This window comes from Sulfitobacter sp. NFXS29 (genome assembly GCF_040148765.1).
In the GTDB taxonomy this organism is placed as follows: domain Bacteria; phylum Pseudomonadota; class Alphaproteobacteria; order Rhodobacterales; family Rhodobacteraceae; genus Sulfitobacter.
In genome coordinates this window covers 278,935-959,912 of sequence record NZ_JAGDED010000001.1, presented here as the reverse complement: position 1 = coordinate 959,912, position 680,978 = coordinate 278,935, and the positions used below count along the sequence as shown (strand labels likewise).

650 protein-coding genes, 9 tRNA genes, 1 other RNA gene, 1 pseudogene and 1 riboswitch (1 of these 662 running past the window's edge) are annotated in these 680,978 nt (G+C 62.0%); of the genes and pseudogenes, 312 read left to right on the top strand and 349 right to left on the bottom strand.

Annotation, left to right across the window (positions count from 1 at the left end):
• Positions 1 to 121 precede the first annotated feature (121 nt).
• The gene (locus tag J3456_RS04730; RefSeq protein WP_349579107.1) at positions 122 to 265 is read right to left on the bottom strand and encodes a GmrSD restriction endonuclease domain-containing protein; all 144 of its coding nucleotides are present in this window, start codon (positions 263 to 265) and stop codon (positions 122 to 124) included.
• A gap of 367 nt (positions 266 to 632) precedes the next feature.
• Here J3456_RS04730 and J3456_RS04725 point away from each other — a divergent pair, with 367 nt between their 5' ends.
• Positions 633 to 1,010: a hypothetical protein gene (locus J3456_RS04725; protein ID WP_349579106.1), complete on the top strand. Its 378-nt coding sequence runs from the start codon at positions 633 to 635 to the stop codon at positions 1,008 to 1,010.
• Positions 1,011 to 1,137: 127 nt separating this feature from the next.
• The gene (locus tag J3456_RS04720) at positions 1,138 to 1,440 is read left to right on the top strand and encodes a hypothetical protein (protein WP_349579105.1); all 303 of its coding nucleotides are present in this window, start codon (positions 1,138 to 1,140) and stop codon (positions 1,438 to 1,440) included.
• Positions 1,441 to 2,057: 617 nt separating this feature from the next.
• On the opposite strand, the gene J3456_RS04715 is transcribed toward J3456_RS04720, so the two are convergent.
• Together J3456_RS04715 and guaB are read right to left on the bottom strand one after the other, a co-directional pair.
• On the bottom strand, positions 2,058 to 2,258 hold the full coding sequence (locus J3456_RS04715; RefSeq protein ID WP_349579104.1) for a hypothetical protein: 201 nt from the start codon (positions 2,256 to 2,258) through the stop codon (positions 2,058 to 2,060).
• Positions 2,259 to 2,825: 567 nt separating this feature from the next.
• Positions 2,826 to 4,274 carry an IMP dehydrogenase gene (gene guaB, locus J3456_RS04710; RefSeq protein WP_349579103.1) on the bottom strand — a complete coding sequence of 483 codons (1,449 nt, stop codon included), beginning with the start codon at positions 4,272 to 4,274 and terminating at the stop codon, positions 2,826 to 2,828.
• 191 nt (positions 4,275 to 4,465) lie between these two features.
• Here guaB and J3456_RS04705 point away from each other — a divergent pair, with 191 nt between their 5' ends.
• The 4 genes from J3456_RS04705 (at position 4,466) to J3456_RS04690 (ending at position 9,733) form a co-directional block, all read left to right on the top strand.
• A complete protein-coding gene (locus J3456_RS04705; protein ID WP_349579102.1) occupies positions 4,466 to 6,526 on the top strand; it encodes an ASKHA domain-containing protein in 2,061 nt (686 codons plus the stop codon).
• Complete coding sequence (locus J3456_RS04700) at positions 6,523 to 7,371, top strand: class I SAM-dependent methyltransferase (RefSeq protein ID WP_349579101.1); 849 nt, start codon at positions 6,523 to 6,525, stop codon at positions 7,369 to 7,371. The genes J3456_RS04705 and J3456_RS04700 overlap by 4 nt, the downstream gene beginning before the upstream one ends.
• A gap of 41 nt (positions 7,372 to 7,412) precedes the next feature.
• Positions 7,413 to 7,486, top strand: a tRNA-Gly gene (locus tag J3456_RS04695).
• 195 nt (positions 7,487 to 7,681) lie between these two features.
• Positions 7,682 to 9,733 carry an ATP-binding protein gene (locus J3456_RS04690; protein ID WP_349579100.1) on the top strand — a complete coding sequence of 684 codons (2,052 nt, stop codon included), beginning with the start codon at positions 7,682 to 7,684 and terminating at the stop codon, positions 9,731 to 9,733.
• A 53-nt stretch (positions 9,734 to 9,786) separates the two neighbouring features.
• Here J3456_RS04690 and J3456_RS04685 read toward each other — a convergent pair whose 3' ends face one another.
• The 4 genes from J3456_RS04685 to zwf all read right to left on the bottom strand — a co-directional run bounded on the left by J3456_RS04685 (position 9,787) and on the right by zwf (position 15,296).
• Positions 9,787 to 11,415, bottom strand: a complete 1,629-nt coding sequence (locus tag J3456_RS04685; protein WP_349579099.1) for a long-chain fatty acid--CoA ligase — start codon at positions 11,413 to 11,415, stop codon at positions 9,787 to 9,789.
• Between the two features lie 160 nt (positions 11,416 to 11,575).
• Entirely contained in the window at positions 11,576 to 13,168 is a 1,593-nt protein-coding gene (gene pgi, locus J3456_RS04680) for a glucose-6-phosphate isomerase (protein ID WP_349579098.1), read from the bottom strand.
• Positions 13,165 to 13,836, bottom strand: a complete 672-nt coding sequence (pgl, locus tag J3456_RS04675) for a 6-phosphogluconolactonase (protein WP_349579097.1) — start codon at positions 13,834 to 13,836, stop codon at positions 13,165 to 13,167. The genes pgi and pgl overlap by 4 nt, the downstream gene beginning before the upstream one ends.
• Positions 13,833 to 15,296: a glucose-6-phosphate dehydrogenase gene (gene zwf, locus J3456_RS04670; RefSeq protein WP_349579096.1), complete on the bottom strand. Its 1,464-nt coding sequence runs from the start codon at positions 15,294 to 15,296 to the stop codon at positions 13,833 to 13,835. Before zwf ends, pgl begins: the two co-directional genes overlap by 4 nt.
• Positions 15,297 to 15,456: 160 nt before the next feature.
• On the opposite strand from zwf, the gene J3456_RS04665 reads away from it, so the two are divergent.
• Positions 15,457 to 16,404 carry a radical SAM protein gene (locus tag J3456_RS04665; protein ID WP_349579095.1) on the top strand — a complete coding sequence of 316 codons (948 nt, stop codon included), beginning with the start codon at positions 15,457 to 15,459 and terminating at the stop codon, positions 16,402 to 16,404.
• A 32-nt stretch (positions 16,405 to 16,436) separates the two neighbouring features.
• On the opposite strand, the gene J3456_RS04660 is transcribed toward J3456_RS04665, so the two are convergent.
• On the bottom strand, positions 16,437 to 16,706 hold the full coding sequence (locus J3456_RS04660) for an usg protein (protein ID WP_349579094.1): 270 nt from the start codon (positions 16,704 to 16,706) through the stop codon (positions 16,437 to 16,439).
• 190 nt (positions 16,707 to 16,896) lie between these two features.
• Here J3456_RS04660 and gyrA point away from each other — a divergent pair, with 190 nt between their 5' ends.
• Positions 16,897 to 19,647 carry a DNA gyrase subunit A gene (gyrA, locus tag J3456_RS04655; RefSeq protein WP_349579093.1) on the top strand — a complete coding sequence of 917 codons (2,751 nt, stop codon included), beginning with the start codon at positions 16,897 to 16,899 and terminating at the stop codon, positions 19,645 to 19,647.
• A gap of 124 nt (positions 19,648 to 19,771) precedes the next feature.
• On the opposite strand, the gene J3456_RS04650 is transcribed toward gyrA, so the two are convergent.
• The 4 genes from J3456_RS04650 to J3456_RS04635 all read right to left on the bottom strand — a co-directional run bounded on the left by J3456_RS04650 (position 19,772) and on the right by J3456_RS04635 (position 23,930).
• Positions 19,772 to 20,104 (bottom strand): hypothetical protein, encoded by a 333-nt coding sequence (locus tag J3456_RS04650; protein WP_132443330.1) that lies wholly within the window; start codon positions 20,102 to 20,104, stop codon positions 19,772 to 19,774.
• A gap of 162 nt (positions 20,105 to 20,266) precedes the next feature.
• On the bottom strand, positions 20,267 to 21,748 hold the full coding sequence (locus J3456_RS04645) for a carboxypeptidase M32 (protein ID WP_349579092.1): 1,482 nt from the start codon (positions 21,746 to 21,748) through the stop codon (positions 20,267 to 20,269).
• Positions 21,749 to 21,751: 3 nt separating this feature from the next.
• Positions 21,752 to 22,897 (bottom strand): heme A synthase, encoded by a 1,146-nt coding sequence (ctaA, locus tag J3456_RS04640; protein ID WP_349579091.1) that lies wholly within the window; start codon positions 22,895 to 22,897, stop codon positions 21,752 to 21,754.
• A gap of 268 nt (positions 22,898 to 23,165) precedes the next feature.
• Positions 23,166 to 23,930 (bottom strand): RNA methyltransferase, encoded by a 765-nt coding sequence (locus tag J3456_RS04635; protein ID WP_348410257.1) that lies wholly within the window; start codon positions 23,928 to 23,930, stop codon positions 23,166 to 23,168.
• Between the two features lie 122 nt (positions 23,931 to 24,052).
• Here J3456_RS04635 and J3456_RS04630 point away from each other — a divergent pair, with 122 nt between their 5' ends.
• Positions 24,053 to 24,676, top strand: a complete 624-nt coding sequence (locus tag J3456_RS04630) for a thiamine phosphate synthase (RefSeq protein ID WP_349579090.1) — start codon at positions 24,053 to 24,055, stop codon at positions 24,674 to 24,676.
• Between the two features lie 39 nt (positions 24,677 to 24,715).
• Here J3456_RS04630 and J3456_RS04625 read toward each other — a convergent pair whose 3' ends face one another.
• A complete protein-coding gene (locus tag J3456_RS04625; protein WP_349579089.1) occupies positions 24,716 to 25,861 on the bottom strand; it encodes a HupE/UreJ family protein in 1,146 nt (381 codons plus the stop codon).
• On the opposite strand from J3456_RS04625, the gene J3456_RS04620 reads away from it, so the two are divergent.
• The 4 genes from J3456_RS04620 to J3456_RS04605 all read left to right on the top strand — a co-directional run bounded on the left by J3456_RS04620 (position 25,860) and on the right by J3456_RS04605 (position 29,380).
• Complete coding sequence (locus J3456_RS04620; RefSeq protein WP_349579088.1) at positions 25,860 to 26,687, top strand: DUF4198 domain-containing protein; 828 nt, start codon at positions 25,860 to 25,862, stop codon at positions 26,685 to 26,687. The two genes, J3456_RS04625 and J3456_RS04620, sit on opposite strands and share 2 nt — an antisense overlap.
• A 42-nt stretch (positions 26,688 to 26,729) precedes the next feature.
• Entirely contained in the window at positions 26,730 to 27,614 is an 885-nt protein-coding gene (locus tag J3456_RS04615; protein WP_067623801.1) for a PfkB family carbohydrate kinase, read from the top strand.
• The gene (locus J3456_RS04610; protein WP_349579087.1) at positions 27,611 to 28,543 is read left to right on the top strand and encodes a pseudouridine-5'-phosphate glycosidase; all 933 of its coding nucleotides are present in this window, start codon (positions 27,611 to 27,613) and stop codon (positions 28,541 to 28,543) included. The genes J3456_RS04615 and J3456_RS04610 overlap by 4 nt, the downstream gene beginning before the upstream one ends.
• A gap of 84 nt (positions 28,544 to 28,627) precedes the next feature.
• Positions 28,628 to 29,380 carry a DUF502 domain-containing protein gene (locus J3456_RS04605; protein WP_067262054.1) on the top strand — a complete coding sequence of 251 codons (753 nt, stop codon included), beginning with the start codon at positions 28,628 to 28,630 and terminating at the stop codon, positions 29,378 to 29,380.
• Here J3456_RS04605 and J3456_RS04600 read toward each other — a convergent pair.
• Positions 29,360 to 30,394 (bottom strand): patatin-like phospholipase family protein, encoded by a 1,035-nt coding sequence (locus J3456_RS04600; RefSeq protein ID WP_349579086.1) that lies wholly within the window; start codon positions 30,392 to 30,394, stop codon positions 29,360 to 29,362. The genes J3456_RS04605 and J3456_RS04600 overlap by 21 nt on opposite strands.
• Positions 30,395 to 30,399: 5 nt before the next feature.
• Positions 30,400 to 31,185, bottom strand: coding sequence for a 3-hydroxybutyrate dehydrogenase (locus J3456_RS04595; RefSeq protein WP_349579085.1), 786 nt, complete (start codon positions 31,183 to 31,185; stop codon positions 30,400 to 30,402).
• 401 nt (positions 31,186 to 31,586) lie between these two features.
• On the opposite strand from J3456_RS04595, the gene J3456_RS04590 reads away from it, so the two are divergent.
• Positions 31,587 to 33,317: an extracellular solute-binding protein gene (locus J3456_RS04590; RefSeq protein ID WP_349579084.1), complete on the top strand. Its 1,731-nt coding sequence runs from the start codon at positions 31,587 to 31,589 to the stop codon at positions 33,315 to 33,317.
• Here the strand turns inward: J3456_RS04590 and J3456_RS04585 are convergent.
• A complete protein-coding gene (locus tag J3456_RS04585; protein WP_007119543.1) occupies positions 33,306 to 33,929 on the bottom strand; it encodes a helix-turn-helix domain-containing protein in 624 nt (207 codons plus the stop codon). The genes J3456_RS04590 and J3456_RS04585 overlap by 12 nt on opposite strands.
• A gap of 102 nt (positions 33,930 to 34,031) precedes the next feature.
• Between J3456_RS04585 and J3456_RS04580 the strand changes: the two genes are divergently transcribed.
• Together J3456_RS04580 and J3456_RS04575 are read left to right on the top strand one after the other, a co-directional pair.
• On the top strand, positions 34,032 to 34,676 hold the full coding sequence (locus J3456_RS04580; RefSeq protein ID WP_349579082.1) for a DsbA family oxidoreductase: 645 nt from the start codon (positions 34,032 to 34,034) through the stop codon (positions 34,674 to 34,676).
• A 148-nt stretch (positions 34,677 to 34,824) separates the two neighbouring features.
• A complete protein-coding gene (locus J3456_RS04575; RefSeq protein WP_349579139.1) occupies positions 34,825 to 36,030 on the top strand; it encodes a multidrug effflux MFS transporter in 1,206 nt (401 codons plus the stop codon).
• An 18-nt stretch (positions 36,031 to 36,048) separates the two neighbouring features.
• Here J3456_RS04575 and mfd read toward each other — a convergent pair whose 3' ends face one another.
• Positions 36,049 to 39,519, bottom strand: a complete 3,471-nt coding sequence (mfd, locus tag J3456_RS04570; RefSeq protein ID WP_349579080.1) for a transcription-repair coupling factor — start codon at positions 39,517 to 39,519, stop codon at positions 36,049 to 36,051.
• A gap of 31 nt (positions 39,520 to 39,550) precedes the next feature.
• Positions 39,551 to 40,078: a component of SufBCD complex gene (locus J3456_RS04565; RefSeq protein ID WP_120351165.1), complete on the bottom strand. Its 528-nt coding sequence runs from the start codon at positions 40,076 to 40,078 to the stop codon at positions 39,551 to 39,553.
• A 119-nt stretch (positions 40,079 to 40,197) separates the two neighbouring features.
• On the opposite strand from J3456_RS04565, the gene hemB reads away from it, so the two are divergent.
• Both hemB and J3456_RS04555 read left to right on the top strand, forming a co-directional pair.
• Positions 40,198 to 41,202: a porphobilinogen synthase gene (gene hemB, locus J3456_RS04560; RefSeq protein WP_349579079.1), complete on the top strand. Its 1,005-nt coding sequence runs from the start codon at positions 40,198 to 40,200 to the stop codon at positions 41,200 to 41,202.
• 126 nt (positions 41,203 to 41,328) lie between these two features.
• A complete protein-coding gene (locus J3456_RS04555) occupies positions 41,329 to 41,895 on the top strand; it encodes a lipid-binding SYLF domain-containing protein (RefSeq protein WP_349579078.1) in 567 nt (188 codons plus the stop codon).
• Positions 41,896 to 41,971: 76 nt separating this feature from the next.
• On the opposite strand, the gene J3456_RS04550 is transcribed toward J3456_RS04555, so the two are convergent.
• Positions 41,972 to 42,844: an NAD(P)-dependent oxidoreductase gene (locus J3456_RS04550; RefSeq protein ID WP_349579077.1), complete on the bottom strand. Its 873-nt coding sequence runs from the start codon at positions 42,842 to 42,844 to the stop codon at positions 41,972 to 41,974.
• Between the two features lie 96 nt (positions 42,845 to 42,940).
• Between J3456_RS04550 and J3456_RS04545 the strand changes: the two genes are divergently transcribed.
• Together J3456_RS04545 and J3456_RS04540 are read left to right on the top strand one after the other, a co-directional pair.
• Positions 42,941 to 45,409, top strand: coding sequence for a penicillin acylase family protein (locus J3456_RS04545; protein ID WP_349579076.1), 2,469 nt, complete (start codon positions 42,941 to 42,943; stop codon positions 45,407 to 45,409).
• Complete coding sequence (locus J3456_RS04540) at positions 45,406 to 45,972, top strand: pseudouridine synthase (RefSeq protein WP_349579075.1); 567 nt, start codon at positions 45,406 to 45,408, stop codon at positions 45,970 to 45,972. The genes J3456_RS04545 and J3456_RS04540 overlap by 4 nt, the downstream gene beginning before the upstream one ends.
• Here J3456_RS04540 and J3456_RS04535 read toward each other — a convergent pair.
• The 5 genes from J3456_RS04535 to trkA form a co-directional block, all read right to left on the bottom strand.
• Positions 45,969 to 46,370, bottom strand: a complete 402-nt coding sequence (locus J3456_RS04535; RefSeq protein ID WP_349579074.1) for a DUF2177 family protein — start codon at positions 46,368 to 46,370, stop codon at positions 45,969 to 45,971. The genes J3456_RS04540 and J3456_RS04535 overlap by 4 nt on opposite strands.
• Before the next feature lie 98 nt (positions 46,371 to 46,468).
• Positions 46,469 to 47,767, bottom strand: coding sequence for a GTPase HflX (hflX, locus tag J3456_RS04530; RefSeq protein ID WP_349579073.1), 1,299 nt, complete (start codon positions 47,765 to 47,767; stop codon positions 46,469 to 46,471).
• Positions 47,764 to 48,003 (bottom strand): RNA chaperone Hfq, encoded by a 240-nt coding sequence (hfq, locus tag J3456_RS04525; RefSeq protein ID WP_007119530.1) that lies wholly within the window; start codon positions 48,001 to 48,003, stop codon positions 47,764 to 47,766. The genes hflX and hfq overlap by 4 nt, the downstream gene beginning before the upstream one ends.
• Before the next feature lie 130 nt (positions 48,004 to 48,133).
• Positions 48,134 to 49,684, bottom strand: a complete 1,551-nt coding sequence (locus tag J3456_RS04520; protein ID WP_349579072.1) for a TrkH family potassium uptake protein — start codon at positions 49,682 to 49,684, stop codon at positions 48,134 to 48,136.
• 16 nt (positions 49,685 to 49,700) lie between these two features.
• Positions 49,701 to 51,077 carry a Trk system potassium transporter TrkA gene (gene trkA / locus J3456_RS04515; RefSeq protein ID WP_259944481.1) on the bottom strand — a complete coding sequence of 459 codons (1,377 nt, stop codon included), beginning with the start codon at positions 51,075 to 51,077 and terminating at the stop codon, positions 49,701 to 49,703.
• Positions 51,078 to 51,203: 126 nt separating this feature from the next.
• On the opposite strand from trkA, the gene J3456_RS04510 reads away from it, so the two are divergent.
• Positions 51,204 to 51,698 (top strand): hypothetical protein, encoded by a 495-nt coding sequence (locus tag J3456_RS04510; RefSeq protein ID WP_349579071.1) that lies wholly within the window; start codon positions 51,204 to 51,206, stop codon positions 51,696 to 51,698.
• Between the two features lie 44 nt (positions 51,699 to 51,742).
• Here J3456_RS04510 and ntrX read toward each other — a convergent pair whose 3' ends face one another.
• The 5 genes from ntrX to dusB form a co-directional block, all read right to left on the bottom strand.
• Positions 51,743 to 53,155, bottom strand: a complete 1,413-nt coding sequence (gene ntrX / locus J3456_RS04505; protein WP_349579070.1) for a nitrogen assimilation response regulator NtrX — start codon at positions 53,153 to 53,155, stop codon at positions 51,743 to 51,745.
• Positions 53,148 to 55,403: a sensor histidine kinase NtrY-like gene (locus J3456_RS04500; protein ID WP_349579069.1), complete on the bottom strand. Its 2,256-nt coding sequence runs from the start codon at positions 55,401 to 55,403 to the stop codon at positions 53,148 to 53,150. Before J3456_RS04500 ends, ntrX begins: the two co-directional genes overlap by 8 nt.
• 95 nt (positions 55,404 to 55,498) lie before the next feature.
• Complete coding sequence (locus J3456_RS04495; protein WP_132443314.1) at positions 55,499 to 56,878, bottom strand: response regulator; 1,380 nt, start codon at positions 56,876 to 56,878, stop codon at positions 55,499 to 55,501.
• Position 56,879: 1 nt separating this feature from the next.
• Positions 56,880 to 57,965, bottom strand: a complete 1,086-nt coding sequence (locus tag J3456_RS04490) for a two-component system sensor histidine kinase NtrB (RefSeq protein WP_349579068.1) — start codon at positions 57,963 to 57,965, stop codon at positions 56,880 to 56,882.
• Positions 57,962 to 58,906 (bottom strand): tRNA dihydrouridine synthase DusB, encoded by a 945-nt coding sequence (gene dusB, locus J3456_RS04485; RefSeq protein ID WP_502989490.1) that lies wholly within the window; start codon positions 58,904 to 58,906, stop codon positions 57,962 to 57,964. The genes J3456_RS04490 and dusB overlap by 4 nt, the downstream gene beginning before the upstream one ends.
• Before the next feature lie 232 nt (positions 58,907 to 59,138).
• Between dusB and J3456_RS04480 the strand changes: the two genes are divergently transcribed.
• The 3 genes from J3456_RS04480 to J3456_RS04470 are packed head-to-tail and all read left to right on the top strand — an operon-like array spanning position 59,139 to position 61,231.
• Positions 59,139 to 60,269, top strand: coding sequence for a bifunctional 2-C-methyl-D-erythritol 4-phosphate cytidylyltransferase/2-C-methyl-D-erythritol 2,4-cyclodiphosphate synthase (locus tag J3456_RS04480; protein ID WP_349579066.1), 1,131 nt, complete (start codon positions 59,139 to 59,141; stop codon positions 60,267 to 60,269).
• Positions 60,266 to 60,757, top strand: coding sequence for a phosphatidylglycerophosphatase A family protein (locus tag J3456_RS04475; protein ID WP_349579064.1), 492 nt, complete (start codon positions 60,266 to 60,268; stop codon positions 60,755 to 60,757). Before J3456_RS04480 ends, J3456_RS04475 begins: the two co-directional genes overlap by 4 nt.
• Positions 60,758 to 61,231, top strand: coding sequence for a CinA family protein (locus J3456_RS04470; protein WP_349579063.1), 474 nt, complete (start codon positions 60,758 to 60,760; stop codon positions 61,229 to 61,231).
• On the opposite strand, the gene J3456_RS04465 is transcribed toward J3456_RS04470, so the two are convergent.
• Positions 61,228 to 61,680, bottom strand: a complete 453-nt coding sequence (locus tag J3456_RS04465) for a type II toxin-antitoxin system RatA family toxin (RefSeq protein WP_067630597.1) — start codon at positions 61,678 to 61,680, stop codon at positions 61,228 to 61,230. The two genes, J3456_RS04470 and J3456_RS04465, sit on opposite strands and share 4 nt — an antisense overlap.
• Before the next feature lie 68 nt (positions 61,681 to 61,748).
• On the opposite strand from J3456_RS04465, the gene hpt reads away from it, so the two are divergent.
• From hpt to J3456_RS04445, 4 genes are all read left to right on the top strand, one after another.
• Complete coding sequence (hpt, locus tag J3456_RS04460) at positions 61,749 to 62,285, top strand: hypoxanthine phosphoribosyltransferase (RefSeq protein ID WP_067630594.1); 537 nt, start codon at positions 61,749 to 61,751, stop codon at positions 62,283 to 62,285.
• Positions 62,282 to 62,458 carry a hypothetical protein gene (locus tag J3456_RS04455; RefSeq protein WP_349579140.1) on the top strand — a complete coding sequence of 59 codons (177 nt, stop codon included), beginning with the start codon at positions 62,282 to 62,284 and terminating at the stop codon, positions 62,456 to 62,458. Before hpt ends, J3456_RS04455 begins: the two co-directional genes overlap by 4 nt.
• Before the next feature lie 93 nt (positions 62,459 to 62,551).
• Positions 62,552 to 63,031 (top strand): c-type cytochrome, encoded by a 480-nt coding sequence (locus tag J3456_RS04450; protein WP_349579062.1) that lies wholly within the window; start codon positions 62,552 to 62,554, stop codon positions 63,029 to 63,031.
• Positions 63,032 to 63,034: 3 nt separating this feature from the next.
• Positions 63,035 to 63,922: a c-type cytochrome gene (locus J3456_RS04445; RefSeq protein WP_349579061.1), complete on the top strand. Its 888-nt coding sequence runs from the start codon at positions 63,035 to 63,037 to the stop codon at positions 63,920 to 63,922.
• A 22-nt stretch (positions 63,923 to 63,944) separates the two neighbouring features.
• Here the strand turns inward: J3456_RS04445 and lipA are convergent, their stop codons facing one another.
• On the bottom strand, positions 63,945 to 64,898 hold the full coding sequence (gene lipA, locus J3456_RS04440) for a lipoyl synthase (protein ID WP_349579060.1): 954 nt from the start codon (positions 64,896 to 64,898) through the stop codon (positions 63,945 to 63,947).
• A gap of 242 nt (positions 64,899 to 65,140) precedes the next feature.
• On the opposite strand from lipA, the gene J3456_RS04435 reads away from it, so the two are divergent.
• On the top strand, positions 65,141 to 65,689 hold the full coding sequence (locus J3456_RS04435) for a peroxiredoxin (protein WP_349579059.1): 549 nt from the start codon (positions 65,141 to 65,143) through the stop codon (positions 65,687 to 65,689).
• Positions 65,690 to 65,756: 67 nt separating this feature from the next.
• Here the strand turns inward: J3456_RS04435 and J3456_RS04430 are convergent, their stop codons facing one another.
• Positions 65,757 to 66,674, bottom strand: a complete 918-nt coding sequence (locus J3456_RS04430; protein ID WP_349579058.1) for a hydrogen peroxide-inducible genes activator — start codon at positions 66,672 to 66,674, stop codon at positions 65,757 to 65,759.
• Positions 66,675 to 66,769: 95 nt separating this feature from the next.
• On the opposite strand from J3456_RS04430, the gene J3456_RS04425 reads away from it, so the two are divergent.
• Positions 66,770 to 68,266 carry a catalase gene (locus J3456_RS04425; protein ID WP_349579057.1) on the top strand — a complete coding sequence of 499 codons (1,497 nt, stop codon included), beginning with the start codon at positions 66,770 to 66,772 and terminating at the stop codon, positions 68,264 to 68,266.
• A gap of 40 nt (positions 68,267 to 68,306) precedes the next feature.
• Here the strand turns inward: J3456_RS04425 and J3456_RS04420 are convergent, their stop codons facing one another.
• A complete protein-coding gene (locus J3456_RS04420) occupies positions 68,307 to 69,428 on the bottom strand; it encodes a DUF6456 domain-containing protein (protein ID WP_502989485.1) in 1,122 nt (373 codons plus the stop codon).
• Positions 69,429 to 69,674: 246 nt separating this feature from the next.
• Between J3456_RS04420 and J3456_RS04415 the strand changes: the two genes are divergently transcribed.
• Positions 69,675 to 69,971, top strand: coding sequence for a DUF6477 family protein (locus tag J3456_RS04415; RefSeq protein ID WP_349579056.1), 297 nt, complete (start codon positions 69,675 to 69,677; stop codon positions 69,969 to 69,971).
• A 37-nt stretch (positions 69,972 to 70,008) separates the two neighbouring features.
• On the opposite strand, the gene J3456_RS04410 is transcribed toward J3456_RS04415, so the two are convergent.
• Complete coding sequence (locus J3456_RS04410; protein WP_349579054.1) at positions 70,009 to 71,547, bottom strand: trimethylamine methyltransferase family protein; 1,539 nt, start codon at positions 71,545 to 71,547, stop codon at positions 70,009 to 70,011.
• Positions 71,548 to 71,746: 199 nt separating this feature from the next.
• Between J3456_RS04410 and guaA the strand changes: the two genes are divergently transcribed.
• From guaA to J3456_RS04360, 10 genes are all read left to right on the top strand, one after another.
• Positions 71,747 to 73,309, top strand: coding sequence for a glutamine-hydrolyzing GMP synthase (gene guaA, locus J3456_RS04405; RefSeq protein ID WP_349579053.1), 1,563 nt, complete (start codon positions 71,747 to 71,749; stop codon positions 73,307 to 73,309).
• A 2-nt stretch (positions 73,310 to 73,311) separates the two neighbouring features.
• A complete protein-coding gene (locus tag J3456_RS04400) occupies positions 73,312 to 73,653 on the top strand; it encodes a putative quinol monooxygenase (RefSeq protein WP_349579052.1) in 342 nt (113 codons plus the stop codon).
• Positions 73,650 to 74,519, top strand: coding sequence for a DMT family transporter (locus J3456_RS04395; RefSeq protein ID WP_349579051.1), 870 nt, complete (start codon positions 73,650 to 73,652; stop codon positions 74,517 to 74,519). The genes J3456_RS04400 and J3456_RS04395 overlap by 4 nt, the downstream gene beginning before the upstream one ends.
• A 121-nt stretch (positions 74,520 to 74,640) precedes the next feature.
• Positions 74,641 to 75,729, top strand: a complete 1,089-nt coding sequence (locus J3456_RS04390) for an OmpP1/FadL family transporter (RefSeq protein WP_349579050.1) — start codon at positions 74,641 to 74,643, stop codon at positions 75,727 to 75,729.
• Between the two features lie 114 nt (positions 75,730 to 75,843).
• Complete coding sequence (locus J3456_RS04385) at positions 75,844 to 76,776, top strand: DMT family transporter (protein ID WP_349579049.1); 933 nt, start codon at positions 75,844 to 75,846, stop codon at positions 76,774 to 76,776.
• 12 nt (positions 76,777 to 76,788) lie between these two features.
• Positions 76,789 to 77,649 carry an ATPase gene (locus tag J3456_RS04380; protein ID WP_349579048.1) on the top strand — a complete coding sequence of 287 codons (861 nt, stop codon included), beginning with the start codon at positions 76,789 to 76,791 and terminating at the stop codon, positions 77,647 to 77,649.
• A gap of 56 nt (positions 77,650 to 77,705) precedes the next feature.
• On the top strand, positions 77,706 to 78,623 hold the full coding sequence (gene metA, locus J3456_RS04375; protein ID WP_349579047.1) for a homoserine O-acetyltransferase MetA: 918 nt from the start codon (positions 77,706 to 77,708) through the stop codon (positions 78,621 to 78,623).
• Positions 78,607 to 79,587: an alpha/beta fold hydrolase gene (locus J3456_RS04370; RefSeq protein ID WP_349579046.1), complete on the top strand. Its 981-nt coding sequence runs from the start codon at positions 78,607 to 78,609 to the stop codon at positions 79,585 to 79,587. Before metA ends, J3456_RS04370 begins: the two co-directional genes overlap by 17 nt.
• 49 nt (positions 79,588 to 79,636) lie before the next feature.
• Complete coding sequence (ppk2, locus tag J3456_RS04365; RefSeq protein ID WP_349579044.1) at positions 79,637 to 80,506, top strand: polyphosphate kinase 2; 870 nt, start codon at positions 79,637 to 79,639, stop codon at positions 80,504 to 80,506.
• A complete protein-coding gene (locus tag J3456_RS04360; RefSeq protein ID WP_349579043.1) occupies positions 80,499 to 81,116 on the top strand; it encodes a TetR/AcrR family transcriptional regulator in 618 nt (205 codons plus the stop codon). Before ppk2 ends, J3456_RS04360 begins: the two co-directional genes overlap by 8 nt.
• 12 nt (positions 81,117 to 81,128) lie before the next feature.
• On the opposite strand, the gene J3456_RS04355 is transcribed toward J3456_RS04360, so the two are convergent.
• Positions 81,129 to 82,124 (bottom strand): LLM class flavin-dependent oxidoreductase, encoded by a 996-nt coding sequence (locus tag J3456_RS04355; protein WP_349579042.1) that lies wholly within the window; start codon positions 82,122 to 82,124, stop codon positions 81,129 to 81,131.
• A gap of 238 nt (positions 82,125 to 82,362) precedes the next feature.
• Between J3456_RS04355 and J3456_RS04350 the strand changes: the two genes are divergently transcribed.
• Positions 82,363 to 83,052, top strand: coding sequence for a hypothetical protein (locus tag J3456_RS04350; RefSeq protein WP_349579040.1), 690 nt, complete (start codon positions 82,363 to 82,365; stop codon positions 83,050 to 83,052).
• A 148-nt stretch (positions 83,053 to 83,200) separates the two neighbouring features.
• Here J3456_RS04350 and rpsI read toward each other — a convergent pair whose 3' ends face one another.
• The 3 genes from rpsI to J3456_RS04335 all read right to left on the bottom strand — a co-directional run bounded on the left by rpsI (position 83,201) and on the right by J3456_RS04335 (position 85,741).
• On the bottom strand, positions 83,201 to 83,701 hold the full coding sequence (gene rpsI, locus J3456_RS04345; RefSeq protein ID WP_067629875.1) for a 30S ribosomal protein S9: 501 nt from the start codon (positions 83,699 to 83,701) through the stop codon (positions 83,201 to 83,203).
• Positions 83,702 to 83,703: 2 nt separating this feature from the next.
• Positions 83,704 to 84,165, bottom strand: coding sequence for a 50S ribosomal protein L13 (rplM, locus tag J3456_RS04340; protein WP_067629878.1), 462 nt, complete (start codon positions 84,163 to 84,165; stop codon positions 83,704 to 83,706).
• A gap of 160 nt (positions 84,166 to 84,325) precedes the next feature.
• Positions 84,326 to 85,741, bottom strand: a complete 1,416-nt coding sequence (locus J3456_RS04335; protein ID WP_349579039.1) for an aminotransferase-like domain-containing protein — start codon at positions 85,739 to 85,741, stop codon at positions 84,326 to 84,328.
• 110 nt (positions 85,742 to 85,851) lie between these two features.
• On the opposite strand from J3456_RS04335, the gene J3456_RS04330 reads away from it, so the two are divergent.
• Entirely contained in the window at positions 85,852 to 86,082 is a 231-nt protein-coding gene (locus tag J3456_RS04330) for a DUF1127 domain-containing protein (RefSeq protein ID WP_349579038.1), read from the top strand.
• A 240-nt stretch (positions 86,083 to 86,322) separates the two neighbouring features.
• Here J3456_RS04330 and J3456_RS04325 read toward each other — a convergent pair whose 3' ends face one another.
• Positions 86,323 to 86,748: a PaaI family thioesterase gene (locus tag J3456_RS04325; RefSeq protein WP_259985216.1), complete on the bottom strand. Its 426-nt coding sequence runs from the start codon at positions 86,746 to 86,748 to the stop codon at positions 86,323 to 86,325.
• Between the two features lie 58 nt (positions 86,749 to 86,806).
• Between J3456_RS04325 and J3456_RS04320 the strand changes: the two genes are divergently transcribed.
• The 4 genes from J3456_RS04320 to gluQRS all read left to right on the top strand — a co-directional run bounded on the left by J3456_RS04320 (position 86,807) and on the right by gluQRS (position 90,732).
• A complete protein-coding gene (locus J3456_RS04320) occupies positions 86,807 to 87,592 on the top strand; it encodes an enoyl-CoA hydratase (RefSeq protein WP_349579037.1) in 786 nt (261 codons plus the stop codon).
• 277 nt (positions 87,593 to 87,869) lie between these two features.
• Positions 87,870 to 89,210 (top strand): methylenetetrahydrofolate--tRNA-(uracil(54)-C(5))-methyltransferase (FADH(2)-oxidizing) TrmFO, encoded by a 1,341-nt coding sequence (gene trmFO, locus J3456_RS04315; RefSeq protein WP_349579036.1) that lies wholly within the window; start codon positions 87,870 to 87,872, stop codon positions 89,208 to 89,210.
• 53 nt (positions 89,211 to 89,263) lie between these two features.
• A complete protein-coding gene (locus J3456_RS04310; protein ID WP_349579035.1) occupies positions 89,264 to 89,878 on the top strand; it encodes a class I SAM-dependent DNA methyltransferase in 615 nt (204 codons plus the stop codon).
• Positions 89,875 to 90,732, top strand: coding sequence for a tRNA glutamyl-Q(34) synthetase GluQRS (gene gluQRS / locus J3456_RS04305; RefSeq protein WP_349579034.1), 858 nt, complete (start codon positions 89,875 to 89,877; stop codon positions 90,730 to 90,732). The genes J3456_RS04310 and gluQRS overlap by 4 nt, the downstream gene beginning before the upstream one ends.
• Positions 90,733 to 90,741: 9 nt before the next feature.
• Here gluQRS and hisI read toward each other — a convergent pair whose 3' ends face one another.
• Complete coding sequence (gene hisI, locus J3456_RS04300; RefSeq protein WP_349579033.1) at positions 90,742 to 91,101, bottom strand: phosphoribosyl-AMP cyclohydrolase; 360 nt, start codon at positions 91,099 to 91,101, stop codon at positions 90,742 to 90,744.
• Between the two features lie 75 nt (positions 91,102 to 91,176).
• Here hisI and J3456_RS04295 point away from each other — a divergent pair, with 75 nt between their 5' ends.
• Positions 91,177 to 91,638, top strand: a complete 462-nt coding sequence (locus J3456_RS04295) for an iron-sulfur cluster assembly scaffold protein (RefSeq protein WP_349579032.1) — start codon at positions 91,177 to 91,179, stop codon at positions 91,636 to 91,638.
• Between the two features lie 195 nt (positions 91,639 to 91,833).
• On the opposite strand, the gene J3456_RS04290 is transcribed toward J3456_RS04295, so the two are convergent.
• From J3456_RS04290 to sciP, 5 genes are all read right to left on the bottom strand, one after another.
• The gene (locus J3456_RS04290) at positions 91,834 to 91,962 is read right to left on the bottom strand and encodes a hypothetical protein (RefSeq protein ID WP_259944545.1); all 129 of its coding nucleotides are present in this window, start codon (positions 91,960 to 91,962) and stop codon (positions 91,834 to 91,836) included.
• Between the two features lie 99 nt (positions 91,963 to 92,061).
• Entirely contained in the window at positions 92,062 to 94,152 is a 2,091-nt protein-coding gene (gene recG, locus J3456_RS04285) for an ATP-dependent DNA helicase RecG (protein WP_349579031.1), read from the bottom strand.
• Positions 94,149 to 96,221, bottom strand: a complete 2,073-nt coding sequence (gene ligA, locus J3456_RS04280) for an NAD-dependent DNA ligase LigA (RefSeq protein ID WP_502989489.1) — start codon at positions 96,219 to 96,221, stop codon at positions 94,149 to 94,151. Before ligA ends, recG begins: the two co-directional genes overlap by 4 nt.
• A 134-nt stretch (positions 96,222 to 96,355) precedes the next feature.
• Entirely contained in the window at positions 96,356 to 97,063 is a 708-nt protein-coding gene (gene ctrA / locus J3456_RS04275; RefSeq protein ID WP_259944548.1) for a response regulator transcription factor CtrA, read from the bottom strand.
• Between the two features lie 93 nt (positions 97,064 to 97,156).
• Complete coding sequence (gene sciP, locus J3456_RS04270; RefSeq protein ID WP_067939991.1) at positions 97,157 to 97,435, bottom strand: CtrA inhibitor SciP; 279 nt, start codon at positions 97,433 to 97,435, stop codon at positions 97,157 to 97,159.
• 120 nt (positions 97,436 to 97,555) lie between these two features.
• On the opposite strand from sciP, the gene mnmA reads away from it, so the two are divergent.
• On the top strand, positions 97,556 to 98,698 hold the full coding sequence (mnmA, locus tag J3456_RS04265; protein WP_067626482.1) for a tRNA 2-thiouridine(34) synthase MnmA: 1,143 nt from the start codon (positions 97,556 to 97,558) through the stop codon (positions 98,696 to 98,698).
• A gap of 6 nt (positions 98,699 to 98,704) precedes the next feature.
• On the opposite strand, the gene lpxB is transcribed toward mnmA, so the two are convergent.
• From lpxB to pyrH, 13 genes are all read right to left on the bottom strand, one after another.
• On the bottom strand, positions 98,705 to 99,856 hold the full coding sequence (gene lpxB / locus J3456_RS04260; RefSeq protein WP_349579029.1) for a lipid-A-disaccharide synthase: 1,152 nt from the start codon (positions 99,854 to 99,856) through the stop codon (positions 98,705 to 98,707).
• Positions 99,853 to 100,653, bottom strand: coding sequence for an LpxI family protein (locus tag J3456_RS04255; RefSeq protein WP_349579028.1), 801 nt, complete (start codon positions 100,651 to 100,653; stop codon positions 99,853 to 99,855). Before J3456_RS04255 ends, lpxB begins: the two co-directional genes overlap by 4 nt.
• A complete protein-coding gene (gene lpxA / locus J3456_RS04250; RefSeq protein WP_349579027.1) occupies positions 100,650 to 101,432 on the bottom strand; it encodes an acyl-ACP--UDP-N-acetylglucosamine O-acyltransferase in 783 nt (260 codons plus the stop codon). The genes J3456_RS04255 and lpxA overlap by 4 nt, the downstream gene beginning before the upstream one ends.
• Positions 101,429 to 101,899, bottom strand: coding sequence for a 3-hydroxyacyl-ACP dehydratase FabZ (gene fabZ, locus J3456_RS04245; RefSeq protein ID WP_067628883.1), 471 nt, complete (start codon positions 101,897 to 101,899; stop codon positions 101,429 to 101,431). The genes lpxA and fabZ overlap by 4 nt, the downstream gene beginning before the upstream one ends.
• Before the next feature lie 82 nt (positions 101,900 to 101,981).
• Positions 101,982 to 102,566 (bottom strand): OmpH/Skp family outer membrane protein, encoded by a 585-nt coding sequence (locus tag J3456_RS04240; RefSeq protein ID WP_349579026.1) that lies wholly within the window; start codon positions 102,564 to 102,566, stop codon positions 101,982 to 101,984.
• 4 nt (positions 102,567 to 102,570) lie between these two features.
• A complete protein-coding gene (bamA, locus tag J3456_RS04235) occupies positions 102,571 to 104,904 on the bottom strand; it encodes an outer membrane protein assembly factor BamA (RefSeq protein WP_349579025.1) in 2,334 nt (777 codons plus the stop codon).
• 206 nt (positions 104,905 to 105,110) lie between these two features.
• Positions 105,111 to 105,239: a hypothetical protein gene (locus J3456_RS04230; RefSeq protein ID WP_259950145.1), complete on the bottom strand. Its 129-nt coding sequence runs from the start codon at positions 105,237 to 105,239 to the stop codon at positions 105,111 to 105,113.
• Between the two features lie 140 nt (positions 105,240 to 105,379).
• A complete protein-coding gene (gene rseP, locus J3456_RS04225) occupies positions 105,380 to 106,723 on the bottom strand; it encodes an RIP metalloprotease RseP (RefSeq protein WP_502989488.1) in 1,344 nt (447 codons plus the stop codon).
• A 13-nt stretch (positions 106,724 to 106,736) separates the two neighbouring features.
• Positions 106,737 to 107,918, bottom strand: a complete 1,182-nt coding sequence (gene dxr / locus J3456_RS04220; protein ID WP_349579023.1) for a 1-deoxy-D-xylulose-5-phosphate reductoisomerase — start codon at positions 107,916 to 107,918, stop codon at positions 106,737 to 106,739.
• Between the two features lie 6 nt (positions 107,919 to 107,924).
• Positions 107,925 to 108,716, bottom strand: a complete 792-nt coding sequence (locus J3456_RS04215; RefSeq protein WP_349579022.1) for a phosphatidate cytidylyltransferase — start codon at positions 108,714 to 108,716, stop codon at positions 107,925 to 107,927.
• A gap of 11 nt (positions 108,717 to 108,727) precedes the next feature.
• A complete protein-coding gene (gene uppS / locus J3456_RS04210) occupies positions 108,728 to 109,465 on the bottom strand; it encodes a polyprenyl diphosphate synthase (protein ID WP_349579021.1) in 738 nt (245 codons plus the stop codon).
• Positions 109,466 to 109,512: 47 nt separating this feature from the next.
• Complete coding sequence (frr, locus tag J3456_RS04205; protein WP_007120421.1) at positions 109,513 to 110,079, bottom strand: ribosome recycling factor; 567 nt, start codon at positions 110,077 to 110,079, stop codon at positions 109,513 to 109,515.
• 175 nt (positions 110,080 to 110,254) lie between these two features.
• Entirely contained in the window at positions 110,255 to 110,980 is a 726-nt protein-coding gene (gene pyrH / locus J3456_RS04200; protein WP_067628872.1) for a UMP kinase, read from the bottom strand.
• 130 nt (positions 110,981 to 111,110) lie between these two features.
• On the opposite strand from pyrH, the gene miaA reads away from it, so the two are divergent.
• The 5 genes from miaA to J3456_RS04175 all read left to right on the top strand — a co-directional run bounded on the left by miaA (position 111,111) and on the right by J3456_RS04175 (position 117,910).
• Positions 111,111 to 112,001, top strand: a complete 891-nt coding sequence (miaA, locus tag J3456_RS04195) for a tRNA (adenosine(37)-N6)-dimethylallyltransferase MiaA (RefSeq protein WP_349579020.1) — start codon at positions 111,111 to 111,113, stop codon at positions 111,999 to 112,001.
• A 100-nt stretch (positions 112,002 to 112,101) separates the two neighbouring features.
• A complete protein-coding gene (locus tag J3456_RS04190) occupies positions 112,102 to 112,878 on the top strand; it encodes a helix-turn-helix domain-containing protein (RefSeq protein WP_349579019.1) in 777 nt (258 codons plus the stop codon).
• 310 nt (positions 112,879 to 113,188) lie between these two features.
• On the top strand, positions 113,189 to 114,277 hold the full coding sequence (locus tag J3456_RS04185; protein ID WP_349579018.1) for an ABC transporter permease: 1,089 nt from the start codon (positions 113,189 to 113,191) through the stop codon (positions 114,275 to 114,277).
• A 12-nt stretch (positions 114,278 to 114,289) separates the two neighbouring features.
• Positions 114,290 to 115,756 (top strand): ABC transporter permease, encoded by a 1,467-nt coding sequence (locus J3456_RS04180; RefSeq protein ID WP_349579017.1) that lies wholly within the window; start codon positions 114,290 to 114,292, stop codon positions 115,754 to 115,756.
• Positions 115,757 to 115,819: 63 nt separating this feature from the next.
• Positions 115,820 to 117,910: a dipeptide ABC transporter ATP-binding protein gene (locus tag J3456_RS04175; protein ID WP_349579016.1), complete on the top strand. Its 2,091-nt coding sequence runs from the start codon at positions 115,820 to 115,822 to the stop codon at positions 117,908 to 117,910.
• A 95-nt stretch (positions 117,911 to 118,005) separates the two neighbouring features.
• Here J3456_RS04175 and J3456_RS04170 read toward each other — a convergent pair whose 3' ends face one another.
• Positions 118,006 to 118,533: a hypothetical protein gene (locus J3456_RS04170; protein ID WP_349579015.1), complete on the bottom strand. Its 528-nt coding sequence runs from the start codon at positions 118,531 to 118,533 to the stop codon at positions 118,006 to 118,008.
• A gap of 180 nt (positions 118,534 to 118,713) precedes the next feature.
• Positions 118,714 to 119,325: a lytic transglycosylase domain-containing protein gene (locus tag J3456_RS04165; RefSeq protein WP_502989484.1), complete on the bottom strand. Its 612-nt coding sequence runs from the start codon at positions 119,323 to 119,325 to the stop codon at positions 118,714 to 118,716.
• Between the two features lie 215 nt (positions 119,326 to 119,540).
• Here J3456_RS04165 and ssb point away from each other — a divergent pair, with 215 nt between their 5' ends.
• Positions 119,541 to 120,074, top strand: coding sequence for a single-stranded DNA-binding protein (gene ssb, locus J3456_RS04160; RefSeq protein ID WP_349579014.1), 534 nt, complete (start codon positions 119,541 to 119,543; stop codon positions 120,072 to 120,074).
• A gap of 295 nt (positions 120,075 to 120,369) precedes the next feature.
• Here the strand turns inward: ssb and aroB are convergent, their stop codons facing one another.
• Positions 120,370 to 121,485, bottom strand: coding sequence for a 3-dehydroquinate synthase (aroB, locus tag J3456_RS04155; RefSeq protein WP_349579013.1), 1,116 nt, complete (start codon positions 121,483 to 121,485; stop codon positions 120,370 to 120,372).
• A complete protein-coding gene (locus tag J3456_RS04150; protein ID WP_067628855.1) occupies positions 121,478 to 122,074 on the bottom strand; it encodes a shikimate kinase in 597 nt (198 codons plus the stop codon). The genes aroB and J3456_RS04150 overlap by 8 nt, the downstream gene beginning before the upstream one ends.
• An 80-nt stretch (positions 122,075 to 122,154) precedes the next feature.
• Between J3456_RS04150 and J3456_RS04145 the strand changes: the two genes are divergently transcribed.
• Genes J3456_RS04145 through J3456_RS04135 form a run of 3 tightly spaced genes read left to right on the top strand, consistent with a single transcriptional unit; the run spans position 122,155 to position 124,942 of the window.
• Entirely contained in the window at positions 122,155 to 122,304 is a 150-nt protein-coding gene (locus J3456_RS04145; protein WP_007120408.1) for a hypothetical protein, read from the top strand.
• A complete protein-coding gene (locus J3456_RS04140) occupies positions 122,301 to 123,962 on the top strand; it encodes a hypothetical protein (protein ID WP_502989483.1) in 1,662 nt (553 codons plus the stop codon). The genes J3456_RS04145 and J3456_RS04140 overlap by 4 nt, the downstream gene beginning before the upstream one ends.
• On the top strand, positions 123,959 to 124,942 hold the full coding sequence (locus tag J3456_RS04135; RefSeq protein WP_120351225.1) for a site-specific tyrosine recombinase XerD: 984 nt from the start codon (positions 123,959 to 123,961) through the stop codon (positions 124,940 to 124,942). The genes J3456_RS04140 and J3456_RS04135 overlap by 4 nt, the downstream gene beginning before the upstream one ends.
• Before the next feature lie 202 nt (positions 124,943 to 125,144).
• Here J3456_RS04135 and J3456_RS04130 read toward each other — a convergent pair.
• Positions 125,145 to 125,708, bottom strand: a pseudogene (locus tag J3456_RS04130) (metallophosphoesterase family protein); the annotation flags it as partial.
• 88 nt (positions 125,709 to 125,796) lie between these two features.
• Between J3456_RS04130 and J3456_RS04125 the strand changes: the two are divergent.
• Positions 125,797 to 127,104, top strand: a complete 1,308-nt coding sequence (locus J3456_RS04125) for an HlyC/CorC family transporter (RefSeq protein ID WP_349579011.1) — start codon at positions 125,797 to 125,799, stop codon at positions 127,102 to 127,104.
• Positions 127,105 to 127,111: 7 nt separating this feature from the next.
• Here J3456_RS04125 and J3456_RS04120 read toward each other — a convergent pair whose 3' ends face one another.
• Positions 127,112 to 128,422, bottom strand: a complete 1,311-nt coding sequence (locus J3456_RS04120) for a DUF2254 domain-containing protein (protein ID WP_349579010.1) — start codon at positions 128,420 to 128,422, stop codon at positions 127,112 to 127,114.
• A gap of 141 nt (positions 128,423 to 128,563) precedes the next feature.
• On the opposite strand from J3456_RS04120, the gene J3456_RS04115 reads away from it, so the two are divergent.
• Positions 128,564 to 129,166, top strand: a complete 603-nt coding sequence (locus tag J3456_RS04115; protein WP_349579009.1) for a nucleotidyltransferase family protein — start codon at positions 128,564 to 128,566, stop codon at positions 129,164 to 129,166.
• Between the two features lie 69 nt (positions 129,167 to 129,235).
• Here the strand turns inward: J3456_RS04115 and J3456_RS04110 are convergent, their stop codons facing one another.
• The gene (locus J3456_RS04110; protein WP_349579008.1) at positions 129,236 to 132,148 is read right to left on the bottom strand and encodes a Hint domain-containing protein; all 2,913 of its coding nucleotides are present in this window, start codon (positions 132,146 to 132,148) and stop codon (positions 129,236 to 129,238) included.
• Between the two features lie 1,388 nt (positions 132,149 to 133,536).
• Here J3456_RS04110 and J3456_RS04105 point away from each other — a divergent pair.
• The 10 genes from J3456_RS04105 (at position 133,537) to J3456_RS04060 (ending at position 143,110) form a co-directional block, all read left to right on the top strand.
• A complete protein-coding gene (locus tag J3456_RS04105) occupies positions 133,537 to 133,809 on the top strand; it encodes a DUF1127 domain-containing protein (RefSeq protein WP_349579006.1) in 273 nt (90 codons plus the stop codon).
• A 299-nt stretch (positions 133,810 to 134,108) separates the two neighbouring features.
• Positions 134,109 to 135,077 carry an ABC transporter substrate-binding protein gene (locus J3456_RS04100; RefSeq protein WP_349579005.1) on the top strand — a complete coding sequence of 323 codons (969 nt, stop codon included), beginning with the start codon at positions 134,109 to 134,111 and terminating at the stop codon, positions 135,075 to 135,077.
• A gap of 251 nt (positions 135,078 to 135,328) precedes the next feature.
• Complete coding sequence (locus tag J3456_RS04095) at positions 135,329 to 136,354, top strand: ABC transporter permease (RefSeq protein WP_349579004.1); 1,026 nt, start codon at positions 135,329 to 135,331, stop codon at positions 136,352 to 136,354.
• Between the two features lie 8 nt (positions 136,355 to 136,362).
• Positions 136,363 to 137,406 carry a quaternary amine ABC transporter ATP-binding protein gene (locus J3456_RS04090; protein ID WP_349579003.1) on the top strand — a complete coding sequence of 348 codons (1,044 nt, stop codon included), beginning with the start codon at positions 136,363 to 136,365 and terminating at the stop codon, positions 137,404 to 137,406.
• Positions 137,407 to 137,711: 305 nt separating this feature from the next.
• The gene (locus tag J3456_RS04085; RefSeq protein WP_349579002.1) at positions 137,712 to 138,587 is read left to right on the top strand and encodes an STAS domain-containing protein; all 876 of its coding nucleotides are present in this window, start codon (positions 137,712 to 137,714) and stop codon (positions 138,585 to 138,587) included.
• A 1-nt stretch (position 138,588) separates the two neighbouring features.
• Positions 138,589 to 138,942 (top strand): STAS domain-containing protein, encoded by a 354-nt coding sequence (locus tag J3456_RS04080; protein WP_067627401.1) that lies wholly within the window; start codon positions 138,589 to 138,591, stop codon positions 138,940 to 138,942.
• A complete protein-coding gene (locus J3456_RS04075) occupies positions 138,914 to 139,354 on the top strand; it encodes an ATP-binding protein (RefSeq protein WP_349579001.1) in 441 nt (146 codons plus the stop codon). Before J3456_RS04080 ends, J3456_RS04075 begins: the two co-directional genes overlap by 29 nt.
• Positions 139,351 to 140,361, top strand: coding sequence for a SpoIIE family protein phosphatase (locus J3456_RS04070; protein ID WP_349579000.1), 1,011 nt, complete (start codon positions 139,351 to 139,353; stop codon positions 140,359 to 140,361). The genes J3456_RS04075 and J3456_RS04070 overlap by 4 nt, the downstream gene beginning before the upstream one ends.
• Entirely contained in the window at positions 140,361 to 141,497 is a 1,137-nt protein-coding gene (locus J3456_RS04065) for a sensor histidine kinase (RefSeq protein ID WP_349578999.1), read from the top strand. Before J3456_RS04070 ends, J3456_RS04065 begins: the two co-directional genes overlap by 1 nt.
• 173 nt (positions 141,498 to 141,670) lie before the next feature.
• Positions 141,671 to 143,110 (top strand): aldehyde dehydrogenase family protein, encoded by a 1,440-nt coding sequence (locus J3456_RS04060; protein WP_349578998.1) that lies wholly within the window; start codon positions 141,671 to 141,673, stop codon positions 143,108 to 143,110.
• A 65-nt stretch (positions 143,111 to 143,175) separates the two neighbouring features.
• Here J3456_RS04060 and arsH read toward each other — a convergent pair whose 3' ends face one another.
• From arsH to J3456_RS04045, 3 genes are read right to left on the bottom strand one after another with little or no spacing between them, the layout of a single operon-like run.
• Complete coding sequence (gene arsH, locus J3456_RS04055) at positions 143,176 to 143,886, bottom strand: arsenical resistance protein ArsH (RefSeq protein ID WP_349578997.1); 711 nt, start codon at positions 143,884 to 143,886, stop codon at positions 143,176 to 143,178.
• Between the two features lie 39 nt (positions 143,887 to 143,925).
• The gene (gene arsB / locus J3456_RS04050) at positions 143,926 to 144,984 is read right to left on the bottom strand and encodes an ACR3 family arsenite efflux transporter (RefSeq protein WP_349578996.1); all 1,059 of its coding nucleotides are present in this window, start codon (positions 144,982 to 144,984) and stop codon (positions 143,926 to 143,928) included.
• Between the two features lie 29 nt (positions 144,985 to 145,013).
• Complete coding sequence (locus tag J3456_RS04045; protein ID WP_349578995.1) at positions 145,014 to 145,343, bottom strand: ArsR/SmtB family transcription factor; 330 nt, start codon at positions 145,341 to 145,343, stop codon at positions 145,014 to 145,016.
• Positions 145,344 to 145,463: 120 nt separating this feature from the next.
• Between J3456_RS04045 and J3456_RS04040 the strand changes: the two genes are divergently transcribed.
• Complete coding sequence (locus J3456_RS04040; protein WP_349578994.1) at positions 145,464 to 146,078, top strand: hypothetical protein; 615 nt, start codon at positions 145,464 to 145,466, stop codon at positions 146,076 to 146,078.
• A 12-nt stretch (positions 146,079 to 146,090) separates the two neighbouring features.
• On the opposite strand, the gene J3456_RS04035 is transcribed toward J3456_RS04040, so the two are convergent.
• Complete coding sequence (locus J3456_RS04035) at positions 146,091 to 146,663, bottom strand: TetR/AcrR family transcriptional regulator (RefSeq protein WP_349578993.1); 573 nt, start codon at positions 146,661 to 146,663, stop codon at positions 146,091 to 146,093.
• A 99-nt stretch (positions 146,664 to 146,762) separates the two neighbouring features.
• Between J3456_RS04035 and J3456_RS04030 the strand changes: the two genes are divergently transcribed.
• The gene (locus tag J3456_RS04030; RefSeq protein WP_349578992.1) at positions 146,763 to 147,329 is read left to right on the top strand and encodes a carboxymuconolactone decarboxylase family protein; all 567 of its coding nucleotides are present in this window, start codon (positions 146,763 to 146,765) and stop codon (positions 147,327 to 147,329) included.
• 151 nt (positions 147,330 to 147,480) lie between these two features.
• A complete protein-coding gene (locus J3456_RS04025; RefSeq protein WP_349578991.1) occupies positions 147,481 to 147,927 on the top strand; it encodes a hypothetical protein in 447 nt (148 codons plus the stop codon).
• Positions 147,928 to 147,965: 38 nt separating this feature from the next.
• Here the strand turns inward: J3456_RS04025 and J3456_RS04020 are convergent, their stop codons facing one another.
• Positions 147,966 to 148,511, bottom strand: coding sequence for a YaeQ family protein (locus J3456_RS04020; protein WP_349578990.1), 546 nt, complete (start codon positions 148,509 to 148,511; stop codon positions 147,966 to 147,968).
• A 246-nt stretch (positions 148,512 to 148,757) separates the two neighbouring features.
• Between J3456_RS04020 and J3456_RS04015 the strand changes: the two genes are divergently transcribed.
• Complete coding sequence (locus tag J3456_RS04015; RefSeq protein WP_502989482.1) at positions 148,758 to 149,762, top strand: glycoside hydrolase family 113; 1,005 nt, start codon at positions 148,758 to 148,760, stop codon at positions 149,760 to 149,762.
• Positions 149,763 to 150,214: 452 nt separating this feature from the next.
• Here the strand turns inward: J3456_RS04015 and J3456_RS04010 are convergent.
• Positions 150,215 to 150,298, bottom strand: a tRNA-Leu gene (locus tag J3456_RS04010).
• Positions 150,299 to 150,426: 128 nt separating this feature from the next.
• Between J3456_RS04010 and J3456_RS04005 the strand changes: the two genes are divergently transcribed.
• From J3456_RS04005 to ocd, 4 genes are all read left to right on the top strand, one after another.
• On the top strand, positions 150,427 to 151,005 hold the full coding sequence (locus J3456_RS04005) for a YqaA family protein (RefSeq protein ID WP_349578987.1): 579 nt from the start codon (positions 150,427 to 150,429) through the stop codon (positions 151,003 to 151,005).
• The gene (locus J3456_RS04000) at positions 151,002 to 151,469 is read left to right on the top strand and encodes a disulfide bond formation protein B (protein WP_349578986.1); all 468 of its coding nucleotides are present in this window, start codon (positions 151,002 to 151,004) and stop codon (positions 151,467 to 151,469) included. The genes J3456_RS04005 and J3456_RS04000 overlap by 4 nt, the downstream gene beginning before the upstream one ends.
• A gap of 133 nt (positions 151,470 to 151,602) precedes the next feature.
• The gene (gene rocF, locus J3456_RS03995; protein ID WP_132444560.1) at positions 151,603 to 152,526 is read left to right on the top strand and encodes an arginase; all 924 of its coding nucleotides are present in this window, start codon (positions 151,603 to 151,605) and stop codon (positions 152,524 to 152,526) included.
• A 15-nt stretch (positions 152,527 to 152,541) separates the two neighbouring features.
• Complete coding sequence (gene ocd / locus J3456_RS03990; RefSeq protein WP_349578985.1) at positions 152,542 to 153,591, top strand: ornithine cyclodeaminase; 1,050 nt, start codon at positions 152,542 to 152,544, stop codon at positions 153,589 to 153,591.
• A gap of 32 nt (positions 153,592 to 153,623) precedes the next feature.
• Here ocd and J3456_RS03985 read toward each other — a convergent pair whose 3' ends face one another.
• Together J3456_RS03985 and dksA are read right to left on the bottom strand one after the other, a co-directional pair.
• Positions 153,624 to 154,790 (bottom strand): FAD-dependent monooxygenase, encoded by a 1,167-nt coding sequence (locus J3456_RS03985; RefSeq protein WP_349578984.1) that lies wholly within the window; start codon positions 154,788 to 154,790, stop codon positions 153,624 to 153,626.
• 136 nt (positions 154,791 to 154,926) lie between these two features.
• Positions 154,927 to 155,349: an RNA polymerase-binding protein DksA gene (gene dksA / locus J3456_RS03980; protein WP_259944649.1), complete on the bottom strand. Its 423-nt coding sequence runs from the start codon at positions 155,347 to 155,349 to the stop codon at positions 154,927 to 154,929.
• Positions 155,350 to 155,517: 168 nt separating this feature from the next.
• On the opposite strand from dksA, the gene J3456_RS03975 reads away from it, so the two are divergent.
• The 6 genes from J3456_RS03975 to J3456_RS03950 all read left to right on the top strand — a co-directional run bounded on the left by J3456_RS03975 (position 155,518) and on the right by J3456_RS03950 (position 160,587).
• Positions 155,518 to 156,357 (top strand): AAA family ATPase, encoded by an 840-nt coding sequence (locus J3456_RS03975; protein ID WP_243262825.1) that lies wholly within the window; start codon positions 155,518 to 155,520, stop codon positions 156,355 to 156,357.
• Positions 156,358 to 156,565: 208 nt separating this feature from the next.
• Positions 156,566 to 157,936 (top strand): DUF2927 domain-containing protein, encoded by a 1,371-nt coding sequence (locus tag J3456_RS03970; RefSeq protein ID WP_349578983.1) that lies wholly within the window; start codon positions 156,566 to 156,568, stop codon positions 157,934 to 157,936.
• Between the two features lie 27 nt (positions 157,937 to 157,963).
• Positions 157,964 to 158,134 (top strand): apolipoprotein acyltransferase, encoded by a 171-nt coding sequence (locus J3456_RS03965; protein ID WP_243267221.1) that lies wholly within the window; start codon positions 157,964 to 157,966, stop codon positions 158,132 to 158,134.
• Positions 158,134 to 159,324 (top strand): vWA domain-containing protein, encoded by a 1,191-nt coding sequence (locus J3456_RS03960; RefSeq protein ID WP_349578982.1) that lies wholly within the window; start codon positions 158,134 to 158,136, stop codon positions 159,322 to 159,324. Before J3456_RS03965 ends, J3456_RS03960 begins: the two co-directional genes overlap by 1 nt.
• Positions 159,325 to 159,398: 74 nt before the next feature.
• Entirely contained in the window at positions 159,399 to 159,830 is a 432-nt protein-coding gene (locus J3456_RS03955) for an OsmC family protein (RefSeq protein ID WP_349578981.1), read from the top strand.
• Positions 159,831 to 159,903: 73 nt separating this feature from the next.
• Entirely contained in the window at positions 159,904 to 160,587 is a 684-nt protein-coding gene (locus tag J3456_RS03950) for a M48 family metalloprotease (protein ID WP_269344932.1), read from the top strand.
• Here the strand turns inward: J3456_RS03950 and J3456_RS03945 are convergent.
• The 4 genes from J3456_RS03945 to J3456_RS03930 form a co-directional block, all read right to left on the bottom strand.
• On the bottom strand, positions 160,584 to 161,135 hold the full coding sequence (locus J3456_RS03945) for an RSP_2648 family PIN domain-containing protein (protein ID WP_120351272.1): 552 nt from the start codon (positions 161,133 to 161,135) through the stop codon (positions 160,584 to 160,586). The genes J3456_RS03950 and J3456_RS03945 overlap by 4 nt on opposite strands.
• A complete protein-coding gene (locus J3456_RS03940; RefSeq protein WP_349578980.1) occupies positions 161,135 to 162,361 on the bottom strand; it encodes an RSP_2647 family RNA methyltransferase in 1,227 nt (408 codons plus the stop codon). Before J3456_RS03940 ends, J3456_RS03945 begins: the two co-directional genes overlap by 1 nt.
• Positions 162,362 to 162,423: 62 nt before the next feature.
• Positions 162,424 to 162,690: a hypothetical protein gene (locus J3456_RS03935; RefSeq protein WP_349578979.1), complete on the bottom strand. Its 267-nt coding sequence runs from the start codon at positions 162,688 to 162,690 to the stop codon at positions 162,424 to 162,426.
• Positions 162,687 to 165,488 (bottom strand): [protein-PII] uridylyltransferase family protein, encoded by a 2,802-nt coding sequence (locus J3456_RS03930; protein ID WP_349578978.1) that lies wholly within the window; start codon positions 165,486 to 165,488, stop codon positions 162,687 to 162,689. Before J3456_RS03930 ends, J3456_RS03935 begins: the two co-directional genes overlap by 4 nt.
• Positions 165,489 to 165,603: 115 nt before the next feature.
• On the opposite strand from J3456_RS03930, the gene J3456_RS03925 reads away from it, so the two are divergent.
• The 6 genes from J3456_RS03925 (at position 165,604) to ilvN (ending at position 170,792) form a co-directional block, all read left to right on the top strand.
• Positions 165,604 to 166,077, top strand: coding sequence for a YbaK/EbsC family protein (locus tag J3456_RS03925; RefSeq protein WP_349578977.1), 474 nt, complete (start codon positions 165,604 to 165,606; stop codon positions 166,075 to 166,077).
• 133 nt (positions 166,078 to 166,210) lie between these two features.
• On the top strand, positions 166,211 to 166,618 hold the full coding sequence (locus tag J3456_RS03920; protein WP_067630315.1) for a DUF2852 domain-containing protein: 408 nt from the start codon (positions 166,211 to 166,213) through the stop codon (positions 166,616 to 166,618).
• A gap of 59 nt (positions 166,619 to 166,677) precedes the next feature.
• Positions 166,678 to 167,115 carry an RDD family protein gene (locus J3456_RS03915; protein ID WP_132444549.1) on the top strand — a complete coding sequence of 146 codons (438 nt, stop codon included), beginning with the start codon at positions 166,678 to 166,680 and terminating at the stop codon, positions 167,113 to 167,115.
• A gap of 72 nt (positions 167,116 to 167,187) precedes the next feature.
• Complete coding sequence (locus tag J3456_RS03910; protein ID WP_259944680.1) at positions 167,188 to 168,006, top strand: arginyltransferase; 819 nt, start codon at positions 167,188 to 167,190, stop codon at positions 168,004 to 168,006.
• A 399-nt stretch (positions 168,007 to 168,405) separates the two neighbouring features.
• Positions 168,406 to 170,160 carry an acetolactate synthase 3 large subunit gene (locus J3456_RS03905; protein ID WP_349578976.1) on the top strand — a complete coding sequence of 585 codons (1,755 nt, stop codon included), beginning with the start codon at positions 168,406 to 168,408 and terminating at the stop codon, positions 170,158 to 170,160.
• 71 nt (positions 170,161 to 170,231) lie between these two features.
• Positions 170,232 to 170,792 (top strand): acetolactate synthase small subunit, encoded by a 561-nt coding sequence (gene ilvN, locus J3456_RS03900; RefSeq protein WP_067626213.1) that lies wholly within the window; start codon positions 170,232 to 170,234, stop codon positions 170,790 to 170,792.
• Positions 170,793 to 170,804: 12 nt separating this feature from the next.
• Here the strand turns inward: ilvN and J3456_RS03895 are convergent, their stop codons facing one another.
• Positions 170,805 to 171,161 (bottom strand): hypothetical protein, encoded by a 357-nt coding sequence (locus J3456_RS03895; protein WP_349578975.1) that lies wholly within the window; start codon positions 171,159 to 171,161, stop codon positions 170,805 to 170,807.
• 217 nt (positions 171,162 to 171,378) lie between these two features.
• On the opposite strand from J3456_RS03895, the gene J3456_RS03890 reads away from it, so the two are divergent.
• Positions 171,379 to 172,176 carry a helix-turn-helix domain-containing protein gene (locus J3456_RS03890; RefSeq protein ID WP_349578974.1) on the top strand — a complete coding sequence of 266 codons (798 nt, stop codon included), beginning with the start codon at positions 171,379 to 171,381 and terminating at the stop codon, positions 172,174 to 172,176.
• A 6-nt stretch (positions 172,177 to 172,182) separates the two neighbouring features.
• Here J3456_RS03890 and J3456_RS03885 read toward each other — a convergent pair whose 3' ends face one another.
• The 5 genes from J3456_RS03885 to J3456_RS03865 form a co-directional block, all read right to left on the bottom strand.
• A complete protein-coding gene (locus J3456_RS03885; protein ID WP_349578973.1) occupies positions 172,183 to 173,592 on the bottom strand; it encodes an amidase in 1,410 nt (469 codons plus the stop codon).
• A gap of 50 nt (positions 173,593 to 173,642) precedes the next feature.
• Positions 173,643 to 174,767, bottom strand: coding sequence for a peptide chain release factor 2 (gene prfB, locus J3456_RS03880; protein WP_349578972.1), 1,125 nt, complete (start codon positions 174,765 to 174,767; stop codon positions 173,643 to 173,645).
• Positions 174,768 to 174,887: 120 nt separating this feature from the next.
• Positions 174,888 to 177,452 (bottom strand): penicillin-binding protein 1A, encoded by a 2,565-nt coding sequence (locus J3456_RS03875; protein ID WP_349578971.1) that lies wholly within the window; start codon positions 177,450 to 177,452, stop codon positions 174,888 to 174,890.
• 128 nt (positions 177,453 to 177,580) lie between these two features.
• Complete coding sequence (locus tag J3456_RS03870) at positions 177,581 to 178,801, bottom strand: N-acetylmuramoyl-L-alanine amidase (protein WP_349578970.1); 1,221 nt, start codon at positions 178,799 to 178,801, stop codon at positions 177,581 to 177,583.
• A gap of 59 nt (positions 178,802 to 178,860) precedes the next feature.
• Positions 178,861 to 180,003 (bottom strand): pyridoxal phosphate-dependent aminotransferase, encoded by a 1,143-nt coding sequence (locus J3456_RS03865; RefSeq protein WP_349578969.1) that lies wholly within the window; start codon positions 180,001 to 180,003, stop codon positions 178,861 to 178,863.
• Positions 180,004 to 180,099: 96 nt separating this feature from the next.
• Here J3456_RS03865 and J3456_RS03860 point away from each other — a divergent pair, with 96 nt between their 5' ends.
• Entirely contained in the window at positions 180,100 to 180,849 is a 750-nt protein-coding gene (locus tag J3456_RS03860) for a DsbA family protein (RefSeq protein WP_349578968.1), read from the top strand.
• Between the two features lie 2 nt (positions 180,850 to 180,851).
• A complete protein-coding gene (locus tag J3456_RS03855; RefSeq protein ID WP_349578967.1) occupies positions 180,852 to 181,370 on the top strand; it encodes a disulfide bond formation protein DsbA in 519 nt (172 codons plus the stop codon).
• A gap of 129 nt (positions 181,371 to 181,499) precedes the next feature.
• Here J3456_RS03855 and ispG read toward each other — a convergent pair whose 3' ends face one another.
• The 3 genes from ispG to hemA all read right to left on the bottom strand — a co-directional run bounded on the left by ispG (position 181,500) and on the right by hemA (position 185,345).
• Positions 181,500 to 182,624: a flavodoxin-dependent (E)-4-hydroxy-3-methylbut-2-enyl-diphosphate synthase gene (gene ispG, locus J3456_RS03850; protein WP_349578966.1), complete on the bottom strand. Its 1,125-nt coding sequence runs from the start codon at positions 182,622 to 182,624 to the stop codon at positions 181,500 to 181,502.
• 87 nt (positions 182,625 to 182,711) lie between these two features.
• Positions 182,712 to 184,001: a helix-turn-helix domain-containing protein gene (locus J3456_RS03845; protein WP_349578965.1), complete on the bottom strand. Its 1,290-nt coding sequence runs from the start codon at positions 183,999 to 184,001 to the stop codon at positions 182,712 to 182,714.
• Positions 184,002 to 184,121: 120 nt separating this feature from the next.
• Positions 184,122 to 185,345, bottom strand: coding sequence for a 5-aminolevulinate synthase (gene hemA, locus J3456_RS03840; protein WP_349578964.1), 1,224 nt, complete (start codon positions 185,343 to 185,345; stop codon positions 184,122 to 184,124).
• 222 nt (positions 185,346 to 185,567) lie between these two features.
• Here hemA and J3456_RS03835 point away from each other — a divergent pair, with 222 nt between their 5' ends.
• Positions 185,568 to 186,644: a sensor histidine kinase gene (locus J3456_RS03835; RefSeq protein ID WP_349578963.1), complete on the top strand. Its 1,077-nt coding sequence runs from the start codon at positions 185,568 to 185,570 to the stop codon at positions 186,642 to 186,644.
• Between the two features lie 81 nt (positions 186,645 to 186,725).
• A complete protein-coding gene (locus tag J3456_RS03830; RefSeq protein ID WP_349578962.1) occupies positions 186,726 to 188,096 on the top strand; it encodes a M20/M25/M40 family metallo-hydrolase in 1,371 nt (456 codons plus the stop codon).
• Between the two features lie 164 nt (positions 188,097 to 188,260).
• Here the strand turns inward: J3456_RS03830 and J3456_RS03825 are convergent.
• The 9 genes from J3456_RS03825 to tgt all read right to left on the bottom strand — a co-directional run bounded on the left by J3456_RS03825 (position 188,261) and on the right by tgt (position 195,656).
• Positions 188,261 to 188,337 (bottom strand) — tRNA-Asp (locus J3456_RS03825).
• 150 nt (positions 188,338 to 188,487) lie between these two features.
• Positions 188,488 to 188,564, bottom strand: a tRNA-Asp gene (locus tag J3456_RS03820).
• Between the two features lie 458 nt (positions 188,565 to 189,022).
• Positions 189,023 to 189,098: transfer RNA gene (locus J3456_RS03815), tRNA-Val, on the bottom strand.
• A 41-nt stretch (positions 189,099 to 189,139) separates the two neighbouring features.
• On the bottom strand, positions 189,140 to 189,709 hold the full coding sequence (locus J3456_RS03810) for a histidine phosphatase family protein (protein WP_349578961.1): 570 nt from the start codon (positions 189,707 to 189,709) through the stop codon (positions 189,140 to 189,142).
• On the bottom strand, positions 189,706 to 190,287 hold the full coding sequence (locus J3456_RS03805; protein WP_349578960.1) for a histidine phosphatase family protein: 582 nt from the start codon (positions 190,285 to 190,287) through the stop codon (positions 189,706 to 189,708). The genes J3456_RS03810 and J3456_RS03805 overlap by 4 nt, the downstream gene beginning before the upstream one ends.
• A gap of 157 nt (positions 190,288 to 190,444) precedes the next feature.
• Positions 190,445 to 190,519: transfer RNA gene (locus tag J3456_RS03800), tRNA-Val, on the bottom strand.
• A 152-nt stretch (positions 190,520 to 190,671) separates the two neighbouring features.
• Positions 190,672 to 193,083, bottom strand: coding sequence for an endopeptidase La (lon, locus tag J3456_RS03795; RefSeq protein WP_349578959.1), 2,412 nt, complete (start codon positions 193,081 to 193,083; stop codon positions 190,672 to 190,674).
• 244 nt (positions 193,084 to 193,327) lie between these two features.
• A complete protein-coding gene (locus tag J3456_RS03790; RefSeq protein ID WP_349578958.1) occupies positions 193,328 to 194,422 on the bottom strand; it encodes an alkene reductase in 1,095 nt (364 codons plus the stop codon).
• A gap of 106 nt (positions 194,423 to 194,528) precedes the next feature.
• Positions 194,529 to 195,656 (bottom strand): tRNA guanosine(34) transglycosylase Tgt, encoded by a 1,128-nt coding sequence (tgt, locus tag J3456_RS03785; protein ID WP_349578957.1) that lies wholly within the window; start codon positions 195,654 to 195,656, stop codon positions 194,529 to 194,531.
• A 128-nt stretch (positions 195,657 to 195,784) separates the two neighbouring features.
• Between tgt and J3456_RS03780 the strand changes: the two genes are divergently transcribed.
• The 10 genes from J3456_RS03780 (at position 195,785) to tpiA (ending at position 204,824) form a co-directional block, all read left to right on the top strand.
• Positions 195,785 to 196,663, top strand: a complete 879-nt coding sequence (locus J3456_RS03780; protein WP_132444573.1) for an SPFH domain-containing protein — start codon at positions 195,785 to 195,787, stop codon at positions 196,661 to 196,663.
• Entirely contained in the window at positions 196,663 to 196,938 is a 276-nt protein-coding gene (locus tag J3456_RS03775) for an NfeD family protein (protein WP_349578956.1), read from the top strand. The genes J3456_RS03780 and J3456_RS03775 overlap by 1 nt, the downstream gene beginning before the upstream one ends.
• A gap of 138 nt (positions 196,939 to 197,076) precedes the next feature.
• Positions 197,077 to 198,702: a mechanosensitive ion channel family protein gene (locus J3456_RS03770; RefSeq protein WP_349578955.1), complete on the top strand. Its 1,626-nt coding sequence runs from the start codon at positions 197,077 to 197,079 to the stop codon at positions 198,700 to 198,702.
• 68 nt (positions 198,703 to 198,770) lie between these two features.
• Entirely contained in the window at positions 198,771 to 200,153 is a 1,383-nt protein-coding gene (rimK, locus tag J3456_RS03765) for a 30S ribosomal protein S6--L-glutamate ligase (protein WP_067626183.1), read from the top strand.
• A 93-nt stretch (positions 200,154 to 200,246) separates the two neighbouring features.
• Entirely contained in the window at positions 200,247 to 200,609 is a 363-nt protein-coding gene (locus tag J3456_RS03760; protein WP_067626181.1) for an SUF system Fe-S cluster assembly protein, read from the top strand.
• Positions 200,610 to 200,797: 188 nt separating this feature from the next.
• Positions 200,798 to 202,009 (top strand): glycerophosphodiester phosphodiesterase family protein, encoded by a 1,212-nt coding sequence (locus J3456_RS03755; RefSeq protein ID WP_349578954.1) that lies wholly within the window; start codon positions 200,798 to 200,800, stop codon positions 202,007 to 202,009.
• 117 nt (positions 202,010 to 202,126) lie between these two features.
• Complete coding sequence (locus J3456_RS03750; protein WP_349578953.1) at positions 202,127 to 202,741, top strand: hypothetical protein; 615 nt, start codon at positions 202,127 to 202,129, stop codon at positions 202,739 to 202,741.
• Positions 202,742 to 202,858: 117 nt separating this feature from the next.
• Positions 202,859 to 203,572 carry a DUF3307 domain-containing protein gene (locus J3456_RS03745; protein ID WP_349578952.1) on the top strand — a complete coding sequence of 238 codons (714 nt, stop codon included), beginning with the start codon at positions 202,859 to 202,861 and terminating at the stop codon, positions 203,570 to 203,572.
• 54 nt (positions 203,573 to 203,626) lie between these two features.
• Positions 203,627 to 203,989 carry a HesB/IscA family protein gene (locus J3456_RS03740; protein ID WP_067265014.1) on the top strand — a complete coding sequence of 121 codons (363 nt, stop codon included), beginning with the start codon at positions 203,627 to 203,629 and terminating at the stop codon, positions 203,987 to 203,989.
• Between the two features lie 85 nt (positions 203,990 to 204,074).
• The gene (tpiA, locus tag J3456_RS03735) at positions 204,075 to 204,824 is read left to right on the top strand and encodes a triose-phosphate isomerase (RefSeq protein ID WP_349578951.1); all 750 of its coding nucleotides are present in this window, start codon (positions 204,075 to 204,077) and stop codon (positions 204,822 to 204,824) included.
• A gap of 39 nt (positions 204,825 to 204,863) precedes the next feature.
• Here the strand turns inward: tpiA and J3456_RS03730 are convergent, their stop codons facing one another.
• A complete protein-coding gene (locus J3456_RS03730) occupies positions 204,864 to 205,325 on the bottom strand; it encodes an Lrp/AsnC family transcriptional regulator (RefSeq protein ID WP_067265010.1) in 462 nt (153 codons plus the stop codon).
• 144 nt (positions 205,326 to 205,469) lie between these two features.
• On the opposite strand from J3456_RS03730, the gene cysG reads away from it, so the two are divergent.
• From cysG to J3456_RS03675, 11 genes are all read left to right on the top strand, one after another.
• On the top strand, positions 205,470 to 206,864 hold the full coding sequence (gene cysG / locus J3456_RS03725) for a siroheme synthase CysG (RefSeq protein WP_349578950.1): 1,395 nt from the start codon (positions 205,470 to 205,472) through the stop codon (positions 206,862 to 206,864).
• Between the two features lies 1 nt (position 206,865).
• Positions 206,866 to 207,162, top strand: a complete 297-nt coding sequence (locus J3456_RS03720; protein WP_349578949.1) for a DUF2849 domain-containing protein — start codon at positions 206,866 to 206,868, stop codon at positions 207,160 to 207,162.
• The gene (locus tag J3456_RS03715; protein ID WP_349578948.1) at positions 207,162 to 208,838 is read left to right on the top strand and encodes a nitrite/sulfite reductase; all 1,677 of its coding nucleotides are present in this window, start codon (positions 207,162 to 207,164) and stop codon (positions 208,836 to 208,838) included. Before J3456_RS03720 ends, J3456_RS03715 begins: the two co-directional genes overlap by 1 nt.
• A complete protein-coding gene (locus tag J3456_RS03710) occupies positions 208,828 to 209,619 on the top strand; it encodes a phosphoadenylyl-sulfate reductase (RefSeq protein WP_349578947.1) in 792 nt (263 codons plus the stop codon). The genes J3456_RS03715 and J3456_RS03710 overlap by 11 nt, the downstream gene beginning before the upstream one ends.
• Entirely contained in the window at positions 209,616 to 210,044 is a 429-nt protein-coding gene (locus tag J3456_RS03705) for a DUF934 domain-containing protein (protein ID WP_349578946.1), read from the top strand. The genes J3456_RS03710 and J3456_RS03705 overlap by 4 nt, the downstream gene beginning before the upstream one ends.
• A gap of 68 nt (positions 210,045 to 210,112) precedes the next feature.
• The gene (locus J3456_RS03700) at positions 210,113 to 210,961 is read left to right on the top strand and encodes a ferredoxin--NADP reductase (RefSeq protein WP_067626163.1); all 849 of its coding nucleotides are present in this window, start codon (positions 210,113 to 210,115) and stop codon (positions 210,959 to 210,961) included.
• 189 nt (positions 210,962 to 211,150) lie between these two features.
• On the top strand, positions 211,151 to 211,411 hold the full coding sequence (locus J3456_RS03695; protein WP_067626161.1) for a pilus assembly protein PilZ: 261 nt from the start codon (positions 211,151 to 211,153) through the stop codon (positions 211,409 to 211,411).
• A 65-nt stretch (positions 211,412 to 211,476) separates the two neighbouring features.
• Positions 211,477 to 212,130 carry an SDR family NAD(P)-dependent oxidoreductase gene (locus tag J3456_RS03690; RefSeq protein ID WP_349579136.1) on the top strand — a complete coding sequence of 218 codons (654 nt, stop codon included), beginning with the start codon at positions 211,477 to 211,479 and terminating at the stop codon, positions 212,128 to 212,130.
• Between the two features lie 72 nt (positions 212,131 to 212,202).
• Complete coding sequence (gene surE, locus J3456_RS03685; protein ID WP_349578945.1) at positions 212,203 to 212,988, top strand: 5'/3'-nucleotidase SurE; 786 nt, start codon at positions 212,203 to 212,205, stop codon at positions 212,986 to 212,988.
• Complete coding sequence (locus tag J3456_RS03680) at positions 212,985 to 213,641, top strand: protein-L-isoaspartate(D-aspartate) O-methyltransferase (RefSeq protein WP_007120302.1); 657 nt, start codon at positions 212,985 to 212,987, stop codon at positions 213,639 to 213,641. Before surE ends, J3456_RS03680 begins: the two co-directional genes overlap by 4 nt.
• 60 nt (positions 213,642 to 213,701) lie before the next feature.
• Positions 213,702 to 214,976 carry a peptidoglycan DD-metalloendopeptidase family protein gene (locus tag J3456_RS03675; protein WP_349578944.1) on the top strand — a complete coding sequence of 425 codons (1,275 nt, stop codon included), beginning with the start codon at positions 213,702 to 213,704 and terminating at the stop codon, positions 214,974 to 214,976.
• Positions 214,977 to 215,033: 57 nt separating this feature from the next.
• Here the strand turns inward: J3456_RS03675 and J3456_RS03670 are convergent, their stop codons facing one another.
• Genes J3456_RS03670 through J3456_RS03655 form a run of 4 tightly spaced genes read right to left on the bottom strand, consistent with a single transcriptional unit; the run spans position 215,034 to position 217,654 of the window.
• Positions 215,034 to 215,882, bottom strand: coding sequence for an ATP-binding protein (locus J3456_RS03670; protein WP_349578943.1), 849 nt, complete (start codon positions 215,880 to 215,882; stop codon positions 215,034 to 215,036).
• Entirely contained in the window at positions 215,879 to 216,736 is an 858-nt protein-coding gene (tatC, locus tag J3456_RS03665) for a twin-arginine translocase subunit TatC (protein WP_349578942.1), read from the bottom strand. The genes J3456_RS03670 and tatC overlap by 4 nt, the downstream gene beginning before the upstream one ends.
• A gap of 5 nt (positions 216,737 to 216,741) precedes the next feature.
• The gene (gene tatB, locus J3456_RS03660; RefSeq protein ID WP_349578941.1) at positions 216,742 to 217,380 is read right to left on the bottom strand and encodes a Sec-independent protein translocase protein TatB; all 639 of its coding nucleotides are present in this window, start codon (positions 217,378 to 217,380) and stop codon (positions 216,742 to 216,744) included.
• Between the two features lie 4 nt (positions 217,381 to 217,384).
• Complete coding sequence (locus J3456_RS03655) at positions 217,385 to 217,654, bottom strand: twin-arginine translocase TatA/TatE family subunit (RefSeq protein ID WP_093926540.1); 270 nt, start codon at positions 217,652 to 217,654, stop codon at positions 217,385 to 217,387.
• A 183-nt stretch (positions 217,655 to 217,837) separates the two neighbouring features.
• Here J3456_RS03655 and J3456_RS03650 point away from each other — a divergent pair, with 183 nt between their 5' ends.
• Positions 217,838 to 218,500: a helix-turn-helix transcriptional regulator gene (locus tag J3456_RS03650; RefSeq protein WP_349578940.1), complete on the top strand. Its 663-nt coding sequence runs from the start codon at positions 217,838 to 217,840 to the stop codon at positions 218,498 to 218,500.
• A 67-nt stretch (positions 218,501 to 218,567) separates the two neighbouring features.
• Here J3456_RS03650 and J3456_RS03645 read toward each other — a convergent pair whose 3' ends face one another.
• The 5 genes from J3456_RS03645 to J3456_RS03625 all read right to left on the bottom strand — a co-directional run bounded on the left by J3456_RS03645 (position 218,568) and on the right by J3456_RS03625 (position 222,675).
• Entirely contained in the window at positions 218,568 to 218,924 is a 357-nt protein-coding gene (locus J3456_RS03645; protein ID WP_349578939.1) for a Lin0512 family protein, read from the bottom strand.
• Entirely contained in the window at positions 218,917 to 219,267 is a 351-nt protein-coding gene (locus J3456_RS03640) for a Lin0512 family protein (RefSeq protein WP_349578938.1), read from the bottom strand. Before J3456_RS03640 ends, J3456_RS03645 begins: the two co-directional genes overlap by 8 nt.
• Positions 219,264 to 220,352: an ABC transporter ATP-binding protein gene (locus tag J3456_RS03635; RefSeq protein ID WP_349578937.1), complete on the bottom strand. Its 1,089-nt coding sequence runs from the start codon at positions 220,350 to 220,352 to the stop codon at positions 219,264 to 219,266. Before J3456_RS03635 ends, J3456_RS03640 begins: the two co-directional genes overlap by 4 nt.
• A gap of 42 nt (positions 220,353 to 220,394) precedes the next feature.
• On the bottom strand, positions 220,395 to 221,753 hold the full coding sequence (locus tag J3456_RS03630) for a sodium:proline symporter (RefSeq protein WP_349578936.1): 1,359 nt from the start codon (positions 221,751 to 221,753) through the stop codon (positions 220,395 to 220,397).
• Between the two features lie 142 nt (positions 221,754 to 221,895).
• Complete coding sequence (locus J3456_RS03625; RefSeq protein ID WP_349578935.1) at positions 221,896 to 222,675, bottom strand: SDR family oxidoreductase; 780 nt, start codon at positions 222,673 to 222,675, stop codon at positions 221,896 to 221,898.
• Between the two features lie 138 nt (positions 222,676 to 222,813).
• Between J3456_RS03625 and J3456_RS03620 the strand changes: the two genes are divergently transcribed.
• Positions 222,814 to 223,827 carry a Hint domain-containing protein gene (locus J3456_RS03620; protein WP_349578934.1) on the top strand — a complete coding sequence of 338 codons (1,014 nt, stop codon included), beginning with the start codon at positions 222,814 to 222,816 and terminating at the stop codon, positions 223,825 to 223,827.
• On the opposite strand, the gene J3456_RS03615 is transcribed toward J3456_RS03620, so the two are convergent.
• Complete coding sequence (locus J3456_RS03615) at positions 223,824 to 224,207, bottom strand: SnoaL-like domain-containing protein (protein ID WP_349578933.1); 384 nt, start codon at positions 224,205 to 224,207, stop codon at positions 223,824 to 223,826. The genes J3456_RS03620 and J3456_RS03615 overlap by 4 nt on opposite strands.
• 105 nt (positions 224,208 to 224,312) lie before the next feature.
• On the opposite strand from J3456_RS03615, the gene J3456_RS03610 reads away from it, so the two are divergent.
• The 4 genes from J3456_RS03610 to J3456_RS03595 all read left to right on the top strand — a co-directional run bounded on the left by J3456_RS03610 (position 224,313) and on the right by J3456_RS03595 (position 229,459).
• A complete protein-coding gene (locus J3456_RS03610; protein ID WP_349579135.1) occupies positions 224,313 to 225,932 on the top strand; it encodes a peptide chain release factor 3 in 1,620 nt (539 codons plus the stop codon).
• A gap of 78 nt (positions 225,933 to 226,010) precedes the next feature.
• On the top strand, positions 226,011 to 226,946 hold the full coding sequence (locus J3456_RS03605; protein WP_349578932.1) for a glycosyltransferase family 2 protein: 936 nt from the start codon (positions 226,011 to 226,013) through the stop codon (positions 226,944 to 226,946).
• Positions 226,947 to 227,096: 150 nt separating this feature from the next.
• Positions 227,097 to 228,695 carry a DEAD/DEAH box helicase gene (locus J3456_RS03600; protein ID WP_349578931.1) on the top strand — a complete coding sequence of 533 codons (1,599 nt, stop codon included), beginning with the start codon at positions 227,097 to 227,099 and terminating at the stop codon, positions 228,693 to 228,695.
• A gap of 101 nt (positions 228,696 to 228,796) precedes the next feature.
• Positions 228,797 to 229,459 (top strand): hypothetical protein, encoded by a 663-nt coding sequence (locus tag J3456_RS03595; protein ID WP_300051968.1) that lies wholly within the window; start codon positions 228,797 to 228,799, stop codon positions 229,457 to 229,459.
• Here J3456_RS03595 and J3456_RS03590 read toward each other — a convergent pair.
• From J3456_RS03590 to J3456_RS03425, 34 genes are all read right to left on the bottom strand, one after another.
• On the bottom strand, positions 229,443 to 231,110 hold the full coding sequence (locus J3456_RS03590; RefSeq protein WP_349578930.1) for a ribonuclease J: 1,668 nt from the start codon (positions 231,108 to 231,110) through the stop codon (positions 229,443 to 229,445). The two genes, J3456_RS03595 and J3456_RS03590, sit on opposite strands and share 17 nt — an antisense overlap.
• A 1-nt stretch (position 231,111) precedes the next feature.
• Complete coding sequence (locus tag J3456_RS03585) at positions 231,112 to 231,888, bottom strand: type III pantothenate kinase (protein ID WP_342850305.1); 777 nt, start codon at positions 231,886 to 231,888, stop codon at positions 231,112 to 231,114.
• A gap of 21 nt (positions 231,889 to 231,909) precedes the next feature.
• Positions 231,910 to 232,641, bottom strand: a complete 732-nt coding sequence (locus J3456_RS03580; protein WP_349578929.1) for a biotin--[acetyl-CoA-carboxylase] ligase — start codon at positions 232,639 to 232,641, stop codon at positions 231,910 to 231,912.
• 32 nt (positions 232,642 to 232,673) lie between these two features.
• Positions 232,674 to 234,119 carry an NADH-quinone oxidoreductase subunit NuoN gene (nuoN, locus tag J3456_RS03575; protein WP_349578928.1) on the bottom strand — a complete coding sequence of 482 codons (1,446 nt, stop codon included), beginning with the start codon at positions 234,117 to 234,119 and terminating at the stop codon, positions 232,674 to 232,676.
• 14 nt (positions 234,120 to 234,133) lie between these two features.
• The gene (locus tag J3456_RS03570; RefSeq protein WP_349578927.1) at positions 234,134 to 235,696 is read right to left on the bottom strand and encodes an NADH-quinone oxidoreductase subunit M; all 1,563 of its coding nucleotides are present in this window, start codon (positions 235,694 to 235,696) and stop codon (positions 234,134 to 234,136) included.
• The gene (gene nuoL, locus J3456_RS03565; RefSeq protein WP_349578926.1) at positions 235,696 to 237,828 is read right to left on the bottom strand and encodes an NADH-quinone oxidoreductase subunit L; all 2,133 of its coding nucleotides are present in this window, start codon (positions 237,826 to 237,828) and stop codon (positions 235,696 to 235,698) included. The genes J3456_RS03570 and nuoL overlap by 1 nt, the downstream gene beginning before the upstream one ends.
• Positions 237,829 to 237,832: 4 nt before the next feature.
• Entirely contained in the window at positions 237,833 to 238,138 is a 306-nt protein-coding gene (gene nuoK, locus J3456_RS03560) for an NADH-quinone oxidoreductase subunit NuoK (protein ID WP_007119508.1), read from the bottom strand.
• 259 nt (positions 238,139 to 238,397) lie between these two features.
• The gene (locus tag J3456_RS03555) at positions 238,398 to 239,000 is read right to left on the bottom strand and encodes an NADH-quinone oxidoreductase subunit J (RefSeq protein ID WP_067630634.1); all 603 of its coding nucleotides are present in this window, start codon (positions 238,998 to 239,000) and stop codon (positions 238,398 to 238,400) included.
• The gene (locus J3456_RS03550) at positions 238,997 to 239,413 is read right to left on the bottom strand and encodes a carboxymuconolactone decarboxylase family protein (RefSeq protein ID WP_349578925.1); all 417 of its coding nucleotides are present in this window, start codon (positions 239,411 to 239,413) and stop codon (positions 238,997 to 238,999) included. Before J3456_RS03550 ends, J3456_RS03555 begins: the two co-directional genes overlap by 4 nt.
• Positions 239,410 to 239,904 (bottom strand): NADH-quinone oxidoreductase subunit NuoI, encoded by a 495-nt coding sequence (nuoI, locus tag J3456_RS03545; protein ID WP_067630640.1) that lies wholly within the window; start codon positions 239,902 to 239,904, stop codon positions 239,410 to 239,412. The genes J3456_RS03550 and nuoI overlap by 4 nt, the downstream gene beginning before the upstream one ends.
• Before the next feature lies 1 nt (position 239,905).
• On the bottom strand, positions 239,906 to 240,946 hold the full coding sequence (nuoH, locus tag J3456_RS03540) for an NADH-quinone oxidoreductase subunit NuoH (RefSeq protein ID WP_259944838.1): 1,041 nt from the start codon (positions 240,944 to 240,946) through the stop codon (positions 239,906 to 239,908).
• Between the two features lie 6 nt (positions 240,947 to 240,952).
• Positions 240,953 to 241,336: a YNQ4 family lipoprotein gene (locus J3456_RS03535; RefSeq protein ID WP_502593755.1), complete on the bottom strand. Its 384-nt coding sequence runs from the start codon at positions 241,334 to 241,336 to the stop codon at positions 240,953 to 240,955.
• A complete protein-coding gene (gene nuoG / locus J3456_RS03530; RefSeq protein WP_349578924.1) occupies positions 241,333 to 243,348 on the bottom strand; it encodes an NADH-quinone oxidoreductase subunit NuoG in 2,016 nt (671 codons plus the stop codon). The genes J3456_RS03535 and nuoG overlap by 4 nt, the downstream gene beginning before the upstream one ends.
• 4 nt (positions 243,349 to 243,352) lie before the next feature.
• A complete protein-coding gene (locus J3456_RS03525; RefSeq protein ID WP_349578923.1) occupies positions 243,353 to 243,763 on the bottom strand; it encodes a DUF5333 domain-containing protein in 411 nt (136 codons plus the stop codon).
• A gap of 120 nt (positions 243,764 to 243,883) precedes the next feature.
• The gene (locus J3456_RS03520) at positions 243,884 to 244,210 is read right to left on the bottom strand and encodes a hypothetical protein (protein ID WP_349578922.1); all 327 of its coding nucleotides are present in this window, start codon (positions 244,208 to 244,210) and stop codon (positions 243,884 to 243,886) included.
• Positions 244,211 to 244,349: 139 nt separating this feature from the next.
• Positions 244,350 to 245,645, bottom strand: a complete 1,296-nt coding sequence (gene nuoF / locus J3456_RS03515; protein WP_349578921.1) for an NADH-quinone oxidoreductase subunit NuoF — start codon at positions 245,643 to 245,645, stop codon at positions 244,350 to 244,352.
• 5 nt (positions 245,646 to 245,650) lie between these two features.
• Positions 245,651 to 245,884: a DUF5337 domain-containing protein gene (locus J3456_RS03510; protein WP_067263425.1), complete on the bottom strand. Its 234-nt coding sequence runs from the start codon at positions 245,882 to 245,884 to the stop codon at positions 245,651 to 245,653.
• A 17-nt stretch (positions 245,885 to 245,901) separates the two neighbouring features.
• A complete protein-coding gene (locus J3456_RS03505) occupies positions 245,902 to 246,846 on the bottom strand; it encodes a helix-hairpin-helix domain-containing protein (protein ID WP_349578920.1) in 945 nt (314 codons plus the stop codon).
• Positions 246,847 to 246,940: 94 nt separating this feature from the next.
• On the bottom strand, positions 246,941 to 248,092 hold the full coding sequence (locus tag J3456_RS03500) for an NADH-quinone oxidoreductase subunit E (RefSeq protein ID WP_349578919.1): 1,152 nt from the start codon (positions 248,090 to 248,092) through the stop codon (positions 246,941 to 246,943).
• A 79-nt stretch (positions 248,093 to 248,171) separates the two neighbouring features.
• A complete protein-coding gene (locus J3456_RS03495) occupies positions 248,172 to 249,416 on the bottom strand; it encodes an NADH-quinone oxidoreductase subunit D (protein WP_349578918.1) in 1,245 nt (414 codons plus the stop codon).
• Positions 249,416 to 249,589, bottom strand: coding sequence for a hypothetical protein (locus J3456_RS03490; protein WP_162931847.1), 174 nt, complete (start codon positions 249,587 to 249,589; stop codon positions 249,416 to 249,418). The genes J3456_RS03495 and J3456_RS03490 overlap by 1 nt, the downstream gene beginning before the upstream one ends.
• Positions 249,589 to 250,218 (bottom strand): NADH-quinone oxidoreductase subunit C, encoded by a 630-nt coding sequence (locus J3456_RS03485; RefSeq protein WP_349578917.1) that lies wholly within the window; start codon positions 250,216 to 250,218, stop codon positions 249,589 to 249,591. Before J3456_RS03485 ends, J3456_RS03490 begins: the two co-directional genes overlap by 1 nt.
• A 100-nt stretch (positions 250,219 to 250,318) precedes the next feature.
• Complete coding sequence (locus J3456_RS03480) at positions 250,319 to 250,897, bottom strand: NuoB/complex I 20 kDa subunit family protein (RefSeq protein WP_502989487.1); 579 nt, start codon at positions 250,895 to 250,897, stop codon at positions 250,319 to 250,321.
• A 26-nt stretch (positions 250,898 to 250,923) separates the two neighbouring features.
• The gene (locus J3456_RS03475; protein ID WP_067263411.1) at positions 250,924 to 251,289 is read right to left on the bottom strand and encodes an NADH-quinone oxidoreductase subunit A; all 366 of its coding nucleotides are present in this window, start codon (positions 251,287 to 251,289) and stop codon (positions 250,924 to 250,926) included.
• A gap of 162 nt (positions 251,290 to 251,451) precedes the next feature.
• Positions 251,452 to 252,234, bottom strand: a complete 783-nt coding sequence (locus tag J3456_RS03470) for a crotonase/enoyl-CoA hydratase family protein (RefSeq protein ID WP_349578914.1) — start codon at positions 252,232 to 252,234, stop codon at positions 251,452 to 251,454.
• 1 nt (position 252,235) lies between these two features.
• Complete coding sequence (locus J3456_RS03465) at positions 252,236 to 253,090, bottom strand: hydroxymethylglutaryl-CoA lyase (protein ID WP_349578913.1); 855 nt, start codon at positions 253,088 to 253,090, stop codon at positions 252,236 to 252,238.
• 31 nt (positions 253,091 to 253,121) lie between these two features.
• Positions 253,122 to 253,790, bottom strand: a complete 669-nt coding sequence (locus J3456_RS03460) for a glutathione S-transferase family protein (RefSeq protein WP_067625719.1) — start codon at positions 253,788 to 253,790, stop codon at positions 253,122 to 253,124.
• Positions 253,787 to 255,727, bottom strand: coding sequence for an acetyl/propionyl/methylcrotonyl-CoA carboxylase subunit alpha (locus tag J3456_RS03455; protein ID WP_349578912.1), 1,941 nt, complete (start codon positions 255,725 to 255,727; stop codon positions 253,787 to 253,789). The genes J3456_RS03460 and J3456_RS03455 overlap by 4 nt, the downstream gene beginning before the upstream one ends.
• Before the next feature lie 78 nt (positions 255,728 to 255,805).
• Positions 255,806 to 257,410 carry a carboxyl transferase domain-containing protein gene (locus J3456_RS03450; RefSeq protein WP_349578911.1) on the bottom strand — a complete coding sequence of 535 codons (1,605 nt, stop codon included), beginning with the start codon at positions 257,408 to 257,410 and terminating at the stop codon, positions 255,806 to 255,808.
• Positions 257,407 to 258,909, bottom strand: a complete 1,503-nt coding sequence (locus tag J3456_RS03445; protein ID WP_349578910.1) for an AMP-binding protein — start codon at positions 258,907 to 258,909, stop codon at positions 257,407 to 257,409. Before J3456_RS03445 ends, J3456_RS03450 begins: the two co-directional genes overlap by 4 nt.
• A gap of 1 nt (position 258,910) precedes the next feature.
• Positions 258,911 to 259,627: a flavodoxin family protein gene (locus J3456_RS03440; RefSeq protein ID WP_349578909.1), complete on the bottom strand. Its 717-nt coding sequence runs from the start codon at positions 259,625 to 259,627 to the stop codon at positions 258,911 to 258,913.
• Positions 259,620 to 260,021, bottom strand: a complete 402-nt coding sequence (locus J3456_RS03435) for a DUF1622 domain-containing protein (protein WP_349578908.1) — start codon at positions 260,019 to 260,021, stop codon at positions 259,620 to 259,622. Before J3456_RS03435 ends, J3456_RS03440 begins: the two co-directional genes overlap by 8 nt.
• A gap of 42 nt (positions 260,022 to 260,063) precedes the next feature.
• Positions 260,064 to 260,549, bottom strand: a complete 486-nt coding sequence (locus J3456_RS03430; protein ID WP_349578907.1) for a lysozyme inhibitor LprI family protein — start codon at positions 260,547 to 260,549, stop codon at positions 260,064 to 260,066.
• Positions 260,549 to 261,709, bottom strand: a complete 1,161-nt coding sequence (locus J3456_RS03425; protein WP_349578906.1) for an isovaleryl-CoA dehydrogenase — start codon at positions 261,707 to 261,709, stop codon at positions 260,549 to 260,551. Before J3456_RS03425 ends, J3456_RS03430 begins: the two co-directional genes overlap by 1 nt.
• 144 nt (positions 261,710 to 261,853) lie before the next feature.
• Here J3456_RS03425 and J3456_RS03420 point away from each other — a divergent pair, with 144 nt between their 5' ends.
• Positions 261,854 to 262,330, top strand: a complete 477-nt coding sequence (locus J3456_RS03420; RefSeq protein WP_349578905.1) for a pyridoxamine 5'-phosphate oxidase family protein — start codon at positions 261,854 to 261,856, stop codon at positions 262,328 to 262,330.
• 195 nt (positions 262,331 to 262,525) lie between these two features.
• Here J3456_RS03420 and J3456_RS03410 read toward each other — a convergent pair whose 3' ends face one another.
• The gene (locus tag J3456_RS03410; protein ID WP_349578903.1) at positions 262,526 to 263,200 is read right to left on the bottom strand and encodes an HAD-IIIA family hydrolase; all 675 of its coding nucleotides are present in this window, start codon (positions 263,198 to 263,200) and stop codon (positions 262,526 to 262,528) included.
• A 138-nt stretch (positions 263,201 to 263,338) separates the two neighbouring features.
• Here J3456_RS03410 and glmU point away from each other — a divergent pair, with 138 nt between their 5' ends.
• Genes glmU through J3456_RS03395 form a run of 3 tightly spaced genes read left to right on the top strand, consistent with a single transcriptional unit; the run spans position 263,339 to position 267,209 of the window.
• A complete protein-coding gene (gene glmU / locus J3456_RS03405; protein WP_349578902.1) occupies positions 263,339 to 264,691 on the top strand; it encodes a bifunctional UDP-N-acetylglucosamine diphosphorylase/glucosamine-1-phosphate N-acetyltransferase GlmU in 1,353 nt (450 codons plus the stop codon).
• Between the two features lie 2 nt (positions 264,692 to 264,693).
• On the top strand, positions 264,694 to 266,514 hold the full coding sequence (gene glmS / locus J3456_RS03400) for a glutamine--fructose-6-phosphate transaminase (isomerizing) (protein ID WP_349578901.1): 1,821 nt from the start codon (positions 264,694 to 264,696) through the stop codon (positions 266,512 to 266,514).
• On the top strand, positions 266,511 to 267,209 hold the full coding sequence (locus tag J3456_RS03395) for a DNA alkylation repair protein (protein ID WP_349578900.1): 699 nt from the start codon (positions 266,511 to 266,513) through the stop codon (positions 267,207 to 267,209). The genes glmS and J3456_RS03395 overlap by 4 nt, the downstream gene beginning before the upstream one ends.
• A 9-nt stretch (positions 267,210 to 267,218) precedes the next feature.
• Here the strand turns inward: J3456_RS03395 and J3456_RS03390 are convergent, their stop codons facing one another.
• On the bottom strand, positions 267,219 to 267,758 hold the full coding sequence (locus J3456_RS03390; RefSeq protein ID WP_349578899.1) for a hypothetical protein: 540 nt from the start codon (positions 267,756 to 267,758) through the stop codon (positions 267,219 to 267,221).
• Between the two features lie 85 nt (positions 267,759 to 267,843).
• Here J3456_RS03390 and moaA point away from each other — a divergent pair, with 85 nt between their 5' ends.
• The 3 genes from moaA to J3456_RS03375 are packed head-to-tail and all read left to right on the top strand — an operon-like array spanning position 267,844 to position 271,188.
• The gene (gene moaA / locus J3456_RS03385; RefSeq protein ID WP_259944909.1) at positions 267,844 to 268,851 is read left to right on the top strand and encodes a GTP 3',8-cyclase MoaA; all 1,008 of its coding nucleotides are present in this window, start codon (positions 267,844 to 267,846) and stop codon (positions 268,849 to 268,851) included.
• A 5-nt stretch (positions 268,852 to 268,856) separates the two neighbouring features.
• On the top strand, positions 268,857 to 270,152 hold the full coding sequence (locus J3456_RS03380) for a 3-deoxy-D-manno-octulosonic acid transferase (RefSeq protein WP_349578898.1): 1,296 nt from the start codon (positions 268,857 to 268,859) through the stop codon (positions 270,150 to 270,152).
• Positions 270,145 to 271,188 carry a glycosyltransferase family 4 protein gene (locus J3456_RS03375; protein ID WP_349578897.1) on the top strand — a complete coding sequence of 348 codons (1,044 nt, stop codon included), beginning with the start codon at positions 270,145 to 270,147 and terminating at the stop codon, positions 271,186 to 271,188. Before J3456_RS03380 ends, J3456_RS03375 begins: the two co-directional genes overlap by 8 nt.
• A gap of 61 nt (positions 271,189 to 271,249) precedes the next feature.
• Here the strand turns inward: J3456_RS03375 and J3456_RS03370 are convergent, their stop codons facing one another.
• The 5 genes from J3456_RS03370 to J3456_RS03350 all read right to left on the bottom strand — a co-directional run bounded on the left by J3456_RS03370 (position 271,250) and on the right by J3456_RS03350 (position 278,124).
• Positions 271,250 to 272,413, bottom strand: a complete 1,164-nt coding sequence (locus tag J3456_RS03370; RefSeq protein ID WP_349578896.1) for a M20 aminoacylase family protein — start codon at positions 272,411 to 272,413, stop codon at positions 271,250 to 271,252.
• Positions 272,414 to 272,480: 67 nt separating this feature from the next.
• Positions 272,481 to 273,647: a M20 aminoacylase family protein gene (locus J3456_RS03365; protein ID WP_349578895.1), complete on the bottom strand. Its 1,167-nt coding sequence runs from the start codon at positions 273,645 to 273,647 to the stop codon at positions 272,481 to 272,483.
• Between the two features lie 26 nt (positions 273,648 to 273,673).
• On the bottom strand, positions 273,674 to 275,020 hold the full coding sequence (locus J3456_RS03360; protein ID WP_349578893.1) for an NAD(P)/FAD-dependent oxidoreductase: 1,347 nt from the start codon (positions 275,018 to 275,020) through the stop codon (positions 273,674 to 273,676).
• 97 nt (positions 275,021 to 275,117) lie between these two features.
• On the bottom strand, positions 275,118 to 276,281 hold the full coding sequence (gene argE, locus J3456_RS03355) for an acetylornithine deacetylase (protein WP_349578891.1): 1,164 nt from the start codon (positions 276,279 to 276,281) through the stop codon (positions 275,118 to 275,120).
• A gap of 10 nt (positions 276,282 to 276,291) precedes the next feature.
• Positions 276,292 to 278,124: an ABC transporter ATP-binding protein gene (locus tag J3456_RS03350; protein ID WP_349578890.1), complete on the bottom strand. Its 1,833-nt coding sequence runs from the start codon at positions 278,122 to 278,124 to the stop codon at positions 276,292 to 276,294.
• Positions 278,125 to 278,437: 313 nt separating this feature from the next.
• Here J3456_RS03350 and J3456_RS03345 point away from each other — a divergent pair, with 313 nt between their 5' ends.
• The 4 genes from J3456_RS03345 (at position 278,438) to J3456_RS03330 (ending at position 283,589) form a co-directional block, all read left to right on the top strand.
• Positions 278,438 to 280,159, top strand: a complete 1,722-nt coding sequence (locus J3456_RS03345) for a peptide ABC transporter substrate-binding protein (protein WP_349578889.1) — start codon at positions 278,438 to 278,440, stop codon at positions 280,157 to 280,159.
• A 120-nt stretch (positions 280,160 to 280,279) separates the two neighbouring features.
• Positions 280,280 to 281,317: an ABC transporter permease gene (locus tag J3456_RS03340; RefSeq protein WP_067630270.1), complete on the top strand. Its 1,038-nt coding sequence runs from the start codon at positions 280,280 to 280,282 to the stop codon at positions 281,315 to 281,317.
• Entirely contained in the window at positions 281,310 to 282,308 is a 999-nt protein-coding gene (locus J3456_RS03335) for an ABC transporter permease (protein WP_067936889.1), read from the top strand. The genes J3456_RS03340 and J3456_RS03335 overlap by 8 nt, the downstream gene beginning before the upstream one ends.
• Positions 282,309 to 282,515: 207 nt before the next feature.
• Positions 282,516 to 283,589, top strand: a complete 1,074-nt coding sequence (locus tag J3456_RS03330) for a YeeE/YedE family protein (protein WP_349578888.1) — start codon at positions 282,516 to 282,518, stop codon at positions 283,587 to 283,589.
• Here J3456_RS03330 and J3456_RS03325 read toward each other — a convergent pair.
• From J3456_RS03325 to J3456_RS03310, 4 genes are all read right to left on the bottom strand, one after another.
• A complete protein-coding gene (locus tag J3456_RS03325; RefSeq protein WP_349578887.1) occupies positions 283,525 to 284,793 on the bottom strand; it encodes a DUF3422 family protein in 1,269 nt (422 codons plus the stop codon). The genes J3456_RS03330 and J3456_RS03325 overlap by 65 nt on opposite strands.
• Positions 284,794 to 285,009: 216 nt before the next feature.
• Positions 285,010 to 286,443 (bottom strand): NAD(P)(+) transhydrogenase (Re/Si-specific) subunit beta, encoded by a 1,434-nt coding sequence (locus J3456_RS03320; protein ID WP_259944958.1) that lies wholly within the window; start codon positions 286,441 to 286,443, stop codon positions 285,010 to 285,012.
• A 13-nt stretch (positions 286,444 to 286,456) separates the two neighbouring features.
• Positions 286,457 to 288,031: a Re/Si-specific NAD(P)(+) transhydrogenase subunit alpha gene (locus tag J3456_RS03315; RefSeq protein ID WP_349578886.1), complete on the bottom strand. Its 1,575-nt coding sequence runs from the start codon at positions 288,029 to 288,031 to the stop codon at positions 286,457 to 286,459.
• Positions 288,032 to 288,272: 241 nt separating this feature from the next.
• Positions 288,273 to 288,989, bottom strand: coding sequence for a porin (locus J3456_RS03310; RefSeq protein ID WP_349578885.1), 717 nt, complete (start codon positions 288,987 to 288,989; stop codon positions 288,273 to 288,275).
• Positions 288,990 to 289,222: 233 nt separating this feature from the next.
• On the opposite strand from J3456_RS03310, the gene J3456_RS03305 reads away from it, so the two are divergent.
• Together J3456_RS03305 and J3456_RS03300 are read left to right on the top strand one after the other, a co-directional pair.
• The gene (locus tag J3456_RS03305) at positions 289,223 to 289,975 is read left to right on the top strand and encodes an SDR family NAD(P)-dependent oxidoreductase (protein WP_132444488.1); all 753 of its coding nucleotides are present in this window, start codon (positions 289,223 to 289,225) and stop codon (positions 289,973 to 289,975) included.
• A gap of 44 nt (positions 289,976 to 290,019) precedes the next feature.
• Positions 290,020 to 290,604, top strand: coding sequence for an REP-associated tyrosine transposase (locus J3456_RS03300; protein ID WP_349578884.1), 585 nt, complete (start codon positions 290,020 to 290,022; stop codon positions 290,602 to 290,604).
• 205 nt (positions 290,605 to 290,809) lie between these two features.
• Here the strand turns inward: J3456_RS03300 and J3456_RS03295 are convergent, their stop codons facing one another.
• The 3 genes from J3456_RS03295 to J3456_RS03285 all read right to left on the bottom strand — a co-directional run bounded on the left by J3456_RS03295 (position 290,810) and on the right by J3456_RS03285 (position 294,126).
• Positions 290,810 to 291,592: a gamma-glutamyl-gamma-aminobutyrate hydrolase family protein gene (locus tag J3456_RS03295; RefSeq protein WP_349578883.1), complete on the bottom strand. Its 783-nt coding sequence runs from the start codon at positions 291,590 to 291,592 to the stop codon at positions 290,810 to 290,812.
• A 58-nt stretch (positions 291,593 to 291,650) separates the two neighbouring features.
• Positions 291,651 to 293,810 carry a malate synthase G gene (locus J3456_RS03290; RefSeq protein WP_349578882.1) on the bottom strand — a complete coding sequence of 720 codons (2,160 nt, stop codon included), beginning with the start codon at positions 293,808 to 293,810 and terminating at the stop codon, positions 291,651 to 291,653.
• Positions 293,811 to 293,901: 91 nt separating this feature from the next.
• On the bottom strand, positions 293,902 to 294,126 hold the full coding sequence (locus J3456_RS03285) for a hypothetical protein (RefSeq protein ID WP_349578881.1): 225 nt from the start codon (positions 294,124 to 294,126) through the stop codon (positions 293,902 to 293,904).
• A 103-nt stretch (positions 294,127 to 294,229) separates the two neighbouring features.
• Between J3456_RS03285 and pepN the strand changes: the two genes are divergently transcribed.
• Together pepN and J3456_RS03275 are read left to right on the top strand one after the other, a co-directional pair.
• A complete protein-coding gene (pepN, locus tag J3456_RS03280) occupies positions 294,230 to 296,788 on the top strand; it encodes an aminopeptidase N (RefSeq protein WP_349578880.1) in 2,559 nt (852 codons plus the stop codon).
• Between the two features lie 22 nt (positions 296,789 to 296,810).
• Complete coding sequence (locus tag J3456_RS03275) at positions 296,811 to 297,242, top strand: hypothetical protein (RefSeq protein ID WP_349578879.1); 432 nt, start codon at positions 296,811 to 296,813, stop codon at positions 297,240 to 297,242.
• 1 nt (position 297,243) lies between these two features.
• Here the strand turns inward: J3456_RS03275 and J3456_RS03270 are convergent, their stop codons facing one another.
• Positions 297,244 to 297,996 (bottom strand): lysozyme family protein, encoded by a 753-nt coding sequence (locus tag J3456_RS03270; protein ID WP_349578878.1) that lies wholly within the window; start codon positions 297,994 to 297,996, stop codon positions 297,244 to 297,246.
• A 242-nt stretch (positions 297,997 to 298,238) separates the two neighbouring features.
• Here J3456_RS03270 and J3456_RS03265 point away from each other — a divergent pair, with 242 nt between their 5' ends.
• The 5 genes from J3456_RS03265 to J3456_RS03245 all read left to right on the top strand — a co-directional run bounded on the left by J3456_RS03265 (position 298,239) and on the right by J3456_RS03245 (position 302,136).
• A complete protein-coding gene (locus J3456_RS03265) occupies positions 298,239 to 298,742 on the top strand; it encodes a hypothetical protein (RefSeq protein WP_349578877.1) in 504 nt (167 codons plus the stop codon).
• A gap of 9 nt (positions 298,743 to 298,751) precedes the next feature.
• Positions 298,752 to 299,513 (top strand): hypothetical protein, encoded by a 762-nt coding sequence (locus J3456_RS03260; protein WP_349578876.1) that lies wholly within the window; start codon positions 298,752 to 298,754, stop codon positions 299,511 to 299,513.
• A 71-nt stretch (positions 299,514 to 299,584) separates the two neighbouring features.
• On the top strand, positions 299,585 to 301,099 hold the full coding sequence (gatB, locus tag J3456_RS03255; protein ID WP_120351361.1) for an Asp-tRNA(Asn)/Glu-tRNA(Gln) amidotransferase subunit GatB: 1,515 nt from the start codon (positions 299,585 to 299,587) through the stop codon (positions 301,097 to 301,099).
• Positions 301,096 to 301,581 carry a thioesterase family protein gene (locus tag J3456_RS03250; protein ID WP_349578875.1) on the top strand — a complete coding sequence of 162 codons (486 nt, stop codon included), beginning with the start codon at positions 301,096 to 301,098 and terminating at the stop codon, positions 301,579 to 301,581. The genes gatB and J3456_RS03250 overlap by 4 nt, the downstream gene beginning before the upstream one ends.
• 45 nt (positions 301,582 to 301,626) lie before the next feature.
• The gene (locus J3456_RS03245; protein ID WP_349578874.1) at positions 301,627 to 302,136 is read left to right on the top strand and encodes a DUF4177 domain-containing protein; all 510 of its coding nucleotides are present in this window, start codon (positions 301,627 to 301,629) and stop codon (positions 302,134 to 302,136) included.
• Between the two features lie 9 nt (positions 302,137 to 302,145).
• Here J3456_RS03245 and J3456_RS03240 read toward each other — a convergent pair whose 3' ends face one another.
• Positions 302,146 to 302,403: a BolA family protein gene (locus tag J3456_RS03240; protein ID WP_067625489.1), complete on the bottom strand. Its 258-nt coding sequence runs from the start codon at positions 302,401 to 302,403 to the stop codon at positions 302,146 to 302,148.
• A gap of 77 nt (positions 302,404 to 302,480) precedes the next feature.
• Between J3456_RS03240 and J3456_RS03235 the strand changes: the two genes are divergently transcribed.
• Together J3456_RS03235 and cobS are read left to right on the top strand one after the other, a co-directional pair.
• Positions 302,481 to 303,107: a J domain-containing protein gene (locus J3456_RS03235; protein ID WP_067625492.1), complete on the top strand. Its 627-nt coding sequence runs from the start codon at positions 302,481 to 302,483 to the stop codon at positions 303,105 to 303,107.
• A gap of 130 nt (positions 303,108 to 303,237) precedes the next feature.
• Positions 303,238 to 304,224: a cobaltochelatase subunit CobS gene (gene cobS / locus J3456_RS03230; protein ID WP_349578873.1), complete on the top strand. Its 987-nt coding sequence runs from the start codon at positions 303,238 to 303,240 to the stop codon at positions 304,222 to 304,224.
• A 77-nt stretch (positions 304,225 to 304,301) separates the two neighbouring features.
• On the opposite strand, the gene J3456_RS03225 is transcribed toward cobS, so the two are convergent.
• Positions 304,302 to 305,105: a PRC-barrel domain-containing protein gene (locus J3456_RS03225; protein ID WP_349578872.1), complete on the bottom strand. Its 804-nt coding sequence runs from the start codon at positions 305,103 to 305,105 to the stop codon at positions 304,302 to 304,304.
• 215 nt (positions 305,106 to 305,320) lie between these two features.
• Here J3456_RS03225 and cobT point away from each other — a divergent pair, with 215 nt between their 5' ends.
• Genes cobT through J3456_RS03210 form a run of 3 tightly spaced genes read left to right on the top strand, consistent with a single transcriptional unit; the run spans position 305,321 to position 309,406 of the window.
• Positions 305,321 to 307,195: a cobaltochelatase subunit CobT gene (gene cobT / locus J3456_RS03220; RefSeq protein WP_067626754.1), complete on the top strand. Its 1,875-nt coding sequence runs from the start codon at positions 305,321 to 305,323 to the stop codon at positions 307,193 to 307,195.
• A 42-nt stretch (positions 307,196 to 307,237) separates the two neighbouring features.
• Complete coding sequence (locus tag J3456_RS03215; RefSeq protein WP_349578871.1) at positions 307,238 to 309,028, top strand: aminopeptidase P family protein; 1,791 nt, start codon at positions 307,238 to 307,240, stop codon at positions 309,026 to 309,028.
• Positions 309,029 to 309,061: 33 nt separating this feature from the next.
• A complete protein-coding gene (locus J3456_RS03210; RefSeq protein WP_349578870.1) occupies positions 309,062 to 309,406 on the top strand; it encodes a DUF427 domain-containing protein in 345 nt (114 codons plus the stop codon).
• A gap of 7 nt (positions 309,407 to 309,413) precedes the next feature.
• Here the strand turns inward: J3456_RS03210 and J3456_RS03205 are convergent, their stop codons facing one another.
• The 16 genes from J3456_RS03205 to J3456_RS03130 all read right to left on the bottom strand — a co-directional run bounded on the left by J3456_RS03205 (position 309,414) and on the right by J3456_RS03130 (position 326,333).
• Positions 309,414 to 311,099 (bottom strand): chloride channel protein, encoded by a 1,686-nt coding sequence (locus J3456_RS03205; protein WP_349578869.1) that lies wholly within the window; start codon positions 311,097 to 311,099, stop codon positions 309,414 to 309,416.
• A gap of 62 nt (positions 311,100 to 311,161) precedes the next feature.
• Positions 311,162 to 312,832 carry a DNA repair protein RecN gene (gene recN / locus J3456_RS03200; RefSeq protein ID WP_349578868.1) on the bottom strand — a complete coding sequence of 557 codons (1,671 nt, stop codon included), beginning with the start codon at positions 312,830 to 312,832 and terminating at the stop codon, positions 311,162 to 311,164.
• 32 nt (positions 312,833 to 312,864) lie between these two features.
• Positions 312,865 to 313,731 (bottom strand): outer membrane protein assembly factor BamD, encoded by an 867-nt coding sequence (locus J3456_RS03195; RefSeq protein ID WP_349578867.1) that lies wholly within the window; start codon positions 313,729 to 313,731, stop codon positions 312,865 to 312,867.
• A gap of 241 nt (positions 313,732 to 313,972) precedes the next feature.
• On the bottom strand, positions 313,973 to 314,896 hold the full coding sequence (gene lpxC, locus J3456_RS03190) for a UDP-3-O-acyl-N-acetylglucosamine deacetylase (RefSeq protein ID WP_349578866.1): 924 nt from the start codon (positions 314,894 to 314,896) through the stop codon (positions 313,973 to 313,975).
• Positions 314,897 to 315,103: 207 nt separating this feature from the next.
• Positions 315,104 to 316,705, bottom strand: coding sequence for a cell division protein FtsZ (ftsZ, locus tag J3456_RS03185; RefSeq protein ID WP_349578865.1), 1,602 nt, complete (start codon positions 316,703 to 316,705; stop codon positions 315,104 to 315,106).
• A 173-nt stretch (positions 316,706 to 316,878) separates the two neighbouring features.
• On the bottom strand, positions 316,879 to 318,213 hold the full coding sequence (ftsA, locus tag J3456_RS03180; RefSeq protein WP_067626767.1) for a cell division protein FtsA: 1,335 nt from the start codon (positions 318,211 to 318,213) through the stop codon (positions 316,879 to 316,881).
• 30 nt (positions 318,214 to 318,243) lie between these two features.
• Positions 318,244 to 319,125, bottom strand: coding sequence for a cell division protein FtsQ/DivIB (locus tag J3456_RS03175; protein ID WP_349578863.1), 882 nt, complete (start codon positions 319,123 to 319,125; stop codon positions 318,244 to 318,246).
• Positions 319,113 to 319,994, bottom strand: a complete 882-nt coding sequence (locus tag J3456_RS03170; protein WP_349579134.1) for a D-alanine--D-alanine ligase — start codon at positions 319,992 to 319,994, stop codon at positions 319,113 to 319,115. The genes J3456_RS03175 and J3456_RS03170 overlap by 13 nt, the downstream gene beginning before the upstream one ends.
• A gap of 126 nt (positions 319,995 to 320,120) precedes the next feature.
• Positions 320,121 to 321,068, bottom strand: a complete 948-nt coding sequence (gene murB, locus J3456_RS03165; RefSeq protein WP_502989481.1) for a UDP-N-acetylmuramate dehydrogenase — start codon at positions 321,066 to 321,068, stop codon at positions 320,121 to 320,123.
• 39 nt (positions 321,069 to 321,107) lie between these two features.
• Positions 321,108 to 321,407 (bottom strand): hypothetical protein, encoded by a 300-nt coding sequence (locus tag J3456_RS03160; protein ID WP_067626773.1) that lies wholly within the window; start codon positions 321,405 to 321,407, stop codon positions 321,108 to 321,110.
• On the bottom strand, positions 321,404 to 321,670 hold the full coding sequence (locus J3456_RS03155) for a DUF2484 family protein (protein WP_349578862.1): 267 nt from the start codon (positions 321,668 to 321,670) through the stop codon (positions 321,404 to 321,406). The genes J3456_RS03160 and J3456_RS03155 overlap by 4 nt, the downstream gene beginning before the upstream one ends.
• Entirely contained in the window at positions 321,667 to 321,918 is a 252-nt protein-coding gene (locus J3456_RS03150) for a DUF2484 family protein (protein WP_349578861.1), read from the bottom strand. The genes J3456_RS03155 and J3456_RS03150 overlap by 4 nt, the downstream gene beginning before the upstream one ends.
• On the bottom strand, positions 321,915 to 323,333 hold the full coding sequence (murC, locus tag J3456_RS03145; protein WP_349578860.1) for a UDP-N-acetylmuramate--L-alanine ligase: 1,419 nt from the start codon (positions 323,331 to 323,333) through the stop codon (positions 321,915 to 321,917). The genes J3456_RS03150 and murC overlap by 4 nt, the downstream gene beginning before the upstream one ends.
• A complete protein-coding gene (locus J3456_RS03140; protein ID WP_349578859.1) occupies positions 323,330 to 324,454 on the bottom strand; it encodes a UDP-N-acetylglucosamine--N-acetylmuramyl-(pentapeptide) pyrophosphoryl-undecaprenol N-acetylglucosamine transferase in 1,125 nt (374 codons plus the stop codon). Before J3456_RS03140 ends, murC begins: the two co-directional genes overlap by 4 nt.
• Positions 324,454 to 325,620 (bottom strand): putative lipid II flippase FtsW, encoded by a 1,167-nt coding sequence (gene ftsW / locus J3456_RS03135; RefSeq protein ID WP_067626783.1) that lies wholly within the window; start codon positions 325,618 to 325,620, stop codon positions 324,454 to 324,456. Before ftsW ends, J3456_RS03140 begins: the two co-directional genes overlap by 1 nt.
• Positions 325,621 to 325,805: 185 nt before the next feature.
• Complete coding sequence (locus J3456_RS03130; RefSeq protein WP_259945044.1) at positions 325,806 to 326,333, bottom strand: peroxiredoxin-like family protein; 528 nt, start codon at positions 326,331 to 326,333, stop codon at positions 325,806 to 325,808.
• Positions 326,334 to 326,444: 111 nt separating this feature from the next.
• On the opposite strand from J3456_RS03130, the gene J3456_RS03125 reads away from it, so the two are divergent.
• Positions 326,445 to 327,620 carry a BaiN/RdsA family NAD(P)/FAD-dependent oxidoreductase gene (locus J3456_RS03125; RefSeq protein ID WP_349578858.1) on the top strand — a complete coding sequence of 392 codons (1,176 nt, stop codon included), beginning with the start codon at positions 326,445 to 326,447 and terminating at the stop codon, positions 327,618 to 327,620.
• 9 nt (positions 327,621 to 327,629) lie between these two features.
• On the opposite strand, the gene murD is transcribed toward J3456_RS03125, so the two are convergent.
• Positions 327,630 to 329,030 (bottom strand): UDP-N-acetylmuramoyl-L-alanine--D-glutamate ligase, encoded by a 1,401-nt coding sequence (murD, locus tag J3456_RS03120; RefSeq protein WP_349578857.1) that lies wholly within the window; start codon positions 329,028 to 329,030, stop codon positions 327,630 to 327,632.
• A 74-nt stretch (positions 329,031 to 329,104) separates the two neighbouring features.
• Between murD and J3456_RS03115 the strand changes: the two genes are divergently transcribed.
• Positions 329,105 to 330,031, top strand: a complete 927-nt coding sequence (locus tag J3456_RS03115) for a glutaminase (RefSeq protein ID WP_349578856.1) — start codon at positions 329,105 to 329,107, stop codon at positions 330,029 to 330,031.
• 4 nt (positions 330,032 to 330,035) lie between these two features.
• Here J3456_RS03115 and mraY read toward each other — a convergent pair whose 3' ends face one another.
• From mraY to mraZ, 7 genes are read right to left on the bottom strand one after another with little or no spacing between them, the layout of a single operon-like run.
• Positions 330,036 to 331,118, bottom strand: a complete 1,083-nt coding sequence (gene mraY / locus J3456_RS03110) for a phospho-N-acetylmuramoyl-pentapeptide-transferase (protein WP_349578855.1) — start codon at positions 331,116 to 331,118, stop codon at positions 330,036 to 330,038.
• Between the two features lie 39 nt (positions 331,119 to 331,157).
• Positions 331,158 to 332,591: a UDP-N-acetylmuramoyl-tripeptide--D-alanyl-D-alanine ligase gene (locus J3456_RS03105; RefSeq protein WP_349578854.1), complete on the bottom strand. Its 1,434-nt coding sequence runs from the start codon at positions 332,589 to 332,591 to the stop codon at positions 331,158 to 331,160.
• Complete coding sequence (locus tag J3456_RS03100) at positions 332,588 to 334,069, bottom strand: UDP-N-acetylmuramoyl-L-alanyl-D-glutamate--2,6-diaminopimelate ligase (RefSeq protein WP_349578853.1); 1,482 nt, start codon at positions 334,067 to 334,069, stop codon at positions 332,588 to 332,590. Before J3456_RS03100 ends, J3456_RS03105 begins: the two co-directional genes overlap by 4 nt.
• 12 nt (positions 334,070 to 334,081) lie before the next feature.
• On the bottom strand, positions 334,082 to 335,869 hold the full coding sequence (locus J3456_RS03095) for a peptidoglycan D,D-transpeptidase FtsI family protein (protein ID WP_349578851.1): 1,788 nt from the start codon (positions 335,867 to 335,869) through the stop codon (positions 334,082 to 334,084).
• Positions 335,866 to 336,252, bottom strand: coding sequence for a cell division protein FtsL (gene ftsL, locus J3456_RS03090; protein ID WP_067626801.1), 387 nt, complete (start codon positions 336,250 to 336,252; stop codon positions 335,866 to 335,868). Before ftsL ends, J3456_RS03095 begins: the two co-directional genes overlap by 4 nt.
• Before the next feature lie 3 nt (positions 336,253 to 336,255).
• Positions 336,256 to 337,239 (bottom strand): 16S rRNA (cytosine(1402)-N(4))-methyltransferase RsmH, encoded by a 984-nt coding sequence (gene rsmH, locus J3456_RS03085; protein WP_349578850.1) that lies wholly within the window; start codon positions 337,237 to 337,239, stop codon positions 336,256 to 336,258.
• Between the two features lie 4 nt (positions 337,240 to 337,243).
• Positions 337,244 to 337,735, bottom strand: a complete 492-nt coding sequence (mraZ, locus tag J3456_RS03080; RefSeq protein ID WP_120351387.1) for a division/cell wall cluster transcriptional repressor MraZ — start codon at positions 337,733 to 337,735, stop codon at positions 337,244 to 337,246.
• Positions 337,736 to 338,511: 776 nt separating this feature from the next.
• Here mraZ and J3456_RS03075 point away from each other — a divergent pair.
• A complete protein-coding gene (locus J3456_RS03075; RefSeq protein ID WP_349578849.1) occupies positions 338,512 to 339,279 on the top strand; it encodes a hypothetical protein in 768 nt (255 codons plus the stop codon).
• An 18-nt stretch (positions 339,280 to 339,297) separates the two neighbouring features.
• On the opposite strand, the gene J3456_RS03070 is transcribed toward J3456_RS03075, so the two are convergent.
• The gene (locus tag J3456_RS03070; RefSeq protein ID WP_349578848.1) at positions 339,298 to 340,362 is read right to left on the bottom strand and encodes an Mrp/NBP35 family ATP-binding protein; all 1,065 of its coding nucleotides are present in this window, start codon (positions 340,360 to 340,362) and stop codon (positions 339,298 to 339,300) included.
• A gap of 600 nt (positions 340,363 to 340,962) precedes the next feature.
• Here J3456_RS03070 and J3456_RS03065 point away from each other — a divergent pair.
• Positions 340,963 to 341,175, top strand: a complete 213-nt coding sequence (locus J3456_RS03065) for a DUF1127 domain-containing protein (RefSeq protein WP_067262642.1) — start codon at positions 340,963 to 340,965, stop codon at positions 341,173 to 341,175.
• 245 nt (positions 341,176 to 341,420) lie between these two features.
• On the opposite strand, the gene J3456_RS03060 is transcribed toward J3456_RS03065, so the two are convergent.
• The gene (locus tag J3456_RS03060) at positions 341,421 to 343,838 is read right to left on the bottom strand and encodes an ATP-dependent helicase (RefSeq protein WP_349578847.1); all 2,418 of its coding nucleotides are present in this window, start codon (positions 343,836 to 343,838) and stop codon (positions 341,421 to 341,423) included.
• Positions 343,839 to 344,026: 188 nt separating this feature from the next.
• Here J3456_RS03060 and J3456_RS03055 point away from each other — a divergent pair, with 188 nt between their 5' ends.
• The 5 genes from J3456_RS03055 (at position 344,027) to J3456_RS03035 (ending at position 350,600) form a co-directional block, all read left to right on the top strand.
• Positions 344,027 to 344,800 (top strand): hypothetical protein, encoded by a 774-nt coding sequence (locus J3456_RS03055; protein WP_349578846.1) that lies wholly within the window; start codon positions 344,027 to 344,029, stop codon positions 344,798 to 344,800.
• 122 nt (positions 344,801 to 344,922) lie between these two features.
• The gene (locus tag J3456_RS03050; protein WP_349578845.1) at positions 344,923 to 346,071 is read left to right on the top strand and encodes an alpha-hydroxy acid oxidase; all 1,149 of its coding nucleotides are present in this window, start codon (positions 344,923 to 344,925) and stop codon (positions 346,069 to 346,071) included.
• Positions 346,072 to 346,172: 101 nt separating this feature from the next.
• Positions 346,173 to 349,613: a pyruvate carboxylase gene (locus J3456_RS03045; protein ID WP_349578844.1), complete on the top strand. Its 3,441-nt coding sequence runs from the start codon at positions 346,173 to 346,175 to the stop codon at positions 349,611 to 349,613.
• 50 nt (positions 349,614 to 349,663) lie between these two features.
• On the top strand, positions 349,664 to 350,038 hold the full coding sequence (locus J3456_RS03040; protein ID WP_349578843.1) for a VOC family protein: 375 nt from the start codon (positions 349,664 to 349,666) through the stop codon (positions 350,036 to 350,038).
• Between the two features lie 79 nt (positions 350,039 to 350,117).
• On the top strand, positions 350,118 to 350,600 hold the full coding sequence (locus tag J3456_RS03035; RefSeq protein WP_349579132.1) for a DUF2244 domain-containing protein: 483 nt from the start codon (positions 350,118 to 350,120) through the stop codon (positions 350,598 to 350,600).
• 51 nt (positions 350,601 to 350,651) lie between these two features.
• On the opposite strand, the gene J3456_RS03030 is transcribed toward J3456_RS03035, so the two are convergent.
• A complete protein-coding gene (locus tag J3456_RS03030) occupies positions 350,652 to 351,110 on the bottom strand; it encodes a GatB/YqeY domain-containing protein (RefSeq protein WP_067622724.1) in 459 nt (152 codons plus the stop codon).
• 194 nt (positions 351,111 to 351,304) lie between these two features.
• Here J3456_RS03030 and carA point away from each other — a divergent pair, with 194 nt between their 5' ends.
• Together carA and J3456_RS03020 are read left to right on the top strand one after the other, a co-directional pair.
• Positions 351,305 to 352,465: a glutamine-hydrolyzing carbamoyl-phosphate synthase small subunit gene (gene carA, locus J3456_RS03025; RefSeq protein ID WP_349578842.1), complete on the top strand. Its 1,161-nt coding sequence runs from the start codon at positions 351,305 to 351,307 to the stop codon at positions 352,463 to 352,465.
• Between the two features lie 93 nt (positions 352,466 to 352,558).
• Entirely contained in the window at positions 352,559 to 354,505 is a 1,947-nt protein-coding gene (locus tag J3456_RS03020) for a glycosyltransferase family 2 protein (RefSeq protein WP_349578841.1), read from the top strand.
• Here J3456_RS03020 and J3456_RS03015 read toward each other — a convergent pair.
• Positions 354,456 to 355,109, bottom strand: a complete 654-nt coding sequence (locus J3456_RS03015; RefSeq protein ID WP_067622715.1) for a GntR family transcriptional regulator — start codon at positions 355,107 to 355,109, stop codon at positions 354,456 to 354,458. The two genes, J3456_RS03020 and J3456_RS03015, sit on opposite strands and share 50 nt — an antisense overlap.
• Positions 355,110 to 355,210: 101 nt before the next feature.
• On the opposite strand from J3456_RS03015, the gene J3456_RS03010 reads away from it, so the two are divergent.
• Positions 355,211 to 355,858, top strand: a complete 648-nt coding sequence (locus J3456_RS03010; protein WP_349579131.1) for a pyrimidine 5'-nucleotidase — start codon at positions 355,211 to 355,213, stop codon at positions 355,856 to 355,858.
• On the top strand, positions 355,858 to 357,057 hold the full coding sequence (locus tag J3456_RS03005) for a UbiH/UbiF family hydroxylase (RefSeq protein WP_349578840.1): 1,200 nt from the start codon (positions 355,858 to 355,860) through the stop codon (positions 357,055 to 357,057). The genes J3456_RS03010 and J3456_RS03005 overlap by 1 nt, the downstream gene beginning before the upstream one ends.
• 18 nt (positions 357,058 to 357,075) lie before the next feature.
• Here J3456_RS03005 and J3456_RS03000 read toward each other — a convergent pair whose 3' ends face one another.
• From J3456_RS03000 to J3456_RS02990, 3 genes are all read right to left on the bottom strand, one after another.
• Entirely contained in the window at positions 357,076 to 358,200 is a 1,125-nt protein-coding gene (locus tag J3456_RS03000; RefSeq protein ID WP_349578839.1) for an aminotransferase class V-fold PLP-dependent enzyme, read from the bottom strand.
• 62 nt (positions 358,201 to 358,262) lie between these two features.
• Positions 358,263 to 358,718: an Lrp/AsnC family transcriptional regulator gene (locus J3456_RS02995; RefSeq protein WP_349578838.1), complete on the bottom strand. Its 456-nt coding sequence runs from the start codon at positions 358,716 to 358,718 to the stop codon at positions 358,263 to 358,265.
• Positions 358,715 to 359,170, bottom strand: coding sequence for an Lrp/AsnC family transcriptional regulator (locus J3456_RS02990; protein ID WP_349578837.1), 456 nt, complete (start codon positions 359,168 to 359,170; stop codon positions 358,715 to 358,717). The genes J3456_RS02995 and J3456_RS02990 overlap by 4 nt, the downstream gene beginning before the upstream one ends.
• A 134-nt stretch (positions 359,171 to 359,304) precedes the next feature.
• On the opposite strand from J3456_RS02990, the gene ilvC reads away from it, so the two are divergent.
• Positions 359,305 to 360,327: a ketol-acid reductoisomerase gene (ilvC, locus tag J3456_RS02985; RefSeq protein ID WP_067622701.1), complete on the top strand. Its 1,023-nt coding sequence runs from the start codon at positions 359,305 to 359,307 to the stop codon at positions 360,325 to 360,327.
• Between the two features lie 76 nt (positions 360,328 to 360,403).
• On the top strand, positions 360,404 to 361,324 hold the full coding sequence (locus J3456_RS02980) for a DMT family transporter (RefSeq protein ID WP_349578835.1): 921 nt from the start codon (positions 360,404 to 360,406) through the stop codon (positions 361,322 to 361,324).
• Between the two features lie 6 nt (positions 361,325 to 361,330).
• Here J3456_RS02980 and glmM read toward each other — a convergent pair whose 3' ends face one another.
• From glmM to J3456_RS02935, 9 genes are all read right to left on the bottom strand, one after another.
• Positions 361,331 to 362,677 (bottom strand): phosphoglucosamine mutase, encoded by a 1,347-nt coding sequence (gene glmM / locus J3456_RS02975; RefSeq protein ID WP_349578834.1) that lies wholly within the window; start codon positions 362,675 to 362,677, stop codon positions 361,331 to 361,333.
• Positions 362,674 to 363,687, bottom strand: coding sequence for a dihydropteroate synthase (folP, locus tag J3456_RS02970; protein ID WP_349578833.1), 1,014 nt, complete (start codon positions 363,685 to 363,687; stop codon positions 362,674 to 362,676). The genes glmM and folP overlap by 4 nt, the downstream gene beginning before the upstream one ends.
• Complete coding sequence (locus J3456_RS02965; RefSeq protein ID WP_349578832.1) at positions 363,687 to 364,616, bottom strand: dihydroneopterin aldolase; 930 nt, start codon at positions 364,614 to 364,616, stop codon at positions 363,687 to 363,689. Before J3456_RS02965 ends, folP begins: the two co-directional genes overlap by 1 nt.
• Positions 364,617 to 364,729: 113 nt before the next feature.
• The gene (locus J3456_RS02960; RefSeq protein ID WP_349578831.1) at positions 364,730 to 365,374 is read right to left on the bottom strand and encodes a cell wall hydrolase; all 645 of its coding nucleotides are present in this window, start codon (positions 365,372 to 365,374) and stop codon (positions 364,730 to 364,732) included.
• A gap of 126 nt (positions 365,375 to 365,500) precedes the next feature.
• The gene (locus J3456_RS02955) at positions 365,501 to 368,038 is read right to left on the bottom strand and encodes a putative PEP-binding protein (RefSeq protein ID WP_349578830.1); all 2,538 of its coding nucleotides are present in this window, start codon (positions 368,036 to 368,038) and stop codon (positions 365,501 to 365,503) included.
• A 74-nt stretch (positions 368,039 to 368,112) separates the two neighbouring features.
• Positions 368,113 to 370,200, bottom strand: a complete 2,088-nt coding sequence (gene glyS / locus J3456_RS02950) for a glycine--tRNA ligase subunit beta (protein ID WP_349578829.1) — start codon at positions 370,198 to 370,200, stop codon at positions 368,113 to 368,115.
• 92 nt (positions 370,201 to 370,292) lie between these two features.
• The gene (locus tag J3456_RS02945) at positions 370,293 to 371,108 is read right to left on the bottom strand and encodes a DUF1206 domain-containing protein (RefSeq protein WP_349578828.1); all 816 of its coding nucleotides are present in this window, start codon (positions 371,106 to 371,108) and stop codon (positions 370,293 to 370,295) included.
• Positions 371,109 to 371,189: 81 nt separating this feature from the next.
• Positions 371,190 to 371,705, bottom strand: coding sequence for a DUF6446 family protein (locus J3456_RS02940; protein ID WP_349578827.1), 516 nt, complete (start codon positions 371,703 to 371,705; stop codon positions 371,190 to 371,192).
• The gene (locus tag J3456_RS02935; protein WP_349578826.1) at positions 371,702 to 372,649 is read right to left on the bottom strand and encodes a glycine--tRNA ligase subunit alpha; all 948 of its coding nucleotides are present in this window, start codon (positions 372,647 to 372,649) and stop codon (positions 371,702 to 371,704) included. Before J3456_RS02935 ends, J3456_RS02940 begins: the two co-directional genes overlap by 4 nt.
• A 155-nt stretch (positions 372,650 to 372,804) precedes the next feature.
• On the opposite strand from J3456_RS02935, the gene J3456_RS02930 reads away from it, so the two are divergent.
• Positions 372,805 to 374,667, top strand: coding sequence for a serine protease (locus J3456_RS02930; protein ID WP_349578825.1), 1,863 nt, complete (start codon positions 372,805 to 372,807; stop codon positions 374,665 to 374,667).
• 66 nt (positions 374,668 to 374,733) lie between these two features.
• Here J3456_RS02930 and J3456_RS02925 read toward each other — a convergent pair whose 3' ends face one another.
• The 6 genes from J3456_RS02925 to J3456_RS02900 all read right to left on the bottom strand — a co-directional run bounded on the left by J3456_RS02925 (position 374,734) and on the right by J3456_RS02900 (position 380,803).
• Positions 374,734 to 376,182 (bottom strand): TrkH family potassium uptake protein, encoded by a 1,449-nt coding sequence (locus J3456_RS02925; RefSeq protein WP_260009580.1) that lies wholly within the window; start codon positions 376,180 to 376,182, stop codon positions 374,734 to 374,736.
• An 81-nt stretch (positions 376,183 to 376,263) separates the two neighbouring features.
• The gene (locus J3456_RS02920) at positions 376,264 to 376,512 is read right to left on the bottom strand and encodes a hypothetical protein (RefSeq protein WP_349578824.1); all 249 of its coding nucleotides are present in this window, start codon (positions 376,510 to 376,512) and stop codon (positions 376,264 to 376,266) included.
• A 213-nt stretch (positions 376,513 to 376,725) separates the two neighbouring features.
• A complete protein-coding gene (folE2, locus tag J3456_RS02915; RefSeq protein WP_349578823.1) occupies positions 376,726 to 377,817 on the bottom strand; it encodes a GTP cyclohydrolase FolE2 in 1,092 nt (363 codons plus the stop codon).
• Positions 377,818 to 377,894: 77 nt separating this feature from the next.
• Positions 377,895 to 379,085 (bottom strand): O-succinylhomoserine sulfhydrylase, encoded by a 1,191-nt coding sequence (gene metZ, locus J3456_RS02910; RefSeq protein WP_349578822.1) that lies wholly within the window; start codon positions 379,083 to 379,085, stop codon positions 377,895 to 377,897.
• A 64-nt stretch (positions 379,086 to 379,149) separates the two neighbouring features.
• A riboswitch (SAM riboswitch) is annotated at positions 379,150 to 379,226 on the bottom strand.
• Positions 379,227 to 379,284: 58 nt separating this feature from the next.
• The gene (locus J3456_RS02905; RefSeq protein ID WP_349578821.1) at positions 379,285 to 379,890 is read right to left on the bottom strand and encodes an inner membrane-spanning protein YciB; all 606 of its coding nucleotides are present in this window, start codon (positions 379,888 to 379,890) and stop codon (positions 379,285 to 379,287) included.
• Positions 379,891 to 379,900: 10 nt separating this feature from the next.
• The gene (locus tag J3456_RS02900; RefSeq protein WP_349578820.1) at positions 379,901 to 380,803 is read right to left on the bottom strand and encodes a DMT family transporter; all 903 of its coding nucleotides are present in this window, start codon (positions 380,801 to 380,803) and stop codon (positions 379,901 to 379,903) included.
• Positions 380,804 to 380,866: 63 nt separating this feature from the next.
• Between J3456_RS02900 and J3456_RS02895 the strand changes: the two genes are divergently transcribed.
• The gene (locus J3456_RS02895; protein ID WP_349578819.1) at positions 380,867 to 381,352 is read left to right on the top strand and encodes an MgtC/SapB family protein; all 486 of its coding nucleotides are present in this window, start codon (positions 380,867 to 380,869) and stop codon (positions 381,350 to 381,352) included.
• Between the two features lie 33 nt (positions 381,353 to 381,385).
• Here J3456_RS02895 and ftsY read toward each other — a convergent pair whose 3' ends face one another.
• Together ftsY and J3456_RS02885 are read right to left on the bottom strand one after the other, a co-directional pair.
• Positions 381,386 to 382,774 (bottom strand): signal recognition particle-docking protein FtsY, encoded by a 1,389-nt coding sequence (gene ftsY, locus J3456_RS02890; protein WP_349578817.1) that lies wholly within the window; start codon positions 382,772 to 382,774, stop codon positions 381,386 to 381,388.
• 96 nt (positions 382,775 to 382,870) lie between these two features.
• The gene (locus J3456_RS02885) at positions 382,871 to 384,583 is read right to left on the bottom strand and encodes an NAD(P)H-dependent oxidoreductase subunit E (protein WP_349578816.1); all 1,713 of its coding nucleotides are present in this window, start codon (positions 384,581 to 384,583) and stop codon (positions 382,871 to 382,873) included.
• 160 nt (positions 384,584 to 384,743) lie between these two features.
• Here J3456_RS02885 and J3456_RS02880 point away from each other — a divergent pair, with 160 nt between their 5' ends.
• Positions 384,744 to 385,745, top strand: a complete 1,002-nt coding sequence (locus tag J3456_RS02880) for an alkane 1-monooxygenase (protein WP_349578815.1) — start codon at positions 384,744 to 384,746, stop codon at positions 385,743 to 385,745.
• A 41-nt stretch (positions 385,746 to 385,786) separates the two neighbouring features.
• A complete protein-coding gene (locus tag J3456_RS02875) occupies positions 385,787 to 386,176 on the top strand; it encodes a hypothetical protein (RefSeq protein WP_349578814.1) in 390 nt (129 codons plus the stop codon).
• A gap of 6 nt (positions 386,177 to 386,182) precedes the next feature.
• Here J3456_RS02875 and xseA read toward each other — a convergent pair whose 3' ends face one another.
• Positions 386,183 to 387,757: an exodeoxyribonuclease VII large subunit gene (gene xseA / locus J3456_RS02870; RefSeq protein WP_349578813.1), complete on the bottom strand. Its 1,575-nt coding sequence runs from the start codon at positions 387,755 to 387,757 to the stop codon at positions 386,183 to 386,185.
• A 70-nt stretch (positions 387,758 to 387,827) separates the two neighbouring features.
• On the opposite strand from xseA, the gene purD reads away from it, so the two are divergent.
• Entirely contained in the window at positions 387,828 to 389,093 is a 1,266-nt protein-coding gene (purD, locus tag J3456_RS02865) for a phosphoribosylamine--glycine ligase (protein WP_349578812.1), read from the top strand.
• A gap of 30 nt (positions 389,094 to 389,123) precedes the next feature.
• Here purD and J3456_RS02860 read toward each other — a convergent pair whose 3' ends face one another.
• Both J3456_RS02860 and J3456_RS02855 read right to left on the bottom strand, forming a co-directional pair.
• Positions 389,124 to 389,819 (bottom strand): FG-GAP-like repeat-containing protein, encoded by a 696-nt coding sequence (locus tag J3456_RS02860; RefSeq protein ID WP_349578811.1) that lies wholly within the window; start codon positions 389,817 to 389,819, stop codon positions 389,124 to 389,126.
• Positions 389,819 to 390,142 carry a 2Fe-2S iron-sulfur cluster-binding protein gene (locus J3456_RS02855; protein ID WP_067625538.1) on the bottom strand — a complete coding sequence of 108 codons (324 nt, stop codon included), beginning with the start codon at positions 390,140 to 390,142 and terminating at the stop codon, positions 389,819 to 389,821. The genes J3456_RS02860 and J3456_RS02855 overlap by 1 nt, the downstream gene beginning before the upstream one ends.
• A gap of 176 nt (positions 390,143 to 390,318) precedes the next feature.
• Here J3456_RS02855 and J3456_RS02850 point away from each other — a divergent pair, with 176 nt between their 5' ends.
• The gene (locus tag J3456_RS02850) at positions 390,319 to 390,870 is read left to right on the top strand and encodes a peptidoglycan-binding domain-containing protein (protein WP_349578810.1); all 552 of its coding nucleotides are present in this window, start codon (positions 390,319 to 390,321) and stop codon (positions 390,868 to 390,870) included.
• A gap of 54 nt (positions 390,871 to 390,924) precedes the next feature.
• Here the strand turns inward: J3456_RS02850 and J3456_RS02845 are convergent, their stop codons facing one another.
• The 6 genes from J3456_RS02845 to rpiA all read right to left on the bottom strand — a co-directional run bounded on the left by J3456_RS02845 (position 390,925) and on the right by rpiA (position 397,429).
• Positions 390,925 to 392,412: a DegQ family serine endoprotease gene (locus J3456_RS02845; RefSeq protein ID WP_349578808.1), complete on the bottom strand. Its 1,488-nt coding sequence runs from the start codon at positions 392,410 to 392,412 to the stop codon at positions 390,925 to 390,927.
• Between the two features lie 194 nt (positions 392,413 to 392,606).
• Positions 392,607 to 392,801: a DUF2065 domain-containing protein gene (locus J3456_RS02840; protein ID WP_349578807.1), complete on the bottom strand. Its 195-nt coding sequence runs from the start codon at positions 392,799 to 392,801 to the stop codon at positions 392,607 to 392,609.
• Positions 392,798 to 393,898 carry a protease modulator HflC gene (gene hflC / locus J3456_RS02835; RefSeq protein ID WP_349578806.1) on the bottom strand — a complete coding sequence of 367 codons (1,101 nt, stop codon included), beginning with the start codon at positions 393,896 to 393,898 and terminating at the stop codon, positions 392,798 to 392,800. Before hflC ends, J3456_RS02840 begins: the two co-directional genes overlap by 4 nt.
• On the bottom strand, positions 393,898 to 395,130 hold the full coding sequence (gene hflK, locus J3456_RS02830; protein ID WP_349578805.1) for an FtsH protease activity modulator HflK: 1,233 nt from the start codon (positions 395,128 to 395,130) through the stop codon (positions 393,898 to 393,900). The genes hflC and hflK overlap by 1 nt, the downstream gene beginning before the upstream one ends.
• A 68-nt stretch (positions 395,131 to 395,198) precedes the next feature.
• A complete protein-coding gene (gorA, locus tag J3456_RS02825) occupies positions 395,199 to 396,578 on the bottom strand; it encodes a glutathione-disulfide reductase (protein WP_349578804.1) in 1,380 nt (459 codons plus the stop codon).
• 62 nt (positions 396,579 to 396,640) lie between these two features.
• Positions 396,641 to 397,429, bottom strand: coding sequence for a ribose-5-phosphate isomerase RpiA (gene rpiA / locus J3456_RS02820; protein WP_259945194.1), 789 nt, complete (start codon positions 397,427 to 397,429; stop codon positions 396,641 to 396,643).
• A 252-nt stretch (positions 397,430 to 397,681) separates the two neighbouring features.
• On the opposite strand from rpiA, the gene J3456_RS02815 reads away from it, so the two are divergent.
• Together J3456_RS02815 and J3456_RS02810 are read left to right on the top strand one after the other, a co-directional pair.
• Positions 397,682 to 399,055, top strand: a complete 1,374-nt coding sequence (locus J3456_RS02815; protein WP_349578803.1) for an L-serine ammonia-lyase — start codon at positions 397,682 to 397,684, stop codon at positions 399,053 to 399,055.
• 94 nt (positions 399,056 to 399,149) lie between these two features.
• Positions 399,150 to 400,061, top strand: a complete 912-nt coding sequence (locus J3456_RS02810; RefSeq protein ID WP_349578802.1) for a pirin family protein — start codon at positions 399,150 to 399,152, stop codon at positions 400,059 to 400,061.
• 18 nt (positions 400,062 to 400,079) lie between these two features.
• Here J3456_RS02810 and J3456_RS02805 read toward each other — a convergent pair whose 3' ends face one another.
• Complete coding sequence (locus J3456_RS02805) at positions 400,080 to 400,664, bottom strand: TetR/AcrR family transcriptional regulator (protein ID WP_349578801.1); 585 nt, start codon at positions 400,662 to 400,664, stop codon at positions 400,080 to 400,082.
• A gap of 75 nt (positions 400,665 to 400,739) precedes the next feature.
• Between J3456_RS02805 and J3456_RS02800 the strand changes: the two genes are divergently transcribed.
• The 5 genes from J3456_RS02800 (at position 400,740) to J3456_RS02780 (ending at position 405,750) form a co-directional block, all read left to right on the top strand.
• Positions 400,740 to 401,108 carry a hypothetical protein gene (locus J3456_RS02800; protein WP_349578800.1) on the top strand — a complete coding sequence of 123 codons (369 nt, stop codon included), beginning with the start codon at positions 400,740 to 400,742 and terminating at the stop codon, positions 401,106 to 401,108.
• 116 nt (positions 401,109 to 401,224) lie between these two features.
• Positions 401,225 to 402,511, top strand: a complete 1,287-nt coding sequence (locus tag J3456_RS02795) for a homoserine dehydrogenase (protein ID WP_349578799.1) — start codon at positions 401,225 to 401,227, stop codon at positions 402,509 to 402,511.
• A 290-nt stretch (positions 402,512 to 402,801) separates the two neighbouring features.
• On the top strand, positions 402,802 to 403,764 hold the full coding sequence (gene glpX / locus J3456_RS02790) for a class II fructose-bisphosphatase (RefSeq protein WP_349578798.1): 963 nt from the start codon (positions 402,802 to 402,804) through the stop codon (positions 403,762 to 403,764).
• A gap of 54 nt (positions 403,765 to 403,818) precedes the next feature.
• Positions 403,819 to 405,558 carry a single-stranded-DNA-specific exonuclease RecJ gene (gene recJ / locus J3456_RS02785; RefSeq protein ID WP_349578796.1) on the top strand — a complete coding sequence of 580 codons (1,740 nt, stop codon included), beginning with the start codon at positions 403,819 to 403,821 and terminating at the stop codon, positions 405,556 to 405,558.
• 117 nt (positions 405,559 to 405,675) lie between these two features.
• Positions 405,676 to 405,750: transfer RNA gene (locus tag J3456_RS02780), tRNA-Glu, on the top strand.
• 123 nt (positions 405,751 to 405,873) lie between these two features.
• Here J3456_RS02780 and J3456_RS19405 read toward each other — a convergent pair.
• The 6 genes from J3456_RS19405 to gspG all read right to left on the bottom strand — a co-directional run bounded on the left by J3456_RS19405 (position 405,874) and on the right by gspG (position 411,508).
• Positions 405,874 to 406,644, bottom strand: a complete 771-nt coding sequence (locus tag J3456_RS19405) for an AbiU2 domain-containing protein (protein ID WP_502989480.1) — start codon at positions 406,642 to 406,644, stop codon at positions 405,874 to 405,876.
• A 680-nt stretch (positions 406,645 to 407,324) separates the two neighbouring features.
• Positions 407,325 to 409,274: a type II secretion system secretin GspD gene (gene gspD, locus J3456_RS02775; protein WP_349578795.1), complete on the bottom strand. Its 1,950-nt coding sequence runs from the start codon at positions 409,272 to 409,274 to the stop codon at positions 407,325 to 407,327.
• The gene (locus tag J3456_RS02770) at positions 409,271 to 410,146 is read right to left on the bottom strand and encodes a type II secretion system protein N (RefSeq protein WP_349578794.1); all 876 of its coding nucleotides are present in this window, start codon (positions 410,144 to 410,146) and stop codon (positions 409,271 to 409,273) included. Before J3456_RS02770 ends, gspD begins: the two co-directional genes overlap by 4 nt.
• Positions 410,143 to 410,505, bottom strand: a complete 363-nt coding sequence (gspI, locus tag J3456_RS02765; protein WP_349578793.1) for a type II secretion system minor pseudopilin GspI — start codon at positions 410,503 to 410,505, stop codon at positions 410,143 to 410,145. The genes J3456_RS02770 and gspI overlap by 4 nt, the downstream gene beginning before the upstream one ends.
• Entirely contained in the window at positions 410,502 to 411,014 is a 513-nt protein-coding gene (locus tag J3456_RS02760) for a prepilin-type N-terminal cleavage/methylation domain-containing protein (RefSeq protein ID WP_349578792.1), read from the bottom strand. The genes gspI and J3456_RS02760 overlap by 4 nt, the downstream gene beginning before the upstream one ends.
• The gene (gene gspG / locus J3456_RS02755) at positions 411,011 to 411,508 is read right to left on the bottom strand and encodes a type II secretion system major pseudopilin GspG (RefSeq protein WP_349578791.1); all 498 of its coding nucleotides are present in this window, start codon (positions 411,506 to 411,508) and stop codon (positions 411,011 to 411,013) included. The genes J3456_RS02760 and gspG overlap by 4 nt, the downstream gene beginning before the upstream one ends.
• Before the next feature lie 76 nt (positions 411,509 to 411,584).
• Between gspG and gspL the strand changes: the two genes are divergently transcribed.
• The 4 genes from gspL to gspF are packed head-to-tail and all read left to right on the top strand — an operon-like array spanning position 411,585 to position 415,928.
• Entirely contained in the window at positions 411,585 to 412,742 is a 1,158-nt protein-coding gene (gene gspL / locus J3456_RS02750) for a type II secretion system protein GspL (RefSeq protein WP_349578789.1), read from the top strand.
• A complete protein-coding gene (locus tag J3456_RS02745) occupies positions 412,739 to 413,191 on the top strand; it encodes a type II secretion system protein M (protein WP_349578788.1) in 453 nt (150 codons plus the stop codon). The genes gspL and J3456_RS02745 overlap by 4 nt, the downstream gene beginning before the upstream one ends.
• Positions 413,191 to 414,717 carry a GspE/PulE family protein gene (locus tag J3456_RS02740; protein WP_349578787.1) on the top strand — a complete coding sequence of 509 codons (1,527 nt, stop codon included), beginning with the start codon at positions 413,191 to 413,193 and terminating at the stop codon, positions 414,715 to 414,717. Before J3456_RS02745 ends, J3456_RS02740 begins: the two co-directional genes overlap by 1 nt.
• The gene (gspF, locus tag J3456_RS02735) at positions 414,717 to 415,928 is read left to right on the top strand and encodes a type II secretion system inner membrane protein GspF (protein WP_349578786.1); all 1,212 of its coding nucleotides are present in this window, start codon (positions 414,717 to 414,719) and stop codon (positions 415,926 to 415,928) included. Before J3456_RS02740 ends, gspF begins: the two co-directional genes overlap by 1 nt.
• Here gspF and J3456_RS02730 read toward each other — a convergent pair.
• Entirely contained in the window at positions 415,925 to 416,548 is a 624-nt protein-coding gene (locus tag J3456_RS02730) for a hypothetical protein (RefSeq protein ID WP_349578785.1), read from the bottom strand. The two genes, gspF and J3456_RS02730, sit on opposite strands and share 4 nt — an antisense overlap.
• A 29-nt stretch (positions 416,549 to 416,577) precedes the next feature.
• On the opposite strand from J3456_RS02730, the gene J3456_RS02725 reads away from it, so the two are divergent.
• The 3 genes from J3456_RS02725 to J3456_RS02715 are packed head-to-tail and all read left to right on the top strand — an operon-like array spanning position 416,578 to position 419,104.
• Positions 416,578 to 417,714, top strand: a complete 1,137-nt coding sequence (locus tag J3456_RS02725; protein ID WP_349578784.1) for an ABC transporter substrate-binding protein — start codon at positions 416,578 to 416,580, stop codon at positions 417,712 to 417,714.
• On the top strand, positions 417,711 to 418,238 hold the full coding sequence (locus J3456_RS02720; RefSeq protein WP_259945237.1) for a type II secretion system protein GspJ: 528 nt from the start codon (positions 417,711 to 417,713) through the stop codon (positions 418,236 to 418,238). Before J3456_RS02725 ends, J3456_RS02720 begins: the two co-directional genes overlap by 4 nt.
• On the top strand, positions 418,235 to 419,104 hold the full coding sequence (locus tag J3456_RS02715; RefSeq protein WP_349578783.1) for a type II secretion system minor pseudopilin: 870 nt from the start codon (positions 418,235 to 418,237) through the stop codon (positions 419,102 to 419,104). Before J3456_RS02720 ends, J3456_RS02715 begins: the two co-directional genes overlap by 4 nt.
• An 88-nt stretch (positions 419,105 to 419,192) precedes the next feature.
• Here J3456_RS02715 and J3456_RS02710 read toward each other — a convergent pair whose 3' ends face one another.
• The gene (locus tag J3456_RS02710; protein ID WP_132445105.1) at positions 419,193 to 419,390 is read right to left on the bottom strand and encodes a hypothetical protein; all 198 of its coding nucleotides are present in this window, start codon (positions 419,388 to 419,390) and stop codon (positions 419,193 to 419,195) included.
• 24 nt (positions 419,391 to 419,414) lie between these two features.
• Positions 419,415 to 421,040 carry a DUF4331 domain-containing protein gene (locus J3456_RS02705; RefSeq protein ID WP_349578782.1) on the bottom strand — a complete coding sequence of 542 codons (1,626 nt, stop codon included), beginning with the start codon at positions 421,038 to 421,040 and terminating at the stop codon, positions 419,415 to 419,417.
• 236 nt (positions 421,041 to 421,276) lie between these two features.
• Here J3456_RS02705 and J3456_RS02700 point away from each other — a divergent pair, with 236 nt between their 5' ends.
• The 12 genes from J3456_RS02700 to J3456_RS02645 all read left to right on the top strand — a co-directional run bounded on the left by J3456_RS02700 (position 421,277) and on the right by J3456_RS02645 (position 432,084).
• Positions 421,277 to 421,699, top strand: a complete 423-nt coding sequence (locus J3456_RS02700) for a prepilin peptidase (RefSeq protein ID WP_349578781.1) — start codon at positions 421,277 to 421,279, stop codon at positions 421,697 to 421,699.
• 102 nt (positions 421,700 to 421,801) lie between these two features.
• Positions 421,802 to 423,226 carry an ATP-binding protein gene (locus tag J3456_RS02695; protein ID WP_349578780.1) on the top strand — a complete coding sequence of 475 codons (1,425 nt, stop codon included), beginning with the start codon at positions 421,802 to 421,804 and terminating at the stop codon, positions 423,224 to 423,226.
• Between the two features lie 2 nt (positions 423,227 to 423,228).
• The gene (locus J3456_RS02690; protein ID WP_349578779.1) at positions 423,229 to 423,903 is read left to right on the top strand and encodes a response regulator; all 675 of its coding nucleotides are present in this window, start codon (positions 423,229 to 423,231) and stop codon (positions 423,901 to 423,903) included.
• Positions 423,904 to 424,078: 175 nt separating this feature from the next.
• Positions 424,079 to 424,477: a hypothetical protein gene (locus J3456_RS02685; RefSeq protein ID WP_349578778.1), complete on the top strand. Its 399-nt coding sequence runs from the start codon at positions 424,079 to 424,081 to the stop codon at positions 424,475 to 424,477.
• A gap of 347 nt (positions 424,478 to 424,824) precedes the next feature.
• Positions 424,825 to 425,991 carry a patatin-like phospholipase family protein gene (locus J3456_RS02680; protein ID WP_349578777.1) on the top strand — a complete coding sequence of 389 codons (1,167 nt, stop codon included), beginning with the start codon at positions 424,825 to 424,827 and terminating at the stop codon, positions 425,989 to 425,991.
• Positions 425,992 to 426,210: 219 nt separating this feature from the next.
• A complete protein-coding gene (locus J3456_RS02675) occupies positions 426,211 to 426,681 on the top strand; it encodes a hypothetical protein (RefSeq protein WP_349578776.1) in 471 nt (156 codons plus the stop codon).
• Positions 426,678 to 427,502: an HTTM domain-containing protein gene (locus J3456_RS02670; protein ID WP_349578775.1), complete on the top strand. Its 825-nt coding sequence runs from the start codon at positions 426,678 to 426,680 to the stop codon at positions 427,500 to 427,502. The genes J3456_RS02675 and J3456_RS02670 overlap by 4 nt, the downstream gene beginning before the upstream one ends.
• The gene (locus J3456_RS02665) at positions 427,499 to 427,831 is read left to right on the top strand and encodes a DCC1-like thiol-disulfide oxidoreductase family protein (protein ID WP_349578774.1); all 333 of its coding nucleotides are present in this window, start codon (positions 427,499 to 427,501) and stop codon (positions 427,829 to 427,831) included. The genes J3456_RS02670 and J3456_RS02665 overlap by 4 nt, the downstream gene beginning before the upstream one ends.
• Positions 427,832 to 427,952: 121 nt before the next feature.
• Complete coding sequence (locus J3456_RS02660) at positions 427,953 to 428,198, top strand: hypothetical protein (RefSeq protein ID WP_349578773.1); 246 nt, start codon at positions 427,953 to 427,955, stop codon at positions 428,196 to 428,198.
• Between the two features lie 782 nt (positions 428,199 to 428,980).
• Complete coding sequence (locus J3456_RS02655; RefSeq protein WP_502989486.1) at positions 428,981 to 429,697, top strand: sugar transferase; 717 nt, start codon at positions 428,981 to 428,983, stop codon at positions 429,695 to 429,697.
• A gap of 71 nt (positions 429,698 to 429,768) precedes the next feature.
• On the top strand, positions 429,769 to 430,668 hold the full coding sequence (locus J3456_RS02650) for a CpsD/CapB family tyrosine-protein kinase (RefSeq protein WP_349578771.1): 900 nt from the start codon (positions 429,769 to 429,771) through the stop codon (positions 430,666 to 430,668).
• 114 nt (positions 430,669 to 430,782) lie between these two features.
• The gene (locus J3456_RS02645; RefSeq protein WP_349578770.1) at positions 430,783 to 432,084 is read left to right on the top strand and encodes a GumC family protein; all 1,302 of its coding nucleotides are present in this window, start codon (positions 430,783 to 430,785) and stop codon (positions 432,082 to 432,084) included.
• 5 nt (positions 432,085 to 432,089) lie between these two features.
• Here the strand turns inward: J3456_RS02645 and J3456_RS02640 are convergent, their stop codons facing one another.
• Positions 432,090 to 433,400, bottom strand: coding sequence for an oligosaccharide flippase family protein (locus J3456_RS02640; RefSeq protein WP_349579130.1), 1,311 nt, complete (start codon positions 433,398 to 433,400; stop codon positions 432,090 to 432,092).
• Between the two features lie 159 nt (positions 433,401 to 433,559).
• On the opposite strand from J3456_RS02640, the gene J3456_RS02635 reads away from it, so the two are divergent.
• Positions 433,560 to 434,765 carry a glycosyltransferase family 4 protein gene (locus tag J3456_RS02635; RefSeq protein ID WP_349578769.1) on the top strand — a complete coding sequence of 402 codons (1,206 nt, stop codon included), beginning with the start codon at positions 433,560 to 433,562 and terminating at the stop codon, positions 434,763 to 434,765.
• On the opposite strand, the gene J3456_RS02630 is transcribed toward J3456_RS02635, so the two are convergent.
• From J3456_RS02630 to J3456_RS02595, 8 genes are all read right to left on the bottom strand, one after another.
• Positions 434,762 to 435,616, bottom strand: coding sequence for a glycosyltransferase family 2 protein (locus tag J3456_RS02630; protein ID WP_349578768.1), 855 nt, complete (start codon positions 435,614 to 435,616; stop codon positions 434,762 to 434,764). The two genes, J3456_RS02635 and J3456_RS02630, sit on opposite strands and share 4 nt — an antisense overlap.
• Positions 435,607 to 438,249, bottom strand: a complete 2,643-nt coding sequence (locus J3456_RS02625; protein ID WP_349578767.1) for a hypothetical protein — start codon at positions 438,247 to 438,249, stop codon at positions 435,607 to 435,609. The genes J3456_RS02630 and J3456_RS02625 overlap by 10 nt, the downstream gene beginning before the upstream one ends.
• Positions 438,246 to 439,190 carry a hypothetical protein gene (locus J3456_RS02620; protein WP_349578766.1) on the bottom strand — a complete coding sequence of 315 codons (945 nt, stop codon included), beginning with the start codon at positions 439,188 to 439,190 and terminating at the stop codon, positions 438,246 to 438,248. The genes J3456_RS02625 and J3456_RS02620 overlap by 4 nt, the downstream gene beginning before the upstream one ends.
• 4 nt (positions 439,191 to 439,194) lie before the next feature.
• Positions 439,195 to 439,875, bottom strand: a complete 681-nt coding sequence (locus J3456_RS02615; RefSeq protein ID WP_349578765.1) for a 4'-phosphopantetheinyl transferase family protein — start codon at positions 439,873 to 439,875, stop codon at positions 439,195 to 439,197.
• Position 439,876: 1 nt separating this feature from the next.
• On the bottom strand, positions 439,877 to 444,469 hold the full coding sequence (locus J3456_RS02610; RefSeq protein WP_349578764.1) for a MupA/Atu3671 family FMN-dependent luciferase-like monooxygenase: 4,593 nt from the start codon (positions 444,467 to 444,469) through the stop codon (positions 439,877 to 439,879).
• Entirely contained in the window at positions 444,469 to 445,476 is a 1,008-nt protein-coding gene (locus J3456_RS02605) for a glycosyltransferase family 2 protein (RefSeq protein WP_349578763.1), read from the bottom strand. The genes J3456_RS02610 and J3456_RS02605 overlap by 1 nt, the downstream gene beginning before the upstream one ends.
• Entirely contained in the window at positions 445,476 to 451,925 is a 6,450-nt protein-coding gene (locus J3456_RS02600) for a type I polyketide synthase (RefSeq protein ID WP_349578762.1), read from the bottom strand. Before J3456_RS02600 ends, J3456_RS02605 begins: the two co-directional genes overlap by 1 nt.
• A 169-nt stretch (positions 451,926 to 452,094) precedes the next feature.
• The gene (locus J3456_RS02595) at positions 452,095 to 453,597 is read right to left on the bottom strand and encodes a hypothetical protein (RefSeq protein WP_349578761.1); all 1,503 of its coding nucleotides are present in this window, start codon (positions 453,595 to 453,597) and stop codon (positions 452,095 to 452,097) included.
• A gap of 150 nt (positions 453,598 to 453,747) precedes the next feature.
• On the opposite strand from J3456_RS02595, the gene J3456_RS02590 reads away from it, so the two are divergent.
• On the top strand, positions 453,748 to 454,494 hold the full coding sequence (locus J3456_RS02590) for a WecB/TagA/CpsF family glycosyltransferase (protein WP_349578760.1): 747 nt from the start codon (positions 453,748 to 453,750) through the stop codon (positions 454,492 to 454,494).
• Positions 454,495 to 454,497: 3 nt separating this feature from the next.
• On the opposite strand, the gene J3456_RS02585 is transcribed toward J3456_RS02590, so the two are convergent.
• The 4 genes from J3456_RS02585 to J3456_RS02570 are packed head-to-tail and all read right to left on the bottom strand — an operon-like array spanning position 454,498 to position 458,168.
• The gene (locus tag J3456_RS02585) at positions 454,498 to 455,430 is read right to left on the bottom strand and encodes a glycosyltransferase family 2 protein (RefSeq protein ID WP_349578759.1); all 933 of its coding nucleotides are present in this window, start codon (positions 455,428 to 455,430) and stop codon (positions 454,498 to 454,500) included.
• A complete protein-coding gene (locus J3456_RS02580; RefSeq protein WP_349578758.1) occupies positions 455,427 to 456,518 on the bottom strand; it encodes a glycosyltransferase family 2 protein in 1,092 nt (363 codons plus the stop codon). The genes J3456_RS02585 and J3456_RS02580 overlap by 4 nt, the downstream gene beginning before the upstream one ends.
• Before the next feature lie 43 nt (positions 456,519 to 456,561).
• Complete coding sequence (locus J3456_RS02575; protein WP_259945302.1) at positions 456,562 to 457,587, bottom strand: GGDEF domain-containing protein; 1,026 nt, start codon at positions 457,585 to 457,587, stop codon at positions 456,562 to 456,564.
• Positions 457,584 to 458,168 (bottom strand): heme NO-binding domain-containing protein, encoded by a 585-nt coding sequence (locus tag J3456_RS02570; protein ID WP_349578756.1) that lies wholly within the window; start codon positions 458,166 to 458,168, stop codon positions 457,584 to 457,586. The genes J3456_RS02575 and J3456_RS02570 overlap by 4 nt, the downstream gene beginning before the upstream one ends.
• Before the next feature lie 207 nt (positions 458,169 to 458,375).
• Between J3456_RS02570 and J3456_RS02565 the strand changes: the two genes are divergently transcribed.
• From J3456_RS02565 to J3456_RS02555, 3 genes are all read left to right on the top strand, one after another.
• Complete coding sequence (locus J3456_RS02565; RefSeq protein WP_161487393.1) at positions 458,376 to 458,522, top strand: hypothetical protein; 147 nt, start codon at positions 458,376 to 458,378, stop codon at positions 458,520 to 458,522.
• 65 nt (positions 458,523 to 458,587) lie between these two features.
• On the top strand, positions 458,588 to 459,235 hold the full coding sequence (locus J3456_RS02560; protein WP_502989479.1) for a DUF998 domain-containing protein: 648 nt from the start codon (positions 458,588 to 458,590) through the stop codon (positions 459,233 to 459,235).
• A complete protein-coding gene (locus J3456_RS02555; RefSeq protein WP_349578755.1) occupies positions 459,235 to 459,756 on the top strand; it encodes a DUF421 domain-containing protein in 522 nt (173 codons plus the stop codon). The genes J3456_RS02560 and J3456_RS02555 overlap by 1 nt, the downstream gene beginning before the upstream one ends.
• A gap of 7 nt (positions 459,757 to 459,763) precedes the next feature.
• On the opposite strand, the gene J3456_RS02550 is transcribed toward J3456_RS02555, so the two are convergent.
• Both J3456_RS02550 and J3456_RS02545 read right to left on the bottom strand, forming a co-directional pair.
• Complete coding sequence (locus J3456_RS02550) at positions 459,764 to 460,459, bottom strand: HAD family hydrolase (RefSeq protein ID WP_349578753.1); 696 nt, start codon at positions 460,457 to 460,459, stop codon at positions 459,764 to 459,766.
• Positions 460,450 to 460,734 (bottom strand): DUF3572 domain-containing protein, encoded by a 285-nt coding sequence (locus J3456_RS02545; RefSeq protein ID WP_349578752.1) that lies wholly within the window; start codon positions 460,732 to 460,734, stop codon positions 460,450 to 460,452. Before J3456_RS02545 ends, J3456_RS02550 begins: the two co-directional genes overlap by 10 nt.
• Before the next feature lie 97 nt (positions 460,735 to 460,831).
• Here J3456_RS02545 and J3456_RS02540 point away from each other — a divergent pair, with 97 nt between their 5' ends.
• A complete protein-coding gene (locus tag J3456_RS02540) occupies positions 460,832 to 462,226 on the top strand; it encodes a diguanylate cyclase (protein ID WP_349578751.1) in 1,395 nt (464 codons plus the stop codon).
• 404 nt (positions 462,227 to 462,630) lie between these two features.
• Positions 462,631 to 463,557 (top strand): DMT family transporter, encoded by a 927-nt coding sequence (locus J3456_RS02535; RefSeq protein WP_349578750.1) that lies wholly within the window; start codon positions 462,631 to 462,633, stop codon positions 463,555 to 463,557.
• On the opposite strand, the gene J3456_RS02530 is transcribed toward J3456_RS02535, so the two are convergent.
• On the bottom strand, positions 463,493 to 464,188 hold the full coding sequence (locus J3456_RS02530) for a thiamine diphosphokinase (RefSeq protein ID WP_349578749.1): 696 nt from the start codon (positions 464,186 to 464,188) through the stop codon (positions 463,493 to 463,495). The two genes, J3456_RS02535 and J3456_RS02530, sit on opposite strands and share 65 nt — an antisense overlap.
• Positions 464,189 to 464,241: 53 nt before the next feature.
• On the opposite strand from J3456_RS02530, the gene J3456_RS02525 reads away from it, so the two are divergent.
• Positions 464,242 to 466,464, top strand: coding sequence for a hypothetical protein (locus J3456_RS02525; RefSeq protein ID WP_349578748.1), 2,223 nt, complete (start codon positions 464,242 to 464,244; stop codon positions 466,462 to 466,464).
• 58 nt (positions 466,465 to 466,522) lie between these two features.
• Here the strand turns inward: J3456_RS02525 and J3456_RS02520 are convergent, their stop codons facing one another.
• From J3456_RS02520 to nthA, 5 genes are all read right to left on the bottom strand, one after another.
• Entirely contained in the window at positions 466,523 to 466,750 is a 228-nt protein-coding gene (locus J3456_RS02520) for a DUF2842 domain-containing protein (protein ID WP_067626583.1), read from the bottom strand.
• A 4-nt stretch (positions 466,751 to 466,754) separates the two neighbouring features.
• Complete coding sequence (locus tag J3456_RS02515) at positions 466,755 to 468,050, bottom strand: adenylosuccinate synthase (RefSeq protein ID WP_349578747.1); 1,296 nt, start codon at positions 468,048 to 468,050, stop codon at positions 466,755 to 466,757.
• 80 nt (positions 468,051 to 468,130) lie between these two features.
• Positions 468,131 to 468,457 (bottom strand): nitrile hydratase accessory protein, encoded by a 327-nt coding sequence (locus tag J3456_RS02510; protein ID WP_349578746.1) that lies wholly within the window; start codon positions 468,455 to 468,457, stop codon positions 468,131 to 468,133.
• A complete protein-coding gene (nthB, locus tag J3456_RS02505; RefSeq protein ID WP_349578745.1) occupies positions 468,454 to 469,128 on the bottom strand; it encodes a nitrile hydratase subunit beta in 675 nt (224 codons plus the stop codon). Before nthB ends, J3456_RS02510 begins: the two co-directional genes overlap by 4 nt.
• On the bottom strand, positions 469,125 to 469,742 hold the full coding sequence (nthA, locus tag J3456_RS02500) for a nitrile hydratase subunit alpha (protein ID WP_349579128.1): 618 nt from the start codon (positions 469,740 to 469,742) through the stop codon (positions 469,125 to 469,127). The genes nthB and nthA overlap by 4 nt, the downstream gene beginning before the upstream one ends.
• A 353-nt stretch (positions 469,743 to 470,095) precedes the next feature.
• Between nthA and secG the strand changes: the two genes are divergently transcribed.
• The 15 genes from secG to J3456_RS02425 all read left to right on the top strand — a co-directional run bounded on the left by secG (position 470,096) and on the right by J3456_RS02425 (position 484,275).
• Positions 470,096 to 470,461 carry a preprotein translocase subunit SecG gene (secG, locus tag J3456_RS02495; protein ID WP_067627076.1) on the top strand — a complete coding sequence of 122 codons (366 nt, stop codon included), beginning with the start codon at positions 470,096 to 470,098 and terminating at the stop codon, positions 470,459 to 470,461.
• Between the two features lie 179 nt (positions 470,462 to 470,640).
• Positions 470,641 to 472,284 carry a CTP synthase gene (gene pyrG / locus J3456_RS02490; protein WP_067627074.1) on the top strand — a complete coding sequence of 548 codons (1,644 nt, stop codon included), beginning with the start codon at positions 470,641 to 470,643 and terminating at the stop codon, positions 472,282 to 472,284.
• 218 nt (positions 472,285 to 472,502) lie between these two features.
• Positions 472,503 to 473,294 (top strand): 23S rRNA (adenine(2030)-N(6))-methyltransferase RlmJ, encoded by a 792-nt coding sequence (locus tag J3456_RS02485; RefSeq protein ID WP_349578744.1) that lies wholly within the window; start codon positions 472,503 to 472,505, stop codon positions 473,292 to 473,294.
• Positions 473,295 to 473,297: 3 nt separating this feature from the next.
• Complete coding sequence (locus tag J3456_RS02480; RefSeq protein WP_067627071.1) at positions 473,298 to 473,591, top strand: DUF1330 domain-containing protein; 294 nt, start codon at positions 473,298 to 473,300, stop codon at positions 473,589 to 473,591.
• 85 nt (positions 473,592 to 473,676) lie between these two features.
• Complete coding sequence (locus tag J3456_RS02475; protein WP_067627069.1) at positions 473,677 to 474,114, top strand: tellurite resistance TerB family protein; 438 nt, start codon at positions 473,677 to 473,679, stop codon at positions 474,112 to 474,114.
• A 64-nt stretch (positions 474,115 to 474,178) separates the two neighbouring features.
• Positions 474,179 to 474,619 (top strand): tellurite resistance TerB family protein, encoded by a 441-nt coding sequence (locus J3456_RS02470; RefSeq protein WP_067938626.1) that lies wholly within the window; start codon positions 474,179 to 474,181, stop codon positions 474,617 to 474,619.
• A 111-nt stretch (positions 474,620 to 474,730) separates the two neighbouring features.
• Complete coding sequence (locus tag J3456_RS02465) at positions 474,731 to 475,507, top strand: ABC transporter ATP-binding protein (RefSeq protein WP_259945350.1); 777 nt, start codon at positions 474,731 to 474,733, stop codon at positions 475,505 to 475,507.
• Between the two features lie 24 nt (positions 475,508 to 475,531).
• A complete protein-coding gene (locus J3456_RS02460) occupies positions 475,532 to 476,269 on the top strand; it encodes a transporter substrate-binding domain-containing protein (RefSeq protein WP_259945352.1) in 738 nt (245 codons plus the stop codon).
• Positions 476,270 to 476,378: 109 nt separating this feature from the next.
• Positions 476,379 to 477,263: an ABC transporter permease gene (locus J3456_RS02455; protein ID WP_349578743.1), complete on the top strand. Its 885-nt coding sequence runs from the start codon at positions 476,379 to 476,381 to the stop codon at positions 477,261 to 477,263.
• On the top strand, positions 477,260 to 478,066 hold the full coding sequence (locus tag J3456_RS02450; RefSeq protein ID WP_349578742.1) for an ABC transporter permease: 807 nt from the start codon (positions 477,260 to 477,262) through the stop codon (positions 478,064 to 478,066). The genes J3456_RS02455 and J3456_RS02450 overlap by 4 nt, the downstream gene beginning before the upstream one ends.
• A 100-nt stretch (positions 478,067 to 478,166) precedes the next feature.
• Positions 478,167 to 479,501 (top strand): glutamine synthetase family protein, encoded by a 1,335-nt coding sequence (locus J3456_RS02445; protein ID WP_349578741.1) that lies wholly within the window; start codon positions 478,167 to 478,169, stop codon positions 479,499 to 479,501.
• A gap of 10 nt (positions 479,502 to 479,511) precedes the next feature.
• A complete protein-coding gene (locus tag J3456_RS02440; RefSeq protein ID WP_259945360.1) occupies positions 479,512 to 480,201 on the top strand; it encodes a type 1 glutamine amidotransferase in 690 nt (229 codons plus the stop codon).
• Entirely contained in the window at positions 480,201 to 481,562 is a 1,362-nt protein-coding gene (locus J3456_RS02435; protein WP_349578740.1) for a glutamine synthetase family protein, read from the top strand. The genes J3456_RS02440 and J3456_RS02435 overlap by 1 nt, the downstream gene beginning before the upstream one ends.
• A 14-nt stretch (positions 481,563 to 481,576) precedes the next feature.
• Positions 481,577 to 482,881, top strand: a complete 1,305-nt coding sequence (locus tag J3456_RS02430; RefSeq protein WP_349578739.1) for an NAD(P)/FAD-dependent oxidoreductase — start codon at positions 481,577 to 481,579, stop codon at positions 482,879 to 482,881.
• Positions 482,882 to 483,096: 215 nt separating this feature from the next.
• Positions 483,097 to 484,275: a DegT/DnrJ/EryC1/StrS family aminotransferase gene (locus J3456_RS02425; RefSeq protein ID WP_349578738.1), complete on the top strand. Its 1,179-nt coding sequence runs from the start codon at positions 483,097 to 483,099 to the stop codon at positions 484,273 to 484,275.
• A 46-nt stretch (positions 484,276 to 484,321) separates the two neighbouring features.
• Here J3456_RS02425 and phaR read toward each other — a convergent pair whose 3' ends face one another.
• The 3 genes from phaR to J3456_RS02410 form a co-directional block, all read right to left on the bottom strand.
• Positions 484,322 to 484,870 carry a polyhydroxyalkanoate synthesis repressor PhaR gene (gene phaR / locus J3456_RS02420; protein WP_259945368.1) on the bottom strand — a complete coding sequence of 183 codons (549 nt, stop codon included), beginning with the start codon at positions 484,868 to 484,870 and terminating at the stop codon, positions 484,322 to 484,324.
• A gap of 143 nt (positions 484,871 to 485,013) precedes the next feature.
• Positions 485,014 to 485,457, bottom strand: a complete 444-nt coding sequence (locus J3456_RS02415) for a phasin family protein (RefSeq protein ID WP_349578737.1) — start codon at positions 485,455 to 485,457, stop codon at positions 485,014 to 485,016.
• 152 nt (positions 485,458 to 485,609) lie between these two features.
• The gene (locus J3456_RS02410; RefSeq protein WP_349578736.1) at positions 485,610 to 487,415 is read right to left on the bottom strand and encodes a PHA/PHB synthase family protein; all 1,806 of its coding nucleotides are present in this window, start codon (positions 487,413 to 487,415) and stop codon (positions 485,610 to 485,612) included.
• 50 nt (positions 487,416 to 487,465) lie between these two features.
• On the opposite strand from J3456_RS02410, the gene phaZ reads away from it, so the two are divergent.
• Positions 487,466 to 488,767 (top strand): polyhydroxyalkanoate depolymerase, encoded by a 1,302-nt coding sequence (gene phaZ / locus J3456_RS02405; protein WP_349578735.1) that lies wholly within the window; start codon positions 487,466 to 487,468, stop codon positions 488,765 to 488,767.
• Positions 488,768 to 488,776: 9 nt separating this feature from the next.
• On the opposite strand, the gene J3456_RS02400 is transcribed toward phaZ, so the two are convergent.
• The 3 genes from J3456_RS02400 to J3456_RS02390 all read right to left on the bottom strand — a co-directional run bounded on the left by J3456_RS02400 (position 488,777) and on the right by J3456_RS02390 (position 491,720).
• Positions 488,777 to 489,487, bottom strand: a complete 711-nt coding sequence (locus tag J3456_RS02400) for an alpha/beta fold hydrolase (protein WP_067622867.1) — start codon at positions 489,485 to 489,487, stop codon at positions 488,777 to 488,779.
• 142 nt (positions 489,488 to 489,629) lie between these two features.
• The gene (locus tag J3456_RS02395; protein WP_349578734.1) at positions 489,630 to 490,382 is read right to left on the bottom strand and encodes an alpha/beta hydrolase; all 753 of its coding nucleotides are present in this window, start codon (positions 490,380 to 490,382) and stop codon (positions 489,630 to 489,632) included.
• Between the two features lie 51 nt (positions 490,383 to 490,433).
• Positions 490,434 to 491,720 carry an MFS transporter gene (locus tag J3456_RS02390; protein WP_349578733.1) on the bottom strand — a complete coding sequence of 429 codons (1,287 nt, stop codon included), beginning with the start codon at positions 491,718 to 491,720 and terminating at the stop codon, positions 490,434 to 490,436.
• Positions 491,721 to 491,892: 172 nt separating this feature from the next.
• Between J3456_RS02390 and thrS the strand changes: the two genes are divergently transcribed.
• From thrS to J3456_RS02365, 5 genes are all read left to right on the top strand, one after another.
• A complete protein-coding gene (gene thrS / locus J3456_RS02385) occupies positions 491,893 to 493,839 on the top strand; it encodes a threonine--tRNA ligase (protein WP_349578732.1) in 1,947 nt (648 codons plus the stop codon).
• 223 nt (positions 493,840 to 494,062) lie between these two features.
• Positions 494,063 to 494,365, top strand: a complete 303-nt coding sequence (locus tag J3456_RS02380) for a BufA1 family periplasmic bufferin-type metallophore (RefSeq protein WP_349578731.1) — start codon at positions 494,063 to 494,065, stop codon at positions 494,363 to 494,365.
• Positions 494,366 to 494,428: 63 nt separating this feature from the next.
• On the top strand, positions 494,429 to 495,274 hold the full coding sequence (bufB, locus tag J3456_RS02375; RefSeq protein ID WP_349578730.1) for an MNIO family bufferin maturase: 846 nt from the start codon (positions 494,429 to 494,431) through the stop codon (positions 495,272 to 495,274).
• Entirely contained in the window at positions 495,271 to 496,029 is a 759-nt protein-coding gene (locus tag J3456_RS02370; protein ID WP_349578729.1) for an HvfC/BufC family peptide modification chaperone, read from the top strand. Before bufB ends, J3456_RS02370 begins: the two co-directional genes overlap by 4 nt.
• Positions 496,026 to 496,559 carry a DoxX family protein gene (locus tag J3456_RS02365; protein WP_349578728.1) on the top strand — a complete coding sequence of 178 codons (534 nt, stop codon included), beginning with the start codon at positions 496,026 to 496,028 and terminating at the stop codon, positions 496,557 to 496,559. Before J3456_RS02370 ends, J3456_RS02365 begins: the two co-directional genes overlap by 4 nt.
• Here J3456_RS02365 and J3456_RS02360 read toward each other — a convergent pair.
• Positions 496,556 to 496,876 (bottom strand): ArsC/Spx/MgsR family protein, encoded by a 321-nt coding sequence (locus tag J3456_RS02360; protein ID WP_349578727.1) that lies wholly within the window; start codon positions 496,874 to 496,876, stop codon positions 496,556 to 496,558. The two genes, J3456_RS02365 and J3456_RS02360, sit on opposite strands and share 4 nt — an antisense overlap.
• Before the next feature lie 168 nt (positions 496,877 to 497,044).
• On the opposite strand from J3456_RS02360, the gene J3456_RS02355 reads away from it, so the two are divergent.
• Complete coding sequence (locus J3456_RS02355; protein ID WP_067262111.1) at positions 497,045 to 497,251, top strand: cold-shock protein; 207 nt, start codon at positions 497,045 to 497,047, stop codon at positions 497,249 to 497,251.
• 54 nt (positions 497,252 to 497,305) lie between these two features.
• Here J3456_RS02355 and J3456_RS02350 read toward each other — a convergent pair whose 3' ends face one another.
• From J3456_RS02350 to J3456_RS02335, 4 genes are all read right to left on the bottom strand, one after another.
• Positions 497,306 to 497,617: a hypothetical protein gene (locus J3456_RS02350; protein ID WP_259945402.1), complete on the bottom strand. Its 312-nt coding sequence runs from the start codon at positions 497,615 to 497,617 to the stop codon at positions 497,306 to 497,308.
• An 83-nt stretch (positions 497,618 to 497,700) separates the two neighbouring features.
• The gene (locus J3456_RS02345) at positions 497,701 to 498,885 is read right to left on the bottom strand and encodes a cytochrome P450 (RefSeq protein ID WP_349578726.1); all 1,185 of its coding nucleotides are present in this window, start codon (positions 498,883 to 498,885) and stop codon (positions 497,701 to 497,703) included.
• A 42-nt stretch (positions 498,886 to 498,927) separates the two neighbouring features.
• Complete coding sequence (locus J3456_RS02340; RefSeq protein WP_349578725.1) at positions 498,928 to 499,407, bottom strand: dihydrofolate reductase; 480 nt, start codon at positions 499,405 to 499,407, stop codon at positions 498,928 to 498,930.
• Positions 499,407 to 500,240 carry a thymidylate synthase gene (locus J3456_RS02335; protein ID WP_349578724.1) on the bottom strand — a complete coding sequence of 278 codons (834 nt, stop codon included), beginning with the start codon at positions 500,238 to 500,240 and terminating at the stop codon, positions 499,407 to 499,409. The genes J3456_RS02340 and J3456_RS02335 overlap by 1 nt, the downstream gene beginning before the upstream one ends.
• 260 nt (positions 500,241 to 500,500) lie before the next feature.
• Here J3456_RS02335 and J3456_RS02330 point away from each other — a divergent pair, with 260 nt between their 5' ends.
• Entirely contained in the window at positions 500,501 to 500,935 is a 435-nt protein-coding gene (locus J3456_RS02330) for a VOC family protein (RefSeq protein WP_349578723.1), read from the top strand.
• 151 nt (positions 500,936 to 501,086) lie between these two features.
• Complete coding sequence (locus tag J3456_RS02325; RefSeq protein WP_349578721.1) at positions 501,087 to 501,833, top strand: DUF1194 domain-containing protein; 747 nt, start codon at positions 501,087 to 501,089, stop codon at positions 501,831 to 501,833.
• On the opposite strand, the gene J3456_RS02320 is transcribed toward J3456_RS02325, so the two are convergent.
• From J3456_RS02320 to J3456_RS02310, 3 genes are all read right to left on the bottom strand, one after another.
• Positions 501,827 to 502,327: a MarR family winged helix-turn-helix transcriptional regulator gene (locus J3456_RS02320; protein WP_067942516.1), complete on the bottom strand. Its 501-nt coding sequence runs from the start codon at positions 502,325 to 502,327 to the stop codon at positions 501,827 to 501,829. The two genes, J3456_RS02325 and J3456_RS02320, sit on opposite strands and share 7 nt — an antisense overlap.
• An 84-nt stretch (positions 502,328 to 502,411) precedes the next feature.
• Positions 502,412 to 502,678, bottom strand: a complete 267-nt coding sequence (locus J3456_RS02315; protein ID WP_349578720.1) for a succinate dehydrogenase assembly factor 2 — start codon at positions 502,676 to 502,678, stop codon at positions 502,412 to 502,414.
• Positions 502,671 to 503,072: a helix-turn-helix domain-containing protein gene (locus J3456_RS02310; protein WP_120351523.1), complete on the bottom strand. Its 402-nt coding sequence runs from the start codon at positions 503,070 to 503,072 to the stop codon at positions 502,671 to 502,673. Before J3456_RS02310 ends, J3456_RS02315 begins: the two co-directional genes overlap by 8 nt.
• 85 nt (positions 503,073 to 503,157) lie before the next feature.
• Between J3456_RS02310 and J3456_RS02305 the strand changes: the two genes are divergently transcribed.
• Complete coding sequence (locus J3456_RS02305; RefSeq protein ID WP_349578719.1) at positions 503,158 to 504,360, top strand: pyridoxal phosphate-dependent aminotransferase; 1,203 nt, start codon at positions 503,158 to 503,160, stop codon at positions 504,358 to 504,360.
• A 9-nt stretch (positions 504,361 to 504,369) separates the two neighbouring features.
• Complete coding sequence (locus tag J3456_RS02300; RefSeq protein ID WP_349578718.1) at positions 504,370 to 504,771, top strand: hypothetical protein; 402 nt, start codon at positions 504,370 to 504,372, stop codon at positions 504,769 to 504,771.
• A gap of 3 nt (positions 504,772 to 504,774) precedes the next feature.
• On the opposite strand, the gene J3456_RS02295 is transcribed toward J3456_RS02300, so the two are convergent.
• Positions 504,775 to 506,130, bottom strand: coding sequence for an MATE family efflux transporter (locus J3456_RS02295; RefSeq protein ID WP_067622910.1), 1,356 nt, complete (start codon positions 506,128 to 506,130; stop codon positions 504,775 to 504,777).
• A gap of 148 nt (positions 506,131 to 506,278) precedes the next feature.
• On the opposite strand from J3456_RS02295, the gene J3456_RS02290 reads away from it, so the two are divergent.
• The 6 genes from J3456_RS02290 to J3456_RS02265 all read left to right on the top strand — a co-directional run bounded on the left by J3456_RS02290 (position 506,279) and on the right by J3456_RS02265 (position 511,541).
• Complete coding sequence (locus J3456_RS02290; RefSeq protein WP_349578717.1) at positions 506,279 to 507,166, top strand: alpha/beta fold hydrolase; 888 nt, start codon at positions 506,279 to 506,281, stop codon at positions 507,164 to 507,166.
• A gap of 47 nt (positions 507,167 to 507,213) precedes the next feature.
• Positions 507,214 to 507,462, top strand: a complete 249-nt coding sequence (locus tag J3456_RS02285) for a hypothetical protein (protein ID WP_093926785.1) — start codon at positions 507,214 to 507,216, stop codon at positions 507,460 to 507,462.
• A complete protein-coding gene (locus tag J3456_RS02280) occupies positions 507,459 to 507,836 on the top strand; it encodes a type II toxin-antitoxin system death-on-curing family toxin (protein ID WP_259945441.1) in 378 nt (125 codons plus the stop codon). Before J3456_RS02285 ends, J3456_RS02280 begins: the two co-directional genes overlap by 4 nt.
• Before the next feature lie 96 nt (positions 507,837 to 507,932).
• Positions 507,933 to 509,888 (top strand): DNA topoisomerase IV subunit B, encoded by a 1,956-nt coding sequence (gene parE / locus J3456_RS02275; RefSeq protein ID WP_349578716.1) that lies wholly within the window; start codon positions 507,933 to 507,935, stop codon positions 509,886 to 509,888.
• Complete coding sequence (locus J3456_RS02270) at positions 509,885 to 510,643, top strand: HNH endonuclease signature motif containing protein (RefSeq protein WP_349578715.1); 759 nt, start codon at positions 509,885 to 509,887, stop codon at positions 510,641 to 510,643. Before parE ends, J3456_RS02270 begins: the two co-directional genes overlap by 4 nt.
• Positions 510,644 to 510,863: 220 nt before the next feature.
• On the top strand, positions 510,864 to 511,541 hold the full coding sequence (locus tag J3456_RS02265; RefSeq protein WP_349578714.1) for a hypothetical protein: 678 nt from the start codon (positions 510,864 to 510,866) through the stop codon (positions 511,539 to 511,541).
• A gap of 12 nt (positions 511,542 to 511,553) precedes the next feature.
• Here J3456_RS02265 and J3456_RS02260 read toward each other — a convergent pair whose 3' ends face one another.
• The 4 genes from J3456_RS02260 to proS are packed head-to-tail and all read right to left on the bottom strand — an operon-like array spanning position 511,554 to position 515,435.
• On the bottom strand, positions 511,554 to 512,237 hold the full coding sequence (locus tag J3456_RS02260; protein WP_349578713.1) for an ABC transporter ATP-binding protein: 684 nt from the start codon (positions 512,235 to 512,237) through the stop codon (positions 511,554 to 511,556).
• Entirely contained in the window at positions 512,230 to 513,525 is a 1,296-nt protein-coding gene (locus J3456_RS02255; RefSeq protein WP_349578712.1) for a lipoprotein-releasing ABC transporter permease subunit, read from the bottom strand. The genes J3456_RS02260 and J3456_RS02255 overlap by 8 nt, the downstream gene beginning before the upstream one ends.
• 54 nt (positions 513,526 to 513,579) lie before the next feature.
• Positions 513,580 to 514,086 carry a DUF2937 family protein gene (locus J3456_RS02250; protein WP_349578711.1) on the bottom strand — a complete coding sequence of 169 codons (507 nt, stop codon included), beginning with the start codon at positions 514,084 to 514,086 and terminating at the stop codon, positions 513,580 to 513,582.
• 8 nt (positions 514,087 to 514,094) lie between these two features.
• Positions 514,095 to 515,435, bottom strand: a complete 1,341-nt coding sequence (gene proS, locus J3456_RS02245; protein ID WP_349578710.1) for a proline--tRNA ligase — start codon at positions 515,433 to 515,435, stop codon at positions 514,095 to 514,097.
• A 244-nt stretch (positions 515,436 to 515,679) separates the two neighbouring features.
• Here proS and J3456_RS02240 point away from each other — a divergent pair, with 244 nt between their 5' ends.
• The 4 genes from J3456_RS02240 (at position 515,680) to J3456_RS02225 (ending at position 521,348) form a co-directional block, all read left to right on the top strand.
• A complete protein-coding gene (locus tag J3456_RS02240; RefSeq protein WP_349578709.1) occupies positions 515,680 to 516,762 on the top strand; it encodes an AI-2E family transporter in 1,083 nt (360 codons plus the stop codon).
• Position 516,763: 1 nt separating this feature from the next.
• On the top strand, positions 516,764 to 517,444 hold the full coding sequence (locus J3456_RS02235; protein WP_349578708.1) for an HdaA/DnaA family protein: 681 nt from the start codon (positions 516,764 to 516,766) through the stop codon (positions 517,442 to 517,444).
• A gap of 61 nt (positions 517,445 to 517,505) precedes the next feature.
• The gene (locus tag J3456_RS02230; RefSeq protein WP_349578707.1) at positions 517,506 to 519,680 is read left to right on the top strand and encodes an RNA degradosome polyphosphate kinase; all 2,175 of its coding nucleotides are present in this window, start codon (positions 517,506 to 517,508) and stop codon (positions 519,678 to 519,680) included.
• An 84-nt stretch (positions 519,681 to 519,764) separates the two neighbouring features.
• Positions 519,765 to 521,348, top strand: a complete 1,584-nt coding sequence (locus tag J3456_RS02225; protein WP_349578706.1) for a Ppx/GppA family phosphatase — start codon at positions 519,765 to 519,767, stop codon at positions 521,346 to 521,348.
• A 6-nt stretch (positions 521,349 to 521,354) separates the two neighbouring features.
• Here the strand turns inward: J3456_RS02225 and J3456_RS02220 are convergent, their stop codons facing one another.
• From J3456_RS02220 to scpA, 5 genes are all read right to left on the bottom strand, one after another.
• Positions 521,355 to 521,720: a hypothetical protein gene (locus tag J3456_RS02220; protein ID WP_349578705.1), complete on the bottom strand. Its 366-nt coding sequence runs from the start codon at positions 521,718 to 521,720 to the stop codon at positions 521,355 to 521,357.
• Between the two features lie 77 nt (positions 521,721 to 521,797).
• Positions 521,798 to 522,799, bottom strand: a complete 1,002-nt coding sequence (locus J3456_RS02215; protein WP_349578704.1) for an endonuclease/exonuclease/phosphatase family protein — start codon at positions 522,797 to 522,799, stop codon at positions 521,798 to 521,800.
• Positions 522,799 to 523,479: a molecular chaperone DjiA gene (locus tag J3456_RS02210; protein ID WP_120351538.1), complete on the bottom strand. Its 681-nt coding sequence runs from the start codon at positions 523,477 to 523,479 to the stop codon at positions 522,799 to 522,801. The genes J3456_RS02215 and J3456_RS02210 overlap by 1 nt, the downstream gene beginning before the upstream one ends.
• A gap of 52 nt (positions 523,480 to 523,531) precedes the next feature.
• A complete protein-coding gene (locus J3456_RS02205; RefSeq protein ID WP_349578703.1) occupies positions 523,532 to 524,053 on the bottom strand; it encodes a GNAT family N-acetyltransferase in 522 nt (173 codons plus the stop codon).
• Positions 524,053 to 526,194, bottom strand: coding sequence for a methylmalonyl-CoA mutase (scpA, locus tag J3456_RS02200; protein ID WP_349578702.1), 2,142 nt, complete (start codon positions 526,192 to 526,194; stop codon positions 524,053 to 524,055). The genes J3456_RS02205 and scpA overlap by 1 nt, the downstream gene beginning before the upstream one ends.
• A 165-nt stretch (positions 526,195 to 526,359) precedes the next feature.
• Between scpA and J3456_RS02195 the strand changes: the two genes are divergently transcribed.
• On the top strand, positions 526,360 to 526,815 hold the full coding sequence (locus tag J3456_RS02195; RefSeq protein WP_349578701.1) for a DUF4174 domain-containing protein: 456 nt from the start codon (positions 526,360 to 526,362) through the stop codon (positions 526,813 to 526,815).
• 42 nt (positions 526,816 to 526,857) lie between these two features.
• Here J3456_RS02195 and J3456_RS02190 read toward each other — a convergent pair whose 3' ends face one another.
• The 7 genes from J3456_RS02190 to J3456_RS02160 all read right to left on the bottom strand — a co-directional run bounded on the left by J3456_RS02190 (position 526,858) and on the right by J3456_RS02160 (position 532,645).
• A complete protein-coding gene (locus tag J3456_RS02190) occupies positions 526,858 to 528,903 on the bottom strand; it encodes an acetyl-CoA carboxylase biotin carboxylase subunit (RefSeq protein ID WP_349578700.1) in 2,046 nt (681 codons plus the stop codon).
• A gap of 138 nt (positions 528,904 to 529,041) precedes the next feature.
• Complete coding sequence (locus J3456_RS02185) at positions 529,042 to 529,248, bottom strand: hypothetical protein (RefSeq protein WP_067261646.1); 207 nt, start codon at positions 529,246 to 529,248, stop codon at positions 529,042 to 529,044.
• Between the two features lie 322 nt (positions 529,249 to 529,570).
• Positions 529,571 to 529,918 (bottom strand): hypothetical protein, encoded by a 348-nt coding sequence (locus J3456_RS02180; protein ID WP_067941107.1) that lies wholly within the window; start codon positions 529,916 to 529,918, stop codon positions 529,571 to 529,573.
• 81 nt (positions 529,919 to 529,999) lie between these two features.
• On the bottom strand, positions 530,000 to 530,140 hold the full coding sequence (locus tag J3456_RS02175) for a hypothetical protein (RefSeq protein ID WP_162931863.1): 141 nt from the start codon (positions 530,138 to 530,140) through the stop codon (positions 530,000 to 530,002).
• Between the two features lie 214 nt (positions 530,141 to 530,354).
• Positions 530,355 to 530,720 (bottom strand): DUF6497 family protein, encoded by a 366-nt coding sequence (locus tag J3456_RS02170; protein ID WP_120351543.1) that lies wholly within the window; start codon positions 530,718 to 530,720, stop codon positions 530,355 to 530,357.
• Between the two features lie 32 nt (positions 530,721 to 530,752).
• Complete coding sequence (locus J3456_RS02165; RefSeq protein ID WP_349578699.1) at positions 530,753 to 531,007, bottom strand: DUF7218 family protein; 255 nt, start codon at positions 531,005 to 531,007, stop codon at positions 530,753 to 530,755.
• Positions 531,008 to 531,112: 105 nt separating this feature from the next.
• The gene (locus J3456_RS02160; RefSeq protein ID WP_349578698.1) at positions 531,113 to 532,645 is read right to left on the bottom strand and encodes an acyl-CoA carboxylase subunit beta; all 1,533 of its coding nucleotides are present in this window, start codon (positions 532,643 to 532,645) and stop codon (positions 531,113 to 531,115) included.
• Between the two features lie 169 nt (positions 532,646 to 532,814).
• On the opposite strand from J3456_RS02160, the gene J3456_RS02155 reads away from it, so the two are divergent.
• Together J3456_RS02155 and J3456_RS02150 are read left to right on the top strand one after the other, a co-directional pair.
• Positions 532,815 to 534,029 carry a multidrug effflux MFS transporter gene (locus J3456_RS02155; RefSeq protein WP_067935149.1) on the top strand — a complete coding sequence of 405 codons (1,215 nt, stop codon included), beginning with the start codon at positions 532,815 to 532,817 and terminating at the stop codon, positions 534,027 to 534,029.
• Between the two features lie 79 nt (positions 534,030 to 534,108).
• Entirely contained in the window at positions 534,109 to 535,509 is a 1,401-nt protein-coding gene (locus tag J3456_RS02150; protein ID WP_349578697.1) for a helix-turn-helix domain-containing protein, read from the top strand.
• Here J3456_RS02150 and J3456_RS02145 read toward each other — a convergent pair whose 3' ends face one another.
• The 6 genes from J3456_RS02145 to J3456_RS02120 all read right to left on the bottom strand — a co-directional run bounded on the left by J3456_RS02145 (position 535,510) and on the right by J3456_RS02120 (position 541,777).
• Entirely contained in the window at positions 535,510 to 536,184 is a 675-nt protein-coding gene (locus J3456_RS02145) for a thermonuclease family protein (RefSeq protein WP_349578696.1), read from the bottom strand.
• Positions 536,185 to 536,245: 61 nt separating this feature from the next.
• On the bottom strand, positions 536,246 to 537,904 hold the full coding sequence (betA, locus tag J3456_RS02140; protein WP_349578694.1) for a choline dehydrogenase: 1,659 nt from the start codon (positions 537,902 to 537,904) through the stop codon (positions 536,246 to 536,248).
• An 86-nt stretch (positions 537,905 to 537,990) separates the two neighbouring features.
• Positions 537,991 to 539,448 (bottom strand): betaine-aldehyde dehydrogenase, encoded by a 1,458-nt coding sequence (gene betB / locus J3456_RS02135; protein ID WP_349578693.1) that lies wholly within the window; start codon positions 539,446 to 539,448, stop codon positions 537,991 to 537,993.
• A 76-nt stretch (positions 539,449 to 539,524) separates the two neighbouring features.
• Positions 539,525 to 540,100, bottom strand: coding sequence for a choline-binding transcriptional repressor BetI (gene betI / locus J3456_RS02130; protein WP_120351550.1), 576 nt, complete (start codon positions 540,098 to 540,100; stop codon positions 539,525 to 539,527).
• Positions 540,101 to 540,192: 92 nt separating this feature from the next.
• A complete protein-coding gene (locus tag J3456_RS02125) occupies positions 540,193 to 541,122 on the bottom strand; it encodes a DMT family transporter (RefSeq protein ID WP_349578692.1) in 930 nt (309 codons plus the stop codon).
• A 55-nt stretch (positions 541,123 to 541,177) separates the two neighbouring features.
• The gene (locus tag J3456_RS02120) at positions 541,178 to 541,777 is read right to left on the bottom strand and encodes a LysE/ArgO family amino acid transporter (RefSeq protein ID WP_349578691.1); all 600 of its coding nucleotides are present in this window, start codon (positions 541,775 to 541,777) and stop codon (positions 541,178 to 541,180) included.
• Positions 541,778 to 541,865: 88 nt separating this feature from the next.
• Between J3456_RS02120 and J3456_RS02115 the strand changes: the two genes are divergently transcribed.
• Positions 541,866 to 542,747 (top strand): LysR family transcriptional regulator ArgP, encoded by an 882-nt coding sequence (locus tag J3456_RS02115; RefSeq protein ID WP_349578690.1) that lies wholly within the window; start codon positions 541,866 to 541,868, stop codon positions 542,745 to 542,747.
• Here J3456_RS02115 and J3456_RS02110 read toward each other — a convergent pair.
• On the bottom strand, positions 542,744 to 543,484 hold the full coding sequence (locus J3456_RS02110; protein WP_349578689.1) for a YebC/PmpR family DNA-binding transcriptional regulator: 741 nt from the start codon (positions 543,482 to 543,484) through the stop codon (positions 542,744 to 542,746). The genes J3456_RS02115 and J3456_RS02110 overlap by 4 nt on opposite strands.
• A 119-nt stretch (positions 543,485 to 543,603) precedes the next feature.
• On the opposite strand from J3456_RS02110, the gene J3456_RS02105 reads away from it, so the two are divergent.
• The gene (locus J3456_RS02105; protein ID WP_349578688.1) at positions 543,604 to 545,376 is read left to right on the top strand and encodes an SLC13 family permease; all 1,773 of its coding nucleotides are present in this window, start codon (positions 543,604 to 543,606) and stop codon (positions 545,374 to 545,376) included.
• Positions 545,377 to 545,455: 79 nt separating this feature from the next.
• Positions 545,456 to 546,313 carry a bile acid:sodium symporter family protein gene (locus J3456_RS02100; RefSeq protein WP_349578687.1) on the top strand — a complete coding sequence of 286 codons (858 nt, stop codon included), beginning with the start codon at positions 545,456 to 545,458 and terminating at the stop codon, positions 546,311 to 546,313.
• 69 nt (positions 546,314 to 546,382) lie between these two features.
• Here the strand turns inward: J3456_RS02100 and J3456_RS02095 are convergent, their stop codons facing one another.
• Positions 546,383 to 547,687 (bottom strand): hypothetical protein, encoded by a 1,305-nt coding sequence (locus J3456_RS02095; RefSeq protein WP_349578686.1) that lies wholly within the window; start codon positions 547,685 to 547,687, stop codon positions 546,383 to 546,385.
• A 319-nt stretch (positions 547,688 to 548,006) separates the two neighbouring features.
• On the opposite strand from J3456_RS02095, the gene J3456_RS02090 reads away from it, so the two are divergent.
• Positions 548,007 to 549,041 (top strand): hypothetical protein, encoded by a 1,035-nt coding sequence (locus J3456_RS02090; protein ID WP_349578685.1) that lies wholly within the window; start codon positions 548,007 to 548,009, stop codon positions 549,039 to 549,041.
• A 1-nt stretch (position 549,042) separates the two neighbouring features.
• Here J3456_RS02090 and J3456_RS02085 read toward each other — a convergent pair whose 3' ends face one another.
• The 4 genes from J3456_RS02085 to mgtE form a co-directional block, all read right to left on the bottom strand.
• On the bottom strand, positions 549,043 to 550,815 hold the full coding sequence (locus J3456_RS02085) for an SLC13 family permease (RefSeq protein ID WP_349578684.1): 1,773 nt from the start codon (positions 550,813 to 550,815) through the stop codon (positions 549,043 to 549,045).
• 94 nt (positions 550,816 to 550,909) lie between these two features.
• Complete coding sequence (locus tag J3456_RS02080; RefSeq protein WP_349578683.1) at positions 550,910 to 551,722, bottom strand: TIGR00282 family metallophosphoesterase; 813 nt, start codon at positions 551,720 to 551,722, stop codon at positions 550,910 to 550,912.
• Positions 551,723 to 551,779: 57 nt separating this feature from the next.
• Positions 551,780 to 552,346 carry a 5-formyltetrahydrofolate cyclo-ligase gene (locus J3456_RS02075; protein WP_067627467.1) on the bottom strand — a complete coding sequence of 189 codons (567 nt, stop codon included), beginning with the start codon at positions 552,344 to 552,346 and terminating at the stop codon, positions 551,780 to 551,782.
• Positions 552,343 to 553,746 carry a magnesium transporter gene (mgtE, locus tag J3456_RS02070; protein ID WP_093926818.1) on the bottom strand — a complete coding sequence of 468 codons (1,404 nt, stop codon included), beginning with the start codon at positions 553,744 to 553,746 and terminating at the stop codon, positions 552,343 to 552,345. Before mgtE ends, J3456_RS02075 begins: the two co-directional genes overlap by 4 nt.
• Positions 553,747 to 553,868: 122 nt before the next feature.
• On the opposite strand from mgtE, the gene guaD reads away from it, so the two are divergent.
• Positions 553,869 to 555,170 (top strand): guanine deaminase, encoded by a 1,302-nt coding sequence (gene guaD, locus J3456_RS02065; protein ID WP_349578682.1) that lies wholly within the window; start codon positions 553,869 to 553,871, stop codon positions 555,168 to 555,170.
• Positions 555,171 to 555,194: 24 nt separating this feature from the next.
• On the opposite strand, the gene J3456_RS02060 is transcribed toward guaD, so the two are convergent.
• From J3456_RS02060 to J3456_RS02045, 4 genes are all read right to left on the bottom strand, one after another.
• On the bottom strand, positions 555,195 to 555,614 hold the full coding sequence (locus tag J3456_RS02060) for a CAP domain-containing protein (RefSeq protein WP_349578681.1): 420 nt from the start codon (positions 555,612 to 555,614) through the stop codon (positions 555,195 to 555,197).
• Complete coding sequence (locus J3456_RS02055; protein WP_349578680.1) at positions 555,611 to 556,945, bottom strand: 8-oxoguanine deaminase; 1,335 nt, start codon at positions 556,943 to 556,945, stop codon at positions 555,611 to 555,613. The genes J3456_RS02060 and J3456_RS02055 overlap by 4 nt, the downstream gene beginning before the upstream one ends.
• 132 nt (positions 556,946 to 557,077) lie before the next feature.
• Complete coding sequence (gene hisN / locus J3456_RS02050) at positions 557,078 to 557,878, bottom strand: histidinol-phosphatase (RefSeq protein WP_349578679.1); 801 nt, start codon at positions 557,876 to 557,878, stop codon at positions 557,078 to 557,080.
• A gap of 114 nt (positions 557,879 to 557,992) precedes the next feature.
• On the bottom strand, positions 557,993 to 558,367 hold the full coding sequence (locus J3456_RS02045; protein WP_349578678.1) for a helix-turn-helix domain-containing protein: 375 nt from the start codon (positions 558,365 to 558,367) through the stop codon (positions 557,993 to 557,995).
• A 624-nt stretch (positions 558,368 to 558,991) separates the two neighbouring features.
• On the opposite strand from J3456_RS02045, the gene J3456_RS02040 reads away from it, so the two are divergent.
• A complete protein-coding gene (locus J3456_RS02040) occupies positions 558,992 to 559,768 on the top strand; it encodes a Bax inhibitor-1/YccA family protein (protein WP_317390753.1) in 777 nt (258 codons plus the stop codon).
• Positions 559,769 to 559,847: 79 nt separating this feature from the next.
• Here J3456_RS02040 and J3456_RS02035 read toward each other — a convergent pair whose 3' ends face one another.
• The 3 genes from J3456_RS02035 to J3456_RS02025 form a co-directional block, all read right to left on the bottom strand.
• Positions 559,848 to 560,537 carry a VIT1/CCC1 transporter family protein gene (locus J3456_RS02035; protein WP_349578677.1) on the bottom strand — a complete coding sequence of 230 codons (690 nt, stop codon included), beginning with the start codon at positions 560,535 to 560,537 and terminating at the stop codon, positions 559,848 to 559,850.
• A 16-nt stretch (positions 560,538 to 560,553) separates the two neighbouring features.
• Entirely contained in the window at positions 560,554 to 560,712 is a 159-nt protein-coding gene (locus tag J3456_RS02030; RefSeq protein WP_300055851.1) for a hypothetical protein, read from the bottom strand.
• 71 nt (positions 560,713 to 560,783) lie between these two features.
• Entirely contained in the window at positions 560,784 to 561,476 is a 693-nt protein-coding gene (locus tag J3456_RS02025) for a metal-dependent hydrolase (protein WP_349578676.1), read from the bottom strand.
• A gap of 326 nt (positions 561,477 to 561,802) precedes the next feature.
• Here J3456_RS02025 and gatC point away from each other — a divergent pair, with 326 nt between their 5' ends.
• From gatC to rpmG, 6 genes are all read left to right on the top strand, one after another.
• Complete coding sequence (gene gatC, locus J3456_RS02020; protein WP_067627510.1) at positions 561,803 to 562,090, top strand: Asp-tRNA(Asn)/Glu-tRNA(Gln) amidotransferase subunit GatC; 288 nt, start codon at positions 561,803 to 561,805, stop codon at positions 562,088 to 562,090.
• Positions 562,090 to 563,577, top strand: coding sequence for an Asp-tRNA(Asn)/Glu-tRNA(Gln) amidotransferase subunit GatA (gene gatA / locus J3456_RS02015; RefSeq protein ID WP_349578675.1), 1,488 nt, complete (start codon positions 562,090 to 562,092; stop codon positions 563,575 to 563,577). The genes gatC and gatA overlap by 1 nt, the downstream gene beginning before the upstream one ends.
• Before the next feature lie 37 nt (positions 563,578 to 563,614).
• Positions 563,615 to 564,370 carry a hypothetical protein gene (locus J3456_RS02010; protein ID WP_349578674.1) on the top strand — a complete coding sequence of 252 codons (756 nt, stop codon included), beginning with the start codon at positions 563,615 to 563,617 and terminating at the stop codon, positions 564,368 to 564,370.
• Positions 564,371 to 564,373: 3 nt separating this feature from the next.
• Entirely contained in the window at positions 564,374 to 565,063 is a 690-nt protein-coding gene (locus J3456_RS02005) for an N-acetylmuramoyl-L-alanine amidase (RefSeq protein ID WP_349578673.1), read from the top strand.
• A gap of 11 nt (positions 565,064 to 565,074) precedes the next feature.
• Positions 565,075 to 565,486, top strand: an RNA gene (gene rnpB, locus J3456_RS02000) — RNase P RNA component class A.
• Positions 565,487 to 565,645: 159 nt separating this feature from the next.
• Positions 565,646 to 565,813 carry a 50S ribosomal protein L33 gene (rpmG, locus tag J3456_RS01995; RefSeq protein ID WP_007119221.1) on the top strand — a complete coding sequence of 56 codons (168 nt, stop codon included), beginning with the start codon at positions 565,646 to 565,648 and terminating at the stop codon, positions 565,811 to 565,813.
• Between the two features lie 147 nt (positions 565,814 to 565,960).
• On the opposite strand, the gene J3456_RS01990 is transcribed toward rpmG, so the two are convergent.
• From J3456_RS01990 to J3456_RS01980, 3 genes are read right to left on the bottom strand one after another with little or no spacing between them, the layout of a single operon-like run.
• Positions 565,961 to 566,368, bottom strand: coding sequence for a hypothetical protein (locus J3456_RS01990; RefSeq protein ID WP_349578672.1), 408 nt, complete (start codon positions 566,366 to 566,368; stop codon positions 565,961 to 565,963).
• Positions 566,365 to 566,985: a DUF5671 domain-containing protein gene (locus tag J3456_RS01985; RefSeq protein WP_349578671.1), complete on the bottom strand. Its 621-nt coding sequence runs from the start codon at positions 566,983 to 566,985 to the stop codon at positions 566,365 to 566,367. Before J3456_RS01985 ends, J3456_RS01990 begins: the two co-directional genes overlap by 4 nt.
• A 3-nt stretch (positions 566,986 to 566,988) precedes the next feature.
• Positions 566,989 to 567,444, bottom strand: coding sequence for a nucleoside deaminase (locus J3456_RS01980; protein ID WP_349578670.1), 456 nt, complete (start codon positions 567,442 to 567,444; stop codon positions 566,989 to 566,991).
• Positions 567,445 to 567,506: 62 nt separating this feature from the next.
• Between J3456_RS01980 and J3456_RS01975 the strand changes: the two genes are divergently transcribed.
• The 9 genes from J3456_RS01975 (at position 567,507) to dtd (ending at position 575,549) form a co-directional block, all read left to right on the top strand.
• Entirely contained in the window at positions 567,507 to 568,601 is a 1,095-nt protein-coding gene (locus tag J3456_RS01975) for a pseudouridine synthase (protein WP_067627499.1), read from the top strand.
• A gap of 85 nt (positions 568,602 to 568,686) precedes the next feature.
• On the top strand, positions 568,687 to 568,944 hold the full coding sequence (locus tag J3456_RS01970) for a hypothetical protein (protein ID WP_349578669.1): 258 nt from the start codon (positions 568,687 to 568,689) through the stop codon (positions 568,942 to 568,944).
• Positions 568,945 to 568,947: 3 nt separating this feature from the next.
• On the top strand, positions 568,948 to 569,862 hold the full coding sequence (locus tag J3456_RS01965) for a 5-bromo-4-chloroindolyl phosphate hydrolysis family protein (protein WP_349578668.1): 915 nt from the start codon (positions 568,948 to 568,950) through the stop codon (positions 569,860 to 569,862).
• The gene (locus J3456_RS01960; RefSeq protein WP_067627504.1) at positions 569,862 to 571,058 is read left to right on the top strand and encodes a toxic anion resistance protein; all 1,197 of its coding nucleotides are present in this window, start codon (positions 569,862 to 569,864) and stop codon (positions 571,056 to 571,058) included. The genes J3456_RS01965 and J3456_RS01960 overlap by 1 nt, the downstream gene beginning before the upstream one ends.
• A 22-nt stretch (positions 571,059 to 571,080) precedes the next feature.
• Complete coding sequence (locus J3456_RS01955; RefSeq protein WP_349578667.1) at positions 571,081 to 572,043, top strand: DUF2927 domain-containing protein; 963 nt, start codon at positions 571,081 to 571,083, stop codon at positions 572,041 to 572,043.
• Positions 572,044 to 572,077: 34 nt separating this feature from the next.
• Positions 572,078 to 573,193: an SPFH domain-containing protein gene (locus tag J3456_RS01950; RefSeq protein WP_120351577.1), complete on the top strand. Its 1,116-nt coding sequence runs from the start codon at positions 572,078 to 572,080 to the stop codon at positions 573,191 to 573,193.
• Positions 573,194 to 573,314: 121 nt separating this feature from the next.
• Positions 573,315 to 574,427: a TFIIB-type zinc finger domain-containing protein gene (locus tag J3456_RS01945; protein ID WP_349578666.1), complete on the top strand. Its 1,113-nt coding sequence runs from the start codon at positions 573,315 to 573,317 to the stop codon at positions 574,425 to 574,427.
• The gene (locus tag J3456_RS01940; protein WP_349578665.1) at positions 574,424 to 575,101 is read left to right on the top strand and encodes a nitroreductase; all 678 of its coding nucleotides are present in this window, start codon (positions 574,424 to 574,426) and stop codon (positions 575,099 to 575,101) included. The genes J3456_RS01945 and J3456_RS01940 overlap by 4 nt, the downstream gene beginning before the upstream one ends.
• 1 nt (position 575,102) lies before the next feature.
• Entirely contained in the window at positions 575,103 to 575,549 is a 447-nt protein-coding gene (gene dtd, locus J3456_RS01935) for a D-aminoacyl-tRNA deacylase (RefSeq protein WP_349578664.1), read from the top strand.
• A 190-nt stretch (positions 575,550 to 575,739) separates the two neighbouring features.
• Here the strand turns inward: dtd and J3456_RS01930 are convergent, their stop codons facing one another.
• From J3456_RS01930 to J3456_RS01910, 5 genes are all read right to left on the bottom strand, one after another.
• Entirely contained in the window at positions 575,740 to 576,000 is a 261-nt protein-coding gene (locus J3456_RS01930; protein ID WP_349578663.1) for a hypothetical protein, read from the bottom strand.
• Positions 575,990 to 576,232: a DUF1127 domain-containing protein gene (locus tag J3456_RS01925; RefSeq protein ID WP_240791579.1), complete on the bottom strand. Its 243-nt coding sequence runs from the start codon at positions 576,230 to 576,232 to the stop codon at positions 575,990 to 575,992. Before J3456_RS01925 ends, J3456_RS01930 begins: the two co-directional genes overlap by 11 nt.
• A gap of 261 nt (positions 576,233 to 576,493) precedes the next feature.
• Complete coding sequence (locus J3456_RS01920) at positions 576,494 to 578,374, bottom strand: acyl-CoA synthetase (RefSeq protein ID WP_349578661.1); 1,881 nt, start codon at positions 578,372 to 578,374, stop codon at positions 576,494 to 576,496.
• A 148-nt stretch (positions 578,375 to 578,522) separates the two neighbouring features.
• Positions 578,523 to 580,334 carry an ABC transporter transmembrane domain-containing protein gene (locus J3456_RS01915; protein ID WP_349578660.1) on the bottom strand — a complete coding sequence of 604 codons (1,812 nt, stop codon included), beginning with the start codon at positions 580,332 to 580,334 and terminating at the stop codon, positions 578,523 to 578,525.
• Positions 580,335 to 580,489: 155 nt separating this feature from the next.
• Positions 580,490 to 580,563 (bottom strand) — tRNA-Gly (locus J3456_RS01910).
• Between the two features lie 168 nt (positions 580,564 to 580,731).
• Here J3456_RS01910 and J3456_RS01905 point away from each other — a divergent pair.
• Positions 580,732 to 581,667, top strand: a complete 936-nt coding sequence (locus J3456_RS01905; RefSeq protein ID WP_120351583.1) for a YihY/virulence factor BrkB family protein — start codon at positions 580,732 to 580,734, stop codon at positions 581,665 to 581,667.
• 3 nt (positions 581,668 to 581,670) lie between these two features.
• Here J3456_RS01905 and J3456_RS01900 read toward each other — a convergent pair whose 3' ends face one another.
• From J3456_RS01900 to J3456_RS01875, 6 genes are all read right to left on the bottom strand, one after another.
• Entirely contained in the window at positions 581,671 to 582,246 is a 576-nt protein-coding gene (locus J3456_RS01900; RefSeq protein WP_349578659.1) for a hypothetical protein, read from the bottom strand.
• Positions 582,243 to 584,483 carry a xanthine dehydrogenase family protein molybdopterin-binding subunit gene (locus J3456_RS01895; protein WP_349578658.1) on the bottom strand — a complete coding sequence of 747 codons (2,241 nt, stop codon included), beginning with the start codon at positions 584,481 to 584,483 and terminating at the stop codon, positions 582,243 to 582,245. The genes J3456_RS01900 and J3456_RS01895 overlap by 4 nt, the downstream gene beginning before the upstream one ends.
• 2 nt (positions 584,484 to 584,485) lie before the next feature.
• The gene (locus J3456_RS01890) at positions 584,486 to 584,944 is read right to left on the bottom strand and encodes a (2Fe-2S)-binding protein (RefSeq protein ID WP_067935422.1); all 459 of its coding nucleotides are present in this window, start codon (positions 584,942 to 584,944) and stop codon (positions 584,486 to 584,488) included.
• Between the two features lie 122 nt (positions 584,945 to 585,066).
• Entirely contained in the window at positions 585,067 to 586,272 is a 1,206-nt protein-coding gene (locus J3456_RS01885; RefSeq protein WP_349578657.1) for a hypothetical protein, read from the bottom strand.
• Positions 586,273 to 586,366: 94 nt separating this feature from the next.
• Positions 586,367 to 587,803, bottom strand: coding sequence for a TolC family outer membrane protein (locus tag J3456_RS01880; RefSeq protein WP_349578656.1), 1,437 nt, complete (start codon positions 587,801 to 587,803; stop codon positions 586,367 to 586,369).
• A gap of 123 nt (positions 587,804 to 587,926) precedes the next feature.
• A complete protein-coding gene (locus tag J3456_RS01875; RefSeq protein ID WP_349578655.1) occupies positions 587,927 to 588,580 on the bottom strand; it encodes a protein-L-isoaspartate O-methyltransferase family protein in 654 nt (217 codons plus the stop codon).
• Between the two features lie 143 nt (positions 588,581 to 588,723).
• Between J3456_RS01875 and J3456_RS01870 the strand changes: the two genes are divergently transcribed.
• Positions 588,724 to 588,797, top strand: a tRNA-Cys gene (locus J3456_RS01870).
• 130 nt (positions 588,798 to 588,927) lie between these two features.
• Here the strand turns inward: J3456_RS01870 and J3456_RS01865 are convergent.
• Positions 588,928 to 589,119 (bottom strand): hypothetical protein, encoded by a 192-nt coding sequence (locus tag J3456_RS01865; protein ID WP_349578654.1) that lies wholly within the window; start codon positions 589,117 to 589,119, stop codon positions 588,928 to 588,930.
• A gap of 51 nt (positions 589,120 to 589,170) precedes the next feature.
• Positions 589,171 to 590,178: a tyrosine-type recombinase/integrase gene (locus J3456_RS01860; protein ID WP_349578653.1), complete on the bottom strand. Its 1,008-nt coding sequence runs from the start codon at positions 590,176 to 590,178 to the stop codon at positions 589,171 to 589,173.
• A gap of 999 nt (positions 590,179 to 591,177) precedes the next feature.
• On the opposite strand from J3456_RS01860, the gene J3456_RS01855 reads away from it, so the two are divergent.
• Positions 591,178 to 591,963, top strand: coding sequence for an LEM-3-like GIY-YIG domain-containing protein (locus J3456_RS01855; protein WP_349578652.1), 786 nt, complete (start codon positions 591,178 to 591,180; stop codon positions 591,961 to 591,963).
• A gap of 104 nt (positions 591,964 to 592,067) precedes the next feature.
• Entirely contained in the window at positions 592,068 to 592,673 is a 606-nt protein-coding gene (locus J3456_RS01850; RefSeq protein ID WP_349578651.1) for a hypothetical protein, read from the top strand.
• A 577-nt stretch (positions 592,674 to 593,250) separates the two neighbouring features.
• Here J3456_RS01850 and J3456_RS19400 read toward each other — a convergent pair.
• The 5 genes from J3456_RS19400 to J3456_RS01830 form a co-directional block, all read right to left on the bottom strand.
• Complete coding sequence (locus J3456_RS19400; protein ID WP_502989478.1) at positions 593,251 to 593,547, bottom strand: DUF4156 domain-containing protein; 297 nt, start codon at positions 593,545 to 593,547, stop codon at positions 593,251 to 593,253.
• 646 nt (positions 593,548 to 594,193) lie between these two features.
• Positions 594,194 to 594,559 (bottom strand): hypothetical protein, encoded by a 366-nt coding sequence (locus J3456_RS01845; RefSeq protein ID WP_349578650.1) that lies wholly within the window; start codon positions 594,557 to 594,559, stop codon positions 594,194 to 594,196.
• A 10-nt stretch (positions 594,560 to 594,569) separates the two neighbouring features.
• On the bottom strand, positions 594,570 to 595,793 hold the full coding sequence (locus tag J3456_RS01840) for a c-type cytochrome (protein WP_349578649.1): 1,224 nt from the start codon (positions 595,791 to 595,793) through the stop codon (positions 594,570 to 594,572).
• A complete protein-coding gene (locus J3456_RS01835) occupies positions 595,790 to 597,550 on the bottom strand; it encodes a GMC family oxidoreductase (RefSeq protein WP_349578648.1) in 1,761 nt (586 codons plus the stop codon). Before J3456_RS01835 ends, J3456_RS01840 begins: the two co-directional genes overlap by 4 nt.
• Before the next feature lie 16 nt (positions 597,551 to 597,566).
• Positions 597,567 to 598,307, bottom strand: coding sequence for a gluconate 2-dehydrogenase subunit 3 family protein (locus J3456_RS01830; protein ID WP_349578647.1), 741 nt, complete (start codon positions 598,305 to 598,307; stop codon positions 597,567 to 597,569).
• A 189-nt stretch (positions 598,308 to 598,496) separates the two neighbouring features.
• On the opposite strand from J3456_RS01830, the gene J3456_RS01825 reads away from it, so the two are divergent.
• Positions 598,497 to 599,216 (top strand): cytochrome c oxidase assembly protein, encoded by a 720-nt coding sequence (locus J3456_RS01825; protein WP_349578646.1) that lies wholly within the window; start codon positions 598,497 to 598,499, stop codon positions 599,214 to 599,216.
• Positions 599,213 to 599,725 (top strand): HemJ family protein, encoded by a 513-nt coding sequence (locus J3456_RS01820; protein ID WP_349578645.1) that lies wholly within the window; start codon positions 599,213 to 599,215, stop codon positions 599,723 to 599,725. Before J3456_RS01825 ends, J3456_RS01820 begins: the two co-directional genes overlap by 4 nt.
• Here J3456_RS01820 and J3456_RS01815 read toward each other — a convergent pair.
• Positions 599,695 to 600,210, bottom strand: a complete 516-nt coding sequence (locus J3456_RS01815; protein WP_349578644.1) for a DUF2231 domain-containing protein — start codon at positions 600,208 to 600,210, stop codon at positions 599,695 to 599,697. The genes J3456_RS01820 and J3456_RS01815 overlap by 31 nt on opposite strands.
• Positions 600,211 to 600,255: 45 nt before the next feature.
• Between J3456_RS01815 and J3456_RS01810 the strand changes: the two genes are divergently transcribed.
• The 10 genes from J3456_RS01810 (at position 600,256) to J3456_RS01765 (ending at position 610,715) form a co-directional block, all read left to right on the top strand.
• Complete coding sequence (locus J3456_RS01810; RefSeq protein WP_349578643.1) at positions 600,256 to 600,897, top strand: cytochrome c oxidase subunit II; 642 nt, start codon at positions 600,256 to 600,258, stop codon at positions 600,895 to 600,897.
• Positions 600,894 to 603,374 (top strand): cytochrome c oxidase subunit I, encoded by a 2,481-nt coding sequence (gene ctaD / locus J3456_RS01805; protein ID WP_349578642.1) that lies wholly within the window; start codon positions 600,894 to 600,896, stop codon positions 603,372 to 603,374. The genes J3456_RS01810 and ctaD overlap by 4 nt, the downstream gene beginning before the upstream one ends.
• Positions 603,371 to 603,694, top strand: a complete 324-nt coding sequence (locus J3456_RS01800) for a hypothetical protein (RefSeq protein ID WP_349578641.1) — start codon at positions 603,371 to 603,373, stop codon at positions 603,692 to 603,694. The genes ctaD and J3456_RS01800 overlap by 4 nt, the downstream gene beginning before the upstream one ends.
• 286 nt (positions 603,695 to 603,980) lie before the next feature.
• A complete protein-coding gene (locus J3456_RS01795; RefSeq protein WP_067627078.1) occupies positions 603,981 to 604,859 on the top strand; it encodes a LysR family transcriptional regulator in 879 nt (292 codons plus the stop codon).
• Positions 604,860 to 605,044: 185 nt separating this feature from the next.
• Positions 605,045 to 605,713, top strand: a complete 669-nt coding sequence (locus J3456_RS01790; protein WP_349578640.1) for a hypothetical protein — start codon at positions 605,045 to 605,047, stop codon at positions 605,711 to 605,713.
• A gap of 68 nt (positions 605,714 to 605,781) precedes the next feature.
• Positions 605,782 to 606,741 carry a TRAP transporter substrate-binding protein gene (locus J3456_RS01785; RefSeq protein ID WP_349578639.1) on the top strand — a complete coding sequence of 320 codons (960 nt, stop codon included), beginning with the start codon at positions 605,782 to 605,784 and terminating at the stop codon, positions 606,739 to 606,741.
• A 95-nt stretch (positions 606,742 to 606,836) separates the two neighbouring features.
• Positions 606,837 to 607,346 (top strand): TRAP transporter small permease, encoded by a 510-nt coding sequence (locus tag J3456_RS01780; RefSeq protein ID WP_349578638.1) that lies wholly within the window; start codon positions 606,837 to 606,839, stop codon positions 607,344 to 607,346.
• Positions 607,347 to 607,348: 2 nt separating this feature from the next.
• Complete coding sequence (locus tag J3456_RS01775) at positions 607,349 to 608,647, top strand: TRAP transporter large permease (protein ID WP_349578637.1); 1,299 nt, start codon at positions 607,349 to 607,351, stop codon at positions 608,645 to 608,647.
• An 11-nt stretch (positions 608,648 to 608,658) separates the two neighbouring features.
• Positions 608,659 to 609,864: an amidase family protein gene (locus tag J3456_RS01770; RefSeq protein WP_349578636.1), complete on the top strand. Its 1,206-nt coding sequence runs from the start codon at positions 608,659 to 608,661 to the stop codon at positions 609,862 to 609,864.
• Complete coding sequence (locus tag J3456_RS01765) at positions 609,861 to 610,715, top strand: NHL repeat-containing protein (RefSeq protein ID WP_349578635.1); 855 nt, start codon at positions 609,861 to 609,863, stop codon at positions 610,713 to 610,715. Before J3456_RS01770 ends, J3456_RS01765 begins: the two co-directional genes overlap by 4 nt.
• 132 nt (positions 610,716 to 610,847) lie before the next feature.
• Here J3456_RS01765 and J3456_RS01760 read toward each other — a convergent pair whose 3' ends face one another.
• The 4 genes from J3456_RS01760 to J3456_RS01745 form a co-directional block, all read right to left on the bottom strand.
• Complete coding sequence (locus J3456_RS01760; protein ID WP_349578634.1) at positions 610,848 to 611,171, bottom strand: RcnB family protein; 324 nt, start codon at positions 611,169 to 611,171, stop codon at positions 610,848 to 610,850.
• 164 nt (positions 611,172 to 611,335) lie between these two features.
• On the bottom strand, positions 611,336 to 614,425 hold the full coding sequence (locus tag J3456_RS01755; protein WP_349578633.1) for an efflux RND transporter permease subunit: 3,090 nt from the start codon (positions 614,423 to 614,425) through the stop codon (positions 611,336 to 611,338).
• Complete coding sequence (locus J3456_RS01750) at positions 614,422 to 615,549, bottom strand: efflux RND transporter periplasmic adaptor subunit (RefSeq protein WP_349578632.1); 1,128 nt, start codon at positions 615,547 to 615,549, stop codon at positions 614,422 to 614,424. Before J3456_RS01750 ends, J3456_RS01755 begins: the two co-directional genes overlap by 4 nt.
• 478 nt (positions 615,550 to 616,027) lie before the next feature.
• Positions 616,028 to 616,804: a helix-turn-helix transcriptional regulator gene (locus J3456_RS01745; RefSeq protein ID WP_349578631.1), complete on the bottom strand. Its 777-nt coding sequence runs from the start codon at positions 616,802 to 616,804 to the stop codon at positions 616,028 to 616,030.
• A 156-nt stretch (positions 616,805 to 616,960) separates the two neighbouring features.
• Between J3456_RS01745 and J3456_RS01740 the strand changes: the two genes are divergently transcribed.
• The 6 genes from J3456_RS01740 (at position 616,961) to J3456_RS01715 (ending at position 623,791) form a co-directional block, all read left to right on the top strand.
• Positions 616,961 to 618,034: an ABC transporter ATP-binding protein gene (locus J3456_RS01740; protein ID WP_348393965.1), complete on the top strand. Its 1,074-nt coding sequence runs from the start codon at positions 616,961 to 616,963 to the stop codon at positions 618,032 to 618,034.
• A 3-nt stretch (positions 618,035 to 618,037) separates the two neighbouring features.
• Positions 618,038 to 618,949 (top strand): ABC transporter permease, encoded by a 912-nt coding sequence (locus J3456_RS01735; protein WP_120351611.1) that lies wholly within the window; start codon positions 618,038 to 618,040, stop codon positions 618,947 to 618,949.
• Positions 618,942 to 619,745 (top strand): ABC transporter permease, encoded by an 804-nt coding sequence (locus J3456_RS01730; protein WP_349578630.1) that lies wholly within the window; start codon positions 618,942 to 618,944, stop codon positions 619,743 to 619,745. The genes J3456_RS01735 and J3456_RS01730 overlap by 8 nt, the downstream gene beginning before the upstream one ends.
• Before the next feature lie 20 nt (positions 619,746 to 619,765).
• Positions 619,766 to 620,785 carry an ABC transporter substrate-binding protein gene (locus J3456_RS01725; RefSeq protein ID WP_067626925.1) on the top strand — a complete coding sequence of 340 codons (1,020 nt, stop codon included), beginning with the start codon at positions 619,766 to 619,768 and terminating at the stop codon, positions 620,783 to 620,785.
• Positions 620,786 to 620,861: 76 nt separating this feature from the next.
• Entirely contained in the window at positions 620,862 to 622,544 is a 1,683-nt protein-coding gene (locus J3456_RS01720; protein ID WP_349578629.1) for an amidohydrolase, read from the top strand.
• 224 nt (positions 622,545 to 622,768) lie between these two features.
• A complete protein-coding gene (locus tag J3456_RS01715; protein ID WP_349578628.1) occupies positions 622,769 to 623,791 on the top strand; it encodes an NAD-dependent epimerase/dehydratase family protein in 1,023 nt (340 codons plus the stop codon).
• Between the two features lie 9 nt (positions 623,792 to 623,800).
• Here J3456_RS01715 and ptsP read toward each other — a convergent pair whose 3' ends face one another.
• From ptsP to J3456_RS01690, 5 genes are all read right to left on the bottom strand, one after another.
• Complete coding sequence (gene ptsP, locus J3456_RS01710) at positions 623,801 to 626,044, bottom strand: phosphoenolpyruvate--protein phosphotransferase (protein WP_349578627.1); 2,244 nt, start codon at positions 626,042 to 626,044, stop codon at positions 623,801 to 623,803.
• A 161-nt stretch (positions 626,045 to 626,205) separates the two neighbouring features.
• On the bottom strand, positions 626,206 to 627,444 hold the full coding sequence (locus J3456_RS01705) for an aspartate kinase (RefSeq protein ID WP_120351615.1): 1,239 nt from the start codon (positions 627,442 to 627,444) through the stop codon (positions 626,206 to 626,208).
• 87 nt (positions 627,445 to 627,531) lie between these two features.
• Positions 627,532 to 628,176 carry an SDR family NAD(P)-dependent oxidoreductase gene (locus J3456_RS01700; RefSeq protein ID WP_349578626.1) on the bottom strand — a complete coding sequence of 215 codons (645 nt, stop codon included), beginning with the start codon at positions 628,174 to 628,176 and terminating at the stop codon, positions 627,532 to 627,534.
• Positions 628,177 to 628,234: 58 nt separating this feature from the next.
• A complete protein-coding gene (locus tag J3456_RS01695; RefSeq protein ID WP_349578625.1) occupies positions 628,235 to 628,693 on the bottom strand; it encodes a DUF1178 family protein in 459 nt (152 codons plus the stop codon).
• A 94-nt stretch (positions 628,694 to 628,787) separates the two neighbouring features.
• Complete coding sequence (locus tag J3456_RS01690) at positions 628,788 to 629,255, bottom strand: NUDIX hydrolase (RefSeq protein ID WP_269346620.1); 468 nt, start codon at positions 629,253 to 629,255, stop codon at positions 628,788 to 628,790.
• A 111-nt stretch (positions 629,256 to 629,366) separates the two neighbouring features.
• On the opposite strand from J3456_RS01690, the gene modA reads away from it, so the two are divergent.
• From modA to modC, 3 genes are read left to right on the top strand one after another with little or no spacing between them, the layout of a single operon-like run.
• Positions 629,367 to 630,104, top strand: coding sequence for a molybdate ABC transporter substrate-binding protein (modA, locus tag J3456_RS01685; RefSeq protein ID WP_349578624.1), 738 nt, complete (start codon positions 629,367 to 629,369; stop codon positions 630,102 to 630,104).
• The gene (modB, locus tag J3456_RS01680) at positions 630,094 to 630,786 is read left to right on the top strand and encodes a molybdate ABC transporter permease subunit (protein ID WP_349578623.1); all 693 of its coding nucleotides are present in this window, start codon (positions 630,094 to 630,096) and stop codon (positions 630,784 to 630,786) included. The genes modA and modB overlap by 11 nt, the downstream gene beginning before the upstream one ends.
• Entirely contained in the window at positions 630,786 to 631,871 is a 1,086-nt protein-coding gene (gene modC / locus J3456_RS01675; protein ID WP_502989477.1) for a molybdenum ABC transporter ATP-binding protein, read from the top strand. Before modB ends, modC begins: the two co-directional genes overlap by 1 nt.
• On the opposite strand, the gene J3456_RS01670 is transcribed toward modC, so the two are convergent.
• Together J3456_RS01670 and J3456_RS01665 are read right to left on the bottom strand one after the other, a co-directional pair.
• The gene (locus J3456_RS01670) at positions 631,872 to 632,639 is read right to left on the bottom strand and encodes an EcsC family protein (protein WP_132444375.1); all 768 of its coding nucleotides are present in this window, start codon (positions 632,637 to 632,639) and stop codon (positions 631,872 to 631,874) included.
• Positions 632,640 to 632,690: 51 nt separating this feature from the next.
• Positions 632,691 to 633,170 carry a GNAT family N-acetyltransferase gene (locus J3456_RS01665; protein ID WP_349579126.1) on the bottom strand — a complete coding sequence of 160 codons (480 nt, stop codon included), beginning with the start codon at positions 633,168 to 633,170 and terminating at the stop codon, positions 632,691 to 632,693.
• Between the two features lie 105 nt (positions 633,171 to 633,275).
• Between J3456_RS01665 and J3456_RS01660 the strand changes: the two genes are divergently transcribed.
• The gene (locus J3456_RS01660) at positions 633,276 to 633,881 is read left to right on the top strand and encodes a flavin reductase family protein (protein WP_349578622.1); all 606 of its coding nucleotides are present in this window, start codon (positions 633,276 to 633,278) and stop codon (positions 633,879 to 633,881) included.
• A 291-nt stretch (positions 633,882 to 634,172) separates the two neighbouring features.
• Here J3456_RS01660 and J3456_RS01655 read toward each other — a convergent pair whose 3' ends face one another.
• On the bottom strand, positions 634,173 to 635,804 hold the full coding sequence (locus tag J3456_RS01655) for a SulP family inorganic anion transporter (RefSeq protein ID WP_349578621.1): 1,632 nt from the start codon (positions 635,802 to 635,804) through the stop codon (positions 634,173 to 634,175).
• A 288-nt stretch (positions 635,805 to 636,092) separates the two neighbouring features.
• Here J3456_RS01655 and J3456_RS01650 point away from each other — a divergent pair, with 288 nt between their 5' ends.
• Positions 636,093 to 636,965, top strand: coding sequence for an S-methyl-5'-thioadenosine phosphorylase (locus J3456_RS01650; RefSeq protein WP_120351624.1), 873 nt, complete (start codon positions 636,093 to 636,095; stop codon positions 636,963 to 636,965).
• A gap of 168 nt (positions 636,966 to 637,133) precedes the next feature.
• Positions 637,134 to 637,664 (top strand): adenine phosphoribosyltransferase, encoded by a 531-nt coding sequence (locus tag J3456_RS01645; protein WP_067939895.1) that lies wholly within the window; start codon positions 637,134 to 637,136, stop codon positions 637,662 to 637,664.
• Here J3456_RS01645 and J3456_RS01640 read toward each other — a convergent pair.
• The 10 genes from J3456_RS01640 to coxB all read right to left on the bottom strand — a co-directional run bounded on the left by J3456_RS01640 (position 637,661) and on the right by coxB (position 646,725).
• Positions 637,661 to 639,076: an FAD-binding oxidoreductase gene (locus J3456_RS01640; protein WP_349578620.1), complete on the bottom strand. Its 1,416-nt coding sequence runs from the start codon at positions 639,074 to 639,076 to the stop codon at positions 637,661 to 637,663. The genes J3456_RS01645 and J3456_RS01640 overlap by 4 nt on opposite strands.
• A gap of 133 nt (positions 639,077 to 639,209) precedes the next feature.
• Positions 639,210 to 639,794 carry a GNAT family N-acetyltransferase gene (locus tag J3456_RS01635; RefSeq protein ID WP_349578619.1) on the bottom strand — a complete coding sequence of 195 codons (585 nt, stop codon included), beginning with the start codon at positions 639,792 to 639,794 and terminating at the stop codon, positions 639,210 to 639,212.
• Positions 639,794 to 641,056 carry a M16 family metallopeptidase gene (locus J3456_RS01630; RefSeq protein WP_120351626.1) on the bottom strand — a complete coding sequence of 421 codons (1,263 nt, stop codon included), beginning with the start codon at positions 641,054 to 641,056 and terminating at the stop codon, positions 639,794 to 639,796. Before J3456_RS01630 ends, J3456_RS01635 begins: the two co-directional genes overlap by 1 nt.
• Entirely contained in the window at positions 641,053 to 642,441 is a 1,389-nt protein-coding gene (gene thrC / locus J3456_RS01625) for a threonine synthase (protein ID WP_349578618.1), read from the bottom strand. Before thrC ends, J3456_RS01630 begins: the two co-directional genes overlap by 4 nt.
• A gap of 4 nt (positions 642,442 to 642,445) precedes the next feature.
• Positions 642,446 to 643,132 (bottom strand): SURF1 family protein, encoded by a 687-nt coding sequence (locus J3456_RS01620; RefSeq protein ID WP_349578617.1) that lies wholly within the window; start codon positions 643,130 to 643,132, stop codon positions 642,446 to 642,448.
• Between the two features lie 95 nt (positions 643,133 to 643,227).
• A complete protein-coding gene (locus J3456_RS01615) occupies positions 643,228 to 644,034 on the bottom strand; it encodes a cytochrome c oxidase subunit 3 (RefSeq protein ID WP_259945718.1) in 807 nt (268 codons plus the stop codon).
• Between the two features lie 35 nt (positions 644,035 to 644,069).
• Entirely contained in the window at positions 644,070 to 644,645 is a 576-nt protein-coding gene (locus J3456_RS01610) for a cytochrome c oxidase assembly protein (protein WP_067621902.1), read from the bottom strand.
• Positions 644,645 to 644,812 (bottom strand): cytochrome c oxidase system small membrane protein, encoded by a 168-nt coding sequence (locus J3456_RS01605; protein WP_120351631.1) that lies wholly within the window; start codon positions 644,810 to 644,812, stop codon positions 644,645 to 644,647. Before J3456_RS01605 ends, J3456_RS01610 begins: the two co-directional genes overlap by 1 nt.
• Entirely contained in the window at positions 644,812 to 645,747 is a 936-nt protein-coding gene (gene cyoE / locus J3456_RS01600; RefSeq protein WP_349578616.1) for a heme o synthase, read from the bottom strand. Before cyoE ends, J3456_RS01605 begins: the two co-directional genes overlap by 1 nt.
• A gap of 60 nt (positions 645,748 to 645,807) precedes the next feature.
• Positions 645,808 to 646,725, bottom strand: a complete 918-nt coding sequence (gene coxB, locus J3456_RS01595) for a cytochrome c oxidase subunit II (RefSeq protein WP_067621911.1) — start codon at positions 646,723 to 646,725, stop codon at positions 645,808 to 645,810.
• A 180-nt stretch (positions 646,726 to 646,905) separates the two neighbouring features.
• Here coxB and tldD point away from each other — a divergent pair, with 180 nt between their 5' ends.
• The 6 genes from tldD to J3456_RS01565 all read left to right on the top strand — a co-directional run bounded on the left by tldD (position 646,906) and on the right by J3456_RS01565 (position 654,662).
• Positions 646,906 to 648,327: a metalloprotease TldD gene (tldD, locus tag J3456_RS01590; RefSeq protein ID WP_349578615.1), complete on the top strand. Its 1,422-nt coding sequence runs from the start codon at positions 646,906 to 646,908 to the stop codon at positions 648,325 to 648,327.
• A gap of 96 nt (positions 648,328 to 648,423) precedes the next feature.
• On the top strand, positions 648,424 to 649,584 hold the full coding sequence (dprA, locus tag J3456_RS01585) for a DNA-processing protein DprA (RefSeq protein ID WP_349578614.1): 1,161 nt from the start codon (positions 648,424 to 648,426) through the stop codon (positions 649,582 to 649,584).
• 242 nt (positions 649,585 to 649,826) lie between these two features.
• On the top strand, positions 649,827 to 652,499 hold the full coding sequence (gene topA / locus J3456_RS01580) for a type I DNA topoisomerase (RefSeq protein WP_349578613.1): 2,673 nt from the start codon (positions 649,827 to 649,829) through the stop codon (positions 652,497 to 652,499).
• A gap of 152 nt (positions 652,500 to 652,651) precedes the next feature.
• Positions 652,652 to 653,239, top strand: coding sequence for a L,D-transpeptidase (locus tag J3456_RS01575; protein ID WP_067622006.1), 588 nt, complete (start codon positions 652,652 to 652,654; stop codon positions 653,237 to 653,239).
• 95 nt (positions 653,240 to 653,334) lie between these two features.
• A complete protein-coding gene (locus J3456_RS01570) occupies positions 653,335 to 654,039 on the top strand; it encodes a CoA transferase subunit A (RefSeq protein WP_067935997.1) in 705 nt (234 codons plus the stop codon).
• Positions 654,039 to 654,662, top strand: coding sequence for a CoA transferase subunit B (locus J3456_RS01565; RefSeq protein ID WP_067621991.1), 624 nt, complete (start codon positions 654,039 to 654,041; stop codon positions 654,660 to 654,662). Before J3456_RS01570 ends, J3456_RS01565 begins: the two co-directional genes overlap by 1 nt.
• A gap of 55 nt (positions 654,663 to 654,717) precedes the next feature.
• Here the strand turns inward: J3456_RS01565 and J3456_RS01560 are convergent, their stop codons facing one another.
• A complete protein-coding gene (locus J3456_RS01560) occupies positions 654,718 to 655,533 on the bottom strand; it encodes a lytic transglycosylase domain-containing protein (RefSeq protein WP_349578612.1) in 816 nt (271 codons plus the stop codon).
• A 358-nt stretch (positions 655,534 to 655,891) separates the two neighbouring features.
• Between J3456_RS01560 and J3456_RS01555 the strand changes: the two genes are divergently transcribed.
• The 16 genes from J3456_RS01555 (at position 655,892) to J3456_RS01480 (ending at position 671,969) form a co-directional block, all read left to right on the top strand.
• Entirely contained in the window at positions 655,892 to 656,095 is a 204-nt protein-coding gene (locus J3456_RS01555; protein ID WP_349578611.1) for a Flp family type IVb pilin, read from the top strand.
• 112 nt (positions 656,096 to 656,207) lie between these two features.
• Positions 656,208 to 656,375, top strand: a complete 168-nt coding sequence (locus J3456_RS01550; protein WP_349578610.1) for a hypothetical protein — start codon at positions 656,208 to 656,210, stop codon at positions 656,373 to 656,375.
• Between the two features lie 141 nt (positions 656,376 to 656,516).
• The gene (gene cpaB, locus J3456_RS01545; RefSeq protein ID WP_067621983.1) at positions 656,517 to 657,377 is read left to right on the top strand and encodes a Flp pilus assembly protein CpaB; all 861 of its coding nucleotides are present in this window, start codon (positions 656,517 to 656,519) and stop codon (positions 657,375 to 657,377) included.
• Between the two features lie 205 nt (positions 657,378 to 657,582).
• Entirely contained in the window at positions 657,583 to 659,010 is a 1,428-nt protein-coding gene (locus J3456_RS01540; RefSeq protein WP_349578609.1) for a type II and III secretion system protein family protein, read from the top strand.
• A gap of 4 nt (positions 659,011 to 659,014) precedes the next feature.
• Positions 659,015 to 659,689, top strand: coding sequence for an OmpA family protein (locus J3456_RS01535; RefSeq protein ID WP_349578607.1), 675 nt, complete (start codon positions 659,015 to 659,017; stop codon positions 659,687 to 659,689).
• A gap of 288 nt (positions 659,690 to 659,977) precedes the next feature.
• Positions 659,978 to 661,222 carry a CpaE/TadZ family protein gene (locus J3456_RS01530; RefSeq protein ID WP_349578606.1) on the top strand — a complete coding sequence of 415 codons (1,245 nt, stop codon included), beginning with the start codon at positions 659,978 to 659,980 and terminating at the stop codon, positions 661,220 to 661,222.
• Between the two features lie 23 nt (positions 661,223 to 661,245).
• Complete coding sequence (locus tag J3456_RS01525; protein ID WP_259945746.1) at positions 661,246 to 662,724, top strand: TadA family conjugal transfer-associated ATPase; 1,479 nt, start codon at positions 661,246 to 661,248, stop codon at positions 662,722 to 662,724.
• A gap of 11 nt (positions 662,725 to 662,735) precedes the next feature.
• Positions 662,736 to 663,698, top strand: a complete 963-nt coding sequence (locus J3456_RS01520) for a type II secretion system F family protein (protein WP_067621969.1) — start codon at positions 662,736 to 662,738, stop codon at positions 663,696 to 663,698.
• Between the two features lie 10 nt (positions 663,699 to 663,708).
• On the top strand, positions 663,709 to 664,686 hold the full coding sequence (locus tag J3456_RS01515) for a type II secretion system F family protein (RefSeq protein WP_349578605.1): 978 nt from the start codon (positions 663,709 to 663,711) through the stop codon (positions 664,684 to 664,686).
• Positions 664,686 to 665,285, top strand: coding sequence for a tetratricopeptide repeat protein (locus J3456_RS01510; RefSeq protein ID WP_349578604.1), 600 nt, complete (start codon positions 664,686 to 664,688; stop codon positions 665,283 to 665,285). The genes J3456_RS01515 and J3456_RS01510 overlap by 1 nt, the downstream gene beginning before the upstream one ends.
• A 27-nt stretch (positions 665,286 to 665,312) precedes the next feature.
• Positions 665,313 to 666,164 carry a tetratricopeptide repeat protein gene (locus J3456_RS01505; RefSeq protein WP_349578603.1) on the top strand — a complete coding sequence of 284 codons (852 nt, stop codon included), beginning with the start codon at positions 665,313 to 665,315 and terminating at the stop codon, positions 666,162 to 666,164.
• A 3-nt stretch (positions 666,165 to 666,167) separates the two neighbouring features.
• Entirely contained in the window at positions 666,168 to 666,662 is a 495-nt protein-coding gene (locus J3456_RS01500; protein WP_349578601.1) for a prepilin peptidase, read from the top strand.
• A gap of 121 nt (positions 666,663 to 666,783) precedes the next feature.
• The gene (locus tag J3456_RS01495) at positions 666,784 to 668,091 is read left to right on the top strand and encodes a DUF8689 domain-containing protein (RefSeq protein WP_132444360.1); all 1,308 of its coding nucleotides are present in this window, start codon (positions 666,784 to 666,786) and stop codon (positions 668,089 to 668,091) included.
• A 45-nt stretch (positions 668,092 to 668,136) separates the two neighbouring features.
• Entirely contained in the window at positions 668,137 to 670,590 is a 2,454-nt protein-coding gene (locus J3456_RS01490) for a ligase-associated DNA damage response DEXH box helicase (RefSeq protein WP_349578600.1), read from the top strand.
• Between the two features lie 285 nt (positions 670,591 to 670,875).
• Entirely contained in the window at positions 670,876 to 671,547 is a 672-nt protein-coding gene (gene pdeM / locus J3456_RS01485; RefSeq protein ID WP_349578599.1) for a ligase-associated DNA damage response endonuclease PdeM, read from the top strand.
• Positions 671,547 to 671,969 (top strand): PaaI family thioesterase, encoded by a 423-nt coding sequence (locus tag J3456_RS01480; RefSeq protein WP_349578598.1) that lies wholly within the window; start codon positions 671,547 to 671,549, stop codon positions 671,967 to 671,969. The genes pdeM and J3456_RS01480 overlap by 1 nt, the downstream gene beginning before the upstream one ends.
• Here J3456_RS01480 and folD read toward each other — a convergent pair.
• The 9 genes from folD to tolB all read right to left on the bottom strand — a co-directional run.
• A complete protein-coding gene (gene folD / locus J3456_RS01475; RefSeq protein WP_349578597.1) occupies positions 671,966 to 672,856 on the bottom strand; it encodes a bifunctional methylenetetrahydrofolate dehydrogenase/methenyltetrahydrofolate cyclohydrolase FolD in 891 nt (296 codons plus the stop codon). The genes J3456_RS01480 and folD overlap by 4 nt on opposite strands.
• Positions 672,857 to 672,930: 74 nt before the next feature.
• Positions 672,931 to 674,607 (bottom strand): formate--tetrahydrofolate ligase, encoded by a 1,677-nt coding sequence (locus J3456_RS01470; protein ID WP_349578596.1) that lies wholly within the window; start codon positions 674,605 to 674,607, stop codon positions 672,931 to 672,933.
• Between the two features lie 111 nt (positions 674,608 to 674,718).
• Complete coding sequence (locus tag J3456_RS01465) at positions 674,719 to 675,303, bottom strand: MOSC domain-containing protein (RefSeq protein WP_349578595.1); 585 nt, start codon at positions 675,301 to 675,303, stop codon at positions 674,719 to 674,721.
• Positions 675,304 to 675,348: 45 nt separating this feature from the next.
• Complete coding sequence (locus J3456_RS01460) at positions 675,349 to 675,933, bottom strand: hypothetical protein (RefSeq protein ID WP_349578594.1); 585 nt, start codon at positions 675,931 to 675,933, stop codon at positions 675,349 to 675,351.
• A gap of 148 nt (positions 675,934 to 676,081) precedes the next feature.
• A complete protein-coding gene (ftsH, locus tag J3456_RS01455; RefSeq protein ID WP_349578593.1) occupies positions 676,082 to 677,998 on the bottom strand; it encodes an ATP-dependent zinc metalloprotease FtsH in 1,917 nt (638 codons plus the stop codon).
• Positions 677,999 to 678,120: 122 nt separating this feature from the next.
• Entirely contained in the window at positions 678,121 to 679,371 is a 1,251-nt protein-coding gene (gene tilS, locus J3456_RS01450) for a tRNA lysidine(34) synthetase TilS (RefSeq protein WP_349578592.1), read from the bottom strand.
• Positions 679,372 to 679,377: 6 nt separating this feature from the next.
• Positions 679,378 to 680,238 (bottom strand): tol-pal system protein YbgF, encoded by an 861-nt coding sequence (ybgF, locus tag J3456_RS01445; protein WP_349579125.1) that lies wholly within the window; start codon positions 680,236 to 680,238, stop codon positions 679,378 to 679,380.
• A 73-nt stretch (positions 680,239 to 680,311) separates the two neighbouring features.
• Positions 680,312 to 680,842, bottom strand: a complete 531-nt coding sequence (pal, locus tag J3456_RS01440) for a peptidoglycan-associated lipoprotein Pal (RefSeq protein WP_349578591.1) — start codon at positions 680,840 to 680,842, stop codon at positions 680,312 to 680,314.
• 106 nt (positions 680,843 to 680,948) lie between these two features.
• A protein-coding gene (gene tolB / locus J3456_RS01435) for a Tol-Pal system beta propeller repeat protein TolB (protein WP_259945788.1) crosses the window boundary here: on the bottom strand, positions 680,949 to 680,978 show its final stretch. The gene runs 1,317 nt beyond the window's last position; only the last 30 of its 1,347 coding nucleotides appear in the window; its start codon lies off the right edge, out of view; the stop codon is at positions 680,949 to 680,951.

Below are 680,978 nucleotides of genomic sequence, written 5' to 3'. Positions count from 1 at the left end.
CTCAAAAATCCCATGTCGATCACTCCAAATCCCCCCAACCAAAACCGTCGGGGAAGTGTGTTCACATGGGTCAATTCTCAGTGACAATTTATGGGGCTACCGGGTCAGTTCTCAGTGACAATCAACAGCTTCCGACAGGGTGCCCGCGATAGAGGGAATGGAATAAGCCCCGGACCTGCTCTCGTCCCCAGACATATCCGCGCTGGAATTCGGGGAGTGCCATATGCCCATTGTCAATGTAATCGAGGATCGAAGTAATATTCATTGTAAAATACCGTAGAAAAATTCGGTTTGAACTACTCTGCCGTATGAGGCCCATTGCGTGCAACCTCTGATAGTCTCCAAGGCGAAGCGGGGAAGCCATGGCTCGGAGCATTTGTCCTCGCGATGAACGTCACGCCGAGATATACTTATTTTAATCAGTTAGTTAGAAATTATTTCGATTTCCCCCTTCGGATCCAGCAAATTTGGCCAATGTCTATTTTGCCAACGCCGCAATGTAGGGATCAACGGGCCAGTTCTCCTGTTGATCCAAGGAGCCGGTAGGCAGTCGAAACGCTTCTTGCTGTTACGGAAGCTGCGGCTCTTGTCACCCGAGGCAGTCTGCCGAGGGCACTGCCTGGGAGAACATCATGTTCGATATCCCCACCGCGCCCACGCGCGTTCACTACCTATTTCAAGAAAACATGGAAGCGCTCCAGAATGCCGCGCTTCTTCTCGGCGGGCGGCCGTGGCTCAAACGCGTCCAAAGCTTATTCGAGACTCTCTGGACCGAGAACTCCCTTCACGGCCGTGTCGGCCGTGAAATCAATGCGCTTCATCGCCTGCTTACTCTTGCGGATGTGCACGATCCGTCCCGCCCCGAAGCTGCATACTTCGCAGCTCTCGATCCCTCATCGCCGCATGTCGAGGAAATCAGCCTGCTGGCCGACGAGCTTCGTCAGGCGTTCGAAGAGACCTATGCCGATCAACAGCCCTCCAACGATGACAAGGAGAACATAAATGGATAAGTCCCGGATGCTGGATGATAAACTGACCTCTCGAATTGAAGCTGCTCTCGATGTCTCGAACAAGACGCTGGAAGCTATCGCCCGGGCCTAAGAGGTCGAGGCGCTCGATGGGGGGCTGCTCGAAGATGTGCTGGCACTGAAAGACAGGATTGAGGGCCTCACCATCTTCGCGACAAATGAACATTTCGCTTTGAAAGAGATGGCTGACCGCCTCGAGCCAGTCATCCTGGCTGCAACGAATGTTTATTACATCCCAGCCGAGCAGTGGGATATCAACCCGCCAAGCGAAGAGAAAGTCGTGGATCGCTATGGTCTCGCGGCAATCGACCTTCGTAGCCGTCTGAAGGATCTCGCCTCACGGTTGGCCGCAATACAGAACATGCTGGAAGCGGAACGGATCGCGACGAACCTTCGCGACGAACAGAACTGATCTGCGCACCTGCGTCGCCAGATCAGGCGACGCAGCAATTCTCGGCACGTCCAGAAAGACGTTCGATAACATACAACCCAAACCTGTCACAAAACACTTGCTGAAGTTGTCACATGCGTGACGCTTTCAGCGTCACACGCGGAGTCAGACCGCGGTCGAAGGCGTTTTTTCGTTTACATCCTGAAGGTTGAGGCCAGTTTCTTGGACCCCTGCCGTCGGAGCCTTTCCTGCTTGGTTTTCTTGCTACAGATAGCGTTTGTGCATAGGCTATGCGAAGCTCGATGCGAGTGAAGGCGCTCCGTCCCTTCATCTTAGCGTAGCTCACAGCCTCGCTGACGTCTCCATCAGTGGTAGACTTCCGCCTGGGCAGCAGGCTCACCGCAGACCGTGGTCGACAACTACAGACGAGAAAGTTCAGCGCTGTTGACGGACACCCAGCTCTTGAGCTTGCGTCTGATGCGCAAACTCAATGCAATGATCTTGCGATGAGTCCACCCTGCGATGGTAAGCTCAGTTTTCGATATCGCCGAAAGCGAACGGCGCTATCCCCCATTCATGATCGCAATATCTTGTGTGTCGTCCCAGAGGCTTCAGCCTTGAGACGACGCAACCACACCTTAGTAGTAGTCGAACCAGCGAAGAACGGTCTGGATCAGGTGATCGTAATCACTGGAGGTGGCCTCCTTCCTAAATTTTTCGAGTTCGGACCGATCCAAACCCGCACGCCGGCCTGCACAGGCGCAACGTGCAAGAATTGCGAAGGCATTTCCGTCCTCCCCTACCATTGGCACTTCGATGTGAGGGTATTTTGTGTTCATTTGTCTTGTCTCCTTGCGATTTGATGCAGCAAATATCCGCCTCACAAGGGACTTGGGTTCTCAAGGCGTTCAGAGAAAAGACGGTTTGGTTTGGAATACAGCATTCGAGAACGACGGCGTAAGCGGCATTGTGACGGGGCGCGCGGTGGATCGCGGGACGGCTGTTGAGAGCGATAGGGATGCACGACGCAAATTGGGCTTTCCGACCCAACCGACAGAGATCTCGTTGAGGGATGGTCGCCTGATCCATCTTTAGCCGAGCGGCACTAACCGTGCTGTCAATTTGGGGTAGCAGCTTATCGGTTGGGCTCTTTGTCCCAACCGTGCCAGGAAGATCTATCTACTCAAACTCATTGTCGGTGGCAGGATCGATGATCCCGCCACCTCCACTTACTGCTCTCTCGATCCGACAACTATGCATCAGCTATCGCCTAACCCTATCCCAATTTGCATCAGTTGTTACACTGATGCAATGTCCAGTTCTGGGTATGTCCGGTCCTGTTCACGCATGGTTCTCGACACAAATCAATCCATCAAATTCCACAAAAACCCAATGTAACAAAGCACTTACCCAATTCGGTAATTAGGAGACTCCCGCGTGATCTGCACGTCATGCACATGGCTTTCCTTCAGCCCTGCGCCGGTGATCTTCACGAAGCTACAGTTGCGGCGCATCTCATCGACCGTGGCACATCCGGTATAGCCCATCGCCGCGCGCAAACCGCCCACAAGCTGGTGGAGCACATTGCCCGCGCTGCCTTTGTAGGGCACCTGACCTTCGATGCCCTCGGGCACCAGTTTGTCAGAGGCGGCATCTTTTTGGAAATACCGGTCCGCTGAGCCCCGCGCCATCGCGCCCATGCTGCCCATGCCGCGGTAGCTTTTGAAGCTACGGCCTTGATACAGAACGACCTCACCGGGGCTTTCGTCGGTGCCTGCGATCATGCTGCCGACCATGGCACAAGAGGCACCGGCGGCAATCGCCTTGGCGAAATCGCCGGAGAATTTGATGCCACCGTCGGCGATGATCGGCACTTCGCCGGCGGCGGCCACGCAATCCATAATGGCGGTCAATTGCGGCACGCCCACGCCCGCGACCATCCGCGTGGTGCAGATGGAACCGGGGCCGATGCCCACTTTCACAGCATCCGCACCCGCGTCGATCAATGCGCGGGTGGCGGCACCGGTGGCGACGTTGCCCGCGACGACCTGCACATCGCCGAACTGCTTTTTGGCACGGGTCACCGCATGGGCCACGCCTTCGGAATGGCCATGTGCTGTGTCGATCACGATCATATCGACGCCCGCATCGACCAGCGCCTCAGAACGCTCGAAACCCGCGTCGCCCACGGTGGTCGCCGCAGCCACGCGCAGCCGGCCCAGATCATCCTTGCAGGCGGTCGGGTTCAGCACGGCCTGTTCGGTGTCGCGCAGGGTCAAAAGCCCGGTGAGCACGCCGCTGGCATCGGTAACCAACAGTTTCTCGATCCGGCGGGATTTCATCAGGCTGATCGCCTCGTCCCGGTCGGCAGGCTCTTGCAAGATCGCCAGCCGCTCGGAGGTCATCATCACCGAGACCGGCGTGCGGTCGTCAGAGGCGAAACGCATGTCACGGTTGGTCACGATGCCAAGCACGCGGCCATTTTCATCCACCACCGGGAAACCCGTCACGCGATAGCGTTCTTGCAGCGCCTTGGCATCCGCCAGCGTCTGGTCGGGGCGCAGGGTGATCGGGTTGTAGACGATGCCGGATTCAAAGCGTTTGACCCGGCGCACTTCGCGGGCCTGCTCTTCGATCGTGAGGTTGCGGTGCACCACCCCCATGCCCCCGGCCTGTGCCAGCGCAATCGCCATGCGGCTTTCGGTCACCGTATCCATGGCCGAGCTGAGCAGCGGGATATTGAGCGCGATGCTCTGCGTGACGCGGGTTCTTGTATCTGCGGTAGATGGCAACACAGAGGACGCCGCGGGAACCAGCAGTACGTCATCAAAGGTCAGGGCCTCACGAATCTCCATTTAACACCTCGGGTCTGGATGGGTTCATTTGGCGGTTTCCTATTTCACGGATGGCAGGGATTGGAAAGACCTATTCCCCCGCGTAAGGCGTGAACATGGAATGACGTAGGCGCGACACGAATTGCCGCCCCGCATCTTTCCCCCGCCGCGCGGAACGCTATGGTGGCGCAAAGAAACAAAGGACGGCCCCGATGAGCAGTGATCCCCTCGTGATTTTCACGCCCTCCGGCAAGAGAGGGCGCTTTCCCAAAGGCACACCGGTGCTGACCGCCGCACGGCAGTTGGGCGTTGACTTGGACTCGGTCTGTGGTGGGCGCGGCATCTGTTCGAAATGTCAGGTCTCGCCGGGCTATGGTCAGTTCTCCAAACACGGCGTAACCGTCGCGCCTGACGCGCTGAGCGAATGGAACGCAGTGGAAGAGCGCTATGACGAGAAGCGCGGTCTGAAAGAGGGCCGCCGTCTGGGCTGTCAGGCCACGGTGCAGGGCGATGTGGTGATCGACGTGCCGCCAGAGAGCCAAGTTCACAAACAGGTCGTGCGCAAACGCGCCGAGGCGCGGGAGATCGTGCTAAACCCTTCGGTCAAACTCTTCTACGTTGAAGTGACAGAGCCCGACATGCATGAACCCTCTGGGGATCTGGAACGGCTGCGCACCGCGCTGGCCGAGCAATGGGATCTGGAGAAGGTCACCGCCGATCTGCACATACTGCAAATGATGCAGCCGGTCCTGCGCAAGGGCGCGTGGAAGGTAACCGTCGCCGTGCATCTGGGCGATCAAGAGAACGCGGCCCGGATCATGAACATCTGGCCGGGATATTACGAAGGAACGGTCTACGGGCTGGCGGTCGATCTTGGCTCCACCACCATCGCGGCGCATCTGTGTGATCTGCAAACCGGAGAGGTCATGGCCTCCTCCGGGGTGATGAACCCGCAGATCCGTTTTGGCGAAGACCTGATGAGCCGCGTCAGCTATTCGATGATGAACCCCGACGGCGCGCAGGAGATGACCCGCGCGGTGCGCGAGGGGATGAGCACGCTGTTTACCCAGATCGCGGCCGAAGGGAATGTTGCGCCGGACCTGATCGTCGATGCGGTCTTTGTCTGCAACCCTGTGATGCACCACCTGCTGCTCGGCATTGACCCCTTTGAGTTGGGCCAAGCGCCCTTTGCGCTGGCGACGTCCGGCGCGCTGCGCCTGCGGGCCGAAGACTTGGATTTGAACATCCATCCCTCCGCCCGCGTCTATCTGCTGCCTTGTATTGCGGGCCATGTAGGCGCAGATGCCGCCGCCGTTGCCCTTTCAGAGGCGCCTGAGAAATCGGATGACCTGATGCTGGTGGTCGATGTGGGCACCAATGCGGAAATCCTGCTGGGCAACAAGGAAAAGGTGCTGGCCTGTTCCTCTCCCACCGGGCCCGCTTTCGAGGGTGCGCAGATCAGCTCGGGCCAGCGCGCGGCACCGGGGGCGATCGAGCGGGTCGAGATCGATCCCGAGACCAAAGTGGCGCGGTTCAAGGTGATCGGCTGTGACCTTTGGTCCGATGAGGAAGGCTTTGAAGAGGCCATCGCGAGCACTGGGATCACCGGCATCTGCGGCTCGGGCATTATCGAGATGGTCGCAGAGATGCGTATTCACGGCATCGTCGACGCACCGGGGCTGATCGGCAGCGCAGAGCAGACAGGCTCGGCGTCGGTTTTCGCCGATGGGCGCACCAACAGCTATCTGGTCTACGACGGCACCGAAAAGGGCGGCCCAAAGATCACGGTGACCAACCGCGACATCCGCGAAATCCAAATGGCCAAGGCCGCGCTCTACTCGGGGGCACGTCTGCTGATGGACAAATTCGGCGTCGACAAAGTCGACCGGGTGGTGCTGGCCGGGGCCTTTGGCGCCCATATCAGCCCCAAACACGCGATGGTGCTTGGCATGATCCCCGACGCGCCGCTGGAAAAGGTCACCAGCGCGGGCAATGCCGCTGGCACCGGCGCGCGGATTGCCCTGCTCAACACCGATGCGCGGGCCGAGATTGAGGCGACCGTGCGCGCCATCCACAAGATCGAGACCGCCGTCGAACCGCGCTTTCAAGAGCATTTCGTTAATGCTTCTGCCATTCCCAACGCAGTGGAACCCTTCCCCATTCTCAACAGCCTCGTCGCCCTGCCGGACGTGACCTTTAATACCGGTGGCGGCGGCACAGGCGGCGCCGGGGGCGAGCGCGGCGGACGCCGTCGCAGAAGAAAAGCCACATGATGAGCACGCCCGACAACAACGATCAGGTCGAATTCTGGAGCGCGGCGGCGGGCCGGAAATGGGCCGCGCGGCAGGCGGAGCTGGATATCCTCATGCAGCCGGTGCTTGACGGCGTGCTGGCCCGCGCCGAACTGACGCCGAAGCTGCGCGTGCTGGATATCGGCTGTGGGGCGGGTGCTGGCTGTCTTGCGGCGGCCAATGCGGTGGGCGATGAGGGCGCGGTGCTGGGCGTCGATGTCTCTGCCCCGCTTCTGGACCTCGCGCGACAGCGTGCCGCCGCCCTGCTCCAAGTGGCCTTTCACCATGGCGACGCAACGACGCTTGAACTTGAGCCCGCCTACGACCGGCTGATCTCGCGCTTTGGGGTGATGTTCTTTGCTGATCCGGTGCTGAGCTTTACGCGGATGGCCGCGCAACTCAGCCCCGGTGCAAGACTTAGCTTTGCCGCTTGGGGGCAGATCCCCGAAAATCCTTTCTTTACCCTGCCCGCCCGCGCGGCCCGTGCCACCATCGGTGCCATGCCCAAAAGCGACCCCGACGCGCCCGGCCCTTTTGCCTTTCGCGACCCCGAACGTGTTGTCTCGATCCTCGCGGCAGCGGGCTTTGCCGATATCGCATGCAAAGTGACCCAACTTGACCTCACCCCCGCAGGCACGGTCGATGACCTTGCCCAGCAGATGTGCGACATTGGCCCGGCGAGCGGCGCGATCACCCATTTTGACGCCAACCCCGACCAAGTCGCCGAGTTGCGGCAGACCATTGCCAATGCCCTGCGGCCCTACGCGCAAAACGGCCCCCTGCGCCTGCCCGCCGAGATCAATTTCGTCACCGCGACGAAACCCTGACTTGACCTTCCCCGGCGCGCCGATTATCCCAACCTCAGCGCGCGGGTATGGTGAAAAGGTATCACGGCAGCTTCCCAAGCTTTAGTTACGAGTTCGATTCTCGTTACCCGCTCCACGCTAACCTCCCTTTCCAAGCCGACCATGGATGATCGCGGCCAAGGCGCGCGAACTTACCTAGGGTCACCCACGAAAAGCCCATTCTGGTCCGAATTTCGCCATGATTGCCCGCAAAAGTAGCAATCAGCAGGGAAGTAACTTACGCGCAAATGGCCCAACGAAGTCAGATGCGCTGGCAGGCAAAGGAAAAAGCGTGGCAAACGCGTTTCGGGACTACGCAACATCCAAGGCGTATATCATCGTCAATTTTATCGTGCTGTGCTGCGTCGCTGGCATCAGCTATTCGATCGTCAAATTGGATTACGAACAACATATCGCCAGCATCCGTCAGGATGCGCGGCAGACGCTGCATGAAGTCAGCAATCAGGTGCAGCACCAGTTCCAAGAAACCATTCTGGTGACAAAGAACATCGAGAATATTCTGCTGTCCGGCGAAGCCTTCAAAGACAAAAAGATCGAACTGCTGGTCAAGGAACTGCGCGATCGGAACCCCGGCATTCAGGCCTTCGCCCTCGCCCCGGACCTCAAGATCACCCATAGCTATCCCAAAACCCCGAATGCCGGGGTTATCGGTTTGGAATATAAGAACATTCCGACGCAGCTCTCGGGTGTGGCAAACGCCTACCGCCGCCAAAGCCCAACCATCGAAGGGCCGCTGAACCTCGTTCAAGGCGGCAAGGGCTACATCATGCACTACCCGGTGTTCGAGCGCCCCATCGGCCTTGGCGCGCCGCGCTTTTGGGGGGTGATGTCCATCGTGTTCCAGCCCGACCGGCTGTTTGAACCGCATCAAAACCCGCATCAAGCCGCCGACTATCTTTATAGCCTGCGCGCCTTCCCAACGGGTGTCATGCCGGACGAGATCGCGCCCGCGGCGGTCGACCCCGCAGCGCCCGTCCGCACCCGGTTCGAGCTTTTGGGCAAGACATGGGAAGCTACGGCAAGCCTTGCAAACGGCCTGCCTCCTTATGCTCCGCAAAGCCCCTACCTCGTGGCTTTCGCTCTGATCGCGACCATCGCGCTGATGGCGGGGCTCTGGGCCTTCCGTCGGGTTACGCTGAAAAAGCAGGAGGCCCATGCGCTTTTGGCCGAGGGCATCGGCTCGATCCAAGAGGGTTTCGTCGCCTTTGATGAGAAAGAACGCCTGGTCACCGTCAACAGCAAGTTTCTTGAGTATCATCCTGAAATCGCTGACCTTCTGATCCCCGGCAAAACCATCGAAGAGCTGCTGCGCCATTGGGTCGCCCGCCATCAGCACCCCGCAAATGTCGAAGATCGTGAGGCATGGATTGCCAAACGCCTCGCCCGGTTCCGCAATCCTACCGGCGCCTTAATTCTTGAGGTGTCTGACAACTTTTGGCTCAAGGTCACAGAATCGCGCACGCCGCATGGCTATACTGTGGGCATCTGGACCGATGTGACGGCTGAGAAACGCGCGTTGGACGCGGCGAAGGCGGCAGATCGCGAGAAAACCGAATTCCTCAACAACGTCAGCCACGAGCTGCGCACTCCGCTTACCGTGATCTCGGGCCGGGCGACCTTCTTGCAACATGCCGAGAAACTGCCCCAAGCGCGGCGCTTGCAGACCGCACTGAACAACAGCGCCAATGCCACGCCCGACATTCGCCACAGCGTCGATGAGTTCCAGAGCTTCGTCTCTGACCAAGCGGGCGGCATCGCGGGGTCGTCCAAACATATGCTGCGGCTCGTCGAAGACCTGCTGGATTGGACCAAAGTCGCACGCGGCAAGATGGAGCTTGATCTGCAAGAGATCGAAACCAGCGAGATCGCCCGCTCGGTCGCCGATGACCTGCGCCCGGATGCCGAGGCCAAGGGGCTGACGCTTACCTATGAGGACAACGGCACAGCCAGTGCCAACGCCGATCCGGTCCGCCTGCGGCAGATCCTCTACAATCTTATCTCAAACGCGATCAAATTCACCCGCAGTGGCAATATCCACCTCAGGATGCACCAGACCGTAGAGGAGATCACCTTTGCCGTGACGGACACGGGCTGCGGCATTTCCGAGGACAATCTCGCACGCGTTTTCCTACGTTTTCAGCAGGTTGACGGCTCAATGTCACGAGAGAACGGTGGCTTGGGTCTGGGGCTGGCGATTGCAGAGCAACTGGCCACCCTGCATGGCGGCAGCCTGTCACTGGAAAGCAAAGTCGACGTGGGCAGCACCTTCCGGCTGACCCTGCCCCGGCCCATGGCCGACAGCGAGATGCGCCGCTCAGCCTGACGCCAAACGCGGTTAAAAACGCCCCGGCCCAGATCGGACCGGGGCGGCCTTCATTAGCTTTCGCCCTGCATCAGCACATCACCGAAACGGTCCCGCAGATCGCGTTTCAGCACTTTGCCGGTCGCATTGCGCGGCAGAGCCTCAGCAAAGACCACGCGATCCGGCACCTGCCATTTGGCGATCTGGTCTTCAAAGACCTTGAGGATATCCGCTTCTGACGGATCGGCTCCTTCGGCCTTTACCGCGACCAAAACCGGGCGCTCATCCCATTTAGGATGCGTCGCACCGATCACGGCGGCATCGGCCAGATCGGGATGGGCAATGGCGATATTCTCTAGCTCCACCGAGCTGATCCATTCACCGCCCGATTTGATGATGTCCTTGGCCCGGTCACGGATGGTGATATATCCGTCCTTGTCCATCGTCGCGATATCGCCGGTGTCGAACCAGCCATCGCGCAGGGTGCTGTCGCTGTCGGATTGATAATAGGCGTCCAAAATCCAGTGCCCGCGCGTGACCAGCGCCCCTTGGGTTTCGCCGTCATGGGGCAGCGGCTTGCCTTCGTCGTCCCAAATCTCAAGCTCAACACCAAAGACCGGGCGGCCTTGGTTCTCGCGCAGTTTATGCTGTGCGTCTTCGGGCAATTCGCCGTGTTTCGCCAAGGGTTTATTGACGCTGCCCACGGGCGACATCTCGGTCATGCCCCAGGCGTGGATCGTTTCCACGCCATAGTCTTCGCGGAAGGTCTTGATCATCGACGGCGGACAGGCCGAGCCGCCGACCACCGTGCGCTCAAGGCTCGTGAGCTCGCTGCCCGACTTCTTGGCCGCCGCCAGCAGCCCCTGCCAGATCGTCGGCACGCCAAGCGCGAGAGAGACGCGGTAGCTGTCGATCAACCCCACCAAAGAGGCCCCATCAAGGTTCGGCCCCGGCAGCACCATCCGCGCGCCGGTCATGGCGCTGGCATAGGGGCTGCCCCAAGCGTTGACGTGGAACATGGGCACCACCGCCATGACGATATCCCGCGCAGAGATGGCAATGCTGTCGGCCATGTTGATGCCGAAGGAATGCAGCACGGTCGAGCGGTGAGAATAGAGCACGCCCTTGGGGTTGCCCGTGGTGCCGGAGGTGTAGCACAGGCTCGACGCGGTGTTCTCATCCAGATTGGGCCAGTCGAAACCGGCATTTCCTGAGGCCACCAACTCGTCGTAGAAAATCAGCCCCGGCAGCGCCTCTGCGGCCTCGGCATCAGGGCCGGACATCAACACGAGATACTTGAGATGCTCCATCTTGTCGCGGATCGCGGCGACCAGCGGCACGAAGGTCTTGTCGATGAACAGCACCTCATCCGCCGCGTGATTGAGGATGTAGATGAGTTGATCGGCGAAAAGACGGGGGTTGATCGTATGGCAGACAAAGCCCGCGCCGGAGGTGCCAAAGTAGATCTCCAGATGCCGCCGATTGTTCCATGCGATGGTCCCGCAGCGCGCCTGCGGTGACAGCCCCAAATCGGTCAGGGCCGAGCCCAAGCGCCGTGCGTTCTCGGCCACCTTGCCCCAGTTGGTTTCCTCAACCCCGCCCGTGGTCGAAACCGAGATAATCTCCCCCTCGGGGTGGTAGCGTTCGGCATGGGCAATCAAGCTTGAGATCAGCAGCGGCTGCGACATCATTTGGCCAAGCATAATGGGGATCCTCCAATCATTTGCTTTGAGACTGTCCAAAGGTCAGGGCAGTTGCAAGCCTTCCCCTCCGGCAAGTCGAAATCGGCAACGATAGACAGCAAAATAGAGCGCGCCGGCGGGGTTCGCATGCGCGCTTTTTCAATCAATTTTGATGCAGTCCCTAGTCGCGATGCTGGTGGATATAGCCGATCAACGCGGCGGTAGAGCCATCCTTACCCTCGGCAGAAACCTCTCCTTCGACCAGCGGCTGGAGCGACTTGGCCAATTCCTTGCCCAGTTCCACGCCCCATTGGTCGAAAGAGTTGATGCCGAGGATCACCCCTTCGACAAAGACGCGGTGTTCATAAAGCGCGATGATCTGGCCGAGCGTGAAAGGATCAAGTGTTTCATAAGCCAGCGTGGTTGAGGGCCGGTTGCCGGGGAAAACGCGGTGACGCGCTTGGCGCTCAAGCGCGTCGCCTTCAAGCCCCGCGTCGCGCATGATGGCCCGCGCTTCGTCCAAAGACCGCCCGCGCATCAGCGCTTCGGATTGGGCGAGGCAATTGGCGATCAACAGGTCGTGGTGATGCTGCAAGTCAGGCTCATGCCCCTTGGCCGCGACCAGAAACTCGCAAGGAATCACGCGGGTGCCTTGGTGGATCAACTGATAGAACGCGTGCTGCCCATTGGTACCTGCCGCGCCCCAAACCACCGGGCCGGTCTGGCGCGGGCTGTCTGACCCGTCCATCTGCACGCCCTTGCCGTTCGATTCCATCTCAAGCTGTTGCAGGTAGTCCGGCAGCATCTCAAGGCGTTGGTCATAGGGCAGCACCGCACGGGAGGCATGGCCGCAGATTTGGTTGTGCCAGATCCCCACCAGCGCCAGAAGGATCGGCATATTCTCAGCCGGATCAGCGGCGCAAAAGTGGCGGTCCATCTCCTGCGCGCCGCGCAGAAAGCTGTCAAAGGCCTTGGGGCCAATGGCAATCATCAGCGAAAGGCCGATGGGCCCCCAGACGGAATAACGCCCCCCGACCCAATCCTCAAAGCCGAAGACCTGCGCGGGGTCGATCCCGAACTCGGCAGTCTTGTCATCAGCGGTGCTGAGGGCTGCGAATTGCGCAGCCGGATCGCCGCCATGGTCCTGCATCCACGCCCGCGCGGTGCGCGCGTTGGTCATGGTCTCAATGGTGGTAAAGGTCTTGGAGGCGACGATTACCAAGGTCGTCTTGGCCTCCAGCCCGCGCAGCGTATCGGCGATATGCGCGCCATCGACGTTGGAGACGAAATGGCAGCGCGGCCCATCGTGATAGGGCGTCAGCGCGCGGGTCGCCATGGCGGGGCCAAGGTCCGAGCCGCCGATGCCGATATTAACCACATCCGTGATGTCGCCGCCGCGCACCTGATCGGCAAAGCTGCGCATCCGCGCCAGCGTGTCGCGGACCTGCGGCATGACATCTTCGCCCGCCACTTCGACCGGCCCGCCATCAAGGTTGCGCAGGGCGGTGTGCAAGACTGCGCGGCCTTCGGTTTCATTGATCGGCGTGCCGGCGAACATCGCATCGCGACGCTCGGTGACCTTGGCGCTTTCTACCAGCTGAAACAGCGCTGCGCGGGCATCGGCGTCGATATTGGTTTTTGCGTAGTCAAACAGCATATGCTGCGTGCGGAGCGAGAAATCCTCGGCGCGATGCGGGTCATCAAACAGCGCGGTTATCTTGCGGTTCGCCACGGCGTTTTGCCGCTCTTGAAGGTCTTGCCAAATGTTCATCATGCCGCCCAGTAAACTTCGGTTTCATCCAGCACCGCTGCGATCGGCGCCTCGTCGGGGGAAAGCCCCTGCGCGCGCTCAAGGGCGGCGCGTTTCTCTTCCCCGAAAATCACGAGATGTTTGTTCAGCGCCCCATCCAAGACATGCGCTGGAAGCGTGACCCGCGCGGTGGGCTGCCCCTCAGGATAGACCGGGCACAGCAGTGGCGCATCAGCGGCCAAGGCGTCAGGCAGGCTGGGGTCGCCGGGGAAAAGCGAAGCGGTATGCATGTCATCGCCCATGCCAAGCAGCAGGACAGAGATCGGCATATGGCTGGCCAGACTGGGGGCCACGGCCTCTGCCCCTTCGCCCGGCGACAGACCAGCACGGAAAAAGGGGATGAACCGTGCCGCGGCGGCGCGGTCGTTCAACAGATGCTCGCGGACCAGACGCGCGTTCGACAGCGGATCATGCTCATCGACCCAGCGTTCATCGGTCAGCATCACATCCACCCGGTCCCACTCCAGATCGGTGGCACTGAGCATTTCAAAGATCGGCCCGGGGGTAGAGCCGCCCGGCACCGCGAAAGACACGCGGTCATTGCCCGAAAGCGCCGATTTCAGCTTGCCCGCCAGTTTGTTGGCGACATTCATCACCAGCATTTCGCGGTCCGCATATTCGATGATGTTCATGGGGATACCTTTCGCCATTCACGGCCATCGCGCCGCATCATTTCTGTCGCATCCGTCGGCCCGGCAGAGCCGCTGTCGTAGGGTTTGGGCACGTCGTGACGCGCCTCCCAGCCTTGGATGATCGGATCGGTCCAGGCCCAGGCGGCCTCGACCTCGTCGTCGCGCATGAACAATGTCTGGTTGCCCCGGATCACGTCCATGATAAGCCGCTCATAGGCATCGACCTGATCGCCCCCATCGGGGCCAAGCGCCTCGGCAAAGGTCATGTCGAGCGGCACATCGACAAGACGCATGCCCCCCGGCCCCGGTTCCTTGATCGTCACGCCAAGGGTGATGCCTTCGTTCGGTTGCAGGCGGATCGACAGCACATTGCGGTGGCGGCCTGCATCTTCGGCAAAGATCGAGTGGGGCGTGTCTTTGAAAACCACGGTGATTTCGCTCGATCGCGCCACCATGCGTTTGCCAGTGCGCAGATAAAACGGCGTGCCATGCCAGCGCCAATTGCTGATATGGGCCTTGAGCGCCACAAAACTTTCGGTCCGCGAGCGCGGATTCTCGACGGCATCGCGGTAGCTTGGCGCCTCTTCTTCATTGCCCTCTTCGGCCTCGTACTGACCGCGGACCAGATGATGCGGTAACACCGGATCGATCGCGCGGATCACTTTCAGCTTTTCGTCGCGCACCGCATCCGGATCAAACCGCGCGGGCGGCTCCATCGCGATCAGGCACAACAATTGCATCAGGTGGTTTTGCACCATGTCCCGCATCGCGCCGGATTTGTCGTAATACTCCCCACGCCCGCCCACGCCGACAGTCTCGGCCACGGTGATTTGGATGTGATCGACATATTGGCGGTTCCACAAAGGCTCGAACAGCATATTGCCAAAACGCACGGCCATGAGGTTTTGCACCGTCTCTTTGCCAAGATAGTGGTCAATCCGGTAGATCTGCTGCTCTTTGAAATAGGTGGCCAATGTCGCGTTGAGCGCGCGCGCACTCTCCAGATCGCGGCCAAAGGGTTTTTCGACCACAATCCGGCATTCCGCGCCCGCCATGCCCCAGTGCTGCAAGCGTTCGGCCAAATCGCCAAAGAGCCCCGGCGCCACGGAGAAATAGTAAACCTCGGTCCGGTCCTTCCCGGCCATCAACTCCTGCAGCGCGCGCCAGCCGGTCTCTCCGCGTGCGTCGATGGCGACGTAATCGAGCTTGGCCAAAAAGGCATCGAGGTTATCGCAGGCGTCTTTGCCGCCGAACTCTTCGATCGCCTTGGCCACCATCTCGCGGTAGCCTTCGGCGTCCATTTCGGTCCGGGCGGCGCCAATGATCCGCGCCTCTTCCGGCATTTGGCCCGCGCAATAGCGGCGGTAGAGGCCGGGCAAAATCTTGCGCCGGGCCAGATCGCCGGTGCCGCCAAAGATGACCAGATCGAAAGGGTCGACAGGGATAACACGCGAAACCATTGATCAATCCTTGTCTGTGCGAGATAGCAGAGTTAGCGCAAACATACTTATTTTTACCCAGTTCACAAGACTGTGCGCCCCGCAGCTTGGACTTTTAGGCAGGGTCGCAATAGCTTACCACAACTGGATAGAAACACACGGGATCACGCAAGGACCAATCATGAAAGATATCGCGCAAGCAAACGAGGGCAAGTTCCAGAACCCGGCGGTGACCGCCAAGGGGGAACCACGCGCCACCGTCGCTCTGCGCGGGGCGGAAACGCTTTGGTTCAACACGGGCACCCTGTGCAATATCGAATGCGTGAACTGCTACATCGCCTCCAGCCCGAAGAATGACGCGCTGGTCTACATCACCGCTGCAGAGGTGTGCGACTACCTCGATCAGATTGTCGAGCGCGACTGGCCGGTGCGCGAAATCGCCTTTACCGGGGGCGAGCCCTTCATGAACCCGCAGATGATCGATATCACCGAAGCCTCACTGGCGCGCGGCTATGAGGTGTTGATCCTTACCAATGCCATGCGCCCGATGATGCGCAAATCGGTGCAAAACGGTCTGTTGCGGCTGCGCGATGCCTATCCTGGCAAGATGACCTTTCGTATCTCCGTCGACCACTACCGCCGCGATCTGCATGACGCTGAGCGCGGTGAAGGGGCTTTTGACAAGACGCTGCTGGGCATGGAATGGCTGCGCGACAATGGGTTTCGCATGGCGGTGGCCGGGCGCTCGATCTTTGCCGATAGCGATGCCGACAGCCGCGCGGGCTATGCCGCATTTTACGCCGAGCACGGCTTTGCCATCGACGCCCAAGACCCCGGCATGACCGTGCTTTTCCCAGAGATGGACGAAGCCGTTGAAGTTCCAGAGATTACCACCGCCTGCTGGGGCATCTTGGATATTTCGCCAAATGCGGTGATGTGCTCTTCATCTCGTATGGTGGTCAAACGCAAAGGCGCTGAGAAGCCTGCCGTGCTGGCCTGCACCCTGCTGCCCTATGACCCGGAGTTCGAGCTTGGCACGACCTTGGCCGAGGCTGAGCGTGATGTGGCATTGAACCACCCGCATTGTGCAAAGTTCTGTGTCTTGGGTGGGGCGAGCTGTTCGGCCTGACGCCCCTGCCCTTTGGATGGCCGCCTTCTGGCTTAATGTAGCGTGAACTCGCCCACTTGGTTCTGCCACTCGCCGGGACCGATCAGCTTGCGATGGGTGAAACGGACCGAATGCAGCGGCCCGTCCAGTTCCGCGCGCCAGAATTCGACGAATTCGAACAGGCGCGGGTGGTCTGGCGCGATGTCGTAATCCTGCCAGATATAACTGTTCAGCACGTGATTATAGTCGGGCATATGATAAAAGAACTCTGCCGTGGTCAGCCCATAACCTTTCAGCATCAACTCGGTTTCACTGCGGGGCATGTTGCGCCTCCTTTGCTGCCTCTGTATGACAAGTTTGCGCGGTGAGAATTACTTTTCAATGAAAACAGCATGTTGGCACTTCGCCCCGAGTGCTGCCAGTGCGTTTCGGCCACAGCCATTGCACCTGATATGCCCCGTCTGCTATAGAAAACCCCAAGATATAGAACCATAAAAATGGTGGGCAAGATACGTGACCGATACGCCGGATACCCCTGAAAACGCAGACGAAAAGCCCATCTTTCACGGGCCGTCGGTGACCATCGAACACGAGATGCGCACGTCCTATCTGGACTACGCGATGAGCGTGATCGTCAGCCGCGCGATTCCCGATCTGCGCGACGGCCTGAAACCAGTGCACCGCCGCATCCTTTACGCGATGCATGAGACCGGCAACACGCATGAAAAAGCCTACCGCAAATCTGCCCGCCCGGTGGGCGATGTCATGGGCCAGTACCACCCGCATGGCGATAGTGCGATTTATGACGCGCTGGTGCGGATGGCGCAGGATTTCTCCATGTCACTGCCGCTCTTGGACGGTCAGGGCAACTTCGGCTCGATGGACGGGGATAACCCGGCGGCAATGCGCTACACCGAGGTGCGCATGGACAAGCCTGCCGCCTATCTATTGGCGGACATCGACAAGGAAACCGTTGATTTCCAAGACAACTACGACGGCAAGCAGCAGGAACCGACTGTCCTGCCCGCGCGCTTTCCCAACATGCTGGTCAATGGCGCAGGCGGTATCGCCGTCGGCATGGCGACCAACATCCCGCCGCACAACCTTGGTGAGGTGATCGACGCTTGCCTTGCGCTGATTGACGACCCGGACCTCACCTCAGAGCAGTTGATCGACTATGTCCCCGGCCCCGATTTCCCGACAGGCGGCATCATGCTGGGGCGTTCCGGCGCGCGCAAAGCCTACCTTGAGGGGCGTGGCAGCGTCGTGATCCGCGCCAAGACGCGGGTCGAAGAAATCCGCAAAGACCGCTGGGCCATCGTCATCGACGAGATCCCCTATCAGGTCAACAAGGCCACGATGATCGAAAAGATCGCCGAACAGGTCCGCGACAAGAAGATTGACGGCATCGCCCACGTTCAGGACGAAAGCGACCGTAACGGCGTGCGCGTGGTGGTCGAGCTGAAACGCGACGCGACTGCCGAAGTGGTGATGAACCAGCTTTACCGTTTCACGCCAATGCAGACCTATTTCGGCTGCAACATGCTGGCTTTGAACGGGGGCCGCCCTGAGCAGCTGACGCTGCGCAAGTTCCTCAGCTATTTCATCGACTTCCGAGAGGAAGTTGTCGCCCGCCGCACCGCCTATCTGCTGCGCAAGGCGCGCGAACGCAGCCACATCCTTTGTGGTCTGGCAGTGGCCGTCACCAACATCGACGAGGTTGTCGCCACCATCCGCGCCTCCGCCGACGCGGCCGAGGCACGCGAAAAGCTGATGACCCGCCGCTGGCCCGCCGAAGACATCCTGCCCTATATCGCGTTGATCGACGATCCGACCCACACTGCGAATGACGATGGCACCTATAACCTCTCCGAGGCGCAGGCCCGCGCGATCCTTGAGTTGCGTCTGCAGCGCCTGACCCAGATCGGCGTCAAGGAAGTCACCGACGAGCTGGAAGAACTGGCCGGTAAGATCAAGGAATACCTCGAAATTCTCGGCTCCCGTGAGCGGATCCTCGGCATCATCTCGGACGAGCTGCGCGAGGTGCGTGACCAATTCGCCGTGCCGCGCCGGACGGAGATCGTCGACTGGTCGGGCGACATGGACGACGAAGACCTGATCGCGCGCGAGGATATGGTCGTGACCGTGACTTCCGGCGGCTACATCAAACGCACGCCGCTGGCCGACTTCCGCGCGCAGCGCCGCGGCGGCAAGGGTGTTTCGGGCATGCAGACCAAGGAAGAGGATGTCGTCACCAACCTCTTCGTCGCCAATACCCATACACAGCTTTTGTTCTTCACCACCGACGGCATGGTCTACAAGCTGAAGACATGGCGCCTGCCGCAGGGGGCCCGCACCGCCAAGGGCAAGGCCATCGTCAACATTCTGCCGATCCCCACTGGCGTCTCCATCGCGGCAATCATGCCGGTCGACCGGGATGAGAAGGATTGGGACGACCTACAGGTGATCTTTGCCACCTCCGCAGGGACCGTGCGGCGCAACAAGCTGTCGGATTTCACCAATGTGAAGTCCAACGGCAAGATCGCGATGAAGTTCGAAGGCGAACACGAAGGCACCACGCTGATCAACGCACGCATCGCCTCGAACGACGATGACGTAATGCTGGTCACCGACGCAGGCCGCGCGATCCGCTTCCCGGCGACCGATGTGCGGGTCTTCAACTCGCGCAACTCCGTCGGCGTGCGCGGCATCCGCTTGGGCGAAGGGGATAACCTCGTCTCCATGTCCGTGATCCGGCACTTCGAGGCAAGCTCGGAAGAACGTGTCGCCTATCTCAAACAGCGCCGCTTGATGGCCGGGCTGACCGATGACGACAGCAGCGACGACGAGGAAGAACAAGTTCAGGCAGGGCAGCTCAGCACCGAACGCTATGCGGAAATGTCGGCAGCCGAAGATCTGATCCTGACGATTACCGCCAAGGGCGCGGGCAAGGTTTCCTCGGCCCATGATTACCCGGTCCGCGGTCGCGGCGGCATGGGTGTGACCGCTTGGACAAAAGCCATGGCCCATGGCCCTATCGTCGCTTGTTTCCCAGTGGAAATGTCCGATCAGGTGATGCTTGCGACCTCCAAAGGCCAGTCGATCCGCGTGCCGGTTGAGGGGATTTCTTTCCGCTCGCGCAGCGCAGGCGGCGTGAAGGTGTTCAGCACCGGTAAGAACGAAGAAGTCGTCAGCGTCGCTTGGATCGCCGATCAGGGCAACGAAGAAGACGAAGCCGAAGAAGGAAGCAGCGCCGCCGAATAATCGGCGGCCGCTCCGCCCCCTGCGCAAAACGTAGGGGGCGTTTTTTTCGACAGACTATCCAGCAATAAAAAAACCCCCGCGCTATCAGCGCGGGGGTTTTTCCATCTTAAGTTTTCGTTAAGAATTAGTTGGTAGTCGTTGTTGTAGTCGAAGAGGACGAGCCCGACGCAATCGCAATCAGGACCAGAGCCGCACCGGCTGCAGCAGCTCCACCACCCAGGCCGGCGCCCGCTTCGAAAAGACCAGCGCCATCGGCACGGACGCACACACGTGCGGTGTTGCCGTCAACAGTTACTGGGTTCGGCTTACAGTTGTAGATGATGCCGTTAGCGCCCTGAACCTGAAGCGAATAGACGCTATCGTCCGATGCGCCAAGAACAGCTGCCTGTGTTGTCGTCTGGGCGAAAGCAGCACCCGAAAGAGCGATAGTCGCCGCCACCGTTGCAAGAATTTTCACGTCTAGGTACTCCTGTATCTCGTCAAATTTTAAACTCACCGCACCATCGCATATAATCTTAGCCAGCGCAAAGGCGAAATGTTAAGGCATGGTTAAGTTCCGAAGCAGTGCTCGCTGTTTAAGCAACACCGTCAACGCTCAATTGTTCCCGGTCCTGTATGCTTAAATATTGTACAAATCTTTGAACTTATTCTCCAGATAAGTTAGCAAAGGCGCCTCCGTCGGCGGCTTTCCGCAAGCCCGCGCGATCACCTCTCGCGGCTCGTAGAGCCCGCCGTGCTGCTGCACCTTCTCGCGCAGCCATGTGGTGGCCGTGCTTGTATCCCCCCTCGCCAAAGCCTCATCAAGGTCAGGTACCGCTTTCCGCAGTGCCTCATGAAGGCATCCCGCATAGACATTGCCGAGGCTATAGGTAGGGAAATACCCCAATAGCCCGACGGACCAATGGACATCCTGCAAGGCCCCGTTTGAGGGGCGGTCGACCGCGTAGCCGAAATCGGCCTCGAACCGATCGTTCCATGCGGCCTCCAACCCGTCGACCTGCAGATCGCCCGACATCAGCGCCCGTTCAAGGTCGAAACGCAGCAGGACGTGAAGGTTATATTGCAGCTCGTCAGCCTCGGTCCGGATGAAGCCATCCGAGACGCGGTTGACGATTCTGTAAAATGTCTCGGCGTCCGGCACGCCAAAGTCGCCGTAGACAGCCACCATCTCGCCGTAAAGCCATCCGGTGAAGGCGCGGCTGCGGCCGATTTGGTTTTCATAGATTCGGCTTTGGCTTTCATGCACCCCCATCGACACGCCCTGCCCCAGCGGGGTCAGCAGGTAGGCGCTGTCGATTCCCTGTTCATAGGCGGCGTGGCCAACCTCATGCACAGTGGAGTAAAAGCAGTTGAACGGGTCCAGCGCATTGGTCCTTGTGGTGATCCGGACGTCCAAACCCGAGCCCGAGGAGAAAGGATGCACCGCCTTGTCGATGCGCCCGGTGGCCAGATCATAGCCAAAGCGCCGCGCCAGTTTGGCGGTCAGGGTCATCTGCGCCGCTTCGTCGAAAACCCCTTCGAGCACCGGTGGCGCTTCGGCCTCCCGCACAGCGGCGCGCAACTCAGATAATTTCGGGCGCAGCGCGCCGAACATGGCTTCGAGGTCCGCCGCCGTGGTGCCGGGCTCATAGTCTTCTAGCATCGCGTCGTAGATACCGATATCGCGCCCCTCGGCCAGCGCAGCCCCCTCTTCACGTTTGAGAGCAATCACTTCTTTCAAAGTTGGGGCGAAGGCCGCGAAATCGTCGGCGGCGCGGGCCTCGGCCCATGTGCCTTGGGCGGCGGAGGTGACACGGGCGATCCGCGACGCCAGATCGGCGGGGACACGGGTCGCACGGTCAAAATCGCGTTTGATGTGGCGCAGATTGGCCTGCCCCACCGCGTCCAGACCCGCCGTTTCGATACGGCCCAACCAATCGGCGATACGCGGGTCGATCCGGCGGGCGTGCAGCACGCTTTCCATCGCCGCCATCTCCTCGCCCCGCTGGGGCGCGGCGCCGCGGGGCATGACCGTTTCTTGGTCCCAGCCGAGCCGCCCCGCGACCTGCGCCAGGGCTTCGGTCTCGCGCTGAAAGACCATCAAATCGTCATATGCAGTCATGTCTCAGCCTCTCAGCGATGTGGCAACGGGATAGGCCGCAAGAAAACGCGCCCGCAGGATCAATACCCAGAGCAGAACGGCAAGCGCCTGATGCGCCAGCGCCAGATGCACCGGGGCGGCATAGAGCACCGTGGTGATGCCCAGAACCACCTGCAAAGCCAGCGCCGCCATCACCGCATTAAACGCAAAGCGCGTCCGCGCATGGGCCGAACGGCGACCGCGCAGCCAGACGACCACGCCGAATGCAAAGAGCAGATAGCCCGCCACCCGGTGCATGAATTGCACCAGCCCGGGATTTTCAAAGAAGTTGCGCCATGTCGGTGCGATATCGAAAGCCTCGGGCGGGAAGAACTGCCCCTGCATCAGCGGCCAATCGACGAAATAGCGCCCTGCATCGATGCCCGCGACCAAGGCACCCAGCAGGATTTGCAACGCTGCGAAATGCAACAAGCCGGTGGCCATGCCGAATTGCTTGGCCTCCTTGGCGCGGCGGGCCTGAATTAGGTCCCGTTCGCTGCGGCCCAGCAAGAGCACATACCATGTGATAAAACCGAGGATGACAAAGGCGAGGCCGAGATGGGTCGCCAGACGGTAAGAGGCCACATCCGTCACCCCCTGCCCGCTGGTCACACCCGAAGCGACCATCCACCAGCCAATCGCCCCCTGCGCGCCGCCCAATGCACCGATAAAGAGCAGGCGCTTGTTCCAGCCCACCGGAATTTGACGCCGAAGCAGGAAGTAGAGAAAGCCCAAAACCCAGACGAGGCCAATCACCCGGCCAAGTTGCCGATGCCCCCATTCCCACCAATAGATGCTTTTGAAATCAGAGAGTTCCATCCAAGAGTTCTGGACCTGAAACTCGTCGATCTGCTTGTATTTATCGAACTCAGACTGCCAGTCGGCCTCAGTCATCGGTGGCAGGGCACCGGTTACAGGGCGCCATTCGGTGATGCTGAGCCCAGAGTCGGTCAGCCGCGTCAGCCCGCCCACGGCGATCATGACAAAGACCAGCGCGAAGAGGATCATCAGCCAAATCCGGATCGGGCCACGTGCGCCGCCACGGCCCTTGTCGATGCCGCCGGATTGCACCGGGGCACGGCTGGGTTGGTCGGTCCCGACCTCTTCGAAAAGTTTGCGTTTTTCCGCCATGGCGCGCCTCATTTTCCGTTTGGATGCAGTGGTATGCCATGGGCAGGGAAAGGTCTAGCGGGGGGCGTTATGTTCGAAACGGTCCAGTGGCAGCCCAGCCCGGAGTCAAGCCGCAGGCGCCGGGCCATCGCCCGCCCGCCCCACGGGGAGGCGATCTGGTGAGTCTGGGGGCAGCTTTGCGACAAGGCGTTGACACTGCACGATAAAGTGGCATGAACCACCCGACGCATCGCCACCCCACGGGCCGCCGCTGGCCCTCAGTCTTCCCTCACCCCTTGTTCTTCCACCGGACCATTTGCCGCAGGATGCCATGCAGCATCTGCACATCCGCCCGGGTCAACGGCATCCGCGACCACATATTGCGCAGGTTCAGCTTCATAGACGCCGTTTTGTGCTCAGGGTAGAAGAACCCCGCCTCTTCCAACCGTTCCTCGTAATGCCGCGCCAGATGGTCGACCTCGGCCCCTTTGGCCCAGTCGGTGCCCGCCATCTCGGTCACTTCATGCGTCACTTCACCCTGTGCGCGCATCCATTCATAGGACATCAAAAGCACACATTGCGCGAGGTTGAGCGAAGCGAATTTCGGATTTACCGGAACCGAGACAATCGCATTGGCCTGCGCAATATCCTCATTCTCAAGCCCAGCCCGCTCTGGCCCGAAAAGCACCGCAACCCTTTGGCCTGCCGCGATCTTTTCCGCGGCCAGCCGCATCGCCGCTTCAGGGCTGTAGACTGGCTTGGTCAGGTCGCGGCCGCGCGCGGTGGTGGCAAAGGTGAAATCGCAATCGCTAAGTGCGCCTGGCAGATCGTCGCAATGCTGCGCCTCATCCAACAGCCGCCCCGCCCCCGAGGCCATGGCCACGGCAGATTGGCTGGGCCAGCCGTCGCGCGGGGCCACGACGCGCATGTGATCAAGGCCAAAATTCCACATCGCGCGCGCCGCGGCGCCGATGTTCTCGCCCATCTGTGGGCGGACAAGCACGATGGCCGGGATCGGCGCAGGCTGGACGGAGGAGGATGTTGTCTGGGTCATGCGCGCCTCATAGCCCCTGCGCCGCACCACCGCAAGAAAGCCCGCGCCACAGACGCATATCCGTTTTCTTTTGCAGCGCCTTGCGCTAGTCAGACCTGCAGACCCGATTAAGGACAATGACCATGGACGCGCCAGAACAGCCGCAGATTTACCTTATCACCCCACCCGAAGTTGAGCTGAGCCAATTCCCCGCGCAACTGGCCGCCGTGCTGGACGCGCATCCGGTCGCCTGTGTGCGGATGGCGCTATCAACCCGCGACGAAGACCGTCTGTCGCGCGCCGGTGACGCGCTGCGCGAAGTGACCCATGCGCGCGATGTGGCCTTGGTGATCACGGATCACCTCCTGATGGTCGAAAAGCTCGGCCTTGACGGCGTGCACCTGAGCGATGCGGCGCGCACGGTGCGCCATGCCCGCAAAGAACTGGGCGAAGATGCGATCGTCGGTTCCTTTTGCGGCACATCGCGGCACGAGGGGATGGCCGCTGGCGAAGCCGGGGCCGATTACGTCAGCTTTGGCCCCACCCAAGCCAGCACGCTTGGCGACGGAAGCTTTGCCGAAGCCGAATTGTTTCAATGGTGGTCCGAAGTGATCGAAGTGCCCGTCGTCGCCGAGGGCGCGCTGGACATCAACATGATCCGCAATCTCGCCCCCCGGACCGACTTTTTCGGCATCGGGACCGAGATTTGGGACAAGGACGATCCGGTGGCCGAACTCGCCACCCTGATCGCCGCCATGCAGGGCTAAGCGGCCATTGGGGCAGCCCAGTTAGGGCTGCCCGTGCGCTTACAGAAATACCCGTTCGATGAACCAATAGGCCCCGACCGCCGCGATGACGCAAGAGGCGGGAACCGCGATGGCCCGGCTATACCAATCGCGCTTCATCGCCCAGCCGACCAGCACGAAGGCGATGGCGATCACCGCAAGCTGGCCCAGTTCCACCCCGATATTAAAGCCAATAAGCGCCGGCACGAATTGCCCCGCAGGCAGGCCAAAGTCCCCCAGCACCGAGGCAAAGCCGAGCCCGTGCAGCAGGCCGAAGCCAAAGATCACCAAGGGCCGCCAACGGTTCAGCGCGGAGTGAAAGATATTCTCGACCGCGACATAGGTGATCGACGCGGCGATCAGCGGCTCGACGATCGCACCGGGCACGTTGACCCAGCCCAGAGCACCAAGCGCAAGTGTGACCGTATGGGCCAGTGTGAAGGCGGTAACCTGCCAGATCAAAGGGCGCAGACGGGTCGACAGGAAGAACAGGCCCAAAACGAATAGGATATGATCCAACCCTTTGGGCAGAATGTGGTCGAAACCGACCGGGATATAGCTGACGAAGGCTTGCCAACCGCTTTGCGCATCGCCGCCTGAGAGCGCGATCTCGGGGCTCGTCTCGCCGCCCGCCAGATAGCCGGTATAGGGGTCTTCCACCCCCTGCTGGCGCAGCACCAGTGCCCCCGCGCCATCGGGCCAGGTCACCTGCACCTGCTCGGCTCCTGCGGGCACTGCCGCCTCCAGCCGCCAAAGACTGTCGCGCGGCAGTTCGGCGTCGATCCCCTCGGGCACCTCGATCGTCACGCTTTCCAAAGACACGGCCGTGCCATTGACGCTGAGCAATGGCAGGCTGTTCCAGTTCGGCAAAAGCTCGGGCGCACGGGCCGCAATACGCGCAGCGGGCAAGCTGCGCAGCGCATCGTAATCGCCTGCATTCTCGGCATTGTCGGTGTCTTCGACAGTGTCGAGGTCGATCCCCGCCAGCAGAGCTTCGAGGTTAATCTCGAGCGCCAGCACAGCGCGCCCTTCGGCGACGTTCAGGTCCGCGATTGTCGGTTTGACCTCATGCGCCTGCACCGCAGCGCCTATGGAAAACACCAATGCGCTTGACATCAGTCCAAGCAATGCCAGCTTGGTTCTTAACAAAATGAAAGTTCGCTTCATGAAACTGTCCCAGTTGTCCGCTATTATTTTCAGTATCTTACCGGCATTCCCTGCTGTTGCCCATGAATACTGGCTGTCGCCGCTGAACTATCAAGTGGAAAGCGGTGAAAAGATCGCAGCGCATTTCCGCAATGGCGAAGAGTTTGTCGGATCGACCTTTCCCTACCTCCCCAACCGGCTCAATCGTTTTGAGATCGTGGTAGAGGGACAGGCTTTTAACCTCTCTCCCCGCGCAGGCGACAACCCGGCACTACAAATCCCCGCGCCGGGCCGGGATGCGCTGGTGGTTGTGGTGGCCGAGACCACCCCCTCCAAGGTGACCTATGAGGAATGGGAGAAATTCCTCTCCTTCGCCGAGCACAAGGATTTCCCGAAGGCTGAAGCCGATCACAGCGTCAACGGCTGGTCGCAGGAAAAAGTCGTGGAGAGCTATACACGCCACGTCAAAACCCTGATCGCCACAGGTTCCGGCATTGGAGACGACGCCCCCACCGGCATGACCACCGAATTTGTCGCCCTGACGAATCCCTATGACGCGGATTTTGACGGTCAGATGAAAGTCGCGCTTTTCTATCAGGATGAACCCCGCGCCGATGCCCAGGTTGAGGTTTTCGACCGCGCGCCGGATGACAGCGTGACCATCTCGCTCCACCGCACCGACGCGGCGGGAGAAGCGGTTATTCCCGTCACCGCAGGCCACGAGTACCTCTTTGACGCTGTAGTGCTGCGCCCGGCAGCAGCGGCTCAGACGGGTGCCGGATACGATCCCGATCAGCCGGTCTGGGAAACGCTCTGGGCGGCGCTGACATTTGCGGTGCCACAATAACGCCGCTTGCGCGTCGGCAGATTTGGCGGCTAGAAGCGCCGCATGACAAAGACAGCTGACATCCTGTGCATTGGCTCCGTCCTTTGGGACGTGATCGGCCGCTCTGAAAACGCCATGCGCCAAGGCTCCGACATGCCGGGGCGCATCACCCGTTTGCCGGGCGGCGTGGCGCTGAACATCGGCATGGCGCTGGCGCGCTTTGGGTTGACGCCCGCGCTGCTGTCCGCCGTGGGTCGTGACGCGGAGGGGGACGAGTTGATCGCCGCCTGCGCCCTTCGCGGGCTGATCACCGATCACGTCTACCGCTCAGACGACCTGCCGACCGACCGCTATATGGCCGTCGAAGGGTCCAACGGGTTGATTGCCGCGATTGCCGATGCCCATTCGCTGGAAGCTGCGGGGGATAAAATTCTGCGCCCGCTGGAGGATGGCAGCCTGCCCGCTCCTTACGAAGGGGCCGTGGCGCTGGATGGCAACCTCACCGTCGAATTGCTCGCCCGGATGGCGCAGAGCCCGCTGTTGGCAAAGGCCGATCTGCGCGTGGCCCCCGCCTCGCCCGGCAAGGCGCTGCGGCTGACGCCTTTCCTCAAGGCCGGGCGCGGCACGCTTTATGTAAACCTCGAAGAAGCCGGGCTGCTGTGTCAGGCCAGCTTTGACGATTCCCCCTCCGCCGCCCGCGCCCTGCTGGCCCGGGGCGCGCGCCGTGCCGTGGTGACAGATGGCGGCAACCCCGCCACCGTAGGTCAAGGCGATGATATCATCACCCTCACCCCGCCCTCGGTCCATGTGGCCCGTGTGACGGGCGCAGGCGACACATTCATGGCCGCCCATGTGGCTGCCGAACTTGGCGGTGCCGTCGCGCAACCCGCCCTCAAGGCCGCACTCGACGCTGCCGCCCTTTACGTTTCCGGAGAGACCAAGATATGACCACCGCCCCTTCCGCCCTGCCCCTGACCTTCAGCGCCGAAGTGGCCAAGGCCCGCGAAAGCGGCGCACCGATCGTGGCGCTGGAAAGCACCATCATCACCCATGGCATGCCCTATCCGCAAAACCTCGAAGTGGCGCGGCAGGTTGAGCAGGACATCCGCGATGCAGGTGCTGTCCCCGCCACCATCGCCGTGATCCGTGGCGCGTTGCACATCGGTTTGGACGACGACCAGCTCAGCGATCTGGCGCAGGCCAAAGATGTGGCGAAACTTTCGCGTGCCGATATGGCCGTCTGCATCGCGTCGGGTGGCACAGGCGCCACCACCGTCGCCGCCACCATGATCGCCGCCAACCTCGCGGGCATCGAAGTCTTCGCCACCGGCGGCATCGGCGGCGTGCACAAAGGTGCGGAAGACAGCTTTGACATCTCCGCCGATCTGATGGAATTGGCGCAGACCCCCGTCACCGTGATCGCCGCGGGTGCCAAAGCCATTTTGGACGTGCCGAAAACGCTGGAAGTGCTCGAAACCCAAGGCGTGCCGGTCATCACCGTGGGGCAAGACAGCTTCCCCGCCTTCTGGAGCGCAGGCTCCGATCTGCAATCGCCGCTGCGTCTTGACGATGCAGCAGCCCTTGCCAAGGCCCACCGCACCCGCGCCGCCATGGGGCTGCCCGGCGGGCAGCTTGTGGCCAATCCGATCCCCGCGGATGAGGAAATTCCCGCCGCCGAACTCGCGCCGATCATCGCACAGGCACAATCCGAAGCTGATGCCCAAGGGGTCAGCGGCAAAGGTGTGACCCCCTTCCTGCTCCAGCGCATCTTCGAGTTGACCAAGGGCCGCTCGCTCACCGCCAATATCGCATTGGTGCGCAACAATGCCCGGCTGGGGGCCAAGATCGCCGCAAACCTCGTCAACCTGCCGCGTTAAAGGCGAAAAACACCGTCGAGCCATTGCCGGGCCGGGGCATACGCCTTAGCTATGTTGCGATTAACTCTTCGGAAAACGGCGCAGATGAACACACCTTTTGATCCCGACCCAACTCAGGTCCGGCGCAGCCTTGTCGCAAGGCTGCGCGCGTCTTTCCTGACCGGGTTGGTCGTGATTGCGCCCGTTGGGCTGACCATCTGGCTGATCTGGAGCGTGGTCGGATGGATCGACGGTTTCGTACTGCCATTGGTGCCCAAAGCCTACCATCCTGACCGCCTGCTCCAAGATTTCCTTGGCCTTGACCCGTCGATGCAATTCAACGTGCGCGGCCTTGGGGTGGTGATCTTTCTGATCTTCACGGTCATGGTGGGCTGGGCTGCAAAAGGGCTGATCGGGCGTTCGATGATCCGTTTTGCCGAAAGTCTGGTGGAACGCACCCCCGTGGTGCGGACGATCTATTCCGGCATCAAACAGATTTCCGAGACGATCTTTGCCCAGTCCGAGCGGAGCTTTGAGACCGCCTGCCTGATCGAATACCCTCGACGCGGCATCTGGGCGCTTGGCTTTATCTCGACCGAAGCCAAGGGAGAGGTCTTGGCCCGCACCAACGCAGGGGGCGAGATGCTCTCGGTCTTTCTGCCGACGACGCCGAACCCGACCTCAGGTTTTTTGCTTTTCTTGCCGCGTGAAGATGTGATCGAACTCGACATGAGCGTCGAAGACGCCGCGAAGCTGGTGATCTCTGCCGGGCTGGTCTATCCGCCGCGCCCCGGTGCCGATCTGCCCGAGGCGCTGGCGCTGTCAGACCCCGAAAACTCAGCCGAACATCGCGGGTAGATCGACGCTGCTGCGCTGGTTCAGATCATCAAAGTGGTCCGTCAAGAACTGATCCGCCGCCGCCACACCCGCCTCATGCAGCGCCTTGATCACGGCTGGGTTCGGCATCAGCTTGGTGGCCACCGAAAGCTGCGCCATCAGCGCGTCGTCGGCGATCATATGCATGTGAACCCGCTTCATCCGACCTTCGGGCAAAGTGCCATCCGCAATCAGGCGCTGGACGAAATCAATCGCCCGCATCTCTCGCAAGAGGCTGGAATTAAAGCTGATCTCATTGATCCGGTTCTGGATTTGCTGGGGCGTTGTCGGCAGGTCTTCACGCTCTAACGGGTTGATGTTCACCACCACGATGTCTTCGGGCAAGTCATCGCGGAACAGCGGGAACAGCGCCGGGTTGCCAGTGTAACCGCCATCCCAAAAGGCTTCGCGTTGGCCGGTCTGAGCGTCATCTATCTCAATCGCCTTAAAGATCGTCGGCAGACAGGCCGAGGCCAGCAGCGCGTCGGGGCCGATCTCATCCCCTTCAAACACCCTGATCTTACCATTGCGCACCCGTGTGGCGCAGACAAAGAAGAACGGCGGCTTATGCGCGCCCACCTTGCCATAGTCAAACCGCGCCACGACATCTTCGAGCGGATTGCGATAGAACGGGCCGTAGGCATAGGGCGACACAACCCGCGTCAGCGAGTCTGAGATCGCCATGGGCAGTGAATATTCCATCGCCTGACTGAGTTTATCCAATCCAAAAGGCGCCAGCCAAAGCGACAGCCGCAAGTCGGAAATGCCCGACACCTGCGTCCAGAGCCAATCAAGGTTCTCCCGCGCGCCCTCGCGCCCGCCCGAGATCATCCCCGATTTCAGCGCCGCACCATTCAGCGCCCCGGCAGAGGTGCCGGAGATGCCACAGATCTCAAGATCGTCCTGCTGCAACAGCCGATCCAATACCCCCCAGGTGAAAGCGCCATGCGCGCCGCCCCCTTGGAGGGCGAGGTTAATGCGTTTCTTGACCGCCACGGCGCTTACAACGCTGTCCAGCCGCCATCGACGCTGATGGTCGTGCCAGTGATCTGGGCCGCCGCGTCAGAGCACAGAAACGTCGCCGTGCCGCCCATCTGCTCGACAGTGGCAAATTCACGCGACGGCTGGCGCGTGAGCATGACCTGCTCAATCACTTCATCGCGGCTCATGTCGTATTCCTTCATCGTGTCGGGGATTTGCTTTTCAACGATCGGGGTCAGCACATAGCCCGGGCAAATCGCGTTGCAGGTGATTGGCTCTTTCGCCGTTTCCAGCGCCGTCGTCTTGCTGAGGCCGACTATCCCGTGTTTCGCGGCGATATAGGCCGATTTATAGGGCGAGGCCGTCAAGCCATGCGCCGAGGCGATGTTGATCACCCGGCCCCACCCCGCCTTGCGCATCATCGGCAGCGCTTCGGCGGTGGTGTGAAAGGCCGACGACAGGTTAATCGCGATGATCGCATCCCATTTCTCGGCCGGGAAATCGGGTATCGGAGCCACATGCTGGATGCCCGCATTGTTCACCAAGATGTCACAGGTCCCGGCTTCGGCGATCAAGCGCCGACACTCCGCCCCCTTGGACATATCCGCCTTGATGTACCGGGCCGTTACGTTGCATTCCTCGGCCATCTGCTGCGCCAAGGCATGATCCGTTTCGTCATCGGTAAAAGAGTTCAACACGATATCGGCCCCGGCCCGCGCCAGTTCCCAGGCGATGCCCAGTCCGATTCCAGAATTCGATCCGGTGATGACGGCTGTTTTGCCGGACAGGTCGATGGTGAAAGCCATGGCGCGTCTCCTTGTTCATGCTGCGACTGCATCATGTACTGCGGAGAGGGCAAAGGGAAAGGGTTTGCGCGCGAAACCGCCAAGGGAGGGAAGCGGCGAACGATAGGCCAAAAAAAACGCCCGCACGAGGCGGGCGTAAGTTATTGAGGCAGGTTTCATACAGGCAAGAAACCTATCGAGCAGTGACCTCTGTATACGCCTTCTATGGTCACAATCCAAGCTAAAAGTTTGATAAGGCGGGAATCCGCGGGTATGGATTAACTCCAACAAAATAAGGGCAGATCGTGATTGTTTCAAAAATGAGCTGGGATTTTTTCTCGACAGGCCGGGGCGTTGCGGCCCTTTCTTCACTGATTCTGCTCTCTGGCACGGCCTGGGCTGCCCCCCAGCATGGAATCGCCATGTACGGTGAGCCTGAACTGTCTGCCGATTTCACCGCTCTTCCTTACGTAAATCCCGAGGCTCCAAAGGGCGGAGAGATCGTTCTGGGCAATACCGGGGGATTCGACAGCCTTAACCCCTTCGTGCGTAAGGGCACCGCGCCTTGGCAGCTGCCGCATTTCACCCATGAGACCTTGATGGGCCGCTCATGGGACGAACCTTTCGCGCTTTATGGCTTGCTAGCTGAAAGCATTGAGGTACCCGACGACCGTTCATGGGTAGAGTTCACCCTCCGCGAAGAGGCACGGTTTTCCGATGGCAGCCCGGTCACCGTCGAAGATGTGATCTTCTCGTTCGACCTTCTGGGCACCGAGGGCCACCCGCGCTACCACGGGCTGCGCCAGCAAATTGATAGCATAGAGCAGACCGGCGCGCGCAGCCTGCGGATGACCTTCAACAGCGACAACCGTGAGCTTGCCTTGCTGGCTGGGATGCGCCCCATTCTCAGCAAAGCGCAATGGGAAGGTCAGGACTTCGCCAATGCCTCTTTGAACGAAATCCCTTTGGGAACTGGCCCTTACGTCATCAGCGACTATCAAGCAGGCCGCCACGTCACGCTGACGCGCAATCCTGACTACTGGGGGGTCGAGGTGCCCTTCCGCCGCGGCACGCATAATTACGATGAGGTCAAAATCGACTTCTACGGCGATGCCAATGTGTTGTTCGAGGCATTTAAGGCCGGCCAAATCTCAGCCGTGCGCGAATTCAATGCCGAGACTTGGGCCACGCAATATGACTTCCCGGCGATCAACCGGGGCGAGGTGGTGAAATCCAGTTTTCCGCATAGCAAACCCTCGGGCATGACCGGCGTTGTCATGAATTCACGCCGCGCCCCGTTTGACGATTGGCGGGTGCGCGACGCGCTGATTTCCGCCTTTAACTTCGAGTATATTAACGAAACGCTGACTGGCGGCGCCCTGCCCCGGATCACCTCTTATTTCTCCAACTCCGACCTTGCCATGCGCGATGGACCTGCGACAGGCCGCGTCTTCGATTTGCTGGCCGATTACGCTGACACCCTGCCGCCGGGCACGGTGGACGGCTATACGTTGCCCGTGGCCGACGGCTCTGCCCGCAACCGATCAGGCATTCGCGCGGCGATGCAGCAACTCAACGCTGCGGGTTATGAAGCTGAGGGCGGCGTCATGCGCCGCGCGGATGGCACGCCGCTGACATTCACCATTCTTCTGTCCAAAGGCAGCCGTGAAAACCTAGCAATTGCAGAGCTTTACACGCAGGCGCTAAAGCGGCTTGGGATCACGGCGCAGATTGAAACAGTTGATGATGCGCAGTTCGTGGCGCGGCAGAACGAATATGACTTCGACATGACCTTCTTCCGACGCGCCCTATCGCTCAGCCCCGGCACGGAGCAGCGTTTCTATTGGGGGTCAGAGGCCGCCGATCTGCCCGGCACGCGCAACCTGATGGGCGTGCGCTCTCCGGCCGTCGATGCGATGATCGACCAAATGCTGCAGGCGCGCGAGACGGCGGATTTCGTCGCCGCCACCCGCGCGCTGGACCGTATCCTGACCGCCGGGCGCTATGTTATTCCGTTCTGGCAGTTCGACGAGGGGCTGATCGCCCATGACGCGCGCATGGCTTACCCTGACACGATCCCGCTCTACGGCGACGGGCCGAACTTCATGCCCGAGGTCTGGTGGTGGGAACCGGCAGAGAGTTCAGACCAGTGAGGTCACCCAGAGGATCGTCGCATCCTCATCGCTGAGCGAGACGACATTGTGCCCCATGGTGGCGTCGTAATAGGCGCTATCGCCCCGGCGCATATCGACGGGTTCGTAGAACTCGGTAAAGAGCCGCACCATGCCGGTCAGCACATAGAGGAATTCCTCGCCGTCATGGCGCACCCAGCCGTCGAACTCCTCCATCCGGCGCGCGCGGATGCGGGCGCGGTAGGGCAGCATCTGTTTTTTGCGCAGGGCGTCTGCCAGCAGAACATGCTCATAGGTGCCGGTGGCCTTGGCCGCGCCCTCTTCGGCGCGGGTCACGGCCATGCGGCCAGTGATCTTTTCCCCCGCAGGCGGGGTGAACAACTGCGGCACCGTAATCTCCAGCCCCACGGCGAGCTTTTTCAGCGCGTCATAGGTGGGTGACATCAGACCGTTTTCGATCTTGCTAAGGGTTGAGCGCGCCAGCCCGGCCTGCCGCGCCGCCTGCTCCAACGTCCAGTTGCGCGCCTTGCGCAGCTCGCGCACCCGCGCACCAAGGTCGACCGGCGGGGCGGTCTCGCTCGCGCCGCTTTCGCGGGCGATCTGGATCATGGAACGGGGCGGCGTGTCTGTCATGGACCTGCTATAGCCGCGCCCAAAGGCGCTTGCAACGCTGCCCGCTTGCGATACCCGCCCCGGCCCGCTATGCCCATTGCGCAGCAATAGATGGGGTTTACCATGGCCGAAGCGATCAAACTCGATATCATGTCAGACCCGATCTGCCCGTGGTGCTATATCGGCAAGGCGCATCTGGACCGCGCGTTGCAGGACCATCCCAACCATCCCTTCGCCATCGAATGGCACCCTTTCCAACTGAACCCCGAGATGCCGCGCGAGGGCATGGACCGTCGCGCCTATCTCGAAGGCAAATTCGGCGGCAAAGAAGGCGCGGTACGCGCCTATGCACCGGTCGTGGAACATGCCGAAAAGGCTGGTCTGAACATCAACTTCGAGGCCATGCAGCGCACGCCCAACACGCTGGACGCGCACCGTCTGATCCATTGGGCCGGGATCGAAGGCCGCCAAACCGCCGCCGTCTCCGCGCTGTTCAAAGCCTATTTCGTCGACGCCCGCGACATCGGCGATGCCGAGGTGTTGGCCGATATCGCCGATAGCATTGAGATGGACGCCGCCGTGGTCACCCGCCTGCTGAAATCCGACGTCGACGCGCAGGACATTCGCGACCGCGATGCTCATAGTCGCAAGATGGGGGTGAACTCCGTGCCGACCTTCATCATCGCCAATGCCCATGCCGTGCCCGGCGCGCAGCCGCCTGAGCTATGGGCGCAGGTCATTGCCGACCTGACCAAACAGCAGAGCTAAACAGGGCGGCAATCATTGCCAAGTTAAGCGTTCTCGACTATCGAGAGCGCAACCACAAGTTATTCCCTGAAGCCTGCCCAGACGGATCCGCCGTTCGGGACAATCGCCGGAGCGCGCGTTCGTGACCACCGAAAATCCAAAATTCTTCATGGGGCGGATCGAATTCGTTGCCCTCATCGCGATGATGACCGCCACCATCGCCTTTTCCATCGATGCAATGCTGCCCGCCCTGCCCGAGATCGCGGCGGAACTCTCACCCGAGATCGCCCACCGCGCCCCGCTGATCCTCACGTCCTTCGTGCTGGGCATGGGGTTTGGCACGTTCTTTAGCGGGCCGTTGTCGGATGCTTTCGGTCGCCGCAACGTGGTCTTTGGCGGCGCTGCACTCTATTCGCTGTCGGCCTTCGTCGCATGGATGAGCAACTCACTGGAAGTCATGCTCGTGGCCCGTATCTTTCAGGGGCTCGGCGCTTCTGGCCCCCGCGTGGTGGCCGTGGCGATCATCCGTGACCTTTACGCGGGGCGCGAGATGGCGCGGATCATGTCGGTGGTGATGATGGTCTTTGCGCTGGTGCCCGCCATGGCACCCATGCTGGGCGCGGGGATCATTCACACGGCGGGCTGGCGCGCGATCTTCATCGCTTTCATGGCGTTTTCGATCATCTCGGTGGTCTGGATGGGCCTGCGTCTGCCCGAAACACTGCCGCGGGAAAACCGTCGTCCCCTGCGTGCGCGGCTGATCATCGGGGCAGTGCGCGAGTTGGTCGGACACCGCACGGTGCGCCTGTCGATCCTCGTGCAATCGCTGGCCTTGGCGATGCTATTTTCGATGATCATGCTGGTGCAGCCGATTTATGACACCGTCTATGGCCGGGGCGAAAGCTTCCCGCTCTGGTTCGGCGGCATCGCCGTTGTGGCGGCCAGCGCCAGCCTGATCAATGCGCTGCTGGTCGTGCGCTATGGCATGCGCCGATTGGTGAGCATCGCCTTTGGCTTTCAAATCCTGCTGTCAGGGGCCATGTATTTCCTGAACCTCGGCGCCCTGCCCGACCCTTACGGCTTTGCCGCCTTTGTGTTTTTCCAGACCTGCCTGTTTTTCCAAGCGGGGCTGACCCTGGGCAACCTCAATGCCATCGCGATGGAGCCGATGGGCCATATCGCGGGAATGGCCGCCTCGGTCGTGGGGGCAATCTCTACCGTGCTGGCCGCGCTCATCGCCTCGCCCGTGGGGCTGATGTTCGATGGCACGACCAAGCCACTGGCACTTGCGATGCTGCTCATGGCGAGCGGGGCTTACGCTCTGATGCTCTATATGGGGCGGATGGAAAACCGACAGCCGGCGGCGGCGGAATAACCGCCGCTCGTTCGGGGCTTAGCCCTTTGCCTTAGCCTTTTTCGCAGTCTTTTCTTTGGCGATCACATGTTCGGCCAAGTCGCGTGCAATGGCAAAGGCGCCTTTGATCTTATCAGCATCCGTCTTCCAATCCCGGCGCACGACGATCTTGTTGTCCTTGACCTTGGCCAGCCCACGCTGGTCTTGGATGAACTTCACCAGCCCCTCGGGCGAGGCGAATTTGTCGTTGTGGAACTGGATCGTCGCGCCCTTCGGCCCACCATCGAGCTTGGCAATCCCGGCGCGTTTGCACATCGCCTTGATTCGCACGACCAGCATGAGAGTGTTCACCTCTTTTGGCAGCTTGCCAAAGCGGTCGATCAATTCGGCGGCAAAGCCTTCGAGTTCCACTTTGGTCGACAGCTCACTCAGGCGACGGTAGAGGCCAAGACGCACATCAAGGTCGGGCACGTAGTCCTCAGGAATGAGCACCGGCACGCCAAGGTTGATCTGCGGCGCCCATTGCTCGTCGGCCTCGCTGAGGCCCTCCATCTCGCCCGCCTTGATCTTGGCAATCGCCTCTTCCAGCATGGACTGGTAAAGCTCAAAGCCTACATCGCGCATTTGCCCGGATTGCTCTTCGCCCAGCAGGTTGCCCGCCCCGCGAATATCGAGGTCTTGGCTGGCCAAGGTGAAGCCCGCGCCAAGCGTATCAAGGCTGCCCAACACCCGCAGACGTTTCTGCGCCGTATCCGTCAGCTTCGCGCGCGGCTTGGTCGTAAGATAGGCATAGGCGCGGGCTTTCGAGCGGCCCACGCGGCCCCTGATTTGATACAGTTGCGCAAGGCCGAACATATCGGCGCGGTGCACGACCATGGTGTTGGCGGTCGGAATGTCGAGGCCGGATTCAACGATCGTCGTTGCCAGCAGAATGTCGAATTTGCCATCATAAAAGGCATTCATCCGGTCATCCAACTCCCCCGGTGCCATCTGCCCGTGGGCGACGACGTAGGAGAGTTCCGGCAGCTGCGCCTGAAGGAAATCTTCGATCTCACGCAGATCACTCAGACGGGGCACCACATAGAAACTCTGACCACCCCGGTAGTGCTCACGCAGCAGCGCCTCGCGGATGGTAACCGCGTCGAACTCGCTCACATAGGTGCGGATCGAGAGGCGGTCGACGGGTGGCGTGCCGATCACCGACAGATCGCGCACGCCCGTCAGCGACAGTTGCAAGGTGCGGGGAATCGGTGTGGCGGTCAGGGTCAGCACGTGGATATCGGTGCGTAGGGACTTGAGCCGTTCCTTGTGGGTCACGCCGAAATGCTGCTCTTCGTCGATCACCAGCAGGCCGAGGTCTTTGAACCGGATGCCTTTGGCCAGCAGCGCATGGGTGCCGATGACGATATCGACCGTTCCCTTGGCCATGCCATCGCGCGTCGCCGCTGCCTCTTTGGCCGAGACAAAGCGGCTGAGTTGGCGCACTTCGATCGGGAAGCCGCGAAAGCGTTCGGCAAAGCTTTTGTAGTGCTGCCGGGCGAGCAGTGTCGTGGGCGCGATCACCGCCACTTGAACACCCGACATCGCCGCGACAAAGGCTGCGCGCATGGCGACTTCGGTTTTACCAAAGCCCACATCGCCGCAAACCAGACGGTCCATCGGATTGCCGCTGGTCAGGTCATCCACCACGTCGGCAATGGCGCGCAGTTGGTCGTCGGTCTCCGTATAGGGAAAACGGGCTGAGAAGGCATCCCACATGCCCGGCGGCGGGTCGAGCACCGGCGCTTTGCGCAGCGCGCGTTCGGCCGCAATGCGAATGAGCTTGTCCGCCATCTCGCGGATACGCTCTTTGAGCTTGGCTTTCTTGGACTGCCACGCCCCGCCGCCGAGCTTGTCCAGCAGCCCTTCGTCATGGCCGTAGCGCGACAGCAGTTCGATATTCTCTACCGGCAGGTAAAGCTTTGATTGTTCCGCATATTCCAGAACGAGACATTCATGGGCAGCGCCTGCGGCGGTGACCACTTCCATCCCATGATAGCGACCGATGCCGTGGTCGACATGAACCACCAGATCGCCGGGGCTGAGGCTCTGCGCTTCGGTCAGGAAATTCTCGGCCCGGCGTTTGCGTTTCGGCGCCCGGATCAACCGGTCCCCCAGCACGTCCTGCTCTGAGATCACCGTCATGCCCGGCGCCTCGAACCCGTGTTCCAGCGCCCAGACCGCCAAATGCAGCCCGCGTTTCCCGATGCGGGTGGCGTCCATCACCGGGATCGCCTCGGCCAGACCTTCGTCTTCGATCAGCCCGGTCAGGCGTTCGCGCGCGCCTTCGGAATAGCTGGCGATCAACACCGGTCCAACTTCAAGCTTTGCTTTAATATGCGCAGCCAATGCCCCGAAAAGACTAACAGATTCCTGCTGGCGCTCGGGGGCGAAATTGCGCCCAAGCCGGGCGCCCGCGTCGAGCACCCCTGGCCCCGTAGGCTGTGGCAGCGGGTTAAATTGGATTACCCGATGATCCAGCAGCGCTTGGGTCCATGCCTCATCGGTCAGGTACAGCCCCTCGGGCGGCGCGGGTTTATAGACGCTGTCCATCTTGGAGCGCGTCTTCATCGCCAGTTTGCGCGTCTCATATTGGTCGGCGATGGTCTCCCACCGGGCAAGGCGCATCGGCGTCAGTTGGTCGTCAAGCGTGATCGTGGCTTTGGGCAGATAGTCAAAAAGCGTTTCCAAGTTGTCGTGGAAAAACGCCAGCCAATGTTCCGCGCCTTGATGTTTGCGGCCCGCGCTGATCGCCTCGTAGAGCGGATCATCGGTGCCCGCTGCGCCGAATTCGATGCGGTAGTTCTGCCGGAAACGGGTGATCGCCGCGTCGTCGAGAATGACTTCGCTGACCGGGGCAAGCTCCACCAGATCAAGCTTTTCCGTGGTGCGCTGCGTCGCCGGATCAAAGCGGCGTGCGCCGTCTAGCACATCCCCAAAGAGATCCAGCCGCACCGGGCCAAGATCGCCGGGCGGGTAGATGTCGATGATCCCGCCCCGCACCGCATAGTCGCCCGGCTCCATCACCGTGGGGCTTTGCACAAAGCCCATGCGCACCAGAAAGGCGCGCAGGGCTTTTTCGTCGATCCGGCTGCCCACGCGCGCCGCAAAGGCCGCGTCACGCAGGGTCTCGCGTGCGGGGATACGTTGGCTGGCCGCGTTCAGCGTCGTCAGCAGAACGAACTGCTGGGGCATCCCATGCACCAGCGCCGCCAGTGTCGCCATCCGCTGCGCCGAGATATCGGCGTTGGGCGACACCCGGTCATAGGGCAGGCAATCCCAGCTTGGGAAGGTGACGACCGGCATGTCGGGCGCGTAAAACCGCAACGCGGCCTGCATCGCCGCCATGCGTTTGTCATCGCGCGCCACATGGACCACCGGCTGGCCGCCCTTGGCGATTTCATCAAGAATGGCGCGGGCATCATAGCCTTCGGGAACGCCGGAGAGGGTGATATTGCGCGGATCGTTCATCGGGTCTCAATTGGGCCTCACGGGGGGCCTGTCAACCCGCCAGCGGGCCAATGCTTAGATTTTGATACATTCCCCAAAGCGCGGTCACGAAGATCGAGAACATGCCGATGATCTGGGTATAAAGCCGGTGCCGCATCAGGCGCCGCTGCAACACGTCGCCGGTGGAGCCTTCGATGCGGATAAGCCGCGCGGTCGACAGGCTCAGCAGCCCGACCAGCGACATGGGGAACCCCAGCAGCAGCAGGGCTTGGGCGAATTCGATGGCATAGACGAACCCCAATAGCACCAGAGAGGTCAGCGCGAAAAACCCCAGCCCCAAGAGCCACAGGCCGGAGACCTGCGAGATATAGAGCAGCCGGTTCACGTTGATCCGCACGATGTCTTCGAGATCGGCCTGCGCCTCGCCCCCATAACGCCGGGCGCGCAACACCATGTCAAAGGGCACGCCCAGCACCCAATGGCTTGCGGTCGACCACATCACAGCCAGCGCGATCCAGAACCAAAGGTTCGAGAAAGAGCGCATGTCAATCATTTCGAAAAGGGTCTGGTACCAGTCCAAGGCGTGCTCGTCCGAAATTTAAGTTCGCATCTCTTAGCGGTCCGGCGCGACAATTCATAGGGTTGAGGCGTTCAAAAATACATGGCAAGCCCATGCCAAGCCATTCTGAGGTAATTTTGATGCAACCCGTCCACGCCCCCTTCCCCGCCACGCGCCTGCGCCGCACCCGTGCCAATGCCGGTATCCGCGCGTTGGTGCGCGAGAATGACCTGCAACTGGGTGATCTGATCTGGCCGGTTTTCGTGCGCGAAGGCGACGGCGTGGAAGAGCCGATCCCCTCCATGCCCGGGGTCATGCGCCGCTCGGTCGATACGCTGGTCGCGGCGGTGCGCGAGGCGGCGGAACTGGGCATCGGCACGGTCTGCGTCTTTCCCTATACCGGCCCCGAGGACCGGACCGAGGATTGCGCCCGCGCATGGGATCCGCAAAACGCCACCAACCGCGCCATCGCGGCGATCAAAGAGGCCATGCCGCAGATGGTCGTGATGACCGATGTCGCGCTAGACACCTATAACATCAACGGCCACGATGGTTTTGTCGAAGACGGCATCATCGTGAATGACCGCACGGTTGAGGCGCTGGTCAAGATGGCGCTGGCCCAAGCCGAAGCGGGTGCCGATATCATCGGGCCGTCGGACATGATGGACGGGCGCATCGGCGCGATCCGCCACGCCCTAGAGCAGGCCGGGCATCATGACGTGATGATCCTGAGCTATGCCGCCAAATACGCCAGCGCCTTTTACGGCCCGTTCCGCGATGCGGTGGGTGCCTCTTCGGCCCTGACCGGCGACAAAAAGACCTATCAGATGGATCCCGCCAACAGCGACGAAGCCCTGCGGCTGGTGGCGCGCGACCTGTCGGAAGGCGCGGATATGGTCATGGTCAAACCCGGCATGCCTTACCTTGATATCTGCCGCCGCGTGAAAGACGCCTTTGGCGCGCCAACCTTCGCCTATCAGGTCTCGGGCGAATACAGCATGATGCGGGGCGCGGCGGACCAAGGGTGGATTGACGGCGAACGCGCAATGATGGAGAGCCTTTTGGCCTTTAAACGCGCAGGTTGTGATGGGGTGCTCACCTACTTTGCCCCCGATGTTGCCCGGCTTTTGGCCAAAAGCGCGTGACCTAAGGGCGTAAATCTGCGCAAAGGGTCCAACCGACATGACAAAGCGCGTGATTATGCGTAATCTCGCGCATAAGTCGGGAAAACCGGCAGCAGGCAACCGATCTTGAACATACAGGCAGAAAAGATGAGCAATCAGACATATAACCGGCGCTTTGTGACTTTGGGCGCCCTTGCGGCCCTTGGCGCAACCGCGGCTTGCGGCAACGGCGTGGGCGGACGGGGCGGCGCCATGATCGACGCGCGCGTCGATGCGACCCTGGCCCAGATGTACCGCGGCTATCCCAACACCCGGCAGTTGGCCGAAAAGGCCAATGGCATGCTGGTCATGCCGCTGGTGACCGAAGCGGGCCTTGGCTTTGGCGGCGCTTACGGGCGCGGCGCTTTGCGCGTCAACGACGTGACGGTGGACTACTATTCGGTGACCAAAGCTTCGGGCGGCTTGCAGATTGGCGCGCAGCAATATGCGCATGTGCTGTTCTTCATGACCGAGCCCGCGCTGCGCGAATTCCGCAGCTCGCCGGGTTGGGCGGCTGGTGCCGGTCTGGAATACGTGATCTCCGACAAGGGCGATAGCGTGAGCGCTGACACAACCACTGTCATGGCCCCCGTTCTGGCGGCGGTCTTTGGCCGCGCAGGCCTGCGCATCGGCGCGACGCTGGAAGGCACCAAATACACGCGGATCATCCCCTAACGCAGGGTTGACCGATGGTCTTTGAAGGGCAGCGCCAGTTTCATCCGGCACTGCCCTTTTTCTTTTGCAAACAGCCTCAGCCCATGGCGCGCAGGCGTTTGATCAGGCTCGACGTATCCCAACGCCCGCCGCCCTGCTTTTGCACATCTTTGTAGAACTGATCGACCAGCGCCGTAACCGGCAGGCTGGCCCCCGTCTCATCCGCCGTATCCAGACAGATGCCCAGATCCTTGCGCATCCAATCCACCGCAAAGCCGTGCTCGAACTTGTCGTCGAGCATGGTTTCATAGCGGTTTTCCATCTGCCACGAGCCCGCAGCGCCTTGGCTGATGACCTCAACCACCGCCCGGCCATCAAGGCCCGCCTTCTCGGCGAAATGAAGCGCCTCAGAGAGCCCCTGCACCAGCCCGGCGATGGCGATCTGGTTGCACATCTTGGTCATTTGGCCCGCGCCGCTGTCGCCGATGCGGCGGCAAATCTTGGAGTAGACCTCCATGATCGGCAGCGCCCGGTCAAAGGCCCCCTCATCTCCGCCACACATGATCGACAATTGGCCGTTTTCCGCTCCTGCCTGACCGCCCGATATCGGCGCGTCGACAAAGCTGACCTGCGCGTCATCGGCAGCGGCATAAAGTTCGCGCGTGACGGCCGCTGAAACGGTCGTGTGATCGACAAAGATCGCCCCCGCCGTCATGCCACCAAAAGCGCCCTCTTCCCCCAAACAGACCGAGCGTAGATCGTCGTCATTGCCCACGCAGGCGATCACGAAATCCGCATCCTTTGCCGCCGCGCGCGGGGTCTTGGCCATGGCGCCGCCATAGGTTTTCACCCAGTCTTCGGCCTTGGCTTCGGTACGGTTATAGACGGTCACTTCGTGGACGGCCTTTTGCAGATGCCCCGCCATCGGAGCCCCCATGACCCCCAGTCCCAAAAACGCGAGCTTTGCCATGTGCTTTTCCTTATCATTCAGTTGCGTTATTCCCTGTCACAACACCTACCACCCTGCGCGCTCCGGTCAATCTGCGCGCCAGCCGAGGATCCCCCGATGGCATTGATGTTTCGCTGGCTTATCCGATTGGCGGTGTTTCTCGTCACGTTGAGCGTCGTGGTTTTGCTGCTGGTCTACTGGTTCGCCGCGCGGTCGCTGCCCGACTATGATGATCGGGTTGAGGTCCAAGGCGTCAGCGCCCCGGTCGAGATCGTGCGCGACAACGCCAATGTGCCGCATATCTTTGGCGAAACCGACGAGGACGTATTCTATGGCCTTGGCTTTGCCCATGCCCAAGACAGGCTGTGGCAATTGATCACCCTGCGCCGCACTGCGCAGGGGCGTCTGTCCGAGGTCTTCGGCACTGCCACCATCACCACCGACAAGCTGATGCGGCGCTATGACATCTACCGTCTAGCGGTGGCGGCGGCAGGTGAGCTTGACCCCAAAACCGACGCGGCGCTTGAGGCCTATTCCGCCGGGATCAACGCCCGCCTAGATCAGATCAACACCGAAGCCTTGGGCCGTGGCGCGCCCGAGATGTGGCTTTTCAATGCGCCCATGGCCCCGTGGCGGCCCGCCGACTCATTAGCCGTGACCAAGCTGATGGGCCTGCAAATGTCGGGCCATCTGGAGGCCGAAGTGCTGCGCGCGCGGGTATCATTAGAGTTGAGCGATCAAGACCGTCTGCGCGACATCCTGCCCGACGCGCCGGGCAGCGGTGTCGCCGCCCTGCCCGAATATGCCGCGCTCTTTCCTGAGGTGACGACGCGCCATGCGGCCGCGGCGCCCATGGACAGTCATCCGCTGTCGCCTTTCAAACGGCAGGCCTTCGCCGGTGCGTCCAACGCTTGGGCCGCAGCACCGTCGCGCTCTGCCGCGGGCGGCACGCTTTTGGCCAATGATCCGCACTTGGGGTTCACCGCCCCGGCGATCTGGTATCTGGCCCGGCTGGAGCTTGAGACCGGCGGCGTGATCGGCGGCACAATACCCGGCATGCCCGTGGTTCTGACAGGCCGCAGCGCTGATCTGGGCTGGGGGCTGACCACCGCCTATGTCGACGACCAAGACGTCTATATCGAAGAGCTGAACCCCGACAATACCGAAGAATACCGCACCCCCGACGGGTTCAAGAAATTCCGCAAACGCTCCTCCATCATCAATATCGCGGATGCTGACCCCATCACCGTTACCCTGCGTTGGACCGACAATGGCCCGGTGCTGCCGGGCAGCCATTACAACCTTGGCAGCATCACGCCGCCCGGGCATGTGGCCTCTGTCGCCTCGACCCTCTTTACCGAAGAAGACACCTCGCTTGCCGCCGCGATGAAGGTGATGCGCGCGAAATCGGTGCAGCAGGCGATCAATGCCGCGACCGATTATGTGGCTCCGGCGCAGAACCTCACACTGGTGGACCGTGACACCATCGCCATGAAGACCATCGGCGCTATGCCACGCCGCGACGCCAATCACCAAAGCGAAGGGCGCATGCCCAGCCCCGGCTGGATCGCTGCGAACCGTTGGGACGGCATGTTGCCCTATACCGCGAACCCTGAATTCATCGCCCCCGCGGGCGGCATCCTTGGCAATACCAACAACAAGACCGTCGATCGCCCCTTTCCCAACCATGTCTCTTTCGTTTGGGGCGACACGCAGCGGGTGCAACGCTGGCAGCGGCTGATGCAGAACCGCGAGGTGCATACCCGCGACAGTTTCATCGAAGCGCAGCTTGATACGGTCAGTCCCACGGCCCGCGCGCTCCTGCCGTTGATCGGCGCTGAGCTGTGGTTCACCGGAGAGGCCGCGCCTGATGGCACGCCCGAACGCCAGCGCCAGCGCGCACTGGATCTGCTCGCGGGCTGGTCGGGTGAGATGAACGAACACCTGCCCGAGCCGCTGATCTATGCCGCATGGATCCGCGCCCTGCAGGACCGTCTGATCCGGGATGAACTGGGGCCACTGGCCGAAGAATTCACTCACGTTCAGCCGCTCTTCATCGAACGCGCATTCCGAGATGTGCAGGGCGCTGCGAAATGGTGCGACGTGCGCCAATCCGCGCCGGTAGAGACGTGCCATGACATGGCGCGGCTTGCATTGGACGACGCCCTGCTCTGGATCAAAGAGACTTGGGGCACGCAGTTGGAATCCCTCCGCTGGGGCGACGCGCATCAGGCGACCCATGATCACCCCGTCTTGGGCGACGTGCCGCTGCTGCGCTACTTTGTGAACATTCGCCAGTCGACCTCGGGCGGGGACAATACCCTTCAACGGGGGCTGACCCGCGGCACCGGCAAAGACCCGTTCTATAATGTGCATGGTGCAGGCTACCGCGGGGTCTATGACTTTGCCGATCCCGACAGTTCGGTCTTTGTCACCTCCACCGGGCAATCGGGGCATTTCCTGTCGCGCCATTACGATGACATGGCGCAGCTCTGGCGGCGGGGCGAATACATCCCGATGTCACTCGACGCCGAACTGGCCCGCGCCGCCGCCGTGGGCGTGACCCGATTGGAGCCTGCCCAATGACCGCCCGCGTGATCCTGCTGAACAAACCCTACGGCGTGCTGTCACAATTCACCGACAAAGGCACCGAGGGCAGCACGCGGCCTACACTCTCGGCCTATATCGACGAAAAGGGGTTCTACCCCGCCGGACGGCTGGACCGTGACAGCGAAGGGTTGTTGGTACTGACTGACCATGGCCCGTTACAGGCCCGCATCGCGCATCCTAAATACAAACGCCCCAAGAGCTATCTGGTGCAGGTCGAAGGCACGCCCGATGCCGCGGCCCTTGAGGCGCTGCGCAAGGGGGTGGAACTGAAAGACGGCGTTACGAAACCGGCCCAAGTGGATCTGATCGACGCGCCCGAGGCGCTTTGGCCGCGCGACCCGCCCGTGCGTTTTCGCAAGACGGTGCCCGACGCTTGGCTGCGCATCACCATCCGCGAGGGGCGCAACCGACAGGTGCGGCGCATGACGGCCCATGTGGGGCTGCCCACCCTGCGGCTGATCCGCGAAAGCGTGGGCGATTGGGAACTGGCCGGTCTGCAACCCGGCGCTTGGCGCTGGTCGACCGAGAATGGCCGCTAGGTCAGCGCACGGGTGATCGCCACGCCTGCGGTTGCCGCCGTCCCGGTCAGGACCGACCCCCAAGCGAAGTCCCGCGCGACCATGGCCCATGTCCAGTCCTTGAGCGTGGCCAGATTGGTGAACTCATAGGTGCCATAGCCCATCGCTCCGATCAGCAGCGCATTGCCAAAGACCCAGAGCAAAGAATGGTCCTGCATCATCGCGGGCCAAGACACGAACCAGAGCACCACCGCCACGAAGAAAGCGTAAAAGATCAGCGCCGGGGCGACGCGGAATTCATCCAGCAGCCAGTCTCCGATATCACGCTCAAACACGGGTTTGATGAGATAGGTCAGCCCAAGGTAGTCCAGCCCGAGGAAGATCACGGCGGTTGAGATATAAAGGATGGCGAGGGTCATGGAAGCGCTCCGCAAAAGGTCGTTTCACCATATGCGACGCAGCGGGTCAATTTCGATGCTTGCCGGGGCAAAAATTGCCCCAGCCTGCGCCGTAGCTTTTAAATCTGCTGGAATTCAGCCTCTTGGCGCGCGGACCAACGCACGGTGATCTCAAACCCGTCTTCAGTCTGACGCTCACCTTCCACCACGTCCTGCGCAAACAGCCAGGCGCGTTTCTTGCCTTCGGCAAAGCCGAGGGTCAATTCGGCCTCGCGTACCGCACCCTGCAGCGCTTCGGCGATGGTTTCCTGAAACGCCTCAAGCCCTTCACCGGTGATGGCCGAGATTGCCAGCACATCGTCGTTACGCGCCGCGCGGGCGCGCATGGCGTCAGCGCGGTCGTCGGGCAGCAGGTCCAGCTTGTTCCAAACCTCGAAACTGCGGGTCTCTTTCGGGACGCCCAGTGAGGCGAGGATATCGCGCACATTCTGGGCCTGCTCTTCGGTCTCAGCGTGGGACACATCGCGCACGTGGCAGATGATATCGGCGGCCAACACCTCTTCGAGTGTGGCGCGGAAGGCGGCGACAAGTTCCGTGGGCAGATCGCTGATGAACCCCACCGTGTCGCTGAGAATGATCTCAGGCCCGTCCGGCAACACAAGACTGCGCATGGTCGGGTCGAGTGTGGCAAAGAGCATGTCTTTGGCCATGACCTTGGCCCCGGTCAACCGGTTGAAAAGGGTGGATTTTCCGGCGTTGGTATAGCCCACCAAAGCGACGATCGGAAACGGCACTTTGGCACGGGCGGCGCGGTGCAAGGCGCGGGTTTTCACGACCTTTTCCAACTGGCGGCGCAGACGCACCAACTGGTCGTCGATCGCGCGGCGGTCCGCCTCGATCTGGGTTTCCCCCGGTCCGCCGACAAAGCCCAAACCGCCGCGCTGACGCTCAAGGTGGGTCCATGCGCGAACAAGGCGCGTGCGCTGATAGTTCAACGCGGCCATCTCGACCTGAAGCACCCCTTCACGGGTCGCCGCGCGGTCGCTAAAAATCTCCAAAATCAAACCGGTGCGGTCGAGCAGCTTGACGCCCCAAGCCTTCTCAAGGTTGCGCTGCTGGACCGGGGTCACCGGACCGTCAACCAGCACAAGGTCAACCTCCGCCGCCTTCATGCGCTGCTCAAGCTCGTCGATTTTGCCCTTGCCGAAAAGCATACCGGCATGGACGGTGCGCAGCGGCACCACTTCGGATCCCACGACCTGCAACTCTGGCAGCGCTTCGGCCAATGCAACGGCTTCGGCCAGCGCGGGCTCAGGCGCGCGCCGGTCGTTGTCGGTTTTGATATCAGGATGCAGCACCCAAGCGCGCGTTACGCGGGGCCCATCGCTGTTGTCGATCTGAAATGCTGGACGGCTCAAGAAGCGTCTTCGCCCTCATAAAGGCTGATCGGCTGGCTTGGCATGATGGTCGAAATCGCGTGCTTGTAGACAAGTTGCGATTGACCGTCGCGGCGCAGCAGAACGCAGAAGTTGTCAAACCAGGTAATCACACCCTGCAATTTGACGCCATTGATCAGGAAAATTGTCACCGGTACTTTGGTCTTGCGAACGTGGTTTAGGAACGCATCCTGAAGGTTCTGTCTGTCTGACGCCATGGTAGTCTCGCCTTTTGTTCTTGCTGGCGTCCGCGTACCGGACCCCCCCATTGCGTCAAGTATGGAGTGCGAAAGCGTGAGTTTCCAGCCCCAATATCAGCGGACTAGGGCGGTTCTAGCGCTAAACGTGTCAAGCGCGCCACAAATTCGGGGTCATCAGCGCAATAATCGCCAAGGTTTCCAGCCGACCCAGCACCATTGCTCCGCTGAGGATGATTTTCGCGGCCACGCCCAGTTCGATCAAATGGATGGGTTTGTCGGCAGCATGTTCGATCAGCGGCCCGGTGGTGGAGAGCGTGGCCACCGACATGACCACCGCCGCATCAAAGGACGCGCCAGTCAGGGTCAGAAGAAGGGTCACTCCGGCGAGCGACATGGCAAAAAGCATGAAGAAAATCCACGCAATAAAAGCACCGTTGCTTTGCAAACGCCGCCCCGCAGCCCCCGCGCCGCTGACGGAATTGGGATAGACCAGCCGGTCCATCTCGCGCACCCCGTTTTGATAGAGCGCGAAGACCCGCAAAAGCTTGACCCCGCCCGCCGTGGTGGCCACCCCGCCGCCGATCAGTGCAAGCCCCATGAGCACCAACCCCGGCGTGCGCAGCCCCGACCAATTCTGCGCCTCCGCCCAATGTTCAGAGACGAAACCGGTCGTCGACAGGAAGGACAGCACGGTAAACAGCCCGCCCCAAAGCGCGTGCAAAGCGCGGGTGCCGTCAACCTCGACCTCCACTTCAAAGGCGCCGATCCAGTGGCGTGCGAACAGCAGCAACGGCACGCCGATCACCACCAAAAGGCCGATGCGGAACTCTGGGTCGGTCATCAGCCCGCCTTGGGTCGCGGTCACGGTATCTTTGGAAAAGGTCAGCCGCGACAGGGCGAAGAGCATAAACAGCATCATCACCGCCTCGCCGGTGACGCCGATCTGCGCTTCGGCCACGCCCCCGATGGGCGAAATGCCCGAGGTCGCCATGACCGACATGGCATGGCAAAGCGCCACCAAGGCCGTCTCTCCACCGATGACCAGCAAGAGCCAAAGCAGCAGCGTCAGCCCGAAATAGATCGGCAGCAATGCCTGCGTGGTGCGCAGCAGCCGTTGGCGCGGGGTGATCCGGCCCATGCGAGCGCCGATCCGGTCATCGGGCCGCCCCGGTTCGGCCTGCGCCGTCACCTCAAAGCCGCCCAAATGCAGCGGGGCCAGAATGGCCGAGGCCGTGACCCACATGAGCAGCCCGCCCATCCAACCGACCTGCGCGCGCCACAGATGCAGGGTGTCGCTCAGCCGTTCGGGGTTGAACATGGTGGCCCCGGTGGTGGTCAGGGCGCTGACCATCTCGAAATAGACGTTCATAAACCGTGTGGTCGGCAGCGCCTCAAGGAAGGGCACCGCGAAAAAGACCGGCAGGAAAACAAAGGCAGACAGCAGCGACAAGAGCGGCCCAAGCGCGCCATCCAGGGGTTTGCGCCCGGCATGGGCGATGGCGATAAGCGTGAAGGCCACAAGCCCCAGCAGACCGGCATAGAGAAAGGCGCGGCTGGCCAGATGGTCATTCATCACCAGCCCGTGGATCGACGGCAGGATCATCGACAGGGCAGAGACGCCGAACAATTGCAAGAACAGCGGCAGCTGCACGATCTCCCGGCGGATGCCGGTCGGGCCTATGCTGGTCGGTTGCGTCACAAAGGCGCTCCTGCGCTTAGAAAAAGTCGATCGAGACCTGCAAAAGCTGCTCAACCCGGGGCACATCCTCGGCCAGAGCGAAGAGGGCGACAACGTCCCCTTCGTCGATCCGTGTGCTTCCCATGGGGCGGATCACCTTGCCTTCTTTGCGCAGCATGCCGATCAACACGCCCTCGGGGAAGTCAATTTCCGAGACTTTCTTGCCCGCGAGGGGCGATGTCGACAGCACTTCGGCCTCGATCACCTCGGCCTCGGCATCGCCGATGGAATAGACCGCCCGCACCCGCCCATGGCGGATGTGGCGCAGGATCGAACTGACCGTCGTGGCGCGCGGATTGATATAGGCGTCGATGCCAAGGTGGGTCATCAGGGGCACCAGCGTCGGATCGTTTATCAGCGCGATGACATAGGGGCAGCCCTCGGCCTTGGCACGCACACAAGACAACATGTTGGTTTTGTCGTCATCCGTCACCGCCAGCATCGCATCGGCGCGGCTGATCCCGGCTTCGGCCAACAGCGCCGCATCAAGCCCGTCGCCGTTCAACACGATCGTTCGCTCAAGCCCTTCAGCGGCGCGTTCGGCGCATTTGCGGTTTTTCTCGATCATCTTGGTGCGCACGCGCAGCGGTCCGGCCTCAAGGTGCTGCGCCACGGTCAGGCCGACATTGCCCCCACCCACCAGCACGACGCGCTCTTGCTTGGTGGTTTGTTTGCCGAAAATTTCCATCGTGCGGGCGATGTCGTCGTGATGCGAAAAGACGTAGCAGTCATCGCCAACGAAAAGCTGATCCTTCGCCTCGGGCGCGAACAGCGTGCCATCGCGTCGCACGCCCACGACGACCGCGCGCAGGGTCGAGAAGAGATCGGTAAGCTGCCGCAGCGGCGTATTCACCACCGGGCAATCGCTGTCGATGGTAATCCCGAGAAGCTGTGCCTGCCCTTCCATGAAAATCTCGGTGTCAAAGGCGGCGGGCGCGCTGAGACGCTGAAGGGCTGCAGTGGCGACCTCTTTCTCAGGGGAAATCACCACGTCGATCGGCATGTGATCGCGCCGGTAAAGGTCGGAGTAGATCGCATCCAGATAGGACTGGCTGCGCAGACGGGCGATCTTGCGGTTGATGCCAAAGACCGAATGCGCCACCTGACAGGTCACCATATTGACCTCATCCGAGTGGGTCGCGGCGATGATCATTTCGGCGTCCCGCGCGCCCGCACGGTCCAGCACATCGGGGTAGCTGGCGAAACCGGCGATGCCCTGCACATCCAACGTGTCGGTGGCGCGGCGGATCAATTCGGCATTGCTGTCGACCACGGTCACATCGTTGCGCTCTCCGCTGAGGTGACGGGCAATCTGCCAACCCACCTGCCCTGCGCCGCAAATGATGATTTTCATGAAGGCTTCCTTACCCTGAGCAAAGATCGTGTGAGGGTTGTCTTGGGTCGGTTAGAGGGCATGACAGATGGGTTGGCAAGCGTCAAATCAATTGTCTTTACCATCCAACAGCGGCATCATGGGGTCATGAAACCGATATCCCCACGCGCATCGCGCAGCGCCTTTGCCCTGACGTTTGTCGCCCTGACGGCTGCGGCCTGTGCGCCGCTGAACACCTATTACAAACCGGGCGCGACCGTTGCGCAGGTCAACCGGGCCACCACCGCTTGCGAGGTGCTGGCCCTGCGCGATGTGCCGATCTCAACCCAAATCCGCCGCGAACCGCCGCGCTATGTGCCCGAGCGCCGCCAATGCGATGCCAATAACAACTGCACCACGCGGGGCGGCTTTTACGTGCCGGGTGAATTGGTGACCTTTGACCCCAACCAAGACCTGCGCAACCGGGTTGAGGAACAATGTATGGCCGACAGAGGTTTCGCGCCGGTGTCGATCCCCGCCTGCCCCAGCAACGTGGCCCGCGCTGCACCGACGCGGGCGACAACCACGCTGCCCGCGCTCAACCCCAAGTCTTGCGTGATCCGCAACAGCGATGGGTCGTTCCAGATCGTCACCCAAGGGTGAGGCGCTGCGCGAGGGGGCACGCCCCTTGCGGTTCTGCGGCGGGGTCAGCCCGCCGCTTCGATTTCCTCGTCCACATGGGCCACGCGCACACCCGCCTTGGCCGAGGTCACAACGCCAAGGGATTTCAGCTTGCGGTGCAAGGCGCTGCGCTCCATCCCGACGAAATTTGCGGTCCGGCTGATGTTGCCGCCAAAGCGGTTGATCTGGGTCAACAGATACTCCCGCTCGAAAGCCTCGCGCGCCTCGCGCAACGGCAGCGTTGCCAGTGCGCCCGAAAGCACCACGCGCCCCTCATCGCCGCCGTTCTCCTCTTCGCCGGGCAGTTCACGGGCCTCAATCGGGCCGGTGCCATCACCGAGGATCAGCACCCGCTCAACAAGGTTCTTAAGCTGACGCACATTGCCGGGCCAGACCATCGTTTGCATCAGGGCCACGGCATCTTCGGTCAGCGCACGCTGCGGCAGACCCTGGGAGGTGTTGAACTCGGCGATGAAATGTTCGGCCAGCAGCGGAATATCCTCGCGCCGCTCTTCCAAGGACGGCACGGCAATCGGCACGACGTTCAGACGGTGATAGAGTTCCTGCCGGAAGGTATCTGCCTTGATCGCCTGATCCAGATCGCGGTTCGTTGAAGAGATCACCCGCAGATCGACGCGGACCTTGTCGGTCCCGCCTACGCGGGTGAACTGTTGGTCCACCAGCACCCGCAGGATCTTGGACTGGGTGCCAAGCGGCATATCCGCGACCTCATCAAAGTAGATCACCCCGCCGTGGGCCTGTTCCAGCAACCCCGGCTCGACCCCGCGGTCCGGCGTCTCCCGGCCAAAGAGCACCTCTTCCATCCGATCAGGCGCCACCCCGGCGCAGTTGACGGTGACAAAGGGCGCCGAGGCGCGGGCGGAATGGGCGTGGATATAGCGCGCGGCCACTTCCTTGCCCGCCCCCGCCGGGCCGGTCAGCATCACGCGGCCATTGGATTTGGTCACCTTGTCAAGCTGCCCCAACAGGGCGCGATAGGGCGCGGAGGTGCCGATCATCTCGGAGGTCGCCACATCGCGGCGCTTGAGGTTCTGGTTCTCCCGCCGCAGGCGCGAGGTTTCCATTGCGCGGCGGATCACCACCAGCAATTGATCGATGTTGAACGGCTTTTCGATAAAATCGTAAGCCCCTTGTTTGATCGCCGCCACGGCAATCTCGATATTGCCGTGGCCCGAGATGATCACCACCGGCACGTCAGGATTGTCCCGTTTAACGGTCTTTAGAATATCGATCCCGTCCATCCGGCTGTCTTTCAACCAGATGTCGAGGATGATCAGCGCAGGCGCCTCGGTGTTGATCTCGGCCATCGTCTCATCAGAATTGCTGGCCAAGCGCGTGGCAAAGCCTTCATCCTCAAGGATGTCCGAGATCAACTCACGGATGTCGCGTTCGTCGTCTACAATCAGAATGTCACTCATCTGCCTTATCCCCTTGGTCTGTCGTTGCGTCGATGGCCAAGGGCAGTGAAATGACTGCCATGGCACCGTGATGGTCTTGCCCGTCGAATGCGGGCGCGGTTTCGAGCGTCAGGCTGCCGCCATGTTCCTCGATAATCTTTTTGACGATGGGCAGACCCAGACCGGTGCCCTCGCTGCGCGTGGTCACATAGGGCTCGAACAGCCGCGCGCGGTCTTCGGGCAGACCGATGCCATTGTCAGCAATGGTCAACCGCAAGAGCCGATTTTCGGGCGTCAGGACCACGCGAATTTGCGGCTCATGCCCCTCGGTCGTGCCTTTTTTCTTCAGGCTTTCGATGGCTTCGCCCGCGTTCTTGATCAGATTGGTCAGCGCCTGCGAGATCATCGTGCCGTCGATATTGGCCATGACCGGCTGCGTGGGCAGGTCAAGCTTGATCGCCACCTCTTCCTGCCTGCTTTGCTGAAGCAACACCGCATCGCGCAGCAATTGCCGGATGTCCTGACGGCTGGTTTCCGGCTCTGGCATCCGCGCGAATTTCGAGAATTCGTCGACGATGCGCCGCAGGTCGCCGGTTTGGCGGATGATCACCCCGGTCATCTGTTCCAGCGCGTCGTCATCGCCCTCTGCCATTTTGGGGCCAAACTTGCGGCGAATGCGCTCGGCACTCAACTGGATGGGCGTCAACGGGTTCTTGATCTCATGGGCAATCCGGCGCGCCACGTCGCCCCAAGCGGCCATGCGCTGCGCGCTGACCAGATCGGTCACATCGTCAAAGGCCACGACATAGCCCTCAAGATCGCCATCCTTGGACCGCCGGGTCGCCATGCGGACCAGCAGGTTCTCCATCGCCCCTTGGCGCGAGACTTTAATCTCCGCCTGCGCCACTTCGTCAGACGCGGCCTTGACCGTCTCAAACAGCGGCCCGAACTCCGGCACGGCAAGGGTCAGCGGCAGGCTTTGCTGGTCTTCCGACCAATCCAGCAGCCGCATGGCCGAGCGGTTCACGAAGGTCACGCGCCCCTCGGGGTCAAGCCCCACAACGCCCGAGGTCACCGAGCTTAGCACGGAATCGAACAACCGGCGACGGCGCTCGATCTGGTCGGTATTTTCCAACAGGGTCTCGCGCTGGCCCTTCAGCTGCCGGGTCATCTGGTTGAAGTAACGCCCCAGCATGGCGATTTCGTCATCGCCCTCTTCTTCGCGGACCTGCACGTTCAAATCACCCGCGCCCACCTGTTGCGCGGCGCCGGTCAGGCGCCCAACCGGACCGGAAAGCCGTTCGGCAAACCACAGGCCCAGCCAAACGGCGGCCAGAATGAGGATCACCGCAAAGCCCAGATAAACAAGGGCAAATTCGAACAGCAGCCGCCCGCGTTCGGATTCAAGCTGTTGGTACAGGCGCACCGTTTCTTTGGTCTCATCCAGCAGCGCCAGAATCTCACCATCCACCGCGCGGGAGACATAGAGGAAACGATCAACATAGGCGTCCATCGGCACCAACGCGCGGAATTCATTGTTGGGCCAGTCCTCGATGACCAAAAGGCCCTCGTCACTGGCGGTCTCAAGCTGCGCCTCGGTGGGTGCTTCGAAATCAAAGAGATAGGACCGATCCCCCCGCGCCCGGATCTGCGCGGTGCTGTCGATCAGAAACGCCTCGCGCAGGCCGCGCTGAATTTGCCGCTGGCCCTCGCCCAAAAGCTCACTGTCGCTTAGGTTGATGCCCTGCGTGCGGGCGCTGTCGATGCTGCGGGCGAGGGTCTGCGCGTCCAATATCAGAGCCTCGCGCTGCTCGGCCTCATAGGCTTCGGCCGCCGCGAGCGACGAGCCGACCACGCCGCTGACCCGGTCAGAGAACCACCCCTCAAGCCCGACGTTCACCGTGAGCCCTGCAAAAATCGCCACTGTGACGGTTGGGATCAGCGCCATCAGGGCAAAAACGCCCGTCAACCGCAGGTGCAACCGAGAGCCCGCTGATTTGGCGCGGCGTGCTGAGATCAGCCGCCCGACCTGAATGAGAACCAACGCCGCCACCAGCAGCACATAGACCAGATCGGACAACAGAATGAGCCGCAGGTTGAGCGTATCCGCCCCCTGCCCCAAAGGCCCAAGCGCCAGATAGGTCGCAAGCGCCAAAACCGGCCCCAGCACCACCAGCCCAAAGGTGGACCAATTGCGCAGCCGTTTGACTCGCCTGAGACGCCCCAACCGTTCGAGCTTGAACCTGCGTGACCGGGTTGCCACCCGCATACCTCACCGATGTTGTGATGCATCGCTGCATCAACCGCCATATTATGTGGTCCTGACCGGGAGAGTACCCCGATGGCCACTGTTATGTGGCTCTTTTACATCATCTTGCGGCCCCGTGTCACCTCAATATCGAGGTCGGTGATCTTCTTGCGCAAAGTATTTCGGTTAATTCCCAGCAAAGCGGCACATTTAGCTTGGTTCCCTGCCGTCGCGGCAAGCGCGATTTCGATCATCGGCAGTTCGACTTCGCGCAGGATCCGCGCGTAAAGCCCCGGAGGCGGCAGCATGGAGCCGTGCAGGTCGAAATAACGCTGCAAATGACGTTCGACCGAGGCCCCCAGCCGTTCGGTATCAGCCTCGGTCTGCATCGGTGCCGGACCGCTTTGCGCGCCCAGCAGTTGCTCGGCCTCGCTCGCCGTGATCTCGGCCGCTTGGCTGGCCAGTGCCAGTTGCCGCATGGCATGTTCCAATTGGCGCACATTGCCGGGCCATGGGAACTTCAGCAGGATTTGCGCGGCCTTGTCCGACAGCTTGCGCGGTGAGGCAGGCCCGGGGTTGGCACGGGCCAGAAAATGGTCGGCCAACAGCGGGATGTCTTCCACCCGGTCCCGCAGCGCAGGCACTTCGAGGGTCGCCCCCGACAGGCGGTAATAGAGATCCCGGCGCAGCTTGCCTTCTTGCATCGCCGCATCCAGATCGCTTTGGCTGGTGGCCATGAAACGCGGCGCGTCTTCGCCCGGCGCATCCATCATCCGCACCAGACGGGCTTGGATATCCTGGGGGAAATCCGCGATTTCGTCGATCATCAGGGTGCCACCGCCGACCCGCGCCAACACCCGCGAGGGGCCTTCGATATCGGCAAGATCGGCATCCGTCACGGTCACAAACGGCAAGCTGCGCCGGTCTGAGAAGTCGTGAATGGCCCGCGCGATCAGCGATTTGCCCGAGCCGCTTTCGCCCCAGATCAGCACCGGCAGGTCGGTGTTCATCACCCGCGCCACGGTGCGGTACAGCGCCTGCATCACCGGGGTGCGGCCAATCATCGGCAGGTCATCACGCTCGGCGTCGATCTCGGCACCGTCGTCGGCAGCGGCCTTGCGGCTGAGCGTCGTGCGTTGCTCCAAGGCACGAGCGGTGCGCTTCATCAGATCTGGCAAGTCGAAGGGTTTGGGCAGATAGTCAAAGGCTTCGGCCTCTGCCGCCTTGATCGCGGTCATGATGGTGTTCTGCGCCGAGATCACGATCACCGGAAGGCCGGGTCGGTCCTGCGCGATTTTCGGAAGCATTTCCAACCCGTTGCCATCGGGCATGACCACGTCAGAGATCACCGCGTCGCCCTTGCCCTCGCTGACCCATCGCATCAGGGTGGTCAGGCTTGAAGTGGCATGAACCTTGCAGCCCGCGCGGGTCAGCGCTTGGGTCAGAACGGTGCGGATCGTGCGGTCGTCATCGGCGACGAGGATGGTGCCATCCATGTCAATTCTCCTTGAGGGCAGCAGCGCCTGCGCGCGGCAGCGAAATGCGGAATGCGGTTCGACCGGGGGCGGAACTGACTGAAATCCAGCCTCCGTGGTCTGAAATAATTTTACTCACCAAGGCGAGGCCCAGCCCCGTGCCATTCTCCCGGCCCGAGACGAAAGGATCGAAAACATCGGCACGGATATTGTCCGGCAGGCCGGGGCCATCGTCGATCACCTCAATCTGCAAAGGCAATGGCTGGCCATCCCCATCGGCGCGGCGCAACTGGAATCCGTGTTCATAGAAACTGCGCAGCCGGATGGTGCCCCCCGCCGCGCCCGCAGCCTCAGCCGCGTTGCGGATGAGGTTCAGCAAGACCTGCAAAAGCTGGTCCTTATCACCAAGCGCGGGCGGCAGAGAGGGGTCGTAATCTTCGGTAATTTTCATCTTTGAGCCGAAGCCCAACAGCGCCGACCGGCGGGCGCGGTCCAGCACATCATGCAGGTTCACCGGCTTGCGCTCGGGCGCCATGAGGTTGCCAAATTGCTCGACCTGTTCCAGCAGTTTCACGATGCGCCGGCTTTCGGCGACGATGAGATCGGTCAGTTCCAGATCACTTTTGGATAGATTCATCGACAAAAGCTGTGCCGCGCCGGTGATCCCGGCCAGAGGGTTCTTGATCTCATGGGCCAGCATCTCGGCCATGCCGATGGCGGATTTGGCGGCGGATTTCACGCTGTGATCTTGGGTGATGCGCCCGGCCAATTCGCGCGGGGTGATCATCAGAACCATCTCCCCCGCCCCGCCCACCAGCGGCGCAATCTGCAGGCCGCATTGCAAAGGCGCGCGCTGCATCGCGCCCACATCCACGTCATTCACGAACAGCGGCGTGCCCTGCAGCCGCGCACGGGCAAAGGCAGCCTCAAGCGGGTGATCCACCGCGATCAACTTCCAGATCGACTGGCCGATCACGGCGCGGGCAGAGGCATTGAGGAAGCCTTCGGCGGAAGGGTTCAAATCCGCGACCCGGTCGTCGGCGCTGACGATAAAGGCAGGCACCGGCAGAGAGGTCCAAACCTGCCGCTCAGGTATCTCGGCCCTCATGCCGCGACCGGGGTTTGAGCCACTGCGGCGTCGTACTGCATGGCCTCTGCGATCAGATCAAAGGTGGTTTTCACCTCCCGCGCTGTCAGCAGGGCGCGGCGCAGATCGGCGGGGGTGGCGCAATGGTCCATATACCAGCCCAAATGCTTGCGGGCGACCTTGGCACCCAGTTCGACCCCGTAAAAACGCAGCATCTCGTCGTAATGTTCGGCCACCATCTGGGCCATTGCGGCCCCTTTGGGGATCATCGGCTTGGCGCGTCCGTGCAGGTCATGCGCGATTTGCGCCAGCAGCCAAGGCCGCCCCTGCGCGCCGCGCCCGATCATCACACCGTCTGCGCCCGACAGCCGCAGGGCTTGGCGTGCCTCTTCGCTGCCAATGATATCGCCATTGGCGATGACGGGGACGCGCACCGTTTCTTTCACCGCGCGGATCGCGGCCCAATCGGCGCGGCCCTTGTAGAACTGACAGCGCGTGCGCCCGTGGATGGTGATCATCTGCACGCCCGCATCCTCGGCCCGTTTGGCGATCGGTGCGGCGTTGAGCATATTGTCGTCCCAGCCCAGCCGGGTTTTCAGCGTCACCGGCACGTTGACCGCGCCCACAACGGCCTCAATCAGCCGCAGCGCGTGATCGGGTGTTTTCATCAGCGCCGAGCCCGAAGCGCCCTGCGTCACCTTTTTGGCCGGGCAGCCCATATTGATGTCGATGATCCGCGCGCCCATCGCCTCGACCATCCGGGCAGCCTCGGCCATCGGTTCGGCCTCGCGCCCCGCGAGCTGGACGGAGGTGCCGATGACATCCAATCCCAGCTCTGCCTTCTCTCGGGTGCCGGGGCGGCGGCTGAGCAATTCTTGGCTGGCGACCATTTCGGACACGACCAACCCGGCCCCGAATCGCGCCACGAGGTTGCGATAGGGCAGATCGGTGATCCCCGCCATCGGGGCGAGGAATACCGGAGGGTCGAATGTCAGGGGGTCGGCGGTCACGTGCTTAATCCTTGTGCGGTCCCTTGCTGTGTAGCTCTGCCACGGGGTGACCTCAATGAAACTGGCCTGAAAAGCAGCTATGCGCCAAGCAACTGCTTATTTTTTAGGCAGCCACCCCAGATTGCACCCCGCCGCCGCATTGCCTAGACAGTGTCATGTTCACCACGTTTTCCAGATTGCCCGCATGAGTATCGCAGCCCTGATCGTTGCCGCCGGGCGTGGCAGCCGCGCAGGCGGTCCGCAGCCCAAGCAGTGGCAGGGGTTGGCAGGCGCGCGGGTGATTGACCACACGCTCGCCGCCTTTCGCGCCCTTCCCCAGATCACTGAGATTGTGCTGGTGCTGCACGAAGATGACATGGATCACGCCGAGGCTTTTGCCGCGCAAGGCGTCACCGTCACCACCGGCGGGGCGGAGCGCGCGGCCTCTGTTCAGCGCGGTCTTGATGCGATTGGCCAAGCGGACAAGGTGCTGATCCACGACGCCGCGCGGCCCTGCGTCTCGGCCCAGATCATTGCTGGCGTGATTGATGCGCTCGACCAGTATCAAGCCGCCGCACCGGGCCTGCCGGTCACTGACGCCCTTTGGCAGGGCGCGGATGGCCGCGTCACCGGCACGCAAGACCGCAGCGCCCTTTTCGCCGCGCAGACGCCGCAGGGCTTTGACCTTGCCGCGATCCGCGCGGCCCATGCCGCTCATGACGGCCAAGCGGCGGATGATGTCGAAGTCGCCCGCGCCGCGGGCCTGACCGTTGCCATCACCCAAGGCAGCGCCGATAACCTAAAAATCACCCGGCCCGAGGATTTCGCCCGCGCCGCCCGCATATTGGAGACCCGCATGGACATTCGCACCGGCAACGGATTTGACGTGCACGCCTTTGGCCCCGGAGACCACGTGACCCTCTGCGGCATCGACATTCCGCACACCCACGGGCTGGTCGGCCATTCCGACGCCGACGTGGCGCTGCACACGGTGACCGATGCCATCTACGGCGCGCTGGCACGCGGCGACATCGGCCAGCATTTCCCGCCGAGTGATCCGCAGTGGAAAGGCGCGCGCAGCGATATCTTTCTGCGCCATGCCGCGCAGATGGCCCGCGATATGGGGTTCACCCTCACCCATGTCGATTGCACGCTCATCTGCGAGACCCCCAAGATCGGCCCCCATGTGCAACCGATGCGCGCTTCGATGGCTGAAATGCTGGGGATCGAGATCGACCGCGTATCCGTTAAAGCGACCACAAGCGAGCGCCTCGGCTTTACCGGGCGCGGCGAAGGCATAGCCTGTATGGCCACAGCAACATTGGTGAAAACATGACCCCAGCCCATCTGATCGCGACGCTTCTGGGCGTCGGCCACATCCGCCCCGCGCCGGGCACTTGGGGGTCGCTCATCGCCCTGCCCTATGCGTGGCTGTTGCATGTGCTGGGCGGCTTTCCCCTGCTGGTGATCGGGATCCTCGTGGCGATCCCTTTGGGCTGGTGGGCCACTGCGCGCTACACGGCGGGCGGGCAGGATCATGACCCCGGAGAGGTTGTGGTCGACGAGTTGGTTGGCCAGTGGATCGCGCTTTTGCCGCTCTCTTACGCTGCGTGGTCTATGCAGATCCCGATCCTTGCCATGTGGCCCGGTTGGATCGCTGCCTTTGCGCTGTTTCGGCTTTTTGACATCACCAAACCGCTGATCATCGGCTGGGCTGATCGTCAGGGCGGGCCATGGGGCGTGATGCTAGACGATATCTTTGCCGGGATTTTCGCAGCACTTGGCGTCATGGCGCTGGCCGCGCTTTATCACGGGGTGCTGTAAATGACCCTTGCCGCGCAACTGTTGGAAAAAGCGCATGAAACCGGTGCGATGGTCGCCTGTGCAGAGAGTTGCACGGGCGGGATGCTGGCCGCGGCACTGACCGATTTGCCGGGGTCTTCGGCCCTACTGGATCGCGGCTTTGTCACCTATACCAATGCAGCGAAAATGGCGATGTTGGGCGTCTCGGAGGGGACGCTGGCGGATTGGGGGGCGGTGTCCGAAGAGGTGGCTAAAGAGATGGCCGCGGGCGCGCTGGCGCGGTCAGAGGCGCAGATCGCCGTGTCGATCACCGGCATCGCGGGCCCGGGCGGGTCGGAGCATAAGCCCGAAGGCCGCGTCTGTTTTGGCCTTGCCACGGCAGCCGGGGTTCAGACCGAAACGGTGGAGTTCGGCGCGCAGGGCCGCGATGCAGTGCGCTTGGCCGCCCGCGACCATGCGCTCGGCCTCTTGCTGAGGGGCTTCGCGGCGCTTTAGCCTTTGGGGCCGTAAAGCTCTTTCGCTCGGTTCTCAAAGGCCCGAACGATCCGCTGCATCGCTTCGTTGAAAACAACGCCGATGACCTTTTGCAGGATCATGTTCTTGAATTCGAAATCGACAAAGAAATGCACCTGACAGCCTTCGAGGTTATCCTCGAAATGCCAGTTTGATTTCATATACTTGAACGGCCCATCCAGATATTCGGTGTCGATCTTCTTGGCCTCGGGCCAGAGCACGACACGGCTGGTGAACCGCTCTCGAAACACTTTGAAAGAGATCACCAGATCGGCTTCCATCACCCGGTGATCGCCCCGGTCTTCGTCACTGCGAATGCGCGCAGCAGCGGTCCAAGGCAGGAATTCGGGATAGCGGGCCACATCGGCGACAAGATCATACATCTGTTGCGCGCTATAGGGCAGTTGGCGGGTCTCTGAATGGGTGGGCATTGCGTTCCGTTGCGTTGCAGGTTACCCCCTATTTCACGTCTCAACCCCGCAGATTCAAGGGCAAAACCATGGCACACGGGCCTTATGTCATCGACGAAATGATCTCGGCCAAGGCCATCGCGGCGCGGATCGAGGATCTCTGCCGTGAGATCCATGACGAATTCAACGGCACAGATAAATTGGTCGTGGTCGGCCTGCTGCGCGGGTCATTTGTGTTTATCGCCGATCTGGTGCGCGAATTGGACCTGCCGATCGAGGTCGATTTCCTCGAAGCCTCCAGCTATGGCGACGGCATGGAGAGCAGCCGGGAAGTGCGCATTCTCAAGGACTTGCGCGGCGCGATCGAAGGCCGCGACGTGCTGGTCGTCGAAGATATCGTCGACACCGGCCACACCCTGCACCATGTCACCAACCTGCTGCGCTCGCGCGAACCAGCGCGGCTGAAATCCATCGCCCTGCTCGACAAACCCACTCGGCGCGAAGTTGATCTGAAAGCGGATTGGACCGGCTTTGAAATCCCCGATGAATTCGTCGTGGGCTATGGCATCGACTTTGCCCAACGCAACCGCAACCTGCCTTTCATTGGGAAAGTCCGCTTTACGTGATGGACCCGCGGTGGCTGCTGCGCATGTCTCAATGGGCGCGCAATCCACCCTCGGGGAAACGGGTGATCGTGGTCTTTGCGATCATCGCTGCAGCCTTGGCCATCGGGTTGATCGAATGGCTGGGCTATTGGCCGGACTGGGCCACGGCAGAGCGTATCCCCCGCCGGTTCTAAGCCAAAGCGCGCCCGTTATCCCGCTGATCACGTTTTTGTTTTTTGCGACCCGTCCCTCCCATGTTACGCTGCGGCAAGAAAAGGGAGATGACCATGCATTTGACCAAAAGCATTACCGCCATCGGCGTCAGCGCCGCATTGATCGCCACCGCCGGCTTCGCAGCCAACCACAGCGACAAAGCCGCAAGTGATGCGGTAAGCGCGCGCCACGCGCAGATGCAACTGATCGCCTATCACACCGGCATCTTGGGCGGGATGGCCAAGGGCGAGACGGAATATAACGCCGAAATGGCAACCGCCGCCGCCACCAACCTGCATGCCGCCGCAGGTTTTGAGCGGAGCACCCTTTGGCTTGAAGGCACCGAGCAAGGGGCCGTCGAAGGGTCCCGCGCCAAGGCCGAAATCTGGAGCGATTCTGAGGGGTTCAACGACGCCTTCATGGCGCTGGAGACCGCCAGCGCGGATATGATCGAGGCCGCAGGCACCGATCTTGACGCTCTGAAAGCGGGCATGGGCGCTGTGGGCAAGGCCTGTGGCGCATGCCATGACGATTACCGCGGCCCCAAGAACTGATCCTTGCGACGTATAATTCCCGTACTGCTGGGCTGTGCCGTTCTCGGCGCGGCCCTTGGCTGGGTCGTTACCCGGCCCGATCCCCTTGAGCCGTCCTATGGCGCGGGGCTGACGCCTGATCCCGAGGCTGGCGCGCTCGTCTTTGCCGCCGGGGGCTGCGTGTCGTGCCATGCCGCCCCAGAGAGTGAGGGGGATGAGATGCTGGTTTTGGCCGGTGGCCTGCCCTTCCCCAGCGATTTCGGCACCTTCCACGCGCCCAATATTTCGCCCGATTCAGACCATGGCATCGGCGATTGGACCTTGCCAGAGTTCGCCCGCGCCGTGACGCGCGGCGTCTCGCCCGAAGGCCAGCACTACTATCCCGCCTTTCCCTATACGGCCTACCAACATCTCGCCCCGCAGGATGTGGTGAACCTCTTTGCCTATATGCAAACCCTGCCCGCCGCAGAGTTGCCGAGCCTGCCGCATGAGGTGGGTTTTCCCTTCAACATCCGTCGGGGGCTTGGCGCGTGGAAGGTAATGTTCTTTAACGAAGATTTCGTGCTGGCCGATGCGTCAGACGCACAGGTGGAGCGCGGGCGCTACCTTGTCGAAGGGCTGGCCCATTGCGGCGAATGCCACACGCCGCGCAACGCCTTGGGCGGGTTAGAGCAGGACGCTTGGCTAACCGGCGCGCCGAACCCCTCGGGCAAGGGGCGCATCCCCGGCATCACCCCCGCACATCTTGAGTGGTCCAAGGCCGATCTGGTGGAATATTTCACCTCCGGCTTCACGCCGGAATGGGATAGCGCGGGCGGAGAGATGGCCGAGGTGGTCAGCAACCTTGCCCAACTCCCCGAAAGCGACCGCGAAGCGATTGCGGCCTACCTCAAAGCCCTGCCCGGCGGTTAACGCCGGGCGCGTCTTCTTGGGATTACGCGATACCCAGCTTGCGGTTCCGCGCCTCGCGCAGACGCGCGAAATCGTCGCCCGCATGATAGCTCGACCGGGTCAGCGGCGTGGCCGAGACCATGAGGAAGCCCTTGCCGTAGGCCGCTTTTTCGTAGGAGGTGAATTCCTCCGGCGTGACAAAACGGTCCAGCGCGTGGTGCTTAGGCGTGGGCTGCAGATACTGGCCAATGGTCAGGAAATCGATGTCGGCGGCGCGCATGTCTTCCATCACCTGAATGACCGCTTGGCGGTCTTCGCCCAAGCCCACCATGATGCCCGATTTGGTGAACATTGACGGGTCCAACTCCTTTACCCGCTGAAGCAGGCGGAGGGAGTGAAAGTAACGCGCGCCGGGGCGCACTTCGGGGTAGAGGCCCGGTACGGTTTCAAGGTTGTGGTTAAACACATCCGGCCGCGCTTCGACCACCTTTTCAAGGGCTTCGGGGCAGCAACGGATGAAATCCGGTGTTAGAATTTCGATTGTCGTGTCGGGGCTGCGGTGGCGCACGGCGCGGATGGTTTGGGCAAAATGTTCCGCCCCGCCATCTTCGATATCGTCGCGGTCAACCGAAGTAATAACGACGTGGTTCAGCCCCAGTTTGGCGACCGCATCGGCCACGCGGCCCGGCTCGAACACATCCAGATCCTCTGGTGGCTTACCCGTAGCGATGTTGCAGAAGGTACAGGCGCGGGTGCAGACCTCGCCCATGATCATCATGGTGGCGTGCCCCTGAGACCAGCATTCGCCCACATTGGGGCAACCCGCCTCTTCGCAGACCGTGGTCAGCTTGTTGTCGCGCATGATGCGCGCGGTCTCGGCATAGCCTTTGCCGCCGGGCGCTTTAACCCTGATCCAGCTTGGCTTTTTCGGCTGGGCGTTGTCGGGCTTGCGCGCCTTTTCGGGGTGGCGCTGTTCGGGAATCTTCAGATCGCGCATCGGGGGCCTCTGATCATTGTGTCGCTGCCTGTTTATCATAGTGCGTGACCGGATGACCACCTACAGCATGCGCCCCCAAGACAAGGCTGCCATGCATCAGCGGCATCACCCCTTACCATTGATTTAGCGCCTTGTTTTTTCACCGGAAAATTACAATGCAGTTGCAGCATTGCGAGAGTTGATCAGGCTGCCTATATGGGCTACGAACCGACAAAGATTCCAATCCGAGAAAGAGAGACGCGATGAAACCCGGTATTCAAGTTCCCAACGTCACCTTCAAAACGCGCGTGCGCGACGAAAGCATCGAAGGCAACAACCCCTTCCGCTGGGAAGACAAGACCAGCGAAGATTTCTTCAAAGGCAAGCGCGTTGTCCTGTTCTCCCTCCCCGGTGCCTTCACGCCGACATGCAGCACCTACCAGCTGCCCGGCTTTGAGAACAACTTCGCCGCGTTCCAAGAGCATGGCATCGACGCGATTTACTGCCTGTCGGTCAACGACAGCTTTGTCATGAACAAATGGAAAGAGATGCAGGGCGTCCAGAACATCGACGTGATCCCTGATGGGTCGGGCGAATTCACCCGCCGCATGGGCATGTTGGTTGCCAAAGACAACCTCGGCTTTGGTGCGCGCAGCTGGCGCTATGCGGCGATCGTCAACGACGGCCAGATCGAAGCATGGTTTGAAGAGCCCGGCATCAGCGACAATCACGGCGATGACCCCTACGGTGTGTCTAGCCCCGAGACCGTTCTGGAACACCTCGAAAACCAGAGACAAACCGAAGCGGCCTAAGCCCCTTTCATGTGATCGGATCGGGCTGTTTGGCCCGATCCCTTTGACCCCGCTGCCCCGTCCGCGCCTAGTATTTCGCGCGCAGCTGCCCGGTCAGCCCTTCCCCCACCTCTTTCAGCGTCTCGGCCAATTGCGCCGCCCAACCGCTGCCCGGCGTGCCCGCTCGGCGTACGAGGCCGATTTGCCGCGCAGGCTCCGGCGTGCCGAAACGGTGCAACCGTAGGCCCGGCGCGGCATCAAGCTCGGTTTTGGCGGCGATCTCGGGCATCAAGGTCATGCCAAACCCCGCCTCCACAAGCCGCGATAGGGTCGCGAGGGACGAAGCGCCCGTGTGGATACCCGCCTGCGTCCGGTCCCGCTGACAAACCTCTAGCGCTTGATCGGTCAGGCAGTGACCGTCTTCCAACAGCATCAGCGGCGTGCGAGCCAGATCGGTCGGACGAACGACATCCGCCCCCGCCATCCGCTCGGCAGAGCCTGCCAGCAAAAAGCGATCTTCGAACAGGGGCATTTCGGCCAGTCCGGTTTCGCCTGTCGGCACCGCCATCACCGCCGCATCCAGCGCCCCGGCGCGCAGATCGGCCAGCAATTGATCGGTTTGCGCCTCGCGCACTTCGACCCGCAGGGAAATATCCTGCGCGCGCAGGGCGGCCAGCACACCGGGCAGCAGATAGGGCGCCACGGTCGGGATCAGCCCAAGGTTCAAGGTGCCCGCCAGCCCAACCTGCTCGCGCGCGGTGGCCTCCAACAATTTGGCGCGGCGCAAAATATCCTCGGCGCGGGTTAGCACCTCTCTGCCCAAGGGTGTCAGGACCGAAGCGCGGCTCTGCCGTTCGATCAACCGCCCGCCAAGCGACTCCTCTAAGGTGCGGATCTGCACGGAAAGCGCAGGCTGAGAAATATTGCTCGCCTCCGCCGCCCGCCCGAAGTTGCCCAAGGTCGCCAGTGCGCGGAAATATTCGAGTTGCTTTAGGGTGAAGTTCATAACTTTTACCTATCGCAATTTTACAAAACTGCAATTGGAAATTATGGGCGGAATGGATCATCCTCCTCTCAGACAATAACCGAGGGGAACCCAAGATGAGCAAGCGTCTCACCACCACTGCCGGCGCACCGATGCCGACCAACGAAACAAGCAAGACCGCAGGCGCCCGTGGCCCGGTGCTGCTGGACGACTACCAACTGATAGAGAAGCTGGCCCATCAGAACCGCGAGCGCATCCCCGAGCGGGCCGTTCACGCCAAGGGCTGGGGCGCCGAGGGCACCTTTACCGTGACCCATGACATCAGTGAATACAGCTGCGCCGCGATCTTCTCTCAGGTGGGCAAGACCTGCGAAATCCTGTCGCGTTGGTCCACCGTGGCGGGCGAATTGGGCGCGGCCGATAGTGAGCGTGACGTGCGCGGCTTCTCGGTGAAATTCTACACCGAAGAAGGCAACTGGGACGTGGTGGGCAACAACACCCCGATCTTCTTTGTCCGCGACGCCTATAAGTTCCCGGACTTTATCCGCACCCAAAAGCGCCATCCGCGCACCAACCTCCGCTCGCCCGAGGCGATGTTCGATTTCTGGGCCGCCCAGCCTGAGTCGGTGCACCAGGTCACCATCCTGATGTCGGACCGCGGCATTCCGGTGAACCCGATGCACATGCACGGCTACGGCAGCCACACCTATTCGATGTGGAACGCCAAGGGCGAGCGGCATTGGGTAAAATTTCACTTCCGCTGCCAGCAGGAAATCCGCAACCGCACCAATGAGGACGCGGAAAAGCTGATCGGCTCGACCCGCGAGAACTTCCAAGAGGATCTGTTCAACGCGATTGAAGGCGGCGAATTCCCGAAATGGGAGCTGAACATCCAAGTCATGCCCGAGGCGGAGGCCGAGACCTGCGGCTTCAACCCCTTTGATCTGACCAAAGTCTGGCCGCATGCGGATTACCCGCTGATCCCGGTCGGTATGCTGGAGTTCAACCGCAACCCCGACAACTACTTCCAAAGCATCGAGAACGCCGCCTATTCGCCGTCGAACAAGGTGCCCGGCATCGGTTTCTCACCCGATAAGATGTTGCAAGCGCGGGTCTTTTCCTATGCGGACGCGCACCGCTACCGTCTTGGCACGCATTACGAGGCCCTGCCTGCCAATGCGCCCAAGGCCGCGCCGATGCACCACTACCACAAGGACGGCTCCATGCGGTTCTTCCCGCAGCAGACCGGCCACCCGGATGCATATTACGAGCCGAACCAATATGAGGAATCGGCCCGCCCCGACCCTTCGGTTCAGGAACCGCCGCTGCGCATCTCGGGCGATGCGGATCGCTATGTCCAAGAGGAGACAGATGCCGATTACGTCCAGCCGCGCAAGCTCTACACCGAGGTGTTCGATCAGGCCCAGCGTGACCGTCTGCATGAGAACATGGCCGGTGCCATGGCGCCGTGTTCGCAGCCGGTAAAAGAACGCTGGTATGCGGTGCTTGAGAAAGTGCACCCCGACTATGCCGCCGGTGTGCGTGCCGCCTGCGAGAAAGACGAAGTGGCGATTTCGGTGACCGATGAGACGCCGACGAAGGTCGCAGACTAAAACAACCGGGCGGCAGGATCATCACCCTGCCGCCCTATCTTTATCCAATCATCGGGCCGCCCGGGCCTACGGTTTCGTCGTAATGCCGTTTCAGCCGCATCAGCGCGATCCGCAGCACGATCTTGCCTGAACGCGCCGACCACCCCAGCCGCTTTTCAGTGGTCTCTAGCCCTTCCAGATAGCAGCAACAGCGCAGCACCACGTCCGACAGGCCGGGGCCGAGGTCGGCCATGGCATTTGCCACCCGCTTGCGCGCCTCTGCTGCGGCCATGTTGCCCGAGCCCTCGCGCCGCCCGCTGGGTTTGGCGCCCGGCGTCAGGAAATGATCCCAATTTTGGGTCACCTCACCGCCCATCTGCGCCAGTTCGAAATCCTCACGGAGCCTTTCACCGGCATGGACCAGCCCCTCGTTCAGAAACGGCGCACCGGATTTATCGCGCCGCCGAGCAAGCGCCGAGAGCGGGCTTTCCGACAGGCAATAGCGGCCTCGGCGCGGGGCCGCATCGGCATCCGCGCCCTCTTCTGCCTCGGGGCCGCTGGCCATGCCCAGAAACGCGGTCTGATCTTCGGCAAAGCCATGGGCGCCCGCGCCTTGGTCTTCTATCATCCGCCGCAGCGCAGCCCGCCCGGCGCTGGTGATGTGGTAGCGCGTTACCCGGCCTGTGCTGCCGGGAGCGATCCAATCTTTCAGGGCCATCGCCTGCGCCACGGCGGTGTCTACCACAGCGGTGCGTGCGCCGGGGCCGGTGTCCGTCTCGCGCAGGACGACGGCCTTTTCCATGCCCTCGGCCACGGCGAGGATCGCGCCCGTCTCATGCAGGCGCCGAAGGACGCGCAGCGCCTCGGCGGCGAAAGTGTCTTCGTCAAGAAGGGGGGTGGCGGGTTTGGTCATTGTCGCTGTCTTTCCTGCTGGGGGGCCAGCAGTACAATCCAAAGCGCGCCGCACCGCCCCGAGCCTGCGCAGGGCGGCATCCACCAGCGGATCGTCGCGCCTTGTCTCGATACGGCGGATTTGGCGCATGATGGTCGAGGCATGGCAGCCAGCTTGGCGTGCCAAGGCCCGGATCGGTGCGCCGGTCTCCGTATGTGCGAGGTAATGCAGGGCTCCGTGCGGCACCCATCCCGGCAGGACGGTCTGTTGGATTTGGTGATGCGCCTTCAATTGACTGCCACTTCCATTTTGGCGGGTCCCCAAGCCGGAGAGTTATCCCCAGAGTTATTCACAACCTATGGATGTTTTGGTTACCCGTTGGTTAAAATCGTCGCATTTGGCAATGATTGTTTCCAAAAGGTAAACAGCACCGGTATGCGCCGTTCGCCGCGAAGCTATGACGCGCAACACCCGGAAAGGTTGTGTCATGCTTCGATGATCCGGGGTGATTCACCCCCCGTTCACCGGAGAGTTGTGATGCAAGATCTGCTGACCATGCTGCAAAGACTTCACCGCCCGCGGCTGTTGATGCGCGCCGCCCGTATCGGCGCCGAGGATTACCGGCGCGGCACCCATCTGCCCCGCATATTGGGCTTTGGCATGTTGCCACGCCACGGCACGGCGCTGATCAAATTGATCGAGATCGAGGCCGAGTTGAACACCCAGCGCAAGACGGCAGATGCAAGCTATAGCCTGATCCGGCATGTGGATGTGCTGATCGCCATGGTCGGCGAAGCGCGTTTTCTGAGAGCCGCGCAGAGCCCCAGCGCGTAAAGGCCGCAGCGGGGGTTCGCCCCCCCGCAGTCCCATTTTAGGTAAAGCTATCCGGCTCCGCTGCCTTGCGGGTCGCGACAAAGGCATCAAGCGCCTCGCGAATGGCCGGATCAAGCGCGGGTTGCTGATAATCGGCGAGCATCTTTTCGACCCGCGCGGTGGCAAGGGTCTGCGTATCGCGCGCCCCCTCATCCGACCATGTCTCGAAAGGTTTGTAATCCAGCAGGTCGGATTTCCAAAACGCCTCGCGGAAGTTGTTCTGTGTATGGGCGCAACCGAGGTAATGCCCCCCCGGCCCGACTTCGCGGATTGCGTCCATGGCCTGCGCGTTCTCGTCCATCTCCACCCCGCGGGCGAGGTGATGCAGCGTGCCCAGTTGATCGGCATCCATGACGAATTTTTCGAAAGAAGACACAAGCCCCCCTTCCAGCCAGCCACAGGCGTGCAGCATGAAGTTCACCCCAGACAGAAGCCCCATGTTCAGACTGTTGGAGGTCTCATAGGCCGCCTGCGCATCGGGCAGTTTCGAGCCATTGAAAGACCCGGCGCTCCGGTAAGGCAGGTTCAACCTGCGGGCCAGTTGCCCAGCGCCATAGGTGATATGCGCGGCCTCAGGCGTGCCGAATGTGGGCGCACCGCTGTTCATATCGATGGAGGTCACGAAAGCCCCCATGATTACAGGCGCACCCGGACGGACGAGCTGGCTATAGGCGATCCCTGCCAAAGTCTCGGCCAAGACCTGCGTCAGCGTGCCTGCGACACTCACCGGGGCCATGGCACCGCCTACGATAAACGGCGAAATGATGCAGGCCTGATTGTTCTCGGCATAGACCTTGAGCGCCCCCATCATCACATCGTCGAATGTCATCGGCGAGTTGATGTTGATGAGCGAGGTCATCACCGTGTTTTCCTGCACGAAGTCCTTACCGAAAAGGATGCCGGACATATCGATACTGTCCTGCGCGCGCGACGGCTCGGTCACCGACCCCATGAAGGGTTTGTCGCTGAGCGTCATATGGGCATGCAGCATATCGAGGTGGCGTTTGTTCACCGGGATGTCGGTCGGCTCACATACCGTCCCCCCCGAGTGATGCAGCCATTTCGACATATAGCCGAGCTTCACGAACTTCTGGAAATCCGCCAGCGTGGCATAGCGGCGCCCCCCTGCGGCATCGCGCACGAAGGGCGGGCCATAGACCGGGGCGAGGACGAGGCTTTTGCCTCCAATCACCACATCCCGCTCGCGGTTGCGCGCCACTTGGGTGATCGTCGAGGGGGCGGTAGAGCACAGCTTGCGCGCCAGCCCCCGTGGGATGCGCACCCGTTCGCCCTGCACATCGGCACCGGCGTCCCGCCACAGTGCCAGCGCATCGGGGTTGTCGGGGAAGTTCACGCCGATCTCTTCGAGGACCGTGTCGGCGTTATGCTCGATAATCTCCAGCGCTTCTTCGGTCAGCACTTCGAAGTTCGGGATGTTCCGCTCGATATAGCGCGCTGTCTCGAATGAGACGGCTGTGCGTGCCGCGCGCCGTGCCGCACCTCCGCCGCCGCGTGCCCGTCGTGCTGATTCCGCCATTGCTTTATCCTTCCCGCAACTCTTGGCCTGTGCCTACCCCATTCCCAAGTGCCCCTTCGCGCGGATAACGCCCTCTAGCGGCAAAAAGCGACATCGCGTGCCGTCCTCGCGCCACTTGCGCGAATTAAACGCGACAGGGCTGCGTCTTCGGCCCGCTAGAGACTTGCCAGAGCGCGCCCACGGGCCTAATCACGGCCCCATGACAGATATCACCCATGACCGCCTTCTCATCATCGACTTCGGCAGCCAGGTCACGCAGCTTATCGCGCGTCGCCTGCGGGAGCTGAACGTCTTTTGCGAAATCCACCCGTTCAACACGGTGGACGAAGCCTTCCTCAAGGAATTCGCGCCTAAGGCGGTGATCCTGTCGGGCGGCCCGTCCTCTGTGTTTGCCGAAGGCGCACCGCGTCCGCCGCAGGCTGTGTTTGAACTGGGCGTGCCGATCCTTGGCATCTGCTATGGCCAACAGGTCATGATGCATTGCCTTGGCGGCCATGTGGAGCGCGGTCACGGCACCGCAGAATTTGGCCGGGCGTTTGTGACCCCTACGGGCCAACAGCTTGATCTGCTGGAGGGCTGGTTCGCCACAGACCGCGAACAGGTCTGGATGAGCCACGGCGACCACGTCAGCAAGATCGCTCCGGGGTTTGAGGTCTATGGCACCTCCCCCAACGCGCCTTTCGCCATTACCGCGGATGTCGAACGTCACTTCTACGCGGTGCAGTTCCACCCCGAGGTGCACCACACGCCCAACGGCCCGCGCCTATATGAGAACTTCGTGCGTCTGGCAGGGTTCAAAGGCGACTGGACCATGAGCGCCTACCGTGAGGAAGCCATCGCCGCGATCCGTGAGCAGGTTGGCGACCAGAAGGTGATCTGTGGCCTTTCCGGTGGCGTGGACTCCTCCGTCGCCGCCGTGCTGATCCACGAAGCCATCGGCGATCAGCTGACATGCGTCTTCGTTGACCACGGGTTGCTGCGCAAGGGTGAGGCCGAAGAGGTCGTCACCATGTTCCGCGACCACTACAACATGCCCCTGATCCATGCCGATGAGCAGGAGTTGTTCTTGGGCGAGCTCGACGGTGTCTCTGACCCTGAGACCAAGCGCAAGATCATCGGCAAGCTCTTTATCGACGTGTTCCAGAAACACGCGAAAGACGTGGGCGATGCGACTTTCTTGGCCCAAGGCACGCTCTACCCCGATGTGATCGAAAGCGTCTCCTTCTCCGGCGGCCCTTCGGTCACCATCAAGAGCCACCACAATGTCGGTGGCCTACCCGAAAAGATGGGCCTGAAACTGGTCGAGCCGCTGCGCGAGTTGTTCAAAGACGAAGTGCGCGAGCTGGGCCGTGAACTCGGTCTGCCGCCGTCGTTCATTGGCCGCCACCCCTTCCCCGGGCCGGGCCTTGCGATCCGCTGCCCCGGTGAGATCACCCGCGAGAAGCTCGACATCCTGCGCGAGGCCGATGCGGTCTATATCGATCAGATCCGCCGCCATGGTCTCTATGACGATATCTGGCAAGCCTTCGTCGCGATCCTGCCGGTGCGCACCGTGGGCGTGATGGGCGATGGCCGTACTTACGACTTCGCCTGCGCCCTGCGCGCGGTGACTTCCGTGGATGGCATGACCGCGGACTACTACCCCTTCTCCCATGACTTCCTTGGTGAAACCGCCACACGGATCATTAACGAAGTGCCGGGCATCAATCGCGTCACCTATGACATCACCTCGAAACCTCCGGGCACCATTGAGTGGGAATAAACATGAGGGTGGCCCTCAGCGGCCACCTTCGCTGCGCCACCCGGGCCCAAGCGGACCGGGTGCGTGCGGGGCTTGACGCGCATCAGCGCCTCACCCGTGCCGAGCTGGGGTGTTTGCGCTTCGACGTGATCCCGACCGACGATCCCCTCCTGTGGCATGTATCGGAACTTTTCACCGACCGCGCAGCATTTGAGGCGCATCAGACCCGCACGGCGGCGTCAGACTGGGCAAGGCTCACCGCCGGGATCACACGCGACTACAAAATCACCGACACACCGATCACCGACCGCCAAATCATCGGCGACGAGGCCAAGGGCGATGACCAATTGACCAACCGCACATGACCCCTACCGTCCGCGCCTCACTCTGGATGATCGGCTCCATCGGCTCTTTCTCGACCATGGCTGTGGCGGGGCGTGAACTCTCGGCGCGGTTCGATACATTTGAGGTGATGCTCTACCGCAGTGTGATCGGCGTGATCATCGTCCTGTCGCTCGCTTGGGCCACCGGGGCGTGGCGGCAGATCAACACCCGCAACTTCGGCCTACAACTTATCCGCAACCTCGCGCATTTCATCGGGCAGAACCTATGGTTCCTCGCGGTGTCGCTGATCCCGCTGGCGCAGGTCTTCGCGCTTGAGTTCACCTCTCCGCTATGGGTCATCGTCCTGTCGATCTTTCTGCTGGGCGAACGGTTGACCGCCACGCGGGCGCTGGCTGCGGTCATGGGGTTCATCGGCATCCTGATCGTCGCACGGCCTGATATCGGCAACCTCAACACCGGCATTCTGGCGGCGGCGGGCTGTGCGGTCTTCTTTGCCCTGACCAATGTGCTGACCAAACGGCTGACGCGGACCCAAGGGATCACCACGATCCTGTTCTACCTCACCACGCTGCAATTGATCTTTGGCCTGATCTCGGCGGGCTACGACGGCGATATCGCCGTACCTACTGTCGAGACGATGCCCTTTCTGCTGCTCGTCGGCGCCTGTGGGTTGCTTGCGCATTACTGTCTAACCAACGCGCTGAGCCTCGCCCCCGCGACCGTGGTGGTGCCAATTGATTTCGTCCGCCTTCCGGCGATCGCGATTGTCGGGATGCTCCTCTATGCCGAAGCGCTCGACGTCTGGGTCTTCGTCGGGGCCGCGATCATTTTTGCGGGCAATTACCTCAACATCTGGTTTGAGACCCGCAAAGCACACCCCAAGTAATGTTTGCCCAGATTTCAACCTGACCCAAGGTCAGTGATTGACGCAAACGGCAGCTATCCGCTTAGATCGTTTCTAACCTGTGCCGGGGAGGAACCGCACAGAAGTCTTGGGAGGAAAGAAAATGAAAACCTATTTCTTGGCAATTCCGGCACTGTTGGCATCTACGGCACTCGTTCACGCTGGCGGTATCGATCGGTCGGGCCAATCCATCAACGCCCTGTTTGAAAACGGGCGCTATGCCGAATTCAGCTTCGGGCATATCTCGCCCGACACCTCGGGCACCTCGGTTGCGGCCCTCGGCAGCCGCGATTCAGGCAACGCCACAGAAAGCTACATGCAGTTTGGCGCCGCCTATAAGGCAGACATCAACGACAAGCTGTCCTATGCGATCATCTACGACCAGCCCTTTGGCGCTGACATCGATTACCCCACGGGCACCGGCTACTACGCCGCAGGCGCGCAGGCCGATCTTGACGCGCACGCTCTGACCGGCCTGCTGCGCTACCGGATGAACGACAACTTCAGCGTTCACGGCGGTCTGCGCGTGCAAACCATCGAAGCCACAGCGGCTGTCCCCTTCGTCGGCGGCTATACGGTTGATGGTGAGCGCGACACAGGCGTCGGTTATGTCGCTGGTGTCGCCTATGAACGCCCCGACATCGCCATGCGCGTGGCGCTGACCTATAACTCCAGCATCGACCATGACGTTGACACCACCGAGTTCGGCGCAGTCATGAGCACAACCGAAATCGAAACACCCCAGTCGGTGAACCTCGACTTCCAGACCGGCATCGCGGCTGACACGCTTCTGTTCGGTGGCATCCGCTGGGTTGATTGGTCGTCCTTCGATATTTCTCCGGCTGCCTATGCTGGCGCCACAGGCGGTGCATCTCTCGTGAGCTATGAGAATGATGTATTCACCTACTCGCTGGGTGTGGGCCGTCGTCTGAATGACAATTGGTCGGTCTCCGCCTCTGTCGGCTATGAGAAGTCTGAAGGCGGCTTTGCCTCCAACCTCGGCCCGACCGATGGCAACAAGAGCCTCGCACTGGCCGCCGTCTATACCCGCGACAACATGAAAATCACCACCGGCGTGCGTTACGTCAACATCGGTGACGCAGAGACCGCAATTCCGGGCTTTGCCCCCGCAGCGGAATTCGAAGACAACGATGCCGTGGCCTTTGGTGTCAAAGTCGGTTTCACCTTCTAATCCACACCAGAAACACCACCGAGATCACGCCGCCCGAACCCCTCGGGCGGCGTTTTTTTATGCATGCGCATCTTTCGGGTCGTGCCGATCAATGGAACGGCCTAAACCCGCCCCATGATCACACAAAAAACCATCCCCCCGCGCGCTTGGATCGAAATGGGCTTTCTTGCCCTCCTCTGGGGCGCGTCTTTTGTCGCCGTGCGGGTGGCACTGGATGAGATCGGACCGCTGACCTCGGTCGCGCATCGGGTGTTCTGGGCGATGCTGGTGCTTTGGGGCGCGGTGATCCTCATGCGCCTGCCACTGCCACGCGACCCGCGCATCTGGGCCGCCTTCCTGCTGATGGGGCTGTTGAACAATGTGATCCCCTTCTCGCTCATGGCCTGGGGGCAGTTGCACATCCCCTCTGGCCTGACCTCAATCCTCAACGCCGCCACGGCGATCTTTGGCGTCTTGGCCGCCGCAATCTTTCTGGCGGATGAACGCATCACCCCGCGCAAAGCGATTGGCGTCTGCCTTGGCTTTGCCGGGGTCAGCACCGCCATCGGGTTGGAAAACCTCACGAATTTCGACCTCGGCAGCCTTGCGCAGCTCGCCGTGCTGGGCGGGGCGATGTCCTATGCCATGGCGGGTGTCTGTGCGCGGAAATTCCTGCCGGGCCAGCCGCCGCAACTGGCCGCCGCCGGGATGCTGACCGGGGCCACGCTGATCATGCTGCCGCTGGCATGGGCCGTCGAAGGGCCGCTCACGCTCGACCTTGCCCCGGCGACGCTCACCGCGATTGCCTATTACGCGCTGGCCGCCACGGCGCTGGCCTATCTGCTTTATTACCGCGTGCTGGCCATGGCGGGCAGCAGCAACCTTATGCTGGTGACGCTGTTGGTTGCGCCCGTGGCGATCCTGCTCGGCGCATGGCTGCGCGATGAAACTCTGCGCCCTGCCGCCTACACCGGCTTTGCCCTGCTGGCGCTTGGGCTTTTGGTGCTCGATGGCCGCATCTGGCGTATTGTTAAACACTGGGGTACTCAGGGGAAACGAAGCACTTAACCTTGGTGATACATGCTCTACCCCACGGCTGACGACTGGCGCGCGGCCCCGCGCCGCAAAGTTCTGATCTTCGGCATGTCGGGTCTGGGCAAAACCCATCTGTCCAGCCTGCTGCGCGCCAGCGGGGATTGGTTTCACTACTCCATCGATTACCGTATCGGCACCCGCTATCTCGGCGAACTGATCGCTGATAACGCCAAAGCCGAGGCGATGAAGGTGCCGTTTCTACGTGATCTGCTGCTCAGCGATAGCATCTACATCGGCTCAAACATCACCTTCGACAATCTATCGCCCGTGGCCACGTGGCTCGGCAAACCCGGCGATCCCGCGCGCGGCGGACTGCCGATGGCGGACTATGCAACGCGCCAAGAGGCGTTCCGCCGGGCCGAGATCAATGCGCTGCAAGACACCGCCTATTTCGCCAACCGCGCCGAAGCGCTCTACGGCTATCCGCACTTCATCTGTGACACCGGTGGCTCGATCTGCGAATGGGTCGATCCCGAAGACCCGAACGACCCGCTTTTGCAGCAATTGGCCGAGGAATGCATGCTGGTCTGGATCAAAGGTGACGAAGCCCATACCGAAGAACTGATCCGCCGCTTCGACAAAGCCCCTAAGCCGATGGCCTATCAGCCCGAATTCCTCGCCCGCGCTTGGGCCGACTATCTGGCCGAAAAGAACATCACCGAAGACGCCGTGAACCCCGATGATTTCATCCGCTGGACCTATGCCGCCGCCCTGTCACACCGCCAACCGCGCTATGCTGCCATGTCGAAATGGGGCGTCACGATCACCCCTGCCGACATCGACACACTAAAAGCTCCCGAAGACTTTACCGATCTCATCGCCCGCCACCTACCCTCGGGCGGTTGAACCCACCACGCCCAAGATTACCTGACTGCTCTGGCTACCCCTGAAAGACCTGTCTCATGCCCATCAAGATCCCCTCCCGCCTGCCCGCCTTTGACGTTCTGCGCAACGAAGGGGTCATGGTGCTGGACGAGGAACTGGCGTCCCGACAGGACATTCGCCCGCTGCGCATCGCCCTGCTGAACCTGATGCCCAAGAAAATCCAGACAGAAAACCAATTCGCCCGTCTGATCGGCGCGACGCCTCTTCAGATTGAACTCAGCCTCATCCGCATGTCAGACCACCAAGCCCGCAACACGGCGGCAGAGCATATGGAAAGCTTTTACCGCCCCTTCGAGGAGATGAAGGACGAGAAATTCGACGGGCTGATCATCACCGGCGCCCCGATTGAGCATCTTGAGTTTAACGAGGTGACCTATTGGGACGAATTGGGCGAGGTGATGGAATGGACCCAGACCAATATCCACTCCACCTTTGGCGTCTGCTGGGGCGGCATGGCAATGATCAACCATTTCCATGGGGTTAAGAAACACATTCTGCCCGAGAAAGCCTTCGGCTGTTTCCGCCACCGCAACCTTGCGCCCGCCTCGCCCTATCTGCGCGGGTTCTCGGACGATTGCACCGTGCCCGTCTCTCGCTGGACCGAGATGCGCCAAGACGAAGTGAACACGCACGCGGGCCTCACCACGCTACTGGGCAGTGATGAAGTCGGCCCCTGCCTGATCGAAGACCCTGCGCACCGTGCGCTCTATGTCTTTAACCATTTCGAATACGACCGCGACACGCTGAAACAAGAGTATGACCGCGACGTTGAGAACGGCGTGCCGATCAACGTGCCTTGCAACTACTACCCCGAAGATGATCCTTCGCGCGCCCCGGTGAACCGCTGGCGCAGCCATGCGCATCTGCTTTATGGCAATTGGATCAACGAGATATATCAAACCACCCCTTTCGACATGAATGAGATTGGCCATTAAACTGCTTTTTGCTCTCCTGCTGGGGCTGGCGCTGCTGGTGGCACTCGTCCAATGGCGCGCCGCGCGGCACGAGGCGCGGGCCGAGGCCAGCCACCCGCCCGAGGGCGAGATCACCACAGTGGATGGCCTGCCGGTCCATGCCAAGGTTATCGGCAGCGGGCCTGATCTGGTGCTGATCCATGGGGCCAGCGGCAACCTGCGTGATTTTACCATGGGCTTCGCAGAGCGTCTAAGCGATCGCTACCGCGTCATCATGTTCGACCGCCCCGGCATGGGCTATACCGCCCGCCTGCCCGGTGCACGCGGCGCGTGGAACCCCCTGGGGGAATCGCCCCAAGAACAGGCCGCGCTGCTGCAAAAAGCCGCCGACCAGCTTGGCGTCGAAAACCCCATTGTGCTGGGCCACTCTTTTGGCGGGGCCGTGGCGCTGGCTTGGGGTTTGCAGCGGCCCAAAGACACCGCCGCGCTGGTGCTTGTCTCTGCCGTGTCAGAGCCTTGGCCCGGTGAGCTGGGCTGGATTTACAACGTCAGCGCCTCGCGGCTTGGCGGTGCGTTTTTTATCCCCGCCGTCACGGCCTTTGTCCCCGAAAGCGTGGTGCAAAGCAGTATTGAAGCGATCTTTGCTCCGCAGCCCGCGCCCGACGGCTATGCCGAACACATCGGCACCGGGTTGACCCTGCGCCGCAGCGCCAGCCGCGCCAACGCCCAGCAGGTGCACCAGCTTCGCCCCCATGTGGTTGAAATGGCCGCACTATATGACCGTCTGACCATGCCGGTCGAGATCATCCACGGCGATGCCGATACCATTGTGCCGATGCATATCCACGCCGAGGAACTCATCAAAGACATCCCCAACGGCGCGCTCACCCGACTGCCCGGCATGGGCCATATGCCCCATCATGCCGACCCGCAGGCCGTGGTCGACACAATCGACCGCGCCGCCACCCGTGCGGGTTTGCGTTAATCGGCGTAACATCCCATATTGAAACAAGAACAACCCGCAAGGAGCGCCCATGGACCTGCCCTTTGACGGCGCAATCAGCGCCTTTTACGAGAATGACGCCCCCGAGGACATTCGCCAAGTGATCCGCCGCTCCGACAAGGACGACATCCTTTCGCCCAGCTATCCGCATGACGAGCGTCTGTCGCGCAAAACCTATGAGCGCGACTATGAGCGTTTGCAGATCGAAATGGTCAAATTGCAATCTTGGGTGCGCGAGACAGGCCAGCGCGTCGTCATGGTGTTTGAGGGCCGCGACGCCGCCGGAAAAGGCGGCACGATCCGCCGTATGCGCGAGAACCTAAGCCCCCGTTCCGCCCGTGTCGTCGCCCTGTCGAAACCGACTGAGACGGAACAGGGCGAATGGTATTTCCAACGCTACATCAAACACTTGCCCACTGCGGGCGAGATGGTCTTCTATGACCGCTCTTGGTACAACCGCGGCGTTGTGGAAAAGGTTTTCGACTTTTGCACCCCCGAACAGCGCGCGCATTTCTTTGAGCAGGTCACCCCGTTTGAACAGATGCTCGCCGAAGACGGCATTCACCTGATCAAGTTCTGGCTCAACGTTGGCCGGGCCGAGCAGCTGCGCCGCATGTTGTCGCGCGAATCCGATCCTTTGAAGCAATGGAAGCTCAGCCCGATCGACGTCAAAGGTCTTGCCAAATGGGAGGAATATTCAAGCGCCATCGCCGAGACCCTGCTGCGCAGCCATACACCCGAAACCCCTTGGACCGTAATCCGCTCTGACGACAAGCGCCGCGCGCGGCTGGCCGCGATGCGCCATCTGCTGAACCGCTTCGACTATCCCCAGAAAGACGCCAAGGCGATCGGCAAAATCGACGACGACATCTGCGGTGGGCCGGGCATCTGGGATGCCTAAGCGCGGCTATCATCACGGAAACCTGCGCCAAGCCTTGATCGACGCAGCACTTGAGTTGATCGAGCAGCGCGGCCCCACGGGTTTCACCCTGTCCGAGGCCGCCAAACGCGCGGGCGTCACCCCTGCCGCCGTTTACCGCCACTTCGAAGGCCGCGAAGACCTGATCGCCGAGGCCGCGCATCAAGGCTATGATATCTTTGCCGAATTGATGGAATTTGCTTACGAATCCGGGCAACCCTCAGCCCTGAAAGCGTTCGAGGCCACGGGCCGCGCCTATCTGGCATTCGCGCGCAAATACCCCGGCCATTACATCGCGATGTTCGAATCCGGCATCTCGGTCAACCGTACGCCGGAACTGGCCCATGCCGCCAACCGCGCCAATGGCGTGCTCGAACGCGCGGCATCCGACCTAAGCCAGCATATCCCCGAAGACAAACGCCCGCCGGCTTCCATGTTCTCGGCCCATATCTGGGCGATGAGCCACGGTGTGGTCGAACTTTTCGCCCGCAACTCCCCCGGCCGCGCCTCGCCCTTTCCAGCAGACGATCTGCTGGAAACCGGGATCGGCATCTACCTGCGCGGGTTGGGGTTGGTCAGCCCTGACGAGTGAGGGCGGCGACCCTCAGGCCGCCACCTTCATGTCTTGCAAAACATCCGCCGCAATCTCAAACGAGCGCAACCGCGCCGCGTGTTCGTGGATCTGCCCGGTCAAGATTAGCTCATCGGGCTGGTGCTGCGCGATCAGCGTCTCAAGCTGGCGTTTCACCGTTTGGGGGCTGCCCACGGCAGACACGCGCAGCGCATGATCCACCCCCTGCCGCATCCCTGCGCCAATCTCGGCATCAATGTCGCGCACCGGGCGTGGCAGCTTGCCGGGGCGGCCTGTGCGCAGACGGGCGAAGGCCTGCTGCATGGTGGTGCGCAGATAGGCCCCCTCTTCATCCGTATCGGCCGCGAATACATTCACCGCCAGCATGAAACGCGGTGCGGGGCAGGCCTGCGACGGTTTGAAATCACGGCGGTAGATCGCGGTGGCTTCTTCCAGCGCGTCCGGTGCGAAATGTGAGGCAAAGGCGTAGGGCAGCCCAAAATGCGCCGCCAGTTGCGCACCGTATAGCGAAGAGCCGAGGATCCAGATCGGCACATGCGTTCCCTCACCCGGATGCGCACGCACCGGCGAGCGCGGATCAGCGTCGCCCAGATAGGCCATCAACTCGGCCACATCATCGGGGAAATGATCGCCGCCACTCATTCCACGGCGCATGGCGCGCATCACCGCCTGATCGCCGCCCGGCGCACGGCCCAGCCCCAGATCAATCCGGTCGCCATGGATCGCCGCCAGGGTCCCAAACTGCTCGGCAATCGCCAAAGGCGCGTGATTGGGCAGCATCACCCCGCCTGCCCCAACGCGAATATGCTGCGTGTGATCCGCCACATGCCCCAGCAAAACCGATGTCGCCGCCGAGGCGATGCCCGGCATGTTATGATGTTCAGCCATCCAGAAGCGGTGATAGCCCTTGGCTTCGGCCAATTGGGCCAATGCAACGGAATTGGCGATGGCGGTGGCGGTGTCTGACCCTTCGGGCACCGGGGCGAGATCTAGAACTGAATACTGCATGACTGTCTCCTGTGTTGCGCTTGATATAGGCAGGCGCCGCCCCGCCCGGAACCACGAGGCCTAAGAAAAACCAACGACTTGGGCGAAATTTCCGTCGTTCACAATGTTATGTTCTAACGCATGCCAGATATGCGCAAACGGGCCTTGCCGCCCCCCAATGGCGGGCCTATCCGAAGGGCCTTCACAACCTGACCTCGCCAGTCGCAGACAAGCCATGGTCCAACACTAGGCAAATGCCATGAATATCAAACACCTTATCGGGTTCGGCCTTACCACCGGGCTGCTCTCTTCCGCCGCCTATGCGCAGGACAACATCACCACCGGTTTCGACCCGGTGATCGAAGACCGCGCCATGACCTCTATGATTGGCTGGACCGCCGGCGTCTCTGCCGCCACGCGTTTCAACACGTCGGATGATTTCGATCACCTTGAGAACGAAGTCGAAGGCTTTGTCGAGCTGACCTACGGCGGCTTCCACACCGGCTTCAGTGTCACATCGCTTTACCAAGACCCCACAGATGACGCCGAATTCGAAGTCGACCTCGGCTATGGCGCAGATTTTGGTCAGGGCATGAACTGGGACCTGAGCTATTCCTACGCATGGCTGAACGATTCTAAGGACCACGGTGAAGAAATCACCGCGACGCTGGGCTTCCCCATCGGCCGTGACGCCTCGGGTGCATTTGCTGTGATCATCGACCCCGACAATGGCGAAAGCGATCAGGAAGTCGCGTTCGAAGCGCCCCTGTCCGAGCGTTGGACCGCCGTTGGCCTCATCGGCAACAGCGACCGCGACGACAACATCTATGCCGAAGCCGGTGCCGTCTATGACTTCGGCGATGGCGTCAGCTTTGAAGCGCTCTACGAAGACACCAACGATGGTGACGGTGTGCTGGGCTTCACCGTGAGCTACGAAATCGGCGGCTAAGCCGTCTCAGGATCACGCGATCCAGAATCAGACGCCGTTGCGGGAAACCGCAGCGGCCTTTTTCATGACCAGCAGCCACACATGCCATCCCACAAACGAAAAAGGGCCACCCCGGAGGGCAGCCCTTTCGCAAAGTTGATCGGTAAGCTTAACGCTTGGAGAACTGGAAGCTCCGGCGCGCTTTGGCCTTACCGTATTTCTTCCGCTCGACGACGCGGCTGTCACGGGTCAGGAAGCCTGCCGCTTTCAGCGCACCGCGCAGGGAGGGATCATAAAGCTGCAGCGCCTTGGAGATGCCGTGCTTAACCGCGCCCGCTTGACCGGACAGACCGCCGCCTTTGACAGTTGCGAAGACGTCGAACTGGCCTTCGGTGTTGGTGATGCCGAAAGGCTGCGCGAGGATCAGCTGCTGCACGGGGCGCGCAAAGTATTCGTTCTGCGGCTTGCCGTTGACGATGACCTTGCCGGAGCCGGGCTTGATCCAAACGCGGGCGACCGCGTCTTTACGTTTGCCGGTGGCATAGGCGCGGCCCAGTTCGTCACGAACCGGCTCACGCGGGGTCATTTCGGTTTCGGTGCCCTGCACGCCGCCGATGTTCTCGGTCACGGCTGCTTCGAGACCGTCGAGGGATTTGATTTCGTCAGCCATGCTCATGCACTCCGCGTATTTTTCTTGTTCAAGGATTTAACATCCAGAACTTCGGGGCTCTGCGCCTCATGGGGGTGATCGCTACCTGCATAGACGCGCAGGTTGGTCATGATCTGGCGGCTCAGGCGGTTGCCGGGCAGCATGCGCTTGACCGCTTGGGTCACAACACGCTCAGGATGCGCGCCCTCAAGGATCTGTGCCTTGGTGCGCGACTTGATGCCACCGGGGTGGCCGGTGTGCCAGTAGAAGTGCTCTTCGCGCTTCTTGCCGGTCATCTGCACCTTGTCGGCGTTGATGACGATCACGTTGTCGCCGCAATCCATATGCGGTGTGAAGGACGGCTTGTGCTTGCCGCGCAGGCGCGTGGCGATGATCGAAGCGAGACGGCCCAGCACGACGCCTTCGGCGTCGATGATGATCCATTTCTTGTCGATATCTGCCGGTGTCGCAGAAAAGGTTTTCATGGATGAATTCCCGTTTAAGGTTGGTCGGAACGAGGAATCCCCGCCCGGTGTCTGATGGAGGGGTTATAACCACCTGCATCGCCGGGTCAAGCGCAGCAATCACGGATTACGTAAGCAAAATCATATACCTATGATTTAGGTATAATAATACCCCATATTTCTACACGCTGATCTGCTCTGGCGGATTGTCCAATAGACAGCGCAGCCGCTGCATCGCCGCCTCAAAAGAGCGCAGAGAGACATGGGCATTCACCGCGATGCGAACCGCATGGGGCGCGCGGCCATCGCGCAGGGCGAATTCATCGGCAGAGCGGATCTGCACCCCCTGCGCCTCTGCCGCGCGGCAAAACCCCGCCGCCCGCCAACCCGGCGGCAGGTGCAGCCATAGAAAGGGCACATCGCGCGACCATTGCAGTTCATGCCCGCCCAGATGGTTCACCGCGACCTCTACATATTCCGCCAGCCTCTCGCGGATATCTGTGCAAATGCCCTTTAGCCGCGGATCGGTGAGCAGAATGCGCGTCGCCTCGGCCAAGGGGCGGGCAAGGCCGAAGTACCCGTATTCCGCCACCCGCCGCAGGTCCGCCGACCGCCCCGCCGGAGCCAGCGCAAAGCCGACACGCAGCGCGGGCGTAAGTTCTTTGGAGATGGAAGAGACATGCCAGACATGTTCCGGCCAGAGCGAGCGATAGCTCGGCGCGCGGGCAGAGCCCATGCGGTAGCAATCATCCTCCAAAATCTCCAACCCGTGCCGCTTGGCGACCTCCAGCAGCGCGCGCCGCCGTTCGAGGCTTGTGTGGCTGCCGGTTGGATTGTGCACTTCAGGTGTGGTGCAAAACACCTGCGCTCCGCTGTCGCGCGCGGCTTTGTCCAACGCCTCGGGCAACACGCCGTCTTTGTCCATCGCCACGCCGACCACTTCGGCGCGCAGCACCTCCGCCGCCCGGCGGAACCCGGCATAGGAGAGGTCTTCGACCAGCATCACCGGTTTCGGCCCCGACAGGATGGCCTGAAGTACCAATACAATGCCGCTTTGCCCGCCATGCGACAGCACGACGTCGCGCTCGCTCAGCGGGCCAAGGGACAGATGCGACAGCCAGTCGACCACCGCTTGGCGCACCGGGGCATAGGCATCGCGGGTGGGATAGTTCATCAACTCTTCGCCCGGCACATCCGCCACCTGCCGCAGGGCGCTGCGGATCAGAGCCACTTGCCCCATATCCGGTAAACGCGGACTAAAAAGGCTGACCGCATCGGTATCGGAGATCTCTAACTCTTTGATCCAGATATCTTGTTCGCGATTCCAGACATCTTCTCGAATGGCGGCCTGCGGCGGGGCGACAAAGGTGCCCCGGCCCACTTCGGCCTCCAGCAGGCCCTCGTCCGTAAGAATGGTATAGGCCCGCACCACAGTGCCGGGGGTGATCCCCAACTGCCACGCCAGTTCGCGCACAGGCGGCAGCTTATCTCCCACGGCCAGCGCACCGGATGTGACCCCCTCGCGGATCGTCAGGGCGACGAGTTTGTACTTCGGTCCCTGCCCTTCGGCGAGGGATGGCTGCCAAATTGTACCCATTACAATATTCCTGTGGTCAAATTGTATCGCGCTTTGTACCCTTGCACCTGTAGGCTTTCTACACTTTGTGTCAATACAATTTCGCCAATACAAATTCAAGGAGTTCCCCCATGACACAGGCTCGCCCTATCAGCGCCGATGCATTGACATTGATGACATACCGCGCCCTGCCGGTCCCTGCAATGATCGCGCTGCGCTTTGCGGCGGTCGTGACCACATGGGCGGCCCGCCGACGCACCCGGATCGCGCTTGCTGCGCTTGAGCCGTGGGAGCTTGATGATGCGGGACTTACACCGGAACAAGCCTCAGCCGAGGCTTCCCGCGTGTTCTGGCAGGCGTGACTTCCCTGTGGCGCCAGCCAGACCTCTTCCTTGGGCCGGGTTTCTCCCGGCCCTTTTTTGTAGATAGCCACCAGGTCCGGAATCAAGCCGCAGGCGCCGGGCCATTGCCTACCCGTCCCGGCGGGCTGGCGATTTGGTGAGGCTGAGCGGAAGTCTTAGAAGTCGCATAAGCGCTGCACCATAAAGTGGGACGGATCACCGGTGTGATCGCCACCCCACGGGCAGCCGATGACCCTTAGCCTACGCCTTCACCGGGGGAATCGCATAGGTCAAACTCGCCCGCGCCACCGGCTTATCCGACCCCTCCGAATAGATAAGCACATCCGTTACCGACAACTGCCGCCCCAGTTTGAGCAGCTTGGCATGGGCAATCAAAGGTACATCCGCCAGCGGCTTGCGCATGAAATCGATCGAGCAATTCGTCGTCACCGCCAGCGCCTTGGGCCCGATCATTGCCAGCGTCACCAGATAGGCCGCCACATCCGCCAGCGCGAACATCGACGGGCCCGAGACCGTCCCTCCGGGCCGCAGATGGCGGCGGCTGGTCAGCAGACGCATGGTGATCTCATTCTCGGCCACATGATCCACGGCGAAATCATCCGCCACCTGATCGAACACCTCCCGCATGAACGCCTCCAGCGCCTCTGCATCCATCACCACGGCCATACTTGTTCTCCCTGCTTTCCTCGGCGTAACGTTGGCGTGACCAGCTTGGGAGGGCAAGGTGACAATTCTTGACGTTACGGCACAGGGGCCGATCACCCATCTGCGCATGAACGCGCCCGAACGGCTGAACGCCCTGTCAGACGAAATGTTGGCCGTCCTGCACCGCAAACTCGACGAACTGGCCGAAGACCGCCAAACACGGGTGATTATCCTGTCGGGCGCAGGAAAAGCCTTCTGCGCCGGCCACGATCTGCGCCAGATGACCGCCATGCGCCAAGCCGAAGATGGCGGAGCCGCCGCCTTCAAAGACCTCTTCGACCGCTGCGCCGCCCTCATGGCTCGCATCCAAAGCCTGCCCCAGCCCGTCATCGCCCAAGTCCACGGGATCGCCACCGCCGCAGGTTGCCAACTTGTCGCCACCTGCGACATGGCCATCGCCAGCGAGGACACCCGTTTTGGCGTCAACGGCGTGAACATCGGCCTATTCTGTTCGACCCCCATGGTCGCCCTGACCCGCAGCATCCCGCGCAAACAGGCGTTTGAGATGCTGACCACCGGCGAATTCATCTCAGCCCGCCGCGCTGCAGAACTGGACCTGATCAACCGCGCCGTGCCGGGCGACCAACTGGCTACTGAGACCAACGCCCTCGCCGAAAAGATCGCCGCCAAACTCGGCACCGCCGTCGCCCATGGCAAAGGCGCCTTCTATCAACAGATGCACCTGCCCACCGACCAAGCCTACGACTTCACCGGCGCCATCATGGTGCGCAACATGCTTGAAGCAGACACCCGCGAAGGCATCGACGCCTTCTTGGAAAAACGCGCCCCCGACTGGCAGCAGTGATTGTTTCCAAATCCGCGCAACAGTGTTGCCGCGCAGGGGCTGGCAAATCTGGCAAAATCGGGGCACTGTTATATTAGGGTACAGAAACCCTAATGATTTTGGGTCGCCGACGGCGGAAGGTCCCTCCGGGTCAGCCTCTCACTGACCGACCATTCCCGCAGCGGCGACCCCAAAACCATGCCCGGCCAAGCGCGCGTGCCGCGATATTTCAGCGCGCAACGGCCCGCATCCGCGCTTGCCTGTTGCGTGCGAACCCGCCCTGCCCTACATCGCCCCCATGACAGATACATTGCACATCATCGGCGGCGGCATGGCCGGATCAGAGGCGGCTTGGCAAGCGGCGAACGCGGGCGTGGAAGTCGTGATTCACGAAATGCGCCCCAAGGTCGAAACCTTCGCCCACCAAACCGGGCTCTTGGGTGAGATGGTCTGCTCCAACTCCTTCCGCTCGGACGATGACGAGCAAAACGCCGTGGGCCTGCTGCATTGGGAAATGCGCGCCGCCGATGGCCTCATCATGGCCTGCGCCGACAAAAACCGCCTCCCCGCTGGCGGCGCGCTGGCAGTAGACCGCGACCCCTTCGCACAGACCGTCACCGACACGCTGCTCGCACACCCCAATATCTCCGTCGAATACGGCGAGATTACTGAGCTGCCAAAAGACGGCAAATGGATCATCGCCACGGGCCCGCTGACTTCGGGCGCGCTGGCCGAAGCCATCGCCGCCGAAACAGGTGCCGAAGCGCTCGCCTTTTTCGACGCCATCGCGCCCATCGTCTATTTCGACAGTATCGACATGTCGAAAGCCTGGATGCAGTCGCGCTATGACAAGGGCGAAACCGAAGAAGAGCGCACCGCCTACCTCAACTGTCCAATGGACAAGCAGCAATACGACGATTTCATCGACGCGCTGCTCGAGGCCGACAAAACCGAATTCCGCGAAGGCGAAACGGCGGGCTATTTCGATGGTTGCTTGCCCATTGAAGTCATGGCCGAACGGGGCCGCGAGACCCTGCGTCACGGCCCGATGAAACCGGTTGGCCTGACCAATCCGCACCAGCCCGAGATCAAGGCCCATGCCGTTGTGCAGCTGCGCCGGGACAACAAGCTGGGCACGCTTTACAATATCGTCGGCTTCCAGACTAAGATGAAGTACGGCGCGCAAACGAATGTTTTTAAACGCATTCCGGGGCTTGAGAACGCGCGTTTTGCGCGTCTCGGCGGCATTCACCGCAACTCATTCATCAACTCGCCCACGTTGCTTGACGATCAAATGCGCTTGCGCAGCCGCGACAATATCCGCTTTGCCGGGCAGATCACCGGCGTCGAAGGCTATGTCGAAAGCGCCGCGATGGGCTTGCTCGCGGGTCGCATGGCCGCGGCTGAGATCAAGGGCGGCAGCCTGCCAACCCCGCCCGACAGCACCGCCATGGGCGCGCTGATCACCCACATCACCGGCGGGGCGGATGCAAAAACCTTTCAGCCGATGAACGTGAACTTCGGCCTGTTTCCGCCTGTCGAAGGGCTTAAATCGGGCCGTCGCGGCCGCAAGGACCGCTACAAAGCCTATACCGACCGCGCCAAGGCAGATTGGCAGACATGGCTTGATCAAGGTTAACCCGCCCCGGGTTAACACTGGATCCTCCTGCCCATCCCCCATATCCTAGGGGAATGACAAAACATTATTTCGACAAAGCCTACGCGGCGCGGGACACGCAGGTGATCCGCAGCCTCTATGACGAATGGGCGGGCAGCTACGACGAGGATATCAAAGCGCAGGGCTATGCCACGCCCGACCGCGCCGCTGCCACGCTCGCTGAATTTCTGGACAACAAAAACGCCCCGATCTTCGATATCGGCTGCGGCACAGGGCTGTCGGGCGCGGCCCTGAAACAAGCGGGTTTCACCACCATCGACGGCGGCGATGTTTCCGCCGCCATGCTGGCAGAGGCTCGAAATAAAGGTATATACCGCAATCTGTTAGAGCTCGAAGTTGACGCGCCCCTCCCCTTCGCGCCCGGCAGCTATGAGGCGATCAGCGCCATCGGCGTGATCGGCCCCGGTGCCGCGCCGATCACATTGTTCGACACGTTGATGCATGGATTAGAAAAGGGCGGTAAACTTCTGTTTTCTTTAAACGAAAAAGCGCTCGAAGATCGCGGTGCCTTGGGCATGATCCATGAGTGGACCGACTGCGGCGCGGCGATCCTGCTCTTTGCAGAGGAAGGCCCGCACCTGCCCGGCATCGACTTGAAGTCTACCGTCTATCTGATTGAAAAGAATTGACACTTACCACCAGATTTGCCCCATCTCCGACCGGTCCGCTGCACCTTGGCCACGCCTATTCGGCGCTCTTGGCCCATGATCTGGCCAAAGCAGCGGGGGGAAGGTTTCTGCTGCGGATCGAAGATATCGACCAATCCCGCGCGCGACCCAAGTGGGAGGCGCAGATTTACGAAGACCTCGCGTGGCTTGGTATTGACTGGCCGCAACCCGTGATGCGCCAATCCGACAGAATGGCGGCCTACCACGTTGCCCTTGATGACCTCTGGGCGCGCGGCCTCGTCTATGCTTGCACCTGCAACCGCCGCGACATCGCCGCCGCCACCAACGCCCCGCAGGAGGGTGCAGAGCCCGTCTATGGCCCCGACGGCCTGATTTACCCCGGCACCTGCCGTGACGCGGGCCATCCAAAAGCATCCGGCGCGCTGCGGCTTGATATGCGTAAAGCTTTGGCTTCACTGGGAAATCGCGCGCTAAGCTTCACCGAAAACGGCCATGGCCCGAACGCTGAAACCGGCGCGACCACCTTCTCGCCGGATCAGCTTATCGCGACGGTCGGTGATGTGGTCTTGGCCCGGCGCGACATGGGCACGTCCTACCACCTTTCCGTGGTGCTTGACGATGCCGCACAGGGGATCACACTTGTCCCGCGCGGGGCCGACCTTTTTGCGGCGACCTATATCCATGTTGTGCTGCAGGCTTTGCTCGACCTGCCAACGCCGCATTATCACCATCACCGACTGATCCGGGATGAGGGCGGCAAACGGCTCGCCAAACGCGATGACGCCCGCGCCATCGCGCTCTACCGTGAGACTGGAATGACGCCCGAAGATATTCGTTCTATGGTAGGGATTTAGCGCGCGGACTTAATCCACCGACTTCATCAGTTCGACTTCGTCACCTTCCTGAATCCCGGTGTAAAAGCAACTGCGCCGCCCTGTGTGGCAGGCGGGCCCGGTCTGGTCCACAAGCACCAACAGGCAATCGCGGTCGCAATCGATCCGCATCTCAACCAGCCTTTGCACATGGCCACTGGTTTCGCCCTTCACCCAGAACGCCTGCCGCGAGCGGCTCCAATAGGTGACCTTGCCGGTCTCAAGGCTGCGCGCGATGCTCTCTGCGTTCATCCACGCCAGCATCAGCACCTCATGTGTCTCCGCGTCCTGCGCGATGGCGGGGATGAGGCCCGCTTCGTTGAACTGAAGGCTTGCAGGATCGAAAGTCATCGGGCACCTCGTGGAAATATTTGCATCTGTCTCTGCGGCGCTTATGTAGGGTTTCAGCACGAAAAGGAACAGCCCATGTCGGATGAGACGGACCTCATCAAGCTCTACTCCGCGCGTATCTTGGCGCTTACCGCAGAGATCCCGCATCTGGGCCGGATGGAGGCCCCGCAGGCCAGCGTGAAGCGCCGCTCGCCGCTGTGCGGCTCGACCGTGACGGTTGATGTGCGCGTCGAGCAAGGCCGTCTGGCCGAGATGAAACAGGACGTGAAAGCCTGCGCCTTGGGGCAAGCGGCTGCGGCCGTGGTGGGCGGTGCCGCGCCCGGTGCTTCGCTCACGCAGATCACCACTGCCCGCGATCAACTGCGCGCCATGCTCAAGGGCGAAGGGCCGGTGCCGGACGCCCCCTTCGACGGTTTCGAAGTGCTAACCCCTGCCTCGGCCTATAAAAACCGCCATGCCTCCATCATGCTAAGCATCGAGGCGCTGACAGAGGCGATGCAACAGGCCGAAGCCCCGGCGGACGCTGGAGAGCGTTAAGCGCAGCCTGCCGCAGCCCACCTCCCCCAATATTGAACAAAAAAAACGCCGCACATCCTGCGAAGGATGGCGGCGTCAGTCGGCGTTCCTCATGTTGGGACCCGCTTTGCCAGAGGCCGACGCGGACAGGCAAATCGGTGCATCAAATTGGGACGGATGCAGCAGACAAAGCGGCATGAGAGCCTTTGGCAGAACTCAGATAAAGGCGGGCAGATGCAATCCAACGACCAACATCACGATCAAAGCGGCGGCCCCTGCTGCATCCTGCAGCAATGTGGCCTGTGATCTGAGGGCGATAGATTTCAGGGCAGTGTAAGTCATCATCAGTACCTCCTTATCTTTGTTGCTCCTTTGTTCTCATTTCTACCCGCCTGTGTAAAGAACTTTCTGAGAACATTCGCGAACATAAAGAGGTTGGCGGTACTAACCCACTGTTATCAAACGGATCGCCTCGTCCTGCCGCATGAGCCATAGCAGCAACCTTACCGCCCTGCCGCGCGGCCCTTCGAGGGTGGGATCATCAACCAAAAGCTTTCGGGCATCTGATTGCGCCACCGCCATCAGGCCCGCCTGACGCTCCAGATCGGCCACCCGAAAGCGCGGCACGCCCGATTGCGCGGTGCCGATAAGATCGCCCGTGCCGCGCATCTTCAGATCGGTTTCAGCAATGACGAAACCGTCTTCGGATTCGCGCAGCACCTCAAGCCGTTGCCGGCCCGTATCGCTGAGGGGGGCTTGATACATCAAAAGACAGGTCGACGCCCCGGTGCCCCGCCCAACACGGCCGCGCAACTGGTGCAACTGCGCAAGGCCGAAAATCTCGGCCCGTTCCACCACCATGATCGTCGCATTGGGCACGTCCACGCCGACTTCGATCACCGTGGTGGCCACCAGCACCTTGGTCTCTCCCGCTTGGAAGGCACGCATCGCCGCGTCCTTTTCGGCAGGCGGCATCTGCCCATGTACCAAGCCAACGACCCCTTCGCCCAACGCCGCGCGGAGCCGTTTGAACCGGTCTTCCGCCGCCGTCAGATCGCTCACTTCGCTCTCTTCCACCAGCGGGCAAACCCAGTAGCATTGCCGCCCTTCGCTGATGGCGTGACGCATCCGGTCGATGACCTCATCCATCCGTGAGGTCGAGACCAGCGCTGTGCGAATGGGCTGTCGACCGGGCGGCTTTTCGTCGAGGATGGAGACATCCATATCGCCGTATTGCGCCAGCGCCAGACTGCGCGGGATCGGTGTGGCGGTCATCACCAGCACATCGGCCAGCCGCCCCTTGCGGCCCAATTCCAACCGCTGCCGCACGCCAAAACGGTGCTGTTCGTCGACCACCGCAAGGCGCAAATCGGCAAAGCTCACATCCGCCTGAAACACCGCATGGGTGCCGACGAGGATCTGGATGTCGCCGCGTTCCAGCGCCGAGAGCTTGGCCCGCCGTTCTGCCCCTTTGTCGCGCCCGGTGAGGAGTTCCAGCACCACGCCCGCCTGTTCCGCCAGCGGTTGCAGCCCCATAAGGTGCTGACGCGCAAGTATTTCCGTCGGCGCCATCAGCACCGCTTGCCCGCCCGCCTCAACGGCGCGCAAAAGCGCCATGAAGGCGACCAGCGTCTTGCCCGCCCCCACATCGCCCTGCAACAGCCGGTTCATGCGGGTCTCGCGGCCCATGTCGGCGGTGATCTCTTCGACCGCGCGCTGCTGTGCGCCGGTGGGCCGATAAGGCAAGGAAGACAACACCCGCTTTTGCAACCGGCCGTCGCCCCGGTTCGCCCGTCCCATCTTGCGCCGCTCATTCTGCCGCGCCAAGGCGAGGGTCACTTGATGGGCAAAAAGCTCATCATAGGCCAACCGCTCCCGCGCCGGGGCCGTGGCGGTGAGGTCTTGCGCGTTTTGCGGGTCATGCGCCGCCTCTGCGGCGGCGACGAAATCGGGCCAAGCGGCCTGCGCCGCCTGCCCCGGATCGGCCCATTCGGCCACCACCGGCAGCCGTTTCAACGCGCCTCGGGTGGCTTTGTACATCACCTTTTGCGTCAGCCCAGAAGTGAGCGGATAGACCGGCTCAAAGTCAGGAATATCGCCCGATTGGTCTTCCGGCACGGCGAAGTCCGGGTGGACCATCTGCGCCATCCCGTCAAAAAACTCTACCCGGCCCGAAACGATGCGACGGCTGCCTTCGGGCAATTGCCGCTGCCAATAGTCGCCGCGCGCGTGGAAATAGACCAGTTGGAAACTGGTCTGCGCGTCCTCGACCGTGATGCGGTAAGCGCCGCCTTTGTTGCGTGCCGGACGGTGTGCGCCGATGGTAACGGCCACGGTGAGTGTCGCAGGCAGATGCGCGTCTTTCACACTGTCGCGCAGACGGCGGTCGATACCGGAGTGCGGCAGGGTAAAGATCAGATCGCGCGGCGCTTGGATGCCCATTTGGCCCAGCAACTGCGCTGTCTTTGGCCCCACCCCTTCGAGCGTTTCGAGCCCCGCAAAAAGCGGGAAAAGCTGTTCCGGTCTGCCGCTCATTTGCCTTCGATCAAGGCGAGCCAGCCATCTTCATCCATCGTCTCAACCCCCAGATCGGCGGCCTTCTTGGCCTTAGACCCCGCCCCCGGCCCGGCGACCAAGATATCGGTTTTGCCGCTGACCGAGCCCGAGACCTTGGCCCCCAAACGCTCCGCCCGGGCCTTGGCCTCGGCCCGGCTCATCTTCTCCAAGGTGCCGGTAAAGACGACGGTCTTGCCTGCGACGGGGCTGCCTTCGGTGTCGGGGCGTTCCGCCGGGATCACAGTCAGATGCGCCACCAGCCGGTCGATTGAGGCGCGCTCTGCCTCTTGCGCAAAGGCCGAAACCAGCGAGCCCGCCATGACGCTGCCGACGCCATCGACGCCGATCAGATCATCCCAAGCGGGGCCGTCGAGCCCGCGCGCCTCGGCCATGGCGGCCTCAAAACTGTCCCAATCGCCGTAGTGCAGCGCGATCAGGTTCGACGCCGCCTCGCCCACATGGCGGATACCAAGGGCAAAGATTAGACGCGCCATCGGTATTTCACGGCGATCTTCGATGGCTTGAAACAGGTTGTCCGCCGATTTCGCCCCCCAGCCTTCGCGGTTTTTCAACTGCTGCACGCCGCTGCCGAAACGCTCTTTCAAGATGAAAATATCCGCTGGCTCCGCGATCCAACCGTCTTGGTAAAACTGTTCGACCTGCTTGGCCCCCAGACCGTCGATATCAAAAGCCTTGCGGCTGACGAAATGGATAAGCTTTTCAACGGCCTGCGCCGGGCAGATCAGCCCGCCGGTGCAGCGCCGCACCGCATCGCCCGGCTCCCGGATCGCATCCGACCCGCATTCCGGACAGGTGGAGGGATAGACAAAGGCTTCGGCATCCGAGGGACGTTTCGACAGATCCACGTCGGCCACTTTGGGGATCACATCGCCCGCGCGGTAAATCTGCACCCAATCGCCCACGCGCACGTCCTTACCGCCGCGGATTTCGGCGCCCTTGCTGTCGAGGCCCTTGATGTAATCTTCGTTGTGCAGCGTCGCATTGGAGACGACGACCCCGCCCACCGTAACCGGCTGCAACCGCGCCACGGGCGACAAGGCACCGGTGCGTCCAACTTGAATGTCGATCCCCTCAAGCCGGGTCCACGCCAATTCGGCGGCGAATTTATGGGCCACGGCCCACCGCGGCGTGGTGGAGCGAAAGCCAAGCCGTTCCTGAAGCGCGAGGTCGTCGACCTTGTAGACCACGCCATCGATGTCATAGTCCAGCGTGGCGCGCTGCGCTTCGATCTGTTCGTAATGGGCGACCATATGGCTTGGCCCGTCACAAAGTGCGGTCAGAGGGTTGGTCGAAAATCCCAGTTCCGCCAATCGGTCAATCGCGCCCTTCTGCGTTTCGGCCAAGGGTTCCGAGAGCGCGCCCCAGGCATAGGCGAAAAACTGCAATGGCCGGGCGCGGGTAATCTCTGCGTCGAGCTGCCGCAGTGATCCGGCGGCGGCATTGCGGGGGTTGGCAAAGGTCTTACCGCCCCTTTCGGCCTGCCGCGCGTTCAGTGCCGCGAAGTCGGCGTGGCTCATATAGACTTCGCCGCGCACCTCCAGCAGGTCCGGCGCGTTTTTTAACTCTTGCGGGATGTTTTCAATGGTGCGGGCGTTGGCGGTTACATTTTCGCCCACCGCGCCATCGCCCCGCGTGGCGGCCTGCACCAGCACACCCTTTTCATAGCGCAGGGACAGCGACAGCCCGTCAATTTTGGGCTCGGCCGTATAGGCCAGTGGCGCTTCCGACCCCAGCCCAAGGTATTTGCGGATCCGGGCGTCGAACTCAGTGACTTCCTCGGCGTCAAAGGCATTGGCGAGCGAAAGCATCGGCACCGCATGTCGCACCTTGCCGAACCCTTCGGCGACCGGCGCGCCGACTTGCTCTGACGGGCTGTCAGCGCGCTTGAGGTCGGGGAAGCGCGCTTCGATCGCGGCATTGCGCCGTTTCAGCGCGTCATAGTCCGCGTCGGAAATTTCTGGTGCATCTTCCGTATGATAGGCGGCATTCGCCGCGCTCAGCACCTCGGCCAGCCGGGCCAGTTCCATCTCTGCCTGCGCTTTGGTCAGCGCTTCAACCTCGATCTGGGATGTCACGATCTGCCCCCGATATTGTCACCTGTGGCTTAGATAGGTGGCGATCAGGGGCAGGTCTAGCGATTTCAGGCCCGGTTGATGGCAGATCAGGCGCTGGCGGCCAGATCCATCTGCGCCGGTTCGGGATCGCGCAGCACATAGCCCCGGCCCCAGACGGTTTCGATATAGCTCTCTCCCCCAGTGGCTTGGCTCAGCTTTTTGCGCAGCTTGCAGATAAAGACATCGATGATCTTCAATTCAGGCTCATCCATGCCGCCATAGAGGTGGTTAAGAAACATCTCTTTGGTCAGGGTCGTGCCCTTGCGCAGGCTCAGCAGTTCCAGCATCTGATATTCTTTGCCGGTCAAATGCACGGGGCTGTCGTTAACGCTGACGGTCTTCGCATCAAGGTTCACCGCGACTTGCCCCGTCTCAATTACGGACTGGGAATGGCCTTTGGAACGGCGGATGATGGCGTGGATCCGGGCCACCAATTCTTCGCGGTGGAACGGTTTGGTCAAATAATCGTCGGCACCAAATCCAAACCCCCTGAGTTTGTTTTCCGTGTCATCGGAGCCCGACAGGATCAGGATCGGCGTGTCAATCCGCGCAAGCCGCAGTTGGCGCAGCACATCATGGCCGTTCATATCCGGCAGATCGAGGTCGAGAAGGATCAAATCATAGTCATAGAGCTTGGCCAGATCGATTCCCTCTTCGCCTAAGTCGGTGGCGTAGACGTTTAGATTCGCATGGGTCAGCATGAGTTCAATACTGCGAGAGGTCGTCGGGTCATCTTCAACTAACAATACACGCATTCGGTTTCTCCGGCTCATCTAGGACGATTGGCTAATCTTGAGCAATAAAGGTTAACTACCCGTTACCGATACTAGTTAGGCTAGGTTAACAACTTAAAGTTGTCTATACTTTTTCAAGGCAGTGGCCTTCAGCGCGGCCTCTCCATGCTCTGTAACCGCATGTAACCATTCCATAAATTCATCATCACTAATGCCATAACGCTCCAGCGCTTCGGATTGGGTGATCAACCCATAGACCACCCCCCGCACCACGGCTGCCTTGCGCGAGGCGACCCACCTTCGCGTATCTGCCCCAGGCAAATCTGCGCGTGACATCACGCTCCCGTCAGCGAGGGTAACAGACCGTGGCCCATCGACTTTTTTCAGGTACATCGCATCATCCGCCATTGTTCTGGTGGCCAATAACCCCCATCTGCCTTAACGCGGCGTGAAGCCTGCCCTTGTGACTAGGTAGGATTTTCCTATATTCGCGCAGAAACTCCGGAGAGACCCATGGCCCTTGATCAGACACCGCCGCTCAATTCGCTTGGCTTTGCCAAGGCGCCCGCCGATACGCGCGTCGTCGTGGCGATGTCGGGTGGTGTGGACAGTTCCGTCGTGGCGGCCATGCTCAAAGACGAAGGCTATGATGTCGTGGGCGTCACCCTGCAGCTTTACGACCACGGCGCGGCGCTGGCCAAGAAAGGTGCCTGCTGTGCGGGTGTCGATATTCAGGACGCCCGCCGCGTGGCCGAGGAAATGGGCTTCCCGCATTACGTGTTGGACTATGAAAACGTCTTTAAGGACGCCGTAATCGACGAGTTCGCCGACAGCTACCTCGGCGGTGCCACGCCCGTGCCCTGCATCCGCTGCAACGAGCGGGTCAAGTTCAAGGACTTGCTGGAAACCGCCAAGGACTTGGAGGCCGACTGCATGGCCACCGGTCACTATATCCAGCGCAAGATGGGCGAGAACGGGCCAGAGCTACACGCCGCCGCCGATGGCAACCGCGATCAGAGCTATTTCCTGTTCTCCACCACCGAAGAGCAGCTTTCCTATCTGCGCTTCCCGCTGGGCCATCTGCCCAGCAAGGACGACACCCGCAAGCTGGCGGCGAAATACGGGCTGGAAGTCGCGGACAAACCTGACAGTCAGGATATCTGTTTCGTCCCCAATGGCGACTACGCCGCGGTGATCCGCAAGCTGCGCCCCGAGGCCGCCGATCCGGGCAATATCGTCGATACCGAAGGCAATGTGCTGGCGAAACATGAGGGCGTGATCCACTACACCATCGGTCAGCGCCGCGGCTTGGGCATCGGCGGCCTGGCCGACCCGCTTTATGTGGTGAGGTTGGATGCCGAGCGCAAAGAGGTCGTCGTTGGCCCTAAATCCATGCTCGCCACCCGCAAGATCCCGGTGCGAGAGATCAACTGGCTGGGCGATGAGCCCCTGACCTCGCGCCCGGAGTGGCATATCGCCGTGCGCGTGCGCTCCACCCGTCCGCCACGCGACGCGATCCTGCGTCCGATCAGCGCGACCGAGGCCGAGGTTGAACTGCTGACCGCCGAGGAAGGCGTGTCGCCGGGGCAGGCCTGCGTGTTCTATGACCCTGAAAGCACCCGCATCTTCGGCGGCGGCTGGATTCACCGGGGCTGATCCCGCCTACATCCGGGCCAGCACCGCGCGCGCGGCCCGCAGGCCCGGTGCCTCGCCGCCCTGCCCCAAACGTTGCATCGTCAGCGCCATCGCGTCCTTCTGGGCGCCGGGCGCGCGCAGCACCTGCAAGACGCCTTCGGCGATGGGTCCGGGGCGGCAGTTCGCCCCGATGAACTCCGGCACCACGCGGGTTTCCGAGACGAGGTTGACCAGCGTCACTGTATCCACCCGCAGCATCCGCCCGATGATCTGGCGGCTGATCCAGTTCATGTCATAGGCGATGACCATCGGCGTGTTCACCGCAGCCAGTTCCAGCGACACGGTGCCCGAGGCCGCCAGCGCCACATCCGCCGCGTGAAAGGCGGCGCGTTTGGTGGCGGTGAACTCTTCGGTCGTATGGTCGCGCGGATCGAGCACCAGCGGGTTGCCAGACCAATTGCGCGTCACCTGTTTGACCAATGCCGCCACCGGACTGGCCGCTGGCACCACGACGCGCAAGGCCGGCTCCGCCTCGACCAGCCGCGCGACGACTTGCTGGAACACTGGCGCCAGCCGCGTGACCTCGCCCCGGCGCGAGCCGGGCAACGCCAGCAACAGCGGTGCATCGGCAAGACGGTGCTCGGCGCGGAAGGCCGCAGCGGCGGCGTCATCGGCCACAGGCTCGGCCACCACCGGGTGACCCACGAAATCACAGGCCATGCCCGCCGCTTCCATATAGGGCGGCTCGAAAGGGAAAAGCGCCAGCACATGATCGACAGAACGGGCCATTTTTTCCGCCCGGCCGGGGCGCCATGCCCACACGGTCGGGGCCACGTAATGCACTGTTCTGATGTTAGATTTTTCTTTCACCTTACGCGCCACGCGCAGGGAAAAATCGGGGCTGTCGATGGTGATGAGCACATCTGGCTTGGTCTCAACCACCGCCTGTGCCGCCTCATTGATCCGGGCCATCAGCGCGCGGTATTTGGGCAGGATTTCGGCCAAGCCCATGACGCTCAGCTCGTCCATGTTGAACCGGCTTTTGAGCCCCTGCGCCATCATCATCGGCCCGCCGATGCCGTCGAAGGTCACTTCAGGACAAAGCTCTTTCAGCCCCGCCATCAGCGCGCCGCCTAACCGGTCGCCCGAAGGTTCGCCTGCCAGAATAAACACTCTCATGTCGCGTCTTCCTCTCGGACCCAAAGCACCAGACCGAGCTCATCAGCCAGTGCCACGCAGGTATCACGCTCGAGCAGCATCACGCCGCCTGCCTTGACCACCACGCCGGCCAGCCCCGCCGCACGCGCGGCGCGCAGCGTATGGGGGCCGATGGTCGGCAGATCGATCTCACGGATTTGGCCAGCCTTCGGTCCTTTGCAGAGCACCGCACGCGCCTCACGCACCGCCTCTGGCAAGGTCGCCAGCAAATGATCCGTGCCGCCAATGGCCTCAACCCCGTACACCTGTTCGCGCCCGATGACGCAGGCCTGCCCGATGTCGAGTGTCGCCAAGCCATCCAGCACGGCAGCACCATGCGCGGCATCCCGGCGCATTTGTTCGTCTGGCAACTCCCGCGACAGCACACCGCTGTCGGCCAACAAGTCGGGCACCAGTTCATCGGCCCCGACCACCCGTAGGCCATGGTCTTCGAAAATCGTCTTGATCACCTCAAGCGCGCCATTGTCGCCCGCAGCCAGCGCCTGTTTGAACTGCGGCACCAAAGGTGCTGTGCGGATATCGAGCTTTGCGGGGTCCAGCGTGGGCCGGTCAATTGCCCCGCACAGACACACGTCCCGAATACCCACGCCCAAAAGATGCGCCAAAAGGCTGCCCAGCGTCTCTAACCGAAAGGTCAGGTCTGCCTTCAGCCCATCCGGCGCGCAGCCTTCATAGACGCAGACCAAAGGCGGCTCTGCCTGCGCTGCTGCCACCCGCGCGGGCAAGCCACCGCGTCCGGCGATCAGCGCAAGGCTCATTTCGGCGTCAGGAAATGACGGCCCGTGTCGGCCATGACAAAATCGACGATCTGGCGGACGTAATCGCTCTGGGTTTCGTCCCCCAAACGCCGCGCCCGGTCCGAGAATGTCCCCTCGCCCTGTGCTAACATCTGGAACGCGGCCCTGAGCGCCGTGATGTCGCTCCGCGCCACACCGGCGCGCTTCAGCCCGACAAGGTTCAACCCATCCAGATCACCCCGCGGCGCTTGCACAAGCCCGTAGGGGATCACGTCATTGGTCACCATGGTCACCGCGCCAATGATCGCGCCTTGGCCAATGCGGACCCACTGATGGATGCCCGAAAGCCCGCCAATGATCACGTCATCTTCGAGCACGCAATGCCCCGCCACGGCGGCGTTGTTCACCACGATCACCCGGTTGCCGACGATGGCGTCATGGGCAATGTGACAGCCCGCCATGAACAGCCCGTCATCGCCCACGCGGGTCACGCCGCCACCGCCTTCGGTGCCGCAGTTCATGGTGACATGTTCGCGGATGCGGTTGCGTTCGCCAATGACCAGACGGCTGGCTTCGCCCTTGAACTTCAAATCCTGCGGAATCTCACCGATCACCGCGAAGGGAAAGATCACCGTGCCCGCGCCGACCTCGGTCTGGCCGGTAATGACGACATGGGATTTCAACTCCACATCCGCCTTCAACACGACCTCAGGCCCGATTAGGCAAAAGGGGCCGACGCGCGCCGAAGGGTCGATCTGCGCCCCTTCTTCGATCACGGCACTGGGGTGGATATTGCTCATGCTGCGTCCTGTGGCAGGTCCAGCATCGCCATGAACTCGGCCTCGGCGGCCATTTCGCCCTCGACCGTGGCAACACCGCCGAATTTCCAGATTTTCGCACCCGGCTTGCCGCGCAGGGTCGTCAGATCCATCCGCAGCACATCGCCGGGGCCGACCTTGCGGCGGAACTTACATTTGTCGATCGACATGAAATAGATCAGCATGTCGCGGTCCTGCATGCCAAGGGCGGTGCCCACCATCACGCCCGCAGTCTGGGCCATCGCTTCAACAATGGTGACGCCCGGCATGATCGGCGTGCCGGGGAAATGGCCCTGAAAATGCGGCTCGTTCATGGTGACGTTTTTGTAGCCGACAGCACTCTCGGTGCCCTTGATCTCTTCGACCTTGTCGACCAGCAAAAAGGGATAGCGGTGCGGCAGGATGCGCTGGATCAACTGGATATCGGCGCGCAGCAGCTCTTCGGTCATGGACTGTCCTTTGTCTCAGAAGGTTGCTGAATGGCTACCAATTCAGGCGGCTGGGGGCAAGCATCCCCGCGGGGCGCGCGGATCACTCGGCGTCGGCCAGCCCGGTTCCGATCGCCTCATCCAGCAGGGCAATCGCCTCATCCGTGACCTCAATCACCGAGGAAGAGACAAAGACCCGGCGCTGCTCAAGGATGACCGCCGCGTCAGAATTGCGCATCAATTGCTCAAGCACCGGGGCCGCAGCAGACAAAAACCGCTCCCGCTCAAGATCCAGCGCCTCGCTTAGCGCCCGGTTCTTCGCCGCTTGCTCGGCCCTTGTGCGCTGTACCTTCTCATCAAAGGCATCGGCCAGCAGCCGGAACTGAGCGGGCTTCATCTGCGATCGTTTTTCGGTGAGTTCGCGTTCTTCCGCCTCTAGCGCCGCCTCAATCTCGCGGTTTTCGGTGGCCAGCTGCTCACTCTCGGCTTCGATCTCACGGGTGACGCGCTGGCCAAAGGCACTGTCGCGGAACAGACGCTCGGAATCGATTGTCAGTACGGGGCTGATCACACCGCCCCGCGCGGGGGCTGGCGTGTTTGTTTGCGGCTCTGCCACGGGGGCCTGCTGCGCGAGGCCGGGGGTGGCCCCGGCCAGCATCATCACCAAGGGGATGAGAGCGCGGCGCATGGGCTTAGAACGTGGTCCGCAGCGTGACCTCAAAGCTTTGCTCTTTGTCAAAGCTCTCTTTCTTCAGCGCGTCGGAGACGTTGAACTGAAGCGGGCCAAGCGGCGTGTCCCAGAAGACCGAGACGCCGATCACGTGACGGAAAGAGCCGCCTTCGCCGACGATGGTGCCGCCCGTGGTGTCAACATCACTCAGGTCCCACAGGTTGCCCACGTCATAGAAGACACCACCGGAGATGCCATATTCCTCGGGCAGCCCCAGCGGGAACTCCGCCTCGAAACGGGCCACGGCAAAGAGGTTGCCGCCAAGTGCGTCATCCACTCCATTGCTTTGATCGCGCGGACCGATGCCGCCCGGCTCAAAGCCGCGCATGATCGACGGGCCAAGGATGAAGCGGTCAACCGCACGGTTGGTGCCGCCGTTCCATGCCAGCGCACCGCCTTCAAGCGTGGCGCGAAGGGTCACTTCCTCGTTGAAAATGCGCTTTTCGCCCGCGATCTTGGCTGTCGTCTTGATAAACTCGTTATCCCCACCAAGCCCGGCAAAGTCCTGACCGAACTCGAACAGAATGCCCTGTGTCGGGTCCAGCCCGGTGCGGCGGGTGTCATAGGTGTAGGTGTAGCCGAGGGAGGAAGAGAACAACGCGCCCTCCGCGATTTCATTCGCGATGGTGGCGCTGTTATCCTCATCATCACGTTCCAGCATCTCGATCCCTTCGAGGGTATAGCGCGTCGACAGACGGCCATTCTCGCTTACCGGGAAGGTCAGGCTGGGCTGGAACACCAGACGTTCGGTGTCATAGCTGGTGTAAGACGAATTGGTTTCCGCATAATCAAGCTTGAGACCAAGCGCCACGTCACGCCCCAAAAAGCGCGGCTCGACAAAGGTCACGCCATAGCGCGTGGCATCTTCGGCGGTGGAGATCGACAGATTCAGCCGCTGGCCGCGCCCGAGGAAGTTTTCCTCCTGAAAGCTGACCGCCACCCCAAAACCATCGTTGTTCGAAAAGGAGCCGCCGAAGTTCAGCGAGCCTGTGGGCTTCTCTTCAACGTCCACATCGATCACGACCTGCTCGGGGCTGGAGCCTTGGCGGGCGTTGACCTCTGCCGTCTCGAAATACTGCAGCGCGCGGATACGTTCTGCCGCTTGGCGAATTTCGCGCGGGTTGAACGGGTCACCCTCGACGCTGTCGAACTCGCGGCGGATCACCCGGTCAAGCGTGGTGGTGTTGCCTTCGATATCGATCCGCTCAACAAAGATACGCTCGCCACGGGACAGCTTGTAGGTCACGTTGAGCGACAGATCACGGTCGTTGCGGTCAATCACCGGCTCGACGCGCAGGAAATCGACGCCATCGCGGATCGCTTGGCGCTCGATCCGAGCGATGTCATTTTCGATCAGAGTGGGCGAGTAGATCACGCCGGGGCGGATTTTGAGCAGGTCACGGTACACGGCGGCGTTAAGCCCCGGCACTTCGGACTCGACCGACACGTTGCCGAAACGGAACTGCTGCCCCTCGGTGATGTTATAGGCCACGAAGACGCCATCGCGCTCTTCGGTCAGTTCGGCGTTTACGGCCTCGGTGCGCATGTCGACATAGCCGCGCGAGAGGTAGAAATCCCGCAGCATCTGCTTGTCGGCCTCAACCCGGCCTTCGACATAGGTGTCCCGTTTGACCAAACGGCGGAACAGACCCGCCTGTTTGGTGTCCAGCACGCGGCGCAGACGGCGGTCGGAATAGACCCGGTTGCCGACAAAGCTCAGACGCTCGATCTCGACGTTGTCGCCTTCGAAGATTTCAAACACCAGATCGACGCGATTTTGATCGCGGCGGATGATGCGGGGCTGCACGCGGGCCGACAGACGGCCTTCGTTGCTATAGGCCTCGGCGATGGCGGCGGCGTCTTGCTCGGCTTGGCTGGGATTGAACACCCGACGCTCGGTCGAGCCGATAAGTTCGGCCAGCATCTCATCTTTGATGCGGCGGTTGCCCTCAAAGCTGACGCGGTTCAGCGTCGGCAGTTCCACCACCGTGATGACGAGCGTGTTGCCCTGCGGCTCAAGAGCGACGGATTCGAACAGGCCCGAGTTTTGCAGGTTCTGATAGGCGTCGTTCAACTGACCGCCCGACACCGCCTGCCCGCGCCCGATACCGGCCCGGCGCAGAATCGCGCTGTCGCCGATCCGCTCGTTGCCGTCGATGACGACCGTGTTGAACTGATATTGCTGCGCCTGCGCTTGGCTGCCCGGCACGAGCCAGGCCACGGACAACATGACACAAAGCGATGCCCCCCGAAGGGTCTTGCCGACATTGCTGCGCTGTGCCCACTCGACGGGCATTCTGCCCTCGTTCCTCAGTCCCATTACACCGACCCGTTTTTTTACGACATTGTTGTCAACCTGACTACGCAGGTTAACGGGGTTTGTCAAAAGCAACGGCTGAGAAAATATACCATATCATGCGGCAAGTTGGGCCAGAATGACATCATGAGCCAAGATCGTGCAGAAGCACCCGATAGGGCACTCTATCACGCACTGGCAAGCACTCAGAGAGAGGCGACAAAGGCCCCGGCAGAAAGCGCCGTGGCAATGGCCGCGGCAAAGAACGCACGGTCCCAATTAAGGTCCAAAAGCAGGCTGAGGCCGCGGTATGATCCTTGTAACACGTGCATCATGGGTTCCTTCTTGTTGAAGGATGATCATAACCAAGGATTGCGGCACGAATTTGTTCAATTATGGCCATTTCAAGGCATTGCGCCCTGCCCGTTAGGGCAAGGCGCAGGTTGTCTTTCACTCTCAGCGGCGCCGCCCGGCCCTATGGGCAGAACAAGTCGTTCCCAAGCGCAAAGAGCATCAAGGTCAGCACCAAGGCGATGCCCATGGTCATCAAGATCCGCAGCGCGCCATCGCTGGGCGGCTTGCCGGTCACGGCCTCATAGGCGTAAAATACCAGATGCCCGCCGTCCAAGGCCGGTATCGGGAAGAGGTTCAGTAGACCGACCGCCGTGCTCAGCACCGCGATGAAATAGATGAAGGACTGCGCCCCCTGGCTCGCCATCGCGCCCGAAGTTTGGGCGATGCCCACAGGGCCGCTCAGGTTGCAGGTGCTGATATTGCCGACGATCATCTCGCGCAGGCCTGAGATTGACCCGGTGATGATGCGCCAAGTGTTGTCCAGGCCCGAGCTCAGCGCCTCCCCCACGCCGGGCGTATCGGTTGCGGGCACAAAGGCCATGCCGCCGACGATGCCGATGCGCAGGTTTTGCTTGAAACTGCCATCGGGCTGCGGCTCATCCGTGGCCTTGGGAACGAGGGTGAAAGGCAGGGTCTCGCCGTCGCGCCAGACGGTCAACTCCTGCGGCGCCCCTTCGGAAGCTTCGACCACCTCTTTCAACTCACCAAAGGCCACGATATCTTGCCCGTTGACGGCTGTAATCACATCCCCGCTGCGCAGGCCCGCCTCTTGCGCTGCCGATTGCGGCGCGACGTTGCTGACCAGTGGCGGCATCAGATAGGGGCCAGGCACGGTCAGGTCTGCCCCATCGCGGGTGATGTCATAGCTCAAGACCGCTTCTTGCGGCAGGTTCGTCAAGAAATCGCCATAGCCCCCACCGGCCGCGAGCGAGGGCACCGGCGCGCCTTCGACCGCGCGCAGAATGTCGCCCGGCTCCAACTCATAGGCCGCATTGGGAAGCGCCCGCAGTTCCCCTACGGTGAGCGGATCACGGGCGGTGCCTGCGGTCATCGCCACGGCGAAAAAGATGAGGATCGACAGGGCAAAGTTGAACACCGGCCCCGCCGCCACCGTCAGCGCGCGGGCATAAAGCGGTGCGCCGTGCATCGTGTGGCGCAGCGCTTCGGGGTCTTCGGCCAGCGCCTCCATCGCGGTTTCGTCCTTGCCGGACGCCGCATTGGAATCGCCCGCGAATTTCACATAGCCGCCAAAGGGCAGCAGCGCGAACTGCCAGCGCGTGCCGCGCTTGTCGATGCGCGAAAACAGCACCGGGCCGAAGCCCAGACTGAAGACATCCGCCTTGATCCCGGTCCAACGGCCAACGATGTAATGGCCGTATTCGTGGATCGCCACGATCACCGACAGCGCCACAACAAAGGCCAATATCGTCCAAATCAGCCCGCCGAACTCCGGCAAAAATCCCATGATGTCCAACGTGCTATCCTGCTCTTTTATGAATTGCGGCTGTCGCGGCCTTACGGGCGAGGTGATCGACCTCGGCCACCAGATCAAGTGTCATTTCGTCGCTGCCCCGGCCCAGCGATGCGTCAGCGGCGCGCGCCTCCAACACCTCTTCGACGATCTCGGCCATTTCGGTAAAGCGCAACTGCCCGGCGATGAAGCCATCGAGCGCGACCTCCTTGGCTGCGTTAAAGACTGCGCCCATCAGGCCCCCCGCCGCCATCACCTCCCGCGCGAGGCGCAGCGCGGGCCAGCGGGCGTCGTCAGGGGCGGTGAAATCGAAACGTCCGATTTTGGTCAGGTCCAGCCGTTCCACCGGCAGGGGCGCGCGTTTTGGATGGTGCAGCGCATAGCCGATCGCGTGGCGCATGTCAGGCGGGCCGACATGGGCCATCAGCCCACCGTCACAGAACCCCACTAGCGCATGGATCATCGACTGCGGATGCACCAGCACCTCGATAGCCTCCGGCGAGACTCCGAAAAACTCACGCGTTTCAATGACTTCCATCGCTTTGTTGAACATCGAGGCCGAGTCGATGGTGATCCGCTGGCCCATGTCCCAGTTGGGATGGTTTGACGCTTGATCGAGTGTCGCATTGCGCAAATCTTCAAGCGGCCAATCGCGAAACGCCCCGCCGCTGGCGGTGATGATGACGCGCTCCACGGCGGCCATATCCTCGCCCACCAGTGCTTGAAAAACGGCGGAATGCTCGCTGTCGACTGGCAGGATCGTCGCGCCATGGCGCTTGGCCTCGCCCATGATCAGGGCCCCGGCGCAAACCAGCGATTCCTTGTTGGCCAGTGCCAGCGTCCCACCTTGACGCAGGGCGGCCAGACCGGGCGCAAGCCCCGCGGCACCGATGATCGCCGACATCGTCCAATCCGCCGGACGCGATGCCGCCTCGGTAATCGCCTCGGACCCTGCTGCGGCCTCAATCCCGCTGCCGCTAAGCGCGTCGCGTAGATCATCCAAGAGGTCTCCGCGGGCAGTCACGGCCACATCAGCCTTCAGCGCTTTCGCGTCCGTTGCCAGCTGTGCGACATTGCCCGCCCCGGTCAGCGCCACGACATCATAGGCCTCAGGCGCGCGGCGGATCAGGTCAATCGTGTTCTGACCGATGGACCCAGTGGCCCCCAGTATCGAAATTTTGCGTGGCATATCGGGTTAATTCAGGCCCGGAGGGAAGCCGATCAGCGGCCCGACAATCAGCAAGAACACCGCAGCGCCCAGCATCCCATCAAAGCGGTCCAGCAGACCGCCATGGCCGGGGATCAGCGCCGAGCTGTCTTTGACGCCCATCTTCCGCTTCATCCCCGATTCCGCCATATCGCCCATTTGCGAGGCCATCGACAGCGCGACCGAGATGCCGACGAGCTGGAACCCAAAGCCGGTGTTGAACGAAAAGATCAGCCCGACAACAGCCGCCCCGACCCAGCCAGCAGCGGTCCCGGACCATGTTTTCTTGGGGCTGACCTTGGGCCAGAATTTCGGCCCGCCGATGGCACGGCCTGCGAAATAGCCCACCACATCGGTGACCACGACCACCAACACCAGCCACATCAGCCAGCCAAAGCCCATGTCATCGCGCAACTGGATCAGGCCAAAGCCCGCCAGCAGGATCAGCGCGGTAAAACTCATGTAAAGCGTGCGGTTGGCGCTCAATAGCGCGAAGCCCAGAAGCGCGGGTGCCAGCAGAAGCGGCAGGCCGAAGCCCACCGGCAAATAGACCGAGGCCAACACGGCCACGCCCGTCACCAGCCCAAGCTGCCAAGATTCCGCCTTCCCCGGCCCGCGCAGCATGCCGACCAATTCCCAGACCATCATGCCGCAAATCAATGCCACCAGCAGATGAAACACCACACCGCCCAGCCAAATGCCCAGCAATCCAATCAGGATCATGGCGCTGGCAGACAGCATCCGCGCCCGCAGGTCGGACCATTGTTCAGGTGATTTCATCGCGCTTCTCCTCAGGTCTTGACCGCACCGAACCGCCTGTCACGCCCGCCATAAGCGGCGCAGAGCCGGGCGAATTCCTCACGCGTGAAGTCCGGCCACAGCGTGTCGATAAACTCATATTCCGCATAGGCCGACTGCCACAGCAGAAAGTTCGAAATCCGCGCCTCGCCGCTGGTGCGGATCACCAGATCGGGGTCGGGCAGCACATGGGTATCGAGGTAGCGCGGCAGGGTCTCTTCGTCCACGCTATCGGGGTCAAGTTTGCCGCTAGCCACATCTTGGGCCAAGCGATGCGTGGCGCGGGCCACTTCGTCGCGGCCCCCGTAATTCAGCGCAATCGTCAGATTAATGCGGGTGTTATGCGCGGTATGGGCCTCAAGCTCTCCCATCAGCTTGATGAGCTTGTCATCCAGCCGGTCGCGGTCCCCGATGAACCGCACCCGCGCGCCATATTCGCTAAGGCTCCGCATTTCCTTGGAAATATAGCGCCGAAACAGCGACATAAGCCCTGCCACTTCAACCTGTGTGCGTTTCCAATTCTCCGTCGAGAAGGCAAAAATCGTCAGGTATTCCACCCCCACATCGGGGCAGGCCTCAACGATTTCGCGCACCCGTTTGGCACCGGCGTGATGGCCAAACAGCCGGGGCCGCCCGCGTTGGGTGGCCCAGCGGCCATTGCCGTCCATGATGATCGCCACATGTCGCGGCCCACCGGGAGCAATCTTAGGTTGAATTTCGGCGGTGCTCATGTCTCGGCCTTTTCTTTCAAGTGCTGTGTCCCTGCCCTTGGGCCGGGTCAGACTTGCATGATTTCGGCCTGTTTCGTCTCAAGCTGGTCATCAATGAGGGTAATGAAGCGGTTGGTCAGGTCTTGCACTTCGCCTTCCCAGATTTTCTGGTCATCCTCGGACATCGCGCCGTCGTTCTTGGCTTTCTTGATCTGGTCCATCCCGTCGCGGCGGATGTTGCGGATCGAAACGCGGGCGTGCTCAGCATACTGGCCAGCAACCTTGGTCAACTGGGTGCGGCGCTCTTCGTTCAGCTCGGGGATCGGCAGCATGATAATGGTGCCATTGAGCTGCGGGTTGATGCCCAGACCGCTTTCGCGGATGGCCTTTTCCACCTTGCCGACCAGACCTTTGTCCCAAACGTTGATCGTCACCATGCGCGGCTCTGGCACGTTGACGGTGCCGACTTGGTTCACCGGGGTCATTTGGCCATAAGCCTCAACCATCACCGGCTCCAGCATAGAGGCCGAGCCGCGGCCTGTGCGCAGCGATGCGAACTCGGTCCGAAGCGACGCAATTGCGCCGTTCATCCGCCGTTCAAGATCATCGGTATCGAGCATAAATTCGTCTGACATGGCGAGGCCTGCTTGTTGTTTCCTTGCGTTACGGCTTTCTAACGGCGGCGCGGCGCTTTCACAACTGCCCATTATTTCGCCCCCCTGCGCCAACCGCGACCCCCTTTAAGAGAGACGCGGCGGCCTCAGGCCAATCGCCCTGCCGTCGGACGATCCCCTGCAATCTGACACCGGTCTAGCCGACACGGGTATAGGTGCCCTGCCCGGCCAGAATGCCCTGAAACCCGCCCGGCTCATCCAGCGAGAAGACGATGATCGGCAGGTTGTTGTCCCGCGCCAAAGCGATGGCAGAGGCATCCATCACGCCAAGCCGCTTTTGCAGCACGTCGTCATAGCTCACCATATCATAGCGTTTGGCATCGTCGAACTTGGCCGGGTCTTTGTCATAGACGCCATCGACCTTGGTGCCCTTAAAGATCGCCTCGCAAGACATCTCGTTGGCGCGCAGGGTCGCGGCGGTGTCGGTGGTGAAATAGGGGTTGCCGGTGCCCGCGGCAAAGATGCAGACCCGTTTCTTCTCAAGGTGGCGCACGGCGCGGCGGCGGATGTAAGGCTCGGCCACTTCGTTCATCGTGATGGCGCTGATCACCCGTGTGTGGATGCCCAGACCTTCGAGCGCCGATTGCATCGCCAACGCGTTCATCACCGTGGCGAGCATGCCCATGTAGTCCGCCGTGGTCCGCTCCATCCCCTGCGCCGAGCCTTGCAGCCCGCGGAAGATATTGCCGCCGCCGATAACCATGCAGATCTCGACGCCAAGGCTGTGCACCGATTGCACCTCACGGGCGATGCGTTCGACGGTTGGCGGGTGCAGGCCATAGCCGAGGTCACCCATCAGCGCCTCCCCGGAAATCTTTAGCATTACGCGGTTAAAGGAGACTTGGGGGGTGTCTTGGGACATCGGGCACACCTTATTATTTCACCAACCGGGGGAGATTTGAGCCTTGCGGCGGTGAAGGGTTTTCATTTCGCGCCAAAATGTCGCAAATACGCCCAAGGTTCAATGCGGGACGTAAGGAAGACGCAAAGAAATGCCGGATATTCCCAAAGCCCAGTTTGACGCGCTGCTGCAAGACCTGCCGCCCGAGCGCCCGGTGCTCATCGCCGGGCCGACCGCCAGCGGCAAATCTGCCCTGGCACTCGCCATCGCAGAGGCGCAGGGCGGCGTGATCGTGAACGCCGATGCCAGTCAGGTCTATGCGCCCCTGCGCATCATCAGCGCCCGCCCTTCGCCAGAGGAGGAGGCCCGCGCGCCGCATCTGCTCTATGGTCATCTGGCCGAAGATGCGCCCTATTCCACCGGCCATTGGCTGCGCGAGGTGGCCCCGCTGCTGGGCGGCGATCAGCGGGTAATCATCACCGGCGGCACCGGGCTTTATTTCTCCGCCCTGACGCAGGGGCTGGCCGAAATTCCGGCCACCCCGCCCGAGGTCCGCGCCCAAGGCGACGAGATGGCGCTCGAAGACCTGCTGGCGCAACTGGATGCTGAGACCGCGGCGGGCATCGACCAACGCAACCGCGCGCGGGTGCAGCGCGCATGGGAAGTGTGGCAGGCCACCGGGCGCGGCCTGTCGGACTGGCAAGGCGATACCGGCGCGCCGCTTTTGCCGCTCGCGGACTGCCTGCCGATCGTTTTCGATGTTGAGCGTGATTGGCTCAACGCCCGGATCGCGCAACGCTTTGACCTGATGTTAGAGCAAGGCGCCTTGGAAGAGGTCGCCGCCCTCCGTCCGCGATATGACCCCACGCTGCCCGCCCATCGCGCCATCGGCGTGCCGGAACTGATCCGCCACATTGACGGCGATTGGCCCCTGCACCGCGCCCGCGAAGCCGCCGTGGTCGCCACCCGCCGTTTCGCCAAGCGGCAGCGCACTTGGATGCGTAGCAAGATGGCAGATTGGCATCGGGTGACGCCGGAATAGCCGCAGGGCGCACACAGTTTCTTGCGTTATTCCAACCATCCGATAGCCTGACGTTGTAGATTGGCCCGACAGGGTTGCCATTTATCGACGAAAGCGCCGCGTGCCCCAAACGCAGATACAAACCCAGACCTTGGCCCAGCTTTCGGCGGGGCAAGATTGGCGGCTGACCCTCGCCCATGAGCGCGACCACCATCTTTTGATCTGGATCACCCGGGGCCAGGGTCGGCTGCTGCTGGACGGGCAACGTCGGGGCATTAGCCCCCATAACGCGCTCTGGATACCGGCGCGGTCGCTCTTTGCGCTGGAGCTGGGCTATCAATGCCTGGGCCATGCGGTGCTGATCCCCGAAGACAGCAATGTACATTTGCCCGAAATGCCACGCCAGTTGCGCATCCGCGACGGTGTGGCCCAATCCGAAATCGCGGCCCTGATCGAACAGACCCAGCGGGAGGTTCAGCGAGGCCGCCCCCTGCAACAAGACGCGCTTAAGGCTCAGGTTGCGCTGATATCGGTATGGCTCCGCCGTCAGATCATGTCGGACGAACATGCCGCCCCCCGGCCCAAGGCAGGCGACAGGCTCAGCGCGCGGTTCTGCGCCCTGATCGCCCAGCGCGCGCCCAAGGGTGGCAGCATGGCCGATCACGCAGCGGAACTGGGCGTCACGCCGACCCATCTGAGCCGCGCCGTCAAAGCGGCCACCGGCAAATCCGCCGCCGATCTCTTGACCGAACGCAGTTGCCACGCCGCCCGGCGTCTGTTGGCCGAAACCGATCAAACCGCCGCCGAAATTGCAGCCTCTCTGGGCTTTGGCTCCGCTGCCTATTTTACCCGTTTCATGCAGCAGCACAGCGGCCTCCCCCCCAGCAAGCTGCGCTGATCCGCGCCCGAAATGTCGCTTTCAGACCCTCAAAATGTCGCAAAAACTCCCTCAAACGGCTCAGCCGAATGTTGACGCGCGACCAATTTATGTGCCTGATGGCTGAACTGCTCTGAAAACAGTCAGATCAACGACCAAGCCCGTGACGCTGGGAAAGACCGCCAATGGGTCTTGGGCATCACAGTGCGCACAGGCAGCAACGTCTGCCGCGAACAGAACCGGCGCTGTCATGGCGCCGCACAAATCAAAAAGGCCACAAAGGCCGCATCGTCGGGCCAAGTCACCGCCCGACCCTGCCACAGGGGACCACATGGGACTATTCATTTTGCGCCGGCTGGGTGTGATGTTGCTGACGGCGCTCTGCCTGACGTTCATCGTATTCTGGCTGACCAATCTCTATCCGAACCTCGAAAAGCTCGCCAAGACCCAAGGCAACTTCCGCATGTCGGACGAGGCCGTGGCCAGCTACCTTGAAAGCCGCGGCTATCTGCAACCCACCGTCGACAAATTCGGCGAATGGCTGGGCGTGTTGCCCGGCTGGGTAACGGAGGGCGAAAACCCGGATGAAACCTTTGGTCGCTGTTTTGCCGCTGGCACCCCGGTAGAGGACCGCCCCACCCGCTGCGGCATTCTGCAAGGCGATTGGGGGTTTTCCACCGTCTTTAAGGAACCCGTGGGCGCAACCGTCCTGACCCGTCTCGCGCTCACCGGCAAGCTGATGTTCTGGGTGCTGATGCTGATGGTCCCCTCGGCGCTGATCGTCGGTGTGCTGGCGGGCATGCGCGAAGGCTCCAAGCTTGACCGCTCGCTCTCGACCTTCTCCATCGCCACCACGGCGACGCCCGAATATGTCTCGGGCGTGATCTTCATCGCGGTGCTGGCCTCCTCGCGCTTTGGTCTGTCGCCGCTTTTAGCAGAATGGGGCTGGATCGATAGCAAAACGCTGTTTCTGGGCTCTGCGACCTCAGCCATGAAAGACGCCAACTTCTGGAACTTCTTCCTGCCGGTGCTGACGATCTCGCTCTATGGCATGGGCTATATCGCGCGGATGACGCGGGCTTCGATGACCGAGGTGATGACCGCACAATACATCCGCACCGCGCGGCTAAAGGGGGTCAAGTTCTCTGAAATCGTGCTGAAACACGCCCTGCGCAACGCGCTGATCGCGCCCTTCACGGTGATCATGCTGCAAATCCCATGGCTGCTGAACGGTGTGGTGATTGTCGAGACCCTGTTCAACTACAAGGGCTTCGGCTGGCTTCTGGTACAGGCGGCGGCGAACAACGACATCGAACTACTGCTCGCCGTTTCGGTCGTTTCGGTCATTGTTGTTCTTGTGACGCAGCTGATCTCCGATATTGGCTACGTCTTCCTCAACCCGCGCATTCGCATTTCTTAAGGGAGCATGGACATGGAACAACTGACATGGACCGGGTCTCTTGCAGGGCTCAACATCGTTTTCTTCGGCCTTTGCGTTATGCTGGTCTTGGCGGTCGCGGCGCAGATCGTCGTTTCCTTCCTGCCTGCCAGTGACGCGCAAGAAATCAACCCCGACGGCACCGTCGCACGTCGTGGCGGTGTGGCGGGCGGGCTGAACCGCGCGGTGATCCTGCTGTTTGCGCTGCTGATCATTGTGGTGCTGATCTATATCGTCGCCGGTGCCTTCATGGGGCCGCAGGCGGGCATCTTCGGCGGCATGTCGCAGCAGATGCTGCCGGTCTGGATCGCGCTGATCCTGACCTTCGCCGTCTCTATCCACTTCAAGCGCCGCCTTGGCCTCTACGGCAAGCTATTCGACAGCACCGTGGGCATGATCGGCTTTGCCATCGTCATGTTCTGGGTCTTCACCGGAGTTTTTGGCGGGTTGTTCGACCTACTGGTGACGCACGACAGCCTCAGCCAAACTTCGGGTATGAAGAACAAGCTGCCCGGCACCCCGCTGCGCAGCCCCGATGAGGGCGAATACCCGTGGTTCCTGTTGGGCGGTGATAACCTTGCCCGCGATGTCTTCTCTCGGCTGATCAAGGGCTCTTGGGTCGTGGTGCAGATCGCGCCGCTGGCGACGCTCTTTGCCTTCATGGTGGGGATCACGCTGGGCCTGCCTGCGGGCTACTACGGCGGACGGCTGGATACGATCCTCAGCTTTCTGGCGAACCTGATCCTCGCGTTTCCGGTGATCTTGCTGTTCTACCTGTTGGTCACGCCCGAGATCGTGCTGACCGGTATCCCGAACTATATGGCCGTGTTCCTGTTTATCTTTCCGCTGATCTTCCTCGCGGTGCTGCTGAACTCACGCTACTACACGCAGCCTTCGTTCCGCACGCCGCTGTTGATCGTGGTGCTGGGCGTGGTCGGCTGGCTGTACCTGTCGCTGGTCTCTACCGACGGCGCGATCGTGGCGACGGATAGCTACCGCATCCCCGGCTTGCCGAGCATGATCGACCTCTTTGATATCGACGCCGGTGTGCTTGTGGTCTTTGTCTCGGTCGTCTTCGTGAACTCGCCCACGGTGTTCCGCATCGTGCGCGGCCTCGCGCTGGACATCAAAACGCGCGACTATGTCGCCGCCGCTCAGACCCGTGGCGAAGGCCCGTGGTACATCATGCTGTGGGAAATTCTGCCCAACGCCCGTGGCCCGCTGATCGTCGATTTCTGCCTGCGCATCGGCTATACTACGATCCTTCTCGGCACTTTGGGGTTCTTCGGCCTTGGGCTGGAAAGCGAGAGCCCGGATTGGGGCAGCACGATCAATGCAGGCCGCCGCCTGCTGTCGCTCTATCCGCACGCGGCCATAGCACCTGCGCTTGCACTTCTGAGCCTCGTGCTGGGCCTGAACCTGCTGGCCGACGGCCTGCGCGAAGAATCCTTGCGCGACTAAGAAACATCCTCCGGGGGGCGCCCCCTCCCGGACCCTTTTGATCCCCCCGACTGGGAGAGACAAATGCCAAAGACTGATTACGACGGCCCCATTCTTGAGATCAACAATCTGTCGATCTCCTTCTTCACCCGCCTGCGCGAGATCCCCGCCGTGATGGATTTCTCTGTCAGCGTCCAACCGGGCGAAGCTGTGGGGCTGGTGGGCGAGAGCGGCTGCGGCAAATCCACCGTGGCGCTGGGCGTGATGCAGGATCTGGGCCGCAATGGCCGGATCGTCGGCGGCTCTATCAAGTTCAAGGGACGCGACCTGAGCGAGATGAGCGCCGAAGAACTGCGCGACATTCGCGGCAGTGAAATCGCGATGATCTATCAAGAGCCAATGGCCAGCCTGAACCCCGCCATGCGCATCGGCAAACAGTTGATGGAAGTGCCGATGATCCATGCGGGCATGTCCGAGAAAGAAGCCTATGCACGGGCGCTTCAGGTGGTCACGGATGTGAAACTCCCCGACCCAGAGCGCATCCTGAAAGCCTATCCGCACCAACTCTCGGGCGGGCAGCAGCAGCGCATCGTGATTGCCATGGCGCTGATGTCCGAACCCTCGCTTCTGATCCTTGATGAGCCGACGACAGCGCTTGATGTGACCGTCGAAGCGGCGGTGGTGGAACTGGTGAAGGACTTGGGCAAGAAATACGGCACTTCGATGCTGTTCATCTCTCACAACCTCGGGCTGGTGCTGGAAACCTGCGACCGCATCTGCGTGATGTATTCCGGCGAAGCGGTCGAGAAAGGCTCCATCCACGATGTCTTTGACGAGATGCAGCACCCCTATACGCAGGCGCTGTTTCGCTCTATCCCTCTGCCCGGTGCCGACAAGAACGCGCGGCCGCTCGTTGCCATTCCCGGCAACTTCCCCCTGCCCCATGAACGCCCGCCCGGTTGCAACTTCGGCCCCCGCTGCGATTATTTCATGGCGGGGCGCTGCGATGCCGCGCCGATCCCGATGGAAAGCGTGCCCGGCAACGACCGGCACGAAACCCGTTGCATCCGCTTCCAAGAGATCGACTGGCAGGCACCGCTGGAACTGGCCGAGGTCAAGGAAAAGGGCGAGGTTGGCGAGGTCGTCCTCAAGATGGACAAGCTCAAGAAATACTATCAAGTCGCGGCCAATGCCATGTTCGGGGGCGGCAATACCAAGGTGGTCAAAGCCAACGAGTCGTTGAGTTTCGAGGCCCATGAGAGCGAAACCCTCGCCATTGTCGGGGAATCGGGCTGCGGCAAATCCACCTTCGCCAAGGTCCTCATGGGGCTGGAGACGGCGACCGAGGGGCACATCTACCTTGATGGCAAGGATATTGGCGGGGTGCCGATTGACGACCGCACGACCAAGAATGTCGCCGATGTTCAGATGGTCTTTCAAAACCCCTTCGACACGCTGAACCCTTCCATGACCGTCGGGCGGCAGATCATCCGGGCGTTGGAAATTTTCCGCATCGGCAAAAATGAGAAAGAGCGCAAGCAGCGGATGCTGGAACTGCTCGATCTGGTCAAGCTGCCGCGTGAATTCGCGACACGGATGCCGCGGCAACTGTCCGGTGGGCAAAAGCAGCGGGTCGGCATTGCCCGCGCCTTTGCGGGTGACGCGCGGATCGTGGTGGCGGATGAGCCTGTCTCGGCGCTGGATGTGAGCGTACAAGCGGCGGTGACCGACCTGCTGATGGAGATCCAGCGCGAACAGAAGACGACGCTCTTGTTCATCAGCCATGACCTCTCCATCGTGCGCTATCTTAGCGACCGGGTGATGGTGATGTATCTGGGCCATGTGGTGGAATTGGGCGACACGGATCAAGTCTTCTCGCCGCCCTATCACCCCTATACCGAGGCGCTGCTGAGTGCCGTGCCGATCGCCGATACCAAGGTAAAGAAGAAACACATCGTCCTCGAAGGCGACGTGCCCTCGGCCATGAACCCGCCACCGGGCTGCCCTTTCCAAACGCGCTGCCGCTGGAAATCACAAGTGCCGGGGGACCTTTGCGAACGTGAGGTCCCGCCGATGGTCACCATGGCGGACGGGCATCAGATCAAATGCCACCTCTCAGCCCAGCAATTCGCCGAGATGGAGCCGGTGATCGAAGTGGGCACGGCAGCGGAATGAAAAAGGCGCGGCTCCGAAGAGCCGCGCCTGCTCCCTCAGGCGGTTTAAGGGGGAAACGGCCTGAGGTAATCGTGATCCGGTTTTAGGAGCCGGATTTAGGGATCGACGGCCGAACCGGCTGTGTTCACATTGGCCAGACCTTCGGCCACAACATCGGCAAAGGTCGACACGAGCGCCACGTAGAATTCAGTCTCGGACGGCGGCACGTTGACATAGCCTTCGGGTGCGATGTCTTCGCCGCTATAGGCCGAGATCTTCACCGGGAAGCTCAGACCAGCGTTGTCACCGGTGGGGCTTGTGATATCAACAACGCCTTCCAACTCGTTGAATTCTTTACTGTCGGGCAACATGGTTGCGCCGTTGAGAGAGATCTTGCGGATATCGATCTTGATCTGCGGATCGGCACCATCGCTGCTCATCGGCACCCGCTCTGCCACTTCGGCGCGCAGGTCTTCTTCCAGATCAGGATAGAAGTCCATGGCGTTGCTCTCAGCAGCCGCGCTGACAGAGGATTCAACGTCGATTTTCGAGACCATGATCTTATCTTGGGCAAAAGCAGAGCTGCTCAGCGCAATAACGCTTACACCGGCGGCAAGGGCGATATTTTTCATATTCGTCAGCATGTCGTTCTCCTTTGATCTTTTATCTCTGAGGCGAGAATTTCCCGCTGCAAAGTTTCTGATCAAAGAACCCCACGATCGCCCCAGCGGTTCCCTAGGGCGCCGGGCCAAGGGGGCATAGGCAGGTGAAAATAGGCGGACAAACGCCCACCGCGCCATGCGATCCGCATAGATATCAATGGCTTAGCTGCCAGTGATCACCTTAACGTAATTCCGCGTTTCTTTATAGGGCGGGACGCCCCCGTATTTCTTAACCGCCCCCGGCCCCGCGTTATAAGCCGCCAGCGCCAGCTCCCAACTGCCGAAAGCGCGGTACTGAATTTTGAGGTAGCGTGCGCCGCCTTCAAGATTCTGCACCGGATCGGTCGGGTCGACGCGCAGCGCCTGCGCGGTCTGGGGCATCAATTGTGCCAATCCCATCGCTCCCTTGTGCGACAGCGCCTTGGGGTTCCAGCCGCTTTCCTGCTGAACCAGCCGCAGAAACAGATCAACCGGGATGCCATGCCGGGTCGCCGCCGCGCGGGCATGGGCCAGAAAGGCCCCTTTGTAAGAACCGTTGTATTTCGGCGCATCCCATTTCGTCGGAGTGACGACCTTGGGCGGCTGCAGCCGAACGGAGGCGGAATACTGCTTGGACGCGCGGTTATCGAGGATGCTTTTCTGAGAAGAAAACAAACCCGCGCGGTTTTTGCTGGCAAACATATCGGCAGCCGCCGGCGCTGCCCCCATCGCGATCATCCCGGCTGCCGCCAGACCAACCGCGGCTAGACCGGCCACATGTCCCGTCTTTCGCATCTCTGCCCCCTGCCGTTGCATTGCGTGCAGTATACCCAAAACCGCGCGGCCGACCAGCCCCCGGGAACCAGCCTGCCGCAGGGGGTGCCTTGATGGGCGGCGAGATGGGAAAGCCGGTGTCATCCGGCGGACAACCGCGATATAAACGGCCGAATTGGGCGCGCTCGGATTCGCGCCCGACGCAATGACACAGCAATGACAAACGAGGGGGCAAGATGGCCGGCTCAGTGAACAAAGTGATCCTTATCGGCAACCTCGGGCGCGACCCCGAGGTGAGGTCGTTCCAGAACGGCGGCAAAGTGTGCAACCTGCGCATCGCCACCTCGGAAACATGGAAAGACCGCAACACCGGTGAGCGCCGCGAGAAGACCGAATGGCATTCGGTGGCGATCTTCCAAGAGGGGCTCGTCCGCATCGCCGAGCAGTACCTCAAGAAGGGCTCCAAAGTGTATATCGAAGGCCAATTGCAGACCCGCAAATGGCAAGACCAATCCGGCGCGGACCGCTATAGCACCGAAGTGGTGCTGCAGGGCTTTGGCGGCACGCTGACCATGCTCGACGGTCCCGGTGGCGCCGGGTCCGGCGGCGGCGGTGGTGGCGGCGGCTACGGTGGTGGCGGCGGTGGCGGCTACGGTGGTGGCGGCAATGACTACGGCGGCGGCTATGACAGCGGCCCGTCCTCCTCGGGCGGCGGCAGCGGTGGCGGCGGTGGCGGCAGCCGCGATCTCGATGACGAGATCCCGTTCTAAACCCTATGCGATTTCGGGCGGGGCGCCGTTGCGCCCTGCCCAAACTCTGCGACCGCGGCCGTGACAGGTCTTTAACCGCGCCGCATTAGACCTCTCCCCATCGCGATACCCGCCGGGCAGTCATCCGTTCGGCAACAGGATCAGAGGCGCCCCACGCGGGCGCCATGTCAAGACGTTCAGACATGCAGGGTGACGCCTGTCTCAAAACATCCGACTTGGCGGCGCCGCCCTTTTTATTCGGCAGCACAACACCTTAAAGAACAGAGTTAAACCGCCAGGCCCCGCCCCCCGCGGGTCACTGCCGTGCGCTTAGCGCGTCGCGCAGCAGGGCCAGCACATCGGCATTGTCGACCTCGGCCCCGGCAAAGGCTTGGCCGATGCCGCGTGCCAGAACGAAACGCAACCGGCCATCGACAACCTTTTTGTCCTGCCCCATCAGGCGCAGCAACTCTTCGGCCTCTGGCAGATCGCCGGGGATGTCGCGCAGGTCGGTCTTCATGCCCATCTGCGCCAGATGGGCGCGCAGGCGGCTGGGATCTTCCTGCGGGCATAGGCCCTGCCGCGCGGAAAGCTCAAAGGCCAGCGCACAGCCAATCGCCACCCCTTCGCCATGCAGCAGACGGTCGGAATAGCCGGTCGCCGCCTCAAGCGCATGGCCGAAAGTATGCCCGAGGTTGAGCAATGCGCGGTCGCCCTGCTCGGTCTCGTCGCGTTCCACGATATCGGCCTTCATCTGGACCGAACGGCGCACCGCCTCGATCCGAGCTTCCATATCGCCCGCTGCAAGGGCTGGCCCCTGCGCCTCAAGCCAATCAAAGAAATCTGCATCGCCCAGCAGCCCGTATTTCACGACCTCGCCATAGCCCGCCAAGAAATCGCGCGGCGGCATGGTCCCCAGCACCTCGGTATCGGCGAGCACGAGGCTGGGTTGATGGAATGCCCCGATCAGGTTCTTGCCTTGGCTTGCGTTGATCCCGGTCTTGCCACCCACCGAACTGTCGACCTGCGCCAGAAGCGAGGTGGGGATCTGCACAAAACGCACCCCGCGCCGCAGCACGGCGGCGGCAAAGCCCACCAGATCGCCGATCACCCCGCCGCCAAAGGCCACGACGATATCGCCGCGCTCCACCTGTTCGTCGAGCAGCCAGTCGACCGAGCGCTGCAGATTGGCCCAGTCCTTGGTCCCCTCTCCGGGCGCGAGTTCCAGCGCCGACATCGCGATGCCCTCGGCGGCCAACCCGTCCCGCAGCGCTTGCAAATGCAACGCCGCCACGCGGCTCTCGGTGATGACGGCCACCCGCTTGCGGCGCAGCAGCGGCGCGATCAGCGCGCCCGCATCGGCCAGCAACCCCGGCCCGATGATTACATCATATTCCCGCCCCGGCAGGGCCACGGATACCGTCTCACGCATCCAATCTCTCCAAAACATCCGGCCTTGTCAGCAGCTTATCGATCACCCGATTGGCCATGGCGTCAATCGAGAGGCGCGGATCACAGCGCACCGACAGATCCGCCAGTCGGTAAAGCGGCACCCGGTCGCGGTAGAGCGCGGTCAGCGTGGCCTTGGGATCAGCCGTGCGCAGCAGCGGACGGCTGTCCTTATAGCGCACCCGGTTCCACAGCAGATCAAGATCCGCATCCAGCCAGAGCGCCACACCATAAGCCGCGATATTGTCGCGATTCACCTCGGCCAGAAACGCCCCGCCGCCGGTGGACAGGATGCAACGTTCCTCAGCCAGCAGCCGGGCGATGACCTCTGTCTCGCGTTTGCGAAAGAACGGCTCTCCGTCGCGGGTAAAGATCTCGGGCACGCTCAGATTGGCCGCCGCCTCAATCTCGGCATCGCTGTCCAGAAAGGGCGCGCCCAGCTTGGCCGAGACCGCACGCCCCACCGCCGTCTTCCCCGCCCCCATCATGCCAACCAGCGCCACCGTCTTGTTCAGACGGTAACGGGGCGGCATTTCTTCGCCATCGGTTATGCTGTGCTTAATTCCGCTCATTTTTCTCTGAATGACGTGATCTTGCCGGAAAGGCCATATATAGTTTGGCAAAATAGCAGAATTCCGGGCAGGCATTAATCATGGGTAAACTTTTTAAGCTTTTGATATTTCTATTGATTGTCGGCTTCATTGGGCTGGTGGGCTATGCCTACGTCGGGCCCTTCTTTGGCGTGGATTTTTCGCCCGAACAGATTGAGACACGCCAGCCCGTCACGCTGACAGCGGATTGAGCGGGGTGGCAAACGCGCTGTCAAAACGCGGTTTGGCCCTTTGTGCTGCGGTGATCTGCTCGGTCAGTGCCAGCGCCCTGCTGGCCGAATCCGACGAAGACCGCAATCTGGGCCGCGATTCGCGCAAAACCTCAGAGGCCTGGGAACAAGAACAGCCCCCCGCCGCCAATGACCAACCGCTTTCGGTGATCGACTGGCTCGGGGCGCAATCGCCGCCTGAAAACCGCCCCAAACGCCCGCCCAATCCGGGCCGGGTGGCGGAACCGCCTGTCGCCAACAGCGCTTTGCCCCCCGCGGTGCAGGTCACCCCACTGGGCGATGGCGCGCCGCGCCGCATCGGGCTGGTGCCCGGTTCGGTCACTGGGCTGCGTGGGGACATCTGGATGGGCAGCGATACCACCGCCCTGATCGAGCGTATTCGCAACCTGCCCGACCTGCATCTGCCCGCCGCGCAGGCCCTGCTCTATACCGTGCTTCTGGCCGAGGCGCAGGCCCCGCAGGGGGAGGCGCGCAATGGCGATCTATTGGCGCTGGCGCGGGGCGAAAAACTGATGGAGCTTGGCGCGCTCGATCCGGCGCTGTCGCTGATCGAACAGGCCGGGGTAACCACCTCGACCGCGCATTTCGACCTGTGGATGCAGCTTTCCCTGCTCACCGGCACCGAACAGCGCGTCTGCGAGCGGCTGATGAAATCCCCGCATCTGACCCATGACTATGGCACTCGGATCTTCTGCAACGCCCGGGCGGGCAATTGGGAAAACGCGGCCCTGACCTTTGGCTCGGCGCAGGCGCTTGGCCTGTTGCCAGAGGCACAGCTTGACCTCTTTGATCGTTTCCTCAACCCGGATTTCTACGAAGGGGCCGAACCGCTGCGCGTGCCGCGCCAGATGGACCCGATGACCTTCCGCCTGTTCGAAACCATTGGTGAGCCGCTGCCCTCCAACATCCTGCCGCGCCCCTATGCGGTGGCCGATCTGCGCGACATCGCCGGATGGAAAGCCCAGCTTGAGGCCGCCGAACGGCTGACCCGCGCGGGCGCCCTGCCCGACAACCTGCTGCTGGGGCTTTACACAGACCGCCAGCCCGCCGCATCGGGGGGCGTCTGGGACCGTGTCGCGGCGCTGCAGCGCTTTGAGACGGCCCTACGCACCAGCAGCGCAGAGGCGGTGGCCAAAACCCTGCCGCCTGCATGGGAAGCGATGCGTGAGGCCTCTCTCGAAGTGGCCTTTGCCACGCTCTTTGCCGAACCGCTTTCGACCATTCCGCTTGCAGGCCAAGCCGCGCGTCTGGCGCGGGATGTGGCGCTGCTGTCGCCCAATTACGAGGCCGCCGCGGCGCGGGTGATCGGCAAGTCCCCCGAAGACGAATTGCTGCGCGCCGTGGCGGTTGGCGATGCCCCCGAAGGCCCCGCCCCGGATGCACCCTTGGCCGCTGCTGTTCACGATGCTTTCGCCAATCCCACCCCGCGCGCCGACCTGATGGCGCTGGCGCGGGACAAGGAATTGGGCATGGCGATTTTGCGCCTATTGTCGCTCTTGCATGACGGGGCGAGTGGTGACACATCGGCGCTCCGCGACGCCCTAGCCACCCTGCGCGCCCTCGGGTTGGAAGACACCGCCCGACGTGCCGCCTTGCAGATTGTATTGCTCCAGCAATGATGATGTCCCAGACCCCGACCTTTCATTGGATTTCCAGCTTTCTGGAGGCCGCCGCCGCCGAACAGGGTGCCGCCACCAATACCCAGCTGGCCTATGGCCGCGACCTCAAGGATTTCGATTCCTTTCTGGCGCAGCGCAACCACGATTTCCTCACCGCCAGCCGCGGCGAGGTTGAGGATTACCTTGTCTATTGTGATGCGCAGGGGCTGGCTAAATCCACCCGTGCGCGCCGTCTGTCGGCGATCAAACAGCTCTACCGCTTTGCCTTTGAGGAAGGGCTGCGCGAGGACAATCCAGCGGTGCAAATCGCCGGACCGGGACAAGACAAACGTCTGCCCAAGATTCTCTCTGAGGAAGAGGTCGACCGGCTTCTGGATGCCGCGCGCAACTCAGGCCGGGCGCTGGCAGACCAGCTGCGCAACACCTGCCTGATGGAACTGCTCTATGCCACTGGCATGCGGGTCAGCGAATTGGTCAGCCTGCCGGTCAGCGCCGCGCGCGGCGATCCGCGCCTGCTGCTGATTTCGGGCAAGGGGGGCCGCGAGCGGCTGGTGCCCCTGTCGGAACCTGCGCGCGATGCGCTGGCGGCATGGCTGGTGGTGCGTGACAAGGCGGATGAGGCGGCCCAAGCCAAGGGCAAACCGCCCGCACGCCATCTCTTCCCGTCGCGCGGGGCAACGGGCCATCTGACGCGGCATCGGTTCTATCTGCTGATCAAGGAATTCGCCGTGACCGGGGGCGTACCCCCTGAAAAGGTCACGCCGCACACCCTGCGCCATGCCTTTGCCACGCATCTGCTGGCCAACGGCGCAGACCTGCGCGCGATCCAGACCATGCTGGGCCATGCCGATGTCGCCACGACCGAGATCTATACCCATGTGCTAGAAGAGCGCCTGTCGGACCTCGTGCTAGAGCGTCACCCTCTGGCCAAGGACGGCACGCGCAACCCCGGTGGCAGCACGTCTTCCGACGGCCAGTAACCGCTTTGCAGCGCGTCGGCATAGGCGCGCGGCAGACCGGCCTTCGCCATGTCGGCCACGGCCCCTGCCACATCATAGCTAAGCCGGTGAAACCGCACTTCGCCCCCGTCCAACACGGCCACCCGCGTTTGCTGGCCACCGTCGTGGGCGGCATGCCGATCACCCCTGCATTGATCCAGCGCCCACACGCCGTCTTGCGGATAAAGGGCAGACCGGAATGCCCGGCGATGATGTGATCGACGGGGCCTGTGACCTCCTCCAAGGCGCGCCACTCCTCCTCAAACACCGCCTCTGCACTCTCTGACCAGATGAACCGCGCCACATCGCGCACCCCGCCGTGAAGCACCCCGTAGCGCTGCCCTTGATGCTGAAACACCGCCACATCCGGCAGTGACCCCATCCACGTCTTCGCCTCAGCGTCCAGCGCCTGCGCGGCATGGGCGTACCACGCGCCCGAAAGCATGTCGCAACTGCTGCCCGGCGCGAAACCGCAGCCGCAATCCTCGGCCCCGCTGGCCAGTTGCAACTCACAATTGCCCGCCACCACGGCACAGCCAAGCGCCCGGATCGCCGCCACGCTTTCGCTTGGTGCCCCGCAGTAGGCGACGATATCCCCGGTGCAGATTATCTGATCCCCGCCGATGCCGCGCGCGGCGGCAAAATCCGCCAGCGCTTCTACCGCTTGAAGGTTGGAATAGGGCCCGCCGAACAACAGCAGCGGTCCGTCCAGAACCCCAAGCTCTGCACAGTTGATTTTCGCCTGCATCACACCACCCTCACCCGTTGCGACCCTTGAATGACGCAGCCCCTGCGCCCATAACATTCGCAACACATAATGGATGGATTTAGACCTCATGGAAACGGGCCCCGCCCTTTTTGACACCGCATTCTGGATCAGCACCGGAATTATCCTGTTTCTCCTCGTCCTGTCGGGCTTCTTTTCAGGGTCCGAAACGGCGCTGACCGCCGCCTCGCGCGGGAAGCTGCGCGCGCAGGCCGACAAAGGGGCAAGCGGGGCGATCCGGGCGCTCAAAATTACCGAGGATAACGAGCGGCTGATCGGCTCGGTCCTGCTGGGCAACAACTTGGTCAACATCCTTGCCGCCTCCATGGCGACGGCGCTGTTCACCCGGCTTTTCGGCGAAAGCGGCGTGGCGCTGGCGACGCTGGTGATGACGCTTCTGGTGCTTGTCTTCTCAGAAGTGCTGCCCAAGACCTATGCCATCACCAATGCCGAAACGGCGGCGGCGCTGGTCTCGCGACCGATCAGCGTCGTGGTGCTCGTTTTCTCGCCGGTGGTGACGGCGGTGCGCTATTTCGTGCGCGGGGTGCTGCGGCTTTTCGGCGTTCAGATTGACCCGGACAGCAACATTCTGGCCGTCCGCGAAGAGATCGCCGGCGCCCTGCAACTGGGTCATTCCGAAGGCGTGGTCGAAAAGGAAGACCGCGACCGTATCTTGGGCGCGCTCGACCTGCGCGAACGCGCGGTCGAAGAGGTCATGCTGCACCGTTCGGGGATCGAGATGATCGATGCGGATAGCGATCCGACCGACATCATGGAAAAATGCCTGCAATCAAACCACACCCGCCTGCCCGTCTTCCGCGATGATCCGGAAAACATCATCGGCGTGATCCACGCCAAGGACCTGCTGCGCGCCATGTACAAGCTAATCGGCGGCCCCAACGGCAATGCGGCGGCGCTCAAGGGGTTCAACGTGGCCGATGTGGTGATGAAACCCTATTTCGTGCCCGAAACCTCCACCTTGGATGAGCAGATGCGCCAGTTCCTGCGCCGCCGCACGCATTTTGCGCTGGTGGTGGATGAATACGGCTCCCTGCAAGGGCTGATCACGCTCGAAGACATCCTCGAAGAGATCGTGGGCGAGATTACAGACGAATTCGACCCCGACGCAGATCACCCTCTCAAACAATCCGAAGACGGGCATCTGATGGTCGAAGGGGCCATGACGATCCGCGATCTTAACCGCGCCACCGATTGGTCTTTGCCCGATGACGAGGCCAATACCGTGGCCGGGCTGGTGATCCACGAAGCGCAGATGATCCCGACCGTGGGGCAGGTGTTCTCTTTCCACAACTTCCGGTTCGAGGTGATGGAGCGGGACGGAAACCGCATCACGCAGCTGAAAATCCGCCCCCTCTGAGTTCCGCTTACTCCGGTGTCTCCACCGCCGCGCGCACCTCTTTGCATGCGGCGGCCCAGATCCGCGCCCGGTCAGGGCCAAAGGGCACCTCTTCGAAAGCGCGGCGCAGATGGGTCTCTGCCGCGTCACGGGCCGAGGCGGCAAGGCCGGGGTCAGGGTGCTGCATCAGCCCGGCCAGCACCTCTTGCAAGGCCATCTGCACCTCAACGACCGAGGCCCCATCCCGGGCCAGCGCGCCAAAGCCGTCTTCGATCAGGGCATCCGACGAGATCGGCGCGATATGCAGGTTGGGCAGATTGACCTTGCCGCCCGGCTTCGCCTCGTCCGAATAATAAGACAGGATGCGCCCGATGCGGGTGATCACATCAATCGCCGTGCCGCCGTCGTTGATCCCCGGCGACAGCGCTTTTGAGGCGACCTCTCCGAGCACCCGCAGGCCAAAGCGCGGGTCTTGGTCAAAGGTGCGCAGATCGCCCAGTTGCACGGTGTCGAAGACCTTTTGCTCAAGGTTGTCCCAGTCATGTTCCGCGTCCTGCGGGCTGCCCTGCTGGGTGACCATGACCAAAGGCTCTCCGACAAAGACGAAATCGCCAATGCGGCGGGTGAGATAGATCGCAACCCCATGATCGCGCGCCTGCTGGTCCAGGGCCTCGGGGTAAATATGTTTGATATAGCCGCTCTCGGGGGCAAAGATCGGGCGGGCGTTTTCGGGCGCGGGGCCGGTCAGAGGATGGCCGCCCATGCAGGGCGTCTTTAGCCGCTCTTTGAACAGCGATGTGGTCACGGCTTCGATCTGGCGCGTGGTGTCGATCAGGCTGCCGAAACTTTGCAGATGAAGCACCCAACGGATCAGAAAGATCACGATGATCGCCAGCACCATCACCGTGGTCAGGAACAATACGAAAGAGCGTTCGTCGACATAGATGCCCAACTCGCGCATGATGATCGCCACCAATGCATAGACATAGGCGCCGATGAAAACGGCAAGAGTGTTCTGCGTGGTCCGGTCCTGAATGATCAGCCGATGCGCCCGCGGCGTGAACTGGGCCGAGGTAGAGCGGTAGACCGTGACCATGATGGTGATCGAAAAGATCGTGACCGCAAGCATCGCATCCGCGATGATCTGCAAAAGGCGATCCGCCGCGTCCCCCGTCAAACGTGTGGCAACTTCCTTGGGCACCAAGGGTTCAAAGAGCTGTGTCATCCCAAGGGCGACAAAGGCCAGCAGCCCCATGACGACCACCCGCACCCAAAGTTTACGAGAATATTCGCGGGCTTTGCGAAACAGAGTGTGCGGGATCAGGTCTTTGATGTTCATGAGCCAAGGGTAGCACGAAAAAGCGCCCTGCCAACGGTGGTTTAGCAGGAATTTACATTCTTTGACGGCGTTGAGGTCCGCCCCCTTAGAAGGTGCAAGAAAGCCCTTATCCCCGCGCGCCACGCCCGGTAGTCTGACGCCATGACAAAAGCCTCTCTGCCTGTGATCCTCCTCGCTGCCGGTGCCTCTTCCCGGATGCGGGGGCGCGACAAATTGATGGAAGACGTGGACGGCCAGCCGCTGCTGCGCCGTCAGACGCGGTTGGCGCTAAGCGTCGGCCCCGTGATGGTCGCCCTGCCGCCCGCGCCGCATCCGCGCTACACGGCCCTGACCGGGCTGGATATCACGCCGCTTCCCATTCCCGATGCGGCCGAGGGCATGGGCGCCAGCCTGCGCCGCGCCTTTGCGGACCTGCCCCCGGACACGGCGGCGGCCATGGTGATGTTGGCCGACATGCCAGACCTTGAGCCCAGCGATCTGGCCCGCCTTACGGCTTCGGTCGATCTTAGCAGTGAGACATTAGTCTGGCGCGCCGCGACAGAGGATGGCAGGCCGGGGCATCCGATCATCTTTGCCGCCGCGCTGTTTGACCAACTCAAACGGCTGAGCGGCGATGATGGGGGCCGAGCGGTGGTGCGTGGCGCAGGCGCGCGGGTGCAGCTGGTGCCCCTGCCCGGCCAGCGCGCGCGGCTCGACCTCGACACGCCCGAAGACTGGGCGGCTTGGCGAAAGCCGCAGGGATAGCTCCATAAAAGAAAACGGGGCGGTCACCCGCCCCGTTTCTAAGCTGCATCGCGTCCCGCCCCCGCGGGTTTATTTCACCAGCAGGCTGGCCTCGTGCTTTTTCAGCGACCGTCGGGCGGCGGTGTAGCCTTCGATGCCGTCCTGTGTCGCAAGCTCGGGGAAGAGTTCGAGAATTTCGTTGCGTTGCTCTTCGCCAATACCGGCCAGCGACATGTCACCAGGCTGGAAGCTCTCGGTCCATGTGCCATCCGACAAGATCACCTCATGGCGGTCGAACATCACGTGGATGTAGGTGGTGCCAGAGACCTCGACCACGTCGATACCCTCCATACCGGTCAGGTGTTTCGCCGCAACCAGCACTTCACGCTCTTCGAAGTAGAGCGCCGTTTTCTCGTTGGCCACCAAGACGCGGTGGTTGGGGCTGACCATCATGTCACGCTCGGGCAGATCGTTGCCAAGCGCGCCCTTGCGGATCAGCACCGGCTTGAGATGGGCGGCCATTTCGAACTCGGCGCCGGTCATCTCACGTGCGCCGACCCAACGGATTGTCTGGATGCCGTTGTCGCGGGTGATGACCCGGTCACCGACCTCAAGCGCCTCGACACGGACCTCGCCTTTTGGCGTGGCGATCTTGGTGCCCGGTGTGAAACAGGGGATCACATTCTCGATCTCGACAAAGTTCAGACGCCCGGCATCGGTGCCATCCTCGTTGAAGTAGTCGACGAAACCGTCTTCGCGGTCGTCCGATGTATAGGTGATCTCGAAGCTACCACCCTCAGGGGCCGAGCCGCGCAGGTCGAGCGTGTCGAAGTCCACGCCAGCGCTGCCACCGTCGACATCATCGCCAGCATTCACGTTGACGAAGCTGTCCTGATCGGCACCGCCGGTCATCACGTCGACACCCGCACCACCGTCGAGCAGATCGTCGCCCTGACCGCCTTGCAGCGTGTCGTCGCCTTCGCCGCCCATCAGCGTGTCATTCTCGCCGCCACCGTCGAGCAAGTCATTGCCTTCGCCACCGACCAGCAGGTCATCATCACGGTTGCCGCGCAGCGTGTCCTCGCCGGTGCCGCCGTCAAGCTCATCATTGCCCTGACCGCCCGAGATGCTGTCGTCGCCCTGACCGCCAAGCAGCGTGTCGTTGCCGGTGTTGCCTTCGATGATGTCATCGTCGATCTGACCGTCGATATAGTCATCGCCAGAGCCGCCGCGCAGCATGTCGGCGTCATCGGCGCCATAGATCACGTCATTGCCCGAACCACCGTCGACCGTATCCATCCCGTTGTCCGTGACACGGTCGGGGGTGAAGGGGTTGGACGCATCCTCTTCGTCGGGGATGTCGAGCACATCAAGGCCGAGGTCGGGATCATTGCCGGCAAAGATCGTGTCATTGCCAGCGCCGCCAAGGATGCTGTCGTTGCCCTCGCCGCCGACAATACGGTCGTCGCCATCGCCGCCATCAACCATATCGTTGTCGATGCCCGCGTCGATCACATCGTCACCGGTGCCGCCGGTGATGGTATCACGGTCGTCGCCGGTCGAGATGGTGTCATTGCCCGCGCCGCCATCGACGGAGTCGCGGTCGTTCTCGGGATCGGCATCGGGGTCAAAGCTCAAGCTGTCGCTGTCGCTTTCCGGGTAGCCCAGATCGGGCGCGATATCATCGTTGCCGGTGGTGATCATGTCGTCACCCTCACCGCCCTCGACCACGTCAGAGCCCGCACCGGCCTCGACAATGTCATCGCCGTCGCCTGCCAGAATGGTGTCGTCACCGTCGCCTGCGCGGACATAGTCGTCATCGCCTTCGGCACCGGGCAGGATTGCATCGTCGTTGTCGATCATGTCGCCATCGGGGTCGCCGGTATAGGCGGTGTCGATCATGTCATCGCCTGCGGTGCCGTCGACATAGCCGTCGCGAGTCGGATCGCCGTCACCCACGGTGACAGTCACGGAGCCTTCATCGGTCAGACCGCCGGGATCGGACACGGTGTAGGTGATCGTCGCGTCGCCGGTGAAACCGTCATCGGCAACAAAGGTGATGGTGCCATCGTCGTTGATGGTCACGGTGCCATCGTCGCTCGACGCATCTGCAACGCTCAAAGTGTCGCCATCCACATCGGTGTCGTTGTCCAGAACCGGGATCACGACCGCTTCGGTGCCGGTGGTGCTGGCCGTGTCGTCATTGGCCTCGGGCGCATCGTTTACCGGGTTCACGGTGACATTCACGGTGCCAGTGTCGGTGCCGCCATTGCCGTCATCCACGGTGTAGGTGATGGTCGTGTCGCCGTTGAAATCCGGATCCGGCGTGAAGGTCAGCGTGCCATCGTCGTTGATCACAACAGGCCCGGCCGGGCAGGTTGCCATCGTGACGGTCAGCGTGTCGCCATCGCTGTCGCTGTCATTGCCCAGCACGTCGACGGTGCCGGAGGTGTCTTCGTCGATCTCAAGCACATCGTCTTCGGCCACGGGCGCGTCATTGCCGCCGCCCTCTGGCTTCTCGTCGTCGAAGATCACATTGTCGATCGCGCCGGAGCCTTCGAAACGCACTTCGAAGCGCGACACGCCATCGATGTTGAACTGCACGAAACGCTCGCCGCCATCGCCGGTGGGCTGCACATAGTGGTTTTGGATCACATCGCCATTGTCATCGTAAAAGATGACACGGGTGCCCTCGCCGCCGGTCTCTTCGATGTCTTTGAAGGTCACGCCCTTCATGCGCACCATGTCATCGAAATCAAAGAACAGGCTGCCGCCGCCGGCGTTGTCGTCCGGGTCGCTCTGGTCGCCGTCTTCAGAGACGATTAACAGACCTTCAAGCGTGTCGGAGGCCAGATCGCTGTCGCCACCCGTGGGGTTGGCGCTGTCAAAGATCATCGCATCGCCAGAGCCGCCGCTGGCCGAAACCGTAACGCCCAAGTCCGCATATTCGTCATCAATGATGGTGCCTGCGGTGAACGCGTTGAAATCAAGTGTTCTAATCATTGTGAATTCTCCTGAGCGGTGTTGCACGCGGCGCGCAACGCGGCCGTCTTGGAAGTGGATGCTGTTTCAATCTTATGAATGGAGCGCCGAACGGCAGAGCGATCGAACCGGGCATTTCTTGCCCCGCAGAAGGCCAGTGGCAGGGCCTGTCGCTTATGTATCATATGGTCTCTCCCTCCGTTCACACGCGCCCCGCTGGCTGAAATCCAGATCGGGCGACACGCATCCTTGCGCCAACGAAGGGGAAGAGCCTGAACAAGGCTCACACCCGAGAAGAACCCCTTCCCGGTATGTTGTGTTTACGGTCGCAAATTTTGCGGCGTACCCACATTTCCCGCATCCTTGATGCGCTTAATGCGGCCGCCCCCGTGACCTACAGACTTCTGTGCCCCCCAGTTGGGCATCTATAGGAATAGCCCTCCTATACGAATGGACAAAGGAAAAAATGTTCGAAAATTGCCGGAACCAAATGAAGTTTTGCCGCAATTCAGGTGGTTTAGCCGATCTCACGGGGGCGATTGTTTCCCCGCCATCCTTCGGCGAAATCTCAATTTGCCATAGGATTAAGGAAAATTAGCACCAAAATGCGACCGCGCCCTTTGACCCTTTCTCTCGACTGTTTCGCGCAGAGAGACAATAGCGCCGCAAACGCGCCGCATCTGCGCCGCCTTGTTTTCGTCATTCTTTTTGATTGCTCGTTCACAAGCTGGAACCAATGGCCCGAAAACCTGCGGAACTGGTGACAAAGCCGCAGGTAGAGCGCCTTATTCCCGCCGAATCAATCGCGCTTCGGCGCGGGGCTTTGAGGGCTCATACAGCGCGTTTCGCCGAAAACACATCGAAACCGCGCCCGCGCGGCAACGCGGGCCTGAAAGAAGCGGCCTGTCGCCGGTTTGCGACAGCATCAATTGCGCAAAAGCGACCGAAGGTCTCAAACGTATATCTCACCAGCCCCTCACATCCTTCCGAACATCCGCGCCAAAATGCGCCAAATCCGACCCTCAAAACGACATTCTAAAGCCCACAAACGACACCGCACCGAGAGCGCGCAAACCCCAGCCAGAGTGCACTCTGCGCCCCGCCCCTGCGGCAGGGTGTCGCACCCCCATTTCACCCTATTGCAATGGCTGCTCGGGTAAAGCAAATGCGCCGCATGTTGATGTATGCTGTACATAAGAGGCGCCCGCGCAAACCGGGCACGCTGCTGAACCGCCGGTAACCCCGGTCGGACAGGCCGATCCGCCTGTTCGGACCATCGGGGTTCCAACTGACTTTCCGGATCACACTCGGGATGAGACCCACACAACCGACCCGGCCCGGTCTTTTGGCACTGACCGTCGTCTTTTGCGGATCCTTCCTTTCACGACCTTTTTGATATGGAGCATGCCATGCATTTCCGCCTGCTGAAGAACACCAACCAAATCGCCGGGCTACCCGGAACCGCCTTTACCGGCACCATCGGCCAAGTCGCCAACGCCGAGGGTCTGGCCCTTGTCGCCATGCTCCGGCGTGCCCTGCGCGACACCGCGCGCCGTTGGGAGCGCAACCGCACGCTGTCGACGCTGAACGCGATGGATGATCGTCTGCTGCAGGATATTGGCCTGAACCGCAAAGACATCCCCCAGCATATCCGCGACATGGAAAGTTTTTCCCGCCGCTGAACAGCCCCACCCGCGCCCCGCTTGAAGGGCCGCGGCGGGCCTTAATTATATGGCGTCCTGCAGGGGGGCGCCGGTCATAATCGCACCGTGCCACACCCGGCGCGGTGCCCGAACTTGCGTCATCCTCTTGGCAATCGTGTTGCACAGCGGCGCGCGATTTGTTTTCTTATCTCCAGCAAACCCGGCCATCGAAAGCTGCCGCGCCCTATCGCGCGACCGGCTTCTTCTTGATGCAACGGGACAAAGATCAGCGGTGCGCGGCTGCGTGTCACTGCGGATACAATAGAGGAGATATCACTATGAAACGCTATTTGCTTGGCACGGCCTTTGCCGTTGCAACCCCGATGGCCGCCGCCGCTCAGGACTGCGGCGAAGTCTCGATCGCGGAAATGAACTGGGCGTCGGCACAGATCGTCACCGCCGTGACCGAATTCCTGCTGGTTCAGGGCTACGGCTGCGACGTGACCGTGGTGCCTTCGGACACCACGCCCGCCGTGACATCGCTGTCGGAAAACAACGAGCCGGACATCGTGCCGGAAATGTGGCCCAACTCGGCCGGTGATGCTTACAAAAAGCTCAAAGAGAACGGCAAGATTGTTGAGCTGACTTCCGTGCTTGATCCCGGTGGTGTCGAAGGCTGGTGGGTGCCGACCTATCTTGTGGATGAGCATCCCGAGCTTGCCACCATCGAAGGCATCTTGGAAAACCCCGACCTGGTCGGCGGCATGTTCAACAACTGTCCCGATGGCTGGGGCTGCCGCATCGTGAGCGACAACCTCGCCCGCGCCTATGACCTCGAAGGCAATGGCATCGAAGTGTTCAACCACGGCTCCGGTGAGACGATGGTGACCTCGATGGCGTCGGCCTATGAAAGCGAAGAGCCATGGTTCGGCTACTATTGGGCGCCAACCACGCCGCTGGGCAAATACGACATGACCAGCGTCGATCTGGGCGAGTATGACGAGGCCGCGCACAGCGCCAACCAGAACGCCGACAACCCAGAGCCCAAGCCTTCGGCCTTCCCGACGGCCCCGGTTCTGACCGTGATGACCAAGGATTTCCACGACAACAATCCTGAAATCGCGGAATTCATCGGCAACGTCTCCTTCAAGACCGATGAGATGAGCAAGCTGCTGGCATGGCAGGGTGAAAGCAACGCTTCGAACGAAGAAGCGGCTGTTTACTACCTGCAGAACAACAAGGACGTTTGGGCCGAATGGCTGAGCGACGACGCCCGTGGCAACCTGTCGAAGCTGCTTGACCAGTAAGACAGACTGACAAAACGGCGGGCGGGGAACTCATCTGGGTTTCCCGCCCGTTTGTTTCAGGATCGGCGGCAAGACTTACGTCTTTTCACACCGACTGCGCCTTGGCCCCCGGCCTATCGCGCAGTTTCTTTGCAAGGACATAGGTTTGATTTGCCGCCTCTGCATGGGGCAGCCGACGCCGCGCAGACCGCGCGGCGCACCGGTCCCCTCCCCAAAAGTAAACGGTCTGATGCAGACCGGGAAAGCGACAGATGGCGACTTACGATAATTTCTTTGACTCGCTCGGCCTGCGCGGCTGGTGCGGCGATGACCAAGGCGGTGGGCTTAGCTCCATGGCCGATCTCATGGGGCAAGCGGGCGGTGATACCGACACGACGCTCTGGGACACGCCCTTCCCTTCGCTGGATGCGCTGCACGACAGTTGCGACGCCATCCCGCAGTCGCGTGACCTGACCCAAGGGCTGGAGCAAGGCTTCCTTGCCATCAAGGACAGTCTCAAAGTTGTTGTCGACCCGCTTACCCAACCGCTAAGCTGGGCGCTGGAAAATGCGCTGTGGATCATGCAGGCAGTGCCGTGGTTCGTGATGATCCCGCTTTTGATGGCGATCACCTTTGCCGTGGGCCGCTCGCTCAAGCTGGTGGGTCTGGTGGCGCTGGTCTTTGGCTTCCTCGCCTTTATCGACTTTTACGAACACACCATGCAGACGTTGGCGATCATCTTTGTCTGCGCCTTTATATGTGTGCTTTTGGGCGTGCCCATCGGCATCGCCATGTCGCGCAGTGACCGGGTGCAGCGCACGATGATCCCGGTGCTGGACATGCTGCAAACCCTGCCGCCCTTCGTCTACCTGATCCCGCTGATCTTCCTCTTCTCAGTAACCGAGCCCAAGCTCTACGGCATCGCGATCATCCTTTACGCCATCGTGCCGGTGGTGCGTCTGACCGACCTTGGCATCCGTCTGGTCGACAAAGACGTGATCGAGGCCGCCGACGCCTTTGGCATGACCAACCGTCAAAAGCTTTACAAGGTGCAGATCCCGCTGGCGCTGCCCAACATCATGGCCGGTGTGAACCAGACTATCATGATGAGCCTTGCGATGGTCGTTATCGCCTCGCTGGTTTCGGCCCCCGGTCTGGGCGTGCTGGTGCTGCGCGGCATTCGGAGCCTTGAATTGGGCGTGGGCCTCCTGTCGGGTCTGGGGATCGTGCTGCTTGCGATCATCCTCGACCGGGTCACCAAAGCCGCGCTTGCGCGGATCAACGCGGCGCAGAAGTGAGGCCAGACATGACAGACGATATCAAGATTTCCGTCCGCAACCTCTATAAGATCTTCGGCGATGACCCGCAGGGCGCGCTGGAGAAGGTGCGCGGCGGCATGAGCAAGGCCGACCTTCAGGCCGAGACCGGCCATGTGCTGGGTCTTAACAACATCAACGTGGACATGCCTGCGGGCAAGACCACGGTGATCATGGGGCTGTCGGGTTCGGGCAAATCGACCCTGATCCGGCACCTCAACCGGCTCATTGACCCCACCTCAGGCGAGGTGATCATGAACGGCGAGAACATCCTTGACTATAACGAGCGTCGCCTGCGTGAGATGCGCAAGCACGAGATGTCGATGGTGTTTCAGAAGTTCGCCCTGTTGCCGCATCGCACGGTGCTGGAAAACACCGGGCTCAGTTGGGAGATCGAAGGCAAGAACCGCAGCAAATACGCGGCTGAGGCCACCAAATGGCTGAACCGCGTCGGGCTGGAGGGCCAAGGAGAGCAGTATCCCGCGCAGCTATCCGGCGGGATGCAGCAGCGCGTCGGCATCGCCCGCGCGCTCACCTCGAACTCCGACGTGATGCTGATGGACGAGGCGTTCTCGGCGCTCGACCCGCTGATCCGCACCGACATGCAGGATCTGCTGATCGAGTTGCAAGAAGAACTGCATAAGACCGTGATCTTCATCACCCACGATCTGGATGAGGCGCTGAAACTGGCGGACCATCTGGTGATCCTCAAAGACGGGTTCATCGTCCAACAGGGCGAGCCGCAGCACATTCTGCTGAACCCCAATGATCCCTATATCGAAGCCTTCGTCAGCGACATCAACCGCGCGCGGGTGCTGCGGGTACGGTCGGTCATGGAGAAGACCGAGGTGCCGCCTGCGGAAGTGGCCGGTGAGGTCGATTTCGACGACACGCTGGAAAGCATCATCGCGGTCTCCGGTGGGGATACGACCAACAACTACCGCGTCATGCGCGAGGGCAAACAGGTCGGCGTGCTGCACATGCGTGATCTGGTCCGGGCGCTGGTCCCGCGGCATCCCGGCGAGGCGGCGTAGGCCGCCACCCGCGGCCAAGAGACAGTCATCGCCTGCCTGCGGGTGGGCGATGCGACGGGGGCCTACCCCTTTAGGGTGGAGCCGCGGGCCCCGACCCCTCCTATCACCTCCCCCTCCAAACACACAGGCGATGACCCAACCCCGACGGCCTGCCCCGCCCCCGCTGCGGCACGCGAAAAGCGGTCATAGTCAATCACATGGCACGCGCCCGATGGCGCTTTGCCGCCGACCAAAATCCCTGCGTCCTATTGACACTCGGCCCCACGATTGGCCTATGGGGGGTGAAATAAACACTGGGGTTCAAGATGCCGCAATCTGCTACGGCCAATATTCTGACTGTTCTCGACACCGATTTCAAAGGTATCATCGAGGAGTGGCTGGGAACGCAGGTCAAAGAGGGCGTGAAACGTTCTGACCTGTTCTCCGATGCGGAGAGCCGGAACCAGAACCGCGAATTGCTCAAAGCCTTTTCTAAAGGTGTGCGCGATGGTGTCACCGGCGAAGATTTTGACTTTGACGACACCCAATGGGACGATCTGCGCGCCGTTCTGACCGATGTCAGCCGCGAGCGGGTCAACCGCGGCGTGACCCCGACCGAGATGGCGACCTTTGTGCTGGCCCTGAAAACGCCGCTGTTCAAACGGCTCGAAGCGATGCAAGACAGCGAACACGGCGTATTGATCCGCGACGTGATGCTGGTCACCCGTCTGGTCGATGCCTTTGCCATCTACACCAACGAGATTTTCATTCTTGAGCGTGAGCAGATCATCGATCGTCAACGCCAAGAGATGCTGGAACTGTCGACCCCCGTGGTCGAGCTTTGGGACCGTGTTTTGACCCTGCCGCTGATCGGCACGCTGGATTCCGCCCGCGCCCAAGAGGTGATGGAGAACCTGCTTCAGACCATTCTGGAGCGTCAGGCCGAAGTGGTCATCATGGACATCACCGGCGTCGGCACCGTCGACACGCAGGTGGCGCAACACTTGCTGCGCGCCGCCGCTGCCGTACGCCTGATGGGGGCCGAGTGCATTATCAGCGGCATCAGCCCGATGATCGCACAGACCATGGTTCAACTTGGCATTGATGTCGGCACCGTTTCCACCCGGTCGAGCATCCGCACCGCCCTGTCGGACGCGCTGCTGACCGTCGGCTATGTGATCAAGAAGACTGAGGGCCAATAAGGTGGCCGGTGTCACGTCGATTAATCTGGTCGAACATGCGCTCCTCGTTTCGATACAGGATGACATCACGGACACCGAGATCTTGGAGCTTCAAGACCGGTTGTCGAACAAAATATCCGAGAACCGCATCGACGGGGTGATCCTCGATATCTCAGCGCTTGAGATTGTCGACACTTTCGTGGGCCGTGTGATCGCGCAGTTGGCGGGGATATCCCGCCTGCTGGCGGCGGATACCTATGTGGTCGGCATGCGCCCCACGGTGGCGGTCACGTTGGTCGAGCTGGGCATGTACCTGCCGGAAATTCGCACCGCGTTAAGCCTGACCCATGCCCTTGCCCAGCTACGTCGCGTTTGACGAAAAGGACCTAGGGGCGCAGGTCCTTCTCTCTCAGTTCAAACTAAAGACCAGCGGTGACGCGGTGACGGTGCGCCAAGCCGTGGCGCGCTACATGAAAGAACACGGCGCCTCGGCGCTGAATGTCACGCGTTTTGCCACCGCCGTCAGCGAAATCGCCCGCAATACAATCGTTCACGCTGGCGGAGGTGAGTTTTCCATCTATGTCGACCCGAGGGCCAAGCAGCTTAGCGTGGTTTGTTGGGACAAGGGACCGGGGATCGAGGACGTGGCACTGGCCCTGACGGACGGCTATACTTCGGGCGGCGGCCTTGGCCGTGGTTTGGGCGGCGCACAGCGGCTGGCCAAGAAATTTGAAATCCGCACCGCCGTCGGCGGGGGCACCAGCGTGATGATGAGTGTGAACCTATGAAACAATGGGTCGAAGTTCAGGACCAAAGCGCCATCGCCGTGGTCCGCCGCGCCGCACGGCGTCTGGCCGCCCAGCACGATTGGCCGAAACATCGGACCGACGAATTGGCCATCGTCGCCACCGAAGCCACGACCAACATACTGCGCTACGCGGAAAAGGGCCGCGCCCTGATCAACGCGCCGGCCGAGGGCAAGGGCGACAAGATCGTGATGATCTTTACCGACCGGGGCCCCGGCATCAGCGATATGGATCACATGTTCCAAGACGGCATGAGCAGCGGCGATTCCGCCGGGCTGGGCCTTGGCGCGATCCGCCGTCTGTCGAATGAATTTGACATCTTCAGCGGGTCAGAGGTGGGCACCACCATCGTTTGCAGCTTTGCCAAAGACAGCACCCCCTGCGCGACCCATGGGGTCGAGGCCGTGGGCCTGCGGGTCTGTCACCCGAACGAAGAGGAATGCGGCGACGACTATCTGCTGCGGCAAACGCCGAAGGCCACTGATATTCTGGTTTGCGATGGCTTGGGCCATGGCCCCGAGGCCGCAGCCGCATCGCGGGAGGTGACAGAGGCCGTCAAAGCGACCCGCAGCTTCAACAGCGAGCCGGGTGCCGTGATGCGTGAGGTGACCGAGCAATTGATCGGCAAGCGCGGCGCGGTGGCGGCCCTTGTGCATATCGCGCAGCCGCAGATGGTGCTGCGCTATGCTGCTTTGGGCAATATCGCCACGCTGCGGGTTCGCAATGGCGAGGTCAAACGCCTGCCTGTCCGCGACGGGCGGATCGGCGCACGTGCGACGCGGGGCTATGAAGAGACCTTTGACCTTGAACCGGGGGATCTGATCATCCTGCACAGCGACGGCTTGAAAACCCTGCGCGACAGCTATCTTCCACAGGGTCTATTGTGGAAATCCCCGCTCTTGATCGCTGGCTTCCTGCTCGACCGGGCATTTCGCGGGCGGGATGACGCCTCCATCGTGGTCATACGCATTGCACGGGACGCGGACTGATGAAAGCTACGAACCTCACGTCGGTGAACCTTGAAAAAGGCGGCGATATCGCGGCTCTGCGCCAGGTCGCCCTGACCCTGACCGAAGCGATGCGCTTTACCTCCTTCGAGCGGACGCGCACGGTCACCGCCGCCGTGGAACTGGGCCGCAATGCCATTGAGCATGGGCAAAAGGGCCGCGCCCGGTTTTCGCTGACGGAGGTCAACGGCAAGCCTGCCCTTGGCCTGACAGTGATTGATCAAGGCCGCGGCATCGAGGAAGACAAACTTGACCCCACGCGCGACATCGTGTCGGAGACGGGCCTGGGGCTGGGCCTGCGCGGCGTGCAACGTATCGCGGCCCGCTTTGATGTGGACACCGGCCAAGAGGGCACGCGGGTCCATGCGGAGTTTCTGCTGCCCGAACCGCAATGCGCTGTTGAGCAGATCAAGGCCGACGCCCTCGCGGCGCTGGAGGCCTATAACGCCAAAGACCCGACCGCCGCGCTGACCGAACAGAACCGCGAGTTGAGCGAAGGCATCGCCGACCGTGACCTCTTGATGCAGGAATTGCACCACCGCACGGGCAACAACCTTGCCCTGATCGTGGCGCTGATCCGGATGAGCAAGAGCCAAGCCAAAGAGGACGAGACCCGCCAAGTGCTGCGCGAGTTGGAAACCCGCGTCGGCTCGCTCTCCAAGGCGCATGAGTTGATGCAACGCTCAACCGACAGCACCGACCTTGATCTGTCTGATATGTTGGATGAGGTCACCAAGAACGCCGAACGCGCCTTTACCGGGGATCGCCAGAGCATTGGCATCAAGCTGATTTGCCCCAGCCTTAAGATGGACAACAAACTGGCCGTCGACATCGGGCTGATCGTGGGCGAGTTGATCACCAACGCCTATAAACACGCTTTCAAAGGGCGCGACAAAGGGGTGATCACCATTGAGGTCGCCCAAGAGAGAGATGAAGGTCTGACCCTGAAAGTCTATGACGATGGTGTCGGCCTGCCCGAAGATGCCAAACGGCCCGAGCGGTCGGATTCGCTGGGCTGGCGGATGATCCGCACGCTCACTTTCCAGCATGAGGCGACGCTGAAGGTCGAGGGCCAAGACGGGCTTTGCGTCGAGATCCGCTTCCCAGCACAGGACTAAGCGCCCCCCGCGGGCCCGCCGTTTCGGGCCGCCGCGTCCGTATTTTTGATCAAAAATCACCTCTGAACTTTTCCACCCCGTAAAATTGTCCTAGGCATATCGGGAGCCGGCGATTCCCGGACACTTCTAAGCGGCAAAAAAGACGCCCGCTTGGCCAATAACGGAGACAGAGCATGATCGAAAAACGTGATTTCTATATCGACGGCAAATGGGTCGCCCCGCTTGAGGGCAGCGAACATAAGGTCATCAACCCGTCGACCGAAGAGCCCTGCACCGTGATCTCTCTCGGCGGGGCCAAGGATGTGGACGCCGCCGTGGCAGCGGCCAAGGCTGCCCTGCCCGGTTGGATGGCCACTGCACCTGAAGAGCGCATCGCGCTGATGGAAAAGCTGGCCGAGGTCTATAAATCCCGGACCGAGGATATGGCCCAAGCGATCAGCACCGAGATGGGCGCCCCCATCGAGATGGCGCGCAGCTCGCAATGGGGTGCAGGTTACAGCCACCTGAAGAACTTCATCAAAGCCGCCAAAGATTTCAAATTCGTGAAGCCTCTGGGGGATCACGCGCCCAACGACCGTATCATCCACGAAGCGGTTGGCGTCGTAGCGATGATCACGCCGTGGAACTGGCCGATGAACCAAGTGATGCTGAAAGTGGGCGCTGCCGTCGCCGCTGGCTGCACCATGGTGCTGAAACCGTCTGAGGAAAGCCCGCTAAGCGCCGTGGTTTTCGCCGAGATGATGGATGAGGCAGGCTTCCCCGCCGGTGTCTTTAACCTTGTGAACGGCGATGGCATGACCGTCGGCACCGCGCTGACCGGCCATGAGGATGTGGATATGGTGAGCTTCACCGGCTCCACCCGCGCGGGCATCGCGATTTCGAAAAACGCGGCGGATACGCTGAAAAAGGTCCATCTGGAGCTTGGCGGCAAAGGCGCGAACCTTGTTTTTGCCGATGCCGACGACAAGGCCGTGAAACGCGGCGTGCTGCATATGATGAACAACACCGGTCAAAGCTGTAACGCGCCGAGCCGGATGATCGTCGAGGCCAGCGCCTATGACCAAGCGGTCGAGACCGCCGCCGAAGTCGCCAATAAGGTCGAAGTCGGCCCCGCCAGCGAGGAGGGTCGCCACATCGGCCCGGTTGTGAACGAAGCGCAATGGGGCAAGATCCAAGACCTGATCCAGAAAGGCATCGACGAAGGCGCACGGCTTGTCGCCGGTGGCACCGGTCGGCCTGAGCATCTGAACCGCGGTTTCTATGTCAAACCCACGGTTTTTGCCGATGTCACGTCCGACATGACCATCGCCCGCGAGGAAATCTTTGGCCCCGTCTTGGCCATCATGAAGTTCGAGGACGAAGTTCAGGCGATCGAAATGGCCAATGACACGGTCTATGGTCTGACCAACTATGTGCAGTCCAGCGATGGCGCGCGGCGCAACCGTCTGGCGACCAAGCTGCGGTCGGGCATGGTTGAGATGAATGGCGAAAGCCGTGGTGCCGGCGCGCCCTTTGGCGGCATGAAACGCTCGGGCAATGGGCGCGAAGGTGGCGTCTGGGGGATCGAGGACTTCTGCGAAGTCAAAGCCGTTTCGGGCTGGTCCAACGACTGATCGCTTTTTAGCGTAGCATGATGCGGCAGGGCCAAGATTTGGCCCTGCCGTTTGCGTTTCGGCGGTCAGATCGCCTTTTGGTTTACCCGTTTGGAAAGCTCCGCAGCGCTTTCTTTGCGCTCGCTATAGCGGTCGAGCAGGTAGTCCTTGTTGTCGCGGGTCAGCAGGGTGAACTTCACCAGTTCCTCCATCACATCGACCACCCGATCATAGAAGGGCGAGGGTTTCATCCGGTCGTCCTCGTCAAACTCCAAAAAGGCTTTGGGGGTTGAGGATTGGTTGGGGATGGTCAGCAGCCGCATCCAACGGCCTAAAATGCGCAGCTGGTTCACGGCGTTAAAACTCTGCGAGCCGCCGCTGACCTGCATCACGGCCAGCGTCTTGCCTTGGGTTGGGCGCACCCCGCCGAGCGATAGAGGGATCCAGTCAACTTGGGTTTTCATGACGCCCGTCATCGCGCCGTGGCGTTCGGGCGAACACCAGACCATGCCTTCGGACCATTGCACTAGATCGCGCAGGTCCTGCACTTTAGGATGTTCGGGTGCGGCATCGTCGGGCAGCGGCAGCCCCGAGGGGTTAAATGTCCGCGTCTCGGCTCCGAGGCGGGTGAGAATACGGGCGGCTTCTTCGGTCATCAGGCGGCTGTAGGAGCGCGGGCGGAGCGAGCCATAGAGCAGCAGAATGCGCGGGCCGTGGGCGGCGCGCTCAGGCGACAGCAGGCGGGCGTCGTCGATGGGGTTAAAGTGGTCTTCTTCGATGTTCGGCGTATCGGTCATGGGAGTTTCCTTAAGCGGTAGGGGGTTATCGGGCGCGGGTCATTTGGAGGCGGGGAACCAATGCTGCGTGCGGTTGGCAAATGCGACGAGAGACAGCATGACCGGCACTTCGACCAGCACCCCTACGACGGTGGCCAAGGCCGCGCCCGACCCCAGACCGAAAAGACTGATCGCCACGGCAACGGCCAGTTCAAAGAAATTCGAGGTGCCGATCAGCGCGCAGGGGGCGGCCACGTTAAAAGGAATGCCCCAAGCCCGCGCAGCGCCATAGGCGATAAAGAAGATGCCGTAGGATTGCAGCAGCAGCGGCACGGCGATCAGCGCGATGACGAGCGGACGGTCAAGGATCACCTCGCCCTGAAAGCCAAAGAGCAGCACGACGGTCAGCAAAAGCCCCATGATCGCAAAGGGTTGCACACGGCCCTTGAAGGCGTCGACCGCCGCCTCGCCGCCCTTGGCCACCAGCCGCTCACGTGTGAGATACCCCGCCAGCAGCGGCAGCATGACGTAAAGCCCGACCGAGATCAGCAGCGTGTCCCAAGGCACGGTGATGTCGGTCACACCCAAAAGGAAGGCCACGATCGGCGCGAAGGCGAAGACCATGATCACATCATTCACGCTGACCTGCACCAGCGTATAGGTGGCATCACCACGGGTGAGGTTGGACCAGACAAAGACCATCGCGGTGCAGGGCGCGGCCCCCAACAGGATCACCCCGGCCAGATAGGCCTGCGCATCATCCGGCGGGATCAGACCGGCGAAGAGATAATTGAAAAACAGCACCCCAAGGGCGGACATGGTGAAGGGTTTGATCAGCCAGTTGACCACCAGCGTCACCACCAGCCCTTTGGGCCTGTCCCCCACCTGCCGCAGCGCGCCGAAATCAACGCCGACCATCATCGGATAGACCATGGCCCAGATCAGCACTGCCACGGGCAGGTTGACCGAAGCAACCTCAAATGCGGCCAGCCCGCCGAAAATGCCGGGAAAGAGATTGCCCAGCAAAAGCCCCGCCCCGATGGCTAGCGCCACCCAGAGCGAGAGCCAGCGTTCAAAGGCTCCAAGGCCAGCGGGTGCGGGATGTGCGGTATCGGTCATGGCGGCCTTTCGTGCGTGATTTTGGGGGGTTAGCAGCAGGTCAACTCATCCAGCAGGGGTTGGCAAAGCTCTGGCTGCCCGCCGCAGCAGTCCTCTAAAAGGAACCCCAGCAGCGCGCGCAGCCCGTTCATATCGGCGAAATAGCGGATGCTGCGGCCTTCGCGGTTGCTGCGGATCAGGCCCGCGCGGGCAAGCACCGACAGGTTGGCGGACATGGTGTTTTGCCGCACGTCGAGCGCCACGCCGATCTCCCCCGCTGACATGCCTTTGCCGCCCGCTTTGATCAGCAGGCGAAAGACATCCAGACGGGTCGGTTGGCCCAAGGCGGCGAAGGCTTGGAGGGCGTTTTCATTATCCATATATCGTGAATTATTGATATAAGAGCGACGGGTCAAGCGCCGCGTCAATCTCTGTGCAACAAAGCGCCGCCCCGTGCGTTGGTCTGGCGACCCCGGCAGAACTCGCAAGGATGACAAAGGATGCTCGATTGGATCGCAGAGAATTCCGGCACGTTGCAAGTGGCCGTGAGCCTCTTCACCGCGGTGGTCTGGCTGGCCTATCTGCATATTCTATGGCTCAACTTCCGGCGGCAACGGCAGCCTGTGATCCTGATCAACCGTTCGATCGCGCGGGATGAGAATGCCCATTGTTTCGTGACCAATATGGGGGCCGAGCCGATTTACTTGCTCGAAGTCATGGCGCGGGTGGTGACGGAGGATAAGACCTATCACGTCAAGGTCACCGAACGCGAAGAAGTGGCGCTGAACGATGTGGAAAACCCCCTGACCCGCACCAATCAAGGGCCGATCAAAAGCGGTGAATTCATCGATATCGGCAGTTTTCTCGATCTGTTGCGCCGCGCCGAGGCGCGCATCAGGACGGAGGGCCTGTTCGATAAGGTCCGCCAGATGGACCTCACCGTCGCGGCTGCGGATGGCCATACCACCAGGTTGATCGCCGCGCGACATGCGTTTCGGGCCGAATGGAAAGACGGCAAGCCCTATTTCGTGCCGGAGCGGATCATGGCGCATCAGATCCGCAACATCTTTCAACGGCGCAAGATCACCGCCATGTTGGAAGAACAGATCGAATAGCGCCGCCTGAGATTACAACCGGTCCAAACCTTCGGCGATTTCGCGGGCGATGGCATGGGCGTCGATCCCCTCCCGCTCGGCCGAGACACGCAGGCCGAGCAGATCGCTTTGATAGCGCCGGGCCAGTGACTTTGGATCATGTTCCGGCGCGATCTCTCCGTCCTGCTGCATCTGGGCAAAAAGCGCCGCGAACTGCTCTTCCATCCTCATGAGATGCGCACTGGCCCGTTGGGCAAGTGGATTCCGATGGGCCTGTAATTCCAACAGGGTTTTCGACAGCATACAGGCCTTGGCCGGGGCCTCCTCCCGGCAGATCGCCAGTTCGGGATAGCGTTTCAGGGCTGCCATCGGGCCATGGGCTTCGACCAATTCAGCCAAGCGCCCGGCCCCATCTTCGGCGTATTTGTCCAAGGCGATTTCAAAAAGCGCCTCTTTCGACCCGAAGGCCGCGTAGAAACTGCCGGGCTTCATTTTCAGCACCGCTTCGAGATCTTTCAGCGATGTGCCTGCCCAGCCCTGACGCCAAAACAGATCGCGGGCGCGGTCGATCAGCTCGGCTCGGTCGTGGTTTGGTTTGCGGGGCATGATATCACCATGTGTTGAACGATCACTCAAATATATACTTGAGTGATCGCTCAAAAAACCCTAAATAGCAAATATCGACGATTAACAAAGGTAGACATCATGACATTCCCGTCCCACGACCAAGACTCCGCACCCGAAGCCTCCAAGCCGCTGCTGGCGGAATCGCAAAAGGCCTTTGGCCGCCTGCCGGGTCTGCACAAGGTGCTCGCCGAAAGCCCGCAGGCCTATGAAGGCTATCAGGTGCTGCACAAGCTTTTCACCGAGACGGATTTCGACGCCGATGAGCTGACCGTGGTTTGGCAGTCGATCAACGTTGAGAACGAGTGCCACTACTGCGTGCCTGCCCATACCGGCATCGCCAAGATGATGAAGGTCTCGGACGAGATCAGCGACGCGCTGCGCAATGAAACCGCTCTGCCGACCCCCAAACTCGACGCGCTGCGGACCTTCACCGTTCAGATGGTGCGCAACCGGGGCTTTGTCTCCGACGCGCAGATGCAGGCGTTTTTTGACGCAGGTTACAGCCACCGTGCGGTGCTGGACGTGATCCTCGGCATGGCGCAGAAGACCATTTCGAACTATGTCAACCACGTGGCCGAAACCCCGGTCGACGAAGTCTTCCAGCCGCTGGCATGGAAGCGCGGCGACAACAAGCTCGACGTTTAAATTGAAAGGCGCGCCCATGGTGGCGCGCCTTTTTCTATCCGCTCGGGCCCCTCGGTCCGGCGCTTTCCTCAACCTCTACTGACACAGCATAGCGCCCGCGCCATCCGGTTGCGGCCCGACGATGTGCTGTCCTTTTGCAAGAGACTTGCTCATGCCCCTCAAACATACCCTTCCCACGCTCCTGCTGGCCGGGCTCGCGGGCGAAATCGCCTTCGAGCTTTATGCTTGGCTGGTCTCCCCCCTCCTCTTTGGCGTCGCACTCGCCCCGGCGAACCTTGTGGTTGCGCTTGGTAAGATCGCCCTTGGGATCACCCTGCCCTATTGGCTTGGCTTCGCGCTGCATATCGCGCTCGGGATCGCGGGCTTTTCGGTCTTTGTTTGGCTGGTGCACCGCATGACGCGGCTCGGGCTGGTCCTGTCGGGGGCGCTGTCGGGCCTTGTGCTGTGGTTCGTCGCCCAAGGGCTGCTGGCCCCAGCGGTAGGGCGCAGCTTTATGATGGATTTCGGGGCCTACACGCAGTCATCTTTTGTGGGGCACGTCGGCATGGCCATGGTGATCAGCTCTGCCATTGCCCTGCTGCAACGCCGCGCAGCCTGAAGAAGCGGCGGCAGCTGGGTTTGCCCCGCTGCCGCCTTTTATCCGGCGGTTTTCCATCGGTCGAGCGTGAGCGTCACCAGCGCCTCGTCGAGGTTCACCGTCACTTCACCGTCTTGGATCATCACCTGAAGCTTCATCGCGCGGCCGGCCATCTCCGCAAGCGCCTTGGTGTCACTCTCGGCCAAGTTCACCACCTCGAGGGTGTCAAAGCGGGTGGTGCCGTTCTTGACCTTGTCCCACCAGATCTCAGCCGATTTGCCGCCATAGGGATAGACCACGACTTTGGCCGCCTTGTTGCAGGACTGGCGCAGGACTTTCTCGCTGGGCAGACCCAGCGTGATCCAAACGTCCAACTCTCCGCTCAGGCTTTTTTGCCAGATGTCCGGCTCATCATCCGTCGATAGCCCCTTGGTCATTTCCAGATGCTCATGCGCGTTGAGGGCAAAGGCGACGAGCCGCACCATCAACCGCTCGTCGGTTTCCGAAGGGTGTTTGGCGATGGTCAGCTTGTGGGTCTCATAATAGTGGCGGTCCATGTCGGAGACCGAAAGCTCGACTTTGTAGATGGTGGCATTCTGCGCCATGATATGTCTCGTTTTCCAAGGTAGGGGCTGCCTACGCGGTTGGGCCGACCGGGGAAAGGGAATAGTCCTTGGGCGCTGCGCACGTTGATATGCGCGACTGCGATCGTTCAGCGGTTTCGCGCGATTGCTTTTGGTCGGCACCTGCCACCATCCGAATTACAGGTCCCCAAATAAAGCGCCCGAAGGGCCCCGCTTGTCACCTACGATGCCGTTGTGCGGCGGGGGAAGTCATCCTACCTTGCCCCTATGATTAAACGTCGCACGTTTCTTTGGGCCCTCGGCTCTACCGCGCTCACTGCGACAGGAGCGTTTCCCCAAAGCAGCAGTGGCGAGGTTCTGCGCGGGTTCAACCTTATCGAGACACCGAGTGCCCCCTTCGGAAGCCAAGCCGCTGCGCTAAGCATCGCTCAACTGCGAAAGACGGGCGCGACGGCGGCAACGGTGATCCCGTTTCTATGGCAACCCGCGCCCACCTCCAGCGCCATCGTCATGGGGGACGCGCTGCCCCATGACAGGATCGCCGCCGGGATCGCGCAGTTGCACGCAGCCGGGCTGGCCGCCATCGTCAAACCGCATGTCTGGGTGCCCGAAAGCTGGGCCGGCGCCATCGCCCCCGCAACGGGCACCCAAGACCATTGGCACGCGGCCTATGAAAAGGCCCTGCGCGCCATTGCGGTCACGGCAGAGCAAAGCCGCGCCGATGTGCTGGTCGTCGGCACCGAATTGCGCGGCGTATCGGGGGCCGCGGCTTGGGAGGGCACCATTGCCGGGCTGCGCGCAGTGTTCAGCGGTAAAATCACCTATGTCGCCCATGGCGCTGACGAGGTTGAGAAAGTTGCGTTCTGGCCGCTATTGGATGCCGTGGCGGTGTCGCTTTACCCCGTCTTGGGTGCAGCCGGAGCGACCGCCGACTGGGATCGCGCCATCGCCAAAGAATTGGACCGGGTCGAGGCCGTCGCGCGGAAACATGCAAAGCCCATTTGGATCGCAGAAATCGGCATCCGCTCTGCCGAAGGGGCGACCGAGCGGCCGTGGGAAAGCGTCGAAGAACGCGCAGCCCCCGCCGATATGGCACTTCAGGCCGACGTCCTACGCCGCTGGTTTCGCGCTCTTGAGGCACGGGGCATCCCGAACCTATGGGTCTGGCGCTGGTTCACCGACCCGGAAAGCGGCGGCGCGGAAGACACTGATTTCACCGTGCAAAACAAACTGGCGGAGGAGGTTATCGCGGATTTCTGGGGCAAGGGTTGATCCCGAAAATCCCAGCGATGCTCTAGAAGTCTGTCGCCCCCGGTCACTCCAAGCTGCCCCCCGTTAAGGGATGTGGTGAACATGCCCTGTCTAAGAACCTGCGCGAGCCCTCGGGAGATGCAACGGTCGAGAAAACATTTCGCGCCGGGCGCTCGGTGAAGGGGCTTTCCCTAACGTGCTCATAGTCTACGCAAACTCGCTATTGTTGAGCTCGCCGAAGCCGAAGCGAAATCCAAGCAGTCACAGGTCAAGGTGCTGACAAGGTCGCATACTATCGGAAGGACGCGAGCAGGAAAATGCTGAGCCGCGCTGCCTAAGAATGCCGTGGATGACCGGCTCTGGAACAACCGAGGGTGACTCGTTTGTGTGAGTCACTTCATCAGAACCTCAAAAAAAACGCCTTAAAAAACAAAATACCTGATCTTCCATAGGAAAATCAGGTATTTGTATAATGGTACCCAAGGCCGGACTCGAACCGGCACGCCTCGCGGCGGGGGATTTTGAATCCCCTGCGTCTACCATTCCGCCACTTGGGCACGTGGGGCGATGTAGCCTGCAAAAGCGCGTGGGGCAAGTGGATTTTCACCCTGTTTCTGCACCGCGTTGCGCTTGACCTTGGTCGCGCGACATGGTGAGGCATATAAAACAGCCGGAGCCCCCCAAAATGATCCGCCGCCTTTATGACTGGACCCTGGGCTTGGCCCAACATCGCCATGCCCTTTGGGCGCTTGCCGTTGTCGCATTCGTCGAAAGTTCCTTCTTTCCGATCCCCCCTGATATCCTGATGATTCCGATGATCATCGCGCGGCCCAACCGCGCGTGGCTGATCGCGGGGGTGGCGCTGCTGGCCTCCGTTCTGGGCGGGCTTCTGGGCTATGCTATTGGCGGACTGGCCTTTGAGAGCCTTGGACAGCCGATCCTCGCAAGTTTGGGCAAGTCCGACGCGATGGCGGAATTTTCCACCCGTTTCAATGACATGGGCTTTTGGGCGGTGCTGGTCGCCGGGGTCACCCCCTTCCCTTACAAAGTCATCACGATCATGTCGGGCTGGACCGGTATGCCGCTGGGCACCTTTATCATGACCTCGATCCTTGCCCGTGGGCTGCGGTTCTTCGTGGTGGCGGCGCTGCTGTGGCGCTTTGGCGCACCGATCCGGGACTTCATTGAACGGCGTTTGGGTTTGATGTTCACATTGGCCGTCGCCCTGCTGATTGGCGGCTTCATGGTGGTAAAGGTTCTATGACAGGTAAGACTTTGACTTCGCTGGCAACACTCGGCTCAGCCGCGCTGTTGCTGGGTGCATTTGGTTTCCAGCATCTGGGCGGCTACGCGCCTTGTCAGATGTGCCTTTGGCAGCGGTGGCCCCATGCGGCGGCAGTGCTGATTGGGGCGATCGTGCTCTTTGGCGGACCGCGCGTTCTGGCGTGGCTGGGGGCCTTGGCGGCGGCGGTGACGGCGCTGATCGGCCTCTTTCACGCAGGCGTCGAATGGGGCTGGTGGCCGGGGCCGAGTTCCTGCACCGGCGGAGGCATGGACTTGGGCAGCCTTGACGGCGGGTCGCTGCTGTCCACCGAAGGCCCGAGCGGTCTGGTGATGTGCGATGAGATCGTCTGGCAATTTATGGGCCTGTCGATGGCGGGATGGAACGCGATTTTCTCTTTCGTCTTGGTCGGTCTTTGGGTCGCGGCGGCGCGCAAAGCGGCTTAACCAGCAAAAAAACTGACAAACTGGAAGATCTTTCTTTCAGTTTGTCAAAAACGCCCCCGAAACGGTCAGTTTGACGGCTTGTCGTTAGACAGATGCGCGGATTATCTGAGTTCAAACAGCTCAGGAGTCCCTCATGTCGAACCCACAAAACTGTATCTTGCTGGGCGTTCCGCTGGACAGCGGCAAGCGCCGTCGCGGCTGCCTGATGGGGCCGGATGCCTATCGCACTGCGGGGCTCGAACGTGCCCTGCGCGATCTTGGCCACAGCGTCACCGATCGCGGCAATGTCGCCCCCGCGCCCTTCCAAGCAAAAGAGCACGAAAAACTGCACGCGCTGGAAGAGACCATTGCATGGACCGAAAGCCTCGCCGCTGCCGCCGATGCGGCGATGGACGATGGCTTGCCGATCTTTATGGGCGGCGACCACGCGCTGGCGCTTGGCACCGTCTTGGGCGCAATGCGCCATGCCGAAAAGGCAGGCCGCCCGCTTTTCGTGCTCTGGCTCGACGCGCATACGGATTTCCACACGCCGCAGACCAGCGACAGCGGCAACCTGCACGGCACGCCCTTGGGCTATGTCACCGGGCGCGAGGGGTTCGACGGCTTTCCCAAGATCGACACGCCCCTGCCCCATGACAATATCGCCATGATCGGGCTGCGCTCTGTCGATGCCCTCGAACGCGCCGCCTTGCAGGAGACCACCGTCACTTACGTCGACATGCGCGAGATCGACGAGAGCGGCATCGCCAAACCCTTGCAACGCTTCCTTGATAAGGTCGAAGCGGCGGGCGGCATGCTGCATGTCTCGTTGGATGTGGATTTCCTCGACCCCTCCGTGGCCCCTGCCGTGGGCACCACCGTGCCGGGCGGCGCCACGGTGCGCGAAGGCCATCTGGTGATGGAGATGCTTTCGGACAGCGGCTTGATGACCTCGCTCGATCTGGTTGAGCTGAACCCCTTCCTTGATGAGCGAGGCCGCACCGCGCAGCTGATGGTGGACCTCACCGCCTCGGCCTTTGGCCGCCGCGTGTTCGACCGCCCCACCCGTGCCTATTGATAGAAAGACCTGAATATGACCAATCTGAACCCCTCCGATAAGGCGCTGGTGCCCTTCGTTTCTGTCGATCAGATGATGAAACTGATCCACCATATCGGCGTCGAAGACATGCTGCGCGGGCTGGCCGACTATATCGAAGCTGACTTCAAACGCTGGGAGCTTTTCGACAAGACCCCCCGCGTGGCCAGCCATTCTGAGAAAGGCGTGATCGAACTGATGCCCACCTCAGACGGCGATGTTTACGGCTTCAAATACGTCAACGGCCACCCCGATAACACCAAAGACGGCTTTCAGACCGTGACGGCCTTTGGCCTGCTGGCCAATGTGGCCAACGGCTATCCGGTGTTGTTGACTGAGATGACGATCTTGACGGCCCTGCGCACGGCGGCGACTTCTGCCGTGGTGGCCCGGTTGCTGGCGCCCAAGGGCAGCCATGTCATGGCGATGATCGGCAATGGCGCGCAGTCCGAGTTTCAGAGCCTTGCAATGAAAGCGATCTGCGGCGTGGATGAGGTGCGGCTTTACGATATCGACCGCGCGGCGACCGCCAAATGCGCAAGCAATCTGGCGGGCCATGGCATCAAGGTGGTGGAATGCGACACCGCCGAAGAGGCGATTATGGGTGCGCAGATCATCACCACCTGCACCGCGGACAAGCAATATGCCACGATCCTGACCGACAATATGGTCGGCTCTGGCGTGCACATCAATGCGATCGGCGGCGACTGTCCGGGTAAGACGGAACTCGCGCCCGCGATCCTGCACCGTTCGGGCATCTTCGTGGAATACCCCGAGCAGACCCGCATCGAGGGTGAGATCCAGCAGCTTGAGGCTGACCACCCGGTGACCGAGATCTGGCAAGTGCTGACCGGTCAGGCCGAAGGCCGCCGCGATGCGCAGCAGATCACGCTGTTTGACTCCGTGGGCTTCGCGATCGAGGATTTCTCGGCCCTGCGCTATGTCCGCGATCAAATCGCCGAGACGGGGCTGTTCCAACCGCTGGATCTGCTGGCCGACCCGGACGATCCGCGAGACCTTTTCGGGATGCTGCAACGGGCGGGCTGACCGATTGGGCCACCGGCTTAGCTCGGTGGCCTTTACGTTTTGGTAACGTCATGGGCGTAGAGCCAATCAAACGCGCCCAGCATCGCGCCGGGCGCAAGTTTGGAGGCGAGGCGCAGCCCGGTGTGGGCCGCCAACCGGACCGGGCCAGACCGCAGGTGATAGCGTGCTGCGTTGCCTTCCGAGGTTTTGACAATGCGCCGGGCGCGGTCGATGCGGGCGGCTTGATAAGCGCCAAGCGCGGCGTCGCGGGGCTGCCGGGTCAGGCAATCGGCCAAGACCCAAGCATCCTCTAGCGCCATATTTGCCCCCTGCGCCAGAAAAGGCAGCGTTGGATGGGCCGCATCGCCCAACAGCGCCACGCCTTCTGCCTGCCAATTGGCGGCGACGGGATGGTAATGCAGCCCCCAGAGGGTCACCTCCTGCACCGCGCCCAGCATCTGAGCGGCCTCGCCGCCGAAACCTGCGAAGGCCCGGCGCAGATTGGCGGGATCGTCACTGTGATGCCAGCCTTCGGCGGCCCAATCGGCGCGCTCTTCCACAGCGACGAGGTTGACCAATCGCCCCTCGCGCAGCGGATAGCTGACCAGATGCCGCCCCGGCCCCATGGTAACCCGCGCCTCTGGTCGGTGATCTATGGTGTTGCGGATCAGCGCACGCCATGCCACCTGCCCCGAGAACCGCGCCTTATCCGCCCCGTTCAACTGCACCCGCCCGACCGAATGGATGCCATCGGCGGCCACGACCAACTTCGCCCGCCGCCGTCCACCGCGGGCCATCTGCACCTGCGGCAAGGCGCCGGGATGGATCGAGGCGACCTGCGCGTCGGTCTCGAAACTCACGTTGGCGCGCTGCGCGGCCTCACGCAGCAGATCAATCAGGTCGGCACGGTGGAGGAAATAATAACGCTGATCATTGGCCAAGCGGGTCAGATCAAGCCGGGCCACCTGCGCGCCTTTCGCGTAGTCGCAAAGGCGCACCGCCTGCCCCCGCACGGCACCGCGGGCTTTCAGCCCATGCTCCAACCCAAGCGCGCGCAGCACGGCAAGGCCGTTGGGGCTGATCTGTAGCCCCGCGCCGATCTCGGAAAACCGGGCGGCCTGTTCAAGCAGGGTCACGGCGACGCCCTTGCGCGCCAGTGCCGTGGCCAAGGCCAGCCCGCCGATCCCGCCGCCCACGACAATCGCATTGGAAGGTTTCATTCACGCCCCAGATCATAGGGCCCAGATCGCTGCCAAGCTGGTAGACCCCGGCTCACAAGCTTCGGATCGTGCTGGCCCCGCGCCCAAATCACAAACGCCGAAGCATGAGCCTCGGCGTGTGGTGTTTCAGGTAATGTCAGTCGTCGCGGTGGACTTTCTCGCGCCGCTCGTGACGCTCTTGCGCCTCCAGCGTCATCGTGGCGATGGGCCGTGCGTCCAGGCGTTTGAGCGAGATCGGATCGCCGGTGACCATGCAGTAACCGAACTCTCCCTCGTCGATCCGCCGCAGCGCCGCGTCGATCTTGCCGACCAATTTGCGGGCCCGGTCCCGGGTCCGCAGTTCCAGTGCGCGGTCGGTCTCTTCCGAGGCGCGGTCGTTTACATCCGGAATGTTCCGGGTGCCGTCTTGCAGTGCTTCGATGGTGTCACGGCTGCCTGCCAACAATTCCGATTTCCAGTGGATCAGCTTGCGACGAAAGTACTCAAGCTGACGGTCATTCATGAATGGCTCGTCCTCGGCCGGACTGTAATCGTCCGGCAGGAAAACTTCCTGCTTCATTTGTTTTTCCCCGGCGGTTTTCAACTCAGACATTAAAAAGGCCTGTCTCCCGACATCTTCCCTGCCGCAGCGTCTATCTGAGCGGGTTACAATTGTCACTACACAATCCCTTTGATTTTTGGTTAAAGGCCAAGGATCAAGCGCCCGTCACACGAGGTTGAAAACAAGATGAAATTTCAAGGCACCAAAGACTACGTCGCCACCGACGACCTGAAAATCGCCGTGAATGCGGCGGTTACCTTGGAGCGTCCGCTTCTTGTGAAAGGCGAACCCGGCACCGGCAAAACCGAATTGGCGCGGCAGGTCAGCGATGCCTTGGGCCTGCGCATGATCGAGTGGAACATCAAATCGACCACCCGCGCGCAGCAGGGGCTTTATGAATACGATGCCGTGAACCGGTTGCGCGACAGCCAGCTCGGCGATGAACGGGTGCATGACGTCAAGAACTACATCCGCAAGGGCAAGCTCTGGCAGGCGTTCGATGCGGATGAAAAGGTCGTGCTGCTGATTGATGAGATCGACAAGGCCGATATCGAATTCCCCAACGACCTTTTGCAGGAACTCGATAAGATGGAGTTCTTTGTCTATGAGACGGGCGAGACGATCCGCGCGCGCCAACGGCCCATCGTGATCATCACCTCCAACAATGAAAAAGAACTGCCCGACGCTTTCCTGCGCCGCTGTTTCTTTCACTACATCCGTTTTCCTGAGATGGAGACGCTCAAGCAGATCGTCGAAGTGCACCATCCGGGCATCAAACAGCAGTTGCTGACCACCGCGCTGACGCAGTTTTACGAGATCCGCGAGCAGCAGGGGCTGAAGAAGAAGCCTTCGACATCCGAGGTGCTGGACTGGCTGAAGCTGCTGCTGGCCGAGGATATGGAGGCCGAGGATCTGGCCAAGGATGGCCCCAATGCCCTGCCCAAACTGCATGGTGCGCTGCTGAAGAACGAGCAGGACGTGCATCTTTTTGAGCGGCTGGCCTTCATGGCACGGCGCCAGCGGTAGGGCGGCAACACCTCAACGACTTTACGTCAAAAGCGGGTATTTTCCTCGCTTTTGATTTTTTGCCTGCCTAGGCTGAGGTCAATCACGGGCATCAAGACCCGGGTTTAAGCGACCGATGGGGCAGGCAAATGCAAGGACAGACAGCGGCAGCGCCGCACGCAGTTTCTGATAGATCACGGCTGATGGGGCAGCGCAAAGGCCCAAGCGCATGAGGCGCGGGGTGAAGGCACGGTTGATCCTGCCGCTGATGATGTTGCTGAACGCCTGCGTGCCCGCCTCCCATTCCGAGGTGGCGACCCGCGCGGTGATCGCCGACAGCACCCTGCCCCCGATGAAGCAGTTCGCCCAAGCCCGCCCCACGACGCCGCATGTGTCGAATGCTGCCTTGGCCGAAGATTTCCTTGATCTCTCCTTTCGGATGGAAAGTGGCCGGGTCCTGCCCGTTCTGACCCGCTTTGAGGGGCCAATCACCCTGCGCGTTTTGGGGCAGCCACCTGCGACCTTGGGGCCGGACCTTGCGCGGCTGCTGGCACGTCTGCGCCGGGAAGCCGGGATGGAACTGCGTGAGGTGACGGGTGGAGAGGCGAGCATCACCATTCAAGCGGTGAACCGCAGCCAGATCCGGCGGCTCTTGCCGCAGGCGGCTTGTTTCGTGGTGCCGAATGTCAGCACACTGGAAGAATACCGCCGCACGAGGCGTTCCGCCGCCACCGATTGGACCCGCCTGACCGAGCGGCGCAAGCTGGCGATTTTCCTGCCCAATGACGTAAGCCCACAGGAAAGCCGCGATTGTTTGCATGAGGAACTGGCCCAAGCGCTTGGGCCGCTGAACGATCTCTACCGCCTGCCGGATTCGGTCTTTAACGACGACAATGTGCATACGGTGCTGACCGGTTTCGACATGCTGGTGCTGCGCATCTACAATGACCCGGCGCTGCGCTCTGGCATGACCCGCGACGAGGTCGCCGCGCGCCTGCCGGGCATTTTGGCGCGGGTAAACCCCGGCGGCGGCACCGTTGCCCCCCGCCCCGCGCGCGCCACGCCGCAGGTCTGGAGCCGCGCCATCCAGACGGCCCTTGGCCGCGACGTGGGCCGCAACGCCCGGATGTCTGCGGCCCAAGATGCGCTGCGCATCGCCCAAACGCAGGGTTGGCAGGACAACCGCCACGCATTCTCGCATTACGCTATGGGCCGCGTCACGCAGATGACCGATCCTGCCGCCGCGCAGACACATTACCAGATGGCAGACACCCTCTACGCCCGCACCCCCGGCACCACGCTGCACCGCGCCTATGTCGCCACGCAGCGGGCGGGCTATGCGGTAACCATCGGCGATGGGGCCGGCGCACTTGCCCTGATCGAGCCGCATCTGCCCATCGCCGAGGCCAGCGAAAACGCCGCCCTGCTCGCCACGCTCATGCTGCTCAAGGCCGAAGCGCTAGAGATCGAAGGCCGCGGCATTGAGGCGCGCCGCGTCAGGCTGGACAGCATCGGCTGGGCGCGATACGGCTTTGGCCCTGACTGGGCCGTGCGGGCCAAGCTGCGCGAGATCGCGTCCCTGAACCCGCGCAATGGATAGGCCCGCAAAATAGACGGGCAATAGGTTATGATAGCACTCGGATTGGCATTGATCGGCGCGATAATCGGCGGGCTGACCGCCCGAAAACGTGGCGGCAACCGCAAAGACATCGCGCAATATGCAACGGGCTACGGCTTTGCCTTCCTGATCGTCGGCATGATCGCCACGGTTCTTTTGGACCGCGCGCTGAGCCTCTGATGTTTCTGCCGTTCTTCGATCAGCTCCGCCGCCACGGTGTTCCAGTCTCGCTGCGCGAGTTTCTGGCCTTTCTCGAAGGCATGAAGGCGGGGCTGGCCACCTATGACGTTGAGGCGTTTTACTACCTCGCCCGCGTGTCGATGGTGAAGGACGAGCGCAACATCGACAAGTTCGACCGCGCCTTTGCAGCGGCCTTTAAGGGGCTAGAGAACATCAGCCTTGATGACGTGCTCGAGGCCGTGGACCTGCCCGAAGACTGGCTGCGCAAAATGGCCGAAAAGCACCTCACGCCCGAGGAAAAGGCCGAGATCGAAGCCGCGGGCGGTTTCGACAAGCTGATGGAGACGCTGAAAAAGCGACTCGAGCAGCAAAAGGGACGGCATCAGGGCGGATCGAAATGGGTCGGCACGGCGGGCACCTCGCCTTTCGGTGCATACGGCTACAACCCCGAGGGCGTGCGCATCGGCCAGAAGGAAAGCCGCCACCAACGCGCGGTCAAGGTTTGGGACAAGCGCGAGTTCCGAAATCTGGATGACAACGTCGAGATCGGCACCCGCAACATTAAACTGGCGCTTAAACGTCTGCGCCGTTGGGCGCGCGACGGGGCGGCAGAGGAGTTCGACCTGAACGGCACCATCCGCGCCACGGCGGAGCATGGCTATCTGGATGTGAAAACCCGGCCAGAGCGGCGCAATGCCGTGAAAGTGCTTCTGTTTCTCGACATCGGCGGCTCCATGGATCCGCATGTGAAGGTCGTCGAAGAGTTGTTCAGCGCCGCGCGGGGAGAGTTCAAACATCTTGAGCATTTCTACTTCCACAACTGCCTTTACGAAGGTGTCTGGCGCGACAACCGCCGCCGTTGGGATGCGCAGATCCCCACCCATGAGGTGCTGCGCAGTTACGGCTCGGATTATAAATGCATCTTCGTGGGCGACGCCTCCATGTCGCCCTATGAGATCGCCTATCCCGGCGGCGCGAATGAGCATTGGAACGCGGAAAGCGGGGCCACATGGCTCGCCCGTGCGCGGGATCAATGGCCGAACCACCTGTGGATCAACCCGGTGCCGGAACGGCAGTGGGGCTACACCCAGTCGATCGCGATGATCCAAGAGATTTTCGGCCCCGAGGCCATGGTGCCGATGACCCTCGAAGGGCTGAGCCGGGGCATCAAGACCATGACGCGATCTTGATCGACCGGCCTTGAAACCTTTTGATCGCGCGCCAGTTGAGGGGACGAAGGCAAGCTCACTGAAAGGATATTCAAATGGCTTCGATCGTGAAAACCGGCAGTGCAAAATGGGAAGGCTCGCTCAAAAAGGGCAACGGCCATGTCTCAACCCAAAGCGGTGTGCTGTCTGACCAGCCCTATGGCTTTAACACCCGTTTCGAAGGCAAGGAAGGCACGAACCCAGAAGAGCTGATCGGTGCGGCCCATGCGTCTTGTTTCTCCATGGCGCTGTCGATGATCCTGGGGCAAAGCGACCTGACGCCCGACAGCATCGAGACAAAGGCAGAAGTGCATCTGGAAGAGAAAGATGGCGGCTTCCACGTGCCCAAAGTGCATCTGACGGTCGAGGCCAGCATCCCCGGCGCGAGCCAAGAGGACTTCGACAAAGCCGCGAAGACCGCCAAGGAGAACTGCCCGATCTCCAAGCTGCTGACCGCCGAGATCACGATGGACGCAAAACTCGTCTGATCGCATGACATGAAACCGGGGGCGCGGCCTTGTGCCGCTTGCCCCCGGCCCTCGGCCTGCCCATATTGCGGGCATGATCCGCTTTCTCCCCATTCTGCTTGCCATCCTTTACGCGCTGGCCATGTATCGTTTCTCCGCTTGGCGCACGGCGCGCGAGTTGGACGCGAAATCGACCCCCTTGGTGGACCCCAAACTCAACGACATGAGCGCAAAGATGGCCAAGGCGTTGGACCTGCCGCGCATCAAGGTGCATCTTTATGAGATCGAACCGGTCAACGGGCTGGCAGCCCCCGATGGGCGCATTTTCATCACCCGCGGGTTTTACAACAAGTTTCGCCAAGGTGCTGTAACGGCTGAGGAATTGGCGAGCGTCATCGCGCATGAGTTGGGCCATGTGGCGCTTGGCCATTCGCGGCGGCGGATGATTGATTTCTCGGGTCAGAACGCCCTGCGCACGGCGCTGGCGATGGTGCTGGGGCGGATCATTCCCGGGATCGGTGTGCTGATCGCAAACGGGCTGACCAGCCTGCTGGCTGCCCGCCTCTCACGCGGGGATGAGTATGAGGCCGACGCCTATGCCGCCGCCCTGCTGACCAAAGCGGGCATCGGCATCGGCCCGCAGATTTCCCTGTTCGAGAAGTTGGACGCGCTCAGCCAAAACGGCGCGGGACGCCCGCCCGCTTGGCTGCTGAGCCACCCCAAGACCGAGGAACGTGTCGCCGCGTTGCGCAAGCTGCAACTGCGGTGGGAGGGCTAGGCCAGAGCCTTCGCTAGCCGCGGCAGCCGTGCCTTTTTCAGCAGGGCGCGCATCTCCCATTGCTCGCCCGACAGCCGCCGCGCCTCTTGCAAGACGGCGTCGGCCACGGGGGCGACCAATTCCGGTGTCGCTTGCCAAATCCCATGCAGGTAGCTGTCAGGATCGGCCCGGCTCAGCCCCTCTTCGGCGAGGATTTGGCGGGGGAAATCCTTGGCGTTCAGGGTCAGGATCATGTCTGCGCTGCTGGCCACGGCGACGGCCAGAACATGAATGTCGTTCGCATCCGGCAACCAAAGCCGCGCCTGTAGGCTGGGAGAGGCCGCGCGTTCGGCCCCCGGCCAGTTGCCGCGCAGCAGTGCGATCTCGGCGCGCGCTTGTGCTTCGCCCGTGGGCCCAAGCTTGATCGCCGCGCGGGCCCATTCTTCTAAGATACGCGCCGACCAGACCGGCTCGAACGCGCCCCTTGCTGCCACACCCAACACCATTTCGCGCATCACCGTGGGGTAAAGCACGCAGGTGTCGATCAGCACGCGGGGGCGCGTTTCCATCACAGGCGGAAGAACAGCGACTTGAGGTAGCCGCTTTCCGCAAGCTGCGGCAGTTGCGGGTGGTCCGCCCCGGCAAAGCCGGTGTGCAGCAGCATGGCACGGCGTCCGGCCCGACCGATGCCGCGCACGGATGCGGTGCGGAACTGGTTCAGATCAGCGGCGTGGGAACAGGAACAAAGACCCAGAATACCATTCTCTGCCACCAGCTGCGCCGAGAGCCGTGCGACACGTTCATAGGCGCGCAGCCCCGCGTCGACCGCTTGGCGCGAGGGGGCAAAGGCAGGCGGGTCGCAGATCACCACGTCAAAGGTCTCGCCCTCATCGCGCAGCGCGGTAAGCACGTCGAAGGCATCGCCTTGGCGGGTGGCGAAACGGTCTTGCATGTTCATCGCGGCGGCCCCGGCTTCGGCCAGTTCCAGGGCGGGGGCGGAGCCGTCGACGGCCAGTGCTGATGACGCGCCATTCGCCAGAGCGGCGAGGGAGAAGCCGCCGACATGGGCAAAGACATCGAGCACCCGTGCCCCATTGCGCGCGAGATTGGCGGCAAAGGCATGGTTGGGGCGTTGGTCGTAGAACAGACCGGTTTTCTGCCCGCCGGTAAGGTCGGCCATATAGGTCGCGCCATTCATCGGCACGGGCAGCGGGCCTTCGGGGGTCTCCCCCACCAACGTAGACGAGGCATCGTCGAGCCCTTCAAGCTTGCGCGTGCGGCCAGAGGCGTTTTTCAACACGTTGGTCACGCCGGTCACCGATTGCAGAGCGGCCACCAGCGGTGTCAGCAGCGCATCGGCCCACGCGGCGTTGGGCTGGATCACGCAGGTATCGCCAAAACGGTCGATGATGACGCCCGGCAGGCCATCGGCCTCGGCGTGGATCAGGCGGTAATAGGGTTGATCATAAAGCTGGCTGCGCAGGGCGAGGGCGCGATTGATGCGCGCCTCGAACCATGCTTGATCCACCTGCGCCTCTGCGTCTTGGTCGATCATCCGGGCGATGATTTTGGAGGTCGGATTGACCGCGACCAGCCCCATGGGCTTGCGGTCGGCGTCTTCCAGCAGCGCCAGCGTGCCGGGGGCAAGCCCCCGCGTGCGGCGGTCGGTGACCAGTTCATTGGCATAGACCCAAGGAAAGCCGTGGCGGATGGCGCGGGCATTGGCCTTGGGCAAAAGGCGCACCACGGGGAGTGTGGCAGGCTGCGGGGCGGAGGGGGTTTGGGGCGTTGTCATAGCGCCCCTCGTACTGCGTTCGCGCGGCTGGGGAAAGAGGTTTCGCAGGCCGAGATCGGCGGTCAGTTGCGCGCCCTGCCCCGCCAACCGCCCCGGCGGCGCGGGGTGGTGAGCGTGGTCTGCCCCTCGCGCAGCACTTGGGTCATCGGGTGGCCCGCGGCGGCCGCACCGTAGCGTTCCAGCAAATGGGTGATGGCGGCTGCGTTGTCGTGGCCATCCGGCAGGCTCAAGGCCCAGTCGAGAAAGATGCTGCGGCATTCGGCGGGGCCAATCCCCTCCATCCGGTAGGATTCGCGGATCAATCCCTTCGGGTCATCTGGATCGCTCATGCCCCCTCCCGGCCCGGCTCAGGCAGCGCCGCGTCGATGGTTTGAGCCGCGGTTGCGTAATCGCCCTGCATCTTGGCCTCCAACGCCGCAAGATCGTCACAAGCGAGCACACGACAGAGAAAGCTCGCCCCCGCCTGCCCCATCGTCCGCGCATCAATCGGATTGGCTGACAGCAGACGCGCGGCGCAATTCAGGGTCCAGGCGTTGGTATAGGCCGAGGAAAGCGCCGCTTCCGCCTGCGCACCAATCACGTTTTCGCCGCGCGCGGCGGCAAGGCCCGCGTCGATCTCACGCGCCCCAGTGCCGCCGATAAGCGCGCCTGCCTGCGCGAACAGTTCGATATCCTGCAAGCGGCCCGCGCCCGTCTTGGCGTCGAGCGGCCCTGCAGGGCTGCGGGCGGCGGCAATGCGCTGGCGCATCTTCGCGACCTCGCCCAGAACCTTGTCGCGCGGGGCGGCGCGGCTGAGGATTTCAGCCTGAAGCGCTTCGACATCGCGGCCCAGATCCTCTGCCCCCGCGATCACCCGCGCGCGGGTCAGCGCCAGATGCTCCCAGACCCAAGCCTGCTCTTTCTGGTAGCTCTCAAAGCTGGCGAGGCTGGTGGCCACCGGCCCCTGATTGCCCGAGGGCCGCAGGCGCATGTCGATGTCGTAGAGCTTGCCTTGGGCCATCGGCGCGGTCATCGCGGTGATCATCGCTTGGGTCAGCCGGGCATAATAACTGCGCGTGGCGAGGGGTTTGGGGCCATCGGAACTGTCCACCCCAGCGGCATCATAAATCACCAGCATATCGAGGTCGGAGGTCGGCGTTAGCCGCCCAGCCCCAAGCGAGCCCATGCCAAGGATCACCGCCCCGCGCCCCGGCGGCGGGCCATGCCGGCTGGCGAATTGATCGACAACCACGGGCCAGAGCGCCTGCAAGACCGCTTGGGCCAACTCGGCATATTGGCGCCCGGCGGTGGCCGCGTCGATCAGCCCGCGCAGCAGATGCACGCCGACCCGAAAATGCCATTCGCGCGCCCAACGGCGGGTGCCATCAAGGCGCAACTCGTAATCGGCCTCTGCCGCGAGATGCTGTTGCAACATCTCGGTCAGCTTGGTCTGCCCCGGCCAGTCCGAAAAGAAATCCCCCCCGATCACCGCATCGAAGACCCCCGAATTCCGCGACAGATGCGCCGCCAGCGCAGGCGATGTGGCGACGATATCCACCAACAGATCGCCCAGTTGCGGATTGGCCCGCAGGAGCGAGAAAAGCTGCACCCCGGCGGGCAGGCCAGCGAGGAAACCGTCAAAGGCCAAAAGCCCTTCGTCCGGTTTGGCAGATTGCGCCAAACGGTCCAAGAGCAGTGGCTGTAGCCGCCCGAAAATATCCGCCCCCCGTTCCGAGCGCAGCGCGGGATAGCTGGGCCAACGGTCAAGCACCGACCTGTCGAATTGATGCGCCGGGCGGGCGGCTTCGGGCTCCTCCCGCGTGGCGGCGAAAAAGCTTTCGATCAGGTCGTGCACGGCTTGAAGTCGGCTATGAAGATCAGCCTGCAAGTCATTGACATCCATGTCCATCATGGCGGCCAGACGTTCAAAATCGGCATCATTGCGGGGCAGCGTGTGGGTCTGCGCGTCCTGCACCATTTGCAAGCGGTGCTCTACCGTGCGATGTGCGCGGTAGTGATCGCCGAGCGTTTCGGCGACCTCTTTGGGCACCCAGTTCTTCTCGGCCAGCACCTGCAACCCTGCCAGCGTCCCACGGGGCCGCAGCTCCGCATCGCGGCCCCCGGCGATGAGCTGTCGGGTCTGGGTGAAAAACTCGATCTCGCGGATGCCGCCCCGACCCAGTTTCATGTCGTGCCCCGGCAGAGTGATCGGGCCGCCCAAGCCCTTGTGCTCGCGAATGGCGAGCCTCATGTCGTGAGCGTCTTGGATGGCGGCGAAATCCAAATGGCGGCGCCAGACGAAGGGGCGCAAGGATTGCAAGAACGCTTCCCCCGCGGCGATATCACCGACCGCCGGACGGGCCTTGATATAGGCCGCGCGCTCCCACGTACGGCCAAGGCTTTCGTAGTAGCGCTCGGCTGCCTCCATCGCGATGCAGACGGGGGTGACCGCCGGATCGGGACGCAGGCGCAGATCGGTGCGAAAGACGTAGCCCTGCGCGGTGATGTCGTTCAACGTGCCCGACATCGCCCGCGTCGCCTTGACGAAGGCGCTGCGGGCGGCGTGGAAATCATCAGGCGCGAAGCGGCTTTCGTCAAAGACGCAAATGAGGTCGATGTCTGAGGAATAATTCAGCTCCCGCGCGCCCATTTTGCCCATGGCAAAGACAACCATGCCCGCGCAGTCGGCCAGATCGTCCATCGTCATGCCCGGCAGTTTGCCGCGTTTGATCTGTGCCGCCAGCCCCGCACGCAGGGCCGCGCCGCAAGCGGCATCGGCGTAATCGGTCAGCGCGCCGGTCACCTCTTCCAGCGACCATGCCCCGCCCAGATCGGCCAACGCGGTCAGAAGCGCCATGCGCCGTTTGCCCTGCCGCAGCCCATCGGCCAGCCGGTCGGGCGCAAATTCCGCCGCCGCGGCGCAATTGGCGGCCAGAGCGGCCTCGGGGTTTTCCACGGCCTCGCCAAGCCAGGCCGCTTCCTTTTCCAACAGTGCCATTAGATAGGGCGCGGTAGAGGCGGCGGCCGAGATCATCTCGCGCAGGTCCGGCGCAAGATCGGGCAAGAGCGCCGCCGCATCCTGCGCGCGTTCGCGGTGATAGATGCGGGGAGAGCGGGTGATCCGGGCGGCGAGAGATGGGTCTGTCATGGGGCCAGCTTTGCGGGCTGATCCAAGCGGCGTCAATGGGGGTTGCGGCAGGGCACGGCCTTGCTACGACTTTGGCGCGCGCCCCAAGGTGGCGCCATGCAGCAAGGGGCAGAGAATGAGCAAGAGTTTGAAACGGGTCCGCGCCACGCTTGAGGCCGCCGGGGTGACGCCAGAGATACGCGAGACGGCCCTAGCACGCACGGCGGTCGATGCGGCCACCGCACTTGGCTGTGCGGTCGACCAGATCGCAAAATCCATCGTCCTGCGCGGCGAAAACAGCGGTGCGGCGCTGCTTTTCATCACCGCGGGCGCGCAGCAAGTCGATCTGGACCGCGCCGCAGCACTGGCCGGGGAACCACTGGGCAAGGCCGATGCCACGCTGATCCGGGCGCAGACCGGCTTTGCCATCGGCGGCGTGGCACCGCTGGGCCATATCACGCCGCCGCGCGCTTGGTTTGACCGAAATCTGCTGCAATTCCCGCTGGTCTGGGCCGCTGCGGGCACGCCGCACCACGTTTTCTGCCTTGAGCCGCAGAAAATGGCGCAGCTTTCCGGCGCGCAGGTTACTGAATTTACTGTCGCTTTCTGAACAATGTAAAAAACATTCACATAGCCCCTTGCGAAAGAGACCCGGCGTGCCGATCTATTCAATGTGAAAGACATTCACATCACCCGAAACGCCCGGGCCGGCGACAGGCCCGTCACGACCGAAAGGCTCAACAATGACGACAGTGACCACCGACCCGACCTATGCCCCCCGCAGCAGCTGGCTGGCGCGGGCCGAAAGCTGGATGGACGCACGCGGCAAAGGCGCTTGGATCGCCGCCATGGTGCTCGGCTTCATCTTCTTCTGGCCCCTTGGCCTCGCCCTTCTTGCCTATATGACTTGGAGCAAACGCATGTTCTCTTCGAAATCCTGCAGCCGCAAATCCAGCCGTGCGATGATGTCGCGCAACACCGGCAACAGCGCCTTTGACGCCTATAAGGCAGACACGCTGCGCCGTTTGGAAGAGGAACAGGGCAATTTTGAGGCTTTCCTTGAGCGTCTGCGCGAAGCCAAGGACAAGGCCGAGTTCGACCAGTTCATGGACGAGCGCGCCAAACGGGACGAGACGCCCACAAGCGCCTGATCCCACCCTGACCCCCGCCTCCCGGCCCGCGCGCCGGGGGGCCTTTCGCAGGAAGCGACATGACCCAGACCCCCGACCCCGATCTACACCCGCAATTCTATGACGGCATCGCTGGCAAGCGGCTGTTGGCTTGGATCGTCGATGTGACGCTTGTCATCGTCTTTTGCCTGCTGATCCTGCCCTTCACCGCCTTTACCGGGCTGTTCTTTTTCCCCTTTCTGACGCTGGTGGTGGGTTTTGCCTACCGGGTGGCCACGCTGACCAGCGGGTCGGCCACATGGGGGATGCGCCTGATGGCGATGGAGCTGCGCGACCACCGCGACCGGCCCTTTGATTTCATGACCGCGCTTTTGCATACCATCGGCTATTCGCTGTCGATGACGGTCACGATCATTCAGGTCGTCTCGGCCGTTCTTATCTGCACCACGGCCCGCCGTCAGAGCCTCACGGATATGGCGCTTGGCACGGTGCCGGTGAATCGCCGCCTCAGCCGCTAGGGCATCACGCAAATTTGCCCTTGGCGCAGCGGGGGTGGGTTGATAGCATCCCTCGATAAATGCTGGAAACCCATGCGACATACACTGCCTTTGACACCGCAATTTTATGTCACAGCGCCGCAGCCCTGCCCCTATCTGGAGGGCCGGATGGAGCGCAAGCTGTTCACCGCCCTTCAGGGCGACAATGCCGCACGCCTGAATGACAGCCTATCAAGCCAAGGGTTCCGCCGCTCGCAGAACGTCCTTTACCGCCCGTCTTGCGCCGATTGCGCCGCCTGCCTCTCGGCACGGATCGACGTGGCGGCCTTTCGCCCCAGCAAAAGCCAGCGCCGCATTCTGAACCGCAACGCGGGGCTTGAGCGGCGCGCAACCTCTCCTTGGGCCACGGAAGAGCAATATGACCTCTTCCGCAGCTACCTCGACAGTCGCCATGCGGATGGCGGCATGGCCGATATGGATGTCTTTGAATTCGCCGCAATGATCGAGGAAACCCCGATCCGCAGTCGGGTCATCGAATATACCGACTCCGAGGCCGATAACGCGCTGGTCGGCGTCTGCCTGACGGATGTCTTGGGCGACGGGGTGAGCATGGTCTATTCCTTCTACACACCCGACCGGCCCCGCAACGGGTTGGGGAATTACATCATCCTCGACCACATCGAAATCGCTCGCGCGGCGGGTCTGCCCTATGTCTACCTCGGCTACTGGGTGCCGGGCAGTCAAAAGATGGGGTACAAGGCCAAGTTCTCGGGACTTGAGGTTTATATGGGCGGGCAGTGGCAAAAGATGCGCGACCCTGAGGGTTTCGTGCCCGACCAGCATCCGCTCAGCAATGATCCCATTGCCGAGCAGGTCGCCAATATCACCCTGCCGGATGTCAGCCCGCGCTAAGGCGCTGAGCCAGCCTACAGATTTTGCGCGCAACCGGAGCGGACCATTGGGCTGCCCCATTGAATCACGTGTATAAACACACCCCGTAATTCAATAAAATTCGCCTGAGGGCTGATTTCTTTGCGAAAAGAACCCAAAATGGCGCCTCAGAGAAATAAAACAGCAATTAATCCCCGCTCAAGCACAAGATTTTCGGCATTTCGCTGTTGACGCCCCTCTTTCCCCCTCATAATCTTACGCCACGCTAAGAGGACCCCTGAGATGATCGACCTAGTCATTATTGTAGGACACACGCGCATGGGCCGGTAACGGTTAACCATAATCCTTCCCATGCGCCCCCGTCAGACCGGGGGTTTTTTTATGCCAAACGCCAATAACCTGCCTTACGGAGCACCCAAGATGAAACGCCAGATGACCGGAGCGAAAATGATCGTCCAAGCCCTGATTGACCAGGGTGTGGACACCGTCTTTGGATATCCCGGTGGCGCGGTGCTACCGATTTACGACGAGGTCTTTCAGCAGAACTCGATCAAACACGTTCTGGTGCGCCACGAGCAGGGCGCGGTCCATGCCGCCGAAGGCTACGCCCGCTCGACCGGCAAACCCGGCGTGGTGCTGGTCACCTCCGGCCCTGGTGCGACCAACGCGGTGACCGGCCTGACAGATGCGCTGCTCGACTCCATTCCGCTGGTTGTACTGACCGGTCAGGTGCCGACCTTTATGATCGGCTCTGACGCCTTCCAAGAGGCTGACACCGTGGGCATCACCCGCCCCTGCACCAAGCACAACTGGCTGGTGAAAGAGACCGACAACCTTGGTGCGACCCTGCACGAAGCCTTTCATGTCGCCACCCACGGCCGCCCCGGCCCGGTGCTGATCGACATTCCTAAAGACGTGCAATTTGCCACGGGCCACTACGAGTCCCCCAAACCCTCCACCTCGCGCTATCAGCCGCAGGTCAAGGGCGACATGGCCGAGATCACCGAACTGGTGGCGGCGATGGAGACGGCCAAGCGCCCGATCTTCTACACCGGCGGCGGCGTCATCAACTCCGGCCCGGCGGCAAGCCAGCTTTTGCGCGAATTGGTGGATGCGACGGGTTTCCCGATCACATCTACGTTGATGGGTCTCGGCGCATACCCGGCGTCGGGTGACAAATGGCTCGGCATGTTGGGGATGCACGGGCTGTATGAAGCCAACATGGCGATGCATGACTGTGATCTGATGATCAACATCGGCGCGCGTTTTGACGACCGGATCACCGGCGTCATCGACAGTTTCAGCCCCAAGTCCACCAAAGCGCATATCGACATCGACCCGTCGTCGATCAACAAGGTGATCCGCATCGACATCCCAATCGTCGGTGACGTGGGTCATGTGCTCGAAGACTTGCTCAAGGTCTGGAAATCGCGCGGCCGCAAGACCAATAGCGAAGGGCTCGCCAAATGGTGGTCCAAGATTGAGGAATGGCGCGCGAAGGACTGTCTGAAATTCACCCAAACCGGCAAGGTCATCAAACCCCAGCACGCGCTGTCGCGGCTCGAAGCGCTGACCAAGGGTCATGACCGTTATATCACCACCGAAGTGGGCCAGCACCAGATGTGGGCCGCGCAATACCTCGGTTTTGAAGAGCCGAACCGCTGGATGACGTCCGGTGGCCTCGGGACCATGGGCTATGGTTTCCCGGCCTCCATCGGTGTGCAGATGGCGCATCCCGACGCCCTCGTGATCAATGTGGCGGGCGAAGCCTCGTGGCTGATGAACATGCAAGAGATGGGCACGGCGATGCAATTCGGCCTGCCGGTCAAACAGTTCATCCTGAACAACGAACGCCTTGGCATGGTCCGCCAGTGGCAGGAACTGCTGCACGGCGAGCGTTATTCGCAAAGCTGGTCCGAAGCCCTGCCCGATTTCGTTAAACTGGCCGAAGCCTTTGGCGCCAAGGGGATCATCTGCCACGACCCCGACGATCTGGATGACGCGATCATGGAGATGATCAACTACGACGGGCCGGTGATCTTTGACTGTCTGGTTGAGAAGCACGAAAACTGCTTCCCGATGATCCCAAGCGGCAGGGCGCATAACGAAATGCTGCTGCCGGGGGATCATGAGACCCAAGGTGTGATCGATGCAAAAGGCTCAGTGCTGGTGTGACCCGTTTTCTTTCAAAGAAAACGACCGGGAATTTTTAAAAAATTCCCGCAGCTAGATAAAAGGACGAAGACATGGCAGCCCTAAAAATCAAAAAAGGCGCAACCTCGCATTCCGCCTATAACCTACGGCCCAATTTCTCGGATGTGGTCGAAAAACACACGCTGGCTGTGCTGGTTGAGAACGAGCCCGGCGCGCTGGCGCGGGTGATCGGCCTGTTCTCGGGGCGTGGCTATAACATCGACAGCCTGACCGTGGCCGAGGTGGACCACACCGGGCACCTGTCGCGCATCACCATCGTCACCAGCGGCACGCCACAGGTGATCGAGCAGATCAAGGCGCAGGTGGGTCGGATCGTGCCCGTGCATGAGGTGCATGACCTTACCGTCGAAGGCCCAAGCGTTGAGCGTGAATTGGCGATCTTCAAGGTCGTCGGCAAGGGCGACCACCGGGTCGAAGCGCTGCGGCTCGCGGATATCTTCCGCGCCAATGTGGTCGACAGCACGCTGGAAAGCTTTGTTTTCGAGATCACTGGCGCGCCGGACAAAATTGACGCTTTCGCCGAATTGATGCGCCCGCTGGGGCTGGCCGATGTTGCCCGCACGGGCGTTGCCGCCCTCGCCCGCGGGGTCTGATCTGGTTGTGCTTCAGGCTTTGAGCTGGGCCGCGTCGCATCGGCGCGGTCCGGGCTTGGCCGTAAAGGGAATGATCTGAGCGCCCCCGCGCGGTTTTGCCGCCGGCGGCTCTTGCACCACGGGGCTATCGTGACGCAGGGCGTCGGGCAGAGATGACGCCGCGTCTTCTAGAACCACCTTTGGGTTATCCGCGATGCGTAGTTTGCGATGCACTGTGATGCCGAACTGTACCATGTCGCCCGGGTCGAACCCGGTACCGCGCCCTGTACAGATCGCAGGCTCTTCGTAATAGGCAAGATCGCCCTGATCTTCGCACCAAAACACTGCTTTGCCAGCGGTATTATCGCTCCACAGAACTACACCAATCATAGTACCCCCCGCTTCTGATAATTGACCTCCATTCTGCGACAATCCAAAAAGGTGTAACATAGGTTAAAATGCAACGCCCGCTTGCATTTTGTGTCCATTCCAGTAGGGTCAACCTCAAATCAGCGTCACCTGTGACGCGCCTCCGCGTCAGTCGGTTAATCCTCTGGCCAAAACAGCCCGTATCCTATGGCTGCGTCGCAAATCAGAACGAGGCTGCATGTCCGCTTCCCACCGCTCCCCCTCTGAACTTCGCAGCATGTTTGGTGCCAACCTCCGCCAGTTGGCAGCGGATTATACTTCGATCTCCGATCTTGCCCGGCAACTTGGAATCAACCGTACGCAGTTCAACCGCTACCTGTCGGGCGAAAGCTTCCCCCGGCCCGACGTACTGGCCCGAATCTGCCGCTTCTTTGAAATCGATGCGCGGGTGTTGCTGGAGCCCGTCACCGAGATTTCGCTTAACCAAGATCCGATCAACAACAGTTTCCTGCGGGATTTCCTTGGGACCGGGGTTCAGAACGTGCCCGAGGCGGATTTTCCCAGCGGCTTTTACCGTTTCGCACGGCGGTCGTTTCTGGATCAAGACAGGTTCGTGACCGGGGTCGTCTACATCAAGCGCGACGGCAGCAGCACCTTCCTCCGGGGATATGAGAGCGCGCATTCACTGCGCCAGCAAGGGCTGCCCACCAGCCCCGCGGCGCGCGAATATCGCGGTATCGTCTCGCAGCAGGAGAACGGCGTTTCCATCGTCGTATCGCGCCGTCGCACGCTGACCGGGTCATTCAACTACCTCAACCGTGTCGCCTCTTTCGAGAATAACTTTTGGGTGGGGTATGTCACCCGCACCGCGCCCGAAAGTGCCGCGGGTTCGCGGGTGACGCGGCTGACCTACGAATACATCGGCAAGGATCCGAAGACGGTGCTGCCCGCGGCGCGGCAGACGGGATTTATCGACATCGACGCCCTGATGCCCTATCACCGCCGCCTGCTTCAGCCCGACGCGCCGTTCGACTGAGGCCCGCTACAGCCGGGGTGGCTGCGCCTGCGGATAGCCTGTCGCCTGATGCCAGCCCTGCGCCAGTTGCAACAAGCGCGCGTCGCTGCCACGTTTACCAACCAGTTGCAGCCCCAAAGGCAGGCCGCGACTGTCGAAACCTGCAGGAATATTCACCACCGGCAGACCGATCAGGCTTGCGGGCACCACCACCTGCATCCAACGGTGATAGCTGTCCATCGGCTTGCCATTGATTTCGGTCGGGTGCACCATCTCGACGTCGAAAGGCCAGACCTGCGCGGAGGGCAGCACCAGAACGTCGACTTTCTCGAACAGAGCATGTGCCGCCCGGAACCAATCGGAGCGGATGCCGCTGGCGCACTGGATATCAAAGGCAGAGAACCCCTGCCCGCGCGCGACTTCCCATTGCGCTGCGGGTTTCAACCCGTCCCGCCGCGCCGGGTCGTCGTAGATCGCCCCCAACGACGCCGCCACGGCAAAGGATCGCAACGTGATCCAGCTTTCCCACATCGCATCTGCATCGAAGGGCGCGGCGATTGCTGTGACCTCATGCCCCATCCCGGTCAAACGGTTCAATGCGGCTTCACTCAGGTCAATGATCCCCGGCTCGCAGGGGAAGGCACCGCTCCAATCGCCCAGCCAGCCCAACCGCTGCGCCGGCAGGCCCGCGTCGATATCCGGGGCCGTATCCGGGGCGGAGCGGGTCAGAGGTTGGCGCGGGTCGGCGCCGCTCATCACATCAAGAAGGGCGGCGAGATCACGGGGGCTGCGCGCCATCGGCCCCAAAGTTGCAAGCTGGTGCAGAAACAGATCGCCGCCATCGTCTGACGGCACCCTGCCCCATGTCGGCCGCATTCCGTAGACGTTGTTCCAGCCCGCCGGATTGCGCAGGGATCCCATCATGTCGGACCCATCGGCAACGGCGACCATCCGCGCCGCCAGTGCCGCCGCCGCCCCGCCCGAGGAACCGCCAGCCGAGCGGCCTAGATCGTAAGGGTTGCACGTCGCGCCATGGACCGGATTGAACGTATGGCTGCCAAGGCCAAACTCCGGGGTGTTAGTTTTGCCGATGACGATCGCCCCTGCCGCGCGAAGCCGCGCAACGGCAGGATGATCCCGCTCTGCCGGCTGGGCACCGAAAAGCGGGGACCCTTGAGACGTTGGCAGCCCCTCTGCGTCAGCCAAATCCTTGATCGCCATGGGGATACCATGCAGCCATCCCTTGCGCGGGCTGGCGTCAGACGCCTCTGCCTCGGCCAGCAAAGTGTCACCGTCGCGGAGGGAGACGACGGCATTCACCTTGCCATTCACCGCCTCGATCCGCGCAAGTGTCGCCTGCATCAACTCAACTGCAGAAATCCTGCGCGCGGCCAGCGCCTCGGACAGGTCCGAAGCGTCCCAATCTAGCAAATCCATCATGTCCCCCTATTGCTACATATTATTCCATGAAGGGGGACGGCACGGGCTCAGTCGCCCTGGGCCTCGGCCCGGCTTTTGCCCGAGACCGCAAGCGCCAGCGTTGCCCCCATCAGCCCATCCAGATCACCGTCGAGCACACCCTTGGTGTCCGATGTCTCGTAATTGGTGCGCAGGTCTTTCACCATTTGATAAGGCTGCAAGACATAGGATCGGATCTGGTTGCCCCAGCCCGCGTCGCCCGCGTTCTCATGCGCCTCGTTGACCAGCGCTGACCGCTTATCCAACTCCATCTGATAGAGCCGCGATTTCAGCGCTTTCATGGCGATGTCACGGTTCTGGTGCTGCGACTTCTCCGAAGAGGTCACGACGATCCCGGTGGGGTGGTGGGTGATCCGCACAGCCGAGTCGGTGGTGTTGACGTGTTGACCGCCCGCGCCAGAGGAGCGGTAAGTGTCGATGCGGATGTCCGATGGGTTCACCTCAATCTCGATGTTGTCGTCCACTACCGGGTAGACCTTCACCGAGGTGAAGGAGGTGTGCCGCTTGGCCGCCGAGTCGAAGGGCGAGATGCGCACCAGACGGTGCACGCCGCTTTCGGATTTCAGCCAGCCGTAGGCGTTGTGCCCTTCGATCTTATAGGTCGCGGATTTGATCCCCGCCTCTTCGCCCGCGCTTTCAGCCTGAAGATCGACCTTATAGCCCTTCTTCTCGGCCCAGCGAACGTACATCCGCGCCAGCATGCTGGCCCAGTCGCAGCTTTCCGTGCCGCCCGCGCCCGAGTTGATCTCTAGGAAGGTATCGTTGCTGTCGGCTTCACCGTTCAACAGCGCTTCGAGTTCCTTTTGAGCGGCCTTTTCGGCCAGCGCCTTTAGTGCTGCCTCAGCGTCGGAGATGACCTCCTCGTCCTCTTCCATCTCGCCCAACTCGATCAGTTCGACGTTGTCGGCCAGTTCCTGTTTGATGCCCTCATAGGTGTCGATGGCATCCACCAGCGACTGGCGCTCACGCATCAGCTTCTGCGCCGCATCGGGGTTGTCCCAAAGGTTCGGGTCTTCGACGCGGGCGTTGAATTCTTCCAGCCGGTAGGGCGCGGTCTCCACATCCAGTCGCTGGGCCAGCAATTCCAGCGATTTGCTGATCTGGTCCGCGGTATTCTGTGCCTCTGCGCGCATGTGTGCCTGCCTTTGATAAGTAATGCGGCCCCGAAAACCGGAGCCGCACGAGAGATAGACCAGCCCGCCAGCGGCGGCAAGTGGGGGGAGGCAAAGCGCGCCTTCGCCCCGCCGACCTGATTAGTAAAGGCCGCCCGAGCTCAGCGTGCCAAAGCTTGCCTTGGGGCCGACGGTGGCCTTTTTACCCGTCGATGTGGTGACCTGACGCGAAGATGATGCAGCCGAGCCGCCCAGTTCCTCGACCAATGGCAGGTCCGCGCCCATGGCAAAGCCGCCATCGAAGGAGATACCAAAGAGCGGCTCTTCGCCATCGCGGAAACATTCCGACACCACATTACCACCCGAGGCGTTATCGCTCAGCCGCGCGCCGCTGAAACGGTCGATCTTGATAAAGCGGCACTGTTCGGGGACCGCAAAGTCACCGCCGCCGTATTTCTTGATCGCCTCAGACATGAAGCGCTGGAAGACCGGCGCGCAAAGCCGCCCGCCGCCCGCGCCTCGGCCCATCGGGCGCGGCGTGTCGAAACCGATGTAGCAGCCTGCCACCACGTTGGACGAAAAGCCGACGAACCATGCGTCTTTCTCATCGTTGGTGGTGCCGGTCTTGCCCGCGATCGGCACCGGCAAGTTGACCGCATTGCGGGCCGTGCCGCGTTCGACCACGCCCCGCATCATCGAGGTCAGCTGATAGGCCGTCACCGGGTCCATCACCCGCTCGCGGTTGGAAATGATCCGCGGCGCTTCGCCGGGGGCAAGGTTGATCTGCTCACAGTCGTAGCACTTGCGCTCATCATGTTTGTAGACGGTGCGGCCATAGCGGTCTTGCACCCGGTCAACCAATGTGGGCTGCACCCGCTCGCCGCCATTGGCGAACATCGCATAGGCCGATACCATTTGATAAAGCGTGGTTTCCTGACTGCCGAGCGCGTTTGACAGCAAAGGCGCCAGATCGTCATAAACGCCAAAACGCTCGGCATAGCTGCCGACCACATCCATCCCGACTTCTTGCGCCAGACGGATGGTCATCAGGTTGCGCGACTGTTCGATCCCGGTGCGCAGAGGCGTGGGGCCATAGAATTTATGCGAGGCGTTCTGGGGTCGCCAGACGCCCTGCGGCGTGTTGATCTCAATCGGCGCGTCGACCACGATGGTCGCGGGGCTATAGCCACTGTCGAGCGCGGAGGCATAGACGAAAGGCTTAAAGCTCGACCCCGGCTGGCGTTTGGCTTGGGTGGCGCGGTTAAAGACACTCGACTGGTAAGAGAACCCGCCCTGCATCGCGATTACCCGGCCCGTGTGCACGTCCATCGCAACGAAACCGCCCTGCACCTCGGGCACCTGCCGCAGCGTCCAGCGGATAAACGACCCGTCGCTGTCAGCGGTCATACGGCGCACCAAGACCACTTCGCCAACCTCAAGCAAGTCGCCCGCCACCTGCGCCTTTGGCCCCAGCTTGCCGTCGTCCAAGCGCTTGCGCGCCCATTGCACGTCCTTGGCGGGGATCCAGTGACCGTCTTCGTCCTCGTCGACCCCTTCAATGCCGATCCGCGCATCGCTACTGCCGACCTCCAGCACCACGGCAGGATACCACTGGTTCTCCAGATCAATGTCGCGCGGCACCCGCAGGTCCGCGAGGGCGGCGCGCCATTTCTCTTCGCTGGTCAACTGATCGGCGGGGATCTCGAACCGCGTGCCGCGCCAGATGCCTTGCCCGCGGTCATATTGCTCTAGCTGCTGGCGCAGCGCATTGGCGGCGATGGGCTGCATTTCATTGTCGATGGTCGCGCGCACGGTCAAACCGCCGGTAAAGAACTCTCCCTCGCCGAAGTTCTCGCTGAGCTGGCGACGAATTTCGTCGGTGAAGTAATCACGCGGTGGCAGCTCGGCCTTGAAGCTTTCAAAATCGCCGTTCTGGACCGAACGCAGCGGCAGCGCCACTTCCGTCTCATAGGCCGCTTCCGAGATATAACCGTTCTCTTTCATCTCGCGCAGCACGAAGTTCCGACGGGCGAGCAAGCGGTCCTTGCGGCGCACCGGGTGGTAATCCGACGGCGCCTTGGGCAACGACGCGAGGAAAGCCGCCTCATGCGGGGCCAACTCGCTTAGCGTTTTGTTGAAATAGGTCTGGCTGGCCGCAGCCACGCCATAGGAGTTCTGCCCGAGGAAAATCTCATTCAGGTAAAGCTCTAGGATTTTCTCTTTGCTTAGCGTCTCTTCGATGCGGGTGGCGAGGATGATCTCTTTGATCTTGCGCTCCGCCCGGCGGTCACCTGACAGCAGGAAGTTCTTCATCACCTGCTGGGTGATGGTCGAGGCACCGCGCACATCACGGCCACGGGATTTGACCGCATCCACCGCAGCCGCACCGATGCCGCGCAGGTCATAGCCTTCGTGGGTGTAAAAGTTCTTGTCTTCCGCCGAGATGAACGCCTGTTTCACCAGATCCGGGATGGTGTTGGCGGGCGCAAAAAGGCGGCGCTCCTTGGCGAATTCATCGATCAAACGGCCTTGGCCTGAGTAAATCCGGCTGATCGTCGGCGGCGTATATTGCGCCAGCGACTCATGGCTGGGCAAATCCCGGCCATACATCCAGAACACCGCCCCGATGGTCAAAGCCACCATGCCGACGCTCAGGGTCAGGGTGGTAAAAATCCCCCCGAAAAAGGACAGAACAAATCGAAACACGCGCGCGGACCACCATTGGCTAGGGACAGGTCCGAGCCTATACAGGATGCACTGGCTCGGGTCAAAACACATGGCGGCCAGCAAGGGCGAATGTTCGCCCATCGCCAAACCGGCCATATCTTTCTAATTTACTTTCTGATCAAGGGCTTGAGCGCCGCATCCTGATCACGCCAGGTTACGATCGCATCCGCCATGGCGCTCACCATCGACGCGCGCCACACCGGATCGCGCAGATTAGTCAGATCCCGCTTCGAACTGAGGAACCCCACTTCGACCAGAACCGATGGAATATCCGCGGACTTCAAGACCGAAAACCCGGCCCGCCGTAGCGGTCGGCCGTTCATCGGCCCACCCGCCGCACGCATGCCTTCGACCAAAGTCGCAGCCAAAGCATCGGAACGCGGCTCGGTCTCTTGGCGGGCAAGATCAAGCAAGATACCCGCCACCTGATCATCCGAGCCGGTCAAATCCGCACCCGCGATGATGTCGGACCGGTCATGCCGCGCGGCAAGATGTTCGGTCGCCACGTCGCTGGCATCATCCGAAAGGGTATAGACCGTGGCCCCGCTCGCTCCGCCCTGCGACAGGCTGTCGGCGTGAAGGGAGATGAAAAGGTCCGCCTCGGCCTGATGGGCGATGGCCACCCGGTGCTCCAGCGCCACGAAGATATCGTCGTCACGGGTCAACAGCACATCCACGCCCTTGCGCCGCAGCGCATCACGCAGATCGCGGGCGAAATTCAGCATCAGATCTTTTTCATCCAGCCCCTCGCGCTGCGCGCCGGGGTCGATGCCGCCGTGGCCGGGGTCCAAGACGATGGTAAAGCTGTCCTTATCCACCGCGGCGGGCTTTGGCGGCGCGGTGAGTGCGGTGGTCCAATCGGGGTCCACAGGCATGCCCGCGGCCTCGGCAAAGACCTCCGCCGCGACGGTTTCCAACGTAATCTCAAGCCGCGCCTTACCGCTGCTTGCGTCCACTGGCATGCCGATTTCTGCGGGGATCATCGGTTCGGCCAGATCCGCCACCAACCGCGACCACCCCGGCTGAAACGCGCCAAAGCGCAGGGCAGAGATGCGGCCCGGTTTCTTCAGCAGGTCGCCGCGCGTCACCTCTGACCAATCGGCCTCACGGAAATCGACGATCAGACGGGCAGGATCATCCAACAGGAAAACCCGAAAAGGCACCCCTTGGCTAAGCGCCACGGTCAGGTCGGTTTTGCCAAACCAACCGTCTTTCACCGCGCTCTCCACCGGATCGACCCGCGCCAGCGCGGTCAACTCCTGCGCGGCCCCGGCCACCGGCACCGCACAGACCAGCGCCATTGCCAGTCCCTTGAGAATTGCCCGCATGATTGATCACCCTGCCCGTTTTCGCCCTTCTACCACCTGCCGCGCGTGCAAACCAGCGCTCAGCGCGCGGCCATGAAGGCTTTAAGCCGGGCGATCCCCTCTTCCATGTCTGCCGTGCTGCGCGCATAGGAAAAGCGCAGCGTCTTATGCCCCCGCGCCGGGTCGAAATCGAGACCGGGGGTCACGGCGACGCCTGCCTTTTCCAGAATCTCAGCAGCAAAGGCGCGGCTGTCCTCGGTAAAGCGAGAGACATCTGCATAGACATAAAACGCCCCATCGGGCGGCGCGATGTCGGTGAAACCGGCGTCCTTCAGCCCGTCGATCATCAGATCCCGATTGCGGCGATAGACCGCAAGATTGGCCTGCAATTCATCATCGCAGTCCATCGCCGCCAGCGCCGCGATCTGGCTGGCATGGGGGGCGCAGATGAACATGTTCTGCGCGATCCGCTCAACCACGCGCACCTGATCTTCGGGCACCACCATCCAACCCACGCGCCAGCCGGTCATCGAGAAATACTTGGAGAAGGAGTTGATCACATAGCAGTCGTCGGTGACCTCCAGCGCGGTCACCGCCTTCTTGTCGTATTCGATGCCATGGTAAATCTCATCCGAAATGAAGGACATGTCATTGGCCACACAGGCATCCGTCAGCGCCGACAACGCAGGCCGGTCCAGCATCGTGCCCGAAGGATTGGCCGGGGAGGCCACGAGCAAACCGCGCAGGTCTTGCCCCGCGAAATCCGCCGCGACGGGCTGATATCTGTTCTCGGGCGCGGCGGCCAGATCGACGGGCTGCATCCCCAAGGCGCGCAGAATCTGGCGGTAGCTGGGATAGCCCGGCGCCCCGATGCCCACCCGATCCCCGGAATCGAAAAGCGCGGTAAAAGCCAGCAGAAATCCGCCCGAGGATCCGGGCGTGATCACCACCCGCGCCGGGTCCAGATCCACGTTGTACCATTCCCCGTACATCCGCGCGATCCGTGCGCGCAGCGCGGGCAAGCCAAGCGCCACGGTATAGCCAAGCGCGCCTTCTCCCATGGCTTTTGTCAACGCCTCGGCCGCCCCTTTGGGCGCGCCTGTGCCGGGCTGGCCGACCTCCATATGAACGATGTGACGGCCCGCCTCTTCGGCGGCGCTGGCGGCCTGCATCACGTCCATCACGATAAAGGGATCGACGGCGGACCTAGTTGAATTGCGCATGGGCTTGCTCCTACTCTCGGCATATGCTTTCACCGCGCCTGATGCCGGGCGTCAACCCTTGGCCCCTATTTCGCAGACCTACCGAAAGGACCGCCCATGTTCGCCCGCCTCATCGCCCCTGCCTTTGCCAGTGCACTGGCCCTTGCCGCTCCCGCTGGGGCCATGGACTTGACCGAGTTGACCGACGCCGAGCGCGCGCAGTTCCGCGCCGAAGTCCGCGCTTATCTGATGGAAAACCCCGAGGTGATCCTGCAGGCGGTTGAGCAGATGCAAAACCGTCAGGCCGAAGCGCAGATGCAGGCCGATTTTGATCTGGTCACCGCCAACGCAGATGAGATTTTCGACGACGGTTATTCCTGGGTCGGTGGCAACCCGGATGGCGACATCACGCTGGTCGAGTTCCTCGACTACCGCTGCGGCTATTGCAAACGCGCCCATGGCGAAGTGGCCAAGCTGCTAGAAACGGACGGCAATATCAAATTGATCGTCAAAGAATTCCCAATCCTTGGCGATCAATCCATGCTGGCCTCGCGCTTTGCCGTGGCGACCAAACAGGTCGCGGGCGGCGATGCTTACAAGCAGCTGAACGACGCTCTGATGGCCTTCAACGGTGAGGTCTCCCTGCCCGCGCTGCGCCGTTTGGGCGAAAGTTTTGATCTGGATGTCCCGGCGATCGAAGCCAAGATGGACAGCGATGAAGTCATACAGGAAATCGCCCAGACCCGGGCGCTGGCGCAAAAACTGCAAATCACCGGCACCCCCACCTTCGTCATGCAGGATGAGATGCTGCGCGGTTACCTGCCCTACGATCAGATGATGGCGCTGGTTGACGAAAAACGCGGCTGAAAATGCGCGCCCGGGCAGCCATGGCAGTTCTCGCGCTGGCCCTGCCCGCCGGGGCCGGTGATCTTCGAACGCTCGACCCCACCGCGCGTGCCGCCTTTGACGCTGAATTGCGCGCGGCGATTTTGGCGAATAGCGATGTGATCGCCAAAGCCTTGGCAGCGCCACAGCCCGTGCAATCCGAAATGCGGCAATACATCCAAGACGACCTGACCCTGCTCGAACGCCTCGCCCCCGAGCTTCTGGCAGGCCACGCCGTGGCGCTCTTCACCGCGCAAGACTGCGATACCTGCAATACCGCCGTCAAAGAACTAACTGAAATTACAAAGCGCTACGGGCTAACATTCATCCAACACGAACTGCACACACCCCAAGCCGCTCGCTGGGCCGCCGCCTTAGGGCTCGACGCCGCCCCCTTCTACGTACTGCCTGAGATGGTCCTCAACGGCCACATGCCGCCCGTGGTCCTAGAGAAATACCTCACCCCCAACCACATTAACCTTCACCACCAACCCGCTGATTAAACACAGCTTCCAAACAGCCAAAAAGGACGCGCCCCTCCCGGTTCACGCGCCCCCCATCATCTTCATCCTTTTGAAAATACCAAAGCGCACCCTGTCCGCCGCCACCCGGCCAGCGGCCCAGCCACCACCCTATTCCGCCGCTTTCACCGCCTCAGCCTCAATCTGCGCCGCGCGCTCTTCGACCTGCTCGACGATATGCTCGATCATGCCCTCATTACCAAGCTTATGGCTCTGCTTCCCCGCGAGATAGACCATGCCGGACCCGGCCCCACCGCCGGTGAAACCCACATCGGTCATCAGCGCCTCACCGGGGCCGTTCACCACACAGCCAATGATGCTGAGGCTCATGGGCGTCTTGATATGCTCCAACCGTTTTTCCAAGGCTTCGACAGTCTTGATCACGTCAAACCCTTGCCGCGCGCAGGAGGGGCAAGAGATGATGTTCACACCGCGATGCCGCAGACCGAGAGATTTGAGGATCTCATAGCCAACCTTCACCTCTTCGACCGGATCGGCCGACAGTGAGACCCGGATCGTGTCACCAATCCCGCTCCACAGAAGATTGCCCAGGCCGATGGCCGATTTGATCGTGCCTGACATCAGCCCGCCCGCCTCGGTAATGCCGAGGTGGATGGGCGCGTCAGTGGCATCGGCAAGCTGTTGGTAGGCGGCGGCGGCCATGAAGACGTCGGACGCTTTGCAAGAAATCTTGAACTCGTGGAAATCGTTATCTTGCAGGATCTTGATGTGATCCAACCCGCTTTCGACCATCGCATCAGGGCAAGGCTCGCCGTATTTTTCCAGCAAATGCCGCTCGAGTGAACCTGCGTTTACACCGATCCGAATGGAGCAATTATGGTCCCGCGCGGCCTTGATGACCTCGCGCACGCGCTTTTCATCACCGATGTTGCCCGGGTTTATGCGCAGGCAGGCGGCACCGGCCTCGGCGGCCTCAATCCCGCGTTTGTAGTGGAAATGAATGTCCGCCACGATGGGCACAGACACCTCGCGCACGATCTCACGCAGGGCTTTGGAAGACGCCTCATCCGGGACCGAAACCCGCACGATATCCGCGCCCGCATCGGTGGCGGCTTGGACCTGTGCGACGGTGGCGGCAACATCAGTGGTCAGCGTGTTCGTCATGGTCTGCACGGTGATCGGCGCATCACCGCCCACCGGCACGTTGCCCACCATGATCTGCCGGGACTTGCGACGCGGAATATCGCGCCAAGGGCGAATGGAATGAAGCGACATGAAGACACCTTTCGCGGGATCAGGGGCTATGGCCCCTACCTATTCAGCCGGGGCATCATGTGCAATGGGAAGCGAAGGCCCGCGCGCTTAGCTGCCCTGACAGGGCATCGCCGCCAGCGCGGAAGGGTCAAGCGAGCCTTCCAGATCGGCAAACATCCGGCTCAGCGATTGTTCTGCCTTTGGGTCAACTGGCTGATAAAGTTCGGCCAGCGCCTGCGCGTGCAGCGGCACATTCGAAGTGACAGCACCGCGCGGCCCAACAGGTCCGAAACATCCGTCTGCCATGGCGAAATAAAGCGCACCGGATTCGCCCGTCCGCAGGGAGGGCGGCTCTTCGGTGACGGGAACATCCCATGTGTCGCCCTTGTTCATCACGCCTTCGAAAATCACCGTGCCATCGGCGGCGCGTACCCGCACCCATGAGGGATAGGCCGCGACCATACGCACCTTGTCACCCAAAGGCTCAACCACCTGCGGTTTGGGCAGATCGGTCTCGGCATTGGCAAGCATCAGGGCTTCGTCGATGGCAGCGTCGATCGTGCCATTCTCGGCCACGGCGGTGCTTGGCTCTGCCGTGGCAGGGCGGTCGGGCGTCGGGAAATTGCTGACGGAACGCGGATCGATGGAAGCAATGGGCGCATCACGCGCCACCAATACCGGCACATCCAAAGCCTGCGGACGGTAAAGCCGGTCGAGCGCATCGGCGCGCGGGCTTTCCACGCTTTGGGGCGCGGCGGAATCGTCTTCCGCGTCCGGTGCGCGGGCCAGCGCCCCGTCCAGCGGATCAAGGTCGGACAGCACAATCGGGGTCTGATCCACCGGCGCCACCTGCACACGCTGCACCTCTTTCAAGACGGTCCAGCCGCCAAAGCCGATGGCAGAGATCAGCGCGATCAGCACCATCGAAGAGCCAACAGCACCGGGCTCAATCCGGCTGAGCAACCCGTCGCCCGTGGGCACGAATGGCGTGTTGGGCCGGGCGAAAAGATCGTCTTCTTTCGGGGTCTTGCGGCGTTCTTCGAAACTGGGTTTCTTGACCACCGAGGCTTCGGCGGACATGCCATGCGCCACAGCGAAACCGGATTCCTTGCAGAATGCGGCAAAGGCCTGATCGGGGTCCATATTGAGGTAACGTGCGTAAGAGCGCACGTAGCCCGCGATGAAACCGGGCGTGTCGAATGCACCCGGATCGCAATTCTCAATCGCTGCGATATAGGAGGCTTTGATGCGCAATTCGCGCTGCACGTCGAGCAGGGATTTACCAAGCGTGGCCCGTTCGCCGCGCATGACATCCCCCAACCGCAATTCGAATGCATCGAACCCTTTGGGTTCGACTGTTTCGTCCTCAGCGGTTCTGGAGGCCCATCGCCCGATCATCAATATGCCCTGTCCCTGTTAGCCTGTAGCTTTGATCCAAACACGCCCCAACGATTCGGATGTAGCCTTTTCTTGACAAAAGGCTACCACAAGACAACGCAAAACACGAATAGCGCTGCGTTAGCCCGCAGCTTCGGCACGATTCAGCGCACAATGAGACCAGAGCGTGTCCATCCCGCGAACAAGCGCGTCCATTTCCTTGGGCCCATGCACCGGCGACGGCGTGAAGCGCAGCCGTTCTGTGCCGCGCGGCACGGTGGGGAAGTTGATGGGCTGAACATAGATGCCGTGATCTTCGAGCAGCATGTCCGACAGCAGCTTGGTATGGACCGGGTTGCCCACCATGACGGGCACGATATGGCTGCCGTGGTCGATGATCGGCAATCCCAGCCCCTTGAGCCGCAATTTCAGCGCCTTGGCCTGCTGCTGGTGCTTTTCGCGCAGTTCCGGCGCGCGTTTGAGATAGGCAACCGAAGCCGCCGCCCCCGCCGCCACGGCGGGCGGCAGCGAAGTGGTAAAGATGAAGCCCGGCGCATAGGAGCGGATCGCGTCGCACATCTTGGCAGAGGCCGCGATATAGCCGCCCATGACGCCGTAAGCCTTAGCCAGCGTGCCGTTGATGATGTCGAGCCGGTGCATCAGGCGGTCACGCTCTGCCACCCCTGCCCCGCGCGGGCCGTACATGCCCACCGCGTGCACTTCGTCGATATAGGTCAGCGCGCCGAATTCATCGGCCAGATCACAGATCTCTTCGATGGGGCCAAAATCACCGTCCATCGAATAGATCGATTCAAAAGCGATAAGCTTGGGCGCGGCGGGATCGTCGGCCTCCATCAATTCGCGCAGATGGTCCAGATCGTTATGGCGGAAGATGCGCTTGGCCCCGCCATTGCGGCGCACCCCTTCGATCATGGAGGCATGGTTCAGCGCGTCGGAATAGATAATTAGGCCGGGAAAGAGCTTGGGCAAAGTGGAAAGCGTGGCATCGTTGGCGATATAGGCCGAGGTGAACAGCAGCGCCGCTTCCTTGCCATGCAGATCGGCCAGTTCGGCCTCAAGCCGCTTGTGATAAACTGTTGTGCCCGAGATGTTACGGGTGCCGCCAGAGCCCGCCCCGGTCGCGCGCAGGGCCTCTTCCATGGCTTCGATCACCACGGGGTTCTGCCCCATGCCAAGGTAGTCGTTGCCGCACCAAACGGTGATATCTTGCTGCGATCCGTCGGGCTTGGTCCAGACCGCATGGGGGAACTGGCCGTTGCGGCGCTCGATGTCGATAAAGGTCCGGTAGCGCCCTTCGTCATGCAGGCGCGCAATCGCCGCGTCGAGCTTCTCGTTATAGTCCATTGCGCGTCTCCATCTTTTGGCGCGAACAGGAAGGGCCCCTTCCATATTCAGCTTTTAGAATGATTACAGATCCAAGGCCAAAGCTTCAATCTCTTATCCAGAACCCGCTGCGGGACGAACTGTCGCAGGTAAGAGCGCGGATTTAGGCACAGTTTGGATTGTCTGCTTGTGTTTTCGGGCGCTTTCCTGTCTTCAACAGGAAACCCAGAAAGGGGCTTTGATTTGCGCGCCGATCCTCACCCCCAGCAGGACCAACGCCTGCGGACGCTCTATGATTACGATATCCTCGACACTCCGCGCGAGGAAGAGTTCGACGAAATCGTCGAACTGGCAGCCGAGATCTGTGACGCGCCCATTTCGGTGATCAACCTGATCGACAAGGACCGCCAGTGGTTCAAAGCCGAGGTTGGGCTGAACGCGCGCGAGACGCCGCTTGAAACATCATTGTGCTCTCATGCGATTCTGGAAGACCCTTTTGTTGAGATTCCTGACACGCTTAAAGACCCGCGGATGGCGGACAACCCGCTGTGCACCGCGGGCGACGGGCTGCGCTTTTACGCGGGCGCCCTGCTGGTGGCGTCGGACGGGATGCCGCTTGGCACGCTGTGCATCCTTGATAGCAAACCACGACAGCTGACCGCGCTGCAACGCAAGGCCATGTCCGTGCTGTCCCGTCAGGTGATGAAGCAGCTTGATCTTCGCATTGCCCTGCGCCAGCGAGAAGTGCTGATGAGCGAGGCCGACCACCGAGTGAAAAACTCGCTCCAGACGCTATCGGCCATGGTCCGGCTGCATAGCCGCCAACTGGATGACCAGACCACGGTCGATGTGCTTGACGGCATCCAGCGCCGCGTCAACGCCATGGCAACGCTGCACAGTGAACTGCAATCCGTGCGCGGCCGCGATGAGGTCGATGCACATAAATACCTCGACAAGGTCGTGGGGCTTTTGCGCGAAACCGCGCCGGGCCATGTGAAAATCGACTACAGATCAGACCCCGTCACCCTGCGGGCGACCGCGGCCTCTTCCATGGCGCTGATCATAAGCGAGTTCGCGGCCAATTCGATCAAGCACGCCTTCCCCGACGCCACGCCCGGCCAGATTGAGATTGACCTGAGCCTGCGCGAAGGACGTTTCATCCTGTCTTGCAAAGATGACGGCATCGGCTCGAAGAACGAAGGCAAACAACGGGCCGACAGCATCGGGCAAACCTTGATGGCGGCGGCGGCCTCGCAGTTGAATGCGCAGGTGGACCACCGTCTCACGCCCGAGGGCAGCCGCCTCTCGCTCACGTTCTGAACACCGCCCCCGCGGCCACTGGACACGCCCTGCCCGCCTGATACCTTCGCGCCAAACTCACAAGCGCAAGGAATTTAAGCCATGTCCCTCGACGATGTTCTCGCCCGGATCGACGACGATCTGCCCGCCGCCACCGACCGTCTGCTAGAACTGCTGCGCATCCCGTCGATCTCAACCGATCCGGCCTATAAGGCCGATTGCGACCGCGCCGCCGATTGGCTCGTGGCTGACCTTCAATCTATGGGGGTAGAGGCCGAAAAACGCGCCACGCCGGGGCATCCGATGGTTGTGGGGCATGTGGGCGAAGGCAAACCGCATCTGCTGTTCTACGGCCACTATGATGTGCAGCCGGTCGACCCGCTGAACCTTTGGGACCGCGACCCCTTCGATCCGGCGGTTGAGGACACCGACAAGGGCCGCGTGATCCGGGGCCGTGGGGCTGCCGATGACAAGGGCCAGCTGATGACCATCATCGAGGCCCTGCGCGCATGGAAAGAGGTGAAAGGCGATTGGCCGTGTCGCATCACCTTCTTCCTCGAAGGCGAAGAGGAATCTGGCTCACCCTCGCTTGTCCCCTTCATGGAGGAAAACGCCGAGGAGCTGAAAGCCGATGTGGCGATGATCTGCGACACCGGGCTGTTCGAGAGCAAGACCCCCGCCATCGTCACGATGCTGCGCGGGTTGCTGGGCGAAGAACTGACCGTTACCGCGCCGTCGAAAGACCTACATTCGGGCATGTACGGCGGCATTTCGATGAACCCAATCCGCGCGCTGAGCAAGGTGATCGCGTCGCTGCATGACGACGAAGGCCGCATCACCATCCCCGGCTTCTATGACGGCGTGCCGGACCTGCCCGAGGATCTGGAAGCGCAGTGGCAGGGGCTGGCATTTGACCATGCCGCCTTCCTCGGCGACGTGGGCCTCAGCAAACCCGCAGGCGAGCAGGACCGCACTCCGCTTGAGATGATCTGGTCGCGTCCGACCTGTGAGGTCAATGGCATCTGGGGCGGCTATACCGGTGACGGTTTCAAAACGGTGCTGCCGTCCGAGGCGCATGCCAAAATCAGCTTCCGACTTGTCGGCACCCAAGACCCGCTCGCCATTCGCGAGAACTTTCGCAAGATGGTGGCCGAGATGCTGCCCGAGGATTGCACGGTGGAATTCTCAGGCCACGGCGCGAGCCAGGCCTCGGGTGTGGAAATCGGCCACCCAATGTTCGAACCCGCCCGCCAAGCGCTCAGTGACGAGTGGCAGGTGCCTGCGGCCTATATCGGCTGTGGCGGCTCGATCCCGATTGCGGGGCATTTTCAGAAGATTTTGGGCACTGAGCCGATGTTGATCGGTTTTGGCAAGGACGACGACCAGATCCACTCCCCGAACGAGAAATACGACATGGAGAGCTTTCACAAAGGCATCCGGTCTTGGGCCCGCATCCTTGATGCGCTGACCTGATCCCACCGGCGATCGGGCCTGCCCGGTCGCCAATTGCACCCCACCGGCGATCGGGCCTGCCCGGTCGCCAATATGCCGCCTTGGGCGATGCAAACCTACGGCGCGCGCCACCCGTCCGACCGCTTTGGTCGCAGTGTATGTCTACTATAAAGAGGGGGAGAAAGTGGCGCGGTTGACGGGGCTCGAACCCGCGACCCCCGGCGTGACAGGCCGGTACTCTAACCAACTGAGCTACAACCGCGCGATGTGGGCGGAATAGGCCAAGGGGCGCGGGGCGTCAAGCGCATTCGCCCGAGAAAATGCGCTTTGTTAAAAGAAGTTTCGCGCAGTATTTTGAGGAGGCCGGAAACGAAAAAAGGGACCTCAAAGAGGTCCCCTTTTCAGGCAGCGGTGGCGCGGTTGACGGGGCTCGAACCCGCGACCCCCGGCGTGACAGGCCGGTACTCTAACCATCTGAGCTACAACCGCTCACTGCACTCTCCAAGTCGCCCCGGAGCGTTTGGGTGTTCTATGGTGAGGGCGCTCTGCCGTCAAGCGCGGTTTGTGCGAAAATATGAAATTTTCGCTAGGTTGTTTTCGGGGCGTTTGGGGGGCCGGATTCACAGCCGCAAATCCGGCGATGTTCCTCGGGGGTTGGGTCCGCTTTGCTCGGATTGACTGGAGGTGTTCAGCAGGTCGGGCGACGGAATGGCATAGCCTTCTTGGCCAGCCATCTCAGGCTTACAAGAATGGGCATGCGGGCCGCACCAAGATACGCTGCGCGAACTGCGCAGACAGTTCTTCCCAGTAGCCGAAGGGATATCGCTTAACGGGAGGGGGGCATGTCGGCCCGTAAAAGCCTCGAACTCCCGACCCAGACTGACCGCGTAGCGGACGGGCCCCACACTGCGGCAATCGATCACAAGAAACGAATAGGTGGGGGATAATGGTGGGTCGTGAGAGGCTCGAACTCCCGACATCTTCGGTGTAAACGAAGCGCTCTACCAACTGAGCTAACGACCCGACTTGGACCTCATAGCCCAAGGTGGGGGCGGGCTTCAAGCCTATAATGTCAGCCTTTTTTGCTGACCGTTCTCAAGTCGGAAGACCACCCCCTGCCCGCCTTGCATATCCCGCAGCGCGCTCGGCGCGCGACCCAGTAAAATAAGGCGGAGCATGCGAGAAGTGATGCCATGTGTCACCAGCACATGAGGCCCGGTCAGGCCGTCAAGAAAGCTGCGACAGCGCTCGTAAAGCGCCGCGAATCCTTCGCCATCAGGGGCATGTTCGTAAAGATCATAGGAATCACGTGCGGCCGGGGTTTGGTGCAGCAATGTATCGCGTGACTTGCCTGCCCATGCGCCGATGCCGATCTCTCCCAGTCGCGGGTCAGTCGCGAGCGGCATCCCCAGCCCCGCCAACGCGAGCTCGGCGGTGACCACCGCCCGCCCCTGCGGACTGCAGAGCGCAGAAAATCCCGCCAGATCGCAGCGCTTCAGAATCGCATTCTGTGCAGCGGCCTGCGCACGGCCTGTGTCGGTCAGCGGAGAATCGAAGTGCCCCTGCAGCCGGTTGGCAAGGTTCCATTCCGTCTCACCATGGCGCAAGATATAGAGCGTCGGGTAGCGGCTCATGCGGGGGATTCCAGAACGCTTTCCGTCCCGTTCTCCAGCAGATAGACGCAGCCCTGCCTGTTGCTCAGCCCTCCCGCTGCCGCCAGTTCAAGGCCGCGCACCTCCGCCCGGAGCACCTGCCCCCAGAGCCCATGGGCGACCAGCACGGTGGGCGCGGTCAGGCTATCGAGCAGTGCGCGGACCCGCCCGCGAAATGCCGGCAGCCCCTCCCCGCCCGGCGCGGCGGCGTAGATGTCCAGCGGCGCCGGACGGCGCGCGGAGAGATCGGGATTGGCGGCAAGAATCTCATCACGGGTGAGCCCCTGCCACGCGCCTGCATGGATCTCCATCAGACGCGCATCCGTTTGAAAAGACGCCCCATTCAGTGCAATCCGCGCCGTCTGCTGCGCACGGCCAAGCGGAGAGACGAGAATATCGGGCTTTTGCGCAAGGACCGCCGGCATCACCTGCGCCTGCTGCGCGGCCTCGGCGATGCCCTGATCGGTCAGCGGTGAATCGAGATGGCCCTGCAAACGGAACGCGCGGTTCCACTCGGTCTGCCCGTGTCGCAGAAACCAGATTTTGGGATGTGCCGACATGCTCTCTCCGCCGTGTGTCCGTGGTATGGCCGTTGATTGGATAAGGACCACCGCAGGACGGGGAAGGCAAGCCTAGCCGGTGACTGCGGTCATGCGCAGATGAGCCAGCGTGTCGTCGCGCGGGACAGCCGATTGGATTTATTCAAACGTAGGGAAATGGTGGGTGATAAGAGATTTGAACTCCTGACATCTTCGATGTGAACGAAGCGCTCTACCACTGAGCTAATCACCCTTGCGGGGCGAAGTAGCCAATTGCGGCGATGCTTGCAAGAGGGTTTGGCGCAAAAACTGTAGCGGAATGCGGTGCGGCCTATCCCCTGCTAAAACGAAAAACGCGCGCCTCGAAAGGCGCGCGTTTGGGAGCTTTTTGATGGGCCGTCCAGCTTAATGCGTGGTGGTCGCGTCCACGCCAGCGGCACGGGCCTTGATCGCGGCAGCCTCGGCGGCCTCTTGGGCGGCTTCGTCCCAGTCGATCGGCTTTGGCTTGCTGACCAGCGCATGTTCCAACACTTCGGAAACATGGTTCACCGGGATGATGGTCAGCCCTTCTTTGACGTTATCCGGGATGTCCGGCAGGTCTTTCTCATTCTCCTGCGGGATCAGCACCGTGGTGATACCGCCGCGCAAGGCCGCGAGAAGTTTCTCCTTCAAGCCACCGATCGGCATGGCGTTACCGCGCAGGGAAACCTCGCCCGTCATGGCGATGTCGCGCCGCACGGGGATCTGCGTCAGCACCGAGACGATCGAAGTCACCATCGCCAGACCGGCCGAGGGGCCGTCTTTGGGCGTGGCACCGTCGGGCACGTGCACGTGGATGTCCAGCGTGTCGAACTTCGGCGGTTTGATCCCGATTTGCGGAGAGATCGAACGGACGTAGGAGCTTGCCGCGTCGATGCTTTCCTTCATCACATCGCCAAGCTTGCCGGTGGTCTTCATCCGGCCCTTGCCCGGCAAACGCAGAGCTTCGATCTGCAGCAACTCACCGCCCACGGAGGTATAGGCCAGCCCGGTCACGACGCCGATCTGGTCTTTCTCTTCGGCCAAACCGAAGCGATGCTTGCGCACGCCAAGGAAGTCTTCGAGGTTGTCGCCGGTCACGGTGACGTTCTCAGCTTCCTTTTTCACGATCTTGGTCAATGACTTACGTGCCACCTTGGCGATCTCGCGCTCAAGGTTCCGCACGCCAGCCTCGCGTGTGTAGTAGCGGATCATGCCAGTCAGAGCGGAGTCTTCGATCTCGAACTCCTTCTTCTTCAGACCGTGGTTCTTGACCTGTTTGGCCACCAGATGCTGCTTGGCGATCTCGCGCTTTTCGTCCTCGGTGTAACCCGAAAGCGGGATGATCTCCATCCGGTCCAAAAGCGGCCCGGGCATGTTGTAGCTGTTCGATGTGGTCAGGAACATCACGTTCGACAGATCGTATTCCACCTCCAAGTAGTGGTCAACGAAGGTGCCGTTCTGTTCTGGATCAAGCACTTCCAGCATCGCCGACGCCGGATCGCCACGGAAGTCCTGACCCATCTTGTCGATCTCGTCGAGCAGGATAAGCGGGTTCGTAGTTTTCGCCTTTTTCAGCGCCTGAATGATCTTGCCGGGCATGGAGCCGATATAGGTCCGGCGGTGACCGCGGATCTCGGACTCATCGCGCACGCCACCCAGCGAGATGCGAATGAACTCGCGCCCCGTGGCTTTGGCGACCGATTTGCCCAAGGAGGTCTTGCCGACGCCCGGAGGGCCGACGAGGCACATGATCGGGCCTTTCATCTTGGTCGAGCGCTGCTGCACTGCGAGGTACTCAACGATCCGCTCTTTGACCTTCTCAAGGCCATAGTGATCGTCATCCAGCACCTTTTGCGCCTTGCCCAGATCTTTCTTAACGCGCGACTTCACGCCCCATGGAATCGACAGCATCCAATCAAGGTAGTTGCGCACGACGGTGGCTTCGGCAGACATCGGGCTCATGTTCTTGAGCTTTTTGATCTCCGCATCAGCCTTTTCGCGGGCTTCCTTGCTCAGCTTGGTCTCAGCCACGCGGGCTTCCAGCTCGGCCACTTCGTTCTTGCCGTCTTCGCCGTCGCCCAACTCATGCTGAATGGCCTTCATCTGCTCATTCAGATAGTACTCGCGCTGTGTGCGCTCCATCTGGGATTTGACGCGGGTTTTGATCTTTTTCTCGACCTGCAAGACGGACATTTCGCCCTGCATCAACCCGTAAACCTTCTCAAGCCGCTCAGAGATGCTCAGCGTTTCCAGCAGATCCTGCTTTTGCTCGACTTCGATGCCGAGGTGACCTGCAACCAGATCGGCCAGACGTGCAGGTTCGGCGCTTTCGCCAACGGCGGCGAGCGCTTCTTCAGGCACGTTTTTCTTGACCTTGGCGTAACGCTCAAACTCATCGGCCACGGTGCGCAGCAGCGCCTGTGTGGTGGCCGCATCACCCGGCATCTCGGTCAGATACTCGGCGCGGGCCTCAAAGAAATTGTCGTTTTCAAGGTATTCGGTGATGCGCACGCGCGCCTGACCTTCGACCAGCACTTTGACTGTGCCATCGGGCAGTTTCAGCAGTTGCAGCACATTGGCCAACACACCGGCCTTGTAGATGCCATCGGTGTCGGGATCATCCTCGGCGGGGTCGATCTGGCTCGACAGCAGGATTTGTTTGTCGTCTGCCATCACCTCTTCAAGGGCGCGGACGGATTTTTCGCGGCCAACGAAAAGCGGCACGATCATGTGGGGAAACACGACGATGTCGCGCAGCGGAAGCACCGGGTAGGATGCGTTCAGTGGCTCTAACATGCTCAATTCCTTATCTTAGCAAGACATCCGGGCCCCTGTCATAGGCGGCCTCTGACATCCCCTTTTCTGGACAGGACATGTGTGCATCCCATCCGCCTGTTTCAATCCCTTGCAGGGTATTAGGCCGCCATCATCGCGCTTCGGCGGGGTGGAGGCAAGCGCGCGTTGGGTTGATTTCGCCCCAATTCCGCGCGCCCTGGCACGGGGCGCCGCATGGGCGCCCCGAAATTGATCTCGTAATTGATCAGGCGTCGGCCTGTTCAAGTGTTGGATAATCGGTAAAGCCTTCGCGTCCGCCCCCGTAATAGGTATCGGTATCGCCCTCGTTCAGCGGCCCGTTCATCTGCCAACGGCGCGGCAGATCGGGATTGGCGATGAAGGGGCGGCCCACGGCGATCAGATCGGCCTTGTCATTGCCCACGGCCTCGATCGCCATCTCACGGTCATAGCCGTTATTGGCCATATAGGGCCCCTCAAAGAGGGTGCGCAGGGCGGCGATGCTTTCGCCTTCGTCCAACTCACGCGAGCCGCCCGTCGCACCTTCGACGAGGTGCAGATAGGAGAGGTTGTAGCGGTTCAGCCCTTTGACGACATATTCAAACGTCTCCTGCGGGTCGGCGTCTTCGATCCCATTGGCGGGCGAGAATGGCGAAAGCCGCAGGCCGACACGTTCACCGCCCCAGACCTTTGTCACGGCATCCAGCACCTCGAACAGCAACCGCGCGCGGTTTTCCACACTGCCGCCATAGGCGTCATCGCGTTTGTTGCTGCCGGTTTTCAGGAATTGATCCAGCAGGTAGCCATTGGCCCCATGCACCTCGACCCCGTCGAAACCGGCCTTTTTGGCCATCTCGGCGGCATGGGCATAGTCCGCGACCAGACGCGGCATCTCATCCAAATCCAGCGCGCGCGGCTCTGAAGTATCCTCGAACCCATTGGCGGTAAAGGTTTTCACCCCAGCAGCGATGGCGGAAGGCGCGACAGGCTTGGCGCCCTCGGGCTGCAGGGAGGTATGGCTGATCCGGCCCACGTGCCACAGTTGGATCACAATGCGCCCGCCTTCGGAATGCACCGCGTCGGTCACTTTACGCCATGCGGCGACTTGGCCTTCGGTATGGATGCCGGGGGTTTGGAAGTACCCTTTGCCCTCGGGGCTGATCTGGGTGGCTTCGGTGATGATGATGCCTGCGCCCGCGCGCTGGCGGTAATACTCGACATGCATGTCCGAGACTTCGCCAGTCTCGTTATCTGCACGGTTGCGGGTCAGCGGGGCCATCACCAGACGGTTGTCGGCCACAATCTCACCGGCGGTGAAGGGGGTAAATAGCTTCTCGGTCATATTCAGGCCTTTCCTTGCAATAGACTGTGCAAGGGCACCTAAGACCCTGCCGCAATGCAGCAAGGACCGTCAGCACAATTTCGCGTGAGAATACGCCGCTCGGCCCTTACAGCGGATCGATATCGCCCTGCGCGCGCGCTGCGTGGAAGTCGGCCTGCCACTGGGTAAACCGCCCGGCCGCGATGGCCTCGCGCATGCCCGCCATGATGTCTTGGTAGTATTGCAGGTTGTGCCATGTCAGCAGCATCGACGAGATGATCTCTTGGCTGCGGAACACATGGTGCAGATAGGCGCGTGAGTAGTTTTGGCAGGCCGGGCAGCTGCAATTTTCATCGAGAGGGCGCGGATCGTCCATATGCCGCGCGTTCTTGATGTTGAGCACCCCCATGCGGGTAAACACCTGCCCCGTGCGGCCAGAGCGTGAGGGCAATACGCAGTCCATCATATCAATGCCCCGCGCCACGGCGCCCACGATGTCGTCGGGCTTGCCCACGCCCATCAGGTAACGCGGCTTGTCTTCGGGCAGCATGTCGGTTGCGAAATCGAGCGTAGAGAACATCGCCTGCTGCCCCTCCCCCACGGCCAGACCGCCGACGGCATAGCCATCAAACCCGATCTCGCGCAGCGCCTCGGCGCTCTCTTGGCGGAAGTCTTGCTCAAGCCCGCCCTGCTGAATGCCAAAGAGCATGTGACCGGGCCGATCGCCAAAAGCCTCCCGGCTGCGCTTGGCCCAACGCATCGACAGGCGCATGCTTTCGGCGATGCGGTCGCGGTCAGCGGGCAGCGCGGGACATTCGTCGAAACACATGACGATGTCGGAGCCAAGCAGTTCCTGGATCTCCATCGAGCGTTCGGGCGTGATCTCATGTTTAGAGCCGTCGATATGGCTTTTGAAGGTCACGCCACGCTCGGTCAGCTTGCGCAGCCCGGCAAGGCTCATCACTTGAAAGCCGCCACTGTCCGTCAGGATCGGCTTGTCCCAGTTCATGAATTTATGCAGCCCGCCAAGCTTCGCCACGCGCTCCGCCGTGGGGCGCAGCATCAGATGGTAGGTGTTGCCCAGCAGGATATCCGCGCCCGTCGAGGCCACGTTTTCGGGCATCATCGCCTTGACCGTCGCCGCCGTGCCCACGGGCATGAAGGCGGGCGTGCGGATCTCGCCGCGCGGGGTTTGGATCACGCCGCTGCGTGCCTTGCCGTCCTGCGCGTGTTTGGTGAATCCGGTGCTGGTCATACTCTGGCCCTCTCTGGCTGCGACTGGCGCGATAAACCAGTGGCGAGAAACATGCAATAAAGGTAAAATAGCGAGGATTGCGTAAAAATGATATCATTCAAAGGATTACGGCCTTGCCCCTCGAAGACATGCTGATCGGCCTTTTGGAGAATAACCTCGCTTGGCTTTTGCTGGCCTTGCTGGTCGTGATCCTGATCCTGAAATCGGTCAAGATCGTCCCGCAATCCGAGCAGCATGTGATTGAACGCTTTGGCCGTCTGCGCGCGGTCTTGGGCCCGGGGATCAACATGATCGTGCCGTTTATCGATCATGTGGCGCATAAAATCTCGATCCTAGAGCGGCAGTTGCCCACCGCCAGCCAAGACGCCATCACCCGCGACAACGTGCTGGTGCAAGTCGATACCTCGGTGTTTTACCGCATCACCGAGCCGGAAAAGACCGTTTACCGCATCCGCAACGTGGACAGCGCAATCTCAACCACCGTGGCGGGGATCGTCCGGGCCGAGATCGGCAAGATGGACCTCGACGAGGTGCAAGCCAACCGAAGCCAGTTGATCACCACGATTAAGGCCAGCGTCGAAGATGCCGTTGACAGTTGGGGCATCGAAGTGACCAGAGCCGAAATTCTGGACGTGAACCTAGATGCCGCCACCCGCGCCGCCATGATGCAACAGCTCAACGCCGAACGCGCCCGCCGCGCACAGGTGACAGAGGCCGAGGGCAAAAAACGCGCCGTGGAACTGGCCGCCGAGGCCGAGCTTTACGCGTCAGAGCAGACCGCCAAGGCGCGGCGCATTCTGGCCGATGCCGAAGCCTATGCCACCCAAGTCGTCGCCACGGCGATCAACGAAAACGGGCTTGATGCCGCGCATTACCAGATCGCGCTGAAACAGGTCGATGCGCTGAATGCCATGGGCAAGGGTGCAGGCAGTCAGACCATCCTTGTCCCCGCGCAGGCATTAGAGGCCTTTGGCGATGCTTTCAAACTGCTCAGAGGGAAAGGCTAATGGCGGCTTGGCTGACACTTTGGTGGGTCTGGGTCTGCGCGGCCTTGGCCCTTGGCGTGGTTGAGCTTTTGCTGCCCGGTTCGATCTTCCTTGGCTTCGCGCTCGGCGCGCTTGGCATGGCGGTGGTGGTTGCGTTTTGGGCACCCGCCAATGTGGCCTTGATGCTGGCGATCTTTGCGGTTCTGTCACTCATCGCATGGCTGATCCTGCGGGCGCTGTTCAAACGGCAGTCCAGCGGCGCGCGGATCGTCACCCGTGACATCAACGAAAACTAAACGCCCGCAAATGGCATGAACAAGCGTGGCACAGCCTTGAATTGCCCGAACCTCCGCTACATTGCCCTATCCATGCAGCGGCTTGCCCTACTCCCACGCGCTTTCGCGTCTGTGTTTCCTCGTATTCTGGGGGCCTGTGTGCTGGCGCTGGCAATGCTGTCGGCCGCCGCTACCGGACATGCGCAAGAAGCATGGTTTGAAACGACCGAGCTGAACCCCGGCCTGCCGCCCCCGCCCGAGACACTGGACCGGGGCACGCCGATGGCCGCGCTGGAAAGCTTCATCTACCTCACCGACAATGGCCACTACTCCGACGCGGCGCATATTCTTGACCTGTCGGACCTGCCCCAAGCCGATCAGGCCGTCATCGGTGCAGAGCGCGCCTTTCAGCTTTCGGTCCTGATGGAGCGCAAGGTCGTTGTGCCATGGCGAAAACTGGCGGACCGGCCCGACGGTTGGCTCTCTGGCTCGGCCGAGGATAATGACACCGGGCGCGTGCGCCGCTCGCTGCTGATCGACCGGTTGGAGCTGGGCGGCCATGATGTGCCTTTGCGGCTCAACCGGATCAAACCCGGAGATGACGCCGAACCCGTCTGGGTCTTCTCGCGCCAGAGCATCGATAATATTCCCCATCTTCACGCGCAATACGGGCCGACGGACCTTGAGACGATGCTGCCCGACTGGCTGCGCATCCGCGCCTTTTGGGGCATGTATCTTTGGGAAGTGCTATTTCTGCCCCTGCTCGTAGTGGGAGCGCTGATGGCTGGCTGGTTCGCCTTTGGCCTCATGCGCCGTCTGGGCGAAGTGGCCAAACGGCGTTGGATGCGCTTTGTGCTCCGGTCCTTCCGCTGGCCCGCCGCCATCGTGCTCTGCGCCGCGATCATCGGCACGGCCACCAGCCGCGTGCTGGTGGTATCCGGCTTCATCGACGCGGTGCTCAGTCCGATATTGCTGATCGCCTATGTGACCGCCGCCACCCTCGCAATCGTCTTTACCTTTGACGAGATTTTTGACCGGATCAGCCCCAACAACGCCTATGAACTGGCCGATCCGATGAACGCGCATATGCGATCCATCGCCACTACGATCGCCGCCGCCCGCAAAGGGGTGATCGTGATTGCGGTGCTGGTGGCCTCGGGCGTGATCTTGGTCTCAAGCAATGCGGACAACACACTTGGCCTGTCGCTGCTAGCCTCTGCCGGTGCTGTGACCATCGTACTGGGTTTCGCCGCGCGTGAGGTACTGGGCAATATTCTTGCCTCCATCCAGATCGCGCTGAACCGTTCCGCCCGGATTGGCGATCAGCTGATCTTTGAGGGACATTTTTGCACGGTAGAACGGATCCACTTCACCTACGTGCAACTTTTGAACTGGAACGGCACCCGTCTGATCGTTCCGGTCAGCTATTTCGTCTCTGATGCGTTTGAGAATTGGTCGATCGAGGACCACGCCATGGTACGTCCCATCATCCTGACCCTGTCGCAGAATGCCGATGTGGCGGCGCTGCGCCGGGTCTTCTTCAACCTTTTGGCGCAAGAAGACCCCAATGACGTCAAACCGATGGACAAGGCCAAGGTCCATGTGCTTGAGCAAGACGCATTCGGCATCAAAGTTCGCTTTGAACTGCCCACCGACAATGCGGCGACCTTTTGGGACATCGAATGCCGGGTACGCGAAGAACTCCTCGCCGCTGCGGCGCGGATGGAGAAAGAAGACGACCTCCGCATGTTGCCCCCCGCCCCCGCGGATATGGGCAAACCATAACACAGCATCGCTTGAAGCGATCCCTGCCGCAGGTTAGGCAGGCAGACCAATCACCCAAGGAGCAGGCAATGGATAAACTGACATTCGGCTGGGAAGAATGGGTGGCCCTGCCCGATCTTGGCCTTCCCGCGATCAAGGCCAAGGTTGACACTGGCGCGCGCACCTCGGCGCTGCATGCCCACGATATTGAGGTCTTCGGTCCCGCCTCTAAGCCCAAGGTCCGTTTTAACGTGCATCCGATCTCGGGGCGCGATGATATTTCCATCACCTGCTCGGCGCCGCTCATCGACCGGCGCGAGGTGACCTCCTCCAACGGCGAATCCGAGCATCGTTTCGTGATCGCGACCACGATTGAAGTGAACGGCCAAAGCTGGCCCATCGACGTGACCCTGACCAACCGCGCAAGCATGACCAGCCGCATGTTGCTGGGCCGTCAGGCGCTGACCGAGCATATCAACATCTCAGCGACCGAGCGGCGTTTGCAGCCTGATCTGAACTATGACGTCTACCATACCGCGAGCCTGCGCCACACAGCACCACAGCGTGCCCTGCGCATCGCGGTGCTCAGCCGCGAAGACAATTACTCGACCCGCCGTCTGGTCGAGGTCGGCGAAGCCCGCGGCCATGTGGTTGAGGTCATCGACACCACGCGCTGCTATATGGCGATCAACCAACTGGCCCCCGAGGTGCATTACGACGGCAAGCGCCTGCCCCGCTATGACGCCGTGATCCCGCGTATCGGCGCGTCGATCACCCCCTACGGCACCGCCGTGATCCGCCAGTTCGAGACGATCGGCACCTATTGCGTCAACGGCTCTGCCGGGATCACCGCCAGCCGCGACAAGCTGCACGCGCATCAGGTCTTGGCGGCGAAAAAGATCGGCATGCCGACCACGGCCTTTGCCGCCTCGCCGAAGGATACCTCAAACCTGATGGCCCTGGTGGGCACCGCGCCCTTGATCGTAAAGCTGCTGGAATCGACCCAAGGCAAAGGCGTCGTGCTGGCGGAAACCAAGAAAGCCGCCGAGAGTGTGATCGACGCCTTCCGCGGCCTGCGCGCCAACTTTCTCGTGCAGGATTTCGTCAAGGAAGCCGCCGGTGAAGATATCCGCTGCCTCGTGGTGGCAGGCAAGGTCGTCGCCTCCATGAAGCGCACCGGGGCGGAGGGCGACTTCCGCTCGAACCTGCACCGGGGCGGTTCGGCCAAGGTCGTCCGCATCTCGAAAGAGGAACGCGACACCGCCGTGCGCGCCGCGCGGGCCTTTGGCCTTGGCATCGCAGGGGTCGATCTGCTCCGTTCGGAAAGCGGCCCAAAGGTGCTTGAGGTCAACTCCTCCCCCGGGTTCGAAGGGATCGAGAACGCCACCAAGAAAGATATCGTCGGTAAGGTCTATGATGAGATCGAAGCCCGCGTGAAGCCTCAACCTGCGCGGCGCCGCAAGGGGGGCTGACCGGGGCGGCCCCGCGCCCTCAGGGCGTCGGGCCACTTTACGCCGCGCCCCGCAATCCCTATATAAAACGTCGAGAATGATGCGAGGCAAGAGATGACCGAACAGACCCAACCGCTCGAAGGGACACCGCTGATTGCGCCCTCTTCCACCGACCACCCGCTTTACGAGCAGGTCGTTGAGGCGTGTCGCACGGTCTATGACCCTGAGATCCCTGTGAATATCTATGAACTCGGGCTAATCTACACGATCGACATCAACGCCGAGAACGAAGTCGACATCAAGATGTCGCTGACCGCGCCCGGTTGCCCCGTCGCGGGTGAAATGCCCGGATGGGTCGCCGATGCGGTCGAACCGATTGCGGGGGTCAAGCAGGTCGATGTGGCGCTGGTTTGGGAACCGCCTTGGGGCATGGACATGATGTCTGATGAAGCCCGGCTTGAACTGGGCTTCATGTAAGCCACAGTTTCGCAGAGCGAACAATAAACGCCGTCGATGCAGGTCATCGGCGGCGTTTTTCTTTGGCCGCGTCGTGCCGAATAGGGGCGCGCCGGATTGTTCATTTGCCTGACATGATCCGGTCGTGAAACCGTTACACAGCCCCCTCATAGAAGCGCCCAGAACTTCATTCACGAACGGATAACATTATGCGAACCCTTGTTTCTCTCGCCGCTCTGGCCCTCGCGCCCGGCATGGCGCTGGCCGAAGCTCATTCTGCAGCGACACCGGTCGAATACGGCCCCCGCCCCGCCTATCTGGTGGATAAGCTGCCCGAGGGCGACCTGAAGGACAAGCTGGCCTCTTGCATGGGTCAAGACGCCGCCAAGTCCGATTTCTCCATCGGGCACCGGGGCGCACCGCTGATGTTTCCCGAACATACCGTGCAATCCAACGTCGCCGCCGCGCGCATGGGTGCGGGCATTTTGGAATGCGACGTGACCTTTACCGCCGATCACGAATTGGTCTGCCGCCACGCGCAGAACGATCTGCACACCACCACGAACATCCTCGTCTCTGATCTGGCCGAAAAATGCACCACCGGCTTTACCGCCGCGTCGGGCGACACGCCAGCCAGCGCCGAATGCCGCACCTCTGACATCACGCTGGCAGAGTTCCGCACCCTGACGCCCAAGATGGACAGTGCCGACAAGACCGCCACCACCGCCGAAGACTATCAGGGCGGCGTCGCGAATTGGCGCACCGAGCTTTACAGCGACAAAGCCGATCTGATGACCCATGCGGAATCGATCGAACTGTTCAAATCCTTGGGCGCCAAATTCACGCCCGAGCTGAAATCCCCCTCTGTCGAGATGCCCCATGACGGTTTCTCTCAGGAAGACTACGCGCAGAAGCTGGTCGATGAATATGTCGCTGCGGGCATTCCGGCCTCTGACGTTTGGCCGCAGTCCTTCAACCTTGACGATGTGCTCTACTGGGTTGAGAACACACCCGAATTCGGCAAGCAGGCCGTTTATCTGGTGCAATGGTCCGACGGTTTCGATGAGCAAAACCCCGAGACATGGGCCGAAGATTTCGCCGATCTGAAAGCCAAGGGCGTCAACTACCTCGCCCCATCGCTCAACATGATGCTGACCAACAAAGAGGGCGAGATTGCCGCGTCCGATTACGCCATGGCCGCGAAAGAGGCGGGTCTGACCCTGATCGCTTGGACGCTGGAACGGTCCGGCCCGCTGGCCTCCGGTGGCGGTTGGTACTTCCAGTCGGTCAATGATATTGTGAAAGATGACAGCGACTATCTGGTGGCGCTGGATGTACTGGCCCAAGACGTGGGCGTGGCCGGTGTCTTCTCCGATTGGCCCGCAACCGTGACCTATTACGCGAACTGCATGGGCCTCTGATCCGCGCCGCGCATAGGATCATCCTCAGGGCCGCCTCTTCTCGGGCGGCCCTTTTCGTTGGCCGGGCTTGCATGGATTTCTCCTTCCTGCGACATTGCGGGAAACAAGGGGCAAGCCATGGAAACTTGGGCAATTTTTACCGGTGATATCGTGAAGTCCTCCGCGATGAGCCGGGCGGAGTTGGATGCTGTTTTCGCACGTCTCGAAGGTGCCGCCGAGGCTATAACGACTTGGCAAGACCAGCCCGCCCGCATGACCCGTTTTCGCGGGGATGGCTGGCAAATGGCCGTGGCGCCAAAGTTCACCCTCCGCGCGGCCCTCGTCCTGCGCGCCGCCGTGCGCCGCTGCGGCAAGACCGCAGACACCCGTTTTGGCATCGGAATAGGCGAGGCGCATTTCGCAGGCGACGACCTCGCTCGTGCCGATGGGGCGGCGCTGGTTCGTTCCGGTCACGCCCTCGACGCCATGCCCCGCGCGCGGCGCCTGCATGCCCCTGATTCCACCCTCGCCCTGCGTGCAACCCTCCCCCTCGCCGACCGGATCGCAACCGGTTGGACCAAGCGCCAAGCCGATGTCGCCTACTACATGCTCGCCCCTGAGCCACCCGTGCAAGCGGGTCTCGCGCAGCAGTTTGAGCTGACGCAGCAGAGTGTACAGGGCCATATGGACGCGGCTGGGATAGATGAGTTGCGAGAGGTTTGCGACGTGCTAGAGGAGCAGAAAACAGCCTAATAAAGCTGTTATAAGATATTACAGCCGAATATGCCTGTATTCATTCCTGAGAAAGACCCTTGCCACAGCCCGCTGCGGCTTTTCAAATAACAACCACACCCAACAGCCGGACCCCTTATGACCGAACAGGCCATCGCCACCGCCCTCGCTTGCCTGCTCGCCCATCTGTTGGCGGATTTCGTGTTTCAGACCAACGCGATGGTCGCCGCCAAACGCAAACCCCAGATACTTCTGCTGCACGGTGCCATCGTCTTTGCCGCAACGGCGCTGGCCCTCGGCGGCAGCCTCCTCCCAGCTGGCCTTCTCGCACTCGCCCATGTCGGGATTGATGCGATCAAAACCTACGCCCTTCCAAAGCAGCATCGCGAGCGGCTCTGGCCCTACCTCACCGATCAAGCGGCCCATCTTGCAACCATCGCGGTCTTCACCCTTTATACTCCCGAGGCTTTTGCCAGTGGCCTCTGGGCTGCTCAGAGTACAACGCTTATTCCGCCTGCCCTCTTCCTTGCGGGGCTGATCACCGCCACCCTTGCAGGCGGGCCTGCCGTAGGCGGCTTGATGTTGCCCCACAAAGCACAGGCTCAGCCCGACGGCTTGGAGAACGCAGGCAGGGTCATTGGTCTGCTGGAACGCGCGCTTATCTTTCTGATGGTCATGATCGGCGAGCCTACGGGCATCGGATTTCTTATCGCGGCAAAGTCGATCCTGCGCTTTGACACGGTGAAAAAGAACCAGAAAATAAGCGAATACGTCATTATCGGGACGCTGGCCTCTTTCGGTTGGGCGCTCATCGTGGCCTTTGCTACGCTGGCGACAATGAATTCCCTTTGACGGCTTGAGATCACCGCCCCGCATCCCTATCTTGGCCGCATAGGAGAATTTGACATGTTTGGCATTCCCGGCAAGCAAGCCGTCACCATGACCCCCAAAGCCGCTGGCCAGATTGCAAAGCTGATGCAATCGGCGGGCCATGCAGGGCTGCGCATTGGCGTCAAGAAAGGCGGCTGCGCGGGCATGGAATACACCATGGAATACGTCGAAGCGACCGACCCCAACGATGAGGTCGTCGAACAAGACGGCGCGCGGGTGATGATCGCACCGATGGCGCAGATGTTCCTTTTTGGCACGGAAATCGACTATGAGACAACGCTGCTCGAGTCCGGTTTCAAATTCCGCAATCCCAATGTGACCGAAGCCTGCGGCTGCGGCGAATCCATCAAGTTCGACGAGAGCTTGGGCGCGAAGTAAGCGCGCCCGTCAGGCTCACGGCCTTGACGAAAGGCTGCCGGCCTGCGAACTGATCTAGCAATATCAACAGATCAGGACGGATCCGATGCGCACCAAAATCGCCGCCGGCAACTGGAAGATGAACGGCACCGCCGCCTCTTTGGCAGAGCTTCACAGCCTTGCCACCGGCCTGCCCGAAAACCCGCCGCAGGTCGTGATCTGCCCACCCAGCACATTGTTGTTCCGCGCCACCGATGCGACCCACGGCAGCCCGATTCAAATCGGCGCGCAGGATTGCCATACCGAAGGTGCAGGCGCCTATACCGGTGACATCTCCGCCACGATGGTCGCCGACAGCGGCGCCACCCATGTGATCCTCGGCCATTCTGAGCGCCGCGACGCCCACCGGGAAACCGACGCCCATGTGCAGGCCAAGACCTGTGCCGCTTGGGCCGCTGGTCTCACCGCCATCGTCTGCATCGGCGAGAGCGAGGCCGAGCGGGACGCTGACCAAACGCTCGACGTCATCGGCGGGCAACTCGACGGCTCCCTCCCCGACGCGATTGATGCGGAAAATACCGTGATCGCCTACGAACCGATCTGGGCCATCGGCACCGGCAAGGTCCCCAGCATCACGCAGATCAAAGAGGTGCATGATTTCATCCGCGCCCGCCTGATCGACCGTTTTGGCGCAGAGATCGGCAATGCCCTCCCCCTGCTCTACGGCGGCTCGGTCAAAGCCGCGAATGCTGTTGATATTTTCGCCGTGGAAAACGTCGACGGCGCGCTTGTGGGTGGGGCCAGCCTCAAGGCAGAAGACTTCGCGCCCATTGTGACTGCCCTCGCACAGTCCTGAAAACAACCGGGGCGGGCAGTGATGCCCCGCCCCGCGTTCTTAAAGCGGCAGCATCGTCGTCGATTTGATCTCTTCCATCGACAAAAGCGCCGTGACGTTGTGCACCTTCACCTCTGAGATCAGCGCCTGATAGAACACGTCATAGGCCCGCGCGTTCTTGACCCGCACTTTCAGGATATAATCGATATCCCCTGCCAAACGGTGCGCCTCCTGCACCTCGGGCCGGTCTTTCAACGCCTGCAAAAACGCCGCCTGCCACGCCGCCTCATGCTCTGACGTGCGGATCAGAACGAAAAAGCACGCCTCGAACCCTAGCGCCTCTGAATCAAGCACAACCGTCTGCTGGCCAATCACCCCCGCCTCGCGCAGCTTGCGAATGCGATTCCACACTGGGGTCTTTGAAGAGCCCACTTCGCGCGCAATATCGTCCAGCGATTGGCTCGCATCGCGTTGCAGCTGCGCCAAAATCTTCCGGTCGGTCTCATCAATTCGGACAGTCATTCTCTTCTCTCTCGTCCCCGCAGGACGTTCATACTCAACCTACGGCCGAAGCGAACGCGCGTTCTTATCTGCGCCAGCAACTAGCCAATTATCGGGAATATTTCCTATATAAGAGGTCACGTCAAACAGAATACAGGGCGCATCATGGATCACTTTCCCATCTTCCTCGCCACGAGCGAGCAAAAGATCCTCCTTTCCGGCGGCGGCGAAGCGGCGCTGGCCAAGTTGCGCCTGCTGATGAAGACCAAAGCCGCGCTGCATATCTTTGCGCCCGACCCCGCGCCAGAGCTTGTCGAATGGCAGGCGGCGGGCAAGCTGACCCTGCACCGCCGCGCCTTCACTGCCGCCGACCTGCCCGGTGCCCTGCTGTTCTACGCGGCGGATGAGGATGACGCGCTGGATGCCGAAAACGCGGCCCTTGCCCGTGCCGCTGGCGTGCTGGTCAACATCGTCGACAATCTGCACGACAGCCAGTTCATCACCCCCGCCATCGTCGACCGTGATCCGGTGACCGTGGCCATCGGCACCGAAGGCGCCGCCCCGGTGCTGGCCCGCGCCATCAAAGCCGATTTGGAAGAGCGTCTGCCCGTCACCCTCGGCCCGCTCGCGCGGATCGGCAAAGGCTTTCGGAAGCTGGCCGACGCCCTGCCCATGGGCCGCGCGCGTCGCGATTTCTGGCGTGAGTATTACTTCGCCACTGGCCCCCGCGCCATGGCCGAAGGCAAGTATAGCGTGCGCCCGGCGTTGAAAGACCTGTTGCAGACCCACCTCGCCCGCGAAGCCCGCGACGGCCATGTGGCTTTCGTTGGCGGCGGCCCCGGCGATCCGGAACTGCTGACCCTCAAAGCTCGCCGCGCGCTGGATGAGGCCGATGTGGTGATCTACGACCGTCTGATCAGCCCCGAAATCCTCGAACTCGCCCGCCGCGAAGCGCTGATGATCGACGTTGGTAAAGAGGGTTTTGGCCCCTCCACTGCCCAAGAGCACATTAACGCGCTGCTGGTCGAGCACGCTCAGAGCGGCGCACAGGTCGTGCGGCTGAAATCCGGCGATGCCACCGTCTTTGGCCGCCTCGACGAAGAGATCGACGCGGTCGACGCCCATGACATCGGCTGGCACATCGTGCCCGGCATCACCGCTGCCTCTGCCGCTGTGGCGGGCATCGGTCAAAGCCTGACCAAGCGCGGGCGGAATGCCTCGGTTCGCTTCCTGACCGGGCATGACATGAAAGGTTTCGCCGATCACGATTGGGCCGCCCTTGCACGCCCGAATGAGGTCGCCGCGATCTACATGGGCAAGAAATCCGCCCGCTTTGTCCAAGGCCGCCTGCTGATGCACGGCGCCGACCGCGCCACGCCCGTGACTGTGATCGAAAACGCCTCGCGCGCCGATCAGCGGGTGCTGTCCACCACGCTCAACGATCTGCCCCGCGATCTGGCCGATGCCGAAATGACCGGCCCCGCGCTCACCTTCTACGGCCTCGCCCCGCGCGCCGCCGTCCAAGCTGCCACCCAAACCCCGCTAGAGGAGCTGGCCTGATATGCCCAAGCCTTTCACCCCCAAGGTCATCACCGCCAATGCGCTGCTCGAAGGCGACGTTGTCTACCAAACCGCCACCGGCTGGACCCGCAACCTCGCAGAGGCCGAAGTGCTGACCGATGAGGCCGACGCCGATCTGCGCCTGATCGACGCGCTGAGCCAGCAAGACCTGGTCGTCGGCGTCTACCTCGCCGATGTGGCCCCCGAGGCCAGCGGCCCCAAGCCCACACACTTCCGCGAAGAGTTCCGCGCCAAAGGCCCGTCGAACTACGCCCACGGCAAACAGGAGACCCTGTGATGTATAGCTATACCGAATTCGACGATAAATTCCTCGCCGAGCGCAACGCCCAGTTCCGCGCCCAAGTCGAGCGCCGCATCGACGGCTCGCTCACTGAGGATGAGTTCAAACCCCTGCGCCTGATGAACGGGCTCTACCTGCAACTGCACGCCTATATGCTGCGGGTGGCGATCCCCTATGGCACGCTGAGCAGCGCGCAAATGGACAAGCTCGCCTTCATCGCCGAGAAATGGGACAAGGGCTACGGCCACTTTACCACGCGCCAAAACATCCAGTACAACTGGCCCGAATTGCGCGACGTGCCCGACATGCTCGACGCGCTGGCCGAGGTGAACCTGCACGCGATCCAAACCTCCGGCAACACGATCCGCAACGTGACCGCCGACCATTTCGCCGGTGCCGCCGCCGATGAGGTCGCCGACCCACGCCCCGTGGCCGAGTTGATCCGCCAATGGTCCACCGACCACCCCGAGTTCCAGTTTCTGCCGCGCAAATTCAAGGTCGCCGTCACCGGCGCCGCCGCCGACCGTGCCGTGATCAAAGCCCATGACATCGGGCTGCGCATCGTCGAACGCAATGGCGAACAGGGCTTCGAAGTCATTGTCGGTGGCGGCCTTGGCCGCACCCCGATGATCGGCAAGGTGCTCTATGATTTCGTCAGTGCCGACGACCTGCTCCCCACGCTCGAAGCCATCGTCAGCGTCTACAACGTGCTGGGCCGCCGCGATAACAAATACAAAGCGCGGATCAAGATCACCGTGCACGAAAACGGCATCGAAGACATCCGCGCCCGCGTCGACGCGCAATATGCGCTGTTCCGCAGCCAATTCTCCGGCGTGGATCAACAAGTGCTGTCGCGCATCGAAGCCGATTTCGCCGCACCCGAGTTCAGAACTGCCTCCCTCGCGGCCTACGAATCTGCCTATACCAACGATCCCGTCTTCCGCGCGTGGGCCGATACCAACCTCGCCGAGCACCGCGCGCCGGGCTATGCCATCGTCTCGATCAGCCTCAAGGCCCATGGTGCCACACCGGGCGATGCCACAGCCGACCAGATGCGCGTGATGGCCGACCTCGCCCGCCGCTTTGGCCATGACGAGCTGCGCATCAGCCACGAGCAGAACGTAATCCTGCCCCATGTGCACCGCAGCGACCTGCCCGAACTGCATGCCGCGCTGAAAGAGGCCAAGCTGGCCACCGCCAACATCGGCCTGATCTCGGACATCATCGCTTGCCCCGGCATGGACTATTGCGCGCTGGCCACCGCCCGCTCGATCCCCATCGCACAAGAAATCGCCACCCGTTTCGACGAGCTGAAGTTGGAGCATGACGTGGGCCCGCTCAAGATCAAGATCTCGGGCTGCATCAACGCCTGCGGCCACCACCATGTGGGGCACATCGGGATCCTCGGTCTCGACCGCGCGGGCGTGGAGAACTACCAAATCACGCTCGGCGGCGATGGCACCGAGGATGCGAGTCTTGGCACCCGCACCGGCCCCGGCTTCTCGGCCGAGGAGATCATTCCGGCCATCGAACGCCTTGTTCTGGGCTACCTCGACCTGCGCAACGATCCTGCAGAGACCTTCTTGCAAGCCTACCGCCGCCTCGGCCTCGCGCCCTTCAAAGCCGTGCTCTACCCCGAGACGGCGGACAAGGACCGGGCCGATGCCGCTTGATACCCCTGAACTTCATCCTTTCTCAAATACCGCTGCGCGACCCCCTGAGGGGCTGCGCGCGGTCGAGGAAAAAGTCGCACAGCTCAACGCGGACCTGCGCCACCACGGGGCCACGGATGTCATCCGCCGCGCCTATGCCGAGATCGAGAACCTCACCCTCGTCTCAAGCTTCGGCGCGGAATCGGTGGCGCTCTTGCACCTTGCCTCAATGGTGTCGCGGGATATCCCGGTGCTCTTTATCGACACCGAGATGCTCTTTGCCGAAACGCTCGTCTACCAGCAGGAGCTGAGCGAACGCCTCGGCCTGCGCAAGGTCACCACCCTGCGCAGCGCAGAGATCGCAGCGCAGGATCCGGATGGCACGCTGTACCAATACGACACAGACGCCTGCTGCGCATTGCGCAAAACGCGGCCCTTGCAGAACGCGTTGGCGGGCTATGACGGCTGGATCACCGGGCGTAAACGCTTTCAATCTGGCAGCCGCGCGGCGTTGGACTTCTTTGAGGTGGAAATCCCCAAAGAGGGTTCCGCCCCGCGCATCAAGGTGAACCCGCTGGCCTATTGGGCAACCTCCGATGTGGCCGATTACATCGCCGAGAACCGCCTGCCTCGGCATCCTCTGGTGGCCAAGGGCTACCCCTCGATCGGCTGCGCGCCCTGCACCTCGCCCGTGGCACCCGGCGAAGACCCGCGCGCCGGACGCTGGCGCGATCAGAACAAAGAAGAATGCGGCATCCACTTTGTGAACGGCAAAGCGGTCCGAACAGGAGACAAATCATGAGCGTACTCGTAACCGACACAGGTTTCACCGCCGACGACTGGACCCATGGCTATTGCGAGGATGGTGCGGCGAATGATTGCCGCGCCATCGATCTCGGCTCTGACGCCGATGCCCATGCCCTCACGCTGACCCCGGTGCTTGAGATGATCCGTGTCGATTTTCCGTCTTTCGCGGATGGGCGCGGCTTTACCATCGCACGTGTCCTGCGCCTGCGGGGCTATACGGGCCGTTTGCGCGCCCGCGGGCATGTGCTGGCCGACCAATACGCCATGGCCCGCCGCGCGGGGTTCGATGAGGTTGAGATCGACAATGATCTGGCCGCGCGTCAGCCGCAGGACCAATGGCTCGCCCGCGCTGACTGGCAGGCACACAACTATCAGTCCCGCCTTCGCGGAGCCTCCCCACAGGCAGCGGCGGCCAAATAGGCCGCTTCATTGCCCTCCCCCCTTCCTTGCCATAAGTAGAGGCCGCAAACCGATTTGCGGAAACCATGATGACCGAGCAGAGCACAGTGAACCAAACCGCCGCCAAGCCCGTCCCGACGTTGCCCGACGCCCAGACCGTGACCTCGGTCACCCATTGGACGGATCAGCTTTTCTCGTTCCGGGTATCGCGGCCCGCGTCCTTGCGCTTCCGCTCGGGCGAGTTCGTCATGATCGGCCTGATGGGCGATCCGCACCCCGAGACGGGCAAACAAAAACCCCTGCTGCGCGCCTATTCCATCGCCTCGCCTGCGTGGGACGATGAGTTGGAGTTCTACTCAATTAAGGTGCAGGACGGCCCGCTGACCTCGAAATTGCAGCACATCCAGCCCGGCGACCAGATCATCCTGCGGCCCAAACCCGTGGGCACGCTGGTGCATGACGCGCTGCTGCCGGGCGACCGGTTGTGGATGTTCGCCACGGGCACGGGATTTGCCCCCTTTGCCAGCCTGCTGCGCGAGCCTGAGACCTATGAGAAATTCGATGAGGTCATCGTCACCCACACCTGCCGCGATGTAGCGGAACTGGAATATGGCCGCCAATTGATCGAAGGGCTGAAGGCCGACGAGCTGATGCAAGAACTGATCGGCCCCGAAAACCTCGCCAAGATCCGCTATTACCCGACCACCACCCGCGAAGAGAGCCCCAAGATGGGCCGGATCACGAACCTTTTGCAGGATGGCACGGTGTTCAAAGATCTCGGCGTGCCTCAGATCAACGCCGCCCACGACCGCGCCATGGTCTGCGGCAGCTTGGGCTTCAACAAGGATATCATGGAGATCCTCGAAGGCTTTGGCCTGACCGAGGGTGCCAATTCCGACCCCCAGCATTTCGTCGTGGAAAAGGCCTTTGTTGGCTAACGCAGGTTAAGCCTTACGAAAGGTCGCAGCGTTACAAGTGAGTCGTCGGCGCTGCTTTGCCGACGCTCTGGCAGAACCCTGCGCATCCCAAAAACGCCCCCTTCCGCTGCACTGCGGCAGGGGTTAGCTGACGCCTTGCGAGCGCGGGGGACTGCCGCGCAAAACGCAACCACAGGCGAAAGGCACATCATGACGAGCACTGGGACCCCGACCCCAAAGAAAGTCTCCGATCTGGCAACTGAAAAGGCCGATCTGTCCAGCACAGCGCTGATTGGTATTTTCGGCAGCGACGCCACGCCCGGCGCGCTGATCCGCGAAGGCGGCGGCAAAATCTCCCGCGTTGAAGTGGGCGACCAAGTCGCTGGCGGCGTTGTTGCGGCCATTGGGCAAGGCACATTGGTGCTCTCCAGCCGCCGCGGCAACAAAGTGCTGCGCCTGCCGCAGGGCTGAGCGGCTCCATGAGGCGCGACACCGCGCCTCTTGACCTGCCGCCCGGGGCAGTGCACATCGCGGGCATGAGCAAGACAGCATTGATCACCGGCGCGTCGCGCGGCCTTGGGGCCGCTCTGGCAGAGGCTTTGGCCCCCACCCATCATATCATCGCGGTCGGTCGCACGACCGGCGCCTTGGAAGAGTTGGATGACCGCATCCAAGCTAAGGGTGGCAGCGCCACACTGGCCCCGATGGACATCACCAACGCCGATGCGATGGCGGTGCTTTGCCGTGGAATCCACGACCGTTGGGGCGGGCTTGACCTCTGGCTCCACTGCGCCGTGCACGCCGCCCCGCTGACCCCTACTGACCACATTGACGCCAAGGATATGGAGAAATCCATCGCGGGCAATGTCACTGCCACAGCGCGGCTGATCACCTTTGTCTCCCCGCTTTTGGGGGCGGATGGCACAGCGGTCTTCTTTGACGATCCGCGCGCTGGCACGAAGTTCTTTGGCAGCTACGGCGCCACCAAGGCCGCGCAGATCGCACTGGCGACCTCTTGGCAGGTTGAGACCGCACAAATCGGCCCGCGCGTGCATATCCTCACCCCCGAGCCGATGCCCACCGCCACCCGTGCGCGTTTCTTCCCCGGTGAAGACCGCACGTTGCTCAGCGACACTGCCACGCAGGCCGCTGCGGTATTGGCGCAACTTTCGGAAAACTCCGCCTCCTGAACCGCGCGGCACCGGCGCGCTGCGCTTGCCGCCGGTCCGCCCCTCGCCTATCAAGGCAAAAAGGGGCCTTTCATGCGTATTCTGATTACCAACGATGACGGCATCAACGCGCCCGGTCTGGCCGTGCTGCGCGCCATCGCCGAGGAATTGGCCGGGCCCGAGGGCGAGGTCTGGACCGTTGCACCTGCGTTTGAGCAATCCGGCGTGGGCCATTGCATCAGCTACACGAAGCCAATGATGATCTCGCAATTGGACGACCGCGTCTTTGCCACCGAAGGCTCCCCCGCTGACTGCGTCCTTGCCGCGATCCATGACACGATGACGGCAGCGCCCCCCGATCTGGTGCTTTCCGGCGTGAACCGGGGCAATAACGCCGCTGAGAACGCGCTTTACTCTGGTACCCTTGGCGGCGCGATTGAGGCCGCTTTGCAAGGTTTGCCCGCCATCGCCCTGTCGCAATACTACGGCCCCGCCAACCGCGATCTTGCCGATCCGTTTGAGGCGGCCGCCCAACACGGCGTTGAAACCTGCCGCCGCATTCTGGACCACAGCCCCAGCGAAGACGCCGCCTACGGCCTGTTTTATAACGTAAACTTCCCCCCCGTCGCGGGCGCCGATGTGCGCGGCATCCGGCTGGCCCCTCAGGGCCGTCGCCCCGGCACCGGATTTGCCACCGAAGCGCACCTGTCCCCGTCTGGCCGCCGCTTTCTGTGGATTAAAGGTGGCGATCAACGTGTGCAAACAGCGCCCGGCAGTGACGCCTGCGTGAATCTTGATGGCTATGTCTCGGTCACGCCAATGCGCTGTGACCTGACGGACCACGCAGCGCTTGAAACACTCACAGGCATCAACGGATGAACGAAGAGCCGATCTCTGAAGCCGAACGCAAGATGCAGTTCCTCTACGCACTGCGCTCCAAGGGCGTGACCGATGCGCGTGTGCTGACAGCAATGGAAGCGATCGACCGCGGCCCCTTTATCCGCGGCCTCTTTGCCAGCCGCGCCTATGAGGATATGCCCCTGCCCATCGCCTGCGGTCAGACCATCAGCCAGCCCTCTGTCGTGGGGTTGATGAGCCAAGCCTTGCAGGTATCGTCGCGCGATAAGGTGCTCGAAATCGGCACTGGCTCGGGCTATCAGGCCGCGATCCTCAGCAAGCTTGCGCGGCGGGTCTATACGATCGACCGGCACCGGCGCTTGGTGCAAGAGGCGCGCGGCGTGTTCGAGGCGATGGATCTCAACAACATCACCGCGATCACCGCCGATGGCAGCTTTGGCCTTGCCGAACAGGCACCCTTTGACCGGATCATCGTGACCGCCGCCGCCGAAGACCCGCCCGGCCCCCTGCTGGCCCAGCTTAAGGAAGGCGGCATCATGGTGCTGCCCGTTGGCCAATCGGACACCGTCCAACACCTCATCCGCGTGCGAAAGACCGCTGATGGGCTGGAATACGACGAATTGCGCGCCGTGCGCTTTGTCCCCCTGCTGGAAGGCTTGGGCAAGGACGGCTAATAGGTTAGAGAGACACGGACAACGCCCCTTACCGTCTGGGGCGAAGATGAGGACTTGCAGATGCGCCAAACACGCTTGCGCCGCCCCATGCGGCTGACCCTAATGGCCGGGACCAGTGCGATACTGCTGGCAGGTTGCGAAAATCAGCCACTGGATTACGATATGCGCAGCACCTTTGGCGATGGGTTTTCCACCGCCGAAGCGGCACGCGGCCCCTTGGCGGACCGCCCCAAGCCCGACGCCCGGGGCGTGATCGCCTACCCCAATTATCAAGTCGCCGTCGCCCGCCGTGGCGATACGCTGAAAGACGTGGCCGCGCGTGTGGGGGCCGACAGCGGCGAACTCGCACGCTACAACGGCATTGATCCGGGCGTCCCGCTTCGCCAAGGAGAGATCATCGCCCTGCCCCGGCGGGTCGCCGAACCCGCCCCCGGTACCAATGGCGCCGTCGATATCACCACCCTTGCGGGCAGCGCCATCGACCGCGCCCCGGCGACGCCGAGCGTGCAAACGCAAAGCCTGCCCCCTGCAAGCACTGGCACCGCCGCGCCGCAGCCCACAGCGCCTCAGTCAACCGCGCCTCAGCCTACCGCGCCGCAATCGGCGAAAGAGCCGGTGCGCCACCGGGTCGAGCGTGGAGAGACCGCCTATACCGTTGCGCGCCTCTATAACGTGCCGGTCAAAGCGCTGGCGGAGTGGAACGGCCTCGGCCCCGATTTCGCGATCCGCGAGGGGCAATTCCTGCTGATCCCGGTAGAGAAACAAGCGCCCCCGCGTCAGGCGACCAACACCGCATCCAGTGCCGCCGCCGTCCCGCCCCCCGTGCAACCTGTCACCAGCGCACCCGGCGCGGGCAGCCCCACGCCGACGCCCCCTTCGGCTGCCAAACCGCTGCCGCAGGATGAGACGGCGAAACCATTGCCTCCCAAAGTCGAACCGAAAGAGCCTGTGGCCGATGTTGGCAAGCCCACCGCCCCTGCAAAGACGACGAAGATGACGCCGCCGGTCCAAGGCTCCATCATCCGCGCCTATTCCAAGGGCAAGAACGAGGGCATTAACATCAAAGGCAACCCCGGCGGGCCGGTGAAAGCCGCCGACGCGGGCACCGTCGCCGCGATCACCAAAAGCGCCGAGGGCATCCCGATCGTCGTGGTGCGCCATGCCAACAACCTGCTCACGGTCTATGCCAATGTGGACGGCGTGAATGTCGCCAAGGGCGATACCGTCAGCCGGGGCCAACAGATTGCCAAACTGCGCGGCGGGTCGGAATCGCATGTGCATTTTGAGGTGCGCAAAGGCTTCGAGAGCGTCGATCCGACGCCTTATATTCAGTAACCAAACGACAAAGGGCTCGCAGAATATGCGGGCCCTTTCGCTAATACCGTCCGGCGCTCAACCGCCCGAAACGGGAACGCCCTTTCGGCCAGCCAAATCCACGAAATACTGCCATGCCACCCGGCCCGACCGCGCCCCGCGTGTGGCCTGCCATTCGACAGCCTCTGCGCGCAGGGTGTCGTCGTCGATCTCTACTCCGAAGGCATCGCAATAGCCGCGGATCATCGCCAGATACTGGTCCTGATCGCAGGGATGAAACCCCAGCCAAAGCCCGAACCGGTCAGAGAGAGAGACCTTCTCCTCGACCGCCTCGGAGGGGTTAATCGCGCTGCCGCGCTCGTTCTCGATCATGTCGCGCGGCATCAGATGACGGCGGTTCGAGGTGGCGTAGAGCACCACATTCTCGGGACGCCCTTCGATGCCGCCATCCAGCACCGCCTTCAGCGACTTGTAATGCGCGTCATCATGGCCAAAGCTAAGGTCATCGCAGAACAGGATAAACCGCTGCGACGCCCCGCGCAGTAGGGTCAGAAGCCGCCCGACCGAGGGCAGGTCTTCTCGCTGCAATTCGACGATGCGCAACGCTTCATGTGATGCTTGAACATCCGCATGTATCGCTTTGACCAGACTGGATTTCCCCATGCCCCGCGCGCCCCAGAGCAGCGCGTTGTTCGCAGGCAAACCTGCCGCGAATTGCCGGGTGTTGGCCAGAAGGGTATCCCGCGCCCGATCGACGCCAATCAACAGCCGCAGGTCGATCCGCGCGACCTGCGGCACCGGCACCAAACGGTCAGGGTCTGTATGCCAGACAAAGGCCGCCGCGGCGTCAAAGTCCGGGGCGGACAGCGGCGCCGGAGACATACGCTCCAGCGCCGCTGCGATACGGTCCATCGGATCGTCGATCACAGCAGGTCTTCCTCGTCTTCGTCGTCAAAGTAACCCTCTTCGCGCAGCTTCTCGTCGCGCTTTTTCTCGACCCGGCGCACGAGGAAGATCGAGATTTCGTAAAGGCCGTAGACCACAACAAACAAGATCACCTGCGTGATCACATCTGGCGGCGTGACAAGGGCTGCCAGCACAAGGATCGCCACCACGGCATATTTGCGCACGTTGCCGAGACCTTCGGAACTGACCAGCCCGGCCTTGCCCATCAGCGTCAGCAGCACGGGAAGCTGGAAGCACAGGCCAAAGGCCACGATAAACTTGATCGTAAGCGAGAGATATTCCTGCGCCGAGCCTTGGAATGCGATGGCCGCGATGCCGTTCTCGCCGTCTGGCCCCTCACCGACGAGCGTGCCCGCCTGTTGGAAGCCAAGGAAGAAATCGAAGGCAAGTGGCGTGACGACGTAAAAGGCAAAAGCCGCACCAAGGAAGAACATCACCGGTGAGGAGATCAAGAAGGGCAGAAAAGCGCCCTTCTCGTTCTTGTAGAGACCGGGTGCCACGAAGCGCCACAGCTGGTAGCTGATGAAGGGAAAGCCCAGCACCAGACCGCCCAAGAGCGAGATTGAGATCGCAACAAAGAAGCCTTCTTGCAGTTTGATCAGGATCAGCCCGCAATCTTCTTGGCCCCGTTCCGCCATGGCCGAACACAGCGGTTCGGTCAGGAAGTTGAAGATCGGATTCCAGACCGTAAAGCAGATCACCATACCGATGATGAAGGCGATGACCGAATGGATGAGCCGCGTGCGCAGTTCGGCCAGATGTTCGATCAACGGGGCCGAGCTGTCGTCGATCTCATAGTCGTCGGAGGCGCTCATTTAACTTACTCTTTTTTCGCAGCGGGTTTGGCTGCCGCTGGCTTTTTGGCGGCAGGCTTTTTGGCAGCGGGTTTCTTGGCAGCAGGCTTTTTCGGCGCTGCTTTGGCCGCTGTTTTGACCGGCGCCGCTTTGGCTGGTGCCGCGTCTTTCTCGATCACGGGCCGCGCCGGTGCAGCTTTCGCAACCTCGTCCCGGGCCGGGGCCGTGTCAGAAAGCTTCGCCTCTGCCGCCTCGGCCTGAGACATGGCTTCTGCCGCTTCGCGCTGCTTGCGCTCGGCTGCGGCGCGGGCGGTGCTGGCTTGGATTTTCTTCACATCCTCGGCCTTTTGCGCCGCCAATTTGCCGGTCTCGCTCTCGGGGTCGAAGTTGGTCAGCGAGCGGGTCGCGTCCTTCACCTCATCCATGGCGCTGCCCAGCGGGTTGGTCGCGGTTTTCAGCGACTTGTTCAGCGACGACGACATCTCGCGCATGCCGCTCTCGTCGGCGGCGTCATTCATGGCCTGACTGAATTCACGCGCCATGCCCTTGGCCTTGCCCACGAATTGCCCGACGCGCCGAAACAGCACGGGCAGGTCTTTGGGGCCGACCACGATCAGGGCCACCACGCCGATGACTAAAAGTTCCGTCCAACCCAGATCGAACATCGGGTTACACCCGGTCCTTGTCGGCCTTCAGGTCGGTCTTGGGATGCGTGCCCTGATCGGCATGCTCGGGCAGGTCGGCATGGTGCACTTCGTCGACATGTTTGATGTCGTCAGTGCGCTTGGTCTCTTCTTCGCCTTCGCTGATGCCCTTTTTGAAGCTGGTGATGCCTTTGCCGACTTCACCCATGAGCGAGGAAATCTTGCCACGGCCGAAAAGCACCAGCACGACAACCGCGATCAGCAGCAGGCCCGGCAGTCCGATATTGTTCAACATGTCTGTTCTCCCATCATGTTTGGCGCAAGTCATGCAGCGCCGTCCTGCCTGTGATAGCGGGCGGCGGCAGGACCATGAAGGGGCAAAGCGGCGGATGGGCGGTGCTGCGGGCGAAGGACTGCCGATTTTCGGGCGTGCAATTCCCTTTGTGACATGTTTTTGTCAGGAGCATCAGGAGGCATCATGGTGTCAGCGAAAACCGAAGATCGGCTTGTACGGTTGATCGACAGGCTGCGGGATGGGCGGCTGCACCGGGCCGAGGATTTGGCGCGGCTGTTTGGCGTCTCCCCCCGCACGATCTACCGCGATATGGGCAAGCTCAGCGCGGCGGGCCTGTCCATCGCCGGGACGCGGGGCGAAGGCTATCGGATCACCCCTGCGATCACCCTGCCCCCGCTGACCCTAACTCCGTCCGAGTTGGAGGCGCTGAACCTCGGCCTTGCTGTCGCGGCAGAGGTTGGCGACCCCGCCTTACAGCGCGCAGCAGAGACATTGGCCGCCAAGTTCGACGCGGTCTTGCCGACCGAGACCATCGCAGAGGGGGCCGCTTGGTCGCAGGCGCTGACGGCGCAGGGCAAGGCCACACGGGTTTTTGCCCATTTGCCGTTGCTGCGCGCCGCGGTGCTGGCGCGTCAGAAGCTGCGGATCGGGGTCGCGGGGGTAGAGACCCGCGTGCTTCGGCCACTGAAGGTCGAGAATTGGGGGCGGTTTTGGATGCTGACCGCCTGGTGCGAAGATGAAAAGGAATTTGCTACCTACGCGATCAATCAGATCGAGAGCGCCGAGGCCTTGCCGGAGCTGTTCGTCGACGAGCCGGGCAAAACGCTGGCTGACTACCGCCCCTAGCCAGGGATCAAGGGCGCAGGCCCGCTTGGCTGGCTCGGACGGTCTGGACAGTCTGGCGCTTCCCGGCTCAGCGCTTCAGTTGCCAACCGGTCTGCGGTGGCAAGAACGCCTCGACACTCGCCTGCGCGATCACAATGGTATCCTGCCCCGCCGGCACGTTCAGCCCACCCTTCACGGCACGGACCTCGGCCCGGCCACGCGGCAGATTGGCCACCAGAGCGTCGACATCTACCTTTTCTGGCTCTTGCACCGCCACGGTAACCTGCACGCGCATCTGATCCGGGGTCACCTCCAGCGCGCCGAAAAGCGGCAGAGAGGAATGGCGCAGGGCATCCTCGATCGCGCGGGCGGCGGCTTTGGTATAGTCCATCCCGTGCAGATCGTTGCCCATGCCCATTTCGATGATGATCCGCTGCTCAGTCATCGGCAGGCTCCATGTCGAATCCGACGGAAAGGGCCACATTCGCCATGACGGTCGGGTTCCCCTCTCCTTCGGGGCGCGGCACATCCAACCCGCCGTGATGCAGGTTCACCGTCACCTCGCCATAGGGAAAGACCGCCCGCAGCGCTTCGGCATCGACCAGATCGGGCTGTTGCACGCCCACGTCGAGGGTGATCCGCATGGCGGACCTATCGAAGCCGAAAAGCTCTGCCAGATTGATCGAGTTATGCCACAGCGCATCCTGCACCGCGCGTGTCGCGGCCTGCGTATAATCGGCGCGGCGCAGGGACGACCCCATGCCGAATTCCACCATCAGGGGCGTCATGTCGTCACCGGAAAGACAAAGCAGCGGTCGCGGCGCACGGTCAGCCACATTACGGCACCGGGTTGCGGCAAAAAGACATTCGGCACCGTGGCCTTGAGCCGCGATCCGTCCTCTTCCAACACGAATTCAACAAGGCTTTCGTTCCCCATAAAGCGCGCGCGTTCCACCACGGCGCGGGCCGGTGTGCCATCGGTCGCCGTGGGGCGTGGGCCTTTGCCTGCACGGTCAAAGTCGATGCGCAGGTGTTGCGGGCGAAAGACAATATTTACCGGCGTGCCATCGGGCACCCCGGGGGCCAGGAATTGGCCAAAGACGGTATCGGCCAGCGCCCCGGTCACCGTGGCCTCAAGCACATTGGCATCGCTGAAAAATGCGACAGAGGCGCGATCGACGGGCCGCGTATAGACGTTATAGGGCGCGCCCTGCTGGACGATCTTGCCGTCGCGCATCAGCGCAATCTCATCGGCCATGCGCATCGCTTCATCCGGCTCATGGGTGACCAGCAGAACGGCGGTGTCTTCTTCTTTCAGGATGCTCAGGGTCTCATCGCGGATGCCGTCGCGCAGACGGTTGTCGAGGCCGGAAAACGGCTCGTCCATCAGCATAATGCGCGGCTGCGGCGCCAGCGCACGGGCCAGCGCCACGCGCTGCTGCTCCCCGCCCGAAAGCTGGTGCGGATAGCCGTCGATGTAGCGCAGAAGGTCCACCCGTTCGAGCAATTCCTCAATCCGCGCACGCTTCTCGGCCTTGGTGCCTTTCTTGAGGCCAAAGCCCACGTTGTCGGCCACGCTCAGATGCGGAAACAGGGCGAAATCCTGAAACATCAGCCCAATCTCGCGCCGCTCTGGCGGGACGCGAAACATGGTGTCGCAGATCAGCTTGCCATCGACATGGATCGTGCCGCTGTCTTGCATCTCAACGCCCGCGATCATGCGCAGCGTGGTGGATTTGCCGCAGCCCGAGGGGCCGAGCAGGCAGGTCACCTGCCCCGGCATGATCTGCAAAGACACGTCATCGACAACCTGCCGCCCGCCATAGGCGCGGCGCAAATTGCGGATTTCCAGTCGGGGGGTGGGGTCACTCATGGAAACTGCGGTATCCGATCAAATCACTCGGAAACCCAGCTATCAGCCTCGCCGCGCCCCCGCAAGCACCGCTGCGAACCCGGCCAGCAGCACGATCACGCAAATCACCAGCAATTGCTCGTATTTATGCCCCTCAGGCAAAATGGAGGCCACAGGCGCCCAGCCCCGCGCGAAATAGGCCGCCGCCCCCAGCATCGCGGCGGCAAAGGCGGCGAGGTAACTCCAGACCGCGATGCGGCGCCCCGCCACCAGCCCTACCAGCAGCACCGGGGTAAGGAACATCGACGCGGTCCCGCTGACCGCCACGGCATCGAAAAGCGTGGCATTGCCCCAGAGCGTCAACAGCGCACCAAGCGCCATGAACCCCGCCATCACCAGCCGCCCGCCCTTCAGGCTGCGCGGCGCGATGCGCCATTCTTCGACCATCAGCCGCGCGGCCGAGGCCAGCGCGGAATCGAGCGTCGACAGCGCCGAGACCAGCAGCGACAGCATCAGCGCCACGAAAATCCAGCCCGGAAACATCTGCCCCCATGTGCCGATCAATTCGCCTTCATAGGCCGCACCGGTCAGGCTGGCTTGGATGCCGAAAAAGCCAAAGCCGATGATGCAGAGCGTCGAAATCCAAAAGGCGTGCAGGAAAGAGGCCCGCGTGGTTGCCGCATCCGCCAGAAAGCCGCGGTCCATCATCACCGGGTCATGGGCGGGGTAGGAGAAGACCTGCAACAGGGCCACCGCCAAAAGCACCCAACCGTTGTAGGGCCCCGAGACGCCCGGCGCACTCAGCACCGCGCCAAGCTCGAACCCCGGGCTCAGCAGCAGCGCGCCAAGCGCGAGGCCGAAAACAACAAGAAAGACCAGCATCTGCACCACATCCGTGCGCAGCGCGGCGGAAAGCCCGCCCCATGCCGAATAGCCAAAGCCCAAGGCCGCGACGATCAGCACCGCCAGCGTGCCGGACCCCGGCCAGACGGCCTCGAAAATCAGCGCAACGACCAGCAGATTGGCAAAGACCTCGGACAGCAGCCGCAGCCCGATCACGAGGTTATAGGCCGCCGTGCCCGAACGCCCGAAGTGCCCGCCCAGCCAGTCTTGCACCGACCGCGCGCCGCCCCGGCGCAACTGCCCCACGATGAAACCGCCCGTCAGGAATGCGCCATAATAGGCCGCATAGGCCAGCGTGCCCGCGATGCCGTAGAAATAGCCCAAGATCGCGGCGTTCATCAGGCTGCGGGCAAAAATCCATGTGGTGACTTGGCTTAGCACCAGCACCCAAAGCCCCGGCGCACGGCCCGCCGCATTGGCCCCGCCAAAGAACCCTTCGACCGTTGCGCGGCGTGGGGCTACCAGCAGGCTGGCAAGGATTATGCCCGCGAAAAGAAAGACAAGAACGGTGGTTTGCATGCGGACGGACCTTTTGCGAAAAGCTAACCCTCAAGGGTTAGCCGCCGCCCTCAACCCCCGCCAGCGCTGAAACCGCTGCTGTCAGGAATGTGATCCGATGCGAAGCGCGATGGCCGGGACGCGCGCCCCGGCCAAGCTCTGCTTACATGGTGAGATTGGTGCCGCCGCCATCCAGCAGCAGGTTCTGGCCCACGATGAAGCCCGCGTGCTGCGAACAAAGGAACGCACAGGTCGCGCCGAATTCATCACGGGTGCCATAGCGGCCTGCGGGAATGCCCGCCTGCCGCTCGGCGCGGGCCTCGTCCAGCGTGATGCCCTTCTGCTTGACCACCCCCGCATCAAGCGAATCCGCGCGGTCGGTCGCGTGAATGCCCGGCAAAAGGTTGTTGATCGTGACCCCCTTGCCCGCGACCTGACGCGCGGTGCCCGCGACATAGCCCGTAAGCCCGGTACGTGCCGAGTTGCTCAGCCCCAAGACAGCAATCGGCGCGCGCACCGACTGGCTGGTGATGTTCACGACCCGGCCCCAGCCGCGCTCCATCATGCCGGGCACCAGCGCTTTGATCAGCGCGATGGGGGCCAGCATATTGGCATCGAGCGCCTTGATGAAATCTTCGCGGTCCCAGTCATGCCACATCCCCGGAGGCGGGCCACCCGCGTTGTTGACGAGAATGTCACAGCCCTCAGCGGCCTTGATGACCAGCGCCTGCCCCTCCTCGGTGGCCACATCCGCCGCCACGGTAACGACCTCAACGCCGTAATCCTGACGGATACGTTCCGCCGATGCCTCAAGCGCCTCTGCGCCGCGCGCGTTCATCACAAGGTTCACCCCTGCCGCCGCCAGCGCCTCGGCGCAGCCAAGGCCAAGCCCTTTGGATGAGGCACAGACCAGCGCCTTCTTCCCCTTGATTCCCAAATCCATTTTGCGATTCCTCCTATGCATTTGCATATGCCTACCACGCCCTGCGGCCAATGCCAGCAAATCACCCGAGCCTTGACCCATCCGGGCCACAATTCTACCTTATCCCGCTGGCGAAAGCCCCAAAGCCAAAGGCCCGTCATGTCCCGCACCCGCACCGCCCCCGCACAGAACATCGCCGTCTACCGCGCCGGGCAATTTTGCGCGAGCGACGGGGCGAATATGGGCGATGCGCTGAGTTTTGCCGCCGAATTGGTGTTGGATGATGTCTATGAGTTGGACCGCGCAGCCGAGCCACAGCGCCTGTCGTTGCTGACCCTGCCGGGCGAACAATTGCGTCTTGCCGAGGATACCGGCCTGGGCACCCCCGGCGCTGACCTTCACCTTGATAGCCTGCTGACCCTGATGTCGCCCGACGGGCAAACCCAAGAGGCGCTGCTGCTGGTCGAGGTTGATGGCAAGGGCCACGCGGCTGAGGTGTACCTTTTGCCGCTTGGCCCGCTGACACCGCAGACGGGCTATCGCATTGTGGGCATCGACACCCAGACCGCGCGGCAGAAATTCGGGCAACTCGCCTGCGTGTCCTTCACACGCGGCACCCATATCTCGCTCAGCACCGGAGAGTTGCGCCCCATCGAAAACCTGCGCGTCGGAGACCGTATTCTAACCCGCGACGACGGCATTCAAACCCTGCGCTGGATCGGTCAAAGCACCCTGCGCGCGGTGGGCGAATTCGCCCCGATCCGCATTCAGGCAGGCACGCTGAACAACGAACATGACCTGATCGTCAGCCCCGACCACCGGCTTTTTATCTATCAACGCAGAGATGAGATGGGCGCGGGCCGGTCCGAATTGCTGGTGAAGGCGCGGCATCTGGTCAATGGTGACAGCGTGACGGTGCAGGACGGCGGCTTTGTCGATTACTTCCAACTGCTCTTTGACAGTCATCAGATCATCTATGCCGAAGGGATCGCCGCCGAATCCATGCTGGTCGACAGCCGCACCCGCTCTGTCCTGCCGCCCGAAATGGCGGCGGCCTTGGGCGAGGTGATCCCCGGCCATTCCGACCTGCCCCATGCCGGGCTCGATCTGGCCGAGGCGCTGCTCAACCGTCCCGATGCGGCGGCGCTGCTGCGCAAAGCCTCGACCCGTTAGGGGGCCTCAACGGCATAGTGAAACTCCTCCCGAACGATTTTGCCGTTCTTCACGTGGTAAACGCCGATCTCTTCCATCTGAAAGCGGTCGCCGCTTTGCTTGTCGGTGGCATCAACTTTAAAGACCGCGCTGAACTGCTCATCCCCGAAATAAAACGGGCCAAAGACTTCACTCGCGTGCTCTTCCATCGCGTTTTCCCACCAGTCGTGTTTGCCGTGGATGGCCTTGATCCCATGGGTCTCACGCCCCTGCCCGCCCATATCGGCGGCCTCTACCGAAACGGCATCCTCGGCATATAACTTATCAAGGTTCTCACGCACTTTGGCGGCACCGGCCCGGCAGCCGTTTACCAACTCTCGCGCAATCTCTTTCAGTTCCATCGCAAAACCCTCCCATGTACCACTTATGTTCTCATCCTATGCCCAGAGCCGATTCGCAGCAATGGCCAGATTGCGCCCGGTCGCGGCGCAGCCTATATGGGGCGGATGTTGGACACGCCGCAAAACCGCCCCGCCCTGCCCGCCGAGATCGCGCGCCGTCGCACCTTTGCGATCATCAGCCACCCTGACGCGGGCAAGACCACGCTGACTGAAAAGTTCCTGCTGTTCGGCGGGGCCATTCAGATGGCTGGACAAGTGCGCGCTAAGGGCGAAGCACGGCGCACGCGCTCGGACTTTATGGCGATGGAAAAGGACCGGGGCATTTCGGTCTCGGCCTCTGCCATGTCATTTGATTTCCACAGTGGTGACACCAATTATCGGTTCAACCTCGTTGATACGCCCGGCCACTCGGATTTTTCGGAAGACACCTACCGCACGCTGACGGCGGTGGATGCCGCCGTGATGGTGATCGATGGCGCCAAGGGTGTGGAAAGCCAGACGCAGAAGCTGTTTGAAGTCTGCCGGATGCGCGACCTGCCGATCCTGACCTTCTGTAACAAGATGGACCGCGAGAGCCGCGATACCTTTGAGATCATTGATGAAATTCAAGAAAACCTTGCCATCGACGTGACGCCTGCAAGCTGGCCCATCGGTGTGGGCCGCGATTTCGTGGGCTGCTATGACATGCTGCGCGACCGTCTGGAACTGATGGACCGCGCCGACCGGAACCGCGTTGCCGACAGCATCAAGATCGAAGGCTTGGATGACCCCAAGCTGGCCGAACACGTCCCCGCCGCCCTGCTGGAAAAGCTGCGCGAAGACCTTGAGATGGCGCGCGAATTGCTGCCGCCCTTGGACCTCAAAGCGATGCACGAAGGCACGCTGACGCCGATCTGGTTCGGCTCTGCGATCAACTCTTTCGGGGTGCGTGAACTGATGGAGGGCATCGCCAAATACGGGCCAGAGCCGCAAATCCAAGCCGCCACGCCGCGTCAGATTCTGCCCGAAGAAACCAAGGTCGCGGGCTTTGTCTTCAAGGTGCAGGCCAATATGGACCCCAAACACCGCGACCGGGTCGCCTTTGTACGCCTCGCCTCGGGGCATTTCGAGCGGGGCATGAAAATGACCCATGTCCGCACCAAGAAACCGATGACAATCTCCAACCCGGTGATGTTCTTGGCCTCCGACCGCGAGTTGGCTGAAGAGGCTTGGGCCGGTGACATCATCGGCATCCCCAACCACGGGCAGCTGCGCATCGGTGACACGCTGACCCAAGGCGAAGCGCTGCGCGTCAGCGGCATCCCCTCCTTCGCGCCCGAATTGCTGCAATCGGTCCGTGCGGGCGATCCGTTGAAAGCCAAGCACCTCGAAAAAGCGCTGATGCAATTTGCCGAAGAAGGCGCCGCGAAAGTCTTCAAGCCTTCGATCGGCTCGGGTTTTGTCGTGGGCGTTGTCGGGCAGTTGCAGTTCGAAGTGCTCGCCAGCCGGATTGAGTTGGAATATGGGCTGCCGGTGCGGTTTGAGGCGTCGCAGTTCACCTCGGCTCGCTGGGTGAACGGCACGAAACAAGCCGTTGATAAGTTTACCGAAAGCAATAAACAGCACATCGCCCATGACTACGACGGCGACATCGTTTACCTGACCCGCCTGCAATGGGACATCGACCGGGTTGAGCGCGATTACCCGGACGTGAAACTTACCGCGACCAAGGAAATGATGGTCTGAATTAGCCTCTCCGGTATGGGTCGTAAGCCTTGATTTCGTGCGCAATCATGGCATTCTGGACCCAACTGGGGAGACGCGATGACGACGACGACGAAATGGGGGCTGGTTGCCACAATTTTGGCCCCCGCTGACGAGATTAGACGCTTTGCCGCCTACCATCTTGAGGCAGGTGCGCATCGGCTCTATCTATTTCTCGACGCTGAGAACCCAGAGGCTTTCGACAGTTTGAAAGCCCACCCCAAGATCCGCGTCGTCACCTGCGATGATGCCTATTGGCAAAAGCTCTGTGGCAAACGCCCGCAAAAGCATCAGGTCCGCCAAAGCCAGAACGCCACCCGCGCCTATAGCCGCGCGGATGATGTGGATTGGCTGATCCATATGGATGTGGATGAATTCCTTGTTGCCGAGCGCCCTGTGGGACAGGTGCTCGCCGCCCTGCCCGCAGCGCAAAAGATCGCCCGCATCCGCCCGATGGAGGCTTTGGCAGGCGATGCGACAGCCTTCAAATCCTTCATTCCAAACGGCCCGCAGCGGGCGCAGATCGTGTCGGAGCTTTATCCAACCTATGGCGAATACGTCAAAGGGGGATTCCTGAGCCATTTGGCCGGAAAGGTCTTTGTCCGCACCGGGATGGCCGACGTTCGCCTGCAAATACACAACGTTTTTCAGAATGATGCGATGATTGAGAGGCCAGAGCAGCAGCCCGGCATTGATCTGGCGCATCTGCACGCGAAAAGCTGGCCCGACTGGCTGGCCGCCTATCGCTACCGGCTGGAAAAAGGCTCTTACCGTTCCGATCTCGCCCCCAACCGGCCCCGTGATCGCGGTGGGCTGTCGATGCATGAGCTTTTTTCCATGATCGAAGCCGAAGGGGGCGAGGCGGGATTGCGTGCCTTTTTCGATGAGGTCTGCGCCGACACCCCCGAGTTGCGCGCGACCCTAAAGGCGCAGGGTTTGCTGCGCCTTGCCGATCTTGACCTTGATGCAAAGGTGTCGCGCCATTTCGCAAGTTAAGCGCCTGAGAGGTCAAGTGTTTGACGGCTGGGCCGCAACTTGCTATGCGCTTTTTCGAACATGCCGCGGCATTTGCCGCCCCTAGGGCCATTCGGGCCGGCTTGTATTGCTGCCGCGGGCCAAGTCAGTGTCCGCTCAACCCGGACGCACATGACAAAATTTACCGATCTAAACCTGAATGCCAAGGTCCTCAAAGCTGTTGTCGAGGCTGGCTACGAATCGCCCACACCCATCCAAGCGGGCGCTATTCCCCCCGCTCTCGAAGGCCGCGACGTCTTGGGCATCGCCCAGACTGGCACCGGCAAGACCGCCAGCTTCACGCTGCCGATGCTGTCGCTGCTCGCCCGGGGCCGCGCTCGTGCGCGGATGCCGCGCAGCCTCGTGCTTTGCCCCACGCGGGAATTGGCCGCACAGGTGGCCGAGAACTTTGACACCTATTCCAAGCATCTCAAGCTCACCAAAGCGCTGTTGATCGGCGGCGTGAGTTTTAAGGAGCAAGACAAGCTGATCGACAAAGGCGTCGACGTGCTGATCGCCACACCGGGCCGCCTGCTCGATCATTTCGAGCGGGGCAAGCTGATCCTCTCGGACGTGAAAGTCATGGTCGTGGACGAAGCCGACCGGATGCTCGACATGGGGTTCATCCCCGATATCGAACGGATCTTCGGCCTCACGCCCTTCACCCGTCAGACGCTGTTCTTCTCGGCCACCATGGCGCCAGAGATTGAGCGGATCACCAACACTTTCCTCAGCAATCCTGAGCGGATCGAAGTGGCACGTCAGGCCACCACGAGCGAGACGATCGAACAGGGCGTTGTCATGTTCAAAGCCTCGCGCAAGGACCGTGAAGCCACCGAGAAGCGCAAGCTGCTGCGTCTGCTGATCGACGCCGAAGGCGAGAAATGCACCAATGCGATCATCTTCTGCAACCGCAAAATGGACGTGGATACCGTTGCTAAGTCTTTGAAGAAATACGGCTATGACGCCGCCCCGATCCACGGCGATTTGGACCAAAGCCAGCGGACCAAGACGCTCGAAGGTTTCCGCAATGGCGAGCTGCGTTTCCTGGTGGCTTCAGACGTTGCCGCGCGTGGCCTTGATGTGCCAAGCGTAAGCCATGTCTTTAACTTCGACGTGCCCAGCCACGCCGAGGACTACGTTCACCGTATTGGCCGCACCGGCCGTGCGGGCCGCGACGGCAAGGCGATCATGATCTGCCAGCCCCGCGACGACAAGAACTTTGAAGACGTCGAGCGTCTGGTGCAAAAGGAAATTCCGCGCATCGAAAACCCGCTTGGCACTGCCCAACCGGCAGAAGAGGCGTCTGACGCCCCGGCCAAGACCGATGACAAGCCCAAGCGCACCCGGTCGCGCAGCCGCAAGTCGAACAAACCCCAGGCCGATAAACTACAGGCCGACAAGCCACAGGTTGAGCAACCGCAGGCCGATGCGCGCCAAACGGATAAGCCTCAGACGGATAAACCTCAGGCGGACAAACCCGTCGAGACATCCAATGAGGCCAAGCAGCCGCAGGCCGATGCGCCGAAAGATGCCAAAGCCGATGTGACCCCAGAGCGCGACGCCGAAAGCGCGCAGGGCGGGCGCAAGTCGCAGCGCGGCGGCAACAATGACAAGCCTTCGCGTGGTCGGGGCCGGAATGACAAACGCGGGGGCAACGACAACCGTGTCGTCGGTCTGGGCGATCACACGCCTGACTTTATCGGCCTGAGCTTCCGCGAGCGCACGTAAAACCAGCCCCACGCGGGCATGAATTCGCCGCTGATCCCTGCCGGGATTGGCGGCTTTTTCGTCTGTGCTATGTGAGGGGAAACCTCTCAGATAGGACCATCATGCTGCGCCCTGCTCTCTTCGCCCTCACCCTTGCCCTGACCGCCCTTATCTCTGCTCCCGCCAGCGCCGAGCGCTGCCGGGCCGAGGTCAACGGCGCCGAAGTTGTCGTAGAGGCCGAGAATTTCGCCAATTTCGCCGAGGAAGTCGGCGCCCGCGAACGACTGATGAATTGGCCCGCGCGGAAATGGAGCAGCCTTTGGGGCGCGCCACCCGCCTGTGACAGCGGGGTGCTGTTTGACTACCTTGCCACCACCGTACCGCTCGACCAGATCGACGGCTATTGCCTGACCGCCACGCCCGAGGATGGGCATTTCCTGATCCCCGGCGCGCGGAATTATCGCGGCTATTGCAAAAAGACCTTTTGCGAACGGGTGAACACCACCAAGGAAGAGACCGTCGAGATCAGCAAGAACATCGCACGATCCGCGGTCGACACCATCAGTCAGCCGGACAACCTACGCGCCGTGGCGCATAAATCCGGGGCCTTCATTTTGACGGGAGGGGCATCTGCACTGAGCGCCAATCTGGCGACCACAGGCACGACGCTGGCCACCGCGCTATCGACCCCCGCCGCCCTTGCGGCCACGGGGGTAAGCGTGGTCGCAGTGGGCGGCGCGGTCTATATGTGCAGCGGTGGGGAGGAGGTCAGCTCAGACGGCTGACCACCACGGTGACTTCGGGTTTCTTGCCGATTTCGTCATAAGACGACTGACGTGCGACCTTTTTCAGACCGTCGTTCAGCTTGTCGTCATCCCGCAGGGTGGCGGCTTTCTGACGGTTCAGCCATTGGCTGAGGTCTTGCTCCAGCACATCCACAAGCGGTGCATTGGACCGACCTGTCTCCGGCAGACCCATCAGATCAACCCAAGGCTCGCCCAAGGGCTCATCATCCGCATCCAAAATCATGGTCACGGTGGCATGACCGTTCAGCGCCATGCGGATACGGTCGCGGATCACCCCATCCAGCGCGCCGACCTGCACCGAGCCGTCCAGATACATCCGGCCCGTGTCGACATGTTCGACCACCTTGGGCTTGTTGCCCGACAGGTCGATCATCATACCGTTCACGGCCAACACGCCGGTGATGCCCTTGGCATTGGCAATCTTCACATGCTCGCGCAGGTGACGGTGCTCGCCGTGCATGGGGATCAGAACCTGCGGTTTGACGATCGCATGCAGCGTCTCAAGGTCCGGTCGGTTCGCGTGGCCTGACACGTGATAGAGCCCCGAGGAATCATCCACCACATCCACACCCTTTTCAGAGAACTGGTTGATGATGCCGATCACGCCGCGCTCATTGCCCGGGATGGTCTTCGAGGAAAAGAGGAACAGATCGCCCTCTTTCAACTCGATGCCCTGATACTTACCCCGTGCCAGCTGCGCTGAGGCCGCGCGGCGTTCACCTTGGCTGCCGGTGACCAGCAGCATCAGGTTCTCGCGCGGGATGGCGCGGGCATTCTCGGGAGAGATGACAGGCGGAAAGTCTGTCATCACACCGGTCTGGATCGAGGCTTCGACCATGCGGTTCATCGCACGGCCCAGCAGAACGATCGACCGCCCTGCCCGTGCGCCCGCCTCTGCGAGCGTCTTGACCCGCGCCACGTTGGAGGCAAAGGTCGTGGCGACGACCATGCCTTCGGCACTGCTGACCAGCTTTTCGATCTCTGGCCCAACGGTCGCTTCCGAGCGGCCCGGATGAGCGGAGAAGACATTGGTACTGTCGCAGATCAGCGCATTGACGCCATCCTTGCAGACCTCTGCCCAGAGTCCGTCATCGAAGGCTTCGCCGACGCCGGGCGTGCGGTCGATCTTGAAGTCGCCGGAGTGGATCGTGCGCCCCTCGGGCGTGTCGATGACCATGGCCGAGGATTCGGGGATCGAATGCGAGATCGGCAAGAAGCCCACTTTGAACGGGCCTGCGGTGATCTGCTCTGGCCATGTGCTGACCGTGGTGACCGCATCTTCGGGGTGGCCGTGTTCAGACATCTTCCGACGGGCGATATTGGCGGTAAAGGCGCGCGCATAGATCGGCGCTTTCAGCACCTCATAGGAATGCGCAATGGCGCCGATGTGGTCTTCGTGGGCGTGGGTGATAAAGATCGCTTCGATCTGATCGCGCCGCTTCTTCAGCCAAGAGATGTCGGGCAGGATCAGGTCCACGCCCGGCGTGCTGTCCATGTCTGGAAAGGCCACACCGATGTCGACGACGATCAGCCGTTCTTTACCGGGTTTGCCGTAGCCGTAGACATAGGCGTTCATGCCAATTTCACCCGCCCCACCGAGGGGCAGATAGATAAATCGTTCGCTGCTCATATTATTCAGCTTTGTCCTTATTATAATCGTGGATCACGGTCAGACCGTGCATCGTGAGTTCATCTTGATAATCATCGAACAGGTCGACTGCCTGCTGAAACAGCGGTGCCAGACCCCCCGTGGCAATAACGCGCATGGGTCTCGCACGTTCCGCCCTTATGCGCTCACATATCTCACGAACCAGCCCGACATAACCCCAAAAGACACCAGACTGCATACAGGCCACGGTATTGGTGCCGATGACATTCTGAGGTTTGGAGATATCGACATGCGGCAGCGCGGCCGCAGCATTGTGCAGCGCCTCAAGGCTGAGGTTCACGCCGGGTGCGATCACGCCTCCGATATAGGCCCCATCATCGGCCACCACGTCAAAGGTGGTGGCGGTGCCAAAGTCGACCACGATCAAGTCGCCGCCATAAAGGTCAAAACCCGCCACGGTGTTCACCAACCGGTCCGGCCCCACCTGCGTGCCTCCATCTACGCGCACGTCAATCGGCAGCTCGCAGCCCGGTTTGCCCACCACGAAAGGACGCGTGTTGAAATAACGATCGGCCAGAACGCGCAGGTTGAACACAACCCGCGGCACGGTGGAGCTGATGATCATATCGGTGATGTCAGCGTCTATATTTTGCAGGCGCATCAACGTGTTCAGCCAAACGTAATATTGGTCCGCCGTGCGTTTCCATTCAGTCGAGGTGCGCCAAGTGGCGATGAACTCTTTCCCGTCCCAGATCGAGAAAACCGTGTTGGTGTTGCCGCAATCAATTGCCAGAAGCATGGTGCCTCCCTCCCCCAGATTTTAGAAAAACACATCTGCTGCGGTGATGGGCACCGCGCCGTCGCGGGTGCGCAGGATCAGATTGCCTGCGCCGTCTACATCTTCGAAAACGCCAGTGATCTCATCGCGCATGGTGCGGGCGGTGATGACCTCTCCGAGCCGCGCGGCATGGCCGAGCCATGCGCTGCGGATTGTGCTGAAACCATAGGTCGTGAACTGCTCTTCGAGACCGGCATATTCTCGCGCAAGCACGTCGAGGAAATCCTCGGCGCTCACATTCGCCCCCGCTTCGCGGAGGGTCACCGCAGGCAGGGCGCGGGCTTCCAGCGTGCTCGCCTCCGGGGCATGGGCAAGGTTCACACCAATCCCGATGGCCAGATGATCGCCGACGCTTTCCAGAAGGATACCCGCCACCTTGCCGCCCCGCAAAAGCACATCGTTCGGCCATTTTAGGGCAAAGGCATCCTCGCGCCCGGTCACCGCAACAAAGGCGCGGAAGAGCGCCAGTGATGTCACGAAGGACCGCAGCGCGGCGACGCCCGGCATTTCTTTGCGCGGCATCATCAGCGTGGCCGCGAAATTTCCACGCGGCGTGGTCCAACTGCGGCCCCGGCGGCCCCGCGCGGCGGTCTGCTCCAGCGCCAAAATCCAAGTCGGCGCGGTCAGCTCTTGCTGTAACCGCGCCGCCTCTGAAAGGGTGGAATCGAGCGTGTCATAGACGCGCCGGCCATAGCCTTCCGGCCAGTGGCTCATGCGCTGATCCGGCCGATCGTCCGCCGCACCGCTCAGTTCACCAGCGACGCCGCAGCCGAGGCGGCCATGCCCTCGACACCGAACATATTCGCGATCCCGACGATCATGATCACCGCCGACGCCATCAGCACCACGGTCAGCACGCCCCCGTTCTGATGGTCCAGCGTGTCAGAGCGTTCTTCGCCAAAGTACATGTAGAAAACGATCCGCAGATAGTAGTACGCACCGATCACACTGGCGATCACACCCGCCACCGCGAGCCATGCCATATTGGCGTCATAGGCCGCGCGCAGCACATAGAACTTGCCGAAGAAACCCAGCATCGGCGGCACGCCCGCGAGGCTGAACAGCAGCACCAGCATCGCAAGGGCACGGCCCGGATTGGACTTGGCATACATGTTGAGCAGCGTGATATCGGTCACCGGCGCGCCGTCTTTTTGCATCAGCAAGATGAACGCAAAGGTCCCGAGGTTCATCGTCACATAGATCGCCATATAGACAAGCATCGCCTGCACGCCAAAGGCCGTGCCCGCAGCCAAGCCCATCAGCGCATAGCCCATGTGGGCGATCGACGAAAAGGCCATCAGACGTTTGATATTGGTCTGACCGATCGCGGCGACCGAGCCGAAGAACATCGACAGCACCGACAGCAGCGCCACGATCTGGCTCCAATCGCTGACGATCTGGCCAAAGGCGTCATGCATGACCCGCGCGAAAAGGCCCATGGCGGCGACTTTTGGTGCCGTGGCAAAGAAGGCCGCAATCGGGGTCGGCGCGCCCTCATAAACGTCCGGTGTCCACATGTGGAAGGGCACGGCGGAGACTTTGAAGGCAAGGCCCGAGATCAGGAAAACCAGACCAAAGAGCAGCCCAAGCGAGGTGCCGCCGGTTTGCGCCGTGGTGATGATGCCCGCGAAAAGCGTGGTCCCGGCATAGCCATAGACGAGCGACGCACCATAGAGCAGCAGCCCCGAACTAAGCGCGCCGAGCACGAAATACTTGAGGCCCGCCTCAGTGGATTTTACCGAGTCGCGGCGCAGCGAGGCCACGACATAGAGCGCCAGAGATTGCAGTTCCAACCCCATGTAGAGCGCCATCAGGTCGCCTGCGCTGACCATCATCATCATGCCGACAACAGCCAAGGCCACCAGCATCGGATATTCAAACCGCAGCAAACCGCGCAGTTTCATATAGCTTTCGGACATGACCAAGACAGCCGCCGCCGAGAGCAGGATCGCCACTTTGGCAAAGCGCGCAAAGCTGTCGTCGATGAACATACCGTGGAAGGCGATGTTGGTGGTGCCGTCGCCGGACATGGCCACCCAAGCAGCCAGCAGCACCATCACCACCGCGGTCACCCAGACGAGCACCCCGGCGGCCTTGTCTTTCGACGTATAGACCGCGCCAAGAAGGCCAAGCAGGGCAAACCCCGCAAGCACAATCTCAGGCAGAATGATGTTCAGATCAGCGGAAATCATGCGCCAAGTCCTTCTTAATGCGAGGCATCGGCAGTCTGCACAGCGGTGTCAGCCGCCTCCAGCGCCATGTCGTAATTGTCAACGAGAGCAGCCACCGACGGCCCGATCATATCCAACACCAGTGCCGGATAGACGCCCAAGATCAGGGTCATCGCCACCAGAGGTGCGATAATCCATTTCTCACGCGCGGTCATGTCGGTGATCGCCTTAAGGCTTTCTTTGATCAGGTCGCCCATCACCACGCGGCGATAGAGCCACAGCGCATAGGCCGCCGAGAAGATCACGCCCGTGGTCGCCACAGCCGCCACCCAAGTGTTCACTTGGAAGGTCGCCATCAGCGTCAGAAATTCCCCGACAAAGCCAGATGTGCCCGGCAGGCCCACGTTCGCCATGGTGAAGAACATAAAGACCAGCGCATAGGCCGGCATCCGGTTCACCAGACCACCATAGGCGTCGATGTCACGGGTGTGCATACGGTCATAGATCACGCCAACGCTAAGGAAGAGCGCGCCAGAGATGAAGCCGTGGCTGATCATCTGGAAAATAGCGCCATCAATCCCCTGCTGGTTGGCCGCAAAGATGCCCATGGTCACGAAACCCATGTGTGCGACCGAGGAATAGGCGATCAGCTTTTTCATGTCCTGCTGCACCAGCGCCACCAGCGAAGTGTAGACGATGGCAATGGCCGACATCCAAAGGATCAGCGGCGTCATCACCTCGGCCCCCACGGGGAACATCGGCAACGAAAACCGCAGGAAGCCGTAGCCGCCCATCTTGAGCAGGATCGCCGCGAGCACCACAGAACCCGCCGTCGGGGCCTGAACGTGCGCGTCGGGCAGCCAAGTGTGCACCGGCCACATCGGCATCTTGACCGCGAAGCTGGCAAAGAAGGCGAGGAACATCAGTGTCTGCATGCCGCCGACGATCTGAAGCCCCAGCAGCTCGAAAGTCTCGGAGCCGAAGTTGTGGGTCAGCAAGCTGATCTCACAGCCGCCGATGCAGGTGGTGCCGGCTTCGGTAAACATCGCCACCATGGCCACCAGCATCAGTACCGAGCCGAGGAAGGTGTAGAGGAAGAACTTGAAGCTCGCGTAGATACGCTCTTTCCCGCCCCAGATGCCGATGATCAAGAACATCGGAATGAGGCCCGCTTCGAAGAAGAGGTAGAAGAGCACCAGATCCAGCGCCATGAACACGCCGAGCATCAGCGTCTCCAGCAGCAGGAAGGCGATCATATATTCTTTGACGCGATGCTCCACATTCCAGCTTGCCGCGATGACCAGCGGCATCATGAAGGTGGTCAGCATGACGAAAAGGATCGAAATACCGTCGACGCCAAGGCGGTACTTCAGGCCCAAGAGCCAATCGGCCTCATCCACAAACTGAAAATCAGTGTTGGACGGGTCAAAATCAAAGAGCACAAAAAGCGAGATCAGGAAGGTAACCGTCGTGGTGATGAAGGCCAGCCATTTCGCATTACGCCCGGCGGCGGCATCGTCGCCTCGCAAGAAGACCGCGAGGATCAGTGCTGCGAATGCCGGAATGAATGTGATGATTGAAAGCAGATGCGTATCCATCAGTTCGCTCCTCCGCTCATCGTCATCCATGTCACCAGAACGGCGATGCCGATCACCATGGCGAAGGCATAGGTGAAGATATAGCCCGTCTGTGCCTTACCCGCGAGGCGGGTGAAGAAGGGGATGATCCCCATGGCGACGCCATTGAGCGTGCCGTCGATCACAGTGCCATCGCCGCGTTTCCACAGGAACCGGCCAATCGTTTTGCCGGGGCGCACGAAAATCACGTCGTAAACCTCATCAAAGTACCATTTGTTTTTCAGGAACAGGTAAAGCGGGCGTTGGTTTGCCGCCAAACGGCCCGGCACGGTTGGGCTCCAGATATAGAACCACAGGGCCATGATCAGACCGGCCAGCATCGCGATAAAGGGCGAAACTTTGACCCAAGTCGGGGCGGCGTGCGCGTCGTCCAACACGTGGTTATCGGGGGCAAAGTAAAGCGCCCCCTCACCCGGCGCACCGCCGAAGGCTTCGTGATGCGCGCCCGCGTCTTGGTGGCCCTCGACCAGCGCCTCGGCCCCGTGATCACCGTCAACCGTGCCGGTGGCGCCGTGGTCATCTTCGGCCCCTTCGACATGAGCGTCGCCGCCTTCGGCCATTTCAGCCATCGGGATACCGTAGAATTTGCCAACCTGATCCGCGTGGCCAAAGAAGCTGCCGTACCAGACCATGCCAGCAAACACCGAGCCGAGCGCCAAGACGCCAAGCGGGATCAGCATGACCATCGGGCTTTCATGCGCGTGCTCATGCGTATGTTTGTTGCCGCGCGGCGCGCCGAAGAACGTCAGGAAGATCAGGCGCCAGCTGTAGAAGCTTGTCATCGCAGCGGCGATCACCAGCAGCCAGAAACCATACATGGACCCACCGCCCCAAGCGCTCTCGATGATCGCATCTTTCGACAGGAAGCCAGCGAAACCAATATGCGTCAGCGGGATGCCAACACCGGTAATAGCCAGCGTGCCGATCATCATGGCAGCAAAGGTATAGGGGATCTTTTTGCGCAGACCGCCGTAGTTGGTCATGTCTTGCTCATGGTGCATCGCGTGGATGACCGAGCCCGCTCCCAAGAACAGCATCGCCTTAAAGAAGGCGTGTGTGAACAGGTGGAACATCGCCGCCGAATACATGCCGACGCCCGCCGCCACGAACATATAGCCAAGCTGCGACATGGTCGAATAGGCGATGACGCGTTTGATGTCGGTCTGCACAAGACCGATCGTCGCCGCAACGAAAGCGGTGGTTGCCCCGATGACGGTGACAAAGGCCATGGCTTCGGGCGCAAACTCCATCACCGGCGACATGCGGCAAACTAGGAAAACACCCGCCGTCACCATGGTCGCCGCGTGGATCAGCGCCGACACGGGTGTCGGGCCTTCCATCGCGTCGGGAAGCCAAGTGTGCAGGAACAGCTGCGCTGATTTACCCATCGCGCCGAGGAACAGCAGGAAGGCGATCAGGTTCGCCGCGTTCCAATCGTTCCACAGGAAGGTCACAGTCTGCTCAGCCAAATCGGGTGCCGCAGCAAAAATATCGTCAAAGCGGATCGAGTCCGTCAGCATATATAGGCCAAAGATGCCCAGCAGGAACGCAAAGTCCCCTACCCGGTTCACGATGAAGGCCTTCATCGCCGCGGCATTGGCGCTTGGCTTACGGAAGTAGAAACCGATCAGCAGGTAGGACGCGACACCAACGCCTTCCCAGCCAAAGAACATCTGCACGAGGTTGTCGGCTGTCACCAGCATCAACATCGCGAAGGTAAAGAAGGACAGATAGGCAAAGAACCGGGGGCGATAGCTTTCGTTATCGCGGAAGTTCTCATCGTGCGCCATGTAGCCGAAGGAATAGAGGTGCACGAGGCTCGACACCGTGGTGATCACGATCAACATGATCGCAGTCAGACGGTCCATGCGGATCGCCCAATCGGTGCTAAGCGTGCCACTTTCGATAAAGCGCAGGATCTGGATTTGATCGGTCGGGCCGTCCAGCGTCAGGAACACCACCCAAGACAGGAAGGTCGAGAGGAACAGCAAGCCGGTGGCGATCCATTGAGCGGCTTTCTCACCAGTAATCTTCCAGCCGAAACCGCAAAGGATGGCACCCACAAGCGGGGCGAATAGGATCGTGGTTTCCATTGCCTCAGCCCTTCATCACGTTGACATCTTCCACCGCGATCGAGCCACGGTTACGGAAGAAACAGACCAGGATGGCGAGGCCGATGGCAGCCTCCGCCGCAGCGACGGTAAGCACGAAAAGTGTGAATACCTGCCCCGTCAAATCACCAAGGAAACTGGAGAAGGCAACGAGGTTGATGTTCACCGCGAGCAGCATCAATTCGATGCTCATCAGCAGGATGATCACGTTCTTGCGGTTCAGGAATAGCCCGAAGATGCCGATGACAAACAGCGTCGCCGCTACCGTCAGGTAATGCTCAAGTCCGATCATGTCGTCCCTTACGTTCCCGCCCTTTGATGGGCTTTGGTCGCGCCCCATTTGGTGGGGCTTTTAGTATCACTTTGCCCCGGCTGCCACCGGGATTGCCGAGGTTTTAGCCGATAAAGCTGTAGCCGCCGAAAAACACGACGATCAAAACCACGACCAGCACCACGATTGTTGTTCTCGACATTTCGGCGTCCCTTTTCTCTTTGGTTCAGCCATTTTCTTTCAACGAAAACGGCTACGGAATTTTTAAAAATTCCGGTGTTTACAGGCCCTGCCCCGACTTCACGTCGCGCAGTTCCATCGCCTTGGCCGGGTCGCGCATCATCTGCGCCACCACGTCTTGGCGTTTCACGTCCTTGCGGTGCCGCAGTGTCAGCACGATCGCCCCGATCATTGCCACCAGCAGGATCAGACCCGCCAGCTGGAACAGCAGGAAGTAACGATCATAAAGCAGCAGACCAAGCGCTTCGGTATTGAACCGCGCCGGATCGATTGCATTGGCCCGCAGGCTCTCCGCCGCCGCACTCTGCTCCCACGCGCCAAAGGCCATCACGAATTGCATCAAGATCACCAAAGCGATCAGCAGCGCCAGAGGCATATAGCGCGCCATCTCGGCCTTGAGCTCGGCGAAGTCCACGTCGAGCATCATGACCACGAAGAGGAACAGCACCGCCACCGCGCCGACGTAGACGATGACCAGAAGCATCGCCACGAACTCCGCCCCCAGCAGCACGAAAAGCCCCGCCGCCGAAAGGAAAGACAGGATCAGCCAGAGCACCGAATGCACCGGGTTGCGGCTGATCACCGTGAACAGTCCGCCGGTGATGACGCTGATCGCGAAGAGGTAAAATGAAAAGACCGTCATGCGCCGTCTTCCTTCTTGGTATCTTTTTCTTCGTCAAGAACCGACTGCGCCAGTTCCAGCGCCCGGGTCATCGCCGGCAGCCCGGCAAAGACCGACATCTGGCCAATCGTCTCGACGATATGTTGCTTGGTGGCGCCCGCCTCCCGTGCGTGGCGCACGGTTTGGCGGAGGGCCATATCATTCTGCGCGCCCTGCATGGTCAGCCCCGCGAGCGTAAGCAGCAGCCGCGTCCGCGCGTCCAGCCCGCCCTTGTTCAACGTGTCGCCGAACCAGAAGTCCATCATGTCCTTCGGCATGGTGCCCATCATCGCCTCAAACCCCTTGGGCGAAAAAGCATCCATCGCTGGAAAGGCTTTCGCCATTTCCTGCGCCTGCTTCATCATCGCATCAAAAGGGTTCTTGGGATCACTCATCGGTAAGGTGCGTCCATCTCAAGGTTGCGGGCAATCTCGGCTTCCCAGCGTTCGCCGTTGTCCAAAAGCTTGGCCTTGTCGTAATACAGCTCTTCGCGGGTCTCGGTCGAGAATTCGAAGTTCGGGCCTTCGACAATTGCATCTACCGGGCAGGCTTCCTGGCAGAAACCGCAGTAGATGCATTTGGTCATATCGATGTCATAGCGCGTGGTGCGGCGGCTGCCGTCCTCGCGTGCTTCGGCGTCGATGGTGATCGCCTGCGCGGGGCAGATCGCCTCGCAGAGTTTGCACGCGATGCAACGCTCTTCGCCGTTTGGATAACGGCGCAGCGCGTGTTCGCCCCGGAAACGCGGCGACAGAGGCCCCTTTTCATGCGGGTAGTTCAGCGTCGTTTTCGGCGCAAAGAAATAGCGCATCCCCAGCATGAACGCCTTGGCGTAATCTGCCAGCAGGAAATATTTCGCGGCGCGGGTGTAGTCAGTCGTCGCCATATCAGCCCCCTACGGTCCAGCGGGCGTAGATGCCCCAGAACCAATCGAATTTTGCAGCGAATGCCACGAAGACCACCCAGAACAGCGAGAACGGCAGGAAGACTTTCCAACCCAGCCGCATCAGCTGGTCATAGCGGTAGCGCGGCGTGATTGCCTTCACCATGGCGAACATGAAGAAGACCATCAGCATCTTGATGAACATCCAGAAGAAGCCATCGGGCAGGAACGGCACCGGAGACAACCAGCCGCCGAAGAACATCAGCGACACCAGCGCACACATCAGCACCACGGCCACCAATTCACCGATCATAAAGAGCAGGAAGGGCGTGGAGGAATATTCCACCTGATAACCCGCCACCAGTTCCGATTCCGCTTCGGGCAGGTCGAACGGCGGGCGGTTGGTTTCCGCCAGCGCCGAGATAAAGAACAGGATCAACATCGGGAAGTGTGGCAGGAAGTACCAGTTGAACAGGCCCCAGTCACCATCCTGCGCTGCCACGATGGATGTGAAGTTCATCGAACCGGTCGAGAGGATCACGCCGATGATGATCAGGCCAATCGAGACCTCATAGGAAATCATCTGCGCGGCAGAACGCAGTGAACCAAGGAAGGGGTATTTCGAGTTCGACGCCCAACCGCCCATGATCACGCCGTAAACTTCGAGCGAGGAGACAGCGAAGACATAGAGGATCGCCACATTGATGTCCGACAGGATCCAGCCTTCGTTGAAAGGGATCACTGCCCAGGCGATCATCGCCATGACAAAAGAAATCATCGGCGCAAGGAAGAAGACCCCCTTGTCAGCGCCCGCCGGGACCACCACTTCTTTAACGATATATTTAAGAAAGTCGGCAAAACTCTGCAGCAGGCCGAAGACGCCCACAACGTTGGGGCCGCGGCGCATCATCACGGCGGCCCAGATCTTGCGGTCGGCATACATGAGGAAGGCCAGCGCCAGCAAAAGCGGCACAACCAGCAGTAAAACCTGCCCAACCGTCAGCAGGGCAATGCCAAGCCCGGTCGTGTAAAAGAAATCAGCCATAAGTCCTCACACCGTCGGAATGCCGCGTTCCGCGCATTGAAACGCGGTCACTTCGGCATCAATTGTCTTCAAGCCTTTCGGCAGGCTCGGCGAGATTGTGTAAACAGCATCTGCTCGCCATATGCCACCCTCTTCGGTGACATTTGTCCGCACATGTCGCGCAAAACCGTAGCCTCGGATCAACGTATACTGCGCTGCAGCACATTCGGCATAATCCGACACATCCTGGTTCGACAACGCCTTGGTCATCGCCACGTTGAACTGCACCAAATCACCGTCCAAAAGCTGTGTTTCCACCCCCTTGTAGTCGGGGATGAAATCCTCGGCCACCGGCACCTGCGGTTCGCAGGCGGCCAGCAGCATCAAGGGGGCCAGCATCATGGCTCTCACTCCGCCGCCATCGGCTCGGCCCGGCGCGCGGCGGCCAGAGCCGAAAGTTCCGCCATCAACTGGCTGGCCCGTGCGATTGGGTTAGAGAGATAGAAGTCGCGTACCGTCGGCGCGAAAGAGGCATCGCCCAGCTTACCGGCAGGCAGCGCGGCCCATTCGTTTTCCGGCACCTCATCGACATTTGCCAGATGTGGCACGGCCTCGGTCAGCTTGCGGCGCAACTGCGCGATGGAATCATAGCCCAATTGCGCGCCCAACTCAGCTGAGAGCGCCCGGAGAATCGCCCAGTTTTCCTTGGCTTGACCGGGCGCGAACCCGGCGCGCTGCGCAATTTGCGGGCGGCCTTCGGTGTTGACGAACAGACCCGGTTCTTCGGTATAGGCGGCACCCGGCAAGATGATGTCGGCGCGGTGCGCACCACGATCGCCGTGGCTGCCTTGGTAGATCACGAAGGGACCGGCACCGATTTCGACCTCATCCGCGCCGAGGTTATAGATCACCTCTGCCGCGTTCACATCATCCATGCCGTTCTCAGCAGTCGCTCCGATGTCCATCGCGCCAACGCGCGCGGCAGCGGTGTGTAGAATCATCAGCTTGCTCTTAGTCTTCTCGGCCAGTTCCATCGCTTTCGCCAGAACCGCTACGCCATCGGCTTCGCGCAGCGCGCCTTGGCCGACGACAATCACCGAAGGCTGCTCCAGCACTTCGTCGAAATCACTGCCCATCAGTTTATCGAGGGTCGCGCGATCATTGCCCAGATGGTGATGCGGATAAGTCAGGTCAGCAGCTTCGCCGATCAGGCCGATCTCTGCGCCCTTGCTCCACGCCTTGCGGATGCGCGCGTTCAACACCGGCGCTTCGACCGCCGGGTTGCAGCCGATCAGCTGGATCATCTTAGCATCGTCCAGATCTTCGATCCGTGCGTTGCCAACATAGCCAAAGCGATTGCCCGCAGGCAGCTTCGCCCCATCGGTGCGGCATTCGACGACACCGCCCTGCCCTTCGATCAATTGCTTCAGCGCGAAGGCGGCTTCAACCGGTGACAAATCACCGACGAGACCGGCAAGCTTCTTGCCCTTCATCGCAGCGGCTGCGGCATTCAGCGCCTCAGGCCAGCTGGCTTTGCGCAGCTTGCCGTTTTCGCGGATGTAGGGCGTGTCCAGACGCTGGCGGCGCAGACCGTCCCAGACAAAACGAGTCTTGTCGGAAATCCACTCTTCGTTCACGCCATCATGGTTGCGCGGCAGGAAGCGCATGACTTCGCGGCCTTTGGTATCCACACGAATGTTGGAGCCAAGCGCATCCATCACGTCGATGCTTTCGGTCTTGCTCAACTCCCACGGACGCGCAGTAAAGGCGTAGGGTTTGCTGACCAGCGCACCGACGGGGCAAAGGTCGATGATATTGCCCGACAGGTTGCTGTCGATCAGTGAGCCGAGATAGGTCGTGATCTCTGCATCCTCGCCCCGGCCCGTCTGGCCCATCACATGCTGCCCCGCGACCTCGGTCGTGAAGCGCACGCAGCGGGTGCAGGAAATGCAGCGGGTCATGTGAGTCTCTACGAGCGGGCCGAGATCGAGGTCTTCGGTCGCCCGCTTCGGCTCGCGGTAGCGCGAGAAATCGACGCCGTAGGCCATTGCCTGATCCTGCAGATCACATTCGCCACCCTGATCGCAGATCGGGCAATCGAGCGGGTGGTTGATGAGCAGGAACTCCATCACCCCTTCGCGGGCCTTTTTGACCATCGGCGAGTTGGTTTTCACAACCGGCGGCTGGCCTTCCGGCCCGGGGCGCAGGTCGCGCACCTGCATGGCGCAGGAGGCGGCGGGCTTGGGCGGCCCGCCGACGACTTCCACAAGACACATCCGGCAGTTACCGGCGATCGACAGACGCTCGTGGTAACAGAAGCGCGGCACCTCGATGCCGACCTGCTCACAGGCCTGAATGAGCGTCATCGCCCCTTCGACTTCGACTTCCTTACCGTCGATGATGATCTTGCGGATATCGCTCATAAGCTCACTTTGCCTTCAGTAACGAACCGATCCGGCTCGATTTTTGAATCTCTTCGCGTCCTAGCGCACAATAGCTTTGCGGGTCCGAAGTATCGACCCCCTTGGCCTTGAAAAACGCGGCGCCCCGCGCTCTCATGCGCGCTTTTTCAGCGTCACTATCAATATAGGCGTCGATCTCGGCGTCGGAGTAGCCCAGATCGCCTGCCTTGCCTTTCAAATCCCATGCCATCTTGACCGCGCGCAGCATTCGCGCACTGATGTCGGGGCAGTTCTTGCGGATGATGTCGGCCACGCCGATGTCCAAAAGCGCGTCGTCGATGGCAGCCACTTCGCGCAGCGGCGGCTTGGCCATGGCGGGCGTCACGATGGCGGCGGTCAGGCTCAGGCCCATCACGGCGATCATCAGGGTGCGCATATCAATTCTCCTTCATGCAGCGGGCCGGAACGGCCCGTCTGACAGATGGAGTTCGAGGTGCATGATATTCAATATCACCGCTCCCTTGGGCCACAGCCCCGCGATATGTCGCCGATGCGATCACTGTGGGCAGCGCCCCTGAAAGGTCAGCGCGCCGCCATCAAGCCGCAGCGTGCCTGTCGGCGCATCGGGGCCAAAGGTCCAGTCGATGTCTGAACTGCCATAGTTGCCGACGCAGTATTTCACCGCTTCGTAGCGCGCCGCTGCGCGGGCGCCGTCGATAGATTTCCCGGCATCCTTAACCGTCACCTGAAATACGTCGCGCTGGCCATCCACCTTGCGCAGTTTGGTGCTGAAATACTGCCCGTCAAAGGCAACACGCTCACCATCATTGGCACAGCCTGCCAGCAGTGCGCTGACCGTCAAAACCGTCAAAGCATATTTCATAGACCTACTCCGCTGCGCCATGGGCCCGGCTTTGCCGACCGCCCCCGCGCCTGTTGTGGACGGACGCGCCTGACACGCGCCCGCTATCGCCGCTCCTGCGCCAAGCGTCAAGCCATCGGGCCTGCCGCCGCGCAGGGTTTCACTCTGCCGCGACCGCGCTGACACGGCCCGTACGCTTGTGTTTGATCCGGTCTTCGATCTCATCCCGGAAGTGCCGGATCAGACCTTGGATCGGCCAAGCCGCCGCATCGCCAAGCGCGCAGATCGTGTGGCCTTCGACCTGTTTGGTCACGTCGAGCAGCATGTCGATCTCTTCGGGTTCCGCATCGCCGGTTACCAGACGGTCCATCACGCGCATCATCCAGCCGGTGCCTTCGCGGCAGGGCGTGCACTGGCCACAGCTTTCGTGCTTGTAGAACTTCGACAAACGCCAGATCGCTTTGATCACGTCGGTCGAGTTGTCCATCACGATCACCGCCGCCGTGCCGAGGCCGGAGCGCTGTTCGCGCAGATAATCAAAATCCATGATCGCGTCGCGCATGTCTTTGCCGGGGATCAGCGGCACCGAAGAGCCGCCGGGGATAACGGCCTTTAGGTTGTCCCAACCGCCGCGAATGCCGCCGCAATGTTTTTCGATCAGCTCTTCAAACCCGATGCTCATCGCCTCTTCAACAACGCAAGGGTTATTGACGTGGCCCGAGATTGCAAAGAGCTTGGTGCCAGCGTTATTCGCGCGGCCAAAGCCCGCGAACCACTCCGGCCCACGGCGCAGGATGGTCGGCACCACGGCGATGGATTCGACGTTGTTCACGGTCGTCGGGCAGCCATAAAGACCCGCGCCCGCCGGGAACGGCGGCTTCATCCGCGGCATGCCCTTCTTGCCTTCGAGGCTTTCCAGAAGTGCTGTTTCTTCGCCGCAGATATAGGCACCCGCACCGTGGTGCAGATAGATATCGAAGTCCCAGCCGGATTTGGAGGCGTTCTTGCCCACCAACCCAGCCTCATAGGCTTCATCAATCGCAGTCTGCAACGCTTCACGCTCGCGGATATATTCGCCGCGCAGGTAGATGTAGCAGGCATGGGCATTCATCGCGAAAGAGGCGATCAAACAGCCTTCGATCAGCGTATGCGGATCGTGGCGCATGATCTCGCGGTCTTTGCAGGTGCCCGGCTCGGATTCGTCGGCATTGACCACCAGATAGGACGGGCGGCCATCGCTTTCCTTGGGCATGAAGGACCATTTCAGACCTGTGGGGAAGCCCGCCCCGCCCCGGCCCCGCAGGCCAGAGGCTTTCATCTGGTCCACGATCCAATCGCGGCCGTTTTGGATGATTCCGGCAGTGCCATCCCAATGGCCCCGCGACTGCGCGCCTTTTAGGGTGCGGTCATGCATGCCGTAGATATTGGTAAAAATGCGGTCTTTGTCCTGAAGCATGATGCCTACCTTTGGTTCTCACGGCTGGCCCGGCGGGCCTGCCACATTTGATATATCACGACCATCGCCCAGAAAAGCGCGGCCAGTGCAGCAAAATCGAAGAGCAGCGCATAGCGCCCCGGCAGGCCAAGCGCCGGGCCAGCCCATTGCATGGCCAGCCACAAACACATGGTCACGGCAATGACCAGCCCTGCGGTGCGGCCCTTACGGGCAAGCGCTCTGTCTTCGGCTTCGCTCATCTCTCTCTCTTACCCCGTCAACCTTTCGCCTTGCCGTCATTGGCAAAGGCTTGGGCTTGACCGATCCAATCGTCGCGCCGGATGCGGCCCTTGAACCGCAGGCGGGAGTCGACCCAGTCGATCTCATCCCCCTGAAGGGCTGCGATCTGATCGAAATGGTAAATGCCCAGTTCATTCAGGGTCTGTTCCAACTTCGGCCCGATGCCGCCAATCCGCTTAAGGTCATCTGCCCCGCCCGCACGGGGCGCGTCGCGCAGCGCGGGCTTGCCATCGGTAGAATGGCTATCGGTCGCGGGCACTGGTGCGGGCTCGGCCTTCGCAGGTTTGGCGGGCGCTTCGACGACCTCTTGCGGGGTCTCCACGACAGCGGGCGCTTCTTCGGCCTCGATGACCTGTTCCGGTGCCGCTTCGACGGCAGCGGTATCGGCCACGGGCGCGGTCGGTTCCTGTGGCGATATTTCCTTGGAAGGCGCGGAAGGGGTTTCGACGGCCTCCTTCGAGGGCGTCACTACAGCAGCTGCTTCTTCCGCCTTGGCGACCTGTTCCGGTGCCGCCTCAACGGCAGCAGTATCGGCCACGGGCGCTGTCGGCTCCTGTGGTGGTGTTTCCTTAGCGGGTTCAACCGGCGCGCTTGCCTTGCGCGCCGCCCCGATCCCGGCGTCCCCTGCGGGGACTGAACCCACCGCGGAAGAAACGCTCCCCGATGCCGCCGGCGCCCCTGCGACCGATGCAGCCGCCGCGCTGCGCGTGCTGTCTTGGGGGGCAGCGGCGGGTACGTCTTTGCACAGCAGAGTCAGCGCCAGATAGCCCACGATCACCGCCACCAGCACACCAGCCAGAATCGACATCAACAGCCCCCAGATGCCGAAGGCCAGCAACAGGAATGCCACCAGCAAACCGGCACCGGCACCCAACCACCAACAGCGCTTGGTGCAGGCCTCTCGTTCCGAAATATCCGTCATGACTGTCCTTCTCTCCCTGAATGCGGGCGATGCGGCTTATGGCTTTGCGGGGTGGTAATGGTGCCGTCCTTGGCCCGTTGCGAAATCTCCGTCTTTAGTCTTTGGCGAGGCCTGCGGCCTGCTCTACCCAATTGTCGCGGCTGACGCGGCCTTTGAACCCTTCGAGGTTCTGATCGACCCAAGCGACCTCCTCCGGGCCCCATTGGGCGATCTGGTCAAAGTGGTAATAGCCCATGCCGTTCAGCATCTGCTCCAGCTTCGGGCCGACGCCTTTGATCTTTTTCAGATCATCGGCACCACCCTCGCGGGGGGCGTCCAACTGGGCGGGCTTTTGGCCGGGCGTCGCGGGGGCGCTGGTTTCGGCCTTGGCCGCATCGGCGCTCTCACCCTTGGGGTCACGTTTGGAGCGCGGCTTGCTCTTTGACGTGGCTTCGGCTTCTTGTTCGGTGACGCCGGTTTTGTCGGTGGCTTCGCCCTCGGCAGGACGCGGCTCTTCGGCTTCGACCTCTTCTACCGTTTCAGGCTGCGGCGCGTCGGGCTGGTTTTGCCAAGGCGTCAGCAGCGGCACTTCGGTGCCGTCGATGCGCTTGACGGTATCGCCGATGTCCACCGCAGCCTGCGCGCTGGCGTTGTATTGCGTGCGCCCGCTTTCGTGGTCCGTGAGGCTGGTCAACCCGCCCAAAGGCTCTGACGCATAGCGCCCGTTCTGCGGGCCGGGCACCGGCACGCGCCCATCGCTCAACTCATCAAGGATTTCATTGAGCCGCGCGGTGGTCAGGTCTTCGTAATAGTCTTTGCCGATCTGGGCCATCGGCGCGTTGGAGCACGCGCCAAGGCATTCGACTTCTTCCCACGAAAAACGCCCATCCGCCGACAACTCATGCGGTTTGGCGGCGATACGTTCTTTGCAGACGGCGACCAAATCCTCGGCCCCACAGATCATGCAGGACGTGGTGCCGCAAACCTGAATATGTGCCACGGAACCAACAGGTTGCAGCTGAAACATGAAGTAGAATGTCGCCACTTCCAGCCCGCGGATATAGGCCATGCCCAGCATTTCGGAGACATGTTCAATCGCCGCACGGGTCAGCCAACCCTCTTGCTCCTGCGCGCGCCACAGCAGTGGAATGATCGCGCTGGCCTGACGGCCCTCGGGGTATTTGGTGATCTGCGCTTCGGCCCATTTTTGGTTGGCGGGCGTAAAGGCAAAACTGTCGGGCTGGTCAGGGTGTAGACGGCGGAGCATTAGTTCGAACCTATGGTCAGGCGGAGGCCAATCGTGCCTCCGGCGTAAATTTCTTCAAAACAGGGTGACGCGATTAGCATCACCGGTCGATCTCTCCAAAGACGACGTCCATGGTGCCGATGATCGCGGCCACATCGGCAAGTTGGTGCCCGCTGGCAACATGATCCATCGCCTGCAGGTGCAAGAACCCCGGCGCGCGGATCTTAGCGCGGTAGGGTTTGTTGGAGCCATCGGCCACAAGGTAAACGCCAAACTCGCCCTTCGGCGCTTCGACCGCGCAATACACTTCGCCCTCGGGCACGTGGAAACCTTCGGTGTAAAGCTTGAAGTGGTGGATCAGGCTTTCCATGTCGGTCTTCATCGCGGTGCGCGACGGCGGGGTGATCTTGCCGCGGGCAAGGATATCGCCCTGCCCTTCGGGGGCGCGCAGTTTTTCGATCGCCTGCTGGATGATGTAGGTGGACTGGCGCATCTCTTCCATGCGGCAGAGGTAGCGGTCAAAGCAGTCGCCGTTCTTGCCCACGGGGATTTGGAAGTCGAATTCGTCATAGCATTCATAGGGTTGCGAACGCCGCAGATCCCAAGCCAACCCGGAACCGCGCACCATGACGCCGCTAAAGCCGTAATCGAGAATTTCCTGCTCGGAAACGATGCCAATGTCGACGTTCCGCTGTTTAAAGATCCGGTTCTCGGTCAGCAGCTCGTCAATATCGACCATGAATTTGGTCAGGAATTGCGCGCACCATGCTTCGATATCGTCCAGCAGCGCCGGCGGCAGGTCTTGGTGGACACCACCGGGGCGGAAGTAGGCCGCGTGCAAACGCGCGCCACAGGCCCGCTCGTAAAAGATCATCAGGCTTTCACGCTCTTCAAAACCCCAGAGCGGCGGCGTCAGCGCGCCCACGTCGAGCGCCTGCGTGGTGATGTTCAAAAGGTGGTTCAGGATGCGGCCAATCTCGCAGAACAGCACCCGGATCAGCGAGGCACGGCGCGGCACCACGGTGCCGGTCAGCTTTTCGATGGCCAGACACCAAGCGTGCTCTTGGTTCATCGGAGCCACATAATCGAGCCGGTCGAAATACGGCAGGTTCTGCAGGTAAGTGCGGCTTTCCATCAGCTTTTCGGTGCCACGGTGCAGCAGGCCGATATGCGGGTCGCACCGTTCTACAACCTCGCCGTCCAACTCAAGCACCAGACGCAAAACACCGTGTGCGGCAGGGTGTTGCGGGCCGAAGTTGATGTTGAAGTTGCGGATCTTCTGCTCGCCGGACTCAAAGTCGGTCGACCCGTCGTCAAAGGCTTTTGTGCGAATGTCGCCGTCCATTACCGTTTCTCCAGTTCTTGCAGCTTCATGCCCATCCACCACAGCAAGGCGATCGTGCCCAGCGGGATCAGACAGGCCGCCGCCCAGTATTTATTAATGCCAAAGAACGGCAGCAGCTTGACCATCGGAATGGCCGTCAGCGCCGAGAGGATCAGCCAGCCCAGCCCGCCCATTACTTCGCGTCCTTGCTCACATGGCCATCCGGCGCGGATTTGTCGTCACCGGGCAGGATGTACTCGGCCCCTTCCCAAGGCGACATGAAATCGAACTGGCGGTATTCCTGCACAAGGCTCACCGGTTCATAGACCACGCGCTTGGCGGCTTCGTCATAGCGCACTTCGGTATAGCCCGTCGTCGGGAAGTCCTTGCGCAGCGGGTGGCCGCGGAACCCATAGTCGGTCAGGATGCGGCGCAGGTCCGGGTGGCCGGAAAACAGGATGCCGAACATGTCAAAGACTTCACGCTCGAACCAATCGGCACTGGGGTGCACGCCGGTGATCGACGGCACCATGTCCTTTTCGCGTGCGGTGGCGCGCAGGCGGATGCGGTGGTTTTGGTACATCGACAGGAAGTGGTACACCACGTCGAACCGTTTCGCACGGCCCGGATAGTCCACCGCCGTGATGTCGACCAAGGTCGAGAAACGGCAAGTCGGGTCGCCCTTGAGGAACTCAACAAGGCCCGCGATATTCGCCAGCGCCACGGACATGTTCAACTCACCCTTGGTGACATCCCATCCGAGCACGCAATCGGGCCGCTTGGCTTCGATATAGGCCCCAAGTTCCTGCAGTTGTTCGCTCATCGCAAATCTTCCTTCCACGCGCCGATCAACGCCATCTCACTGTCCTGCGCCTGTGGCGCATCGTCCTTTTGCCTGCCCCGATCCGGCGCAGGCCCTTGTCTTAGCGCACAATCGTCCCGGTGCGGCGGATTTTACGCTGCAACTGGAGGATACCATACAGCAGCGCCTCCGCCGTCGGCGGGCAGCCGGGCACATAGACGTCAACCGGCACGATCCGGTCACAGCCGCGCACGACCGAGTAGCTGTAGTGGTAGTACCCGCCGCCATTGGCACAAGACCCCATTGAGATCACATAGCGCGGCTCTGGCATCTGGTCGTAGACCTTGCGCAGCGCCGGGGCCATCTTGTTGGTCAGCGTGCCCGCGACGATCATCAGGTCCGACTGGCGCGGAGAGGCACGCGGCGCGGTGCCGAAACGCTCAAGGTCATAGCGTGGCATTGAGCTGTGCATCATCTCAACCGCGCAGCAGGCCAGACCAAAGGTCATCCAGTGCAAGCTGCCGGTGCGCGCCCAGTTGATGATGTCTTCGGTCGAGGTCAGCAGGAAACCCTTGTCCTGCAACTCGGCATTCAGGCTCTGGGTCGCGAACTCAGGATCAGCCCCCGCACCGTATTGACCGTAGGCCGCTGGCGCAGAAGCACCGGATTTCACCCGCGGGCTTTGGTGGCCATCGCCCATCACCGGGGTGACCAGCGCGTCATCATTTACTGCCATTCCAGCGCTCCCTTCTTCCATTCATAGGCGAAGCCAGCCGTCAGGACGCCCAAGAACACCATCATCGACCAAAAGCCCACCATGCTCACCTCTTTGAAGGCCACGGCCCAAGGGAAGAGGAAGGCGATTTCGAGATCGAAGATGATGAAGAGGATCGACACCAGATAGAAACGCACGTCAAACTTCATCCGCGCGTCGTCAAAAGCGTTGAACCCGCATTCATAGGCCGAGACCTTTTCCGGGTCAGGATTGCGCACGGCCACGACCACGGCGGCGAGGATCAGCACAAGGCCAAGGCCAATCGCCACGGCCAGAAAAACGAGGATGGGCAGGTATTCCCGCAGCATGTCGTCCAAGGGGATGCTCCTTTCGCGGTGCGCGGCATGAGGCAAAGGCCAAAAGCCCGCGCAGACAAACTTGGAACGGGTTTAACTCTGCCCGTGGGTAGGGTCAACGGGCCAAGCCCGGTTAATGCCGCCCACGGGCCCCCAATAGAGCCATTTCGCCAAAGCCTTGAACTAGACCACCCAAGCGGCTTTGCGCTTGTCGAAGAAGGCACTGATTCCTTCAGCGGCTTCTTCTGTTTCCCAACGCGCCGCGAGCGCGTCGATGGACATCTTCACCGCCTCGGGCGTGGCGATTCCCCCCAAGTCCTGCGCCAGCTTCTTAGCCGCTGCCACCGCACCCGGCGCGCAGAAGAGATAGGGCACGACTTCGGCCTCGACCGCCGCGTCGAGTTCGTCCGCCGGAACGGCACGGGCCAGCAGCCCCAGATCGACCGCTTCCGCCGCGCCAAAGAGCCGCGCCGACATGAAGACGCGGCGCGCGCGCCCCTCGCCCATCCGCGCCAGAACGTATGGCCCGATGGTCGCCGGGATGATGCCCAGCCGGGCCTCGGTGAACCCCATCTTGAGCGTATCGACCCCCACAGCCACGTCACAGACCGAAGCCATGCCGACCCCGCCGCCAAAGGCATTGCCCTGCAACTTCCCGATCACCGGCTTCGGCAGCGCATTCAGCGCGCCCAGCATCGTCGCCAGCTTGCCCGCCTCGGCTGAGCGTGTCTCGGCATCCATATCCGCCTGATCGCGCATCCAGCCCAGATCGCCGCCCGCGCAAAAGGATTTGCCCGCCCCGGTCAGGACCACCACACGCACCGCATCGTCGGCGGCCAGTTTACCCGCCGCATCCGTCAGGTCCGCCAGCATCTGCGCGGACATCGCGTTGTGCTTTTCAGGACGGTTCAGGGTCAGCGTCGCCACCCCGCGCGCGTCGGTTTCGATCGTCAAAGTCTCGTACATGTCAGCCTCGCATTGCCCGCGCCATTTCGGCGGCTTCCAGGACCACCGCCTGATCGACGCCGGTGTCATAGCCAAGCGCCGTCAGATGTTCGTTCACCGCCTCGGTGGCAACATTGCCCGCCGCGCCGGGCGCATAGGGGCAACCGCCCAAGCCGCCCACCGCCGCGTCAAAGACCCGCAGCCCCATCGACAGCGAGGCGTCGATATTGGCCATCGCCCGCCCGTGGGTGTCATGGTAGTGCCCCGCGAGCCGCCCTGCGGGGACCACGTCGCGCACCGAAAGCAGCATCCGCGCGATACTGTCGGGCGTGCCCGCGCCGATGGTGTCGCCCAAGGAAATCTCATAACAGCCCATCGCAAAGAGCCTGTCGGCCACCCGCGCCACCGCTCCGGGGTCGACCTTGCCGTCATAGGGGCATTCCACCACGCAGGAGACATAGCCCCGCACCGGCATGTCCACATGCCGCGCCTCTTCAAGGATCGGGGCAAACCGCTCAAACGCCTCGTCGATGCTGGCGTTAATGTTCTTCTGGCTGAAACCTTCCGAGGCCGAGGCGAAGATGGCGATCTCATCCGCTTTTGCGGCAAGCGCATCCTCATAACCGCGCATGTTCGGCGTCAGCGCGGCATAGCGCACGCCCTCGGCCCGTGTGATCCCCGCCAGTACCTCGCCCGACCCGGCCATCTGCGGCACCCATTTCGGGCTGACGAAACTGGCGCATTCGATGCGGGCAAAGCCTGCGGCGCTCAGCTTGTCCACCAGCGCGACCTTCTCGGCCACGGGAATCTCGCGTTTTTCGTTTTGCAGACCGTCCCGCGGGCCGACCTCGAAAATCTCACATGGTCCAAGGCTCATTGGCCGCTCTCCTTCCCTGAATGGGCCACAGTCACTCAACCGGCCATGGCGCGTAGAAATCCTCCTCGTAGAGCTTTGCCCCATCGGGCAAGGCCTGTGCGAAGCTGTCACGTTCCGTGATCCGTTCATACCACGCCGCGACCGAGGGGTGGTCATCCAATTTCACGAAATGCCGCGCCATATAAACCGCTTGGCCCACCGAGATATCGGCAGCCGAAAACCCAGAGGTCAACAGGTAGTCGCGGTTCTCCAGCGGTGTCGAGAGCCGCGCCTCCAGCGCGTCGTAGCATTTCCCGATCCGCGCGGCTTCGAGCTTCATCACGATGGGGCTGCGCATGGAATCGTCGCGCAGGGCGATGTGCTGCTGGGTCAGCGCCGCGGTGTGCTGGCTGACGGTTTCCGCAAAATGCACCCAGACCAGCCAAGCCATCCGGTCAGGACTGCCGACAGAACGGCCCATGCGGTCGGGGCTGTAGCGTTCGCAGAGGTACTGCGTAATCGCGCCAGTCTCGAACATGCGCTCGCCATCGATCTCCAGCGCCGGAACCCGCCCCGCGGGCGAGAGGATCAGATATTCCGGATCGCGCAAACTGCGGTCGAAGGCATGAACCTTGACCTGAAACTCCACATCGTCGAGTTCGTGCAGCAGCCAAAGTGTGCGCATCGAGCGGGTCTGGGGGCAGTGGTGCAGCGTAATCATGCGTCTTCCTCGGCTTCCAGCCGCACCAACGCGGCACCGGCTTCGACCTGATCACCGGGCTGTGCCAGTACCTCGGCCACCACGCCATCGCGCGCGGCGAGCAACGAATGCTCCATCTTCATCGCCTCCAGCACCGCCAAGCGGTCGCCTTTGGCGACGCTTTGGCCTACCTCGGCGTCGATGGCGCGGACCAGACCGGGCATCGGGGCCTCAACGATGTTGCCGTCGCCGTGGGCTGCGGCGGCCCGCGCAAGCGGATCAATCACATCAAAGGCGATACCATAGGCGTCAAAGACCGTGACCACGTCGCCAGCAACCGAGACCGTCGGCGCGACATGGCCGTCGATCTTCCAACGTCCACCAATCCGCTCGGCGCGCAGCTCGTGATCGGCCACGGTCCAAAGCTGCATGTTCTCGGACAGCACCCGCACCTTCAGCAAATGCTCTTCGCCATTACGGCCTAGCATCACCTGCCGCCGCAGGGGCCGCCAGAGGTTGAACCCGGCCTCCGGTTGCGGCTGATCCAACCCAAGGGCCGCCATCCCCGCCAGCGCGAAATGCCGCCCCGGCACCTCTGGCTGCGCGGTCAGCGCGTCGATATCCCGCGCAATCAGCCCGGTGTCGACATCGCCCCTGGCAAAGCCCTCATGCCCCGCCAGTGCGCCGAGGAAAGCAAGGTTGGTGACCGTGCCGCCCACCTCGCAGCCCTTGAGCGCCGCGCGCAGGCGCGACAGCGCCACATCGCGTGTAGGCCCATGCACGATAACCTTGGCGATCATCGGATCGTAGAAGGGGCTGATCGTGTCGCCCGCCCGCACGCCGCTGTCAGCGCGGGTCTGGGGCGTGAAGGACAGATGCGTCAGCGTGCCGGTGGCGGGCAGAAACCCCTTCGGCACATCCTCGGCGTAGAGCCGCGCCTCGAAGGCATGGCCGTTGATGTTGAGGTCTTCCTGCGCCTTCGGCAGCGCCTCTCCGGCCGCCACACGCAGCTGCCATTCAACCAGATCGACCCCGGTCACCAGTTCGGTAACGGGATGTTCCACCTGCAGGCGGGTGTTCATCTCCATGAAGAAGAACCCGTCGGTCGACAGGCCGTCTGACCCATCGACGATGAATTCCACCGTCCCTGCCCCGGCATAGCCGATCGCTTCGGCTGCGCGCACCGCCGCTTGGCCCATGGCCGCGCGCATATCTTCTGTCATGCCCGGCGCGGGCGCCTCCTCGATCACCTTTTGGTGGCGGCGCTGCAGCGAACAGTCTCGTTCGAACAGATGCACCGCATGGGTGCCGTCGCCAAAGACCTGCACCTCGATATGGCGCGGCTTAGTCACGAACTTCTCGACCAATACATCCGGGTTGCCAAAGGCGGTCTTGGCCTCCGAGCGCGCCGAGTCGAGCGCCGCCTGAAAGCCCTTCGGCTCCTCGACCAGTCGCATGCCTTTGCCACCGCCGCCCGCGACGGCCTTGATCAACACCGGATAGCCGATCTTCTCGGCTTCCTCAGCCAAAAGCGCATCGTCCTGATCCGCCCCGTGGTAGCCCGGCACGACGGGCACGCCCGCCTCGACCATCAGCGCCTTGGCGGCGTCCTTGAGGCCCATGGCCCGGATCGCCTTGGCCGAAGGCCCAATGAAGGTGAGCCCCGCGGCCGCGACCGCCTCCACGAAATCGGGGTTTTCGCTTAAAAACCCGTAGCCCGGATGGATCGCCTGCGCGCCGGTATCCAGCGCGGCTTGGATGATCACATCGCCCTTCAGATAACTCTCAGCCGGGGCCGAGCCGCCGATATGCACGGCGGCATCCGCCATCGCCACGTGTTTCGCGCCCGCATCGGCGTCCGAGTACACCGCCACGCAGCGCACCCCCATAGCTTGTGCGGTTTCCATCACCCGGCAAGCAATCTCACCCCGGTTCGCAATCAGGATCGTGTCAAACATGCCCTACCCTTTTCATCTCTTTCTGGCTCCGAATATGTTGTGGGATCGCGGAGGGGTGCCCCCCGCTTCGCGCCACAATCACATCCGGAACAAACCAAATTTCGTCGGCTCAATCGGCGCGTTTAGGCTGGCCGAAAGGCTCAGATAAAGCACATCGCGGCTCTTGCGCGGATCGATGATCCCGTCGTCCCACAGCCTTGCAGAGGCATAGAGCGGATGGCTCTGTTTCTCGAACATATCGATCGTCGGCTGTTTGAAGGCGGTCTCTTCCTCCTCGGTCCATGTGTCCCCGGCCCGCTCGATCGCGTCGCGTTTGACGGTGGCCAACACCCCCGCCGCCTGCGCGCCCCCCATGACCGAGATGCGGCTGTTGGGCCATGACCACAAGAACCGGGGACGGTACGCCCGGCCCGACATGCCGTAGTTGCCCGCCCCAAAAGAGCCGCCGACCAGCATGGTGATCTTTGGCACATTGGTGGTGGCCACCGCCGTCACCATCTTAGCGCCGTGGCGCGCGATGCCCTCGTTCTCGTATTTGCGGCCGACCATGAAGCCGGTGATGTTCTGCAGGAACACCAGCGGAATGTTACGCTGGCTGCAAAGCTCCACGAAATGCGCGCCCTTCTGGGCGGCCTCGGAAAACAGCACGCCGTTGTTGGCGATGATGCCGATAGGGCAGCCTTTGACATGGGCAAAGCCGCAGACCAGCGTCTCGCCGAAACGGGACTTGAACTCGTCGAAGCGGCTGCCGTCAACCAACCGCATGATGACCTCGCGGATGTCATAGGGCGTGCGCAGGTCTGCCGGCACCACGCCCAGCATCTCGGCGGGGTCATAGGCGGGCTCTTCGGGGCTGGCCCAATCGACGGTTGTCGGTTTAGTCTTGTTGAGTTGGCCCACCGCGCGGCGGGCCAGCGCCAGCGCATGAGCATCGTCTTCGGCGAGGTAATCGGCCACGCCCGACAGACGGGTGTGCACGTCGCCGCCGCCGAGGTCTTCGGCGCTCACCACTTCCCCCGTCGCGGCCTTTACCAGCGGCGGACCAGCCAGGAAGATCGTGCCCTGCTCCTTCACGATGATCGTCACATCCGACATCGCCGGAACATAGGCCCCGCCCGCGGTACAAGATCCCATCACCACGGCGATCTGGGCGATCCCCTTGGCGCTCATCCGCGCCTGATTGTAGAAAATCGCGCCGAAATGGTCGCGGTCGGGAAAGACTTCATCTTGGTTCGGCAGGTTCGCGCCGCCAGAGTCCACCAGATAGATGCAGGGCAGATGGTTCGCCTCGGCAATCTCCTGCGCGCGGAGGTGCTTTTTCACCGTCATCGGGTAATAGGTGCCGCCCTTCACAGTGGCATCGTTGCAGACCACCATGACCTCATGGCCCTGCACCCGACCGATGCCCGCGATCACACCGGCGGCAGGGGCCGCGTCATCGTAAAGCCCATGCGCTGCCGTGGCGCCGATTTCCAGAAACGGGCTGCCGGGGTCGAGCAGGTTCGCCACCCGCTCTCTGGGGAGCATCTTGCCCCGGCTCTCGTGGCGTGCACGGGATTTCTCGCCACCGCCGAGGGCTGCAGCCTCCGCCGCGTCGCGCACTTCGCTCAGCGCCTTAAGATGCGCCATCTCATTGGCCTTATAGGCATCCGAGGATGGCAGGGCTTGGGATGTCAGTTTCATGTTACGTCCTCATTCTCTCGCGCCGCCAGACGCTTTAGTTCCTTGCGGATTACCTTGCCGGTGACGGTCATCGGCAGGTCCTCCACGAATGCGATCTCGCGCGGGTAGGAATAGCTTGCGAGCCGGTTCTTGACCCAGTCCTGCAACTCTTTCGCGTCCACCTCAGCGCCGGGTTTCAGCACCACATAGGCCTTGACAATCTCGGTCCTGAGCGCGTCGGGCTTGCCGACCACCCCGCAGGTCGCGACAGCGCTATGGGTGATGAGGCAATCCTCGATCTCCGCCGGGCCGATGCGGTAACCAGCGGAGGTGATCACGTCATCCTCGCGGCCCACAAAGCGCAGGTATTCGCCCTCCCAGACGCCCCGGTCGCCGGTCAGCAGCCAATCGCCGTGGAACTTAGCCGCCGTCTCCTCGGGCCGGTTCCAGTAGCGCAGCATCATCGAGGGGGCGCCGCGGCGCACGGCCACGTCACCCTCGGCATCGGTGGGGTGGCCGCCCTCGTCCAGCACGGCGATCTCGAAGCCCGGCACCGGCTTGCCGATGCAACCGGGCTGCGCCGGAAAGTCACCCCCGCAGCTTGAGGCCACCATGTTGCATTCTGTCTGGCCGTAGAATTCGTTGATCTCGAGCCCGAAGGCCTTGCGGCCCCATGCCAGCATCTCGGCCCCCAGAGGCTCGCCGCCACTGGCGACCGAACGCAGGCCGGGCAAGGACACATCCTCGGCTTTCAGCATCCGAAGCGCCGTGGGCGGGAAAAAGACGTTGCGCACCTCACCGCGCGCAATCACATCGGCGCAGCCTTCGACGGTGAATTTCGGCATCCGTGCGGCCACCACCGGCACGCCAAGGGCCAGCGCAGGCATCGCCACATCGAAGAGCCCGCCGATCCACGCCCAATCCGCGGGCGTCCAAAGGCAATCGCCCTCCTGCCCCAGATGATCATGGCTGACCGAAACGCCAGGCAAATGGCCCGAGAGCACCCGATGCCCGTGCAGCGCGCCTTTGGGCGTGCCGGTGGTGCCGGAGGTGTAGATCAGCACGGCGGGGTCTTCGGGGCCAACATCGGCAAAGTCGACCGGATCGCCTGCCGCGCCCACATCAGCCGCCATCCACGGGGTGGCCAGATCGCCCAGCAGGTCGGCGCCTTCGGGATCGGTCAGCACAATCGCACAGCCCGCATCGCCGATCCGGCTGCCCAGCGCGTCACGTTTGAAAAGCTTGAACAGCGGCACAGAGATCGCGCCGATCTTCCAGATCGCCAGATGCGCCGCCGCGCACCATGGCGATTGACTGAGCAAGACACCTACGCGGTCACCGGGGGCCACTTCGGCCTTCAGCGCGCGGGCCAGCCCATCGACCATCTCATGCAGTGCGCCATAGCTCACGTCGCGGCGGGCCGCGCCGGTCAGATCAATGATCGCCAAGGCGTCATCGGGCCGCGCCAAACATTGCGCGGCCATATTGCCCTGCCAGATCGGCCAATCGTCCTGTGTCATATCAGCTTCGATACTCCGGGTTTTCGAAATCAAACCGCGCGCCCGCGTCCCAAGCGTTGCGGTCATTCCCTTTTTGGGGATAGCCGCCTGCTGCTTTCAGCATGCGCGCCAAATGCATCGTGTTCCAAGTCATGATCGTGGTGTTGCGCTGCGTGAATTCGTTGTCGAACCCTGCGCGCTTGCCATCCACATCATCGCCATAAGACGGCCCCGGCCCCGCTTCGCCAATCCAGCCGCAATCAGCCTGTGGCGGAATGCTATAGCCAAGATGGTTCATCGCGAAACCGGTGGTCATGGCGACATGTTTGATGCCGTCTTCGTTGCCCGTGACCACCGTGCCGCCGACCTTACCGTAAAAGACCGACTGGCCCTTGTCGTTCAACTTGCCGCTCATAGCGTAGAGCCGTTCGATCAGCACCCGGCAGGTGCTGCTTTCCTCACCCAGCCAGAGCGGCGTGCCGATGATCAGGATGTCGGCGGCCAGCACCTTCTCCCAGATCGCGGGCCAATCGTCTTGGTCCCAGCCGTGCTCGGTCATGTCCGGATAGACGCCCGGCGGCACTTGGTGGTCGAGAAGATAGAGGTGTTCAACGGCGACGCCCTGCGCCTCCATAATGCCCGCGCTGGCGTTCATCAGAAGTTGGGTGTGGCTGTCGCCCGGTGTCTTCTTGAGCGAGCAGTTCACATAGAGCGCTTTGAGTTCGGAAAAGTCAGTCATCGCCAAGTTCCTTCTTCAGTTGCTCCAACTCCCGGTCGAGGAAGAAAGAGGTGATGGAGCGGATGATGACCAGCATCAACAGGAAGAGCAGGTCCGCAAACCGCAGGCTGATCGCGGTGTGGATCACGTCCGACACGATGAAAAGCTCCAACCCCGCTAGGATGTAGCGCCCCAGTTCGATCCGCTCGCGGTTGGTGCGGCGCACCCGCTCCGCGCCCTTTTGGGCGATCTCGGCAATCGTCACCCCGGTCAGGAAACGCGCCGCGCCGATCAGCAGCAGAATGATGGCCGCGATGTCGATGACCGCCGCGAGGATCTCGAACCCCTCAATCAGCCACGGCAGAAAATGGTGCATCACACCGCCTTCTGTCTCCAGTTTTATCAGGTTCTCCATCCTGATCCCTCCGTCCTGTCAGGCCGACACTTCGTGACGCGGTTAATAGGCCGCCCCCAGACGCAGAGCCTGTTCGGCCGTCATCTGCATCAGGCAGGCCAAGGTTGCAGGCCCGCCGCCCGTGCCACCGCCCCATTGGCTGCGTTCATAATCGCAGGCGGCATCGCGAAAGGTAATCCACGCGCGCTGCATGTCACGCAGGGCCTCGGCCTGAGAGGGCAATTCCGGTTGGTAGAGCGTGGCATCCTCATCGGCCGATTTGGACTGCACCATCCGCGCGCGGTAGTTCTCGTTCAGCAAGCCGTCCCAAAAGGTCAGCTCTGCGTCCAGACAGCCGCCCATGCCATAGGTCGAATAACCGCCCGGCGCTTCCATGCAGAGGTTTGACGACAGCCCGATACAGGCGCGCTGGTCGGAGAACTCTTGCGCCCCGGCCAGACATTCTGCGGTGGCGGCGTCGGAATAGGTGATTTCCTGCGCGGCCACTGGCCCCGCAAGAAGCGCACAGGCCAGCAGCGCGGCGCGCATCACATGGCCCCCATCATCTCACGGCCCACCAACATGCGGCGGATTTCCGAGGTGCCCGCGCCAATCTCCATCAGTTTGGCATCGCGGAAGATGCGGCCCACGGGATTGTCACTGAGATAGCCCGCGCCGCCCATCGCCTGCACCGCCTGATGCGCCTGCACCATCGCCTGCTCAGAGGCATAGAGGCAGCAAGCCGCCGCGTCCTGACGGGTCACGTCGCCGCGGTCACAGGCCTGCGCGACACTATAGACATAGGCCCGGGCCGAGTTCATCGCGGTATACATATCCGCCATCTTGCCCTGCATCAGTTGGAAATCCCCGATCCGCTGACCGAATTGCTTACGCTCGGCCATATAGGGCATGATCTCATCCAGACAGGCGGCCATGATGCCAAGGCCGATGCCCGCCAGCACCACGCGCTCATAGTCGAGGCCCGACATCAGCACTCGCACGCCCTTGCCCTCTTCGCCGAGGATATTTTCGAACGGCACTTCGCAGTCTTCGAAGATCAACTCGGCGGTGTTCGAGCCGCGCATGCCGAGCTTGTCGAAATGGTTCGAGGTGGTGAAGCCCTTCATCGACTTTTCGATCAGGAAGGCGGTGATGCCCTTTGAGCCCGCCTCGGGGTCGGTCTTGGCATAGACGACCAGCGTCTCGGCATCCGGCCCGTTGGTGATCCAATATTTGTTGCCGTTCAGACGGAAGTGATCGTTCCGCTTTTCGGCATTGAGTTTCATGCTGACCACGTCACTGCCCGCACCCACTTCGGACATCGCCAGCGCGCCGACATGCTCGCCAGAGCAGAGCTTCGGCAGATACTGCGCCTTTTGCTCAGCAGTGCCGTTGAGCTTGATCTGGTTCACACAAAGGTTGGAATGCGCGCCGTAAGAGAGCGAGACCGAAGCAGACGCCCGGGCGATCTCTTCCACAGCGACCGTATGGGCGACATAGCCAAGGCCCGAGCCGCCGAATTCTTCTTCGACGGTCATGCCCAAAAGGCCCAGTTCTCCCATTTCGGTCCAAAGCTCTGGCGGGAATTCGTTCTTGCTGTCGATCTCGGCCGCCATCGGCTTGACGCGTTCCTGCGCCCAGCGATGCACCATCTCCCGCATGGCCGCGACGTCTTCTCCCAGATCAAACTGCATACTTGCGTTGAACACGGCTTCTCCCCCCGATTTATTGAACGCTTGTTCATTACCTACCGCCCCGTCCGCTTTGCGTCAAGCGGCGCGATGTGGAACCGCGCTGCGCCGCGGCGGGTTGACCCTGCGACCAAGCGAACACTACAACAAAGCGAGATGCAAATGAGCGATGATCTGAAAAAAGAGTTCTGGGACCGTCTGGACGACACCCGCGCCGGGATGCTGATGACCAAGACCGCACGTGCGATTCCGATGACCCACTACATCGACGAAGACGACCGTTCCGCCGTGCTGTGGTTTATCACCGCCAAAGGCACCGATCTGGCAAAATCTGCTGAGGGCCGTGCAGCGGCTGAGTATCTAATCGCCAGCAAGGACGAATCCCTTTGGGCGCGGATCGACGGCCATGTCTCTGCCGTGACCAACCCGACTGAGTTGGACAAGATCTGGAACGCCATCGCGGGCGCGTGGTTTGAGGACGGCAAGCAAGACCCCGATGTGCAACTGATCCGCTTCGACCTGACCGAGGCCGAGGTCTGGGCCACCGACGGCGGATTCAAATTTCTCTATGAGATCGGCAAAGCCCAACTGACCGGCGAGAAACCCGATATGGGCAAACACGGCACGATCCGCTTCTAAGCTTAGCCGCGTCCGGCGAAAGGCAGGAATTCGCCCCCGTTAACGTGGCGAATTCCTGTTCCAGTAAGGGGACCTCGGCGGGGGTCGGCCTGCACCGGTGCAACCTCCCGTGCCGGATCACCGCCCCCGCCGTCTCAATCGCACCGTCAGGGATCGGCTCGTGCCGCGTGAAGCTGCCGGGGAAACGCTCTGCCGTCAGGCGGCCTTACCGATCAAACGCTCAATGACCTCCGGCAGGTCGGCAAAATCGTTCAACAGGGCTTCGGGCTCCAGCGCTGCCATGTCCTCGCCCGAGGGGCCAAAGGTCACCAGCACACAGGGCACCCCGGCGGCTTTGGCGGTTTTGCGGTCGGTGTCGCTGTCGCCGACCAATACGCATTGCGCCGGATCGCCGCCGGCACGCCGCGCGGTTTCGAACAGATGCTCGGGGTCGGGTTTGCGCACGTCCAGACTATCGGCCCCCAGCATCGCGCCGAATGCATCCCGCACGCCAAGGCGGGTCAGCAGCAGCTCTGCCAAAGCCTCGGGCTTGTTGGTGCAGATCGCCACGCGGTAGCCTGCGGCCTTAAGCGCGGCCACCGCCTCCATCGCGCCGGGGTACATGATGGTATGGGTGTCGATGTCGCGGCCATAGGCTTCGAGCAGCATGGGATAGTAGTGGTCGATCATCGCTGCGTCATCGGCACGGCCCAGCTTTTGCATTCCCAGCGTCAGCATGGCCCGCCCGCCGCGCAGCGCGGTGCCCGCATCCTCGGCATGAACCAGCACATCGCCCTCGCCCATGTCACGGAAACAGGCGTTGGCGGCCGCGATCAAATCGCCCGAAGTATCGGCCAAAGTGCCGTCGAGATCAAAAACCACTGTCTTCACTGGGTACTCCTTGGGCGGAACCCCGCCTTGTAAAATGGCATCGTGTTGCAGACCGCAATCTAGTTTGATGGGCCACAACCTTGCGCCTTTGTGCGAAGCGCGTAAAGAGAATGCAAGCTGAAGGACAAAGAGATTTACATGGAAACTGCACTGATCATCCTTGCCGCGGGCAAGGGGACACGGATGAACTCGGACCTGCCAAAGGTGCTGCACCGCGTCGCCTCCGCCCCCATGCTCGAACACGCCATGGCCGCGGGCGCCATGCTGGGCCCCCGTCATACGGTTGTGGTGGCGGGCCATGGGGCGGATCAGGTACGCGCGGCGGCGACCCTCTTTGACGAGGATGCGCAGGTGGTCGAACAGACCGAACAGCTGGGCACCGCCCATGCGGTGGCACAGGCCCGCCCGGCGCTGGAAGGTTTCGACGGTATGGCGCTGGTGCTCTACGGCGACACGCCCTTCGTGCAGCCCGAGACACTAGAAAAGATGCAAGAAGCTTTGACCACCCATGATGTGGTGGTGCTGGGGTTCGAAGCCGCCGACCCCGCCCGCTATGGCCGTCTGGTGATGCAGGGCGACACGTTGGAGCGTATCGTTGAGTTCAAAGACGCCTCGCCCGAGGAACGCGCCATCACCCTGTGCAATTCCGGCGTGGTGGCTTGCAAATCCGAGCTTCTGTTCAATCTGATCGACAAAGTGGGCAATGACAACGCCTCGGAAGAATACTACCTCACCGACATCATCGGCCTTGCCCGTGCCGACGGGCGCAGCGCCACCGTGGTCACCTGCACCGAGGCCGAGACGATGGGCGTGAACTCCCGCGGCGACCTCGCCCGGGCCGAGGCTGCGTTCCAATCCCGCGCCCGCGCGCTGTTGATGGAAGACGGCGTGACCTTGGTCGCCCCCGAAACGGTCTTTCTATCCCGCGACACCTATATTGGCCGCGACACGGTGGTGGAACCCAACGTCGTCTTCGGCCCGAATGTGACCGTGGAATCCGGCAGCACGATCCGCGCCTTCTCGCATCTCGAAGGGTGCCATGTCTCACGCGGCGGCGTGGTCGGCCCCTACGCCCGCCTGCGCCCCGGCGCGGAATTGGCCGAAGATGTGCGCATCGGCAATTTTGTTGAGGTGAAGAATGCGCAGATCGCCGAAGGGGCCAAGGTCAACCACCTGAGCTACATCGGCGATGCCACCGTAGGCGCGCGGAGCAACATCGGGGCGGGCACGATCACCTGCAATTATGACGGCGTGATGAAACATCACACCACCATCGGCGCGGGCGCTTTCATCGGGTCGAACACCATGCTGGTGGCCCCGGTGACAATCGGCGAGGGCGCGATGACCGGCTCGGGCTCGGTCATCACATCAGACGTAGAGCCAGAGGCGCTGGCCCTGTCGCGCGCGCCGCAGATCGAAAAACCGGGCATGGCCCGCAAAATGTTCGAAATCTTAAAGGCCAAAAAGGCAAAAATGCAGAGGGGCAGCTAAACATGTGTGGAATTGTCGGGGTGCTTGGCACCCATGAAGTCGCGCCCATTCTTGTAGAGTCGTTAAAACGGCTGGAATATCGCGGCTATGACAGCGCTGGCCTTGCCACGCTGAACAACGGCAAACTTGACCGTCGTCGCGCCTTGGGCAAGCTGGTCAACCTCTCCGACGCGCTGGTGCATGAGCCGCTGGCGGGCAAGTCCGGCATCGGCCACACCCGCTGGGCCACCCATGGCGCGCCGAGCGTGACCAACGCCCACCCGCATCAGGCCGGGCCGGTGGCCGTGGTGCACAACGGGATCATCGAAAACTTCCGCGAACTGCGGGCAGAGCTGGCCGAACATGGCGCGCATTTCGTGACCGAGACCGATACCGAAACCGTCGCCCTGCTGACCCAGCATCATATGGCGCGGGGCGCAGGCCCGGTGGAGGCCGCCAAACAGACCCTCGCCCGCCTCGAAGGCGCCTTTGCGCTGGCATTCCTGTTCGACGGGCACGAAGACCTGATGATCGCCGCGCGCAAGGGTTCGCCCTTGGCCATCGGCTATGGTGAGGGTGAGATGTATGTGGGCAGCGATGCCATCGCACTGGCCCCGCTGACCAACCGGATTGCCTATCTCGAAGAGGGGGATTGCGCCGTCCTCACCCGCACGTCGGTGGAGATCACCGACCGCAACGGGGCGCTGGCCAACCGCGCGATCAAATCCGTGCAGATCGACAGCACCCGCATCGACAAGGCCGGGCACAAACACTTCATGGCCAAAGAGATCGCCGAGCAACCCGGCGTGATCGGCGCGGCCATCGGCCACTACCTGACCCCCGAAGGCGAGATCAACATCAGCGCGCAGGATATTGATTTCACGCAGTTTGATCGGATCGTCATGGTGGCGTGCGGCACTGCTTCCTATGCCTGTTTCACCGCGAAATACTGGTTTGAACAGATCGCGCGCCTGCCGGTCGAAGTCGATGTCGCCTCGGAATTCCGCTACCGCGAGCCGCCGATCCCGCCGCGTACGCTGGCGGTTTTCGTCAGCCAATCAGGGGAAACCGCAGATACGCTGGCCGCCCTGCGCTATTGCGAGGGCAAGGCCGCGCGCATCCTTTCGGTCGTCAACGTGCCCGAAAGCTCCATCGCCCGCGAAAGCGATCTGGCCTTGCCGATCCATGCCGGTGTCGAGGTTGGCGTCGCCTCAACCAAAGCCTTCACCTGCCAATTGGTCGTGCTCTTTGCGCTGGTTCTCAAGGCCGCCCGGGACCGCGACGCGATCAGCCCCGAGACATTCGCCGATCATATCTCAAGCCTGCGGGGGCTGCCCGCGATCATCAGCACGGCGCTTGAACGAAACGACACGATGCAGGAAGCCGCGCTCAAGCTCTCCCATGCCCGTGACGTGCTGTTCCTTGGCCGGGGTCAGATGTACCCCCTCGCCCTTGAAGGTGCATTGAAACTTAAAGAAATCAGCTACATCCACGCCGAAGCTTATGCATCAGGTGAATTGAAGCACGGCCCCATCGCACTGGTGGATGAGCATGTGCCGGTGGTCGTCATGGCCCCGCGGGACGCGCTCTTCGACAAGACCGTCAGCAACATGCAAGAGGTCATGGCGCGCAAGGGCAAGGTGATCCTGATCTCAGACTCCAAAGGGCAGGCCGAAGCCAATGAAGGCGTCTGGTTCAGCATCGAAATGCCCCCCGTCCCGGATGCACTGGCCCCGATCCTCTATGCGGTTCCGGCGCAGTTGCTGGCCTATCACACCGCCGTGGCGAAAGGCACGGATGTGGACCAGCCGCGCAATCTGGCGAAATCGGTGACGGTAGAATGAATTTGGAAACCGCCCTTGAGGACCTCGAAGCGCAGGCCAACCCGGCCCGCGCCGAAGAGATGCGCGCCTATCACAAAGCCGACCGGCGCTACCTTGGCCTCACCAATCCGCAGATCGCGGAGCTTGCCCAGACTTGGCGCGATGCGCTCGATGTTGAGGGCCGTGTCGCCCTTGCCGACGCCCTGTGGCAGTCGGATATTTTTGAGGCGCGCGTCGCGGCAGCCAAGCTGCTGACCCAAGCGCGACTGCGCCCCGACGATCAAGCCGCATGGGCGTTGATCGCAAGCTGGACCGCGGATTTCGACAGTTGGGCGATTGCCGATCATGCCAGCATGGCCGCGCAGAAACGTCTGGTGGCCGATCCGACACGTCTGGACGAAGTGGAAGGCTGGGTCGCCTCCGATCACCTCTGGACGCGGCGGGCGGCTTTGGTCTCGACCTTGCCATGGACCAAGCAGAACAATCCTAAGCCCGAGGAACTCGAAACCCGCGACCGCATCCTTGGCTGGGCCGCGACGATGGTGCCGGATCACCGTTGGTTCATCCAAAAGTCGATCGGTTGGTGGCTGCGCGACCTGTCGAAACACGATCCCGAGCGCACCCGCGCCTTTGTCGCCACCCATGGGGAGGCGATGAAACCTTTCGCGGTGAAAGAAGCGCTGCGCCTGCTGAAAAAGTCAGACGGCGCAGGCTGACCCCGCGCCCTAGCCTTCGGTCGAGACTTCGACCGTGGTGAGGTCAGTCAGGGAGGCGCCGATCAAACGCAAAGCGGGCAGCGACATGCGGCTGCCTGCGGTTGCAGGCCCCTCCAGCGGGATCAGGGTCACGGCGGCCGATTTGCCCGTTGCGGGGTTGGTCACCCGGCCCGTCTGTTCAGCATCAACCAGAGGTGTTTTCAACCACAGGCCCGGCTCAGTCGCGCTGCCCAGACTGACCACTGTTGTCCCCAAGGCGGCACCGGTGCTGGCGGGCGCGCGGGTGGCTGCTTCGCGCTCGGCGGCGGTGGTTGTATCAAGCGCCTCGGCACTGCTGCCCCCGGTGGCGATTGGAGAGGCGGCGGGCGGCGTCGCAGCGGCCGACGTGGTCGCGGTTGCGGCCTCTGCCGAGGCTTCGGTCGGGGTTTCTGTCGGGGCGGATGCGGCCGCAGGCTCGGACTGGGAGGCATCCATGCCGAAACGGTCCGACAGGGTGCTGCAGCCTGCCGTGGCGGCGACGATGAAAAGCGGTAAGATAATACGTGTCATCCGCGCAGCCTATCCGCGCCCTGCCCCCTTATCAATCGTCCAAATGCCGCTTGCCCCGCAGTGGGCGGGGCATTACCTATGAGGCATGACAGCACCCCTTATCGACCCCTTCATGCGCGCAATCACCTACCTGCGCGTCTCCGTCACTGACCGCTGCGATTTTCGCTGTGTCTATTGCATGTCGGAAAACATGACGTTCCTGCCCAAGAAGGAATTGCTGACGCTGGAGGAGTTGGACCGCCTGTGCAGCAACTTCGTCAACCTCGGCGTCGAAAAGCTGCGCATCACCGGTGGCGAGCCACTGGTCCGGCGCGGCATCATGACCTTCTTCGACGGCATGAAGCGCCACCTCGACAGTGGCAAGCTGAAGGAGCTGACGCTGACCACCAATGGCAGCCAGCTCGAACGCTTTGCAGATGATCTCTATGCCGCGGGCGTGCGGCGGGTGAACGTCTCTCTCGACACGCTGGACGAGCAGAAATTCGCGGACATCACCCGCTGGGGCCGCCTGCCGCAGGTGCTGCGCGGGATCGACGCGGCGCAGCGCGCGGGCCTGAAGATCAAGATCAACGCCGTGGCGCTCAAAGGTTTTAACGAACCCGAACTGCCGCGCATCACCGAATGGTGCGCCGAGCGTGGGATTGATCTGACATGGATCGAAGTCATGCCGATGGGCGATCTGGGCAACGAAGACCGATTTGGTCAGTTCTGGTCCCTGAAGGACGTGCGCGCGCGCTATGCCGAACATTATACCGTTACTGATCTGGCCGAGCGGACCGGCGGCCCCGCCCGCTATGTGCGGCTCGAAGAGACGGGTCAGAAAATCGGCTTCATCACCCCGCTGAGCCATAATTTCTGCGAAAGCTGCAACCGCGTGCGGGTCACCTGCACCGGTGAGATTTTCATGTGTCTGGGCCAAGAAGACGTGGCCGATCTGCGTGCTCCGCTGCGCGATCACCCCGATACGGATGTCCCGCTGCAAGAGGCGATCCGCGCGGCGATCGACCGCAAGCCAAAGGGGCATGATTTCGACTATTCGCGCCAGCGTGTCGACGGGCAGATGCCGCGCCACATGAGCCACACGGGCGGCTGAGCCCGATGACCACGCCGTTCCTCTACCGGGCATGGGTCGCGGCAAGCACTGTGATGCTGCCCATCGCAGGACGGCAGTCCATGGCCAAGCTGCGCCGGGCCGAGGTTGAGCCGAAACGCGCGCGCGAAAAGCTCGGCCACGCCAGCCAGCCGCGCCCCGAGGGGCCGCTGATCTGGTTTCACGCCGCCTCTGTCGGGGAAAGCCTGTCGGTTCTGGCGCTGATTGATCGGATGGGCCGCGCGCTGCCACAGGCGCATTTCCTCATCACCTCCGGCACCGCGACCTCGGCCCGGCTTGTGGACCGCCGCCTGCCGCCGCGCAGCCGACATCAATTTGCCCCGCTCGACGCCCCCGGTCCGCTAAAGCGGTTCCTCAATCATTGGCGGCCCGACGCGGCGCTTTTCGTCGAGAGCGAGCTTTGGCCGCAGATGCTGCGGCGGACCCATGCGCGTGGCACGCCATTGGCGCTGATCAATGCGCGCCTCTCGCAACGCTCTATCGAACGCTGGCAGAAACAGCCCGCGCTGGCGGGGTTTCTCTTTGGTGTGTTTGACCTGATCCTGACGCAGAATGACGCGATGGCGCGGGCCATGACCACCATCAACGCCCCCGCCGATCGGGTCGCTCCGGGGATCAACCTCAAGTCTATGGCAGGCCCCCTGCCGCAGGACGATGACACCATCGCGCAGGCCCGTGCAGCCTTGGGCGACCGCCCCGTCTGGATCGCCTCCTCGACCCATCCGGGCGAGGAGAAAGCGGTATTAGAGGCGCATCGGCAACTGCTTGAACGGGTCCCTGACCTGTGTCTGATCCTTGTCCCCCGCCACCCGGAACGCGGGGACGAGGTGGCCGGCCTCATCGCCAGCGTCGGACTGACCCATGGCCGTCGGACGCGGGGCGATATGCCGCGTGAGCAGGTCTATCTGGCCGACACATTGGGCGAGTTGGGCACTTGGTACGCGCTGTCTGACATCGTCTTTCTGGGCGGATCGCTACACCCGATTGGGGGGCATAACCCCTATGAGGTCGCACAGGCCGGGGCGATGGTGCTTTCGGGCACCCATGTCGCCAATTTCGCCGAGACCTTTGCCGAGATGGAGGCCGCGGGCGCTGCGCGTCTGGTGGCGGGCACGCAGGATTTGGCGGACCGTGTGGCGGATCTTTTGCGCAACGATATCGCCCGCGCCAGCGGTGTGGCCGCGTCGAAAACCTATGCCGCAGCGCAGACCGACAAACTCGACAGTATTGCCGAGCGGCTGATCACGGCCCTGCGCCTGCGAAAGGACAGCGCCGATGCCTGAGCTTTTCGTCACCAACTACAACCGCAATTTCACCGGGGTCTCGGCCACGGCGGCCAATGTGGTGCGCCAACAGGTTAATCGGCACGAGTTGGTGTTGGTGGGCCAACCCCTGCCCGGCTGCCCGGTGCCGCTGACCCGTGCCGCCGCGGGGCGGATCACCCGAAAACATCCCCCCCAGGACCGCCCCTTCGCCATCTGGCACGTCCGCCGCAACCCCGAGATGCGCAGCGCACTTTGGCTGCGCGATGTGCGCGGGGCGAATATCCGGATTGTCTTCACCTCTGCCGCGCAGCGCCTGCATTCAGCCTATCCACGCTGGCTGATCCGGCAAATGGATGCAGTCATCGCCACGACCGAACGCGCGGCAGAGTTCGTGCCCCATGTCCGCGCCGTGGTGCCGCATGGGGTGGACACCGATGTCTTCTCTCCCGCCACCAACCGCGGCGCCGCTTGGGAGCAATTGGGCTTTGGCGGCACCCATGGCATCGCCACTGTGGGGCGCATACGGCCCGAGAAAGGCACCGACCTTTTCGTGGAGGCGATGCTGCGCTTGCTGCCCGAACGCCCCGGCGCGGTGGCGCTGGTGATTGGCCGCGCGGGCGGCAAACATGAGGCGTTTCTGACCAAGCTCAAGGCGCAGGTCGAGGCGGCGGGCCTCGCGGAGCGGCTGCTTTTCGTGGGCGAATACCCGGCCGCCGACCTGCCCAAACTGATGCGCGCGCTGTCGCTGGTGGTGCAACTGCCGCGCTACGAGGGCTATGGCATGGTCCCGCTCGAAGCGCTGGCCTCGGGCGTGCCCTTCGTGGGCAGCGATGCGGGATATTACGGCGCTTTTTCGAATGGTGGCCGTGTCGGCAAGGTCGTGCCGCTTGGCGCGGCGGAGGCTGCGGCCCAAGCCGCGCTCTCCCTGCTTGAGCGAGAGGACCAAGCCGCGCTGTCAGAGGCCGCGCGCCACTGGGCCGAACACCGCTTTAGCGCGCGGGCCGAGGCCGATGGGATCGAAGCCGTCTATAACGCGCTTTGGGAACGCGGCTAGGCCCACCAAGGAAAAACGCGCCCCCGAAGGAGGCGCGCTAGGATCGTTACCGATTGCGGAATCAGGCCGCTGGCATCCGCTGCTCGACGATACCCGCCCACCAGCTACAGCCTGCCGGGATGGCCTCATCGTTGAAGTTATACTCCGGATGGTGCACCGCCGCCGTGTCACCGTTGCCGACCAGAATATAGGCACCGGGGCGTTCTTCGAGCATGAAGGCGAAGTCTTCCCCCCCCATGACCAGCGGCGCCTCGACGCAATCGCCCGAGATTGAGCGTGCCACATCGGCGGCGAACTCGGTCTGCTCTTCGTGGTTCACCATGACCGGGTATCCGCGGTGGTAGGTCACATCCGCTGTGCCGCCAAAGGTGGCCGCGATGCCGTTGCAAATCTCGTTGATCCGCTTTTCGGCAAGGCTGCGCATATCCGCCGACATCGTGCGCACGGTGCCTTTCATCTGCACCCGTTGCGGGATCACGTTGAAGGCTTTGGAAGATGTCTCAAAAGCGGTGACCGAGACGACGATCTGCTCCACCGGGTCGGCATTGCGCGCGGTGATGGTTTGCAGCGCCAGCACGGCCTGCGCGGCCATCACGGTTGTGTCGACGGTCTCATGCGGCTTTGCGGCATGGCCGCCGCGGCCCTCAAAGGTGATGTCGAACTGATCCGTGGCAGCAAAGAAAGACCCCGGGCGGATGCCGAAAGAGCCCGTGGGCATGCCCGGCCAGTTGTGCATCCCATAGACTTCTTGGATGCCAAAACGGTCCATCATACCGTCCTCGCACATCTCACGGCCACCGCCGCCGCCCTCTTCGGCGGGCTGGAAGATCACCACGACGGTGCCGTCGAAATTGCGGGTCTCGGCTAGATATTGCGCCGCCCCCAGCAGCATGGCGGTGTGGCCGTCATGGCCGCAGGCATGCATCGCGCCATCGGTCTTAGAGGCGTACTCTAGCCCGGTCTGTTCGTGGATCGGCAGCGCGTCCATGTCGGCGCGCAGCCCGATGACCTTGCCCGATCCGGTTTCCTTACCCTTGATCACGCCGACGACGCCGGTGCGGCCAATGCCCTCGACGACCTCGTCACAGCCGAAGCTGCGCAGCTTCTCGGCCACGGTGGCCGAGGTGCGGTGCGTCTCAAAGAGGATTTCGGGGTTTTCATGCAGATCGCGGCGCCATGCGGTGATGTCGTCATGCAGCTCGGCAAATCGGTTCTTAACGGCCATTTGGGAAGTATCCTCCGGAGTTGGGTTGGCGCTGATTTTCATGCAGTCGCATTTATCTGCCCCATGCTTACGCCCTTGCCAGCCGGTCCTCAACCACCTGCGCGAACCACGAGCAGCCTGCCGGGATTGCGGCGTCGTCAAAGTCATATGCCGGGTGGTGTACCGTCGCCCCATCGCCATTGCCGATCATAATGTAGGCACCTGGTCGCGCATTGAGCATATATGAAAAATCCTCCCCCGCCATGATGGGCGGGGTGTCGCGGTCGGTGCCGGGGGTGATCTTGTCGGCAGCCTCGGCGGCATAGCGGGTGTGGTCGCTGTGGTTCCGGGTGACGGGATAGCCGCGCTGATAGTCGATCTCGGCCTTGCACTGATGCGCCTCCGCCGTCAGGCGGGTGAGGTCGTGCAGGCGCTGCTCGGCCAAATCCTGCACCGCGGGGTCGAGCGTACGCACCGTGCCGCGCAAGATCACCTGATGCGGCAGGACGTTGTGGCTTTCGGTATCGCTGCGCAGGGTGCAGACCGAGACGACGACCTGTTTCAGCGGGTCGGTGTTGCGGCTGGCGATGGATTGCAGCGCGATCAACACATGGGCGGCGGCGAGGTTGGTGTCGATGGCCTCATGCGGGGCCGCGGCATGGCCGCCCTGCCCGGTCAGCGTGATGTTAAACTCATCCGCCGCGGCCAGCAGCGCCCCCTCGCGGATTGCGAAATGCCCGGTGGGGTGGCCGGGCATATTATGCATGCCGTAGACCTCATCAATGCTCCAACGGTCCATCAGCCCCTCTTGCACCATGACATTGCCACCGGCGCCGCCCTCCTCGGCGGGTTGGAAGATCAGCACCACGCGGCCATCGAAATTGCGCGTCTCGGCGAGGTATTGCGCGGCACCCAGCAGCATCGCCGTATGGCCGTCATGGCCGCAGGCATGCATTTTGCCGGGGGTCTTGGAGGCATGGGGCAGCCCCGTTGCTTCCATGATCGGCAGCGCATCCATATCGGCGCGCAGCCCAATCGTGCGGTTTAAGCGATTGCTCTGCCCCTCGATCACCGCGACCACGCCGGTCTGCGCGATGCCGGTGGTGATGTCGGTGATGCCAAAGCTGCGCAGCTTGTCTTCCACAAATTTCGAGGTTTCGGGCAGGTCGAACAGCAGTTCGGGGTGCTGATGCAGGTGGCGGCGCCATGCGGTGATCTCGGCGTGGGTCTCGGCGAAACGGTTCTTAATCGGCATGGGCTATGTCCTTTGAAACAATGAGGTTAAAGCGCCGGACCGGGGCGGATGGGCGTGCCATCACTGAACCGGTCGGCGCGAAATCTGCTTAGATCATGCCCCGGCGCATCGCCCATGACCAGTGCGGCCAGCACCCGCCCTATGCCCGGCCCGATGCCAAAGCCGTGGCCCGACATGCCGGTGCCAATGACGAGGCCCGGAATTTGGGCGCAACTGTCCACCACGGGTACGATATCAGGCATTGTGTCGATCATGCCCGCCCATGAATTGCGCGCCGTGATCGGTGGTAGACCGGGATAAAGCGCAGCGAACTGCTTGATCGTGCGGCGCAACCGGCGGTGATCAGGGGCGGGATCAAGGATGCGCATCGCCTCAAAGGGGCTGACACTGTCCGCGGCCCATTGGCGCGGGGTGCGCCATGCGTCAGGAAAGCCCTTAGGCGCAGAGATCCGCAGCTGCTGGCCAAAGGGGGTGGCGCGCAGTTGTGGCAGGTAGTGACGCAGGGCGCGGAAGGCATCGGGCCCGACATAGAGGTCGGGCGCCGCCCCCGGAGCCAGCGTATAGCCCCCATCGGCGCGGCGGCGAAAGGCCAGCCCGGCTTCGGCCACGGCCCCGGCGTGCACCTCGGGCAGCACATTGGTCGCCACCACGCTTTCGCGTACGGATAGCTGCGGCAGGGTGACGCCATGCGCGCGCAGGAAAAGCGCCGACCATGCCCCGCCCGCCAGCACCACCGATGTCGTGCGGATCGCCCCCGCTTCGGTGCTCACCCCCGCCACGCGGCCCGCGGCGAGGTCGAGCTTGCGCACCGCGCAGTTCTCGATGATGCGCACGCCCTCTTTGACGGCCAAGGTGGCCAGCGCTGGCACCGCGACCCAAGGTTCGGCCCGCATGTCGGAGGGGGTGATCAACGCCCCGGTGTAGCCTTTGCTCAACCCCGGAAAAGCCGCAGCCACCTCGCCCGCGTCCATCAACCGGCTGTCGATCCCATTCACCTTGGCGTGGGGCAGCCAGTCTGCGTAGACCTGCATCTTGGCGTCCGAGCTTGCCAGATAGGTCACGCCGGTCTGTTTCAGCCCGATGTCGCGGTCGAGCTCTGGGGCCAGTTCGCGCCAAAGCCGCGCGGCTTCGACCATGATCGGCAACTCATCTGGGTCGCGCCCTTGTTGGCGGATCCAGCCCCAGTTGCGGCTGGATTGTTCAGCGGCAATGCGGCCCTTTTCGAGCAGCGTCACCTGTTTGCCCGCCCGCGCCAGAAACAGGGCAGTGCAGACGCCGATCACGCCACCGCCGATCACCACCACCTCGCTGTCGCGCGGCGGGGTGCGGGGATAGCTGGCAGGGGTGGCAAGGGTGATAGGAAAAACGGACATGCGAACCCCGGAGGCTGGGGCCGCGCGGCTGCACCGGGCGGCCGTGGAAAGGACAGGCCCCCGGAGGGGGGCTTGCCTCGGGTCTGTCAGGGATGGCTCAGCCCTGCAAGCGGGTCAGCAGCCGGCGCATGAAGTCGTGACCGGCCTCGAATTGCGCCACGTCGATGAATTCGTTGGGCTGATGCGCCTGCGCGATGTCGCCCGGCCCGCAGATCACGGCGGAATAACCTGCTTCTTGGAACTGCCCGGCTTCGGTGCCGTAGCTCACTTTGTGGCTGGCATTGTCGCCGGTGATCTGGCGCACGATCTGCTCGGCCTCGCCGTCCTTTTCGGGCTGCAGCGCGGGCACGTCGAAACGGGTCGAGGTCTCGATATAGGTTTCGGGCACCACGTCCTGCATCTGCTTTTCGACCTCCCGCACTTTTTTAAGGTAGGCGGTGCCCCATTTGTCTTTGTCTTCACCCGGAACCACGCGGAAATCCATGGCGAATTTGCAGTCCTTAGCGGTGATGTTGTGGGCCGTGCCGCCTTCGATCACGCCGACATGGGCAGTGGTGAAGGGCGGGTCGAACATCGCCGCTGTCTCGGTCGGTTTGGCGGCCATGTTGTCGCTGTTTACGTCGTTGGCCCATTCGATGAGCTTGGCACCCGCCATGATCGCGTTGACCCCGGTATGCAAGAGCGAGGAATGCACCTCGAAGCCCACGAGGTGCGTGTTAAAGCCAATGCCGCCCTTGTGGCCGGTCACCGCCTGCATGGTCGAAGGCTCGCCCACGATGACCGCCGAGCCCTTGGGCACCACGCCCTGCATCGCTTGGATCATCGGCGGAGCGCCGGTGCAGCCGATCTCTTCGTCAAAGCTGAGCGCGATCTGTAGGGGGCGTTTCACTTCTGCATAATGCGCCTCGACCAAAGCCCAGATCGCCAGCGCGTCAAAGCCCTTCATGTCGCAGGTGCCCCGGCCATAATAGCGGCCGTCTTTCTCGGTCACGGTGAAAGGGTCGGTGTCCCATGCCTGCCCGTCGACCGGCACCACATCGGTATGGCCCGAGAGGACGACGGCCCCCTCCTCCCACGGGCCCGCATGGGCGAAAAGCGCATGTTTGGGCTGATCAGGATCGATGTAGCGGTGGCTCTCGATCCCGTGGGCAGCGAGGTACTCGGCCACCCAGTCGATCAGCGGGATGTTGGTGTCCCGCGACACGGTGGGGAAGCTGATGAGTTTGGTCATCAACTCAAGCGGGGTCAGGCGTTCGGTCATTGGTGTTCTTTCAATAGCCACTGTCGGTGGTCAGCACATGGTGCCCCGGCTCCACCTCGCGGTAGACCGAAGGCTCGGCCCGATAGCTGACAGGGTGGATCGGCGAGGGAATCGGTTTGAAGTTCAGGTCCTTCTCGGACTTGCGCCGGCGTGGATCGGCGATCGGCACGGCCTTCATCAGCGCTTGGGTATAGGGGTGCTGCGGGTTCTCAAACACCCGCTGGCGCGAGCCCATCTCGACGATGCGCCCCAGATACATGACGCCGACGTAGTGGCTCACCCGCTCCACCACCGCCATGTCGTGGCTGATGAAGAGGAAAGAGAGTTCCATTTCGGCCTGAAGCTCCATCATCAGGTTCAAGACCTGTGCCTGCACAGACACGTCGAGGGCCGAGACCGCCTCATCCGCAATGATCAGCTTGGGGTTCAGGGCAAGCGCGCGGGCGATGGCGACGCGCTGGCGCTGGCCGCCCGAGAGCTCATGCGGGAAGCGCCGCATGAAGCTGCGCGGCAGTTCCACCCGGTCAAAGAGCATCTCAACGCGTTTGGTGATCTCCGCCCCTTTGAGGGTGGCGAAGTTATGGATCGGCTCGGCCACCTGATCGGAAAGCTGCATCTGCGGGTTCAGCGAGGCAAAGGGGTCTTGAAAGATCATCTGCATATCAAGCCGCGCGGTGCGCAGGGCGTTTTGATCCAGCGACATGATATCGACGCCGTCGAGGTTCACTTCGCCCGACATCGGTTCCACCAGACGCAAAATCGACCGGCCCGCCGTGGATTTGCCACAGCCCGATTCGCCAACGAGGCTTAGCGTCTGGCCCTTGTTGAGCGTAAACGACAGATCCTCTACCGCGTGGACGTTGGCGACGGTGCGGCGCAGGAAACCGCCCTGCACTGGAAAGCGCGTGGTCAGGTTCTTGACCGAAAGGAGCACCTCTTCGCGGCCCTTGATCGGCAGGATTTCCTTGTCTTCCGAACCCAGCAGCTTCATCGGCTCCGGGTAGGGCTTGCCCGTCATTTCGCCGAGTTTGGGCACGGCGGCCAGCAGCGCCTTGGTATAGGGGTGTTTGGGGTTTTCAAAGATTTCTTCGACCGTGCCCTCTTCGACCTTTTTCCCGCGGAACATGACGACGACACGGTCGGCCATCTGCGCCACCACGGCCATGTCATGGGTGATGAACATCACCGCCGTCCCGGTCTCGCGCTTCAAGCGGTCCATCAAGGCGAGAATCTCGGCCTGAATGGTCACGTCAAGCGCCGTGGTGGGCTCATCCGCGATCAAGAGGCGCGGCTCGCAAGCCAGCGCCATGGCGATCACCACGCGCTGGCGCATGCCGCCCGACAGCTCATGCGGATATTGCTTCAGCCGCCGCTCCGGCTCGGGGATGCGGACCTGTTTCATCAGTTCCAGCGCGCGGGCTTCGGCCTCTTTACGCGACATGTTCAGATGCAGGCGCAGACCTTCGGTCATCTGCTTGCCGATGGTGAAGACGGGGTTCAGCGCGGTCATCGGCTCCTGGAAGATCATGCCGATCTCATTGCCGCGGATTTTGCGCATGAGGCTACCGCTGCTGGCCGCCAGATCGACCTGCCCCTTTTCACCACGCTCAAAAAGAAGGCGCCCGCCTGCAATTTCACCGCCGCCGTATTCAACCAGCCGCATCAGCGACAGCGAAGACACCGATTTGCCCGATCCCGATTCCCCGACAACGCAAACCGTCTCACCGGGGTTGATGTCGAAACTGACATCTTCGACGCCGACAACGGGGCCATCTTTGGTTTGAAATTCGACGCGCAGGCCCTGAATTTGGGCGATTGGCGCTCCGTTTGCGTGATCCAGCATCTGTTTCCCTGTTGTTTTTATTGGCGCAGATTTTGCCCGACGCTACGGCGAATGTCATGAGACTGTCAAACCTGACGCGAAGAGTTCGAGCTTTGTCATATTTGCGCCATGTCCGCCCTTGCAATTTTCGGGAAACCTGTTTCGATATGGCCCATGCGGTTTGGAAAGAATGCTTCGATCACAGGTTGAATATTGCTTTTTTTGTTATGTTTAGCTGGTGAAGCTCATGTTCTTTCTGGGGCGACAGCAACAAGGCGGGGGCAATCCCGTCGACAAAAAGCGGCACGCCCACGTGTCCAACATGGAGTAAGTTATGAAATTGAAGACCCTATTGATGGGGGCTGTCGCATCGACTGCGTTTGCCCCTATGGCCTTTGCTGAAGCCCATGAGGGCGAGCGTGGCCGCGACGGCGAAGTCAAAATCATCTATTGGCAGGCGCCTTCGATCCTGAACCCCTATCTGTCGAGCGGCACAAAAGACGTCGAAGCCTCCTCGCTGGTCCTCGAACCACTTGGCCGCTACGACCAGAACGGCGCGCTGGTGCCCTATCTGGCAACCGAGATTCCGACGCTGGAAAACGGCGGCGTGAGCGAAGACCTCAAGACCATCACATGGAAGCTGAAAGATGGGCTGATGTGGTCCGACGGCAGCCCCGTCACCGCCAATGACGTCAAATTCACCGCCGATTACTGCATGAACCCCGAAGGCGGCTGCGCACAGTTGGCCAAATTCGAAGGTGTCTCCTCGGTTGATGTGGTCGACGACCAGACGGTCAAGGTTACCTTCTCCGAGCCGATGCCAAACCCCTACGGCCCCTTCATGGGCGGCCAGTCCCCGATCATTCAGGCGGCGCAGTTTGCCGATTGTACCGGCGCCAAAGCGCCCGAGTGCACCGAAGCGAACTTTAACCCCATCGGCACCGGCCCCTTCACCGTCACTGAGTTCCGCCCGAACGATGTGATCACCATGGCCGCGAACGAAAATTACCGCGACCCGAGCAAGCCTGCCTTTGCCTCGCTGACCTTCAAAGGTGGCGGCGACGCGACAGCGGCGGGCCGTGCCGTGATGGAAACCGGTGAGTTCGACTATGCGTGGAACCTGCAATTGGCCCCCGATGTCATCGCCAAGATGGCCGAAGGCGGCAAAGGCAAGCCAATGTCGGCTTTCGGCACGCTGGTTGAGCGTCTGGAACTGAACATGACAGACCCCTCCCCGGACCTGCCGGAAGGTGAACGCGCCACAGCCAAGCACCCGCATCCCTTCCTCACCGATGAGAGCGTCCGCCGGGCACTGTCGATGGCGATTGACCGCGAACTGCTGGTCGAAGTCGGCTACGGCCAAGCGGGCCGCGCCACCTGTAACATGGTGCCAGCACCTGAGCTTTACGCCTCCGACAACACCGACTGCCTGACCCAAGACATCGAAGGCGCCAAGGCGCTTTTGGACGAAGCGGGCTGGGTTGACAGCGATGGCGACGGCATCCGCGAAAAAGACGGCGTGAAGCTGGAAATCCTTTACCAGACCTCGACCAACGCCGTGCGTCAGGACTTCCAAGCGCTGATCAAGGATTGGTGGAGCCAGATCGGTGTTGAAACCGAATTGCGCAACATCGACTCTTCGGTCTTCTTTGGGGGTGATCCCGGTTCGACGGACACATTCCAGCGTTTCTATGCAGACGTTGAAATGTACGCCAACAACTTCGACGGCACCGACCCGCAAAGCTACCTCGCTCAGCGGACCTGCGCCAAATTCCCAAGCCCGGAATCGCAGTGGCAGGGTGAGAACATCAACCGTTTCTGCGAAGAAGAGTATGATGCCATGGTGGCCGAACTGGGCCGCACCGGCGAAATGGAAAAGCGTGGCGAACTGGCCAAAAAGCTGAACGACATGCTGACCAAAGACAGCTACTCGATCCTGCCGCTGGTTGACCGTGGTCGCGTCTCTGCTGCAGCCAACACCCTTGGTGGCGTTGTTCTGAACACTTGGGACTCCGAACTGTGGAATGCCGCCGATTGGTACCGCATGGAAGAGTGATCTAGGACGGAGGCGCGGCATGCTGCGCCTCCCTTCACCGACCTTTGGGGGGTGTGCGCCATCCGCACGCCCCCCTCTCGCCCCCACCCCCTCACAGACTGACCTACAAAGGCGACGCCCATGTTGACCTTCACCATCCGACGACTTCTTTTGTCGATCCCGACGCTTTTGTTTATCAGCCTGGTGATTTTCCTGCTGCTGCAACTCGCCCCCGGCGACCCGATGGCCCAAGTGCCGCTGACGGTCCCGCCCGAGGTGAAAGAGAAAATGCGCGAGGCGCTCGGCCTCGGCCAGCCGATCTATATCCAATATTGGAAATGGCTCGTGCAGGTCTTTTGGATCGAGCCGCAGGTTTTCATCGACTACCTGACCAACCGTTCTGCCCTGTTTAGCTGGCTGCCCGACACCAACCTTTCGGACGGCAAGCTGCGCGTGATCTCTTGGCAGACCCGTTCGCCTGTGATGGACATCGTGATCCAGCGCATGCCGCAGACCCTCTGGGTTGTCGGGCTGGCCTATATCGTGGGCATCGTCATTGCCATTCCGATCGGCATCTATTCGGCCTACCGTCACTATTCGGTCTTCGATCAGGCTGGGACGTTCATCACCATGATCGGCTTCTCGATCCCGCCCTTCTTTACCGGGCCTCTGCTGATCGTGATCTTCTCGGTCTCGCTGGGGTGGCTGCCGTCGATCTATGACACGACCCATGTCGTGAACGACTGGGAAAGCTTCAAGGTGCAGTTCTTTCAGATGATCATGCCGGTGATGGTGCTGGCGCTGCAAACCACAGCGCAGATCAGCCGCTACATGCGCGGTGCCATGCTCGACAACCTCAACCAAGACTACGTGCGCACCGCTCGCGCCAAGGGGCTGAAGGAAAGCGTTGTCGTCATGGTCCATGTCCTGCGCAACTCGATGATCCCGGTGGTCACCATCATCGCGCTTGGCATGCCCGCCATCTTTGGCGGCGCCATCATCACCGAGAACGTATTTAAGGTGAATGGCATCGGCCAGCTTCTGTTGACCGCGCTGCGTGCCAACGATCTGCCCATGGTGATGACCCTGACCTTTATCTTTGCTGTGTTGATCGTGCTGTTCAACCTGATCGCAGATATCCTCTACGGCCTGCTTGACCCAAGGATCCGTTATGACTGAGCAACCCATTCCCGCCAGCCCGGTCGAAGCCGACCTTGAGTTCATGAAGGCCCTGCAAGACAAGGGCCCGCAAAAGCCGCCGCGCAGCCAATGGCGCGATGTTTGGGACCAGTTCCGCAAACACAAGGGCGCGCTTTTCGGCGGCGGTTTCCTGATCTTCATCACGCTCGCGGTGATCTTTGGCCCCTATCTGTGGGACATCGACGCCAAGAAGCTCGACATTCGCAACAAGAATTGGCGGCCGATCTATACGCTGCTGTGGGACGGCGATGCCAAGGCGGGGTGGAGCCATCCTTTCGGCACCGATCAGTTGGGCCGCGACATCCTTGCGCAGATGCTTTTTGGCGGGCGCGTGTCGATGGCCGTGGGCTGGATGGCCATGGCACTGGCGCTGATCATCGGCACGGCCGTCGGCGTGCTGTCGGGCTTTTTCAAGCGGATGGACTTCTGGCTCATGCGCTTTACCGATCTGATTCTCAGCCTGCCGATCCTGCCGCTGGTGCTTTTGGCGGTAACACTCTTCGGGCAACCGCTGCGCTCGCAGTTTGGGCCTGAGGGGGGCATGTTCATCCTGATCGTCTCGGTCATCAGCCTGACCTCTTGGATGCAGACGGCGCGGATCGTGCGGGGCGATATTCTGGCGCTGAAGGAACGTGAGTTCATCCTTGCCGCCCGCTCTATCGGCACCACGCCGGGCAAGATCATCCGCCGTCACCTGCTGCCCAACGTGATCTCGCCCATCATGGTGTCGGCCACCCTTGGCCTTGCCACGGCGATCATCACCGAAAGCGCGCTGAGCTTTCTGGGCGTCGGCTTTCCGTCGGACTTCCCCACATGGGGCAAACAACTGGCCGATGCAGTGGACCGCATGCAGGAGTTTCCCGAGCGCGTGATGCTGCCCGGCATCGCCATCTCGCTGACCGTGCTGGCGGTGAACTACCTTGGCGATGGTCTGCGCGACGCGCTCGATCCGCGCATTCGCGGACGCTGAGCCAAATAAGGACCGACCGGCCCCCGCCTATCGCGAGGGGGGCCGGTTGTTTCGTATCTCCTGACGCAGGGTGAACAGCGTCGCCTATTTTTCCATCAAAACAGAAATAATTTCGCTGACGCCGGAGGCCCCGACGTCAGCTTTCACTTGATTGTGACCCCCAGCCCCTCCAAATGGGAAATAATTCCGTTTTCGAGGGTTTTCGCGATGTTTGAGTCTTTCGGCTTTGAAGAGACGACAGCAAAAGAGGCGTCCGTTCTGTTGGCCGCGCTCATCGGGCTGGCGTTTGGCGTCTTGGCACAGCGCACGCGCTTTTGCTTTCGCCGCAGTCTCGTGGGCGAAGACCGGCGTCAAGCGCTCGGGGTCTGGCTTACCGCGCTGGCGCTGGCGATGATTGGCACGCAGGCCGCCGTGGCCGCGGGTTGGATCAGTTTCGACGCGCATCGTTTCATGGCCTCTGAAGTGCCGTTTCTGGCGATTGGCATCGGCGGGCTGCTGTTCGGCGCGGGCATGGTGCTTACGCGCGGCTGCATCTCACGCCTCACGGTGCTAACAGGCGGCGGCAATCTGCGCGGGGCGCTGGTGGTGCTGGTCTTTGCCGTGGTGGCCCATGCCACCCTCAAAGGTGTTCTGGCACCGCTGCGCGTGGCGCTTGGGTCCGTGACCGTCGACATGGGCGACAGCGTGAGCCTTGCTGCCCTGCCCGGCGGTGCGCTGGTTTGGGGCGGTCTGATCGCCGTGACGGCGTTGGCCTATGCGCTGCGCTCGGGCAACCGTCCGGGGCAACTGGTGATGGCCGGTCTAATCGGGCTTTTGGTGCCTGCCGCATGGGTCGGCACCGGGTTTATCTTGCTGGACGAATTCGACCCGATCGCGATGGAGAGCCTTAGCTTCACCTCGCCCTCTGCCGATACGCTGTTTTGGATCATCGCCAGCAGTTCCATCCCCGCAGGTTTCGGCACCGGGCTATTGGGCGGCGTGTTTGTCGGCGCGCTGATCGCCAGCCTGATCGCGCGAGAGTTTCAGTGGCAGAGCTTTGACGCCCCGCGCCAAACCGGACGCTACCTGACCGGGGCAGCTATGATGGGCGTGGGCGGTGTGCTGGCCGGAGGCTGCACCTTGGGCGCGGGCCTTTCGGGTGTCCCCACGCTTTCTGTCGCGGCCATCGAGGCCATCGTGATGATCGCACTGGGCGGGCTGGCCATGCAGGCGTTGCTCAGCCGATCTTCCGCCGCAGGTGGCGCAGCGTCCACCACACGCCAAGCACAACCGGCACGGTGACCACGGCGGTCAGCAGCCCCTTGCTGACCTCCAGCGGCTCTGCCAGCGGGTAGAGCAGGTAGCTAACCAGTGACACCGCGTAGTAGCTGATCGCCACCACAGACAGCCCCTCGACCGTATGCTGTAGCCGCAATTGCAAGTCGGCGCGGCGGTCCATGCTGGCAAGGATCGCTTGGTTCTGGGCCGAGCGTTCCACATCGACCCGGGTACGCAGCAGATCGGCGGCGCGCAGGGCGCGGGCGGCGAGGGTCTGCAGCCGCGTCTCGGTCGATTTCACCGTGCGCATGGCGGGCGCATAGCGGCGCATCATGAATTCCCCGAACCCCTGACGCCCCATGAAACGCGCCTCGCGCAGGGCCGAGATACGTTCATAGACGATGGCCTCATAAGCGCCCGTGGCGGCGAAGCGATAGGCGGTCTCCGCCGTCAGCGCCTCTAGCGCGACAGAGACATCAAGCAGCGCATGCAGAGTCTCTTCTGCCGCCGTGCCCGCCCCGCTGCGCATCGCCCCCATAAGGGTCGACAACTGTCCATCCAGATCATTCAAGGCCGCCGCCATGTCGCGCGCCTGCATGAAGCCCAGCATCGACATCGCCTTATAGGTCTCAATCTCGCACAGCCGCTGCACGATCCGCCCAATCCGCCGCTGCCCGGTCGCCGCGTCGGTAAAGAGCGCCAGCCGTAGATGGCCGGCGGGATCAATCCGAAAATCGCTAGCGACCACCGCTGCCCCGTCGAGCACCTCTGCCACGGCGAGGCTCTCGGGCACGAACCAGTCTTGCAGGTGACCCGCGATCTCTTCGTCCTCCTCTGGCTTCGGCAGGACCGCAAGCAGGGCCGAGGTGATCCGCTCCCCTTCTATGTCGGCCAGCCAATCCTCGGGAAAAGCGGCGAAATCCGCGGCGGCGAAAGGCAGGCTTCGGCCAGTGGGGGCGATCACCGTATAGGTAACGAATTCGGTATGCTGCTCCCATTTCAGCGTGAAGCGGCCCATCTCGCCATAGTAATGCGTGGCCGAAGCATCGGCGCGCGGCGCGCCGTAATGGGCCAGCAGTGCGTTCAACTCGGCCTGCGGTGCGGCATCCGGTGACGGCTTCACCGCAAGAAAGGCCACCCGCGAGGGCGCGGCGAGCTGCGGAAACGGGCGTGCGTGCATTTCGCCGGTCAGGGCAAGGCGCTGCGGGTGGTCTTTGATCGGGGCCATGAGGGGTTCCGCTGCTGGAGAGAGTATCTTCCCCCAAGAATAGCGCCATCGCCGCCGATGAACAGAAGAAAAATACGCCTTTTCAAATACTTACTGCATACCGACGTATACCGCCCCTAGAAACGGCAAACGCCCCACCGTTTCCGGCGGGGCGTTTGATGGGATGGGCTGGGAATTTTTCAAAAATTCCCAGCCGTTTTCTTTAACAGAAAACGATCAGTCGATCAGCGGCAGCAGCTTGTCGAGGCTGGCTTTGGCGTCACCGTAGAACATGCGCGTGTTCTCTTTGAAGAACAGCGGGTTCTCGATGCCCGAATACCCGGTGCCCTGCCCGCGCTTGGAGACGAAAACGGTTTTCGCCTTCCAGCATTCCAGCACCGGCATGCCAGCGATGGGGCTGTTGGGGTCGTCTTGCGCCGCGGGGTTCACGATGTCGTTGGAGCCGATGACGATCGCGACGTCGGTCTCGGGGAAATCATCGTTGATCTCGTCCATCTCCATCACGATGTCATAGGGCACTTTGGCCTCGGCCAAGAGCACATTCATGTGACCGGGCAGACGGCCCGCCACCGGGTGGATGGCGAAGCGGACGTTCTTGCCGCGGGCGCGCAGTTTCTTGACCAGATCGCTGACCGCGCCTTGAGCTTGCGCCACCGCCATGCCGTAGCCGGGAATGATGATGACGCTGTCGGCCTCATTCAGAGCCTGAGCGACACCATCGGCCTCAATCGCTACTTGCTCACCCTCGACCTCCATCGCCGGGCCAGATGTCCCGCCAAAGCCGCCAAGGATAACGCTGACGAAGGAACGGTTCATCGCCTTACACATGATGTAGCTTAGGATCGCACCCGAAGAACCGACCAAGGCGCCAACCACGATCAACAGATCGTTGCCAAGCGAGAAGCCAATCGCCGCCGCGGCCCAGCCGGAGTAGCTGTTCAGCATCGACACAACCACCGGCATGTCAGCACCACCGATGCCCATGATCAGGTGATACCCGATAAAGAGCGCCGCCAGCGTCATGATGAACAGCGGCAAGAAGCCCCCGGTGTTGAAGTACCAGATCAGGCAGATCAGCGAGAGCGCTGCCGCACCGGCGTTAAGCATGTGACCACCCGGCAGTTTCGTCGCTGCCGAGCTGACGCGGCCCGCCAGTTTGCCATAGGCGATGACAGAGCCGGTAAAGGTCACGGCACCAATGAAAATGCCGAGCACCAGTTCGACCCGCAGGATCGCGATCTCGACACTGTCTTTCTTGGCCAGAAGCGCCGCGAAACCTTCGGTGGAGGCGCGCGCCACCTCGTCCATCGCCAGCACGTTGCCCAGTTCGATATGGGCGTTGTAGCCAACGAAAACCGCCGCGAGGCCCACAAGGCTGTGCATCGCCGCGACCAGTTCGGGCATCTGCGTCATCTGCACGCGGGTGGCCAATTGGTAGCCGATCGCGCCACCGGCGGCGATCAGGATCAGCGAGAGGAGCCAGAACCCCGCCCCCGGCCCGATCAGCGTGGCGACAACCGCCAGCGCCATGCCTGCAATGCCGTACCATACCGCGCGTTTCGCGCTTTCCTGCCCCGACAGACCGCCGAGCGACAGGATGAAGAGAACCGCTGCGACCACATAGGCCGCTGTCGTAAATCCGTATTCCATGATGCTCGCTCCTTCAGGATTTCTGGAACATGGCGAGCATGCGCCGTGTCACGAGGAAGCCGCCGAAAATGTTGATCCCACACATAAAGACCGACAGGGCAGCAAGAAGGATCACCAGCCACGAGCCAGAGCCGATCTGCATCAGCGCGCCCAGAATGATGATCGAGGAGATCGCATTGGTCACCGCCATCAGCGGGGTGTGCAGGCTGTGCGCCACGCCCCAGATGACTTGGAAACCAACAAAGACCGCCAGAACGAAGACGATGAAGTGCTGCATGAAGCTGGCAGGGGCGACGAGGCCGACACCGAGCAGCAACGCCGCGCCGACGGCCAAGAGCGTGACTTGGTTCTTAGTCTGCGCTTTGAAAGCAGCCAATTCGTCAGCACGCTTCTCTTCCGGGGTCTTTTCCTTAACCTTTTCCTTTTTCGGCGCGGCCGCGATGGCTGCGACCTTGGGCGGTGGCGGCGGGAAGGTCACTTCTTTTTCGTGGGTGATGGTCGCGCCCCGGATCACGTCATCTTCCATGTCGTGGTTGATGACACCGTCTTTCTCGGGCGTCAGATCCGTCATCAGGTGGCGGATGTTGGTGGAATAGAGTGTCGAAGCCTGCGTCGCCATGCGAGAGGGGAAATCGGTGTAACCGATGATCGTGACACCGTTGTCGGTGACGATCTTCTCGTCCATTTTGGTGAGCTTGCAGTTGCCGCCCTTCTCTGCCGCGAGATCGACGATCACGGAACCGGGCTTCATCGCCTGCACCATGTCCTCGGTCCAAAGCTCGGGGGCTTCGCGGTTGGGGATCAGCGCCGTGGTGATGACGATGTCCACATCAGGCGCCAATTCGCGGAACTTGGCCAGCTGCGCTTCGCGGAATTCGGGCGAGGAAACAGAGGCATAGCCGCCCGAAGCCGACCCATCGGCCTGTTCTTCTTCAAAGTCGAGATAGACAAACTCAGCGCCCATCGATTCGACCTGTTCGGCCACTTCCGGGCGCACGTCGAACGCGAGCGTGATGGCACCCAGCGAGGTCGATGTGCCGATGGCGGCAAGACCCGCAACACCCGCGCCGACGACCAGCACCTTGGCCGGGGGCACCTTGCCCGCTGCCGTGATCTGCCCGGTGAAGAAACGGCCGAAGTTGTTGCCCGCCTCAATCACCGCACGGTAGCCCGCGATATTGGCCATAGAAGACAGCGCGTCCATCTTCTGGGCGCGGCTGATGCGCGGCACCAAGTCCATCGCCATGACGGTCGCGCCCTTGGCGGCGGCGGCCTCCATCAGATCTTTGTTGCCCGCAGGGTTGAACATGGAAATGAGCGTCTGGCCCGCGCGCAGGCGTTTGACCTCGGCGTCAGACGGCGGGCGCACCTTGGCAACCACATCGGCGGCCTTGTAGAGAGCAGCGGCGGTGCTCACCACCTCGACGCCTGCGCCCTCATATGCGGCATCGTCAAAGCCCGCAGCCGCACCGGCGCCGGTTTCGATAACGCATGTATGCCCAAGCTTTTGCAGTTGCAGCGCGCTGTCCGGCGTCATTGCGACCCGGTTCTCGCCCTCAAATATTTCCTTTGGTGTCCCGATCTTCAAACCAAGAGTCCCCCTTTGCTGGCCCGTCACGCCGCTTTGGCGCAACTTTGTTAGTCAGAGCGATAGCGCGCGCGCAGCAATAGTACAAGCAGACCGCTACGTGAAACGGAGCAAAATTGCTGCGCTGCGACACCGAGAGAACGGTTTGCTGTTTTCGGAGCGCAGATAGAACAGCCGTTCTAGACCGCGCCAATGGCATGGCCCGAAGGCCATGCCAAATCGCCAACCCAATGCGCGGGTATCAGAGACCGGGGATCAGCCGAGCCAGCCCGCGCTGGTCAAAGGTGGTCCCACGATCCGCACCAAAGGCGATCTCGCCGCCCAGACCGACAAAGGGTTCAGAGACGTTCACGCCGCCTGCTTCGGCCTTGGCCGAGCCGACCTCAAGGAACAAGTTGGTGTTGACCGATACGTCGCGGTCAAGACGGATTGCGAAACGGGACAGATCGCCGGTGTCATCGTCGGCCATGTCATAAGAGCCTGTCAGGCCAAAGCCCTCCTGCATCTCATAGCGGGCTTTGATCCCGCCAAGCGTGGCATCCCCCAGATCGGTGTCGACATTGGCGATATAGCCTTCGAACTCCCATTCGCGGACTTCATAGCCAGCCTCGACCCCAAAGATATCGGCCTCATCGCCTTCGACGTCTTCAAAAGTGTAGAACGCCCCCAAAGAGGTTGCTTCGTTCAGGTGATAGATGCCGTGCAGGCCAAGCAGCGTGCTATCGATATCGGTGAAATCAAAATCGTGGTAAGCGGCATCGATTTGCAGGCTGAAATCGCGGCTGAACCCAAGTTCCATCGCGCTTTCGAGGCCCCAGTGGTTAAAATCGGTGTCCTCGGCAAAGGCCGAATAAGACAGCCCGACCGACCCGCCGGTGACTTCGACAGCGCCTGCCGTTGTCGCGCCCAATGCGAAGGAGGCGGCCAGCGCCATAGAGGAAATTTGTGAAAAATTCATAATACTGCTCCAATACAAAACAAGGCCCTGTGATCAGGTTACCTGCTTCAACCTGTGAGGGAATGTATGGGCGGCTGCAAGGGTGGCTGTGCCCGCCCGAGATAATTGTGTCTGCGCCGCCACTACCCTGCGCCTCTCGCCCGCGCTGCCCGGAAAATAACGCCCCGTCATCCGAAGCTGCCTCTTGTCCTGCTGCTGCCAGCGCGCCACCCTGCCCGCAAAGGGGAGGCATTATGACACTGCAAGACAAACACGCATTCATCACCGGCGGTGGCACCGGCATCGGGCTCGCCATCGCGCAGGATTTGGCCGCCAAGGGCGCGCGGGTCACCATCACCGGGCGGCGGCAGGAGGTTCTTGACGCGGTGTCGGGCAATGGCATCACCGGCATGGCGATGGACGTCCGCGACGAGGCGCAGGTCATCGACACGATCGCCCGCGCGGTAGAGGCCAACGGCCCGGTGCAAATCTGCGTGGCAAACGCAGGCGTGGCCGAGGGGCGATCGCTGCATAAGACCGACCTCGATTTCTGGCGCGACATGATGGCGACCAATCTCGATGGCGCCTTTCTCACCATCCGCGAGAGCCTGAAATCCATGCGCCAGACCGATTGGGGGCGAGTGATCGCGGTGTCCTCCATGGCAGGGCTGCGCGGGCTGCCGGGGGCGGCCTGCTACTCCGCCTCGAAACACGGGATGATCGGGCTGATCCGTTCGCTCAGTGAGGATTACATGGGCCAGCCCTTTACCTTCAACGCCCTCTGCCCCGGCTATGTCGATACCGAGATCATTGCGCGCAATACTCAAGCGATCTCCAACCGCGCCGGGCTGTCCGAGGAAAAGGCCCGTGATGTCATGGTCAACGCCAACCGCCACAAACGCCTGATCGCCCCGTCTGAAGTGGCGGCGGCAGCGGCTTGGCTGGTTGGCGAAGGCTCGGAAAGCGTCAACGGCCAGTCGATCGAGATTGCGGGCGGGCAGATGTAACAGCGTTAAGGGGAGTTTAACCAAGCTGCGCCAAACATGGGGCCATGAGAGACCGCGTTTTATCCTATGGCCCGAATTGCTATTTCTTTACCCTGCGCCTTGCGAAGCGGGACGATGATGCGCTGTTGCGGCATATCACGGCCCTGCGCCAAGCGATGCGCGAGACTTTGGCGCGCAGGCCGTTCCGGATTGATGCCATCGCGGTCCTACCGGATGTGATCCACACGGTTTGGACCCTGCCGCCGAATGATAATGACTACGGCAACCGCATCGGCATGTGGAAGGGGCGCTTTTCCAGACACCTCCCCCTAGCCCCGCATCGCAGCTTGCAGCAGATCAAACGGGGGGAAAAAGGGATATGGCAGCGCCGGTTTTGGGAGCATCGGATACGCGATCACGCGGATTTCGAGCGGCACTGCGATCTCGTGCACCTCAGCCCGGTGCATGCAGGATATTGCCAGCGGCCGGAGGGGTGGCCCTACAGTTCCTATTCCCGTGCCTGTTCTCGTGAGGTCCCGGCACCGGATCGGAAGGCGGACCATCTGGCGGAGGAGGCGGTCTTGGACGATGATGTGACGCCGCTCAGTCACATGATGACACCCGCACCCCCGAGCCGCCTGCACAGTTGACTTGCTTGGCGGCAGATCACGGTGGCAGCCGGTATCGTGGCCCCATTTATCATGGCCCGTTTTTGACAGGGGATTGGACTCATATCGTTACGCGGCACCCGCGCAAGAGAGGCATCCGCCCGCCAGCGCCCGCATATACGCGGCCCGCGCTCATTCGGTGAGGGCCGCGCGCGCCCCGTGCCCCCCCGCGGCCAGCCGCCCCGCCCTACTGCGCGGCAGTCATCACTGGCAAGGCCGAGCCGTCCGCAGCCCAAGCCCGCACGGCGGCGCCGAAATGTTCGAACAGCGGGCGCGAGACCGGGTCATTGGCCGCGTTCCACTCAGGATGCCATTGCACCGCGAGGGTAAAGCCTGGCGCGTCTTTGATGTAGATCGCCTCGGGCGTGCCGTCATCCGCATGGCCGTCGATCACCACGCGCGGGCCGGGTTCCTTGATCCCCTGCCCGTGCAGCGTGTTGGTCAGCACCTTCGATGCTCCCATCACATGATGGAAAACGCCGCCTTCGGTAAAGCTCACGTCATGGCGCAGTTCGAATTTTTCTTCCATGGTGCCGTCGGGGGGCATCCGGTGGTTCATCCGCCCGGGCAGCTCGCGAATCTCAGGGTAGAGCGATCCGCCCATCGCCACGTTCACTTCCTGAAAGCCACGGCATAGACCGAGGAACGGCTGGCCGCGCGCCACACAGGCGCGCACCAGCGTCAGCGCCACGGCATCGCGGGCGCGGTCAAAAGCACCATGAGCCTCTGTCTCAGGCTCACCATATTCTTCGGGATGCACGTTGGGGCGCCCGCCGGTCAGCAAAAAGCCGTCGCAGACCTCCAGCAATTCCTCGACCGAGACAAAGCGCGGATCGCTCGGCACAATCAGCGGCAGACAGCCCGAGACCTCGGCAATCGCTTCGGTGTTCATCTGCCCGCCCGCGTGGACGGGGTATTGATCGTTCAGCAGGTAGGAATTGCCTATGATACCAACGACGGGTCGGGCCATGAGTTACCTCTTATTCACCATGGCCCGAACATAGGCGCTTCGCGCCGCGGCCTCAACCTCAGCTCTGCGCCTTCAACTCCAAACGCCGCGCGTGCAGCACAGGTTCGGTATAGCCCGAGGGCTGTTCGCGCCCCTTCAGCACCAGATCGCAAGCCGCCTGAAAGGCCACCCCGTCAAAGCCCGGTGCCATGGGGCGGTAGCTAGGATCGCCCTCGTTTTGACGGTCCACCACCGCTGCCATTTTTTTAAGCGCAGCCTCGGCTTCTTCGCGGCTGATAACACCGTGATGCAGCCAATTCGCCAGCGCTTGGGCCGAGATGCGGCAGGTGGCGCGGTCTTCCATGAGGCCCACATCGTTGATGTCGGGCACTTTGGAGCAGCCGACCCCCTGATCGATCCAGCGGACGACATAGCCCAGAATACCCTGCGCGTTGTTCTCGATCTCGCGGGTGATTTCTTCGGTGCTGAGGTTGCGGCCTTCCAGCACCGGGATGGTCAACAGCGCGTCGAGTGTCCCACGCGCGCCGCCCTCTTTGATCTCTTCTTGCCGCGCCAACACGTCAATCTTGTGGTAATGCGTGGCATGTAGCGTGGCCGCCGTGGGCGATGGCACCCATGCGCAGTTGGCACCGGATTGGGGGTGGCCGATCTTGGCCTGCAGCATCTCGGCCATACGGTCGGGCATGGCCCACATGCCCTTGCCGATCTGCGCCCGCCCCTGCAACCCGCAGGCAAGGCCGATGTCGACATTGCGGTCTTCATAGGCGGCGATCCAAGCGCTGTTTTTCATCTCGCCCTTGGGCACCATCGGCCCGGCTTCCATGCTGGTGTGGATTTCGTCCCCTGTGCGGTCAAGAAAACCGGTGTTGATAAAGGCCACACGATGTTTCGCGGCCCGAATACATTCGGCGAGGTTCGCACTGGTGCGGCGCTCTTCGTCCATGATGCCCAGCTTCACAGTATATTGCGGCAGGCCGAGCGTCTTTTCCACATGGGTGAAAATCTCATCGGCAAAGGCCACTTCCTCGGGTCCATGCATCTTGGGTTTCACCACATAGACGCTGCCGGTGACCGAATTGCCGCCTTCGCGCTTAAGGTCGTGGATCGCGATCAATGTGGTGATCATGGCATCCATCAGCCCTTCGCCGATCTCATGCCCCGCGCGGTCGAGCACGGCAGGATTGGTCATTAGATGGCCGACATTGCGAACCAGCATCAGAGAGCGGCCCTTCAGCGTCACTTCACCGCCATCCGGCGCGGTATAGCTCCGATCATCGGCCATGCGGCGGGTGACGGTCTGTCCACCCTTTTCAAAGGTTTCTGCAAGATCGCCCTTCATCAGCCCCAGCCAGTTGCCATAGGCCAGCACCTTATCCTCAGCGTCCACTGCCGCGACGCTGTCTTCGCAGTCCATGATGGTCGACAGCGCGGATTCGATGACCACATCGGCGACGCTGGCGGGATCGTCTTTGCCAATCGCATGGTCCGGGTCGATCTTGATCTCAATATGCAGCCCGTTGTTGCGCAAGAGGATCGCATCTGGCGCTTCTGCCGCGCCCCGGTAGCCCGCAAACTGCGCCGGATCGGCCAAACCGCAGGGGGCCGCATCCTGAGACATCACACCTTCGACATGCCCGTCCACAACGCGGTAGCCCGCCAAATCTGCGTGGCTGCCCGCAGAGAGCGGCACCGCGTCATCCAAGAAGGCTTTTGCCCGCGCCACCACCCGCGCTCCACGGTCGGCGTCATAGCCCTTGCCCGTCGGCAGGTCCCCCAGCGCATCTGTGCCGTAGAACGCATCATAAAGGCTCCCCCAGCGCGCATTGGCGGCGTTAAGCGCGAAACGAGCATTGGTAATCGGCACCACAAGCTGCGGCCCGGGCACCTGTGCGATCTCGGGGTCGACGTTCTGCGTCTCAATCTGAAAATCCGGCCCTTCGGGCAAGAGATAACCAATCTCGCGCAGGAATGCGGTATAGCTTTCCGCGTCATGCGGCTGACCCGCGCGGGTGCGGTGCCAGTCGTCGATTTTGGCCTGAAGCTCGGCACGCTTCTCAAGCAGCGCGCGGTTCTTCGGCCCCAGATCATGCACGAGGTGCGACAGGCCCGCCCAGAAAACATCCGCCTCGACATCGGTGCCCGGCAGGGCCGATTCCTCAATGAACTCAACCAGTTCGGGGTCTACCTGCAAACCGTTTTTGTCAATTCTACCCGTCATTCTCTGCCCTCTCCCGCGCTGAATACCTTTGCGAAATGTCTAGCAGAAAGGCTAAGCGGCGCAAGCGCGTGAAGGACGGCGAAGCGTGGCGTTATTTTACCGCCGGCTCCGGGGTGGCAATCACAGGTTCGGCGTCCGCCGGGCCGTCCACGGGCTGTACCTCTCCTTCTGGCGAAGGGTCGGTGGCCTGCAACACCGCGTAAACGATGCCAGCGATCATCAATAGCGCGCCCGCGATGATAGCGGTTTTGATACCGATCAAAGCGGGGCGATGACGTTTCTTCTGCGTTTCGGTATCGGTGTCGGGGGCAGACATGGATACACCTCATTGCTCGAAGTTGGGGCGGCTCGGCTTGCAGGCCGCCTTCTAGAGACATAACCTTTCCCAGACCAATTACGTTCCCCCGACTGGAGGCCCAATGCGCGACGCCACCCCCCAAACGATCTATCTCAGCGACTATCAGCCGTTCGGCTTCCTTGTGGATGAGGTGGCACTGACCTTTGAGCTTGATCCCCACAAGACGCGGGTCAAAAGCCGCATCGCCTTTCGCCCAAATCCTGCGGCGCAGACGGCGGAATTTTTCCTCCATGGTGAAGAGCTCAAGCTGATTTCCGCGCAGATTGACGGCAAGCCCGTCTCCCCGAAGGTGACGGAGCGGGGTTTGACCTGCGATGTGCCAGATGGCCCCTTTATCTGGGAAGCCGAGGTTGAGATTGATCCCAAGGGCAACACCGCCCTCGAAGGGCTTTATATGTCGGGTGGGATGTATTGCACCCAGTGCGAGGCTGAAGGCTTTCGCAAGATCACCTATTCCCCCGATCGCCCCGATGTGATGAGTATCTTTACCGTCACCGTCAACGGACCGCATCCGGTGCTCTTGTCCAACGGCAACCCGGTGGCACAGGGGCAGAACCATGCCGAGTGGCATGACCCATGGCCAAAGCCTGCCTATCTTTTTGCGCTGGTGGCGGGCGATCTGGTTGCCCATTCCGACCGCTTTACCACCATGTCGGGCCGGGACGTCGATCTAAACCTCTATGTGCGCCCCGGCGATGAGGGCAAATGTGCCTTTGGGATGGAGGCGCTAAAGGCGTCGATGAAATGGGATGAAGAGGTCTATGGCCGCGAATACGATCTCGACATCTTCAATATCGTCGCGGTGGATGATTTCAACATGGGCGCGATGGAGAACAAGGGGCTGAACATCTTCAACTCCGCCGCCGTTCTCGCCTCGCCCGAGACGTCGACGGATGACAATTTTGAGCGGATCGAGGCGATCATCGCGCATGAGTATTTCCACAACTGGACTGGCAACCGCATCACCTGCCGCGATTGGTTCCAACTGTGTCTAAAGGAAGGGCTGACGGTCTACCGCGACAGCCAGTTCACCTCTGACATGCGTTCTCCGGCGGTGAAACGGATCAGCGATGTGATCGATCTGCGGGGCCGTCAATTCGCCGAGGATCAAGGCCCGCTGGCCCATCCGGTGCGGCCGGAAAGCTTTCAGGAGATCAACAACTTCTACACCGCCACCGTCTATGAGAAGGGCGCCGAGGTGATCGGTATGCTCAAGACCTTGGTGGGCGATGACGCCTATGCCAAGGCGCTGGACCTCTATTTCGAGCGTCACGATGGCGATGCGGCAACGATCGAAGATTGGCTAAAGGTGTTCGAAGACACCACAGGCCGTGACCTTACCCAGTTCAAACGCTGGTATGCGCAAGCGGGCACGCCGCGTCTGTCGGTGACAGAGGCATGGGACGCGGGAAAAGGCATTTTCACGCTGACCTTCACTCAGCACACCCCGCCCAGCGCAGCCACGCCTGAGCCCAAGCCGCAGGTTCTGCCCATCACCGTGGGGCTGATCGGCGCGGACGGGGCCGAAGTGGCCCCCTCTCGCGTGCTGGAAATGACCGAAGCGGAGCAAAGCTTTGCCTTCGGCGGGCTGGATGCGCGCCCGGTGGCCTCGGTGCTGCGGGGCTTCTCCGCTCCGGTGGTGCTGGACCAAGACCTCTCGAAAGAAGAGCGCCTGCTGCTGCTTGCCCATGACAGCGATCCGTTCAACCGGTGGGAGGCCGGGCGCACCTTGGCGCGGCAATCCTTGCTGGCCACGATCACCGAAGACAGCGCACCGGATGATGAATGGCTCGCAGCACTGCAGGCGGTACTGGAGGATGAAGCGTTGGAGCCTGCCTACCGCGCACTGATGCTGGGCCTGCCCAGCCATGCCGATTTGGCCAGCACCCTTCATGACGCGGGCAAGACCCCGGATCCGGCGGCGATCCATCAAGCGGTGGAAACCACGCGCGATGCCATGGCCGAGCGTTTCGCCCCCCTGCTGAGTGAGCTTTATGATCGGCATAAGGTGGGCGCCCCCTATCAACCCAATGCCGCGCAGTCGGGCAAACGCGCGCTGACCAATGCCGCCCTCGCCTTGCTGACCCGCGTGCAGGGGCCAGAGCGCGCGCAGGCGCAGTACGATCAGGCCGACAACATGACCCAGCAACTCAGCGCGCTGGCCGCATTGCTGCGCGCAGGCCATGGCGACAAGGCGTTGGAGGATTTCGAAGCCAAGTGGCGCGATGACCGTTTGGTGATGGACAAATGGTTCGGGCTGCAAGTCAGCCAAGCCGCACCGGAAGAGGCCGCCGAGGTGGCGCGCAGGCTTACCGAACACGCCGATTTCAACTGGAAGAACCCCAACCGCTTCCGCGCGGTCTTTGGCAGCCTTGCCATGCATCATGCCGGGTTCCACCACGAAAGCGGCAAAGGCTACGCGCTGCTGGCGGATTGGCTGATCAAACTCGACCCGGTGAACCCGCAGACCACGGCGCGGATGTGTTCGGCCTTCCAGACATGGCGGCGCTACGACATGGCGCGGCAAGAGATGATCGAGACTCAACTCGACCGCATCCTCGCCAGCGCCGATCTCAGCCGGGACACGTCAGAGATGCTTAGCCGCATTCGCGGTGCCTGACGCGGCGCCCCAGACAGAAGGCATGGCGGCCTATACCTACCGCCGCCATGCCCGCAGCCGGACGGCGCTGCTGGTGTTGCCCACGATCTGGGCGGCCCTCGGCGCGGGGTGGCTCTGGCTTGATGCTTCGGGCTGGCTTGTGGGGCTATTGGGGCTCTTCACCCTGCCTGCGCTTTGGGAGCTTTTTACCAATCCCGTCAGCGGCTTGACGCTCGACGACGGTAATCTGTCATGGGTCACTGGCAAGCGTGACGCGAAAATTGCGCTGGCGCAGATCGACCACGTTCGGCTTGATACGCGGCTTGATATGTCGGTCCGCGCCACGGTGGTCCTAAAGACGGGCCGCAAAATCAAACTGCCCTTCGAGGCCACCCCAGCGCACCGCGCACTGGAAACCGCGCTACATGCGCGCGGCATCACCACAGAGCGGCACCACTTTACGCTGATCCAATGATTTACGGACGGCTGCGGGGCCGTGTCGCGTTCAACGGTTTGCAATAGGACTGTTGCCGCAGCCAGCGAGACATATCCGCCCGTTTGGACGCGCTGCGCATCGGCCCCCAATCGGCTCCGACACCGCGCTTGCCGTTTCCGGCAATCACCCCGTCCCGCGGCACCGTCGTCGCCATGATCCGCACGGCACAGCTGAGATTCGCAGCCCCGTTCTTGAGCGCATCACCACTGCCGACGTTACACTTATAGCCGCGCGCCGTGCCCGGCAGAATTTGCAACAGCCCATACCACCGACCGCCCCCACCCACGGCCCAAGACCGATAGGTGCTTTCATGTTTCGCCAGCGTCGACATGAAGCCGACCCAAAAGGCGCGCCGCTGGCTGTCGGATGCCTCCGGATAGGCGGGGCACCATTCCTGCACATCGGCAGGCACCATATCCACCAATGGCTTGCCATGAGATTTGAGCGCCGAGATCGCGGCCCGCGTCCAAAGCGAATGCCCCCGCATATGTTGCCAGCGCGTGCGCGGCAGATTGCCCGGGCGCGCAGGCGGGCGCAGCGTTGTGGTGAACGGCGCGGTTTCTAGCGCGGGCGGTTCCTCGTCAGCCTCCACCGCATCGGGGAAAGACAAAGAGGTCGCGGCGGTCTGCACCACGTTATCCACCTCCACCACGGGGGCGGGTTGTTTGGGAAGCTCGGCCCAAAGCAATGTGGGGCTCGTGCAGAGCAGCAGGGCAATTATGGCAGGTCTCATGGCGCGCATAAGACCGCCCCAAAGCACCGTTGGCAAGCATGACGGCCTCGCAAGATCGGCAGATTTCCTCTGATCGGGAAACAGCGCGCCGCCCCCACGCCAGATTGTGGCCTGTGGCAGCGCTCTTCTGTCCGCCCCCGCTGCAGAATTTTCCCGAAAGCTCCGCACCCCTGACACGGTTCCGCCCCATTGCCCGGTCAAACCTAAATCATCGACAAACAGCAGGCAGGACCGGCCCCCAGATGAAGAAACTTTCGCATATGATCCCGTCCGCCTTGCAGGGATTTTTTGGCAATCCTGCGCCCCAAGCGCCCGAGCTTGAACCGCTGGAAATGCCACTGCTGCGCCGCCGTGCGCCGCGCGACGCCCTGCTGCGCATTTCCTGCCCCGACCCTACGGCCGAAGAGATGCAGCGCGACCGCCACCAATACCGCGCGCAATGGCTGGTGCGCCAAGAACGCTGGGATGAGATGGCAACCCTGCTGCATGACGCCGATATGCGCCGCGAAATGACACCGGGCGCCATGCCGGTGGCCGAACTGATGGCCTTTGGCGCCCGCGCGGATGTGATTCTTGCTGCCGAACATGCGCTCTATGACGGCAAACCGGCCATTGATGCGCCACTGATGGCCGGGATCGAAGCCTTGGAACATGTGCTCGCCGACCATGCCGAAAGCCCCGTGATCGCGGCCATCGTGGCCCAAGCGCATATGGACATCGGCTGGGCTTGGCGCGGCACGGGCTAGGACCGCGACGTGCCCGCCCGCAACCACGCGGCCTTTGCGGCGCATTTTGAACGCGCTGAGCAGATCCTCGCGCCATTCGACAAGGACACAGCCGCCTCGCCCCTGCTCGCGGCGACGCACTGTGCCCTACTGGGGGGAACAGGCGGTGACGCCCGCGCCGTGGCCGACCGCTACGCGCAGCTCATCGACCTTAACCCCGATAACCCGCGCCCCATGCGGGCCATGGGCAACCACCTTCTGCCGCGGTGGCATGGCTCATATGACCAATTGGAACTCGAAGCCCGTCGCACTGCCGCGCGGACCGAAGAGACATGGGGCGCGGGCGGCTATACATGGGTGCAATTCGACGCGATCAGCTGCGATGCGCGGGCCTGTGTCAATCTTGATGTGCCGTTTTTCATCGAAGGGCTGCGCGATATCCTCGCGCGTCGCCCCGATCCGCATACCGCCAACCTGTTGGCCGCCTATTGTGCCAGCGCCATCGGTCAAGCCACCCCGTCCGAAGATGCCGCAGGGGCCGTGCGCGCCGAGATCGCCGATTGCGCCCGCTGGATCGTCCGGGATCATATGACGGAACTGCACCCGATGCTCTGGGCCCATGCCGCGCGCGGCTTCGACAACAACCTGCGCGTACGCTCCGCCCGGCGCTTTGCCGCCTCGGGCCGGGATGAGGCGATGCGCATCATCACCGGCCTGTTCCAACGCGAGATCGAAGCGGGCAAACGGGTCATTTTCACCGAAGGTCGCCGCCAGATTGCCATGCCGGGCTAAGCCTGCCTCTTGAAGCGCGTGGTGCGCTCCAGTATGACCGGCCAAGTTCCAATTGACCGAAGGCGGCCGCGATGCTTGATCTGAGTTACGACACCCCGAAACCGCGCGTGATTGCCGGTGCCAAACATGACTGGGAACTGGTCATCGGGATGGAGGTGCACGCGCAGGTCGCGTCGAACGCGAAACTCTTCTCCGGCGCCTCGACCAAATTCGGCGCGGAGCCCAACAGCAACGTGGCCTTCGTCGATGCCGCGATGCCCGGCATGCTACCGGTGATCAACGAATATTGCGTCGAACAGGCCGTGCGCACCGGGCTGGGCCTCAAGGCCGAGATCAACCTGAAATCCGCTTTCGACCGCAAGAACTACTTCTACCCCGACTTGCCGCAGGGCTATCAGATCAGCCAGCTTTACGAGCCCATCGTCGGCGAAGGCGAAGTGCTGGTCGAGATTGGCGACGGCACCGCGCGGCTCGTGCGGATCGAGCGCATCCATATGGAACAGGACGCAGGCAAATCGATCCACGACATGGACCCGAATATGTCTTTCGTGGACCTCAACCGGACCGGCGTCTGCCTGATGGAGATCGTCTCGCGCCCCGACATTCGCGGCCCCGAAGAGGCCGCCGCCTACCTTGGAAAACTGCGCCAAATCCTGCGCTATCTTGGCACTTGCAACGGCGACATGCAGTCGGGCGCGATGCGTGCTGACGTGAACGTGTCGATCTGCCGCGTGGGCCAGTACGAGAAATATCAAGAAACGCAGGATTTCAGCCATCTGGGTACCCGCTGCGAGATCAAGAACATGAACTCCATGCGCTTTATCCAGCAGGCCATCGAAGTCGAAGCCAAACGCCAGATCGCGATTGTCGAGGCGGGTGGCGAAGTGGTGCAGGAAACGCGCCTTTTCGACCCAGACAAGCAAGAAACCCGCTCCATGCGTTCCAAAGAAGAAGCGCATGACTACCGCTATTTCCCCGACCCCGATCTGCTGCCACTGGAAATCGAGCAGGCCTGGGTGGACGAGATTGCCGCAAACCTGCCGGAACTGCCGGACCAAAAGAAAGCGCGTTTCATCGGTGACTTTGGCCTGAGCGACTATGACGCCTCCGTGCTGACCGCCGATCTCGACAGCGCGGGCTACTTTGAGGCCGTGGCGCAGGGGCGCGATGGCAAGATGGCGGCGAACTGGGTGATCAACGAACTCTTCGGGCGTCTTAAGAAAGACGACAAGGGCATCACCGAAAGCCCGGTCACCCCGGCGCAGCTTGGCAGCATCGTCGATCTGATCGCGTCAGATGCGATTTCCGGCAAGATCGCCAAGGAAGTCTTTGAAATCACCTACACAACTGGCCGTGACCCGGCAGAGATCGTGGAGACTGAGGGCCTCAAGCAGGTCACAGACACCGGGGCGATTGAAACGGCAGTGGATGAAATCATCGCCGCCAACCCCGATCAGGTCGCCAAGGCGCAGCAGAACCCGAAACTTGCGGGTTGGTTCGTTGGTCAGGTGATGAAAGCCACGGGCGGCAAGGCCAACCCCAAGGCGGTCAACGAAATCGTGTCGCGCAAGCTCGCCCAGCAATGAGCGAGACCCCGGCCCCCTTCCGTTCGAGCGAGATGAAGGTTCTCCCCGAATGGATTGATTTCAACGGTCATTTAAACATGGCCTATTACAACGTCCTGTTCGATCAGGGCGTTGACCAAGCCTATGGCGACATTGGGCTGGGGCCGGAGTATCAACGCACGGGCTGCACCACCTATGTGGCCGAATTCCACGTCTGCTACCTGCGCGAATTGCATGAGGGTGACCGCGTCTACACCACCTTCCAATTGCTCGACCATGATGAGAAGCGGTTTCACAGCTTTCAAGAGCTGTGGCACGTCGATGGCTGGCTCGCCGCCACCGCCGAAGGGTTAACGCTGCATGTGGACCAATCTGGCCCGCGTGTCGCACCGATGCCGCAGCATATCCTGACACGTCTTGACGCGATGCGCCGCAGCCATGCCAAATTGCCCACACCGGCGCAGGCCGGTCGCCGCATCGGCATCCGCCGCAAATCCGCCTGAAACTCACCTGACGCGGCTCATGTCGCCAACCCAGCCGAGGCCCCTATGCGCTACGAATACAAGATCCTTCCCGCCCCCACCAAAGGGCAGAAAGCCAAAGGTCTGAAAGCCCCCGAAGCGCGCTTTGCCAATACGTTGGAAGAGTGCCTGAACGAACAGGCCGCTGAGGGCTGGGAGTACCAGCGGGCTGAGACATTGCCCTCGCAAGAACGCTCTGGTCTGACCTCGACCACCACCGAGTGGCGCAATGTGCTGGTGTTCCGCCGCTTGGCCAGCGCGAGCAGCCAGCCAGAGGACGGCGATCTGCTGCCCCCCGCCGCTGCAACGCCTGCATTGTCCGCCACAATTGAGGGCGACGAGACGGCGCTTCGGGCCGATGCGCCTGCCTCTATCACGCCCGATGATGACGCGCCTACAAAGGTGGAGCCCGCCAAAGAGGAACCCGCCAAGCTGGCAACGCCACCTGCGTTCCTCTCCGGCACCGCGACAGAGCAAACGCCGGACGTTTCTTCGCCGGATAAAACCGACGAAGACGACGATAAATCAAAGCCCTAAACGCGGGCCTTATTCGTCCAGATCAAGCGCCAGCGCATGAATGCGCCCCATCAGATCCGGCCCCAAGGCGCTGTGCACCGCACGGTGCCGCGCCAGCCGGTTCTGACCCTTGAAACGCTCTGAGCGGATGCGCACGTTGAAGTGGCTTTCGCCCCCTTCTTGAAACCCGGCGTGACCGCGATGGCTTTCGCTGTCATCTACCACATCCAATTCTCGCGGCGCAAAAGCGGCTTCCAGCCGGTCTGAAATCTCTTGTGTTGTCGACATGTTTTTTACCTCGGCCCCCTTCAATCCTGCGACGCAGGGTATATGGTGACCGGCCTGAGTCGGAAAGGTCTATCCACATGCCAAAAGCTGATCCCTTCGGATTCGACATGTCCGTGTCGTCCTCCAAAAAGAAAAACCCCCGCGGCCGCCGCGGCATGTCCGGTGCGTCGGAAACCTCGACCCGGATTTGCGACCATGAGGGCTGCGATGAGCCGGGCAAGTTCCGCGCGCCCAAGGCCCCCGATGTGCTGGATGATTACTTCTGGTTCTGCCAGCAACACGTCCGCGAATACAACGCGAAGTGGAGCTTCTTTGACGGCACCACCGAGGCGGAGTTGAATGCTCAGATGTCCAAGGACAAGGTCTGGGAACGCGCCACCAAGCCGCTCGGCGACCCCGAGCAGCGTGCATGGGCCCGCCTCGGCATCGAAGACCCGCATCAGGTTTTGGGCAAGAACGCGACCCAGAACCCCGGCAAGGGCCAGCAAGCGGGCCGCCGCCTGCCTCCGACCGAGCGCCGCGCGATCGAGATTCTCGAAGCCAAGGACACATGGACCAAACCCGAGGTCCGCAAAGCCTACAAAGCGCTGATCAAAGTGCTGCACCCCGATATGAACGGCGGCGACCGCAGTCAGGAAGAGCAGTTGCAGCTTGTCGTCTGGGCATGGGACCAGATCAAGGGCAGCCGCAACTTCAAGGACTGATCCCACGACCGGACCAGCGGCCGGTTGCGGATAATGCCAGTTGCCCCTTCCCCTTGCGGATATGCACGATATGTTGCACCAGATACGCGCGCGGCCCCGACCGCGCGCCTAACGAAAAGGATGACGAGCGATGGCCGACGGTGCACTGGAACATGACATGAAACCCACCGAAGAACTCTCGGTGCGCGATGTCTTTGGCATCGACTCTGATATGGTCGTCAAGGGTTTCCCGCAGCGCACCAGCCGCGTGCCGGACATCGACAGCACCTATAAGTTCGACCCTGACACCACGCTGGCGATCCTCGCAGGTTTCACCCACAACCGCCGCGTCATGATCCAAGGCTACCACGGCACCGGCAAATCGACCCATATCGAACAGGTCGCCGCGCTGCTGAACTGGCCCACTGTGCGCGTCAACCTCGACAGTCACATCAGCCGGATCGACCTGATCGGCAAGGACGCGATCAAACTGCGCGACGGCAAGCAGGTCACCGAATTCCACGAGGGCATCCTGCCTTGGGCGCTGCGCAACCCGACCGCCATCGTCTTTGATGAATACGATGCGGGCCGCGCCGATGTGATGTTCGTGATCCAGCGTGTGCTGGAACATGATGGTAAGCTAACCCTGATGGATCAGAACGAGATCATCACCCCGCACCCCTATTTCCGTCTCTTTGCGACGGCCAACACTGTGGGTCTGGGCGATACCACCGGCCTTTACCACGGCACCCAGCAGATCAACCAGGCGCAGATGGACCGTTGGAGCCTCGTTGCCACGCTGAACTACCTCAGCATCGACGCCGAGACCGCCATCGTTCTAGCCAAAAACCCGCATTACAACACCGAAAAGGGCCGTAAGACGCTCAAGCAGATGGTGACTGTGGCAGACCTCACACGGACCGCCTTCATGAACGGCGAACTGTCCACCGTGATGTCGCCCCGTACCGTGATCGCATGGGCCCAGAACGCTGAAATTTTCCGCAATGTCGGCTATGCTTTCCGCCTGTCCTTCCTCAACAAATGCGATGAGTTGGAGCGCCAGACCGTGGCCGAGTTCTACCAGCGTCTGTTTGACGAGGAACTGCCCGAAAGCGCGGCCAGCCTCAGCTTGGGCTAAGCCGCTCACACCACCAACCAAAAATAAAGGGGCGCTGATATCAGCGCCCCTTTGTCGTTCAGGCTGTGGCCCCGTACTTAGTTGACAGGTGCGGGCTCAGTGGTGACCGCATTGGGGTCTTGCGGGGCAGCATTTTCAAGCGCTTGCTGCTCGGCCTCCATATCCTGCGCGGTCTTAAAGGCCTCTGCGGCTTCAAGGTCGGTCTTGGTGGCCGAGGATACCAGACGCAGCGTGCCGCTTTCGTCAGTCATGGTCGACAGGCTGTCCATTTTCACGGCAACCCATTTTTCACCCATGCCGAGGAAACCACCGACACCGATCACGACACCTTCGACGGTGCCATCAAGATTGACGATCAGGTCATCTACATCGCCGATCTTTTCACCTGCGTCGGAATAGACGTTGCTGCCAATCAGATCGTCGGCGAGGATCGTGTTCTCGCTCTGCATGGTGATCTGACCTTCAACCGGCTTTGCAGGCTCTTCTGCCGGCGCCTCGGCGGTTGTGTCAGCGGGGGCGACGGTATCGCCCAACGGCTCCGTTGCCGGGGCCTCTGCCGTGTCTTCGGATATTGGCTCACTCGTGGCCGATGCTTCGGCACTGTCAGTCGCGGCGTCCGTGTCAGGTGCCGTGGCGATGTCGGCCTCCAATTCCGCATCGCCCTCCGGCGCTTCGGCAGTGTCGGTGTCAGTCTCGGCCTCGACTGCATCACCGCTGGCTGTGGCCTCGCTGCTCTGTGTGGCCTCATCGGTCTGCGGCGCTTCGGCAGTGGCCTCCTCTGATGCGGGTTTTGTCGCATCCTGTGCCGTGGCAGCCAAAGGCGCAGCCCCCAAGACAGCGATCATGGCCAGACGGCTCGCATGTTGCATAAAATTGGTCATTTCCTTACTCCTACTTGCTGAGACGCGTTGCTGCCAGGGTTCAGAGAGGCACCGGTGCGTCGACTGCTGGGGAAATGCCGATCTGCGGGTGGGGGTTCCCGCTCAGCGGGTACTATGGGCGGAAACTGGCGTATCGATCTGCGCGCTCCTGCCCCTTTGACCCTTCCGCGAAAACCTGCCAAACCTCATATCGAAGCTGACAGAGGCATGGGCGCATGAAGAAATCCGACAACCCCGCTGACGCATTCAAAAAGGCCCTCGCAGAGGCCACCAAAGTGATGGCCGATGACGCCGAGCTGAACGTCAGCTACTCCGTTGATCCGTCAGGGCTTTCCGGTGACGCGATGCGCCTGCCGCAGGTCAGCCGCCGGATGACCCGAGAAGAGGTTCTGCTGGCCCGTGGCACCGCCGATGCGCTGGCGTTGAACCGCCGCTACCATGATGCCGCCACCCACGCTCGCTATGCCCCGCAGGGCGACATGGCGCGCGAACTCTATGAGGCGATGGAGACCGCCCGTTGCGAGGCCATGGGCGCGCGCGACATGCCCGGCACCGCGGGCAATATCGACGTCAAGATCAAGCACGAGGCCCTGCGCCGCGGCTACGATCAGGCGAAACAGGCCAGCGACGTGCCGCTCTCGGTCGCGGCGGGCTATATGGTGCGTCATATGGCGACGGGGCGCCCCCTGCCCGCAGGGGCCGAGAACGCCATGGAACTCTGGCGCGGCTTTATCGAAGATCAGGCGGGCGGCACCCTTGAGGGGATCGACGGCAGCCTTGCCGATCAGGCCGATTTCGCGCGGCTGGCGCGCAAGATGATCTCGGATCTTGGCTATGGTGACCAATTGGGTGACGACCCCGACAGCCAAGACGACGAGCAAGAGGATCAGGCCGAAGAGGGCTCCGAAGAGGAGCAAGACCCCGACAGCACCGGCCAAGACGATCAGGACGAGGAAGAGGCCGAAGGCACGCCCGAAAACTCTCAAGAGCAGCAGCAGGACGAAAGTCAGGCGCAGGTCTCGATGGATGACGAGGCGGATCAAGAATTGGGCGATGAGGCGGATATGCCCGAAGGCGACGCGCCCATGGACCCGCCGCCCCCGCCCCCCGTCTCGGACGCCGATCCTGAGTACCGCGTCTATCTCGGCGAGCATGACGAGGTGATCGGGGCCGAGGAATTAGCCGAACCGATCGAACTGGAACGTCTGCGCGCCTATCTTGATCAGCAGCTTGAGCCGCTAAAAGGCGCTGTGGGCCGTTTGGCCAACAAGTTACAACGCCGTCTGCAAGCCCAGCAGAACCGTTCGTGGGAGTTCGACCTAGAAGAGGGCACGCTGGACGCGGGCCGTCTGGCGCGGGTCGTGGCCAACCCCACCACGCCGCTCAGCTTCAAGGTTGAGAAGGACACCGAGTTCCGCGACACGGTGGTGACGCTGCTGCTGGACAACTCCGGCTCTATGCGCGGGCGGCCCATCTCCATCGCCGCGATCTGCGCCGATGTTCTGGCCCGCACGCTGGAGCGCTGCAACGTCAAGGTCGAGATCCTCGGCTTTACCACCCGCGCGTGGAAGGGCGGTCAGGCGCGCGAAGCGTGGCTGAATGACGGGCGCCCTGCCCAACCGGGACGCCTGAACGACCTGCGCCACATCATCTATAAATCCGCTGATGCCCCATGGCGGCGGACCCGCGACCACTTGGGTTTGATGATGAAAGAAGGCCTGTTGAAAGAGAACATCGACGGGGAAGCGCTGGAATGGGCGCACCGGCGGATGCTGGCCCGGCATGAGGCGCGCAAGATCCTTATGGTGATTTCCGATGGGGCACCGGTGGATGACAGTACGCTTTCGGTGAACCCGGCCAATTACCTTGAGAAACATCTGCGCGACGTGATTGCGATGGTCGAAAAACGCCGCGCGGTTGAGTTGTTGGCGATCGGCATCGGCCATGATGTGACGCGCTATTACGACCGCGCCGTGACGATTACGGATGTGGATCAGTTGGCCGGGGCGATGACCGAGCAGCTTGCCGCGCTCTTTGACAGCGACCCGCGGAAACGGGCGCGTGTCATGGGCATGCGTCGCGTGGGTTGAAGCTCCAGGATCGGTATTTGAAAAAGGATGAAGGAGGGGCGTGTGTTCCAGAGTTTCGAGGTCACCGCGCGTCCTGAGCAGGGGCCGCCACGGCTGGAAGCGCTGCGCGGGGAGTTGGCCCGGGCAGGGTTGGATGGATTTTTGGTGCCGCGCGCCGATGCGCATCAGGGGGAATATGTCGCCCCGCGCGATGATCGTTTGGCGTGGCTGACGGGGTTTACCGGATCGGCAGGCTTTTGTGCGGCATTGCGGGATGTGGCGGGGGTCTTTATCGACGGGCGCTACCGCACGCAGGTCAAGGCGCAGGTGGCGGAGGTTTTTACGCCTGTGCCTTGGCCCGAGGTGTCTTTGGCCGATTGGTTGAAGGACCAATTGCCTGAGGGCGGTGTGGTTGGTTTCGACCCGATGTTGCATACGCCGGGACAGATGGACCTTTTGGTGAAAGCGCTGGCGGGCTCTGGCATTGAGCTGCGACGCAGCGAGAATATGGTGGACCGGGTTTGGGAGAACCAGCCTGCGGCACCGATGGGCAAAGTGGCGGCCCACCCTGAGCGCTTTGCCGGGGAAAGCCATGCCGCCAAGCGGCAACGTTTGGCGGCAGACCTGCGCGCGGCGGGGCAGAAGGCGGCGTTGATCACCCTTCCCGACAGCCACAACTGGTTGTTGAACATTCGCGGGCAGGACATTCCACGCAATCCCGTGGCCCATGGCTTTGCCGTCTTGCATGACGACGCGCGGGTTGATCTGTTTATGGCGGCCGAGAAATTGGCGGATGTGGCGGTCCATTTGGGGCCGGAGGTGGTGCAGCATGACCCCGCTGGCCTGCCTGATTACCTGCGCGCGTTGGAAGGGCCGGTGCGCCTTGATCGGCAGTCGGCGCCGGTGTTGTTCGCGGACCTGCTGGGGGACCGCGCGCAGGCCGGGGAAGACCCCTGCGCCCTGCCCAAGGCCTGCAAGAATGACGCCGAGATTGCCGGCGCGGCGGAGGCGCACCTGCGCGATGGCGCGGCGATGGCGGAGCTGCTCGCCTGGCTGGATGCGCAGCCTCCCGGCACGATCACAGAGACACAGGTGGTGCGGCAGTTGGAAGGTCTGCGGCGCCGGGATCCGTCCTTGCGCGACATCAGTTTCGAGACGATCTCGGGCAGCGGGGCGAATGGGGCGATCATTCATTACCGGGTGAATGAGGAAACCGACAGCCTGCTGCAGGACGGACATCTTTTGGTGCTCGACAGTGGCGGTCAGTACCTTGACGGGACCACGGATATCACCCGCACCATTGCCATCGGCAGCCCCGATCAGGATGCGCGCAGCGCCTTTACGCGGGTGCTGTCGGGCATGATCGCCATGAGCCGCTTGCGCTGGCCGCGCGGGCTGGCCGGGCGGGATATCGAGATGCTGGGCCGTCTGCCGCTTTGGATGGCGGGGCAGGATTTTGATCATGGTCTGGGGCATGGCGTTGGCGCTTACCTGTCGGTGCATGAGGGGCCGCAGCGGCTGAGCCGGATGAGCCATGTGCCGTTGCTGCCGGGTATGATCCTGAGCAATGAGCCGGGCTATTACCGCGAAGGGGCGTTTGGCATTCGGATCGAGAACCTTTTGGTGGTGCAGGAAGCCCCGGCCCTGCCCGGCGGTGACGCGCATCGCAAGATGTTGGATTGGCGCACCCTGACGCTCGTGCCGATTGACCGGCGATTGATTGATGTGGAGGCACTTAGCCCCGAGGCGCGCGATTGGCTGAACGCCTATCACCGCGACGTTGCGGAAAAGATCGGGCCGCGGGTATCACCTGTTACAAAACTGTGGTTGGATGCGGCAACGGCGCCCCTATGAGCGTCCGATTTCAGTAAACTAGGGGGGTACGGCATGTCCGACCATATTACGATTACTCCGGCCCAAGGCACATGGGTCGTTCGCGCTGGCGGGGCCGTGCTGGGCGAGACCACAGGCGCGCTGGAGTTGCGCGAAGGGGACCACGCGCCGGTCATCTATTTCCCGCGCGGCGACATCGCGATGGCCTTCCTCGATGGCTCAGACAAGACCAGCCATTGCCCCTATAAGGGCGACGCCAGCTATTTTTCGGTCGTGACGAAGAGCCGTACCTTGCAAGATGCTGTCTGGTCTTATGATGACCCGAAAGCGGATGTGGCCGAGATCAAAGGGTATCTGGCCTTTACGCCGATGGATGAAATCGCCATCGAGCGTATCTGAGCGCGGCTCAGGAGTGCTCCTCTGCCGCGGTGGCGGCGAGGGCGCGATTATAGGCCTTCAGCGCATCGACGTGGAACAGCGCGCCCAGCAGTTCGGGCGGCGCATCGGCGCTGAGGGTGACCACCGGGATGAAGTTGGAATGGGTCTGGTCGAACAATGGCAAGGCGGCCTCTAGCGTGGCGCTGCCGTCGATATAGGTGCCCTTGTCGATCAAATCCCAACAGGCCTCTTCCGAGGCCGCGTCTTCGTCATCGGGGCGGCGCATGATCCGGCCCACCATGAACATGGATAGCAGATAGGCCTGCGGGCCTGCGGCCAGATGGATGCCGCGCCGCTCCATCTGGGTGAGGAAGAACGACCGGTCGACCAAACGGGAGGCCAGCGCCGTCGACATGCTGACGGCAACCATCACCGCCAAACCGGTTTGCCAGTCGCCCGTCATCTCGAAAACGATCAGCGTGGTGGAGATCGGCGCGCCCAGCACGGCGGCGGCCACCGCGCCCATCCCCGCCAGCGCATAGAGCGAGGAAGAGCCGGAGATTTCAGGGAAAACGCCGGTGGCAATCAAGCCAAAGGCCAGCCCCGTGAGCGCGCCCACCATCAGCGAGGGCGAAAAGACACCGCCGCCCATCCGCCCCCCCAGGGTGATCGCCACGGCGGCGACTTTGAGAACCGCGAAGATGATCACCTCATGCAGTACCAGCTCGCCCACCAGCGCGCGGGAGGTCGTCTCATAGCCGACACCGATGATATGCGGAAACCAGAGCGCGATGATGCCAAGGATCGCCCCCGCCACCGCCGGGCGCAGCCAACGCACAAGCCCGGTCCGGGCTTGCAGGTAGTTGCCGAAATCCTCGGCCCAGAAGATTGACCGCATCAGCACGACAGAGACCAGACCGCAGGTCAGCCCAAGCAGCAGGAAGGCGGGCAGTTCGACGTAGAATTGCACATCCCCAAGGCTCGGCAAGACGAACTCGGTCAAGCCGCCAAACTCCAGCCTGTTGATCACCGTGCCTGCTGCCGAAGCGATGACGATGGGGGCAAAAGCATGGACCGCGAAATGCCGCAGCACGACTTCGAGCGCGAAAAGCGCGCCGGCGATGGGGGCGTTGAAGCTCGCGGAAACCGCCGCCGCCACCGCGCAGCCCAGAAGGTCACGCCCGGTGATCCCATCGGCCTTGATAAAGCGGCTGACCTTGGTCGAGATCACGGCGGCTAGATGCACCACTGGCCCTTCGCGGCCCGATGAGCCGCCCGTCGAGAGGGTGATCATCGAGGCCAGTGCCGAGGCCACCCCGGCGCGTGTTTCGACTCGACCGTCGTGCAAGGCAGCGCCGAGGATCACATCGCCCACGCTGCGGGCACGCCCGTCGCGGGTAAAGCGGTGTAAGATCAGCCCAACCAGCAGCCCGCCCAACGTCGGGATCAGAACCACCGAATACCACGGCAACCCGGCGAGAAAGCTGTGCAGGAATTGCACATCGTCCGTACCGTAAAGCGTGGCCTGTAACCAGTTGATCCCCTTGCGAAAGAACAAGGCGGCAAAGCCCGCCGCGATGCCCACCAAAAGGGCGATGAACCAAAAGGTGATCTTGCCCGGCCCCCGGGTGCGCAGCACCGTCCAGCCCTGTTTGCAGCCGCCGAGCGCCTGATGCAGTTGTTGGGAAAAGAATGCGTTATCTTGCGGAGGCATGGGACTTGGACCAGTTGGACCCTTTCTGTCTAGGGCAAGCTGACCTTGGGTAAAACCGCCATTTAAGAAGTCGTCGCGCCCTGTTGCCCGTTAAGCAATGCCTCGGCTGCCGCGCGGGCGGCATCGGTGATGGTATCGCCCGCGAGCATCCGCGCGACTTCGTCCACCCGTTCTTCGGGGGCGAGCGCCGTGACCGTTGAGGTGGTCATGCCCTTGGCAACCGATTTGGCCACGCGCCAGTGATGCGCGCCCAGTGCGGCGACCTGCGGCGAATGGGTGACGACCAGCACTTGCCCTTCAGCCGCCAGCGCCTTCAGGCGGCGGCCTACGGCGTCTGCGGTGGCGCCCCCTACCCCACGGTCGATCTCATCAAAGATCAGGGTCAGGCCCGATTGGCTTTGTGTCAGGCAGACTTTCAGCGCCAAGAGGAACCGGCTGAGTTCCCCGCCCGAGGCGATCTTGCCCAAAGGCCCGGCAGGGGCGCCGGGGTTGGTCGCCACGGTGAAGGACACCGCATCGCGCCCCTCGGGGCCTGCGGGTTCGTCGGTCAATTGGGTCTGGAACACCGCGCGCTCCATCTTGAGCGGGGCAAGCTCCGCCGCCACCGCCTTGTCGAGTTTGACCGCCGCCTTGCGGCGCTTCGTGGTCAGGGCTTCGGCGCGTTCGTCGTAAAGCACCTGTGCGTCGCGCACAGCTTTCTCCAACCCCTCTTGCGCGGCCTCACCTGCATCAAGCGCATCGAGTTTGGCGCGCAGGGTGTCGGCGAAACCGGCCAATTCATCAGGCTGCACGTCATGTTTGCGCGCCAAGCCGCGGATCGCAAAGAGCCGCTCTTCGCAAGCTTCCAACTCATAGGGGTCGAACGACATGCCGTCGATCGCATCGGCCACGCCAGACATTGCTTCGTCCAGTTCCACCATGGCGCGGTTCAACGCGGCAAGCGGACCTTCCAGCGCGCCTTCGGCCTTGTCGGCGACGCCATCAAGCCAGCGCAGCGCGTCACCCATGGCGGTTTCTGCCCCGCCTTGGCCCAGAAGCTCATAGGCGTTGACCACATCGCGGCGGATTTTTTCGGCGCCCTGCATCTGGCGGCGGCGGGTGTCGAGGGTCGCTTCCTCGCCCGTTTCGGGGGCGAGCTTGTCCAGTTCCGCCACCGCATGGCGCAGGAACTCTTCTTCGGCGGCGATGGCCTCGCGTTCGGCGGCGGCAGCGGCGGCCGCTTTGCGCGCCGCACCAAGGGCCGTCCAAGCCTCCCGCACCGCTGCAATCGCGCGGTCATTCCCGGCGTAATCATCAAGGATGGCGCGGTGGCCGCGTGGGTTCAGCAACCCGCGGTCATCGTGCTGGCCGTGCAATTCCACCAATGTTTCAGACAGGCGCCGCAGCACCTCGCCCGAACAGCGGCGGTCATTGACCCAAGCGGTCTTGCGCCCCTCAGAGGTGTTGATGCGGCGCAGGATCAACTCATCCCCGGCAGGCAGACCCGCGTCTTCGAGCACCGCATGGGCCGGGTGGCCGGGCGGCAAGTCGAACCAAGCGGTGACCTCCCCCTGCGCTGCCCCTTGCCGCACCAGATCGGCGCGACCGCGCCAGCCCAGAACAAACCCAAGTGAATCCAACAAGATGGACTTGCCCGCGCCGGTCTCACCGGTGAGCACGTTCAGACCCGGCTGGAAGCCAAGCTCCAGCCGGTCGATGATCAGCATGTCCGAAATATCAAGTCCGCGCAGCATCTAGAACCGTCGGATGGGCAACCCCACCCCCCTTAAAGCCACTCGCCCTTGATGGTCTGGCGATAGGCTGCACCCAGCCAATTGTCTTCGTAGAAGGCGGGCTCTAAGCCACGCCCGGTCAGCAATTTGTAGCTGTCCTCATACCACTCAGAGCCACGGTAGTTGTGGCCAAGGATGGCCCCCGCCGTCTGCGCCTCATGGTTCAGACCCAGCGATAGATAGGCTTCGACCAAACGGTGCAGGGCTTCGGCGGTATGGGTCGTGGTTTGGAAATCCTCGACCACCACGCGGAAGCGATTGATCGCGGCGGTATAGTGATCGCGGCGCAGATAATAGCGGCCAATCTCCATTTCCTTGCCCGCCAGATGGTCAAAGGCGAGGTCGAATTTCAGGATCGCAGAGCGGGCATATTCGCTGTCGGGGTAGCCTTCGATCACGGCGCGCAGCGATTGCAGCGCTTGGAAGGTCAGCCCCTGATCGCGGCCCACTTCGTCGATCTGGTCATAATAGCTCAGCGCCAAGAGATACTGCGCATAGGCGGCGTCATCTTCGGCGGGGTAGAAATCAATGAACCGCTGTGCGGCCGAGCGGCTGTTGGGGTAGTCCTGATCCTTGTGATAGGCAAACGCCTGCATGATCAGCGCGCGTTTGGCCCATTCGGAATAGGGATAAAGGCGCTCGATCTCGGCGAAATAAAACGCCGCCTCACCGGGGTTGTTGTTGGTCAACTCATATTCGCCGCGCTCAAAGATCTGCTCGGCTGAATAGGTCTCAAGCGGGATTTCCTGCGGGTTGAAAAAGCTGCCGTCCGATCGTCCGTCACCACCGCCGCAGGCTGCCAATGTCGCGACCAGAAGCACCGCACTGATCGTCCGCTTGCGCGATCCTGCTACCGTCATGCCCGCACCCCTTGCATCGTCCAACCCATGGTCTTTGACCCTCTTGCGCATGTGACTAGCACAATAATCTGCGTTGCAAAACGCCCATTCCACCCCCGCCCGCAGCCGGGTACGCGGTGGCGCATCGCTGGGTCAGGCATGTCACTTCGACTTAGTGAATACAAGGCATTGGCAGGGCGTTCAATGGCACTTCGCCGCCTAAGCGTCCTGCGGTTTGCGACGTTTTCGACCGGCTGCCAGATCAGGCAACCTGCGGGATTTCGCCCCAGATCAGCCCGGAGCCCGGCAACCGTGCCGTTTGCGCCGCGTCACAGGCCACCAGACGCACAGCATCCGGTGTGGCAAAGAGCGCGCGCAGCAGCGTGTTGGTCAGCGAGTGACCCGCGCGTCTGCCTTCGTAATGACCCAACAGCGGTGCCCCCGCCAGCGCCAGATCGCCAAGCGCGTCGAGCATCTTGTGGCGGACAGGCTCATCCGCGTGGCGCAGGCCACCGGGGCTAACGACCGCATCGCCGTCGAAAACCACTGCGTTCTCGCCCGCTTCACCGCCGAGCGCCAGACCATTGGCCTGCATCGCTTCGACATCGGCCTGACGGCAGAAGGTGCGGCTGTCGCAAAGTTCGCGTGCAAAAGAACCATTGTTCATGATCAGCGACTTGTGCTGTTGACCGATGGCCGCATCGGCAAAATCGATCTCAAAGTCGATCTGCAGCGTATCCGCCGGAGAGATCGTGGCCGTTGCATCACCGTCTTGCACGCTCACGGTTTTAAGCACTTCAAAGGCCATCACCGGGGCCGCAAGCTGACGCAAGCCGCGCTGCATGATGCCGCGCACGAAAGGCAGGGAGGAGCCATCGAGGATCGGCACTTCGGGGCCGTCGATCTCAATCAAAAGGTTATGGATGCCACAGCCAGCAATGGCCGCCATCAGATGCTCAACGGTAGAGATCGACAGGCCAGTGGGGTTTTCCAGCTTGGTGCAGAGCGGCGAGCGGTTCACCGCGTCCCAGCGGGCGGGGACCAGTCGGTCGCCCACGGCCACATCGCTGCGCGAGAACCAGATGCCATGGTGAGCGGAGGCCGGGCGCAGTGTCACTGTCGCAGGCTGACCGGAGTGCAGGCCTGTGCCAGAAAAACTTACTGCTGATTTGATCGTTGTCTGCACCGGGTCATCCTCAAGCTTCGAACATCTTATTGTGTGTTGAACTCTGGATTAAGGCGCTGGTTCGTTTTGCTCAACTCAATCTTTGCAACGGTCTGAAACATGCCCGTAACATTTGGGCGCTAGCGTGCCGACCTTATTGCAAAAGCTTGTTATAAAACGAAAAAGGGCCGACCTAAGGCGACCCTTTCGTCATCTATCGTGATCGGATCAGTTGGCCTGACGGCGCAGGAACGCGGGGATTTCGATGCGCTCTTGATCGGGATCGTTGCTTTCTTGCGGCTGCGGGGCAGCTGCAGAAGCGCGAGTCTGAACCGGAGGTTGCTGGCGCGCAGGGCGGGCCTGTGCTTCGCCTTCGGCATGGCCGGTCATCCGGTTGATCAGAGAGTTGATGCCAAAGCGACCTTTGTCGCCCTGCTCACCCTGCTGCTGCTGGGCCTGACGGTGCTGTTCGGGCGCTGCTTTTTGGGCGGCAGCGCGCAGGCGGGCCAGTGCTTCGGGCGACGGCGTGCCGGGTGTCGGGGCGCGCGGTGCAACGAAGGCTTCGGGCTCGGCCTCAATGGCTTCTTCCTGACGCGGCTCGAATGCGGCCACCTCGGGCTGATAGGCCGGTGCAGGCAGACCATCGTCATCTTCGACAACGTTCTCGTCCTCATACTGATCCTGGACCGGCTGAAGGTCTTGGAACAGGGCGGCTTGCTCAACTTCCTGCTTCATTTCGGCAGCAACCGGCGCAGCGGCAGGCGCCTGCGCGGCAGAGACTGGCGCGACATCGTCAACCGACACGTTCTGACGCAGCGGCTGGCTCATGGAGCGGCGCGGAACCGGCATTTCGGTGTTCACATCGGTGGCGTCGATCCCTGTGGCGACAACGCTGACGCGCATCAGGCCACCAAGGCTTTCGTCCAGCGTGGAGCCGACGATGATGTTCGCTTCGGGGTCGACTTCTTCGCGGATGCGGTTCGCCGCTTCGTCGAGTTCGAACAGCGTGAGGTCGTGACCGCCGGTGATGTTGATGAGAACGCCCTTGGCGCCGCGCAGGCTGATTTCGTCCAGCAGCGGGTTGGCGATGGCTTTCTCGGCGGCTTGGATGGCGCGATCTTCGCCCTCGGCCTCGCCTGTGCCCATCATCGCTTTGCCCATCTCGTCCATCACGGCGCGCACATCGGCAAAGTCGAGGTTGATCAGGCCCGGACGAACCATCAGGTCGGTCACGCCCTTAACACCTTGGTACAGCACGTCATCGGCAAGCGAGAAGGCTTCGGTGAAGGTGGTCTTTTCGTTGGCCAGACGGAAGAGGTTCTGGTTGGGAATGATGATCAGCGTGTCGACGACCTTTTGCAGCGTCTCAACACCGTCTTCGGCCTGACGCATGCGCTTAGCGCCTTCAAACTGGAAGGGCTTGGTCACGACGCCAACGGTCAGAACACCCAGCTCACGTGCGGCCTGCGCGATGATCGGTGCTGCACCTGTACCGGTGCCGCCGCCCATGCCAGCCGTGATGAAACACATATGCGCGCCAGCAAGGTGGTCAACGATCTGCTCAATGCTTTCTTCGGCAGCCGCTGCGCCAACGCTGGCACGGGCACCCGCGCCCAGACCTTCGGTAACCTTGATGCCCAGCTGGACGCGGTTTTCGGCCTGTGCCTGCTGCAGCGCCTGAGCGTCGGTGTTCGCCACGACGAAATCAACACCATCAAGCTGCTTCTCGATCATGTTGTTGACCGCGTTGCCGCCTGCCCCACCAACACCAAAGACGGTGATACGGGGTTTCAGATCATCTTGTCCTGGCATTGAAAGGTTGAGTGTCATGTGCTGTCCGCCTGTCCAGTTATCCGCGTTCTGCGGGAGTTTTTCGACCAAATTTACCCGACCCTACCGGGCTAGGGCCGGATCGTCACCTAAAAAACATCGTTTTGACGCTAAATATGGGCAGAAACTTGCCAGTTTCCGCCTTATCTCGGGTGTCTCACCCGATATTGCGGTCACCAGTTGTCTCTGAACCATTTGACAGCGCGCTTGAGCGAGCGTGACGGATAGCGGTCGGCGGGGATGTCGAAATCCCACCATTCGTCTTGCGGATGCGCCGCAAAGAGCGCGAGGCCCACCGAGCTGGCAAAGCCCGGACCTGTTGCCGCCTGTGGCAGCCCATGCACGCGCAGCGGACGGCCCAGACGGACCTGCTGGCCGAGTATCTTGCTGGCAAGCCCATCAAGCCCCGGTATCTGGCTGCCCGCCCCGGTAAGTACAATCTGTTGGCTCGGCAAGTGGTCAAAACCGGCAGCATCCAGCCGAACACGGACCTCTTCGAGGATCTCTTCGACGCGCGGACGCATGATGCCGATCAATTCGGCCCGGCTGGCGGTGCGGCGGTCGTGCTCATAGTCGCCCGTCTCGCCGCCGATCTCGATCATGTCGCGGTCGTCCATGCCCGTCGCATGCACGCCGCCGTAGAAGGTCTTGATCCGCTCGGCGTTGGCCATCGGCACTTGTAGGCCCATGGAGATATCAGAGGTGACGTGATCCCCGCCCATACGCACGGTGTCGGCATAGATCATATGTTTCTTGATGAAGATCGACACGCCAGTGGTACCACCGCCAAAGTCGATACAGGCCGCGCCGAGTTCCTGTTCGTCCTCAACCAGTGCCGAGATGCCCGAGGCATAGGAGGATGAGGCGATACCCGCCAGTTCCAGATCGCAGCGTTTGATACAATGCGCCAGATGCTGCACCGTATCGGCATCGACGGTGAGCATGTGCATGTCCACCGACAGGCTGTTGCCCAACTGGCCACGCGGATCGGCCAGACCGCTGCGGTGATCCAGCGCGAAGTTCACCGGCTGTGCGTGCAGCACTTCGCGGCCCTCGCCGTACTCCGGCACGTCACAGCCCGCCAGCACGCGCGCCACATCTTGCTCCGAAACCGATTGCCCCTCCAGTTCCACCGAAGCGTCGAGCCCATAGCTGCGCGGCTCCCCGCCCGAGAAACAGGCGATAACGTGGTCAACCCGGATGCCAGCCATCTTCTGCGCGGCCTGAAGTGCGGTGCGGATCGCGCGCTCGGTCTCGCCCATGGCGCAAATCTCGCCAAAGCGCACACCGCGCGAGCGGGTGGTCGCCGCCCCGATGACCCGGAACCCCGACTGCCCGGCCAAAGAGCCGATGTCGCCGTTCTCTCCGTCATGGGTAATGCCGTCAAACCGCAGCACCAGACAGGCGATCTTGGAACTGCCCACATCCAAAATGGCGACCACCCCGCGTTGGATCGCCAATTTGCGCATGTGCCGCATCGAACGCTGACTGTCGTATAGGTCCATCATTTCGTTACTGTCCCGATTCCAATGGCCATCTTACTGGCCGGAAAGCTGCCTGATGTGCCACCATTCGCGGGTGGCATCTTCGTTCATTCTGAGGGTTGGTCTTGCCGCCAACCGCATGTCGACACGCGCCACGTCCCGCGTGAGGACTTCTTGTGCGCCTTCCAGCGCGATCACCCGTTCCAGCGCTTGCAGCGCGTTTTCTTCGGGCAACATGATCGTCTGATTGCGATCCAACACCACGTCCCAGCGGCGCCCTCCAACCCGGACCAAGCCGCGCAAACGGTCGCCCAGCACATTGGCGGCCCCGATCAGCTTGAGCGCTTCCGGCACCGCTTTATCGGCCCCTGCCCCGGCGATCAGCGGCAGGCTGGCGTGGTCGCGCCGTGCCCCGATCCGTGCCACATGCGCGCCGGTGTTGTCCACCAGCGCCAGCCCGGTCTCACTGCGCCAGACAGCCACGGGCACGCGCGGGGTCACGTCGATTTGCAGCACGCCACCGGGGCGGATGCGGACATTGGCCTGTCTGACCCCGTCGATATCGGTGATCTTTTCGCGGATCTGCGGCAGGTCGAGGTCGAAAGAGGACAGCGGGAATTCCAGCGGCAGCGCGGTGCGAATTTCAGAGGACAGCAGGTCGCTTGCGCCGTCGATGGCCATGAGCTTGACCATGAACTCGGGCCGCTCTTCGATGCTGGCGCGGACATCGGCGATGGCCTGCACCACGGTGCCGCGCCGCTCTTCGTCGGCCATATAAATCGTGCCTGCCAGCAGGCTTAACGTAAAAGGCAACCCGACGCGCAGAGCAAAGCGGAAACCCGGCGTCAACATCAGCCGCTGCATGCGCCATGACCACCGCGAGGGGGCGGGATCGGCTTTGCCAGTCTCCGGGCGGCGGCGGATCAGCGATCGCATGAGGCGTCCTCCACCATCCAAGCACAAAGCTCAGGAAACGAGATGCCGCAGGCCGCGGCCTGTTCGGGCGTCAGCGAGGTGGCGGTCATGCCGGGCTGGGTGTTGGTCTCAAGCAGGATCAGCCCCGCAGGACCTCGCGCCTCGTCCCAGCGGAAATCGGTGCGGCTGACGCCCCTGCAGCCAAGCGCCACATGGGCGCGGCGGGCATAGTCGAAACACAGATCGGTGATCTCTTGCGGCAGATCGGCGGGCACCACATGGCGCGAGCCGCCGGGCTTGTATTTCGCGTCGTAATCATACCAGCCAGTGGTGATGATATCTGTCACGGCCAGCGCACGGTCGCCCATCACGGTGGTGGTCAACTCACGCCCCGGCGCAAAGGTCTCGACCATCACCTCGGCGGGCATGTCGTCGGACAGCTGCGGCGTGCCGTTGTTTTCCTCGGCCACGAGGTAGACCCCGACCGAGGAGCCTTCGTTGTTGGGTTTGACCACATAGGGCGGCGCCATCACATGGGCTGCCATCACATCGGCCTTGGGGGCGATAACGCTTTCGACGACCGGCAGCCCCGCATGGCGGAACACATCCTTGGAGCGCTGCTTGTCCATCGCGAGGGCCGAGGCGAGCACGCCGGAATGCGTATAAGGCAGTTTGAGCCACTCAAGCAGACCCTGCACACAGCCATCCTCGCCCCAACGGCCGTGCAGGCAATTCAATACGGCATGGGGCTGAAGTTCAGTCAGGACAGCTGCAAGATCGCGGTCGGCTTCGACCTCGATCACGTTATATCCGCCATGTTCCCGCAAGGCAGCGGCGCATGCACGCCCACTGGACAGGGACACCTCACGCTCGGCCGAGGGGCCACCCATCAATACCGCCACTGTCGGGGTTTGTCCGCTCGACTTACCCACCAAAGTGCCTCTTCGCCTCGGACCGTTTGCGGCCCCTATCATTGTTTTCTTTGCTTTGCCGTGACTTAGCTGATGCCCGACGGCTTAGCTTTGCGACACCGGATCACCCAATTCTTCACCGACGCGCTTAATTTCCCATTCTAGCCTTATACCGCTTGAAGCGTAAACCTTTTTTCGCACCTCTTCGCCCAATGACTCTAGATCATGGGCCGTCGCACCACCGGTGTTGATAAGGAAATTGGAGTGTTTCGGGCTCATCTGTGCACCCCCCACGGTGGCCCCGCGCATCCCGGCGTCGTCGATCACCTTCCACGCCTTCAGGTCATGCACATCGTCCGCCTTCCCGGTTGAGGAGAACCCCGCCGGATTGCGGAAGGTCGACCCGGCGCTGCGGTCCTTGGTGGGCTGGCTCTCGTCGCGTTTGGCGAGCTGCTGTTCCATCCGGGCATGAAGCTCCTCCGCCACGCCTTTGGGCGGCGCAAAGGTTGCCTCGATCAGCACCGCACCGGGCGACAGATCGCTCTGCCGGTAGCGGAAATTGAGGTCATCGGCGGTCAGTGTCACTACCTCTCCCGCGCGGGTCACGGCCTTGGCCGAGACGAAGTGATCCGCCGTGTAGCTGCCATAACAGCCCGCGTTCATGCGCAAAGCCCCGCCGATGCTGCCGGGGATGGTCCGTAGAAAGGTCAGATCCAGCCCCGCATCCGCCGCCTTGCGCGCCACATGACCATCCAGCGCCGCCGCCCCCGCAGTCACCTGATCCCCGTCGATCTCAATCCCGTTGAAACCACGACCCAGCCGGATCACCACGGCCCGCAGTCCCCCGTCGCGCACGATCAGGTTGCTGCCCACGCCCATGGGGAAAACCGTGATGCCCTGCGGCAAGCGGCGCATGAAAAGGCAAAGGTCCTCCACATCGGCGGGTTGGAACAGATAATCCGCAGGGCCGCCAACGCGGAGCCATGTCAGCTCGCTCAGGGCGCGATTTGGGGTCAGCCTGCCGCGCAGGTCGGGGATATTCAGCGTCATCATGGCGCCGGACTTAGCGCATTTAACGGGCGGGGCAAACCATCAAGAAGACGGCGGATCGACGCGGCTCTCGCGCCAGCGTTTCGCCACCCGCCCGGCGAGCCAACCCAGACCGAAACCGCCCACGGCGTAGAAGAGCACCGAAAGCTGCGCCAATAGCGCATGAGGCTCAAACACCCGCGCATCCAGCCCGAAGACCATCCACGATGCGTTTAGCCCAAGACCGACCGCCAGCACGATAAAGAACCACAGCACACGGCCGCGATAACCGGTCCAGAGACAGGCGATCATCCAGATTGCAAAGACGGTCAGCAGCGCGGCAAGGGTCGGCGTCAGGGTCATTCCGCCGGGCCTTTGATCCGCCCGGCCCCTCGGCGCAGCCAGCGGACGAAATAGACCACCGGCCAGCGCAGCACCGAACAGCCCCCCGCCAGCACCAGCATGCCCAGCCATGGGCCATGCTGCGCGGTGACGAAACCGACGATGGGGATGCCCACGGCGATCAGCAGATAGGCGCTGCGCCAGTGGAAATCCTTGCTGGGGGTCATGGCCAGAATATTGGCGATCACAAACCAGAAACAGGCGAAGACGAGAGACAGGCTCATTTCGGCAGCTCCGGTTTTTGGCCGCGCAGCCGCGCCCAGAGATAGCGCAGCGGATTGCGGAACATCGACAGGAAAGCCAGCAGGGCCAAGAGCGCAAAGGCCCAAGACTGCGTCACACCGATGGCGATGATCAGCACCGGTGCGGCAATCAGCAGAACCACCCCCGGCAGGTATTGAGAGCGCAGCGGCAGCATGGCCACGGTCACGGCGGCGAAGACCCAAAGGATCGACAGCCACACGAGGGTCACGCAGCGGCCTCCTTGGCCGCGCGCAGCGCCTCGGGCAGGTCATTGGCCCAGCCGCTGATCGTACCTGCCCCAAGGCAGACCACCATATCGCCCGGTCGCGCCTCGCGCCGGACCAGTTGCGTCAGCGCCTCAGCATCCTCGACCGCATAGGCATGGCGATGGCCATGCTGGATCAATCCCGCGACCAGCCCATCACGGTCGGCACCCGGAATGGGCTCCTCGCCCGCGGCATAGACATCGGCGATGCCCACCACATCGGCATCGTTGAAACAGGCGCAGAATTCGTCGAAGTGATGGCTCAGGCGCGAGTAGCGGTGCGGCTGGTGCACGGCAATCACCCGCCCCTTGCTGGCCTGCCGCGCGGCTTTGAGTACGGCGGTAATCTCAACCGGGTGGTGGCCATAGTCGTCGATGATGGTGACCCCGTCCACTTCGCCCACCCGGGTAAAGCGGCGATTCACCCCGCCAAAGCTGCCCAAGGCCGCGCGGATCTCTTCCAGCTTCATCCCAAGGTGCCGCGCCACGGTCACCGCCGCCAGCGCGTTCGAGACGTTGTGATCGCCCGGCATCGGCAGGGCGCAGTCTTCGATGACCCGGCCTTCGGATTGGAGATGCACGTCGAAATGCGCCACGCCGTCTTTGTAATGCAGCCCCACCGCGCGCACATCGGCCTGCGCGTTGAACCCATAGGTCATGACGCGGCGGTCGGTCAGCTTGCCCACCAGCGACTGCACTTCAGGGTGATCGGTGCAACAGACCGCCAGCCCATAGAAGGGGATGTTAGAGACGAAGTTCAAAAACCCCTGCCGCAGCGTGTCGAAGTCGCCCCAATGCTCCATATGCTCGGGGTCGATATTGGTGACGATGGCAATGGTTGCGGGCAGCCGGTTGAAGGTGCCGTCGCTCTCATCCGCCTCGACCACCATCCATTCGCCCTGCCCCATCCGCGCGTTGGAGCCATAGGCGTGGATGATGCCGCCGTTTACCACAGTGGGGTCAATGCCCCCCGCAACCAGCAGTTCGGCCACCAGCGTGGTGGTCGTCGTTTTGCCATGGGTGCCCGCCACGGCGATGTTGGACTTAAGCCGCATAAGCTCGGCCAGCATCTCGGCCCGGCGCACGACAGGCAGGCCACGGCGGCGGGCCTCGTCCAATTCTGCGTTGCCCGGTTTGATCGCCGAAGAGATCACGACCACGGCCGCCCCTTCGACATTCTCAGCCGCTTGCCCCTCGAAGATGCGCCCGCCTAGCTCGGCCAGCCGCACGGTGATCTTGGTGGTCTTCAGGTCCGATCCCTGCACCTTGTAGCCGTGGTTCAGCAGAACTTCTGCGATGCCAGACATGCCGATGCCGCCGATGCCGACGAAATGGATCGGGCCGACATCGGTCGGCAGTTTGGTGGCGGCGGCGTTCATTGGGGGTGTTCCTCTTCTGCGGGGGCCAGCGTGCCTTGGGCGGCGAGCTGTTCGACCATATCTGCCAATGTCTCGGCCGCGTCGGGTTTGCCGACCGACAGCGCGGCCCGCGCCATCTGCAACGCCCCATCGGGCATCTCAAGCACCGCGAGGATTTGGTCGGTCATGATTTCGGGGTTTGCCTTGCGTTCGGGCACCATGATCGCGGCCCCGGCATCGACCAGACCGCGGGCATTGGCGCTTTGGTGGTCACCTGCCGCAGCGGCAAAGGGGATCAGGATCGACGGACGCCCGATCACCGACAGGTCTGCCACGCTGGAGGCACCCGAGCGGCTGATCACCAGTTGCGCTTCGGACATGCGGCGGGGCACATCGTCAAAGAAGGGGCGCACATCGGCGCTGATGCCAGAGTCGGCATAGTAATCAGCAACCCGCTGGCCGTCTTCGTCGCGGGCCTGATGGCTGACGCGGATGTTGCGGATCATGTTCATCGGCAAAGCGGCCAGTGCCGGGGGCACCACGTCACTTAAGATGCGCGCGCCTTGGCTGCCGCCCATCACCAGCACTTCCATTGGATAGTCACCGGGCGGAATATAAGCGGCCCCTGCACGGTCCAAAACACTCGCGCGCACCGGATTGCCCACATGCCAGCCCTGCACACCCTCGGGCAGTTTCGTGGGCCAGATGCCGCAGGCCACGGCGTGCACCCGCTTGGCAAAGATTTCGTTCACCCGGCCCAGAATGCCATTTTGCTCATGGATCATCCGCGGCATCCGCAGCGCCCATGCAGCGCCAAGCGCGGGGATCGACGGATAGCCACCAAAGCCCACCACGACCGAAGGCCGGTCGCGCAGCATATTCAGCCCCGAGCGGACCACACCAGCCGCGATGCGGAACGGCACCAGCGCCTTGGCCACCACGCCGCCCCGGGCGAAAGTTGCGCTGCTGATCTGGCTGATCTCAACCGCTTCGGGAAAGCCGCTGGTATAGCGCGCGCCGCGGGCGTCGGTGCTAAGCTTCACCCGCCAGCCGCGTTTCAGCATCACCTCGGCCAAAGCCTGCGCGGGAAACATATGCCCACCGGTCCCCCCGGCGGCGATGATCAGCAGTGGGGCGGCCATCAGCGGCGACCCCGGCCCAGAATGTCGCTGATCTCACCCTGCGGGCGCGAGCGGGTAAAGGCGAGGAGCATGCCCACGGCAATGCCGCTGGCGATCACCGAAGAGCCACCATAGCTCACGAAGGGCAAGGTCATGCCCTTGGCGGGCAAAAGCCGCACTGCCACACCCATGTTGATCATCGCCTGTACTCCGAATGTGCAGGCCAGCCCGGTTCCGGCCAGCCGGATGAAGGGGTCACGCTCGCGCACCAAACGCAGCAGCGAGCGGACGACCACAACAGTATATAGGGCGATAATGCAGACGACCATGATAAGGCCGTATTCCTCGGCGGCGACGGCGATGATAAAATCGGTATGCGCGTCGGGCAGCGACCATTTCACCTCGCCCTCGCCCACACCCACACCAAACAGCCCGCCCTCGCGGATGGCATTGGTGGCATAGCCAAGCTGGGTTGTCGGATCGACATCAACACTGAGAAAGCCGTCGATACGCCGCGCGAAGTGTTCGGAGTTCGAATAGGCAAAGGTGCCCGCCAGAACGACAAGCCCCGCCATGCCGACCAGCAGCACCATCGGCGCGCCGGCCACGAAATACATCACGCCCCAGCCAAAGAGCACAAGACAGGCCTGCCCAAAGTCGGGCTGCATCGCCAGCATCAGCACGATGGAGATACACAGCGCAAAAGACCAAGACTTACCCGGAGGGCCGTTGATCTCGGTCGCGGCGGCCATCATCCATGCGGCGGCCACCATGAAACCGGGTTTCAGAAATTCCGATGGCTGGAACGAGGCGAACCCCAGCGAATACCAGCGTGTCGCCCCCTTGCCAAAGTCGGTGCCGAAAAAGGGCAGCAGCGCCAGCGCCACGAATGAAAGAACAAACCCCAGCACCGCCAAGCGCCGCACCAGCGTCGGCGACATCATCGAGGTCAGCAGCATCGCCACCAGCGCCAATCCGCCAAAGAACGCCTGCCGCTGCACATAGTGAAAGGCATCAAAGCCGTTTTTCGCCGCCAAGGGCGGTGAGGCGGCCAGCCCCAGCAGCATGCCGACAGCAAACAGGATCAACACGCAGGACAAAGCCCAGCGGTCGACCGTACGCCACCATTTTGGAAGGATCGGTTCACCATCCCGTACCGGGACCGCGCCATAGACCATCTCTGTCATGGGTGTCTGCCTTAACTGCCTCAACGGCCCCTTTGCGGGGTCTCATCCGGGCAGAATAGCCCGAATTGTTATATGAAGCTAGTGCATTTCACCCCGCAAAGGCAGGCAGGGTAAGCGGGGCCGTGCAAGGCCCCGCCGCCGGGCGGTCTGGCCGCCCTTTCAGGTCGTCGCCTGCGGTCGCCCTATCAGGCGGCCTTGTGGGTGCCACGCACCGGGTAGCCTTTATCGCGAACGAACTTGAGGCCGTTCAACAGCCCCTCCAACTCGGGCCGCGCGAAGGGCGCGTTGGAGATGTCGACGATCTGCAGCTTGCCTTCGTCGTTGATGACAAAGGTTGCTGGTTCGGCGAAGGGCCGGTCAGTCTCCTGCGGGCTGCGCGGGTCAGAGATGTAAAGGCCAAGTTCGGCCATCTGTTCGAGGCTCAGATCATAGCCGATGGGCAGGGTCAGGCTGTCTTCTTCGGCCATGGATTTGGCCTTTTCCTCGGGGTCGCCCGAAACGGCGATCACATCCACACCGATCTCATGAAACTGGCTTTGCAGCTTTTCCAACTGAGCGAGGTACTTTTTGCAGATCGGGCAGTGCAGCCCGCGGTAGACCACCACCAACTGCCAGTCGCGCCCCTCTTGCGGTTGGCCCAAGGTCAGCGTGCCGCCGCCGAGTTTGGCCACATCCATCTTCGGGAAATCCTGTTCTGCGGTCAATTTGGTCATTCTCTGCTCCTGTAAAAATTGCGTCTTGCCTCCAGCTATGCCGTCAGCGTGAACGGACAACCACTCTCACGTCTTCTTGACCGGGGCCGCGCATTCGGGCAGAGCGCGGCCATGCAAGTCGATACAGCCATCATCGGAGCCGGTGCCGCAGGCATGATGTGCGCCGCCCACGCGGGCGGGCGCGTGCTGGTGGTGGACCATGCCAAAGCGCCGGGTGAGAAGATCCGCATCTCTGGCGGCGGGCGCTGCAATTTCACCAATATGTACTGTGAACCGCAGGCGTTTCTCAGCCAGAACCCGCATTTCGCCAAATCCGCACTGGCGCGCTATACCCAGTGGGATTTTATCGAACTGGTCGATCGCCACGGCATCGCATGGCATGAGAAAACGCTGGGGCAACTCTTCTGCGACACCAGCGCAAAAGAGATCATCGCCATGCTGCGCGGGTTGATGCAACAGGCCGGGGTCGATCTGCAACTAGAAAGCAGCGCCAGCAATTTTGAGAAGGCCGATGGGCACTTTACCTTCTACCTGCAAACGCCTGATAAGACGGTGAAAGTCACCGCACGCAATCTTGTAATCGCCACGGGCGGTAAGTCGATCCCCAAGATGGGCGCGACCGGCATCGCCTATGACATCGCGCGTCAGTTCGGCCTGAAGGTGACCGATACGCGCGCCGGTCTGGTGCCTTTCACCTTTGCCGAAGGCCGCTTTGCACCGCTGGCCGGTGTGGCGACCCCTGCGCGCATCACTGCCGGGACCACGGGCTTTGACGAGGCGCTGCTGTTCACCCACCGCGGCCTCTCTGGCCCCGCGGTTTTGCAGGCGTCGTCTTACTGGCAAGAGGGCGCGCCGATCATGGTGAACCTCGCCCCCGAGGGCACTCTGTTGGACGCTCTGCGCGATCAAAGGCAACTTGCGGGGCGGCGGAACTTTACCACCATCCTCGCGCAGCACCTGCCCTCGCGATTGGTGGACTTTTTAGGCCAAGAGTTTGACCTCTCGGGCAACTTGGCGGATTGGTCCGACGCGCGGCTGACCACCTTCGTCGAAGCGTTGCAGAACTGGCAATTGCACCCCGGCGGCACCGAAGGCTATCGCACGGCTGAGGTCACTTTAGGCGGTGTGGATACCGATGCGCTCTCGTCTAAAACCATGGCGGCGAAGGACGTGCCCGGTCTCTATTTCATCGGCGAAGCGGTGGACGTGACCGGCTGGCTGGGCGGGTATAACTTCCAGTGGGCATGGTCCTCGGGCATGGCCGCGGCGCGGGCGATTGGCGGATAAGGGCGCGCCCTACTCCGCCAGCGCTTTTTGCACCTGTGCCACGAAATCCTCACCGCGCCGTTCGAAATTATCATATTGATCGAAACTCGCCGCAGCCGGGGCCAGCAAAACGACATCGCCCTCCTCCGCCTCTGCCGCCGCCCGCGCCACGGCTTTTTCCATCGTGCCGCAGACTTCGGCTTCGGTCGTCAATTGCATGGCGAAATGCGCGGCCTCGCGGCCAATGACATAGGCCTTGCGTACCGCGCCTTGGGCCTCTGCCAAACCTTTTAGCCCGCCCTCTTTCTCCAACCCGCCGCAGATCCAGCGGATGTTGCGGAAAGCGGCCAGCGCCTTGGCTGCGCTGTCGACATTGGTGGCTTTGCTGTCGTTGACATAGCGCACGCCATTCGCCTCGGCCACGGTCTGTGAACGGTGCGGCAGGCCGCCGAAACTGTGGAACGCCGCTTCTATCACGCGCGGGGCGAGGCCAAGCGCGCGGCAGGCCGCATAGGCGGCACAGGCGTTCTGATGGTTATGCGCGCCCGGCAGCCCCTGAATGCTGCGCAGATCGATCGAGCCGACCTGTTTGCCACGGCGGTATTCGCTCAAGAACCCTTTTTTGGCAAAGACCTGCCAGCCGGGGCCAGAGAGTTTGGTCTCTGCACTGATGCGGATCACCCGGTCATCGCTTGGTCCCTCGCTCATTTGCCCGGCGAGGAAACGGCCCTCGGCCTCGTCCACACCGATCACCGCGCGGTCTGGCCCGCCTTCGGAGAACAGCCGACGTTTCGCCGCGTAGTAGCCGCCCATGCCCGCGTGGCGGTCCAGATGATCGGGGCTGAGATTGGTAAAGACCGCCACATCAGGCGTTAGCGCGCGGGCAAGTTCGGTTTGATAGCTGCTCAGTTCCAACACCACGACCTCGCCATCCACGGCAGGGTCGAGGTCCAAGACCCCGCGCCCGATGTTGCCCGCCAGTTGGCAGGGCCGCCCGACATGCTCAAGAATATGGTGGATCAGCGCGGAGGTGGTGGATTTGCCGTTCGAGCCGGTCACCGCCACGACGCGGGGCGCGACATCGTAGTGGTCCCATGCCAGCGTGGCAAAGCTTTGGAAAAACAGGCCGATGTCATTGTCCACCGGCACGCCTGCGTCGAGGGCAGCGGCGACCACCGGGTTCGGCGTGGGGTAGAGGTGCGGAATGCCGGGGCTGACGATCAGCCGGGTGATTTTATCAAGCGCGCCGGGGCTGTTGAGGTCGACACAGGCGAACCCCTCCCGCTCGGCCCGTGCGCGTGCTGCCGGGTCATCGTCCCAACAGCTGACCTTGGCCCCGCCCGCCTGTAACGCGCGCGCCGCACTCAGGCCCGAGCGACCCAATCCCAGCACCGCCACGCGTGCGCCTTCCAAGCCCTGTACTGGAATCATCTGCAATCCCCTGATACCCGTTGACCCCAGAATGGGGGCATGATGCGCTCATCACAAGCCAGAGGCCGTCCAAGATGTCCAGCCCCGCCAAACCTGACCTTAACGATGTGTTGCCGCGCCTCAATGACATGATGCGCGAAGACGACCATTGGGGCGACGTGGCGGCCTATATTCCGCAATTGGCCACGGTGGATCCGGCGCAGTTCGGCATCGCGGTGGTGACGGCGGATGGCCAGTGCCATGTGGCAGGCGACACACAGGTGCCCTTTTCCGTACAGTCGATCACCAAGGTGTTCACGCTTGCCATCGCCCTTGGCCGCTCGGGCGACCAGCTTTGGCACCGTGTGGGGCGCGAGCCTTCGGGGCGGGCGTTCAACTCCATCGTGCAGTTGGAGCAGGAACAGGGCCGCCCGCGCAATCCGTTCATCAATGCAGGCGCGATTGTTACCACTGACGAGGTTTTGGGCAACCGCGAGCCGCGCGAAGCACTGGCCGAGATCATGCGTTTCGTGCGCGAGGCTGCGGGGACCGACGACATCCACATCAACGACACCGTCGCCGCGTCAGAGACTGACTTCGGCCACCGCAACTTTGCTTTGGCCCATTTTCTAAAATCCTATGGCAACCTTATCAACGCGCCGGAGCGGACGCTTGGCACCTATTTCCACCACTGCGCGATGGAGATGACGGTGCAGCAGCTTGCCATGGCGGGGCGTTTCCTGATCGAAGCGCCGGAGGTGCCGCGCTTGGTCGCGCCGAGCCGCATCCGGCGGCTCAACGCGCTGATGCTGACCTGCGGGCATTACGATGGGTCGGGCGATTTCGCCTACCGCGTCGGTCTGCCGGGCAAATCTGGCGTAGGGGGCGGCATTCTGGCGATCGTCCCGGGGCGCGCCAGCATCGCGGTCTGGTCACCGGGGTTGAACCGTTATGGCAACAGCCAAAAGGGCACCGAAGCACTGGCCCTTTTGGCGCGTCACATGGATTGGTCGATCTTCTAGGCGCTTAGCGCACCTTGAGCGTCGCCAGCCCCAGCAGGGCGAGGATCAGCGAGATGATCCAGAAGCGGATCACGATCTGCGGCTCGGCCCAGCCCTTTTTCTCATAATGGTGGTGAATCGGCGCCATCAGGAAGACCCGTTTGCCTGTGCGTTTGAAGTAGAGCACCTGCACGATGACCGACAGAGCCTCGACCACGAAAAGCCCGCCGACGACCGCCAGCACCAGCTCGTGTTTCGTGGCCACGGCAATCGCACCCAAAGCGCCGCCAAGCGCCAGCGAACCGGTGTCGCCCATAAAAACGGCGGCAGGCGGCGCGTTGTACCACAGGAACCCGAGGCCGCCGCCGAAGAGACCCGCGGTGAAGATCAGGATCTCCCCCGTGCCCGGCACGTAATGCACATCAAGGTAATCGGTGAAGTCGACCCGGCCCACGGCATAGGCAATGACGCCAAGCGCGCCAGCGGCGATCATCACCGGCATGATGGCCAAACCATCCAGCCCGTCGGTAAGGTTCACCGCATTGGCCGAGCCGACGATGACGATGATCGCAAAAGGCACGAACAGCACGCCGAGGTTGATCAGCGTGTCTTTGAAGACCGGCAGCGCAAGCTGGTACTGCAACTCTGTTGGATGGTATTGCGCGGCCCAGTAAGCGGCGATGCCCGCGATAAGAAAGCCCAGCAAAAGCCGCACCTTACCCGGCACGCCATCGGTGTTTTGCTTGCTGACCTTGGCGTGATCGTCGGCATAGCCGATGGCGGCAAAACTCATCGTGACGAACAGCACCAGCCAGACGAAAGGATTGTCGAGCCGCGCCCAGAGCAGGGTCGAGGTGAGCAGCGCCCCGACGATCAACAGACCACCCATCGTGGGCGTGCCCGCTTTGACAAAATGCCCCTCGGGGCCGTCGGTACGGATGGGCTGGCCCTTGCCTTGCCGCTTGCGCAGCACATTGATCAGCGGCTTGCCAAAGAGGAACCCAAAGACCAATGCCGTGAAGAACGCCCCGCCTGCACGGAAGGTGATATAGCGAAACAGGTTAAAGAAATCGCCGCCGTCCGACAGCAGCGTCAACCAATAGAGCATATATCGCGTCCTAACTCATCATGTGGGGTGAATCGCCGATCAGGCGGTCGGGACCGGATGGCCCATTTTGCGGATGGCGTCAACAATACCGCCCAGCTTCATCGAAAGCGACCCTTTGATCAGCACGACATCGCCGGAATCGAGCCGACTGCGGAGACCTTGCAACATCTCTTCGGCGGTTTCCGTCCAATCGCCGCGCTGGTGTTCGGGCAGGTTGTCGTAAAAGGCCTTCATCAGCGGGCCGACGCAGTGCACCACGTCGAGCGCACGGGTGGCCTCCAGATCGGCCAACCCTGCGTGAAGCGCCAACGCCTCGGGGCCAAGCTCTTTCATGTCGCCAACAAAGGCAATCCGCCGCCCCTTGCTGACACGGCCAATGTCATGGGTCACGTCCGAGGCCGCCAGCACCTCTAGCGCCGCCGCCATGGAGGTCGGATTGGCGTTATAGCTGTCGTCGATCAACTCCAACGCCAGATAGGTATCCACGGGGTCCAGCTGAATGCGCTCGCGCACGCCGCGTCCGGCATAGGGCGACCAGCGGCCAAGCGATTGCACCGCCAGCGCCCGATCCGCGCCAAGCGCCTCGGCCAGTGCCAGTGCACCGAGCGCGTTCATGGCAAAGTGCCGTCCCGGCGTGGCGATCTTGTAAAGCAGCGGCGCGCCTTCGACCTCAGCTTGGGCCACGGTGGCATCGCCCTGCACCTTGACCTCGCCCAGCTTGTAGTGATGCCCTTTCTGGCCAAAGGTTGTCTCTCGCAGGTCCCGGTCCACGGCTTTGGCCAGTACGATATCGCTGTGCGCGTGGTCGGCGTTGATCACCGCCACGCCGCCCGGTTCCATACCATCAAATATGCTGGCCTTTTCCACCGCGATGGCAGCGACATCCTTAAAGGCTTCGAGGTGCACGGCGGCAACATTGGTCACCATCGCCCCGTCGGGCCGTGCCTGTTTGGCGAGCGGTGCAATCTCTCCCGGGTGGTTCATGCCGATCTCGATCACCGCATAATCGGTGTCGCGCGGCATCCGGGCCAGTGTCAGCGGCACGCCCCAGTGGTTGTTATAGCTGTCGACGCTGGCATGGGCGCGGCCCTGATCGCCAAAGATCGCCAGTAGCATTTCTTTGGTCGAGGTTTTCCCAACGCTGCCGGTCACCGCCGCCACCTTGGCCTGCGGGCCAAGCCGTGCACGCCCTGCCCGGCCAAGCGCTTCGAGCGCTGTTTGCACATCATCGACGATCAAAAGCGGCGCATCTGTCGCCACGCCTTCGGGAATATGGGTCACGAGCGCCGCTGCCGCGCCATTTTCAAGCGCTTGTGCCACGAATTCATGCCCGTCCCGCGCGGCCTTGAGGGCCACGAAGAGATCGCCGCGCTGCAAGGTCCGCGTGTCAATTGACACACCGTTGCAGGCCCAATCGCCCTGCGCGCGGCCCCTCGTGGCTTCCGCCACTTCTGTCGCTGTCCAAAGGCTCATGCCAATCTCCCGTCCAGTGCCGCCACGGCCACGCTGGCCTGCTCCACATCGTCAAAGGGCAGCACGTCATCGCCAACGGTCTGTCCGGTTTCATGGCCCTTACCCGCGATCAGCAGCGCGTCGCCCGGCTCCAAAGCATCGACGCCGCGCAGGATTGCCTCGGCGCGGTCGCCGACCTCCATCGCATCGGGTGCGCCGTCCAGTACAGCGGCGCGGATGCTGGCCGGGTCTTCGCTGCGTGGGTTGTCGTCAGTCACAATCACCATATCCGCATTCTCTGCCGCTGCCTGCCCCATCAGAGGGCGTTTGGCCCGGTCCCGGTCCCCGCCCGCGCCCACGATGGCAACGAGCCGGCCCATCACATGCGGGCGCATCGCGGCGAGTGCGGTGGCCACGGCATCGGGCGTATGAGCGTAATCGACAAACACCGCCGCGCCATTGTCGCGGGTGGCGGCAAGCTGCATCCGGCCCCGCACGGTGGTGAGATGCGGCAGCGTGTCGAAGACCTCCTGCGGGTCCGCGCCGCAGGCGATGACCAACCCGGCGGCCAGCAACACGTTGTCGCCCTGAAAACCGCCAATGAGATTGAGCCGCTTTTGATAGGCCTTGCCGCGCCACGTAAAGCGCAGGTCTTGCCCGGTGGCGTCGAAACGCTGGCCCTGCAAATGCAGATCACCTCCGTCGCGGCCCACGGTGATCACCTCACAGCCCCGCGCGCGGACGATGGCGGCGATGTCGACGCCCTTTTCGTCGTCGATGTTCACCACTGCGGTGCCGTCTTCGGGCAGAACGCGGGCGAAAAGTGCGGCCTTGGCAGCGAAATAGGCCTCGAATGTTTCGTGATAATCCAGATGGTCTTGGGTGAAGTTGGTGAAGCCCGCTGCCTTAAGTGTCACCCCGTCCAAGCGCCGCTGGTCGAGCCCGTGGCTCGACGCCTCCATCGCCGCATGGGTAATACCATTTCGGGCGGCCTCAGCCAAAGTGCGGTGCAGGGTGATCGGCTCAGGGGTGGTATGGGCCAAAGGTGCGGCCCACGCGCCTTCAACCCCGGTGGTACCAAGGTTCACAGCAGGCAGTCCCATCTCAACCCAAATTTGGCGCACGAAGGTCGAGACCGAGGTTTTGCCGTTGGTGCCCGTCACCGCGATCATCGTGGCGGGCTGGCCGCCGAACCACAGCGCCGCCGTGCGTGCCAGCGCCTCACGCGGGGAGTCGGAGACCACCAGCGCGGCCTTGGAGCCCGCCAATTCCGCGGCTGCGATCTTGGCGCCTTCGGCATCGGTCAGCACCGCTGCTGCGCCCATCCGCAGAGCATATTGGATAAACTCGGCCCCATGCACTCGGCTGCCGGGCATGGCCGCGAATAACGTGCCTTCACGCACCTCGCGGCTGTCCACGGCGATCCCGGTGATCATAGGGTTGGCCCCCGCCCGCGCGGTCAGCCCGAGGGAGGAAAGGGGTACGGCCCGGTCGGTCATAGAGATGTCTTTTCAGTTGCTGCTGGTCAGCGTTAGCACAGCGTTGTTCACCGGTTCAACAGCCGGGCGCAGGCCCAGCAAGGGCGCAATACGGCGGACCATCTCAGCGGCCACAGGTACGGCTGTCCAACCCGCCGTGCGGCGCGGTTTCGGGCCAGAGGTTTCGACCGGTTCGTCCAGCGTGACGATCAGCACATATTTGGGGTCATCAATCGGGAAGATGCTGGCGAATGTGTTGATCACCTTGTCATCGTAATAGCCCCCGGTGGGCTTGGGCTTGTCCGCCGTGCCGGTCTTGCCCGCGATCTGATAGCCGGGCACCTCGGCAAAGCTCGCCGTGCCATCGGTGACCACTTTGCGTAGCATATTGCGGGCCTGCGCAGCGGTCTCTTCTGACATGACGCGGGGGCCGAGCTGGGGGGCGGATTGTTTCAGCAGCGTCGGCTTCACCACGCGCCCGCCATTGGCGATGGCCGCATAGCCCGCAGCAAGGTGCATCGGTGTGCTCGACAGGCCGTGACCATAAGAAATCGTGACGCTCGACAATTCGGTCCAGCGGCTCGGCAACAGCGGTTTCCCACCCGAGGCTTCGACGATCTCAAAGGGGGTCGGCTCAAAGAAACCGAGGCTTTTCAGGAATTCTTGTTGCCGCTCGATGCCGATTTCCAATGCCATCCGGCCTGTGCCCCGGTTGGAGGAGTGCACGATGATGTCAGCAACGCTTAGCTTACCATAGTTTTTGTTGCGGAATTCCCCGATGCGGAAACCGCCAACCTTCATCGGGCCGGAGGTGTCGATGATTGTGTCGGCGTTGAACAGGCCCAACTCCACCGCCTGAGCCGCCGCAAAGATTTTGAAGGTCGAGCCGAGCTCGTAAACCCCCTGCACCGAGCGGTTGAACAGCGGGCTGTCAGACGCATCCCCTTGGGTCAGGGGACGTGGGCGGTTGTTGGGGTCGAAATCAGGCAGCGAGGCGACCGAGATCACTTCGCCAGTGTGCACATCCATCAGAATGCTGGTGGCACCCTTGGCGTTCATCAATTTCATGCCGCCGTAGAGCACCCGTTCCGATGCCGCCTGCACGGTCAGGTCAAGCGACAGCTCCAGCGGTTTCGCGCCATTGGCCGGATCGCGCAGATAGTCATCGAAATATTTCTCGGCCCCCGCGACGCCGATCACCTCGGCGGCGTGGACGCCTTCCTTGCCATAGCTCGCCCCGCCCAGCACATGCGCCGCCAAGGAGCCATTGGGATAAAGGCGCATATCGCGCGGCGCAAAAAGCAGGCCCGGATCGCCGATGTCATGCACAGCCTGCATCTGCTCAGGGCTGATTTTCTTTTTGATCCACAGGAACTTACGCTTGCCTGTGAAGTCCTTGATCAGACGCTCTTCTTTCAGGTCAGGAAAGATTTTAACCAGCTTTTTCGCGGCCACTTCGGGGTCGATCAAATGGCGTGGCTGCGCGTAGAGCGCGTGGGTCTCAAAGTTCGTCGCCAGCAGGTTGCCGTTGCGGTCTGTGATGTCGGCGCGGGAGGCCGAGATCACGGCCCCCGGCGCATGGCCGCGCGGCTCGGACGGCTCTGACATCGCCAGCAGACCCATGCGCCCGCCGATCACGGTGAAGGCACAGAGAAAACAGACGCCAAGGACCAACAGCCGCCCCTCGGCGCGCATCCGGGCCTTGTCGCGCATCTGCTCATGGCGGATGCGTTTGTTCTCACGCTCGATCGCATCGGGATTTTCGCCCTTTTCACGGGCATCAAGAATACGGGCCAGAGGGCGAAGCGGGGTGCGGATCATTCAAAGTCCTCCTCGGACTCATCCGCGCCGGTGAGCGCGTCGTAATTCATGGTCGAGACATCCACAGGATCGGTGATCGGCAGCAGTTCGGATGGCGGCTGCGGATAGGCCACCTGATCGACCTGACCGAACTGGCCGGGGTGCAGCGGCAGCAGGCCGAGACGGTCAAAGTTCAGGTCGGCCAGATCGCGCAGCCGGTCGGGGCGGTTCTGAAACGCCCATTCGGCCCGCAGCACGGCCAGACGGGCGTGGGTGGCGCGGATATTGGCGTGTAGTCTGTCAGCATCGCTCAGCGCCTGCTGGGTCGCGTAATTCTCGCGGTACGCCCAGAAGGCCAGCCCGACCACGGCAATGGTGGTGAGGATATACATCACCGTGCGCATCTCTCAGATCCCCCTGACCATCGGCATGCCGATGGATTTCGCGTCAATCTCGCCACTGGGCGCATCGGTGCGCGTGGCCACCCGCAGTTTGGCCGAACGGCTGCGCGGGTTTTCGTCCAATTCCTGCGCGTCAGGCCCGATTGCCTTGCGGGATTTCAGTGTAAACTGCGGCGGCGCCTGTTCAAGCGCCGGGGCAAAACGGTTGGCATTGCCCCCGGCCCCTGCCCGCGCGGTGAGGAAGCGTTTAACCATACGGTCCTCGACCGAATGAAAGGTCACCACAGCCAGTTTCCCGCCCGGCTTTAGCGCGCGCTCTGCGGCCATAAGACCTTGGAAAAGCTCGCCGTATTCATTGTTTACCGCGATGCGCAGCGCTTGGAAACTGCGCGTGGCAGGGTGGCTTTGACCGGGCTTGGAGCGAGGCAGGCAGCCTTCGACCAGTTTGGCCAATTCCAATGTGGTGGTGATCGGCGCATCTTCTCGGGCGCGGACAATCGCCTTGGCGATCCGGCGCGAGGCGCGTTCTTCACCATATTGAAACAGGATGTTGGCGATGATCTCTTCTTCGGCCTCATTGACCAGATCAGCCGCCGAGGGGCCGTCTTGGCTCATCCGCATGTCGAGCGGGCCGTCCTTCATAAAGGAGAACCCGCGCTCGGCCTGATCAAGCTGCATCGAAGAAACGCCGAGGTCCAGCACCACGCCATCAAGGTCTTGGGCATATTCATCCATACGCGAGAAGACGCCCTGCTGCATGGTGATGCGGTCACCATAGTCGCCCGCCCATTCTGCCGCCATCTCAAAGGCGAGCGGGTCACGGTCGACTGCGATCACACGCGCGGCCCCGGCTTCCAGAAAGCCACGGGTGTAGCCGCCCGCGCCAAAGGTACCGTCAAGCCAGACCCCTTCCACGGGCGCCACGGCGTTTAGAATAGGACGCAGCAGAACGGGTGTGTGAGGGGCGGAAGGGTTAGAGGCAGCAACCATTCCGTCAGACCTCCATGTCACCATCAAGGAACGAGAGCGGATCGACATCGTCGGGCAGTTCTTGCTGCCAGGATTCTTCCTCGGTCTCGTAGGTTTCGGGCTTCCAAATCTGGAAGGTGTCGCCGGCAGCGATAAAGAACGCCTCGCCGTTGAGTTCGATCTTGTTGCGCAGCTTGGCGGGCAGCACCAAACGGCCTGTCTCATCTACCGTGGTCGGGAAAGACTGGCCGTGAAACAGACGCTGCAGCGCCTTACGCTGCATGGAGCCACGGGGCATGCGGTCGATCTTGGCGTCGACCTCTTCAATGGCTTCCATTGTATAGCATTCAAGGTAGTTGCGGCGCTGGTCGCCATACACGATGACCAGTTCGGGATTGTCGCCGTTCTTCCAGTTCGGGTCGCCAGCCTCCAACACACGCCGAAAAGAGGCTGGGATAGACACCCGCCCCTTCGTATCGACCTTGTGGTGGCTTTCGCCTCTGAACCTGCGGCTCACGTTCTGTCCCTGCCTCTTGCGCCTTTGCGCTTAATTCGTTTTTTCGTCTCTCTGCCCTGCTCCGGAAATGGAAACGGCGGGTTGATCTGCTGCCACTGATCAACCCGCCGCCCACGTCCCGCAGCTTGGCGGGGGAAGTCCGACTGCGCGCGCCACCTGGGGGGATGTCTGCTCGCTCGCGCGCCGGATCTCTTTGGTCTGATGAAAGCGAGGTGCCTGTATGAAACCTGCTAGGTTTTGATTTATTTTGGGGTCGTTTGCTGCCCCGTGTCCCGTTCTCATCCGATGCATTAGGGATGCCATGGGAATTGATGGGCGTCTACATTTTTTTTGGAATTTCGCCCAATATTTTGTTTTGCACAGGCTGTGAGAACAACATCTGGTATAACTTTTCGTCCCCACCATGGCTTAATTTGGGATCATTCAAGCATCAAACACAATATCTTGTTAACGAATTGCCGGGTGCACAATATCCCACAGTTTCCCACTAATATTTGCACACATAGTTATCCACAGGACGTGTTCGTTGCCTGTTCCGCAGAAACCGTATGGGGGCTTGGGAATGCAGGTCAATCCCCCTGCCCGCGAATCGGCAGAACCCGCCAATAGCGCAAGGCGTGCCCATGATTTCCCAGAGTTCCCATGCATTCCCGCGGCTTTTCCCATGACGTCCCAGCCGCCCATGCTTTCCCAGCCCTACGCCTCCCTTAAGCGACTGCATCTTGCCCTTTCGGCCCACCCACGCCATGTAATGCCGCAAAATGAGGGAGTGCATCATGATCCAAGCCACGGCTCTATTCACCCACGCGCTGAACATGCTGTTTCACGCGCCCTCCATCACGCTGCGGGTGATCCTGCCCGCGGTGCTTTGGGTGATGGGCGCGGCCGCCGTGGCGGGTGTGCTGGCCGGAGATGCGCTTGGGGCGATGGATCAGGTGATCGACAACGCCGCGCCGCCGCCCACGGATCAACTCTTGATCCTGATCGCCTGCGGTGTGGCCGGCATCCTTGGCTATGCGCTGATGGCCATTCTCTGGCACCGCTATGTATTGCTTGGCCATGGTGGGACCGACCTGCGCCCCGGCGCGCGTCTGTTCGGGGCCTATGTCTGGCGCGCCATCGTTCTGGGCTTCGTCCAGTTTCTTGCGGCACTACCCATTGGCCTCGCCATGCTGCTCTTGGGCGGGCTGACCGGGTCGAGCCCTGCGGCGCTGCTCTTGATCGGACTGGTGGCGGGCGTGGCCTTCCTATGGTTGGCGCTGCGGCTCAGCCTGGTATTGCCCGCCGCCGCCTTGGGGCACGTTATGTCAGTGCGTGAAAGCTGGCGCGCGACGGAACCGCTGGCAGGCACGCTTTGGGCGCTGGCCGTATTGCTGGCGGTGGTGAATACGCTGCTGGGCGTGATCGCAAGCATGCTGCCGCCCGCCGACCCCGGCCTGCGGCTGATGCTGGATTCAGCGATCTACCTTATAGAGGGGCTCGTTTTCATCTCGATGCTGACGACGCTCTATGGTCATCTGGTCGAAGGGCGCGAGCTGGGGTAACCGCACGCGCCCCTCGTTTCAGGCCATACCGCCGTCGATCAGACCCCGCGCAAGACGCGCATAGGCATCGGCCATCGGCCCGTCGCCTGCGGCGATTGGCGTGCCGTTATCCCCCGCCAGACGGGTGTCGAGATCAATCGGCAGGCTACCCAGCAGCGGCACCCCCATTTTGTCGGCCTCTGCCGCGACGCCGCCATGGCCAAAGATCTCATGCTGAGAACCGCAGTCGGGGCAGACGAATGTCGACATATTCTCGATCAGCCCCAGCACGGGGGTCTTCAGCGTCGCGAACATGTCCAGCGCTTTGCGCGCGTCGATCAGGGCCACATCCTGCGGGGTGCTGACCACGATCGCGCCCGACAGCTCGGACTTGGTGCAGAGCGTCAGCTGTACGTCACCCGTACCGGGCGGCAGATCGACGAGCAGCACGTCAAGCTCACCCCATTCCACCTGCCCCAGCATCTGCTGCAACGCGCCCATCAGCATCGGCCCGCGCCAGACGACAGCCTTACCCTCCTCCAACATGAAGCCAATCGACATCATGGTCACGCCATGGGCCTGAAGCGGGATGATCGTTTTGCCATCGGGGCTGGCAGGGCGCTTATTCACCCCCATCATGCGCGGCTGGCTGGGACCGTATATATCTGCGTCAAGCAGACCCACCTTGCGCCCCGCCCGCGCCAGCGCCACCGCAAGGTTGGAACTGACGGTTGATTTCCCGACCCCACCCTTGCCCGAGCCGATGGCAAGGATGCGCTTCACGCCACTGGGCTTCATCGGACCCTCTTGCGGTTTGGGGTGCCCACCAACCTTGAGACTGGAGGCTTTCGGCGCGGGGCCATGGGCGGTCAGGGCGACCGACACATCACCTACCCCGGGCAAATCACGCACCACCTGCTCTGCAGCGTCGCGTAGCGGGGCCATCTGCCGTGCGACATCGGCATTGGGCGCCTCGATGACGAATCGCACCTTATCGCCTTCGACCACCAACGCGCGGACCAGATCATGGGACAACAGGCTTTTTCCGTCGGGCAGTTGCACCCGCGCCAGCGCCGCTTCGACTTCTGCTTTGGTCACAGACATGCGCAAATTCTCCTCTATTACGGCTTCTGAAATGGCAGGTTCTGCGCCAAGCGCAAGGGGACGGCCATTTTTGCATAGAGATGAGGCGGAATGCCCAAAGATTACGCAGGGGCACCATGTTTTTGCCGCATAGCAGCATTGCAAAAAGGAATATTGTGCACACGCAGCAATTAGCGCTAACTTAGGTTCATAGGCAGGGCCAAGCGCCCCGCTTTCGGAAAGACCAGACACATTCATCCTCCTCCCGAATGTGTCTGATTTGACCAAGACTTGGATGCATCCCTCCTCCTCCCGGATGCAGATGAGTTTGGAAAGACCAGACGCCTCCATCCTCCTCCCGGATGTGTCTGTAATTGGCGGCGACATCTACCTCCTCCCAGATGTCGTCGCCCCTTTCCCACTTCGCCCCCATATGACAGCTTTATGACATTGCGCCGTTTCGCCGCAGGATCAAAAGTGTTTTTTATCAATAAGTTGCGCCGATACAAACCTATGCGATTTCTGCATAGCGGCATTGACTTTATGCCCGTTGTGCAAATGCAGAAAGAGCGTAAATAGCAGGCAACGAGATGATCCACAGATGAAAAAAGAGGCGCCGAAATGGCTTACATGAACACAACAACCGCAAACACAACTTCCGTCTTCGCCCGTATCGGCGGCGCATTCGAAGCCCTGGCAACCCGCTACAAACAGCACCGTCTGTACCGTGAAACTTTTGACGGTCTGAGCGCGTTGAGCAACCGCGAACTGGCTGACCTTGGTCTGAGCCGTTCCGAACTGCGCCGCGTCGCATGGGAATCTTCCCGCGGCTAAGCAGAGATAGAGATCGGACGTCAGAACCCCTCCCTGTTCTGCCGTCTGAAAGCCGGGGTGCGCGTCACCTTCCTCCTCCCTGAATGAGGCGGACCCCGCAAGGAGACCCGAAGCCGACCCTCCCTCGACGCTTCGGGCCGACATAGAAACGGCGGCACCTTCCTCCCAAGGTGTCGTCGTTTTTGTTTTTAAGGCCTTGTTTAGGCGGGCTTTTGACAGCCCCGCCTTCGCGGTGCGACGGCGCGTCAGAACGGCACGTCGTTACCACCGGTCAGGAAACGCGACACGACCTTCTTGGTCCCGGCCTTTTCAAAAGCGACTTCCATCTTGTCGCCCTCCATACCGATCACCACGCCATAGCCGAATTTATCGTGGAAAACGCGTTCGCCCATTTCAAAGGCGGCGACCGCCTGCATGTCGATCGTGACATTTCGGCTTTCGCGCGGCTGGCTAGTGCCCCGCGCCCCGCTGCGCGATTGCAGGCGTTTCCACCCCGGAGAGTTATAGACATTCGCGCTCGCCGCGCGGTCATGCAGGTCGGATTGCGGCATCGCCGCGCCGAAACCACCACCGTAAAGCCCCGGCGGGGTCAGCACATCTACATGTTCTTCGGGCAGCTCATCAATAAAACGGGACGGCATTGCGTTCTGCCACTGGCCAAAAACCCGGCGATTGGCGGCAAAAGAGATCGTGCAAATCTGCTCGGCGCGGGTGATGCCGACATAGGCCAGCCGTCGCTCTTCTTCGAGCCCCTTTAACCCGCTTTCGTCCATCGAGCGCTGCGAGGGGAACAATCCATCCTCCCAACCTGGCAGGAAAACCATAGGGAATTCCAGCCCCTTGGCCGCATGAAGCGTCATGATCGAGACCTTCTCTCCGTCGCCTTCCTGTTCATTGTCCATGATCAGACTGACATGTTCGAGGAAGCCTTGCAGGTTTTCGAAACCTTCCAGCGCTTTCACGAGTTCTTTGAGGTTCTCCAGCCGCCCCGGCGCTTCGGGCGTTTTGTCATTCTGCCACATGCCGGTATAGCCGCTCTCGTCGAGAATCATTTCGGCCAGTTCGACATGAGAGACCTCGGGCGGGCCGTAATCCACCCTCAGCGGCGCCGCGCCATCGTCAAGCACCGAGTCGTCTTCGCTGATTTCGATCCGCGGGCCTTGCAGCATCGAAGACCAACGGTCGATTCCGTCGATCAACAGCCGCAGTTGCGCCGCCCCTTTGCCGCCGATCCCCCCATGCGCCAGAAGGATTCGCGCCCCTTCGACAAGGTTCACCCCATGTTCGCGCGCGGTGCGCTGGATTTTCTGCTGCGCTTTTTCACCCAAACCGCGTTTTGGCGTGTTCACGATCCGCTCAAAGGCCAGATCATCGTCGGGGCTGGTGACCACGCGGAAATAGGCCATGGCATCGCGGATTTCCAAACGCTCATAGAATCGGGGGCCACCGATCACCTTGTAAGGCAGGCCGATGGTCAAAAACCGGTCTTCAAAGGCGCGCATCTGGTGGCTTGCCCGAACCAAAATCGCCATGTCATCCAGCGAGAATGGGTCGAGCCCTCGTGTGCCACGCTGCGCGGATTCGATCTCATCCCCGATCCAGCGCGCTTCTTCCTCACCATCCCAATGCCCGATCAGGCGCACTTTCTCGCCCTCGGTCTCTTCGGTCCAGAGGGTCTTACCCAACCGCCCCTCGTTACCCGCGATCACGCCAGAGGCGGTGGCCAAAATATGCGGCGTTGAGCGGTAATTTTGCTCGAGCTTTACCACATGGGCGCCGGGGAAATCCGTCTCGAACCGCAGGATGTTGCCCACCTCGGCCCCGCGCCAGCCATAGATCGACTGGTCGTCGTCACCGACGCAACAAATATTCTTGTGCCCCTGCGCCAGCAGCCGCAGCCACAGGTATTGGGCCACGTTGGTATCCTGATATTCGTCGACGAGGATGTATTTGAACCAGCGCTGATACTGAGCCAGCACATCCGGATGCGTCTGAAAGATCGTCACCATATGCAGCAGCAGATCACCGAAGTCGGTGGCGTTCAGCTCAACCAGACGGCGTTGATATTGCGCGTAAATTTCGGGCCCACGGTGGTTATAGGCCCCGGCGTCCGCGCTTGGAATCTTATCAGGGGTCAGGGCGCGGTTCTTCCAGCCGTCGATGATCCCCGCCAGCATCCGCGCGGGCCAGCGTTTGTCGTCGATCCCCTCTGCAGCGACCAGTTGCTTGAGCAAACGCAGCTGGTCATCCGTATCGAGAATCGTGAAATTGCTTTTCAGCCCCACCAATTCCGCATGGCGCCGCAGCAGCTTGACGCAGATCGCGTGGAACGTGCCAAGCCACGGCATCCCCTCCACCTGCTGGCCCAGCATCTGACCCACGCGGTTCTTCATCTCTCGCGCGGCCTTGTTGGTAAAGGTGACCGCCAAAACCTCATTCGGCCGCGCCCGCCCGGTGTTAAGCAGATGCACGATTCGCGCCGTAAGTGCCCGCGTCTTGCCGGTGCCTGCCCCCGCAAGCATCAGCACTGGTCCGTCCATCGTCTCAACCGCAGCACGCTGGGCGGGGTTCAACCCCTCCAGATAAGGCTGCGGGCGCGCGGCCATGGCGCGGTCGGACAGGGAAGCGCCCTCAAAGGCGTCCATTTCGTCAAAATCACTCATGCCCACAATCTAGCGCGTCCGCGATACGAGATAAAGAGACGTTCCGCAAATGTTCTTTCGAAAGACTATTAGGCGCCATTGGGCGGGCACGCAATGGCAGGGAATTTCAAATGCAGGGCAAATCTTTACCCGTTGATAATGCTTTGGGGCCAAGGTGATGACACAACGACAAACGAGAGGAACCGCTCATGTTCAGAAACGATGATACTTCGGTACTGCGCCGAGAAATTGACCGGTTCAAGCTGCCGATGTTCATTGCAGAATTGAACGCCGACAGCGGGCACTTCGAACTTCTTGCCCTCAACACCGCCCATGAAGCGCATAGCGGCATGGTGATGGATGAGGTGATAAACCGCCCCCTGCACAGTTTAATGCCCTATGAAGAGGCTGAGGCGGTGAATGAACGCTATGCGCGCTGCGTCTCAAACGCCGGTCAAATCCGCTACCGTGAGATGCTGCATATGCCGCGCGGGCCGCTGATCTGGGACACTACGCTGCATCATGTCCAGTCTTACCGCGGCCTTGATCGGGTGGTAGGCAGCGCCATTGTCGTGGAACGGGTGCAACGGGATAACCGCGACACCCTCGCTTTTGAGGATGTACGCTATTTCGCGGCGACATCTTCGTTCAAACTCGAACAAATTTCGACGGTGCTGGATGCCGCTGAAAAAGGGCTGATTGACCCGGCAAAACTCACCGGATCGGCGGGGATGCTGGCCGGGCTTTGCCGCGCCATCGACAGCACCATGCAAGAGTTGCGCTCGATCGCACAGGAACGTCTGGATGCCGAGGCGACCCCGACCGTGCATTTGATCGATATGGATGGTGACACCAACAGCGACAGCGACGAAATCGAAGCGGCCATCGCAGCACTTGTGGATATGGCCGACAACCTACCCACCGCGCCGAACCGTAAGATCAGCGAAGCAGCCCCGCTCGCCCGGTCGATTTTCCGCCAGTAACTCGGCGGGCGGAAAACCGCGCCGCGCGCGCAGCGCCCTTACTCCATCGGCGGGGCACCGACCTGATCTCCGCGTATCTTCTCCATCTGGACAATCCGTAACCCTTTGGCGCAAATGCCGCCATGGACCTACATGCAACCTATCCCGCCCTTTCGGACCTTCGCAGCCGCGCACAATCGCGTCTGCCCAAGTTCGTTTGGGAATACCTTGATTCCGCCACCGGGACGGAGGCGACCAAACACCGCAACCGCGCGGCCTTGGACCGTGTCGGGCTTATGCCATCGGTGTTGCACGGTGAATTTACACCCGATCTCAGCGTTGAACTGATGGGCCAAAAGCTGCCTCTGCCCTTTGGCATGTCCCCCTTGGGCATGTCCGGTCTGATCTGGCCCGATGCCGAAGCCCACCTTGCCCGCGCGGCGGATCGGGCGGGCATTCCCTTTGGCCTTTCCACCGTCGCCGCCACAAGCCCCGAAGATGTTGCACCCCATCTGGGCGCGCATGGTTGGTTCCAACTCTACCCCCCGCGGGACCCCGAAATTCGCACCGACATGCTGGCCCGCGCCAAAGCCGCCGGCTTCACGACGTTGGTCCTCACCGTCGATGTTCCGGTTGCTTCGCGCCGTGAGCGGCAGACCCGATCTGGCCTGACCAGCCCGCCCAAGCTTACCCCCCGCCTGATGGCACAGGTGGCGATGCGGCCCGCGTGGGCCGTGGGCATGGCGCGCCGTGGTCTGCCCCATATGAAGATGCTCGACAAATATACCGAAGGCACGGCCAGCGCGAACCTGCCGCCAACCGCCCATGTCGGCTATCTGCTGCGCACCGCGCCTGATTGGGACTATCTGCACTGGCTGCGCGCCCATTGGGATGGCCCGCTGGTGATCAAAGGTGTCTTGCGCCCCGAAGATGCGACCGCCCTGGAGAAAGCCGGCGCGGATGCGATCTGGGTCTCGAACCACGCAGGCCGCCAGTTCGACGCCGCCCCCGCAAGCGCCGAGGCGCTGCCCGCCATTCGCGCAGCCACGAAACTGCCAGTTATCTTTGACAGCGGCGTGGAATCGGGTCTCGACATTTTGCGCGCCTTTGCGCTCGGCGCGGATTTCGTCATGCTCGGCAGGGCTTTCCACTTTGCCCTCGCGGCGCTTGGGCCGCGCGGGGTTGATCACCTAATCGATCTGCTCGCGCGCGATCTTACTGCCAATATGGGGCAGTTGGGTGCAGGCAGCCTGCGCGACCTGCCCGCCCCCTTTGATCTGTCGCCGCTTTGAACGGAAACCTTGCAGAAATGTGACAAAGACTGCCACAGCCCTCTTGCGCTGCACCGCAGCATCCCTAAGCTGCCTTCAAAACCAGCAGGGGAGACCAACCAGTGACCGATTTCAAAAAGATCCTGATCGCCAACCGCGGTGAAATCGCAATCCGAATCATGCGGGCCGCAAATGAGATGGGCAAGAAAACAGTCGCGGTCTACGCCGAGGAAGACAAGCTTGGCCTGCACCGGTTCAAAGCGGATGAGGCCTACCGCATCGGCGAGGGCCTCGGCCCCGTCGCCGCCTATCTCAGCATCAATGAGATGATCCGCGTGGCCAAGGCCGCCGGCGCTGACGCGATCCACCCCGGTTACGGTCTGCTTTCAGAGAACCCCGAGTTCGTCGATGCCTGCGCGCAAAACGGCATCACCTTCATCGGCCCTCGCGCCGAGACCATGCGCGCTTTGGGCGACAAAGCCTCTGCCCGCCGCGTCGCCATGGAAGCAGGCGTGCCTGTCATTCCTGCGACCGAAGTGTTGGGTGACGACATGGAGGCAATCCGCGCCGAGGCAAAGGAAGTCGGCTATCCGCTGATGCTCAAAGCCTCTTGGGGCGGCGGCGGTCGTGGCATGCGCCCGATCATGTCGGAAAAGGAGTTGGAGGAAAAAGTCCGCGAAGGCCGCCGCGAGGCCGAAGCCGCCTTTGGCAATGGCGAGGGCTACCTCGAGAAAATGATCCTGCGCGCGCGCCATGTCGAAGTGCAAATTCTTGGCGACAAACAGGGGGATATCTACCACCTCTATGAGCGCGACTGCTCTGTCCAGCGCCGCAACCAAAAGGTCGTCGAGCGCGCCCCGGCGCCATACCTTTCCGAAGACCAACGCGCCGAGATTTGCGAGCTTGGCCGCAAAATCTGTGCCCATGTGAACTATGAATGCGCGGGCACCGTCGAATTCCTGATGGATATGGACGACGGCAAATTCTACTTCATCGAAGTGAACCCGCGCGTGCAGGTCGAACATACCGTCACCGAAGAGGTCACCGGCATCGACATTGTCCGCGCGCAAATCCTCATCGCCGAGGGCAAACCGCTGGCCGAAGCCACCGGCAAGGCGCGTCAGGAAGACATCACCCTCACCGGCCACGCGCTGCAGACCCGCGTCACGACTGAGGACCCGCAGAACAACTTCATCCCCGACTATGGCCGCATCACCGCCTACCGCTCTGCCACCGGCATGGGCATCCGTCTGGATGGCGGCACCGCCTATGCGGGCGGCGTCATCACGCGCTATTACGACAGCCTGCTGACCAAGGTCACGGCCAAGGCGCCCACGCCCGAGATGGCGATCGCGCGGATGGACCGAGCCTTGCGCGAATTCCGCGTGCGCGGCGTGTCGACCAACATCGCCTTCGTCGAAAACCTGCTGAAGCACCCGACGTTTTTGAACAACGAATACACCACCAAGTTCATCGACGAGACGCCGGAGCTTTTCAACTTCAAGCAGCGCCGCGACCGCGCCACCAAGGTGCTGACCTATATCGCCGACATCACCGTCAACGGCCATCCCGAGACCAAGGGCCACGCCCTGCCTGCTGCGCATGTTCGCGATCCCAAACCGCCCGTGTTGCGCGGCGAGCCGCAGATGGGCACACGCAACCTGTTGGAGCAAAAAGGCCCGCAGGCCGTGGCCGATTGGATGGGGCAACAACGTCAGCTGCTGATCACCGACACCACCATGCGCGACGCGCATCAGTCGCTGCTGGCCACGCGGATGCGCAGCATTGATATGATCAAGGTGGCCCCCGCCTATGCCGCCAATCTGCCGCAGCTTTTCTCTGTCGAATGCTGGGGCGGCGCGACCTTTGATGTGGCCTACCGCTTTTTGCAGGAATGCCCGTGGCAGCGTCTGCGCGATCTGCGCGCGGCCCTGCCCAATGTGATGACCCAGATGCTGCTGCGCGCCTCCAACGGCGTGGGCTATACCAACTACCCCGACAACGTCGTGCAGAAATTCGTCGCCACCGCTGCCAACACCGGCGTCGATGTGTTCCGCGTCTTCGACAGCCTGAACTGGGTCGAGAACATGCGCGTGGCAATGGATGCGGTGGTCTCCTCCGGCAAGGTTTGCGAAGGTACGATCTGCTACACCGGCGACATTTTCGATCCGGACCGCGCGAAATACGACCTTCAGTATTACGTCAACATGGGTAAGGATTTGAAAGCTGCCGGCGCGCATGTGCTGGGGCTGAAAGACATGGCCGGTCTGCTGAAACCCGCCCAAGCCCGCGCATTGATCAAGGCGTTGAAATCCGAGGTTGGTCTGCCGATCCACTTCCACACCCATGACACCGCAGGCAGCGCCACCGCCACAATCCTCGCGGCCTCTGAGGCGGGGGTCGACGCTGTCGATTGCGCGATGGACGCGCTTTCTGGCAATACCTCGCAGGCGACGCTCGGCACTGTGGTTTCGGCTCTGCAACACACAGACCGCGACACCGGGATCGACATGAAGGCCGTGCGCGAAATCTCTGATTACTGGGAAGAAGTCCGCGGTCATTACGCGGCATTCGAAACCGGCATGCAGGCGCCCTCCTCCGAGGTCTATCTGCACGAAATGCCCGGCGGTCAGTTCACCAACCTCAAGGCGCAGGCCGCCTCCATGGGGTTGGAGGACCGCTGGCCCGAGGTGGCGCGGACCTATGCGGATGTGAACCAGATGTTCGGCGATATCATCAAAGTCACGCCCTCGTCCAAGGTCGTGGGCGACATGGCGTTGATGATGGTTTCCCAAGGGCTGACCCGCGCGCAGGTCGAAGACCCGAACGTCGATGTGTCCTTCCCCGACAGCGTGATCGACATGATGCGCGGCAATCTGGGCCAGCCGCCCAACGGTTTTCCAGCAGGCATCGTCAAGAAAGTGCTGAAAGGCGAGACACCGAACACCGAACGCCCCGGCAAACATCTGGAACCCGTCGATCTGGAGGCCCTGCGCAAGGACCTGTCCGAGCAATTGGACGGCATGCAGATCGATGATGACGACCTCTGCGGCTACCTTATGTATCCCAAGGTGTTCCTCGACTACATGGGCCGCCACCGCGTCTATGGTCCGGTCCGCACCCTGCCCACGCATACGTTCTTCTATGGCATGGAGCCGGGTGCTGAAATCTCGGCCGAGATTGACCCCGGTAAGACGTTGGAGATACGTCTTCAGGCCGAATCCGAGGCTGGTGAAGATGGCGAAGTGAAGGTCTTCTTTGAGTTGAACGGCCAGCCGCGGGTGATCCGTGTGGCCAACCGTCTGGTGAAAGATGCCACCGTCCAGCGGCCAAAGGCCGAAAGCGGCAACGACAACCACATCGGCGCGCCGATGCCGGGGGTCGTGGCGTCGGTCGGGGTCAAAGAGGGGCAGAGCGTGAAAGCGGGCGACCTGTTGCTGACCATCGAGGCGATGAAGATGGAGACCGGCCTGCATGCCGAGCGCGATGCCACTGTGAAGGCCGTGCATGTTCAGGCAGGCGGGCAGATCGACGCTAAGGACCTTTTGGTCGAACTAGAGTAAACCACCTGCGGGCGCGGCCCTCCACCGCGCCTGCCACTTGGAGCGAAACGATGCATCTCTCTGCGATAACCTTGATCGTTCCTGACTATGACGCGGGAATCGATTTTTACTGTGGCGTCATGGGGTTCGACCTGACCGAAGACGTTGATCAGGGCCGCAAACGTTGGGTGCGCGTCACCCCGCCCGGCGCGCAGACGGGGTTCATTCTGGCCCGAGCCGATGACGACCAGCAAAAGGCCGCGATTGGCAAACAGGGCGCGGGGCGCGTTTGGCTGTTCTTGAAAGTAGATGATTTCACGGCGGAATTCGACCGTCTGACCGCTGCTGGCGTCATATTTGAAGAATTACCGCGGCACGAGCCCTATGGCAAAGTTGCCGTCTTCCGCGATCCTTTCGGCAACCGCTGGGATCTGCTGGGCGACTGACCGCGTCCGCGTCCCCGCGCCGCATTGCCATCGCCCGCCGCGCCGCTATCTTGGCGGTTGAGTGAGCCTGAGCGATCCCATGCCCTACGAATGGACAACCCCGCCCCGCGCCAATCCGCAGCAGATGCGCCTTTGGCCGCATCAATCCCTGCCCGCGCGCGGCTTTGCGGCATTTATGCTGGCGACTTTCACGCTGGCGATGATCCCGCTTTTCGCCATGCTCGGCACCGCCCTGCTCTGGGGCCTGCTGCCCTTCGTGCTCTTGGCCTTGGGCGCGGTTTACTGGGCCTTGCAGCACAATCATCGCGCCCGGCAAATCGAAGAGGTGCTGACCCTCGACGACACCACGGCGCGGCTGGTGCATACCACCGCCAAGGGCGAGGTGAAGGATTGGAACTGCAACCGCTATTGGACCAGGGTAAAGAAATACGACGATGACGGCCCGGTGCCGCATTACGTCACCCTGCGCGGCGAGGGCCGCGAGGTAGAGATCGGGGCCTTCCTCAGCGAAGAGGAGCGCATCGCGCTTTACGATGATCTGTCACGTCACCTGCACACCTAAAAAGGGCCGGACCCAACGGCCCAGCCCTTCATCTCAAACCTTGATCGCGGCTCAGCTCAGGCGGTCTTTGATAACCGGCCCAACCGCGCCGAAATCCATCTGACCGGTATAGCGCTCTTTCAGCAGCCCCATGACCTTGCCCATGTCGCGGATCGAGGTCGCGCCCACATCGGCCACGGCCTTATCCACGGCGGCAGAGGTTTCAGTGACGCTCAGCTGCCGTGGCAGGAATTCTTCGATCACCTCGACTTCTTCACGCTCACGCTCCGCAAGGTCCAGACGCCCGCCTTCCTCATAGGCGCGCGCCGATTCCTGACGCTGCTTGGCCATCTTGCTGAGAATGCCCAGCACTTCTGCATCCGACACGCCCTCATCCGTGCCGTTGGCCCGGGCGGCGATGTCCTTGTCCTTGATCGCGGCATTGATAAGCCGCAGCGTCGAAAGCCGGTCCGCCGCCTTGTCTTTCATGGCCTGTTTCAAAGCATCCGAGATGCGCATCCGCAATGACATGGTGGTTTCCTGTGTTTCGCTAAATCCAAGTGTCGCAGCTTACCTGCTCTCTCCGCGCGGAGCAATGGGGGGCGACGGAAGGTAACCTACTGTTATAAAACGATATCTCATTTCTCTCCGGCTATTGACCCCGCGCCCGCGCGGGATTAGGTTGCCACCCGTTTACCCGCCCATTTCTGCCCGGAGACTGCCCCATGTCCGCGCCCGCTCGCCCACGCCCAACCGCCTGCCTTGCCCTCGCGGATGGATCGATTTTCTACGGCATGGGGTTTGGCGCCACCGGCCAGACCGTGGCGGAGTTGTGCTTCAACACCGCGATGACCGGCTACCAAGAGATCATGACCGACCCCTCCTATGCGGGCCAGATCGTGACATTCACCTTCCCGCATATCGGCAATGTCGGCACCAACCCCGAAGATGACGAGACCGGCGATCCGGTCGCCGCCGGGATGGTCGTCAAATGGATGCCCACTACGCCCAGCAGCTGGCGCAACATCCAGCCGCTGTCGGATTGGCTCGCCGCACGTGGCCGCATCGCCATCGGTGGTATCGACACCCGCCGCCTGACCCGCGCGATCCGCCAGCAGGGCGCGCCGCACGCTGCCCTCGCCCATGACCCGGACGGCAACTTCGACATCGAAGCGCTGGTCGCCGCCGCCCGCGGTTTTGCCGGTCTCGAAGGCATGGATCTGGCCAAGGATGTCACCTGCGCCCAGACTTACCGTTGGAATGAGATGCGGTGGGCATGGCCCGACGGCTACGCGCCCCAGACCGAGGCCAAACACAAGGTCGTGGCCGTAGACTACGGCGCGAAACGCAACATCCTGCGCTGCCTCGCCTCTACGGGCTGCGACGTGACCGTGTTGCCCGCCACCGCGACCTATGACGATATCATGGCGCATAAGCCGGACGGCGTGTTCCTCTCCAACGGTCCGGGCGATCCGGCAGCGACCGGCGCCTATGCCGTGCCGATGATCCGCGACGTGCTGGATAAAACCGATCTGCCGGTCTTTGGCATCTGCCTTGGTCACCAGATGCTGGCGTTGGCGCTTGGTGCGACCACGGTCAAGATGAGCCACGGCCACCACGGGGCGAACCACCCGGTCAAAGACTATGACACCGGCAAGGTCGAGATCACCTCGATGAACCACGGTTTCGCGGTCGATGGCCAATCCCTGCCCGAAGGCGTGCGCGAGACGCATGTGTCGCTCTTTGACGGGTCGAACTGCGGCATCCGCGTCGATGGCCGCCCGGTTTGGTCGGTGCAGCACCACCCGGAAGCCAGCCCCGGCCCGCAGGACAGCTACTACCTGTTCGAGCGTTTCAGCGAAGCCATGGCCGCGCGAAACGCCTAAAATTTTCCACATGCATTGATTGCATTGGCGGCTGTTAATTCTCAATTAACGGTCGCCTGCCAGTCTCATTCCGGAACCTCGACGGGGCACGGAATGAGCAACCTTCGCCTTACACTCTCAGCGCCGCGTATGGCCGCCGCGCCCGCCCGCCGGATGCGGTTGGGTCAGCATCTGATTGCGGCGGGGGTCATCGGGCCAAGCGATCTGCTCCACGGGCTCGACCTACAGCGCCGGATCGACGCTCCCTTGGGCGAGGTCCTTGCGACCGAAGGGCTGGTCGCGCCTGATGACATCGTCAGGGCGCTCGCCCGGCAGTACGGTGCGCAGCCAGTCGATCTTACGCGCAGCCCCTCCGATCCGCGCCTCTCTGCTCGGATACCCGCGCGCCTCTGTCTGAAATTTGGCGCGGTGCCTTGGCTGGAACTGGGGGACCGGCTTTTCGTGGCCAGCAGCCGTCCCGCCGAATTTTCCCAGCTTTGCAGTGCCTTAGGCGAAAGGGGGGAGTCCTTGGTGCTGGTCATCGCCGACCCCCAGCAGGTGCAGACCCAGATCGGCCGCCTTTACGCGACAGAGCTCGCGCATCATGCCGTCACCCGTGTGGCGGATGCCGAAAGCTGTCGAAACTGGGGGGTGCGCAGCCGAAAACGGCGGTTTGCGCTGCGGGCCATTCTGCTGTCCCTCGTTGCCCTACTGGTATTCTTTCCCTCCGCAGTCCTCGCCATGGCGCTTCTCTGGGGGGCCTTTACGCTGCTTTTGACCAGTGGTCTCAAGGCGGCGGCGCTTTGGGCGTCTCTCATCCGGCCCGCCCCACCGCGGGCACTGCCAGAGGCCAGTGATATCAAGGGGTTCCGCCTGCCCCGCGTCTCTATCCTCGTGCCGTTGCTGCATGAGGAAGAGATCGCGCAGGCGCTTATCGCGCGGCTGTCTTGGCTGACCTACCCCAAATCACTGCTGGAGGTGGTCTTGGTCCTTGAAGCAAGTGACAGCCTCACCCGAAAGACCATCGCCCGCACCCCTTTACCGCCGTGGTTCAGCGTGATCGAAGTGCCCTACGCCGGGGCGCTCAAAACCAAGCCCCGCGCGCTGAACTATGCGCTCGACTTCTGCCGGGGCAGTATCATCGGCGTGTGGGACGCCGAGGATGCGCCAGAGCCGGACCAGATTGAACAGATCGTAACCCGTTTTCAAAACGCGCCCGAGAATGTCGCCTGTTTGCAGGGGGTTCTGGACTTTTACAACAGCCGCAGCAATTGGATGGCGCGCTGTTTCGCCATCGAATATGCCACGTGGTGGCGGGTGATCCTACCCGGTGTGGCCCGACTGGGGCTGGTTGTCCCCTTGGGTGGTACAACCCTGTTCTTCCGCCGCGATATCCTTGAACGGCTCGGCGCTTGGGACGCCCACAACGTGACCGAGGATGCCGATCTGGGTCTTCGACTGGCGCGGCGCGGCTATGTGACCGAACTGATGCCCACCACCACTTTTGAGGAGGCCAACTGCCGCCCTTGGCCTTGGGTGCGGCAACGATCGCGGTGGCTGAAGGGCTATCTCATCACATGGGCGGTCCATATGCAGAGGCCGCGCGCCCTGCTGCAAGACCTCGGGCTGCGGCGGTTCATCGGCGTGCAGGCGATCTTTATTGCAACGGCCTCGCAATTCGCCCTCGCCCCGCTGCTCTGGTCGCTCTGGTTAAGCTTCTTTGGGCTGTACCACCCCGTCACTGATTGGCTTGCCCCACCCGTCATGACGGCGGTATTCGCGCTATTCATCCTATCCGAACTGCTAAACCTCTGCGCCTCTGTGATTGCGGTCTCAAACCGTGGGCAGCGCCACCTGCTGCCATGGGTCATCACCCTCCCGCTCTATTTTGCCCTGGGGGCCGTAGCCGCTGCCAAGGCACTTTATGAACTCTATCGCAGCCCCCACTTTTGGGACAAAACCGCCCATGGTCAGACCTTGCCCCGCTACGTAAGGCCGCAGAAAAAGAAGCTTAAAAATCTTCCTCGCGCCGGGCCGCTTCCTGCTTCAATCGGGTCATGAACGCGACGGAAATATGCGTCCGCAGCGCCTCGTCCGCGCCATCCTCATCGCGCGCTTCGATCATCTCCACAATGCGGTTATGTTCGGCCTGCGCGATCTCCCCGCGCCCCTCCACCGCAAGTGAAGAGGTCGCCATCAAGGCCATGGAGCGGTGTACAAGGTCAAGCTGTTGCACCAGATAGCGGTTGTGCGACGCCAAATGGATCTGCTTGTGAAACCGCTTATTCGCCCGCGCCAGCGCATTGGGATTGCCCGCCAGCGCGTTGTCGGCATCCACCATCTCGCGCAGCACGCGCACTTCCTCAGCCGTGGCATGGCGCGCGGCCAGACGCGCGGCCAAGCCTTCCAACTCCCCCCGCACGACGTAGAGCTCGGCCATTTGGTTGTGATCCAGCGAAGCCACTATCAGGCTGCGCCCATCGCGCATCAGCAGCGATTGGGTCTCAAGCCGTTGTAAAGCCTCACGGATCGGGGTGCGCGACACGCCGAAACGCTCGGCCAACTCGCTTTCCACCAGCCGGTCACCGGGGCGATAAGTGCCGATGTCGATGGCCTCTAGAATCATCGAATAGGCGTCGGTCGGGCCAGTTTTGGCGTCGGGCATGAGCTATCAGTCCTTGAAAGTTGCGCCACCTTACTCACCGCGACCATATGCGCAACCCGGGAGGGCTTGCGCGGCTGCCCGTCTCGGCCTACCTCTGCGCCATGCCGCGCGATGCTTTCTCTCATGTCACCACTTGGGTCTTCGACCTTGATCAGACGCTCTACCCGCCCGAGGCGCGGCTTTTCGATCTGATCGAAGCGCGTATGGTCGATTGGGTGATGCGCGCCATCAAGGTCGACCGGGCCGAGGCCAACCACCTGCGCCAGCACTATTGGCAGACCTATGGCACCACGCTGGCGGGGCTGATGCGCGAACATGGTGTCGATCCCGGCCCTTACCTCACGGAAGTGCATGACATCCCGATGGACCGGCTGACCCCTGATCCGCTGCTCGCTCAAGCGATCCGCGTTCTGCCGGGGCGGCGCATCGTCTACACCAACGGCTGCGCTCCTTACGCCGAGCGGGTCCTTGAGGCGCGCGGGCTTACCGGGCTATTCGATGCGGTCTACGGCGTCGAACATGCGGATTTCCTGCCCAAACCCGAAGCCGCCGCCTATGACAAAGTCTTTGCGATTGACGGTTTCCAAACCGCAGCCGCCGCGATGTTTGAGGATGATCCACGCAACCTTGCGGCCCCGCACGCCTTGGGGATGCGCACGGTGCATGTGGCGCCCACACGTGGCGAAGGCGACCACATCCACTACCATACGCAAAACCTCTGCGATTTTCTGACACGGGTGGCGGGCTGATGACCTTTGATTGCGATATCCTGATTTCCGGTGGCGGCATCGCCGGGTTGACCGCCGCCGCCGCTTTTGGCGCGGCGGGTTTCGACGTGATCTGCGTCGATCCCACACCGCCCGTCACCGACGGCGCGGCCGAGGGCGCCGACATGCGCTCTACCGCGCTGCTGCAACCGGCGCGCTTGCTGCTGGAAGACGCCGGCCTCTGGGACCGCCTCGCCCCCCATGCCGCCCCTTTGCAGATCATGCGGGTCGTCGATGCGGGCGGCGAAGACTCGAGCCCCCGCGTTACCCGCGAGTTCGATGCCGCCGATATCTCAGATGCGCCCTTCGGCTGGAACTTCCCCAACTGGCTGCTGCGCCGCGAGATTCTGGCCCGCCTGAACGCGCTGCCCAATGTCGATTTTCGCCCCGGCCCCGGCACCACCACGCTCTTCACCCGCAGCTCCGAGGCCCGTGTCGGTCTCAGCGACGGCAGCCGCATCAAAACGCGACTGGTGATCGCCGCCGATGGGCGCAACAGCCCGATGCGCGATGCCGCCGGGATCGAGGTCACCACCCGTCGCTATGGCCAAAAGGCCCTGGCCTTTTGCGTGACACACCCCATCCCGCATGAGAATGTTTCTACCGAAGTGCACCGCTCCGGCGGCCCCTTCACCCTCGTCCCCCTGCCCGACCGCGACGGCATGCCCTGTTCCGCCGTGGTTTGGATGGACGATGGCCCGGCGACCCAAGCCCGCGCCATGTTGGATACCGCCGCCTTTGAGGCCGAGGCGACGGCGCGCTCAGCCAATCTTTTCGGGCCGCTGACCCTCGCCAGCCCCCGCGCGCTTTGGCCGATCATCAGCCAAGAGGCCAAGCGCCTCTCCGCCGAACGGGTGGCATTGGTGGCTGAGGCCGCCCATGTGCTGCCCCCCATCGGCGCGCAGGGGCTGAACATGTCACTAACCGATCTGGTGACGTTGTTGGAACTGTCCCGCAAATCGCCTGAAAAGCTCGGCGATGCCGAGATGCTAGAGGCCTATCACAAGGCCCGCCACGCCGACATCAGCCTGCGCGTCCGGGGCATTGACCTGCTGAACCGGGCTAGCCAAGCCAGCAGCCCACTGGCCCGCGATGCGCGGGCGGCGGCGCTTAATGCGCTCTACGCCCTGCCCCAAGTGCGCAAAATGCTGATGCAAATGGGGCTGGGCCTGCGCCGCTAAGTCGCGGCGCAGGCTGTCTTACAAAACCTCGTCGAGCACAGCCGTTAGCCGCGCTACGGTAGCGTCAACGTCATAGAGCTTATCCAACCCGAACAGCCCCAGACGGAATGTACGGAAATCATCCGGCTCTCCCACCTGCAACGGCACCCCGGCAGCAATCTGCATGCCTTGAGCGGCAAACGCCTTGCCGTTTTGCACATCCGGATCGGCGGTGTAGCCAACCACCACACCCGGCGCGGCAAACCCGTCAGCCGCTACCGAAGTCACCCCCCGTGCGGCCAGCACCTGCCGCACCGCTTCCCCCAAACGCCACTGCGCTTCTTTCAACCGGTCAAACCCATAATCACGGGTCTCGTTCACCGTATCACGGAACAGCCGCAGCGCATCCGTCGGCATGGTCGCATGATAGGCATGCCCCCCCGCCTCATAGGCTTTCATGATGTCGCGCCACTTGCGCAGGTCGATGGCGAAACTATCCGATGTGGTCTCATTCAACCGCGCCTCTGCCCGCGCGGACATCATCACAAGCCCAGCGGAAGGCGACGCGCTCCACCCCTTTTGGGGGGCCGAGATCAGCAAATCGACGCCAAGCGCCTTCATATCCACCCAGACACAGCCCGAGGCGATGCAATCAAGCACCATCAGCGCGCCCACTTCATGCGCCGCCGCAGCCATTTCTTTGATGTAGTCATCCGGCAGGATCATGCCCGAGCTTGTCTCCACATGCGGGGCAAACACGACCTGCGGTTTCTGCGCGCGAATAGCCGCAGTAACCTCGTCAATCGGCGCGGGCGCAAAGGGCGCGGGGCTGGCGTTACCCTGCATCCGCGCCTTCATCACCCCGGCACTCTTGGTCAGATCGGCGCTCTCAATGATCTGGCTCCAACGGTAGGAAAACCACCCGTTGCGCACCACCAACACGTCTTGGCCGCGCGCGAATTGCCGGGCCACGGCTTCCATCGCATAGGTGCCGCCACCGGGCACCAGCGCCACAGCGTCGGCGTTGTACACTTCGCCCAGCCAGCCCGAGAGGTCGCGCATGACCTGCTGAAACTCTGCTGACATGTGGTTGAGCGAACGGTCGGTAAAGACCACGCTGAATTCATCAAGCCCCGTGGGGTCTACCGTGTCGAGCAATGCCATCGTTCTTCCTCCATCTTTCGATCAAAGGCATATGGCCCGCCGCCGCAAAAGGCAATTCGCGGCTAAAGCGGCCCCGGAAGGCGCTCCTCGCTCAAGAGCACATTGGCCTCCACCTCCCCCGCGCCGGGCAGCGTCATGATCCGCCGCCTCAGCACACGCTCGAAGTCAGGCAGGTCCCGTGCCACGACCCTTAAGCGATAGTCGAAAAGTCCCAAAACATGCTCCACCGTCTGCACCTCGGGAATCGCACTCACCGCCCGCTCAAAATCCTCCAAACTCACCCGGCCCCGCGTGGCCAGTTTGATGCCCAGAAAAACGGTCACGCCAAAGCCCAAAGCCTCGGCATTCAACCGCAACCGTCTCCCCGTAATCGCGCCGCCCTCTTCCAACCGCCTGATCCGCCGCCATGTCGCAGGCTGCGACAGACCCAACCGCCGCCCCAATGCGCTCGCACTCTGCGTGGCATCCCGCGCCAAAGCGCGCAGCAGCGACCGGTCAATCTCATCAAGCTCAATCACAACGGCAGCCCCTCCTGGGTCTTGATCCGCGCCACATGCATCAACGCCTCGATCTCGGCGATATGCGGCAGGGTGAGGATACGACTGCGATAGATCTGCTGGTAATGCCCCATATCCCGCGCGATGATCGACAGCCGCAGATCGACCCGGCCCAAAAACGTCTGAAGCTCGATCACCTCAGGCACCTGCCGCGCCTCTGCCATAAAGATGTCGAAGGCATTGGGCTGCGTCTTGTCCAGTGTTACCCGCAAGGACACCTCCAACGCATATCCAAGGGCTGTCCAGTCAATCACCACACCACTGCCCTGCACGATCCCCTGATCTTGCAAACGCGCAATCCGCCGCGCCGCCTTGCCAGAGGTGATACTACACCGCTCCGCCAACTCGCCGGGGCTAAGGCTCGGCTCCGCCTGCCAATAGCGCAAAATACGGCGATCCAGATCATCAAGCATGAATTTTCCGTTTTCCAGTGAAACGACGAATAACTATCTTCATTCTTTCACAAATACCTTTGCGATGACAATGGCCACGAGACGCAACATCGCTATGGTGAACCCCAGATAGAGATCAACCAAAGGATAAGATCATGCGCGTTTACTACGACCGCGATTGCGACGTGAACCTCATCAAGGACAAGAAAGTAGCGATCCTCGGCTACGGTTCCCAAGGCCACGCCCACGCGCTGAACCTGCGCGATTCGGGTGCCAAGAACCTCGTCGTCGCCCTGCGCGAAGGCTCCGCCTCTGCCGCCAAAGCCGAGGGCGAAGGCCTCAAGGTCATGGGCATCGCCGAAGCGGCTGCTTGGGCCGACCTGATCATGTTCACCATGCCCGATGAACTGCAGGCCGAGACCTACAAGAAATACGTGCATGACAACATCCGCGAGGGTGCCGCCATTGCATTCGCCCACGGTCTGAACGTCCACTTCGGCCTGATCGAGCCCAAAGAAGGCGTCGACGTCATCATGATGGCGCCCAAGGGCCCCGGCCACACCGTACGCGGCGAATACACCAAAGGCGGCGGCGTTCCCTGCCTCGTGGCTGTCGACAAAGACGCATCCGGCAAGGCGCTGGAAATCGGTCTGTCCTATTGCTCCGCCATCGGTGGCGGCCGTTCGGGCATCATTGAGACCAACTTCCGTGAAGAATGCGAAACCGACCTCTTCGGCGAGCAGGCCGTGCTCTGCGGTGGCTTGGTCGAGCTGATCCGCATGGGCTTTGAGACACTGGTCGAGGCGGGCTACGCCCCTGAGATGGCTTATTTCGAATGCTTGCACGAAGTGAAGCTGATCGTCGACCTGATCTATGAAGGCGGCATCGCCAACATGAACTACTCGATCTCGAACACCGCGGAATACGGCGAATATGTCTCCGGCCCGCGCATCCTGCCCTACGACGAGACCAAGAAGCGCATGAAAGACGTGCTGACGGACATCCAGAATGGCAAGTTCGTGCGTGACTTCATGCAGGAAAACGCTGTCGGCCAGCCTTCGTTCAAAGCCACACGTCGCATCAACGACGAGCACCGCATCGAACAGGTCGGCGCAAAGCTGCGTGAGATGATGCCGTGGATTTCCGCAGGCAAGATGGTGGACAAGGCCAAGAACTGAGCCATCTCCCCTTCAAGATGAGACGACATCGACCCCGGCCTTGCGCCGGGGTCTTTGCCTTTACGCCGGAGCCCCGATGAACACCACGCCTCAGATCACCCGCACCAGTTGGCTGCTGATCGCCATTCTGGGCTTTGTCTGGGGTGGCACCTTTCTGGCCATCGAAATTGCGCTGACGGGCATCACGCCCTTCTGGCTCGCCGCCTCTCGGATCGGGTTTGCCTCGGTGGTGATGCTGGCGCTATGGGCCGGGCGCGGTTTCGCGCTATTCGCCGACCGCCCGACGCGGGGCGTGATCGCGACACTGACCACCATCGGCATTATCAGCTCAGCCGTGCCGTTTTCACTGCTGGCTTGGGGTCAGCAATATGTGACCTCTGGTTTTGCCGGGGTGACCATGGCCTCGGTCGCGCTGATCGTCCTGCCCATGGCGCATTTCCTACTGCCGGGAGAGCGCATGACCCCACGCAAGGTTGGCGGTTTTGTCATTGGCTTTATCGGCGTGGTGGTATTGATCGGCGGGCAGGCATTTGAAAGCACCGGTGCCGCGATGGAGACTGCAGGGCGTATCGCCTGCGTCGGCGCGGCATCGTGCTATGCCATCAGCTCGATCCTCATGCGCCGCTTGCCGTCGGTAGACCCGATCGGGCTGGCCACAATCCTTATGCTGATCGGTGCAGGCATTATGTTGCCTGCCGCTTTTATCAGCGAAGGCCCGCCGCCCCTGCCCAGCCCCAAGATCGTGGCCGTCTTGGCCTTTCTGGGCCTGATTCCCACCGCAGGCGCGGCCTTTTTGCGGGTCTATGTTGTGCGCACCGCCGGGCCGGTCTTTATGTCCTTGGTCAATTACCAAGTGCCGGTCTGGTCGGTCCTCTTGGGGGCGCTGGTTCTGTCAGAGCCGCTGCCGATGTCGCTGCTCTATGCGATGGCGCTGATCCTTGCGGGGGTCGGGCTCAGCCAATACGGCGCGCTGAAACGGCTGTTCCAGCGCGGGTAGGACAGCCTAGCTGCCCACCGCCGCATTCACCGCGTCAACCACGCTGTCCACGGCACGCTCCATCAGTGCCGCGTCTTCATGTTCGGCCATGACACGGACCAGCGGCTCGGTGCCCGATTTGCGGATCAACAACCGCCCGCCTTGCGCCAGATCGGCCTCGGCCTGCGCGATGGCGGCTTTGACCTGCGCCTCCTCCAACGGGGTCTGCCCAGCGGAGAACCGGACGTTTTTCAGCAGTTGGGGCACCGGGTCGAATTGGTACAGCAGCTCCGAGGCAGGTTTGCCCGAGCGGACCATCTCAGCCAGAAACTGCATCCCGGCCATAAGGCCGTCGCCCGTGGTCGCGTGGTCGGTCATCACGATATGACCCGACTGCTCCCCGCCAAGGTTAAAGCCTCCTTCGCGCATCCGTTCCACCACATAGCGGTCGCCCACGCTCGTGCGCTCCAAACGCAGACCGCGGTCGTCGAGGAAACGCTCCAGCCCGAGGTTGCTCATCACCGTGGCCACAAGCGCCTTGCCCGCAAGCCGCTCTTCCTCGGCCCAACGGGCGGCCATCAGCGCCATGAACTGGTCGCCGTCCCCGATGCGGCCATTCTGATCGATCAAGATCACCCGGTCGGCATCGCCATCAAGGCAGATACCCACATCGGCACCATTTGCCACCACGGCCTCTGCTGCGGATTGCGGCTGGGTCGAGCCGCAGCCATCGTTGATGTTGAACCCATTGGGAGCCACGCCCACGGGGATCACGGTTGCACCCAATTCCCACAGCGCCATGGGCGCCACGTGGTAGGCCGCGCCATGGGCGCAATCGATCACCACTTTCAGCCCATCAAGACGCATCTGCCGCGGGAAAGAGGATTTGACCCGTTCGATATAGCGATAGCGGCTGTCGTCGATCCGTTTGGCCCGGCCGATCTGATCCGGCTCCGAAGGCGCGACCCCTTCGGCGACCAGTGCTTCAATTTCCTGTTCGACCTGATCGGAAAGCTTGAAACCATCCGGCCCAAAGAATTTGATGCCATTGTCGCTGGCCGGGTTGTGACTGGCCGAAATCATGACCCCCAGATCAGCCCGCATCGACCGCGTCAGCAGGCCTACCGCAGGCGTCGGCACCGGCCCCAGCAACAGGACGTTCATCCCCGTGCTGGTAAGGCCCGCCGTCAGCGCGTTTTCGAACATATAGCCCGACAGCCGCGTGTCCTTGCCGATGACCACACGGTGCACGGTGTCTTTCTCACGCCGGAAATAGCGCCCCACGGCGGCACCGATGCGCAGCGCCATTTCGGCGGTCATGGGGTGAATATTGGCGGTGCCGCGCACGCCATCTGTACCAAAGAGTTTTGTCATAGCTGCTTTCCTGTCAGTGCCGCGCGGTAAAGTGAAATGGACTGGATGGTTTGCGCCAAGTCGTGGACGCGCAAGACCTGAACACCGTGGCTCAGTGCCGCCAGCGCGACCGCGATGGACCCCGGTGCGCGATCTTCCCCAGCCGCGCCGCCGCCTATGGTGCCGATGAAGCGTTTGCGCGATGCGCCCAGCAAGATCGGCACGCCGAGGCTGTGGAACAGGCTGAGATTTGCAAGCAGCGTGAGGTTATGCTCAAGCGTCTTGCCAAAGCCGATGCCGGGATCGGCGATGATGTTGTGCCGCGCGATGCCCTCGGCCTCCAACGCGGTGATCCGCCCCGCCAGATAATCATAGACGTCGAGCAGGACGTTTTCATACTGCGGGTCACGTTGCATCGAGGCCGGGTCGCCTTGGGCGTGCATCACGCAGACCGGCAGGTTCCGCGCCGCGCAAAAGGGCGCGAGCGCCGGGTCAAAGGTCAGCCCGGCCACGTCATTGACCAAATCCGCTCCCGCCGCGACAGCGGCTTCGGCCACGGCGGCTTTGCGGGTGTCGATGCTGATCGCTCCGGTTCCAGCGGCGCGCAGCCCTTCGATCACGGGCCGAACGCGCGCGATCTCTTCGTGCTCGGGCACCGTCTCGGCCCCCGGACGGGTCGATTCGCCGCCGATATCCAGCATGTCGACCCCCGCCGCCCGCATCGCCGCCCCCGCCGCGACCGCGATCTGTGGATCGGCATGGCGACCGCCATCTGAGAAACTGTCGGGCGTGGCATTGAGAATCCCCATCACGCGGGGGCGGTCGAAAGTCAGCCCTGCGATGGCCGGGCGCGGCGCGGTCAACGCCGCCCGCGCCGTGGGGGGGAGCGCGTCTGCCGTGATCACATGCGGCGCCTGCCCCCGCGCCAATACCTCAACATGGGTAAACCAGCCCCAGCCGCCCGCAAGGGTCAGCGCGCCGTCGGGCCGCGCGGGACCGACCTGAACCAAGGGGCGGTGGTAATCGGACATCAGGCGATCTCCGCAGTGTCGATATCGAGCACCCGCATCGGCAGTGCCGCGCCCTCGGGCCGGTCTGCGCCGATCAACACCAATTCGCTGGCGGCAGAGGTCTCTGCGAACCACGCAGCCAAGGCCGGTGCCGCGCTTGGCGGGGCGGCGGGGCCGTCCACCGCATCAAGCACGATCCGCGCGGGCGCCCAGATGCTGATCTGGCCGTTTTTCATCGCCCAGTCCAACTCTGTCCGGCTGCCCACCACCGCGCAGCGGGGATCGCGCGCCCAGAGCATCCAAGCGTTCTGTTCGATCGCCAAAAGGTCGATGTGGCGCTGCGCTTTCTCGTCTGCGGCCCGTGGGGCCGCGATGTCCGCGGGGCCAACGCAAAGGATCACGGGCTGGGCGGAGGCTTCCAATTGGTCAAGCCATCCGGTCAAACGGTCAGAGGCAATCGCCGCATTTGACAGGTAAACCACGCGCGGCTGCGGTGCTTCTTGGGCGGCATCCTGCGCTTTGGCACCGCCCTCCCGCGCCCGCACGATCTCAACCCCAAGCGCACCGGGGCCACGGTCAAGCTTTTCGATCCGCACAAAAACCCGCATCGCCTGCGGTTCGATCAAAATCCGGTCCGCCACCCGTTCGGCCAGCGTTTCCAAAAGGTTGAGCCGCTCGGCGGCGAGCTCGGCGGCGATGGCCTCGGTCACGCGGTCATAGGACAGGATGCGGTCCACGTCGTCATCGACCACGCCCGACAGGTGGGCCACCTCGACCACCACGTTGAAACAGACCCGTTGCGTCACGTCACGCTCGGCTTGAAAGGCGCCGATCTCTACCTCAACGATATGATCGCGCAGGGAAATGCGGTCGCGCGGCTCAGGGCCGGCCATGGTCTCTGCCCGCTCAGAAGGGTGGGCAAAGGCAAGTCGAATTTCGTCGTCGGACATCGGCAGCGCCTATCGGATCAGGGTATCGGGCCCCGTCGGGGGCGCTTCGATGCACATTTAGCAGGCCCACCGACGGCAGGCCAGCACCCGAAGGCACATCCGCCCCCAAACTCTTAATTCGAGGCGGTTTTCCACGTGTGGCGGTAGAAGAGATGCTGACCGATCCGCGCGGTCTTGGTATAGACATGCGCCCAGTTGGGGTTCACGGCGGTGGTGTGGTAGTGGGTCGCGCCATTGGTCAGCTTGGGCGCGGAGCCGTCGATGATCGCACGCGCCACTTTGGAAACACGGGCAAAGGCGCGCGGCTCATTGATGACTTCTTTGTAGCCGTCGCAGGTATAGGTGAACTGGCACTGATACTTGCGCCCCGTCCCCTGATTGATGACGCCGCAAAGCGTGCCGGGAAAACGGGCCGATTTCACCCGGTTCATGATCACTTCGGCCACGGCGAACTGGCCTTTGACCGTCTCACCGCGCGCCTCGAAATAAAGCGCTTCGGCAAGGCACTGCAACTCGGCGTTGCCTTCGGCTTTGGGCTGGCTGTCGACCCAAGCGGTCGAGAATTTCACATCTGTCTCGCTGGCCGACGCGGGCTGAGCGACCATCTCCTGAAGCCGCGCGGCACCGGCGGATTTCAGACCTTGAATTTCAATCTGCGCAAGATCGCTCGCGCTTTCGGAGCTTGCTTGAACAGCCAGCGGGCTGCTGCACAGCGCCATGGAAAGAGCAAAAGAGATCGACCGGATAAAACGCATCATGCGCCTCGCATCATTGTTAGGGCTGCGGGGCGGATAGCCAAAAGGTTCCGGGCGGTAAACCCAACCGGGCATTATGTGCAGAAACTTGCCGAATTATGGTATAAGTTGGGCTAGAGCCCGCCGTCCCTACCCGATCTTGTGGGCAATGGCGAGCTGTGCCGCCGCCAAACGTGCAACCGGTACGCGAAATGGCGAGCAGGAAACATAATCAAAGCCCGATTCGCGGCAAAATGCGATGGATTCGGGGTTCCCGCCATGCTCCCCACAGATGGAAAGAGTGATTCCGGGCTGGGCTTTGCGCCCCCTTTCCGCGCCAAGTTGCAGCAATTCGCCGACCCCATCGGTGTCGAGCACATGGAAGGGATCCTCAGGGTAGACCCCTTGCTGGACGTAATTCGACATGAAGCGCCCCGCGTCGTCGCGCGAGAGGCCATAGGTCATCTGCGTCAGGTCGTTGGTCCCGAAACTGAGAAAGGCACAATGCGGCGCGATATCATCGGCACGCAGACAGGCGCGCGGGGTCTCCACCATCACGCCAAGGCGGTAGGTGAAGCTTGCGTCCCGCTCACTGCGCACGGCGGCGGCCACGGCATCGACGCTGGCTTTGACCAGTTCCACCTCGCGCCGGGCGCTGACCAGCGGGATCATGATCTCGGGCACCACCGGCTCGCCATCGCGGCTGGCTTCGATTGTGGCCTCAAAGATCGCGCGGGCCTGCATTTCGTAAATTTCCGGCACCGTCACCCCCAGCCGCACGCCGCGCAGGCCCAGCATCGGGTTATACTCTGTCATCGCTGCCACGCGCCGCGTCACATCCGACATCTGAAGGCCAAGCGCCTCGGCCAATTCGCGCTGCCCGGCTTTGTCTGAGGGCAAGAATTCATGCAAAGGCGGATCGAACAGGCGAATGCACACCGGCTGCCCCTGCATGATGCGGAACAACTGGGTGAAATCCTCGCGCTGCATGGGCAGCAGACGTTCCAGCACGGCACGGCGGTCTTCGCCGCTTTCGGCAAAGATCATTTCGCGCATCACAGTGAGGCGACCGGGCTCGAAAAACATATGTTCGGTGCGGCACAGCCCGATGCCATGGGCGTTGAAATTGCGCGCGGTCTGCGCATCGGCAGGCGTGTCGGCATTGGCGCGAATGCCGATGTCGGCCACATCCTCGGCCCAGCCCATCAGCCGTGTGAACGTATCGTCCAGCGCGGCCTCTTGCATCTTGGCCGCCCCCGCCAAGACCTGCCCGGTCGAGCCATCGACGGTGACCTGATCCCCCTCGACAAAGACCCGCCCATCGGGGGCGATGATCTGCCGCTGGGTCACGATAAAGCGCATGTTCGACGCACCGACAACACAAGGAAGCCCCATGCCGCGCCCGATCACCGCCGCATGGCTGGTGATGCCGCCGCGCTCTGTCAAAACGGCAGCGGCGGCATGCATGCCGCGAATATCCTCTGGTGACGTCTCGCGCCGGACGAGGATGCAAGGCTCCCCCCGCGCGGCGCTGGCCTGTGCGTCGCTGGCCGAAAAGACGATCCGCCCGGTGGCCGCCCCGGGGCTGGCGGCGATGCCGCGCCCGATCATGTCGCGTTTGGCGCTTGGGTCAACCTGACGGTGAAGCAGTTCCGACAGTGTGCGCGGCTGCACCCGCATGAGAGCTTCCTCGCGGCTGATGATCCCTTCGTCAGCCAGCGCCACAGCGATCCGCACCGCCGCACGGGAGGACCGCGCGACCTTCACCCCGTCAAGGATATGCAGCTTGCCTTGATCGATCACGAACTCGACCTGCATCTCGGCCCGGAGCCGTTTGCGCATCAGCGCCGCGTGGTCCTTCAACTCGGCAAAGGCATCGGGCACCAGCTCTTCCAGCGACGGCCCGCGCGGATCGCGGGTGAGATACATCGCCGCCGCATCGCCTTCGAGCGCATCACGGCCCTGGCTTTGGCTCAGATAGCGCCCGGTGATCTGCGGCAGGCCAGTATCGCTATCGACCAGCTGCAACACGCCCGAACCGCATTGCCCCTGCCCCACGCCAAAGGCCATTTCCTGCACGATCAACCCCAGCCCCGCATCCGCAGGTGCCCCCTTGGCTTGCCGCAACAATCGCGCCGAGGTGCCGTTCCACGCCCGCGCCATGGACCGCAACACCGCAGCCAGCTGGGTCGCCGGGTCTTGGGGGAAACGCTCTTCGGTCTCGGCCTCATAGGCGCGTAGTGATTCCATCAGCGCCGCGCGGCCATCGCCGTTCACATCGTCGAACATATCCGGATCCAGCCGGGCAACATTGACTGCATAGGACTGCACGAACCGCGAATAAAGCGCTGCCGCCGGGCCTTCGCCGATGGTCTTGGCGTAATGTTCAAACAGCGCGTCGTTGATGCCAATGTTCAGCACCGCCCCCGGCCCGCCCCAATCAGGGTCTTGGCTAGAGGGGCGCACACAAAGCAGCGCGCCTTTGGGGAATTGATCGACCACCGCTTGGATATCAGGCAACTGCCCGCGCGCGATCTGTTGCACCGCGTTGAAAGAAACCGCCACAGTAGAGGGCACCGGCAACTCAAGGCGCACAAGGCGCTGCAAGCATTTCGCCCGCCCGCCGTGGGTGTCATTGGCAATTGGCGCGGTGGGGGTCACCAGCGTGGTATGGGGATCGTTCTGCACTGCGGCACCTTAATCGTTCCGGTGCAGCATAGGGGTTGAGGCAGAAGGGGCAAGGGATCTTGCCCCCTCAGCGGTCAGCCATCCAGTTTGGTCAAGTCCGCCACGGCGCTACAGATCGTGCGAATGCGGCTCAGCAGATTGAGACGGTTGCGCCGCACTGTAGGATTGTCTGCATTGACCTGAACCGCCTCGAAAAACGCATCAATCGGCCCGCGCAGTTCCGCCATGGCCGCCATCGCGGTCGAAAAATCCTGCGCCGCCATCGCCGGGGTGATCTTGGCCTCGGCTTTGTCGAGCGCGGCGAAAAGGTCTTTCTCGGCCTCCGTCTCGGCAAACTTCGGATCGGCGCCGAAGGAGTATTCCACGCCATCGGCCTCTTCAGCTTGGCTGAGGATGTTGTTGGCGCGTTTGAAACCTTGGATCAGATTCTCGCCGTCGTCGGTTTTGAGCGTCTCCGACAGGGCGCGGGCGCGTTTGACCAAAAGGGTCAGATCGTCGCTGCCGTCCATGGCGATGCAGGCGTCGATGATGTCATGACGGATGCCTTGATCGCGCAGGTAGACTTTGAGGCGGTCGTGGATGAAGGAGAGAATGTCACCGGTATCGGCCCGGCGTGCATCGCGGTCACCCACGATCTCGGCGCTTTTGTTCAGCACGTCGTTCAGCGTCAACGAGACATCATTCTCAACCAAAATCCGAATAACCCCCAACGCCGCACGGCGCAGCGCAAAGGGATCCTTGCTCCCGGTCGGCTTCTCATCAATCGCCCAGAAGCCCGTCAGCTTGTCGATCTTTTCAGCCAGCGCCACAGCAATCGACACCGGCGCAGTCGGCACGTCATCGGACGGCCCCAGCGGCGCGTAGTGGTCCTTGGCCGCATCGGCCACGGCATCCGACAGCCCAGCCTTGCGCGCGTAGTAGCTGCCCATCAGGCCCTGCAATTCGGGGAATTCATAGACCATCTCAGAGCTCAAATCGGCCTTAGCCACCCGCGCGGCCTGCTCGGCCTCATCGGCGTCGGCGGCGACCAGCGGGGCAAGCTCACGCGAGAGGGTCGCCATGCGGTCGATCAACTCGGCCTGTGTGCCGAGCTTGTTGTGGAAGGTGACGTTTCCGAGCGCCTTGACCCAAGTCTCCATGCCCGCGCCCGAGGTCACGGTGCGCAGGTCGTTGTCCCAGAAGAATTTCGCATCCGACAGCCGCGCGCCGAGCACTTTTTCGTTGCCCGCAAGGATCGTCGCGCCATCGTCGGCGGTGGTGCGGTTGGCCACGGTGACAAAGCGCTCGATCTGGCCCGACTTTGGATTGCGGACGGAGAAGAACTTTTGATGTTCTTTCATCGAGGTTTGCAGCACTTCGGGCGGCAGACCTAGGAAATCGTCGCCAATGCGGCCCATCAGCACCACGGGATACTCCACAAGGCCCGCAACTTCGGCCAGAAGCCCTGCGTCTTCAACCACTTCCAACCCTGCGGCGAAGGCCATGTTGGTCGCGTAATGCCAAATCGTGTCGGCCCGCGCGGCGGGGTCGAGCACGACGAAGGCGCGCGAGAGTTTGTCTTGATAATCCTCGAACCCCGAGACTTCGATCTCAGCCGGTGCAAGGAAACGGTGCCCACGCGTGATGTTGCCAGCGGCGATGCCGTCGATGGTCAGCGGTACCACCTCGGCCCCGGCCTCATCGCTGATGACGCAAAGGATCGAATGAAGCGGGCGGACCCATTTGAGGCTCCCCGTGCCCCACCGCATCGCCTTCGGCCATGGGAAGTTGCGGATGGTCTGTTCCAGCACCTTGGCCACGATCTCAGCCGCAGGGCGGCCCGGCTTTTCGATCTTGGCAAAGAACACTTTGCCTTTGGGCGTGTCGCGTTCTTCCAGTTGATCACGGGTCAGACCGGCACCGCGTAAAAAACCTTCGATGGCTTTCTCGGGCGCGTCGGCTTTCGGGCCTTTGCGTTCTTCGACCTGCCGCGGGCTGGCGGCAAGCATATCGCCAAGCGCCAGCGTCAGACGGCGCGGTGTGGTGAAAACGGCGGCGGAACCATAGGTGAGGCCCGCTTCGACCAGACCGTTGGTCACCAGCTTTTGCAGGTCTTCGCCCGCGCGTTTCTGCATCCGCGCAGGGATTTCTTCGGAGAAAAGTTCAATCAGCAGATCTGGCACGGGCGGCCCCCAATTCTTGCCGCGACGGCGGCGTCTCATCGGGGGCTTGGATAACGAGTGCTAGGCGGAGGGTCTAGCCCCCCGCCCTGCGTTTAATCCAACAAGGTGCGGATATCGGGGTCGGAGAATTTCGGCACCACCCGGTAGCCCGCTTCGACGAAGTTATAGACCGCAAAGCCGATCAGCCCCAACCCGGCACCGCCCAAGAGGAACCGCCCAAAAGCCATGCCGCGCAGGCTTTGCAACGCCTCGCCCAGACCGCCCGCCTGTTCGGGATTGGCCGTCAGCGCCGCATAGCCCAGCGAAAAGGCAACCAGCCCCAGAATACCGCCATAGATAATCAGGCCAATCTTCACGACAGGGTCGATGCTTTCGGTGAGATGGGTGCGCGCCAGATGGCCTTTGTATTTCCCGCTCCAGCCTTTGTAGGCGTAGTAGATGCCTGCGCCCAACAAGATCAGCGCGCCAGCGGCCACGATATAGCGCCCGGCGGTCATTGCCATCAACTTTTGCGTCCAGTCCTGCGCGGAACTCCCGCCGGAATTCTTGCCGCTCATCGCCAAGGCCAGAACGGAAACGCCGATACCGCCGTGGATCAGCCCGGTTGTGATCTGCCCCAGCCGCGCGATCAGCCCCTTGGCGTCGGTCCCGTGATCCTCGACATCTTTCACGCCCGCAGCCACGCGCCAGACCAGATAGGCAAGCAGCCCGATGCCGATGGCAAAGAGTGCCGGGATACCGTAAGGCTCATCCCGCAGCGCCGCGAGGGCGTCTTTCGTGCCCGAGGCTTGGGTGCTTTTGACGGCGGCCAATAGGGCCAGCCCCCCGATGATCGTATAGATCACCCCGCGCGCGCCGTAGCCCGCGCGCATCACCCATTTTAGTCCCTCATGTGTTTTTTCTGACATTTTCGCCCCCGTTCTATGTGGGGACAAGCGTTCGGCAGCGCCAAAAGGTTCCGCGCAAATAGGCGGCGACCGCGTTTAAGGTCAGTCGGCGGGACGCTCTGGGCAAGCCTCTCCTACCACGGTGCCGTCATAGGACTTCTCCCCGCAGTCGTTCAGCTCATGCCAGATGTAGCCACGCCCATCGTCGGTCAGCGCGACGATCCGGTCGACGCCGTAATGCACGTTCTTGCCGCCAAGGAAGGTCAGCGCGGTGCCAGCCTCAATCTCGGCCCCGATGGCCGGAGCGTCGAAACAATCGAACCAGCCCGGGGCGTTGCGCGGATCGGTGGGGTCGGTCATCTCATAGGTCTCGGTCGCCATGGCGAGGCTCATGTCATGCTCAAAACAGGCACGGAACCGGATCGGAGAACTGTCGGCGTCGATGGCCTGAAGGTTCTCTGCCGCGATCTCTTCCGGCTCTTGCAAGGTAAGCGATACCAGTTCGACCTTGGCCTCAGGCACTTCGTGATAAAAACCATAGATCTGCAAATAATAGAGTGCAGCCCCGGCGATCAATGCAGAGACAAGGATCACGATACCGACAATCTTGCCGCTCATGCCGCGCTGTCCGCCTCGGGCGTCCAGCCGCCCGCGCGGGTCTGCACGAAGGCATCGGCACATTGTTTCGCCAAGGCCCGCACCCGCCCGATATAGGCCTGCCGCTCGGTGACTGAAATCACGCCGCGCGCGTCGAGCAGGTTGAAAATGTGGCTCGCCTTGATGCACTGGTCATAGGCCGGATGCGCCATGACGATCCGTTTCCCGGTCTTGGGGTCCTCGGCGGGCTGCTCAAGAATGAACTGGCAATGCGCTTCGGCCTCGTTGAACTGATCCAGCAGCACCTCGGTATTGGCGGTGTCAAAGTTCCAGCGCGCAAATTCTTCTTCGGTTTGTTTGAACACATCGCCATAGGTCAGCGGAATCGGCGCGTCGGGGCTGTTGAAGGGCATGTCCATCACGTGTTCGACGCCCAGCACATACATCGCCAAACGCTCCAACCCATAGGTCAGCTCACCCGAGACGGGGTGGCAGTCATGGCCGCCGACCTGCTGGAAATAGGTGAACTGGCTGACTTCCATGCCGTCACACCAGACTTCCCAGCCCAGACCCCAAGCGCCCAGCGTCGGGCTTTCCCAATCGTCCTCAACAAAACGGATGTCATGCAGCGCCATGTCGATGCCAATGGCTTCGAGCGAACCGAGGTACAGATCTTGCAGATTGGGCGGGCTGGGTTTGATCAGCACCTGGTATTGGTAATAATGCTGCAGGCGGTTGGGGTTCTCACCATATCGACCATCGGTGGGGCGGCGCGAGGGCTGAACGTAAGCCGCGGCCCATGGCTGCGTGCCGAGGCTGCGCAGCGTGGTGGCCGGGTGAAAGGTGCCCGCGCCCACTTCCATGTCATAGGGTTGCAAGATCGCGCAGCCCTGCCGCGCCCAATAGCTCTGCAATGCAAGGATGATCTCTTGAAAAGAGCGTGGTTTCTGCGCCGCGTCAGACATGGTGATTGCCCCTTTATGATGCGCGCCTTTCCTACGTCTGCAATCCATGGGGGTCAATCGCAGCTTTGTGAGAAATTCGCCCCCTTTGCCATGGCATTTGCGCTGCTTTCCGGCGTAATCTGGCTCGGATTTGGTTTTGCGAGAGTTGAGTGACGATGAAGCGAATTCTACGTGCCCCGGTGGCGATCTTCTTGGCCCTGAGCCTGTCTTGGGCCAGCCTTGCGCGGGCGCAATCGGCGGAGGATATCGTTTGGGTCCAGATCGAGGCGCAGCCCTCGTTGGCCGAAGCCACCGACCGCGCGCGCGCCTATGAGACCCTGTTGGATGACGTGAATGGCTTTTCCTTGGGCGGCGGTTGGTACGGCATCGCCGTCGGCCCCTACCGGCGCGAAGATGCGGAACTGGTGCTGCGCAGCTATGTGCGCGACGGTCTGGTGCCGCGAGACAGCTTCATCCAGCAGTCCAGCCGTTTCCAGCAGCAGTTCTGGCCCGTGGGCGACAACGTTCTGGAAACCGGCGTGATCGATGCCCCCGCAGGCGTTGAAACCGGTGAGCCAGAGGAAGCCGCAGCAGGCAGCACCACCCCCGATGTCACCACAACCCCGCTCGACACGACAACGACCGAAGGCGAGACTGAAGGCGCTGAGGCAGAGGCAGAGGCCGAAACCGCTCCGGCCCCCACCCCGCCAGAGCCGGATGAGACCCCGGCAGAGGCGCGCCGTTCGGAACGCGCCCTCTCGGCGCAAGAGCGCAAAGACCTGCAAATCGCCCTGCAATGGGCCGGTTTTTACGACGCCGCGATTGATGGTGCCTTTGGCCGGGGCACCCGTGCCTCTATGGGGGCATGGCAGACGGCGAATGGATATGACGAGACCGGCGTGCTGACCACCCGGCAGCGTGCCGCGCTCATCGCGCAGTATAATGCCGTGCTCGATGGGCTGGGCCTGCAAATGGTGCGCGATGAGAAAGCCGGGATCGAGATTATGATGCCCACGGCCGAGGTCGAATTCGCCCGCTACGAGCCGCCCTTCGCCCATTACGACACCAACGGCAACATCGGCGCACGTGTGCTGTTGATCAGCCAGCCGGGCAACCAAGACACGCTCTACGGTCTCTATGACATCTTGCAAACGCTTGAGATCGTCCCCTTGGATGGCCCGCGCGAACGCAAGCGCAACTCCTTTGAGTTGATCGGTGAAAACGGCAGCATCATCAGCCAGACGCAGGTCTCGCTGGAAAATGGCCAAATCAAGGGGTTCACCCTGATTTGGCCCGCCGGGGACGAAGACCGCCGCCGCCGCGTGGTGGCTGAGATGTCCAAAAGCCTGACCCGCCTGCCCGGCGTGTTGGACGCCGCCGCAGGCAACAGCGACGCGCAGGCGATTGATCTGGTCGCGGGTCTGCAAATCCGCCAGCCCAAGATCGCCCGCAGCGGCTTTTTCATCGACGGCAATGGTGCGGTTGTCACCACGAGCGAGGTTGTCGCCTCCTGCTCCCGGGTAACGCTGGACGCGGATACCGATGCCACTGTGATCGCCACCGATGAGGCGCGCGGGCTTGCGCTGCTCAAACCCGAAAGCCGCCTCGCCCCGCTGGCCGTGGCCGAATTCAGCAACGGTGCGCCGCGCCTGCAATCGGAAATCTCCGTCGCGGGTTACTCCTACGAAGGGGTGCTGAGTGCCGCGACCCTGACCTTTGGCGCGCTGTCGGACCTCAAAGGACTGAACGGGGATGAAAACCTCAAACGCCTGTCGGTCAACGCCCAGCCCGGTGATGCCGGGGGACCGGTCTTTGACGAGAATGGCCATGTGGTGGGCATGTTGCTGCCCCAGACCGAGGCGGACCGCAAACTGCCCGAAGACGTAAGCTTTGCCCTTGATGGAAGTGTGATCCTCAAGGCGGCGCAAGACGCAGGGCTGGGCAGCAAGCTGGCGCAGGGGGCCACGGGCCCGATCGCGCCGCGCGATCTGACGCTGCGTGCGCAGGGGATGACCGTCTTGGTAAGCTGCTGGGAGTAACGCGGGGGGCTCAGCCTCAAGCGACAAAAGCAAAGGGCGGTGCCATCGGCGCCGCCCTTTCGCGTTTCAAGCGCGCCAGAACTTGGCGGTGAACATGACATAGACCGCCAGCAATTCCAGCCGCCCGATCCACATGGCGATGATCAAAATCCATTTCGCCGTGTCGTTGAGGCTGCTGAAATTCCCCGCCGGGCCGATGATCTCTCCCAACCCCGGGCCAATGTTCGCCAGCGCCGCCGCCGCGCCTGAAACGGAGGTGACGAAATCCAACCCCGTCAGGCTCAGCGCGACCGAGATCAGGCCGAGCGATACGACGAAGAACATGAAGAACGACATCACCGAGCTTAGCACGTCCGCCCCCACCGGGCGGCCATCGTAGCGCGGGGTAAAGACACCATGGGGCGAGCGGATCCGGCGCAACTGCGCGCGGATCGAGGCAAAGAGCAATTGATAGCGGAAGATCTTGATCGAACAGGTTGTCGAGCCCGCGCAGCCGCCGATCAGGCCGATGAAAAAGAACAGCGCCACGGCGAAGCTGCCCCATTTCATATAATCCGCCGACGCATAGCCGGTGCCCGAGATGATGGAGGTGATGTTAAAGATCGCTTCCCGCAAGATCCGCTCGGACTCGTAGGTCGTGCCGCTGCGCAGGACGAAAAAGACAATCACCACCAGAAAGGTCAAGGTCATGAAAAAGCCGCGCACCTGCGGGTCGCGGTGCAAGGCCACGGGGTTGCCGTTGATAAGCTGCACGTAGCGCACGAAAGGCAGGGCCGCGAGGATCATAAAGATCGCCGCGACATATTCGGCGGGGCCAGAGAAGGTGCTAAACGAGGCATCGTAGTTAGAGAACCCCCCGGTCGACACCGTGGTCAGCGCGTGAACCGTCGCGTCAAATGTGCTCATCCCGAGGGCGAGATAGCTCAGCATACAGGCCAGCGTCAGCCAGAGGTAAATCACCGAAATCTGCGTCGCGATCTGCCCCGCGCGGGGCAGGATTTTCCCAAAGGTGTCAAAGGATTCGGATTTGAAGATCTGCATACCACCGACCCGCAACTCGGGCAGGAACACCATGGCGACCACAACGATACCGATGCCGCCCAGCCATTGCAGAATACCGCGCCAGATCAGGAGGCCCTTGGGCAAGTCTTCCAACCCGGTCAGCACCGTGGCCCCGGTGGTCGTCAGCCCCGACATCGCCTCAAACATCGCGTCGGTGACGCTGGCATCGGTCGCGCCCAGCACGAAGGGCAAGGCTCCGAACAGCGGCAGCATCAGCCAGACGCCGGTGGTGAGCATGAATGTCTGTTGGATGGTGAGCCCTTCGCGGACCCCATTGGCGCTGGCAAGGGCGATCATACCGCCGCCCAACGTGGTGATCAGCGCGCTTTCGACGAAGACCCACCATTGGCCCCGGCCCTCGGCCAGATCGACCAAGATCGGGATGATCATGGCAAGGCCAAGCACGGCCACCAAAAGGCCCACGACATATCCGACAGGTCGTATATCCAACATGGGCGCAGCGTTGGCTTGGCCGCTCGTCGCTGTCAAGCCGAGACGGGACCGGGGCGCGATTTGGCCCCGGTCCGTGTCGTCTTAGATGTAGTAGAGGTCTTTGAAAACGTGGTGAACGATGTCGTCACGTTTGATGCCCATGGCGGCCAGTTCTTCGTCGCTTTTCGCTTGCAGGGCTTGGACCTGCTCAAAACGGCGGTGGGCGGTGGAGCCCATCATGATGCCATGGCCGATCCCCGCGAAAAAGCGGCGCAGACCGGCGCCGGCGCGCCGCAGCCCTTCAAAGGGAGAGACGGAGTGGGCGGGATGAGCAGTGCTCTGGTAGGTCATCTGATTGCCTTTGCAATTTCCAGTATTTCGATGAACGTTAGATAGGCAATGCTGCGCCGCAGCAGAACCGACGTTTTCGCATAGCCGCTGGTCGGGACTTGCAGGGCTGGCAGGACGACATTCGGCATTTTTGCGCTAAGACATGCGGATTGCCCCTCAAAGGGGTGCTGCGCGTGGTTCGGACAACCACTGCGCGATTGCCGCTGCGCCGGATCAGCCGACGTGAAAGAGGGTGTTGAACAGCTTGGGGTCGATGCTTTGCGCGGCAAAGGTCTCGCCTTGGGTCAGCACGCTGATCGCATCATGGCTGTGCAGGCTTTCTTGATGGCTGGCGACGATGCGGAAATCCCCCACCCGTCCATCAGCCAAAAGCTGTTCACAAAACAGCCGCGCGGCATCCTCGACAAAGATCGGATTGGCGGCGTTAAGTTCGGCGAAAGCCTGTTCATCCTCGCGCTTGACCATGACCTGCGTCTCTGTCGGCACGGCGCGGCGGCAAATCTCGATGAGGTCTTCGAACCACAGACAATCGCCCTCGTCCTGCGTCTCAACCGAAATGCGTGCCACGGAACGCTGCGAATGCGGCGTGGCCAATTGCCCGCGCGTTTCCCGTGCATGTTCACTTAGTTCCAGCGAGCAGGGGCAAGTGCTGGAATAGACATAGTCTAGATGCACGATCTTTTTGCGCTCTCCGTCCTGCTCAACCAGCTCTAGCGCGATGTCGTAGTATTGATAGCCCGTCAGGCCAGAGCGGAGACTGGCAATCTTCATCGGAAAGGAGAATCGCATCTGGATCCGCGCGTCCAAGCTTTCGAGATCGGTCTTATAATCATCCAGCGCCGCTTCGATCACCTCAAAGCTAAAGGTCGCCTCTGCATGGCGGTAAAAGCTGCGCATGATGCGGGACATGTTGATGCCCTTCTTTTCCGCATCAAGCGACACCGAACCGGTCACCGATGTTTCCAATCGCATATCCCCGCCCTCACGGCTGCGATAGCGGATCGGCAGGCGAAAGTTCGAGATGCCGACGTGCTGGATCAACTGCTGCGCGCCCCGAATTAGGCTGGAGGGGCCGTTTTGCAGATCCGGCAGGCTGGCGCGGTAATTGTCGCCTGCCGTGAAATCTTCGGGGTAGGCACGGCTCAGCGCCGGGTAGTCGGCGGGCGCGAGCATCCGCGCCATCGCTGGGTCAAGGGCTGCAATCTCTGCCGGGGTGGCCGTTTCGGCCCAAGCGCGCAGGGTGGCGAGCGCAGCCTTCGCCGCGCTTCGATCCGGTGTTTCGGACATCTCAGTCACGATGTTCATTGCGCGGCCCTCCGGTCTGTCATCCTCAATGTATGATGCGCGGGGCAAAAATGCCACCGCGGCTGCGACACATCAGGTCAGGCTTGCGCCGCCGCGTCCAAGGCTTGCAACAGATCGGCCTTGAGATCGCCGGTATATTCCAGCCCCACGCTGACCCGCACGAGGCCCGGCGTAATGCCCAAAAGGTCTTTGGTTTCCTGCGGCAGGCGCTGGTGCGTCGTGGTGGCCGGGTGGGTTACGATGGTCTTTGCATCGCCGAGGTTGTTAGAGATCACCCCCACCTGCAACGCATTCAGGAAAGCGAAAGCTGCCGCCTTGCCGCCCTTGAGGTCAATGGACAGCACGGTGCCCCCTGCCCCCATCTGCTGCATCGCAAGCGCGTTTTGCGGATGGGCGGAGAGGCCGGGGTAAAGCACCCGCGCCAGTTCGGCGTGGCCTTCCAGCGCTTCTGCCAATTCCTGTGCGCTGGCCGCCTGTGCCCGCACCCGCAGGTCGATGGTTTCCAACCCCTTGAGCATGATCCACGCGGTGAAAGGGCTCATCGAGCCGCCGGTGTGTTTCATATAGGGCTCAAGCGTGCCACGGATGAAATCGCGGCTGCCCAGCACCACACCGCCAAGCGCGCGGCCCTGCCCGTCGATATGTTTGGTGGCCGAATAGACCACCACATCCGCCCCCTGCGAGATCGCGCGCGAAAAGACCGGCGTGGCAAAGACGTTATCGACCACCACCAGCGCGCCCTTGGCATGGGCCAGCCGGGCGACGGATTCGATGTCGATCACCTCAAGCGTGGGGTTGGCAACGGACTCAAAGAACACCGCGCAGGTGTCCTCGCGGATCGCGGCCTCCCATGCGCTCAGATCGCTGCCGTCGACGAAGGTGACCTCAACGCCATAGCGGCCAAGGATTTCTTCGAGCACATAGATACAGGAGCCGAAAAGCGCCCGCGCGGATACCACATGATCGCCCGCCCTCAGCATCGAGATCAGCGCACCCGAAACTGCCGCCATGCCGCTGGCCGTGGCAAAGGCATCTTCGGCCCCTTCCAGCGTGGCAATACGGTCTTCGAACATCGCCACCGTGGGGTTGCCATAGCGGGCATAGATGAACTCATCCGGGCCGATCTCCTCAAACCGCGCCTCCGCCTGTTCGGCGCTGTCGTAAACGAACCCTTGGGTGAGGTAGATCGCCTCGCTCACCTCGCCGTATTGGCTGCGGCGGGTGCCTGCGTGGATCGCTTGAGTGCGTGGGTGACGGTCATCGCTCATGTATCTCATCCTTCCGACCCGACCTAGCGGGCATAAAAAAACCCCAGACGCGGCCAAGCGAAAGGGGTCTTTCATCCTGACCTTTTAGCGGCATGTTTAACGTGGCCCACAATCCGGTAACAAATCGCCACGTGGGGTGGATTACGCCGCGCGACGCTGCAGGTCAACAGTCTCGCGCGGAGCATGGTTTAAATTCGGATCAGCTTTGATCTTTCTTCTCGCCGTAGGCTTCGAACAGCTTGCCCTGCGCCATGAAGAAAACGAAAATCGCCGCCGTCAGGCCGAAGGTTTTGAAGTAGACCCATGTGTCCGTCGAGAAGAACCGCCAGATCAGCTCATTCGCCAGCGCCAGCCCGAAGAAGAAAAACATCAGCCGTTTGGTCAGCTGCATCCAGCCCTCATCGCGCAGGGGCATCATCTCTTCCATGACGTATTTCAGGTAGGATTGCCTGCGCAGCAGGCCGATGGCCAGCAGACCGCCGAAAAGCACATAGATGAGCGTTGGCTTCATTTTGAAGAAGCGGTCATCATTCAGCCAGACCGACAGCCCGCCAAAGATCACCACCAGCACCACGGTGGCGACCTGCATCCGGCTAAGCTTGCCCGTCAGCGCCCAAAGCGCCCCGGTCGACAGCACTAGCAAAGGCACGAACATCGCGGTGACGACGATGAATCCGTCGTACTCCGTGCCGCCGAAGGTATAGGTGTTATCCTTGAGCCACAGATAGGCGACGAGGAAGGCCAACACCGGCCCGTATTCCAAGCCTGCACGCAGCATTGGGTTGATCTCTCTTGGTTCTGACATGCCTGTTCCTTTAGCCGCCCATTTCAACAATCACCGCCCCGGCCGCGATCAGCGACATCAGCGCAATGCGGCGCGGGCCGACGGTTTCTTTCAGCACCAGCACCCCGATCAGCGCGGCGAAGACGGTGGACGTCTCGCGCAGCACTGCCGCCTCGCCCACTTTATCTAGCCGCGTGGCCAGCATGACCGACCCAAAGCTCGCAAATGCGATGAACCCGCCGATCACGCCGCGCAGCATCAGCGGAGCAACGTCGGGCGGGTTCTCCATTCTATGCCAGCGCCGCCAAGCGATTACCGGCATCACCAGCCCGTCGATCATGAAAAACCACGCGAGAAAGGTGAACGGGTCCGCCGTGGCGCGAATGCCGTAAGCGTCATATGTGGTGTAAAGCGCCACGAACAAGCCCGTCAGCACCGCAAGCCCCAAGGCCGCGTGCAACGTATCGCGCGCCGCGACCAGATTGCGCAGGTTATAAACCGCCAGCCCGAAGATACCGCTCAGCAGCACAGCCACGCCGAGCCACTGCACCGCGTTGAACCGCTCGCCAAAGATCAGATAGGCCCCCACCACGGCAAAAAGCGGCCCCGTGCCGCGCACCACTGGATAAACGACTGTGTAAGCCCCCTTGGTATAGGCCCAGGCTTGCAACAGCTTGTAGATCACATGGATCACGAAGGCGCCGAGGAAAATCAGCCACATATGCGGCTCGGGCCATGGCACGACGAACAGCGCAAAGGGCGTGGCCATCACGCCATAGGAGACATCAATCGCCCCGCGCGTCAGCCACGGATCATGCCGCCCCTTTTGCAACGCGCCAAAGACGGCATGCAAAAAGGCCGCTGAAAGCGCCAACCAAAGCGCTGCAGTATGGCCCGCGGGCGTCCCTTCGATCGACAGGATCCACTCGGTCATCGCGGAACCACCACAGCGGCGAGAGGTTTATTCCTCAAAGCCTTTATCACCAACGGAAATTCCATGTTTGAAAGCCTGCTCGCCGATCTGACCAACAGTTTTTCCAAAGTGCCCGTCACTGTCGCGGCGGCGCGGCTGCTGATGGCCGCGTTTCTGGCAGGCGTTGTGGGGTTTGAGCGCGAGCGAAGGGACAAGCCCGCGGGGCTGCGCACCCATATCATGGTCGCCATCGCGGCCTGTTTGTTCATCATCATCGGGCAAGAGTTGGGCAGTCTGGAGTTTGGCAAAGGCGACCAGATGCGCTTTGACCCGCTGCGCTTGATCGAAGCGGTCACTGCGGGTGTCGCCTTCCTTGCCGCGGGGATCATTTTCACCTCCAACGGCGAGGTGCGAAACATCACCACCGGCGCGTCGATGTGGCTGGCGGGGGCCATTGGGCTGTCCTGCGGCGCGGGGCAAATCCTGCTGGCCTGCCTCACGGCGGGGATCGTCGTTGCCGTACTCACCGTGTTGCGCCAGATCGAAAAACTGCTCGGCACCCATGATTGAGCCGGGCCGCCGAGCGCGGCGGCCAAGAGTGCGTTAGCCATCCGTGCCCACCAAAGCGGCGGCAAATTCATCCGGGTCAAAGGGCGACAGATCATCGATTTGCTCCCCCACGCCCACGGCATGGATCGGCAGGCCGAAACGATCCGCCAGGGCCACCAGCACGCCGCCCTTGGCGGTGCCATCCAACTTGGTCATAACCAGACCGCTGACGTCGGAAATCTCTTGAAAAACCTTCACTTGGTTCAGTGCGTTCTGCCCGGTCGTCGCATCCAGCACCAATAGGGTGTTATGCGGCGCGGTCTCGTCCTTTTTGCGGATGACACGGACGATCTTGGCCAATTCCTCCATCAGGTCGCCCCGGTTTTGCAAACGGCCTGCGGTGTCGATCAGCAGCAGGTCGGCGCCTTCCTCTTGCGCGCGGCCCATGGCGTCGAATGCAAGGCTGGCCGGATCGCTGCCATGGGCTGCGGTCAAGACCGGCACGCCCGCACGATCGCCCCAGACCTGCAATTGCTCCACCGCAGCAGCGCGGAAGGTGTCGCCTGCGGCGATCACGACCTTCTTGCCCGCCGCACGGAATTGCGAGGCAAGCTTGCCGATGGTCGTGGTCTTGCCCGAGCCGTTCACGCCGACCACCAGCACCACCTGCGGGGTCTTGGAATAGATCGGCAGGGGCCGCGCCACAGGCTCCATGATGCGGCTGACTTCGCTGGCGAGCAGTTGTTTGATCTCTGCCACCGACAGTTTCTTGCCAAAGCGCCCTTCGGCCATATTCGCGGTGACCCGTAGGGCCGTATCGACGCCCATGTCCGCACTGATCAACAACTCTTCGAGCTGTTCGAGCATCTCATCATCCAGCGCGCGGCGCACAACGGGCTGCGCTGCGCTGCGGCCCATCAGGCGGCCCAAAATACCCGGCTTGGCGGGGGCGGCATCGGCAGGGGTTTCGTCCAGCGCAGGCGCAACCGGGGTCATCGCTTGGCGCAGGTCGACGCGGGGAACTTCTGAAGGGGCAGGAGCGGGTTCGGGATCAACGGCGGGCGGCACCTGTTCGGGCTCAGGCGTTGGTTCGGGTTCAGGCGTGGGCCTTGGCTGCGGCTCAGGTTCCGGCGTTGGAGCAGGTTCGGGATCGGGTATGGTTACCGGCTCAGGCGCAGGGATTGGCTCTGGTACTGGGGCCGGCTCAGGGGTTGGGGCGGGTTCGGGTGCCTGCTCCTCCTGCTCAGCTGCCAGCATCGGGCCGCTGTCATCTTGCCCGTCGGGCATCACATCTGACGCCACACCGGGCTGGTCCATCACCGCGTCTACGGGAGCCGCTTCGGCCTCCGTTTCGCCGCCATCGCTGACAATCGCCTCTAGCCCCTCGTCGATCTTGGACGAGGATTTGAACAAGCGGTCCTTGAGCTTCGTGAAGAAGGCCATCGGCGTCTCCCATGCAGTTTCGTCTTGATCTATAGGCTTGCCCGCGCAGATGGAAGAGCGCCAAGGGCAGATCAAGGCAACCGAGAAGGGCCGCGGTTAGATTTCGTCAGGAAAATGCTTCATCACCAGCCGGATCGGGTTCGGCGCGGCCTGCCCCAGCCCGCAGATTGAGGCATCGACCATCGCGGTCGAAAGCTCCTCCAGCAGCCCCTGATCCCAGCGGTCCTCTTGCATCAGCTTGACCGCCTTTTCGCAGCCCACCCGGCAGGGCGTACATTGCCCGCAGCTTTCATCCTCAAAGAACCGCAGCATGTTGAGCGCGGCGGCGCGGGCGCTGTCATGTTCCGAGAGGACAACAACCGCCGCCGAGCCAATAAACGACCCATGCGGTTGCAGCGTGTCGAAATCGAGCGGCACGTCATCCATCGAAGCAGGCAGCAGGCCAGAGGACGGCCCGCCCGGCTGATACGCCTTCAGCACATGCCCCTCGGCCATGCCACCCGCCGCCGCGATGATATCGGTGATGGTGGAGCCTGCGGGCAGCAGGTACATCCCTGGCTCCGCCACACGGCCCGAGACCGAGTAGCTGCGCAGCCCCTTGCGGCCATTCTTTTCGGTCGCGTTCAACACCTGCGGCCCTTCGCGGCAAATGCGGGCGATCCAGTGCAGGGTTTCCACGTTATGCACCAATGTCGGACGGCCAAAGACCCCCACCTGCGCCACATAGGGCGGGCGGTGACGCGGCAGGCCGCGCTTGCCTTCGATGCTTTCAATCATGGCGCTTTCTTCACCGCAGATATAGGCGCCCGCGCCGCGACGTAGATCGACATAACCGGGGGCGATCACGCCTGCATTCTCCAGCGCCGCAATCTCGCGCCGCAGAATTTCCAGCACCGCCGGGTATTCGTCACGCATGTAGAGAAATACTTTTTTCGCCTCGACCGCCCATGCGGCAATCAACATACCTTCAAGGAAAAAGTGAGGCCTGCGCTCAAGATACCAGCGATCCTTAAAAGTGCCCGGCTCGCCCTCATCGCCATTTACCGCCAGATAACGCAGACCCGGATTGGCCCGCACAAAGCCCCATTTCTTGCCCGAAGGGAAGCCCGCCCCGCCAAGCCCGCGCAGCCCGGCCTCTAGTAATTGCTCTTGTACCGTTTCCCAATTGCCACCAACACGCAGGTTCAACAGTGCCTCGTAACCGCCTGATGCGGCATAGGTTTCGTAGGTTTCATAGTCAGGCAGACGCGCATGGGTATCTCCAGCCCCAAGGGCCGCTTGCACCTTTTCAGGCGTTGCGAGGTCGATATGGTTGTGCCCCAGTTCCAGCACCGGCGCGGTGTCGCAGCGGCCCATGCAGGGCGCGCGCAGCACGCGGACCTCTGCGGGGTCCAGCCCCTCCTCTAGCGCGGACTTCAACGCCTGCGCCCCGGCCAGTTCACAAGACAGCGAATCGCAGACACGGATGGTCAGCGCGGGCGGTGCGGTTTCGCCCTCTTTCACCACGTCGAAATGCGCGTAGAAACTGGCTACCTCATAGACTTCGGCCATCGACAGGCGCATCTCTTCGGCCAAGGCGCGCAGATGCGCGGCAGAGAGGTGTCCATAGCGGTCTTGGACCAGATGCAAGAACTCGATCAGCAGATCGCGGTGGCGCGGGCGGTCGCCCAAAAGCGCGCGAACGTCCTCCCATGCCGCGTCCTGCACCTGCCGCCCCTTAGGGTGATGCCGCCCCTTGCCCTTGCCGGATTTCCAGACGCCCTTTTGCGGTTCCTGCCCTGTCGTTTTCCCGTGATCGTCCAGTGCCATATCGCTCCCCCGCCTTGCTTTCGGCCTTGGTAGCAAATTCAAAGGCCGCCCGGCGATCAAAAAGCGACAATCGCGCGGGTGTTTGCGTTGTGCGCAGGCTGCGCGGCGGGCAGAATGGCCCGGATGCGCCGCAAGGCGGGCCATAATTAAGGGAAAACACGTGCTGTGGTATGTGATCGCCAGTTTGACGCCAGCGGTGTTTATCGCCGCCGCCGCCTTTTGGGGCGGGGTCTGGCCTGTGCTGGCGCTTTTGTCGATCACGGTTCATGTCGCCTTTATGGACCGATTGGGCCGTGCGCTGACCCTCTCCGACAGGTCCGGTCGGGCGCTGACGCTGACATTGGCTGCTGTGCATTTCATGCTGCTGCCGTTCGGTGTCTGGGCGATTGGCGTGGCCCCGCATCTTGAGGGGCTGGACCGTGCGCTGATTTTTGCCGCCCTTGGCCTGTTTCTGGGTCAGATCAGCAATTCCAACGCGCATGAGTTGATCCACGCATCCCGCCGCCTGCCCCGACGGATCGGCACGGCGGTCTATATCTCTTTGCTGCACGGACATCACGTCTCGGCCCATCTGCGGGTGCATCATCCCGCCGCCGCCACCGCCGCCGATCCCAATTCCGCGCCCAAGGGCATGGGGTTCTGGCGGTTTCTTCTCAGCGCAAGTTGGGGGGAGTTTCGCGCCGGGTGGCAGGCCGACAACGCGCAGCGGGCGCGCAAGACGGGGGCGATGGGGCTGCACCCCTATGCGATCTACCTCGGCGGTGCCGCAGTGGCCCTGCTCACCGCGTTGTTTTTCGGCGGCATTACCGGGCTGTTCGCCTATCTTGGCCTTGCCGCCTATGCACAGATGCAGCTGTTGGTGTCGGACTATGTGCAGCATTACGGCTTGCGGCGGCAGCAACGCCCCGATGGCCGGTTCGAGCCGATCGGCCCGCAACACAGTTGGAACGCCCCGAAATGGTATTCCGCGGCCATGATGCTAAACGCGCCGCGCCATTCGGACCACCACATGCGGCCCGCCCGCGCCTTTCCGGCGCTGGAAGTGACCGATGAGATGCCGAAACTGCCTTATTCCCTGCCCATCATGGCGGTGATCGCCCTTGTGCCACCGCTCTGGCGCCGTGTTATGGACGCCCGCGTCGCACGCTGGGGCCGTGGCTAATCTCACTGGCGCGGCACGCGGGCTTCTGGCAGGCTGGCATTATGAAACATGTCCTCGCCCTGATCTGCACCCTTCTGCCTTTGTCCGCCTTGGCCGAGATGTCGGCGACGGAATTCAATACCTATACCAAAGGTAAAACACTTTATTACGGCAAATCCGGCGCGCCCTACGGGGCCGAGGTTTATCACGAGAACCAGCGCGTGCAGTGGTCGTTTCTAGATGGGCGCTGCAAGGACGGTCGCTGGTATGAGGCAGATGGGCTGATCTGTTTTGCGTACGAAGACAACCTCACCCCCCAATGCTGGAGCTTTAGCAAAGGCCCGCGCGGATTGGTGGCACGGTTCGAGAACGACCCCTCCCAGACCGAGCTTTATGAGGCAGAAGAGCAAGACGACCCATTGCTTTGCCTTGGGCCCGAAGTGGGGGTGTAGCGCGCCTTAGCTGGGGGCATCCTCTCTGCGCAGAACCTCCAACCGGTCATCCGCGAATTCGATTTCCAAACGCTTGGCGGATTTAGCGGCCTCGGCGCTGGTCACCACATTGCCATCGCCGCGCACCACGGCAAAACCGCGCGCGAGGGTCTCGCGGTAGCCAAGTGTGCCCAAGGTCCGGCCAAGCGCGTCGATCTGCCGTCGGCGGCGGTCCTGCGCGGCCTGCCCCGCGCGCGCCAGCCGGGCCAACACTTCCGTCAACCGCTGATCCTGCCGGGCAAGATCACGCGACAACACCTCTGGGCGGAAATTCTGCGTACGATCAGCAAGCCGCTCTCGGCGGCGCAGAATTTGGCGCTGCAGCACTTCGGGGTGGAACCGATCAAGGCGGGTTTTTAGAAAGTCGCTTCGCCCCTTCAGATTGCGCTGCCACGCCGGATCAAGCCGCGCCGAGAGCTGCGCCAATCGCTGCCGGTCGGCATCAAGATGGCGGCGCAGGGTGCCGGGGCGCAACGCGCCGGACATATCGGCCAGTTTCACGCGGCGGCCTTGGACGCCTGCAATGAGCGCGGGGGCGAGTTTCTCCCCTCCCCGGTCGAGCCTTTGGCGCGGCCCTTCCAGCAAGGTCTCCGCCCGCGGCAAGGCCCGCGCCAGATCCCGCATCCGCTGGCCGCGCCGGGTCAACCCTTGGCTCAGAGCCTGACGCATCCTTGCGCCTTGCCCTTCGAGCCATGCTGCAAGTTCATGCCGCACGGGCACCGCCAATTCCGCCGCTGCGGTCGGCGTCGGCGCGCGTTTGTCAGAAACGAAGTCGATCAACGTCGTGTCGGTCTCATGCCCCACGGCAGAGATCAGCGGGATCTCCGAGGCTGCCGCCGCGCGGGCCACGCTTTCCTCGTTAAAGCCCCAAAGGTCTTCGACCGAGCCACCACCCCGCGCGACAATCAGCAGCTCAGGCCGGGGCAATGCGCCACCGGGGGTCAGCCGGTTGAACCCTTCAATGGCGCGCACCACCTCGGGGGCGCATTTCGCCCCTTGCACGGCGACCGGCCAGATCAGCACCTTGCGCGGGAACCGGTCGCGCAGCCGGTGCAGGATGTCGCGGATCACAGCCCCTGAAGGCGAGGTCACAACGCCGATGATATCAGGCAGATACGGCAGCGGGCGCTTGCGTTCGGGCGCGAACAGGCCCTCCGCCGCGAGCGCTGCTTTGCGTTTCTCCAACAGCGCCATCAGCGCGCCCATGCCCGCCGGTTTGATATCCTCGATAACGATCTGGTATTTCGACTGTCCGCCAAAGGTGGTGATGCGCCCGGTGGCGATGACCTCCATCCCCTCTTCGGGCTGGGTCTCAAGCCGCGCGGTGACACCTTTCCAGATCACGCCCGATATCACCGAACGGTCGTCCTTCAGATCAAGATAGACATGCCCCGAACGCGGGCGGCTCACGCGGCCCACCTCACCCCGAATCCGGACATGGGCAAACTCACCCTCAATCACCCGTTTGATCGCGCCAGAAAGCTCGGTGACGGTAAATTCGGGGCTGTTTGCACCGGGGGCGGGGTCGTCGAACAGATCCATCTGGGCACCTTGTGTCTGTGGGCACCCCAGCTTAGAACGCGGGGCAAAGAAGTCCAAGGGAGTGCGCGGCATGAATATCCTGATCCTCGGCAGCGGTGGCCGCGAACATTCACTTGCCTGGGCGGTGATGCAGAACCCCAAATGCGACAAGCTGATCGTGGCGCCGGGTAATGCGGGCATCGCGGCCATCGCGCAATGCGCCAAGCTGGACATCATGGACGGCGCGGCAGTGGTGGCCTTTTGCGAGGGCAACAACATCGACTTCGTGATCATCGGCCCCGAAGCGCCCTTGGCAGCGGGCGTGGGCGATGACCTGCGCACAGCGGGTTTTGATGTGTTCGGCCCCTCCAAAGCAGCGGCGGCGCTGGAAGCCTCCAAAGCCTTCACCAAGGAAATCTGCGACGCCTGCAATGCGCCCACGGCGGCCTATGGCCACTTCACCGATGCCGCCAGCGCCCGCGCCTATGTCGAAAAGCAAGGCGCGCCGATCGTCATCAAGGCCGACGGTCTGGCAGCGGGCAAAGGTGTCATCATCGCCATGACCGACGCCGAAGCCTTGGCCGCCGTGGATGAGATGTTCGACGGTGCCTTTGGCGATGCGGGCACGGAAGTCGTGATCGAAGAGTTCATGGAGGGCGAAGAGGCGTCCTTCTTCGTGCTTTGCGACGGGGAGACTGTGCTGCCCATCGGCACGGCCCAAGACCATAAGCGCGTCGGCGACGGCGACAGCGGGCCCAACACCGGCGGCATGGGGGCCTATTCCCCCGCCCCGGTGCTGAGCGATGCGATTGCCGAACGCGCGCTGGAAGAGATCATCCGCCCCTGCATGGCCGAAATGGCGAAACGCGGGATGCCCTATCAAGGCGTGCTTTATGCCGGGTTGATGATCAAAGACGGCGCGCCGCGTCTGGTGGAATACAACGTGCGCTTTGGCGATCCTGAATGCCAAGTGCTGATGATGCGCCTTGGTGCGCAGGCCTTTGATCTGATGCAGGCCACCGCCAAAGGCACGCTGGCCGATATGCAGGTGAACTGGGCCGAAGACCACGCGCTGACCGTGGTGATGGCGGCGAATGGCTATCCTGGTGCCTATGAAAAGGGCAGCGAGATCAAAGGGCTGAAAGACCTACCCGAAGACAGCGCCAATATGGTGTTCCACGCGGGCACCGTGGCAAAGGACGGGGCGATCTTGGCAAACGGCGGCCGCGTGCTGAACATCACCGCGCGGGGCGCCACGCTGGCCGAGGCACAAGAGCGTGCCTATGCGATGGTTGACGGGATCGATTGGCCCGAAGGTTTCTGCCGCCGTGACATTGGCTGGCGCGCGCTGAGCTAACAGGCGGCGGCCTAGGCCGCGCCCGCACCCTCACTCACAGGCAAGCGCTGCGGCAAATCTGTCGGCCCCCGCAAAGGGGCCGATGTCGCGCTGTGCAAGTTTCCCGTCCTTCAGGGTCACCCCCACAACGCGCCGCCAATCGGCATCTGCCAGCACCATCTCTGGCCCAGCACCGCAATCGCGCAGACCGCCCGAGATGTAGGGTTCACCGATTCGATGATTGGTCAGCCCCGGCATCTGAGCCACTTCGCTCAGGTCCCCATCCGCAAAACGCCAGACCCGCAGCACCCGCGCCAGATGCGGGCGGTCGACATAGGCGATCTCAACCATACCGTCGCTATCAAGATCGGCCGCCCCCAAAGGCGCCAGCCAACGGTTGCTCCGGCCGATATGCGGGGTCTCAGTAATCTTGCCCTTGGAGCCGTAGATTGCCAGCGCCGCGCCGCGGTTCATGTCGGTCTCAATCACTAGCACTTCGGGCGCGCCATCGCCGGTTACATCGACCAGCCGGGGGGCAATATCTTCGAAAACATGGTCACGGGGCAGAACGAAACGCCGCGCGTTTCCGTCTGCCAAAGAGACCTGTAGCCCGCCCCATTCCAGCGCGTCGCCCAGAATGCCATGGGCATAGCGCCCGGTGGGCGAGATATAGCGCGCGGCGGTGATCGTTTCCGCCGCGGCGCTGGATGCGATCAGCGCAAGCAAGGCCGCGCCGACCGCCCGCATCAGATTTGCTTTTCCGGCATCTGCACGCGCAGACCGTCCAGCGCATCGGTGACTTTGATCTGGCAGGTCAGACGCGACCGCGCGGGATCAGGCTCGAACGCGAAGTCGAGCATGTCTTCTTCCATGTCGTCCATCGGGGTCAGTTTCTCTGTCCAGGCCGGATCGACATAAACGTGGCAGGTGGAACAGGCGCAGGCCCCGCCACAGTCGGCTTCGATGCCGGGAATGTTATTGTCCCGCGCGCCTTCCATGACCGTGAGACCATTGGCCACCTCGACCACATGTTCGGTGCCGGAATGTTCGACATAGGTGATTTTGGCCATGATGATGCCCTTTCGTCCTAAAAGTTCGGCCTTGTTTAGCGGGCTATGGCAGCCGGTTCCAGCCCCCTTTTCGTGGGGGCGTTCGCGCATGCCTCCGCCCATGACATTGCGGTGGGCAAGGTCCGCGCATCCCGCTAGTCTGCGCGGAAACAACAGGCGAGCCCCGCGATTCCGGCATGACACAGCCCCCTCCCCTCCGATCCACATTACAGCGCGCGGCCTTGCTGCTGCTCGTCGCCGGTATCGCGGGCTGCGAGACGGCGGCGCCGGCCACCTCGCGCCCTGAGCCGGGGGTACTGGAAGCCACCCGCAACGGCCCCGCAGGCGCCCCGGAGGGAAGTTGCTGGGGCCGCACAGTCAGCCCGGCGGTGATAGAGACGGTGACCGAACAGGTCGAAGTCACTCCGGCCAAGATGAACCCCGATGGCAGCATCGCCAAACCGCCCGTCTACAAGACAGAGACCCGCCAAGAGATCGTGCGCGCACGGGTCGACAACTGGTTCGAGACCCCCTGCCCGGATGTGCTGACGCCAGAGTTCAACAGCACCCTGCAACGGGCGCTGCAGGCACGCGGGTTTTACGTCGGGCCGATCACCGGTGAGATGGACAGGGCGACACGGCTCGCCGTGCGGCGGTATCAGGCCAAACAGGGGCCGAACAGCGAAGTGCTGTCACTCACCACCGCCCGTGCGCTTGGGCTTGTCGCGGTGCCCCGACAGGGCGGCTGATCCCCCAACGAAAAAGGGCGCCCGGAGGCGCCCTTTCCAAACCACGGTAGCGGATCACTCTGCTAGCGACAGCGCGACAAATCGCGGGTCGCCGCCACGGCGCACCAGCAGCAGCAGAGACTTCCGGCCAGCCTCTTTCGCTGCGGCAATCCGCGCTTCCAGTTCAGCGATGCTCGTCACCTGTTCCTGCCCCGCTTCGGTGATGATGTCCCCCATGCGCAGGCCCTTCTCAAAGGCCTCCGACGTTTGATCCACATCCGTCACGGCAAGACCGCTCATATCGTCATCGGCCCCCAGTTCGGCGCGCAGATCGTCGGTCAACGGCGTCAGGGTCAGGCCCATCAGCATGGTCGACTGCGGCTCTGCCTCGGTGCCGTCATCGGCGTTTTCGTCCATATCGGCAGGCACAGCGCCATCGGCCTCTTCGCGGCGGCCCAGAACAACTTTGATGGTCTGGGTCTTGCCATCGCGCAGCACGGTCACGCGAACCGTCGCGCCCACGGGGCTGTTGCCCACCTGACGCACCAGACCGCGGGTATCGACGACTTCGACGCCATCGAAGGATTTGATCACGTCACCGGTCTTGAGCCCTGCTTCCCGCGCCGGGCCTTCCGGCACGTCTGTGATCAAGGCCCCAACGGCTTTCTTGAGGCCCATGGCGTCGGCTACATCGTCGGTTACGTCCTGAATGCGCACACCCAGCCAGCCGCGGCGGGTCTCACCGTATTCCTGCAACTGGTCGATCACGCGGGTGACCACGTTCGAGGCCATCGAGAAACCAATGCCAATGGAACCACCATTGGGTGACAGGATCGCGGTGTTCACGCCGATCACCTCGCCATCCATGTTGAACAGCGGACCGCCCGAGTTGCCCCGGTTGATCGCAGCATCAGTCTGAATGTAGTCGTCATAGGTGCCCGAGAGTGCCCGGTTGCGGGCCGAGACGATGCCCGCAGAGACTGAAAAGCCCTGCCCCAGCGGGTTGCCCATGGCGATCACCCAGTCCCCCACACGCGCGGCGTTGCTGTCGCCGAAAGAAACGAAGGGCAACGGCTGGCTGGCTTCGACCTTCAGCAGCGCAATGTCGGTCTTGGGGTCGGTGCCGATCACTTTGGCGACCAGTTCCTCGCCCGAGAAAAATTCGATCGTGATCTCATCGGCGCTTTCGATCACGTGGTTGTTGGTCACCACATAGCCATCTTCGGAAATCACAAAGCCCGAGCCAAGCGCCGAGGAACGGCGCGGGCGGTTGCCCTCGCCGTCGTTGTTGCGGTCCTGAAACTCGCGAAAGAAGTCTTCGAAAGGCGAGCCTTCGGGAACGATGCCCTGCGGCCCGGTGCGGCCCTCAACCGTGGTAGACGTGGTGATATTCACCACCGAGGGGCTGATCTTTTCCGCAAGCGGGGCGAGGCTTTCAGGTTTGGCCAGCGCCATGCTGGCTTGCAGGATCAAGAGGGTCAGCGCCATCACCCCCATTGCCATCGCTCGCATCCATTGGGTGTGTTGTGCTGTTTTGGACAGGGAAACCGCCTTGGCCTGCATTCATCGTCTCCTGATTGTTCCTGTTGTTGCCAACGTGGGCAGAGTGCATTCCCAAAGGACGCGCTGCAACAGCAAAGATGGGGCCGATCACGGGCATTTCAACGGGCACGCGACTGATGATTTACGGCTCGGGCCCCTGTGCCTTGGCAGAATGCGCGGCGAAACCGAACGTCCTTCCGCCCCTAATCCGGCCTTCAGACGCCCAATTGAAACGCCAGCCAGACAAGTATCAATCCGGCGACCACCACCAGTGCGCCGACTTGGCGCAGCGCCGCCTCAGGGATGCGGCGGAGCATTTCCAGCATCTGCTCCAAAAACGAAGGGGCCAGTGCGTACACCAGCCCCTCGAATATCAGAACCGACCCTAGAGCCAGTAGAACTAGGCTCATTCGTCGACCGCGGCTGGCTGGTCGGCCTCCGCGTCCGGCGCGACAGGTGCAGGCGTGGTGGGGGCCGCAGGGGCGGCCTCCTCCTGCGTGTCGTCGGCAGCAGCGCTATCGTCCGTTGGCGCAGGTTCCGCCGCCGGCGCATCGGTTTGTGGTGCCTCGGCTGGCGTCTCGGCCTGAGCATCTGCCGCTGTCTGCGGCGGTGCGTTCGCATCGACAGTGGTCGAGGGATTGCGGTCCGAGCGCAGGTAGTTGAAGAACTCACTGTCCGGCGACATCACCATGGTCGAGTTTTCGCCCCGCAGGGCCTGCTCATAGGCGGTCAACGACCGGTAGAATTCAAAGAACTCCTGATCCTGACCGTAAGACTGCGCGAAGATGTTGTTTCGCTGAGCGTCCGCCTCACCTTCGATGATCCGTGCGTCCCGACGCGCCTCCGACAGGATCTCTTCATAGGTCCGGTCAGCAAGGGCGATCACACGCTGCGCCGCCTCGCGGCCACGGGCGCGTTCATCGGTGGCTTCACGCTCACGTTCGGCGATCATCCGTTGCAGGGTCGCGTCAAAGTTCTGCTCGGGCAGGTTGGTCTGACGCAGACGCACATCGACGACTTTGAGGCCAAGCGCCTGTGCACGGGCATCGGCGCGGACACGAATTTGCTCCATCAGGTCCGACCGCTCGGGCGACAGGATCGTGTTGGAGGTCACGCCCTGCGAACCGAGCACGGCACGGATTTGGCTTTCCATGATGCCGCCCATTTCGCTTTCGGCCTGACGTTCACCGCCCGCACCCAAAGCTTGCCGATACTGGACCATGTCGTCGATCCGGTAGAGCACGAAGGCATCGATTTCCAGACGACGGTCATCGGCGGGGGTAACTTCGATCACCGGGGTTTCCAGCGACAGGATCCGGTCTTCGTAGCGCACGACCTCATCCAAGAAGGGCACTTTGAAGCCGATGCCCGGCTCGTTGCGCACCTGTTTGATCTGGCCAAAACGCAGCACCAGCGCTTTTTCGCGCTCGTCCACGACGAATACAGCCGAAAGGACACCCACGATGGCGATCACCAAGATGGGAATGATAAGACTTGTTTTCCGCATCAGTTCGACCCTCCGCCGCGCCGCAATTCATTGAGTGGCAGATAGGGAACGACGCCCTGCCCGCCTTGGCCGCTGCCGTTTTCGAGGATGATTTTATCCACGTCGCCCAGCACCTTTTCCATGGTCTCGAGATACAGACGCTTGCGCGTCACGTCGGGCGCGTTGCGGTATTCTTTCAAGACGGCCTCAAAACGGCTGGCTTCACCCACAGCGTCGTTCACCACACGGGCGCGATAGCCTTCGGAAGCTTCCAAAAGCTGCGCGGACTCACCGCGGGCTTCGGCGGTGCGGCGGTTGGCATAGGCATCGGCCTGACGCTCTACCCGGTCACGCTCCTGCTCCGCCGCTTGCACGTCGCGGAAGGCGTCGACGACCGACTGTGTGGTCGTGTTGCCATTGGCATCGGTGACCTGCACGGTCTGGCTGGGCGGGTCGACCTTGTTCACGTTGACACGCAGCACGTTGATGCCGGTTTTGCGGTTATCAAGCGTGGTTTGGATCAACTCTTTCACCCGGTCTGCAACGGCACCACGGTCCCGGTTGAGGATCGGTGCGAGTTCGGACTGGGCGATGACTTCGCGCATTGCGGATTCGGAAATCGCACGCACGGAGGCTTCGGGATCGCGCAGCGAGAATTTGAAATCGCGCGCATTCTTGATGTTCCAGACCACCTGAAAGTCGATGTCGACGATGTTTTCATCGGTGGTCAGCATCAGGCCCTCGTTGCCGCCCGTGCCGCGCCGCACGCCAAGTTCTTCGGTGCGGTTGGTGGTGACGTCAAAAACCTCTGCCGTGACCAGCGGCCATGGGGCAAAGTTCAGACCCTCGGTGCCAATGCCGGAAAATTCGCCCAAGAACAGTTCAATCGACTGCTGTTCGGGCCGCACGGTATAAAAGCTGGCAAAACCCCAAAGCGCCACGCCGGCCAAAAGGGCAATACCAATGGTCGAACGGGTCACCCCCGGCCCGCCTGAGCCGCGGCCGCCGCCGCCAGTGCCATTGCCCCGGTCGCCACCACGGCCGCCCATCAGGACGCGCAGCTGCTCTTGGCCCTTACGCACCAGATCGTCGATCTCGGGCATCTGGGGGCGGTCACCGCCCTGCCCGCGTGGACCCTGCGGCCCGTCGTTGCGTCCCCCGTTGCCGCGGTCACCATTGGTGCCCCGGTCTCCGCCGTTGCCCCGGTTGCCGCCTCCGCCGCCCCCCCAGGGGCCTTGCGAATTTCCTGCCATTGATATGTTCCCCTCTCGGCCGCCCATGCGGCCTATCGTTCCAAAAATTGTACGCTTTCGCGCGATATTCAAGCCGTGCGGGTCGGATTACGCATCGTCACCAGCTCTTCGGACATGGTTGGGTGTACCGCGCAGGTGGCATCAAATTGCTCTTTCGTGGCCCCCATTTTGACCGCGATGCCGACCATCTGGATCAACTCGCCCGCATTTGGTGCGACGATATGACAGCCCAGCACGACCCGCGTATCGGCGCAGACGATGAGCTTCATCAGCACCCGGTCGGCCTTACCCGCAAAGGCCCCCTGCATCGGTTTGAAGGAGGTCGCATAGACCTCAATCGGTCCTTTGTCGCGGGCGTCTTCCTCGCTCAGCCCCACGGTGCCCATTTCAGGCTGGGTAAAGATCGCGGAGGGCACCAGATCATGATCGACCGGCGTCGGGTTGCCGCCAAAGACGGTTTCGACAAAGGCCATGCCTTCGCGGATCGCCACGGGCGTAAGGTTGATCCGGTTGGTCACGTCGCCGATGGCATAGACCGAGGGCACGGCGGTCTGGCTGTACTCATCCACCTCGATCTCGCCGCTGCGGCCCAGTTTCACACCCAGTTCTTCCAGCCCCATGTCATCGCTGTTGGGGCGGCGGCCCGTGGCAAAGAGCACTTGGTCGAACATCTTTTCGGTGCCGTTGGTCGGCTTGACCTTCATCGGGCCGCTGCCGCCTTCGTGACTGGGCGACATTTCCAGAATGTTGGTGCCAAGATGCAGGTCGATCCCTTTTTCCTGCATCATCTCGGCCACCATGCCGCGGGCTTCGTCGTCAAAGCCGCGCAGGATCTGCGCACCGCGGTAGTATTGCGTCACCTCGACACCCAAGCCGTTGAGGATACAGGCGAATTCACAGGCGATATAGCCGCCGCCGATGATCAGGATCGACTTCGGCAGCTTCTCAAGGTGGAACAGATCGTCGGAGACCAGACCCAATTCCGCATTATCAAGCTCGGGGCGCACAGGGCGACCGCCGCTGGCGATGAGGATATGTTTGGCGGTCTTCTCGGTCCCGTCGGAAAGCGCCACTGTATGGGCGTCTTTAATCCGCGCGCGGGCGTCGAAGGTGTCGACGCCAGAGTTCTTCAAGAGCTTGCGATAGACGCCTTCAAGGCGGTCCAACTCTGTGTTCAGGCGGCTTTTGAAGTCATGCCAATCGAAGGGCCCGGCCTTGAGATCCCAGCCAAAGCATTTCGCCTCATCCACCACATCGGCATAGCCCGAGGCAAAGACCATCAGCTTTTTGGGCACACAGCCCCGGATCACACAGGTGCCGCCATAGCGGTCTTCTTCGGCCAGTCCGACCTTGGCGTCATGTTCGCCCGCCGCGACGCGCGCCGCGCGCACACCGCCCGAGCCGCCACCGATGACAAACAGGTCGTAGTCGAATTCATTCTTGGCCATTTGGCGCCTCTCTTAGTCGTTTTAGGTCTTGCGCGGGATCGCGCGTGTCTCGCTTTTGGGCGTTAATCGCTGAGGTCGGAAAACAGGTTGTCGGTCTCGACGAATTCTAACCGGTCGGTCGCCACAGTGCCTTCATTTATGTCGCGCACCTCGACCCTGCCATCCCCGTAGCCGATCACAACCGCGTCACAGATATCTATGAACAGGCCGTTTTCCACCACGCCGGGCATCTGGTTCAACACCAGCGCGAGTTGCCGTGCATTGCCGATGCGCCCCAGCCGCAGGTCTAGAATATAGTTCCCCTCATCGGTGATGAAAGGCACCTCGCCGTTCATCCGCAGGGTCGAGCTTTGGCCCAGCACATCCATAGAGATCAGCGTCTCTTCGACCAACGCCTGCGTGGTCTGCCAGCCAAAGGGAATCACCTCGATTGGCAGGGGGAATGCCCCCAGATGATGCACCTCTTTGCCGATATCGGCGATCACCACCATCTGGTCGCTGGCAGTCGCCACTATCTTTTCTTGCAGCAACGCGCCGCCGCCGCCTTTGATGAGGTTCAGCTCTGCGTCGAACTCATCCGCGCCGTCAATCGTCAGGTCGAGCCATTTCGCCTCATCGAGCGAGATCACCTCGATCCCCACCTCCCGCGCCAGTTGCGCCGTGCGCGAGGAGGTCGGCACGCCTTTGATCCGCAGCCCATCGTCGCGCACCAGCTCGCCCAGACAGCGCACCAGCCACGCCGCCGTCGATCCGGTGCCAAGGCCCACGCGCATCCCATCTTCCACGAACTCACAAGCCCGTTTCGCGGCCACGAATTTGGCCTTGTCGATCGGTGATAGGTCTCCGGACATCGGGTGCTCCCTCTCAGGCGTTTGCCGCGTTATAGGGCGAATTGGCATAGGGTGCGAGGGGCAAGTCGGCGGTTTTTGGACGCACGGCAATGCGACAGGACGGCCAGAGCGCGCGCCCTGTCGCTTTCAGCGCGCCAAGCGGCGGCAGGAAATGGTTGGATCGGCCACACCGCTTGCAATGCGCCAAAGGTCTGGGCGATACCCGTTCCACCGCGCCCCGACACCCGCAACCATAAAAGGGTCCGCCCCCTGATGTTTCTTTCCGTCTTCGACATGTTCAAAGTGGGCATCGGCCCTTCGTCTTCGCATACCATGGGGCCGATGGTGGCAGCGGGCCGTTTCCTTGACCAGATGCGCGCCTCGCCCTTCCAATTTGCCGGGCTGCGCGCGTCGCTCCACGGCAGTCTGGCCTTTACCGGGGTGGGCCATGCCACCGACCGCGCCACGATCCTCGGCCTCGCCGGGTTCACGCCCGAAGACTATGACGCCGAAGCCGCCGAGAAGACGCTGGACAAGATCAAGCAGACCCGGCGCATCAGCGTCGAGGGGCTGCCCGAACTGCGCTTCGACCCTGAGCGCGACATGATCTTCGACTACGACACCAAGCTTGCAGGCCATGCCAATGGCATGGTGCTGATGGCCACCGACGCCCAAGGCGACGTTGCCTTGCGCGAAACCTACTACTCCATCGGTGGCGGCTTCGTGATGACCGAAAAGGAGCTCGCTGCAGGCAAGGACACGGATGAGGGCGCGCCGGTGCCCTTCCCCTTTAAGTCCGCCGCAGAAATGCTTGAGATGTCGACGAAATCCGGCAAGACCATCGCGGGCATGAAACGCGCCAACGAAGAGGCGCGTGGCGGGGCCGAGAACCTGCGCGCGGGCAGCAAACGGCTTTGGCAGGTGATGCGCGATTGTATCGACCGGGGGCTTACGACCGATGGCACCCTGCCCGGCGGCCTTCAGGTGAAACGCCGCGCCAAGGGCATCCATGACGCGCTGATCGCCGAGCGTGGGCAGAACCAATCCGCGCCGCATACGATCAACGACTGGATGAGCGTCTATGCCATGGCGGTGAATGAAGAAAACGCGGCGGGCGGCCAAGTCGTCACCGCGCCCACGAACGGCGCCGCAGGCGTGATGCCCGCGACACTGCGCTATTACCTCGACCATGTGCCCGGCGCGTCTGAGGCGCATATCGAAGACTTCCTGCTCACCGCCGCCGCGATTGGTGGGCTGGTGAAATACAACGCCTCGATTTCGGGGGCCGAAGCCGGCTGTCAGGCCGAAGTTGGCAGCGCCGCTGCCATGTCCGCCGCCGGGCTCTGCGCCGTGATGGGCGGCACGCCGCAGCAGATCGAGAATGCCGCCGAAATCGCCCTGGAGCATCACCTCGGCATGACCTGCGACCCCGTCAAGGGGCTGGTTCAGGTGCCTTGTATTGAACGTAACGGGCTGGGCGCGATCAAGGCGGTTTCGGCGGCCTCATTGGCGCTGCGCGGCGATGGCACGCATCTGGTGCCGCTGGACGCCTGTATCGAGACCATGCGCCAAACCGGCGCGGACATGAGCGAGAAGTACAAGGAAACCTCACTCGGCGGGCTGGCGGTGAACGTGCCAAATTGTTGAAGCTGCGCAAATTTGCACAGCCTCCGTTCGCCGTGGCCAATTGTTGAGGACACCGCCACCGCCTATCTTCTAAGCAACCGCAAAGGAGAGCATCATGTCCCTCAGACCCACATTGGAAACCCGCCGCGCCACGCCCACAATGGAAGGCGCAGGCGTCAAATTGCACCGCGCCTTCGGCTTCCACGACCCGTCGGAGCTGGACCCCTTTCTGCTGTTCGACGACTTCCGCAACGACCGGCCTGAAGACTTTGAAAAGGGCTTCCCTTGGCACCCGCACCGCGGGATCGAGACGATCACCTATGTGCTCGAAGGCACCGTGGAACACGCGGATTCGTTGGGCAACACCGGCGATCTGAACGCGGGCGACGTGCAGTGGATGACCGCAGGTTCGGGCATCTTGCACCAAGAAATGCCGCGCGGGAATGCCGCCGGGCAGATGCATGGTTTCCAGCTTTGGGGGAACCTGCCATCGGGGCAAAAGATGACCGCGCCGCGCTATCAGGATATGAAATCCAGCGATATCCCGGTGGTGACCGACGACGACGGCACGCGGGTAAAAGTCATCACCGGCGAGTTCTGGGGCAAACGCGGCCCCGTCGATGGCATCGCGGCTGACCCGCAGTATCTGGATGTTTTCGTGCCCGCAGGCGTCAAGAAGACCTTTAAGATCGACACCTACCGCCGGGCCTTTGCCTATGTTTTTCAAGGCGCGGGTGCGTTCGCGGATGCCTCTGCCCCCTCGGGCGTGTTGCTTGAGAAAGAGGTCGGCGGCGAAGAGGTCAACATCCGCGACATGTCGGGTGACCGGACGCTGATCCGCTTTGGCACCGGGGATGAGGTGACGGTTCAGGCTGGCGAGGAAGGTGTACGATTCCTGCTGATCTCAGGTGCGCCGATTGAAGAGCCCGTCGCGTGGCATGGGCCAATCGTGATGAACACCCGCGCCGAATTGCAGCAGGCAATGCGGGATCTGAACAACGGGACCTTCATCCGCCCTGCACGTTGAATGAAGGGCCGTGGCCGCTTAGGCGGTCACGGCCTTGCGCACCATATCCCAATATTGCGCAACGACCTCATCCAGCGACAGCCGCCCGCCCGCGCGGTACCAGGTGTTTACACCCGTCAGCATGGCAATAATCGCCAGCGTCACGATCTTGGTATCGGCGACGGAGAAATCGCCGCTGGCCACCCCGGCGCGCAGGATCGTCTCCAACCGGTCCTCATAGTCACGGCGCAGGCGCTCGATCACGGCAAAATTCTCCTCCGTTAGATTACGCAATTCCATATAGGCGATGAAAACCTCATCAGGCCGATCCGCGTGAAAACGGATGTGGAAGGCGACGAAGTCCTGCAACTGCTGCAGTTCGGAGCGGTCTGCATCGCTGGGCGTTTCGGCCAACAGGTCAGTCATATGCGCCTGCATCAGGTCAAACAGCAGGCTCTGCTTGTCGGGCGTGTAATTATAAAGCGCCCCGGCTTGAACGCCGACCTCAGCAGCAATCGCGCGCATCGACACGGCTGCATAGCCGCCCCGTGCAAAAAGCCGCAGTGCAGCCGCGCGCACGCGCGGGCCGGTGATGTCAGAGTGTGAGCCTGTAGTTCTTGCCATGGCGGCAATTTAATGAACAAGCGTTCAAAAGCAAACCCCGCTTGCGCGAAGATCACGGCTGGGGCAGAACGAGGCATGACCCTCATGCGTACGCCCCGCCCCCTTTCGATCACCGCCCTGTTTTTGGGTGTCTCGCTGATTGCGGGCTGCACGCAGTTTCCCGAACTCGACCGCACGATTACCCCAGAGCTTGAGGCAGCGCCCTACCCCGATCTGGTGCCGATTGACCCGCTTTTGGCCAAGGCCACCGCCGGGCGCATCGACCCCGTTCGGACCGAAGCCGAACTTTCGGGCCGTTCCGCACAGCTTGAAGCCCGCGCCAGACGGATCGGGACGACAAGCACCAATGCCACGACCGCGACGCGGGTGGCGCGGCTGCGGGCAAAGGCCGCTGAGTTGCGGCGCGCACGTCAGGCCGCCGAAACCAGTGCAGAAGCTGAATAAACAGGCATGTCTGAGATGCGTATGCGCGTTGCACGCAGACGCCGAACCCGCTACATCGCGGCTATGCCCGGCCAAGCCTGCCGGGCCTTTCGGATCAGACCAGAAGGACCACCGCCATGTCTAAGCCGCTTCGCCTCGGGATTGCCGGATTGGGAACCGTGGGCGTGGGTGTGCTGCGCATTCTGCGCCAGCAGGCCGCCCTGTTAGAGGCCCGCACAGGCTGCGCGATGACGGTTTCTGCAGTCTCGGCCCGCACCCGCAACAAGGATCGCGGGCTGTCGCTCTCTTCCTATGATTGGGAAGATGACCCCGTCAAACTGGCGACCCGCGATGACGTGGATGTTTTCGTCGAACTGATGGGCGGCGCGGACGGCCCCGCCAAGGCCGCGACCGAAGCCGCACTGGCGGCGGGCAAACATGTGGTCACCGCGAACAAGGCGATGCTGGCGATGCACGGCCAAGCGCTGGCCGAACAGGCCGAAAGCGCAGGCGTGGCGCTGCGCTATGAGGCCGCTGTGGCGGGCGGCATCCCGGTCATCAAGACACTGATGGAAGGGCTTTCTGGCAATGAGATCACCCGCATCATGGGGGTGATGAACGGCTCGTGCAATTACATCCTCACCCGGATGGAAGACTCGGGCAAAACCTATCAAGAGATTTTCGCCGAGGCCGATGGGCTGGGCTATCTCGAAGCCGATCCGCAATTGGATGTGGGCGGCATCGACGCGGCGCATAAGCTGGCGATCCTGTCGTCGATCGCCTTTGGCACCAAGATCGACTTCGACGGCATTCAACTAGAGGGGATCGAGCGGGTTGCCATCGAAGACATCCGCGCTGCCGCCGACATGGGTTACAAGATCAAACTGCTGGGCGTCACGCAAAAGACCGGACGCGGGCTGGAGCAGCGGATGATGCCATGCCTCGTGCCGCAGACCTCGCCCCTGGGACAACTCGACGGCGGCACCAATATGGTGGTGATCGAAGGCGACGCGGTGGGTCAGATCGTGCTGCGCGGTGCAGGCGCGGGCGAAGGTCCGACTGCGAGCGCGGTGATGGCCGATGTCTGCGATATTGCGCGCGGGCTCTGCGGGCCGGTCTTTGGCCAGCCCGCCGAGACACTAGAGCAAACCACCCCCGCCAGCAGCCAGACCCCTGCCCCCTATTATCTGCGCATGGCGCTGGTCGACAAACCGGGCGCGCTGGCGAAAATCGCCACCGTGCTGGGCGAAGCGGGCGTGAGCATCTACCGGATGCGCCAGTATGAACATTCCGACACTTCTGCCCCGGTTCTGATCGTGACGCATAAGACCAGCCGCGATGCGCTGGTTGAGGCGCTGGCGAATATGGACAAGACCGGCGTGCTGGCGGGTGAGCCGGTCGCGTTGCGGATCGAAGAGGTCTGAAGGTTTGCGTTGAGGGCCATCGCCTGCCCGCGGGTCGGCGATCTGACCGCGAATATTGCCACTTTATGGTGCAGCCATGATGTACCTTCGCAACGTAGCACCCAGCCTCACTAAATCGCCTACCCGGTCGCACCAAAGGTTCGCCCTTAAATACGGCACGCCTTTGGCGTGAAGGCCCGGCGCCTGCGACTTGATTCCCGGCCAAGTGCTACCTGCGCCCAACCCAAAACTTGCCCCGAGGCCCGCGCGAGGGTACAGGACAGAAAACCCATTGCACCCAAGGACACCTCATGACCGCTTCTGCCGAATTCCAAGACCGCATGCTCTCACTGGGCCTCGCCCGTGTTTCCGAAGCCGCCGCATTGGCCTCGGCCAAGCTGATCGGCAAGGGTGACGAGAAGGCCGCCGACCAAGCTGCCGTGAACGCCATGCGCGAACAGCTCAACATGCTCGACATCGCAGGCGTCGTGGTCATCGGCGAAGGCGAGCGTGACGAAGCCCCCATGCTTTATATCGGCGAAGAGGTCGGCACCGGCAATGGCCCCGGCGTGGACATCGCGCTTGACCCGCTTGAAGGCACCACGCTGACCGCCAAGGACATGCCCAACGCGCTCACCGTGATCGCCATGGGGCCGCGCGGCTCCATGTTGCACGCGCCTGACACCTATATGGACAAACTCGCCATCGGTCCGGGCTTTGAGACCGATGTCGTCACCCTCGACATGACCCCCGGTGAGCGCGTCGAAGCGCTGGCCCGCGCCAAAGGCTGTGCGGCGTCCGACATCACCGTTTGCATCCTCGAGCGTCCCCGCCATGCGGATATGATCGCCGAGGTGCGCGCCACCGGTGCCGCCATCCGCCTGATCACCGACGGCGATGTGGCAGGTGTGATGCACTGCGCTGACCCCGAGACCGGCATCGACATGTATATGGGCCAAGGTGGCGCGCCCGAAGGCGTGCTGGCCGCTGCCGCACTGAAATGCATGGGCGGGCAGATGTATGGCCGCCTGTTGTTCCACAACGAAGACGAAAAAGGCCGTGCCGCCAAGGCCGGGATCACCGAATTTGACCGCATCTATTCGCGCGACGAGATGGTCACCCAAGACGTGATTTTTGCCGCCACGGGCGTCACCGGCGGCAACATCCTACCGGGCGTGAAACGCGAGCCGGGCTGGCTGACCACCGAGACGCTGATCATGCGCTCGCGCACCGGCTCGGTCCGCCGCATCAACTACCGCACCCCGGCAGAGTGAGGGCCAGATCGACCCTTACTCCACTCCCTTCCATAACGGCCAAATGAGGTCCGCATGAGCTTTCTCGGTGTCGAAACATCTTTGAGCGGGCGGCGCTGGATCGGCCCTGACGTGGAACTGACCCGCGCGGCGGAACTGCTGGTGCAGCGCGCGGGCCTGCCCGACCCGGTGTGCCAAGTGCTGGCCCGGCGCGGCGTGGTCGACACCGAGGCGGCGGGCTTTCTGGCCCCCGCCCTGCGCGACCTGCTGCCCGACCCGCGCAGCTTGCGCGATATGGAGGCCGCGGCGACGCGGTTTCTCTCGGCCCTCCAAAAACGTGAACGCATCGCGATTTTCGCTGACTATGACGTGGATGGCGGCTCTTCCGCTGCGTTGTTGCTCGTCTGGCTGCGCGACATGGGCCACCGCGCGACGCTTTATATCCCTGACCGTATCGACGAAGGCTATGGCCCCAACGACGAGGCCATGTCGGCACTGGCCGCCGACCATGACCTGATCATCTGCGTCGACTGCGGCACACTCTCTCACGGGCCGATCGCTGCGGCCAAGGGCGCGCATGTCATCGTGCTCGATCACCACTTGGGCGGAGAGACGCTGCCGGATGCGCTGGCCGTAGTGAACCCCAACAGACAGGACGAAGACGGCACGCTGGCGCATCTCTGCGCCGCTGCGGTGGTGTTCCTGATGCTCGTCGAAGCAGGCCGCCAGCTGCGTGAGGCGGGCCAGAAGGGGCCGGACCTCATGGGGATGCTAGACCTCGTGGGGCTGGCCACCGTGGCCGATGTGGCCCCGCTGATCGGCGTCAACCGCGCCTTTGTGCGTCAGGGTCTGAAAGTCATGGCCCGCCGCGCGCGCCCCGGTTTGGCCGCCCTTGCCGATGTGGCACGGATGGACACGGCCCCCACGGCCTATCACCTCGGTTTTCTGCTTGGCCCCCGCATCAACGCGGGCGGGCGCATCGGGCAGGCCGACCTTGGCGCGCGGCTTTTGGCCACCGCCGACCCGCATGAGGCCGCAGCCTTGGCCGAGCGGCTGGACCAGCTCAACACCGACCGCCGCGAGGTCGAGGCCGCCGTGCGCGCCAGCGCCATGGCACAGGCCGAAGAGCGCGGCTTTGACGGGCCGCTGGCATGGGCCGCTGGCCCCGGGTGGCACCCCGGCGTGGTGGGCATCGTTGCCTCGCGCCTGAAAGAAGCCGCCAACCGCCCCTCCATCGTCATCGGCGTCGAAGACGGCATCGGCAAAGGCTCAGGCCGCTCAATCAGTGGCATCGACCTTGGCGCGCCGATCCAGCGCCTTGCTGCCGAAGGGCTGCTGATCAAGGGCGGCGGCCACAAGATGGCGGCAGGCCTGACGGTGGCAGAAGACAAGATCGACGCGGCGATGGAACGGCTTGGCGAATTGCTCACCAAACAGGGCGCGCATCTGGCTGGCCCCGCTGACCTCAACCTCTGCGGCATGATGATGCCCGGCGCGGCCACCGTGGAGCTGGCCGAGATGGTTGACCAAGCCGGCCCCTTCGGCGCGGGCGCCCCTGCCCCGCGCTATGCCTTCGCCGACATGCAAATCCGCTTTGCCAAACGGGTGGGCGAGAACCACCTCAAAGTCAGCTTTGGCGACGGTCTGGGCGCGAACCTCGAAGCGATTTCTTTCGGTGCCTACGACGGCCCCCTCGGCCCCGCGCTTGAAAACCACGGCGGCGCGCGTTTCCACCTCGCCGGGCGTCTCGACATCAATAATTTCCGCGGTCGGCGGACCGTTCAACTGCGTCTGGAGGACGCCGCGCGGGCCTGAAAACTTTTTCTAGAAAAAGTTCATTTTTCTGCTTGCAGCCCCCCGCAGTATTACTTAAACGTCCGCTCACAGACAGAGCAGCAACACACGAAACGCTGCACTGACCTGACAAAGAGTGGCCCGTTCGTCTATCGGTTAGGACGCCAGGTTTTCAACCTGGAAAGAGGGGTTCGATTCCCCTACGGGCTGCCACCTCATCATAGTACGTTGTAAATAAAGGTTAATAGTTGGCTAACTGGCTAACCTAGCGATGGCTAACCTATTTTTGCCACCTTTCCTTGATCATAGAGTGGCAGCTCAAAGCGGGCTTTCACCTTATAGCGATGGTATGTCAAAACGGCACGAGGACCAAAATTCGTTGGCATTCCTCCGTGCGTGATCTTGAGCCCCATCCCAATCAAAGCCCGCACCGTTTACGGATCGGTGTAGCCGATCCACTATCCGAATAGTCAGCTTTAGCAACTTGGCCTCATCACCGTATCGGAACTGAACCGGATTGCTCTCATTGAATATTGATGCCTCTAAGTTGTGTGCGAGATAGCTATCTCGAAACGGCCTCAGACTGCTTGTGACATATGTTTCCTCTACCTTAGGTGCACACTGCTTTACGAACAGTAGCCACCTTCTCACCTTCCGACTTTCTCTCTCCGCTCGTTCAGTTCTTTGCCTTCTCCAGTACTCGGCAAGCATACGTTGCTCATCACTATCGGCAGTTGGGTTTAGTCTGCTGGGTTCCAGGGTAATTGAGTGATAGGCATAAGTCTCCTCAGCAAAATGCCCCCTCACTCCCTCCTTATCTAGCAGCGCCAACACTGTCGGTATACTCTCGCGGTCCTTCGATGGTTTGTCCCATACCGCGCTCAAGCGAACCAAAAAGTAGAAGTGCATACTCCTCTGCATCTCGTTAAACGCGTGGGCTGCATTGGACCTCGGAACCTGACTTGATATCGTGTCTGAGTAAAGTACTACGGCGTTATTCTCAGCTAGTGCTATCAGACCAAGAACATGGTCGACGAGTTTGTCAGTTACTTGCTTCGCGCGTTCAACTCGCTGCTCATCTGTGAACCTGTCTGCAAAATTAGCCACTACAAGAAGTCTCCATCACTACCCCGGATAGACTAGCCTACTTTTGAGAGGGTTAGCCAAAGCCTTAATTGATGGAATGATTTCAACAGCACTTTGCGGTGGGTTAGCCAAGCCAAGTCATTGATAAGAAAACTCACCCGCGTTCCCCTACGGGCTGCCACTTTTCTTCTCAAAATTAATGCTACGACGACCACTCTGCCCATGAGGTTCTGGTTGCGGGTCACTCTGCGATAAACGGGCCTTCTCGAGCCAGTCGAAGCATGACCCGGCAAGCCCCTCACGATCAGGCTCCTGAACATATTGAGGAGACTCCTTATAGTCGGAGTGAATAAGGTGGGCAGCGATCTCGCACAGGTTGGCACCAGATTGGACCAAGTCTCTTTTTTGGGGGGGCGCGCTTTGCGAACGCCATGCTGCAACAGGAAGCGCAGTTCGATTTGCGCTTCCTGGCTTTCCCCAATAACTTTCACAGCACATGTCAAACCGCCCGGCACGCGCCATAGATGGGCTACAGAGCTTACTGACGGCAAGAGTAGCATCATGCTAATCCCCCACGCCAGTTCTTCGGGGAGAGGCGGCTATGCAGCACGTATCGGCTCTAAGCGCCAATCCTACGGATCATTCATCGCAACGTCACCGTTCCATAATTTGACCGTAGACGTCACCCGCGTGACCCTACCTCAATACAGCCCCTGAATTTCCAGTGGCAGTTGCTTCACCTGCTGCTGTTTCAGCACGGTCTTTGGCTGGGGCGTCGAGTCTGCTGATCGCAGCTTGTTGTAGCGGTTGGCCGAGGCGGCCGAGATATCTTCGCGGCTGCGCAGGATGGTGGGGCGCAGGAAGACGAAAAGTGTGCGTTGTGTGTTGCGGCCGTTGCGGGTCTTGAACAGCTCGCCGACCACCGGCAGATCGCCCAAACCCGGCACCTTGCTGCTGCCGTTGATCCGGTCGTCGGTGATCAGCCCGCCCAGCACCACGGTGCCGCGGTTGTCGGCCATGACGGTGGTGTTGATAACCCGGCGGTTGGTCACGAGGTCAGCCGCGCCTTCGACATTGGCGTTGGTGAGGCTCGAAATTTCCTGTTCGATCACCAGTTGCACCACCCCGCCCGCAGTGATCCGCGGCACCACGTTCATGGTGATGCCGACGTCACGCCGCTCAATCGTGGTGAAAGGCGTGGCGGTATTGCCGTCTGTGGCAAAGCTGCCGGTGCGGAAAGGCACGTTCTGGCCAACGACGATGGTCGCCGGTTCGTTGTCGAGCGTGGTGACCGAAGGCGTGGACAAGAGCCGCGCGCTGGTCGATTGTGACAACGCCTGCACGAGGATGCCAAAATCGTTGCCCCCTGCGCCCAGTGTCAGCCCGGTCGAGAGCGCGGACCCCGCAGGCACGCCGACAGCCGACAGAACGGAGCCGAGCGAGACCCCGCCGCCATTGGAAAAATTGGTCGCAGCGATGGCGCCATTAGGAATGTTCGGACCCAGCCCCAGCTGCGCGCCAAGCCGTTCGGCAACCTCGCCCGAGACCTCGACAATGGCCGCTTCGATCATCACCTGCGGGCGGCGCACGTCGAGCGCATGAACCAGTTGGCCGATCTCTTGAACCTGCGCGGCGGTGCCACGCACAATGATGGAATTGGTTGCGACTGAGGCCGTGATATTGACGGCATCCGGGGCCACAACGCGGCTCAGGGGGACAAAGGCGCCCTCCGCGCCCTCCTCGGCCTCAGCCGCAGCACCGACATCGGCGGCCACGACATTGGTGATGTCGGTGGCTTCGCCCACGGTGCCCTTGATGATGTCTGCAATCACCTGAGCATCGCCGTACTGCAGGTTGAAGACCGTGGTGGCCACGGCCTCGCGTGGATCACGGCGTGGGGCCACGTCCATCGCGATGGCAAGGTTGCGGATCTCGGAAATGTCTTCGGGCGTGCCCCGCACGAGCAAAAGGTTCGAGCCGGGATCGACGGAGAGCCGCGCGCCGGTGCCTGCCGGGCCCAGCACCTCAAGAATGGCATTGCCCACGGTCGCCGCATCGGCACTGCGAAAGCGCAGCACTTCGGAGCGCACCAGCGCGTCACCGTCAAAGCTGCGGGCGATTGCCATGATCCGATCCACATTGGCGCGGGTATCGGTGATGACCACGCCGTTGGGGTCTTCGACCGCTTCGATATAGCCCGATTCAGCCACCAGCGGGCGCAGCACTCGGACGGCCTCTGCCGAGGGCAAGCGATTGAGACGCAGCATCTCGGTCACGAAGTCCTGACTGCCCGCGTCGTCGGCCTCGCCCAGATTCGGGCCGCTCGCGGTGCGGGCCTCGGCCTCAGGCACCACCTGCCAGATTGATCCCGCCTGAACGGCGACGAAGCCGCGCACCCGCAGAATAGACTGGAACAGAGACCAGACGCCTTCGGCATCCAGCGCCTCGGCAGAGACCACCGTGACCTCACCCACGAGGCCCGGGTCCAGCACCAAGGTCCGGCCAGTGATCTCGGAGATCTGCTCGACCAAGAGTGAGATGTCTGCATCGCGCAGATTGATGACAAAGGTCTCTTGTGCCCGCGACGGGGCAGGCAACAGGGTCAGCAGCCCCAGCATCAGGGCGGCAAGGAGAGTGAGCGGACGGGTCACTGCAGCGGGAATGACATCACGATCGTGCGGCCATCCCTTTCCACTTCGATGCGGGCAAGGCCGGATTCGGCAATCACGTCATAAAGCGCGCGATCTTTATCCACGTTGCCGACACTCTGCCCGTTCACACTTGTCACGATGTCTCCTGCCCTCAAACCAGCGCGGTTTACACCCACGTCGTGCTTTTCTGCGATGGTATAGCCTTTTTCCCCCGGCACCAAACCAATCGTGTCGAGCACCTGAGCCGGATTGGCGATGATGCGCTTACGCCACATGTCGATATAATCCTGTGTGGTGACAGGCTCTGCCCGGGACGCGGCATCCACCTGTTCGCTGATCGACCCGCCCTGCCCCGAGGTGATTAGCGCCATCAGCCGCTCTGCGCCGGTCGGCACGGCCTCGGCGTCCGGGGTGGCCTCGGCACCTGCAAAATAGAGCACAATTTCAGCGCCATTCTTGTGGAGTGTCACGCGGTCCTGCGCGATGGCGGTGAGCGTGGTGCCCGGTGCCACCTCCTCGTCAATGCGGTAGTTGCCCTCCGATTGGTCCGAGCGCAGCAGGGCCAGCGAACGGCTAGGATCATCGCGCACGATCACACCCAGAAGGACCAAATTGAGCGGCGCCTCGACGGCTTCGACCTCGGCTACCGGCACCTCGGCGGCGCCAAAAGGCGCCAGCGCCAAAGCGGGGCCGAGATCGGTGGGGGCGGTTTGCGCTTCGACCAGCGCGCGCAGCACAGCGACGGGCGGCATAACCCGGTCATGGCCCATCACCCGCCATGTCACATCCGCTCCGGCCACGGCGACGCTGCCCAATGCGCCAAGGATCACGGCAAGCCGCAGCCATCTGCCAAGGGGTGCAATCGGGATCATGACGGCGCTCCAATATCGAGATACCCATCCAACACGTAGAGCGGCTGGTCGCTGCCCGCGATCGCGCTGCGCAGGGTCACGGCCTCGACCGCCGGGTCTTCAGTGGATCGGCGGGTCACGGTGATGTCAAAGTCGATGCCATAGATTTCCAGCGCTGAGGTCGCCGCTGGCAGCCCGGCGCGCAGTTCCGACAGGCGGTATTCGGCGGCCCAGCGGGCGGCGACGCGGTCCGACAGATCGGTGATGCGGCGGGTGTGCCCCTCGCTGGCAGAGAGCAAAGAGACCGCACCAAGCGCCAGCACCGCCATTGCCACCAAAGCTTCGATCAAGGTAAACCCTGCATCCGCCTGCCGCCTCATTGCGCCCCCTCCAACCGCGCGGCGTTGAGACCGTCAAAACGGATTACTTCCGAAGCGCCCGCGCCCGACCGCAACTCAAGCGTCAATGGCCCGGACACACCGGGGTCCATGTCGCGCGACAGGATCAAGCTGCCCGCCGCATCGGCGATCCGGGTGCCGCCGTCAAATAGATGCGGCGTGGCGAGGATCGGCAGGTCATGCGCCTGCCATCTGTCGCCATCATATAAATCAAAACGATAGCCTTCAGCCGCCCAGACAAACCCCAACGGCACCCCGGTCAAGATCACCTCATCCGCCGCTCGGTTCAGCCGCGCCACCAGCAGGTCCGCCTCTTGCCCTGCCACATCGCCACGCGGACCAGAGCCAAAACTCAGCCCCACCACTCCGGCCAGAATGCCGATCAGTGCGAGAACGACAAGCACCTCCACCAGTGTCACGCCAGCATCGGGCAGCCGGTGTCGGCCCGGCGATGTGGATGTGGATGTGGGTGTGGCGGGGATTTGGGTCACCTGTTGGCCTGCAACTGCCCATGTGTGATGTCTGCATTGGCACCCTCGCCCCCCGGCGCGCCATCCGCGCCCAACGACATCAGGTCAAAGCCGCCAGTCTGCCCCGGCGAGGCATAGAGGTAATCATTGCCCCAAGGGTCAATCGGCACGGCGGTCAGATAGCCCCCTGCCACCCAGTTGCGCGGCTCGGGCGGGGAGGTCGGGCGCACGGCCAGCGCCTCCAACCCCTGTGTGGTCGTGGGATAGGTGCGGTTATCTAGGCGGTAAAGTTCCAGCGCCGAACTGACCGCGCGGATGTCCGATTGCGCCACCGTGGCCCGCGCCTCATCGGGGCGGCCAATGACGTTGGGCACGATGATCGCGGCCACCAGCGCGATGATCACCAGCACCACCATCATCTCGATCAGGGTCACCCCGGCCTCGGGGTTACGCGCGCCTTTGCGCGCTGGATGAGTGCGCGGGCACGCTTGACGCAAGTTTTTCCGATGGCCCATGAAACTGTTCCCCTATCTGTCGCGTGGCTTTGGCTATACTATGGTAAAAACAGGATGATTGAAAAGGCAATTTTACGTGAGTAATCAAAGTATTACGTCAGAACTGGACGCCTCTGAGCGCCCCATAGACCTGCGCGATGAAAATACTTTGAAACCCTTGCTGTCTCCTGCCACGGCCGGTCTACTGGCCCGCGCCGATGCCTATTGCCCGAAAGAAAATGGCCTATCCGCAAGGCTTGTGGCCGCCGAGCAAGTCGGCAGCTTTCTGGTCGATGTGCCCCGCGCCACTGCCCGCCAACGGCGCGCTTTGCTGACCTTTGCCGTCGAAGACCGTATCGCCGCTCCGATCCAGTCGGTGCAGGTGATCCAAGGCCCACTTGAGAACGCCGATCCGCGTCAACTGCTGGCCTTTGTCCTGTCGCAAGAGATCATGGCTGAGATCGCCGCCGCCGAGGCCCCCTATCTGCCGGAGTTTCTGATGATCCCGCGCCCCGACGCCGGGGGCGGCCCGGCGTGGTCGGTCTGGCGCGAGGGCGACAGGGCGGTGGTACGCTGCTCGGACGGCACCGGATTTGCCCTGCGGACCGAGATGCTGCCGCTGTTCTGGAGCCGCTTGGGACACCCCAAGCTCTATGTGCTCGCCGAACCGCTGGGTGACGCTTTGCCAGCCGAAGACCTCTCTGCCGCGCCGCCGCCACCGGACCCGCGCGACCTTGCTTTTAGCTTTGCGCGCCAGCGCACAGCAGGGGCCGAAGGGTTTGCGGCATGGCGATGGGCCGCGATGGCCGCAGGTGCGGCGCTGTTAATCCATCTTGGCCTCACGGCCTTTGACACCGCCGCCCTCAAACGTCTCGCGCAACAGGAACGCCTCGCAGCCGAAGCCGCCATTGCAGACATACTGCCCGGGATCCCGCTGACCGGCGATGTCGGGCCGATCCTCGCCCGGCTCACCCCGGCCCCCAGTGACGAGGGGCGCGGCCCCTTTTTGCCGCTGCTGAACGAGGTCGCGGGCACATTGGCCTCGGAGCCTGCCAGCGTCGGGTTCCGCCGCCTGTCTTGGGGGCGGCGCGACAATACGCTGGTGGTGCTGATGCAAAGCCCCGGGCTGGAAGATCTGCAACGCATTGAGCAGGAACTTGAAACCGCTGGCTTTGCCGTGCGCAGCGGGGCGGCCACCGCTGGAAATGGCGGCGCGGAAGTTGAGATGCGCATCACCAAAGGGGCGGGCGGATGACCGGTTTTGATCGGCTCAGCAGACGCGAAAAACTGCTTATCGCCCTAGTGATCCCGCTGGCCCTTTTGGTGGCGCTTTACCGTTTTGCATGGATGCCGCTGCAAGCGGGTGAAGCGCAAGCGCGCGCCGACATCGCGGCGTACCGCCTTGTGCAGGACACCGCAGCACTGGCCGCCCAGACCGAGATCGCGCCCACGGCGCCGATCAATGACACCCCGCTTGCCACCCGGATCACCAGTTCCGCCAGCGCGGCGCAGCTGACCCTGCGCCGCATCGAGCCCGAAAACGACGGCATCCGCGTGACCTTGGACGACACGCCCTTTGCCACCCTGCTGCTCTGGCTTGCCGATCTCGAAGAACAGCATGACGTGACCCTTGAAGCGCTCGAAATCGACCGCCGCCCGGCGCCCGGTGTGATTTCGGCCCGTCTGTTGCTGGGAGCCCTGTGATGCCTGAACCAAGCCTCCTGCCCCGCCTCGCCTACGGCTTTGCCCAAAGCCATGGCGTCATCGTGACGCCCGGCGGCGAGGGTCCGCTGTGCCAGTATCGCAGCGATGCGCCGCTGGAGGCGCTGATCGAAGCGCAGCGGTTCTGCGGCACGACATTGACCTTCGAAGAAGTCGGTACCACGGAATTCGAGGCCGCGCTTGGCACGCTGTATCGCGATTCCGCGTCCGAGGCCGCGCAGGTGGCCGCCGATGCCGATGACGATCTGGTCACGCTTGCCGATACGGCGGCCTCTATCGACGACCTTCTGGCGCAGAACGACGATGCCCCGGTAGTGCGGTTGATCAACGCGCTGCTGCTCGAAGCAGTCAAGGAAGGCGCGTCGGATGTGCATATTGAAACCGAAGAGCGCCGCCTGCTGGTGCGTTTCCGCGTCGACGGCATCCTGCGCGAAGTGATCAGCCCGAAACGCGCGCTCGCGCCCTTGCTGGTGAGCCGGATCAAGGTCATGGGCAAGCTCGACATCGCCGAAAAGCGCCTGCCGCAGGACGGACGGGTGTCGCTGCGGGTCGGGGGCTATGACCTCGACGTGCGGATCTCGACCATTCCGTCGCAGTTCGGCGAGCGGGTGGTGCTGCGTCTCTTGGACCGTGGCCAGACCCTGCGCGGCATCGACCATCTGGGCCTGTCGCCCCGCGACAACACCGTATTGAAACGCATCCTCGCCCTGCCCGACGGCATGGTGCTGGTGACCGGCCCCACCGGCTCGGGCAAGACCACAACGCTCTATGCCGGGCTCGACATGCTCAACGACCGGCAGCGTAATATCATGACGGTCGAGGACCCGATCGAATACACGATGGACGGGGTGGGCCAGATGCAGGTCAATGCCAAGACCGACCTCAGCTTTGCCCGCGGGCTGCGCGCCATCCTGCGCCAAGACCCCGATGTCATCATGGTGGGCGAGATCCGCGACCGTGAAACCGCGCAGATTGCGGTGGAATCGGCGATGACCGGGCATTTGGTGATTTCGACCCTACACACAAATACGGCCGTCGGCGCGGTCTCGCGCTTGGTGGAAATGGGGGTTGAGCGGTTCCTGCTGGCACCAATGCTGCGCGGGCTGATCGCCCAGCGCCTGGTGCGGCGCAATTGTCCGGATTGTTTAGCGGATCACACCGTCACCCAGACCGAAAGCGATCTTCTGGCGGGCAAGGTCAAACCCGGAGAGATCGTTCAGAAAGGCATGGGCTGCGACAACTGCCAAAACAGCGGGCATCGCGGGCGCCTGCCACTGTACGAGATCATCGAAGTCGATGGTGATCTTGAGCGGATGATGCACGAAGGCCAATCCGAAGCCAGCCTGATCGCGGCAGCCCGGGCGCGCGGTCCGGGCATTCTGGAAGACGGCATCGCCAAGATGCGCGCAGGCATGACCACAGCGCAAGAGGTCGCCCGCGCAATCCATGAGGGCACGGTTCTCCCCCCGCCTGCCCCCGATGCCGCGCCCGCACCGGAGGCTGACTGATGCCCGCCTTTGCCTATGAAGCCCTGACCCCCGCGGGCAAATCGACCAAGGGGATCATCGAGGCCGCTAGCGCCGCCGCCGCCCGCAGCAATCTGCGCCAGCGCAACCTCGCGCCGCTCTCTGTCGAGCCGACAAAACAGAGCAAGACCGCCAAGCAATCGGGCTTTGGCGAGCCGCGCATCCCGCGCCGGGCGCTGACGCTGCTGACACGGCAATTGGCCACGCTTGTCGGGTCGGGCATCGGGGTCGAACAGGCGCTGAAAACCGTGGCGGATCAAAGCGGCAAACCGGCGGTGACCTCGCTGCTGCTCAACCTGCGCGCCTCTGTCCTCGAGGGCCGCAGCTTTGCCCAAGCGCTTGGCGATTACCCGAATGTCTTTGGCGATTTCTACCGCGCCTCAGTGGCGGCGGGAGAGACCTCGGGCCAATTGGGTCAGGTGATGGAGCATCTCTCAGGCTTTGTGGAAACCCGCGCCAAGAACCGCCAGACGGTGCAATTGGCGCTGCTTTATCCCGCGATCCTCGCGGTGGTGTCGCTTGCGGTGATCGTGGCCTTGCTGACTTTCGTTGTGCCCGACATCGTGCGCGTCTTCACCTCGCGCGGGGCGGAACTGCCGTTCCTGACCCGGTCGCTGATCTCTGTCAGCGATTTTATCAATGCTTGGGGGCTTGTGGTATTTGGTGGGCTCGTGGCTATTGGGATTGGGGCTGCCAGCCTTCTGCGGCAACCGGCGATCCGGCTGCGCTGGCATCGCTTTCTCTCACGCTCGATGCTAACGCGAGGGTTTTCGCTCAAGACCAATGCGGTGCAGTTTGCCGGCACCTTGGCGACCCTAACGGTAAGCCGCGTACCTTTGGTCGATGCACTGGCTGCGGCGGCCCAGACGGTGCCGAACCTACATATTCGCGCCAAGGTCACGCAAGCCACGGCCCGGGTGCGCGAAGGTGTGGCCCTGTCTCAGGCGCTTGAAGAGGCCAAGGTTTTCCCACCCATGCTCATTGCCATGGTCGCCAGCGGCGAGGCGGGCGGCGTGTTGGGGGCTACCCTGACCCGCGCTGCCGATGACCAAGAGCGCGACCTCAATGCGCTGGTCGCAGCATTGGTGGCGCTGGTCGAGCCTGCGGTACTGCTGATCATGGGCGGGATCGTGATGCTTTTGGTGCTGTCGATCCTGTTGCCGATCGTGAACCTGAACAATCTGGTAAACTAGAAGGGATATTCGATGATGATCGGGCCGCCTGTTGGCATGCCAGGCACCAAGACCGCCCCTTCGGGTTCGACCCGAGCAATCAGGCGGCGGTCGCCGGTCACGGTGAATTCGGCCAACACGCTGTCACGATCACGCAACTGGCCGCGGGCGTCACTGCCTTGGGTGGTCAGATCAAGCGTCATCTGCGGGATCGTCGCTGCGCTGCCAAGCAAATCCTCGCAGCTGCCGGCTTCGACTGAGACAACCCCTGCTGCCGCCGCACGGCCCTCTTGCCAGCGCAGGGTCTGCACATCGACCACCGCGCGGGAGGTGCAGTTCTTCAGTGCAAACTCAGGGACAAGGGCCAAAAGTCCCGGCCCGGCACGGCCCACGACCGTTCGGGCTTCAAGCGCCCAAGGCGTGGCACTTGCGACCCCGGTCAATTGGGTGTCGTTGCCTTGCAGTGTCCAATCGACCACGCCGCGTGCCAACAGCAATGACCGCCCCCGGACCTCCCAATCCAGCGAATATCCACCGCTAAGCACCGCGCGGCCTTTCCACAGGCTGCCATACAGGTCAGTAATCTGTGCAGGGACTACCGCAACGCGGTGCAGCGCGGTGGCCGGCAGGGTGACGATCAATGCAGCCAGATAAATAAGGAACGCAAAAGATGCCAAAAGCACGAGCGAAACAAGCGACCGAAACCGCGATTTGCGGGGCCGGTGTGGCTCTGACACGGCGGCGTCTGTTGATGGGTCTTGGTGGGTCATCGGCGCTCTTTGGTCTGTCGGGTTGCGGCGGGCTGTCTCTGACGGGGGGCGACAAGCTGCCGCCCGCGAATGCGGTGGGTCAGGCGGTTCTGCTGGCGCCGCTCAGCGGGCCGCGTGCCTCATTAGGTCAGATCATGCTGGCCGCTGCAAGCCTTGGCGGCAATTCCACAGCAGCGGGCGCAGAGGTGGCGGTGGTCGACGCGGGCGACAGCGACGCCTCGGCGGTTGCGGCGGCCAAAGCGGCGCAGGCGGGCGGCGCGCGGATGTTCCTCGGACCGCTGTTTTCAGGGCAAAGCCGCGCCGTGGCGGCAGCCGTTGATGTGCCGGTTGTGTCCTTGTCGAACGACAGCTCAATCGCGGGCGGCAACCTGTTTGTCTTTGGCATTACCCCGCAGCAATCGGCCAAGTCGATCCTTGGGTTTGCTGCCACGCGCGGCAAACGCAGCGTTGTTACTGTGGTCCCGCCGGGCGCCTTCGGCGCGCTGTCAGCGACGGCGGCACAGGCAATGGCGGCCAGCGTCGGTATCCAAATGCCCGCCCCCGTTGTTGCGGCCTCAGCCGCCGGACTGATGGATCAGATCCGCGCGGCCAACGGCGGCGCGCTGCCCGATGCGGTCTATCTGCCCGTGGTCGGCGGCCCCTTCGAGGAACAGGCCGCTGCCCTCAAATCCAGCGGGGTGCAACTGCTGGGCTCCGAGCAATGGGCCTCGATCACCCCCTACCGGATCGCGGCGCTGCAAGACGGGTGGTTCGCCGCCCCCGACCCGGTGGGTTTCGAAGCCTTCGCCACCGCCTTTGCCGAGGTCAGCGAGGCCGACCCCGGCGTGCTGGCAGGGCTGGCATTCGACGCCGTGGAGATGGCCCGCATCCTTGGCCGGATTGCCCAGCAAGACCGCAAGGGACTGCTGCGTGAGGCGGGCTTTGACGGTGTTGTCGGCCCCTACCGGTTTCAGAAAGACGGGCAATGCAGCCGCGGCCTGGCGATCCTTAGTGTGACCAATGGCGCCAACAACCTGATCGGCTCGACCGGCGCATGACCCCTCGGCGCGACGGCATGGCCGGGGTGACATTGGTCGAAATGCTGGTGGCGCTGAGCCTTTTTGCCATGGTCGGTCTTGCCGCCTTTACCACCTTGGACACGATCCTGCGGGTGCGCGCGCAGACCGATGGGCGGCTGGAGCATCTGGCCCGGCTTGACCGCGCGCTCATGATCTTTGGCCGCGATCTGATCGAAGCCGATCCGCAGGCCGTCACGTTGGAGGCGGGCGTACTCTCGGCCCCGCTGCAAGACGGGCGCACCCTGCGCCGCTACCTGCGTGCCGAGGGGGAATTGCACCGTCAGTCGGGCCCGCAAAACGCTGACCCCGATTTGACGCAGACCCTTGTGCCAGAGGTCGAGAGCCTGACCTTTCGGGTGCTCGACGGCGGGGGCATTTGGCATGACACCTGGCCTGACCCCGCCAGCGACACTCCGGCGTCTGCCGTGGACCTGCGCCTTGAGATCACCGGAGCAGGCACGCTGCGGCGGCTGGTGCCATTAAGCCAAGTGGTGCCGAAATGAGGGCGCGTGAGGCTGGGGTGATCCTGATCAACGTGCTGGTGGCACTGGCGCTTGGCGCGGCCATTGTCGTGTTGATGTTCACCTCGCAGGAAAACCTGATGGACCGCACCCGCCGGGCTGCGGCGGCCACGCAGGCCGAAGCGCTGGCGCTTGGCGCGGAGGCATCACTGGTCGCCGCCCTGCGCCGCGACATGGAAGTGGCCCCCGAGACCGATCATATGGCCGAGCCTTGGGCGCTGGCCGCGCAGGAGGAAGTTGAACTGGAAACCGGCAGCTTCTCGATCACCGTGAATGACGCGCAGGCGCGGTTTGACCTCAATGCCTTGGCGGCGGGCCGGCTTGCGCAGCAGCAGACATTGGCGCGACTGATCACCGCGCTGGAACTGCCGGACCAAGTGGCGCTCGATATCAATGGCCATCTGATCCGGCGCGGCCCAGTGCGGGACTTGGCGGAAATCCAAGCGTTGGATGCCCAGACCCGCGCCGCGCTGGCACCCCATGTCAGCCTGCTGCCGCAGTCCGGAAATGTGAATTTGAACACGGCCAATGAGACGGTGATGGCCGTGATGCTGGGCTCGCCCAGTGCGGCGCGACAGCTTGTCAAACGGCGCGCGGCGACGGGCTTTCTTACCAAGGGCGACCTCACCGACGCGGGGATTGTGACGCTGAACGGGATTGGCTTCACCTCAGCGGTCTTTGATGTCGAAAGCCGGGCCGAGGTCGACGGTCTCACGGTCACGCTGAGTTCGCGGTTGCTGCGCCGCACGGTGCTGGGCCAAAAGGAAGTGCGCGTCATCGCGCGCAGTTTCTCGCCCCAAGGGGCAGATGCAGCCCCCCTGCCCGACCCGCCGCCCTTTCGCCCCTAAAAAACACAGACGCCAAGAAAAACGCGGCCTCCCGGGAGGGGAGGCCGCGTTTCGGGTCACTCACGCCAATCAGGCGCTTGCCGTACCCTTACGGGTTAAACGGCTCCCGTGTCGGGAACTGGGGCAACGACACCCCGGCGAGGGATATCGGCTCATCATTGCGATCCTGCGCAAAGGCACGGGCAAAGTCCGACCCCAGCGAGGCGATCCCATTGAGCCCGCTCCCGCCGCCGCAGGCGACCAAAACACCGCCCAGAAGCACAAGAATCGAGATATTCTTTAACATTGGAATTCTCCTATTCCTTTGGGTTTAGTTGTTCGGCGAACCGGCGATCGGCGTATTCAGATAGGGGAAGGACGCCCGCAGTTCGGTGGCCCGCAACGGTGCACCATCGGTGAAGGGAACTTCGCCGGCGGGTGCTGTGTCATCAGGGTCACCATCGCCACAAAGGCCGAGGTTGATGCTGTCTTCGGCACTTGGATCACCGCTGACTTCCTGACCCAGCGGCACGTTGTGGCACAGACGGCCCATCATCACACGCAGGGCAAGGTCGACCGTGTCATCGCCGGGGCGACGGCCGTTCGGGAAACCACCCAGATCTTCGGCCAGCAGGCCAAAGGTGTGCTGATCATCACGCGGTGTCGCCGGGAAGGCGGTGTTCAGACGCAGCATTTCCGACAGGTCGGTCGAAGCATCGAAACCTGCAGGCTGGTTCACACCCGGGAAACCCGAGAGGAAGGCCGTCACAAGATCATTGCGCGGGAAGTTCGACGGCGCGATGTCGCCCGAGGCACCAAGCGCGTCGCGGAACAGGATGTCCAGCAAGGCTGGCAGGGTCGGGTTGGTGACATAGACCGCGAGGGCTTCGTCGATGACCGGCTCGGCAGCGTTGAAGAGATCCTTGTCGGCCAAACCGATGACGACTTCGTTCACCAGCGGGTTCGACAGACGCGACTGCTGCACCCAAGCACCGCCAAAGAGCGAAGTCTGCTCATAGGTCGGCGACGGATCTTCAAGCTCACCCTGCGGCAGGCTCGCGGTGGTCCAGGCACCGATCACAGCTTCATCGCCTTGGGTCAGGCAGTCAATCGGGACTTCAAGTGCCAGCGTAGTGACATTGGCCTTGCCGATCAGATCGTCATTGGCGCGGTCCTGCACGATGCCGTTCGCATTGAAATCCGGGTCATTGTACTGCGGCCACATCGGGTTATCAGGGCCTTGCACGGGCACAAGGTTCACCAAGTCGAAGATCTCGCCAAGGTTCACGGCAAAAGCTTCTTCGCGCTGACCGGCAAAGACACGGCCGGTGCCACAGCCCGGAATCTCGACATTGTCGTAGATATAGGCGTCGGCATAGGCCTCGTAGTCGGGCAGTGTCTTGTTGCCGACATTGTCGAGGGGCTTGGCGAAGGTTGTACCGCCCGAGTGGGTCAGTTCGGCACGATCGCCGCTACGGCGGTCGCCGGTGATCATGGTGACACCGTAGCTTTCGGTCTCGCCCAAGGCGGCTGTGGGGTTGCTGGCGGTGATCTGGCCAGCCGCGCGCAGCGGGATGCCCACGGTCTCACCGCCGATATCAAGCTGGATACCGGTGCCGCCCGTCAGGTTGTTGTCGAATTTGAACTGGAAGGTGATCTCTTCCTCGGCGTCGGCATCGTTGCTGACGTGGATCTCATAGATCGCATCGGGATCCATGGTGAAATAGTTCGGACCGCCATAAGGGGCCTGCAAAGGCTGGTAGTTGGCGATCAAGGTCACATAGTCGCCGCGCCCTGCCTCATAGCTTTTGAACATGTAGAAATCGGTGGCGTCGATCTTTGGCTGCTCGGTGATACCGGGCGCTTCGCGGTGTGACGACGCTGATGCAAGGGTCGCTGTCAGGCACAATGCGCTGGCGCAGCTCCCTCGTAGCAGGGTACGAACAGAAATAGTCATTTGTCTCTCCCAAGTTGGCATTTTTCTGATGTAATCGTTGGTTCAACTCTCCCTGCGAACGCTGAAAAAAATGCAACTCAGTACCCGCATTAACGCAGTCACGTGGTTCGTTAAGAAAAGGTTTCATCCTTCTTGAAAAAAGTTTTGTTGCCGAAGGACGGGATGATTTGTAGGCCAACGGAATGCCTTTGAACGCGGATATGTCGCCTGCCCTATTCCTTGCGAGCACGGCCATTTTGACTGTATTTTTGGGTCTGCTGGTACGGATCGACCTGCGCGAGAAGCGCCTGCCGGACCGGTATACCTTGCCGCTCATCGTTCTGGGGCTTTCGCTAAATGCTTATGCTAGGGGCACATTACCGGTGGGCGAGATTTGGGGGGCGATTGTCGGCTATGTGACCTTCTGGGGGCTCGGCAGTTTGTTTTTCAGACTGCGAGGGCAAGAAGGGCTTGGGCTCGGCGATGCGAAGCTTCTGGCCGCCGCTGGCGCGTGGCTGGGGATTAGCGTCTTGCCGATGGTCGTGCTGTTGGCGGCGCTCGGGGCCTTGGGCTTTGCGGTTATCACCCAACGTGGACGAACGGACCAACTGGCCTTTGGCCCTTGGCTTGCGGCGGCGTTCTTTGTCTTGTGGGTATTGAGGATTGATACCGTCTGGTAGTGATCGGCAGGCCACTGTTGGAGCGTTGAACCATTGGTGTCCCTGCAAACTAACTGCACATTTTGGTGGTAGACCTAACATATGAACCCAATCCGGAAGTCATTGTTTGCCAAGATTTTCACTGCCGTCGCAGCGATTTCCGTTCTTATCGTATTGGTAATGGCACTGATGGTCGCCCTGTGGATGCGCGAGGGTTTTGCGCGCTACCTGCTTAGTGGAGAACTGGCACGGTTCGACGAGCTCGCAACATCCTTGGCTGAGCGTGGGCAGAACAGTTGGGCCGAGTTTGATGAAGACCCGCAACTGTGGGCTGCTTTTGTACATGAACATGCCCCTCGCCCAAGCCGGTCCCCGAGATTTCCACCTGAAGCCCCCCCCCCACCAAGGCCAGACAACCCACCGCCGTTTACATTAGGCGATGACAATATGAGGCTGGAAAAACGTATCGTGCTGCTTGACCGCGATGGCATTCAGATCGCAGGCCATATTGAACGCTCGGCGCTATTTGAACGACGCCCCGTATGCGCGAACAACACCTGTGCGGGCACGAACCTTCTTGGCTATATCGGATTAAACGCGCCGATGGAGCAGCGAGATGCGAGCGACACATTCTTTCTGCGCGGGCAATATGCCTCTCTTGCTCTTGCTGCGCTGATCGCCATCGCCCTCTCGGCTGCGGCTGCGTTTATCATCGCGCGCCAGTTGCTTGAGCCCATTCGGCGGTTGGAAGCCGGGGCGAAAACGATGGCGGCGGGCAATTACACGGCCCGGATCAAACAGGACAGAAGTGACGAATTGGGGCAGTTGATCGGCCACTATAACACCTTGGCGGCGACACTTGAACAAACCGCCAAGGCCGAGCGTGAATGGATTTCCAACACCAGCCACGAATTGCAAACGCCGCTTGCGGTGCTACGCGCCCAGATTGAGGCGCTACAGGACGGGATCCGCCAGCCCGACGACAAAACGCTAACCGAAATGCATGCAGCGCTCATGCGACTGTCGCGTCTCGTACAGGACCTCAAAACACTGTCCTATGGCCGCGAAGCCGAGCTGACATCGTCACTTGAACAAGAAGACCTCCCGTCCCTCGTGAGGCAGGCGGCTGAAACGATGCGTTCAAAGCTCAGCGCTAAAGGGATAAAGTTGGAGCTTAATCTGCCGACGCAGATGTGGGTTCCCTGTGACCGAGGGCAGATTGGCCAAGTCATGGATAACCTGCTTGAGAACGCCTTTCGATATACCGAGGGGCCCGGCCAGATACGCGTTAATCTGCAAGACGGCGAGGGTTTCGCGCAGCTGACTGTAGACGACACGCCGCCAGCCGCGCCTGAAGGCGATGTGGACAAGCTGTTTGACCGTTTCTACCGCGTGGAGGCTTCGCGGTCTCGCGCGCATGGGGGGGCTGGGTTGGGGCTCTCCATCTGTAGGGCCATCGTAGAGGCACATGGCGGCACCATCTCTGCTGGCCGATCCGAATTGGGCGGAGTACAAATTGTCATACGATTGCCAAAACAAGCAGTGTGACCATGGCGCGTATCCTGATCGTAGAAGACGAAATAGCGCTGGCAGAAGTCGTGCGGGACTACCTGATTGCTGACGGTATGAGCGTCGAAATGTTGGGTACGGGCGCGGGGGCCATCGCGCTTGCCCAGACAAATCAGCATGATCTGGTCATTCTGGATCTGATGCTGCCCGAGGTGGATGGCCTGACGATTTGTCGAGAATTGCGCAAAACATCCGATGTGCCGATCATCATGACAACCGCGAAAGTAGAAGAAATCGACCGTCTTCTGGGTCTTGAACTGGGGGCAGATGATTACCTGTGCAAACCCTTCTCCCCGCGTGAGCTTGTCGCGCGGGTCAGGGCGGTTTTACGCAGACGCCCTATGGGTCAGCCCGCACAAAGCCCTGCCACGAACGACCGCCTTATCATCGACGGCGACCGGTGGCAGGCAACACTGGATGGCAGCCCCCTTGACCTCACACGACGGGAATTCTCGGTGCTGCAGGCGCTTGCTTCCCGGCCAGGCCGCGTTTTCTCGCGCGATCAACTGCTTGGACTGGCCTTTCCCGACGACACAGAAGTTTTTGACCGAACCGTCGATAGTCACATTCGAAACATTCGCCGCAAAATCGCATCGGTCAGCACTTGGGACCCGATCCGCTCTGTCTATGGGGTGGGATACGCCTACGATGGCTAAAAGGGGCCGCCCCTCCCCCAACCTTTCGAGAATTGAGCCGGAAAAGCTACAGAGTGCATTTTTTCACGATCTGCATTCTCGCTGCATAATTGCTGCAAACTCACTGCTTAAAGAACATGGAAAAAGGCCCTGTGAATGGCGGCTTAACGCCACAACAGGAGAACCTACGATGTTCATGGATAAACTTAGAGCACAACGCGAACAGGCTGCGGCCCAACGAAAGATCCCACTTTACCGGCCCACAGTACCCCGCATCAAAGACAACCAAAGCATCATCCTCGCGATCACCTTCGCCGCTGTGGTTCTGGGCGCGCTTAATATTTCCGCCGTGCGCGCTGAAAGTGCTTCGGCAACGGATCAAGGTACCGTTTATGCGCAATCTGCGCCTTCCGGTCAGAGAGAACGCGCAGGCCGCCCGCCGCGCGAGGCTATTGAAGCTTGCGAGAATGTCGAGCCACAGTCTGCCTGCGAGTTCTCGGGCCGTGATGGCAGCACCGTTCGGGGCACCTGTATGTCCCCCAAAACCGATGTGCCACTTGCTTGCGCCCCTGCCAATATGCCGAAGAAGGGTTAGGTCGCGCTTCACCACGCGATTGCGATGCGGCAACCCTCAGAGGGTTGCCGTATTCTCCGTGTCTTGCAGAGAAACGGATGTGCTGAATTGAACCTCCGCCCCACCTTTGCACGGGCTTGCTTATGCGCGCCTCACTTAGTCTCGTTCGAGCGGTTTTGGTGCATTCCGACATAGACAAACCGATCGCGACTGCGAGCGCTGAGCGTCCCCTGACCGTGAATTTTACGCTTGAGGATGGCACTGCATTCGCCCGCTATCAGATCACGGCGCCCGACCACTAAAACCATCGGACTGAAACACAGCTTACCGAGCAAGGCCAATCGCTCGGTGCCTCTGAGGGAATTAAGATGTTTTGCACGAAACCAAACAGAGGCATTGTGGGTCGCCGTTCGTTTCTCATAGGCCTTGGAGCCACCGCCCTTTCAGCCTGCACGAGCCCCGTTCAGACGCCTTTGGCGACGCGCGGCGAAACGGACAATGACCCGCTATCGCGGTTTCGTCTCTTTGCCGATGATGGGCCGGATGAATGGCGCAAACACCTGCATCCCCCGTCGTCTTTACCGGACCCCTCTGCCGGGCCGAACGTGCTGGCCCTATCCGGCGGCGGTGAGGACGGTGCTTTTGGGGCGGGCGCGCTTGTAGGCTGGTCCAAGCGCGGCGACAGGCCCAATTTCGATTTGGTGACCGGCATTTCGACCGGTGCCCTCATCGCTCCATTCGCGTTTATGGGACAGGATTACGATAATGTTCTGACGCGCGTTTTCACCGAAAGCGACGCAGGTGACGTCATGCGGATGCGGCCATTTCAGGCGGTCTTCAGCGACGCGCTATATGACACCGCGCCGCTGGCTGCGTTGATCACCAAGCACACCCCACCCTCGTTTCTTCGTGCCATCGCGCAAAAGCACAGAACGGGAAAAAGCCTACTCATTGTCACCTCGGAACTTGATAGTGCGCGGGCCTCGGTCTGGGACATGGGCGCCATCGCAGCCGCTGGGCAATACGAGCTGTTTCGCAGCATCTTGCGCGCCTCGGCCGCCCTGCCGGGGCTCTTTCCGCCGGTAAATCTGCGATACACCGCGGGGGGTAAAACCTATGCGGAAACGCATGTCGACGGGGGCGTACATATGCAGTTTCTGGCGGTCCCCAACTTCGCGTTCACGATACCTGACCACAGGCTGCAAGGCGGGCATATTTACGTCCTGATCAACAACACGCTTAATCCGGCCCCTGAAACAATAGGAAGATCCGCGTTAAGCATTTCGCAACAGGCACTCACGACCACAGGCCGAGCCAACGCATTGCTGCAAGTCAACGCGACACAGCTTTACGCGCGCGAACGGGGGCTACGCTTTTCGGTAACATCAATCGATCCGAAATCTGGGATCGTCTATGATCCGTCGGATCGGTTTTCATCAACCTATATGAACGCTCTTTATCTGCACGGGGCAGAGCGGGCGCAGAGCGGTACACTTTGGACGAACGCAAAGGAGGAGTGGCCGCCACAACAGTAGCACTGAGAAAATTCAACTGCGTCCGAAAATCATCCCCGCCGTTTGCCAACGTAAACTGTTGAGTTTCCAGTGACTTATCAAGCACCCAACTGCCCAAAACCGATGCAATTTCTATGTTTCCCAACCATGGCTCACATTTTGCCCAATTTTCGTCCCGATTTCTTAACATGGTTGTGCGAAACCTAAATACTGGCGCAACCAGTGAAAGAGACCGCAGCAATGACCCATGCACCCACACCAGAAGCCGTGTCACGCCCGGAGAGTGGGAAACATTCGATGTTGGCGCGCCACATTGCTTTCGGTTTGTTTGCTGTATTGATCTATCTGGGCCCGGCTCCTGGACAGATTTTCGGCTCCCATTCGCCATGGCTGCGCGAGTGGGTCATGTTCTCCGGGGTGGGGGTGGGCATTCCCAATGGCCGCTTTGTCGTGCGACATGAGGATGGTGTCGAAACAACGCACACCCCATTGGAAGCGGCAAATATCGAGCAATACCCGTTGATTTTGCACTACCTTTTCGAGAATCGCATTTTCGCGACAGAGCATTTCGCTCATTTTGCCGCGCCCCTATGCGCAACGGTACCGGAAACAAGCACGGTTCGTTTCGAAGGGGCGGTCGGAACCCGTCAGGGCTGGCAAGCCTTAAAGATCGAAAATATCTGCACCTCCAGCGAAGGAGAGAAACCATGAACGCTGGAGTGATGTTGCGCGACTTCGTCGCTTGGGGCCCGGACGCCACTGGTCCAACGCGGGCAGTTGCGCTTTTGCGAATTGGGCTGGCAACCATGGCAATTGTCCGCTTCGGTGCCGAAGTCGCACCCTTCGCGGCGGAGACATTCAGCGAACTGCTGCTGGGATTGGTCTTCTTTGTCTTTGCAATCGCAGCCTTGCTGGGCGTCCGCGCCAGACTGTCAATCGGTCTCCTTGGGCTGACAATATTTCTTCTATACGGGATGAGACAAGCGGGCCTCGGAACCGCGGGTTGGAATCATCACCATGTCTATCTTCTTGGCATCTCTTGTATTTTCCTCGTGTTTACGGATTGTGGCCGGTCTTATTCCTTTGACCGTTGGACGGCCATCCAAAGCGGAAATCGGGTTCTACCTGAACACGGCATCTTGTGGGGGCAGCGCCTGATCGCCCTGCAAATGTCGGCACTCTATTTCTGGACCGCGGTGGACAAGTCAGACCAAGCCTTCATTTCAGGACAAAGGCTCGAACAGATTTTCGTTTGGAGCTATTCGGGTCGCACGCTTGAGATACTTCTCGCTTCTCCCAGGCTCCTTGCGTTGATGTCCTGCGCCGTCTTGGTCGTCGAATATTTCCTCGCCTATGCGATCCTTACCCGGCGCCATCGCGCAACGGCCATATTCATCGGGTTAAGCATGCATTCCACGTTCTACCTGTTGCTCCCGGTTAGCACCTATTCAGCAACCATGATGCTGCTATACCTTGCGTTGTTGGACCCGCAATCCGTCCAAAAATTCACAAAGAGGATGCAAGAACCATGACGCCTCTGCGGATCGTCTACGATGGTGAATGTCCTTTTTGCGCAAACTATGTCGCGCTGCTTCGACTTCGGGAAGGCCATGCCGTTGAACTGATCAATGCGCGCACCGATCGTACCAAGGCCAATAGTTATGGTCTGGATCTGAACGATGGGATGATCGTCGATCTTGACGGTGAGGTTTTCCATGGCGCGAAAGCTGTCGCCCTGCTCTCGCGTCTGTCGCGGCGGCGAGGGGTGTTAAGTTCCGACCGCGCGGCGAAGGCGGTCTATCCGGTTATGCGGTTTGGTCGGGCGGTAACACTTAAGGTTTTGGGCCGGAAACCTCTCTGACCCGTGCCGAGCGAGAACGGTGACACTGCTTTGCCCGTAGGCGACGCCGTTAAATGCCCACGCGCGCCCCTATGCCAAAAACTGACGCGGACAGCGCAGGTCACCGGTTCGGGTGCTCTCATTGACTGGTCAACGCAGCGGCAAAGGTCGCGGAGGCTACTGGGACATCGACCAGCACAGTATCCGTCTGATCGACCAGCCTATGGCGAAGCCCCGACATACCGGCGCGGCACAAAAATTTCGACGCGCTCGGGTGAATGGGCGGGACGGCTATACAGTCATCTTCGACGACTTCGACCGGCCGACGCCTTCGGACAAGGACCTGCTGCGTTCCGACGGAAAACGCGTCGTGAACGGCGATAGCTGAAGCAGAGAATAGACTTCCGTTGGGCTGTGTGGCGCGGCCACCGACCTATCGTCGGTGGGAATAAGAGGCTGCCGTTCAGCTGCGTGGCGGGGCAAACTCATCTTTATCCAAGGTGTCCCTGTCTCTCGTTTGAACCCAGTAGTTCTTGGGTCTTCAGTATTTTCCTTGGTCCGCACCAACCCAAGGCCCACAAGCAACCGAAGAATCCTCCGAAACTTTTGCTGCCAATTTGGATGAGTTCGCGCCCAGACATCCACTTCCTGCGCCCAACTGTCGCCCATTTATCGCCCTAACATTTTTGTGAGGGTTCTGCGGCAGGCGACCGCAGGCGTCCCGATATCTTATCCCGCCACAAGTGCCTTAGTGTAGGAGATGCAAGCAGCCAGTACACGGAGCGCATCGCGGCACAGCCCTAAAATAAGAGACATTTATAAGCAATATCAATCCCTTGAGGTTCCACTCCCACTCATCAGCGCTCCTCTCTTCGCAGCATGCCTAGCATCGTCCGCGCCCGAGACCCCCGCCTAACCCCTACAGTTCTCTCGCTAATTTCTGCCAAGCCCCTCTCCTGCGAAACAGTCTGTTTCTGAGAAAATGGATCGAATAAGGCGAAAAGGTGGTAACAAATGATACATATCCTACCTGAACGTATAGGCCGCCTAGGCCGTTGAGACAAAGCGGGGCGAAGGCGCCGTGGGCCGGACAGGTCCGATTGAATGCGAATGAACCCTGGGGGGTTTGGAATGAAGTATTTTGACGCCCACAGCCATGCCTATGGCTCGATGGAAGCCCTCGCCGGCCCGATGTTGGGCCGCACGCAGCCTGCTGCTGCGGGTGCCGCCGCGCTGCCCGCGCCGCGCGCTTTGGCGGCCTTTCGTCTGCGCCCTACCGGCCTTTATGGGCGCTATGCGAAACCGATTATCGACCGGCTGCTGATCCTTGCCTCCCTGCCCATCGCGCTGCCGATCATCGCCCTTTGCGCGCTGGCGCTTTGGATTGAAAGCGGGCAGCCCTTCTATACCCAGCAGCGGCTTGGGCGGGGGGGCAAACGCTTCTCTATCCTGAAACTGCGCACCATGGTCCGTGATGCCGATGCCGTGTTGGAAAGCTACCTTGCCGCGAACCCGGCGATGCGGGCCGAATGGGACGAGATGCAAAAGCTGAAGGACGATCCGCGCATCACACGGGTTGGCACCTTCCTGCGGGCAACCTCGTTGGATGAGCTGCCGCAGCTTTGGAACGTGCTTAAAGGCGACATGAGCCTGATCGGCCCGCGTCCGATGATGCCCGACCAGCTTGAGATGTACGGCGAAGCGAAAGCTTATTTCGCCCTGCGCCCCGGCATCACCGGGTTGTGGCAGGTCTCGGCGCGCAACAACAGCCGCTTTACCTACCGCAATGAGGTCGACGCCGCCTATCGCCGCAATCTGTCGCTGCCGATGGACTTGACCATTCTGTTCAAAACCGTTGGCGTCGTCTTGCGCCGGACCGGGTGCTGAGCGATGCTTGCCGCGCCCGGCAACAACGAGAAAATTAGCGCTTCATGTTCAGAAAATCGAAAGGGAAGACGATGAAAGATCTCTACGCATCCGACGCCCTTGGCGCGGACAACAGCGATGTGTCGGCGCAGTTCGGCGGCCCGGGGATGCGGCACAGCATCCGCCCGCGCCGCACCGTGATCGACCATGAGGATGAGTTCGACGGCGATCTTGCGTCTGAAGAGACGTTGCCCACCGCCGCTCCGGCCGTGTCGCGCTATATCGGCGACGACCGCGCGCGGCGTTGGCAAGACCTGCCCATCGCCACCCCCGGCCCCGGGGGGGACATGCCGCTGGTCGACGATCACCGCAACAGCGCCGCTGCGCGAGCTTTTGACCTGCTGCGCACGCGCCTGCGTCAAACCACGCTAGAGCACCGCTGGGTCAATATCGCCGTCACCGCCCCCACCTCGGGCTGCGGCAACAGCTTTTCGGCGACCAATCTGGCGCTGAGCCTGTCGCGTGTGCCGGGATCGCGCACCGTGTTGATGGACATGAATATGCGCAGCCCCGGTCTGGCCCGCGCATTTGACCTGCAAGCCCCCGGCGCAATGAGCGACCTGCTCAGCGGGCGGGCCGATCTTGGCAACGGGATGCTTCGGGTCAGTGACACGCTGGCCCTCGGCCTGAATGATCAGGCCGAGGTGAACGCCGCGGAAATCCTCCAAGACAGCGCCACCGCCGAAACACTGCTGCGCCTGCGCGCCTCGCTGCAGCCAGAAATCGTTCTTTACGACATGCCGCCTATGTTGGAGCATGACGATCTGTCGGCATTCCTGCCGCAACTTGATGGTGTGTTGCTGATCTCAGACGGGACGCAAACCATGGCGCGTCATCTGCGCGAATGCGAACGTATGCTCGAAGGCCAGGTGCCGCTCTTGGGCATCGTGCTGAACCGTGCGCGCGCGTCCAGCCTGCCGAAATATGCCTGACACCCCCTGTCGCTGCCCCCTCTAGCGCCCTATTATCGCCCAAGTCTTCTGGTCTAGGCAGGGAAACTCCGCCGGGCAACGGTCGGGGGCTTTAGGCAGATTGGAAAGAGGCACATGGGACCGATCTATACATTCGATGACATCATCGACATGCTCCGCCGTCGGGCGGGCGTGATCATTTTGATCACGCTACTGGGCTGCATCGCCTCGGTCTACTGGGCGCTGTCGACGCCGCATGTTTACCAATCTTCCGAAGTCATTCAGATCGAACAGCCCAAGATCGCCAATGATCTGGCCCCCTCTACTGTAGAGGGGTCATCGGCGCGTCGTCTGCAGTTGATCGAACAGCAGTTGATGGCCCGCGGCACTCTTGTAGACATGATCCAACGCTTTGATCTTTATGACGATCTTACCGCGCTGCGGATGTCGGAAAAGGTTGATCTGCTGCGCCGTTCGGTCACCATCACCGGCGTCGCTGCCCCGCGCGAGGGCTTCGCCGATGACGGCACCATCTCTGTCATGACCTTCACCGCCGAGATGGACAACCCCGCCGATGCGCAGGCCGTGGCGCGCGAATTTGCCGACCGCACCCGCCAGATGTCGGCGGCCCAACGCCAAAGCCAGACCCAAGAGACCTTGGAGTTCTTTCAGCGCCAAGAGCAGAACCTGATCCGCGACATCTCTGAACTTGAGGCGGAACTGGCCGATTACCGGGCCGAGAATGATCTGTCTCTCGAAGGCAGTCTTGAGTTTCGCCGCGGTGAAATCAGCAGCCTGAACGACGCCCTTCTTGAGCTTGACCGCGAGATCATCGCCACCCGGCTGGCCCGCGACCGGGTCAACCCCGACGCCCGCGCCGCCACCATCGCCCGCGAACAGGCCGAACTGGACGCCACGTTGGAAAGCCTCACCACACAGCGCGATTTGCTGCAAGAGCAGCGCGAAACGCTGACCGCCAGCCTGCAAACCTCACCTGAGGTTGAGCGTGAACTGGCCCGGTTTGATCGTCGCCTGACCCAGCTCCAAGACCAGTTGGAGGTGATCACCGCCCGCCGCAATGAAGCGGAGGTGGGGTTCTCACTCGAATCCGATCAACGGGGTGAGAAACTGATCACGCTGGAGCAGGCCGAATTGCCGGATTACCCCGTCTCTCTCAGCCGCAAAAAGCGGGCGGCGATAGGCGGCATGGGCAGCTTCGCACTTGCCCTGATCGTGGCCTTCTTGCTGGAACTGCGCCGTCCGGTGATCCGCTCTTCCCGACAGATGACGCGCGAGACGGGGCTCATCCCCGTCGTGTCGATCCCCGACCTCAGCCCCCGCGAAAAGCGCCGCACCTTGGGCAAAGTATGGCAGGAACGCTTGAAGGCAGGGAAAGAGGGTCGCGCCGCGCGTATGGCACGCAAGCAAAAGAGCTGATCCGCTCAGACCGTGGCGCTGAGCCCCAGTACCCGGTCCCAATGCAGCCAAAGCGCCAGTGCGCCAAGCACGATCCCCAGCAGGGCAAAGATCAAATCATGACGCGCGTCCCAGACGCCATGCGCCCGCGCGAGCCAGATCAGCACCAGATGCGACAGCGCCATCGCCGCGCCTAGGCCAATCAACGCACCGGGCAGCCCGGCGGCGATCACCCCCGCCAACAGCAACCCAATCTGCAAGCTGGCCCGCGAGGCCGAGGAGATGAAAAAACGCCGCGAATCCCCCGCCGCAAGCGCCGCTTGGTCATAGGTCATCCCGATCACCTGCGGCATCAGCGCCAGCGCCAGCATCACCAGAATTGCGCCGCTTTGCAGATAGCGTGGGTCATAAAGCACCGAGACCAGCCACGGCCCTGCCAGCGCCATCACGGCCAAAAGCATCAGCAGCCCGCCGCTCAGCCCATAGCGCATCCGCCGCAGCTTGGGATGATCACCGCCCCCGGCCTCGCGGTAGATCGGGATCATCACCCGCCCGGTGACGTTCTGCCCCAAAAGCAGCGGAAAGCTCGCCAGGAAGTAACCGATATTGTAGATCCCCAAACCTTCGAGGGAGAGGAACTTGCCCAAGATCGCCTTGTCGCCCTGACTGGCAAAGAACCAAAACATGGTCGACAGGAAAATCCATTTGCCGAAATGCACCAGCTCTCGCACCGCAGGCCGTTCCCAGCGAAAGCGGTTGCCCGGCCCCGGCAGGAACGCATGGGTCAGCGCCAGTTTCGCCAGCGCCCCCACCACGCCACCGACCACCAGCGCCGCCACGGATTGATAGAGCACCGCGCCCGCGATCATCACCACGATGCCGATCACCTGTGACCCCAGATCCAGCAGTGTCAGCCGCCCCATTTGCAGGTGCCGGTGCGCCGTCTCGATCCGCGTGGGATTGAACCCGGCGACCACAAGGCTCAGCGCCGCGATGGGCAGATAGGTCAGCAGCGAAGGCTCATCGTAAAACGCCGCCACTGGCCATGTCAGCGCACAGGCCGCCAGCCAGAGGCACAGCCCCCGGATCGCTTGAATCGTCCAGGCGGTGTCCAGAAAGTCGCGATCGTCTCCGCGTTTGCTCTGTGCGATGGAGGGGGCGATGCCAACGTCCGAAAACAGCGTCAACCCGACGATCACCATCTGTATCAGCGCCATCAGGCCAAAGGCTTCGGGGAAAAGCAGCCGCGTCAGGATCAGGTTCGAGGCCAGCCGGATCGCCTGCGACCCGCCATAGCCCAAGACGATCCATGAGGTTGAGCGCAGCGCCCGTGCCATCAGGCGATTGCCCGTCACCGCTTGGGAAACCTGTGAAAACACCCGTTGCTGCGCCTTTGCCAATTCTTTGCGAGAGACTAAAGGCTTGCCCGCCCTTGTGCCAGTGGCAAGCGGGCGGGTAACAAGGTTTATCAGCCCCAAGCCAAGGCCGCGCCCCCCGTGAAGATCGCCTATATCCTCAACACCTACCCGCAGCCCTCGCATTCCTTCATCCGGCGCGAGATCGCGGCGTTGGAGGCGGCAGGCCATGAGGTTCTGCGCTTTGCCATGCGCGGCCCCGATGTGCCGCTGGTCGATGCGCAGGACAAGGCCGAAGAGGCGCGCACCCACTATGTTCTGGCCGCTGGCGGGGCCGCCCTTGCCCATGCCAGCCTGCGCAGCCTCCTGCGTTCGCCCCGCCGGTTCGGCAAAGCGCTGCGCCAAGTCTGGCAGGCCGCACGCCGGGCCGAGACGGGGATGGCCCGCCATCTGATCTATCTGGCCGAGGCGTGCTATCTGCAGGCGCAGCTTGACGGCAGCGGCACAGAGCACCTGCACGCTCATTTCGGCACCAACGCCACGATGGTCGCGATTCTTTGCCACCTGCTTGGCGGGCCGCGCTATAGTTTCACCACCCATGGGCCCGAGGAATTCGACAGCCCCCGTGCGCTGTCACTTGGCGCGAAAATCCATCATTCGGCATTTGCCGTGGCGATCAGCCAGTTCGGGCGCAGTCAGCTTTGCCGATGGGCCGACCTAGCCGATTGGCCGCGCATCAAAGTTGTGCATTGCGGCATTGAGCCCGCTAAATTCCCTGCCCCCGACGCCCTGCCGGATGGCCCGCGGCGCCTCGTCTCCATCGGGCGTTTTGTGGAGCAGAAAGGCCAGCTTGCCCTGATCGACGCCATGGCCCGGCTGCGCGACAGCCACCCCGATCTGCATCTGACGCTGATTGGCGACGGCCCATTGCGCCGCGCGATTGAAGCGGAAATCGCCCGTCACACCCTGCAGGATCGCATCACCCTGACCGGCTGGGTCGACGAGGCGCGCGTCACCTCCGAACTCAGCGCTGCCCATGCGCTCGTCATGCCCAGTTTTGCCGAAGGTCTGCCCATGGTGGTGATGGAGGCCATGGCCGCCGCCCGCCCGGTGATCGCCACCTATATCGCGGGCACGCCGGAATTGGTGCAGCCCGGCCAGACCGGCTGGCTGGTGCCCGCAGGCGATGTGGCGGCCTTGGCCGAGGCGATGACCGCCCTGCATGACGCGCCGCTCTCGACGCTGGAAGAGATGGGAGCGAACGCCCGCGCGCGGGTCTTCGCGCGCCATGATGTGTCCCGCGAGGCGGCCAAGCTCGCGGACCACATGCAAGACGCCGCCCGCTAGCGCCCCCGCACCCAGCGGTTTGCGCTGCGAAAGACCGGTGCGTGGATCGTCAGCCGCACGGCGACAAAGACCAGCGCCCCCAAAGGGTCCGCCAGCGCGCGCCGCCAAAAGGGCCGCATCTGGTCATGCGCGTCATCATTGCGCATCAGGTCGGGGAAAAGCTGCTCGACCTCGGCCACGCCAATGTCTTGCCGCCGCCGCACCCGTACCAGCGGCGCGAAGCCTTCGATCATGGGCCAATAATAGTGGGCAGGCACCGCGATGCGTTCCTCGGGGCGGAAGTTCAGCCGCGCGAAAGTGTCATCCGAGATGATGTCCGGCCAATCCCCCCAACGCGCCCGCCCGGCGCGGTTCATGGCAAAGACACCAAACCCCGGCACGCCATGGGTCATGAAGCCGGTGGTCTGCCAAAACCGCGTGTAATGGCGCGTCACCCAATCGCCTGAGGTCGTCACCTGCGGCATCCCGCTGGCATAGCGCGGCGCATCCTCGGCCAGTGCCTCGGCCAGTTGCGCCAGCAAGGGCGGTGAGACCAGCACATCGGCGTCGAGATAGACCAGCGCCTCCCCCCGCGCCGCAGCCTCGCCCGCATTCAAGGCACCGAGCTTGCTGCCTTGGGTCAGTTCCAGCACCCGCAACGCCCAGCCTCGCGCCTCGAACGCGGGGGCCTTTCTGCGGGCCAGTTCTGCGGTGTCATCCGTGCAGCCATTGGCCACGACGATCACCTCCACCGGCCCCGCCACCGGGTCAGCGGCGCAGAGCGCGTCGAGGCAGGCGGGCAGCCAGTCGGCCTCATTATGGGCGGGGATCAACACGCTCACCCCTTGGAACGCGCCTGCTGCTACTTCCATGCGTTCAAAGCGTCCCAACGCGGATTTTCATCCGCCAGATAGCGCAGCGCGCCCCACGACCCCCATTTCGTCGGGGCATAGACATCCGAATAATGGGTGAACAATTGCCCGCCGACAGCCAGCCAGCCTGTCATCAGATCGGTATAGAGCGCACCCATTTGAGGCGCGTAATTGAGATGGTGAAAGAAGGCGGTCAGACTTTCGTCATTCACCTGCGCCCCAAGGCCAACCACATGGCTGCCGCCTTCGTACATCACCAGATCTAGGTCATGCGCCCGCGCCACGGCGGCATGATAGGGCCAGACACGGCCAATAAGGTCGGTAAGCGTGTCGTTTTCAAGCCCGCTGATGCCACCGTTGCGCAGGTCTTTCGCCGCACGGGCAGTGGCCGCGTCAAAGCGGTGGGTCTTGATATAATCGTCCAGAGCGCTGCCGCCTAACCCTTCCGCCTCCCCCTCGGCGCGGGCCAATTCGAGGCTTTCCGACAGCCAATCCTTGACCAGTTCGGCATTGTCTTCCAGCCCCAGCACCCCACCAAAATAGCCGGTGATCGCATAGGCATCAAAGGCGGTGGCGGGCGCGCTGTTTCCTGCTTTTTCAGCCTGGTAAAGCGGGGCTTCCAAAGCCTCACGCTCAAGCCCAAGCCAACCGGTCTGGCTCGCGATTACATTGCGCAACCGCGCCTCAGCCTCACCGCCGAAGACATCCGTCCAGATGCGCGCCACTTCGGCGGCGCGCAGGCCATAGAACTGCATCCCCTTCTCGGCCTCATTCCAGCGGGCCTGCGCCATCTCATCCGCCCATTGGGTCTGGGCGAATTGCCAATTCCACACCTCGTTGGAGAATTCCACATAGGCTTTGCGGTCCTCGTTCAGAGCCTCTTCGACATAGGTCGCGAACGCGGTCACATAGCCATCATCCGCCAGATGCGGCATGTTGAACCACGGGTCGATCCCCAGCTCATTGGCCAAGGCGACCATGATTTCTGCCGGGACACCGCGCAGGGCATAGGTCACATCCTCGGGGCGCGGGCGGTCCTCCCACGCGGCGATGGGGCTGTCGTTGGTGCCCATCCAATCCATGAAGCGCAGCACCTTCATCCCGGTCAAATGCTGCGTCCAATCGGGGTTGAACCGCGCGCCAGCGTCGAAATCGACGGCGCGGTCTTCGCGCACGACGGTGATGTTGCGCGGCGGATCGCTGCGGTGCATGCGCTGAATGCGAATGTCGACACTGCCCGGTCCCGGCGCATAGTCGAACCGCACCTCGTTCTTGCCATAGCGCACATTCTCGGCCCGGCCCGTGACCTCGATCACGCCCTGCCCCTCAAAGCGAAGCAGATAGCGGCCCTTGAGCGTCGTCGCCTGCGGCGGCATGTCTGTCAGGATCAATGTGCCGATGCTGCCCAAGGCGCGGGGCATCTTCACCGGCCAGCCTTCGGCATCAAGGTAGCCACCCTCAATCAGTTGCGCATATTCCATCCCGCCAAAGCGCCCGGCCAGATGGCCAAGCCACGGGCGGGCGGTTTTCATCAGGTCGAGGAAAGGGGCCTGCACGCTCCAATCGGCGATAGCGGCAAGGCCGATGCCCATGTCGCGGGTGCCTGCGACGGCATCCTGCGGCGGTGTGATCTTGAACGGGGTGTTCGCAACCGGCGTGACAGGCACTTCGGGCTCATCTGGGGCGGGCGCTGGCTCATCGCGGGCAGGCGTAGGCTCATCACGGGCAGGCGTAGGCTCAGGCACCACGGGCGGGCCGGTGGGCGAAATCGGGGCGGTCTGTGCATTGTTTGCGGCGGCAGGGCGCGTGGCAGGCGGCACCGGCACCACAGCACTGCCCTGATACTCTCGCACCGCATCCCACGCCACACGCTGAAGCTCCCGCGCGAGGTCGGGGGTGGGCGTGTCAAACGCCTTGCCCCAACGGTCATTGAAATCCGTCGGCAGGCCCAAGGGGTCTTTGCCCGTCAGCGTGGCATATTGCACCATGGCGACAAAGTAGTGGCCCAGATCGTTCAGGTGGATGTCATCGGCAAAAAGCGCGTCGATCTCATTCAGCCCCGGCACACGTTCGGCGGCGATTTCATCGTAAAGCCGCGCCATCGCTTGCCCGGCGGGGATCACCTCAATCGTCGCCGAGTCAGAGCTGCGCCCATCGCTCACCGCCGCCGCGATCCCCTCCCATGCGGGCAGATCATTCTGCAACCGTTCGCGCCAAGGGATATGGGCGTGGTCGTCATAGGCCACTGCCTCTCCGCTGCCGCTTTTCAGCGAATGCCATGTCTCTTGCAGATAGACCTTCACCGTCGGATTGGCCGCCGCAGCAAGGCCAAAGAAAGCCTGCGCATAGACTTCGGTATCCGACCAGCGTGTGTGATTTGCCAGCGGGATCGCCTCGGTCAGGATCAGATGGGTGGTCTGCCCTTCGGGCAAGACCGTGCGGGCATCGACACCCTCGGCCCGGTCGGATTCGTCCCAATTATAACGCAGAGGCGCGCCGTTGATGATCTGCGCGCGCACCTCGCCCTGCCCCACCCCGGCGCGCAGCGCCTCTTGCAACATATCCGGCCCGTCCGCCCCAAAAAGGCTGTGGCCCACCATCAAGACCGAGAACAGCCCGCCCAGACCGCTCATGCCGCGACCCCGCTGTCGGGATGGGCGCGGACCACGTCCCAGACCACGCGCTGCATCAGTGCTGCGGCCTCTGCACTTGGTGTGTCAGCCGGGGTACCATCCGCACGGGTCAACTGATGCGGCAGCCCCGCCGGGTCGCGGTGATAGAGCGTTGCGTAATGGGTCAGCGCCACAAGATAGGCCCCCTGATCGTTGAAGTGAATCGTATCGCGGCGGCCCTGCTCATCGCGCGAAAAGAGGTCCTGCAAGCTGTTGATGCCGCCCACCCCTCCGGCCGCATCGACCGCGCGGGCAAAGGCCGCCAAGGCCTGCCCGGCGGGGATCAGATGAATGGGCACCTCCGATTGCTGCAACGCGGGGTAGATCACCTGCTGCCGCCAGTATTGATCAAGGTCACGGTCGATGCGGTTCAGCCAGCCCTTGCTATCGTCAGTGTGATGCCATGTCTCATAAAGATAGACGTGGGTGTCGGGCCGGGCCGCCTGCGCCAGATCGGCCCAGCGGGCAAGGTAGTCGGGGCTGTCGTGGTAGCGGATGGCGTCGGCAATCTCGACCATCTCGGTCAATACCACAGCGTCGTAATCGCCCGAGCCGATCGCCGCCCGGGCGGGCCGGTGCTGCGCATGGTCATTAGAGCGCTCAAACCCGTTCACCGGCACATCCGGCTCCCAATGGTCGCGCAGCGAACTGCCCCAGCCGGTCTGACTGTGATAGCTGTGCCCCGCCCCCGCCATCTGCGCCAGCATCGCGGGCATGTCTCGGCCCACCAGTGAATGCCCCAGATGGTAGACCTGCATCGGCCCCGTCGGAGGGGTCAGCGGCGCGGCATAGAGTTGTTCCGCGCTGTCCTGCACCTGCGCCCGGCGTAAGGCCCAAGTCCCGCCGCCGAGGCTGGCAAGAGCGGCGCCCCCCAGAAAGGCACGGCGAGAGAGTGCGACCATGAGATCAAGCTCCTTTGCGATCAATCTGCCCAATCGCCACCCCGCTGACAAGGTGGCCCGCCACCGAAACGATCCGCCCCGGCAGCTTCTCGCCGCGCTTAAAGCGTTCAGTGTCTTGGGTAAATTGCGCGTCAAAAGCGGGGTTTTCGGTGGATAGGGTGACGTCCAGCCGATCAAAGCCAAAGAGCGTTTTGGTGAGCGGATATTGCGCCTTATAGGCCGCCTCCTTGGCGCAGAAGATGCGTTTGGCGACGGCGAGATCAGCGCCCCCGAGGCGGGTAATCTCGGACGGAAGACAGATTTCTGCAATCAGGTCGTCGGGCAGCGGGCTGTCTTCTTCGATGTCAACGCCCAGTGCCATCGCATCAGAGCACCGCGCCAGCACGGCGATGCACCACACATCGGAATGGCTGATCGAACCGGTCAGGCCCTGCGGCCAAACCGGCGCGCGGTCGGGGCTGGCCAGCACCGGCGCTGGCGGGTGGCCAAGGGCCTGCATCGCCTCGCGTGCGGCGTGGCGTCCGGCGGTGAATTCGGCGACGCGCTTGGGCCGTGCACGTGCTATGATGGCGGCTTCATCCCCCAGCAATGGCGGATGGGACCTGTCGATCTGTGTTACAGCAACGGCGACTGGCAGATCGAACAGACTGCGAACTGCGGTTTTGATCTCAGCCTCTGTCGTCACCTCAACCCCGCCCGCGGGCGCGCTCGGCCCGCATGAGGCGACGTTTCGACATGGTTTCGGACCGGGCAGGCGCTTCGGCGACTGGGGGCACCTTGGGCGGCTCGGCTTTCTGGCCGTCCAATCCATCAATATGCGCCGCCAATCCCGCAAGGGTCGGGAAACGGAAGATATCGGTGATCGACAGCGCGCTGGCCCCCAGGGCCGCCTTGATATCGCGATGCGCCTGCACCGCCAGCAGCGAATGACCCCCAAGAGCAAAGAAGTTATCGCCGCCGCGAATGTCCCCGATACCCAAAAGCGCGCCCCAGACCTGCGCGATGGCGGCTTGGCTGCTGCCGTCTTGCGTGGCCGTCTGCGGCGCGGTGGCAGGTGCAGCACTGCGTTTGACCGGGGCGGGCAAGGCTTTGCGGTCAATTTTCTTGTTGGGCGTCAAGGGCATGGCGGGCAACGTTACGATGGCCTGCGGCACCATGATATCGGGCAGATGGGCGGCCAGTTGCCGCCGCGCCGCGTCGCTGTCGACCGTCGCATCGGTGACCACATAGCCGACCAGTTGCGCACCACCCGGCCCCGCATCATCGCGCAGCAGGGCCACGGCCTGACGCACCCCCGGCAGATCGGCCAGCCGCGCTTCGACTTCCCCAAGCTCAATCCGGTGGCCGCGTATCTTGACCTGTGCATCGGCGCGGCCTTCGAAATGCAGCACGCCGTCGGTGTCCATGCGCACCAGATCGCCCGTGCCATAGAGACGACCGTGTCCCGCGAAAGGATCGTCGATGAAACGCGCGGCGGTCATCTCGGCCCGTTGCCAATAACCTTGTGTCACGCCAGCGCCCCCGATCCAAAGTTCACCCGCCGCACCGATCGGCAGCACCTGCCGCGCGGCGTCAAGGACATGAACCTGCGTGTTGGCAATCGGTGTGCCGATGGGGGCCGTGGTGCTGTGGGTTTCTTGCAGCACATGGGTGGTTGACCAGATCGTCGTCTCGGTCGGGCCGTACATGTTCTGGATCTGTGCCGGCGTCGCTGCACGCAAGGCGCGCGACAGCGTGCCGGGCAACGCCTCCCCCCCGACCATCAGCGCCTTTACCCTTGCCAAAGCGCCGCGCGCCTCATCGTTCATCACCATCATCTGCGCCATCGAGGGCGTGCATTGCAGATGGGTTACGCCGTGGCGCACGATCTGCGCGGCGATGGAGTGGTCGTCCTCTGCCGGTTGCCCACCCGCATTGGCGCGGCGCAGTACGTCGGCCAGCGGCTTCAGCCCCGCCATCACCTTGTCGGTGGGAATGCCGTAGTCGATCAGGCAGGCGATCTCATCCACACCGATCCGCTTGAGTTGCTCGGCCCGCGCCAGCCCATCTGCCACGGTGCCAAACATGCCACTGTCGTTAAAATAGCGTTGAAAGGCGAACTCTAGGATCGCATCCATTTCCTCGGCCGAGAGCCCTTCGAGGTCGATCTCAAACGGGTTCGTCGTGCCGGCCGGTTTCTTGAAGGCCGGAAAGGCCCAAGCGTATTGTTTGATCAGCCCCGCCGCCGAGCGCAGGTAGTCCTTCATTGGCGCGCGGGCGATTTCCTCGGCCTCGGCGCGGGTCTCGGCGAGATAGCTGTGCAACATGACGGTGACCCGGTGATCCGCCGGGTCATGGCCCGCACCGCGCAGGGCGTCGTGGTAGATCTTGATCTTGTCCGCCACCTCTTCCACCGATTGGCCGAGCAGGTGGGTCAGCACATTGGCCCCGATTTCCCCGGCTTCTTTCCATGTCTGTGGATTGCCCGCCGTGGTGACCCAGATCGGCAGCCTGTTCGAGACCGGGCGCGGCTGCGTTACCACCGCGAGGGGCGTGCCATCGGCACGGGGGAATTCCACCGGCTCCCCGGCCCAGAGTTTGCGCAATTGGTCGATGGCGTCATACATCGCAGGTTTGTTTTCGGGCGGCGTGCTCTCCGGGCGCAGCACGAAGTCATCGGGTTGCCATCCGCTGGCGATGGCCAGTCCCACGCGCCCGTTTGTCAGGTTGTCGATCACCGCCCATTCCTCGGCGATCCGCGCGGGGTGATGCAGCGGGGCGACGCAAGACCCGGCCCGCACGTCAAGGTTCTGCGTCACCGCAGCCACGGCAGCGCCTGTGACAGAGGGGTTCGGATAGGGGCCGCCGAAGGCATGGAAATGCCGCTCGGGCGTCCAGACCGCGTTGAAACCGTTGGCATCGGCGAACCGCGCGCCTTCCAGCAGCAGTTCGTATTTCTTGGGGCCGACCCCGTCGTCATTGCCCCAGTAAAACAGGTTAAAGTCGATCTTGCGGTCGCTGGTGGCAATCGGCCCGTTCGACATCAGCGCCCGGCTATCGTCGCCCGCCAGCACCAGTTTGAACCCCCGCGCGAGGGTCCAGAACAGTTCCAGCACCGAGATGTCGAAACTGAGGCTGGTGACAGCGAGCCAGACAGCGCCCGCCTCATAATCGATCCGGTCATCCATCCCGGCAAAGAAATTCGCCACATTGCCGTGGCTGACCATCACGCCCTTGGGGGTCCCGGTCGAGCCGGAGGTATAGATCAGATAGGCGAGGTCATCCGGCCCGACGCTGGCGGCAGGGTTCATGTCCAAAGCCGTGGCGAGGCGCGGGTCGCGGTCCAGCTCCAACACCTGCGCGTCTTGCGCGGGCAGGCTGGCGGAAAGGGCCGATTGCGTGACCACAACCGCAGCGCCACTGTCTGAAAGGTAATGTGCCAGACGGTCCGCCGGATAGGCCGGATCAAGCGGCACATAGGCGGCGCCAGCTTTCAGGATGCCAAGCGTGCCCACCAGCAGGTCCACCCCCCGTGCAACGGAGAGCGCCACCGGCATCCCCGGCCCGGCCCCCATGTCACCCAGCACATGCGCCAATTGGTTGGCACGGGCGTTCAGCGCGGCATAGCTAAGCGTCTCTCCCTCGAACACCAGTGCGGGGGCCTCGGGTGTGCGTGCCACCTGCGCCTCAAAAGCGGCATGGATGGTGAGCGGTTCATAGTCACGCGTCGTCGCGTTGACGCGGGTCAGAAGCTGCGTCTCGGTCTCTGGAAGGGCCCAGAGGGTGCCGCAATCCGTAGCCTCGGATATCTTGGCGAAAGCCGCCTCAAACCGCGCGACGAGGAGGTCGATTGCGGCCTCAGAGAGCCGGGTGCTGTCGGCAAAGAGGCGCGCGCCCCCCGCCCCGAGGCAAAGGGTCAGCGCCGCGCCCGCGAGCGGTTCACTGTCAAAGGACAACGCAAAATCCGGTGTCCCAAGCGCTTCAATCGCCGGGTCGCGCAGCGGCAGATCACGCGCGAAACCTGCCGCACCCTTCGCGCGGGCAAGTTGTGGTTCCACCTGTGCGATCAGTTCCGCCACAGGCAAACCCGCCTCTGCCGCGATGGTGATCGGCAGCCAATCGGCGATCAGCGGCGCGGGTTTTCCTTCGCGGCTGAGGGCGATGCCGCCTTCTGTTGCCCCGGCGCTGCGTAGCGCGACGAGTGCTGCGGCTGCGGCCTGCTGCGAAAGGTCACTCCCCTGCGGCAGCGCGATCTCTCGCTCTGCCCATGTCGCTGCCGTTTCAGATGCGGTGGCCAAGGGGACCGGCAGCGCGTCAAACCCGGTCAAAGCGCGCCGCCAATGTGCCTCCTCAGCCGAGGCCGGAGCCCTGCCCGCCGTTTGGGGCACTCTATCACCGGGGGCAAAGAACTGGGCCGGAGCAATACTCTCACCCGCCATATCGCGCAGATCATAGAAGGCGATATGGGCATCGCGCCCCGCCACGACCACCCGCGTGCTGTCGACATCGACAACCTCGCCGGGGGTGCCGCCTTGGCCCGCCAGCACCTCCAAGCGGGAAACGGCCAGCACCGCGCCTGCCGTGCCCGCCGCGCCTGCGAGTTTTGCCGTGGTCAAGGGGTTCCAATAGGCCCCGAAATCCAAGCCACGGACCAGCGCGCTGATCTCTCCTGCGGTCTTGGTAAAGTCGATCAGCCCGCCGTTCTCGGGCCGCTTGTCCTTCGCGAAATAGCTGCGCTGGCTCAAGTCCTGTGCCGTGCCCTGCAGCTTGCCGCTTTCCAACTGGGCCAGCACTGCGCCAAAGCTTTCCATCCCGGCGGCGTAGCATTTGGAGTTGAGGCTAAAGGCCGTCTCATCGGGCGCGATCTCTACCTCTCGCTGCGCCAACAGGTCGCCGGTATCAACGCCCGCCTCGATCAGATGCCAACTGACCCCATGCTGCGCCTCACCGTTGATGATTGCCCAAGCGGGTGTGTTCAGTCCAGCATAGCGCGGCAGGGGCCCATCGTGGAAATTGACCGCGCCACGTGTGGGCAGGGCCAGAACCGTCTGAGGGATCAGCCGCAGGTTGGCGATGCTCAAAAGCCAGTCGACGGCCAGACCCATGGGCAGCAGATCTTCCGCATCGCGGCAGAGGACCAGCCCCTGCCCTTCGGCCCAAGCGCGCACTGCGTCATCTCGGGTGATCACGGCGGCGATCCGATGACCGCCCGCCAGCAGCATGTCACCGCAGGCGATGGTCAGAGATTCGTCGCCCATCAAGAGCGCGGAAAACGGTTCTGTCTTGAAACTGGCGGTCATCAGCGGTCCTCCGTGGCGGGGCTACGGCTTGGGTCTTGGACGGCGGGGGCCGCGCGCCTCGCGGTGAGCGCATGGGCCGCGAGATCACGGTAGAAACCGGGGGCGTCTTCTGGCTGGCGTCCGGTCAGCAGGCAGCGCAGGCGGTGCAGTCCGCCCCCGGCAAGCCGTGCACAGGTGGCCAAAGCGGCATAGGCGCGGCCATGGTTCTTGGCGAAATAGCGGTGGCGGCTGTCGAACCAATAGCGCGGCATCCGGCGCCATTCCTTCATCCCGGTCGAGACCGAGCCGACGTGAACGCAGCGCGCCTGAGGCACATACCAGCAGTCCCACCCAGCCCGCGCGGCACGCAGGCAAAGGTCGGTTTCCTCATAATAAAGGAAATACGCTTCGTCGAAGAGACCGATCTCAGCCAGCATATCCCACCGCATCATGACACTGGCACCGGCCACCCAATCGACCTCTGCGGCCTCTTCCGGCAAGGGGGGGGCCACGACCGAGGCGGCCAGCAGGCGCGTCAGCGGGCCAAAGCGCGCGGCGGCTTCCAACTCTCCGACGGCAGAAGGGAAACGGAAGGCCGTGGCATGGGGCAGATCATCCTCGCCGCGCACATGGCTTCCGGCCAACCCGGCGCGGGGGTGGTTCTGCAGGTGGCCCAACAGCGTCTGGATACAGCCCCGATCAAGGAAGGCATCCGAGTTCACCACATGCACGAAATCCGGCGCTGCCCCGTCGGACATCCCCGCCCGCATGGCAAGGTTGTTGCCCGCCCCGAAGCCACCGTTGCGGGGCGATGTGATCAGCCGCACCCGATTGCCCGCACCCCAGCCCCGCGCGGCAATTTCCTGCGCCAAGAGCGCGGCAGAACCGTCGCCGCTGTCGTTGTCAACGATCACCAATTCGGCATGGGTCTGGGGCATATCGGCCGAAGCGGCCTCAGCCGCGCGCAGGGTCATCTCTGCGGTGCGGTAGTTGAGAATAATGACCAAAAGGCGGGGCGGTTGCTGCATTATTCCGCCGCCGTGGCCTGAGGCTGATCAGCGGGCTGGTCGTGGCCTGCGCCTTTGGGCAGGGCCGCCGCGATCACCTCGGCCAGTTCCTGCGCCAAGACGGTCACATTCGGCGCCAGAACCATGCTCACATGGTCGCCCGGCACTTCAATCACCTGCAAGCGCGGCGCATATTGCCGCCACTGGTTGTCCTCATAGACATATTCTTTTTCCGCGGTGACATATTGCCCGGCAGAAACCGCCCAATGCCGATCGAGCGGGGGGCGGAACAGGGTCATCGGCCCATCCCACTGGGGCGTTTCATAGCGCTCCATCGCGCGCAGGAATGCCGCCTGAATGCGCAGACTGTTAAAGGAAGCCCCCCCCTCGCCATCGCCGACCGCCTCCTGAGGCCCCCGGCGGCGCGCGCGCTCCCACGCCCAGCGGTTGCGCGCCCATTCAAGCAGATAGGCTGGACCCTTACGCCGCAGCTCTGCCAATTTGATATGCGCCTTGTCGATCTTGCTGAGCGTCGGGCGGACGGGCAGCGGCGTGTCGAGCATCGCCAGAACGGCCACCTCTTGCCCTGCCGCCTGCAACTGCTGCGCCATCTCATAGGCCGTGATCCCGCCGCCAGAGTATCCGGCCAGCAGATAGGGCCCTTGGGGCTGCAACGCACGGATCTCGGCGATGTAGTCAGCCGCAGCGGCCTGCACCTCTTCGTGGGGGGCAGCGTCACCGATCAGCCCACGGGCCTGCACACCATAGACCGCCCGTTCGCCGCTAAAGGGCAAGGCAAGGTGGCGCAGGTTCAGCACATTGCCGAACATCCCCGCCACCACGAAAAGCGGCGTTGCATCCTGCGGCGATTGATTGAGCGGTACAAGGTGGTCAAAGCGCTGCTGCGGGGCCGCCGCTGCCGTATCAGCCGCCTCCGTCTGCGCCAAATCTCCGCGCTCCGCCGCGATGAGCGCTGCGCATTTGGCGATCGTGGGAGCCTCGAACAGAACGGAGATCGGGAATTCCACCTTGAACTCGCGCTTGACCGCCGCAAACAGACGGACAGCGATCAGGGAATGCCCGCCGAGGTCAAAGAAACTATCCTCAACCCCCACCGGGCTAACGCCCAAAAGGTTCGACCAAATCTCGGCCAGCTTTTCTTCGATCCCATTGCGTGGGGCGACGAAAGAACCGTCAAGATCGGGCCGCTCAAAGCTTTGCCCCTGAGCGGAGGCATCGGTCAGCGGCGCCTCGGCTTGGGCAATCAATGTCTGCAGGGGCAGCGAGGACACCATGACCTGTGGCGCATCCAGCGCCAGCGCACGGCGCAGGGCCTCTGGCCCTTGCTGCGCGCGGATACCTTGGCGCACCAGACGGGCCAAACGCTCTTCGGCGGGGCTGAGGCTGTCGGCGCTTTGGGCATCCTCAAAGACCACTTCGCGGGCGTCGGGCGGCGGCACCTCGGCAAAGGCCCCTTCGAGCCGTTTCATCGCGAAATCGCGCACATCGACAAGGACCGCTCCCTGCGCATCGGTGATCGTCACATTGAACCGGGCCAAGCCCTCCGCCGCCGATCCTTCGGCGAGCCGGACGTGCGAGCGGACCTCGGCAGGCAGCGGCGCGTGAAGCGTGATCTCACCATAAGACAGCGGCACCCAGAGGTGACGCGCGGCATAGCCGGGGATCAGCGCCATGGCCCAACCGGTGGCGATGTCCATCAGACCGGGGTGCAGCACATAGCCATCGGTCAGATCGCCCTGCGCGGCTTCGGGCAGTCGTAGCGCGGCGAGCCCCTCACCCTGTCCCAGAGCGGTGCGGTGCAGCACATGCCAGCGCGGGCCGAATTTCAGATGCGCCTCTTGAACGGCGGGCAGACGGCCCCCGGGCGCGGCCTCGGCCACGTCCTTGCAACGGGCCGCGAGAGCAGCAAGATCGAGAGGGGTGGCCGTGCGCCCCGTGGGGGTCAATCGCGCTTGGACATGCAACTGCCACGCGGGCCTGCCATTGACCACACAGGCGCTACGCAACTCGGCGGCGAAACCTGCTCCCTCGGGGGTCAGGGTGATCTTGATCTTGCGCCGTGCCCCATCGACCAGCGGCAGGGGACGCAAGAAATAGACGTCTTGCAGCGTGAACCCCTGCAGCCCTTGAGCCTGCGCCGCCTCGGCCAAAAGCTCAATATAGCCTGTCCCCGGCATGATGGCGCGGCCATCCAAGGTGCGGTGCTGGTCGAGCAGCCAATGCGAGGTGGCGATCTCGGTGGTGAATTCCGGTGCGCCGCTGTCGCCCGACCCTGCGGTTTCAAGCAGCGCCGCATTGATCGCGCGGGCAGGCAGCGCCACGGCACCGCCCCCCGCAAGCGTGTCAGCGGCCATGCCCACATCGGCCCAGACGCCCCAGTTCACTGCGACCACGCGGGTCTTCGCGCCGCGCCGCGATTGCGCAAAGGCATTGAGCCAGGCATTCGCCGCCACATAATCCACCTGCCCCGCGGCGCGACTGGCGGTAGAGGTCGAGGAAAAGAGCACCATCAGGTCAAGCGCGCCATCAGGCAGCAGTTGGTCCAAGATCCGCAGCCCCTGCACCTTGGGGGCCAGCACCGCGTCGATGCCTGCGTCGGATTTGGCCAAGAGCGGCGCATCGTCCAGCACCCCGGCGGCATGGATCACCCCCGTCAGCCCCCCGTGGCGGGCGGTTAGATCGTCGATCACCCGGCGCATCTGCGCAAGGTTGGTGACATCCGCGCGGGCCACTTCGACCGCCCCGCCCGACTGCGCCGCCTGTGCCTCAAGTCGCAGCACGGCACGCAGGCGGCGGGCCGTGGCATCGGCAGGGCCGTGACTGGCAAGGTAGCTGTCCCATTCGTGGCGCATCGGAAGCGCAGCGCGGCTCAGCAGGATGACGCGGGTGCCCGGCGTCTCAAGAATGTCGGCGGCAAGGGTCAGGCCGATGCCCCCGAAACCACCGGTGATGAGGTAATGTCCCTCCGGCTTCCACCTCGGCAAATCGCTTGGCGGTAGGCTGGCTGCGCGGTAGCCCAGTTCATAGCGGCGCCCAGCACGATGGGCGACCTGAAGGTTGGCCGGGCTGGCCAAAAGCTCTTCGATCAGGTCACCGGGATCAATTACCGGCGCGGGGTCAGCTGGCTTCGCGAACCATCTTGCCGGCGCCACGGATAATGCGACGGGCAGGTCAATCTGGCTCGCCGTTAGCCCCGGCACCTCTCGTGCCATGACGCCAACGGGGCCAGAGATCAGCGCCTTTTCGGGATATGCCAGCCCCTCTTCCGCGATCTGCGCCCCACCGGTGGTGAAGACGTTAAGGTGCAAAGGCGCGTCAATCTCGGCCTCGGCCAAGGACTGCGCGAGCCACGTCAGGCTCCAGAACCCCTGTTCGATATTGCGGTCAAACCTGCTGGAGCCGGGGCGCGGGGCGACCTGATCATCGGTCAGCCAGAAATGCGCGATCCGGTCGGGCATTTGCCCTTCGGCCTGAAGCGCCGCGATCAACTGGTCATAACCCGACCGTCCCTGTTCGGGGGCCAGCGTGAAGTGATCCATGGTGACGCGGGCAAAGGCATCCCCCGCCGCGACCTGCACCACGCGATGCCCTTTGGCCCGCAACTGCGCGGTGGCCTCGGCCCCCAGCCCCGCCGTATCGGCGAAGACAAGCCAGTTCACCGGGCCGGAGAGCGCCATATCCCCTTCGGCGTAGCGCGGTTGCCAATGCGGCAGCGCGCCCCAATCGCTGATGTCGTCCAGCCGTTGCAGCGGTTGCTCTGCGGGGCGGGTCGCGGCCTCTCCCGGTTCGATGAAATAACGCGCACGTTGGAATTGATAGGTCGGCAGCACCACGCGGTTGCGCCGTGCCTCGCCCCAAATCTGCGCCCAATCAGCTTCGACCCCCGAGGCCCAAAGCCGCCCGATTACGCTGAGGAAATAGGCATCATCCGCGATTTCTTGCTCGGGGTGGCGCAGCGAAGACATCACCTGCCCCGGCGCCACATCCGCGTTCATCTGCGCCAAGGCGGAAAGCGCCTTGCCCGGTCCGACCTCTAGGAAGACCCGCCGCGCGTCGGCGCTCAACGTGCTGATACAATCGGCGAAATTCACCGTGTTGCGCAGATGTTCAACCCAATAGTCGGGGTCCGTTGCCATCTGCGCAGTGATCCTCTTGCCTGTACGGTTCGACAGGAAGGGCATTTGCGGCGCGCGCAGGTCAAGCGTGGCAAGGAAAGCGCGGTATCGGTCGAGGATCGGGTCCAGCATCCGCGAGTGGGCTGCGATGTCGATGGCGATGCGCTGATGGTCGAGACCGGCTGCATCCAACCGCGCTTGCAGCGCCTTTAGCGCGTCGTCCGGGCCAGAGACCGCAATCAGTTCCGGGCCGTTGACGCTGGCGATATCAAGCCCTTCTCCCAGAAGCGGCGTGATCTGATCCAGCGGAGCGGAGATGCTGATCATCCCGCCTGCTGGCACCTCATCAAAGAGCCGTCCGCGCAGCAGGACAAGGTCGATGCATTCCTCAAAGCGCATCACCCCGGCAAGGCAGGCGGCGACATTTTCGCCCATGGAGTGCCCTACCATCGCCGCGGGTTTCAGCCCCCAAGATAGCCAGAGCTGCGCCAGCGCGTATTCCACGATCATGATCAGCGGCAATTGCACCGAAGGGCGTTTCAGCTTGGCCTCTGCCGCCGCGCGGTCTTTGGGGTCCGGCAGCCAGATCGCGCGGATGTCATACTCAAGCTGCGGCGCGAGATGGTCGAGCCCCCGGTCCATCCATTCGGCAAAGACCGGCTCGGTTTCATAAAGGTCGCGGGCCATATCGGCATATTGCGCGCCGCCGCCGGGGAACATGAAAACGACCTCAGCCTCGGGGCCAAGGTGGTCATGGGTAAAGACACGGCGGCTGTCGCCGCCTTCCAAAAGGGCTGCGGCTTCCTCATGGGTTTCGGCGACCAAAACGCGACGTTTGTCAAAACCGCGACGGCCTTCTTTGAGGGTGAAGGATACATCCGCCAAGGGTTGCTCGGGATGCGCGCGCAGATGGGCCGCGAGGGCGGCGCTGTTGGCGTCCAACGCCGCTTTGTTCCGGCCCGAGAGGCAGAGCACATGGAACGGGAAATCGCTTTCTTCCGACGCCGCGCGGGCGGGCGCCTCTTCCAAGATCATATGCGCGTTGGTCCCGCCAACGCCAAGCGCATTGACCGCGGCACGCCGGGGCGCGGCTTGGGCGGGCCAGTCATAGAGCCGGTCGTTCACGCGGAAGGGCGAGCCTTCGAAGGGGATCGCAGGGTTCGGCGCTTCATAGCCCAGCGAGGGGGGGATTTTCCGGTGGTGCAACGCCAGCGTCGCCTTGGCCAGCCCCGCCACGCCCGCCGCGGTATCGAGATGGCCGATGTTGGTTTTGACCGACCCGATGCGGCAGAAATCTTCGGCCTGCGTCTCGGCCCGGTAGGCTTGGGTCAGGGCGGCGACCTCAATCGGATCGCCTAGATAGGTGCCGGTGCCGTGGCATTCGACCATGCCAATGCTCTGCGCCGCCACGCCTGCATTGTCGAGCGCGCGGGCAATGGCCGCCGTCTGCCCATCAACCGAAGGGGCCAGATAGCCCGCCTTGGCCGCGCCGTCGTTGTTGACTGCCGAGCCTTTGATGACCGCCCAAATAGGATCCCCATCCGCAATGGCATCTTCCAACCGCCGCAGCGCCACCGCCCCTGCGCCAGAGCCAAAGACGGTGCCCTGCGCGCGGTGGTCGAAGGCGTGGCATTCACCATCGGGGGAGAGAATTTCGTTCTCTTTGAATTCATAGCCCCTGCCCTGCGGCAGTTCGATCGTCACCCCGCCCGCCAGTGCCATGTCGATTTCACCCGCCCGCAGCGCCTGCGCGGCATAGTGGATCGCCACCAGCGAGGTCGAACAGGCGGTTTGCAGGTTGATCGACGGGCCTTTGAGGTCAAGCACATGGCTGACCCGGGTCGACAGGAAATCTTTGTCATTGCCGGTATGCCGGAGCAGGAACATGCCGACATCATCGACCAGATCGGGGTTCGAGCAGATGTTGAAATAGAAATAGCTGCCCATGCCACAGCCCGCATAGACGCCGACGGGGCCAGAGAGGCTTTCGGGCATATGCCCCGCCTGCTCCATCGCCTCCCAAGCGACCTCAAGAAATTTGCGGTGCTGCGGGTCGAGGATGGCGGCGTCTTTTGGGGAAAAGCCGAAGAACTCGGCGTCGAACATGTCGTAACCGGGCATTTCGGCGGTGACGGGCACGTAGTTTGGCCGGGACAGACGTTCGGCGCTCTCTCCGGCAGCGCGCAGCTCTGCCGCGTCGCGCCGTTTGAGCGCACTCACACCATCGCGCAGGTTCGCCCAATAAGCGTCGACACCTTCGGCCCCCGGCAGGTTCACCGACATGCCGACAATCGCGATATCATCGCGTGCAAGAATTTTGTCTGTGCTGTTCATTGCGACACATGTCCCATCGCCCGTTCGATTACAGTGATGAGCCTTCAAGGTTCAATTTAAGCTTCGGGTGCAGCATACAACAGGAAAATCTGTCAAAAATGAGCCCAGAATGTGCACTTGGGTCTATTCCGGACAAAATCACTTCACGGAACAGTGAGCAGAACCCGGTTCAGAAAACCGTCCGCTTTGCCTGCAGCGCGGGATTTGCGCTGGCATCAAGTCCAGTCTGCCCCCTGTGCGCCGCCGCCAGCCCCTCGGCATGACCGAGGATCGCCCCGGCCGTGAGCCAAGTAAGCGGCGTCAGCGTGGCATTAAGCAACATGTCCATCATGGTAATGCCAAGGATCAAAAGCAGCGGCGCGATCCAAGGGGATAGGCCCGCATCCCCCTGTCGGTAAAGGTGTAGCCCCATCAGAAAGATCGGCAGCGCCAAAAGACCCATTTCGCCAAGGTACCCGACCCAGCCGAAAGTGCCGAAAACAATGATCCAGCGGCCGTCCGGGATCGATAGGATATTGCCGTTGGTCGCATCCCGAATCAGGTTGCGACCCCATCCACCCCAGCCGAACCACGGCTTTTCAGCGGCCCGCGCCAGCAGTCGCTCTTCGTTCATGAACCGGTAGCCAAGCGACTGCGCCCGGTCCGCGCTGATCGCCTCGGCTTGTGCGAGGATGGCATCGAGCGGCACCAACCCGGCTTTGCGCAGCATCGGATAGATCACTGCCACCGCCGCAAAGACCACTGCCAGACGGATCTGCCAGCGCGCCGGGGTCAGCAGCACCATCGGCACCAAAAGCAGCGCATAGGCGATGGAAGCAAGGCTTTTGCACAGCAGCAGAACAACGCCCAAATAAGCCGCCAACAGCAGCATTTTCCAACGGTCGATCACCGGGGTCTGCCGCGCCAGCGCCACCGCCGACAACAACGCGATACACATGAAAATCGCCAGCCACAGCGCATGCGGCAGAAACACGATGGGTCGGAAGCCACCATTGCGCATCATCTGCTCAAAGGAGTGCTGAAAGAAGCCGTAGATCCATGTGTTAAGCTGCGGTGAAAAACGAATTTCAAAGAGCGAGGGCACGGAATAGATAAGGCCGCCGATCATGAAGGCCAGCAACAACTCGCGCAGGCCCTCTTCGTCCGCAAGGAACTGTCGCGCCAGCAAGAAGGGCACCAGCATCAGCATCTGGCCGATCAGGACCGACCCGATGTCGCGGATCGACAGACCCGGCAGGGCGTCCACCGGAAAGAGGATCGGCTCAAACCCTCGGATTGCCTGAAACAGGATTGGATCGCCATTGGTCAGCACCGTGGGCACAGCGGAAAAGACCAGCCCCACCACCAAGAACCCCGCCAAACGAGAGGCGGGCCAAAGCTGCAGTTTCTCCTGCGTGCCCAGCCAGATGATCAACAAAACGCTCAGGTTCGGGATCGACACTTTGTCGAGGCCCGGCACCAGCGGCAGGTTGAATTCGGCCAGCGGCGGCAGGAAAAGATAGCCCCCCAAGATCGACCAGATCAGCGCCCGCTGCAGCGGCAGGTTGCGAAACAGACCCAGACAGACGAAGGGCCAGATCAGCAGCATCAGATAGGCGACGGGATTTGGCATGATGTCCTTCGCAAAAGCCGAGCGAATGCGCGGCAGGATGGGGCGGGGCGAAAATACCATCTGGCCCCGCCCCTGTCATCCCGCTAGTTTTGCGGCAGGTTCAATCTGGCACGGGCGTGGTTGATAGATGGCATGTGAAATCAATTACATAAAGCGTGCACCCTCCCCCCTTGCGCCTGTCTGTGGCAGCCCAAAGGCGAGGCGCGCGGTATGAAGTATGGCAAGGGCGATGCCGCGGTGGTGGTTAATGTGGCAACAAGGGCCGCATTGTTTCAGGCCCTGCGCGCGCGCTTTGCCAAGGGCCAAGGATTCGCGCTTGCCACGCTCAACCTCGACCATCTGACCAAACTGCCCCGCGATGCGGGCTTCGCCGCCGCTTATCACGCGCAGGATCTGATCGTGGCCGATGGCCGCCCCGTGGTCTGGCTGTCGCAACTGGCCAAACAACCGGTTGCCTTGATGCCCGGCTCTGATCTGATCATCCCGCTTTGCGAAATGGCCGCCGAGCAATCGCTGCCCATCGCGGTCTTCGGCAGTGATGAGGAAGCCCTTCACGGAGCCGCAGCGGCCCTGCGGGCCCGTGTGCCGGGGCTGGAGATTTGCCACATCGCCGCCCCGCCGATGGGCTTCGACCCCGAAAGCGCCGAGGCGGTTCCCGCCCTGCGCGCCATCGCCAACAGCGGGGCGCGGCTGTGTTTTCTGGCGCTTGGTGCGCCCAAACAAGAGATGCTCGCCGCGCGCGGGCGTGAGGTTGCGCCGGGGGTGGGGTTCGCCTCTGTCGGGGCGGGGTTGGACTTTTTGGCCGGGCGACAGCGCCGTGCGCCGAAATGGATGCGGATGCTGGCCTTGGAGTGGTTTTGGCGTGCCCTGCAAAGCCCGGCGCGGATGGTGCCGCGCTATGCGCGCTGTTTCGCGATCCTGCCGCGCCTGACGCTTGCGGCTTGGCGGGCGCGCTAGGCGTCAGCGGTATTCGATGATGCGCCCATCGCGGCGCATGTGGTACTTCAGCACGCCCAAGGCTTCGGGGAACTTGCCCAGCAGGGTGAAAAAGCCCCAAGCCGCCCCGCCGCGCCAGATCAACCGCAAGAGTTGCAGTGGGTAGAGCATCATCAGCCCGACTGCGGCCCACGGCAGCAACAGCGCCAGCAGCAAAATCACCGCAGGCAAAAGCGCGCCCCAAAGCAAGGCGCGGCGCGTCTCGGCCACCCAATGGCGATCGGGACCAGCGCCATGCAGCGCCGCCCCTTCGGCAAAGGCGTGACCAGCACGCAGGCTGCGCCGCCACCATTGGCTGAACCGGGTGATCTGCGCGTCATGCCATGTCATCTCGGCGTCGAGCCGCCATATCTGCCAACCCGCCCGGCGCAGCCGTTGGCACAGTTCCGGCTCTTCTCCGGCGATCATCTCTGCCCGGTAGCCACCCACGGCGCGCAGCGCCTCCAGCCGCATCAGCGCATCACCGCCACAGGCGCGCGCCTCGCCCGGCGGCGTGTCCCATTCAGCGTCGATCAGACTGTTGTAAATCGAGGTTTCGGGATGTTCCTCGCGCCGTCTGCCGCAGACCACGGCGAGTTGAGGATGCGCGCTCAGTTGGGCCTCAGCCGCCGCCAGCCAGCCGTCCCGCAGGATGCAATCACCATCGAGGAATTGCACCAGCATGATCCCCTCGCCCAATGCCGCCACGCCTGCATTGCGGGCTCGCGCGGCGGTGAAGGGCTGCTGCATGTCCAGTTCGACCACTTCCGCGCCCAGCCCCCGCGCCGCAGCGACGGACCCATCGGTCGAGCCGCTGTCGACATAGACAATCTGTGCCACCTGCCCCACCAAAGCCTGCAAGGACCGCTCCAGCCGGGCGCCTTCGTTGCGTCCGATGACAACGGCGCCGACGCTCATGCGGCTTGCTCATCACGCCAAGCGGCGACATGGGCGCTGTAGCTGTCGGAGGGCTCCAGAAAGCCCGCGCGGTACAGAAGTTCGACCCGGTTCCAGCGCCGCGCGTCCAGCGAGAAGAGCGAGACATCGGGGTTCTGCCCGATCACCGCCATGCGGCGTGCGTCTTCTCCATGCGCCAAATTGCCCGCGCCCAGCGTCTCGGCATCCCGGGCGGCGGCGTCATTGGCGAACTTGTAGTGTTTGATCACCGCCGTCATATCCGCCACGCGCAGCCCGCAGGACAGATGCGGATGCGGCGCCGGTGTGACCTCTGGCCCGTTGAAGATCAGCGGATGTTTCGTCAGGCAACAGTTCTCTCCAAAGACCTTGCCGCGCACCCCGCCAAAGGCGAACTTCACCGCATCGTTGGAAAGATCATTATCGGCCAGCAGCGCGGAGAACGGAATCTCGGGGCTGTGGTAGTCGGTTTTGCGCACCGCGCTGATGTCGTAATAAAGAAAGGATTGCAGCGCTTGTTTATAGGGCACCCCCGCCGCGGCAGCGAGGCTGGTTTTGGGAAACATCTCAAGCATCTGCGCCACCAAGGCGGTATAGCCCTGCCGGTCGAGATAGGCGGTTAGCCCCTTGATGCCAATCTGGCTGCGCCCTTCGAAATCGAAAATCTCATCCATATCAACGTAGAGACACCAGCGATTTTTGCCGTAGGTCTGCGCGGGATACTGGCGGATCAGGTCTTCGTACCCGGCCAGCGGCAGGGTGCAGCGATCGATCACCGTGCCTTTCTGCGCTTTGATCCGGGCGATAGTGTCATCGCGCGAACCGTTGTCGATGAAGACGAAATGCTGCACGCCCATCGCGCGGTAATGGCGAAAGAAGGCATCGAGGTAGTAGCTGCCGTCGCGCACCAAGGCGATCAGCACCACCTCACCCGGGGCCACGTCCAGTTTGCTCGGCCCATGCAGATGCTGCAAAGACGCGGCAAAGCGCGCCCGGCGGCGGGCGTCGTGCAGGCGTTGGCGCAGGCGGCGGAGCAGGTGCAGGGGCGATTTCATGCCGTTGTGATACGACAGGCAATCTGCGCGGTCCACTGCCGCCATGCCTTTCTGATCCGCGCGACAACGCCCCGAGCGATTAGCTGCCACCGTTTTGACCGGGCGCGACGGCGGGCCCGGCCACCGCACGCAGGGCGGGGTCAAAGAACGTGTGGCGCGCGCGGCCAGCGTGTTTCGAGGCATAGAGCGCGGCATCTGCATTGGCCAGAACCACCTCGCGCGGTTGCCGGTCGCCGCGCTGGATCCAGACCGTACCGATGCTGGCGGAAACCTTGCAGACCTCGCCCTTGTAGCGGATTGGCTCTTCCAGCCGGTCGATGATCCGCTGGCCGATCCGCCGGAGTATGCCCTCGCCCCGGACATCGGGCAGAACCACGGTGAACTCATCCCCGCCCAACCGCACCACCATGTCAGAGCTTCGGGTTTCTTGTTGCATGATCCGGGCGACGACTTGCAGCACATGATCGCCCGCGGCATGGCCCAGACTGTCATTCACCGCCTTGAAGTAATCGAGATCGACATGCATCACCGCGAACCCCTCTCCGGCAGTGATCAACCGCTCCAGCACCGCGTTCAGCGCGCGGCGGTTTTTCAGCCCCGTCAGCGTGTCGGTAAAGGCCTGTTCCTCCGCCGTGATCCGCGCCTCTTGCAGGCGCAGGTTCAGGCGACGGGAGGCTTCCATCGCGGCTGATTTCGCCTCCATCAGATAGAGCATCTCGATCGCCAGATCGGTGGCGGCGAAATCAGCATTGGTCAATGCATAGTCCTGCACCCCGTCGAAAATCGAAATCCCGAAAGAGAGGTTCACGATCAGCCGCCGATCCCCCAAGGGCACCAGCAGCCCCTTCAACTCGGTCCGGGGGGAGTCGCGAAAGGCGAGGTGCAGCTTTACCCCCGTGGCCCGGTGCAGGTCTTTCATCCCGTCAATCCCGCGGGGCCGCTTAACGGTGACGGTTTCCAGAAAATGCCGCCCCGCCAGCGGGGACTGCGGGCGCAGCTTTTGGATCGTCGGCCCGGCGTGGCGGATCTCGCCATTGGCGGACAACAGCAGATGCATCGGACATAGCTTGTCCAGAACCGCCGGATCATGGCACCCTACGCTCATGCCCGCGCCCCAAGCTCAAACCGGCGCCCTTCCGAGAATTCGGCTTCGACCAGAATGATCTTCAGCACCTCGATGCCATCCGATCGCCCGCAGTGCTCCAGCAGCACCAGCGCGGCATAGTCATCGGCCATGGCCCGCAAGACCCCCATCATAAGGTAGCCATATCCAACGAGCGGGGCTTCGCAGATCAAGGAATACTGGCCATCGGGGTCTTCGCGCAGTTCGACCCAAGGCAGATGCAGTTCCGATAGGGCGAGACGCGTCCGGTCCGGCAAATCGTCGAGCGATTGCAAAAAGTCACTGAAGCTCACCCCGCCAAAGCGCAGCAAACGCCGCACAGCCTCATAGCCCGGTTGCGCCACGAGAAAGGTGCCGACGTCTTCCATCACCTCGGCCCGGGGCCGGTCCAGCACGTCGCAGACCGCCTCAAGGACGGCCGGAGTGATGTGATCCGAATAGGTCAGCATCGCCTCGAATTCGGTAAAGTCCAACCCGGCCCGAGAGGCCACCTCGGCCCAAAGTCTCTGCCCGTAGTTGGCACAAAAGTAGTTCTGAATGCTGCGGTTGATAAGCCCGTGCATGACTGCCTCATTCCCATTTTTCCCAAGAGCAGATTGCCGTTGCACTGGTTAAGATTGGCCTGATGAATACAGTTGTCAGGAAATTGCGTTGCCCACCGGCCGCTTAAAGACCGGAACCGCACCCGGAACCGCCACCACATTCCGCGCGTTCGGTATTGGAGAGAAGAGGCACCCCGCCTCTCCCCCCATCCAGTGAGGAGCGTATACATGAGCGATGATCCCAAACACCCGAAGGACGAAGACAAGACACCGCCCAAGAAGCCTCAGAAAGACCTGCACCGCCCTGAGGCCACATTGGACGAAGCGCCCGCAGGAAGCCCCAATGCCGAAGAACGCTCGCGGCTATCGGACTGAGGGTTTGGGTCTGACCCCGATGTCAGACCTCAAATGAAGAAACTGGCTAAGAAGGGTGTCGCAATATGAGCAATCACGTCACAGCCCCCCGGCAGCATAGCGCGCCGGGGTTTATGGTTTGTCTGGGCTGGGTCGCCATCCTTGGCTGTGTGATATTCGCCGTCTCGATCCTGATCGCGGATTTCGTGGTGCCGAATCATGACTGGATCGCCGACACGATCAGCGATTTGGGCGCGGGGCGGTATGAATTCATCGTCGACATCGGCATCTATGCCTTCTCCGCTGCGCTGATTGCCTGCGCCCTGCTTTGCGCCCATGTGCATTTCGGCGATCGCTGGTGGAGCATCGCCACCATTGGCCTCGCCCTTCTGGGGCTCATCGTCTTTCTAGTCGGCGCAAGAAACGAATACGGGGACCGCGATTCCGATGGCGTGGTGATCCACATCTATCTGGTCTACGCGCTTGGGCTGATTATGCTCGCCGTGCCGTGGCTGCTGTCGAAAGGTTTCGCAGATATCTCTGCGTTCCTTGCCAAGGCGCTCAAGGTGATCTCGCTTTTGTGGCTGGTCTCCGCCCCGCCATTCTTCTTCCTGCCCACCGGGATCGACGGGATCTATGAGCGCTATCTGGGGCTGATCGCCATGGCCATGGTGGTGCTTTTGGGGCGGTTCTTTATCCAACGGGGCAAGGCATTGAACGGGGGGCACGGGTGATGTTTTTTGACTACGTTCCGCTCGATATCCTCGCCCGTGCACTTTTGCTTTCTGCCACTGCGCTAATCTGGGTGATCTTTGTGGTCCGCGTGATCGGGCTGCGCACGTTTTCAAAGATGACCGCCTTTGACTTTGTCGCCACGGTCGCCACAGGCTCGCTTCTTGCCGGTGCCTGTCAGGCCACCACTTGGCCGGAGTTTGCGCAGCCGACCTTGGCGATTTCCGCCCTGCTTGGTGCGCAGTTCGTCATCGCGCGGATCCGGCAAGCCTCTGGCCGGTTCGAAAACGCGGTGCAGAACGAACCTGTGATCCTGATGCAGAACGGTGAAATTTTCGACGCCGCCCTAAGCGAGACCCGCGTGGCGCGCGCCGATCTGATTGCCAAGCTGCGCGAGGCCAATGCGCTGCGTTTTTCGGACGTGCGTGCGGTTGTGTTGGAGACGACGGGCGATATCTCGGTCCTGCATGGGGATACCCTCGACGAGGGAATTCTCGAGGGCGCGCGGGCGATCAAGGGCTAACCCGGCGTTAAATCAGGCGCTCCGGCAAATGACCGATATCCGGCAGGACCAGATCGGCGTGCGGGGCAAGAACTTCCGCTGTGGCCGGTCCGGTCAACACCGCGATCCGCCCCATGCCCGCCACGCGCGCGGCTTCCAGATCATGAATGCTGTCGCCGACCATCGCGATCGAGGAGGCGGGCAGGCCCACATGCGCCGCAAAGGCGTGCAACTGCCCCGGCGAAGGCTTGCCCCCATGCCCACTGTCGAACCCTGCGATAAAGTCGAACATATCAACCACCCCCGCCGTCAGCAAATGTGTCCGCGCGGGGTGTTCCGCATCATTGGTCGCCACGCCGAGCCAAAGACCGCGGTCGCGCAGTCCCTGCAAAAACGGCCTGAGCGGCACCGCCTCGCGCTGCGGCGCGCGGGCCGCCTCGGCATTGATTAATTCTAGAAGGTCCGAAGGCAGCCGTTCAGGAAAATGCGGGGCCAAGGCATCGACGACCTGCTGCGGCGTGCCAGCGATGGCGATACTGTCTGGGGCAAAGCGGCGGGTGGCAAGGTCAAATCCAATGTCTGCCCCGACCCGCGCGGCCAATTCACGCCCCCCATCACAGACCCGCAGCAAGAAGGCTTCGGCCCAAGGTTCCCAAGTCGCGGCAAAGTCAAAAAGGGTGCCGTCCTTGTCAAAGAGCAGACCCTTAACGTTTCTTAAGTCCAATGCACCTGCTCCCCACCGGGCAGCGCCGCGCGGGCTTGCATGATCCGTTCATAGGGTATTGCCAGATGGTCGGAAAACCCGATGACCCAGGCGTCGTCCATCATCAGAAAATCCAGCACAGCGCCTAGAAAAATAGGGTCGCTGGCCTGTTTTGTGAGGTCCGCCTCGGACGCGCCCGTGCTGCCCAGAAACACCGGCAACAGATCATCATTCGCCGCGAGCCAGCCCAGCGCCTGAAGCGCCAAAGTTTCGGCGGAGTCTTGGGTATAGGACATTGGAAACCGTCTTTTGCTGAAGGTTGGAAACCCTTTGTTAACCATTAAGGGGCAAAGACAATCTCATCAAACTGATTTGTACGGTGAAGGAGCTGTCGTGCAAGGGACCATCCTTATTGCAGATGCGATTGCAACCAATCGGATCGCCCTCAAGGTCAAGCTCTGTGCGGCATACTATCACGTCGTGCAGGCAGAGAATATGGAAGAGGCTTTGACCTGCGTGCGGGACAACCCGCCGGATCTAGTGATCTGTGCCCTGACCCTTCCGGGTGGCGGGGCGGCGGACCTATGCCGCGCGCTCAAAGCCTCTGGCGATAGCGCGCAGCTTCCGGTGCTGGCCATCGGCAACGGCGATCAAGCGGTGGATAGATTTGCCGCGCTCGAAGCGGGGGCGAACGACGTGTTGCTCAAACCGCTTGATTGCACGCTGTTGCTGGGCCGGGCGCGCAGCCTCATTCGCGCCCGTAATGCGGCAGACGAATGGGAAATGCGCGATGATACGTCACGTGCGCTTGGGTTAGCGGAACCCGCGGCGGAGTTCACTACCCGCAGCCACTGTGTGATCATCCATTCCGACAGCGCGATGAGCGTGAATTGGGCCAAACACCTCCGCCCCCAGCTGCGCGCGCGCCTCACCCTCGCCAACCCGGAGGAGGCCATTCGCGCCGCCGCCGCAAACGGGCCGCCAGACGCCTTCGTACTGGTCCTGCCCCAAGATCCCGTTCCTGCCACGGCGGCCCTACGCCTAATCTCGACCCTGCGCGCCAACGCGCAAACCCGCCACACCGGGCTGCTGGTGGTGCAACTGGCCCCCGATGCAGCACTTGCCGCCACGGCCCTTGATCTGGGGGCGGATGATCTGATGACCGAAGGCTTCAATCCCGCGGAAATGGCCCTGCGTCTTCATGCGATCTTGCGGCGCAAACGGATGACGGACCAACTTCGCGATACGGTACGCACAGGGCTGAAGGCTGCCGTTTTCGACCCTCTGACGGGGCTGCACAATCGCCGCTATGCCTTGCCCCATCTGGATCATATCGCGGAACATGCCCTTGAAACCGCCCGCCCCTTTTCGGTGATGGTCGCCGATCTGGATCATTTCAAAGGCATCAACGACCGCTATGGCCATGCCGCGGGGGATTCGGTGCTGGTGCAAACGGCGGAACGTCTGCGCAACAATCTGCGCGGCATGGACCTTGTCGCGCGGATTGGCGGGGAGGAATTTCTTATCGTCATGCCGGGGACCAACCTTGCGGATGCCGAAAAAACGGCGGCGGCGATCTGTGCCGATATCGGCAATCGCGGCTTCGTCGTTCCCGGCACCCCCCTGCCGATACATGTGACCATCAGCATCGGCCTCTCCGTCGGCCCGATGGAGGAAGAGGGCCGCCCGCTATCCTCGGAAGCGTTGATGGCTCAGGCGGATCAGGCCCTCTACGCGGCGAAAACCCACGGTCGAAACCGGGTGAACCTGAGCCGCCCCGCGGCATGATCTAAGGCCGAGATCAAGACCACGACCAAAGACGTCGGAGGCCTTTTTGCCGCGCAAGTGTCGGTCGCATTCGGGGCGCCGGTTGTTTTTGAGACAAGGCGAAGGACCTGTTGGGGGTATTCGATTTGGATAAACCACTGGCCTCCGCCGAACCTTCGTAAGCAGGCAATCGCAATTCCCTTCGGTGTGCGGCTTTTGTCAGCCTACCACCCGCCCCCGCATCCGACCTCTGCGTCTGCGTCTGCGTCTGCGTCTGCGTCTGCGTCTGCGTCTGCGTCTGCGTCTGCGTCTGCGTCTGCGTCTGCGTCTGCGTCTGCGTCTGCGTCTGCGAAAAGGACGCGATACAAATCAGACACCCTCAACCAAAGATTGCATTAAATATAAACCTTCCTTAGCGTAACGCAATGCAACAGGATCGGCCCCTTATCGGAATAGCCCTCATGATGGGCTTCTGCATCGTAGCGCCTGTGGGCGATGCGGTCGCCAAATTACTGGGCGCTTCGGTCCCCTTGGGCCAGGTGGTGCTGCTCCGCTTCGCCCTTCAGGCTCTGATCCTCATCCCCATCGTGTGGTACTCTGGCCGCGTCTGGCGCATGCGCGGGCGGGTGTTTCGTTTGACCCTTCTGCGCACACTGCTGCATATGGCGGGCATCGCCGCCATGTTCACCGCGTTGAAATACCTGCCCCTCGCCGATGCCGTTGCCATCGCTTTCGTCATGCCTTTTTTCATGTTGCTGCTCGGCAAACTTATCTTGAAGGAAGAGGTCGGCCCAAGGCGTTTGGGCGCGAGCATCGTTGGGTTTCTCGGTACGCTTCTCATCGTACAGCCGAGTTTCGTGAACGTCGGCTGGCCCGCGCTGCTGCCGATCGTTGTGGCGGTCGTCTTTTCTTTCTTCATGCTGGTTACCCGCCAGATCGCCAAGGAGACGGACCCGATCAGCCTGCAAGCCGTGAGCGGGGTGATGGCGGTGGTGATGATCCTGCCGTTGCTGGCGCTCGGCGCCATCACGGAGTTCGCGCCTTTGCAGATCATACAACCCGATGCCTTCGACTGGACCCTGCTGCTCGGCATCGGGGTTCTCGGTACGATCGCGCATCTGCTGATGACATGGTCCTTGCGCTTTGCCCCATCGGCTACATTGGCGCCGATGCAATATCTTGAAATCCCCTTCGCCACGCTGCTTGGTTTGCTCATCTTCTCCGACCTGCCCAATCCACTCGCAGGTTTGGGCATCCTGATCAGCGTCAGCGCGGGTCTCTACGTGATCATGCGCGAGCGGGCCACGGCGCGTGATCTGGCCGCAGCAGTTGCGCCGCCAGTGACGCCATAAGGCGACGCGGCAAGATCAGCAGCATATCGGGGCCGTCCATCTCAAGCGCGACGGGCCCCAAAGCGCGGTTCGACGTGCCAACCCGGCCACCGGGCGCAAACTGAAGCCCGTCAATCGGCCATTCCAATCCACGGCTGCGCCCCGTCACCGGTGCCAATGGCATGAGAGAGACCACATCCCCCGCCTTCGTCGGTAGGGTGATGCGCGGCGGCGCGAGCAGCACGATCTCATGCGCGCCCAACAAGATACAGGGCCGATCCGGATAGGCGGCGAGCGTATTGAAAGCCGCAAGCTGATGGTCCAGCCGCGCCCCGGTAAAACCAACCCCCAGCACCAGCGGCGCGTCGATCCGAGTCAGCGCCTTGCCGAAATCTGTGCTCTCTTGTTCGGCGACCCGGTGGCACCGCTCTGATGGGATCCGTGCCAACACCTCTGCCGGGGCGGAATCGAAATCGCCAATGACCGCCGCCAGGTCCACCCCTGCCGCCAGAGCCAGCGCGGCGCCACTGTCGGCCGCAACGCAGGTGGGTGCCATCGCCAGTGCCGCGCCGATGTCTCCTTCAAAGACCTCTCCGCCGCCGAGCAGCGTGACTGGTTTGTGGTCCCGCACGATATGGTCTGAAGTGGTCAATTAGTGCCCCTTTTGGAAATCTGCCTTAATCTTGCCTTGAAATCATACGTTGAATGGCACAGATTCGAGCCGCTTTGGTCTTGGACATCGTGGTAAACGATACCTGCAACACCGCAGAGGACGAGCATCCGATGATGAACAGCAACAAAATCTTGACGGTCTCCTATGGCACTTTTTCGTGCACGCTGGAAGGCTTCGACGATTCCTTCGGCACCATGAAGGCCATTGCCGAGTATTTCCGCGATCTGGCCTCGGATGACCGTTACTTCGGTGCCGAGCCACCACAACCGGATGCTGAGATGCTCACCCGGATCGCGCAGCGCGAAGTCTCCCGCCGGGTGCAAGCCCGTGAGCAGGAAGGCAAGATCGTGCTGAGTGCGCTGGAGAACCAAAACGCCGAGGCTCCGGCCCAAGCGCCCCCGGCTGCAGCAGCCCCCGCCGCGGCCGCGGCCGCTCCGGCTCAGGCCGAAGCCGCAGCGCCGCAAGCGCCCGCCGCGGCAGAGCCTGCGCCCGTCAAAGAAGAAGCGCCAGCCCCCCTTAAGGCTGAGATCGCCGACACCGCCGCCGTGGAAGCCCCAGCAGCAGCCGAACCTCGGATCGCTGAGGCCGTTGAACAGGCCGAGCCCGCCCCTGCCGCCGAGCCTGCACCGGCAGCCGAAGCAGAGGAAGAAGACACCAGCGACGCCGAGGCGTTCTTTGCCGCCAGCCCGCAGCCGCAGTCCCACTACGAGGATGAAGCGCAGGCCGCCAGCGTCGAAGAGATGCCCGCCGCAAGCGCCGCCCCCGCCGACAGCATCGCCGCCAAATTGCAGCGCATCCGCGCCGTGGTCGCCCAGCAGGATGAGGATGAGGCCGCGAGCTACGACGAGGAAGAAGCAGCCGCGCCCCAAGTGGCCCGTGCCACCGCCGAAACCCAGGTCGCATCCGAAGAGAGCCAATCTGCCATCGACGCCGCCCGTCGCGACATCGAAGATGCGCTGGACGCCGATGAAGCCACAGAGATGGCGCAAGACGAAACGGAAGAGGACGACGACGATCTCGCTGACATCCTCAACCGTCTTGAGGCCGAAGAAGAAGACGAAGCAGAAGTTGCCGAGACGGACGAAAGCTTGTTCGACGCAGAGGACGAAGAGGAACCTAAAGCCGCACCGAAATCGGAAGCCGCACCGGAGATCGACGCCGCCGACCTGCCCCGCAAAGGCCGCGTGATCAAGGTCAAACGCGCAGATCTCGAAGCGGCCGTGGCACGGGGCGATCTGGAAGAGGTCTCTGACCCGGCACCGCAAGAGGCACCCGCTGCTAAAGCCGAGGAACCGCGCAGCTCTTCGCTGTCGCCCGAGGACGAAGACGAGCTGGCCCGCGAACTGGCCGCGTTGGAGGCCGAACTTGGCGCGTCCACCCTGGCAGAGGCCGAGGAAACGCCCGCCCCCGCGGTCGATATGACCGAGCCGGAAGCCGCGTCTGCTGAGGGCGAACCTGCGGTAGAAGAGCCCGAAGAGGTTAAGGCCGCAGAGCCAGAACCAGCAGAGGTTGAAGCCGCAGCGGAACCGATCGAAGAGCACGCCGAGCCTGCGCAAGCGGCCCGTCACAGCCTGCCCACCATCGACGATGACACCGGCCCCGACATGTCGCGTCTGATGGCGGAAACCGACAGCAAGATGGACGAGGCCGAAAGCACCACGCGCCGCGATGCCTTTGCCCATCTGCGCGCCGCCGTCGCCGCAAAGAAAGCCGATGAGGCGATGGGTGGCCGCGCCACCACCGCGACTTCGGATGACGCCTACCGCGAAGACTTGGCCGATGTGGTCCGTCCGCGCCGCCCCGTGAGCCGTTCGGCCCGGACCGAGCGGCCCAAGGCCGACGCCCGCTCCGCGCCGCTGAAACTGGTAGCCGAGCAGCGCATCGATGTCGACAAGCTGCGCAGCGCTGGTCCTGTGCGTCCGCGCCGGGTGGCGGCCGTGGTCGAGCCGGTCAAAACCAACCCCGATGCCGAAAGCTTTGCCGATTTCGCCGCCGACATGGGCGCCACCAAACTGCCCGAACTTCTTGAAGCGGCGGCGTCTTACATGTCCTTCGTCGAGGGGCGCGACCAATTCTCTCGCCCGCAGCTGATGGGCAAGGTCCGCTCAATCGGGCTGCCGGATTTCACCCGCGAAGACGGGCTGCGCTCCTTCGGTCAACTGCTGCGCGCAGGCAAAATTGAAAAGATCAAAGGCGGGCGGTTCACGGTGTCGGATGAGATTGGCTACCGCCCCGACCACCGCGCCGTGGGGTAAACCCCGGCCACAGTGCTGATATAAAAAAGCGCCCCGCGGGGCGCTTTTTTATTGCGTGTTACTGGTCGTCGTCCGCATCCGGGTCCGCCTGTCCAATGCCCTTAAAGACAAATTTGAACGGCAGTGCCCAGACGATGCCAAGGGCGACATAGATGCCAAGCTCAAGCAGCACTGGCGGGCGGTCGAATTGGGCCACCGTCCAGACCGCCACCGCGATATAGCTCGGCAGCCCGATCAGCAGGATCACCAGCGCCCAGCGGCGACGTGCTTTGTAGCTCAGCGCCATCAGATCAGTCCGCGAAAGGGTCGGTCACCAGAATGGTGTCCTCCCGCTCTGGCGAGGTCGAGACCAGCGCGACAGGGCATTGGATCAACTCTTCGACCCGGCGCACATATTTGATCGCATTGGCAGGCAGGTCGGCCCAGCTGCGCGCGCCTTCGGTCGATTCGGACCAGCCCGGCAGCTCTTCGTAGACGGGTACGCAACGCGCCTGCTGTTCGGCGGCGGTGGGCAGATAGTCGAGCCGCTCACCATCCAGATCATAACCAACGCAGACCTTCAGCGTCTCGAACCCATCGAGCACGTCTAGCTTGGTCAGGCAGATACCGGTGATGCCGGAGGTGGCGCAGGTCTGGCGCAGCAGGGCCGCGTCGAACCAGCCGCAGCGGCGCTTGCGTCCGGTGGTGGTGCCGAACTCATGGCCCCGCTCACCCAAACGCTGGCCGTCGGCGTCTTCCAACTCGGTCGGGAACGGGCCTTCGCCGACGCGGGTAGTATAGGCTTTGACGATGCCCAGCACATAGTCGATGGCGGTGGGGCCAAGGCCCACGCCGGTCGCTGCCTGCCCTGCAATCACGTTCGACGACGTGACGAAAGGATAGGTGCCAAAGTCGATGTCCAAAAGCGCGCCCTGCGCCCCTTCGAAGAGGATACGCTTGCCCGCTTTGCGCTTTTCGGCCAGCACTTTCCAAACAGGTGCGGCGAAAGGCAGAATTTTCGGAGCGATTTCTTGCAGTTGTGCAATCAGCGCATCACGATCGATGGCTTCAACGCCCAAGCCCTTGCGCAGCGGGTCGTGGTGCTGCAGCGCACGGTCAACGCGGGCTTCCAATGTCGCGGGGTCCGCCAGATCGGCAACGCGGATGGCGCGGCGGCCGACTTTGTCTTCGTAACAAGGGCCGATGCCGCGACCGGTCGTGCCGATCTTGGTGCCCTTGCTCGCCGCTTCTTCGCGGGCGCGGTCAAGTTCGCCGTGGAACGGCAGGATCAGCGGCGTGTTCTCCGCGATCATCAGGTTCTCGGGGTTAATCACAACGCCCTGACCTTCGATTGTCTCAATCTCTTTCAGCAGGTGCCACGGGTCCAGCACCACGCCATTGCCGATGACAGACAGCTTGCCGCCGCGCACCACGCCCGAAGGCAGCGCGTGCAGCTTATAAACCTTGCCGTCGATGACCAAAGTGTGGCCCGCGTTATGCCCGCCCTGAAAGCGTGCGATCACATCTGCGCGTTCGCTGAGCCAGTCAACGATCTTGCCTTTTCCCTCGTCACCCCATTGGGCGCCGACAACGACGACATTGGCCATGATATATTCCTTTGCGATGTCCCGCGCCCGTATAGCGACAGTGGCAGGCGTGTGAAACTCGAAAAAACGCGGGAGGGGATTTAGACGCTCGGCCCCGCCTTCAGATGCACCGGATCGCCATGCGGCGTGCTGAGATAGGCGGCCTCCCACCCGTCGCGCAGGCTGCGCAGATCACCGGGGCGGGCATGGCCTGCGTCGATCAACAGGGTTTCGAGGGTTTCCAGCCAAGCGTTGAAATAGTCCTCTCCGCCGTTCAACGCGCGCGCCAGCCCATGCCGGGCGAGCGTCGCGCCAAAGCGGTCGGCCCAAAAGGGCCAATCGAAAAGGCCGCTCTCGTTCAGATGCACCGTCAGCGCGAAAACCTGCGCGTGCCATGGCGCCTCAAAGACGGGTTCCGGGGCGCTCATGGGGCCTCCAGATAGCTTTGCCACAGGTCGAGCACGACCTCATCGCGGGGGTGTTCGGGATGCGCCCAAAGTTCAGAGGCCGGAAAGGCTACGGCGTAAAGCGGCTCGGGGGCTTCGCCCAGATCATGGGCGTTGCTGTCGGGCAAGACATGTGTGCCATGCAGCCGCAGCACCCGGCCCTGCGCGCCCGCGGCATAGGCAGGCAGCCGGGTGTGCCCGCCGGGAACAATGGTGTTTTCAGGCTGCTTGCGGGTGACGACCGCATCGCCGGGCGCAAAGATCGCCGCGATGGCTGAGGGACGATCCGCCGGGCCGCCACGGGCCAGCACCCCGGCCACCTGCGGCGCTTTCGTCGCCTTTTCCGCCAGCGGGCTGGGCGCAGGATCGGCCTTGCCCGCCAGTTCCTCACGGCTGACCACCCCGCGGGCGACCAACATATCGGCCACCCCGGCGAGCCACTTTTCATAATAGCTGAACCGCATGTAATCGGTGGGGGCGAGACATTCGCGAGCATGGCGCGAGACGTCGATGTTCCATTTGCCCAAGGTGCCGGTGGCCAAGGTCAGCGCCAGCGCGCGGCGGTGCCACTCGGCGTGAAAGATCACGTCTTCGCCCTCGGGCGTCACCGGGCCATCGCCGAAGCGCCCGCCCATATCATGCACGCGGGTCATGGCGCTTTGGCCAATCCGGTGCCGATCATACTGTCGCGGGTGACAAGATCGGCCAGCGCTGCGACATTCATGCCCTCGCTCCCCGCAGGGCGCTGCGGGATTACGAGATAGCGCACCTCTGCCGTTGAATCCCAGACCCGAACGGCGGTGTCTGCGGGCAGTTCGACCCCGAATTCAGCAAGCACCTTGCGCGGTTCGCGCACCACGCGGGCGCGGTAGGCGTCGGATTTATACCAACCTGGCGGAATGCCCAGAAGCGGCCAAGGGTAGCAGGAGCACAGCGTGCAGACGACGATGTTATGCACCTCATCCGTATTCTCGACCGCGACCATATGTTCGCCCTGCCGCCCGAAGAACCCCATCTCGGCCACCACCGCAGTCGCATCCTCAAGCAGCGCCGCGCGAAAATCAGGATCGCTCCACGCGCGGGCGATAACCTCGGCCCCGTTGCGCGGGCCGATGCGGTTCTCATAGGTGTCGATGATCTCATCCAATGCAGCGGGGTCAATCAGCCCCTTGGCCGTCAGCAGCGTTTCCAGCGCCTTGACCCTGAGCGCAGGCTCGGGCGGCAGCAGGGCATGGGGGTGATCGTGGTCTGGATGATCATGAGGCATGGCGGCAGACTGCCCCAGAGGGGATCGGCTGTCCATCGCCGATCACGGGCAATCCCTTCATTTCTCTGCAAAGAAAATGGGCGAATTTGCCCGCATTTCATGCTATAGTATTCCTACGAAGCGAGTCTGCACCACCTTAATTCCAGGATAACCCTCTTACATATTGTGGTTGAGTACTGCTTCAAAAGACCGTCGCCCCCATGCGGCGGTCTTTGCTCGTGCCTTTCATCCGTCTGGTGCCCCCTCCCCGCTTTTCACCCCGGTCCGATCGCTGCTCGGCGGCAATCCACCCTTGCCCCCATGGGCAAAGACGAATAGATACCCGCCAACCAAAACCGAAAGCTGTCGTACCCATGGAAAATGTCGTTCTGATCATTCACCTGATTCTGGCCCTCGGCCTGATCGCCGTGGTACTGCTGCAACGGTCTGAGGGCGGTGGCCTTGGCATGGGTGGCGGCGGCGGTGGTGCCGTTTCGGGCCGCTCTGCCGCGACGGCACTGGGCAAGGTGACATGGATCCTTGCCGCTGGTTTCATCGCCACCTCGATCACGCTGACCATCATCGCGGCGGAAAAATCCGCAGGCTCGTCGGTCATCGACCGGCTGAGCGCGACACCGCCCGCCCAGAACCAAGATGGCAGCCCTGCCCTGCCTGCGGGCGACGATCTGCTGCCGCCTTCCGCGGATGGCAACTCACCGCTGGTCCCTGCGGCCGATTAAGCTAACGAACACAAAACCTTGAGGCACGGCCTTGTTCCGCAACTGCATGTTGCGGCAGGCCTTGCCTCACACGCACGAATCCTGTAAGGCTTAAATCCCGTGGTGCTGCGGTTTTCCGCAGCGCGTTTGGCTGGTTTTTGCCTGCAACAAACTTTGATTTCACGGGGGTCTCCGATCACATGGCACGCTATATCTTCATCACAGGCGGTGTGGTCTCGTCGCTGGGCAAGGGTCTGGCCTCGGCGGCCTTGGGCGCCTTGCTTCAGGCACGCGGTTTTTCGGTTCGTCTGCGCAAGCTGGACCCCTACCTGAACGTCGACCCCGGCACGATGTCGCCATTTGAGCATGGCGAAGTCTTCGTCACCGATGATGGCGCGGAAACCGATCTTGATCTTGGGCACTATGAGCGCTTCACCGGCGTGGCCGCGCGCAAGACCGACAGCATCAGTTCGGGCCGGGTCTATTCCACCGTGCTGGAGAAAGAACGCCGCGGCGATTATCTGGGCAAGACCATTCAGGTTATCCCCCACGTCACTAATGAAATCAAAGACTTCATCGATATCGGCGATGATGAGGTCGACTTCATGCTCTGCGAAATCGGCGGCACCGTGGGCGATATCGAAGGTCTGCCCTTCTTTGAAGCGATCCGCCAGTTCAGCCAGGACAAGCCGCGCGGGCAGTGTATCTTCATGCACCTCACGCTGCTGCCCTACGTCAAAGCCAGCGGCGAATTGAAGACCAAGCCGACGCAGCACTCGGTCAAAGAGCTGCGCTCAATCGGCATCGCGCCCGACATTCTGGTCTGCCGGTCCGAGGGCCCGATCCCCGCGAAAGAACGCGAGAAACTGGCGCTCTTCTGCAACGTACGCCCGGATTCGGTGATCGCCGCGCAAGACCTTAAATCGATCTACGAAGCGCCCTTGGCCTACCACCGCGAGGGGCTGGATCAGGCGGTTCTGGATGCCTTCCAGATCACCCCTGCCCCCAAGCCGAACCTGCGCCGTTGGGAAGACGTGGCCGACCGCATCTACAACCCCGAAGGCGAAGTCAAAGTCGCCATTGTCGGCAAATACACCCAGCTTGAAGACGCCTATAAATCCATCGCCGAGGCGCTGACCCATGGCGGCATGGCCAATCGGGTCAAGGTTAACGTGGAATGGGTCGACGCCGAGATTTTCGACAGCGAAGACCCCGCGCCGCATCTTGAAGGTTTTCACGCGATCCTCGTCCCCGGCGGCTTTGGCGAGCGTGGCACCGAAGGCAAGATTAAGGCCGCGCAATATGCCCGCGAGCACAAGGTCCCCTACCTCGGTATATGCCTTGGCATGCAGATGGCGGTGATCGAAGCCGCGCGAAACGTGGCCGGGCTGAAATCTGCGGGGTCGGAAGAGTTTGACCATGAGGCAGGAAAAAAGCGTTTTGAGCCGGTGGTTTACCACCTGAAAGAATGGGTTCAGGGCAACCACAAGGTGGCGCGGAAGGTCGATGACGACAAAGGCGGCACCATGCGTTTGGGCGCCTATGACGCGACGCTGGCCGAAGGCTCGCGCGTGGCCGAAGCCTATGGCACCACCACGATCGACGAACGCCACCGCCACCGTTATGAGGTCGACATCGCCTATAAGGAACAGCTTGAGAAGGCTGGGCTGAAATTCTCGGGCATGTCGCCGGATGGCAAGCTGCCAGAGATCGTGGAATGGTCGGATCACCCGTGGTTCATCGGGGTGCAGTTCCACCCTGAGCTGAAGTCAAAGCCGTTTGATCCGCATCCCCTTTTCAAGGATTTCGTGCGCGCCGCGAAGGATGTGTCGCGGTTGGTATAAGATCGAAGGCCCGAGCGTTAAACGCCGGGCCTTTTTTCTGTCTGGCAGCCATCAAAGGGCCCGAAAACAAGCCGCAGGTGCTGGGCCATCGCCTGCCCGCCCGCCGCGCCGTAGGCGTGCCATCGTTCGTTCGTCGCACCTGCGGTGCGACGGGCCAGGCGATGGCCCTCTCCGCTCTTTCGCGTTGCACCCGCCGACCACTCCGCTACAGCTAGGCCATGCTGAGCTATCAACACATCTACCACGCCGGAAACCTTGCAGACGTGCAGAAACACGCGCTTTTGGCGTGGATGCTGTCGTATCTCACCCGCAAGGACAAACCGCTCACCTATCTGGAAACCCACGCAGGCCGGGCGCTCTATGACCTGTCGGACGCGGCGGCAGAAAAGACCGGCGAGGCGCGGCAGGGCATCGACAAGGTGGCCGATTGGTTCGCCCCCGATCACCCTTATTCCCAAGTCTTGCAAGACCTGCGCGAGACCCACGGCCCCCGCGCCTATCCCGGCTCTCCTCTGCTGGCTGCAAAACTGCTGCGTCCCGATGACCGCATCCATCTGGCCGAGTTGCACCCCCAAGAGCACAGCGCCCTTGATCTGGCGATGTCGCCCTACCCGGCGAAATGCCACCTCAGCGATGGGTTCGAGATGGCCTTTGCCCTCACCCCACCGACGCCGCGCCGGGGGATGATGCTGATTGATCCTAGCTATGAGATCAAGACGGATTACGAGACCATCCCGCGCCAGATCGCCAAGCTGCATCGCGCATGGAATGTTGGAATCATCGCCCTGTGGTATCCGATCCTGACCAACCGCGCGCATATACCGATGCTCGACACGCTCACCGCCAACCACCCAGATGCGCTGCGCCACGAAGTGCGCTTCCCGCCTGCGCGCCCCGGTCATGGCATGGTCGGCTCGGGCATGTTCGTGATCAGTCCCCCCTACGGGCTGGCAACTGAGGCGCAGAACCTCACCGCCCGTTTCGCCACTTTGACCCAACAGGAGAGATAACAGATGCCAAAGGGCTATTGGATCGCCACAATGGATATCCACGACACTGCGATTTATGATAAATACCGCGCCGCCAATGCCAAACCGTTTGCGGATTATGGCGCGCGTTTCCTCGTGCGCGGCGGCACCCAACAGGTCCGCGAAGGCCAGATGCGCGCCCGCACTGTTGTCTTGGAATTCGACAGCTATGCCGACGCGGTCGCCTGCTACGAAAGCCCCGGCTACCAACGCGCCAAAGACATCCGCCTGAACGTGGCCGATGGGTCTTTGGTGATCGTCGAAGGCTATGACAGCTAAATCCATGCGGACCATTGCAGGAACCAGCGCGCCCCGCGCGCAGTTTCCTCTATGGCGACCCTGTTTCCTGCGATAAGTGAGCCCCATGCTGAACCGACTGTTCCCCCGCCGTAAGGCACAGCCGAAACCTCTGCCGCAGCCCAATGCCCAACTGGCACTGGGCGCGCTTTTGGTGCGCGTGGCCTTTGCGGATCGTAACTACCGCGCCTCTGAAATCGGCCAGATCGACCAGATTCTGGCGCGGACCTTTGGGTTGAAACCCATTGAGGCCGCCAAGCTGCGCGCCACGTGCGAGGCGCTGGAGCGTGACGCACCCGGCACGCCTGAGTTCACCCGCATCCTGCGCGAAGAGGTCGACTATGCCGACCGCAAAGCACTGGGTGAGGCGATGTGGCAGGTGGCTCTGTCGGATGGCGCGCGCAATGATGATGAGGAAATCCAACTTGTCGCCATCGAAACCGCGCTTGGCCTATCGGATGAGGATATGGCCGCAGCCCGTGCCAACGCCTTGAATACACTCTGAAAATCCCTTTCACACCGGGGAGAGGCTTGCCGGCCCCTTTCCGCAGCAGGATGATAACGCACTTATGTTTGGTGACTTTCTCAAACGGCTGACCCAGCCCGAACCCGACCCATTGGCCGACAACGATGCCCGCCTCGCGCTGACCGCGCTTTTGGTCCGCATCGCCCGGTCCGACAATGACTACGCAATGAGCGAACGGCGCTTGATCGACCGGATCGCGGCTGAACGCTACGGCCTGAATGAGGCCGACGCCACCGCCCTGCGCGAGGAAGCCGAGGCGCTTGAGGCCCAAGCCCCCGACACTGTGCGCTTTACCCGCGCGATCAAAGACGCGGTGCCCTATGAGCGTCGGCTAGAGGTGATCGAGGCGCTTTGGCAGGTGGTTTTGGCCGATGGCAGCCGCTCTGACGAAGAAGACGCGCTGCTGCGGTTGGTGTCGAACCTATTGGGCGTCACCGATACTGACAGCGCCATGGCGCGCCAGCGTGTCGCCAAGGAAAGCTGACCTAGCGTCAGCACCGGTGCTGTGGTGCAACGCGGGCCAAACTCTGCGTTGCAATTTCCGTCGATTCGTCGCTTTATAGCGCACTGAAATGACAGATTGGCGACAGTTTCCGTGACGACAGATACCCCGGTTATCCAGATCAAGAACCTTCACAAAGCCTATGGCTCACTGGAGGTTCTCAAAGGGGTCGATCTAACCGCCCCGCGCGGCCATGTGATCTCGCTGATCGGCTCATCGGGCTCTGGCAAGTCCACCCTTTTGCGCTGCTGCAACCTGTTGGAAGACAGCCAACAGGGCGAGGTGATTTTCAAAGGCGAACCGGTGCGGTGGAAAGGCAACGGCCACCACCGCTGCCCGGCGGACGCCAAACAGGTGCTGCGCATTCGCACCAACCTGTCGATGGTGTTCCAGCAGTTTAACCTCTGGGCGCATATGTCGATCCTGCAAAACGTCATGGAAGCCCCGCTGACCGTGCTGGGCCGCGACCGGGCAGAGGTGGAGCGCGCCGCGCGCGGCTATCTCGAAAAGGTCGGCATCGGCGACAAATGCGATGTTTACCCCGCGCAACTGTCCGGCGGCCAGCAACAGCGCGCCGCCATCGCCCGTGCACTCTGCATGGAGCCCGAGGCGCTGCTCTTTGATGAGCCGACGAGCGCGCTCGACCCCGAGCTGGAGCAGGAAGTCGTCAAAGTTATCAAGGATCTGGCCGCAGAGGGGCGCACGATGGTGATCGTGACCCATGACATGAAACTGGCGGCTGACGTCAGCGATCATGTCGTCTTCCTGCACAAAGGTCTGATTGAAGAACAAGGGACGCCCGAAGAAGTCTTCGGCGCGCCCAAATCGGAACGTCTGCGTGGGTTCCTTTCGGCAACCCAGCCTGCGTAAACAAAAACCAAAGGGAGTTACCAAATGAAAAAGATCCTACTGGCAAGCGCCGCGCTCAGCATGACTGCTGGTTTCGCGATGGCCGAAGCCCATGGCAAAACCATCCGCATGGGCACCGAGGGCGCCTACCCCCCCTACAACTTCATCAACGATGCGGGCGAAGTCGACGGTTTCGAGCGTGAACTGGGCGACGAGCTGTGCAAACGCGCCGAGCTGACCTGCGAATGGGTCAAAAACGACTGGGACAGCATCATCCCCAACCTCGTGTCGGGCAACTACGACAACATCATGGCCGGCATGAGCATCACCGATGAGCGCCGCGAAGTCGTGGCCTTTACGCAGGACTACTATCCGCCCACCGCGTCCGCCTATGTCGCGGCTTCTGAAGGTGCGGATATCGAAGGCGGGGTTGTTGCCGGTCAGACAGCCACCATCCAGGCCGCGCATGTTGCCGAAAGCGGCGCCACGCTGATCGAATTCGCAACCCCCGAAGAAACCGTCGCGGCCGTGCGCAACGGCGAAGCCGACGCGGTTTTCGCTGACAAAGATTACCTCGTGCCGATCGTCGAGGAATCCGGCGGTGAGCTGATGTTCGTGGGCGATGACGTGCCGCTCGGCGAAGGCATCGGCATGGCGCTGCGCCAATCCGACGGCGAACTTCTGGAAACCTTCGACGCGGTAATCACCGAGATGAAGGAAGACGGCTCGCTGAACGAAATGCTCAAAAAGTGGTTCGGCGACGACACCAACACCTACGAGTGATCCAACCTCAGGCGCGCCCCTCGCGGCGCGCCTGACCTTCCCTGCGCGGCACTCTCGCGCGGATCAGCCCTCGCGCAGCACCCTCGCGCGGACCAGCCCATGGGGGCCCATGTTTTCTTTCTGCTCTGACCCATCGATCCTGAACGACTGGTTCTGGACCGCCTGTTACCTGACAACCGGCGTTCATATGTCGTTCTACATGTCCTTCCTCAAGGTCTTGATGCTACTTGCCGTGACCGCGCCGGTGGCGCTGGCCTTCGGCTTTGGCGGGGCCATGATGGCGCGTGCGCGTTTCGCGCCGCTGAGTTGGGTCGGCAAAGGCTATATCGCGCTGGTGCGCGGTGTGCCGGATATCGCCTTCTTTCTGTTTTTCGTCATCGCCTTGGATCAGGGCATCGAATACCTGCGTCACAAGGCGCTCTGTTCCGATTGGGACATGCCGATCCGCCAAGGCAGTGATTTTGTGGTCTGTCAGGCCGCCAAAATGCCTTTGGGCAATGCCGCGCAATGGGTGCATGAGACCTATGGTTTCGGGCTTGCCGTCTTCACCTTTGCCATCGTCTTCGGCGCTTTCGCGGCCAACGTCCTGTTCGGTGCCATGCGCGCCGTGCCCCGGGCGCAGCTTGAAACCGCCGAGGCCTACGGCATGAACCACCGCCAGACCTTCTGGAGGGTGCTGGTGCCGCAGATGTGGGTCTATGCCTTGCCCGGTCTCAGCAACCTTTGGATGGTGCTGATCAAGGCCACGCCGCTGCTGTTTCTCTTGGGCGTCGAGGATATCGTCTATTGGGCGCGAGAGTTGGGCGGCACCAAGACGCCGCGCTTTACCGATTACCCGCACCCCGACTGGCGCATGTGGTACTTCCTCGGACTGCTGGTGTTCTACCTGCTCTTCACCCGGATTTCCGAGATTTCGTTGGACCGTCTGATGAAACGACTGACACGCGGCCAAGCCACCACCGGCGGCGAAGCCCAGCGGAGGGCCGACGCATGAGCTGTCTGCAAACGATCCAGGACTACGGTCTGCGCTCTCTTGGCTATGGTGAACGCCTGCTGCCGCGCGAGGGTTTCACGCTCTGCGAACAGTTCACGCTGATCGGCTCAGGGATGCTGTGGAACATCTACTTTGGCGTCATCGCCCTGCTGACCGGGTTCTTCTTTGCCACGGCGCTTGGCGTTGGGAAGGCCAGCACGAACCCTTGGTTCCGCAAACCGGCGGAGTGGTTCATCTTCATCTTCCGTGGCTCGCCGCTCTTCATCCAATTCTTCTTTGGCTACTTCCTGTTTCTGTCGCTGAAGTCCGAATACGCCTTTTTCGCCCCCTTCACCGCGGCATGGTTGGGGGCGCTGATCGTGCTCTTTCTCAACACTGCCGCTTATTCGGGCGAAATTTTTTACGGCGCACTGCAATCCATCCCCAAGGGCGATGTGGAGGCCGCAGATGCCTATGGTCTGTCGGGCTGGTCGCGCTTTCGCCGGGTGATCTGGCCCACCTCGCTGCGGCTCGCTTGGCCCGCCTATACGAACGAGGCGATTTTCCTGTTTCACGCTACAACACTGGTGTTTTTCAGCGGTTTCCCGGCATGGCAACAGCGCGGAGATGCGCTCTATTACGCCAGCTATTTTGCCGACAAAACCTTCAATCCCTTCGTGCCCTATCCCATTCTTGCCGGTTATTTCATCCTTCTAACGCTCTGCATCATTGGCGTCTTCGGTTTGATCAATTCCCGCCTCAACCGGCACCTGCCACAGGCCCAACGCCGTAAAATTCGCTTGCGTCCTAATTTGATCCGGTAGTATCCATTATTTGATCAAATTACGCGGCGCGTGGGCGCCAACCGCTTTTGCCCCCGGGTGAACCGCTTTGTGACATGCCCACCGCCTTTGCAGGTGACGTATGAACAACTGGCTTCGCAAAAACCCTCAGGTCCGCACCATTCGTGTGGCCGCCGCCGATCTCAACGGCCAAGCCCGCGGCAAACGCATTCCGTCGCGGTTTGCGGATAAAGTAACCACCGAAGGCACCCGCTTTCCGGTGTCGGTGCTGAACCTCGACATCTGGGGCGAGGATATCGACGACAGCCCGCTGGTGTTCGAGACCGGCGATGCGGACGGCGTGCTGAAACCGACCGAGCGGGGCTTCATGCCAATGCCATGGCTTGACGCGCCCTCGGCCCTGCTGCCGATCTGGATGTTCCGCGAAGATGGCCGCCCCTACCCCGGCGATCCGCGCCACGCGCTGCGCGCCGTGCTTGACCGCTACAAAGCGCGCGGGCTGACACCGGTCTGCGCGGTGGAGTTGGAATTCTTCCTGATCGACGATTCGGGCCGCAACCTTCAGGTGCCGATCTCGCCCCGCTCGGGCAAGCGGCGCAAGGCGGCTGAGACCATGTCGATCCGCGCGCTCGACCAGTTCGATCTGTTCTTCACCGATCTCTATGACGCCTGCGAAGAGATGGACATCCCCGCCGACACCGCCATTTCCGAAGCGGGTCTGGGCCAGTTCGAGATCAACCTGATGCATTGCGACGATGCGCTGCGCGCCGCCGACGACGCATGGCTGTTCAAGATGCTGGTCAAAGGGCTGGCGCGGCGGCACGGCTTTGCCGCAAGCTTCATGGCGAAACCTTACGAGGATTACTCCGGTTCTGGACTGCACACGCATTTCTCGGTGCTGGATGGAAATGGCGACAACATTTTTGACGATGGCGGGCCCAAGGGGACCGACACGCTGCGCCACGCCGTGGCGGGCTGCATGAACGCGATGCGGGGCTCGGCGCTGGTGTTCTGTCCGCATGCCAACAGCTTTGACCGGATGGTGCCGGAATCCCATGCGCCCACCGGGGTTTGCTGGGCCTATGAAAACCGCACCGCCGCGATCCGCATCCCTTCGGGCAGCCACAAGGCGCGGCGGATCGAACACCGCGTGTCGGGGGGCGATGTGAACCCCTATCTGATGCTGGCGGCCGTCTTGGGCGCGGCGCTCAACGGGATCGAAGATGGAGCAGAGCCGCCCGCCCCGATCGCCGGCAATGCCTATGCCGCCGATCTGCCGCGCATGCCCAGCGATTGGAAAACCGCCATCGACTTGTTTGAAAGTTGCCCCCAAGTCGCACGGATCTTTGCCCCCGAGATGGTCCGCAACTTCGTGCTGACCAAACGCCAAGAATTGCATTACATGCAGGAATTGACCCCAGAGGAACAGGTCGAGATCTACCTCGACACTGTGTAACAGGTGACACATGAAAATCGGCATTCTGCAAACCGGCCACTCCCCCGATGACTTCCGCGAACAGCTGGGCGACTATGGCGAAATGTTCACCAAGCTGCTGGACGGTCATGAGTTTGACTTTCAAATCTGGTCGGTTGTCGATGGGGTCTTGCCCGAAGGGGTGGATGAGGCCGATGGCTGGCTCATCACCGGGTCCAAACACGGTGCTTACGAGGATCACGACTGGATCCCGCCGCTGGAAGACTTCATCCGCGAGACCTATGCCGATGGCCGCCCGATGATTGGCGTCTGTTTTGGCCATCAGGTCATCGCCCAAGCGCTTGGCGGCAAGGTCGAAAAGTTCACCGGCGGCTGGTCCATTGGCCGCACCGAATACGACATGGACGGAGACAAGCTGGCGCTCAACGCATGGCATCAGGATCAGGTTGTCGAACTGCCCGAAGGTGCCAAGGTCGTCGCCTCATCTGATTTCTGCCCCTATGCTGCGCTGGCCTATGACAACCGCATCTGGACGGTTCAGCCTCACCCCGAATTCGGCCATGATTTCATCGACGGGCTGATCAAAACCCGCGGCAAGGGCGTGGTGCCAGACCACCAGCTTGAACAGGCCACCGCCGCGCTTGGTGGCCCCATTGATAACCAAAAAATCGCGGACCAAATGGCCGCATTCTTCAAAGACAACAGGAAAGAGAGGGCCTGATGGCCGAGGATTGGACAGAAGCACTACCCGAAGCGGCGCGTGCCTATCTTGAGGGCCGGCGTCTGGACGAAGTGGAATGTATCATCCCCGACCTGCCCGGCATCGCCCGCGGCAAGGCCGTCCCGGCGTCGAAATTCGCGCGGCAGGATTACTTTCACCTGCCCGACAGCATCTTTTACCAGACCATCACCGGTGAATGGGGCGAAGCGGCGGGCGACGATGGGTTCATCGAAAAAGACATGATCCTGCGCCCGGATATGGACACGGCTACCGCCGCCCCATGGACCGGGGACTGGACGCTTCAGGTCATCCACGACGCCTATGACCGCAACAATGAACCGGTGGCCTATTCGCCACGCAATGTGCTCAAGCGGGTGGTGCAGCTTTATCGCGACAAGGGATGGGAGCCTGTGGTGGCCCCTGAAATGGAATTTTTCCTTGTCGCCCGCAACATCGACCCGGCCAAGGAAATTCAACCGATGATGGGCCGCTCGGGCCGCCCCGCAGCAGCGCGGCAGGCCTATTCGATGACCGCCGTGGATGAGTTCGGCCCCGTCATCGACGACATCTATGACTTTGCCGAGGCACAGGGTTTTGAAATCGACGGCATCACCCAAGAAGGCGGCGCTGGCCAGCTTGAGATCAATCTGCAGCACGGCGACCCGGTGCGTTTGGCAGACGAAGTGTTTTACTTCAAACGGCTGATCCGCGAAGCGGCAATGCGGCATGAGTGCTATGCCACCTTCATGGCCAAGCCGATTGCCGATGAGCCGGGCAGCGCGATGCATATCCACCACTCGGTGCTGGACGTGAAAACCGGCGAAAACATCTTTGTCGATGCGGATGGGGAAGAGACTGCGCCCTTCAAGCACTTCATCGCCGGGCTGCAAAACCACATGCCCTCGGCGCTGGCCGTGATCGCGCCCTACGTCAATTCCTATCGCCGCTACGTCAAGGATCACGCCGCGCCGATCAACCTTGAGTGGGGTCGCGACAACCGGACCACCGGCATCCGCGTGCCGCTCTCGGGGCCAAAATCGCGCCGGGTTGAGAACCGCCTTGCGGGGATGGATTGCAACCCCTACCTCGGCATCGCCGCCAGCCTCGCCTGCGGCTATCTGGGATTGATCCAGCAGAAAGACCCGCTGCCCGAATTCAAGGGCGACGCCTATGTCGGCGAAGGGGACATCCCCCAAGTTCTGGGCCAAGCACTTGATCTGTTTGAAGAAGCCACGGAGCTGCATGAGGCTTTGGGGCCGGAGTTCGCCCGCGTCTATTCCATCGTGAAACGGGCGGAATACGAAGAGTTCCTTCAGGTCATCTCGCCTTGGGAACGTGAACATCTGCTGATGAACGTCTAACGCCCGGAGGCCCGATGAACCTGCTTTACGCCAACGACACGCCCGGCCAGTACCCCACAAGCTGGTACGCCGCCACCGCCACGAAGCACAGGGCCCACCCGCCGCTTCAAGGCGACACCAAAGCCGATGTCTGTGTCGTTGGTGGGGGCTATACCGGCCTTTCGGCCGCGCTGCATCTGGCCGAGGCGGGTTATGACGTGGTGCTGTTGGACGCGCAGCGCGTGGGCTTTGGTGCGTCGGGCCGCAACGGCGGGCAGTTAGGTTCCGGTCAGCGGGTTGAGCAGGACGGTCTTGAGAAAATGCTGGGCCAAGCGCATGCCACCAAGCTCTGGGAGATGGGGCAAGAGGCCAAAGCGCTGGTCAAATCGCTGATCGAAAAGCATGAGATCGACTGCCACCTGAAACCCGGCGTGGCATGGACCGGATCAACCGCCGCTGACGTGCGGCATCTGCACGACTATGCAGAGCATCTGCAAAAGAACTACGGCTATGATGAGATTGAGGTGTTGGATCACGCCGCGTTGCAATCGGTCTGCCCCTCGCCCGACTACAAGGGCGGTGTGCTGGATATGGGCGCGGCGCATCTGCATCCGCTGAACTATGCGCTCGGCCTTGCAAGCGCCGCCGGCGCCGCGGGGGTGCGTATCCATGAAACAAGCCCCGCCGATAATATCGTCGAAGGCAGCAAGGCGATTGTGCAGACCGCCACCGGCAGCGTCACCGCCGACCATGTGGTGCTGGCCTGCAACGGCTATCTGGGCAAGCTTAACGGCGACGTGGCCGCGCGGGTCATGCCAATCAACAACTTCATTGCCGCGACTGAACCATTGGGCGACCGCGTAAACGATGTGCTGCCCCGCGACGTGGCCGTGGCTGACAGCCGGTTCGTGGTGAATTACTTTCGGCTGTCGCACGACGGGCGGCTGCTTTTCGGGGGCGGCGAAAGCTACGGCTACCGGTTCCCGCAGGACATCGCCGCCAAGGTGCGCAAACCGATGTCGCAGGTCTTTCCGCAGTTGAGGGATGTGAAGATCGACTATGCTTGGGGCGGCACCCTGGGCATCACGATGAAGCGCCTGCCCTATGTCGCGCGGCTGGCGCCGAACATCTTGTCGGCATCGGGCTATTCTGGCCACGGGGTCGGCACCGCGACCCATGCGGGCTATCTAATGGCCAAGGCGATCGAGGGCGATGCTGCTGGTTTCGACACGATGGCCGCGATCCCGACGCAGGCATTTCCGGGCGGTGCCTCTCTGCGCAGTCCGCTGCTGATGCTGGCCATGCTTTGGTATGCGACGCGGGATCGGCTGGGTCTTTGACTTCGGCAGCGTGAGCGGCAATGGCGGGCGGCTCGTTTTGGGCGGGCTTTTGAAAAGCGGGGGCGCTGCCCCCATCGCGCCGGGGGCGCGATTCCCCCGCGGGTATTTGAGAAAGAATGAAGGAAGAACTGGGGTACGCGCTGGGCTGGTCTTCTCTTGGCCCGAGCAGCGCGTTGTTTTACAATTCTGGAAATCATTATTCAGGATTTTGAAATATGGCTTTGCCCGACATGCACCGCGCCGAACCTATTCCCGCTGAAGCCGAGGCCGCCATTGCGGCGCTTTTGCAAAGCGGTGATCTTTTTCGCTACACCGCGGCAAAGGACGCGCCTGTTTCCTTGCTGGAGGTCGAATTCGCGCGGATGATGGGCAGTGAATATGCCCTGGCCGTTTCTTCATGCTCCGCCGCGCTGTTTCTGTCCTTGCTCGCCCTAGACCTGCCGAAAAAGGCGTCGATTCTGATCCCCGGGTTTACTTTCGCCGCCGTGCCCTCTGCGGTGATCCACGCAGGCTGCAAGCCGGTGCTTTGCGAGGTGGGCGAGAATTACCGCGTCGATCTTGCGGATTTCGCCGCCAAATTGCCCGGTGTTCAGGCCGTGATCATCAGCCATATGCGCGGGCACACTTCGGATATGGATGCGATCACGGCGCTTTGCGAGGCCGCCGATGTGCCGGTGATCGAAGACGCTGCCCATTCGCTGGGTACGCTTTGGCAGGGGCGAAAGATTGGCACGATTGGCAAGATCGGCTGTTTTTCCTTCCAGTCCTACAAGATGATTAACGCGGGCGAAGGGGGCATCCTGATCACCGACGATGCCGATCTGGTGGCCCGTGCCATCATCATGTCGGGCGCCTATGAGCACAATTGGAGGAAACACGCAGCGCTGCAAGACAGCTTTGCCACATGGCAGAACCGGTTGCCGCTGTACAATCTGCGCATGTCGAACCTGTCGGCAGCGATTATCCGTCCGCAAATATCCCATCTGCCGCGCCGGGTGGCGGATGGGCTGCGCAATCATGATCACATGGCCGCGCGGCTGGCGACCTCACCGCTGATCGAGGTGCCAAGCCCTCTGCCCGGAGAGACCCGCGCGCCGGATTCTATCCAGTTTAATGTGGTCGGTCTGCCCGATGCAACGATCCGGGCATTTGCCGCGGCGGCTGATGCAGCGGGTGTGAAGGTGCAGGTCTTTGGCCAGAGCACCGACAACGCCCGGGCCTTTTGGAACTGGCAATTCATCGAAGACCTGCCTGACCTGCCGCGCACCCGCGCCATGCTGATGAGTGCCTGTGACGTGCGCCTGCCGGTTCAGTTGACGCTGGATGAGATCGACGCTGTGGCGGATGTGATCTTGGCGGCGCTGGCCGATGTGGCGGATGCACAGGCTGCATAGGGTGCACCGAAAGGAGGGAGCGCAGGGCTCCCTCTCCGGGGGTGGGTCAGTTCAGCTTTGACAGTTTGTCCTGCAATTCGGCCAACTGCTTTTTGATCGCATCCAGATCGTCGCCCTGTTCGGCCTGCGGCTTGGGTGGTTCCGGCGCGGTCGATTTGGCCCAGCCCCCTGTCATCGCTTTCATGAAGGCTTCTTGCTGCGCCTGCATCGCTTCCATACCGGGCATTTTGGCCATAGGGTTCATCGCGCTCATGTTTTCGACCACTTTGCTCTGCCCATCGCGGAGCATGTCGAAAGAGGCCTGCAAGAACTGCGGCACCACCGAAACATTGCCCGACATATAGCTGCGGACCAAATCGGTGAGCACATCGACCGGCAAGACGGCTTCGCCCCGGCTTTCGTGTTCGGCGATGATTTGCAACAGATATTGCCGTGTCAGGTCATCGCCAGACTTCAGGTCGACGATCTGAACCTCACGGCCATCGCGGATGAAACCGGCGATATCCTCCAAGGTGACGTAATCGCTTGTTTCGGTATTGTAGAGCCTGCGGCTGGCATAGCGTTTTATCAGCAAGGGCTTCGGTTTGTCCGCCATGATGTTACTCCCGACCAGTGGTGCTGCATCGCAGCTTAGGACAGGGATCGGCAAATAGAAAGAGCGCATGACAAAAGGGCAGGCCCGATTGGACCTGCCCTTTTTCTAGGCATCATGCCGAGAAGATAAAACCGACGGGCGGTTTACTTCACGGTGGATTTCTTGGCAGCAGCCTGAGCGTTCTCGGCTGTCTTGGTCGCTGCGGCAGTCGCGTCGCTCTGGAATTCTTTGCCAGCCGACATCATCAGCTCAACAGTGTCCAACTGCACTTTTTTCGCGATCTCGGCGAAGGCGGCCATATGCTCGGCCGCGGATTCAGCGGAGGCGGAAGCGAAATCGGTCATCGCTTTGGCGTAGTCTGTGGGCTCGGCTTTGACTTTGGTCATCTCGGTCAGGCGGGACAGAGTTTCTTTGGTCCAGGCGGTGGAGATGTCAGCCGATTTTTCAGCCGCGTCAAAAGCAACGCCCGAGAGTTTCTCGTTCAGGGAGGCGGTGTTTTTGAATGCGTCTTGCATGGCGGCGTTATCCACGGGGAAAGCGCCCATAATGTCTTTGAACATCGCGGTCATGTCAGGTGTCTTGGTCATGTCTCAATCCTTTTACTGCTGCTGTGGCAAGGGAGCGGGAAGACCCGTCCGTTTCGCGTCTGACCACAATATAGATGCCGCAGCGCAGCATTTCAAGGTTTTTTCTGCATTGCAGCATAAGCTGCCTAGCGCGCTAAGATTACGTAAGGTAATCAGTCATTTGCCTTGCGGGCCACATAGGCGCCCGGCGCGTCGCCGAGAACCTCGCGGCCATCATCGCCGGGAAAGCGCGCGGGAATCATAGCGCCTGCACGTTTGACCAGCCACTTGCCCCACCGCGGCCACCATGACCCCTCGTGATAAGTTGCGGCCTCGCGCCAGGCTGCGTAATCTTGACTAAGATCACCGTTCACATAGTGGCCGTATTTGTTGCGGCTGGGCGGGTTCACGATGCCCGCGATATGGCCCGATTGCGCCATGATAAAGGTCTTGTCCTTTGAACCCATCTGCTGCACGCCACGGTAGCAGTCTTTCCACGGCGCGATATGGTCGGTCTCGCAGGCCACTGCGCAGAGTGGCACCTCGATATCGTCGAGGGTCAGCCGCTCGCCCAGCAGTTTATACCCGCCCTCGGCCAATTCATTCCGTTGGCACAGGCCGCGCAGATATTGCACCGCCATCTGCCCCGGCAGATTGGCCCCGTCCCCGTTCCAATAGAGCAGATCAAAGGCCGGTGGGGTCTCGCCCATCATATAGCTGCGCACGGCGGGGCCATAGACCAGATCGTTGGAGCGCAGAAAAGAGAAGGTCCGCGCCATGACCACAGAGGGCAGAATGCCCTTATCCGCCGTCTCGGCCTCGATCCCGTCGATGAAGTCATTGGTGAGGAAGGGCTGGAATTCGCCCTGATCCGAGAAATCGGTGAGCGCGGTGAAGAAGGTCGCGGATTTGATCGACGTGTCGCTGCGTTTTTTCAACAGCGAGAGCGTCAGCGCCAGCGTGGTGCCTGCAATACAATAGCCGACGACATTCACGCGCTTTTCACCCGTGATCGCCTTCACCTCTTCAATCGCGGCGAGGTAGCCCTCTTCGACGTAATCCTCCATGCCGATCTGGGCATAGCTCACATCAGGGTTCACCCATGAGACGACGAACAGCGTGTGCCCCTGATCGACGAGCCATTTGACAAGGCTGTTCTGCGCCTTGAGGTCGAGGATGTAGAACTTGTTGATCCATGGCGGGAAGATCAGCAGCGGGGTCTTGTGCACCTCTTCGGTGCTGGGCGTGTATTGGATCAGCTCGAACATGCGGTTGCGAAACACCACCTTGCCGGGCGTGGTGGCGATGTTACGGCCCAACTCGAAGGCGCTGTCATCGGCCAGTTTAACGACCAACTCACCGTTGTTGGCCTCCAGATCAGCGATCAGGTTTTCCAGCCCCTTCACAAGGCTCTCGCCCTCGGTCTCTACCGCGCGCTCCAAAACATCGGGGTTGGTGGCAAGGAAATTGGTCGGCGACATCATCGCAATGATCTGCTGGCTGAAATAGACCAGCCGCTTCTTCTCGGCCGGGTCCATGTCTTGGGCGTCTTCGACCGCTTGGCGCAGCGCTTCGGCGTTGATCAGATACTGCTGTTTGATGAAGTTGAAATAGGGGTGGGTCTGCCACAGCGGATTGGCAAAACGTTTGTCGGTGGGCGCCTCCCCCTCGACCGGGGCCAGCCCGCCCTTGGCCAGCGCCTGCTGCGCCTCGACGAAATGGGCGACCGATTTGGTCCAATAGCCCATCTGATGCTCCATCAAACGGGCCGGATTTGTCATCGCCTCGGCCCAGTAAGACTGTGCTGCTTTTGCGAAAAGCTGTTGGTTCGGCCCGTCCAACGCGGGCTGATGGCCCTCGCGCTGCGACATCACGCGGGTCAGGCGCTTACTTAATTCTTCAACCTTTTTCAGGTTTTGCGCCATTCGAGACAGGGCTTGAGGCTCAGTGATCTCGGGATTTTCGGATTCTGTTGTCATCTTAACCCTTACCTCCTATCTTTGCAGGTGCAGCATAAAGGAGCCCCCACATGCGCTATATGGCCACCTACGACATGATGGAGTCCATCCGGAATACCAATCAATGGCTCGGCGCTTCGGCGCTTGCTATGGCATCCTACCCGGCTTTCTCTCTGTTTCCAAACCCTGCGATGGAATGGCTCGCCGCATGGGGCGAAGTGACGGAGCGTAGTTTCGCCCGCATGGTCGTGAAGCCCGATTGGGACATCCCCCCGGTGGTCGGTCCCACAGGCCAAGATTGTCTGGTCAGCATCGAGCCGGTGATGGAACGCCCCTTTGGCGATCTGCTGAAATTCTCGGTCCAAGGCCGCAAAGAGACGGGCCGCAAGGTTCTGCTGGTCGCGCCGATGTCCGGTCATTATGCCACGCTCCTGAGGTCCACTGTGATCTCCCTGCTGCCTGATTGCGACGTCTATGTGACAGACTGGCACAATGCGCGTGATATTCCAGTTAGTGCGGGCAAGTTCGACATCGAGGATTATACGCTCTACCTCGTTGATTTCATGCACCACCTTGGCCCCGACACCCATGTGATCGCCGTGTGTCAGCCGGCGCCCCTGACGCTTGCCGCCACCGCCTATCTGGCCGAAGAAGCGCCCGAAGCGCAGCCCCGCTCGCTGACGTTGATTGGCGGCCCAATTGACCCGGATGCCGCGCCTACCGATGTGACCGACTTTGGTCATAGTGTCACCATGGGCCAGCTTGAGCAGTTGATGATCCAGCAAGTCGGCTTTAAATACGCGGGCGTGGGCCGCAAGGTCTATCCGGGGCTGTTGCAACTGGCGTCGTTCATTTCGATGAACAACGACACCCACCGCGATGCCTTTACCAATCAAATCACCCGCGTGGCGCAAAAAGCGGCGCATGAGCATGACAAGCACAACAAGTTCTACGACGAATACCTCGCCGTGATGGACATGCCGGCGGAGTTCTACCTCTCAACCGTGCAGCGCGTGTTTAAGGAACGCGAGATCGCGCGGAACGTCTTTACCGTGGCGGGCCGTCAGGTCGATATCGGCAAGATTACCACGGTGGCGGTCAAGACGGTTGAGGGCAGCAAGGATGACATCTCTGCCCCCGGCCAATGCATCGCGGCGCTTGATCTGCTGACCGGTCTGCCGGATTCCAAAAAGGCCAGCCATCTCGAAGATGGGGCGGGCCACTACGGGATCTTCGCGGGCGCAAGCTGGCGCAATAATATCCGGCCCTTGGTGCTGGACTTTATCGATGCCAACAATGGCCAGGCCGAGCCGAAAACGCCCGAGTCTCAGAAATCCGCGCCCAAGAAGACCGACAAACCGGCAGTGGCCTGAGCCGCCGCCCTACTGCAGCACCAGAGGTTGATGCAGCCAGTCGCGCAGCGCGGCGGTTGTGGCCTCTGGTGCCTCTAGGCTGGGCCAATGGCCTGCATCCTCCAGCACCGTCAGCTTGGCATAGGGGATCATCTCGGCCATAAAGGCGTGGCGTTTGACCGGGCAGAGCATGTCATGCTCCCCACAAAGCACCAGTGCCGGCACCTTGCATTTGCGCAGCACCGCTTGCTGGTCCCGCCGCCGTTGCAGAGCACGGGACTGGCGCACAAAGGTATCGCCGCCTAGCGTCTCGGCCATCTCCATCGCGCGGGTCAGCACCTCGCCCCGCCCCTTGCCGGGGGCGAGAAAGCCCGAGGCCATCCGCGCCTGCATCGCTTCCCCCAGCTTGCCGGATTGCGCCATGATGATCTGCGGCTCCCGGTCCGCGGCGATGGCGGGCAGTTCGGCCAGCACCTGCGTCGCCAACAAGGCAATGCGGCTGATCCGGTCGGGGGCGCGACGCAAAAGCTCCAGCGCCACCACACCGCCCATGCCCTGCCCCACCAGCGCGAAACGCGGTGGCAGTTGATCCAAAAGGCCCGAGGCGATCTCTTCGATCCGTTCCCCTTGGGTGATCGGAGCCAGCACCACCGTGCTGCGCGGGGAAAGTGCTCGGACCTGTGGCGTAAAGACACGGGCGTCGCACATCATGCCGGGCAGCAGAACAAGCGGCTCAGCCATTGCGCAGGCTCCGCTGCGGTATGCGGTTGAAATGACGTGGTTTCATGCCGTCCCCCTTGGGTTTGGCGGTCTCTTAGCATGGGTGGTTTGGGGTGGCATCGGGGGCGCAACCTTATCGGCGGTTCCATGCCCGCGCCTCGGGTCAGCCCTCTTTGCCGGAAACCTCGTTTATCGCCGCGACGATCATCGCCAGACAGCGCGCGTCTGAGAAGCGGTGATCGGCGCCTTTGACCAGCGTCAGTTGCATATCGGGGCTCTGCGCGTGCTCCAGCAGCCGCACCGCCGTGGCCGTACTGACGGCCGTATCGGCCGTGCCCTGCAGCAGCCGCACGGGGAACGGCAATTCGAGCGCCTCCCGCAGCACCAGCCGCTTGCGCCCATCCTCGATCATGCGGCGGGTGATGACATAGGGCTCCATATAGTCCGACGGCAGTTCGACCTGCCCGACCTCTGCCAACGTCTGTTTCTGCGCCTCGGTGAAATTCGCCCAGTATCCGTCTTCGGTAAAATCAGGTGCAGCGGCGATGCCGACCAGCCCGGCAATGCGCTCTGGCAGGTGCCGGGCCAAAAGCAGCGCCTGCCAGCCGCCCATAGACGACCCTACGACGACCAGCGGTCCCTCGGTCAGTGCTGCGACTGCGGCCAGCGTATCTTCGTGCCAATCGCCGATGCAGCCTTCGGTAAAGCTGCCCGAGGATTCCCCGTGACCGGAGTAGTCGTACCGCAGAAACGCCCGCCCCTCGGCCCGCGCCCAGTCTTCGAGATAGACCGCCTTGGTCCCCATCATGTCGGACTTCAGCCCGCCGAGGAAAACCACGCAGGGCTCCGCCCCTTCGGTCTTGTAATAGGCGATGCGCCGCCCCTCTGGGGTGTCGATGAATTTGCTGTCTGACATGCTGCCTCCGTCTTTGGCCCAATCATGGGCATCGCCGCGGATGAGGGCAAGTCAGTCCTCGGAAAGATGCTCAACCTCCGGCAGCCAATGGGCCAGAACCGCGGCGGCGACCGCCATCACGGCAAAGAGCATCAGCGTCGCCTGCGCCCCGATCAGCGCAGCACCACCGCCCAGCACCCCGGCCAGCAGCAAAAGCAGCCCGATCACCGTATTGCTCACGGCGGCATAGGCGGCGCGCTGGTCTTTCGGGGCCATGTCGACCAGGTAGGTCGAGCGCCCCTGCCGTACGCCGTGATAGGCGATCATCAGGATAAACAGCACGCCGGGCATCGCCCAGACCGCCTGCGCCATGCCAAGAAACCACAGCCCCACCGCCAGCGCCATCGCCAGTGCGCCGACGATGCCTGTCAGCATCAGCACCCGGCGGCTCGACATATCTGACAGCCGCCCCCAGACATAGGAGCTGACCAAGGACGCCAATGCCGAGGCCAGCACCAAAGCGCCCAACTGCCCCAACTGCCCGCTCTCCGACGATCCGGCCAGCACCACCAGATAGGGCGGCGCAAGGGCGGTCGACACCAAAAGCCCGCGCACCAGAATGAACAGCCACAGGTCGCGATTGCCGCGCAGCAGTTTGAAATCCACGCCATTGTTTTTTTCGGTCTCGCTCGGCGTCTCTTCAATCGTCGAGAAGAGCAGCGCCGCCGCGACCCAAAGCCCCGCTGCCAGCGCAATCGCCACCACGACGACACCGCGGCTTTGAAACAGACCCGACATCAAGAGCCCGGCAAAGATCACCACCCCGACCGAGGACACGGACCCCGCCAGACCGGTCACCGATCCACGCCGGGTTTTACCCACGGTCTTGCCCAGAATTTCCTTGAACGACACCGAACAGGCGGCGCGGCAAACGGCCAACAGCGCGAGGGCGGCGCAGATGGCATAGCCCGCCGTGGCCCCTTCAAGGCTCAGCGCGGCAAGGGCGATCAGCGCCGCCGCCGCTCCCTGCCCGACCGAGCCCCAGACCCAAGCCCATTTGCGCCGCGCCATGCGCTGCACCACGCCCGCCAGCGCGATCTGCGGCAAAAGCGATCCGGCCTCACGGATCGGCACCAGGGCGCCCGCGAAAACCGCAGGCGCGCCGAGGGCACTCAGCAGCCACGCCAACACCAGCTTGGGATCGATCAGCCCATCGGCCACTTTGGTCATCGACAACGACAGGATATGGCGCAGCCCATTGCGCGCCTCGGCCCGCTGCGCCTTGTCGTCCAACCCCGGTGCCGGGTCATCCGCCCCCGAAATCGTCTCGAAAGCGCGCTGCGCCGTGTCGTCTTGCATGTGACCCATCCTTGTTGTTGCCCGCCTGACATAGCGCGCCGCCGCAGGGCCGCAACTTCCCCGCACAAGCTCTGCTTGCATTGACAAGACGCCCCCGCCCCGCCACATAGGCGCAACACATAACCCGCAACCGGGCGTCTCGTAGGCGCCAAACCGACGAGGAGCGCCCAAGATGGCCCAAATCTCCCTCACCCTTCCCGATGGCAATAGCCGCCAATATGACGCCGGTATCACCGCTGGCGAAGTGGCCGCCGACATCTCAAAATCCTTGGGCAAAAAGGCCATCAGCGCCACCGTCAACGGTGCGCATTTCGATCTGGCGTGGCCGATCGAAGCGGACGCCGACATTGCGATCCACACCATGGCCGACGAAGAACAGGCCAATGAACTGGTGCGCCACGATCTCGCGCATATCATGGCCCGCGCCGTGCAGGAAATCTGGCCCGACACCAAAGTGACCATCGGCCCGGTGATCAAAGACGGCTGGTACTACGACTTTGACCGCAAAGAGCCCTTCACCCCCGAAGACCTCGGTGCGATCGAAAAGAAGATGAAAGAGATCATCAACAAACGCGACGCCGTCCGGACCGAGGTTTGGGACCGCGACCGTGCGATCAAGCATTATGAGAACAACGGCGAGCCTTACAAAGTCGAGCTGATTAACTCGATCCCCGGCGATGAGCCGCTGCGGATGTATTGGCACGGCGACTGGCAAGACCTCTGCCGTGGCCCGCACCTGCAACACACTGGCCAAGTGCCGGGCGACGCGTTCAAGCTGATGTCCATCGCCGGTGCCTATTGGCGCGGTGACAGCGACCGTGCCATGCTGCAACGGATCTACGGCGTGGCCTTCACCGGCAAGGAAAAGCTGCGCGCGCATCTCAACATGCTCGAAGAAGCCGCCAAGCGTGACCACCGCAAGCTGGGCAAAGAGATGGGCCTGTTCCACATGCAGGAAGAGGCGCCCGGCCAAGTCTTCTGGCACCCCAACGGCTGGCGCATCTACACCACCTTGCAAGACTACATGCGCCGCATGCAGGACCGCGACGGCTATGTCGAGGTGAACACTCCCCAGGTCGTCGACCGCAAACTGTGGGAAAAATCCGGCCACTGGGACAAATACCAAGAGAACATGTTCATCGTTGAAGTCGACGAGGAACATGCCCGCGAAAAAGCGGTGAACGCGCTCAAGCCGATGAACTGCCCCTGCCACGTGCAGGTCTTCAACCAGGGCCTGAAATCCTACCGCGACCTGCCGCTCAGGATGGCCGAGTTCGGTTCCTGCGCGCGCTATGAGCCTTCGGGGGCGCTGCATGGCATCATGCGGGTGCGCGGCTTTACCCAAGACGATGGGCATATCTTCTGCGCCGAGGATCAAATCACCTCGGAAACCGCCAAGTTCATCGCCTTTCTGTCGAAGGTCTATGCCGACCTCGGGTTTGAGAACTGGACCATCAAGCTCTCCACCCGCCCCGAAAAGCGGATCGGTTCCGATGAGACATGGGACAACATGGAGCAGGCGCTTGGCGATGCCTGCAAGGCCGCGGGCTATGACTTTGAGGTGCTGGAGGGCGAAGGCGCCTTCTACGGGCCGAAGCTCGAATTCACCCTGACCGATGCCATCGGCCGCAACTGGCAGTGCGGCACCCTACAGGTTGATGCCAACCTGCCCGAGCGGCTGGAGGCCAGCTACATCGGGCAGGACGGCAACAAGCACCGCCCTGTGATGCTGCACCGCGCCACTTTGGGCAGCTTCGAGCGTTTCATCGGTATTCTGATCGAGGAACACGCTGGCAAACTGCCCTTCTGGCTCGCTCCGCGGCAAGTCGTCGTCGCCTCCATCACCTCCGAAGCGGATGACTATGTCGCCGAGGTCGTCGAGACCCTTAAGGCCGCTGGCGTCCGCGCCGAAGCGGATATGCGCAACGAGAAGATCAACTACAAGGTCCGCGAGCATTCGCTGGGCAAGGTGCCGGTGATCCTCGCCGTGGGCGCGCGCGAAGTTGAAGAGCGTACCGTTTCCGTGCGCCGTCTGGGGCAAAAGCAAACGTCGGTTCAGCCCCTCGATGCGCTCACCGCCGAACTGGCGCAGGACGCGACCCCGCCTGACCTGCGCTAACAGCCTGTAACAAAACTGCGCTCCGGCGGCCTTTTGGGTAATTTGCCCTCTGCCCGCGGGAGCGTTTTTGTAACAATTCGCGCCTTCCTGCGCGGGATGGTTGCAATTTTCACTGGTTTTCGGCGTATTTTCTGACGGGACTGTGACACACTCGCTCGTGACTGGCTTGTGAGGGAACGGGCTGCTCTAGTAAGCCTGTCCAAACATCAGGAAGGAAACCACAATGTCCAACACACTTAAAACCGCCGCCATCGCAGGGGCCGTCGCTGCCGCACTCGGCAGCCACGCCACCACCGCCACAGCCGCCTCGCAAGAGAAATGCTACGGCGTGTCGCTGGCCGGTGAGAACGATTGCGCCGCCGGACCCGGCACCACCTGCGCCGGCACATCCGTTACGGATTACCAAGGCAACGCATGGTCCCTTGTCGACGCAGGCACCTGCGCCGAGATCGACCTGCCCGACATGGCAGACGGGACCGAGCGGACCGGCTCTTTGGAAGCGCTCGACCGCGACCTGCCCGCTTAATCTATAGCGTTCCGGGCGGCATCCCCGCCCGGAACCCCGCCCCGCAACATGCCGGAGGCCGATATGCGCGACGATACCCCCCCTGTTACAACGCTGCCCAATGCCCCCGGCGTCGGATTTAAATCTCGACATTTCGATGGCTTGATGGCCGATCCTGGCCCGGTCCGCTGGATCGAGGTGCATGCGGAAAACTACATGGGCGACGGTGGCCGCCCCCATGCGCAGCTGCGCGCCTTGCAGGACCGTTTCGCCCTGTCGGTCCATGGCGTCGGCCTGTCGATCGGTGGCGAAGGGCCGCTGGACGCGGCCCATCTCGCACGGCTCAAAACCCTCTGTGACCGGACGCAGCCCGCGTCCTTCTCCGAACATCTGGCGTGGTCGACCCATGGGATGGAGTATCTCAACGATCTCCTCCCGCTGCCCTACACCGAGAAAACGCTGACCCGCGTGGCGTCACATATTAACCAAGTCCAAGACGTCTTGGGTCGGCAAATGCTGCTGGAAAACCCCTCCAGCTACCTCGCGTTCGCGGAATCTGACTTGTCTGAAACGGACTTTTTGGCCGAGATTATAGCGCGTACCTCCTGCGGTCTCTTGCTGGATGTCAACAATGTCTTCATTTCGGCCACCAATCTCGGGCTGTCGGCACAGGGCTACATCGACGCCTTCCCGACTGACCATGTGGGCGAGATTCATGTGGGCGGTCATGATAATGACACCGACGATCACGGCGCGCCGCTTTTGATCGACAGCCATGGCAAACCGGTCGTCGATCCTGTTTGGGAATTGCTAAGCTACACGCTGGCCCAAACCGGGCCAAAGCCGGTGCTGGTCGAGTGGGACAATGACGTGCCGGACTGGCCCATCCTACGGGCCGAAGCCACTCGCGCCGCTGAGGTGCTGGTGTGACCGGCCAACACAGCTTTCGCGCGGCCCTGCTTGATCCGTCACGGCCCGCACCCGCTGGGCTGCGCGATGGCCGGGGGCAACCGGCGGGTGCGCGCTATGGCGTTTATCGCAACAACGTCACGCATTCCCTGATCGCCGCGCTCGAAGTGGCCTTTCCCCTTGTGCGCAAGCTGATCGGCGCCCGCAACTTTGCCGAACTGGCCCCGCTTTACGTCCGCGCGCATCCACCGACATCTCCGATGATGATGCACTACGGCACGGAATTCCCCGCCTTTATCGCGGCTTTCGCCCCTTTGGCCAAGATTGGCTACCTCACCGATGCGGCACGGCTCGACCTCGCGCTGCGTGCCTCTTACCACGCGGCTGACGCGGCTCCGCTTGACCCGAAGTTCTTCGAAACGCTTGGTCCCGACGCATTGATGGGGGCAAGGCTCACCATCGCGCCCGCGACCCGCGTCTTGCGGTCAGACTGGCCGCTTTCTGACATCTGGCGCTATAACTTCACCGAGGACGCGCCCAAGCCCCGCAGCGCAGCGCAGGATGTTGTAATCACCCGCCCCGCCTATGATCCCGCGCCGCATCTGCTGCCGCCCGGTGCGGCGCTATGGCTATCCCACCTTGCCGACGGCTTGCCCTTCGGGGCGGCCCATGACGCCACGGTGGGCGCCCAGCCCGCGTTTGACCTCGCAGCCGCACTAACCCTCGCCCTGAGCCACGGTGTCTTCAGCGCAATTTCAGTGGAGGACAGCAAATGACCCGGCTTCTTACCCTATACCGCAACGCCGCCGACCGTCTGGAGCGGGCCGACTGGCTGCTTCCGACCCTCGCCCGGTTCCTCTTTGCCGCAGTGTTGCTGGTCTATTTCCTGAATGCCGGGCTGACCAAACTCGGGCCCGGCCCCTTGGGCATCTTTACCCCATCCACCGGAGCCTATGCGCAAATCTTCCCTCGCGTGTTTGAGGCCGTGGGCTATGACAGCGACGCGCTTGGAGTGTTCCATTGGCTCGTCGTCGTCGCCGGAACGGTGGCGGAATTTATCTTGCCGCTGCTCATCGTCTTTGGCCTGCTGACCCGACTGGCGGCACTGGCGATGGTGGGCTTTGTCGTGGTGCAATCCCTCACCGATCTTTACGGCCATGGCAGCGCGCTTGGCGCGTGGTTCGACCGCTTTCCCGATGCCCATATCCTTGACCAGCGGGCGCTCTGGGTGTTCTTGCTGTTGGTGCTGGTCGTCAAAGGGGCCGGACCATTGTCACTGGACCGGCTGATTACAGGCCGAGGTTAAAGCATCGCATGAACGTCGACCTCTATCTCCTTGTTCCAACCGAGAAATAGCTTGTCACCCACCGAGATCAGAGGCCGTTTCATCAGCGCTGGATGAGCTTCTATCAGGGCGAGCGGGGCCTGCTTGCGCGCCTCTTCATCCAGCCCCCGCCAAGTGGTGGAGCGGGTGTTGAGCAAGGCCGCGCCAAATTGCTCATGGGCCTGCGCCAAAACCGCCCCCGGCACGCCCGCCTCCCGAACATCGACCAACTCCGCCTCTGGCAGCGCCTTTTTCGCCTTGCGACAGCTGTCACAGTTTTTTAGCCCATAAATTAGCACATCCGTCTCCCTCAGCCACGCGATCGCGCCCCCAATTGCGGGTTTCGCACCTGATCGCTTGATTTTTTCCAAGTCCGCGCGATCTTTCTCTTATGGCGGGTCGCAATTCAATCGCTTTCGCCATTCTGCTCGACGCAGAGACGCAAAGACAAAGGAGGCGCGGAGATTATGCCAACGGGCACCGTGAAATGGTTTAACACCACCAAAGGCTACGGGTTCATCGCCCCCGAGAGCGGCGGGAACGATGTATTTGTTCATATTTCGGCGGTCGAACGCTCTGGCCTGACCGGCTTGGCGGACGATCAAAAGGTCAGCTACGAGCTGACCGAAGGCCGCGACGGTCGGCAGATGGCCACCGATCTCGCCCTGCTCTAGCCATAAAATCGCAAAAGAACACCCGGCGTCCCGCGCCGGGCGTTGCTTGAGAGCTCACTGATACGAACAGCCCTTTGCCCCGACCGGGCAAGGCACACGGGCTGAACGGCGCAGTGTCACCGTGCGGTGCGAGTGGCGATGGCGGTGACGGTGGACCACCGGATGCGCCTTGACCTCTGCATAGGTCATGGGCTGGTTCGGTGTCCCGCAGCCAATAGCGCCGCCAAGCGTCACCGGCTGCAATCCAGCCGGGCAATAATTCGCGCTGCTAGGATAGGCATAGACCTTTGGCTCGGCCGAGACCTGACCGGCCAAGCCCGCAGAAAGCAGCCCTATCGCCGCTGCAATAGCTGTCGTTAGACGCATGATAATCCTCGCAATTATATACAATATTAACGAAGATTGCCGGGGCGCCTACATCAAGTCCAGTCTTTTATGGCAGTGCGCCTTTAACTCAACCGCGCCGGAAGCGTCGCATAGCCGTGAAAACGGATGCGCCCGCCGCCCTGACGCGCCGCGCTGATTTCATAGTCCGGGTAACGGTTCAGAAAGCGTTGGAGGGCGATTTTCCCTTCCATCCGTGCCAAGGTCAGCCCCACGCAGACATGCGGTCCGCCGGCAAAGGCCAGATGCCGATTGGGTTTGCGCCCGATATCGAATTTCATCGGATCCTCAAAGACTTCCGGGTCGCGGTTGGCCGCTCCGATGCAAAGATGCAGGTTGGTCCCCGCGGCAATCTCCCCCCCGCCTATGGTGACGGGGGCCGTGGTTTCGCGGTTGCCGAACTGGTTGGGCGAGCGGAAGCGCAGCACCTCTTCGATACAGGGGCCGATCAGCGCGGGTTCCGCCAGCAATCGCGCCTTTTGATCCGGGTGGTCATGCAGCAGCGCGAGGGCGCTGCCGATCAGGTTGGTTGTCGTCTCATGGCCTGCGTTGAGAATAAAAATGCAGTTTTGAATCAACTCGATCTCGGTCAACTGCCCGCCGTCATCTCCGGCAATGAGCCGCGTCAGCACGTCGGTTTCAGGATCCCCCGGCTCAGCCCGGCGCCGGGCGATGAGGTCTTGCAGATAGGCTTTGAACGCGCGCACAGCAGTATGGCCCGCCTCCAGCTCCGCTTCGCTCAAGGTAGGCTCCAGCGCGCCGAGGATCGCCAGTGACCAGTCCCGAAGGGGGCCGCGTTCTTCCATCGGCACGTCCAGCAGGTTGCCGATAATCTGCACCGGAATGCAACTGGCATAGTCCTCGATCAGGTCCGGCGTGGGGCCCAGCCCTTCCAGCAGACGGTCTACCGTGTCGATCAACCCCGGCTCCATCCGTGCCAGCGCCTTAGGCGTCAGAGCCGATGTCATGATCCGCCGCACGCGGGTGTGCAACGGTGGGTCATTGAACACGAGGCTCGTGGTGTGGTGCTCAAACAGAGGGCTGCCGGGACCGAATTTCGGCGCGAAGGCCTGCTTTTTGTCCGAGATATAAAGCCTGGTGTCGCGGTAAATCGCGTTCAGGTCCGCGTGGCGGCAGATCAACACAGAGCCATCGGGCTGGCGCAGCACCGGGGCCTCGCGGAGCAGGCGGTCGTAATGGGGGAATGGGTTTTCGACAAACCCCTCAGGCGGTGCGGACAGATCAAACATAGGCCGCAGTGATGCGCGGCGCGCGGCCCATGTCAATGGCTGTCAGCGGCGGCGCAGCCACTCCCGTGCGATGGCGCGCGGGCCCGTCGCGCGCAGGCAAAGATTGCCAAGCTCGATCCATTCTTCGGGGTCAAACTCGGGGAAAAATGCGTCTGCCGCGTCGATTTCCACGTCGACTTCGGTCACCAAGAGCCGATCCGCCAAGGGCAAAAGCGCGCGATAGATGCCTTCGCCGCCGATGCCGTAGACCCGACGATACCCCTCAGCCGCGCAATGGCCCAAGGCCGCCTCCGGGTCGCGCGCCACATGGACGCCCTCAATATCGGTGCTGGAGACCACGCAATTCAGGCGGCTTTTCAAAGGCTTGAACGGCAGGCTTTCCCATGTGCGGCGCCCCATGATGATGGCACCGCCGGTGGTTTCGCGCTGAAAGAATTTCAGGTCTTCGGGCAACGACCAAGGGATATCCCCGTCTTTGCCAATAGCACCATTGCGGGCACGGGCGACGATCAGGCTCAGCATCAGACGGCCACCGGCGCTTTGATTGCGGGGTCGGGGTCATAGCCTTCGAAGGTGAAATCCTCATAGCGGAAATCAAAGATCGAGCTCACCTCGCGGTTGATCCGCAGCTTTGGCAGCGGCTTGGGGGTGCGCGCAAGTTGGGTCTGCACCTGTTCCAGATGGTTGGAATAGATATGCGCGTCGCCCATCGAATGCACGAAATCGCCCGGCACGTAGCCGGTGACATGGGCCAGCATCTCCAGCAGCAGCGCGTAGGAGGCGATGTTGAACGGCACGCCAAGGAACATATCCGCCGAGCGTTGGTAAAGCTGCAAATGCAGCTTGCCGCCCGCGATGCGTACCTGCCACAGCGTATGGCAAGGCGGCAGCGCCATCTGATCTACCTCGCCGGGGTTCCACGCCGAAACGATCAGCCGGCGGCTGTCGGGGGTCTTGCCGATTGCCTCGACCAACTTGGCGATTTGATCGACCTGACCGGCCTGATGCAGCACCGTCCCATCGGGCTGCGGCATCGGCTCACCCACCATCGGAAAACGCCGCCATTGATGGCCATAGACCGGGCCGAGGTCACCGTTCTCATCGGCCCATTCGTCCCAGATGCGGACGCCATTTTTCTTGAGGTAGCCGATGTTCGTGTCGCCAGATAGGAACCACAAAAGCTCATGCACGATGGATTTCAGATGCAGCTTCTTCGTCGTCACCAGCGGGAAGCCATCGGCCATCCGGTAGCGCTGTTGCATCCCGAAATGAGAGATCGTCCCCGTTCCCGTGCGGTCGGTCGAGGTCACCCCCTGCTCCAGCACTTCGCGCAGCGCATCATGGTACTGTTTCACGCAGGCACCCCCCGTTATCCGTGGCATTTGTCTTTGCATACCCTTCCGCGCCGCGCGCCTCAAGGCGGCTGTGTGGGCGCATTCGCCCGGCAATGCCGTCGCCGCCTTTGACACCGGTGATTTCGCGCCTAAACTCTCTATCAAAGCGCGGCGGGCATATTTTGCCGCTTCCCGTTTTGTGACGACTTTTTCACGACTAATTTTCGGCCCGACCAGGGTGTTTCAACCTTGCCCCAAGCGGCCCAACTGAAGGAAAACCGATGCCCATCAAATACTTGCACACAATGGTGCGCGTGAAGGATCTGGACGCCTCTATCGCATTTTACAAACTTCTGGGCCTTGTGGAACGGCGCCGGATCGACAACGAGGGGGGCCGTTTCACGCTGGTTTTCCTCTGCCCGCCGGGCATGGACGATGGCCACGCGGATGTGGAGCTGACCTATAATTGGGATGGCGATGACGCGCTGCCCAGCGATAGCCGCCATTTCGGCCACCTCGCCTATACGGTTGAGAATATCTATGAGACCTGCCAGCACCTGCAAGACAACGGCGTGACCATCAACCGCCCGCCGCGTGACGGGCGCATGGCCTTTGTCCGCTCGCCCGACAATATCTCGGTCGAACTGCTGCAAGAGGGTGACGCCCTGCCCGCGCAAGACCCTTGGGCCAGCATGGAAAACACCGGTCATTGGTAAGGCTCTGCATCACTGCCCTAATGGCGCTGATGCTTGCGCCCATGGGCGCAGCGCGGGCGGCCCTTTGTCGTCTCGCGCGGCGTCCGGTGCGTGATGTGCCCTCTTCGGTCGCCCCCAAGGAGGGGCCGCCGAGGCTGAGCGGATCGCTGGGATGATCCGCGCGGCCCTCGCTCTTTTTCTCACGATCAATGCCATCCCATCGGCCGAGGCCGCTTGTCGGCAGGCGCTTGCCTTGGGGCTGGATGTCTCTGGTTCGGTCGATGCGCGAGAGTATCGGTTGCAGATCGGCGGTTTGGCCGACGCGCTGAACGATCCGCGTGTGCGGGAGGCCCTGCTGGCGCTGCCGGAGCATGGCGTCGACCTGATGATCTATGAATGGAGCGGGTCCAGTGACCAGACGGTGATCTTGCCCTGGACCCCGTTGGGCGACGCGGCGGCGCTTGAGGGGGCCATCGCACTTTTGCGCAGCACCGAGCGGCGTGAGGCGTCTCCCGGCACGGCATTGGGGGATGCGATGCAGTTTGGCGCGCGCCAGTTGGCGACGCGCGCCGCCTGCCAGAAACACACGCTGGATATCTCGGGCGACGGCATCTCGAACTTCGGGCCGCGGCCCCGGGATATACGCGACAGGTTGCACGCCCAGCCCCTTGGGCCGCAGGAACTGACCATCAACGGTTTGGTGATCGGCGCGGAAGACCCAGCCCCTGGCGACAGTCGGCAGGCCGAGATCGGCGCGTTGGCGTCATACTACCGGGCCGAAGTCATGTTCGGCTCCGGCGCATTCGTTGAGATGGCAGAGGGTTTTGAGGACTACGCCCGCGCCATGATCCAAAAGCTCCTGCGGGAAGTGGAGGGGAGGGTCTACTCGCACCTCATCCCCCCTGCCCGCGATCAGTAGATATAGCGGATCTGATCCGTCCAATACCGTTCCATCCGTTTGAGAGAGCGGGTGATATCCTCGATCCCTGCATCGCCCAGCACGCCCTTGTTTTCCATTCCATCGGCATGGCGCGAGAAAAGCTCGGCCACCACATCGCGGATATAGCGCCCCTTTTCGGTCAGCCGAACGCGGACAGATCGGCGGTCAATCTCGCAGCGCTGGTGGTGCATATAGCCCATTTCGACCAGTTTCTTGAGGTTGTAGCTGACGTTGCTGCCCTGATAGTAGCCGCGGCTTTTCAGCTCGCCTGCGGTCACCTCGTTGTCGCCGATGTTGAACAAAAGCAGCGCCTGCACGGCGTTGATCTCTAACACGCCGACACGTTCGAATTCATCCTTGATCACGTCCAGCAGCAAGCGGTGCAACCGCTCGACCAAGGACAGGGACTCAAGGTAGCCTGCCATGAAACCCTTTATGGCCATCGGCTGCGCAGCGGGGTCTTGAATGCTCATGCGAAATCTCCGGTTCACCTTGTTCGAACCGGAAACTCGCTGAAAAATCAGAATAATTCGTTAAACCCTTTCGGGTTTTTTGCATCAGCTCCGCGCCTCGGCCAATTGGCCGCGGATATCCGTGACCAATGCCGCATATTTGGCGGGGGCGTCGGCCTGTCCGCTGACCCAAAGATAGAGGTCGTGGTCATTCTCATTGAGCATCTGATCATAGAGCGTGAGCCCCGCGTCATCCATCTGCGGCAGCCGCGCCTCGGCATAGGCCGATAGGATCAGGTCCATTTCCTTGATGCCCCGGCGCATGGAGCGCATTTGCAGGCGTTTCAACCGGTGTTCATGGATCTCAGGCATCCGCGGGCTCCGTCATCAGGCGCCGAATGCGCTTTTCCATTTTGCCGACAGTCTCGGCCTTTTTCAGCAGGTCGGTACGCAGAGCGCGCATGTCGGCCAGCACTTCCTCCAGATCGACGCGGCGCGCGGTTTCGCCCGCTTCGGGGGCGTCCACCCCCTCGCCTTCGCCATTGATCAACCACATCATCGAGACATTCAAAAGCCCCGCCAGCATCGAAAGTCGGTTGGCGCGCGGCTCAGACAGGTCGTCCTCCCAGCCGCGCAGGGTGGACAGACGCACGCCCAGCCGTTTGGCCAGCATCGCCTGTGTCATGCCGGTCTGTTCGCGGGCCGCCGCGACCCGGTCGCCAAAGGTGGCGGCCTCGGGGCCGTACCAGTCAATCTCGTCGGTCATGCTTTATCTCCTGCCAGACACCCTTGCCGGGTGCGGGGCCGCCCCCTATGAACGTGGGGATATTCATAAGCAACCCGAGGCTGAAATGGAACTGCTGTCCGCGACCCTTGATCGGGTCAAACCGTCGCCCACCATCGCCGTCACCACCAAGGCCGCAGAACTCAAGGCCGCGGGGCGCGACATCATCGCGCTTGGCGCGGGCGAGCCGGATTTCGACACGCCGCAGAACATCAAGGACGCAGCCGTGGCCGCAATCAACGCGGGCAAGACGAAATACACTCCCGTGGATGGCATCCCCGAGTTGAAACAGGCGATCTGCGCCAAGTTCAAGCGCGACAACGGGCTGGATTACACGCCCGCGCAGGTCAGCGTTGGCACGGGCGGCAAGCAGGTCCTCTATAACGCGCTGATGGCCACGATGAACCCCGGCGAAGAGGTCGTGATCCCCGCGCCCTATTGGGTCAGCTATCCCGATATGGTGCTGCTCGCAGGCGGCACCCCAGTGATTGCCCCCGCCACGCTTGAGAATAATTTCAAACTGACCCCCGAGGCGCTGGAAGAGGCGATCACGCCGAAGACCAAATGGTTCATCTTCAACTCGCCCTCAAACCCCACCGGCGCGGGCTATAGCCGCGACGAGTTGAAGGCGCTGACCGATGTGCTGATGCGCCACCCGCATGTCTGGGTGATGAGCGACGATATGTATGAGCACCTCGCCTATGACGGCTTCGCGTTCTGCACCCCGGCTGAGGTAGAACCCGCGCTTTACGACCGCACGCTGACGGTCAACGGCGTGTCCAAAGCCTATGCCATGACCGGCTGGCGCATCGGCTATGCCGCAGGCCCGGAAAAGCTGATCGGCGCGATGCGCAAAATCCAGTCGCAAAGCACGTCGAACCCCTGCTCGGTCAGCCAGTGGGCTGCGGTTGAGGCACTGAACGGCACACAGGATTACATCGCTGAGAACAACGAGATGTTCGTGCGCCGCCGCAATCTGGTGGTCGACATGCTCTCGGCCATTGAGGGCATCACCTGTCCGACGCCCGAGGGGGCGTTCTACGTCTACCCTTCCATCGCGGGGCTGATCGGCAAGACCTCGGCGGCGGGCACCAAGATCTCGGATGATGAGACCTTTGCCACCGCGCTGCTTGAGGAAACCGGCGTGGCGGTCGTCTTTGGCGCGGCCTTCGGTCTTTCGCCGAATTTCCGCGTCAGCTACGCTACGTCTGACGAGGCGCTGAAAGAGGCATGCACCCGCATCCAAACCTTCTGTGCCGGGCTGACGTAAAGGCGAACCATGGCAGGCGATCTTCCCGACTATTATTTCAGGGTCCGCGAGAATGGCGCGGCGGTGTTTCGGCTGGATGCCGAAAACCGCCAGCGCCGTATCGAGATGGAGCAGATCGCCGTCGTCAACATCCGCAACGGTGAGGTAAAGCCCCATGGGCAGCACCATCTGACCGAAGCCGATAAGTCCGAGATCGCCCGCTGGACAAAGGCGCGCCGCGAAACCCTCGCCGCGCGAGAAATTGACGACATCCGCCGCGCGGTGGAGCATCTGAACCTCACCACGCAATGGGTGCAATCGCGTGCCACGGATGCCGAGCTTGACGCCGTGACCGATGACCTGTTGCTGGCAATGCATGATCTGCGCAGCACGCTGGTGCGCAAAAAGGCGGATCGGATGGATCGGGGCTGAGAGTTACCCGGCCAGTGATTTAACCGTGACGCCCCAGAACCGCGCGTTGAGCAGCAGCCCCGCGACGCCCAGCCCCGCCACCAGACCGGCCCAAATGCCCATGGCCCCAAACCCCAGCGTGAAGCCAAGGAAATAGGAGCAGGGCATCCCGACCACCCAATAGCTGATCGCGGCCATCACCATCGGGATTTTGGTATCCTGCACCCCGCGCAGCAGGCCAAGCGCCACGACCTGCGCCCCGTCGACCAGTTGAAACAGCGCGGCCATGACCAGAAGGCCGGTGCCAATAGCAAGTATCTCAACCCGCGCAGGCTCATCCTCCTGCATGAAAACCGAGATCAGCGGCTCGGGCCAACCCACGAAACCGACCATGGTGATCAGCGCAAAGACCAGCGACAGGACCGTGACAATCACCGCGCCGCGCTTCATATGCGGCACGTCGCGGCGGCCATAGGCATTGCCCGCGCGGATCGTGGCGACGTTGCTCAGCCCCAGATGCACCATGAAGGTCAGAGAGGCGAGCTGGATCGCAATCCCATGCGCCGCCAGCGGGATCGTTCCGAGCCAGCCCATCATCAACGAAGAGGCCGCAAACAGACCGACTTCGCTTAGCGTGGTCAGACCAATCGGCAGCCCCAGCGTAAAGACCCGCACCAGCATCTGCGTATCGACCCGCCAGAGCCGCACGAACAGACTGTGTTGCGGCAGGGCGATCAGCACATAGATCACCACCCCGATAAGCGAAACGCATTGCGTCGTGACCGAGGCCACCGCCGCGCCCATCACGCCAAGCTCCGGCGCGCCCCAGTTGCCGAAAATCAGCGCGTAGTTCGCCATCGCATTGATCACGGCAGCCAGCAGGGTGATCCACAGCACGACCTGCGTCCGTTCCAAAGCGGCAAGGTAGGATTTCAGCACCATGACCAGCAGCGCGGGCACAATCCCCCAGCCCGCGACTTTGAGGTAATCGCCCGCCGTATCGGCAAGGTTCGGCCCCTGCCCCAACAGGTCCAGCACCGCAGGCGACCAGATCATCGCGGGCAGCGCGATCATCGCAAAACCCACCGACAGCCACAGCCCCATGCGCGTGGCGCGGCGCAGGCCAATCTCGTCATCCTCGGCGTCATAGGCGGCCACCAGCGGCATCACCGCCATGGCAAAGCCCGAACCGAAGATGAACAGCACGAAGAAATAGGTACTGCCCAGCACCACCGCCGCCAGCGCCTCGACCGAATACCAGCCTAGCATGACCGTATCGGTCACCCCGATGGCCATCTGTGCCAGATGTCCGCCGATCAGCGGCAGGCCAAGCGTCAGGATCGCCCGGACGTGATTGCGGTTGGTCATTACTTTGGTCATGGGCCAGCCTTACGCCGGGCCGCTGCAAAGGGAAAGTCCGGTTTTTGCGCTCTGTCATAGGGTTGCGGGGCTTTGCTGCCCTGATTTTGCCACGAATTCCTTGCGTCTGCGGCCCTAAGCGGCAAAGCTGATGGCAGGAGGGAGCGCGATGGAACCAACACGGACCGAAACCCGCCCCGTGAACGGTCAGGAGATTTTCATACGCCATTGGGGCGATGAAAGCCTTCCGCCGCTGCTCATGCTCCATGGCTTTCCCGAATATGGCGGCGCATGGCGCGATCTGGCCCCGCTGCTTTGCCAGCACTTTCACTGCATCGCCCCCGACCAGCGCGGCTATGGCCAAAGCAGTGCGCCCGAAGGGATCGAACCCTACGCGATGGCGCATCTTATGGCCGATATGGCCGCGTTGATCGGGGACAGGCCGGTGACGGTGTTGGCGCATGACTGGGGCGCTTCGGTGGGCTACGCACTGGCGATGTTCCGACCCGAATTGGTGGCCCGGCTAATCATTCTCAACGGCGTGCATCCCGTGCCTTTTCAACGTGCCATGGCCGCAGGCGGTGCGCAGTCGCGCGCCTCGCAATATATTAACGCGCTGCGCGCCGAAGGCAGCGCGGTGAGGCTGGCCAAAGACGATTTCGCCGGGCTGCTAAAGCTCTTTTCGGCGCATATGGACCTGGGTTGGCTGACCACAGAGCGGCTTGAGGATTACCGCGCGGAATGGGGGCGTCCGGGGCGGCTGAGGGCGATGATTAATTGGTATCGCGCCTCTCCCCTGCAAGTCGCGGCCCCCGGCACGCCCCTGCGCGACCTGCCAGAATTCCCAGTTGAACGTTTGCGCGTGAACTGCCCGCATCTGCTGATCTGGGGGGCGGAGGATACCGCCCTTTTGCCCGAAGCCACCGCGGGGCTGGAAACCTTCGCGCCAGACCTTACTCGGGTTGAGATAGAAGGCGCGGACCACTGGTTGCACCACCAAAAACCGTCGTTTGCGGCAAAGGCGATCCTTGATTGGTGCGGGGCGCGGCCCTTGTAAAATGCGCAACCAAATGTATATTGAGATATGCATTCAGGAGCCACGCCATGACCCGCATCCATACCAACCACATCGCCACCATGACCGAAATGCGCGAACCGCATAAGGTATTGGAACGCTCCGGTGGCAAACCCGTGGCGGTGATGAAGAACTCACGCTGTGTGGGGTATTTCGTACCGGCTGAGGCGACCCTGCAGGAGGAGCCGCGCGTGGCCACGCTGGATGAGGTGATGGAGAGCATTGCCCGCAGAAAGCACATCAATCAGCCGGTTCTGGACTATCTCAAAGATAAATGACCTATGTGCTGCTTTCACCTGACCTCGTCGTCAGGATCCATGATTCCGCGTTAAACCCCGGTGAGCTAGCCGGCATGGCCTTGGACAAATCACTCGAAGGAGCGCTGGCACGGGTCGACAACAGACTGGTCTACGGCATGATCGAAGATGTCTTTGACCTCGCTGCGGCTTATTGCGTGGCGGTTGCCACTGGGCATGTCTTTAACGACGCGAACAAGCGAACCGCGCATCTCGTTCTCGATATCTGTCTTGATCTCAATGGGGTGCAACTTGACCACGACACCGTCGAGGCAGGCGACCTGATCCGCGAAGTGGCCCAAGGACGCATCGACGAAGAGACCCTTGCCGATTGGCTGCGCGCCAAAGCCAGCTGACCCGGTTAAATCCACCCAACAAGACAAACCCGCGATTGCCCCCGGCGCGCGGGGCTGTCAAAATGGCCCCCACCCACAAACAAAGAGCAGGCCCGCATGACCGATCTTCTTTCCGGCCAGGAACCCACCGAATACGATGCCTCCTCCATCGAAGTGCTGGAGGGGCTGGAGCCTGTCCGCAAGCGCCCCGGCATGTATATCGGCGGCACAGATGAACGCGCCCTGCACCACCTTGTGGCCGAAGTGCTTGACAACTCGATGGACGAAGCGGTGGCGGGCCATGCCAACCGGATCGAGGTGGAGCTGAATGCCGATTATTCGGTCACCATTCGCGACAACGGCCGCGGCATCCCGATTGACCCGCACCCGAAGTTTCCCGACAAATCCGCGCTTGAAGTAATCCTCTGCACGCTGCACGCGGGCGGCAAGTTCTCGGGCAAAGCCTATCAGACCTCGGGCGGTCTGCACGGGGTTGGTGCATCCGTGGTTAACGCGCTGTCGGATTCGATGGTGGTGCAGGTCGCGCGCAACCGCGAACTGTTCGAACAACGCTTCTCCCGCGGGATCCCGCAAGGCCCGGTGGAGAAGATCGGCGCGGCGCCCAACCGGCGCGGCACCACAGTGACTTTCCACGCAGACGAGCAGATTTTCGGCGCCCACCGTTTCAAACCCGCCCGCTTGCTCAAGATGGTCCGGTCCAAAGCCTATCTGTTCTCCGGCGTAGAAATCCGCTGGAAATCTGAGATTGAAGACGGCGACACGCCGATGGAGGCGACCTTTCACTTCCCCGGCGGTCTGGCTGATTACCTGCGCGAAACACTTGGCAAATCAACCACCTATGCCGAAAACCCCTTTGCCGGAACGGTCGAGTTCCAAGAACGCTTTGGCGTGCCGGGCAAGGTCGAATGGGCGATCAACTGGACCCCTGCCCGCGACGGCTTCATCCAGTCCTACTGTAACACCGTCCCCACGCCCGAAGGCGGCACCCATGAGGGCGGCTTTTGGGCTGCGATCCTCAAGGGCATCCGGGCCTATGGCGAGCTGGCGAACAACCGCAAGGCCAAGGACATCACCCGCGACGACCTGATCACCGGGGGCTGCGCGCTGGTATCCTGCTTTATTCGCGAGCCAGAATTCGTCGGCCAGACCAAGGACCGTCTGGCCACAACCGAGGCCGCGCGTCTGGTTGAGAACGCCGTGCGCGACCACTTTGACAACTGGCTAGCTGCGGACACGAAATCCGCCGGTGCGATCCTCGATTTCCTCGTCCTGCGCGCCGAGGAGCGGATGCGCCGCAAGCAGGAAAAGGAAACCGCCCGTAAATCCGCCACCAAGAAGCTGCGTCTGCCCGGCAAGCTGACCGACTGCACCAACAAGACCCGCGAAGGCACCGAGTTGTTCATCGTCGAGGGCGACTCGGCGGGTGGCTCTGGCAAGGGCGCGCGCAACCGGAATACGCAGGCGCTGCTGCCGCTCAAGGGTAAGATCCTGAACGTGCTGGGCGCGGCCTCGAGCAAGCTCACCACCAACGCCGAGATCAACGACCTTTGCGAGGCGCTTGGCGTTGGGATGGGCACGAAATTCAACCTCGACGATCTGCGCTATGACAAGATCATCATCATGACCGACGCCGACGTCGACGGCGCGCATATCGCGTCGCTGTTGATGACGTTTTTCTTTACCCAAATGCGCCCGCTGATCGACGCGGGGCATCTGTACCTCGCCTGCCCGCCGCTGTTCCGCCTGACGCAGGGGGCGAAACGGATCTATTGCCTTGATGAGGCAGAGAAAAACATGTGGTTGGAGAAGGGTCTCGGCGGCAAAGGCAAGATCGACGTGAGCCGCTTTAAGGGTCTGGGCGAGATGGACGCGAAGGACCTGAAAGAGACCACGATGGACCCTGCAACCCGCAAGCTGATCCGCGTGACCGTGGACGAGGATGTGCCGGGCGAGACCGGGGATCTGGTGGAGCGGCTGATGGGGAAGAAGCCGGAGATGCGGTTTGCGTATATTCAGCAAAACGCGCAGTTTGTGGAGGAGTTGGATGTTTGAGGGGTAGGACGCCACCTGCAGCGATCGCACGGCAGCTTCGTCAAGAAGCTGGATTTGGATGCGCCGTCTGCGGCTGTCCAATTATTGAATACCATCATATTATTGAATGGCGTGAAGAAAAGCACTTCAAACCAGAACATATGGTTGCCCTTTGCCCGAGCCATCACACAGAATATGGAAAACTCCCCAAAACTAAATCCTACTCAGCCAAAGCCAATCCAATTAATATCCGCAAAGGCAAAATAAGCGGTTACCTCGGCGGAAATCGAGAACAAAGAGTTCTTAGGTTAGGCTCAATGATTGTAGAAGATTGCGTCTCAGCAATAGACTATGGGGGAAACTCGATAATCGGATATCAACAGATAGACGGAGAGTTCAGACTAAACGTTTTCATACCTGACGAAGAATTTTGGCCTGAGGTCGAGATAAAGCAAAACATCATGGCTGCTAGTATCGGTCAGTTCTGGGACATCGAATTCAAGACAAATTGGGTTAAGTTTCGCCGTGCCAAAGGAAACGTATTTTTGACGATCGACTTCCGAGGGGAGGAGGTTGAAATCGACGGAGAGCTACAACTAGGGGGGAACCTAATCTCGCTATCTGAAGCTCAAAACCGCATGGGTGGCGGAACCTTCAAGAACATTCAAATGCGAAATTGCCATACGGCGCTAGCTATAGGCCCAGACGGTCGTGTCTTCCGCCCAAACTACGCCATGCGGTCCCCACAAGCTTGGTATCTGCCAAGAAAGGCTTAACCCCACCCGGGACCCTGTCCCGGACTGCGCCCTCCCTCCCCCACGGGGAAGGCGCACATGCGTGCCCCCCCCCGCGGCTTGCGCCGCCCTTCGGGCTAAAAAGGTCCACTGGACCTTTTCCAAGTAGCCCTCCGGCCCGAGGTCGGACGCGGCCCTACTGTTTCGCGGTTGTCCAAACTTCCCCCTTGATCCGCCGCCCACACCGGTCCTAACTCCCCCCATGATCCGCGCGCTCCTCCTTCTCCTCCTCCTCACCGCCTGCGGTCGTCCGCTGACGGAGAACGAGCGCGCCTATCTCTCCACCATCCACGGCAGTTCCGTCGACTACGACCGCGTGCGTCTACACGACGGTGCCCCGACCCGCGCCGTGACCTTCACCCGCAAGCCGCGCCCGCGCACCACCTGCCGCGAGCGCATCCTGCCGCCGCAGGAAGGTGACACCGTGACCTCCAAACCCGCCGCCGTGGCCCTGTGGAACAACCTGCTTTTCGACAAGGATTGGTACCTCGAAGACTACCTCCCCGATCACCCCGACCGCATCGGGCTGATCGCCGCGATGCTGCTCGCGCATGAGGTCACCCATGTCTGGCAATGGCAGAACCGCAAGCTCACCGGCTACTCACCACTGCGCGCGGCCTCAGAGCAGTTCACCAGCCCCGATCCCTATCTTTTCGAGGTCGACACGCAGCCGCGCTTCCTTGATTTCGGCTATGAGCAGCAGGGATCAATCGTTGAGGAATTCGTCTGCTGTCGCGCGCTCGACCCGCAGGCGCCGCGCACCAAACGGTTGCACGCGATGCTGTCCGAAGCCATGCCCGTCGCCCCCCTGCCCCAAAGTCGCGCCCATGATGTGCGTCTGCCTTGGGACGGGGTCGAGCTGGACAATATCTGCGGCTAGTTCAGGCCCGGCTCAGACCGGCACAAGCTGCCCCGCCTCAAGCCGGATCTGCCGGTCCATGCGGGCGGCCAGTTCGAGGTTATGCGTGGCAATCACCGCCGACAGCCCCGTGCCGCGCACCAGCGCCATCAGCGCCGCAAACACCTGATCCGAGGTCGACGGGTCGAGGTTGCCCGTGGGCTCGTCCGCCAGCAGCAGACGCGGCGCGTTGGCCAGCGCGCGGCAAAAGGCCACCCGCTGCTGCTCACCGCCCGACATGGCAGCGGGGCGGTGGTCGCCCCGCTCGGCGATGCCGACCTGCGCCAAAAGATCACGCGCCCGCGCCTCGGCCACCTTGCGGGCCACGCCATTGGCAAGCTGCGGCAGCACGATGTTTTCCAGCGCGGTGAATTCGGGCAGTAGGTGGTGGAATTGATAGATAAATCCCACATCCGCCCGGCGCACCCCGGTGCGCTTGCGGTCGCTCTGCCCCGTGAGGTCATCGCCTGCGATCTCAACCGTGCCGCTGTCAGCCGTGTCCAGCAGCCCCGCGATGTGCAGCAGCGTCGACTTGCCCGCCCCCGAAGGGGCGACCAGTGCCACGACTTCACCGGGGGCGACCGTCAAGTCTATGCCGCGTAGCACCTGCACCTCGTTGGGCTTGCCGGGGTTGTAGGCCTTTGAAATGCCGCTCAGGCGCAGGACGGGATCATTCATAGCGCAGGGCCTCCACAGGGTTCATCCGCGCCGCGCGGCGGGCGGGGAAAATCGTCACGACAAAGCTCAGCCCGAGCGACAGCCCCACGGCAGAGAGCACATCGCCCAGTTGCAGTTTCGCGGGCAGGAAATAGATGCCGCGGATCGACGCATCCCAAGCATTGCCGCCGCTGAGGTAGTTCACGAAGGCGAAAATCTGGTCGACGTAGATCGCAAATAGCACGCCCAGCACCACGCCTGCGGCGGTGCCGATAATGCCCGTGAACGCGCCGCAGATAAAGAACACCCGCAGCACCGAGCCCTCAGAAAGCCCCATGGTGCGCAGAATGCCAATGTCGCGGCCCTTGTTCTTGACCAGCATGATCAGCCCCGAGACGATGTTCATCGCGGCGATCAACACCAGCACCGAGAGGATCACGAACATCACCCGGTCCTCGATATCCAGCGCCGATAGGAACGAGCCGGACGCATCGCGCCATGTCCAGACCTGCGCCCGATCGCCCGCCGCCTGCATCAGCGCCGGCGCCATAGCGTCAACGCTCTCGGGGTCTTCGACCATAACCTCCAACTCATCCGCGACGCCCTCGCGGTTGAAAAAGCTCTGCGCCTCGGAGATCGGTAGATAGACGCGTGTCTTATCAATGTCATAGCGCCCGGCAGAGAAGATATAGACGACCTCATAGCCGTTCACCCGCGGGCTGGTGCCAAAGGCGGTTTTCACCCCATTGGGCGAGATTAGCTTGATCGTGTCACCAACCTGCACGCCCAAGCTCTGCGCCACGCCGCTGCCGATGGCGATGCCTTCTTCAAACTGGCCAATGTCACCGAAAGAGCGCTCGGAAGGCTGGATGCCGGGGATGGTCATCAGATCATCAGACGCGATGCCAAAGACCTCAACGCCTGCGTTGGATTGCCGCCGGTTCGCCATGACCTGCTGGCGCACCAGAGGGGCCACGCGGGTCACGCCGGGCACTTTCGCAACCTCGGCGGCCATTTCGGTATAGTTGGCGATGGTGCGGTCGATCTGGCCGGTCTCTTGAACCTCGCCCATCGTGTAGACCGTCACATGGGCATTGGCGCCAAGGATCGTGTCGACGAATTCAGCCCGAAAGCCAGAGCGGACCGACAGCGTGGCGATCAGCGCAAAGACCGCGAGCGTGATGCCGATCAGGCTGATCCATGTCATCACGCTCACCCCGCCCTCGGCGCGGCGGGCGCGGAGGTAGCGCCAAGCGATCATCCATTCAAAGGCCGCGAATGGGGCGGTGCGTGTGGGTTTGCTGGCCATGCGGGAGGGCTCCGGTCTGAGGTGCGCGCAACCTGAGGCTTTGCCCCAGAAGGGTCAAGAACGCAATGCCCGGCGGCGGCGGAAGCGCGCGGGCCATGTGGGCAGCCACAAAAGGAACCGGCTGAGAACGGCCCCTCCGATGAACCCCAAAACGGCAAAGATAAATTCCGCACGGCTGCGCGGGGCGGAAGGCGAAAAGGCACGCGCGGTTTCGCGCAGGGCGTCGGCATCCGGCGCCCGCAGCAGATAATAGCTGCGCAAGAACGGGCCTGCTGCGCGAAGGGGCGGCAATTCCGCCTCCAGTCTCGCGTGACGCTTAATATTGCGCATTAGGTCAATGCGGCGACGCTTCAAAAGGGCCGAGCCACCCAGCCGCACCAGAGCGGCCTTTCGGTCTAGCCCGACACTATCTGCCGCCCGGTCGAAATCCGCCACCACCTGCGAAAGCCTGCGCTCTGCGGCTTCTAGCTCAAACACATAGGCCCGGGTGAACCCCGGGCCTTGCGCGGCCATCCATGCCCCTATGATCCCACCGGCCAATGTCAGCGCCCGCAGGATCATCGGCGACCTCAGGCAATACCGGCGTAGATTTTCGCCAGCTTTTCGACCGCCTGCTCTGGCGGCAGCTCTGCGCTTTCGCCTGTGCGGCGGCTGGTGAGTTCGACCACGCCGTTTTTCAACCCGCGCGGACCGACAGTAATGCGCCACGGCAGGCCGATCAGGTCCATCGTCGCAAATTTCATGCCCGCCCCGCCTTTGCGGTCGTCATAAAGCGGATCGAGGCCTAGCGCCTTGAGGCTCTTATAAAGCGCGTCGCAGGCTGCATCGGCCTCTTCATCGCCTTGCTTGAGGTTCACGATCCCGGCGTGGAAGGGCGTCACGCCCTCAGGCCAGATGATGCCCTTGTCGTCATGGCTCGCCTCAATGATCGCGCCCAGCAGGCGGCTGACGCCAATGCCGTGGCTGCCCATATGGACCGGCACCTGTTTGCCGTCCGGGCCTTGGACCTTCGCGTTCATTGCATCGGAATATTTGGTGCCGAAGTAGAAAATCTGCCCCACTTCGATGCCGCGCGCGGTGCGCTGGCGTTCTTCGGGCACCTTGGCAAAAAGCTCCGGGTCGTGGGTTTCATCGGTGCGGGCGTAGCGCGAGGTGAATTCATCCAACACGGCGCGGCAGGCGTCGTGATCGCTGGGATCAATCTCTCGGTCGCCAAAGGTCAGATCGGTGATCTCGCTGTCATAGAAGACCTCCGACTCGCCCGTCTCGGCCAGCACGAGGAATTCATGCGTGTCATCGCCGCCAATGGGGCCAGAGTCGGCGCGCATCGGGATCGCCTGCAGGCCCATCCGCTCATAGGTGCGCAGGTAGCTGACCAAATGGCGGTTGTAAGCGTGCAGCGCGTCTTCTTTCGTGAGGTCGAAGTTATAGCCATCTTTCATCAGGAACTCGCGGCCCCGCATCACGCCGAAACGCGGACGGATCTCGTCGCGGAACTTCCATTGGATGTGATAGAGCGTCAGCGGCAGGTCTTTGTAAGACCCGACATGGCTGCGGAAGATGTCGGTGATCATCTCTTCGTTGGTGGGACCGTAGAGCATGTCGCGATCCTGCCTGTCGCGGATGCGCAGCATCTCGGGGCCGTAGGCGTCATAGCGGCCCGATTCTTTCCACAGATCCGCCGATTGCAGCGTCGGCATCAGCATCGGAATATGGCCCACGCGCTGTTGCTCTTGATGCACGATCTCTTCGACCTTGCGCAGCACTTTGTAACCCAGCGGCAGCCAGGAGTAGATCCCCGCGCTGGATTGCTTGATCATCCCCGCCCGCAGCATCAACCGGTGGCTGACAATCTGCGCCTCGGCAGGGTTTTCCTTCAGCACGGGCAGAAAATATTGGGACAGACGCATGGTGTTTCCTCATTGAGCGAATTGCCCCCTGACTAGTGCATGTCAAAGGGCGAGACAATCACATCGCACGGCAGCGCGAGAGCTTGGCCGCCCGCGGCGCACAGCGCCCATCTCTCAAGCGGCCTGTGCACAACGGACAGCGTGCTGCTGCGATGGTCCCCCGATCTCCCCCCAGTCAAGCAGCCAAGACTTGAAACGAAACGCCACATGGGCGATGTGAGACCATTCCCTGCCGGAGAGCATCATGGCCCTGCCAATCCGAGACCAATTGAAATACTGGGGCATCGCTGCGGCGGTGTTCATGGTGGCGTTGTGGTTCATGGGCGACGTGCTGCTGCCCTTCCTGCTGGGCGGGGCGATTGCCTATTTCCTCGATCCAGTGGCCGACCGGCTCGAGCGACTGGGGCTGAGCCGTGTGATGGCCACCGCGCTGATCACCGTGGCGGCCCTTCTGATCTTCGTGCTGATGGCGCTTTTGGTCATCCCGACGCTGGTGAACCAAACCGTCAACCTGATCGAGACCGCGCCCAAGGTCACTCGCAATTTCACCGATTTCATCACCGAGCGCTTTCCCTCGCTGCTGGACGACGATTCGACGCTGCGCACCTCGCTGACCACCTTAGGCACCACGATCCAAGAACGCGGTGGTGAGCTGTTCCAAACCGCACTGGCCTCCTTTGCCTCGCTGATCAACATCCTGCTCTTGTTCGTCATCGTCCCCGTGGTCGCCGTCTATCTGCTGCTCGACTGGGACCGCATGGTTGCCGCCATTGACCGGCTGCTGCCGCGCGACCATGCGCCGACGATCCGGCAATTGGCGCGGGAGATCGACGCAACGCTCGCCTCCTTCGTGCGTGGCATGGGCACGGTCTGCCTGATCCTTGGCACCTATTACGCCGTGGCACTGATGCTGGTGGGGTTGCAGTTCGGCCTCGTCGTCGGATTCGTGGCCGGTTTGGTCACCTTTATTCCCTACCTTGGCGCATTGATCGGCGGGGCGCTGGCAATCGGGCTGGCGCTGTTCCAATTCTGGGGCGATTGGGTGTCCATCGGGCTCGTGGCGGGCATCTTTGTGCTGGGCCAGATCGTCGAGGGCAATCTGCTGACCCCGAAGCTGGTCGGCAACTCGGTCGGCCTGCACCCGGTCTGGCTGCTGCTGGCGCTGTCGGTCTTTGGCACGCTCTTTGGCTTCGTTGGCCTGCTGGTCGCGGTGCCCGTTGCCGCCGCCATCGGGGTGATCGCGCGTTTCGCCACGGCGCGCTACCGTGAAAGCGTGCTCTACAAAGGCCGCGAGCCTGAAACGACCGTCGACGAGGACATCCGCTAACATGGCCCACCAACTCGGGTTGAACCTGCCCAGCCGGACGGCTCTGGGCCGCGACGCTTTCTTTGTCGCCCCCTCCAACGCCATGGCGATGGCGATGATCGACGGCTGGCGCGGTTGGGCGGGCGGAAAGCTGGCGCTGACCGGGCCACAAGGCTCGGGCAAAACGCATCTGACGCATGTTTGGGCGGATCTGTCGGGCGCCCGCATCATCAGTGCCGCCGACCTGCTGGAGGCCGACATTCCCGCCCTCGCCCGCGGCCCCCTCGCCGTCGAAGATGTGCATCTGATCGCCGGGGACGCCGAAGCGCAAACGGCTCTGTTTCACCTGCACAACCTCGTGCTGGCCGAGGGTCAGGCGCTCTTGCTCACCGGCACCGGGCCGGTGGCCCATTGGGGGCTGACGCTGCCCGATCTGGTCAGCCGGATGCGCGGCGCCACGATGGTCGAAATGGAAGCCCCCGACGACGCGCTACTCTCCGCACTGCTGGTCAAGCTGCTGGCCGACCGGCAGTTGACGCCGAAACCGGAGTTGATCAACTATCTGATGACCCGGATGGACCGTTCCTTTGCCGCCGCCATCGCGCTGGTCGACCGGCTGGATGCTGCCAGCCTCGCGCAGAAGCGCCCCTTGACCCGCGCACTGGCCGCGCAGGTGCTGGACATCGCCCCGCCCCGCGCGTGATACTGGAATAATTAACGCAAGCCTTCGCAAACCCGTTACATTCCAATGTCATGAGGCCCGCATGACCCAAGCTGATTTCCTGCAAGCGCCCTTTCCGCCCGCCACCGATCTGCCCGAGCTTGATACAGCCGGGCCGGGCCGTTTCTTTAACCGTGAGCTGAGCTGGCTCGACTTCAACTGGCGTGTGCTGGAAGAGGCCGAGAACCCGCGCGTGCCGCTGCTGGAACGGCTGCGCTTCCTATCGATCTCGGCCACCAATCTGGATGAGTTCTATACCGTGCGCGTGGCGGGACTGCGCGAACTGGCCCAAGCGGGCAACACCACCGCCGCCGCCGATGGGCTGAGCCCCGGTGAGCAACTGGTGCTGATCAACGAAGACGCGCGCAACCTGATGATGTCCCAGCAGCGCGTGCTGGTTGACCTCATGGCCGAGATGGACGCGCAGAACATCATGCTGGAGCGCGCCGCCGACCTGACCGAGGCGGACCACAAGCATCTCGAAGGGGTCTTTCTCAACCAAGTCTTCGCCGTGCTGTCGCCGCTGGCGATCGACCCGGCACACCCCTTCCCCTTCATCCCCAACACCGGCTATGCGCTGGCGCTGCAACTGGAACGCAGCCGCGACAAACGCCCCCTGCAAGCGCTGCTGCCGATCCCCGGCCAGATCGACCGCTTCGTGCCCCTGCCCGCGCCCGACGGCTGCCTGCGCTACCTGCCGCTCGAAGACCTGTTAATCATCAACATCCCCAACCTCTTTCCGGGCTACAAACTCAAGGCGCATTTCGAATTCCGCGTACTGCGCGATAGCGATCTTGAGGTCGAAGACGAGGCCGAAGACCTCGTGCGCGAGTTCGAAGTGGCCCTGAAACGCCGCCGCCGCGGTGAAGTCGTGCGCCTGACCCATTCCGCAGGGGCCCCGGAAAAGCTGAAATCCGTCGTCATGCGCGAGCTTTGCGTGCGGCCCCAAGACGTGATCGAAATCGAAGGCATGTTGGGCATCGCCGATCTGTCGAAACTGGTAACCGACGCCCGGCCCGACCTTCTGTGGCCGCAGTTCACACCGCGCGTGCCCGAGCGCGTCAGCGACCACGATGGCGATATGTTCGCCGCGATCCGGCAAAAAGACATGCTGCTGCACCACCCGTATGAGACCTTTGACATGGTGGTGCGCTTCCTTGCCCAAGCGGCGCGCGACCCGGATGTGGTGGCAATCAAACAGACGCTCTACCGCACCTCGCGCGACAGCCCGATCGTCAGCGCGCTCTGCGAGGCCGCCGAGGATGGTAAATCCGTCACCGCCTTGGTCGAACTGAAAGCCCGCTTTGATGAGGCCGCCAATATCCGCCAGTCACGCCGTTTGGAACGCGCGGGCGCGCATGTGGTTTACGGTTTTCTCGACCTCAAGACCCACGCCAAGATCTCGACCGTGGTACGCCGCGAGGGCGATCAACTGGTGACCTATACCCACTACGGCACCGGCAACTATCACCCGATCACCGCGCGGATTTACACGGATCTGTCGCTTTTCACCTGCGACTCGAGCCTTGGGCGCGATGCCACGAAAGTCTTCAACTTCCTGTCGGGCTATGCCCCGCCTGAGCAGTTGGAAAACCTCGCTATTTCCCCCACCACGCTCAAGCCGCGCCTGCTTGAGATGATCGCCACCGAGGCTGACCATGCCCGCGCCGGGCGGCCTGCCGTGATCTGGGCCAAGATGAACGCGCTGATCGACGCCGAAGTGATCGACGCGCTTTATGATGCCAGCCAAGCCGGGGTGGAAATCAGCCTTGTCATTCGCGGCATCTGCGGGCTGCGGCCCGGCGTTAAGGGGCTGTCAGACAACATTCGCGTCAAATCCATCATAGGCCGTTTTCTGGAACACAGCCGCATTGTCTGCGTCGGCAACGGCCACGGGCTGCCACATAAAAAAGCGCGGGTTTTCATGTCTTCCGCCGATTGGATGGGCCGCAACCTGAACCGCCGGGTCGAGACTTTGGTCGAGATCGAGACCCCGACCGTCAAGGCACAGATCACCAGCCAGATCATGGCCGCCAATCTGGCTGACGTGGCGCAAAGCTGGGTCATGGGGCCGGATGGCAAATTCACCCGGCCCGCCGTGCCGGAGGGAACTTTCGCGTTTAACTGCCACCGCTTCTTTATGGAAAACCCCTCGCTTTCGGGGCGCGGCAGCGCGGGGGCGTCGGATGTGCCCAAGCTGACCCATACCGAGGATTGACCTATGGAGAGGTCCGTTAGCAATTGACCTCACCGCGCCCCTGCGCCAATTATCCCTTCAAACGGATGGCCCGCAGGAGCATTGATGGCAGACCAGACCGACCCTTCCCGAGCCGCCCCCGTCCCTGAGACTGGCGTGGCGGAACTGGGCCTTTTCGCCAAACCCTTGTTTCAGGATCCGGGCGCGCGCGCACTGGCGCGGGTGGGCGTTGTGGATGTGGGCTCGAACTCTGTCCGCCTTGTGGTGTTCGACGGCGCGGCGCGCTCTCCGGCCTATTTCTATAACGAAAAGATCATGTGCGCCTTGGGCGCTGGCATGTCTGAGACGGGTCACTTGTCCCCCGAAGGCCGCGCCCGTGCCCTCTCGGCGCTGCGCCGGTTCAGCAAACTGGCCGATGGCATGGGCTTGTCGGAACTCACCGTCGTTGCCACCGCAGCGGTGCGCGATGCCAGCGATGGGCGCGAGTTCTGCGCCGATGTGCTGCGCGAAACCGGTCTGCGCATCTGGGTGATCGACGGCGAGGAAGAGGCCCGGCTTTCGGCCCAAGGGGTGTTGCTGGGCTGGCCTGGTGCCTACGGCCTTGTCTGCGACATCGGCGGCTCGTCGATGGAACTGGCGGAAATCTCCGGTGGGCGCGTCGGGCGGCGGGTGACCTCGCAACTCGGGCCGCTGAAATTGCGCGATCTCAAGGGCGGGGCCAAAGGGCGGCATGCCCATATCAAAGAGGTCATCACCGGCCTTCAGGACAAGATGGGCAACCAACGCGACCGGCTGTTTCTTGTGGGCGGCTCATGGCGCGCCATCGCGCGGATCGACATGTACCGCCGCGGCTATCCGCTGCATGTTTTGCATGAATACCGCATGACCGTGACATCCGTCCGAGAGACGGTGAAATTTATCCAAGCCTCTGATTTGGAAGAGTTGCGCAACGCCTGCGGCGTGTCGTCGAGCCGGATGTCGCTGGTGCCCTACGCCGCTGAGGTGCTGAGCCGTCTGGTCAAAACCTTCCGTCCCAAAGACATCGCCATTTCCAGCTACGGCATCCGCGAAGGCATGCTCTATGAGCAGATGCCGCAGCGCCTGCGCGACCGTGATCCGCTGATTGAGGCTTGCTATTTCGCCGAAGCCAAAGACGCGCGGATGCCCGGCTTTGGTAAAGTGCTTTATAACTTCATCCTGCCGCTCTACCGCTCTGCCCCGCATGCGCGCAGGCGGTTGGTCAAAGCGGCCTGCCTCCTGCATGACGTCAGCTGGCGCGCGCATCCCGACTACCGGGCCGAGACCTGTTTTGACAACGCCACCCGCGCCAACCTTGGCGGGCTCAAACACGCTGAGCGGATTTATCTGGGGCTGGCACTGCTGCACCGATACTCCAACAAACGGGAAAACACCCGGTTCGAAGACCTCTATGAGATGGTCGACGAGAAGACCCGGTTGGAGGCGGAGATACTCGGCAAGGCCATGCGCTTTGGTGCGATGCTGTGGATGGACAAGGGCGAACAGCGCGGCGAATTGCGCTGGTTCCCCAAGAAAAAGCAGTTGGAGCTGTGGCTCACCCCCGACATGGTGCCGCTTTTCGGTGAGGTCGCAGAGGCGCGGCTGAACTCGCTCGCCAAATCGCTTGACGCCGAAGTCCATGTGCGTACCGGCAAACGGCCTCCGAAATAGGCCGCGTTACAGGTCGATCTGGGGGACAGGCTCGGTCGGCGTGTCTGGTGGCATCATCGGATGATCCGGCTTGCGGCGAATGATGATATCGCCGTTGGGCTGCATCTCGGGCGCTTGATATGCGCTCCAATCCTCAACGTCGTCCAGCAGTTCCGTCAGCTTCGGTCCCATCTCCCGCGCGAAATCGCGCAGCGCGGGGCGCATGGCTTCGATGAAGCCCTCGAAACCTTCCATGACCGGGCCCATCTCATCCATGATCCCGTCCATGAACATCTGCGCGCCGCGCTCCATCAAGCCGAGGCCGCGTTCTTCGGTGTCCTCTTGCGCATGGGCCACAAGCGGCAACATCGTGCAAAGGGCGATAAGGGGCATGAAACGTGTCATGCAATTGATGTAGGCGGCGCGTTCGGGATTTCTAGTCTTCTGCCGATGCACGGGCACAAGCCCGCCTAAAGGTCGACATCCAGCGTGACCGGGAAGTGATCCGACGCCGCAAGAAGCGCATCGCGCAGGGCCACGTTTTGCCAGCAGGCGGGGTCATCCATCGGGTGCCAAATGCGCCAGCGGGCATCGCGAGCACAGAGTTGCGGGCTGACCATGATGTAATCCAACAGCGCCTGAAGGTAGCGTTCCTCCGGAGCGATCCAAAACCGCGCACTGGTAGGCGCGGCCCCCAACCGTCGGCTAAGCGCCAGTTTGGCATGCGGGTCAAAGAGCGCCGCCGCCCCCTCCCCCAGCACAATCTCGACCGACGAGCGCCCAAACAGGCTTTCAAATTCATCCAGCCCCGGCCCGTCGTTCAAATCACCCATCACCATCACGGGCCGATCTGCCGCCAGATGCGTATCGATCCGCCGCCTGAGCCAGATCGCTTGCGCCAATTGCTTGCGCCGGTTGGCGATGGCTATGCGCAGCACATCGGCCTCCGACTTGGCCCCATGGGGCGCTTTGGATTTCAGGTGCGCGCCGATCATCTGAAAGGCAAAGCCGGTCTTCGTGGTCACCTCCAGCTCAAGCGGCGGTTTGGAGAAGACCACGGCATCCTCAGTCGCGTCTACGTCAAGATCAATCCGCAACGTCTGGTCAAAGCGCGGGGCACCTGCTGCCGACTGCGGCACATGGCGGGCGGTGAGCTTATCGGGGTCATAAAGCAGCGCAATCTCTTGCTCTGTATCGTTGGAAAACCCCATGACGGCCTCGCGCGCGCGCAGGGAAAACCGAGCGGCGAAATGCTTTAACGCTGCCACGGTGGACTGCCGCCGCCCGTGGTTCGGCGCTTCAATCACCATCACCGCATCGGCATCCAGCGCGCCGAAAACCAGCCCCAAAGCCGCCGTTTGCTGCGCACGGGTCACCTGATAGCGCGAAGACCATTCACCGTCGTCGTAGAGCTGATTGTCATCGTCAAAAAGGCTCGCGAACCACTCAACATTGTAGGTCGCGATGCGCATCAAGCGTGTTTGCCCGAGATCGTTTCCCACGCGCGGTTGATGTCGATCATGCGTTTCTCGGCCATTTTGATGGCCTCTTGCGGCAAGCCACGCGCCACCAACGCATCGGGATGGTTCTCCCGCACCAGCCGCCGCCACGCCTTGCGGGCTTCTTCGAGCGTGGCATGGGGGCCGATGCCCAGAACCGTGCGCGGCAAGGGCGAGCTGTCGGGCACGAACCGCGCTTTGAGCGAGGCAAAGGCCTCCTCTCCCATGCCAAAGATCGCGGCGACATCTTCGAGAAAGGCGTTTTCATTCGGGTGATAGACGCCATCGGCCATGGCAATGTGAAACAGCCCCTCCATCAGATCATGCAGCATCTCGGGCTGGTCGTTGAACATGCTGGCGATGCGTTTGGCGTATTCCTCAAACCCGGTGACATCCTGCCGCGCAAGGTTAAAGACCCGCGCCGCCCCGTCCTGATCCCCTTCGGCAATCTGGAAGACCTCGCGAAAGGCCGTCACCTCATCGCGGGTCACCAGCCCATCGGCCTTGGCCATTTTCGCGCCCAAGGCGATGACTGCGATGGTAAAGGCGACCGAGCGTTCAGGCGGGCTGCGCAGACGGTCAAAGACAGCCGACAGCCCCTCGCCCGCGGTGAGGGCTGACAAAGCTTCGGAGATGCGCGTCCAGATCGACATGGGCTGACCCTTTGGTATTCGGCTCCCAGCTTAACCGCTGGCACCGGGGAAGTCAGGATGCTGACAGGGTTTTTTGCATCAAGATCAGATCCAGCCATCGCCCATGTTTGCGCCCGACTTCGGGCATCCGGCCCACCTGTGCAAAGCCCAGTTTTTTATGGAAAATCACAGCACCCGGATTGGCGCTGCTGATCGCGGCAACCATGACGTGATGGCCCTGCGCCGCTGCCGCCTCGACCGCCCGCGTCATCAGGCCGCGGCCCAGCCCCTGCCCCTGTGCCGCGGCCGCCAGCACGATGCTATGCTCGACCGTCGCGCCGTAGCCCGGCCCGCCGCGAAAGCTGCCATAGGTGACAAAACCCATGACTTGCCCTGCGTCTTCGGCCACCCAAAAAGCGTCGGCGCGGGTGACGATCAGCGCGGTGATATCCTCTGGCGTCTTTTCATCGGTGGTAAATGTCGACAGGCTGTCGCGGATCATGCCGTTCCATAGGCCCGCCACGGCAGCCGCATCGCGCCGCTCTGCGGGGCGGATCGCGCGGCCCGTTTGGACCGCGCCCGTTTCAGCCTGCATCACTTCCGGGTCTCGCGGATCAGCTTGAGGATATCCTGCGCAGCCGTCGGGATATTCGTCCCCGGGCCAAAGATCGCCTTGACGCCCGCGATCTCCAAGAACTTGTAATCCTGTTGCGGAATGACACCGCCACAGATCACCAGAATATCCTCTGCCCCCGCATCCTTGAGCGCCTGAATAAGCTGCGGTGCCAATGTCTTGTGCCCCGCCGCTTGGCTAGAGATGCCGACAACATGCACGTCGTTGTCCACCGCGTCCTGCGCCGCTTCGGCGGGGGTCTGGAACAGCGGGCCAACGTCCACGTCAAAGCCGATGTCGGCAAAAGCCGTGGCGATCACCTTGGCCCCGCGGTCGTGCCCATCTTGGCCCATTTTGACCACCAGCATGCGCGGGCGGCGGCCCTCGGCCTCGGCGAACTCATCGACCGATTTTTGTATATCGGCAAAGCCCGCGTCGCCCTCATAGGCCGCGCCATAGACGCCCGAGAGCGTCTTGACCTCGGCCCGGTGCCGCCCGAATTCTTTCTCCATCGCCATGCTGATCTCTCCCACTGTGGCGCGCGCGCGGGCGGCTTCCACCGCCGCGTCGAGCAGATTGCCGCCCTCGGCGGACCGCCGTGTCAGTTCGGCCAAGGCGGCGGTGCAGGCGTCCTCGTCCCGCTCGGCCCGGATACGTTCCAGCCGCGCGACCTGACCGGCGCGGACCTTGACGTTGTCGACGTCCAAGATGTCGATCGGCTCTTCCTTGTCGCGGCGATACTTATTCACGCCGACGATCACCTCGGTGCCCCGGTCAATGCCCGCCTGACGCTGTGCCGCCGCCTCTTCAATGCGCAGTTTCGGCATGCCTGAGGCCACGGCCTTGGTCATGCCGCCCATCTCTTCGACTTCTTCGATCAACTTCCACGCGGCCTCGGCCAGATCAGCGGTCAGCTTCTCGACGTAGTAGCTGCCGGCGAGCGGATCGACGACATTGGTGATGCCGGTCTCTTCTTGCAGGATCAGCTGGGTGTTGCGGGCGATGCGGGCCGAATGCTCGGTCGGCAGGCCAATTGCTTCGTCCAGCGAGTTCGTGTGCAGCGACTGCGTGCCGCCCAAGACCGCAGAGAGCGCCTCGTAGGCGGTGCGCACAACGTTGTTATAGGGGTCCTGCTCGGCCAAGCTCACGCCGGAGGTCTGGCAATGGGTGCGCAGCATCGAGGACTTGGGGTTCTTCGGCTCAAATTCCTCCATCACCCGCGACCAGAGCAGCCGCGCAGCGCGTAGCTTGGCGGCTTCCATGAAGAAGTTCATGCCGATGGCGAAAAAGAACGACAGGCGCGGCGCAAAGCGGTCCACGTCCATGCCCGCCGCAATCGCCGTACGCACATATTCGCGCCCGTCCGCGATGGTAAAGGCCAACTCCTGCACGAGGTTCGCTCCGGCCTCCTGCATGTGGTAGCCCGAGATCGAGATCGAGTTGAACTTCGGCATATGGTCCGAGGTATATTCGATGATGTCACCGATGATCCGCATCGACGGTTCCGGCGGGTAAACATAGGTGTTGCGCACCATGAATTCCTTAAGGATGTCGTTCTGGATCGTGCCCGAGAGCTTGGCGCGGTCATGCCCCTGCTCCTCACCCGCAACGATGAAGCTGGCGAGGATCGGGATCACCGCGCCGTTCATCGTCATCGAGACTGAAACCTGATCAAGCGGGATGCCATCGAAGAGGATTTTCATGTCCTCGACCGAGTCGATGGCCACGCCGGCCTTGCCGACATCGCCCTCAACCCGCGGGTGGTCGCTGTCATAGCCGCGGTGGGTGGCGAGGTCGAAGGCGACCGAGACACCCTGCTGCCCGGCGGCCAAAGCACGGCGGTAGAATGCGTTGGATTCCTCCGCCGTGGAGAAGCCCGCATATTGCCGGATCGTCCAGGGGCGGCCCGCGTACATGGTCGCTTTCACACCGCGCGTAAACGGCGCTTCGCCGGGGATGCCGCCCAGATGATCCAGCCCGGCGACATCCTCTGCCGTATAGAGCGGCGAGACGTCGATCCCCTCCAGCGTCTTCCACGTCAGATCGTCGAGACTGCGCCCGCGCAATTCGCCTGTTGCCAGTTCCTGCCAGCGTGTCTTTGCGTCCTTTTGGTCGGATGTCATATGCTTGTCCTTCTCCCTTAGCGCCGGGCGGCAGGCATGGGCCTGCGCATCACCGGCGGCTGAATTGTCACGGGGCGCGCCTCAACGGGGATAAATGCCCCCTGCGGCGCTTTGCCCTTCGCAAAATGGTACAGGCCCCCTATATCTGAAGGGACAGGAGCCTTGATGAAACGTTTGATCTCACTAGTTTTTGCAGGATTGATCGCCAGCACAGCGATTGCCCAAGGGGCCGATACCCCGATGGAGGATCCGCTGTTCCTGCCCGCCGATATGGCCGATCTCAGCGCCTTCCAATGGAAAAAGCGGCCCGTTCTGGTCTTTGCCAATTCCGAGAACGATCCGGCATATGTCGCGCAGATGGAATACCTCCGCGACCGCGAGGAAGAGTTGCGCCTGCGCGATGTGGTGGTACTGACCGATACCGACCCTGCCGCGCGCAGCGCGCTCAGACTGCGAATGCGCCCGCGGGGCTTCATGCTGGTGCTGGTCGACAAGGAAGGCCAGATCGAATTGCGCAAACCCTTTCCATGGGACGTGCGCGAGATCACCCGCAGCATCGACAAGATGCCACTGCGCCAGCGTGAAATCAGAGAGGCAAAGGAGCGCGACGTCATCCGTTGATGCCCCGCGCCCTGCTCGCCCTGATCGCCAGCGCATCGCACCCTATTCGAACTCCATGATCACATCGTCCACCGCAAGGCTGTCGCCCGCGCCAGCGTTGACCTTGCTCACCACGCCCTTCTTCTCGGCGCGTAGAATGTTCTCCATTTTCATCGCCTCAATGGTGCAAAGCGCTTGGCCCTCTTGGACCTCATCGCCCACTTCGACGTCGAGTTTCACCACCAGACCCGGCATCGGGCAGAGCAGCATCTTGGAGGTATCAGGCGGCAGTTTCTCGGGCATGAGGGCCGCCAGTTCCGCCTGACGCGGAGTGCGGACATGCACCTTGAGATCCGCGCCGCGGGTGCGGATGCGGAAGCCGCCAGAGATTTTGCCAACCTTCAGCACCAAAGGCGCGCCATCGACAGTCATTTCGGCCAGTTGGTCGCCCGGTGTCCAATCGCCGCTGACGCGCATTTCGCCGCCGTCTCCAAAGGCCACCGTCGCCCCGTCGGGATCGGCCTTGGTGACCACGTCAAAGCTCTCGCCCTGCAGCTTTACGTTCCAATCGCTGCCGACCTTGCGCTCGTGGTTGTCCATCCGGCCCGAGACACGCGCCCGGCGTATTTCGCCTACGCGGTGCATCGCAGCGCAGGCCGCAGCGATGCGGCGCAGCTCGCCCTCAGGCAGGGTCACCCCCTCGAAACCTTCGGGATATTCCTCGGCGATGAAGGCGGTGGTCATCTCGCCCGAAACGAATTTCGGGTGATCCATCACGGCAGAGAGAAACGGCAAGTTATGCCCGATGCCCTCAACCTCGAAACTGTCGAGCGCGACGCGCATCTTCTCAATCGCCTCTTCGCGGGTCGGGGCCCATGTGCAAAGCTTGGCGATCATCGGGTCGTAATACATCGAGATTTCGCCGCCCTCAAAGACGCCGGTATCGTTGCGCACGGCCATCTCGCCGCTCGGTGCATCGCCCTGCCATGTGCCTTGCTCCAGCAGCGGCCCGGCGGCCACTTCTTGCGGCGGGCGGTAGCGGGTCAGACGGCCAATGGAGGGCAGGAAACCACGGTAAGGGTCTTCGGCGTAGAGCCGGTTTTCGATGGCCCAGCCTGTCAGGGTCACGTCATCTTGGGTGATCGACAGCTTCTCGCCATTGGCCACGCGGATCATCTGCTCGACCAGATCAACACCGGTGATCAGTTCGGTGACCGGGTGTTCCACCTGAAGGCGGGTGTTCATCTCAAGGAAGTAGAAATTCTTGTCGCCATCGACGATGAATTCCACCGTGCCCGCGCTGGTGTAGCCCACAGCCTGCGCCAGAGCGACGGCCTGCTCGCCCATGGCTTTGCGGGTCTCTTCGTCAAGGAAGGGGCTCGGTGCCTCTTCGACGACCTTTTGGTTGCGGCGCTGGATCGAACACTCGCGCTCGCCCAGATAGATGCCGTTGCCATGCGCATCGCAAAGCACCTGAATTTCGATGTGGCGGGGCTGGGTGACGAATTTCTCGATGAAAATCCGATCATCCCCAAAGGAGTTTGCCGCTTCGTTCTTGGACGATTGGAAACCTTCGCGGGCCTCTTCATCATTCCAAGCGATCCGCATGCCCTTGCCGCCGCCGCCAGCCGAGGCTTTGAGCATCACCGGGTAGCCGATCTCGTTCGAAATTTTCACGGCCTCGTCGGCGTCTTCGATCAGACCCATATAGCCCGGCACGGTCGAGACACCCGCCTCCTGCGCGATCTTTTTGGAGGTGATTTTATCACCCATCTTTTCAATGGCGCCAACGGGCGGGCCGACAAAAGCCACGCCAACCGCGTCGAGCGCCTCAGCAAACTTGCTGTTTTCGCTGAGAAAACCGTAGCCCGGATGAACGGCCTGCGCGCCGGATTGCTTCACGGCCTCCATCACCTTGTCGATGACGATATAGGACTGGTTCGCGGGGGGCGGGCCGATGTGAATGGCCTCATCCGCCATGTCCACATGCAGCGCCTGCGCGTCCGCATCGGAATAGATCGCCACGGTGGTCAGACCCATCTTCTTGGCGGTCTTGATCACGCGGCAGGCGATTTCGCCCCGGTTGGCAATGAGGATCTTGTCAAACATCAGCAGTTCCTTTGACGGTAACAGGCCACGCAAAAAGCCGCGTCAGCCAAAGCTGCGCGGGTGCCTGTAGAGATAAAGATGGAGGGGGAAACCGCCCTGCCCGCGCCAATGGCAGGCAAAGCGGTTAATGGGGCGAGATTAGTTACATTTGCCGGGGTTGAGCTGGCAATAACCGACGTTGGCTGCGGCGCCGATGGCTGCGCCCTGCGCCAGCGACCCACCTGTGACGGCTGCCGCACCTGCGCCGACGGCTGCGCCGCCCAGACCCTGTTCGCCGATGTTGTCACCGCATGCGGCAAGACCGGCTGTCGCGCCAAGCGCGAGAATGATGTTACGAATTGACATGTGCCTGTTCCTTCACTGCTATCTACTGTCCGACCAACGCCCTGCCGTTTGACAAGTTCCCGGTCAGTTTTCCGGCCCGTTGCCCTGTGGCGCGAAAACCACCCCGCCGAAAAGTCGGGCAGCGCGGCGCGGTGGCGCAGCGGCTGCCCGATAGAGGAAGGGGTATGGTCTTCATGTCCGACGGCACGAAGAGCAAAAGACGCGCCGCCAGCCACGCAAAACCTGCCCCAAGCCTGCGCCAGCGCCAAGCACGCCCTTTGCGGCGGCCGGGCTTCGGCAAGGCTGTGCTGATCTGCGTAACGGCGGGGCGACATCATGCCGATCAACCCTCGAAAGCTTCGGGGAAGGCGGCACGGGCTGCGGCCACATCGAGCACGAGCAAAGCTTCGTAATCGGCGGGATCAAAGGGATCGGTGGCCGGCAGCACCTCGCGGCCAAAGAGCCACGACAGACGGCCCGCATCCAGATTGCCACGCTCGAAAGGATGCTCGCCAAAGGCTTCCCAGAGGGCTTTGACAAAGGCGGCATCGGCGCGACGGTCCGGCGCGCGGCGGTCCGGGCGACGCTCACGCCGCGTGATGGGCGTGACCCCCTTGGGGTTCGGACGGCGAATTGTGAATTGGAAATCGGTGCCGGGCAGTCGCCCGGGGAACCCGCGATGTTTTAGCATATAGGCGGGCATCAGACACCCCTCCCGGTTGCAGGGGTGGCTGGGATCAGGGCAGGCGCAAACGCCTGCCCTGCAACGGCATTATTTGTACTTGCCGGTGTAGACGGGCTCAACCGAGATGGGCTCGGGCTCAACCACGACGAACTCTTCTTCTTGCTGTGCGCAGGCCGAAACAGCTGCGACGAAACCGATAGCTGCCAGCAACTTGATGCTCTTGGACATGTATATCTCCTATTAATGTTAAATGAACCTGACACGACAACATGCCGGCCAAGCCCGGGTTCTGAGGTAAGGGATACGTGGGTATTCCTTGACCGCATCATATGCGATTCACATAGCAATGGATACGGTTGCAAGCGCAATCGGTCGCGTTGTGACTCCAAAGCATCATTCCAATTGGAGGATCGGCGGATTCTTGCAAGATCTTGCCTGCGCATCACAAACCCTCCCAGATGCAAGCGTCATCCTGGGCACGGAAAGCTTCGAAATATTGGGTCGCCTCGGGGTCGGCCGCGCCGAATTCCACCGGGCGGTCAGCAAGGGAGACGACGATCACCTGCCCCGCAAGCGCATGTTCGGTCATGTAAGGGAGGGCGACCACCGCGCAGAGATGCTCCATGTCTGGAGCGGCGAGGTCATAGGCGATGGCCTCCGGCCCTTTGGCGATCTGCGGCGCAATGAACCGAAAGCGAAGCCAAGTCTCACCGCCCAATTCCTCGACAAGAACCTCTTGCAAGTCAATAACTTGCCCCGAGGGAACGTCAATCGCCCGCGCCGGAGACGCGAGCCCCCCCGCCAGCAAAGCTGGCAGGCAAGCTCGGCGCAGCAGAGCGCCTAGTGATTGCGCAAAGCCTCGATCAGCGCGTCCTTGTCCATGCCCGAGCGCCCCTCGATCCCGAGCTCCTGCGCCCGGTCGTAGAGGTCGTCTTTGGTCCAATCCTCGTAGGGCGGCTGCTTGCCCCCCTTCTTGCCGGGATGCTGACTGTCGTTGGCCTGCGCATTGGCGATGCGGGCGGCTTTCTCCTTGCTCGCCCCATCCTCGCGCAGGGACTTGTAGGTTTCTTCGTCCTTGATTGATGAATTCGGCATGATCCGGTCCTCCTTTGCAAGGAAAACCGCCCAGTCCGCCGAGGGTTCCGCGCACGGCCTCGGTGGGATCGGTATTTAAGAAAGGATGAAGCTGCATGATGGTGCTCAGAGCGGAATGTTGTCGTGTTTCTTCCACGGGGTCTGCACTTTTTTGTTGCGTAGTGACGCGAAGGCGCGGGCGACCCGTTTGCGGGTGCTGCGGGGCTGGATCACCTCGTCGATGAAACCGCGCTCGGCGGCGACGAAGGGATTGGCGAAACGGTCTTCGTAATCCTTCGTGTGTTTGGCGATCTTTTCGGGATCGTTCAGATCCTTGCGGTGGATGATCTCTGTCGCGCCTTTGGCCCCCATTACGGCGACTTCGGCGGTGGGCCATGCGTAGTTGAAATCCGAACGAAGGTGTTTGGAGGCCATCACGTCATAGGCGCCGCCATAGGCTTTGCGCGTGATCACGGTGACCATCGGCACGGTCGCCTCGCCGTAGGCGAAAAGCAGTTTCGCGCCGTGTTTGATGACGCCGCCGAATTCCTGACCGGTGCCGGGCAGGAAGCCGGGCACATCCACGAGGGTCAGGATCGGGATTTCGAAAGCATCGCAGAACCGCACGAAACGGGCCGCTTTACGCGAGCTGTCGATGTCGAGGCAGCCCGCCAGCACCATCGGCTGGTTGGCGACCACGCCGACGGTGCGGCCCTCAAGGCGGATAAAACCGGTGATGATGTTCTTGGCGAATTCCTCCTGGATTTCGTAAAAGTCGCCCTCATCCGCCAGTTTGAGGATCAGTTCCTTCATGTCGTAGGGGGTGTTTGCGTTCGACGGCACCAGCGTGTCGAGCGAGGGCTCGATCCGGTTGGGATCGTCGAAGAAGGGGCGGACCGGGGGTTTCTCGCGGTTGTTGGCGGGCAGCAGATCGACGAGGCGGCGCACTTCGGCCAGCGCCTCTACGTCATTTTCGAACGCCGCATCGGCGACCGAGGATTTGCGCGTGTGGGTCGAAGCGCCACCCAATTCCTCGGCGGTGACGACTTCGTTGGTGACGGTTTTCACCACGTCGGGGCCGGTGACGAACATGTAAGAACTGTCTTTGACCATGAAGATGAAGTCGGTCATCGCTGGCGAATAGACCGCGCCGCCCGCGCAGGGGCCCATGATGACGCTGATCTGCGGGATCACGCCGGAGGCTTCGATGTTGCGCTGGAAAACCTCGGCATAGCCCGCGAGGCTTGCCACGCCTTCTTGGATACGTGCGCCGCCGGAATCGTTAATGCCGATCACGGGCGCGCCGTTCTGCACCGCCATGTCCATAATCTTGCAGATTTTCTGGGCGTGGGTTTCCGAAAGGGAACCGCCGAAGACGGTGAAGTCCTGACTGAAGACATAGACGAGGCGGCCGTTGATCGTGCCCCAGCCGGTGACCACGCCATCGCCTGCGGGCTTTTGATCCTGCATGCCGAAATCGGTGCAGCGGTGGGCGACGAACATGTCAAATTCTTCGAACGAGCCTTCGTCGAGCAGTAGATCGACACGCTCCCGCGCGGTGAGCTTGCCGCGACCGTGCTGCGCATCGATCCGTGCCTGACCGCCGCCCAAACGCGCATCTTCGCGGCGCCGCTCCAGTTGTTCGAGAATGTCTTTCATGACGCACCCCTATTGTGATTTCGGCCAGTCTATCGGAGGAGCGCAACTGACCAAAGGGCAATCTTGCAAATTTGCAAATTCAATACAGGAACATCCAAGCAAATCGCAAAGCTGCAAAACAATCTAGTTAACATGGACATTTCCCATGCCCCCGGCTACTTGCATTTGCATGAGCGATATCCCCAAAGTCCGGTATCTAGATCGGACGACCCCGCCCCATATTTCAACGCTGATCCTGCTGGCCGGGCTTTCGGCCATGGTGATGAACATCTTTCTCCCCAGTCTGCCGAAGATGGCAGAGCATTTTGGCACGGATTACGCGGTGATTCAGCTTTCAGTGCCGCTTTACCTGTTCTTCAGCGGCATACTGCAGATTTTCATTGGGCCGATATCCGACAACCTCGGGCGGCGGAGGGTGATGCTTTGGGGGCTGGGCCTGTTCCTTGCCGCCACGGTCGGCTGCTTGCTTGCCCCGAACATCGCCGTGTTCCTCGTCTTTCGGATGGCGCAGGCCGTCATTGCCACGGGCATGGTGCTGAGCCGTGCGGTGATCCGCGACCTCTATACCCAAGACGAATCGGCCTCCATGATCGGTTATGTCACCATGGGCATGGCGCTGGTGCCGATGATCAGCCCGGCCTTGGGCGGCTTGTTGGAGCAGGGATTTGGCTGGCAGGCCTCCTTTTGGGCGATGCTGATCCTCGGCGGGCTGGTGTTCTGGGTGGCTTGGGCGGATTTGGGCGAAACCGCCCGTGCCAGTGGCAAATCGCTGGGCCAGCAGTTCGGCGAATACCCTGAACTGCTCCGCTCGCCGCGGTTTTGGGGCTATGCGCTTGCGACAGGTTTCTGCTCGGGCGCTTTCTTTGCCTATCTCGGCGGCGCGCCCTTTGTGGGCACCGTGGTTTTCGGGATGGAGCCTGCGGTGCTGGGCCTTTATTTCGGCGCGCCTGCGATCGGTTATTTCATCGGCAACTTCATCACCGCGCGCACCGCGACCCGCTTTGGCGTCAATACGCTGGTGCTCTGGGGCTGCATCTCAAATGCCGTGGGGGGCACGGTGTCGTTGCTGATATTCCTTGCGGGATACGGTTCCCCGCTCAGCTTTTTCGGGCTGATGACGCTGGTGGGGCTGGGCAATGGCCTGTGCATTCCCAACGCCACGGCCGGGATGCTGTCGGTGCGCCCGCATCTGGCGGGCACGGCCTCTGGGCTTGGCGGGGCGATCATGATCGTCGGTGGCGCGGCGCTGAGCGCGCTGGCTGGGGCCCTGCTCACGCCAGAGACCGGGGCCTATCCGCTATTGTGGTTGATGCTGCTGACCGCCATCGCCTCGGTCGCCTCCATCTGGGTGGTGATCCGGCGCGAGAAAGCTCTGGGGCTTTAACTTCCGCCTCCCTCGGGCTTGCGAGCGGAGGTTTGCAAAGCTACGCTGCCGTGAAATGCAAATTTGCAAAGGTGCGCGGATGGCGATCCAGAAACTCTATGCCGGTGTGAAACTGCGAGAGACCCGCACCCGCGCGGGGCTGACGCAGAAAGACTTCGCCGCCCGGCTTGGCGTCTCTTTGCCCTATCTCAACCAAATGGAAAACAACAACCGGCCCGTCAGCACCAATGTGGTGCTGGCGCTGGCGTCGGAGTTCAGGCTCGACGTGACCGAGCTTTCCAGCGGTGATGGAGAGCGATTGGTGAGCGATCTGCGCGAGGCGTTGGCCGATCCGATCTTCGCCGGAAAGACACCCCCGGTGGCCGATCTGCGCCTCACCGCCTCTAACGCGCCGGAGCTGGCTCATGCCTTTCTCGCCCTGCACCAAAGCTACCGGCAGGTGCATGAACGGTTGGCCTCGCTGGACGAAGCCTTGGGCCGCGAGGACGCTCGGGCGATGCCCTCCCCTTGGGAGGAGGTGCGGGATTTCTTTCACTATTGCGATAATTACATTGATGCGGTCGACCGCGCGGCAGAGCATTTCGCCACCCGCGAGGGCACCGGTAACGATACGCGGGCGACCGCGGCAACCGCGCTTGAACGCGCTGGCGTGACCGTGATCTTTGAGGATGACGACCGCCTGCGCGCCTATGATCCCGCCCGCAAAACGCTGCATCTGTCGGCCCGCGCAGCCCCTGAGACACAGACCTTTCAAATGTTGCTCCAGGTGGCGCTGACCCAACAGGACGCGTTGCTAGAAGCGACACTTGATCTTGCCCGGTTCCACAGCGCCGCCGCCCGGGATATCGCCAAGATCGGGTTGGCCAATTATTTTGCCGGGGCGGCGCTGCTGCCTTATGGGCGTTTCCTGCAAAAGGCGCAGGACTGCCGCCATGATCTGGAGGTGCTGGCTGGGCATTTCGGCGCCTCGATTGAGCAGGTGGCGCACAGGCTTTCGACGCTCCAGCGGCCCGGCGCAAAGGGGGTGCCCTTCTTCTTCGTGCGGGTCGATCAGGCGGGCACGATCACCAAGCGCCATTCAGCCACCCGGTTGCAATTCGCGCGTTTTGGCGGGGCCTGTCCGCTTTGGAATGTCCACCGCGCGTTTGAAACGCCGGGAAGATTCTTGCGCCAATTGGCCGAAACGCCGGACGGGGTGCGCTATATCAGTCTGGCGCGGGACATCTCGAAACCGGCGGGGCGGTTTGGCGCGCCGGTGCGGCGTTATGCGATCTCACTGGGGTGCGAAGTGCGCCATGCGGCGGCACTCGTCTATGCCGATGGGATGGATGTCACCCGCAGCGATGCCTTTGAACCAATTGGCATTTCCTGCCGCATCTGTGAGCGACGGGATTGCCACCAACGCTCCGTCCCGCCGCTGGAACGAAAGTTGGTCGTCGACCAGCATCTGCGCGATACGCTGCCCTACCGGGTGGAGTGATCAGCGCCGCGCCCGCCGCCAGCCAGCACCGCGGGCTTCTGCTTCGGAACAGAACCAACGCTCTCCCTTGCGGGTACTGATGCGGGTGCGGCTATAGAAATCCTGCCCCGGCATATGGTAAATCTTGGTCCCTTTGGCGCTGATATTGCCCTTGATCTGGCAGCTCCCCTCAGGCCGGGCCGGTTCTGAACCGCTACGGCGGGTCACGCGGTAGCGAGCCGGAGAGACGGTCTTAAACCCATGAATGCCACGCCCTGCGACAAAGGCTGCTTTTTCCTCCAGATCATAGTCCATCGAATATTTGCGATAGGCAAAGGCCAGCCCTTCTTGCACAAGCGCCTGCCCCACGTCGACACCGCCGACATGGCAGCGGGCGACGATGCGATCATATCGGTCGCGGTCCAGCGCTTCACAGCGCGCTTCGGCCCCTTGGTATCTGTCGCGCACCTCTCTCGTTGTCCAATCGCCGCAGGCCCAAGCCTGCCCGCCATCGGTTTCGCAGGTCTGGCTTGCCTCAAGCGCGTCGATACCGTGCAGGCGGATGCGCGTGCCGCCAAGATCGAAAGTATCCCCATCAATCACGCGCACCAGACCCGACACGGTCTGCGCCCCAGCCGATACCGCTGCGAAACTCAGCGTGAGACTGAGGGCGAAAAGTGAACAAATCTTTAACATGGGGCAGGTATGACGCCCTGCCCCGCCAGCTTCAAGGGAGGAGATTAAGACAGGTTAATGATCAGCGCTGCGCCACCTGCCAATTGGGATGCAGCCAAGGTTCGTCATTCGCCCGAGGCAGCGGATCGCGGCCCAAAAGCAGGTCCGATACCTTTTCCCCCACCATGATCGAGGGCGCGTTAAGGTTGCCATTGGTGATGCGTGGAAAGATCGAACTATCGGCCACCCGCAGCCCTTCAACCCCAATCACCCGCGCCTGTGGGTCGACCACGGCGTTCGGATCGTCCGCCGCGCCCATGCGGCAGGTGCCACAGGGATGATAGGCGCTTTCCGCATGTTCGGCGATGAAACTGTCTAGCTCCGCATCCGATTGCAGCGCGTCGCCGGGTTGGATCTCATGTTTGACGAAAGGCTTGAAAGCCTCCTGCGCGAAAATCTCACGCGTGAGGCGGATACAGGTGCGGAACTCCTCCCAATCGTCGGGATGCGACATGTAGTTAAAGCGGATTTTCGGCGCATCTGCCGGGTCGGCTGACCGCAGGGTGATGTCGCCCCGCGACTTAGAGCGCATTGGCCCTGTATGAGCTTGAAACCCGTGCCCCTCCGCTGCCGCCTGCCCGTCGTAACGCACAGCGATGGGCAGAAAATGGTATTGAATATCAGGGTATTCCACGCCGGGCTTCGAGCGGATGAAGGCCGCGGATTCGAACTGATTAGAGGCGCCCATACCGGTCTTGGTAAAGAGCCACTGCGCGCCGATGACAGCCTTCGACAGCAAGTTCCAATGTTTATAGAGCGTGATCGGCTGGCTGGAGGCCATCTGAATATAAAGCTCCAGATGGTCTTGTAGGTTCTGCCCTACGCCGGGGCGGTCTGCGACGACATTGATGCCGTGCTGCGCCAGATGGCCCGCCGGGCCGATCCCCGACAGCATCAGCAGTTTCGGCGAGTTGATCGATGACGCGGCCAGCACCACTTCGCGCTGTGCACGGATGATCTCTGTGCGGTTGCCGCGCTTGACCTCGACCCCTACGGCGCGGCCCTCTTCGATCACCACGCGCTGCGCCAGCGCGCGGATCAGCGTCACATTCCCGGTTTTCTGTGCGGGCCGCAGGTAGGCATTGGCCGCCGACCAGCGGCGCCCGTTCCAGACGGTCTGCTCCATCGGGCCAAAGCCCTCTTGTTTCTCGCCGTTGTAATCTTCGGTCATCTGGTAACCGGCCTGCGAGCCCGCCTGTACGAAAGCGTCGAACAAAGGGTTCGCGCGCGGCCCACGGCTGACATGCAAAGGCCCGTCCTTGCCGCGCCATGCCGCATCCCCGCCATGGCCATTCTCGTGCCAGGTCTCCATGCGTTTGTAATAGGGCAGCACGTCAGCATAGCCCCAGCCCTGCGCGCCGCTTTCCTCCCAATGGTCGAAATCCTTGGCATGGCCGCGCACATAGACCATCCCATTGATCGAGGACGACCCGCCGATCACCTTGCCACGCGGGCAGACCAGCTCGCGCCCGTTCAGATGCGGCTCGGGTTCGGATTTATAGCCCCAGTCATAGCGCGGCATGTTCATCGGATAGCTAAGCGCCGCGGGCATCTGAATGAACGGCCCCGCGTCGCTGCCGCCATGTTCAATGACGATCACCTTGCGGCCCGCCTCGGCCAGACGGTAGGCCATGGCGCAGCCCGCAGACCCCGCCCCGACGATTACAAATTCAGCTTCCATTCCACTTACCTTCCGCAAATCCGCACGGGTGCGGGGCAGCGCCCGACGTTGTCGGCTTTATGCGCTGCGGCCTAATTTTCCGTTGCTTAGAACGGCGCTTCGACATCGCCCATGCGGACGTAGACCGACTTCAACTGGCTATAATGGTTGATCGCGGCCTTAGAGTTTTCGCGGCCCACGCCGGAGTTCTTCATGCCCCCGAAGGGTGCTTCGACCGGCGCATCGTTATAGGTGTTGATGTAGCAGGTGCCCGCCTCAAACCCGGCGGCCACGCGATGTGCGCGGGTCAGGTTTTGGGTAAAGACACCGGCGGCGAGGCCGAATTCCGTGGCATTGGCACGGGCCATAACCTCAGCCTCATCCTCAAAATCGAGCACCGCCATGACGGGGCCGAAAATCTCTTCGCGGGCGATTACCATATCGTCTTTGACATCCGCGAAAACGGTGGGCTGCATGTAGAAACCGTCGCGCTCAATCCGTTTGCCGCCATAGACCAGCCGCGCGCCCTCGGCCTCACCCTTCGCCACATAGTCCAGTGCGATCTGCATCTGCCGTTCGCTGACCATGGGGCCAAAGCTGGTGTTAGGGTCCATCGGGTCACCGATCACGGCATTTTCCAACCGCTCAGACAGCCGCGCAATAAACGCCTCCTTGATATCGCGGTGCACAAAGACCCGCGTGCCGTTCGAACAAATCTGGCCGGAGCTATAGAAGTTGCCCAAGATCGCGCCGCTCACGGCATTGTCGATATCGGCATCCTCAAAGACGATCATGGGGGATTTGCCGCCCAACTCCATCGTGACATGTTTGATGCCCTCGGCGGCGGCGGCATAGACCTTGCGGCCCGTTGGGACGGATCCGGTCAGCGACACCTTGTCGACGCGGCTGTCGGTGACCAGCGATTGACCCACCTCGCCCATGCCCTGCACCACGTTGAACAGGCCCGCGGGCAGCCCGGCCTCAATGAGTATCTCAGCCACTTTCAGCGCACAAAGCGGTGTTGTCTCGGACGGTTTGAAGATCATCGCATTGCCGCAGGCAAGCGCGGGCGCGGCTTTCCAGCAGGCGATCTGCGTGGGGTAGTTCCACGCGCCGATGCCCACGCACAGGCCAAGCGCCTCGCGGCGGGTATAGACCCAATCTTCGCCCAATTGAATATGCTCGCCCGTCAGGCTGCCCGCCAGACCGCCGAAATACTCCAGCGCGTCGGCCCCGCTGGTGGCATCGGCGACCGAGGTCTCCTGATAGGGTTTGCCGGTGTCATAGGTCTCCAGCACCGACAGGTCGTGGTTGCGTTCGCGGATCATGTCGGCGGCGCGGCGCAGGATGCGGCCCCGCTCGGTGCCTGTCATCGCAGCCCATGCGGCCTGCGCCTTGCGAGCCGAGGTGATGGCTTGTTCAACGATCGCAGGCGTGGCGGCATAGAGCGTGGCGATCGTCTCGCCCGTGGCGGGATAGATCACCGGGATTGGCGTGCCCTCCGTGTCTTCGACATAGGCGCCGTCGATGAAATGGCTGGCTGTGGGTTGGGGATCATAGGACATCAAAGATACTTTCTTGCCTGAGGCGCAGAGTGTTCGAAGAGGCGGAGTGCGGCAATGCCGCCCTTCTCCGCAGTGTTCAGCGGCCCGCTTTCAGCAGCAAGTCGAGGGTATAGAGCGCGCGGGTCATGGCTTCGGCAGCGCTGACATCGTCCGACAGCGCGGCGCGCAGATAGAGCCCATCAATCAGCGCCGCCAATGTGTCGGCGTCGCCCTCGGGTTGGGGGCTGATCGGCCGCAGCGCATGGGTGAGGTTGGAGCGCAGTCGGCTTTGGTAAGCCGTCAGCAGACGCCGCGTTTCGGGATTGGTGCGGGCATGGGCATAAAGCGTCATCCACGCGCTGATCGTGCCGGGGTGAAAGCCGGTGTCGTCGAAACTCGCCACAATGATCGCCGCCGCCCGGTCATGTGGTGTGCGGGCCGTGGCCAGCCGTTCGCGCACCCCAGCGGCATATTCCGACAGGATATGACGCATCGCGGCGAGGAATATCTGATTCTTGCCGCCGAAATAGTGATGCGCCAGCGCGCTCGACATGCCCGCCCGCTTGGCAATCTGGCTCACCGTCACATCAAGCGACTGAGCTTCGCCAATCTCGGCGATGGTGGCTTTGACCAGCGCAGAGCGGCGAATGGGTTCCATTCCGACTTTGGGCATTGGATTCGGGTCCTTGGGGCAGTGACGACCACCTCAGGATAGGGGATTTTTTATTGACGCGTCAATCAAGTTCCCGAAGGCCGCGGTCTCCGTCAGAATTTCGTGGCGTGAGAGGGCGGCGTGACCTGCCGTTTCAGCATCGCCTCACGCCATGTGATAAAGGTGACCGAGCCCAAGATCACCGCGCCGCCCAGCACCACCCAGATGTCCACCGGCTCGGCAAAGACCACCACACCAAGGATTGTGGCCCAGACCAATTGCAGGAATGTCACCGGCTGCGTCACCGTCACTGGAGCGGCGGCGAATGCCAGCGTCATGGTGAAATGCCCCGCTGTGGCGAAAAAGGCGACGCCGGCGAGGATCAGCAACTCCTGCGCGGTGGGCGTGATCCAAACGGTGAAGGCGAAGGGCGCCAGCCCGATGGTGACGAAGATCGACAGCATGGTGACGATCATCACAGGCCGCGCTTCATCCGCCAGCACTTTGGCCAAGAGGTAGGACCCCGCAAACACCACCGCTGCCAGCAGCATCGCCAGATGCCCGGTTGAAACTTCGCGAAAGCCGGGCCGCAGGATAATCGCCGCCCCTGCCAGCCCCAGACAAACGGCCACAATACGCCGCGCCGCGAGCTTTTCGCCCAGAAAAATCGCAGCACCCACGGTGACATAGATCGGCGCGAGATAGTTCATCGCCGTGACCTCGGCAATCGGCAGGCGGGTCATGGCATAGAACCACAAGATCACGCCGCCCGCGTGGAAGAACCCGCGCAGACCGAACAGCCCCCACTGCCGCCTGCTAACGGGGGTCGACAAAAGCGACCGCAGGATCGGCAGGACAAAGACCAGCCCCATGGCGTAGCGCAGGAATGCCGCCTCTGCCGAGGGCAGGCGCGGCCCCATGTATTTGACCAGCGCAGTCACGCCGATGAAACACGCCCCCGTCACCAGCATCCAAAAGACCCCGACAAGCGGGCGATTGGCGGGAACGGGGATGTCGGGGGTTGTGGCCGGGTTTTGTGTCATGCCGCGACCCTTTCCCAAAGCGCAGGTAAGGGCAAGATGGCCGCGGCACTTTTATTCACATCGCAAGCAATTTGAGCGCAATTGCCCACATGGTCAAGGCGATCAGTGCATCTAAAACCTGCCAACTGCGCGGCTTGGCAAAGAGCGGCGCAAGTAGCCGCGCGCCATAACCAAGGGCAAAGAAGAACACGAAACTCGCCAGCGCTGCGCCGATGCCAAAGCTCAGGCGGTCGGGATATTGCGCCGAGATCGAGCCAAGCAGCACCAATGTGTCGAGATAGACATGCGGGTTCAGCCAGGTCAGAGCCAGCAGGGTCAGGACTGCCTTGCCCAAGCTGCGGGTGGCCTGCCCTTCGGCCTCCAACCCCTCACCGCCGCGCCATGCCGACACGGCATTGCGCCAGCCGTACCACAGCAAAAAAGCCGCGCCGCCGTAGCGCATCAATGGGCCAAACCACGGTGCCGCTTCGGCCAGCGCGCCAAAACCAGCCACACCAGCAGTGATCAAGATCGCGTCCGAGGTGGCGCAGACCAAAACCACCACCAGCACATGCTCGCGCCGCAGCCCTTGGCGCAGGACAAAGGCGTTCTGAGCGCCGATGGCCATGATGAGAGTGAGGCTGAGAGCGAAGCCGGGGAGGAATGAGGTCAGCATTGGGGCGTCCTGTCTTGGGTTGCTTTTGCCTACCGCGGCGGTACAGATTACTCAAATTCAATAGTCTTTGCTTGGATTAGAAAAACTTATGCAGCTAGACAGCGCCCAACTGACCGCTTTGGCGAGCATCCTGCGACTTGGCAGTTTTGACGCGGCGGCGGCAGCGCTCGGGGTTACCCCCTCCGCCATTTCGCAGCGGTTAAAGGCGCTGGAGGATCGGGTCGGCACCACGCTGGTTTTGCGCGGCCAGCCCTGTACAGGCACGCCTACGGGCCAGCGGCTTGCAAAACACGCCGAAGACGTGGCCCTGCTCGAAGCGCAGGCATTGGGTGTCAGCGGCAACACTTCCCCGCCCCGGTTGCGGCTGGCGTTGCCTGCGGATGTTCTGGCGACATGGCTCATCCCGGCCTTGGCGCAGATACCGGAGATGCTGTTTGATCTGGTGATCGACGATCAAGACACCTCCGCCGATTGGCTGCGGCGTGGAGAGGTCAACGCGGCTGTGACCGGACAAGCCCGTGCCGCCCCGGGCTGTGATGTGCGGCCCTTGGGCGCGCTGCGCTACCACCCCACCGCCAGCCCCGCCTATATGAAGAAATGGTTTGCCCAAGGCGTCACCACCGAGACACTGAGCCAAGCGCCGATGCTGACCTTTAACCGCAAGGATCAACTGCAGGGGCGCTGGCTGATGCAGAAAACCGGGCAGCGGCTGACCCCGCCCAGCCACCACCTGCCCTCAAGCCACGGCTTCGTGGCGGCGGCGCGCGAAGGCTTGGGCTGGGGCATGAACCCTGCCCCTCTGGTGGCGAAGGATATGGAGATGGGCCGTCTCGTCTCGCTCGACGACGCACTGCCATTGGATGTGCCGCTCTACTGGCAGGTCGCGCGGATCATGGCGCCCGCGCTTGCCCCGCTCACCGCTGCCATTCGGGCCGCGGCGCGCGAGGCGCTGGTACAAGGGGTGCGTTAAAGCTGCGCCATAACCTCGTCGGAGGCTTCGAAATTGGTGGTGACGCGCTGCACGTCGTCGTCTTCCTCAAGCGCATCGACCAGCTTCATCAGCTTTTCCATGGCCTCAAGATCCATCTCTGTCGTCGTGACCGGACGCCAGATCAGCTTGGTTGATTCCGACTCGCCCAGTTCCGCCTCAAGCGCTGTCGAGACTTCGTTGAGATCGGTGTCGGCGCAATAGATGACGTGACCGTCTTCGGAACTCTCTACGTCCTCAGCCCCGGCCTCAATCGCCGCCATCATCACAGTGTCCGCGTCGCCCACGGCAGCGGGGTAGATCACCTCACCCTTACGCTCGAACATAAAGCCGACCGAGCCTGTCTCGCCCAGATTGCCACCGTTCTTGGTGAAGGTCGAGCGCACGGTCGAAGCGGTGCGGTTGCGGTTGTCGGTCATCGCCTCGACGATCACGGCAACGCCGTTGGGGCCATAGCCCTCATAGCGGATTTCTTCGTAATCCTCGCCCTCACCGCCCACGGCCTTCTTGATGGCGCGTTCGATGTTGTCCTTAGGCATGGACTGACCCTTGGCCTCTTTCACGGCCATGCGCAGGCGCGGGTTCTTTTCCGGGTCGGGGTCGCCCATCTTGGCCGCGATGGTGATTTCCTTGGAAAGTTTGGAAAACACCTTGGCGCGCAGCTTGTCCTGACGGCCCTTGCGATGCTGGATGTTTGCCCATTTGGAGTGACCGGCCATGAATACCTCGTTCTGGCAATGCGTTTGCGCCACTCTATATGCCAGCATCACCGCTGGAACAAGCCACCCGGCCTGTGCTTAGCTTTCCGCCGATGAGGCAACCACGTTAGACCGTATATATGACCACAGATCAGATTATTCTTTTTACCCTCTTTGGCGCGGTCTTTGGCCTGCTGCTCTGGGGCCGCTTTCGTTATGACATCGTGGCCTTTGCGGCGCTGATGGCCGGGGTGGTGCTGGGCGTGGTCCCGACCGAGAACGCCTTTGACGGCTTTGGCCATCCGGCGACGCTGATCGTGGCGCTGGTGCTGGTGGTTTCCGCCGGGCTGGTGCGCTCGGGCGCGGTGATGTTGATCACCCGGACATTGGTGGACAGTTCGCGCTCGCTTGGGGCGCATATCTCTATCATGGGCGCTGTGGGCGGTGTGCTCTCGGCCTTTATGAACAACGTGGCGGCCTTGGCTTTGCTGATGCCTGTGGACATCCAGACTGCCCGAAAAGCGGGCCGCGCGCCGGGGCTGAGCCTCATGCCGCTGAGTTTTGCCACCATCCTTGGCGGGATGGCAACGCTGATCGGCACACCCCCCAATATCATCATCGCGTCGATCCGGCAGGAATCGCTGGGCGCGCCCTTCAAGATGTTCGACTTTGCCCCGGTGGGCGGTTTGGCCGCCATTGCCGGGCTGATCTTTGTGGCGCTGATCGGCTGGCGTTTGATCCCTGCCCGCGAAGACGCGATGATCGAGCCCGAGGATATCGCGGAATATATCGCAGAACTGACCGTGCCCGAAGGCAACAAACAGATCGGCAAGCGTTTGGCAGAGCTACAGGACGAAGCGCATCAAGCCGATGTGGCAATCCTTGGGCTGATGCGGGACGGCAAGAGGCGCTATGGCACCGCGCGCAACGTGGTGCTGCAGGCCGGGGACGCGATCGTGCTAGAAGCCACGCCCGACGCGCTGGACGAATTTCGCAGCACGCTGAACCTCGCGCTGGCGGACAGCGACCGTGAAGACCTGCTGCTGGCCGATGGCGAAGGGGTCGAGATTGTCGAGGTCGTGGTGACCGAAGCCTCGCGCCTCAACGGTCGCACGGCGCAGGCGGTGGGCCTCTCGTGGCGCCAGCGCACGGTGCTGCTGGGTCTGTCGCGGCAAGGCCGCAAGATCACCTCGCAGCTCCGCACGACCGAGCTGAAGCCCGGTGACATCCTCTTGCTGCTGGTGCCGCGCGATACGGTGGCCCATGTCACCGACTGGCTGGGCGTGCTGCCCTTGGCCGACCGTGGCCTTGCCGTGACCCAAGACAGCAAGACGTGGCTTGCCATCGGCATGTTCGCAGCTGCGGTGGCGGCGGCCTCCTTTGGGTTGATCTATCTGCCCATCGCGCTTGGGCTGGTGGTCGTGGGCTATGTGCTGGCCAAGATCGTGCCGCTGTCGGAGCTCTATACCCATATCGAATGGCCGGTGATCGTGCTTTTGGGCTCCATGATCCCGCTCGGCGCGGCGCTCGAGACTTCAGGCGGGACCGAGTTGATCGCGGGCGCGCTGGTGGGGCTGACCGAAGGGCTGCCCGCATGGGTCGTGCTGACGGTGCTTATGGTGGTGACCATGTCGCTGTCGGATGTGCTGAACAACACGGCGACGACAATTGTCGCCGCCCCGGTGGGCATCCAGATGGCGCAGACGCTCGGGGTGTCGCCCGACCCCTTCCTGATGGCGGTGGCGGTGGCGGCCTCTTCGGCATTCCTCACGCCGATTGGACATAAGAACAACACCCTGATCCTTGGCCCCGGCGGCTATTCCTTTGGCGACTATTGGCGCATGGGGCTGCCGCTAGAGATCATCGTTGTTGCCGTGTCGATCCCCGCGATCCTTGTCTTTTGGCCACTCTGACGTCGCGCCCCCGGCGCGCGTCAGGCTTGCCAGATCACATTAGCCGCCCCTAGGCTGATTTCAGCTTTAGGGGGGACAAATGGATATTCTAATCAACGTCGTACTGCCGCTGTCTTTGGCGATCATCATGCTGTCGCTGGGGGTGGGCCTCACGGTCCAAGACTTCACCCGCGTCGCAAAATACCCGCGCGCTTTCGGGTTGGGCGCGCTGTGCCAAGTGGTGCTGGTGCCCGCCGCCGCTTGGACCGTGGCCACGGCCTTTGGCCTCAGCGGAGAGCTGGCGGTGGGGCTGATGATCCTCTCCTTCTGCCCCGGCGGGGTGACCTCGAACATGATCAGCAAATTCGCGCGGGGCGATGTGGCGCTGTCGGTGACTTTGACGGCGGTCGTCTCGCTCCTGAGCATTCTGACCGTGCCGATCTTCACCGCCATCGCCGTGCGACATTTCATGGTCGATGCGGCCCCAGATGTGTCGGTCGCAACACTGGCCATGGCGATGTTTCTGATCACCACCCTGCCCGTCGCGCTTGGGCTGCTGCTGCGCCACGGCGCCCCTGCCTTGGCTCTGCGGATCGAGCCGGGTCTCTCGGCCCTCGCCGCGCTGCTTTTTGTGCTGATCGTGCTGGCCGCTTTGGCCGGGAACTGGAGCCTTTTTGCCGAGAACCTTGCCAGCCTCGGGCCTGCGCTCATCAGCTTTAACGTTGTTTTAATGCTGCTGGGGCTGGGCATCGCCGGGGCCGCAGGACTGGCGTGGCGGATGCGCAAGACGATTTCGATTGAGGTCGGCATTCAGAACGCCACGCTGGGCATCACCCTCGCCGCTTTGATATCGGGCCAAGCCTCGGGGTTCAGCGCCTACGCCCTGCCCTCGGCGGTCTATGGGATTACCATGTATCTGGTCGCCCTGCCCTTCGTGCTTTGGTTTCGCAAGCGCTGAGAGTGGGGGACCGCACAAACAAAAGGCGCGCCCCGAGGGACGCGCCTTTCATGTTTTGGGGACGGGCCATCAGGCCATGTCGAAAGCGTCGTCCTCACAGAGGTCGGGCTCTTCGTCTTCCTCCGAAGGCATGGAGGTAAGGCTGAGCGCGTCCATGAGAGCGGTCGCGGGGTCTGAGGTGTCGGCGCTGTCGGGGTCGGCATCCAGCGGATCAATACCTCCGGTGACGCCCAACACATCACCCTCTCCACTTTCATCAACATCGACGACGACACGCATACCGGCCAAGTCGATGTCCTCGAAGGACAGCGAACCACTGTTTGAAGAAAGGGTGAAGTTCGTCGACTTGACGCCATTATCCGGATCGTCGGCCGCCGGGTCGAACTTTAACCCTACGTCAAAGGTGCCCCCGGCACCGTTCACACCATCGTCCGCAGCCTGAATGTCACTCACATCCCGACTTCCGGCCGTTGGGAAGAAATAAAGCGTCTCTACTCCGCTGCCATCCGTCAGGTTGAAGTAGACTTCATCGATCTCCGCTTGGTTTCCTTCGAAATCGGCCTGCGACAGCGTGAAGAATAGCGTCCCGGTGTCAGTCTCGGTAACGGAGATATCGATCTCTTTTGGGTCGCCCATCGAAAAGTTCAGCGTAGGCTTGTCGTCACCACCAGTATCGGTGCCTTGCGTGCCACCTGACCCAGAACCCTTGGTGCCGCAAGAGCCGGAACCCTTCGTGCCGCCAGAGCCAGAACCCTTCGTACCACCCGAACCGGAGCCCTTCGTACCGCCAGAGCCGGAGCCCTTCGTGCCGCCAGAACCGGAACCTTTCGTGCCGCCAGAGCCAGAACCCTTCGTACCGCCAGAACCGGAGCCCTTCGTGCCACCAGAGCCAGAACCCTTCGTGCCGCCAGAGCCGGAACCCTTCGTGCCGCCAGAACCGGAACCCTTCGTGCCGCCAGAGCCGGAACCCTTCGTACCGCCAGAGCCGGAACCCTTCGTGCCGCCAGAGCCGGAGCCCTTCGTGCCGCCAGAACCGGAACCCTTCGTGCCGCCAGAGCCGGAACCCTTCGTGCCGCCCGAGCCGGAACCCTTTGTGCCGCCAGAGCCGGAGCCCTTCGTGCCGCCAGAGCCGGAACCCTTCGTACCACCAGAGCCGGAACCCTTGGTGCCGCCAGAACCAGAACCCTTGCCGTCATCGCTCCCGTCGAACTTCCCGGCCAGGTTTTCGTCATACCATTTCGCGAAGGAGGACCCCTCTACCCCGCCATTGTGATAGGACTTCGTTCCGCTGGCGTCGCAACCGCTGCCCGCCGCACCATCGGTGGACCAGCTATCGTCTTTACTGTTCCAACCTTTAGAGAATCTGTAACCCATGACACCAATCCCTCATATACTTTTGCAGTCGCGACCGCTTTTCAGCGCCACGTCCCCCACAGACTTGCGAAACTAACAGGCGCAATTCTATTTCGGCAAATTCTTTCCATTTTTTCGATGAATGAGGCCAGATGTCGACACAATCTCGAAACAGTAACGCGCCCCGCAGAGGCATTGTCCTTTGGTATAGGTCAAACATACCGAATGGCCGCGAATCACTTCGGCCGCATAGGGTCAAATTGCCTTTGTTTTGCCCAAAACGCGCCGTACCCTCGACCGTCGAAAGACCTAGACAGACGGAAACACCAGCGGAGGCCCCATGGCACGACCCAAGGAACAAAGCGCTCAGGCGCAAATCGTCGCAGCGGCGCGCAAGCATTTTGGTCAGGACGTAGCCCGGGTATCGGCACCCGGTGGTGAAAACCGGTCAAGTTTCCGGCTGCATCTGACCGATCGCACCGTCATCGCAACCCTGCGCCCGAACTTTCGCCGCACCCATTTGGAAGCCCATGTGCTGACCGAACTTGGCCGCCATTGCAGCGACCTGCCTGAATGTTTGGGCGTGGTGGGTGAGATCATGTTCCAATCCGATGTCGGCAAACGCCGCCTCAATGTCGAGGTCGCGCAGGTCGCGCCAGCGGTGCAGCTTGATCTGGCGGGAGAGGCCGTCTCGGCCATTTTCCGCATCCATGGCGCCGCGCGCCAGACCGAGTTGAACGCCATCATGCCGCATCTGGGCAACAACCGCGATTGGGTGCTGAACTTCGTTGATGCGGTGGACTTTCTAAAGGACCTCGGGGGCGGCATTTCAGACCAGTTCGACCGCACCGCCGCCTATGAACGTATCAACGCCCCGGCGCGGCAATTCGTGAAGTGGGACTGCCGTTCGGGCAATGCCGCGATTGGCCGGGACGACAAATTGCGCTGGTTCGACTTTGAATATGCCGGGCTGCGCCATGGCGCCGAAGACATCGCTTGGCTGATCGGGGATGAGGCGTGGCCCGTCGCCCCGCAGGCCATGGTCGACGTGGTGATCGACGCCTTCGATCCCACCTGCGGCATCACCCTGCCCGACTACCTCGATTACCTTTCGGTCTACCTGACCTTCCATGCGGTGCAGCGGCTTAAGCTGATCAGCAAGGAGGCCAAAAAACGTGGCTGGCTGAGCAAGGACCGCATTCGGCGCTATGATGACGCGGGCGTACACCCCGAGTTCGCGGCGCATATCTGCCGGGTTGGGGCCTATTTCTCAGACCAATCCGAACTCACCGCGCCGCTGACACGTAACTTCCTTGAGGCGCAGGCAGGCTTTGACGCGATCGTCGCTCAGACCGAAAAACAGCGCAGCGCCTGACCTACCAAAACAGCGGGATCACCGCGCTCACCAGCAGCGACATGCTCAGGTTCAGCGGGATCCCGATGCGCATGAAATCGGTGAATTTATACCCCCCCGGCCCGTAAACCAGCGTGTTGGTCTGATAGCCGATGGGCGTGGCAAAGGCGCAGGAGGCCGCGATCATCACCGCCACGACCAGCGGGCGTGGGTCCATGCCAAGGGCAGCGCTAAGGCTGATGGCGATGGGTGTCATGATAACGGCCACGGCATTGTTGCTGACGATCTCGGTCAGGGTCGTGGTCAATAAGAACACCGCCCAGATGATGAAAAACGGCGGCAGTTGAGCCAATCCCGGCGCGATATTGTCGACGATCAGCGCAATCGCCCCTGAGTTCTGCAGGGCAGCGCCAACGGCCAGCATGGCAAAGATCAGCGCCAACAAGCGCCCCTCAACGAAAGAGAATGCCTCCTCCGCGTCGATACAGCCGGTCACCAGCACCACGGCCACGGCGATCACGGCCAAGGCCAAGATCGGCGCGACGTTGAAGGCCGCTAGTGTGACGATGCCCACCAGCGCTGCGATGGCAATCGGCGCATGGCCCCGTCGAAACGCACGGGCCGAGGGTTGGGTTACATCGACGAGGTTCATGTCGCTGGCCAACCGCTGAATGTCCTCTGCCGCACCCTCCAGCAGCAGCGTGTCGCCCACTTTGATAATCAATTGATCAAGCTGCTGGCCGATGTTCTGGTTCCGCCGATGCACCGCCAGCGCATAGACGCCGTAGCGCCGCCGCAACCGCATTGAGCCCAGCGAGCGGCCCACCATCCGGCAGCCCGGCGTGATCAGCACCTCAACGGTCGTGGTCTCCACCGCCGAAAGCTGGTCGACCCGACGCAGTTCCTTGTTGTTTTGCAGGCTCAACAGCTCGGTCATCTGGGTCCGCAGCACCACGCGGTCGCCGACCTGAAGCTCAACGCCTTTGAGGTTGCGGCGCAATGAATCGTCGCCCCGCACCACGTCGATCAGCCGCACGCCTTCGCGTTTGAACAGCTGCACATCCAGCACTTCGCGGCCAATCAAGTTGCTTTCAGGGGGGATCACCGCCTCGGTAAAGAACTTCATCTTGGAGCGGTCCGAGAGCATATTCGCCATGCTGTCGCGCGCGGGCAGGAGTTTGTCGGCGAAGAACAGCATGTAGATCAGGCCCCACGCGCAGACCACAAGGCCCACGGGGAGGATCTCGAAGATCCCAAAAGGCGCCATCCCCTGAGACCGCGCCACACCATCGACCAACAGGTTGGTCGAGGTGCCGATCAGCGTGAGCGACCCGCCCATGATCGCGGCATAGCTGAGCGGGATCAGCAGCTTAGAGGCTTTGGTGTTGAGCGTGCGCGTCAGCTGCACCACCACCGGGATCATCACCACGACGACGGGCGTGTTGTTCATAATCGCACTGGCCGCCATGACCGACAAGATCACCCCCGCCACCGCCGTCTTGGGGTGGGTCTTGGCCGAGCGTTCGGCCAGCCGGGTCAGCACATCCAAGGCCCCTGTCCGCACCAAGGCCCCCATGATGATGAACATGGCTGCAATGGTCCAAGGCGCGGGGTTCGACAGCACCGCCAGCGCATCGTCATAGGGCAAGACGCCGATGGCCAGCAAAAGCGCGGCACCGGCGATGGCGACCACTTCGGTGGGGAAAGCTTCGCGCAGGAAAAGCACGAACATCATGCCGACGACCACGAGGGTGAGCACCGCCGTCTCCATCGGAGAGAAGCTGAAAAATTCCATCAAGAACCTGTCATTCGGGCAAAAGGCCGTTGTCCAGTTACGCCGATTGCCGCGCCCTGCGCAAGCCTGACGCATGGGTCGGCAGTGTCAGACCTCAGGGCGTGCTGGTCTGGAGGGCACCGCCCTCGCGCACCGGCACGATCCGCGTGGCACGGCCCGTGCGGTCATCCGTTTCGATATAGACGCCGGACAGCGTCGCCTCACCATTGGCGGGGGTGAAACGTTCACGCGGCATGCCGGTGATGAAACGGCGCAGCGGCTCGGCCTTGTCCATGCCGATCACCGAATGGTAATCGCCACACATGCCCGCATCGCTGAGGTAGGCCGTCCCGCCCGGCAGGATCATCGCATCCGCGGTCGGCACATGGGTATGGGTGCCGACGACAAGGCTCGCGCGCCCGTCGCACCAGTGGCCCATGGCCATTTTTTCGCTGGTGGCTTCGCAGTGGATATCGACGATGATCGCCTGCGCCATGCCGCCCAAAGGATGGGTTTTCAGCACCGGCTCCAACGCCGAAAAGGGATCATCAAAGGGCCGTTTCATAAAGACTTGGCCAAGCGCTTGGGTGACCAGAACCTTCTTGCCGTTTTGCGCCGTGAACAGCTTGGCCCCCTTGCCCGGCGCGGATTTGGAGAAGTTAAGCGGGCGGATCACGCGGGGCTCTTGCTCGATAAAGCTGAGCATGTCTTTCTGGTCGAAAGCGTGATCGCCAAGGGTCAGACAATCGGCCCCGGCATCCAGCAAAGTCTTGGCATGTGCGCCCGACAGGCCCATGCCCCCGGTGGCATTCTCGCCATTCACCACAATAAAATCGAGCTTCCAGTCGCGCCGCAGCCGCGCCAGATTATCGGTGATTGCCCGCCGTCCGGCCCGGCCCATCACATCGCCAAGAAACAAAATCTTCATAAACTATGGACTAGGACGCAGGCGGCTTGGCGGCAACCCTTATTCCGCCTGGGCAGGCTAGCGTTGCGTCACTTCGATCACACCGGCCTCTGTCACGATCAGGTCCAGCGGCTCATCGGTTTCCTCGAGCGGAATGTCATCGCACTCCTGCCCGGCAAAGGCGAAACCGATCGCCATGGTAGCCCTCCGCGCGCGCAGCATCGCCAGTGTCCGATCATAGAACCCGCCGCCATAGCCCAGCCGCGCCCCCGCGCGGTTAAAGGCCAGCAGCGGAACGATCACGATCTCTGGTTCAAAAAAATCGTTATGCTCGGGGATCATCGCGCCGAAAGTGCCCGCGACCATCGGTGTCTCGGGTGTCCAGCGCGAGAACGACAACGGGTGGTCGGGCCACATGATCACCGGCACGCCGACCGGGCCGTGGGCGCAGGCTTCGGCCATGGCCGGGCGGGGGTCGATCTCGGTACGGATCGGCATGAAGCCCGAAAGCGGCACGCCGCGATAGCCTGCCAAAACTTCGGAAAGATACCCCGCCTGTGCCGCATTCGCCGCCTCAAACAACGGCTTGCGCCGGGCAAATGCCGCCTTGCGCGCCTCGGCCTTCCGAGTGGCGCAATCGCTCACAACAGCACCAGCGCCGCAAGCCCGAGGAAGGCGAAAAAGCCAACCACATCCGTCACCGTAGTCACAAAGGCCCCCGAGGCGAGCGCCGGGTCAATCCCGAACCGCTCCAGTAAGATCGGGATACCAGTGCCTGCCAGCCCCGCCACCACAAGGTTGATCACCATCGCCGTGGCGATCACATAGCCAAGCGCCGGAGAGCCGAACCAGATCACCCCGACGATCCCCATGATCACCGCAAAGATCAGACCATTCACCAGCCCCACCAGAACCTCCCGCCGGATCACCCGCCAAACGTTCGAGCCGGTAAGGTCTTTCGTCGCAATCGCACGCACCGCGACGGTCAGGCTCTGCGTGCCCGCATTGCCGCCCATGGAGGCGACGATCGGCATCAACACCGCCAGCGCCACGATCTGCGCAATCGCGGCTTCGAACTGAGAAATCACCATCGATGCGGCAATCGCAGTCACAAGGTTCACCGCGAGCCATGGCAGGCGCTGCTTGGTCGTTTCCGCGACACGGTCGGAAAGCGAGCCCTCGCCCACACCCGCCAGTCGCAGGATGTCTTCTTCGTGCTCTTCGTCGAGCACCGCCATGGCGTCGTCGATGGTGATGACGCCGATCAACCGCCCCTCTTCATCAACTACCGGGGCCGAGATCAGGTGGTACTGGTTAAACGCATAGGCCACATCGCCCTCATCGCGCATGGCGGGGATGATCTGGAAGGTTTCCTCCAAAATATCCGCCAGCCGCGTTTCGCGGCGCGAGCGCATCAGTTTGCCCAGCGTCACATTGCCCACCGGGTGCAGACGCGGGTCGACCATGACGATGTGATAGAACTGATCTGGCAGGTCTTCTTCCTTGGTGGCGCGCAGATGGTCGATGGTCTGGCCCACCGTCCAATGCTCCGGCGCCATGACGACCTCGCGCTGCATGAGGCGACCGGCGGAGTATTCTGGCCAATTCAGCGCCTGTTCAACGGCGACCCGGTCGGTTTCCTCCAGCGCGTCGAGGATGGTTTCCTGCTGCGCGTCTTCCAGATCTTCGATCAGGTCGACGACATCATCGCTGTCCAGTTCACGCACCGCTTGGGTCAGAACCTGCGGCGTCAGGATGGAGATGACTTCTTCGCGGATCGACTCGTCGAGTTCCGACAGAATCTCGCCGTCGAACTCCTGCCCGTAAAGCCGGATTAGTGCTGCGCGGTCATCCTCGTCGATCTGCTCCAAAAGGTCAGCGATATCCGCCGCGTGCAGCGGTTCCATCAACTGGGTCAGATGAGCTTGATCGTTGGCCTCTACGGTCTCAAGGATCGCAGCAACGGCCTTGCGGTCCAGCATATAGGCTTCGGCATTCTCCTCAGAGGGTACCGCCGGATCCAGCTCTTCGATCTGCTCTGCCATCCGCTGCTCTCCGTGCCTGTGCTGCGCTTTGGGCCGACAATATGCAAGCGCCCGCAGAGGCACAATGCCGCCCGCGACGCTTCGGTATTGTTCCCCGTCTCGCCCTCACCTAAACCACTGGCATGACAAATCAACGACTCCTTTTGGGCGCGACGCTCACCTATTCCGGCAACCCGATGCAAAGCGCCTGGGAGGATGCCGTGAAGATCGACACCGAAGGCGGTGTTTTAATCGAGGACGGTCGCATTGCCGCCGTGGGTAATGGCGGACGCCTGCGTGCCGACCATCCGCAGGCCGAGGTGACGCGCTATGGCGAGGCGCTGATTTGTCCGGGGTTTGTCGATGCCCACGTGCATTATCCGCAGACCGCGATCATCGCGTCATGGGGCAAGCGGCTGATCGACTGGCTGAACACCTACACCTTCCCCGAAGAGATGCGCCTCTCGGATCCCGCCTATGCGGGCGACATCGCCGCGCGCTATTTGGACCTGACGCTGGCCCATGGGACCACCACTGTTGCGTCATATTGCACGATCCACCCCCACAGCGCCGATGCGCTGTTTCAGGCGGCGGAGGATCGCGGCCAGCGGATCGTCGCGGGCAAGACCTGCATGGACCGCAACGCCCCCGAAGGGCTGCGCGACACGGTGCAATCGGCCTATGACGACAGCAAAGCGCTGATCGAGCGTTGGCACGGCAAGGGCCGCGCGACATATGCGATCACGCCGCGTTTCTCTCCCACCTCGACACCCGAGCAACTCTCGGCCCTAGGCGCGCTTTGGGCAGAGCACCCGACCTGTCTGATGCAGACCCACCTTAGCGAGCAGACGGATGAGATCGAATGGGTGCGCGGGCTGTTCCCAGAGGCGCGCGATTATCTTGATACCTATGAGGCCCACGGGCTGCTGGGCGAGCGCGGACTTTACGGCCATGCAATCCACCTAGAGCCGCGTGAGATCGACCGGCTGGCAGAGACGGGCGGCGCGCTGGTGCATTGCCCCACCTCCAACACCTTCATTGGCTCGGGGCTGTTTGACATGACGGGCCTTGCCGCGCGGGGCATTCCGCTGGCGCTGGCGACGGATACCGGAGGCGGCTCTTCCTTCTCGATGCTGCGGACGATGGCCGCAGCCTATGAGGTCGGCCAGCTGCGCGGCACGCCGCTGCATGCGGCGCAGCTGATCTGGCTCGCCACCGCAGGCTCGGCCCGCAGTCTGCATCTGCAGGATCACGTCGGCAGTCTGGCCGAGGGGATGGAAGCGGATATTACCGTGCTATCGCTCAACTCCACCCCCGCCATCGCGCAGCGTCACGCGGCGGCCGAGGATATCTGGGAAAGCCTCTTCGCCACCATCATGATGGGCGACGACCGCGCGATTGCAGATGTTTGGGTTGCGGGTGCGCGTCGGGGTGGCACGGCGTAACGCGCCACCCGTGACTGGGTCGCCTCAGCAGGGCGCGCCCAGCACCATGACCCAAACCTCACTATCGGCCTGCACCAGCCCCATTTCTTCGGCGCGGCTGTCGACCATATTGCGGTAATGCCCCGGCGAGTTGGTCCAGCCGGTCATGACCTCATCCAAGGATTGCTGCCCTTTGGCGATATTCTCAGCGACAAAACACCATTGATAACCCGCCATCGCGGCACGACGGCCTACATCTGTGCCATCGCGGCCTTTGTGGCTGAAATAGCCGTACTCTGCCATATCGCGGGCATGGGTTTGGGCCGCCTGCGCCAAACGGCCATCATAGACGAGAGGTTTGAGCCCCTGCACATCCCGCAACGCATTTACGCGCTCCAACCCCATCGGGTCGGCCAATGCCGGCATGCCTGCCAACATCAGGATCGATAGAAAAAATGGCCTCATTCAGCCAAGCCTTTCGCCAATTCGTTTTGCCGCGCCACCTGCGCGGCCAAGTCAATCGTGGTGACGTGACCATCGCGCACCACCTGACGGCCTTCAACGAAAAGGTCGCGCACCGCCGTCGGACCGGCAAGAAGCAGCGCAGCCGGATCCCAACTGCCCGCACTATGCACGCCGGAAACGTCCCAAATTGCCACATCGGCGCGTTTACCGGGCATCAGCCGCCCACAATCGGGGCGCCCCAGAACATCGGCCCCGCCGCGTGTGGCCAGTTCCAAGGCGGCACGCGGGCACATCGCATCTGCGCCGCGTGAGACCCGCTGCAACAACATCGCCTGCCGCGCCTCTGCGGCCAGATTGCCGCTATCGTTGCTGGCCGATCCATCGACGCCCAGCCCCAGCGGCACGCCCGCATCCAGCATCGCCCGCACCGGCGCGATGCCCGAGCCGAGGCGGCAATTGGAACAGGGGCAATGCGCCACCCCGGTGCCTGTACGCGCGAAAAGGTCAATCTCCGCCCCGTCCAACTGCACGCAATGGGCATGCCAAACGTCATCGCCCAGCCAACCAAGGCTTTCGGCATATTCTCCGGGGCGGCAGCCGAATTTCTCCAGTGAATAGGCCACATCCTCGGCATTTTCGGCCAGATGCGTGTGCAGCATCACGCCCTTGTCGCGCGCCAGAAGCGCCGTGTCGCGCATCAACTCGCGGCTGACCGAGAAAGGCGAACAGGGCGCCAACCCGACACGACACATCGACCCTTCCGCAGGATCATGGAAGGCGTCGACCACGCGAATGCAATCCTCCAAGATAGCCGCCTCCCGCTCCACCAGCGCATCGGGCGGCAGGCCGCCGTCGCTTTCACCGATGCTCATCGAGCCGCGCGTGGGGTGAAACCGCAGGCCCAGTTCGGCGGCGGCATGGATCGTATCCTCCAGCCGCACGCCGTTGGGGTAGAGATAAAGGTGATCCGAGCTCAGGCTACAGCCCGACAGCGCCAGTTCCGCCAGCCCGATCTGGGCTGAGACGAACATATGCTCCGGCCCCATGCGCGCCCAGATCGGATAGAGCCGTTGGAGCCAGCCAAAGAGCAGCGCATCCTGCGCCCCCGGCACGGCGCGGGTCATGCTTTGGTAAAGATGGTGATGCGTGTTCACGAGACCCGGCGTGACGACGCAACCCTTCGCCTCGACAATCTCGCCCTCCGTCCGAAGGCCCTGCCCGATCTCGGCAATCATCCCGTCGCGCAGCAACAGGTCTGCACCGGCAAGCTCGCGCCGGGTATCGTCCATCGTGATGAGGTAATCCGCGCCGCGGATGAGGGTCTCTGCCATAGGTCACACTTTTCGCTATGCCCGTCTCATGCAAAGTGTGTGGGCCGATGGAAAACGGGCGAGAGAACCGACCTTTACGGCATTTATCGCATCCCGCCGGGGCCGGTCAATCCGCGCGTTTCGACAATTGGATCAATATGTAGAAAGGACCGCAAGCGCCTGCGCGTGGATTTCGCGGTTGGCCGCCGCAAGCGCCCTGCCCCCTTCATGCACCGGGTTGCCCCGCCAATCGGTGACGATGCCGCCCGCCGCTTGGATCACCGCGATGGGCGCTTGAATGTCATAGGCGTTCAACCCTGCCTCGATCACCAGATCGACCTGCCCGGCCGCGACCAGCGCATAGGCGTAGCAATCCATGCCGTAACGTGTGAGCAGCGCCTGCGACGCCACGGCCCGAAAGGCGCTGGCCTCATCGGTGCTGCCAACCTCGGGGAATGTGGTGAAAACGATGGCCTGCCGCAGGTCCCGCGCCGCGCGGGTCTGCAGGGGGCGGCTTCCATGCGGCCCGGTCATCAGCGCGCCATCCGGTGCGCCCTCGAACCGCTCCCCGATATAGGGCTGGTCGATGATGCCGTAGAATGGCCCCGACGCATCGCTGACCGCGATCAGCACGCCCCAAGTCGGCGTGCCGCTGAGAAACCCGCGCGTGCCGTCAATCGGGTCAAGCACCCAAGTCAGCCCCGACGTGCCGGGCTGCGCGCCATATTCTTCGCCCAAGATGCCATCGGCGGGCCGTTCCGCCGCCAAGATATCGCGCATTGCCCGTTCGGCGGCGCGATCCGCCTCGGTCACGGGGTCAAAACCCGTACCGAGCTTATTGTCGGCCTGCAAATCAAGGCTGCGGAAATAGGGCAGGATCACCTGACGCGCCGCATCCGCCATCAGGTGGGCAACGCGGCGAATATCAGGATCAAAATCAGTGGCGTTCATCATGACGAAGACCTGACAGTTTGCGCGGGTTTGCGCAAGCCTGCCAATGCTTTAGAAAGTCAGGGCCTAGCAAGCTAGCCCTTGAAAGACGGGCCAAGAAAGACGACCCGGATGGGATCAGGCCACATCGCTCAGCACGCGAGCCAGTTCGAATAACCGGCGGCGCTGATTCTCGGGGATGGCATAGTAAGAACGGACCAGCTCCATCGCCTCTTTATCGGCCATAAGATCGGCCGGCAGCCCATCCACCGCCGGGCCATCCAGGGCCTCCTCATCTTTCAATCCTTCAAAGAAGAAAGACACAGGCACGCCAAGCGCATCCGCGATATCCCAAAGCCGCGAGGCGCTGACGCGGTTCGCGCCGGTTTCGTATTTCTGTATCTGCTGGAATTTGATCCCGACGAGCTCCGCCAGTTTCTGTTGGGTCATCCCCGTCAGCCAGCGCCGCTGCCTGATACGTTTACCCACATGTACATCTACCACATGCACCATATTCTTTAATCCTTATAGGGCACATGCGACCGTGCCAATCTCTGTTCCAAACAAGGACGAAGTGTGCCGTTGCTTCACGCAATACCGCAGGGGTTGCGTGAAGGTCCTACCTCCTATCATAGCGGTTGCGTTGAATTCGGCAAAGAAATTTCACGCGACGGTAAAATTCTGTTCCGTTTCGACTGCAACCTCAGGCGGTGCACTGCCCCTCTCTCTCTTCGACCGGCGAGCGTTAAATCTCCAAGTATCCTTGGCTGTAGTGGTTTCCCGCTCGGCAACCATTGGATGAACGCGAAGAATATCAATCGGTTCCCCCCGGAATAGTTCAAATGCCGTTTTTCTGGCTCTCGGGCGGTTCACGCGCCGTCGCCAGCGCTCCGCTGCGCCGGAAAAGCATCGGTGGTTTTCCGCCGATCTCTGCGCCCCGGGCGGCCCGCCCGCTGAAAACGAAGGTCTTGCCGACCCTCAGTGCGCGCCCCTGACAAATCCGGGGCGAAACCCGCGATTATTGCCGTGATATCAGGCCGCAAGACACTTGAAATTCGCCCCTTCAGGCCCGATATTCAAAGCCAAGAACGTGTCGGCCGGGTTTCGACACGCAACTTTGCCAATGGGAGTCACTAAATGGCTGACGTCAATTCAATTCGCTCTGCTGCCGGGTCGCGCGTCGCCGCGATCGACGAGGGTCTGCGCGCTCATATGAACAAGGTGTATGGCACCATGTCGATCGGCATGCTCATCACCTTCGCCGCGGCCTGGGCCATCTCTGGGCTGTCGGTTACCTCCGACCCTTCCGCCGCCGTGGCGCAGCTTAGCCAAGATAAGTACCTGACGCAGTTGGGCTATGCGCTCTATGCTTCGCCGCTGAAATGGGTCGTGATGTTCGCGCCGCTCGCTTTTGTCTTTGGCTTTAGCGCGATGATCAACAAAATGTCCGCCGCCACGGCGCAAACGGTCTTCTATGCTTTCGCCGCCGTCATGGGCATCTCGATCAGCTCGATCTTCCTTGTCTTCACCGGCTATTCCATCGCGCAGGTCTTTTTGATCACGTCGATCGCCTTTGCCGGTCTGTCGCTCTGGGGCTACACCACCAAAAAGGACATCTCCGGCTGGGGCAGCTTCCTGATCATGGGCGTGATCGGTCTGGTCGTCGCGTCGATCGTAAATATCTTCCTCGCCTCTTCGGCGCTGATGTTCGCGATTTCGGCCATCGGTGTTCTGATCTTTGCGGGTCTGACCGCCTATGACACCCAGAAGATCAAGACCGAGTATCTGGCCCACGCGCATCACGGCGACACTGAGTGGCTGGGCAAGGCCGCGATCATGGGCGCGCTGAGCCTCTATCTGGACTTCATCAACATGTTCATGATGTTGCTTTCGCTCTTCGGCAACCGCGAATAATCGCTGGACCATCTGATGCGAAAGGCCGGCCCTGAAAGGGGTCGGCCTTTTTCTTTGGCGGCATCTTAAGTCGAAGCCGTCAGCCAATCGCTCCGAAAAGATGCCCGACCCCGGCGGTCACGGCCATGGCCAAACCGCCCCAGAAAACGACACGCCGTATGGCGGGCCGTTTCGGCGCACCGCCCAATTGCGCCCCGCCCGCGCCAAGCAGCACCAGCGCTAGCAACGCAACCAAAGCGATCGTTAGGCCGCGCGCCCCGGCAGGGGCCAGAACAGCCGCCAGCAAGGGCAGCCCGCCGCCCAAGGCAAAGGCCAGCGCCGAGGCGCCCGCCGCCTGCAGCGGATCGGCCTGACCGGCAAGGCCGAACATGCCCAACTCTTCGCGCGCATGGGCGCCCAAGGCGTCATGGTCGGTCATCTGTGCTGCAACTTCCAACGCGAGGTCACTTTCCACGCCGCGGTTCTCCAGCCCTTCGGCAAGTTCGCTCAGCTCGTAATCCGGGTCTTCGATCAGGGCCACGCGCTCGCGCTCCAGATCAGCCTTCTCAACGTCCGCCTGTGCAGAGACCGAGACATACTCCCCCGCCGCCATCGACAGCGCCCCGGCGGTGAGCCCCGCAAGCCCGGTCAGCAGGACATTGCCCTGCACCATGCCAGCCGCGCTCACCCCCACCAGCAGGCTGGCAGAGGAGACGATACCGTCGTTGGCCCCCAAAACGGCGGCGCGCAGCCAGTTGCTGCGGTTGATGAAGTGACCTTCTTTGGGCATCTCAGCCGCCTTACGTCTATTGCGGCTGGTACACCAAAAGATGCGCCGGGAAGATGACAGGCCGGTCACCGCCCACGCCGGTAAAGCCGACACTGCCGGTAGGCTCGGCCCGGTCCAAGGGGGCGCAGGCCCCCAGCGTCAGCAACAAGATCACGGCAGTCGATTTGGCAAACATGGCATTTCCCCGGTGGTTCATTCAGGTATCCCCCGTTCCGCCTTGGCGCGCAAGGCGGTCGGGGCAGTTGGTCAGACGGTGATCGGCTGCATCACCTGCGGCTCCACCACATCGACGCCCGGAAGGCCATCGGTCAACACCTGCGCCGATTGCTCCAGCGCGTCGAAGGTGCGGTAGTGACAGGGGATAACCATCTTGAAATTAAAATAGCGTTTCGCGGCATAGGCGGCCTGCGCCATGTCCATCGTGAAATGCCCGCCCGCGGATAGAATGCCGATATCGGGTTTGTGGTAGTCGCCCATCCAATCCATATCCGCCATGATCGCCGTGTCGCCGGAATGATAGATCGTATGTCCCTCGCCCGAGATCATGAACCCCGTCTCCATGCCCGTGTAGATCGGCCCGTTATCGCCTTCCACGGATGAGGAATGCGAGGCCGGAACCATAGTGATCGCCACTTCGCCCGCGCGGATCGTCCCGCCTTTATTAAAGCCGGTGGTTTGTGCGACGCCTTTGCTTTCCAGCCAGCCCATCAGTTCGACCATCCCCCCGACCGGCGCATTGGTCCGGCTGGCGATATCGGCGATGTCAGCCGTGTGGTCGAAATGGCCGTGGGTGACAAGGATTTGGGTCGCGCCTTTGATCGCCTTGGCGTGGTGCTCCTCAGGCAGCATCGGGTTGTCCTTGAGCCAAGGGTCGATCAGCAACACTTGATCTTCGATCTCGATCCGGAATGAGCCGTGGCCGAGCCAGATGATGTTCATGGGGGTCCTCCTGAGTGATGTGGGTTTTACGTCAGATTTGACCCTCCGAAGCGCAGAATCAAGTAAACGCCTCCGCATGCCACCAGCCCGGAATCAAGGGCGCATGCCCGCCGGGCAGCGCCAGACCCGCCCAACGGGCTTGCGCTTCTGCAAGCCGGACGCCATCCCGCCATCGCCCAATACCGCAGCAAACATAAATTGCCCAACGGCTTCGAAGCAGGCGCCATCCCCCGGTCTGGCGCTGCCCAGCTCCGCTTCGCCCCCCTCAAACCCTTGCGAGGCCCGCCCCCAAACGGTAGAGGAGCCCCAAAGAGATGGAGATGTTCATGTCGATCGACGAAAACACCGCCGCACGGGTGGCGAAACTGGCCCGGATCAAGGTTGAACCCGAGGCGCTTCCGGCGCTGGCGGAAGAGTTCAACAACATCCTCGGCTTCATCGAGCAGCTGTCCGAGGTGGATGTCGACGGCGTCGAGCCGATGACCTCCGTGACCCCGCAGCGCCTGAAACGGCGCGAGGATGTGGTCACCGATGGCGACCAGCAAGACCGCGTGCTGGCCAATGCCCCCGATGCCCGTGAAGGGTTCTTTGCCGTGCCGAAGGTGGTGGAATAATGACCGATCTGAACAAACTGAGCCTTGCCGAAGCCCGCGACGCGCTGCGCAAGGGTGAGACCACCTCGAAGGACCTGACCGAGGCCTGCCTCAAAGCCATCGACGGCGCAGGCGCGCTGAACGCCTTTGTGCATCGCACGCCCGAGATCGCGATGGAACAGGCCGCCGAGGCTGACGCGCGCATCAAACAGGGCGACGCGCCAGCCATGTGCGGCCTGCCCATCGGCATCAAAGACCTCTTCTGCACCAAAGGCGTGCCGAGCCAAGCGGGCAGCCGTATCCTCGAAGGCTTCCTGCCCGAATATGAGAGCACCGTCAGCCAGAAGCTGAAAGACAGCGGCGCTGTGATGCTGGGCAAGCTCAACATGGACGAATTCGCCATGGGCTCGTCCAATGAAACTTCCGTCTACGGCAACGCTGTGAACCCGTGGCGGCGCGAGGGCGACACAGCCGAACTGACACCGGGCGGCTCCTCGGGCGGCTCCGCCGCTGCCGTGGCGGCTGATCTGTGCCTTGCCGCGACCGGCACCGACACTGGCGGCTCGATCCGCCAGCCTGCGGCCTTCACCGGCACCGTGGGCATCAAACCGACCTATGGCCGCTGCTCGCGTTGGGGCATCGTCGCCTTTGCCTCCTCGCTCGACCAAGCCGGGCCGATGACAAAGACGGTACGTGACGCCGCGATCATGCTCGAAGCGATGTGTGGCCATGACGCCAAAGACAGCACCAGTGCCGACTTGGCCGTGCCAGACTTTGAGGCGGCCCTCACTGGCGACATTCGCGGCAAGAAAATCGGCATCCCGCGCGAATACCGCATGGATGGCATGCCCGAGGAGATCGACAAGCTCTGGCAGGACGGCATTGCCATGATGAAGGACGCGGGCGCCGAGATCGTCGACATCTCGCTGCCGCACACGAAATACGCCTTGCCTACCTATTATGTCATCGCGCCTGCCGAAGCATCCTCGAACCTTGCGCGTTATGATGGTGTGCGCTTTGGCCACCGCGCCAAGCTTGACCACGGCGACGGCATCACCGAGATGTACGAGAAAACCCGCGCCGAGGGCTTCGGCCACGAAGTCCAGCGCCGCGTGATGGTCGGCACCTATGTGCTCTCCGCAGGCTTCTACGACGCGTACTACAACCGCGCCCGCAAGGTGCGCACGCTGATCAAGAAAGACTTCGAAGACGTCTTCGCGCAAGGCATCGACAGCATCCTGACCCCGGCGACCCCTTCCGCCGCCTTCGGTCTGGGTGAGATGAAGGACGCCGATCCTGTGGCGATGTATCTCAACGATGTCTTCACCGTGACGGTGAACCTCGCCGGACTGCCCGGCGTGGCGCTGCCCACGGGGCAAAGCAGCACGGGTCTGCCGTTGGGTCTGCAACTGATCGGGCGCCCGTGGGAAGAGGCCGAGTTGCTGTCCTCCGCCTATGCGCTGGAGAAGGCGGCCGGTTTTGTGGCCAAGCCCGAGAAATGGTGGTAAGCCGCAGGGCGGTGAATAAGAGGCGAGAGCGGGTCAGATGATCACACGGACACTTCTAGCGATGACAGCAGGCGGTCTTTTGGCAGCCTGCCAACCGGCGATCCCCGATTCCGGGAACATCAACAGCGGGCGCGGCGTCGGCTTTGGCGACAGCAATTTCGAAGCCGAGCAGCGCGCACGCGATGCGGCGCTGGCAGGCGACGGCAGCTTCACCTCGGACGTGACCGCCCAGCCTCTGGACGACGGCTCCCCCGAAGCGACGGCGGCGGAAACTGCCCGCGTTCTGGCGGCGACCCGTCCTGGCGGGGCAAGCAACGGCCTTGGCAATGACGCCTCGACTAACTCGGGCGTCGCCCCGGTGAACGCCAGCCCGTCGAACCCGCCCCCCGCAGCAGTCAACGCCGTGGGCATCTCGAACGAGAACAACTTTGACGCGGTGTCGGGCCAGCGCAGCATTCAAGACGACGCAGCCCGCGTGGCCGCCAACCGCGCCCAATATCAGGTGGTTCAGCCCGAAGCACTGCCAGAGCGTCGGAACGTCGGCCCGAATATCGTCGCCTATGCGCTGCAATCCAACCAATCGGTCGGTCAGCAGGTCTATAGCCGTATCGGCTTTAACAAGGCCCGCAAGTTTGAACGTGCCTGCGCGCAGTACAGCCACGCCGACCAAGCGCAGATTGCTTTCCTTGAGGCCGGTGGCCCTGAAAAGGACCGCGAGGGCATGGACCCCGATGGCGATGGTTTCGCCTGCAACTGGGATCCCACCCCCTTCCGCCGGGCTGCGCAGGGCTGATAGATGCCTGTCGCGCCTGACGTGACGGCGCATCCCTCGCCCAATTGCGGCCCGCGACGCGGCGGGCTGCGGCCCCGGCTTATCGTCCTGCACTACACGGCGATGACCAGCGCCCGAGCGGCGCTGGAGCGTCTCTGCGACCCCTCTGCGGCTGTCTCTGCGCATTATCTGATCTGTGGCAACGGGCGCATCCTGCAATTGGTTGAAGAAGACCAGCGCGCTTGGCACGCGGGCGTCGGCGAATGGGCGGGTCAGGACGACATCAACTCCCGCTCCATCGGGATCGAGTTGGACAACCGCGGCGATCACCCCTTCTCAGAACCACAGATGCGCGCGCTCGAAACCCTCCTGCCCGGCATCATGGAGCGTCACGGCATCCCGCCCGAAGGGATAATCGGCCACTCCTGCATGGCACCGGGCCGAAAGGTCGACCCCGGCCCCCGATTCGATTGGGCACGGCTGGCGCGGCGAGGGCTGGCCCTGCCTGCGGGCGTCGGCGCGGCACCAAAGACCGCCACAGCCGATACTTTCCGCGCCGCCGCGCAAGCCGCAGGCTTCACCGCGCCCTGTGACGATGCCACGCTGCTTAGCACCGTCAGGATGCGTTTCCGGCCCTGGGCGTGCGGCCCTCTCACCCCCGCAGACTTTGCCGCCTTGCCCGCCCCCATTGACGCGCGGCGCGCCCCCGTCTAGGGCGGTCAGGCGCGGAAGGCTGGATGGCCGCTTCGGTGCTTGTAAAAGCACCGGGGAGGAAAGTCCGGACTCCAAGAAGAAACGGTGCCGGGTAACGCCCGGGCGGGGCAACCCGACGGAAAGCGCCACAGAAATGAAACCGCCCCTTGGTCCGGCTTGCCGGAACCCCCAAGGGGTAAGGGTGAAACGGTGGGGTAAGAGCCCACCGCGGGGCTGGCAACAGCTCTGGCACGGCAAGCCCCACCGGGAGCAATGCCAAATAGGGACCGCGCGCCGATGATCTTCGGGTCAAAGGCGGGGCTCTTCTGCCCCAGCAGGTCCGGGTTGGCAGCTATAGCTGCATCGGCAACGGTGCAGTCAGAGGAATGGTCATCGCCTGTTTTCGGACAGGTACAAAATCCGGCTTATAGGCCTTCCGCGCATATTCCTGCCCTTTCAGGTCCGAAAGGCAGGTTTTTCGACGAAACCGGCGTCTTTCGGCACCGGACGGGCAAATAGCGGTTGACTCGGGCGCGGGTCTGACTAGAACCCGAAATTCAGAATTCACGCACGCCTGCGCGGCCGTGCAGCAGGAGAAGACACATGGCGAAGCCAACCACGATCAAGATCCGCCTGAACTCGTCCGCGGGCACAGGCCATTTCTACGTGACCAAGAAAAACGCACGCACCATGACCGAGAAGATGGTCATCAAAAAGTACGACCCCGTTGCGCGCAAGCACGTGGAATACAAAGAAGGCAAGATCAAGTAAGATCGTCTGCTTTGAACGGTTTCAAAAGGCCACGCGGTTTGCGCGTGGCCTTTTGCGTTGTGGAGGCGGGTAAGGCGCGCTTAGCGCAGCTTTAACCGACCTAGGCCGCCGGGCAACGGCAGCCCGTCAATCGCACCCCTCCCCCGCTTAAGGCGCCTGCACCACCCATTGCCGCGAAGATGGGACGCGCCGATAGCGCAGGCATCCCACCGCCACGTCGAAATGCAGCCGCTCCCGCCCAGAGGCGACCGCTTTCTCTTGCGGCACCTCAAAAGTCGCGCAGACCGCGAGGCTCTCAGCCCCTTGCGTCACCTCATAGGCGGCGCCGGTCAGCGGATCGTGGAGGCTCTGCTCTGTGCTGCGACAGGCGCGAGAAAACGCAGCCTGCTCTGCAGTCTCGCAAATAATCGCATCGGCGAGGTGCCGCAGGTCTGCCAGACGGGTTTGGTCACGGCTTTCCGCGCGCGCATGGCCCGGCCCGCCGACCACAGCGAAACCGGCAAGGAGCGCGGCCAAGACTACAGCCACGGCACCGCCAAAGAACAGCCGGTTCACCCGGCCGCCCCCTGCCGCCCATCGCGGCGGTAATAGCCAAAGATGCCCCCGGCGATTCCCGCCACCGCCAGCGCCTTCAGCGCGAATTGCACTGTCAGATCACCACTGAGGAAGGCATAGATCACCGCTACCAGATCGCCCAACAGGACCGCAGCGGCGAAAAGCAGGGTCACGTAGGTCATCCAACTGCGAATGGCCGAGCGCGCCAGCGCCGGATCAGCGGCCAACCGCCTGTTTTCGCGCGTGGCCAGCCACAGGTACAGCGGCAGCGTCACGATCAGCACCGCCATGGCCCAGCGGATGCGATAGGTCGCCCCGCTGTCCTCTGAGGAGATGAAGTGGTCGATCAAAGCATGCAGCAGCCCCACCAGATACCCCGCGCCAAAAAGCAGCGCCCCGAACATCAGCGCATAGACAAAAAAATCCCGCGCCGTGACCACGGGTCGCGGACGTGGCACCGGCGGGGCAAAGGGCACATCCGCCCAGCCTTCCAATGCGTCGCTGACCTCTTGCGCTGACCAGCCCGCTTGGCCCAACACTGCGGCGATCTCCACGCGGCTTTTGCCTGCGCTGAGCGCATCCCGCACGAATTGCGCCAAATCCCTATTGCCTGCCATGGGTTACCCCCCTCTTTTGGCTTGGAAAAATGCAGTTAAAAGCTGCTCTGAGTCCCGCGCGGCGATGCCGTCAAAGACCTGCGGTGCGTGATGGCACTGGGGGTGCGAGAACACCCGCGCGCCCTGCGCTACGCCGCCTGATTTGGGGTCTGCCGCACCATAAAACAAGCGCTCCAGCCGCGCGGCGGCAATGGCCCCGGCGCACATCGCGCAGGGCTCGAGCGTGACGTAGAGCGCGTGACCGATCAGCCGTTCTGAGCCAACAGCCGCACAGGCCGCACGCAGGGCCAGCATCTCGGCATGGGCGGTTGGATCGTTGCGCGCGCGGGTTTCGTTGCCTGCTGTCGCGACGATCTGGCCCGTTGGCGAGACGACAACCGCCCCCACCGGCACCTCGCCGCGCACGGCAGCGGCGCGGGCCTCGGCCAGCGCCTGACCCATATATGAGCGAAACTCCATTCCGTCACATGGCCGCAAACGCCACCCTTTCGCAAGCCCGTGAAACAGGGTAAGCGCAGTGTATGAACGCAAAAACGCCCCCCTCCGGCTCCGGCCCGCAAAACACCGACACCGATGCTGACGCCAGCACATCCAAGGGCGACCGTATCGCCAAGGTGCTATCGCGCGCCGGTATTGCCTCGCGCCGCGAGGCCGAGCGCATGATCGAAGCAGGCCGCGTGCGCGTGAACGGAGAGCAGATCACCTCGCCCGCGCTGAACGTCACGCCCGAGGACAAGATCACCGTCGACAACACCCCCGTCGGCGCGCCTGAACCGCCGCGCATCTGGCTTTATCACAAGCCCACCGGGCTGGTGACGACAAACTCTGACGAAAAGGGCCGCGAGACGATCTTTGATGCCCTGCCCGAGGACATGCCCCGCGTGATGACCGTAGGCCGGCTTGACCTCAATTCCGAAGGGCTTTTGCTGCTGACCAACGATGGCGGTGTGAAACGCAAACTGGAACTGCCCAGCACCGGCTGGCTGCGCCGCTACCGCGCGCGGGTGAATGGCCGCCCCACGGACGAAATGCTGGAGCCTCTGCGCCGCGGCATCACCGTGGAGGGCGAAAATTTCCAGCCGATGGACGTGACGCTGGACCGCCAGCAAGGCGCGAACGCTTGGCTGACCATCGGCCTGCGCGAAGGCCGCAACCGCGAGATTCGCCGCGCGATGGAGGCCGTGGGCCTGACTGTGAACCGGCTGATCCGCATCTCTTACGGCCCGTTCCAATTGGGCGAGTTGAAGATCGGCGAAGTGGAAGAACTGCGTCGCAAAGTCGTGCGCGACCAATTGGGGCTTGAGTTGGAAGACCCCAGCGGCACCGCTGTGAAAAAGCCCACGGGTCTGCGCCGCCCGCCACGCCGCAAACCCGGCGGCTTCGGGGGCGCGGGCCAGCCCGGTCTGCCCGTGCAACCTGGCGAAGATGACGAACCGCCGCCCCGCCGGGGTGGCGGCAAGGCGAAGAACGCACCGCGTGGCAAGGCTGCCCAAGGCAGGCCCAGTGGTAAACCCAGCGGCAAACCGGGGGCGCGCCCCGCGGGGCGCCCCAATGCGAAACCGGACGGTAAGCCGGGGCCAAAGCCCGGTGGCCGGGGGCCAAAGCCCCGCCGCTGACCGGCGCTGCCCCAAGTTGCCCTGCGCGTTTCCGGAACGCTGCTGACCTGCGTGCGTTGAATAGTGAACGGCAGGCAAGATCAGCGTGAAACCGCTGTCAGAAAAGGGCAATATGTTGCGAATAGTGATGTTTTTGGTGGCCTTGGCCGCGCTCGTGGTTATCATCCTCGGCGCGGCCTCGCTCTTGGGGCGCGCGGCTGACAGTGCCGGCACGGCGCTGCGCCCGATCTGGGGCGGCGAGAGGGGAAACATGATGGCGCCAACGACCTTTCAGAAAATCGCCTTTGGGGCGTTGCTGGTTTTGCTGCTTGGGCTGACCAGCGGTTTTCTCGGGGGGCTTTGATCCATGGCGCAGCGCTTTGGCGGTAAATATAGCCCCGACACGGACGCCACCCCCGGCAGCACACCCCGCAAGACCCACAGCCTGCGGGTCGATCCTGTGGGCGGGCGGGTGAATCTGATGTTCCTGCCCCCGGTCCTGCTGGCTGGAACCTCGCTTATCGGTGGCGCGGGCACCCTGATCCTTGGCCTTGGCGGGGCGTTTTTGTTGGCTTCGGGCGTCTGGCTACTGCGCGACGGACTGCTGGCCGAGGCGGAATACCACGAACGCAAAGTTGCCCGCCGCCCGGTCCTGCCGCGCAAAATTTTGGCCGCAGTATTGGCGGGCGCTGGCGCGGCCCTTGCCGCTTACAGCAATGACCCGAGCCTGATCGCAGCCCTGCTCTACGGCGTCGCGGCCACGGCCCTGCACCTTGCGGCATTTGGCATTGATCCCTTGCAGAACAAAGGCATGGAGGGGATCGACACCTTCCAGCAAGACCGCGTTGCCCGCGTGGTGGATGAGGCCGAAAAGCTGCTTTCGGGTATGAGCCAAGCGATCCTGCGCGCAGGCGACCGGCGGGCCGAAGCACGGCTGTCCGAGTTCCAAGAAACCGCCCGCCATTTGATCCGCACCGTCGAAGAAGACCCCCGCGACCTGACCGCCGCCCGCAAATACCTTGTCGTCTATCTGCGCGGCGCGCATGATGCGACGGTGAAATTCGCCGACCTCTATGCCCGCAATCAAGATGCACAAGCCCGCAACGACTACCTCGCTTTGCTCGACGATCTGGATCAGAACTTTGCCGCCCGCACAGCGAAGTCCTTGCTGGACGACCGCAGCGATCTGAACGTGGAAATCGACGTGCTGCGCGAACGCCTCTCCCGCGAGGGGGTCCGACTGGAACAGCCCGCCCCTGCAAATACCAAGGAAGATCAGTGATGACCGATGCCCTCCGTGAAAAAGCTGCCCAATCGCAAGGGTTGGTGGAAGAAGTGAACGCAACCGTTTTGCCCGAACCGGCGGATGCCAATGCCATCGTGCCACTGGCCAAAGCCGATGCCGCACAGAGCGCGGAAATCCAAAAGCGTATGGCCGAGATCGACGTGACCGATACGCAGTCCATCGTCAGCTTCGGCTCTGCCGCACAGGCCGAGTTGCAAGAGATCAGCCAATCCATGCTGGCCGATGTGCGCAACAAGGATGTCGGCCCCGCGGGCGATAGTCTGCGCACCATGGTCAGCGCGATCCGCGGCTTCTCGGTCTCTGAGCTGGACGTGCGGCGCAAGCAAAGCTGGTGGGAAAAGCTGCTGGGCCGCGCCACCCCATTCGCCAAATTCACCGCGCGTTTCGAAGAGGTGCAAGGCCAGATCGACCGGATCACCGACAACCTGCTGGCGCATGAGCATACGCTGTTGAAAGACATCAAATCGCTCGATCTGCTCTATGAAAAGACACTGCAATTCTACGACGAACTGGCGCTCTATATCTCTGCCGGCGAGGCCAAGATCGTTGAATTGGATCACAAAACCATCCCCGCCAAACAGACCGCGCTGGATAAGGCGAACGAAGACGATCAGGTGATGCGGGCACAGGAACTTCGTGATCTGCGGGCCGCCCGCGATGATCTGGAGCGTCGGGTGCATGATCTGAAACTGACACGTCAGGTCACCATGCAATCCTTGCCTTCGATCCGTCTGGTGCAGGAGAACGACAAAAGCCTCGTGACCAAGATCAACTCGACCTTGGTGAACACCGTGCCGCTGTGGGAAACGCAACTGGCCCAAGCCGTCACCATCCAGCGCAGCGGTGACGCGGCCAATGCGGTGCGCGAGGCGAATGACCTGACCAACGAATTGCTCACCTCCAACGCCAAGAACCTGCGTGACAGCAACAAGGTGATCCGTCAGGAAATGGAGCGCGGCGTCTTCGACATCGAAGCAGTGAAGCAGGCCAACGAAGACCTGATCGGCACCATCGAAGAATCCCTGCAAATCGCCGATGAAGGCAAGGCAAAACGCGCCAATGCCGAGAAGGAATTGCAAGAAATGGAAGGCCGTCTGCGCGACACGCTGGCCGCCGCCAAGGCCCGCGAAACGGGCTTGGGCGATACCACAGGCAACGCGGTGCCAAGCTAAGACCGACGCGAGGGAACAGGTAATGCAAGAACGTCTGCGCAGAAAACTGCGCGCCGGGGGGGCGCTGGCGCTGAGCATGCTATTGCTGGCCTGCGCCGAACCCGCGCCCGTCTTGCAACAGGTCGCCAAGCCGCAGGCCCGCCCTGCGGCAAAGCCCCCTTCTCCGGCTGTGGTGGCCAAACCCACTTCGCAAAAAAGCGCCATGCTGCGCAGCTATCTGCATCAGGTCGAGAAGGCGCAGTTGAGCCAAGACCTGCTGCGCCAAGACGGCGGCGGAGATGACACGCCCTTTACCAGCGAAATGCTGGTCCGCAACTTTGAGCAGATCGCCCTTTATAACGAATATGACGGCAATTTTTCCGGCCACGGTGGGGCCAGCCCCCTGCGCCGCTGGGAAGGGCCTGTGCGCATGCAGATCATCTTTGGTGATAGCATCCCCCCGTCACAGCGCCGCTCCGACACCACCAACATCAAGGCTTTCGCGCGACGCCTTGCCCGGGTTACGGGGCATCCAATCTCAACGACAGGCACGCCTAATTTCATAGTGGTTGTGGCTTCTGAAGATGACCGGGTCGATGCTTTGACCCATGCGGCGGAAAAGGTCGCGGGCGTTAGCCCATCGTCGCTCCGTGCGATGCGCAACATGCGTCGCGACACCTATTGCGCCGTGGCCGCCTATGCCGCGGGCGACAACCCGAATGTCTATACCGCTGCCGTCGCGGTGATCCGCTCGGAAAACCCCGGGCTGCTGCGGCTGTCGTGCATCCACGAAGAACTGGCCCAAGGCTTGGGTCTGGCCAATGACAGCCCCGCCGCGCGCCCGTCGATCTTTAACGATGACGATGAATTCGCCTTGCTGACCAAACACGACGAACTCCTGCTCAAGATGCTCTATGACAAGCGTCTGCGCCCCGGCATGACGGCAGAGCAGGTCAACCCGATCACCCGGATCATCGCACGCGAGTTGACGGACGGGCCGGTGTAACGCAGCTTTACGACGAAAGAATAAGGACCATCCCATGGGCATTTTCGATTTCCTCTCCGGCCAGTTCATCGACGTCATTCACTGGACCGACGACACCCGCGACACCATGGTTTGGCGGTTCGAGCGTGAGGGTCATGAGATCAAATACGGCGCCAAGCTGACGGTGCGCGAGGGGCAAGCGGCGGTCTTTGTGCATGAGGGCCAGTTGGCGGATGTCTTCACCCCCGGTCTCTATATGCTTGAGACCAACAACATGCCGATCATGACCTCGCTTCAGCATTGGGATCATGGCTTCAAAAGCCCGTTCAAGTCCGAGATCTATTTCGTCAACACCACCCGGTTCAACGATCTGAAATGGGGCACCAAGAACCCGATCATCGCCCGCGACCCTGAGTTCGGCCCCGTGCGCCTGCGGGCCTATGGCACCTATTCCGTCCGCGTGAGCGACCCCGCGAAATTCCTGACCGAGATTGTCGGCACCGATGGTGAATTCACCATGGATGAAATCTCTTACCAAATCCGCAACATCATCGTGCAGGCCTTTTCCCGCACGCTGGCCTCCTCTGGTATCCCGGTGCTCGACATGGCCGCCAACACGCGCGAGCTGGGCCAGTTGGTCGGCAAGGATATCGCCGCGCAGATTGCCGAATACGGGCTGGCGATGCCCGAGCTCTACATCGAGAACATCTCTCTCCCGCCCGCGGTAGAGGCGGTGATGGACAAACGCACGTCCATGGGCGTGGTCGGAAACCTTAACGAATACATGCAGTTCCAAGCCGCCGAAGCGCTTGGCCGCGATGGCGCGGGCGGTGCGGCGATGCAAACCGGCCTTGGCGCGGGTCTGGGCATGAGCATGGCGCAGGCCGCCAGCGCACAGGCCGGCCCTTGGGGCGCGCGCCCTGCCCCCACCGCTGCGGCCCCCGTGCCGCCGCCACCGCCGCCGGTCGAAAAGGTCTGGCATATCGCCAAAGATGGCGCGACCTCCGGGCCCTTTTCCAAAGCCGCGATGGGCCGCAAAGTGACCGAAGGCAGCCTCGGGCGCGATGCTCTGGTCTGGACGCCGGGCCAAGATGGTTGGCAGCGGGCCGAGGATGTGGCTGAGCTGGCGCAGCTCTTTACGGTGATGCCACCGCCGCCGCCTCCGGCCTGATCCGCTGGCGCGAGGGGCGACACCTTTGCGCGCAGACGGCCTGCCCCCCCCCCGTGGCCCCCTCTAGGGCGACGGCCCACCCCATCCGCACCGCCGCGATTGATTTTGCAAAGCATCCCTTATGTCCGCCACCGATCTGCCCCCCGCCGCCCCGCTAGAAGAGCACCGTTTCCCCTGTGACACCTGCGGCTCTGACATGCGCTTTGATCCGGCGCAGTCGCTGCTGATCTGCGATCACTGCGGCAATGTGGAGCCTATTGACGGCACCGGCCGCCATGCCCATGCCATCGCCGAGCAAGACTTCCGCGCGGGGCTAGAGGCTGCCCTGCCCGCAGCCGAGATGGAGGAAACCCGCGTTACTACCTGCCCCAACTGCGCGGCGCAGGTGGAATTCGAGCCCGGTAAACACGCCGCCGAATGCCCCTTCTGCGCCACGCCCGTGGTGATCGACACCGGCACCAACCGCCATATCAAACCGCGCGCCGTGCTGCCCTTTGCCCTGCCCGAAGAAAGCGCCCGCGATGCGATGAAAGACTGGCTCGGCGGCCTTTGGTTTGCGCCCAATGGCTTGCAGCAGTATGCCCGCAAGGGGCGGAAAATGCAGGGCATCTATGTGCCCTTTTGGACCTATGATGCCCAAACCGCGTCGAGCTATCGTGGGGAGCGCGGCACGGTCTATTACGTGACCCAAACCGTCATGCGCGATGGCAAGCGGGTGCAGCAACAGGTGCCGAAAATCCGTTGGCGGGCGGCGTCGGGCCGGGTTGCGCGGTTCTTTGACGATGTGCTGGTGCTTGCCTCGCGCTCTTTGCCCAAGAAACACACCGATGCGCTGCACCCTTGGGACCTCTCGGCGCTGGAGCCCTATGCGCCGGAATATCTCGCCGGTTTCCGGGCCGAGGCTTACGGCGTCACGCTGGAGGAAGGCTTTGTTCAGGCCCGCGCCCATATGGACCGGGTGATTGAACGCGACGTGAAATTCGACATCGGCGGGGACCGCCAGCGGGTGCATGACATCAACACCCAGATCAGCGACGTGACCTTCAAACATATCCTGCTGCCGGTCTGGCTAGCCGCGTATAAATACCGCGGCAAGACCTATCGCTTTGTGGTGAATGGCCACTCCGGCAAGGTGCAGGGCGAACGGCCCTATTCCGCGATCAAGATCACCTTCGCCGTGGTGCTGGGGCTGATCACCGCCGCCATCGTCGGCTATTTCATGGCCCAGCAATGACCCAGACCTACGACCAATTCACCGACCTCTTGCAGGCCCGCTATTCCTGTCGCGCCTTTCTCTCTGACCCGCTGCCCGAGGAGACCATTACCCAGATCGTCAGCGCCGCGCGTCACGTGCCCTCATGGTGCAATGCGCAGCCATGGCAGGTGAGCGTAACGCGCGGCGCAGGCACCGACGCCTTTCGCGCCGCATTGCTTGAGGCCGCCAGCGCAAACGCCCCGGTGGAACCGGACCTGCCATGGCCCACAGGCTATTCGGGCGCCTATGCCGAGCGTCGCCGCACCTGTGGCTTCCAACTCTACGACGCGGTGGGCATCGCCAAATCCGACCGCGACGCGCGCAAGGCGCAGATGCTGCGCAACTACGCGCTTTTTGACGCGCCGCATGTGGCCATTGTGACCGCCCCTGCCGAGCTTGGCCCCTATGGCGCGATGGACTGCGGCGGCTTCGTCACGGCCTTCACCCTCGCCGCCACCGCGCTTGGCGTGGCCAGCATTCCGCAGGCCGCCATCGCCGCCTATGCGCCCTTGGTCCGCGAGGTGCTTGATCTGCCCGAGGATCGGCTGGTGCTCTGCGCGATCTCATTCGGCTATGCCGATACGAAGCATTCGGCCAATGGCTTTCGCACCGAACGGGCGACCCCCTCAGAGATTATCGATTGGAAAGACTGACATGCGCGCATTGCTGCAACGGGTGACCGAGGCGTCGGTCACGGTAGAAGGTGAGATCATCGGAGAGATCGGCCCCGGCATGTTGATCCTTGTCTGCGCCATGCCCGAAGACACCGAAGATACCGCCGAGAAACTCGCCCTCAAAATCTCCAAACTGCGGCTTTTCAAGGATGAAGGCGGCAAGATGAACCTGAGCCTTGCGCAAACCGGCGGCGCAGCCTTGGTGGTGAGCCAATTCACCCTCGCCGCCGACACCTCGCGGGGCAACCGCCCCGGCTTTTCCGGCGCGGCAAAACCCGAGGTGGCCGAGGCGCTTTACGCGCATTTTGCCCGCAGCCTCGGCGCTTTGGACATTCCAGTTCAGACGGGACGGTTTGGCGCGGATATGTCGGTGGCGCTGGTCAATGACGGGCCGGTGACCCTCTGGCTCGACAGCGCAGCGCCTTGATATTGCGGTAGAAAGCATGGACCGGCAAGCTTGGGAGGAGGTAAGCTTGCCGGCCGGTATAACGGGTCCGGGAGGAGGACCGTTAAGATGCGGTGTCAGATCAACCCGGGGAGGAGAAGCGGGGTCCGACGCCTGACAATGCGGCGCTCAGAGCGCGACATTGATTGCTGAAGGTCATAAGCGCTGTGGCTTACAGACCGTCGTATTCTTCTGTCACCAGCGCTTGGGCGTGCTGCGGGATCTGGTTGCGGTCGATGCCCGCGCGTTCCAGCTGGTCGTCGCTCATGCCGTTCAACACGGACTGCATACGCGAAATCTGCATCTGGGTGACGCCACGCGCCAGCAGGCTGCCGACTTTGCCAGCAGCGGTGCCAAGTGCACCGAATACCGGAGCGGTCGCGTCACGCTGGGAGAAACCGTGAGGGGCGGATAGGGTGTCGTTATACTTCATAGGTCTGTTCCTTCGAAAGTTCTTCCGACGCCACACGCCGGATGTCGTACCGCGCGATGCCGATGTCCGACAGTTCGCGATCACTCAGTACGTTAAGTTCTGTGAAAGTTCGGTTGTAAGCTGCGCGCCGGGCCTTGATCTGGGCCACACGACGGCGCATGCCGTCAAAGGTGTGATGAAGCCCATCGAGCGCGGAGCTCAGGGTGGTGCCACGTGAGATTGCCATCGTCATAAGCGCAACTCCTTTCAGAATGCTGCAGGTGCATTATCAATGCTGCAATGCAGAAGTAGTACGCTCTGACCCGATTTTGAACCCGCAGAATTTGCATAGGCGCTATGCCCGTCGCGAAAGGCCGGGGGCTAACTATAGGTAAACAGCCTAAAATTTTTGCGCCGATACACAGGAAATGTGCATCGGCGCAACGCAGCTGGGCTGCAATCGGGGAATTTGGGGAATGGGGGCGATCTAATCCGCCCTACCCGTCTGAGTCGTTTAGCTCACAGGTTCCCAAGGGCGCGTATAGACGCTGAGCACTTTCGATACGTCGTCATGCGTGGCGTCGTGCATGGTGACCTGAGCCACCAACCCGCGCTTTTTGTCGTCTATCACGTCGGTCACCCGTGCGGCACAGCCCGCCTTCTCAAGGCTGCCATTGTAGACCCGCGTGATCGCATCCTTGCGCAGATCGGGCTTAAAGATCTTGCCCACGGCGGTCTTGGGCAACTCGTCCATGATCTTGAGGTGTTTTGGCTGGGCGGCACGTTCGGCGACATGCTCGCGCGCGAAGGCGAGCAGTTCCTCTTCGGTGACCTTGGCACCCTCCACCAGTTCGACAAAGGCACAGGGCACCTCGCCCGCGTGGGGATCGGGCTGGCCGATGGCCCCGGCAAAGGCGACGGCCTCATGGCCCAGCAATGCCTCTTCGATCTCAGCCGGGTCGATGTTGTGACCGCCGCGGATGATCAGGTCTTTGGCACGGCCCGTGATCCAGATGTAGCCATCCCCATCAATCCGGCCTAGATCGCCGGTGCGCAGGTATTTCTCGTGGTAGAAGAGGTCTTTGTTCTTGTCTTCCTCGACATAGGTATGGCCCGCAAAGACACCGGGGTTCGACACGCAGATCTCGCCAATCTCATCCGTTTCCGCGTCAATCGGCCCGTCCGCCGTGCCCTTGATGATCCGCACATCCGAATAGGGGAATGCGATGCCGATGGAACCGACCTTTTTGGGGCCATCCGTCGGGTTACAGGAGACAAGGCAGGTCGCTTCGGTCAGGCCGTAGCCTTCGACCAGCGTGACGCCTGTGGCCTTTTCAAAGCGGCGGAAGAGTTCCAGCGGCAGCGGGGCCGAGCCAGAGAAGGCGGTCTTTACGGTGTTGACATCCGCATCGATCGGGCGCTGCATTTTGGCCGAAATCGCCGTCGGCACGGTGATGATAAAGGTGATCTTCCACCGCTCGACCAGCTTCCAGAAGTTGTCAAAGACGCCATCTCCGCGATAACCCTGCGGCGTCGGAAAGACCACATGCGCGCCCGACGACACGGCGGCCATCAGGATGACGTGGCAGGCAAAAACGTGGAACAGCGGCAGCGGACACATGATATTGTCCTGCTCGCTGAACAGCAGGCGATGGCCCAGCCAACCGTTGTAGATCAACCCGGAATACTTGTGCTGCGCGACTTTGGGCATCCCGGTGGTGCCGCCGGTGTGGAAATAGCAGGCAACGCGGTCTTCTTGCACATCCTCGAAGTTGAGCGAAGTGTTCTGCTTGGCGATTTCGGCGTTGAAGTTGAGGTATTTCGCTTGGTTGTTCACCATCCCCTTGGGCCGCACCAGCGGGACGATCCAGCTTTTCGGCGGGGTCAGATAGCGGACCAGATCAACTTCGAGCACCGTATGCACCTTGGGCGCAAGGCGCACCGCCTCGGCGGTCTTTTGGGCCACATCGGTTTTGGGGAAAGGCCGCAGAGTAACGACGACCGATGCGCCGACCTCGCGCAGGATCGCGCCGATCTGTTCGGCATCCAGCAGCGGGTTGATCGGGCTGACGATCCCGGCCACGGCGCCGCCCAGCAGGGTGATCGTCGTCTCGTTACAGTTCGGCAGCACATAGGCCACCACGTCTTTCTCGCCCACGCCGAGGCTGCGGAACAGGTTCGCGGCCTGCGTCACACGGCCATGCAACTCTTTCCAGCTCAGCGTTTCGGCCTTGTCTTTTGGGCCTGAGAATATCTGATAGCTGACGGCGTTGTGGTTGGGGAATTTCGCGGTCGTATTGCTCAGCATTCCGTAGAGCGTCTTGGCCACGTCGCGGTCTTCCCACGGCATTTCCGCCGCGATGGCATTGCGGTCTTCGATCCCGGCGAATGTCATGGTGTCTCCTCCCCTATGCCGGTGTTCCGGCTTATTCTCCTCGCGCCAGATTGCGGTGAAACGCGCCGTTTCGCAAGCAATCGGCGGCAACAAACGCAACGTCACACGAGGGTGACGTAACGCCGGGGTTGCGTGGTTCAAGTTTGCCTTAGGCTGCGGCGACGGCCCCATCGGTGAATTGCAGCCGCGCCAGACGCGCATATAGCCCGTCGCTGGCCACCAGTTCGTCATGGGTGCCGATGGCGGCGATGCGCCCAGCTTCCATGACGACGATGCGGTCAGCCTTTTTCACCGTGGCCAGACGGTGCGCCACGATCAACGTGGTGCGGTCGGCACTCAGACGGTCCACAGCAGCCTGCACCAGACCTTCGCTTTCTGAATCCAGCGCAGAGGTCGCCTCATCCAGCAACAGCACCGGCGCGTCGCGCAGGATGGCGCGGGCGATGGCGATGCGCTGTTTCTGCCCGCCCGACAGCATCACGCCACGCTCGCCCAGATAGCTGTCATAGCCCTCGGGCAAGGCGGTGATGAAATCATGCGCCGCCGCGGCGCGGGCGGCCTCCTCAACCTCTGCGTCGCTGGCATCGGGCCGTCCAAAGCGGATATTCTCGGCCGCCGTGGCGGCAAAGATCACCGGGTCTTGCGGCACCAGCGCAACAGCACGGCGGAAGTGATCCCGCGCCACATCGCGCAGGTCGACACCATCCAGCGTGATCCGCCCCGACTGCGGGTCATAAAAGCGCAGGATCATCTGAATTATTGTCGTCTTCCCCGCGCCCGAGGGGCCGACAAAGGCCACCGTCTCACCCGGATTGATCTCAAGATCGATGCCATCCAACGCCGCCACATCGGGCCGGGCGGGATAGGTGAATTGCACGTTCTCAAAGGCGATCTTGCCCGCCACGGGCTGCGGCAGGCTGACCTGCGCCTCGGGCGCCGGATCTTTCACCGTGTCCTCGGTCTGGAGCAGATCAACCAGCCGCTCCGTGGCACCCGCTGCGCGCTGCAACTCGCCCCAGATCTCGGACAGGGCGGCGACCGCGCCCGCGACCATGACCGCATAGATCACGAATTGCACCAGCGCGCCCGCGCTCATCGCATCGGCGCGCACATCCCGCGCGCCGATCCACAGCACGCCCACCACGCCCGCGAAGACCAGAAAGATCACGATCACCGTCATCGCGGCGCGGGTCTTGATCCGGCGCTGCGCGGCGTCGAATGAGGCTTCGGTCATCTGCGCGAATTGGCCCCGGCTTGCGGCCTCATGGGTAAAAGCCTGCACTGTTTGCACCGCGCCCAGCGTTTCAGAGGCATTGCCCGAGCTGGCAGCGATCCAGTCTTGGTTCTCTCGGCTCAGCACCCGCAGGCGGCGGCCCAGCGTCAGGATCGGGATCACCACCGCAGGCACGATCAGCAACACAAGCCCGGTGAGCTTGGCCGAAGTCAGCAGCATCAGCCCCAAGCCCCCGACAAAGATCAACAGATTCCGCAGCGCGATCGAGACCGAAGAGCCGATCACCGACAGGATCAGCGTCGTGTCGGTGGTGATCCGGCTCAGCACTTCGCCGGTCATGATGCGCTCATAGAACGAAGGGCTCATGCCCACCACGCGGTCAAAAACCGCGCGCCGGATATCGGCCACCACCCGTTCGCCCAAGCGCGTCACCAGCGCATAGCGTAGCCCGGTGCCCACGGCGAGCAGCGCCGCGATCAGCAGGGCGGCAACGAAATAAAGGTCGAGCAATTCGCTCTCCCCGGTGCCGAAATTGTCGATCACCCGGCGCACGGCCAAGGGCAGCGTCAGCGAGATCATCGCGGTCAGCACCAGCGCCGCCCCGGCGGCGGCCATGAGCACGCGGTAAGGGGCCATGAAGGGCATCAACGCCGCCAGAGCGCCGATCCGCCGCGACTTTTCGCGTTCATCTTTGGCGGACTGTGCGGGGGCTGGGGTGCGGGCCATGGGCTTTCCTTTGTCTTTCCACATCGGTCATGGCTCGGGGGCTGGGCAGGGTCAAGCAAGACCGGCCTCATAAGGACAATCTGCCGCCCCTGTTGGGCGCATCAGGCGCAACTATCCCGCGCGTTGACGGCGGTCTAAACAGGTCTGGGAAAGAGTGGAGCGGGCGGCGGGAATCGAACCCGCATCATCAGCTTGGAAGGCTGAGGTCTTACCATTACACAACGCCCGCGCTACGGCCTCCCTCCTATTTTATCGCTCTGCGAGCGTCAAGTGGAGCGATGCCCCTTTGGCAAGATCAATCGCATGAGCCTGCTCTTGCCAGTGGCCCGTCATCAAGGTGGCAGCCCGGCCCATGGGGCACTAGCTTAGCGTTATGGGATGAAAACGAGGCATTGGCATGGACGCCAGATCGGCTCAGGACCAAAAGCGCGAAGTCGTGTTGACCCACGGTGTTCTCAGCGAGAACCCCGAGGACCTGTTTCACGGCACCGGGCTGCGGGTCGCGCGCGCAGTTCTGCACGAAGCGGTGCTGCGCCTGTGGAGCGATGACGCCTTTGGTATGGCCGGAAACGTGGCCTTTCGCGCGCTACTGGCGATTTTCCCGTTCCTGATCTTTACCAGTTCGCTCACCGCCTTTGTCGGCGATCGGTCGATGGCCGATGACTTGATCCATTTCCTGATCGCCATTGTCCCCCCTGCCCTGATCGAACCCATCGTGTCAGAGGTGGAAAAGGTCATGACCGTGCCGCGCGGCGATTTGCTGAGCGTGGGTATCTTGCTGACCGTCTGGTTTGCTGTGGGCGGGGTCGATGGGGTCCGCATCGGCTTGAACCGCGCCTATGGGCTACGCGAGACGCGCTCGGTCTTCACGATCTATGCGGTGCAGGTGGCCATGGTGCTGCTGGCGAGCCTGATCCTTGTGATCGTCGGATACCTTTTAGTGCTGGCCCCGCGCGCCGGGTCTTGGCTGCATATGCTGATGCCGGGGTTTGATCCGGGGTCGGTGACTGTCGGCCTTGTCCGCTTCCCGGCCTCGGCCACGATCCTGCTGGTCGCGCTTTTTGCCGCCCATGTGATCCTGCCCGCCCGGCGCACGAAGTTTAACAACATCTGGCCCGGGGTGGTGGCCACCGCCGTTGCGTGGACCCTGCTGGCGATGCTGTTTTCGTCCTACCTGCGCAGCTTTGGCACCTATGCCAGCTATTACGCGGGCATGGCTGGGATCATCGCGGCGCTTTATTTCATGTATCTCGCCGCACTGGTACTGATCTTTGGCGGCGAGTTGAACCGCGCGCTGCGCATTCGCAGACTGGCCCGCGCGATGAGCGATTAACCCTCAATCCCTTTCGCAGGGCGTGCCCGCAGCGCCCCAGACCGTCACATCATGCACCAGCGCATCAAGCGACCCCTTGGGCACCGACCGTCCCGCGCCAGGGGCGAAACCCCAGTTCACGAAAGCCGAGTTTTGCAGGTGATCTACCAGTGAGGCGATGTCATGCCCGTCGTTGGTCTCAGGGTCGCGCAACTGGGTGCAGACCTCTGCCGAGGTCTTGCCGAGCCACGCCAATTCCACCGGAGGCAGCCGCCATGCATCGTCGATATGCGGCGGGGCGTGGGGCACGGTATTGGCGGCGGCAGAGGTGACATGGCAGGCGTCGCAAGGAATGCTCTCGGCCCCGATCCGGCTCTCGCCCGCGCGCACGTTCATGCCATGCACCGCCTCTGGCCCATAGCCCAACGCCTGCCACATCGGCTGCCCCTCTTCGCCCACATGGCAGTTGGTGCAGCGCGGATGCGCAGTGACAGTAAAGATCCGCTCCCACGCCGCCAGCCCCTCCGCCCGGTCAGGCGCGTCCTGCGCTACTGCAGGGGCGGCCAGCATCAGCGCGGCACAGGTCAGGAGGTACTTCATGCGAAATCCACGGATTTGGAGAGGGGGAGTTCACGGATACGCTGACCCGTGGCGGCAAAGATCGCATTGGCCAGCGCAGGCGCGGCAGGTGGCACGCCCGGCTCACCGATGCCGCGCAGTTTGCCGCCATTCTCTAGCCCACGCACCTCGATCTTGGGCGTCTGGTACAGCCGCAGCCCTTCGTAGAGGTGATAGTTGTCCTGCTGCGGCACCCCGTCGCGATAGGTAAGCTCGCAGTTCATCGCATGGCCCAATCCCCAAATCACCGCCCCGGAAAGCTGCGCCTCAAAGTTCACCGGGTCCAACACGCGGCCCACTTCGGCGACCACGAAAACGCGGTCGATCTTGAGGCCCGCATCGGTCTGGCTGACCTCGACCACCTCGGCCACCGGCACGCCGAAGGACAGGCAAAACGCCAGCCCCCGGCCCCGCCCCGGCCCAAGGTCCGCGCCCCAATCCGACATCTCGCCCACGGCCTCCAACACCCCGCGCGAGGGCGCATGGGTGCAAAGCCGCAACCGTTCCTCCAACGGATCGACGCCTGCGGCATGGCACATCTCATCCATGAAGCTTTCGTGCAGAAACCCATTGCCCGACGCCCCGACCGAGCGCCACGAACTGACCGGCACCATCGCCGGCACCCGGTGGCCGGTGACGCGGTAATCGGGGATCGCGAAGGGCTGATCCCACGCCCCCGCGACGATGGCGATGTCGGGGCCAAAAACCGGCTGGTTCAACCGCGCCATCTGCGATTCCGCCGTCGAAGGTGCCGCGATGGCCAGATCATAGGCCGCGATCTGCCCGTCCGAGACCTTGCCACGCGCCCGCGCCATGGCCAGCGGGCGGGGGAAGTCATGGGTGAAATCCTCCTCGCGCGACCAGACCATCTTGATCGGCGTGCCGGGCATTTGCATCGCCACTTCGACGGCGCGCAGGGTATAGTCATCCTCCAACCGCCGCCCGAAACTGCCGCCTGACATCAGCACATGGATATGCACGTTCTCGGCGTCGATCCCGGTCAGCGCGGCGACATTGGCCTGCATGAAACGCGGAATCTGCGTGCCGGTCCAAATGTCGGCGCGGCCCTTCTCAAGCTTCACCACGACGCTCATCGGCTCTAGCGGGGCGTGGGCCAGATAGGGAATGCGGTACTCGGCCTTCAGCACATCGCCCTCGGCAAGGGCCGCGGACATGTCGCCGTCATCGCGGAACCGGCTGTCTTGGCGGTCCTCGGTAAAGGAGGCCGCGACCGCTTTGAACTGCTCCGCCGTATCGCCGGTATAGGGCGACGGCCCCCAATCGCATTCCACCGCCTGCGCAGCCTGAAAAGCCCGCCATGTATTGTCGGCCACCACGGCGACGCCGCCGGTGATGGGCAGGACCGCCTCCACACCGCGCATCTTTTCGGCGCGGCCCGCATCAAACCCCATGATCTTTCCGCCCTGCGCCGGGTTGGTGCGGGTCGTGGCGTGGAGCATCCCTTCCATCGCCATGTCGATGCCATAGGTCTGGGTGCCGGTGGATTTCGGCACGATATCGGTGCGCATTTGCGCCTTGCCCAAATGCCGCCAGTCGCTGGGATCGCGCAGCGTAACCTCGGTCACTGGGTCGATCTCTGCTGCTGCGGCGGCAAAATCTTGATAGGCCAATCGCATCCCGTCGGGCAGCACCACGGCGCCCGCTTCGGTCTTAAGCTGGCTCCGCTCTAGACCTGTCTGAGCCACGGCGGCGGCCAAAAGCGTTTCACGTGCCACAGCCCCGGCCATGCGCAAGCGGTCATACATATCCGGCACGGTAGAACTGCCGCCGGTCAGTTGCAGCCCCAGCAGTTTCCCCGCCACATCCGACGCCCCGCGCCCGGTCCGCGCGAGCAGCGTCTCCGAGGTCGCGGCAATCGGCATCGCCTCAACCCCCACCACGCCGTTGTAATAGACCGGCGAAGGAGGGCCGGGCGTGATCTGAACCGCATCAAGATCGACGTCCAATTCCTCAGCAATCATATGAGCTTGGATAGAATATGCCCCCTGCCCCACATCGGCGCGCGGGGTGATCAAGGTGACGCCGCTCGCGTCGATTTTGACGTAGGGAGTGATCGCCGCCGCGCCGGGGGCCAGCCCCTCAAGCAGCGGGTTCTTCAGGTCACGTTTATAAAGATAGGTGCCAAAGGCGACACCCCCGGCAATGGCCGCAGAGCCGACGATAAAACTACGGCGGGTGATGGTGCGCAGGCGCGACATATTCAGGCCCCCCGCAGTCGGGCGGCGGCGCTGTGGACCGCAGCGCGGATGCGCGGATAGGTGCCGCAGCGGCAGAGGTTCCCGCTCATCGCGGCGTCGATCTGATCGTCCGTCGGCTCGGGGTTCAACTCAAGAAACGAGGCTGCCTGCATGATCTGTCCGGATTGGCAGTAGCCACATTGCGCGACCTGATGCTCTACCCATGCCGCCTGTACCACATGCAGCGCTTCCGGCGTGCCCAAGCCTTCGATGGTGGTGACATTGCCGTTCACATCCGCCGCCCGCAATTGGCAAGACCGCACGGCCAGCCCATCAACGTGCACGGTGCAAGCACCGCATTGCGCGATGCCGCAGCCGTATTTCGGCCCGGTGATTCCCAACTCGTCGCGCAAGACCCACAGGAGCGGCATGTCGTCTTCCACGTCCACTTCGTGGACCGTGCCGTTAACCGTCAATTCCATCGGTGATCCTTCCGCCCTGTTGGCCTTAATGTAACCAGCGGCGCATATCGCGCAAGGCTGCGCGCGGCGGGTCGCGCAGCGTCATTTTGTCAGAGCGTGGCAGGCAGGTGCCGCCCCTTGGCCTATTCGAGGTCTTGCGCCGTGAGGGCGCGGTGGATCTCGCGGCGCACCAGTTTGCGCACATTGCGGGTGATCCGTTCGCCCAAAGCGCCCTGCAACTCGGCGCGGACGATCTCTGTCACCAGATCGCGCAGCGCGTCTTCGTCAAGGAACTGGTCATCGCCCGCCACGCCTTCGTCTTGCGCGGAGGCGGTATAGCCGAATTCCGGTGCGGTCGCCGCCGGATCGGCGACACGCGGGCCGCTGTCGGCGAAACGGCGCACCTGTTCTTCGACCTGCGGTGTCGAGGGCTGCGGGCGGCGCGGGGCCGGTTTTTCGGCCTCTACCGTTGCCGTGTCGGCGATCGGTGCTTCTGGCGCCTCAAGCTCCGCATCGTCTTTCCACTCCATCGCCGGGGGCTCTGTACCGGAATAGTCGTTGTCGCCGGGGGCGTCGGGGTCCCAATCGTCAGAGATCTTGCCGATGGCTGTCTCCAACGCGGCCAGCTTGTCACTGCGGCTTGCGCCCGTGGCCTTGGCCACCGCCTCGGAGACGGTCCGGGCCTTGGTCTCAACCTCCGCCGCGGCGTCTGAAACGGGCTCTGAAGCGGGGGTGCCGTAGTCTTCGGCATGCAGATCACTGGGATCGTCATGCAGCATGTCATAGTCCAAAGGCGAGACCTTGGCGGGGTCAACGGCGGCGGGCCGCGGGCGGTCTTTGCCGTCTGAAGTGGCTACCCTGAGCGCCGGGGTCAGCACCAAACGGTCGCTCGACGCGCTTGGCGTTTTGTCGGCTGGCGGGGTGGCGGGATGGCGGGCGGAAACGAAGGGACGCTCTGCCTCCTCGGCACTGTCATCCTCTTCGGTCTGCATGGCTTGGGTAAGGCTCAGCGGCTGCGGCGTGGCCTTGTGGGGCTCGCTGGTCTCATCATCGGAATCGGGGCGTGCTGGGCTGGCAGTGGTGGCGCGCAGCGACAGATGCGGGGTGAAGTCCTCCGACGTGATCTTATCCGCCGCGGTCGAGCGCATGCTTTTGAACTCTGCCCCCTCGTCCTGCTGCTGTGGGGCAGCAGCCTGAGCCTCGGCGTCGCTTACAGGACCGGGCGCCTCAACGGGGCTGGGCACCGACGGGGGGTTGGACGTTTGCAGGGGACGCTTGTCTTCGGATACCAATCGGCGAATCGACGACAGCACGTCTTCCACCTCCGCATTTGTGACGGGTTCGGACATATTTCTCTACCACTCTTGCCTCGCGGATAGCTTAACCGCGCGGGAGGATTCTCACAATGGGGCGGTGCAAAATGCCAAACGGCCGTGCGAAATGTCAGTCTTTTTGCAACGCGCGCAACACGCGATCCAGCGCTTGGCCCTCTTTGGAGTATTTAGCAGGGGCGTCCTTAACAAGGTTGTAATAGGCCCCCGCGTCATAGATCTGCACCGGCAGCTTCAGGTCCTGCGCGGTCAGACGGCCAGTCGCCGCCAGCACCGAATAGGCCGCCACATAGAGGTTGGCGCGGGCCGACACGCGGGTCGATTCCGCGTCCAGCAGCGATTGTTCGGCATCCAGCACGTCCAATGTGGTGCGCGCGCCGAGGGTGGCTTCTTCGCGGATGCCGCGGAAAGCGATACGCGCCGCACGAATTTGCCTGTCAGAGGCCTCCAACTGCGCGCGCGCCGAGGCCAGCGTGGCATAGGCGTTGCCCACTTCCTGCTCTACATCATGGCGGACGACATGCAGGTTCGCACGCTGTGCGTCACGCTGCGCCATCGAACTGCGCACGGCCGAGGACAGCGCCCCGCCCTGATAGATGGTCTGTCCAACCTCCACCCCGACGCTGCCGCTGCGGGTATAGGCCTCACTGTCGAAGGTCTCGTTCAGGCCATACTGGCCGTTCAGCGTGATCCGAGGGGCCATGGCCGCCTCATTGGCTTCGACGCCAAGATCGGCAGCCGCCACCTGATGCTGTGCGGCGATGATCGACGGATGGGTGCGCACGGCCAAGGCCTTGGCCGACGCGAGATCACCCCCGATATTCGGCAGGCTCGGCGGTTGGCTGAGGTTGCCGGGCGCATGGCCCACCGCGTTGCGATATTCCTCGACCGCGCGCAGCAGGGTGCCTTCGGCCCCGGCCAGCCCGCTGCGGGCATCGGCAAGCTGCGCTTCGGCCAAGGCCACATCCGTGCGGGTAACTTCGCCCACGTCGAAACGATCCCGCGCGGCGCGCAGTTCTTGGGTCAGCAGCCGCAGGTTGTTGTTGCGCAGCTCGACCGTTTCCGAGGCTTCGATCACGCCCATATAGGCCGCAACCGCGCGCAAAAGCACCTGCTGCTCTAGGTTCACCAAAGCCTGACGGGTGGCCAGCACAGTCTCTTTCGCGCCTTCAATCCGATAGGCGCTTGCGCCGAAATCATAGAGCAACAGCTCACCAATCAGGCTGATCGACGCCTTGAGACTTTCCGTCGACTGGGCCGGCAGCAGCGAAGAGCTGCGCGTGGTGCCGAAGCTCTGTGTAAGCCCCGCCGCCCACCGCAGCACGGGTTTCAGCGCCGACTTCGCCGTGGCAACATCCTCATCGGCGGCGCGCAAAAGCGCGCGGTTCTGTTCAAGCAGGCCCGAATGCTCATAGGCCCCCACCAGCGCATCGGCCAATGTTTCAGCCGATGCCGGCCGCGGCAGGGCCGCGCCGCTCGCCAAAACAAGGCTCACCGGCACTGCGATGGCAAAACGTTTGAGGGTTTTCGTGAAACTGTTCGCGCTCATGGCTCAATGCCCCTGAATGGCTTTTTTAGACCTTGTAGACCGGCCCATGGGCCGATCGGGACGGGTGCCCCTACCCTGAAAGCGACGCGGCGCGCGATACGGATCAGCGCGCCATCAACTTGCTTACAGCTGAAATTCTGCCTGCCGTTCAAAGCCACGCAGCACCGGCGCACCGGCGTTAAATTCGGGCCGCCAGGACACCTGACCCCCGCGCTTATAACCTACGCGCACTTCGCCCAAACCCCGATTCATAAAGAGACAAGCAATCCGCCCGCCCTCTTTCACCTGCTCCAACAAGGCTTCGGGCACCTCGCCCACCGCGCCCTGAATGATCACAACGTCATAGGGGCCATGCTGCGGCGCGCCCTCGGTCAGCGGGGCGACATGCACGATCACATTGTCCGCCCCTGCCTGCGCCAGCGCCTCCTGCGCCTCGGCGGCCATCGCCTCCTCTTCTTCGACAGCGACGACGGCCTCGGCCATATGGGCGATCACGGCGCTGGAGTAGCCCATGGCGCAGCCGATATCGAGCACCAGCTCGTCGTTCGTGATGTCGAGGTGATCGAGCATTTTGGCCAATGTCCGCGGATCAAGCAGCACCCGGTCCTGACCGAGATCGAGATTCTCACCCAGATAGGCGGCCTCGCGCTGCGCGGCTGGCACGAAGTCTTCGCGCTGCACGGTCAACATCGCGTCGATGATTGGAAACTTGGTCACATCCGAAGGGCGGACCTGCGTATCTACCATGGTTACGCGGCGGGCGGCGAAATCACTCATCAGCTAAACTCATTCGTTCAGGGTGTCTGAAGAGTGATGTGCCACATTGCCGGGCCAGCGGCAACGCCCTGACCGCATTTTCACACGCATATGGGTCTTGCGGCCTTCCTCGTGATCCGTTAGCAGTGCGCCAACCACCGGTCGGCGAGTTGGCGGAGTGGTTACGCAGCGGATTGCAAATCCGTGTACAGGAGTTCGATTCTCCTACTCGCCTCCATTTAAAATCAACTACTTAGCTGATTTTTTCAAAATCCGTTGATGCAAGTCTAAACAAATGTCTAAACATTCTGTTTTTGTTCCGTTCTCTTCAGGGCCGAACGCGCGGCACCCAATTGTGCCGAAGAAGCCTATGCTTCTGCGTCGCCAAACAGCCAAAGAAGAACGATCGCTAACAATGGGGTTAACAACAGTGAAACCAGAACCCAGAACACTTGGCTACGCCCTCTAGTTTTTGCCATATCACTTGGCAATAAAATGTAGATCCAAAGGACGAACACCACAGCGACCAGAACAATTACGATACTGAGAAGTTCTTCCATGCTTCGCCCATCCCGTTATTCTTCCCGACATGGATCGAAAACCCGCGATGGCTAGCTTCTGTTCCGTTCTGTCCGCTTGCGCTGAGCTTGCTGTGCTCTGATCCGCTGCCGGACCTTTTTGGTGTAGTGAAGAACCATGGCTGGACTTTGGCCCGTCACGGCAGCGACCAGATCATCACTACAGCCAGCTTCGACCAGCTCACAGGCCGCATTGTAGCGCCAGCTATGGATGTCATAGTCGAGCGCACCGATCCGATCCCTAACCTTCCTGACCGCGGCAGAGGCGCCCCGGTAGGACCAACGGTTGGTCCCACGCTCATTTGTGAGAATGAAGATTGAGTGCCGACTTGCCGCGTCAAGAGCGGCTTGCAGCTCGTCGAGTATTGGAACCCAGAGCTCCTTCTTCGTCTTGCTCTGCCGTACGAAGAATGCGCCGTCCTGAATGTCGGACCACCGCATGTCCAATACGTCTCCGATCCGCTGGCCCGTACCGACACACAGCTCCATGACAAGCCGTTCACGCGTCTCAATGGGGCAGCTATCCCGATAGGCCTCCAAAAGCTCATGAGGCCATGGTTCACGCTCCTGCTTTACGGTCTTCAGCTCAGGAACACCGCGCGCCGGATTGGTATCTCGCCAGCCAAGGTCCACACAGTGCTCCATGAGGACCCTGAGGATCCTGAGTGAGTAGTTAGCGAAATACGCCTTGTCGGCGTTTGCGTCTCGCAAGCGGATCACATCCTTGCGCTGCATCTTGGCCGGATTCCGGTCCCCCATGATGGTAGCGAAGAAGACGAGGTGCTTGTCGTAATCAAGCGCCGTGCGGGTCTTCAAATTCGCGTACCGAGGCGACTTGTGATAGCTCTTAATGAGTGCATGGAAGGTTCGAGATGTGACGACGCGCGGCTTGTCCTTTTCGCTGAGTATATCAGCGTATTCTTTCCAGAACGCGGGCGTTCCAAACTCATGCTCAAACTTCTGGGAGGACCATCCTCGCCGCTGGAAATACAGCCCGTTGCGCTGCTTGTAGACATGCTTTGGCAGCTCACGTTTGGTCATGGCGCATGTCTATCCCCGCGTACTCGTCATCCTCACGCTCTTTGGATAGCACAAGTTCAATCCTTTTGCCTTCAACTGTGACACGGCTAACCGCCTTGCCTGCATTTTCGAACGCTCTGAGCAGGGATAGAGCGCGTTGCTCAATGCTAGCGGTGGACATCAGGTCCACCTTGAGAGGGATACTAGTGACAACACACCGAAGTCGTCTGGTGAAGTGTTCCAGAAGGGGAATATGCGCCGCAGACGCGGCTTAGCTTCGCCGCCCGTTTGACGGTTCGGCTTCGCGACTGCTCGATAGGTTTCTGCCGAAATGAACCTGTTCAATAACTTACAGGGCGACCATCGCAGAGCGGGGCTTCTGTAGAACGGGATATTTACATGATCCATAACTGACATCTCAAGCAAGTCGGGTGTGCGCGTCCGTGGGACGAATGGGACGACCCCATGCAAACCCATGCAAACCACTTTCTAGACGTCAGTTAGGCTAATATATTGCGATCTCGCAAATGGCAGATCACGCGCCCCGTCACTAGGCGCATTAGGCGGGCATTACATTCTGAAACATTTTGTGATCAAAGGGACTGGATTGACGCAAGGCTTACAGTACCGGTGACTTCGGGTCCCGTCACTAGATGCAGTATTGTATCGAGGGATATACGCATGAGCGCGCGTTACTGGTTTGATTCAGAACACGCGCTTTGTCAAGTTTGCGGAATGAGCTGGCTAGCTACTTTGTAGCTAACCCACTTGCTGGGGCACACTTGCATTTTCGGGTGAGCACGACAAAAGAGATTGCGTTGAAGGTCGCGCACTGGCTCAACTACACGGGTGCGCCATGAACACGTTCCCGCTCACGCCCCCCCCCTTTAGCCCATTTACTAGGTAGCCCATTCTTCGGATGGTAACTGCTTCAGGTGGGCGCATACCGCACCTTTAAAGAGGGTCGCGCTTCGGCTAGCCTCAAATCATTCTATCCAAGTGATCTGAAGGAAAAGCCTTTTGGAAATTGAACATCATTACTTCTCAGAAGAGGTCGGTCGTGCCGTTGGTAATTACGTATATAGACTTATTGACCCCAGAAACGGGGAGACCTTCTACATAGGAAAAGGAACTGGAAACAGAGTATTTCACCATGTAAGCGGTGAATATCCAGTGCAAAAAGATGAGGAAGAGGACACTGCGTCTCTTAAGATTTCTCGAATTCGAGAGATTCTAGGAGCGGGGTTACAGGTCGTCCACGTAATCCATCGACACGAAATCCCGGATGCCGCCATTTTTGAAGTTGAAGCCGCCCTAATCGACGCTTTCCCGGGCTTAAGTAACATCCAAGGCGGTCACGGAAGCGGCTCAAAGGGTCCTATGAATACGAAGGAGGTTATAGACAAATATGACTTACCTACAATTTCCGCGGGCCCCGATGAGCGCCTCGTTCTGCTAAATATCAACCGGCTAGAGAATAAATCTAACCCGGATGCAATTCTCAGGCAAACTAGGCTGGCATGGCGTATTTCCAGACGAAAGGCACAGGCCGCCAATTATGTACTCGCGGTAGTTCGCGGAGTAGTCGTTGGCGCGTTCATCGCAGACAAGTGGCTTGACGCGACGCACGCAAACTTCCCCGAGGCTATTTCTTTAGATAGCGAAATGCCGCAACGTAAAGGATTTGTGGGGCGAGTGGCTCCCGACGCAATCTGGGAGAAATTTGTCGGTGAACGAGGACGCCGCATAGAAGTCGAGGCAATGAAACATATCCAGAACCCCGTCCGATACTGGAATATATCATAGGCTTTAGGAAATATATGCGCTTTAACTCGCCTATGCCGTGCAACAATGCAACGAAACAGGGCCCGGTCGTGGCGAATAGATAGGAATACGAGGTGTAATATAAAATGCCCAGCAACACAGTGATTTCCGAAGATCAAAAAAACTTCAGGCAGGGTCATCACCTTAGACTTGAACGTTTCGCCGAACAACTATTCGGTGAAAAGTATTGGAAAAGCGCCAATACTCAGAGCATTCTATTCTGGAAGAAGTTCTATATCGATGTTTTTGAAGTACTAGACTCTTCGGTCTTCCAATCTATCGGTGCGGTGGACGAGCACCACAGGAATGCGATCCAGAAAGAAATTAGCCAGTTCTCAGAAAGAGCAAAAGAACTCAAATTAAAGGACGAAATACATAGCGAGCTAATCGCCAGCCTATTTCGGTTAAACTTTCTTCTACTCGGACGAGAACCATATAAGGCTCGCGGGAAGCAACGCGAGCTTTCAACTTTCCGAACGCTCACCTACTCGCAAACCGAAGAACAACTAAGCTGGCTTTTGCAAGGCCATATTCAGCGAAATGCCCAACAGCACGGATTTGTCGATAGCTTTGAAGCAGACTACGCATTCTTAGAGTGGTGCGTAGAAAATAAGCGGAAAAGGGGAGACCGGTCAAACTATGTCGATTGGGTAAGGCTGAAATATCCGGATACTTACTTCAAGTACAAATAGATCAAAGGATCTCGACGGTGACGGCAGTCGGCATCTCTCAGCGTTTCAATCTGAGGGGGCTTAAGATTTGCCCGCACAACTCACTACTCTAACTTTGCTGGCTTGGGGATCGAGGGCGCCTTGAAGATACGACTGCCAATGACAATGCGCATGTCCATTTAGTTCGCCACGTGTGAGGGCGGGACAGTCTCTGTGTTGCGGCCGCAGCGAACGCCCGGTTCGGTGAATCTGTACAGCAGCACTGGGTATCTACGTGAACGCCGGGTCTGAGACAAAGGAAGCAGGTTAATTCTAGATTGGGCACCCCTTTTGCAACCAACGTCCGCTGCACATCCGCACGCAGCTACACTGAAGTTCTATAAAGTCCGCACAACCCGTTCGCCCCGGTCGCGACAATTGGTTCTTAACAGACCAACGCCGGGTCAGACACCTTAGTCCGCAATGCGCATGAAGCCGAATTTGCAAATTCCGGCCCAGCCCCCGACGATAGAGCTTGATATCGCATGCTTCTGATGCCGGGTGCGAACCCTAAGCGGACCCAAATCAAACCAATCTTCATTCGCGAAGGAAACGAGACTCAGCAGCTATAAGCGTCCGCTTGAACTACCGTAGAAGCGGTCGACGTGCTGGACGACGAGACAACAAAAGCATTTCCGCCTAACTGGGCAACCGAGTTTCGTACTTTATTGAACGAGCTTGTGACGTCCATCGCCTCATCAAGACCCATTGCCTCAGAGCCTGTCACTGGACCCAGAAACTGGCAAGCATCTGCTGTCTGGAGCGAAATTTGTCTAACTTTTTTCCCTCCTTGAGATAGTTCTGTGCTGCAACCAGCCAACGTTAGGAAAATGGAAACTTGCAGAGCGCACCGCATAGATACTCCTCGCTTAGATTATGCTGAACCAGCAAAACACGGAAAACTTACGTTTGAAACCCCTGATTGAAACGAGAGACCATTTTCGTACTCCTAATAGCACTTTGCTCTTATTCCGAACTATAGCATTTCTAAAATACACCAGCCGAGAATGGTCTCAATCTTACCAGTTCGTGACGCATGCGGCACAAGTCGCCTACCGACATTTCGCTATAGCGCCGTGAGCCCATTTTGGCGACGATTGCAGTTGTGCTAAGCATTTAGGGCTGATGGCACCGTTCGCTGCAGGCCATAACGCCCAAACAGGGAGCCTGTTAAACACCGATGCCGCGCCTGGCACCCAAACCCGATGTCTCCAGCTTTGCGGCGGAGCGAAATGTTCTTCTGCCTGCTCAAATCCTGTCTAAACATTCACCCTATGTTCCGCTGCTCACCATCGCCTTTCTAAACATTTTCGCCAATAAATTCAGAGACAATCACAGTCTTGCAAATCCGTGTACACCGGTTCGATTCCGGTACTCGCCTCCATTTTATTTTTATGCATATTCGGTTGTTTTGCCCCTTTGGGGACGCTGAGTTAGCCGAAAGCGGCCCTTAACGCCTACATGCGAGCCCACCCCCCCCTAAAAAAAATGGCGTCTTTCCCCTAATAGGTAATGCCAGCCGCGGCACAGTCCCTCGCAGCTACATGAGAGGGGTCCGGCATTGCGCCTTTCCCGTCACCTGAAGCAAGGCGGTCTACTGTAATGGCAGCCGACTCGGCGAAAGGCTTTGCCTGTCCCGCACCAGTTTCCTTGCTGCTATCCTCATTACCCTGCGAAGACCCGGCGATTTCTGCTGCCTCAACCTCTGCCTGCAGGCCAGCACAATGCTCTACGATCGCAATCATGACAGCGCGGTCATCGGTATTGTATTCCTCTTCGCCAAGATAGAGCGGTTCCGCCGCCGCCGCGCCCGAGAAGCACAGCGCGAGGCTCAAAGTCGCGACAAGGGACGGCTCGGCATTTCTCATCGGATCACCCTCAATATTCCTCAGCTAGATATTCGCGCATCTCGGCCACAGCCTCTGCCGAGACCGCGCCGCTCTGGCGGTCCCCGGTATTGCGCAGGTAGGTCAGCAGATCGGCGACTTGCGCGTCGGTGAGTTTCCACGCGAAGGGCGGCATGGCCAACATGCTGGGGATCGTCTCGGTCGGCTGTGCGCGGGCACCGCCGAGAATGACCCGGATCGCAGTCGAAGGGTCCTTGGCGTGCAGTTTGTTAGACGTGCTGAGCGGGGCAAAGAAATAGGGCACGCCCGAGGCATCGGCCACGTGACAGGCGGCGCAATTGTCGAAGTAAAGCCCTTCCCCGGCCTCCATCCGCTCCGTCTCCGGGGCCTCTTCCGGCTCGCGCGCCGTGTCGTCGAGGCTCTTGAGATAGGTGGCGACGGACCGCAGATCTTTCTTTTCCAGAAACTGGGTTGAGATCGAAACAACCTCGCCCATGCGCTGCATCGGGGCGGTATGTTTGGCACGTCCGTATTTTAGGAACTCGAAGATGTCGTCCTCGCTCCAATGCGCAATGCCGCCGTTCTCTCCGCCGCGGATATTGGGGGCGAACCAGTTCTCCAGCGTGCCGCCGCGCAGGTATTCACCGTCCTTGCTGGCACCGAGAAGGTTCTTGCCGGTGTGACAGCCGCCACAGTGCAGCGGCCCGTCAACGAGGAAACGGCCACGGTTCCATGCCTCGGAACGATCCGGGTCGGTCACAAATTCCGCGTCCTCGAAGAACAACAGCTTCCAGCCGCTCACCGACATGCGGACGTTAAGCGGGAACGGCAGATCGTTCTCCTCTTCCTCAACATGCACCGGCTCGAGCGATTGCAGATAGGCAAAGATCGCATCCGTCTGCTGCCGGGTCATCAGGGTGAAATAAGGATAGGGCATCGCCGGGTAGAGGTGACGCCCCTCGTCGTCGATCCCCTCGTTCAGCGCGTTATAGAAATCCTCGCGCGACCAGCGGCCAAGCCCGGTCTCGTCATCCGGGGTGAGGTTAGCGGAATAGATCGTGCCGAAGGGGGTAGCCAGCGCCCTGCCCCCGGCAAAAGGGATACCGTCGTTGTCGATATCCGTGTGGCAGGCTTTGCAATCGCCCGCCTGCGTCAGGTAGCGGCCCCGCTCCACTTCGGAGGAGGCAAGCTCCTGCGCCTGCGCCGGAACAAGGCTCGCGCCGCAGAGGGCGGTGATCAGGGCCAGCCGCTTCATGCCTGCACCAGCGGGCCGGGGTCGGCCATATATTGATCGATGATTGCCGCGACCGACCAATAGGCCAGCGCTGCCACGGTTCCGGTCGGGTTGTAGCCCGCGTTTTGGGGAAACAGCCCCGCCCCGGCGACGAAGAGGTTGTGCAGGTCCCAACTCTGGCAATAGCGGTTACAAACGCTGGTTTGCGGGTCGGTCCCCATGATCGTGCCGCCAGTGTTATGCGTGGTCTGATAGGGCATTGAGTCGTAGGATCCCTTGCGCTCGGCCACATTGACCTCGCGTCCGCCCATGCCCCGGGCAATCTCTTCGGCCACCGGGGTGATATGGGCGGTCAGACGGCGGTCGTTCAGCGTGAAATCATAGGTCATGCGCAAAAGCGGCCTGCCATGTCGGTCGGTATAAGTGGGATCGAGATCAAGGTAGTTGCTGCGATGCGCCATCGAGGCGCCGTGCACGCCCACGGTGGTGGTCTTGAGGAAATTGGCCCGGACCGACTGTTTCCATTCGCTGCCCCAGCCCGGCACGCCCTCGGGCACCGGATGGCTTTCGATGGGGCGCGCGTTGGTCGTGTAGCAGGCGATATAGCCGCCCCCGATGAAGCCCAGCCCGGAATGGTCGAAATTGTCGCCGTTGTATTCATCCACCGCCATGCCGAGCGCGCCCGCGCCGACAAAGCCGTTGGTATATTCCTCATCGTAAAAGACCGTCGCGCCGGACATCACCTGATAGCAGTAGTTCTTGCCCACCACGCCTTCGCCGGTCTGCGGATCATAGGGCGTGCCGATGTCGGACAGCAGCATCAACCGGGCGTTTTCCAGTGGGTAGGCACAGAGCACCACGACCTCGGCGGGCTGAAAGAACTCCTCGCCACTGGTATCGACGTAGGTGACGCCAGTAGTGCGCGTGCCGTCGGGCGATTTTTCGACCGAGAGCACTTCGGAATCGGTGCGTAGGGTGAAATTCTCCCGTTTCATCAGAACCGGAATGATCGTGGTCTGCGGCGAGGATTTGGAATAGTTGCCGCAGCCGTGTTTCTCGCAAAAGCCGCAATAGGTGCAGGGGGCCAGCTGCAGCCCCAGCGGATTGACATAGGCACGCGACATATTGGCCGAGGGCACCGGGAAAGGGTTCAACCCAAGCTCCCGCGCCGAAGCCTCGAACCGGTCCTGCGAGAAGGTCATCTGCATCGGCGGGTTGGGGTAGTCATCGCTGCGCGGCCCCTCGAAGGGGTTGCCGCCTTCGCGGATGTCGCCCCGCAGGTTGCCCGCCGTGCCGCAGATGCCGCAGATCTTCTCGAAATAGTCGAAATGCGGCTCCAACTCCTCATAGGTGACACCGTAGTCCTGCACCGTCATCCCCTCGGGCAGCGGGCCATAGCGTTCCTCGTTATGGCTTTTCGCGACGAAATCCGATGGCAGGAAACGGTAGGTCTGGCCGTTCCAATGCACGCCCGAGCCGCCCACGCCATTGCCCGGCAGGAAGGACCCCCAGTGCCGCATTGGCAGCGCCGTCTGTGCGCCGTTGTTGCGAAAGGTGACAGTGGATTGCGAGGCTTCCTGAAACATGCCGTGGCGCCAGTAATAGCGCAGCTCGTCCTGCGCGAAGGTGGTGGCGAAATCCTTGGGCGTGTCGCGCCACGGGCCGCGTTCCAGTGCCAGCACCTCCATCCCGGCGGCGGTCAGCTTCTCGGCGTAGATCGCCCCGGTCCAGCCGAAACCGACCAGAACCACGTCGACCTTAGGAAGCTGTTTCGTCATCGTGTCACCTCGTGTCTCATTCAGAGCTGTTCCAACCGGGACGGCCCATCAGGCTGACCGGCGGCAGATCAATGCGCGCGCCGTTGTGGCCCAAGAAATCGCGGTAGTCATAGCGGGTGCCCGGAAAGCCAACGTAGTGCCAAGCCACCATGTCTCGGTTGCCGCCGTAGATCGGATCGGCGAAATAGCCTTCGATGGTATTTTTCAGGATCAGGTCAAAGAACGCCTTGGCCGAGACCCCCTCGAAAGTGATTTCCTCGTCGTCCATCCCCTTGAGGATCTCATCCTGTTGCGCCTCACTCAACGCGGCAAAACCGACGTCCTGCTGTGCGCGGCAATAGGCGTCGAGTTCGGCAAGCGCGTGGCGGTAAAGCTCTGCCGGGGGGTGCTCACTTTGATAGCCTTGGGTCGCCGTGCCTTCGCGGAAGGGGCCCTTCATGTACCAATGTTGCCCACGGCCATAGAACCCCGCCATCTGCCGGTCGAGGAAGGTGATCACATCAGCCTCAACCGCCCCCGGCCCATCCCCATCCGACGGGATCAACCGCGCGCAGATCGCAGCGACGGCCTCGCGTTCTTCGGGGGTAAAGAACCGATCCTCATGGGTGCCGTAATAAGGCGGTTGGCCCTTCAAAGGCTCCCAAGGCATCCCCTCGCCCCGGCCATAGATCGCGCCGAAGACAGCCGAAGGGGCGGCGATGGCGGTGCCGCCGAACAGCAGGGATTTCAGAATTTTGCGGCGCGTCGGAAAAGACAAGTGACCCCTCCAAGTGATGCATGTAGCCTCGGGCGTAATGCGCCCTGTGGTAGAAGCTGGATCGCTTTTACCGGGGGTCAAGAAAAATTGATCGGGCCTTTGGGAAACCCAACCCCGTCTCAATTCGTTCGGAACGAAACGCGCGCGGGCGGCGTTCCTGTTAGGGAACGACCAAAGGGAAATAAGACCTTGCTTAGCGATGCTTGGATCCGAACCTATTGTGGACCGGCACCGGGGCCGGAGGATTTTTGGTTTCGCTGGAACTTCGATCCGCTCCTTCTGGCCGCTCTCTCCCTGCTCTTCATCGTTGTCCTGCGCGCGCGCAGTCGGCACGGGATGTTGGCTGTGGCGGTTCTGGTGCTCGCCTTCGTCTCGCCGCTCTGTGCGCTTTCTTCGGCTTTGTTTTCGGCGCGGGTGGTACATCACGTGCTGCTCTTTGCCGTCGCCGCACCGCTGCTGGCCCGCGCATGGCCCTCGCGGCGAGCAGGTGGTGCGATGGCGGCCTTCGCGGTCTCGACCGTGGCGCTTTGGGGCTGGCATCTGCCAGTGGCCTATGACCTCGCGCTCTCGCATGTCGGGGTGTACTGGCTGATGCAGATTAGCCTGCTCGGCGCTGCCTTATGGTTCTGGCGCGCAGTCTTTGCCCCCGGCCGCACGCCCGTCGAGGCGCTGACCCTGCTCATCGCCGGTTTTGCCCAGATGGGTCTTTTGGGGGCGATCCTGACCTTCGCGCCCGAGGCACTTTATGCCGCTCATGCCGTTGCCCCCCTGGACTGGGGCTTCTCGCCGCTGGCCGACCAGCAGCTTGGCGGCATCCTGATGTGGGTGCCTGCGGGATTGCCCTATGCGGTCGTCGCCGGGGCCGTGGCACGGCGCGGATGGGCGACCCTGCGGGCGGGCACCACGTGAGCGGCTGGTTCCCGGTTCTCATCACACTCTTCAAAGGCGTGCATATCGCCGCGCTTATCCTGTGGTGCGCCGGGCTGCTTGCCCTGCCCCTGATGCTGTCGCGCCACGATCCCAACGCTACGGTGGAAGAGTACAGCCGCATCCGCCGCGCAACTCATACGACCTATGCCATCCTCGTCACCCCCGCCGCCGTCGTGGCGGTGGTGGCAGGCACATGGCTGATCTTCTTTCGCGAGGTTTTCGTCCCCTGGCTTTATGCCAAGCTGCTGTTTGTCGCGGCGCTTGCCGCCGCTCATGCCTGGATCGGGCATCTGGTGGTGCAGGTGGCCGAGAAGCCAGAGAAACACCGCCTGCCCCGATCCTACCTGCCGATCACTGCCGTCGGCATCCCCGTCATCGCGATCCTCATGCTGGTTTTAGGCAAGCCCGACCTCTGGGACTTCCCCCTGCCCGGCTGGCTGCTTGAACCGCGAGGCGGTCAATTGCCCTTCGATGTGCCCAAACGATAATCAAAGACCAATTTGCCCCCATGCCAACCCGTGAACCCCACCATCACCGCGCCCAGCCCCGACAGGAGGATGCCGTAAGGCAGCACCGCCGCCTCATAGCCATAGAGCCGGTGGCCCCAGTTCGCGCCCAAGACCGCCAGCAGGGTCACGGCGATGATCGCATGGGTCCAAGCCGCCGCGCGGGAGCGGATGCCGCTCACGAGCAAGAGTTCAGCAGCGCCGGAAAATCCCGCCAGCACGCCAAAGAAAAACGCCGTCCCCGCCGCCCAGAGAGCCGCCCGCGCCCAAAAGCCATCGCCGGTCCACCAATAGAGCAGATCGGCGCCCAGCAGGCAGAAAGCCAGCGCGATGGGAAAAGCCACGCTCATGGCATGGATCGGGTGGCCCTCAAGCGCGATGCGGGTCTCGGTCTCTTCATAGCCGGGCTGAGAGGCGATCGGGTCGATCAACCGGTCCTCGCCCGTCTCATTGCTTTGCTCGCTCATCGGGGCAGGCTCCTTCGAGGGGTGATTGCAGGGACAACGTGCGGTGTGCTGATTGGTTGCAGCGGCGATCTGTCGGTGGTCGATCCGGCGGGTCCGGCGGCGCGCGCCATTGCGACGCTCTGGTGGGTGATGTTCATCGGCGCGGGGCTGATCCTCGCGCTGGTGGCGGCGCTGGTGATCGGCGCCTTTAGGACACCCCGGCAGGCGGAAAATGCCACGCGGGATGAAAAGGTCTGGATTATCGGTCTGGGCCTGTGTTTCTCCATCGCGGTCCTCGCGGCCCTGCTGGCCTATGGTCTGGTCACCGGCGAGCGGCTGATGCCCCGCGCCGTGGCGGATGTGGTGCGGGTCGAGGCCGAGGCCCGGCAATGGGCCTGGCGCTTTTCCTATGACGACCGCCCCGGCCATGTCACCGAGAACCTGCTGCACATCCCCGCCGGGCGGCCCGTGGATGTGGCGATCACCAGCCGGGATGTGGTGCACAGCTTCTGGGTGCCGCGTCTGGCCGGAAAGCTGGACGCCATTCCCGGTCATGTCAACGTGCTGCGGATCGAGGCCGATGCCCCCGGCACCTACCAAGGCCTGACCGCCGAGTACAACGGCGAGGGCTACAGCCGCCATACCTTCTCGGTCGAGGCCCATGACCCGGCGGGCTGGGCCGCCTTTACCGCGAAGGAGACGCCATGAACGCGCTGCGCCGTCACCGCAAGCTGGATGCGATCTGGGCCTCAGAGCCGGGCTGGAAAGGCTGGACCAGCAGCGTAAACCATTCCGACCTCGGGCGGATGTTTCTTGTCACTGCCTTCTTCTTCTTCCTCGTCGGTGGTGTGCTGGCGATGCTGATCCGCGCGCAACTGGCGACACCCGATTCCGCCTTCGTGGATGCCGGTGCCTTTGCGCAGTTCTTTACCATGCATGGCACGATCATGATGTTCCTCTTCGCCATTCCCGCCTTTGAGGGGCTGGCGATCTATCTGCTGCCCAAGATGCTGGGCACCCGCGACCTCGCCTTCCCGCGGCTCACTGCTTACGGCTACTGGTGCTATGCCTTCGGCGGCGCGATGCTGCTGGTGGCGCTGCTCTTCGGCATCGCGCCCGATGGCGGCTGGTTCATGTACCCGCCGCTGACCGGGCCGCTGCATTCGCCCGGCATCAACACAGATTTCTGGCTGATCGGCATTACCTTCGTCGAGATCTCCGCGATTTGCGCCGCGGTGGAGTTCACAGTCTCGATCCTGAAATACCGCGCGCCCGGCATGTCGCTCGACAAGATGCCGATCTTTGCTTGGTACGCGCTGGTCACTTCGCTGATGATCCTCACCGGTTTTCCGCCGCTGATCCTCGGCTCGGTGCTGCTTGAGGTTGAGCGCGCCTTCGGCCTGCCGTTCTTCCAAGCCGATCTGGGCGGCGACAGCCTGCTTTGGCAGCACCTGTTCTGGCTGTTCGGCCACCCGGAGGTCTATATCATTTTCCTGCCCGCCGCCGGGGTGATCTCGACCGTGATTCCCGTGATGGCACGCACGACGCTGCTGGGCTACGGCTGGATCGTCGCGAGCGCTTTGGCGTTGGCCTTTCTCAGTTTCGGGCTCTGGGTGCACCATATGTTCACCACCGGCATTCCGCATATGGGGCTGGCGTTTTTCTCGGCCGCCTCGACGCTGGTGGCTGTGCCGACGGGGGTGCAGGTCTTTGCCTGGATCGGCACCATGTGGAAAGGTCGGCCCGAGTTGCACATGCCGATGCTGCACATCCTCGGTTTTTTTGTCACCTTCATCATCGGCGGGCTGACCGGCGTGATGGTGGCCGTTGTGCCCTTTGACTGGCAGGCCCACGACACGGCCTTTATCACCGCGCATCTGCACTATGTGCTGTTCGGCGGTTTCGTCTTTCCGATGCTGGCGGGGATCTACTACTGGCTGCCGCTGGTGAGCGGACGCAAGCGGCTGTTCCGGCTCGGCGAACTGGCCTTCGGGCTGATTTTCGTGGGTTTCCACGGCACCTTTCTGGCGATGCATTGGGTCGGCCTGCTGGGCCAACGCCGCCGGATCGAGACCTATGACGAGACCGGCTGGGGGGTCATCAACTTCGTCTCTTCGGTCAGCAGTTTCGTCATGGCGATCGGCCTTGCGATGGTGCTGGTCGACATCATCATCCATGGCTTCGTCGCGGTGCGCGGCCCGCGCAACCCGTGGCGGGCCGGCACCTTGGAATGGGCTGGCATGTCGCCGCCCGCCTCCTATAACTTCGCCAGCCTGCCCATGGTGGGCGCGCGAGCCCCGCTCTACGACACCCCGGGTCTGGCCAACCGGTTGGCCAAGGGCGAAGGCTACCTCGGCGCGCCCGAGGCGGCCCGGCGCGAGACCTTGATGGTCGATGCGGCCAGTGGTCGCCCCGAAGCGCTGGTCATCTATCCCGGCAACACACGGCTGCCGATCCTGATGGCGGCGGTGACGGGCGGGTTCTTCCTGTCGATCCTGCTCAAGTTCTTTTGGCTCACCCCGCTGGCACTGGCCGGCGTGGCGGCCTTGGCACTGGTCTGGGTCTGGCAATTGGGCGCGCGCGCCGATCAAGGTCCGCAAAAGGTTGGGCGCGGCACGACCTTGCCGCTGGCAAGCGAGGGCGACAGATCGCCGGGCTGGTGGGGCTCGACCTTCCTGCTGGTGGCCAATGCGACCTTCTTCGGCTCCCTTCTCTTTGGCTATGCCTTCCTCTGGACCGTCGCGCCCGGCTGGCCCCCAGCCCACTGGCTCGCTCCCTCTTGGGTCGAGCTTGCCTTCGGCATCGGTGCAGCGCTCGTCGCTGCCGTGGCCCAGCACCTGAGCGCCCGCCGCAACCGCGCGGGCTCCGCCCCGATGGTCGCCCTTGCTCCGGCGTTGCTGGCAACGGTTGCCACGGCGGTGGTGTTCGGGGCCCTGCTGCTGCGCCTGCCGCCCCCGGATGGCCATGCCTATGCCGCAACGCTCCTGATCCTCGGCGCCTATGGGCTGGCCCATGCTCTGCTCGTGGGGCTGATGCAGGGCTTTCTGATCCTGCAGGTCCGGCGTGGTTTCACGTCGCCTCAGCGTCGGGCGGGGTTCGCCATTGTGGCGCTCTGGTCCGACTATCTGGCGGCGATCACGGTGCTGATCCTGCTTGCGGCGCATCTGCCGGGGATGATCGCGTGAGAGAGTTGTTGCGCATTCTCTTGCCGCTGCTGGTCTGGCTGGCCAGTTTCAGCGCGATCTACGGGCTGCACGGCCTCGGCTGCGCCCTTGGCTGGCCGGAGGTCGCTTGGCTCGGCTTGTCATTTTTTCGCTGGGCGCTGCTGATAGCCTGGCTCGCCGCGATTGTGCCGCAACTGCTTCTTCTGCTGGCGGTGGGGAAATGGTCTTTTGGTCCGACCTCCGGGTTCTACCACAAGGTAAATCTTGCGACCTCCTTGTCCGGCTTGACCGCGACGGTCTGGACTTCTTTCCCCATAGTCGTGACATCCACCTGCGGTTAGAGAGGGTCAACCAGCACGGGCCTGCCCCGGCTCCGTTGGGCAAATCAGATAGTGGCCGAAGTGCCCCTTTCGCCAGGCGGACTTAATGAGGTTCAAATGGGGCCATCCAGACGAAACACAATGCAGCTGCGCTGCCACCCATGCCGGACCGTTCGAACGCAGCGCTCGCTACAGGCCCTCCCCTAAGGCTTTCCCGCGCCAAAAGCCCATTGAGAACAGGTGACTTTACCGCCAGCTTAACCTACCCTCGTCCTTCGCGACCGAAACAGAGAAATAGAGGTTCTTGGTGAACACGCGCTTTTTAGAAACCTTCGTCACGGTCGCCAATTTGGGAAGCTTCCGGGCGGCAGCCGAGCAGTTGAATGTCAGCCAAGCGACGGTGTCCAGTCGGATTTCCTCACTTGAGACGGACCTTCAGGTGGACCTGTTTGACCGTGAATTCCACGCCACCCGGATCACGGTGGCCGGGGCGATGATTCTCGATAAGGCGCAAGAGATGCTCGCGACAGAGCGCAATTTGCGCAACACGCTCTCCGATCCCACCACCGCCGCGGGGCGGGTGCGTTTGGGGTTGGTGTCTTCGGTCGTGCATACTTGGCTTTGCGACCTGATCGAAGAGGTGGCGCGCTGCTATCCCCGCCTGGAGCTTGAACTGACGGTCGAGCCCACGCCGAACATCGCCGCGGCCTTTGAACGCGGCGCGCTGGATATGTTGCTGACGACAGATGACCGCCACGACCAAACCTGCGTTTGCGCGGATTTGCCGCCGCTGGCCATGGGATGGTTCGGCCCCGAGGGGATGCGCGACGAGAAACTGTCCCTTGCGGATGTCGTTACCAGCCCGCTGATCACCTTCACCCGCAATTCACGCCCGCACGCCAATGTTCTCGCGCTTTTCAGCGATCGCGGCCTGCGGCCTTCGATCGTGCATTGCATCACCTCGATGGCTGCGATTGCGCGGTTAACGCAGCGCGGGCTGGGCATCGCGACCCTACCGCTGGCCTGTGATTTGGCCGGGCCGGGAATCTATGAACTTGATGTCGATGCGCAACTGCCGCCCCTGCCCCTCTATTGCATCTGGCGGCGCAGTTCCGACGTAGCCACCTACAAGGCAATCGCCGATCTTGCGCGGGCCTGTGCAGAGCGTCATCAGCGGCAGACCTGACACGGCTTGAATTGGCCTGATCGGAAAACCCTATCACCCCCCCCTGAATAATCCCGTTTGTCGTTGGACCCCATCTCGGCAAGTGTGCCCCAACAACAATCGACAAAGCTTGACCGCACCTCGACACAGACGGGCCGTGCCCCGCCACGTGACGGGAAAGCTTTGTCCAAGGATCAGGATGCAGAATGAGCAATATCCGTACAACCGATCAGGCCCAGCTTTTCGTCTGGAGCGATATCGACCCCGATCATGAGGCTGACTTCAACCAGTGGTATGACCGGGAGCATATGGAAGAGCGCGTTCGCATTCCGGGCTTCACCGGCGCGCGGCGCTATCGTGCGGTATCGGGCTCGGCACGGCGCTACCTCGCGCTTTACCGCGCCAGCAGCCTTGCCGATTTCACCTCGGAAGCCTACCGCAAAGCCTTTACCAAACAGACCCAATGGTCGATCACCAACTTCGGGCGCATGTCCAACACCCGCCGACGGGTGATGCAGGTCGCGCAAGAGGGCGGCTTTGGCTGGGGCGGCGCGCTGGTGCTGATCGAACTGGTGCCAGATGCCATGGAGAGCGACGCCGTCGCCGACATGCTTGGTAAATTGATGGCCGAAGAGGGTGTGCTGCGCGTGCATCACATGATCCCCGACGCAACCCTTTCGACCCCGCTGCCGTCTGAAAACACCGAAGGGCGCGTTCTGGCGCCTTGCATCGCGGTAGATGTGACGTCAGAGCCGATCGCCGAAGCGACCCTGCGCCAACTGACCGAAAAGCTGGGCGGCGCGGTGCGCGAGGCCGAAACCTTCCGCCTGATGTGGTCATTGGACGCGCAAGACCTGCCCGCATTGGAAGACTGAGTGAACCACCCTGCCCTGCCAAAACGGCAGGGCAAGAACAACAAACCACCCCAACAGGAGATACCACAATGAAACACCTTCTTATCGGAACCGCGGTCGCGGCCCTGACAGCCGGTCTTGCCCATGCCGAAACGTGGAAAATGTCGGCCGATGCGCCTGACGGCAACTATCTGACCCAGAACATCCGCGCCTTCGCTGATGACGTGGCCCGCCTGTCGGATGGCGCGCTGGAAATCGACGTTGTGTCGAACTCGGTCCTGCTCAAGCGCCCCGAGCTAAAGCGCGGCGTGCAGCGCGGCATCGTTCCCATCGGCGAAGTCCTGATCTCGGCGCTTGGCAACGAAGACGCGGTTTACTCTGCCGATGCCGTGCCGCTTTTGGCGACCACATTTGACGAGGCCCGCGCGCTTTGGGAAGCCTCCCGCCCGATCTACGAAGAAAAGCTCGCCGAAGATGGTCTGGTGCTGTTGTTTGCCGCCCCTTGGCCGCCGCAGGGCGTTTACATGAACCAGGAAGTGACCGACGCCGCCTCCTTCGAAGGTGTCAAATTCCGCGCCTACAACCCCTCGACCGCGCGTCTGGCCGAGCTGTTGGGTGCCGTTCCCGCCACCATCGCCACCTCCGAGATCAGCCAAGCCTTCTCGACCGGTGTCATCAACGGCATGATCACCTCGCCCTCGACGGGTGTCGACAGCCAAGCATGGGATTTCGTGTCGCATTACTATGATGTGCAGGCCTTCCTGCCTAAGAACATGGTGATCGTGAACAAAGGGGCCTACGACGGCCTGTCTGACGAGGTGAAAACCGCGCTGCAAGAAGCGGCTGAACTGGCGGAAACCCGTGGCTTTGAGATGGCCGAGGAAGCCACTGGCGAAGCAACCAACACAATGGCCGACAACGGCATGAACGTCCTGCCGACCCCCGAGGGGCTGGCCAGCGACTTTGAAACCATCGCCGCGACGATGCGCGCGGAATGGCTGGAACAGGCTGGCGAAGAAGGTCAGAAAATCGTCGACGCGATGAACTGATCTCAGCAGGCCCGGGCAGCCGTTTGCCCGGGCCTTTTTCCACATAGACCGGGGTATTTGCCCCCTCCCCGCCCCCTTATTCGGAGCCCGCCGCCATGATGCTGACCCGCCATCTCTTCAACTTTTGCGGAGCCTTGGCCGCGCTGTCCTTGCTGGGGATCGCGGTCTTGATCCTGTCGCAGATTGGCCTGCGTTTGATGGGAAGCCAAATCCCGTCAGCCGATGATTTCGCGGCATGGGGGCTGAGTGCGTCGATCTTCCTGGCGCTGCCGGCCACGCTGATACGGGGCGATCATATTCGCGTCACATCGTTGCGGCAGTTGATGCCGGGACGTCTGGGTCATATCGCCGATATTCTGGCGGCAGCCTTTGCCGCCGTGATGATGGGCTGGGTCGCTTGGGCGATCTTTGGCTATGTCCACGAAAGCTGGACCTATAATGAAGTCAGCCAAGGCGTGGTGGCCGTCCCGCTGTGGTGGCCGCAATCCGCGATGGTGCTGGGGTCGGTACTGTTTGCACTGGCCTTTGCCGAGCGCACCCTGCGCCTGATCCTTGGGCTGCCAGTCGAGAGCGACGATACAAACGAACAAGGTCGGGGCGAATAATCATGGATATTTTTCTGCAATCGGCCGTTCTGGTCGTGACCTTGCTTGTGCTTTTGGGCTTGGGCATCTGGGTTGGCGTGGCGCTGATGGCTTCGGGCGTCGTGATTTTCATGATGTTCACCTCGACGCCGGTCGATGCGATCCTCGGCACCACCATGTGGGCCCATTCCGCCAGCTGGACTTTGACGGCGCTGCCACTGTTCATCTGGATGGGCGAAATTCTTTACCGCACACGTCTGGCCGAAGACCTGTTTTCCGGTCTGGCCCCTTGGGTCGGGCGGCTGCCCGGTGGGTTGGCGCATGTGAACGTTGTCGGCTGCGGGATCTTCGCGGCGGTGTCGGGATCATCGGCGGCCACGACAGCCACCGTTGGCCGCATTTCCCTGCCCGAGCTGAAATCGCGCGGCTATGCCGACCGGCTGGCCATTGGCTCCTTGGCCGGATCGGGCACGCTTGGCCTGTTGATCCCGCCGTCGATCGTGATGATCGTCTATGGCGTCGCGGCCCAAGTGTCCGTGAACCGCCTGTTCATCGCGGGCGTGGTGCCGGGGCTGATGCTCATGGCGCTGTTTTCGGGATATATCGCGATCTGGGCAAAGATGAACCCTGACGGCGTGCCAGACCCCGAACCCCGCATGCCCCTGGGTGAGCGCCTGCGCCGCCTGCGGATGTTGTTGCCGGTGGTGGGCTTGATCATCGGGGTCATCGGCTCGATCTATGCCGGCGTGGCCACCGCAACCGAAGCCGCCGCCATCGGTGTGGCCGGGGCGCTGATCATCGCGGCTTTTGGCCGGTCGCTGAACGCCGAGACCTTCGTCGCCTCGCTTCTGGGGGCCACCCGCACCTCTGCGATGATCGGGCTGATCCTGCTTGGCGCGGCCTTTCTCACCTCCGCGATGAGCTTTTCGGGCTTGCCCGGGCAGCTGGCCGAACTCATTTCCGCCAGCGGGCTGAGCGCTGCGGGTTTGATCGCCGTGCTGACCGTGTTCTTCGTGCTCCTTGGCTGTTTCCTCGATGGGATCTCCATCGTTGTGCTGACGACTTCGGTTGTAATGCCGGCCGTGGCTGCCGTGGGGATCGATCCGGTGTGGTTTGGGATCTACCTGATCATCGTCGTCGAAATGGCGCAGATCACGCCGCCGCTGGGGTTCAATCTGTTTGTGATCCAGAGCCTGACTGGTAAATCGATCTTTGAGATTACCCGCATGATCATCCCCTATTTCATGATCTTGGTGCTGGCCGTGATCCTGCTGACGGCATTCCCCGGCATCGCGACGTGGCTTGTAGAGCAAACGATTTAAAGGCTGATTTGATGACACACACCCCTCAATCCCATCTCGACGCGGCCCGTACCCGCGCTGCCGCGCCCGATTTCACCAGCACCTTCGATGATCCGGTCGAAGGCGAAGGGCCGCTGTCGGGGCTGAACGTCGCGGTCAAAGACCTGTTCGACGTGCGGGGCCAAGTCACCCACGCGGGGTCGCAGGTCCGCAAAGCCACAGCGCCCGCCACCAAGGATGCCGCGGCGGTCGCGCGGCTGCGCAGCGCAGGCGCGGGGCTGATCGGCCACGCCAATATGACCGAGTTTGCCTATTCCGGCCTCGGCCTGAACCCACATTACGGCACCCCCCTCACCCCTTTGAAAGAAGGCTGTATCGCGGGCGGCTCAACCTCGGGCGGTGCCTCTGCCGTGGCGCGGGGCGTGGCTGACATCGCGCTTGGGACAGACACAGGCGGCTCCGCGCGTATCCCGGCGGCCTTTTGCGGGCTCTTCGGGTTCAAGGCCACGGCACAGACGATCTCCCGCGTGGGGGCGGTGCCGCTTTCCCATTCGCTTGATAGTGTCGGCGTGCTGACCCGGGAAGTCGGCCTGCTGCGCCCCGTATTGAACGTTTTACGCGACCGTCCGCTTGCCGCGTCCGCTGCGCCGCGCGCCGTCATCGTGCCCGAAAATTTCGGCATGGACGAATTGGACCCCAAGGTTGCCGATGCCTTCGAAGCCGCCCTCGAAGCGCTTCAGGCATCTGGCGTGAGCCTACGTCGACAAACGCTCGACTTCTTTGATGACTACCGCGCCCTGCCCGTCTGGCAGTTCTCGGCAGTGGAATCCCGGGCCCATCACGGGGCGCATTTCAACGACGCCCGCGCAGAGCTTGATCCGCGTGTGGCCTCACGTATGGCGCGGGCGGATGGTGTCACCGGGATCGAGTTTGCCCGCACGATCGCCGCGCGGGAAGCACTGATCGCACGGGCGGCGCATCTGTTTGGCGACACGCCAGTCGCCCTGCCGAGCGTGGCCCTCATGCCGCCAAAGCTGGATGACCTGCGCGAGGACGCCACCTATGACCGCATCAATCTTCTGGCGCTGCGCAACACCAGCCTTGCGAATGTAATCGACGGCTGTTCGGTCAGCATGCCGATCACCAGCCACCCCGGCGCGGGGCTGATGCTGACCGCCGCTGCGGGCCGGGATGCGATGCTAATCAATATGGCCGAAACATTGCAGGGCGCGCTGTGAGCGAAACGGCCAAGCGCCCCTTAGGCTATGTGGCCTTGGGCGCCCAGCGCTACCGTGTGACTCATGTCAGCGATCCCATGCTATCGGGGATTTCCGATGTCGCGGTCATAGGCGACAGGATCGTTGTCCTCAGACGGCAAGCGCCTGAACTGGTCATGCTCGGGCTGGACGGCACGATGTTAGGCGAAACCGCTGATCTGCCGCAGTTCGTTTGCGGCCATGGCCTGCGCGCGACCTCCGCCAGCCAACTCGCCGCCACGGACATGGACGGCCACAAGGTCGTGCTGCTTGATGACACCTTGCAAGAAACCGCCCGTATGGACTGCGCGGAGCATCCCGGCTTGGGGCGGCCCTTCAATCATCCCTGCGATTGCACCCAAGGTCCGGACGGACGCTATTATGTCGCTGACGGATATGGCAACAGCGCCGTTCATATCTTTGACCCAGCACTGCGCCACCTCAGAACCTTTGGGCATCCCGGGACCGAAGCGGGCGCGTTTTCGACCCCGCACTGCCTGATGTTCGACAGCCAAGGCAGGCTTTGCGTGGCGGACCGCGAAAACAACCGCGTTCAGTTATTTGACCCCGAAGGCATCTGGCTGGGTCAGATCGAAGGCCTGCACAAGCCGATGGCGCTGGCGTTGACATCCGAAGGCGTCTTGCTGGTCACTGACCAAACCCCGCGCCTCTCTGCATATGCCCCGAATGGTGAGCTGATTGGCCGCTGCCGCACCTTTTCAACCTATGGTCACGGATTGGCTGTGCAGGACGATGGCACCATCGTAATCGCCGAAATGAACCCAGATCGACTGACCCTGCTGATCCCCGTGCCCGATGCGAAGGTAGGTTAAACCGCCCACAGAGCGTTCCTCAGGATCATGCACCCTATCCTGCAGGCCGCCGCGCCCGGGAAAGGTCCGCCCCGCGTTCCAGCCTGACAATGGCCTTCAATCGCGGGTCAAACCCATCCCAGGCGGCGCATCTCAGTTTACGATGGCCTTGACCAACAACGTGGCTGCGGCTGCAAGGTAGATATCATTGCCATCGACGACATAGACTTCATTTCGGCCCGGGCGTGAAAGGCCGCGGGCGCGCCAGTTCTTGACGACGACGACATCCTGCTTGCGGAGACGCTGGCCAACCGCATGCCGATGGCGCTGCTGTTTCACCACCTTCACCTTGGCGCCGCGATCAACACGGCTGTGTTGAACATCCGCTCTGTCGGCCATTGCCGTCATCGGCACGAAAGCCACTGTGGTGGCTGCCAATAGCACGACAGTCGTGCATTTTTGCATCCGGTTTTGCATTGGGTCTCTCCTCTTTGCTTACGTCATATTTAACGTCTGCCAGAGAGTTTCCCGTCGCTGGCGTGGGGCAGTTTTTCGCCGTCAGCTATGCAAGAGCCGTTGACCTTGTAGCCGCTCCCAGCCTTTGCGCAGGGGAAAGCATCCGATACGCAAAGGCCGTCGTGCTACACGCTTGCGGTCGCCTCCACCTCGGCTTTCAATCTATGCGCAGACCCTCCGGGGGGCGCGCCCCAGACCGTGATCCAGCGGTAGAAGATCGGCGTGAGAAACAAGGTGAACACGGTGGCAAAGCCCAAACCGCCGACGATCACCCAGCCTACGGCGATCCGGGCCTCCGCGCCCGCGCCAGAGGTCACGATCAGCGGCAGCCCCCCGAAAACAGTCGATACCATCGTCATCATCACTGGCCGGATGCGCAGGCGCAGCGCGCTTCGGATGGCGCTGTCGATATCCGCGCCTGCCTCGCGCAGTTGATTGGCAAATTCGACGATCAGGATACCGTTCTTGGCCATGACCCCGATCAGCATCACAAGGCCAATTTGGCTGTAGTAGTTCAGCGATCCGCCCGTCATCGATATCGCCAGCAATGCGGCAGCCATCCCGAAGGGCACCGTCATCATGATCACCACCGCACTGGCAAAGCTCTCGAACTGGGCGGCCAGCACCAACAGCACCACAACCAGCGCGACGCCGAAGACCATGTAGATACCGCCCTGGGAATCGTCTAGCGTCGCGGCCTCTCCGGTGAAGGTGATGCCCATCCCATCAGGCAAAACCTCTTCGGAGAGTGTCAGCACCCGGTCCATCGCGGTGGACAGATCGACACCTTCGCCAAGGTTCGCCTGCATTGAGACGGACAGCGCTCCGCCCAAACGCTCGATCTGCGCGTCGCTTACCACCGTCTCGAGCGAGGCAACCGCGGAGAGCGGCACATAGGCGCCACTGTCGAGGCGGATGGACATGGAGGCGATGTCAGACGGATCGTCAATCGGCGGGCCACCGGGGACTACGTTCACATCCACTTCGACATCATCCGAAAAGACGCTAACCGCCACATCGCCCTGCACCATGGCGCGCACGAGGGAAGAGACATCGGAACTGTTGAGCCCCATATCGCCAGCGGCGCTGTCGTCTACCGTGACTTCCAACTGCGCGGTCACGCTGTTGTTCGACAGTTGCGGGTTCAGAAAGGTCGTATCCTGAGCCATCGCCGCCGTGAGCCTGTCAGCGGCTTCGGTCATTTCAGCCAGATTGGTGCCGGTCACCGCGAAACTCAGCCCACCGCCCGCACCACGGATGTTAAGGCTGTTGGTCGACCGTGCGCTCACCTGCACGCCGGGGACCGCAGACAACTGACCACTGATCTGCGCGATCAGCTCCTGCTGGGTAAAGTCACGCTCGGCCCAATCAGGCAGGCGGACGACGATGAACGCACTGGTGCCGCCGCCGACGCCGATAATGCTTTGCACGGTCTCGATCTGCCCGCTCTCTCGATATGGGGCGAGGATGTCTTCGACCAGCGCGACCTGCGTATCGAGGTAATCGATCGTCGTGTCCGATGCACCGCGCGCCTGTACGAGAAAGAAGCCCCGGTCCTCCTCCGGCGTGACGGTGGACGGCAAATTCATCGCGGCCCCCATGGCGATCATGGCAAAGCCTATGGCGATCGACAGAACCAGCAGCGGCGTGCGGATGGCGAAATCCATCACCCGGTCAAAGCCGCGCGCCAATGCGCCAGGCGTGGCGGCTTCTGCGTCGCCCAAGGTCTTGCCCGGGTCCAAAAGAGCCGACAGGACGGGCGCGAGGGTGAGCGCCGTGATCGACGACAGGGTAACGGCAAAGGCCAGCACAAAGCCGAATTCAGAAAAGACGCCCCCCGCCTGCCCCGGCAGGAAGGAAATCGGGATGAAAACGGCGGCAAGTGTCGCGGTGGTGGAGATCACGGCGAAGAATACCTCGTTCGTGCCTGAAGCCGCGGCGGCGAAAGCTCCCATGCCGGACTTGCGCTTGCGCACGATATTCTCGACCACGACGATGGCATCATCAACGACCATCCCCGTCGCCAATACCAGCGCCAAAAGGCTGATCGTATTGACGGAAAACCCCGTAAGCCAGATCGCGGCAAGCGTCCCGATCAACGCCACGGGGATCGTGACCGCAGGGATCAGCGTGGCCCGTGGGGAGCGCAGGAACAGAAAGATCACGACCACCACAATGCCGGTCGCCATGAGGATGGATTTGACGACCTCGTTGATCGACCCTTCGATGAAGATACCGTCGTTCGAGGTGACAACCAGTTGCACGCCTTTGGGCAGTTGCGCCTGCAACTCCTCGACTGCGGTGCCCACATCGCGCGAGATTTCCAGCGTGTTGCCCACCGATTGCCGGGTGATATCCAAACCGATGGCCGTCTCACCATTCACGCGGGTATAGACGTTGGCGTCTTCGGGGATCAGTTGCACAAAGGCGATATCGGCGACTTGGGTCGTGTCATTGATCGGCAGTTGGTTGATGGTTTCAACGGTGACATCCTTGCTGCCCACCCTGAGCGAGAGAGTCTGCGTTTCGCTGGAAAGCGAGCCCAGTGCGGTGTCGTCACGCAGCTGTGCAAGAGCGGTGGAGACATCAAAGATGGTCAGCCCCCGGCTCAGCAAGGACGGCATGTTCACCGCCACGCGGAACTCATTGGCGCGGTCCCCGCGCAGGGTCACCTCGGCGATGCCGTCGATCAGGGAAAGCCGTTCGTAGACGGCCCCTTCCGCCAGTTGGGTCAGCGTATCGAGACTGGCATCGCCCAGCAGCGCAAGGCGAATGATCGCATCCGCATTGCTGTCGCTCTTGCTGACGCTGGGGTCTTCGATATCGTCAGGCAAGGACCGCAAGGCCCCCGATACGATCTCGCGCGCCTCATTGGCGGCGACATTGACATCGGTGCCATCCGAGAGATCAATGGTGATGCGGCTCGACCCCATGCTTGACGTGGATTCGATATAGGACATGCCATCAAGCGCGCTGAGCGCGTCTTCCAACACTTGGGTCACTTCGGTGTCGACCGTGCTGGGCACCGCGCCATCGTAGTCGGTTCTGACAGAAAGCACGGGCTGGTCCACATCCGGCATCTCGCGGATGTCGACACTGCTAAAGGCCGCCAGCCCGGCGATGATAATCAGCAGGTTCAGCACGATCCCGAAGATGGGACGCGCTACGAAGACATCCGCGAAACCGGCCTTATGCGCTCTTTTCTCGAAACTCATGCGTCTGGCCCCCCGCGCGCGCCCGCGGCGGTAACTTGGGCCCCTTCACGCAGCTTCGCCGCGCCCTCGGCCACGACCTGCGCGCCCAAGGGGGCTTCGGTTTCGACCCAGACCTGATCGCCCTCGCGGTAGCGGATAGTGACAGGAACACGGGCGGTGCTGCCCTCATCGGCGACCCAGATGCCCGCGCCGCTGCGGTCCCATGTGATGCCAGTTGCAGGCACGACGGGCAGCGGGTCGGTCTCTTCGGTCATGCGGATGGCAAAGGTCATACCGGCAAGCAGCAGCCCCTCGGGGTTCTCGATCTCGGCCTCCACCGTCGCACTGCGGGTCACGCTGTCGAGACGGCTGTCAAAGGCGGTGATCGTCCCCTCGAAAATGCGCCCCGCATAGGTGGGCGTGGAGACGAGAACCGGTTTGCCCTCGGCCAAAAGACCGATGGAGCGTTCTGGCACTTCGAATGTGGCAAGCAGGCGGGTGGTGTCGTCGATGGTCACGATGGCCTCCCCGCTCGACAGGCGATCGCCCAGACTGATATCGCTCAGCCCCAAACGGCCAGAGATCGGCGCTTTGATCGTGCGGTCATCCAGCGCCACTTGGGCCAGCCCCACATTGGCTTCGGCCAAGCGCAAGGCGACCCGCGCCTCGGAAAGGCTTACGTCGGTGACCACGGAACTGCCGTTGCTGCGCAGCCCCTCATAGCGGGTGACGGTGTCCTGCGCCTGATCGCGGTTGGCCTCGGCGATCTCTAGTGCCAGCCGCTCGGTGCGGTCGTCCAGTTTCAGCAAGACATCGCCCTTTTCCACCATCGTATTGGCGGCAAGCGCGGTTTCGACCACCTCGCCCGCATCGGTTGCGGTCACTTCCGTCTGGCGAAGGGACACCGCGCTGCCCACCGTGCGCAGGACGAGCGTATATGCGCGCGCCTCTAGCGGCGTCAGCACCACGGTTGTTGCCCGTCCTTGCCCGCCGCGCCGCCCGGGCCGCACGTTCTGAGGCGCATCATCCGTCTGGGTGACACTGCCGCCCCAAAGCTGCGCAACCTCATCGGGCACGCCGAATGCGATGCCATATGCGCCTGCAATGATGACGATGGAGAGGACGGCGTAGATTAATCTTTTCAAAGTCTTCAGGCTCCTGTTAGGCGCTGTTGGAGGGCATGCCATTGCCAAACCGCCCCCCGCGTCAGGGCAACCCGGCCTCGAACGAAGGCGTGGCTGAGCGATTTGAACGATGACGAGCGGTGCGAAATTGGGTGTTGGAATGGTCCCTGCGATACAAGTGCTTCTTCTCAAACGGAGGCCGGAGAATATTCCGTCGCACAAATAGTGCCGTTTCGATGAAAAATATCGGTTCCCCTAAACCTGGGGCCAAACTGCCATGCGGGCGTTCACGTCAGCACCGCGTGTCGCGCTCTGCCCCGCTCGGGGCGGCGGCGGACAGGTGAGGGCTGGACAATCGGCCTACCAGAGGTGGAACCCCTTCTCCGTGGCCGCTGGTTGCGCATCCGCGCGTCGAACTATGGCGCGCTAAAATACCACCATCGCCGCTCAACCCATTTATTTCGAACGCCGCGCTCAGAGCCATCGCAGCGAAAACCACCTACAACAGATGCTTGAACACGCCGAAGAGTTCGCGCTGTGTTGAGATGAAGAGCTTGCGGTAAAGGTTCCGACGATGGACCTTGCAGGTTTCCGTCGCGATATTGAGCAGTTTCGAGGCGGAGGCATTTGAATGGCCCTGCAGCACCAGCCCCGCGATCTGCGCCTCCCGCAGGGTGAGACCGATGCTCAGGCGATCCGCAGCATGGCTTCTGATGGCATCGGACAGCGGGGGGCGGACCGTTCCGGGCGGGTCGACGGGGGCCGGGGCCACGGCATTGCAATGCTGGGCCAAAAGCTCCAGCAACAAGGGCGCATAGCTTTCCACGCTGCGAAGCTCACTGCGCCGAAATGGCCCCTGCCCATCCCGCCTGCTCAGCGACAGATGCGCAGCGCCGCCATCCTGTAGTGGGATGAGCAGACCAACCTCGTCACAAAGCCCGGTGCCACGGTAATATTGCAGATAATATTCGCTGGAAAAGAACCGGTCCGGCGCGATGTCGGCCAAACGAAACAGCCCGCCCCCCTTCGGCAGGCTGCGATACAGATAGAAGGGGTCAAAGGCATAGCTGCTCTCCATATAGTCTTCGAGAGGCCGACCGATCAACTTGCCCGGCTCGATCCAGTGATCCAGCAGCAAGGGCGGTTGGTCCACATCAAAGCGCAACATCAAGAAGGTGCCAAATGCGATGCGGCTGCTGAAAAAGGTCTTATAGGCCTCGAAAAAAGATGGGCTGCCGACGGCCCGAAGCGCATCGCGCAATTGTTCAATCGCCAAATTTGTCAGCCTATCGCCCAAAGATACTCCAAAATCTGATCAAAATCTCAAGAACACTACCCCACAAGGGGTATATTCACCAATTACTATTGGCGCAATCATGGAGGGCAAGCTTTGCTCAAAACCAAGAACCGAATTGGGCGATCAGGGGGAAAGATGACCAAGGCAATCACCGCACAGGCGCTGCGCAAAGTGTATCCCGGCAACCCGCCGGTCGAAGCGCTCGCGAGTATCGACCTCGAAATTCAGGACAACGAATTCTTCACGCTGCTGGGCCCTTCGGGCTGTGGCAAGACGACCTTGCTGCGACTGATCGCGGGGTTTGAGCATCCCACATCCGGCAGGCTGGACATGTTCGGCGAAAGCCTGCTCGCGCTGCCCCCCTACAAACGCCCCATCAATACCGTCTTTCAAAACTACGCCCTGTTTCCTCATATGACCGTGGCCGAGAACATCGGCTTTGGGTTGCAAATGCTCGGCACGCCCAAATCTGCGATCAAGTCGACCGTCGAAGAGATGATGGAACTGGTGCAGATGACCCAGATGGCGGATCGCCAGACCAGCCAGATCTCCGGCGGGCAACAGCAGCGCGTCGCCCTCGCCCGCGCTCTGGCCCCACGGCCCAAAATCCTGCTTCTGGATGAACCGCTGAGCGCCTTGGACTTCAAACTGCGCAAGAAAATGCAACTGGAGCTAAAACGGCTTCAGACTGAAACCGGCATCACCTTTATCTTCGTGACCCACGACCAAGAAGAGGCGCTGACCATGTCGGACCGCATCGCGGTCATGTCCAACGGCGCGGTGCGTCAGGTCGGACGCCCGCGCGAGATTTACGACCGTCCAGCAGACCGGTTCGTGGCGGATTTCATCGGCGATACCAACTTCTTACCAGCCGAGATCATTGGCCGCGAGGGGGAGAGCGCTCAGTTGCGTCTGCCTTCAGGCAAGCTTGTGCAGGCCCATGCGAACGAAGCCGCCACGGGCCGGGTCACGCTGGCCCTGCGACCGGAACATGCGGAATTGACCTCCGAAGCCGATGGCCTCTTGGCCGGGAGCCTGCGCGAGGTGGTCTATTTCGGGACCGATACGCATTTTCACGTCGGCCTCGACGATGGCAGCGAATTTGTACTGCGCCAGCAAAATGGCCCCACGGTCACGCATTCCTATGTGACGGGCGATCGGGTTGGGGTGTCCTTCCCCGCCGGTGCCGCTCAGGTTCTGAGGGACTGACCCATGGCAGAGCTTTCAAACACCGTTGCAAAACGCGCCGCCCGAAACCGCTGGCTGCTGTTGACGCCTGCGCTGATCATCCTGATCTTTGCCGCCAGCGGGCCGCTGCTGATCACGCTGTTCTATTCCTTCCTCACCCCCGGCGACTATGGCGGGGTGGTCTGGAATTTCTCGACCGATGCGTGGTTTGGCGTGCTGATGCAGCGCGATATTTTCGACGACACATTGGGCTGGTCGGATGCCCATCTCAGCATCTTCTGGCGGTCGCTCAAATTGTCGATCCTGACAACGCTCGCCTGTTTGTTCTTTGGTTTCCCCACAGCTTACTTCATCGCCACACGGCCGAAAAAGCAGCGCGAATTCTGGATGTTGCTGATCATCATCCCCTTTTGGACGAACCTGCTGATCCGCACCTTCGCCATTCTGGAATTGATCCGCAACGAGGGCACCGTGAACTCAATCCTCATCGCGCTTGGTATCATTGATGAGCCGATCCAGATGCTTTTCACCGAGTTTTCGATCATTCTGGGCATGGTCTATGTCTATCTGCCGCTGATGGTTCTGCCGATCTATGCCTCGCTTGAGCGGTTGGATTTCCGGCTCGTTGAAGCAGGCTATGATCTTTACGCCACCCGCTTTCACGTGCTGCGCCGGGTGATCTTGCCGCTGGTGAAACCGGGGGTGATCGCGGGGTCGATCCTTGTGCTGGTGCCCTCGCTTGGGGCCTATGTCACGCCGCGCGTCATGGGCGGTGGCAATCAATTGATGATCGGCAATCTGATCGAATTGCAATTCGGACAGGGGCGCAACTGGCCCTTGGGCGCGGCGCTGTCGATCACCCTGCTGGCGATCGTGATGGTGGCACTGTTGGCCTATGTCCGCGCCGCCGGAAATGAGGAGGTTCAGCATGGCTAATCGCGGGTTCGACATTCGCAAGCTTACGGGCTTTTCCAGCATCGCGATGGCATGTTTTTTCATGCTCTACATGCCGATCATCCTGCTGGTGGTCTATTCCTTCAACGCAGGCACCTCCATCGCGATCTGGGAGGGGTTTTCGTGGCGCTGGTACGTCTCGGCTTGGGACAACGAAATGGTTCAAGAGGCCACGGTGCGCAGCCTTATCATCGCGGTCTCTGCCGCGGCCATCTCAACCAGTGTCGCGGTGCTTGCAGCCCTCGGCACCACCCGCACAGGCAAGTTTCGGGGGCAGACCACGGTCTTTGCCCTGATCCACCAGCCCCTCATGGTGCCCGAGATTGTCACGGCGGTGGCGCTGCTGATCTTCTTTGCCTCGATCAAGGTCGTGACGGGCTATACTGGGCTGATGTATCTGATCATCGCGCATTCCGCATTCTGCATCCCCTTCGCCTATCTGCCGATCAGAGCGCGGCTGCAGGGCATGGACCTGACCCTCGAACAGGCGGGGGCGGATCTCTATGGCACGCCGTTTCAGGTTTTCCGCCATGTGACCCTGCCTCAGCTTTGGCCGGGCATCCTCGCCGGGGCGATGCTGGCCTTTGTGATCAGCCTTGATGACGTGGTCATTACCGAATTTGTGAAATCCGCCGGGCAGGACACTCTGCCGACCTATATGCTGGGCCAACTACGGCGGGTGGTGACACCTGAGATCAATGCGATTTCAACTGTTCTGTTGATGATCTCGGTGACGATGGTGATCGCCTATACCCTGCTCAGCAAAGTCAAAAAATAATTAACCAACGGGAGCTAGACATGAAAAAGACACTGACGGCACTCACGCTCATCCTCGCGGGGCCTGCCATGGCCGAAGGCGAGTTGAACATCTACAACTGGGGCAACTACACCAGCCCCGACATGATCGAAAAGTTCGAGAAAGAGACCGGCATCAAAGTCACCATCACGGACTATGACAGCAACGATACGGCACTGGCCAAGATCAAAGCGGGCGGTCACGGCTTTGACATCGTCGTGCCCTCGGGCACCTATGTCCCGATTTTCGTGGGCGAAGGGCTGCTGATGGAAAGCAAGCCCAACGAGATGGAGAACTTCAAGAACATGGACCCGCAGTGGGTCGATGTTGAATTCGATCCGGGCCGCAATTACACCGTGCCATGGCAGTGGGGGACCGTCGGGGTGACGGTGAACACCGCGGTCTATGACGGCGACATCAATACTGCTGCCGTGATCTTTGACCCGCCAGAAGAGCTGAAGGGCAAGATCAATGTGGTGCCCGAGATGAATGACGTGATGGGCATGGCGATCCACTTTGCGGGCGGTGAGCAATGCACAGCCGACAAGGAAATGCTGAAAAAAGTCCGCGACATTCTGCGCGAGGCCAAGCCCAATTGGTTGTCGATGGACTACGGCAATATCGAGAAATACGCCAAGGGTGACCTCGCCGCCGGGGTGAACTGGAACGGCGCCTCCTTCCGCGCCCGCAACCAGAACCCCGACATCGCCTTCGGCTACCCGCAAGAGGGCTATCCGGTCTGGATGGACAATGCTGCGATTTTGGCGGACGCCCAGAACGTCGAAGAAGCCAAGACCTTCCTCAACTTCATCATGGACCCGGAGAACGCCGCGATGCTGTCGGAGTTCGCGCGCTATGCCAACGGCATCAAAGGCTCCGAAGCGTTCATGCCGGAAGACATGAAGTCCGCCCCCGAAGTGGTTGTGCCCGAAGACCTCAAAAGCGCCGCTTATGTCGCCAAGGTCTGCCCACCCGAGGCGCAAAAGCTCTACACCGCGATCTGGACCGACCTTCAGAAGTAACGCGCGCTTTGTTCGATAAACATATTGCGTCCCGGCCATTGGTCGGGGCGCGCATCGCAATAAGGACCCTAAGACCATGCCGGCAGATATCGTCATCCACAACGGCGCGCTGATCACCTTTGACCCGGATCAGCCCCAAGCCAGCGCTTTGGCCATCACCGGTAATAAGATCTCGGCGGTCGGATCGGATGCCCAGATCACGGCGCTGATCGGCCCAGACACCAAGGTGATCGATGCGCAGGGCGGCACGGTGCTGCCGGGCTTTATCGACAGCCACGTGCATCTCTTTGGCGGGTCCGTCGAACTGGAATATCTCAACCTCTATGGCCTCACCGGGCTGGAGCAGATGCGCCGCGCGATCCTGCCCTATGCCGAGGCAAACCCCGACGATAAAATGCTGTTCTGCGTCATGGCAGACTACGGCATTCTGGGCACCGGCAAGACCCTCACCCGGCATGACCTCGATGCCATCCTGCCCGACCGCCCGCTCGCCATGTTCGCCCCCGACCATCACACGGTCTGGGCTAACACAGCCGCGCTGAAGGCGGCAGGGCTCTTGCAAGGCGGCAAGGTCGATGCAGGCTCTGAAATCGTGATGGGCGCTGACGGGCTTGCCAGCGGCGAATTGCTTGAGCCCGGCGCCTATAGCCCGATCCTATCACTCACCCGCTATGGCGGCCGCGATATGTTGGGCCTTACCGCCGGTCGCGACCCCGAGCCGCCCGCCACACCCGCGCAGCGCGCGATGGACAAGGACGTTATCGCACGTGGGCTGGCCCATTGCGCCGCGCAGGGCATCACCGGTCTGCATCTGATGGATGGCAACCGCTATCAGCTTGAGCTTCTGTCTGAGTTGGAGGCCGAAGGCCGCCTGCTCTGCCGCTGTCATGTGCCATTTCACCTCAAAGGCACCGACCCTGTCGCGCGTCTGACCCGCGAAGCCCCTGCCCTGCGCGATGAATTCCAAGGGGATAAGGTCCGCTGTAGTCACGTCAAAATGTTCATCGACGGGGTGATCGAAAGCGGGACCGCACTGATGTTGCAGCCCTATCCGGGGGAGAGGGGCAAAGATGGCAATTGCGGCGATGAAGTTTTCACCCAAGAGCATTTCGTCGCCGCCTGTGTCGAAGCGGATCGTCTGGGGTTTCAGATCGCCGTTCATGCCATCGGAGACGCCGCCGTGCGCCGAACGATCGACGCCTATGAGGCCGCCCAAAAGGCGAATGGAAAACGCGATAGCCGCCACCGGATCGAGCATATCGAAGTGATCCACCCCGATGACATTCCCCGGCTCGCCGATCTGGGCATCGTGGCCTCCCTCCAGCCCGGCCACGCGCCTCGGGGCCATGTCTTTCCGCCCTCTGGCGTCGGGGACTATATTCGCCCCGAGCAGATCGAAGGGGCCTATGCGTGGCAAACCATTCGTGACACCGGGGCCCGGGTGATCTTCTCAACCGATTGGCCGGTCATCCCGGTGGATGTGATGTCCACGCTCAAGGCAGCCATCGCGCCGCTGGACCTCGGCGACGTTTGGCCGGATCAGACCCAGACCCTCCAAGATACCCTCGCTAGCTATACCCTCGACAATGCCTGGGCAGAGTTTGCCGAGAATACACGCGGACGGTTGAAAGAAGGCATGGACGCCGACATTGCCGTTCTGAGCCATGATCTGACCCGATGGCCCGCCGAAACGATTACCGACGTAGATGCGATCACTGCCATTATGGACGGTCAGATCACGTTTCAGCGCGGGCATTGATGTAAATCCTCGCGCTTCCCCTCGCCCTCTGATCGCGCAGCCCGCGAACCGTTTCGCCTTGCCGGGGCTTGATTTGCGCCCCGCCAGCAAGTGCTTTGCCGTTTCCATGCCAAGTTTAACCAAATTTTCAGCATTCACCGCCCAACCTTGACCGGGACATGGAAAAGGCAACTCAAGCCGCAGGCCCAATGGGCGCGGCATGCCGCATGAGCGAGGATGCCAGAATGGACAGCACGCAGAGGATACTGGTCACCGGCACGGGCGGCTTCATCGGCTTTCACCTTGCCCGCCTGCTGCTGGCCGAAGGGGCGCGAGTGCAGGGCTATGACGGGATGACCGATTACTACGACGTCGCCTTGAAACAACGCCGCCACGCGATGCTGCTTCAGCATGAGCATTTCACGACCAAAGAGGCGCTGCTGGAAGACCGCGAGACCTTCGATGCGCTGGCCGATGACTTTCAGCCAGACATGATCGTCCACCTCGCGGCGCAAGCGGGCGTGCGCCACAGCATCGACCACCCTCGCGCCTTTCTCGAAGCCAATATCACCGGCACTTTCAACGTAATGGAAGCCGCGCGACGGCTGGAGGTCAAACATTTGCTCATGGCCTCATCCTCTTCGATCTACGGGGCCAATACCGATATGCCCTTTGGCGAAACCGGGGCCACCGACCGGCCCCTGTCGATCTACGCCGCCACGAAAAAGGCGAATGAGGGGATGGCCCATGCCTATGCCCATCTGTGGAACCTGCCGACGACGATGTTTCGCTTTTTCACCGTCTACGGGCCTTGGGGGCGCCCCGACCTTGCCTTGAGCAAATTTGTCGATGCGATCCTCGATGGGCGCCCGATCGATATCTACAATCACGGCGAGATGTACCGCGATTTCACCTGTGTCGATGATCTGGCGCGCGGCATCCGTCTGCTGATGGATTGCGTTCCGCCCCAACCGGGCAGCGCGCCACCGCCGCCGGAATGGGATTCGCTCTCTCCTGCAGCACCCTACCGGGTGGTGAATATCGGCAATTCCGAAAAGGTCCGTCTGCTTGATTTCGTCGAGGCAATCGAAGCGGCGCTCGGCAAGCGGGCGATCCGCAATTACATGGGCATGCAGATGGGTGATGCCCCGGCCACATGGGCCGATGCGACGCTGCTACACCGGCTTACCGGCTATCGCCCGCAAACAGACATTCACGAAGGCATCGCGCGTTTCGTCGCTTGGTTTCGCGACTATCACGGCAAATAGCTGCGGCCCTCAATGCTGGTGCTGCTGACGCACGTAGTCCATCACCGCGCCTCTTACCGACATCTCACCCCGCTCGCGCGCCGCGTGGATAACCTCGCGCACGTCATCCAGGTTGCAGCGCCGCAGCAGGCTTTTAACCGGCCCGATTGAGGCCGGGCGCATCGACAGGGTCTTGAGCCCGATGGCCGCGAAACACAGCGCCTCAACGGGTCGGCCCGCATCCTCACCACAGAACGACAGCGCTGTATCGGTTTCGGCACAGCGCTCGACGATACCCTCAAGGAAGGTCAGGAAAGAGACGTTCAGCGTGTCATACCGCCGCCGCACCCGCTCGTTCTCACGGTCAGCAGCGAAGAAGAACTGCTTTAGATCGTTGCCCCCGATCGACAGGAACTCAACCTCTTCAAAGAACTTCTTTGGCGCAAAGGCGAGGCTGGGCGTCTCAAGCATGGCGCCGACTTCCAGCTTTTCGGGCAACACATGGCCCAAGATACGCTCGCGCTCCATCGCCTTGTCGACCTCGGCGCGGGCGGCGCGGAATTCCTCAAACTGGGCAATAAAGGGAAACATCACCGCCAGCGGGCGGCCCGCAGCGGCGCGGATCAGGGCTTGCAACTGCATGCGCATGACACCGGGCTTGTCCAAGCCCACCCGGATCGCGCGCCAGCCCAAAGCCGGGTTCGGCTCATCATGGGGCTTCATATAGGGCAGCACCTTGTCCGAGCCGATGTCGAGCGTGCGAAACACCACGCGGCGGCCATGCGCGGCATCAAGCACGCGCGCGTAAAGCGCCGCAAGCTCGGTCCGGCGGGGCATCTGGTTGCGCACCAGAAACTGCAATTCGGTGCGGAACAGCCCCACGCCCTCGGCCCCCGACCCTTCGAGCGAGGGCAAATCGGCCATCAACCCCGCGTTCATCTGCAGGCTGATGATCCGCCCGCATTTCGTCTCAGCCGGTTTATCGCGGATCGAGGCATAGCGCTCCTGCGCCGCCGCCTGCATCGCGATCTTGTCACGAAATGCCGTGGCCACGGTATCATCGGGCCGCAGATGCACCACGCCCTGCTCCCCATCCACCATGATGTGATCGCCATTCAGCGCATCATTGGTGATGCGGCTCGCGTGGACGATCAGCGGTATCGCCAGTGCCCGCGCCACAATAGCCGCGTGCGACCCGACGGAGCCGCCCTCCAACACGATGCCGCGCAGCGTCCGCCCATAGTCCAGCAATTCCGCCGGGCCGATGTTGCGCGCCACAAGGATCGGATCGACCGGCATCTCGGCCCCGGTATCACTGCCTTGCCCCGTCAAATGCCGCAGCAAGCGGTTCGACAGATCATCCAGATCCGACAATCGCTCACGCAGATAGGCGTCATTGATCTGCCCCAGACGGGCGCGGGCCATGGATTGTTCTTTCTCGACCGCAGCCTCGGCGCTCAGCCCGCTTTGAATATCCTCCACCATGCGCCGCATCCAGCCTTTGGAATTGGCGAACATGCGGTAGGCTTCAAGCACCTGTTGCTGCTCTTTGTCGGCGGTAAGGCTTAACAATTGGTCAACGCTGACGCGCAGTTGCTCGACCGCTTCGGTCAAACGCTCTGTCTCGCGTTCCGGGTCATCGGCGATGGGGTTGGAAACCACCACCCGCGGCTCGTGCAGCCAGACATGGCCCTCGGCCACGCCCTCTTGCCCCACGGTGCCGCGCAGCAGAACCGGCTGGCTGTGCCGCGCCGACATCGCCGCGCCCTCGCCGACAAAGGCACCAAGCTCGGCCATTTCGGCCAGCACCATGGCCACAACCTCAAGCGCGTAGACCTCATCTGCCGAGAATTCGCGCGCCTGTTTCGACTGCACCACCAAGACGCCCAGCGTCTCGCCCAAGCGTTGAATCGGCACGCCAAGGAACGAAGAGTAAATCTCCTCCCCCGTCTCCGGCATGAAACGGAAACCGGCAGCCTGCGGCGCATCGGGCGTGTTGATCACCGTGCGGCGCTTGGCGACCCGACCCACCAGACCTTCGCCCAGTTTCATACGGGTTTCATGCACCGCCGCCTCGTTCAGACCTTCGGTGGCACAAAGCTCAAGCGTGTCTTCGTCGCGAAACAGATAGATCGAGCAGACTTCGCAGCCCATGGAGTTGGCAATCAACTGGGTGATCTTGTCGAGCCGCGCTTGGCCCGCCACATCACTGGCCATCGCATCACGCAGCCGCCCCAGCAGCTTGCGGCTTTCTGTTTCAACCCGTTCGGCCATAAGATCTGGTCCCTGTCCCTCTGGAGCAGGGTTTAGCGCACTCGCGCAAGGATAGAAATGCTATTCGCGACATACCCTGCATCCCCGGCCAGCATATCGGCGGGATGCTGCAGTTTTACGCAAGGCGCAACCTTGCGTAAAAGCCATTTTATCGCAGATGCTTAAGCGGCTTTATCAAGCTCGAAAGCATCATGAAGCGCCTGCACGGCCAGCTCCATATACTTGCGGTCAATCAACACGCTGATCTTGATCTCGGAGGTGGTGATAACCTTGATGTTAATCCCCTCATCCGAGAGGACTTTGAACATCTTGGCGGCCACGCCGGTGTGGCTGCGCATGCCGATGCCCACCACGGAAACCTTGGCCACCCCCTTGTCGGCGATCAACTCTTGATAGTTGATGATGCCCTCTTCATGGGCCTTTTCCATCGCCTTTTCGGCGCGGATCACCTGATCGACGGGGCAAGACCACGTCATATCGGTGCGGCCTTCTTCGGCGATGTTTTGGACGATCATGTCGACGTTCACCCCACCTTCGCTGAGCGCGGTAAAGATCGTCGCCGCGATGCCAGGGCGGTCCGCCACGGACACCAAGGTCATCTTTGCCTCATCACGGGAAAACGCGACCCCGGCCACCACATTGCTTTCCATGATTTCCTCCTCATCGCAGACGAGCGTCCCGGCATCGTCAGATTGTTCTTCGAAACTGCTCAGCACGCGCAGTTTAACCTTGTAGCGCATCGCCAGTTCGACCGAGCGGGTCTGCAAAACCTTCGCCCCGAGGGACGCCAGCTCTAGCATCTCTTCAAAGGAAATCTTGTCAAGTTTGCGTGCTTTGGATTCGACCCGCGGGTCGGTCGTGTAAACGCCGTCAACATCGGTATAGATATCACATCGCTCGGCACCGAAGGCCGCGGCAAAGGCCACGGCGGTCGTGTCAGACCCGCCCCGACCCAGCGTAGTGATCCGGCCCTGCGGGCTGATGCCCTGAAAGCCTGCAACCACGGCAACCTTCATGCCTTCGCCGAATTTGGCGGTGATGTTGTCCGTGGGAATTTCTTCAATCCGCGCGGCGGAATGGGCATCGGTGGTGCGCACCGGCACCTGCCAGCCCTGCCACGAGCGTGCGGGCACGTCCATTTCCTGCAAGGTCAGCGCCATCAGCCCGGCGGTGACATTCTCGCCACTCGACACGATCGCATCATATTCGCGCGCGTCGTAAAGCGGCGAAGTCTCATTGACAAAGCCCACCAGCTTATTCGTCTCGCCCGACATGGCCGAAACGATGACGATCACGTCATAGCCTTTGGCCACCTCAACGCCGACGCGCTTTGCCGCGCGGCGGATACGGTCCAAAGTGGCGACCGAAGTCCCACCGAATTTCATAACCAGAACAGGCATATTGTCCCCCGCGCAACAGTCCAGCGCGGTCTAAGCCCACGGCACGGCAAGGGCAAGCCTATTTAACATGACGTTATGTCGAGTGCCCTAGAACGGATGCGCCCGGCCATCCCATGTCTCAAAGCAGCCCGTTTGAGCAAGGTCCAGCGTGGCGATCCGTTGTGCAAGACCTTGGGCAGACTCCGCCACGCTGATTTCGCCCTGATCACCGCCCATATCCGTGCGCACCCAGCCGGGGTGGTAAATCCCCACCGCGATGCCCTCGGGCTTCAGGTCCACCGCCAGATTGCGCCCCAGATTGATCGCCGCCGCCTTGGAGGCGCGGTAGATATAGCTGCCCCCCGGTGCCCGCGTCTGCGACCCCATCTGCGAGGCGATGATCGCAATTTTCGCGCCCTTTGCCGCGCGCAGGTTCGGCAAGAGCGTTTGCACCGTCAGAAAAACCCCGGTCACATTGGTCGCGAAACTCTGCGCCCAGAGATCGGGCCCAAAGCCCACGTCCAGATCATCGCCCTTGTCCAGATAGACGCCTGCATTGCAGATCAGAAGTTCCAGCGGACACTCCCCTAGGCTTGCGGCAAAAGCGGCGTGGCTTGCCGGGTCGGTCACATCCAGCACGGCCTCCGCCCCCGCGCCGCGGGCGGTGCCGATCACCTCTTCGCCTGCATCTTTATACTGTGCGGCCAGCGTCGCGCCGATGCCGCGGCTCGCGCCGGTGATCACAATGGTCATGGAGGGTCCTTTATCAGAATCGGCCTTTACCAGAATGCGCCTTTGCGAGAATGCGCCTTCAGGAAAGTTGGCGTTTGGGTTTGAACGGCAGGGGCATCAGCGGGACCCCTTCTTCGACCAAGGCGCGGGCCTGATCCAGCCGCGCTTCGCCATAGATCGCGCGTTCGGGCGTGCGCCCCGCGTGCATGTCGCGCGCTTCCCGAACGAAATTCTTGCCGACATAGTCCGAGGTCGCCTCGACCTTTTTGCGCAGCGCGGTCAGTGCTTTTTCCACATCGCTCGCCGGATTGGACAGGACCGGCGCGGGTTTCTCGGCGGGCTGCGGTTTCTCGACCGCTTCGGGGGCGCTCTCGCCCGAGGTGACCCGCGGGGCCATCAGCGATTTGCGCACCTCGGCCGACCCACAGACGGCACAGCTCAAATGGCCGCCGCGGGCGAGGCTGTCAAAGGCTGCCGCCGATTGGAACCAACTGTCGAAGCCATGTCCGGCCTCGCATTTCAACGCATAACGGATCATTCGCCCGGTCCTTGAACTCTCTGCTCTAAATGGGCTGCCACAGGAAAGAGGTCAAGACAGGCGGGATTGGCCCGCGCAGGCCCTTGTCGCGTGATCAGCCCGCCAGACCGCCGCTGCGCGGATCGAAATCACGGATCAGCCGCGCCAGATCGGGCGCATCCACCAGCCGCGCAGCTTTCCGGCGCGAGCACCACAGCCGCTTGCGCTGCCCCTTCTCGGGGAACTGTTTCGCCAATGTCTTGACCTTCACCGGGTAAAGCATCGCCAAACAGGGCACTGCCCCATCCTCGCCGGTTTTGGCATAGCTATAAACGCCCAGACATTGCCCGCGCACCTGCCCCACAACGCCGCCTTCCTCCCATGCCTCGACCAAGGCCGAAGCGGCGGGGGTTTTACCGTCCATCGGCCAGCCCTTGGGAATGATCCAACGCTTGCTGCCGCGCGAGGTAATCAGCAAGATCTGCAACTTGCCACGTTTACGACGCCAGCAAAGTGCTGCAAATTGAATGCGCAGATCGTCCTTTTGTCCGCCGTTCAGCGATATCGGTGCCTGTGTCGTCATCCGTCGCAGCCGCGCCCTCTGGCTGGTTGTTTTCGCCTTCACCCTAGCGCGGCAATCCTTGTCTGGCCATATGCACTTGCCCCCCTTCAATGCATCAAAGATACTACCAAAATGATAAGATTTTGCGCCCTTCTGACCCTGTTCTGCGGCCTTGCCCTCCCCCTTCGGGCCGAGGCTCCGCTGACCGTCTTTGCCGCCGCCAGCCTACGCGGCGCGCTGGAGGAGATCGCAGAAGCGTTCCTCGCGCCATTGGTCGTGGCCTACGGCGGGTCGGGCACGATGGCGCGGCAGGTCGCTGCCGGAGCGCCTGCGGATGTCGTCCTGCTGGCGAACACCGATTGGATGGATTGGCTGGTGGATCAAGGGATTAGCACCGCCGAGGAGGCCCAGATCGTCGCCCGCAACCACTTGGTGCTGATCGCCCCCCGTGGCACCGCCGCGCTGTCCCAGCCCGCCGACCTGCCCGCCCGGCTGGGCCGCATGGGGCGGCTCGCCATGGGCCAACGCGATGCGGTGCCCGCAGGCAGCTATGCCCGCGAATGGCTGACCCATGAGGGTCTATGGGAGAGCCTGCAAAGCCAATTGGCCGAGACCGACAATGTCCGCGCCGCACTGGCTTTGGTCGCGCGCGGTGATACGCCTTTTGGCGTGGTCTATGCCAGTGACGCCCATGCCGAGGATGACGTGCAGATCGTCTATGAGGTGCCCGCCGATACCCATGCCCCCATCACCTATCCCGCCGCCGCCTTGACGCCGGAAGGCACCGCGCTGGTCGATTTCCTGACCACAGAAAGGGCGCAGACGATCCTTGAGGATCATGGTTTCCTCCGGGCCGATCATGGATCTTGACGCTGCCGCTTGGGCCGCGCTCTTGTTGTCGCTGCGGGTGGCGACTGTGGCGATGCTCTGCTCTCTGCCGCTGGCGCTTTGGGTTGCGTGGCTCCTCGCCCGGAAGGAGTTTCGCGGCAAGGGCGTGTTGAGCGCGCTGGTCCATCTGCCACTGGTTCTGCCACCGGTGGTGACGGGCTATCTTCTGCTGCTCAGCTTTGGTCGCAACGCTCCTTTGGGCCGCCTGTTAGAAAGCCTCGGCATCGGCCTTGCCTTCCATTGGACCGGCGCAGTGCTGGCCGCTCTGATTATGAGCTTTCCGCTGATGGTTCGCGCCATGCGGCTGGCGATCGAAGCCGTTGACCCACGGATCGAGGCCGCCGCCGCCACGCTTGGCGCGCCGCGCATCAGCGTCTTCTGCCGCGTCACCCTTCCGCTGATCTTTCCCGGCATCCTTGCCGGGGCGGTGATGGGCTTTGCCAAGGCGATGGGCGAATTCGGCGCCACGATCACCTTCGTCGCCAATATCCCCGGCCAGACCCAAACCCTGCCGAGCGCGATTTGGACGGCACTGCAGGTGCCGGGCGGCGAGAGCCGCGCGCTGACGATGGCGGCGTTGGCCGGGCTGGTGGCGCTGGCCGCCGTGCTGCTTTCCGAAGCTTTGGCCCGGCGGGTCGCCAGACGCATTTCAGGGGCGCGCTGATGCTGGAGGTCACGCTGCGCCATGGGTTCGATGGCTTCGATCTGGACCTGTCTTTCACCACCGAAGGGGGCATCACCGCGCTTTTCGGCCGCTCGGGTGCGGGCAAGACGACGGTGATCAACGCGCTTGCGGGATTGCTGCGCCCTGATGTCGGCCGCGTGGTGTTGGAGGGTGAGGTGCTTTTGGATACGCAGCGCGGCATCTGGGTGCCGCCACATCGCCGCAGGCTGGGCTATGTCTTTCAGGATGCGCGGCTTTTTCCGCATCTTGACGTGCGCAAGAACCTGACCTTCGGCGCGCGCTATGCCCCGCGTGGCAGCCAAGGTGCGGGCTTTGAGGATGTCGTAGCGCTCTTGGGGCTTGAACCCCTGCTCGACCGTGCCCCGGCGACCCTGTCGGGCGGAGAAAAACAGCGTGTTGCCCTTGGCCGCGCCCTGCTTTGCCATCCGCGCCTGTTGCTGATGGACGAACCATTGGCGAGCCTTGATGGCCCGCGCAAGCAAGAGATTTTGCCCTATCTCGAACGCCTGCGCGACGGGGGATTGGGCCTGCCGATCCTCTACGTGAGCCACGCGGTGGATGAGATTGCCCGACTCGCCGATCGGCTGGTCTTGTTGCAAAACGGACGGCTGAAGGCGCAGGGCGCGCTGTTTGATGTCATGGCCGACCCCGCCGCCGTCCCCCTGCTGGGCGTGCGCGAAGCGGGTGCGGTGCTGGAGGCTGACGTCATCGCCCATGCAGACGACGGGCTTTCGACCCTCGCCGTGCGGGCGGGGCAGCTGGAATTGCCGGGGGTGCAAGCGCCGGTTGGCACGCGGGTGCGGCTGCGGGTTTTGGCGCAGGATGTGATCTTGTCGCGCCAGCAGCCCGAGGGGCTGTCTTCGGTCAACATTCTGCCCGTGCGGGTGGATGCCGTGCATCCCGGTGACGGGCCGGGCGCTGCCATTGCGCTGGACGCGGGCGGTGACCGCCTGCTTGCCCGCGTCACGGCGCGGGCAGTGCGCGACCTCGATCTGCGCGCCGGGATGGGGTGCTACGCCATCATCAAGGCCACCACCGTAGCGCCGGGTAGTATCGGGCGCTGATCAGATCTTGGGCGGCGTCCGACCCATTTTCTGTCGCAGTCGGGCAACCAGGTCCTCTTGCGGGATATCCGCCTCTATCGCCAGTCTGCGGAGGCCGAAATGCACATGGGCCATGTCTTGGTAATAGCTGGTATAGGCATAGTTCGTCGCCGCCCCGGCCACTGCGCCCAGCACCGGCACCGCCTGCGCGGCGAGCTTTTGCCCCATCACCAATGCCAGCCGCGGGGCGACACGGGCAATCACCGCGTTCATCGCGCGGCCCGTCAGCGCCATGCGGACCGTCAGAAACCCCAGATCGGCGCTATCGTCATCGGCCAACGGCCCTGCAGCGGTGAAGACATGGACGCAGTCGAACTGCACATTCTCAGCCGCCGGATCAAACCCATGTTCTGCCGCCACGCCTTGGATGACACGCAAAAGCAGCGTTGTGGTCACGGGCAGTTCGGCCAATGCAGTGGGCAGCCCCCCGGCCCCGCCAGCGGCCCCCATGGCGGTTGAGACCGCTTGGTTCAGCCAGCCCTGCTGGTCCTTCACATAGCTGCGGCTGGAATGAGCGGCCTGCATGGCATGGCCAAGCGCCTTCATCGTCGCCCCTTCGAGATTGCGGCGCACAGCGCCCGGCAATCGGTCGATCAACCCATCCGCGCTGCCACCGATGAGGTTCAGCACATGAATGCCCACGCCGCCCGCCTGTTTATAACGGCGGGCAATTTCATCCAGCCGGGCGTCGACGTCAATGGTGCTGGGCAGGTTGCTTTCGATCTGCATGGGCGTCCCTCTTTGAGCTTAGGCTCAATGTGGGTCGGGGCTGGGGTAAAATCAATCGTGCCAGCGGCGAACCTTGCCAGTGACCCCGGCCCAAGCCCCCTCGACCAAGGCGCGGCCCAAGATACGCGCGGGGTTCGTAGGCGGGGGCATCTCTATGTCTTGCAGCAAGGTAAAGCCGAAGCGGTTGTAATAAGGCGCGTCGCCCACCAGCATCACACGTTCCCACCCCAGCGGGGCCGCTTGCTCTAATGAGGTTTCGATCAGCCCCGCGCCCAGCCCTTCGCCCTGCCTTGTGGGGTGCACCGCCACCGGGCCAAGCAACAGTGCCTTCGCCGCGCCGATGCGCACGGGCCAATAGCGGATCGCGCCCGCCAGAATGCCCGCACTGTCGCGCGCCACATGGCTTAGCCCCGCCACCGGCGGCACGCCGTCGCGCAGCCGGTAAGACGACAGCGCCTCGCGCCCCGGCGCAAAACAGGTGTCATAGAGCGCTTCGACCTCCCAATGGTCGGCGGGCACCTCCGGGGTCATCTTGTAGGGCGTCTGATGCAAGGCCGGAGGCTTTCAGGAGCAATTGCGGGTGGCGCTGGACGTAGCATGAGGCTAGCCATGGGTGCAAACCATCAAGGAGTGTTCATGTTCTATCGTCCCGAAGACGGCCATGGTCTGCCGCATAACCCGTTCAACGCCATCGTCAGCCCCCGCCCCATCGGCTGGATCTCCAGCCGTGACAGTCAGGGCCGCGACAACCTCGCGCCCTATTCTTTCTTTAATGCTGTGGCCTATGTGCCGCCGCAGGTGATGTTCGCCTCGACCAGCGCCAAGGAAGATGTCGACGGCACCAAGGATTCCGTCGCCAACATCCGCGAGACCGGGGTGTTTTGCGTGAACGTGGTGGAATATGCGGCGCGTGATGTGATGAACGTGACCTCGGCCACCCTGCCCCATGGCGAGGACGAATTCGCCCGCGCCGGGATCGACAAGGCCCAATGCGAACAGATCGCCTGCGCGCGGGTGGCCAATGCGCCAGCCAGCTTAGAGTGCAAGCTGACGCAGATCGTGCAACTGCCGGGAGAGGCGAACTTCGCGGTCTTCGGCGAAGTCGTGGGCGTGCATATGCGCGATGACTGTGTGGTCGACGGGCGGTTTGACGTGACGCAGTTTCAACCGCTGTCGCGTCTGGGGTATCGCGATTACACGGTGGTGCGGGATGTGTTTGAGTTGAAGCGGCCGGATGATTGAAGGCTGAGGGCTGCAGTTGCAATGCGAGGGTCATCGCCTGCCCGCGGGTCGGCGATGAGACAATGCCAGTTGCCACTTTATGGTTCAGCCTTAATGTGCCTTCTCAGTGTCGCACCTAGCCTCGCCGGATCGCCTACCCGGTCGCACCGGAGGTGCGCTCAGAATGATACGGCACGCCTTTGGCGTGACGGGCGGGCAGGCAATGGCCCGGCGCCTGCGGCTTGATACCGGGCCGGTGGTAACCTCGAACAAAAAACAAAACCCGGCACCTCTCGGCGCCGGGTTTTCCATTCAGTGCCCGCCCAGAACCCCGGTGCGCACATCGTAATCGACAGCCAGTTCATAATCAGGGTCGTCATCGCTATCGACCATCACATGCCCCGCCTTGGTCAGCAACCGGTGGCAATCGCGGCTCAGGTGGCGCAGCTGCAGACGCTTGCCCGCAGCCTCGTATTTCGCGGCCATCGCCTCAATCGCCTGTAGCGCGGATTGATCTACCACCCGGCTGTCGGCGAAATCGACGATCACCACCTCGGGGTCGTTCTCCACGTCGAAAAGCTCGGCAAAGCCATCGGAGGAGCCGAAGAACAGCGGGCCGTGGATCTCATAAACCTTGGCCCCCTCTTCGGTCACCGACCCCCGCGTGGTCGCATGGATACGGCGCGCGTTGTTCCACGCATAGGCCAGCGCCGAGACGATCACACCCACGACCACCGCCACGGCGAGGTCCTCCATCACGGTCACCACCGTCACCAGAATGATAACGAAGGCATCGATCAGCGGCACTTTCCGCAGGATGGTGAGCGAGTTCCAAGCGAAGGTGCCGATCACAACCATGAACATCACGCCAACGAGGGCGGCAAGCGGGATAAGCTCGATCACCGAGGACCCGACGAGGATGAAAAGCAGCAAGAACACCGCCGCCGCGATCCCCGCAACACGGGTGCGGCCGCCGGATTTCACGTTGATCATCGACTGACCGATCATCGCGCAGCCGCCCATGCCACCGAAGAAACCCGTGACCGTGTTGGCCACACCTTGGGCGATACACTCTTGGCTGGCGCCGCCGCGCTTACCGGTAAGATCACCCACAAGGTTCAGTGTCAGCAAGCTTTCGATCAGGCCAATGGCGGCGAGGATCACGGCATAGGGCAAGATGATCTCAAAGGTTTCCCAAGTGAGCGGCACCATGGGGATATGCAGGCTCGGCAGGCCGCCTTGGATCGAAGCCAGATCGCCCACCCGCGGCACGTCGAGGCCGAAACCGATCACCAGAGCGGCAATCACCCCGATGCCCGCAAGCGGCGCGGGGATCACCTTGGTGATGCGCGGAGTGATCCAGATGATCGCCATGGTTGCCGCCACCAGCGCCAGCATCAGGTAGAGCGGCTGGCCCGAAAGCCATTCGCCACCGCCCATGCCGTGGCCGGTATCGACCATGGTGCCGGGCACTTTGAACTGGCTCATCTGGGCGAGGAAAATCACGATGGCAAGTCCGTTGACAAAGCCCAGCATCACCGGGTGCGGCACCAGACGGATGAACTTGCCCCACTGCATGACCCCTGCGAAGATCTGCAAAAGCCCCATCAGCACCACGGTGGCAAAGAGGTATTCAACCCCATGCTGCGCCACCAAGGCGACCATCACGACCGCCAAAGCGCCCGTGGCACCCGAGATCATCCCCGGCCGACCACCGATCAACGCGGTGATAAGACCCACGAGGAAGGCGGCATAAAGCCCGACCAGAGGGTGTACCCCGGCAACAAAAGCAAAAGCCACCGCTTCGGGCACCAAGGCCAGCGCCACGGTCAGCCCCGACAGCAATTCGATGCGCAGCCGCCCGATGGAGAAACCATCATCCGGCATCCAACGCAGATCGGTCACATCGAGGTTCTTGGCAAAATTGTGCAGCGTGGCGCGCATGGGGGCGTCCTTTGACTTTCGGAAAACGGATATAGCGCCCTGACCGCGGATGCGGGGCGCTTTTGGCTGCGTCTAGAGGAATTTTGCCGCGAAGAAAAGCGTATTGCCTCTCCTCGGGCAGAGTTTGCTGCAATGCAGAAACGCTTTTGCGGGCCGAGTGGGCGGCGCAAGACCGCCCCCCCTTGACGCAGACGTGTCGCGTCTCGTGGCAAAAACACTTGATCCCCGTGGCATTCTATGAGGTTCTTTGGGCCTTACTGGCAACCATCCAAGGCACAGGCTCCCTCCATGACAGATACGAAAATCGCCGTGATCGGCGGCTCCGGCATTTACGACATCGACGGGCTTCAGGATGCCGATTGGGTCACGGTTGAGACCCCTTGGGGCGCGCCGTCGGATCAGGTGCTGACCGGAACGCTGAACGGGGTCGCCATGGTCTTTTTGCCGCGCCATGGCCGGGGGCATGTGCATACGCCGACCTCTGTCCCCTACCGCGCGAATATCGATGCCCTCAAGCGGTTGGGCTGTACGGATGTGATCAGTGTTTCCGCCTGCGGGTCGTTCCGCGAGGAGATGGCACCGGGGGATTTCGTGGTCGTCGATCAGTTCATCGACCGCACCATGGCCCGCGAGAAAAGCTTTTTCGGTCCCGGCTGCGTGGCGCATGTCTCTGTCGCCCATCCCACCTGCCCGCGGTTAAGCGACGCCTGCGAGACCGCCGCGCGGGACGCGGGCATTAACGTGCACCGTGGCGGCACCTATCTGGCAATGGAGGGGCCGCAGTTCTCGACATTGGCGGAATCGAAAATGTACCGCGAAAGCTGGGGCGCGGATGTGATCGGCATGACCAATATGCCCGAAGCAAAGCTCGCCCGCGAGGCGGAGCTTTGCTATGCGAGCGTGGCAATGATCACCGATTACGACAGTTGGCACCCCGACCACGGCGAGGTGGATGTGACGCAGATCATCGCCACGCTGATGGGCAATGCTGACAAGGGCCGCGCCATGGTTTCGCGGCTGCCCGCGCTTTTGGGTGCCGAGCGCGCGCCCTGCCCGCATGGCTGTGACCGGGCGCTGGAGTTTGCGATCCTGACCCAGCCGGATGCGCGCGATCCGGAGTTGCTGGCCAAGCTGGATGCGGTGGCGGGGCGCATGCTTTGACCGCGGGCGGCGGCCCTGCTTGGCTGAGTGCGGACGGTATTTAAGAAAGGATGAAGGGAGGGGGTTTGGCGCCTCTTCTTGGATGTTGTGCGGCGGGCGCAGATGGGGGGTTCGCCCGGGCGGCGCGTTGCGCTAAGACGGATCGGGTCAATCACGCGGAAGGGCGGCATGAAACAGGTTCAGGATTATATTCGCACGATCGTAGATTTCCCCCATGAGGGGATCATGTTTCGTGACGTGACAACGCTTTTTGCCGATCCGCGCGGGTTTCGCATGGCGATCGATCAGATGCTGCATCCCTATGCGGGGATCAATATCGACAAGGTGGTTGGGTTGGAAGCGCGCGGTTTCATCCTTGGCGGGGCGATTGCGCATCAGTTGAGCGTGGGTTTCGTGCCGATCCGCAAGAAGGGCAAGCTGCCCGGCACGGTGATCAGTCAGGAATATAAGCTTGAATATGGCGAGGCCATTGTTGAGCTGCATGACGATGCGATCAAGCCAGGCGAAAAGGTTTTGGTTGTGGACGATCTGCTGGCCACCGGTGGCACGGCGGAAGCCGGGATCAAACTGATCGAGCGCTTGGGGGGCGAGATCGTCTCTTGCGCTTTTATCATTGATCTGCCCGAATTGGGCGGGCGCAAGCGCTTGGAAGCGCTTGGCAAAGAGGTCCATGCGCTTTGCGCTTTCGACGGGCTTTAACCGCGTAACACGGCACCGGGGTTCATAATGCCTTTGGGGTCGAGAGCTGTTTTAATGGCTCGCATAGCCGCGAGTTTGGCGGGGTCGCCGTAGCGTTCGAGGTCATCGACCTTGATGCGGCCCACACCATGTTCCGCGCTGAATGACCCGCCCAATTCATGTACGAGATCGTGGACCAGACGTTTCACGTCGTCGCGTTGATCTTCGTAATCGGCGCGGGTTTTGCCCTTTGCGGGGAAGACATTGTAATGCAGGTTGCCGTCTCCGACATGGCCGAAGCAGTTAATGCGGAAGTCGCCGAGGGCCGAGAACGCGTCGGTGGCGCGGGTGATGAATTCGGGGATTGCGCCGAGGGGCACCGAGATGTCGTGGCTGGAGACTGACCCGATCAGGCGGTTGGCCTCTGGAATGGTTTCGCGGATCGTCCAGAAATCCTGGGCCTGCTGGGCGTTTTGGGCGATGAGACCGTCCGAGACGAGCCCTGCGTCAAGGGCGGCGGCGAAGAGCGCCTCAAGCGCGGCGTGGGTGTCGATCTCTCCGGGGGTGCCGATGTCGATCAAGACGCACCATTGCGGGGTTTCGGTGAAGGGTTGGCGGATGTTGGGCAGGGTTTCATTAAGGAAATCGAAACCTCTGCGGTGCATCAGTTCGAAAGCGCTGATCATTTCGCCTAAGTGATCCCGCGCGAGGGAGAGGAGCGTCAGCGCCGCGGCTGGGCTTTCGACGACCATCAGCGCGGTGCCACTGCGGGCCGGGCGCGCATAGAGTTTGAGGGCGGCGGCGGTGATCACGCCGAGCGTGCCTTCGGCGCCGATCAGCAGGTTGCGCAGATCGTAGCCGGTGTTGTTTTTGCGTAGGCGCGTGAGGCCGTACCAAATCTGGCCGTCGGGCAGGACGGCTTCGAGACCGAGGCAAAGGTCGCGGGCATTGCCGTAGCGCAGCACGCCGGTGCCGCCTGCGTTGGTCGAGAGTGTGCCGCCGATGCGCGCGGTGCCCTCGGCGGCGAGGGACAGGGGGAAGAGGCGGTTTGCCTCTTCGGCGGCGGCTTGGACGTCGGCGAGGATGACGCCCGCTTCGGCGACCAGTACGTTCTCTTCGGGCAACACGGCGCGGATGCGGTTCATGCGCTCAAGGGAAAGGATCAGCGGAGCCGGGCCATCGCTGTTGATCTGCCCCCCGACAAGGCCGGTACCGCCGCCGTAGGGCACCACCGCCACGCGGGCGGCATGGGCGGCGCGGATCAGGGTGGCGACCTCTTCGGTGCTGCGTGGCAGGGCCAGCACACCGCCCTGCCCCGCGTAGCGCCCGCGGGGTTCTTCAAGGTAGCGCGGTTCGGGCTTGCGCAGCACGTCATCGGGCAGTTGTGCGCACACGGTATCGGTGAAGGCGGTGTCGGCGGGGTTCAGTGTCATGGTCCTTTGATCCTGCGCAGGGCGGGAGGATGCAAGGGCAAAGCGTATGAACAGTCGGTGTGGATGCTTGGTGGGGATGGTGGCGTGCCTCCCCCGCGAACTCTGCGGGACGTATCAGGCTGAGGCCGACGGCCTAGCCGACATCGGTGCGGCCGCGCCGATCTTTACGGAGGGAGGCATAGAGCACATGGGTCCGCCAGCGGCCATCGATTTGCAGATAGCTTTGCGCGACGCCCTCATATTTAAAGCCAGCCTTCTCTAGCAACCCGCGGGAGGCTTGGTTTTCCGGCAGGCAGGCGGCTTCGATGCGGGACAGATCAAGCCGGGTGAAGGCCTGATGCACCGTCGCCTCTATCGCCTCGCGCATGTAGCCTTGGCGGGCGAAGGGTTCGCCTGTCCAATAGCCGAGCGTGCCGGATTGCGCGGGGCCGCGGCGGATGTTGTCGAGGGTGATGGCACCGACGAGGTTTTGATCGCTGCGGCGGATCAGGAAGAGCGGCATGGCGTTGCCAGTAGACACCGAGCGCTGCGCCCAATAGACACGGTTGGTAAAGGCTTTGCGGGTCAGATGATCCTCGGCCCATGTCGGCTCCCACGGGCGCAGGTAGTCGTTGCTGGCGCGGCGCAGGGCGGACCAGGCGCGGAAATCGGCGTGGATCGGCGGACGCAGGGTCAGCCGTTCCGTTTCGATCCGCAGTTTGCGTCGCCCCAGCAGCATCAGGCGGCGCGTCTGCTGTGAAGCTCGTCGAGCGTTGGTGCGCTGTCGACAGGGCCGTAGAGGGCCAATGCCGCCGGAGCTTGGGTCGCCATCCGCTCGGCGAAATCGCGCACATCGCCCGTGGTGACGGCGTCGATCTGGGCCACGGTCTCTTCGAGGGGCGGAACGCGGTCCCAGATTTGGATGAGGCGGGCCAGACGTTCGGCGCGGTTCGAGGGGCTTTCCAGCCCCATCAGCAGCCCGGCTTTCATCTGGGCGCGGGCCCGGGCGACTTCGGCGGGCGACATGTCGGAGGCGGCGCGCTTCATCTCGTCGATGGTGATGTTTGCCAGTTCGGGCAATTGCTCGGCGCTGGTGCCGGCGTAGATCGTGGTCATCCCGGTATCGGCATAGGCGCCGGCTTGGGCAAAGATCGTGTAGCAGAGGCCGCGGTTTTCGCGGATCTCTTGGAACAGGCGCGAAGACATGCCGCCGCCCAAGGCGGAGGCGTAGATTTGGGCGATGTAGATGTCATCGGACCGGTAGCCGGGGCTTTCAAAGCCAAGGGCGAAATGTGCCTGCTCCAGCTGTTTCACCTGCCGGAATTCGCCGCCGCCGAAACGGGCGCTGTCGATCTGGTAAAGCTTTTTCGAGGGCATGTCGCCAAAGAGGCTTTCGGCCAGTTTTACGATCTTGTCGTGATCCACTGCCCCAGCCGCAGAGAGGATCATCTGCTCTGGCCCGTAGTGGTCGGCAATGAAGCGTTGCAGATCGTCGCGGGAGAAGGCCGAAACACGTTCGGACGGGCCGAGGATGGTGCGGCCGATGGGTTGATCTGGATAGGCCTGCTCTTGGAGCCAGTCGAAGATCACGTCGTCGGGCGTGTCGAGCGCTTGGCCGATCTCTTGCAAGATCACGCCGCGTTCGACTTCGACTTCGGAGGGGTCCAGCACCGGGTTGCGCAGGATGTCGGCGATCACGTCGAGGCCAAGCGCCACGTCGTTTTCCAGCACGCGGGCGTAGTAGGCGGTGACTTCGCGCGAGGTATAGGCGTTGATATAGCCGCCCACGTCTTCGATCGCTTCGGCGATTTGCAGTGACGAACGGGTGGCGGTGCCCTTGAAGGCCATGTGTTCAAGGAAATGCGCGATGCCGTTTTGCTGGGGCGTTTCGTGCCGTGCGCCTGCGTTCACCCAGACGCCGATGGCGGAGGAGGCGAGCCCCTCCATATGTTCGGTGACGATCCGGAAGCCGTTGGGCAATGTGGTCTGTTGGAGGCTCACGCGGGGAGGTTTCCTTTGATATGCGCTTTCAGCGCGTCGAGGTCATTGGGCAGCCGGGTGAAACGCTCTTCGCGGTCGAAAAGGTCCGACATGCGGGGCGGCAAGGCTGGGCGGATGCCGGTGGCCGCCTCAACAGCGTCGGGGAATTTGGCCGGGTGCGCGGTGGCGAGGGTAACCATCGGGGTGCCCGGATCGCGCAATTCGTCCGCGACCTTCACGCCGACGGCGGAGTGCGGACAGAGCAGCTCGCCTGTTGTGCGGCGGCGGTCGGTGATGGTGGCACTGGTTTCTTCCTCCGAGGCGCGGCCCGAGCGGTAGGTGCCTTGCAGCGCCTGCATGGCGCCTTGGGAGACGTCGAAACCGCCCTGCCCTAGCTCGTCCATCAGTTGTGCCACTGCACCCGCGTCACGGTCGTAGGCGTCGAAGAGGGCGCGCTCGAAATTGGACGACACTTGGATGTCCATCGAGGGGCTGATCGAGGGGGTTACGCCGCCTTTGTGGTAGCCTTGGCCTGAGAGGCAGCGGTGCAGGATGTCGTTTTGGTTGGTGGCGACCACCAGATCGGCGATCGGCAGGCCCATGCGTTTGGCAATGTAGCCAGCAAAGATGTCACCGAAGTTGCCGGTGGGCACGGTGAAGCTGACCTCCCGTCCCGGTGCACCGAGACTGGTGGCGGCGGTGAAGTAATAAACCACTTGCGCCAGCACCCGGCCCCAGTTGATCGAGTTCACGCCTGCCAGCCGGACCGAATCGCGGAAGTCGAAATCGTTGAACATGTCTTTGAGGCGGGCTTGGCAGTCGTCGAAATCGCCATCGATGGCGAGGGCGTGGACGTTGGACTCCGATGGCGTCGTCATCTGACGGCGCTGCACGTCTGACACCCGGCCATGGGGATAGAGGATGAAAACGTCGACGCTATCGAGCCCTTTGAAGGCTTCGATCGCAGCCGAGCCGGTGTCGCCTGAGGTCGCGCCGACGATGGTGACGCGCTCGCCCTTGCGGCCCAGAGCGGCCTGAAACATCTGGCCGATCAACTGCATGGCGAAGTCTTTGAAGGCCAGTGTCGGGCCGTGGAAGAGTTCTAGCAGGAAGTGGTTCGGAGCCAGTTGCACCATGGGTGCGCGGGCGGTGTGGCCGAAACCCTCGTAGGCGCGGGCGATGATGGCGCGGAATTCGTCGTCGGTAAATGTGTCGCCGATGAAGGGGCGCATAACCGTAAAGGCAACCTCCTCGTAGCTTTGGCCCTGCATGGCGCTGATTTGCTCAGGCGTAAGCGTCGGGATGGTTTCGGGCACATAGAGCCCGCCGTCACGGGCAAGGCCGGTCAACATGGCTTCTTCGAAGGACAGGACAGGGGCGGAGCCACGGGTAGAGATATAGCGCATAGGGTCAGTCGACTTTCGGCGTTGCAGGGGCGCGGCGGCGGCGCAGGAAAAGGACGGTCATCGCCAGCCAGATGGCGGCGAGGGAAAACCAGGTGATCGCATATTGCAAGTGATCGTTGGGGATACGGGCGGTATCCACGGGCAGCGGCGTGATCTTGGGGTCCGGCCCGCTGCCGTCGCGGACCACGACGAGGAGCGGCTCGGTGTTGAGCGTGTCAGCCATGACCTCCACATCCCGGGCGAACCAGATGTTGCTTTCGGTGTCGGCTTCGGGCGTGAAACTGTCGACCTCTTGGGGCCATTGCAGGTTGCCGGTCAGAGTGGCGTTGCCCGCGGGGGCGATGGCGTCTTTGTTCGCTGTGGCGGTAAAGCCGAGGTCGACGAGAATGCGGCGGCCATCCTCCAAGGTCATGGGCGCGATGACACGGTAGCCTGCGCCTTTCTGCTTCTGGCTGACCAGCACATGCAGCGCCTCGGCCCCGATCTCTCCGCTGACCGTGACGGGCAGATAGGCGTCGGCTTGCGGATCAGGACGCTCGGGCAAGGCCACCGGAGCCGCGATAATCCGGGCGTTGATATCGGCGATGATCGCCTCTTTCCATGCCAGCCGCTGCACCTGCCAGACCCCGAGCGCGACGAGGATGGCTGCCCCGCCAAGACCGACGATGATGAAGAACAGGCTGCGCCGCATTCGAATCTCTCTGGCTGAAACGACAAACGCGCGAAGAGGGCTTCGCGCGTTTGGGTTTTACGGGTGTGGGGCGCGGATGCAACCCCGCCTTATGTTTAGGGCTGGCCCCACATGTAGACGGCAAAGAACAGGAACAGCCAGACCACGTCAACGAAGTGCCAGTACCACGCCGCCGCCTCGAAGCCGACGTGGCGTTCGGGGGTGAAGTGGCCGCGCATTGCGCGCAGCAGGCAGACGAAGAGGAAGATCGTGCCGATCACAACGTGGAAGCCGTGGAAACCGGTCGCCATGAAGAAGCTGGAGAAATACATGTCGCCGCCGAAGGTCCAATCGTCATGGACCAGCAGTTCGTAGTATTCGTAAGCCTGCAACGCGGTGAAGAGCACGCCGAGGATCACGGCGATGGTCAGGCCCGAGATCAGGTCCTTGCGGTTGTTCTCATGCGCCAGCGCGTGGTGCGCCCATGTGACGGCACAGCCCGACAGCAGCAGCACCAGCGTGTTGATCAGCGGCAGGTGGAAAGCGTCAACCGCGTGGATTTCGGGCTGGACGTACTCTGAGCCGACATATTCATACATCGGGTAAAGGGCCTGTTTGAAGAAGGACCAGAACCACGCGACGAAGAACATGACTTCGGACATGATGAACAGGATGAAGCCATAGCGCAGGCCGATCCGCACCACACCGGTGTGATCGCCCACTTCGCTTTCAGAGACCACTTCGGCCCACCATGCGAACATGACGTAAAGTGTGGCGACCAGCCCGCCCAAGAAGACGAAGGGCGTCATGCCGTGCATCCACAGGACGGCGCCCGCCAGCATGGCAAATCCGCCTACCGACCCCAAAAGCGGCCAGGTCGAGGGGGGGAGAATATGGTAGTCGTGGTTTTTTGCATGGGCCATGGTTGCGGGTCCCTCACCTTTGTTTAATCAGGTCGTTAATTCGTTGTTGTGGCGCTGTCCTGATCGAGGGCGGCATAGCCCTCGGGCAGGTCAATTTCGTAGAATGTATAGGACAGAGTGATGGTATGTACAAACTTCCCATCGCGGTCTTCGACCATTTCCGGATCGACGAAGAAGCTTACCGGCATCTGCACGCGCTCGCCCGGTGCCAGAACCTGTTCGGTGAAGCAAAAGCAGTCGATCTTTTCGAAAAACGGCCCGGCGGTATAGGGGGTCACGTTGTAGCTGGCCTGCCCCGCGACGGCGTGGTCGGTGGGGTTATAGGCTTCATAGAAGGCCAGCCCGGTCTCGCCGATCCGCACTTCCATTTCACGCACCACGGGTTTGAACTCCCACGGCATGCCGTCGTTGAGCGAGCCGTCAAAGCGAACCTTGACGGTCTGGTCGAGCACATCCGCGCTGCCTGCCGATACCTGCCCCGGCGTCCCGCCGAAGCCTGTCACGCGGCAGAACCAATCGTAGAAAGGGACAGATGCCCAAGCCAAACCGCCCATCAGCACGACCACACTCACGGTTTGCATCACTGTTTTCTGAGGACCGGAAAGCGCCATTACTGGGTCACCTCACGTTGGTTGGCCGGCAATTCAAAATCCGTTTGCGTGATCTTGACGTAGGTCAGCGCCATGATCAGCACCACGAAGGCACCCAGCATCAGGCCCACGCCGATATTGCGGCCCCGGCGGCGTTCGTGAAGCTCGTGTTCTGGTCGGATGCCCATTACCAGCCCCCCAATCCAAAGGTGCGCAGGGCCGCTTCGCCCAGAATCGCCCCGAAGTGCAAAAAGAGATAGGCCAGCGACAGGCGGAAGAACTTGCGCTCTTCGGCATAATCGTCACCCTCGGCCATGACCTCGTCCCGCTTCCAGATGCGGTAAGCACCTAGCAGGAAAGCGGCGTTCAAGACCAGCGCCACAGCGAAGTAGAAAATGCCACCGATGGCGGTAAAGGCTGTGCCAACGGCCAATGCGGCCAGCAGAACCGTGTAGACAAGGATATGCATCCGCGTCGCCGGGCGGCCGTGGGTCACGGTCAGCATCGGCACTTTGGCATCGTCATAATCAGAGCGCATGAAGAGCGCCAGCGCCCAGAAATGCGGCGGGGTCCACATGAAAATCAGTGCGAACATCAACCATGCCTCGACCGAGAAGCTGCCCGTGGCGGCGACCCAGCCGATCACCGGCGGGAAGGCCCCGGCGGCACCGCCGATGACAATGTTCTGCGGCGTCAAACGCTTGAGCCACATTGTGTAGAACACGGCGTAGAACAGGATGGTAAAGAGCAACATCCCCCCCGCCAGAAGGTTGGTCGCCAGGCCCAGCATCATCACCGACAGACCCGACAGCGCCACACCGAGGGTCAGCGCCTCTCCGGGTTGGACCCGGCCCGAGGGGATCGGGCGCCCGCGCGTGCGGCGCATCACCGCGTCGATATCGGCATCCCACCACATGTTGAGCGCGCCCGAGGCGCCGCCGCCGATGGCGATGAACAAGATCGCGCAAAAGCCGATGACGGGATTGACCGAGACCGGCGCGGCCAGCAGCCCCACAAAGGCCGTGAAGACGACAAGCGACATGACGCGCGGCTTCAGCAGGGCGAAGTAATCTCCCAGCTGCGCGTCGTATTCACGTGTTGGCGTATTGGTGATGTCAGTCATCCCGAACCTTCCAAGGGTAAACACGGGGCACGGGCCTGCGCCCTGCCCCGTGGCACTGGCTTACTTAGAGGCGACGGTCAGCGGCTGTTCGATGCCAGCATATTCCGCCTTAGCGTTGCCAAGCCATTCCGCATAGGCCTCTTCCGAGACGACTTTGACGGTGATCGGCATATAGGCGTGGGCCTGCCCGCAAAGCTCGGAACACTGACCGAAGTAGACGCCTTCTTGTTCGGCGGTGAACCAAAGTTCAGCCAAACGGCCGGGTACGCCATCCTGTTTCACGCCGAAGGCGGGAATGGTCCAGGAGTGGATCACGTCGCTTGCGGTCACCTGCACGACGATGGTTTTGCCCACGGGGATCACGACCGAAGTGTCAGTGGCCAGCAGGAAGTCTTCGCGGGCATAGCCTTCGTCTTCGAGCTTGGCGACCATCGCGTCGTTCAACACGAAGGGGGTCACATCTTCGTCGCCGTCACCCAGCGTGGCCGGAGCACCGATCATGTAGCTGTCAAAAGCGATTTCTTCGTCGACATATTCATAGGTCCAGTACCACTGGTTGCCGATGGCCTTGATGGTGATGTCCGCTTCGGGGATTTCCTGCTGGCGGAACAGGATCGGCAGCGAATAGGCACCGATCAGCACAAGGACCAGAATCGGCAAGATCGTCCAAGCGATCTCAATCGGGGTGTGGTGCGTGAAGGACGAGGGGTTCGGGTTCCGCTTTTTGTTGTAGCGGATCATGACCCAGATGATCAGACCGGTCACGAAAATGGTGATCAGCGTGATGATCACGAGAATCAGGTAATCCAGATCGTGAATATCCTGCGCCAACCGCGTCACAGCGGGTTGAAAGCCTGTCTCGCCGTCAACAGGTCTGCCGATGACATCAAGCCCGTCAATGCGCAGGCTGTCCTGTGCCAATGCAGGCAGGGCGGCAAGGCTGGTCAAAAGACCGGAAAGGGGGAGTAGATGTTTCATATGTCGTCCTGATCTTGTGACCATTAAGAAGCCGATAAGGCACCCCAAACCGCTGCTGCGATCCGGTGCCGTTGTAATCCTGGATGCTTACAATCATATTCTGCCTACAAGATAAAGTCACATGCTTGCGTCATAGAGCCGCGCGAGACAGTTTTGTGACAGCAAGCAAGGATACCCCCAATGAGCCGCGCGCAATTCACCCCCTTCGAGGCCGATCTGGACCGAGAAACTGCTCTGAGCGTGCTGCGCGAGGCCGTGGCCGGTGCCGATGACGGGGAATTGTTCCTCGAGCGCCGCCGCTCAGAGGCGCTGGTGTTCGACGACGGACGCCTCAAAACCGCCAGCTACGATGCCGCCGAGGGCTTCGGCCTGCGCGCTGTGCGCGGTGAGGTTGCAGGCTACGCCCATTCCACCGAACTCAGCGAAGCCTCCCTGCGTCGCGCGGCGGAGACGGCGCGGCTGGCGGTGGGCGATGGCGGCGGCACATGGGCCGATGCCCCGCAGGCCAGCAACAAGCGGCTTTATACGGACGAAGACCCGATCGCAGGCCATGCCTTTCCGGTCAAGGTCGATACCCTGCGCGAGATCGACGCCTATGCCCGCAGCCTCGATTCCCGCGTGGTGCAGGTGAGTGCGACGATCGCCGCCAGCATTCAGGAGGTCGAGATCCTCCGCCCTGAGGGGCATTCGGTGCGCGACGTGCGTCCGATGACGCGGGTCAATGTTTCGGTCATCGTCGAGCAGGACGGCCGCCGGGAGAGCGGCGGTGTCGGCGGTGGTGGGCGGATCGGACTTGATGGGATGCTGGCACCGGAGGATTGGCAGGCCAAGGTCCGCGAAGCGCTGCGGATCGCCTGCGTGAACCTTGAAGCCGTCCCTGCCCCGGCGGGCGTGATGGACGTGGTGCTTGGCCCCGGCTGGCCCGGCATCCTGCTGCACGAAGCCATCGGTCACGGGCTTGAGGGCGATTTTAACCGCAAGGGCTCCAGCGCCTTTGCCGGGCTGATGGGCCAGCAGATTGCGGCAAAGGGCGTGACCGTGCTGGACGATGGCACGATCCCCGACCGGCGCGGCTCAATCTCGGTCGATGATGAAGGCACCCCCTCGGCTCGCAATGTGCTGATCGAAGACGGCGTGCTGGTGGGCTATATGCAGGATCGCCAGAACGGGCGACTGATGGGCGGTGCCTCAACCGGGAACGGGCGGCGGCAGTCCTACGCGCACATCCCGATGCCGCGCATGACCAACACCTATATGCTAGGCGGTGATGCAGCGCCGGGTGACATCGTGGCAGACCTCAAAGATGGGATTTATGCCGTCGGATTTGGCGGCGGTCAGGTGGATATCACTAACGGCAAGTTCGTATTTTCCTGCACCGAGGCCTACCGCGTGCAGAACGGCAAGATCGGTGCGCCGGTTAAAGGAGCCACGCTGATCGGCGACGGGGCCACGGCGCTGCAGCAGATCCGCGCCATCGGCAATGACCCGACGCTGGACCCCGGTATGGGCAACTGCGGCAAGCAAGGCCAATGGGTGCCGGTGGGCGTGGGCCAGCCGACCCTGATGATCGGCGGGCTGACCGTGGGCGGGGCCGCGACCTGACGACACGTCTGAGTTGAATCGAATGGGTGGGAGAAAATTCATAGGTTGTTAAGCACTAAATCCTATACCTGATTCTGCAACGGACGGAGCTTCGGGATGACTGACAAGGACCTACATCCTTCTTCCACTCACCCCCCACTCCCACCCACCCAGGAAGATGAACAGTTTGCCCGGCTTCGTCTGTTGCGCTCACGCAGGGTGGGCATTTCCACCTACCGGCGTCTGCTGGATGAACATGGCTCTGCGATCAATGCGCTGAGCGCCTTGCCCGAAGTGGCGCAGGCCGCAGGCATTTCGAACTATCGCATTTGCCCCGAAGGGGTTGTTCAGGCCGAACTCAATGCTGCCCGCACCGCCGGGGCGCGGCTGTTGGTTCAGGGACAAACACCCTACCCTGACCTGTTGAATGATCTCGATGATGCCCCGCCCTTTTTGTGGGTGATCGGTGACCCATCCCTCCTCAACCGGCCTATGATTTCATTGGTCGGTGCGCGGAATGCCTCCTCGCTTGGGCTTCGCATGGCACGCACCCTCGCGGTGGAGCTTGGGGAGGCTGGTTTTGTCGTCGTCTCCGGCCTTGCGCGGGGCATCGACGCCGCAGCCCATTCCGCCGCGCTTGCCCAGGGCACCATCGCCGTGCAGGCGGGCGGGGTCGACATTATATACCCCAGCGAGAATGCAGAACTGGCGGAACAGATCGCGACGCAGGGGCTTCGCCTGTCAGAGCAACCCATGGGGCTGCAACCGATGGCGCGGCATTTCCCACGCCGCAACCGCATCATCTCGGGCCTGAGCCGGGCAACCGTGGTGGTTGAGGCAGCGGCCCGCTCGGGCAGTTTGATCACCGCACGCGATGCATTGGATCAGGGGCGCGACGTGCTGGCGGTGCCCGGCCACCCGATGGACGCGCGCGCGGCGGGCTGCAACATGCTGATCCGCGACGGCGCAGTGCTGGTCCGCTCCGCCGCTGACGTGTTGGAGGCCTTGCCGGATCTGGCCACGCGGGGCCCCGAAACGCCCCGACGCAAGCCCGCGCCGCCCCCACTTCGGGCAAAAACGCCTCCGCCAAACCGCGGCCCCGTCGCCAAGCTCCATGCGCAAATCCTCGCCCGCCTCGGCCCCGCCCCAGTCGCAGAGGATCAATTGATCCGCGATCTGCAAGTGCCCAGCAGTGACGTGGCCCCTGCCCTCCTTGATCTTGAGATGGAGGGGGAAATTCAGCGTCAACCCGGCGGGTTGCTAAGCCGTTCCGCCTGACGGCGTCGCACATTTCGGCCCGGCCTGAGCAGAGTTGCGCCGTGGGGCATCCGCGAGGCACGGCCCCGGCCAAGGCGCCGCCGAAAGCCGTGCGTCAATGGCGGCAATACGGCCCACCCGCCCTGCCAAACCGCTGCGCGCCAAACCCCTCATCCGCAGCAGCCGCATTGACAAACACCCCCGCCATCCCACATGAGACAGCGCAAAGCCGCCCTCATTTTTGATCTAAGGTGCCTGTATTTATGCCCGTCGTCGTTGTCGAATCCCCAGCCAAGGCCAAAACGATCAACAAATATCTGGGCGACGATTACACCGTTCTCGCCTCTTACGGCCACGTCCGGGACTTGCCGCCAAAGGACGGATCGGTCGACACCGACGCCGATTTCGACATGAAATGGGAAGTCGCCTCCGACAGTAAGAAACACGTCAAAGCCATCGCCGACGCGCTGGCCAAAGACAACGCACTGATCCTCGCGACTGACCCCGACCGCGAAGGCGAGGCGATCAGCTGGCACCTGCAAGAGGCGCTGACCAAGCGCAAGTCGATCAAGAAAGACACGCCCGTCAGCCGCGTCGTCTTTAACCAGATCACCAAAAAGGCCGTGACCGAGGCGATGCAGAACCCGCGTCAGGTCGACATGCCGCTGGTCGAGGCCTATCTCGCCCGCCGCGCGCTGGACTATCTGGTGGGGTTTAACCTCTCCCCCGTGCTGTGGCGCAAGCTGCCGGGCGCGAAATCCGCAGGCCGGGTGCAATCGGTCACCCTGCGCCTGATCGTCGAGCGCGAGATGGAGATCGAAGCCTTCCGCGCCCGTGAATACTGGTCGGTGAAGGCCCTGCTCGCCACGCCGCGCGGCCAAGAATTCGAAACGCGCCTTGTTTCTCTTGCAGGCAAAAAGCTAGATCGCTTCGATCTGGCCGACGCCACGCAGGCCGAGATGGCCGTGCAGGCGATCACCAGCCGCGCGCTGAAAGTGATGAACGTCGAGGCGAAACCCGCCAGCCGCAACCCCTCGGCACCTTTCATGACCTCGACCTTGCAGCAGGAAGCCAGCCGCAAATTCTCCATGGGCGCGCGCCAGACCATGTCGACCGCGCAGCGCCTTTATGAGGCCGGGCACATCACCTACATGCGGACCGACGGCATCGACATGGCGCCCGAAGCGGTGAGCATGGCGCGCGACGCGATCGCCGACCGTTTCGGCGCGGACTACGTACCGAAAGAGCCGCGCATCTATAAAAACAAAGCCAAGAACGCCCAAGAGGCCCACGAATGTATCCGCCCGACGGATATGACCAAAGACGCCAAAGCGCTGAAGCTCGATGCGGATCAGGCCAAGCTTTATGACCTGATCTGGAAACGCACGCTGGCCTGCCAGATGGAAAGCGCCCGGCTGGAGCGCACCACGGTTGAGGTCGGCAGTGATGACGGACAGGTTGGCCTGCGCGCCAATGGTCAAGTCGTGCTGTTTGACGGGTTCTTGCGGGTTTACGAAGAGGGCCGCGATGATGTGGTCGATGAAGACGACAAGCGTCTGCCGCAGATCAGCCAAGGCGACGCGATGGACAAACGCGCCGTCACCCCAGAGCAGCATTTCACCCAGCCGCCGCCGCGCTATACCGAAGCGACGTTGGTCAAACGCATGGAAGAGCTCGGCATCGGCCGGCCCTCGACCTATGCCAGCATCGTCACCACGATTCAGGACCGCGAATATGTCCGCAAGGACGGCAACCGTCTGATCCCCGAAGATAAGGGCCGTCTGGTCACGGCATTCCTCGAAAACTACTTCCGCCGCTACATCGGCTATGATTTCACCGCCGATCTGGAAGACCAGCTTGATAAGGTTAGCGCAGGCGATGCCGCCTATAAAGAAGTGCTGCGCCGCTTCTGGCGTGATTTCTCGGCGGCGATTGCAGAAACATCCGAATTGCGCATCACCGAGGTCTTGGAAAAGATCAACGAGGTGCTCGAGCCACATCTTTTCCCGCCGACCGAAGACGGAGGCGACCCCCGGCTTTGCCCCAATTGCGAGATTGGCCGCCTGTCGATGCGCACGGCCCGTTCGGGCGGCGCCTTTATCGGCTGCTCGAACTACCCCGAATGCCGTTACACCCGCCCCTTCGGCCCGCCCGACCCGGAGGCCGAAGCCTCGGCCATTCCGCCCGATGGCAAGCTTTTGGGTGAGGATCAGGGCGACGAAATTCGCGTTTTCAAGGGCCGTTTCGGGCCTTACGTCCAGCGCGGGCCGGTGACCGAGGAAAACAAAAAACCGCCGCGCCAGTCGATCCCCAAGGACTGGGTGCCTGAAGAACTGACGCTGGAACAGGGCGTGATGCTGCTCTCCCTCCCGCGGGAAATCGGCCCCCACCCCGAGGACGGCGTGATGGTCTGGGCCAATATAGGCCGCTATGGGCCTTACATCAAACACGCCGAAAGCACCTCGGACCGGGGCGGCACCAATGCCAACCTTGAGGGCATCGACGAGGTTTGGACCGTCGGCATGAACCGCGCGGTGCAGCTTCTGGCCGAGAAGGTTGCCAGCCGTGGTGGCCGTGGCAAGGCCGCAAAACCGATCCGCGAGATGGGCGAGCACCCGGATATGGGCGGCGCGGTCAATGTCATGGAAGGCAAATACGGGCCTTACGTGAAGTGGGAAAAGGTCAACGCGACGATCCCGAAAGAGATCGAACCGGCAGACTTGACCATGGAACGCGCGGTCGAGTTGATCGAAGAGAAGCTCGCCAAGTCCCCCGCCAAACGCAAGGCGGCGACCAAGAAGGCACCGGCGAAGAAGGCACCGGCCAAAAAACCCGCGGCAAAGAAGACGGCAGCCAAGAAAGCGCCCGCCAAAAAGGCTCCGGCCAAGAAACCCGCCGCGAAGAAACCGGCGGCGAAAAAGGCCGACAGCGCGTAATTACGCCGCCAGACCACAGCGGCCGCGCCGGGGATCGGCGCGGTTCCGCCTGCGGGCGGCGTTTACATCCAACATCATGAATATGTGATTTGCCATCTCCCTTCGATTTTTAGATCAGGGTGGGCGGCAAGACCAATATGAAAGGCAGATTGATGTCAGGCATTAAATTCACCCGGCGTGGCGTGATCGCCGCGAGCGGTGCGGCGCTGATGACCCCGCAGATCCTGCGCGCGCAGGAATTCGGCCAAGCGGCCCGCGAGTTTTCCAACGAAGCCCCTGTTTCGCGCAATGCGTCGAGCTTTGCCACGCAGCGTTGGCAGGACCACTTTGACAGCCTCGGCAAAGGCGCGATCGTGGCCGACACCATCAGCCGCGCCCTGCATTATTGGAGCGCCGACGGCCAGACCTACAAGGTTTACCCGACCTCTGTGCCCGCCACCGAAGAGCTGACCAAACGCGGCTACACCGAGATCGTGCGCAAGAAAGAGGGCCCCGATTGGACCCCCACCGCATCGATGATGGAGCGTTTCCCGCACTACAAATACATGCCGCCCGGCCCCGATAACCCGCTTGGCACCCATGCGATGTATCTCAGCTGGCCCGCCTATATCATCCACGGCACCCATGACACGCGCAAGATTGGGCGGCGGTCCTCGGACGGTTGTATTGGTCTTTATAACGAGAAGATCGAAGAGCTTTTCGGGATGTGCCCCGTCGGCACGCAAGTGCGTATCATCTGACCCTTCTGGGCGGCCTCGCTGCGTAGCACCACGTAATTGACACCGCGACGACGCAGGGTCACATATGGCGCAACGAAACCAGAGGGAGGTCGCCCGTGAACAAAATCTATGGATCCGCCGCCGAAGCGCTGGAAGGCGTTTTGTCGGATGGCATGCTGATCGCCGCAGGGGGCTTTGGCCTTTGTGGCATTCCGGAATTGCTGTTGCAGGCAATCAAGGAAAATGGGGCCAAAGACCTCACCTTTGCGTCGAACAACGCGGGCGTCGATGATTTCGGCATCGGCATTCTGCTGCAATCGCGGCAGGTGAAAAAGATGATCTCCTCCTACGTGGGCGAGAACGCCGAGTTCATGCGCCAGTACCTTTCCGGTGAGTTGGAATTGGAATTCAACCCCCAAGGCACCTTGGCCGAGCGCATGCGCGCCGGTGGCGCGGGCATCCCGGGTTTCTATACCAAAACCGGTGTCGGCACGCAGATCGCCGAGGGCAAAGAGGTCAAACAATTCCGGGGTGAGGATTACATCCTCGAAGAGGGCATTTTTGCCGATCTGTCGATCGTAAAGGCTTGGAAAGCCGACGACACTGGCAACCTGATGTTCCGCAAGACCGCGCGCAACTTCAACCCGCCTGCCGCCATGTGCGGTAAGGTCTGCATCGTCGAGGTCGAAGAGATCGTCCCGCGTGGCAGCCTCGACCCCGATAAAATCCACCTGCCGGGCATCTACGTGCATCGCATCATCCAAGGCGATCACGAAAAGCGCATCGAAAAGGTCACGACACGCAAGCGGGAGGAAGCATAATGCCTTGGGATAGAGATCAGATGGCGGCGCGGGCCGCAGAGGAACTCGAAGACGGCATGTATGTGAACCTCGGCATCGGCATTCCGACGCTGGTGGCGAACTACGTCGGCGACAAGGACATCACCCTGCAATCAGAAAACGGCATGCTGGGCATGGGCCCCTTCCCCTTTGAGGGCGAAGAAGACCCCGACCTTATCAACGCTGGCAAACAGACCATCACCGAGCTCAGTCGCACCGCCTATTTCGACAGCGCCATGTCCTTTGGCATGATCCGCGGCGGCAAGATCGCGGCGGCGATCCTCGGTGCCATGGAAGTGGCCGAGAACGGCGATCTGGCGAACTGGATGATCCCCGGCAAGCTGGTCAAAGGCATGGGCGGCGCGATGGACCTTGTCGCCGGCGTCAAACGGGTCATCGTGGTGATGGACCACCAGAACAAAGCGGGTGAGTCGAAGGTGCTGAAAGAATGCACCCTGCCGCTGACCGGCAAGGGCGTGGTCGACCGGATCATCACCAACCTTGGCGTGCTTGATGTGGTCGAAGGCGGTCTGAAGATCGTCGAATGCGCCGATGGCGTGACCGAGGACGAGCTGCGCGCCGCGACCCAAGCGACCATCGTTTAACAACCGCCTCTGCGGCACCCCTCGGCGGCATCCGCCGGGGGCACGGCTTTCGCGATCAGTTCATCGCGGCAAAGACGCAGCCATCGCTGATCAGTTCCGGCGGTGTTAGGCAAAGCCCCTGCGCGACTTGAAATGCGGCCAGCACCTTGGGCACATAGTCGCGCGTCTCAGCAAAGGGCGGCACGCCGGCATGTTTGCGCACAGACCCCTCCCCCGCATTATAGCCCGCCAGTACGAGGATCGGATCGCGGTCGAACTCCCCCATCAGCCAATTAAGGTATTTGACCCCGCCTGAGATATTCTCGGCCGCGACCATACTGTCGCCCACGCCAAAGCGGGCAGCGGTATCGGGCATCAATTGCATCAGTCCGGCCGCCCCGGCCCGACTTACCGCATCGGTACGCCCCGCCGATTCCACGCTGATCACCGCCAACACCAGCGCCGGAGAGACATTCGTGCCGACCGTGGCGCGCAGGATGTCCACCCCATTGCTGCGTGCGATATCTTGCAGGTGCTGCAGGCGCGGCGCGGGCACCTTGCCCGTTGAAAGCGCCGCCATCGCAGGCGCCAACCGCCCCGCCCCGCCACGCTCCGCCGCGGGAGAGACCTTATCCCAAAACCAATCGAACTGCCCCGCATTCAAAGGTGCAATCGCGCCGCTTGGCGTGGCGGCCACTGCGGGGCCTGTGTCGACCTTTGCCGCAGCGGCTGCCCGTGCGACCGGGTCAATTTGCACGGTGATGCGATTGGCCCCAGTCTTGGGCGGGCCGACCCGTTTGGCGGAAAACTCAGGAAAGGGTTTCGGGGCCTCTGCCGCAACGACAGGGGCCATAAGGGCCGAGACCAGCGAGAATGCCAATATACGATACATGCCTGCTCTACCTTGCGTCTGACGCGCCTTTGTCCGGCAATATCTCACGAATCGTGGAATCGGACCAGCGTTTGAGGCGGGGATCATGGCGATTTCGCCCCAATTGCCCTTTCAGGCGACGGGAAAGCTGAGCAGGAAGGTCAGGTAGAAGAATTAAACTCCATCTAAACAGAGAGTTAAGAAGTTTTTGCCAGAAAAAAGTGAACGGTCTGAAAAAGGCGCAGTTGCTGCCAAATTCGCGCCCCAATCTGACGGCTATATAGGGTCATACCAAGTCGGACAGCCTCAATGAGAGAACGAGGCAAACCGGACGGCGAGGTTAAGACCTTTTACTCAGTGATCCTTGGAGGGACATGACATGATGAACTTTATCAAAAACTTCCGCAAAGACGAAGACGGTGCCGTGACAGTTGACTGGGTCGTTCTGACCGCTGCGATTGTTGGCTTGGCCGTGGTTGCTTTCAACACGATCGGTGACAACACAGCAGACCTGACCACCGAAATCGGCACCGCCATTGATGGCGTTTCGGCAACGCGGACGACCGCTGCTTCCAGCACCTAAGTCTACGCCCGAGCGAAACCGATAGGTTCTACGAAGATTTGGGACCGCCTCCCTCTTGGGACGCGGTCCTTTTTCAATGCCAAGGTAAAGCACATCTATTCATAGGGTACGTATGCGCAGCCAATTCAAGAAATTCTTCTGTGACCAAAACGGCGCCGTCAGCGTTGATTGGGTTGTCCTGACCGCCGCGCTGGTGGGCCTGGCGATCTTGATGCTGAGCGTATTCTCCGACAGCCTTGACGGGCTTGTCGAATACATCCGGGTCCAGTTGACCACTTAAAACAACGGCGCCCCAAAACGCACCACGGCAAGCTTCATCGCAACGCCGCCGTGGCGACCAAATCTCGCCATATTCGGCGGCTAATCTGCCGAGGTGATCAAAGCGGGCCGAGACTCGCTTCCATAGCAAAGAGGTGACGACATGCGAGCCGTATTCGGATTGGTTCTTTTGGTGGGTATAGCGCTTGCTGGTGGGGCCGTTTATCTGGCGAAAGACCGGATTTCACAGTATCAAACCGCGAACGCGCAGGCCCAAGCCGCGCTGGCGCAAGTGGTGCCAACCAAAACCGTTTGGGTGGCCGACAAGCCCTTGAAATACGGGCAGCCCCTCACCCGCGAAGATGTGCGCGCCGTTAAATGGCCCGAGAATGCCATCCCCGAGGGCACATTCTTTGAGGAAACCGTGCTGTTTCCGGAAAACACCAAAGATCAACGCATCGTGCTGCGCAACATCGAGAAAGATGAAGCGATCATGGCCGTGAAGGTGACCGAGCCGGGCGAAGATTCCGGTCTGACCTCGCGTCTGGCACGCGGCATGCGCGCCTTTGCCCTCAAAGTCGACGTTTCCAGCGGCGTCTCGGGCTTCCTGCGTCCCGGCGACCGGGTGGATGTCTATTGGACAGGCCGCGTGAACGTGGGCAACCAATCCAGCAACGGCGATGTAACCAAACTGATCGAATCGGCCGTACAGCTGATCGCCATCGACCAAAGCGCAGATGCGCTGGTGATGGGCGAAGCCTCAATCGCGAAGACCGTGACCGTGGCCGTGAACCCCCAACAGGTCGCCGCCCTGGCCCAAGCGCAATCAACCGGCCGTCTGTCCCTTGCTCTGGTCGGTACGAATGACGACACCGTGGCCGAGGCCATCGAAGTCGACCAACGCTCGCTTCTGGGCATCGAAGCTCAGGAAACCATCGCAGAGGTCGCCAAAGAAAAGGTTTGCACGATCCGCACCCGCCGCGGGGCCGAAGTGGTCGAACTGCCGATCCCCTGTACAAACTGATCCGATAACAACCTCTTGCTAAGCTAAAAAAGACGCCGCAGCCCTCCTGCGGCGTCTATTCCATTCTCTGTTATGTTGCGAATAGCCCACATGCACAGCACGCGCGAAGAGCTTGATTCTTGCAATAAAATTTGAATTGCCGCAGAGTGCTGCCAAACGAGGGCGAAAAGACCCATCCCGAGGCGTGATCAAAAAGGCAGGTCACATGAAAATCGATAGATTTCTAAAAGCGGCCCTGCTGGGGCTGACACTGGGCGCGATGCCGATGGCATTGACCCTGCCCAGTTCAGCTGGCGCCGACACGCTGCGCGTCGTGAAACGCGGCACCAATTCCAGCCTCGACGTTCCGATGAACCGCGCTGTGGTGGTGGAAAGTGACATCCCCTTCGCGGAGCTTAGCATTGCCAACCCCGGCATCGCGGATATCTCGTCTTTGTCTGACCGCACGATCTATGTTTTGGGCAAATCCCCGGGTCTGACCACACTGACGCTGCTCGACGCCGGCGGGCAGTTGATCACCAATGTCGATGTCCGCGTCGCAGCGGATGTGTCTGAATTCAAAGAACGTCTGCGCCAGATCCTACCGGGTGAGAAGATCGAAGTACGCACCGCCAATGACGGCATCGTGCTCTCGGGCATCGTTTCGTCGACCCAGCGGCTGCAACGCGCGCTCGATCTGGCCGAACGCTATGCGCCTGAGCGGGTCAGCAATCTGATGAGCGTCGGCGGCATACAGCAGGTCATGATGAAAGTCCGCTTTGCAGAGATGCAGCGCAACGTGTCGAAATCGCTCGGCTCTTCGCTGGCCATCAACGGCGGGTCCGATTTCAGTGCGGGCACCGGCAGCACCAATACTTCAACCGGGGTCGCGAGCTCGCTTGGCGGCTCGATCCCTGCGTCGAACCAGAACGCGGGCGCGGTGCTTTTCGGCTTCAACGCAGGCTCGACCCAAGTGGGCATCCTGTTGGAAGCCCTGGAAGAAAAGGGCGTCGTGCGGTTCTTGGCCGAGCCGAACCTCGTGGCGCTTTCGGGGCAAGAGGCCAAGTTCCTCGCCGGGGGCGAATATCCCATCCCCGTGGCCCAGACCAGTGATACCGTTTCGGTGGAATTCAAGCCCTTCGGCGTAGAGCTCGCCTTTATCCCGCGCGTCGTGGACAAGGATATCATCAACCTTGAAATGAACGCCGCCGTTTCGGCCATCGACGCGAGTAACAGCATTTCATTGGGCAACGGCATTGAGATTTCCGCCTTCACTCGCCGCGAAACCTCGACCACGGTCGAGATGCGCGACGGTGAAAGCTTTGCCATCGCGGGTCTTCTGACCGACGACTTCACCGACAGCACGCGGCAACTGCCGTGGATCGGCGATGTGCCGGTGCTGGGCGCGCTGTTCCGGTCAGCGGATTATCAGCGCAGCCAGACAGAACTGGTCATCATCGTCACCGCGCATTTGGTCACGCCAACCCGGAGCGAGGCGCTGGTGCTGCCCACGGACCGCATCAAACCGCCGTCTGAGAAAGACCTGTTCTTGCATGGGCGCACGGCGGACGGCACCCGCACCCCGAGCCGAGGCGCTGCGGGCGAGGTCGCCAAACAGGACTTCCGCGGCTCCTACGGTTATGTACTGGATTGATCCGATGACACGCAGACATATCACGTTGATCGCTGGCACCGCGGCCCTCGCCGGGCTCGCCGCCTGCTCTCCCAGCAATGATCCGGTCTATACGCAGTTCTACCGCGAGGCGGGGTCTGTCGTGGACACCGGCCAGTTCGGCAATGCCACGCTGCACAACCGTCAGGTTATGACGGGCGAAAAGCGTGTAACCTTTGATCTGGCGAACCGCTTTGCCAGCGAAGTCCGCTCTACCGTGACGTTCGCCTTTAACTCCGACCGGTTGGACGCCAATGCGCAGGCGATCCTGCGCCAGCAGGCCGGTTGGATTCGCCAATTCCCCGAGATGCGCTTCCGCGTCTATGGCCACACCGATCTGGTCGGCTCGCAGACCTATAACCGCGCCCTCGGCCTGCGCCGCGCGCAGGCAGTGGTGCGCTATCTCTCGACCTTGGGAATCAGCCCCAGCCGATTGGAAGCCGTTGTTTCCTTTGGTGAAACGCAGCCCCTGATCGTGACCCAAGGCCGTGAGCGCCGCAATCGCCGCACCGTGACCGAGGTCAGCGGCTTTGTGCACGGCCACCCGATGCTGCTGGATGGCAAATATGCGCAGATCATCTACCGTGAGTATGTGGCCAGCGCCGTGCCCCCCTCGCAACTGAGCACCAGTGCCACCGTCGCAGGTGGCGGCGGAGAATAGGGCAAGCCCTATTTCGACAAGAGAATATCCCCCCGCACCTTCGGGCCGCGGGGGTTTTTCGTCCCAGCCCGTCCATGGTCAATCGGGCGTGAATGGGCAGATCGTTTCAAGATACCCAACAATAGAGGCTTTTTGGCCCCAATCTCGCCCCAGTTGGGGGTGATATTCGACGCAGAAGGATAAATGTGCCCGGCTCAAGGGCCGCGCATGAGGCAGAGGTCAGAGCGATCGCGGCGACAGAATATCGCCGCCCTCCGGCCAAACCGTTGATGTAAAGGACAAAAGGTCATGAGCAGCACTATGCCCCAACCCGAAGCAGCGCCGATCGTTGCCTGCACAATCAGCCGTGATGTACAGAATTTCGACCTCTTGATCGAAGACATGGAGGCGACTCTGGGCGAAAGCTGGGGCGATCTGGGATTCGCCGAAGCGCTGGCCTTCTTTGGCCAGCCCGAGGCTGAGGCGATGGAATTTGTCGCCCTCGCCATGGATGAGACCGACGAAGACAACCTCGTTTTGATGACCGAGATCATCACTCAGGCCAAAGCCCGTGATATCCGGGTGATTCTGATTGCCGAAGACATGACCCCCGCCGCGCTGCATTCGCTGCTGCGGCAGGGTGCGGATGAATTCGTCCCCTATCCGCTGCCCGAAGGCGAGTTGGCCCAGGCCATCGCCCGCGTCCGCGCCGGTGAAAATGCGCCCCCTGCCCCCGCAGCCGAGGCCAGCGCCCCGCAACTGAAGGCCGGCGCGCAAAAGGATGGCGCCCTGATCGTGGTGCATGGGCTGGCTGGTGGCACCGGGGCCACGACCCTAGCCGTGAACCTTGCGTGGGAACTGGCCAATGCGGACAAGAAAAATCCGCCCTCGGTCTGCCTGCTGGATTTCGATCTGCAATACGGCTCTGTCGCGACCTTCCTTGATCTGCAACGGCGCGAAGCCGTTTATGAGATGATGTCCGACACGGAATCCATGGACGAGGAAATCTTTGGCCAAGCGTTGCAAACCTTCGAGGACAAGCTGCATGTGCTGACCGCCCCGGCGGAGATGCTGCCGCTCGATATCGTCACCAACGAAGACATCGACCGCATCCTCAACATGGCCCGCAACCAGTTCGACTATGTGATCGTCGACATGCCTTCGACGTTGGTGCAGTGGTCCGAGACCGTGCTGACCAGCGCGCATGTCTACTTTGCGATGCTGGAACTCGACATGCGCTCGGCCCAGAACGCCCTGCGCTTCAAACGGGCGCTGCAATCCGAGGAACTGCCCTTTGAAAAGCTGCGCTATGTGATGAACCGCGCGCCCAAATTCACCGATCTCAGCGCCAAGAGCCGGGTTAAGCGGATGGCCGAATCGCTCAGCATCTCAATTGACGTGCAACTGCCCGACGGCGGCAAGGCGGTGACGCAGGCCAATGACCACGGGCTGCCGCTGGCCAACTCTGCCCCGAAAAGTCCCCTGCGGCGCGAAATCGCCAAGCTGGCAAGCTCCATCCACGATCTCAAGGGCGAGCAGGTTAAAGCGGCCTAAGCCCCTAGCGAAAGAGCGTATCGATGTTCTCCAAATATAAAAAACCTGCCTCCGCGACCCCGAAAGCCGCTGCTCCGGCACCGGCCCGAGAGGCCAAGCCCGCCAAAAAGATCGAGCCCGCCCCTGCGGCCACCGCGACCCCCGCCCCCGTCGAGGTGGCCAAACCGGTTTCGATGCGCCGGGCCGTCAAACCCGCCGCCGCATCGCCGGAGGATCGCGAGGTCAAGCGCAAGCAGCGGATGAGTGAGATCAAGCTCGAACTGCACCGCGCCCTGTTAGACAACCTCAACCTCGCCGCGCTGGAACATGCCTCCGAGGCCGATTTGCGGCAGGAAATCAACGATATCGCAGTCGAGGTTCTCTCGGAAAAAAGCATCGTGCTCAACCGCGAAGACCGCATGACGCTGAACTCCGAGCTTTATGACGAGGTAACCGGCCTTGGCCCCCTAGAGACGCTGCTGAAAGACGACAGCGTCAACGATATTCTGGTGAACGGCCCGCAGCAGATTTTCGTCGAGCGGGACGGCAAGCTGCAGTTGACCGACGTGACGTTCAAGGATGAAAAGCACCTGCTGCGGATCATCGACAAGATCGTCTCGGCCGTGGGTCGGCGCGTGGATGAAAGCAACCCCTACGTCGACGCGCGTCTGAAAGACGGCTCGCGTTTTAACGCCATGGTGCCCCCCGTCGCGGTGGATGGCTCCTTGGTATCCATTCGTAAGTTCAAGAAAGACAAGCTGGGCATCGACGATCTGGTGAATTTCGGGGCTTTCTCGGAAGAGATGGCCGCCTATTTGCAGGCCGCCGTGGCGACACGTCTGAACATCATCGTTTCGGGCGGTACCGGTTCGGGTAAAACCACCACGCTCAACGCGCTGTCTTCGTTCATTGCCAATGATGAGCGCATCCTGACCATCGAAGACACCGCCGAACTCCAGCTCCAGCAGACCCATGTGGGCCGGATGGAAAGCCGCCCGCCTAACGTCGAAGGCAAGGGCGAAGTCTCTCCCCGCGACTGTCTGAAAAACGCCCTTCGGATGCGTCCAGACCGGATCATCGTCGGCGAGACGCGCGGCGAGGAGGTGATCGACATGCTGCAGGCAATGAACACCGGCCACGACGGCTCCATGACCACGATCCACGCCAACTCGGCCCGCGATGGCGTCAGCCGTTTGGAAAACATGATCGCCATGGCCGGGATCGAAATGCCGCTCAAAGCCATGCGCAGCCAGATTTCCTCGGCTGTGAACCTGATCGTGCAGGCCAGCCGCTTGCAAGACGGCTCGCGCCGGATGACCTCAATCACCGAGATCACGGGCATGGAAGGCGAGGTGATCTCGATGCAGGAGATTTTCCGGTTCCAGCGCGTGGGCCTGACGCCCGAGAACAAGATCATCGGCCATTTCACCGCCACCGGCGTGCGCAGCCACTTCTCCGAGCGGTTCCGCATGTGGGGCTATGACCTGCCCGCCTCCATCTATGAACCCGTGGCGGCCCAGTAAGGATTGATGCAATGAGTGCCGAACCAATCATCTATGGTCTGATCTTCATCGGCGTTCTGGTGCTGGTCGAAGGGCTGTACCTTGTCGCATTCGGCAAATCCATCAGCCTTAACAGCCGCGTGAACCGCCGGTTGGAGATGCTCGAGAAAGGGGCCCGCCGCGAAGAGGTGCTCGACAAGCTGCGCAAGGAAATGCAGCAGCATATGAACGCCAAGTCGATCCCGCTCTATTCCCTGCTGTCAGAACGTGCGCAGAAGGCCGCGATTGCCTTCACGCCGCAGCAACTTTTGATGATTATGGCCGGTTTGGCCGTCTTGGCCTTTCTGGGGCTGACCATCGGCACCGATACATCGGTGCCCGTGCGCGCCATGATGTCCGTCGGCATGGGCGTCGGCGCGGTGTTCTTTTGGGTGTCGCATAAAGCGGGCAAACGCATGGCGATGATCGAAGAACAACTGCCCGACGCGGTTGAGCTGATGGTGCGTAGCCTGCGCGTGGGCCACCCGTTCTCCAACGCGATCTCGATCGTGTCGAAGGAAATCCAAGACCCGCTCGCCTCCGAATTCGGGGTGATCGCGGATGAAGCCGCCTATGGCCGTGATCTGGGCGAGGCGCTCAAGGATATGGCCGAACGGCTCGACATGCAGGATTTGCGCTTTCTGGCCGTGGCGGTGACCATTCAACAGCAATCGGGCGGCAACTTGGCCGAGATCCTCGCCGGTCTGGCCAAGGTGATCCGCGCCCGTTTCCGTCTGTTCCGCCGCGTCAAAGCGATCACGGCGGAGGCGAAATGGTCGGGCAAGTTCCTCTCAGGCTTCCCGCTGGCCGCGCTGGTGGTGATCAACCTCGGCGATCCGCATTACTACGACGAAGTACGCGATCACCCCTACTTCATTCCTGCCTGTTTCCTTGTGGGCATCTTCCTTGTGCTGAACCTGTTCGTGATGCGCATCCTTACCAATATCAAAGTCTGAGAGGCCGATGATGGAATTTCTCAATCAGCTTAACGATCAGATCAACCAAGCCTTGGGGCCCATGGGCCTGATCATCATCGTCGGCACTTTGGGCGTCACCTTGGTGGCGATCACGCTTGTGCTGATGCTGCGCCAGCCCGAAGACCCGCTGACCAAGCTCAAACGCACCAGCACAGCCCCCACGGGCGACAACGCGCGCGAGAAGCTGCGCCAGTCCGACCAGAACGCCCAGTTGCAGAAATTCGCCAAGTTTCTTGAGCCCGAAGACGTGGCCGAACTCAGCGCCAAACAATTGATGCTGCGTCAGGCGGGCTATCGGTCGCGCGATGCGGTACGGCTGTATTACTTTGCGCAGTTTGCCCTTGGGATGCTTGGGCTGGTGGGCGGCCTGATCTACACCAATGTCTTGGGCGGCGGCGAAGGGATGACCACACAGCAGACCATGATGTGGGCCATCGGCCCCGGTGCGATTGGGTATTACCTGCCCAAATACTGGGTCAAACGCCGGGTCGATTCCCGCAAAGAAGAGATCACCCGCGGCTTTCCCGACGCGCTGGATATGATGCTGGTCTGCGTCGAGGCGGGGCAATCGCTGGATCAATGTATCGTCCGGGTCGCCCGTGAACTGCGCGCCTCCTACCTGGCCCTGTCCGAAGAGTTCGAGATGGTCGCCTATGAGATGAAGGCCGGCAAGGACAAGGTGACCGTGCTCCACGACATGGGCGAACGCTGCGGCGTGCAGGATGTCTCCTCTTTCGTGACCGTGCTGATTCAATCGGCAGCCTTTGGTACCTCCATTGCAGACGCCCTGCGCGTCTATGCCGAAGAGATGCGCGACAAACGTGTGATGCGCGCCGAGGAAGCGGCAAACAAGTTGCCAACCAAGATGACCCTTGCCACTATGGGCCTTACCGTACCGCCGCTGTTGATCATTCTGGTCGGCCCCTCGGCACATGGCATCTCGAAACTGGGTCAGATGGGGAATTAATGACGAAGAAAATTCGGCGCAGCCTCGCCCGCGCCGTTTTCATCGGGCCGATCTTGGGCCTTGCTCTGGCCGCCTGTTCAACAGGCGGCTTTTCCGCGTTGCGCGGGGATCAGAAGCCCGAAAGCCTTTACGCCCCCGGCGTGAACCCGCGTGCCGAGGCCGTCGACGGCATCGAAGTGGGCCACAGGCTTATCGCGGCGGGGCAGTATGAACTGGCCATCAAATCCTTCAACCGCGCCGCGCTGGATCATGGGCTGACGGGGGAAATCCTCTCGGCTTTGGGCAGTGCCAACCTCGGACTGGGGCGATTGGGTCAGGCCGAAACCCTGTTGCGCCGCGCGGTTGAGAAGGACGCCGCAGAGCCGGAAGTCTGGAACAATCTTGGCGTCGTGCTGATGGAAAGCGGCCAGACCGCCGAGGCCGAGCAGATTTTCCGCAAAGCCTATGCCCTCGATAATGGCGAAAGTGACGCAATCCGGGACAATCTGCGCTTGGCGCTCGCAAAAACGGAAAAATCTGTTATAACAGAAGTCAATGAAGATAATTACAAATTGGTGCGGCGCGGCAGCGGGGATTACCTGATCCGTCCGACACCATGACCCGGCAGAGCAGTAAAAGGACGCAAAATGCGCCATCCAATCATTCTGGCCGTCTGCATGGCAGGCGTCACCGCCCTTGCTGGTTGCGGTGAAAAAGATGCGAACGCCACCGTTGAGCGGGCCTTCAAGGACGTCAATGTGGTGGATGAAACCAACCTCTCCGACGTGATGCTCACTGTGGCCGACCCCAATGAGGCGGTCAGCTACTTTGCGCGTTCCGTCAAGGAAAGCCCCGACCGGATCGACCACCAGCGCGGGCTTGCCGCATCGCTCGTGCGGGCCAAACGTTCCACCGAAGCTGTGGGCGCATGGGACAAGGTCACCAAAATGGAGGGCGCCACGCCCGAAGATAGCGTGCAATTGGCCGACGCGCTGATCCGCTCGGGCAACTGGGCGCGGGCCGAGACGGTCCTCAACAGCATCCCCCCCACCCATGAGACTTTCGCCCGCTACCGGCTCGAAGCCATGGTTGCCGACAGCAAGGAACAGTGGAGCCGCGCCGACAGTTTCTATGAAATCGCCGTCGGGCTGACCACGACCCCTGCCGCCGTGATGAACAACTGGGGCTACTCTAAACTAACCCGCGGTGATTACCCCGAAGCCGAGAGGCTTTTTGGCGAGGCGATCCGGCAGGACAGCACGCTTTTCACCGCCAAGAACAACCTCATCATGGCTCGCGCCGCACAGCGCGACTACACCCTGCCCGTCATGCCGATGGAGCAGTCCGAACGCGCCCAGCTTTTGCACACGATGGCCCTGTCGGCGATCAAACGCGGCGACGTGGAAACCGGCAAGGGCCTGCTGCGCGAAGCGATCGACACCCATCCCCAGCACTTCGAAGCCGCCGTCCGCTCCCTGCGCGCGTTGGAAAACGGCTGAGCCATGGCAATCTCTGCCACGGCGGCCCTGTGGTTTCTGCCCTTCGTCCTGCCGATCTGCCTCTATGTCGCTTTCACCGACATGAAGCAGATGCGCATCACCAATCAGGCGGTCTTGGTACTCATCGCGATCTTCGTGGTGTTGGGTCTGTTTCTGCTGCCGTTTGAGACCTACCTCTGGCGCCTGCTGAGCCTCGTGATTGTCTTGGTCGTTGGCATCGTGCTGAACGCCGCTGGCGCCATGGGGGCTGGAGACGCCAAATTCGCCGCCGCTGCCGCGCCCTTTATTGCCATGGGTGATCTCCGCCTGTTGATGATGCTTTTCATGGCCACCCTTCTGGCCGCCGCTGCCACGCACCGCGGGGTGAAATACACCCCCCTGCGTCGCCTCGCGCCCGATTGGCAAAGCTGGCAGGAAACCAAGAAATTCCCCATGGGCCTCGCCCTTGGGACCACGCTGGGGCTCTACTTGATCATGGGGTCGATCTACGGCGCCTGAGCGCGGACATAGCCGGTACAATCTCTTTCTTCGCGATAGATTGTCCACATTCACGCCATATTCAGGATTTACCCTGCAGTCTGACCGAGCGCCGCCGCCTGCCCTCTCAAGGAAGCCATTGATGAACGCCCCGACCAGCACAGTGCTTGCCCCGCCGCCACCGAAGCGGTTGGAGGATATGAAGCTGCCCATCGTCATGATGCGCGACATCCTTTTGAAAACGATTTTCCGCAAGAACGTCGAAATGGTCAGCGATCTGGCACAAGCGCTCTGCCTGCCGACCCAAGTCACGCAAGAAATGGTCGACCAAGCCCGCGGCCAACGCCTGCTAGAGGCGACAGGCACGCTCAGCGCCACCAGCGGAAATGAAATGGGCTATCAACTGACCGACGCGGGCAAGGCCCGGGCGCTGGACGCGCTGGCTCAGTCCGAATATTTCGGTGCTATGCCCGTCCCGCTTGAGGTCTACCGCGAGCAGGTCAAACGCCAATCCGTGCGGAACCTGCAAATCACCCGCGATCAGCTCACCGGGGCCATGGGCCATCTGGTGCTGCCCGACAGCCTGCTGGACCACCTTGGGCCTGCCGTCTCTGCCGGGCGGTCAATCTTGATGTACGGCCCGCCGGGAAACGGAAAATCAAGCATTTCCAACGGCATCCGCGACGCGCTTGGTGATAAGGTCTATGTCCCCCGCGCCATTGAATACGCGGGCCAAGTCATCACCGTCTATGACCCGATCGTGCATTCCTCCGCCGAGGCAGAGGTCCAAGACCCTACCTCCCTGCGCCGTATCACCCGCTATGACGCCCGCTATGTCTGCTGCGAACGCCCGACAGTCATCACCGGCGGTGAGTTGACACTCGACATGCTCGATCTGGTCTACAACCCCACGGCCCGAACCTATCAGGCCCCTCTGCAACTCAAAGCCACTGGCGGCATCTTTATCGTCGATGACCTGGGCCGTCAGCAAGAGCCACCGCAAAGCATCATCAACCGCTGGATCGTGCCGCTTGAGGAAAGCAAAGACATCCTTGCCCTGCAATCGGGTGAGAAATTCGAGGTGCCCTTCGACACGCTGGTGATCTTCTCCACCAACTTCCACCCGAATGAGATTTTTGATCAAGCGGCCCTGCGGCGTATCTTCTTCAAGATCAAAATCGACGGGCCGGACCAAGAAAACTTCCTCAAGATCTTTGCCATGGTCGCCCGCAAACGCGGCATGCCACTGGATGAAGCGACGCTGATCCATCTGCTCAAGGTGAAATACCCGACTATCGACAACGTCTATGCGAACTATCAGCCGAACTTCCTGATCGACCAGATGATCGCCATCTGCGATTTCGAAGGCATCCCCTATCAAATGAATCCCGATCTGGTGGACCGCGCTTGGGCCAATATGTTCGTCCGCGATGAGGTGATCGTAAAATAGCCCTGACCGCTGGCCCCACGGCCTGCCGATACTACATTGGCATTCATGCGCGCCCTACCCCCCAAATTCGCCGATTGGTTCGCCCAGAACGGCTGGTCCTTGCATCCGCACCAGCAGGAAATGCTGGACCGTGCGGCAGCCCCCGCCCTGCTGCTCATCGCCCCCACAGGCGGCGGTAAAACGCTGGCCGGTTTTCTGCCCACTCTCGTTGATCTGGCCGAGCAAGAGCACGAGGGGATGCACACGCTCTACATCTCCCCGCTCAAAGCGCTGGCTGCGGATATCAAACGCAACCTGACCCGCCCGGTGGACGAGATGCGCCTGCCCATCCGCATCGAGGATCGCACCGGCGACACCCCGCAATCGCGCCGCCGCCGCCAGCGCGCCGACCCGCCGCATATCCTGCTGACCACGCCGGAAAGCCTCGCTCTGCTGACTTCCTACGAGGACGCCGCGCGCACCTTTCGGGGCCTTAAGCGCGTGGTGATCGATGAAATCCACGCCCTCGCTGAAAGCAAACGCGGCGACCAGTTGATGCTGGCGCTGACCCGTCTGCAAGCCCTCTGCCCCGGCCTCAAACGGGTGGGCCTCTCGGCCACGGTCGAAGACCCTTCGGCCATCGCCCACCTCATGGCCCGCCACCCCGACCCTTGCGAAGTGCTGCTGGCCGATCCGGGCCCCGCCCCCGACATCCAGATGCTACACACCGAAGAAGCCCCGCCTTGGGCCGGGGGCGGTGCTGCCTATTCGATCCCAGCGGTGCTTGAGCAAGTGCGCCAACACAAGACCACGCTGATCTTTCACAACACCCGCGCACAGGCCGAGATTTTCTTTCACAACCTCTGGCTCGCCAACGAAGACGCCCTGCCCATCGCCATCCACCACGGCAGCTTGGATCGCGCCCAACGCGAAAAGGTCGAAGCCGCCATGGTGCGCGGCGATCTGCGCGCCATCGTCTGCACCGGCACGCTTGATCTTGGCATCGACTGGGGCGACGTTGACCTCATCATCCAGATCGGCGCCCCCAAAAACGTAAAGCGGCTGGTCCAACGCATCGGCCGCGCCAACCACCGCTACAACGCGCCCTCCAAGGCGCTTTTAGTGCCTGCCAACCGCTTTGAGGTGGTTGAATGCGTGGCCGCGTTGGAGGCTGTTCTCGAAGGCGCGCTCGACGGCGATCCGCGCGGCCCCGGCCCGCGCGATGTGCTGTGCCAACATATCCTCATTACCGCCTGCGCAGGCCCCTTCGACGCTGATGACCTCTTCGCGCAGGTCCGCTCCGCCGGGGCCTACGCCGCCCTGTCCCGCGCCGACTTCGACGCCTGCGTCGACTTCTGTGCCACCGGCGGCTACGCCCTGCGCGCCTACGACCGCTGGCAACGCCTGCTGCAGCGTCCCGACGGCCAGTGGCAACTGCGTGACCCGCGCGCCGCCCAACGCATCCGCATGAACATCGGCACGATCCAAGATACCGATAAGCTGAAGGTCCGCATGAAACGCAACCGCGGAGGCAAACCACTGGGCGAGATCGAAGAAGGCTTTGCCGCAACGCTCACCAAAGGCGACACCTTTCTGATCGGTGGCCAAATCGTACGCTACGAAGGGCTGCGCGAAACCGTTGTCGAAGTCAGCCGCAACGCCGCAAAAAAGCCCAAGGTAGCCACCTTCGGCGGCACGAAATTCGCCACCTCCACCCAGCTTTCGGCCCGCGTGCAACAGATGTTCACGCAAGACAGTTGGCCCGAACTGCCGCGCCACACCGCCGAATGGCTGACCTTGCAACGCGAGGTCAGCCAATTGCCACAACCCGGCACACTGCTGGTCGAAAGCTTCCCCCATGACTTTGCCGAACAAACGGTCTTCTACGGTTTTGCCGGTCGCAACGGTCAGCAAACGCTGGGCCTTCTGCTGACCAAACGCATGGAGGACCTCGGCTTGCGCCCCCTGGGCTTCGTGGCGACCGACTATGCTACGCTCATCTGGGGCCTCTCCCCCGTCGAGGACCCCGCACCGCTGCTCGACCCCAGCGTGCTGCACGAGGGTCTCGACAGTTGGCTGGCAGGCAATGCCGTGATGAAACGCACCTTCCGGGCCGCGGCGACCATCGCGGGGCTGATCGAACGCAACAGCCCCCAAGCACGCAAATCCGGGCGGCAGACGACCTTTTCCAGTGACATCCTCTACGACACATTACAACGCTATGAACCGGACCACCTGATGCTCGACATCACCCGCGAGGAAGCCTTGAGCGGTCTGGTGGGTTTTGGCAGGATCGATGAGATGCTGGGCCGCATCGCCGGGCGCATCACCCACCGCAAGCTGACCCGCGTAAGCCCGCTCGCCGCACCGCTGTTTCTGGAAATGGGCCGTGTGCCTGTCGAAGGCGCCGGACAGGAACGCATGCTGGCGGAAGAGGCCGAAAGACTGATGGAAGCCTCCGGCCTCGCCCAGCTCACCCCGCCGCCCTCGGATCAGCCGCCTTGGCGAGATCGCCGTTGAACACCGAGGTTTCGTGGGCGGAAAGGTTCTGCAGGGTATTTGAAAAAGGATGAAGATATTAAGAGTTCTTTAACCCACGCGGCGCATCTTGATCCCGCGGTACAGGCTGCGGAGCCGATGACCGCAAAGGATGAAGGCGCGTCTCCGGTCAGGCTAACGCCCGGCTGCGGGGCGCGTTTTCTACCTTTCATCCTTTCTTAAATACCGCTGCGCTGCCGTTTCCGGTCTTCCGACAATCGCGTTTAGCCCCTTGCCAAATCGGCAGCGATCTCAGATGAACAAAGGATGAACGGACTCGATTTTTCATTCTCCGGCGCGGCGCTTACCGCGCTTGGCTCTGGCGCGCTTTGGTGGCGCGACCGGGATTTGCTTTGCGTAAGTGACCTGCATCTGGGCAAGTCTGAGCGGATCGCGCGGCGCGGCGGGTCGGCACTGCCGCCTTATGAGACCCGCGATACGTTGAACCGACTGGCGGCGGATCTGTCCTTTACGCAGGCGCGGCATGTGATCTGCCTTGGCGATAGTTTCGACGACCTCGGCGCGGCACAGGCGCTGCCGGAAGAAGAGCGGTTGTGGATACTGGGCCTGCAAGCCGGGCGGCGGTGGGATTGGATTGAGGGCAATCATGATCCCGGCCCCGTAGGCTTGGGCGGTACGCATTTGGGAGAGATTTCGCTCGGCACGCTGACCTTTCGGCATATCGCCGCAAGCGAGGGCCGGGGCGAGGTGTCGGGACATTATCATCCTAAGGCATCGATCCGTGCGCGGGGGCGCAGCATCTCGCGTCCGGCCTTTCTGTTTGACAGCAAGCGGCTGATCCTGCCTGCATATGGCACCTACACCGGCGGGCTGCGCAGCCAGTCGCGGGTGCTTTGTGATTTGATGGGGCCGGAGGCCCGCGCGGTGCTGACGGGGCCGCAACCAGTGGCGATTCCCATGCCTGGAAAGATGCGATGATGGATGATCAGATTGAACGCCGCGTGCGGGAGAGCTTTGCCAAGCAGACCATGATGCAAACCTTGGGGGCCGAGATCTTCGACGTGCAGCACGGTTTGGTCAGGGTCAGGGCGCCGGTCCTGCCCGGCGCGATGCAGCAGCAGGGTTTTGGCCATGCGGGGCTGACATTTTCCATCGGCGATTCCGCGGCTGGTTATGCAGCGTTGAGCGTCCTGCCCCCAGAGGTTGATGTCGTCACGTCAGAGATCAAGATCAACCTGCTGGCCCCCGCCCGTGGGGACCGGTTGATTGCCACGGGCCGGGTGGTGAAACCGGGCCGGCGGCTTTGTGTCGTAACCGCAGAGGTACATGCGGAAACGGATGGCGCGGCCAAGCTCATCGCCATCCTGCAGGGCACCATCGTGCCTATTCCGGCCGCTTAGGCGGTCAGCCCTTCGGGTTCTTCCAGCCCGTTGGCGCGGCAGCAGGCGGTGACCGTATTGGCCAGCAGGCAGGCGATGGTCATCGGCCCGACGCCACCCGGCACGGGCGTGATGGCCCCGGCGCGTTGGCTGGCACTGTCGAAATCCACGTCGCCGACCAGTTTGGTCTTTTCGCCAGTCTCAATCCGGTTGATGCCCACGTCGATCACCGTGGCGCCCTCTTTGATCCAATCGCCCGGCACCATCTCGGGGCGGCCAACGGCGGCGACGACGATATCGGCGCGGCGCACCACTTCTGGCAAGTCACGGGTGCGGCTGTGCGCAATGGTCACGGTGCAGCTATCCCCCAAAAGCAGTTGCGCCATCGGTTTGCCGACGATGTTAGAGCGGCCGATAACCACCGCGTTCATCCCCGACAGATCCCCATGGTGGTCCCGGAGCATCATCAGGCAGCCAAGCGGGGTGCAGGGCACCATGCTTTTCTGCCCCGTGCCCAGCAGCCCGACGTTGGAGATGTGAAAACCGTCAACATCCTTGGCGGGGGAGACGGCGTTGACCACGCGGGCTTCATCAAGATGATCCGGAAGCGGAAGCTGAACGAGGATGCCGTGTATCTCGGGGTCGTTGTTCAGCTCGTCGATCAGTTTCAGCAGGTCGTCCTGATCCACAGTCGCGGGCAGCTTGTGTTCGACCGATTTCATGCCGACCTCGCGGGTCATTTTGCCCTTGGAGCGGACGTAGACTTGGCTTGCCGGGTCTTCCCCCACCAGCACCACGGCAAGGCCCGGCGTGATGCCGTGATCCGTCGTCAGCCGGGCGACATGGCCCGCCACCTTGTCCCGCACCGTTGCTGCAAAGGCTTTGCCGTCGATGATTGTCGCTGTCATAACCGTCTCACTTTCGCTCGCTACACGTTGAACACGCCCTACATCACCGCGACAGCGGAGCATTGCAACCCGCCTTAGAACAATCCCTCCACATCGCCATCGGCGTTGAGCTTGATTGCCTCCGCAGAAGGCACCCGAGGCAGGCCCGGCATCGTCATGATCTCACCGCAGATCACGACGACGAAGCCGGCCCCCGCCGAGAGCCGCACCTCGCGGATTGGCACGCTAAAGCCGGTGGGTGCGCCGCGCAGGTCGGGATCGGTCGAGAAGCTGTACTGGGTCTTGGCCATGCAGACTGGCAGATCGCCATAGCCCTGTGCCTCCCAGTCTTTCAACTGGTTGCGCACCTTCTGATCGGCCAGCACCTCGTCGGCGCGGTAGATGCGTTTTGCGATGGTCTCGATCTTTTCGAAAAGCGGCATCTCGTCGGCATAGAGCGGGGCAAAGTTCGCGTGATCCCCGTCGGCAATCTCGGCCACGCGGGTAGCAAGATCGGCAGAGCCTTCTGACCCTAATTCCCAATGGCGCGACAGGATCGCCTCGGCCCCTTGGGCCGCGACATAGTCCTTGACCGTGGCCACTTCGGCGTCGGTGTCGGTGACGAAATGGTTAATCGCCACGACCACGGGCACGCCAAAGGATTTTACGTTCTCGATATGGCGGCCAAGGTTGGCGCAGCCCTTTTTCACCGCCTCTACATTTTCCGCCCCAAGGTCCGCTTTCGCCACGCCGCCGTTCATCTTCATCGCGCGCACCGTGGCCACCACCACGACAACCGATGGCGCGAGCCCCGCCTTGCGGCATTTGATGTTCATGAATTTTTCGGCCCCAAGATCGGCTCCAAAGCCTGCCTCTGTCACCACGTAATCCGCCAGTTTCAGCGCTGTGGTCGTGGCGATGACCGAGTTGCAGCCGTGGGCGATATTGGCAAATGGGCCACCATGCACGAAGGCCGGGTTGTTCTCCAGCGTTTGGACAAGGTTGGGCTGCATCGCGTCTTTCAAGAGCACCGTCATTGCCCCATCCGCCTTGATGTCGCGGGCATAGACCGGGCTGCGGTCGCGGCGGTAGGCCACGATCATCGCGCCAAGGCGCTCTTGCAGATCGCTGAGGTTCTTGGACAGGCAGAGGATCGCCATGACCTCGGAGGCGACGGTGATGTCGAACCCCGTCTCCCGCGGGAAACCGTTGGGCACGCCGCCCAAGGATGCGGTGATCTGGCGCAGGGCGCGGTCGTTCATGTCGACCACGCGCCGCCAAACGACGCGGCGGGTGTCGATCTCAAGCTCGTTGCCCCAGTAGATGTGGTTGTCGATCATCGCCGACAACAGGTTGTGGGCGCTGGTGATGGCATGAAAGTCGCCGGTGAAATGCAGGTTCATCTCTTCCATCGGCACGATCTGGGCGTAGCCGCCACCTGCCGCCCCGCCCTTCATTCCAAAGTTCGGCCCGAGGGAAGCTTCACGGATGCAGACCGCCGCCTTTTTGCCGATCCGGTTCAATCCATCGCCGAGCCCAACGGTGGTGGTGGTCTTACCCTCCCCCGCTGGCGTGGGGTTGATCGCGGTGACGAGGATCAACTTGCCGTTCGCCCGGTCTTGGACGGAATCGATGAACGTCTGGCTTACCTTTGCCTTGTCATGGCCATAGGGCAGCAGGTCATCGCTGGAGATGCCCAGCTTCTCGCCGATCTCTTGAATTGGGCGTTTCGCCGCTTCGCGGGCGATTTGAATGTCGGTTTTGAAAGCCATGAGAATCCCCTGTTGCCGTTGGTGGCGATTTTTATCCCCTAGCCATAGCGCGACAAGACCCCGACGGGGGGCCGTGTTTCCGACACTCAAGCATCGCGAAACGGCGCGCGGTCAGCCGAGGTGGGGCCAGACGGGCTGGTTCGGCACGAAAAGCCGCAATTCGTCCCCCAAGGCCAGCGGCCCTTCCCGCTCGACCCAAGCAGTCACGCCGCGTTTACCCTGTGCTGCGGGTTTGAAGCCCTTGCCATGGCCGGGGGCGTCAACCTCAATCTCACGCGCGGGCAGATTGCAGGGGCCATTTTCGATATCCACCACCAAGGTGGCGCCATGGGCGTTCTGCAGCCGCGATCCGGGCGGGACGAGGGTAAAGTCCGGGATGCCTTTGAGGATAATCGACGCGCCCAGCAGGGTCGGGTCAAGCTCAGGCAGGTTCATGGCGGCGGCAATCTGCGCCATCTCTTCGGCCGAGAGGATAGACAGTTGGCGGGTATTGCGAATTTCCGTGCCCTTAGCATGGAGGTTGCGCACACGAACGCAGGCCGGACGGGTCAGCCCGGCGTGGAAATCCCCCGCGAAGCCTGCATAGGTCGCACGCGCCCGATCCATCGCGACCGAGCGGATGTTTTCGCGGTCCTGAGGGACCATGCCCAGCCAAGTGATCTGGGCGATATGGTCTGTCTTGCGTAGCTCGGGCATCATGCGGTCCTTCGGGGTGGTTTGGGTGACTGCTGAACCCTAGGCTCACTGTCGGATCAAATGCACTTTAAATCCGCCACCGCTCAATGAGGCCTTGGTAAGGGTGCCCGCGGTATAGACAAGCGCCATCCCGAAGGATTTCAGATAAAAGGGAGAGACATAGCCCGGCCCCATGACAACGCGGCGGCCATCGTAGAGCGCCAGCGGAGAGGGGCAGCTATTGCCAGTGGCAAGGGCGGCGAATAGCTCAGGCGGGAAAAGGACGCCGGGCGGCACCGCTTTGGCATCCGATATTTCGGTCATTTCCGAAGACGGCGTGATTGCAACCGAGGTGACCCGCCCCGCCGTCCGGTCAATCGCGATATCGCGCGTCTCGCTCCCCCGGTTCGCCCCCAGATAGCTGGCCGTGTTCCCGTTAGACTGGGTAACCGCGTTGAAGCTGCCGTTCTTGATGCCGAAAGGGGCGTTGTTGAGAGACAGCAAAAACGCGGCGTTCCGGCTTTGGCCGTTGAACTGCAACGTGCCCAACTGACGCCCGCCCAATGCCACGGCGTAGGTCTGCGGGTCGGCCCAAGCCGGGCCGCCGGTAAGCGCAAAGAGAACGGCAAGGGCAGAGAGGAAGCGTCGCATAAGACCCCGGCTGGTTAGGAATACCACCCCTGTCTAACGCGGTGGCAGCTGTGAAGCGATAGGGGAATTTTTCGCCCATCGCCCAAGGGTCAGCCCAAAACGAAAAAACCCCGCCGAAGCGGGGTTTTTCATAGGGTTGCAGGCCGGTTCACACCGAAGGTTCAGGCTCCATCCCGCCATCCTTTGGAGGAGTCTTCTTGCCCTTCGCCTTGGGGATCGCAGTGACGCTGGGCGCACTGCCCGCGTCGGAGTTGTCGTCGTCGGAGTCTTCAGCGGGTGGCAGCCCGTCCATGACACGTTTGATCTCATCGCCGGTCAGGGTCTCATATTCCAGCAGACCTTGGGCCAGACGCTCGAACTCCACCTCTTTCTCTGAGATGATCTTCATCGCGTGGTCATAGCCGTCTTGGATGAACTTCTGCACCTCTTTTTCGACCAACTCCTTGGTGTTGGCCGAGACGGAGAACCCAGCGGTATTGCCCTGATAGCCCTGCGCGGCTTCGGAATAGTCGATGTTGCCGACCTTATCGGACATGCCCCATTGCAGCACCATCGCGCGCGCCAGCGCAGAGGCTTGCTGAATGTCGCCCGCCGGGCCGTTGGACACGGAATCGGGGCCGTATTTGTGGATTTCAGCCGCCTTGCCCGCCATGGCCATGGCCAAACGCTGGTGGCATTCGTCCTTGAACATGTTCAGCCGGTCGATCTCAGGCAGGCTCATCACCATGCCAAGCGCGCCGCCGCGCGGGATGATCGTGGCTTTGTAGACCGGGTCGCATTTCGGCAGCGTCATGCCCACCAGCGCGTGACCAGCTTCGTGATAAGCGGTCATTTCCTTCTGCTCGGCGGTCATCACCATCGAGCGGCGCTCTGGCCCCATCATCACCTTGTCCTTGGCCTGTTCGAAATCGACCATGGTGACGAAACGGCGACCGACACGGGCAGCCATAAGTGCTGCCTCGTTCACGAGGTTCGCCAAGTCCGCGCCCGAAAAGCCCGGCGTGCCGCGTGCGATGATGCGCAGATCAACGTCCGGCCCCAGCGGGGTCTTGCGCGCGTGGACCGAGAGGATCTTTTCGCGACCTTTGATATCGGGGTTCGGCACGGTGACCTGACGGTCAAAACGGCCCGGACGCAGCAGCGCAGGGTCAAGCACGTCACGGCGGTTGGTCGCGGCGAGGATGATGACACCTTCGTTGCTCTCAAAACCGTCCATCTCAACCAGAAGCTGGTTCAAGGTCTGCTCACGCTCGTCATTGCCGCCGCCATAGCCAGCACCCCGGTGGCGGCCCACGGCATCGATCTCGTCGATGAAGACGATGCAGGGCGCGTTCTTCTTAGCCTGTTCGAACATATCGCGCACACGGCTGGCACCCACACCCACGAACATCTCGACAAAGTCGGAGCCCGAAATGGTGAAGAAGGGCACGCCCGCCTCGCCCGCGATGGCGCGGGCCAGCAGCGTTTTACCGGTGCCCGGAGGGCCCACCAGCAGCGCGCCTTTGGGGATCTTGCCGCCAAGGCGGGAGAATTTCTGCGGGTTGCGCAGGAATTCGACGATTTCCTCAAGCTCTTCCTTGGCCTCATCGATGCCCGCCACGTCGTCAAAGGTCACGCGGCCCTGCTTTTCGGTCAGCATCTTGGCCTTGGATTTGCCAAAGCCCATGGCCCCGCCTTTGCCGCCGCCCTGCATGCGGTTCATAAAGTAGATCCACACACCGATCAGCAGCGCGATTGGCAAAAGCGACATCAGGAAGGTCTGGAAACCAGACTGTTGCTGCGGGCGCGCTTTGACCGGGATGTCGTTGGAGATCAAAAGCTGGGTCAGCTCGGCATCGCCGGGTTTGATCGTCAGGTAGTCGGCGCCATCCGCCTTGCGGAACCGAACCTGCTCGCCATCCAATGTCACATTACGGACATCACCATCCTGTACGGAGGTGACGAATTCGGAATAGCTGACCTCATTGTTTTGCAGCGACCCGCTGGACCCGCTGAACAGGTTGAACAGCGCCAGTACCAGCAACATCAGGACAACCCAGAAGGCGAGGTTACGAACATTTCCCAAGGGAATTCTCCTAAATTCACACGGCGGCGGGCAAGTCCCGCGACCCAAGGGGCGCCCGTTCGGGCAACCACCACACTAAGATAGACATGATGCGCTCATGTTCAATGCGATAATGGCGCGGTTTAATTGCATTCCGCGCCGCTTTCGCGCTGGACATGCCATTTCTCGTCCAGCCCGGCAAGGGGCGCTGCAAGCAGGCGCGCGCCCTGCCAGATCGCCGGGGTCGACAGCAGCATGGCACGGGGCCGCCCGAGGCTGCGCCAATCGGGGCATTGGGCGAGGCCCTCGGCCCCCAAGGCCCGCAACTCGGCGCCTTGCGGCAGCCCCTCCGGGGGCGTCGCACGCCAGCGCCCATCCCAAAGCTGATCCGTAGGCACCCGCAGATCACGCACCGCGTTATATTCTCGAAAGACCCAGATTTCACCGCGCCGAAGCAGCGCCTGACAGCCCCCCAGCGTGGCCGCTTGCCCGTCCGCCAACCCCGCGATCAAGGCCGCCACGGGGCCGCGGCGCGGGGGGTAGGTGCCGCCGTTGACCTGCCCAAGCGCATGGATCATCAAACGGCGCCGGATCTCTTCGGGCGCGGCAAAAAAGCCCTCGGCCTGCATCACCTGCGCGCCTGCCTCCATGCGCAGAATATCGCCTGCCGTTCTGTCGGTCTGGCGTTCCAACGCCTCACGAGCGGTGGCCATGTTGCGCGCCACCTCAGCCAAGGCCTCTACGTCGATGCCTAGCGGCGCGAGGGCGGCAAGACTTTGACGGGTTTGGATGCGGGCGAAACGCGGGTCATCGTTGCTGGGGTCGTCGACCCACTCAAGGTCCGCGCGGCTCAGATGTCCTCGCAATGCCTCACGTCGGGCAAAAAGCAGCGGGCGCAGCCATGTTATGCCGTGCCGCTTGCTGCGCGGCGCCATGGCCGACAGGCCGTCCACTCCTGACCGGCGGGCCAATCGCATCAGCACCGTTTCGGCCTGATCGTCCGCCGTATGGCCAAGCGCCACGCAGGGCAGCCCGCGCCACTCCGCCCAATCGGCCATCAGCCGATACCGCGCCTCACGCGCCGCGTTTTGGAGGTTGCCCTGCCCGTCCCACCCCCGCCAGCGCAGTGTTTCATGAGACAAGCCCAGAGCGCTGGCATGGCGCGCAACGAAGGCGGCCTCTCCGGCGGCTTCGGGGCGCAGACCATGGTCGACAGTCACGGCTTCAAGATGTGTGCCCGCCGCCGCCGAAAGCCCATGCAACAGCGACAGCAGAGCCATTGAATCGCCCCCGCCCGAGACTGCAACGCCAAGGCGGGGGGGCAGCGCACCGCCCAGCCCCGCCAAAAGCCCCTTGGCCAGCGCTGCATCAGCCGTCGCGGCAGGCGCAGTCATCAGCGGTTAGGAACAACCCAGCGTCTGGCGCTGCGCTTCGGCTTGGCTCACCTGCGGGGCGCCCGGGAAACGCACGGCAACCTCCGCGAGGGTCACGCAGGCCTCTTGTGTTTGTTCCAACACGCCAAGTGCGCGGCCCAATTCAAACAGCGACTGTGGGGCCACCGGCCCTTCGGGATCGGTGCTGAAGGCCGCGAGATAGGCACGGGCCGCTTCGCGGTTGTCGCCCAAACCGGTCAGCGCTTCGCCGCGGCGCATCTCGGCCTCAGCAGCTAGCGGACCACCGGGATAGGTCTGACTGAAGGTCGCAAAGAGATCGGCGGCGCTGCGAAAGTCACCGTTTGCGAGCGCTCCCTGCGCCCGCTCGAAATCGGCTTTTTCGCTGACCGCCAGCTCTGCTTCGTTGATGGGGGTGATGATGCCGTTTGAGGGCGCCGCGCCACCGCTGCCGGGGGTCATCTCGACCACCTCGCGGTCGGCCTCGGGGGCGGGTGCCGCGACGGTGGGGGCCTCCCCTCCACCGAGAGTCGACGTCTCTCCGAGCGCGCCCAGATCGCCTCCTTCAAGCTCGACCAAACGGTATTCAAGATCCCCGATCCGGTTGGTGCCATCGGCCACGATCCGGTTGATGCGGTTCTCCATTTCTTCGGTTTTCGACGTCAGGCGCTGCAATTCGCTTTCCATGGTGCCGACACGCTCAAGCACAGAGCTGCCGCCCGTTTCAACCGAGCCACCGCCCGTGGTCGAAAGTTCGCGGCGCAGCTTTTGCACCTCGACGCTCAGCACGGTCAGCTGCTGGCGGATGTCCGCCAGCGTTTGATCGTTGTCCTGCGCCATAAGCGCGGCGGGGGCGGTCATCAGCCCCATCACCGCCACGAAGATATATCGCTTCAGCACATCGGCCTCCTTGGATTGGTTACTGCTTGGGCTGTCGCCGCGATCAGCTGGTCAGCGCGCCACCGGCCAGAACGGTCACGGCACGGCGGTTTTTGGCATAGCAGGCCTCTTCCGAGCAGATCTCGATCGGGCGCTCTTTGCCGTAGCTGATGGTCTTGAGGCGCGATGCCGCAACACCGCGGGAGATCATATACTCGCGCACCGCATTGGCACGACGACCGCCAAGCGCGATGTTGTATTCACGGGTGCCCTGCTCATCCGCGTGACCTTCGATCACGGCTTGATAATCCGTATTGGTCTGCAGCCAAGCCACCTGCCCGTCGAGCGTGGCACGGCCAACATCCGTCAATGTGGATTGGTCCACAAGGAACAGCACCCGGTCGCCGACAGCCTGCTGGAAATAGGCGGTCGAAGTTGGATCGTTCGCGCTGCCCGGCACCACGCCGGCGTTGACCCCTGCGCCTGCATTGGCCCCGGCCCCGCCCATGCCATCGGCACCAAAACGGTCGGGGTTTGTACAGGCCGACACGGCCAATGCGGAAATCAAAAGCGTGCTGGTCAAAATGCGTTTCATGGGGGTCTGCCTTCTCTGTGGTGGCGTTGTTGTTGCTGGTGCTGGTGTTAACACAGGCGCGGGATCATTGGAATTGCCCGCGCCCGTATGGGAGGTCTGGAAAACGTTACTGCTGCAGCGGTGACCAAGAGGGGTC

Bases quoted from the DNA above. Each gene is read 5' to 3' on its own strand.
- J3456_RS04730 (WP_349579107.1), bottom strand. From the start codon at position 265: ATGAATATTACTTCGATCCTCGATTACATTGACAATGGGCATATGGCA.
- J3456_RS04725 (WP_349579106.1), top strand. From the start codon at position 633: ATGTTCGATATCCCCACCGCGCCCACGCGCGTTCACTACCTATTTCAA.
- J3456_RS04715 (WP_349579104.1), bottom strand. From the start codon at position 2,258: ATGAACACAAAATACCCTCACATCGAAGTGCCAATGGTAGGGGAGGAC.
- guaB (WP_349579103.1), bottom strand. From the start codon at position 4,274: ATGGAGATTCGTGAGGCCCTGACCTTTGATGACGTACTGCTGGTTCCC.
- J3456_RS04705 (WP_349579102.1), top strand. From the start codon at position 4,466: ATGAGCAGTGATCCCCTCGTGATTTTCACGCCCTCCGGCAAGAGAGGG.
- J3456_RS04700 (WP_349579101.1), top strand. From the start codon at position 6,523: ATGATGAGCACGCCCGACAACAACGATCAGGTCGAATTCTGGAGCGCG.
- J3456_RS04685 (WP_349579099.1), bottom strand. From the start codon at position 11,415: ATGCTTGGCCAAATGATGTCGCAGCCGCTGCTGATCTCAAGCTTGATT.
- pgi (WP_349579098.1), bottom strand. From the start codon at position 13,168: ATGATGAACATTTGGCAAGACCTTCAAGAGCGGCAAAACGCCGTGGCG.
- pgl (WP_349579097.1), bottom strand. From the start codon at position 13,836: ATGAACATCATCGAATATGCGGACCGCGAAATGCTGGTGATGAATGTC.
- zwf (WP_349579096.1), bottom strand. From the start codon at position 15,296: ATGGTTTCGCGTGTTATCCCTGTCGACCCTTTCGATCTGGTCATCTTT.
- J3456_RS04665 (WP_349579095.1), top strand. From the start codon at position 15,457: ATGAAAGATATCGCGCAAGCAAACGAGGGCAAGTTCCAGAACCCGGCG.
- J3456_RS04660 (WP_349579094.1), bottom strand. From the start codon at position 16,706: ATGCCCCGCAGTGAAACCGAGTTGATGCTGAAAGGTTATGGGCTGACC.
- J3456_RS04645 (WP_349579092.1), bottom strand. From the start codon at position 21,748: ATGACTGCATATGACGATTTGATGGTCTTTCAGCGCGAGACCGAAGCC.
- ctaA (WP_349579091.1), bottom strand. From the start codon at position 22,897: ATGGCGGAAAAACGCAAACTTTTCGAAGAGGTCGGGACCGACCAACCC.
- J3456_RS04635 (WP_348410257.1), bottom strand. From the start codon at position 23,930: ATGACCCAGACAACATCCTCCTCCGTCCAGCCTGCGCCGATCCCGGCC.
- J3456_RS04630 (WP_349579090.1), top strand. From the start codon at position 24,053: ATGGACGCGCCAGAACAGCCGCAGATTTACCTTATCACCCCACCCGAA.
- J3456_RS04620 (WP_349579088.1), top strand. From the start codon at position 25,860: ATGAAACTGTCCCAGTTGTCCGCTATTATTTTCAGTATCTTACCGGCA.
- J3456_RS04625 (WP_349579089.1), bottom strand. From the start codon at position 25,861: ATGAAGCGAACTTTCATTTTGTTAAGAACCAAGCTGGCATTGCTTGGA.
- J3456_RS04615 (WP_067623801.1), top strand. From the start codon at position 26,730: ATGACAAAGACAGCTGACATCCTGTGCATTGGCTCCGTCCTTTGGGAC.
- J3456_RS04610 (WP_349579087.1), top strand. From the start codon at position 27,611: ATGACCACCGCCCCTTCCGCCCTGCCCCTGACCTTCAGCGCCGAAGTG.
- J3456_RS04605 (WP_067262054.1), top strand. From the start codon at position 28,628: ATGAACACACCTTTTGATCCCGACCCAACTCAGGTCCGGCGCAGCCTT.
- J3456_RS04595 (WP_349579085.1), bottom strand. From the start codon at position 31,185: ATGGCTTTCACCATCGACCTGTCCGGCAAAACAGCCGTCATCACCGGA.
- J3456_RS04590 (WP_349579084.1), top strand. From the start codon at position 31,587: ATGTACGGTGAGCCTGAACTGTCTGCCGATTTCACCGCTCTTCCTTAC.
- J3456_RS04585 (WP_007119543.1), bottom strand. From the start codon at position 33,929: ATGACAGACACGCCGCCCCGTTCCATGATCCAGATCGCCCGCGAAAGC.
- J3456_RS04580 (WP_349579082.1), top strand. From the start codon at position 34,032: ATGGCCGAAGCGATCAAACTCGATATCATGTCAGACCCGATCTGCCCG.
- J3456_RS04575 (WP_349579139.1), top strand. From the start codon at position 34,825: ATGGGGCGGATCGAATTCGTTGCCCTCATCGCGATGATGACCGCCACC.
- mfd (WP_349579080.1), bottom strand. From the start codon at position 39,519: ATGAACGATCCGCGCAATATCACCCTCTCCGGCGTTCCCGAAGGCTAT.
- hemB (WP_349579079.1), top strand. From the start codon at position 40,198: ATGCAACCCGTCCACGCCCCCTTCCCCGCCACGCGCCTGCGCCGCACC.
- J3456_RS04555 (WP_349579078.1), top strand. From the start codon at position 41,329: ATGAGCAATCAGACATATAACCGGCGCTTTGTGACTTTGGGCGCCCTT.
- J3456_RS04550 (WP_349579077.1), bottom strand. From the start codon at position 42,844: ATGGCAAAGCTCGCGTTTTTGGGACTGGGGGTCATGGGGGCTCCGATG.
- J3456_RS04545 (WP_349579076.1), top strand. From the start codon at position 42,941: ATGGCATTGATGTTTCGCTGGCTTATCCGATTGGCGGTGTTTCTCGTC.
- J3456_RS04540 (WP_349579075.1), top strand. From the start codon at position 45,406: ATGACCGCCCGCGTGATCCTGCTGAACAAACCCTACGGCGTGCTGTCA.
- J3456_RS04535 (WP_349579074.1), bottom strand. From the start codon at position 46,370: ATGACCCTCGCCATCCTTTATATCTCAACCGCCGTGATCTTCCTCGGG.
- hfq (WP_007119530.1), bottom strand. From the start codon at position 48,003: ATGGCGTCAGACAGACAGAACCTTCAGGATGCGTTCCTAAACCACGTT.
- trkA (WP_259944481.1), bottom strand. From the start codon at position 51,077: ATGAAAATCATCATTTGCGGCGCAGGGCAGGTGGGTTGGCAGATTGCC.
- J3456_RS04510 (WP_349579071.1), top strand. From the start codon at position 51,204: ATGAAACCGATATCCCCACGCGCATCGCGCAGCGCCTTTGCCCTGACG.
- ntrX (WP_349579070.1), bottom strand. From the start codon at position 53,155: ATGAGTGACATTCTGATTGTAGACGACGAACGCGACATCCGTGAGTTG.
- J3456_RS04500 (WP_349579069.1), bottom strand. From the start codon at position 55,403: ATGCGGGTGGCAACCCGGTCACGCAGGTTCAAGCTCGAACGGTTGGGG.
- J3456_RS04495 (WP_132443314.1), bottom strand. From the start codon at position 56,878: ATGGATGGCACCATCCTCGTCGCCGATGACGACCGCACGATCCGCACC.
- J3456_RS04490 (WP_349579068.1), bottom strand. From the start codon at position 57,965: ATGAGGGCCGAGATACCTGAGCGGCAGGTTTGGACCTCTCTGCCGGTG.
- dusB (WP_502989490.1), bottom strand. From the start codon at position 58,906: ATGGCGGGGATCACCGATCTGCCCTATCGCAACCTCGTGGCGCGATTC.
- J3456_RS04480 (WP_349579066.1), top strand. From the start codon at position 59,139: ATGAGTATCGCAGCCCTGATCGTTGCCGCCGGGCGTGGCAGCCGCGCA.
- J3456_RS04475 (WP_349579064.1), top strand. From the start codon at position 60,266: ATGACCCCAGCCCATCTGATCGCGACGCTTCTGGGCGTCGGCCACATC.
- J3456_RS04470 (WP_349579063.1), top strand. From the start codon at position 60,758: ATGACCCTTGCCGCGCAACTGTTGGAAAAAGCGCATGAAACCGGTGCG.
- J3456_RS04465 (WP_067630597.1), bottom strand. From the start codon at position 61,680: ATGCCCACCCATTCAGAGACCCGCCAACTGCCCTATAGCGCGCAACAG.
- hpt (WP_067630594.1), top strand. From the start codon at position 61,749: ATGGCACACGGGCCTTATGTCATCGACGAAATGATCTCGGCCAAGGCC.
- J3456_RS04450 (WP_349579062.1), top strand. From the start codon at position 62,552: ATGCATTTGACCAAAAGCATTACCGCCATCGGCGTCAGCGCCGCATTG.
- lipA (WP_349579060.1), bottom strand. From the start codon at position 64,898: ATGCGCGATCTGAAGATTCCCGAACAGCGCCACCCCGAAAAGGCGCGC.
- J3456_RS04435 (WP_349579059.1), top strand. From the start codon at position 65,141: ATGAAACCCGGTATTCAAGTTCCCAACGTCACCTTCAAAACGCGCGTG.
- J3456_RS04430 (WP_349579058.1), bottom strand. From the start codon at position 66,674: ATGAACTTCACCCTAAAGCAACTCGAATATTTCCGCGCACTGGCGACC.
- J3456_RS04425 (WP_349579057.1), top strand. From the start codon at position 66,770: ATGAGCAAGCGTCTCACCACCACTGCCGGCGCACCGATGCCGACCAAC.
- J3456_RS04415 (WP_349579056.1), top strand. From the start codon at position 69,675: ATGCAAGATCTGCTGACCATGCTGCAAAGACTTCACCGCCCGCGGCTG.
- J3456_RS04410 (WP_349579054.1), bottom strand. From the start codon at position 71,547: ATGGCGGAATCAGCACGACGGGCACGCGGCGGCGGAGGTGCGGCACGG.
- guaA (WP_349579053.1), top strand. From the start codon at position 71,747: ATGACAGATATCACCCATGACCGCCTTCTCATCATCGACTTCGGCAGC.
- J3456_RS04400 (WP_349579052.1), top strand. From the start codon at position 73,312: ATGAGGGTGGCCCTCAGCGGCCACCTTCGCTGCGCCACCCGGGCCCAA.
- J3456_RS04395 (WP_349579051.1), top strand. From the start codon at position 73,650: ATGACCCCTACCGTCCGCGCCTCACTCTGGATGATCGGCTCCATCGGC.
- J3456_RS04390 (WP_349579050.1), top strand. From the start codon at position 74,641: ATGAAAACCTATTTCTTGGCAATTCCGGCACTGTTGGCATCTACGGCA.
- J3456_RS04385 (WP_349579049.1), top strand. From the start codon at position 75,844: ATGATCACACAAAAAACCATCCCCCCGCGCGCTTGGATCGAAATGGGC.
- J3456_RS04380 (WP_349579048.1), top strand. From the start codon at position 76,789: ATGCTCTACCCCACGGCTGACGACTGGCGCGCGGCCCCGCGCCGCAAA.
- metA (WP_349579047.1), top strand. From the start codon at position 77,706: ATGCCCATCAAGATCCCCTCCCGCCTGCCCGCCTTTGACGTTCTGCGC.
- J3456_RS04370 (WP_349579046.1), top strand. From the start codon at position 78,607: ATGAGATTGGCCATTAAACTGCTTTTTGCTCTCCTGCTGGGGCTGGCG.
- ppk2 (WP_349579044.1), top strand. From the start codon at position 79,637: ATGGACCTGCCCTTTGACGGCGCAATCAGCGCCTTTTACGAGAATGAC.
- J3456_RS04360 (WP_349579043.1), top strand. From the start codon at position 80,499: ATGCCTAAGCGCGGCTATCATCACGGAAACCTGCGCCAAGCCTTGATC.
- J3456_RS04355 (WP_349579042.1), bottom strand. From the start codon at position 82,124: ATGCAGTATTCAGTTCTAGATCTCGCCCCGGTGCCCGAAGGGTCAGAC.
- J3456_RS04350 (WP_349579040.1), top strand. From the start codon at position 82,363: ATGAATATCAAACACCTTATCGGGTTCGGCCTTACCACCGGGCTGCTC.
- rpsI (WP_067629875.1), bottom strand. From the start codon at position 83,701: ATGGCTGACGAAATCAAATCCCTCGACGGTCTCGAAGCAGCCGTGACC.
- rplM (WP_067629878.1), bottom strand. From the start codon at position 84,165: ATGAAAACCTTTTCTGCGACACCGGCAGATATCGACAAGAAATGGATC.
- J3456_RS04335 (WP_349579039.1), bottom strand. From the start codon at position 85,741: ATGGGTACAATTTGGCAGCCATCCCTCGCCGAAGGGCAGGGACCGAAG.
- J3456_RS04330 (WP_349579038.1), top strand. From the start codon at position 85,852: ATGACACAGGCTCGCCCTATCAGCGCCGATGCATTGACATTGATGACA.
- J3456_RS04325 (WP_259985216.1), bottom strand. From the start codon at position 86,748: ATGGCCGTGGTGATGGATGCAGAGGCGCTGGAGGCGTTCATGCGGGAG.
- trmFO (WP_349579036.1), top strand. From the start codon at position 87,870: ATGACAGATACATTGCACATCATCGGCGGCGGCATGGCCGGATCAGAG.
- J3456_RS04310 (WP_349579035.1), top strand. From the start codon at position 89,264: ATGACAAAACATTATTTCGACAAAGCCTACGCGGCGCGGGACACGCAG.
- hisI (WP_349579033.1), bottom strand. From the start codon at position 91,101: ATGACTTTCGATCCTGCAAGCCTTCAGTTCAACGAAGCGGGCCTCATC.
- J3456_RS04295 (WP_349579032.1), top strand. From the start codon at position 91,177: ATGTCGGATGAGACGGACCTCATCAAGCTCTACTCCGCGCGTATCTTG.
- J3456_RS04290 (WP_259944545.1), bottom strand. From the start codon at position 91,962: ATGATGACTTACACTGCCCTGAAATCTATCGCCCTCAGATCACAGGCC.
- recG (WP_349579031.1), bottom strand. From the start codon at position 94,152: ATGAGCGGCAGACCGGAACAGCTTTTCCCGCTTTTTGCGGGGCTCGAA.
- ligA (WP_502989489.1), bottom strand. From the start codon at position 96,221: ATGGAACTGGCCCGGCTGGCCGAGGTGCTGAGCGCGGCGAATGCCGCC.
- ctrA (WP_259944548.1), bottom strand. From the start codon at position 97,063: ATGCGTGTATTGTTAGTTGAAGATGACCCGACGACCTCTCGCAGTATT.
- sciP (WP_067939991.1), bottom strand. From the start codon at position 97,435: ATGTACCTGAAAAAAGTCGATGGGCCACGGTCTGTTACCCTCGCTGAC.
- mnmA (WP_067626482.1), top strand. From the start codon at position 97,556: ATGGCCCTTGATCAGACACCGCCGCTCAATTCGCTTGGCTTTGCCAAG.
- lpxB (WP_349579029.1), bottom strand. From the start codon at position 99,856: ATGAGAGTGTTTATTCTGGCAGGCGAACCTTCGGGCGACCGGTTAGGC.
- J3456_RS04255 (WP_349579028.1), bottom strand. From the start codon at position 100,653: ATGAGCCTTGCGCTGATCGCCGGACGCGGTGGCTTGCCCGCGCGGGTG.
- lpxA (WP_349579027.1), bottom strand. From the start codon at position 101,432: ATGAGCAATATCCACCCCAGTGCCGTGATCGAAGAAGGGGCGCAGATC.
- fabZ (WP_067628883.1), bottom strand. From the start codon at position 101,899: ATGACCGAAGAGCTGCTGCGCGCCGATATCCAGTTGATCCAGCGCATC.
- J3456_RS04240 (WP_349579026.1), bottom strand. From the start codon at position 102,566: ATGCGCCGCGCTCTCATCCCCTTGGTGATGATGCTGGCCGGGGCCACC.
- bamA (WP_349579025.1), bottom strand. From the start codon at position 104,904: ATGCCCGTCGAGTGGGCACAGCGCAGCAATGTCGGCAAGACCCTTCGG.
- J3456_RS04230 (WP_259950145.1), bottom strand. From the start codon at position 105,239: ATGATGCACGTGTTACAAGGATCATACCGCGGCCTCAGCCTGCTTTTG.
- rseP (WP_502989488.1), bottom strand. From the start codon at position 106,723: ATGGGATTTTTGCCGGAGTTCGGCGGGCTGATTTGGACGATATTGGCC.
- dxr (WP_349579023.1), bottom strand. From the start codon at position 107,918: ATGCCACGCAAAATTTCGATACTGGGGGCCACTGGGTCCATCGGTCAG.
- J3456_RS04215 (WP_349579022.1), bottom strand. From the start codon at position 108,716: ATGAAATCACCTGAACAATGGTCCGACCTGCGGGCGCGGATGCTGTCT.
- uppS (WP_349579021.1), bottom strand. From the start codon at position 109,465: ATGAGCACCGCCGAAATTCAACCTAAGATTGCTCCCGGTGGGCCGCGA.
- frr (WP_007120421.1), bottom strand. From the start codon at position 110,079: ATGTCAGACGAATTTATGCTCGATACCGATGATCTTGAACGGCGGATG.
- pyrH (WP_067628872.1), bottom strand. From the start codon at position 110,980: ATGTCCCAAGACACCCCCCAAGTCTCCTTTAACCGCGTAATGCTAAAG.
- miaA (WP_349579020.1), top strand. From the start codon at position 111,111: ATGCCGGATATTCCCAAAGCCCAGTTTGACGCGCTGCTGCAAGACCTG.
- J3456_RS04185 (WP_349579018.1), top strand. From the start codon at position 113,189: ATGGGACTATTCATTTTGCGCCGGCTGGGTGTGATGTTGCTGACGGCG.
- J3456_RS04180 (WP_349579017.1), top strand. From the start codon at position 114,290: ATGGAACAACTGACATGGACCGGGTCTCTTGCAGGGCTCAACATCGTT.
- J3456_RS04175 (WP_349579016.1), top strand. From the start codon at position 115,820: ATGCCAAAGACTGATTACGACGGCCCCATTCTTGAGATCAACAATCTG.
- J3456_RS04170 (WP_349579015.1), bottom strand. From the start codon at position 118,533: ATGCTGACGAATATGAAAAATATCGCCCTTGCCGCCGGTGTAAGCGTT.
- J3456_RS04165 (WP_502989484.1), bottom strand. From the start codon at position 119,325: ATGCGAAAGACGGGACATGTGGCCGGTCTAGCCGCGGTTGGTCTGGCG.
- ssb (WP_349579014.1), top strand. From the start codon at position 119,541: ATGGCCGGCTCAGTGAACAAAGTGATCCTTATCGGCAACCTCGGGCGC.
- aroB (WP_349579013.1), bottom strand. From the start codon at position 121,485: ATGCGTGAGACGGTATCCGTGGCCCTGCCGGGGCGGGAATATGATGTA.
- J3456_RS04150 (WP_067628855.1), bottom strand. From the start codon at position 122,074: ATGAGCGGAATTAAGCACAGCATAACCGATGGCGAAGAAATGCCGCCC.
- J3456_RS04145 (WP_007120408.1), top strand. From the start codon at position 122,155: ATGGGTAAACTTTTTAAGCTTTTGATATTTCTATTGATTGTCGGCTTC.
- J3456_RS04135 (WP_120351225.1), top strand. From the start codon at position 123,959: ATGATGATGTCCCAGACCCCGACCTTTCATTGGATTTCCAGCTTTCTG.
- J3456_RS04125 (WP_349579011.1), top strand. From the start codon at position 125,797: ATGGAAACGGGCCCCGCCCTTTTTGACACCGCATTCTGGATCAGCACC.
- J3456_RS04120 (WP_349579010.1), bottom strand. From the start codon at position 128,422: ATGAACATCAAAGACCTGATCCCGCACACTCTGTTTCGCAAAGCCCGC.
- J3456_RS04115 (WP_349579009.1), top strand. From the start codon at position 128,564: ATGACAAAAGCCTCTCTGCCTGTGATCCTCCTCGCTGCCGGTGCCTCT.
- J3456_RS04110 (WP_349579008.1), bottom strand. From the start codon at position 132,148: ATGATTAGAACACTTGATTTCAACGCGTTCACCGCAGGCACCATCATT.
- J3456_RS04105 (WP_349579006.1), top strand. From the start codon at position 133,537: ATGCATTTCCGCCTGCTGAAGAACACCAACCAAATCGCCGGGCTACCC.
- J3456_RS04100 (WP_349579005.1), top strand. From the start codon at position 134,109: ATGAAACGCTATTTGCTTGGCACGGCCTTTGCCGTTGCAACCCCGATG.
- J3456_RS04095 (WP_349579004.1), top strand. From the start codon at position 135,329: ATGGCGACTTACGATAATTTCTTTGACTCGCTCGGCCTGCGCGGCTGG.
- J3456_RS04090 (WP_349579003.1), top strand. From the start codon at position 136,363: ATGACAGACGATATCAAGATTTCCGTCCGCAACCTCTATAAGATCTTC.
- J3456_RS04085 (WP_349579002.1), top strand. From the start codon at position 137,712: ATGCCGCAATCTGCTACGGCCAATATTCTGACTGTTCTCGACACCGAT.
- J3456_RS04075 (WP_349579001.1), top strand. From the start codon at position 138,914: ATGCCCTTGCCCAGCTACGTCGCGTTTGACGAAAAGGACCTAGGGGCG.
- J3456_RS04070 (WP_349579000.1), top strand. From the start codon at position 139,351: ATGAAACAATGGGTCGAAGTTCAGGACCAAAGCGCCATCGCCGTGGTC.
- J3456_RS04065 (WP_349578999.1), top strand. From the start codon at position 140,361: ATGAAAGCTACGAACCTCACGTCGGTGAACCTTGAAAAAGGCGGCGAT.
- J3456_RS04060 (WP_349578998.1), top strand. From the start codon at position 141,671: ATGATCGAAAAACGTGATTTCTATATCGACGGCAAATGGGTCGCCCCG.
- arsH (WP_349578997.1), bottom strand. From the start codon at position 143,886: ATGACCGATACGCCGAACATCGAAGAAGACCACTTTAACCCCATCGAC.
- arsB (WP_349578996.1), bottom strand. From the start codon at position 144,984: ATGACCGATACCGCACATCCCGCACCCGCTGGCCTTGGAGCCTTTGAA.
- J3456_RS04045 (WP_349578995.1), bottom strand. From the start codon at position 145,343: ATGGATAATGAAAACGCCCTCCAAGCCTTCGCCGCCTTGGGCCAACCG.
- J3456_RS04040 (WP_349578994.1), top strand. From the start codon at position 145,464: ATGCTCGATTGGATCGCAGAGAATTCCGGCACGTTGCAAGTGGCCGTG.
- J3456_RS04035 (WP_349578993.1), bottom strand. From the start codon at position 146,663: ATGCCCCGCAAACCAAACCACGACCGAGCCGAGCTGATCGACCGCGCC.
- J3456_RS04030 (WP_349578992.1), top strand. From the start codon at position 146,763: ATGACATTCCCGTCCCACGACCAAGACTCCGCACCCGAAGCCTCCAAG.
- J3456_RS04025 (WP_349578991.1), top strand. From the start codon at position 147,481: ATGCCCCTCAAACATACCCTTCCCACGCTCCTGCTGGCCGGGCTCGCG.
- J3456_RS04020 (WP_349578990.1), bottom strand. From the start codon at position 148,511: ATGGCGCAGAATGCCACCATCTACAAAGTCGAGCTTTCGGTCTCCGAC.
- J3456_RS04015 (WP_502989482.1), top strand. From the start codon at position 148,758: ATGATTAAACGTCGCACGTTTCTTTGGGCCCTCGGCTCTACCGCGCTC.
- J3456_RS04005 (WP_349578987.1), top strand. From the start codon at position 150,427: ATGATCCGCCGCCTTTATGACTGGACCCTGGGCTTGGCCCAACATCGC.
- J3456_RS04000 (WP_349578986.1), top strand. From the start codon at position 151,002: ATGACAGGTAAGACTTTGACTTCGCTGGCAACACTCGGCTCAGCCGCG.
- rocF (WP_132444560.1), top strand. From the start codon at position 151,603: ATGTCGAACCCACAAAACTGTATCTTGCTGGGCGTTCCGCTGGACAGC.
- ocd (WP_349578985.1), top strand. From the start codon at position 152,542: ATGACCAATCTGAACCCCTCCGATAAGGCGCTGGTGCCCTTCGTTTCT.
- J3456_RS03985 (WP_349578984.1), bottom strand. From the start codon at position 154,790: ATGAAACCTTCCAATGCGATTGTCGTGGGCGGCGGGATCGGCGGGCTG.
- dksA (WP_259944649.1), bottom strand. From the start codon at position 155,349: ATGAAGCAGGAAGTTTTCCTGCCGGACGATTACAGTCCGGCCGAGGAC.
- J3456_RS03975 (WP_243262825.1), top strand. From the start codon at position 155,518: ATGAAATTTCAAGGCACCAAAGACTACGTCGCCACCGACGACCTGAAA.
- J3456_RS03970 (WP_349578983.1), top strand. From the start codon at position 156,566: ATGAGGCGCGGGGTGAAGGCACGGTTGATCCTGCCGCTGATGATGTTG.
- J3456_RS03965 (WP_243267221.1), top strand. From the start codon at position 157,964: ATGATAGCACTCGGATTGGCATTGATCGGCGCGATAATCGGCGGGCTG.
- J3456_RS03960 (WP_349578982.1), top strand. From the start codon at position 158,134: ATGTTTCTGCCGTTCTTCGATCAGCTCCGCCGCCACGGTGTTCCAGTC.
- J3456_RS03955 (WP_349578981.1), top strand. From the start codon at position 159,399: ATGGCTTCGATCGTGAAAACCGGCAGTGCAAAATGGGAAGGCTCGCTC.
- J3456_RS03950 (WP_269344932.1), top strand. From the start codon at position 159,904: ATGATCCGCTTTCTCCCCATTCTGCTTGCCATCCTTTACGCGCTGGCC.
- J3456_RS03945 (WP_120351272.1), bottom strand. From the start codon at position 161,135: ATGGAAACGCGCCCCCGCGTGCTGATCGACACCTGCGTGCTTTACCCC.
- J3456_RS03940 (WP_349578980.1), bottom strand. From the start codon at position 162,361: ATGACAACGCCCCAAACCCCCTCCGCCCCGCAGCCTGCCACACTCCCC.
- J3456_RS03935 (WP_349578979.1), bottom strand. From the start codon at position 162,690: ATGAGCGATCCAGATGACCCGAAGGGATTGATCCGCGAATCCTACCGG.
- J3456_RS03930 (WP_349578978.1), bottom strand. From the start codon at position 165,488: ATGACAGACCCATCTCTCGCCGCCCGGATCACCCGCTCTCCCCGCATC.
- J3456_RS03925 (WP_349578977.1), top strand. From the start codon at position 165,604: ATGAGCAAGAGTTTGAAACGGGTCCGCGCCACGCTTGAGGCCGCCGGG.
- J3456_RS03920 (WP_067630315.1), top strand. From the start codon at position 166,211: ATGACGACAGTGACCACCGACCCGACCTATGCCCCCCGCAGCAGCTGG.
- J3456_RS03915 (WP_132444549.1), top strand. From the start codon at position 166,678: ATGACCCAGACCCCCGACCCCGATCTACACCCGCAATTCTATGACGGC.
- J3456_RS03910 (WP_259944680.1), top strand. From the start codon at position 167,188: ATGCGACATACACTGCCTTTGACACCGCAATTTTATGTCACAGCGCCG.
- J3456_RS03905 (WP_349578976.1), top strand. From the start codon at position 168,406: ATGAAACGCCAGATGACCGGAGCGAAAATGATCGTCCAAGCCCTGATT.
- ilvN (WP_067626213.1), top strand. From the start codon at position 170,232: ATGGCAGCCCTAAAAATCAAAAAAGGCGCAACCTCGCATTCCGCCTAT.
- J3456_RS03895 (WP_349578975.1), bottom strand. From the start codon at position 171,161: ATGATTGGTGTAGTTCTGTGGAGCGATAATACCGCTGGCAAAGCAGTG.
- J3456_RS03890 (WP_349578974.1), top strand. From the start codon at position 171,379: ATGTCCGCTTCCCACCGCTCCCCCTCTGAACTTCGCAGCATGTTTGGT.
- J3456_RS03885 (WP_349578973.1), bottom strand. From the start codon at position 173,592: ATGGATTTGCTAGATTGGGACGCTTCGGACCTGTCCGAGGCGCTGGCC.
- prfB (WP_349578972.1), bottom strand. From the start codon at position 174,767: ATGCGCGCAGAGGCACAGAATACCGCGGACCAGATCAGCAAATCGCTG.
- J3456_RS03870 (WP_349578970.1), bottom strand. From the start codon at position 178,801: ATGCGGGCAATTCTCAAGGGACTGGCAATGGCGCTGGTCTGTGCGGTG.
- J3456_RS03865 (WP_349578969.1), bottom strand. From the start codon at position 180,003: ATGCGCAATTCAACTAGGTCCGCCGTCGATCCCTTTATCGTGATGGAC.
- J3456_RS03860 (WP_349578968.1), top strand. From the start codon at position 180,100: ATGTTCGCCCGCCTCATCGCCCCTGCCTTTGCCAGTGCACTGGCCCTT.
- J3456_RS03855 (WP_349578967.1), top strand. From the start codon at position 180,852: ATGCGCGCCCGGGCAGCCATGGCAGTTCTCGCGCTGGCCCTGCCCGCC.
- ispG (WP_349578966.1), bottom strand. From the start codon at position 182,624: ATGTCGCTTCATTCCATTCGCCCTTGGCGCGATATTCCGCGTCGCAAG.
- J3456_RS03845 (WP_349578965.1), bottom strand. From the start codon at position 184,001: ATGATCGGGCGATGGGCCTCCAGAACCGCTGAGGACGAAACAGTCGAA.
- hemA (WP_349578964.1), bottom strand. From the start codon at position 185,345: ATGGACTATAACGAGAAGCTCGACGCGGCGATTGCGCGCCTGCATGAC.
- J3456_RS03830 (WP_349578962.1), top strand. From the start codon at position 186,726: ATGTCCCTCGACGATGTTCTCGCCCGGATCGACGACGATCTGCCCGCC.
- J3456_RS03810 (WP_349578961.1), bottom strand. From the start codon at position 189,709: ATGAGCCGCTACCCGACGCTCTATATCTTGCGCCATGGTGAGACGGAA.
- J3456_RS03805 (WP_349578960.1), bottom strand. From the start codon at position 190,287: ATGTCGGCACATCCCAAAATCTGGTTTCTGCGACACGGGCAGACCGAG.
- lon (WP_349578959.1), bottom strand. From the start codon at position 193,083: ATGTTAGAGCCACTGAACGCATCCTACCCGGTGCTTCCGCTGCGCGAC.
- J3456_RS03790 (WP_349578958.1), bottom strand. From the start codon at position 194,422: ATGACCGAGAAGCTATTTACCCCCTTCACCGCCGGTGAGATTGTGGCC.
- tgt (WP_349578957.1), bottom strand. From the start codon at position 195,656: ATGACCAGCACCGGATTCACCAAACACGCGCAGGACGGCAAGGCACGC.
- J3456_RS03780 (WP_132444573.1), top strand. From the start codon at position 195,785: ATGCTGATCGGCCTTTTGGAGAATAACCTCGCTTGGCTTTTGCTGGCC.
- J3456_RS03775 (WP_349578956.1), top strand. From the start codon at position 196,663: ATGGCGGCTTGGCTGACACTTTGGTGGGTCTGGGTCTGCGCGGCCTTG.
- rimK (WP_067626183.1), top strand. From the start codon at position 198,771: ATGGATAAACTGACATTCGGCTGGGAAGAATGGGTGGCCCTGCCCGAT.
- J3456_RS03760 (WP_067626181.1), top strand. From the start codon at position 200,247: ATGACCGAACAGACCCAACCGCTCGAAGGGACACCGCTGATTGCGCCC.
- J3456_RS03755 (WP_349578954.1), top strand. From the start codon at position 200,798: ATGCGAACCCTTGTTTCTCTCGCCGCTCTGGCCCTCGCGCCCGGCATG.
- J3456_RS03750 (WP_349578953.1), top strand. From the start codon at position 202,127: ATGGAAACTTGGGCAATTTTTACCGGTGATATCGTGAAGTCCTCCGCG.
- J3456_RS03745 (WP_349578952.1), top strand. From the start codon at position 202,859: ATGACCGAACAGGCCATCGCCACCGCCCTCGCTTGCCTGCTCGCCCAT.
- J3456_RS03740 (WP_067265014.1), top strand. From the start codon at position 203,627: ATGTTTGGCATTCCCGGCAAGCAAGCCGTCACCATGACCCCCAAAGCC.
- tpiA (WP_349578951.1), top strand. From the start codon at position 204,075: ATGCGCACCAAAATCGCCGCCGGCAACTGGAAGATGAACGGCACCGCC.
- J3456_RS03730 (WP_067265010.1), bottom strand. From the start codon at position 205,325: ATGACTGTCCGAATTGATGAGACCGACCGGAAGATTTTGGCGCAGCTG.
- cysG (WP_349578950.1), top strand. From the start codon at position 205,470: ATGGATCACTTTCCCATCTTCCTCGCCACGAGCGAGCAAAAGATCCTC.
- J3456_RS03720 (WP_349578949.1), top strand. From the start codon at position 206,866: ATGCCCAAGCCTTTCACCCCCAAGGTCATCACCGCCAATGCGCTGCTC.
- J3456_RS03715 (WP_349578948.1), top strand. From the start codon at position 207,162: ATGTATAGCTATACCGAATTCGACGATAAATTCCTCGCCGAGCGCAAC.
- J3456_RS03710 (WP_349578947.1), top strand. From the start codon at position 208,828: ATGCCGCTTGATACCCCTGAACTTCATCCTTTCTCAAATACCGCTGCG.
- J3456_RS03705 (WP_349578946.1), top strand. From the start codon at position 209,616: ATGAGCGTACTCGTAACCGACACAGGTTTCACCGCCGACGACTGGACC.
- J3456_RS03700 (WP_067626163.1), top strand. From the start codon at position 210,113: ATGACCGAGCAGAGCACAGTGAACCAAACCGCCGCCAAGCCCGTCCCG.
- J3456_RS03695 (WP_067626161.1), top strand. From the start codon at position 211,151: ATGACGAGCACTGGGACCCCGACCCCAAAGAAAGTCTCCGATCTGGCA.
- J3456_RS03690 (WP_349579136.1), top strand. From the start codon at position 211,477: ATGAGCAAGACAGCATTGATCACCGGCGCGTCGCGCGGCCTTGGGGCC.
- surE (WP_349578945.1), top strand. From the start codon at position 212,203: ATGCGTATTCTGATTACCAACGATGACGGCATCAACGCGCCCGGTCTG.
- J3456_RS03680 (WP_007120302.1), top strand. From the start codon at position 212,985: ATGAACGAAGAGCCGATCTCTGAAGCCGAACGCAAGATGCAGTTCCTC.
- J3456_RS03675 (WP_349578944.1), top strand. From the start codon at position 213,702: ATGCGCCAAACACGCTTGCGCCGCCCCATGCGGCTGACCCTAATGGCC.
- tatC (WP_349578942.1), bottom strand. From the start codon at position 216,736: ATGAGCGCCTCCGACGACTATGAGATCGACGACAGCTCGGCCCCGTTG.
- tatB (WP_349578941.1), bottom strand. From the start codon at position 217,380: ATGTTCGATCTGGGTTGGACGGAACTTTTAGTCATCGGCGTGGTGGCC.
- J3456_RS03655 (WP_093926540.1), bottom strand. From the start codon at position 217,654: ATGTTGAACAATATCGGACTGCCGGGCCTGCTGCTGATCGCGGTTGTC.
- J3456_RS03650 (WP_349578940.1), top strand. From the start codon at position 217,838: ATGGTGTCAGCGAAAACCGAAGATCGGCTTGTACGGTTGATCGACAGG.
- J3456_RS03645 (WP_349578939.1), bottom strand. From the start codon at position 218,924: ATGACTGAGCAGCGGATCATCATCGAAATGGGCATGGGCAACGATCTG.
- J3456_RS03640 (WP_349578938.1), bottom strand. From the start codon at position 219,267: ATGACGCCCCTGATGGTGGAATTCGGCATGGGGTCGTCCCTGCGCCGC.
- J3456_RS03635 (WP_349578937.1), bottom strand. From the start codon at position 220,352: ATGAGTGACCCCACCCCCCGACTGGAAATCCGCAATTTGCGCCGCGCC.
- J3456_RS03630 (WP_349578936.1), bottom strand. From the start codon at position 221,753: ATGCAAACCACCGTTCTTGTCTTTCTTTTCGCGGGCATAATCCTTGCC.
- J3456_RS03625 (WP_349578935.1), bottom strand. From the start codon at position 222,675: ATGGATTTGGGAATCAAGGGGAAGAAGGCGCTGGTCTGTGCCTCATCC.
- J3456_RS03620 (WP_349578934.1), top strand. From the start codon at position 222,814: ATGTCCCGCACCCGCACCGCCCCCGCACAGAACATCGCCGTCTACCGC.
- J3456_RS03615 (WP_349578933.1), bottom strand. From the start codon at position 224,207: ATGGAACTGAAAGAGATTGCGCGAGAGTTGGTAAACGGCTGCCGGGCC.
- J3456_RS03610 (WP_349579135.1), top strand. From the start codon at position 224,313: ATGTTGGACACGCCGCAAAACCGCCCCGCCCTGCCCGCCGAGATCGCG.
- J3456_RS03605 (WP_349578932.1), top strand. From the start codon at position 226,011: ATGACGACGACGACGAAATGGGGGCTGGTTGCCACAATTTTGGCCCCC.
- J3456_RS03600 (WP_349578931.1), top strand. From the start codon at position 227,097: ATGACAAAATTTACCGATCTAAACCTGAATGCCAAGGTCCTCAAAGCT.
- J3456_RS03595 (WP_300051968.1), top strand. From the start codon at position 228,797: ATGCTGCGCCCTGCTCTCTTCGCCCTCACCCTTGCCCTGACCGCCCTT.
- J3456_RS03590 (WP_349578930.1), bottom strand. From the start codon at position 231,110: ATGAGCAGCGAACGATTTATCTATCTGCCCCTCGGTGGGGCGGGTGAA.
- J3456_RS03585 (WP_342850305.1), bottom strand. From the start codon at position 231,888: ATGCTTCTGGCAATTGATTGCGGCAACACCAACACGGTTTTCTCGATC.
- J3456_RS03580 (WP_349578929.1), bottom strand. From the start codon at position 232,641: ATGAGCCACTGGCCGGAAGGCTATGGCCGGCGCGTCTATGACACGCTC.
- nuoN (WP_349578928.1), bottom strand. From the start codon at position 234,119: ATGATTTCCGCTGATCTGAACATCATTCTGCCTGAGATTGTGCTTGCG.
- J3456_RS03570 (WP_349578927.1), bottom strand. From the start codon at position 235,696: ATGGATACGCATCTGCTTTCAATCATCACATTCATTCCGGCATTCGCA.
- nuoL (WP_349578926.1), bottom strand. From the start codon at position 237,828: ATGGAAACCACGATCCTATTCGCCCCGCTTGTGGGTGCCATCCTTTGC.
- nuoK (WP_007119508.1), bottom strand. From the start codon at position 238,138: ATGATCGGACTTGAGCATTACCTGACGGTAGCGGCGACGCTGTTTGTC.
- J3456_RS03555 (WP_067630634.1), bottom strand. From the start codon at position 239,000: ATGACGGTCTTTTCATTTTACCTCTTCGCGATCAGCGTCATCACCGGC.
- J3456_RS03550 (WP_349578925.1), bottom strand. From the start codon at position 239,413: ATGAGTGATCCCAAGAACCCTTTTGATGCGATGATGAAGCAGGCGCAG.
- nuoI (WP_067630640.1), bottom strand. From the start codon at position 239,904: ATGGCGACGACTGACTACACCCGCGCCGCGAAATATTTCCTGCTGGCA.
- nuoH (WP_259944838.1), bottom strand. From the start codon at position 240,946: ATGGCTGATTTCTTTTACACGACCGGGCTTGGCATTGCCCTGCTGACG.
- nuoG (WP_349578924.1), bottom strand. From the start codon at position 243,348: ATGAGCGATATCCGCAAGATCATCATCGACGGTAAGGAAGTCGAAGTC.
- J3456_RS03525 (WP_349578923.1), bottom strand. From the start codon at position 243,763: ATGCGCACCCTGATGATCGCCGTGATGGGCCTGAGCCTGACCGCCGCC.
- J3456_RS03520 (WP_349578922.1), bottom strand. From the start codon at position 244,210: ATGAAATATGCTTTGACGGTTTTGACGGTCAGCGCACTGCTGGCAGGC.
- nuoF (WP_349578921.1), bottom strand. From the start codon at position 245,645: ATGCTTCAGGACAAAGACCGCATTTTTACCAATATCTACGGCATGCAT.
- J3456_RS03510 (WP_067263425.1), bottom strand. From the start codon at position 245,884: ATGAGCGAAGCCGAAGACAGAGCGCTTGCCCGTAAGGGCCGCACCGCA.
- J3456_RS03505 (WP_349578920.1), bottom strand. From the start codon at position 246,846: ATGACGGATATTTCGGAACGAGAGGCCTGCACCAAGCGCTGTTGGTGG.
- J3456_RS03500 (WP_349578919.1), bottom strand. From the start codon at position 248,092: ATGCTCCGCCGTCTACACCCTGACCAGCCCGACAGTTTTGCCTTTACG.
- J3456_RS03495 (WP_349578918.1), bottom strand. From the start codon at position 249,416: ATGGACGGCGACATTCGCACAAAAGCCTTTGACGACGGGTCGACCGAC.
- J3456_RS03490 (WP_162931847.1), bottom strand. From the start codon at position 249,589: ATGGGCGGGCTGGGCTGGCTGATCCTCTCGGCGCTGACGGCCATTCCG.
- J3456_RS03485 (WP_349578917.1), bottom strand. From the start codon at position 250,218: ATGAGCGAACAACTGCAGGAACTTGGGGCCTATATCGAAGCCAAGCGG.
- J3456_RS03480 (WP_502989487.1), bottom strand. From the start codon at position 250,897: ATGGGCGATGGCCACCAAAGCCCGCGGGTGAAATCCGGTGCTTCTGCG.
- J3456_RS03470 (WP_349578914.1), bottom strand. From the start codon at position 252,234: ATGTACGAGACTTTGACGATCGAAACCGACGCGCGCGGGGTGGCGACG.
- J3456_RS03465 (WP_349578913.1), bottom strand. From the start codon at position 253,090: ATGAGCCTTGGACCATGTGAGATTTTCGAGGTCGGCCCGCGGGACGGT.
- J3456_RS03460 (WP_067625719.1), bottom strand. From the start codon at position 253,790: ATGATTACGCTGCACCACTGCCCCCAGACCCGCTCGATGCGCACACTT.
- J3456_RS03455 (WP_349578912.1), bottom strand. From the start codon at position 255,727: ATGTTTGACACGATCCTGATTGCGAACCGGGGTGAGATTGCTTGCCGG.
- J3456_RS03450 (WP_349578911.1), bottom strand. From the start codon at position 257,410: ATGAAACTGACATCCCAAGCCCTGCCATCCTCGGATGCCTATAAGGCC.
- J3456_RS03445 (WP_349578910.1), bottom strand. From the start codon at position 258,909: ATGACACAGGACGATTGGCCGATCTGGCAGGGCAATATGGCCGCGCAA.
- J3456_RS03440 (WP_349578909.1), bottom strand. From the start codon at position 259,627: ATGACTGACTTTTCCGAACTCAAAGCGCTCTATGTGAACTGCTCGCTC.
- J3456_RS03435 (WP_349578908.1), bottom strand. From the start codon at position 260,021: ATGGAGAACCTGATAAAACTGGAGACAGAAGGCGGTGTGATGCACCAT.
- J3456_RS03430 (WP_349578907.1), bottom strand. From the start codon at position 260,549: ATGCGCGCCGCGCTGCTGGCCTGTGCGCTTCTTGCGGGGCCAGTGGCC.
- J3456_RS03420 (WP_349578905.1), top strand. From the start codon at position 261,854: ATGAGCGATGATCTGAAAAAAGAGTTCTGGGACCGTCTGGACGACACC.
- glmU (WP_349578902.1), top strand. From the start codon at position 263,339: ATGGAAACTGCACTGATCATCCTTGCCGCGGGCAAGGGGACACGGATG.
- glmS (WP_349578901.1), top strand. From the start codon at position 264,694: ATGTGTGGAATTGTCGGGGTGCTTGGCACCCATGAAGTCGCGCCCATT.
- J3456_RS03395 (WP_349578900.1), top strand. From the start codon at position 266,511: ATGAATTTGGAAACCGCCCTTGAGGACCTCGAAGCGCAGGCCAACCCG.
- J3456_RS03390 (WP_349578899.1), bottom strand. From the start codon at position 267,758: ATGACACGTATTATCTTACCGCTTTTCATCGTCGCCGCCACGGCAGGC.
- moaA (WP_259944909.1), top strand. From the start codon at position 267,844: ATGACAGCACCCCTTATCGACCCCTTCATGCGCGCAATCACCTACCTG.
- J3456_RS03380 (WP_349578898.1), top strand. From the start codon at position 268,857: ATGACCACGCCGTTCCTCTACCGGGCATGGGTCGCGGCAAGCACTGTG.
- J3456_RS03375 (WP_349578897.1), top strand. From the start codon at position 270,145: ATGCCTGAGCTTTTCGTCACCAACTACAACCGCAATTTCACCGGGGTC.
- J3456_RS03370 (WP_349578896.1), bottom strand. From the start codon at position 272,413: ATGGCCGTTAAGAACCGATTTGCCGAGCTGCATGACGACATCACCGCA.
- J3456_RS03365 (WP_349578895.1), bottom strand. From the start codon at position 273,647: ATGCCGATTAAGAACCGTTTCGCCGAGACCCACGCCGAGATCACCGCA.
- J3456_RS03360 (WP_349578893.1), bottom strand. From the start codon at position 275,020: ATGTCCGTTTTTCCTATCACCCTTGCCACCCCTGCCAGCTATCCCCGC.
- argE (WP_349578891.1), bottom strand. From the start codon at position 276,281: ATGACCGAACGCCTGACCCCGCTTGAGTTGATGACCAAACTCATCAGC.
- J3456_RS03350 (WP_349578890.1), bottom strand. From the start codon at position 278,124: ATGCTGGATCACGCAAACGGAGCGCCAATCGCCCAAATTCAGGGCCTG.
- J3456_RS03345 (WP_349578889.1), top strand. From the start codon at position 278,438: ATGAAATTGAAGACCCTATTGATGGGGGCTGTCGCATCGACTGCGTTT.
- J3456_RS03340 (WP_067630270.1), top strand. From the start codon at position 280,280: ATGTTGACCTTCACCATCCGACGACTTCTTTTGTCGATCCCGACGCTT.
- J3456_RS03335 (WP_067936889.1), top strand. From the start codon at position 281,310: ATGACTGAGCAACCCATTCCCGCCAGCCCGGTCGAAGCCGACCTTGAG.
- J3456_RS03330 (WP_349578888.1), top strand. From the start codon at position 282,516: ATGTTTGAGTCTTTCGGCTTTGAAGAGACGACAGCAAAAGAGGCGTCC.
- J3456_RS03325 (WP_349578887.1), bottom strand. From the start codon at position 284,793: ATGGCCCCGATCAAAGACCACCCGCAGCGCCTTGCCCTGACCGGCGAA.
- J3456_RS03320 (WP_259944958.1), bottom strand. From the start codon at position 286,443: ATGGAATACGGATTTACGACAGCGGCCTATGTGGTCGCAGCGGTTCTC.
- J3456_RS03310 (WP_349578885.1), bottom strand. From the start codon at position 288,989: ATGAATTTTTCACAAATTTCCTCTATGGCGCTGGCCGCCTCCTTCGCA.
- J3456_RS03305 (WP_132444488.1), top strand. From the start codon at position 289,223: ATGACACTGCAAGACAAACACGCATTCATCACCGGCGGTGGCACCGGC.
- J3456_RS03300 (WP_349578884.1), top strand. From the start codon at position 290,020: ATGAGAGACCGCGTTTTATCCTATGGCCCGAATTGCTATTTCTTTACC.
- J3456_RS03295 (WP_349578883.1), bottom strand. From the start codon at position 291,592: ATGGCCCGACCCGTCGTTGGTATCATAGGCAATTCCTACCTGCTGAAC.
- J3456_RS03290 (WP_349578882.1), bottom strand. From the start codon at position 293,810: ATGACGGGTAGAATTGACAAAAACGGTTTGCAGGTAGACCCCGAACTG.
- J3456_RS03285 (WP_349578881.1), bottom strand. From the start codon at position 294,126: ATGTCTGCCCCCGACACCGATACCGAAACGCAGAAGAAACGTCATCGC.
- pepN (WP_349578880.1), top strand. From the start codon at position 294,230: ATGCGCGACGCCACCCCCCAAACGATCTATCTCAGCGACTATCAGCCG.
- J3456_RS03275 (WP_349578879.1), top strand. From the start codon at position 296,811: ATGGCGGCCTATACCTACCGCCGCCATGCCCGCAGCCGGACGGCGCTG.
- J3456_RS03270 (WP_349578878.1), bottom strand. From the start codon at position 297,996: ATGAGACCTGCCATAATTGCCCTGCTGCTCTGCACGAGCCCCACATTG.
- J3456_RS03265 (WP_349578877.1), top strand. From the start codon at position 298,239: ATGAAGAAACTTTCGCATATGATCCCGTCCGCCTTGCAGGGATTTTTT.
- gatB (WP_120351361.1), top strand. From the start codon at position 299,585: ATGCTTGATCTGAGTTACGACACCCCGAAACCGCGCGTGATTGCCGGT.
- J3456_RS03250 (WP_349578875.1), top strand. From the start codon at position 301,096: ATGAGCGAGACCCCGGCCCCCTTCCGTTCGAGCGAGATGAAGGTTCTC.
- J3456_RS03245 (WP_349578874.1), top strand. From the start codon at position 301,627: ATGCGCTACGAATACAAGATCCTTCCCGCCCCCACCAAAGGGCAGAAA.
- J3456_RS03240 (WP_067625489.1), bottom strand. From the start codon at position 302,403: ATGTCGACAACACAAGAGATTTCAGACCGGCTGGAAGCCGCTTTTGCG.
- J3456_RS03235 (WP_067625492.1), top strand. From the start codon at position 302,481: ATGCCAAAAGCTGATCCCTTCGGATTCGACATGTCCGTGTCGTCCTCC.
- cobS (WP_349578873.1), top strand. From the start codon at position 303,238: ATGGCCGACGGTGCACTGGAACATGACATGAAACCCACCGAAGAACTC.
- J3456_RS03225 (WP_349578872.1), bottom strand. From the start codon at position 305,105: ATGACCAATTTTATGCAACATGCGAGCCGTCTGGCCATGATCGCTGTC.
- cobT (WP_067626754.1), top strand. From the start codon at position 305,321: ATGAAGAAATCCGACAACCCCGCTGACGCATTCAAAAAGGCCCTCGCA.
- J3456_RS03210 (WP_349578870.1), top strand. From the start codon at position 309,062: ATGTCCGACCATATTACGATTACTCCGGCCCAAGGCACATGGGTCGTT.
- J3456_RS03205 (WP_349578869.1), bottom strand. From the start codon at position 311,099: ATGCCTCCGCAAGATAACGCATTCTTTTCCCAACAACTGCATCAGGCG.
- recN (WP_349578868.1), bottom strand. From the start codon at position 312,832: ATGCTGCGCGGACTTGATATTTCGGACATGCTGATCATCGACCGGCTG.
- J3456_RS03195 (WP_349578867.1), bottom strand. From the start codon at position 313,731: ATGACGGTAGCAGGATCGCGCAAGCGGACGATCAGTGCGGTGCTTCTG.
- ftsZ (WP_349578865.1), bottom strand. From the start codon at position 316,705: ATGACACTCAACCTTTCAATGCCAGGACAAGATGATCTGAAACCCCGT.
- ftsA (WP_067626767.1), bottom strand. From the start codon at position 318,213: ATGATGGACCTATACGACAGTCAGCGTTCGATGCGGCACATGCGCAAA.
- J3456_RS03175 (WP_349578863.1), bottom strand. From the start codon at position 319,125: ATGCGATCGCTGATCCGCCGCCGCCCGGAGACTGGCAAAGCCGATCCC.
- J3456_RS03170 (WP_349579134.1), bottom strand. From the start codon at position 319,994: ATGGGTGGCCCCTCGGCCGAGCGTGAGGTGTCCCTGTCCAGTGGGCGT.
- murB (WP_502989481.1), bottom strand. From the start codon at position 321,068: ATGATGACGCTGAATATCCCCGACCTGCGCGGCAGGCTGACCCCAAAT.
- J3456_RS03160 (WP_067626773.1), bottom strand. From the start codon at position 321,407: ATGACCCTGACGCCGACCCTTGCCGCGCTGCTGACCGTCTTTGCAATC.
- J3456_RS03155 (WP_349578862.1), bottom strand. From the start codon at position 321,670: ATGAGCCTGTCTCTCGTCTTCGCCTGTTTCTGGTTTGTGATCGCCAAT.
- murC (WP_349578860.1), bottom strand. From the start codon at position 323,333: ATGAACGCCGCCGCCACCAAACTGCCGACCGATGTCGGCCCGATCCAT.
- J3456_RS03140 (WP_349578859.1), bottom strand. From the start codon at position 324,454: ATGGCCGCCCCACTGCTGATCATCGCCGCCGGGGGGACCGGTGGGCAT.
- ftsW (WP_067626783.1), bottom strand. From the start codon at position 325,620: ATGACAGAGATGGTCTATGGCGCGGTCCCGGTACGGGATGGTGAACCG.
- J3456_RS03130 (WP_259945044.1), bottom strand. From the start codon at position 326,333: ATGACCAAATTGACCGCAGAACAGGATTTCCCGAAGATGGATGTGGCC.
- J3456_RS03125 (WP_349578858.1), top strand. From the start codon at position 326,445: ATGCAAGTCGATACAGCCATCATCGGAGCCGGTGCCGCAGGCATGATG.
- murD (WP_349578857.1), bottom strand. From the start codon at position 329,030: ATGATTCCAGTACAGGGCTTGGAAGGCGCACGCGTGGCGGTGCTGGGA.
- J3456_RS03115 (WP_349578856.1), top strand. From the start codon at position 329,105: ATGTCCAGCCCCGCCAAACCTGACCTTAACGATGTGTTGCCGCGCCTC.
- mraY (WP_349578855.1), bottom strand. From the start codon at position 331,118: ATGCTCTATTGGTTGACGCTGCTGTCGGACGGCGGCGATTTCTTTAAC.
- J3456_RS03105 (WP_349578854.1), bottom strand. From the start codon at position 332,591: ATGAGCCTTTGGACAGCGACAGAAGTGGCGGAAGCCACGAGGGGCCGC.
- J3456_RS03100 (WP_349578853.1), bottom strand. From the start codon at position 334,069: ATGACCGACCGGGCCGTACCCCTTTCCTCCCTCGGGCTGACCGCGCGG.
- J3456_RS03095 (WP_349578851.1), bottom strand. From the start codon at position 335,869: ATGATCCGCACCCCGCTTCGCCCTCTGGCCCGTATTCTTGATGCCCGT.
- ftsL (WP_067626801.1), bottom strand. From the start codon at position 336,252: ATGCGCACGGTGATGTATATCCTCACCACCATTGCCGTGGTCGGGCTG.
- rsmH (WP_349578850.1), bottom strand. From the start codon at position 337,239: ATGGTTGCTGCCTCTAACCCTTCCGCCCCTCACACACCCGTTCTGCTG.
- J3456_RS03075 (WP_349578849.1), top strand. From the start codon at position 338,512: ATGATCCAAGCCACGGCTCTATTCACCCACGCGCTGAACATGCTGTTT.
- J3456_RS03070 (WP_349578848.1), bottom strand. From the start codon at position 340,362: ATGTCTGTGACCAAAGCAGAAGTCGAAGCGGCGCTGGCGCGGGTGCAA.
- J3456_RS03065 (WP_067262642.1), top strand. From the start codon at position 340,963: ATGGCTTACATGAACACAACAACCGCAAACACAACTTCCGTCTTCGCC.
- J3456_RS03060 (WP_349578847.1), bottom strand. From the start codon at position 343,838: ATGAGTGATTTTGACGAAATGGACGCCTTTGAGGGCGCTTCCCTGTCC.
- J3456_RS03055 (WP_349578846.1), top strand. From the start codon at position 344,027: ATGTTCAGAAACGATGATACTTCGGTACTGCGCCGAGAAATTGACCGG.
- J3456_RS03050 (WP_349578845.1), top strand. From the start codon at position 344,923: ATGGACCTACATGCAACCTATCCCGCCCTTTCGGACCTTCGCAGCCGC.
- J3456_RS03040 (WP_349578843.1), top strand. From the start codon at position 349,664: ATGCATCTCTCTGCGATAACCTTGATCGTTCCTGACTATGACGCGGGA.
- J3456_RS03035 (WP_349579132.1), top strand. From the start codon at position 350,118: ATGCCCTACGAATGGACAACCCCGCCCCGCGCCAATCCGCAGCAGATG.
- J3456_RS03030 (WP_067622724.1), bottom strand. From the start codon at position 351,110: ATGTCATTGCGGATGCGCATCTCGGATGCTTTGAAACAGGCCATGAAA.
- carA (WP_349578842.1), top strand. From the start codon at position 351,305: ATGTCCGCGCCCGCTCGCCCACGCCCAACCGCCTGCCTTGCCCTCGCG.
- J3456_RS03020 (WP_349578841.1), top strand. From the start codon at position 352,559: ATGAGCAACCTTCGCCTTACACTCTCAGCGCCGCGTATGGCCGCCGCG.
- J3456_RS03015 (WP_067622715.1), bottom strand. From the start codon at position 355,109: ATGCCCGACGCCAAAACTGGCCCGACCGACGCCTATTCGATGATTCTA.
- J3456_RS03010 (WP_349579131.1), top strand. From the start codon at position 355,211: ATGCCGCGCGATGCTTTCTCTCATGTCACCACTTGGGTCTTCGACCTT.
- J3456_RS03005 (WP_349578840.1), top strand. From the start codon at position 355,858: ATGACCTTTGATTGCGATATCCTGATTTCCGGTGGCGGCATCGCCGGG.
- J3456_RS03000 (WP_349578839.1), bottom strand. From the start codon at position 358,200: ATGGCATTGCTCGACACGGTAGACCCCACGGGGCTTGATGAATTCAGC.
- J3456_RS02990 (WP_349578837.1), bottom strand. From the start codon at position 359,170: ATGCTTGATGATCTGGATCGCCGTATTTTGCGCTATTGGCAGGCGGAG.
- ilvC (WP_067622701.1), top strand. From the start codon at position 359,305: ATGCGCGTTTACTACGACCGCGATTGCGACGTGAACCTCATCAAGGAC.
- J3456_RS02980 (WP_349578835.1), top strand. From the start codon at position 360,404: ATGAACACCACGCCTCAGATCACCCGCACCAGTTGGCTGCTGATCGCC.
- glmM (WP_349578834.1), bottom strand. From the start codon at position 362,677: ATGACAAAACTCTTTGGTACAGATGGCGTGCGCGGCACCGCCAATATT.
- folP (WP_349578833.1), bottom strand. From the start codon at position 363,687: ATGTCCGATTACCACCGCCCCTTGGTTCAGGTCGGTCCCGCGCGGCCC.
- J3456_RS02965 (WP_349578832.1), bottom strand. From the start codon at position 364,616: ATGTCCGACGACGAAATTCGACTTGCCTTTGCCCACCCTTCTGAGCGG.
- J3456_RS02960 (WP_349578831.1), bottom strand. From the start codon at position 365,374: ATGATGCGTTTTATCCGGTCGATCTCTTTTGCTCTTTCCATGGCGCTG.
- J3456_RS02945 (WP_349578828.1), bottom strand. From the start codon at position 371,108: ATGTCAGAAAAAACACATGAGGGACTAAAATGGGTGATGCGCGCGGGC.
- J3456_RS02940 (WP_349578827.1), bottom strand. From the start codon at position 371,705: ATGAGCGGCAAGATTGTCGGTATCGTGATCCTTGTCTCTGCATTGATC.
- J3456_RS02935 (WP_349578826.1), bottom strand. From the start codon at position 372,649: ATGTCTGACGCGGCGCAGAAACCACGCTCTTTTCAAGAGATCATCCTT.
- J3456_RS02930 (WP_349578825.1), top strand. From the start codon at position 372,805: ATGAAGCGAATTCTACGTGCCCCGGTGGCGATCTTCTTGGCCCTGAGC.
- J3456_RS02925 (WP_260009580.1), bottom strand. From the start codon at position 376,182: ATGTTGGATATACGACCTGTCGGATATGTCGTGGGCCTTTTGGTGGCC.
- J3456_RS02920 (WP_349578824.1), bottom strand. From the start codon at position 376,512: ATGACCTACCAGAGCACTGCTCATCCCGCCCACTCCGTCTCTCCCTTT.
- folE2 (WP_349578823.1), bottom strand. From the start codon at position 377,817: ATGAACATCGTGACTGAGATGTCCGAAACACCGGATCGAAGCGCGGCG.
- metZ (WP_349578822.1), bottom strand. From the start codon at position 379,085: ATGAGCGATGACCGTCACCCACGCACTCAAGCGATCCACGCAGGCACC.
- J3456_RS02905 (WP_349578821.1), bottom strand. From the start codon at position 379,890: ATGTCAGAACCAAGAGAGATCAACCCAATGCTGCGTGCAGGCTTGGAA.
- J3456_RS02900 (WP_349578820.1), bottom strand. From the start codon at position 380,803: ATGACCGAGTGGATCCTGTCGATCGAAGGGACGCCCGCGGGCCATACT.
- J3456_RS02895 (WP_349578819.1), top strand. From the start codon at position 380,867: ATGTTTGAAAGCCTGCTCGCCGATCTGACCAACAGTTTTTCCAAAGTG.
- ftsY (WP_349578817.1), bottom strand. From the start codon at position 382,774: ATGGCCTTCTTCACGAAGCTCAAGGACCGCTTGTTCAAATCCTCGTCC.
- J3456_RS02885 (WP_349578816.1), bottom strand. From the start codon at position 384,583: ATGGCACTGGACGATCACGGGAAAACGACAGGGCAGGAACCGCAAAAG.
- J3456_RS02875 (WP_349578814.1), top strand. From the start codon at position 385,787: ATGAAACATGTCCTCGCCCTGATCTGCACCCTTCTGCCTTTGTCCGCC.
- xseA (WP_349578813.1), bottom strand. From the start codon at position 387,757: ATGGATCTGTTCGACGACCCCGCCCCCGGTGCAAACAGCCCCGAATTT.
- purD (WP_349578812.1), top strand. From the start codon at position 387,828: ATGAATATCCTGATCCTCGGCAGCGGTGGCCGCGAACATTCACTTGCC.
- J3456_RS02860 (WP_349578811.1), bottom strand. From the start codon at position 389,819: ATGCGGGCGGTCGGCGCGGCCTTGCTTGCGCTGATCGCATCCAGCGCC.
- J3456_RS02855 (WP_067625538.1), bottom strand. From the start codon at position 390,142: ATGGCCAAAATCACCTATGTCGAACATTCCGGCACCGAACATGTGGTC.
- J3456_RS02850 (WP_349578810.1), top strand. From the start codon at position 390,319: ATGACACAGCCCCCTCCCCTCCGATCCACATTACAGCGCGCGGCCTTG.
- J3456_RS02845 (WP_349578808.1), bottom strand. From the start codon at position 392,412: ATGCAGGCCAAGGCGGTTTCCCTGTCCAAAACAGCACAACACACCCAA.
- J3456_RS02840 (WP_349578807.1), bottom strand. From the start codon at position 392,801: ATGAGCCTAGTTCTACTGGCTCTAGGGTCGGTTCTGATATTCGAGGGG.
- hflC (WP_349578806.1), bottom strand. From the start codon at position 393,898: ATGCGGAAAACAAGTCTTATCATTCCCATCTTGGTGATCGCCATCGTG.
- hflK (WP_349578805.1), bottom strand. From the start codon at position 395,130: ATGGCAGGAAATTCGCAAGGCCCCTGGGGGGGCGGCGGAGGCGGCAAC.
- gorA (WP_349578804.1), bottom strand. From the start codon at position 396,578: ATGGCCAAGAATGAATTCGACTACGACCTGTTTGTCATCGGTGGCGGC.
- rpiA (WP_259945194.1), bottom strand. From the start codon at position 397,429: ATGTCCGGAGACCTATCACCGATCGACAAGGCCAAATTCGTGGCCGCG.
- J3456_RS02815 (WP_349578803.1), top strand. From the start codon at position 397,682: ATGTTTCTTTCCGTCTTCGACATGTTCAAAGTGGGCATCGGCCCTTCG.
- J3456_RS02810 (WP_349578802.1), top strand. From the start codon at position 399,150: ATGTCCCTCAGACCCACATTGGAAACCCGCCGCGCCACGCCCACAATG.
- J3456_RS02805 (WP_349578801.1), bottom strand. From the start codon at position 400,664: ATGGCAAGAACTACAGGCTCACACTCTGACATCACCGGCCCGCGCGTG.
- J3456_RS02800 (WP_349578800.1), top strand. From the start codon at position 400,740: ATGACCCTCATGCGTACGCCCCGCCCCCTTTCGATCACCGCCCTGTTT.
- J3456_RS02795 (WP_349578799.1), top strand. From the start codon at position 401,225: ATGTCTAAGCCGCTTCGCCTCGGGATTGCCGGATTGGGAACCGTGGGC.
- glpX (WP_349578798.1), top strand. From the start codon at position 402,802: ATGACCGCTTCTGCCGAATTCCAAGACCGCATGCTCTCACTGGGCCTC.
- recJ (WP_349578796.1), top strand. From the start codon at position 403,819: ATGAGCTTTCTCGGTGTCGAAACATCTTTGAGCGGGCGGCGCTGGATC.
- J3456_RS02770 (WP_349578794.1), bottom strand. From the start codon at position 410,146: ATGATCCCGATTGCACCCCTTGGCAGATGGCTGCGGCTTGCCGTGATC.
- gspI (WP_349578793.1), bottom strand. From the start codon at position 410,505: ATGAGGCGGCAGGCGGATGCAGGGTTTACCTTGATCGAAGCTTTGGTG.
- gspG (WP_349578791.1), bottom strand. From the start codon at position 411,508: ATGGGCCATCGGAAAAACTTGCGTCAAGCGTGCCCGCGCACTCATCCA.
- J3456_RS02745 (WP_349578788.1), top strand. From the start codon at position 412,739: ATGACCGGTTTTGATCGGCTCAGCAGACGCGAAAAACTGCTTATCGCC.
- J3456_RS02740 (WP_349578787.1), top strand. From the start codon at position 413,191: ATGCCTGAACCAAGCCTCCTGCCCCGCCTCGCCTACGGCTTTGCCCAA.
- gspF (WP_349578786.1), top strand. From the start codon at position 414,717: ATGCCCGCCTTTGCCTATGAAGCCCTGACCCCCGCGGGCAAATCGACC.
- J3456_RS02725 (WP_349578784.1), top strand. From the start codon at position 416,578: ATGCCAAAAGCACGAGCGAAACAAGCGACCGAAACCGCGATTTGCGGG.
- J3456_RS02720 (WP_259945237.1), top strand. From the start codon at position 417,711: ATGACCCCTCGGCGCGACGGCATGGCCGGGGTGACATTGGTCGAAATG.
- J3456_RS02715 (WP_349578783.1), top strand. From the start codon at position 418,235: ATGAGGGCGCGTGAGGCTGGGGTGATCCTGATCAACGTGCTGGTGGCA.
- J3456_RS02710 (WP_132445105.1), bottom strand. From the start codon at position 419,390: ATGTTAAAGAATATCTCGATTCTTGTGCTTCTGGGCGGTGTTTTGGTC.
- J3456_RS02705 (WP_349578782.1), bottom strand. From the start codon at position 421,040: ATGACTATTTCTGTTCGTACCCTGCTACGAGGGAGCTGCGCCAGCGCA.
- J3456_RS02690 (WP_349578779.1), top strand. From the start codon at position 423,229: ATGGCGCGTATCCTGATCGTAGAAGACGAAATAGCGCTGGCAGAAGTC.
- J3456_RS02685 (WP_349578778.1), top strand. From the start codon at position 424,079: ATGGATAAACTTAGAGCACAACGCGAACAGGCTGCGGCCCAACGAAAG.
- J3456_RS02680 (WP_349578777.1), top strand. From the start codon at position 424,825: ATGTTTTGCACGAAACCAAACAGAGGCATTGTGGGTCGCCGTTCGTTT.
- J3456_RS02675 (WP_349578776.1), top strand. From the start codon at position 426,211: ATGACCCATGCACCCACACCAGAAGCCGTGTCACGCCCGGAGAGTGGG.
- J3456_RS02670 (WP_349578775.1), top strand. From the start codon at position 426,678: ATGAACGCTGGAGTGATGTTGCGCGACTTCGTCGCTTGGGGCCCGGAC.
- J3456_RS02665 (WP_349578774.1), top strand. From the start codon at position 427,499: ATGACGCCTCTGCGGATCGTCTACGATGGTGAATGTCCTTTTTGCGCA.
- J3456_RS02655 (WP_502989486.1), top strand. From the start codon at position 428,981: ATGGAAGCCCTCGCCGGCCCGATGTTGGGCCGCACGCAGCCTGCTGCT.
- J3456_RS02650 (WP_349578771.1), top strand. From the start codon at position 429,769: ATGAAAGATCTCTACGCATCCGACGCCCTTGGCGCGGACAACAGCGAT.
- J3456_RS02645 (WP_349578770.1), top strand. From the start codon at position 430,783: ATGGGACCGATCTATACATTCGATGACATCATCGACATGCTCCGCCGT.
- J3456_RS02640 (WP_349579130.1), bottom strand. From the start codon at position 433,400: ATGGCACGGGCGCTGCGCTCAACCTCATGGATCGTCTTGGGCTATGGC.
- J3456_RS02630 (WP_349578768.1), bottom strand. From the start codon at position 435,616: ATGGAAGTAGCAGCAGGCGCGTTCCAAGGGGTGAGCGTGTTGATCCCC.
- J3456_RS02625 (WP_349578767.1), bottom strand. From the start codon at position 438,249: ATGAGCGGTCTGGGCGGGCTGTTCTCGGTCTTGATGGTGGGCCACAGC.
- J3456_RS02620 (WP_349578766.1), bottom strand. From the start codon at position 439,190: ATGGTCGCACTCTCTCGCCGTGCCTTTCTGGGGGGCGCCGCTCTTGCC.
- J3456_RS02610 (WP_349578764.1), bottom strand. From the start codon at position 444,469: ATGACCGCCAGTTTCAAGACAGAACCGTTTTCCGCGCTCTTGATGGGC.
- J3456_RS02605 (WP_349578763.1), bottom strand. From the start codon at position 445,476: ATGCAGCAACCGCCCCGCCTTTTGGTCATTATTCTCAACTACCGCACC.
- J3456_RS02600 (WP_349578762.1), bottom strand. From the start codon at position 451,925: ATGAACAGCACAGACAAAATTCTTGCACGCGATGATATCGCGATTGTC.
- J3456_RS02595 (WP_349578761.1), bottom strand. From the start codon at position 453,597: ATGGTATTTTCGCCCCGCCCCATCCTGCCGCGCATTCGCTCGGCTTTT.
- J3456_RS02590 (WP_349578760.1), top strand. From the start codon at position 453,748: ATGAAGTATGGCAAGGGCGATGCCGCGGTGGTGGTTAATGTGGCAACA.
- J3456_RS02585 (WP_349578759.1), bottom strand. From the start codon at position 455,430: ATGAGCGTCGGCGCCGTTGTCATCGGACGCAACGAAGGCGCCCGGCTG.
- J3456_RS02575 (WP_259945302.1), bottom strand. From the start codon at position 457,587: ATGAGCGTAGGGTGCCATGATCCGGCGGTTCTGGACAAGCTATGTCCG.
- J3456_RS02570 (WP_349578756.1), bottom strand. From the start codon at position 458,168: ATGCACGGGCTTATCAACCGCAGCATTCAGAACTACTTTTGTGCCAAC.
- J3456_RS02565 (WP_161487393.1), top strand. From the start codon at position 458,376: ATGAGCGATGATCCCAAACACCCGAAGGACGAAGACAAGACACCGCCC.
- J3456_RS02560 (WP_502989479.1), top strand. From the start codon at position 458,588: ATGAGCAATCACGTCACAGCCCCCCGGCAGCATAGCGCGCCGGGGTTT.
- J3456_RS02555 (WP_349578755.1), top strand. From the start codon at position 459,235: ATGTTTTTTGACTACGTTCCGCTCGATATCCTCGCCCGTGCACTTTTG.
- J3456_RS02545 (WP_349578752.1), bottom strand. From the start codon at position 460,734: ATGTCCTATACCCAAGACTCCGCCGAAACTTTGGCGCTTCAGGCGCTG.
- J3456_RS02535 (WP_349578750.1), top strand. From the start codon at position 462,631: ATGCAACAGGATCGGCCCCTTATCGGAATAGCCCTCATGATGGGCTTC.
- J3456_RS02525 (WP_349578748.1), top strand. From the start codon at position 464,242: ATGGCACAGATTCGAGCCGCTTTGGTCTTGGACATCGTGGTAAACGAT.
- J3456_RS02520 (WP_067626583.1), bottom strand. From the start codon at position 466,750: ATGGCGCTGAGCTACAAAGCACGTCGCCGCTGGGCGCTGGTGATCCTG.
- J3456_RS02515 (WP_349578747.1), bottom strand. From the start codon at position 468,050: ATGGCCAATGTCGTCGTTGTCGGCGCCCAATGGGGTGACGAGGGAAAA.
- J3456_RS02510 (WP_349578746.1), bottom strand. From the start codon at position 468,457: ATGAGCGCCCCGGAACCCGTCTTTGAGGCGCCATGGCACGCGCAGGTT.
- nthB (WP_349578745.1), bottom strand. From the start codon at position 469,128: ATGACCCGCGTGCATGATATGGGCGGGCGCTTCGGCGATGGCCCGGTG.
- nthA (WP_349579128.1), bottom strand. From the start codon at position 469,742: ATGCCTCATGATCATCCAGACCACGATCACCCCCATGCCCTGCTGCCG.
- secG (WP_067627076.1), top strand. From the start codon at position 470,096: ATGGAAAATGTCGTTCTGATCATTCACCTGATTCTGGCCCTCGGCCTG.
- pyrG (WP_067627074.1), top strand. From the start codon at position 470,641: ATGGCACGCTATATCTTCATCACAGGCGGTGTGGTCTCGTCGCTGGGC.
- J3456_RS02485 (WP_349578744.1), top strand. From the start codon at position 472,503: ATGCTGAGCTATCAACACATCTACCACGCCGGAAACCTTGCAGACGTG.
- J3456_RS02480 (WP_067627071.1), top strand. From the start codon at position 473,298: ATGCCAAAGGGCTATTGGATCGCCACAATGGATATCCACGACACTGCG.
- J3456_RS02475 (WP_067627069.1), top strand. From the start codon at position 473,677: ATGCTGAACCGACTGTTCCCCCGCCGTAAGGCACAGCCGAAACCTCTG.
- J3456_RS02470 (WP_067938626.1), top strand. From the start codon at position 474,179: ATGTTTGGTGACTTTCTCAAACGGCTGACCCAGCCCGAACCCGACCCA.
- J3456_RS02460 (WP_259945352.1), top strand. From the start codon at position 475,532: ATGAAAAAGATCCTACTGGCAAGCGCCGCGCTCAGCATGACTGCTGGT.
- J3456_RS02455 (WP_349578743.1), top strand. From the start codon at position 476,379: ATGTTTTCTTTCTGCTCTGACCCATCGATCCTGAACGACTGGTTCTGG.
- J3456_RS02450 (WP_349578742.1), top strand. From the start codon at position 477,260: ATGAGCTGTCTGCAAACGATCCAGGACTACGGTCTGCGCTCTCTTGGC.
- J3456_RS02445 (WP_349578741.1), top strand. From the start codon at position 478,167: ATGAACAACTGGCTTCGCAAAAACCCTCAGGTCCGCACCATTCGTGTG.
- J3456_RS02440 (WP_259945360.1), top strand. From the start codon at position 479,512: ATGAAAATCGGCATTCTGCAAACCGGCCACTCCCCCGATGACTTCCGC.
- J3456_RS02435 (WP_349578740.1), top strand. From the start codon at position 480,201: ATGGCCGAGGATTGGACAGAAGCACTACCCGAAGCGGCGCGTGCCTAT.
- J3456_RS02430 (WP_349578739.1), top strand. From the start codon at position 481,577: ATGAACCTGCTTTACGCCAACGACACGCCCGGCCAGTACCCCACAAGC.
- J3456_RS02425 (WP_349578738.1), top strand. From the start codon at position 483,097: ATGGCTTTGCCCGACATGCACCGCGCCGAACCTATTCCCGCTGAAGCC.
- phaR (WP_259945368.1), bottom strand. From the start codon at position 484,870: ATGGCGGACAAACCGAAGCCCTTGCTGATAAAACGCTATGCCAGCCGC.
- J3456_RS02415 (WP_349578737.1), bottom strand. From the start codon at position 485,457: ATGACCAAGACACCTGACATGACCGCGATGTTCAAAGACATTATGGGC.
- J3456_RS02410 (WP_349578736.1), bottom strand. From the start codon at position 487,415: ATGACAACAGAATCCGAAAATCCCGAGATCACTGAGCCTCAAGCCCTG.
- phaZ (WP_349578735.1), top strand. From the start codon at position 487,466: ATGCGCTATATGGCCACCTACGACATGATGGAGTCCATCCGGAATACC.
- J3456_RS02400 (WP_067622867.1), bottom strand. From the start codon at position 489,487: ATGGCTGAGCCGCTTGTTCTGCTGCCCGGCATGATGTGCGACGCCCGT.
- J3456_RS02395 (WP_349578734.1), bottom strand. From the start codon at position 490,382: ATGTCAGACAGCAAATTCATCGACACCCCAGAGGGGCGGCGCATCGCC.
- J3456_RS02390 (WP_349578733.1), bottom strand. From the start codon at position 491,720: ATGCAAGACGACACGGCGCAGCGCGCTTTCGAGACGATTTCGGGGGCG.
- thrS (WP_349578732.1), top strand. From the start codon at position 491,893: ATGGCCCAAATCTCCCTCACCCTTCCCGATGGCAATAGCCGCCAATAT.
- J3456_RS02380 (WP_349578731.1), top strand. From the start codon at position 494,063: ATGTCCAACACACTTAAAACCGCCGCCATCGCAGGGGCCGTCGCTGCC.
- bufB (WP_349578730.1), top strand. From the start codon at position 494,429: ATGCGCGACGATACCCCCCCTGTTACAACGCTGCCCAATGCCCCCGGC.
- J3456_RS02365 (WP_349578728.1), top strand. From the start codon at position 496,026: ATGACCCGGCTTCTTACCCTATACCGCAACGCCGCCGACCGTCTGGAG.
- J3456_RS02355 (WP_067262111.1), top strand. From the start codon at position 497,045: ATGCCAACGGGCACCGTGAAATGGTTTAACACCACCAAAGGCTACGGG.
- J3456_RS02350 (WP_259945402.1), bottom strand. From the start codon at position 497,617: ATGCGTCTAACGACAGCTATTGCAGCGGCGATAGGGCTGCTTTCTGCG.
- J3456_RS02345 (WP_349578726.1), bottom strand. From the start codon at position 498,885: ATGTTTGATCTGTCCGCACCGCCTGAGGGGTTTGTCGAAAACCCATTC.
- J3456_RS02340 (WP_349578725.1), bottom strand. From the start codon at position 499,407: ATGCTGAGCCTGATCGTCGCCCGTGCCCGCAATGGTGCTATTGGCAAA.
- J3456_RS02330 (WP_349578723.1), top strand. From the start codon at position 500,501: ATGCCCATCAAATACTTGCACACAATGGTGCGCGTGAAGGATCTGGAC.
- J3456_RS02325 (WP_349578721.1), top strand. From the start codon at position 501,087: ATGATCCGCGCGGCCCTCGCTCTTTTTCTCACGATCAATGCCATCCCA.
- J3456_RS02320 (WP_067942516.1), bottom strand. From the start codon at position 502,327: ATGAGCATTCAAGACCCCGCTGCGCAGCCGATGGCCATAAAGGGTTTC.
- J3456_RS02315 (WP_349578720.1), bottom strand. From the start codon at position 502,678: ATGCCTGAGATCCATGAACACCGGTTGAAACGCCTGCAAATGCGCTCC.
- J3456_RS02310 (WP_120351523.1), bottom strand. From the start codon at position 503,072: ATGACCGACGAGATTGACTGGTACGGCCCCGAGGCCGCCACCTTTGGC.
- J3456_RS02305 (WP_349578719.1), top strand. From the start codon at position 503,158: ATGGAACTGCTGTCCGCGACCCTTGATCGGGTCAAACCGTCGCCCACC.
- J3456_RS02300 (WP_349578718.1), top strand. From the start codon at position 504,370: ATGGCAGGCGATCTTCCCGACTATTATTTCAGGGTCCGCGAGAATGGC.
- J3456_RS02295 (WP_067622910.1), bottom strand. From the start codon at position 506,130: ATGACCAAAGTAATGACCAACCGCAATCACGTCCGGGCGATCCTGACG.
- J3456_RS02290 (WP_349578717.1), top strand. From the start codon at position 506,279: ATGGAACCAACACGGACCGAAACCCGCCCCGTGAACGGTCAGGAGATT.
- J3456_RS02285 (WP_093926785.1), top strand. From the start codon at position 507,214: ATGACCCGCATCCATACCAACCACATCGCCACCATGACCGAAATGCGC.
- J3456_RS02280 (WP_259945441.1), top strand. From the start codon at position 507,459: ATGACCTATGTGCTGCTTTCACCTGACCTCGTCGTCAGGATCCATGAT.
- parE (WP_349578716.1), top strand. From the start codon at position 507,933: ATGACCGATCTTCTTTCCGGCCAGGAACCCACCGAATACGATGCCTCC.
- J3456_RS02265 (WP_349578714.1), top strand. From the start codon at position 510,864: ATGATCCGCGCGCTCCTCCTTCTCCTCCTCCTCACCGCCTGCGGTCGT.
- J3456_RS02260 (WP_349578713.1), bottom strand. From the start codon at position 512,237: ATGAATGATCCCGTCCTGCGCCTGAGCGGCATTTCAAAGGCCTACAAC.
- J3456_RS02255 (WP_349578712.1), bottom strand. From the start codon at position 513,525: ATGGCCAGCAAACCCACACGCACCGCCCCATTCGCGGCCTTTGAATGG.
- J3456_RS02250 (WP_349578711.1), bottom strand. From the start codon at position 514,086: ATGATCCTGCGGGCGCTGACATTGGCCGGTGGGATCATAGGGGCATGG.
- proS (WP_349578710.1), bottom strand. From the start codon at position 515,435: ATGCGTCTGTCCCAATATTTTCTGCCCGTGCTGAAGGAAAACCCTGCC.
- J3456_RS02240 (WP_349578709.1), top strand. From the start codon at position 515,680: ATGGCCCTGCCAATCCGAGACCAATTGAAATACTGGGGCATCGCTGCG.
- J3456_RS02235 (WP_349578708.1), top strand. From the start codon at position 516,764: ATGGCCCACCAACTCGGGTTGAACCTGCCCAGCCGGACGGCTCTGGGC.
- J3456_RS02230 (WP_349578707.1), top strand. From the start codon at position 517,506: ATGACCCAAGCTGATTTCCTGCAAGCGCCCTTTCCGCCCGCCACCGAT.
- J3456_RS02225 (WP_349578706.1), top strand. From the start codon at position 519,765: ATGGCAGACCAGACCGACCCTTCCCGAGCCGCCCCCGTCCCTGAGACT.
- J3456_RS02220 (WP_349578705.1), bottom strand. From the start codon at position 521,720: ATGCCCCTTATCGCCCTTTGCACGATGTTGCCGCTTGTGGCCCATGCG.
- J3456_RS02215 (WP_349578704.1), bottom strand. From the start codon at position 522,799: ATGCGCATCGCGACCTACAATGTTGAGTGGTTCGCGAGCCTTTTTGAC.
- J3456_RS02210 (WP_120351538.1), bottom strand. From the start codon at position 523,479: ATGTCGATCTGGACGCGCATCTCCGAAGCTTTGTCAGCCCTCACCGCG.
- J3456_RS02205 (WP_349578703.1), bottom strand. From the start codon at position 524,053: ATGCAGGCTGAAACGGGCGCGGTCCAAACGGGCCGCGCGATCCGCCCC.
- scpA (WP_349578702.1), bottom strand. From the start codon at position 526,194: ATGACATCCGACCAAAAGGACGCAAAGACACGCTGGCAGGAACTGGCA.
- J3456_RS02195 (WP_349578701.1), top strand. From the start codon at position 526,360: ATGAAACGTTTGATCTCACTAGTTTTTGCAGGATTGATCGCCAGCACA.
- J3456_RS02190 (WP_349578700.1), bottom strand. From the start codon at position 528,903: ATGTTTGACAAGATCCTCATTGCCAACCGGGGCGAAATCGCCTGCCGC.
- J3456_RS02185 (WP_067261646.1), bottom strand. From the start codon at position 529,248: ATGTCAATTCGTAACATCATTCTCGCGCTTGGCGCGACAGCCGGTCTT.
- J3456_RS02180 (WP_067941107.1), bottom strand. From the start codon at position 529,918: ATGCTAAAACATCGCGGGTTCCCCGGGCGACTGCCCGGCACCGATTTC.
- J3456_RS02175 (WP_162931863.1), bottom strand. From the start codon at position 530,140: ATGTCCAAGAGCATCAAGTTGCTGGCAGCTATCGGTTTCGTCGCAGCT.
- J3456_RS02165 (WP_349578699.1), bottom strand. From the start codon at position 531,007: ATGCCGAATTCATCAATCAAGGACGAAGAAACCTACAAGTCCCTGCGC.
- J3456_RS02160 (WP_349578698.1), bottom strand. From the start codon at position 532,645: ATGAAAGACATTCTCGAACAACTGGAGCGGCGCCGCGAAGATGCGCGT.
- J3456_RS02155 (WP_067935149.1), top strand. From the start codon at position 532,815: ATGAGCGATATCCCCAAAGTCCGGTATCTAGATCGGACGACCCCGCCC.
- J3456_RS02150 (WP_349578697.1), top strand. From the start codon at position 534,109: ATGGCGATCCAGAAACTCTATGCCGGTGTGAAACTGCGAGAGACCCGC.
- J3456_RS02145 (WP_349578696.1), bottom strand. From the start codon at position 536,184: ATGTTAAAGATTTGTTCACTTTTCGCCCTCAGTCTCACGCTGAGTTTC.
- betA (WP_349578694.1), bottom strand. From the start codon at position 537,904: ATGGAAGCTGAATTTGTAATCGTCGGGGCGGGGTCTGCGGGCTGCGCC.
- betB (WP_349578693.1), bottom strand. From the start codon at position 539,448: ATGTCCTATGATCCCCAACCCACAGCCAGCCATTTCATCGACGGCGCC.
- betI (WP_120351550.1), bottom strand. From the start codon at position 540,100: ATGCCCAAAGTCGGAATGGAACCCATTCGCCGCTCTGCGCTGGTCAAA.
- J3456_RS02125 (WP_349578692.1), bottom strand. From the start codon at position 541,122: ATGACACAAAACCCGGCCACAACCCCCGACATCCCCGTTCCCGCCAAT.
- J3456_RS02120 (WP_349578691.1), bottom strand. From the start codon at position 541,777: ATGCTGACCTCATTCCTCCCCGGCTTCGCTCTCAGCCTCACTCTCATC.
- J3456_RS02115 (WP_349578690.1), top strand. From the start codon at position 541,866: ATGCAGCTAGACAGCGCCCAACTGACCGCTTTGGCGAGCATCCTGCGA.
- J3456_RS02110 (WP_349578689.1), bottom strand. From the start codon at position 543,484: ATGGCCGGTCACTCCAAATGGGCAAACATCCAGCATCGCAAGGGCCGT.
- J3456_RS02105 (WP_349578688.1), top strand. From the start codon at position 543,604: ATGACCACAGATCAGATTATTCTTTTTACCCTCTTTGGCGCGGTCTTT.
- J3456_RS02100 (WP_349578687.1), top strand. From the start codon at position 545,456: ATGGATATTCTAATCAACGTCGTACTGCCGCTGTCTTTGGCGATCATC.
- J3456_RS02095 (WP_349578686.1), bottom strand. From the start codon at position 547,687: ATGGGTTACAGATTCTCTAAAGGTTGGAACAGTAAAGACGATAGCTGG.
- J3456_RS02090 (WP_349578685.1), top strand. From the start codon at position 548,007: ATGGCACGACCCAAGGAACAAAGCGCTCAGGCGCAAATCGTCGCAGCG.
- J3456_RS02085 (WP_349578684.1), bottom strand. From the start codon at position 550,815: ATGGAATTTTTCAGCTTCTCTCCGATGGAGACGGCGGTGCTCACCCTC.
- J3456_RS02080 (WP_349578683.1), bottom strand. From the start codon at position 551,722: ATGAAGATTTTGTTTCTTGGCGATGTGATGGGCCGGGCCGGACGGCGG.
- mgtE (WP_093926818.1), bottom strand. From the start codon at position 553,746: ATGGCAGAGCAGATCGAAGAGCTGGATCCGGCGGTACCCTCTGAGGAG.
- guaD (WP_349578682.1), top strand. From the start codon at position 553,869: ATGACAAATCAACGACTCCTTTTGGGCGCGACGCTCACCTATTCCGGC.
- J3456_RS02060 (WP_349578681.1), bottom strand. From the start codon at position 555,614: ATGAGGCCATTTTTTCTATCGATCCTGATGTTGGCAGGCATGCCGGCA.
- J3456_RS02055 (WP_349578680.1), bottom strand. From the start codon at position 556,945: ATGGCAGAGACCCTCATCCGCGGCGCGGATTACCTCATCACGATGGAC.
- hisN (WP_349578679.1), bottom strand. From the start codon at position 557,878: ATGATGAACGCCACTGATTTTGATCCTGATATTCGCCGCGTTGCCCAC.
- J3456_RS02045 (WP_349578678.1), bottom strand. From the start codon at position 558,367: ATGGTGCATGTGGTAGATGTACATGTGGGTAAACGTATCAGGCAGCGG.
- J3456_RS02040 (WP_317390753.1), top strand. From the start codon at position 558,992: ATGGCTGACGTCAATTCAATTCGCTCTGCTGCCGGGTCGCGCGTCGCC.
- J3456_RS02035 (WP_349578677.1), bottom strand. From the start codon at position 560,537: ATGCCCAAAGAAGGTCACTTCATCAACCGCAGCAACTGGCTGCGCGCC.
- J3456_RS02030 (WP_300055851.1), bottom strand. From the start codon at position 560,712: ATGTTTGCCAAATCGACTGCCGTGATCTTGTTGCTGACGCTGGGGGCC.
- J3456_RS02025 (WP_349578676.1), bottom strand. From the start codon at position 561,476: ATGAACATCATCTGGCTCGGCCACGGCTCATTCCGGATCGAGATCGAA.
- gatC (WP_067627510.1), top strand. From the start codon at position 561,803: ATGTCGATCGACGAAAACACCGCCGCACGGGTGGCGAAACTGGCCCGG.
- gatA (WP_349578675.1), top strand. From the start codon at position 562,090: ATGACCGATCTGAACAAACTGAGCCTTGCCGAAGCCCGCGACGCGCTG.
- J3456_RS02010 (WP_349578674.1), top strand. From the start codon at position 563,615: ATGATCACACGGACACTTCTAGCGATGACAGCAGGCGGTCTTTTGGCA.
- J3456_RS02005 (WP_349578673.1), top strand. From the start codon at position 564,374: ATGCCTGTCGCGCCTGACGTGACGGCGCATCCCTCGCCCAATTGCGGC.
- rpmG (WP_007119221.1), top strand. From the start codon at position 565,646: ATGGCGAAGCCAACCACGATCAAGATCCGCCTGAACTCGTCCGCGGGC.
- J3456_RS01985 (WP_349578671.1), bottom strand. From the start codon at position 566,985: ATGGCAGGCAATAGGGATTTGGCGCAATTCGTGCGGGATGCGCTCAGC.
- J3456_RS01980 (WP_349578670.1), bottom strand. From the start codon at position 567,444: ATGGAGTTTCGCTCATATATGGGTCAGGCGCTGGCCGAGGCCCGCGCC.
- J3456_RS01975 (WP_067627499.1), top strand. From the start codon at position 567,507: ATGAACGCAAAAACGCCCCCCTCCGGCTCCGGCCCGCAAAACACCGAC.
- J3456_RS01965 (WP_349578668.1), top strand. From the start codon at position 568,948: ATGGCGCAGCGCTTTGGCGGTAAATATAGCCCCGACACGGACGCCACC.
- J3456_RS01960 (WP_067627504.1), top strand. From the start codon at position 569,862: ATGACCGATGCCCTCCGTGAAAAAGCTGCCCAATCGCAAGGGTTGGTG.
- J3456_RS01955 (WP_349578667.1), top strand. From the start codon at position 571,081: ATGCAAGAACGTCTGCGCAGAAAACTGCGCGCCGGGGGGGCGCTGGCG.
- J3456_RS01950 (WP_120351577.1), top strand. From the start codon at position 572,078: ATGGGCATTTTCGATTTCCTCTCCGGCCAGTTCATCGACGTCATTCAC.
- J3456_RS01945 (WP_349578666.1), top strand. From the start codon at position 573,315: ATGTCCGCCACCGATCTGCCCCCCGCCGCCCCGCTAGAAGAGCACCGT.
- J3456_RS01940 (WP_349578665.1), top strand. From the start codon at position 574,424: ATGACCCAGACCTACGACCAATTCACCGACCTCTTGCAGGCCCGCTAT.
- dtd (WP_349578664.1), top strand. From the start codon at position 575,103: ATGCGCGCATTGCTGCAACGGGTGACCGAGGCGTCGGTCACGGTAGAA.
- J3456_RS01930 (WP_349578663.1), bottom strand. From the start codon at position 576,000: ATGAAGTATAACGACACCCTATCCGCCCCTCACGGTTTCTCCCAGCGT.
- J3456_RS01925 (WP_240791579.1), bottom strand. From the start codon at position 576,232: ATGACGATGGCAATCTCACGTGGCACCACCCTGAGCTCCGCGCTCGAT.
- J3456_RS01920 (WP_349578661.1), bottom strand. From the start codon at position 578,374: ATGACATTCGCCGGGATCGAAGACCGCAATGCCATCGCGGCGGAAATG.
- J3456_RS01915 (WP_349578660.1), bottom strand. From the start codon at position 580,334: ATGGCCCGCACCCCAGCCCCCGCACAGTCCGCCAAAGATGAACGCGAA.
- J3456_RS01905 (WP_120351583.1), top strand. From the start codon at position 580,732: ATGGACGCCAGATCGGCTCAGGACCAAAAGCGCGAAGTCGTGTTGACC.
- J3456_RS01900 (WP_349578659.1), bottom strand. From the start codon at position 582,246: ATGAAGTACCTCCTGACCTGTGCCGCGCTGATGCTGGCCGCCCCTGCA.
- J3456_RS01895 (WP_349578658.1), bottom strand. From the start codon at position 584,483: ATGTCGCGCCTGCGCACCATCACCCGCCGTAGTTTTATCGTCGGCTCT.
- J3456_RS01890 (WP_067935422.1), bottom strand. From the start codon at position 584,944: ATGGAATTGACGGTTAACGGCACGGTCCACGAAGTGGACGTGGAAGAC.
- J3456_RS01885 (WP_349578657.1), bottom strand. From the start codon at position 586,272: ATGTCCGAACCCGTCACAAATGCGGAGGTGGAAGACGTGCTGTCGTCG.
- J3456_RS01880 (WP_349578656.1), bottom strand. From the start codon at position 587,803: ATGAGCGCGAACAGTTTCACGAAAACCCTCAAACGTTTTGCCATCGCA.
- J3456_RS01875 (WP_349578655.1), bottom strand. From the start codon at position 588,580: ATGAGTGATTTCGCCGCCCGCCGCGTAACCATGGTAGATACGCAGGTC.
- J3456_RS01865 (WP_349578654.1), bottom strand. From the start codon at position 589,119: ATGGAAGAACTTCTCAGTATCGTAATTGTTCTGGTCGCTGTGGTGTTC.
- J3456_RS01860 (WP_349578653.1), bottom strand. From the start codon at position 590,178: ATGACCAAACGTGAGCTGCCAAAGCATGTCTACAAGCAGCGCAACGGG.
- J3456_RS01850 (WP_349578651.1), top strand. From the start codon at position 592,068: ATGCCCAGCAACACAGTGATTTCCGAAGATCAAAAAAACTTCAGGCAG.
- J3456_RS19400 (WP_502989478.1), bottom strand. From the start codon at position 593,547: ATGCGGTGCGCTCTGCAAGTTTCCATTTTCCTAACGTTGGCTGGTTGC.
- J3456_RS01845 (WP_349578650.1), bottom strand. From the start codon at position 594,559: ATGAGAAATGCCGAGCCGTCCCTTGTCGCGACTTTGAGCCTCGCGCTG.
- J3456_RS01840 (WP_349578649.1), bottom strand. From the start codon at position 595,793: ATGAAGCGGCTGGCCCTGATCACCGCCCTCTGCGGCGCGAGCCTTGTT.
- J3456_RS01835 (WP_349578648.1), bottom strand. From the start codon at position 597,550: ATGACGAAACAGCTTCCTAAGGTCGACGTGGTTCTGGTCGGTTTCGGC.
- J3456_RS01815 (WP_349578644.1), bottom strand. From the start codon at position 600,210: ATGAGCGAGCAAAGCAATGAGACGGGCGAGGACCGGTTGATCGACCCG.
- ctaD (WP_349578642.1), top strand. From the start codon at position 600,894: ATGAACGCGCTGCGCCGTCACCGCAAGCTGGATGCGATCTGGGCCTCA.
- J3456_RS01790 (WP_349578640.1), top strand. From the start codon at position 605,045: ATGAGCAATATCCGTACAACCGATCAGGCCCAGCTTTTCGTCTGGAGC.
- J3456_RS01785 (WP_349578639.1), top strand. From the start codon at position 605,782: ATGAAACACCTTCTTATCGGAACCGCGGTCGCGGCCCTGACAGCCGGT.
- J3456_RS01780 (WP_349578638.1), top strand. From the start codon at position 606,837: ATGATGCTGACCCGCCATCTCTTCAACTTTTGCGGAGCCTTGGCCGCG.
- J3456_RS01775 (WP_349578637.1), top strand. From the start codon at position 607,349: ATGGATATTTTTCTGCAATCGGCCGTTCTGGTCGTGACCTTGCTTGTG.
- J3456_RS01770 (WP_349578636.1), top strand. From the start codon at position 608,659: ATGACACACACCCCTCAATCCCATCTCGACGCGGCCCGTACCCGCGCT.
- J3456_RS01760 (WP_349578634.1), bottom strand. From the start codon at position 611,171: ATGCAAAACCGGATGCAAAAATGCACGACTGTCGTGCTATTGGCAGCC.
- J3456_RS01755 (WP_349578633.1), bottom strand. From the start codon at position 614,425: ATGAGTTTCGAGAAAAGAGCGCATAAGGCCGGTTTCGCGGATGTCTTC.
- J3456_RS01740 (WP_348393965.1), top strand. From the start codon at position 616,961: ATGACCAAGGCAATCACCGCACAGGCGCTGCGCAAAGTGTATCCCGGC.
- J3456_RS01735 (WP_120351611.1), top strand. From the start codon at position 618,038: ATGGCAGAGCTTTCAAACACCGTTGCAAAACGCGCCGCCCGAAACCGC.
- J3456_RS01730 (WP_349578630.1), top strand. From the start codon at position 618,942: ATGGCTAATCGCGGGTTCGACATTCGCAAGCTTACGGGCTTTTCCAGC.
- J3456_RS01725 (WP_067626925.1), top strand. From the start codon at position 619,766: ATGAAAAAGACACTGACGGCACTCACGCTCATCCTCGCGGGGCCTGCC.
- J3456_RS01720 (WP_349578629.1), top strand. From the start codon at position 620,862: ATGCCGGCAGATATCGTCATCCACAACGGCGCGCTGATCACCTTTGAC.
- J3456_RS01715 (WP_349578628.1), top strand. From the start codon at position 622,769: ATGGACAGCACGCAGAGGATACTGGTCACCGGCACGGGCGGCTTCATC.
- ptsP (WP_349578627.1), bottom strand. From the start codon at position 626,044: ATGGCCGAACGGGTTGAAACAGAAAGCCGCAAGCTGCTGGGGCGGCTG.
- J3456_RS01705 (WP_120351615.1), bottom strand. From the start codon at position 627,444: ATGCCTGTTCTGGTTATGAAATTCGGTGGGACTTCGGTCGCCACTTTG.
- J3456_RS01700 (WP_349578626.1), bottom strand. From the start codon at position 628,176: ATGACCATTGTGATCACCGGCGCGAGCCGCGGCATCGGCGCGACGCTG.
- J3456_RS01695 (WP_349578625.1), bottom strand. From the start codon at position 628,693: ATGATCCGTTATGCGTTGAAATGCGAGGCCGGACATGGCTTCGACAGT.
- J3456_RS01690 (WP_269346620.1), bottom strand. From the start codon at position 629,255: ATGACGACACAGGCACCGATATCGCTGAACGGCGGACAAAAGGACGAT.
- modA (WP_349578624.1), top strand. From the start codon at position 629,367: ATGATAAGATTTTGCGCCCTTCTGACCCTGTTCTGCGGCCTTGCCCTC.
- modB (WP_349578623.1), top strand. From the start codon at position 630,094: ATGGATCTTGACGCTGCCGCTTGGGCCGCGCTCTTGTTGTCGCTGCGG.
- modC (WP_502989477.1), top strand. From the start codon at position 630,786: ATGCTGGAGGTCACGCTGCGCCATGGGTTCGATGGCTTCGATCTGGAC.
- J3456_RS01670 (WP_132444375.1), bottom strand. From the start codon at position 632,639: ATGCAGATCGAAAGCAACCTGCCCAGCACCATTGACGTCGACGCCCGG.
- J3456_RS01665 (WP_349579126.1), bottom strand. From the start codon at position 633,170: ATGACCCCGGAGGTGCCCGCCGACCATTGGGAGGTCGAAGCGCTCTAT.
- J3456_RS01660 (WP_349578622.1), top strand. From the start codon at position 633,276: ATGTTCTATCGTCCCGAAGACGGCCATGGTCTGCCGCATAACCCGTTC.
- J3456_RS01655 (WP_349578621.1), bottom strand. From the start codon at position 635,804: ATGCGCGCCACGCTGCACAATTTTGCCAAGAACCTCGATGTGACCGAT.
- J3456_RS01650 (WP_120351624.1), top strand. From the start codon at position 636,093: ATGACAGATACGAAAATCGCCGTGATCGGCGGCTCCGGCATTTACGAC.
- J3456_RS01645 (WP_067939895.1), top strand. From the start codon at position 637,134: ATGAAACAGGTTCAGGATTATATTCGCACGATCGTAGATTTCCCCCAT.
- J3456_RS01640 (WP_349578620.1), bottom strand. From the start codon at position 639,076: ATGACACTGAACCCCGCCGACACCGCCTTCACCGATACCGTGTGCGCA.
- J3456_RS01635 (WP_349578619.1), bottom strand. From the start codon at position 639,794: ATGCTGCTGGGGCGACGCAAACTGCGGATCGAAACGGAACGGCTGACC.
- thrC (WP_349578618.1), bottom strand. From the start codon at position 642,441: ATGCGCTATATCTCTACCCGTGGCTCCGCCCCTGTCCTGTCCTTCGAA.
- J3456_RS01620 (WP_349578617.1), bottom strand. From the start codon at position 643,132: ATGCGGCGCAGCCTGTTCTTCATCATCGTCGGTCTTGGCGGGGCAGCC.
- J3456_RS01615 (WP_259945718.1), bottom strand. From the start codon at position 644,034: ATGGCCCATGCAAAAAACCACGACTACCATATTCTCCCCCCCTCGACC.
- J3456_RS01610 (WP_067621902.1), bottom strand. From the start codon at position 644,645: ATGGCGCTTTCCGGTCCTCAGAAAACAGTGATGCAAACCGTGAGTGTG.
- J3456_RS01605 (WP_120351631.1), bottom strand. From the start codon at position 644,812: ATGGGCATCCGACCAGAACACGAGCTTCACGAACGCCGCCGGGGCCGC.
- cyoE (WP_349578616.1), bottom strand. From the start codon at position 645,747: ATGACTGACATCACCAATACGCCAACACGTGAATACGACGCGCAGCTG.
- coxB (WP_067621911.1), bottom strand. From the start codon at position 646,725: ATGAAACATCTACTCCCCCTTTCCGGTCTTTTGACCAGCCTTGCCGCC.
- tldD (WP_349578615.1), top strand. From the start codon at position 646,906: ATGAGCCGCGCGCAATTCACCCCCTTCGAGGCCGATCTGGACCGAGAA.
- dprA (WP_349578614.1), top strand. From the start codon at position 648,424: ATGACTGACAAGGACCTACATCCTTCTTCCACTCACCCCCCACTCCCA.
- topA (WP_349578613.1), top strand. From the start codon at position 649,827: ATGCCCGTCGTCGTTGTCGAATCCCCAGCCAAGGCCAAAACGATCAAC.
- J3456_RS01575 (WP_067622006.1), top strand. From the start codon at position 652,652: ATGTCAGGCATTAAATTCACCCGGCGTGGCGTGATCGCCGCGAGCGGT.
- J3456_RS01565 (WP_067621991.1), top strand. From the start codon at position 654,039: ATGCCTTGGGATAGAGATCAGATGGCGGCGCGGGCCGCAGAGGAACTC.
- J3456_RS01560 (WP_349578612.1), bottom strand. From the start codon at position 655,533: ATGTATCGTATATTGGCATTCTCGCTGGTCTCGGCCCTTATGGCCCCT.
- J3456_RS01555 (WP_349578611.1), top strand. From the start codon at position 655,892: ATGATGAACTTTATCAAAAACTTCCGCAAAGACGAAGACGGTGCCGTG.
- J3456_RS01550 (WP_349578610.1), top strand. From the start codon at position 656,208: ATGCGCAGCCAATTCAAGAAATTCTTCTGTGACCAAAACGGCGCCGTC.
- cpaB (WP_067621983.1), top strand. From the start codon at position 656,517: ATGCGAGCCGTATTCGGATTGGTTCTTTTGGTGGGTATAGCGCTTGCT.
- J3456_RS01540 (WP_349578609.1), top strand. From the start codon at position 657,583: ATGAAAATCGATAGATTTCTAAAAGCGGCCCTGCTGGGGCTGACACTG.
- J3456_RS01535 (WP_349578607.1), top strand. From the start codon at position 659,015: ATGACACGCAGACATATCACGTTGATCGCTGGCACCGCGGCCCTCGCC.
- J3456_RS01530 (WP_349578606.1), top strand. From the start codon at position 659,978: ATGAGCAGCACTATGCCCCAACCCGAAGCAGCGCCGATCGTTGCCTGC.
- J3456_RS01525 (WP_259945746.1), top strand. From the start codon at position 661,246: ATGTTCTCCAAATATAAAAAACCTGCCTCCGCGACCCCGAAAGCCGCT.
- J3456_RS01520 (WP_067621969.1), top strand. From the start codon at position 662,736: ATGAGTGCCGAACCAATCATCTATGGTCTGATCTTCATCGGCGTTCTG.
- J3456_RS01515 (WP_349578605.1), top strand. From the start codon at position 663,709: ATGGAATTTCTCAATCAGCTTAACGATCAGATCAACCAAGCCTTGGGG.
- J3456_RS01510 (WP_349578604.1), top strand. From the start codon at position 664,686: ATGACGAAGAAAATTCGGCGCAGCCTCGCCCGCGCCGTTTTCATCGGG.
- J3456_RS01505 (WP_349578603.1), top strand. From the start codon at position 665,313: ATGCGCCATCCAATCATTCTGGCCGTCTGCATGGCAGGCGTCACCGCC.
- J3456_RS01500 (WP_349578601.1), top strand. From the start codon at position 666,168: ATGGCAATCTCTGCCACGGCGGCCCTGTGGTTTCTGCCCTTCGTCCTG.
- J3456_RS01495 (WP_132444360.1), top strand. From the start codon at position 666,784: ATGAACGCCCCGACCAGCACAGTGCTTGCCCCGCCGCCACCGAAGCGG.
- J3456_RS01490 (WP_349578600.1), top strand. From the start codon at position 668,137: ATGCGCGCCCTACCCCCCAAATTCGCCGATTGGTTCGCCCAGAACGGC.
- pdeM (WP_349578599.1), top strand. From the start codon at position 670,876: ATGAACGGACTCGATTTTTCATTCTCCGGCGCGGCGCTTACCGCGCTT.
- J3456_RS01480 (WP_349578598.1), top strand. From the start codon at position 671,547: ATGGATGATCAGATTGAACGCCGCGTGCGGGAGAGCTTTGCCAAGCAG.
- folD (WP_349578597.1), bottom strand. From the start codon at position 672,856: ATGACAGCGACAATCATCGACGGCAAAGCCTTTGCAGCAACGGTGCGG.
- J3456_RS01470 (WP_349578596.1), bottom strand. From the start codon at position 674,607: ATGGCTTTCAAAACCGACATTCAAATCGCCCGCGAAGCGGCGAAACGC.
- J3456_RS01465 (WP_349578595.1), bottom strand. From the start codon at position 675,303: ATGCCCGAGCTACGCAAGACAGACCATATCGCCCAGATCACTTGGCTG.
- J3456_RS01460 (WP_349578594.1), bottom strand. From the start codon at position 675,933: ATGCGACGCTTCCTCTCTGCCCTTGCCGTTCTCTTTGCGCTTACCGGC.
- tilS (WP_349578592.1), bottom strand. From the start codon at position 679,371: ATGACTGCGCCTGCCGCGACGGCTGATGCAGCGCTGGCCAAGGGGCTT.
- ybgF (WP_349579125.1), bottom strand. From the start codon at position 680,238: ATGGGGCTGATGACCGCCCCCGCCGCGCTTATGGCGCAGGACAACGAT.
- pal (WP_349578591.1), bottom strand. From the start codon at position 680,842: ATGAAACGCATTTTGACCAGCACGCTTTTGATTTCCGCATTGGCCGTG.